This window comes from Corallococcus sp. NCSPR001, from assembly GCF_017309135.1.
Taxonomy (GTDB): Bacteria; Myxococcota; Myxococcia; order Myxococcales; family Myxococcaceae; genus Corallococcus.
Map to the genome: position 1 here is coordinate 6,622,098 of NZ_JAFIMS010000002.1, position 922,746 is coordinate 7,544,843.

The 922,746-nt window shown below is 69.9% G+C and carries 673 protein-coding genes, 8 tRNA genes, 3 rRNA genes and 2 pseudogenes (1 of these 686 cut by a window edge); 303 read left to right on the forward strand and 383 right to left on the reverse strand.

Annotated features, from left to right (window positions below; translation table 11 throughout):
* Positions 1–303: 303 nt before the first annotated feature.
* On the reverse strand, positions 304–738 hold the full coding sequence (locus tag JYJ93_RS28565) for a hypothetical protein (protein ID WP_206797439.1): 435 nt from the start codon (positions 736–738) through the stop codon (positions 304–306).
* Between the two features lie 183 nt (positions 739–921).
* On the opposite strand from JYJ93_RS28565, the gene hrpA reads away from it, so the two are divergent.
* A complete protein-coding gene (gene hrpA, locus JYJ93_RS28570; RefSeq protein WP_206797449.1) occupies positions 922–4,632 on the forward strand; it encodes an ATP-dependent RNA helicase HrpA in 3,711 nt (1,236 codons plus the stop codon).
* On the opposite strand, the gene JYJ93_RS28575 is transcribed toward hrpA, so the two are convergent.
* From JYJ93_RS28575 to JYJ93_RS28585, 3 genes are all read right to left on the reverse strand, one after another.
* Entirely contained in the window at positions 4,629–5,018 is a 390-nt protein-coding gene (locus JYJ93_RS28575) for a spore germination protein GerW family protein (RefSeq protein WP_242543960.1), read from the reverse strand. The two genes, hrpA and JYJ93_RS28575, sit on opposite strands and share 4 nt — an antisense overlap.
* Positions 5,019–5,110: 92 nt before the next feature.
* Positions 5,111–5,926: a hypothetical protein gene (locus JYJ93_RS28580; RefSeq protein ID WP_206797451.1), complete on the reverse strand. Its 816-nt coding sequence runs from the start codon at positions 5,924–5,926 to the stop codon at positions 5,111–5,113.
* Positions 5,927–6,410: 484 nt separating this feature from the next.
* Complete coding sequence (locus JYJ93_RS28585; protein ID WP_206797460.1) at positions 6,411–7,835, reverse strand: IPT/TIG domain-containing protein; 1,425 nt, start codon at positions 7,833–7,835, stop codon at positions 6,411–6,413.
* 203 nt (positions 7,836–8,038) lie between these two features.
* Here JYJ93_RS28585 and JYJ93_RS28590 point away from each other — a divergent pair, with 203 nt between their 5' ends.
* The 3 genes from JYJ93_RS28590 to JYJ93_RS28600 all read left to right on the forward strand — a co-directional run bounded on the left by JYJ93_RS28590 (position 8,039) and on the right by JYJ93_RS28600 (position 10,894).
* The gene (locus JYJ93_RS28590; RefSeq protein ID WP_206797462.1) at positions 8,039–8,881 is read left to right on the forward strand and encodes a methyltransferase domain-containing protein; all 843 of its coding nucleotides are present in this window, start codon (positions 8,039–8,041) and stop codon (positions 8,879–8,881) included.
* 70 nt (positions 8,882–8,951) lie between these two features.
* Positions 8,952–10,271 carry an amidohydrolase gene (locus tag JYJ93_RS28595; protein ID WP_206797464.1) on the forward strand — a complete coding sequence of 440 codons (1,320 nt, stop codon included), beginning with the start codon at positions 8,952–8,954 and terminating at the stop codon, positions 10,269–10,271.
* Positions 10,272–10,288: 17 nt separating this feature from the next.
* Positions 10,289–10,894: a Crp/Fnr family transcriptional regulator gene (locus JYJ93_RS28600; protein WP_206797466.1), complete on the forward strand. Its 606-nt coding sequence runs from the start codon at positions 10,289–10,291 to the stop codon at positions 10,892–10,894.
* On the opposite strand, the gene JYJ93_RS28605 is transcribed toward JYJ93_RS28600, so the two are convergent.
* The 3 genes from JYJ93_RS28605 to JYJ93_RS28615 form a co-directional block, all read right to left on the reverse strand.
* Complete coding sequence (locus JYJ93_RS28605; protein WP_206797467.1) at positions 10,872–11,516, reverse strand: DUF4386 domain-containing protein; 645 nt, start codon at positions 11,514–11,516, stop codon at positions 10,872–10,874. The two genes, JYJ93_RS28600 and JYJ93_RS28605, sit on opposite strands and share 23 nt — an antisense overlap.
* A 105-nt stretch (positions 11,517–11,621) precedes the next feature.
* On the reverse strand, positions 11,622–13,277 hold the full coding sequence (locus JYJ93_RS28610; protein WP_206797470.1) for an amidase: 1,656 nt from the start codon (positions 13,275–13,277) through the stop codon (positions 11,622–11,624).
* A 34-nt stretch (positions 13,278–13,311) separates the two neighbouring features.
* A complete protein-coding gene (locus JYJ93_RS28615; protein ID WP_206797472.1) occupies positions 13,312–13,635 on the reverse strand; it encodes an alpha/beta hydrolase in 324 nt (107 codons plus the stop codon).
* Between the two features lie 137 nt (positions 13,636–13,772).
* Here JYJ93_RS28615 and JYJ93_RS28620 point away from each other — a divergent pair, with 137 nt between their 5' ends.
* A complete protein-coding gene (locus JYJ93_RS28620; RefSeq protein ID WP_206797475.1) occupies positions 13,773–14,024 on the forward strand; it encodes a sigma factor-like helix-turn-helix DNA-binding protein in 252 nt (83 codons plus the stop codon).
* Positions 14,025–14,322: 298 nt separating this feature from the next.
* Here the strand turns inward: JYJ93_RS28620 and JYJ93_RS40300 are convergent, their stop codons facing one another.
* The 21 genes from JYJ93_RS40300 to JYJ93_RS28725 all read right to left on the reverse strand — a co-directional run bounded on the left by JYJ93_RS40300 (position 14,323) and on the right by JYJ93_RS28725 (position 45,324).
* Positions 14,323–14,880 carry a hypothetical protein gene (locus JYJ93_RS40300; RefSeq protein ID WP_242543961.1) on the reverse strand — a complete coding sequence of 186 codons (558 nt, stop codon included), beginning with the start codon at positions 14,878–14,880 and terminating at the stop codon, positions 14,323–14,325.
* A 7-nt stretch (positions 14,881–14,887) separates the two neighbouring features.
* On the reverse strand, positions 14,888–20,341 hold the full coding sequence (locus JYJ93_RS28630; RefSeq protein WP_347402705.1) for a DUF4157 domain-containing protein: 5,454 nt from the start codon (positions 20,339–20,341) through the stop codon (positions 14,888–14,890).
* Positions 20,342–20,347: 6 nt separating this feature from the next.
* Positions 20,348–20,836, reverse strand: coding sequence for a hypothetical protein (locus tag JYJ93_RS28635; RefSeq protein ID WP_206797488.1), 489 nt, complete (start codon positions 20,834–20,836; stop codon positions 20,348–20,350).
* 17 nt (positions 20,837–20,853) lie between these two features.
* Positions 20,854–25,101: a DUF6519 domain-containing protein gene (locus JYJ93_RS28640; RefSeq protein WP_206797490.1), complete on the reverse strand. Its 4,248-nt coding sequence runs from the start codon at positions 25,099–25,101 to the stop codon at positions 20,854–20,856.
* Positions 25,102–25,166: 65 nt separating this feature from the next.
* On the reverse strand, positions 25,167–28,541 hold the full coding sequence (locus JYJ93_RS28645) for a hypothetical protein (protein ID WP_206797492.1): 3,375 nt from the start codon (positions 28,539–28,541) through the stop codon (positions 25,167–25,169).
* Positions 28,538–31,066, reverse strand: coding sequence for a baseplate J/gp47 family protein (locus JYJ93_RS40865; protein ID WP_206797494.1), 2,529 nt, complete (start codon positions 31,064–31,066; stop codon positions 28,538–28,540). Before JYJ93_RS40865 ends, JYJ93_RS28645 begins: the two co-directional genes overlap by 4 nt.
* The gene (locus tag JYJ93_RS40870; protein ID WP_206797504.1) at positions 31,063–33,501 is read right to left on the reverse strand and encodes a baseplate J/gp47 family protein; all 2,439 of its coding nucleotides are present in this window, start codon (positions 33,499–33,501) and stop codon (positions 31,063–31,065) included. Before JYJ93_RS40870 ends, JYJ93_RS40865 begins: the two co-directional genes overlap by 4 nt.
* Positions 33,498–33,866, reverse strand: coding sequence for a GPW/gp25 family protein (locus tag JYJ93_RS28660; RefSeq protein ID WP_120564344.1), 369 nt, complete (start codon positions 33,864–33,866; stop codon positions 33,498–33,500). The genes JYJ93_RS40870 and JYJ93_RS28660 overlap by 4 nt, the downstream gene beginning before the upstream one ends.
* Before the next feature lie 12 nt (positions 33,867–33,878).
* Positions 33,879–34,358 (reverse strand): hypothetical protein, encoded by a 480-nt coding sequence (locus tag JYJ93_RS28665; RefSeq protein ID WP_206797505.1) that lies wholly within the window; start codon positions 34,356–34,358, stop codon positions 33,879–33,881.
* Positions 34,359–34,366: 8 nt separating this feature from the next.
* The gene (locus JYJ93_RS28670; RefSeq protein WP_206797507.1) at positions 34,367–35,050 is read right to left on the reverse strand and encodes a phage baseplate assembly protein V; all 684 of its coding nucleotides are present in this window, start codon (positions 35,048–35,050) and stop codon (positions 34,367–34,369) included.
* The gene (locus JYJ93_RS28675; protein WP_206797509.1) at positions 35,047–36,192 is read right to left on the reverse strand and encodes a contractile injection system protein, VgrG/Pvc8 family; all 1,146 of its coding nucleotides are present in this window, start codon (positions 36,190–36,192) and stop codon (positions 35,047–35,049) included. The genes JYJ93_RS28670 and JYJ93_RS28675 overlap by 4 nt, the downstream gene beginning before the upstream one ends.
* Before the next feature lie 6 nt (positions 36,193–36,198).
* On the reverse strand, positions 36,199–36,474 hold the full coding sequence (locus JYJ93_RS28680) for a hypothetical protein (RefSeq protein ID WP_120564342.1): 276 nt from the start codon (positions 36,472–36,474) through the stop codon (positions 36,199–36,201).
* 18 nt (positions 36,475–36,492) lie between these two features.
* A complete protein-coding gene (locus tag JYJ93_RS28685) occupies positions 36,493–37,164 on the reverse strand; it encodes a hypothetical protein (RefSeq protein WP_206797511.1) in 672 nt (223 codons plus the stop codon).
* Positions 37,161–37,433: a hypothetical protein gene (locus tag JYJ93_RS28690; protein WP_206797513.1), complete on the reverse strand. Its 273-nt coding sequence runs from the start codon at positions 37,431–37,433 to the stop codon at positions 37,161–37,163. Before JYJ93_RS28690 ends, JYJ93_RS28685 begins: the two co-directional genes overlap by 4 nt.
* Positions 37,430–39,460 carry an ATP-binding protein gene (locus JYJ93_RS28695; protein WP_206797515.1) on the reverse strand — a complete coding sequence of 677 codons (2,031 nt, stop codon included), beginning with the start codon at positions 39,458–39,460 and terminating at the stop codon, positions 37,430–37,432. The genes JYJ93_RS28690 and JYJ93_RS28695 overlap by 4 nt, the downstream gene beginning before the upstream one ends.
* Positions 39,457–40,599: a Pvc16 family protein gene (locus JYJ93_RS28700; protein ID WP_206797517.1), complete on the reverse strand. Its 1,143-nt coding sequence runs from the start codon at positions 40,597–40,599 to the stop codon at positions 39,457–39,459. Before JYJ93_RS28700 ends, JYJ93_RS28695 begins: the two co-directional genes overlap by 4 nt.
* A gap of 1,185 nt (positions 40,600–41,784) precedes the next feature.
* Positions 41,785–41,934, reverse strand: coding sequence for a hypothetical protein (locus JYJ93_RS28705; RefSeq protein WP_206797519.1), 150 nt, complete (start codon positions 41,932–41,934; stop codon positions 41,785–41,787).
* A gap of 17 nt (positions 41,935–41,951) precedes the next feature.
* The gene (locus tag JYJ93_RS28710; protein WP_206797521.1) at positions 41,952–42,605 is read right to left on the reverse strand and encodes a hypothetical protein; all 654 of its coding nucleotides are present in this window, start codon (positions 42,603–42,605) and stop codon (positions 41,952–41,954) included.
* A 226-nt stretch (positions 42,606–42,831) separates the two neighbouring features.
* Positions 42,832–43,332 (reverse strand): phage tail protein, encoded by a 501-nt coding sequence (locus tag JYJ93_RS28715; RefSeq protein ID WP_120564335.1) that lies wholly within the window; start codon positions 43,330–43,332, stop codon positions 42,832–42,834.
* 15 nt (positions 43,333–43,347) lie between these two features.
* Positions 43,348–44,925: a phage tail sheath C-terminal domain-containing protein gene (locus JYJ93_RS28720; RefSeq protein ID WP_206797524.1), complete on the reverse strand. Its 1,578-nt coding sequence runs from the start codon at positions 44,923–44,925 to the stop codon at positions 43,348–43,350.
* A 24-nt stretch (positions 44,926–44,949) separates the two neighbouring features.
* A complete protein-coding gene (locus JYJ93_RS28725; RefSeq protein ID WP_206797526.1) occupies positions 44,950–45,324 on the reverse strand; it encodes a hypothetical protein in 375 nt (124 codons plus the stop codon).
* Positions 45,325–45,820: 496 nt separating this feature from the next.
* Between JYJ93_RS28725 and JYJ93_RS28730 the strand changes: the two genes are divergently transcribed.
* The 5 genes from JYJ93_RS28730 to JYJ93_RS28750 all read left to right on the forward strand — a co-directional run bounded on the left by JYJ93_RS28730 (position 45,821) and on the right by JYJ93_RS28750 (position 50,588).
* A complete protein-coding gene (locus JYJ93_RS28730) occupies positions 45,821–47,455 on the forward strand; it encodes an invertase recombinase-like protein (RefSeq protein WP_206797528.1) in 1,635 nt (544 codons plus the stop codon).
* Between the two features lie 67 nt (positions 47,456–47,522).
* Positions 47,523–48,221 (forward strand): YafY family protein, encoded by a 699-nt coding sequence (locus JYJ93_RS28735; RefSeq protein ID WP_206797530.1) that lies wholly within the window; start codon positions 47,523–47,525, stop codon positions 48,219–48,221.
* 45 nt (positions 48,222–48,266) lie between these two features.
* Positions 48,267–48,641 (forward strand): VOC family protein, encoded by a 375-nt coding sequence (locus JYJ93_RS28740; protein ID WP_206797534.1) that lies wholly within the window; start codon positions 48,267–48,269, stop codon positions 48,639–48,641.
* Between the two features lie 101 nt (positions 48,642–48,742).
* Positions 48,743–49,264 (forward strand): MarR family transcriptional regulator, encoded by a 522-nt coding sequence (locus JYJ93_RS28745; RefSeq protein ID WP_206797535.1) that lies wholly within the window; start codon positions 48,743–48,745, stop codon positions 49,262–49,264.
* Complete coding sequence (locus JYJ93_RS28750) at positions 49,248–50,588, forward strand: S41 family peptidase (protein ID WP_206797536.1); 1,341 nt, start codon at positions 49,248–49,250, stop codon at positions 50,586–50,588. Before JYJ93_RS28745 ends, JYJ93_RS28750 begins: the two co-directional genes overlap by 17 nt.
* Before the next feature lie 15 nt (positions 50,589–50,603).
* Here JYJ93_RS28750 and JYJ93_RS28755 read toward each other — a convergent pair whose 3' ends face one another.
* A complete protein-coding gene (locus tag JYJ93_RS28755; protein ID WP_206797537.1) occupies positions 50,604–51,467 on the reverse strand; it encodes a caspase family protein in 864 nt (287 codons plus the stop codon).
* A gap of 191 nt (positions 51,468–51,658) precedes the next feature.
* Here JYJ93_RS28755 and JYJ93_RS28760 point away from each other — a divergent pair, with 191 nt between their 5' ends.
* A complete protein-coding gene (locus tag JYJ93_RS28760; protein ID WP_206797538.1) occupies positions 51,659–53,941 on the forward strand; it encodes a hypothetical protein in 2,283 nt (760 codons plus the stop codon).
* A gap of 68 nt (positions 53,942–54,009) precedes the next feature.
* Here the strand turns inward: JYJ93_RS28760 and JYJ93_RS28765 are convergent, their stop codons facing one another.
* Both JYJ93_RS28765 and JYJ93_RS28770 read right to left on the reverse strand, forming a co-directional pair.
* On the reverse strand, positions 54,010–54,639 hold the full coding sequence (locus JYJ93_RS28765) for an MXAN_6652 family MXYO-CTERM-anchored protein (protein ID WP_206797539.1): 630 nt from the start codon (positions 54,637–54,639) through the stop codon (positions 54,010–54,012).
* 18 nt (positions 54,640–54,657) lie between these two features.
* Positions 54,658–55,854 carry an MxcI protein gene (locus JYJ93_RS28770; protein ID WP_242543962.1) on the reverse strand — a complete coding sequence of 399 codons (1,197 nt, stop codon included), beginning with the start codon at positions 55,852–55,854 and terminating at the stop codon, positions 54,658–54,660.
* 221 nt (positions 55,855–56,075) lie between these two features.
* Here JYJ93_RS28770 and JYJ93_RS28775 point away from each other — a divergent pair, with 221 nt between their 5' ends.
* Positions 56,076–56,600 (forward strand): ureidoglycolate lyase, encoded by a 525-nt coding sequence (locus JYJ93_RS28775; RefSeq protein ID WP_206797542.1) that lies wholly within the window; start codon positions 56,076–56,078, stop codon positions 56,598–56,600.
* Between the two features lie 8 nt (positions 56,601–56,608).
* Here JYJ93_RS28775 and JYJ93_RS28780 read toward each other — a convergent pair whose 3' ends face one another.
* Entirely contained in the window at positions 56,609–57,991 is a 1,383-nt protein-coding gene (locus JYJ93_RS28780) for a hypothetical protein (protein WP_206797544.1), read from the reverse strand.
* 68 nt (positions 57,992–58,059) lie between these two features.
* Between JYJ93_RS28780 and JYJ93_RS28785 the strand changes: the two genes are divergently transcribed.
* Positions 58,060–58,869, forward strand: a complete 810-nt coding sequence (locus JYJ93_RS28785) for a class I SAM-dependent methyltransferase (protein WP_206797546.1) — start codon at positions 58,060–58,062, stop codon at positions 58,867–58,869.
* A gap of 4 nt (positions 58,870–58,873) precedes the next feature.
* On the opposite strand, the gene JYJ93_RS28790 is transcribed toward JYJ93_RS28785, so the two are convergent.
* Positions 58,874–59,788, reverse strand: a complete 915-nt coding sequence (locus tag JYJ93_RS28790) for an EamA family transporter (protein WP_206797548.1) — start codon at positions 59,786–59,788, stop codon at positions 58,874–58,876.
* A gap of 123 nt (positions 59,789–59,911) precedes the next feature.
* On the opposite strand from JYJ93_RS28790, the gene JYJ93_RS28795 reads away from it, so the two are divergent.
* The 4 genes from JYJ93_RS28795 (at position 59,912) to JYJ93_RS28810 (ending at position 63,580) form a co-directional block, all read left to right on the forward strand.
* Positions 59,912–60,844 carry a LysR substrate-binding domain-containing protein gene (locus JYJ93_RS28795; protein WP_206797550.1) on the forward strand — a complete coding sequence of 311 codons (933 nt, stop codon included), beginning with the start codon at positions 59,912–59,914 and terminating at the stop codon, positions 60,842–60,844.
* Between the two features lies 1 nt (position 60,845).
* Positions 60,846–60,983 carry a hypothetical protein gene (locus JYJ93_RS28800; protein WP_206797559.1) on the forward strand — a complete coding sequence of 46 codons (138 nt, stop codon included), beginning with the start codon at positions 60,846–60,848 and terminating at the stop codon, positions 60,981–60,983.
* 169 nt (positions 60,984–61,152) lie between these two features.
* Positions 61,153–61,704: a MarR family winged helix-turn-helix transcriptional regulator gene (locus JYJ93_RS28805; protein ID WP_206797561.1), complete on the forward strand. Its 552-nt coding sequence runs from the start codon at positions 61,153–61,155 to the stop codon at positions 61,702–61,704.
* Complete coding sequence (locus tag JYJ93_RS28810) at positions 61,691–63,580, forward strand: chloride channel protein (protein WP_206797564.1); 1,890 nt, start codon at positions 61,691–61,693, stop codon at positions 63,578–63,580. The genes JYJ93_RS28805 and JYJ93_RS28810 overlap by 14 nt, the downstream gene beginning before the upstream one ends.
* A gap of 10 nt (positions 63,581–63,590) precedes the next feature.
* On the opposite strand, the gene JYJ93_RS28815 is transcribed toward JYJ93_RS28810, so the two are convergent.
* Complete coding sequence (locus tag JYJ93_RS28815) at positions 63,591–64,577, reverse strand: NAD-dependent epimerase/dehydratase family protein (protein WP_206797566.1); 987 nt, start codon at positions 64,575–64,577, stop codon at positions 63,591–63,593.
* A gap of 108 nt (positions 64,578–64,685) precedes the next feature.
* Between JYJ93_RS28815 and JYJ93_RS28820 the strand changes: the two genes are divergently transcribed.
* The 6 genes from JYJ93_RS28820 to JYJ93_RS28845 all read left to right on the forward strand — a co-directional run bounded on the left by JYJ93_RS28820 (position 64,686) and on the right by JYJ93_RS28845 (position 70,079).
* Positions 64,686–65,309: a TetR/AcrR family transcriptional regulator gene (locus JYJ93_RS28820; RefSeq protein ID WP_206797568.1), complete on the forward strand. Its 624-nt coding sequence runs from the start codon at positions 64,686–64,688 to the stop codon at positions 65,307–65,309.
* A 150-nt stretch (positions 65,310–65,459) separates the two neighbouring features.
* Complete coding sequence (locus tag JYJ93_RS28825; protein ID WP_206797570.1) at positions 65,460–66,281, forward strand: TadE family protein; 822 nt, start codon at positions 65,460–65,462, stop codon at positions 66,279–66,281.
* Between the two features lie 48 nt (positions 66,282–66,329).
* Entirely contained in the window at positions 66,330–67,943 is a 1,614-nt protein-coding gene (locus JYJ93_RS28830; RefSeq protein WP_242543963.1) for a pilus assembly protein, read from the forward strand.
* Positions 67,943–69,028 carry a pilus assembly protein gene (locus tag JYJ93_RS28835; RefSeq protein WP_242543964.1) on the forward strand — a complete coding sequence of 362 codons (1,086 nt, stop codon included), beginning with the start codon at positions 67,943–67,945 and terminating at the stop codon, positions 69,026–69,028. Before JYJ93_RS28830 ends, JYJ93_RS28835 begins: the two co-directional genes overlap by 1 nt.
* Positions 69,025–69,882, forward strand: coding sequence for a hypothetical protein (locus tag JYJ93_RS28840; protein WP_206797574.1), 858 nt, complete (start codon positions 69,025–69,027; stop codon positions 69,880–69,882). Before JYJ93_RS28835 ends, JYJ93_RS28840 begins: the two co-directional genes overlap by 4 nt.
* Positions 69,879–70,079, forward strand: coding sequence for a hypothetical protein (locus JYJ93_RS28845; RefSeq protein ID WP_206797576.1), 201 nt, complete (start codon positions 69,879–69,881; stop codon positions 70,077–70,079). Before JYJ93_RS28840 ends, JYJ93_RS28845 begins: the two co-directional genes overlap by 4 nt.
* A 16-nt stretch (positions 70,080–70,095) precedes the next feature.
* On the opposite strand, the gene JYJ93_RS28850 is transcribed toward JYJ93_RS28845, so the two are convergent.
* Positions 70,096–70,839: a hypothetical protein gene (locus JYJ93_RS28850; protein ID WP_206797578.1), complete on the reverse strand. Its 744-nt coding sequence runs from the start codon at positions 70,837–70,839 to the stop codon at positions 70,096–70,098.
* On the opposite strand from JYJ93_RS28850, the gene JYJ93_RS28855 reads away from it, so the two are divergent.
* Entirely contained in the window at positions 70,838–71,488 is a 651-nt protein-coding gene (locus tag JYJ93_RS28855) for a hypothetical protein (protein WP_242543965.1), read from the forward strand. The genes JYJ93_RS28850 and JYJ93_RS28855 overlap by 2 nt on opposite strands.
* Here the strand turns inward: JYJ93_RS28855 and JYJ93_RS28860 are convergent.
* Positions 71,469–72,089, reverse strand: a complete 621-nt coding sequence (locus tag JYJ93_RS28860) for a hypothetical protein (RefSeq protein WP_269012368.1) — start codon at positions 72,087–72,089, stop codon at positions 71,469–71,471. The two genes, JYJ93_RS28855 and JYJ93_RS28860, sit on opposite strands and share 20 nt — an antisense overlap.
* Positions 72,090–72,126: 37 nt before the next feature.
* Positions 72,127–73,518: a hypothetical protein gene (locus JYJ93_RS28865; RefSeq protein WP_206797580.1), complete on the reverse strand. Its 1,392-nt coding sequence runs from the start codon at positions 73,516–73,518 to the stop codon at positions 72,127–72,129.
* A 203-nt stretch (positions 73,519–73,721) separates the two neighbouring features.
* Here JYJ93_RS28865 and JYJ93_RS28870 point away from each other — a divergent pair, with 203 nt between their 5' ends.
* Both JYJ93_RS28870 and JYJ93_RS28875 read left to right on the forward strand, forming a co-directional pair.
* Positions 73,722–75,404, forward strand: a complete 1,683-nt coding sequence (locus JYJ93_RS28870; protein WP_206797582.1) for a DUF1800 family protein — start codon at positions 73,722–73,724, stop codon at positions 75,402–75,404.
* A 5-nt stretch (positions 75,405–75,409) separates the two neighbouring features.
* A complete protein-coding gene (locus JYJ93_RS28875) occupies positions 75,410–76,945 on the forward strand; it encodes a DUF1501 domain-containing protein (protein WP_206797584.1) in 1,536 nt (511 codons plus the stop codon).
* Between the two features lie 58 nt (positions 76,946–77,003).
* Here JYJ93_RS28875 and JYJ93_RS28880 read toward each other — a convergent pair whose 3' ends face one another.
* Positions 77,004–77,888, reverse strand: coding sequence for an NAD-dependent epimerase/dehydratase family protein (locus JYJ93_RS28880; protein ID WP_206797587.1), 885 nt, complete (start codon positions 77,886–77,888; stop codon positions 77,004–77,006).
* A gap of 93 nt (positions 77,889–77,981) precedes the next feature.
* Between JYJ93_RS28880 and JYJ93_RS28885 the strand changes: the two genes are divergently transcribed.
* Complete coding sequence (locus JYJ93_RS28885; protein WP_206797589.1) at positions 77,982–78,914, forward strand: LysR family transcriptional regulator; 933 nt, start codon at positions 77,982–77,984, stop codon at positions 78,912–78,914.
* On the opposite strand, the gene JYJ93_RS28890 is transcribed toward JYJ93_RS28885, so the two are convergent.
* The gene (locus JYJ93_RS28890) at positions 78,908–79,993 is read right to left on the reverse strand and encodes an aldo/keto reductase (RefSeq protein ID WP_206797591.1); all 1,086 of its coding nucleotides are present in this window, start codon (positions 79,991–79,993) and stop codon (positions 78,908–78,910) included. The two genes, JYJ93_RS28885 and JYJ93_RS28890, sit on opposite strands and share 7 nt — an antisense overlap.
* 94 nt (positions 79,994–80,087) lie before the next feature.
* Between JYJ93_RS28890 and JYJ93_RS28895 the strand changes: the two genes are divergently transcribed.
* Positions 80,088–80,495, forward strand: a complete 408-nt coding sequence (locus tag JYJ93_RS28895; protein WP_206797608.1) for a MarR family transcriptional regulator — start codon at positions 80,088–80,090, stop codon at positions 80,493–80,495.
* Between the two features lie 88 nt (positions 80,496–80,583).
* A complete protein-coding gene (locus tag JYJ93_RS28900; RefSeq protein WP_206797610.1) occupies positions 80,584–81,966 on the forward strand; it encodes a hypothetical protein in 1,383 nt (460 codons plus the stop codon).
* On the opposite strand, the gene JYJ93_RS28905 is transcribed toward JYJ93_RS28900, so the two are convergent.
* Both JYJ93_RS28905 and JYJ93_RS28910 read right to left on the reverse strand, forming a co-directional pair.
* The gene (locus JYJ93_RS28905; RefSeq protein WP_206797612.1) at positions 81,935–82,273 is read right to left on the reverse strand and encodes a DUF3817 domain-containing protein; all 339 of its coding nucleotides are present in this window, start codon (positions 82,271–82,273) and stop codon (positions 81,935–81,937) included. The two genes, JYJ93_RS28900 and JYJ93_RS28905, sit on opposite strands and share 32 nt — an antisense overlap.
* Positions 82,270–82,638, reverse strand: a complete 369-nt coding sequence (locus JYJ93_RS28910) for a hypothetical protein (RefSeq protein ID WP_206797622.1) — start codon at positions 82,636–82,638, stop codon at positions 82,270–82,272. The genes JYJ93_RS28905 and JYJ93_RS28910 overlap by 4 nt, the downstream gene beginning before the upstream one ends.
* A 128-nt stretch (positions 82,639–82,766) precedes the next feature.
* Here JYJ93_RS28910 and JYJ93_RS28915 point away from each other — a divergent pair, with 128 nt between their 5' ends.
* Positions 82,767–83,780, forward strand: a complete 1,014-nt coding sequence (locus tag JYJ93_RS28915) for a helix-turn-helix domain-containing protein (protein ID WP_206797625.1) — start codon at positions 82,767–82,769, stop codon at positions 83,778–83,780.
* Here the strand turns inward: JYJ93_RS28915 and JYJ93_RS28920 are convergent.
* Complete coding sequence (locus JYJ93_RS28920) at positions 83,713–84,645, reverse strand: MBL fold metallo-hydrolase (protein ID WP_206797635.1); 933 nt, start codon at positions 84,643–84,645, stop codon at positions 83,713–83,715. The genes JYJ93_RS28915 and JYJ93_RS28920 overlap by 68 nt on opposite strands.
* Before the next feature lie 113 nt (positions 84,646–84,758).
* On the opposite strand from JYJ93_RS28920, the gene JYJ93_RS28925 reads away from it, so the two are divergent.
* From JYJ93_RS28925 to JYJ93_RS28970, 10 genes are all read left to right on the forward strand, one after another.
* Positions 84,759–85,646: a LysR family transcriptional regulator gene (locus tag JYJ93_RS28925; protein ID WP_206797637.1), complete on the forward strand. Its 888-nt coding sequence runs from the start codon at positions 84,759–84,761 to the stop codon at positions 85,644–85,646.
* A gap of 39 nt (positions 85,647–85,685) precedes the next feature.
* Positions 85,686–86,273 (forward strand): NYN domain-containing protein, encoded by a 588-nt coding sequence (locus tag JYJ93_RS28930; protein WP_120620931.1) that lies wholly within the window; start codon positions 85,686–85,688, stop codon positions 86,271–86,273.
* A gap of 27 nt (positions 86,274–86,300) precedes the next feature.
* On the forward strand, positions 86,301–88,049 hold the full coding sequence (locus JYJ93_RS28935; RefSeq protein ID WP_206797639.1) for a DUF885 domain-containing protein: 1,749 nt from the start codon (positions 86,301–86,303) through the stop codon (positions 88,047–88,049).
* Positions 88,046–88,924, forward strand: a complete 879-nt coding sequence (locus tag JYJ93_RS28940; RefSeq protein ID WP_206797641.1) for an alpha/beta fold hydrolase — start codon at positions 88,046–88,048, stop codon at positions 88,922–88,924. The genes JYJ93_RS28935 and JYJ93_RS28940 overlap by 4 nt, the downstream gene beginning before the upstream one ends.
* Before the next feature lie 174 nt (positions 88,925–89,098).
* Positions 89,099–95,863 carry a polyketide synthase gene (locus tag JYJ93_RS28945; protein WP_206797643.1) on the forward strand — a complete coding sequence of 2,255 codons (6,765 nt, stop codon included), beginning with the start codon at positions 89,099–89,101 and terminating at the stop codon, positions 95,861–95,863.
* The gene (locus tag JYJ93_RS28950; RefSeq protein WP_206797651.1) at positions 95,860–102,315 is read left to right on the forward strand and encodes a non-ribosomal peptide synthetase; all 6,456 of its coding nucleotides are present in this window, start codon (positions 95,860–95,862) and stop codon (positions 102,313–102,315) included. The genes JYJ93_RS28945 and JYJ93_RS28950 overlap by 4 nt, the downstream gene beginning before the upstream one ends.
* A 27-nt stretch (positions 102,316–102,342) precedes the next feature.
* Positions 102,343–103,119 (forward strand): alpha/beta fold hydrolase, encoded by a 777-nt coding sequence (locus JYJ93_RS28955; protein ID WP_206797652.1) that lies wholly within the window; start codon positions 102,343–102,345, stop codon positions 103,117–103,119.
* Positions 103,119–103,958, forward strand: a complete 840-nt coding sequence (locus JYJ93_RS28960) for an alpha/beta fold hydrolase (RefSeq protein WP_206797654.1) — start codon at positions 103,119–103,121, stop codon at positions 103,956–103,958. The genes JYJ93_RS28955 and JYJ93_RS28960 overlap by 1 nt, the downstream gene beginning before the upstream one ends.
* 122 nt (positions 103,959–104,080) lie before the next feature.
* Entirely contained in the window at positions 104,081–104,530 is a 450-nt protein-coding gene (locus JYJ93_RS28965) for a hypothetical protein (RefSeq protein WP_206797656.1), read from the forward strand.
* A gap of 149 nt (positions 104,531–104,679) precedes the next feature.
* The gene (locus JYJ93_RS28970) at positions 104,680–105,708 is read left to right on the forward strand and encodes a helix-turn-helix transcriptional regulator (protein ID WP_206797658.1); all 1,029 of its coding nucleotides are present in this window, start codon (positions 104,680–104,682) and stop codon (positions 105,706–105,708) included.
* Between the two features lie 18 nt (positions 105,709–105,726).
* Here JYJ93_RS28970 and JYJ93_RS28975 read toward each other — a convergent pair whose 3' ends face one another.
* Positions 105,727–106,416: an iron-containing redox enzyme family protein gene (locus tag JYJ93_RS28975; RefSeq protein WP_206797660.1), complete on the reverse strand. Its 690-nt coding sequence runs from the start codon at positions 106,414–106,416 to the stop codon at positions 105,727–105,729.
* 86 nt (positions 106,417–106,502) lie between these two features.
* Entirely contained in the window at positions 106,503–107,297 is a 795-nt protein-coding gene (locus tag JYJ93_RS28980) for a GNAT family N-acetyltransferase (RefSeq protein ID WP_206797662.1), read from the reverse strand.
* A gap of 207 nt (positions 107,298–107,504) precedes the next feature.
* Between JYJ93_RS28980 and JYJ93_RS28985 the strand changes: the two genes are divergently transcribed.
* The 7 genes from JYJ93_RS28985 to JYJ93_RS29015 all read left to right on the forward strand — a co-directional run bounded on the left by JYJ93_RS28985 (position 107,505) and on the right by JYJ93_RS29015 (position 115,839).
* Complete coding sequence (locus JYJ93_RS28985; RefSeq protein WP_206797664.1) at positions 107,505–109,172, forward strand: bifunctional aspartate transaminase/aspartate 4-decarboxylase; 1,668 nt, start codon at positions 107,505–107,507, stop codon at positions 109,170–109,172.
* A gap of 315 nt (positions 109,173–109,487) precedes the next feature.
* Entirely contained in the window at positions 109,488–110,015 is a 528-nt protein-coding gene (locus tag JYJ93_RS28990; protein ID WP_206797666.1) for a sigma-70 family RNA polymerase sigma factor, read from the forward strand.
* Positions 110,002–110,382, forward strand: a complete 381-nt coding sequence (locus tag JYJ93_RS28995; protein WP_206797668.1) for a hypothetical protein — start codon at positions 110,002–110,004, stop codon at positions 110,380–110,382. The genes JYJ93_RS28990 and JYJ93_RS28995 overlap by 14 nt, the downstream gene beginning before the upstream one ends.
* A complete protein-coding gene (locus JYJ93_RS29000; RefSeq protein WP_206797677.1) occupies positions 110,379–111,107 on the forward strand; it encodes an ImmA/IrrE family metallo-endopeptidase in 729 nt (242 codons plus the stop codon). Before JYJ93_RS28995 ends, JYJ93_RS29000 begins: the two co-directional genes overlap by 4 nt.
* A 2-nt stretch (positions 111,108–111,109) precedes the next feature.
* Entirely contained in the window at positions 111,110–112,297 is a 1,188-nt protein-coding gene (locus JYJ93_RS29005; RefSeq protein ID WP_206797679.1) for a hypothetical protein, read from the forward strand.
* A gap of 19 nt (positions 112,298–112,316) precedes the next feature.
* Positions 112,317–114,413 (forward strand): helicase HerA-like domain-containing protein, encoded by a 2,097-nt coding sequence (locus JYJ93_RS29010; protein WP_206797681.1) that lies wholly within the window; start codon positions 112,317–112,319, stop codon positions 114,411–114,413.
* Between the two features lie 55 nt (positions 114,414–114,468).
* Positions 114,469–115,839: a hypothetical protein gene (locus JYJ93_RS29015; protein ID WP_206797685.1), complete on the forward strand. Its 1,371-nt coding sequence runs from the start codon at positions 114,469–114,471 to the stop codon at positions 115,837–115,839.
* A 3-nt stretch (positions 115,840–115,842) separates the two neighbouring features.
* Here the strand turns inward: JYJ93_RS29015 and JYJ93_RS29020 are convergent, their stop codons facing one another.
* From JYJ93_RS29020 to JYJ93_RS29030, 3 genes are all read right to left on the reverse strand, one after another.
* The gene (locus JYJ93_RS29020; RefSeq protein ID WP_206797687.1) at positions 115,843–116,160 is read right to left on the reverse strand and encodes a hypothetical protein; all 318 of its coding nucleotides are present in this window, start codon (positions 116,158–116,160) and stop codon (positions 115,843–115,845) included.
* 131 nt (positions 116,161–116,291) lie between these two features.
* Positions 116,292–116,921: a hypothetical protein gene (locus tag JYJ93_RS29025; RefSeq protein WP_206797690.1), complete on the reverse strand. Its 630-nt coding sequence runs from the start codon at positions 116,919–116,921 to the stop codon at positions 116,292–116,294.
* Positions 116,922–116,968: 47 nt separating this feature from the next.
* A complete protein-coding gene (locus tag JYJ93_RS29030) occupies positions 116,969–118,156 on the reverse strand; it encodes a cyclic nucleotide-binding domain-containing protein (RefSeq protein ID WP_206797692.1) in 1,188 nt (395 codons plus the stop codon).
* Positions 118,157–118,301: 145 nt separating this feature from the next.
* Between JYJ93_RS29030 and JYJ93_RS29035 the strand changes: the two genes are divergently transcribed.
* From JYJ93_RS29035 to JYJ93_RS29050, 4 genes are all read left to right on the forward strand, one after another.
* Positions 118,302–119,288, forward strand: a complete 987-nt coding sequence (locus JYJ93_RS29035; protein WP_206797701.1) for a Rieske 2Fe-2S domain-containing protein — start codon at positions 118,302–118,304, stop codon at positions 119,286–119,288.
* Positions 119,275–120,186, forward strand: coding sequence for a fatty acid desaturase (locus JYJ93_RS29040; protein WP_206797703.1), 912 nt, complete (start codon positions 119,275–119,277; stop codon positions 120,184–120,186). The genes JYJ93_RS29035 and JYJ93_RS29040 overlap by 14 nt, the downstream gene beginning before the upstream one ends.
* Complete coding sequence (locus JYJ93_RS29045; RefSeq protein ID WP_206797705.1) at positions 120,183–121,709, forward strand: phosphatase PAP2 family protein; 1,527 nt, start codon at positions 120,183–120,185, stop codon at positions 121,707–121,709. The genes JYJ93_RS29040 and JYJ93_RS29045 overlap by 4 nt, the downstream gene beginning before the upstream one ends.
* Before the next feature lie 102 nt (positions 121,710–121,811).
* Positions 121,812–123,122: a DUF418 domain-containing protein gene (locus JYJ93_RS29050; protein ID WP_206797706.1), complete on the forward strand. Its 1,311-nt coding sequence runs from the start codon at positions 121,812–121,814 to the stop codon at positions 123,120–123,122.
* Here the strand turns inward: JYJ93_RS29050 and JYJ93_RS29055 are convergent.
* Positions 123,085–123,711 (reverse strand): SgcJ/EcaC family oxidoreductase, encoded by a 627-nt coding sequence (locus tag JYJ93_RS29055; protein ID WP_206797716.1) that lies wholly within the window; start codon positions 123,709–123,711, stop codon positions 123,085–123,087. The genes JYJ93_RS29050 and JYJ93_RS29055 overlap by 38 nt on opposite strands.
* 434 nt (positions 123,712–124,145) lie before the next feature.
* Here JYJ93_RS29055 and JYJ93_RS29060 point away from each other — a divergent pair.
* A pseudogene (locus JYJ93_RS29060) lies at positions 124,146–124,859 on the forward strand (GntR family transcriptional regulator); the annotation flags it as partial.
* Positions 124,860–125,183: 324 nt separating this feature from the next.
* On the forward strand, positions 125,184–126,455 hold the full coding sequence (locus tag JYJ93_RS29065; RefSeq protein ID WP_206797727.1) for a type I restriction enzyme HsdR N-terminal domain-containing protein: 1,272 nt from the start codon (positions 125,184–125,186) through the stop codon (positions 126,453–126,455).
* Here the strand turns inward: JYJ93_RS29065 and JYJ93_RS29070 are convergent.
* Both JYJ93_RS29070 and coaA read right to left on the reverse strand, forming a co-directional pair.
* Complete coding sequence (locus JYJ93_RS29070; protein ID WP_206797729.1) at positions 126,430–127,419, reverse strand: cysteine synthase A; 990 nt, start codon at positions 127,417–127,419, stop codon at positions 126,430–126,432. The genes JYJ93_RS29065 and JYJ93_RS29070 overlap by 26 nt on opposite strands.
* A gap of 17 nt (positions 127,420–127,436) precedes the next feature.
* Positions 127,437–128,390, reverse strand: coding sequence for a type I pantothenate kinase (gene coaA, locus JYJ93_RS29075; protein WP_206797731.1), 954 nt, complete (start codon positions 128,388–128,390; stop codon positions 127,437–127,439).
* A gap of 179 nt (positions 128,391–128,569) precedes the next feature.
* On the opposite strand from coaA, the gene JYJ93_RS29080 reads away from it, so the two are divergent.
* The 3 genes from JYJ93_RS29080 to JYJ93_RS29090 all read left to right on the forward strand — a co-directional run bounded on the left by JYJ93_RS29080 (position 128,570) and on the right by JYJ93_RS29090 (position 132,507).
* Positions 128,570–129,877, forward strand: a complete 1,308-nt coding sequence (locus tag JYJ93_RS29080; protein ID WP_206797733.1) for a porin — start codon at positions 128,570–128,572, stop codon at positions 129,875–129,877.
* A gap of 164 nt (positions 129,878–130,041) precedes the next feature.
* Entirely contained in the window at positions 130,042–131,049 is a 1,008-nt protein-coding gene (locus JYJ93_RS29085) for a hypothetical protein (protein WP_206797735.1), read from the forward strand.
* A 174-nt stretch (positions 131,050–131,223) separates the two neighbouring features.
* The gene (locus JYJ93_RS29090) at positions 131,224–132,507 is read left to right on the forward strand and encodes a hypothetical protein (RefSeq protein ID WP_206797737.1); all 1,284 of its coding nucleotides are present in this window, start codon (positions 131,224–131,226) and stop codon (positions 132,505–132,507) included.
* Between the two features lie 3 nt (positions 132,508–132,510).
* On the opposite strand, the gene JYJ93_RS29095 is transcribed toward JYJ93_RS29090, so the two are convergent.
* Together JYJ93_RS29095 and JYJ93_RS29100 are read right to left on the reverse strand one after the other, a co-directional pair.
* Entirely contained in the window at positions 132,511–133,797 is a 1,287-nt protein-coding gene (locus JYJ93_RS29095; protein ID WP_206797738.1) for an ATP-binding protein, read from the reverse strand.
* Positions 133,798–133,825: 28 nt separating this feature from the next.
* On the reverse strand, positions 133,826–134,521 hold the full coding sequence (locus JYJ93_RS29100; protein ID WP_206797740.1) for a glutamine amidotransferase: 696 nt from the start codon (positions 134,519–134,521) through the stop codon (positions 133,826–133,828).
* Between the two features lie 239 nt (positions 134,522–134,760).
* Between JYJ93_RS29100 and JYJ93_RS29105 the strand changes: the two genes are divergently transcribed.
* The 7 genes from JYJ93_RS29105 to JYJ93_RS29135 all read left to right on the forward strand — a co-directional run bounded on the left by JYJ93_RS29105 (position 134,761) and on the right by JYJ93_RS29135 (position 141,771).
* On the forward strand, positions 134,761–135,846 hold the full coding sequence (locus JYJ93_RS29105) for a M35 family metallo-endopeptidase (protein ID WP_206797742.1): 1,086 nt from the start codon (positions 134,761–134,763) through the stop codon (positions 135,844–135,846).
* Between the two features lie 94 nt (positions 135,847–135,940).
* Positions 135,941–136,546: a protease gene (locus JYJ93_RS29110; RefSeq protein WP_206797744.1), complete on the forward strand. Its 606-nt coding sequence runs from the start codon at positions 135,941–135,943 to the stop codon at positions 136,544–136,546.
* A 116-nt stretch (positions 136,547–136,662) separates the two neighbouring features.
* Positions 136,663–137,769 carry an isopenicillin N synthase family oxygenase gene (locus JYJ93_RS29115; protein ID WP_206797746.1) on the forward strand — a complete coding sequence of 369 codons (1,107 nt, stop codon included), beginning with the start codon at positions 136,663–136,665 and terminating at the stop codon, positions 137,767–137,769.
* Positions 137,770–137,841: 72 nt separating this feature from the next.
* Positions 137,842–139,125, forward strand: coding sequence for an MFS transporter (locus JYJ93_RS29120; RefSeq protein ID WP_206797747.1), 1,284 nt, complete (start codon positions 137,842–137,844; stop codon positions 139,123–139,125).
* 185 nt (positions 139,126–139,310) lie between these two features.
* Positions 139,311–139,484, forward strand: a complete 174-nt coding sequence (locus JYJ93_RS29125) for a hypothetical protein (protein ID WP_206797757.1) — start codon at positions 139,311–139,313, stop codon at positions 139,482–139,484.
* A 43-nt stretch (positions 139,485–139,527) separates the two neighbouring features.
* Complete coding sequence (locus JYJ93_RS29130) at positions 139,528–140,097, forward strand: class I SAM-dependent methyltransferase (RefSeq protein WP_206797759.1); 570 nt, start codon at positions 139,528–139,530, stop codon at positions 140,095–140,097.
* 42 nt (positions 140,098–140,139) lie between these two features.
* Positions 140,140–141,771, forward strand: coding sequence for a fumarate hydratase (locus tag JYJ93_RS29135; protein WP_206797761.1), 1,632 nt, complete (start codon positions 140,140–140,142; stop codon positions 141,769–141,771).
* A gap of 30 nt (positions 141,772–141,801) precedes the next feature.
* Here the strand turns inward: JYJ93_RS29135 and JYJ93_RS29140 are convergent, their stop codons facing one another.
* On the reverse strand, positions 141,802–142,875 hold the full coding sequence (locus JYJ93_RS29140; RefSeq protein ID WP_206800496.1) for a type IV pilus twitching motility protein PilT: 1,074 nt from the start codon (positions 142,873–142,875) through the stop codon (positions 141,802–141,804).
* Between the two features lie 236 nt (positions 142,876–143,111).
* Here JYJ93_RS29140 and JYJ93_RS29145 point away from each other — a divergent pair, with 236 nt between their 5' ends.
* On the forward strand, positions 143,112–143,405 hold the full coding sequence (locus tag JYJ93_RS29145; RefSeq protein ID WP_206797771.1) for a FruA-associating protein, FapA: 294 nt from the start codon (positions 143,112–143,114) through the stop codon (positions 143,403–143,405).
* A 99-nt stretch (positions 143,406–143,504) separates the two neighbouring features.
* On the opposite strand, the gene JYJ93_RS29150 is transcribed toward JYJ93_RS29145, so the two are convergent.
* Entirely contained in the window at positions 143,505–143,891 is a 387-nt protein-coding gene (locus JYJ93_RS29150; protein WP_242543966.1) for a MarR family transcriptional regulator, read from the reverse strand.
* 213 nt (positions 143,892–144,104) lie between these two features.
* Here JYJ93_RS29150 and JYJ93_RS29155 point away from each other — a divergent pair, with 213 nt between their 5' ends.
* The 3 genes from JYJ93_RS29155 to JYJ93_RS29165 are packed head-to-tail and all read left to right on the forward strand — an operon-like array spanning position 144,105 to position 149,893.
* Positions 144,105–145,538: a TolC family protein gene (locus JYJ93_RS29155; protein ID WP_206797791.1), complete on the forward strand. Its 1,434-nt coding sequence runs from the start codon at positions 144,105–144,107 to the stop codon at positions 145,536–145,538.
* A 26-nt stretch (positions 145,539–145,564) separates the two neighbouring features.
* Positions 145,565–146,707: an efflux RND transporter periplasmic adaptor subunit gene (locus JYJ93_RS29160; protein WP_206797793.1), complete on the forward strand. Its 1,143-nt coding sequence runs from the start codon at positions 145,565–145,567 to the stop codon at positions 146,705–146,707.
* Between the two features lie 27 nt (positions 146,708–146,734).
* The gene (locus JYJ93_RS29165) at positions 146,735–149,893 is read left to right on the forward strand and encodes a multidrug efflux RND transporter permease subunit (RefSeq protein ID WP_206797795.1); all 3,159 of its coding nucleotides are present in this window, start codon (positions 146,735–146,737) and stop codon (positions 149,891–149,893) included.
* A 92-nt stretch (positions 149,894–149,985) separates the two neighbouring features.
* Here the strand turns inward: JYJ93_RS29165 and JYJ93_RS29170 are convergent, their stop codons facing one another.
* The gene (locus tag JYJ93_RS29170) at positions 149,986–150,966 is read right to left on the reverse strand and encodes a hypothetical protein (RefSeq protein ID WP_206797797.1); all 981 of its coding nucleotides are present in this window, start codon (positions 150,964–150,966) and stop codon (positions 149,986–149,988) included.
* A gap of 150 nt (positions 150,967–151,116) precedes the next feature.
* On the reverse strand, positions 151,117–152,688 hold the full coding sequence (locus JYJ93_RS29175) for a glucan 1,4-alpha-maltotetraohydrolase domain-containing protein (protein WP_206797799.1): 1,572 nt from the start codon (positions 152,686–152,688) through the stop codon (positions 151,117–151,119).
* A 184-nt stretch (positions 152,689–152,872) separates the two neighbouring features.
* On the opposite strand from JYJ93_RS29175, the gene JYJ93_RS29180 reads away from it, so the two are divergent.
* Both JYJ93_RS29180 and JYJ93_RS29185 read left to right on the forward strand, forming a co-directional pair.
* Positions 152,873–154,168 (forward strand): MFS transporter, encoded by a 1,296-nt coding sequence (locus JYJ93_RS29180; protein WP_347402706.1) that lies wholly within the window; start codon positions 152,873–152,875, stop codon positions 154,166–154,168.
* Positions 154,169–154,173: 5 nt separating this feature from the next.
* Positions 154,174–154,656: a GNAT family N-acetyltransferase gene (locus JYJ93_RS29185; RefSeq protein ID WP_206797803.1), complete on the forward strand. Its 483-nt coding sequence runs from the start codon at positions 154,174–154,176 to the stop codon at positions 154,654–154,656.
* 67 nt (positions 154,657–154,723) lie between these two features.
* Here JYJ93_RS29185 and JYJ93_RS29190 read toward each other — a convergent pair whose 3' ends face one another.
* From JYJ93_RS29190 to JYJ93_RS29205, 4 genes are all read right to left on the reverse strand, one after another.
* A complete protein-coding gene (locus JYJ93_RS29190; protein WP_206797805.1) occupies positions 154,724–155,956 on the reverse strand; it encodes an HlyD family secretion protein in 1,233 nt (410 codons plus the stop codon).
* Between the two features lie 3 nt (positions 155,957–155,959).
* The gene (locus tag JYJ93_RS29195; RefSeq protein WP_206797815.1) at positions 155,960–157,591 is read right to left on the reverse strand and encodes a DHA2 family efflux MFS transporter permease subunit; all 1,632 of its coding nucleotides are present in this window, start codon (positions 157,589–157,591) and stop codon (positions 155,960–155,962) included.
* Between the two features lies 1 nt (position 157,592).
* Positions 157,593–158,213: a TetR/AcrR family transcriptional regulator gene (locus JYJ93_RS29200; protein WP_206797817.1), complete on the reverse strand. Its 621-nt coding sequence runs from the start codon at positions 158,211–158,213 to the stop codon at positions 157,593–157,595.
* Between the two features lie 148 nt (positions 158,214–158,361).
* Complete coding sequence (locus tag JYJ93_RS29205) at positions 158,362–161,634, reverse strand: C45 family autoproteolytic acyltransferase/hydolase (RefSeq protein ID WP_206797818.1); 3,273 nt, start codon at positions 161,632–161,634, stop codon at positions 158,362–158,364.
* Positions 161,635–161,853: 219 nt separating this feature from the next.
* Here JYJ93_RS29205 and ada point away from each other — a divergent pair, with 219 nt between their 5' ends.
* From ada to JYJ93_RS29225, 4 genes are all read left to right on the forward strand, one after another.
* Positions 161,854–162,963: a bifunctional DNA-binding transcriptional regulator/O6-methylguanine-DNA methyltransferase Ada gene (gene ada, locus JYJ93_RS29210; protein ID WP_206797821.1), complete on the forward strand. Its 1,110-nt coding sequence runs from the start codon at positions 161,854–161,856 to the stop codon at positions 162,961–162,963.
* A gap of 65 nt (positions 162,964–163,028) precedes the next feature.
* Positions 163,029–163,709 carry a 2OG-Fe(II) oxygenase gene (locus JYJ93_RS29215; RefSeq protein ID WP_347402707.1) on the forward strand — a complete coding sequence of 227 codons (681 nt, stop codon included), beginning with the start codon at positions 163,029–163,031 and terminating at the stop codon, positions 163,707–163,709.
* 95 nt (positions 163,710–163,804) lie between these two features.
* Positions 163,805–164,734 carry a hypothetical protein gene (locus JYJ93_RS29220; RefSeq protein WP_206797823.1) on the forward strand — a complete coding sequence of 310 codons (930 nt, stop codon included), beginning with the start codon at positions 163,805–163,807 and terminating at the stop codon, positions 164,732–164,734.
* A gap of 163 nt (positions 164,735–164,897) precedes the next feature.
* A complete protein-coding gene (locus JYJ93_RS29225; RefSeq protein ID WP_242543968.1) occupies positions 164,898–165,962 on the forward strand; it encodes a DUF3103 domain-containing protein in 1,065 nt (354 codons plus the stop codon).
* Positions 165,963–166,040: 78 nt separating this feature from the next.
* Here the strand turns inward: JYJ93_RS29225 and JYJ93_RS29230 are convergent, their stop codons facing one another.
* From JYJ93_RS29230 to JYJ93_RS29250, 5 genes are read right to left on the reverse strand one after another with little or no spacing between them, the layout of a single operon-like run.
* Positions 166,041–166,418: a hypothetical protein gene (locus JYJ93_RS29230; protein ID WP_242543969.1), complete on the reverse strand. Its 378-nt coding sequence runs from the start codon at positions 166,416–166,418 to the stop codon at positions 166,041–166,043.
* A 53-nt stretch (positions 166,419–166,471) separates the two neighbouring features.
* A complete protein-coding gene (locus JYJ93_RS29235; protein WP_206797827.1) occupies positions 166,472–166,963 on the reverse strand; it encodes a serine/threonine protein kinase in 492 nt (163 codons plus the stop codon).
* Between the two features lie 11 nt (positions 166,964–166,974).
* On the reverse strand, positions 166,975–167,907 hold the full coding sequence (locus JYJ93_RS29240; RefSeq protein WP_206797829.1) for a DUF2381 family protein: 933 nt from the start codon (positions 167,905–167,907) through the stop codon (positions 166,975–166,977).
* Positions 167,908–167,937: 30 nt separating this feature from the next.
* Positions 167,938–169,350 (reverse strand): cytochrome P450, encoded by a 1,413-nt coding sequence (locus JYJ93_RS29245; RefSeq protein WP_206797840.1) that lies wholly within the window; start codon positions 169,348–169,350, stop codon positions 167,938–167,940.
* 21 nt (positions 169,351–169,371) lie between these two features.
* Positions 169,372–171,402 carry a lipoxygenase family protein gene (locus JYJ93_RS29250; RefSeq protein ID WP_206797842.1) on the reverse strand — a complete coding sequence of 677 codons (2,031 nt, stop codon included), beginning with the start codon at positions 171,400–171,402 and terminating at the stop codon, positions 169,372–169,374.
* Positions 171,403–171,637: 235 nt separating this feature from the next.
* On the opposite strand from JYJ93_RS29250, the gene JYJ93_RS29255 reads away from it, so the two are divergent.
* Together JYJ93_RS29255 and JYJ93_RS29260 are read left to right on the forward strand one after the other, a co-directional pair.
* Positions 171,638–173,701, forward strand: a complete 2,064-nt coding sequence (locus JYJ93_RS29255) for a lipoxygenase family protein (RefSeq protein WP_206797844.1) — start codon at positions 171,638–171,640, stop codon at positions 173,699–173,701.
* A 104-nt stretch (positions 173,702–173,805) separates the two neighbouring features.
* The gene (locus tag JYJ93_RS29260) at positions 173,806–175,308 is read left to right on the forward strand and encodes an ABC transporter substrate-binding protein (protein WP_206797846.1); all 1,503 of its coding nucleotides are present in this window, start codon (positions 173,806–173,808) and stop codon (positions 175,306–175,308) included.
* Between the two features lie 55 nt (positions 175,309–175,363).
* On the opposite strand, the gene JYJ93_RS29265 is transcribed toward JYJ93_RS29260, so the two are convergent.
* Positions 175,364–176,257 carry a 1,4-dihydroxy-2-naphthoyl-CoA synthase gene (locus JYJ93_RS29265; RefSeq protein ID WP_014395551.1) on the reverse strand — a complete coding sequence of 298 codons (894 nt, stop codon included), beginning with the start codon at positions 176,255–176,257 and terminating at the stop codon, positions 175,364–175,366.
* Positions 176,258–176,344: 87 nt separating this feature from the next.
* Between JYJ93_RS29265 and JYJ93_RS29270 the strand changes: the two genes are divergently transcribed.
* Genes JYJ93_RS29270 through nth form a run of 3 tightly spaced genes read left to right on the forward strand, consistent with a single transcriptional unit; the run spans position 176,345 to position 178,476 of the window.
* Positions 176,345–176,662: an antibiotic biosynthesis monooxygenase gene (locus JYJ93_RS29270; protein ID WP_206800503.1), complete on the forward strand. Its 318-nt coding sequence runs from the start codon at positions 176,345–176,347 to the stop codon at positions 176,660–176,662.
* Position 176,663: 1 nt separating this feature from the next.
* Positions 176,664–177,830, forward strand: a complete 1,167-nt coding sequence (locus tag JYJ93_RS29275) for an iron-containing alcohol dehydrogenase (RefSeq protein WP_206797848.1) — start codon at positions 176,664–176,666, stop codon at positions 177,828–177,830.
* 10 nt (positions 177,831–177,840) lie between these two features.
* Entirely contained in the window at positions 177,841–178,476 is a 636-nt protein-coding gene (gene nth / locus JYJ93_RS29280) for an endonuclease III (RefSeq protein WP_206797850.1), read from the forward strand.
* A 4-nt stretch (positions 178,477–178,480) separates the two neighbouring features.
* On the opposite strand, the gene JYJ93_RS29285 is transcribed toward nth, so the two are convergent.
* The 5 genes from JYJ93_RS29285 to JYJ93_RS29305 all read right to left on the reverse strand — a co-directional run bounded on the left by JYJ93_RS29285 (position 178,481) and on the right by JYJ93_RS29305 (position 182,801).
* Complete coding sequence (locus JYJ93_RS29285) at positions 178,481–179,266, reverse strand: hypothetical protein (protein WP_206797852.1); 786 nt, start codon at positions 179,264–179,266, stop codon at positions 178,481–178,483.
* 116 nt (positions 179,267–179,382) lie between these two features.
* The gene (locus tag JYJ93_RS29290; RefSeq protein WP_206797853.1) at positions 179,383–179,733 is read right to left on the reverse strand and encodes a hypothetical protein; all 351 of its coding nucleotides are present in this window, start codon (positions 179,731–179,733) and stop codon (positions 179,383–179,385) included.
* A gap of 123 nt (positions 179,734–179,856) precedes the next feature.
* The gene (locus JYJ93_RS29295; RefSeq protein ID WP_242543970.1) at positions 179,857–180,813 is read right to left on the reverse strand and encodes a DUF1152 domain-containing protein; all 957 of its coding nucleotides are present in this window, start codon (positions 180,811–180,813) and stop codon (positions 179,857–179,859) included.
* Between the two features lies 1 nt (position 180,814).
* A complete protein-coding gene (locus JYJ93_RS29300) occupies positions 180,815–181,876 on the reverse strand; it encodes a hypothetical protein (RefSeq protein WP_206797855.1) in 1,062 nt (353 codons plus the stop codon).
* On the reverse strand, positions 181,863–182,801 hold the full coding sequence (locus JYJ93_RS29305) for a hypothetical protein (RefSeq protein WP_206797857.1): 939 nt from the start codon (positions 182,799–182,801) through the stop codon (positions 181,863–181,865). The genes JYJ93_RS29300 and JYJ93_RS29305 overlap by 14 nt, the downstream gene beginning before the upstream one ends.
* A gap of 124 nt (positions 182,802–182,925) precedes the next feature.
* Between JYJ93_RS29305 and JYJ93_RS29310 the strand changes: the two genes are divergently transcribed.
* Entirely contained in the window at positions 182,926–184,590 is a 1,665-nt protein-coding gene (locus tag JYJ93_RS29310; protein WP_206797859.1) for a M14 family metallopeptidase, read from the forward strand.
* A gap of 192 nt (positions 184,591–184,782) precedes the next feature.
* Entirely contained in the window at positions 184,783–187,488 is a 2,706-nt protein-coding gene (locus JYJ93_RS29315; RefSeq protein WP_206797861.1) for a CHAT domain-containing protein, read from the forward strand.
* A 12-nt stretch (positions 187,489–187,500) separates the two neighbouring features.
* Here the strand turns inward: JYJ93_RS29315 and JYJ93_RS29320 are convergent, their stop codons facing one another.
* From JYJ93_RS29320 to aspS, 5 genes are all read right to left on the reverse strand, one after another.
* Positions 187,501–188,382, reverse strand: a complete 882-nt coding sequence (locus tag JYJ93_RS29320; protein WP_206797862.1) for a hypothetical protein — start codon at positions 188,380–188,382, stop codon at positions 187,501–187,503.
* On the reverse strand, positions 188,379–189,191 hold the full coding sequence (locus JYJ93_RS29325) for a cupin-like domain-containing protein (RefSeq protein ID WP_206797864.1): 813 nt from the start codon (positions 189,189–189,191) through the stop codon (positions 188,379–188,381). Before JYJ93_RS29325 ends, JYJ93_RS29320 begins: the two co-directional genes overlap by 4 nt.
* A gap of 484 nt (positions 189,192–189,675) precedes the next feature.
* Complete coding sequence (locus tag JYJ93_RS29330; RefSeq protein ID WP_206797866.1) at positions 189,676–190,665, reverse strand: cupin-like domain-containing protein; 990 nt, start codon at positions 190,663–190,665, stop codon at positions 189,676–189,678.
* Positions 190,666–190,724: 59 nt separating this feature from the next.
* Positions 190,725–191,978 carry a carbohydrate porin gene (locus JYJ93_RS29335; RefSeq protein WP_206797879.1) on the reverse strand — a complete coding sequence of 418 codons (1,254 nt, stop codon included), beginning with the start codon at positions 191,976–191,978 and terminating at the stop codon, positions 190,725–190,727.
* A 181-nt stretch (positions 191,979–192,159) separates the two neighbouring features.
* On the reverse strand, positions 192,160–193,977 hold the full coding sequence (aspS, locus tag JYJ93_RS29340; protein ID WP_206797886.1) for an aspartate--tRNA ligase: 1,818 nt from the start codon (positions 193,975–193,977) through the stop codon (positions 192,160–192,162).
* Positions 193,978–194,167: 190 nt separating this feature from the next.
* Here aspS and JYJ93_RS29345 point away from each other — a divergent pair, with 190 nt between their 5' ends.
* The 4 genes from JYJ93_RS29345 (at position 194,168) to JYJ93_RS29360 (ending at position 197,818) form a co-directional block, all read left to right on the forward strand.
* Positions 194,168–195,268 carry a hypothetical protein gene (locus JYJ93_RS29345; protein WP_206797888.1) on the forward strand — a complete coding sequence of 367 codons (1,101 nt, stop codon included), beginning with the start codon at positions 194,168–194,170 and terminating at the stop codon, positions 195,266–195,268.
* A gap of 24 nt (positions 195,269–195,292) precedes the next feature.
* The gene (locus tag JYJ93_RS29350) at positions 195,293–196,588 is read left to right on the forward strand and encodes a hypothetical protein (protein ID WP_206797890.1); all 1,296 of its coding nucleotides are present in this window, start codon (positions 195,293–195,295) and stop codon (positions 196,586–196,588) included.
* An 11-nt stretch (positions 196,589–196,599) separates the two neighbouring features.
* Positions 196,600–197,376, forward strand: a complete 777-nt coding sequence (locus JYJ93_RS29355) for a hypothetical protein (RefSeq protein ID WP_206797891.1) — start codon at positions 196,600–196,602, stop codon at positions 197,374–197,376.
* A 202-nt stretch (positions 197,377–197,578) separates the two neighbouring features.
* Positions 197,579–197,818 carry a YHS domain-containing protein gene (locus JYJ93_RS29360; RefSeq protein WP_206800507.1) on the forward strand — a complete coding sequence of 80 codons (240 nt, stop codon included), beginning with the start codon at positions 197,579–197,581 and terminating at the stop codon, positions 197,816–197,818.
* A gap of 25 nt (positions 197,819–197,843) precedes the next feature.
* On the opposite strand, the gene recJ is transcribed toward JYJ93_RS29360, so the two are convergent.
* The gene (recJ, locus tag JYJ93_RS29365) at positions 197,844–199,559 is read right to left on the reverse strand and encodes a single-stranded-DNA-specific exonuclease RecJ (RefSeq protein WP_206797892.1); all 1,716 of its coding nucleotides are present in this window, start codon (positions 199,557–199,559) and stop codon (positions 197,844–197,846) included.
* 170 nt (positions 199,560–199,729) lie between these two features.
* Between recJ and JYJ93_RS29370 the strand changes: the two genes are divergently transcribed.
* Complete coding sequence (locus tag JYJ93_RS29370) at positions 199,730–200,314, forward strand: outer membrane beta-barrel protein (RefSeq protein WP_206797893.1); 585 nt, start codon at positions 199,730–199,732, stop codon at positions 200,312–200,314.
* A gap of 66 nt (positions 200,315–200,380) precedes the next feature.
* Here the strand turns inward: JYJ93_RS29370 and secF are convergent, their stop codons facing one another.
* The 6 genes from secF to JYJ93_RS29400 form a co-directional block, all read right to left on the reverse strand.
* Positions 200,381–201,547, reverse strand: coding sequence for a protein translocase subunit SecF (secF, locus tag JYJ93_RS29375; RefSeq protein WP_206797894.1), 1,167 nt, complete (start codon positions 201,545–201,547; stop codon positions 200,381–200,383).
* Between the two features lie 31 nt (positions 201,548–201,578).
* Positions 201,579–203,351 carry a protein translocase subunit SecD gene (secD, locus tag JYJ93_RS29380; protein WP_206797895.1) on the reverse strand — a complete coding sequence of 591 codons (1,773 nt, stop codon included), beginning with the start codon at positions 203,349–203,351 and terminating at the stop codon, positions 201,579–201,581.
* Complete coding sequence (yajC, locus tag JYJ93_RS29385) at positions 203,351–203,704, reverse strand: preprotein translocase subunit YajC (protein WP_206797896.1); 354 nt, start codon at positions 203,702–203,704, stop codon at positions 203,351–203,353. Before yajC ends, secD begins: the two co-directional genes overlap by 1 nt.
* Before the next feature lie 149 nt (positions 203,705–203,853).
* Complete coding sequence (tgt, locus tag JYJ93_RS29390) at positions 203,854–205,050, reverse strand: tRNA guanosine(34) transglycosylase Tgt (protein ID WP_206797897.1); 1,197 nt, start codon at positions 205,048–205,050, stop codon at positions 203,854–203,856.
* Between the two features lie 5 nt (positions 205,051–205,055).
* Positions 205,056–206,144, reverse strand: coding sequence for a tRNA preQ1(34) S-adenosylmethionine ribosyltransferase-isomerase QueA (gene queA, locus JYJ93_RS29395; RefSeq protein ID WP_206797898.1), 1,089 nt, complete (start codon positions 206,142–206,144; stop codon positions 205,056–205,058).
* Between the two features lie 52 nt (positions 206,145–206,196).
* Positions 206,197–207,303 carry a SpoIID/LytB domain-containing protein gene (locus JYJ93_RS29400; RefSeq protein ID WP_206797899.1) on the reverse strand — a complete coding sequence of 369 codons (1,107 nt, stop codon included), beginning with the start codon at positions 207,301–207,303 and terminating at the stop codon, positions 206,197–206,199.
* A 114-nt stretch (positions 207,304–207,417) separates the two neighbouring features.
* Here JYJ93_RS29400 and JYJ93_RS29405 point away from each other — a divergent pair, with 114 nt between their 5' ends.
* The 3 genes from JYJ93_RS29405 (at position 207,418) to JYJ93_RS29415 (ending at position 208,985) form a co-directional block, all read left to right on the forward strand.
* On the forward strand, positions 207,418–207,966 hold the full coding sequence (locus JYJ93_RS29405; RefSeq protein ID WP_206797900.1) for a hypothetical protein: 549 nt from the start codon (positions 207,418–207,420) through the stop codon (positions 207,964–207,966).
* Between the two features lie 38 nt (positions 207,967–208,004).
* The gene (locus tag JYJ93_RS29410) at positions 208,005–208,340 is read left to right on the forward strand and encodes a hypothetical protein (protein ID WP_242543972.1); all 336 of its coding nucleotides are present in this window, start codon (positions 208,005–208,007) and stop codon (positions 208,338–208,340) included.
* Positions 208,341–208,403: 63 nt separating this feature from the next.
* Positions 208,404–208,985, forward strand: a complete 582-nt coding sequence (locus JYJ93_RS29415) for a hypothetical protein (protein WP_206797902.1) — start codon at positions 208,404–208,406, stop codon at positions 208,983–208,985.
* Between the two features lie 30 nt (positions 208,986–209,015).
* Here the strand turns inward: JYJ93_RS29415 and JYJ93_RS29420 are convergent, their stop codons facing one another.
* The 10 genes from JYJ93_RS29420 to JYJ93_RS29465 form a co-directional block, all read right to left on the reverse strand.
* Positions 209,016–210,251, reverse strand: a complete 1,236-nt coding sequence (locus JYJ93_RS29420; RefSeq protein WP_206797903.1) for a KamA family radical SAM protein — start codon at positions 210,249–210,251, stop codon at positions 209,016–209,018.
* Positions 210,251–211,621 (reverse strand): lysine 2,3-aminomutase, encoded by a 1,371-nt coding sequence (locus JYJ93_RS29425; RefSeq protein ID WP_206797904.1) that lies wholly within the window; start codon positions 211,619–211,621, stop codon positions 210,251–210,253. Before JYJ93_RS29425 ends, JYJ93_RS29420 begins: the two co-directional genes overlap by 1 nt.
* A gap of 116 nt (positions 211,622–211,737) precedes the next feature.
* Positions 211,738–214,500 carry a serine/threonine-protein kinase gene (locus JYJ93_RS29430; RefSeq protein WP_206797905.1) on the reverse strand — a complete coding sequence of 921 codons (2,763 nt, stop codon included), beginning with the start codon at positions 214,498–214,500 and terminating at the stop codon, positions 211,738–211,740.
* Positions 214,501–214,870: 370 nt separating this feature from the next.
* A 5S ribosomal RNA gene (gene rrf, locus JYJ93_RS29435) occupies positions 214,871–214,987 on the reverse strand.
* 183 nt (positions 214,988–215,170) lie between these two features.
* A 23S ribosomal RNA gene (locus JYJ93_RS29440) occupies positions 215,171–218,137 on the reverse strand.
* A gap of 292 nt (positions 218,138–218,429) precedes the next feature.
* Positions 218,430–218,502 (reverse strand) — tRNA-Ala (locus JYJ93_RS29445).
* Between the two features lie 56 nt (positions 218,503–218,558).
* Positions 218,559–218,635 (reverse strand) — tRNA-Ile (locus tag JYJ93_RS29450).
* A gap of 210 nt (positions 218,636–218,845) precedes the next feature.
* A 16S ribosomal RNA gene (locus tag JYJ93_RS29455) occupies positions 218,846–220,383 on the reverse strand.
* Together the 16S, 23S and 5S rRNA genes with 2 tRNA genes alongside form the textbook arrangement of a ribosomal RNA operon.
* A 959-nt stretch (positions 220,384–221,342) precedes the next feature.
* Positions 221,343–221,966: a guanylate kinase gene (gene gmk / locus JYJ93_RS29460; protein WP_206797906.1), complete on the reverse strand. Its 624-nt coding sequence runs from the start codon at positions 221,964–221,966 to the stop codon at positions 221,343–221,345.
* Positions 221,963–222,841 (reverse strand): YicC/YloC family endoribonuclease, encoded by an 879-nt coding sequence (locus JYJ93_RS29465; protein WP_206797907.1) that lies wholly within the window; start codon positions 222,839–222,841, stop codon positions 221,963–221,965. The genes gmk and JYJ93_RS29465 overlap by 4 nt, the downstream gene beginning before the upstream one ends.
* 82 nt (positions 222,842–222,923) lie before the next feature.
* Between JYJ93_RS29465 and JYJ93_RS29470 the strand changes: the two genes are divergently transcribed.
* Positions 222,924–224,033 (forward strand): glycosyltransferase family 9 protein, encoded by a 1,110-nt coding sequence (locus tag JYJ93_RS29470; RefSeq protein ID WP_206797908.1) that lies wholly within the window; start codon positions 222,924–222,926, stop codon positions 224,031–224,033.
* Positions 224,034–224,202: 169 nt separating this feature from the next.
* Here the strand turns inward: JYJ93_RS29470 and JYJ93_RS29475 are convergent, their stop codons facing one another.
* The 9 genes from JYJ93_RS29475 to JYJ93_RS29515 are packed head-to-tail and all read right to left on the reverse strand — an operon-like array spanning position 224,203 to position 234,972.
* Positions 224,203–224,691, reverse strand: a complete 489-nt coding sequence (locus JYJ93_RS29475; RefSeq protein WP_206797909.1) for an adenylyltransferase/cytidyltransferase family protein — start codon at positions 224,689–224,691, stop codon at positions 224,203–224,205.
* Positions 224,688–225,701, reverse strand: coding sequence for a bifunctional ADP-heptose synthase (locus JYJ93_RS29480; protein WP_206797910.1), 1,014 nt, complete (start codon positions 225,699–225,701; stop codon positions 224,688–224,690). Before JYJ93_RS29480 ends, JYJ93_RS29475 begins: the two co-directional genes overlap by 4 nt.
* A gap of 31 nt (positions 225,702–225,732) precedes the next feature.
* Positions 225,733–226,812 carry a tetraacyldisaccharide 4'-kinase gene (gene lpxK, locus JYJ93_RS29485; RefSeq protein ID WP_206797911.1) on the reverse strand — a complete coding sequence of 360 codons (1,080 nt, stop codon included), beginning with the start codon at positions 226,810–226,812 and terminating at the stop codon, positions 225,733–225,735.
* Positions 226,809–227,840: a glycosyltransferase gene (locus tag JYJ93_RS29490; protein ID WP_206797912.1), complete on the reverse strand. Its 1,032-nt coding sequence runs from the start codon at positions 227,838–227,840 to the stop codon at positions 226,809–226,811. Before JYJ93_RS29490 ends, lpxK begins: the two co-directional genes overlap by 4 nt.
* Positions 227,840–228,841 carry a glycosyltransferase family 4 protein gene (locus JYJ93_RS29495; protein ID WP_206797913.1) on the reverse strand — a complete coding sequence of 334 codons (1,002 nt, stop codon included), beginning with the start codon at positions 228,839–228,841 and terminating at the stop codon, positions 227,840–227,842. Before JYJ93_RS29495 ends, JYJ93_RS29490 begins: the two co-directional genes overlap by 1 nt.
* Complete coding sequence (locus tag JYJ93_RS29500) at positions 228,838–230,106, reverse strand: 3-deoxy-D-manno-octulosonic acid transferase (RefSeq protein ID WP_206797914.1); 1,269 nt, start codon at positions 230,104–230,106, stop codon at positions 228,838–228,840. Before JYJ93_RS29500 ends, JYJ93_RS29495 begins: the two co-directional genes overlap by 4 nt.
* A 20-nt stretch (positions 230,107–230,126) precedes the next feature.
* The gene (locus JYJ93_RS29505) at positions 230,127–231,263 is read right to left on the reverse strand and encodes a CehA/McbA family metallohydrolase (protein WP_269012360.1); all 1,137 of its coding nucleotides are present in this window, start codon (positions 231,261–231,263) and stop codon (positions 230,127–230,129) included.
* A gap of 35 nt (positions 231,264–231,298) precedes the next feature.
* Positions 231,299–233,083 (reverse strand): ABC transporter ATP-binding protein, encoded by a 1,785-nt coding sequence (locus tag JYJ93_RS29510; RefSeq protein ID WP_206797916.1) that lies wholly within the window; start codon positions 233,081–233,083, stop codon positions 231,299–231,301.
* Between the two features lie 2 nt (positions 233,084–233,085).
* Positions 233,086–234,972, reverse strand: a complete 1,887-nt coding sequence (locus tag JYJ93_RS29515) for a DUF4388 domain-containing protein (protein ID WP_206797917.1) — start codon at positions 234,970–234,972, stop codon at positions 233,086–233,088.
* A 63-nt stretch (positions 234,973–235,035) separates the two neighbouring features.
* Between JYJ93_RS29515 and lpxB the strand changes: the two genes are divergently transcribed.
* The 3 genes from lpxB (at position 235,036) to JYJ93_RS29530 (ending at position 237,614) form a co-directional block, all read left to right on the forward strand.
* Positions 235,036–236,196, forward strand: a complete 1,161-nt coding sequence (lpxB, locus tag JYJ93_RS29520) for a lipid-A-disaccharide synthase (protein ID WP_206797918.1) — start codon at positions 235,036–235,038, stop codon at positions 236,194–236,196.
* A 71-nt stretch (positions 236,197–236,267) separates the two neighbouring features.
* Positions 236,268–236,972: a polyprenol monophosphomannose synthase gene (locus JYJ93_RS29525; RefSeq protein WP_206797919.1), complete on the forward strand. Its 705-nt coding sequence runs from the start codon at positions 236,268–236,270 to the stop codon at positions 236,970–236,972.
* Between the two features lie 12 nt (positions 236,973–236,984).
* Positions 236,985–237,614, forward strand: a complete 630-nt coding sequence (locus JYJ93_RS29530) for a MarC family protein (RefSeq protein WP_206800509.1) — start codon at positions 236,985–236,987, stop codon at positions 237,612–237,614.
* Here JYJ93_RS29530 and JYJ93_RS29535 read toward each other — a convergent pair.
* From JYJ93_RS29535 to JYJ93_RS40685, 20 genes are all read right to left on the reverse strand, one after another.
* Positions 237,607–238,077 (reverse strand): hypothetical protein, encoded by a 471-nt coding sequence (locus JYJ93_RS29535; RefSeq protein ID WP_206797920.1) that lies wholly within the window; start codon positions 238,075–238,077, stop codon positions 237,607–237,609. The two genes, JYJ93_RS29530 and JYJ93_RS29535, sit on opposite strands and share 8 nt — an antisense overlap.
* A gap of 8 nt (positions 238,078–238,085) precedes the next feature.
* Entirely contained in the window at positions 238,086–239,111 is a 1,026-nt protein-coding gene (locus JYJ93_RS29540) for an OmpA family protein (RefSeq protein ID WP_206797921.1), read from the reverse strand.
* Between the two features lie 75 nt (positions 239,112–239,186).
* Entirely contained in the window at positions 239,187–239,990 is an 804-nt protein-coding gene (lpxI, locus tag JYJ93_RS29545; RefSeq protein WP_206797922.1) for a UDP-2,3-diacylglucosamine diphosphatase LpxI, read from the reverse strand.
* A 31-nt stretch (positions 239,991–240,021) separates the two neighbouring features.
* Positions 240,022–240,798, reverse strand: a complete 777-nt coding sequence (gene lpxA, locus JYJ93_RS29550; protein WP_014395496.1) for an acyl-ACP--UDP-N-acetylglucosamine O-acyltransferase — start codon at positions 240,796–240,798, stop codon at positions 240,022–240,024.
* 34 nt (positions 240,799–240,832) lie between these two features.
* Positions 240,833–241,303, reverse strand: a complete 471-nt coding sequence (fabZ, locus tag JYJ93_RS29555; RefSeq protein ID WP_206797923.1) for a 3-hydroxyacyl-ACP dehydratase FabZ — start codon at positions 241,301–241,303, stop codon at positions 240,833–240,835.
* Positions 241,300–242,364: a UDP-3-O-(3-hydroxymyristoyl)glucosamine N-acyltransferase gene (gene lpxD / locus JYJ93_RS29560; RefSeq protein ID WP_206797924.1), complete on the reverse strand. Its 1,065-nt coding sequence runs from the start codon at positions 242,362–242,364 to the stop codon at positions 241,300–241,302. The genes fabZ and lpxD overlap by 4 nt, the downstream gene beginning before the upstream one ends.
* 15 nt (positions 242,365–242,379) lie before the next feature.
* A complete protein-coding gene (locus JYJ93_RS29565) occupies positions 242,380–242,946 on the reverse strand; it encodes an OmpH family outer membrane protein (protein WP_206797925.1) in 567 nt (188 codons plus the stop codon).
* 119 nt (positions 242,947–243,065) lie between these two features.
* Positions 243,066–245,537 carry an outer membrane protein assembly factor BamA gene (bamA, locus tag JYJ93_RS29570; RefSeq protein WP_242543973.1) on the reverse strand — a complete coding sequence of 824 codons (2,472 nt, stop codon included), beginning with the start codon at positions 245,535–245,537 and terminating at the stop codon, positions 243,066–243,068.
* A 76-nt stretch (positions 245,538–245,613) separates the two neighbouring features.
* Entirely contained in the window at positions 245,614–246,288 is a 675-nt protein-coding gene (locus JYJ93_RS29575) for an ABC transporter ATP-binding protein (RefSeq protein WP_206797927.1), read from the reverse strand.
* A gap of 2 nt (positions 246,289–246,290) precedes the next feature.
* Positions 246,291–248,660: an ABC transporter permease gene (locus JYJ93_RS29580; RefSeq protein WP_206797928.1), complete on the reverse strand. Its 2,370-nt coding sequence runs from the start codon at positions 248,658–248,660 to the stop codon at positions 246,291–246,293.
* A gap of 12 nt (positions 248,661–248,672) precedes the next feature.
* Positions 248,673–250,232 (reverse strand): lysine--tRNA ligase, encoded by a 1,560-nt coding sequence (gene lysS / locus JYJ93_RS29585; protein ID WP_242543974.1) that lies wholly within the window; start codon positions 250,230–250,232, stop codon positions 248,673–248,675.
* A gap of 89 nt (positions 250,233–250,321) precedes the next feature.
* Entirely contained in the window at positions 250,322–250,702 is a 381-nt protein-coding gene (locus JYJ93_RS29590) for a zf-HC2 domain-containing protein (protein WP_206797929.1), read from the reverse strand.
* Positions 250,699–251,331: a sigma-70 family RNA polymerase sigma factor gene (locus tag JYJ93_RS29595; RefSeq protein ID WP_206797930.1), complete on the reverse strand. Its 633-nt coding sequence runs from the start codon at positions 251,329–251,331 to the stop codon at positions 250,699–250,701. Before JYJ93_RS29595 ends, JYJ93_RS29590 begins: the two co-directional genes overlap by 4 nt.
* 156 nt (positions 251,332–251,487) lie before the next feature.
* Positions 251,488–252,610, reverse strand: a protein-coding gene (gene prfB / locus JYJ93_RS29600) for a peptide chain release factor 2 (RefSeq protein ID WP_242543975.1) whose coding sequence is annotated in 2 segments (ribosomal slippage) — positions 251,488–252,540 and positions 252,542–252,610 — 1,122 coding nt in all. Because the reading frame shifts where the segments join, the coding sequence is not laid out codon by codon here.
* A 49-nt stretch (positions 252,611–252,659) separates the two neighbouring features.
* Positions 252,660–253,982 carry a DUF4105 domain-containing protein gene (locus tag JYJ93_RS29605; protein ID WP_206797931.1) on the reverse strand — a complete coding sequence of 441 codons (1,323 nt, stop codon included), beginning with the start codon at positions 253,980–253,982 and terminating at the stop codon, positions 252,660–252,662.
* A gap of 52 nt (positions 253,983–254,034) precedes the next feature.
* Positions 254,035–254,916 (reverse strand): rRNA maturation RNase YbeY, encoded by an 882-nt coding sequence (gene ybeY, locus JYJ93_RS29610; RefSeq protein WP_206797932.1) that lies wholly within the window; start codon positions 254,914–254,916, stop codon positions 254,035–254,037.
* A complete protein-coding gene (locus tag JYJ93_RS29615; protein WP_206797933.1) occupies positions 254,913–257,426 on the reverse strand; it encodes an HDIG domain-containing metalloprotein in 2,514 nt (837 codons plus the stop codon). Before JYJ93_RS29615 ends, ybeY begins: the two co-directional genes overlap by 4 nt.
* A gap of 217 nt (positions 257,427–257,643) precedes the next feature.
* A complete protein-coding gene (locus tag JYJ93_RS29620; RefSeq protein WP_206797934.1) occupies positions 257,644–258,702 on the reverse strand; it encodes a PhoH family protein in 1,059 nt (352 codons plus the stop codon).
* 96 nt (positions 258,703–258,798) lie between these two features.
* Positions 258,799–259,917: a DUF4388 domain-containing protein gene (locus JYJ93_RS29625; RefSeq protein WP_206797935.1), complete on the reverse strand. Its 1,119-nt coding sequence runs from the start codon at positions 259,915–259,917 to the stop codon at positions 258,799–258,801.
* Positions 259,918–259,920: 3 nt separating this feature from the next.
* Positions 259,921–262,074 (reverse strand): tetratricopeptide repeat protein, encoded by a 2,154-nt coding sequence (locus tag JYJ93_RS40685; protein ID WP_206797936.1) that lies wholly within the window; start codon positions 262,072–262,074, stop codon positions 259,921–259,923.
* 106 nt (positions 262,075–262,180) lie between these two features.
* On the opposite strand from JYJ93_RS40685, the gene mazG reads away from it, so the two are divergent.
* Both mazG and rpsT read left to right on the forward strand, forming a co-directional pair.
* Positions 262,181–263,365, forward strand: a complete 1,185-nt coding sequence (gene mazG / locus JYJ93_RS29635; protein ID WP_206797937.1) for a nucleoside triphosphate pyrophosphohydrolase — start codon at positions 262,181–262,183, stop codon at positions 263,363–263,365.
* A gap of 173 nt (positions 263,366–263,538) precedes the next feature.
* Positions 263,539–263,805: a 30S ribosomal protein S20 gene (gene rpsT, locus JYJ93_RS29640; RefSeq protein ID WP_120550834.1), complete on the forward strand. Its 267-nt coding sequence runs from the start codon at positions 263,539–263,541 to the stop codon at positions 263,803–263,805.
* A gap of 46 nt (positions 263,806–263,851) precedes the next feature.
* Here the strand turns inward: rpsT and JYJ93_RS29645 are convergent, their stop codons facing one another.
* Genes JYJ93_RS29645 through leuS form a run of 3 tightly spaced genes read right to left on the reverse strand, consistent with a single transcriptional unit; the run spans position 263,852 to position 267,518 of the window.
* Positions 263,852–264,352, reverse strand: coding sequence for an LptE family protein (locus tag JYJ93_RS29645; protein WP_242543976.1), 501 nt, complete (start codon positions 264,350–264,352; stop codon positions 263,852–263,854).
* 53 nt (positions 264,353–264,405) lie between these two features.
* On the reverse strand, positions 264,406–264,996 hold the full coding sequence (locus JYJ93_RS29650) for a hypothetical protein (protein WP_206797939.1): 591 nt from the start codon (positions 264,994–264,996) through the stop codon (positions 264,406–264,408).
* Between the two features lie 20 nt (positions 264,997–265,016).
* Positions 265,017–267,518 carry a leucine--tRNA ligase gene (leuS, locus tag JYJ93_RS29655; protein ID WP_206797940.1) on the reverse strand — a complete coding sequence of 834 codons (2,502 nt, stop codon included), beginning with the start codon at positions 267,516–267,518 and terminating at the stop codon, positions 265,017–265,019.
* A 193-nt stretch (positions 267,519–267,711) separates the two neighbouring features.
* Here leuS and asnS point away from each other — a divergent pair, with 193 nt between their 5' ends.
* The gene (asnS, locus tag JYJ93_RS29660) at positions 267,712–269,112 is read left to right on the forward strand and encodes an asparagine--tRNA ligase (RefSeq protein WP_206797941.1); all 1,401 of its coding nucleotides are present in this window, start codon (positions 267,712–267,714) and stop codon (positions 269,110–269,112) included.
* A gap of 7 nt (positions 269,113–269,119) precedes the next feature.
* Here asnS and JYJ93_RS29665 read toward each other — a convergent pair whose 3' ends face one another.
* A complete protein-coding gene (locus JYJ93_RS29665; RefSeq protein WP_206797942.1) occupies positions 269,120–270,010 on the reverse strand; it encodes an NAD(P)-dependent oxidoreductase in 891 nt (296 codons plus the stop codon).
* A gap of 199 nt (positions 270,011–270,209) precedes the next feature.
* Between JYJ93_RS29665 and JYJ93_RS29670 the strand changes: the two genes are divergently transcribed.
* The gene (locus tag JYJ93_RS29670; protein WP_206797943.1) at positions 270,210–271,517 is read left to right on the forward strand and encodes an anti-phage deoxyguanosine triphosphatase; all 1,308 of its coding nucleotides are present in this window, start codon (positions 270,210–270,212) and stop codon (positions 271,515–271,517) included.
* 15 nt (positions 271,518–271,532) lie between these two features.
* Here the strand turns inward: JYJ93_RS29670 and JYJ93_RS29675 are convergent, their stop codons facing one another.
* From JYJ93_RS29675 to JYJ93_RS29800, 26 genes are all read right to left on the reverse strand, one after another.
* The gene (locus tag JYJ93_RS29675) at positions 271,533–273,242 is read right to left on the reverse strand and encodes a putative ABC exporter domain-containing protein (RefSeq protein WP_206797944.1); all 1,710 of its coding nucleotides are present in this window, start codon (positions 273,240–273,242) and stop codon (positions 271,533–271,535) included.
* The gene (locus tag JYJ93_RS29680; protein ID WP_206797945.1) at positions 273,239–274,012 is read right to left on the reverse strand and encodes an ABC transporter ATP-binding protein; all 774 of its coding nucleotides are present in this window, start codon (positions 274,010–274,012) and stop codon (positions 273,239–273,241) included. Before JYJ93_RS29680 ends, JYJ93_RS29675 begins: the two co-directional genes overlap by 4 nt.
* Positions 274,013–274,039: 27 nt before the next feature.
* Entirely contained in the window at positions 274,040–274,423 is a 384-nt protein-coding gene (locus tag JYJ93_RS29685) for a response regulator (protein ID WP_206797946.1), read from the reverse strand.
* A 69-nt stretch (positions 274,424–274,492) separates the two neighbouring features.
* A complete protein-coding gene (gene cheB, locus JYJ93_RS29690) occupies positions 274,493–275,536 on the reverse strand; it encodes a chemotaxis-specific protein-glutamate methyltransferase CheB (protein ID WP_206797947.1) in 1,044 nt (347 codons plus the stop codon).
* Positions 275,536–276,408 (reverse strand): protein-glutamate O-methyltransferase CheR, encoded by an 873-nt coding sequence (locus JYJ93_RS29695; protein ID WP_206797948.1) that lies wholly within the window; start codon positions 276,406–276,408, stop codon positions 275,536–275,538. Before JYJ93_RS29695 ends, cheB (JYJ93_RS29690) begins: the two co-directional genes overlap by 1 nt.
* Before the next feature lie 13 nt (positions 276,409–276,421).
* On the reverse strand, positions 276,422–278,413 hold the full coding sequence (locus JYJ93_RS29700; protein WP_206800513.1) for a HEAT repeat domain-containing protein: 1,992 nt from the start codon (positions 278,411–278,413) through the stop codon (positions 276,422–276,424).
* Between the two features lie 159 nt (positions 278,414–278,572).
* Positions 278,573–279,100 carry a chemotaxis protein CheW gene (locus JYJ93_RS29705; protein ID WP_206797949.1) on the reverse strand — a complete coding sequence of 176 codons (528 nt, stop codon included), beginning with the start codon at positions 279,098–279,100 and terminating at the stop codon, positions 278,573–278,575.
* The gene (locus tag JYJ93_RS29710; RefSeq protein ID WP_206797950.1) at positions 279,097–279,660 is read right to left on the reverse strand and encodes a chemotaxis protein CheW; all 564 of its coding nucleotides are present in this window, start codon (positions 279,658–279,660) and stop codon (positions 279,097–279,099) included. The genes JYJ93_RS29705 and JYJ93_RS29710 overlap by 4 nt, the downstream gene beginning before the upstream one ends.
* A gap of 34 nt (positions 279,661–279,694) precedes the next feature.
* Positions 279,695–281,944, reverse strand: coding sequence for a chemotaxis protein CheA (locus tag JYJ93_RS29715; protein WP_206797951.1), 2,250 nt, complete (start codon positions 281,942–281,944; stop codon positions 279,695–279,697).
* Entirely contained in the window at positions 281,941–282,315 is a 375-nt protein-coding gene (locus JYJ93_RS29720; protein ID WP_120525327.1) for a response regulator, read from the reverse strand. The genes JYJ93_RS29715 and JYJ93_RS29720 overlap by 4 nt, the downstream gene beginning before the upstream one ends.
* 54 nt (positions 282,316–282,369) lie before the next feature.
* Positions 282,370–282,861, reverse strand: a complete 492-nt coding sequence (locus tag JYJ93_RS29725; protein WP_171425185.1) for a M17 family peptidase N-terminal domain-containing protein — start codon at positions 282,859–282,861, stop codon at positions 282,370–282,372.
* Positions 282,858–283,283: a transcription antitermination factor NusB gene (gene nusB / locus JYJ93_RS29730; RefSeq protein ID WP_206797952.1), complete on the reverse strand. Its 426-nt coding sequence runs from the start codon at positions 283,281–283,283 to the stop codon at positions 282,858–282,860. Before nusB ends, JYJ93_RS29725 begins: the two co-directional genes overlap by 4 nt.
* Positions 283,284–283,288: 5 nt before the next feature.
* Positions 283,289–283,789 (reverse strand): 6,7-dimethyl-8-ribityllumazine synthase, encoded by a 501-nt coding sequence (gene ribE, locus JYJ93_RS29735; RefSeq protein ID WP_120618948.1) that lies wholly within the window; start codon positions 283,787–283,789, stop codon positions 283,289–283,291.
* A gap of 27 nt (positions 283,790–283,816) precedes the next feature.
* Entirely contained in the window at positions 283,817–284,482 is a 666-nt protein-coding gene (locus JYJ93_RS29740) for a riboflavin synthase (protein ID WP_206797953.1), read from the reverse strand.
* Between the two features lie 40 nt (positions 284,483–284,522).
* The gene (gene ribD / locus JYJ93_RS29745; protein ID WP_206797954.1) at positions 284,523–285,686 is read right to left on the reverse strand and encodes a bifunctional diaminohydroxyphosphoribosylaminopyrimidine deaminase/5-amino-6-(5-phosphoribosylamino)uracil reductase RibD; all 1,164 of its coding nucleotides are present in this window, start codon (positions 285,684–285,686) and stop codon (positions 284,523–284,525) included.
* A gap of 10 nt (positions 285,687–285,696) precedes the next feature.
* Complete coding sequence (nrdR, locus tag JYJ93_RS29750) at positions 285,697–286,200, reverse strand: transcriptional regulator NrdR (RefSeq protein WP_014395456.1); 504 nt, start codon at positions 286,198–286,200, stop codon at positions 285,697–285,699.
* Between the two features lie 9 nt (positions 286,201–286,209).
* Positions 286,210–287,466: a serine hydroxymethyltransferase gene (gene glyA / locus JYJ93_RS29755; protein ID WP_206797955.1), complete on the reverse strand. Its 1,257-nt coding sequence runs from the start codon at positions 287,464–287,466 to the stop codon at positions 286,210–286,212.
* Positions 287,467–287,527: 61 nt separating this feature from the next.
* Positions 287,528–287,974 (reverse strand): ribose 5-phosphate isomerase B, encoded by a 447-nt coding sequence (gene rpiB, locus JYJ93_RS29760; protein WP_206797956.1) that lies wholly within the window; start codon positions 287,972–287,974, stop codon positions 287,528–287,530.
* Between the two features lie 55 nt (positions 287,975–288,029).
* Positions 288,030–289,286 carry a beta-ketoacyl-ACP synthase II gene (gene fabF / locus JYJ93_RS29765; protein WP_206797957.1) on the reverse strand — a complete coding sequence of 419 codons (1,257 nt, stop codon included), beginning with the start codon at positions 289,284–289,286 and terminating at the stop codon, positions 288,030–288,032.
* A gap of 85 nt (positions 289,287–289,371) precedes the next feature.
* A complete protein-coding gene (gene acpP / locus JYJ93_RS29770) occupies positions 289,372–289,620 on the reverse strand; it encodes an acyl carrier protein (RefSeq protein WP_014395452.1) in 249 nt (82 codons plus the stop codon).
* A gap of 106 nt (positions 289,621–289,726) precedes the next feature.
* Positions 289,727–290,476 (reverse strand): 3-oxoacyl-[acyl-carrier-protein] reductase, encoded by a 750-nt coding sequence (gene fabG, locus JYJ93_RS29775; protein WP_120567731.1) that lies wholly within the window; start codon positions 290,474–290,476, stop codon positions 289,727–289,729.
* Complete coding sequence (fabD, locus tag JYJ93_RS29780) at positions 290,473–291,411, reverse strand: ACP S-malonyltransferase (RefSeq protein WP_206797958.1); 939 nt, start codon at positions 291,409–291,411, stop codon at positions 290,473–290,475. Before fabD ends, fabG begins: the two co-directional genes overlap by 4 nt.
* A 28-nt stretch (positions 291,412–291,439) precedes the next feature.
* Positions 291,440–292,441: a beta-ketoacyl-ACP synthase III gene (locus tag JYJ93_RS29785; protein WP_206797959.1), complete on the reverse strand. Its 1,002-nt coding sequence runs from the start codon at positions 292,439–292,441 to the stop codon at positions 291,440–291,442.
* A gap of 44 nt (positions 292,442–292,485) precedes the next feature.
* Positions 292,486–293,547, reverse strand: a complete 1,062-nt coding sequence (gene plsX, locus JYJ93_RS29790; RefSeq protein ID WP_206797960.1) for a phosphate acyltransferase PlsX — start codon at positions 293,545–293,547, stop codon at positions 292,486–292,488.
* A gap of 20 nt (positions 293,548–293,567) precedes the next feature.
* Positions 293,568–293,756, reverse strand: a complete 189-nt coding sequence (gene rpmF, locus JYJ93_RS29795) for a 50S ribosomal protein L32 (protein ID WP_014395447.1) — start codon at positions 293,754–293,756, stop codon at positions 293,568–293,570.
* Between the two features lie 58 nt (positions 293,757–293,814).
* The gene (locus JYJ93_RS29800; protein ID WP_206797961.1) at positions 293,815–294,414 is read right to left on the reverse strand and encodes a DUF177 domain-containing protein; all 600 of its coding nucleotides are present in this window, start codon (positions 294,412–294,414) and stop codon (positions 293,815–293,817) included.
* A gap of 185 nt (positions 294,415–294,599) precedes the next feature.
* Here JYJ93_RS29800 and JYJ93_RS29805 point away from each other — a divergent pair, with 185 nt between their 5' ends.
* The 24 genes from JYJ93_RS29805 to JYJ93_RS29920 all read left to right on the forward strand — a co-directional run bounded on the left by JYJ93_RS29805 (position 294,600) and on the right by JYJ93_RS29920 (position 317,003).
* A complete protein-coding gene (locus JYJ93_RS29805) occupies positions 294,600–295,472 on the forward strand; it encodes a hypothetical protein (RefSeq protein WP_206797962.1) in 873 nt (290 codons plus the stop codon).
* Positions 295,469–295,957 (forward strand): hypothetical protein, encoded by a 489-nt coding sequence (locus tag JYJ93_RS29810; protein ID WP_206797963.1) that lies wholly within the window; start codon positions 295,469–295,471, stop codon positions 295,955–295,957. The genes JYJ93_RS29805 and JYJ93_RS29810 overlap by 4 nt, the downstream gene beginning before the upstream one ends.
* Positions 295,958–296,090: 133 nt before the next feature.
* Complete coding sequence (locus JYJ93_RS29815; protein WP_206797964.1) at positions 296,091–296,771, forward strand: winged helix-turn-helix domain-containing protein; 681 nt, start codon at positions 296,091–296,093, stop codon at positions 296,769–296,771.
* A 7-nt stretch (positions 296,772–296,778) separates the two neighbouring features.
* Positions 296,779–298,140 carry an ATP-binding protein gene (locus JYJ93_RS29820; RefSeq protein WP_206797965.1) on the forward strand — a complete coding sequence of 454 codons (1,362 nt, stop codon included), beginning with the start codon at positions 296,779–296,781 and terminating at the stop codon, positions 298,138–298,140.
* 13 nt (positions 298,141–298,153) lie between these two features.
* Entirely contained in the window at positions 298,154–299,104 is a 951-nt protein-coding gene (locus JYJ93_RS29825) for a metallophosphoesterase family protein (protein WP_206797966.1), read from the forward strand.
* A gap of 186 nt (positions 299,105–299,290) precedes the next feature.
* Positions 299,291–300,889 carry a S1C family serine protease gene (locus tag JYJ93_RS29830; RefSeq protein ID WP_206797967.1) on the forward strand — a complete coding sequence of 533 codons (1,599 nt, stop codon included), beginning with the start codon at positions 299,291–299,293 and terminating at the stop codon, positions 300,887–300,889.
* Between the two features lie 101 nt (positions 300,890–300,990).
* A complete protein-coding gene (locus JYJ93_RS29835; protein ID WP_206797968.1) occupies positions 300,991–302,757 on the forward strand; it encodes a chloride channel protein in 1,767 nt (588 codons plus the stop codon).
* The gene (locus tag JYJ93_RS29840; RefSeq protein ID WP_206797969.1) at positions 302,758–303,018 is read left to right on the forward strand and encodes a hypothetical protein; all 261 of its coding nucleotides are present in this window, start codon (positions 302,758–302,760) and stop codon (positions 303,016–303,018) included.
* 96 nt (positions 303,019–303,114) lie between these two features.
* A complete protein-coding gene (locus tag JYJ93_RS29845) occupies positions 303,115–303,978 on the forward strand; it encodes a sulfite exporter TauE/SafE family protein (RefSeq protein WP_206797970.1) in 864 nt (287 codons plus the stop codon).
* Positions 303,975–304,415, forward strand: coding sequence for a DUF1634 domain-containing protein (locus JYJ93_RS29850; protein ID WP_206797971.1), 441 nt, complete (start codon positions 303,975–303,977; stop codon positions 304,413–304,415). Before JYJ93_RS29845 ends, JYJ93_RS29850 begins: the two co-directional genes overlap by 4 nt.
* A gap of 65 nt (positions 304,416–304,480) precedes the next feature.
* Positions 304,481–304,960, forward strand: a complete 480-nt coding sequence (locus JYJ93_RS29855) for a histidine phosphatase family protein (protein ID WP_206797972.1) — start codon at positions 304,481–304,483, stop codon at positions 304,958–304,960.
* A gap of 91 nt (positions 304,961–305,051) precedes the next feature.
* A complete protein-coding gene (locus tag JYJ93_RS29860) occupies positions 305,052–305,522 on the forward strand; it encodes a hypothetical protein (RefSeq protein WP_206797973.1) in 471 nt (156 codons plus the stop codon).
* 295 nt (positions 305,523–305,817) lie between these two features.
* Positions 305,818–306,507 carry a response regulator gene (locus tag JYJ93_RS29865; RefSeq protein ID WP_206797974.1) on the forward strand — a complete coding sequence of 230 codons (690 nt, stop codon included), beginning with the start codon at positions 305,818–305,820 and terminating at the stop codon, positions 306,505–306,507.
* Positions 306,508–306,615: 108 nt separating this feature from the next.
* Entirely contained in the window at positions 306,616–307,440 is an 825-nt protein-coding gene (locus tag JYJ93_RS29870; RefSeq protein WP_206797975.1) for a phosphate ABC transporter substrate-binding protein, read from the forward strand.
* A 58-nt stretch (positions 307,441–307,498) separates the two neighbouring features.
* Positions 307,499–308,494 (forward strand): phosphate ABC transporter permease subunit PstC, encoded by a 996-nt coding sequence (gene pstC, locus JYJ93_RS29875; protein ID WP_206797976.1) that lies wholly within the window; start codon positions 307,499–307,501, stop codon positions 308,492–308,494.
* A complete protein-coding gene (gene pstA / locus JYJ93_RS29880; protein ID WP_206797977.1) occupies positions 308,491–309,402 on the forward strand; it encodes a phosphate ABC transporter permease PstA in 912 nt (303 codons plus the stop codon). The genes pstC and pstA overlap by 4 nt, the downstream gene beginning before the upstream one ends.
* 46 nt (positions 309,403–309,448) lie before the next feature.
* Positions 309,449–310,192, forward strand: coding sequence for a phosphate ABC transporter ATP-binding protein PstB (gene pstB / locus JYJ93_RS29885; RefSeq protein WP_206800515.1), 744 nt, complete (start codon positions 309,449–309,451; stop codon positions 310,190–310,192).
* Between the two features lie 26 nt (positions 310,193–310,218).
* Entirely contained in the window at positions 310,219–310,902 is a 684-nt protein-coding gene (gene phoU, locus JYJ93_RS29890) for a phosphate signaling complex protein PhoU (RefSeq protein WP_206797978.1), read from the forward strand.
* Between the two features lie 87 nt (positions 310,903–310,989).
* A complete protein-coding gene (locus JYJ93_RS29895; protein ID WP_206797979.1) occupies positions 310,990–312,177 on the forward strand; it encodes a ceramide glucosyltransferase in 1,188 nt (395 codons plus the stop codon).
* 61 nt (positions 312,178–312,238) lie between these two features.
* Positions 312,239–313,090 (forward strand): metallophosphoesterase, encoded by an 852-nt coding sequence (locus JYJ93_RS29900; protein ID WP_206797980.1) that lies wholly within the window; start codon positions 312,239–312,241, stop codon positions 313,088–313,090.
* Positions 313,091–313,185: 95 nt separating this feature from the next.
* Positions 313,186–313,569, forward strand: a complete 384-nt coding sequence (locus JYJ93_RS29905) for a response regulator (protein ID WP_014395428.1) — start codon at positions 313,186–313,188, stop codon at positions 313,567–313,569.
* A gap of 84 nt (positions 313,570–313,653) precedes the next feature.
* Positions 313,654–314,937 (forward strand): hemolysin family protein, encoded by a 1,284-nt coding sequence (locus JYJ93_RS29910; protein WP_206800517.1) that lies wholly within the window; start codon positions 313,654–313,656, stop codon positions 314,935–314,937.
* A gap of 121 nt (positions 314,938–315,058) precedes the next feature.
* A complete protein-coding gene (locus tag JYJ93_RS29915; RefSeq protein WP_206797981.1) occupies positions 315,059–316,156 on the forward strand; it encodes a glycosyltransferase family 4 protein in 1,098 nt (365 codons plus the stop codon).
* Positions 316,157–316,220: 64 nt separating this feature from the next.
* Entirely contained in the window at positions 316,221–317,003 is a 783-nt protein-coding gene (locus JYJ93_RS29920) for a DUF3626 domain-containing protein (protein WP_206797982.1), read from the forward strand.
* A 50-nt stretch (positions 317,004–317,053) separates the two neighbouring features.
* On the opposite strand, the gene JYJ93_RS29925 is transcribed toward JYJ93_RS29920, so the two are convergent.
* A tRNA-Arg gene (locus JYJ93_RS29925) sits at positions 317,054–317,127 on the reverse strand.
* Between the two features lie 192 nt (positions 317,128–317,319).
* On the opposite strand from JYJ93_RS29925, the gene JYJ93_RS29930 reads away from it, so the two are divergent.
* Positions 317,320–317,856 carry a hypothetical protein gene (locus JYJ93_RS29930; RefSeq protein WP_206797983.1) on the forward strand — a complete coding sequence of 179 codons (537 nt, stop codon included), beginning with the start codon at positions 317,320–317,322 and terminating at the stop codon, positions 317,854–317,856.
* Positions 317,857–317,867: 11 nt separating this feature from the next.
* Here the strand turns inward: JYJ93_RS29930 and JYJ93_RS29935 are convergent, their stop codons facing one another.
* The gene (locus JYJ93_RS29935; protein WP_206797984.1) at positions 317,868–319,031 is read right to left on the reverse strand and encodes an alpha/beta fold hydrolase; all 1,164 of its coding nucleotides are present in this window, start codon (positions 319,029–319,031) and stop codon (positions 317,868–317,870) included.
* Positions 319,032–319,209: 178 nt separating this feature from the next.
* On the opposite strand from JYJ93_RS29935, the gene JYJ93_RS29940 reads away from it, so the two are divergent.
* The 4 genes from JYJ93_RS29940 to JYJ93_RS29955 all read left to right on the forward strand — a co-directional run bounded on the left by JYJ93_RS29940 (position 319,210) and on the right by JYJ93_RS29955 (position 399,716).
* A complete protein-coding gene (locus JYJ93_RS29940) occupies positions 319,210–320,040 on the forward strand; it encodes a mechanosensitive ion channel family protein (protein WP_206797985.1) in 831 nt (276 codons plus the stop codon).
* 363 nt (positions 320,041–320,403) lie between these two features.
* Entirely contained in the window at positions 320,404–346,572 is a 26,169-nt protein-coding gene (locus tag JYJ93_RS29945; RefSeq protein WP_206797986.1) for a non-ribosomal peptide synthetase, read from the forward strand.
* Between the two features lie 416 nt (positions 346,573–346,988).
* Positions 346,989–369,941, forward strand: coding sequence for a non-ribosomal peptide synthetase (locus tag JYJ93_RS29950; RefSeq protein ID WP_206797987.1), 22,953 nt, complete (start codon positions 346,989–346,991; stop codon positions 369,939–369,941).
* 426 nt (positions 369,942–370,367) lie between these two features.
* A complete protein-coding gene (locus JYJ93_RS29955; protein ID WP_206797988.1) occupies positions 370,368–399,716 on the forward strand; it encodes a non-ribosomal peptide synthase/polyketide synthase in 29,349 nt (9,782 codons plus the stop codon).
* 69 nt (positions 399,717–399,785) lie between these two features.
* Here the strand turns inward: JYJ93_RS29955 and JYJ93_RS29960 are convergent, their stop codons facing one another.
* The 5 genes from JYJ93_RS29960 to JYJ93_RS29980 form a co-directional block, all read right to left on the reverse strand.
* On the reverse strand, positions 399,786–400,523 hold the full coding sequence (locus JYJ93_RS29960; RefSeq protein ID WP_206797989.1) for an SDR family oxidoreductase: 738 nt from the start codon (positions 400,521–400,523) through the stop codon (positions 399,786–399,788).
* Entirely contained in the window at positions 400,520–401,884 is a 1,365-nt protein-coding gene (locus JYJ93_RS29965) for an FAD-binding oxidoreductase (RefSeq protein ID WP_206797990.1), read from the reverse strand. The genes JYJ93_RS29960 and JYJ93_RS29965 overlap by 4 nt, the downstream gene beginning before the upstream one ends.
* Positions 401,885–401,897: 13 nt before the next feature.
* A complete protein-coding gene (locus JYJ93_RS29970) occupies positions 401,898–403,346 on the reverse strand; it encodes a UbiA family prenyltransferase (protein WP_206797991.1) in 1,449 nt (482 codons plus the stop codon).
* A 130-nt stretch (positions 403,347–403,476) separates the two neighbouring features.
* Complete coding sequence (locus JYJ93_RS29975) at positions 403,477–404,859, reverse strand: di-heme oxidoredictase family protein (RefSeq protein ID WP_206797992.1); 1,383 nt, start codon at positions 404,857–404,859, stop codon at positions 403,477–403,479.
* An 86-nt stretch (positions 404,860–404,945) separates the two neighbouring features.
* Positions 404,946–405,746, reverse strand: coding sequence for a hypothetical protein (locus JYJ93_RS29980; protein ID WP_206797993.1), 801 nt, complete (start codon positions 405,744–405,746; stop codon positions 404,946–404,948).
* Between the two features lie 288 nt (positions 405,747–406,034).
* Here JYJ93_RS29980 and JYJ93_RS29985 point away from each other — a divergent pair, with 288 nt between their 5' ends.
* Entirely contained in the window at positions 406,035–409,028 is a 2,994-nt protein-coding gene (locus tag JYJ93_RS29985; RefSeq protein ID WP_206797994.1) for a DEAD/DEAH box helicase, read from the forward strand.
* A gap of 134 nt (positions 409,029–409,162) precedes the next feature.
* Positions 409,163–410,137: an NADP-dependent oxidoreductase gene (locus JYJ93_RS29990; RefSeq protein ID WP_206797995.1), complete on the forward strand. Its 975-nt coding sequence runs from the start codon at positions 409,163–409,165 to the stop codon at positions 410,135–410,137.
* 3 nt (positions 410,138–410,140) lie between these two features.
* On the opposite strand, the gene JYJ93_RS29995 is transcribed toward JYJ93_RS29990, so the two are convergent.
* A complete protein-coding gene (locus tag JYJ93_RS29995; RefSeq protein WP_206797996.1) occupies positions 410,141–410,446 on the reverse strand; it encodes a hypothetical protein in 306 nt (101 codons plus the stop codon).
* Positions 410,447–410,689: 243 nt separating this feature from the next.
* Between JYJ93_RS29995 and JYJ93_RS30000 the strand changes: the two genes are divergently transcribed.
* On the forward strand, positions 410,690–411,238 hold the full coding sequence (locus tag JYJ93_RS30000; protein ID WP_206797997.1) for a hypothetical protein: 549 nt from the start codon (positions 410,690–410,692) through the stop codon (positions 411,236–411,238).
* Between the two features lie 1,823 nt (positions 411,239–413,061).
* Here the strand turns inward: JYJ93_RS30000 and JYJ93_RS30010 are convergent.
* Positions 413,062–413,147 (reverse strand) — tRNA-Leu (locus JYJ93_RS30010).
* A 143-nt stretch (positions 413,148–413,290) separates the two neighbouring features.
* Here JYJ93_RS30010 and pabB point away from each other — a divergent pair.
* From pabB to JYJ93_RS30025, 3 genes are all read left to right on the forward strand, one after another.
* Positions 413,291–415,384, forward strand: coding sequence for an aminodeoxychorismate synthase component I (pabB, locus tag JYJ93_RS30015; protein WP_269012358.1), 2,094 nt, complete (start codon positions 413,291–413,293; stop codon positions 415,382–415,384).
* 169 nt (positions 415,385–415,553) lie between these two features.
* Entirely contained in the window at positions 415,554–417,200 is a 1,647-nt protein-coding gene (ffh, locus tag JYJ93_RS30020; RefSeq protein WP_014395398.1) for a signal recognition particle protein, read from the forward strand.
* Between the two features lie 162 nt (positions 417,201–417,362).
* A complete protein-coding gene (locus JYJ93_RS30025) occupies positions 417,363–419,492 on the forward strand; it encodes an Ig-like domain-containing protein (protein WP_206797998.1) in 2,130 nt (709 codons plus the stop codon).
* A gap of 77 nt (positions 419,493–419,569) precedes the next feature.
* On the opposite strand, the gene JYJ93_RS30030 is transcribed toward JYJ93_RS30025, so the two are convergent.
* The 12 genes from JYJ93_RS30030 to JYJ93_RS30085 form a co-directional block, all read right to left on the reverse strand.
* A complete protein-coding gene (locus tag JYJ93_RS30030) occupies positions 419,570–420,676 on the reverse strand; it encodes a TIGR04552 family protein (RefSeq protein WP_242543978.1) in 1,107 nt (368 codons plus the stop codon).
* A 132-nt stretch (positions 420,677–420,808) separates the two neighbouring features.
* Positions 420,809–421,291 carry a hypothetical protein gene (locus tag JYJ93_RS30035; RefSeq protein WP_206798001.1) on the reverse strand — a complete coding sequence of 161 codons (483 nt, stop codon included), beginning with the start codon at positions 421,289–421,291 and terminating at the stop codon, positions 420,809–420,811.
* A gap of 220 nt (positions 421,292–421,511) precedes the next feature.
* Entirely contained in the window at positions 421,512–422,444 is a 933-nt protein-coding gene (locus tag JYJ93_RS30040) for a hypothetical protein (protein ID WP_206798002.1), read from the reverse strand.
* 236 nt (positions 422,445–422,680) lie between these two features.
* Positions 422,681–424,813, reverse strand: coding sequence for an adventurous gliding motility protein GltJ (gltJ, locus tag JYJ93_RS30045; protein ID WP_206798003.1), 2,133 nt, complete (start codon positions 424,811–424,813; stop codon positions 422,681–422,683).
* Between the two features lie 136 nt (positions 424,814–424,949).
* On the reverse strand, positions 424,950–437,225 hold the full coding sequence (locus JYJ93_RS30050; protein ID WP_206798007.1) for a tetratricopeptide repeat protein: 12,276 nt from the start codon (positions 437,223–437,225) through the stop codon (positions 424,950–424,952).
* 106 nt (positions 437,226–437,331) lie between these two features.
* A complete protein-coding gene (locus JYJ93_RS30055) occupies positions 437,332–439,053 on the reverse strand; it encodes a DEAD/DEAH box helicase (RefSeq protein ID WP_206798008.1) in 1,722 nt (573 codons plus the stop codon).
* Positions 439,020–439,217, reverse strand: coding sequence for a hypothetical protein (locus JYJ93_RS30060; RefSeq protein ID WP_206798009.1), 198 nt, complete (start codon positions 439,215–439,217; stop codon positions 439,020–439,022). The genes JYJ93_RS30055 and JYJ93_RS30060 overlap by 34 nt, the downstream gene beginning before the upstream one ends.
* 34 nt (positions 439,218–439,251) lie before the next feature.
* On the reverse strand, positions 439,252–439,890 hold the full coding sequence (gene cglE / locus JYJ93_RS30065; protein WP_206798010.1) for an adventurous gliding motility protein CglE: 639 nt from the start codon (positions 439,888–439,890) through the stop codon (positions 439,252–439,254).
* A gap of 114 nt (positions 439,891–440,004) precedes the next feature.
* The gene (gene gltG / locus JYJ93_RS30070) at positions 440,005–441,966 is read right to left on the reverse strand and encodes an adventurous gliding motility protein GltG (protein WP_206798011.1); all 1,962 of its coding nucleotides are present in this window, start codon (positions 441,964–441,966) and stop codon (positions 440,005–440,007) included.
* Positions 441,967–442,051: 85 nt separating this feature from the next.
* On the reverse strand, positions 442,052–442,321 hold the full coding sequence (cglF, locus tag JYJ93_RS30075; RefSeq protein ID WP_206798012.1) for an adventurous gliding motility protein CglF: 270 nt from the start codon (positions 442,319–442,321) through the stop codon (positions 442,052–442,054).
* Between the two features lie 143 nt (positions 442,322–442,464).
* Positions 442,465–443,904: an adventurous gliding motility TPR repeat lipoprotein GltE gene (gene gltE / locus JYJ93_RS30080; RefSeq protein WP_206798013.1), complete on the reverse strand. Its 1,440-nt coding sequence runs from the start codon at positions 443,902–443,904 to the stop codon at positions 442,465–442,467.
* Entirely contained in the window at positions 443,904–447,497 is a 3,594-nt protein-coding gene (locus JYJ93_RS30085; RefSeq protein WP_206798014.1) for a tetratricopeptide repeat protein, read from the reverse strand. The genes gltE and JYJ93_RS30085 overlap by 1 nt, the downstream gene beginning before the upstream one ends.
* Positions 447,498–447,791: 294 nt before the next feature.
* Between JYJ93_RS30085 and JYJ93_RS30090 the strand changes: the two genes are divergently transcribed.
* Together JYJ93_RS30090 and JYJ93_RS30095 are read left to right on the forward strand one after the other, a co-directional pair.
* A complete protein-coding gene (locus tag JYJ93_RS30090; protein WP_206798015.1) occupies positions 447,792–448,445 on the forward strand; it encodes a hypothetical protein in 654 nt (217 codons plus the stop codon).
* 80 nt (positions 448,446–448,525) lie between these two features.
* On the forward strand, positions 448,526–449,467 hold the full coding sequence (locus tag JYJ93_RS30095) for an ATP-binding protein (RefSeq protein ID WP_206798016.1): 942 nt from the start codon (positions 448,526–448,528) through the stop codon (positions 449,465–449,467).
* On the opposite strand, the gene JYJ93_RS30100 is transcribed toward JYJ93_RS30095, so the two are convergent.
* A complete protein-coding gene (locus JYJ93_RS30100) occupies positions 449,468–452,053 on the reverse strand; it encodes a N,N-dimethylformamidase beta subunit family domain-containing protein (protein WP_206798017.1) in 2,586 nt (861 codons plus the stop codon).
* 165 nt (positions 452,054–452,218) lie between these two features.
* Complete coding sequence (locus tag JYJ93_RS30105; RefSeq protein ID WP_206798018.1) at positions 452,219–453,412, reverse strand: aspartate kinase; 1,194 nt, start codon at positions 453,410–453,412, stop codon at positions 452,219–452,221.
* Between the two features lie 42 nt (positions 453,413–453,454).
* Between JYJ93_RS30105 and JYJ93_RS30110 the strand changes: the two genes are divergently transcribed.
* From JYJ93_RS30110 to JYJ93_RS30125, 4 genes are read left to right on the forward strand one after another with little or no spacing between them, the layout of a single operon-like run.
* Entirely contained in the window at positions 453,455–454,198 is a 744-nt protein-coding gene (locus JYJ93_RS30110; protein WP_206798019.1) for an ABC transporter ATP-binding protein, read from the forward strand.
* A gap of 17 nt (positions 454,199–454,215) precedes the next feature.
* Positions 454,216–455,019, forward strand: coding sequence for an ABC transporter permease subunit (locus tag JYJ93_RS30115; protein ID WP_206798020.1), 804 nt, complete (start codon positions 454,216–454,218; stop codon positions 455,017–455,019).
* 2 nt (positions 455,020–455,021) lie between these two features.
* Positions 455,022–456,575 (forward strand): Gldg family protein, encoded by a 1,554-nt coding sequence (locus JYJ93_RS30120; protein WP_206800520.1) that lies wholly within the window; start codon positions 455,022–455,024, stop codon positions 456,573–456,575.
* A 14-nt stretch (positions 456,576–456,589) separates the two neighbouring features.
* On the forward strand, positions 456,590–458,020 hold the full coding sequence (locus JYJ93_RS30125) for a DUF4340 domain-containing protein (protein WP_242543979.1): 1,431 nt from the start codon (positions 456,590–456,592) through the stop codon (positions 458,018–458,020).
* 7 nt (positions 458,021–458,027) lie between these two features.
* Here the strand turns inward: JYJ93_RS30125 and JYJ93_RS30130 are convergent, their stop codons facing one another.
* Both JYJ93_RS30130 and JYJ93_RS30135 read right to left on the reverse strand, forming a co-directional pair.
* The gene (locus JYJ93_RS30130; protein ID WP_120594297.1) at positions 458,028–458,732 is read right to left on the reverse strand and encodes a metallophosphoesterase; all 705 of its coding nucleotides are present in this window, start codon (positions 458,730–458,732) and stop codon (positions 458,028–458,030) included.
* Positions 458,716–459,540 (reverse strand): nucleotidyltransferase, encoded by an 825-nt coding sequence (locus tag JYJ93_RS30135; protein ID WP_206798022.1) that lies wholly within the window; start codon positions 459,538–459,540, stop codon positions 458,716–458,718. The genes JYJ93_RS30130 and JYJ93_RS30135 overlap by 17 nt, the downstream gene beginning before the upstream one ends.
* 243 nt (positions 459,541–459,783) lie before the next feature.
* Here JYJ93_RS30135 and JYJ93_RS30140 point away from each other — a divergent pair, with 243 nt between their 5' ends.
* From JYJ93_RS30140 to JYJ93_RS30175, 8 genes are all read left to right on the forward strand, one after another.
* Complete coding sequence (locus JYJ93_RS30140; RefSeq protein ID WP_206798023.1) at positions 459,784–460,782, forward strand: hypothetical protein; 999 nt, start codon at positions 459,784–459,786, stop codon at positions 460,780–460,782.
* 28 nt (positions 460,783–460,810) lie between these two features.
* Positions 460,811–461,353, forward strand: a complete 543-nt coding sequence (locus JYJ93_RS30145; RefSeq protein ID WP_014395374.1) for a sigma-70 family RNA polymerase sigma factor — start codon at positions 460,811–460,813, stop codon at positions 461,351–461,353.
* Positions 461,350–462,138 carry a DUF4384 domain-containing protein gene (locus tag JYJ93_RS30150; protein ID WP_206798024.1) on the forward strand — a complete coding sequence of 263 codons (789 nt, stop codon included), beginning with the start codon at positions 461,350–461,352 and terminating at the stop codon, positions 462,136–462,138. The genes JYJ93_RS30145 and JYJ93_RS30150 overlap by 4 nt, the downstream gene beginning before the upstream one ends.
* Positions 462,139–462,203: 65 nt before the next feature.
* Complete coding sequence (locus JYJ93_RS30155) at positions 462,204–463,778, forward strand: caspase family protein (protein WP_206798025.1); 1,575 nt, start codon at positions 462,204–462,206, stop codon at positions 463,776–463,778.
* Positions 463,779–463,789: 11 nt separating this feature from the next.
* Positions 463,790–464,755 (forward strand): hypothetical protein, encoded by a 966-nt coding sequence (locus JYJ93_RS30160; RefSeq protein WP_206798026.1) that lies wholly within the window; start codon positions 463,790–463,792, stop codon positions 464,753–464,755.
* Between the two features lie 122 nt (positions 464,756–464,877).
* Positions 464,878–466,176: an AmpG family muropeptide MFS transporter gene (locus tag JYJ93_RS30165; RefSeq protein WP_206798027.1), complete on the forward strand. Its 1,299-nt coding sequence runs from the start codon at positions 464,878–464,880 to the stop codon at positions 466,174–466,176.
* 145 nt (positions 466,177–466,321) lie between these two features.
* Positions 466,322–467,959 (forward strand): phosphoglucomutase (alpha-D-glucose-1,6-bisphosphate-dependent), encoded by a 1,638-nt coding sequence (gene pgm, locus JYJ93_RS30170; RefSeq protein ID WP_206798028.1) that lies wholly within the window; start codon positions 466,322–466,324, stop codon positions 467,957–467,959.
* Positions 467,960–468,016: 57 nt separating this feature from the next.
* Positions 468,017–468,373 (forward strand): DoxX family protein, encoded by a 357-nt coding sequence (locus JYJ93_RS30175; RefSeq protein WP_206798029.1) that lies wholly within the window; start codon positions 468,017–468,019, stop codon positions 468,371–468,373.
* A gap of 6 nt (positions 468,374–468,379) precedes the next feature.
* On the opposite strand, the gene JYJ93_RS30180 is transcribed toward JYJ93_RS30175, so the two are convergent.
* A complete protein-coding gene (locus JYJ93_RS30180) occupies positions 468,380–469,255 on the reverse strand; it encodes an SDR family oxidoreductase (protein ID WP_206798030.1) in 876 nt (291 codons plus the stop codon).
* A gap of 348 nt (positions 469,256–469,603) precedes the next feature.
* Here JYJ93_RS30180 and rpoZ point away from each other — a divergent pair, with 348 nt between their 5' ends.
* Positions 469,604–469,843: a DNA-directed RNA polymerase subunit omega gene (rpoZ, locus tag JYJ93_RS30185; RefSeq protein ID WP_014395366.1), complete on the forward strand. Its 240-nt coding sequence runs from the start codon at positions 469,604–469,606 to the stop codon at positions 469,841–469,843.
* Positions 469,844–469,853: 10 nt separating this feature from the next.
* Here the strand turns inward: rpoZ and JYJ93_RS30190 are convergent, their stop codons facing one another.
* From JYJ93_RS30190 to JYJ93_RS30200, 3 genes are read right to left on the reverse strand one after another with little or no spacing between them, the layout of a single operon-like run.
* Positions 469,854–470,330 (reverse strand): NUDIX hydrolase, encoded by a 477-nt coding sequence (locus tag JYJ93_RS30190; RefSeq protein ID WP_206798031.1) that lies wholly within the window; start codon positions 470,328–470,330, stop codon positions 469,854–469,856.
* 39 nt (positions 470,331–470,369) lie between these two features.
* The gene (locus JYJ93_RS30195; RefSeq protein ID WP_206798032.1) at positions 470,370–471,041 is read right to left on the reverse strand and encodes a hypothetical protein; all 672 of its coding nucleotides are present in this window, start codon (positions 471,039–471,041) and stop codon (positions 470,370–470,372) included.
* Complete coding sequence (locus JYJ93_RS30200; RefSeq protein ID WP_120621900.1) at positions 471,031–471,630, reverse strand: hypothetical protein; 600 nt, start codon at positions 471,628–471,630, stop codon at positions 471,031–471,033. Before JYJ93_RS30200 ends, JYJ93_RS30195 begins: the two co-directional genes overlap by 11 nt.
* A gap of 440 nt (positions 471,631–472,070) precedes the next feature.
* Here JYJ93_RS30200 and groES point away from each other — a divergent pair, with 440 nt between their 5' ends.
* The 6 genes from groES to JYJ93_RS30230 all read left to right on the forward strand — a co-directional run bounded on the left by groES (position 472,071) and on the right by JYJ93_RS30230 (position 477,843).
* Positions 472,071–472,361 carry a co-chaperone GroES gene (gene groES / locus JYJ93_RS30205; protein WP_014395362.1) on the forward strand — a complete coding sequence of 97 codons (291 nt, stop codon included), beginning with the start codon at positions 472,071–472,073 and terminating at the stop codon, positions 472,359–472,361.
* Positions 472,362–472,408: 47 nt separating this feature from the next.
* On the forward strand, positions 472,409–474,061 hold the full coding sequence (gene groL / locus JYJ93_RS30210; protein WP_120591818.1) for a chaperonin GroEL: 1,653 nt from the start codon (positions 472,409–472,411) through the stop codon (positions 474,059–474,061).
* A gap of 167 nt (positions 474,062–474,228) precedes the next feature.
* Complete coding sequence (gene grxC, locus JYJ93_RS30215) at positions 474,229–474,486, forward strand: glutaredoxin 3 (protein WP_206798033.1); 258 nt, start codon at positions 474,229–474,231, stop codon at positions 474,484–474,486.
* A 98-nt stretch (positions 474,487–474,584) separates the two neighbouring features.
* The gene (locus JYJ93_RS30220) at positions 474,585–475,004 is read left to right on the forward strand and encodes a hypothetical protein (RefSeq protein WP_206798034.1); all 420 of its coding nucleotides are present in this window, start codon (positions 474,585–474,587) and stop codon (positions 475,002–475,004) included.
* 200 nt (positions 475,005–475,204) lie between these two features.
* Entirely contained in the window at positions 475,205–476,587 is a 1,383-nt protein-coding gene (locus tag JYJ93_RS30225) for a sigma 54-interacting transcriptional regulator (protein ID WP_206798035.1), read from the forward strand.
* A gap of 47 nt (positions 476,588–476,634) precedes the next feature.
* Entirely contained in the window at positions 476,635–477,843 is a 1,209-nt protein-coding gene (locus JYJ93_RS30230) for a hypothetical protein (RefSeq protein ID WP_206798036.1), read from the forward strand.
* Between the two features lie 95 nt (positions 477,844–477,938).
* On the opposite strand, the gene smc is transcribed toward JYJ93_RS30230, so the two are convergent.
* Positions 477,939–481,547 (reverse strand): chromosome segregation protein SMC, encoded by a 3,609-nt coding sequence (gene smc, locus JYJ93_RS30235; RefSeq protein ID WP_206798037.1) that lies wholly within the window; start codon positions 481,545–481,547, stop codon positions 477,939–477,941.
* 312 nt (positions 481,548–481,859) lie between these two features.
* On the opposite strand from smc, the gene JYJ93_RS30240 reads away from it, so the two are divergent.
* Positions 481,860–482,564 (forward strand): hypothetical protein, encoded by a 705-nt coding sequence (locus JYJ93_RS30240; protein ID WP_206798038.1) that lies wholly within the window; start codon positions 481,860–481,862, stop codon positions 482,562–482,564.
* A gap of 4 nt (positions 482,565–482,568) precedes the next feature.
* Here the strand turns inward: JYJ93_RS30240 and JYJ93_RS30245 are convergent, their stop codons facing one another.
* Both JYJ93_RS30245 and JYJ93_RS30250 read right to left on the reverse strand, forming a co-directional pair.
* Positions 482,569–483,945 (reverse strand): hemolysin family protein, encoded by a 1,377-nt coding sequence (locus JYJ93_RS30245; protein ID WP_206798039.1) that lies wholly within the window; start codon positions 483,943–483,945, stop codon positions 482,569–482,571.
* A 12-nt stretch (positions 483,946–483,957) separates the two neighbouring features.
* Positions 483,958–484,773, reverse strand: coding sequence for a tetratricopeptide repeat protein (locus tag JYJ93_RS30250; RefSeq protein WP_014395349.1), 816 nt, complete (start codon positions 484,771–484,773; stop codon positions 483,958–483,960).
* 61 nt (positions 484,774–484,834) lie between these two features.
* Here JYJ93_RS30250 and JYJ93_RS30255 point away from each other — a divergent pair, with 61 nt between their 5' ends.
* The 5 genes from JYJ93_RS30255 (at position 484,835) to JYJ93_RS30275 (ending at position 490,179) form a co-directional block, all read left to right on the forward strand.
* A complete protein-coding gene (locus JYJ93_RS30255; protein WP_206798040.1) occupies positions 484,835–486,082 on the forward strand; it encodes a CapA family protein in 1,248 nt (415 codons plus the stop codon).
* 284 nt (positions 486,083–486,366) lie between these two features.
* Positions 486,367–487,458 carry a peptide chain release factor 1 gene (prfA, locus tag JYJ93_RS30260; RefSeq protein ID WP_206798041.1) on the forward strand — a complete coding sequence of 364 codons (1,092 nt, stop codon included), beginning with the start codon at positions 486,367–486,369 and terminating at the stop codon, positions 487,456–487,458.
* On the forward strand, positions 487,455–488,318 hold the full coding sequence (prmC, locus tag JYJ93_RS30265) for a peptide chain release factor N(5)-glutamine methyltransferase (protein WP_206798042.1): 864 nt from the start codon (positions 487,455–487,457) through the stop codon (positions 488,316–488,318). Before prfA ends, prmC begins: the two co-directional genes overlap by 4 nt.
* A 51-nt stretch (positions 488,319–488,369) precedes the next feature.
* Positions 488,370–489,641, forward strand: a complete 1,272-nt coding sequence (murA, locus tag JYJ93_RS30270) for a UDP-N-acetylglucosamine 1-carboxyvinyltransferase (protein ID WP_206798043.1) — start codon at positions 488,370–488,372, stop codon at positions 489,639–489,641.
* Positions 489,642–489,777: 136 nt separating this feature from the next.
* The gene (locus JYJ93_RS30275) at positions 489,778–490,179 is read left to right on the forward strand and encodes a zf-TFIIB domain-containing protein (RefSeq protein ID WP_206798044.1); all 402 of its coding nucleotides are present in this window, start codon (positions 489,778–489,780) and stop codon (positions 490,177–490,179) included.
* A gap of 58 nt (positions 490,180–490,237) precedes the next feature.
* On the opposite strand, the gene JYJ93_RS30280 is transcribed toward JYJ93_RS30275, so the two are convergent.
* Positions 490,238–491,083, reverse strand: coding sequence for a discoidin domain-containing protein (locus JYJ93_RS30280; RefSeq protein ID WP_242543981.1), 846 nt, complete (start codon positions 491,081–491,083; stop codon positions 490,238–490,240).
* Positions 491,084–491,273: 190 nt separating this feature from the next.
* Between JYJ93_RS30280 and JYJ93_RS30285 the strand changes: the two genes are divergently transcribed.
* The 4 genes from JYJ93_RS30285 (at position 491,274) to JYJ93_RS30300 (ending at position 495,839) form a co-directional block, all read left to right on the forward strand.
* The gene (locus JYJ93_RS30285; RefSeq protein ID WP_206800522.1) at positions 491,274–493,214 is read left to right on the forward strand and encodes an ABC transporter substrate-binding protein; all 1,941 of its coding nucleotides are present in this window, start codon (positions 491,274–491,276) and stop codon (positions 493,212–493,214) included.
* A 65-nt stretch (positions 493,215–493,279) separates the two neighbouring features.
* A tRNA-Gly gene (locus tag JYJ93_RS30290) sits at positions 493,280–493,352 on the forward strand.
* A gap of 86 nt (positions 493,353–493,438) precedes the next feature.
* On the forward strand, positions 493,439–494,038 hold the full coding sequence (locus tag JYJ93_RS30295; RefSeq protein ID WP_206798046.1) for a hypothetical protein: 600 nt from the start codon (positions 493,439–493,441) through the stop codon (positions 494,036–494,038).
* A 142-nt stretch (positions 494,039–494,180) separates the two neighbouring features.
* Positions 494,181–495,839, forward strand: coding sequence for a DUF4135 domain-containing protein (locus tag JYJ93_RS30300; protein WP_206798047.1), 1,659 nt, complete (start codon positions 494,181–494,183; stop codon positions 495,837–495,839).
* A 6-nt stretch (positions 495,840–495,845) separates the two neighbouring features.
* On the opposite strand, the gene JYJ93_RS30305 is transcribed toward JYJ93_RS30300, so the two are convergent.
* Complete coding sequence (locus JYJ93_RS30305; RefSeq protein ID WP_206798048.1) at positions 495,846–497,051, reverse strand: hypothetical protein; 1,206 nt, start codon at positions 497,049–497,051, stop codon at positions 495,846–495,848.
* 117 nt (positions 497,052–497,168) lie between these two features.
* Between JYJ93_RS30305 and JYJ93_RS30310 the strand changes: the two genes are divergently transcribed.
* Positions 497,169–498,203: a PA0069 family radical SAM protein gene (locus JYJ93_RS30310; RefSeq protein WP_206798049.1), complete on the forward strand. Its 1,035-nt coding sequence runs from the start codon at positions 497,169–497,171 to the stop codon at positions 498,201–498,203.
* A gap of 28 nt (positions 498,204–498,231) precedes the next feature.
* Here JYJ93_RS30310 and JYJ93_RS30315 read toward each other — a convergent pair whose 3' ends face one another.
* The 10 genes from JYJ93_RS30315 to JYJ93_RS30360 all read right to left on the reverse strand — a co-directional run bounded on the left by JYJ93_RS30315 (position 498,232) and on the right by JYJ93_RS30360 (position 507,113).
* Positions 498,232–498,480, reverse strand: coding sequence for a GlsB/YeaQ/YmgE family stress response membrane protein (locus JYJ93_RS30315; RefSeq protein ID WP_206798050.1), 249 nt, complete (start codon positions 498,478–498,480; stop codon positions 498,232–498,234).
* 26 nt (positions 498,481–498,506) lie between these two features.
* Complete coding sequence (locus JYJ93_RS30320) at positions 498,507–500,642, reverse strand: M13 family metallopeptidase (protein WP_242543982.1); 2,136 nt, start codon at positions 500,640–500,642, stop codon at positions 498,507–498,509.
* Between the two features lie 229 nt (positions 500,643–500,871).
* Positions 500,872–501,435: a chalcone isomerase family protein gene (locus JYJ93_RS30325; protein WP_206798052.1), complete on the reverse strand. Its 564-nt coding sequence runs from the start codon at positions 501,433–501,435 to the stop codon at positions 500,872–500,874.
* A gap of 132 nt (positions 501,436–501,567) precedes the next feature.
* The gene (locus JYJ93_RS30330) at positions 501,568–502,305 is read right to left on the reverse strand and encodes a putative DNA-binding domain-containing protein (RefSeq protein WP_206798053.1); all 738 of its coding nucleotides are present in this window, start codon (positions 502,303–502,305) and stop codon (positions 501,568–501,570) included.
* Positions 502,302–503,150: a DUF692 domain-containing protein gene (locus JYJ93_RS30335; protein ID WP_206798054.1), complete on the reverse strand. Its 849-nt coding sequence runs from the start codon at positions 503,148–503,150 to the stop codon at positions 502,302–502,304. The genes JYJ93_RS30330 and JYJ93_RS30335 overlap by 4 nt, the downstream gene beginning before the upstream one ends.
* 112 nt (positions 503,151–503,262) lie before the next feature.
* Positions 503,263–503,529 (reverse strand): hypothetical protein, encoded by a 267-nt coding sequence (locus JYJ93_RS30340; RefSeq protein ID WP_120580712.1) that lies wholly within the window; start codon positions 503,527–503,529, stop codon positions 503,263–503,265.
* Positions 503,530–503,585: 56 nt separating this feature from the next.
* A complete protein-coding gene (locus JYJ93_RS30345; RefSeq protein WP_206798055.1) occupies positions 503,586–504,209 on the reverse strand; it encodes a YceI family protein in 624 nt (207 codons plus the stop codon).
* 93 nt (positions 504,210–504,302) lie between these two features.
* On the reverse strand, positions 504,303–505,742 hold the full coding sequence (locus JYJ93_RS30350; RefSeq protein ID WP_269012357.1) for a hypothetical protein: 1,440 nt from the start codon (positions 505,740–505,742) through the stop codon (positions 504,303–504,305).
* Between the two features lie 106 nt (positions 505,743–505,848).
* A complete protein-coding gene (locus tag JYJ93_RS30355) occupies positions 505,849–506,583 on the reverse strand; it encodes a TetR/AcrR family transcriptional regulator (protein WP_206798056.1) in 735 nt (244 codons plus the stop codon).
* Positions 506,584–506,588: 5 nt separating this feature from the next.
* On the reverse strand, positions 506,589–507,113 hold the full coding sequence (locus tag JYJ93_RS30360) for a PaaI family thioesterase (RefSeq protein ID WP_206798057.1): 525 nt from the start codon (positions 507,111–507,113) through the stop codon (positions 506,589–506,591).
* An 80-nt stretch (positions 507,114–507,193) separates the two neighbouring features.
* On the opposite strand from JYJ93_RS30360, the gene fabF (JYJ93_RS30365) reads away from it, so the two are divergent.
* The 3 genes from fabF (JYJ93_RS30365) (at position 507,194) to JYJ93_RS30375 (ending at position 511,239) form a co-directional block, all read left to right on the forward strand.
* A complete protein-coding gene (gene fabF / locus JYJ93_RS30365; protein WP_206798058.1) occupies positions 507,194–508,447 on the forward strand; it encodes a beta-ketoacyl-ACP synthase II in 1,254 nt (417 codons plus the stop codon).
* A gap of 313 nt (positions 508,448–508,760) precedes the next feature.
* Entirely contained in the window at positions 508,761–510,368 is a 1,608-nt protein-coding gene (locus JYJ93_RS30370; RefSeq protein WP_206798059.1) for a helix-turn-helix transcriptional regulator, read from the forward strand.
* A gap of 1 nt (position 510,369) precedes the next feature.
* Positions 510,370–511,239: a tetratricopeptide repeat protein gene (locus tag JYJ93_RS30375; RefSeq protein ID WP_206798060.1), complete on the forward strand. Its 870-nt coding sequence runs from the start codon at positions 510,370–510,372 to the stop codon at positions 511,237–511,239.
* Positions 511,240–511,276: 37 nt separating this feature from the next.
* On the opposite strand, the gene JYJ93_RS30380 is transcribed toward JYJ93_RS30375, so the two are convergent.
* The 3 genes from JYJ93_RS30380 to JYJ93_RS30390 all read right to left on the reverse strand — a co-directional run bounded on the left by JYJ93_RS30380 (position 511,277) and on the right by JYJ93_RS30390 (position 513,572).
* Entirely contained in the window at positions 511,277–511,768 is a 492-nt protein-coding gene (locus JYJ93_RS30380) for a hypothetical protein (RefSeq protein ID WP_242543983.1), read from the reverse strand.
* The gene (locus JYJ93_RS30385; RefSeq protein WP_206798061.1) at positions 511,765–512,547 is read right to left on the reverse strand and encodes a sulfite exporter TauE/SafE family protein; all 783 of its coding nucleotides are present in this window, start codon (positions 512,545–512,547) and stop codon (positions 511,765–511,767) included. The genes JYJ93_RS30380 and JYJ93_RS30385 overlap by 4 nt, the downstream gene beginning before the upstream one ends.
* Before the next feature lie 128 nt (positions 512,548–512,675).
* Positions 512,676–513,572, reverse strand: a complete 897-nt coding sequence (locus tag JYJ93_RS30390; RefSeq protein ID WP_206798062.1) for a hypothetical protein — start codon at positions 513,570–513,572, stop codon at positions 512,676–512,678.
* Between the two features lie 138 nt (positions 513,573–513,710).
* Here JYJ93_RS30390 and JYJ93_RS30395 point away from each other — a divergent pair, with 138 nt between their 5' ends.
* On the forward strand, positions 513,711–515,330 hold the full coding sequence (locus JYJ93_RS30395; protein ID WP_206798063.1) for a leucyl aminopeptidase: 1,620 nt from the start codon (positions 513,711–513,713) through the stop codon (positions 515,328–515,330).
* A gap of 97 nt (positions 515,331–515,427) precedes the next feature.
* Here the strand turns inward: JYJ93_RS30395 and JYJ93_RS30400 are convergent, their stop codons facing one another.
* The 6 genes from JYJ93_RS30400 to ruvB all read right to left on the reverse strand — a co-directional run bounded on the left by JYJ93_RS30400 (position 515,428) and on the right by ruvB (position 522,520).
* The gene (locus JYJ93_RS30400) at positions 515,428–516,045 is read right to left on the reverse strand and encodes a hypothetical protein (RefSeq protein ID WP_206800543.1); all 618 of its coding nucleotides are present in this window, start codon (positions 516,043–516,045) and stop codon (positions 515,428–515,430) included.
* Between the two features lie 125 nt (positions 516,046–516,170).
* Entirely contained in the window at positions 516,171–517,409 is a 1,239-nt protein-coding gene (locus JYJ93_RS30405; RefSeq protein ID WP_206798064.1) for a DUF4388 domain-containing protein, read from the reverse strand.
* A 29-nt stretch (positions 517,410–517,438) separates the two neighbouring features.
* Positions 517,439–518,533, reverse strand: a complete 1,095-nt coding sequence (locus tag JYJ93_RS30410) for a thioredoxin domain-containing protein (RefSeq protein ID WP_206798065.1) — start codon at positions 518,531–518,533, stop codon at positions 517,439–517,441.
* Between the two features lie 56 nt (positions 518,534–518,589).
* On the reverse strand, positions 518,590–519,534 hold the full coding sequence (lpxC, locus tag JYJ93_RS30415; RefSeq protein WP_206798066.1) for a UDP-3-O-acyl-N-acetylglucosamine deacetylase: 945 nt from the start codon (positions 519,532–519,534) through the stop codon (positions 518,590–518,592).
* A gap of 448 nt (positions 519,535–519,982) precedes the next feature.
* Positions 519,983–521,464: a hypothetical protein gene (locus JYJ93_RS30420; protein WP_206798067.1), complete on the reverse strand. Its 1,482-nt coding sequence runs from the start codon at positions 521,462–521,464 to the stop codon at positions 519,983–519,985.
* A gap of 18 nt (positions 521,465–521,482) precedes the next feature.
* Entirely contained in the window at positions 521,483–522,520 is a 1,038-nt protein-coding gene (gene ruvB, locus JYJ93_RS30425; protein WP_014395312.1) for a Holliday junction branch migration DNA helicase RuvB, read from the reverse strand.
* A gap of 119 nt (positions 522,521–522,639) precedes the next feature.
* On the opposite strand from ruvB, the gene JYJ93_RS30430 reads away from it, so the two are divergent.
* Positions 522,640–523,725, forward strand: coding sequence for a hypothetical protein (locus tag JYJ93_RS30430; RefSeq protein ID WP_206798068.1), 1,086 nt, complete (start codon positions 522,640–522,642; stop codon positions 523,723–523,725).
* 15 nt (positions 523,726–523,740) lie between these two features.
* On the opposite strand, the gene JYJ93_RS30435 is transcribed toward JYJ93_RS30430, so the two are convergent.
* From JYJ93_RS30435 to JYJ93_RS30455, 5 genes are all read right to left on the reverse strand, one after another.
* Positions 523,741–525,225: an ELWxxDGT repeat protein gene (locus JYJ93_RS30435; RefSeq protein ID WP_206798069.1), complete on the reverse strand. Its 1,485-nt coding sequence runs from the start codon at positions 525,223–525,225 to the stop codon at positions 523,741–523,743.
* A gap of 287 nt (positions 525,226–525,512) precedes the next feature.
* Positions 525,513–526,127, reverse strand: coding sequence for a Holliday junction branch migration protein RuvA (gene ruvA, locus JYJ93_RS30440; protein ID WP_206798070.1), 615 nt, complete (start codon positions 526,125–526,127; stop codon positions 525,513–525,515).
* The gene (ruvC, locus tag JYJ93_RS30445; protein WP_206798071.1) at positions 526,124–526,705 is read right to left on the reverse strand and encodes a crossover junction endodeoxyribonuclease RuvC; all 582 of its coding nucleotides are present in this window, start codon (positions 526,703–526,705) and stop codon (positions 526,124–526,126) included. The genes ruvA and ruvC overlap by 4 nt, the downstream gene beginning before the upstream one ends.
* Positions 526,706–526,742: 37 nt before the next feature.
* Positions 526,743–527,492, reverse strand: a complete 750-nt coding sequence (locus JYJ93_RS30450; protein WP_206798072.1) for a YebC/PmpR family DNA-binding transcriptional regulator — start codon at positions 527,490–527,492, stop codon at positions 526,743–526,745.
* Between the two features lie 87 nt (positions 527,493–527,579).
* A complete protein-coding gene (locus tag JYJ93_RS30455; protein WP_206798073.1) occupies positions 527,580–528,719 on the reverse strand; it encodes a DNA-binding response regulator in 1,140 nt (379 codons plus the stop codon).
* A gap of 106 nt (positions 528,720–528,825) precedes the next feature.
* Between JYJ93_RS30455 and JYJ93_RS30460 the strand changes: the two genes are divergently transcribed.
* Positions 528,826–529,485: a hypothetical protein gene (locus JYJ93_RS30460; protein WP_206798074.1), complete on the forward strand. Its 660-nt coding sequence runs from the start codon at positions 528,826–528,828 to the stop codon at positions 529,483–529,485.
* 7 nt (positions 529,486–529,492) lie between these two features.
* On the opposite strand, the gene JYJ93_RS30465 is transcribed toward JYJ93_RS30460, so the two are convergent.
* The 4 genes from JYJ93_RS30465 to JYJ93_RS30480 all read right to left on the reverse strand — a co-directional run bounded on the left by JYJ93_RS30465 (position 529,493) and on the right by JYJ93_RS30480 (position 533,180).
* Complete coding sequence (locus JYJ93_RS30465) at positions 529,493–529,750, reverse strand: hypothetical protein (RefSeq protein WP_199746896.1); 258 nt, start codon at positions 529,748–529,750, stop codon at positions 529,493–529,495.
* Positions 529,751–529,756: 6 nt separating this feature from the next.
* Entirely contained in the window at positions 529,757–530,614 is an 858-nt protein-coding gene (locus tag JYJ93_RS30470) for a DNA-formamidopyrimidine glycosylase family protein (RefSeq protein ID WP_206798075.1), read from the reverse strand.
* A 137-nt stretch (positions 530,615–530,751) separates the two neighbouring features.
* Positions 530,752–531,768: an RNA 3'-terminal phosphate cyclase gene (gene rtcA, locus JYJ93_RS30475; protein WP_206798076.1), complete on the reverse strand. Its 1,017-nt coding sequence runs from the start codon at positions 531,766–531,768 to the stop codon at positions 530,752–530,754.
* A 185-nt stretch (positions 531,769–531,953) separates the two neighbouring features.
* Positions 531,954–533,180: an RtcB family protein gene (locus tag JYJ93_RS30480; RefSeq protein ID WP_206798077.1), complete on the reverse strand. Its 1,227-nt coding sequence runs from the start codon at positions 533,178–533,180 to the stop codon at positions 531,954–531,956.
* Positions 533,181–533,327: 147 nt separating this feature from the next.
* Between JYJ93_RS30480 and rtcR the strand changes: the two genes are divergently transcribed.
* Positions 533,328–534,956 carry an RNA repair transcriptional activator RtcR gene (gene rtcR / locus JYJ93_RS30485; protein WP_206798078.1) on the forward strand — a complete coding sequence of 543 codons (1,629 nt, stop codon included), beginning with the start codon at positions 533,328–533,330 and terminating at the stop codon, positions 534,954–534,956.
* Between the two features lie 50 nt (positions 534,957–535,006).
* On the opposite strand, the gene JYJ93_RS30490 is transcribed toward rtcR, so the two are convergent.
* From JYJ93_RS30490 to JYJ93_RS30525, 8 genes are all read right to left on the reverse strand, one after another.
* Positions 535,007–535,633: a hypothetical protein gene (locus JYJ93_RS30490; RefSeq protein WP_206798079.1), complete on the reverse strand. Its 627-nt coding sequence runs from the start codon at positions 535,631–535,633 to the stop codon at positions 535,007–535,009.
* 2 nt (positions 535,634–535,635) lie between these two features.
* A complete protein-coding gene (locus tag JYJ93_RS30495; RefSeq protein WP_206798080.1) occupies positions 535,636–536,655 on the reverse strand; it encodes a CARDB domain-containing protein in 1,020 nt (339 codons plus the stop codon).
* Between the two features lie 11 nt (positions 536,656–536,666).
* Entirely contained in the window at positions 536,667–537,494 is an 828-nt protein-coding gene (locus JYJ93_RS30500; RefSeq protein ID WP_206798081.1) for a hypothetical protein, read from the reverse strand.
* A gap of 22 nt (positions 537,495–537,516) precedes the next feature.
* Positions 537,517–538,863 carry a M24 family metallopeptidase gene (locus tag JYJ93_RS30505; protein ID WP_206798082.1) on the reverse strand — a complete coding sequence of 449 codons (1,347 nt, stop codon included), beginning with the start codon at positions 538,861–538,863 and terminating at the stop codon, positions 537,517–537,519.
* 287 nt (positions 538,864–539,150) lie between these two features.
* Entirely contained in the window at positions 539,151–539,369 is a 219-nt protein-coding gene (locus JYJ93_RS30510; RefSeq protein WP_206798083.1) for a hypothetical protein, read from the reverse strand.
* A gap of 104 nt (positions 539,370–539,473) precedes the next feature.
* Entirely contained in the window at positions 539,474–540,322 is an 849-nt protein-coding gene (locus JYJ93_RS30515) for a zf-HC2 domain-containing protein (RefSeq protein WP_206798084.1), read from the reverse strand.
* A gap of 149 nt (positions 540,323–540,471) precedes the next feature.
* The gene (locus tag JYJ93_RS30520) at positions 540,472–540,945 is read right to left on the reverse strand and encodes a zf-HC2 domain-containing protein (RefSeq protein ID WP_206798085.1); all 474 of its coding nucleotides are present in this window, start codon (positions 540,943–540,945) and stop codon (positions 540,472–540,474) included.
* Positions 540,942–541,523 (reverse strand): sigma-70 family RNA polymerase sigma factor, encoded by a 582-nt coding sequence (locus JYJ93_RS30525; protein WP_120564062.1) that lies wholly within the window; start codon positions 541,521–541,523, stop codon positions 540,942–540,944. The genes JYJ93_RS30520 and JYJ93_RS30525 overlap by 4 nt, the downstream gene beginning before the upstream one ends.
* A 381-nt stretch (positions 541,524–541,904) precedes the next feature.
* On the opposite strand from JYJ93_RS30525, the gene JYJ93_RS30530 reads away from it, so the two are divergent.
* The gene (locus JYJ93_RS30530) at positions 541,905–542,456 is read left to right on the forward strand and encodes a hypothetical protein (RefSeq protein WP_206798086.1); all 552 of its coding nucleotides are present in this window, start codon (positions 541,905–541,907) and stop codon (positions 542,454–542,456) included.
* Positions 542,453–543,043, forward strand: coding sequence for a tRNA-uridine aminocarboxypropyltransferase (locus JYJ93_RS30535; protein ID WP_206798087.1), 591 nt, complete (start codon positions 542,453–542,455; stop codon positions 543,041–543,043). The genes JYJ93_RS30530 and JYJ93_RS30535 overlap by 4 nt, the downstream gene beginning before the upstream one ends.
* A 4-nt stretch (positions 543,044–543,047) precedes the next feature.
* On the opposite strand, the gene JYJ93_RS30540 is transcribed toward JYJ93_RS30535, so the two are convergent.
* The gene (locus tag JYJ93_RS30540; RefSeq protein WP_206798088.1) at positions 543,048–544,475 is read right to left on the reverse strand and encodes a cytochrome c biogenesis protein CcdA; all 1,428 of its coding nucleotides are present in this window, start codon (positions 544,473–544,475) and stop codon (positions 543,048–543,050) included.
* A 70-nt stretch (positions 544,476–544,545) separates the two neighbouring features.
* Positions 544,546–546,156 carry an SPFH domain-containing protein gene (locus tag JYJ93_RS30545; RefSeq protein ID WP_206798089.1) on the reverse strand — a complete coding sequence of 537 codons (1,611 nt, stop codon included), beginning with the start codon at positions 546,154–546,156 and terminating at the stop codon, positions 544,546–544,548.
* A gap of 376 nt (positions 546,157–546,532) precedes the next feature.
* On the opposite strand from JYJ93_RS30545, the gene JYJ93_RS30550 reads away from it, so the two are divergent.
* The 7 genes from JYJ93_RS30550 to JYJ93_RS30580 all read left to right on the forward strand — a co-directional run bounded on the left by JYJ93_RS30550 (position 546,533) and on the right by JYJ93_RS30580 (position 551,876).
* Entirely contained in the window at positions 546,533–547,894 is a 1,362-nt protein-coding gene (locus tag JYJ93_RS30550) for an IscS subfamily cysteine desulfurase (protein WP_242544778.1), read from the forward strand.
* A 117-nt stretch (positions 547,895–548,011) separates the two neighbouring features.
* The gene (gene iscU, locus JYJ93_RS30555; protein WP_120553652.1) at positions 548,012–548,404 is read left to right on the forward strand and encodes a Fe-S cluster assembly scaffold IscU; all 393 of its coding nucleotides are present in this window, start codon (positions 548,012–548,014) and stop codon (positions 548,402–548,404) included.
* Between the two features lie 44 nt (positions 548,405–548,448).
* Positions 548,449–548,832: an iron-sulfur cluster assembly accessory protein gene (locus tag JYJ93_RS30560; RefSeq protein WP_206798091.1), complete on the forward strand. Its 384-nt coding sequence runs from the start codon at positions 548,449–548,451 to the stop codon at positions 548,830–548,832.
* A gap of 105 nt (positions 548,833–548,937) precedes the next feature.
* A complete protein-coding gene (gene hscB, locus JYJ93_RS30565; protein ID WP_206798092.1) occupies positions 548,938–549,486 on the forward strand; it encodes a Fe-S protein assembly co-chaperone HscB in 549 nt (182 codons plus the stop codon).
* A complete protein-coding gene (gene hscA, locus JYJ93_RS30570) occupies positions 549,483–551,327 on the forward strand; it encodes a Fe-S protein assembly chaperone HscA (protein WP_206798093.1) in 1,845 nt (614 codons plus the stop codon). The genes hscB and hscA overlap by 4 nt, the downstream gene beginning before the upstream one ends.
* Before the next feature lie 3 nt (positions 551,328–551,330).
* Positions 551,331–551,708: a 2Fe-2S iron-sulfur cluster-binding protein gene (locus JYJ93_RS30575; RefSeq protein ID WP_014395282.1), complete on the forward strand. Its 378-nt coding sequence runs from the start codon at positions 551,331–551,333 to the stop codon at positions 551,706–551,708.
* A gap of 84 nt (positions 551,709–551,792) precedes the next feature.
* Positions 551,793–551,876 (forward strand) — tRNA-Leu (locus JYJ93_RS30580).
* A gap of 53 nt (positions 551,877–551,929) precedes the next feature.
* Here JYJ93_RS30580 and JYJ93_RS30585 read toward each other — a convergent pair.
* Together JYJ93_RS30585 and JYJ93_RS30590 are read right to left on the reverse strand one after the other, a co-directional pair.
* Positions 551,930–553,012: a lysylphosphatidylglycerol synthase transmembrane domain-containing protein gene (locus tag JYJ93_RS30585; RefSeq protein ID WP_206798094.1), complete on the reverse strand. Its 1,083-nt coding sequence runs from the start codon at positions 553,010–553,012 to the stop codon at positions 551,930–551,932.
* A 20-nt stretch (positions 553,013–553,032) separates the two neighbouring features.
* Positions 553,033–554,625, reverse strand: coding sequence for an alkaline phosphatase family protein (locus JYJ93_RS30590; RefSeq protein ID WP_206798095.1), 1,593 nt, complete (start codon positions 554,623–554,625; stop codon positions 553,033–553,035).
* A 153-nt stretch (positions 554,626–554,778) separates the two neighbouring features.
* Here JYJ93_RS30590 and JYJ93_RS30595 point away from each other — a divergent pair, with 153 nt between their 5' ends.
* On the forward strand, positions 554,779–555,957 hold the full coding sequence (locus JYJ93_RS30595; RefSeq protein ID WP_206798096.1) for a BamA/TamA family outer membrane protein: 1,179 nt from the start codon (positions 554,779–554,781) through the stop codon (positions 555,955–555,957).
* Positions 555,958–555,988: 31 nt separating this feature from the next.
* On the opposite strand, the gene JYJ93_RS30600 is transcribed toward JYJ93_RS30595, so the two are convergent.
* The 5 genes from JYJ93_RS30600 to fni all read right to left on the reverse strand — a co-directional run bounded on the left by JYJ93_RS30600 (position 555,989) and on the right by fni (position 561,520).
* Positions 555,989–557,068, reverse strand: coding sequence for a phosphomevalonate kinase (locus JYJ93_RS30600; protein ID WP_206798097.1), 1,080 nt, complete (start codon positions 557,066–557,068; stop codon positions 555,989–555,991).
* The gene (gene mvaD, locus JYJ93_RS30605) at positions 557,068–558,054 is read right to left on the reverse strand and encodes a diphosphomevalonate decarboxylase (protein WP_206798098.1); all 987 of its coding nucleotides are present in this window, start codon (positions 558,052–558,054) and stop codon (positions 557,068–557,070) included. Before mvaD ends, JYJ93_RS30600 begins: the two co-directional genes overlap by 1 nt.
* Positions 558,051–559,001: a mevalonate kinase gene (gene mvk / locus JYJ93_RS30610; protein WP_206798099.1), complete on the reverse strand. Its 951-nt coding sequence runs from the start codon at positions 558,999–559,001 to the stop codon at positions 558,051–558,053. The genes mvaD and mvk overlap by 4 nt, the downstream gene beginning before the upstream one ends.
* Before the next feature lie 98 nt (positions 559,002–559,099).
* Positions 559,100–560,428 carry a hydroxymethylglutaryl-CoA reductase, degradative gene (locus JYJ93_RS30615; RefSeq protein ID WP_206798100.1) on the reverse strand — a complete coding sequence of 443 codons (1,329 nt, stop codon included), beginning with the start codon at positions 560,426–560,428 and terminating at the stop codon, positions 559,100–559,102.
* A gap of 33 nt (positions 560,429–560,461) precedes the next feature.
* Positions 560,462–561,520 (reverse strand): type 2 isopentenyl-diphosphate Delta-isomerase, encoded by a 1,059-nt coding sequence (gene fni, locus JYJ93_RS30620; RefSeq protein ID WP_206798101.1) that lies wholly within the window; start codon positions 561,518–561,520, stop codon positions 560,462–560,464.
* 151 nt (positions 561,521–561,671) lie between these two features.
* On the opposite strand from fni, the gene JYJ93_RS30625 reads away from it, so the two are divergent.
* Entirely contained in the window at positions 561,672–562,091 is a 420-nt protein-coding gene (locus tag JYJ93_RS30625; RefSeq protein WP_206798102.1) for a hypothetical protein, read from the forward strand.
* Positions 562,092–562,254: 163 nt separating this feature from the next.
* Positions 562,255–563,211 (forward strand): zinc metalloprotease HtpX, encoded by a 957-nt coding sequence (locus JYJ93_RS30630; protein ID WP_206798103.1) that lies wholly within the window; start codon positions 562,255–562,257, stop codon positions 563,209–563,211.
* Between the two features lie 15 nt (positions 563,212–563,226).
* On the opposite strand, the gene JYJ93_RS30635 is transcribed toward JYJ93_RS30630, so the two are convergent.
* Positions 563,227–563,970: an SDR family oxidoreductase gene (locus JYJ93_RS30635; RefSeq protein ID WP_206798104.1), complete on the reverse strand. Its 744-nt coding sequence runs from the start codon at positions 563,968–563,970 to the stop codon at positions 563,227–563,229.
* A 108-nt stretch (positions 563,971–564,078) separates the two neighbouring features.
* On the opposite strand from JYJ93_RS30635, the gene JYJ93_RS30640 reads away from it, so the two are divergent.
* On the forward strand, positions 564,079–564,984 hold the full coding sequence (locus tag JYJ93_RS30640) for an AraC family transcriptional regulator (RefSeq protein ID WP_206798105.1): 906 nt from the start codon (positions 564,079–564,081) through the stop codon (positions 564,982–564,984).
* A 7-nt stretch (positions 564,985–564,991) separates the two neighbouring features.
* Here JYJ93_RS30640 and JYJ93_RS30645 read toward each other — a convergent pair whose 3' ends face one another.
* Positions 564,992–565,831 carry a 2-oxo acid dehydrogenase subunit E2 gene (locus JYJ93_RS30645; protein ID WP_206798106.1) on the reverse strand — a complete coding sequence of 280 codons (840 nt, stop codon included), beginning with the start codon at positions 565,829–565,831 and terminating at the stop codon, positions 564,992–564,994.
* A gap of 178 nt (positions 565,832–566,009) precedes the next feature.
* Between JYJ93_RS30645 and JYJ93_RS30650 the strand changes: the two genes are divergently transcribed.
* The gene (locus tag JYJ93_RS30650; RefSeq protein ID WP_206798107.1) at positions 566,010–567,092 is read left to right on the forward strand and encodes a cell envelope biogenesis protein TolA; all 1,083 of its coding nucleotides are present in this window, start codon (positions 566,010–566,012) and stop codon (positions 567,090–567,092) included.
* 65 nt (positions 567,093–567,157) lie between these two features.
* Here the strand turns inward: JYJ93_RS30650 and JYJ93_RS30655 are convergent, their stop codons facing one another.
* The 3 genes from JYJ93_RS30655 to JYJ93_RS30665 all read right to left on the reverse strand — a co-directional run bounded on the left by JYJ93_RS30655 (position 567,158) and on the right by JYJ93_RS30665 (position 570,135).
* A complete protein-coding gene (locus tag JYJ93_RS30655; protein ID WP_206798108.1) occupies positions 567,158–567,649 on the reverse strand; it encodes a serine/threonine protein kinase in 492 nt (163 codons plus the stop codon).
* A gap of 11 nt (positions 567,650–567,660) precedes the next feature.
* Positions 567,661–568,554, reverse strand: a complete 894-nt coding sequence (locus JYJ93_RS30660; protein WP_206798109.1) for a DUF2381 family protein — start codon at positions 568,552–568,554, stop codon at positions 567,661–567,663.
* Positions 568,555–568,617: 63 nt separating this feature from the next.
* The gene (locus JYJ93_RS30665) at positions 568,618–570,135 is read right to left on the reverse strand and encodes a kelch repeat-containing protein (protein WP_206798110.1); all 1,518 of its coding nucleotides are present in this window, start codon (positions 570,133–570,135) and stop codon (positions 568,618–568,620) included.
* 123 nt (positions 570,136–570,258) lie between these two features.
* Between JYJ93_RS30665 and JYJ93_RS30670 the strand changes: the two genes are divergently transcribed.
* Together JYJ93_RS30670 and JYJ93_RS30675 are read left to right on the forward strand one after the other, a co-directional pair.
* A complete protein-coding gene (locus tag JYJ93_RS30670; RefSeq protein WP_206798111.1) occupies positions 570,259–571,800 on the forward strand; it encodes a HAMP domain-containing sensor histidine kinase in 1,542 nt (513 codons plus the stop codon).
* Complete coding sequence (locus tag JYJ93_RS30675) at positions 571,797–573,116, forward strand: pitrilysin family protein (RefSeq protein WP_206798112.1); 1,320 nt, start codon at positions 571,797–571,799, stop codon at positions 573,114–573,116. Before JYJ93_RS30670 ends, JYJ93_RS30675 begins: the two co-directional genes overlap by 4 nt.
* On the opposite strand, the gene JYJ93_RS30680 is transcribed toward JYJ93_RS30675, so the two are convergent.
* The gene (locus JYJ93_RS30680; RefSeq protein WP_242543985.1) at positions 573,097–574,407 is read right to left on the reverse strand and encodes a tetratricopeptide repeat protein; all 1,311 of its coding nucleotides are present in this window, start codon (positions 574,405–574,407) and stop codon (positions 573,097–573,099) included. The genes JYJ93_RS30675 and JYJ93_RS30680 overlap by 20 nt on opposite strands.
* Positions 574,408–574,564: 157 nt before the next feature.
* Here JYJ93_RS30680 and JYJ93_RS30685 point away from each other — a divergent pair, with 157 nt between their 5' ends.
* Positions 574,565–574,807: a hypothetical protein gene (locus JYJ93_RS30685; protein WP_223741836.1), complete on the forward strand. Its 243-nt coding sequence runs from the start codon at positions 574,565–574,567 to the stop codon at positions 574,805–574,807.
* Between the two features lie 13 nt (positions 574,808–574,820).
* On the opposite strand, the gene JYJ93_RS30690 is transcribed toward JYJ93_RS30685, so the two are convergent.
* A complete protein-coding gene (locus JYJ93_RS30690; protein ID WP_206798114.1) occupies positions 574,821–575,420 on the reverse strand; it encodes an RNA methyltransferase in 600 nt (199 codons plus the stop codon).
* 140 nt (positions 575,421–575,560) lie between these two features.
* On the opposite strand from JYJ93_RS30690, the gene JYJ93_RS30695 reads away from it, so the two are divergent.
* Positions 575,561–576,931 (forward strand): cytochrome P450, encoded by a 1,371-nt coding sequence (locus tag JYJ93_RS30695; protein ID WP_242543986.1) that lies wholly within the window; start codon positions 575,561–575,563, stop codon positions 576,929–576,931.
* Between the two features lie 9 nt (positions 576,932–576,940).
* Here the strand turns inward: JYJ93_RS30695 and JYJ93_RS30700 are convergent, their stop codons facing one another.
* From JYJ93_RS30700 to JYJ93_RS30715, 4 genes are read right to left on the reverse strand one after another with little or no spacing between them, the layout of a single operon-like run.
* Positions 576,941–578,440: a DUF4388 domain-containing protein gene (locus JYJ93_RS30700; RefSeq protein WP_206798116.1), complete on the reverse strand. Its 1,500-nt coding sequence runs from the start codon at positions 578,438–578,440 to the stop codon at positions 576,941–576,943.
* A gap of 28 nt (positions 578,441–578,468) precedes the next feature.
* Positions 578,469–580,319 carry a response regulator gene (locus JYJ93_RS40875; protein WP_206798117.1) on the reverse strand — a complete coding sequence of 617 codons (1,851 nt, stop codon included), beginning with the start codon at positions 580,317–580,319 and terminating at the stop codon, positions 578,469–578,471.
* A 32-nt stretch (positions 580,320–580,351) separates the two neighbouring features.
* A complete protein-coding gene (dapF, locus tag JYJ93_RS30710; RefSeq protein ID WP_206798118.1) occupies positions 580,352–581,203 on the reverse strand; it encodes a diaminopimelate epimerase in 852 nt (283 codons plus the stop codon).
* Between the two features lie 24 nt (positions 581,204–581,227).
* Positions 581,228–588,157 carry a methyltransferase domain-containing protein gene (locus tag JYJ93_RS30715; protein WP_242543987.1) on the reverse strand — a complete coding sequence of 2,310 codons (6,930 nt, stop codon included), beginning with the start codon at positions 588,155–588,157 and terminating at the stop codon, positions 581,228–581,230.
* A gap of 128 nt (positions 588,158–588,285) precedes the next feature.
* On the opposite strand from JYJ93_RS30715, the gene JYJ93_RS30720 reads away from it, so the two are divergent.
* From JYJ93_RS30720 to JYJ93_RS30730, 3 genes are all read left to right on the forward strand, one after another.
* Entirely contained in the window at positions 588,286–589,071 is a 786-nt protein-coding gene (locus tag JYJ93_RS30720) for an IF-2 protein (protein WP_206798120.1), read from the forward strand.
* A gap of 538 nt (positions 589,072–589,609) precedes the next feature.
* On the forward strand, positions 589,610–591,967 hold the full coding sequence (locus tag JYJ93_RS30725; protein ID WP_206800544.1) for a ribonucleoside-diphosphate reductase subunit alpha: 2,358 nt from the start codon (positions 589,610–589,612) through the stop codon (positions 591,965–591,967).
* A 53-nt stretch (positions 591,968–592,020) separates the two neighbouring features.
* Positions 592,021–593,031, forward strand: coding sequence for a ribonucleotide-diphosphate reductase subunit beta (locus JYJ93_RS30730; RefSeq protein WP_206798121.1), 1,011 nt, complete (start codon positions 592,021–592,023; stop codon positions 593,029–593,031).
* A 69-nt stretch (positions 593,032–593,100) separates the two neighbouring features.
* Here the strand turns inward: JYJ93_RS30730 and aqpZ are convergent, their stop codons facing one another.
* The 4 genes from aqpZ to JYJ93_RS30750 all read right to left on the reverse strand — a co-directional run bounded on the left by aqpZ (position 593,101) and on the right by JYJ93_RS30750 (position 596,096).
* On the reverse strand, positions 593,101–593,871 hold the full coding sequence (aqpZ, locus tag JYJ93_RS30735; RefSeq protein WP_242543988.1) for an aquaporin Z: 771 nt from the start codon (positions 593,869–593,871) through the stop codon (positions 593,101–593,103).
* 220 nt (positions 593,872–594,091) lie between these two features.
* Positions 594,092–594,628, reverse strand: coding sequence for a hypoxanthine phosphoribosyltransferase (gene hpt, locus JYJ93_RS30740; protein WP_206798123.1), 537 nt, complete (start codon positions 594,626–594,628; stop codon positions 594,092–594,094).
* A 12-nt stretch (positions 594,629–594,640) separates the two neighbouring features.
* The gene (locus JYJ93_RS30745) at positions 594,641–595,456 is read right to left on the reverse strand and encodes a uracil phosphoribosyltransferase (protein WP_206798124.1); all 816 of its coding nucleotides are present in this window, start codon (positions 595,454–595,456) and stop codon (positions 594,641–594,643) included.
* 40 nt (positions 595,457–595,496) lie between these two features.
* Complete coding sequence (locus JYJ93_RS30750; protein WP_206798125.1) at positions 595,497–596,096, reverse strand: thymidine kinase; 600 nt, start codon at positions 596,094–596,096, stop codon at positions 595,497–595,499.
* A 196-nt stretch (positions 596,097–596,292) separates the two neighbouring features.
* Here JYJ93_RS30750 and JYJ93_RS30755 point away from each other — a divergent pair, with 196 nt between their 5' ends.
* The 12 genes from JYJ93_RS30755 (at position 596,293) to dnaB (ending at position 606,190) form a co-directional block, all read left to right on the forward strand.
* Positions 596,293–596,664: a DUF5658 family protein gene (locus JYJ93_RS30755; protein ID WP_206798126.1), complete on the forward strand. Its 372-nt coding sequence runs from the start codon at positions 596,293–596,295 to the stop codon at positions 596,662–596,664.
* A 116-nt stretch (positions 596,665–596,780) separates the two neighbouring features.
* Entirely contained in the window at positions 596,781–597,080 is a 300-nt protein-coding gene (gene spoVG / locus JYJ93_RS30760; protein ID WP_206798127.1) for a septation regulator SpoVG, read from the forward strand.
* Positions 597,081–597,122: 42 nt separating this feature from the next.
* Positions 597,123–598,076, forward strand: a complete 954-nt coding sequence (locus tag JYJ93_RS30765; protein ID WP_206798128.1) for a ribose-phosphate pyrophosphokinase — start codon at positions 597,123–597,125, stop codon at positions 598,074–598,076.
* Positions 598,077–598,269: 193 nt separating this feature from the next.
* Positions 598,270–598,959 (forward strand): 50S ribosomal protein L25/general stress protein Ctc, encoded by a 690-nt coding sequence (locus JYJ93_RS30770; RefSeq protein WP_206798129.1) that lies wholly within the window; start codon positions 598,270–598,272, stop codon positions 598,957–598,959.
* Between the two features lie 114 nt (positions 598,960–599,073).
* A complete protein-coding gene (gene pth, locus JYJ93_RS30775) occupies positions 599,074–599,649 on the forward strand; it encodes an aminoacyl-tRNA hydrolase (protein ID WP_206798130.1) in 576 nt (191 codons plus the stop codon).
* Positions 599,650–599,926: 277 nt separating this feature from the next.
* A complete protein-coding gene (gene rpsF / locus JYJ93_RS30780; RefSeq protein ID WP_206798131.1) occupies positions 599,927–600,403 on the forward strand; it encodes a 30S ribosomal protein S6 in 477 nt (158 codons plus the stop codon).
* A gap of 47 nt (positions 600,404–600,450) precedes the next feature.
* Positions 600,451–600,855 (forward strand): 30S ribosomal protein S18, encoded by a 405-nt coding sequence (gene rpsR / locus JYJ93_RS30785; protein ID WP_014395239.1) that lies wholly within the window; start codon positions 600,451–600,453, stop codon positions 600,853–600,855.
* Positions 600,856–600,885: 30 nt separating this feature from the next.
* A complete protein-coding gene (rplI, locus tag JYJ93_RS30790) occupies positions 600,886–601,329 on the forward strand; it encodes a 50S ribosomal protein L9 (RefSeq protein ID WP_206798132.1) in 444 nt (147 codons plus the stop codon).
* A gap of 197 nt (positions 601,330–601,526) precedes the next feature.
* Positions 601,527–602,684, forward strand: a complete 1,158-nt coding sequence (locus JYJ93_RS30795) for an acyltransferase (RefSeq protein WP_206798133.1) — start codon at positions 601,527–601,529, stop codon at positions 602,682–602,684.
* Between the two features lie 50 nt (positions 602,685–602,734).
* Entirely contained in the window at positions 602,735–603,808 is a 1,074-nt protein-coding gene (locus JYJ93_RS30800) for a histidine kinase (protein ID WP_242543990.1), read from the forward strand.
* A gap of 52 nt (positions 603,809–603,860) precedes the next feature.
* Positions 603,861–604,631 (forward strand): LytTR family DNA-binding domain-containing protein, encoded by a 771-nt coding sequence (locus JYJ93_RS30805; protein WP_206798135.1) that lies wholly within the window; start codon positions 603,861–603,863, stop codon positions 604,629–604,631.
* A gap of 158 nt (positions 604,632–604,789) precedes the next feature.
* Positions 604,790–606,190 (forward strand): replicative DNA helicase, encoded by a 1,401-nt coding sequence (gene dnaB / locus JYJ93_RS30810; protein ID WP_206798136.1) that lies wholly within the window; start codon positions 604,790–604,792, stop codon positions 606,188–606,190.
* Positions 606,191–606,198: 8 nt separating this feature from the next.
* Here dnaB and JYJ93_RS30815 read toward each other — a convergent pair whose 3' ends face one another.
* The 3 genes from JYJ93_RS30815 to thiE are packed head-to-tail and all read right to left on the reverse strand — an operon-like array spanning position 606,199 to position 608,380.
* Positions 606,199–606,939, reverse strand: a complete 741-nt coding sequence (locus JYJ93_RS30815) for a bifunctional hydroxymethylpyrimidine kinase/phosphomethylpyrimidine kinase (protein WP_206798137.1) — start codon at positions 606,937–606,939, stop codon at positions 606,199–606,201.
* Positions 606,936–607,703: a gamma-glutamyl-gamma-aminobutyrate hydrolase family protein gene (locus JYJ93_RS30820; protein ID WP_206798138.1), complete on the reverse strand. Its 768-nt coding sequence runs from the start codon at positions 607,701–607,703 to the stop codon at positions 606,936–606,938. The genes JYJ93_RS30815 and JYJ93_RS30820 overlap by 4 nt, the downstream gene beginning before the upstream one ends.
* Before the next feature lie 17 nt (positions 607,704–607,720).
* On the reverse strand, positions 607,721–608,380 hold the full coding sequence (gene thiE, locus JYJ93_RS30825) for a thiamine phosphate synthase (protein ID WP_206798139.1): 660 nt from the start codon (positions 608,378–608,380) through the stop codon (positions 607,721–607,723).
* 93 nt (positions 608,381–608,473) lie between these two features.
* Between thiE and JYJ93_RS30830 the strand changes: the two genes are divergently transcribed.
* Genes JYJ93_RS30830 through JYJ93_RS30840 form a run of 3 tightly spaced genes read left to right on the forward strand, consistent with a single transcriptional unit; the run spans position 608,474 to position 609,734 of the window.
* A complete protein-coding gene (locus JYJ93_RS30830) occupies positions 608,474–608,767 on the forward strand; it encodes a hypothetical protein (RefSeq protein WP_206798140.1) in 294 nt (97 codons plus the stop codon).
* Positions 608,764–609,075: a DUF1844 domain-containing protein gene (locus JYJ93_RS30835; protein WP_120581667.1), complete on the forward strand. Its 312-nt coding sequence runs from the start codon at positions 608,764–608,766 to the stop codon at positions 609,073–609,075. Before JYJ93_RS30830 ends, JYJ93_RS30835 begins: the two co-directional genes overlap by 4 nt.
* Positions 609,072–609,734, forward strand: a complete 663-nt coding sequence (locus JYJ93_RS30840) for a hypothetical protein (protein WP_206798141.1) — start codon at positions 609,072–609,074, stop codon at positions 609,732–609,734. The genes JYJ93_RS30835 and JYJ93_RS30840 overlap by 4 nt, the downstream gene beginning before the upstream one ends.
* Positions 609,735–609,798: 64 nt before the next feature.
* Here the strand turns inward: JYJ93_RS30840 and JYJ93_RS30845 are convergent, their stop codons facing one another.
* Positions 609,799–610,344, reverse strand: a complete 546-nt coding sequence (locus tag JYJ93_RS30845) for a hypothetical protein (RefSeq protein ID WP_240672978.1) — start codon at positions 610,342–610,344, stop codon at positions 609,799–609,801.
* Positions 610,345–610,572: 228 nt separating this feature from the next.
* Between JYJ93_RS30845 and clpB the strand changes: the two genes are divergently transcribed.
* On the forward strand, positions 610,573–613,197 hold the full coding sequence (gene clpB / locus JYJ93_RS30850) for an ATP-dependent chaperone ClpB (RefSeq protein ID WP_206798142.1): 2,625 nt from the start codon (positions 610,573–610,575) through the stop codon (positions 613,195–613,197).
* Between the two features lie 69 nt (positions 613,198–613,266).
* Here clpB and JYJ93_RS30855 read toward each other — a convergent pair whose 3' ends face one another.
* The 4 genes from JYJ93_RS30855 to JYJ93_RS30870 all read right to left on the reverse strand — a co-directional run bounded on the left by JYJ93_RS30855 (position 613,267) and on the right by JYJ93_RS30870 (position 621,424).
* Entirely contained in the window at positions 613,267–614,007 is a 741-nt protein-coding gene (locus JYJ93_RS30855; RefSeq protein WP_206798143.1) for a glutathione S-transferase C-terminal domain-containing protein, read from the reverse strand.
* A 38-nt stretch (positions 614,008–614,045) separates the two neighbouring features.
* Positions 614,046–617,222: a tetratricopeptide repeat protein gene (locus JYJ93_RS30860; protein WP_206798144.1), complete on the reverse strand. Its 3,177-nt coding sequence runs from the start codon at positions 617,220–617,222 to the stop codon at positions 614,046–614,048.
* A 101-nt stretch (positions 617,223–617,323) separates the two neighbouring features.
* Complete coding sequence (locus JYJ93_RS30865) at positions 617,324–620,614, reverse strand: serine/threonine-protein kinase (protein WP_206798145.1); 3,291 nt, start codon at positions 620,612–620,614, stop codon at positions 617,324–617,326.
* 9 nt (positions 620,615–620,623) lie between these two features.
* Positions 620,624–621,424 carry a sigma factor-like helix-turn-helix DNA-binding protein gene (locus JYJ93_RS30870; protein WP_206798146.1) on the reverse strand — a complete coding sequence of 267 codons (801 nt, stop codon included), beginning with the start codon at positions 621,422–621,424 and terminating at the stop codon, positions 620,624–620,626.
* A 282-nt stretch (positions 621,425–621,706) separates the two neighbouring features.
* Between JYJ93_RS30870 and JYJ93_RS30875 the strand changes: the two genes are divergently transcribed.
* Both JYJ93_RS30875 and JYJ93_RS30880 read left to right on the forward strand, forming a co-directional pair.
* Complete coding sequence (locus JYJ93_RS30875) at positions 621,707–622,405, forward strand: NAD(P)-binding domain-containing protein (protein WP_206798147.1); 699 nt, start codon at positions 621,707–621,709, stop codon at positions 622,403–622,405.
* 45 nt (positions 622,406–622,450) lie between these two features.
* On the forward strand, positions 622,451–622,975 hold the full coding sequence (locus JYJ93_RS30880) for a 2'-5' RNA ligase family protein (RefSeq protein ID WP_206798148.1): 525 nt from the start codon (positions 622,451–622,453) through the stop codon (positions 622,973–622,975).
* Here the strand turns inward: JYJ93_RS30880 and JYJ93_RS30885 are convergent.
* Positions 622,956–623,375 carry an arginine repressor gene (locus JYJ93_RS30885; protein ID WP_206798149.1) on the reverse strand — a complete coding sequence of 140 codons (420 nt, stop codon included), beginning with the start codon at positions 623,373–623,375 and terminating at the stop codon, positions 622,956–622,958. The genes JYJ93_RS30880 and JYJ93_RS30885 overlap by 20 nt on opposite strands.
* 179 nt (positions 623,376–623,554) lie before the next feature.
* Between JYJ93_RS30885 and JYJ93_RS30890 the strand changes: the two genes are divergently transcribed.
* From JYJ93_RS30890 to argC, 7 genes are read left to right on the forward strand one after another with little or no spacing between them, the layout of a single operon-like run.
* Positions 623,555–624,559 (forward strand): N-acetylornithine carbamoyltransferase, encoded by a 1,005-nt coding sequence (locus tag JYJ93_RS30890; RefSeq protein ID WP_206798150.1) that lies wholly within the window; start codon positions 623,555–623,557, stop codon positions 624,557–624,559.
* Between the two features lie 60 nt (positions 624,560–624,619).
* Positions 624,620–625,546 carry an acetylglutamate kinase gene (argB, locus tag JYJ93_RS30895; protein WP_120577889.1) on the forward strand — a complete coding sequence of 309 codons (927 nt, stop codon included), beginning with the start codon at positions 624,620–624,622 and terminating at the stop codon, positions 625,544–625,546.
* Entirely contained in the window at positions 625,543–626,604 is a 1,062-nt protein-coding gene (locus tag JYJ93_RS30900) for a M20/M25/M40 family metallo-hydrolase (protein WP_206798151.1), read from the forward strand. The genes argB and JYJ93_RS30900 overlap by 4 nt, the downstream gene beginning before the upstream one ends.
* On the forward strand, positions 626,597–627,946 hold the full coding sequence (gene argH, locus JYJ93_RS30905) for an argininosuccinate lyase (RefSeq protein ID WP_206798152.1): 1,350 nt from the start codon (positions 626,597–626,599) through the stop codon (positions 627,944–627,946). The genes JYJ93_RS30900 and argH overlap by 8 nt, the downstream gene beginning before the upstream one ends.
* A gap of 40 nt (positions 627,947–627,986) precedes the next feature.
* Positions 627,987–629,174: an argininosuccinate synthase gene (argG, locus tag JYJ93_RS30910; RefSeq protein ID WP_206798153.1), complete on the forward strand. Its 1,188-nt coding sequence runs from the start codon at positions 627,987–627,989 to the stop codon at positions 629,172–629,174.
* A 4-nt stretch (positions 629,175–629,178) separates the two neighbouring features.
* Positions 629,179–630,240, forward strand: a complete 1,062-nt coding sequence (locus JYJ93_RS30915) for a DUF1611 domain-containing protein (protein WP_206798154.1) — start codon at positions 629,179–629,181, stop codon at positions 630,238–630,240.
* A complete protein-coding gene (gene argC / locus JYJ93_RS30920) occupies positions 630,237–631,307 on the forward strand; it encodes an N-acetyl-gamma-glutamyl-phosphate reductase (RefSeq protein ID WP_206798155.1) in 1,071 nt (356 codons plus the stop codon). Before JYJ93_RS30915 ends, argC begins: the two co-directional genes overlap by 4 nt.
* Positions 631,308–631,311: 4 nt before the next feature.
* Here the strand turns inward: argC and JYJ93_RS30925 are convergent, their stop codons facing one another.
* The 10 genes and pseudogenes from JYJ93_RS30925 to JYJ93_RS30970 all read right to left on the reverse strand — a co-directional run bounded on the left by JYJ93_RS30925 (position 631,312) and on the right by JYJ93_RS30970 (position 645,299).
* Positions 631,312–631,965, reverse strand: a complete 654-nt coding sequence (locus JYJ93_RS30925; RefSeq protein ID WP_206798156.1) for a hypothetical protein — start codon at positions 631,963–631,965, stop codon at positions 631,312–631,314.
* A 22-nt stretch (positions 631,966–631,987) separates the two neighbouring features.
* Positions 631,988–632,788: a tRNA pseudouridine(38-40) synthase TruA gene (gene truA / locus JYJ93_RS30930; RefSeq protein ID WP_206800545.1), complete on the reverse strand. Its 801-nt coding sequence runs from the start codon at positions 632,786–632,788 to the stop codon at positions 631,988–631,990.
* Positions 632,789–632,811: 23 nt separating this feature from the next.
* Entirely contained in the window at positions 632,812–634,032 is a 1,221-nt protein-coding gene (locus tag JYJ93_RS30935) for a serine/threonine-protein kinase (RefSeq protein ID WP_206798157.1), read from the reverse strand.
* 33 nt (positions 634,033–634,065) lie between these two features.
* Positions 634,066–635,052, reverse strand: a complete 987-nt coding sequence (locus tag JYJ93_RS30940; protein WP_206798158.1) for a class I SAM-dependent rRNA methyltransferase — start codon at positions 635,050–635,052, stop codon at positions 634,066–634,068.
* A gap of 14 nt (positions 635,053–635,066) precedes the next feature.
* Positions 635,067–636,395: an amidohydrolase family protein gene (locus JYJ93_RS30945; RefSeq protein WP_206798159.1), complete on the reverse strand. Its 1,329-nt coding sequence runs from the start codon at positions 636,393–636,395 to the stop codon at positions 635,067–635,069.
* A gap of 99 nt (positions 636,396–636,494) precedes the next feature.
* Complete coding sequence (locus JYJ93_RS30950; RefSeq protein ID WP_206798160.1) at positions 636,495–636,908, reverse strand: Imm70 family immunity protein; 414 nt, start codon at positions 636,906–636,908, stop codon at positions 636,495–636,497.
* 84 nt (positions 636,909–636,992) lie between these two features.
* Entirely contained in the window at positions 636,993–637,319 is a 327-nt protein-coding gene (locus JYJ93_RS30955) for a hypothetical protein (protein ID WP_206798161.1), read from the reverse strand.
* 77 nt (positions 637,320–637,396) lie between these two features.
* A pseudogene (locus JYJ93_RS30960) lies at positions 637,397–638,236 on the reverse strand (IS5 family transposase).
* Positions 638,237–638,820: 584 nt separating this feature from the next.
* Positions 638,821–644,445: an RHS repeat-associated core domain-containing protein gene (locus JYJ93_RS30965; protein WP_206798162.1), complete on the reverse strand. Its 5,625-nt coding sequence runs from the start codon at positions 644,443–644,445 to the stop codon at positions 638,821–638,823.
* On the reverse strand, positions 644,442–645,299 hold the full coding sequence (locus tag JYJ93_RS30970; RefSeq protein WP_206798163.1) for a PD40 domain-containing protein: 858 nt from the start codon (positions 645,297–645,299) through the stop codon (positions 644,442–644,444). The genes JYJ93_RS30965 and JYJ93_RS30970 overlap by 4 nt, the downstream gene beginning before the upstream one ends.
* 877 nt (positions 645,300–646,176) lie before the next feature.
* Between JYJ93_RS30970 and JYJ93_RS30975 the strand changes: the two genes are divergently transcribed.
* Both JYJ93_RS30975 and JYJ93_RS30980 read left to right on the forward strand, forming a co-directional pair.
* Entirely contained in the window at positions 646,177–647,373 is a 1,197-nt protein-coding gene (locus tag JYJ93_RS30975; protein ID WP_206798164.1) for a hypothetical protein, read from the forward strand.
* A 16-nt stretch (positions 647,374–647,389) separates the two neighbouring features.
* Complete coding sequence (locus tag JYJ93_RS30980) at positions 647,390–648,898, forward strand: hypothetical protein (RefSeq protein WP_206798165.1); 1,509 nt, start codon at positions 647,390–647,392, stop codon at positions 648,896–648,898.
* On the opposite strand, the gene JYJ93_RS30985 is transcribed toward JYJ93_RS30980, so the two are convergent.
* The 3 genes from JYJ93_RS30985 to JYJ93_RS30995 all read right to left on the reverse strand — a co-directional run bounded on the left by JYJ93_RS30985 (position 648,865) and on the right by JYJ93_RS30995 (position 653,122).
* Positions 648,865–649,746 carry a hypothetical protein gene (locus tag JYJ93_RS30985; RefSeq protein ID WP_242544791.1) on the reverse strand — a complete coding sequence of 294 codons (882 nt, stop codon included), beginning with the start codon at positions 649,744–649,746 and terminating at the stop codon, positions 648,865–648,867. The two genes, JYJ93_RS30980 and JYJ93_RS30985, sit on opposite strands and share 34 nt — an antisense overlap.
* A 93-nt stretch (positions 649,747–649,839) precedes the next feature.
* Positions 649,840–650,106, reverse strand: a complete 267-nt coding sequence (locus JYJ93_RS30990; RefSeq protein WP_206798166.1) for a hypothetical protein — start codon at positions 650,104–650,106, stop codon at positions 649,840–649,842.
* 172 nt (positions 650,107–650,278) lie between these two features.
* Positions 650,279–653,122 carry a fused MFS/spermidine synthase gene (locus JYJ93_RS30995; protein WP_269013115.1) on the reverse strand — a complete coding sequence of 948 codons (2,844 nt, stop codon included), beginning with the start codon at positions 653,120–653,122 and terminating at the stop codon, positions 650,279–650,281.
* A gap of 130 nt (positions 653,123–653,252) precedes the next feature.
* On the opposite strand from JYJ93_RS30995, the gene JYJ93_RS31000 reads away from it, so the two are divergent.
* The 3 genes from JYJ93_RS31000 (at position 653,253) to mrpC (ending at position 656,671) form a co-directional block, all read left to right on the forward strand.
* Positions 653,253–654,185, forward strand: a complete 933-nt coding sequence (locus tag JYJ93_RS31000) for an ATP-binding protein (RefSeq protein ID WP_347402708.1) — start codon at positions 653,253–653,255, stop codon at positions 654,183–654,185.
* A 7-nt stretch (positions 654,186–654,192) separates the two neighbouring features.
* Positions 654,193–655,659 (forward strand): sigma-54 dependent transcriptional regulator, encoded by a 1,467-nt coding sequence (locus JYJ93_RS31005; RefSeq protein WP_206798169.1) that lies wholly within the window; start codon positions 654,193–654,195, stop codon positions 655,657–655,659.
* Between the two features lie 265 nt (positions 655,660–655,924).
* A complete protein-coding gene (gene mrpC, locus JYJ93_RS31010) occupies positions 655,925–656,671 on the forward strand; it encodes a Crp/Fnr family transcriptional regulator MrpC (RefSeq protein WP_014395195.1) in 747 nt (248 codons plus the stop codon).
* Between the two features lie 78 nt (positions 656,672–656,749).
* Here the strand turns inward: mrpC and JYJ93_RS31015 are convergent, their stop codons facing one another.
* Positions 656,750–657,661 (reverse strand): hypothetical protein, encoded by a 912-nt coding sequence (locus JYJ93_RS31015; protein WP_206798170.1) that lies wholly within the window; start codon positions 657,659–657,661, stop codon positions 656,750–656,752.
* Positions 657,662–657,794: 133 nt separating this feature from the next.
* Here JYJ93_RS31015 and JYJ93_RS31020 point away from each other — a divergent pair, with 133 nt between their 5' ends.
* Positions 657,795–659,663, forward strand: a complete 1,869-nt coding sequence (locus JYJ93_RS31020) for a DNA mismatch repair protein MutS (RefSeq protein ID WP_206798171.1) — start codon at positions 657,795–657,797, stop codon at positions 659,661–659,663.
* A 52-nt stretch (positions 659,664–659,715) separates the two neighbouring features.
* Here the strand turns inward: JYJ93_RS31020 and JYJ93_RS31025 are convergent, their stop codons facing one another.
* Positions 659,716–660,888, reverse strand: coding sequence for a thiolase family protein (locus JYJ93_RS31025; protein ID WP_206798172.1), 1,173 nt, complete (start codon positions 660,886–660,888; stop codon positions 659,716–659,718).
* Positions 660,889–660,969: 81 nt separating this feature from the next.
* Complete coding sequence (locus JYJ93_RS31030) at positions 660,970–663,360, reverse strand: 3-hydroxyacyl-CoA dehydrogenase/enoyl-CoA hydratase family protein (protein WP_206798173.1); 2,391 nt, start codon at positions 663,358–663,360, stop codon at positions 660,970–660,972.
* A gap of 128 nt (positions 663,361–663,488) precedes the next feature.
* Between JYJ93_RS31030 and JYJ93_RS31035 the strand changes: the two genes are divergently transcribed.
* Positions 663,489–665,243, forward strand: coding sequence for a M1 family metallopeptidase (locus JYJ93_RS31035; RefSeq protein ID WP_206798174.1), 1,755 nt, complete (start codon positions 663,489–663,491; stop codon positions 665,241–665,243).
* A 7-nt stretch (positions 665,244–665,250) separates the two neighbouring features.
* On the opposite strand, the gene JYJ93_RS31040 is transcribed toward JYJ93_RS31035, so the two are convergent.
* The 15 genes from JYJ93_RS31040 to JYJ93_RS31105 form a co-directional block, all read right to left on the reverse strand.
* Entirely contained in the window at positions 665,251–666,129 is an 879-nt protein-coding gene (locus JYJ93_RS31040; RefSeq protein ID WP_206798175.1) for a DNA methyltransferase, read from the reverse strand.
* Positions 666,130–666,359: 230 nt separating this feature from the next.
* Entirely contained in the window at positions 666,360–666,608 is a 249-nt protein-coding gene (gene rpmE, locus JYJ93_RS31045; protein WP_120549018.1) for a 50S ribosomal protein L31, read from the reverse strand.
* Positions 666,609–666,796: 188 nt separating this feature from the next.
* Positions 666,797–667,255 carry a hypothetical protein gene (locus JYJ93_RS31050; RefSeq protein ID WP_206798176.1) on the reverse strand — a complete coding sequence of 153 codons (459 nt, stop codon included), beginning with the start codon at positions 667,253–667,255 and terminating at the stop codon, positions 666,797–666,799.
* Positions 667,252–696,471 carry a non-ribosomal peptide synthetase gene (locus JYJ93_RS31055; RefSeq protein ID WP_206798177.1) on the reverse strand — a complete coding sequence of 9,740 codons (29,220 nt, stop codon included), beginning with the start codon at positions 696,469–696,471 and terminating at the stop codon, positions 667,252–667,254. Before JYJ93_RS31055 ends, JYJ93_RS31050 begins: the two co-directional genes overlap by 4 nt.
* 317 nt (positions 696,472–696,788) lie before the next feature.
* A complete protein-coding gene (locus JYJ93_RS31060; protein WP_206798178.1) occupies positions 696,789–697,706 on the reverse strand; it encodes a 5'-nucleotidase in 918 nt (305 codons plus the stop codon).
* Positions 697,707–697,772: 66 nt separating this feature from the next.
* Positions 697,773–697,907 (reverse strand): hypothetical protein, encoded by a 135-nt coding sequence (locus JYJ93_RS40700; RefSeq protein WP_269013112.1) that lies wholly within the window; start codon positions 697,905–697,907, stop codon positions 697,773–697,775.
* A complete protein-coding gene (locus JYJ93_RS31065; protein WP_206798179.1) occupies positions 697,907–698,776 on the reverse strand; it encodes a tetratricopeptide repeat protein in 870 nt (289 codons plus the stop codon). The genes JYJ93_RS40700 and JYJ93_RS31065 overlap by 1 nt, the downstream gene beginning before the upstream one ends.
* A 75-nt stretch (positions 698,777–698,851) precedes the next feature.
* Positions 698,852–700,114: a CheR family methyltransferase gene (locus tag JYJ93_RS31070; RefSeq protein WP_206798180.1), complete on the reverse strand. Its 1,263-nt coding sequence runs from the start codon at positions 700,112–700,114 to the stop codon at positions 698,852–698,854.
* A 6-nt stretch (positions 700,115–700,120) separates the two neighbouring features.
* Entirely contained in the window at positions 700,121–701,179 is a 1,059-nt protein-coding gene (cheB, locus tag JYJ93_RS31075) for a chemotaxis-specific protein-glutamate methyltransferase CheB (protein WP_206798181.1), read from the reverse strand.
* An 80-nt stretch (positions 701,180–701,259) separates the two neighbouring features.
* Complete coding sequence (locus JYJ93_RS31080; protein WP_206798182.1) at positions 701,260–704,205, reverse strand: response regulator; 2,946 nt, start codon at positions 704,203–704,205, stop codon at positions 701,260–701,262.
* Complete coding sequence (locus JYJ93_RS31085) at positions 704,202–706,016, reverse strand: HAMP domain-containing methyl-accepting chemotaxis protein (protein WP_206798183.1); 1,815 nt, start codon at positions 706,014–706,016, stop codon at positions 704,202–704,204. The genes JYJ93_RS31080 and JYJ93_RS31085 overlap by 4 nt, the downstream gene beginning before the upstream one ends.
* A 1-nt stretch (position 706,017) precedes the next feature.
* Complete coding sequence (locus tag JYJ93_RS31090) at positions 706,018–707,859, reverse strand: methyl-accepting chemotaxis protein (protein WP_206798184.1); 1,842 nt, start codon at positions 707,857–707,859, stop codon at positions 706,018–706,020.
* Positions 707,856–708,224: a protein CrdC gene (locus JYJ93_RS31095; protein WP_206798185.1), complete on the reverse strand. Its 369-nt coding sequence runs from the start codon at positions 708,222–708,224 to the stop codon at positions 707,856–707,858. The genes JYJ93_RS31090 and JYJ93_RS31095 overlap by 4 nt, the downstream gene beginning before the upstream one ends.
* Positions 708,225–708,228: 4 nt before the next feature.
* Complete coding sequence (locus tag JYJ93_RS31100; RefSeq protein ID WP_014395176.1) at positions 708,229–708,663, reverse strand: chemotaxis protein CheW; 435 nt, start codon at positions 708,661–708,663, stop codon at positions 708,229–708,231.
* A 23-nt stretch (positions 708,664–708,686) separates the two neighbouring features.
* Positions 708,687–709,436: an OmpA family protein gene (locus tag JYJ93_RS31105; RefSeq protein WP_206800547.1), complete on the reverse strand. Its 750-nt coding sequence runs from the start codon at positions 709,434–709,436 to the stop codon at positions 708,687–708,689.
* A gap of 176 nt (positions 709,437–709,612) precedes the next feature.
* Here JYJ93_RS31105 and JYJ93_RS31110 point away from each other — a divergent pair, with 176 nt between their 5' ends.
* The 4 genes from JYJ93_RS31110 (at position 709,613) to JYJ93_RS31125 (ending at position 713,820) form a co-directional block, all read left to right on the forward strand.
* Entirely contained in the window at positions 709,613–711,085 is a 1,473-nt protein-coding gene (locus JYJ93_RS31110; RefSeq protein WP_206798186.1) for a sigma-54 dependent transcriptional regulator, read from the forward strand.
* Positions 711,086–711,268: 183 nt separating this feature from the next.
* A complete protein-coding gene (locus JYJ93_RS31115) occupies positions 711,269–711,841 on the forward strand; it encodes a hypothetical protein (protein WP_206798187.1) in 573 nt (190 codons plus the stop codon).
* Positions 711,828–712,211 (forward strand): GIY-YIG nuclease family protein, encoded by a 384-nt coding sequence (locus JYJ93_RS31120; protein WP_206798188.1) that lies wholly within the window; start codon positions 711,828–711,830, stop codon positions 712,209–712,211. Before JYJ93_RS31115 ends, JYJ93_RS31120 begins: the two co-directional genes overlap by 14 nt.
* Before the next feature lie 91 nt (positions 712,212–712,302).
* A complete protein-coding gene (locus tag JYJ93_RS31125) occupies positions 712,303–713,820 on the forward strand; it encodes an Hsp70 family protein (protein WP_206798189.1) in 1,518 nt (505 codons plus the stop codon).
* Positions 713,821–713,841: 21 nt separating this feature from the next.
* Here JYJ93_RS31125 and JYJ93_RS31130 read toward each other — a convergent pair whose 3' ends face one another.
* Positions 713,842–716,583, reverse strand: a complete 2,742-nt coding sequence (locus tag JYJ93_RS31130) for a response regulator (protein WP_206798190.1) — start codon at positions 716,581–716,583, stop codon at positions 713,842–713,844.
* Between the two features lie 117 nt (positions 716,584–716,700).
* A complete protein-coding gene (locus tag JYJ93_RS31135) occupies positions 716,701–717,912 on the reverse strand; it encodes a hypothetical protein (protein ID WP_206798191.1) in 1,212 nt (403 codons plus the stop codon).
* A gap of 202 nt (positions 717,913–718,114) precedes the next feature.
* Between JYJ93_RS31135 and JYJ93_RS31140 the strand changes: the two genes are divergently transcribed.
* Positions 718,115–718,513: a response regulator gene (locus JYJ93_RS31140; RefSeq protein WP_206798192.1), complete on the forward strand. Its 399-nt coding sequence runs from the start codon at positions 718,115–718,117 to the stop codon at positions 718,511–718,513.
* A gap of 4 nt (positions 718,514–718,517) precedes the next feature.
* On the opposite strand, the gene JYJ93_RS31145 is transcribed toward JYJ93_RS31140, so the two are convergent.
* Together JYJ93_RS31145 and dgt are read right to left on the reverse strand one after the other, a co-directional pair.
* Positions 718,518–719,192, reverse strand: coding sequence for an SOS response-associated peptidase (locus JYJ93_RS31145; protein ID WP_206798193.1), 675 nt, complete (start codon positions 719,190–719,192; stop codon positions 718,518–718,520).
* A gap of 56 nt (positions 719,193–719,248) precedes the next feature.
* Complete coding sequence (dgt, locus tag JYJ93_RS31150; RefSeq protein WP_206798194.1) at positions 719,249–720,691, reverse strand: dGTP triphosphohydrolase; 1,443 nt, start codon at positions 720,689–720,691, stop codon at positions 719,249–719,251.
* Between the two features lie 209 nt (positions 720,692–720,900).
* Between dgt and JYJ93_RS31155 the strand changes: the two genes are divergently transcribed.
* Complete coding sequence (locus JYJ93_RS31155) at positions 720,901–721,428, forward strand: hypothetical protein (RefSeq protein ID WP_206798195.1); 528 nt, start codon at positions 720,901–720,903, stop codon at positions 721,426–721,428.
* Between the two features lie 55 nt (positions 721,429–721,483).
* Here JYJ93_RS31155 and JYJ93_RS31160 read toward each other — a convergent pair whose 3' ends face one another.
* The 3 genes from JYJ93_RS31160 to JYJ93_RS31170 all read right to left on the reverse strand — a co-directional run bounded on the left by JYJ93_RS31160 (position 721,484) and on the right by JYJ93_RS31170 (position 725,666).
* A complete protein-coding gene (locus JYJ93_RS31160) occupies positions 721,484–722,155 on the reverse strand; it encodes a DUF2378 family protein (protein ID WP_206798196.1) in 672 nt (223 codons plus the stop codon).
* Between the two features lie 65 nt (positions 722,156–722,220).
* Positions 722,221–723,672 carry an ATP-binding protein gene (locus JYJ93_RS31165; protein ID WP_206798197.1) on the reverse strand — a complete coding sequence of 484 codons (1,452 nt, stop codon included), beginning with the start codon at positions 723,670–723,672 and terminating at the stop codon, positions 722,221–722,223.
* Positions 723,673–724,022: 350 nt separating this feature from the next.
* Complete coding sequence (locus tag JYJ93_RS31170) at positions 724,023–725,666, reverse strand: GMC oxidoreductase (RefSeq protein WP_206798198.1); 1,644 nt, start codon at positions 725,664–725,666, stop codon at positions 724,023–724,025.
* Here JYJ93_RS31170 and JYJ93_RS31175 point away from each other — a divergent pair.
* Positions 725,665–725,802, forward strand: coding sequence for a hypothetical protein (locus JYJ93_RS31175; RefSeq protein WP_206798199.1), 138 nt, complete (start codon positions 725,665–725,667; stop codon positions 725,800–725,802). The genes JYJ93_RS31170 and JYJ93_RS31175 overlap by 2 nt on opposite strands.
* Here the strand turns inward: JYJ93_RS31175 and JYJ93_RS31180 are convergent.
* On the reverse strand, positions 725,799–726,302 hold the full coding sequence (locus JYJ93_RS31180; RefSeq protein WP_206798200.1) for a hypothetical protein: 504 nt from the start codon (positions 726,300–726,302) through the stop codon (positions 725,799–725,801). The two genes, JYJ93_RS31175 and JYJ93_RS31180, sit on opposite strands and share 4 nt — an antisense overlap.
* A 93-nt stretch (positions 726,303–726,395) precedes the next feature.
* Entirely contained in the window at positions 726,396–726,587 is a 192-nt protein-coding gene (locus JYJ93_RS31185) for a hypothetical protein (protein ID WP_242543992.1), read from the reverse strand.
* Between the two features lie 74 nt (positions 726,588–726,661).
* Here JYJ93_RS31185 and JYJ93_RS31190 point away from each other — a divergent pair, with 74 nt between their 5' ends.
* On the forward strand, positions 726,662–729,052 hold the full coding sequence (locus JYJ93_RS31190; protein ID WP_206798202.1) for a glycoside hydrolase family 31 protein: 2,391 nt from the start codon (positions 726,662–726,664) through the stop codon (positions 729,050–729,052).
* A 1-nt stretch (position 729,053) separates the two neighbouring features.
* On the opposite strand, the gene JYJ93_RS31195 is transcribed toward JYJ93_RS31190, so the two are convergent.
* From JYJ93_RS31195 to xth, 3 genes are all read right to left on the reverse strand, one after another.
* Complete coding sequence (locus JYJ93_RS31195) at positions 729,054–729,764, reverse strand: double-CXXCG motif protein (protein WP_206798203.1); 711 nt, start codon at positions 729,762–729,764, stop codon at positions 729,054–729,056.
* A 655-nt stretch (positions 729,765–730,419) separates the two neighbouring features.
* Positions 730,420–731,592 (reverse strand): threonine synthase, encoded by a 1,173-nt coding sequence (locus tag JYJ93_RS31205; protein ID WP_206798205.1) that lies wholly within the window; start codon positions 731,590–731,592, stop codon positions 730,420–730,422.
* A 14-nt stretch (positions 731,593–731,606) separates the two neighbouring features.
* A complete protein-coding gene (gene xth, locus JYJ93_RS31210; protein WP_014395156.1) occupies positions 731,607–732,377 on the reverse strand; it encodes an exodeoxyribonuclease III in 771 nt (256 codons plus the stop codon).
* Between the two features lie 131 nt (positions 732,378–732,508).
* On the opposite strand from xth, the gene JYJ93_RS31215 reads away from it, so the two are divergent.
* The 5 genes from JYJ93_RS31215 (at position 732,509) to JYJ93_RS31235 (ending at position 741,008) form a co-directional block, all read left to right on the forward strand.
* Positions 732,509–733,573, forward strand: coding sequence for a tetratricopeptide repeat protein (locus JYJ93_RS31215; protein ID WP_206798206.1), 1,065 nt, complete (start codon positions 732,509–732,511; stop codon positions 733,571–733,573).
* Positions 733,574–733,701: 128 nt separating this feature from the next.
* Complete coding sequence (locus JYJ93_RS31220) at positions 733,702–736,317, forward strand: PBP1A family penicillin-binding protein (protein WP_206798207.1); 2,616 nt, start codon at positions 733,702–733,704, stop codon at positions 736,315–736,317.
* Positions 736,314–737,666, forward strand: coding sequence for a VCBS repeat-containing protein (locus tag JYJ93_RS31225; RefSeq protein WP_206798208.1), 1,353 nt, complete (start codon positions 736,314–736,316; stop codon positions 737,664–737,666). The genes JYJ93_RS31220 and JYJ93_RS31225 overlap by 4 nt, the downstream gene beginning before the upstream one ends.
* Positions 737,667–737,875: 209 nt before the next feature.
* Positions 737,876–739,240, forward strand: coding sequence for an ABC transporter substrate-binding protein (locus tag JYJ93_RS31230; RefSeq protein WP_206800548.1), 1,365 nt, complete (start codon positions 737,876–737,878; stop codon positions 739,238–739,240).
* A gap of 118 nt (positions 739,241–739,358) precedes the next feature.
* Positions 739,359–741,008, forward strand: a complete 1,650-nt coding sequence (locus JYJ93_RS31235) for an ATP-binding protein (RefSeq protein ID WP_206798209.1) — start codon at positions 739,359–739,361, stop codon at positions 741,006–741,008.
* Positions 741,009–741,086: 78 nt separating this feature from the next.
* Here JYJ93_RS31235 and JYJ93_RS31240 read toward each other — a convergent pair whose 3' ends face one another.
* Together JYJ93_RS31240 and raiA are read right to left on the reverse strand one after the other, a co-directional pair.
* A complete protein-coding gene (locus JYJ93_RS31240; protein ID WP_206798210.1) occupies positions 741,087–743,189 on the reverse strand; it encodes an MXAN_5187 family protein in 2,103 nt (700 codons plus the stop codon).
* 156 nt (positions 743,190–743,345) lie between these two features.
* Entirely contained in the window at positions 743,346–743,708 is a 363-nt protein-coding gene (raiA, locus tag JYJ93_RS31245; RefSeq protein ID WP_206798211.1) for a ribosome-associated translation inhibitor RaiA, read from the reverse strand.
* Between the two features lie 159 nt (positions 743,709–743,867).
* Between raiA and JYJ93_RS31250 the strand changes: the two genes are divergently transcribed.
* Positions 743,868–744,230 carry a response regulator gene (locus tag JYJ93_RS31250; protein ID WP_014395148.1) on the forward strand — a complete coding sequence of 121 codons (363 nt, stop codon included), beginning with the start codon at positions 743,868–743,870 and terminating at the stop codon, positions 744,228–744,230.
* 77 nt (positions 744,231–744,307) lie between these two features.
* On the forward strand, positions 744,308–744,772 hold the full coding sequence (locus JYJ93_RS31255) for a hypothetical protein (protein WP_206798212.1): 465 nt from the start codon (positions 744,308–744,310) through the stop codon (positions 744,770–744,772).
* Between the two features lie 13 nt (positions 744,773–744,785).
* Here the strand turns inward: JYJ93_RS31255 and JYJ93_RS31260 are convergent, their stop codons facing one another.
* Together JYJ93_RS31260 and JYJ93_RS31265 are read right to left on the reverse strand one after the other, a co-directional pair.
* On the reverse strand, positions 744,786–745,760 hold the full coding sequence (locus tag JYJ93_RS31260) for an N-acetylmuramoyl-L-alanine amidase-like domain-containing protein (protein ID WP_206798213.1): 975 nt from the start codon (positions 745,758–745,760) through the stop codon (positions 744,786–744,788).
* Positions 745,757–746,740 (reverse strand): HEAT repeat domain-containing protein, encoded by a 984-nt coding sequence (locus tag JYJ93_RS31265; RefSeq protein WP_269013110.1) that lies wholly within the window; start codon positions 746,738–746,740, stop codon positions 745,757–745,759. Before JYJ93_RS31265 ends, JYJ93_RS31260 begins: the two co-directional genes overlap by 4 nt.
* Before the next feature lie 158 nt (positions 746,741–746,898).
* Between JYJ93_RS31265 and JYJ93_RS31270 the strand changes: the two genes are divergently transcribed.
* Both JYJ93_RS31270 and JYJ93_RS31275 read left to right on the forward strand, forming a co-directional pair.
* The gene (locus JYJ93_RS31270; protein ID WP_128795885.1) at positions 746,899–747,216 is read left to right on the forward strand and encodes a DUF4398 domain-containing protein; all 318 of its coding nucleotides are present in this window, start codon (positions 746,899–746,901) and stop codon (positions 747,214–747,216) included.
* 17 nt (positions 747,217–747,233) lie between these two features.
* Positions 747,234–748,658, forward strand: a complete 1,425-nt coding sequence (locus JYJ93_RS31275; RefSeq protein WP_206798214.1) for an OmpA family protein — start codon at positions 747,234–747,236, stop codon at positions 748,656–748,658.
* A 107-nt stretch (positions 748,659–748,765) separates the two neighbouring features.
* Here JYJ93_RS31275 and JYJ93_RS31280 read toward each other — a convergent pair whose 3' ends face one another.
* Genes JYJ93_RS31280 through JYJ93_RS31290 form a run of 3 tightly spaced genes read right to left on the reverse strand, consistent with a single transcriptional unit; the run spans position 748,766 to position 752,071 of the window.
* Entirely contained in the window at positions 748,766–749,788 is a 1,023-nt protein-coding gene (locus JYJ93_RS31280) for a tRNA pseudouridine(13) synthase TruD (protein ID WP_206798215.1), read from the reverse strand.
* Positions 749,785–751,104: a DUF4388 domain-containing protein gene (locus JYJ93_RS31285; protein WP_206798216.1), complete on the reverse strand. Its 1,320-nt coding sequence runs from the start codon at positions 751,102–751,104 to the stop codon at positions 749,785–749,787. Before JYJ93_RS31285 ends, JYJ93_RS31280 begins: the two co-directional genes overlap by 4 nt.
* Before the next feature lie 7 nt (positions 751,105–751,111).
* On the reverse strand, positions 751,112–752,071 hold the full coding sequence (locus JYJ93_RS31290; RefSeq protein ID WP_269013109.1) for a thioredoxin domain-containing protein: 960 nt from the start codon (positions 752,069–752,071) through the stop codon (positions 751,112–751,114).
* A 103-nt stretch (positions 752,072–752,174) separates the two neighbouring features.
* Between JYJ93_RS31290 and JYJ93_RS31295 the strand changes: the two genes are divergently transcribed.
* Both JYJ93_RS31295 and JYJ93_RS31300 read left to right on the forward strand, forming a co-directional pair.
* Complete coding sequence (locus JYJ93_RS31295) at positions 752,175–753,236, forward strand: asparaginase (RefSeq protein ID WP_206798218.1); 1,062 nt, start codon at positions 752,175–752,177, stop codon at positions 753,234–753,236.
* Between the two features lie 71 nt (positions 753,237–753,307).
* Positions 753,308–754,219: a GGDEF domain-containing protein gene (locus JYJ93_RS31300; RefSeq protein ID WP_014395138.1), complete on the forward strand. Its 912-nt coding sequence runs from the start codon at positions 753,308–753,310 to the stop codon at positions 754,217–754,219.
* 161 nt (positions 754,220–754,380) lie between these two features.
* On the opposite strand, the gene JYJ93_RS31305 is transcribed toward JYJ93_RS31300, so the two are convergent.
* Positions 754,381–755,973, reverse strand: a complete 1,593-nt coding sequence (locus tag JYJ93_RS31305) for a HEAT repeat domain-containing protein (protein ID WP_206798219.1) — start codon at positions 755,971–755,973, stop codon at positions 754,381–754,383.
* 135 nt (positions 755,974–756,108) lie between these two features.
* Here JYJ93_RS31305 and rpsU point away from each other — a divergent pair, with 135 nt between their 5' ends.
* From rpsU to JYJ93_RS31335, 6 genes are all read left to right on the forward strand, one after another.
* On the forward strand, positions 756,109–756,303 hold the full coding sequence (gene rpsU, locus JYJ93_RS31310) for a 30S ribosomal protein S21 (protein ID WP_014395136.1): 195 nt from the start codon (positions 756,109–756,111) through the stop codon (positions 756,301–756,303).
* Between the two features lie 107 nt (positions 756,304–756,410).
* Entirely contained in the window at positions 756,411–756,869 is a 459-nt protein-coding gene (locus JYJ93_RS31315; protein ID WP_014395135.1) for a GatB/YqeY domain-containing protein, read from the forward strand.
* Positions 756,870–757,139: 270 nt separating this feature from the next.
* Entirely contained in the window at positions 757,140–758,984 is a 1,845-nt protein-coding gene (gene dnaG, locus JYJ93_RS31320) for a DNA primase (RefSeq protein WP_206798220.1), read from the forward strand.
* 90 nt (positions 758,985–759,074) lie between these two features.
* Positions 759,075–761,195, forward strand: a complete 2,121-nt coding sequence (gene rpoD / locus JYJ93_RS31325) for an RNA polymerase sigma factor RpoD (protein WP_206798221.1) — start codon at positions 759,075–759,077, stop codon at positions 761,193–761,195.
* Positions 761,196–761,290: 95 nt separating this feature from the next.
* On the forward strand, positions 761,291–761,614 hold the full coding sequence (locus JYJ93_RS31330; RefSeq protein ID WP_206798222.1) for an MGMT family protein: 324 nt from the start codon (positions 761,291–761,293) through the stop codon (positions 761,612–761,614).
* Positions 761,615–761,623: 9 nt separating this feature from the next.
* Positions 761,624–761,696: transfer RNA gene (locus tag JYJ93_RS31335), tRNA-Ile, on the forward strand.
* 23 nt (positions 761,697–761,719) lie between these two features.
* Here JYJ93_RS31335 and JYJ93_RS31340 read toward each other — a convergent pair.
* From JYJ93_RS31340 to JYJ93_RS31350, 3 genes are all read right to left on the reverse strand, one after another.
* Positions 761,720–762,646, reverse strand: a complete 927-nt coding sequence (locus JYJ93_RS31340) for a hypothetical protein (RefSeq protein WP_206798223.1) — start codon at positions 762,644–762,646, stop codon at positions 761,720–761,722.
* Positions 762,647–762,935: 289 nt separating this feature from the next.
* Positions 762,936–764,012 carry a hypothetical protein gene (locus tag JYJ93_RS31345; RefSeq protein WP_206798224.1) on the reverse strand — a complete coding sequence of 359 codons (1,077 nt, stop codon included), beginning with the start codon at positions 764,010–764,012 and terminating at the stop codon, positions 762,936–762,938.
* A 153-nt stretch (positions 764,013–764,165) separates the two neighbouring features.
* Positions 764,166–765,251: a hypothetical protein gene (locus JYJ93_RS31350; RefSeq protein ID WP_206798225.1), complete on the reverse strand. Its 1,086-nt coding sequence runs from the start codon at positions 765,249–765,251 to the stop codon at positions 764,166–764,168.
* 594 nt (positions 765,252–765,845) lie between these two features.
* Here JYJ93_RS31350 and JYJ93_RS31355 point away from each other — a divergent pair.
* The 3 genes from JYJ93_RS31355 (at position 765,846) to JYJ93_RS31365 (ending at position 772,731) form a co-directional block, all read left to right on the forward strand.
* Entirely contained in the window at positions 765,846–769,925 is a 4,080-nt protein-coding gene (locus JYJ93_RS31355) for a DUF3857 domain-containing protein (protein ID WP_206798226.1), read from the forward strand.
* A 172-nt stretch (positions 769,926–770,097) separates the two neighbouring features.
* On the forward strand, positions 770,098–771,495 hold the full coding sequence (locus JYJ93_RS31360; RefSeq protein WP_206798227.1) for a chloride channel protein: 1,398 nt from the start codon (positions 770,098–770,100) through the stop codon (positions 771,493–771,495).
* A 21-nt stretch (positions 771,496–771,516) separates the two neighbouring features.
* The gene (locus JYJ93_RS31365; RefSeq protein WP_206798228.1) at positions 771,517–772,731 is read left to right on the forward strand and encodes a methyltransferase; all 1,215 of its coding nucleotides are present in this window, start codon (positions 771,517–771,519) and stop codon (positions 772,729–772,731) included.
* 198 nt (positions 772,732–772,929) lie between these two features.
* Here the strand turns inward: JYJ93_RS31365 and JYJ93_RS31370 are convergent, their stop codons facing one another.
* The 3 genes from JYJ93_RS31370 to JYJ93_RS31380 all read right to left on the reverse strand — a co-directional run bounded on the left by JYJ93_RS31370 (position 772,930) and on the right by JYJ93_RS31380 (position 774,818).
* Entirely contained in the window at positions 772,930–773,112 is a 183-nt protein-coding gene (locus tag JYJ93_RS31370) for a hypothetical protein (protein ID WP_206798229.1), read from the reverse strand.
* A gap of 442 nt (positions 773,113–773,554) precedes the next feature.
* Positions 773,555–774,142, reverse strand: coding sequence for a hypothetical protein (locus JYJ93_RS31375; protein ID WP_206798230.1), 588 nt, complete (start codon positions 774,140–774,142; stop codon positions 773,555–773,557).
* Between the two features lie 283 nt (positions 774,143–774,425).
* On the reverse strand, positions 774,426–774,818 hold the full coding sequence (locus JYJ93_RS31380; RefSeq protein WP_206798231.1) for a Rid family detoxifying hydrolase: 393 nt from the start codon (positions 774,816–774,818) through the stop codon (positions 774,426–774,428).
* Between the two features lie 124 nt (positions 774,819–774,942).
* Between JYJ93_RS31380 and JYJ93_RS31385 the strand changes: the two genes are divergently transcribed.
* Positions 774,943–775,320, forward strand: coding sequence for a cytochrome c oxidase assembly factor Coa1 family protein (locus tag JYJ93_RS31385; protein ID WP_206798232.1), 378 nt, complete (start codon positions 774,943–774,945; stop codon positions 775,318–775,320).
* A gap of 4 nt (positions 775,321–775,324) precedes the next feature.
* Here the strand turns inward: JYJ93_RS31385 and JYJ93_RS31390 are convergent, their stop codons facing one another.
* Positions 775,325–775,753 carry a tellurite resistance TerB family protein gene (locus JYJ93_RS31390; protein WP_206798233.1) on the reverse strand — a complete coding sequence of 143 codons (429 nt, stop codon included), beginning with the start codon at positions 775,751–775,753 and terminating at the stop codon, positions 775,325–775,327.
* A 404-nt stretch (positions 775,754–776,157) separates the two neighbouring features.
* On the opposite strand from JYJ93_RS31390, the gene JYJ93_RS40320 reads away from it, so the two are divergent.
* Both JYJ93_RS40320 and JYJ93_RS31400 read left to right on the forward strand, forming a co-directional pair.
* A complete protein-coding gene (locus tag JYJ93_RS40320) occupies positions 776,158–777,720 on the forward strand; it encodes a hypothetical protein (protein WP_347402709.1) in 1,563 nt (520 codons plus the stop codon).
* Positions 777,721–777,792: 72 nt separating this feature from the next.
* Positions 777,793–778,212, forward strand: coding sequence for a VOC family protein (locus JYJ93_RS31400; RefSeq protein ID WP_206798234.1), 420 nt, complete (start codon positions 777,793–777,795; stop codon positions 778,210–778,212).
* Between the two features lie 10 nt (positions 778,213–778,222).
* Here JYJ93_RS31400 and JYJ93_RS31405 read toward each other — a convergent pair whose 3' ends face one another.
* Positions 778,223–779,770, reverse strand: a complete 1,548-nt coding sequence (locus JYJ93_RS31405; protein WP_206798235.1) for a hypothetical protein — start codon at positions 779,768–779,770, stop codon at positions 778,223–778,225.
* 160 nt (positions 779,771–779,930) lie between these two features.
* Here JYJ93_RS31405 and JYJ93_RS31410 point away from each other — a divergent pair, with 160 nt between their 5' ends.
* On the forward strand, positions 779,931–781,514 hold the full coding sequence (locus JYJ93_RS31410; RefSeq protein ID WP_206798236.1) for an amidohydrolase family protein: 1,584 nt from the start codon (positions 779,931–779,933) through the stop codon (positions 781,512–781,514).
* A gap of 87 nt (positions 781,515–781,601) precedes the next feature.
* Entirely contained in the window at positions 781,602–782,999 is a 1,398-nt protein-coding gene (locus JYJ93_RS31415) for a hypothetical protein (protein WP_206798237.1), read from the forward strand.
* 72 nt (positions 783,000–783,071) lie between these two features.
* On the opposite strand, the gene JYJ93_RS31420 is transcribed toward JYJ93_RS31415, so the two are convergent.
* From JYJ93_RS31420 to JYJ93_RS31445, 6 genes are all read right to left on the reverse strand, one after another.
* Positions 783,072–783,407 carry a hypothetical protein gene (locus tag JYJ93_RS31420; RefSeq protein ID WP_206798238.1) on the reverse strand — a complete coding sequence of 112 codons (336 nt, stop codon included), beginning with the start codon at positions 783,405–783,407 and terminating at the stop codon, positions 783,072–783,074.
* 175 nt (positions 783,408–783,582) lie between these two features.
* Positions 783,583–783,879 (reverse strand): J domain-containing protein, encoded by a 297-nt coding sequence (locus tag JYJ93_RS31425; protein WP_206798239.1) that lies wholly within the window; start codon positions 783,877–783,879, stop codon positions 783,583–783,585.
* Between the two features lie 67 nt (positions 783,880–783,946).
* Positions 783,947–784,492, reverse strand: a complete 546-nt coding sequence (locus JYJ93_RS31430) for an ester cyclase (protein WP_206798240.1) — start codon at positions 784,490–784,492, stop codon at positions 783,947–783,949.
* Positions 784,493–784,544: 52 nt separating this feature from the next.
* Positions 784,545–785,471, reverse strand: a complete 927-nt coding sequence (locus tag JYJ93_RS31435) for a PD40 domain-containing protein (RefSeq protein ID WP_206798241.1) — start codon at positions 785,469–785,471, stop codon at positions 784,545–784,547.
* Between the two features lie 103 nt (positions 785,472–785,574).
* Positions 785,575–786,360 (reverse strand): LytTR family DNA-binding domain-containing protein, encoded by a 786-nt coding sequence (locus JYJ93_RS31440; protein ID WP_206798242.1) that lies wholly within the window; start codon positions 786,358–786,360, stop codon positions 785,575–785,577.
* Entirely contained in the window at positions 786,357–787,409 is a 1,053-nt protein-coding gene (locus JYJ93_RS31445) for a histidine kinase (RefSeq protein WP_206798243.1), read from the reverse strand. Before JYJ93_RS31445 ends, JYJ93_RS31440 begins: the two co-directional genes overlap by 4 nt.
* Positions 787,410–787,447: 38 nt before the next feature.
* Between JYJ93_RS31445 and JYJ93_RS31450 the strand changes: the two genes are divergently transcribed.
* Both JYJ93_RS31450 and JYJ93_RS31455 read left to right on the forward strand, forming a co-directional pair.
* Positions 787,448–788,512 (forward strand): hypothetical protein, encoded by a 1,065-nt coding sequence (locus JYJ93_RS31450; protein WP_206798244.1) that lies wholly within the window; start codon positions 787,448–787,450, stop codon positions 788,510–788,512.
* Between the two features lie 58 nt (positions 788,513–788,570).
* On the forward strand, positions 788,571–789,692 hold the full coding sequence (locus tag JYJ93_RS31455; protein WP_206798245.1) for an alpha/beta fold hydrolase: 1,122 nt from the start codon (positions 788,571–788,573) through the stop codon (positions 789,690–789,692).
* Positions 789,693–789,812: 120 nt separating this feature from the next.
* Here the strand turns inward: JYJ93_RS31455 and JYJ93_RS31460 are convergent, their stop codons facing one another.
* From JYJ93_RS31460 to JYJ93_RS31470, 3 genes are read right to left on the reverse strand one after another with little or no spacing between them, the layout of a single operon-like run.
* Complete coding sequence (locus JYJ93_RS31460) at positions 789,813–790,121, reverse strand: winged helix-turn-helix transcriptional regulator (protein WP_242543994.1); 309 nt, start codon at positions 790,119–790,121, stop codon at positions 789,813–789,815.
* A gap of 24 nt (positions 790,122–790,145) precedes the next feature.
* Positions 790,146–791,579 carry an aldehyde dehydrogenase family protein gene (locus JYJ93_RS31465; RefSeq protein WP_206798246.1) on the reverse strand — a complete coding sequence of 478 codons (1,434 nt, stop codon included), beginning with the start codon at positions 791,577–791,579 and terminating at the stop codon, positions 790,146–790,148.
* Between the two features lie 33 nt (positions 791,580–791,612).
* Positions 791,613–793,244, reverse strand: coding sequence for an acetolactate synthase large subunit (locus tag JYJ93_RS31470; protein WP_206798247.1), 1,632 nt, complete (start codon positions 793,242–793,244; stop codon positions 791,613–791,615).
* A 102-nt stretch (positions 793,245–793,346) separates the two neighbouring features.
* On the opposite strand from JYJ93_RS31470, the gene JYJ93_RS31475 reads away from it, so the two are divergent.
* Positions 793,347–794,231 (forward strand): LysR substrate-binding domain-containing protein, encoded by an 885-nt coding sequence (locus tag JYJ93_RS31475; RefSeq protein ID WP_206798248.1) that lies wholly within the window; start codon positions 793,347–793,349, stop codon positions 794,229–794,231.
* A gap of 9 nt (positions 794,232–794,240) precedes the next feature.
* Here the strand turns inward: JYJ93_RS31475 and JYJ93_RS31480 are convergent, their stop codons facing one another.
* Positions 794,241–794,651: an MAPEG family protein gene (locus tag JYJ93_RS31480; RefSeq protein ID WP_206798249.1), complete on the reverse strand. Its 411-nt coding sequence runs from the start codon at positions 794,649–794,651 to the stop codon at positions 794,241–794,243.
* A 205-nt stretch (positions 794,652–794,856) separates the two neighbouring features.
* Between JYJ93_RS31480 and JYJ93_RS31485 the strand changes: the two genes are divergently transcribed.
* Positions 794,857–795,609: an alpha/beta hydrolase gene (locus JYJ93_RS31485; protein ID WP_206798250.1), complete on the forward strand. Its 753-nt coding sequence runs from the start codon at positions 794,857–794,859 to the stop codon at positions 795,607–795,609.
* A gap of 46 nt (positions 795,610–795,655) precedes the next feature.
* Positions 795,656–796,252, forward strand: coding sequence for a biotin transporter BioY (locus JYJ93_RS31490; protein ID WP_206798251.1), 597 nt, complete (start codon positions 795,656–795,658; stop codon positions 796,250–796,252).
* On the opposite strand, the gene JYJ93_RS31495 is transcribed toward JYJ93_RS31490, so the two are convergent.
* Both JYJ93_RS31495 and JYJ93_RS31500 read right to left on the reverse strand, forming a co-directional pair.
* Positions 796,236–799,673 (reverse strand): hypothetical protein, encoded by a 3,438-nt coding sequence (locus JYJ93_RS31495; protein WP_206798252.1) that lies wholly within the window; start codon positions 799,671–799,673, stop codon positions 796,236–796,238. The genes JYJ93_RS31490 and JYJ93_RS31495 overlap by 17 nt on opposite strands.
* A gap of 82 nt (positions 799,674–799,755) precedes the next feature.
* A complete protein-coding gene (locus JYJ93_RS31500; RefSeq protein ID WP_206798253.1) occupies positions 799,756–801,024 on the reverse strand; it encodes a hypothetical protein in 1,269 nt (422 codons plus the stop codon).
* A 513-nt stretch (positions 801,025–801,537) separates the two neighbouring features.
* Here JYJ93_RS31500 and JYJ93_RS31505 point away from each other — a divergent pair.
* On the forward strand, positions 801,538–803,895 hold the full coding sequence (locus JYJ93_RS31505; RefSeq protein WP_206798254.1) for a DNRLRE domain-containing protein: 2,358 nt from the start codon (positions 801,538–801,540) through the stop codon (positions 803,893–803,895).
* Positions 803,896–803,938: 43 nt separating this feature from the next.
* Here JYJ93_RS31505 and JYJ93_RS31510 read toward each other — a convergent pair whose 3' ends face one another.
* The 5 genes from JYJ93_RS31510 to JYJ93_RS31530 all read right to left on the reverse strand — a co-directional run bounded on the left by JYJ93_RS31510 (position 803,939) and on the right by JYJ93_RS31530 (position 810,747).
* The gene (locus JYJ93_RS31510) at positions 803,939–805,999 is read right to left on the reverse strand and encodes a glycosyltransferase family 39 protein (RefSeq protein WP_206798255.1); all 2,061 of its coding nucleotides are present in this window, start codon (positions 805,997–805,999) and stop codon (positions 803,939–803,941) included.
* Between the two features lie 113 nt (positions 806,000–806,112).
* On the reverse strand, positions 806,113–807,300 hold the full coding sequence (gene cml, locus JYJ93_RS31515; protein WP_206798256.1) for a CmlA/FloR family chloramphenicol efflux MFS transporter: 1,188 nt from the start codon (positions 807,298–807,300) through the stop codon (positions 806,113–806,115).
* A gap of 231 nt (positions 807,301–807,531) precedes the next feature.
* Positions 807,532–808,518 carry a GNAT family N-acetyltransferase gene (locus JYJ93_RS31520; RefSeq protein WP_206798257.1) on the reverse strand — a complete coding sequence of 329 codons (987 nt, stop codon included), beginning with the start codon at positions 808,516–808,518 and terminating at the stop codon, positions 807,532–807,534.
* A 68-nt stretch (positions 808,519–808,586) separates the two neighbouring features.
* Positions 808,587–809,633 (reverse strand): acyltransferase, encoded by a 1,047-nt coding sequence (locus tag JYJ93_RS31525; protein WP_206798258.1) that lies wholly within the window; start codon positions 809,631–809,633, stop codon positions 808,587–808,589.
* Positions 809,634–809,796: 163 nt separating this feature from the next.
* Positions 809,797–810,747: a GNAT family N-acetyltransferase gene (locus JYJ93_RS31530; protein ID WP_206798259.1), complete on the reverse strand. Its 951-nt coding sequence runs from the start codon at positions 810,745–810,747 to the stop codon at positions 809,797–809,799.
* Between the two features lie 244 nt (positions 810,748–810,991).
* Between JYJ93_RS31530 and JYJ93_RS31535 the strand changes: the two genes are divergently transcribed.
* Positions 810,992–812,440 carry a M20 family peptidase gene (locus JYJ93_RS31535; RefSeq protein WP_206798260.1) on the forward strand — a complete coding sequence of 483 codons (1,449 nt, stop codon included), beginning with the start codon at positions 810,992–810,994 and terminating at the stop codon, positions 812,438–812,440.
* On the opposite strand, the gene JYJ93_RS31540 is transcribed toward JYJ93_RS31535, so the two are convergent.
* The 5 genes from JYJ93_RS31540 to JYJ93_RS31560 all read right to left on the reverse strand — a co-directional run bounded on the left by JYJ93_RS31540 (position 812,437) and on the right by JYJ93_RS31560 (position 815,163).
* Positions 812,437–813,066, reverse strand: a complete 630-nt coding sequence (locus JYJ93_RS31540) for an HAD hydrolase-like protein (protein WP_206798261.1) — start codon at positions 813,064–813,066, stop codon at positions 812,437–812,439. The two genes, JYJ93_RS31535 and JYJ93_RS31540, sit on opposite strands and share 4 nt — an antisense overlap.
* A 7-nt stretch (positions 813,067–813,073) precedes the next feature.
* On the reverse strand, positions 813,074–813,646 hold the full coding sequence (locus JYJ93_RS31545; protein ID WP_206798262.1) for a tRNA-uridine aminocarboxypropyltransferase: 573 nt from the start codon (positions 813,644–813,646) through the stop codon (positions 813,074–813,076).
* A 7-nt stretch (positions 813,647–813,653) separates the two neighbouring features.
* A complete protein-coding gene (locus JYJ93_RS31550; RefSeq protein ID WP_206798263.1) occupies positions 813,654–814,373 on the reverse strand; it encodes a hypothetical protein in 720 nt (239 codons plus the stop codon).
* Between the two features lie 20 nt (positions 814,374–814,393).
* Positions 814,394–814,636: a hypothetical protein gene (locus JYJ93_RS31555; RefSeq protein ID WP_242543995.1), complete on the reverse strand. Its 243-nt coding sequence runs from the start codon at positions 814,634–814,636 to the stop codon at positions 814,394–814,396.
* Positions 814,637–814,797: 161 nt separating this feature from the next.
* Positions 814,798–815,163, reverse strand: a complete 366-nt coding sequence (locus tag JYJ93_RS31560; RefSeq protein ID WP_242543996.1) for a helix-turn-helix domain-containing protein — start codon at positions 815,161–815,163, stop codon at positions 814,798–814,800.
* A 115-nt stretch (positions 815,164–815,278) separates the two neighbouring features.
* Between JYJ93_RS31560 and JYJ93_RS31565 the strand changes: the two genes are divergently transcribed.
* The gene (locus tag JYJ93_RS31565) at positions 815,279–815,716 is read left to right on the forward strand and encodes a DoxX family protein (protein WP_206798266.1); all 438 of its coding nucleotides are present in this window, start codon (positions 815,279–815,281) and stop codon (positions 815,714–815,716) included.
* On the opposite strand, the gene JYJ93_RS31570 is transcribed toward JYJ93_RS31565, so the two are convergent.
* From JYJ93_RS31570 to JYJ93_RS31580, 3 genes are all read right to left on the reverse strand, one after another.
* Positions 815,697–816,419, reverse strand: a complete 723-nt coding sequence (locus JYJ93_RS31570; protein ID WP_206798267.1) for a metallophosphoesterase — start codon at positions 816,417–816,419, stop codon at positions 815,697–815,699. The genes JYJ93_RS31565 and JYJ93_RS31570 overlap by 20 nt on opposite strands.
* 177 nt (positions 816,420–816,596) lie before the next feature.
* Positions 816,597–816,962 carry a cupin domain-containing protein gene (locus JYJ93_RS31575; protein WP_120549128.1) on the reverse strand — a complete coding sequence of 122 codons (366 nt, stop codon included), beginning with the start codon at positions 816,960–816,962 and terminating at the stop codon, positions 816,597–816,599.
* Between the two features lie 197 nt (positions 816,963–817,159).
* On the reverse strand, positions 817,160–817,360 hold the full coding sequence (locus JYJ93_RS31580; protein ID WP_014395088.1) for a cold-shock protein: 201 nt from the start codon (positions 817,358–817,360) through the stop codon (positions 817,160–817,162).
* Positions 817,361–817,716: 356 nt separating this feature from the next.
* On the opposite strand from JYJ93_RS31580, the gene JYJ93_RS31585 reads away from it, so the two are divergent.
* The 4 genes from JYJ93_RS31585 to JYJ93_RS31600 are packed head-to-tail and all read left to right on the forward strand — an operon-like array spanning position 817,717 to position 820,618.
* Complete coding sequence (locus JYJ93_RS31585) at positions 817,717–818,256, forward strand: periplasmic heavy metal sensor (RefSeq protein WP_206798268.1); 540 nt, start codon at positions 817,717–817,719, stop codon at positions 818,254–818,256.
* 30 nt (positions 818,257–818,286) lie between these two features.
* A complete protein-coding gene (locus tag JYJ93_RS31590) occupies positions 818,287–818,502 on the forward strand; it encodes a hypothetical protein (RefSeq protein WP_206800726.1) in 216 nt (71 codons plus the stop codon).
* Between the two features lie 14 nt (positions 818,503–818,516).
* Positions 818,517–819,197, forward strand: coding sequence for a response regulator transcription factor (locus tag JYJ93_RS31595; RefSeq protein WP_206798269.1), 681 nt, complete (start codon positions 818,517–818,519; stop codon positions 819,195–819,197).
* Positions 819,197–820,618, forward strand: a complete 1,422-nt coding sequence (locus tag JYJ93_RS31600; RefSeq protein WP_206798270.1) for an ATP-binding protein — start codon at positions 819,197–819,199, stop codon at positions 820,616–820,618. The genes JYJ93_RS31595 and JYJ93_RS31600 overlap by 1 nt, the downstream gene beginning before the upstream one ends.
* Before the next feature lie 33 nt (positions 820,619–820,651).
* Here the strand turns inward: JYJ93_RS31600 and JYJ93_RS31605 are convergent, their stop codons facing one another.
* The 5 genes from JYJ93_RS31605 to JYJ93_RS31625 form a co-directional block, all read right to left on the reverse strand.
* Positions 820,652–821,485 (reverse strand): carboxypeptidase regulatory-like domain-containing protein, encoded by an 834-nt coding sequence (locus JYJ93_RS31605; protein ID WP_206798271.1) that lies wholly within the window; start codon positions 821,483–821,485, stop codon positions 820,652–820,654.
* 69 nt (positions 821,486–821,554) lie between these two features.
* A complete protein-coding gene (locus tag JYJ93_RS31610) occupies positions 821,555–822,430 on the reverse strand; it encodes an ABC transporter permease (RefSeq protein WP_206798272.1) in 876 nt (291 codons plus the stop codon).
* Positions 822,427–823,416, reverse strand: coding sequence for an ABC transporter ATP-binding protein (locus JYJ93_RS31615; RefSeq protein WP_206798273.1), 990 nt, complete (start codon positions 823,414–823,416; stop codon positions 822,427–822,429). The genes JYJ93_RS31610 and JYJ93_RS31615 overlap by 4 nt, the downstream gene beginning before the upstream one ends.
* A 39-nt stretch (positions 823,417–823,455) precedes the next feature.
* Entirely contained in the window at positions 823,456–824,340 is an 885-nt protein-coding gene (gene cyoE / locus JYJ93_RS31620; protein WP_206798274.1) for a heme o synthase, read from the reverse strand.
* A gap of 213 nt (positions 824,341–824,553) precedes the next feature.
* Positions 824,554–826,905, reverse strand: coding sequence for a tetratricopeptide repeat protein (locus JYJ93_RS31625; RefSeq protein WP_206798275.1), 2,352 nt, complete (start codon positions 826,903–826,905; stop codon positions 824,554–824,556).
* A gap of 202 nt (positions 826,906–827,107) precedes the next feature.
* Between JYJ93_RS31625 and JYJ93_RS31630 the strand changes: the two genes are divergently transcribed.
* The 4 genes from JYJ93_RS31630 to JYJ93_RS31645 all read left to right on the forward strand — a co-directional run bounded on the left by JYJ93_RS31630 (position 827,108) and on the right by JYJ93_RS31645 (position 832,651).
* Positions 827,108–827,183, forward strand: a tRNA-Ala gene (locus JYJ93_RS31630).
* Between the two features lie 96 nt (positions 827,184–827,279).
* Positions 827,280–827,894, forward strand: a complete 615-nt coding sequence (locus JYJ93_RS31635; RefSeq protein ID WP_206798276.1) for a DUF2760 domain-containing protein — start codon at positions 827,280–827,282, stop codon at positions 827,892–827,894.
* An 88-nt stretch (positions 827,895–827,982) separates the two neighbouring features.
* Complete coding sequence (locus JYJ93_RS31640) at positions 827,983–829,845, forward strand: Hsp70 family protein (protein WP_206798277.1); 1,863 nt, start codon at positions 827,983–827,985, stop codon at positions 829,843–829,845.
* A gap of 25 nt (positions 829,846–829,870) precedes the next feature.
* Entirely contained in the window at positions 829,871–832,651 is a 2,781-nt protein-coding gene (locus JYJ93_RS31645; RefSeq protein WP_206798278.1) for an Hsp70 family protein, read from the forward strand.
* A gap of 83 nt (positions 832,652–832,734) precedes the next feature.
* Here the strand turns inward: JYJ93_RS31645 and JYJ93_RS31650 are convergent, their stop codons facing one another.
* The 3 genes from JYJ93_RS31650 to JYJ93_RS31660 form a co-directional block, all read right to left on the reverse strand.
* The gene (locus JYJ93_RS31650) at positions 832,735–833,157 is read right to left on the reverse strand and encodes a hypothetical protein (RefSeq protein ID WP_206798279.1); all 423 of its coding nucleotides are present in this window, start codon (positions 833,155–833,157) and stop codon (positions 832,735–832,737) included.
* Between the two features lie 232 nt (positions 833,158–833,389).
* Complete coding sequence (locus JYJ93_RS31655) at positions 833,390–835,186, reverse strand: 5'-nucleotidase C-terminal domain-containing protein (RefSeq protein ID WP_206798280.1); 1,797 nt, start codon at positions 835,184–835,186, stop codon at positions 833,390–833,392.
* Between the two features lie 51 nt (positions 835,187–835,237).
* Positions 835,238–836,503 carry a myxosortase-dependent phytase-like phosphatase gene (locus JYJ93_RS31660; protein ID WP_206798281.1) on the reverse strand — a complete coding sequence of 422 codons (1,266 nt, stop codon included), beginning with the start codon at positions 836,501–836,503 and terminating at the stop codon, positions 835,238–835,240.
* Positions 836,504–836,642: 139 nt separating this feature from the next.
* Between JYJ93_RS31660 and gmd the strand changes: the two genes are divergently transcribed.
* Positions 836,643–837,614: a GDP-mannose 4,6-dehydratase gene (gene gmd / locus JYJ93_RS31665; RefSeq protein WP_206798282.1), complete on the forward strand. Its 972-nt coding sequence runs from the start codon at positions 836,643–836,645 to the stop codon at positions 837,612–837,614.
* Position 837,615: 1 nt separating this feature from the next.
* Positions 837,616–838,539 (forward strand): GDP-mannose 4,6-dehydratase, encoded by a 924-nt coding sequence (locus tag JYJ93_RS31670; RefSeq protein WP_206798283.1) that lies wholly within the window; start codon positions 837,616–837,618, stop codon positions 838,537–838,539.
* 20 nt (positions 838,540–838,559) lie between these two features.
* On the opposite strand, the gene JYJ93_RS31675 is transcribed toward JYJ93_RS31670, so the two are convergent.
* Positions 838,560–839,294 (reverse strand): hypothetical protein, encoded by a 735-nt coding sequence (locus JYJ93_RS31675; RefSeq protein WP_206798284.1) that lies wholly within the window; start codon positions 839,292–839,294, stop codon positions 838,560–838,562.
* A gap of 94 nt (positions 839,295–839,388) precedes the next feature.
* Here JYJ93_RS31675 and JYJ93_RS31680 point away from each other — a divergent pair, with 94 nt between their 5' ends.
* Positions 839,389–839,901: an NADAR family protein gene (locus JYJ93_RS31680; protein WP_206798285.1), complete on the forward strand. Its 513-nt coding sequence runs from the start codon at positions 839,389–839,391 to the stop codon at positions 839,899–839,901.
* On the opposite strand, the gene JYJ93_RS31685 is transcribed toward JYJ93_RS31680, so the two are convergent.
* Positions 839,891–840,451 (reverse strand): NigD-like C-terminal domain-containing protein, encoded by a 561-nt coding sequence (locus JYJ93_RS31685; protein WP_206798286.1) that lies wholly within the window; start codon positions 840,449–840,451, stop codon positions 839,891–839,893. The genes JYJ93_RS31680 and JYJ93_RS31685 overlap by 11 nt on opposite strands.
* 50 nt (positions 840,452–840,501) lie before the next feature.
* Positions 840,502–841,611: a glycosyltransferase family 1 protein gene (locus tag JYJ93_RS31690; RefSeq protein WP_206798287.1), complete on the reverse strand. Its 1,110-nt coding sequence runs from the start codon at positions 841,609–841,611 to the stop codon at positions 840,502–840,504.
* 30 nt (positions 841,612–841,641) lie between these two features.
* Between JYJ93_RS31690 and JYJ93_RS31695 the strand changes: the two genes are divergently transcribed.
* Genes JYJ93_RS31695 through JYJ93_RS31705 form a run of 3 tightly spaced genes read left to right on the forward strand, consistent with a single transcriptional unit; the run spans position 841,642 to position 845,582 of the window.
* Positions 841,642–843,879, forward strand: coding sequence for a glycosyltransferase family 4 protein (locus JYJ93_RS31695; protein ID WP_206798288.1), 2,238 nt, complete (start codon positions 841,642–841,644; stop codon positions 843,877–843,879).
* Complete coding sequence (locus tag JYJ93_RS31700) at positions 843,876–844,730, forward strand: hypothetical protein (RefSeq protein WP_206798289.1); 855 nt, start codon at positions 843,876–843,878, stop codon at positions 844,728–844,730. Before JYJ93_RS31695 ends, JYJ93_RS31700 begins: the two co-directional genes overlap by 4 nt.
* 42 nt (positions 844,731–844,772) lie before the next feature.
* Positions 844,773–845,582: a hypothetical protein gene (locus JYJ93_RS31705; RefSeq protein ID WP_206798290.1), complete on the forward strand. Its 810-nt coding sequence runs from the start codon at positions 844,773–844,775 to the stop codon at positions 845,580–845,582.
* 12 nt (positions 845,583–845,594) lie between these two features.
* Here JYJ93_RS31705 and JYJ93_RS31710 read toward each other — a convergent pair whose 3' ends face one another.
* Together JYJ93_RS31710 and JYJ93_RS31715 are read right to left on the reverse strand one after the other, a co-directional pair.
* The gene (locus JYJ93_RS31710; protein WP_242543997.1) at positions 845,595–847,478 is read right to left on the reverse strand and encodes a hypothetical protein; all 1,884 of its coding nucleotides are present in this window, start codon (positions 847,476–847,478) and stop codon (positions 845,595–845,597) included.
* 26 nt (positions 847,479–847,504) lie between these two features.
* Complete coding sequence (locus tag JYJ93_RS31715) at positions 847,505–848,440, reverse strand: class I SAM-dependent methyltransferase (RefSeq protein WP_242543998.1); 936 nt, start codon at positions 848,438–848,440, stop codon at positions 847,505–847,507.
* Between the two features lie 136 nt (positions 848,441–848,576).
* Here JYJ93_RS31715 and JYJ93_RS31720 point away from each other — a divergent pair, with 136 nt between their 5' ends.
* Entirely contained in the window at positions 848,577–852,362 is a 3,786-nt protein-coding gene (locus tag JYJ93_RS31720) for an FAD-dependent oxidoreductase (protein WP_206798292.1), read from the forward strand.
* On the opposite strand, the gene JYJ93_RS31725 is transcribed toward JYJ93_RS31720, so the two are convergent.
* A complete protein-coding gene (locus tag JYJ93_RS31725) occupies positions 852,363–853,052 on the reverse strand; it encodes a hypothetical protein (protein WP_206798293.1) in 690 nt (229 codons plus the stop codon). It abuts the gene before it with no gap.
* Between the two features lie 184 nt (positions 853,053–853,236).
* Between JYJ93_RS31725 and JYJ93_RS31730 the strand changes: the two genes are divergently transcribed.
* Together JYJ93_RS31730 and cyaY are read left to right on the forward strand one after the other, a co-directional pair.
* Positions 853,237–853,779, forward strand: coding sequence for a histidine phosphatase family protein (locus JYJ93_RS31730; protein WP_206798294.1), 543 nt, complete (start codon positions 853,237–853,239; stop codon positions 853,777–853,779).
* A 17-nt stretch (positions 853,780–853,796) separates the two neighbouring features.
* Positions 853,797–854,129, forward strand: a complete 333-nt coding sequence (gene cyaY, locus JYJ93_RS31735; protein ID WP_206798295.1) for an iron donor protein CyaY — start codon at positions 853,797–853,799, stop codon at positions 854,127–854,129.
* 68 nt (positions 854,130–854,197) lie between these two features.
* On the opposite strand, the gene frr is transcribed toward cyaY, so the two are convergent.
* The 5 genes from frr to secA all read right to left on the reverse strand — a co-directional run bounded on the left by frr (position 854,198) and on the right by secA (position 860,721).
* Positions 854,198–854,749, reverse strand: coding sequence for a ribosome recycling factor (gene frr / locus JYJ93_RS31740; protein WP_206798296.1), 552 nt, complete (start codon positions 854,747–854,749; stop codon positions 854,198–854,200).
* Between the two features lie 54 nt (positions 854,750–854,803).
* Positions 854,804–855,547: a UMP kinase gene (gene pyrH / locus JYJ93_RS31745; protein ID WP_120551956.1), complete on the reverse strand. Its 744-nt coding sequence runs from the start codon at positions 855,545–855,547 to the stop codon at positions 854,804–854,806.
* 204 nt (positions 855,548–855,751) lie between these two features.
* A complete protein-coding gene (tsf, locus tag JYJ93_RS31750; protein ID WP_206798297.1) occupies positions 855,752–856,405 on the reverse strand; it encodes a translation elongation factor Ts in 654 nt (217 codons plus the stop codon).
* A 168-nt stretch (positions 856,406–856,573) separates the two neighbouring features.
* Positions 856,574–857,542: a 30S ribosomal protein S2 gene (gene rpsB / locus JYJ93_RS31755; RefSeq protein WP_206798298.1), complete on the reverse strand. Its 969-nt coding sequence runs from the start codon at positions 857,540–857,542 to the stop codon at positions 856,574–856,576.
* A gap of 356 nt (positions 857,543–857,898) precedes the next feature.
* Positions 857,899–860,721 (reverse strand): preprotein translocase subunit SecA, encoded by a 2,823-nt coding sequence (secA, locus tag JYJ93_RS31760; protein ID WP_206798299.1) that lies wholly within the window; start codon positions 860,719–860,721, stop codon positions 857,899–857,901.
* Positions 860,722–861,194: 473 nt separating this feature from the next.
* Between secA and rlmM the strand changes: the two genes are divergently transcribed.
* On the forward strand, positions 861,195–862,220 hold the full coding sequence (rlmM, locus tag JYJ93_RS31765; RefSeq protein WP_206798300.1) for a 23S rRNA (cytidine(2498)-2'-O)-methyltransferase RlmM: 1,026 nt from the start codon (positions 861,195–861,197) through the stop codon (positions 862,218–862,220).
* 72 nt (positions 862,221–862,292) lie between these two features.
* Positions 862,293–862,997, forward strand: a complete 705-nt coding sequence (locus JYJ93_RS31770) for a diguanylate cyclase (RefSeq protein WP_206798301.1) — start codon at positions 862,293–862,295, stop codon at positions 862,995–862,997.
* Positions 862,998–863,000: 3 nt separating this feature from the next.
* Here JYJ93_RS31770 and JYJ93_RS31775 read toward each other — a convergent pair whose 3' ends face one another.
* From JYJ93_RS31775 to JYJ93_RS31790, 4 genes are all read right to left on the reverse strand, one after another.
* Positions 863,001–863,918 carry a M23 family metallopeptidase gene (locus JYJ93_RS31775; RefSeq protein ID WP_206798302.1) on the reverse strand — a complete coding sequence of 306 codons (918 nt, stop codon included), beginning with the start codon at positions 863,916–863,918 and terminating at the stop codon, positions 863,001–863,003.
* 228 nt (positions 863,919–864,146) lie between these two features.
* A complete protein-coding gene (locus JYJ93_RS31780) occupies positions 864,147–864,947 on the reverse strand; it encodes a Stp1/IreP family PP2C-type Ser/Thr phosphatase (RefSeq protein ID WP_120590832.1) in 801 nt (266 codons plus the stop codon).
* Between the two features lie 107 nt (positions 864,948–865,054).
* Positions 865,055–866,791, reverse strand: coding sequence for a DNA repair protein RecN (recN, locus tag JYJ93_RS31785; RefSeq protein WP_206798303.1), 1,737 nt, complete (start codon positions 866,789–866,791; stop codon positions 865,055–865,057).
* A 159-nt stretch (positions 866,792–866,950) separates the two neighbouring features.
* On the reverse strand, positions 866,951–870,214 hold the full coding sequence (locus JYJ93_RS31790) for an SNF2-related protein (RefSeq protein WP_242544000.1): 3,264 nt from the start codon (positions 870,212–870,214) through the stop codon (positions 866,951–866,953).
* 311 nt (positions 870,215–870,525) lie between these two features.
* Here JYJ93_RS31790 and JYJ93_RS31795 point away from each other — a divergent pair, with 311 nt between their 5' ends.
* The 5 genes from JYJ93_RS31795 (at position 870,526) to JYJ93_RS31815 (ending at position 874,758) form a co-directional block, all read left to right on the forward strand.
* Positions 870,526–871,062 carry an adenine phosphoribosyltransferase gene (locus JYJ93_RS31795; protein ID WP_206798304.1) on the forward strand — a complete coding sequence of 179 codons (537 nt, stop codon included), beginning with the start codon at positions 870,526–870,528 and terminating at the stop codon, positions 871,060–871,062.
* Positions 871,063–871,157: 95 nt separating this feature from the next.
* A complete protein-coding gene (locus JYJ93_RS31800; protein ID WP_206798305.1) occupies positions 871,158–871,763 on the forward strand; it encodes a TetR family transcriptional regulator in 606 nt (201 codons plus the stop codon).
* Positions 871,763–872,260, forward strand: a complete 498-nt coding sequence (gene coaD / locus JYJ93_RS31805; protein WP_206798306.1) for a pantetheine-phosphate adenylyltransferase — start codon at positions 871,763–871,765, stop codon at positions 872,258–872,260. The genes JYJ93_RS31800 and coaD overlap by 1 nt, the downstream gene beginning before the upstream one ends.
* The gene (locus JYJ93_RS31810) at positions 872,257–873,003 is read left to right on the forward strand and encodes an MBL fold metallo-hydrolase (RefSeq protein WP_206798307.1); all 747 of its coding nucleotides are present in this window, start codon (positions 872,257–872,259) and stop codon (positions 873,001–873,003) included. Before coaD ends, JYJ93_RS31810 begins: the two co-directional genes overlap by 4 nt.
* 165 nt (positions 873,004–873,168) lie before the next feature.
* On the forward strand, positions 873,169–874,758 hold the full coding sequence (locus JYJ93_RS31815; RefSeq protein WP_206798308.1) for a bifunctional UDP-sugar hydrolase/5'-nucleotidase: 1,590 nt from the start codon (positions 873,169–873,171) through the stop codon (positions 874,756–874,758).
* A gap of 121 nt (positions 874,759–874,879) precedes the next feature.
* On the opposite strand, the gene JYJ93_RS31820 is transcribed toward JYJ93_RS31815, so the two are convergent.
* The 3 genes from JYJ93_RS31820 to JYJ93_RS31830 all read right to left on the reverse strand — a co-directional run bounded on the left by JYJ93_RS31820 (position 874,880) and on the right by JYJ93_RS31830 (position 878,418).
* Entirely contained in the window at positions 874,880–875,659 is a 780-nt protein-coding gene (locus JYJ93_RS31820) for a YdcF family protein (protein ID WP_206798309.1), read from the reverse strand.
* 12 nt (positions 875,660–875,671) lie between these two features.
* Complete coding sequence (locus tag JYJ93_RS31825) at positions 875,672–877,510, reverse strand: serine/threonine-protein kinase (RefSeq protein ID WP_206798310.1); 1,839 nt, start codon at positions 877,508–877,510, stop codon at positions 875,672–875,674.
* Positions 877,511–877,572: 62 nt separating this feature from the next.
* Entirely contained in the window at positions 877,573–878,418 is an 846-nt protein-coding gene (locus JYJ93_RS31830) for an NAD(+)/NADH kinase (RefSeq protein WP_206798311.1), read from the reverse strand.
* A gap of 121 nt (positions 878,419–878,539) precedes the next feature.
* Here JYJ93_RS31830 and JYJ93_RS31835 point away from each other — a divergent pair, with 121 nt between their 5' ends.
* A complete protein-coding gene (locus JYJ93_RS31835; RefSeq protein WP_206798312.1) occupies positions 878,540–879,877 on the forward strand; it encodes a replication-associated recombination protein A in 1,338 nt (445 codons plus the stop codon).
* A 43-nt stretch (positions 879,878–879,920) separates the two neighbouring features.
* Here JYJ93_RS31835 and JYJ93_RS31840 read toward each other — a convergent pair whose 3' ends face one another.
* The 3 genes from JYJ93_RS31840 to JYJ93_RS31850 all read right to left on the reverse strand — a co-directional run bounded on the left by JYJ93_RS31840 (position 879,921) and on the right by JYJ93_RS31850 (position 884,088).
* On the reverse strand, positions 879,921–881,393 hold the full coding sequence (locus tag JYJ93_RS31840; RefSeq protein WP_206798313.1) for a sigma-54 dependent transcriptional regulator: 1,473 nt from the start codon (positions 881,391–881,393) through the stop codon (positions 879,921–879,923).
* On the reverse strand, positions 881,390–882,970 hold the full coding sequence (locus JYJ93_RS31845; RefSeq protein ID WP_206798314.1) for an ATP-binding protein: 1,581 nt from the start codon (positions 882,968–882,970) through the stop codon (positions 881,390–881,392). Before JYJ93_RS31845 ends, JYJ93_RS31840 begins: the two co-directional genes overlap by 4 nt.
* 167 nt (positions 882,971–883,137) lie before the next feature.
* Positions 883,138–884,088, reverse strand: a complete 951-nt coding sequence (locus JYJ93_RS31850) for a diguanylate cyclase (RefSeq protein ID WP_206798315.1) — start codon at positions 884,086–884,088, stop codon at positions 883,138–883,140.
* Between the two features lie 137 nt (positions 884,089–884,225).
* Between JYJ93_RS31850 and JYJ93_RS31855 the strand changes: the two genes are divergently transcribed.
* The gene (locus JYJ93_RS31855) at positions 884,226–885,014 is read left to right on the forward strand and encodes a glycosyltransferase family 2 protein (RefSeq protein WP_206800556.1); all 789 of its coding nucleotides are present in this window, start codon (positions 884,226–884,228) and stop codon (positions 885,012–885,014) included.
* A 7-nt stretch (positions 885,015–885,021) separates the two neighbouring features.
* Positions 885,022–885,873 (forward strand): ChbG/HpnK family deacetylase, encoded by an 852-nt coding sequence (locus JYJ93_RS31860; RefSeq protein WP_206798316.1) that lies wholly within the window; start codon positions 885,022–885,024, stop codon positions 885,871–885,873.
* Here JYJ93_RS31860 and JYJ93_RS31865 read toward each other — a convergent pair.
* From JYJ93_RS31865 to hemE, 5 genes are all read right to left on the reverse strand, one after another.
* Positions 885,852–886,511: a class I SAM-dependent methyltransferase gene (locus JYJ93_RS31865; protein ID WP_206798317.1), complete on the reverse strand. Its 660-nt coding sequence runs from the start codon at positions 886,509–886,511 to the stop codon at positions 885,852–885,854. The genes JYJ93_RS31860 and JYJ93_RS31865 overlap by 22 nt on opposite strands.
* A complete protein-coding gene (locus tag JYJ93_RS31870) occupies positions 886,508–887,638 on the reverse strand; it encodes a mannosyltransferase family protein (RefSeq protein ID WP_206798318.1) in 1,131 nt (376 codons plus the stop codon). The genes JYJ93_RS31865 and JYJ93_RS31870 overlap by 4 nt, the downstream gene beginning before the upstream one ends.
* A 106-nt stretch (positions 887,639–887,744) precedes the next feature.
* Positions 887,745–889,982 carry a fatty acid oxidation complex subunit alpha FadJ gene (gene fadJ, locus JYJ93_RS31875; protein WP_206798319.1) on the reverse strand — a complete coding sequence of 746 codons (2,238 nt, stop codon included), beginning with the start codon at positions 889,980–889,982 and terminating at the stop codon, positions 887,745–887,747.
* Positions 889,982–891,283 (reverse strand): acetyl-CoA C-acyltransferase FadI, encoded by a 1,302-nt coding sequence (gene fadI / locus JYJ93_RS31880; RefSeq protein ID WP_206798320.1) that lies wholly within the window; start codon positions 891,281–891,283, stop codon positions 889,982–889,984. The genes fadJ and fadI overlap by 1 nt, the downstream gene beginning before the upstream one ends.
* Positions 891,284–891,400: 117 nt before the next feature.
* Complete coding sequence (hemE, locus tag JYJ93_RS31885) at positions 891,401–892,444, reverse strand: uroporphyrinogen decarboxylase (protein WP_206798321.1); 1,044 nt, start codon at positions 892,442–892,444, stop codon at positions 891,401–891,403.
* A 64-nt stretch (positions 892,445–892,508) separates the two neighbouring features.
* Between hemE and JYJ93_RS31890 the strand changes: the two genes are divergently transcribed.
* Entirely contained in the window at positions 892,509–893,102 is a 594-nt protein-coding gene (locus tag JYJ93_RS31890) for a hypothetical protein (RefSeq protein ID WP_206798322.1), read from the forward strand.
* Between the two features lie 4 nt (positions 893,103–893,106).
* Here the strand turns inward: JYJ93_RS31890 and JYJ93_RS31895 are convergent, their stop codons facing one another.
* From JYJ93_RS31895 to JYJ93_RS31910, 4 genes are read right to left on the reverse strand one after another with little or no spacing between them, the layout of a single operon-like run.
* Positions 893,107–893,733 carry a carboxypeptidase-like regulatory domain-containing protein gene (locus JYJ93_RS31895; protein WP_206798323.1) on the reverse strand — a complete coding sequence of 209 codons (627 nt, stop codon included), beginning with the start codon at positions 893,731–893,733 and terminating at the stop codon, positions 893,107–893,109.
* Positions 893,733–895,418, reverse strand: a complete 1,686-nt coding sequence (locus JYJ93_RS31900) for a caspase family protein (protein WP_206798324.1) — start codon at positions 895,416–895,418, stop codon at positions 893,733–893,735. The genes JYJ93_RS31895 and JYJ93_RS31900 overlap by 1 nt, the downstream gene beginning before the upstream one ends.
* A complete protein-coding gene (locus tag JYJ93_RS31905; RefSeq protein ID WP_206798325.1) occupies positions 895,405–896,202 on the reverse strand; it encodes a hypothetical protein in 798 nt (265 codons plus the stop codon). Before JYJ93_RS31905 ends, JYJ93_RS31900 begins: the two co-directional genes overlap by 14 nt.
* A gap of 3 nt (positions 896,203–896,205) precedes the next feature.
* Positions 896,206–896,778, reverse strand: a complete 573-nt coding sequence (locus tag JYJ93_RS31910; protein ID WP_206800558.1) for a sigma-70 family RNA polymerase sigma factor — start codon at positions 896,776–896,778, stop codon at positions 896,206–896,208.
* A 322-nt stretch (positions 896,779–897,100) separates the two neighbouring features.
* On the opposite strand from JYJ93_RS31910, the gene JYJ93_RS31915 reads away from it, so the two are divergent.
* Positions 897,101–897,865 carry a hypothetical protein gene (locus tag JYJ93_RS31915; RefSeq protein ID WP_206798326.1) on the forward strand — a complete coding sequence of 255 codons (765 nt, stop codon included), beginning with the start codon at positions 897,101–897,103 and terminating at the stop codon, positions 897,863–897,865.
* 20 nt (positions 897,866–897,885) lie between these two features.
* Here the strand turns inward: JYJ93_RS31915 and uvrA are convergent, their stop codons facing one another.
* From uvrA to JYJ93_RS31930, 3 genes are all read right to left on the reverse strand, one after another.
* Positions 897,886–900,429, reverse strand: coding sequence for an excinuclease ABC subunit UvrA (uvrA, locus tag JYJ93_RS31920; protein ID WP_206798327.1), 2,544 nt, complete (start codon positions 900,427–900,429; stop codon positions 897,886–897,888).
* An 85-nt stretch (positions 900,430–900,514) separates the two neighbouring features.
* Positions 900,515–901,651, reverse strand: coding sequence for a serine hydrolase (locus JYJ93_RS31925; protein WP_206798328.1), 1,137 nt, complete (start codon positions 901,649–901,651; stop codon positions 900,515–900,517).
* 68 nt (positions 901,652–901,719) lie between these two features.
* Positions 901,720–902,151, reverse strand: coding sequence for a YciI family protein (locus JYJ93_RS31930; protein ID WP_206798329.1), 432 nt, complete (start codon positions 902,149–902,151; stop codon positions 901,720–901,722).
* A gap of 180 nt (positions 902,152–902,331) precedes the next feature.
* Between JYJ93_RS31930 and JYJ93_RS31935 the strand changes: the two genes are divergently transcribed.
* From JYJ93_RS31935 to JYJ93_RS31955, 5 genes are all read left to right on the forward strand, one after another.
* On the forward strand, positions 902,332–902,883 hold the full coding sequence (locus tag JYJ93_RS31935) for a hypothetical protein (RefSeq protein WP_206798330.1): 552 nt from the start codon (positions 902,332–902,334) through the stop codon (positions 902,881–902,883).
* Between the two features lie 91 nt (positions 902,884–902,974).
* Positions 902,975–904,441, forward strand: a complete 1,467-nt coding sequence (locus JYJ93_RS31940; RefSeq protein ID WP_206798331.1) for an SDR family oxidoreductase — start codon at positions 902,975–902,977, stop codon at positions 904,439–904,441.
* Positions 904,442–904,467: 26 nt separating this feature from the next.
* Positions 904,468–911,274, forward strand: coding sequence for a type I polyketide synthase (locus JYJ93_RS31945; RefSeq protein ID WP_206798332.1), 6,807 nt, complete (start codon positions 904,468–904,470; stop codon positions 911,272–911,274).
* A gap of 26 nt (positions 911,275–911,300) precedes the next feature.
* Positions 911,301–912,374: a fatty acid desaturase gene (locus tag JYJ93_RS31950; protein WP_206798333.1), complete on the forward strand. Its 1,074-nt coding sequence runs from the start codon at positions 911,301–911,303 to the stop codon at positions 912,372–912,374.
* Between the two features lie 120 nt (positions 912,375–912,494).
* A complete protein-coding gene (locus JYJ93_RS31955) occupies positions 912,495–913,856 on the forward strand; it encodes an FAD-binding oxidoreductase (protein ID WP_206798334.1) in 1,362 nt (453 codons plus the stop codon).
* Between the two features lie 25 nt (positions 913,857–913,881).
* Here JYJ93_RS31955 and JYJ93_RS31960 read toward each other — a convergent pair whose 3' ends face one another.
* Together JYJ93_RS31960 and JYJ93_RS31965 are read right to left on the reverse strand one after the other, a co-directional pair.
* Positions 913,882–914,913 carry a hypothetical protein gene (locus JYJ93_RS31960; protein ID WP_206798335.1) on the reverse strand — a complete coding sequence of 344 codons (1,032 nt, stop codon included), beginning with the start codon at positions 914,911–914,913 and terminating at the stop codon, positions 913,882–913,884.
* Positions 914,914–915,039: 126 nt separating this feature from the next.
* Positions 915,040–916,662, reverse strand: a complete 1,623-nt coding sequence (locus tag JYJ93_RS31965) for a leucine-rich repeat domain-containing protein (protein WP_206798336.1) — start codon at positions 916,660–916,662, stop codon at positions 915,040–915,042.
* 163 nt (positions 916,663–916,825) lie between these two features.
* Here JYJ93_RS31965 and JYJ93_RS31970 point away from each other — a divergent pair, with 163 nt between their 5' ends.
* The 4 genes from JYJ93_RS31970 (at position 916,826) to JYJ93_RS31985 (ending at position 921,671) form a co-directional block, all read left to right on the forward strand.
* Positions 916,826–916,930, forward strand: a complete 105-nt coding sequence (locus tag JYJ93_RS31970; protein WP_242544003.1) for an acyl-CoA dehydrogenase family protein — start codon at positions 916,826–916,828, stop codon at positions 916,928–916,930.
* A 29-nt stretch (positions 916,931–916,959) separates the two neighbouring features.
* Positions 916,960–918,171 (forward strand): acetyl-CoA C-acetyltransferase, encoded by a 1,212-nt coding sequence (locus tag JYJ93_RS31975; RefSeq protein ID WP_206798337.1) that lies wholly within the window; start codon positions 916,960–916,962, stop codon positions 918,169–918,171.
* A 38-nt stretch (positions 918,172–918,209) separates the two neighbouring features.
* Positions 918,210–920,387 (forward strand): 3-hydroxyacyl-CoA dehydrogenase NAD-binding domain-containing protein, encoded by a 2,178-nt coding sequence (locus JYJ93_RS31980; RefSeq protein WP_206798338.1) that lies wholly within the window; start codon positions 918,210–918,212, stop codon positions 920,385–920,387.
* A gap of 363 nt (positions 920,388–920,750) precedes the next feature.
* Entirely contained in the window at positions 920,751–921,671 is a 921-nt protein-coding gene (locus JYJ93_RS31985; protein ID WP_206798339.1) for a hypothetical protein, read from the forward strand.
* Between the two features lie 64 nt (positions 921,672–921,735).
* Here the strand turns inward: JYJ93_RS31985 and JYJ93_RS31990 are convergent, their stop codons facing one another.
* Positions 921,736–921,909 (reverse strand): hypothetical protein, encoded by a 174-nt coding sequence (locus tag JYJ93_RS31990; RefSeq protein WP_206798340.1) that lies wholly within the window; start codon positions 921,907–921,909, stop codon positions 921,736–921,738.
* Between the two features lie 57 nt (positions 921,910–921,966).
* Here JYJ93_RS31990 and JYJ93_RS31995 point away from each other — a divergent pair, with 57 nt between their 5' ends.
* Positions 921,967–922,746: the 5' portion of a LytTR family DNA-binding domain-containing protein gene (locus tag JYJ93_RS31995; RefSeq protein ID WP_206798341.1), read on the forward strand. The gene runs 24 nt beyond the window's last position; 780 of the gene's 804 nt are visible here — the first part of the coding sequence; it begins with the start codon at positions 921,967–921,969; its stop codon lies off the right edge, out of view.

Here is a 922,746-nt window from a genome sequence, read left to right on the forward strand (position 1 = left end):
CGCAGCGAACACGCAAAGCGTCAGCGTCACAGTCAGGGGACCGGGCAATGGGGGCACGGAGCAATGCCATGCTGACAACGCCCTTGATGACTGATCCCCATCTGCTCCCGTCGATTATGAAGGAGATCAGGACGACGTGCGTATTGAAGTCGACACCAGCAATGAGCCGCAGCCCTGCGTCCTCGGTCGGAGGAACCCAGGAAGGGCCTGTCGGCCCAGCCACCACCACGCCTCAACGCGCTCCTGCAGGACGGATACCGCCGAGCCGAGAGGGCTTCGGCGATCGCTTGTTCATCCCCGGCCCTATGCGGCGGGTCCGCCGAACGTGAACGGATCGGGGACGACGACGCGGATCGCGGTGGCGAGCTTGTGCTCCAGCTGCGCTCGCTCGGTGTCCTCAATCCACTGCAAGGCGGCGCTCAGCCGCTGGTAGAGAGCCATGAAGTAGAACGGAGACCGACCATTGAAGTTCATGCCGGGGAGGCGGCGACTCATCGTGTGTGCCTCGTCCCGCATGGGTTCGAAGAACGACATCTCGGTCGCCAGTTTGATGCACATCTCCACTTCGCGTCGGGGATGAACCGCGGCGAGCAGGAACAGCATCGCTACCGGATCGTCGCTCGCCAGCCAGGCGGCCGCGACCGTCACGCGATCGCAGCCGAGGTCTTGGGGCGTTGACCACTCGTGGGCGCGGCCGGCTACCTCGGCCATCAGGTCGGTGAGCGTGCGCGGGTTCATCACGCGACGATGATACGGCCTGGCTCGCGTTCAGTGCATCCCTCCGCAGAGCGTCACTCCCACGGTTCGCATCCAGGTGCGTACGGGCCCGCAGGGGGAATCCCCCCGAGAACGCCCGCCGAGCAGGCTTCCACACGATTCGTCAGGGGCGAAGCGCGCGCTTCAGTGCTAGTCCATACCGCCATGTCCGGCGAATCACCCGTCCCCTCCCCCGGCGGCCTGCCCACCCTGCGCTTCCCCCCCGAGCTCCCCATCTCGAGCCGGGTGGAGGACATCACCGCGGCCATCTCCGCCCATCAGGTGGTCATCGTCGCGGGGGCCACCGGCTCGGGGAAGACGACGCAGCTGCCGAAGATTTTGCTCGCCATGGGGCGCGGCCGCCCGCGCCAGATTGGCGTCACCCAGCCCCGGCGTATCGCCGCGACGAGCGTGGCGGCGCGCGTGGCACGCGAGATTGGCACGGAGCTGGGCACGGACGTCGGCTACCAGATCCGCTTCGAGGACCGCTCGACCCGGCAGACGGCCGTGAAGTTCATGACCGACGGCGTCCTGCTCGCGCAGATCCACGGCGATCCGCTCCTGAAGCGCTACGACACCATCGTGCTCGACGAGGCCCACGAGCGCAGCCTCACCATCGACTTCCTGCTCGGGTGGCTCAAGCGCATCCTCCCCAGACGCCCCGACCTCAAGGTGGTGGTGAGCTCGGCCACCATCGAGACCGAGCGCTTCTCGCAGTTCTTCGGCGGGGCTCCGGTCATCCAGGTGGAGGGCCGGACCTTTCCCGTGGATGTGCTCTACGAGCCGCCCGCCGAGGACTCCGAGCTCGCCGACGCCGTGGCCGATTCGGTGGCGAACGTCATTTCGCTCGACCCGAACGGGGACGTCCTCGTGTTCCTCCCCGGCGAGCGGGAGATCCGCGAGGCCGAGAATGCCCTCAACGCGCGCGAGCTTCGCGGCACGGTGGTGCAGCCCCTGTATGCGCGCCTGTCGGCCTCCGAGCAGTCGCGTGTCTTCGCCACCATCCCCCAGCGCCGCGTCATCCTCGCCACCAACGTCGCGGAGACGTCGGTCACCATCCCGGGCATCGTGTACGTCGTGGACACGGGGGTGGCGCGCCTGTCGCGCTATGAACCCCGCTCGGGCACCACGCGCCTGCACATCGAGCCGGTCTCCCAGGCCAGCGCCGACCAGCGCAAGGGGCGCTGCGGACGCGTGCGCGAGGGCATCTGCGTGCGCCTCTACGACGAGGTGAGCTTCACCACGCGGCCCGCCTTCACCGACCCGGAGATCAAGCGCACCGGGCTCGCGGGGGTCATCCTGCGGATGAAGTCTCTTGGCCTCGGTGACCTCGAGGACTTCCCCTTCCTCGACCCGCCCCAATCGCGGGCCATCGCCGAGGGCTGGCGGGTGCTCGAGGAGCTCGGGGCCATCGAGGGCAAGGAGCGCACCTTGACGCCGCTCGGGCACCAGCTCTCGCGCTTCCCGGTGGACCCGCGCATCGCGCGGATGATCCTCGCGGGCGCCGAGTACGGGTGCCTGGAGGAGGTTCTCATCGTCGCCGCGGCGCTCAACCTGCAGGACCCGCGCGAGCGGCCCCGGGAGCTCGCGCAGAAGGCGGACGAGTCGCACCGGCGCTTCCGCGACGAGCACTCGGACTTCGCGGGGCTGCTCAAGCTGTGGGCGTTCGTGCGCGAGGCCGAGGAACGCGGAACGTCCCATCTGCGGCGCGTGTGCCGGGACAACTTCCTGTCCTTCCTTCGGGTGCGCGAGTGGCGGGACGTCCAGCGCCAGTTGGAGGAGACCGTCCGCGAGCTGCGCCTGCCGCGCAAGGGCCGGGGCGCCCCGGCGCGAGGGGACATGCTGCACCAGGCGCTCCTCACCGGGCTCCTGTCCCGCATCGGCCAGTGGAATCCGGAGCAGCGCCACTACACGGGCGCGAAGCAGACGCGCTTCATGGTCCACCCCTCGTCGGCGCTCTCGAAGAAGCCCCCTGCCTGGGTGATGGCGTTCGAGCTCGTGGAGACGACCCAGCTGTTCGCGCGCACCGTGGCGAAGCTCGACCCGGAGTGGCTCGCCCTGGCGGCCCCCCACCTGCTCAAGCGCAGCCACTCCGACCCACACTGGTCGGAGAAGTCCTCGCGCGCCATCGTGAAGGAGAGCGCGACCCTCTTCGGGCTTCAGGTCTTCAAGGAGCGCCCCGTGGCCCTGGCCAGCATGGATCCCGCCCGGGCGCGGCTGATGTTCCTCGAGCACGCCCTGGTGCGCGGCGAGTACCGCACCCGGGGGGCATTCCAGGAGAAGAACCAACAGGTGCTCGATCGCGTGGCGCGCCTGCGGGACAAGGCCCGGCGCAGCGAGCTGCTCGACAGCGAGGCGCTGCTGACGTTCTTCGACCAGCGCGTCCCGGCGGACGTGACGGACGGAGCAGGCTTCGAGGTCTGGCGCCGCAAGGCCGAGGCGGCCGACCCCGACGTGCTCGTCCTCTCGATGGAGGACGCCCTCTCGCACGACCCGGGCCTGTCCCCGGCGCACTATCCGGACAACATCACCCTGCATGGCGCGTCCGTGCCGGTGACGTACACCTTCGACCCTTCGGCAGAGGACGACGGCATCACCGTGAGCGTGCCGCTGCTGCTGCTCGCCCAGCTGGTCCCGGGTGAACTCGATTGGACCATCCCCGGGTGGCAGCGGGAGAAGCTCACCGCCCTGCTTGAGCAGATCCCCCGCGCCCAGCGAAAGCAGCTGGGGCCGGTGCCGGAGCTGGTCGACCGTCTCGAGAAGGAACTGGTGCCCTTCCGCGGGCCGATGATTCCAGCGCTCGCGCGTGCGGTGTCCCGGCTGTGCGGCGTGGAAGTGCCCGAGGAGTCCTTCCGGGCGGACGCCGTGGTGCCGTACCTGCGCATCACGCTCCGGGTGCTCGACGAGCGGGGGAAGGAGCTCGCGAAGAGCCGCGACGCCGACGCGCTGCTCGAACAGTACGGTGGCCATGCACGCGCGGCGCTGCGCAGCGTGGCGCCGACTTCGGACTGGGAGCGAAAGGGGCTGACAGCCTGGACCTTCGGAGAGCTGCCCCCCGTGGTCACCCGGCGGGTGGGCGGGCTGGAGGTCCGCACCTACCCCGCGCTCGTGGACCGGGGCGCGGCCGTGGACCTGACGCTGCTCGAGACCTCCGCCGCCGCCGAAGCGGCCTCGCGCACGGGGGTCCGCCGGCTCCTGATGCTCGCCGCGCGCGGACACGTGGCCGTCAGCGCCGCGCGCATGCCGCCGCCCTTCCCGACCCTGGACGGCGCGCCGCCCGCGAGGGGCAAGGCCGACGCCTTCCGGACGCTCGTCCTCGCACGCGGCGTCGATGATGCGTTCAAGCTCGCACCGGGTGCGCCGCTTCCCCGCACGAAGGCGGCCTTCGAGGCGCTGATCCGTGAGGGCTCACCGCGCATCGAGCAGGCGGCCCGGGACTGGGCGAACGCCGTCATTGTCACCTCCGCGGAGCTCGCTCAGACACTCGCGGCCCTCAAGGCAGCCTCCAAGGGGCAGAGCGGCGCGGCGGCCGTGCGGGACATCCGCTCGCAGCTCGGGCACCTGTTCCCCGCGAACCTCATCGAGTGGATTCCGCTCGGGCGACTGCTGCACTACCCACGCTACCTCCGCGCGGCCCAGGCACGGCTGTCGCGCGCGGTAGCGAACCCCAGCAAGGACGCGGGAAAGGCCGCGCCCTTCCTCCCCCTGTGGGAGTCCTTCCTCGCCAAGGGCGCCACCGCGCGTGACCAGGAGGCGGCGCAGGAGTTGCGGTGGGCGTTCGAGGAGCTGCGCGTGGCCATCTTCGCTCCGGAGGTCACGACGCCCGTGTCGGTGACGGTGGCGAAGGTCAGCGCGGCCCTCGCGGCGCTGCGCTAGAAGCGAATGGCTGTACGTCCGTGACGCGAGCCGCGGCGTCCCCGAGATGCCGCGGCCCGACTGAGCAGGGCGATGCCAGCCAGGAGCTGCAGGCCGAGAATGATGCGAGCGGGCTCCACGACAGGCAGCCATGACACCCTGTCTCCGCGGATGACGAAGGCGCCCGCCGGGCGCGCGCTCAGCCCGAAGCCCGTGCCCTCCCCACGGCCCGTGCCTTCCTTCGCGTTACCCTCGGGAACCGGGCCCTCGCCTCCACCGCCGCCCCCACCGCCCCTCACGCGCGCGACGGGAATCACGGTGACGTCCCCCTGCTGGATGGGTTGGCCGAAGACGCTGCGCGCGGAGATGCTGTCGCGGGTCCGGTCAATGAGGTCGATGATGTCCATGGCGGCTCCCCCTTCGAGTGCTCCCGCCAGAGGTAGGCATGGCGGGAGCGCGCGACATCACACCAAGGCACCAGCCCAGGGCCTGGCTCACCTCAATCCAGGCATTCGAACTCGTCGTCACCGTCCCATTCATCACTGACGGGACCACACCCGGCCGTTGCCCAGGCGGAGGTCAGCTTGGAGGAAACCGGGACCTGCCGGATGCCCGAAGCGGCGGGCCAGAACTTCTGGCAGTACGCCACGCCGCCGATGTTGCACCCGGATGAGCAGTCCGAGTCAGGAGTCCAGCTCCCATTCGGGGACGCGTGGCTGTTGACCTTGCCGCACCAGCGGGAGATGCGCCCGAGGACCGTCACGCAGTCGGCCGGGCAACTCGAACTCGTCTCCCCACCATTGCAAACACCGTCGCCGCAATAGACGGTATCGTCGACGCACTCGAACTCCGTATCGCCATCCCATTCATCACTGACGGGACCACACCCGGCGGTAGCCCAGGCGGAGGTCGGCTTGGAAGAAACCGGGACCTGCCGGATGACCGTCGAGCCAGGCCAGAACTTCTGGCAATACCCCACGCCGCCGATGTTGCAGCCGGAAGAGCAGTCCGAATCAGGAGTCCAGCTCCCGTTCGATGACGTGTGGCTGTTGACCTTGCCGCACCACTGGGAGAACCGGCCGAGCACCGTCCCCGGGGAGCTACCGCAGTCGTACGGACAGCTCGTGGTCGTCTCGCCGTAGTTACAGACACCATCGCCACAGGTCGTGAGCGCGCCACAGTCACCGACGCAGTTCCCAGGTTCGCGGAGCGTTTGTCCTTGAGAGGATGGCGTTCCATGGCCGCCTTCCTCGACATCAACAGCACAGGCAGCCAGCACGGTCACGAAGAGCAACGGGGAGAGGTTTCGCAACATGGTCGGTTTCCCTTGCAGTGGCGGCGGCACACGCCAGGCCATCCGTTCGTGCCTGTCCTGGCGCATCCCAGCAAATACCGACTACCCTGATAATATGGATAATGCAATCCTTCAGGGCGTGACCGTGTGGCGTATGAGATATGAATGGAAGATTCCAATCCAACAGGTGGCGGAGGTGGCTCGGCCCGTTGGATTTTCACGATGAGGTCAGAACCCGCTCTCATCCGTGTCGCGCCGCAGGTGCCCGGTCTGTGGATTCATCGCGAGCTGTCCCGCCCTTGCTCAGTCGGATCTCCCCCACTGACGGAAGAAGGTGCAGGGATGGGGCGGCCGGAGGGGCTCCTGCGCCGAGCGCATGGCGTTGCAGGGCATGAGCTCGACCTCGATTGGTAGGTTGCTCGTGGACATGGGGCCCCCTTCGGCCACGACCCGAAGGTAGGCCTCGCCCGAGCACGGTGGGGGCGCCCTGACCGTCAGGAGGCCCCTACCGGGGTGCGCCCTGGGCGACCCAGTCGATGACGGCCTGCTTCTGCGCGGCCGACAGCGGGCTTCCCTTGGGCATGGCGCCACCGGAGCACGCGGGGCTGCTGTTGGTCGCGAGGATCTTGTCGATGAGGAAGCTCTGTGCGCGCAGCGGGCCACAGGCCTGCACGCGCAGCCGCTGGCCACAGCCCTTGCTGCTGGTGGGGACGCCGACGAGTTCGTTGTAGGCGTTGCCCGCGGTGAGGTTCACCGGCGTGGACGCGGTCGCATGACAACCGCTGGTGGCGCAGGTCGCCGTGAAGATGGGTTGCACGTCCGACGCGAGCGTGGACACCTTGCTGGCCACGCCGAACGTCACGGGCGCGGACGTCTCCCTGCCCGGTGCCGGGTGGACGACGGTGACTGTGACGGCATTGCCACCGGGCGCGGAGGCCACCAGCGCGGCGGGAATGGAGGCGCGCAGCTCTTCGGGGCTGATGAAGGTCGCCGCCACCGTCGTGCCGTTGAAGGAGAGGCTCGCGCCCTCCTTGAAGTTCATGCCATGCACGGTGAGGGTGAACGCCCCCGAGCCCGCCACCGTGCCGCAGGGGGACAGCGAGAACACCGTGGGGAGCACCACGCCCGTCGCGGTGACGGTGAAGTCGAGGCTGGCGCTGGCGCCGCCCCCTGGCGCCGGAGTGACGACGCGCACCTGGTGCGTACCGGCCCGCGCCGTCACGGACGCCGCCACGCGGGCCTCCAGCCGCTGCGGACCGTCAGGGGTCGTGGGCATGGCGATGCCGTCCACCTCCACCTGGCTTTCGTCCACGAAGCCACCGCCTCCCACGGAGAGCACCACCTCGCCCACCCCCTCCTGCACGGCGGAGGGCGTGAGGGTGTCGAGCGTGGGAACCGGGCGGGCGGGCAGGCCGCCATCCGTGACGGAGGTGGACGGCTCCGGCGCACCGGCGCAGATCCACCCGGCGACGTCTTGCAGCGCGGCGGCGTCCAGGAAGGGCCCGCCCTGCGGCATGCGTCCCTGCGCGTCCGGCCGAAGCTTGAGGTACAGGAGGCTGCGCTCCGGGTGGCCGGGCTCCACGAGCAGGCGCGAGGAGTCGCCGTGCGAGGGCTGCCGCACGGTGGCCAGCCACAGCTCGTGGGCGTCACGGAACGTCAGGCCGCCCGCGCCGGTGTCATGACATCCCACCGTGCAGCCCGTGGGGCGCTCCGCGGCGAAGTGCGCCGCGTGGACCTCCTCCAGCGTGCGGGGGGCAACGCCCTCGCAGGTACTATCGGTGGAGGTGCCGGGATCGGGGAGCACCTCGGCGTCTCGCTGCTCGATGCAGCCTGTCAGCGCCCACAATGTGAGCCACAGCAACCACGCGACCTTCAGCGTGCCCGATGGCACACCAGCCGTGGGGGCGCTCCGGATGGATTCTCCCTGCATGACAGGAAGGACTCGGAGTCCCTCGCGCCGGCCACACCCGGGCCCGGGTATGCCTCAAGCCAGCTTCACCCACTGGAGCCGGGAGCAAGGCTGGCGATTTGATATCATCCTGTCCCATGCCGCCCTCCGCCCCCGTCCCCCCTGCCCCTCCCTGGTGGGTCGAGCGCGCCGAGACGCTCCTGATCCCAACGGATTTGCGAACGTTGAGCCTGGGCGTTCAGTGGGCACTGCTTGAGCAGTTCGCCTTCGTGCAGGAGAACGTGGAACCGGAGTTGCTCCTGCTCGATGTGCGGGCCCGTCCGGAGCTCCAGGCGCTCTGGGCCGCGCTGCAGGCGCGTGCACTCCTGGTCACCGAGGCGCTGGATGCGGCCGGAGATGACGTCGCCCAGCAGCTTCGAACGGGGGACCTCTCACCGGCGCGCTTCCGCGAGCAGTGGGAGGGGCTCGGCTTCATTGAAGCCACGGGCCGCGCGAGCACGGCGGCGGATGACTGGCTCGAGGGCCTGCTGCGCATCTCACGCATCACCACCGGCCAGGACCGCCCCCCGTTCGGTCAGGTGAACATGGCCTCGCGGGCCCAGCGCATCTCCGACTTCCTCTCCATCACGAGCCCGGGGCCGCGCGACGTGGTCTACGATCTCGGCTGCGGCAACGGGAAGTTCGCCATCACCGTCGCCGCGAGCTCCTCTGCTCGGGTCAAGGGCGTGGAGTATGGACAGACGTATGTCGAGTCCGCGCGCCGCAACAGCCAACGTTTCGCGCTGCCAAACCTGGAGTTCATCCACGCGGATGTCCGCGATGTGGACATGTCGGACGGCACCGCGTTCTATCTCTACTTCCCCTTCTGGGGAGAGGTGGCGCACGCGGTGGCCCGGATGCTCGGGGACGTGGCGAAGACGCGGGACATCACCGTGTACGCCTCGGGCCCCCGCCACGACTATGGCGAGCACTTCCTCGAGCAGGTGTCGCAGGGGGCGCTGTATCTCGCGCCGCCGCGTCACGACTTCGCCGATGTGATGGTCCTGCGCAGCGCCGCCTTCGCGTGAGGGCTTCCGGCGCGAAGCTCCGCGCGGGACGTGCTGTAGTGGGGGCTCCCTGACCGTCAGGAGGCCCCTGGTGAAAACGCTCCCCCTGCTTCCCCTGCTCTTCGCCTGTGTGGCGGCGCTTGGCGGCCCCGTGCTCGCGGCGGAGCCCCCTCCTCCGGTCCTCGCGGGCCTGGACGCGCTCTACCCCGAACTGGACGCGCTCTACCGCGACCTGCACCAGACGCCCGAGCTGTCACTCCAGGAGGAGAAGACGGCGGCGAAGCTGGCCGAGCGCCTGCGCGAGCTCGGCTTTGAGGTGACCCCGAAGGTGGGCGGGCACGGCGTGGTGGCCCTGTTGCGCAACGGCAAGGGGCCCACGGTGATGCTGCGCACGGACCTGGACGGGCTGCCGGTGGAGGAGAAGACGGGGCTGCCCTACGCCAGCAGGACGAAGGCGAAGGATGGCGCAGGGACGGAGGTCCCGGTGATGCACGCGTGCGGGCACGACGTGCACATGACGTCATGGATTGGCACGGCCACGCTGCTGGCGCGGACGAAGGACCGGTGGCGGGGCACGCTGATGCTGGTGGGACAGCCGGCCGAGGAGATTGGAGCGGGGGCCCGGCAGATGCTGGCGGATGGCCTCTTCAAGCGCTTCCCCAAGCCGGACGTCGCCGTGGCCATGCACACCGTGGCCAACGCCGCGGCGGGGACGGTGCGGTTCACCCCCGGTTATGCGCTGGCGAGCGTGGACTCGGTGGACGTCACCCTCTACGGCAAGGGCGGGCACGGCGCGTATCCACACACCACCGTGGATCCGGTGGTGATGGCTGCGCGGACCGTCCTCTCGCTGCAGACGCTCGTCAGCCGGGAGAAGAGCCCGCTGGAGCCGGCGGTCATCACGGTGGGCTCCATCCACGGTGGCACCAAGCACAACATCATCCCGGACGAGGTGCGCCTGCAGCTCACGGTGCGCACGTACAAGCCGGAGGTGCGCAAGGCGCTGCTGGCCGGCATCGAGCGCATCGCCAAGGCGGAGGCGATGGCCTCCGGAGCGCCCCGCCCGCCCGACGTCAAGGTCACCGAAGGCACGCCCGCCACCTTCAATGACCCCGCGCTCACGAAGCGGCTGGTGGACGCGGTGGCGAAGGTGATGGGCGACAAGAACCTCGGCGAGACGCCGTCCGTCATGGGCGGAGAGGACTTCTCCGAGTATGGCCGCGCGGGCGTGCCCTCGGTGATGTTGTGGCTGGGCATCACCGAGCCCAAACGCTTCGCCGAGGCCAAGGGCACGGAGGAGGCGCTGCCCTCCCCGCACTCGCCCCTCTACGCGCCGGACCGCGAGCGCGCGCTGCGCACCGGCGTCACCTTGCTGACCACCTCCGCGCTGGAGCTGCTGGGCAGGCCCTGAGGCCCCGCGGTGCCCTCATGAAGAACAAGCTCGTCGACTACTTCCGCCGCATCGCTCCGCTGTCGGACGAGGAGGCCCAGGCCATCCTGGACAGCATGGTGGTGAAGACCTGCCTGAAGGGCTCGCACCTGCTCATGGCGGGACAGGTCTCCACGGAGGCCTACTTCGTCCTCCAGGGCTGCGTCCGCCAGTACACCGTCGTCGACGGTGAAGAGCGCAGCAACGGGTTCTTCACCGAGGACGAATGGGTCCTCTCGATTCACAGCATGATGAACCAGACCCCGGCGGATCACTTCCTGGTCTGCGCGGAAGACACCACGGTGGTGGTGGGCACCGAGCAACGCGAGGGGGACCTGTACCAGCGCTTCCCTCGCTTCGAGAGCATCTCCCGGAGGGTGATGCAGAAGGTCCTGGCGGAGCAGCAGGAGCGGTTCAACTCCCATCTCACCGATACCCCGGAGGAGCGCTACCTCAAGCTCTCCAAGGCGCGGCCGGACCTCCTCCAGCGGATCCCGCAGTACCAGTTGGCCAGCTACATCGGCGTGAAGCCCGAGTCGCTGAGCCGGATCCGCAAGCGGCTTGCCACGCGCGGCAAGCCGGCTACGCCGCGACCGAAGGCGTGACCGTCCGGAACCCCCTGGCGATGAGCCAGCCGCCCAGGAACAGCTCGAACAGGCCTCCGGGCCCGGAGAAGAAGAGGCCCCACGGCAGCCCGAAGAGCTCGAGCACGCATCCCAGCGCCAGGGACCCGTAGCCCACCGCGCCCAGCAGCGGGAGCCACGCGGGAAGCAGCCGGGAGCGGTACAGCGTCAGGCAGAACGCCACGCTGCCAACGCCCAGGATGATCATCGCGAGCTGGTACGCCCAGAAGTTCCCCTTCGAGAGAAGGTTGACCAGCGTCACCCGCTCCAGCGGCGCGGAGTCCGCGAGCGGAAGGATGCACAGCAGGAACACCACTCCGACGATGAGGACCAGCGCCTCCATCACCCGCGTGCAGACGTACGCGACGGCGATGCCCTGGCTCCGCTCGCGGAGGATCGGGAAGAACAGCACGCCAATCCCGACGACGAGGAAGGCATCCAGCAGGAGCAGCAGCGCCCCTCCGACGAACAGCGTCCTCTGTCCGGCCAGCAGCTCCGGCTCCTCGAGGACGGAGGTGACGAGCGCGGTGCCGATGCCGTAGGCAAGAAACGGCAGGAGGAAGAGCGCGCCCAGGGAACGGGAGTGAAGGCGGGAGATGTTCATCGCGAGGGCTCCAGAACGTTCAGCGACGTTGTGGCCTCCAGAGTGGAGGGAGGAGCCCTCGCGCGCATTGACGCGGATCAAGAAGTGGGCACGGGCCGGTCCACCCTACCCGCCACGCGGATTCAGGCTCCGGGCGAACCCGGGCTTGCGGCGCGCGTGCGAGGCCTGCTCGTAGGCGTAGGCGAGCTTGAGCAACACAGGCTCGCTCCAGGCGCGGCCGATGAAGGACACCCCCACCGGCAGCCCATGAACATCGCCCGCGGGCACGGTGATGCTGGGGTAGCCGGAGACGGCGGCGGGCGTGGAGCTGCTGCCCAGCCAGTGGTCGCCCAGCACCAGGTCGATGGGACCCGCCGGTGCCTGGGTCGGGGCTACGAGCGCATCCAGCTTGTGCTTGTTCATCACCGCGTCCACGCCCTCGGCGCGCGAGTACCGGCGGCACGCCGCGAGCGCCTTCTTGTAGGCGGCGTCGGTGAGCGGACCCTTCTTCTGCGCCTGGAGCAGTAGCTCCTGGCCGAAGTAGGGCATCTCGCGCTCGCGGTTCTTCTCGTTGAAGGCGATGAGGTCCGCGAGCGTCCGCACGGGGGCGCCTTCGCCGAGCTGTGCGAGCCAGGCCTCCAGGCCCGCCTTGAACTCATACAGCAGCACCTCCATCTCCGGCGCGTCGAGCTTCGCGGCGTTGGGCAGCGCCACCAGGTCCACCAGCACGGCCCCTTGCGCCTTCATCACTTCGAGCGCGCGCTCCGCGATGGCGTCCGTGGCCGGGTGGTAGCCGAAGAAGCGCTCACGCGGCACACCGATACGCGCCCCCGCGAGCCCCTTGGGGTCGAGGAACTTCGTGTAGTCCGGATGAGCGTGGCCCCGGCTGGCGGTGGTGGCCGCGTCGCGCGGGTCCTCGCCCGCGAGCACGCCCAGCAGCACCGCGGCGTCCGCCACGGTGCGCGTCATGGGGCCCGCGGTGTCCTGGGTCGACGAGATGGGGATGATGCCCGCGCGGCTGACGAGCCCCACCGTGGGCTTCAGCCCCACCAGCGAACACGCGGACGCGGGCGAGACGATGGAGCCGTCCGTCTCCGTGCCCACCGACACGGCGCAGAAGTTGGCCGCGGTGGCCGCGCCCGAACCGGAGCTTGAACCGGAAGGGGTCCGGTCGAGAGCATAGGGGTTGCGACACAGGCCGCCGCGCCCGCTCCAGCCGCTCATCGAGTGCGTGGAGCGGAAGTTGGCCCATTCACTGAGGTTCGTCTTGCCCAGGAGGACGGCACCGGCGGCGCGCAGCCGCTCCACGATGAACGCATCGCGAGAAGGCACGGCGCCCACCAGCGCGAGTGAGCCCGCCGTGGTCTGCATCTTGTCCGCCGTGGCGATGTTGTCCTTGATGAGCACGGGGATGCCGTGCAGCGGCCCGCGTGAGCCCTTCGCCTTGCGCTCGGCGTCCAGCGCGTCGGCCTGCGTGAGCGCGTCGGGGTTGAGCTCGATGACGGAGCACAGTGGCAGGTCCCCGGTGCGGTCGAGTTCCCGGATGCGCGCGAGGTAGGCCTCCGTCAGCCCGCGCGCGGTGTGCTTGCCAGACTCCAGGCCTGCCCGCAGCTCCGCGACCGTCACCTCTTCGAGCGCGAAGGTCCCTGGCGCGGCGGCGGAAGGCGCCTGGGCACGCGCATCCCGCGCGGCCAGCGCCCCCGTCACGGCCGCCGCGGCCCCGAGGAGCGTGCGGCGGGAGAAGCCAGGGTTCACGTCGGAAGCAGCCGTCTTCTTCGTCATGGAGCAGGCACCCGGAATGTGGAGGGCGCCAAGGCTACTTCAGACTGTTCCGGAAGAACTTGGTCAGCGCTTCAAAGGGAATCAGGCCGACGCGGTCGTAGAGGTCCACGTGACCCGCGCCGGGCACGATGACCCGTTCCTTGGGTTCACCGGCAAGCCGGTAGGCCTCATCACTGAACTCCCGGGAGTGGGCGTTCTCCCCCGCGATGAAGAGCATCGGCCGGGGAGAGATCGTCTCGATGTCCGTGAACGGGTAGAAGTTCATGAACCGGGTATTGCTGCTGAGCGTCGGGTGCGTCGTGGTGTTCGGGTGGTGCCCCCGCGCGGTGCGATAGAAGTCGTAGAACTCGCGATCCATCGCAGTCGACCTGTCACTCAGCGTTTCAGGCGTGCCGCTCGTATATTTTGTTTCACCGCCCGCGAACTCCACATCGCGCTGCAGGGCAGCCTCCTCAAGGAACTTCTTCCTCTGCTCGACACCGGGCGACCCGGGCCTTGAAGAAGGAAGCCAACTCACCGCCAGCGCCGGGCCCCAGCCCCGAGCACGCGCTCGAGAACCAGCAGGTCCGGGATGCCCTGCGCGACGCCGTGGCCCGGCTCCCCCTGGAGCTTGGCGAGCTCTACGCCCTGCGCACGCAGGGCATGTCCTACGCGGAGATGGCGGACGTCCTGCGCCGCCCTCTGGGAACGGTGAAGTCCCGGATGCACGAACGGGTGAAACAGCTGCGCGAGGAGATGCACCCATGAGCTGCCACACGGTGGCGCCCGAGCTGGTGGCCTACCACTTCGGAACGCTGGACCCCGAAACCCGGCAGGCCGTCGAGGACCACCTCCCCGTGTGCGGAAGCTGTCTGCGGGAGTTCATCGCGCTCAAGCGCGCCCTGGAGACAAGCGAGGAAGGCCCCCTGCCTTCCGCGCAGGCCCGGGAGCGCCTGCGGCTCGCCGTGGCGCGCGAGCTGCGTCCCCGGGCCACCTCCCGCACCTGGAGCCGGTGGGAGCGGCCCCTGGCGTGGAGAAGGACCGCGCGGGAGGCCCCTGACATCCACTACTCGCCATGCTGCTCGATGATTCGCGCCAGCATCTCCTTGCCGACGGCGGCGATTTCAGGGTCTGCGTCCTCGGAGAGCTGCTTCGCCGTGCCGCGAAAGATGGACCAGGGACGGGAGCGCAGCGCGCGTGCCCCGGCGCGGCGGATGCTCGGCTCGTCCATCTTGAGGAAGGCCGTCAGGACACCCGCGGAGGCGGCATCGTACTCGTCCATCTCCGCCGCCACCTCGAAGGCGACCTTCTGCCGGTCCTCGTCCGAGCCGTGGGCGAGCAGCGCCAGCGCATGCTTGAGCAGGTCGTCACGGGCCCAGACAGGGAGGGCCGCCGACAACTGCTTCACGAGCGCGCCCTCCTTCTTTCCGCGAACGGAGAGGTAGCGGACCTTCGTCACGAAATCGTCGATGTCATGCACGGCGCTCTGGCGGTCAGCGGCCATCCAGACCCGCCAGACCATCTGCTCCACCGTGTCGTCCTTGGCGAGCGTGAGCCCCATCCCGCGCATCACCTCTTCCATCCGCTCCCGCCCGACAGCTTCCTTGAGGATCAAGGTGCGCATGGGTGCCTCATCCCTTCGAGAAATAGCTCGCGAGAGCACCGTCGATGATATCGGCGATCTCCTGCGCGGACATATCCTTGTTGAAGACCTTCTCCTCCAGCCCCGCCGCCTTGGCCCACCGTTTGATTTGCTCCACTTCGCGGCGATACGCCTCGGCGAATGTCTGCTCCGGATTCGTCTGCCTGTACTCGGGCAGCTTGGCCTGCTTCTGGGTCTCCTTGGCGGACCACTGATCCAGCGCCTCCTGGGTCGGATTGTTTCCGAGCCTGGACGTGCCTCCCTGCCCCTGCACCGCCCCCTTGTAGGCCGGTGGGAAGACGCCGCCGCCCTCCCCTTGTTTCGGGTTCAGCATCTCCACGGGTGACGTGCCACCCGCGGCCATCGTCTGGACCGCCATGAGCGCGTAGACGAGGTTCTTCGAGTGCCGCTTGCGCTCGGAGACGAACATCGTCCCGAAGACCTCCCCCAGCCCCGCCACGTTGGCGTCCGCGCGCTTGCGCTTGACGAGCTGCGCGAGCATCGTCCCGAACTTGTCGCGGTCCTCCGCGCTCAATTTCTCCAGCTCATTCGTGATCGCGAGATACGAGCGAGGCTTCTCCACGCCAGGAATGAGCGTCAGGGAGCCCTTCGTCTCGAACGAGACCGGATCCGCGCCCGCCATGCCGGGGCTGTGGACGCCCCCCTTTCCGAAGCCTCGGGTCTCGACTCCGAATTGCGGCATGGCCATCAAGTCCTGATCCGGCGCGCGCTCTTCCGCCTTGCGCCGCTTCGCCCACTTCTGTGCGACGAGTTGGACCGCCTTGAGGAACTTGTGTGAGTCGACCCCGAAGATCTTCTCGTCGGGCAACGGCGGGTTGATGAACCCCGAGATGGTGTAGTTCGGGCGGGTGCCGCTGACGGCCAGCTTCTTGAGGCGGTACTGCACCTTGAGCTTCAGGAGCTGCATCGTGAGCATGAGCTTCCTGGGCCGTTTGGCGACGAGCGCCCGGACCTTGGGAGGCACCTCGCGCAGCGCCCTTTCGATCTGCTCCTTCTTCTTCTTGTCCTTGTCCTTCTTCTTGTCCCGGCCCTTGCCCTTCTTCTTCTTGCCGAAGACCTTGTCCTTCAGCTTCTTGAGCTTCTGGCCCGCCTTCTTGAAGAACTTCTTGAGCTTCTTGCCGGCCTTCTTCAGCCCCTTCTTGATCTTGGCCAGGATCTTCTTGCCCAGCGCGGCCAGCTTGCCGGACACCTTCTTCGCCGGCTTCATGAGGCGCTTGAGCAGCCAGTTGGCGACGAAGTCGATCACCGCCACGGCGCCCGCCGCCACCGCGGTCGCGAACGGAGGGCCGGCGTTCCCGCCCTTCACCGCCTTCAGGAAGGTGATGAAGGAATCGATGGCCGCGATGATCCGGCTGACCGCGCCCCACGCCGCCTGGACGCCCTCGATGATGGCCATCACCGCGCCCGCGGCGGGGACGATCATCGCCACCAGCTTTTCGATCAGCAGCTGGACCAGGATGCCCGGGACCGCGGACTTGAGCGCCTCCCAGGCCATCTTCCCGATGGCCTCCAGGTTGAAGCCGCCCGTGAAGAGCGCCTTCATCAGGTCGACGGGGATGCCCAGCACCTCCTCGACCTTGCTCTTGAACCAGTCGCTGATGGCCGACGCCATGGCCTTCACGAGGTGGTTCTTGATGCCGTCCACGACAGCGGCGCCCAGGTTCGCGATCCACTGACCCGGGCCCGCCGCGATGTCCTTGATGAGCGCGAGGAAGGTCCCCAGCGCCTTGGCGACGGCCTCCGCCGCCTTGATCGCCGAGTCCACCACGGCGGCGACCGCGTCCACGGCCGCGAGCAGGCCCTTCTCCAGAAGCCCCAGGGCCTTGTCGAGGAACTCGCCGAGCGCGTCGAGCAGCTTCGTGACGCCCTTCTTCAGCTTGTCCGCGATGTTGTTGACCGCGTCCTCGGCGTCCTGGACGGTCTGGCGGACGGCGCCCTGGAACTTCGCCTTGAGTTCCGGGAACGCGGCGAGCGCCACGTCGCTGATGGCGATCAGCGCGTCACCCGCGAGACGGATGGCCGCGACCACCGCCTGCCGCGCCTTTTCAATCAGCGCGACCGCGGCCTTCTTCGCCGCTTCGATGGCCGCCTTCACCGCCGCGCGGAGCGCCTTCATGACGCTCTTCACGGCCTCCTTGATCTTGTTGAAGAACGCCTTCGCCTTCGACGCGAGCCAGCCGAAGAAGCCGCTCGACTCCTCCTTCGCCTTGGCCTTCTCGCGCTCGGCCTTGGCCTCTCCCTCCTCCTTGGCCTGCTGGGCCTTCTCCTCGCCCTCGTGGAGGGTCTTGCTGGCGCTCTCGTCGGCTTGCGTCTTCTCTGTTTCGACCTTCTCGTCGGCCTCCTGCTGCTTCGTGTCGGCCTCGGTGTGGCTCTTGTCGACGGCGGCCTGCTGCTCCTCGTTCCACTCGCCGCGCTTCTTCGCGACCTCGTTCTGGGCGGCGGCCTTCTCCGCTTCCTGCTCCGCCGCGGCGTCTGACTCGGCCTGGGCGGCCAGGTCCTGGGTGCGCTGGGTTTCGGCCTCGGAGGCTTCCTGTTCCTTCGCCTCCTCCTGGGCCATGTCGCCCTGGCCCTTCTCGACCGCGGCGTCGATCTCCGCCTGGCTCTTCTCCTGGGCGATGATCGACGCGGCCTCCGCGTCCGGGCCGCCCGCTCCTCCCGCCGCCCCTCCGCCCGCGCCGCCTCCGCTGGCGGGCACCTTCGCGGCGAGCGTCTCGTGGGTTTCCTGGGGAGCAATCTCGTTCTCCCCCATCGGCTTGCGCGCGTCGGCCTTGCCCGTGTCGTGCGCGGCCGCCACGGACTGGTCCATCTTCACGCGCTGGGCCGTGACCTGCGAGGGATCCGCGTTCCCTTCGAGCGCGAGCGTGGGCGGCGGGCCGGCGCTGGTGCTCACCTCGGGATCCGAGGTGGGCATGTTGTCGACCGCGGAACCCATCCGGTCCGCGTCCTGCTGCGACATCTCTCCTTCGCCAGTGCCGCTCGTCGAGGGGGCGGTCACCGCGTTGACGGCGGGGGCTGGAGCCTCGGGAACGGGCTCGGCCGCGGGCGTCTCGACCGCGGCGCCTTCGTTCACCTTCTCGGCCTTCGTGCCGCCCTTGCCGTCAGCGCCGGGGGCAAGCCGCGTCGCGCCCTTCTTGCCGGGCATGCCCGAGGAGGCCGCGCGCGTGGGTGGGTTCGCGGCGAGCGCCTGTTTCTTGTCGCCGACAGACTTCGAGACCGACTGGGAGACGCTCCCGAGCGCGCCCTGGATGGACATGGGCGCCAGGCCCTTGAGCGACCCGAGCCCGGCCTTGGGCTCGCTGCCCGAGACATCAGGGACGGCCGGCGCGGGCTTGTCGGGGATGGCTCCTCCGCCTCCACCGCCGCCGGCGGCAGCGCCGGCACCACCGCCCGCGTCCTCGCTCACGGAGGCTGTCGCCGCGCCCTGTTCCGCTGGAGAGAGCGCCCCCTCCTCGGGGCCCGCGCTCTCGGGAGCTGGCTCTTGCGCCTGCGCCTCTTCGGCGTCGGCCTGCTTCTGTTCGGCGATCTCCCGGTTCGTCTCCGCTGTGGACGCGGCCTCCTTGGCCTCGACCTGCTGTTCGGTGGGTCCCTTCTCCGCGGCGTCGGCGCTGGTGGGCTCGGTGTCTCCTTCGCCTCCGCCACCACCACTCAGCGCTTCCGTCGGCTCCGAACCACCTCCACCTTCGGCCTCGGCTTCAACACCGCCGCCTGCTTCACCCTCGGCGGTTTCCTCCTGATCTTGTTGTGCTTCGGCGGCAGCCTCTTCCTCGGGCTGCTTCTCGTAGATCTTCTCCTCGGTGGCCTGGGCCTCGGGAGATTCGGAGCCTCCCTCTCCGCCAGCACCGCCACCGCCACCTCCGCCGCCTCCGCCGCCTCCAGCTGCCGCGGGCTCGCGCTCCGCTGTCGCTGGCGATGCACCCGCCGGGCCCTTGTCGTTCGCGCCTTCGAGGGCCTTCTTCACATCTCCGGGGACGCCCTGTCGGGCCTTGGCCTGGCCCTCGGCCTTGGCGCTCGCGTCGCCGCCCTTGCCCTTCTTGGTGCCCTCTTCCTTCTCTCCCGCAAGGGCCTTTGCTTCGTCGGCCGCGCCCGGCTTCTTCTCGGCGCCCTTCTCACCTGTCGCCGCGCCTTCTGCTTCGGCGCCCTTTCGTCCCTCGGCCTTGCCTTCACCGGGCGCTCCAGGCTCCTTCCCAGCAGCACCGGCCTTGCCTTCGACGGGTGCTCCGGGCTCCTTCCCAGCGGCACCGGCCTTGCCCTCACCGGGCGCTCCAGGCTCCTTCCCAGCAGCACCGGCCTTGCCTTCGATGGGTGCTCCGGGCTCCTTCCCGGCGGCACCTGCCTTTGCTTCAGCCGGCGTTGTTCCCCTGAGGGCCCCACCCGCGGGCTTCGTTCCACGCGGCCCGGCCACTTCACCGGCGGCGGCCTTTGCTCCGGGAGTCTGGAGTCCGGCCGCTCGGGCTTCACCGGCCTTGCCCTGCTCCTTCTTCGCGCCGGTGACTCCGGACTCCGCTGCCTCGCGGAGCGTCTCGTTCGCTCCGGGCGACAGCGCGGGCTTCTCCTCTCCCCTCGTCACCTTCTCGCGCAGCGACTGCGCGAGCCTTCCCGCGAGGCCACCGCTCACGGCCGCTCTGCCGCCTTGCTTCCCGTCCTGCGTCTTCTGGGTGGACGCGGGCTCCTCGACGCCGGCCTGCCGCGCCTCCGCCGTCTTCGCTTCAGCCCCGGCGCCCTCTTCTCCGGGCGTCTTCGCCTGCTCCTTGCCGGCCTCGGCCGCTTCCGCCTCCTCGGACTTCTTCCGCTTCTTCCCTGGCGGCCCCCCTGTCACTTCGGGGCCATTGGCGGACTTCGCCTCCGTCGGTCCGGCTGTCTCCGCGGCATTGCCTGGCACCGGCACGCTCGCCGGGGACAGCGCCTTGCGCATCAGCCGGTTTCGCGTCGACCCCGAATAGCTGCCCTCGGTGACTCCAGCCGGATGTCCCGACAGCACCCGTGAAGCAGCCGCGTCGGCCTGCATCTCGGCTGGCTCGTTCGGCGTGGAGACCTCGCTCTTGGCCTGGGGGGCTCCGCGCGCGGAGTTGCCCTGCTGCACCACGTGGGTCAGCTCGTGCGCGAGCAGCCTGTCGCCGCCCTCGGTGCCGGGGCGGTACTTCGACGTCCCGAAGGCGATGTCCTGTCCGGTGGTGACGGCCTCCGCCTGGTGCTCGGCGGCGAAGCCCGCCGCGCGCGCATCCGTGTGCACCCGCACACCGTCGAACGAACGCCCGAAGGCGCCCTCCATCCGCGACCGGGTCGAAGGGCCCAGAGGACTGCCCCCCGAGAAGCCCGGGTCGGCCGCGTGGGACACACCGGTGGCTTCAGCGGCCCGCGACGCGGGTACCGCCGCGCTCGGCGCATTCACAGGCGCCGGAGTCTTCGCGGCCGGGCGTCCCACCTTGGGTCAGCCCTTCTCCGGCTTCCGCGGTTGGCTCTTCGGTCCTCCGAGCCCGCAAGTGCGCGCGGACTGATACGCGGTCAGCGCCCGCACCCTCGCCTCACCCCGGCGGATGCGGAGCGCGAGCCGCTCCTGCGCGTCCTTCTCGATGCCCTTCCAGGCCTCGAGTGCCTTGCGCTCTGCTTCTTCAATCTTCGCGAGCTCCGCCTTGGTGGGCGGCTTCGTCGGGGTGTTGGTCGGCGGAGTCTGCGGGATGTCTTTCTTTCCCTGCTGCGCCGCCTTCGACAGCTCCTGGATGAGCTCCCGTCCAGCGGTCATCGTCTGCGTCAGCACGGCGCTGCCCGAGAGCTCGCGAATCGACTTGAGCCTCAGCTCCAGCTGTTCACGCCGCGCGGCCACCCACGCGCCTGGATTCTTGGGCGCGGGCCGCTGGGGACGGGGGTCACTGACGTCCGGGAGCTTCAAGGCCTTCTTCATGTTCTGCGTCGGTCGCATGAAGTGCGTCCTTTCCGTCAGGGTGCGTTGAAGTTCGGGGCGGTGATGATCCCGGTCTGGCTCCACCCCGGGATGCTGAAGTCCGTCGCGAAGTTGTGCGCGAACACGAGCCGGCTGTACGTGTTCGTGACGAGCATGGCGCCGACCCGGTTGCCCACGATCTGGACCCCCGAGTACGTGTCCGCGACCGCCGCCGGATACGTGTCGTACGGCGACTTGGAGGTCACGTTCGGCCAGCCAACGACCAGATCCGCTGACACCCAGTTGCCCTGCACCTGCGCGTTGTACGAGTACTCCTTGTCGATGGCCGCCGCGGCGAGCGCCTTCGTATAGGTCTGGAGGATCGGCTGGACCTCCGCGACCCGGACGGTCCCCCGGTTGACCGTGTCCGCCGGAGCCACCCACGGTTGCAGCGACTCGATGAACCGAGGAGACGTGCTCGCCACTCCGGCGGTCGTGTACGCATAGGGGGTCAGCACGATGCTCCCATCCACGCGGTTGTCCTCGATCTGCCAGTCCCCCCACACCTGGGTGATGCGGAGCGCGATGTGGCTGCTCGGGAGCTGCGACAGGCGGTTGCCGGAGATGGTGTTTCCGCCCGAGATCGTGATCCGGATCCCACCCGTGAAGACGTTGTTCCGCAGGACGCTCTCGTAGAGCTGCTCGCACCTGCATCCCAACCCGGTGAAGCGGTTTCCCTCCAGCAGGAGCCCATGCGTCCCGGCGCCCGTCTCACCCTCGGCGACCCAGAAGGGAGTCGACGCGGTGACGGTGTTGTCCTGGACCGTGATGCCGTCGCGCTCGCCTTCGGTCCAGCGCTCGTAGAGAAGGATGCCCACGCTCCCGCCCTTCTCGGCCTGCGACACCGCGCTCAGAGTGATGACGTTGTCCTGGACGGCGCTGTATCCACCGTCCGCCAGGTAGAGGCCCACCTGCCTCGCGTTGTGCAGCGGAAGGCCGAGCACGTCATTGGAGAAGCTCAGCTGCTGGCCACGCACGGTGTTGCCCTGGACGACCACGTCGTTCCCCAGCGCGAGCACCCCGACCGCGGCGTCGAGCTGATTGCCCGCGATGCGCAGCCGCTGGGTCCGCTCCTCCGGCTCCTCACCCCAGGGGGGCGGAGGCATGAGCGTGCAGGCGACGCCCAGGGAGGTGTTGGAGAAGACGTTCGCCGTCACCGCGACCCCCTCCATGCTCACCACCGGCGGGCTCGTTCCCTCCTGCTGCTGGACGAGGCTCGGTCCAATCTGGACGCCCGCGAGGTAGGACAGGAACTGGTTGTCGTGGATGCCGACCTCGGCGAGCGAGGGATACGTGGACTCCAGGGCGGGCAGCGGGCTGCCATCCGCCGAGGCCGCCAGGAGGATGCCGCGCTGGCCCGTGAACGTGCACCCCTCGACCTTCAGTGAGCTGGTCAGCCACGGCAGCCAGACCCCGGCCGCGCCGGACGTGGAGAACCGGTCCCCGGACATCCGGCACTGGTACAGGTAGTCCACCCGGATGCCCGCATGCGCGCCCACATACTCGTTGCCGACCGAGAGCAGGTCGTACAGGTACCCGATGAGCACCGGGCTTCCGCAGGCGAACGTGCACTGCTCGAACTCGCTTCGCCAGTAGTCGACCCCGCTCACCCCGATGCCGACGCTGTCCGCGTTGTAGCCGCCGGCCTCCGTTTCGATGAGCCTCGTGACCGTCTTCTCCAGGTCTTCGTCCGCCGCGTCGATGAGCACCTTGCGGCGCTCCACGTCCAGCCATCCCTGGAACGAGGAGCGCCGGAGCCGCAGACCTCCCGCCCCCTTGGCGTAGATGCCGGCCCGCTCGCAGACCACCACCGACTCGATGAGCTCGGTCATGAACACGTACTCCGCGGCGACGCCCCACGCGCCCAGGAGGATCGACTCCTCGGCGCGGATGGACGTGGTCCCCCGCGTGTCGGGGTACACCACGAACGGCGCCGGCTCCTCGGGCTTGAAGTCCGGCAGCGCGGGCCTGGCGATCTGGATGGCGACGCCATTCTCACCGGCATGGACCAGCGCGGCCCCTTCCAGGCGGACCTGCGTCGGGACGAACTGCGCGAGCCCCTTCTCCCCCGGCGTTCCCCCGGACAGCGTGAGCTGCACGAGCGGCCCCGAGTCCTCGCGCCGGAAGACGAGGAGGTCGCGCAGGGTGAGGCACGCGTCCCCATCCACGAAGAACACCGGCGCGTCCCCCTCGAAGCCGAGCAGCGTCGCATGAGGACATCCGGAGAGCGTCACCCGCCTCCCGACGATGTTCAGCGTCCCGTGGATCCGGTAGATGCCTCGCTCCAGGCAGAGGGTCGCGCCGTCGATGGCCTCGTCGATGGCCTGCTGGATGCGAGCGGTGTCGTCCCCTTGTGTTTCGGAGGGTGACAGCGACGCGTCGCAGCAGCCGCCGTCCTCCTTGGCGTACAGTTCGTCCAGCGCCTCCTGCACGGTGTCCGCGTCGGTGCCGACCTTGCCGCCGTCGTAGGCGATGTCGTCCGCGTTCAGCTCGCAGAGCGCCGAGTACTGATGGTCGTACCAGCGCACCAGCTCCAGCGGCGCGTTCTCGCCCGTGTACCGGAACAGGGCCAGCGGCGCGAACAGCCGCTCCGGACCGTGCGGCGGCTCCTGCCAGGGACCGTTCTGGTTGTCCTTGATCTTGCGCGCTTCGTGTTGCCAGTAGTCGCCCGGGCGGAAGGCCGCGCCGGACAGCTCGATGACGATGCCATCGCCCAGGTCGAACAGGGTGACCGGCGGATCCCCCAGCACCTTGGGCTTCGTGACCAGGAGTCCGTGCCAGACCCGCACCTTCCGGGGCGCCTGGGTCTTGTTGGCGAAGTCCGCAGGCACGTTCACCGGAAGCCGCGTCACCGCGTCGCGAAGCTTGAGCTGCCCGGAGGTGGCCGTCGTCTCCGCGTAGAAGAGCTGCCCCACCGAGCGCTGCGAAGCCCTGAACACCTTCGCCGCGAGCGCGACCTCCGCGGGGGCGGCGTCACCCAGGTCGTCGGTCTCATCGAGTAGCTCGATGAGGTCGCCGTCCTTCACCTCGGCGCCGGGCGCGAGCGTCAGGTTCGTGAGCGTGTTCGCCACGGAGGCGACGGCGAACACGTCCGAGCCGTTGTTCCTCGACCACTTGATTTCGACATTCCCGAGCGCGCCGCCCTTGTGCACCTCGAAGCGGTAGAAGCGGTTGTCCGCGCCCGTGTAGCCGCCTGCCTCCGGAATCGCGCAGGGGTCCAGGTTGTCCGGCGCCACCTTGGTGGTGAGCTTCAGCCTGCCGGTGCCCGCGTCGACCTTGGCGAAGGCGGCCGGCACGTCGTCCTTGCCCGCGAGCGGATCGCCGCCGTCGTTCGCGAACACGGCGAGCTTGACCTGGCCCACCGCCCTCGAGCGCACCGTCGTGTCGAGCACGCCGCCCAGCGCCTGCTCCAGGATGCCGCCGTCCTCGATGCGGGTGATGAGCCGCTCCCACCCTTCCAGGTAGGCGACGACGTAGCTCCCCGCGACGGGCAGCGTGTCCCCGGCTGGGAAGCCCTTGCTGGTCGGGAAGGTGGACTCCCAGAACATCCCATCGTCCGCCGACTCGACCGCGAGGCCCTGCAGGTAGTACCGGCCGCGCGTGTACGAGAACAGCGGGGCCTTGGTGGCCGCCTCGAAGCCCTCGATGAAGCCAATCCACGCCTCGTTCGCGGCGCCTGCCGCGGAGAAGCCGATCTCGAGGGTGTCGTATTCGGCGGGTGCGCCCGCGGGCACCAGCACGTCGTAGAACTTGAAGTTCCCCGCGTCGTTGGCGTTGACGACGCCCGCGCTGACGCCCTGGATCCGGACCTCCACGCTCGCGTTGGCCCGCAGCCAGAGTCGGACCTTCGGATAGCGGGCCTTGGTGAGCTTGCGCCGGGCGAGGACCTTCACGAAGCCGCCCGCCGCGTGCGACCCCACGTACAGGGACGGGAAGCGCTCGTGGTACTTCGCGCCGTAGTCGCGGTACGCCACGAACGCGCCGCCCGGTGCCGGCAGCGTCACGCCGTCGAGCGTCTCGAACACCGCCAGGAGCGGGCCCGGCGTCGCGAGGTAGCCCAGGTTTGGACTGCCCTGCTTGCAACCCACGTCCGACGCGAGGTCGCGGATCAGCGTGTCGGCCGCGTCGACGCTGGCCGCGACATCGCTGTCCAGGACGAGCCGCCCCTCCTGCAGGAGCACGCGCCGGTACTTCTCCTTGCGCTTGGCATCAGGACGATGGCCTCTGGTGAAGTCGCCTTTCATGGTCGCTCTCTCAACCGTCCTCTTCCCGGTGTCTCAGGTCTCGCCGAACCCAGTGGCCCGGCGCGCTAGTCCATCCGCAGGAGCCCGGTCTGGAGCCCCGCGGGGGTGTATTCGATCAACCTCGTGAGCAACGCGTCGCCCCGCTGCGCGAACCGCGCGCCGTGGAACGCTCCCATCTCCGAACCGTCCTCCGCGCCGCGCGTGATGGACCTCGGGCACGCCTCGGACAGACGGAGGTGCGCGGCGTCGGTCCGGTCGCGCGTGACGAACAAAGGGAGGTCCTCCGTGACGCGATGCCTGCGTGGCAGCAGGCTCTCCGGCTCCACGCGGCTGTAGCGGACGCAGCCGTGGAACCGGTCACGCGCCCGCGCCACGTCGGTGAAGAGGCTCTCGCTCGCCTCGATGACGCGCACGTCCACCGAGGCTCCACCGCCCAGGTCCGCGCGAAGGGCCGCGACCGTCGAGCGCTCGAAGCGGACCTCGCTGTCGATGGCCTGGACGGCCAGGCCGCCCGCCGCGTCGATCACGCTCTCCTCCACCATGACGGAGGCGGCCCCGTTCACCCGGAGCCTCGGCGCGAGGCAGCGGAAGAGGTGGATCGCCGTGTCGGAGCCCTCCGCGGCCGTGAACCTCCAGAGGTCGTGGGGCGCCAACGCGGAGCAGAACCGCACCTCGACCTGTCTGGCGGGTGGCGGGTCCAGGGCCACCGTGGCCGGCACTGGCGGCGACCCCGGATAGGTGGTCTGCCGGATGGCGAGCCCGTGCAGCGTCAGCTTCTCGTACGTCGGGGGCGCGACGCTCGCCCACGCCGCGCCGAGCAGGAGCACGGGCCGGTGGAGCTCCGCCGCCTGGATGGTCAGCGACGTCACGTTGGCCGGCCAGACCAGCGCGCTCTCCGCGTACGTCGCGCTGTCCTCGAACTGGATGACCTCGTGCTTCGCCGCCTTCACGCCATCCGCGACGACGGCGGCGAGCGCCTCTCCGAGCGTCGAGTAGCGCGGGAGGGACTGGTACGAGAGGGGCGCGTCCCGGTGCAGGCTGCCCCCGCGAAGCACGAGCCGCGTCGGCGCGGGCAGCTCCTCCGCGAGCAGCGGCTCGCGCGCGTCGGGGCGGGCTCCGGTGTGGAATGAATAGCCTTCCAGGTAGTCGACCGTGACCGGGCTCGGCGGCCAGCCGGCGGCTCCCGGATGCACCGACGCCACGGTGAACGGCGCCGCGGGTTCGGTCTTCGCGAAGGAGAACAGGCCGTGCGCGGGATCGATGTCCAGGCAGCCCGCGGGCGTCGCGAGGCCGAGCTGGGGGCTCATCGGGTCCTCGTTCTTCCACCAGCACAGCGTGCGCTGACGGATCCGTCGGCGGCGCAGCGTCTTCGCCTCGCGAATGGGGGCGATGGTCCCGCATGCGAAGCGCGCCACCTGCAGGCTTCCGGCCCAGACCGTCGAGCCGTCGAGCCTCACCGACACGGCCTCGCTCGCGAAGGCGAGTGACGGAGACCAGCCCGCGAGCGGCGGCACCTTCGTCTCGAGCGCCGGAAGATGGATGAGCACCGCCTCGCCGTGGTCGCTCGTGAAGGACACCTCGCAGGACGGCAGGAGGATGTGCTGCGTGTCGGACTCCAACCGGAGCCAGAGCTCGGCGTCGTCCCGCGAGGCGGCGGACTCCTGTGCGAAGAAGCTCCAGGCCGCCCGCAGCTCCGCCGCCGTCGTCACGTCGGTGCCATCCGCCTTGAAGGCCTTCCACACAGTGACCGCCGTGGCGTCCGGCCCCGTCCACGCAAGCTGGAGGAAGGGGCTGATCTGGCTCCTGATCCGGAGCGCGAACACCAGCCGCAGCGCCACGGCGTTGCCCGCGACCACCGGCGCACCGGTGACGTTGAGCGCCCGTGGACCGTGGACCACCACCGGCCCTTGCGCGGTCGCGGAGGGGATGCTCCGCCACGGCTCGGGCTCGGAGGTGAGCGGCAGGGGCGGCCACGCCGGCCCCGGCCCGGCGGACAGCGCTTCACCGGGCAGCCGCGGCCCTTCGGACGTGACGGTCAGTGGGATCCCGGCGTCGTACACGCTGCCGTCCGCCGCGACGAACAGCCACCGGTCCCCCACCACCCACGTCGCGGGGAGCTCCACGGTGAGCGCGCCCGAGAGGAACCCCATCGCGGCGAGGCGCGGATCCGCGGGCGGCATCGCGGCCGAGGGCGCGCGGCAGGCGATTTCGATGACGGCGCCCGGGAAGTACCCCGCGCCCCCGTCCGCCACGAGCCGCAGCATCACGGCATACGGGCCCGCCACGGGCGCGGCCACGCCAACGGATGACGTCCCACCGCTCGCCTCGATGCGCACCTCTCCGCGAAGCACGGCCCCGGCGGTGTTCGGCACGTTGGCGTCCGCGCCGGTGAGCGGCACGGCCATCACCCCCACCCGGACCGGGGACGACAACCGCTCCGTCACGTGCGACAGGAGCAACACGTCACAGACGTCCGCGGCGAGCGCTCGCTCCGCGGGCAGGCGGATGGAGGCCCGCGCCTCCTTCAAGGGACTGGCGACGGCGGCGGGCAGGCCCGTGAAGCGGACCGTGAAGCGCGCGCCACCGCCACCCTCCTGGTCGAAGTAATCACCCGGACGCGCCGCGAAGTGGAGGGGCGGCACGCGGTCTCCCGCGAGCTTGTCGTCGGCGGAGGCACGCCGCACCCGCAGGGGCACGTCGTCGCCCAGGGGGTTGAAGGCGAACCGGTAGTCCACCTCGGGCACCCCGCCACCGGTGTAGCGCGTGCGGTCCCTCGCCGTTCCCTCCGTGACGGGGACCAGCTTCGTCGGGTACAGCCAGTGCGCGACGTGCTTGGGGTGGTAGCGCCCGGTGTTCCGGCCGATGCGGCGCGGATCCACGGCATGGAACGCGGTGTCGAGCGGGCCCGCCGCGCGTTCGGCGATCGTCGCCGCTCCCAGCCCGGCGATGGTCCGCTCGGGCCGGTAGAGGTTCAGGTCCTGGGCGAGCAGGATCCGCTTCCATCCCTCGCGGCTCACCGCCAGCTGGCCGGAGAGGTCTCCCGCCATCTCCTCCAGCATGGTGGGGGTGCCCTTGCGGCGCCGCCAGCCCACCGTGCCGCGCACGTCGCGCCGGTTGGACGGGGCATCCGGGAAGACGAGCCGCATCCCGATCATGTCCGCGAGATACGGGAGGACCCAATCCGCGCTCTTGTCGATGAAGAGGTCCGCGTGCAGCTCTTCGATGTTCTGCCGCGTCCGCGCGATGGGCGCCGCGAGGATGCGCAGGAACTTGTAGAGCTCCTCCACGCCCCTGGGCGCGAGCGACTTCTGGGGCTCGCGGGTGCCCTCGGCCATGTCGACGACGCGGTAGAGCGCCGGCAGGTGCGAATAGAGCAGCTCCGTGACCAGGCCACGGACGCCGGGGTCGAGCGTGGGGGTGTCGCCGCCTTCGCCGCTCATGGGGCCTCCGGAGAGAGGATTTCGATGTCCTGGGGCGCGAGCACCAGCATCTGGTTCGGCCACGCGATGACGGTGTCGGCCACCCGCGGGGGCTGGCCCTTGCCGACCTCTTCGAGCGTGTCGAACAGGTGCAGCTGGACGAAGGTCACGCCGGGTGCGCGCTCGATGCGCTCGTAGAGCTCGCTGAGGAACGCGGGCTGTCCCAGGTCGCGGGCCTCGAAGGCGAACAGGCCCGGCGCTTCCTTCGACGTGCCGCAGAGCGCGTCACGCACCGCGCGCTCGACACTCTCGCGCAGGTACGCCGGGTCGCTCTCCACGGTCAGCTTGAGCTTGAGCCCGACGAGCTCCGGGCCCATCACGTCCAGCAGCACCGTGGTGTCACGGCGGGCCTGGAGGAAGTCCTTCACCTGGGTCGCGGTCGCCGCCGTGCCCTTCGCGTCGGCGACCACCACGCGGATGCCCTCCGCGCCGCCCGCGAGCTTCGTCCACTCCGCGCTCGCCTTCACGACGCCCGGGAACTGCAACGCGAGCTGCTTGTGGTCCTCCACGGAGACGGCGCGGTCGAACGTCCGGATGTAGCCCGTCGCCTGCGTGCGCACCTCTTCAGGCTCGGCCGGGGCCACGCCGCCCTTCACCGCGAGGGGGTTCGCCAGCCGCTCCACCAGGGGATGCGCCTTCTTCAGCCGGCTCACGGCGAAGGCGTCCGCGTCGCCATCCGGGCCGATGCCGATGCGGTACGTCGCCACGATGTGGTTCCTCCCGGAGGAAGGAATGGCGCCCTGGATGCCGTCCCCGAACACCACGCTGACCGTGCCGGTCTCGTCGCGCTGGACGAGGTAGCACCGGTCCTCGGGCGACGACGCCACGAAGTCCACGACGCGGTGCCACAGGACATCCGCCACGCGGATCTCCAGCTCGGGCTCCGCGCCGTTCAGCGAGGGCAGGTAAGTGAGCGGCTTCTGCTTGAGCGCGAAGCGCAGGAAGGGCGTGCTCCCATCCGAGCCGCCCAGCATCTCCGACGCCGTCTTCCCGTGCGAGATGCGCGCGACGTTGCCCAGGATGCGAAGCGCCCCGGACGTCCAGGGAGCACCCGCCACGGGCGGCTCCACGGGCTCCCAGGTGAGCTGCGTCCGGACGGCGCTGTTTCCATCCGCCCACGTCCCCACTGACGTGAGGCGCACGATCTCGTAGCGCGCTCCGCCCGTGCGCTCTCCCAGCGCGACGAGCCGTCCCGGCTCCAGGTCCGCGACCAGACGGTCGAGCCGGACGGGCGTGGCGCCAGGCTGGGTGATGGCCGCCGGATTGGGCCCGGTCGCGACCAGGGCGGTCTTCACGCCGAAGCCGACGAGCCACCGGCTGGTCCGGATGTCCTGCCCACTTCTTGTCAGGGCCGTGCCACCCACCGTCGCCTGGAGGGTGGTCACGGTCCTCGCCACGCTCACGGTGGGCTTCTCATCGAGCACGGTGACCTGGTCCCCGCTCGGCTTCGTGGGGTCCTTCGGGATCTGGACGACCACGTGGCGGACCTTGGAGAACGTGACGTTCCTCGACACCTCCGACGTGATCCTGAGCGCCGAGGGCCCCGAGCTGGTGACGCGGACTCCGGGCGTGCCGAGGACCGACTTCTTGAGCTCCTCTGAGAGATAGAGGTCGTTCGCCTCGCTCGAGCCGTTCGCGGGCGTCACGGTGTAGCCATGGGCTGGATACGACGCGGGGCTGGTGGGCAGGGCCCCGCCCCGCAGCTCCGTCTCCGTGAACGACGAGGCCGGTGTGTCCCAGCCGAAGAGATGGAGGTCGTGCGCGGGCTTCGCCCAGACGATGGCGCCCGGGAAGCTGCTGTCGTTGCCGGTGAGGGGCTGCTTCACCGTGAGCCGCGTGCGTCCCCTCTCCTCCACGGGCGGCGCGCTCACCTCGTGGGCGGAGAGCGTGGTCCCCCGCTCGATGACCACGAAGTCACCCTGCTCAATGCCGAGCCCCGTCCCCTCCACCTCGAACGTCGACTTGCCGGAGAGCGGCAGGACCGCGAGCGCGTCGTAGGGAAGGAGCTCGCTCCACGCCGCGCTGACGGCCAGGTCCTCGGTCGTCTCGTAGTCCTGCGCCTTCTTCTCGCCCACGGCCGCCGAGCCCATCGCGAGGCCCCGGAGCACCGTGCCGGACACGCCGTCCTTGAGGGTCAGCAACACGTACCCGGTGGCCGCCAGGCCCGGTCCAGGTTCGTAGCCCAGGCGGCGCCCGTGGCGCACCAGCGCCTTCGCCGTGAGCGCCGTGCCCAGGAAGGCGTCGTTCGCGTACCGGTCCTGGTAGGCGCCCAGCGTGTGGCCGAGGAGCGCCGCGAGCTCCATCAGCGTGCCGGCGAAGTCACCCTGCGCGGTGGAGGGCGGGAAGCCCAGCTCGTGCGAGGCCAGCGTGCGCTGCTCGTCGAGGAGGTCCGCGAACTCGTCCGGCAGGTAGTCGAGCACGGTCCGGCCCGCGAGCGGCTCGCCCGTGGTGGAGTACGCGGTGCGGAAGCGCGGTGGGCGGCTCACGGGGCGACCTCCTCGATGACGAAGTCCTTCTCGGTGACGCCCGCGTCGAGCCCGACCACGAGGACCTTCAACTTGCCGTAGTCCGGCATGTCGTCGTCGCCGTCGTTGCGGACGACCTCGGTCGGCGCGAGCGTGATGCGTGACTCGACCTCATTCGCGGACACCACCTTGAGCTTGCGGAAGCGGAGCGCCTTGACCGACCGCACGCCCGGGATGCGCTGCACGAACGCGAGCAACTCACCGACCTCCAGCCCTTCGCTGAAGCTCAGCCGGTCCGGGTGGAAGTAGCCCGGCTTCTCGTTGGAGCCGGGCCGCAGCGCCGCGAGGACCGCGGAGCGCACGCGGTAGGGCAGCGTCCCTGGCTCGACGCAGATGCCGAGGCGCACGTCGATGGGCACGTACTCCGCGGCGCTCACGAAGTGCTCGCGCCCCGTCATCCGCAGCGCATCGATGCGGTCGAACACCGCCTGCCGGAGCGGCTCGGACAAGCCGGTCTGGCCCTCTGGATCCACCAGGACGAGCACCGCGTTGAAGGGCCCGCCCAGGAGCCTGGCGGTCGCGCGTCCCACGCCCTTCACGGTGGCGGCGGCCACGGCGTAGTCGGAGAGCGAGACGGCGCGCTCGACGGGGCCATGCCGGAGCGACGCCGGGATGCGGAGGCGCACGGCCTCTCGCGTCTCGGCCCGCAGGCCTCCCCTGCCCGGGAGCACGTTCGTCCCTCGCAGCCCCAGGAAGCCGGCCACGGCGGACTGGCCGGGCACGAAGCGCGTGAGGACACCGGCGCCCACGTTGCCCGCGACCGCGTCGCCCGTGCGGTAGTCCACCACGATGTCGCCGGGGAGCTGCTCGCTGTGCTGCTGCGCCTGGCTCAGCGCGTCCTCGGACCACACTTCGACGGCGCGCCCCTGCTTGCCGTCACCGAACTCGAGCCACAGCGAGCCGTCCTCGTCGGCGGTCGCGACGAAGTGCCTGTCGAAGGACTGGGAGGCATGCAGGTGCTCCACCCGCTGCCACTTCTCCGAGCCAATCGTTACCTCCACCCGGACCGAGGAGCCCGTGAGCCCCGCCGCGCTGACGGTGGACTCGAACACGACCTGCGTCTCCGAAAGCCGCAGTGCGCGCAGCAACAGGTGCGAGAACCCCGGCCGCCGCTCCAGCACGTAGCTCTGGCGGTCGCGCGAGAAGGCGGCCTCCGAGCGGACGTAGCGGTCCTGCCGGGACCGGCCGAACCGGGCACGCCCCAGGTTGCCGTGGATCCGCAGCGCGTCCGGCTCACCCCACGCCGGCCGCATCGCGGTGGTGAGCGGCGGCTCGAACGCGACGACCGTGACTTCGGACTCGTTCGTGTGCGGGGCGTCCGACGCGGAGGCCGTCCATCCCGGAAGCCGCTCGTGGCGGAAGGCGGTGATCGTCACGATCCGTGCGGGAGGAACGGGCGCGTCCGGAGGCGTCGTGGCGAAATGGTTGCCCTGCACGAACGCGAGCGTCTGGCCCACGGCGAGGTTCTCGACCGTGCCCCAGAGGAGCACCTCGCTCGCGCCCACGGGGATGATGGCGTCATCGGCCCCGGGCCACGCGGCGAGCGGCAGCACGTTGTGGGCGGCGAGGACCCGCGAACGCTCGGTGAGCCAGAACACCACCTCCGCGCCGCTCGCGCCTGCCGGGGTGGTGATCTCGATGCCTACGGGCAGGTAGCCGTCGCTCTGGGCCTGGAAGCAGAGGAGCGTCTCGGCCGCGGTGCCGTCGAACAGGCGCGTCCCGAGGAGCTCCGCGTGCTGACGCAGGGAGTAGCGCTGGCTGGCCGTGTCGACGAACGCCTCGTTGGCGACGCGGTCCTGGTAGTAGCTCAGCAGGTCGCCGTGGTGCGCGAGCAACTCCACGAGCACGCGCTCCAGGGCCGCGGGCGAGAGGTCCGCCCACGCCGGGTTCTTCACCCGCACCCAGTCGCCGAACATCTGCACGAAGCCGGAGAAGTCCTTGGTGAGCAGGTCCACCGCGGGACGCGGCTGCAACGCCCTGGGGGGCTGCTCCGTGAGGGGCCGGCAGTCGCCGCCCTCGCAGCTCAGCGTGAAGTCGAACGTCGCGCTTCCGAAGAAGGGATGGACCTGCGGGCCATTCGGCCCCTCTCCGGTGGACAGGAGCGTCAGCATGTACTCGGACGCATCACCGACCTGGGAGAGCGCGAGCGTGACGGTCTTCTGGGCGCTGTCCTCGCCCACGTAGGTGAAGCCCAGGTCGGTGATGCGCAGGCCGCCTGAGATGGCGAAGCTCTTCTCCGAGAACTTGGGGGCGACCCAGGTCCTCTGGAGATGGACGACCAGCGTCGCGGACGTGGGCGCCTGCTCGTTGGGGAGCAGCTTCAGCTCCAGGTAGTCGATGCCCTGGAACAGCGAGGTCCCGTGCCGGCCGGACCACTGCAGCCACGGAGACGTCACAGCCGCACCTCCAGGTTGCGAGGCAGGCGGTCGGTGCGGCGGCGGAAGGCGATCTTCACCCACAGCTCCCCGTCCTCGGGCGAAGCCTCCACGTCCACGCCGTCCACCAGGATTTCATCGCCGATGTCACGGCGGAGCGACTGCGAGATGCGGAACTCCAGCGCTCCAATCGTCAGGTCATTGAGCTCGTCGAAGACAGCGCGGTTGAGGCCCACGCCGAAGTCCGGCCGGTTCACGCGCTCGCCCGGCGCGGTGAACAGGACCGCGAGGATCTTGTCGCGCAGGTGCTTGTCCGCGTCATCGATGACGGCGACCCCGCCCTGGGCGCCGAACCGGAATGGATGCTGGAGGAAGCGATCGGCCATGGGAGGTCGTCCTCAGGTGATGGGCGCGGGCGGAGGGCCGGGGGGAACGGGGAAGATGACCAGGGTAGTGGACGCGAGCAGCGTGCACGCCGTGGCGACCTGCTGCGCCTTCTGCGACACCGACCCGTCCACGTCGGAGAACACGGAGATCATCTGCGTTACCGCCGCGCTCGCCGCGGTCGGGAAGGACGCGGTCCCGGGCGGGAAGCTCTGGCCCGCGATGTACGCCGCCACGCCCATGGCCAACAGGGTGCCCGCGGCCTGCGCCGACTGCGCGGCGAGCGCCCCCGCCGCCGCCGCCGCGAGCTGGGACTTGCGCGCGAGCGCCGTCGCGCAGGGGATCCCCGCCGCCTGCCCCGCCGCGAACCAACTGGAGACCGCGGTCGCGAAGTGGTCCGCGGACGCGTTCACGTCCTGCGGATAGGAGCCGCCCTCCGGGACGAGCCAGGTCTGTTCGAGCTGGGTCTTGAGCGTGTCGAACACGAGGGGCATGGGGAGGGCTATTCCGTGAAGGTCTTCTTCGACAGGTGGCTCGACTGCATCGGCTGCGCCGGAGGCCCGGACGGCCCGACGCCGGTGGGATGCGTGTGGCTGTTGAAGAACTGCATGAAGTCGTTGCCCAGGATGACGGCCTGCTCCGCCCCGTCGCCCAGCTTGATCTTGTCGGCCTTGATGATCAGCTCGCCGTTCTTGGTCAGGCGCAGCTCGACCTTGTCGCCGCCGTGGGCGAGCACGACGACCTCTCCGTCGTCATCCATGAAGATGCGGTGGCCCGCCTTGGTCCGCAGGATGTGCTTCATCGGACCGGCCTTGGTGTCCTCGGAGGTGGGCACCTCCGTGCCCTGCTCGGTGCCCAGGTCGTCGCTCTGGCCAGTGCTCTCCGGGGCGCCCCAGAAGCAGCCGGTCCAGATGGGCCGGCTCGGGTCGCCCGCCGCGAACTCGATCCACACCGTGTCCCCGACCTCGGGCGTGAACAGGAAGCCGCGGTCCTTGCCGCCGCCGTAGGGCGCGCACGGCAGGGCCCAACCCGTCGTGACGTCCTCGCCCAGGACGGCGGGCACCCTCGCGCGCAGGCGGCCAATCTCCAGCGGGTCCGCGTTGTCGGTGACGACGGCCTCGTATTTTCCGTAGAAGCGATGAAGAAACCGCTCCTCGAACGTGCGCAGCAGGTCTTCCACCTTCATTGGGGCGGAACCTCCTCGGCGCTCTGGCCGAAGTCTTCTCTTCCGGAAAGGCCCAGCGCGTTGCGCTCGGCGACGAAAGTCTGGCTGATCACCCCTTCGTCCACGGTCGTCCGGACCGCGCGCACGTAGTAGACGCCCGCGAACATCCGCCCCACGCCCTTGATGAGCACGGGGCGGCGCGCGCGGAGGAGTCCCCGGTACAGGGGCGTGTCCACCTCTCCCCTCGCCTCGACGGCGAAGAGCGCCCGGTCGGTGGCGGCCGAGCCCTCGTCGGCGATGGCCGTCTCCGCCGGGAACGGGTCGCGCAGCAGGGAGACGGAGCCGGTCGCCCCCGCCTGCTTCAAGCCCTTCTCCAGCGCGTCGCCCACCAGTCCGTCGCCCAGCGGATCCAGCTTGGGGCTGCCGTCGGAGCGCACGACCCGCTTGCCAATGGGGTCGATCGCCGCGCCCTTCACGCGAGCGGGTCCGTTCATCGTGGCCTGGAGGTCCAGCCACTTGAGGTTGGGATCATCGCGCAGGATGGTCAGGTCGGGCTGGGGCGTGTCCTTGAGGGCGCGCGGCCGAAAGTACGCCGTCATGGCGCCGCTCTGGGGGTCGGGCTCCAGGTAGCAGACGAAGCCGTTGCGCCGCGCGAGCCGCTGGACCAGCTCCCAGTCGGTGCCGCGCTGCATGAGGAGTTGCTTCTTCTCCTCGTGGCGCGTGCCGGTCGTCTCACCAGAGAAGGCGAGCTGGTAGCGGGAGAAGACCTTCTCCGCGGCCTCGGTGTCGGTGACGTCGGGATAGGCCTCCACCCGCTCCTCGGCCGCGAGCAGCACGGCCGCGTCCATGGCGAGCACCTCCACGTAGCTGTTGGACTCGACGGACTCGAAGTGCGGGCGCACGTGCGTGACGAAGCCCTCGAAGAGCCGCACGGAGTTGCCGCCCGGCGGTTCAATCTGCACCGACACCTTCGCGGACGGCTCGAAGAGGCCGTCATCCAGCGGAGAGAACTCACCCTCGGGCGACTGCGTGGCGTTGAAGCGCAGGGCGAGGAAGGTCGGGTCCGCGTCGCTCTCGCGCACCTCGATACGGGTGAGCAGACCGAGCACCGAGGCTTCGATCGGCTCCCCATCGATGGATACGAGCAGGCGCGGATCCGGCATGGCTCCTCAGCGGTTCGGCGGGATGAGGACGGGCCGTCCGGGGACGAGCACGTCGAACGGGTCGAGGACGCTGGAGGCGTCGCAGATGCGCCAGAACTTCTTCGGGTCTCGGAAGTACTGCTGCGCCAGGTTGTCCAGCCGCTCCCCCTCGCCGGGCGCATGGAAGAAGACACCGCCCGTCGCCGGAATCTCGCGGAGCGACAGCAGGGTGACGTCCTCTCCGGAGGCGTCGGTGGCGGTGTCCGTGGGGGTCTTCGCGTATCGGCTCGTCTTGTCGATCACGGGTGAGCGCCTTTCGCGTCAGAGCGGCAGGATGTTGGTCCCCTGCGCGGCCGTCGTATCCAGGAACTGCCGCGCCATCTCCGAGCGCTTCGACGCGGTGAAGGCGAGCGCGTCCGCCACGGCCTTGTTGTCCTTGGCGTCCGCGTCGGTCAGGACCTCCAGTTGCACGTCGACCTCCGCGCGGATGGGATTGAGGTCGCGGTTGTGGCGGGTCTCGTTGACGTTCATCCCGGTGATGCGGACGGGGAGCACGCGCTTCTTGCCCCACACGAACAGGACCGTCGGGCGCTGCTTGCGCGCCTTCACGGGCTCCTTGCCATCGGAGCTCCGGTCCTGCGGGCTCTCGGCAGGGAAGAGCAGTCCCTCCAGCGCGCTGACCTCCGGGAGGATGCCCAGCTCCGCGGGGAGGTTCTCCGCGCTCTGGAGCCGGTCGTCGAAGTCGAAGCGCACCTGCACGGTGAGGGTCTGCTTGACGTTGCCGCTGGCGGCGTCGGCTCCCTGCTCTCCCTTGCCGGAGCCCTTCGCCGCGCCCTCGGTGCCGGAGCCGCTCTTGCCCTGCTCGACCTGGAAGACCCGGGTCAGGATCTCGGGGTTGAAGCGGAACGGAATCACCCGCTTGTCGCCGTTCGGGTAGCCGCCCGGCTCGTACGCGATGAATGCGCCTCGCAGGTAGCTGACAGGGTCGCTCACGGGAACCTCCTCAGGACGGCGGAATACAGTTCGTCGGCCAGACGCTCCGCGCCGCGCTCGGAGAGCAGCTCGTCCGCGGGAATCGCGTCGAGCGACAGCCGCTCCAGGGCAAGCTCCTGCACTCCGGAGCGCGCGAGCGGGGACTTCGCGAGGCGCTCCGCGAGCCTGCGCAGGGCGTCCTGCACCGTCGCCTGGACGGCCTGCGTCCGGGCCTCGTCGGAGAGCCCCAGCACGGAGATGGTGTCGATGCGGACGGAGATGCCGCTCATGCGCGCCCCCTCGCCCACACGACGGGCTTGCCGTTCAGCTCCTGCGCGTGGCCCGGCAGGTGGACGGCGAGCGGTCCGAAGTCCTCGCGCGAGCGCCCGAGCCCGACCTTCTCCAGCTCCCGGTACGTGGCGCGGACCAGGTGGTCGATCCGCACGAGGCCGTCGGGCTCCGCCGCGGCGAGGTGCGCCGCCGCCACGCCGATGTTGTAGATGCTCCCGCCCGCCAGGCTGAAGCGCTCCACGAAGGGGCGCAGGTCCAGCCCGGGTGCCCAGCGCGCGGCGGGTGGAAGCGAGCGCTGCCACAGCGACGTCCGCATGGACGCATCCGGCATGGGGAACTCCAGCACGAACCGGAGGCGGCGCAGGAACGCGGTGTCCATGTTGCTGCGCAGGTTGGTCGTCAGGATGCTGATGCCCTCGAAGGACTCCATGCGCTGGAGCAGGTACGCGACCTCCACGTTGGCGTACCGGTCGTGCGCGTCCTTCACCTCGCTGCGCTTGCCGAAGAGCGCGTCGGCCTCGTCGAAGAGGAGGATGCCGTGGCCGGCCTCGGCCTCCTCGAACACGCGCGACAGCGCCTTCTCCGTCTCGCCGATGTACTTGGAGACGACCTGGCTCAGGTCGATGCGGTAGAGGTTGAGGCCGAGCGCACTCGCGAGGCACTGCGCGGCGAACGTCTTGCCCGTGCCGGGGCTGCCCGAGAACAGGCACGAGAGGCCTCGGCCCAGCGGCGACGCCCCCGAGAGACCCATCTCCGCGCGCACCCGGGGCGCCGCCCGGTAGAAGCCCACGATGTCGACGAGCGTGTCGCGCAGGTGCGGCGGCACGACGAGGTCGTCGAACACCGCGCGCGAAGGGATGTGCGTGACGAGCCGGCCCATCTTCCGCGCGCCCTGGGCCAACAGCTCCGCCGCGATGGCGTCGACTCCATTGGATGCACCGCCCGCGAGGCGCAGCTTCGTGGTGGCGGCGCGCGAGGCCGCACGCACCTCGTCGAGGCTCGAGCGGAAGCGGAGGGCCAGCGCCGCGGCCACGGGTCCTTCGCCGAACTCGGCCTCGAACACGCGGCGGCGCGCATCGAGGTCCAGCTCCGGCAGATCCACCGTGGGCCAGGCGCCGGTGTACGCGTTGTGTGGCACCAGGAGCACCACCGCAGGCAGGTGCCGTGAGACCATCCGGATCCACGGCTCGGGGAAGGGGCGCGACTGGCAGGCGGCGTGGAGGTCCACCACCGGGAGGCCGCCGCGCAGGCGCATGACCTCGGCCGCGTCGGGCGGCTCGTCCGCGCCCCCGACGAGGAAGGCCGTCTCACCGGCCACGGAGGCAAGGTCGAGCCCCAGCTGGCGCGACGTGCGCGCCGTCCCGGCGCGAAGGCAGAGGACGCCCTCCTCATCGAGGATGGCGCGGGCACCCTCGACCAGTGCCCTGCGCAGCCCCAACCGCTGGGAGGGAGGCTCGCGCGTGATGGCGAGCTGAGTGGGCTCCACGTCGGGCACGTCCGCGAGCAGATGACGCCGGGCCTCGGCGGGGGCAAGGCGCACGGGCACCTGCGCGAGCGGCTTCTGGACGGCCGCCTCGATGCGCTCCACCAGGCCCATGCGCTCCGCCGCGCCGCCTTCAATGGCCTCGGCCAGGGCGCGCTCGAAGGGGATGCCCTGCGAGGACACGAGGAGCCTGGCGAACGCGGCCGGCGTCACCAGTTGGACGCGCTCGTCCTCGGCGAGGATGCTCGCCGCCGCGGCGCATTCCGGGTGGGCCTCGACGGCGGCGGCGAGGACGACGAGCCAGGTGCCCTCCTCGGAGAGCCCCAGCCGGCCACGCAGGCGGGCCGTCATGGGGTCCTGCCGCAGCAGACACGCGCGCATCCGCTCGCCAAGCTCCCGGAACCGCTCGGGCGCATGCGCGAACCCCGCCGCCGCGTCGAACGTGGTGGTCTCCCGCTCGCGCACGGCGGCCTCCGCGCCGAGCAGCACCAGCTCACGCGCGAGCGCGAGCGCGGACCCGGGAGGAGACGCGGAGTCCCTCATCCCTTGATCTCCACGGTCACGAACGGCGTGAACTGCAACGGCACCGAGGCCCCGAGGGTGAGTTCGACCGAGAACCGGTAGTCGCCGGAAGGCAGGCTGGGGACGGTGAACTCCACCGAGGTGGGCGTGACGGTGAGGCCGCCAATCCGGTGCACGTCGGTGGGCGCGAAGATGCCGCTGTCCGGCCAGAGGTACACCTGCGTGGCGGGCGCGAGCCCCTGCCCCTCCAGCTTGAAGGTCGCGCCCTTCGCCACGGAGAGGACCTTGGGTCCATCGACCGACCAGGTGCCCGCCGGCACGACGCGAAGGTCCGCGGGCTCGGAAGCGACCTTGCCGCTCATCACCGAAATGCGGTGGACACCTTGCGGAACCGCGTTCGGTCCGGCCGTGGGCAGCTTGAGCCCGATGGCGCGGCCCGGCTCGATGACGTCGAAGCCGCCGGCGACGAACTTCCTCGCGCCAATCCAGACCGCGTCGATGGACGTCGGGAACGCCCCATCGATGCGCAGGGAGCCCCCTTCCGCGAGGCTGTTCGGCACAAGCCGTCCGATTCGCGGCGGCGTCGAGATGGAGGGCCCGGTGAGGACCACGCCTCCCGGGGCGACCACTGGCGACACCGGCGTCACGGCGAGCTTGCTCACGAGCTGCACCGGGCCGACCTCATAGAGGAGGAAGGGCCGGTGCTTGATCTGCAGCGGAGAGAAGAGCTTCTCCACCAGGTCCGGCGTGAGCGGCACCAGCGCGAGCGAGATGCGGCCCCTGCCGCTGTTGCTCGGGAGCGCCGGGATGGGCAGCTCGATGTGCGGCTCCGAGTGGAAGATCCGCAGCACCTCACCGATGAGGCGGTGGGCACCGGCGGAGTTGGTCTCGGGATCCTCACCGTAGCCGGTGATCAGCACGAAGAGGGAGAGCGACGCGGGCGGCGGTGACGACGTGCCGTCGGGGTTGCGGATGTAGCCGTCGTTCTTGTGTCCCGCTTGCTCGTTGACCCAGAGGAGCGACACCCGCAGCTCCTCGATGGTGATGGCTGTGTCGGGCGGAGGACCGGCGATCACGTTGCCCGGCGCCGGGGTGATGCGCGTCTCGAGGACGTGCTTGATGGCCTCGGTCGCGTGGTAGAGGTTGTTGAACGTCGCCACCTACCACCTCCCGCCGAAGGGACCGAGCGGGAGCCCCGGTTCGATCTGATGAGAGCGCGGCGCGTGCACCGTGGCCGGCCGTGGAGCCGGCGCACGGCTGCCGACGATTTCGATGCGGCCGACCGAGATGGAGATGCTCGGCGGCGCGGGACGCGCGGGTGAGGGCGCGCGCTGCGGCGCCGGCACGGGTGCGGGGCGCACGCTCGCGGCGTCAGCGCGAGGGCGCGGCGAGGGCGGAGCAGGCTGCGCGGACTTCGGCGCGAGGGCTGGCCCAGGGCTGCTGGAAGGCACCTTCGGCTGGGGTTGCGCCGGGGGTGGAGCAGCCTTCACCTGTGCCACGCCGGACGGCTGCGCGACGGGGACCGTCACGGCGGGAGCGGGCGCCGTCGCGCGAGCCGGTCTGTCCTCGGAAGGGGCCGATGGTCGCGGAGGGCGCTGCGCGGACGGGGCCTCGAGAGGCCGGGAAGCAGCCAGCGGTGGCCTCGCCGTCCGCTCGTCCGCGTTGCCCGAGGAGGGCCCGGGTGTGCTCCGAGGCTGTGGAGGCGCGGGTGGAGCAAGCGGCGGCGCCGCCCAGCGCGGGGACTCCACAACGGGACGCTCCGGCGCGGGGGCCAGCGGCTCGCGCGGAACAGCCGCTGTGACGACCACCCTTTGCTCGACGACGCGGTCCACCACGCGCTCGGTGCGGCGCTCGACCACGCGCTCTCGCAGCACGAGCGGCGCGGCCATGGCGGGAAGACGAGGACGCTCCGCGACCACCGGCCTCGCGGGCGGAACGGGAGCCGGAGCGGCCACGGCGGAGGCCACAGGAGCGGCGGAGACCGGGACCTTCGCCGCCGGGTTCGGCGTGGGGGCAGGAGTGGCGGCGGGAACGGGCGCCGCAGGCACGGGAGCGCTCGCACGCGGCGGCTCGCCCCCGTTGGGACGGCCGGGGGCCGGCGGTTCCGCCACGGACCCTGCGCCGACATGGGGACGCTCCGGCGCGGGTTCCGCCGACGGGACGGAGGCCGTCATCCGCGCGGGCATGAACGGCCCGGCCGGGACGTCCACGGCGGGCGTCGCGCGCTCGGACTCGGTGGCGCGCACGCTCATCGGCGCGGCACGCGGCGTGGCCTCGCCCGTGGCGCCCTCTCCGGCGCCACGCAAGGGTCCCTGGACGATCCGCGACAGGGCCGCCATCGCGCCTTACCCCTCCCCGAGCGCGTCGAACAGGTGCTGGTCGGCCTCGGCCTCGATGAGGGCGAGGTACGCGGCGCGCCGGGAGAGCTTCAGGCGGAGGATCTGGTCCTCGCTCCAGTGGTAGTGCGCGGCCAGCCTGTGGACGTCATGCAACATCCGTCGCCCCCTCCCACTCAGCTCGGCAAAAAAAAAGCCGCAACGTCGAACGGACTCTCGAAACCGGCACTACACGACGAGCACTGCACCGCCATCCCGAGATCGAGGTCCGGGAGCGCCGACTCGATGGCCCGCTCGATCGCGGCGCGCGCGGCGATGGGCAACGCTCGTACGAACGACTCGTCGAAGGGCCCCTCTTCTCCCGCGTACCGGACCAGCACACGCGCCAGGAGGAACGTGCGGCGCGCCGACTCCGACTCCAGGCCGGCGGACAGCAGGTCTTCCTGATCTCCCGCCGTCGGGGTCCTCGCGAGCGCCGTGCGTGCAGCGGACTCCGCCGGAAGGACGTGACCGGGCAACTCGATTTCGACCTCGGTGGGGACAGGCGCCTCAGGCAGGGGAAGCTGGCTCAGCTTGAAGTCGATCTCGTTCTTGTGGCCGCACGAGGGGCAGGCCACCTCCAGGTGGACCACGTCCCCCAGGGAGAGCTGGCGGATCCGGACGAGGGCGGCATCGCGCTCGACGGTCGTCAGCTCCCGGACGTGCGCGTACGCCGCCTCGAAGTCCGCGCCAGGCGCCACCGAGCACCGCGCCACGATCTCATTGCAGAGCGCCGCGGTGTTGGGGTCCCGCTGGTGGGCCTCGACGGCCTCCTCCTCGTAGCCGGTCATGGCCCGAAGAGGAGATTCAGAGCGCGGAGTGCGCGGCTTGTGCACGCCACGGGCAGGCGCCGTGGGACGCGCCAGCGCGGACTCGGGCGGAGACGGTGGCCGGACCTCGCGCGCGCCCTCCCCTTCCCTCGGGGCAGGAGCTGGCTGCGCCCGTCGCCGGGCGAACGGGTTTTCGATCCGCTCTGTGGCCATCTCGGAGCTCCGTGGGCCGATGGAGGAGGAGGAATCAGGTCTCGGCGGGCTCGGTCAGCGTGGTGTCCCGCTGGAAGCCTTCGTGCTCGATCTTGACCATGGTGATGGCGACCGCGTTGGCGTTCGCATCCATCTCCGGCGTGGCCTGGTACTCGCTCACCCACGCGCGGCGGATCTTGAACCGGAGGACCGGCGTGCTCTGGAGGTTGAGCACCTCGATGGCGATGTCCTTGCGGTACTTCGCGAGCGACATGGCCGCGGCGCCGTCCAGGTTGTTCACCAGGTTGGCCCACTCCTCGAACGTGGTGTCGTGGGTGAGCCCCGCTTCCAGGGTGATGGGCTCGAACTTCGTGCGTCCCGGCATCTTCCGGACGATCGACGGGTCTCCGGCCTCACGCCATTCGACGGCCTCCGTCGACTTCTTGAGCGCGCTCATCTTGGAGAGCCCGGCGACCGGGCGCCCGTCGATGAGGACGCGGAACTTGAAGTTCTTGTACGGGTCGCTCCGGTGGCTGTTGACAGAAAAGAGTGCCATGGCCGTTTGCCCTCGCTACGCCTTCTGATTGACGATCTGGCTGAGCCGGACGACGACGAACTCGGCTGGACGGAGCGGCGCGAAACCGACGGACACGTTGACGATGCCCGCGATCTGATCCGCCTCCGGAGTCGTCTCCGCGTCGCACTTCACGAAGAACGCCTCCCGGGTGGTGCGGCCCGCGAAGGCCCCCTGGCGGAAGAGCTGCTCCATGAACCCGCCGATGGTGAGCCGGAGCTGCGCCCAGAGCGGCTCATCGTTCGGTTCGAACACCGCCCACTGGATGCCGTTGTAGATGCTCGTGCGCAGGAAGATGGCCGTGCGCCGGACGGGCACGTAGCGCCACTCCGACCCGGGCTGCATCGTGCGAGCGCCCCAGACGACGTTCCCGCCACCGGGCTGGGCGCGCAGCCCGTTGATGCCCAGCGGGTTGAGGTCGTCCTGATGCGCGTCGAGCAGGTTGTAGTCGAGGCGCCGGGAGTTGAGGACCGTCGCCTCCAGGCCCGCGGGGGCCTTCCACACGCCACGGCGCTGGTCCGTGCGGGAGAAGATGCCGGCGACGAAGCTGCTGGGCCCGATGACGAGGGTCGGGTCCCGGCCGACGCCCGCCGGATCGCTGATCTCGATCCACGGGAAGTACACGCCGCCGAAGTTCGTCGGGGTGAGCACGGCGTTGCGGATGTACGCGACCGTGGCGGACGCCGCCTCCGTGGCCGTCTTGTTGGCCGACCGGGGCATGTCCGCGATGCAGAAGAGGTCCTGCCGGGGACGGCCCGTCACGTAGTCGAGCGCGGCCTGGGTCCGCGTCACCACGTCGTTGTCCGCCTCGCCCAATTGGGCGGGGACGACGAGCAGGCTCGCGTCCGTGACCTCGTCGAGCGCGGAGAGCAGGCCCGGGAGGTTCGCGTTCGGGAAGTCCGAGTTGCCCTGGGTACCGCCCGTCAGCAGGTGGCTGGCGGCGGACGCGACGATGGCGGTGTCGAGCGGACTCGCCCCCGCGACATCCGCGGGACCGGCCGGCTTCACGACCGGGCCGTCCTGCCAGCGGATGTAGGAACTGCGCAGGAGGACGTCCTTCGCGTAGTTCTCATCCGTGGGCGTGGCGGAGAGCCGGTCCCAGCGCTCGACGATCACGCCGTCGGAGGTGCCAGGGAAGGTGTAGACCACGAAGAGGCGGAACCGGGTGGCGTCACCGTCGCTGGAGTCGCCGAGCACCACCGCCAGGCTGGACGACCACGCGCCGGGCGAGGAGGCCACGACGCCCAGGCTGGCCCGGGCCCCCGTCTTCGCAGGGGAGACGGTGGTGTTCGTGATGGCGCGCAGGACGTACGCGGACGTGCCGCCATTGCGGAAGAAGGCGTCGATCGCGTAGCGCAGCACCACGGAGCTCGCCGCGGGCGCGACACCGGCGTGGCGCTTGAAGCCGCCAAACTGCCGCTCGTAATCCGCGACGCCCTTGATACGGGTGGGCGTGAGCGGGCCTCGCTCGGTGTCACCGACGAAGATGGCCGTCGAGGTTCCCGCCGCCTCGATTGCTCGTGCGCCGCTGGGAACCTCTTCAACGTATACACCTGGATGCAGACGTGCCGGCATGGTGGGCCTCGTTGATGAAGACGGTCAGTTCCCGAGGACGACGTATTCGATCGTCCCGGGGTTGGTGGGGGTGTCGGGGGTCGCGCTCACGCCGCTGAGGGACGCGCCCGACTTCACCGGGGACCAGTGCATCAGGACGCCCCCCGCCGCGAGCTTGTAGAGGGCGGTGGTGCCCACCTTGATGGCGATGTCCTTGTCGGTGTTGTTCTGGAGGACGAAGCCGAGGACCTCGCTCACGGATCCGAAGCCGATGTCCACCGCGGCCGTGGATCCAGCGGCGACATCCACCGTTCCGGCCGAGGAGGCCGTATACGGGAAAGCCACACGGAACCCCTGGGTGAGCGAACCGCCTCCGCTGGGTGTGTAGGTCACGCTCGACGAGAACACCGCGTTCGCCATGGCCGCTCTCCTCCAACAAAAGGGAAGTCACGGCGGAGCCGCCCCCCTGGCGCGCTCGCATGGTGCCCCCCAACCCAATGGCATAATCAAAAACAAAACATCGCCATGTTTGTCCAGCCATTTGAACAAATATCTTCCGAAACACCTGTGCGCACATTCACCGCCCGTGGAAAATACGTATGCGCTGACGCGACACACGAGCACACACCCGCAGTGCGTCAAAACTGATGACATCCTACGATGATCTTCCCTGGCGGGTTCTTGACTCGGGGTACGGCCCCAAGACATCCAAAACAATCACATACATTTTGATGAGCCGCGTCTTCGTGCTCGCGCGAGACGGGGGCACGGTCCGGCGGTCGCGGAGGCCCAGCGGATTCCTACCTCGGGGGTTTTCCGGCCATTCCCGGGAATGGAACGCGCTGAGAGCCCCTGCGGGTGATGGGTCTCCTGTACAGTGTGGTACGAAAGATCCAGTTCTTCACCGGAGGCTGCGTTGACGTTGTTTCGAGTGTGTCTGACTTCGCTGCTGTTGCTGGCCGTCGCGTGCGGCGATTCGAGTTCCCCGGAGGCGCCCGACGCCGGGCAGACCCGGCCGGACGCGGGCGTCGAGACGCCTGACTCAGGAGATCCGGTGCCGGACGCAGGCACCGAGACGCCCGACGCCGGCACGGAGACGCCGGACTCCGGCACGGAGACGCCGGACTCCGGCTCCGAGACTCCTGACTCGGGCACCGAGCCGACCGACGCGGGCTCCGAGCCGACCGACGCGGGCTCCGGGACCCCGGACGGGGGAGGCACCACCGATGCGAACGTCATCGACAACGGGGGCTTCGAGGAATGGTCCGGTGCGACTCCTGCGCTGTGGTTCGGGAGCACGACGAACATCGAAGAGGTGAAGAAGGTCACGACGCAGGCTTTCGAGGGTGTGAACGCGGCCCAGCTGATCAACACCTCGTCCACGCACCGCCGCTTCAGCACCGCGGCGAAGTCCATGCCCGCGGGCCGCTACGCGTGCACCTATCGGGCTCGGGGGACCGGTGACGTGCGCAATGGCTGGTTCGGCACCGACTACTCCAGCTACTCGGGCTACACCTCCGTCGACACCCGGACGTGGACCCAGGTGAACTACAACTTCAACCTGGCCAACTCCGTCTTCGACACCTTCGAGCTCATCTTCAGCGTCCGGAACACCAGCGGCGATCACCTGCTCATCGACGACGTCCGCTGCGTGCGGGCCCCCGAGCCGTGCGATTCGGTCACCTGCGAGGACTGGGCGCGTTGCGACAACGCCACCGTGACCTGCCAGCCGCTCTCCGGCCGCTGCGAGGACGCCATGGACTGCAGCGAGTGGCAGGCCTGCGACGCGACCCACACCTGCGTGACCGCGGCGGACCGCTGCGTCCGCCACGCGGATTGCGCGGGGACCCCGGAGACGCCGGTCTGCGACACCGCCTCGCACTTCTGCATCGAGGGCGACCCTTGCGCCGGCGTCACGTGCAACAACCCGGCGACGAGCTGCAACCCCACCACGGGCGTGTGCGAGCTGGCCGAAGGCGCCTGCTTCACGACGTATGACTGCCGTGGCGCCCTGCCCGCCTGCGATCCGGCCACCCGCCGCTGCGTCGCGGCCGACCACGCCGCGAACATCATCCGCAACGGCGGCTTCGAGAACTGGAGCACGCGCGCCATCCCCTACTACGGGAACAACTACGTCCCGGATTACTGGTACGGCCTGGACAACGGGATCACGGACCCGGGTTCGGAGATCAAGCCCTCGCGCCTCGCGCGCTACACGAGCGCGGTGCACGGCGGCTCGGCGGCGCTGCAGTTCGTGGTGCCCATCCAGGTCGCGGAGCGCTTCACGACCGAGAAGTTCAACGTGCCGGTGGGCAACTACTCCTGCTCGTACCGGGTGCGCGGCCACGGCAGCATCCGCCACCGCAGCTATTCCAGCGGCGGCTGGAGCCCGCAGACGGACTTCATCACCGTGGACAGCGACGAGTGGCAGCCGGTGTTCTTCCGCTTCACCGGCAACGTGCGCGACTGGCGCCTGTTCTTCTATCCCAGCCGCAGCGTCGCCGACCGCGACCACCTCCAGGTCGACGACGTCGTCTGCACGAAGGACTAGCGGCTGACGTCAAACGGAACGGAGGCGATGCCGCGTCATGCGGCATCGCTTCCCGGGTGGACCTGTCATGGCTCGCACGGCCCGGCTCCTTGAGCTCATGCAAGCGCTGCGCAGGCACCGCGCCCCGGTGTCCGGTACGGCGCTGGCGCGGGAGCTCGGCATCTCCATCCGCACGCTCTACCGCGACATCGCGACCCTGCAGGAACAGGGGGCGGACATCCGGGGCGAAGCCGGCGTGGGCTATGTCCTGCGGCCCGGCTTCACGCTGCCGCCGCTGAACTTCTCGGTGGATGAGCTCGAAGCCCTGGTGCTCGGTTCGCGCTGGGTGGCGGTGCGAGGCGATTCGCGCCTCGCGGCGGCCGCTGACAACGCGGTGGCGAAGATCCGGGCCGTGCTGCCGGCGGAGCTGCGTGAGAGCGTCGACGCGGCGGCGCTGACGGTTCCCACCCTCACCCCCGCCGAGCCTGTCCGGGTCGATGTGTCCGTCATCCGGGCGGCCATCCGGAAGGAGCACACGCTGTCCATCGCCTACCGCGACACCGGCGGTGCCCACACGCAGCGCACCCTCTGGCCGCTGCTCCTCGGGTTCTTCGAACGGGTGATGGTCGTCGCCGCCTGGTGCGAGCTGCGGCAGGACTACCGCGCCTTCCGGGTCGACCGCATCCTCGCCGTGGAGGCGACCGGGCTGCGCTATCCGCGCCGCCGCGCCGACCTGGTCAAGGAGTGGCGCGCGAGGCAGCCCCCGCTGACTCCTGCCAGGAACTGACAGTCCCCGGGCGCAGGGTTGCTCCATCCACGAAGGGAGCTCCTGATGCGAACGCTCAACTACCTGCTGCTGCCCGTCCGTTCCCCGCGCGAGAGCGCGAAGCTCTACACCCAGCTGCTCGGCCGTGAGCCGGTCGAGAACTCCGAGACATTCGTCCTCTACGTCCTGCCCACGGGGCTCAAGGTCGGCCTCTGGCTCGCGAGCGAGATGACGCCCACGCCCAGGACTCCAGGCGGGCTCGAGTTGGCGTTCACCGAAGAGAGCCGGGAGGCCGTGCTCCAGACCTACGCGGCCTGGACGAAGCTGGGCCTCAAGGTGCTCCAGGAGCCCACCGACATGGACTTCGGCTTCACCTTCGTCGTCGAGGACCCGGATGGCCACCGCCTCCGCCCGTTCGTCCTCGCCGCGAACCCGCGCTGACGGTGGACGTCTCACGCGTCGAAAGCCAGGGCACCAAGGTGGGACAGCGGCCCGGTCCCCTGGCTTGACGGCGACAATATCCGTAAGCAATAACGGAGTTCATGGATGATGTCGCGAAGCAGGGAACGGGGGCGTTCGGCTCGCGGCTGCGGCGGGTGGTGGAGCGGATGGACCGCGACGTCCACGCCATCTACCAGGCCGCTGGCGTGCGCTTCGAACCGCGCTGGTACGCGGTCTTCACGTCCCTCCGTGACCACGGTCCGCTGACGGTGGGAGAGCTGGCGGAGCGGCTGGGCGTCACGCATGCGGCCGTGAGCCAGGTGCGCACGGCCCTGGAGCGCGAGCGGCTCATCACCGGCGAGGCCGACCCCGTGGATGGCCGGCGCCAGCGCTTGAAGCTCACCGCGCACGGCCGCAAGACCGCCGCGAAGCTCGCGCCGCTGTGGGCCGCCATCCAGACCGCGGCCACCGCGCTCCTCGAGGAAGGCGCGCCCCAGTTGCTCGCCGAGCTGAATGGATTGGAGCGCGCGCTCGACCACCGCGGCCTGCGCGCGCGCGTGGGTGACCTGCTGCACCTCGAAGCGCCAGACGCACCTGGAGCGACCCATGATTCCAAGCGCTGACCGTCTGTTCGTCGCAGTGACCACCCTGTGGCTCGTGACAAGCCCCCTGCCCGCCTTCACGCAGCCTCCCGTAAGTGGCGCCGTCACGGCCCCAGCGCGGCTCACCGCCGCGGAGCGCGATGCGGCGCTGGCCTCCATCCAGGCGGAACTCCAGCGGACCTACGTCTTCCCGGAGAAGCGCGCGGCGCTGGTCGAGCGACTGGAGCGGGAGCGGAAGGCGGGACGCTACAACGTGGACTCGCCAGCGGAGTTCGCCGAGCGCGTCACCGCCGACCTGTCGGATGCCAGCAAGGACCGGCACCTGTACCTGGTGAACGATGCCGCGCGGTACGCCGCATCGAAGGCGCCCAGGGCGCGGGAGACGGACACCGACGCGTACTGGCGTCAGCGGGCCCTGCGCGAACACCACGGCCTCACGGTGCTGCGCGTGCTGCCAGGCAACGTGCGCTATCTGAAGGTCGCCGGGTTCCACTGGGTCCAGGACGAGACCGGCACGGCCTATGACGACGCCCTGCGGTTCCTCAAGGACGGGGACGCGATCATCATCGACCTGCGGGACAACGGAGGGGGCGCCCACGCGGCGGTGCGCTACCTGGTCAGCCACTTTCTCGATGGAGACGTGCCGCTGCTGACCTTTCTCGCGGGCTCCAAGCCTCCCGAGCAGTCCCGGACGCTGGAGCACCTTCCCGCCGGGAGGTTGATGGGCAAGCCCCTGTACGTGCTGATCAACCCGCGCGTGGGTTCAGCAGCGGAAGAGTTCGCCTATCACGTCCAGCAGCTCAAGCTGGGGGAGCTGATCGGCGCCAGGACCGCGGGGGCCGCCAACAACAACACGCTCGTGCCCGTCGCCCCCTGCTTCGTGCTCAGCGTCTCGCATGGACGCCCGGTCCACGCGGTCAGCCAGACGAACTGGGAGGGCGTGGGCATTGCTCCGGACGTGGAGACGCCGCCCGAGCAGGCCCTGGAGGTCGCGCAGTCCCGCGCCTTGAAGAAGCTGCTGGCGGCTCCCGGCCTCGCTCCGGCGCTTCGCTCCGAATACACCTGGGCCCAGACGACGGTCGAAGCCGGGCTGCATCCGGTCTCCGTCCCGCCACGGACCCTCAAGGCCCTGGCCGGGCGCTTCGGGCCGAATGAAGTGTCCTGGCGGGACGGCACACTGTGGCTCCGCCGTGGAAGCCGGCCTCCCGTCCGGCTCACGCCCCTGACAGCGGAGGGGCTGTTCTCCGTGGAAGGGTATGAGGTCCTGCGCGCGCGGCTGACCGGCAAGGCGCTGGAGCTGCTGTGGAGTGACACCCCGGAGCCGGCCGTGTTCGCGCGCGGCTGAACCACCCCGTGGCCTTCAGCTCACGTGGAATGGAATCTGCCGTTCGAACTCGCGGCTGGGGACTCCGATGACGGAGTACGCCGGAGACTGGATGGGCGGCATGGTCTTCAGGATGCGGCGGTGGAAGGTCGGGTAGCTGGCCTTGAACTTCCCCTCGTTCCAGACGCGCAACAGCTTGGCCGTGAAGAGGCCGTTGTATTCGCCGTCGCTGGAGAGCTGGTTGTCCTGGCAACCGGAGATGAGCAGCACCGTGGCCTTGAGCGTCAGCCTCGGGTCATCCTTGGGCAGCCCCTTCAGGATGGCGTCGTACATCTGCTTGTTCTCGCGGTACGTGCGCCGCTCGATGCCCAGGGGCATCTCCTTGAAGCGCTGCTCCGCGGGCTCCGTGGTCCGCAGCGAATCCGCCAGCAGTTGCAGGCTGCCGCTGGAGCGCAGGGCCGCGTAGGCCACGCTGCTCACCGTGCCGCTGTGGCAGCTGTCGGAGAGCATGAAGACGCGCACGCCCGCCTTGAGCTTCCCCATCGCCTGGTAGATTTCGTCGTCGACGAGCTCCCCGTCATACAGACACCACGTCTCATCCAGGCCGTCGTCCTCGTCCCCATTCATGTCGGGGAGTTGGCCGCCGTGGCCCGAATAGGTGAACAGCAAGAGGTCCCCCGCCTGGAGCACCGACGCCGCCTCGCCCAGCTCCGCGAGCACCTTCTCGCGCGTGGCATCCTTCGTGAGGAAGGGACGGACGCGGCTGAAGCCCTGCGCCTTCGCGATGCTGACCATGTCCTCGGCGTCCGCTTCGCATGCTTGCAGCTGGCCATCCCAGCCCGCGTAGTGCTTCGGATCCACCGCGTTCAAACCGATGTTGATGGAATATCCCTGCGCCATGACTGTCTTCTCCTCCCTCACTCACGGTGGAGACGGGTGGCTGCGATGGCAGGGAGGAAGCGGCGCGCGCCGTGTCCTTCCGGCCCTTCGCCGACCAGGAGCCCGGGGCTCGCTCCCTCCGCACCCGTGCGACACGACCGCTCGGCCACCGGATGTCTGTCGCACGGACAGTGCGTTAGGCTGGCGGCCGCATGGTCAAGATCTCCGGCTCCCCTGGCCCCAAGGCGACGCGCGTCGCGAGTGTGGACACGCCTGTCACGCAGGCGCCCTCCGCCGCGACCGTGGCGCCCTCGCGCCGCCCCAACGCCACTTCGTCCATGGCCGCCGCCGTCTCCGCGGGCGCGAAGTCTCCGGCGCAGCGGAAGACGGAGCAGCAGCTCTCCGCGCTCCCGGAGGGCCCCACGCGGCAGGCCCTGATGAAGGCCCTTTCGAGCGGCCTGTCCCCCACCGACGCGGGCGCGATCGCCACAGCGCTGGGCGGACTCAGCCCCGCGCAACAGAAGGACCTGTCGGCCCTGCTGTCGAAGGCGGGCGTCAGCGCCAAGGCCTCGCCCCGCACCGACGCGGACGCGGAGCGCACCTTCATTCTCAAGGCCGTGGCGGGCGGCGCTTCCGGCGCGACGCTCAAGCGGCTGGCGGATCAGATTCGCGGCCGGCCCCCCTCCCATCAGGGCTTCTCCTTCAACCCGCTGTCCGTGTCGGCGGGAGCCACGAAGCGCTCCGCCCCCACCAGCGCGGTGGACGCCGCCGCGGCGAAGCTCAAGACGGCAATGGATGACATCTGGGGCACCGACGAGGCCGCCGTCTTCGAGGCCCTGGAGGGCCTGGATGCATCCCAGCTCAAGCAGGTGGCGGAGAAGTACGAGAAGCTCACCGGCACCCCGTTGGAGGACGCGCTCCACCTGGAGCTGGAGGGCGCGGACCTGAAGCGCGCGCTCACCGCGCTCCAACGTCAGCCGCCAGCCACGGCTTCCGCGCCGGTGCAGGCCTCCACGAAAGCCGCCGCGACCACGAAGGTCGCCGCCGCGTCCGTCAGCGACATCCAGAAGAACCTCGACGCCATCCAGGTGACCTCCAAGGACGAAGGCACCATCCAGCGCGGCAACGCCGTCGAGCTCAACGACCTCATCCCCCGCAACGTCGCGACCCTGAAGCCGCCCAAGGCGAAGGCCTACGCCCCGTTGAAGAAGGCGGTGGAGGCGCGCAACAAGGCGGAGGCCGCCGTCAACGCGGCCACCACGGAGCCCGCGAAGCAGGCCGCGCAGAAGAAGCTCCAGGCCGCGGAGGAGACCGTCAAGGCCGAGGGGGAGAAGGTCAAGGAGTGGCTGAAGAAGTACATTGGCGACAACCCCGCCCTCCGCAGCGCCACCGCGGCGGTGAAGGTCTCCCAACGCGCGCTCGACGCGCTGGAGGCGAAGCAGAAGAAGGCGAAGGTTCCCAAGGACCCCGCCGAGGCGGAGAAGTTCCACCAGGCCCAGAAGACCGCGCTCGACGCGGCGAAGGCGAAGCTCGCCGACGCGCAGGCCCACCAGAAGACGGTGAAGGACGGCCTGCTCGCGCGGGTCGACGCGTATGCGCCGATGGTCGGCGTCAAGCAGACCCGTTCGGACGTCACCGTGAACGGGACCACCGTGCGCATGCGGGATGGCCGTGAGACGGCGTACACGAACTCGTGGAGCGCGGTGGATGGCGGCGCCGTGGCCGGGGACTCGGCCGCGCAGGTCACGTCCCAGTTGGAGAAGAGCGGCATCAGCGAGGACCGGCGGAAGATCCTCGAGTCCATCTCCGGACTGGAGGGCACCTTCAGCAAGGTGAACACCTGGGACATCGGGCGCGTGTCGTGGGGCTTCACCCAGTGGACGCTCGGCAAGAATGGCAACGGGACGCTCGCCGAGTTCATGCGGGACCTGAAGAAGACCGACCCGGCCCAGTACGAGAAGAGCTTCGGCAAATTCGGCATCGACATCGGCAAGGAGGGCGTGGTGCTCACCCGGCCGGACGGCACGGTGCTCAAGGGCGTCGCCGCGGCCGAGGCCATCCGCACCGACGTGAAGCTGGCCGCCGTCTTCATGGCTGCTGGCGCCGACCCGGCCATGCAGCAGGCTCAAATCAAGTTCGCCAACGAGGGGAAGATCTCCGGCACCCGCGACAGGACGGTCTCCGTGACGGGCAGGGACGCGGAGGGGCAGGCCAAGACCGCGAAGCTCAAGCTCAAGGACGTCGTCACCAGCGAGTACGCCACCGCCATCATGACCGACCTGGCGGTCAACGCCGGGTCGGGCGGAAAGGTCGCCGCCGCGGCGCTGGAGAAGTACGTGAAGGACAAGGGCGTGGACCCCGCCAAGGTGAAGGAATGGGGGCCGGACGCGGAGAAGGCCATCATCGCCGCGCTGGAGCACGCGTCGCGCTCGGAGCGGCTGGCGCACCATGCGAAGGCGGGCTTCAGCAAGGAGCCCGGTTCGTTCACGGACTGACAAGAGAAAGGCCCCTTCCCCACGCATGCGGGAAAGGGGCCTCCTGATTCAAGACAGCCGGAGGTGCTTCAGCTCCGGCGGCGGCGGATTGCCGCCAGCGGCAGCCCCGCCAGCGCGAGCGCCCAGAACGGAGCGCTGCTCGCGGCGGCGCAGCCCCCGCCTTCATCCTCGTCGCCGCCCGGCTGCTCCGCCACGGGCGAGCCATTGCCCACCTTGATGCTCAGCTTCGTGGACGCCGCGCGGTCGCCGTCGCTCTTCTGGTCCGCGTTCGTCGAGTTGCCCGCGCCGAAGAGGTTCAGCGTGACGTCCGTGGCGGGCGCGACGAGCGAGAAGTTGAAGCGCAGCTCCGTGCCCGTGAAGGCCTGGGGCGCGGCGTGGGACAGCTCCGTGCCCAGCTTCTTCAGCCCGGTGCCGGCCACGAGGCTCGCCCCCGCGTCGTCCACGGCGATGCCCGCGCCGCCCGTCTTCGCGGCCCCGCCCCGGATGATGAGGGTGTACTGGCCGGTGGCGCCCTTCTCCAGCGTCGAGGGGCCTTCGAACTCCACGGTGGGAGCCGCACCACCCTTGTGGCACGTGTTGCAGGTCGCCGTGTCCTTGCCGGAGTTGCCGGTGATGCCCGTGCTGGTGGCGAAGGCGGACGTCGCCCCCAACAGCGCAATGACAAACACGCCCGCGTGACGCATCGGATTGCCGTTCATGGTCCTGGGTCCTTACGGCTAGCGCAGCTGGAGGAAGGAGAAGGACAGCCCCTGCGTCGTCACCGTGGGCTTGCCGTTGTCGCCCAGCACCCGGAAGGTGGTGGACGAGGCGCCGGCGCCGAACTCGGTGTAGAGCGTCTGGTTCTCGGACTCGAAGAGGAAGACGCTGCCGGAGGTGGACGGGAAGTCGGCCTTCCGCGTGGCGGTCAGCGTGGACAGGTTCAGCTCCCACCACTGCCAGCCCGTGCCGCTCGCGAGCGTGCGCGGATGCGAACCCTCCGACACCGGCGTGAGGCTCTCATCCAGCACGCGCACGTACGCCGTCCCCGGCGTGTGGCTGGGGATGAGCGCGCCCGCGGTCCCACCGCCCACCAGCTCCGCCAGTGAGCGATAGAAGGTCTTGTCGAAGGCGCCCGTCGCAGGGTCGAACCGGAGCAGGCAGGGCTCCGGCGACTCCTCGCCCACCACCCGGCGCGACGCCGCGCCGTACGCCTCCGTCGCGATGTAGACCTTGCCGTCGGTGCCGAGCGCGGCGTCGTGCGTGTAGCCGCAGCGGTCGTCCGTCGCGAGCGAGACGGCGTCCGTCGCCGTGTCGATGGCGACCACGCCCGCCTTCTTCGTGACGCTGTTGCCCTCCACCGGCCGCCAGCCCACGGGCATGAGGATCCGCCCACCGGTCCGCACGACCGCGCCGGAGAACGCCATGATCGTGTCCGGGATGACCAGGGCCTCCAGCCCGAGGCTGCCCGTCACGCTCATCTCCTGGGGGTTCCAGATGACGACCTTCGCGGCGTTACCGTCGAAGAAGTACGCCTTCGTCTCCGAGACGAACTGGAAGTTCGCCTGGTACTCGCCCAGCGACGTCACGCCCTGGGAGCTGAAGCTGACGGTGCCCGAGGCCTCCAGCTTCCCGGCGCTGTTCAGCGTGTAGCGGGTCACCGTGGCGCTCTCGTCGCTCACCACGTAGACGGAGCCCGTCTTGGGGATGCCCACGCCCAGCGCGCGGCCCTTGATCTTGATGGCGCCATCCAGCGACAGGGACGCGGCCTTCTCCGCGTCCGGCGTCACCAGGACGTAGCTGTCGGAGGGGTCCTCCGCGAGCATCTGGGTGGTGATGGCGTACAGCGGACCGTCCGTTCCCGCTTCCTCCTCGTCGCCGCAGCCCGCGAACAGGGACAGGGCAATCGCCGCGGTGGAGAGTCGCAGGGAACGCAAGGCAAACAGATGCTTCATCGGCAGTGGCCTCTTCGAATGGGGGGATGAGCGCCTGCCCTTCTCAGCCGGGACGGGGACCCGAACATGAAAACGATAGGCATTCTCAATTTCAGTTTCTGTAGAGGTCTGGACGCGTGATGTCAAGAAAGAGGAGCGTTCTCCTCGAACCCTGACTACCTCGGGTGGGGCGGGACCCGGGCACTCGCCCCTATAGTCCCCTCATGAAGGACGCCTCCGCCCCGCTCCGCTCCATCGTCGCCCTGCCCCTGACTCCGGAGGGCTTCGCTCCCTTTGGCGACGTCGTGTCCGCCGGGCTCAAGAGCGGCGCTTCGGCGAACCAGGGCACCGCGGTGCGCTTTGACTGGTCCGCGCGGCTGGAGAATGGCCGGCCGGGTGCGAAGCCGAACCTCGCGGTGTTCCGCTCCGTGCCGCAGCCGCTTCCCTTCACGGTGAAGCTGCTCGAACACCATCCGCAATCCAGCCAGGCGTTCCTGCCCATGCGCTGCTCGCGCTTCCTCGTCTGCGTCGCGCCGGCCGCGCCTTCGGGAGGGCCCGACCTGGATGGGCTCGTGGCGTTCGTCTGCGGCCCTGGCCAGGGCGTGAACTACCACCAGGGCGTGTGGCACCACCCCATCATCGCGCTCGATGAACCGGCCGAGTTCGCGATGCTGGCGTGGGAGGACGGGGGCGCGGAGGACTGCGTCGTGCGGCAGTTCTCCACGCCTGTCTCCGTCGTCGTGGGCTGAGCGGTCCCCTACCCTTCGGTCTTCGGCTGACGCGCGAGCCACGCGCGCCACTCCTCCGCCGTTTCGTACTTCTCACCGGAGAGCTGCTTCAGCACCAGGACCGCGGGATCCCTGTTGATGGGCAGTTGGAGCGCGGACATCTCCACCAGCGCCTGTCCCAGCTTCTGGATGAGCCCGGCCCGCTGCGCCTTCAGCTCCTCCGGCGACAGGTCGTCCAGCAGGTAGGTGAGGAGGTAGGTCGCCTTGTTGCGGTCCATCGACGTGGGCAGGAGCACCGCGTCCGCCACCTCGGCCACGGGAAGCAAGGGCTGCTTCGCGGCCTGCTGCATGGCCGTCAGCACGCGCAGCACGCTGTTGCGCGCCCCATCAGCCGGATCGCGGATGAAGGGCCGCAGGGATTCGACGATCTCCTGGGCCGTGGATGCATAGGCCAGCAGGAAGGCGGCGGCGGCCCGCTTCTCCGCGTCCGCGTCCTCGCGCAGGACCGTGGTCAGCGCGGCCACGTGCCCTGGCACCTTCGCGATGAACTCGGGTTCGAAGGCCGCCAGGTCCGGATGGCCAAACCCGCCAATGCAATGCGCGATCTTGCAGGAGGAGTCCTCCGCGAGCTTGCCCTGCATCTGGAGCTGCTCCAGGCGCTCGTCATAAGCAAGCCACCGGGCAATCAATCCCTCCGGATCCACAGGATGGCCCTTGGGTGGGGCGAGGAACCGGGCCCGGACCGCGGCATCCTCCGCGTCCACCATGTCCACCACCAAGAAGGCGCTGCCCTTGAGCTCTTCGGCGAAGAACAGGGTCATGGCCGTCCGGGCGAAGACGAGGTTGTACTGCTCGCGCAGCAGCTGATCCTTCTGCCGGAAGATCGCACCGCTGTAGACGATGGGCTTGCCCACCTCCAGCCCCAGCACCTGGCGGACCGTCTCCCGGTCCACCCGCCGCGAGCCAAAGGCATCCACCCCCTGGAGCGTCGGCACCGGGAACGGCGGTTCGGGGGCCTTCGACAGGTTTGCGCGCGCCTCCGCCACGATGCCGCTCCAGGCGGGCAGCGCGTGCAGCGCCGCCAGCTCCGGGTTGTATTCGAGGTGATCCGCGTCGAAGTAGCCGCCCTGGACCGCGCGCTTCAGCACGTCCACGGCCGCGTCCACGTGCCCCGCGAGCGACGCACACCCCGCCGCCCGGTAGAGGGACTCCGCGCGGTCCGGCCCCTCCGCGTCCGCCTCACCGGCGGCCTGGAACCGCTCGGCGCACCGCTCGAACTCCAGTGCCTTGTAGGCCTGGTCCGCTTCCGCGGAGAGCTGCCGGGCCCGCGCGGCCGGGTCGTCCGCCGGCTTCGGACCATGCGCACAGCCCGCACCCAACGCGACCAGACCCAACGCCATCACGAATCGCATCTGGACCAACCTTTCGAGAAAGCGCGTATCTCATGCAAGCTGCGAGCAGGTTGCAAGGAGCGCCAACCATGGCCAATGCCATCTCGAAGACCGCGTACTACACCCTGGGCTGCCGGGCGGAGGACGCGCGCAAACCTCGGCCGCTGTGCAATGACACCTTCGCCGCCCGCTTCATGGATGACGAGGCGCGGCAGATCTGGTCCCGGTTCCAGTACTTCGACCGGCCCAACGCGAGCAACGCCGCGCGGCATCAGATCATCGACGCGCTGGTGCAGGAGGAGCTGGACCGCGCGCCCGACGCACGGGTGGTGGTGCTGGGCGCGGGCTTCGACACGCGGGCCTACCGTCTGCGTGGAGGCCGGTGGCTGGAGGTGGACGAGCCCGCCATCCTCACGCTCAAGGACGCGAAGCTGCCGGTGACGGAGGCGAAGAATCCGCTCGAGCGGCTGCCCATCGACTTCGCGACGGAGTCACTCGCCCGGAAGCTGGAGCCATTCAAAGACTCGCGGCGCACGCACGTCATCATCGAGGGCGTGCTCATGTACCTGTCCACCGCGCAGCGCCGGGACATGCTCACGGTGCTCCAGCAGGTGTTCCCCCACCACGCCGTGTACTGCGACCTGATGCGCGAAAGCTTCCAGCGCGAGTACAGCCGCGACCTGCACGCGGTGCTCGCCAGCATGGGCGCGTCCTTCCAGGACATGACGGACACGCCGGAGTCGCTCTTCCTGGAGGCGGGCTACCAGGCCGCGTCCTCCACCTCCGTCCCCCTGCGTGCCCTGGAGCTGGCCGGGAAGCGCGTCCCGGCGTTCATCGTCCGGCGGTTCATGCGGCCGGTCCGCGACGGCTACCGCATCTGGAAGTTCGAGCGGAGCTGACGCCTCACTTCGCCTTGGGCGCCGGGGAGGACTGCCCCAGCGCCACGCTCCCCAGGATGAGGGTGCCCGCCACCAGCATGGTGGGCGTCAGCGGCTCGCCCAGGAGCAGCCAGGCCCAGGTCAGCGCGAACAGCGGCACCAGGTAGGTGACGACGGAGGCGCGCGGCGCGCCGATGCGCTGGATGAGGCGGTAGAACACCGCGTACCCGAGCCCGGTGCAGAGGACGCCCAGGGCCGACGCCGCCAGCCAGGGCCGCAGGCCGATGGGCTCCGTGGGCCACATGAATACCGCGAAGGGCAGCATCAGCACCGCGCCGCAGGCGAGCGTGGCGGCGGCGACCGCGGCGGCCGGCAGCCCGGTGAAGTGGCGGCGCACCAGGTTCGAACCGATGCCGTAGAGGAACGCGCCCGTGGTCCCCGCCGCCACGGCCCCGGCGACGCTCGCGCCCGCCGCCTTGCCGCTGGCCAGCACGACCACGCCGGCGAAGCCCGCGAACAGCGCCATCGCGCGACGGGGCCCGATGCGCTCGCCGTAGAAGAGGAACGCCACCAGGGCGGTGAAGAGCACCGCCATGCTGTTGGTGATGGCCCCCACGCCCGCGGGGGCCTGCCGCGCGGCCCAGGCGAACAGCGAGAAGGGCACCGCCGCGTTGATGACGCCCACCAGCGCCAGCCGGGGCCACAGCTCAGGACGGAGGGTCGAGCGCGCGCGCCACAGGAAGGGCATCAGCACCGCCGCGCCCAGCACCAGGCGCAGCGCCACCAGCGGAACGGGGCCGAAGGCCGGCGCCGCGATGCGCAGGAACAGGAAGGACGCGCCCCAGATGGCGGCGAGCCCGCCCAATTCCAGAGGCGTGAGCCACGCCCGGTTGAAGGTAGGAGTCACGGCCTGGGGATGGGTGAGACCGGAAGCGCTCATGGCGGCCCCCTCGTGCGAGGAAGGAATCTGATTTCTGTCTGGCCCTCTCTTCACGCCTGCGCCCTTTCTTCACAAGCGCATCCTTTCCGTGGCAGACATGAGCCAGATTTGAGGCTCGTCCCCATGCCCCTTCACACCGACCTGCTCCCCGCCCTGGCGGCCTTCGAGTCCGCCGCCCGGCACCAGAACTTCGCTCGCGCGGCGGAGGAGCTGCACCTGACCGCCAGCGCCGTCAGCCACCACGTCCGCAAGCTGGAGGACCGCCTGGGCGTCACCCTCTTCCAACGGCATGCCCGGGGCGTGGCGCTGACGACGGAGGGCAGGCAGCTCGCGGACGCCGCCAGCAACGCGCTGTCGGACATGGACCACGTGCTCGGGGGCCTCAAGCATTCGCGGGACGAGGACGCCGTGGTGCGCGTCACCACGGTGCACTCGCTGACGTACGCGTGGCTGTTGCCGCGCCTGCCGGAGTTCGCCACGCGGCATCCACGCATCCGGATCCACGTGGACACGGAGATGGCGCTCACCCGCTTCGACGAAGGAGGGCCGGACCTGGGCATCCGCTACGGGCAGGGGCCCTGGCCGGGCCTGAGCGCGCAGCCGCTCATGGACGACGCCCTGTTCCCCGTGGCCTCCGGGCGGCTCGCGGGCATCGAGCACGTGCGCGACGCGGCGGACGTGGCGAAGCTCCCGCTCATCGCGGACCTGAGCCGCCAGGGCTGGCAGGACTGGTTCCGCTCGGCGGGCGTGCGCGGGGCCCGGTTCGAGGAGCGCTACAGCTTCAGCGACACCACCGGCGCGCTGATGGCCGCGGTGCAGGGCCTGGGCGCGGCGCTGGCGCGCGAGAAGATCGCCACGCCCTACTTCGCGGACGGCCGCCTCCTCCGGCTGCCCGGCCCCATCGTGCCCACCCGCGCCAGCTACTTCGTGGTGTACCCCACGCACCGGAGGCTGCGCCCCGCCGCGCGCCTCTTCGTGGACTGGCTGCTGGCGCAACGCGACAGCGCGTCCGTACCGCCACCGCCCGCGACGCAAGGTGTTGCACGGTCCCAATGACATGCAGCGATCCGGCGCGGCGGTCTCCGAGCCCACGGCCTCCGTGACCGAAGCCCAGGCCCGTCAGATGGAGGACACCTCGCAGGTGTGCAGCGAGGAGCACCCCGCCAACGAGCAGTCCCTCACCGCCGGCACCTGAGCCTCGGTCCGCTTCGTCGCGAGGCCCGGGCCTCGCGGCCGGTCCCTCCGTCACACGGACCGGCCGTGCGCTCCGGCGGTGAGTCCTCCGCTCGCCTCCAGGCAGCCAGGCATCCCCTGCACTTTCGCTTGTGTCCGCCTCCCCTGCTCCGTAGGTTGCGGGCAGTTATATGGGCTCCCATACAAATCAGCCGCCGCCCCAGGACGTCTCCATCGAGGTGCGCGCGGCCATGGACGGTGTGCGCCGGCTGGTGCGCCTGCTGCGGGTCTCCGCTCGCGCCTCCGAACGGCTGGTGGGCATCAGCGGCGCCCAGCTCTTCATCCTCCAGGAGCTGGCGGAGAGCGGGCCGTGCTCCATCAACGCGCTCGCGGAGCGCACGCTCACGCACCAGAGCAGCGTGTCCGTCGTCGTCACGAAGCTGATCGAGCAGGGGCTGGTGAGCCGCCGCCGCTCCGACGAGGACGGCCGCCGCGTGGAGGTGGCGCTGGAGCCCAAGGGCCGCGCGCTGGTGCGCAAGGCGCCGCCCATGGCCCAGGCGCGGCTCATCTCCGGGCTGCGCGGGTTGAAACCCGACGTGCGCGCGGGACTGGTCCAGGGGCTGGACGCCTGGGTGCGCGCCCTGGGGCTCGACGGGGATGTGGCCCCGCTCTTCTTCGAAGACGAAAGCTCGCGCCCTTCGCGGCGCCGCAAGACACAGGAGCACAGCGATGAAGAAACCTGATGTGGAACGCATCGAAGAGGGCCTGGGCGAGGGCTCCGAGGCGCGGTCCGGCCTCCCCGTGGCCCCGTCGATGGGCCCCGCGCTCGCCAGCCTGCGCACCCCTCCTGTCTCCGCGTCGGTGGACTCGCGCACCGTGCTCATCAGCGGCATGGCGGTGGCGCTCGCGCTCGTCGCGGGGCTGGTGGCCCAGGGGCTGGGCGCCCTCATCCACTTCGTCACGAACCTGGCCTTCTTCGGACGGCTGTCCGTGCAGCCGGTGTCGCCCGAAAACAACACGCTGGGCGGCTGGGTGGTGCTGGTGCCCGTGGCGGGCGCCCTCATCGTGGGGTTGATGGCGCGCTACGGCTCGCGGGCCATCCGGGGCCACGGCATCCCGGAGGCCATGGAGCAGGTGCTGTTCAACCAGAGCCGCATCCCGCCCCGCATGACGCTGCTCAAGCCGCTGTCGGCGGCGATCGCCATCGGCACGGGCGGCCCGTTCGGCGCGGAGGGGCCCATCATCGCCACGGGCGGCGCGCTGGGGTCTCTCTTGGGACAGGGGCTCCACGTCACGGCGGATGAGCGCAAGGCGCTGCTCGCCGCGGGCGCCGCCGCGGGCATGGCCGCCACGTTCGGCGCGCCGGTGTCCGCCGTGCTCCTGGCCGTGGAGCTGCTGCTCTTCGAGCTCAAGCCCCGCTCCGTCATCCCCGTGGCCCTGGCCACCGCCACCGCCACCGGCGTGAGAATCGCCTTCATGGGCGGCGCGCCCGCGTTCGCCATCCCGGACCTGACGACGCCGTCGGGCAGCGCGCTCGCGTTCTACGGCGTGCTGGGGCTCATCATCGGCGCCGCCTCCGTGGCGTGCACGCGCGCGGTGTACTGGCTGGAGGACCTGTTCGAGAAGCTGCCCCTGCACTGGATGTGGTGGCCCGCGCTGGGCGCCATCGTCGTGGGCGTGGTGGGCTACTTCTCCCCGCGCACGTTGGGCGTGGGCTACACCAACATCGAGGACATCCTGTCCGGCCGCTTCGTGGGGACGGCGATGATCCTCTTCTGCGCGCTCAAGTTCATCTCCTGGTCCGTCGCGCTGGGGAGCGGGACGTCCGGCGGCACGCTGGCGCCCCTCTTCACGCTGGGCGGCGGCCTGGGCTCCGGCCTGGGGCTGCTGGCCACGCAGCTGTTCCCCCACCTGGGCGTGGACGTGCGCGTCGCGGCGCTGGTGGGCATGGCCGCACTCTTCGCGGGGGCGTCCCGCGCGCTGCTCGCGTCGGTGGTGTTCGCCTTCGAGACCACGCGGCAGCCGATGGGCCTCTTGCCGCTGCTCGCCGGCTGCGCGGCGTCCTACCTGGTGTCCGCGCTGCTCATGCGGCACTCCATCATGACGGAGAAGCTGGCCCGCCGCGGCGCCCGCATCCCCACGGAGCTGGGCGCGGACGCGCTGGGGACGGCGCTCGTGCGCGACCATGGCCTCAAGGTCGTGGTGACGCTGCGGGCGGACATGCTCCTGGAGGAGGTGCGCGCGTGGCTTGCGTCCGACGCCTCGGGCGCCCACCACCAGGGCTTCCCCGTCGTGTCCCGGGAGGGCGAGCTCATGGGCGTCGTCACGCGCAGGGACCTGCTGGATGGCCACGCGAGCGAAGGCCGGCGGCTGCGCGACGTGGTGAAGCGCCCGCCCGCGGTCGTCTTCGAGGACAGCTCGCTGCGCGAGGCGGCGGACCTGATGATGGACGAGGGCGTGGGCCGTCTGCCCGTCGTCACCCGCGCGCGGCCCCAGCACGTCGTGGGCATCCTCACCCGCAGCGATCTCCTCGCGGGCCACCGGCAGCGGCTGGCGAACGCCCGCACGCGGGAGCGCGGCCTGGGCCCCGCGCGTCCCCCGGCGCCCCGGACCGCGTGAGGGTCCCGGCTCAGGTCGTCGCGGCGGCCCGGGCCGGAGCGGCCTTCGCCTCCTGCTCGCGGCGCAGCGCCGCGAGCGTCTGGCGGATGCCTTCCGCGTACGGTGTCTTGTGCACCGTGCCCAGAAGCCCGCGCAGCGCGGAGTCGTCCAGCAGCACGGGGTTCGTGAGCAGGTAGTACATCTCCACCAGCTCGCGCATGAAGGGATCGAAGAGGCCCGCGAGCCGCACCATCCCCTTCCCCATCGTCATCGTCTTCGGCGCGTGGCCTGCCTGCGCGTACATCTCCTTCACCATCTCGCGCTGGGTGGTGACGCCCGCGCCCGCCAGGTTCCAGAAGCGGCCGTACGCGCGCGGCTCGTCCATCAGCGCGGTGACGATGGGGCCCACGTCGTCCACGAAGACGAACTCATGCGGCGCGTCCAGCGGCCCGATGAGCGGCGCGCGCTTCCCCTGGTTCGCCGCGACGAAGGCCCGGTACAGGAAGCTGCGCTCCACGCCCGACCCGTAGAAGTCCGGCAGCCGGAGGATGGTGCCCTTGATCCTGCCCGCGGCGTCCGCCTCCAGCAGCAGGTCCTCCTGGGCCTTGCGCATGCGGCCCTTGTAGGAGTTCGGCTCGCGCGGATGGGATTCCGTCACCGTCGCGGCGCGCGGCAGGCCGTACGGATACACCGTGCCGATGAGCACCACCCGCTCCACGCCCTCCGCGATGGCCGCGTCCAACGTGCGGCGCATCAGCTCCGGGTGCAGGTGGAACTGCCAGTAGTTCACCCCCACCATGTAGATGAGGGTCCGCACGCCCCGCGCCGCGGCACGGATGGAGGCCGGGTCCTCCGGATTCCACGTCACCACCTCCGCCCGGGGGTCCGCGCCAAACTCCCTGCGCAGGCTGCCCTCCGAGCGCCCCACCACCCGATAACCCCGCCCCTGTGCCTGGAGCGCCCGCGCCACGGACTGACCGATGACGCCCGAGGCCCCGAACAACGCCATCGTTTCCATGTCGCTCTCCTGAAGGAATTGAACGCCCGAGCTTTTTATGAACAGCGTTCTGTGAACACCGTTCATCTATTGCTGGATGTTCATTCCGTCAAGCCCTACCCTCGTGACATGGGCATCACGGAGCGCAAGGAGCGACAGCGGGCGGAGCTGCGGGAGCACATCCTCCGGGTGGCTCGGGACATGGTGATGAAGGAGGGGTTCGGGGCCCTCTCCATGCGCAAGCTGGCGGACGCGGTGGAGTACGCGCCCGCGACGCTCTACCTGCACTTCGAGAACCGCGACGCCATCGCGCGCGAGCTGTGCGTGCGCGGGTTCCAGGAGCTGCTCGCGCTGCTGGAGCCGGCGGCCGCCGTGAAGGAGCCGGTGGAGCGGCTGTCACGCCTGGCCCAGGCCTACTTGAGCTTCGGCCTGGAGCACCCGGAGACCTACCGCCTCATCTTCATGGAGGACCCCAAGCTGTCCGCGGAGCTCTTCCAGGACAAGCAGCACGGAGAAGGCCCCCGGTCCTTCGCATTGCTGGTGAGGGCTTGCGAGGACCTCAAGGCGGCCGGCCGGGCCCCGGAGGCCACACCCGCGGAGCAGTTGGCGGAGGTCTTCTGGGCGGGGCTGCACGGCATCATCAGCCTCAAGCTCACCTGCACCGGATTCCAGGGATCACCGGCGGAGGTGCTGGCGCAAACGCTCGTCGCCACGCTGGTGCAGGGCTCGAAACCCGGAAAACGCACCCGGTAGGCTCTTTGGATCAGGGCGCGTCCACGTGCCCGATACCTTCTTTTTGCATTCCGGGTTGGATGCGGCCTGTTTCATGGGAGGGGCTGGCGGGCCACCGGGCGGCCGCCAACTGGCATCCCCGTGACACGCTGTGTGAATATTGGACGTCCCATGAAAAGGTCCCCTTCAACCCATCCCGGTGAGTCGGGTCAGGCGCTCGTGGAGTCGGCGCTGGTCATCCCGGTGATGGTGTTCCTCATCCTGGGCATCCTCCAGTTGGGGACGCTCCACCATGCGCGGCTGATGACGGAATACGCCGCGTACCGGGCGGCGCGCGCGGGCATCGTCAACAGCGGCGACTGCGAGATCATGAAGAAGGCGGCCTACGTGGCGCTGCTGCCCACCCTGGGGCCACCGAAGTCCGGCGGCAAGGGCCGCGTGGACACGCTCATCAACGTGGCGCTGGTCCATGACGCGTACACGGACGAGAAGCTCGAGGACCAGAACCAGCGCTACCAGGAGGTGAACCTGGAGCGCGTGCGGGTGGAGGTGCTCAACCCCCGCCGCAGCCAGCTGCCCACCCTCTTCTCCTCCTATGGCTCGCACCTGTCGGGCCTGGAGGTGGACTTCGACGACATCCGCAACGCGCAGGTCATCGAGGCCAACCTCCTCACGGTGCGCATCACGTACTTCTACGAGATGCGCATCCCGTTCGCGAACTGGCAGCTGCACGCCTTCTACATGGGCCGCGAGGCGCTCAACGGCCTGGCCATGCGGGGCGTCAACTTCACCACCCAGAAGGTGAACGGCGGCAGCCTCACGGACCACCTGGAGGACCAGGGCACGGGGAAGAGCAAGGACCACAAGAAGATCCGCACGCTCGCTGAAAGCAACGTCTTCGCCATCCCCGTCGTGTCCACCTATTCGATGCGCATGCAGTCCAACTTCCTCAACGGCGCGCATGGCCCCACCTCGTGCGCCGTGGACGGCTAGCGCCTCCCCCGGCGACAGCCAGAAGGACCCCCTCGGATGTTTCGGATCTTGCGAAGACTGCGGCGCGACGAGCGCGGGCAGGCCATGGTGCTTGGGGTGGTGGTCATGCTGGTGCTGGCCGTCACCATCATGACGTCGGTGGGCATTGGCCAGGGCGTCTACGAGAAGATCAAGCTGCAGGACGCCGCGGACGCGCAGGCGTACTCGCTGGCGGTGAAGGAGGCGCGGGCCTACAACTTCCTCGCGTACACCAACCGCGCGATGATCGTGCACTACTCCGCGATGCTCACGCTGATGTCCTACGTGAGCCACGCGGTGTACCTGGACCGCACCATCGGCGTCGCGGCCAAGTACCTGCAATACATCCCCGGCATTGGCGCCATCTTCACGGCCGTGAAGACGGCGATAGATGCCTGGAAGGTGACGGTGGAGACCGTCTCACGACTGCTCATCCCCGTCATCACAGCGCTCAACATCGCGCTCTGGCTGGCCCAGGAGGCCATGCTCACGGGCACCCTCTTCGACCTCTACACCACGAAGGGGCACGGGGACGTCATCGCGAAGACCGACCCTCGGGCGGAGGTCACCGAGGACATGGACTCCGGGCAGTCCTTCAACAACGCGTCCGTGTCCTCGCTGTTCGGCAACCCGAGCGACATCAACTACTCCAACGCCAAGAACTTCCTGCACGTGCTGGACGACGGCCCCTTCAGCAGCAGCCCCACCATGGGCGTGGACCCCACCGGCATGCTCACGCGGGGCAAGCTGGTGACGGGCAACAAGCTGTCGGATCCGAACATGGCCAAGTACCGCCTGCTGATGGGCAACCTGGCCAACGGCGTGCGCCGGCCGTGGACGGCCGAGGGCCAGGGGCCCATCCTCATTGGCCGCAGGTGGGAGTTCAACCTGTGCGTCGTCATTGGCCAGCTGCGCATCCGCAAGACGGCGGACAGCCAGATCAAGAGCTTCGACGAGAACTTCGAGAACAACCGCAAGGATCAGCTCTTCGCATCGGACGACATCCGCATCGAGGTGCGCCCCACCTGCTTCCTGTTCGGCTGGAGCGACGTCTTCCGGCTGCGCTTCCGGGCGGCGGCGGACAACCGGGGCGGCTTCCACCAGGAATACGGCAGCAACAAGACGGATGACCACCACCCGTGGCTGGGCATCACGCCGTTCATCACGTCCGACACCAGCTTCGTCAGCCCCCGGCAGAACCACTTCGGCTACCCGTGCAACCTCATCGTCCTGGGCAAGGACATGGGCGCGGAGAAGTCCGGCAAGAAGCCCGTCTACGAGCTGGAGAACCTGAAGAACAACGCGTTCATGGAGGGCAGCGGCGACGGCAAGTACAACACCGCGGAGAACAACGACGAGGGCATCCGCGAGTCGTACCTGGACATGACCTGGGAGTACGTGGGCGGCAAGCAGGACGGCTACGCGGCGGACTTCCGCCAGCGCACGGGCGGCATGATGGCCATGGCGGTGGGCCGCGCCATCTATCACCGCCCCAACGCGTGGAAGGAGGAGCCCAACTTCTTCAACCCGCTCTGGACCGCGCGCCTGGCGCCCGTGCAGACGCACTGGGACGCGGATCACCTCAAGTGGCTGGTGCCCGCATGGGAGGACAGCGAATGGCTCATTCAAGGCATCAACTACTGATGCGCCGGAGCCGCGCATCGCGGGGAGCGGCGACGGTGGAGCTGGCGCTGCTGGCGCCGCTGCTCGTCGTGCTCGTCCTCTGGGCGAACTACTTCTGGGAGGTGCAGCGCGCGCGCATCAAGATGGCGGAGCTGGCGCGCTTCGTGGCCTTCGAGCGCACCATGCGCCAGGACGTCTCCACCATCGCGGCGGAGGCGCGCCAGCGCTACCAGGACCTGGATGGCTCCACCAAGACGGGAACCCTGGGCACGGCCTACCGCAACGGCCTCACGATCCAGGTGCAGGCCCAGAACGCGGACGCGCCGCTCGAAGGCGTGGAGATGTCCAAGATGGGCGGGCAGGCCGGCGTGGGCGGCATCGCGGGCGCGGCCATTGGCGCGCTGGGCGGCTCGCCGGAGCAGCTGGTCCAGGACATGGGGTTCGACCCCAGCGTGGGAGCGGTCCAGGCGGACGTGCGGGTCCGGATGGTCAACCACATCATCCCCCGGGAAGTGGCCCTCTACACGACCGGCTTCGACGGCAACCAGCTGGACCTGAACTTCCAGGAGCACTTCTACCTCTTCCACGACACGTGGAAGGCGTGGGGGCCAGGGGACGCTCCGTCGCAGACGTATCCGCGCGTGGAGCAGCTCACGCATGACCGCTCCAGCAAGATTGTCTACGCGGGCGTCAGCGGCGGGGCCATGAACTCCATCTCGGCGGTGCTGTCCGTGCTGGGGCTCGACTTCCCCTTCTCCGACGAATACATCCGCCAGTCCGTGCTCATCCGCGCGGTGCCAGACGCGGGCCGTTTCAACGCGGTCCGGCCGACGCGCACGGTGCCCGGTGACGTGCTCCAGGCCGCCTACTGGCGCAACGACACCAGCTACTGCTACGGCAACTGCGAGCCCAACGACATCCGCACGAAGCGCGGCCTCTCCAACTCCGGAGGCCGGGGCGACAACTGGCCCATGCGCTCCTACCGGTGCCGGGGGAACTTCTTCCAGGGCGCGATCATCTCCAACCAGCCGGAGTCCGTCTACACGCAGTCCACGACGGCGGCGGCGGCGTACTTCCGCTACAACAGCGACGCCTGCACCCCATGAGCGGGCTGACGGACCGCACGGGCGCGCTCACGCGCTGGCTGGGACTGGGCGGGTTGCTCGCGCTCGTGGCCACCGCCGCGCTCTTGAAGGACCCTCCGGCCCCGGCGACGGAGGCCCCTGCGAGGCCGCCCGCCTCGCCGGAGATCGCCCTGCCCCCGGCGCCGCCGTTTCCGGATGCGGGCGTGGGCCGGGTGACGCGGGTCATCCCGCCCTTCCCCGGCGCGGTGATGGTGCCCATGGGCCGGCTGGTGACCAACGGCAGCCCCATGGAGATGCTCTACTTCGAGACGGACCACCCGCCGGGCGAGGTGCTGGAGTTCTACGCGCGGGAGTTCCGGCTGCGGGGCCGCCACATCGTCACGCAGGACGACGGCGCGGGCGGCGGCTCCGTGAACTACTACGACGAGCGGCTGGGCGCGCTGGTGGCCGTCACCACCATCCGCGTGGGCGGCGCCACGACGCGCACGCTCGTGTTCCCCTCGCTGGTGGAGGCGCGCGAGGGCATCCACCTGCAGGGCACGGCGCCCGCGTCGCTGCCGCAGCCTCCAGGCGCGGTGACGGTGCTGCGCGTGGACGAAGGCAACGAAGGCCTGAGCGCGGGCAGCACCACGCTCACGCAGGTGGCGCATGGCACGCCCCAGATGCTCGCGGAGTTCTACCGGGCGCAGCTGCCCTCCCGTGGCTACGCGCCCTCGGGCCGGCGGTTCTCGCGCGGCGTGGAGGTGCTCGACTTCGAGCGCGCGGGTGAGCGGCTGTCGCTGACGCTGGCGCCGCTCGACAAGGACGGCCCCCCCGAATCCCTCATCACGTTCGTGCTCGAGCGTGCTCCCCTTCCCCAGGAGTCGAATCGATGAATGGCTGGTTGTCGCGTGGCTACCGGTGGATGCGGCGTCCCCGCTCGCGGGGGCAGGCCATGGCGGAGTTCACGGTGATGCTGATGGCGTTCATGTTCGGCGTGGGCGCCATCACCACGTTCGCGCCAGAGATGTTCGCGGCGCTCACCATCTACATCCGCGGCTTCTACTGCGTGCTGGGCTACCCGTTCGGCTGAGGCGGGTGCGCAGGGGTCAGGGCACGGGCATCCGGGGCAGCATCAGCGGCACCGAGTCCAGCGTGGGCTTCGCCCCGGTGCCGCTCTTCCGCGCCGTCCAGGTGACGTCCGCGTCGCGCAGGGACTCCACGCCGAACACCGGCACCCGGGCCGCCGTCACCACGGTCATCCGCTGACCGGACTCCAGGCGGAAGGTCTGCTCGTGGCCCTTGCCGGCGAAGGGGCCTTCGCGCACGTCGGTGTCGCGCTGGCGGACGAGCGCTCCCCGGAGCCCGGCGTGGTCCGCGACGAGGTCCACCGGAATGGCGACGGGGGTGTTGGGCGGCACGGTGATGGCCAGCCGCTCCACCATGGCGCGGCCCGTCCCGGCGCGAGCCACCCAGGCGATGATGAGGGCGCGGGGGGATGTCTGGTAGTCCAGCTCCACCTGGTAGAGCGTGTCGCGTTCGCGCGGCGTCTCGCCCACGATGGCGGCGCGCACGGGGAAGGTGACCTGCTTCGAACGGACGGTGTATTCCACCCACGTGCCCACGACGGGCTGGAGCTGGCCGTAGAGCAGCAGGGGTGGCACCAGGGCGCGCGCCTCCGAGAGGCGCTCGGGGGCGATGGGCGGATCCGCGGGGGTGGGCGTTCCCGCGTCGGAAGGAGCCGCCGCCGCGGTGGGCGGGGCGGGGGCGAGGCCCGCGTCGGGCGCGGCGGAGGTGGCCGGCGTGGCGGAGAGCAGCACGGCGGTGCACACGGGACACAGGAGGCGGCGCATGGGAACAGCACTATCGGTCCGGGGCTCCACGCCGGACAAGTCCGGGGGACACATGGGACGGCTCCTGACGCTGTTCGCGTTGCTGCTCGTGGGCCTGGGGGCCCTGCCCGCGCGGGCGCAGGACAGCGCGCCGGATGCGTTGTTCGGCCTGCCGCTGGTCGTGCGTGAAGGCGGCTGGGCGCGCTACGTGAACACGTCGCCGGACGGGCCTCCGCAGTTCGTCATCAAGCTGGGCGGGGCGGGACGGCATGAAGGCAAGCGCGGCCGGTGGGTCCTCCTCGAGCTCGACGTGCCCGCCGCCGGACGCGTGGGCTTCGACTTCCTGGTGGAGGGCGAGCGCTTCAGCGCGAAGAGCGTGCTGCTCATGCGCTTGCGCGTGCCCGGCCGTCCGCCGAACGACACGCCCGCGCCGTTCAACAAACCCGGCGCCGACCGGCGGCCCCACCCGCTGCGCGAGACGACGGAGACCATCGCCGGCAAGAAGCTGGCGGTGTCCGAGTACTCGTACGCCGGAGGCACCATCGCCCAGTGGTCCCCCAGCGTCCCGGTGCTGGGCCTGGTGAGCGTCTCCGGCACGCAGTCCTTCCGGCTGGAGGCCTTCGGCGTGGGCGGAGACCCGTGGAACGACGCTACTTCCGCCGGGAAATAAGGCCCGCGCCGACGAGCGCGGTCCGCACCGCGTCCTCGTCCGAGCTCGCGAGCCGCGAGGACAGCAGCAGCCGCGTCCCGTGCCCCGCCTGGAGGCGCACGCGGGGCAGGTCTCCCTTCTCCCGCTGGAGCGTGAACCACTCCAGCCGGGAGAACGGCGTGCGCCGCCCCAGCGAATCAATGAAGCCCGTGGGCCCCAGGAACAGCGCGGGCACGCCATGCAGGCCCACGCCCGCGAGCCACCCGGCGACGCCCAGGCAGAACGTGGCCAGCGCGGGCCGCCCCTCCGAGGAGAAGAGCCGCAGGCCCACCAGCGCCAGCACGGCCATGGTCGCGAGCACCAGCGCATAGGAGCCCATCTCCGCGCGCGAGCGCAGCGCCAGGAGCCTCCCGCCGCGCAAGAGCCCCACGAGCGCCCCCAGCGCCACGAGCGCCAGGCCCGCCGAGGCCACCGCCACGCCCAGCGCCATCATCCCGGGACGGCCTCCCAGCTCCCGCGACTCGCGCACGAGCCACGCGGCGCAGCCCGCGAAGAAGAGCAGCGTCACGCCCTGGAAGGCGGCCGTGGCGATGGGGCGCGTGGGAAGGCTTCGAGACGTCACGAGACCTTCCTACACCATCGCGCCCCGCCGGGAGCACTCAGGGCGCGGTGTACTCCCGCGAGCGATAGTTGAGCCGGACCGCCTCCGTCTGCCCGTGCAGCAGCGGGTCCTGGTAGATGCAGGAGCCCCCGGGCAGGCCCGCGCAGCGCGGCGGCAGCATCCGCTCCATCACCTGATGGATCAGCGCGTCCGACAGCGCCTGCCCCGCGAAGTGCGAGGACCGCGCGTGGATGAACCGGGAGAGGGCCAGGGGCGCGACCCAGGACGTGGTGGCCCGGGTGATGGGCAGGATGTCCACGCCAAAGGCATCCACCTGGAGCAGCGGCGTCCGGTTGTGCTCGAAGGGCCGCTGGGGCAGCACGCCCGTATTCACATACAGGTCCACGTTGGCCCGTCCCGGCCAACCGCCGAGGGACGCATGCGAGCCCTGGCCCTCCGCGTCCAGTCCGGACTCGAGCACCGTGAAGAACCCCACCCGCAGCCGGTTGGGAAACGCCTCCGACGCGAAGTCGAAGGGATTGTCCTCGGGGCTGACGGCGTCGATGGCGGCCTGGGCCGTGAAGACGCCCGGCGTGTGGAAGAGCGCGGAATAGATGGGCGTATAGGCCTCCAGCTTCCCGCGCAGCACGCCGTCGTCGGGAAGAGGCCCCTGGCAGGACGCCAACCAGTCCTCGCGCACGGAGGCCAGCGTCACGCCCGAGCTCAGGTTGACGTAACGCACGCCGTGCTCCGCCATCAGGGCACGCAGCCCGTCCGCGACGAGCGAGGCCTTCGCCCGGAGGCGCTCGAAGGACGCGGGCGTCCCGGAGGCGTCGCAGAACTCCTCGGCCGCGAAGGTCTGGAAGCGCAACGTGTCCAGCAGGACCAGGGACTGGTGCGGGTTGTTCTCCACCAACAACGAGAACACGAAGCTGCCATGGCCCGCGCTGGCGTTGGCCTGGGCGGGGTACGTCTCCGAGAGCAGCGGCTCCAGCGAGCGGAGTTGCTCCGCGGGGAGGAAGTCCGGCGACGCGAATGACTGGAGCACCCGGTAGAGCGTGACGGGGAGCCGCCAGGAGAAGGAGACCGGCGCCAGGCGCCCCTGCCCGTCCGCCCGGAAATACCCCCGGAGGCGGTTCTGGTAGCGCACCGCCCGGAGCGGCAACGAGGGGAAGTCGTCGATGACGAGGAGGGCCTCGCCGCTGTCGTGGCGCATCGCGAACGCGCCAGGGTCGAAGGCGAAGTCGCCCCACTCACACCCATCCCCCTCCGGGTGCTCCCGGAAGCACGTGTCCGCCAGCACGGCCTCGCGCGCGGTCCGGAGCCTCGCGGCCAGGGCGGGATCCAGCTGCTCACCCAGGGGCGGCGTGCCCTCGGAAGGGACAGGCGCGCCGCAGGCGCAGAGCGCCCCCAGGAGCAGCGCGGAGAACCAGGGCAGGACGGGTGGCATCACGGGCTCGCTGGAAGACGGTGTCGCCAGACATACGGACCGAGCCCCGCGTCCGGGCGCGAAGAAACCTCTGGCATCCCATGGTTCCGGCACAACCAGAAAAAACCGCTTTAGATGAATTTACCTATCACCTAGAATCTTTCCGACGTCGCGGTCCCGGCGTTCCGGGGCCGATCACCCCCGCAGTCACCAGGAGGTACCGGATGCTCCGTCGCACCGCCCTGGCCCTCGCCTTGTGTGCCACGTCCTGCACACAGGCCGATGGGCCTTCCGCAACAGAGTCCCCTCCCCCCGAACAGCAGGAAGTCCTGGGCCGGGCCGAACAGGCCGCGGAGTCCCTGGAGACGCCTGGCGAGGCGAACAGCATCCGCTTCCTGGAGCAGTCCTCCTTCGGCCCCAAGCTGGCTCGCGCCGTGCTCCCCGCGCCGGTGGGCACCGTGGAGCACGTGATGGCCGTGGGCATCACCCAGTCGCTCACGGAGCAGTTCGCGCTCCAGCCCGCCGCGCCGTACGACGGAGAGAGCGCCCAGGACCTGGGCTCGCAGTTCTTCCAGCGCGCGGTGACGGGAGAGGATCAGCTGCGCCAGCGCGTGGCGTTCGCGCTCAGCCAGATCCTCGTCGTCTCCCAGAACGGCATCCCGGAGTCCACGAGGACGCCGTACCCGGACTCCAAGGTGGCGCTCGCGGGGTACATGAACCTGCTGTCGCAGCACGCCTTCGGCAACTTCCGCACGCTGCTGGAGGAGGTGACGAAGAACCCCGCCATGGGCCGCTACCTGGACATGGCGAACAACCGCGCGTTCGACAGGGACGGCAACCCCATTGATCCGAACGAGAACTACGCGCGGGAGATGCTCCAGCTCTTCACGCTGGGCACGGACAAGCTGAACATCGACGGCACCCCGCTGCTGGACGCCAACGGCAACCGGCAGCGCGCGTACAGCGAGGAGCAGGTGAAGGCCTTCGCGCACGCGCTGTCTGGCTGGACCTGGAACGCCACGGCGTGTCCGGCCAGGGGCGCGGCCAACAGCACGCCCGACTACAAGAACCCGCTGATGCCCTGCGACAACAACCACGACAAGAGCCAGCAGGTGCTCCTGCGGGGTGTCACCACCACCGCGGGTGGGACCATCACCACGCACCTGACGCAGGCGCTGAACAACGTCTTCAACGACGCCAACGTCCCGCCCTTCATCAGCAAGCAGCTCATCCAGCACCTGGTCACGAGCAACCCGACTCCCGGCTACGTCCGGCGCGTGGCCAACGTCTTCAAGAACGACGGCACCGGGACGCGCGGCAACCTGGAGGCGGTGGTGCGCGCCATCCTGGAGGACACGGAGGCGCGCGGCGCCCAGCCGCCCCTGGCGCTGCGGCCCGGCTACGGACATCTGCGCTCGCCCGCGCTGTTCGTCACCCAGGTGGTCCGCTGGTTGGACCCCACGCTGGACACGGCCACCAAGGACCCGGGGCTGAAGCTCAGCACCTGGAGCAGGTCGATGAACCAGTGGGTGCCACGCGCGCCCTCCGTGTTCAGCTACTACCCGCCCAACGCGCCGCTGCCGGGCGCGGACGGCCTCGTGGGGCCGGAGTTCGCCATCCTGGACACGGCCACCATCACGGCCCGCGCCAACTTCCTCCACGAGTTCCTCTACTCCGGCGCCGCCACCAACGCGGGCATCACCGTGGACTACGACCTCCTGCCGTCCACCAACACGGACCTGGTCGCGTACCTGGGCCGCTACTGGCTGCACGGCACGATGGCGCCGGAGCTGGAGCAGAAGCTGCTGACGGCCATGGGTGACAGCCGGGCGAACTCGCTCATCCGCAAGAAGAAGCTGGCGCTCTACCTGACGTTCCTCTCCCCCTCCTTCCAGATCCAGCGGTGAACCCCATGACCACGACCCGTCGCCAGTTCCTCCGGCGCGCCACGCAGGGCCTGGGCTTCCTGGCCGCCGCGGCCGCCCTTCCCCGCTGGGTGGGCAACGCCCAGGCGTCCACCCTCAACGGCTACGCCGGCAGCCGCGTGGCCGTCTGCGTCTTCCTGTTGGGAGGCAATGACAGCAACAACCTCATCGTCCCGGTGGAGGCCAACGCCTACGCGGCGTACCTGGATGCACGCCCCACCGTCGGCCTGAAGAGCACCGAGCTGGACCTCATCAGCCCCTCGAACCTGCCCGCCACCTTCGGCATGCCCCGGACGCTCTCGAGGCTGCGCGCGCACTTCCAGTCGGGCCGCGCCGCGTTCGTGTGCAACGTGGGCCCGATGGTGCTCCCGCTGACCAAGGCGGACTACCTGGCCGGCGGCACGTCCGTGCCGGAGAACCTCTTCTCCCACAGCGACCAGCAGGACGCGTGGGCGAGCGCCCTGGCCAACCCCGGCTCCAGCCCCGTCACCTCCGACATCAAGGTCACGGGCTGGGGCGGCCGCGCGGCGGACAAGCTGCACATGCTCAACACCAGCACGCCCCCGGACTACCCGGAGGTGACGTCGTTCGGTGGAAAGCCGCGCTTCTGCGTGGGCGCCGAGCGCAAGCCCATGGTGGTGGCCCCGGACGGCACGCTCGCGTTCCGCACCGTCAACACGCCGCCGTCGGACTTCGACCTGCTCCAGCAGTCGGCGCTGGCGGACGTGATGGCGGCGCAGGATGGCAACGCGCTGGAGACGGCCTATGCGGGCGTGTTCACCACGGCGCAGGGCTTCTCCTCCGCCCGCGCCGCCGCGCGCGAGGCGGCCTGGGCGCAGCTGCCCGAGGTCACCCGCCTGACCATCGATCACTACTTCGAGCCCACGCCCACGGAGGACACCCCGAGGTGGACGCTGCACACGCAGCTCTACCAGGTGGTGCGAGACCTGGTGGCGGGCGCAATGCCGGTGAGCGCGGGGGGCCTGGGCCTCAAGCGCCAGGTGCTCTCCGTGGGCTTCGGCTCCTTCGACACGCACCAGAACGAGAACGTGGACCAGCCGAAGCTCTTCGAGCAGCTGGACTTCGCGCTCGACGCCTTCCAGAAGGCGATGGCGCTGTTGGAGACGCAGCCCGCGTTCGGCGCCAACGCGCCGCAGGCCACGCTCTTCACCATGAGCGACTTCAACCGGACGCTGCAGGAGAACGGCGACAGCGGCACGGACCACGCCTGGGGCGGCCACGCCATCGTCCTGGGCAGCCGCGTGGCGGGCGGGGCGTTCTACGGCACCTTCCCCAACCTGGACCTGACGGGCTCGCTGGATGGCTCCACGGACGAGCGGGGCCGGTGGATCCCCACGCTCTCGGTGGAGCAGTACGGCTGGACGCTGGCGTCCTGGTTGGGGCTGACCAGCACCGAGCGCGACTACGTGTTCCCCAACCTCACCGGCTACCTGGCGGACGCGGTGGCGCGCAACTTCCCGGCGCAGGCGCGCAGGGCCAAGGTGGGCTTCATGCTGGACTGACGCAGGCGTGAATGGAGCAGGCCGCGAGCATTGCCAGGCTCGCGGCCTTCGCGTGCGCCTACTTCAGCTCCGCGAGCACGTCGAACACGGAGGGCCGGTGCGGCTTCCAGCCCAGCGCGCGGGCCCGCTTCGCGCGGATGCGGCTGTTGGACGCGAGCGCCAGCCGCCCCAGCTCCACGCCCCAGCGCCGCTCTCCGTCCTGGAGGGGCATGCTGCCCACGGGCAGGTGGAGGCTCTTGCCGATGGCCGTCACCACGTCGCGGAAGTTCGCCTCGCCGTTCTCCGCGAAATAGAACGTCCCGGCCGGCGCGCGCTCCAGCACCAGGAGGTACAGGTCCGCCAGGTCCTCGATGTGCACGTTGGACCAGACGTTCTCCCCTTTGCCGATGTAGCGCGCCGTGCCCGTCTCGCGCGCGTACCGGATGAGCGGCGGCAGCTGCACGCTGTCCGGGTTCAGCCCCAGCCCCTTGCCGTAGATGAGGCACGGGCAGATGACGTTCGTGTGGATGCCGTCCTTCGCGGCGTCCAGCACCGTCTTGTCCAACGAGATGCGCGCCACCTTCTCCGGCACGGGCTCGATGGGCGTGTCCTCGTCGTGCACGCCCGGGGTCAGCTCGCCGCCTGCGTCAGTGGCGACGATGCTGGAGCCGCTGGTGTGGATGAAGTGCTTGCCGGAGCCCTTGAGCGCGGCGATCAGCGCCTCCACCACCCTGCGCTCGTCCGCGGACGCCGCGTTGATGACCGCGTCGGCTTCCTTCGCCAGCCGCGCGAGCGCGTCCAGGTCATCGAACGAGGCGACCGTCGCCTGGATGCCGCGCGCCTCCAGCTCCCGCGCCTTGTCCTGCGTCCGCGCGGTGCCCACCACCTGGTGCCCCGCCGCCATCAACCGCGCCGCCACCGACCCGCCGATGTACCCCGTCGCGCCCAACACGAAGACTTTCATGATCCGCTCCCGTGAATGGGAGGAAAGCTGCACTGTTCCCCCATGGACGGGTAGTGGCTTGCCGGGCACATGTCCTGTTCCTAGAGTTCTTGAATGACCCTCATCCAGGAGCCGCTCGCCGGGCTGGGTGCCTTCGTGCGCACGCTCGAAACGGGCAGCTTCAGCGCGGCGGCGCGGGCGCTCGGTGTGTCCCCTTCCGCGGTCAGCAAGACGGTGGCCCGCCTGGAGGGCCGGCTGGGGGTGCTGCTCCTCCAGCGCGGCACCCGGCGGCTCCAGCCGACACCGGAGGGGCTGTCCCTCTTCGAGCGGGGCCAGCGCATCGTGGCGGAATTGGAGGCAGCCCAGGACGAGCTTCGTGAATCGAAGGGTCCCCGGGGCCCGCTGCACGTCACCGCGCCCATGGACCTGGGCCGTCACTGGCTGGTGCCTCGGCTGCCGGCGTTCCTCGCCGCGTATCCGCGGGTCCAATGCGCGCTGGGGCTCACGGACCGCTTCATCGACCTGGTGGAGGAGCGCGTGGACGTGGGGCTGCGCATGGGAGAGAGCGCGGACACGCGGCTCGTGCGGCGGCGGCTGGGAGAGTCTCGCGCCGTCATCTGCGCCTCGCCCGCGTACCTGCGCCGGCATGGCACGCCCCGGAAGGTGGCGGACCTCCAGCGCCATGCGTGTCTGGCCTACCTGCGCGGCGGCCAGCGCATCCCTTGGCGGCTGGATGGCAAGGAGGTGGAGGTGCCCGGCCCCTTCGCGTCCGACAACAACGAAGCACTGCTGACGTTGGCGCAGGAGGGCGTGGGCATCGCGCGCATCCCGGAGTTCGTCGCCACGCAGGCGCTGGCCTCCGGACGGCTCAAGGTCGTGCTCGGCGAGGTGCACTCGCCGGGGCCCGACGTGTTCGTCGTCTATCCGGAGCGCCGGCACCTGTCGCCCCGCGTCCGCGTGTTCGTGGACTTCGTGGCGGACGCGTTCGCGCGCGACGAGGCGAGGCCGGGCACGAAGCCCCGGCCCCGCGGTGACCGCGGTCAGTAGACCTTGTCGCCCTTCTGCACGCCGAACGAGGAAGCCGGCAGCTGGACGCCGTTCACCGACGTCCCGCCGTTGTGGATGGAGGGGAACACGGGCTCCATGCTCTGCGGGAACCCGAACGTGGGCTTCGTGAGCGCATCCAGCCGGCCCATCTCCTCGGCCGTGAGCTTCACGTCGGCGGCCTTCAGGTTGTCCTCGAGCTGCGCGATGCGCCGCGCGCCGATGATGGTCGAGCCCACGCCCGGCTTCGCCATGACCCACGCCAGCGCCACGCGCGCCGGGGTGCTCTCATGCGCCCGCGCGATGGCCTCCAACGCGTCGACGACGGCGTAGGTCTTCTCGTTCAGGAAGGGCTCGAGGAAGGCGCCGCGGTCTCCCTTCATCTGGCCCGCGTTCTTGCGGGTGTACTTGCCGCTGAGCGCGCCGCTCTTGAGCGGAGACCAGGGGGTGATGCCCAGCCCGTGCTCCAGGGCCATGGGGACCAGCTCCTGCTCCACGCTGCGCTCGAGCAGCGAGTATTCGATCTGCAACCCGATGAAGGCCGACCAGCCCCGGAAGCGCGCGGTGACGTTGGCCTCGACGACCTTCCACGCGGGCGTGTCGGAGACGCCGAGGTAGCGGACCTTGCCGGCCCGCACCAGGTCCTCGAGCGCGGCCATCGTCTCGTCGATGGGCGTGTGCTTGTCCCAGTTGTGCAACCAGTAGAGGTCGATGTAGTCAGTCTGCAGGCGGCGGAGCGAGTTCTCGCACGCCGAGATGATGGACTTGCGGCCGGAGCCGCCCCCGTTCGGGTCGCCGGGGTAGAGGTTGCCGCTGAACTTCGTGGCGATGACCAAGCGGTCGCGCCGGGCGGCGTGCCTGCCGACGTGGTCACCGATGATCTTCTCGGAATGGCTCTTCGTGTAGAAGTTCGCGGTGTCGATGAAGTTGCCGCCCAGTTCGATGAAGCGGTCGATGATGTGCTGGGACTCCTCCACGCTGGTGCCCCAGCCCAGATCTTCACCGAACGTCATCGCACCAAGGCACAGCGGGCTCACGCGCAGGCCGGAGCGGCCGAGCGTCACGTAGTGGTCGAGAGGCATGGGGTCTCCAGGGGATGTGTTACCGTTTCAGGGAGGCCGAACTGGTTCAGCCTTGAACTGATTTAATTTTGTACCAATTTCCGCGCAAGGGCTCATGTCGAAAATCGACCCGGCGAAGATCTGGTCGCTGAACTACAACCTGTTGATGTCGGTCATCGCGGGGGTCTCGCCCGACATCTCCGGGTTGGGGTTGGACACGAAGGAGCTGTTCGTGCTGTCGCAGGTGGAGGAGCACCCCTACCCGGCCGAGCTGGCGGCGACCCTGAGCATGCCGAAGCCGACCATCACGGTGTACGTGAAGCGGCTGGAGGCGGCGGGCTTCCTGCGCCGGGAGCTGGACGCCGAGGACCTGCGGCGGCACCGGCTGCAGGTGACTCCGGCCGGGCGGAAGGTGACGGCGAAGGGGCTCGCGCTGCTGTCGGAGGCGTTCGGCGCGCGGCTCGGCCGCTTGAGTGTGGCGGAGCAGGCCGAGCTGCGGAGCCTGCTCGAGAAGATGAGCTGACCGGCGGCTTGAATCCGGCCGATCCCCTGGTGCGTAATTCCGGCCATGACGCCGAGGCGGTTTCCGTCCGGCCGGGAGTTCCCCACACATGCAGACGCGTCGCGCGGGTGAAGTGGTTCTGGGTGCACTGGTGTGCTGGATGCTTGCTGCCTGTGGCGGCGGCGACAAGGTGAAGGTCCGGGGCCACGTCACCAATGGAGGGGGTCAGCAGTCGCAGGGGCTCACCGACGGCGCGCCCGCGCTGGCCGGGGACGGAACGGTCTCGGCGGCGGCCACGGTGCGGATCAGCCGCGTGGTGGCGTCCGGCGACCTGACGACGTTGGCGGAGGCCGACGTCGCGGCGGATGGCAGCTACACGGTGGAGCTGGAGGACCCGGGGCAGCGGCTGATCATCGAGGCGGTGAACGCGTCCCATGTCACGGTGGGCTCCGCGGTGCTGGACTCCACGACGCCGCAGTCCGGCCAGGAGGTGCGCACGGCGCCGCCCATCACGAGTGAGTCCTCGCTGGAGGCGGAGGTCTTCGTCCAGATGGTGCGGGACGGGGACTCGCCGGAGGGCGTGGACACGGTGGACCTGCGCGCGAGGCTGAACGCGGAGCAGGCGGCGGCGGTGCGCGGCCAGCTCAAGGCGACGGCGGCGGAGTCGGTGGAGGCGCTCGGCGCGGCGGTGAGGGCGGCGCAGGCGACGCGGATCAAGGCGTATGCCCGGGCTGGAGTGGTCGTCACGCAGGAGCAGCTCTTCAGCGCGTCATTGGACGCGTCCGCGCAGTTGGACGCGTCGCTGGATGCGGGAGGCCAGTCCGCGGCGGGCGCCTACGACACGTTCTTCGCGGCGGTGCGCGCGGCCACGCCCCAGGCGAACGACGCGCAGGACCAGCAGGCGGAGCGAGAGGCCAGCGTGGCCTACCGCATCGCGGTGGATGCGCGGCTGTCCTCGGGAGCGGGGATCGCGGTCGCGGACGCGTCGGTGCGGGCCGCCGCCGCGCTGGAGGCCCGGGCCACCGAGGCCGCCGTGAAGGCCCTGCTCCAGGGCGCGAGCGCCACCGACCTGACGGTGCAGCAGGCGAACACCGCCGCCACGTCGCTGCGCGCGAACCTCTCCTCCGCCACGTCCGCCAGCGCCGCCGCGACGGCCTGGACGAGCTACAACACCCAGCTCGCCACCGGCGGCAGCACGTCCGTGATGGGGGCCCAGTTGGGGGTGACGAGCAGCAACCAGCTCGCCTTCGACTCGGCGGTGCACGTGGGAGCGCAGGCGGGCGCGACGCTCGAAGCCGCGCTGGGCACGGCGCTGGAACAGTCCGGCAAGGCGTCCGCCACGGCGCTCGCGGACTCGGTGGTCAACGCCTTCGCCACTTATGATGCCGCGGTGCGCGGCGGCGCCACCGCCACCCTGACGGCCTTCGGCCCCAAGGCCACCACCGGCGTGGAGCTGCTGATCATCTCCGAGGGCTCGTTCCGCCTGCGGTAGGTGTGGCGCCTTCCTCCGCTCGCTGCTCCTCCCGCCGCAGCGAGCGGTCCAACACGAAGGTCCCGAATGGCACCAGCGACGCGCCGAACGCCGCGAGCGAACGGCGCGCTGTCCAGCCGTGTTCGGAGGCCGCGCGGAACAGGGACGACACGAAGAGCAGGAACAACAGCCCGTGGACGCTGCCGGTAATCCGCACCGCCAGGGGCTGGTTCCACAGGTACTTCACCGGCATCGCGATGAAGAGCAGCCCCAGGAAGGACATCCCCTCCAGGAAGGCCACCCATCGCAGTTGCCTCAGCGCATTCATGTGTCCACCCAGGGCCAGCGCGGCCGGAAGACCATCAACACCAGCACGCAGAAGAACGGCACGGCCGCCAGCAGCGACACCGCCAGCGTGCGCCGCCCGGTGGACGCCATGGCCACCAGCGCCAGCTGCGACACCAGGGACAGCGTCAACCCGCCCAATATCCACGCCTCCGTCAACGCGATGTTGAACTGGAGCGTGAGCAGGTAGCCCGCCGTCCACGTCACCACCAACCCCGGTGACGCGATGGCGTGCACCGCGCGCTCGCGGTCCCGGGACTCCGTCGCGGCCAGCGCCCCCACGAGCCCGCCGCCGTAGAGCACCACGCCCACGAACTTCAGCAGGAGCAGCAAGCGATAGAGCAACACCCGGAACCCTCACCGTGAATCCGTCAGTCCCCGTCCGTATGACACGGGCGCTTCCCCCACCGTGAGTGGCGGAAACGCCATCTTTCGACGACTTCCCGCCAGGCCATCCACCCTGGCATCCTCCCGACATGCACACCGTGGCCATCGTCGCGCTGGAGGGAGTGGTGCCCTTCGACCTCTCGATTCCCACCGAGGTCTTCGGCCGGGTGCGACTGCCGGACGGCCGCGCGGGCTACCAGGTCCGCGTCTGCGGCGTGACGCCAGAGGTCCATGCGGGCGCGTTCCAGCTGAAGACCCGCCATGGCCTGGGCGCGCTGGCTCGCGCGGACACCATCGTCCTGCCGGGCATCTCGGATGTCTCCGCACCCGTTCCACCCCAGCTCCTGAAGGCGCTCCGCTCGGCGGCGCGTCGGGGCGCGCGCATCGCGTCCATCTGCTCCGGGGCGTTCATCCTGGCCGCGACCGGGCTGCTCGACGGACTGCGCGCCACCACCCACTGGATGGGCACGGCGGAGCTCGCCCGGCGCTACCCTCGAATCCAGGTGGATCCGAACGTCCTCTACGTCGACAACGGCCAGTTCCTTACCTCCGCGGGCGCGGCGGCGGGCCTGGACCTGTGCCTGCACCTGGTGCGGCGCGACCATGGCTCCGCCGTGGCGGCGGACGCGGCGCGGCTGGCCGTGATGCCGCTGGAGCGCGATGGCGGCCAGTCCCAGTTCATCACCCACGCTCCGCCGTCACCGGAAGGCGCGTCGCTGGAGCCGCTCCTGCGCTGGATGGAGGACCACCTGCACCGCCCGCTCACGCTCCCAGCCCTCGCCCGGAAGGCGGCGATGAGCGAGCGCACCCTGAGCCGCCGCTTCCGGGAACAGACCGGCACCACACCGCTCCAGTGGCTCCTGCGCGCCCGCGTGCGCCGCGCCCAGCACCTGCTGGAGACCACCGGCCGGTCCGTGGAGGCCGTCGCGGAAGCGGTGGGCTTCCACTCGCCCACCACGTTCCGCGAACACTTCCAGCGCTTCGTCACCACCAGCCCCCTCGCCTACCGCCGCGCGTTCCGGGGAGCAGCCCGCCTCAGTGCTGGTGGCCGAAGCGCACCTCCACCTTCGGGTGCGCCGCGACGAAGGCGCGCAGCTTCTTGAAGCTCTCCACGCCGCGCGGCCCGTCCTCCGTGAAGGTGCCCGGCTCCACGTCGTGCTCCCAGCCCCAGCGCGTGTGGCTGGCGTCGCCCAGCAGCAGCACCGGCCCCTTCGTGGAGCGCACGAGGTACGCGGTGCTGCCCGGCGTGTGCCCCGGCACCCAGAGCGCCCACACGGAGCCGTCTCCGAAGATGTCCACCGCGCCGTCGAAGAGGCCCTTCGGGTCCGCCGTGTAGTTCCACTCCGACAGCGCCGGCTTGCCCTTCAGCGCTCGGTCCGTGGCGCCCTGCACCACCAGGTTCCGGAAGGCGCGCAGGCCCGCCTCGCCCGGGCCGGTGTACACAGGGGTCCCCGCCGGCGCGTCCGCCATGCCGCTGATGTGGTCCGGGTGCAGGTGCGTGAGGAAGACGCCGGAGAGCGGCTGGGGCTGCTTCGCCAGCCACTCGCCCAGCGGCGCCAGCACCTTCATCTTCTCCATGTGCATCGCGCTCGTGATGATGCTGCCCAGCGCCGAGCGCTCCGGCGCGTCCCGCAGCGCCGTCTCCACGCCCGTGTCCACGATGTACATCCCCTTCGTGGGGTGGCGCAGCGCGTGGAAGAAGACCTGCGCGGGCTCGTCCCCTTCCTCCAGGTGCGCCGCCTTCGCCGTCGGGTGGTCCAGGTTGATGAGGCCGCTCCGGTCCACGGCCCAGTCGCACGAGGTGACCGTCTCCAGCTCCACCGGGCCGGGCACGTCCAACTCCGCGAGCACCGCGTCCGCCGGCCGCGTCACGCCGAGCGCGGACTTCTGGACCCCGTGCGAGGACGTGGCGCAGCCGGTGGTGAGCCCAGCGATACCGAGACAGAGCGCGAGCAGGGACGACTTCATGGCGGACTCCTTCTTCCTTCCGGCGCGAGGCACCGGGCGTTCGGGACAGGCGGCACGATGCGCGATGCGCCCGTGGATGGAAATCCGCGAAAACGGCATGATGCCATCCATTCATGGATATCTCCTGGGACGACGCCCGGCTGTTCCTCGCCATCGCGGAGACGGGCAGCTTCAGCGGGGCCGCGCGGCGGCTGCGCATCGGACAGCCCACGGTGAGCCGGCGGCTGGCCGCGCTGGAGTACGCGGTGGGCTCCGCGCTGTTCCGCCGGAGCGTGGATGGCGCAGCGCTCACTTCAGCGGGAGAGCGGCTGCTCGTGCCCGCGAAGAAGATGGCGGAGTGGGCCGGGGAGCTGCACCGCGCGGCGGAGTCCGCGGACAGCGCCCCCCGGGGCATCGTGCGCGTGACGGCCACGCCCTTCATGAGCTTCGACTTCGTGGCCCCCTTCGCCGCCTTCGTCGCCCAGAAGCACCCGGGCCTGCGCCTGGAGGTGCAGTCCCAGATTCAATACCTGGACCTGGCGCGCGGAGAGGCGGACCTCGCGCTGCGCGGACGGCCGCCCACCAGCGCGGACCTGAAGCTCGTGGACACGCTGGAGCTCACCAACGGCGTCTTCGTGTCCAAGGCCCTCAAGGCCAGGCTGCCGAAGAAGGTGTCGCTCCAGCAGTTGCCCTGGGTGGCCTGGGCGCCCCCCTTCGAAGCCGTCCCGCCCAATCCCCAGCTGGAGTCGATGATCCCCGGCTTCAGTCCGTCCTTCACGGCGGACAACTACCTGGTGATGCTCTCGGCGGCGGAGGCGGGCCTGGGCGCGATGGTGATGGCGCGCATGGCGCACCGCTTCACCCGCTCCACGCAGCTGGTGCCGCTGGAGCTGGACCTGGGGCCCTTCTCCCGGAGCGTGACCCACCTGGTTTGCGCGAAGTCCGCGCTGGATATTCCCCGGGTGCGGCGCGTGTCAGAGCTGTTGCAGGAGGAGTTCCAACGAATTCGCCTGGGTCGATGAAAACCCCCAACGGCCAGAACCCCGCGTATTGTCCCCACCATGCAATCCGCCCGTCCCGCCGCAGCATCCTACGTCCTCATCGACGCCGAGAACGTCGACTGGGCCGTCTCCAACATCGTGGGGCGCAAGCCCGAGCCCCAGGACCGGGTGCAGTTCGACCGGCTGGTCGCCTTCTGCGACACGTACTTCCCCAAGCCCGTGCGCTGCGTGGTGGTGCTCAACTCGCGCGGCGAGCAGCTGCCGGACGCGATGATTGGCTTCGTGCGCGCGCTGAAGTCCGCGGGCTGTGAGGTGGCGCTGCTGCACGGCCGGCCGGATCAAAAGGTCGTGGACCTGGGCATCCTCAAGCTGCTGGAGAACATCCGCACCCAGCGCCCGGGAGCGGCGGTGGGCCTGGCCAGCCATGACGGCGCGGACTTCGCGGAGGCGCTCAAGCCCCTGCTGGAGGAGAAGCGCCAGGTCGCCGTGCTCGGCCTGCGCGAATACGTGAGCCAGAAGTTCCGCGAGCTCACCCCCATGGGCCTGAAGGTCGTGGACCTGGAGCTCAACGCCCGCGTGTTCCAGCGTCCCCTTCCCCGGCTGCTGCCGGTCAACGTGGACGAGTTCGATCCTTCGCTGTTCGTCTAGCCGCGGTGTCCCTTCCGGAGTCCGTCCATGTCATCCGAGTCCGTCCCCCAGCGCGGCGCCGCGTCCGCTTCGCTGCACACCCTGCTGGATGCGGAGTGGCAGTACTCGCTCCAGCAGTACCCCACGTACGCGTCACTCCTGGGGGACCGGCGCTGGAACGACCGCTGGGATGACCTGAGCCTCACGGCGCTGGCGGCGGACCACCAGCACAGCCACGCCGTGCTGCGGCTGCTGAAGGACGTGGACCGCGCCGCGCTGGACAGCGACGCGGACCGGCTGCACCTGGACCTCTTCCGCCGGATGCACGAGACCTGGATTGAAGAGTACGGGGTGAAGAGCCACCTGCTGCCCTTGAACCAGCTGGGAGGCCTGCCGGAGGGGCTCAAGCAACCGCCGGGGCTCCAGACGGCGTACCAGCTCGCGGACACCCTGCGCTTCGAGACGGTGCGGGACTACGAGGACTGGGTGAAGCGGCTGGAGGGCTTCGGCGCCTACGCGGATCAGGTGGTGGCGCTGATGCGCGAGGGCATGCGCCAGCACCGCATCCACCCGCGCATCGTGCTCCAGCGCATCCCGCCGCAGCTGGAGCGGCAGGTGGTGAAGGATCCGACCGAGAGCGGCTTCCATGGTCCCTTCACCCGCATGCCGAAGGACTTCTCTCCCGAAGACGCGCGGAGGCTCTCGCAGGCGGGCCGAGACGCCATCGCGAACACCGTGGTGCCCGCGCTCAAGCGCGCCCTGGACTTCGTCACCACGGAGTACCTGCCCGCCGCGCCGGAAGACGTGGGCGTGTGGCAGTTCCCGGACGGCGAGGCGTTGTACACGGTGCTCACGCGCCGGCACACGACGACGCGCCTGACGCCCGAGGAGATCCACGCGACGGGGCTCGCGGAGGTCCAGCGGCTGCGCGCGGAGATGGACGCGGTGATGGCGCGCACGGGCTACACCGGCACGCTCCAGGGATTCTTCGAGATGCTGCGCACGGAGCCGCGCTTCTACGAGCCCACGGGCGAGTCGCTGCTCGCGCGCTACCGGGCGCTGGCCCGGCGCATCGACCCGCTGCTCCCGCGGCTGTTCCGGACGATGCCGAAGAAGGCCTACGTCGTCGAACCCATCCCGGAGGCCATGGCCCCGGACGTGACGACGGCCATCTACTTCCCGGCCGCCGCGGACGGCTCTCGCCCGGGCACCTTCCAGGTGAACCTCTACCGGCCGGAGACGCGGCCCATCTGGGAGATGGTGCCCCTGACGATGCACGAGGCCATGCCCGGCCACCACCTCGCGCTGGCCCTGGCCTCCGAGCAGCCCGACGTGCCGGACTTCCGCCGCTTCACGTCCTACGTGGCCTTCGATGAAGGCTGGGCGCTCTACAGCGAGTCGCTGGGCGACGAGCTGGGCCTGTACGACGACCCGTACGACAAGTTCGGCCAGCTCGCCTACGAGATGTGGCGCGCGGTGCGGCTGGTGGTGGACACCGGCCTGCACGCGAAGCGGTGGACGCGGAAGCAAGCGCTGGACTTCTTCATGGAGAACGCGCCGCGCCAGGAGCTGGACGTCACCAACGAGGTGGACCGCTACATCGCGTGGCCCGGCCAGGCGCTGGCGTACAAGGTCGGCCAGCTGCGGATCCGCGCGCTGCGGGACAAGGCGGAGGCCACGCTGGGGACGCGCTTCGACGTGAAGGCCTTCCACGACGTGGTGCTCCTGACCGGCTCCCTGCCGCTGGACGTGCTGGAGGCGAAGGTCGACGCGTGGGTGGCCCGGGAGTCCGCGTGAAGCGTCCGCTCGTCGCCGGGCTCCTGCTGGGAGGCGTGGCCCTGTTGGCGATGGCGGCCTGGGTCGCGGTGCGCAGCGCACGCTACATCTCCCAGGAGGTGCACCCGCCCCGGCAACCCGTGGGCAGTCCTCCCAAGGACGCGGAGCTCGCGGGCCTGCGCGACGTGGCGTTCCAGGACCGTGACGGCCTGAAGCTCAAGGGCTGGTACCTGCCGCCACGCGACGGGGCGCTCGTCGTCCTGGTCCATGGGCTGTCGGGCAACCGCACGCAGCTTCTGCCCGAGGCGCGGTTCCTGGCGAAGGCCGGGTACGGGCTGGTGCTCTTCGACCTGGGCGCGCACGGCGAGAGCGGCGGCACGGTGTCCACCTACGGCGACCGCGAGGCGGCCCAGGTGCGGGCGGCGGTGGACTTCGCCGCGCTCCAGCCAGAGGTGGATGCGAAGCGCATCGGCGCGCTCGGGTTCTCCCTGGGGGGCTACTCCGTGCTGAAGGCCGCGGCGGAGGATCCGCGCCTCAAGGCCGTCGTGGTCGAAGCCGCGGCGGTCGCCCCCGCGCAGGCGCTCCAGGATGAGCTGGGGCATTGGGGGCCCCTGGGCCTGTGGCCGGCGCTGGGGGTGATGAAGCGCGCGGGCGTGGACGTGAACGCCGTGCAGCCCGCGCGGCACATGGCCGCGCTCGCGGGCCGCCCCGTGCTGCTGGTGGCGGGCGAGTCGGATCCATGGGTGCCGGACGCGGCCCTGGAAAACCTGCTTCGCCAGGGTCAAGGCCCCTGGGAGAAGTGGCGCGTCCCGGGCGTGGGGCACGAAAGCTACGTCCAGGCCTCCCCCGAAGAATATCCACGCAGGGTGCTGGCGTTCTTCTCGCGCTTTCTCTGAATGTGGAGGTTGGGAAGCAGCCGAGGGGCCGGCTGGATGTAAGGAATCTGCCCAGGCGCGATCATTCCATTCCAGGCATGGCATGCTGCGCAGCCGGGTTGGCCCGTCTTTCTCATCCTCATCAATATCAAACGCTCGGAACCTGACGGTCGGATGGCCCGGGGGGATAAGTCCGTGGACGCAGCGCTCATGCAGACAGTGGTGGCGCGTTTCACCGCGCAGGCGTCCCGGACGCCCGACGCCGAAGCGGTCCGGTTCGAGGGAGCGGGGCTGACGTACGCGGCGCTGGACCGCCGCTCCAACCAGCTCGCCCACCATCTGCGCGGCCTGGGCGTCACCACGGAGGTGCTCGTGGGCGTGTGCCTGGAGCGTTCGGTGGAGATGGTGGTGGCGGTGCTGGCCGTGCTCAAGGCTGGCGGCGCATATCTGCCATTGGACCCGGCCTATCCCGCGCCACGTCTGGCTTTCATGTTGGAGGACGCGAAGGCGCCGGTGCTGCTCACCCAGGCGAAGCTCCGCGCTGGCCTGCCTGCCTTCGCGGGCCCGGTGCTGTGCCTGGATGAGTCCCCTGCCCTCTTCGCTCCGGAGGCTCCCGCCTCGCCGGTGGACGCCTCCAGCCTGGAGGGGCTGGCCTACGCCATCTACACGTCCGGCTCCACGGGCACGCCCAAGGGCGTGGCCATGGGACACCGGCCGCTCGCCAACCTCATCGCGTGGCAGCTGGAGCAGTCCATCGCGGGGCCGGGCACGCGCACGCTGCAGTTCTCCCCGCTGTCCTTCGACGTGTCGTTCCAGGAGCTGTTCGGCACCTGGTGCTCCGGCGGAACGCTGGTGCTGGTGCGGGACGCGCTGCGGCTGGACGCCGTGCTGCTGTTGCAGTTGCTGGCGGACGAGCGCGTGGAGCGGCTGTTCCTGCCCTTCATCGCGCTGCAGAACCTGGCGGAGATCGCCACCTCGCACCAGAAGGTGCCGCCCGCCCTGCGCGAGGTCGTCACCGCGGGCGAGCAGCTCCAGGTGACGCACCACCTGCGCGCGTTCTTCTCCGCGCTGCCGGGCTGCGCGCTGCATAACCACTACGGCCCGTCGGAGACGCACGTCGTCTCCAGCTACGTGCTCCGGGGCTCGCCCGACACGTGGCCCGCGCTGCCGCCCATCGGCAAGGCGGTGGACGGCTGCGAGCTGCTGGTGCTGGACGAGCAGAAGAAGCCCGTGCCGCAGGGCGAGTCCGGCGAGCTGTTCCTCGCGGGCCTGTGCCTGGCGAAGGGCTACCTGCACCGCGAGGCGCTGACGGCGGAGCGCTTCGTGCCGCACCCGCTCAAGCCCGGCACCGGCGAGCGCGCGTACAAGACGGGCGACCTGGCGCGCGTGCTGCCCGACGGCGACGTGGAGTTCCTGGGCCGCATCGACGGCCAGGTGAAGGTGCGCGGCTACCGCATCGAGCTGGGCGAGATTGAGGTCGCGCTGGGCAGCCACCCGGCGGTGAAGCAGGTGGCGGTGGTGGCGCGCGAGGACGTGCCCGGCGACAAGCGGCTGGTCGCCTACGTCGTCCCGGACGGCACGCTGGAGCACGCGGCCGGAGCGCTGCGGCGCCACCTGTCCACGCGGGTGCCGGACTACATGGTGCCCTCCGCGTTCGTGGTGATGGACGCGCTGCCGCGCACGCCCAGCGGCAAGATTGATCGCCGCGGCCTGCCCGCTCCGCTGCCCACGCGGCCGGAGTTGCAGCAGGTGTTCGTCGCGCCTCGCTCGCCGCTGGAGCGCACGCTCGCGGACGCGTGGGCGCAGCTGCTGCGCATCGACCGGGTGGGCGTGCACGACAGCTTCTTCGAGCTGGGTGGCAACTCGCTGCTCGCGCTCCAGTGCGTGGCGCGGCTGCGGCAGGCGCACGGGCTGGAGATCCCCATCGTCCAGCTGTTCCAGTCCCCCACGGTGGCGCAGCTGGCGGCGGTGCTGACGGGGGACGCGTCGCGGCCGTCGCTGCGACAGCAGGTGGAGTCGCGGCAGGCGAAGCAGCGGCAGGCGGGGGGCGGCGCGGAGCCGGTGGCCATCATCGGCATGGCGGGCCGCTTCCCGGGCGCGCCCGACCTCGAGACGTTCTGGAAGAACCTGGTGGGCGGCGTGGAGTCCGTCGCCACCTTCACGCGCGAGGAGGTGGACCCGTCCGTGCCCGCCGCCGAGCGCGACGCCCCCGAGTACGTGCGGGCGCGCGGCGTCCTGGACGGCGTGGAGCTGTTCGACGCGGCCTTCTTCGGCATCATGCCGAAGGAAGCGCAGGTGATGGATCCGCAGCAGCGCCTGTTCCTGGAGACGGCGTGGGAGGCGCTGGAGTCCGCCGGCTGCGTGCCGGAAGCCTACCCCGGCCTCATCGGCGTCTTCGCGGGCACGCACAACAACAGCTACGGGCCACTGCACGTGCAGCCCCGGCAGGACATCGTGGGCCGGGTGGGCGCCTTCCAGGCGATGGTGGCCAACGAGAAGGACTACGTGGCGACCCGCGTCGCGCACAAGCTGGACCTGCGCGGCCCCGCGCTGTCGCTCAACACCGCGTGCTCCACGTCGCTGGTCGCGGTGGCGCAAGCTTTCTGGGCGCTCCAGACGCATCAGTGCGACGTGGCGCTCGCGGGCGGCGCGTCCGTGACGGTGCCGCAGAAGTCCGGCCACCTGTACCAGGAGGGCGGCATGCTCTCCCAGGACGGGCACTGCCGCCCCTTCGACGCGCGGGCCACCGGCACCCTGTTCAGCGACGGCCTGGGCGCGGTGGTGCTCAAGCGCCTGTCGGACGCGCAGGCGGACGGCGACGTCATCCACGCGGTGCTACGCGGCGTGGGCCTCAACAACGACGGCGCGGCCAAGGTGAGCTTCGCGGCGCCGGGCGTGGAGGGACAGGCCACCGCCATCGCGACGGCGCACGCGAACGCGGGCATCGACCCTCGCACCATCCGCTACGTGGAGGCGCACGGGACGGCGACGCCGCTGGGAGACCCCATCGAAGTCGAGGCGCTGTCGCAGGCCTTCCGCGCGCACACGTCCGACACGGGCTTCTGCGCCATCGGGTCGGTGAAGAGCAACTTCGGCCACCTCACCGCCGCGGCGGGCGTGGCGGGCCTGTTGAAGACGGTGCTCTCGCTGAAGCACCGCGAGCTGCCGCCGACGCTGCACTTCCAGACGCCCAACCCGAAGATCGACTTCCCGCGCAGCCCCTTCTTCGTGCAGGCGAAGCGCTCCGCGTGGCCGGAGGGCACGGGCCCCCTGCGCGCGGGGGTGAGCTCGTTCGGCGTGGGCGGCACCAACGCGCACGTCGTGGTGGAGGAGGCCCCGGAGCGTCCGGCCTCCGGCCCGTCGAAGCCGCGACAGCTCCTCATGCTGTCGGCGAAGACGCCCGCGGCCGTGACGCAGGCGGCGCTGCGGCTGGCCGCGCACCTCCAGGCGCACCCGGAGGATTCGCTCGCGGACGTGGCGCACACGCTGGCCACGGGCCGCAAGGCGTTCCCGTTCCGCCGCGCCGTGGTGGCGGGCACGCATGAAGAAGCGGTGCGGGCGCTGACGGCCGCCGAGCCGGAGGCCTCCGGGCTGGAGTCCACGCCGCCGGTCGCGTTCCTCTTCCCGGGACAGGGCTCGCAGCACCCGGACATGGCGCACGGGCTGTACCGCCACGCGCCGGCCTTCCGCGCCACGGTGGATGCGTGCGCGGAGGTGCTCAAGCCGCTGCTTGGGCGCGACCTGCGCGAGGTGCTCTTCCCCAAGGACCCGGAGTCTCCCGAGGCCGCGGAGGCGCTGCGCCAGACGTCGTTCGCGCAGGCGGCGCTGTTCACGGTGGAGTACGCGCTCGCGCAGCTCTGGTGGAGCTGGGGCGTGCGGCCGGGCGCGCTCGTGGGCCACAGCGTGGGCGAGTTCGTCGCCGCGTGCCTCGCGGGCGTCTTCACGCTGGAGGACGCGCTGCACCTGGTGGCGAAGCGCGGCCAGCTGATGCAGGCGCAGGCGCCGGGCAGCATGCTGTCGGTGCGCCTGTCCGCGGAGGCCGTCGCGCCCCGGCTGACGGACGGGCTGGCCATCGCTTCGGACAACGGACCGCGCCTGTGCGTGGTGTCCGGGCCCACGGAGGCCGTGCAGCGGCTGCAGGCCGCGCTGGAGGCGGAGGGCACCGCGTGCCGGATGCTCCAGACGTCGCACGCGTTCCACTCGCCGATGATGGACGCCGCGGTGGCGCCCTTCCTGGAGACGCTGAAGGGCGTGCGCCTGTCCGAGCCGCGCATCCCCATCGTCTCCACCGCGACGGGCACGTGGTTGAAGGCCTCCGAGGCGACGTCCCCCGAGTACTGGGCGCGGCACCTGCGCGACACGGTCCGCTTCTCCCCCGCGCTGCGCACGCTCTGGGACCAGGGCGATGCCCTGCTGTTGGAGGTGGGCCCGCGCGTGACGCTCGCCACGCTGGCGCGGCAGCAGGCCACGGCCGACCAGCGCTCGCGGGTGTTCGCGTCCCTGGGCGAGTCCACCGGGGATGCCGCGGACTGGACGGCCCTCTTGACCGCCGCGGGCCAGCTCTGGCGCCGGGGCGTGGCCCTGGACTGGCGGGCCTTCCACGCCGACGAGCAGCGCCAGCGCGTCACCCTCCCCACGTATCCCTTCCAGCGGCAGCGCCACTGGATCGACCTCGAGCGGGCGTCCGTGCCCGCCCCCACTTCCTCCACCGGAGTCACTGTGAGTCCCGCCCCCGTTCCCCGTGCCGAGCGTCTCGTCCCCACCCTGCGCAACCTCTTCGAGGAGCTGAGCGGCCTGGAGCTGGCCGACGCGGATCCGGGCGCGAGCTTCCTGGAGCTGGGGCTCGACTCGCTGGTGCTCACGCAGGCGGCGCTCGCGGTGCAGAAGCAGTTCGGCGTGAAGGTGACGTTCCGGCAGCTGTTGGAAGAGGTCCCGTCGCTGGGACAGCTCGCCGCGTTCCTCGACGGCCGCATGCCGGCGGAGGCCGCGCCCGCCCCGGTCGCCGCCGCGCAGCTCACCGCGAACGTCCTCGGGCAGCCGCAGGTCGCCCCGTCCGCGGGCGCCGCGTTCCCGGCTCAGGCTGTTGGCGTTGCGGGTGGCGTCCCCGCGCAGGTTGCCTCCGCCGGTGCCGCGTTCCAGGCCCAGGCGATGGCCGCGCCCGCCGGGAGCCTCCAGGCGGTCGTCGCGCAGCAACTGTGGCTGATGACGCAGCAGCTCGCGCTTCTGTCCGGTCAGCCCGCGCAGGCCGTGGCCCCGCAGGCGTTCGCTCCGGCTCCCGCCGCGCAGCCGCAGCCCGTGCAGGCCCAGGCCGAGCAGGTTCCCCCCGCGCAGCCGCAGGCCGCCGCGCCCGCTCCGGCCGCCGCGCCGGATGAGGCCGACCTCAAGGGCCCGGTGAAGTACGACGTGAAGAAGGCCTTCGGCGCCATCGCGCGCATCAGCCTGGCGCCGAAGGACGCGCTCACGCCCCGCCAGCAGACCTTCCTGGAGGACTTCACCCGCCGCTACAACACGAAGACGCAGGGCTCCAAGCGCTACGCCCAGGAGAACCGCGGCCAGCTGTCGGATCCGCGCGTCGTCACGGGCTTCCGCCCGCTGCTCAAGGAGCTCATCTACCCGCTGACCGTGAACCGCTCCAAGGGCTCCAAGCTCTGGGACGTGGACGGCAACGAGTACCTGGACGCGCTCAACGGCTTCGGCTCCGTGATGTTCGGCCACGCGCCGGACTTCATCACCCAGGCCGTGCACCAGCAGGTGAACGACGGCTACGAACTGGGGCCCATGCACCCGCTGGCCGGAGAGGTCGCGAAGCTCGTCTGTGAGTTCACCGGCGCGGACCGCGCGGCGCTCTGCAACACCGGCTCCGAGGCGGTGATGGGCGCGATGCGCATCGCCCGCACCGTCACCGGCCGCAGCACCATCGCCATCTTCAGCGGCAGCTACCACGGCATCTTCGACGAGGTGCTGGTGCGCGGCACCAAGAGCCTGCGCACCGTGCCGGCCGCCCCGGGCATCATGGCGGGCGCGGTGCAGGACGTGCTGGTGCTGGACTACGGCACGCCGGAGTCGCTCGAAATCCTGCGCGCCCGCGCGGACTCGCTGGCCGCCATCATGGTGGAGCCCGTGCAGAGCCGCCGCCCGGACTTCCAGCCGCGCGAGTTCCTGCACCAGCTGCGCGACCTCACCCAGAAGTCCGGCTCCGTCTACATCTTCGACGAGGTCATCACCGGCTTCCGCATGCACCCGGGCGGCGCCCAGGCCCTCTTCGGCGTGCAGGCGGACGTGGCCACCTACGGCAAGGTCGTGGGCGGCGGCATGCCCATTGGCGTCATCGCGGGCAAGCGCCCGTTCATGGACGCGCTGGACGGCGGCCACTGGCAGTTCGGCGACGACTCCGTGCCCACGGTGGGCGTGACGTACTTCGCGGGCACCTTCGTGCGCCACCCGCTGGCGCTCGTCGCCGCGAAGGCCGCGCTGGAGCACATGAAGGCCGCGGGCCCGGAGCTCCAGAAGAGCGTGAGCGCCAAGGCGGACACGCTCGCCAGCACGCTCAACGCGTTCTTCGACGAGGTGGGCGCCCCGCTGCGCATCAAGCACTTCGGGTCGCTGTGGAAGACGTTCGTCACGTCGGACGTGGCCAACGCGGACCTGTTGTTCTGCCTGCTGCGCGACAAGGGCATCCACATCTGGGATGGCTTCCCGTGCTTCTTCACCACGGCGCACTCGGACGCGGACGTGCAGCGCCTCATCACCGCGTTCCAGGACAGCGTCACGGAGCTGCAGGACGCGGGCTTCCTGCCCGGCACGGCCCGTCCCCAGCCGCAGGCCCCCTCCGCCTTTGATTCCAACCAGCCGCCCGTCCCCGGCGCCCGCCTGGGGCGTGATCCGCAGGGCAACCCCGCCTGGTTCGTCCCGCACCCCACGGTGCCCGGCAAGTTCGTCAAGCTGAGCGAGACCCGATGAAGACCCCCGCGACCCCGATTCAGGACCTGCCCGACGACTTCGACCCGTTCGCCGGGCCCGCGCTGCTGCTCACCGCGCCGTCCACCGAGCCCCAGCGCGAGGTGTGGACCGGCGTGCAGATGGGCCCGGACGCGTCGTGCGCCTTCAACGAGTCCATGTCCGTGCGGCTGCACGGCCCGCTCGACGTCGAGTGCCTGCGCGCCGCGCTCCAGGACCTGAGCGAGCGGCACGAAGCGCTGCGCACCACGTTCAGCGCGGATGGCCTCACGCTGTGCGTGGCCGCCTCCACGCCCTTCCCGCTGGAGGTCCTCGCGCTGGACGCGCTGCCGCCCTCCGAGCGCGACGCCCGCGTCCGGGAGCTCGTGGCCCAGGAGGTGGAGACGCCGCTGCCCCTGGAGGCCGGGCCGCTCCTGCGTCCGCGCCTGGCGCGGCTGTCCGCGCAAGAGCACCTGCTGACGCTGACCGCGCACCACATCGTGTGCGACGGCTGGTCCATGGCGGTGATGCTGCGCGACCTGGCGACGTTCTATTCGGCGCACGTGCGGCGCGCCCCGCACACGCTGCCGCCCGCGCCCACGTTCAGCGACTACGCCCGCGCGCAGGCCCAGTTGGCCACGACGCCGGAGTACGCCGAGCACGAGCGCTACTGGCTGAAGCAGTTCTCCGGCTCGCTGCCAGTGCTGGAGCTGCCGTTGGACCGGCGCCGCCCGCCGTCCAAGACGTACAGCTCCCGGCGTGAGGACTACGCCCTGGAGCCCGCGCTCGTGGAGCAGCTCAAGCGCGTGGGCGCGAAGCACGGCGGCAGCTTCTTCACCACGCTGCTGGCGGGCTTCAAGGCGCTGCTGCACCGGCTGACGGGGTTGGAGGACGTGGTGGTGGCCATCCCCGCCGCGGGTCAGTCCGTGGCCGGGCTGAAGGACCTGGTGGGCCACTGCGTGAACTCGCTGCCCCTGCGCAGCAACGTCTCCGCGGAGGCGCCCTTCACGCAGGTGCTCAAGCAGCTGCGCACCACGATGCTCGATGCCTACGAGCACCAGGAGTACACGTTCGGCACGCTGCTCAAGCAGTTGGCGCTGCCGCGCGACCCCAGCCGGCTGCCGCTGGTCAACGTGCTGTTCAACGTGGACCAGGCCGTCACGGGCGAGCAGTTGGAGTTCCAGGGCCTCACCTGCACCCTGGCGAGCAACCCGCGCCACTACGAGAACTTCGACCTCTTCATCAACGCGGCCGAGGCCCATGGCCGCGTGGTGCTGGAGTGCCAGTACAACACCGACCTCTTCGACGGCTCCACGGTTCGCCGCTGGATGGCGTGTTACGAAGAATTGCTGCGGGGCGTGGTCGCCGATGTGGAAGCGCCCGTGTCGCGCCTGCCGCTCTTGCCCGCCGCGGAGAAGCAGCGCGTCCTCGTGGACTGGAACGCCACGGAGAAGCCGTTCGACCGGAGCGCCTTCGTCCACACGCTCGTGGCCGCGCAAGCCCAGGCCACGCCTGACGCGGTGGCCCTGCGCGCGGGGGACGTGACGCTCACGTACCAGCAGCTGATCCAGCGCGCCCACCAGGTGGCGAACGCGCTGAAGCAGGAGGGCGTCGCGGCGGGGAGCCTCGTCGGCCTCTTCACGAATCGCGGCGCGGACATGGTGGTGGGCCTGCTGGGCATCCTGGAGGCCGGCGCGGGATACGTCCCGCTCGACCCCGGCTTCCCGCCGGAGCGTCTGGCCTTCATGGTCGAGGACGCGAAGCTCTCCACCATCCTCACGCAGCAGTCCCTGGTGGCGTCCCTGCCCTCCACGAGCGTGAAGCCCCTGCTCATCGAGGACACGGCCTCGCAGCCTGAGTCCGCGCTGCCTGCGCAGGACATCTCGCCCGAAGCCGTGGCGTACGTCATCTACACGTCGGGTTCGACGGGCAAGCCCAAGGGTGTGCGTGTCCCGCATCGCGCGGTGGTGAACTTCCTGGGCACCATGCAGGAAGCGCCCAGCCTCTCTGCTCAAGACGTCCTGCTGGCCGTCACCACGCTCTCCTTCGACATCGCCGTGCTGGAGCTGCTGCTGCCCCTCACCACCGGTGCCCAGGTGGTGCTCGCCTCGCGTGACACGGCTTCCGACGGGGCGCTGCTCAAGGCCGCGCTGGAGTCCAACGCCGTCACCGTCATGCAGGCCACGCCTTCCACCTGGCGCCTGTTGCTGGAGGCCGGCTGGCAGCCGCGCCCTGGCTTCAAGGCCCTTGTTGGTGGCGAGGCGCTTCCGCGTGAGCTGGCCGAGGCGCTGCTCGCCCGCGTCGGCAGCCTGTGGAACATGTACGGCCCCACGGAGACCACCGTCTGGTCCACCACCTGGCGCGTGCAGCCGCCCCTCTCCTCCATCCGCATCGGCCGCCCCATCGCCAACACCCAGCTCTACCTCCTGGATGCGCACCTGGCCCCCGTGCCGGTGGGCGTCGCGGGCGAGCTGTACATCGGCGGCGACGGCGTGACGCTGGGCTACCTCCACCGTCCGGAGCTGACGCAGGAGCGCTTCCTGCCCAACCCCTTCCGTGCCGGCGAGCGCATGTACCGCACGGGCGATTTGGCCCGCTGGCTGGCCGACGGCACCGTGGAGTACCTGGGCCGCAATGACTCGCAGGTGAAGCTGCGTGGCTTCCGCATCGAGCTGGGCGAAGTCGAGGCGGCGCTGGCCTCGCATCCGTCCCTCGCCCAGGCCGTGGCCCTCGTGCGCGAGGACCGGCCCGGTGACCGCCGTCTTGTGGCGTACCTCATCGCGCGGCCCGGCCAGACGATTCCGGCGGACGAAGCCCTGCGCGCGCACCTCAAGCAGGGGCTGCCGGAGTACATGGTGCCGCAGCACTTCGTGGCCCTGCCCGCGCTGCCGCTCACGCCGAACGGCAAGGTGGACCGCAAGGCCCTGCCCTCGCCGCAGGTGGAGTCGCAGGAGGACGCCTTCGTCGCGCCTCGCGACGAGACGGAGCAGAAGCTCGCGGCCATCTTCGCGGACGTGCTGGGGCTGCGTCGGGTGAGCGTCACGGCGGACTTCTTCCGTCTGGGCGGCCACTCGTTGCTGGCGTCGCAGGCCCTCACGCGCGCGAGCCGGGACCTGGACGTCAGCCTCACGCTGCGCCGCATGTTCGAAGCGCCCACCGTGGAGAAGCTGGCCCGGCTGGTGCGCGGCGACGACGGGGCCGCGAGCCCCGCGCAGCGCATCTCCGCCCGCGCCGGCACCGCGCCCGCGCCGCTGTCCCTCATGCAGCAGCGGCTGTGGTTCCTGGAGCAGCTCAACCCGGGCACGGCCGTCTACAACCTGCCCTCCGCGTTCCGCCTCCACGGCGCGCTGGACGTGGGCGCGCTGCGCTTCAGCTTCAACAAGCTGCTGGAGCGCCAGTCGTCCCTGCGCACCTTCGTGCGGTGGGACGAGGGCACGCCGGTGCAGCACGTGGCCCCGTCCCTGACGGTGGAGCTGGAGCCGGTGGACCTGGAGTCCGTCCCCGCGAACACGCGCGAGGAGGACCTGCTGCGCCGCCTCCAGGCGCTGGCGGACGAGTCCATCCCCATCACCGCCGCGCCGCTGTTCCGGCTGACGCTGTTCCGGCTGGGCGCCAACGAGCACGTCCTCTTCTTCATGCCCCATCACCTCATCTGGGATGGGTGGTCGTTCGACGTGTTCCTGCGCGAGCTGGACATCATCTACTCCGCGCTCACCAAGGGTCAGGAGCCCAAGCTCCCCACCCTGCCCATCCAGTACGCGGACTTCACCGAGTGGCACCGCGCCTGGCTCCAGGGAGAGGAACTAGAGCGTCAGGCGCGCTACTGGAAGGGCAAGCTCTCCGGGAACCTGCCCGCGCTGGAGCTGCCCACGGACAAGCCGCGCCCCGCGCAGATGAGCCTCAAGGGCGGCACGGAGCCCTTCGTGCTCACTGGCGCGGAGGTGGACGCCCTCACGAAGCTGGGCCGCGAGTCCAACGCGACGCTGTACATGGTGCTGCTCACGGCGTTCAAGACGCTGCTGCACCGCTACAGCGGCCAGGAGGACCTGGTCGTGGGCACGCCCATCCGGGGCCGCTCGCATCCGGAGGTCGAGGACCTGCTGGGCTTCTTCGTCAACACGCTCGTCCTGCGCACGCAGCTGGCGCCGGAGCAGACGTTCCGGCAGATGCTGGAGCGCGTGCGCACCACGTGCATGGAGGCCTTCGGCCACCAGGACATGCCCATCGAGTTGCTGATGCAGCAACTGGGGGTGCAGCGCGACCTGAGCCGCACGCCGCTGTTCCAGACGTTCTTCACCTTCCAGGACGTGCGCAACCGTGGCTCCAGCCTGGGTGACCTCACCTACGGTCAGGTGCACGTGCACGCGCACGCGACGCCGCTGGACCTGAGCTTCTGGGTGAAGGAGACGGCGAACGGCATCGTCGGCGGCATGGACTACAACACCGACCTGTTCGAGCGGGACACCGTCGTCCGCATGCTCGAGCAGATCCGCACGCTGCTGCGCGCCGCGGTGTCCGACGCGGAGGTGCCGGTGTCGCGCATGCCGCTGCTTCCCGAAACGGAGAAGCAGCGCGTGCTGGTGGACTGGAACGCCACGGAGAAGCCGTTCGACCGGAGCGCCTTCGTCCACACGCTCGTCGCCGCGCAGGCCCAGGCCACGCCCGACGCGGTGGCCCTGCGCTCCGGCGCCGTGACGCTCACGTACCAGCAGTTGATCCAGCGCGCCCACCAGGTGGCGAACGCGCTGAAGCAGGAGGGCGTCACCGCCGGGAGCCTCGTCGGTCTCTTCACCGAGCGAGGTCCGGACATGGTGGTGGGCCTCCTGGGCATCCTCGAAGCGGGCGCCGGTTACGTCCCGCTCGACCCCGGCTTCCCGCCCGAGCGGCTGGCCTTCATGGTCGAGGACGCGCAGCTCTCGCTCGTGCTCACCCAGCGCGCGCTCCAGAGCACCCTGCCCTCCACCACGGCGAAGTCGCTCTTCGTCGAGGACACCACGTCGCAGGCGGACACGGCCCCCGAGGCGCCCAGCGTCACACCCGAAGCCGTGGCGTACGTCATCTACACGTCGGGTTCGACGGGCAAGCCCAAGGGCGTGCGCGTGCCGCACCGCGCGGTGGTGAACTTCCTGGGCACCATGCAGGAGGCGCCCAGCCTCTCTGCTCAAGACGTGCTGCTGGCCGTCACCACGCTCTCCTTCGACATCGCCGTGCTGGAGCTGCTGCTGCCGCTCACCACCGGTGCCCAGGTGGTGCTCGCCTCGCGTGACACGGCTTCCGACGGGGCGCTGCTCAAGGCCGCGCTGGAGTCCAACGCCGTCACCGTCATGCAGGCCACGCCTTCCACCTGGCGCCTCCTGCTGGAGGCCGGCTGGCAGCCGCTCCCCGGCTTCAAGGCCCTCGTCGGTGGCGAGGCGCTTCCGCGTGAGCTGGCCGAGGCGCTGCTCGCCCGCGTCGGCAGCCTGTGGAACATGTACGGCCCCACGGAGACCACCGTCTGGTCCACCACCTGGCGCGTGCAGCCTCCCCTCTCCTCCATCCGCATCGGCCGGCCCATCGCCAACACCCAGCTCTACCTCCTGGATGCGCACCTGGCCCCCGTGCCGGTGGGCGTCGCGGGCGAGCTGTACATCGGCGGCGACGGCGTGACGCTGGGCTACCTCCACCGTCCGGAGCTGACGCAGGAGCGCTTCCTGCCCAACCCCTTCCGTGCCGGCGAGCGCATGTACCGCACGGGCGATTTGGCCCGCTGGCTGGCCGACGGCACCGTGGAGTACCTGGGCCGCAATGACTCGCAGGTGAAGCTGCGTGGCTTCCGCATCGAGCTGGGCGAAGTCGAGGCGGCGCTGGCCTCGCATCCGTCCCTCGCCCAGGCCGTGGCCCTCGTTCGCGAGGACCGGCCCGGTGACCGCCGTCTTGTGGCGTACCTGGTGACGAAGCCGGGACAGGCCTACACGGACACGGAGCTGCGCAAGCACCTGCGTTCTCAGCTGCCGCAGTACATGGTGCCGCAGCACTTCGTGGAGCTGGAGTCGCTGCCGCTCACGCCGAACGGCAAGGTGGACCGCAAGGCCCTGCCGCCTCCGGCGGGCACCACGCGCCCCGCCGAGGACGCCTTCGTCGCGCCGCGCACGCCGACGGAGCAGCACCTGGCGCGCATCTGGCGGGAGGTGCTCGGCATCGCGCAGGTGGGCGTGCACGACAACTTCTTCAACATCGGCGGGCACTCGCTCCTGTCGTTCCAGGTCGTGATGCGCGTCAAGAAGGAGCTGAACCAGGAGCTGCACCCGCGCACGCTCCTGCTCAACACGCTGGAGCAGGTGGCCTCGCAGCTGACGCCCGTGGCGGCGGCGCCCACGCCCACCGTCAGGACGCAGCCCGTCACGCAGACAAAGACTGCCGCCCCGGAGACTTCTGTTCCCCTGGCGCAACGCTTGTTCAATAAGCTGAAGGGGAAACTGCCGGGGCGCTCGGACTGAGCGGCCCTTGAGGAGAATGGTCAGACCGTGACGCCCTGCTTCTTCGGCACCTCCGAAAGACAGCTCTTTGGCATGCACCACCCCGCGCAGGGCGCCGAGCGCTCCACCGGGGTGGTGCTCTGCTATCCCGCCGCGCAGGAGTACATGTTGACGCACTGGGCCTTCCGGCAGCTGGCCGGGATGCTCGCGCGCGAGGGCTTCCACGTCTTCCGCTTCGACTACTACGGCACCGGCGACTCGGCCGGTGAGGTCCACGAGGGCCGCGTGGCCACGTGGGTCCAGGACATCCGCGGCGCCGTCAATGAATTGCAGGACCTGACGGGCGTGCAGCGCGTGGCGCTCGTGGGCCTGCGGCTGGGCGCGGCGCTCGCGGTGCGCGCCGCCGTGGAGGGGCTGTCCACCGCCGCGCTCGTGCTCTGGGAGCCCCTGGTGGAGGGCGAGGCCTGGCTCCAGGAGCTGGAGCTGCTCCAGGCGCGGCGGGACACCCGCACCCTCTATCCTCGTCCCGAGAGCCCGCTGGAGGTGCGCGAGGAGCTGCTCGGCTTCCCGTTCCCGCGCGCCCTTCGCGACGACATCCTCGCGCTGGACCTGGCCGCGCTGCCCGCGTGGCCCTCCACGCGCACGCACCTGGTGGCCAGCGCCCAGAAGCCCCAATACCAGCGGCTCCAGGAGCGCCTGGAGAAGACGGGCCTGCCCTTCCAGCACCACCTGGTGCCCGAGGAGGGCGCGGGCGGCCAGGAGTCCGCGCTCCTGTCCAACCGCATCCTGCAGACCATCACCACGCTCCTGAAGGAGGCCGCGTGATGCGCGAGCGCATCTGTACCTTCGGCCCCGAGCAGAGCCTCGTGGGCATCCTCACGGAACCGGATCCGGCGAAGGTCCTGCCGGAGGCGCCCACGGTGGTGCTGTCCAACGTGGGCCTCAACCACCACGTGGGGCCGTACCGGCTGTGGGTGGAGCTGGCGCGCCAGCTGGCGGGGCGCGGGTTCAGCACGCTGCGCTTCGACTTGTCCGGCCTGGGCGACAGCCGCCCGCGCCGGGAGGGCGGCGCCGACGAGTTCCAGCGCGCCCGCGAGGAGACGCGCGCGGCGCTCGACTACCTGGAGCAGAAGAAGGGCCAGAAGCGCTTCGTGCTGATGGGCCTGTGCTCCGGCGTGGACAGCGCGCACGCGGTGACGGTGGAGGATCCGCGCGTGGTGGGCGCGGCCTTCATCGACGGGTACACGTACCGCACGATGGGCTACCACCTGCGCTTCCAGCTGCGCTACCTGAGCCCCCGCCGGTGGACGCGCTTCCTGCGCAAGCGCAAGCTGCCCGCCCAGTTGCGCGAGGCCGGCGAGGCCGACGAGGTCTACACCCGCGAGTACCCGGAGCGCGCGCGGCTGGTGCGGGACTACAAGTGCCTGCTGGAGCGCGGCGTCAGCCTGTGCTTCGTGTTCTCCGGAGGCATGGGGCTGTCCTTCAACCACGAGGGCCAGTTCTACGAGATGCTCTCGCCGCTGAAGCTGGAGGGCCGCGTCACCTACGCCTTCTACCCGCGCGCGGACCACCTCTTCTCCGTGCCGGAGGACCGCGCGGAGCTCATGCGCAAGCTCACCGCCTGGGCCGTGGGTACGGTGCCTCCGCGCGCGCTGGCGGGCTGACGGCCGCCTGCCCGCACGGCAGGCGGGGACACGGCTCCAGGCCGGGTGTGCGTCAAGCGCTTGTTTCCCACCCGACGGTCGCCACCTTCGAAGCACACACGTTCTTCGAAGGAGAGCCACCCATGAAGCTCCCCCTGATGGCAGCACTGGCAACTCTCGCCCTCTCCGGTCAGGCGTTCGCGCAGAGCCACACCGACCATGAGACTCCGCCCATGCAGGAGCCGTCCACGGACGCGCCCCAGGACAGCGCCCAGCGCTGGGACAAGGCCACGGGCGGCTCGGGCGCCGCCTCGGAGGACCTCCAGTCCGCGGACGAGGTCGATGACAACGCCGTGGACGCGGACCGCGTCGATGAAGGCGTGGGCGGCTCCGGCTCCACCGAGCAGGGGAGCAACAGCACCAGCGACCACTCGGCCGCCGCCGAGCCGGGCGCCCCGAACTCGGGCACTCCGGGCAACAAGGGGGCGAAGATGGAAGTGACGCCGCCGGCCTGGGACCAGAACAAGAAGATGGGCAGCTCCGCCAGCCCCACCACGGGCACCCCGCCGGTGGAAGGCAGCGCGGGCAACTAGCGCACGCCCCGCTTCGACAGACATCGCAATGGCAGACGTGGACGGGCTTCGTGCAAGCGAAACCCGTCCATACCCATTGTGGGGGACAGACCCCCGGGCCTTCCGACCGCTAAGTCCCTGCACGGACCGGTTGGAAGGAGGCCCGTGGGATGAACCTTACCGCGCACGAACAGGGGCTCGTGCTCGAGCTGACCCAGGCACTCGCCAGCTCACTGGATTTGACGGAGGTCCTGGCGCGCGCGCAGGGAGTCCTCACGCGACTCCTGCCCTGTGACTACGCGGCGCTCTGTGTGTCCAGGCCGGAGCGGCCCGGGGACTACGAGTGGATGGGGTTGGGGGCCCCGGGCATCCTCTTCGCGCACTACCCGGAGCTGGCCTCGGACCTGGTGTCGCGCAAGGAATTGAAGCGCCATCTGCTCTACCTGCGCTGCCGGGAGATGGGACTGCCCCTGGAGCACGTGCTGGCGGTGCTCCTGGACTTGAGCGAGGGCTGGCACGGCGGCTTCACGCTGTACCGCGAGCACGCCCTGCCCTTCTCCGAACGGGAGCAGGCCCTGCTGGAGGACCTGACGCCCTACCTGGCGAACACGGTGCGCAACTGCCGGCTGTTCGGACACGAGTCGACGCGGGGAGACCTGCTGGACGCCCTCTTCCGTCAGCAGGGCGCCGAGTGCGTCGTGATGGATCCACCGGAGCACGAGAAGCTGAGGACCCCGGGAGCGACGGAGCTCTTGCGGCGATGGTATCCGGAGGAGCTGAAGGCGGATGATTCGCGCCTGCCCCAGGAGCTGCGCGACCACCTGGCGCGACTCCAGGCCGTGGGAACGAAGCGTCCCCCGGGCATGGACACGTGGACATGCTCCGGAGCGAAGCACGACCTGAAGGTGACGTTCGTGGAGCTGCCCGAGCAGCGCGGCCACCAGCCCTGGGGACTGGTGTTGCAGGAGTGCACACGGGCCCTCCCGATACCGGAGCCCTGGCGCCAGAAGCTCTCCCCGCGGGAGGTGGAGGTGGTCCAGGGGGTCCTCAGCAACTGGACCAACGAGCTCATCGCCGAGGACCTGGGCCTGACGCTCAACACGGTGAAGACCCACCTGCGCAACATCTTCCCCAAGCTGGGCATCGAGAGCCGCACGGACCTCCTCTACCAGGCCGCCCGGAGGCAGAAGCCGGGCTGAGGAGGTCCGGGCGCGCGCTCACGGCTCCCGGAAGAACTTCGGGAACAGGGTGCGCGTCGTGCGGGCGGAGAGGAGCAGCGCGGCCTGCTCCTCCGGGGACGTGAGCTTGCGCAGCTCCGCCTCCAGGTCCGCCACGTGGTCCCCGTCCGCGGCGCCGTGGCCGCGCAGGAAGAGGACGGCCTTGTGGATGTTGGGGATGCCGCTCTCCGCGATGAGCCGATCCACGGAGCCCGGAGCCCGGTTCACGGACAGGTACTCCAGCACGTACGCCGTGCCCAGGAACGCGGTGGGCACGCCCGACTGCGTGGTGAAGCGGTTCCACTCCACGTAGGCGCGCACGGCGGGGCAGATGGACGCGCGCTCCACGCGCTCCTCCGTCCAGCCCAGGGCCTTCAGGTCCTTGAGCAGCCACTGCTCATGGCCCTTCTCCTCGCGCGCCTTCTGGAACAGCAGCTCCGCGAGCGCGGGGTTCCCGCCCTCGCGCTGGGTGCGCTCGCCGGACTCGGTGAAGAAGCCCTCGCTCCAGCGCACGTACTGATACGTCTGGATGAGGTAGTGGACGTAGTCGTCCTGGCGGATGCGCCCCTCGAAGAGGCGCCGGACGCCCGGCGTCGTGTCCAGCTCATGCACGAGCATCCGCGCCTCGTGCCGCAGGGAGTCCAGCCAGTCCGTCTTCGCCGTCTGCTCATGCCTGGGCTGCTTGCACATACACGTCTCCTGACAGGGGCCCTTGGAAGGCCCGGTGGGTGTTGCGTTGAGGGTGAAGGGGGAAGAAAGGAGCGCGCCGGCCTGGGTCAGGCGGCGTCGGCGTCCAGCGAGTCGAAGAGGTTCAGCGTCCGCCGCGGGATGGCATCCAGCGCGGCGACGAGCGGCACGGTGAAGCGGTTGAAGGCGGGATCGAAGTGCGGCGGCGCGATGAAGCGCGCGCCCATCTTGTCCGCGAACAGCGACAGCACGGGCGGCATGCGCAGCTCGTCGAGCCCCCCCTCACGGGCCTGGGCGCGCTCCTCCGGGGTGAGCCGGGCGGCCAGCGGCTCCACGGGCGGCGGGGGAAACTCCCGGGTCCGCACGCGGAAGCCGTTGCTCAGCCAGCCCCGGCGCGCGGCGGCCAGGAAGTAGAGGTCCGCCTCCTCCTGGCTGTCCGTCTCCATGTTGGCCGCGGCGATCCAGTGGGTGACGCCGCGCCGGCGGCTCTCGCGGTACAGGCCGGCCTGGAGGCGCAGCACGGCGGAGTTCCGGTAGCTCCGGGTGACGCAGTAGCGCGTGGTCTCCGCGAACACGCGGCCCGGCGCGACGAGCTCCGACAGGTCGAGCTTCTTCTCGATGTCCAGGCCCACGACCGTGTCCGCGAAGGCCGCCACCTCCGCGTTGGGCGTCAAGAGCCGCGCGGTGGCCACCGGCTCTTCGCCCGCGTAGACGACGACGTGGGAGGTGGTGCGGAGCGTGTCGAAGCAGTCCGCTTCGCGCGGGGCCCGGGGCCGCTTGGGCCCCAGCATCCGCATCTCCTCGCCAAAAACCCGGTAACGGACGCGGAGCGCGTCATCCAGTTCGCGCTGCGCTGTGGCGACACGGCAACTCAATGAAGACATGGCGGGTCTCATTTCCACGGTGCTTGCCGGACTTGTGTGTCCGGCCCCGACCTTTCATTCGCCGCTGCTCGGCCGAGTGCGCTCGCGGGTTGTCTTTTTTCGCTGAGCCCGGCCAACCGCCCGCCACCTCCGCCCGCCCCACCCCGTGGCGCATGGCCCATGTCCCCGGAAATGGCTCACCTTGGACAGACGCTGGAGGAGGACACCATGACCGAGCAGACGCCCGAGGCCCCGGGAGCCCCTTCCGAACGCAAGCTCCACAAGCTCAGCCCCTTCGAGCTGAAGGACGAGCTCCTTCAGGTCGCGGACGAGGCCGTGAAGACCCGCGAGGCCGTGATGCTCAACGCGGGCCGGGGCAACCCCAACTGGATCGCCACCACGCCGCGCGAGGCCTTCTTCCTCCTGGGCCAGTTCGCGCTCGCGGAGAGCCGGCGGGCGTGGGACGTCCCCGAGGTGGGGCTCGCGGGCATGCCCCGCTCCCCGGGCATCGCCCGGCGCCTGCAAGACTTCCTGGAGGCGAGCGATGACGAGCCCGCCGTGGAGTTGTTGCGCGGCGCGCTGACGTACGGGGTGCACACGCTGGGCTTCAACCCGGACCGGTTCGTCTGGGAGCTCACGGACGCCGTCATTGGAGACAACTATCCGGTGCCGGACCGGATGCTCGCCCACGGTGAGCGCATCGTGCAGGAGTACCTGGCGCAGGAGCTGTTCACGGGGCGGCCGCCCTCCGGCCGCTTCGACCTGTTCGCGGTGGAGGGTGGCACCGCCGCGATGACCTACCTCTTCCACTCGCTGATGGCGAACGGCCTCTTGCGAAAGGGAGACACCATCGCGCTGGGCGCGCCCATCTTCACGCCCTACCTGGAGATTCCGCGCCTGGAGGAGTTCAGCCTGCGCACGGTGGACATCTTTCAGAGCGCCACCACGAAGGACGGCCTTCACACCTGGCAGTACCCGGACGCGGAGCTGCGCAAGCTGGAGGACCCGCGCGTCAAGGCGTTCTTCGTCGTCAACCCGTCCAACCCGGGCGCGGTGGCGATGCGCAAGGAGTCCGTCCACAAGCTGGTGGAGTTGGTGCGCAAGCGCCGGCCGGACCTGTTGATCATCACCGATGATGTCTACGGCACGTTCGTCAACGGCTTCCGCTCACTGGCCGCGGACCTGCCGCGCAACACGCTGCTGGTGTACTCGTACTCCAAGCACTTCGGCTGCACGGGCTGGCGGTTGGGCGTGGTGGCGCTCCACGAGGACAACATCCTGGATGAGGCGCTGGCGAAGCAGCCCGCGTCGGAGCGCGCACGGTTGGAGGCGCGGTATGGCGCCATCTCGATGCACCCGGGGCGGCTGAAGTTCATCGACCGGATGGTGGCGGACAGCCGGGCCGTGGCGTTGAACCACACCGCGGGCCTGTCACTGCCGCAGCAGCTCCAGATGACGTTGTTCTCGCTGTTCGCGTTGTTGGACAAGGACGGGGCCTACAAGAAGTACTGCCAGCGCATCTGCCAGGACCGGCTCCGGGACCTGTTCGAAGGCTTGGACATCCCGCTGCTCGAGGACCCGCTGCGCACGGCCTACTACCAGACGCTCGACCTGGAAGCCTGGTGCCGCGAGCACATTGGCGAGGACTTCGTCCGCTTCATCGAGGACCACCACGACCCGCTGGAGCTCGTCTTCACGCTGGCCCGGCGCTACGGCGTGGTGCTGCTCAATGGAAGCGGCTTCGACGGACCTCCCTGGTCGGCCCGTGTGTCATTGGCGAATCTGGAGGATGACGCGTATCCACGGATTGGCCGGGAACTCCGGGATGAAGTGCTTCGCGCCCTGGATGCGTGGAAGAAGGCCCGAGGCGAACCGCCTCCTGGCGCGACGCATTGAAACACGGCGCAACGAGATGAAACGGACCCTGGTCTCTCTGAAAGGAGACCAGGGTCTTTTTCGATCCTCGGGGGATCACGAGAGACCCTGTCCCCAAAGGCAGTACCACCTCCGAGGTACAGACACGGATCCTCGACCTCGCCAACCTGCCGGCTCGGATGGAGACGCTCTGTCGTCGAACTCTACAGGCCTGTAGCGAAAGTCCGTACGGACCGGAGCCAACCTGAAAGCGGGCGTGCGCATGTCAGTGAGGTGTGGGGGATGAATGGACGAGATCTTCACGAACGGATCTTGAGCGGGGACCGGACGGCGTCCGTGGACGTCTTCCTGACGTTCATGGATCCACTGATCCGGGCATTGAAAAGGAACCCGGGCTGTAACGATGACGACGCCAACGACTCGGCCATCGACGCGGTGTACGCGTACCTCCAGAAGCCCCTGAAGTACGACCCCCACAAGAGCAGCCTGAGCACCTACCTGGGACGCATTGCGCTGCGTAGAGCCCAGGATCGCTTCCGCTCCTCCAGCGCCAGGACACTCCGAAACAGGGATTTCGGGGGTGCTGTCGCAGTTTGGTCCAGGGAACCGAACAAGGACATGGAGACCCGCGCGGAGGTGGACCTGATTTTGAAGAAGTTCGACCAGGCAGGGTTTTCCGAGAGGGACCAGGCCTGTCTGCGACTGATGCTCACCGGAGAGCGGTCCACGGACCGCCTGGCGGAGGTGCTGGGACTGATGCACCTGCCCCAGCTCGAACGCCGGCGAGAGGTGAAGCGAAACCAGGACCGCCTCATGAAGGCGCTGAAGCGCCTCTTCGAGGAGGGACACGATGACGAATCCTGATTGGTTGAAGCGAGCAGCGGAGCGCAGCACGGGCGAGGCGGGAATGCTCGGCCACGTCTTCACTGCCTACCGTGAGATGGAAAAGCTTTCGGAGGCATCGCTGGTTCAGCGGCTGGGGTGCACGCCGGAAGTGTTCCAGTGGTTGTCGCTCTGCACGACGCCGGATGGGCCAGCCTTCGAGGAACAGACCCGCGCCATCGCCGACCGCTTCGGGGTCGACGTCCAGAAGCTCGTGCTGGTGCTCCGGCGCGTCCAGGTCTTGCGGACCCTGCGCAAGCCCGCCCAGGGCACGGTCCGAGGGACCATTCAACTGGCGGCCCGCGACCGCGACGAAGAAGTCCCGCTCGAGGACGAGTTCGATCCATGACCGAGCAATGGCTGGTGGAGGCCGTCACCCAGAGCCGGCTCTCCTTCCCTCCGGGATTTCCCCGCGATATCGCGACGGAGGCCCCGCGGCGGCATCCGCTTGACCTGGTGGGACTGCCGGGGCTGACGGTGGAGGGCGTGCGCCAATGGCTCGCCCAACACGGCCTGCCGGACGAGCTGAGCGGCGCCGACCGGCGGCTCTACGGCTGCATGGTGGCCAGGGCCGGAGCCGCCACGCTGTTCTTCGACAGCGACGACTCCGAGGCGGAGCAACGCTTCACCCTGGCTCACGAGGTGGCGCACTACGTGCTCGACCACCTCCTGCCCCGGACCCGGGCCCTGGACTTCTTCGGCGAGGACATCCTCCCCGTGCTCGACGGCGAACGGGCGCCCCGGGTGGATGAGTACATGGGTTCGCGCTTCAGCGACGTGCCCCTGGGCCTCCAGGTGCACCTGATGGACCGCGGAGAAGGCGGCGACGTGGACTCGGGGGCCGTGCTGCTGGCGGAACAGCGGGCGGACCACCTGGCCCTGGAGCTCCTCGCGCCCATGACCGCAGCGCGCGCGCAGCTGAACGAGGTGTCCGCGATGGAGGGCCCCCGGTGCCTGGAGGCCGTGTTCGGTCTGCCGACGGCCGCCGCGCGGACCTACGCCCGGATGCTGCGCAAGCGCCGTCGGCATCCGGAGTTCTCCGTGGTCGACTTCTTCGGTGATGACGAAAGGTGACAATGGCTGACGAGACTCCCCCTGACGACGACGAGTCCAACCTCCTGGGTGACCAGGAGTTCCGGTCCACCTTTGGGGAGGACCTGGCGCAGACGCTGGACCTGGACACGTGGAGCCCGGGCGTGGATCCGAAGGAGATCATGACCCGGTTCCAGCGGGAGGTCTCCACCTCGGTCCAGAAGGAAGACCGCATGCGGCAGGTCATCCGCGCGGAGCTGCTGCCACGGCTCGCGGGACGCAAGCGCGCCCCTCCGGAGTCGGGCGTGTTCCGGGCCTACGGCAAGGAGCTGGCCACCATCCACGAAGGCCTGCTGTTCCCCGGCAATGTCGTCGCCGTGCTCGGCACGTCGGTGTCCCATGAAAGTCTGCCTTTGGGCATCACCCAGATTGGTGTCGCGGCCGTGGGCTACCAGGGGAGCGCGGGGACCTTCTCCCAGCGCCTGTTCCGCAAGGACCTGGCGGCGAAGGACACCAATCCACTCAAGGAGGCCATCGACTACATCGCGAACCGCCACAACTCGAAGACCGTCAGCCACCGGGAGATCCTCTCCCGTCTGGCCCAGCGGGGCATCCGCACCTACGCCGAGCGGGCCATCCTGGTGGACAAGGTGACGGCGGAGTGGCGCCTCGGGCAGGGCAATCCCTTCGCGCATGAGCTGCTCACCGGCTCGGGCCACCTCAGCCTGTTGAAGGCCTCGCTGGACGTGCTGGAGCGCCTCGTCCGGGACCAGCAGAAGTTCGTGTTCGTCTCCAACGCGCAGATGGAGCGGGGGCTGCTGACGCTGGGCCTGGCGCTCGATGCGGGCGAATACATCGTCTTCGAGACCCTGGAGCGGCAGAGCGAACAACTGCTCCACGCGTGGAAGGCCACCGACCCCCGCCTGCCGCTGGCGCAGGCCTTCGTGCAGAAACACGGCAAGGACGTGCTCCTGGGCGTCTTCCGGGTCTCGGGCCGCACGGCCCCGCGTCTGTTCTACGCGCACCGTGAGCACGTCCACATGGCCGTCCGAGTGGCCATGGCGGACAGCGTCCTGCGTCTGGAGAAGAGCTATCCCCTCCTCCTGGACGTCGCGGAGCTCACGTGCCGCAGCGTCTTCGGCGAGGACGGTTTCGAAGGCCTGGTGCAGGACGCCTACGCGCAGGCGGGAGCCCACCTCCAGTATCTGCTCGAGCGCGAATCACGTCGGTAACGGGGGAAAGACACACACCATGGCGAACAACGGCAAGACACCGCATCCCGCAGTTCCCGCATCGCTCAACGGCGCTTCGAACCCCGCCCAGCAGCCTCTTCCGCCCCGGCAGGCCGGCAGTCCCGCGGCCCCCTCCGCGCAAGGCCCCGCGAAGCCCGCCGCCGCGCCTGTCTCCGCGGACGGCAGGCCCGCGCCGCAGCAGGGGCCGAAGAGGCCGCTCATCAGTCAGACGCCCCCCAGGACGCTCAACGAACTGGCCGACATCAGCAACCGGGCCGGGCTGTACCAACCCGACCCCGAGCTGGCGAACGCGGTGGGCTTCACGCACTTCGACACGTCGAGCAGCGACGACAACGTGCTCACGGTGTTGATGACCCGTGATGACCTGCCCCGGCTGGCCTCCCAGACGCTCGTGCGGGTGAAGTCGCGCGAGGACAAGCGTGACTACCTGGGGGTCGTGGTCCGGGGGCCGTTCGCGGAGCCCAACGCCGTCCCCGCGAACTCCACCATGGCCGTGGGCGTCATCACGCACGGAAAGAAGCTGACGTACACGTTCGAGTACCACGGCCGCGCCGAGGTGGAGTTGCTGGGACAGGAGGTCGGCGGCGTGCTGCAACCGCCCCGCTTCCGGCCCCGGCCCCAGAGCCCGGTCTTCGTGCTGAGCGAGGAAGAGAGCGCGAAGGTGCTGGGCGTGGGCGGGGCGATGAGCCTGGGCCGGGTCGTGGGGTATGACAACATGGAGGCGCGGCTGGATCCCCAGGACAAGGCCATCCTCCCCCGTCACACCGGAATCATCGGCACCACGGGTGGCGGCAAGTCCACGACGGTCGCGACGCTCATCCACCGGGCGCAGCTCTCCGGCATCGCGACCATCGTCTTTGACGTCGAGGGTGAATACACCCACGTGGACCAGCCCACCGACGACAAACCGATGCAGGAGCTGCTCAAGCAGCGGAAGCAAAGGCCGGAAGGGGTGAAGGACCTGCACATCCACCACCTCACGGGCCGGGACAGTCGCAATCCCAGCCATAAGCATCGGCACGGCTTCTCGCTGAAGTTCTCCAGCCTGTCGCCCTATGCCATCTCGGAGATCCTGAACATGTCGGATGCGCAGCATGAACGCTTCCTGCGCGCCTTCGACGTCACGAAGCAGCTCCTGGAGGACTTCAAGATCTTCCCTCGGAACGAGGCCGAGAAGCAGCAGATCCTGGAGCTGGATGAACAGGACACCGGCTACCCTCGGATGACCATCGATCACATCCTGGATGTCGTAAACACCTATACATACACCCTGGGCAGCGAGGGCCGCACGGAGGCTCGGGCCGGCGGCGGACGGCGCAGGCGGGCAGAGGAGAACGAGTCGGATGGAGAGGAGGACGGCTCCGAGGATGTGCCCACCGTGTCGCGAGGCCTCTCGCTCCTCAGCGAGTTCCGGACCAGGGTCAACCTGGTCAAGGGCCGGGTCATGGCGCAGAGGAGCACCTCCGAGCTGAGCTGGAAGACCCTGGGCAACAAGCTCCAGTTGCTGAAGCGGCTGAAGGTCTTCGACGTCGAGAACACTCCTGGCGTGAACTACGACTCCATGCTCCAGGCCGGGCGGGTGTCGGTCATCGACCTGTCGAACACGGACTCGCCGCAGCTGAACAACCTGGTCATCGCGGACATCCTCCGGGGGCTCCAGGAGCACCAGGAGCGGCGCTACCAGGAAGCCGCCGAGCGGAACAAACGCGTCACGCCCGTGCTCATCATCATCGAGGAGGCCCACGAGTTCCTGTCCACCAGCCGCATCAAGCAGATGCCCGTGCTGTTCGAACAGGTGGCGCGCATCGCCAAGCGGGGCCGCAAGCGGTGGCTGGGGCTCGTCTTCGTCACGCAGTTGCCCCAGCACCTGCCTGACGAGGTGCTGGCCCTGCTCAACAACTTCGTCATCCACAAGATCACCGACGGCGCGGTCATCAGCCGGATGCAGAAGTCCGTGGGCAGCATCGACGAGAGCTTGTGGAACCGTGTGTCGCGGCTCGCTCCAGGCCAGGCGCTGATGTCGTTCAGCCACTTCACCCGGCCCCTGATGGTGGCCGTGGACCCTGCCCCCGTGAAGCGGCTGCTCGTCGACTAGGATTGACCCAAAGTCCAGGAACCCCGGAGGCCAGGAGCGATATAGAGCGAGCCTCATGCTCGGCTCCGCGCTCCTCGCCTCCGTCATCGTCGCACAGGCGCCTGTGTCCCCGGCTTCACGTGCCGCGGAGGCACTGGGCCTGGGCCCTGTCCTCGACTCCGTCGTTCACCAGGGCGTGACCTACGTCGCGCTCGGCCGTGGCGGCATCGCCGTGCTCAAGCTCGAAGGCGCCTCGCCCCAACTCGTGCGACGCATCGAGGAGGGCCGGCGCTTCGTGCGGCTCGTCGTCGTGGGCCAGTCGCTCCTCGCCATCGAGCAGCGCGAGGAGGCCCATGCGTTCTCCCTCGCCACGCCGGAGCAGCCGCAGCCGGATTCGCTGGCCTCCGCGCTGGGCGCGGCGCGCGACCTCACCGTCGTCACCCAGGCGCCGCCTTCGCCCCAGGCCCCGCCACCCACTGCGGCCCCCTCCTCCGCCCGGCTCACCGTCACCGACGTGCATGATGGCGACGTGACGCTCTCCGGAGGTGCCCTGGCCGGCCTGGGCGAAGGCGTCCGCGTCCGTGTGCGCACGCAAGACTCCCGCGAGGTGGTTCTGAAGGTCATCGAATCCCGCGAGGACACCGCCATCGCCCGTCTGGGCCGCGGTGAGAACGTGCGCGTGGGTGACACCGCCGTCATCACTGACGCCCCCGCCACCGCGCGCCTCTTCTTCCCCGAGCCCGGAGTGCCGCACCTGCGCTACGGCTTCCATGCCCGGCCCTTCCTCGCGCTGGACGCGAAGACGCGGGAGGGCAACTCCGCTCGCGCGGGCGGCCTGCTCCTGGATGCGTTCATCGCGTGGCGGCCCGGGGACCTGCCCCTGGTGCTGAGCGCGCAGTTGGACCCCGTGGGCTTCGGCCTGGGCACCGGCCTGCGCCACTCGCCGGGCTCCGCGTATGTCGCCGCCGCCTACTCCACCGACTTCCTGGAGGTCGGCATCGGCGCGGGCGCGCTGTTCGGACAGAAGGAGTGCAGCACCCAGTTCGACTACGACCCGAACACCTACGAGCCCATCAACCCCAGGACCGTGTGCGACTCCAACGCGGGCGTGTCCTTCCAGCAGGTGCTGCGGCTGGGCGCGCTCGACGGATTCCACATCGCGTGGAACTCCGCCATCCTCTCGCGCGACAACCAGTTCCGCTTCGGCTCCGGACGCGGCGAGGTCCAGGTGCCCCTCACGCCCAGCCTCTCCCTCTTCGGCGCGGGCGGAGGCTCGGCCAGCGGATGGGGCTTCGGCGAGCTGGGCGTGCGCAGCTTCCTCAAGGGCACCGGCGGCTCCGGCACCACCGTGCTCTCCGCCAGCCTGGGCGTCGTGTCGCTGTCGGACGGCACCGGCGAGGCTCTCACCGGCCCTTCCATCGCCATCGGCATCGAGCGCCGTCCCTGAGCGTCAGTGGCCGGAAGCCATCGACGCGGCGAACTCCTCCGGCACCATCTCCCCGGAGATGGGGAAGTCCTTCGACGCCCGCTTCCACGCCTTCCCACCCGCCGGGCGGACAGGCCCCCGAGGGAGCCGCCCCAGGCTGATGAGCGTCAGCGACACCAGGCCGAGCCCCACGGCGCCCGCCGCCAGTTCGTCCACGAGGCCCACCCGGCGAAGGCCGCCCACCCCCAGGAGCGGCAGCGCGGCGATGGGCGTGGCCACCCACGCCAACCACGTGCGCCAGTTCGCGCGGGCCTGTTGCCTCAGTGCGTCGATTGAAGCCATCGGGGCATCCTTCCGGACAGGGAGGTTGTCCAGGAGGATGGGGATGGACCGGGGCCCGGTGAAAGGCCCCCTCGTCGCGCTCGCCTGCCCCCTCACGGGCGGGGCTGGAGTGCCCGCATGCCGCCTCCGCTTCAGCCCTTGCGCCGGGTGAAGCCCTCCGCGCGCAGCTTCTTCATCAGCCGGTCCGCGGCGGCCTTCGCCTGCCACTCATGCGCGAAGCGCTTGGAGGACGTGCGCCCCGGCGACCCCAGGTGGCCCTTGCGGACGTTGAGCACGTTGCGAGCGACCCGCACCCCACGGAATTCGCCATCGTCGTGCGCGTAGAGCACCTCGCCCTTGCCTCCCGCGGGCTTCTTCGGCGCCACCAGGGGCTTCGCATCCTTGAAGCTCACGTCCACCCAGGCCGCGCGGCGCACGCGCACCTGGGGCTTCGTGCCGAAGTGGAACGTGACGTGCCAGCGAGCCTGGGCCTCCGACTCCAAGAGGGCCTCCCCCCACGAGCGGTGCCCGGACTCAGGCGTGCGCGGCAGGAAGGGCTCCACCGTGCGCAGGAACGCGAGGTACTCCTTCTCCTGCCGCGCATAGCCGAGGACCCGCGTCGACTCCGGCAGCTCCAGTTGAAGCTCGCCCGCCTTCGTGGGGCCCTTCAGGAGGACCGCGTCGAGGAAGGCATTCCTGCCCTGGAGCGCCGCGCACTGTTTCCAGAACTCCGCGGACACGCGCACGTTGCGTGCGCTCTCAAGCCTGGTCGAATCACCCATGGTGCGGGACGGTAGCAAGTCCGGGCCCGCTGGGGACACCGCTTCGTTCAGCCGCTCAGCGCCCTCACGCGCGCCGCGAGGTTCTGCGTGAAGAGCCGGTAGATGTGCAGCGAGGCCGCGTCGTGCGTGGCCAGGAAGTGCTGGAAGCTCTCGCGGGTGATGCGCAGCGCGCGCACCGCCGTCTTCGCGCGCACGTTCGCGGACACGGGTCCGTCCTGCACGAGCGAAATCTCTCCCAGGTGCGAGCCCGGCCCCAGCGTGTTGAGGTGCCGCGCGTTGTGCTCGTTGCCGGAGTGGACGTCCACGGTGCCCTCCAGCAGCACGAGCAGCCCCGTGCCGGGAGCGCCCTTCTCCAGCAGCACCGTGCCCGGCGCCGCCGTCACGGGCCGCGCCAGGCGGTACAGGTCCTTCATGTCCTCCAGCGGCAGCTCGCCGAAGATGGGGATGGCCTTGAGGAAGCGGTAGCCACTGGCCTCCGGCACGGTCGCGCCCGCGGCCAGCCGCGCGAGGAGCGCCTCCGCCTCCACGTCCAGGCCCATGCGCCGCAGCAGCCTCGCCTTCTCCGTCACCAGGACCGGATCCGCGCGCAGGTGGTCGGCGCTGCTCAGCGCGTCCGCCAGGACCGCGAGCGCCCGGTGCGTGAAGCCGCCTGCGTCCAGCACCTTGCACGTGCGCAGCACGGCCTCGACGTAGCGGGGATCCTCCGCGAGCACGCCGCCCAGGGCCTCGGCCTCCGCGTGGGCCTGTCCCAGTTCGCTGTAGAGGTCCGCGGCCTCGAAGGGGCGGCCCAGGCGGACCAGGCAGTGCGCCATGGACTCCTTGGCGCCCAGTCCCCGGTAGACCTCCAACGCGCGCTCCAGCGCCCCGCCCCGCTCGAAGGCCGCCGCGGCGCGCTCCACCTCGCCCGCGCGCAGGTACGCCTCCGCGGCCGCCACGTGCTGACCGCCCTGGGCGTACAGGTCCGCCACGGAGACGTCGTCGCCGCTGCCGTCCAGGAGCCGGGCCGCGCCCGTGAAGTCCCGCGCCCGGCGCAGCACGTCCACCAGCCAATGGCGCTCCTTCACCGTCCCCTGCGCGGCCTCCTTGCGAAGCCGCTCGCGCTGCGCCGCGCCCAGCTCCTCGTAGAGCTGCGCCGCGCGCTCCGGCTCGCCTTGCGCCGCCAGGGTCTGCACCACCTGGAGCGTGCCGCCCCGCAACGAACCGCCCCGACTGCTGCCCGCCGTATCGCCTGCCATGTCACACGTCCCTTCCCAGACCCGCCCCGTCGGGGCGGCGCGCCCGGTTCCACCAGCGCCTGACAAACCAGGAACCCGGGCGTAAAGCCAGTCTCGACCGGCCCCCCCGTGGCCCTGGAGACACCGGGTCCGGTAGGGTCCGGGCATGGTTGTTCCCGTCCTGGCCGGGGTGGCTCCGGACCGTCTCCCCGGGCCCTCGCGTCCGCGCTCCTGGTACCTGGTGGCTCCGTCCGCGGCCCTGCGGCCCGGCCACGCGATGGGCGTTCAGGTGGGTGGCCAGGAGGTGGTGGTGTTCCGGAGCCAGCAGGGCCGGGTCCACGCCCTGTCCGCGCACTGCCCGCACCTGGGGGCGCACCTGAAGCACGGCACCGTCCAGGGCGAGCTGCTGCGCTGTCCGCTGCACCATTGGAGCTTCGACGGAGGGGGCCGCTGCCGGGCCGCGCCTGGCCGGAGCGACGTGTCCGCCCTGCCGGGGCCCCGGGCGTGGCCGGTGGAGGAGCGCTTCGGTGGGGTGCTCGTGTTCAACGGCCCCGAGGCGCTCTTTCCCCCACCCGACGTGGGAGGTGGGGAGCACCACTGGAACGTGGGACCTCCGGTGACGGTGGGCTGTCCGTGGTTGCCGCTGGCGGCGAACTCGTTCGACCTGGACCATCTGCGCACGGTGCACCATCGGGAGCTGTGGGACACGCCGACCTGGGAGACCCCGGACCGGTACACCCTGCGCCTGCGCTACACGTCGCGCGTCATCGGCACGGGCGCGAGCGACCGGCTGATGAAGGCGCTGTCGGGCAACCGCATCCGGGTGGAGCTCACGCTGCACGGCGGGACGTTGATCTCGGTGAAGAGCGACCTGGGCCGGGCGCGGGGGCTGCTGCTCGCGAGCCTGACGCCGGTGGCGGAGGGGACGTCGGTGCGGCTCGCCGTCGCGGCGAGGCGGGGGCGGATTCCAGGCGCGGCGGCGCTGGTGCTCGGGGTGTCGCGGTGGCTGTACACGTCGTTCCTGCGGCGCGACATGGCCGTGCTGGACGGCATGCGCTTCAACGTCGCGACAGCGACGGCGGATCCGGTGATGCGCCAGCTGCTCGACTTCGCGGTGGGCCTGCCCGAGGACGGCGAAGATGCGCGCCGATGACGCTCCGCCGATTCCCGCCGCGCTCAACGCGGCGCTGCTCGTCGCGGCGATGGGCGCGGGGGCGCTGTGCCTTTGGACGGCGTCGCACGCGGAAGGGCTCTGGGTGCGGCTGGTCGCGGCCGGGGTGTTCTCCTACGTGAACAACACGGTGTTCTCGCTGTTGCATGAAGCGACGCACGGGGTGCTGCACCCATCGCGGCGGATCAACGACGGGCTGGGCCGGCTGGCGGCGGCGTTCTTCCCCACGTCGTTCACGCTGCAGCGGGCCTTCCACCTCACGCATCACCGGTACAACCGCACGGCGCGAGAGCAGTTCGACTACCTGCACCCGGGCGACCACCGCTTCCTCAAGTATGCGCAGTGGTACGTCATCCTGACCGGCGTCTACTGGCTGTTCGTTCCGCTGGGGGCGCTGGTGTTCGCAATCGCGCCGGGCCTGCTGCGGAGGCTGCGAGGGCCGGGCACGCGCTACGGGGAACAGACGGGCGCGGACGCGTACCTGGGGCGGCTGGAGGACGCTCCGGGGGCGGCCATCCGGATGGAGGTGTTGGGGATGGCGGCGGTGCAGGCAGGGCTGGCCTACGCGCTGGACCTGACGCTCGTGGGGTGGGCGCTCTGCTACGCGGCCTTCGCGGTGAACTGGAGCTCGCTCCAGTACGCGGATCACGCGTGGTCGCCGCTGGACGTGCGCGAAGGGGCCTGGGACCTGAGGGTCGCCGCGCCGGTGCGCTGGGTGTTCCTCAACTACCACTATCACCGGGCGCACCACCGGTACCCGCAGGTGCCCTGGCTCTACCTGGGGCGCTACGTGGACGAGAGTGTTCCCCGGCCATCCTTCCTGGGCATCTGGCTGTCCATGTGGCGAGGACCCCGGCCATTCCCGGAGCAGCCAGAGTGAGCGCGTCCAATGGGAAGGAAGCGCACACGGAGGGCCCGCTCTTCGGCTGGCCAGAGCGCGGGGAACTGAAGCGGACGGGCGCGATGACGTGCGGCTTCGCGCTGTTCTTCCTCGCGGTGTACGGCGGCGCGAGCTGGGTGACAGGCTTCTATTCCGGCGGCCTGCGTGTGGACCTGCCCTTCGAGCAGCACATCCCATTCATGCCCGGCTGGGCCGCCGTCTACATCAGCATGGATGTGCTGCTGCTCCTGTCCCTGTTCATCTTCCGGACGTGGAGACAGATGCTCCCCTTCGCGCTGGCGCTGTGCGCGCAGACGGTGCTGGGCGCGCTCTGCTTCCTCGTCCTGCCGGTGGAGGTGGCGTGGCCACCGCGTGCCGTCACCGGGATCTGGGCGTCCATCTTCCAGGCCGCGGACACGATGAACCTGGAGCGCAACTACCTGCCGTCGCTCCACGTCGCCTTCGCCTGCACGGCGGCCCTGGCCTATCGCGAGCGCTCAGGGCCGGTGGCGAGCACCGTCTTCGCGCTCTGGGCCCTGGCCATCGCGGCGTCCACGCTGCTCATCCACGAGCACCACATGGTGGACGTGTTCGCGGGAGCGTTGCTCGCCTGGGGCATGTGGCGTGTCGTGGCGCCCCGGGTCCGGAAGGAAACCTTCCTCGAAGCCGTGCGGGTGGAGGCCCTCTGCGCGAGGGAGATGTACCGCTTCGCGCGCAGGCATCCGCGTTACGGGCTCATCGCGCTCGCGCTGTATCAGCAATCCCTGGGACGCTGGCGCAAGGCGCGACGGGCACGAGCAGGGTTCTGCTTCCTCCAGATGGTGGATGACGTGCTGGATGGAGACCGCCCCGTCGAAGGCGAACCCCTGGACGCCATTGACGCGCTCCTGCGCACGCTGGCGGCGGGAGCGCCGGGCCCCGCGACGGAGTTCCACGCCACCGCGGTGACGCTGGGCCGGGTGCTGCTCACGGAGCTGTCCGACCCGGAGGCCCGCGAGCAGGTCCTCGAACTGGTGCGCACGATGCGCCGGGACCGCGAGCGGGTGCGTGATGGGCACTGGTGGGACGAGGCAACACTCCAGACCCAGCTCGGAAACACCTTCCGGCTGTCCGTGAACCTGATGCTGCACGTCGCGGACGCGCAGGTGCGAGCAGAGGACGCTCCTTCCCTGCTCGCGGCGTTGGGTTGGTGTTCCGTGATGCGAGACCTGCGCGAGGACCTGGCCCAGGGTCTCTTCAACGTGCCCGCCGACGTCGCCGCGGAAGTGCGCGCCCAGGGACATGCGCCCGAGGACTTCGACTCACTGCTCACGGCGCAAGCCGGACGGGCCTGGGTGCTCGGCGAGTACCAGCGGGCCCGCGCGCTGCTGGACCGCTCCGCGAAGGAGCTGGCTCAACTGGAGGGCAGGCAAGGCGCCGCGTTGCTGCGACTCTTCCACGGGTCGGTGGAGGCCTTCTGGGCGCGGAAGCTGCCGCGCCGCATGCCCTTCCTGCGCGAAGCGCCGGTGCTCGAAAGCACCTGAGTCCTTCACGCGGGGTCACCCTCCCTGCTCGAGGAGTGAGTCCGCGGAGCATGACGTGGCGCATGCGTTGACGCGAAGCGGACGGAGGCATCTGCTGGACGCATGTCCGACTCCGCTCCTTCCATCTCCAGCGCGCGTCCGGTGGATGCCTCCGAACGGTTGCCGCTCCTGGATGTGCTGCGCGGCTTCGCGTTGTGGGGCGTCTTCGTGTCAAACAGCTTCGCCTGGTTCAGCGGCCGGGTCCTGATGCCACGAGAGCAGGCCCAGGCACTGGCGGCGCCGCCCTTCGAGGCGGCCGTCACGGCGCTCTACCACTTCTTCGTGAACCAGAAGTTCGTCACGCTGTTCGCCTTCCTCTTCGGGCTGGGGTTCTCCATCCAGCTCACACGGGCCGCGTCACGAGGCGCCTCCGTCGTCCCGGTGTATTCACGGCGTCTGCTCGTGCTGCTGGGCATAGGGGTGGTGCATCTCACGGTGCTCTGGACGGGAGACGTCCTCTCCACCTACGCCCTGCTGGGCTTCGCGTTGCTCCTCTTCCGCGATCGTTCGGACCGGACGCTCTGGGTGTGGGTGGGCCTGTCGGTGGTGGTGGTGCCGTTGCTGGTGCCAGCGCTCCTGCACTTCGGTCCCATCCTGCTGCACGGAGCGCAGGCGGCGGCGGACGCGGCGAAGGCCTCGGAAGCCATGGAGGCGCGGACGCGGGAGCAACTGCTGCTCGGGCTCAAGAGCGACTCACTCTGGGCGACGCAGGCCGCGAACGCGCACTTCCTCCAGTACATGCTGCCCACGCTGAAGCGGCTGCTGTGGATGATCTTCATCCTGGGCCGGTTCCTGCTGGGGCTGCTCGCGGGCCGGCACCTGTTGCTCCAGGACGTGGAGCGCCACCGCGCCTGGCACCGGAAGATGCTGGGTTGGGGTCTGGTGCTGGGCGTGCTGGGAAATGGCGCCGGGGTGGTGGTTCAGCATCTGCGGCTCGCGGGAGTGCTGGACCCGGCGAAAGCCCACTGGATGTTCACCCTGTCCGCAATCCAGGAGATGGGCTACCTGGGCCTCGCCGCGGCCTACGTGGCCGCCTTCGCTCTGCTCTTCCAGCAGGAGCGCTGGCGCAGGTGGCTGGGCATCCTGGCGCCGGTGGGTCGCATGGCGCTCACAAACTACCTGATGCAGACGGTGGTGAGCCTCTGCCTCTATGACGGCTGGGGGTTGGGGCTCATCGGCAAGCTGCCGCCCTCACGCTGCGTGGCCCTGAGCCTCTTGGTGTTCGCGCTCCAGATTCCCCTCAGCCACTGGTGGCTGGCGCGCTTCCGCTTCGGTCCAGCCGAGTGGCTGTGGCGCTCGCTCACCTACGGCCAGCGCCAGCCCATGCGGCTTGGGCTCAAGCCATCGCCGGCCGGCGTCCCCGGCGTCCGATGAAGAAACCCGCGCCGAGCGCGGCGACCGCGACCAGGGCCCCGAAGCCCATGGCGGCGTTCTTCACCTTGGTGAGCAGGGGGTTGTCGAACACGTTGGTGGAGTAGTGGAACGCGGCGATGAGCCACCGGTCGCCCTCCTTCACCAGGGTGCACGTCCACCGCCCATTGACGACCAGGTCCGTGCCGTCACTCAGGATGTAGTGGTCCAGCGACGAGCCATACGCGACGCCCGCGTTTCCATACAGGCGCGTGAGCGCATCCACGTCGAACTTCGCGGTGACCTTCTTCACGACGCTGTTCGGGCCACCGAGCATCTGCGCGTAGTACGCGCGGATGGCGTCCTTCCCCACGCGAACGTCATTGTTCATGGTGGAGAACACGACGTCCGGGTGCAGGTGCGACAGCAGCCGGTCCAGGTCCTGCTTGTTGAGCGCATCCTCCATGTCCTGCTTGATGGCGCGCAGCGCCTGATGCGTCGCTTCATCGCCAGAAGCCACCGCCGCCGGAGTCACGGCGTCCTGGGCCCCCGACACGACGGGGACCGCGACGAACAGCAACGCCAGGAGACCTACGAACCGGGTGCGCACCATCGAAGCTCCATGAAGGAAGAGGACGGCGAGCATCCTAGGCAGGTCCCCAGAGGTTCGTTAACAAACCCGTCGAATCAAGGGTCCGCGTGATGACGCGCGCCTCACGAAGCGCGGCGATGTGTCGCGACGGGAGGCCCCCACCCGGGCCCGGTCCCATCAAAACGTGTCCGACAGTCGAACAGGCTCCCGCGGCATGGGCCGGAGCCCGTGATTTGACCGGCCGGAGCGCGACGTCGCGCACGCGAACGCCAAGGTAGGGCACGGACAGAGGCGCCCGCTCGGGGCCGGTTGTCTCAAAACTTGTCCGACAGTCGGACAGGTTTTCGCCGTCCGGGTCCGGGGGGCGGCCTCCTGGCTGGCAATGAGCACGGGGGCCCCGCACGTCAATGTCAGACCCCTATGGTTGGATGGCGATGCTGGGTCGAGGAAGGGGAATGGGGATGGGACGGGGCGGACTCGTGGCTTATGTGGAGGCGCAAATCGAGCGCGACATCGCGCTGGGACGATTGCACCCGAGCGGGCAATTCGGCCCCGAGGCGAAGCTGGCGCAACGCTATGGAGTGTGCCGGGGCACCATCCGCGAGGCGCTGCGGCGGCTGGCGGCACGGGGATTGGTGGTGCAACACCCCGGGCGCAGGACTCGCGCGGTGGCGCTGGATGAGTCGCTGACACTGGAGAACCTGGGGCTGGCGCTGCATGACGTGCGCGCCCCGGAGACCCGGTGGCTTCTGGAGGGCTACTTCAGCCTCAAGCGGCAGGTGCTGGTGGAGCTGCTGGTCGACTGCTGCGCGAAGGCCTCGGACCTCGACTTGGACCGGCTGGGGAGCCTGTGCTTCCAGCTCTGGAACGCGGGGGGCTGGGAGCAAGGAGCCTGCGCCCAGTTGGAGTTCGAGTTGCTGCGGCTGGCGGCGCGGGTGGCGGAGCGTCCCGGGCACGTGCTCCTCGTTCAGTCCCTTCAGCGGGCATTCCTGGGAGGTGCCACCCAACTGCTGCCGCTTCTGGGGGGAGAGGCGCTGCGCAAATGGGCCACCTGCGCGATGAATGCCCTACAGGAGCGCGACGTGCAGGCGCTTCAGCACGAGCTGCCGGCGCTGATGAAGGCTTGCGATGAGCGGGTGCTGAATGCCTTCGCTCCCGTCCCCAAGAAGCATGAGTCTCCCGAGGATCCCATCGATCCCGCGTCAGCCAGCGGGCAGGTGGAGGCGCCTGAGACACACCCGGGCAACGCGGAAGATGGCGTCGATCGCCTGACTCCAGCCGCCGCACAGGACGAGACGCAGGAGCGTGGCCCTGGCCCCCTGGCTCCATCCATTGCACGGGACGATGTGCTGGAGGCACAGCGCCCTCCGTTCCCCCCGGATACCCCATAGGAGGTATGGCCAAACACAACCCAACAGTTTGTAGTTCTGGGCGTCGCCAGTCTGTTCTCACTGCTGGCGCGGCCCGGGCTCGACGGGGTGCAGGGGGATACCGTGGACGCGAATCAATTGCTGGAGCTGGTCAAGCGCTATCAGGATTCCAAATCCTTCATCTCCAACGAAGAGACCGCCAAGCTGGCGCTGGTGGTCCCCTTCATCCGGCTGCTGGGCTACGACCCCGGTCTTCCCCGGGAGGTCCGCCTCGAATACGCGGCGGACTTCGTCCAGGGCGACGGCAAGAAGCTGCCGGACCGCATGGACTTCGCCATCTTCGACCAGACGGGGCAGAAGCCTCTCATCGTCATCGAGACCAAGCCCCTGGGCACGGACCTCCAGTCGCGCGCCCAGCAACTGGCCCGCTACCTCTCCCAGCTCCCGGAACTCCACTTCGGCATCATCACGGATGGTTGCCACTACCTGTTCTTCGGAGACCTGGAGAACCCCAACGTCATGGACCCAGAGCCCTTCTTCACGTTCTCCCTGGAGGACACGAAGTCGGACTGGGCCAAGGTCGCGAAGTTCCTCTCCAAGTTCAGCCGCGAATCCTTCAACGCCACAACGCTCATCACCGACGCGGAGAACAGCCGCTACCGCCAGGGGATGATCGACAAGCTGTCCGCCGCCCTCAAATCGCCCGGCGAACACGAGGGCTTCCTCAAGTGGCTCACCGAGGACATCTACAAGGGAAAGCGGACGACCGCCGTGATGGAGCGCCTCGCGGAGGTCGCGAAGGAGGCCATCGAGCCCACCCTCCTCCGCGTCATGGGCGACGACTTCCTCGACAAGCTCAAGGAGCGCATCCAGCGCTTGAATGAAGGCACCGAGGCCCCCGCCGCCAAGGACGGGCCCAACGTGGTGAAGGCGGACAGCGCGAAGCCTTTCGACATGGAGCCCCGCGCCCCGGGGGACGACAAGACACGCGTCGCCATGGAGACCACCGAGGAGGAACTGGCCTTCTTCGGCGTCGTCCGGGACATCTGCACCAAGAACGGCCACGCGGCGGAGGACGTCCTCTACCGGGACACCTCGAACTACTTCAACGTGTCCTTCAAGAAGCCCACGAAATGGTTCGTGCGGTTCTTTGGCAATGGCAAGCGCAAGTGCATCGCCACCTGGGTCCCCGTCGAGGAGGCGAAGACGCTCGCCTCGGGATTCGAGGTCGAGGCGTCCCCTTCGGCGTTCGGGATCAGCCGGGTCTACATCCAGACGATCCCAGAGGTGTGGGCGCTCAAGGCCCTGGTCGCCCGGAGCCTGGAGCTGTCCCTCACCGCCAAGGAGGAGGCGCCCGCGGAGCCCACGCTCAAGCTGGCAGTGGCTTCACCGTGAGGCTCTTCGACGCGAGGAACTCCGGGTTGAACACCTTGGAGGCGTAGCGGCTGCCGTGGTCACACAGGAACGTGACGATGCGCAGGCCCTGGTCCTGGTGCTTGCGCGCCACCTCCCACGCGGCCCTCACGTTCAGGGCCGCGGAGGTGCCCACCACCAGCGCGTCCTCGCGCGCCAGGTGGTAGAGCATCTCCAGCATGTCCTGGTCCTCCAGGCGCATGGCTTCATCCACTCGCGCCTGCCGGAAGTTCTCCGTCAGCCGCATGATGCCAATGCCTTCCGTGATGGAGCTCCCCGCCGTCTCCATCTTCCCCGTGCGCACCTGGCAGTAGAGCCCCGACCCCGGCGGATCCACCAGCACCACCCGCAGGGCCGGGTTCTTCTCCTTCAGGTAGCGGCTCGTCCCGGACAGCGTGCCGCCGCTGCCCACCGACGCCACCAGCACGTCCACCCGGCCCTCCGCCTGCTCCCAGATCTCCGGCCCCGTCGTCTCGTAGTGGAAGTCGCCGTTCGCCGTGTTTTCGAACTGGTTCATCCACGCCCAGCCGTTCGCTTCCGCCAGCGCCCGCGCCTGGTGGAAGAAATGCGAGGGATTGGAGAACGGCACCGCCGGGACGCGCCGCACCTCCACGCCCATCGCCTCCAGGTACTCGTATTTCTCGCGCGCCTGGTTGTCCGGCATCGTCACGACCACGCGGTAGCCGCGCTCGCGGCCCAGCAGGCCCAGGCCGATGCCGGTGTTGCCCGCGGTGCCTTCGACAATCGTGCCGCCGGGCTTGAGCTGCCCCGTCGCTTCCGCGCGTTGAATCATCCCCTTCGCGGCCCGGTCCTTGATGCTCCCGCCCGGGTTCATGAACTCCGCCTTGGCGACGATGTCACAGCCCGTCCGGCGGCTGAGCGAGCCAATGCGCAACAGCGGCGTGTTCCCCACCGCGTCCCAGAGCGAACCGATTCGTGGCGCCATGTCCGTCCTCCCCCAAGCTACAGCTTGCGCATCCGCACGCGGCGGACCTTGTGGTCACTGCCCTTCACCAGGATGAGCCTCGCCCGTGAGCGCGTGGGCGCGATGTTCTCCGCCAGGTTGGGCCCGTTGATCTCCGCCCACACGGACGCGGCCCGGGCAATCGCCTGCTCGCGCGTCAACTCGGAGAAGCGCCGGAAGAAGGACCGCTCGTCCCGGAACGCCGTCTCCCACAGACGCAGGAAGCGCTCCACGTACCAGTGGCGGATGTCCGTCTCGCTCGCGTCCACGTAGATGGAGAAGTCGAAGAAGTCCGACAGGAACGTCTGCGGCAGGCGCCCGCCCTCCACCGGCCCCGTCTGCAGGACGTTGAGCCCCTCCAGGATGAGGATGTCCGGCTGCCGGATGGACTGCGCCTCCTCCGGAACGATGTCGTAGACGAGGTGCGAGTACACCGGCGCCGTCACCTCCTCGCGCCCCGCCTTCAGCTCCGCCAGGAAGCGCACCAGCGCGCGCCGGTCGTAGCTCTCCGGAAAGCCCTTGCGGTTCATGACGCCCCGCTCGGTCAGCACCCGGTTGGGATGCAGGAAGCCGTCCGTCGTCACCAGCGCCACGCGCGGATGATCCGGCCAGCGGGCCAGCAACGCCTGGAGGATGCGCGCCGTCGTGCTCTTGCCCACCGCCACGCTGCCCGCGATGGCGATGATGAACGGCACCTTGCGCACCGAATAGCCCAGGAACGCCTGCTGCGCCGCCCACAGCGACTGCGCAGACGCCACTTGCAAGTGCAGGAGTCGCGACAGCGGCAGGTAGACGTCCTCCACCTCCTGGAGGTCCAGCCGGTCCCCCAGGCCCCGCAGCTTCTCCACCTCTTCCGCCGTCAACGTCAGCGGCGTGGAGGCCCGGAGCTCGCGCCACGCGTCGCGGTCCAGGTCGACGTACATCGATGCGGCGCGGGGTCTGGTCACGGACATGCCCCCCAGCTTGAACCAGACCGCCCCGGATCCGGCAAGTGAAGGTAACAACAGGTCTTCCCCGCGATCCTTGACAGCAAGACTTTCCCGAACCCAACGTGCCCGTCCGCTTCCGGGTCGCGCCCGACGGACGCGGGGGCACTCCGCCCTCGCGGAGCCCGTCCCCCCGAGGTCCCCGCGTGTCCTCCTTCTCCGCTCCCGCCCTCCTCGCCGCCACGGGCCTGCTGCTCGCCGCGCCCCGCGTTCACGCCCAGACCGCCGAGCCCGCGTCCAAGCCCGCCTCCGAACCTCCCACGGCCGCGCAGCCGCCGGTCATCAACATCTCCGAGGAGGGCTTCACGCTGTCATCCGCGGACAAGGCCTTCGTGCTCAAGCTGCGCGGGCAGCTCCAGGGCGACGGGCGCTTCTTCCTGGACGACACGGACCGCACCGGCACCAACACGTTCCTCGTGCGGCGCATGCGCCCCATCCTGGACGGGACGCTCTTCGGCTTCATCGACTTCCGCTTCATGCCGGACTTCGGCGTCGGGCAATCCATCATCCAGGACGCGTACATCGACTTCCGTCCAGGGGAGTGGGTCCGCCTGCGCGCGGGCCGGTTCAAGACGCCCTTCGGACTGGAGCTGCTCCAGTCCGACATGGACAACCCCTTCATCGAGCGCTCGCTCACCGTGGACCTGGTCCCCAACCGCGACGAGGGCCTGGAGCTGCACGGCGAGGGCGAAGGCGGCCGGTGGCAGTACTCGCTGGCGGTCGTGAATGGAGACCCCGACGGCGCCAGCACCGACACCAACCCCGACGACAGCTTCGACCTCGCCGCCCGCGTCTTCGCCCTGCCCTTCAAGGGCCGCGAGCCGTCCTTCCTCCAGGGCCTGGGCCTGGGCTTCGCCGTGACGCGCGGCCTCCAGTTCGGCAACGCCACCAACACCGGCCTCGCGCCGTTTCGCAGCACGGGCCAGCAGATCATCTTCAGCTATCTCAGCAACGTGGACACCGGCGAGACAGTGACGGCGCACGGCCAGCACGTGCGCCTCGCGCCCCAGGGCCACTTCTACCGGGGGTCCTTCGGCCTCCTCGCGGAGTACGTGCGCTCGTCACTGGAGGTTCGAATCGCGGATGCGCGCGCGCGGCTGCACCACCACGCCTGGCAGACGGCGGTGTCGTGGGTGTTTGGCGGGAAGGCGTCTTTCGAAGGCGCCCGGCCCACGACTCCGTTCGACCCGAAGACGCTCACGGGCGGCGCGCTGGAGGTGGCGGCGCGCTACCACGCGCTGGACCTGGACGACGCCGCCTTCCCCCGCTTCGCCAACCCCGCGCGGTCCGTGAGCACGGCGAAGGGCTTCGGCGTCGCCACGACGTTCGCCTTCAACCGGCGCGTGCGCTTCGCCCTGAACTTCCACCGCACGAACTTCGAGGGCGGCGCCCCGGACGGCGGTGACCGCGCTCCGGAGAACGCCCTCCTGTCCCGCTTCCAGCTCACGTTCTGAAAGCCCCTGCCCGTGAGCCGTGAACCCGCCGGTGACGCCGGGTGTCATCCGGCTTCGTCCTGGTGCGTCTTGAAGCGCCCACGTCAGGTGCACGACGCTCCCGCCGCCCGCGACGGGTGGCCCTTGCCCGGGGGCCGCTCGCGCGGACGCCTCCGAGAGGACGCATGCCCGCGAACGTGTTCCCGCAGCGCCCGACGCCTGTCCGCTCCCCGTTTCTGTCGAAGGCGCTCACGCGCGCCGCGCTCCTCGCCCTCCTGGGCCTGGGCGCGCCCGTGGCCGCGCAGCAGCCCCAGCCGCCCATCACGGAGGACGTGCCGCCCCCGGTGCAGCCGCCCCTGCCCGACAGCCGCGTCTACTTCACCACCCTCAACGTGGTCCGCTACAACCCGCTGGGGCTCGAGTCGCAGAACCGGCTCGTCTACCAGAAGCGCCTCTTCGACAGCCCGTCCCTGCTCCTGCGCGACACGTACGCCAGCGCCGGCGCGAGCCTCAAGCTGAGCCCCGCGTTCTTCAAGGTGGGCCCCACGGTGGAGCTGCAGCCGCTGGCCCTCTTCAACCTCCGCGCCGGCTACGAGTACGTGCAGTTCTTTGGCACGTTCGGCAGCGTCCAGTCCTATCCGGACTCCTTCCAGCCCTACGACGACGACCTGCGCAGCGCGACCAACGACGCCGCCTACGGCACCTCGGGGCACCACTTCTTCGTGGAGCCCATGCTCCAGGCGAAGGTGAAGTCCGTGGCGCTGCGCACGAAGCTGGCCATCGAGTACTGGAACGTGGCGCTGCGCGACGGCGGGGCCCGCGGCACGTTCTACGACCCGACGCTGGACACGCTGGTGCCCGGCAAGGGCTGGGTGCTCGCCAACGACACGGACCTGCTCTGGCTGGCCGGGAAGTGGACGCTGGGCGCCCGGCTCTCCGCGGTGTGGCCCCGCTACGACGAGGACACCAGCGCGGTGGATCCGCTGCCCGGCCGCACGCTCCCCTCCAACGAGCACATCCGCGTGGGCCCGCTCGTCGCGTATGCCTTTGACACCAAACCGGGCGGATTCATGAGCAAGCCCACCGCGCTGCTCATCGCCGGCTGGTACCTCAAGCATGAGAACCGGGTGAACGCCATGCCCTACCTGCTGGGCGGCTTCTCCTTCACCACGGAGCTGCTCTCCGGCCGTTGAAGCGCGCCGTCACGGACTGACCCTTCGTCAAACCCGGATTGCCCCCGGGGGCAGTGTCCCGGCGCGGGGAGCATTCCTAACTCGCACCGTCTGTCGTTGGGACAGCCGGGGGTGCGCATGGGAATGACTCAAAGGGTGAGGGTCGGTTGGCTTCTGGGCAGCGTCATGATGGTGATGACGCTCGGAGGGTGCGGCCCCTCGAATGCGCCGGAGGCCTCCCCGCGGACACAGGAGGCGGCACTCACCGGGGGCGACTTCGCCTGGGTGAAGCACCTGGGCTCCCCCCGGTTCGACCAGGCCCACGCCGTGGCCTTCGACCGCGACGGCAACATCCTCGCGCTGTTCCTCTATCAAGGCAGCGTGGACCTGGGCGCGGGCCCCGTCGGTTCCGGGAACCCGGACAGCTTCGGCTTCGCGGTAGCGAAGTACACGACGGCCGGCGCGCTCCTGTGGACCCGCGCCTACGAGGGTGTGCTTCCTCCCGGCGGACAGAACTTCGTCAACGCGGTGGCGCTCACGGTGGACCGCGAGCGCAACGTGCTCGTCGCGGGGAGCTCGAACGAGCCCATCGACCTGGGCGGGGGACTCCAACCGGCGGGCGCCTTCCTGCTGAAGCTGCGCAAGACGGGGCAGTTCCAGTGGGCCCGGCACTTCACGGGCAGCGTCGATCCCCGGGACCTGGTCACCGACTCGCAGGACGGCATCGCCATGGCGGGCACCGCCTTCCGCACGGTGGACTTCGGCCTGGGACCCAACTCCTCGCAGGTGACGGACGTCGAGACCGCCTTCCTCACCAGGTTCAACGCCGCTGGCGTGGCGCAGTGGACCGTGCGCGAGCAGTTGATCCTGAGCGTCGGCGCCAGCGTCGCGGTGGATGAAGCGGACGCCTTCTACTTCGCGGGCATCCTGTACCCCGACCCGGAGGTCTGGAAGGTGGACCCCTCGGGCACGGTGGTGTGGACCCGGTCGCTGGTGGGCGCGTCGGGAGGAGCCGCGAGCATCGCCGTGCACGGCAACCGGGTGGTGGTGGGCGGCCAGTTCAGCAGCGCCTTCACGTTCCGGGGCCAGACGGTGACGCCCCCGGTCTCCGGCGCCGGCTTCCTCGTCGCGTGGACCCGGGCCGGCGAAGAGCGATGGGCACGCGGCTACCCGCAAGCCGTGGGCGCGGTCGCCATGGCCGAGGACGACGCCGTGGTCGTGGGCGGTGCCTCCATCGAGCCGGACACGGCCTCCGGCTACACGCTCTTCACCGCGAGGCTGGAGCGCATCGAGGGTCAGCAGCAGTGGCGGCGCACGTACACCTCGACCGGGCGCCCCTTCTTCAGGGACGTCGCGGTGAACAAGCAGCGCGCGTTCGTGGGGATCGGCTACTTCTCCGGCACCCTCCACCTGGGAAGGCCCCTGGTCTCGCGCGGCTTCGACGACGACTTCCTCTTCAAGGGCTCGACGGCGCCCTGACGGTCACCCGAAGCCCTGGGCGCGCAGCACCGCGCCCAGCGGCACGGTTCCCGCGAGGTACGCGTCGAACCACCGCGCGGCCTCCTCCGGCGTGGGCTGCATCCACCGCCATCGCCCAGGCCCGCCCCCCACCTCGCAGCGGATCAACGACGTGCGCAGCTGCTCCGCGTGGGTGAACTCCAGCTGCTCCAACAGGAGCGGGTTCTGGCTGGTGACGAAGGCCTGCCGCGCCCCCATGTCCCGCACGCACGCGCGCACCAGGTCCGGGTGCAGGCCGTCCGCCAGCTCGTCCGCGATGACGAAGGCTCCGTGCACGTCCAGGTAGTAGAGGAAGGACAAGAGCCGCTTCTGGCCATGGCCCAGCTGCTCCTGCGCCACCGGCGTGCCGTCCGGGCGCACGAACGCGAAGCGGAAGCCGCTGAAGCCCAGCCGCCCGCCCTGGGACAGGGGCGTCGTCTCGGTCACGTCCACCGTGAGCGTGCCGGAGGCGAACCCCGCCAGCGTCACGAAGCGCGCGAGGAAGCCCTGGGGCAGCGCATCGTGGCGCAGGAGCAGCGACGGCGGCACGGGCTCGCGCTCCACCTGTTCGCGCAGCCAGCCGGGCATCCACGTGGGCAGCGCCATGAGGCCCAGCGGGAACAGCTCCTCACCGCGCTGCTCCATCGCGTAGCGGATGGCGCCAATGCGCTCGAACATGCCCAGCGCTTCGTCGAAGCGCGGCGGCGCCAGCAGGAACGTCTCCCGGAGCAGGTCCTTCAGCCGGTCCTTCACGCCGCGCTCCAGGTACTGCGCGGCCATGAAGAGCAGCGTCCACACGGAGCGGTCCAACACCGACCAGTGCATGCGCTTGGAGAAGCCGGCCGCGCCCGCGACCTCGCACGCGAAGCCCGTGGCGCTGGCGCGCATGACGAGCCGCGCGTCCTCCGCCGCATCCCACCGCACCGTCGCCACGATGGAGGGCAGCAGCCCGTGCGCCAACGCCGCGGGCGGCAGCGCCAGGGCATCCCCCGGGCCGCCCTCCCCGGCATTCGCGGGCAGCGCCGCGGGCGGCTCGTTGCGCACGGCCACGTCCACGGTCAGCGCGTCGAAGCGCAGCGCGTAGTCCAGCGCGAACGGCTCCCGCAGGAGGCCGGAGAAGTCCGAGCACAGCACCGCGGACACCAGCTCCAGCAGCGTCGTGCGTCCGCTGCCCGTCGCGCCCACCACCACGTTCAGGGCAGGGCCGAACGTCAGCGCCGTGTCCGGCGCGAGCCCTCGGTAGTGGTGGACGTGCAGACGGGTCAGCTTCATGGCGTCCGGCCCCTTCCCTGGACCGCCGTCAGCGTAGGCCCTTCGCCAGCTGATGCGCGAGCCGGTGCAGCAGCTCCGTGTTCTCCACCTCCGCCGCCTGCAGCTTGGGCAGCTGCGCCTTCAGCGCCGCCAGGTCCTTGCCCCGCGTCACCAGGTCCTCCGCCCCCAGCTCCAGCCAGCGCCCCAGCTCGCGCGCCGTCAGCTCCAGGTGGAACTGGAAGCCATACGACTTCCCCAGCCGGAAGGCCTGCTGCGTGTACCGGTCCGTGGACGCGAGCAGCGTCGCGCCGGGCACCGGCGTGTACGTGTCCCCATGCCAGTGCGCCACCGCCGTGCGCGCCTTCACCCCCGCCACCACCGGGTCCTTCAGCGCGTCCTGCGTCCAGCGCACCGGCCCCACGCCCACCTCGAAGCCGTTCTTCCCCGGCGACACCGTCGCGCCCGCCGCCGCCGCCAACAGCTGCGCACCCAGACACACGCCCACGCACGCGCGGTCAGTCGCCAGCCGCTCTCCCAGCAACGCCAGCTCTTCATTCAGGAACGGATGGGCGTCCGCCTCGTACACGCCCATGGGTCCCCCCATCACCACCACCAGCGGCGCGTCCACGTCCTCGCGCTTCACCGTCCGGAAGCGCCGCACCAGCGTGAAGCCCGCCGCCTCCAGCGCCGGCCCCAGCAGGCCGGGCCCCTCGTGCTCCTCGTGCTCGAACACCACCGCGCGCATCGTCCGCCACCCCTTCGCTGTGTCCTGGTTGGTGCCACACGCAATGCGTGCCGCGTGAAGACTAACGCTCCAGGCCACGTCTGGCCGCGACGCGGCGTGAACCCGGATAGCCGGTAGGCGTTTATTTCACAGTATTTCGTGCCATCATCAGCGGGCCCGGTTTCCCCTATAAGCATGCGGACCCGGGCATTCCCCCTTGGGTGTTTTTTCGTCGCGTCGTTTCCGAAAGGAAGTTCCTCGTGAGCAAGAGCCTTCGCGGTTTCAAGTGGCTGATGGGCACGGTGGTCGGCGTTTCCCTGCTGAGCGGTTGCGGCGCTCCTCCGGCGGAGGGTGAGCAGACCCCGGCCGAGGCCACGGAGCAGGCCCAGGGCGCCCTGACGGCGCAGGTCACCGCGGGCAAGGCCTCCATGGCCGCCAGCGACCGCGTGACGGTGGAGGTGACGCTGACGAACACCTCCTCCGCGCCGGTGAGCCTCTACAAGTGGGACGCGCCGGGCGAGGGCCTCAACGAGGGCCGCCTGTCGGTGTCCCGCGACGGCCAGCCGGTGGAGTACACGGGCGCGCACTTCAAGCGCGTGATGGGCCGCGCCGAGGACCTGATCACGATTGCCCCCGGCCAGAGCATCTCCGGTCCGGTCGTCGTGTCGGACGCGTATGACCTGTCCGTCTCCGGGACGTACACCCTCCGCTACGAGCTGGAGGCGCGCGCGGGCGTGACGGCGCTGTCGTCCAACTCGGTCAGCCTCTTCATCGAGGGCCGCGACACCCGCCGCGATGGCGCGGAGGCGATGGGCACGGTGACGGCGCAGGGCCTGTCCTACTCCGGGGCCTGCACCAGCTCCGAGCAGACCACCATCACCAACGCGTACAACAGCGCCAAGACGTACTCCAACAACGCGTACTCGTACCTGAGCGGCACGCCGTCCGCGACCAGCCGCTACACCACCTGGTTCGGCACGTACTCCAGCAGCGGCTGGAGCACCATCAAGACGCACTTCAACAACATCAAGAACGCGTTCGCGTCCGCCAACGTCGTCGTGGACTGCAGCTGCAACGACAGCGGGACGTACGCGTACGTGTACCCGTCCTCGCCGTACAAGATCTACGTGTGCGGCGCCTTCTGGAGCGCCCCCAACACGGGCACGGACTCGCGCGCGGGCACGCTGGTCCACGAGATGAGCCACTTCACCGTCGTGGCCGGCACGGACGACTGGGCCTACGGCCAGACGGCAGCGAAGAACCTGGCCAAGTCCAACTCCACGCGCGCGCGTGACAACGCGGACAGCCACGAATACTTCGCGGAGAACAACCCCTCGCTGCCGTAAGGTGACGGCGGGCCGTTGATTCCAGGGGCGCGGGCCACATGGGCTCGCGCCCCTCTTCTTTTTTTCGCCGTACGCACTCAAGGAGCGTCACGTCATGGGCATGGGACGAAGCAACCTCGCATGGCTCGCGGTGCTCACCGCCGCCGGTGTCACCGCCTGTACCCCGAAGCCCGCGGAGGCCCCCGCGCAACAGCAGGCCCCCGTCGCCGCGACACCGCCCCCCGCCGCCGAGCCCGCGAAGGAGCCCACCGCCATGACGACCCCGAAGCTGGAGTGCGCCCTCAGCGTCCAACCGAAGGCGAAGGCGGGCGAGCCCATTGAAGTCCTCTTCAAGCTCACCAACCGCTCGGAGTCCCCGGTCTGGGTGCTCAAGTGGCAGACGCCGCTGGAGGGCATCCTGGGCACCGTCTTCCAGATCACCCGCGACGGCGAGGAGCTGCCGTACCAGGGCCCCATGGTGAAGCGCGCCGCCCCGAGCGCGGACAGCTACGCGGCCATCGCCCCGGGCGCCACGGTGGAGAACACCGTGGAGGTGACGCAGGCCTGGGACTTCAAGAAGCCGGGCACCTACCGCATCACCTTCCGCGACGCGCTGATGGACGTGGCCACGCGCAAGGAGGACGTCCCCCGGGCCGGCGGCGAATACCAGTCCACCCCGGTGACGTGCGCCCCCGTGGACGTGACGGTGGCCGCGCGCTGAGGGGAGCCGTGAGGCGGGAGGCGGGGCCCCCTTCCGGATTTCCCTGGAACGAGGAGGGCGGGCAGGCACGCTCCCCCTCCTCAGCCGGGCCCGGGCGCGATACACCTGGGCCCACCATGGCGGACACCCCCACGATGAACATCCCGACGGTCGACCTCTTGGACCTGGCGTCGGGTGAACCGGCGCGCCTGGAGCGCGCCGCGGCGGCCCTGCGCGAGGCCTTCGGCGTCTTCGGCCTCGTGTTCGTGAAGAACCACGGCGTGGACGCGCCGGCGCTGGAGCGCTTCTACGACGCGTTCTCCGCCTTCGTGGCCCGCCCGGACGCCCAGAAGCGCCCCCTGGGCCGCGCGGACCTCTGGTACCAGCGCGGCTGGACGCCCCCCAACACGGAGGTCGCCGTCGCCAGCAACGGGCAGCCGGACTTCAAGGAGTGCTACTTCGCTGCGCCCACGCCCACGGACGCGCAGTCCGCCATGGAGTTCCCGGAGCTGTACCCGGAGAACATCTGGCCGGACGACGCGCCGCCCTTCTTCCAGGAGGGCCTGCTCACCATGGGCACCGCGCTGCACGAGGCCGGCCTCAAGCTCCTGCGCGGCGCCGCCCTGGCGCTGAGCCTGCCCGAGGACACCTTCACCGCCGCGTGCGAGAAGGCGCCCCACGTCACGCGCGCGCTCCAGTACCTGCCGCTGGGCCCCGCCCAGGTGAACACCGGCATCCTCTGGGGCGAGGAGCACACCGACTTCAACCTGCTGACGCTTTTGCCCGGAGGCCGGTTCCTCAATCCGGAAGGCCGCCCCGCGCCCAAGCCGGACGACCAGAGCGGCCTGTACCTGCGCACGCGCGCGGCGCCGGACGCGCCCAACGGCCACATGGTGCGCGGCACCGCGCCCGCGGGCTGCATCGTGGCGCAGGTGGGCCAGCAGTTGGAGATCCTCACGGGCGGCACGTTCCTCGCCACGCCGCACGTCATCACCGCGCCGGGCGTGCCGGGGTGGCAGCGCCAGTCCGCCGCGCACTTCATGCACGTGCACACCAGCCAGGTGCTCTTCCCCCTGCCCGGCTTCCGCACGCCGGAGGCGGTGGCCAACTACGCGCCGCCGGTGCTCGCGGGCACGTACGACATCAAGACGCTGGTGGACATCGGCCTCGCGCCGCCCGCCGCGCTCGACAAGCTGGGCTACCGCCACTACGACCGGCTGAACCGGATGCGCGCGACCTCATAAGCCGCGCCCGGGGCCGGGTGCCCCTTGTCGCTGGCGCGAGGGGGAGGGGCTGCGTTACAGCGCAGCCACCCCATGGCCACCCCCTCCGTCCTCGCCAGCTCCGTCTTCCGTCACCGCGACTTCCGGCTGTACCAGGTCGCCCGCCTGTGCGCGGTGCTCGCGGCGCAGATTGAATCGGTGGCCATCGGGTGGCAGGTGTACGAGCTCACCGGGAGCGCGCTCGCGCTGGGCTACACGGGCCTGGCCCAGTTCGTCCCCTTCCTCGCCTTCAGCCTCCTGGGCGGGCAGGTGGCGGACCGCTATGACCGCCGCCGCATCCTGGCCATCTGTCAGGGCGTGATGCTGGTGTGCAGCCTGCTGCTCTTGTCCTTCACGCTGGGCCACTTCGAGGACGTGCGCTTCGTCTACGGCGTGCTGGTGCTGTTCGGCACCGCGAGGGCCTTCTACGCGCCCGCGGGCTCCGCGCTCACGCCCTACCTGGTGCCGAAGGAGGAGCTGACGCGCGCGGTGGCGGTGAACTCCACCACGTGGCAGGTGGCCACCATCGCCGGCCCCGCCGTGGGCGGCCTGCTCTACGGCTGGCTGGGCGGCAAGGGCGTCTACATCACGTCCGCGTCGCTGTGCGCGCTCACCATCGTGTGGATCCTCTCGCTCCAGGTGCGCACCGGCAGCGCGTCGCGCGACCCCATCTCCATGAAGACGCTGGTCGCGGGCCTGCGCTTCGTGCGCCAGAAGCGGATGCTCCTGGGCAGCCTCACCCTGGACCTCTTCGCGGTGCTGCTGGGCGGCGCGGTGGCGCTGTTGCCCATCTACGCGCGCGACGTGCTGCACACCGGCCCCTGGGGCCTGGGCCTCTTGCGCAGCGCTCCGGCCGCGGGCGCCGCGGTGGTGGCGGTGCTGCTCGCGTTCCGTCCCCTGGGCGGGCGCGCCGGGTGGAAGATGTTCGGCGCGGTGGCGGTGTTCGGCGCGGCCACGCTGGTGTTCGGCGTGAGCACGTCCCTGCCCCTGTCGCTCGCGGCGCTCGCCATTGGCGGGGCGGCGGACATGGTGAGCGTGGTCGTGCGCCACACGCTGGAGCTGGTCTCCACGCCGGACGACATGCGCGGCCGCGTGGGCGCGGTGAACATGATGTGCATCGGCGCCTCCAACGAGCTGGGCGAGTTCCGCGCGGGCTCGCTCGCGGAGGCGCTGGGCGCCGTGCACGCGGTGGTGATTGGCGCCGTGGGCACGCTCGTCGTCGTGGGCCTCTGGGCCTGGCTCTTCCCGGAGCTGCGCGACGTGGACCGCCTGGAGTCCGCCGCGCACCCGCCGCCCCAACCCGAACAGGACGTCACCGAGTCCGCGCCCTCCGTCTGAGCCCTCCTGGGCGCAGGGTGAAAACCACGGCCCGCGAAGGTTTTGACGCCCGGTGAGAGGGCTGTTGCCTGGGCGGCCACCTGTCGGCAGGGCCTGTAGCCTGGAAGGACACAAGTGGGGCGCGCCCGCCCCCACCTCCAGAGGAGGGACGCCGGTGGTATGGTCCGTGCTTGGACTCTCGTCCCATGGCGTACTACTTCCACGTGCTGGCACTCTGCGTAGGGACCGCGCTGTGCCTCGTGCTGGGCCGGGCCTTCTTCGATCCTGACGAGCCCACGCCCGTCCCCGTCACCCACCCGCCGGACCCGGGCGCGCCCCGCGTGGTCCGAGCGGACGCCGGCAAACACCCTCGCAAGTAGGGCCCCACGTGGGGCGATCCGCGCGCGATGATGCGCGCCGACCGTGAGCGTGACGGGCTCCTTCCTCCTCTTCCTGCTGCTCTGGGCGGTGCTCCTCGTGGGGGTGCTGTCCATCGTCGTCTCCACGCTGCGCACCGGCGCGCCGCCCATGCCCAGCTCGCCCCGGGTGCGGCGGGCGCTCCTGGCCATGCTCCCGGCGGACACCCGGGGCACCGTGATGGATCTGGGCTCGGGCTGGGGGGACGTGGCCTTCAACCTGGCGGACCACTGCCCCCAGGCGCGCATCGTCGCGTACGAGCTGTCCTGGCTGCCGTGGCTCTTCAGCCGGCTGCGCCAGCGGCTCTTCCCCCGCCCCAACCTCACGCTGGTACGCGGGGACTTCTTCGCCGCGTCCTTCCAGGACGCGACCTGCGTCCTCTGCTACCTGTCGCCGGGCATCATGACGCGCCTGGCGCCCCGCTTCGCGGCCGAGCTGCCGCCAGGCGCCCGCATCCTCAGCCACACCTTCGGCCTGCGCGGCTGGACACCCGTGCGCAGCGTGCGGCTCCAGGACCTGTACCGCACGCCTGTCTACCTCTACGAAGTGCCGCCCCGCGCGCCGCCCCGTGAGTAGAGTCCCCCGCCGTCCACCCCTTCTCGAAGAGACCCTCCCGCGATGAGTGACTTCCAGTTCCAGGACATGCTGCCGCTTGGCAAGGACGAGACGCCCTACCGCCTGCTCACGAAGGAGGGCGTCTCCACGTTCGAGGCCGGCGGACACAGCTTCCTCCAGGTGGAGCCCGAGGCGCTCACGCTGCTCACCCGCGAGGCCATGCGGGACATCTCGCACCTCCTGCGCCCGGGCCACCTTCAGCAGCTCAACAACATCCTCAAGGACCCGGAGGCGTCGTCCAACGACCGGTTCGTGGCGCTGGAGCTGCTCAAGAACGCGAACATCGCCGCAGGCGGCGTGCTGCCCTCCTGCCAGGACACCGGCACCGCCATCGTGATGGGCAAGAAGGGCCAGTACGTCCTCACCCGCGGCGGTGACGAGGCGGCCATCTCCAAGGGCGTGTTCGACACGTACCTCACGGCCAACCTGCGCTACTCGCAGATGGCGCCACTGGACATGTACAAGGAGGTCAACACGGGCAACAACCTGCCCGCGCAGATCGAGCTCTACGCGACCGACGGCGACGCCTACAAGTTCCTCTTCATGGCCAAGGGCGGCGGCTCCGCGAACAAGAGCTACCTCTTCCAGGAGACGAAGGCCGTCCTCAACCCGCAGAGCCTGCTGGCGTTCCTGGAGCAGAAGATCCGCTCGCTGGGCACCGCCGCGTGCCCGCCGTACCACCTGGCCATCGTGGTGGGCGGCACGTCCGCGGAGTTCGCGCTGAAGACGGCGAAGTACGCCTCCGCGCGCTACCTGGACACCCTGCCCACCAGCGGCAACGCGCTGGGCCGGGGCTTCCGCGACGTGGAGCTGGAGCAGGAGGTGCTCAAGCTCACGCAGCGCACCGGCATTGGCGCGCAGTTCGGCGGCAAGTACTTCTGCCATGACGTGCGCGTCATCCGCCTGCCCCGCCACGGCGCGTCCTGCCCGGTGGCCATCGCCGTGTCGTGCTCCGCGGACCGCCAGGCGCTGGGCAAGATTACGCGCGACGGCGTCTTCCTGGAGGCGCTGGAGCGGGATCCCGCGAAGTACCTGCCGGAGACGACCGACACGGACCTGTCCGGCGACGTGGTGAAGCTGGACCTGAACCGCCCCATGAGCGACCTGCGCGCGGAGCTGTCGCGCTACCCCATCAAGACGCGCTTGTCCCTGTCCGGCTCGCTGGTGGTGGCGCGCGACATCGCGCACGCGAAGATCAAGGAGCGCCTGGACCGGGGCGAGGGCATGCCCCAGTACCTCAAGGACCACATGGTCTACTACGCGGGCCCGGCGAAGACGCCGGAGGGCTACGCGTCCGGTTCGTTCGGGCCCACCACCGCGGGCCGCATGGACGCGTACGTGGATCAGTTCCAGGCGGAGGGCGGCAGCTTCGTGATGCTCGCCAAGGGCAACCGCTCCCCGGCCGTCACGGAGGCCTGCAAGAAGCACGGCGGCTTCTACCTGGGCTCCATCGGCGGCCCGGCCGCGCGCCTGGCGCAGGACTGCATCAAGAAGGTGGAGGTCCTGGAGTACGCCGAGCTGGGCATGGAGGCCGTGTGGAAGATCGACGTGGTCGACTTCCCGGCCTTCATCGTCGTGGATGACAAGGGCAACGACTTCTTCGCGAACATCCACAAGCCGTCCGCGAAGAAGTAGGCCGCTTCGAAGTCGCTTTCCGGCGCGCGCTCAATCGAACTCGAGCGCGCGCTGGAAGTCCGCCGGGTTGGAGGCCGCGCTCTGCGCCGTCTCCAGCGTGATGTCGCCCGCGCGGTACAGCTGCGTCAGGTGCTGATCGAAGGACTGCATGCCGAACATGTCGCGGCCCTTCTCGATGACGTCCTTGAGCTCCGCGGCGCGGTCGTCCCGGATGTACTGCTCCACCGTCTTCGTCTGCACCATGATCTCCAGCGCCACCGTGCGTCCCTTGCCGGTGGCCTTGGGCAACAGGCGCTGGGAGACGGTCGCCTTGAGCGAGTCCGCCAGGCGCATGCGCACCATGGTCTGCTCCTCCGCGGGGAACACCGACACCAGGCGGTTGATGGTGCGCGACGCGTCCGTGGTGTGCACCGTGGACAGCACCAGGTGGCCCGTCTCCGACGCCTTGAGCGCGATGTCGATGGTCTCCGTGTCGCGCATCTCGCCCACCAGGATGACGTCCGGGTCCTGACGCAGCGCCGCCCTGAGCGCGATGGCGAAGTTCGCCGTGTCCGGGCCAATCTCCCGCTGGGAGATGGAGGACTTCACGTTCTTGTAGATGAACTCGATGGGGTCCTCGATGGTGAGGATGTGCAGGCTCTCCGTGTGGTTGATGTGGTTGATCATCGACGCCAGCGTGGAGCTCTTCCCGGAGCCCGTGGCGCCCGTCACCAGCACCAGCCCGCGCTCGTTGCCCGCGATCGTCTTGAGCACCTGCGGCAGGCCCAGCCCGTCGATGCTGGGAATCTCATCCGGGATGATGCGCAGGATGCAGGCCAGCGAGCCGCGTTGCCGGTAGATGTTCACCCGGAAACGCGCCACGCCTGGGAGGCTGTAGGACGAGTCGCATTCCTGCACACTGTCGATCTGCGCCTTCATCAGCTGATCGTTCATCACGTGCAGCGCGACCTGCTTCGTGTGATCAGCCTGGAGCTTTTCCATCTTCAACGGCCGCAACACGCCGTTCACCCGGTAGATGGGCGGATCCCCAGGGCGGAAGTGGATGTCCGAAGCCCCGTTCTGGACGCCGACGGTGAGCAGCTTGTTCAGGGTGTTCTGGTCCAGGTAATCCCTCTCACTTCACGAATGGAGCGGAGGATTCTAGGAGAAGGGCACCCAATCCCTCCATGGTTGCAATCTGGGAAGCATTCCCCAGCCTCACTGTACTAAATTTTCCCGCAAATCAGGGAAGGCGAGTACCCCGGGGGATGAAGGAACTGTCCTCGACTGCTCACCAGTGGCCGTCTTCCTGCCCGGACGGCCCGGATGCCCTGCCCCAAATCCGTGGCGAACATCCGGGCATGAACGGACAAACCGAGCAGGCCCCCCACTACGAAGAGCTGTCCTCCGCTGACTACGCCGCCCTGGAGGTGTGGGATCCCACCCAGGTGGTGATTACGCCGCGCATGGCGGCCCGGCTGTGGCTCCAGACGAGCCTGCGGCTGACCCGGGCCCAGAAGGAGCTGCACGACGCCATCTTCGCCAACGACCAGAGTGAAGGGGCGAAGGACCGCTACGCCGAGGCCCGCGCGGAGCTGGACTCGGCGGAGGCGTGGGCCCTGCACGTGGCCCGCAACATCCCGCGGCACCGGTAGTGACGACAGACCACCTCCTCCCCCCCGGACGTGGCGCGCGGGTGGCGGCGGGGCGGCGGCGGGACGGGCATCGCGCCCGGGCCCTTCCGCCTCCCGTCGTCACCCGTTGTCGTTGGAGGGGGCCGGTTCGTCCTTGCGCGGCGGCGGAGCGGCTTCGTTGCCCAGGAGCTGGCACAGCCCCGTCTGGAGCTTGTCCAGCAGGCGCGACAGCTCCTCGGCCTCCGGCGGCGCCAGGAACGCGCGCGCCTGGGCATCCACGTACTGCGCGGCGAGCTCCAGGGCCTGGAACTCCCGGTGCCCGGCCTCGGTGATCTCCAGGCGCACGCAGCGGCGGTTCTCCCCCGCGCGGCGCTCCACCAGCCCATCCTCTTCCAACCGGTCTACCAGCCGGCTCACCGCGGGCGCGTCGATGAGCAGCCGCTCCGCGATCTGCGCCTGACTGTGGATGCCGTAGATGCCGATGTTCTTCAGCACGAGCAGTTGCATCAGCGGCCGATCCGTTTGCTCACCCACTTTCTGGGTGAGCAGCCGGACCACTGCGCGTCGCGTCGATGCCACTTGCTCGGCGATGGTCATGGGCGTAAGAGATGATTGCATTCAACAACGGTTGTCAATTACATCTTGACTTGACTGCGCGCAGGGACCCCGGGGTGGGTACCACCACTCGCTCCTGCCGGAAAGACCTGCCGCTCCTTGAGTATGGCCACCCCCAGCGCCCTCCTCGTCCTTCTCCTCGCCGGCGCGCAGCAGGCGCCGGACCCGGTCCCGGCCCCCAAGCAGCCCGCGCCTGAAGCCAGCGCCGCCGGGTCCGCGCCGGCCGTCGTCCCCTTCCAGCCGAAGGTGGACGACCCCATGCTCGCGCCCGTCCCGCCCGCGACGGAGCAGGTGAAGACGTGGGACGACGCCCTCACCCGGGTGCGCCAGAAGTCCACGGACCTGCGCAACGCGGAGGCCGGCGTGACGCGCGCGCAGGGCCGGTGGCGCCAGTCCCTGGGCCTGCTCTTGCCCAACGCCCGGGCCACCGCGGGCGTGGGCGTGGACGTGCTCCACCCGGACGTGCCCTCCGCCGCGGGCGGCGGCTTCGTGGGCGGCTCCAACACCGGCACCGGGGTGGCGGGTCCCAGCGCGCCCCTGGGCACCGTGTCCGCGTCCCTCACCCAGTCCATCATCGATGTGGGGGCGTGGCGGGGCCTGTCGTCCGCGAAGGCCTTCGAGTCCGCGTCCGTGGCCAGCCTCCAGGACGTGCAGCGCCGCCTCACCCAGGGGCTGGCGCAGGTGCTGGTGGCCACGGTGGCCGCCGAGCGCGCCGCCGAAATCAACCGCGTGGGCCTGCGTCAGGCGCTGGAGCGCTACGCCATCACCCAGCGCTCCTTCGAACTGGGCGCCGGCACGCAGTTGGACGTGGTGCGGGTGAGCCAGGACGTGGCGGTGGCGCGGCAGGCGCTGGTGGCCGGGGACGAGCAGCTGCGCCGCACGCGCGAGTCGCTGGGCCTGTCCCTGGGCGAGGACCACGGCGTGGGCGTCAACCCGGCGTTCAACCTGGGCGGGCTGGTGGAGGAGACGCGCCAGCAGTGCGCCCCCCTGCAGGACCTGGCCAACCGGCCGGACCTGGTGGCCCAGCGGGCCAACGTGGACGCGGCCCGGGAGAGCCGGCGCCAGGCTTCCGCCGGTTACCTGCCCACCCTGGGGCTGAGCAGCACGCTGGTGGGTTTCACCACCGACCCCGGCTTTGGCCGCTTCGCCACCTGGAACGTGTCCGCGGTGCTGTCCGTCCCCCTGTGGGAGGGCGGCCAGCGCGAAGGGCTCGTGCGCGAGCGCAAGGGCATTGAAGAACAGGCCGCGCAGTCCGCCGAGGCCACCCGCCGCAACGTGGGGGTGGAGGTTTCCCGCGCGCGGCGTGGAGTGGAAGTGGCCGAAGCCTTGTTGAAGACCGCCGCCGAGTCCCTGGAGCTGGCGGACCGGACGGACCGGCTCACGCGCCGGGCCTTCGAGGTGGGACGAGGTAGCAGTTTGGAGCTGGTGCAGAGCGGAGCCGCCCTCCGCCAGGCCCAGCTCGCATTGGTTTTGAGGGAATTCGAGCTCGTCCAGGCCCGCCTGGACGCGTTCCTGACGGAGGCCCGGTGCGACTGGTGACGAGGGTACGCCCCCTGAAGGCGCTGATGACGAAGACGGTGTGGGGCGCGGCGCTGGTGGCTGGCGTGGCCGGGTGCTCGGGCAAGCCGGAGGCGAAGGCCGCTCCGCCGCCGCGCGAGGTCCAGGTCGTGTCCCTGGCGCCGCACCAGGTGCGGGACACCGGGGAGTACCTGGGGTCGCTCCTGTCGCGGCAGAGCGTGTCGGTGCTGCCGCAGGTGAACGGCTACATCCGCAAGATCCTGGTGAAGCCCGGCCAGAAGGTGGAGGCCGGCACGCCGCTGATCGAGGTGGACGCGCGTCAGGAGACCGCGGCGCTGGACAGCGCGCAGGCCCAGCAGAGCTCCTCCGCGGTGGAGCTGGAGCTGGCGAAGCGCACCCTCGCGCGCACCGAGTCCCTCAACCGCGAGGGTCTGGCCAGCGTGCAGGAGTTGGAGCGCGCCCAGGCGGCGGTGAAGGCGGCGGAGGCGGCGTCGCGCGCGGCCGGCGCGAACGTGGCCCAGCGCCAGGTGCAGCTGCAGTTCCACGTGGTGCGCGCGCCGTTCGCGGGCACCATGGGCGACGTGGTGGTGCGCGTGGGTGACTACGTGAGCGCCACCACGGTGCTCACGTCCGTGGCCCAGGCGGACGCGCTGGAGGTCAGCGTGTCCGTGCCGGCGTTCCGCGCGCGGTCGATCAAGCCGGACACCCAGCTGGAGCTGTTGGATCAGCAGGGCAAGGTCATCCTCTCCAGCACCGTCTTCTACGTGGCGCCGCAGACGGACCCCCGCACGCAGCTGGTGGAGGTGAAGGCCGCCTTCCGCAACACGGTGGGCCTGCGCCCCAGCGAGCTGCTGCGGGCGCGGCTGGTGTACGCCACGCGGGACGCGCTCCAGATTCCGGCGCTCGCGGTGGTGCGCCAGAGCGGCCAGCCCTTCGCCATGGTGGTGGAGAAGAAGGACGGCAAGACGCTGGTGGAGCGCCGCCCGGTGGCCCTGGGGCAGCTGGGTGACATGTCCTACGTCGTCGAGGGCGGCCTGAAGCAGGGCGACCTGGTCGCGGTGTCGTCGCTGCACATGCTGCGCGACGGCATGCCCGTCATTCCCAAGCAGGTCACCGTGAACACCGACGAGTCCTCCCAGCCGCCCCGCACCGCGTCCGGTGGCGGCGGCACCACCGGCGGCAGCCGCTAGCAGACGAGTCCAGAGAGGCGCCACACCGTGTTCGTCGACTTCTTCATCCGCAGGCCTGTCTTCGCCATCGTCTGCTCCATCATCCTGACGCTGGTGGGCGTCATCGCCATCCCGACGCTGCCCATCGCGCAGTACCCGGACCTGGCGCCGCCGCAAGTCACCGTCACCAGCACCTACGTCGGCGCCAGCGCCGAGGTGGTGGAGTCCGCCGTCACCATCCCGTTGGAGCAGGAGCTCAACGGTGTGGAGGACATGCGCTACATCACCTCCACCAGCAGCAACGACGGCACCAGCACCATCACCGTCACCTTCGCCCCCACGCGCAACATCGAGGTGGCGGCGGTGGACGTGCAGAACCGCGTCAGCCGCGCCGCGGCCCGCCTGCCCGCGCAGGTGAACCAGACCGGCATCGTGGTGAACAAGGCCTCCAGCCAGATGCTGCTGACGGTGGGCCTGTCCTCCCCGGACAACCGCTACGACGCGAAGTTCCTCTCCAACTACGCGGACGTGAACCTCAAGGACGCCATCAAGCGCGTGCGCGGCGTGGGCGAGGTGCGCATCTTCGGTGAGCGCAAGTTCTCCATGCGCCTGTGGTTGGACCCCTCCGAGCTGGCGCGCCGGAACATGACGCCGCAGGACGTGGTGCGCGCGCTCCAGGAGCAGAACCTCCAGGTGGCCGCGGGCCAGGTGGGCCAGCCGCCGTCCAGCGACGAGCAGCCGTATCAGATCGCCGTGCGCGCCCGGGGCCGCCTGGCGGAGCCGGAGGAGTTCGGCGACATCGTGCTCATGCGCAACAACGACGGCAAGGCCGTCACGGTGAAGGACGTGGGCCGCGTGGAGCTGGGCGCGGAGAACTACGCCACCCTCTTGCGCTTCAACGGCCGCACCGGCGTGGGCCTGGCCATCTTCCAGTTGCCCACCGCCAACGCGCTGGACGTGCGCGACGGCGTCATCAAGGAACTGGACCGCCTGGCGCAGTCCTTCCCGCCGGGCCTGGAGTACCGCACCGGCACGGACACCACGCTCGCGGTGCGCGCCTCCGTCAATGAGGTGATCCACACCCTCATCGAAGCCATCGCGCTCGTCATCCTGGTCATCTTCCTGTTCCTGCACGGGTGGCGCAGCGTGTTGATTACGGCGCTCACCCTGCCGGTGTCGCTCGTGGGCACGTTCGCGTTCGTCTACCTGATGGGCTTCTCCATCAACACGCTGACGCTCTTCGGCCTGACACTGGCCACGGGCCTCGTGGTGGACGACGCCATCGTCGTGATCGAGAACATCGAGCGCCTGATGGCGGAGCGCGGGCTCAACGCGCTCCAGGCGGCGCGCGAAGGCATGAAGGAGGTGGCCGGCGCGGTGGTGGCCATCTCCGTGGTGCTGGTGGCGGTGTTCATCCCGGTGGCCCTCTTCCCGGGCACCACGGGCTCCATCTACCGCCAGTTCGCGCTCACCATCGCCGCGTCGGTGGCCCTGTCCACCTTCTGCGCGCTGACGCTCACGCCCGCCCTGTCCGCGCGGCTGCTCAAGCACCACCACGGCCCCAAGTGGGTGTTCTTCCGCAAGGTGGATCAGGTGCTGGACTGGACGCGCGACCTGTACGGCAAGGGGCTGCGCAAGCTGCTGGTGCACCCGGTCATCGTGCTGGTGGCGTTCCTCGCCTGCATCGGCGCCACGGTGATGCTGTTCCGCTCCGCGCCCACCGGCTTCATCCCGGATGAGGACCAGGGCTACGTCATCATCTCCGTGCAGGGCCCGGAGGGCATGTCCCTCAGCCAGACGGAGAAGGTGCTCCAGGAGGTGGAGGGCGTGCTCAAGGCCCAGCCGGAGGTGAACGTGATGTTCGCCATCGGTGGGTTCTCTCCCAACGGCAACGGCTCCAACTACGCCACCGTCTTCACGGCCCTCAAGCCGTGGGAGGAGCGCACCGGGAAGGACCAGTCCGTGGCCGCGCTGGTGGAGCGGCTGCGCGGGCCGCTGGGCAAGATTGGCAGCGCGCGCGTCATCCCCTTCCAGCCCCCCGCCATCCGAGGCGTGGGCAGCGTGGGCGGCTTCCAGTTCATCGTGGAGGACGTCGCCGGCAACCACTCGCTGGAGGACCTGGCCAACGCCACGCAGGAGATGGTGCAGAAGGGCAATGAGGAGGGCCGCCTGCGCGGCGTCTTCACCCCGTTCAACGCCAACACGCCCATCCTGGACGTGGAGGTGGACCGCCAGAAGGCCAAGGCGCTGGGCGTGCCCATCGAGCAGATCTTCGGCGTGATGCAGCTCTACATGGGCAGCCAGTACGTCAACGACTTCAACTACGCCAGCCGCACCTACCGCGTGTACGTGCAGGCCGAGCAGCAGTTCCGCGACAGCCCCCAGGACATCGGCTCCTTCTACGCGCGCACGGAAGGCGGCGACATGATCCCGCTGGAGTCGCTGGTGAAGGTGACGCCCATCGTCTCCGCGCAGGTCATCAAGCACTACAACCTGTTCCGCTCCGTGGAGATCAACGGCCAGGGCGCGCCCGGCGTGTCGTCCGGCCAGGCGCTGGAGGCCATGGAGCAGGTGGCGCAGGCGTCGCTGCCCCAGGGCATGTCGTCCGAGTGGACGGGCATCAGCCTGGAGCAGAAGGAGTCCGGCGGCCAGACGATGATCATCTTCGGCCTGGGCATCCTCTTCGTGTTCCTGGTGCTGGCGGCGCAGTACGAGTCCTTCAGCCTCCCGTTCGTCATCATCCTGTCCGTGCCGCTGGCCATCATGGGCGCGCTGGGGTTGCAGGTGGCGCGCGGCTACGCGAACGACGTGTTCTGCCAGGTGGGTCTGGTGATGCTCGTGGGCCTCGCGTCCAAGAACGCCATCCTCATCGTGGAGTTCGCGGAGCAGCTGCGCGAGCAGGGCAAGAGCGCGCTGGACGCGGTGGTGACGGCGGCGGAGGTCCGCCTGCGCCCCATCCTCATGACGTCCATCGCGTTCCTCCTGGGCGTGGTGCCACTGATGACGGCGTCCGGCGCGGGCGCGGCGGCGCGCAACTCGCTGGGCACCGCGGTGTTCGGCGGCATGCTGGTGTCCACCATCATCAACCTCATCTTCATCCCGGGCCTCTACATCCTCATGCAGAAGGTACGTGGGGACGCGAAGCGCTCCAGCGGTGAGGAGGACGCGCCCCCGTCGCACGAGCCGTCCCCGGCCCCCTCGCCGTGAGCTGATTCGTCAGCGCTTCGAAAACAGACCGCCCTCCCCTTCCGGTACGCGAAGAGGAGGGCGGTGGTGTTTCCGGCGGACTGCCGTGCGCGTCAGATTTCGTGGGCGGTCTGCTCGTACACGAGGACGTGGCGGGAGACGGGCAGCAGGATGATGTTGAGCGTGCGCCAGTTGTCCCCGTTGGGACCGGTGCTGAACTCGCGGAAGTAGCTCCTCACCTGCGCGTTCGCGGGGTCCTCGCCGTAGGTGGCGGGGATGGCCGGGTGCAGCCCCTGGAACTGCAGGTACATCTGGGACTGGAACGCCGCATAGGTGGACGTGGTCGGCACCTTGTTGCGGTAGCCTGAGTACTCGCTGCGCGCGAGCACCGCCGCCGCCGCGGCGTCCAGCGTCGCGGGCGTCGAGTACGGCCACGCGAAGTCATACCGGTCGAGGAAGGAGAACATGTCCTCGCGGTACGCGTTGCCGGTGTCGAGCAGCGCCTGGAGTCCCGGCTCCAGGGGGAACGCCGCCAGCTTCACCGGGGTGCCGGCAGGCGCCGGGGTCGGGTTCGCCACGCACGCGCCGCCCACGCACGAGGCCTGGAGGCGGTACTGCTTGCCCAGGCCGTTGCTCCAACCCACCACCACCAGGTACTCGCCCGCCGTGTCGAGGGTCGCGAGCGGAATCTTGCTCAGCTCGCCGTAGCCGGAGTCGTCGTCCTGGAAGAGGATGCGCGTGCCGTAGCTGCCGTTCGCGTCCTTGGGGCCATACACGAAGAGGCCCGTGTCCACGCCCACGCCGGTGCCCAGGTGCGTGACCTCCAACGCCACCTGCGTGTGCGCCGCGACGGTGAGCTTGAAGCCCTCGTAGGCCGCCGTCGTGCCGGTGTTCGACGACACCGCGCCGCCCACCGTGAGCGTGCCCAGGTAGTTCATGAAGCCACCGGACAGCGAGGCCGGAGGCGACACCAGCGCCTGCGACCGCGCCGTCACCATGCCGCCGTTCGCCAGGGGCTCTTCCGACGGACCGCCACAGGCGCCCAGCAGGCCCACCGCGGCCATGCACCACACCACTGCCGTTCCACGCTTCATCGCGTCCACCTTCGTTCCAGGAGGGCGGGACCGGCCCGCCTCAGGGGAGTGAAGCGGCCCCTGTGACAGCTTGAAGCATGGAACTCAAGCAACAGATGAAACACAGGCGCCCCCGGCAAGCCATGCGACAGGGGCGCCTGTCCCGGCCTCTTAGAAGCTGGCGGTGGCGGTGATGCTGCCGCCGGCCGCGGGGGTGGTGACGGTGTTGTTGCTACCGCCCTGCCAGACGACGTTGCCGCTGCCGTCGCGCTTGAGGCACTTCCACTGCACGGTGGTGTTCGCGGGCAGCGCGAAGGTGCCGCGCCAGGTGGGGTACGCGGTGGGGTTGAGGATCTTGGAGGTGGTGGGGCTCCAGTTGTCGAGCGCCGCGACGCTGCCGGCCACGTAGACGTTCTGGCCCATCACGGTCGTGCCGTTGTTGCACACGAACTCCACGTTGGCGGTGGTGCCGGTGGGGGGCGGCGTGGTGCTGGTGGTCCACACCGTGTAGTCCGTGCCGGAGGCCGCCTGCGTCCAGCCGGTGCCCGGGGTCCAGGAGCCGGTGCCCAGCCGCACCGCCACCTTGCCGCCGATGATGGCCGCGTACAGGCCGCTCTCCGCGCGCTGGATGCTGACGGTGGACTCGGACGTGAGGCCCGCGTTCTTGCGGATGTCCATCAGCGTCTTGATGGAGCTGCCCAGGCCCCAGTTGAAGTAGTGCGCCCAGTAGACGGTGGGGATGCCCGGGTGGGTGAGCACGTAGGCGTAGCCCGTCATCACCTTGGTGCACGGCACCGGCCAGTGGTTCTGCCCGTTGCCGCACGTCTCGCTGGGGCCCGTGTCGTGGTTGTCCACGAAGGTGACGTGGCGGCTGGCCCACCAGCCGATGCCGCCCGCGGGCTTGCCGTCGGACGCCTTCAGGCGCGAGTAGTTGTTGTTGGTGAGCGCGTCGTTGAGCAGGCCCTTGGTGGCGAAGTCGAACGCGGCGCAGGTGCCCGTGGTCGCGTCCACCCAGTTGACGATCTGCTGCTTCCAGTTGGCGGGGTTGTTCGCGTCGAAGTAGTTCGTGGGCCAGAACTCACCCACGCAGAACCACGGGTCGGTCGCGGTGACGTACTCCTTCACGTAGCTGCCCGCGAAGCCCTTCACGAAGTCGAAGCGCCAGCCCGCGAAGCCCACGCCCTTCAGCCGGGTGCCCATCCACGTCTTCAGGTCCGCGCGCACGTTCGCCTGCGAGTGGTCCAGGTCTCGCGCCGCGGCGTAGCCCTCGCCGCTGTCCGCGTTGCCGCAGGCGCTCGGCCATTCATCCCCCGCGGCCACCGCGCTGCAGCCGCTCCAGGTGGGGTTGGTGAAGTCCGCCCAGTTGGCGGTGCCCACGCGGTGGTTCACCACGATGTCCGCGATGGGCTTCACGCCCTGCGCGTTGAGCGCGGCCAGCGCCTGGGTGAGCTCCGCCTCCGTGCCGTAGCTGGAGTTGAGCACGTTGAGCTGCCGGGGCAGATAGCCCTGCGTGGACGCCGCGTCCGAGGGCGGCGGCAGCCAGATCATCGTGAAGCCCGCGGCCTTCACCGCGGCCGCGTTGTTCTTCACCGTGTTCCACCACCCGCCCGCGCTGGCGGAGTTCCAGTGGAAGCCCTGGATCATCACGTCGGTGCTGGCGCCATCCAGCGGCTTGGCCACGGCGGGCGCGGCGGCGAACAGGCCAGCCGTGGAGACGACCAGCAGTCGGGTCTTCAACGTCATCGGGGGACCTCGGGGTTGTGGGGGAAAGCGCGGGCAAGCTAGTCCCGGCTTCCGACACGGACCAGGACTCCCCGTTGAAGGGGCCCCTCCCACCCGGTGCATCCGAGCGGACGGCGCGGTGCGTTGCGCTGTGCAGGACGCCCAAGGTGTCTAGAATCCCACCCTCCCCTGTTCTCCCCTGTAGGTGTCGCCCTTGATTGAACAAGAGACCGCCCTTCCGGCCACCGCCTCCGCCGAGGAACCGCGCTGGGCCTGGCCCCCGCTGTTCGGCCTGCTGGAGGTGCAGTTCGGCGCCGCGGTGGGCTACCTGCAGACGGCGGTGCCGTACTGGCTGGCGAAGGACGGGATGCCGCTGGCGGAGATTGGCGTGCTGTCCGGCACGGCCTTCTCGCCGCACGCGTGGAAGCTGCTGTGGGTGCCGCTCATCGACCTGGGGCCCTGGCGCCGCGTCTGGTACGGCGTGAGCACGCTGCTCACCGCGCTGCTGCTGCTGGCGTGCGCGATGTTCCCGGAGCCCGCGCAACACCTGGGCGTCTTCACGCTGCTGCTCACCGCGTTGCAGGCGGCGGCGACCACGGCGCACGCGGCGCTCAACGGCCTGATGGCCACGACGTCCAAGCCGTCCGACAAGGGGCGCACGGGCGGCTGGCAGATGGCGGGCAACGTGGGCTCCACCGCGATGATGGGCGCGCTGGCCATCTTCCTGGCGACGCAGTTCTCCCGGCAGGTCGCGGGCATCGTGCTGGCCACGCTGGTGCTGGCGAGCGGCGCGGGCATCTTCTGGATCACCGAGCGGCATGACCCCTCCACCGTGCCCACCGGGCCGCTGTTCAAGGCGGCGGTGGACCGGGTGAAGAGCATCGTGATGGACCTGGTGAAGACGGCCTTCAGCCGCGACGGGCTCATCATGCTGGTGCTCTGCCTGGCGCCGGTGAGCTGCGGCGCGCTCACCAACCTCTTCAGCGCGATGGCGGGCGCGTACCAGGTGCCGGAGCACACGGTGGAGATGGTGAACGGTCCGGGCATGGCCGTCACCGGCGCGGTGGGTTCGTTGATGGGCGGCTGGCTGTCCGACCGGATGAACCGCAAGCTCGCGTACGCGCTGATGGGCGGGGCCACGGCGATGTGCGCGTTCGCCATGGCGGCGGGGCCCATGACGACGGACACGTACATCTGGGGTTCGCTCGCGTACAGCTTCGCGAACGGCGCGGGCTTCGCGGCGTTCGCCGGCATGGTGCTGGAGATGGTGAGCGACGGCGCGGCGGTGACGACGAAGTACTCGCTCTTCGTCGCGGCCTCCAACTTCGCCATCAGCTACACCACGGCGCTGGACGGGCACGCGTCGGAGTTCCGGGGCATCGGCACGCGCGCCACCATCGCGGCGGACGGGCTGATCACGCTGGTGGGCATCAGCATCGTGGCGCTCATCTTCGTGATGTTCCTGCGCAAGAAGCCCACCGCGGCCGCCGCCACCGCGTGAGCGCCATGGCCCCCGCGTCCGTCGAGGTCGTCCCCTACCGGCCGGAGCTGCGCGAGCACTTCGCGCGGCTCAACCGGCAGTGGATTGAAAAGGACTTCCGCATCGAGGGCTCGGACGAGGCCTCGTTCGCGGACCCGCACGGGATGTTCTTGGCGCCGGGGGGCGAGGTGTTCTTCGCGCTCGTGGATGGACAGGTGCAGGGCACGTGCGCGCTGAGGCGCGAGGACGCGGACACGTTCGAGCTGTGCAAGATGGCGGTGGCCCCGGAGGCACGGGGCCGCGACCTGGGCGACGCGCTGATGCGGGCCGCGCTGGCCATGGCCCGTGAGCGCGGCGCGAAGCGGATGTACCTCGTCACCAACAGCGCGTTGGGGCCCGCGCTGGGGCTGTACCGCAAGCACGGCTTCGTCACCACGCGCGAGGGCCCGGAGGTGTCACGAGAGACGGGCTACTCGCGCGCGGACGTGGAGATGTCCGTCACGCTCTGACGGCACGAAAAAGCGCCGCGTCCCGTGAGGGGCGCGGCGCTGGGGTGTGGGGCTTCGGGCCTGAGGCCTACTTCGTGTGCACCGTCACGTCGGCGGAGAGGCCGGCGCGCAGGGCCATCCCCTGCGGCGGGTGCACCCAGGAGATGCGCACGGGCACGCGCTGCACCACCTTCACGAAGTTGCCGGACGCGTTGTCGGGCGGCAGCAGCGAGAAGCGGGAGCCGGTGCCTCCGGACAGGCTCTCCACCCTGCCCTCCAGCTTCTCACCGGAGAAGGCGTCCAGCTCCACCTCCACGCGCTGGCCGGGCTGCATGTGGCCCACCTGCGTCTCCTTGAAGTTGGCCACCACGTAGGTCGTCGTGGGCACCAGCTCCGCCACGGCCTGGCCGGGGGTGAGCAGTTGGCCCGCGTGCACGGACAGCTTGGACACCTGGCCGTCCGCCGGAGCGATGATGCGCGTGTCCTCCAACTGGAGCTTCGCCTGGTCGAGCGCGGCCTCCGCGCCCTTCACCCGAGCGTGCGCCAGCGACGCGTTGGCCTGGGCGGCGGCGATCTTCTCGTCGATGGGGGCGCTCACGTCGAGCTGGCCCCGGGCCTCCGCCACCTTGCTCTCCGCGGTGCGCCGGCCCTCCTCCGCCAGGGCGAGCTGCGCGCGGGCGCCTTCGAGCGCGGCCTGCGCCGTCTCGTTGGCCGTCTGCGCGTCATCCAGAGCGCTCTGCGCCACGACGTTCTGTTGACGCAGGCTCTGGGTCCGCTCCAGGTCCAGCGTGGCCTTGCGGGCCTGGGCCTCCGCGCGGGTCAGCGCCGCGCGGGCCGCCGCCACCTGCGCCTGGGCGCCGCTCACCGCGGACGTGCTCGTGGACACGAGCGCCTTCGCGCTGGAGAGGCCGCCCTTCGCGCCGGCCGCCGCCACCGTGGCCTGCGCGTCCGCCGCGGCGGCCTGGGCGCGCGCGGACTCCAGCTCGGCCTCCGCCTGCTTCACGCGCGCTTCATAGGGACGCGGGTCGATTTGAAGGAGCACGTCGCCCTGGCGCACGGTGGCGTTGTCCAGCACGGCCACCTTCACCACGGGGCCGGACACGCGCGCGGCCAGGGGCACCACGTCCGCCTCCACCTGCGCGTCGTCGGTGGACTCCTGCCCGGCCGTGACGAGCTTGAAGCCGCCAATGGCCAGCAGGATGGCAGCCACGACGCCACCGAGGATGAGGAAGCCCCGCTTGCCGCGCTTCGCCTGCGCCGAGGCGGCGGGCGCGGGCGCCGCTTCGGGGACGAGTTGGGGAGCAGTCGTTGTCGTTGCCATGTCTTAAATCTCCACGTCGATGTGCGGTTTCTCGTGGGAGCCCCCGACGCTCGGGGGGTCCTTGAGGAAGTAGATGAGCGGCAGCACCACCACGAACATCAGCGCCGCCAGGACGAAGAGCTTGTCGAACGCGAGCACCATGGCCTGCCGTGACACGTTGCCCACCATCATCTGGAGGCTGGCCATGCTGGCGCTCGCGGCGTCCAGGCCGTGCTGCATGAGCCCCTTCTGGGTGGCGGCCATGCGGCTGGCGACCTCCCACCGCTCCGGGTTCACGTGCGCGGCGATGGAGGCCTTGGACAGCACGGTGTAGCGCGACAGGAGCGTGGTGAAGATGGCCAGGCCCACGGACCCGCCAATCTGACGCAACAGCGAGTTGAGGCCCGTCGCGTCCGCCATCCGCTCGCGAGGGATGCTGCCGAGCGCCGTGGCGCTGAGCGGCACGAACATCATGCTGAAGCCCACGCCCTGCAGCGCGATGGCCGCGATGATGTTGTTGGAGCCCGTCGCGAGCGAGAAGTGGCTCATCTCGTAGGCGCCGAAGCCCGCGAACACGATGCCCAAGCCCACCAGGATGCGCGCCGGCACCTTGCCGTACAGCCGCCCGACGATGGGCATCATCAACATCATTACCAGCGTGCGCGGCATCAGCGAGAAGCCCGACTGCGTCGCGGTGAAGCCCAGCAGCTCCTGCATGAACACCGGCAAGAGGAACATGCTGGCCATGAGCACCGCGAACACCAGCGCGCCCAACAGCGTGCCGGACGCGAACACCGGGTCCTTGAACAGCCGCAGGTTCACCGCGGGGGCCTCCGCGGTCAGCTCGCGGATGACGAAGGCGACGAGGCACGTGGCGGAGATCAGCGCGCAGATGACGATGACGGGGGACTCGAACCAGTCATCCGCCTGTCCCTCTTCCAGGAAGTACTGGAGCGTGGCCAGGCCCATGCAGAGCAGCGTGATGCCGGACCAGTCCATGTGCTTGCGCTGCTTCTCGGCCTCCTGGCGCGCGGTGGCGCGCAGCTGTTCGTCCTCCTGGACGAAGCGGGCCACCATGAAGAAGCCCAGGATGCCCACCGGCACGTTGATGAAGAAGATCCAGGACCAGTGCCAGTTGTCCACGATGTAGCCGCCCAGCGTGGGGCCAATGGCCGGGCCCACCATCACGGCCATGCCGAAGATGGCCATCGCGGTGCCCTGCTCCTTGGGCGGGAACGTCTGCCGGAGGATGGCCTGCTCGGTGGGTTGCAATGCGCCCGCGCCCAGTCCCTGGAGGAATCTGAAGAGCACCAGCGTGGGCAGGTTCCACGCGAACCCGCACAGGAACGAGCCCGCGACGAAGAGCACCAGACACGCCAGGTACACGCGCTTCTGGCCGAACATGCGGCCCAGGAAGCCCGTGAGCGGCATCACCATCACCGTGGCGATGACGAAGCCGGTGGTGGCCCAGGTGATCTCCTGCACCGTGGCACCCACGGCGCCGCGGATCTGCGGCAGCGCCACGTTCACGATGGACGAGTCGATGGCGCCCATCAGCGTGCCGAACGTCACCGACAGGGTGACGAGCCACTTGTTGACGGGGGCCCTGGGCGCGACTTGCGCCAGGACCTCCGGTGTCACGACGGCTGTCGCCATGTCAGTCGACCTCGATGCCCTTCAAGAAGACGCGGAGGATCTCCTCCGCCCAGGCGGCTGCCGGAGGGTTCGCGGCGTCGTCCTCGCGCAGGCGGTCCAACGCGCCGCGCACCATGCCCATCAGGAGATTCGGGTAGTACGCGCGGCCCTCCGCGCGGAACTCACCGGCCTGGATGCCCCGGTCCACGATGACCACCACGCGCTTGCTGAGCTCCGCCAGGATGCGGCTCTTGCGCGCCGGATCCTCCGGCAGCTGAACCAGCACCCGCACGAACGCGTCGCGCTCCGCCACGTGAGCGAACAGCGCCATCACGAAGGCGCGCAGTTGTTCGCGCGCGGGGCGCTCCGTCACGGGGGCCAGGGCCGCGTCCAGCCGGTCCAGCATCAGCTGCCGGCGCTTCGCGCGCAGCGCGTCCAGCAGGGCCGCGCGGTCGGTGAAGTGGTTGTAGAGCGTCCCCACCGACACGCCTGCCTGCTCGGCGATGGACTCCATCTTCGCCGCGTGCAGGCCGTCGCGAGCGAACACCGCCGCGGCCGCCGCCAGGATGGCGTCAGCGGTGGCTTCCTTCAGACGCGAGCGCAGCCTTTTGACGGGCGCCTCAGATTTTGAATCTCGATTCATTTCCTGAAGAGAGATTTAACCCTCTCCGCGCCGGAGTCAAATCGACCGGGACCTTCAGAGGGGGGAAGCGGGCAGACGCAAGAAGGGCCGGCGGGAGTGCGCTCCGCCGGCCCTTCCTTGGACGACCTGGATCTTCAGCGACGGCGGCTCAGGGCGTGAGCATGCCCAGCTTGGGGGCCGGCAGGTCCACGGACAGCTCCTGGGTGAAGCCGTCGGTGGCGTGGAAGCCCTTGCCGCTGACCTCGCCCGCGCGGAACAGCGCCCAGCTCTGGAGGCCGCGCTGGAACGAGCGAGTCATGTGCCACAGCTCCAGGCCGCTGTTGGCGACGAAGAGGTACAGCGTCCGCTTCGGGTTCCAGGGGTTGGGCAGCGCCAGGGCCAGGCCGTCATCCGCGCGGCCGTACGTCTTGCCCTGCCAGCGGAAGAAGCGCCGGCCCAGCTCCACCGGCAGCTTCTTCTCCGCCGCCAGGCGCGCCATGAGCCCGTTGTCCTCCAGGCCCCCGAAGACGACGAGGTCGCGGTCCGCGAGCTCCGCGTCCGTCACCTCCGCGTCCGGCTTGAGCGGGGCCAGGCGCTCCGGGGACGCGTCCGCCAACTGCTCGCGGTAGTTCGTCGCCAGCGTGCGCATGGACTCCACCTGGCGCGCGGAGCCGTACACGAAGAGGAGCTTGTCCCAGTCATCCAGCGTGTTGGCCAGGGTCTGGTAGCGCTCGCGGGCCACGGGGATGTCGTTGCCCACGTTGAACACCACGCGCACCGGCCGGTCCGGGACCTTCACGGTGAAGGTGTCGCTGCCGCTCTTCACCTCCATGCGCTCCAGCACGGCCCCCTTCTCCGTCTGCACCTCCACCAGCGTGGCGAAGCGCCAGGGCGTACCGGACTGGTCCACCTTCAGCGTCACCTCGTAGCCCTCCTTGGCCTTCTGGGCGCGGGAGGTGAGGCGCGGCGCGGGCAGGCCCCCGCGCTCCACCCACTGCTTCACCCAGGGGCTCACGTCCTGGCCCGCGGCCTCCGAAGCGGTGCGGATGAAGTCCTGGGTGGTGAGCTTCTTGTTCGCGAACTTCGAGTGCACCGCGCCCATCACCTTGGCGAACTTCGCGTTGCCCAGGGTCAGCCGCAGCTGGTGCAGCAGGTACGTGCCCTTGATGCGCGGCACCGCGTACTGGCCATAACGGCCGTAGTCCGTGCGCGCGGCGGTGGGCACCACGTCGCCCTCGCGGGCCGTGACGTACAGGTAGCGGGCGTTGAGCTCCGCGAGCGCGTCGCGCTGGGCGTCGAAGGCCTTGGACAGGTCGTCCCCTTCCGGCAGGTCCCGGAGCTGGGTCCAGTACGCGGCGGAGCCGCTGCCGAACCAGTTGTCCGCGTCCGTCGCGGGGAACACCGTGTTGGCCCAGAGCTTCTTCTCGTCGAAGGACAGCGCGTCCTTCACGCGGGCGAAGTCGCGCTTGGGCTTGTCCGCCTTGGGCTCCGGCTTCTGCTTCGCCTTCGCGGCCTTCAGCTGGTCCGCCACGTAGATGGGGCTGAAGGCGGTGTAGCCCAGGGACAGGTGCGGCGTGGCGCCGGGCAGGTCCGGAATCCAGCGGCTGCCCACCATCTTCTCGCGCAGCGTCGTCTTGCCGTAGTGGGCCAGGAACATCAGCTTCTCGGTCATCTCCGAGGTGGTGATCTTCCCGTCACACGCGTGCGGACGGTTGATGGGGCTGGACGCCATCATGCGCGTGGCGCTGTCCACGTCGAAGCCGCCCTTGCCGTACTTCGCGTAGTACTCCTGGAAGGCGACGTCGCGGTTCCAGGTGTTGAAGGCCAGGTCCACCGGAGCGTTGCTCGCGTTGGGTACGGACTCCTTGCGGACCTCCGGGTCGCGGTTGTTGTTGTTGGCCCAGATGAAGTCCTTGAGGTTTCCAGGCGTATCCCCGGCCTTGCCCTTGCTGCCGGTGCGCCACAGCCGCGTCTTCGCGGTGCCCAGGAGCAGGCACGCGCCCTCGTCCGTCTTGGTGTCCGCGAGCGTCCAGTCGTTGGTATAGAGACCGTTGTTGCGGTCCTTGAGGATGCGCTCCACGTCGTCGATGGAGTTCGCGTACTGCACGGCCTTGCGGATGCGGTTGCTCTGCGGGGTGCCGTCGATGTTGAAGGGCGTCTGGCCCACGGTCGTCTCGCCGATGACGATGCCCGCGTCGTTGAGCATCCAGTCGGAGCCGCTGTGGATGCCGCCCGGGAAGGTCTGCATCACGAAGCGGTGGCCCTTGGTGGGCTGCACGTCCAGCACCACGTCCCAGTGGACGCCGGTGTAGCCGTTCCACATGAAGATCTGGCCCATGACGACGCGGCCATCCTTCGTCGCGGACTTCGTGGCCACGAAGGACGAGCAGTGGTCGCCCTCCCCCGCCCGGCCGTTCTCGTCCTCGCCCTTGAGGAAGGTGCGCCCGGAGATCGGGGACGCGGTGACGCGGTTGGCGTCCTCCAGCTGGCCCAGGTCCACGGCGGAGTTGATGGCGACGACGTCGAGCACGTCCAGGTCGCGCTCCTTGCCATCCGGGCCCTTGAACTTCGCGCCGCCCACGTTGGCGCCGTCGGCGATGCCCTTCATCTCCTCCAGGTACTCGGGGTCGAAGCGGCGCAGGAACAGCGAGTCCGCGAGCAGGCGCACCTGCGCCCAGCCCTTCGCGGCGTCCGCCTTATCCTTCTGGATGCCCAGCTTCTCGATGTAGCGGACGATCTCCTGCGACACGAGCTCGCCGTACTGACGGCCGCGCTCGTAGGGCTCGCCCTCGATGTGCACGTACACCCAGCCGCCGTCGTCGTAGCGGAAGCCCTTGCCGGCCCACCGCACGCTCTCCATCGGGATGTACTGGGTGACGTCGGTCACCTCCTCCAGCTTCACGTCGTCGAACCACGCGGTGCCGGTGGCCTTGCCGTTGTGGCCCAGGTGCGCGCGCACGCGGTCATTGGACGTGGTGGCGAAGAACAGCACCTGCACCCGGCCGCTCTGGTCGGCGCCCTGCGGCGGAGAGCAGTTGGTGAAGGGGAAGCTCTGCATGGACAGACACGCGCCCAGCGCCGTGGGATAGCGGGCCTGCGCGTCCGCCTGCACGCCCTGGGTGCGCACCCAGGCGGAGAGCCGGTAGAGGCGGCCCACCTGGAGCTTCACGGGCTCGGAGACGACGGTGGTCTCCGCGCCGCCCTGGGGGCTTTCGATGACGAGGCTGCGGCTGCCCTCCGACTTCGCGTCGGTGCGGGCGGACACCTTGCCCTGGCCTGACGCGGTCCAGCCCTGGGGCAGGCCGCTGGCGGCGCCGGATTCAAAGCCGGCGTTGGGGATGGCGATGGACGCGGGGGCAGCCCATGCAGAGGCCGAGGCGCATGCGGCCAGCGTGGGCCAGAGCAGACGGGAGCGTTTCCACATCAGACGCAGGTGGGACATGGCTTGCTCATGGGAAGGAGGAATGGGTGCGGCATCCTGTCACGTCGTACGCGGACGTGCTGCCACGCATTGCGCGGGGTTCACTGCCGGCGCGGCTGGACAGCTTCCTGCCATGACGCCCTGTTCCATGACGGCCCGAATTCGACCGCAAGGCGCGGAGTGCTGGCCTGTGCACCGGGGGTTAGGTTTCGCCTCGTGGACATTGAAGGGAGGCGGAACATGGCGACGAAGACGGAAGCCCTCGCGGCGGCGACGGTGGGCGACCCGCGCTGGGCGGCGGTCGTCGCCCGGGACGCGGCGGCGGATGGGCGCTTCTTCTATTCCGTGCGGACGACGGGGGTGTACTGCCGTCCGTCCTGTGGCGCGAGGACACCGAGGCCGGAGAACGTGGGCTTCCACCTGACGGTGGCGGCGGCGGAGCAGGCGGGGTTCCGGGCGTGCAAGCGGTGCAGGCCGGGGGAGCCCTCGCTCGCCGTGAAGCACGCGGACCGGGTGGCCGACCTGTGCCGCTTCATCCAGGCCTCCGAGGAGATGCCGAGCCTGGAGGAGCTTGCGGAGCGCGCGGGGCTGTCGCCGTACCACCTGCACCGGGTGTTCAAGGCCGTCACGGGGCTGACGCCGAAGGGCTATGCGGCGGCGCAGCGTGCGGAGCGGATCCGCGCCGGGCTGACGAAGCGCGGCTCCGTCACCGAGGCCATCTACGACGCCGGCTTCAATTCGAGCGGCCGTTTCTACGAAACCTCCAGCCAGGTCCTGGGCATGACACCGACGAACTTCCGCGCCGGGGGCGCGAACACGGAGATCCACTTCGCCATCGCGGAGTGCTCGCTGGGTCCCATCCTGGTGGCCACGAGCGACCGGGGCGTATGCGCCATCCTGATGGGGGATGATCCGGACGCGCTGGCGAAGGACCTCCAGGACCGCTTCCCGCAGGCGACGTTGGTGGGAGGCGACGCGAAGTTCGAGCAGTTGGTGGCGAAGGTCGTGGGCTTCGTGGAGGCGCCGCGCGTGGGGCTGGACCTGCCCCTGGACGTGCGGGGCACGGCGTTCCAGCAGCGCGTGTGGCAGGCGCTGCGGGAGATCCCGGCGGGGAAGACGGCGAGCTACACGGACATCGCGGAGCGGATTGGCTCACCGAAGTCCGTGCGGGCCGTGGCGCAGGCCTGTGGGGCGAATGCGCTGGCGGTGGTGATTCCGTGTCACCGGGTGGTGCGCAATGACGGCGCGCTGTCTGGCTACCGCTGGGGCGTGGAGCGCAAGCGCGCGCTGCTGGAGCGCGAATCCGCGCACGCGGCAGATGGCGGGCTGGCGCAAGGGGCGCGGAGATGAGCGCACGCCGTGGAGGTGCGCTCGCGGTCCGCGCCCCGCCGGGGATCCAGGCACGAGTGGGTGCGGTGGATTGGGAGGTGACGAGCCGGGAGCTGGATGCTCGGGGGTGTGCGGTGCTCGGGGCCCTGCTCACCGCTGACGAGTGCGAAGCATTGGCGCTGCTCTACGACGTGGAGGATGCCTTTCGCAGTCGGGTCGTCATGGCGCGGCACGGGTTTGGCCGAGGTGAATACAAATACTTCGACCATCCGCTTCCAGAGGTCGTGACGGACCTGCGCACGGCGCTGTACCCATGCCTGGCGCCCATCGCGAACCGATGGAACACGGCGATGGGCCTCGACGTGCGGTTTCCGGACGCGCACGCGGACTTCCTCGCACGCTGCCACGAAGCCGGGCAGATGCGGCCCACGCCCCTGCTCTTGCGCTACGGCACGGACGACTACAACTGCCTGCACCAGGACCTGTACGGCGAGCACGTCTTCCCGCTCCAGGTAGCCATTCTCCTCTCCGATCCAGGAAAGGACTTCACGGGTGGCGAGTTCGTGCTGACGGAGCAGCGTCCCCGGGTGCAGTCCCGCGCGGAGGTCGTCCCCTTGCGTCAAGGAGACGCGGTCGTCTTCGCGGTGCATCATCGACCGGTCCAGGGCACGCGGGGCACGTACCGCGTCAATCTGCGTCACGGCGTCAGCCGCGTGCGCTCGGGTATGAGGCACACGGTGGGCATCATTTTCCATGATGCGGCGTAGCTCCTGGCATTGGGCACACATTCAACTATTGGGGCTATTCCCACCCATCCGGAGAACTCTTGATTTGAACACCTGAGATTGTCCACTCTGAGTGAATGACAAAACTCAGGCAACTCCTGTTGGCGGCCTTCGCGGTGGTTTGCATTGCCTCGGCTCCGGCCCAGGCGGCGGTGGGGGTCACGACGGTGACCGCGCCCGCGACGGTTCCCAACCCCTATTCCACCTTCACGATCAGCTACGGCCTGAATGGAAGCAGCCTGATCGCCACGTCACAGATCCGCTTCTACCTGGCGACCACGCCGCAGGGGACCTCCAACCGGGTCCTGATGAGCTCGCGTCAGATCACGCTGGGGTGGGCCGGAAACGGGCTCTACCTGCCGCCCACGGGGACCCAGTCGGCGTCCTTCTCCTACGCCACGGTCCAGGCCAGCGCGCAGACCGTGCTGGCGGCGGCAGCGAGTGCCTGCGCTCCGCAGAGCTTCTACATCCAGGTCGAGGCGGACTTCGGGCTCCCGTGGGGCGACGACACGCTGATTGGCACCACCAAGCTCCCGGACTTCTACTTCACGGCCGGGACGCTGAGCCCCACGACCATCACGCCCGGGGGCACCGTCAACTTCACGGCGGACCTCTACACGGCGTGCCCCGTGACGACCTCGTCCACGCTGGGCGTCTTCCTGACGGACACCAGCTACAACGTGCTCAGCTACATCGGCGGGATCTCCGTGGGCACGGGCGCGGGCACGTTCTCGGTTCCGTCCACGGGCATCACGTTCTCGAGCGCCATCGCGCCAGGGACCTACTACCTGGTCCTCGTGGCGGACCTGGACGATGACATCGCGGAGAGCAACGAAAGCAACAACCAGGGTGCCTTCACCGTGCAGGTCGTCGCGAGCCAGCCGTTGACGGTGCAGGGCTCGGGCAGCGCGCTGAACTCCGACCTGCCCGGTCCGGTCCGCGAGCACCTGGAGCAGTACACCCCGACGATCGGGTACGTGGACGGCTACGCCTCGATGTCGCGCTGATGAAGTGAGCCAACCGTGGGGACCGGGCGCATCCGGCCCGGGCCCCTGCGGCGGCGGCCCCAGCACCCTCTCTCACCCACAGGAGGATCCAATGAAGCGGATAGGGATGGTCATCGCGTTGTTCTTTTGCATGAACGCAGTCCCCCAAGCTCGAGCCGCCGCCATGAAGCCAGCGGCGCTGCGCGAGCGCATCAGCGTGTCGCTGGCCGCCGATAAGCGCGAGGTGGCGCTGACCCTGGCGAAGCAGGACACGGTGCTGCGAAAAGCGCTCGCTTCCCGCTTGAGCGCCGAGCACCTCTCCGTGGATCTGAAGCAGTGGCTGAGCACCGTGCCGGCCCCGTCCTCTGTCACGGGCGTGGCGGAGCGAGCGGACCTGAGCATCCGCCGGCTCAAGGGCATCGATCGGGAGCTCGACAGCCTGCTTCAGCTGCGTCTGGCCAGCGCGTCCATGCTGGCGGCATTGCAGCAAGGCGTTGAGCCCCTCTACGCGTATGAGCCGGACGGCGATGACTCCCAGTGGCGATTCATCGAGGCCTTCGATGGCCTTGGCCGCGTGCACCATCTCGACGTGCACCGCATGCCTGAACAGCCGGTGCTGGTGGTGGACCTCGACGCGCGCAGGGACCTGGCCGCCGGCATCAAGCTGATGCGCGAGCAACTCGTGGCCCTCGGGCAGCGTCCCCTGCCCGTCCAGAGCACGGCCGCCGCGGCGACCAGCACGCCGGTGACGATCCTCGATCGCATCTACCTGAACGACGACGAGGAGCCCTGGATCTCCGGCAACGCGGAGGTCTACGCCATCGTCAACGGTGTCGACCCCAGCCGTGACGCGCCGCAGTTGGACATCGTCGACATGCCCTATCTGGACACGGACGGGAGGGTCTATACCCCGAACCAGGTCCTGATCTTCTGGGAGCGTTATCGCTGGGCGGCGGCGAACGTCATCCTCATGGAGCATGACGACAACACCAGTTACCAGGAGCTGGTGAGCTACCTGTTCAATGTCGCGAGCCAGATCCTGACGGCCATCGGCCAGCCGGAGATCGGCGCCCTGGTGGCCCTGGGCAGCGGGCTGGTGGATCGCATGCCCGGTGAATGGTTCACCAACGACGACGACTACGTCGATTCGTTCTACACGTTGGAAAAGAACCACGCCTACACCAACTACAGCGGAGCACGCGGCAACGCGGTGGTGTCGCTCAGGCCTTACGAACTCCTGAGCCAGTAGCAGTCGGCAGGCACCGTGAGTCGTATCGGCTCACCAAGCCAGCGGGGACCGGGCGCATCCAACCCAGGTCCCTGCAACTCAGGGCTCCATTTCCTCGGGAAGTGGCGTGCGGAGAAACATCAGCCCGCCGCCCTTCCTGCGGGGGATGACCCGGAAGCCCTTTCCCGCGACACGAACCAGGTCACCCTCCCGCCCCAGCCCCTGAGCGAGCCAGGCTTCAGCCTCCTCCGTCGTGGAGAACGATTGGGCCACGACAATGGACTCCGTGGCGGGGATGAAGAACTTCCGGAAGTACTCCCGGTAGTCCTCCAGTTTCCCGTTCTCGCGGACGTAAAGCAGCGCCACTGCGGCGATTCTCAGCGCTTCGTCTTCGGGAGTTCCATCCTGGAACCGCTCTCCGATGGTCCCAAGGACGCCCATCACGGCATCGACGTCAAAATTGGAATCGTAGGCCATGGGTCCTTCCACAGAGCCAGGCGCAAAGCTTCAGCAGCACCCAAGGCCAGATGTCAGCGAAATGAATCGACGATGTAGGCAGCCGCGACGGAGCCGTCGAGAATCGCCATTCCGGGCTTTGACTCAGGCAGCTTCCGCATTTGATCCCGGCTGAGGCGAGCCACGGCGCAGATGGGAACCTTGTCGCCATCTGGCGGGTGCGCCTCGTACCAGCGAATGACGACCTGGGGCCCGCTCGTCCAGACCCGCCCATACAAGCGTGTCGTCGCCTCAAGGGTGCCCATGTCGTCCTTGAGGATGCTCTCAATGGGTCCGTCGTAAAGCGAGATGCGGCGGGCGTCGATCTGGTTGGCATCGAGATCCGCAAGCGCGGCGTCCCCCACGCGCAGTCTCAGATACCGCATGACTTCGAGCGCTTTCTCCGAGCACTCCTGCGGCCCCGGGGTTCCGTCGGGGCGTAGCGCCACACCGCCCGCCGCAGTACAGCCGGCAGAGGCGCCAAGCAGGAGGACAGTGCCGAACAACAGGGCCTTGGGCATGCGCATGAGCGCCACTTCTACTGCCGAAGCAGGGTGTGATCCATCGCGACGAACACCTGGAGGAGTCCATCGTCCCGGAAGATCTGGAGGCCCAGATCGGCCAGTTGTCCCTCCTTGTCCTCGAAGGCGCTCTTGTCGACAACGACGGCGATCCTGCCCGACTGCCCCGAAACGAGGACCGAGCGGTTCATGCGAAGCGCGAACGGGCGAGCGGTGTCACTGGAGAAGTCGCGAGTGAGATAGGCCCCGTCGAACATCCAGGTCTGGCCATGGTAGGTGTTCGTCAGGTGAATCACGGCCGCTGCCTTTTCTGGCCCCGAGAAGACCTCCACAACCATGTCCATGTCTTCGTTCTTCGAGCGCCAGAACTTCGCACGCCGAAACGGCGTCTTCTTGACCTGTCCATTCGCGAGAAGCGTCGCGTAGGCGTGGTCGACCGAGTTCTCTTCCTTCTTGAATCGCTCATTCTCCTCACTCAGCCTGCGCTCGCGGCCGAGCGAGTCATAGAGCGACGAGAGGACCGCATTGTAGCTGTCGGGGTCCTTGAACACGTTGACCTGATAGTCGATCCAGCCCCAGTTGTCCTGGCTCCTGGCCCTCACGAGGAACGTGAATTCCGTTCCATCAACGAGTGTCACCAGCAGGGGTAACGCGTCACCACCATCAAGCTCACGCAGTGGCTCGAGGATGACCTTCTTGCCGCCGATCAGTGGCGCTTCGAAACGTCCTTCCCATCCCAGGAACCTCGTCCGGGCGGGATCTACTTCCGCCTCGAATCGAAGCGCTGTCACCACCTGCCAGGAGACATAGATGGACGGCGCCTCCTGGGCTGGATGGGCTGGGACCTTGAGCGTCCGGATGGTGAGCTTGTCCGCCACCTCCCTCGCCAGGGACGGCGAAGCCATCAGGACAAGCAGGAGGCCATACCTGAGAAGAGGGAGGGCGCGCATGACCTCCCAACCTATCAGGTAAGGTGCCTTTCATCCAACCCTGGCAGTCAGTGATGCCTGGGTCTCCCGTGCGACGAGCTTCCCGGTGACGCCCTTCGGCAGCACCACGCCGAAGAAGAAGCCCTCCTCGAAGGGTTCCGTCGAATCGAGCTGGACCTTCACGCGGGACGCAATCGTCGTCAGCGCCGTCTTCAGGAACACCATCGCGAAGTCCGCGCCCACGCACGCGCGTGGCCCCCGGCCGAAGGGGAAGAAGTGGCCGCTTCCCAGCGGATCTCGCGTCGTGCCCCCGTCCAGCCAGCGCTCCGGCTTGAACGTGTCCGGGTCCGGCCAGTGCGCCGGGTCCCGGTGCAGGTGCTGGTTCGAGATCATGATCATCGACCCCGCTGGCAACGTAACCCCAGCCAGCTGCGCGTCCTTCGACGGCGTGCGCGTCATCACCCGGACCGCCGGCAGGATGCGCAGCGCTTCATAGGCCACCGCCTCCGCCCACTTCGCGGTCTCCAACTTCTGGAACGTCAGCGGCCCGTCCGCCACCAGGGAAGCGGCCTCGGCGGCCAGACGCGCGTCGGCGTCCGGGTACTTGTTGAGCTGGTGGAACGCCCCCACCAGCGTGACGCTGGAGGAGAACGCGCCTCCGAAGTACGTGCCCCCGAGCATGTGGGCCAGCACCTGATCATCGATGCCCGGCGTCTCCCGCAGGTAGCGGGACATGACGTCCATGGCGCCCGGGTCCTGGCGCTTGCGTGACTCGCGGATGCGGTCCACGAAGTGACCGTAGAAGCGCGCCTTCACCGCCTCGAAGTCCTTCGGCGGCTTCACGAACTTCAGCGGCAGCTTCGACTGGATGCGCGCGTCCGCCGCCCTCGCGAGCAGCATGAAGTCCTCGAACACCTGATCCGGCAGCTTCTCCCCCACCTGCGCCACCGAGAACGCGTCGAACGTCAGCCGTCGCAGCGCGGGCGTGAAGTCGATGCGGTCCTGCTTCAGCAGCGCGTCCACGGACTCGGAGATGGCCGCCTGCATGGGACCCACCTGGTCCGCCAGCGACTCCGCGGCCCAAGGCCGGGCCGTGGGCTCCAGCGCGCGCTTCTGGACCCAGTCTCCACGCAGCTCCGCCGTGAAGGCCGTGTCGTCCGTCGTGGAGGGGCGGATCTGCTCGCTGATGTTGCCCTTCTCGAACTCCATCCGGCGCGGGGACTCGTAGACCTCCGCGATGAGCGCCGGGTCGTTGAGCACCAGCCCGGGATTGGGCCCCATCCAGATGAGCGTGACGCCGCCGTACTCGCGGCCATAGCGGGCGCAGACGTCCCAGGGCGAAGCCCCGAGGAAGTCCCCGGCGGTGCCGAGGATCCCCGGCGCAGGACCGGGCAACGAAGCGAACGGCTTGCGCTTCGCGCCGAAGAACAGGTTGAAGAGGCCGCGAGAGAGGGCGTTGGGCACGGGCGATAGCTCCTGACGGCTTTAGACGGTGATGCCGCAGGGGATGCGGTCGGCCTGCAGGACGGTGTAGGGCACCGCGCTCTTCGCGTTGCGCGCCCTCACGGCCTCGCTCTGCGCGCGCAGGCGGGAGTGGAAGCGGTCGCGGATGGCGATGAGCTCCGGCTCCTGGAAGTAGTCCTCGCGCCAGCCGCCCTCGTGGAGCAGGTACTCCTCGTCGTCCCCGAAGCTGGACAGCGCGCGGCCCACGGCCACCTGCCAGAGCATCTGCGTCTTGGAGGGAATCATCGCGTCGATGTCCTTCTCCCCCAGGACGCCCTTCTTTCGCGGCGGAGGCTGGCGCATGCACAGCGGCGCGTTGGGCACGAAGGCGTAGTGCTCGTACTGGAGGTAGTTCACCGCCGCGTGCTGGACGCTCACCGTGAAGAGCACCGTGGTGAGGATGTCCGTGAGGTCGGAGACGCGCTTCAGCTCCGCGCACGGGAGCTTCTCCACGGGGAGGCCGTGCTCGGTGAGGTCCTTCCACCAGCGCTGCATGTCGGTGTCGCGCACCAAGTCCTCGTCGGACCGGTAGAAGTGCCCCAGCACGCCGCCCACGTACTCCTCCAGCGCGTCCCACAGGAGCAGCGCGTCGTCGCGGTACGGGTAGTGCGGAAGCACCGCCGGGTCGAGCACCCCGCGCCGCTCGATGTCCGGGCGCGGCTTGTTGTCCGCGAGCTTCCAGGCCCGGTACCCCTTCTTGCCCAGGAACAGGTGCCCCTGGTCGGGGCCGCCGGTGGCGATGAGGTCGTCGAACACGCCGCCCTCCGCGAGCAGGCCCTTCCGCGCGCCATCGTTGATGGCGAGCGTGTAGCGGAAGTGGCGGCGCAGCAGCTTGTAGACCGGGTGCGGATCCGGGAGGTTGCGCATCGTCGCCATGACGAACGGCTCCGCCACGAAGTGGGTGCGCAGCGCGTGGCCCACCATCTGGTGCGCGTTGCCCTCGCTGCACCGCACGTAGATCTTCGCGGCCAGCCAGTCGTGCGGGCTGTCATTGGGCGTGAACACGGGATCCAGCTCCGGATCCCTCCCGAGCTGGATGGCGATGGGCCGCAGCTGCTGGGTGTCATCCAGATACAGCAGGCACCGGGACGCGGGCGCCCACCGGCGCTCCTCGACGCCGGCCTTGTCCGTCTTCTTGAACATGGGCACGTCGCCCAGGATCTCGAAGTCGAGCAGGAACACGCGCTTGCCCGACAGCGCCTGCGCGAGCGTCATGCCCGGCGACAGCTGCCCCTTCACCGCGTCCTCCGTCACGGGCATGCCGTCCGGCAGCGCGGTGATGGACTCGATGTGCACGGGGCTGATGCCCTGCACGGCCTGGCGGGCGAACTCGTGGTCGTCCTGCCAGCGCTGGGCGAGCTTGGGCAGCTCCAGGCCCTTGAAGAAGTCGAAGATGTCCACCAGGCCGTTCCACGCCTTGGTGAGCACGGGCATGTGCAGCTTGATGGCCGCCAGCGTCTTCGCGATGACGACCTCATAGCTGCCGTCCACGAGCCCCCGGTAGAGCTCGTCCTTGGGGAGCGGGCGCGCCTCGGTGATGTCGAGCGCGCCGGGCAGGCCCGCGGTCGCCTCCGCGGGGCGCCACGGGTACATGCGCTGACGGAACTGGAGCAGTTCCTGCCGGGCGGCCTTCTCCCGCTCGTGCTGGATGTACTGGGGCAGCCGCGCGGTGCCCTCCAGGACGTCCGCGGTCGTCCTGGCCAGCACCCAGCGGTAGTACGGGAAGAACCAGTGCCTCCCCGTCGTGGTGACGGTCACCGAGTCCAACAGCCAGTCGCCGCCCACCCCGCCGCCCGCGTTGGAGAAGCGCAGGAGCAGCAGGTCCCCCAGGTCCTCCGCCTTGACGACATAGGCGTCCACCGCGCCGGACTCGAAGTCGTTGTGGAAGCGCTTGTCCAGGGGCCACGGAGGGCTCTCGCCCTTCGTGCCCACCAGGACGACGGAGATGGCCGCGTTCGTTCCCGCGCCCAGCTTCGAGCTCGTGCGAATCGTTAGCGTGTACTCGACAGTCATGGATTTCCCCACTAGCACGTCAAACCCAAGGTACGCCGCTGAAGTCGCGTCGGGCAGGTGATCGCAGACGCGTGCCTTGGATCCAATAGTGGATCGCCCCGAAGGATGATGGCGCGGGGAGGTCCTCCAGGGGGGCCGTGGTACCTTCCGGCGCGATGAAGCTCGCACACGGTCGTTCCCTATGCGTTGGTGGTGCTTGCAAGGCTTTTCCCACTGGGATTGAGGCGAGGCGCTGATGCGCACCGCGTGGCGCCGGCTGCTGACCTCGCTGGGGTTCGCGTCGAAGGCCGTGGAACCGCCGCTCCTGGAGGCGGAGGAGCTGACGCGGTGGTACGCGGGGCTGGGGCTGAAGGAGCGGCTGGCGGTCAGCCGCAACCTGGTCAAGCAGGTGCGTGCGCCGCGAGCGCTGCGGGATGCGTCCGCCCTCCCCGCCGTCGTCACCGGCAGGCTGATGTTCGAGCATGACGGGCCCCAGGGGCCCATTCCCTTGCATCACCTCAAGGTCGAGCTGTGGGACCGGGACTTCGGCACGCCGGACGACTTCCTGGGCGAGGGCTTCACGGCCTCGGATGGTTCCTTCGCCATCCGCTACGACCCGGCGGACGCGGGTGAAGGAGACCTGCCGGATCTGGAGCTGCGCTTCTTCGAGCCGCGGCACACGTTCCGCCAGGACGGACGCGTGGTGGAGACATGGAAGCGCATCGGTTCGGAGCGGGGACCGGATGACCACGCCGGGCTGGAGTACGACTTCGGGACGCTGCGGCTGCCCTATTGGGAATATGACCCGTCGACGCCGCTGGCGCGGCTGCTGGTGGTGGAGGAAGGCACGCCGCCGACGGCGTATGCGCCCGGCCGCGCGCTGGCGATGCTCAAGGCCGTCGCACCCATCGAGCTGGTGAAGCGGCGGCACCAGATGCAGATAAGCCTGGGGCAGGCGCCGAGCCTCACGAAGATCCAGGCGGACTACCCGGAGACGATGACGGTCCGGATGGAGCGCGAGTCCCCCGGCTCCTCGCGGAGCGATGCGTGGTTCGGGGAGCGGCTGCTCAACGGGATGTTCTCCAGCATCCTGGACCGCGACCCGGAGGTGCCCGGGGACGACCATTCCTTCCGCCTGTACCTGCCGTGGAATGCCTATGAGCAGGACGGCGTGCATTGCCTGCCGGACGTGGACCTCCGCCTGCGGCTGGTGGACGGGAAGCTGATGCCCCAGCGGATCATCCTGGGGATGCGGGAGCCCGGTGCGACGGCGCCGGGCTCTCCGGTGACCCGCCGGACGTACACGCCCGCGGATGGCGCGGCCTGGGAGGCTGCGAAGCGGATGGCGCGGGTGAGCGCGACGCTCGACGTGGAGCTGGGCAATCACCTGGCGCAGTGCCACTTCAACGTGGAGCAGTACGCCATCGCCGCGCACCGCAACCTGCGGCGCAATCCCTTGCGCTGGCTGCTCATGCCGCACCTGCGGGAGGTGGTGTTGATCAACCACGCCGCCAACGGGTTCCTGGTGGGGCCCACGGGATACATCTCGCGGGCCAGCGCGTTGACGGAGCGGAGCATCAACCAGCGGCTGGAGCACCTGCTGGGCAGCTACGACTGGAAGGGCTTCGCGCCCGCGACGCCGGTCTGCGAGGGGCACCGCTACGCGCACGCGGGACAGCTCTTCTGGAAGCTGCTCGGGGAGCACATCGACGCGTTCTTCGCGGAGCACGGCGCGGCGGTGGAGGCGCAATGGCAGGAGGTGCGCAGGTTCTCGGACGACCTGGTCGCGCATTCAGCGCCAGCCTTCGTGTGCCGCTATCTGCGGGCGAAGGTGCCGGGGAAGGACGCGCCGTGGTTCGTGCGCTCGGAGCGCATGGACCTGGACGTGAAGGCCACGGAGCCACGTCCCAAGGCGGTGAGCGCGGTGACCCTGACGGATTCGCCCCAGCCCGGTGAGGTGGAGGCGCTGAAGAGTCTTTGTCGCTACGTCATCTTCTTCGCGACGTTCCGGCACGCCTGGGCGAACAACCTCCAGTGGGAGGACGCGGGCGAGGTCCTGTATTCGTGTCTGGGATTGCGCTGGGGCAAGGGCGGCGCGCTGTCCACCGAGGAGGATCTGGACGTCGCGCCGACGCCGGATGAGGCGACGGAGATGCTGTGGATCTCCTGGATGCTGTCCAGGACGAACTACGGCTTCATCCTGTCCAACGAAGAGGAGGACGTGCATCCCCGGCTGCTGGAGCTGCTCCGGGCCCATGCCGCGGACTTCGCGGCCCTGGGTCTGGATGTCCGGACGGTCAGCTCGCGCATCAACATCTAGCGAGGAAATGGGAGTCGAAGCGGCCCCGGAAATGTCAGACCGACCCGATATGAATCTCCCTGCGCGGCGCCATTCCGGGCGTCGCCGAAAGGGTTCCCATCACAATGCATAAGTCATTGATCGCCATCGGGCTCTGGGTTGGCATGACCGGCGTTGGCTGCGCGGGTCTCGACGAGGCCGAGGCGGTGGACTCCTCCGTGTCGACGGACACGGTCACTCAAGGCCTGATCACCCAGGTCACCGGCACCAGCCCGATCACCTTCGTCGCCACGTCGGGCAACGAGACGAAGCCATACGACCAGTCCACCACGCCGGTGGTGGCCTACACGCGGGATTCAACGACCGGGACGTTCACGGCCTATCCGGGCACGGGCGCCGCGGACGGCACCATCTCCGTGCCGAACGTCCCCTCCGGCCGCATCTACCTGAAGCTGGGCTCGCGCTACCTGGTGAGCACCAGCCGCACGTTCAACCTGGGCTCCACGGAGTGGGGCCGCGATGGCACCTTCGTCTCGCTGCCCACCCCCGTGACGGTGTCCGCCACCGGCCTGTCTCCCTGGCAGTCGGGGGACTACCTGGAGGTGTATTCGTTGAACCCGGGCGCGTTCGGCTACGTCAACACCGGCGTCACGGGGTTCCCCCTGGCGGGCGCCACGTCGCTCTCCGGGATGAGCTTCAATTACGCCGACATGCGCAACCCGGTGCTGCTCGACAGCAGCCTCGGGGATGTGTTCTCGCTGGCGCAGATGCGGTGGAAGACGACCGCGAATGGCGTGCCCTACCGCGCGATGCACAAGGTGCTCGACGCGAGCGTGACGCAGGTGGAGGGACAGCCCGTCACCGTGAGCGGGACCTTCACCCAGCCCACCGCGACCGGCACCTTCTCGGTGGACTGGAGGCGCTCGGCCTTCGAAGCGATGCGCACCCAGGTGAACCCGGGCGCGGACAGCACGTACAACGAGATCTGGATGTCCGCCCGGCCGGCCGCGCTGAGCTCGGCGGGCGCGTCCATCAGCGGGCAGCCCCTGCTCGTGAAGCTCAATCCTGACGCGCAGAAGACCGACCTCGTCACGGGGAGCATGACGTACAACAACCCGCTCCCGGCGAACTGGCAGAAGGTGGCGCTCGCCACCGCGGGCTTCACGAAGAGCTACGCGCTGGGGAGCGCGGCGCCCTACACCATGAGCGTGGACATCCGCGTGGACCAGGAGGCGAGCGCCTTCGCCGCCGCGCCCGTGCAGCCCCTCGTCGGGCCGGTGCAGGCGCCCTTGGTGAACACGCGCGGCGCGTTCCAGAACCTCACGGGCGTGGGGACTGACGCCTCGCTGCGCTGGTCGAAGCCGCTGGTCGGCACGGCCACGAACTACGTGGTGAACATCTACCGGCTGGGCACGAGCAACGGCGCCACCACCGTGACGCGCGTGACGTCCCTGCACACGGACCTCCAGAGCGTGTACCTGCCCCCGGGCGTGCTCCAGGCGGGTCAGACATACTTCGCGGAAATCCAGAGCTGGTACCAGCCCGGCTCGGACCTGGCGACGAGCCCGTTCATGCGCTCGCTGCCCCGTGCCCGCGCCAGCGTGCTCACGGGCATGTTCAGCCCGTAGCCGCGGAAAGTCCCGGGGAAGGAAGGGAGCCCGCTCCCTTTCTTCCCTGCGCGCCTCAGTAGGTCCAGGGGAAGCGCTTGAAGTCGCGCTTGCGCTTCTGCACGAACGCGTCGCGGCCTTCCTGCGCTTCCTCCGTGCCGTAGCCCAGACGCGTGGCCTCACCGGCGAAGAGCTGCTGGCCCACGAGCCCGTCGTCCGGGAGGTTGAAGGCATACTTCAGCATCTTGATGGCGGTGGGGCTCTTGGTGTTGATCTCCGCCGCCCACTCCAGCGCCACCTTCTCCAGGTCCTTGTGCGGCACGGCCTTGTTGATGGCGTTCATCTGGAACGCCTCGTCCGCCGTGTAGGCCTGGCCCAGGAAGAAGATTTCGCGCGCCCGCTTCTGCCCCACCTGCCGCGCCAGGAGCGCGCTGCCGTAGCCCGCGTCGTAGCTGGCCACGTCCGCGTCCGTCTGCTTGAACATCCCGTGTTCCTTGCTCGCGATGGTCATGTCGCACACGACGTGCAGGCTGTGCCCGCCGCCCGCCGTCCAGCCCGGCACCACCGCGATGACGACCTTCGGCAGGAAGCGGATCTGCCGCTGCACCTCCAGGATGTGCAGGCGTCCCAGGCGCGCGGGGTCCGCCGCGTCCTCGCCGGGCTCGTACTTGTAGCCGTCCTTGCCGCGGATGCGCTGGTCGCCTCCGGAGCAGAACGCCCACCCGCCGTCCTTCGGCGACGGCCCGTTGCCCGTGAGCAGCACCACGCCCACGTCCGTCATGAAGCGCGTGGCCTCCAGCGCGCGGGCCAACTCGTCCACCGTCTTCGGGCGGAACGCGTTGCGCACCTCCGGCCGGTTGAACGCGATGCGCACCGTGCCCTGATCCACCGCGCGGTGGAACGTGATGTCCTTGAACTTGTGGCCTTCCACCGGCTGCCAGCGGGAAGCGTCAAAGAGGTCCGAGACCATGCGCTGTCTTGCTCCGAATTGGGGAGAGTGAACGGCCCGGAACCCTAGCGGTTTCCGCTCGGGGACGCCCGCGCTACCGTGCGCGCCATGCCCACGAGCCTGCTCGTCGTCCATGTCCACGTGCACGTGCTGCCCCAGCACGTCGACGCCTTCCTCCAGGCCACCCTCGCCAACGCCCGCGAGAGCGTGAAGGAGCCCGGCATCGCGCGCTTCGATGTCTGCCAGGACAACGAAGACCCCACCCGCTTCGTCCTCGTGGAGGCCTACCGCACGCCGGACGCGCCCGCCGCGCACAAGGAGACCGCCCACTACCTCACGTGGCGTGACACCGTCACCCCCATGATGGCCGAGCCGCGCACCGCCCGCCGCTACGCCAACCGCTTCCCCGACGACGCGGCCTGGTGACATGCCCACCGCCCCCTTCGAGTTCGCCACCGCCACCCGCGTCCTCTTCGGCCCGGGCCGCCTCCAGGAAGTCCCCGACCTCGTGAGAGGCCTCGGCGGGCGGAAGGTCCTGCTCGTCACCGGCACGAACCCCGCCCGCGCAGAACCCGTCCGCGCGGGGCTCGAACGGCTGGGCATCCCTTCCGCATCCTTCCGCGTGCCGGGCGAGCCCACCGTCGAGCTCGCGCGCGAAGGCACCGCCGCCGCCGTGGACTCCGGCTGTGACGCGGTGGTCGCCATCGGCGGTGGCAGCGCGCTCGACGCGGGCAAGGCCATCGCCGCGCTCGCCGCCAACGGGGGCGACCCGCTGGACTACCTTGAGGTCATCGGCCGTGGGCAGGCGCTGACGAAGCCGTCCCTGCCGTTCGTGGCCGTGCCGACCACGGCGGGCACCGGCTCGGAGGTGACGCGCAACGCGGTGCTGGGCTCGAAGGAGGCCGGTGTGAAGGCCAGCCTGCGCAGCCCGATGATGCTCCCCCGCGTCGCCCTGGTGGACCCGGACCTGCTGGAGCATGCGCCCGCGGAGGTGCTCGCGGCGGGTGGGCTGGACGCGCTGTCGCAGCTCATCGAACCGTTCCTGTCCATCCGCGCCCAGCCGCTCACGGACGCGCTCGCGCGCGAAGGCATGCAGCGCTCGGCGCGCTCGCTGCGCAAGGCCGTGCTGCACGGCCCCGGCCCGGCGGAGCGCGAGGACCTGGCCATCGCCAGCCTCTTCGGCGGCCTGTGCCTCGCCAACGCGGGCCTGGGCGCGGTGCATGGCTTCGCGGCGCCGCTGGGCGGGATGCTCGGCGCGGCCCATGGCGCGCTGTGCGCCGCGCTGCTCGGCGCCACGCTGGAGCTGAACCTGGAGGCGCTGCGCTCACGCGCTCCGGATCACCCCTCCCTGCCCCGCTTCCGCGAGCTGGCGGTGCTGCTCACCGGCCAGTCCAACGCCCGCGCCGAGGACGGCCTCACCTGGGTGAAGGACCTGGTCCACGCCGTGCGCATCCGGGGCCTGCGCGACATGGGCCTCACCGACGCGGCCATCCCCGGGCTCGTCACCAAGGCCCGCGCCGCCAGCAGCATGAAGGGCAATCCGCTCCCGCTCACGGACGCGGAGTTGACGGCGCTCGTCGAACGGTCGATGTGAGGACCCACCCATGAAACCCGCCGCCCTCGTCCCCGTGGTGCTCGAACGCCTCCGCGAGAAGTATCCCGACGCGAAGTACGAGCTGAACTGGAACACGCCCTTCGAACTGCTGGTGGCCACCATCCTCGCCGCGCAGTGCACCGACGAGCGCGTCAACCGCGTCACCGCCGAGCTCTGGAAGAAGTACGACGGTCCCCAGGCGCTCGCGGACGCGGACACCGCGGAGCTGGAGGAGGACCTCAAGCCCACCGGCTTCTTCAAGCAGAAGACCAAGACGGTGCAGGCCATGAGCCGCGCGCTGCTGGACGCCCACAAGGGCGAGGTGCCCGACCGCATGGAGGCCCTGGTGGAGCTGCCCGGCGTGGCGCGCAAGACGGCCAACGTCGTGCTCAACACCGCCTTCAACCAGGCCTCCGGCGTCATCGTGGACACGCACGTGGCCCGCGTCAGCCAGCGCCTGGGCCTGACGAAGCAGGAGAAGCCAGAGGCCATCGAGACGGACCTGATGAAGCTGGTGCCCAAGGACGACTGGACCTTCTTCGGCCCCGCCGTGGTGCTGCACGGCCGCTACACCTGCGTGGCCAAGAAGCCCAAATGCGCGGAGTGCCTGCTCAACGACGTGTGCCCGAAGCTCGGCGTCGCCTGAGCCCTCACAGGTGCGCGAGCACCGCCAGCGTCAGCACCCAGTCCAGGCCGGCCTGGAGGAAGTAGTAGGTGGAGCCGTCCAGCGAGGTGCCAAAGCCGGTGCCCAGGTGGCCCAGGGGCCCGGCGAAGAACTTCATGCCCACCTCCGCGCCCAGATTGATGGGGAGGCGCCGCGAGCGCTCCACATCCAGGTAGGGCCCCACCAGCGACCGGACATAAGGGGCGAACCAGGTCGTCACGAAGTGCTGGTAGCCCACGGTGGCGTTCAGCGACGCCCGCCTCGGGTCCGCGCTCACGTTGAGGCCCAGGGTCAACCGCCGGGCCTTGAGCCCCATGGGCTGCACGTTCACGTCCAGCGCCAGTCCGATCCCGCCGTCGAAAGGGACGCGCCAGCCCAGCGCGAACTCCGTCGTCGACTTGTCGATGGACAGCGCCTCGTAGCGCAGGTGCGCCGCACCGGCCACGTCGCCGCGCGCGTCCTGGAGGTCCGCGAGCGCCAGCGTGGCCTCCTCCGACTCTTCCTCGTAGGCCTTGTGCAGGGGCTGCTCCGCCCCGTCCAGGTCGCCCCGCGCCAGCCGGTCCTTGCCCTGCGACAGGCAGGCGGAGGTGGACCCCATCGCGCACGCGATCCCGAAGGCCCGGTCCGCCTCCTCCATCCGGTGGTCCACCTGGAGCTGCTTCGCCCAGGTCTCGCAGGCCCAGGCGCTCCCGCCGTTGCACTTCTCCTCCAACGTAGGGGCGCGCGTCGCCTCGCTCGTCGTCACGCACGCCACCGTCAGCAGGCACGGCAACAGGCACGCCATACGGAGCAGGGACTGAAGAGGACCACGGAGGGCTGGGGCCGCAACCATGGTCCACATTCAAACACACCGCCGGGCCGCGCGGCGTGTCTGTCACGTTGCGTCTTTCAGCGTTCTTCCAGCGGCCCTTCCCCGTCATGGATGACGCCCGGGTTGCGGCCGATGTCCGGCCCGTCCCCGCTGCGCTCGTCGGCCTTCTGTTCCTCGGAAGTCGTGTCGCCCGAGCCGCCCACGCCTTCCCGGAAGCCGTCGGCGGCCTCGCGGCTGGACTCGCTGAGGCTCTCCGCGGCCCGGCTGGCGCCGTGCTGGACGTCCCTGGCGGCCTCGCCTACCTCCTGGCCGGCCTGACGGGCGTTCTCGTTGACGGCCTGCTGCTGGCGCTCATTGCAGCCGGCCGCGAAGCTCACGGTTCCAATCACACCCAGCACGACGAGCCCATTGAAGGTGCGTGTCCACATGGTGGTGTCTCCCCGAGGGTCCCGGCCCTCTGGGGTGAAACGTAGGCACGCCTGCCCCCCAGCGAAGGCCCGGCTTCCCTCCCAGGAGGGCTCGGGGCGCCGCTTGCCTGTCAGCCCCCGGCCCTAGACGGGGATGTCCGTCCAGGGCTTCGAGGGATGCCGCGCGCGGAAGGTCTCGATGCGCGCGCTCACCTCCCAGCTCGTGGTCGTGTCCCGCAGCTGTTCCAGGTACAGGCAGCGTCTGGCGACCGCGTCCAGGTCGAACGCCCAGTACATGCTCATCAGCGGGTTGATGAACAGCTTGCTGCCCTGTGTCCGCGACGTGCGGTGCTGGTCGCCGTAGTCACCGTCGATGGCACCGACCACGGACAGCGACACGATGCTCGGGCGCCGGGCCATCTCCTCGGAGGAGAACATGACCGCTTCGCGGTAGCGGTCCACCTCCGGCATCCCCGGCAGCAGCGCGGTGACGCCCAGGTAGGCCCCGCGCCGGCTCAGGTCCGCGACGGCTTCCAGGTAGTGCGCGTGACAGATGCCGTGGAACGCATCCACGCCGAAGCCCAAGCAGACGATGAGCTTGTCCCGCAGCGTCAGCGAGTCCACCGCCGCCAGGCTGGAGATGTCCTCCTCGGGTGTGCCCAGCCCGGCCTCGTCCCCGCGCATGAGGATGTCCGTGCCGCCGTCCACCAGCACCACCGTGTCGAAGCCCAGCTCCGTCTGCAACGCCGCCCAGGCCGCGCTCAATGGCGCGACCCCGACCTTGTCGAAGCAGTAGATGGAGACGGACTCGCCTCGCGCCTGGAACCATCGGGCGAGCACGCCTTCCGGGAAGTAGTGCGCCGGCCCCTGCGTCTCCGCGCGGACCTCCACCAGCCCCGGAGCCACGACGCGTCCGTCCACGCGGTCCAGGACCGTGAAGCTCAGGTTCGCCAGCGACACGCGCTTGCCCATCTCGCGCAGCCGGAAATACAGCGGCAGGCCGCAGTAGATGTCGAAGCCGCCGCCCGCGCCCGCGAGGAGCACGTGGTCCGCGCGCTGGAGCCGTTCGAACAGAGGAGATGTGGCCAGGTCCATGGACATGTCAGTCCGCCGTCTCTTCATCCGAAGGCGCCGGCTCCGGAGGGAACTCCTCTCCGGGGTCGTAGGCGTCGCTCGAGTCCATCCCCGTCTCATCCTCCTCCGTCGTCTCCGCATCGGGGTCGGAGACGTCGAACTCATCCGGCTGTGACTCTTCCTCATCGGAAGCATCGAGGCCCGCGGCCTTCTCGAACCGCAGGCGGACTGGCGCCGTCTCCGGCTTCGACTCACACCCCCGCGCATCGAGGAAGAGGTCCAGCGCCACCACCTCGTCCCAGCGCAGGCTGTCCACGAGCTCAATCCTGTCGGTGAAGGTCTTCGTCGCCCCGGCCGCCAGGCTGCGCATGCTCAGGTCGTCCGCCAACACGGAGGCCCGGTCCTCGCTCACGTCCTCGTCCGCGCCATATCCCTGGATGCACGCCTGGGCATTGATGCGCCGCCTGCTCACGTTCTTCAGCGTGTATTCGAGGACGTACTCGTCGGCTTCGGCGCCCTGTCGAAGAGAGACGCCGGACAGCTCGATTTCTCCCGGCTCCAGCTTTCCTGGCCGTTTGGGTGCCGGCGCGTCCGCGGCGGCGGGCTCACCCGAGGCACGCAGCCGCAACGGCTCGCTGGCCGCCTGGAAGTCGGCCCCCTCGCAGCGCATCCCATTGACCGTGAACAACAGCACCGTCAGGACCGAATCCCAGTGCTCCTCCGGCAGGTAGACGCGGTCTTCGAAGACGTCGTCCGTGCCGCCCTTCACGGTGATGCTTCCCAGGTTCCGCTCATGGGTGACGAAGCCCATCTCGTCGAGCAGCGCCAGGCAGGCCTCCCCACGTGCCTGCGCCGTCCCGGGGTTGGTGAGCGTGTACGTGACGTTCACGAAGGACGGGTCCCGCTTGAGCGTCACGCCGGAGAACCTCAGCGGCTTCGCCACCTTCGCCACCGGCTTCGTTTCCAAGCCCCCCGCGTCGGGCAGTGCACCCGCCTGGGGCTGTTCCTTCTTGCAGCCCGCCCCCCACAGCGCCGCGCTCCCCACGAGCCACGCGCACAGGGTCCGCACCCGCCAGTCACTCCGCATCATGAGGCACCTCTTCACCACCAGCCTTCGCCGGGAGGTTGACGGGATGGCCCGGGCCGCCCGCGCCTTCCGACAACACGCAGCCATAGGGGCCCACGAAGTAGCGCAGCACCGTCGCCTCCTCCCAATGTCTGGCGCGATGAAATTCGACGGCGACCGTCTGGGTCGACGCAGCCTTCGGGGCCAGGTCGAACACCCCGACATCGACCTCCTCCAAAGCGCGTGAGCCCTCTTTCGCATAGGCCCGCAGGCACCCCGACCCCGAGGCCCGGTGGCCACTCACGTTCTTCACCGTGAAGGTGAGGGAGGGGCCCTCCGGAGTTCCGGCCTGGCGCAACTGGAGGCCGGACACCTCGAAGTCCTCCGGAGTCGAAACCGGCGGCGGAGCTGGCAGCGGAAGGTTCGCGGGCGCGGATGCTCCCGTCGGGAGCATCCGGAAGGGCTCACTGGCCGGCTTGAGAGGAGTGTCGGAGCAATAGTCGTCGGACGCCGTCGTGAAGAGCCTCAAGGAGCGGACCTGGTTCCACCGCAGGTCGTCCACGTTCGTCTTGTCCTCGAACGTGTCCTCCGACCCGCCCTTCACGGTGATGCTCCCCAGCCGCCGGACCTCGATGGCCAGTTCCTGCGCGTCGAGCAGCATCAGGCACACCTTCCCCCGCGCCTGCGCCGTGCCCGGGTTGGTGAGCGTGTAGGTCACGTTCACGTCGCCGTCCGCCACGCGCCGGAGCCCCACGTTCGAGAAGCGCAGGGGCTTCGAAACCTTCGCCGCATCCGGCATGCCCGCGTCCACGGCGGCCACGGCCACCACGCCCGCGTCCACGGACACGGCCGCATCCACGGGCGGATCCTTCTTGCACCCCGTGGCCCACACTGTCGCGCACGCCACCAGGAGCACGCCCCACACGTGCCGCGGATCACTCCGACTCATGCTGAACCCCTCGAGCTGCCTTCGCGGCCGGTTTCATATGGGACACCGCCACGGCGCGGCAAGGCGGCCCCCCATCGCGCGTGCTTGACGCGGCAGGGCCGGAGCGCTCGGATGCGCGGCACCTATGCCCACTCCCAAGCTGCTCACCCGCGCGGAAGCCACCGACTACCAGGAAACGTCCCGCAGCGCCGACGTGGTCGCCTTCGTCGACGCCCTGTGTGCCCAGACCAAGCTCGCGAAGCGCGTGGACTTCGGCCAGAGCGGTGAAGGCCAGCCGCTCATGTCGCTCATCCTGAGCGACCGCAACTGCTTCACGCCGGAGCTGGCGAAGAAGCAGAAGAAGCTCATCGTGATGGTGGAGGCCAACATCCACGCCGGTGAGGTGGAGGGCAAGGAGACCCTCCAGGCGCTCGCGCGAGACCTCACGCTGACGTCCCTGGGCAAGAAGCTGCTGGACCGGCTGTGCATCGTCTTCGTCCCCAACTTCAACCCGGACGGCAACGACCGCATCAGCAAGGGCAACCGCGCGCTGGACCTGAAGAACCTGGAGGGCCAGGTGAACCCGCCCGGCGGCGTGGGGATGCGCTACACGGGCGAGGGCTGGAACCTCAACCGCGACAACATGAAGCAGGAGGCGCCGGAGACGCGCGCCCTGGCGAAGCTGTACCAGACGTGGTGGCCGCACCTCTTCGTGGACTGCCACACCACGGACGGCAGCATCCACGGGTTCGACCTCACCTTCGACATCCCGCACGGCAACGCGGAGCTCTTGCACACCTCGCGCGACTACAACCGCGAGTTGGCCGAGCGCGTATCCGCCGCGGTGAAGACGAAGCACGGCTTCGACAGCTTCTGGTACGGCAACTTCCGCAAGGAGGGCGACCCGCGCTCCGGCTGGCACACCTACCCCGCCCTGCCCCGCTTCGGCAGCCACTACCGCGGCCTGCTGGGCCGGCTGGACGTGCTGCTGGAGACGTACAGCTACATCGACTTCCCGCGCCGCTGCGCCGTCATCCGCGCGTGGGTGCTGGAGCTCATCCGCGACGCGGCCCGCTACGCGAAGGAGTACCGCCGCGTCACGGACTTCGAGGAGGCCGCCATCATCGCGCGCGGCCAGAGCCCGGACGTGCGGCAGTGGGTGGGCATCAACTACGGCGTCGCGCAGCGCGCCACGGACGGCGCGCTGGTGTTCGACTACCCGGCCTACGTGAAGGACGGTGACACCGCCGTCATCAACTCGTTCGACGAGGCGAGCATCCAGGACCGCCGCTACCCGGGCAAGCGCAAGAAGGTCTACAAGACGCCGCACCACCGCACCTTCGTGCCCACGCAGGCCGTGAGCACGCCGGCCGGCTACCTGGTGCCCGCGTCGCTCGCCGCGCGCCTGGACGGCCACGGCATCCGCTACGAGAAGCTGGCCAAGGCGCAGCGCTTCCAGGTGGACAGCTACCGCATCGCCCGCAAGGAGGAGACCTTCAGCCCGGACGTGGCCGCCAACGTGCCGCCCCCGGGCCAGGACGAGGTCCCCTTGAGCCAGAAGCCCAAGCCGGTGCGCTTCGAGACCATCCTCACCGTGGCCTCCGAGCGCTCCGAGCAGGACTTCCCCGCCGGCACCCTCCTGGTCGGCACCGACCAGCGCACGGGCACGCTCATCACCTACCTGCTGGAGCCGCACTCGGACGACGGCTTCTGCCGCTGGCAGTTCCTGGATGACAGCCTGAAGGTGGGCGAGCTGTACCCCATCCACCGGCTGGTGGAGTCCACGCGCGCCCCCCAGAAGGTGGAGTAGGCGTTACACCTCCGGACACCTCCTTGCCCCCGGGTCTGTCCTGCCCGGGGGCATTGGTTTTAGACTGGAGCCCGCAGGACCCGCGGAGATGGTGCGGGGGCACGCGGGAGGCCCCGGATGGCTGGCATGTGGCAAACGCCCCGAGGCACGCGCCTTCCGGGGCGCACAGGCGTGGCGCGAGTCTGGGGACTCGTGGCCCTGGCACTCTTCATGGCCCTGGGCTTCGTCGCCGCGCGCGTCTGGAAGCAGCGGGGCGACGGGCCGGAGACGCCCGCGCTGTGGCGCGCGGACGCGACCCACCGCCCCCTGGAGGTGCGGCTGAGCCTCCCCGCCGCGGACGTGTACCGCCCCCATGCGCCTCCCAAGCGGGACGCGCTGGCCCCGCCCGTGCCGCTGGGCGCGCTGTCCCGCCTGGAGGAGCGCGGTGACGCGCACGGCGTGGGCGTCAGCTACCTGCTGCACGGCGACACGGAGCAGGCGCTCGCGTACCTGCGGCGCGCGTCGCCCTCGCTGGACCGCGACAGCGACCTGGCCGCCGTCGCCATCCTGCGCGGCCACGCCGACGAGGCCCTGACCCTGCTGGACGCCACGCTGGAGGCCATGCCCGAGCACCCGCAGGCGCGATGGAACCGCGCCGTGGTGGCGCGCGAGCTGGGGCTGACGCTCCTCGCCGCCACGACGTTCGAAGCGGTGGCCGCGAAGAACGAGCCCGGCTGGAGCGACGAGGCGCGCGAGCAGGCGCGGACGCTGCGCGCCCGGTTCCAGGCCCGGGCGGACGCGTGGAAGGCCACGCGTGAGGCCTTCCAGGCCCGGCTGCGCTCGCCCCAGGCGCCCCTGCCGGTGGAGGCCGCGGCCCGCTTCCCGGGCCTGGCGCGCGAGGGGTTTTACGACCTGCTGGCGACCGCGGAGAGCACCGGGCAGGTGGAGGCCCTGCTGCCGCTCGCGGAGGTGCTGGACCACGCGGCCGGCGGAGACAGCGTGCTGCGGGACACCGTGCGGCGGCTGGCGGTGCAGGACTTCGCGCGCCGGGCGCCGCTCGCGCGCGAGTACGCGAAGCTGGTCCAGGACGCGCACCCCAACCCCGCGAGCCTCATCGAACGGCTGCGCCAGGAGCCCACGGCGAAGGACCTGCTCCTGGGCGCGCTCTTGCGCGCGCAGGGCGTGGCGCGCACGCACGAGGAGCTTCGCGCCCTGACGGTGGGCGAGACGGATCCCTGGATCCTCTCACGCGTGGCGCAGGAAGACGCGCGGCTGGACGACCTGTCGGGCCAGGGGACGCAGGCCGGGGACAGGCTGCGGGAGGCGCTGGGCGAGTGCCGCGCGAAGAGGCTGCCCCTGCGCTGCGTGGATCTGCTCATCCGGTTGAGCAGCCGCGCGACCGCGTCGAACCGGCTGGTGGAGGGCGAGGAGTCCGCGCGGGCCGCGTGGCAGGAGGCCGCCGCGCTGGGCGAATGGGACCGCGAGGGACAGGCGCTGGTGATGCTGGCCAACGCGACGCGCTTCCAGGTGCGGGTGGCACTCTCGCGCGCCTACCTCACCGAGTCCCTGGCCCGTCAGCCCGACGACTGTCTGGCGCGCACGCAGGCGCACCGCAACCTGGCCTCGCTGGCGCTGATGCGCTTCCGTCCGCAGGAGGCGCGGCAGGAACTGGAGGAGTCGCTGGCGTGCGGCCAGACACCCGGGCTCCAGGGCGCGTGGATCCTCGCGGACCTGGCGCGGCTGGCGCCCCGTCCGTCCGACGAGGCACGCCTGATGGCGGAGCTCGCCCGGGTGAATCCGCTCCGGGAGAACGCGGGGCGGCGCGTGCTGGCCACGCTCATCCGGGGACGCTTCGCGGTGGACCGCGACTGGCGCGAGGGCCAGCGCGTGCTGAGGCAGACCATCGCGGAGGCGGAGCCTCTCTTGAAGGTGAACGCGGATGCGCGCGACGCCCGGGCGGTGGCCTACCAGACGCTCGCGGTGAGCGCGGGCCACGCCGGGGCCTTCCGCGAGGCCATGGAGGTGGTGGCCGAGAGCCTCCAGGTGCCGGTGCCGGAGGGCTGCGTGCTGGCGGCGGCGGTGGAGGCGGAGCGCACGGTGACGGTGGTGCGCGGTCCGCAGGGCCAGGTGCAGGGCCACTATGAAGCCTCGCGCACGGTGCCCCTGCGCGATGACCTGACGGGGCTGGTGCCCGGCGAACAGGTGGAGCTGCTGCGCGACTGTCCCCGCGTGGCGGTGCTGGCCGCGCCGCCCCTGGACAGCCGCGCGGGCCTCCTGCCGGCGGACCTGGCCTGGAGCTACCGGGTCGGAACGGGCGTCCCCGCGACGTCGCCCGCGAAGCCGCCGCTGCACGTCGTGGTGTCGGACGTGGAGCCGCCCCTGACGCTGAAGCTGGCGCGGCTGCCCTCGGCGGCGGACGTGGACCTGGCGGGCGCGCAGCGGCTCCTGCGGCTCAAGGGCGCGCAGGCCACGCCCGAGCGCGTGCTGGAGGCGATGGAGCAGGCCACGGACATCGACATCCACGCGCACGGCGTGGTGGACCGCGCGCTGTCGGACGCGACGGTCATCGCGCTGTCGCCGCAGCAGGACGGCCACTATGCGCTCACCGCGGAGGCGCTGCGCCGCCGGCATCTGCACGGCGCCCCGCTGGTGGTGCTGGGCGCATGCAGCGCGGCCCGCCTGCCGCCCATCCTGCATGAGACGTCATCGCTGCCGCAGGCGTTCGTCGCCTCCGGAGCGAGGGCCGTCTTCGCCGCCACGGCGGAGATCCCCAACGACGCGGGCGCCTTCTTCCGCGCCGTGCGCGAACGCATCCAGTCCGGCGAGGAGCCCTCCCAGGCCCTGCGAGCCGAGCGCCTCGACTGGCACAAGAAGCAGCCCCACATGCGCTGGGTGGACAAGGTGCTGCTGTACCAGTAGCGCCCGAGTCCCTCAGTCGCGAGGAGGCAAAGGCGAAGGCTGGGGCTCCGATTCGGCGTCCCAGGTCACGTTCGGCTCCGGCAGCGCGAAGGCCTCGAACGAGACGGCGACGCCGCCTTCGGGAGCGCTGAAGCCGTACCACCAGCCCACTGGAACCAAGACGCACTCTCCCGGCGACAGCGTCACATCGAGGCGCAGGGGTGCATCGCCAGCCCCCGTCACGCGCCGCAGCTCGAACGCCGGAATGAGCTGGAGCCGCCGCTCCCCATGCACCTGTGCCAGCAGCACGTTGCGCCGCGCCGCGCGCAGGGGGACTTCCGCGCCCGGCGGCTCCCACCACAGGCGGGGCTCGCACGCACGGGCGTCCTCCGCCGTGAAGCCCCGAAGCGGTGTCAACTCCCGGGCCAGCGGCTCCAGCCGCGAGTCCTCGAACAGGGGTACGCAGCACGCGTGTCGCGCCTCGCGCTCGCCCAACAACGCGGCCACGTTCCCGGGGCTCCAGGCCGCCGGTTCCAGAGACCTGCTCCACTCCGCCCGCAGCACCACGGGCAGGTTGTCGAAGTAGTAACGCTCGAAGAACGCTTCAGGCGTCAGCGCGTCATGCCGGTCCACGCGCGGCGGCCCTTCCGTCTGCTGGAACAGCTCCGCGTACACGTCCAGCAGCCCCTCCAGCTTCCGCTGCATGCCCACCGCCCGCAGCGCGCCCGCGACGAAGGGCTCCTGCTGCTCCACCTCCACCGCCCGCCGAGCCTGCTCCGTCGGCACCCCGGCCTTCTCCAGCGACGCCACCAACTCCTTCGGTGACGCCCCGCGCACCAGGTTCTCCACCAGCCACCGCCGCCACTCGGGTGTCAGCGGCGAGGTCCCCGCCTCCACTTCGCGCGAAGCTCTCATCGGTGCTCCTCCGGAGGCGTGGCGCCCAGCCAGCCCTCCCGCCAGCAGGTGTTCATCCCAGGTGTCTCCTCGAAGCTCACGAACGTCACCGACAAGCTCGGCTCCAGGGCCCGCAGCGCGTGCCACCACCCCACCGGGATGAAGAGCGTGTCCCCCGGCCCCACCTCCACCGTGTGCAACGCCACCCGGGCGAAGTCCGGGAAGCGCTCCAGGTCCGGCGCCAGCACGTCCACCGCGCTGTAGAAGCCGCGCACGTTGGACATCCACGGCGTCTCCCACGACGGCGCCAGCCACACCTGCTTGCGTCCCCACACCTGGCAGAACAGGACGTTGAGGTGATCATGATGCAGGTTGGACAGCGTCCCCGCCGGCCCCAGCCATAGATGCACGCGGTCGGGCTCGCGCAGGTCCGGCTGGATGTATCCCTCCGGCGCGCGCAGGTCGTCCAACAGCGGCCGGAACGCGTCACGCAAGAGCAGGCTGTTTCGAGCCACCAGATACATGTCGTTCGCGGGCGCGCCGTCAAACCGCGCCAGCAACTCCCGCAGCGGCACGTCCCGGCGCAGGCGGTCCGCATGCAGGTCCGGCATCTCCTGGGCGTCGCGCCCCGCCATCACCTCCACCGTCTCGTCACCGAAACGCTCGGCCATCCACGCGGGCGTCCACCGCGTCCGCGCCGGCCAGTCCTCCATCAAGCCTTCAATGACAACCGGCCGGTTGCGCCGATAATACTCACTGAAGAATTCTTCTGGAGCCAGCCGCGACCGCCGCTCCACGCGGGGCGAGGGCAATGCCTGCCGTCGCGACACCGACCGTGTCTCCAGCAGTGATTCAAGCAATCCAAGACGTGTCGTGAATTCACGCGCCCGTATCACCGCCGGATGTGTCTCCGCGGCCCGAATCGTTTCCCAGACAACCTCTGGCGTGAGTCCAGCCGTCTCCAGACGGGCCGCGAGCCGCTCGGAAGACACCCCACGCGCAAGGTTCTCCGCGAGCCACGTTCTCCATACAGGGGGAAAGGAAGACGTCATCGCCAGACCCCTTGAATCGGGCTGAACCTTTTGGGCCGTCTACATCCACCCCGAGCGGACTCCATGACTCCTCCCGAGAATTCATACAAGATCGTCCCGAACCCCAATCCCCCGTGTGACCCCGCGCAGGAGGACCCAAGCCGGAAGCGGACGCCTGAAACCCCGCCACCCACGCCGCCGCCGTCCACACCGCCCCTTCCTGAAACGCAGAAGGGCGAAAACCTCAACGGCTGACGTAAGCCATTGAAGCGGTGGGCACACCTCAACCGAAGGTGTGCCACCGCGCGTTTCCGCCCGGCACCTCCAGCGACTGGAACGTCAGCGACACGCTCACGTCCAGCGCGAGCACCTGGTGCCACCAGCCCACGGGGATGAACAGCATCTCCCCGGGCCCCACCACCACCTCGTGCACGTGCGCGCGGGCGAAGTCCGGGAAGCGCTCCAGGTCCGGCGCCGCCGCGTCCACCGGGCTCCACACGTGCTCGCGGTTGTACAGGTGGGGCGTCTCGAAGGACGGCACCAACCAGAAGCGCTTGCGCCCATGGACCTGGCAGAACAGCACCGAGTCCACGTCATGGTGCAGCGCCGTGTGCGTCCCCGCCGGCCCCACCCACAGCTTGAGGCTCCCGTGCTGCCGCTTCGGGTACACGAATCCCGGGGCCGGCCGCAGGTCGTCCAAGAGCCCCCGCAGCTCCGGCCGCTCCAGCGCGAAGTTGCGCGCGGTGAGGTACAGGTCGTTGGAGGGCCCGCCGTGCTCCAGCCGGTGGAGGAAATCCGAAAGCTTCATCACCGTGCGGCACGCGTCCGGCGACATGTCATGGTCCGCGCGGGCTTCGCGGCCCGCCATGACCTCCACCTCCACGTCGCCGTAGTCCCGCGCCAGCGCCTCCGGCCGCCAGCGCTCCAGCAGCGGCCAGCCCTCCAGGAAGTCCGCCAGGACCACGGGCCGGTGCGCGCGGTAGTAGCGGGCCTGGAACTCCTCCGCGGACACGCCCCGCCGCCGCTCCACCGTCCGGCGCGACTGCGCATGCAGCGACGCGCGCACGTCCAGGAGCGACACCACCTCCGCCCCCAGCGCCCCACGCGAGCCTCCGGCCTCCACCGCCGGGTGCCGCCGCGCAGAAGCCACCTCCGAGCGCGCCTCCTCCGGCTCCACCCCTCCGGCGACCAGTGCCCGGGCCAGCGCCTCCTCAGGCACGCCCCGCAGCAGGTTCTCCGACAGCCACGCATCCCACGAGGGTGACAGGGCCATGGCCCCACTCTAGGCCACCCGCGAAGCGGCACGGAAAGGAGGCCCTCTCCCCACATGCCCTACAGGGTGAGTGCCCCCTTGAGGCCCAGGATGAGGATGTTGCGCGCGTCCTCGTCGCCGCCGGGGCGGATGTACTGGAGGTTGGGCCGCAGCACGAGCCACGGCGTCGCATGGAGGCTGTAGTACAGCTCGCCCAGGTACTCCGTGCGAGGGATGAGCGTGTCGGGGTCCTGCGCCTGCTTCCGCCGCTGCGCGGTGACGTAGCGCGCGTTGGAGTGCGTGGCGCCCAGCGCGAAGCCCACGTCGTCATCCGCCCGGCCGAACACGCCCGTGTAGCCCAGGCCCAGCGTGTACTGGCCATCCAGCGTGGAGGTGTCCACGTCCGTGCGCGTCAGGCGGACGAAGACGTTGAGCCCCTGCGCCGCGTTCTCCGAGCCCGCCACGTGCGTGAGCTGCTGACGCGCGACGAAGTAGATGCCGTATCTGCCTTCGCGCTCCACGCCGTCCAGCAACACGTCCGGCGCGTTGGACGTGTCGTACCAGACGCCTGCTTTGTAGAGCCCCTCCAGCCGGTCGCCCTGGAACTTCGGGTTCCAGGCCAGCTCCAGGGGCAGCATCACGCCCGTCGCCCCGCTGAAGCGCCCCAGGTAGAAGGCCTCCTCCAGGTTGCGGGGGTTCACCTCGTACGCGGCCAGCTGCACGTAGGCCACCTTCGCCAGGTCCACGCGCAGCCGCGTGGCCCACTGGCTCACCGGCCAGTTGAACCAGTAGTTGCCCACGAGGTTGCCGGGCTGCGCGCCGCAGAAGGACAGGTTCTGGAAGTCGCAGGGGAAGTCCGCGGTGTCCTCGCCCACCGTCATGCGCCCCAGCTTCAGGTGCACCTGCTCACCGAAGAAGAGCTGATCCCACCAGAGCTGCGTCAGGCGCCCCACGTTGCCGCGCCCGTACACCTCCTGCACCAGCTGGAGGTTCCCCAGCGCCATGTCCGCGTTCAGGTTGTTGCCGTTGCGGTGCGTGAACGTGAACTGGAAGGTGCCGCCCTTCACGCCCGCCAGCTTCTCCATGTCCAGGCCCAGCCCCGCGTTGAACTGGCCCGCCTGCCGCAGCGCATGTCCCTTGCCACCGCGCGCGTTGAAGGCGAGCTCCGTCACGTAGCGCAGCTGGATCCCCACGCCCAGCTCGTAGAGGAACCCGCGCATCCCGCCCCAGCCACCGGTGAGGCCCGGGGGCATCTTCGTCTCGGCCGCGAAGGCCGGCCCCGCGCACAGCAGGGCGCACGCCAGCACCCACGCCCCGAAAGCCCGTCCCCGCATCGCGCCCGCCCCCTCGCACGTCACCGGTCCTCAATGGCCACGGCCACCGGGATGTCCAGCCGTTCCGAGGGGCTGTCCGTCGGCTTCCAGCCACTTCCCCGGGCCTTTCGAACGGCCCGGGGTGCGGCGAGCAACGAAGCAGCGCGCCGGGAGTGTCCACCTCCCGGCGGGACGCACCGGACTACTTCTGCGGCAGCGGCACCGAGCGCACGTGCAGCTCGCGCAGCTGCTTCTCGTCCACGTCGCCGGGGGCGCCCGTCATCGTGTCCGTACCCGTCTTCGTCTTGGGGAACGGAATCACGTCGCGCAGGGACTCCGCGCCGGTCAACAGCATCACCAGGCGGTCCATGCCCAGCGCGATGCCGCCGTGCGGGGGCGCGCCGAACTTGAGCGCGTCCAGCAGGAAGCCGAACTTCACGCGCGCCTCCTCCTCCTGGATGCCCAGCGCCTTGAACACCTCGCCCTGCACCTTCGGGTCATGCAGGCGGATGGAGCCGCCGCCAATCTCGAAGCCGTTGAGCACCACGTCGTAGCGGTGGCACTTCACGCGGCCCGGGTCGGTCCCCAGGTACTGCACGTCCTCGTCGTGCGGACGGGTGAAGGCGTGGTGCGCCGCCGCCCAGGTGTTCGTCTCCTCGTCGAACTCGAAGAGGGGCGGGTTCACCACCCAGAGGAACTTCCACTGGCCGCCGCTGCCGTACTCGGGGATGAGCCCCAGCTTCTTCGCCACGTGCACGCGCAGGTTCGCCATCACCGTGTGCACCAGCGACTCGCGGCCGAACTGGAACAGGATGAGGTCGCCCGTCTTCGCGTTCACGGCCTGGTTGATGGCCTGCCGCAGGGCCGGCGTAATCGTCTTGGACAGCGGGGACTGGGTCCACTCGCCGCCCTCGCCCACCTTCGCGCGCGCCAGGCCCTTGGCGCCCGCCTGCTTCGCGAAGTCCTCCAGCTTGTCGCTCTCCGCGCGGGACAGCGCCTTCTCCGCCGGGACGACCATCGCCTTGACGATGCCCTTCTCCTGCACCGCGTCCCACATCATGGGCACGCCGCCCGCGGCCCCGTGCTCGCGGATGACGTCCGTGAGCACCACGTGCTCCAGCCCGAAGCGCAGGTCCGGCTTGTCGTTGCCGTACTTCGCCATGGACTCGTAGAAGTCCATGCGCATGAAGGGCGTCGGGATGTCGATGCCCAGCACCTCGCCCCACAGCTTCTTCAGCAGGCCTTCGATGATGGTGAAGATGTCGTCCTGGGTGACGAAGCTCATCTCCACGTCGATCTGCGTGAACTCCGGCTGCCGGTCCAGGCGCAGGTCTTCGTCGCGGAAGCACTTCACGATCTGGAAGTACCGGTCGAAGCCCGCGACCATGAAGAGCTGCTTGTACAGCTGCGGGCTCTCCGCCAGCGCGTAGAACTTGCCCGGGTTCAGGCGGCTGGGGACCAGGAAGTTGCGCGCGCCGCCCGGCGTGTACTTGCCCATGAAGGGCGTCTCCAGTTCCAGGAAGCCGTTGCCCGCCAGGTACGAGCGCGCGAGCGTGTTCATCTTGGAGCGCGTCATCAGCGTCTTCTGGAGCGGCCCGCGGCGCAGGTCCAGGTAGCGGTGCGCCAGGCGCTTCTCCTCGGACGTCTCCACGTTGTCCTCGATGAGGAACGGCGTGGGCTCCGAGCGGTTGAAGATGGTCAGGTCCGAGGCCTTCACCTCGATTTCACCCGTCTTCATCTTCGGGTTCACGTTCTTGCCGCGCGACAGCACCTTGCCCTTGATGCCGATGCAGTACTCCAGGCGCAGGTGGCCGGCCAGCTCATGGGCCTCCTTGCTGTCCGGCTCGAACACCACCTGGGTGAGCCCGTCGCGGTCCCGCAGGTCGATGAACACCGCGCCGCCGTGGTCGCGGCGGTTGTGCACCCAGCCGAAGAGGACCACTTCTTCGCCAACGTTCGCGGCCGTGAGCTGACCGCAGGTGTGGGTACGCTTGACCTCGGAAATGAACGGGACCGCCATGGAGACCGCCTGCGTTTGGTTCGGGAAGGAAGGCCGGGCACCATAGCGGATCGTGGAAACGACGCGTCAAGGAATCCATGGCCCGGACACCCCCGTGTTTTCACCGCCATCTCCCTCGGAAGATGGGCGCATGAGCAGGCAGGCGCGCACGTCACCGCAACCTGGAAACGGATCCGGGGTTGATGCCTCCATGCAGGGGGACCTGGAAACCCGCCGCCGGCCCGGGGGCGTGCTCGCGTGTGTCAGCACGGGGTGCGTGCTGCTGGCGCTGTGGGGGGCGGCCTCCGCCCGGGCGCAAGGCGCGGACAGCGCTGTCACGCTCGAGGCGAGCGGCGGCCACGGCTACGTCCTCTGGAGCCTCCTGGGCGACGTGGGCGTGGGCGAGGCGACCTTCGTCACGCTGGGCTACACCGGCGTGCGTCCGGAGTCCGGCACCGCGGCCACCCACCAGCTCTCCGTGGGCCTGGACCACCTCGCGGGCGAGCACTGGCTCTTGTCCGGCGCCGTCAGCCTGGGGCTGTCCAAGGCCTCGGACACGGAGCTGACCCCGGAGCGCCCCCGCCTCAACATCCCCGGCCTCACCGCCCGGACCGGCCAGGGCAGCCAGGCGGTGCAGCTGGGCGCGGCCTGGGACTCGGCGGGCTTCGGCACCTGGGAGTACGGCCTGGACGCAGGCGTGGGCGTCAGCCGCAACCCGCTGCGCCGCCAGCTGCTCACCGTCTCCGACGGCGCCTCCACGCAGCGCTACGCCCGGGAGGACCTCCTCTGGTCGGCCCGCCCCACGCTGGGCGCGCGGCTGCTCTGGAAGGGCCGGTGGGAGCTGGGGCTGCGCGGGGGCTACGCCCTCTACAGCGAGGACCCGCTCACCGCGGGCCAGTTCACCGACGCGGAGACGGAGCAACTGGAGGCCCAGCTCGAAAGCCGGGTGGCCGCCCGCAGGGCCCTGGCGCTCCTGCGCCGCCGCCAACTGCGCGACCTGGGCGCGGCCGTGGCCCGGCGCCTGGGCGAGGTCAACGCCACCACGGGCTTCCCCTCCGCCCCGGTCCGCTGGGACCTGAAGCCGTCCCTCTCCTGGCGCATCACCCCGGCCCTGCGGGGCCAGCTGTCCTACGCCTTCACCCGGTACGTGGCGGGCGAGGGCGTGGCCCACGTGGTGGCCACCCGGTGGACGGTGCGCCCGGGCGACGCGGTGCGGCTGTGGGCCTCCGTGGCCCTCCAGCGGGACGTGCCGGAAGGCCTGCCTCCGGAGACCTCCGGCCTGCTCACACTCGGAGGGGAATACACGTTCTGAGCGGTCCGGAGTAAAACGGGCGTCATGCTCCGAACAGTCACCACCGCCGCCGTCGGGCTGGCCCTGGCCACGGGCTGCGCGCCGGACAGCGAGGCCCCCGTGAAGGTCTCCGTCCTGTCCCGCTCCAGCAATGGCCAGTACGTCCCCACGCAGGTCGAACTCACCACCATCGAGGACGTCGTCGGCCTGAAGGGCACCGTCGGCGACCTCCAGGGTGGCGCGCGCATCGTCATCGACGTGAACGACCCCGCGCTCCAGAACGCCACGGAGGACACCGTCGCGGACGTGCTGCTCAAGAAGTCCGGCCACGACGTGAAGGCCAGCTACATCAGCCAGAAGGACGCGAAGACGGGCGAGGACGTCCTCTGGCCCGCGGACTTCCACTCCTGGAACATGGTGACCTCGTATTACAACCTCGAGCGCGCCAACGAGTACTTCCGCACCGTCGCCAACGTGAAGGTCCAGTCCTTCGAGCCCGCGCCGACGCTCTACTACTTCCCGGAGTTCATCCAGGCGCAGGTGAGCAAGGAGCCGGCGCGCGACAACGCCATCTTCTACCCGGTGCTCCAGTCGTTCATGGTGCTGCCGTTCGACCGCATCCAGCGCGCCCCGCTGCCCCTCAACGCGGCGGTGATGGCGCACGAGTACGGCCACCTGGTGTTCAACCGGCTGGCGTACGCCGGCCAGAACCTGCCCCTGGCGCTGTCCATCTGGTCCTCGGAGGTCCCCAGCCAGGGCGCCAACGTGCTCAAGTCCTTCGACGAGGGCCTGGCGGACTACCACGCCTACGGCGCCACCTGCCGCAGCGTCAGCGGGTGTGACCCCCGCTTCATGGCGACCTCCTTCGACGGCGGCCCCTTCGCCGGAGTGACGGACGCGCGAGACCTGTCCCGCGGCGACCGCTGCATGAGCGCGCTCCTGTACGCCCGCGTGCAGCAGCAGGACGTGAACACCTTCTCCGCCGACGGCTCCGAGTACACGGTGGGCACGCTGCTGGCGACCGCGCTCTACCAGGCGGGCCGCTCCACCGGCCAGGAGGCCCAGCTGCAGCGCGACATCGTCTCCGCGTACTACGACACGGACCCCGCCAAGCCGGGCATCTACCAGTACACCCAGTTGGTGCTGGGCGATCAGTCCCAGTTCTCGCTGGCCGTCCCCGCCGCCGCCATCATCTCGCACATCTCCGACCTGGAGCTGCGCAAGGCCGTCTGCAACGAGTTCATGGACCACCTGCAGATCCCGCGCGAAGACCTCATCGGCGACAACCTCTGCCCGCCCAGCGCCGCGGGCGGCACCACCTGCCCCAGCATCTTCCAGTGAGGCCCGCTCCCTTGAACACCTGGCTCAAGGCCTGCCTCGCCGGCAGCCTGCTCTTCACCCCTGTCGCGTTCGCCCAGAGCGCGGATGACGACGACCCCTACGCCTACCCGGAGGAGGAGGCCGACCGCGCCCAGGAGAAGGCGCGCAAGGAGGACGACGACGCCTACGAGCGCCGCCGCCGGCTGGTGGACGAAACGGACGAGTTCCGCGAGGCCTCCGAGGCCACCAACGACGAGGGCTTCCGCGGCATGTCCCGCCTGGACGACCCCAACCTGGGCGTCGCGGTGGAGCTGACGGGCGGCCTGCTGATGATCGACAGCGCCCGCGGCGACTTCTCCGACAACAAGCCCGGCCTGGGCGTGCGCGCCACCTGGGAGTTCGGCCGCACGTTCTTCACGGAGAACGCCACCCTGCGCGAGGCCCTCTTCGGGGACCTGCGCTGGCTCTACGGCAGCCTCAGTGACGGCACGGAATTCATCAAGGGGGACACGCGGCTTCACTACTTCACGCTCGCGCCGGCCTGGCTGTTCCGCTTCGGTGACTCGCCCTTCGGTCTGTTCCTTCAGGCCGGTGGCGGACTCGCGTACCAGAACACCGGCATCACCGTGGGCGAGGACGAAACGAAGGTGAACGGCCTCAAGCCCGTCGTGCAGTACGGCCTGGGCATCCGCGGCCGGCCCGCCCTGTCGCGCACGCTGCACCTCACCTTCCGCGTCGAGGCCATGGGCCTGCGGCGCGGCTACGCCAACGACTTCTTCCTGGGTGGCAGCGCCGGCGTCGGCTTCTGACGCCGCACCCCGGTTGTCGTCCCCTCGGCCCCCGCGCCCTTCCCCACCCGGGAAGCGGCGGCGGGGGCTGAACTTTTTCCCCTCCTTCGCGTCCCGGAAACGGCCCCATGCTTGGCATTCCAAGGAGATGGACCCCTGGCATGCCCCCTGCTTACATTCGCGCCAGTCAGGGGAGTCGGGGGCGTCGGGCTGGAGGTGGATGATGAACGGCGGACAGGAACACGGGCAGGGCAACACCCGGCACTGGGATCCGGTGTGCGGCAGGCACCTGGAGGCTCCGGAGGGCCATCCCTCGTCGGAGTACAAGAAGCGCCGGTACTTCTTCTGCTCGGAGGGCTGCCGCACCGCCTTCGAGCGTCAGGCGGAGCGCTTCCGCCTCAACGAGCTGGCGCGGGCCGGCGCGCTGATGTCGCCGGGCCGGGTGCGCTGGGGGCTCGCGTAGCGCGGGTGACAGCCTCGGACGTGCGTCAGGCGGCCTGACGCACGTCCTTGAGGCGCAGGGACAGCTTGCGCTGGCCGCGGAAGGTGTCGAAGCCGGCCTGGAAGGCCAGGTCCACCGGCCCCTCCACCAGCGACACGCGGTCCGCCATGCCGAAGCCAATGGCATCCAGCTCCGGGGCGTCCACGAGCGCCAGCTTCAGGTGCCCCGCGCCAGGCGCCCCGGACTTCGCGGGCAGCACGCGGGGCCGGGCCTGCTGGCCGCGCAGCACCAGCACCGGCTCCGGGTTGCCCTGACCGAAGGGCCCCAGCCGCTGCAGCGACTCCACCGCCGTCGCGTCCAGGTCGCCCGGGTTCACCACCGCGTCCACGCGGCAGCGCGGAATCATGTCCTCCGGCGTCAGGCGCTGGAGGGCAATCTTCGCGAAGGCCTCGCGGAAGGCGGGCAGCTGCTTCGCGTCGATGGTGAGGCCCGCGGCGTGCTTGTGCCCGCCGTAGCGCATGAGCAGGTCCGAGCACCCGGTGAGCGCGTCGTACAGGTGGAACGCCTCGATGCTGCGCGCCGAGCCCTTCCCCACCCCGTCCTTCACGCCCACCATCACCGTGGGCCGGTGGAAGCGCTCCACCACGCGCGACGCCACGATGCCGATGACGCCCGGGTGCCAGCCCTCGTCGAAGAGCACGAAGCCCCGCGAGTCCTTGTGCTCCTCCGCCTGCGCCAGCGCCTGCGTGAGGATGCCGCTCTCGATGCCCTGCCGCTCCGCGTTCGCGCGGTCCAACACCTGCGCCAGCGAGCGCGCCGTCTCCACGGAGTCCGCGCACAAGAGCTGCAGGCCCAGCGACGCGTCATGCAGGCGGCCCGCGGCGTTGATGCGAGGCCCCAGACGGAAGCCCACCTGCCCCGCGGTGACGCTGGCGTCCGGCTCCAGGCCGGCCACCTCCTTCAGCGCGCGGATGCCGGGGCGGCGGCCCTGGGACAGCTCCTGGAGGCCGTGCGCCACGAGGATGCGGTTGGCGCCGGTGAGCGGCACCACGTCCGCCACGGTGGCCAGCGCCACCAGGTCCATCAGCGCCTTGAGGTTGGGCTCCTTGCGCGTGGCGAAGAAGCCGTCGTCGCGCAGCCGCTTGCGCAGGCCCATGCAGAGGTTGAAGGCCACGCCCGCGGCGCACAGCACCTTCGTGGGGTACTCGCAGCCGGGCTGGTGCGGGTTGAGCACCGCGGTGGCGGGCGGCAGCGTGGGCGGCACCGTGTGGTGGTCCACCACCACGACGTCCAGGCCCAGCTCCTTCGCGCGGGCGATCTCCGCCACGGAGGTGATGCCGCAGTCCAGCGTCACCAGCAGCCGCGTGCCGTCCTGCGCGATGCGCTCCACCGCGCCCAGGTTGAGTCCGTAGCCCTCGTCCAGGCGGTGCGGGATGTACGTGGCGGGGGCCGCGCCCAGCTCCTTGAGGAACAGGTACATGAGCGACGTGGAGGACACGCCGTCCACGTCGTAGTCCCCGTAGAGCGTCACCTTCTCCTTGAGCCGCACCGCGCGCAGCACGCGCTCCACCGCCGGGCCCATGCCCTTCATCCGGAACGGGTCCGGCAGGTCCGCCAACCGGTCCGACAGGAAGGCCGACGCCGCCTCCGGCGTCCGGTAGCCACGGTGGAGCAACACCCTCGCCGCCAACGGGTGCAGAGACAGCTCACCCGCGAGCGAACCCACCTCCTGCTCGACGACATCTGGAAGCAACCACCGCATGGTGAAGGACAGTACCTCAGACGTCCGACCAAGGCAGTCCAACCCGCCCACTCACACCACCCTCCTGCACGCATGTTCAGACGTGCGCTCGGCTGCCTCCCTGCCCCCAACCTGCACGGCGGGTGCGCGGTGCCCAGCTTGAGTGCACACCCGTGGACAGGGAGGTCCGCATGCTTCGCAGGTTTCTCCAGGGCGGTGCCCTGACGGCCGTCGTGTTGTGCGCCGGGCCCGCGCTCGCGCAGAAGAAGCAGGGAGACGTGAACGTCTTCCTGCGCGGCGGCATCGGCGACTACACGGGCGACCTGGGCGACCTGGCCAGCACCGGTCCGCTGTGGGGCCTGACGCTCAACCTCCAGCCCACCACCTTCCTCGGCTTCGAGGTCGGCTACGAGGGCTCGCAGAACAAGGTGAGCGACAGCCGCCTCTTCGACGGGCCCTCGCTGGTACGCAACGGAGGCAGCGCGCTGGTGAAGGTGTCGCCGCCCTTCCTCACGGCGGTGCGCCCCTTCGCGGGCGTGGGCCTGGGCCTGTCCTACGTGGACGTGCGCGGCGCGGGCGCGGGGCTCTACGACTCCGACCTGATGGAGGAAGTGCCCCTCGCGGTGGGCCTGGAGTTCAACACCGGAGGCCTCACCGCCGGCGTGCGAGGCACCTACCGCATCCTCATCGACCAGGACTTCGCGAACGTCACCCGCACGGACGACAACGGCGGCGGACTGATGGACGCGTCGCTGACCCTGGGCGCGCGCTTCTGAAAAAGCGAAGGCCCTCGCTCCCACGTTGGGGAGGAGGGCCCTCGTGGCTTCAAACCGTCAGACAGCTCAGGCCGTCTTCGGCTCCTGCTTGGCGCCGCCGCCGTGACCCTCGCGGGCGTGCGCGCGCTCGTCCAGCCAGATGACCAGTGGGCTGGCGATGTACACGGACGAGTACGTGCCCACGAGGATGCCCACCAGCATCGCCATGGCGAAGTCGAAGATTTCGCCCACGCCGAAGATGAGCAGACCGATGAGCGACAGCGCCGTCACGCCAGAGGTGAGGATGGTGCGGCCCAGCGTGTCGTTGACGGCGATGTTGATGATCTCCGGCAGCGGCTTGCCCTTGTACTTCACCATGTCCTCGCGGATGCGGTCGTAGATGACGATGGTGTCGTTCACGGAGTAGCCCACGATGGTGAGCAGCGCGGCGATGGACGTCAGGTTGAACTCGCGCCGGCTCACCAGGTAGTAGCCCGCCACCATGATGACGTCATGGACCATGGCGAGCAGCGCGCCCGGGCCGAACTTGAAGTCGAAGCGGAACGCCACGTAGATGAGGATGGCGACCATCGAGTACACCAGCGCCATGATGCCGCGGTTGCGCAACTGCTTGCCCACCTGCGGGCCCACGTAGTCCACGCGGCGCTGCTCGAAGCCGGGCTTGTCGGAGCCCGCGCTCAGCGCGGCGAACACCTTGTCCGCCATGCCGCTCGCCACGACCTGGTAGTCGTAGCCGGTGCCGCCCTGGTTCGCGCCCAGGTCACGCACCTCCTGCACGCCGATGCCCGCGCCCTCGACGGCCTTCTTCACCGCCTCCGCGGACATGGGCTGCGCGGAGCGGAAGTTCACGATGCCGTTGGCCATGTCGGCGTAGACGTTGCGCGTCTCGCCCAGGCCCTGGATGGCCGCCTTCGCGTGCTCGGCGTTCTCCTCCGTGAGCTGCGTGACGCCGCCCATGCGCAGGAGGAAGGAGTTCTCCTCGGCCGCGCCCACGCCCTGGACGCTGACGTCGTGCAGCCCGCCGGCCTGGGCCTTCTCACGGACCTGCTCCGCGGTGGTGGGCGTGTTGTACTTCAGCTCCACCACCGTGCCGCCGGCGAAGTCCACGCCGAAGTTGAACCCCACCGCGGCGATGCCGACGATGATGGCCAGGTTGATGAGCGTGGAGATGAAGAGCGCCGGCTTGCGCTTGCTGATGAAGTCGATGTTCGTCTTGTGCTTGAGAATCTGCATGGCGGATTTCCCGAAGGCGCTCTGAGGCCCGTTAGACGGACACCGACTGGGCGTTGCGGCCGTGGACGAAGTAGGTCGTGATGACGCGCGTCACGACGATGGACGTGAACAGCGACGCCAGCAGGCCCACGATGAGCGTGGTGGCGAAGCCGCGGACCGGACCCGTTCCCGTGAAGAACAGGATGAAGCCCGCGATGAGCGTCGTCACGTGCGCGTCGAAGATGGTCCAGAAGGCGCGGTCATAGCCCTGGTCCACCGCGGCGCGCGCGGACTTGCCGTGGGACAGCTCCTCACGGATGCGCTCGTTGATGAGCACGTTCGCGTCCACCGCGATGCCCAGCGTGAGCACGAAGCCCGCGATGCCCGGCAGCGTCAGCGTGGCGTTGAAGAACGCCAGGCCCGCCAGGATGAGCAGGCCGTTGAGCAGGAGCGCCACGTCCGCGATGAGGCCGGACTTGCGGTAGTACACCGCCATGAAGACGACGACGAGCGCCAGGCCCACCAGCGCGGCCAGGCTGCCCTTCTTGATGAGCTCGTCGCCCAGCGTCGCGCCCACCTGACGGATTTCGCCCACCGTCACCGGCGCGGGCAGCGCGCCCGCCTTGAGCACCAGCGCCAGCGTCTGCGCCTCGCCCAGCCACTCCTCGAAGCTGCGCCCGCTGGCGCGGCCCATGGTGATGCGCGCGCGGCCGCCGCCAATCTTCTCGTTGATGCGCGGGGCGGTGTGCACGTTGTCGTCCAGCACGATGGCCATCCGGCGGCCCACCGCGGCCTCGGTCAGCTTCTCGAACTCACGCGAACCGGCCGGGTCGAAGGCGATGTTCACCTCCGGCTCGTTCATCTGGCTGACGGACGCGTCCGCGCCCGCCAGGCTCTCACCCGTGAGCGGAACGTTCTTGTCCAGCAGGTAGCTGCGGTACGCGATGCAATCGTTCTTCTTCACCGGGTTCGCCACGCACTCGGTGACGACGTCGCGGCCCTCCGGCGTCTTGTCCTTCGCGTACGCCAGCAGCGCCTCGCGGTTGGGCGAGGACAGCTGCGGGAAGCCCTCGTCCTCCACCAGGGTGATCTTGCTCTCCGGCGGGGGCGGGTTCTGCTGGTACATCTGCGCGAACACCTGCGGGTTGGTGTCGTCCACCATCCGGAACTCCAGCTGCGCGGTGGTGCCCACCAGCTCCTTGGCCTGCTCCGGGTTGCTGCGGCCGGGCAGCGAAATCTGGATGGAGTCCGTGCCCAGCTTGCGCACGTCCACTTCCGCCACGCCCCACTTGTCGATGCGGCGGCGGATGACGAGCATCGCCTGGTCCACGGCCTCGTCGCGGAAGCGGTTCACCTGGCCCTCGTCCGGCTTGAGCACCAGCGTGCCGCCGTTGCGGGACTCCACGGTGAAGTCGGTGAAGGTGGCCAGGACCTCCTTCTGGATGGCGTCCATGGTCGCCGGGTCCTTCGCGGTCAGCACCAGCTGCAGCCGCTCCGGGTCCGTGTCCGCCGTCACCTCACCCAGCTTCTTGTCGTTGACGTAGGTGGCGATCTGCGTCCCGCGGCGCTCGGTGCGCTTCTGCAGGGCCGTCTTGGTGTCCACCCGCATCACCATGTGGATGCCGCCCTGCAGGTCCAGCCCCAGGTTGAGGCGGTACTTCGCGGGGGGCGCCCACTTGGGCAGCCGCTGCTCCAGCACGGCGATGTTGTTGCGCTCGTTGCGGTCCAGGACCACCAGCGAGTAGTACGTCGGGACGAGGAACCAGATCGTCCCCAGCGTCACCGCGACGATCATTCCGAACTTCCACCACCAGCCGCGGTCCATTACTTCTCCTCCTTCTTCTCAGCGGGGACAGCCGCCGGGGCGCCCGCCACCGGAACGGTTCCCTTCGCACTGACCGCCGTCTTGAGCACGCGCACGCGCACCCCGCTGGCGATCTCCAGCGTCACGGTGGACTCGTCCACCTGGTGGATGCGCCCGAGGATGCCGCCGGACGTCACGACGTCATCGCCCTTCTTCAGCCCCGCGAGCAGGTTGCGGTGCTCCTTGAGCTGCTTCTGCTGGGGGCGGATCATCACGAAGTACATGATGGCCACCAGCACGGCGAGGAAGCCGAAGGTCCCCAGGGGGGAACCGCCAGCCCCGGCCTGCGCGAGAATCAGGAAACTGTCAGCCACGTACTGCCTCGTCGTTTGGGAGGAAGGACTCGGAAACGGCCCCGACCCGGCGTACGGGTGGGGTCAAAACATCCGAAAGGGTGGCCTCTTAGCAAGGGCGCCCCATGTGAGCAAGTGAACGCCGGAAGCGCGGCAAACCCGTTGCCCGCTCACCGGCCGCTTTTGCGTTCGGCCTCCTGCGCCACGGCCTTGGCCCGGAAGTCGCGAGCGAACGCGGCGAAGCGGTCCTCGGCGATGGCGCGGCGCACCTGGGCCATCAGGTCCAGGAAGTAGTGGAGGTTGTGCAGGGTGTTGAGCCGCATCGCCAGGATTTCTCCCGCCGCGAACAGGTGCCGCAGGTAGGAGCGGCTGAACGTGCGGCAGGTGTAGCAGGAGCACGCCGGGTCCACCGGGCGGGGGTCCTTGGCGTAGGCCGCGTTGCGGATGACCAGCTTGCCCTCCGAGGTGAAGAGCAGGCCGTTGCGCGCGCACCGCGTAGGAAGCACGCAGTCGAACATGTCCACGCCGTGCTCCACGCACGTCACCAGGTCCAGCGGCGTGCCCACGCCCATCAGGTAGCGCGGCTTGTCCCGGGGCAGCAGCGGCGCCGAGTAGGCCACGCCCGCGTGCATGGCCTCGGGCGCCTCGCCCACGGAGTAGCCCCCCAGCGCGTAGCCGGGCAGGTCCACCGCGCACACCTCCTCCGCGTGGCGCTTGCGCAGGTCGTCATGCAGGCCGCCCTGCACGATGCCGAAGAGCGACGAGCGCTCGCGGCCCCACGCCTTCACGCACCGGTGCAGCCAGCGCGTGGTGCGCGCCAGGGACTTCTCCAGGTAGGCGCGGTCCTCGGTGGACGGAGGGCACTCGTCGAACGCCATGATGACGTCCGCGCCCAGCGTCTCCTGGATTTCAATGGAGCGCTCCGGCGACAGGAAGTGCCGCGAGCCGTCCAGGTGCGACTGGAACGCGGCGCCCTCCTCCGTGATCTTGCGCTTCTCCGACAGGCTGAACACCTGGAAGCCGCCGCTGTCGGTGAGCATGGGCCGGTCCCAGGAGATGAAGCGGTGCAGGCCGCCCATCTCCCCGACGAGCGCGTCCGTGGGGCGCAGCATCAGGTGGTAGGTGTTGCCCAGGATGATCTGCGCGTCCAGGGTCTTCAGGTCGTCCGGGCCCACGCCCTTGACGCTGCCCACGGTGCCCACGGGCATGAAGATGGGCGTCTCGATGGGACCATGCGGCGTGTTCAGCCGGCCGCGGCGCGCCTTGGTGCCGCTCTGGTCCTCGTGCAACAGCTCGAAGCGCACCAGCCCCGGGGGCACGCGGGTATCGCCCTTCTCGCCCTTTTCCCTGCCCTGCTCGTCGACCACGGCACTCACTCCTTCACCAACATGGCATCGCCGTAACTGAAGAACCGGTAGCCCGCGCGCACGGCCTCCTGGTACGCGGCGAGCGTGCGCTCACGGCCCAGGAGCGCGCTCACCAGCATCACCAGCGTGGAGCGCGGCAGGTGGAAGTTCGTGAGGAGCACGTCCACCTGGCGGAAGACATAGCCGGGCCGGATGAACATCGCCGTCTCGCCCGGGCCACTGCGCAGCCGGCCCGTGTCCGGGTCGGTGGCGGACTCCAGCGTGCGCACCACGGTGGTGCCCACGGCGACCACGCGGCGCCCTTCCGCCTTCGCGGCGTTCACGGCGTCAGCGGTGGCCTGGGGCACGGTGAAGCGCTCCGGGTGCATGTGGTGCTTGTCCAGCACCTCCTCGCGCACGGGGAGGAAGGTGCCGGGCCCCACGTCGAGCGTCACTTCCACGCGCCGGACACCCTTCGCCGCGAGCCTCGCGAAGACGTCCTCGGTGAAGTGCAGGCCGGCGGTGGGCGCGGCCACGGCGCCGGACGCGCGAGCGTACACGGTCTGGTAGCGCTCGGCGTCCGCGGCCTCGGGCTCGCGGGTGATGTACGGAGGCAGGGGCAGCCGGCCCGCCGCGTCCAGGAGGCTGGCGAGCGACGTGCCCGGCGCGGCATGGAAGCGCACCCGGTACTCCCCTCCCCCCAGGGCCTCCAGGATTTCGGCGGACAGGCCCCCGTCGAAGGTGACGGACTGGCCGGGCTTGAGCCCCTTGGACGCCTGGCCCAGGCAGACCCACTCCAGCGACTCTGGCGCTCCGCCAAGCGCCGCGGAGGTCAGCGTGGCCGCGGCGGCGGGGCGGACGACCAGCAGCTCCACCCGGCCGCCGGTGCCGCTCTTCTGGCCCAGCAGGCGCGCGGGAATGACGCGGGCGTCGTTGAGGACGAGCAGGTCACCTTCGCGCAGCAGGTCCGGCAGGTCGGTGAAGTGCTGGTGGCTCCAGGCGCCGGTGGCGCGGCTGACGACCATCAGGCGCGACGCGTCCCGGTGGGGCAGTGGGGCCTGGGCGATCTGCGCCTCGGGGAGCTCGAAATCGTAGTCGGAGAGGAGGGACGACACGGGGTTGGCGCTTGTAGCAGCCCCCGCGCCCTCACGGAAACCGCCGAGGGCGTCAGTAGAGCTGCTGGAACTCGGCGCCCGGGTAGTAGTGGGAAAGGATTTCCCGGTACGTCTTGCCCTGGTCGGCGAGGGCCTTGGCGCCCCACTGGCACAGCCCCGCCCCGTGGCCGAAGCCACGTCCGGTGAACACGTAGTTCTTGCCGGACGCTTCCACGTCGAAGTCCAGGCTCTTGAGGCGCGTGTAGCCCAGCTTGCGGCGGAACGTCACGCCGTCCACCGCGGTGCCATCCGACAGCACCACGCGGGTCACCCGGTGCGTGGGCGTGCGGCCCGTGACGCGCATGCCGCCCGGCGAGGACTTCAGCGCGCCGCGCAGCTCCGCCTCGGAGAGGGTCGCGGACCAGCGGCTGGCGGGCAGCTTGCCGCAGGGGCAGTCGACGGGCTGCAGGTACGGCAGGTTGCGCTGGAGGGCGTCCTGGCCGGACTCGGTGCGCCCGCCGCAGGAGGCATGGAAGTAAGCCTCGATGGGGGCCAGGTCGTACGTGAGCACCTCGCCCCGGGTGGCCTCCACGGCGGCGCGCGTCTTGGCGTCCTCGCGGTTCACGCCGCCGTACACCTGGTGGAGCACGCTGCTGCCCATGTGGAAGGCGGCCCCATACGCGTCCAGCTTCTTCTGCAGCGCGTACGTCCGGGCGGCCACGGCCTGGGCCTTGAGGGCCTCCAGCGGGAAGGACACGGGCATCTCGCTGCCGAGCACCGCCGCGAGGTAGTCCTCCAGGGGGATGACGTTGATGAGCTGGAGGCTGTTCTTGAACAGGCGCACGACGACGTCGCCGCGCACCTGCGCGCTGCCCGCCTTCAGCGGTTCGTTGCCGGGGCCGCCCGCGTCGGTGGCCTCCAGTCCGCCACGGAAGCGGATGGAGTCCTCGAGGACGGGAGCCCCGTTGACCTCCAGCTTGCCGTTGCGGCGGCGCACCGTGGCCTGCCCGGAGGTGACGGCGACATAGGCGCCGTCCTCGGCATCCGGGCCGAAGCCCAGGCCCCGGCCGCTCACGCGGACCTCGTCGCCCGGGTCGTCCATGGCAATGCGCATCGTCTCCACGGCGAACGCCCGCGACGACGCGAGCAGGAGCAGCAGCAGTGCCACACGTTGCAACATGGTCCAACAGTCTAGGGGCGGGGCGATCCGCCTCAAGAAATCGGCCGGAAGCCAGGCCATGTCCCTGGTAGGAGCCCGCGAAAACCCCGGCCGGATGCCGCAGAATGGAGTCCAGTGACCGCCTCCGTCCCCGACGTCGCCCGCCTGTCCCCCGAGGCCCTCTGCGAGGCCCTCCGCGCGCTGGAGCCCCGCACAGCCGCCGTGCTGGTCCGCCGGCTCGTGGAGCGCCGCACCCAGGCGGAGTGCGCGGCCTGGTATGGGACTTCAAACGACGCCTTCTCGGCGCTGCTGCTCCGCTCGGCGGTGGCCCTGGCCCTTCAACTGGGCCAGCCCGCGAGGCCCCCGGAGAGCCCGGAGGAGGCCACCGCCTGGGAGCGGATGCTGGCCATGGCCGTGGAGAAGGACACCGCGCCCGTACCGGTGCCGCTCGCGCCCGTGGCCTGGCTGTGCCGGCGGATGCACGCGCTGGGGCCGGAAGTGGAGGCCGCGTTGCAGAAGGCCGCCCAGGCCGACGCGGACTCCCCCGGACGGGCGCGCGAGGAATGGCTGCGGAGGCTGGCCGTGGCCGCGCTCCTGGCGCTGACAGCCTGGCTCTACTGGAGCCGCCCCCCTGAGCCGGAGCCCCGCCCCGAGCGCCGCATGCGCTCGCCCGAACGCCGCTGACTGGACGCGGCCACGAACGGGCGCATATGGGTAGGCCCATGCGAGCGACCCGGTCATGGCTGGCCCTCCTCATCGCGGCAATCGCGCTGGCAGGCTGCGCGAAGCACGTGGACACCCGGGTGGCCGGGGACGACGACGCGGCCATCGACGGCATCGAGGCCCGCCTCGACGAGCTCCGCGCCCGCGAGCAGGGGGACGACCTGACCTGCGCGGAGCAGTGCGACATCTCCACGCGGACGTGCGCCACGGCGGAGCAGCTCTGCGGCCTCGTGGAGCAGCATGCGGACCGGGACGACCTCCCGCCGCGCTGCGCCAGGGCGCGCGAGCAGTGCGCGGGCGCGAACGACGGCTGCACGCGGTGTCAGGCGCCCTGAAGAACCCGCCATGCGTGGGCGCTGACTCCGTGCCTATGATGGGTCGGATTGAGGAGCCTCCCCATGACCACCCGTCTCTCGTTGATGCTCGCTGCCTCGTCGCTCGTTCTGGCGACCCCTGCCCTCGCGGAGGAGGAAGGCCTGTCGCCGGAGAAGGTGGCGGCCATCCAGCGCGATGAGGCCGCGGCCCAGGCGAAGGTGAACGAGGAGTTCGGCAACCGGAAGCCTTCGGAGATGAGCAACGCCGAGCGCGGCGAGTCCATCCGCGCCCAGCAGAAGGAATCCGCCAAGGTCCTGGAGAAGCACGGCGTCTCCGCGAAGGAGTTCGCCACCTTCACGGCCCGGATGACGCCCGAGGACAACCAGCGCGCCGCCAACGAAGCCAAGCGGCTCGAGGACAAGGCCAAGGCCGAGAAGGAAGCCGAGGCGAAGAAGCGCAAGGGCGACGGCGAGGTCCACATCCAGCAGGGCTTCAGCGACGCGGACCCCGTGGAGCTGGAGTCCGCGGACGGCGCGGAGCCCTCCGTCGACGTCGACGGCAGCCTGGACAGCTCAAGCACAGCGGGCGCGCCGACCGTGGAGATTGGCAACACCGCCGGCACGGCGAAGGGCATGAGCAAGAAGGCCTCCAGGCGCCGCAGGTAGCCCCGCGGCGCCCGGCATCCTCCGGGGCCGTCAGCGGCCTCGGACGCCCGATTCGCGCGAACGCGCCTGCCACACCTCGTCGTACGGGCAGGAGCAGTCGGTCTCCTCCGGCTCCGGGTACGCGTAGGTCTGGCCCTTGTAGTTTCGGAACAGGGTCTCCCGCTCGCCCCGCTCGATGACGTAGTCGGGCTGGAGGGTGACCTTCCCACCCCCACCCGGCAGGTCCACCGCGAGGTGCGGCACCGCGAGCCCGCTGGTGTGCCCGCGAAGCTGCTCGAGGATTTCGAGCCCCTTGGCGATGGGCGTGCGCAGGTGCTCGCAGCCTTCCGCGACGTCCATCTGGTGCAGGTAGTACGGCCGCACGCGGCTGCGCAGGAGCGCGTGCGACAGCTCCTTGATGATGCGCGCATCCGAGTTGAGCTGCCGCATCAGCACCGCCTGGTTCTCCACCGGCACGCCATGGTCCACCAGCCGCTCGCACGCCTCGCGCGCTTCCGGCGTCACTTCCTTCGGATGGTTGAAGTGGGTGATGACGTAGACGGGCGCGTAGCGGCGCAGCAGGCGCGCCAGCGAGTCGGTGACGCGCATGGGCAGCACCACCGGCACCCGCGTCCCGATGCGGATCATCTCCACGTGCGGAATCTCGCTCAGCGGCGCGAGCAGCGACTCCAGCCGCTCCTCGCCGAGGAGGAACGGGTCGCCCCCGGAGATGAGCACGTCGCGCACCTCGGGGTGGTTGCGCACGTAGTCGATGCCCCGGCGCATCTGGTCCTTGGTGAGCTCCGCCTCACCGCCCTTGGTGATGCGCCGCCGCGTGCAGTGGCGGCAGTAGACCGAGCACGTATCCAGGGCCAGGAACAGCACCCGATCCGGATACTTGTGGACGATGCACTCCTCGGGGCGCGTCTTGTCCTCGCCGAGCGGATCCGCCAGCTCGCCAGGCCGCACCCGGGCCTCCGCGCGCACCGGAATGGACTGCATGCGCACCGGGCACGACGCGTGCTCCGGGTCGATGAGCGACAGGTAGTACGGGCTGATGCCGATGCGGAACAGCGAGGACGTCTCCTGCACCCCGGCGCGCTCCTCCGGGGTCAGGCGCACGTAGCGCTCCAGCTGCTCCAGGTTGCGCACGGAATGACGCTGCTGCCAGCGCCAGTCCGTCCACTCCGCGTCGGTCGCGGAGGGAAACAACCGGGCCCGCCCCTCGGCACTGAGCGAGGGACGGGGAGACGACAGGGGCGCTGTCGCGCCCACGGAGGAGTCCATCACGCCGCCTTGGGCTGATCCCGCCACCACGCCTGGCCGGACTCCGGCAGCGTGTCGATGGGATCGAAGTACTCGTACTTGCGATCCAGTGCGTCGGCGTCGTTCGCTTCCACGCTCGTGCGGTAGTTCTTGGTCCAGTAGGAGATGCCGCGCTCGCGGTCATACTCCGCCACCTGGTGGATCCACCGCTTCCCCACGAACGGCACGTCACAGACGATGCGCGGCGTGGCGAAGCCCGGCATGTAGCCCATGATGTCGTGCTGGAGCTTCTGTGCCTGCGCCACCGACAGCCGCCAGTGCTCGCTGTTGGGGATCATGTCGCACATGTAGAAGTAGTACGGCAGGATCTTCGCGTGGTCGAGCAGCGTGAAGCACAGGTCCAGCAGCGCCTTCGGGCTGTCGTTCACGCCGCGCAGGAGCACGCCCTGGTTGCGCACGTCGCGGAAGCCCATGTCCAGCAGCTTGCGCACCGCCTTGCCCACCAGCGGCGTGAGCTGCTGCGCGTGGTTCACGTGCGTGTGCAGCGCCAGGTCCACGCCGCGCTCCACGGCCTTCTTCGCCAGCCGGTCCAGGCCCGCCAGGACGCTGTCCTGGAGGAAGTGCTGCGGCAGCGCCATGAGCCCCTTGGACGCCAGGCGGATGTCGCGGATGTTCGGGATGTCCATCAGCGCGCTGACGAACGGCTCCAGCGCCTGGATGGGCAGGTTCGCGATGTCGCCGCCGGACACCACCACGTCGCGCACGGTCGGCGTGCGGCGCAGGTAGTCCAGCATCTGCTCGTAGCGCTCCTTCTGCCCCGTCGCGAACTTGTGCTTCGACACCTGCGGGACGTCGTTGCCCACCAGGTCCATGCGCGTGCAGTGGCCGCAGTACTGCGGGCACGTGGGCAGCATCTCCGCCAGCACCTTCGTCGGATAGCGGTGCGTCAGGCCTTCGACGACCCACATGTCCGCCTCGTGGAGGCTGTCACGGCTGGCGCGCGGGTGGTTGGGCCAGTCCGTGCGGCGGTCGGCGAGCGCCGGCAGCATGTACTTGCGGACCGGGTCGTTCCACAGGTCGTCCAGGTCCATGGTGTTGAGCATCTGGGGCGGGACGAGGATGGACATCGTCGCCCGCTCCTTCTGGTCCAACTCCATGCTCGCGGCCAGGTCGTCCGGCAGCAGCGCCCCGAGCGTCGCCCGCAGCTCGCGCAGGTTCTTCACGGTGTGCTTGCGCTGCCACACCGAGCTCTCCCACTCCGCCGCGGTGACGTCCTTGTAGCCCGGGATGCGCCGCCAGTCGGGCTCCACGAACTCCTTGCGAAGGGGATAGGTGAAAGGCTGCTGCGCGGGGCCAGCGTCGGGCTTGCCTCGAGTGGACGTCGTGCTCATGAACACATCACCTCAACGTAAGGAGCGTCGTGGGCGAGGCGTCATAGCCTGCCCCCTGACATCCCTGCTCAACAATCGCCAGGGGGACAAGATGCCCGATGGCGCAGTGCGTCCGTTCACTCCACCTTGACGCCAATGAGCTTGGCCACGCCCTCTGCCTCGACGACGACCACCTGGGGCTTGGTCGACTTGCCGTTGAGCTTGAAGACGACCTTCCGCTTGCCCACCGGCAGTGACAACGGATTGCCCAGCGTCACGGGCGTCACGCGTCCCGTGTTCTTCCCATCCACCCAGATTTGAGCGCCCGTCGGAGCGGTGCTGCAGGCGAACTTGCCCATCACCACGGCGGCGGGCTTCTTGGGCTCCGGAGGAGGCCTCGGGGTCGCGACCACGGGCGGCTTGGGCTTGGGCTCCGGAGGCGGGGGCTTCGGCTTCGGCTCGGGCGGCGGCGCTTCCTCCACCATGTCCACGGCGACGCGAACCTCGGTGCCCCCGTTGGACGTGAAGTCGCCGGTGAACGGCTTGAAGCCCGCGCGCTTCGCCGTGAACGTGTACTTCTTGCCCATCTCCAGGTCGCCGAGCTTCGCGCCAGGCAGCTTGCCCAGGGACTTGCCGTCGACGGAGATCTCCGCGCCCTCCTGTCCTTCGAACAGGGCGGTGAACGTCTTCGGGGCGGGAGGCTCCACGGGCTTCTCCGGAGGCGTCTCCGGCTGCGTGGGCGGCGGCGTGTTGTCCACCACCGGCGGCGCCGTAGGCGGCGGATCCTTGGGCTCCAGGGGCTTGGGTTCCGAGGGCTTCGTCTCCGCCTTCAGGCTGAGGAGGATGGGGGCCGCCGCCTGACCCGCGGTGACTTCAATCTGCTGCGTCACGGGCTGATAGCCCGGAGCCGACGCGGTCACGTTGTGGATGCCCGCGGACAGCTCGATGACCTGGTTGGCGTTCACGGCCTCACCGTCCACGAGGACGGTGGCGCCCACGGGCGCGACGAAGTTCACGGAGCCCGTGGACGAACCCCGGACCACGAAGATCACCGCGACAAGGAGGAGCAGCGCCGCGCCCGCGGCCATGCCGATGATGGCGGGCTTGGGCAGGGGCTTCTTCGGTCCAGCGGGCGCCTTGGGCTTCTCGACCTTGGCGGCCGGGGCCGGCTTCGCCATCTTGGAGGCCTTCTGAGGGATGGTCGCCGGACCATCGGCCTCGTCGTCGTAGGGCGGCTCCTCGGCGTCCTGCCCTTCGTCGCCGTAGTCGTCCTGGCCATCGCCCTCGTACCCATCACCCTGGTCGTCGTAGGCGCCGTCCGGGTCCTCCTCGGCCGCCTGGGCGCGCAGGCCGTTATGGCGGGAGCCCACCGGGACGGTGATGTTGCCCGTGGTCTCCTCTTCCTCGGGATCCTCCAGCACGGGGGCCGCCGAGCCACCGCGAGAGCGCGAAGGCGGCGCCGTCGGAGCCGGACCAATCATGGTCGCGCCCGCGTAGGCCTCGCCGCCCTCGTCCCCGATGATGACCTGGGACTTGGGTCCGCTCTTGCCCTTGCCGCCCCGTCCTTCGTCCTGGGCGTAGGGAGAGGCGCTGGTGTGGTGCCCGGCCCGGTCGATGGGATTCTCCGAGCGGCCGGTGATGCTGTCGTCCACGACGACGCTGCTGTCCGAGATCCTCGTCTCCGGGGTGCGGAACGTGTGCGTGGAGTCGACGATCTGCGTCTTGTCCGCGGCGCCATCCATCTCCGCCAGCTCTTCAGCGCTGGGCGGCGGGATGTAGCCGGGCGCGGGCTGTGCGGGCGCCGTGGAGGCGCGGCCCACGGGAGAACCCGTGGCCGATGAAGCCGGCGACTTCTTCTGCGCGGTGGCACGCGGAGGCGCGGCCACCGGAGGAGGCAGCGTCACACCCGAGTGCTCGATCTGATCCGGGCGCTCGACGGAGGCATAGCGCTCCATCTTCTCCGCCTCGCGGAGCATGTCCTCGGCGAAGGCCTCCTTCATGAAGCCGGACAGGTGCTTCGACGAGTAGATGGCGTCCCCCGCGAGGAGGAAGCGCATCAAGTCCTCCTGGAGGTCCGAAGCCCACTGGTAGCGGTCCTCGGGCTCGCGCGCGAGCGCCTTGAGGACGACCTTCTCCAGACCCGCGGAGATGTTCGGGTTGAACTCGCGCGGCAGCGGGATGTCCGCGTTGCGCACCTTCTCCAGCGTGGAGAAGTCGGACTCGCCCACGAAGAGCTTCTCACCCGTGAGCATTTCGTAGAGCAGCACGCCGACGGCGAAGATGTCGCTGCGCCGGTCAATGGGCATGCCCCGGACCTGCTCCGGGCTCATGTAGCCGAACTTCCCCTTGAGGATGCCGGCCTGCGTCTTCTGAGAACGGTTGGCGGCCTTGGCGATGCCAAAGTCGATGATCTTCACCTCGCCTTCGTACGAGACGAGGATGTTCTGCGGAGAGACGTCGCGGTGGATGATGTGCAGGTCCTGGCCGCGCGCGTCCTTCTTGCGGTGCGCGTAATCCAGGCCCTCACACATCTTGGAGACGATGAACACCGCCTGTGCGGTGGGCATGATCTCCTTGCGGCGACGGTAGCGCTCCAGGAGCGTGCGGACGTCACGGCCCGCCACGTACTCCATGGCGATGAAGTACGTGTCCTCGTGCTTCCCGAGCTCGTGGATGTGCACGATGTTGGCGTGGTTCAGCTGAACGCTGATCCGCGCCTCGTCGATGAACATCGTGATGAACTCGTCATCCTCCGCCATCGTCGGAAGGATCTTCTTGATGGCCAGGATGCGCTCGAAGCCTTCGACGCCAAAAGCCTTCGCGATGAAGACCTCGGCCATACCGCCGACGTTGACGCGCTCGAGGAGCAGGTACTTCCCAAAGAAGGTCGGCTTCTTCATCTCGCGGGGCTGCCCGGCGCCGGCGAGTACGGACCGCGGCAGGCGGTGCGCAAACCGGGGGGAGCAGTGACTCTAGATCCAGTGGGAACGGCGGTCAAACATCCACGACGACGTGATTCCCCAACGAATCCGAGAGCTTGGCGTCGCCTCGCCCCAAAACTGACCCACCCGTCATCCCGCGTCGCCCCAGCGTCGCCTACGGCGAGCGCAGGCCCGCCACACGCCGGGCGAAATCGCGCCCGGTCCCGGGCAACATGTCTTCCCCCGGCGAACGTGTCTCAACGCTCAAGCCAGGCGCGGCGGCCCGTGACACCAGCCCGCAAAGACAAAGCCCCTGGCGCCTTGCGGCACCAGGGGCTTTCAAAAAAGAATCCGGCAGCGACCTACTCTCCCACGCGGTTTCCCGCGGAGTACCATCGGCTCTGGAGGGCTTAACTTCCGTGTTCGGGATGGGAACGGGTGTGACCCCTCCGACATTGCCACCGGAAAAACGAATGACGGTGCATACGAAGGGTAAGTTGCAAGCTTCCGCTTGAGTGAAGCCTCTTGCGACAGAAGTCGAAGAAGCAATTGAAACAGCTGCCTTCCGGGCGGACGCGCATGGGCGTCCTGGCCTCGGCCTTGGCCCCGAGTCCCTTACTCCCCTTGAGGGGGCATGCAAGAGAATGGGGGAAGTAAGCCGCTCGACTTATTAGTACTGGTTAGCTTAACGCGTTACCGCGCTTACACACCCAGCCTATCAACGTGGTAGTCTTCCACGAGTCTTCAGGGGCTTGCGCCCGGGATACCTGGTCTTGAGGTCGGTTTCCCGCTTAGATGCTTTCAGCGGTTATCCAATCGGCACATGGCTACCCAGCGATGCCTCTGGCGAGACAACTGGTACACCAGCGGTGCCTCCAACCCGGTCCTCTCGTACTAAGGTCAGAGCCTCTCAAGTATCCTACGCCCACAGCAGATAGGGACCAAACTGTCTCACGACGTTTTGAACCCAGCTCGCGTACCGCTTTAATTGGCGAACAGCCAAACCCTTGGGACCTGCTCCAGCCCCAGGATGCGATGAGCCGACATCGAGGTGCCAAACCTCCCCGTCGATGTGAACTCTTGGGGGAGATAAGCCTGTTATCCCCGGAGTACCTTTTATCCGTTGAGCGATGGCCCTTCCATTCAGGACCACCGGATCACTATGACCTGCTTTCGCACCTGCTCGACCTGTCGGTCTCGCAGTCAAGCTCCCTTATGCCATTGCACTCGACGCCCGGTTTCCAATCGGGCTGAGGGAACCATCGCGCGCCTCCGTTACTTTTTGGGAGGCGACCGCCCCAGTCAAACTACCCACCAGACAGTGTCCCAGTCCCGGCTGACGAGACGTGGTTAGACACCAGAAATCAACAGGGTGGTATTTCACCGTTGCCTCCACCGAACCTAGCGGCCCGGCTTCAAAGGCTCCCACCTATCCTACACAGTCAATCCCTAGTGTCACTGTCAAGTTGTAGTAAAGGTTCACGGGGTCTTTCCGTCTTGCTGCGGGTAAACTGCATCGGCACAGCTATTTCAATTTCGCTGAGTCCCTCTCCGAGACAGTGCGGAAGTCGTTACTCCATTCGTGCAGGTCGGAACTTACCCGACAAGGAATTTCGCTACCTTAGGACCGTTATAGTTACGGCCGCCGTTTACTGGGGCTTCGGATCATCGCTTCGCCTTGCGGCTGACGAATCCCCTTAACCTTCCAGCACCGGGCAGGAGTCAGACCCTATACGTCGGCTTGTCGCCTTCGCAGAGTCCTGTGTTTTTGGTAAACAGTCGCTACCGCCATTTCTCTGCAACCTCTCTCGGCTTCGGCTGTACGCCTACACCTACCAGAGGCCCACCTTCTTCCGAAGTTACGGTGGAAATTTGCCTAGTTCCTTGGAGGAGAGTTCTCTCAAGCGCCTTAGGATTTTCTCCTCACCCACCTGTGTCGGTTTGCGGTACGGACACCCTGCAGACTCCCTGCGGGACTTTTCTTGGAAGCCGAGCATCAGCGACTTACCCCTTGCGGGGCGCCATGGGGTCTCGGGGATGACTGCCGCGCCTTTATTCGTACGCGACACCCCTACGCCTTTAGACTGACACAACCACCGGTCAGCTCGCCTAGCTTTCTCCGTCCTCCCTCAGTTCAACGTCTGCAAGATGGCGCAGGAATATTAACCTGCTTGCCATCACCTACGCCTTTCGGCCTCGGCTTAGGACCCGGCTAACCCTGGGAAGATTAACTTGACCCAGGAAACCTTGGGTTTACGGCGAGGGGGTTTCTCACCCCCTTTATCGCTACTCATTTCGGCATCAGCACTCCCAGTCGCTCCAGCGGCCTTTTCAGTCCACCTTCGCTGCAACTGGGACGCTCCCCTACCGCCATGCATGCCAAACATGCATGACCCGAAGCTTCGGCACTAGTCTTGAGCCCCGTTACATTTTCGGCGCGGCCTGTCTTGACCAGTGAGCTATTACGCTTTCTTTAAAGGATGGCTGCTTCTAAGCCAACCTCCTGGTTGTCAATGACCTGCCACATCCTTTCTAGTGTTCACTTAGACTAGATTTGGGGGCCTTAGCTGTCGGTCTGGGTTATTCCCCTCTTGCCAATGGACGTTATCACCCACTGACTGCGTCCCGGGATAACAATTGCCGGCATTCGGAGTTTGATACGGTTTGGTAATCTGGTGAGACCCCTAGCCGTTTCAGTGCTCTACCTCCGGCATTGAATTACCCGAGCCGATACCTAAATATCTTTCGGGGAGAACCAGCTATCACGGAGTTTGATTGGCCTTTCACCCCTACACACAGCTCATCCCAGAAATTTTCAACTTTCATGAGTTCGGTCCTCCATGCGGTGTTACCCGCACTTCAACCTGGCCATGTGTAGATCACCCCGCTTCGGGTTATAATACACGCAACTTAGCGCCCTATTCGGACTCGCTTTCGCTCCGGCTCCACCTAACGGCTTAGCCTCGCTACGTATATTAAGTCGCCGAATCATGATGCAAAAGGTACGCTCTCGCACTGGCTTGCGCCGTAGTGCTCGAACTGCTTGTAGACATGCGGTTTCAGGTTCTTTTGACTCCCCTCACCGGGGTTCTTTTCACCTTTCCCTCGCGGTACTTGTTCACTATCGGTCGCCAAGGAGTATTTAGGCTTACCGGATGGTCCCGGCAGATTCAGACAGGATTGCACGTGTCCCGTCTTACTTGGGTAACCCGCTCAGCTCCAGTTGGCTTTCGTGTACGCGACTATCACGCTCTTTGGTGCGTCTTTCCAGGACGCTTCCACTAGCCCTCCAGAGTCCTACCGCGGACCCGCTACCCCATCGCCATTTGCATGGCGCTGGTTTGGCCTCTTCCCATTTCGCTCGCCACTACTTTGGGAATCACTCATTGTTTTCTCTTCCTCAGGGTACTGAGATGTTTCACTTCCCCTGGTTTGCTCTGCAAACCTATGAATTCAGTTTGCAGTAACGCAGCTATTCGCCGCGCTGGGTTTCCCCATTCGGACATCTCCGGATCAACGTTTGGTTGGCAACTCCCCGAAGCTTTTCGCAGCCACCCACGTCCTTCATCGCCTCTTGGCACCTAGGCATCCACCGCACGCCCTTAGTAGCTTACTTGCCCTAATCTCTTGTCTAACGCCCGCCTCCCGGCGGATTGTCGAAACTCGGAGACCAAGGCCCAGACCTCTGCTCTTCGCTAGCAGGCCCGGAAGACATTCTTTATTGCTGTTTCTCACTGCTTCTTCTTGTGTGGGAGACTTCGCTTTTGCCCCACTCGGCTGCCTCGCGGCGCCAGGTGAGACTCATTTCGAAGTCGGCACTTCTGTTGAGAACTTCACTCAGCAGAAATTGCAACTTACCCTTCGTATGCACTTGTCAAAGAACGTCCCTGCGACTTCCAGGAAACTTGTGGAGCTGATCGGGTTCGAACCGACGACATCCAGCTTGCAAAGCTGGCGCTCTCCCAGCTGAGCTACAGCCCCGACTCTCGCGTCAGCACCAGTCACTCTTTGTCTTCCCTCCAGTGAGGAAAGAAGAGTGGTGGGCCTAGGTGGACTTGAACCACCGACCTCGCGCTTATCAGGCGCGCGCTCTAGCCAGCTGAGCTATAGGCCCAGGGGGGCTAAAGCATCGGCGAACCTTACAGCGTCCTTCATTCTCAAAGAGCCGAGCCACCTTCGCTCGGTCCTTCAAAACCAAACAGCAAGCCCGAAGTTCATAATGGATTGTTTACCGGAAACATTGACCTAGTTAGACCTGATAGCCTTTCGGCTACTGGCATCGCCTGCTGCTCCGAAGAGTCAGCCCGATGCCCGGTCTCCTTAGAAAGGAGGTGATCCAGCCGCAGGTTCCCCTACGGCTACCTTGTTACGACTTCACCCCAGTTACCGAGCACTCCTTGGGCATCTCTTGGTGAGATGACTTCTGGAGCAATCGACTCCCATGGTGTGACGGGCGGTGTGTACAAGGCCCGGGAACGTATTCACCGCAGCGTGCTGATCTGCGATTACTAGCGATTCCGCCTTCATGGAGTCGAGTTGCAGACTCCAATCTGAACTGAGACCGGTTTTCTGCGATTAGCTCCCCCTCGCGGGTTTGCAGCGCTCTGTACCGGCCATTGTAGCACGTGTGTAGCCCTGGTCATAAAGGCCATGAGGACTTGACGTCATCCCCACCTTCCTCCGGTTTAACACCGGCAGTCCCTCTAGAGATCCACTTGCGTGGCAACTAAAGGCGAGGGTTGCGCTCGTTGCGGGACTTAACCCAACATCTCACGACACGAGCTGACGACAGCCATGCAGCACCTGTCTCTCGGTTCCCTTGCGGGCACTCCCTCATCTCTGAAGGATTCCGAGGATGTCAAGACCAGGTAAGGTTCTGCGCGTTGCGTCGAATTAAACCACATGCTCCACCGCTTGTGCGGGCCCCCGTCAATTCCTTTGAGTTTTAGTCTTGCGACCGTACTTCCCAGGCGGAGAACTTAATGCGTTAGCTACGGCACCGCAGGGGTCAACTCCCACGACACCTAGTTCTCATCGTTTACGGCGTGGACTACCAGGGTATCTAATCCTGTTTGCTACCCACGCTTTCGCGTCTCAGCGTCAGTTACCGTCCAGGTGGCCGCCTTCGCCACCGGTGTTCCTCCCCATATCTACGAATTTCACCTCTACTTGGGGAATTCCGCCACCCTCTCCGGCACTCAAGCTCTGCAGTTTCGGGCGCACTTCCTCAGTTGAGCTGAGGGCTTTCACACCCGACTTGCAAAGCCGCCTACACGCGCTTTACGCCCAATAATTCCGAACAACGCTTGCACCCTCTGTATTACCGCGGCTGCTGGCACAGAGTTAGCCGGTGCTTCTTCTCCCGGTACCGTCAAGGCAAAGCGTATTAGGCTTTACGGTTTCGTCCCGGTCGAAAGTGCTTTACAATCCAAAGACCTTCATCACACACGCGGCGTTGCTGCGTCAGGCTTTCGCCCATTGCGCAAAATTCCCCACTGCTGCCTCCCGTAGGAGTCTGGACCGTGTCTCAGTTCCAGTGTGGCTGATCGTCCTCTCAGACCAGCTACCCGTCGTTGCCTTGGTGGGCCATTACCCCGCCAACTAGCTGATGGGCCGCGGACTCATCTGGTTGTGATAGCTTGTATACAGAGGCCACCTTTTCCCTCAGCCTCCGAAGAGACCGTGGGCTTATCCGGTATTAGCCAATCTTTCGACTGGTTATCCCAGGCATCCAGGCAGATTATCCACGTGTTACGCACCCGTGCGCCGCTCTACTAAGGGTTGCCCCTATTCGCGCTCGACTTGCATGTGTTAGGCACGCCGCCAGCGTTCGTTCTGAGCCAGGATCAAACTCTCCAATTGTATTCTTGGTTTGCTTGAACCGGCGTTCCCCGAGACCCGGCTAAGGAGTCTCGGCTCGCTGATTCGTCGGCACTCCCCTCCTCGCTGCGCTTTTCAGCGCTGCTCTTGGAGGTGAAGCGCCCTCAAAAATTGACTGCGGGTTTCCGCAATCCATTACTGCTTGGGCTTGCTATTTGGTTTTCAAAGACCGAGCCGCTTGTTTTGCTTCGCGACTTTTGCTACCGTCTACTTCGTTGCCGGTTTCGTTTCAATCGGCGGGGTTGCAGCTTCTATTTCAGTTCGCAGTCAGCGTCAACTTCGCTTTTGCGTCCTGCGGGCTGCTTCGAATCTCGTCGGCGCCGTCCAGTGACTTTCGCCGCTTCTTTTCGAAGGGGAGCGGCTTCTACTTCAGCGCCGCGTTCCCTGTCAACCGCTTGCTGTCAGCTTTTCCCACCGCTTTGCGTCCGTTGTGCTGCCTTCCGGACTGCTGCTTCTTCGGCGGGGCGCGGCTTCTATCTCTTCGCCGCGTTCGCTGTCAACCCGCTCGTTGACTGCCCTATTTCCTTGTCGGTGCTGCGCTCTCCACGAAGTGCCTTCCGCACCAGTGCGCGGGCTTCGTAGCGAGGGGCGCGGCTTGTACCACCACCGCGTTTTGTGTCAACCGCTCGACCGCTGCTTCTGCTTCCCGATCTGCTCCGCCTCCCGTGAGGCAGCAACCCGCTCCAACACCTTCAACGCCCGCGACCGGCTGCCCTACTGCGGCGAACATCTAAGAATCGGTTCGGAGAATGTCAACTTCCCGTCACCCGCCCCGCGTCCTTCAGGTGCCACCGGAGTGACGCCTGCGTGTCGCCGCGAGGTGGGCGGCTTATCCATCAGGCGATCGGGCAGCGCAAGATATTTGATGCAGGCTGCCAGCGCGGTGCGACGTGGTGGAGGGGGAACCCGTGGGACGGCTCCACCCATTCCCCCGGCGGATTTCAGCTCCCGAACTTGAGCTTGGAGAGGTCCACCCTTCCCCGCCGGCACTTCTCCGCGACCACTACCGAGCGCAGTTCCTGGTAGGCGCGCTCAATGTCGTCGTTCACCACGATGTAGTCGTAAGACGCGATCCCTCGCTCGATCTCCGAGCGGGCAGCCAGCATCCGGCGGCGGATGGTCTCGTCCGAGTCCGTCTGACGGTCGCGGAGCCGCCGCTCCAGTTCCTCCATGGAGGGGGGCAGCACGAAGATCAGGACCGCGTCGGGGTGCTTGCGCTTGATGGCCTGCCCACCCTGGACGTCGATGTCAAAGATGGCGGTGCCACGGCGCGTGCGGGCTTCATCCACCACCGACTGGGGGCTGCCGTAGAAGTGGCCGTGGACCTCGGCCCACTCCACGAACTCGCCCCTCTCGATCTTCTCCTGGAAGGCCGCGACTCCCACGAAGTGGTAGTCCACGCCCTCCTGCTCCTTGCCCCGGGGGCGCCGGGTCGTGACGCTGGTGGAGAAGATGCCGTCCGGCATCTCCTTCAGCAGCCGGTGCGCGAGGGTGGTCTTTCCCGCTCCGGACGGCGCAGAGAGGACGAGGAGCAGGCCAGGCTGGAGTCCAGTGGGTTCGTTCATTCGACGTTCTGCACCTGTTCGCGGATGCGCTCGACCTCGGCCTTCATCGAGACCACGCGCGCGGAGATCTCCGCGTGCTGGCTCTTGGAGCCTGTCGTATTCACCTCGCGGTGCATCTCCTGCACGAGGAAGTCCATGCGCCGGCCCACCGGCTCGGGGCTCGCCATCAGGAGCCGGAACTGCTCGAGGTGGGTCGCGAGCCGGGTCACCTCTTCCGCGATGTCCGTGCGCTCGGCGAACAGGGCCACTTCCTGCGCCAGGCGCTGCGGATCCACCGCGACGCCGCGCGCCAGCTCCGCGACGCGGTCGGTGAGCCGCTGCTGGTAGTCACTGACCGCGCGAGGCGCGAGCCGGGCGACCTCCTGGCTCCAGCCCTCGATGAGCTTCATCCGGGTGTCCAGGTCCGTATGGATGGACTCGCCTTCGGTGTTCCGCATCGTCTCCAGGGCCGCGAGCGCCTGCTGGAGCGCGGTCTGCGTCGCCTGGGTGGCGGACTCCACGTCCACGCCCTTCTCCTCCAGGCGGATGACGCCCGGCTGGTTGGCCACCTGCGACCAGGCGATCTCCACCGACTGGCCCATCGCCTCGGCGACTTCGCGGAAGGCGCGCGCGTATTCGCGGGCCAGGGCGGCATCCACCGTGGGGACATTGCCCGAAACCGTGGCGGCCTGGCGGCGCACCAGGATCTCCACGGAGCCTCGCGCGAGGCGGTCCTTCACCTGCTTCACGAGGGCCGGCTCGAGCGCGGACAGCTCGCGCGGCAGCCGGACCTTCACTTCGCAGAACTTGTGGTTGAGCGAGCGTGCTTCCACGGAGACCTCTTCGTCCCCCACGCGGGCGCGGCCCGAACCAAATCCGGTCATGCTCTTGAGCATCGGGCCGGGTGCTAGGGGCTTTCGGTCCCAAGGTCAAGCCAGCGTCTTGTGTCCGTTCCAATTCTGGTAGGGTCCGCCGCCGATGGCGTGGCACAAGCGGCTTGAAACGTGGGCGAAGCTGGCACTGACGCTCCTGGCGTCCCTCCTGTTCTGGCGCCCCGGACGTCGCCGTTCTCCCGGGACGCCCCTCCCCCACCCGCGAAAGGTCCTGCTCGTCCGGCCCGACAACCGCGTGGGCGAGGCCCTTCTCACGACGCCCCTGATGCGGACCCTCAAGGCGCATCTCCACCCGGCTCCGGAGGTGCACGTGCTGGTGCACGCCAAGGTGGCTCGCGTCCTCCAGGGACACCCTGACGCGGACGCGGTCCTGGCGTTCGACCGGCGCATGCTGTGGCTGGGGCCGCTGGCGCCGGGCATCCGTGCCCTCCGTCGCGCGCGCTATGACACCGTGGTCGACTGCGCCAACTGGAGTGCTCCTTCGGTGACGAGCGCGCTCGTCTCTCGGATGGTGGGCCCCAGGGCGGTCGTCATTGGCCCCGGTATCTGGCCGGTGTCGCTGCTGCAGTCGGTGTCCGTGCCTGCCCGCTCCGATACGCGGCACGAGGCCATTCAGCGCACCCACCTGCTGACGCCCCTGACGAGGGGGGCTGTCGCCCATGGGATTTCGTTCCGAGAGCCGGTGCTGGGCGAGGTGTTCCGCGGCTATCTGGCGACGTTCTCCGGGACGGGTTCGCGGCGCGCGGTCATCAACCCGGGGGGACGGTTGGGCGAGCGCCGCATCCCGGCCGAGGCGTTCGCGGCGGCGGCCCGGGAGCTGATTTCGCTCGGCTACTCGCCGGTCGTGACGTGGGGGCCGGGAGAGGAGGCCCTGGCTCGGAGCGTGCTCTCCGGCGCTCCGGGGGCGGAGCTGGCTCCGGCGACCAGCATCGATGAGCTGGGTGCGCTCATGCGGACCGCGGGCCTCACCATCTGCAACAACACCGGGCCCATGCACCTGTCGGTCGCCGTGGGCGCGCCCACGCTCGCGTTCTTCCTGCGCATCGATATGGAGCGCTGGGGCCATGCGGTGGCGCCCCACCGGATGGTGGACCTGACGCCCATCGTGGATGGGGCTTCCGGCGTGGGGCTGGAGCAGCGCGTGGCCGCGGAGGTCCGGTCGTTCGTCGCGGAGCGGGCCTCGCTCACGGGGTGAGCGGTCGCTCCTGCTCGGGCACCAGTTGGGGGACGCCTTCCTCCACGGGCCAGGCTCGCAGGCACCTGCCGCAGCGGACTTCGGGCGGGGGCCCCTGGGGCTCTTCGACCGGGCCCTTGCAGTGGGGACACCCCAGGATGGACCGCAGCACCGGGTCCAGGACCATGGGCTACTTCGCGCCTTCGCGGCCGAGCCTGCGGGCCAGCTCCGTGGTGCTGTGGTCCTTCGGGTCTCCCGCCACCGCCGTCCTGCCTCCGTAGGCCCGGACCTCGTCACCTTCCGGGATGGAGTCCGGCGTGTAGTCCGTCCCCTTCACGTGCACGTCGGGCTTGAGGGCGCGGATGAGGGTCCGCACGTTCGGCTCATCGAAGACGACGACGCGGTCCGTGCAGGTCAGCGCGGCGACCAGCTCCGCGCGCTCCGCTTCCGGGATGTGCGGACGGCCCGGCCCCTTGTAGGCCCGGGTGGAGGCGTCCGAGTTCACCGCCACCACCAGCACGTCCGCCAGGGCCTTCGCCCCTTCCAGGTAGCGGACGTGACCGACGTGCAGCAGGTCGAAGACGCCGTTGGCCAGGGCCACCGTGCGGCCCTGCTCGCGCCAGCGTTCCCGCTCCTCCGCGATGGCGGCCAGGGGACGCAGCTTGTCCAGGGTGTTCATCTTGAGCTCCGCAGCGCTTCAAGGAGTTCTTCGCGGGAGACCGTCGCCGTGCCGGGCTTCTGCACCACCAGCGAGCCCGCGACGTTCGCGAGCCTCGCGGCTTCTGCGAACGAGGCTCCGGCCGCGAGTGCCAACGCGAAGCTCGCGATGACGGTGTCGCCCGCTCCCGTCACGTCCACCGCCGACTTCGCCCCGTGCACGGGGATGAGGTCCACGCCGCCCTTCGCGTCGAAGACGGCCATGCCGTGGCGGCCTCGCGTCACCAGCAGGGCCTGGCAGCCCAGCTTGCGGACCGCTTCGTGACCGGCCTCCAGGAGGTCTTCCTTCGTGCGCACCGGACGGCCCGTGAGCGCTTCCAGCTCCGGCTCGTTGGGCTTGCACACCGTGAGGCCCGCGAAGGCCGCGAGCGCGTAGCGGCTGTCCACGCAGACCGGGAGGCCGTCCGCGGCGAGCTTCCGCAACACGGTCCGGACCTCGTCGCTGACGACGCCCGCTCCGTAGTCCGAGACCACCACCGCGTCCGCATCCTTCGCCGCGGCTTCGACCTGCCTGGCGATGGCCTTGCGCATCCGGGGCGGGAGGGGGCCTCGCTGGCCCCGGTCGACGCGGAGCATCTGCTGCCTCGTGGTGCTGATGCCTCCGGCGAGGATGCGCGTCTTCGTCTCCGTCTGGATGCTCCGGCTGCTGACCGCGTGCAGCCGGATGTCCGCGGCTTCGAAGAGCTTGCGCAGCTCAGTGCCCATGGAGTCCACGCCCAGGGCGCCTACCGCCGTCACCTGCCCCGACAGCGCGCGGATGTTGGCCGCCACGTTGGCTCCGCCTCCGAGCTTTACCTCCGAGGACTCGTACCGGACGATGAGCACGGGGGCTTCGCGGCTCACCCGGTCGGTCTGTCCGTAGAGGTAGTGGTCGGCGACCAGGTCTCCCACCAGCAACACCCGACGACGCGCGAAGGCGAGTGGCAGGCGCGAGGACGATGCTGCCGGACGTGAAGACGGGGCCGCGGGCATGGCCGCGCGTTGTCCCACAGCGGTCCAGCCCTCACAAGTCGCGCGTCTCTCCCGTCAGCCCGAGCGCCCGCTTCAGATGCGCCTCGCCCTCCAGGACCTCCACGCCCAGGCGCACCACCCACGCCTCGAAGCCGGCGGGCAGGCGCACCGCGTCCTTCTCCGTCGTCACCACGAGCGCCCCGTGCTGGCGGGCCCGGGCTTCGACCTGGCGCAGCTCGTCCGCCGTGAAGCGATGGTGATCCGGGAAGAGGGCCGCGTCCCGGACCTCCGCTCCGAGGGTGGTCACGGTTTTCAGGAAGCCTCCGGGCCGGGCCAGCCCCGCCAGGGCGAGGACCGGTTTTCCTTCGAGCGCTTTCGTCGCGTGCTCGGTGCCTGATGGGTCCCACCAGCCCGTGGGCCCATAGCGCGTGCGGACCCTGGGGACGGTCACTGCTTCGAGCCATGGGTTGGGGGCGGCGTCCCCCGAGGCGGCTCGCAGCCAGAGGAGCGTGGCGCGGCGCAGGGCAGATGGGGGCTCTCGCAGCGGGCCTCTTGGGAGCAGTTGTCCGTTGCCCAGGCCCACGGCTTCGTCCACGACCACCAGGTCTTCGTCGCGGTGCAGGCGGCGATGCTGGAAGCCATCGTCCAGGAGGACCGTGTCCAGGCCGAAGTCGTCCCGGGCCCGGAATGCCGCCGCGACGCGGTCCGCTCCCACGAAGAGCCGGGCTCCTGGGCACCGGCGTGCGAGCAGCAGGGGTTCGTCTCCGGCTTCCGTCACAGCGGGCAGGGGCTCCGCTCCGGTGAAGGTGAGGGGTGCCTGGGACTCGCGTCCGTAGCCTCGGGTCAGGATTCCGACCTTGCGCCCTTCGCGGATCAGCAGCTCCGCGAGATGGAGGGCCGCGGGGGTCTTGCCCGTGCCTCCGACGTTGAGGTTGCCGATGGAGATGACCCGCAGGCCTTCAACCTGTTCGGCTCGCTTCAGTCCTGAGTCGTAGAGGGCGCTTCGGAGGCGGACCGCTCCGCTGTAGGTCCAGGACAACAGCGTGAGTGGCGACAGGAGGGCACGACGGGTCCAGGGCTCCGGTGCCGGCGGATAGAAGATCCGCTCCAGGGCCGTGGGTCCGCCCGTCATCGCCGCGGCTCCGCTGCCTTCTGGTAGAGGGCCAGGATGTCCCGGGCGATGTGCTCATTCGTCGGGTGCCGGGCGCCTGCCTTGGCTCCGGACAACGCTGCGGTGAGGACGGCTTCCACCGTGGGTGATTCCACCCTCGCGTCAGACAGCTCCGGGAGCGCTCCTTCGTTCACGGCGACCACCCGGACTCCGCAGGCCCTGGCTTGCGCCGCGGCTCGCGCGCTCCAGTCGTTCCCCAGGCCGAGGATCCAGACTTCATCCAGGGCCTGCAGCCACTTCGCGAAGTCCGCTCCCTGCTGGTAGCCCGCGAACGTCACCTGTTCGGTGAGGCCTCGCTCCGAGACCTGTGTCCGGGTCGCTTCGAGCAGCGCGCCGTCGCCTACGAGCACCAAGCGGGATTCGGGACGCTGCTTCCGGTACTCGGCGAAGGCTTCGACTCCCAGCGCGTGACGGCGGCTCTGCTGGAAGGTGGAGATCATCCCCACCAGGTGCGTGCCTTCGAGGCCCAGGGTTTGACGGAGGGCCTTGCGGTCCCGGGGGGGCTCGAACATCGGGTCCACCAGCGCGGGCAGTACCTGGACGGGGCGATGACGGCCTTCGAGCTTCTGCATCAGGTGGCTCGCGGGCACCGTGTACGCGGCGGCTTCGGGCAGCGAGGAGCGCAGCGAACGGGGCGCGTGGATGGAGCGGATCCGCACCGCTCCCTTCGGCGTTCCCCAGCGTGCCACGAGATGATCATGGGTGAAGTGGGCGTGGACCACGTCCACCGTTCTGCGGCGGAGGGCTCGCAGGTCGCTCCAGAGCTCCCACGGCGGGGACTTCACGGACAACGTCAGGCCTCCGTCGTCCAGGAGGCCCAGCTGCTGGAAGCGGGGAACGGCGGGTTCCTCGGCGGCGATGTCCCTGCGCTTGCGGTCCACCGCGACCGTGACCTCGTGGCCCAGCGCCCGCTGCGCCTGGGCCAGCAGCGCGATGTTCTCCGCCGGGCCGCTCCAGAAGGGGCTCGCGAACAGGTGCAGGATGCGCATCAGCGCTTCACCAGCGAATGGTAGAGATCACGGAGCGCCCGGGCCTCGTGCTCGACGCCGCAGCGGCTGCGCGCTTCCTCCGCCGCGTTGCGGCCGACCTGACGGGCCCGCTCCGGTTCGCGGGTCAGTTCGTCCAACAGGTCGCGCAAGGCCTTCACGTCTCCGGGTTCGAAGAAGAAGCCTGTTCGTCCGTGCTCGATGAGCGTGTCCAGGTACGGCAGCTTCGACGCCACCACGCAGCACCCGGACGCCATCGCCTCCACGTGCACCAGCGAGTAGCCCTCCGCGTAGGAGGGATGCACCAGGATGCTCAGGCCCTGGTACCAGGGCTCGATGGTGGACTGCTCTCCCGCGAGGACCACCCGGTCCTCGATGCCCTGGCGCAGCCCGTTCACCCAGGCCAGGTCCGGCCCCTTCGCGAGCCCCACCAGCACCGCCTGCCAGTCCGGCCTCCGCGGCAAGAGCGGCCTCAGCGCTTCGATGAAGTCGCCCTGCCCCTTCTCCTTGCGGATGCGTCCGATGACTCCGATGCCGTAGCGGCCTTTCTGCTGGAGCCGGGCCCAGGCCGCGTCGCGGTCTTCCGGTGGGTGGAAGCGCTGGAGGTCGATGCCGTGCGAAATCACCGTGGAGGGGAGCGCGATCACGTCGGAGATCTGCTTCGTGAGCGATACCAGCGCGTCCGCGCCCCTGGCGAGCCAGCGGGTGAAGCCCGTGGGGGCCACCGACGTGTGCCGGGTGAAGACGAGCTGGACCCTTCCTCCCAACGCCTTCAGGAGCATCCCCGCCAGCAGCTCGTTGTTCCGGTGCGCGTGCCAGACGATGGGCTCCCGATGCGAGCGGCGGATCAACTCTCCCCAGGTGATGCGCGGCAGGGCTTCTGTCAGGCCGGAGCCGATGACGCGTGTCTCGTCGCCCCGGGCCAGCGCTGGCACCACGGACTCCACGTGCCGGGTCACTCCCGTGTAGCGCTTGTGGAAGTGTGGATGGACGATGAGGGTCATCGAGGAGCCCTCCTTAGCGAGGCCATGGCCTCCGCGTTGCGCGCACTGGCTCCGGAGATGGTGCGCACCGTGGCTTCGGCCTGCGCTCCCAGTTGCCGCCGCCGTTCGGGATGGGCGAGGAGGTCCTCCAGCGCGGCGTGCAGGGCTTCTCCGTCCGCCACTTGAATGCCTCCGTTGCCTTGCAGCACCGCGACGCTGTCGCGGAAGTTGTCCATGTGCGGGCCGAACAACACCGGCCTGCCCTGCCCCGCTGGCTCCAGGATGTTCTGGCCGCCTCGCTTCGTGAACGAGCCTCCTACGAACACCACCGTCGCCAGGCGATAGGCTCGCGACAGCTCACCCATCGAGTCCATCACCACCACCGGCGCTCGCTCCGGGTTGCCCTGTGAGCGCAGGCCGACGGTCAGGTTCCGCTCCCTCGCGAGGAACTGGATCCGCTCCGCCCGGTTCAGGTAGCGCGGCGCGATGACCAGGCTCAGCGTGGGCCAGCGCTCCCGTAGACGCTGATACACGTGCAACAGGATTTCCTCCTCGCCCTCGTGCGTGCTTCCCGCGAGCCATACTGGCTCCGCTGGGGACAGGCCCAGGGCGGTGCGCAGGGCTTCGTCCTCGGGGGCTGGCCCCGCGGCGAGGGCGTCGAATTTGGTGTTCCCGGTGGTGAGAACTCGCTCGGCCGGTGCCCCGAGGGCTTTCGCCCTTTCGGCTTCCTCGTCCTGCCGCATCAGCAGCAGGTCCATGTCCTTCAGCGGGTTTTCAATGAGGCCGAAGAGCGTCCGGTACTTCCCCACGTTCGAGGGAGAGAAGCGCCCGTTGGTCATCACCACGCTGGCTCCGGACTGCTTCGCGGCGCGGATCAGGTTGGGCCAGACCTCCGTGTACTCGAGGACGAGGAGGTCCGGTTGGAGGGCTCGCACCGCCCTTCGGGTCGCGCCCCAGAGGTCATAGGGCGCGTACACGACTCCGTCGATCTGCTTCGCCAAGCGGTCCCTTGCCATCGCGTGGCCGCTGTCCGTCATCGTCGAGAGCACGATGCGGCAGCCGGGGAAGCGCTGGCGCAGCGGGCCGAACATGGGCGCGAGGGCGAGCAGGTCTCCCGCGCTGGCTCCGTGCAGCCACAACAGCGGGCCTTCTCCCTTTGGGAGGTCGTCTGGCCCGTAGAAGCCCAGCCGCTGGTTCAGCCCGTGACGCGTCTTCCGGTACACGCAGAGCACCGGGAACAGCAGCGCGAAGAGGACGTAGGTGGCGACGACGTAGAGCAGGCGCATGGGCGACGTCCCGCGCTCTATCAGATGCCCGGCGGTCCCGGCACCACTCGCACCGGGCTGGGGACCAGCCAGGGCCGCCACTCATGGCCGAAGAAACGTCCGGGTGCCCGGGCCCAGACCTCCACCTGGACGGCTCCGGGACCGGTCAGCTCGATGTGCTGCCCGTCGGGTTGCAGGCGGCCGTCTCCCCACACCCGGACGTCGATTGTTCCCGGGGTGTGTTCCGGTAGGCGGACCGTCAGCACCGTGTCCACTGGGGCTTCCCTCGTGTTCGTGTCGAAGCCTTCCAGGGCGAAGCCATGGGGCTCTCCGAGCGCGCGGAAGACGCAGAGTGCCTGGCCGCTCGCCAGCGCCTTCGTGACCTGGGTTGCGGCTTCTCGCGCGTCCTGGGACAGGGGGCCCGTCAGCACGTCCGGCGGGAGCTCCATGCCGAGCGCGTTGAAAATGTCCTCGTACGCGGGCACGCCATGCGCGTCGTGGCCACACAGGGCGATGCGCTTGCGCTCTCGCGCGAGCTCCAGGAAGCGCTCCGTCGGACGTGGCTCCGGGACCGCGAGCAGCATCACGCCGTGCACCGGGTTCACCAGGGAGGCGCCCACCGCGGGCAGGAGCCGGCTTACGGGGCTTCGCAGTGCCTGCCGGAAGAAGGTGTCCGCCGAGTACAACTCGAAGCCCGGGACCTGGTGCGCTGTCGCTTCGTCCTTCCAGGGGTTCTTCGTCTGGACTGGATGCGCGAGGACCGCCGTGCCTCCGGCGGCTTCCACCTCGGCCACAGCCTGGTCCGGGGGCCCCCAGGGCTTCACGCCTTCGATGGGCCGCTGCATTCCGAACGCGGCCAGGTGGCCCGCGCTGGTCGAAACCTCCACCCCGGGGATGAGCAACACTCCGTCCACCCAGGTCGCGGCGGGGGGCTTGAAGTCGTTGTGGTCCGTGAGCACCACGAAGTCGAGGCCCGCCGCCTTCGCTGCCTGGGCGATCTTCGCGGGCGTCCCGTTCCCGTCCGAGCGTGTGGAGTGCACGTGGTACGCGCCTCGGATCCATGGCTTCGCGTCCGGTGCGGGCTCGACGACGGGGTAGTCCGCGAAGCCCGCCGCGAAGGCGAAGAAGCCCGCGACTCCCAGGAGCAGGAACAGCACTCCGAACACGGCGCGGATCACCAGGGAGAGAGGCTTCCTGGTCGCCCCCGCCTTGCTCACGCCGCTCCCCGCTCGACGGGGCCTGATGTCTGCAGGCGCCACATGGCGGCGTAGCGGCCTTCCTTCTGGAGCAGGTCCGCGTGGCTCCCGCTCTCCACGATGCGGCCTGCCTCCACCACGTGGATGACGTCCGCGTTCGTCACCGTGGACAGCCGGTGCGCGATGACCAGCGCCGTCCGGCCGGGGAGCACCTTCGCCAAGGCGGCCTGGACCTCACGCTCGTTCTCCGGGTCCAGGCTGCTGGTCGCTTCGTCCAGCACCAGCACCGGGGCCTTGGACAGCACCGCTCTCGCGATGCACAGGCGCTGGCGCTGGCCTCCGCTCAGGATGACGCCTCGCTCGCCGATGCGCGTGTCGTAGCCCTGCGGCAGGCCCTGGATGAAGGCGTCCGCGTTCGCAACCTTCGCCGCGGCCTCCACTTCCTCCTTCGTCGCTTCGGGCCTCGCGTGCCTCAGGTTCTCCAGCACGGTGCCGTGGAAGAGCAGCGGCTCCTGCGTCACCAGCGCGAACTGACTCCGGACGCTCGCCGCCGTGTACGTGTCCGCGTCCACTCCATCCAGGAGGATGCGTCCCTGCTGGGGACGCTCGAAGCGTAGCAACAGCGACGTCACCGTGCTCTTGCCGCCTCCACTGCCTCCCACCAGCGCCGCCACCTGCCCCACCTTGAGGTCCAGGGTCAGCCCGTCCAACGCGCGGCGCTCCCCGTAGAAGAAGCGCACGTCCTCCATGCGCAGCGACTCATGCAGCGCGGGCGCGGGCACCGCGTTGGCGGCGTCCTCCACGGGGTGCTTGAGGTCGAGCAGCGCGAAGAGGCGCTCTCCCGCCGCCCCTGCCTGCACCGCGAACTGCGTCACCCGGCCCAGGTCCTTCACCGGCTGGTACACGAGGATGACCGCCGTGAGCAGCGACAGGAGCGCCTCCGGCTCCATCGCCCTCGTTGCCGCCGCGTACCCCAGCGCTCCAGCTAGAGCCGCCGCCGCGAGCACCTCCATCAAGCCCGGCACGCCTCCTCGCGCCCAGGCCGCTCCCACCACCGCTTCCTCGTGGGCCTTCGCGTAGGACTCGAAGCGCGCCAGCTCCGCCTGCTGACCGTTGAAGGCCTGGATGGTGCGCAGCCCTCCCAGCCCTTCGTGCAGTTGGCCCGCGAGTTGGCCCAGGTGGGCTTGGCCCTCTCGTGTTCCCTTCAGCACCTTGCGCGTCAGCTTCGACGCGGGCAGCGCCGCCAGCGGGATCACCGCCAACATCAGGCCTCCGAGCATCGGGCTCATCGCCAGCGCCACGCCCGCGAGCACCAGCACCTGGATCGTGTCTCGCAGGTACGAGCCCACCGTGTACATGGCGGCCAGCTCCACCGCCATCACGTCCGAGGAGAAGCGGCTGAGCAGGTCTCCCGTCCGCTCCTTCGACAGCTGCGACGGCGACAGCGCGGTGAGCCTCAGGAACAGGTCTCGCCGCAAGTCCTTCACCACCCGCTGCGCGAACAGGCCCATGAAGTAGAACTGGCCCAGGTACCCCACGCCCTTCACCGCTCCCACGCACAGCACGACCACCGGGAAGCCCCAGAGCGCGGCCTCTCGCGGCAGGTCCGCCAGCCATGGCACGCGGTGCGCGCTCGAGAAGCCCTCCTCGCCTCCCGACAACAGGAAGCGCAGCGCCGGGCCCAACAGGTACGCGTACGCGCCCGTGGCGAGCCCCAACACCGCCATGCACGCGAAGGCCAGGACGAGGATTCCCGCGTGCGGCTTCGCGTACCGCAGCAGCCGCCAGAGCGCGTGATGCATGGCTACTTCACCACCTTCTGCAACGCCGCCCTCGCGAGCACCGAATACGGGTTCAGCTCCAGCACCTTCATCAGCTTCTTGCGCGCGAGCGGCGCGTCGTCCAGGTCGATCTCGATGATGGCCGCGATGATCTGCGCCCGCTCCAGGTACGGATCCAACGTCAGCGCCTGCTTGAGCACCTTGCGCGCCGCGAGCGCCCGCTGCATCAGCGGCCCGGGGGAGCCCCGGTACTTCGCCCAGGCGAGGTACGAGTAGTACTCGGGCTCGCTGCCGTTGAGGGACACCGCTTCCTCGAAGCCCTGGATGGCCGCCTTGTAGTCGCCCCGCTTCATCGCGGACTCGCCCCGGCGCAGCGCCAGCTCCGCGTCCACGTTGATGGCGGTCGCGCGGCCCACGACCTCCTGGCGGCTGAAGAAGTACTGGAGATAGGCGCGGCGCTTCTCGTCCACGCTCAGCACGCGGTACGCCGCGGACAGCTTCTCCTGCACCTGCTCCAAGAGGTCGCGCAGGTCGGAGAGGTCGAACTCCGCGTAGGTGTCCGGGTGAAAGCGCATCGCCGTCTCGTGGTACGCGCGCTCCACCGCTTCTTTATCCGCCGCGAGGTCCAGGCCCAGCCCGCCGAAGTAGCTGCGCGTGATGATGCGCACCGCTTCCTCGCGCAGCGCCGCCGCCGTCTCCACGGGCAGGCTTTTGCGCTTGCGCGGCGCGATGACGTCCGGCACCGCCGCGGCGCTCAGCACGTCCGTCCCCGTGGCCACCGGCGTCGCGGAGAACGTCACCCCGCCCGTCAGCTTGAGGAACCACAGCAGCGTGTACGCCGCGCGCAGCTCCGCGCGCCCGTGCGCCAGCAGGTCCTTGAGCACGATGCGGCCATTCACCTGCATGGCCAGCTTGATGTCCTCCGTGTCCAGCGCCATCGACTGGAGGTCCCGGCCGAAGTCCGCCGAGCGCACCGGGTACTCGTTCAGGTGCGCCTTGAGCGCGTTCGCCACCCCCCGCAGCGGCATCCGCTTGCGCGCGGCCTCCAGGAGCGGGGCCAGGGCGGGCTGATCCACGGCGGCCACTTCGGAGGAGAACTCGTCGCCCGCGTAGAACGCGTAGCGGCCCTCGCGCATGGACAGCACGCGTCCGAGCCTGTCCCTCGTGAAGTCTCGCAGGAGCGCCAGCAGGTCCTCGCCCACCGCCTCCACGCCCACGTCCGCCAACGCCGCGCCGATGCGCAGGCCCGAGGCGAGCGACTCCACCACCGGCTGCTCCTGCGCCTCCGTCAGCACCTTGCGCTCGCGCAGGAAGCGGGGCAGCGCGTCCTCCTTCGCGGAGGAGTCGAAGTTCACCGGCCCGCCGCGCAGGAAGAACACCCGCCGCGACAGCCCCTTGAGGGCCACCACCAGCACGCCGTCACGGCGCAGCCGGTAGAGCGAGTGCAGGAGCGCCGGCAGCGGGAACGCCTTCAGGTCCCCCGCCGCCACCGCGGGCCGCGACATCGTGGCGGCCAGGCCCGTGAGCGGGATGGCCTGGGCGGCCTTCACCAGCGCCTCCAGGCGGGGCACCAGCTCCCCGGGCTTGAGCGGATCCGGGATGTACGCGTTGACCTTCAGGTCCAGCACCGAGCCCACACCCTTCGCGCGGCCCAGGTGCCCCTTGTCGATGGCCACGATGGGGACACGCCCGCCCTGGCTGTGCCCCCGGATGAGGTGCACGACGTGCTGCCCCTCCACGCGCGGCAGGTCCACGCCCAGCACCACCACGTCCGGGTTGTCCGCCGAGAAGTGCTCCAACGCCATCACGGCGTCATTCACCGCCCGAACGGTGTACCCGGCCTGCGAGAGCAGGCCCGTCAGGTGCTCCAGGGTCGGGGGGTGGCTCTCAGCGAGCAGAAGCGTCTTCAAGGGGGCCGCAGTCTACAACCTCCCTCCCTCCGCGCATCAGCTACGATGAGGGTCTTGCCCCCCATGACGCAGCCATCCTCCCCCCGCATCCTCGTCGTGGCCGGCGAGGCCTCCGGTGATACCCATGCCTCGGAGCTCGTCGCCGCCCTCCAGGCCCTGCGCCCCGACCTCACCTTCTTCGGCATGGGAGGCGCCCGGCTGGCCGCCCGGGGGGTGGAGCTCATCCACGACGCCCGCGAGGTGTCCGTCATGGGCATCACCGAGGTGCTCCCCCGCATCCCCCGCATCCTGCGGATCATGAAGGACCTGGCCCAGGCCGCCGAGGAGCGCCGCCCCGACTGCGCCATCCTGGTGGACATCCCGGACTTCAACCTGCGCCTGGCCAAGAAGCTCAAGGGCCTGGGCATCCCGGTGGCCTACTACGTGTCCCCGATGATCTGGGCGTGGCGCCGGGGCCGCGTGCGCACCATCCAGCGGCTGGTGGACCGGATGCTCTGCATCCTGCCCTTCGAGGAGGACTTCTACCGGGAGGCCGGGGTGCCCGCACGCTACGTGGGCAGTCCCGTGCTGGAGCAGATGCCCCCGTCCGCCAGCGCCCGCGAGTTCCGCCAGCGCCTGGGCCTGCCCGAGGACGCTCCCACGCTCGCGCTCCTGCCCGGCAGCCGGATGAGTGAGATCCGCCGCATCCTGCCCACCCTCGTCGGGGCCGCGAAGCAGCTCGTCTCCGAGCGGCCGGGGCTCCAGGTGGTGGTGCCGGTGGCGCCCACCATCGCCAAGGAGGAGATCCTCTCCCGCTTCGAGGGCAGCGGCGTCACGCCAGTGCTGGTGGACGGGCGCGCGCCGGAGGTCGTGGGCGCGAGCGACGCCGCGGTGGTGGCGTCCGGCACGGCGGTGCTGGAGGCGGGGCTGATGGAGCGGCCGCTCGTCGTCGTGTACCGCGTGTCGATGGTAACGTACTGGGTGGGCCGGCTGATGCTGAAGGTGGCCTTCGTGTCGCTCATCAACCTGCTGGCGGGCCGGCGCGTGGTGCCGGAGCTGCTCCAGGGGGAGATGACGCCGGAGAACATCGCCTCCGAGGTGCGGCGCGTGTGGCTGCCGGGCGAGCCCCGCGACGCCATGGTCCAGGGGCTGGCCGAGGTGCGCGGACGCCTGGGCGAGGTGGGAGCCGCCCACCGCGCGGCCCAGACGGTGCTGGAGCTGCTGCCCCCACGTCCTGTCGCCTGAGCCGGAGAACCGACCGGGTTGGCGTCGGGAGTGCTGCTCCAACGCCGGGTTTGGGGTATGTCCGCCGGGTCATGAACCGTGCGCTGGTCTGCATCCCCACCTACAACGAGCGGGAAAACATCGGCCCCATCACCCAGGCGGTGCTGGCGGCGGACCCCCGTGTGGACATCCTCGTCGTCGACGACAACTCGCCCGACGGGACGGGGCAGTTGGCGGACGAACTGGCCGCGAAGAACCCGCGCGTGCGGGTGCTCCACCGCGAGAAGAAGGAGGGCCTGGGCCGCGCGTACCTGGCCGCCTTCCGGTGGGCCCTGGCCGAGGGCTACACGTACATCCTGGAGATGGACGCGGACTTCAGCCACGACCCGCGCTACCTGCCCACCTTCCTGGACGCCGCGGAGGGCGGCGCGGACCTGGTGCTGGGCTCGCGCTACGTGGATGGCGGCGGCACGGTGAACTGGGGCGTGGGCCGGAAGATCATCAGCCGTGGCGGTTCGCTGTACGCGCGCAGCATCCTGGGCGTCACCGTGCGCGACCTCACCGGCGGCTTCAAGTGCTTCAACCGCCGCGTGCTGGAGGGCATCCACCTGGATGAGGTGCGCAGCACCGGGTACGCGTTCCAGATTGAATTGACCTACCGCACCCTGCGCAAGGGCTTCACCGTGCGCGAGGTCCCCATCGTGTTCGAGGACCGGCGCGTGGGGCACTCGAAGATGAACAAGAAGATCTTCGTCGAGGCGCTGGGCATGGTCTGGAAGCTGCGCTTCACGGTCTAGAGCACCATGTCGATGTCCGGAATGGTGTCCACCTTCCTCGTGTCGCTGTCCGCCATCTTCTTCGTGGTGGACCCGATTGGCGTCGTGCCGCTGTTCCTGGCGATGACGGCGGGGGACACCAAGCAGCAGATCCGAAGCACCGCCCTGCGCGCCTGTCTGGTCGCGTGCGGGATGATGCTGTTCTTCGCCGTCTTCGGCCGTGTCATCTTCCAGGTGTTCGCCGTGTCGCTGGGCGCCTTCCGCGTGGCGGGCGGCATCCTGCTGCTCATCACCTCCCTGGACATGTTGCGCGCCCGTCCGTCCTCCACGCGCACCAGCCCCACCGAAGAGGAAGAGGGCGTGGTGAAGGACGACGTGGCCATCGTCCCGCTGGCGATTCCGCTGCTCGCGGGGCCGGGCGCCATCGCCACCGCCATGGTGCTGATGGCGCGCTCCGGGACGTCCTTCGTGTCCGCGCTGCCGGTGGTCGCGGCGGTGGTGCTGACCTTCACCGCGACCTACTTCATCCTCAACGCGTCCAGCCTGGTGCAGCGGGTGCTGCGTCAGTCCGGCGTCGCCATCCTGGAGCGCGTGTCAGGCCTCATCCTGGCCGCCATCGCGGTGCAGTTCATCGCGGACGGGGCGAAGGACCTGCTCAAATAGCGTCCGCGCCCGCGACCCACACGGCGCCATCCTTGCGCACGGTGCCCTGGGGGCGGCCGTCCATGGAGAGGTGCTCCGGGCTGGAGCGCTGCGCGTCGTACGCGTAGCCGCCCTGGACCTCCTGGAGGTACACCACCACGGCGTCCACCACGTTCTCCTGCACGACCTTGAACGAGTCGTTCGCGCACTGGGTGTCGCCAGTGAAGAAGCGCTCCAGCGTGGCCTCCTCCGGGCGGCGCACGTAGACGACCACGGGGGCTCTCTGCTCCTTGCCCTCGGAGACGAACTTCTGGATGGCCTTCGCGGGCTCGGGCTGGCGCATCAGCGCCTGGAGGAGCGTGCACTTCTCGTCCTCCGCCTCCACGCGCTGCGCATACGGCACGGTGCGCACGCACCCCACCGACCCCAGCAAGCCCAGGCCCGCCACGGCGAGCGCCCAACGGATGCGAGGAAGTTCCACCATGTGACACCTCAAGGCTTGCGCCAGCGAGGGGTGAAGGGCGCGTTCGTCAGGGACGGGTCCTCCACCGCGATGATGTATTCGGCGCGGCGGTTGCCCGCCTCCGCCGTCTCGTCCGGCGTGGGCACCGCCGGGGACTGCTCACCAAAGCCCTCGTAGAACACTGGTACCTTCAGGCCGCGTTGGCGGAAGTAGGACGCGATGCTCTTCGCCCGCTTGAGTGAAAGCTCGCGGTTGTCGTTCGCGCTGCCCACCGTGTCGGTGTGCCCGAGCACGTACAGGCGCAGCGACGCCCAGCGGCCATACTTATTCAGCGCCTCCGTGATGCTCTTGTAGCTGGCGTCCAGCTTGCCCTTCTCCGCCGGCGGGATGTCCGAGCGGCCGGAGGCGAAGGTCACCTCCTCGTGCGGGATGTCCACCTGCCACGGGTAGAGGTCCACGCCCGTGTAGAAGTCGGAGGTGTCGTAGGCCCTCAGGCGGATGTGCATCACCTTGCCCTCCGCCGGCAGCCACTTCACCTCCAGCGGCGTGCCCGCGGGCGCGCCCTTGAAGTCCACGTCGCCCGCGAAGGCCGTCTTGCCGGTGTCCATCTTCACCGTGACTTCCGTCTTCGCGGCCGGGCGCGACAGCGTGAAGCGCAGCTTGCGGCCGGCCAGGTCCACGTCCTCCGGGCGCACCTCCATCTTCAGCGGGCCGTTGAGCTCCGTGTCGAAGGCGAGCGGCATGCTTCCCGGCTCCGCGCCGCCCGGGAACCGCACGGTGAGCTCGCCCTCGTAGTGGAACTTCCCTTCCGGCTGCTCCAGGGCGACGCGGCGGGTGATGCCCGGCTTGCCGCCCCCCTTGAGCTCCACCGTCTTGCCGTCGCTGCGCTTGAGCTTCACCTCGAAGCCGTCGATGGGCTCCTCGATGTGGATGAGCAGCGCGGGCACGCCTTCACCCAGCGCCGCCTTGCCCTCCAGCGACACCCGGATGGCCTCCGCGGAGGCGGTGAGCGGCAGGCCCAGCAGGGCCACGAGAGGTAGGAGTCGGACGGACATGCGGCGTCAACCTCGGCGTCGCGGGGGGAGGTGGGGAAGCAACTCCAGCCCGGGGGAACGGATTCCCGCCGGAGCCTACCGCACGCCCACCAGGGTGATGCCCCGCGCGGTGGCCCCCGCGAAGAGGGCGGGTGCGTCCAACAGCACCGTGCGCCCTACCTCCAGCGCCAGCACCCGTGCGCCCACCTCCGCCATGACCTCCAGCGTGCGGGGGCCCACGGCGGGCAGGTCGAAGCGCAGGTCCTGCTCCGGCTTGCAGCGCTTCACCACCACCGCGCCCGGGCCGCCCAGCTTCGCTCCCCGGCGGATGGTCTCGTCGGTGCCCTCCACGGCCTCCAGCGCGAGCACGTGGCCGTCCCGCACCACCACCGTCTGGCCCACGTCCGCCTGCCCCAGGAGCACCGCCACCTCCCTGCCCAGGGCCACGTCCTTCTCCTGCGCGGGCTTGAGCGAGGGGCCTGCCAGGTGCCCTTCGGGGCACAGCACCTCACCCAGGAAGTCCGTGGGGGCGATGATGGTGATGCCCTGCGCCTCGAAGTCCGCGGCCACCGCGCGCAGGAGCGCGTCGTCCCGAAAGCTGCGCAGGCGGGAGATGATGCGCACCGCGCCCAGGTCCGGCCGGGCCTCCGTGAGCGCGCGCACGTGGCCGATGCCGCCCGCCATGGCCGCCCGGGTGACACCCGCCTGGCGGAACACCTTCTGGATGCGGCCCACCTGCCCCACGCGCACCCAGGCGAAGTGGCCGACCTCTTGCTCCAGCGCCGGGTCCGTCTCTCCCCGGTGCGCGGCCACCACCACCTCCAGGCCGCGCGCACGGGCGGCCCGCGCGAAGAGGAAGGGAAGCTGGCCGTTGCCGGCGATGAGCCCGATGCGCTCCACCCACTCCCCTTCCGTGCCCTCGTGAGAGGGCCTAGCGCGTGACGCCGCGCTTGCTGGTCTCCACGAAGCGAACCAGGTGCTCCACTTCCGGGTGGCCGGAGAGCTCCCCGCGAAGCTGCGCGAGCGCGTCCTGGAGCCCCAGCTTGGAGCGGAAGAGGATGCGGTAGGCCTCCTTCACGCGGCCGATCTGCTCCTCGGTGAAGCCGCCGCGCTCCAGGCCCACGGTGTTGAGGCCGACCAGCGTGGCCCGGTCACCCTGCACGGTGCAGTACGGGGGCACGTCCATGGTGACCATGGAGCCGCCGGAGATGAACGCGTACCTGCCCAGCCGGGTGAACTGGTGCACCGCGACCAGGCCCGAAATCTTCACCGAGTCCTCCACGGTGACGTGGCCCGCGAGCGCGGCCCCGTTGGCGAGGAGGACCTCATTGCCCACGATGCAGTCGTGCGCGATGTGGCTGTTGGCCAGCAGCAGGTTGCGGTGGCCCAGGCGCGTGGCGCCGCCGCCGGCCACCGTGCCCAGGTTCACCGTGACGAACTCACGGATTTGATTCTCGTCGCCAATGACGAGCTCCGTGTCCTCGCCCGCGTACTTCAGGTCCTGGGGTGCCGCGCCCACGGAACAGAACTGGAAGAGGTGGTTGCGCTCCCCCAACGTGGTGCGGCCCTCGATGACGACGTGCGGCCCGATGCGGGTGCCCGCGCCAATGACGACCTGGGGCCCGATGACCGAGAACGGCCCCACCTCCACGGTGTCGTGGAGGCGGGCCCCCGGATGGACGACCGCGGTGGGATGAACCTGCGCCATGTCCTTCTCTCCTCAGCAGCGCGTGTGACGCGCCCTACGGCGCCGCGCTCTCGTCGCCCTTGGCGGCCTTGTTCTTGTCCACCACGGTGGCGAGGAACTCCCCTTCCGCCACCCTGGCGCCATCCACCGACGCCACACCCTTGGTCTTCCAGATGGCGCCCTTGTGGCGGATGACTTCAATGTCCAGCTGGAGCCGGTCTCCGGGCACCACCGGCTTGCGAAAGCGCGCGTTGTCCACGCCCATCAAGTACGTGACGAGCCGCGTCGGGTCCATTGCTTCCGTCTTATACGCAAGGATGGCCGTGGCCTGGGCGAGCGCCTCCAGGATGAGCACGCCCGGCATCACCGGGTGCCCCGGGAAGTGGCCGTTGAAGAAGGGCTCGTTGATGGTGACGTTCTTGTACGCCGTGAGCTTCTGGCCCGGCACGATCTCCACCACCCGGTCCACCAGGAGGAACGGGTAGCGGTGCGGGAGCAGCGCCTGGATTTCTCCGATGTCCATCATCCGCCCTTCTCCTTCTCCAACAGCTCCACCCTCTTGCGAAGGGCACGCACTTCCTTGAGCAGGTCCGCCAGCTGCCCCGACGCGGCGCTGGCGCGCAGCCATTCCTTGTGGGGGATGGCGGGGCTGCCACTGACGACCTGCCCGTCCGGAACGTCATGGGCGACGCCCGACTGCGCGCCCACCTTGGCCAGGTCTCCCACGCGGATGTGGCCCACCACGCCCACCTGCCCCGCGAGCACCACGCCGGTGCCCACCTCCGCCGAACCCGACACGCCCGCCTGCGCACAGATGAGCGACAGCGGGCCCACGCGCACGTTGTGGGCGATCTGCACCAGGTTGTCGAGCTTCGTCCCCTGGCCCACCACCGTCTCACCCACCGTCGCGCGGTCGATGCAGGTGCAGGCGCCGACTTCCACGTCGTCCTCGATGCGGACGATGCCCACCTGGGGAATCTTGAAGTGGCGGGGGCCGTCCTCGCCCTCCGCGTCGAAGGCGAAGCCGAAGCCGTCCGCGCCCACCACCGACGAGGCGTGGAGGATGACGCGCGAGCCCACCACGCACCCCTCCCGCACCGTGGCGTGCGGGTAGAGCACGCAGTCGTCGCCGACGCGCGCACCTTCCCCCACGTAGGCGCCGGGGTGCAGCACCGTGCGGGCGCCGACGTGGGCGCCCTTCTCCACCACCGCCCCGGCCTTCACGGTGGCCTCCGGGTGCACGGTGGCCTCCGGGTGCACATGGGCGGCCGGGTGGATGCCCGCGGCGGGCCGCGCGGCCGGGTGGAACAGGGTGAGGAGCTTCGCGTAGGCCAGGTGCGGGTTGGGCACCCGCACCAGGGCCACGCCGTCGCGAGCGGGGGCGTCCGTCCCCACCAGCACCGCCGAGGCGCGGGTGGCCTCGAACTGCTTGCGGTAGCGGGGGTTGCCGTAGAACGACACCTCCCCCGGGACTGCCTCCTCCAGGCCGTTCAGGCCATGGACGAGCAGCCCGGGGTCGCCGAGGAGCTCACCCCGGATGTGGGTGGCGATGTCCCCCAGCCGGTGCGCGTTGGGTGCGGAAGGCACGGGGGTGTCCAACGCCTACTTCTTGACCGGGGCGTCCTTGGCCGCCGGCGCGGGCTTCTTGGAGGCGCTGTTGTTGTAGCTGCGCACGACCTCGTTGGAGATGTCGTACTGGGACAGCGCGAAGACGATGCCGGAGTCGCGCTTGTCCAGCACCATGCCCAGGCCGTCACGCTCCGCGATGGACGCGATGACCTGGTCGATGCGGTTGACGATGGGCTCCATCTCCTGGCGCTCCTTGTTGGCGGCCTCGGAGCGGCTGCGCTCGTACTTCTGCGCCAGCTCCATCACCTTCTTCTGGAGCTCGGTGGCCTTCTGGGTGCGCGTGGCCTCGCTCATGGCGCTGGCCTGCTTGTCCAGGGTGTCCTTCTCCTTGCGCAGCGCGTCCTGCTCCTTGTCGATCTCCTTCTGGCGGTCCTCCAGCCACTTCTGGAGACGGGCCTTGGCGGCCTTGCCATCATCCACCTCCAGCAGCACGCGCTGCAGGTCGACGTAGGCCACCTTGAGCTCGGCGGCCGAAGCGGCAACCGGGAGGGCGAGCGACAGGACAGCGGCGGCGGCCGCCAGGGTGCTTCGAAGCGACATGGGTTACGGCTCCTCGAAAAGGGTGCTGCAGGCTCCGACGTCCGCCCTCCCGGCCTGTTCACTTCCGCCGGGAAGGGGCGGAAGCGCGGCGGCCGGGGTGGCCTTGGGGTCAATGCCTATCAGAAGAAGTTACCGATCGTGAACTCGAACAGGATGGGGTCGTCCGACGGCCGCTTGGTGAGCGGAATTCCCCACTCGAAGCGCAGGGGTCCGATGGGCGAGAACCAGCGGAAGCCGAAGCCCGCCGAGTGGAAGAGGCCCAGCGGCAGCTTGTCCTGCCGGTCCTCGAAGAACTTCTCGTTGGAGCCGAAGGCATTGCCCGCGTCGTAGAAGAGCACGCCGCGCAGGCCGGCCTTCTCGAAGATGGGGAACTCCAGCTCGAAGTTGAAGATGAGCTGCTTGTTGCCGCCCACCCGGAACTCGGTGACGTTGGCGTCCGGGTTGTCCGCGCGCGGCACCAGCAGCGTGGGGCTGATGCTGCGCAGGTAGTAGCCGCGGATCGTGTTGATGCCGCCCACGTAGTAGAGCTCGCTGATGGGCAGCGGCTTGCTGGCGTCCAGCTGCTGCACGTAGCCCAGCGTGGCGTTCGTCTTGAAGACGAAGCCCAGCGGCATGGGGAAGTACAGGCGCGAGTAGGCGGTGTAGCGGTTGAAGAGGAACGTGCCGCCCAGGAACGAGGGCGCCGTCTCCACCGAGCCGTAGTGGATGAAGCCGCGCGACGGGAAGAGGCGGTTGTCGCGGCGGTCGAAGGACACCGACAGGCGCAGCGCGCTGGTGACACCGGACTGGAATTGGTTGGCGAGCAGCACCGCGCCAATGCCCTGCCCCGCCTGCACGTCCACGTACTCCCGCGAGTAGCCGACCGTGGCGAGCACGTCGTCCACTAGCTGGCGGCCCAGGGAGATGGTGCCGCCCGTGGAGTTGCGGATGAAGCCTTCGTAGTCCGCCTGCACGCGGAAGAACTCCGCGGACAAGAGGTAGTTCGTGTCCAGGAAGTACGGGTCGTAGAACGACAGCTGCACGAGCGAGCGCAGGCCCGAAATCTGGGCGGACGCGGAGACGCTCTGGCCCCAGCCGAGGAAGTTGTTCTGCGACACCTGGGCCGTGAAGATGAAGTTCTCCACGTTGGAGAAGCCCAGGCCCACCTGGAAGGTGCCCGTGGCCTTCTCCTTCACCTCCACCTGCAACACGATGGCGTTGTCGGTGCTGCCCGGGTGCTGGGTGATTTCGACGGTCTCGAAGAAGCCCAGCGCGGTGACGCGCTCGCGGCTGCGCTTCACGCCGGTGCCGTTGTAGAGCTCGCCTTCGTAGACGCGCAGCTCGCGGCGGATGACCTTGTCGCGCGTCTTCGTGTTGCCGACGACGTCGATGCGCTCGATGGTGACGAGCGGGCCCTTCTGGATGTCGAAGGTGAGGTCCACCGTCCGGTCTTCCGCGTTCACGGAGGTGATGGGGTTGATGTTGGCGTACGCGTACCCCTTGTCGAAGTACACGTCGGAGATGGCGGAGATGTCCGTGGAGAGCTGGCCGCGGTTGAAGCGCTCCTTGGAGCGCGACTTCATCAGCTTGAGCAGCTCTTCGGGCGGGCGCTCCAAGTCTCCCGCGAAGTCGATCTTCCCGATGTCGTACGACTCACCCTCGGTGATGTGCAGGGTGATGTAGATGTCGCGCTTGTCCGCGGACAGCTGCACGGTGGGCTTGTCCACGCGCACGTTGATGAAGCCACGGTCGTAGTAGGCGATCTGGATGACGGCGAGGTCGCGCTGGAAGGCCTCCTCGCGGTAGGTGCCCTCACCGGTGAAGAAGGACAGGAAGCCGCCCTCCTTCGTGATCATGGTCGCCTTGAGCTCCTCCGGGGACACCTTCTCCGCGCCCTGGAGGGTGATCTGCTTCACCATCACCTTCGAGTGCTCGTTGATGACGTAGACGACGGTGACCGCGGAGCCGTCTTCGGTCGGCTCCAGCTTGTAGGTCACCTCCGCCAGGAAGTAGCCCTTCTCGACGTACTTCTCCTGGATCTTCTTCTGCGTGGCGCGCACGGCCTCGATGTCGAGGATGGTGCCGATCTTGACGTCCAGCTGCTCCTTCAGGTCCTCCGCGTTGAGCTCCTCGTTGCCCTGGAGCGCCACGGCGCGGATGGTGGGCCGCTCCGACACGCGCACCACGTACGCGATGCCGTTGGCCATGCGCTGCGCGAGCAGCTGCACGTCCGTGAAGTAGCCCAGGGCCCAGATGGCGCGGAGGTCCTCCGCGGAGCGGGTCAGCGGGTCACCGACCTTGGTGCGCATGGCCCGGCGGACCGCCTCCGACTCCACGCGGCGGTTGCCCTCGATGCGGATCTCCACCACCCGGTCCGAGGGGGAGACGTTGGTGTCCTCTTCATCCGGCGAGGAGGCCAGAGGCACGTCCGCGCCCGAGGGGGTGCCCCCATCCGGAGGCGACACGGGCGTGGCGGCGGGAGACGACGGGGGGACGACGGCGGGCGAGCCCGCGTCCACGTCCACCTGGGCGGAGGCGGAAACGGGCCCGAGCGCCCACAGGGCGACCGCCAGCAGCGGGAGCAATGACTTGCGCAGAACGGTGAGCCTCAAGTGCAGTCCGGCCAGGAAAAGGCGGGGCAATGTACGGGATGGGGGGAGGGCCCCTCAATCCAAAAGCGAGTGGCCATCAGGCCTCCGACACCTGCCCGCCGGCGAGTCTCAGACGGCGGGGCATGGAGCGAGCAAGCGTCTCGTTGTGCGTGACGACGACGGCGGTGATGCCCAGGTCCCGGTTGACGTCCCGGAGCAGCTGGTGGATGCCCTCGCCTGTCGTGGGATCCAGGTTGCCCGTGGGTTCGTCCGCGAGCAGCACCGCGGGCTTGAGCACCAGGGCGCGCGCCAGGGCCACGCGCTGGGCCTCGCCGCCGGACAGCTCGCCGGGGCGGTGGTCCACGCGGCTGCCCAGGCCCACGCGCTCCAGGAGCTCACGGGCGTAGGCGTAGGCGGGGCCGCGGTCCCGGCGCTGGATGAGCGCGGGCATGGCCACGTTCTCCAGCGCGGTGAACTCCGGCAGGAGGTAGTGGCTCTGGAAGACGAAGCCGATGGTGCGGTTGCGGAACTCGGCGATCTCCGCGTCGTTCATGGAGAAGACGGACCTGCCGTCGAAGAGGACTTCACCGGCGGCGGGGGCGTCCAGCGTGCCCAGCACGTGCAGGAAGGTGCTCTTGCCCGCGCCGGACGCGCCAATCATGGAGACGAGCTCGCCGGCGTTGATGTCCAGCGACACGTCGCGCAGCACGTCAATGCGCTTGCCGTGCAGGAAGTAGCTCTTGAAGACGTTGCGGATGGACAACAGCGCCATGGCTACTCCGCCTTCAGACCTTCCACCGGTTCCACGCTGCTCGCCTTGAGGGCCGGGTAGATGGACGCCAGGTAGGTGACGAGCACCGCGATGATCACCGCCAGCGCCGTCTGCACCGGTTCGATGCGCACCGGCAGCGCGGGGATGTAATAGACCTCCGGATCCAACTTGATGCCGACCTTCTCGATGAAGAGGCACCACGCCAGGCCGGAGAACAGGCCCAGCACGCCGCCGGCCACGCCAATCTGGAGCCCTTCGGCGAGGAAGATCTTCACGATGCCGCCGTCCGGGACGCCCAGCGCCTTGAGGACGGAGATCTCCTTCCGTTTCTCCAGCACCAGCATGATGACCGTGGCGACGATGAGGCCCGCGGCGACGATGATGATGATGGACAGGATGATGCCCATCACCAGCTTCTCCAGGCGCAGCGCGGAGAAGAGGTTCTTGTTCATCTCGCCCCAGTCGCGCGCGCGGTAGGGGTAGCCGCCCAGCACGCGCACCACCTGGTTCGCGATGCGGCGCGCGTCGTCGATGTCCGCCACCTTCAGTTCGATGCCGGTGGCGCCCTTCACCGCGAAGAAGTCCTGCGCTTCCTTGAGCAGGATGTAGACGAACTTGGAGTCGTACTCGTACATGCCCGAGTAGAAGACGCCCGCCACCCGGAACGCGCGGCTCTTGGGGATGGGCCCGGACGGCCCCAGCTCCGTGCCCAGCGGGGACACGACGTTCACCCGGTCCCCCACCACCACGCGCAGGGACGCCGCCAGCTCCCGGCCGATGATGATGCCCGGCAGCACCGTGGGCTTCGCGGGCTTGGAGGGCTTGCCGATGATGGGGTCCTCTTCTTCCGGGTCCTTCCGCGTCTCCGCGTCCTCCACCGCGCTGCTGGGGAGGATCTTCGCGGGCGCTTCCAGGTGGCCCAGGTCGCCGCCGGGCAGGATGTTCTGCGGCAGGTCCGTCACCGAGCCGACCGTGTTCGGGTCGATGCCCTTGATGATGACGCCGTCGACGTTGCCCTCCGAGGCGATCATCACCTGGTTGATGATGAAGGGCGTCTGGCCCACGACGCCGGGCACGCGCTTCACCTGCTCCATGACCTTCGCGTAGTCCGGCAGGTCCCCCGCGTAGCGCGACACCACCGCGTGCGCGTTGGTGCCCAGGATCTTCTGCTGGAGGTCGGCCTCGAAGCCGCTCATCACGCTGAGCACGATGATGAGCGCCATCACGCCCACGCCCACGCCGCCCACCGACAGGGCGGTCATCATCATGGTGGGAGACTGCTCGTGCAGCTTCATCCGGTGCTGCGCGGACGCGGCGGCGAGCGGATCCGCCAGGCCCAGGTTCTTCACGCGCGTGCGCTCCACGGCGGCTTCCGCCCCGCGGATGATGAAGTAGACGATGAGCGGCGGGATGATGCCGAACATCAGCACCGCGAGCGCGCCCAGGAGCAGCGACGGGCGGAACACCGCCACGTGCCGGCGCGCGACGAAGAGCTCGAAGCCCAGTCGCAGGTCCACCCGGCCGCTGCCCGCCGCGATGAAGCCCGTGTTGATGCCCAGCACCAACGCCAGCACCAGCGCGGCGAAGACGAGCCAGTACGCCAGCTCCGGCCGGCCGATGAGCCCCGCGACGTACGTCACCTCGCGCAGCCGGTAGCCCAGCGCCAGCTGCAGGGACGGCACCCGCTCCATCAGCGACAGGAGGATGGGCACCGGCAGGCCCAGGTAGAACACTCCGATGGTGGCTTCCGGGAACGACAGCCGCTGCGCCCGGGACGCGCCCACGAAGCCGGACGCGAACGCCACGCCCATGCTCACGATGAACGCGATGGCGAAGGCAATGGTGGGCGGCAGGGAGAGCCCCCCACCCGCCTCGCGCGCCGCGCCGCCCAGGTCCGACGGCACGCCGCTGGAGAGGACCGTCTGGAGCAGCAGCAGCGCCAATTCCGCCAGGAGGATGCCGCCGCCGTAGGCCCCCAGCGTGCTCCAGTAGAAGTCCCGGTAGCGCGCCAGGCGCGGGTACAGGGGCGTGCCCGCGGCGGGGCTGGGCCCCTCATTGGAGGCCGGCGCGCGCCGGATGCCGGCGGCGATGAGGCCCCAGCCGGCCAGCCAGACGAGCGTCCCGGCCACCAGCGCCTTGGGGCCGGCCACGGCCGAGGCCTTCTGGGCGCCCAGGGCGAGCGCCCCGGCGTCGAAGGACTGGACGAGCCCGCCCCACCCCACGAAGGAGAGGCCCAGGGCGCCGGCCACCTCGGCCCACGCCTCGGACTCGGAGATGGCCACCCCCAGGAGGATGGCTCCCACAAGGGCCACGAGGGCGCCGGCCCACAGGAGGGGCCAGCGATAGTCGGTCTGCCGTTCGGCGGGGTGCACGAGGCCTCGTGGCTACTTCGCCAGCGGCTTGAGGAGGGGGAAGAGAATCACGTCACGAATGCTGGCGGCGTCCGTGAACAACATGGCGACGCGATCAATCCCGATGCCCTCACCGGCCGTGGGCGGCATGCCGTGTTCGAGGGCGCGGATGTAGTCCTCGTCGTAGTCCATGGTCTCCTGCTGGCCCCGCTGCTTCGCGTCCAGCTGGGCCTGGAAGCGGCCCTTCTGGTCCAGGGGGTCGTTCAGCTCGGAGAAGGCGTTGGCGATTTCCCGGCCCGCGACGAAGAGCTCGAACCGGTCCGTGACTTCCGGGTTCTGGTCGTTGCGGCGGGCGAGCGGGGAGACGGCGGTGGGATACTGGGTGATGAAGGTGGGATGGATGAGCGTGTGCTCGACGTGGGCCTCGAAGAGGGCGCCGACCAGCTCACCGTGGTTCATGGCGTCCACGGCGCGGCGCTCCGCCTCCGAGTGCACCGTCTTGAGCAATTCGTGACGCAGCCGGTCCACGTCCACCATGTCCTTGTCGGACAGGCTGGGGACGGCCTCCCGGATGGCCTCCGGCATGGGGATGCGCTTCCAGCCCTTGCCGAAGTCCACCGTGTGCTCGCCGTACTTCACCTTGGAGTCGCCGGTGACGTGGCGGGAGGCCTCCGAGAGCATCTCCTCCGTGAGGTCCATCAGGTCCTCGTACGTGGCGTACGCCTGATAGAACTCCAGCATCGTGAACTCCGGGTTGTGCCGGGTGCTGATGCCCTCGTTGCGGAAGTTGCGGTTGATTTCGTAGACGCGATCCATGCCGCCCACCACGAGCCGCTTCAGATAGAGCTCGGGCGCGATGCGCATGTAGAGGTCGATGTCGTACGTGTTGTGGTGCGTGATGAACGGCCGCGCCGCCGCGCCCGTCACCAGCGGGTGCATCATCGGGGTCTCCACCTCGACGAAGTCCCGCCCGTCGAGGAAGTTCCGGATGAACTTCACCAGCTTGCTGCGCTTCAGGAAGACCTGCTTCACGTCCGGGTTGGAGACGAGATCCAGGTAGCGCTGGCGGTAGCGGACCTCCACGTCCGTGAGGCCGTGCCACTTCTCCGGCAGGGGGCGCAGGGACTTGGTGAGGGGCACGAACTTCGTGGCGGACAGGGACAATTCGCCCGTCTTGCTGCGGAAGACGGGGCCCTCTACCGCGACGAAGTCGCCCAGGTCGCACTGCTTGAAGACCTCGTAGAGGTCCCCGAGCGCGTCCTTCTTCACGTGCGCCTGGAGCTCCCCGCTGCGGTCGCGCAGCTTGATGAAGGCGGCCTTGCCGAACGAGCGCATGGCCACGATGCGGCCGGCGACGTCGTAGACGGGCGCGTCCTTCTCCAGGTCCTCCATGGAGTGGTGGGCGTGCGTGGCCAGGATGTCCGCGGCCCGGTGCTTGGGGGCGTAGCCGTTGCCGTAGGGGTTGAAGCCGGCCTCGCGCCACTTGTCGGCCTTGTCCAACCGCTGCTGGTAGATCTCCTGCTCCTTGGAGCTGGAGTCCGCCGCTTCGCCGCTCTTCTCACCTGGGGGGGTCTTGTTCTCGGGGTCGGCCATGACGCGCTCGTATGAAAGGCGCGGCACCGTAGCCAAGCCTCCCCCGGTACGCAACGCATCCCAGGGGGTAGCGGCCCAGGAAATGACCGTCAGGAAGACATCAACAGAAATGCGCCCACCGCCGCGGCCAGGAGCAGCGGGATGAGGATCTCCACCGGGAAGCGGTGCTGGGCATGCGCCAGGTGCAGGCCCTTGAGGCCAAAGCGGCGCTGGCGGCGCACGCGGGCGGCCACGAGCGACGCGAGCGCGGGCGGGGCCTTCTCCCGCTCCACCGAGCGCACGCGCTCCACCGTGCGGGCGTACCGGTCCCACCCCTGGCGGCACTCCTCACAGCCGTCCAGGTGGCTGCGCACCGCCTGCTCCTGGGGGGCTGCCAGCTGTTCGTCGGCGAGCGCCAGGAACAGCGCCCTCGCCTCGCGGTGATCCAATCGCGGTTCCACGTCCGTTGACCTCCACCCGCCGCCGCTCATGGTTCGAAGCGCCCCAGCAGGTCCGCCAGCTTCTCGCGTGCCCGGTGGAGCCGGCTCTTCACGGTCCCCTCGGGCAGCTCGGTGATGTCGACAATCTCGTCGTAGCTCAGGCCCTCGATGTCTCGCAGCGCCACCAGCATGCGCGCATCGGGGTCCAGTTGGGAAATGGCCCGCTGCACCCGGGCCCGCTCACGCGCCGCGTCCAGGGCGGCGTCTGGCTGCGGCGGCGCGCCCCCGCCCTCCGCGATGGCGGCGGCGCTCACCTCGTCGAAGACGTCCGAGCGGCCCCGCCCCCGGCGCTGCAGGTACTTCAGCCGGTTGAGGCAGTGGTTCTTGGAGATGCGGAACAGCCACGTGGACAGGCGCGAGTCCTCGCGGAAGCGGCGGACGTTCTGGTGCACGCTGACGAAGATCTCCTGCACCAGGTCGTGGGCCTCCTCGCGGTCGCCCACCATGCGGAAGCAGAAGTCGTAGAGGCGGTCCTGGTGCTGGTGCACCAGCGACTCGAAGGCCTCCGGGTCGCCGCTCCGCAGCCGGACGAGCAGCGCCTGTTCCTGGCGGCGCGGGTCCGCCAGGGCCTCGGAGGCCAGGGCCTGCTGTCCGACGTCGAGCACTCCGCCCGGTGACACCCGCGCCTCCCGTGTAGGGCCTGCTCCATCCTACCGCACCACCCTGCCCCGCCCCCTGACACCGGCCCCGCGAAAAAGGTTCCCGGGCACGAAAAACCCCTCCCGGCCCTGAAGGCCCGGGAGGGGTGGGATGCGTCCGGACAGGACCGGCGTCGGTCAGTCCGCGGAAGCGTTGCGGTTGGGGTTCTTCACGCCCAACAACTGCGCGGTGACGAACTCCTCCAGGTCACCGTCCAGCACCTTGTCCACGTTGCCCGTCTCCACGCCGGTGCGCAGGTCCTTGACCATGCGGTACGGCGCCAGCACGTAGCTGCGGATCTGTGAGCCGAAGGAGATGTCCTTCTTCGCCGCCTCCGCCGCGTCGCGCTCGGCCTCGCGCTTCTTCATCTCCAGCTCGTACAGGCGGCCGCGCAGGATCTTGAAGGCCATGTCCTTGTTGGCCGACTGCGAGCGCTCCGTCTGGCAGGTGATGATGATGCCGGTGGGCAGGTGGCGCAGCTGCGCCGTGGACGACGTTTTGTTGACCTTCTGTCCACCCGCGCCGCCGCCGCGGATGAACTTCAGCTCGATGTCCTTCTCCGGCAGGTCGATCTGGATGCTGTCGTCGACCTCCGGGTACACGTCCACGGAGGCGAACGCCGTCTGGCGGCGCGCGTTGGCGTCGAAGGGGCTGATGCGCACGAGCCGGTGCACGCCCACTTCCGCCTTGAGGTAGCCGTAGGCGTTCTCGCCCTCGATGCGCAGGGAGACGTTCTTGAATCCCGCCTCTTCGCCCGGCACCTCGTCGCTGAGCTCGACCTTCCAGCCCTTGGTCTCGCCGTAGCGGGTGTACATGCGCAGGAGCATGGCGGCCCAATCCATGGAGTCCGTGCCGCCCGCGCCCGCGTTGATGTCCATGAAGCAGTTGCTGCGGTCCTGCGGCCCGGAGAGCATCCGCGCCAGCTCCAGCTTCGCGACCTCGCCCTCCAGCGACGCGAGTGTGCCTTCGGCCTCCTGGGCGCTCGCCTCGTCGTTCATCTCCGCCGCCAGCTCCAGCAGCGTCTGCGCGTCGTCCAGCCCGCGCATCGTCTTGTCGAAGGCGCCCACGCTGGCCTCCAGCGTGGACTTCTCCTTCAGCAGGCCCTGGGCCTTGGTGTTGTCGTTCCAGAAGTCGGGCTGCGTGGAGTCACGTTCAATCAGCGCGATGCGGGACCGCTTGCGGTCGAGGTCAAAGATGCCCCCGGAGCGCGTTGAGGCGCTCCTTCAGGGCCTGGATCTTCTCCATCGAATCGTTCGCCATGGTGTTCGTCGTCTCCTTCGGTACAAACAGTTGGGAAAGCCGGGGTGTTTCAGGAAGCCTTGAGCGAAGTCACCTGAGCATCCTGACGGGGCGGCGTGCGCGCCGTTCCTGGCACGAGCGCCCGGAGGCGGTCCAGCCAGAACGCGCCGGCCATGCCCAGGGAGATGGGCAGGATGAGCGCGATGGCGCGCCAGTTGTCCTGGTCGAACCAGTGCAGAATCTTGACGGCCAGCCCCAGCGCGCCCGTCACCGCGAGCAGGCCCCAGACCCACTTGAGCCGCGAGCGCGCCTTCGGGCTGTTCCAGGTGAGGCGCAGGCCGTACGGCACGGCCAGGAGTGTCAGCGGGTTGGCGAGGAAGAGGTTCTCGTTGTGGTGCGTGACGACGTGGTTCGTGCCCACCCACATGACGACGAGCGCCAACCCGGGGATGCCCAGCACCAGCCCCACCACCACGTTCTCCAGGCCCAGGAGGATGCGCGCCGCCCGGCTGCCCTTCTTCTCCCACGCGGCCAGGCCCAGCGCGGCGCCGCCCAGGAGCACGCCCAGCGCGAGGATGTACGAGCCGAAGGCGGGGGGCTGCGCGGGGGGCCGTGCGCGCGTGGGCGACGCGTAGAAGTCCCACTGCTTCTCCACCAGCGACACCGGCCGGCCGTCCGGGCCCGGTACCTTCAGCTCCGCCACCTGCTGCTCCAGTTCGTCCGGGAGGAAGGCCTCCTCGCGGCGGGTGATGGGCTTGTCGATGGAGTCATTCATCATGAAGTCGAGCAGGAAGCTCACCGGCGGGCTCACCGCCGTGTAGCGCCGCGTATGCTCGCGCAGCGTCATGCGGGCCGGGGCCTTCTCCGCCTCCGACAGCCGGCCGCCCACCGCCACGTCGATCATGTCGCGCAGGCGCGTGACGCAGTTGTCGCTGTAGTGCTCGTAGAGATAGTCGCGGTTCTCCGGAAGCACGTTGTCCGCCAGCTTCTTCGCCACCGTCACCCGCTGCTCGGGCGTGAGGTTGAGTTCCTGCACGCGCACGTCGCGATTGAGTGACTTGTAGAAGCGGAAGGTGCCGTTGACGCTCGACTCACCGACCCAGAACTCCAGGCGGCCCTTGGCGAAGTGGACGACCGTCTGGTCGTCGAACGAGTACATGCCGTAGTTGTAGAGCCGCTGCATGTGGCGGGAGCGGTCCTCCACCACCAGCGAGCCGTGGCCCCACCACGAGAAGACGTCGTCGCCGGGGCTGAAGGTCACCAGCCAGATGGACAGGTCCTCGCCCCGGCTCTCGCCCGTGCCCCATGGCGGCACCGACGCGGCGCGCGCGGGGGACGCGGACAGCAGGAGACCCAACAGGCTTGCGACGATGAGAGACGACAGGCGGGGCATCGTTCCATCCAACACGAGGCACGGGGGGCCGCAAGCCCCCCGGCGCAGGATTTCAGATGAGCTTCGCGCGGCGCGCGCGCGAGTCGATGGTCAGCGAGTCCGCCACCATGCCGCGCTCACCCAGGAGCTGCTCCTCCAGGGCCGCCATGCGCTTCGCGTCGCGAGGCTTCTCATGGTCATGCCCCAACAGGTGCAACAGCCCATGCGCGAGGTAGCGGCCCATCTCCGACTCCAGCGTGCGGCCGTACTCCTTCGCCTGCCGCTTCGCCGTGTCCAGGGAGATGACCACGTCCCCCAGCGGGCGGGGGCCCGGGGTGCCCTTGGGCAGGTCGCCCGCGGGGAAGGACAGCACGTCCGTGGCCTTGTCCTTCTGGCGCCACGTGCGGTTGAGCCGGCGGATGGCCCGGTCCCCCACGAGCGACAGCGACAGCTCGCAGTCGGTGAGGCCCAGGCGCTTCAGGTAGTCGCGGGCCCAGGTGGTGAGCAGGCGCTCGTAGTCCGCGCCCTGCCCGTGCGCCACCTGCACCGTCACGTGGTTGTCCGCGGCCTTGGCCTTGGGCGCCGGCTTCTCGATGTGCGCCAGCTCCACGCGGAACGCCGGGGCGCAGATGGACCAGTAGTCACACGCGCCCTGCGAGTCGTTGCGGTACACCACGCGCTTGCCGCGCGGCACCAGGCCGACCTCGCCCGCGCCAATCCGTTCGCGCTTGCCGTCCACCACCAGGGTGAGCTCGCCCGTGAGCACGAGCACCACCTCGTCGAACTCCGGCGTCTGCGCCGGTTCGCTCCAGCCCGGCGGCGCCCGCATGCGCGCCACGGACGCGGACTCCGTCTGCGTGCTGGCCACGCCGACGAACTCCTCGATGCGCTTGCCGTCGTCGCGCGGAATGACCTTGCCCTTGCGCAGCTTCACGCCCTCCACCTTGCGGCTCATGACATGCCCGCCGTTCGCACCTTCGTGTCCTTCGCGTCCGTCTTCGCGGGCGCGGGCGCCATCATCAGCGGCGCGCCTCCGCCCTTGCCCCCACCCACCGCGCCCGCCGGGTAGACGGGACGCGTGTGGTAGATGCCCTCCAGCGTGTGCAGGAAGGACTGGGAGATGAGGTTCAGGTCCTTGAGCGTCAGGTCGCACTCGTCGAGCTGGCCCTCGGAGAAGATGACGTTGATGATCTTCTGCACCTGCGCGTGGAGCTTCGCGCTGGTGGGGTCCGGCATGGAGCGCGTGGAGGCCTCCACCGCGTCGGCGATCATCACCAGCGCTGCCTCGCGGAACTGCGGCTTGGGGCCCGGGTAGCGGTAGATGCTCTCGTCGATGGGGGGCGCGCCTTCCTTGCCCTCCTGCTCCTTCAGGGCCTTGTGGAAGAAGAAGCCCACCGTGCGCGTGCCGTGGTGCTGGGGGATGGCGTCCGCCACCAGCTTGGGCAGGCGGTACTGCCGGGCCATCTCCAGGCCTTCTGTGACGTGGCGCTTGATGATGACCGCGCTCATCGCGGGCGCGAGCCCGTCATGCCGGTTCTCCCCCTTCTGGTTCTCCCCGAAGTAGAGCGGGTTCCGGCCCTTTCCGATGTCGTGGTAGTACGCGCACGAGCGCGCCAGCAGCGGGTTCGCGCCAATCGTCTCCGCCGCGTTCTCCACCAGCGTGCCGATGATGATGGAGTGGTGGTACGTGCCGGGCGCCTGGACGATGAGCTCCTTGAGCGCCGGGTGGTTCAGGTTCGCCAGCTCCAGGAGCTTGATGTCCGACGCGTAGCCGAACGTGGCCTCGATGAGCGGCGTCAGCGCCATCACCATCACCGGGACGGCGAGCGCGGTGCCGAAGAACGCGCACACCGCGGTGAGGACCGTGTCCCCGGCCAGGCCCTTGCCCTCCACGAGGAACAGGAAGAGCACCGCGATGAGGTTGGCCACGCCGGTGACGAGGCCCGCGCGGAAGATGCCCACGCGGTCCTTCGCCTTGACGATGCGGTCCGCCGCCACCAGCGAGCCCACCAGCGTGTAGATGCCGAACGCCAGCGAGTTGCCCAGCATCACGCCCACGAGGCACGCGAACACCATGGCGAAGAACAGCGCCAGCTCCTGGGCCAGGATGAAGCGCACCAGCATGGCGCCCGCCGCCACCGGGAAGGCGTAATAGAACGCTTCGATGGGTAGCGCCGTGTAGCGGTCCTGCACCGCGTCCGCGATGGACACCCAGACCTGGAGCAGGCCCAAGAGGCCCACCAGCAACAGGCCCAGCAGGACGCCGTCCTTGCGCGTGGGGCGGAAGCGGCGGAAGGCCGCGCGGCAGAAGGCGTAGAAGGCCACCACCAGCAGGGCCACCAGGCCCGTGCCACCCACCTGCAACTGGAGCAGGTCCAGGCGGTCCGTCTGCGCGCGCATCCCGCGCAGCATGACGAGGTGCGTCTCGTTGACGAGCTCGCCGTCGCCGATGACGCGCTGGCCCTTCTTGATGGCGATGACGGCGTCCTTCACCGCGTCGCCCGCGAGCCGGCGGCGCAGGTCCGTCTCCGCGATGTTGATGGTCAGGCTGGGGCGCACGAGCCGCTTGGCGATTCTGAGCACCGCGCGGCGCTGCACCGCCGGGGCCTCCGGCATCACGTTGCCGGGCACGGAGGCGAAGCGGTCCTGCTCCTGGTGCGCCTCCCGCATGTCCACCACCTGGGCGGCGCCCGCGGGCAGCGTCTCCTCGTTCTTGTGCTGCACGTCGCGCACGGTGAGGCCCTGGGGCGCCTCGCGCACCAGCTCCTCCCGCGAGCCGGCCACGTACACCTGGGTGCCGTCCGCGCGGTAGGCCCGGTCCAGCAGCACCAGGGTGGCGGTCTCCGACTCCTCGGAGAAGCCGTTGGCGACGAGCGCCTGGAAGTCCTCGGACTCCAGCCCCGCGTCGCGCTGGCCGAAGAGCTGCTCCTGGAACCGGGCCTGCATCTCCTCGCGGTCGCGGCGCTGACGCTCCAGGGCCTCCGGGGTGAGCGGCGCGGGGCGGCGGCGCCTGGCCTGGCCCTCCTCCGGCGGGGTCTCCTCGGCGCGGGCGTCCTTCTCCTCCTCCAGGTGCTCGCGCGCGGAGGCGAAGGCGGCGCGCACGGACGCGCGCAGGTTGCCCACCACCGCCGGGTTGAGGTCGTACACCGGGCGCACGGCGCTCCGGGCCTCGCGGCGGCGCTGCTCCGTCATCGACTGGTGGACGATGTCGTAGTCGCGCGCGGCCTTGAAGCCGGCGGGCGAGTTGGCCCGGAAGGGCTTGCCCACGTTCTCCTCGGTGAGCGCCGGGATCTGCTGGCTGTAGAGGCCCGGGGAGATGACGAAGCCCGCGCCCACCGAGACGACGAGCAGCAGGAGGGTCTGCACGACGCGCCGGCCCCACTCCCCACGCCGCCCGAGCCCCAGGCGCACCGCGAGCGCGTCCAGCGGACTGGGCCCGGGGGTTGGTGATTCAGGATCGGCCATGGGGGAACTCCTCACCCTGCGAAGACGTCAGGCTCCCTAGAAGGAAGCAGCGACGGGGAAAATTCGTGAGGGTGGGACAGCCGCCGCCCGGACGCCAGTTCGCTCTGCGATATTTGCAGGTAAGCCAACAGGCAGCGGTGTAAGCCCTTCAGCGACTCCACCCCCGTCCCTGCGCGAGGCAGGGAGCGGGGGTGGCGGGTGCGACGACGTCAGGATGTCAGGACTCCGCGCCTTCGGGGGCCGCGGTGGCCTCGCGGGCGGACTGGGCCTCCTTCTGGGCGGCCTCGGAGCGCTCGTAGGCGCGGATGACCTCCTGCACCAGCGGGTGGCGCACGACGTCCACGTCGGAGAACTCCGAGAAGTGGATGCCTTCGATGTTCCGCAGCACGGAGCGCGCGTGGTTCAGGCCGGACAGCTTGCCCGTGGGCAGGTCCACCTGGGTCACGTCGCCGGTGATGACCGCCTTGCTGTTGTAGCCCAGGCGGGTGAGGAACATCTTCATCTGCTCCACGGTGGTGTTCTGCGCCTCGTCGAGGATGACGAAGGCGTCGTTGAGGGTGCGGCCGCGCATGAACGCGAGCGGCGCGACCTCCACGACGCCCTGCTCCACCAGGTGCTGGGCGCGCTCCACGGCCATCATGTCGTGCAGCGCGTCGTAGAGCGGGCGCAGGTACGGGTTCACCTTCTCCGCCAGGTCGCCGGGCAGGAAGCCGAGCTTCTCACCGGCCTCCACGGCGGGGCGCGCCAGGATGATGCGCTTGACCTTGCGCTCCTGGAGGGAGGCGACCGCCATGGCCATGGCGAGGTACGTCTTGCCGGTGCCGGCGGGGCCCACGCCGAAGACGATGTCGTGGGCGCGGATGGCGTCCACGTAGCGCTTCTGCGCGATGCTCTTGGGGGCGATCTGCCGGTTGCCGGAGCTCTTGAGGACGGTGCCGAGCATGACCTCCTGCAGCGACTCCGTGCCGCGGCCCAGGACCTTGATGGCCTGCTCCACGTCCTCCCGGTAGACGGGGCGTCCGGCGCGGATCATCTCCTCCAGGTTCTCCACCAGGCGGACCGCGAAGGCGACCGCGTCCGCGGGCCCCGAGAGAAGCAGCTCCGTACCGCGCTGCCCCACCCGGACCCCCAGGCGCCGTTCCATCAGCTTGAGGTTTTCGTTCTGGTTTCCGCAAAGGGCCTGGGTCGTCTCGTTGTCACGGACGTCTACCTTGGCGGAGGTGGGGGTGGTTTCAGCGCGGGCTGCGGGCACTTCCAGCGTGGCGGGATTTCGCAATGCGCGTCATTCCTCGTTCAGTGATCGCTCGCCCTCAATTTAACGCCACCCCTCCCCCCATGCCCGCCATCTCTCGACGGCGAGCCTGCCCGCGGGCTAGCGCACGGGCGGTAGGAGGATGAACTGCCGGGCGGCCGTGCGGCGGTAATAGTACTCCTCCCGCCACGGGTAGCGCAGTTCCTCCGGACTCAACAATCCGGCATCCACCAGAGCATCCAACCGCTCCGGGAGGGTCCCCTTCTCCAGTTGGAACACCTCCAGCGCGGCCTCGATGCGGACGCGCTGCGCTTGGGCAATCTGACGCTGGGCGGCGGGATCCCCCAACCGGGAGGCGCCGCGTTCGTGCCCGGCTCCCCCGACCCAGCTGGACGCGATGAAGGCCAGCCCCGCGATGACCGCCATGGTCACCGCGATGCGGCCCAGGGGACCGGCCACGCGGGCGACCAGGCGGGTGTCCTCCGGGACGGGAGCGCGGCCCTCCGGGTCGATGGCGCGCACGTAGTCGCCCTTGACCAGGTTGTAGAGCGCCTTGCAGGTCTCGAACTCGCCCAGGCCGCAGAGGTCCACCATGCGGCGCAAATCGCGCCCCACGGCGATCTCCTCGTAGACGTGGCGCTCGGACGGGCCGATGACGCCCAGCTCCCCGCCCTCGTCGGCGTGGGCGCGGGGCGGAGGGAGCGCCTTGACGCGCTCGAAGGTCATGTCGTCGCGGTGGATGCGCTTCCGGATGACGGGCCACTCGTCCACCATCCGGAAGCCCTCCATCAGCACCGTCTCCGCGCGCAGCGGGGTGATGCCGTCGGGGCCGGGCTCCACGGGCTCCTGGATGAACTCGTAGGTGCCCGCCTTCCAGGTGAAGAGGCGGTAGAGCGTCTCCGTCACCTGGAGCTGCGCCATGTGCTGGAAGCGCTCCGCTGTGAGGGCGTGGCTCTGGACCAGCACGTCCCCCAGCCGCTTGAGGGTGCGCTTCTGGACCTCCAGCGCCGCCTCCAGCTGCGTCTCCGTGATGATTTCCGCGCGCACCAGCATGGCGCCGATGAGTTCCTTGCGCTTCCGGGTGAGGCTTTCGGCCTTGATGATGTGGCCGTCCTGGAAGCCGACGCGCACCTCCTGGTCCTTGTTGCGCAGGTGGAGCGTGCCCGTCTTCTGCTGCTGGCCGATCAGCTGCAGGATGTCGCCGATGCCGAAATCCTTGAGGGTACCCTTGAGGGCCATGGCTCAGGCCTCCCCCCGCTGGTGGCGGCGCAGGCCGCGCAGGGTCAGCAGGTAGACGAAGAAGAGGACCGTGCCCGCGGGCACGAGCTTGAGGTACAGCGGCACGTCCCCATACGGGGTGCGCACGAGGCCCCGGTGGAGCACCAGCGCGGCCACGGCGAAGCTGAACAGGAAGGCATAGAGGGCGCCCCGCACCGGCAGGCCCGTGCCCACGTGGCCCGCGCCGGACACCAGGCCGCCCAGCGCGTACGTCACCCGCTTCGTCCAGGCCTGATGGCGGTCCACCTCGCCCTGCTTGCGCGAGCGGAACTCCTTGGGCACCTGGCTCTTGCGCGCGTAGACGTTGACGCACTGCCCGCACATCGCGCTGCCCACGGACAGGTCCTTGTCGCAGCGGAGGCAGACGGCGCTTCCGCACCGCTCGCAGCCGCGCGACGCCTTCATGCGCCAGGAGGCCTCCCCGAAGGCGGCGACGAGGGCCGCGAGCGCCGCCGTCAGCCCCCAGCCCACCGGGCCCGCCGGCAGGACGGGCGCCAGCCACCGGCCCACCTGGCCCTCCACGCGGGCGCCCTCCTGGGTGCCGTCCGCCAGGTCCATCCAGTCGCGCTCCGGCACCGTCGGGGCCAGGAGCAGGAGGTTGAGCAGGGGGCGGTCCTCCGGCGGCGGATCCCGGCGCAGGAGGGAGTCGTCCAGGGCCTGCGCCTGCGCGATGGCGGAGGTCGAGCGGTCCAGCTCCTTGCCCAGCTGATCATCCGGCAGGAGCCGGGCGCGGCGCCGGTACACCTGCCCCAGGTTGTAGTGCGGCGCCGCCATGGACGGATCCGCCTTGGAGGCCTGCGTGTAGAGGAGCACCGCGCCGTCCTCGTCACCCAGGCCCAGCAGCGCGTTGCCGAAGCGCGTGAGCATCCGCGCGTCGCCTGACTTGAGGGCGGAGGCGGCCTTGAAGTCCGCCCGCGCCTCCTCCAGCAAGCCCCGCCGTGTTTCGTACCAGGCGAGCGCCCCCAGTTCCTGGAAGCGGGCGGTGCGGGCCTCCGCGCGGGAGCGCACCCGGGCCGCCGCGCTCTCCGCGGACAGGCCGCCGCGCTCCAGGAGGTAGACGTCCTCCGCGGGCGTGCCGGCGAAGGCGGTGAAGCGCGCCAGCGTCCCCGCGGCGAGCGGCATCACGCCCAGGCCCATGAGCAGCACCGCGGCCACCCAGCGCTCGGCGCGGCCCACGTACAGCGCGACGGAGGCGAAGAGCAGCAGCAGCACCGGCACCAGCCCCGCCCCCAGCACCACGGGCAGCGCCAGGAGCATCAGCCCCAGGAGCCCGGACTGCCAGCGCGTCACCGCGCGGGGGAACAGGTGGTGGAAGTCGTGCAGCGCGTAGCGGATCCGCCGCAGGAAGAGCACCGCGACCACCGCCACCGCCGTGGCCGCCCACGCCGCGAGCACCAGCGCGCCCAGGTCCGTGAGCGCGGGCCGGCGGTAGCGGGCGTCCGAGAGCAGCGTCGCGAGGGCGGACTTCCACTCGCCCAGCCCGCGCGGCACGTTCAGCGGATCCTCCACCACGTACGTCTCCGCCCGGGCGAAGCGCGCGGCGGGCAGCCCGGGCGACAGCTCCACGGCCACGTCCAGGAGCGCGAGCGCGCCCTTCAGGTCTCCGGCGCGGCGGCGGACCCCGGCCTCGCGCACGAAGCCCATGCTCAGGGGCTCCAGGTCGGAGGCGAGCACCTCCTCGCGCAGCTTGAGCAGTTCCTTCTGGGCGGCTTCCGCCTCGGCCAGGGCGTTGCGGGAGCGGGCCGTCTTCCACTTCTCCCAGACGGCCAGCAACTCCGCGTCCGTCACCTTCGGCGCCATCACCGGGGTGACGGCGGGTCTGGCCGGGACGACGACGGGCGGGGGCGCGGGTTCGGCGGGAGCGGCGGGCTTCACCGGCGGCGGAGCGATGACGCGGCGCCGGGGGTCGGGGCGGGGCTCAGGCTCAGGTTCTTCAGCCTCCTCGGAGCCGGTGTCCTCCACCGGATCATCCTCCGTGGCCTGGAAGGTGCTGGGATCCGGCTCCGGCTCGATGACCTTCTCCTCGATGCGCAGGAGCGGCTCCTGCAACAACGCAGGGGCGCGCGCGGGGACAAGCAGCACGAGGCTGCAACACAGGCCGAGGAACGAGCGGAGCATCCGGACGTCCGATGATAGGCGACAGGCCGGACGATCCGAAATCATGTGGTGCCCGCCGCCCGTGCTACAGGAGCCCGCGGCGGGGGGATTGCTCGGGAGTGAATGAATGGCGGCGCCTGGAAACGAGCTGGAACGACTGGTGGAGATCATGCGGCGCCTTCGGGCCGAGGGGGGCTGCCCGTGGGACCGCGAGCAGGACCTGCGCTCGCTGCGCCCCTATCTGACCGAGGAGGCGTTCGAGGTCCTGGATGAGATGGACCGCGTCGCCGACGGCGGCCCGTGGCGCCCGCTGTGTGAAGAGCTGGGGGATCTGCTCTTCCAGATTGTCTTCCACGCGCAGCTGGCGGCGGAGCTGGGCGAGTTCACGATGGCCGACGTCTGCGCGGCGATCAGCGACAAAATCACCAGCCGGCACCCGCACGTGTTCGGGGATCAGCAGGTGGAGGGCGCCGAGCAGGTGCTGGCCAACTGGGCGCAGCTGAAGGCGGAGGAGCGCAAGAAGAAGACCGGGCGCGCGGGCTCCGTCCTGGACGGCGTGCCCACCGCGGCCCCGTCCCTCTTGCGCGCGGAGCGCCTGACGGAGAAGGCCAGCCGCATCGGCTTCGACTGGCCGGACCTGGCCGGGGTGCGCGGCAAGCTGGACGAGGAGCTGCGCGAGCTGGACGAGGCCATCGCGTCAGGCGACCGGGACGCCATCGAACACGAGCTGGGGGACGTCCTGTTCTCGCTCGCGAACCTCGCGCGCTTCGTGAAGACGCCCGCGGAGGACGCGCTGCGCATGGCCACGCGCCGCTTCGTCACCCGCTTCCAGTACATCGAGGCGAAGCTGAACGAGGAGAACGTCCCCTTCGGCGGCGCCACGCTCGCGCACATGGAGCGCCACTGGCAGGCCGCGAAGGCCGTGGAGAAGGCGCTGCCCCCTCCCAGCCACCCACCGCGCGCGTCCATGGCCACCCTGCGCCTGGCCGTGCCGGACGTGGCGGCCCAGCGGGCCTTCTGGGATGAGCTGGCCTCCTGGCTGGGCTGGACTCCCACCCGGACGACGGACGGCACGGCGGCCTATACGGGCGCGGGGCTGGGGCTCGTCTTCATGCCGGGCGCCCAAGGGCAGACGGCAGCCGCCCTGGCCCTCACCCTGGAGGCCCCCTCGGCTTCGGGGGTCGCCCGGCTCCTGGAGCTGTTCCGGGCCCACCATCCGGGGCGCCTGGTGCCGTGCGCCAACGCAGAGGCGGGCTTCCAGTTCGTGGACCCGGCCGGGCTGCGGTGGGAATACGCCGCCCCGCCGGCATGATTCTTCCGGCGTGAAGCGTCGGTGGGGCCCCGGGAGGCATTCCGGGGGCCTCCCAGGGGTTCCGGAACTGGAAATCCTGATCGCGATCGCACGCGTGCCTTGACGCAACCGGGGCGTCGCAGTAAGGACGGCCACTCTTTTTTCCTTGCCTTGCCTTCCGCTGGAGCATTGCCTTGGCGAACACCAAGTCCGCAGAGAAGCGTTACCGCCAGTCCCTGAAGCGCCGCGCCCGGAACGTGAACGTCCGGACGACCGTGAAGGACGCCGTCAAGTCCGCCCGCGAGGCCATTGCCTCCAAGGACGGTTCGAAGACGACGGACGCGCTGAAGGCGGCTTCCAAGACCCTCAACAAGGCGGCCAGCAAGGGCGTCCTGCACAAGCGCACCGCCGCGCGCCGCATCTCCCGGCTGGCCAAGGCCGCCGCGAAGGCGAAGGCCTAGTCGTCCCGTAGCACCACCGCGCGTCGAGGACCGGGCTCCCCGGTCCTCACCAGGTGCTGGCCAGCCGATCGTAGCCGTCGCGCATGAGCAGCTCCGCCAGGCGCGCCAGCGCGGCCTGACGGTTGGCCTCGGCTTCCAGGACGTTCCCGCGTCCCTGGAGGTAGTCCTCGGTTCCCGACACCACCGTCTCCCCGAGCAGTTGCCCCTCCTTCACGAGGCGCAGCCGCACGGTCGTGGAGATGCGGTAGTTGTTGGGGATGATGGTCGGGGACGTCCAGATGTTGAGCACCGCCCCTTCAATCGTGGACGCGCAGCCCGGAGCACTGGTCAGACGGCCGGCCTGGATGAGCTGGTTGCGCAGGTAGCCCGTGAAGAGGTTCTCCAGCGCGGGCTCCGGTGTCTCGTTGGCGAAGATGGGCGCGCACACCTGGCCCGCTCCCTCCGGCAGCGCGGAGCCCCACGGACTGAAGCGGTAGCCGCACCCGGCCCCCAGCATCGCCGCCGCCACCACGCCCCACCGGAACGCCTTCACCGCACCCGTTCGCATCGCGTTCCTTGAGGGCCGCATGGGCGCGCACCCTACCCGGCCGCGATCCACCGTCAAGCGCCGGAGCCGGCCAGCGGCACGCCTCGCATGCGTCCGGTGTCCGCGAGCGTGGCGCGTGCTGACTGGAGCCGCGCCTCGCGAGCGGAGCCCTTCAACGCCATGCCCAGGGGCCACTGCATCCGCGTGCCGTCATCCAGCTCCAGCGTGAGCCCGTGGTGGCGGTACAGCGCGGCGAGCAGCAAGCCGATGACGCCCGCCACGAGGGCCAGGAGCCGCACCGCCTGCGTCGGCGCCCAGAGGAGGCCCAGCGCGGTGAAGGCGAGCAGCCCCAGCGCTTCGAAGTAGGGCCGCGTGTGCCACGCCAGCCGCCGCACCCGCGTCCAGGGCACGTCGAGCGTCGGCCCCCCTCCCGGGCGCCCCTGGAACGACAGCCGCGTGTCGTTGACCGCCAGGGCGCGCCGGTTGCCCAGATCCAACGCCAGCGGGGTGACGCCCGGAAACGGCGCGGGCGACTCCGAAGGCGCGTGAGACCGGGGCGGCAGGGGCGCCTCCGGCAGCTCCGCGTTGCAGAAGGCGCAGCGGCGCCGGGCCGCCGTCTGGGGGCGCCCGCAGGCGGAGCACATGACGAGCACTTCCGCGGGCACCGCCCCTCCCTCTCCCGCCGTCAGCCGACGACGAAGTTCACCAGCCGCTTGGGGACGAAGACGAACTTGCGCAGCGTCTTGCCTTCCAGGGCGGCCTTCACCTTGTCGTCCGCCTCCGCCGCCGCGCGCACCGCCGCCTCGTCCGCGTCCGCCGCCACGCGCACCTCCGCGCGCAGCTTGCCGTTCACCTGCACGGCGTACGGAATCACGTCGTCCACCACCAGCGCCGGGTCGAACTCCGGCCAGGCCTCCGTGACGGTGGACGCCTTCGCGCCGTAGGCCTCCGCCAGCTCGTCCGCGATGTGCGGCGCCATGGGCGTGAGGATGCGCGCGAGCAGCCGCACCGCCTCGCCCATCGCCGCCTTCTCCGCGGGCGTCTCCGGCGTGCCCACCGCGTAGAGCGCGTTCACGCACTCCATGACGCCCGCGACGGCGGTGTTGAAGGACAGGCGTTCAATCGCCTCCGTCACGCGCTTGACGCACTTGTGCGCCGCGCGGCGCGTCTCCAGCGCCTTGCCCTCATACGGGCCCGAGTACGTGGCCTCCGCGCAAGAAGCGTGGTGCGTGGCCGCCAGCGTCCACACGCGCTTGAGGAAGCGGAACACGCCCTCCACCTGCTCGTGGGACCAGTCGAAGTCGCGCTCCGGCGGGCCCGCGAAGAGCACGTAGGTGCGCGCGGTGTCCGCGCCGTACTTCGCCACGATGGTGTTGGGCGCCACGCCGTTGCCGTAGCGCTTGCCCATCTTCCGGCCGTCCGCGCCGTTGACGATGCCCTGGGTGATGAGCCGCGTGACGGGCTCGTCCACCGGGGACAGCCCGAGGAGCTTCATCACCCGGGTCCAGAAGCGGAAGTAGAGCAGGTGCATCACGCCGTGCTCGGGGCCGCCCACGTAGATGTCCACGGGGAGCCAGCGCTTGCCCTCCTTCGGGTCGAAGGGCGCCACGTCGTACTTGGGCGAGAGGTAGCGCGCGAAGTACCAGCAGGAGTCGACGAAGGTGTCCATCGTCTCCGTCTCCCGGCGCGCGGCGCCGCCGCACTTCGGGCAGGTCGCGTTGACGAACTCCGGCACCTTCGCGAGCGGCGGCTCTCCCTTGCCGGTGAGCACCGCTTGCGTGTCGATGTCCGGCAGCCGCACCGGGAGCTGCTCCACCGGGACGGGGATGCCCTTGCGCTCGGGGTCGCACTTCTCGCAGTAGACGATGGGGATGGGCGTGCCCCAGTAGCGCTGGCGGCTGAACCCCCAGTCCTTCTGGCGGTACGTCACCGTGGCCTTGCCCTGGCCCTGCGACTCCAGCTTCGCCGCGAGCTTCACGCGCGCTTCAGCGGAAGGCATGCCGGTGAAGTCACCGGAGTCCACGAGGACGCCGTCCTCCGTGTACGCCGCGTCGAGCGTCTCCCCGGCGCCGAGCTTGTCGCCGGACGCGGGCTGGATGACCACGCGCACGGGCAGCGAGTACTTGCGCGCGAAGGCGAAGTCGCGCGCGTCATGCGCCGGGACGCTCATCACCGCGCCGGTGCCGTAGTCGCTCACCACGAAGTTGGCGATCCAGATGGGCACCGGCTGGCCCGTCACCGGGTTGAGCGCGTAGCCGCCGGTGAAGACGCCCTCCTTCTCCGCGTCCTCGCCCAGCCGCTCCGTCTTGTTCTGCGCGGCCATCTTCTTCGCGAACGCGTCCACGTCCGCGCGGCGGTCCGCCGTCGTCACCTGGGCCACGAGCTTGTGGTCCGGCGCGAGCACCACGTAGGTGCAGCCAAAGAGCGTGTCCACGCGGGTGGTGAAGACGCGAAGGGCGGCGTCATGCCCCTGCACGCGGAAGTCCACCTCCGCGCCGTCCGAGCGGCCAATCCAGTTGCGCTGGGCGGAGGTGATGCGGTCCGGCCACTCCTTGAGCGTGTCGAGCGCGTCGAGCAGGTCCTGCGAGTACTTCGTGATGCGGAACGCCCACTCGGGCATCTCCTTGTCCTGCACCTCGGAGTCGCAGCGCTCGCAGCGGCCGTCCTTCACCTGCTCGTTGGCGATGACGGTGAGGCAGCCGGTGCACCAGTTCACCTTGCTGAAGCGGCGATAGACGAGCCCGCGCTCGAGCATCTGGAGGAAGAACCACTGGTTCCAGCGGTAGTACTCCGGCTGGCTGGTGTTGACCTCGCGCGTCCAGTCGTAGCTGTAGCCGAGCGTCTTGATCTCCGCCTTGAACGACTCGATGTTCTCGCGGGTGCGGATGGCCGGGTGGACGCCGTCCTTGATGGCCGCGTTCTCCGCCGGCAGGCCGAAGGCGTCCCAGCCCATGGGGTGCAGCACGTCGAAGCCGCGCATCTGGTAGTAGCGCGCGTAGACGTCCCCGATGAGGTAGTTGCGCACATGCCCCATGTGCATCTGGCCGCTGGGGTACGGCAGCATCTCCAGGACGTACTTCTTCGGGGCATCCGGACGCCTGCCTGCCCGGAAGAGGCCCTCCTCTTCCCAGCGGGTCTGCCACTTTCCTTCAATCGACTGCGGCTCGTAACGCTCGTTCATCGCCATGGCTTTTCGGACTCTTAGCGGGAGGTAGGACACGCGGGCAACAAGTCTTGGCGCGTCGGAAGCCTGGACGGCTGGCGCCCCGGAGTCCCTGACCTGGAGGCCCCGGAGGGAGTCGGGGGGCGCTGACGGTGCTTGCCCTCGGGCCCGGGCGCGACTAACTCGCCTTCCCGGTCTGGAGCAGAGGGAGAGCACCATGCAGGTCGTGAGTGTGAAGAAGGCCCTGTCGGGGGCCGTCGAAGCGGGCTCGAAGGTGGAGGTGCGCGGCTGGGTGCGGACGCGCCGCGACTCCAAGGCGGGCATCAGCTTCGTGAACGTGAGCGACGGGTCGGTCTTCGACCCCATCCAGGTCGTCGCGCCCAATTCGCTGCCCAATTACGAGAAGGAAGTCCTGCACCTCACCGCGGGCGCCTCCGTCATCTGCCGGGGCACGCTGGTGCAGTCGCAGGGCAAGGGGCAGGCCTTCGAGATCCAGGCGGATGAGGTCCAGGTGCTGGGCCTGGTGGACGACCCGGACACCTACCCCATCCAGCCGAAGCAGCACTCGCTGGAGTTCCTGCGGGAGGTGGCGCACCTGCGCGTGCGCACCAACACCTTCGGGGCCATCACCCGCGTGCGCAACGCGGCGGCGCAGGCGGTGCACCGCTTCTTCCACGGTGAGGGCTTCTGCTGGGTGAACACGCCCATCATCACCGCGAGCGACGCGGAGGGCGCGGGTCAGATGTTCCGCGTGTCCACGCTGGATGCGCACAACCCGCCGCGGGGCGAGAACGGCAAGATTGACTGGGGCAAGGACTTCTTCGGCAAGGAGGCCTACCTCACCGTGTCCGGGCAGCTGAACGTGGAGGCGTACTGCCTGGCCATGTCCAAGGTCTACACGTTCGGCCCCACGTTCCGCGCGGAGAACAGCAACACCACGCGGCACCTGGCCGAGTTCTGGATGATCGAGCCGGAGATCGCCTTCGCGGACCTCAACGAGGACGCGCTGCTGGCGGAGCGGTTCCTCAAGTACGTGTTCAAGGCCGTGCTGGAGGAGTGCGCACCGGACATGAAGTTCTTCGAGGAGCGCCAGCAGAAGGGCGTCACGGAGCGGATGGAGAAGTTCATCGGCTCCAGCTTCGAGCGCATCGACTACACGGAGGCCGTCTCCATCCTCCAGAAGGCGAAGAAGAAGTTCGAGTACGCGCCGGAGTGGGGCAAGGACCTCCAGACGGAGCACGAGCGCTACCTCACCGAGGAGCACGTGGGCCGGCCCGTGGTGGTGATGAACTACCCGGAGGCCATCAAGGCCTTCTACATGCGCATCAACGACGACGGGAAGACCGTGGCCGCGATGGACGTGCTCGCGCCGGGCATCGGCGAGATCATCGGCGGCAGCCAGCGCGAGGAGCGCCTGGACGTGCTGGACGCGCGCATGAAGAAGTTCGGCCTCGATCCCGCGCATTACCAGTGGTACCGCGACCTGCGCCGCTACGGCACGGTGCCGCACGCGGGCTTCGGTCTGGGGTTCGAGCGGCTCATCGTCTACATGTGCGGCCTGCAGAACATCCGGGACGCCATCCCCTACCCGCGCGTCCCGGGCTCCGCGACGTTCTAGTCCGGGCTCAGGACTTCTTCGTGATGCCGGCGCGCTCCTGGGCGAGCGCGCCGAGCGCGGACCAGTCCTCATCGCCGCGCCCCTGGGCGACGCCGGTGAGGAAGTGGTCTCGCAGCAGGCTGGCCAGCGGGAGGGGCACCTCGGCGGCCCTTCCCGCATCCAGCGCCAGCGACACGTCCTTGAGGCCCAGGCGCAGCGCGAAGCCCGCGGGCGAGTACTGCCCCTTCGCGATGGCGCCCGCGTAGTTCTCGAAGATGGGCGCCTTGGCGAAGACGGACTTGAAGACGTCCAGGAACGCGGCGCGCTCCACGCCGCACTTCTCCGCGAGCGCGAAGGCCTCCGACAGCGCCTCCATCATCGACGCGATGAGGAAGTTGCCGGACAGCTTCACCGTGTTCGCGGCGGACGGCCGTTCGCCCAATTCCGTGAGGCCGCGACCCAGGGCCGTGAGCAGCGGACGCACGCGCTCCACCTGCGCCTTCGGGCCCGCGGCGACGACCCACAGTTGCTTGCCTGCGGCGGCTTCGGGCCGGCCGAAGACGGGGGCGGAGACGTAGCCCTGGCCCGCGTCCGTGTGCGCCTTCGTCAAGCGCTCCGACAACGCGACGGAGATGGTGCTGGAGGAGACGTGGACGGCGTTCCTCGGCAGGGCGCTGACGATGCCGTCCTTGCCCAGCACGGCCTCTTCCGCGGCGTGGTCATCCGCGAGCATGGACACGACGACCTCCGCGTCGCGGGCGGCCTCCGCGGGCGTCTTCGCCACGCGCGCGCCCTGCTCCTTCAGCGGATCCGCCTTGGAGGCGGTGCGGTTCCAGACGACGAGCTCATGGCCCGCGCCGGCCAGGTTCTTCGCCATCGGCGTGCCCATGTTCCCCAACCCGATGAAGCCGACCTTCATACTGAAATCCCCTTACGTTATCGACGAAACAAGGGCAGGCATCGCCCATCAAGCACATCAAGCACATGATCTTCCGAAGACTCACAAGGTCAATCCAGACCTCATTCAGTCTCGACGTTCAGATCTTGGCAGGGCACTGCTTTCCTGCGTTCAACAAGCCAACTAATCTACTGAGGTCTACTCTATGCAAGGTGGGTTTATGGATTCACCATGGGAGCAACGACGTCTTCCGGAAAGCCCTCGAAGTGAAGATAGGCGCGATGGGTACGAGCGAGATCGGTCACGAATCATTCATTCGGCCGCCTTTCGAAGACTCCAGGCAAAGACCCAAGTCCTGGGCATTGGTGAAGGGGATTTTCATCGAACCCGGCTAACTCACTCAATGGAAGCAGCGCAGATCAGCAGAGGGCTCCTATATGTACTCGGTCGCCAAGAGCCTGATCTTAAGCGCCACCTACCCCCAACGCACTTGTTAGAAGCAATTTGCCTTGCGCACGATCTTGGACACCCACCATTCGGACATACTGGTGAGACTGCGCTCAACCTCGCCATGCTGCAACACGGCGGCTTTGAGGGGAATGGGCAAACTTTGCGTCTCCTGGCAAAGCTCGAAGCCCATACGGAAAGCTATGGCTTAAACCCAACACGCCGGACGCTTCTCGGCGTCCTTAAATACCCAACCTCCTATTCACAAATTCAAAACACTGAAACAACAAAAATACCCAACGACAGATTCGAGATCCGCTGGAATGACTGGAAGCCACCCAAGTGCTACCTTGACGATGACAAAGACGTCGTCGACTTCATCCTAGAACCTCTTCCATCTACCGAGAAATCTCGTTTTACAGAACCCAAAGCCCTTGCCACCAAGAACAAGCATGGCAAGCCTAAGTGGCAGTCGCTCGACACCTCAATCATGACTCTGGCCGATGACATTGCGTTCGGCGTTCACGATCTTGAGGACGCGGCAGCGCTCGGACTCATAGAGCAGGCAGATATCGAGAACATTGCTTGGGACCCAGACAGCGCATGGGCAACAAAGTTCGAAGTCAACAAGTCCCTTCACAAGATATTCTCGAAGAGCCATCACATCAGAAAGCAAGCAACTGGCGCCCTCGTCAATGCTTTCATCCAGGCGTCGAGATGGGCTCAGCAGGATGAGTTCGAAACCCCTTTACTCAAATACAATGCTCGACTCACAAACGAAGCCGACGCCCTCTTGAGCAAGCTCAAGGACGTAGAGTTCGAGAGAGTAATCAACACACACACGGTACAAACCCTGGAATACCGAGGGGGCCATTTGGTCCTTGAACTCTTCAAGGCGATCGCTGCCGCCCCCGAAAAGCTACTGCCTGAGACATTTCGCATAGAGCACAAGACTCGGACGGGCAAAGAGGCGATGAGGGTCATCTGCGACTACGTTTCAGGCATGACAGATGAGTTCGCCACCAAGCAGTACGAGCGCCTGTTTGTTCCTCGGCGAGGAAGTGCACTTTCTCCAGCCTAATTTTGCGCGTAACGACTACGTCTCTTCCGACACGTCCAGCCGCTCGAAGGCGCGGCCCAGGACGGCGACGCCCAGCGCCACCTCCGCGAAGAGTGCTCCCGCCGCCGCCAGTCCCGCGAGCGGAACCGCCCAGCGCCCCATGACAGTGAACAACGGATAGCCCACGAGGAGGGCCACCACGGCGGCCGGCAACAGTCCCAGGAACGTCACCACCAGCGTGCCCACCAGCGTGAGCAGCCGCTGGCCCAGCGCCTCCACGCCACGCGCCCGCTCGGAGTCCGCGGGAATCCACGCGGGCAGGAGCACCACCGCCGCGTTCTGCACGAACAGCCCCGCCAGGCCCAGCGCCGGCAGCACCGGCAGGAGCCCCAGCACCACCGGCGTGGACCACGGCGCGAGCGTCACGTCGTCCGCGCCCACGCCCAGCACCAGCGCCACGAGCAGCATCACCCACTGCGCCACACCCAACGTCAGCGCGGACGCAGCCAGCTCCGCGCCCACCACCTGCCGCCCCGTGAGCGGCAGCGCGCGCAGGAGCTCCAGCTTCGGCAGGTCCATGCGCAGGTCGGTGCGGAACGCGCTCGGGCCAATCACGGCCATGGCCAGCGCGACCATCAGGGCCATGGGCCCCAGGAACTCACGGCTGTTGGAGAACAGCCGCGTGTCCCCCATCACCAGCGCGAACACGGCGCCCAGCACCCCGAAGGCCAAGAGCATCACCAGCCCGCTGCCCATGCGCCTGCGCGCGATGAGGTTCTTCCACAGCAGCGCGACCTCCGGACGCCCCCGGGCCTTCAGCACGAAGGGCACCTTGCCGACACGGATGGAGCCCGAGCGCGCGGCCCGCTGCTCCCGCCGCCGCGTCCGCGCCTCCGCCCCGGCCACCGCCGTGTCCTCGAAGGGCACCTCCACCGCGAGCACCCAGGCGTAGTGCGCCACCAGCAGCGCCAGCGACGCCGGCAGGTAGCGCAGGAAGCCCTCCCAGCTTCGCGCCATGGCGGGGGCCACCAGCGCCCGGCCCGGCCACAGCACCGCTCGGGGTCCGGGGGCGTCGAGCACATCGCGCAACCACTCGCGCACGGCGAAGGGGCGGGAGAGGTTCTCCGGCAGCGGGTGGTCACGCAGCGTGGACAGCAGCGTGCCCATCCCCGCCACGAGGACCACCGCCACGATGGCCCACCGCACCGCGCTGCCCCAGCGGCCTTGCGACACGAGCCACGCGCGCACGAAGGACGCCGCCGTGCCGTGCAGGTAGAGCGTCCCCATGGCCAGCGCCGCGCCCAGGAAGAAGAGCACCGGGCGGGGACTGGTGAAGCGCCCCACGAAGATTGTCGCCGCCAGCGCCGCGAGCATCGCGCTCAAGAGGCCTCGCAGCAGCTTGTAGTGCAGGAGCGCCTTGCGCGTGACGGGCGCGGCGAAGAAGGTCTGCACCTCCGTCTGCGTGAAGGTCAGCGCGGGCCGGTCCGCGCCCAGCACCCACGCCGTCACCAGCGTGCCCAGCACGGAGACCTCCAGCGAGAACTCCGCGAACAGCCTCGCGTTGGGTGACACCGCGCGGCCCGTGCCCTGCACGAAGACGCTGCGCCCCACCAGCGAGTACAGGTACGCGAGCCCCACCAGCGCGCCCAGGAGGTAGCGCGGACGCTTCAGCCGCTGCACCTGGCGCACCACCCGGTTGCGCCACGTCCTCACCCAGAGGAACGCCACCGCGCTCGGGAAGCTCACGCCGGTTCGGTCCCCCGCGCCCGCGCCTCCTCCGACGCCGCGCTGGTGATGCGCACGAACAGCTCCTCCAGCGACGCGCCGTCCCCGGCTCCGCCCGCCATCTGCTCGCGGATCTCCGGCAGCGAGCCCAGCGCCACCGCGCGCCCTCCGGCGATGACGAGCAGCCGGTGGCACAGCTCCTCCACCAGCGGGAGCAGGTGCGACGACAGCACCAGCGCCGTGCCCTCCTCCGCGCGGCGGCGCAGCGAGGCCTTCATGCGGCGGATGCCCAGCGGGTCCAACCCCGTCAGCGGTTCATCCAGGAGGATGAGCCGGGGCTGGTGCAGGAAGCCACACGCGATGGACAGCTTCTGCTTCATGCCCCGCGACAGCTCGCCCGGCAGCGACTTCTCCCGGCCCGTCAGCTCCATCTCCTCCAGGAGCGCGCGGCCCCGCTCCTCCCAGTCCTCCACGCCGTAGAGGCGCGCGGTGAAGTTCAGGTGCTCCCAGACGGTGAGGTACTCGAAGAAGCGCGGCTCGTCCGGGAGGAAGGCCAGCTGGCGCTTCGCCTCCACCGGCGCCCGGGCCACGTCGAAGCCCGCCACCCGTACGCGCCCCTCGGAGGCCGGGAGGATGCCGGCCAGACACCGCAGCGTGGACGTCTTGCCCGCGCCGTTGGGCCCCACCAGGCCCAGCACCTCGCCCGGGGCCACCTGGAAGGACAGGCCTCGCACCGCCCGCACCGCGCCGTACGTCTTCTCCAGCCCCTCGACGTCCAGCGCCGGTTCCATGCGTGCCCTTGGAATTCCTGTCGAAGCTCAGCCGAGCTTCAGCAGTTCCTTCACGGTGTCCAGCACCACGCGGGCCTGCACGGGCTTCACCAGGTAGGCCGTGGCTCCCAGAGCCATGGCCCGCTCCCGGTCCGCCGCCGCGCCCTCCGTCGTCACCACGACGATGGGCACCGCCCGGTGCTCTTCCGTCTGGCGGATGTGGTGGATGAGCTTCAGCCCGTCCATCAACGGCATGTTGATGTCCGTCATCACCAGGTCGAAGCGGCCCTGCGTGGAGAGCTTCTTGAGCCCCTCCACGCCGTCCTGTGCCTCGATGCAGACCACGTCGGCCAGGCGCTGGAGCGCGTACATGATGCTGCGGCGCATGGCCTGCGAGTCATCCACCACCAGTGCGCGGATCTGCTGCGACATGGACACCAGCCTAGCACCCGCGCGCCGGCCGGCCCGGGATTGTGCGGCGGCTGTCATGCAGCCACCGATTCAATGCCCGCCGGACTGCCTGCGGCGGCGCACCAGCGCGGCCAGCTCCGTCCCGATGGCGTCCAGGGCCAGCACCCGGCTCACCGCGCCCGTGGCGATGGCCTCCTTGGGCATGCCGTACACCACCGCCGTGTCCTCGGACTCGGCCCACGTCTCGCCGCCCTCGCGGCGGACCGCGCGCACGCCCTGCGCCCCGTCCGCGCCCATCCCCGTCAGCACCACCGCCACCGCGCGCGCGCCCAGCACCTCCGCCGCGCTCTCGAAGAGCCGGTCCACCGACGGTGCGTACTTGTCCGTGGGCACCGGCGACGGCGTGCGCAGCTCCAGGCGCCCGGTGCGGTCCGACAGCACCAGGTGGCGGCCTCCCGGCGCGATGTAGACGTGGCCCGGCTTCACCACTTCGCCCTCGCACGCCTCCGTCACCGTGAAGGGGCCGATGCGATCCAACCGCTCCGCGAAGGCCTTGGTGAACTGCGAGGGCATGTGCTGGCCCACCAGCACGCTGACGGTCGGCTCGACGGCCAGCCCCTCCAGCAGCCGCTGCACCGCGGGAGGCCCGCCCGTGGACGCGCCCACGGCGATGACCTGCGGCACCTCCCCCGTCAGCAGGGCGGGGCGCGGCGAGGCCCCCTGGCGGCCCCCGGACTTCGCGTGGCGCGCCGCGAGCACCTTGTCGAGCAGCTCGCGCCGCAGGTGCTCCAGCGCCGCGGGCGTGCCCTGGGGCGGCTTGGCGATGAAGTCGAACGCGCCCAGCTCCAGCGCCTTGCCCACGTCCGAGCTGTGCGCGTAGCTGGAGATGACGATGACGGGCGTGGGCGCCGCGCGCATGAGCAGCCGCAGGAAGGTGTGGCCACCCAGCCGGGGCATCTCCAGGTCCAGCGTCACCACGTCGGGCTTCAGGTCCAGGACCTTCTTGAGCCCCTCCTCGCCGTCCTGGGCCCAGTCCAGCACCATCACCTCCTGGGAGGACTCCAGCAGCGTGGTGAGCGTGCGGCGGTTGGTGGCCGAATCGTCAATGACGAGCACCGTGAGCGGGCGTGCCATCAGCGGCCCTCCCCGCCCGGAAACTCGGGCCGGCGGTAGACGAGGTCGCCCTTCAGGTGCACCAGCTCGAAGTCCGCGCCCAGGCTGAGCAGGTTCTCCGCGTGGCCCAGCAGCAGGTAGCCCCCGGGACAGAGCCGGTCGCGGATGACGCCCAGCACGCGGCGGCGCGCGGCCAGGTCGAAGTAGATCATCACGTTGCGGCAGAAGACGACGTCCGAGCGCGGCACCAGTTGGCTGCCCGCCACGTCCGACAGGTTGTGGTGCCCGAAGCTCACCCACGCCTTCACGTCGTCGCGCACGCGGACGCGGTTCACGCCCACGGGGATGAAGTAGCGCTCCAGCAGGTCCGGCGGCGTCGCGCGCAGGGCGCTGGGGCCGTACTCGGCGCGGCGGGCCACGGTCAGCACGCGGCGCGACAGGTCCGTGCCCAATACCTCCACGTCCCAGTCCTCGAAGCGGCCGCTCTCCTTGAGCAGCATGGCCAGCGTGTACGCCTCCTCACCGGAGGAGCACCCCGCCGACCACAGCCGCAGCCGCCGCGTGTGCGCGTTGCGCTTCTCCAGGATGGGGAGCAGCTCCTCGCGGAAGGCCTTGAGCTGCGCGGGTTCGCGGAAGAAGTACGTCTCGTGCGTGGTGAGGGACTCCACCGCCGCTTCCAGCTCCGCGCTGCGCTGGGCGTCGTAGCGCAGGTAGCGGTGGTAGGAGCCGAAGTCCTGGATGCCCAGCGCCTCCAGCCGGGGCCACAGCCGGCGCTCCATCACGAACTTCATGTTCTCGTGGATGAGGATTCCGCAGTGCGCGTAGACGTGGTCGCGCAGCAGCCGGAACTCCTCCAGCGTCATCTCCGGGCGGCCCTCGTCGAAGCGTGGCATCCGAGTCCTCCCCTCACCGCCCCGACAACCGGACGACCGCTTCCGCCAGCGCCGCCCGGGCCAGCGCGTCCTGCTCCACCGCCATCGCCTGCTGGAGGGCGGGCAGGCACTCTGGCCGCCCCAGTCCGCCCAGCACGCGCGCCGCGGCCACCCGCACGTCCCAGCGGGGATGGCCCAGGAGCGACACCGCCAGCGCCGCCCCATCCGCCGAGGCCTCCGCCGACCCCAGCGCCGCCAACGCCGCCTTCACCACCTCCGCGTCGTGATGGCTGAGCGCGTCCCACAGCACGCCCGCGCCCACCGTCCCCAGCTTCGTCAGCGCGCGCACCGCCAGCATCGCGAGCGCGCCGTCGCCGTGGCGCACCAGCGCCTCCAGGTCCGGCGAGCGCTCCTTCGCACCCGCCGCGCCCACGGCCTCTATCGCGGCCACGCGCACGCCGCGGTCCTCGTCCTTCAGCGCGAGCCCCAGGAACGCCGCGGTCTCCTTGCCACCCTGCTGCCCCAGGGAGCGCACCGCCGCGATGCGCACCTTGGGGGACTCGTCCGCCAGCGCGCCGCGCGCCAGCTCCAGGCCCGCCTCGCCGTCCGCACGGGCCGCGGCCTCCACCGCCGCCGCGCGCCAGGAAGGGTCTTCATCCCGAGCGATGCGCCGCAGCACGGGCAGCACCCGCGCCCCACCCAGCCGGCCCAGCACCGCCACCGCCGCGGGCGTCGTGCGCTGCTCCACCGCCGCCTCCAGCGCGGCCAGCGCCTCCAGCGGGTGGGCCACGGTCAGCTGCTCCAGCGCTCGCGCCGCCATGCCCGAGAGCACGGGGTCCGAGAGCAGCTCCACCAGCGGCGCCACGGCCTCCGGCGAGCGCGTGCGCCCCAGCGCGCGCACCACTATCGAGCGCAGGTCGTCCTCCGCCCACTCCAGCAGCGCGCACAGCTCCGGCACCGACGTCGAGTCCACCAGCAGCACCAGCGCCTCCGCCGCCACCGTGCGCGCGGGCAACGACAGCGTGCCCATGCTCCCGAGCAGCAGACGCCGGCCCTCCGGCCCCAACTGGCCCAGCGTGAAGAGCACCTCGCGCAGCAGCCGGTCCTCGCGCGCCACCTCCGCCACCGCCACCGCGAGCGACGCTTCGCCCAGGGCGCCGGCCGCCACCAGCGCGCCGGCCCGCACCCGGACGTCGTCGCCGTCCAGCGCCTGCGCCACGTGCGCCGCCACGCCCGGGATGCCGCTCAGCACCGAGCGCGCCACGACATCCAGCTCCCCCCGCTCGTACGGGCCCAGCCCCACGGCCTGCTTTCCCAGCGCGACGAGCGCCGCCTCGCGCACCGACCGCACCGGCGACGCCAGCGCCCGGCAGATGCGCTCCGTGGCCACGCCCGGCGCGTACAGGCCCAGCAGCCGCAGGGCGCTGCGCTGCACTCCCGGGTCCTCCACCAACGCCATCACCCGCTCCAGCGGCGGTGCGCGCTTGAGCGACGCGAGCCCCTCCAGGGCGGCCAGGCGCAAGAGGGGCGTGGGCGCGTCCAGCAGACCTTCCAGCGCCCGCGCCGCGGCCTCCCCGCCCATCCGGCCCAGCGCCTCCGCGGCGGACACGCGCACGTTGAGGTCGTCGTCGGAGAGCGCGCGCAGCAGCACGTCCTCCACCTCCGGGCGGCCCAGCTGGCCCAGGATGTCCGCCGCCAGCTTTCGCTGCTCCGGATCCTCGTGCTCCAGCAGGCGCACCAGTGGCCCTATCGCCATCGGCCCCATTCCGGCCAGCGCCTCGGCCGCCGCGTTGCGTGCGCCGGTCTCGCCGCGCTCGCCCAGGACGGAGATGAGCCGCGCGGTGACGCCCGGCGCATCCGGCACGTGGCGCAGCCCCTCCGCCGCCGCGTGGCGCACGCGCCAGCTCTCGTCATGCAGGCCGGTGGTGAAGGTCTCCAGGGCGCCGGGCGCGCGCGGATCCACCGCCTGCAATGCCCGATACCGCGCCTCTTCCTGCCCCGCGGGGGACCGCACCGTGTCGCTCATCCGCCGTCCTCCGTTGGGGCTCGTGTTGCTCGGGATGTCCGCATCCTGCTCGAACCCGATGGAGGAGTCGCGTTCCACGAGGCTGCTCCCACCGCCGGAGGGCAGCCCCGCGCCGGATGGAAACGTTCACCCTCGCACCCTTCGCCACATGCGGCGCGCTCAGCCAGCGGACGGCGGGCGGGAGTCGCGCTCCAGCGCCGCGCGCAGCAGCGCCTTCAGGTCCAACAGCAGCCGCAGCCGCTCCGGCGGTCCGCACACGCCCACCACGAACGGCGTGCGTCCCCCGGCCATGAGCGCGGGCGCGGGCTTGATGTCGGAGCGGCGCACGCGCAGCACCTCCGCCACCCGGTCCACCCGGGCCACCACGCGCCGTGTTCCCAGCCGGCACACGAGCAGCCGCGTGCGACGCATCTCCTGCGCGGGCTGCCCCAACAGGCGCCGGTGCAGGTCCACCACGGGCAGCATCGCGCCGCGCAGGTGCAGCACGCCCTCCACGAAGGCGGGCGCGTGCGGGATGGGAATCACGCGCTGGGGCGGGAGGATCTCCTCCACGCGCATGATGTCCAGGACGTACTCCTCGTTGCCCACGAAGAAGGCGCACAGCTGCACCTCCGCTTCGGCCGCGGGCGTCTCGGAGGCCCTGTCACCGCGCGGGCGGCGGGCCAGCAGGTTCACGGGGTCCGTCATGGGGCGAGCGCCTGCTCCGGATCCAACAGGATGTAGAGCTGCGAGCCCTTGCGCCCCAGCCCCGCCACGCAGTCTCGGTCCCCGCGCAGCCCCGCGGGCGACAGCTCCACCATGGACGGCTTGAGCCGCACCACGCCCGCCACCGAATCCACCCACACGCCCGCGGGCCCGTCCGCCGTCTTGAGCACCAGGATGCGCGCGGCCCGGGGCGGCAGGCCCGCGTCCGGCCCCGCCACCAACGGCGGCACGTCCGCCAGCCGCAGCCGCAGCTTCACGTCGTAGACGGGCAACAGCTCCCCGCGCAGGTTCATCACGCCCAGCAACTGCGGCTCCGCGCGCGGAATCTCCGTGAGCAGCGGCACCTTGCAGATCTCCCTCACCGCGAGGATGGGCACCGCGTAGCACTCCGCCTCCAGGCGGAAGGCCAGGTACTCGACGGGCTCCTCCTCCAGCAGCGGCTGCGCCAGGCCGTCACTGCCCGCGGCGAAGTCCAGCAGGCCGCCGACGTCCTCGTCCGGACGGTAGAAGAACGCGTCGAGCAGGGCTTCGAAACGGGACACGGCCGGGAGGATAGCAGCCCCCGGCGGGGACGCCTCAAGCGCGGCGCCGCTCCTGCGCGATGCCTTCTTCCAGGAGCTCCGCGACATCCAGGACCAGGACTGTGCGGCGGTTGCCCAGGTCGGTGGCGCCGGAGATGCCCTTCACGCGGCTCAGCCGGCCGCCCAGGGGCTTGGTGACGATGTCCTGCTGGCCGAACAGCTCGTCCACCGCGATGCCCAGCCGCTGCTGCGCCAGGCCCACCACGACGACGAAGTGCCGGCTCACCTCGCGCTCCGGCAGGTGGAACAGGCGCCCCAGCCGCAGGAAGGGCAGCGTCTGGCCGCGCAGGTCCAGCACCTCGCGCCGCTCCACGGTGCGGATGTCGCGCGGCTGCACGGACAGGATTTCGAGCACGCTGTTGAGCGGCACCGCGTAGGTGCGGCCGCTGACGCCCACCACCAGCGCGCGCACGATGGCCAGCGTCACCGGCAGCGTCAGGTGGAAGGCCGTGCCCTTCCCGCGCTCGCTCCACACGTCGATGATGCCGGAGAGGTTGCCCAGGTTGTTCTTCACCACATCCAGGCCCACGCCTCTTCCGGAGAGCGCGCTGACGCTGGCGCGGGTGGAGAAGCCCGGCAGGAAGATGAGGTTGAGCAGCTCCCGCCGCGTCATCTCACTGACCTGCGACGGGGTGACGAGCCCGCGCGACAGCGCCACCTCGCGCACGCGCACCTCGTCGATGCCCGAGCCGTCATCCGACACGCTGATGACGACGTGGTTGCCCTTCTGCTCCGCGCGCAGCCGCACCGTCGCGCGCCGGGGCTTGCCCGCGGACTGCCGCGACTCCGGGCCCTCCGCGCCATGGTCGATGGCGTTGCGGATGAGGTGCATCAGCGGATCGCTGAGCTCCTCGACGATGAGCTTGTCCAGCTCCACCTCGCCGCCGGAGCTGACGAAGTCGATCTCCTTGCCGGCCTCGCGGGCAATCTTGCGCACCAGCCGCGCCAGCTTGTCGAAGACCTGGCCCACCGGGACCATGCGCGCTTCGAGCAGCCCCTCTTGCAGCGCCTCCAGCTTGCGCTCCAGCTGGCGCGTCTCCCGCGACAGCTCCTGGCCGAAGAGCTTGGACAGCGCGACGGTGCCGTCCTGCCGGGACGTCTCCGCCAGCCGCTGGAGGTTGGCCTTGATGAGCAGCAGCTCACCCACCATGTTGATGAGCCCGTCCAACCGCCCGATGTCCACGCGCACCGTCTGCGTGAGCGAGCGCAGGGACGTCTCCTCCGCCTTGGGACGGCCCGCGGGAAGCGGTGCGGACGCGGCGGCCTGGAGCCCCACCACCGTGGACGGAGGCGTCACCGCCCGCATGCGCGGAGCCCCCGACACCGGGGGCGCGGGCACGGTCGCGAGGCTCGTGGTCCCCACCAGCGCCTCGCCGTCCTCGTCAGCCCCGTCCTCGTCCGCGTCCGGAGGCAGGACCTCGACGTCCTCGCGCACGGCCACGACCTGGCGCGGCGAGGGCACGTGGAACGCGGGCCCCTCGGAGCCCGCTTCCGGCGGCCGGACGGCCAGCGGCGCCAACTCCGCGGGTGAGCCCCGGAGGCCGTCCTCCAAGGCTCGCGCGTCCACCTTCGCGCCGAAGATGAGGTCGAACGCGATGCCGTTGGCGCCGCCCGGCCGCGACGAGGGCAGCGTGCTGATGACCTCGCCCAGCGGCTTGAGGCGCGCGTTCAGGTCCGCCAGGCCCTGGTCGAAGTCCGTGAGGTCGAACGCCGCGCGCACGCGCCACAGCGCCACGCCGCGCCGCACGTTCTCGCGCAGCCGGTGCTCTTCGTATTCGGTGAAGACGGCGCGCACCGTCGCGTCCAGCTCCAGCCGCTCCAGCGGATCCTCTTCCACGGCGGGCGGGGGTGAACCCAGCCGCGCCATGCGGTCCTCCATGTCGCGGGTGCGCTGGGTGAGGTCCTGTCCCTCCTCGCTCCGGGACGCCTCCCCGAGCAGGGCCTGGAACGTGTCCAGCGCGTCCACCAGCGTGTCCAGGACCCCGTCATCCAGCGTCAGCCGGCCCAACCGCAGGCGGTCCAGCAGGTCCTCCGCCGCGTGCGCCAGTTGGCTGATGCGCTCCTGGCCGAAGAGGCCCGACAGGCCCTTGAGCGAGTGCGCCGCGCGGAAGATGCCGTTGATGTGCTCGGGGTCCGCCTCCTGGCCCCGCGCTTCATCCAGCGCCAGGAGGTCGCGGCCCAGCGCATCCAGGATCTCGGTGGCCTCGGCGACGAACTCCGCCAGCGCCTTGCCTCCGGGCGTCACAGGGGCTTCAGGAAGCGCCGCAGGAGCGCCTCCAGGTCCTCCGGCTGGAACGGCTTCACCAGGTAGCCGGCCGCGCCCAGCGCCATGCCCCGCGAGCGGTCCTGCTCACGCCCCTCGGTGGTGACGATGATGAGCGGCACGTCCCGGTAGTTGGGGTTCTTCTTGACGAAGTTGATGAGCTCCAGCCCGTTGATGTCGGGCATGTTGATGTCGGTGATGATGAGGTCGAAGCGCTGGCGAGGCAGCAGCTTCAGCGCCTCGAAGCCGCTGGCGGTGGTGACGGCCTCGACACCGTCCACGGCCTCCACGGTCGCGGCGATGTGCTCGCGCGACACCTTGGAGTCCTCGACGATCAACACCTTGAACTTCATCGCGCGCGCCTCAAGGGCTGGATGCTAGCAGAACCCCCGTCCGGACGCTGCGCGTCAACCCTTCCGGGATGACAGCGACCCGACAAGGCCCTTGTCCGCGAGCAGGGACACCCGTCCCCCTTTGAACGCGGGCAGGAACTGCCGCTGGTACGCCTCCGCGCGGGCGGAGTCGCTCAGGGAAGACCCCTGGGGGACCTCCAAGGCCACGGCCTCCACCTTCGCGCGGCTCAGGACCTTCGCCGCGCCCGCCAGCGCCTCCCCCAGCGAGGCCGCGTCCAGGCGCTTCCGGGAGCCCAGCCCCACCACGAAGATGCGCGGCACGGACAGCTTCCCGTCCGAAGGCAGCAGGAGCCAGTCGTCCTTCACACCGGTGAAGAACCCACCCTGGAGCACGCGCGACAGGGCGCCGCACAGCCGCCAGTCCACGTAGCCGGCGGAGGACGGCAGGGGGCGGTCGTCCTCGGCCACGAAGAGGCAGAGGGCGTCCACCCCGTTCAGCGCGTCCAGGCCCTCCAGGCCCACGTCCAGGGTCTGCGTCTGGCTCACGGCTTCCCGAGCGCCACCGCGACGCGGTCCAAGAGGCCGTTGACGAAGGCGCTCGACTCCTCGGTGCCGAAGTTCTTCCCCAGCTCCACCGCCTCGTTGATGGTCACCTTGCGGGGGATGTCCGGGCGGTACTTCAGCTCGAAGATGCCCAGCCGCAGGACGTTGCGGTCGATGCGGGACATGCGGTCCAGGCGCCAGTTGTGGCTGTGGCGCTCGATGAGCCCGTCAATCTCCTCGCGGTGGGCCTCCACGCCCTCCACGATCTCCTTGGCGAACTTCACCGCGTCCGGCTCCGGCTTGCCGTCCTCCGCGGAGGCGGCCCACGCCGAATCCAGGGCCTCCCGCGTGGTGGCGCCCTGGGTCATCTCCAGTTGATAGAGCGCCTGCAGCGCCCGCTCCCGTGCTGTTCTGCGCGCGCCCATCGCGGTTATCCCTTTCGCTCCGCGCCCGTCATGCGCGCGAAGAGGTTGACCATCTCGATGCAGGCCAGCGTGGCCTCCGCGCCCTTGTTGCCCGCCTTCACGCCCGCCCGGTCGATGGCCTGCTCCACGGTATCGCACGTGAGGACGCCGAACGTCACCGCCGCCGGCTTCACGCCGGAAGCCGCGCTGAACGCCACCGAACCAATGCCCTTGGCGCACTCGCCGGCCACGTAGTCGAAGTGGGGGGTGCCGCCGCGAATCACCGCGCCCAGCACGATGATGCCCGCGTACTGGCCCCCCTCCGACACGCGGCGGGTGAGGCCGGGCAGCTCATAGGTGCCGGGGCAGCGGTACACGTCGATGGCGTCGTCCTTCACGCCATGGCGTACCAGGGTGTCCACGGCGCCCTTCAAGAGCTCCTCCGTGATGAAGCTGTTGAACCGGGACACGCAGATGGCGAACCGGCCCTGGGGGGGGAGGAAATCCCCTTCGAAATAGCGAGGCATGGCGCGCTCCTTACACCACCCGAGCCCCTACCCGCGAGGGCTGAAACCCGCCGCCCGTACCACCGCCTCCGTCAGCCCCGCTCCCTGGCCAGCCGCCTCCGGGGCGCCCCGGAGGGCGTACAGCCGGGCCACGTACTTGCCAATGAGGTCGCCCTCCAGGTTCACCTTCGCCCCGGGGCCCTTGCCGTGCAGGGTGGTGCGCTGTTGGGTTTCCGGAATCAACTGCACCCGGAAGGTGCTGGCATCCACCGCGTTCACCGTGAGGCTGATGCCGTCGATGGTGACGGAGCCCTTCTCGATGAAGCAGGGGGCCAGCTCCGGGGGTAGCCGGAACACCATCACCCACGAGCCCCCTTCCGCGAACGTCTCCAGCACTTCACTGACGGCGTCCACGTGGCCCGACACCAGGTGTCCGCCCAGCCGGTCCCCCAGGGCGAGCGCCCGCTCCAGGTTCACCCGGTCGCCCGTCTTGCGGTCCCCCAGGGTGGTGCGCCGCAGCGTCTCCGGGGCGGCCTGCACGCGGAAGGTGTCCCCGCCCTTCTCCACGACGGTGAGGCAGGCGCCGTCCACGGCGATGGATTCCCCCAGGGCGAAGGCTTCCGCGCCCAGGGAGGTGCGAATCCAGTAGTCGGTCATCGCGCCAGAGGTGACGCGGGTGATGGTGCCAGTGTCCTGGATGAGGCCGGTGAACATGGCCGCAACCTTAACGGATGCCCTGTCCGGGCGCTGGCCTTCAGAGCAGGGCGCGCAGGAGCACGTCGTCCCCCACCTTCTCCATCGTCAGGTCCTTCACGGCCAGGGCGTGGGCCATGTCCTTCACGCCCAGCTCCCCCGCCCATGACAGGCCCCCGGCCCCCACCAGCTTGGGAGCGAGGAACAAGGCGAGCGCATCCGCCAGGTGCTCGCGAAGCAGCGTGCCGTACAGGCCCGCGCCGCCCTCCACGAGCACGTGGTTGAGCCCCTCCTTCTTCACGCGCTTCAAGACGGCCTTCAGGTCCACGCGGTCCTGCTTCGCGCGCACGTTCCACACCTCCACGCCCTGGGCCAGGAAGCGCCGGGCGCGCCGGCCCTCCGGATCCTCCAGCGTGGCGATGACGGTGCGCGCGGGGCTGCGCTGGGTGAAGACGGTGTGGCCCGGAGACAGCTTGAGGTGCGAGTCCACCACCACGCGCACCGGGTCCTTGCCCCCGCCGCCCGGCAGCCGCGTGGTGAGCCGCGGGTCATCCATGCGCACGGTGTTGGCGCCCACGAGGATGGCGTCCACCTGGTCGCGCAGCCGGTGCACCCACGCGCGCGACGCCTCGCCCGTCACCCACTTCGAGTCGCCGGAAGGCGCGGCGATCTTCCCGTCCAGCGTCACCGCGGCCTTGAGCGTCACCCACGGCAGGCCCGTGCGCATCATCTTGAAGAAGGGCCGGTTGAGCGCGTCCGCCTCGTCCTTGAGGACGTGCGTCACCACCGCCACGCCGCCGCGCTTGAGCCGGTTGAGCCCCTTGCCGCTGACCAGCGGGTTCGGGTCGGACGAGGCGCTGAACACGCGCCGCACGCCGGCCTCCAGCACCGCCAGGCTGCACGGCGGGGTGCGCCCGTAGTGGTCGCACGGCTCCAGCGTCGTGTAGAGGTCCGCGCCGCGCGCCTTGGAGCCCGCGGCCTCCAGCGCCACGACTTCCGCGTGCGCCGTGCCGGCCTTCTTGTGGTGGCCGCGCGCGATGATGCGCCCGCCCTTCACCAGCACCGCGCCCACGACGGGGTTGGGGCTGGTGCGGCCCAGGCCCTTGGAGGCCTCTTCCAGGGCGATGCGCATGAAGAACTCGGCCACCGCGTGGTCGAAGTCCGCCGCGCGCTTGGAGCGGGGCGTCTTCACCGCCTGCAACCGTGACCGCGTGAGCAAGCGCATACCGCCCTTCCTAACCGTCCTTGGGCGGAGTCACAGGCGGCTTCGCCTTGCGCTCACGCTCCTGGTCCTCGAGCAGGTCCTTCAGCTCGTGCATGAACTCGGAGATGTCCCGGAAGCTTCGGTACACGGACGCGAAGCGCACGTAGGCCACCTCGTCCAGTTGCTGTAACCGCCGCATCACGTGCTCGCCAATGGATGAGGAGGGGACCTCCTTCTCCCCCATCCCCTGGAGCAGCCGCTCGATGTCCTCCACCGTCGCCTCCAGCTGCGCGGCGGACACCGGGCGCTTCTCACACGCCTTCTTCAGACCGTTGAGCATTTTCTCGCGGTCGAAGGCCTCGCGGCGCCCGTCCTTCTTCACGATGAGCGGGTAGAGCTCCTCCACCCGCTCGTACGTGGTGAAGCGGCGCTTGCAGGCCAGGCACTCGCGGCGCCGCCGGATGACGGAGCCCTCGTGCGACTCTCGCGAGTCGATGACCTTGTTCTCCGGGTCCTGACAGAAGGGGCAGCGCACGGGCCTGGGTTACTTCAGCCGCGAGGCGTACAGCGGGAAGCCCTGCGCCAACTCCTTCACCTGCCCCTTGACCCGCGCCAGCGCCGCGTCGTCCTGCGCTGCGTCCAGCGCCTGGCCGATGAGCCGGCCCACCACCGCCATCTCCGCCTCGCGCATGCCGCGCGTGGTGATGGCCGGGGTGCCCACCCGGACGCCGGAGGTCGTCGTGGGCTTCTCCGGGTCGAAGGGGATCATGTTCTTGTTGACCGTGATACCCGCCTTGCCCAGGACGTCCTCGGCCACCTTGCCGGTGAGCTTCTTGGCGCGCAGGTCCACCAGCATCAGGTGGTTGTCCGTGCCGCCCGAGCACAGCCGCAGGCCCGCGGACTTCAGCGCCTCCGCCAGCGCCTGCGCGTTGGCGACAATCTGCTTCTGGTACGTCTTGAACTCCGGCGACAGCGCCTCCTTGAAGGCCACCGCCTTGCCCGCGATGGCGTGCATCAGCGGGCCGCCCTGGATGCCTGGGAAGATCTGGCTGTTGATGGTCTTCGCGTAGGCCTCACGCGACAGCACCATGCCGCCACGCGGGCCGCGCAGCGTCTTGTGCGTGGTGGTGGTGACGATCTCCGCGAAGGGAACGGGCGACGGGTGCACGCCCGCGGCCACCAGGCCCGCGATGTGGGCCATGTCCACCAGCATGGCGGCGCCCGCCTTGTCGGCGATCTCGCGGAACTTCGCGAAGTCGAGCGTGCGCGGGTACGCGCTCGCGCCCACCACCAGCACCTTGGGCTTGTGCTCCAGGGCCAGCGACTCCACCTGCGCGAAGTCGATGGTCTCCGTGTCGCGGGACAGGCCGTAGTGGACGACCTTGTAGAGCTTACCGGAGAAGTTGAACGCCGCGCCGTGGGTGAGGTGGCCGCCGGAGTTCAGGTCCAGCGACAGCATGGTGTCGCCCGGCTTCATCAGCGCCATGAAGGCGCCCATGTTGGCCTGGCTGCCGGAGTGCGCCTGCACGTTCACCGCGTCCGCGCCGAAGAGCTCCTTCGCGCGCGCGATGGCCAGGTTCTCCGCCACGTCCACCACCTCGCAGCCGCCGTAGTAGCGCTTGCCGGGGTAGCCTTCCGCGTACTTGTTGGTGAGCACAGAGCCCACCGCCTCCAGCACCGCCGGGGAGACGAAGTTCTCCGAGGCGATGAGCTCCAGCCCCTCCTCCTGACGCTCCGTCTCGTGCCGGAGCACCTGGGCGATTTCAGGATCCACCTGGGACAGCGTGCGGGTGTTCTCCATGGGGGTTGCCTCCTGGCGTACGAAACGAAGGGGACTGCTTCACAGGGACGCCTGCCAGGCCTCAGCGCTGCTGGGCCTCGACGTCGCGAATCTTCTGGACGCGCTTCTCGTGGCGGCCGCCCTCGAAGGCGGTGGAGAGGAAGGCCTCCAGGATGCCGCGCGCCACGCCCGCGCCCACCACGCGCTGGCCCAGGCACAACACGTTGGCGTCGTTGTGCGCGCGGGTCATCCGCGCCTCGAACTCGGTGGTGCAGAGGGCCGCCCGGATGCCCCGGTGCTTGTTGGCCACGATGCTCATCCCGATGCCGGTGCCGCACACCAGCACGCCCAGCGTGCCCTGCTCCGCCACCACCGCCTGCGCCACCTGGGAGGCGAAGTCCGGGTAGTCCACGGACTCGCGCGTCTGGGGGCCCAGGTCCTGGAAGTCGGTGCCGCGCTCCTTCAGGAGCGCCACCAGTTCCTGGCGCAGCTCGATGCCCGCATGGTCGGAGGCGAGGATGACTTTCACGGCCGGACTCCGTAGAAGCGGGGCCCGCGCCCCTGGGGCGGGGCCCCAAGGGCGGTCAGCTGAAGCGCTTGAACACCAGCACCGCGTTGGTACCGCCGAAGCCGAACGAGTTGCTCATCACCGCGTCGACGCGGGCGTCGCGCGCCGTGTTGGGCACGTAGTCCAGGTCGCAGTCCGGGTCCGGCGACGTCATGTTGATGGTGGGCGGCAGCACGTTCTTGGTGAGCACCTGCACGCTCACCACCGCCTCCGCGCCACCCGCCGCGCCGAGCATGTGGCCCGTCATGGACTTGGTGGACGACACCGCCAGCTTGCGCGCGTGCTCGCCGAAGACGGCCTTGAGGGCCTTGGTCTCGTTCGCGTCGTTGAACGGCGTGGACGTGCCGTGGGCGTTGACGTAGCCCACCTCGTCCGGCCGCATGCCCGCGGACGCCAGCGCCAGACGCATGCAGCGCGCCGCGCCCTCGCCCTCCGGGGCCGGCTGGGTGACGTGGTACGCGTCCGAGTTGGCGCCGTACCCCACCACCTCCGCCAGGATGTTGGCGCCGCGCTTCTTCGCGGCCTCCATCTCCTCCAGGACGACGATGCCCGCGCCCTCGCCCATCACGAAGCCGTCGCGCTCCTTGTCGAAGGGACGGCTGGCGCGCGCCGGGTCGTCGTTGCGCGTGGACAGGGCCTTCATCACGGAGAAGCCGCCCATGCCCAGGGGGGTGATGGCCGCCTCCGCGCCGCCGGCGATGGCCGCGTCCGTCTCACCCAGGCGGATGGACTTCCAGGCCTCGCCGATGGCGTGCGCGCTGGTGGCGCAGGCGGACACCGGGGCCCAGTTGGGGCCCTTGCAGTTGTAGCGCATGGAGATGAGCCCAGGCGCCATGTTGACGATCATCTGGATGATGAAGAAGGGCGACAGCCGGTCGAACCCCTTCTCCAGCCCCTTGCGGTGCTGCTCCTCCAGGGAGGAGATGCCGCCGATGCCGGAGCCCACGATGACACCCACGCGCTCCGGGAGGTAGCCATGGGGCGCGTCCGGGCCGATGGGCAGGCCCGACTCCTTCACCGCCATGTCGGCCGCGGCCATCGCGTACTGGGCGAACAGGTCCATCCGGCGCACCTCGCGCCTGTCGATGAACTGCTCGGGCTGGAAGTCCTTCACCTCGCCCGCGATGCGCGCGTCGAGCTTCCCCAGGTCGAAACGGGTGATCGTGCTGATACCGGATTGCCCGGCCAGCATCGCCTGCCAGTTCTTCTCGGTGCCGGTGCCCAGCGCAGAAATGATGCCGGTTCCGGTGATGACGACTCGACGGTTGGACACTGTTCTTCTCCGCTGACCGCGATGGGGCGCGGAAGCGCCGGTGAGGACGCTCCCCAGGCCCCGGACTTCCGGGTGTCGCGACTGCCTACTTCTTGTGGGTCTTCACGTAGTTCACGGCGTCGCCGACGGTCTTGATGTTCTCCGCCTCGTCATCCGGAATCTCGACCTCGAACTCCTCTTCCATCGCCATGACCAGCTCGACGATGTCGAGGCTGTCCGCGCCCAGGTCTTCGATGAAGGACGACTCGGGCTTGATCTCATCCTCACCCACACCGAGCTGGTCGGCGATGATGGACTTGATCTTGGTTTCCACGTCGGTTGCGGTGGTGGACATACGTGCAGAACCCTCCAGCTCCAGATGGGGCCCGCCGTTTTGAGTCGCGGGCCGTCTTCAAGGCGGGCGCGGTATATCCCACGCCCGGCGGCAATCCAACCTTGGCTTACATGTACATGCCGCCGTTGACCTTCAGGACCTCGCCGGTGATGTAGGACGCCGCATCACTCGCGAGGAACACCACGGCCCCGGCGACCTCCTCCGGGTTGCCCAGGCGGCCGAGCGCGATGCCGCCCACCATCTTCTGGCGCAGCTCGTCGTCCAGGTGGGAGGTCATGTCCGTCCCGATGAACCCGGGGGACACGGCATTGACGCGGATGCTCCGGGTGGCCAGCTCCTTGGCCACCGACTTGGTCAGGCCGATGAGCCCCGCCTTGGCCGCCGAGTAGGCCGCCTGCCCCGGGTTGCCCATCTCCCCCACGACCGAGGTGATGTTGATGATGGCGCCGGAGCGCTGCTTCATCATGGGCCGGCTGGCGGCGCGGATGAGCGCGAAGGCGCCCCGGAGGTTGGTGTCCAGTTGCCGGTCCCAGTCCTCGTCCTTGACGCGCATCACCAGGCCGTCAATGGCCATGCCCGCGTTGTTCACCAGCACGTCCAGCCGGCCGTGTGCCTTGACGACGCCGTCGATGGCGCCCGCGCACGCGGCGGTGTCCGCCAGGTCGAACTTCACGGCCTCCGCCTTCGCGCCGGCCTGCTGGAGCAGCCCCACCGTCTCCTGCGCGGCGGCCTCGTTACCCACGTAGCTGATGACCACGGTGGACGCGCCCGCCTTCGCGAAGGCCTGCGCGCACGCCCGGCCGATGCCGCGCGAGCCACCCGTCACCAGCACCACCTTGTCCTTGAAACCGCTCATGCTGCCCCCAGCGCGGCGAGCACCTTCTCCAGGGTCGCGGCGTTCTCGACGTTGAACGATTCGATGTCCTTGGTGATGCGCTTGATGAGCCCGCCCAGCACCTTGCCCGGCCCCAGCTCCACCACGTGCGTGACGCCGTTGGCCTTCAGCGACTCCACGCACTCAATCCAGCGCACCGGCGCGCTCACCTGCTCCAGCAAGAGCGGCACCACGCGGGACGCGTCCGCGTTGGGCCGGGCCTCCACGTTGCTCACCACCGGCACGGACGGCGCGCTGATGCGCACGCCCGCCAGCACCTCCGCCAGGCGCGGCTTCACGGGGTCCATCAGCGCGCAGTGGAAGGGCGCGGAGACGGGCAGCGGCATCACGCGCTTGGCCCCGGCCTCCTTGCACTTCGCGCCCGCGCGCTCCACCGCGGCCGCGTGGCCCGCGATGACCGTCTGCTCGGGGGAGTTGTAGTTGGCCGGGGAGACGACCTGCCCTTCCGCCGCGGCGTCGCAGGCGGCCTTCACCGCGTCCGGGGTGAGGCCCAGGATGACGGCCATGCCGCCCGTGCCCACGGGCACCGCCTCCTGCATGAAGGTGCCGCGCGCGCGCACCGCCCGCGCCGCGTCCTGGAGGTCCATGGCGCCCGCGGCCACCAGCGCGGAGTACTCGCCCAGCGAGTGGCCCGCGACGAACGCCGGGGCCGGGCCGCGCTTCTGGAACACCGCGTGAACCGCGGCCGACACCGTGAGGATGGCCGGCTGGGTGTTGGCGGTGAGCTTCAGCGCCTCTTCCGGGCCCTCGAAGCAGGAGGTGGAGAGCTTCTCGTGCAGCGCGTCGTCCACGGCGTCGAAGACGGCCCGCGCTTCGGGAAACTGCTCGTAGAGGTCCTTGCCCATCCCCACGGCCTGACTGCCCTGCCCGGGAAACACGAACGCGACCTTCGCCATGTTGCGGTCCTTCCTTGTGTCGTCCTGCCTACCAGCGCACCACCGCGCTGCCCCACGCCATCCCCGCGCCAATGGCCATCATCGCGATGACGTCGCCGCGCTTGAGGCGGCCGGCGCGCTGCGCCTCATCCAGTGACATGGGCAGCGAGGCGGACGACGTGTTGCCGTACTTGTGCAGGTTGAGCCAGCATTTTTCCTTGGGAATCTCCAGCCGCTCCATCACGGCTTCCAGGATTCGCAGGTTCGCCTGATGGGCGATGACGTGGTCCACCTGCGTCGTATCCATTCCATGGGCCCCCAAGGAGGCCTGGGTGGATTCCACCAACGCGCGCACCGCGAAGCGGAACACTTCCTTCCCGTTCATCTTGAGCTTGTGAAGATTTGCATCCACGTTGTCCGCGGTGACGGGGGTGCGCGAGCCACCGGCGGGGATGCAGAGCAGGTTCGCGAGGTCGCCGTCGGTGCGCAGGTGGGTGGAGAGGATGCCGCGGGGCGCCATGGCGTCCGCCTCCGCGTCCTGCTCGGCCCCCAGCACCAGCGCGCCCGCGCCATCACCAAAGAGGACGCAGGTGTTGCGGTCCGTCCAGTCCACCGCGCGGGTGAGCAGGTCCGCGCCCACGACGAGCGCGCGCTTCACCTGCCCCGAGCGCACGAACTGGTCCGCCACGCTCAGCGCGTACAGGCCGCCGGCGCACGCGGCGGACACGTCGAAGGCGAAGGCGCGCTTCGCCCCCAGCTTCGACTGCACCAGCGCGGCGCATGACGGCATGGGCATGTCCGCGGTGACGGTGCCCACGATGATGAGGTCCAGGTCGCCGGGCGCCACGCCCGCCATCTCCAGCGCGTGGCGGGAGGCGTTCACCGCCAGGTCGCTCGTCGCCTCGTCGGGGGCGGCCTGCCTGCGCTCCTGGATGCCGGTGCGCTCGCGGATCCACGCGTCGCTCGTCTCCACCAGGCGCTCCAGGTCCTGGTTGGTCAGGACCTGAGCGGGGGCGTAGGAACCGGTTCCGATGATGTGCGTGCGTGCCACGAGGCCTCCGGAGTCGTCGGAGTCCAACGCGTGGCCGGCGCGCTCTAATCGGCCCCTTCGTCCCCGTCCGCCTTCCTTCCCCGCTGGTGGGGAGGAAGCCAGGCGGCGGCGTTGGCGATGCAACGCGTCAGCTCTTCCTGCACGCCCACCCGCACATGCTGCAGCGCGGTGACGAGCGCGTTGTGGATGGCGCGGGGAGAGGAGCGGCCGTGCGCGACGATGCCCACTCCCTGGAGGCCCAGGAGCGGCGCGCCGCCGTATTCGGCGTAGTCCATGACGCGGCGCAGCCCCGCCAGGGTGGGCTTGAGCAGGAGCGCGCCCAGCTTCTCCGGCAGGCCGCCGCGCTTCTCGATGGCGGAGCGCAACAGGCCGGTGATGCCCATGCCCACGCCCTCGGACGTTTTGAGGACGATGTTGCCGGTGAAGCCGTCCGTCACGACGACCTCCACGTCGCCGGAGAACAGGTCCTTGCCCTCCACGTAGCCCACGAACTCCAGGTCCGAGCGGCGCAACAACGCGCTCGCGTCCCGCGTGAGCTGCGTGCCCTTGGACTCCTCTTCGCCGTTGGAGAGCACGGCCACCCGGGGGCGCTTCACGCCCAGGCGCGTGCGCGAGTAGGCCTCGCCGAGCACGGCGAACTGGGCCAGGTGCGAGGGGCGGCAGTCCACGTTGGCGCCCGCGTCCAGCAGCAGGCAGCGGCCTTCGCCCTTCAGGGCCGGGAACAGGGCCGCGATGGCCGGACGCTCCACGCCGGGGATCCGGCCGAGCGTCAACATGCCACCGGCCATCACCGCGCCGGAGTTGCCCGCCGACACGAGGGCGGACGCCTCCCCTTGCCGGACGAGCTCGAAGCCCACCCGGAGCGAGGAGTCCCGCTTGCGCCGGAACGCGGCGGTCGCGGGGTCGTCCATCTCCACCACTTCGGACGCGTGGTGGAGGGACACGTTGGGAGGCGCGCCGGCACGCTCCAGCACAGGGCGCACACGCGTGGCGTCCCCGACCAGCACGAGTTCGTGCCCGGGATACGCTCGCGCGAACAGCACGCCCCCGTCCACGACGGCGTCGGGGGCGTGGTCGCCACCCATCGCGTCGAGGACGAGCCGCACCGGCAGCCTTCCGCTTTCAACTACTCCGCGGCGGTCGCGATGACCTCACGGCCACCGTAGTTGCCACAGGCCGCGCAGGCGCGGTGCGGCATCACGGGCTCCTTGCACTTGGAGCACTTGATGACCTGCACGGGGGTCCGCAGGTTGTTGTTGCCGGCCCGACGACGGTCCCGGCGCATCTTCGACGTCCGCTTCTTGGGAACTCCCACGGCTCACCTCGGCATCGGACCCGTCCCCCCTCGCGACCTGCGAGGGGCATAGGGACCGTCAGTTCAGCTTGATGTTCTTCAGCGGCGACAGTCGAGGGTCCACGACCTTCGGCTCGCAGCCGCACTTCTTTTCATTGAGGTTCTGGCCGCACTGCGAGCAGAGCCCCTGGCAGTCTTCCCGACAGACCGCGCTCATCGGGAGCGCGAGCAATACCTGTTCCCGGATGATCGGATCCAGATCGATCGTCTTGCCATCGAAAACCTGCTCGTCCGTGTCGTCCAGTCCGAAGGTGCCCGCGGATTCACCCTGGGTGCGTTCCTTCTTCTCCATGGACTTTTCGTCGTCGTCCTTGAAGTCGTCGCCCCGGGCCAGGGACTCCGGCACCAGGTTGATGGTGAAGGCCACGGGCAGGTCCAGCTTCACGTCCGTGAGGCAGCGCTTGCAGGGCGCGCCCGCGTGGACGGTGAAGTTGCCCTTCAGCAGCACGCCCCCGCTGATCTTGCGCAGGGTGGCGTGGAGCGTGGACGGAGCGGTCGCCTGAAAGCCGGTGTCCTCGCCGGACCCGGGGCCTTCCAGGGCCTCCTTGAGGAGCCCGGGAGCGATGGGCTCGTCGAGCGTCAGCCCCGCTTCTTTGATTTGTTCAATCTTTACGACCATCTACAAGGCTTCCCGGCAAAAGGGCGCGCAACATAGAGGGACTCCCCCCGTCAGTCAACACGCCGGGTTGGACTCGCGAGCCGAGCCGCGTGGATCCACTCAACACCGCTCTGCTAGCTTTCCTTCTGATGCGCACCCCCGCCCGAGGTTGGCGGGGCGCACTCCGCGTCTGGGGGCTCGGGCTGATGCTCGCCCTGCCAGCGCAGGCCCGTGTGCCCCCTCCCCCGTCTCCCCTCCTCTTCCAGTTGGGCCCCACGAGCCCCGCCATCGACTCCGCGAAGGCGCTGCTGGAGGCCGGCCGCTTCCAGGAGGCCCTGGGCGTGGTGCAGGGCGGGCTGGATGCGCCCGACGTCACGGATGACGAGCTGGTGGAGCTCTACCGCCTGCAGGGGCTCACCGCCCTCTACCTGGGCGACGAGGCCCTGGCGCGCGGGGCGTACGAGAAGCTGCTCCAGGCCCGGCCGGACTTCGAGCTGCCCCGCTCCGCGCCGCCGAAGGTCCGCGGCCTCTTCGAGAGGCTGAAGGAGGACCTGCGCCACCGCCGCGTCCACCCCGTCACCCTGGAGGTGGACCCCATCCCGGACCCGGCGCCGGGCGAGCGGGTGGAGGTGGACGCCGTCCTGAGGGACATGGCCCTGGGCGCGCGGGCCCGGCTCTTCTACCGGCGCGCCGGGGCGCAGGGCTTCTCCTCGGTGGACTTCGTGCGCGACCGTTCCCGGCCCGAGCACCACCTCGCCGTGCTGCCCGCGTATGAGCTGCCGGTGGAGTCCCGCCCGTATGAGGTGGAGTACTACTTCGAGGTCGTGGACGCGGCGCAGCGGCGCCTGGCCGGACGCGGGGACCCGTTCCACCCGCTCCTCTTCCAGGTGGCGTCGAAGACCGCGCCCGCCGCGGCCCTCACGGAAGGCACGGGCCGCCCCTGGTACAAGAGCCCCTGGCTCTGGGTGGCCGTGGGCGCGGTGGCCATTGGCGGCACGGCCGGCGTGGTGGCCCTGTCCTCGTCGGAGGAGCGAGGCCGAGTGCCCATCACCATCCGCGTGGAGGACGCCGCGCCATGAGACGCCCCACCCTGCTGATGCTGGCGCTGCTGTCCGGCTGCGGCCCGGACGCCGCTCCGGAGGCCCTGCCCCTGGGCCTGGACATCACCTTGAGCCGCGCCGTCGCCAGTCAGGTGGGCGCCTACCAGGTGGCGGTGTTGAAGGACGGCACGAAGCGAAACTGCACGGAGCTGCAGCGCACCTGCCTGTCCTCCCAGGTGACCCCGGACGACCTGCTGGAGTTGAAGGACGCGGACGGCCACACGGGGCGCACGCTGCGCTTTCCGTCCGCTCCCGGCGGCGCGGCCATGGGGCTCTCCGTGGACGTGCCGGTGGGCCGCGACTACGCGCTCGTCATCGAGGCGCTGACGGCCGACACGCCCACGCGCTTCCTGGGCAGCTCCTGCAACTACCTGCGCGTGGTGAACTCCGGCACCAACGCGACCCTGGTGGCGGCCCCCATCGAGCTGACCGCGCAGGCCTGCGACCCGGTGTTTCCGCGCTGACGCCCCGGGCGCCGGTCCCCTGGCGGGGAGGCGAGCGGACATGGTGCATGGATGTCACATGGATGTCCCGGGCGGGGCGGAACGAATCTGTTACGGGACGCCACGCATTCCATCCCTTCGCGGGAGCACCTTCATGGCGCGCATCCTCATCATCGAGGACGAGCAGGACCTGGCCGGACTCGTCGACTACAATCTCCGCGCGGCGGGCTTCGAAACGGACACGGCGAACACCGGCGCGGGGGGCCTCGCCCGGGCGCGGGCCCATCCTCCGGACCTGGTGCTGCTGGACCTGATGCTGCCGGACGTGGCGGGCGGTGAGGTCTTGCGCATGCTCAAGAGCGACGCGGAGCTGAAGAAGGCCGCGGTCGTCATCGTCAGCGCCAAGGGCCAGGAGGCGGACCGCATCCAGGGTCTGGAATTGGGCGCGGACGACTACGTGGTGAAGCCCTTCTCCGTGCGCGAATTGCTCCTGCGCGTGAAGGCCGTGCTGCGCCGCGCGGACGCGGAGGAGGGCCCCGCCGCGTTGCTGGCCGCGGGCGACATCAGCCTGGACACGTCGCGCCACCAGGTGCGGGTGAAGGGCGAGGAGATCATCCTCACCGCGCTGGAGTTCCGCCTGCTGCGCACGCTCCTGGAGCGGAGCGACCGCGTGCAGACGCGCGAGGTGCTCCTGTCCGACGTCTGGGGCATCCAGGCCGAGATCCACACGCGCACCGTGGACACGCACATCAAGCGCCTGCGTGAGAAGCTGGGCCCCGCGGGCGACATCATCGAGACCGTGCGCGGCGTGGGCTACAAGCTCAGCCCTCCGTGAGGCCGCCATGCCCCTGCGCTTCACGCTCCTGGCCCTGCTCGTCCCTCCCCTGCTCGTCTCGACGCTGCTCGTGCTCTTCGGGCACCCGGCGGGCGCGCTCGCGGCGGGGCTCGTCACGCTGGCGGGCTCCGCGCTGGCCCTGGGCACCAGCCGCGTGGCCATGGAGCGCCAGCTTCGCGCACTGACCCAGAAGACGCAGTCGCTGGCGGCGGGCGTGGACGTGGCGCCGCCCGCGGGCCTGGAGCGCACGGACGACCTGGCGCAGCTGGAAGACGCCATCGACACGCTGGACGACAAGCTGTCCATGCGCGCCGCCGCGCTCAATCAGGAGGCGCGCATCCTCACCGCCGTGCTGGACGGCATGGCGGAGGGGCTCTGGGTGACGGACGCGGAGGGCACCGTGGTGCGGCACAACGACGCGCTCGCGGAGATGCTCCGGCCCGCCCACGGCGCCATCGTGGGCCAGCGTCCGCTCGCGCTCATCCGCAACGAGGCCCTCAACGACGCGGTGGCCCGCGCCTGCCATGAAGGCGCCTCCACGCGGCTGGAGCTGACGCTCGAGGGCCTGTACTCCCGCACCCTGGCCGTGCGGGTGACGCCCGTGGGGCGCGATCTGCCCGGCAGCGCCGCCGTCTTCCACGACGTCACGGAACTGCGCCGGCTGGAGAAGGTGCGCAAGGACTTCGTGGCCAACGTCTCCCACGAGCTGCGCACGCCCATCACCGCCATCCGGGGCTACGCGGAGACGCTCCAGGGCGGCGCGCTCCAGGACACCCAGGTGGCGCCGAAGATGGTGGAGATCATCCACCGTCAGTCCGAGCGCCTCTCCGAGCTGGTGGAGGACCTGCTGGAGCTCTCCCGCCTGGAGGCCCGCGAGATGACCTTCCAGCGCACGGAGGTGCCCCTGGCCCTGGCTGTCTCCCGCGCCGCGGAGGGCGTGCGCCCCAAGGCCGAGGGCAAGAACCAGCAAATCGGGTTGCACGTGCCGCCGGAGCTGGTGGCGCTGGGCGATGGGCGGGCCATCGAGCAGGTGCTCCTCAACCTGCTCGACAACGCGGTGAAGTACACGCCCGAGGGCGGCCGGGTGGACGTGGACGGAGCGTACGAGGGCGGCCGGTGCGTCGTGCGCGTGCGCGACACAGGCGTGGGAATCGAGCCCAAGCATCTTTCCCGGATTTTCGAGCGATTCTACCGGGTGGACAAGGGCCGAAGCCGGGACATGGGGGGGACGGGGCTGGGCCTTTCCATCGTGAAGCACCTGATGGGCGCGATGGACGGCGAGGTGAAGGTGGAGAGCCAGCCGAACGTGGGCAGCACCTTCGTCATTTTTCTACCCTCAGCGGCTGGCCCGACGGCGGCGACGGGCTAGGATGGGGGCGGCCATGCGGGTCGCCATCCTCGCGGACATTCACGGGAACCTTCCGGCCTGCGAGGCCGTGCTGGACGACATCACCAAATCGGTGGCGCCGGATTACATCGTCGCGGCCGGAGACCTGGCCCTGCGCGGCGCGCACCCGCGCGAGACGGTGGAGCTGCTCTTCAGCAAGTGCCACGCCCTCATCATGGGCAACACGGACGCGTACCTCGCCGGCAACTACCTGGGCGGTGCGTACCGCGAGCGCGACCACTGGAAGACGGAGCTCTTGCGCTGGACGCGCGACCAGCTGGGCGACACGCTGCTCCACCAGTTGGGACAGATGCCCTTCTCCCTGCGCTACACGCCGCGCAAGGGACAGGACCTGTTCATCTGCCACGCGAACCCCCGCAACCTGGAGGAGTCGCTGGACCCCACGCTGGACGACCACGCGGTGCGCCGCTTCTTCACGCACCTGGACGCGGCCGCGTGCGCCTTCGGGCACCTGCACTTCCCCTACCGCCGGCGCGTGGGCCGGATGCTCATCGCGGACGTGGCCAGCGCCGGCATTCCCCGCGACGGCGACCTGCGCCCCGCCTACGGCGTCTTCACCTTCACCCCCAAGGGCTGGCGCGTGCAGATCCGCCGCGTGCGCTACCCGGTGCGCAAGGCCACCCAGGCCCTCACCGCGCGCCGCGTGCCCGGGGGGCCGCTGCTCATCCACAAGCTCGTGGAGGCGCGGTACCGCCACCACAACGCCCTGATGGAGGCCGCGCGGCGGCACTCGGGGCTGCCGCCTCCGGGGCCCGTGCTGCGTCCGCCTCCGGGGGCGGGGGGCGCTCGCCCGGCGCTCGCGGCGCCCTTCGAGAACAGCCCTCCGCCAGAGGTCGATCCGTCCACGCTGCCCCTGGACCTGGACGGCACGGTGACGGGCGCCTCGCCGCTGCCGCCCGACGCGCTCAACGACCTGGACGGGTGAGGCCCACGCCCACCGGGTGCGTGCGCGTGGGGCCTGCCCGTCCGGGAATGGACACGCGTCCCGTCACTTCTGACGGACAGCGGGCTTTTCGCACCGAGAAACCCGCCTGGCCTCCCGCGCGCACAGATGCACGAGGGCTCGCCGGTCCTTAGCAACAACCTCAGCGACGACAACGCGGGAGGGGCCATGGTCGGGTGGATGGTCGGACTGTCGGTGGTGGCGGTGTCCCTCACCGCCGCCGGAGCAGAGGCTCCCTCGCCGCCCCCGGAAGCGCCTGCGGAGGAAGCGCCGCCGCCCGCGCCGTACTGCGAAGGCGAATACGCGGACAGCTACGCCGCGCTGTCGCCCAAGGCGCGGGCGTTCGAGCAGGCGATGAAGAAGAAGTACACGTACTGCGTGCGCAGCACCGCCGTGTACGAGTGCCTGTCCTACGGCGCCGAGGGCAACGTGCGCCGCACGCGCACGCCGGTGTCCGCGCACGGCACCGCGTTCGCGTACAAGCAGCAGGCGGGGGAGACGCTGCTGCTCACCAACGAGCACGTGGTGGAGTGGCCGGACGTCACCAGCGACGCGCACCCGGTGGACGGCGTGCCTTCCGGCTGCAAGCGCGTGAAGGACGGCTTGAGCATCGTGGAGAACGAGGCGGACAAGTACGACCGCGACGACATCCCGCTGTCCAAGGCGGTGGTGGATCCGCAACTGGACCTGGCCGTCATCAAGTCCAAGGCGTCCCTGACGGTGATGCCGTGGAAGGTGGGCAGGAGCGCCGCCGTGCGCGAGCGCGACGTGGTGGACGTGCGCGGCTTCCCGCTGGGCGTCTTCAACGCCACCAACATGGGCAAGGTCATCTCCGCCTACGACCGCGACGAGTACAAGGAGTGGTACCACGACGACTTCGTCATCGACGCGCTCGTGTCGCAGGGCAACTCGGGGTCGCCCGTGCTCGCCATCTCCTGCAAGACGGGCGAGTTCGAGCTGGTGGGCGTCTACCACGCGGGCTACTCGCGAGGCAGCGCGCTCAACGTGGTGGTGGGCATCGATCAGGCGCGCGACCTGATGAACAACCTGCGCCGCACACCCAAGCGCGCTTTGGATGACACGACGCCGCTGGACGCGCTGGCCCGCGCCCGCGTGGCGAAGCGCGCGGAGGTGTCCGCCACGCCCTTCTTCCCCTTCGGCTCGCGCACCGCGGCGGTGTTCCCTCGCGCGGACGGCACCCTGCTCTTCGTGCTGTATGAACAGGACTTCCCCCGCCGCGTGCACCCGCTGCTCGTGCTGGAGGACCTGCCCGCTGCTTCCGCGGACGGGGGCTTCGGGAAGGTGGGGCGCGTCTGGTTCGGCGGCGAGCGGGGGTTGCTGGAGCGCCCTCGCGCGGAGCAGGACGCGGAGTTGCAACAGCAACTGGCCCGGCTGCTGGATGCGCTGCGCCGGGACGCGACGCTGACGTTCTCGTACCAGGACTCGCTGCCGGGCTCGGACGAATCCCGGCAGACCTTCGACACGTCGGCCCGGCTGGGCAAGACGCTGGAGCGCACCATCGTCGCGCACCGGGAGATGAGCGACGCCGTCGCGGAGCTGGCGGACCGCTTCGCGCCGGACGCCACGGAGGCCGCGACGCGCACGGAGTCCGTGCTGAAGAACCCTCCGCCGCCCGGCATCCACCTGGGCCTCACGGGTGAGCCCGCGGGTCAGGCCCCCGCGAACACGCCGCCTCGTGACACCGGGGCGCGCCAGCCCGCGAAGAGCACGCAGGGCAAGGCGGCCAGGGTACCATCAGGTCGGTAGTCCGTCCGGAAGACAACCAGCCGGGCGGCGGTCGATGGAAATCACCGCGCGGATCCGGGAAGGGCCTTCCGGCCTCCGTACATTGGACAGGTGTGGAGGCCATGCCCGAACCCGCATCCGGAGCCGTACATCCCGACCTGAGGACGGGGCAGCCCTCGCCCTGGATGCGGCGGATCCTCCAGGGCATGTTGGGCCAGGAGCGGCGCTTCTGGGTGCTGGTGGTGGGCGTGGGCCTCATCTCCGGCCTGGGCGCGGTGGCGCTGCTCGCGGTGCTGCGCTTCACCCAGCACCTGTTCTGGCAGACCAACACGGAGCACTTCCTGGAGGGAGCGCTCGCGTCGCCAGGCTGGCGCCGGTTCCTGGTGCCGGTGCTGGGTGGCGCGCTGGTGACGCTGGTGTCCCTGGTGGTGGGCCAGCCCCTGCGAGGCCACGGCACCGCGGGCATCATCGAATCCATCTGGGTGAAGTCCGGCCGGCTGCCCTTCCCCCGCGCGCTGTTGCGCGGCTTCGTGTCCATCATCGCGGTGGCGCTGGGGGCTCCGCTGGGCCGCGAGGGCGCGCTCCTCCAGACAGGCGCGGCCAGTGGCTCCGCGCTGTCCGGGTGGCTGCGGCTGGGGCCGGGCCAGGCCCGCGTGCTGGTGGCGTGCGGCGCTTCGGCGGGCATCGCGTCCGCGTACAACGTCCCCATCGGCGCGGCGCTCTTCGGCCTGGAGGTGCTGCTGGGCAGCTTCGCGCTGGAGCTCTTCGGCCCCATCGTCGTGTCGTGCGTGGTGGCGACGCTCGTGTCGCGCACCCTCATCGCGGATCATCCCAGCTACGTCATCCCCCACTACGCCCTCACCCACCCGCGGGAGCTGGTGCTGGCAATCCTCCTGGGCGTGCTCGTGGGCGGGGCCTCCGCGCTCTACGTACGCGGCATCAACTTCACGTCGGACCTGCTGGACAAGCTGCCGTCGTGGCTCACCCCGTTCATGCCGCTGGTCGCGATGACCGTGGTGGGACTCACCGCCATCGCGGGGCCGTACCTCATGGGCAACGGCTACGATTCGGTGAACATGGCGCTGCACGGGACGCTGCCCCTCACGCTGCTGCTCATCCTACCCCTGGCGAAGCTGGCGGTGACGTCGCTGTGCGCGGGCGCGGGGGTGCCGGGCGGGCTCTTCACCCCGTCCCTCTTCTTCGGCGCGCTGCTGGGCGGCGCGTTCGGGATGCTGGTGGAGCGGGCGCTCCCGGGCGGCGCGGCGCCCAGCGGGGCCTATGCGCTGCTCGGCATGGGCGCGGTGCTCGCGGGCACCACGCATGCGTCCGTGTCCGCGGTGCTGATGATCTTCGAGATGACCGGCGACTACGACCTCATCCTCCCGCTGATGCTCGCCGCGGTGGTGGCCGCCGTCGTCAGCCGCCGGCTGGAGCCGGAGTCGCTCTACACGTCCGTGCTCGCCAAGCGCGACGTGCGCGTGCCCGCCACCGTGCCGCACTGGCTGCGGGAGGAAGGCGTGCGCTCGCTGCTGTCACCGGCCACGCAGCGGGTGCCCCCTTCCGCGCCCTTCGACGAGGTGGTCGTGCTGCTGCTGGAGCAGCCCGCGGGCGCGGACCTCTACGTCACCGACGCGGAGGGGCGCCTGCTGGGCGTCATCACCCTGGACGCGCTCAAGGGCCACCTGCCGGACCACTCGCTGCTCCAGGCCACCGTGGCCGCGGACGTGATGGACACCGGCGTGCAACCCATTACCCCGGACCTGTCCCTGTCGGAGGTGGCCGCGCGGTTCGGCCACACGGAACTGGACCGGCTGCCCGTGGTGGACGGACGCCGGCACCTGCTGGGTTCGCTGTCCAAGGGCGACCTGCTCAAGCGGGGGCGCTTCTAGATGGAGCTGGAGCCCCGCACGCGCGCGTGGAGCATCGTCGTGATGAGCCTGCTGTGCGTCGTGCTGACGTGGGTGCTGCTGCGCACGCCCCCCCGCCCCGGTGCGCATCGCCCTGAAGCACCTGGCCCCCCGGAAGAAGAGCCCACCCGGGGCAACCCCTACCGGGGTTGGCCGCTCTTCCAGGGCTGGCCCATGCCACAGCCCCCGGATACACCCCCATCACACGACACGAAGCCGTCCGACGCGTCCCGCCAACGTTGAGGGTCGACGCGTACCTCGCCCCCGGGGGATGGCCTGGAGCGGGCAACCAGCCGGGCTCCGCGTGAAGCGCTTGCATGCGGGAGGGCCAGGAGGAAGATGGCCATCGCCTTGGACGCCACTCCGTTCAACTTCGTCGCCATCGTGCTGTGCGTCTCCATTGGAGCGGGCCTGCTGGGTTCGCTGCTGGGCCTGGGCGGTGGCCTCATCCTCATCCCCGTCCTCACGCTCGTGCTCAAGGTGGACATCCGCTACGCGGTGGGAGCCTCCATCGTGTCCGTCATCGCCACGTCCAGCGGCGCGGCGGCGGCATACGTACGCGACGGCCTGGCCAACATGCGCGTGGCCATGTTCCTGGAGCTGGCCACCGTGGCGGGCGCCGTCACGGGCGCGATGCTCGCGGGCATGGTGGGCGGCCGCGCGCTGTACTTCCTCTTCGGCGCGGTGATGGCCTATTCGGCGCTCGCGATGTTGCGCAAGCTGCGCGAGGACGGCGGCCCCCGTGAAGAGCCGCCTCCGGATGCCCTCGCGGACCGGCTCGCGCTGCACGGCAGCTACTACGACGTGTCCACCGGCGGCGAGGTGACGTACCGCGTGCACCGGCCGCTCGTGGGCCTGGGGCTCATGTACATCGCGGGCACGGTGAGCGGGCTGCTCGGCATCGGCTCCGGCGCGCTGAAGGTCCCGGCCATGGACCTGGCGATGGGGCTGCCCATCAAGGTCTCCACCGCCACCAGCAACTTCATGATTGGCGTCACGGCGGCGGCCAGCGCGGGCATCTACTTCGCGCGCGGGGACATCGACCCGTTCATCGCCGGCCCCGTCTGCGTGGGCGTCACGCTGGGCGCGTTCGCGGGCTCGCGCTACCTGACGAAGCTCAAGAGCGGCTCCCTGCGCATGCTCTTCGTGGCCGTGCTGCTGTGGGTGTCCTACGAGATGCTGTCCAAGGGGATACGCGGATGAGCGCCGAACCTTCGTCTTCTCCAGAGACGACCACCACCGCCGTCGCGCAGGACGAGGTGGTGCCGCTCACACCGGAGCTGCTCATCAGCCAACTGCTGCGCGGCGGCGTGCTGCTCAGCCTGTCGCTCGTGATGTGCGGCATGGTGATGACCTTCTTGCGGCACCCGGACTACTTCTCGTCCTCGGACGCGCTCCTGCGCCTCACCTCGCCGGACGAGGCGCCGCACCAGCTGACGGATGTCTTCGAGGGCGTCATGGCCGTGCGCGGCCAGTCCTTCGTGATGGCGGGGCTGCTGGTGATGATCACCGTGCCCGTGCTGCGCGTGGCCCTGTCCCTGGGCATCTTCCGCGCGCAGAAGGACCGCACCTTCGCCGCCATCACCACCGGCGTGCTCGCGCTGCTGCTGCTCGCGTTCCTGCTGGGCGGTGTGGAGTAGTCCACTCAGCAGTCCACCCGTTCGTCACATCCGCGCGGGCGCGAAACGCACTACAACGCGCGCCCATGGCCGAACGCGACCTGCCCCTCCTCCTCGTGCGCCACGCCGTGGCCGAGGACTCCCACGCCCTGGGCGACGAGGCCCGCGCCCTCACGTCCCAGGGCCGCGCCGCCTTCCGTCAGCACGCGAAGAAGCTCGCGCGCCTCACGCCGCTCATGGGCATCATCACCAGCCCCCTGGTGCGCGCGGTGCAGACCGCGGAGCTGCTCGCGGACGCGCTCGGCCTGTCCCACGTGGAGGTCCACCCCGCGCTCGTCCCCATGAAGGGCGCGGCCCGCAACGTGCTCAAGCTGGCGCGCGACGTGGGCCCGGGCTGGGCGCTGGTGGGACACAACCCCTCGCTGGAGCGCGCCGCCGCGCTCGCGCTGGGCCAGGCCCTGCCGGACAAGCTCCGCAAGGGCTGCGCGGTTGCCCTGCGCCCCGAAGGGCGCGCCTTCACCCTGCAATGGATGGCGGCCCCGGGGCGGCCCCTGCGGCGCCCATGAGCCACCCTCCCGGGGGACGGGCGCGTTTTTCCGGCGGTTGGTCGCCTGCCGGAAGAGCCGTTGCACTAGGATGTTCGCGCTCCGGCGAATCATGCATGCCCCCCAGGCCACAGCCCTCGCGGTCCCCGGTGCCGGACACGGCCTGGCGCACGCGCGCGCGTCGTTCGTGGCACGCGTGGGCCACCTGCTGAAGCTGAAGCTGATGGCACTGCTCGTCATCGGCCTCGGGTTGCTGCCCGGGGTGATGGCGCCCGCGAAGCCCTTCACGCCCACCGTCCCGATGAACCAGGGACAGGGCAATCAGGGCCCCTTCGAGGAAGACCATCCCCGCGCCGATGCCGGCATCAAGGTCTTCGCGGAGAAGCACCGCCGTTCGGGCGGCCTGTTCATCGAACCGGCCCCCATCGAATGCGGCCTCGCCGCGTTCCTCGCCTCGCTCCGCCCCGCGTTGCGCGCCGTGGCCCCCATGGCCCCGCCTGACGCTCCGGACGAGGCAGGCATCGCGCTGCGCCGCGGACAATTGCCGCGCCGCGGAGCCATGGACGAAGCAGCCGCCGTCTGACGTCCGCCGTCCACCCGCGCCCTGAGCCGCGCGGCGTGGACGGCCGTGATGCGGGCTGTGCCCAACGAATGAACTGGCGGCGGCCACGGCGCGGATGCGTCAGGCCTTACGCCGAAGGTGGCCTCGCGCAACCCGGGCGAGGACAAGCGGCGCGGACGGCCCCCGTCCCCCTTCTTCCCGGGGGCCCGTCCGCGCCCGTCGTTTTTCGCGAACACCGTCCCGTGACGGACGTGACGCACTTGTTGCCGGCGCGTCACGTGGGCGCGAAGCGATGCGCGCACAGTACGTGCCCGACATGTCCCACGTACTCATCGTCGACGACGAGCGCGACCTGGCGGAGCTCATCGACTTCAACCTGCGAGGCGCGGGCTTCACCACCCGCGTGGCCTTCACCGGGGAGGCGGCGCTCACCGCCGCGCGCGAGCAGGCCCCGGACGTGGTGCTGCTGGACCTGATGCTGCCGGACCTGTCCGGCATCGAGGTCTGCCGTCACCTGCGCGCCAACCCCCGCCTGCGTGACGTGCTCATCGTCATGCTCACCGCGAAGAGCGAGGAGGCGGACCGCATCCGCGGCTTCGAGGTCGGCGCGGACGACTATGTCGTCAAACCCTTCTCCGTGCGCGAGCTGGTGCTGCGGCTCAAGGCCATCCTCCGGCGCACGTCGTCACCCCAAGAGGGCACCCCGCCCCTGGCGCTGGGCCCCCTGCGCCTGGACGTCACCCAGCACCGCTTCTTCGTGGAGGAGAAGGAGACGCCCCTCACCGCGCTGGAGTTCCGGCTGCTGGAGTACCTCATGGCCCGGCTGGGCCGGGTGCAGACCCGCGAGCAGCTGCTGGAGCAGGTCTGGGGCCTGTCCAGCGCGCTGGAGACGCGCACCATCGACACGCACGTGATGCGCCTGCGCGACAAGCTGGGCCCTGCCCGCGCCCTCCTGGAGACGGTGCGCGGCGTGGGCTACCGCATCGTGGACCCGGCGGCCGGGTAGCCAGGCGCCCCCTTTCCGTTACTCATTTGTCACGCAAGGGCCGTCAAACGGCCACATCTGCTCCATAGATCGTCACGCGACCTCGACCCTTCGAGGAGGAGACACCTCATGAAGAAGACTCTGCTCTCAAGCTTCGTCGCCTTCGGGCTCGCCGTCCTCCCGTTGACCGCCCAGGCAGGCACGGTGACGGTGAAGGGCTCGGACACCATGGTCATCCTCGCCCAGCGCTGGGCGGAGGCGTTCATGAAGAAGAACCCCGCCACGAAGATTCAGGTGACGGGCGGCGGCTCCGGCACGGGCCTGGCGGCCCTGCAGAACGGCACCACCGACATCGCCATGTCCAGCCGCGAAATCAAGAAGGCGGAGTCGGACGCGGTGAGCGCCAAGTACAAGGCCCCGCCCACCACGCTGTCAGTGGCCAAGGACGGCGTCACCTTCTACGTCAACGAGACCAACAAGGTGGACGCGCTCTCCACGGAGCAACTCAAGGCCATCTACCTGGGCGACACGACGAACTGGAAGGACGTGGGCGGGCAGGACGCGCCCATCGTCCCGTACTCGCGTGAGAACTCCTCCGGCACCTACGTCTTCGTGAAGGACCACGTGCTGGGCGGCGAGGACTTCGCCCCGGAGGCGCAGACGCTCCCCGGCACGGCCGCGGTGGTCAACGCGGTGGCCAAGGAGAAGAACGGCATCGGCTACGGCGGCGCCGCGTACGGCAAGGGCATCAAGGAGCTGAAGGTGAAGAAGGGCAACGAGTCCTTCGCCCCCAGCGCGGAGAACGTGAAGAGCGGCAAGTACCCGCTGTCGCGCGACCTGTTCTTCTACCTGGGCAAGGCGCCCGCGGGCGAGGTGAAGGCCTTCATCGACTTCGCGCTGTCCCCCGAGGGACAGGCCATCGTCACCCAGGTCGGCTACTTCCCTGTGAAGTAGTTGGCGTCACGCGATTGTCACCCGGCGCGGGGTTCCCATGTTGGATAGACAGGCCGTCATGCAGGAGCAGGACCTCGCGCCCCCCGTGGCGCTGCCCATGCTGTCGCCCGCGGCACGCCGGCGCCAGCTGAAGGAGAAGGCCATCGCCGCGCTGATTACCGCGGTGGCCTTCACGGGCATCGCCGCGCTGGTGCTCATCCTCGTCTTCGTGGCGAAGGAGGCCCTGACGCTCGTGACCGACGCGGCGGCCCGCGAGGAGGCCAGCTTCTCCAAGATGTTCCTCCCGCAGATGGTGCGGAAGGGAAAGCCCCTGGCCTACGTTTGGCAGCCGGTGTCCGGCGTGCCCAAGGTCAGCATGATTCCGCTCTTCATCGGCACGCTGAAGACGACGGCCGTGTCCATGCTGGTGGCCGTGCCCCTGGGCATCTTCGGCGCGCTGTTCGCCGCGGAGTTCGCCCCCCGCCGCCTGCGTGAAATCCTCAAGCCCACCATCGAGCTGCTCGCCGGCATCCCGTCCGTGGTGCTGGGCTTCTTCGCCCTGATGGTCATGGCCTCCTTCCTCCAGGAGACGTTCGGCTTCACCTCCCGGCTCAACGCCGTGGTGGCGGGGCTGGGCCTGGCGCTGGCCATCGTGCCGGTCATCTTCACGGTGACGGAGGACGCGCTCACCGCCGTGCCGCGCAGCTACCGGGAGGCCTCCCTGGCGCTGGGGGCCACGCCCTGGGAGACGGCGTGGAAGGTGGTGCTCCCGGCGGCGGCCCCCGGCATCCTCGCCGCGTGCGTGCTGGGCTTCGGGCGCGCCATCGGTGAGACGATGATCGTCCTCATGGCCTCCGGCAACGCGGCCATCGTGTCCTGGAACCTGGGCGACTCCGTGCGCTCGCTGTCCGCCACCATCGCCGCGGAGATGGGCGAGGTGGTGGTGGGCAGCCCGCACTACGCGCTGCTCTTCTTCATTGGCGTGGAGCTGTTCCTCTTCACCTTCGTGCTCAACCTGCTCGCCGGGCTGTGGACGAAGAAGGTCATCCAGCGGCTCAAGGGAGGTGCGGGGTGAAGCACACCACGCGCAAGGTCGTGGGCCTGTCGCTCGTGTCGCTCACGGGGCTGGCCGCGTTCATCATGGTGGCCATGCTGGCCATCATCCTCCTGGACGTCGTCCGGGGCGGCTGGAGCCACCTGTCCTGGCAGTTCCTCTCCCAGGCGCCCACGGACGGGATGATGGGCGGCGGCATCTTCCCCGCCCTCTTCGGCACCGCGGCGCTCACGCTCTTGATGACCCTGGCGGTGATGCCGGTGGGCGTGCTGACGGCGGTGTACCTGCACGAGTACGCGCCACCCTCCAGCCTCCTGGCCCGCGCGGTGCGTGTGGCGGTGGCGAACCTGGCGGGCGTGCCGTCCATCGTGTTCGGCCTCTTCGGCCTGGGCTTCTTCATCCTCTTCGTGGGCAAGGGCCTGGACCGCGCGCTGGGCTACGAGGAGCTGCACTGGGCCCAGCCGGGCATCCTCTGGGCGTCGCTCACGCTGGCGGTGCTCACCCTGCCCGTCGTCATCGTGTCCACGGAAGAGGCCCTGCGTGCCGTGCCCCAGGAGCAGCGCACCGCGAGCCTCGCGCTGGGGGCCACCCAGTCGCAGACGCTGGCGCGGGTGGTGCTGCCGGGCGCGCTGCCGGGCATCCTCACCGGCGCGGTGCTGGCCGTCTCCCGAGGCGCGGGGGAGGTGGCCCCCATCCTCTTCACCGGCGCGGCGTACTTCCTGCCGGACCTGCCCACGAGCCTGAACTCGCAGTTCATGCACCTGGGCTACCACACCTATGTGCTGGCCACGCAGTCGCCGGACGTGGAGGCCACCCGCCCGCTGCTGTACGCGACGGTGCTGGTGCTGCTGCTGCTCACCTTCGCCCTGAACCTGGTCGCGGTCCTCATCCGCGCGCGCACGCGCCGCAAGGCCGCGGCCGGACACTGACGCTCCTCATCCCATGCCCCTCTCCTCCGCCACGCCGCGCAACAAGATGGAAGCCCGCGAGCTCACCCTGCGCTACGGCAGCAAGGTGGCCATCAAGCAGGTGAGCCTGGCCATCCCCGAGCACAAGGTGACGGCGCTCATCGGCCCGTCCGGCTGCGGCAAGTCCACCTTCCTGCGCTCGCTCAACCGGATGAACGACCTCATCCCGGGGGCCAGCCACGACGGCAGCGTGTTCCTGGACGGCCGCAGCATCCACGACCGCGCCCTGGACGTGGTGGACCTCCGCCGCCGCGTGGGCATGGTGTTCCAGAAGTCCAACCCCTTCCCCAAGTCCATCTTCGAGAACGTCGCCTACGGCCTGCGCGTGGGCGGTCTCAAGGACAAGGCGAAGCTCGCCGCGCGCGTGGAGAAGTCCCTGCGCGGCGCCGCGCTGTGGGACGAGGTGAAGGACCGGCTGGAGGAGAGCGCCCTGGGCCTGTCCGGCGGCCAGCAGCAGCGCCTGTGCATCGCGCGCGCCCTGGCGGTGGAGCCGGAGGTGCTGCTGATGGACGAGCCCGCGTCCGCGTTGGACCCCATCGCCACGGCGAAGATCGAAGAGCTCATCCACGAGCTCAAGGCCACGTACACCATCGCCATCGTGACCCACAACATGCAGCAGGCCGCGCGCGTGAGCGACCGGACGGCTTTCTTCTACATGGGCGAATTGGTGGAGTGCGGCCCCACGGAGCAGATCTTCACCAACCCCCACGAGAAGCGCACGGAGGACTACGTCACCGGGAAGTTCGGCTGAGCCCCCGGAAGGCGGAACAGGACGACATGGCGGCCACGCACACCGACAAGGCATTCGAGCAGGACCTGCGCAACCTGCGCGAGAAGCTGCTCGCGATGGGGGCCAAGGTGGAGGCCCTCATCGCGCAGAGCACCCGCGCCCTCACCGACCGCGACTCGGCGCTGGCGGAGCAGGTGGTGGGCGCCGACCGCGAGGTGAACCGGCTGGAGGTCGACATCGACGACCTGTGCCGCCGCATCCTCGCGCTGCGCCAGCCGGCCGCGTCCGACCTGCGCCTCATCACCACCGCGCTGAAGATCGTCACCGACCTGGAGCGCATTGGCGACCTGGCGGTGAACATCGCCGAGCGCGCCATGGACCTGAACCAGGTGCCGCCGCTGGCGCCGTACGTGGACACGCCGAAGCTGGCGGAATTGGCGCAGCAGCAGGTGAAGAAGGCCCTGGACGCGTTCGTGTCCGGGGACGCGGCCAAGGCGGAGGACGTCCTCAAGGGGGACGACCTGCTGGATGCCCTCTTCCTGAAAATCTTCAACGAGCTGCTGGCCTACATGATGGAGGACTCGCGCAACATCCGCCGGGCCACGGCGTTGATGTTCATCGCGAAGCACCTGGAGCGCATTGGCGACCACGCGCTCAACGTGGCGGAGATGGTCATCTACATGGTGCGCGGCAAGGACGTGCGCCACCCGCGCAGCCGCGACCTGGAGTAGGCGGCTTCACCGGGGTGTCACGGCGAGTTGGCCGTCCCGCCGCCCCGCCGCCCCGGTCCCGCCTTGTGAGGCTTCTAGGGTGGCGACATGCTCATCGCCTCCAGCCTCCTCCTGGCCGCGTCCGCAGTGGGCCTGTTCGCCCTCCTCCTCCAGGCGCTGTTCGTGCGCCGCCACCGCCGCACCGTCCCCCAGGCCCCCACGCACCAGCCCGGCCTGTCCATCCTCAAGCCGCTGTGCGGCGTGGATGACGACCTGGAGGCGAACCTCGCCCGGTTCGCCCAGCTCCCCTACCCCCACTACGAGGTGCTGCTGGGCGTGAAGGACGCGCGCGACCCGGCCTACGCCGTGGCGCGGGCGGCGCAGGCGAGGTGGCCCCACGTCATGCGCGTGGTGCTTCAGGAGGGCGAGCCCGGCCTCAACCCCAAGGTGAACCAGTTGGTGACGCTGTCGTCCGAGGCCCGGTTCGACCTGTGGGTGGTGAGCGACAGCAACACCCGCGTGGGCGACCACTACCTGGAGGAGATCGCCGCGGCCTTCGAGGACCCCACGGTGGGCTGCGTCACGCACCCGGTGGCGGGACTGGGTGAGCGGAGCTTCGGTTCGCTGCTGGACAACCTGCACCTGTCCTCCAGCGCGGCGGCGGGGATGATCGCCGCGAAGCACGTGGCGGACCGGGACATCGTGGTGGGCAAGTCCATGGCGCTGCGCCGCGAGGACGTGGAGGCGCTGGGCGGCTTCTTCTCCGTGAAGGACGTGCTGGCGGAGGACTACGTCATCGGCCAGTGGGTGACGCGCAAGCTGGGCAAGCGCGTGGTGCTGGCGCACGCCCCTGTCTTCAACGTGTCCCTGCGCAAGAGCGTGGACGCGTTCTTCCAGCGCTACCTGCGCTGGAGCGTCATTCACCGCACAGCGGTATCGCCCTCGACGTACGCGGCGCAGGCGCTCCTCAACCCGGTTCCGCTCGCGGTGCTGGGCGCGTTGATCCACCCGTCCGCGCTCACGGGCCTGGCGGCGCTGGCGGTGGCGCTGGGCAAGGTCTGGGTGGACGTGGCGGTGTTCCGCTCGCTGCGGCCCCAGCCGGTGTCCTGGCGCGCCGCGCCCGCGGTGCTGGTGAAGGACGCGCTGCTCTTCGCCGCATGGTGGCACGGAGCGTTCCGGCGCACGGTGGACTGGCGCGGTACGCGGTTGCGCGTGGTGTCAGGCACGCGCCTGGTGCCGATGCGCGCCTGTGGCACTCCCGCGACGGAGTGGATCCCCAGCAACGGGGTGGGGTGAACGACGTTGGCCCAACTTTTGACGAACCTTCGTACAGCAACCCTCGCCGCTCGAAGAACCGATGCCTATCTCCTTCAGCATGCCCTCCCTGAAGCTGGCGCATCTTTCGGATCTTCACCTGGACATGAGCCGCGAGAGCGACGCGTCGGCGTCGTCCTTGGTGAAGGCCCTGGCGGCGCAGGAGGTGGATCACGTGGTGGTGACGGGAGACCTCACGCACCGCGGATCCCACGCCGAGTTCCAGCGCTTCCGTGAACACTTCGCGCCCTGGATGGAGACCGGACGCCTCACCTTCATCCCCGGCAACCATGACCGGCCCGGCGAGGATGTGGGCAGCGGCTTCATGGAGGGTCGCAAGGTCCACACCGTGGAGAAGGCGGGCCTCTTCCTGGTCTGCGTGGACTCCACCGGTGAGCACAACCGCAACTATTTCCACAGCCACGGCGAACTGACGGAAGGCGTCGTGGACGAAGTGGACCGCGCGCTGGCGCAGGCGCCGAAGGACGCGCTGGTCGCGGTGCTGCTGCACCACCACGTGATGCCGCTGCCGCTGGAGAGCTTCCCGGAGTGGATCGCCACGAAGTTCGGACTGCCCCACGCGTCGGAGCTCGCGTTGGGAAGCCGACTGCTGGAGCGCGTGGGTGGCCGGGCCGACCTGGTGCTGCATGGCCACCGGCACATCCCCAGCGAGGCGGACCTGGGCACCCCGGGCGAGCGCGGCTTGCGCGTCTACAACTCGGGCAGCAGCACGGACCTGGGCCGCTTCCGCGTCTTCAGCCACATGGCCGGGCGGCTGGTGGGCGATCCTGCGTGGTGCCAGGCGTCGGAGCCGGCGAAGCCGCGCACGGCGGTCCACAACGTCAGGCCCGCCCTCCAGTACCTGGTGGGCCAGCTGGGCATGGCGCTGTTCTAGGGCCTGCCCGGCTGCCTGCTGGAGACTGCCCCTGAGTCCATGTCCCGCGAATGCCAGCGGGGCCCCGGAAGGTTCTCCCCAGGTCAGGAGGATGCTTGGGGAGACTCGCGCTGGATGATGGGGCTCGGAAGGTCCTGGTCGTGGACGACGACGCGGACTGGAGGGAGTTCCTCCGGGTGAGCCTGGAGGACCTCGGCTACGAAACGACCGAGGCGGCGGACGGACAGGAGGCGCTCGACTCGCTCAAGCGGGGCGAGCGCTTCGGGGTCATGCTGCTGGACCTGAACATGCCGGGGATGAGCGGCCTGGAGGTGGTGGAGAAGCTGCCTCGCGCGGCCACCACCCCGCGCATCGTCTTCCTCACCTCCGCGGCGGCGCAGGATGTGGGTAGCGCACTCATGTCCGGTCCCCACTACTACCTGCCCAAGGGCGCCAGTCGCGACCAATTGTCGCTCCTCCTGCAATCGCTGGGGGTGTAGGACGGGAGGCGTCACCCGCCTCCACGAGGCGGGGTGGGTCCAGCCGGGAGGTCCGCCATCGTCACGGAGCTCGTCATCATCCTCTTGCTGGTCCTGGCCAATGGCGTCTTCGCGGGCGCCGAGCTGGGCCTCTTGTCCGTGCGCAAGACGCGGCTGAAGGAGCTGCTGGAGCAGGGCAGCAAGTCCGCGAAGGCGGTGGCGACGCTGCGGGATGATCCGGAGCGGCTGCTCGCCACGGTGCAGATTGGCATCACGGTGATTGGCTCCACGGCGGCGGCCTTCGGCGGTGCGAGCATCGCGCAGCGGCTTTCCGGGGTGCTGGCGGGGCTGGGCGTGCCGGAGGCCACGGCGAGCCAAGTGGCGTTCGCGCTGGTGGTCGCGCTGGTGTCGTACCTATCGCTGGTGCTGGGGGAGCTGGTGCCCAAGTCCCTGGCGCTGCGCTTCTCCGAGCAATACGCGCTGACCCTGGGCCGGCCGCTCAAGGCGTTGTCGTGGGTGATGCGGCCCCTGGTGTGGTTCCTCACCGCGAGCTCCAACGTGGTGCTGAAGCTCTTCGGGGACAAGACGAACTTCTCCGAGTCGCGCCTGTCACCGGACGAGTTGATGCAGCTGGTGGAGGAGGCGTCGAAGCAGGGCACGTTGGATCCGCGCGCGGGGGAGATTGCTTCGCGGGCCTTCGAGCTGGGGGACTTGACGCTGGGCGAGGTGATGGTGACGCGCGAGCACATCATCGCGTTGCGCCGGCACGCCAGCAACGAGGAGATGCGCCAGGTGCTGCTGGAGCACGGGCACTCGCGGATGCCGGTGTACGAGGGCACCATCGACAACGTGGTGGGCTACATCGTGGCCAAGGACCTCTTGGGCGTGGCCTGGGAGGGGCACCTCATCGTGCTGGAGGACGTGCTGCGCCCGCCGCTGTTCCTGGTGGAGTCCATGCGCGCCATCGCGGCGATGAAGGAGCTTCAGCGCCGGCGGATGCAGCTGGCCGTGGTGGTGGACGAGCACGGCGGCGTGGTGGGGCTGGTGACGGTGGAGGACCTGGTGGAGGAGCTCGTGGGAGACATCCTCAGCGAGTCCGAGACGCCGGAGGAGCTGGTGCGGCGCGAGGGCCCCACCGTCGCGGTGGTGCGGGGCGAGGCGAGCCTGCGCGAGGTGAACCGCGCGCTGGGGCTGGAGCTGGAGGAGAGCGAGGACTACTCCACCGTCGCGGGCCTTTGCATCGCGCTCGCGGGAGGCGCCATCCCGGAGCGGGGCGCGAAGCTGTCCATGCCGGACGGCACGGTGCTGGAGGTGCTGGAGGCGACACCGCGCCGCGTGCACGAGGTGCGCTTCCACCTGCCGGAGCAGCCCGTTCAGCCGGAGGCGTGAGGGCGGCCCCTCTCCTTCGTGCGAATCCGGACGGGTGCCCCGGGGGGCCGTTGGTGATCCCGCACCGGGCACCTATATGCCCGGGAGGGACATCCCGGCCCTGGGGAGGCGCGCGCAGCGGATGCAGTCCTCGGCCCCACGCATCGCATTCATCATCGAGACGACGCTTGGCAACGCGGTGTTCCTGGACAACCTCAAGCGGGCGATGGGGCGTCGCACCGACGTCACGCCGGTGTGGTTGCCCATCGACGAGCACGTGGATGACGTCTGGGAGCAGCTGCCGCTGGTGCGCTCGCGGCTGTCGGTGCGCGGAGGGCTGCGAGCGCGCAGCGCGCTGAACCAGGCCTTCGCCACGGAGCCGGTGCGGGCCGCGGTGGTGCACACGCAGCGGATCGCGCACCTGTCGCACGACCTCATGCGCCGCGTGCCGAGCGTCATCTCCACGGACGCGACGCCCAGCGGGCTGGAGGAATACCTGCGCTACTACGGCCTGCGCACGCAGCACGCGGGCTGGATGGGCCACGCGAAGAACGTGCTGCACCGGCGCACGTACGCCATCGCGAAGGGGATGTTGTCCTTCTCGGAGTACACCAAACGTTCGCTGGTCGAGGAGTACGGCGTGCCCGGCACGAACGTGCACGTCGTGTGGCCCAGCGTGGACACGGCGCTGTGGCGGCCGGCGCCGGAGAAGAAGCCCCGGGACGGCGTGGTGCGGTTGCTCTTCGTGGGGGGCGACCTGGGGCGCAAGGGCGGCCAGCTGCTCCTGCGCTGGGCGCGGGAGACGCGGCGCAAGGGCTGGCACCTGGACCTGGTGACGTCCACGCCCTTCGAGGCGCCCCCCGGGGTGCGCGTCCACGTGGGCGTACAGCCGAACTCACCGGAGCTGGTTGGCCTGGCGCAGGCGGCGGACCTCTTCGTGCTGCCGACGATGGCGGACATGTCGTCGTGGGCCATCGCGGAGGCGAAGGCCGCGGGCCTGGCGGTGGTGTCCACGCCCGCGGGCGGCGTGGGCGAGCTGGTGCGCGACGGCGTGGACGGGCGCATCGTGCCGGTGGGGGACTACACGGCGCTGGCCCACATGCTGGACGCGCTGGTGCAGCGCCCGGCTACACTGGAGGCCATGGGGTTGGAGGCCCGCCGCATGGCCGAGGCGCACATGGACCTGGACACGACGTGCTCGCGGATGCTCGCGTTCATCCGCCAGGTGACGGGCGTCTGAGCGGGACATGCGCTCGCGCCATCCCGCCCTGGAGCATGTCCACCCGCGGGCCCGGGGCGGCCCCATGGATCGCCGGCTCCGGATCACCCTGCACTTCCACCCGGATGTCCTCTTCGAGGGGGCCGGCATCCTGACCGCGATGCGGCGTGACGGCCGGTACCGCTCCCAGTTCGAGACGCGCACGAGCAACGGCGGGCTCACGGCGTTCCCCGACGGCGCCCGCTGGCGCTGGGAGAGCCGACTCTTCAATGGCTACTACGATGCGCGCCATGTCGGCGAGCGCCCCAAGTACGGCTCGCTGAACTTCCGCGAAGAGGCGCATGGGGGCTCCCCCCGCTTCGGCTCCAGCTACTTCCGGCTGACGGAAGCAGCGCTGGACCGCTCCAGCTTCTGCTTCCCGGACAGCGTCTTCGAGCCCACGTCCTTCGGGACCTCCGAGCGGATGGCGCTGATGGGCCTGGCGGAGGCCACGCCGTTCGAGGATCCGCTGGACGGGTACATCGAGGCCCACGTCCATGGCGACCTCCGGATACCAGAGGACATCGAGGCCCTGGTGCTGGACCCCAGCTACGAGGCGACCCCCATCGAGGACGAAGCGCGCGCGCTGGGCGTCCGCGTGGAATGGCATCCGGGCTACGCCGTCACGCTGGACGAACTGCGGCCTCACGCGAGCTACCGGGGGGACGACATCCTCCGGCTCGCGGAGCAGCTCGCGGACGACGAACGCCTCACGCCGTTCATTCTTGGACGGGCACGCGCGGACGCGTCGGTCGATCCCCAGGCCCTCAAGAAGGTCTGGCATTGCCTGGCCCGCTTCGGACGGAGCTGGAAGGGACCTGAAAGGTAAAGGCCCGGAACCTCTGGGATTTCCCCAGTGATTCCGGGCCCTTACGTCTGCGCGCGATGCAGGATTCGAACCTGCGGCCTTTGGCTCCGGAGGCCAACGCTCTATCCAGCTGAGCTAATCGCGCAGAACCGCTTTCCGGTGTGGGAGGAGTAACCGAAGTCCCCAGACGACGCAAGCACGCAATCCTGACCTGCCATGGACTAGACCCGGGGACATGAACCGCGCTCCCCTGCTATCCGCCTGTCTCCTCGCCGCCTGCCTGGCCTGCACGGAGTCACCCCGGACGCCCGCGGCGTCCCCCGCCCCGAGCCCGACCATGCCCACCCCGCCCAAGCCCGCCCCTCCCCCTGCCCCGCCTGCCTCCAAGCCGAGCGCCCCGGCCGCGGCGTCGTGCTCGGCGAGCCGGCTGAGCCCCATCCCCAAGCCCACCGCCACGCCCCTGCCGCCGGCCGTGGCGTCCATGCGCGAGCGCATCATCAAGGCCGCCGTGGCGTGCGACTACGCGGGGCTCCAGAAGCTGGGGGACGAGAAGGGCAAGAGCGTGCGCTTCTCCTACGACCCCGATCAGGACATGGCCACCACCTGGCGCATCCAGGAGGAGTGGAAGGACAGCCCGCAGCCGGTGCTGGCGCGGCTGGTCCACGTCCTCAACCTCCCCTTCTACCAGGAGGGCAACCTCTACTGGTGGCCCACCGCCTTCCGCGAGGGCGCCACCGACGCGGACTTCGCGCTGCTCAAGGGCATCTACCCGGACGAGATGATCACCGACATGCGCAAGGAGAAGAGCTACATCGGCATGCGCGTGGGCATCTCCGTGGACGGCGACTGGCAGGCCGCCATCCAGGGCGACTGAGCCGCCCCGCTTCAGTCGCCGGTGATGAAGCGCGCGACGGCCTCCTGGACCTCCTCGTCGCCCATCATCCCCACGTGGTCCGCCCGCGTCTCCAGCCGGTCCACATGGAGCGGCTGCGGCGGCAGGGCCCGCGCCGTCAAGACGGAACCATCTCCGTCCGCGAGCACCGGATCCTCGAACGTGGGCTTCCCGTCGATGATCCGGAACGACTTGATCAACGGATGCCCCACGCCCACCACCGCCAGCGTGTGGAAGGGCGGCGGCGGCCCATCGTTCTCGGAGAGCGCCCGCGCCAGCTCCGAGCGCGCCGCCAGCATGCGCTCCAGCCACTGGCGATACGCGGGCAGCTTCCGCACCGCCGGGTCCTGGAACACGCCCCACCCGCCGTCGACCCACGCGTCCGGCCGGTAGGCATCGAACGTCACCGGCTGGCCGCTCGCGTCGACGAAGAAGTCGCTCTCCGCGGGCAGCAGCTGGAACGCGGACGCGAAGGTGAAGAGCGCCTCCGGTGACAGCAGCGCCCGGTTGCGCCCCACCGGCGTGCCCAGGGTGAAGTCGTCGAACATGCCCGGCGCGCCCCGGAACGGCGTGCCCAGGAACACCACGCGCTTCACGTGCCGGGCGCCCGCCCACGTGGGCTCGCCCGTGTCGTCACCCGTGCCGTAGCGCAGACAGTGCAGCGTGACGAGCCCGCCCATGCTGTGCGCCACCAGGTTCACCTTCACCCGGCCGCCGCGCGCCTCCGCGAGCGAATCCAGCAGCGCGCACAGCCGCTTCGCCGTCACGCGGTTGTCCTGCCGCCAGTCGTAGTCGAAGACGACGAAGCCCGGCAACCGCTCGCGCGCGAACTCCAGGAAGCCCTTGTAGATGTCGTAGCGCGCCACCCACGGCAGCACCGTGAAGCGCGTCATCGGTCCGTCCACCTCCAGGGGCCCGAAGCCCGGCGCCGCTCGCTGACCGGGAAACGGCAGCGCCAGCGAACGCTCCCCGCGCGTCAGCACGTCGCCCACGGACACCCAGGCCCGCTCGCGCTCGCCGTCCGCCGTCGCGAGGAACGACCCGCGGTACCCATGGATGAAGACCGTCACCTCCTCGCCCGTGGCTGGAGGCACCACGACGCGCGAGGCCGTGCAGGCGCTCAACAACAACGAGACCGTGACCGGGAAGAGACGCATGGGCCGCAACGTCCGCCGGCAGGCCTCGCCACGCAAGGCCCGGGCACCAAGACCCATGGCGGGTCAGGACTGCCCTCCCGGACAGGTGTGGATTCACAGCAACCCGGCTTGCATGTCCCGGCCGGTCCCGTGCAAAAGGCACCGCGCACACGCGGTCCCGGTCAAGGGAGTTCGAGTCATGGATGAAGTCATCGTTCAATTGAAGTCACTGGCCCTGACCGAGGCGCTCCCGCTGCTGCTCAAGGTCATCGGGGCGCTGTTCATCTGGTTCATCGGGCGGACGGTCATCGCTGGCTTCCGCAAGGTGCTGGACATGGGCCTGCAGCGGCGGCAGCTGGACGCCACGCTGATCCGCTACGTCGGTTCGCTGTTCACCGGCACGCTCACGTTGATGCTCATCGTCGGCATCCTGGGGGTGATGGGCGTGGAGACCACGTCCTTCGCCGCGTTGATCGCCGCCGCGGGTATCGCCATTGGCGCGGCCTGGTCCGGGCTGCTGGCCAACTTCGCCGCGGGCATCTTCCTGCTGGTGCTGCGCCCCTTCCGCGTAGGCGAGGAGATTGAAGCCGGCGGCGTCGTGGGCATCGTCCAGGAGATCGGCCTGTTCGTCACCACGCTCGACACGTCCGACAACGTGCGGATCGCCGTGGGCAACAACCAGATGTTCAGCGACAACATCATCAACTACAGCCACCACCCGTACCGCAAGATGACGGTGAAGGTGCCGCTGATGCACGGCGTGGACGTGCGGGTGCTTCAGCAGGCCCTGGTGGAGCGCATGGCCTCGGTGAAGGGCGTCCAGGACAAGCCCGTGCCGCAGGTGGAGATCGCGGAGTTCACGCTCCAGGGCCCCGTCCTGGCCGTGTGCATCTTCTGCAAGCCCACCGATTACAACGACACGCAGGCCAACGTGGGCGACGCCATCGCGGAGATCCTCCAGGCCGCGAGCTACACCGTGCCCGCGCAGGTGCTGCTGACCGCCCCACCGCCGCTAGCCAAGGCGGGCTGAAACACCGTCGATGACGGGTGGCGGGCAGGCCAGCCTCTGGCCTGCTCCCCCTCCATGCGGGGGGACGACCCCGCGAGCCGGTTCCCCTCTGAGCGACACCGTGAGTCCTTCCGGTGGCCTGTTCGGGGATCCCGACTCTTCCCATAAATACGCGAATTCACTCGGACTTCCGGGTGAGCGCCCCCATGACAGCTCGGCTGCCCACGGAATACTGTGGCCAGTGTGGATTTGACCCACCCTCTGCTTCTCGCGAGAGAGCAGCGCAGGGGGGCAATCCAGAATCATCAGCAGGCCTGACTTTTCGCGAACGCCACTGCCCCGAGTGGCGCTCGCGATGGCGTCCCCGAGCGCGGAGTACATGAGATGAGCCAGGAGCTGTCGAAGCGGATCGCGAACCTCTCACCGGAGAAGCGCGCGGAGCTGCTCAAGAAGATGGCCGCGCAGAAGGCCGTCGCCGGCAACTCCATCCAGGGCGTCATCCCGGTGCAGGACCGTTCGCGTCCCCTGCCCCTGTCCTTCGCCCAGCAGCGGCTCTGGTTCATGGATCAACTGCAGCCCGGCACCAGCCTCTACAACGTGCCCATGGCGGTGCGCCTGGAGGGAGCGCTCGACGTGGCCGCGCTGGAGCGCGCGCTGCGCGAAGTGGTGCGCCGGCATGAAGTGCTGCGCACCACCTTCCGCGAGGACGCATCCGGCCCCGTGCAGGTGGTGTCGCCGGAGCCGGTGCTGACGCTTGCGCACCACGACCTCCAGGGCTCGCCTCCGGAGGCGGCCTGGGAGCTGGCGCGTGAGGCCGCGGCCCGGCCCTTCGACCTCGCGAAGGGTCCGCTGCTGCGCGCGCTGCTGCTGACGTCCGCGCCGAAGGAGCACCTGCTCGTGGTGGTGGTCCACCACATCGTCTCCGACGGCTGGTCCATGACGCTGCTGGTGCGCGAGGTGGCGCTGCTCTACGGCGCCTTCGCGCGGGGGCAGGCCGTGCCCCTGCCGCCTCCAGGCATCCAGTACGCGGACTTCGGCGTCTGGCAGCGCGAGTGGATGCAGGGCCCCCGGCTGGAGAAGCAACTCGGTTACTGGAAGCAGCAGCTGGCCGGCGTGCCCTCCGCGCTGGAGCTGCCCACCGACCTCTCCCGTCCCGCGGTCCGCAGCGGCCGGGGCGCCCGGCATGAGCTCCTGCTGTCGCGCGGGCTGACGGACGCGCTGAAGGCCCTGGCGCAGCAGGAGGGCGCCTCGCTCTTCATGGTGCTGCTGACGGGCTGGCAGGTGCTGCTGTCGCGCTACGCGGGGCAGGAGGACGTGACGGTGGGCTCGCCGGTGGCGGGCCGCACGCGCGGCGAGGTGGAAGGCCTCATCGGCCTGTTCGTCAACACGGTGGTGCTGCGCACGCAGGTGGAGCCCTCCGCATCCTTCCGCGCGCTGCTGCACCAGGTGCGAGAGACGGTGCTCGCGGCCCATGAGCACCAGGAGTTCCCCTTCGAGCGGCTGGTGGAGGAGCTGCGTCCAGAGCGCTCCCAGGGGCGCACGCCGTTCTTCCAGGTGATGCTCACGCTCCAGGCCTCCTTCCGCGGCGCGGCGTCCGTGGAGGGCGTGAAGCTGGAGGCGATGGAGCTGGACACGCTCACGTCGAAGTTCGACCTGCTGCTCCAGGTGCTGGAGACGGAAAACGGCCTCAAGGGCTTCCTCGAATACGACACCGACCTCTTCACCACGCCCACGATGGCGCGCATGGCGGAGCACCTGCGCGTGCTGCTGGAGGGCGCCGTCCGCCGTCCGCACGAGACCATCTCCCGCCTGCCGCTGCTCACCGACGCCGAGCGCCATGAGGTGCTCCTCGCCTGGCAGCCGCCCCGCCCCACCCCGCTGCCGTGGAGCACGCAGCACGGCGCCTTCGAAGCCCAGGTGGACCTCACGCCGGACGCGGTCGCCGCCACCTTCGGAGACCAGTCGCTCACGTACGCGGAGCTGGAGTCCCGCGCGTCGCGCCTGGCGCGGCACCTGCGCCGGCTGGGCGTGGGCACGGAAGCGCGGGTGGGCCTGTGCGTGGAGCGCTCGCTCGACATGCTGGTGGCGGTGCTCGCCGTGCTGAAGGCCGGGGGTACCTACGTGCCGCTGGACCCGGCGTTCCCCACGGACCGCCTGGCGTACATGGTGGAAGCGAGCGGGATGCCGGTGCTGGTGTCGCAGCGCTCGCTGGAGTCCATCCTGCCGCCGCACTCGGCGCGCGTGGTGCTGCTGGACGGGGACGCGGAGGCCATCGCGGCGGAGGACGGCTCGCCGCTGCGCGACGCGGTGCCCCCGGAGGCCGTGGCGTACGTGCTCTTCACCTCCGGCAGCACCGGCCGCCCCAAGGGCGTGCAGGTGCCGCACGGCGCGGTGGCGCGCTTCCTGGCGGCGCTGCGGGAGACGACGGGCCTGTCCTCGGAGGACGTGTTGGTGGCCGTCACCACGCTGTCGTTCGACATCGCGGTGCTGGAGCTGTTCCTGCCGCTGTCGGTGGGCGGGCAGGTCGTCATCGCGTCGCGGGACATCGCGGTGGACGGCTCGCGGCTGGCGGGCCTGCTGCGGCAGTGCGGGGCAACGGTGCTCCAGGCCACGCCCAGCACCTGGCGGCTGCTGCTGGAGACGGACTGGCAGGGGCCGGGGCTGACGGCCCTCACCGGCGGCGAGGCCCTGCCGCGCGAGCTGGCCGAGTCGCTGCTCCAGCGCTGCCGCGTGCTGTGGAACGTGTATGGCCCCACGGAGACGACGGTGTGGTCCACCGCGCACGCGGTGGCCTCGGGCTCGGGCAGCGTGCCGATTGGCCGGCCCATCTCCGGCACGCGGGTGTACGTGCTGGACAGCGGGCTGAACCCGGTGCCGCGCGGCGTGCCGGGTGAGCTGTTCATCGGCGGCGAGGGCGTCACCCGGGGCTACCTCCACCGGCCGGACCAGACGGCGGAGCGCTTCATCCCGGACGCGTACGGAGGCGTGCCGGGCCTGCGCGTGTACCGCACGGGCGACCGCGTGCGGTGGGCCGCGGACGGCGTGCTGGAGTACCTCAACCGCGTCGACAACCAGGTGAAGCTGCGCGGCTACCGCATCGAGCTGGGTGAGATTGAAGCGGTGCTGAGCCAGGCCCCGGGCGTGCGCGACGCGGCCGTGGTGGTGCGAGGCAGCGGGGCCGACGCGCGGCTCGTGGGCTACGTGGTGGCGCGGCCCGGCCAGACACTGGAGTCCCAGTTCCTGCGCGCGCTCATGAAGGAGCGGCTGCCCGAGTACATGGTGCCGTCCGCGCTGGTCGTGCTGGACGCGATGCCCCTGACGCCCAACGGCAAGGTGGACCGCAAGGCGCTGCCCGCGCCGGACGTGTCCACGGAAGCCGCGCGCGAGTTCGTCGCGCCGCGCACGCCGATGGAGGTTCAGGTCGCGGAGCTCTACGCGTCGCTCCTCCAGGTGCAGCGGGTGGGCGCCACCGACAGCTTCTTCGAGCTGGGCGGGCACTCGCTGCTGGCCACGCGGCTGACCTCGCGGTTGCGCACGGCGTTCCAGGTGGACCTGCCCCTGCAGGCACTGTTCGAGGCCCCCACGGTGGCGGAGCTGGCGGCGCGCATCGCGGCCTCGGCGAAGGATGCGAGCTTCACGGCTCCGCCCCCGGTGGTGCCCGTGCCGCGAACCCAGTCGCTGCCCGCGTCCTTCGCGCAGCAGCGCCTCTGGGTGCTGGAGCAGCTGGATCCGGGCTCGGCCGCGTACAACATGCCGTTCTCGCTGCGGCTGACCGGGGCGCTGAACCTGGAGGCCTTGCGCCTCGCCCTGGAGCTGGTGGTGCACCGGCATGAGGCGCTGCGCACCACCTTGCGGCCGGACACCGGCGCGCCCGTGCAGGTCATCGCACCGCCCGAACCGCTGGTGCTGCCGGTGGTGGACCTGCGCGCCCTGTCGCCGGAGCAGCGCGACGCGGAGGTGAAGCGCCGCTCGGAGATGGAGGTGCGGCTCCCCTTCAACCTGGAGGTGGGCCCGCTGCTGCGCGTGTCGGCGCTGGTGCTGGATGCGCAGGAGCACCTGCTGCTGCTGACCATCCACCACGCCGTCTTCGACGGCTGGTCCATGAGCGTCCTGATGCGGGAGCTGTCGGAGGCCTACCGGGCCCTGGTGGCGGGGACGCAGCCCTTATTGCCCGCGCTACCCTTCCAGTACGCGGACTTCGCGGTGTGGCAGCGCCAGTGGCTGTCGGGCGCGGAGAAGGAGCGGCAGCTCGACTGGTGGCGACAGCAGCTCCAGGGCATGCCGTCCGTGCTGGAGCTCCCCACCGACCGTCCGCGAGGCCTCCGAGAGGCACATCCCGGCGCCCTGATGCAGGTCGCGTTCCCGCTGGAGCTGACGCGCGCCGTGGAGGCGCTCTGTGTGCGCGAGGGCATCACGCCCTTCATGTTCCTGCTCGGCGCGCTCCAGGTGTTGATTGGCCGCTACTCCGGCCAGGACGACGTGAGCATCGGCTCCTCCGTGGCGGGCCGGAACGACGCGCAGTTGGAGGGACTGCTTGGGTTCTTCATCAACACGCTCGTACTGCGCACCCGGATGGGCGGCGGCCCCACCGTGAGGGAGCTGCTGGGCCGCGTGCGCACCACCACGCTGGGGGTGCTCGCGAACCAGCACGTGCCGTTCGAAGAACTCCAGCCGATGCGCGACCTGCGCGAGGCGCCGTTGTTCAACGTGCTGTTCCTCATGCAGAACATCCCGGAGGTGGACCTCTCGCTCGCGGGCGTGAAGGTGCGGGTCGAGGAGCGCATGGGCGCCTCCGCGAAGTTCGAGCTCACGCTGTCGCTCACGCGGAGCCAGGACGGCTTCACGGGAGAGCTTGAGTACGACACTGACCTCTTCGACAGGTCGACCGTCGTGCGGATGATGCGGCACCTGCGGCTGCTCGTGGAGGGCTTCGTCGCGCATCCGGATCAGCGCGTGTCGTCGTTGCAGTTGCTCACGGGGGATGAGCGCCAGCAGGTGCTGGTGGATTGGAACGCCACGCGGGCGCCGTTCCCTGAAGCGTGCATGCACTCGCTCTTCGAGGCGCAGGTGCGCCGCGCTCCGGACGCGGTGGCCGCGGTCTTCGAGGGGGCCCAGCTGACGTACGCGCAACTGGACGCGCGCGCCAATCAGCTTGCCCATGCCCTGCGCCGCCGTGGCGTGGGCCCGGAGGTCCGCGTCGCGCTCAGCGTCGAGCGCTCCCTCGACGTCGTCATCGGGCTGCTCGGCATCCTGAAAGCCGGTGGCGCCTGGGTGCCCGTGGATCCGCTGCTGCCCCGCGAACGCTTGGCCTTCATGCTGGAGGACAGCGCGGCCCAGGTGCTCGTCACCCAGCAGCCGCTGGTAGACCGCTTCCCGGAAGCACTGCATGCCCGCGCCCTGTGCCTGGATACGGAGCGCGAATCGCTGGCGAAAGAGCCGATGGATGCGCCAGTGACAGGCGTGACGCCCGCGAACATGGCGTACCTGCTCTACACCTCGGGCAGCACCGGGACGCCCAAGGGCACGGCGGTGGAGCACCGCAGCGTCGCCAACCTCGTCACCCATGAAGCGGTGGCGTACGGCATCGGCCCCGGCAGCCGCGTGTTGCAGTTCGCCAGCCTCAGCTTCGACCTCTCCGTGGAGGAGATTTTCACCACCCTCTGCAACGGCGCCACGCTGGTGCTGGCCCCGTTGGAGAAGCTGATGCCGGGCGCGCCGCTGCCCGTGCTGCTGCGTGAGCAGGAGCTGAGCGTCGTCAGCCTCACCCCCGCGGCCCTGGCAGCGACATCCTCCGAAGGCCTGCCCAAGGTGCGCACCGTCATCTCCGGCGGTGAGGCCCTGCCCGCGGACGTCGTCGCACGTTGGGCTCCGGGACGGCGCCTGCTCAACACCTACGGCCCCACCGAAGCCACCGTCATCGCCACCTTCGGTGAGGTGGTGGCTGACGGCAACGTGCCTTCCATCGGCAAGCCGCTGGCGAACGTGCGCGTCTACGTGCTGGACCCGCATGGGCAGCCGGTGCCCGTGGGTGTGCGCGGTGAGTTGCACATCGGTGGCGTGGGCGTCGCGCGCGGGTACGCGGGCCGGCCGGGCCTCACCGCCGAGCGCTTCGTGCCGGACGCCTTCTCCGGTGAGGAAGGGGCCCGCCTCTACCGCACGGGCGACGTGGTGCGCTGGCGCGCGGATGGCCAGTTGGACTTCATCGGTCGCATCGACGCGCAGGTGAAGGTCCGCGGCTTCCGCATCGAACTGGGCGAAGTCGAGAACACCCTGCGCGCCGCCCCTGCCGTGAAGGACGCCGTCGTGCTCGCCCGCGAGGATGCTCCGGGCGAAAAGCGACTCGTCGCCTACGTCGTCGGTGACGCTCTCGACGTCACCACGCTCCGCGCCCACCTCAAGCAGCACCTGCCCGAGTACATGGTGCCCGCCGCCTTTGTCTCCCTGGAGACGCTGCCGCTGACGTCCAACGGCAAGGTGGACCGCAAGGCCCTTCCCGCTCCGGATGCGGGCGCGCTCCGGGCGTCACACGTCTACGAGTCCCCGGCGACGCCGCTGGAGGAGAAGCTCGCGGCCCTCTGGAGCGAAGTGCTGCGCGTCCCCACGGTGGGCCGCACGGACAACTTCTTCGAGCTGGGGGGCCACTCACTGCTCGCCACGCAGTTGGTGGCCCGCGTGCGTGCCGCGTTCGACGTGGAGATGCCGCTCCGCGCCCTTTTCGAGGCCCCCACCATTGCTGCGCTCGCGGAGAAGTTGCAGCGGACCTCTACCCATACGCGCCTGCCGCCCCTGACACGCACGCGCACCGAAGGCCCGCAGCCGCTCTCCTTCGCGCAGCAGCGTCTCTGGTTCCTGGACCAACTGGCGCCGGACGACGCCTCCTACAACCTCCCCGTCACCCTGCGCCTCCTGGGCCGCCTGGACGTGGAGGCCCTGCGCCGCGCGTTCGAAGCGCTCGTGGCGCGCCATGAAGCGCTGCGCACCACCTTCTTCGAAGAAGAGGGCCAGCCCTTCCAGCGCATCCATCCTCCGACTTCCTGGGCGCTCCCCGTTCAGGACCTCTCGGCCCTCGACGAGTCCGTGCGCGAGGCGAAGACGCTGCGGCTTGCCGCTCGGGAAGCCCGGCAACCGTTCCACCTCGTCCGTGGGCCACTGCTGCGCACCTCTCTCCTGCGGCTGGCCGAGGAGACGCACGTCCTCCTCGTGACGATGCACCACATCGTCTCCGACGGTTGGTCCATGGGCGTCCTCGTGAAGGAGTTGGCCACGAGCTACGCCGCCTTCTCCGCGCACCGTGAGCCATCGTTCGCACCGCTGCCGGTGCAGTACGCGGACTTCGCCCTCTGGCAGCGCCAGTGGTTGCAGGGCGAGACGCTGGAGTCCCAGCTTGGATACTGGAAGCGCCAGTTGGCCGGTGCCCCCGCCGCGCTGGAGCTGCCCACCGACCGTCCGCGTCCGGCCGTGCAGTCCCGCCGCGGCGCCACGGTGCCCGTGCACCTCCCCTCGCAGCTGACGGACTCCCTGCGAAGCCTCGCCCAGCGTGAAGGCGCCACGCCCTTCATGCTGCTGCTCTCCGCCTTCCAACTGCTGCTTTCGCGCTACTCCGGCCAGGACGACATCTCCGTCGGCTCTCCCATCGCCGGCCGCACCCACGCCGAAGCCGAAAGCCTCATCGGCTTCTTCGTCAACACGCTCGTCCTGCGCGCCCACGTGCGCCCGGAGGACTCCTTCCGCCAGCTGCTCTCCCAGGTGAAGGCCACCACCCTCGCCGCCTACGAGCACCAGCATGTCCCCTTCGAGAAGCTGGTGGAGGTCCTCCAGCCCTCGCGCGACTTGAGCCGCAGCCCCCTCTTTCAAGTCATGCTCGTCCTGCAGAACGCACCCGCCGAAGCGCTGCGCGTGCCGGGCCTGGCCTTCCAGCCCATCCCCCTGGAGGGCAACTCCTCCCGCTTCGATTTGGCCCTCACCCTCTTCGAGGTGCCCCAAGGCCTCACCGGCTTCCTCGAGTACAGCTCCGACCTCTTCGACGCCTCCACCGCCCAGCGCCTCATGGGCCACTTCGGCGTCCTCCTCTCCTCTCTCGCTGCCCAGCCGGATGCGCGTGTGTCCTCGCTGGAGGTGATGACGGCGGAGGAGCGCAAGCAGCTCCTCGTCGAGTGGAATGAGACGGACGTCGCCTTCCCCCGCGACACCTGCATCCACCATGTCGTCGCGGAGCATGCCCGTCGCTCGCCCGACGCGGTCGCCGTGCGCATGGGGGAGCGAAGCGTCAGCTACGCAGGCCTCGATGCCTGGGCGCATGGCCTTGCCGTCCAGTTGCACGCGGCCGGTGTCACGCGTGGCAGCCGCGTCGCCGTCCTCGCGGAGCGTTCTCCGGAGCTGGTGGCCGGCCTCCTCGCCGCCCTCAAGGTGGGCGCCGCCTACGTCCCCATTGCGCCCGGTGTTCCGCCGGAGCGACTGGCCTTCATGCTGGAGGACTGCGGCGCTTCGGTCCTCCTTACCCAGCAACACCTGCGTGACTCGCTGCCGTCCCTCTCTTCGCGCGTCCTCTCGCTGGAGGTGGAGGCCTCGACGGTTCCACAGGCGCTGCCGGTGACGCCCGTGGGCCCGGAGGACCTGGCCTACGTCATCTACACCTCCGGCAGCACCGGCCGTCCCAAGGGCGTCGCCGTCCACCACCGCGCGTTGATGAACCTCGTCTCCTGGCACCAGCGCACCTACTCGCTGACGCCCCAGGACTCCACCGCCCTCACCGCGGGCGTCGCCTTCGACGCTTCCACCTGGGAGGTGTGGCCCTCGCTGGCCTCCGGCGCCAGCCTCGTCGTCCCTCCCGACGCCGTGCGTGCCGAGCCCTCCCTTCTGCTCCAGTGGCTCGCCCGCGAAGCCATCACCACCTGCTTCATGCCCACGCCTCTGGCCGAGGCCGTGCTGCGTGAAGAGTGGCCCCGCCCCATGGCCCTGCGTGCCCTGCTGACGGGCGGAGACGCCCTCCACCACGGTCCGCCTCCTTCAGTCCCCGCCACCCTCTTCAACCACTACGGCCCCACCGAGAGCACCGTCGTCGCCACCTTCACCCCCGTCGTGCACGACGACGGTACGCGGCCTCCCATCGGCCGCCCCATCGCCAACACCCGCACCTACGTCCTCGACGCTCGACTCCAGCCGGTGCCCGTGGGCGTCCCCGGTGAGCTCTTCCTCGCCAGTGAAGGCCTCGCCTGGGGCTACCTGGGCCAGCCAGCACTGAGCGCCGAGCGCTTCATCCCGCACCCCTTCTCCTCCACGCCCGGTGCCCGCCTCTACCGCACCGGTGACGTCGTGCGCTGGCGGGCGGATGGCCAACTGGACTACCTCCAGCGGCTCGACTTCCAGGTGAAGGTGCGCGGCTTCCGCATCGAGTTGGGCGAAATCGAAGCCTCCCTTCTCGCTCACGCCTCCGTGCACGAGGCCGTCGTCCTCGCCCGTGAGGACGTCCCCGGTGACAAACGCCTCGTCGCCTACGTCGTGGGCGAAGCCCTTGATGTCTCCGTCCTCCGCGCCCACCTCAAGCAGCACCTGCCCGAGTACATGGTGCCCTCCGCCTTCGTCCCCCTGGAGGCACTGCCCCTGACTTCCAACGGGAAGGTGGACCGCAAGGCCCTTCCCATCCCGGATGCCTCGCCGCTCGCGGACTTCGTCGGCCCGCGCAATCCCACCGAGGAGAAGCTCACGGACGTCTTCGCCCAGGTCCTGCGCGTGGAGCGCGTGGGCATCCACGATGACTTCTTCGCCCTCGGTGGCCACTCCCTGCTGGCCACCCAGCTCGTCTCCCGGATCCGCGCGACCTTCGATGCGGAGCTGCCCCTGCGCTCCCTCTTCGAAGCGCCCACCGTCGCCGCGCTCGCGGATCGCCTGCGCACCGCGACGTCCGGCTTGCGCCTGCCACCGCTCACCCGCGTCGCGCACGCAGGTCCGCCGCCTTTGTCCTTCGCGCAGCAGCGCCTGTGGCTGCTGGACCAACTCCAGCCCGGCAGCGCCGCGTACAACATCCCCGCGGCTCTTCGGCTGAAGGGGCAGGTGGACATCGAATCCCTGCGCCGCGCCTTCGAGGCCCTCGTCGCCCGCCACGAAACGCTGCGCACCACGCTCATCCAGCACCAGGGTCAGCCCGCGCAGCGCATCCACTCGCCCGGGACGTGGACGCTGCCTCTGCTCGACGTGTCCTCGCTACCCGAGTCCCAGCGGGACGAAGAAGCGCGGCGCCTCGCGAACGTGGAGGCCCGTCGTCCCTTCGACCTGGAGGCCGGTCCGCTCCTGCGCACGTCCCTGGTGCGCCTGGGTGCGGAGGAGCACCTGCTCCTCGTGACGCTGCACCACATCGTCTCCGACGGTTGGTCCATGGGTGTCCTCGTCCGGGAGCTCACGGCGCTGTACGCGGCGTTTCACGCGGATCAGGTGCCGGCCCTCGCGCCGCTGCCCGTGCAGTACGCGGACTTCTCCGTCTGGCAGCAGGAGTGGCTCCAGGGCGAAACACTGGAGACCCAGCTCGCCTACTGGAAGGAGAAGCTCGCGGGTGCGCCCGCCGCGCTGGACCTGCCGACGGACCGCCCGCGTCCGCCTGTGCAGTCCCACCGGGGCGCCTCGGTGGACGTGCGCCTCCCTCCGGAGGTCTCGCAAGCCCTCAAGACCCTGGCCCAGCGCGAGGGTGCCACGCCCTTCATGCTGCTGCTCGCCGCATGGCAGTTGCTGCTGTCCCGCTACTCCGGCCAGGACGACATCAGCGTGGGTTCGCCCATCGCGGGCCGCACCCAGGCGGAGACCGAAGGCCTCATCGGCTTCTTCATCAACACCCTGGTCCTGCGCGCGCGAGTGGAGCCCCGGGCGACGTTCCGCGAGCTGCTGGCCCAGGTGCGCGGGACGACGATCGCGGCCTACGAGCACCAGCACGTGCCCTTCGAGAAGCTGGTGGAAGTCCTCCAGCCCGCGCGAGACCTGAGCCGCAGCGCGCTCTTCCAGGCGATGTTCTCCCTGCAGAACGCGCCCATGGAAGCGCTGCGCGTGCCGGGCTTGTCCTTCGAGCAACTCCCGCTCGAAGCGAACTCCGCGAAGTTCGACCTGACGCTGACGATGCAGGAGTCGCCTCAGGGCTTCGTGGGTATCCTGGAGTACAGCAGCGACCTCTTCGACGCCTCGACCATGCAGCGCCTGGTGGGTCACCTGGGCGTGCTGCTGGAGGCCATCGCCGTCCAGCCGGACGCGACGCTCGCGAGCCTGCCGCTGCTCACCGCTCCGGAGCGGCAGCAGCTGCTCGTCGATTGGAACGGGCCCAGCGCGGAGTTCCCCCGCGACCTGTGCATCCATGAGGCCTTCAGCGCCCAGGCCCTTCGCACGCCTGAAGCCCTGGCCGTCATCTGCCGCGAGGAGCAGCTCACCTTCCGTGAGTTGGACACGCGCGCCAATCAACTCGCGCACCGGCTGGTGAAGCTGGGCGTTGGCCCCGACGTGCGCGTCGTGCTGTGCGTGGAGCGCTCCGTGGAGGCCCTCGTCGGCATCCTCGGCACCCTCAAGGCCGGTGGCGCCTACGTCCCCATCGACCCCAGCTACCCGCGCGAGTGGCTTGCCCACGTCCTCCAGGACACGGGGGCTCCGGTGGTGCTTACCCAGCAGCGCCTGCGCGACTCGCTGCCCCCGCACTCCGCACACACCCTCTGCCTGGACTCCGACGCCGCGGACCTGGCTCTTGAGTCGCAGGGCGCTCCGGTGACGTCCGTCTCGGCGGAGCACCTCGCCTACATCATCTACACCTCGGGCAGCACCGGCCGTCCCAAGGGCGTGATGATTCAGCACCGCTCCGTGCTCAATCTTCGCGTCGCGCTCGCCGCTACGGTGCACGCCGACGCACAGCCTGGAGAGCGTGTCAGCGTCAACGCGCCGCTCTCCTTCGACGCCTCCGTCAAGCAGCTCATCCAGGTGCTCGACGGCCACACCCTCTGCATCGTCCCCGACGAAGCCCGCGCTGACGTCGGTGAGCTCGTCAACCGCATCGAGCAGGATGCCCTCGACGTCCTCGATTGCTCTCCGGCCCACCTGCGACTGCTGGTGGATGAAGGCCTCCTGGAGCGCAAGGCCATCCCTCACCGTGTTCTCGTCGGTGGTGAAGCCGTGGACCCCGCCACCTGGCGTCACCTGGCCCAGGCTCCGCGTCCGCGCGTCTTCAACGTCTACGGCCCCACCGAGTGCACCGTCGACGCCACCGCCTGCGCTTTCGACGCCTCTCCCACTCCCACCATCGGCAGGCCGCTGCCCAACGTCCGCGTCTACGTGCTCGACCGCACCTTGCGCCCCGTGCCCGTGGGCGTTGCCGGTGAGCTCTTCATCGGCGGTGCGGGCGTCGCTCGTGGCTACCTCAACCGCCCTGAGTTGACGGCGGACCGCTTCATCCCGGATGCCTTCTCCTCCACGCCCGGTGCCCGCCTCTACCGCACTGGCGACGTCGTGCGCTGGCGTGCCGACGGCATGCTCGACTACCTGGGCCGTGCGGACTTCCAGGTGAAGGTCCGTGGCTTCCGCATCGAGCTGGGTGAAATCGAAGCCGCGCTCCTCAAGCATCCCCAGGTGCACGCCGCCGTGGTGCTGGCCCGCGAGGACGTGCCCGGTGACAAGCGGCTCGTCGCCTACGTGGTGCCTCCGGAAGGCACGGAGACAGCCCCCACGCCCGAAGGCCTCAAGGACTGGCTCAAGCAACTCCTGCCCGAGCACATGCGCCCCTCCGCGCTCCTCGTGCTGGAGGCCCTGCCGCTCAACACCAACGGCAAGGTGGACCGCAAGGCTCTTCCCGCACCCCACAGCGATGCGCTCGCCTCCACCTACGTCGCGCCGCGCACTCCCGCCGAGGAGCAGCTCGCGGCCCTCTTCGCCCAGGTGCTGCACGTCGAGCGCGTGGGCATCCACGACGACTTCTTCGCGCTCGGAGGCCATTCGCTGCTGGCCACCCAGCTCGTCTCGCGCGTGCGCACCACCTTCCGCAGGGAATTGCCCCTGCGAGCGCTGTTCGAGGCCCCCACCGTCGCCGCCCTCGCCCGACGCATCGACTCCGAGAGGGCCCCCGCGCCGTCGGTTCCCCTTCGGAGGGCGTCGACCCGCGGCGCCTCGGAGCCGCTGTCCTTCGCGCAGCAGCGGCTGTGGCTGCTGGATCAGCTCCAGCCGGGGGATGCGTCCTACAACCTCCCCACCGCGCTCCAGCTCTCCGGACACCTGGACGTGGAGGCCTTGCGTCGCGCGTTCGAATCGCTCGTCCAGCGCCATGAGGCCCTGCGCACCACCTTCCACGAACACCAGGGCCAGCCCACCCAGCGCATCCATGCGCCCGAGGATTGGACGCTGTCCCAGGTGGACCTCTCCTCCCTGCCGGAGGCCCAGCGCAAGGAGGAGTCCCGGCGGCTGGCCGACGAAGAAGCGCGACGGCCGTTCGATCTCTCCAGGGGTCCGCTGCTGCGCAGCACGCTGGTGCGCCTGGAGGAGAATGAACACCTGCTGCTCGTGACGATGCACCACATCGTCTCCGACGGCTGGTCCATGGGCGTCCTCGTGCGCGAGATGGTGGCCTTCTACGAGGCCTTCATCACGGGCAATACGCCGGCCCTCCCGCCGCTGCCCGTGCAGTACGCGGACTTCGCCACGTGGCAGCGCGACTGGCTCCAGGGGGCGGTGCTCGACGCGCAGCTGGGTTACTGGAAGCAGCAGCTGGCTGGAGCCCCCGCCGCGCTGGAGCTGCCCACGGACCACCCGCGTCCGCCCGTGCAGTCCCACCGTGGCGCCACCGTGGAGGTGCGGATCCCCGCGCGGGTCTCTGACGCGCTCAAGGCCCTGGCGCAGCGTGAAGGCGCGACGTCCTTCATGACGCTGCTGGCGGCCTTCCAGGTGCTGCTGTCCCGCTACTCCGCTCAGGACGATGTCAGCGTGGGTTCGCCCATCGCGGGCCGCACCCTGGCGGAGACCGAAGGCCTCATCGGCTTCTTCATCAACACCCTGGTCCTGCGCGCCCGGCTGAATCCGCGCGCGACGTTCCGCGAGTTGCTCGCCCAGGTGCGCGGCACGACGCTCGCGGCGTACCACCATCAGCATCTGCCGTTCGAGAAGCTCGTCGAAGCCGTGCAGCCCACGCGCGACTTGAGCCGCAGTCCGCTCTTCCAGGCGATGTTCGTCCTGCAGAACACGCCCGCCCGGGCGCTGCACCTGCCGGGCCTGTCGTTCCAGGCCGTGCAGCAAGAAGCGCACTCCGCGATGTTCGATCTCTCCCTCTCACTGCAAGAAGTCCAGGGAGGGCTGGTCGGTTCACTGGAGTACGCGACGGACCTGTTCGACGCGGCGACCGTGCGGCGCATGGCAGGCCATCTCGGCGTGCTGCTGGAGGCCATTGCCAAGAAGCCGGACACGAAGCTTGGCGACCTGCCGCTGCTCACCGACACGGAGCGGCAGCAACTCCTCGTCGATTGGAATCCCCCGGCATCGCAGGCGCCGCGTGAGCCCAGCATCCCCGCGATGGTGGAGGCCCAGGTGCGTCGCACGCCGGATGCATTGGCTGTCATCACACCGGAGCGGCAACTGACGTACCGGGAGCTGGACGCGAAGGCCAACCAACTCGCCCATCGCCTGCGAGGCCTGGGTGTCGGGCCCGAAGTCCGTGTCGGTCTCTGCGTTGAACGCACTGAAGACCTCGTCATCGGAGCCCTCGGCATTCTCAAGGCTGGTGGCGCCTACGTGCCGTTGGACCCCAGCTACCCGCGTGAGCGCCTGGGCTGGCTGCTGGAGGACGCCCAGGGCCCTGCCCTCGTGGCGCATTCGCATCTCTTGCAGGCCCTACCGGAAACCAGCGCCACACCGGTGTGCCTCGACTCGGACGTGGAGCTGGCGAAGCAGCCGACGACGGCGCCCTCGGTGGACATCCACCCGGGCCATCTCGCCTACCTCATCTACACCTCGGGCTCCACGGGCCGTCCCAAGGGCGTCGCCATCTCCCACGGCAACGCGGTCTCCTTCCTCCACTGGGCCTTGGAAACCTTCTCACCGGAGGAGCTGAAGGGAACGCTCGCCGCGACGAGCCTCAACTTCGACCTCTCCGTCTTCGAACTCTTCGCCCCGTTGAGCAGCGGCGGTGCGGTGGTGGTGGCGAAGAACGCCCTCCACCTGGCGGAGCTGCCCACCGCTTCTCACGTCACCCTGGTCAACACGGTGCCCTCCGCCATGGCGCAACTGCTGCGCCTGGGCGCGGTGCCGCCCTCCGTGCGCGTCATCAACCTCGCGGGCGAAGCCCTGCCGGAGACGCTCGCGAAGCAGGTCTACGCGGTGCCTACGGTTGAGAAGCTCTTCAACCTCTACGGCCCGTCCGAAGACACCACCTATTCCACGGCCTCCCTCGTCGGCCGTGACGAGGTGCCTCTCATTGGCAAGCCTCTGCCCGCGACGCGCGCCTACGTGCTGGACGCTTCGCTGCAACCAGTGCCCGTGGGTGTCGCCGGTGAGCTGTACCTCGCCGGTGATGGCCAGGCGCGTGGATACCTGCTGCGTCCGGAACTCACGGCAGAGCGCTTCCTGCCGGAGCCCTACGGTCCTGCCGGTGGCCGCATGTACCGCACGGGCGACCGCGTCCGGTATCGCATCGACGGGCGGCTGGAGTACCTTGGCCGCATCGACTTCCAGGTGAAGGTGCGCGGCTTCCGCATCGAGCTGGGCGAAATCGAAGCGGCCCTTCGTCGCGCTCCGGGCATCAAGGACGTCGTCGTCATCGCCAAGGGCGAAGCCGCCGACAAGCGCCTCGTCGCCTATGTCTCTCCCAAGGCAAATGCCTCGCTGGAGGTGGAAGCTCTCAAGACGCACCTGCGTCAGGGCCTGCCCGAGTACATGGTGCCTGCCACCTTCGTGGTGCTTGAGGCGCTGCCCCTCAACTCCAACGGCAAGGTGGACCGCAAGGCCCTGCCGGAGCCGGAGGCGCCGCAGTCTGGCAACATCTACGAAGCGCCTCGCACGGAAGCCGAAGCGAAGCTGGCCTCCATCTGGGCCGAAGTCCTGCGACTGCCGCAGGTGGGCGTGAAGGACTCCTTCTTCGAACTGGGTGGACATTCCCTTCTGGCCACGCAGGTGGTGTCCCGCGTGCGCGCGGAGTTCAACGTCGAACTCCCGCTGCGCGCACTCTTCGAATCCCCCACGGTGGAGGCACTCGCCGGGCGGCTGCACGGGGACGCGAGTTCCCTGGCCCCGAAGCTCACCCGCGTCTCGCATGACGGCCCGCTGCCGCTGTCCTTCGCGCAGCAGCGGCTGTGGCTCTTGGATCAGCTCCAGCCTGGGGACGCGTCGTACAACCTTCCCACCGCTCTCCAGCTCTCCGGGCACCTGGACGTGGAGGCACTGCGCCGTGCCTTCGAATCACTCGTCCATCGCCACGAGGCCCTGCGCACCACCTTCCATGCGCATCAGGAGCAGCCCATCCAGACCATCCACGCCGCCAGCGGCTGGACACTGCCGCTCGTGGACCTCTCCACCCATCCCGAGGCGTTGCGGGAGGAAGAGGCGCGGCGACTGGCCAATGAGGAAGCGCGTCGTCCGTTCGACCTCGCCAGTGGCCCGCTGCTGCGCAGCACGCTGGTGCGCCTGAGCGAGGACTCCCACCTGCTGCTCGTGACGATGCACCACATCGTCTCCGACGGATGGTCCATGGGTGTGCTCGTCCGGGAGATGGTCGCCTTCTACGAGGCCTTCGCCACGGGCGACACGCCTGCTTTCGCGCCCCTTCCAGTGCAGTACGCGGACTTCGCGGCGTGGCAGCGGAACTGGCTCCAGGGGGAGGCGCTGGACGCGCAGATCCACTTCTGGAAGCAGCAGCTCTCCGGAGCGCCCGCGGCGCTGGAGCTGCCCACTGACCGGCCTCGGCCACCCGTGCAGTCGCACCGGGGCGCCACGGTGAACGTGCGAGTTCCTTCGGAGGTCTCTCACGCGCTCAAGGCCCTGGCGCAGCGGGAAGGCGCCACGCCCTTCATGACACTGCTGGCGGCGTTCCAAGTGCTGCTGTCGCGCTACTCCGCGCAGGACGACATCAGCGTGGGATCGCCCATCGCGGGCCGTACGCAGGCGGAGACGGAGGGCCTCATCGGCTTCTTCGTCAACACGCTCGTCCTGCGTGCTCGCGTGGAACCCCGGGCCACGTTCCGGGACCTGCTCGCCCAGGTGCGCGGGACGACGTTCGCGGCGTACGAGCACCAGCACGTGCCCTTCGAGAAGCTCGTCGAAGCCGTACAGCCCACTCGCGACTTGAGCCGCAGTCCGCTGTTCCAGGCCATGTTCGTCCTGCAGAACACGCCGACTGAGGCGCTGCGTCTGCCGGGCCTGTCCTTCCAGGCTCTGCCGCTGGAAGCCCACTTCGCCAAGTTCGATCTCTCCCTGGGGCTCGGTGAAGACCGGGATGGATTCGTCGGCACATTCGAGTACGCGACGGACCTGTTCGACGCGGAGACCATCCAGCGCATGGCCGGGCACTTCGGCGTGCTGCTGGAGGCCATCGCGAGGAAGCCGGACACAAGGCTTGGCGACATGCCGCTGCTCACTGAGTCCGAGCGTCGACAGATTCTCATCGACTGGAATCCGGAAGTGGCACCGGCGATTCGTGAGCCCAGCATCCCCGCGATGGTGGAAGCCCAGGTGCGTCGCACGCCGGATGCATTGGCCGTCATCACGCCCGAGCGGCAGTTGACGTACCGGGAGCTGGACGCGAAGGCCAATCAACTCGCCCATCGCCTGCGCGGACTGGGCGTAGGACCTGAAGTCCGCGTCGGCCTGTGCGTCGAACGCACCGAAGACCTCGTCATCGGAGCCCTCGGCATTCTCAAGGCCGGTGGTGCCTACGTACCGCTGGATCCCAGCTACCCACGTGAGCGCCTGGGCTGGCTGCTGGAGGACGCCCAGGGCCCTGCCCTCGTGACGCATTCACACCTCTTGCAGGCGCTGCCCGAAACCACTGCCACGCCCGTGTGCCTCGACTTGGACGTGGAGCTGGCGAAGCAGCCGACGACGGCGCCCTCGGTGGACATCCACGAAGGGCACCTCGCCTACCTCATCTACACCTCGGGCAGCACCGGCCGTCCCAAGGGCGTCGCCATCTCCCACGGCAACGCGGTCTCCTTCCTCCACTGGGCCTTGGAGACCTTCTCACCGGAGGAGCTGAAGGGAACACTCGCCGCGACGAGCCTTAACTTCGACCTCTCCGTCTTCGAGCTCTTCGCCCCGTTGAGCAGCGGTGGCGCGGTGGTGATGGCACGGAACGCCTTGCACCTGGCCGAGCTGCCCACCGCTTCTCACGTCACCCTGGTCAACACGGTGCCCTCCGCCATGGCGCAACTGCTGCGCCTGGGTGCGGTGCCGCCTTCCGTGCGTGTCATCAACCTCGCCGGTGAAGCTCTGCCGGAGACGCTAGCGAAGCAGGTCTACGCGGTGCCTACGGTTGAGAAGCTCTACAACCTCTACGGCCCGTCCGAAGACACCACCTACTCCACGGCCTCCCTCGTCGGCCGTGACGAGGTGCCTCTCATCGGCAGGCCCCTGCCCGCGACGCGCGCCTACGTGCTGGACGCTTCACTCCAGCCGGTGCCTGTCGGTGTCGCCGGCGAGCTGTACCTCGCGGGTGAAGGCCAGGCGCGTGGCTACCTGCTGCGTCCGGAACTCACGGCAGAGCGCTTCGTTCCAGAGCCCTACGGTCCTCCCGGTGGCCGCATGTACCGCACGGGCGACCGCGTCCGGTTCCGCCCCGACGGGCGCCTGGAGTACCTCGGCCGCATCGACTTCCAGGTGAAGGTGCGCGGCTTCCGCATCGAACTGGGCGAAATCGAAGCGGCCCTCCGCCGCGTCCCAGGCCTCAAGGACGCCGTTGTCGTCGCGAAGGGTGAGGCCGCCGATAAGCGCCTCGTCGCTTATGTCACTGCTCGCGAGGGCCACTCACTCGACTCCGAGTCACTCAAGGCCCACCTCCGGCAGCAACTGCCCGAGTACATGGTCCCCTCAGCGGTCCTCGTCCTCGACGCCCTGCCCCTCAACTCCAACGGCAAGGTCGACCGCAAAGCCCTGCCCGAGCCGGGGAACCTCGCGCGCTCGTCCGACTTCATCGCGCCACGGACCGACACCGAGGAGCAGCTCGCGACCCTCTTCGCCGAAGTCCTCCGTGTGGAGCGCGTGGGCATCCGGGACGACTTCTTCGTCCTCGGCGGCCACTCCCTGCTGGCCACCCAGCTCGTCTCGCGCGTGCGCGCGACGTTCGCGGTCGAGCTGCCACTGCGAGCCCTCTTTGAAGCGCCCACGGTTGAAGGGCTCGCACCGAAGCTCGCGAGCGCCCGGTCCGCCGCGCTCGGCGCACCGCCGCTGCGGTCCTTGCCCCGCGAGGGCATCATTCCGCTGTCCTTCGCGCAGCAGCGCCTCTGGCTTTTGGATCAACTCCAGCCGGGTGACATCGCGTACAACATCCCCACCGCGCTGCGGCTGACGGGCCAGGTGGACGTGGAGCCCTTGCGCCACGCCTTCGAGGCGTTGGTGGCCCGCCACGAATCGCTGCGCACCACGCTCTCCGCCGAGCACGAAGAACCCTCGCAGTGCATCCAGACTCCCTCCGGGTGGGAGCTGCCCGTCATCGACCTGACGCCCCTCTCCGAATCGCAGCGTGAGGAGGAGGCCCAGCGCATCATGGCCGAGGAGGCCCGGCGTCCCTTCCACCTCACCACGGGCCCGCTGCTGCGAAGCACGCTGGTGCGGCTGGGACAGGACTCGCACCTGTTGCTGGTGACGATGCACCACATCGTCTCCGACGGCTGGTCCATGGGCGTCCTCGTCCGGGAGGTGGCGGCCTTCTACGAAGCCTTCAGCACCGGCCGCGCTCCCGTCCTCCCGCCCCTGCCCGTGCAGTACGCGGACTTCGCCCTATGGCAGCGAGGCTGGCTCCAGGGCGAGGCCCTGGACGCACAGCTGGGCTATTGGAAGCAGCAGCTCGAGGGCGCTCCGTCCGCGCTGGACCTGCCCACGGACCGTCCGCGTCCGCCGGTGCAGTCCCGCCGGGGTGCCACGGTGGACGTGCGCGTCCCATCGCAGGTCTCCCAGGCACTCAAGGCCCTGGCCCAGCGCGAAGGCTCGACGCCCTTCATGGTGCTGCTGGCTGCCTGGCAGTTGCTGCTGTCGCGCTACTCCGGCCAGGACGACATCAGCGTGGGCACGCCCATCGCCGGCCGCACGCAAGCGGAGACCGAGGGCCTCATCGGCTTCTTCGTCAACACACTGGTGCTGCGCGCCCGGCTGCAACCTCAGGACTCGTTCCGTCAGTTGCTCTCCCAGATGAAGGCCACGACGCTCGCGGCCTACGAGCACCAGCACGTGCCTTTCGAGAAGCTGGTGGAGGTGCTCCAGCCCTCGCGAGACCTGAGCCGCAGCGCGCTCTTCCAGGCGATGTTCTCTCTGCAGAACACGCCCATGGAGACGCTCCGGTTGCCGGGACTGTCCTTCCAGGCAGTTCCGGTAGACACGCGGTCCTCCAAGTTCGATCTCACGCTGACGTTGCAGGAGTCGCCCCAGGGTTTCGGCGGGACACTGGCGTACGCCACGGACCTCTTCGACGCATCGACCATGCAGCGCCTGGTGGGTCACCTGGGCGTGCTGCTGGAGGCCATCGCCGTCCAGCCGGACGCGACGCTCGCGAGCCTGCCGCTGCTCACCGCTCCGGAGCGGCAGCAGTTGCTCGTCGATTGGAACGGGCCCAGCGCGGAGTTCCCCCGCGACCTGTGCATCCATGAGGCCTTCAGCGCCCAGGCCCTTCGCACGCCTGAAGCCCTGGCAGTCATCTGCCGCGAGGAGCAGCTCACCTTCCGTGAGTTGGAAGTCCGCGCCAATCAACTCGCTCACCGGCTGGTGAAGCTGGGCGTTGGCCCCGACGTGCGCGTCGTGCTGTGCGTGGAGCGCTCCGTGGAGGCCCTCGTCGGCATCCTCGGCACTCTCAAGGCCGGTGGCGCCTACGTCCCCATCGACCCCAGCTACCCGCGTGAGTGGCTTGCCCACGTCCTCACCGACACGGGCGCGCCTGTCGTCCTCACCCAGCAGCGCCTGCGCGACTCGCTGCCTCCACACTCCGCGCACACCCTCTGCCTGGACTCCGACGCCGCGGACCTGGCTCTTGAGTCGCAGGGCGCTCCGGTGACGTCCGTCTCGGCGGAGCACCTCGCCTACATCATCTACACCTCGGGCAGCACCGGCCGTCCCAAGGGCGTGATGATTCAGCACCGCTCCGTGCTCAATCTTCGCGTCGCGCTCGCCGCTACGGTGCACGCCGACGCACAGCCTGGAGAGCGTGTCAGCGTCAACGCGCCGCTCTCCTTCGACGCCTCCGTCAAGCAGCTCATCCAGGTGCTCGACGGCCACACCCTCTGCATCGTCCCCGACGAAGCTCGCGCTGACGTCAGCGAGTTGGTGAATCGCATTGGCCAGGACGCGCTGGACGTCCTCGACTGCTCTCCGGCCCACCTGCGCCTGCTGGTGGATGAAGGCCTCCTGGAGCGCAAGGCCATCCCCCACCGCGTCCTCGTGGGTGGCGAAGCCGTGGACCCCGCCACCTGGCGTCACCTGGCCCAGGCCCCTCGTCCGCGCGTCTTCAACGTCTACGGCCCCACCGAGTGCACCGTCGACGCCACCGCCTGCGCTTTCGACGACTCTCCCACTCCCACCATCGGCAGGCCGCTGCCCAACGTGCGCGTCTACGTGCTCGACCGCACGTTGCGCCCTGTTCCCGTGGGCGTTGCCGGTGAGCTCTTCATCGGCGGTGCGGGCGTCGCTCGCGGCTACCTCAACCGCCCCGAGTTGACGGCGGACCGTTTCATCCCGGATGCCTTCTCCTCCACGCCCGGTGCCCGCCTCTACCGCACCGGCGACGTCGTGCGCTGGCGCGCGGACGGCATGCTCGACTACCTGGGCCGCGCGGACTTCCAGGTGAAGGTCCGCGGCTTCCGCATCGAGCTGGGCGAAATCGAAGCCGCGCTCCTCAAGCATCCCCAGGTGCACGCCGCCGTGGTGCTGGCCCGCGAAGACGTGCCCGGTGACAAGCGACTCGTCGCCTACGTGGTGCCTCCGGAAGGCACGGAGACGGCACCCACGCCCGAAGCCCTCAAGGACTGGCTCAAGCAACTCCTGCCCGAGCACATGCGCCCCTCCGCGCTCCTCGTGCTGGAGGCCCTGCCGCTCAACACCAACGGCAAGGTGGACCGCAAGGCCCTTCCCGCACTCCACAGCGATGCGCTCGCCTCCACCTACGTCCCGCCGCGCACCTCGACCGAGGAGCGGCTCGCGTCCATCTGGACGGCGGTCCTGCGTCTGCCCCAGGTGGGTGTGAAGGACTCGTTCTTCGACCTGGGTGGACACTCCCTGTTGGCCACGCAGGTGGTGTCACGCATTCGCTCGGCGTTCAGCGTGGAACTCCCCCTGCGCGCGCTCTTCGAGTCCCCCACCGTGGAAGCGCTCGCCGTTCGTCTCTCGGGACTCTCCCGCACGAGCACTTCGCAGATCACCCGCGTCTCGCACGACGGTCCGCTGCCGCTGTCCTTCGCGCAGCTGCGACTGTGGCTCATTGATCAACTCGAACCGGGCAGCCCTCTCTACAACGTGCCTGTCGCCGTCCGGCTGGACGGCCAGCTGCGCACGGACCTGTTGGAGCGTGCCCTCCAGGAAATCGTGCGCCGACACGATGCCCTGCGCACCACCTTCACCCAGGTGGACGGAGAGCCGGTCCAGCACATCCATCCCGACAGTCCGCTGCCACTGGGACTCGTGGACCTCTCGGACGTGCCTGAATCCCAGCGCGAGCCCGAGACGCGGGCCCGCGTGGAAGAGGAGATGCGCCGGCCCTTCGACCTGCGCACCGGCCCGCTCCTCCGCACGCTGCTCTTCAGGCTTTCCGAACGCGAGCACGTCCTCGCCGTCACGATGCATCACATCGTCTCCGACGGCTGGTCGCTGGGCGTGCTGGTGCGAGAAGTCACCGCCCTCTACGCGGCCTTCTCCGCGGGACAGTCGTCGCCCTTGCCTGCCCTTCCCGTGCAGTACGCGGATTACGCCGACTGGCAGCGCCGCACGCTCGCGGGTGAGACGCTGCGGCAGGAAATGGCCTATTGGGAGGGGAAGCTCTCCGGCATTCCGTCAGTGCTGGAGTTGCCCACCGACTTCCCCCGCCCGGCCGTCCGGAGCAACGCGGGCGCGACCTTCGGCTTCACCCTGTCACGTGAGTTGACGGAAGCGCTGCGGAGCCTGGGCCACCGTGAAGGCGGTTCCCTCTTCATGGTGCTGCTCGCGGCCTGGCAGGGCCTGCTGTTGCGCTACACGGGCCAGCAGGACATCAGCGTGGGCTCGCCCATCGCGGGCCGCACCCGCGCGGAGACGGAGGGCCTCATCGGATTCTTCGTCAACACGCTCGTCCTGCGCGCGAAGGTGGATGAGGGCCAGTCATTCCGGGAGATGCTCCAGCAGGTGCGCACCACGGTGCTGGAGGCCTACGAGCACCAGGAAGTGCCGTTCGAGAAGCTGGTGGAAGTCCTCCAGCCCGCGCGCAGCCTCAGCCACACGCCCCTTTTCCAGACGCTGCTCGCGCTCCAGAACGTGCCTTCGGAGGACGTGCGGCTGCCGGAACTCCGGCTGCGAAGGCTGGCGGCCACTCACTCGACGTCGAAGTTCGACGTGAGCGTCTTCTTCACGGAGACGGCCGAAGGACTGCGAGGCACGCTGGAGTACAGCACCGCCCTCTTCCAGAAGAGCACCGTGGAGCGGATGGCCGCCCACCTGCGCGCGTTGCTGGAGGCCGTGGCCGCGAAGCCCGACCAGTCCATGGCCCACCTGCCGCTCCTCTCCAACGATGAACGGCAGCGCGTCCTCGTCGAGTGGAACGACACTCGCGTTGCCAGCCCGACGGAGGTCCCCGTCCACGTCCACTTCGTGCGGCAGGCGCAGCGCATGCCCGACGCGGTGGCCCTGGTGCTGGGCGACGCGACGCTGACGTACACCCAGTTGGATTCACGCGCGAACCAGTTGGCCCATCACCTGCGGGCCCTGGGCATCGTCCCAGGGGCACGCGTCGGCCTCGCCGTCGAACGTTCCTTCGAATTGGTGACGGCGCTCCTCGCCATCCTCAAGGTGGGTGCGGCCTTCGTCCCCGTGGACCGCAATGCGCCCGTGGACCGCATCGCGATGTTGCTGGAGGACGCGGACGTGGGCGTGGTGGTCACGCACCAGCCCTTCGCCTCATTGCTGCCCGCCTCCGGAACCCGCGTCTGGATGGATGCCCAGTCCGCGGAGATTGCCGCGCGGCCCACGCACGCGCCCGATGTCCGCGTGAACAGTGAAGCCCTGGCCTACGTCATGTTCACCTCGGGCTCCACGGGCCGGCCCAAGGGCGTCAGCGTGCCGCACCGGGGCATCACGCGCCTCGTGCTCGGCAGCACCTTCATGCGCTTCGGGGCGGATGAAATCTGGCTCCAGTTCGCGCCCGTGGCCTTCGACGCCTCCACGCTCGAAATCTGGGGCGCGCTGCTGCATGGCGCGAAGCTCGTCCTCGCTCCGCCGCACTCCCTCTCGCTGGAGGAATTGGCCGCCCAGCTGCGTCACCACCGCGTGACATCTCTCTGGCTCACCGCCGCCCTCTTCGAGCAGATGGCCCTGCACCAGGGTGAAGCCCTCGCGGGCGTGCGTCAGGTCCTCGCCGGTGGCGATGTGCTGCCTGCCGCTCGTGTGCGCGAGCACCTCTCGCGCATTCCCGAAGGCGCGACGTTCCTCAACGGCTACGGCCCCACGGAGAACACCACCTTCTCCACCACCTTCTCCATGCGGCACGGCTCGCGCGTGGAAGGCACCATCCCCATCGGCCGGCCGCTCTCCAACTCCACCGTCTACGTCCTCGACGCGCACCTGCACCCGGTGCCCGTGGGTGTCGCCGGTGAGGTGTACGTGGGCGGCCAGGGCCTCGCGTGGGGCTACCTGAACCGCCCCGAGCTGACCGCGGAACGCTTCGTCCCGCACCCCTTCGCCTCCACGCCGGGTGAGCGCCTCTACCGTACGGGCGACCAGGCCCGCTGGAAGGAGGACGGCACGCTCGACTTCCTCGGCCGCGTGGACTTCCAGGTGAAGGTGCGCGGCTTCCGCATCGAGCTGGGCGAAATCGAAGCCGCCCTGCGCTCCGCCACCGGCGTCAACGAGGCCATCGTCGTGGCTCGGGGCACGGACGCAGACAAGCGTCTCATCGGCTACGTCACCGCGAGCGAAGGCCACTCGCTGGATGCGGACGCCCTGAAGGCAGGCCTCAAGCAGCACCTGCCCGAGTACATGGTGCCGTCGGCCGTCGTCGTGCTGGACGCCCTCCCCCTCAACGCCAACGGCAAGGTGGACCGCAAAGCCCTACCCGAACCCGATGCCCACGCCATCGAGGCCCGGGACTTCGTCGCACCCCGCGACGCGCTCGAAATGCAGCTCGCCCGCATCTGGGAGGACCTCCTCGACGTCCGCTCCGTCGGCGTCCGCTCCAGCTTCTTCGAGTTGGGCGGCCACTCCCTGCTCGCCGTGCGCATGGTCGCCGCCGTGCGCGAGCGCCTCGGCCAGTCGATTCCCCTCTCCGTCCTCTTCCAGCAGCCCACCATCGAGCAGCTCGCCCAGGTGCTCCGTGAGGACTCACAGGCCTGGACGCCCCTCGTCCCGCTGGAGCGCGGAGAGCCCGGCCAGCGGCCTCTCTTCCTCGTCCACCCTGGCGGCGGCAACGTCCTGGCCTACTCGGAGCTCGCGCGCCGGCTGGGCCCCTCGCTGCCCGTCTTCGGCCTCCAGTCGCGCGGCCTCGACGGACGCCCCGTCGCCGAGTCCATCGAGGAGATGGCCAACCTCTACCTCGAAGCCATCCGCACCGTGCAGCCCCACGGCCCCTACCAACTGGGAGGCTGGTCCCTCGGCGGTGTCATCGCCTACGAGATGGCCCGCCGCCTGCGCGAGGCGGGCGAAGCCGTAGACGTGCTCGCCCTCATCGATGCCCACCTCTACGGACTGACGAAGCCCGCCCAGTCAGAGACACGGCTCGACTCCGAAGCCCGCGCCCGGCTCGCCTTCGCCCATGCCACCGCCACCGCCTTCGGCCAGGCGCTCTCCGTCCCGGACGAAGCGCTGGCACAGAGCGACGACGCGATGCTGGGCCACCTGCTGCACGAAGGACTCCGGGCGCGCATCCTCGACGCTCAATCCGGCCCTGCCCAGCTGCGTGCCCTCTTCAACGTCTTCCGGGCCAACCTCTTCGCCCACGAGAAGTACGTGCCCCTGCCGTACGACGGCACCGCCCTGCTCCTGAGTGCCAGCGAAGCCGCCGCCGGGACTCCGCGTCACCGCGGATGGGAGTCGCTGGTGCGAGGTGGCCTGGAGGTGCACGACGTCCCCGGCAGCCATCACGAGCTGATGCAGGACCCGCACCTGGGTCCTGTCGTCGAGCACCTGCGGGAGGCGCTCGCGCGGGTGTCCAGCACCGCGTCCCGGCACGCCGTGGGGAGCTGACGCCGGGGCTGGAGTGAAGTGAGGCGACCCACCGTCGTGGATCATCGCGACGGTGGCTCGCCCTCCCCCAGAGGCGCGAAGCCTGGCCCCTCCTCCATCCCTGAGCAGGGAGGAGATGCTGGGAGCAGGTCTCACCCTGGAGGACATCTCACGTCCTTCCCTCCCGGACTCCAAGGAACCAACACAATCCAGTAAATACCTGTATTCATTCGAGTGGGTATTTGTCCGCCCTCATGACAGGGTCGGCGTAGGCGGAATAATCTCACCCATATGAATTTGACCCACCCTCGCGCTTCTTCGGGAAGAGCGGCGCAGGGAGTCATTCCGGCACCAGCAACACGCCCGAGTTTCGGTGAGCGCCACTGTCCCTGGTGGTGCTCGTACGCAGTGGCGGCCCCCAGTGCGGAGTACACGAGATGAGCCACGAGCTGTCGAAGCGGATCGCCAACCTGTCACCGGAGAAGCGCGCCGAGTTGCTCAAGAAGGTGGCCGCGCAGAAGGCCAGCGCGGGCAACTCCGCCCAAAGCCTCATCCCGGTGCAGGACCGCTCGCGGCCCTTGCCCCTGTCCTTCGCCCAGCAGCGCCTCTGGTTCATTGATCAGCTCCAGCCCGGCACGTCCCTCTTCAACGTGCCCATGGCGGTGCGCCTGGAGGGTGCACTCGACGTGGCCGTGCTGGAGCGCGCGCTGCGCGAAGTGGTGCGCCGTCATGAAGTGCTGCGCACCACCTTCCGCGAGGACGCGTCCGGCCCCGTGCAGGTGGTGTCGCCTGAGCCCGTGCTCACCCTGGAGCGCAAGGCGCTCACGGGCTCGCCGCCGGAGGACGTGTGGCGTCTGGCGCGTGAGGAGGCCGCGCGGCCCTTCGACCTCGCGAAGGGCCCGCTGCTGCGCGCGCTGCTACTGACGTCGGCACCGGCAGAGCATCTGCTCGTCGTGGTGGTGCACCACATCATCTCCGACGGCTGGTCCATGACGCTGCTGGTGCGCGAGGTGGCGCTCCTCTACGGGGCCTTCGCGCGAGGCCAGGCAGCGCCCCTGCCGCCGCTGGGCATCCAGTACGCGGACTTCGGCGTCTGGCAGCGCGAGTGGATGCAGGGCCCCCGGCTGGAGAAGCAGCTCGACTACTGGAAGCGTCAGTTGGCTGAAGTGCCTTCCGCGCTGGAGCTGCCCACCGACTTCCCCCGCCCCACGACGCGAGATGGCCGAGGCGCCCGGCATGACGTGCTGCTGCCGCGCGAGTTGACGGACGCACTCAAGGCCCTGGCGCAGCAGGAAGGCGCCTCCCTCTACATGGCGCTGCTGACGGGCTGGCAGATGCTGATGGCCCGCTACTCCGGCCAGGAGGACGTCACCGTCGGCTCTCCCATGGCGGGCCGCACACGCGGCGAGGTGGAGGGCCTCATCGGCCTCTTCGTCAACGCCCAGGTGCTTCGCACCCGCGTGACTGGCACGGCTTCATTCCGCACCCTGCTGCGTCAGGTGCGGGAGACGGTGCTCGGTGCCCAGGAGCACCAGGAGCTTCCCATCGAGCGACTCGTGGAGGAGTTGAAGCCCGAGCGCATCCCGGGGCGCACTCCCTTCTTCCAGGTGATGCTCACCTACCAGGCCTCCTTCCGCGGCGCCGCCACCGTCGAGGGCGTCAAGCTGGAAGCCCTGGAGCTCGATACCTTCTCCGCCAAGTTCGACCTCACCCTCCAGGTGCTGGAGACGGATGCCGGCCTCAAGGGCTATCTCGAATACACCACCGACATCTTCACCGCCTCCACCGCCGCTCGCATGGCCGAGCACCTGCGCGTGCTCCTGCAGGAAGCCGTCGCGAAGCCGGATCAGCGCGTGTCGTCGCTGCAGTTGCTCGCGGGGGATGAGCGCCAGCAGATGCTGGTGGAGTGGAACGCCACGCGGGCGCCGTTCCCCGAGGCGTGCATGCACTCGCTCTTCGAGGCGCAGGTGCGCCGCGCTCCGGACGCGGTGGCCGCGGTCTTCGAGGGGGCCCAGCTGACGTACGCGCAACTGGACGCGCGCGCCAATCAGCTTGCCCATGCCCTGCGCCGCCGTGGCGTGGGCCCGGAGGTCCGCGTCGCCCTCAGTGTTGAGCGCTCCCTCGACGTCGTCATCGGCCTGCTCGGCATCCTGAAAGCCGGTGGCGCCTGGGTGCCCGTGGATCCGCTGCTGCCGCGCGAGCGCCTGGCCTTCATGCTGGAGGACAGCGAGGCCCAGGTGCTCGTCACCCAGCAGCCCCTGGTGGACCGCTTCCCGGAAGCACTGCATGCCCGCGTCCTCTGCCTGGATACGGAGCGCCAGTCCCTGGCGCAGGAGCCAACGGATGCGCCAGTGACAGGCGTGACGCCCGCGAACATGGCGTACCTGCTCTACACCTCGGGCAGCACCGGGACGCCCAAGGGCACGGCGGTGGAGCACCGCAGCGTCGCCAACCTCGTCACCCACGAAGCGGTGGCGTACGGCATCGGCCCCGGCAGCCGGGTGCTTCAGTTCGCGAGCCTCAGCTTCGACCTCTCCGTGGAGGAGATTTTCACCACCCTCTGCAACGGCGCCACGCTGGTGCTGGCCCCGTTGGAGAAGCTGATGCCGGGCGCGCCTCTGCCCGTGCTGCTGCGTGAGCAGGAGCTGAGCGTCGTCAGCCTCACCCCCGCGGCCCTGGCGGCCACGTCCTCCGAGGGCCTGCCCAAGGTACGCACCGTCATCTCCGGCGGCGAAGCCCTGCCCGCGGACGTCGTCGCGCGCTGGGCTCCGGGACGGCGCCTGCTCAATACCTACGGCCCCACCGAAGCCACCGTCATCGCCACCTTTGGTGAGGTGGTGGCGGATGGAGAAGTGCCTTCCATCGGCAAGCCGCTGGCGAACGCATGCGTCTACGTGCTGGACCCGCACGGGCAGCCGGTGCCCGTGGGTGTGCGCGGTGAGTTGCACATCGGTGGCGTGGGCGTCGCGCGCGGGTACGCGGGACGGCCGGGCCTCACCGCAGAGCGATTCATCCCTGACGCGTTCTCCACCACTCCGGGCGCCCGTCTCTACCGCACGGGCGACGTGGTGCGCTGGCGCGCGGATGGCCAGTTGGACTTCGTTGGCCGCATCGATGCCCAGGTAAAGGTCCGCGGCTTCCGCATCGAGCTGGGCGAAGTTGAGAACACCCTGCGCGCCGCCCCTGCCGTGAAGGACGCCGTCGTGCTCGCCCGCGAGGATGCTCCGGGCGACAAGCGCCTCGTCGCCTACGTCGTCGGCGAAGCCCTCGACGTCACGGCCCTGCGCGCCCACCTGAAGCAGCACCTGCCCGAGTACATGGTGCCCGCCGCCTTCGTCTCCTTGGAGGCGCTGCCGCTCACCTCCAACGGCAAGGTGGACCGCAAGGCCCTTCCCGCTCCGGATGCGGGCTCACTCCGCGCGTCACACGCCTACGAGGCCCCAGCCACTCCGCTGGAGGAGAAGCTCGCGGCGCTCTGGAGCGAAGTGCTTCGCGTCCCCACCGTGGGCCGCACCGACAACTTCTTTGAGCTGGGTGGACACTCCCTGCTCGCCACGCAACTGGTGGCCCGCGTGCGCGTGGCGCTCGACATGGAGCTGCCGCTCCGCGCCCTCTTCGAAGCCCCCACCATCGCCGCACTGGCTGAACGCCTCCAGCGCGCCGCGACCGGCACGCGCCTGCCCTCCCTGACGCGCACGCGCACCGAAGGCCCGCAGCCGCTCTCCTTCGCCCAGCAGCGTCTCTGGTTCCTGGACCAACTGGCGCCGGACGACGCCTCCTACAACCTCCCCGTCACACTACGCCTCCTGGGCCGACTGGACGTGGAAGCCCTACGCCGCGCGTTCGAGGCGCTCGTGGCGCGCCATGAAGCCCTGCGCACCACCTTCTTCGAAGAGGAGGGCCAGCCCTTCCAGCGCATCCATCCTCCGGCCGAGTGGGTCCTTCCCATGGAGGATCTGTCGGGAGTGGACGAGTCCGCGCGTGACGCCGAGACGCTGCGGCGAGCCACCCGAGAGGCCCGGCAGCCCTTCAACCTCGTCCGTGGGCCACTGCTGCGCACCTCGCTCCTGCGGCTGGCCGAGGAGACGCACGTCCTCCTCGTGACGATGCACCACATCGTCTCCGACGGTTGGTCCATGGGCGTCCTCATCCGCGAACTGGCGAGCCTCTATGAGTCCTTCAGTGGCGGCCGGGCTCCTTCGCTGCCGCCGCTGCCGGTGCAGTACGCGGACTTCGCCGTGTGGCAGCGGCAGTGGCTCCAGGGCGAAGCGCTGGAGTCCCAGCTCGGCTACTGGAAGCGCCAGTTGGCCGGTGCCCCCGCCGCGCTGGAGCTGCCCACCGACCGTCCGCGTCCGGCCGTGCAGTCCCGCCGCGGCGCCACGGTGCCCGTGCACTTCCCCTCGCAGCTGACGGACTCCCTGCGAAGCCTCGCCCAGCGTGAAGGCGCCACGCCCTTCATGCTGCTGCTCTCCGCCTTCCAGTTGCTGCTTTCGCGCTACTCCGGCCAGGACGACATCTCCGTCGGCTCTCCCATCGCCGGCCGCACCCACGCCGAAGCCGAAAGCCTCATCGGCTTCTTCGTCAATACGCTCGTCCTGCGCGCCCACGTGCGCCCGGAGGACTCCTTCCGCCAGTTGCTCTCCCAGGTGAAGGCCACCACCCTCGCCGCCTACGAGCACCAGCACGTCCCCTTCGAGAAGCTGGTGGAGGTCCTCCAGCCCTCGCGCGACTTGAGCCGCAGCCCTCTCTTTCAAGTCATGCTCGTCCTGCAGAACGCACCCGCCGAAGCGCTGCGCGTGCCGGGCCTGGCCTTCCAGCCCATTCCTCTGGAGGGCAACTCCTCCCGCTTTGATTTGGCCCTCACCCTCTTCGAGGTGCCCCAGGGCCTCACCGGCTTCCTCGAGTACAGCTCCGACCTCTTCGACGCCTCCACCGCCCAGCGCCTCATGGGCCACTTCGGCGTCCTCCTCTCCTCTCTCGCTGCCCAGCCGGATGCGCGTGTGTCCTCGCTGGAGGTGATGACGGCGGAGGAGCGCAAGCAGCTCCTCGTCGAGTGGAATGAGACGGACGTCGCCTTCCCCCGCGACACCTGCATCCACCATGTCGTCGCGGAGCACGCCCGTCGCGCTCCGGACGCTGTCGCCGTGCGCATGGGGGAGCGAAGCGTCACCTACGCAGGACTCGATGCCTGGGCGCATGGCCTAGCCGTCCAGTTGCACGCGGCCGGTGTCGCCCGGGGCAGCCGCGTCGCCGTCCTCGCGGAGCGTTCTCCGGAGCTGGTGGCGGGCCTCCTGGCCACCCTCAAGGTGGGCGCCGCCTACGTCCCCATTGCGCCCGGTGTTCCGCCGGAGCGACTGGCCTTCATGCTGGAGGACTGCGGCGCTTCGGTCCTCCTTACCCAGCAGCACCTGCGCGACTCGCTGCCCTCCCTCTCTTCGCGCGTCCTCTCGCTTGAGGTGGAGACGGGTGCAACGCGGCAGCCGCTGCCGGTGACGTCCGTGGGCCCGGAGGACCTGGCCTACGTCATCTACACCTCCGGCAGCACCGGCCGTCCCAAGGGCGTCGCCGTCCACCACCGCGCGTTGATGAACCTCGTCTCCTGGCACCAGCGCACCTACTCGCTGACGCCCCAGGACTCCACCGCCCTCACCGCGGGCGTCGCCTTCGACGCTTCCACCTGGGAGGTGTGGCCCTCGCTGGCCTCCGGCGCCAGCCTCGTCGTCCCTCCCGACGCCGTGCGTGCCGAGCCCTCCCTTCTGCTTCAGTGGCTGGCCCGCGAAGCCATCACCACCTGCTTCATGCCCACGCCTCTGGCCGAGGCCGTGCTGCGTGAAGAGTGGCCCCGCCCCATGGCCCTGCGTGCCCTGCTGACGGGCGGAGACGCCCTCCACCACGGTCCGCCGCCCTCAGTCCCCGCCACCCTCTTCAACCACTACGGCCCCACCGAGAGCACCGTCGTCGCCACCTTCACCCCTGTCGTGCACGACGACGGTACGCGGCCTCCCATCGGCCGCCCCATCGCCAACACCCGCACCTACGTCCTCGACGCTCGACTCCAGCCGGTGCCCGTGGGCGTCCCCGGTGAGCTCTTCCTCGCCAGTGAAGGCCTCGCCTGGGGATACCTGGGCCAGCCGGCGCTGAGCGCCGAGCGCTTCATCCCGCACCCCTTCTCCTCCACGCCGGGTGCCCGCCTCTACCGCACCGGTGACGTCGTGCGCTGGCGAGCGGATGGCCAGTTGGACTACCTCCAGCGGCTCGACTTCCAGGTGAAGGTGCGCGGCTTCCGCATCGAGTTGGGCGAAATCGAAGCCTCCCTCCTCGCTCACGCCTCCGTGCACGAGGCCGTCGTCCTCGCCCGTGAGGACGTCCCCGGTGACAAGCGGCTCGTCGCCTACGTCGTGCCCGCCCAGGGCCAGCAGTGGGACACCTCGGCGGTGCGCACGTTCATCAAGGAGCGGCTGCCCGAGTACATGGTGCCCTCCGCCTTCGTCCCCCTGGCGGCACTGCCCCTGACTTCCAACGGGAAGGTGGACCGCAAGGCCCTTCCCGTCCCGGACGCCTCGCCGCTCGCGGACTTCGTCGGCCCGCGCAATCCCACCGAGGAGAAGCTCGCGGACGTCTTCGCCCAGGTCCTGCGCGTGGAGCGCGTGGGCATCCACGACGACTTCTTCTCTCTCGGTGGCCACTCGCTGTTGGCCACCCAGCTCATGTCCCGGGTCCGCGCCACCTTCCGGCGCGAGCTGCCCGTGCGCGCGCTGTTCGAGGCCCCCACCGTGGCGGGCCTTGCCCTGCGCATCGACGCCGCCCACGCCTCCGCGGTGCAGCCGCCTCCGAGCATTCCCAGGGTGCGCGCCACCACCGCACCCCTCTCCTTCGCGCAGCAGCGACTCTGGTTCCTGGATCAGCTCACCCCGGGAGATGCGTCCTACAACATCTTCAGCGCGCTGAGCTTGAAGGGCCACGTGGATGTGGAGTCCCTGCGCCGGGCCTTCGAGGCACTCGTCGCCCGTCACGAAGCCCTGCGCACCACCTTCCGCGAGCACGAGGGTCAGGCCCTCCAATCCATCCACCCTCCAGTCGCGTGGACCCTGCCGCTGCATGACGTGTCCGCCCTGCCGGCGGCGCAGCGCGAAGCCGAAGCGCGACGCCTCGTCACCGAGGACGCCCGCCATCCATTCCAACTGGAGGACGGGCCGCTCCTTCGCACCGCCCTCGTGCGCCTGGGCGCGGACGAGCACCTGCTGCTGGTGACGATGCATCACATCGTCTCCGACGGCTGGTCCATGGGCGTCCTCGTCCGTGAGCTGGTGGCCTTCTACGAAGCCTTCCATGCGGGCCGCGGCCCCTCGCTCGCGCCACTGCCGATGCAGTACGCGGACTTCTCGACCTGGCAGCGCCAGTGGCTCCAGGGCGAGACGTTGGAGACGCACCTCGGGTACTGGAAGCAGCAGCTCGTGGGTGCACCGGTCGCGCTGGAGCTGCCCACGGACCGCCCGCGCCCGCCCGTGCAGTCCCACCGGGGCGCCACGGTGGACGTGCGCATCCCTTCGGAGATCGCCCAACGGCTCAAGGCACTGGCGGGACGCGAGGGCGCCACGCCGTTCATGGTGCTGCTGGCCGCCTTCCAGGTGCTCCTCTCGCGCTACGCCGCGCAGGACGACGTCAGCGTGGGAACGCCCATCGCGGGCCGCACGCAGGCGGAGACCGAGGGCCTCATCGGCTTCTTCGTCAACACGCTCGTCCTGCGGGCCCACGTCGAACCGAAGGCGACCTTCCGCGAGCTGCTCGCCCAGCTACGAGGCACGACGCTCACGGCCTACGAGCACCAGCACGTGCCGTTCGAGAAGCTGGTGGAGGTCCTCCAGCCCGTCAGGGACACGAGCCGCAGTCCGCTCTTCCAGGTGATGTTCGTCCTGCAGAACACGCCCACCGAGGCGCTCCAGCTCCCGGGCCTCTCCCTGCGGCCCCTGCCCCTGGAGACACACTTCGCGAAGTTCGATCTCACGCTCTCCTTGCAGGAGGTCCAGGAGGGACTGGTCGGCACGCTGGAGTACGCGACGGACCTGTTCGACGCGGCGACCATTCAGCGCATGGCCGGGCACTTCGGAGTCCTGCTGAAAACCATCGCGACGAAGCCCGAGTCACGGCTCGGAGGCCTGCCGCTGCTCACGGATGCCGAGCGTCAGCAACTCCTCGTCGAGTGGCATCCGCCTGCCTCGCAGGTGCAACACGAGCCCAGCATCCCCGCGATGGTGGAAGCCCAGGTGCGTCGCACGCCGGACGCGCTGGCCATCATCACGCCCGAGCGGCAGTTGACGTACCGGGAGCTGGACGCGAAGGCCAACCAGCTCGCCCACCGGCTGCGAGGCCTGGGCGTCGGCCCCGAAGTCCGTGTCGGTCTCTGCGTTGAACGTACTGAAGACCTCATCATCGGAGCGCTCGGCATCCTCAAGGCCGGTGGCGCCTACGTGCCGCTGGATCCCAGCTACCCGCGTGAGCGCCTGGGTTGGCTGCTGGAGGACGCGCAGGGCCCGGCCCTTGTCGCCCACTCGCATCTGCTTTCGGCGCTGCCCGAAACCACCGCCACGCCGGTGTGCCTCGACTCGGACGTGGAGCTGGCCAAGCAGCCGACGACGGCGCCCGTGGTGGACATCCACCCCGGTCATCTCGCCTACCTCATCTACACCTCGGGCTCCACGGGCCGTCCCAAGGGCGTCGCCATCGCCCACGGCAACGCTGTCTCCTTCCTCCACTGGGCTCTCTCCACCTTCGCCCCAGAGGAGTTGAAGGGAACGCTCGCCGCGACGAGCCTCAACTTCGACCTCTCCGTCTTCGAGCTCTTCGCCCCGTTGAGCAGCGGTGGCGCGGTGGTGATGGCACGGAACGCCTTGCACCTGGCGGAGCTGCCTACGGCGTCTCACGTCACCCTGGTCAACACGGTGCCCTCCGCCATGGCGCAGCTTCTGCGCCTGGGCGCGGTGCCGCCCTCCGTGCGTGTCATCAACCTCGCGGGCGAAGCCCTGCCGGAGACACTCGCGAAGCAGGTCTATGCGGTGCCGACGGTTGAGAAGCTCTTCAACCTCTACGGCCCGTCCGAGGACACCACCTACTCCACGGCCTCCCTCGTCGGCCGTGACGAGGTGCCTCTCATCGGCAGGCCCCTGCCCGCAACGCGCGCCTACGTGCTGGACGCTTCGCTGCAACCGGTGCCTGTGGGCGTGGCAGGCGAACTGTACCTCGCGGGTGAAGGCCAGGCGCGTGGATACCTGCTGCGTCCGGAGCTCACGGCGGAGCGCTTCCTGCCGGAGCCCTACGGTCCTCCCGGTGGCCGCATGTACCGCACGGGCGACCGCGTCCGGTACCGCCTCGACGGGCGCCTGGAGTACCTCGGCCGCATCGACTTCCAGGTGAAGGTGCGCGGCTTCCGCATCGAGCTGGGCGAAATCGAAGCCGCTCTCCGCCGCGCTCCGGGCCTCAAGGACGCGGTCGTCGTCGCCAGGGGTGAAGCCGCCGACAAGCGCCTCGTCACTTACGTCACTGCTCGCGAGGGCCACTCACTCGACTCCGAGGCACTCAAGGCCCACCTCCGGCAGCAGCTGCCCGAGTACATGGTCCCCTCAGCGGTCCTCGTCCTCGACGCCCTGCCCCTCAACTCCAACGGCAAGGTCGACCGCAAGGCCCTGCCCGAGCTGGGAAACCTCGCGCGCTCGTCCGACTTCATCGCGCCACGGACCGACACCGAGGAGCAGCTCGCAGCCCTCTTCGCCGAAGTCCTCCGCGTGGAGCGCGTGGGCATCCGGGACGACTTCTTCGCCCTCGGCGGCCACTCCCTGCTGGCCACGCAACTCGTCTCGCGCGTGCGCGCGACCTTCAGCCTGGAAATGCCGCTGCGGGTGTTCTTCGAAGCGCCCACCGTGGAGGCGCTCGCGACGAAGCTCGTCGGCGCTCAGCGCTCCGAGCACCGCCTGCCGCCACTGCGGCCTTCCTCGAATGAGGGCGACCTGCCGCTCTCGTTCGCGCAGCAGCGGCTCTGGTTCCTGGCTCAGCTCACCCCGGGTGACGCGTCGTACAACATCCCCACGGCGCTGCGGCTGACGGGCCACGTGGACGTGGAGTCCCTGCGCCGCGCCTTCGAAGCGCTGGTCGCCCGCCACGAAGTCCTGCGCACCACCTTCCGGGAAAATCAGGGCCAGGCCACCCAGCGGATCCACGCGCCCGGAGCCTGGGCCCTGCCGCTCATCGACGTGTCCAGCCTGCCGGAAGCACAGCGCGAGTCCGAGGCCCAGCGCCGGGTCGCGGAGGATGCCCGGCAGCCGTTCCACCTGGAGCGCGGACCGCTCCTGCGCACGGCCCTCGTGCGACTGGGTGAGGAGGAGCACCTGCTGCTGGTGACGATGCATCACATCGTCTCCGACGGCTGGTCCATGGGCGTCCTCGTGCGCGAGCTCGTGACGTTCTACGCGGCCTTCACCCAGGGCACCGCGCCGGCCCTCAGCCCCCTGCCGCTGCAGTACGCGGACTTCGCGGCGTGGCAGCGCCAGTGGCTCCAGGGCGAAACACTCGACGCGCAGCTGGGGTACTGGAAGCAGAAGCTCTCTGGAGCGCCCGCCGCGCTGGAGGTGCTGACGGATCATCCGCGTCCGTCCGTTCAATCCCACGCGGGCGCGGCCCTCTCCGTCCAGCTTCCGCCCGAGACCTCCCAGGCGCTCAAGGCGCTGGCCAGGCGTGAAGGGGCCACGCCCTTCATGGCGCTGCTCGCGGGCTTCCAGCTCCTCCTGTCGCGCTACGCGGGCCAGGACGACATCAGCGTGGGCACGCCCATCGCGGGCCGCACGCAGGCAGAGACCGAAGGCCTCATCGGCTTCTTCGTCAACACGCTCGTCCTGCGCGCCCAGGTCGAACCGAAGGCCACCTTCCGAGAGCTGCTCGCGCAGGTGCGGGGCACGACGCTCGCGGCCTACGAGCATCAGCACGTGCCCTTCGAGAAGCTGGTGGAGGTCCTCCAGCCCGTCCGGGACACGAGCCGCAGCCCGCTCTTCCAGGTGATGTTCGCCCTGCAGAACGCGCCCACCGAGGACCTGCGAGTCCCCGGCCTCACCTTCCAGCAGGTGGCGTCCAACGCGCGCTCCGCCAAGTTCGACCTCACCCTGACGCTTCAGGATTCGGGCCAGGGTTTCGTGGGCTGGCTGGAGTACAGCACCGCGCTCTTCGAGCGGAGCACCGTTGAGCGGATGATCCACCATCTGCGCACGCTGCTGGAGGCCGTGGCCGCTCAGCCCGAACGGGCCCTGTCCGAGCTGCCGCTGCTCTCCCGCGAGGAGCGCCAGCGCATCCTCGTGGACTGGAACGACACCACCGTCGCCAGCCCCATGGACGTCCCGGTCCACGTTCACTTCTCCCAGCAGGCACAGCGCACGCCCGACGCGGTGGCCCTGGTGCTGGGGGAGGCGACGCTGACGTACGCCCGGCTCGAAGCCCGCGCCAACCAGCTCGCCCATCACCTGCGCGCCCTGGGCATTGTTCCCGGCGCGCGCGTCGGCCTGGCCCTCGAGCGCTCCTTCGAGATGGTGACGGCGCTCCTCGCCATCCTCAAGGCGGGCGCGGCCTTCGTCCCCGTGGACCGCAATGCGCCCGTGGAGCGCATCGCGATGTTGCTGGAGGACGCGGACGTGGACGTGGTGGTCACGCACCAGCCCTTCGCATCCAGGCTGCCGGCCTCCGGCACCCGCGTCTGGCTGGACACGCAGCAGGACGCCCTGGCCGGGCTGCCCACGCACGCGCCCGACGTCTCCGTGGAGGGCGAGTCCCTGGCCTACGTGATGTTCACCTCGGGCTCCACGGGCCGCCCCAAGGGCGTCAGCGTTCCCCACCGCGGCATCACCCGCCTGGTGCTCGGCAGCACCTTCATGCATTTCGGGCCCGACGAGGTGTGGCTGCAGATCGCGCCCATCGCCTTCGATGCCTCCACCCTGGAGCTCTGGGGCGCGCTGCTGCACGGCGGGAAGCTCGTCCTCGCGCCGCCCCATGCCCTGTCGCTGGAAGAACTGGCGGATCAACTGCGTCGCCACCGCGTGACGGCGCTGTTCATCACGACCGCGCTGTTCGAGCAGATGGTCCTCCACCAGGGCGAAGCCCTTGCGAACGTGCGCCAGGTCCTCACGGGTGGAGACCTGATGCCCTGGTCGCGACTGCGCGACCACCTCCCCCGCCTCGCCGAGGGCGCGACGCTGTTCCACGCCTACGGACCGACGGAGAACACGACGTTCTCCACCACGCTGCCGTTGCACCGCGACACGCGCGTGGACGGGCCGGTCCCCATCGGCCGGCCCATCCCGAACGCCACGGCCTATGTGTTCGACGCGCACCTGCACCCGGTCCCCGTGGGCGTCGCGGGCGAGGTGTACGTCGGTGGCCCGGGCCTCGCGTGGGGCTACCTGCACCGCCCGGACCTGACCGCGGAGCGCTTCGTCCCCCACCCCTTCGCCACCACTCCGGGCGAGCGTCTCTACCGCACGGGTGACAAGGCCCGCTGGCTGGAGGACGGCACGCTCGACTTCCTGGGCCGCGTCGACTTCCAGGTGAAGGTGCGCGGCTTCCGCATCGAGCTGGGCGAAATCGAATCCGCCCTGCGCGCCTTCCCGGGCGTCAACGAGGCCGTCGTCGTGGCCCGGGGCGCGGACGCGGACAAGCGCCTCATCGGCTACCTCACCGCGCACGAAGGGCACGCGTTGGACATGGAGGCGCTGCGGGTCCACCTGCGGCAGCGGCTGCCAGAGTACATGGTGCCCGCATCGATCCTGGTGCTGGACGCGCTGCCCCTCAACGCCAACGGCAAGGTGGACCGCAAGGCCCTGCCCGAACCGGGAGACGCACCGCGCGCGGCCTCCTACGTCGCGCCGCGCACCGCCACCGAGACCCAGCTCGCGACCCTCTTCGCTGAAGTCCTCCGCGTGGAGCGCGTGGGACTCCAGGACGACTTCTTCGCGCTGGGTGGGCACTCCCTGCTGGCCACCCAGCTCGTCTCGCGCGTGCGCGCCGCGTTCGGCGTGGAGTTGCCGCTACGGGCCCTATTCGGAGCGCCCACGGTCGAAGCCCTCGCGCCGCTGCTCGAGAAGGCCCCGTCCTCCGCGCTTCGTGCTCCGCCGCTGCGGCCCGCGGCCCGCGAAGGGGACATTCCGCTCTCCTTCGCGCAGCAGCGCCTCTGGCTGCTGGATCAACTCCAGCCCGGTGATGCGTCGTACAACATCCCCACGGCGCTGCGGCTGACGGGCCGGGTGGACGCGGACGCGCTGCGAGGCGCCTTCGAAGCGCTGATCGCCCGCCACGAATCCCTGCGCACCACGCTCGCCGCGTCCCAGGAGGCGCCGTCGCAGCGAGTCCACGCGGCAGCGGCATGGGAACTGCCCGTCGTCGACCTGAGCGCGCTGCCCCGGGAGCAGCGCGAGGAAGAAGCCCATCGCATCGTGGCCGAGGAGGCCCGCCGTCCGTTCCGGCTCGCGACGGGACCGCTGCTGCGCGGGCTGCTGGTGCGCCTGGAAGAGGAGGAGCACCTGCTGCTGGTGACCATGCATCACGTCGTCTCCGACGGCTGGTCCATGGGCGTCCTCGTTCGCGAGATGGCGGCCTTCTACGAAGCCTTGAGCACGGGCAGCACGCCGGCCCTCCCGCCGCTGCCGGTGCAGTACGCGGACTTCGCGACGTGGCAGCGCGACTGGCTCCAGGGCGAGGTCCTGGAGGCGCAGCTGGACTACTGGAAGCAGCGGTTGGCTGGAGCACCGGCGGCGCTGGAGCTGCCCACGGACCGGCCGCGTCCGCCCGTGCAGTCGCACCGGGGGGCCACGGTGGACGTGCGGATTCCGGCCCACCTGGTGGAGGCACTCAAGGCCCTTGCCCAGAGGGAAGGCGCCACGCCCTTCATGGTGTTCCTCGCGGCGTTCCAGGTGCTCCTGTCGCGCTACTCGGCGCAGGATGACATCAGCGTGGGTTCGCCCATCGCGGGCCGCACGCAGGCGGAGACCGAGGGCCTCATCGGCTTCTTCGTCAACACCCTGGTCCTGCGCGCCCAGGTGGATCCGCGAGCGACGTTCCGTGAGTTGCTGGTCCAGGTGAGGGGCACGACGCTCACGGCGTACGAGCACCAGCACCTGCCCTTCGAGAAGCTCGTGGAGGCTGTGCAGCCCACGCGCGACCTGAGCCGCAATCCGTTGTTCCAGGCGATGTTCGTCCTGCAGAACATGCCGGGTGAAGAGCTGCGCCTGCCGGGCTTGTCCATGCGGACGCTGCCGTTGGAAACGCGCTTCGCGAAGTTCGATCTCTCCCTGGGACTGAGAGAGGCCCCCACGGGAATGACGGGCACGTTGGAGTACGCGACGGACCTGTTCGACGCGGCGACCATTCAGCGCATGGCTGGGCACTTCGGCGTCTTGCTGGAGGCCATTGCCAAGAAGCCGGACATGAAGCTTGGCGACCTGCCGCTGCTCACCGACACGGAGCGGCAGCAACTCCTCGTCGAGTGGAATCCCCCGGCATCGCAGGCGCCGCGTGAGCCCAGCATCCCCGCGATGGTGGAAGCCCAGGTGCGTCGCACGCCGGACGCGCTGGCCGTCATTACACCGGAGCGGCAGATGACGTACCGGGAGCTGGATACGAAGGCCAACCAGCTCGCCCACCGGCTGCGAAGCCTGGGCGTCGGCCCCGAAGTCCGTGTCGGTCTCTGCGTTGAACGTACTGAAGACCTCATCATCGGAGCGCTCGGCATCCTCAAGGCCGGTGGCGCCTACGTGCCCCTGGACCCCAGCTACCCGCGTGAGCGCCTGGGCTGGCTGCTGGAGGATGCTCAGGGCCCGGCCCTCGTGGCGCATTCGCATCTGCTCTCGGCCCTACCGGAGACCACCGCCACGCCGGTGTGTCTCGACTCGGACGTGGAGCTGGCGAAGCAGCCGACGACGGCGCCCGTGGTGGACATCCACCCCGGCCACCTCGCCTACCTCATCTACACCTCCGGCAGCACCGGCCGCCCCAAGGGCGTCGCCATCTCCCATGGCAACGCTGTCTCCTTCCTCCACTGGGCTCTGGAGACGTTCTCCCCGGAGGAACTGAAGGGAACGCTCGCCGCGACGAGCCTCAACTTCGACCTCTCCGTCTTCGAACTCTTCGCCCCGTTGAGCAGCGGTGGCGCGGTGGTGGTGGCACGGAACGCCCTGCACCTGGCCGAGCTGCCTACGGCGTCCCACGTCACGCTCGTCAACACGGTGCCCTCCGCCATGGCGCAACTGCTGCGCCTGGGTGCGGTGCCGCCCTCCGTGCGTGTCATCAACCTCGCCGGTGAGGCCCTGCCGGAGACGTTGGCGAAGCAGGTCTACGCCGTCCCGACGGTGCAGAAGCTCTACAACCTCTACGGCCCGTCCGAAGACACCACCTACTCCACGGCCTCTCTCGTCGGCCGTGACGAAGTGCCCCTCATTGGCCGTCCCCTGCCCGCGACGCGTGCCTACGTGCTGGACGCTTCACTCCAGCCGGTGCCTGTCGGTGTCGCCGGTGAGCTGTACCTCGCGGGCGAAGGCCAGGCGCGTGGATACCTGCTGCGTCCGGAGCTCACGGCAGAGCGCTTCCTGCCGGAGCCCTACGGTCCTCCCGGTGGCCGCATGTACCGCACGGGCGACCGCGTCCGGTACCGACTCGACGGGCGCCTGGAGTACCTCGGCCGCGTCGACTTCCAGGTGAAGGTGCGCGGCTTCCGCATCGAGCTGGGCGAAATCGAAGCCGCTCTCCGCCGCGCTCCGGGCCTCAAGGACGCGGTCGTCGTCGCGAAGGGTGAGGCCGCCGAGAAACGCCTCGTCGCCTACGTCTCTCCCAAGGCAAGTGCCTCGCTGGAGGTGGAAGCCCTCAAGGCGCATCTGCGTCAGGGACTCCCCGAGTACATGGTGCCTGCCACCTTCGTGGTGCTTGAGGCGCTGCCGCTCAACTCCAACGGCAAGGTGGACCGCAAGGCCCTGCCAGAGCCGGAGGCGCCGCAGTCTGGCAACACCTACGAAGCGCCTCGCACGGAAGCCGAAGCGAAGCTGGCCTCCATCTGGGCCGAGGTCCTCCGTCTGCCGCAGGTGGGCGTGAAGGACTCCTTCTTCGAACTGGGCGGGCACTCGCTGCTGGCCACGCAGGTGGTGTCGCGCGTGCGCGCGGAGTTCGGCGTGGAGCTGCCCCTGCGCGCGCTCTTCGAGTCCTCCACGGTGGAGGCGCTCGCCGGGCGGCTGCAAGGGAGCGCGACCTCCCAGGCGATGAAGCTCACCCGTCTCTCGCCTGACGGCCTGCGGCCTGTGTCCTTCGCGCAGCAGCGCCTGTGGCTGTTGGATCAACTCCACCCCGGGGACGCGTCCTACAACCTCCCGGCCGCGCTCCAGCTCTCCGGGCACCTGGACGCGGAGTCCCTGCGCCGTGCCTTCGAATCACTCGTCCATCGCCACGAGGCCCTGCGCACCACCTTCCACGAACATCAGGGTCAGCCCACGCAGCGAGTCCAGGCTCCGGCTGCATGGACGCTGCCGCTCGTGGACCTCTCTTCGTTGCCCGAAGATGAGCGGCGGAATGAGGCTCGAAGGCTGGCCAATGAAGAAGCGCGACGGCCGTTCGACCTTGCCACGGGGCCGCTGCTGCGCAGCACCCTGGTGCGAATGGGCGGCGACTCGCACCTGCTGCTATTGACGATGCACCACATCGTCTCCGACGGCTGGTCCATGGGCGTCCTCGTCCGGGAGATGGTGGCCTTCTACGAGGCCTTCTCCACGGGCAGCACGCCGACGCTCGCGCCGCTGCCCGTGCAGTACGCGGACTTCGCGACGTTGCAGCGGAATTGGCTCCAGGGAGAGGCCCTGGAGGCGCAGATCCGCTACTGGAAGCAGCAGCTCTCCGGAGCGCCCGCGGCGTTGGAGCTGCCCACCGACCGGCCGCGCCCACCCGTGCCGTCCCACCGTGGCGCCATGGTGGAGGTGCGCATCCCCGAGCCCGTCGCCAGCGCGCTCAAGGCCCTGGCGCAACGAGAAGGCGCCACTGCGTTCATGACGCTGCTGGCGGCATTCCAGGTGCTGCTGTCCCGCTACTCCGCACAAGACGACGTGAGCGTGGGTTCGCCCATCGCGGGCCGCACCCAGGCGGAGACCGAAGGCCTCATCGGCTTCTTCGTCAACACCCTGGTCCTGCGCGCCCAGGTGAATCCGCGCGCGACGTTCCGGGAGCTGTTGGCCCAGGTGCGAGGCACGACCTTCGCGGCGTACGAGCACCAGCATCTGCCGTTCGAGAAGCTCGTCGAAGCCGTGCAGCCCGCACGTGACATGAGCCGCAGCCCGCTCTTCCAGGCCATGTTCGTCCTGCAGAACACGCCCACCGAGCCACTGCGCCTGCCGGGCCTGTCCTTCCAGGCCCTGCCGCTGGAAGCCCACTTCGCCAAGTTCGACCTTTCGCTTGCCCTGCAGGAGGTTCAAGCAGGGCTGGTCGGCACGCTGGAGTACGCAACGGACCTGTTCGACGCGGCGACCATCCAGCGCATGGCGGGCCACTTCGGCGTGCTGCTGGAGGCCATCGCGAAGAAGCCGGACACGAGGCTTGGCGACCTGCCGCTGATTACGGATGAGGAGCGCCGACAGCTCCTCGTTGAGTGGAATCCGGAAGCGGCACTGGCGATTCGTGAGCCCAGCATCCCCGCGATGGTGGAGGCGCAGGTGCGTCTCACGCCGGACGCGATGGCCATCATCACCCCCGAGCGGCAACTGACGTACCGGGAGCTGGACGTGAAGGCGAACCAGCTCGCCCACCGGCTGCGCGGTCTGGGTGTCGGACCCGAAGTCCGCGTCGGCCTCTGCGTTGAACGCACTGAAGACCTCGTCATCGGAGCCCTCGGCATCCTCAAGGCCGGTGGCGCCTACGTGCCCCTGGATCCCAGCTACCCGCGTGAGCGCCTGAGTTGGCTGCTGGAAGATGCCCAGGGCCCGGCCCTCGTGGCGCATTTGCACCTGCTCTCTGCACTGCCCGAGACGTCTGCGATGCCGGTGTGCCTCGACTCGGACGTGGAGTTGGCGAAGCAGCCCACGACGGCTCCGAAGGTGGATATCCACCCGGGACACCTCGCCTACCTCATCTACACCTCCGGCAGCACCGGCCGCCCCAAGGGCGTCGCCATCTCCCACGGCAACGCGGTCTCCTTCCTCCACTGGGCTCTCTCCACCTTCGCCCCAGAGGAGCTGAAGGGAACGCTTGCGGCGACGAGCCTCAACTTCGACCTCTCCGTCTTCGAACTCTTCGCGCCTCTCTCCAGTGGTGGTGCGGTGGTGGTGGCGAAGAACGCCCTGCATCTGGCGGAGCTGCCTACGGCGGCCCACGTCACGCTCGTCAACACCGTGCCCTCCGCCATGGCGCAACTCCTGCGCCTGGGCGCGGTGCCGCCCTCCGTGCGAGTCATCAACCTCGCGGGCGAAGCCCTGCCCGAGACGTTGGCCAAGCAGGTCTACGCCGTCCCGACGGTGCAGAAGCTCTACAACCTCTACGGCCCGTCCGAGGACACCACCTACTCCACGGCCTCTCTCGTCGGCCGTAACGAAGTGCCTCTCATCGGCAGGCCCCTACCCGCGACGCGGGCCTATGTGCTGGATGCCGCGTTGCAGCCTGTGCCCTTGGGCGTGGCGGGCGAGCTGTACCTCGCCGGCGAAGGCCAGGCGCGCGGCTACCTGATGCGTCCGGAACTCACCGCGGAGCGCTTCGTGCCGGAGCCCTACGGTCCTCCGGGCGGCCGCATGTACCGCACGGGCGACCGCGTCCGGTATCGCCCCGACGGGCGCCTGGAGTACCTGGGCCGCGTCGACTTCCAGGTGAAGGTGCGTGGTTTCCGCATCGAGCTGGGTGAAATCGAAGCGGCCCTCCGCCGCGCTCCGGGCCTCAAGGACGCCGTTGTCGTTGCCAGGGGTGAAGCCGCTGACAAGCGCCTCGTCGCCTACGTCACGCCCAGGGCCTCCCTGGAAGTGGAAGCCCTCAAGGCCCATCTGCGTCAGGGGCTGCCCGAGTACATGGTGCCCACCGCGTTCGTGGTGCTGGACGCACTGCCCCTCAATGCCAACGGCAAGGTGGACCGCAAGGCCCTGCCGGAGCCGGAGGCACCCCAGTCCGGTAACACCTACGAAGCGCCTCGGACAGAAGCCGAAGCGAAGCTGGCCTCCATCTGGGCCGAGGTCCTCCGTCTGCCCCAGGTGGGCGTGAAGGACTCCTTCTTCGAACTGGGTGGGCACTCACTGCTGGCCACCCAGGTGGTGTCGCGCGTGCGCGCGGAGCTGGGTGTCGAACTGCCCCTACGAGCGCTCTTCGAGTCCCCCACGGTGGAAGCCCTGGCCGCGCGGCTGCACGGGAGCGCGTCGTCGCACGCCCAAAAGCTCACCCGCGTCTCGCATGACGGCCCGCTGCCGTTGTCCTTCGCTCAGCAGCGGCTGTGGCTCCTGGATCAACTCCAGCCGGAGGACGCGTCCTACAACCTCCCGGTTGCACTTCAGCTCTCGGGGCAAGTGGACGTCGAAGCCCTGCGCCGTGCCTTCGAGGCACTCGTCGCCCGTCACGAGGCCCTGCGCACCACCTTCCACGAGCATCAGGGTCAGCCCACGCAGCGGATCCAGGCTCCGGCGGCATGGACGCTGCCGCTCATGGACCTCTCTTCGCTGCCCGAGGATGAGCGGAAGAAGGCGGCTCGGAAGCTGGCCGACGAGGAGGCCCGGCGTCCCTTCCGCCTCGCCACGGGTCCCCTGCTGCGCAGTGCCCTGGTGCGCCTGGAGGAGAATGAGCACCTGCTGCTGGTGACGATGCACCACATCGTCTCCGACGGCTGGTCCATGGGCGTGCTCGTCCGGGAGCTCATCTCGCTGTACGCCGCGTTCCATGACGGCAAGGAGCCCGACCTCACGCCGCTGCCCGTGCAGTACGCGGACTTCGCGGCGTGGCAGCGGAACTGGCTCCAGGGGGAGGCCCTGGAGGCGCAGATCCGCTACTGGAAGCAGCAGCTCTCCGGGGCGCCCGCGGCGTTGGAGCTGCCCACGGACCGGCCGCGTCCGCCCGTGCAGTCCCACCGGGGTGCCACGGTGGACGTTCGCATCCCTGGGAACGTCTCCCGTGCGCTCAAGGCGCTCGCGGGACGCGAGGGGGCTACGCCCTTCATGGTGCTGCTGGCCGCCTTCCAGGTGCTCCTGTCGCGTTACTCGGCGCAGGAAGACATCAGCGTGGGCTCACCCATCGCGGGCCGCACGCAGGCGGAGACCGAAGGCCTCATCGGCTTCTTCGTCAACACCCTGGTCCTGCGTGCCCAGGTGGATCCGCGCGCGACGTTCCGTGAGTTGCTGGTCCAGGTGAGAGGCACGACCTTCGCGGCCTTCGAGCACCAGCATCTGCCCTTCGAAAAGCTCGTCGAAGCCGTGCAGCCCACGCGCGACATGAGCCGCAGCCCGCTCTTCCAGGCCATGTTCGTCCTGCAGAACACGCCTGCGGAGGCACTGCGTCTGCCGGGCCTGTCCTTCCAGGCCCTGCCGCTGGAGGCCCACTTCGCCAAGTTCGATCTCTCCCTGGGCCTGAGTGAAGGGCGGGACGGGTTCACCGGCACGCTGGAGTACGCGACGGACCTGTTCGATGCGGCGTCCATTCAGCGCATGGCCGGGCACTTCGGTGTCTTGCTGGAGGCCATCGCGACGAAGCCCGAGTCACGGCTCGGGGACCTGCCGCTGCTCACCGACACGGAGCGGCAGCAACTCCTCGTCGAGTGGAATCCGCCTGCCTCGCAGGTGCCACACGAGCCCAGCATCCCCGCGATGGTGGAGGCGCAGGTGCGCCGCACGCCGGACGCGCTGGCCGTCATCACACCCGAGCGACAGCTGACGTACCGGGAGCTGGACGCGAAGGCGAATCAGCTCGCCCACCGCCTGCGCGGACTGGGCGTCGGCCCCGAAGTCCGCGTCGGCCTGTGCGTCGAACGCACCGAGGACCTCGTCATCGGAGCGCTCGGCATCCTCAAGGCCGGTGGCGCCTACGTGCCGTTGGATCCCAGCTATCCGCGTGAGCGCCTGGGCTGGCTGCTGGAGGATGCGCAGGGCCCGGCCCTCGTGGCGCATTCGCATCTCTTGCAGGCTCTGCCCGAGACGTCTGCGACGCCTGTGTGCCTCGACTCGGACGTGGAGCTGGCGAAGCAGCCCACGACGGCTCCGAAGGTGGACATCCACCCCGGACACCTCGCCTACCTCATCTACACCTCGGGCAGTACCGGCCGCCCCAAGGGCGTCGCCATCTCCCACGGCAACGCGGTCTCCTTCCTCCACTGGGCATTGGAGACCTTCTCACCGGAGGAGCTGAAGGGAACGCTCGCCGCGACGAGCCTCAACTTCGACCTCTCCGTCTTCGAACTCTTCGCGCCTCTCTCCAGTGGCGGTGCGGTGGTGGTGGCGAAGAACGCCCTGCACCTGGCGGAGCTGCCTACGGCGTCCCACGTCACCCTCGTCAACACGGTGCCCTCCGCCATGGCGCAACTGCTGCGCCTGGGTGCGGTGCCGTCCTCCGTGCGCGTCATCAACCTCGCGGGCGAAGCCCTGCCGGAGACGCTCGCGAAGCAGGTCTACGCGGTGCCCACGGTCGAGAAGCTCTACAACCTCTACGGCCCTTCGGAGGACACCACCTACTCCACGTCCTCGCTCGTCGGCCGTGACGAAGTGCCTCTCATCGGCCGTCCCCTGCCCGCGACTCGCGCCTACGTACTGGACGCTTCACTCCAGCCGGTGCCTGTCGGTGTCGCCGGTGAGCTGTACCTCGCGGGTGAAGGCCAGGCGCGTGGATACCTGCTGCGTCCGGAACTGACGGCCGAGCGCTTCCTGCCGGAGCCCTACGGTCCTCCCGGTGGCCGCATGTACCGCACGGGCGACCGCGTCCGGTACCGCCTCGACGGGCGGCTGGAATACCTGGGCCGCGTCGACTTCCAGGTGAAGGTGCGCGGCTTCCGCATCGAACTGGGCGAAATCGAAGCGGCCCTCCGCCGCGCTCCGGGCATCAAGGACGTCGTCGTTGTCGCGAAGGGTGAAGCCGCCGACAAGCGCCTCGTCGCCTACGTCACCGCTCGCGAAGGGCACTCGCTCGACTCCGAGGCACTCAAGGCTCATCTCCGGCAGCAATTGCCCGAATACATGGTGCCCTCCGCGGTCCTCGTCCTCGACGCCCTGCCCCTCAACTCCAACGGCAAGGTCGACCGCAAGGCCCTGCCCGAACCCGATGCCCACGCCATCGAGGCCCGGGATTTCATCGCGCCCCGCGACGCGCTCGAAATGCAGCTCGCCCGCATCTGGGAGGACGTCCTCGGCGTCCGCTCCGTCGGCGTCCGCTCCAGCTTCTTCGAGTTGGGCGGCCACTCCCTGCTCGCCGTGCGCATGCTCGCGTCCATCCGTGAGCGGCTCGGGCTCAGCCTTCCTCTCTCCGTCCTCTTCCAGCAGCCCACCGTCGAGCAGCTCGCGCAGGTGCTCCGCGACGACTCGCAGGCCTGGACGCCCCTCGTTCCCCTGGAGCGCGGAGAGCCTGGACAGCGGCCCCTCTTCCTCGTCCATCCCGGCGGCGGCAACGTCCTGGCCTACTCGGAGCTGGCGCGCAGGCTGGGGCCCTCACTGCCCGTCTTCGGCCTCCAGTCACGCGGCCTCGACGGACGGCCCGTCGCTGAATCCATCGAGGAGATGGCCAGCCTCTACATCGAAGCCATCCGCACCGTGCAGCCGCGCGGTCCCTATCAGTTGGGAGGCTGGTCGCTCGGCGGCGTCATCGCCTACGAGATGGCCCGCCGCCTGCGCGAGGCGGGCGAAGCCGTGGATGTGCTCGCACTCATCGACGCCCACGTGCCCGGCATCACGCCGCCTTCCGAAACAGAACCCCACTTCTCTTCCGAAGCCCGAGTCCGGATCGCCTTCGCGCAGACGACGGCCACCGCCTTCGGTCAGGAACTCTCCGTCTCGGACGAGGCACTGGCACAAGGCAACGACGACGCGATGCTGGACCACCTGCTCCAGCAAGGAGTCCGCGCACGCATCCTCGACGCGCACTCCGGGGCCGCTCAACTGCGCGCCCTCTTCCGCGTCTTCCAGGCCAACCTCTTCGCGCAGGAGAAGTACGTGCCCCGGCCGTACGACGGCGCCGCCCTGCTGCTGAGCGCCAGCGAGGCCGCGACCGAGCTCCCACGTCACCGCGGCTGGGAGCCCCTCGTCCGTGGTGGCCTGGAGGTGCACGACGTCCCCGGCAGCCATCATGAGCTGCTGCAGGACCCGCACCTCGAATCCATCGTGGAGAGACTGCGTCTGATCCTCGCCCGTGCGTCGAGCAGCGAGTCGGGCGCGCCCACGGGAAGCTGAACTCCGTCCGCCCCGCGCCAGCCTGTCCAGGCGCGGGGCTTCAGCTCCAGGAAGCCAGGCACTCCGCACGGATCACGCCGCCGGGTTCATGGGTGGCCCCGGTCTCGCGGAGCCGCCGAACCTGAGATCCGGCTTTTGCGGTCGAGTGGGCACACCGACGTCAGAGCGCCCTCCTATGGTGGGGGCTGTAAGCACAGGGATTTATTCGTCCCCCGGTTGTGCCGCAGGAGCGCCGTGTCGGCTTCATGACACGTCATGTCGTTACGGAATAATGTAACCACCGCGAATTTGCCCATCGCCGCGCTTCCCCCGTGAGCGCGGTCCAGAACGGCAATCCAGCGTCAGCAGCAGTCTGAGGTCTCACGGGTGCCACCCTTGCGGGTAGCGCTCGTGCGCAATGGCATCCCCCAGTGCGGAGTACACGAGATGAGCCACGAGCTGTCGAAGCGGATCGCCAACCTCTCACCGGAGAAGCGCGCCGAGTTGCTCAAGAAGATGGCCGCTCAAAAGGCCACCGCGGGCAACTCCGTGCAAGGCCTCATCCCGGTGCAGGACCGCTCGCGGCCCTTGCCCCTGTCCTTCGCCCAGCAGCGCCTCTGGTTCATTGATCAGCTCCAGCCCGGCACGTCCCTCTTCAACGTGCCCATGGCGGTGCGCCTGGAGGGCGCACTCGACGTGGCCGTCCTGGAGCGCGCGCTGCGCGAAGTGGTGCGCCGTCATGAAGTGCTGCGCACCACCTTCCGCGAGGACGCGTCCGGCCCCGTGCTGGTGGTGTCGCCGGAGCCCGTGCTCACCCTGGAGCGCAAGGCGCTCACGGGCTCGCAGCCAGAGGACGTGTGGCGTCTGGCACGTGAAGAGGCCGCGCGGCCCTTCGACCTCGCGAAGGGCCCGCTGCTGCGCGCGCTGCTACTGACGTCGGCACCGGCAGAGCATCTGCTCGTCGTGGTGGTGCACCACATCATCTCCGACGGCTGGTCCATGACGCTGCTGGTGCGCGAGGTGGCGCTCCTCTACGGGGCCTTCGCGCGAGGCCAGGCAGCGCCCCTGCCGCCGCTGGGCATCCAGTACGCGGACTTCGGCGTCTGGCAGCGCGAGTGGATGCAGGGCCCCCGGCTGGAGAAGCAGCTCGATTACTGGAAGCGTCAGTTGGCCGAGGTGCCTTCCGCGCTGGAGCTGCCCACCGACTTCCCCCGCCCCGCGACGCGAGATGGCCGAGGCGCCCGGCATGACGTGCTGCTGCCGCGCGAGTTGACGGACGCACTCAAGGCCCTGGCGCAGCAGGAAGGCGCTTCCCTCTACATGGCGCTGCTGACGGGCTGGCAGATGCTGATGGCCCGCTACTCCGGCCAGGAGGACGTCACCGTCGGCTCTCCCATGGCGGGCCGTACTCGCGGCGAGGTGGAGGGCCTCATCGGCCTCTTCGTCAACGCCCAGGTGCTTCGCACCCGCGTGACTGGCACGGCTTCATTCCGCACCCTGCTGCGTCAGGTGCGGGAGACGGTGCTCGGTGCCCAGGAGCACCAGGAACTGCCCATCGAGCGGCTCGTGGAGGAGTTGAAGCCCGAGCGCATCCCGGGGCGCACTCCCTTCTTCCAGGTGATGCTCACCTACCAAGCCTCCTTCCGCGGCGCCGCCACCGTCGAGGGCGTCAAGCTGGAGGCCCTGGAGCTCGATACCTTCTCCGCCAAGTTCGACCTCACCCTCCAGGTGCTGGAAACGGACGCCGGCCTCAAGGGCTATCTCGAATACACCACCGACATCTTCACCGCCTCCACCGCCTCACGCATGGCCGAGCACCTGCGCGTGCTCCTGCAGGAGGCCATCGCGAAGCCGGATCAGCGCGTGTCGTCGCTGCAGTTGCTCGCGGCGGATGAGCGCCAGCAGATGTTGGTGGATTGGAACGCCACGCGGGCGCCGTTCCCTGAAGCGTGCATGCACTCGCTCTTCGAGGCGCAGGTGCGCCGCGCTCCTGACGCGGTGGCCGCTGTCTTCGAGGGAGTGCAGCTGACGTACGCGCAACTGGACGCGCGCGCCAATCAGCTTGCCCATGCCCTGCGCCGCCGTGGCGTGGGCCCGGAGGTCCGCGTCGCACTCAGCGTCGAGCGGTCCCTCGACGTCGTCATCGGCCTGCTCGGCATCCTGAAGGCCGGTGGCGCCTGGGTGCCCGTGGATCCGCTTCTTCCCCGCGAGCGTCTGGCCTTCATGCTGGAGGACAGCGCGGCCCAGGTGCTCGTCACCCAGCAGCCGCTGGTGGACCGCTTCCCCGAAGCACTGCATGCCCGCGCCCTCTGCCTGGATACGGAGCGCGAGTCCCTGGCGCAGGAGCCAACGGATGCGCCCGTGACGGGTGTAACGCCCGCCAATATGGCGTACCTGCTCTACACCTCGGGCAGCACGGGGACGCCCAAGGGCACGGCGGTGGAGCACCGCAGTGTCGCCAACCTCGTCACCCATGAAGCGGTGGCGTACGGCATCGGCCCCGGCAGCCGCGTGTTGCAGTTCGCCAGCCTCAGCTTCGACCTCTCCGTGGAGGAGATTTTCACCACGCTCTGCAACGGCGCCACGCTGGTGCTGGCCCCGTTGGAGAAGTTGATGCCGGGCGCGCCTCTGCCCGTGCTGCTGCGTGAGCAGGAGCTGAGCGTCGTCAGCCTCACCCCCGCGGCCCTGGCAGCGACATCCTCCGAGGGCCTGCCCAAGGTACGCACCGTCATCTCCGGCGGCGAAGCCCTGCCTGCGGACGTCGTCGCGCGCTGGGCTCCGGGACGGCGCCTGCTCAATACCTACGGCCCCACCGAAGCCACCGTCATCGCCACCTTCGGTGAGGTGGTGGCGGATGGAGAAGTGCCGTCCATCGGCAAGCCGCTGGCGAACGTGTGCGTCTACGTGCTGGACCCTCACGGGCAGCCGGTGCCCGTGGGAGTGCGCGGTGAGTTGCACATCGGTGGCGTGGGCGTCGCGCGCGGGTACGCGGGCCGGCCGGGCCTCACCGCCGAGCGCTTTGTGCCGGACGCCTTCTCCGGTGAGGAAGGGGCTCGCCTCTACCGCACGGGCGACGTGGTGCGCTGGCGCGCGGATGGCCAGTTGGACTTCATCGGTCGCATCGACGCGCAGGTGAAGGTCCGCGGCTTCCGCATCGAGCTGGGCGAAGTCGAGAACGCCCTGCGTGCAGCCCCAGCCGTGAAGGACGCCGTCGTGCTCGCCCGCGAGGATGCTCCGGGCGAAAAGCGACTCGTCGCCTACGTCGTCGGTGACGCTCTCGACGTCACCACGCTCCGCGCCCACCTGAAGCAGCACCTGCCCGAGTACATGGTGCCCGCCGCCTTCGTCTCCATGGAGGCGCTGCCGCTGACGTCCAACGGCAAGGTGGACCGCAAGGCCCTTCCTGCTCCGGATGCGGGCGCGCTCCGGGCGTCACACGCCTACGAGGCCCCGGCGACGCCGCTGGAGGAGAAGCTCGCGACCCTCTGGAGCGAAGTGCTGCGCGTCCCCACCGTGGGCCGCACCGACAACTTCTTCGAGCTGGGGGGCCACTCCCTGCTCGCCACGCAACTGGTGGCCCGCGTGCGCGCGGCGCTCGACATGGAGCTGCCGCTTCGTGCCCTCTTCGAAGCCCCCACCATCGCCGCACTGGCCGAACGCCTCCAGCGCGCCGCGACCGGCACGCGCCTGCCCTCCCTGACGCGCACGCGCACCGAAGGCCCGCAGCCGCTCTCCTTCGCGCAGCAGCGCCTCTGGTTCCTCGACCAGCTGACCCCGGACGACGCGTCCTACAACCTGCCCGTCGCCCTGCGCCTCCTGGGCCGCCTGGATGTCGAGGCCCTGCGCCGGGCCTTCGAAGCCCTCGTGGCGCGCCATGAAGCGCTGCGCACCACCTTCTTCGAGGAAGAGGGTCAGCCCTTCCAGCGCATCCATCCTCCGGCCCCATGGGCGCTCCCCGTGCAGGACCTCTCTTCCCTCGATGAGTCCGCGCGAGAGGAAGAGACGTTGCGGCTCGCTACCCGTGAAGCCCGGCAGCCCTTCAACCTCGTCCGAGGGCCGCTGCTGCGCACGGCCCTTCTCAAGCTCTCAGCCGAATCCCACGTCCTCCTCGCGACGATGCACCACATCGTCTCCGACGGCTGGTCCATGGGCGTCCTCATCCGCGAACTGGCGAGCCTCTATGAGTCCTTCAGTGGCGGCCGGGCTCCCTCCCTGCCACCGCTGCCCGTGCGATACGCGGACTTCGCCGTCTGGCAGCGTCAGTGGCTCCAGGGCGAAGCGCTGGAGTTCCAACTCCGCTACTGGAAGCATCAGTTGGCGGGTGCGCCCGCGGCATTGGAGCTGCCCACCGACCGCCCGCGTCCGGCCGTCCAGTCCCTGCGCGGCGCCACGATGCCCGTGCACTTCCCTTCGCAGCTGACGGACTCGCTGCGCGGCCTCGCCCAGCGTGAAGGCGCCACGCCCTTCATGCTGCTGCTCTCCGCCTTCCAGCTGCTGCTCTCCCGCTACTCCGGCCAGGACGACATCTCCGTCGGCTCCCCTATCGCCGGCCGCACCCACGCCGAGGCCGAAAGCCTCATCGGCTTCTTCGTCAACACGCTCGTCCTGCGGTCCCAGGTGGATCCGCAGGCGACATTCCGCGAACTGCTGGCCCAGGTGAAGGCCACCACGCTCGCCGCCTACGAACACCAGCACGTCCCCTTCGAGAAGCTGGTCGAGGTCCTCCAGCCCGTGCGCGACCTGAGTCGCAGCGCGCTCTTCCAGGTGATGCTCGTCCTGCAGAACGCACCCGCTGAAGCGCTGCGCGTGCCAGGCCTGGCCTTCCAGCCCATCCCCCTGGAGGGCAACTCCTCCCGCTTCGACCTGTCCCTCACGCTCTTCGAGGTGCCCCAGGGCCTCACCGGTTTCATCGAGTACAGCACCGACCTCTTCGATGCCTCCACCGTCCAGCGTCTCGTGGGCCACCTGGGCGTCCTGCTGGAGGCCATCGCCGCGCAGCCGGAGGCGACGCTCGCGAGCCTGCCCCTGCTCACGGCGCAGGAGCGCCAGCAACTCCTTGTCGACTGGAACCGGACGGACGTGGAGTTCCCCCGCGACACCTGCTTCCACGAGGCCTTCACCGCCCAGGCCCTTCGCACGCCGGAGGCCCTGGCCGTCATCTGCCGCGACCAGCAGCTCACGTTCCAGGAGCTGGATGCGCGCTCCAACCAACTGGCCCACCGGCTGGTGAAGCTGGGCGTCGGGCCCGACGTGCGCGTGGTGCTGTGCGTGGATCGCTCCGTGGAGGCGCTCGTCGGCATCCTGGGCATCCTCAAGGCCGGCGGCGCCTATGTGCCCCTGGACTTCCGCTACCCGCGCGAGTGGCTCGCCCACGTCCTCTCCGACACCGGCGCGCCCGTCGTCCTCACGCAGCAGCGCGTGCGTGACGTGCTGCCCCAGCACACGGCCCACGTCGTCCTCCTCGACCCGGACGCGGCGGAGCTCGCGGCCGAGTCCCGCGAAGCGCCCGGCGTGGCCGTCTCCCCCGAGCACCTGGCCTACATCATCTACACCTCCGGCAGCACCGGCCGTCCCAAGGGCGTGATGATCCAGCACCGCTCCGTGATGAACCTGCGGCAGGGGCTGGCCAACACCGTGCACCAGGGCCGGAGCGCGGGGGAGCGCGTCAGCGTCAACGCACCGCTGTCCTTCGACGCCTCCGTCCAGCAGCTCGTCCAGGTGCTCGATGGCCACACCCTCTGCATCGTCCCGGAGGAGGCCCGCGCGGATGCCGGTGAGCTGGTGAAGCGCATCGGGCAGGACGCGCTGGAGGTCCTCGACTGCTCGCCCGCGCACCTGCGCATGCTGGTGGATGAAGGGCTGCTGGAGAAGGACGTCCTCCCCCAGCGCGCGTTGGTGGGCGGCGAGGCGGTGGACCCCGGCACGTGGAGCAGCCTGGCCCAGCACCCACGCCTGCGCGCCTTCAACGTCTACGGCCCCACCGAGTGCACCGTCGACGCCACCGCCTGCGCCTTCGACGCTTCCGCCACGCCCACCATCGGCCGGCCCCTGTCCAACGTCCGCGCGTACGTGTTGGACAAGTCCCTGCGCCCGGTGCCCATGGGCGTCGCGGGCGAGCTCTTCCTGGGAGGCGAAGGCGTCGCGCGCGGCTACCTCAACCGCCCCGAGCTGACGGCGGAGCGCTTCATCCCCGACGCCTTCTCCTCCACCCCGGGCGCTCGCCTCTACCGCACCGGCGACGTCGTGCGCTGGCGTGCGGACGGGATGCTCGACTACCTGGGCCGCGCGGACTTCCAGGTGAAGGTCCGCGGCTTCCGCATCGAACTGGGCGAAATCGAGTCCACGCTCCTCAAGCATCCCCAGGTGCATGCCGCCGTGGTGCTCGCGCGCGAGGACAGCCCCGGCGACAAGCGGCTCGTGGCCTACGTGGTGCCCACGGAAGGCACCGGCTCCGCCCTGACGGCGGACATCCTCAAGGACTGGCTCAAGCAACACCTGCCCGAGCACATGCGCCCCTCCGCGTTCCTGGTGCTGGAGGCGCTGCCGCTCAACGCCAACGGCAAGGTGGACCGCAAGGCGCTGCCCGCGCCCCAGGCAGTCGCGCCCAAGTCCACCTACGTCGCGCCGCGTACGCCCGCCGAAGAGCAGCTCGCGGCCCTCTTCACGCAGGTGCTGCGCGTGGAGCGCGTGGGCATCCACGACGACTTCTTCGCCCTGGGTGGACACTCGCTGCTGGCCACCCAGCTCGTCTCGCGCGTGCGCGCCGCGTTCCGCGTAGAACTGCCGCTGCGGGCCCTCTTCGAAGCGCCCACCGTGGCCACGCTCGTCGAGCGCCTCAATGCCCAGACGCCGAGCCTGCGCCCCCCTCCGCTCACCCGGATCCAGGCGGACGGCCCGCAGCCCCTGTCCTTCGCCCAGCATCGTCTCTGGTTCCTGGATCAGCTCACGCCGGGCGACGCGTCCTACAACATCCCCACGGCGCTCCGGCTGACAGGCCCGGTGGACGTGGAGTCGCTGCGCCGCGCCTTTGAAGCGCTGGTCGCTCGCCACGACGCCCTGCGCACCACCTTCCGCGAAAGCCAGGGGCAGGCCACCCAGCACATCCACACGCCCGGCACCTGGGCGTTGCCGCTCATCGACCTCTCCACGCAGCCCGAATCGCGGCGCGAAGACGAGGCACAGCGGATGGTCGAGGCGGCGGCGCGTCAGCCGTTCGACCTGCGAAACGGCCCGCTGCTGCGCACCGCGCTCGTGCGGCTGGCGGCGGAAGAGCACCTGCTGCTCGTGACGATGCACCACATCGTCTCCGACGGCTGGTCCATGGGCGTGCTCGTCCGCGAGCTGGTGACCTTCTACGAGTCCTTCAGCAGCGGCCAGATGCCCGCGCTGCCCCCGCTGCCGGTGCAGTACTCGGACTTCGCGGCGTGGCAGCGCGACTGGCTCCAGGGCGAAACGCTCGACGCGCAGCTGGGCTACTGGAAGCAGCAGCTCGCAGGGGCTCCGGCCACGCTGGAGCTGCCCACGGATCATCCCCGCCCGGCCATCCAGTCCCACACGGGCGCGACGCACGCCGTGAGGATTTCCCAGGCGACGTCGGAAGCACTCAAGGCGCTGGCGCAGCGTGAAGGCGCCACGCCCTTCATGGTGCTGCTCGCGGCCTGGCAGGTGCTCCTGTCGCGGTACTCGGCGCAGGACGACATCACCGTGGGCTCGCCCATCGCGGGCCGCACGCAGGCGGAGACCGAAGGGCTCATCGGCTTCTTCGTCAACACGCTCGTGCTCCGCGCACGCGTGACCCCGGAGGACACCTTCCGGGAGCTGCTGGCCCAGGTGCGAGGCACGACGCTCGCGGCCTACGAACATCAGCACGTGCCCTTCGAGAAGCTGGTGGAGGCCCTCCAGCCCGTGCGGGACGCGAGCCGCAGCCCGCTGTTCCAGGTGATGTTCGTCCTCCAGAACGCCCCGGGAGAAGCGCTGCGCGTGCCAGGCCTCACCTTCCGGCCGGTCGCCGCCGAAAGCCACTCCGCCAAGTTCGACCTCACCCTGACGTTGCAGGACTCACCGCAGGGGTTCACCGGCTGGATGGAATACAGCACCGCCCTCTTCGAGCGGAGCACCATCGAGCGGATGGACAGCCACCTGCGCACGCTGCTGGAGGCCGTGGCCGCGAAGCCCGAGCAGCCCATGGCCGAGCTGTCCCTCCTCTCCCGAGAGGAGCGCCAACGCGTCCTTGTGGAGTGGAATGACACGGCCGCCGTCAGCCCGACGGACGTCCCGGTCCACGTCCACTTCGCGCGGCAGGCGCAGCGCACGCCCGACGCGGTGGCCCTGGTGCTGGGAGATGCGACGCTGACGTATGCGCAACTGGACGCGCGCGCGAACCAGTTGGCCCATCACCTGCGGGCCCTCGGCATCGTCCCGGGTGCGCGCGTCGGCCTCGCCGTCGAGCGCTCCTTCGAGCTGGTGACCGCGCTCCTCGCCATCCTCAAGACGGGGGCGGCCTTCGTGCCGGTGGACCGCAATGCGCCCGTCGACCGCATCGCCATGTTGCTGGAGGACGCGGACGTAGGCGTGGTGGTCACGCACCAGCCCTTCGCCTCACTGCTGCCCGCCTCCGGCACTCGCGTCTGGATGGATGCCCAGTCCGCGGAGATCGCCGCGCTGCCCACGCATGCACCGGATGTCCGCGTGGACGGTGAAGCCCTGGCCTACGTGATGTTCACCTCGGGCTCCACGGGCCGCCCCAAGGGCGTCAGCGTGCCGCACCGGGGCATCACCCGCCTCGTGCTCGGCAGCACCTTCATGCGCTTCGGGCCTGACGAAGTCTGGCTCCAGTTCGCACCCGTCGCGTTCGACGCGTCCACGCTCGAAATCTGGGGTGCGCTACTGCACGGCGCGAAGCTCGTCCTCGCTCCGCCGCATTCCCTCTCGCTGGAGGAACTGGCCGCGCAGGTTCGCCACCACCGAGTGACGTCGCTCTGGCTCACCACCGCCCTCTTCGAGCAGATGGCCCTGCACCAGGGTGAAGCGATCGCGGGCGTGCGTCAGGTCCTCGCCGGTGGCGACGTGCTGCCCGCGGACCGCGTGCGCGAGCACCTGGGCCGCCTCTCCGAAGGCGCGACCTTCCACAACGCCTACGGCCCCACGGAGAACACCACCTTCTCCACCACCCTCACCATGCGGCACGGCATGCGCGTGGAAGGCGCCATCCCCATTGGCCGTCCGATCTCCAACTCCACCATCTACGTGCTCGACGCGCACCTGCACCCGGTGCCCGTGGGTGTCGCCGGTGAGGTGTACGTGGGCGGCCAGGGCCTCGCGTGGGGCTACCTGAACCGCGCGGACCTCACCGCGGAGCGCTTCGTCCCCCATCCCGTCGCCACCACGCCGGGCGAGCGCCTCTACCGTACGGGCGACAAGGCCCGCTGGAAGGCGGACGGCACGCTCGACTTCCTGGGCCGCCTGGACTTCCAGGTGAAGGTGCGTGGCTTCCGCATCGAGCTGGGCGAAATCGAAGCCGCCCTGCGCGCACTCCCGGGCGTCAACGAGGCCGTTGTCGTGGCCCGGGGCGCGGACGCGGGCAAGCGCCTCGTCGGCTACGTCACCGCTCGCGCGGGCGCCTCGCTGGACGTGGACCTCCTCCGGGCAGACCTCAAGCAGCACCTGCCCGAGTACATGGTGCCGTCGGCCTTCATGGTGCTGGACACGCTGCCCCTCAACGCCAACGGCAAGGTGGACCGCAAGGCCCTGCCGGAGCCCGAGGAGACTTCTCGCGCCGCCTTCGTCGCGCCGCGCAACCCGACCGAAGAGCAGCTGGCCACGCTCTTCGCCGAAGTCCTCCGCGTGGAGCGGATCGGCATTCACGATGACTTCTTCGCCATGGGAGGCCACTCGCTGCTGGCCACCCAGCTCGTCTCTCGCGTGCGGGCCACGCTGGGGCTGGAGCTGCCCCTGCGCGCGCTCTTCGATGCGCCGACCGTGGCCGCCCTCGCCCTGAAGCTTGAGGACACACGGCCCGCGGCTACCCGGGGCGCGCCCGCGATCCTGCCGGTGCCACGCACCACGGGAGCCATCCCGCTCTCGTTCGCCCAGCAGCGGCTCTGGTTCCTGGATCAGCTCACGCCGGGCGATGCGTCGTACAACATTCCCTCCGCGCTCCGGCTCAAGGGGCCGGTGGACGTGGAGTCGCTGCGCCGCGCCTTCGAGTCCCTGGTCGCGCGTCACGAGTCCCTGCGCACCACCTTCCACGAGCACGAAGGCCAGGCCACGCAGCACATCCACCTGCCGGACGCGTGGACGCTGCCGCTCGTGGACCTCTCCGCGTTGCCCGACATGCAGCGCGAAGACGAGGCCCAGCGACGGATCGCGAAGGAGGCCAATCAGCCCTTCCATCTGGAGCGCGGGCCGCTGCTGCGCACGACGCTGGTGCGGCTGGCGGAGGAGGACCACTTCCTGCTCGTGACGATGCACCACATCGTCTCAGACGGCTGGTCCATGGGCGTGCTCGTCCGCGAGCTGGTGGCCTTCTACGAGGCCTTCACCTCCGGCCAGACGCCCACGCTGGCCCCGCTGCCGGTGCAGTACGCGGACTTCGCGGAACGTCAGCGCCAGTGGCTCCAGGGTGAAGCGCTGGACGCGCAGCTGGGCTACTGGAAGCAGCAGCTCGCGGGCGCGGCCTTCGCTCTGGAGCTGCCCACCGACCATCCGCGTCCGGCCATCCAGTCCCACCAGGGCGCGGCCGTCTCCGTCCGGATTCCCCAGGCGACGTCTGAAGCGCTCAAGGCGCTGGCGCAGCGTGAGGGCGCCACGCCCTTCATGGTGCTGCTCGCGGCGTTCCAGGTGCTCCTGTCGCGCTACTCCGCGCAGGACGACATCACCGTGGGCTCGCCCATCGCCGGCCGCACCCAGGCGGAGACCGAGGGCCTCATCGGCTTCTTCGTCAACACGCTCGTGTTGCGTGCTCACGTCCAGCCGCGGTCAACCTTCCGTGAGCTCCTCTCCCAGGTGCGCGGCACGACGCTCGCGGCCTACGAGCACCAGCACCTTCCGTTCGAGAAGTTGGTGGAGGTCCTCCAGCCCGCGCGAGACGCGAGCCGCAGCCCGCTGTTCCAGGTGATGTTCGCCCTCCAGAACGCCCCGGTTGGAGACCTGCGCATTCGCGGCCTCACCTTCCAGCAGGTCACCACCGAAGGGCGCTCCGCGAAGTTCGACCTCAATCTGGCGATGCAGGACTCACCCCAGGGCTTCGTGGGCTCGCTGGAGTACAGCACCGCCCTCTTCGAGCGGAGCACCATCGAGCGGATGTGCAGCCATCTGCTCACGCTGCTGGAAGCCGTGGCCACCAGGCCTGAGCAATCCGTGGCCACCCTGCCCCTCCTCTCCAGCGACGAGCGCCGGCAGATCCTCGTGGAGTGGAATCCCCCGGCAACGCAGGCGCCGCGTGAGCCCAGCATCCCCGCGATGGTGGAAGCCCAGGTACGTCGCACGCCGGACGCGCTGGCCGTCATCACGCCGGAGCGGCAGCTGACGTACCGCGAGCTGGATGCGAAGGCGAACCAACTCGCGCACCGGCTACGAGGCCTCGGCGTAGGGCCCGAGGTTCGCGTCGGCCTGTGTGTCGAGCGCACTGAAGACCTCGTCATTGGAGCACTCGGCATCCTCAAGGCCGGTGGCGCCTACGTGCCGCTGGATCCCAGCTACCCGCGTGAGCGTTTGGGCTGGCTGCTGGAAGATGCCCAGGGCCCCGCTCTCGTCGCCCACTCGCATCTCTTGCAGGCGCTGCCTGAAACCTCCGCCACGCCGGTGTGTCTCGACTCGGATGCGGAACTGACGAAGCAGCCGACGACGGCGCCCTCAGTGGACATCCACCCCGGACACCTCGCCTATCTCATCTACACCTCCGGCAGCACCGGCCGCCCCAAGGGCGTCGCCATCTCGCATGGCAATGCCGTGGCGTTCCTCCACTGGGCCTTGGAGACCTTCTCACCGGAGGAACTGAAGGGAACGCTCGCCGCGACGAGCCTCAACTTCGACCTCTCCGTCTTCGAACTCTTCGCGCCTCTCTCCAGTGGCGGTGCGGTGGTGGTGGCGAAGAACGCCCTGCACCTGGCGGAGCTGCCTACGGCGTCCCACGTCACCCTGGTCAACACCGTGCCCTCCGCCATGGCGCAACTGCTGCGCCTGGGCGCGGTGCCTCCCAGCGTGCGCGTCATCAACCTCGCCGGTGAGGCCCTGCCCGAGACATTGGCGAAGCAGGTCTACGCGGTGCCTACGGTTGAGAAGCTCTACAACCTCTACGGCCCGTCCGAGGACACGACCTACTCCACGGCCTCTCTCGTCGGCCGTGACGAAGTGCCTCTCATCGGCCGTCCCCTGCCCGCGACGCGGGCCTACGTGCTGGACGCTTCACTCCAGCCGGTGCCTGTCGGTGTCGCTGGTGAGCTGTACCTCGCCGGCGAAGGCCAGGCGCGTGGCTATCTGCTGCGCCCGGAGCTCACGGCAGAGCGCTTCCTGCCGGAGCCCTACGGTCCTCCCGGTGGCCGCATGTACCGCACGGGCGACCGCGTCCGTTACCGCCTCGACGGGCGCCTGGAGTACTTGGGCCGCTTGGACTTCCAGGTGAAGGTGCGTGGCTTCCGCATCGAGCTGGGCGAAATCGAAGCCGCCCTGCGCGCCTTCCAGGGCGTCAACGAGGCCGTCGTCGTGGCCCGGGGCGCGGACGCGGACAAACGCCTCATCGGCTATGTCACCGCTCGCGCGGGCGTCTCGTTGGACGCGGACGCGCTCAAGGCCCAGCTCCGGCGGAGCCTGCCTGAGTACATGGTGCCGTCGGCCTTCATGGTGCTGGACGCGCTGCCCCTCAACGCCAACGGCAAGGTGGACCGCAAGGCCCTGCCGGAGCCCGAAGAGACCGCGCGCACCGTCGCCTACGTCGCACCGCGCACCGCCAACGAGAAACAGTTGGCGGCCCTCTTCACCGAGGTCCTCCGGGTGGAGCGCGTAGGCCTCCACGATGACTTCTTCGCGTTGGGAGGCCACTCGCTGTTGGCCACCCAGCTCGTCTCGCGCGTGCGGGCCACGCTGGGGCTGGAGCTGCCCCTGCGCGCGCTCTTCGATGCGCCGACCGTGGCCGCCCTCGCCCTGAAGCTCGCGGATGCACGGCCCGCGGTGGCCCGGGGTGCGCCCGCGCTCCGGCCCTCCTCACGCACGGGGGCCATTCCGCTCTCGTTCGCCCAGCAGCGCCTCTGGTTCCTGGATCAGCTCACGCCGGGCGATGCGTCGTACAACATTCCCTCCGCGCTCCGGCTCAAGGGCCCGGTGAACGTGGAGTCGCTGCGCCGCGCCTTCGAGTCCCTGGTCGCGCGTCACGAGTCCCTGCGCACCACCTTCCACGAGCACGAAGGCCAGGCCACGCAGCACATCCACCTGCCGGACGCGTGGACGCTGCCGCTCGTGGACCTCTCCGCGTTGCCCGACATGCAGCGCGAAGACGAGGCCCGGCGACGGATCGCGAAGGAGGCCAACCAGCCCTTCCACCTGGAGCGAGGGCCGCTCCTGCGCACGACGCTGGTGCGGCTGGCGGAGGAGGACCACTTCCTGCTCGTGACGATGCACCACATCGTCTCAGACGGCTGGTCCATGGGCGTGCTCGTCCGCGAGCTGGTGGCCTTCTACGAGGCCTTCACCTCCGGCCAGACGCCCACGCTGGCCCCGCTGCCGGTGCAGTACGCGGACTTCGCGGAACGTCAGCGCCAGTGGCTCCAGGGCGAAGCGCTGGACGCACAACTGGGCTACTGGAAGCAGCAACTCTCGGGCGCGGCTTTCGCGCTGGAGCTGCCCACCGACCATCCGCGTCCTGCCATCCAGTCCCACCAGGGCGCGGCCGTCTCCGTCCGGATTCCCCAGACGACATCCGAAGCGCTCAAGACACTGGCGCAGCGTGAGGGCGCCACGCCCTTCATGGTGCTGCTCGCAGCGTTCCAGGTGCTCCTGTCGCGCTACTCCGCTCAGGACGACATCACCGTGGGCTCGCCCATCGCCGGCCGCACCCAGGCGGAGACCGAGGGCCTCATCGGCTTCTTCGTCAACACGTTGGTCCTGCGCACGCGCGTGGCGCCGGAGGAGTCGTTCCGCACGCTGCTCGCCCAGGTGCGCGGGACGACGCTGGCGGCCTACGAACACCAGCACCTGCCGTTCGAGAAGCTGGTGGAGGTCCTCCAGCCCGTCCGGGACACGAGCCGCAGCCCCCTGTTCCAGGTGATGTTCGCCCTCCAGAACGCCCCGGTTGGAGAGCTGCGTGTCCGCGGCCTCACCTTCCAGCAGGTCACGACCGAGGGGCGCTCCGCGAAGTTCGACCTCAACCTGGCGATGCAGGACTCGCCCCAGGGCTTCGTGGGTTCGCTGGAGTACAGCACCGCCCTCTTCAAGCGCGGCACCGTGGAGCGGATGGCCCGCCAGCTGCTCACCCTGCTGGAGGCCGTGGCCACCAGGCCCGAGCAGTCCGTGTCCGGGCTGTCCCTCCTCTCCAGCGAGGAGCGGCAGCGCATCCTCGTGGAGTGGAACGACACCACCGTCGCCAGCCCCACGGACATCCCCGTCCACGTCCACTTCGCCCGGCAGGCGCAGCGCGCGCCCGAGGCCGTCGCCCTCGTCCTGGGAGAGGCCTCGCTGACCTATGGCCAGTTGGACGCGCGCGCGAACCAACTGGCCCACCATCTGCGCGAGCTCGGCATCGCGCCGGGTGCGCGGGTCGGGCTCGCCGTCGAGCGGTCCTTCGAGCTGGTGACGGCGACCCTCGCCATCCTCAAGGTGGGGGCCACCTACGTCCCCGTGGACCGCAATGCGCCCGTGGAGCGCATCGCGTCCCTGTTGGAGGACGCGGACGTCCACTTCATCGTCACCCACCAGCCCTTCGCGGCCCTGCTGCCCGCCACCGGCACCCGCGTCTGGCTGGATGCGCAGCGCGACGTCATCGCCACGCGGCCCACCCATGCCCCCGACGTCCGCGTGGACGGCGAGGCCATGGCCTACGTGATGTTCACCTCCGGGAGCACCGGCCGCCCCAAGGGCGTCTGCATTCCGCACCGGGGCATCACGCGAATGGTGGTCGGCAGCACCTTCATGCGCTTCGGCGCGGACGAGGTCTGGCTCCATGTCGCCCCCATCGCCTTCGACGCCTCCACGCTCGAAATCTGGGGCGCGCTGCTGAATGGCTCGAAGCTCGTCCTCGCGCCGCCCCACTCGCTGTCGCTGGAGGAGCTGGCCGAGCTGCTGCGCCGCCACGGCGTGACGACGCTGTTCCTGACGACCGCGCTCTTCGAGCAGATGGCCCTGCACCAGGGTGAAGCGCTCGCGGGCGTGCGCCAGATCCTCTCCGGTGGCGACGTGCTGCCCGCGGACCGAGTGCGAGAACACCTGGCCCGCATCCCCGAAGGCGCGACCTTCCACAACGCCTACGGCCCCACGGAGAGCACCACCCTCGCCACCACCTTCGCCATGGGGCATGGCTCGCGCGTGGAAGGCGCCATCCCCGTCGGCCGGCCGCCCTCCAACTCCACGGTCTACGTGCTCGACGGGCACCTGCACCCGGTGCCCGTGGGCATCGCCGGTGAGGTGTACGTCGGTGGCCAGGGCCTGGCCTGGGGCTACCTGCACCGCCCGGACCTGACCGCGGAGCGCTTCATCCCCCACCCCTTCGCCACGAAGCCCGGCGAGCGCCTCTACCGCACGGGCGACCAGGCCCGCTGGCGGGATGACGGCACGCTCGACTTCCTGGGCCGCGTGGACCTCCAGGTGAAGGTGCGTGGCTTCCGCATCGAGCTGGGAGAAATCGAAACCGCGCTGCGCTCCGCCGCTGGCGTCAACGAAGCGGTCGTGGTGGCCCGGGGCACCGGCGCGGACAAGCGCCTCATCGGCTACGTCACCGCGCGCGCGGGCCATTCGCCGACACCGGAGACGCTCCGGGCAGGCCTCAAGCAGCGGCTGCCGGAGTACATGGTGCCGTCGGCCTTCATGGTGCTGGACGCGCTGCCCATCAACGCCAACGGCAAGGTGGACCGGAAGGCCCTGCCGGAGCCGGGGAACACGGCCCGGAGCACCGCCTTCGTCGCGCCGCGCACCACGACCGAGGAGCAGCTGGCCACCCTCTTCGCCGAGGTCCTCCGGGTGGAGCGCATCGGCGTGCGGGACGACTTCTTCGCCATGGGAGGCCACTCGTTGCTGGCCACCCAGCTCGTCTCGCGCGTGCGCTCCACCTTCCGTGTGGAGCTGCCGCTGCGGGCCCTCTTCGAGGCGCCCACGGTCGAAGGCCTCGCGCCGAAGCTCGAGGAGGCCCGGTCCGCCGGGCTCCGCGCACCGCCCCTACGGCCACTGCCGCGCGAGGGCGCCATTCCGCTGTCCTTCGCCCAGCAGCGCCTCTGGCTGCTGGATCAGCTCCAGCCGGGAGACATCTCGTACAACATCCCCACCGCCCTGCGGCTGACGGGACAGGTGGACATCGAAGCCCTGCGCCGCGCCTTCGAAGCGCTGGTGGAGCGCCACGAATCGCTGCGCACCACGCTCACCCCGTCGCAGGAGGAGCCGTCGCAATGCATCCACGCTCCCTCCGGTTGGGAGCTGCCCGTCATCGACCTGACAGCCCTACCTGAGTCGCGGCGGGAGGAAGAGGCCCAGCTCGCGGCGGCCACGGAGGCACGGCGTGCCTTCGGCCTCTCCACGGGCCCGTTGCTGCGCAGCACGCTGGTGCGGCTGGCGGCCGAAGAACACCTGTTGCTGGTGACGATGCACCACATCGTCTCCGACGGCTGGTCCATGGGCGTCCTCGTCCGCGAGGTGGCGGCCTTCTATGAGGGCTTCGTCACGGGCCAGAGGCCCTCGCTTCCGCCGCTGCCGGTGCAGTACGCGGACTTCTCGATGTGGCAGCGAGGCTGGCTCCAGGGTGAGGCCCTGGACGCGCAGCTGGGCTACTGGAAGAAGCAGCTCGGGGGAGCACCTTCCGCGCTGGATCTGCCCACGGACCACCCGCGTCCGCCGGTGCAGTCGCGTCGGGGCGCCACGGTGGACGTGCGCATTCCGTTGGAGGTCTCGCAGGCCCTGAAGACCCTGGCCCAGGATGAAGGCGCCACGCCCTTCATGCTGTTGCTCGCGGCCTGGCAGCTGCTCCTGTCACGCTACTCCACGCAGGACGACATTAGCGTGGGGACGCCCATCGCCGGCCGCACGCAGGCGGAGACCGAGGGCCTCATCGGCTTCTTCGTCAACACGCTGGTGCTGCGCGCCCATGTGCAGCCGCAGGCGACCTTCCGTGAGCTCCTCGCGCAGGTGCGCCGCACGACGCTCGCGGCCTACGAGCATCAGCACGTCCCCTTCGAGAAGCTGGTGGAGGTCCTCCAGCCTTCACGTGACTTGAGCCGCAGCGCGCTCTTCCAGGCGATGTTCTCCCTGCAGAACGCGCCCACCGAAGCGCTCCGCGTGTCCGGGCTGTCCTTCCAGAGCGTCCCGGTGGACACCCGGTCCTCCAAGTTCGACCTCACGCTCACCCTCGGCGAGTCGCCCCAGGGCTTCGGCGGGACACTGACGTACGCGACGGACCTCTTCGATGTGTCGACGGTCCAGCGCATGTCCGGTCATCTGGGCGTGCTGCTGGAGGCCATCGCCGCCCAGCCGGACGCGACGCTCGCGAGCCTGCCGCTGCTCACCGCTCCGGAGCGGCAGCAGTTGCTCGTCGATTGGAATGGGCCCAGCGCGGAGTTCCCCCGAGACCTCTGCCTCCATGAGGCTTTCAGCGCCCAGGCCCTTCGCACGCCTGATGCCCTGGCCGTCATCTGCCGTGAGGAGCAGCTCACCTTCCGTGAGTTGGAAGTCCGCGCCAATCAGCTCGCTCACCGGCTGGTGAAGCTGGGCGTTGGCCCCGACGTGCGCGTCGTGCTGTGCGTGGAGCGCTCCGTGGAGGCCCTCGTCGGCATCCTCGGCACTCTCAAGGCCGGTGGCGCCTACGTCCCCATCGACCCCAGCTACCCGCGTGAGTGGCTTGCTCACGTCCTCACCGACACCAGCGCTCCTGTCGTCCTCACCCAGCAGCGCCTGCGCGACTCGCTGCCTCCGCACTCCGCGCACACCCTCTGCCTGGACTCCGACGCCGCGGACCTGGCTCTTGAGTCGCAGGGCGCTCCGGTGACGTCCGTCTCGGCGGAGCACCTCGCCTACATCATCTACACCTCGGGCAGCACCGGCCGTCCCAAGGGCGTGATGATTCAGCACCGCTCCGTGCTCAACCTGCGCGTCGCGCTCGCCGCCACCGTGCACGCCGACGCGCAGCCTGGGGAGCGCGTCAGCGTCAACGCGCCGCTCTCCTTTGACGCCTCCGTCAAGCAGCTCATCCAGGTGCTCGACGGCCACACCCTCTGCATCGTCCCCGACGAAGCTCGCGCCGACGTCAGCGAGTTGGTGAATCGCATTGGCCAGGACGCGCTGGACGTCCTCGACTGCTCTCCGGCCCACCTGCGCCTGCTGGTGGATGAAGGCCTCCTGGAGCGCAAGGCCATCCCCCACCGCGTCCTCGTGGGTGGCGAAGCCGTGGACCCCGCCACCTGGCGTCACCTGGCCCAGGCTCCGCGCCCTCGCGTCTTCAACGTCTACGGCCCCACGGAATGCACCGTCGACGCCACCGCCTGCGCCTTCGACGCTTCTCCCACCCCCACCATCGGCAGGCCCCTGCCCAACGTCCGCGTCTACGTGCTCGACCGCACGCTGCGCCCCGTTCCCGTGGGCGTCGCCGGTGAGCTCTTCATCGGCGGTGCGGGCGTCGCTCGTGGCTACCTCAACCGCCCTGAGTTGACGGCGGACCGCTTCATCCCGGACGCCTTCTCCTCCACGCCCGGTGACCGCCTCTACCGCACCGGCGACGTCGTGCGCTGGCGCGCGGACGGCATGCTCGACTACCTCGGCCGTGCGGACTTCCAGGTGAAGGTCCGCGGCTTCCGCATCGAACTGGGTGAGATCGAGTCCCGCCTGCTGGGACACCCCGCCGTGCATCAAGCCGTCGTCCTCGCCCGCGAGGACGTGCCCGGAGACAAGCGACTCGTCGCCTATCTCGTCCCCGAGGCGGGAGAGTCCCTGGACTCCACCGAGCTGCGCACCTTCCTCAAGCAGCACCTGCCTGAGTACATGGTGCCCTCCGCGTTCCTCGTACTGGAGGCCTTGCCGCTCAACACCAACGGCAAGGTGGATCGCAAGGCCCTGCCCGCGCCCCACAGCGATGCGCTCGCCTCCACCTACGTCGCGCCGCGCACGCCCGCCGAGGAACAGCTCGCGGCCCTCTTCACGCAGGTGCTGCGCGTGGAGCGCGTGGGCGTCCACGACGACTTCTTCGCCCTGGGAGGCCACTCCCTGCTGGCCACCCAGCTCGTCTCGCGCGTGCGAGCCACGTTCCGCGTGAATCTGCCGCTTCGGGCCCTCTTCGAAGCCCCGACGGTCGCGACGCTGGCGGAGCGGCTCCAGGCGGCCACGCCGAACCTCGACCTGCCCGCGCTCACCCGAGCCTCACATGACGGTCCGCTGCCGCTGTCCTTCGCGCAGCAGCGGCTGTGGCTGCTGGATCAGCTCCAGCCTGGGGACGCCTCGTACAACATCCCCACCGCGCTCCAGCTCTCGGGACAGTTGGATGTGGAGTCACTGCGCCGTGCCTTCGAAGCGCTCGTCCATCGCCACGAGGCCCTGCGCACCACCTTCCACGAGCACCAGGACCAGCCCATCCAGAACATCCACGCGCCCAGTGGATGGGCACTGCCGCTCGTGGACCTCTCCGCCCGGCCAGAAGCACTGCGGGAGGAAGAGGCGCGGCGACTGGCCAATGAGGAAGCGCGTCGTCCGTTCGACCTTTCGAAGGGCCCGCTGCTGCGCAGCACGCTGGTGCGCCTGGCCGAGGACTTCCACCTGCTGCTCGTGACGATGCACCACATCGTCTCCGACGGCTGGTCCACGGGAGTGCTCGTCCGGGAAGTGGCGGCCTTCTACGCGGCCTTCTCCACGGGTCAGTCGCCCTCGCTCCCGCCGCTGCCCGTGCAGTACGCGGACTTCGCGACGTGGCAGAGGAACTGGCTTCAGGGCAAGGCACTCGATGCGCAGATCCACTTCTGGAAGCAGCAGCTCTCCGGAGCCCCCGCCGCGCTGGAGATGCCCACGGACCACCTGCGGCCGCCCGTGCAGTCGCACCGGGGCGACTCGGTGGACGTGCGCATTCCCAAGCACATCGCGGATGCCCTCAAGGCCCTCTCCCAGAAGGAAGGCGCCACGCCGTTCATGACGTTGCTGGCGGCGTTCCAGGTGCTGCTGTCGCGCTACTCCGCGCAGGATGACGTCAGCGTAGGTACGCCCATCGCGGGCCGCACGCAGGCGGAGACCGAAGGCCTCATTGGCTTCTTCATCAACACGCTCGTGCTGCGCGCCCGACTGAACCCGCGTGCGACGTTCCGGGACCTGTTGACCCAGGTGCGAGGCACGACGCTCGCGGCCTACGACCATCAGCACCTGCCGTTCGAGAAGCTCGTCGAAGCCGTGCAGCCCGCGCGCGACCTGAGCCGCAGCCCGCTCTTCCAGGCCATGTTCGTCCTGCAGAACACGCCCACCGAGGCGCTGCGCCTGCCGGGCCTGGCCTTCCAAGCGCTGCCCCAGGAAGCCCACTTCGCGAAGTTCGATCTCTCCCTGGGCCTGCGCGAAGGCGGGGACGGATTCGTCGGCACGCTGGAGTACGCGACGGACCTGTTCGACACGGCGACCATCCAGCGGATGGCCAGGCACTTCGGCGTGCTGCTGGAGGCCATTGCCAAGAAGCCGGACACGAAGCTTGGTGACCTGCCGCTGCTCACGGATGCAGAGCGTCAGCAACTCCTCGTCGAGTGGAATCCGGCTGCCCCGTTGATGCCGCGTGAGAGCAGCATCGCCGCGATGGTGGAAGCCCAGGTGCGTCGCACGCCGGACGCGCTGGCCGTCATCACACCGGAGCGGCAGCTGACGTACTGGGAGCTGGACGCGAAGGCCAATCAGCTCGCTCACCGTCTGCGCGGCCTGGGCGTCGGGCCTGAAGTGCGCGTCGGCCTGTGCGTCGAGCGCACCGAGGACCTCGTCATCGGAGCGCTCGGCATCCTCAAGGCTGGTGGTGCCTACGTGCCGCTGGACCCCAGCTATCCGCGTGAGCGTTTGGGCTGGCTGCTGGAGGATGCCCAGGGCCCCGCCCTCGTGGCGCATTCGCACCTCTTGCAGGCGCTGCCCGAAACCACCGCCACGCCGGTGTGCCTCGACTCGGACGTGGATCTGGCGAAGCAGCCGACAACGGCGCCCTCGCTGGACATCCACCCGGGCCACCTTGCCTACCTCATCTACACCTCGGGCTCCACGGGCCGTCCCAAGGGCGTCGCCATCTCGCATGGCAATGCCGTGGCGTTCCTCCACTGGGCCCTGGAGACCTTCTCACCGGAGGAACTGAAGGGAACGCTCGCCGCGACGAGCCTCAACTTCGACCTCTCCGTCTTCGAGCTCTTCGCCCCGTTGAGCAGCGGTGGCGCGGTGGTGGTGGCGAAGAACGCCCTGCACCTGGCCGAGCTGCCCACCGCTGCGCACGTCACCCTGGTCAACACGGTGCCCTCCGCCATGGCGCAACTGCTGCGCCTGGGCGCGGTGCCTCCCAGCGTGCGAGTCATCAACCTCGCCGGTGAAGCCCTGCCCGAGACGTTGGCCAAGCAGGTCTACGCCGTCCCGACGGTTGAGAAGCTCTTCAATCTCTATGGCCCGTCCGAAGACACCACTTACTCCACGGCATCCATTGTCGGCCGTGACGAGGTGCCCCTCATTGGCCGTCCCCTCCCTGCGACGCGTGCCTACGTGCTGGACGCTTCGCTGCAACCAGTGCCCGTGGGTGTCGCCGGTGAGCTGTACCTCGCCGGTGATGGCCAGGCGCGTGGATACCTGCTGCGTCCGGAGCTCACGGCAGAGCGCTTCCTGCCGGAGCCCTACGGTCCTGCCGGTGGCCGCATGTACCGCACGGGCGACCGCGTCCGGTATCGCATCGACGGGCGGCTGGAGTACCTTGGCCGCATCGACTTCCAGGTGAAGGTGCGCGGCTTCCGCATCGAGCTGGGCGAAATCGAAGCGGCCCTTCGTCGCGCTCCGGGCATCAAGGACGTCGTCGTCATCGCCAAGGGCGAAGCCGCCGACAAGCGCCTCGTCGCCTATGTCTCTCCCAAGGCAAATGCCTCGCTGGAGGTGGAAGCTCTCAAGACGCACCTGCGTCAGGGCCTGCCCGAGTACATGGTGCCTGCCACCTTCGTGGTGCTTGAGGCGCTGCCCCTCAACTCCAACGGCAAGGTGGACCGCAAGGCCCTGCCTGAGCCGGAGGCGCCGCAGTCTGGCAACATCTACGAAGCGCCTCGCACGGAAGCCGAAGCGAAGCTGGCCTCCATCTGGGCCGAAGTCCTGCGACTGCCGCAGGTGGGCGTGAAGGACTCCTTCTTCGAACTGGGTGGACATTCCCTTCTGGCCACGCAGGTGGTGTCCCGCGTGCGCGCGGAGTTCAACGTCGAACTCCCGCTGCGCGCGCTCTTCGAATCCCCCACGGTGGAAGCGCTCGCCGGGCGGCTGCAAGGGAGCGCGACCTCCCAGGCCCCGAAGCTCACCCGCGTCTCGCATGACGGCCCACTGCCGCTGTCCTTCGCGCAGCAGCGGCTGTGGCTCTTGGATCAGCTCCAGCCTGGGGACGCGTCGTACAACCTTCCCACCGCTCTCCAGCTCTCCGGGCACCTGGACGTGGAGGCACTGCGCCGTGCCTTCGAATCACTCGTCCATCGCCACGAGGCCCTGCGCACCACCTTCCATGCGCATCAGGAGCAGCCCATCCAGACCATCCACGCCGCCAGCGGCTGGACGCTGCCGCTCGTGGACCTCTCCACCCATCCCGAGGCGTTCCAGGAGGAGGAATCGCGGCGACTGGCCAATGAGGAAGCGCGTCGTCCGTTCGACCTTTCGAAGGGCCCGCTGCTGCGCAGCACGCTGGTGCGTCTGACCGAGGACTCCCACCTGCTGCTGGTGACGATGCACCACATCGTCTCCGACGGCTGGTCCATGGGTGTGCTCGTTCGGGAGATGGTGGCCTTCTACGAGGCCTTCGCCACGGGCGGCACGCCTGCTTTCGCGCCCCTGCCCGTGCAGTACGCGGACTTCGCGGCATGGCAGCGGAACTGGCTCCAGGGGGCGGCGCTGGACGCGCAGATCCACTTCTGGAAGCAGCAGCTCTCCGGAGCGCCCGCGGCGCTGGAGCTGCCCACTGACCGGCCTCGGCCACCCGTGCAGTCGCACCGGGGCGCCAAGGTGGACGTGCACATCTCCTCTGAGGTCTCTCACGCACTCAAGGCTCTGGCGCAGCGAGAAGGCGCCACGCCCTTCATGACGCTGCTGGCGGCATTCCAGGTGCTGCTGTCGCGCTACTCCGCGCAGGACGACATCAGCGTGGGCTCGCCCATCGCGGGCCGCACCCAGGCGGAGACCGAGGGACTCATTGGCTTCTTCGTCAACACGCTCGTGCTGCGTGCCCGGCTGGATTCACGTGCGACGTTCCGCGACCTGTTGACCCAGGTGCGAGGCACGACCTTCGCGGCCTTCGAACACCAGCACCTGCCGTTCGAGAAGCTCGTCGAAGCCGTGCAGCCCACGCGAGACCTGAGCCGCAGCCCGCTCTTCCAGGCCATGTTCGTCCTGCAGAACACGCCGAATGAGGCACTGCGTCTGCCGGGCTTGTCCTTCCAGGCCCTGCCTCTGGAAGCCCACTTCGCGAAGTTCGATCTCTCCCTGGGCCTGCGTGAAGGCCGGGATGGATTCGTCGGCACGTTCGAGTACGCGACGGACCTGTTCGACGCGGCGACCCTCCAGCGCATGGCCGGTCACTTCGGAGTGCTGCTGGAGGCCATCGCAGAGAAGCCGGACACGAAGCTTGGCGACCTGCCGCTTCTCACCAACACGGAGCGCCAGCAACTCCTCGTCGAATGGAATCCCCTTACCTCACAGGTGCCGAACGAACCCAGCATCCCCGCGATGGTGGAGGCTCAGGTACGCCGCACACCTGATGCCCTGGCCGTCATCACGCCTGAGCGGCAGCTGACGTACCGCGAGCTGGATGCGAAGGCGAACCAGCTCGCCCACCGCCTGCGCAGCCTGGGCGTCGGGCCCGAAGTGCGCGTCGGCCTCTGCGTTGAGCGCACCGAGGACCTCGTCATCGGAGCCCTCGGCATTCTCAAGGCCGGTGGCGCCTACGTGCCGTTGGACCCCAGCTACCCGCGTGAGCGCCTGGGTTGGCTGCTGGAGGACGCCCAGGGCCCCGCCCTCGTGGCGCATTCGCACCTGCTCTCGGCACTGCCCGAGACGTCCGCAACGCTCGTGAGTCTCGACTCGGACGTGGAGCTGGCGAAGCAGCCGACGACAGCACCCGCGGTGGACATCCACCCCGGCCACCTCGCTTACCTTATCTACACCTCGGGCTCCACGGGCCGCCCCAAGGGTGTCGCCATTTCCCATGGCAACGCCGTGACGTTCCTCCACTGGGCCTTGGAGACGTTCTCGCCGGAGGAGCTGAAGGGAACGCTTGCCGCGACGAGCCTCAACTTCGACCTCTCCGTCTTCGAGCTTTTCGCCCCGTTGAGCAGCGGTGGCGCGGTGGTGGTGGCGAAGAACGCCCTGCACCTGGCCGAGCTGCCCACCGCCTCTCACGTCACGCTCGTCAACACGGTGCCCTCCGCTATGGCGCAGCTGCTGCGCCTGGGCGCGATACCGCCCAGCGTGCGCGTCATCAACCTCGCCGGTGAAGCCCTGCCGGAGATGTTGGCCAAGCAGGTCTACGCGGTGCCTACGGTTGAGAAGCTCTACAACCTCTACGGCCCGTCCGAAGACACCACCTATTCCACGGCCTCCCTCGTCGGCCGTGACGAAGTGCCTCTCATTGGCAGGCCTCTGCCCGCGACACGCGCCTATGTGCTGGACGCTTCGCTGCAACCGGTGCCCGTGGGCGTCGCAGGCGAGTTGTACCTCGCGGGCGAAGGCCAGGCGCGTGGATACCTGCTGCGTCCGGAGCTCACGGCAGAGCGCTTCGTTCCAGAGCCCTACGGTCCTCCGGGCGGCCGCATGTACCGCACGGGCGACCGCGTCCGGTACCGCATCGACGGGCGCCTGGAGTACCTCGGCCGCATCGACTTCCAGGTGAAGGTGCGTGGCTTCCGCATCGAGCTGGGTGAAATCGAAGCGGCTCTCCGCCGCGTCCCAGGCCTCAAGGACGTCGTCGTCGTCGCCAAGGGTGAAGCCGCCGACAAGCGCCTCGTCGCCTACGTCTCTCCCAAGGCCAATGCCTCGCTGGAGGTGGAAGCCCTCAAGGCACACCTGCGTCAGGGACTCCCCGAGTACATGGTGCCCGCCACCTTCGTGGTGCTTGAGGCGCTGCCGCTCAATTCCAACGGCAAGGTCGACCGCAAGGCCCTTCCAGAGCCGGAGGCCCCCCAGTCCGGCAACACCTACGAAGCGCCTCGGACAGAAGCCGAAGCGAAGCTGGCATCCATCTGGGCCGAAGTCCTGCGTCTGCCCCAGGTGGGCGTGAAGGACTCCTTCTTCGACCTGGGTGGCCACTCCCTGCTGGCCACGCAGGTGGTGTCGCGCGTGCGCACGGAGTTCAACGTCGAACTCCCGCTGCGCGCGCTCTTCGAGTCCCCCACGGTGGAGGCGCTCGCTGTTCGTCTCTCGGGACTCTCCAGCACGAGCACTTCGCCGCTCACGCGCGTCTCGCATGACGGTCCGTTGCCGCTGTCCTTCGCGCAGCAGCGGCTGTGGCTCATTGATCAGCTCGAACCGGGCAGCCCTCTCTACAACGTGCCTGTCGCCGTCCGGCTTGAGGGCCACCTGCGCACGGACGTATTGGAGCGTGCCCTCCAGGAAGTCGTGCGCCGGCACGATGCCCTGCGCACCACCTTCGCCCAGGTGGACGGAGAGCCGGTCCAGCACATCCATCCCGACAGTCCGCTGCCGCTGGGGCTCGTGGACCTCGCGGACGTGCCTGAATCCCAGCGCGAGCCCGAGGCACGAGCCCGCGTGGAAGAGGAGATGCGCCGGCCCTTCGACCTGCGCACCGGCCCGCTCCTCCGCACGCTGCTCTTCAGGATTTCCGAACGCGAGCACGTCCTCGCCGTCACGATGCATCACATCGTCTCCGACGGCTGGTCGCTGAGTGTGCTCGTGCGCGAAGTCACCGCCCTCTACGCGGCCTTCTCCGCGGGACAGTCGTCGCCCTTGCCTGCCCTTCCCGTGCAGTACGCGGACTACGCCGACTGGCAGCGCCGGACGCTCTCGGGTGAGACGCTGCGGCAGGAAATGGCCTACTGGGAGGGGAAGCTCTCCGGCGCTCCGGCCGTGCTGGAGTTGCCCACCGACTTCCCCCGCCCGGTCATCCGGAGCAACGCGGGTGCGACCCTCGGCTTCACGCTCTCGCGTGAGTTGACTGAAGCGCTGCGGAGCCTGGGCCACCGTGAAGGCGGTTCGCTCTTCATGGTGCTGCTCGCGGCCTGGCAGGGACTGCTGTCGCGCTACACGGGCCAGCAGGACATCAGCGTGGGCTCGCCCATCGCGGGTCGCACGCGCGCGGAGACGGAGGGCCTCATCGGATTCTTCGTCAACACGCTCGTCCTGCGCGCGCGAATGGATGAGGGCCAATCCTTCCGGGCGCTGCTCCAGCAGGTGCGCGCCACGGTGCTGGAGGCCTATGAGCACCAGGAGGTGCCGTTCGAGAAGCTGGTGGAAGTCCTCCAGCCCACGCGCAGCCTGAGCCATACGCCCCTCTTCCAGACGCTGCTCGCGCTCCAGAACGTGCCCTCGGAGGACGTGCGGCTGCCGGAGCTCCGTCTCCGCGGCTTGGAATCCACCCACTCGACGTCGAAGTTCGACGTGAGTGTCTTCTTCACGGAGACGGCCGAAGGGCTGCGAGGCACGCTGGAGTACAGCACCGCCCTCTTCCAGAAGAGCACCGTGGAGCGGATGGCCGCCCACCTACGCACGCTGCTGGAGGCCGTGGCCGCGAAGCCCGACCAGTCCATGTCCCACCTGCCGCTTCTCTCCAACGACGAGCGGCAGCGCGTCCTCGTCGATTGGAACGACACGGCCGCCGTCAGCCCGACAGACGTGCCGGTCCACGTCCACTTCGCCCAGCAGGCCCAGCGCACGCCTCACGCTGTCGCGCTCGTGCGGGGCAATGATTCGCTGACGTACACCCAGTTGGATTCACGCGCGAACCAGTTGGCCCATCACCTGCGGGCCCTGGGCATCGTCCCAGGGGCACGCGTCGGCCTCGCCGTCGAACGTTCCTTCGAATTGGTGACGGCGCTCCTCGCCATCCTCAAGGTGGGTGCGGCCTTCGTCCCCGTGGACCGCAATGCGCCCGTGGACCGCATCGCGATGTTGCTGGAGGACGCGGACGTGGGCGTGGTGGTAACGCATCAGCCCTTCGCCTCACTGCTGCCCGCCTCCGGGACCCGCGTCTGGCTGGACTCGCAGAAGGATGTCCTGACTGCACAGCCCACGCACGCGCCCGATGTCCGCGTGGACGGTGAAGCCCTGGCCTACGTCATGTTCACCTCGGGCTCCACGGGCCGCCCCAAGGGCGTCAGCGTTCCCCACCGGGGCATCACGCGTCTCGTGCTAGGCAGCACCTTCATGCGCTTCGGGCCCGACGAAGTCTGGCTCCAGTTCGCGCCCGTGGCCTTCGACGCCTCCACGCTCGAAATCTGGGGCGCGCTGCTGCATGGCGCGAAGCTCGTCCTCGCGCCGCCGCACTCCCTCTCCCTGGAGGAACTGGCCGCGCAGCTGTGTCACCACCGCGTGACGTCACTCTGGCTCACCGCCGCCCTCTTCGAGCAGATGGCCCTGCACCAGGGTGAAGCGCTCGCGGGCGTGCGTCAGGTCCTCGCCGGTGGCGATGTGCTGCCTGCCGCCCGTGTGCGCGAACACCTCTCGCGCATTCCCGAAGGCGCGACGTTCCTCAACGGCTACGGCCCCACGGAGAACACCACCTTCTCCACCACCTTCGCCATGCGGCATGGTGCGCGTGTGGACGGCACCATCCCCATCGGTCGGCCGCTCTCCAACTCCACCGTCTACGTCCTCGACGCGCACCTGCACCCGGTGCCCGTGGGTGTCGCCGGTGAGGTGTACGTGGGCGGCCAGGGCCTCGCGTGGGGCTACCTGAACCGCCCCGAGCTGACCGCGGAGCGTTTCGTCCCGCACCCCTTCGCCTCCACGCCGGGTGAGCGCCTCTACCGTACGGGCGACCAGGCCCGCTGGAAGGCGGACGGCACGCTCGACTTCCTGGGCCGCGTGGACTTCCAGGTGAAGGTGCGGGGCTTCCGCATCGAGCTGGGCGAAATCGAAGCCGCCCTGCGCTCCGCAACCGGCGTCAACGAAGCCATCGTCGTGGCCCGGGGCTCGGACGCGGACAAGCGCCTCATCGGCTACGTCACCGCGAGCGAAGGCCATGCGCTGGATGCGGACACTCTCCGGGCTGGCCTCAAGCAGCACCTGCCCGAGTACATGGTGCCGTCGGCCGTCGTCGTGCTGGACGCCCTGCCCCTCAACGCCAACGGCAAGGTGGACCGCAAGGCCCTACCCGAACCCGATGTCCAAGCCATCGAGGCCCGGGACTTCGTCGCGCCCCGCGACGCGCTCGAAATGCAGCTCGCCCGCATCTGGGAGGACCTCCTCGACGTCCGCTCCGTCGGCGTCCGCTCCAGCTTCTTCGAGTTGGGCGGCCACTCCCTGCTCGCCGTGCGCATGGTCGCCGCCGTGCGCGAGCGCCTCGGCCAGTCGATTCCCCTCTCCGTCCTCTTCCAGCAGCCCACCATCGAGCAGCTCGCCCAGGTGCTCCGTGACGACTCACAGGCCTGGACGCCGCTCGTCCCGCTGGAGCGCGGAGAGCCCGGCCAGCGGCCTCTCTTCCTCGTCCACCCGGGCGGCGGCAATGTCCTGGCCTACTCAGAGCTGGCGCGCCGTCTGGGCCCCTCACTGCCCATCTACGGCCTCCAGTCGCGCGGCCTCGACGGACTTCCCGTCGCCGAGTCCATCGAGGAGATGGCCAACCTCTACCTCGAAGCCATCCGCACCGTGCAGCCCCACGGCCCCTACCAACTGGGAGGCTGGTCCCTCGGCGGTGTCATCGCCTACGAGATGGCCCGCCGCCTGCGCGAGGCGGGCGAAACCGTGGACCTGCTCGCCCTCATCGATGCCCACCTCTACGGACTGACGAAGCCCGCCCAGTCCGAGACACAGCTCGACTCCGAAGCCCGCGCCCGGCTCGCCTTCGCCCATGCCACCGCCACCGCCTTCGGCCAGGCGCTCTCCGTCACGGACGAAGCGCTGGCACAGAGCGACGACGCGATGCTGGGCCACCTGCTTCAGGAAGGGCTCCGGGCGCGCATCCTCGACGCTCAGTCCGGCCCTGCCCAGCTGCGTGCCCTCTTCAACGTCTTCCGGGCCAACCTCTTCGCCCACGAGAAGTACGTGCCCCTCCCGTACGACGGCACCGCGCTCCTCCTGAGTGCCAGCGAAGCCGCCGCCGGGATTCCGCGTCATCGCGGATGGGAGCCCCTGGTGCGAGGTGGCCTGGAGGTGCACGACGTCCCCGGCAGCCATCACGAGCTGATGCAGGACCCGCACCTGGGTCCTGTCGTCGAGCGCCTGCGACGGGCCCTGTCGGCCCTCACGCAGGCCGAAGCCACCGGCAGTTGAACCCGGCTCTCCCTTCCGTGTCCGCGTCCCGGGCACGGAAGGGGTGCCGCGCGGAGCGACGACCGATGCCTAGAGCTTCAGCCGCTTGAATACAGGCTCCGGGATGCTGCGGATGATGAGCATGATGAGCGCCCAGAAGCCGGGCACGTAGACCTCGTTCTTGCGCCCGTCCGCGGCCTTCAACAGGCCTCGAGCCACCTGCTCCGGCGACGCGAAGAGCTTGTTCTTCGGCACGTGGGCCGTCATCGGCGTGTCCACGAAGCCGGGCTTCACCGTCACCACCGCCACGCCGGACTTCGCCAGCCGGTTGCGCAGTCCCTGGAGGAACACGGTCAGCGCGCCCTTGGACGCGCCGTACACGTAGTTGCTCTGCCGGCCTCGGTCTCCCGCCACCGACGAAATCACCACCAGCGTACCGGCCTTCTGCGCCTCGAAGCGGTTGGCCAGCTCCGTCAGCAGCGACGCGGCGGAGAGGAAGTTCGTGCGCAGCACCACCTCCGCCGCCGCCCACGAGCGCTGGCTCTCCGCCTGGTCGCCCAGCACGCCATGCGCCAGCACGGCCCCGTCCAGTCCGCCCAGGGCCAGCCACGCGCGCTCCACGAGGCTCGCGTGCGCTTCGCAGTCGTTCAAGTCCAGCGCGCGGAACTCCACCTTCTGCGCGCCGCGCGTGGACGCGTCCCGGGCCACCGCCTCCAGGTTCGCGGCGTTGCGGCCCACCAGGTACAGCGATGCCCCGCGCGCGGCGAGCAGCCGCACCGTGGCCTGGGCAATGGCGCTCGTGGCGCCGAGGACGATGACTTTCTTCATGGGAGGGCGGCCTGACGGTCTTCCTGCGCGGGCAGGGGCAGCGGCACCGGGTTCACCCGGCGCCAGAAGGAGGAAGAGAACGCGGGATCGATGTACGCGGAGAACTGCTCGCGCCTGGGGAAGTACGCCGCGAAGCTCTCCGGGCTCATGCGCGCGTCCTTGGCCGGGTACACCGCCCCGCCCGCCTCGCGCGTCACGCGGTCCAGCGACTCCACCAGCTTCCACGTCTTCTCGCCCTGGTTGGCGAAGTCCAGGGCCAGCGTATAGCCGGGGCGCGGGAAGGACAGCCACCCGGGCGACGGCAGGTTGCCGAACGTCTTGAGCACGGACAGGAAGCTGGGAAGCCCGCCCCGGGCGCTGCGCTCCAGCAGCTCCTTCAGCGCGTCGCGCGCGGTGGCGTGGGGCACCACGCACTGGAACTGGAGGAAACCCCTGCGGCCGTAGATGCGGTTCCAGCCGTACACGCTGTCCAGCGGGTAGAAGAACGGATCGTAGTGCACGAGCCGGGGCGACGGCTTCATCCGCTCCCGGTGGTAGTACAGGAAGTTGAAGGCGGACACCGACAGCCGGTTGAGGCAGAAGCCCGGCAGGTCGATGGGCACCGCGAGCCCGCTGCGATGGGACAGGTGGCTCTTCGCCAGGGGCAGCCGGTCGAACTGCGTGGGCGCGAAGTTGCCCCGGTAGAACAGGCCACGCCCCAGCTTGCGCCCCCGCGCCAGGCAGTCCACCCACGACACGGTGAACTCGTGGTCCGGCTCGGACTCCGCGGACACGCGCATGAAGCCGTCCAGGTTGTCGAACGGGACGGTCTCCTGGATGACGAAGGGGTTGCGGATGGGCTGGAGCTGCACCTCCGCCCAGGTGACGAGCCCGGTGAGCCCCAGCCCGCCAATCGTCGCGCCGTACCAGTCCGGGTTCTCGTCGGGCGCGCACAGCCGGCGGCTGCCGTCCGAGCGAACCAGCTCGAACCTCCGCACGTGCCGGCCGAACGTCCCGACCCGGTGGTGGTTCTTGCCGTGCACGTCGTTGGCGATGGCGCCGCCCACCGTGACGAACTTCGTGCCCGGCGTCACCGGCAGGAACCAGCCGCGCGGCACGGCCAGGCGCAAGAGCGTGTCCAATGACACGCCCGCTTCGCAGCGCACCACGCCTGTCGCCGGGTCGAAGTCGATGAGCCGGTCCAGGCCCGAGGTGAGCAGCACCGTGCCGCCGTCGTTGAGGCACGAATCGCCGTAGCTGCGGCCCAGGCCATGCGGCAGGACGGAGCCGTCCTCGCGGGGCAGCGCCTCCGAGCGCCACGTCAGCGCGCGCGTCCGCTGCTCCACGCGAGGGAAGCGGCCCCAGGAATCCGACGTGCTCATCGCCCTGCTCCCGTCACGTCGCCACCCACAACACCAGCGCGGCGACCCCGCCCACGACGTAGCTGACGCGGTCCCTCAGCGCGAAGACGAGCGGGTCCTCGTTCACGAGCCCCCGATGCGCCAGCAGCCAGATGCGCCCCACCCAGTACAGCATCACCGGGCACAGCAGCCACAGCCGCTCCGGGTGGGCATACAGCGCAGTCACTTCCTTGCTGGTGATGTAGAGGGCCAGCACCAGCACCGACACCTGGCCCGACGCCGCGCCCAGGCTCGCGAGCTGCTCTTGGTCCTGCGCCAGGTAGCCGCGCCCGTGGGCGGAGGTTTCATTGGACTGACGCAGCCGCCGCACCTCGCTCAGCCGCTTGAGCAGCGCCAGCGACAGGAAGAGGAAGGTGCTGAACATGAGCAGCCAGCTCGACGTGGGCACGCCCACCGCCAGCGCGCCGCCGAAGATCCGCACCGTGTACAGGCCCGCCAGCACCAGCACGTCCAGCATCACCACCTGCTTGAGCCGCAGCGAATACGCGAGCGTGAGCACGAAGTACGCGGCCAGCAGCCCGGCGAAAGACAGGGGCAGCGTCGCCAGCGCCAGCGCCGCGGCGCCCACCAGCAGCAGCGGCGCCAGCACGACGCCCGCGCGCACCGGAAGGGCCCCGGACGCGAAGGGCCGCAGCGACTTGGACGGATGCCGCCGGTCCGACGCCAGGTCCAGCAGGTCGTTGATGACGTAGACGCTGGAGGCGCAGAGGCTGAAGGCGATGAACGCCAGCACCGCGCGCGGGGCCATGCCGCCCTGGGTGGCCTTGTGCGCCGCCAGCAACGGCACGAAGACGAGCGCGTTCTTCGCCCACTGGTGCACCCGCAGCGCCTTCACCCAGGAGCGCAGCCCGCCAGGCGGGGCCTCGAAGACGCGGTGCACGGGGCGGCCCAGCCCCTGGGCCTGGCGCAGCACGCCCGCCGGTGCGTGCACCACGATGATCCGCCGGCACTCGCGCCACAGGTGCAGGTCCACCGCGTCGTTGCCCGCGTAGTCGAAGCGGCCCAGCAAGTCGCGCAGCCGCTCCAGCTTCCGCGCGCCGGACAGGTTCACCCCGTTCTCGCTGGCGACCACTGTGTGGAAGAGGCCCAGGTGGGCGGCCACCGCGTCGGCGATGGTCCGGTCCGCGGCCGTGGCCAGCACCAGCCGCCGCCCCCGCGCATGCTCCTCGCGCAGGAAGGCGACCACGTCCGCGTTGTACGGCAGCGAGGTGACGTCCAGCCGCGCGCGGCGGGCCACCTCCGCCTTGAAGAAGGCCTTGCCCCGGAGCACCCACAGCGGCACCAGCAAGAGCAGCCACGGCGCGTGCTTGAGCAGCACGAGCAGGTTCTCGTGCAGCGTGTCCGTGCGCACCAACGTCCCGTCCAGGTCGACCGCGAGCGGGACGTCGGGGGCATCATCGGGGATGGGGGTCTGGGGCTGCATGAAGGGGGCCCGCAGGGTAGCCCAAGGGCCCGGGGCGTCCCACCGTTCCGTGCCCTCATGAAGGCCGAAGCCCCTCCAGGCGACGGTCCTCCTGCTCGCCGTCCGGACGGGAGGGGGGCCCGTCCAGGCTTCAGAGTGACTTCAGGAAGGCGAGCAGCGCGGCCCGGTCCTCCCGGGGCAGCCGCACGTAGCGCGCCTGAGCGGGGGCCGCTTCCCCTCCGTGCCAGAGGACGGCCTCCTCCAGGGAGCGGGCCCGGCCGTCATGCAGGAAGCGGGTGTGCCGGTTGACGGCCTCCACCAGTCCAATGCCCCACAGGGGCGGCGTGCGCCACTCGCGGCCCGAGGCCAGCCCGTCCGGACGCCCGTCCGCCAGGCCCTCGCCCAGGTCGTGCAGCAGCAGGTCCGTGTACGGGTAGATGACCTGACGGGACACCTCGTCGAAGCCCTCCACCGTCCCCGTCTCCTGGGGCGTGTCCACGTGGCACGCCGCGCAGCCGATGGCGCGGAAGACGGCATGGCCCCGCTGGACCTCCGGCGCCTCCCAGTCGCGCCGCTTGGGCACGGCGATCAGGCGCATGTAGATCATCAGCAGGTCCATGTCGTCCTGGGACACCTCCGGTTCCCCCGGCGCGTCCCGGCCCTGCTCCTGGCGATACAGCGTCGTGGTGACGCCCATGTCCGCGACGAGCGCATGCGCCACCTGCTGGCGCAGCGTGGGCTGATTGGCCTTCCACCCGAAGCGGCCCAGGCGCGTCTCGCCCGTCTCCACGTCGAGCACCCGGTTGACCCGGCCGGAGATGCCGTCCTGGTCGCGGTCCTCGGGGTCGGCGCGGGCCACGATGTCGGCCTCTGGCAGCGCCTCCAGCAGGCCCAGGCCGAAGTTCACGGGCGACACGCGGGCGGAGAACAGCGCGCCTTCACCCAGGGGGCCATGCACCAGCCCCTGGAACTGGTAGCGCGGGCGCACGAGCGAGTACGGCTCACCGGTGGCGAAGGTGCCGCGCGTCTCCTCGAAGTCGACGCGGACCTGGCCCTCGGGGACCTGGCCCTCCACTGCGTGCATGTCCAGCTGCATGCCATACAGCGGGTGGGGACCGGCGCCATCGGGCGCGCTCAGCTGGAACGCCAGCGAGACAGGCGCCTCCGAAGGGTTCGCGGGCGGCTGGCCCCGGCCGTCCTTCACGTGGCAGGTCATGCAGCCGGTGGCGCTGAAGAAGGGCCCGGCCACGGCGGCACGCAGGCGCGAGTCGCTCCAGTCGCGGTCGAAGACGCCCTTGCCCGCGTAGAAGTCCGGCCAGCGTGAGCGCGGCATGTTCATGGGCGCGCGCCCGAAGGCATTGCGCCCGGTGTCCGCCACCGTGGTGGCACCGCCGGACTGCTCGACGTGCGGAAGGACGACGGGAGGCAGCGCGCCCAGCACCAGGGGCTCGGGGCGGCGGACAACGGTGGCCCACGCGGCGCCGATGAGCAGCGCTCCGGCGGAGATGCCAGCGAGAGACCAGGGCACGCGCATCGTCACGACTCCTCGACGAAATAGACAAAGACATACAGACACCACCGGGCGGGAACACGCGGCTCCCGCCCGGCGGCAGGAACAGCCTACTTCTCCTGGCCGAAGGACTCGCCCGTGATGAGGAGGTCCGTGGCGCTGGTGTTCACGTCGATGCCGGAGAAGTGGCGGTACGGGTAGGCACCGTCGCCAATCTCCTCGATGAACTCCGCCGTGTCGCCGACGATGGTCTGGCCGTTCGCGCCCTTGAGGGAGAACGTCGTGCCCGGCGAGCCCATGCGCCAGCCGCAGGCACCGTCGAGGCCGCGGTCACCACCGTAGAGGTAGGAACGGTAGGAGAAGAAGTGCCAGTGCATGTTCCACCAGTTCACGAAGGACCACCAGTCGTAGAACGTGATGGAGAAGGACGCAGGCTGGAGGGTGGTGCTCACGAGCCGTCCGTCGCGGTACACGTTCATCCGGTAGTTGCCCTCGGAGGAACCGGTGAAGCCCGGCGTCACGTTCACCACGCGATCGGCGGTGGAGGTGATGCGCAGCGAGCTGACGACCTGATCGCCGTCACGCGCGGACAGGGTGACGCTGCCCTTCTCGCTGCCCACGCGGATCTGGGCTTGCTGGGACCAGGTGATGCCGGCGTTGAACGTGCTGGAGACGCCGTCCGTCTTCGCGTCCTTCAGCCCGAGGACCTGCACGCCCTTCTCGGAAGCGGCCAGGGTCGCGTTGCCCTTGGCGCAGGTGGTGATGCCGTCGAACCGCTGCACGCAATCCGCCTTGGCGGACAGCGTCGCGGACTGCGAACCTTCGGGGGACTGCGTTGGCTCACCCTGGCAACCAGCCACCAGGCTCAGGAACGCGGCCGCCAGGAGGCGACTCGTCATCTGCAGGTGCATGTGTGGGACCTCGACTGTGTGGGGGGACACGGAGACGCGGGGGGCCGGCAGGAGGAAGCAAGGGGAAGCACCGGACGCGCGCTCCAGTCCGTCCCTCTGCACCCGCCACGCCACATCCCAAGATTTGGGGGCTTTCCTCGGAAGGCCCCGTCGCGGCTGACACGGGTGTCGTGGCCGCTGTAGCGCCACCGGCTACATGAGCGCCGGGGCGTGTGTCCCTCCGTGTCACAGCCACGCGCCCGGTGGCTTGCGCCAGGGCCGGCACGGGGCTAGGGAATCGCCCCTCGTATGTCGGCGCTCGCGGAACTGCTCGAAGCCATCCGGGAGGAGTCAGGCCCGGCCACGTGGTCCGCCGGACAGGCCCTCTCTCGCGCGGGGGTCGTCTCGGTGCAGTCCGTGGACGAGGAGGAGGTCGTCCTGCGGGTGCGCATCCCCGGCCGCCCCACCCCGCTCACCACGACGCTCTACCCCGAGGATGAAATCTGGGAGTGCGACTGCCGGGGGAAGGTGGACCCCTGCGAGCACGTCATCGCCGCGGCCATCGTCCTGAGGCAGGCGGAGGGAAGGAAGGCCACGGCGGCGGCCTCCCCTGCCCGTCCGGGCCCCGCCGCCGCGCCGAGGCCCGGCGCCGCGCCGAAGACGGAGCGGCTGGTGTACCGCTTCAAGCGCGCGGACGGAGGCCTCCAGTTGGAGCGGCTGGTGGTCCGGCCGGACAACACCGCGCGGCTGCTGGCCCGGAGCCTCGCGTCCGTGCTCCAGAACCCCGTGGAGGCCGCGCGAATCCACGTGGATCCGTGTGATCTGCTCGCGGACAAGCTGCTCGCGCAGCCCACCCGCGGCGCGCTTCCGCAGAGCAAGCTGGATGCGCTGCTGCACGTGCTGGAGAAGGCGCGCACCGTCCTGTTCGACGGTCAGCTCGTCTCCGTCTCCAACGAGCCGCTCCTCCCGCGAGTCACCGTCGAGGACCGGGGCGAGCAGACCGTGCTCAAGGTGGAGAAGGATCCACGCATCAACGAGCTGGTGAGCCCCGGCGTCGCGCTGTGCGCGGGAGCGCTCTGCCGGCTGGGAGAATTGTCGCTCACCGGCGCGCGGCTGGAGAACCTGCCCCAGGAGCGCGTCTTCGCCCCGGAGCAACTGGCGGACCTGACGAGCAAGGTGCTGCCGGACTTCGCGAGGCGCCTGCCGGTGGACGTGAAGAGCCGGCGGCTGCCGCCCATCGACCGGACGCTCAAGCCGCGCATCTCGCTGGAGCTGGACAAGCTCGACGCGGGGCTCTCCGTGCTGCCCACGCTGGTGTACGGCTCGCCGCCCACCGCGCGCATCGACAACGGGAAGCTGGTGTACCTCCAGGGCGCCGCGCCGGTGCGCGACGAGCCCACGGAGACGAAGCTCATCCACCAGTTGAGGGACGAGCTGAACATGGCGCCGGGCCGGCGCGTGACGGTCCACGGCAAGGAGGCCGTGCAGCTAGCGGACAAGCTGCGCAAGTGGCGCGGAGGCCTCACGGGGAACGCCGCGGGAGTGGTCAGCCCGGACGTGAAGCTCCGGCCCATGCTCACGCTGGACACGGCCGCCACCGACGCGGGCGTGCCACGAGTGGGCTTCTCGCTCGACTTCCAGGTGGAGGGCCTGGGCCCCGGAGAGAGGCGCACCGTGGACGCGGGCGCGGTGATGCGGGCCTGGGAAGAGGGCCTGGGCCTGGTGCCGCTGGAGGGCGGAGGCTGGGCGCCGCTGCCCACGGGCTGGCTGAAAGCCCACGGCCAACGGGTGACGGACCTGCTGGCCGCGAAGGAGCGGGACGGACGGCTCGCGAACCACGCCATCCCCCAGCTCACGGGCCTGTGCGAGGCATTGGAGCACCCCGCCCCGCCCGTCATGGAGCGGCTCGCACCCCTGGTGCAGGGCTTCGAGAAGCTCCCCGAGCCCCAGCTGCCCAAGGACCTCACCGCGACGCTGCGCCCGTACCAGTTGCAGGGCGTGAGTTGGCTCACCTTCCTGAGGCAGGCGGGACTGGGAGGCGTGCTGGCGGACGACATGGGTCTGGGCAAGACGCTGCAGACCATCTGCACGCTGGGCAAGGGAACGCTGGTGGTGGCGCCCACGAGCGTGCTGCCCAACTGGGAAGCGGAGGTGAAGCGCTTCCGCCCGTCGTTGAAGGTGTCTGTCTATCACGGCGTCGGCCGCACGCTGGACGAGTCCGCGGACGTGACACTCACCACGTATGCACTGTTGCGTCTGGACGCGGCCATCCTCGCGGCGAAGACCTGGGACACGGTGGTGCTGGACGAAGCGCAGGCCATCAAGAACCCGGACAGCCAGGTCGCACGAGCTGCGTACGAGTTGGACGCGGGCTTCCGCATCGCGCTTAGCGGCACGCCCATCGAGAACCGGCTCGAGGAGCTGTGGAGCCTGATGCACTTCACCAACCGGGGCCTCTTGGGCGGGCGCAAGGCCTTCGAGGAGCGCTGGTCCCGGCCGGTGTCGGAGAACCAGAAGGGCGCCGCGGAGGCCCTGCGCGCGCGCATCCGCCCCTTCGTGATGCGAAGGCTCAAGCGAGATGTCGCGCCCGAATTGCCACCGCGCACCGAGGCCGTGCGGCACGTCACCCTCACCGAGCAGGAGCGCGCCGTCTACGACGCGGTCCACGCCGCGACGCGCGAGGAGGTGGTGTCACAGCTGGAAGAAGGCGGCAGCGTGCTGAAGGCGCTGGAGGCATTGCTGCGATTGAGGCAGGCGGCCTGCCACCCCGCGCTGGTGCCGGGGCAGCAGGCGAGGACATCCTCGAAGGTGCAGGCGCTGGTGGAGGCGCTCGGCACGGCGGTGGCGGACGGGCACAAGGCGCTGGTCTTCTCGCAATGGACGTCGATGTTGGACCTCATCGAGCCGGCGTTGAAGGAAGCGGACATCGGGTTCATCCGTCTGGACGGCAGCACGGCGAACCGTGGCGCGGTGGCGGCGTCCTTCCAGGACGAGAAGGGAGCGCCGGTGATGCTCATCTCGTTGAAGGCGGGAGCGACGGGGCTCAACCTGACGGCGGCGGACCACGTCTTCCTGGTGGATCCGTGGTGGAACCCGTCGGTGGAAGCGCAGGCGGCGGACCGGGCGCACCGCATCGGTCAGCAGCGTCCGGTGATGGTGTACCGGATGGTGTCCCAGGGCACGGTGGAGGAGAAGATCCTCCTCTTGCAGGAGAAGAAGCGAGCCCTCTTCGAAGCCGCGCTCGGAGGCGCCTCGGGAGGCGCCGCGCTCACGCGAGCGGACCTCATGCAGCTCCTGGATTGAGGCCATTCCCGGCGGGGTGGAGGGCGGCAGTCCCCTCCCCCGCCGTGCCTGCGTGGAGCCGGTGACGCTGAACGTCACGCGGAGCATGCGCATCGTCTCGGAGGACCAGCATCAATCCGAGAGGGAGTCACAGCATGCCAGCATCCATTCCCGAAAAGATGAGGGCTGCGGCGCTTGACCGCTTCGGCGGCCCGGAGGTCCTGGGCATCAAGACCATCTCCGTTCCCACCTGTGGCGACGACGAAGTGCTCGTGCGCGTCGCGGCGGCGGGAATCGGTGCCTGGGATTGGATGGAGCGCGAGGGGCAGATGGCCGAGATGATCCCAGGCGGCCCGAAGTTCCCCTACGTGCCCGGAGCCGACGGAGCGGGAGAAGTCGCGGCCGTGGGCAAGAACGTGAAGGACTTCAAAGTCGGCGACCAGGTCTACGGCTCCGCGTTCATGAGCGCCAAGGGAGGCTTCTACGCGGAGTACGTCGCGGTGAAGGCAGACCAGGCGGCGAAGGTGCCCAAGGGCTTGAAGGTGGAGCAGGCGGCGGTGCTCGCCGCTGACGGACTCACCGGGCTCCTGGGCCTGGAGGAGCACCTCCAGCTCAAGTCAGGGCAGAAGCTGCTCATCTTCGGTGCCAGCGGAGGCATCGGGCATATCGTCGTGCAGCTCGCGAAGAGGCTGGGAGCGAAGGTGCTGGCGGTCGCGTCCGGACAGGACGGAGTCGAGCTGGCCCGGAGGCTGGGAGCGGACGCGGTCGCGGAGGGCCACCAGGAGGACCTGGAGAAGGTCTGCCGGGACTTCGCGCCAGACGGCTTCGACGCGGCGCTGGTGCTGGCCCGGGGAGACGCCGCCGAGCCCCTGCTCCGCAACGTCCGCAAGGGAGGGCGCATCGCCTACCCGAACGGAGTGGAGCCGGCGCCCAAGGGCCCGGAGGGCGTTGAGACCAAGGCCTACGACGGAATCCCCAGCCCCCAGGTGATGAAGAGGCTCAACGAGCTGATTGAGTCGGGGCCGTTCCATCTGGAGGTGGCCCGTCTCTACGCATTGGAGGAAGCCGCGAAGGCCCAGCAGGAGGTGCTCAAGCACCACCTGGGCAAGTACGCGATGAAGATCCAATGACGCTCAATGCGGTCCAGCGTCCTTCGTGGTGGTGCTGAGCATCCGCACCGCCACGGAGCGGCACTCCGAGCAGACAACCCCGGTGCGCTCCCAGTGCACCTGAGCCTCCAGCTCACCGGGGTCCGCGGAGCCCTCATCCAGGCGGCGGACCATCTCCGCGAGCGCCTCCGCGGGATTGCCCTCCAGGTCATCCGAAGGGTCGAGCAGGTCCTGCTCCCCTTCCAACACCAGACTGAACCGGTAGTACACGGCATGCGCGGCGATGACGCGCCCGCACGTTGCACAGGTCTTCGCTTGAGGTCCTGTCATGCCGCCAAGGATAGCGGCGAAGAACCCCGGTCGCTCCAGCTGCGTCAAAGGGGTCCGCCACCACCCCGATGCGGGCAATAAACAAATTCCTGCAAAATTAATCGCCTCACTCCTTCCTTTGATTCGAGGCAAAAGCGGCTCGCTCCATGAGCGAGCGTTGCGCCTCGACACGACAAGCCCCCACAGGAGTGACGAATGTTTGAACGCTCGAAGCGCCCTGCTCTCTCATTGATGGCAAGCCTCATGCTGGTCCTCATGCCCGCCGCGGTCATGACGGGATGTGGCGACGATGCCGCGGACAGCAGCCCCACCGTGGAGACGGTGCGTGAGCAGCGCATCACCGCGGAGACGATCGCCAACCTGCAGCCCGGCGAGCAGTTCATCGTGGATCAGCGGATCCCGGGGAACGCCTACACCTTCGACTTCTCCCAGGCGCCCATCGACTTCAGCCGCATCACCATGATCAACGCCAAGGGCGAGGCCCAGCCCATGGACAAGTGGCTGAGCACGGCCCGGGAGAATGGAAACGACCTGCTGGCCTCGCAGGATCACTCCTTCCGGATGTCCTCTTCCGCCCAGGGCCTGGGAGCCCTGTCCAAGAAGGAGCTCTCCAAGCTCCAGTCCACCGGCAAGGTCGTGCGGAAGGCCCCCAGCTCGCGCGAGCCGGGGCTCAAGAGCGCGCAGGACATCATCTGTGAGTACACGGAGGTGTACATCCTCATCTGTGACTCCAGCGGCTGGTGCTACGAGTACCTGAGCGTGACCGTGGTCTGCTACGAAGTGGAGTACTGAGAAGGCGTTGAGCCGGGGTGAGCGGCCCTGTGACTCGCGGCCGCTCGCCCGCCAGTGCGCCTGCACCGCGCCGGAGCGTTGAAGGAACGGCCTCATGACAATGCAATCATTCAACCTGGCCGTTCCGCTCGCCCGGAGAGTTTCCTCCTCCGTGGTGGCCTCCTCTACGCTCTGGGCCCTGCTTGCGGCCGTCACGGCAACGGCGCTCGCGGTCTCCCCGGAAGCGGCGAGCTCTCCAATTGGAGGAGGCGGTCTCCAGCTTCCAAAGCCCCTGGTCTTCGCCACCGGTGCCGTCGCGTGCGCCCTGGCTTGTGCCGTCGCCTGGCGCCCTCCGCGTGCGGGGGTCACGACTTTCGATCTCGCGGCGCTCGGCTATCTGGCGACGGGATGTCTCGCCATGGCGGTGAACGGCTTCAGCGCGCCCTTCAGCCTCCCCTGGATTGCAATCCACCTGGGCGCGTTCGTCATGGTGGCAACGGCAAGCGAGGCCGCGGGCCAGCGCCGCGAAGCGCTCGCGGATGGGCTCATCGGCGCGGGAGTCCTCATCGCGCTGATAGCGCTATACGAGTCCATCGGAGGCCAATTGCCATGGGACCTCGTGCGACGTCCGGGCGCGACCCTGGCCAACCGCAATGCCGTGGGAGGCTACTGCGCGATCCTGGTGCCCCTGGCCCTGGCACGCGTGACGATGAAGCCGCATCCGCTGCGAGCATTCGCCCTTTCGGCGCTCCTGCTGGCGGTCGCGCTCTGCCGGGCACGGAGCAGCTGGCTGGGACTGCTCGTCGCGGGCCTGCTCACGGGGGCCGTGTGCCTGGAGATGATGCGCCGGGGAATGCTGCCAGCCCTTCCCAAGCGAGGCCTCCTGGCAGCGGGCGGCGCGGGGCTCGCCGTGGTGATGGCATTGAGCGCGGGGTCCTGGGCCGGGCTCGAATGGAAGGAGCCCACGCCGCTCCAATCGTCGCTCTCCCGCCTGTTTGATTATGAAAGCGGGACGGGGCTCAGCCGCGTCGAGCAGCATCAGGTCGGGCTGGCCATGCTCTCGGTCCAGCCGCTCACCGGCTTCGGACCGGGAAGCTGGCGTCGCGAGGCGCCCCGGTTCGCGCATGCGGCCACGGGTCAACACGCGAGCTTCATTGCTCCGCTCAGGAGCCCTGCCTCGGACCTGCTGCGCCACACGGTCGAGACCGGTCTGCTCGGCCTTGCCGCGGCTGGGGCCATGGCGCTTTCCCTTTTGGCGGGGGCAGGCCGCCGCGTCATCCAAGGGCGGAACATGCTGACCCTGGCGGCCATGGGCAGCCTGGTCGTCGCCCTCGTCATCAGTGGCTTCGATGCGATGTTGACGCGGCCGCCCGCCATCGCGTTGGTGGCGGCGATCGCAGGCATGCTGCGAAGTGATTGCGCGCGTCGCGTGGAGCTCACCACGACCCGGGCCTGGAGTGCCGCGGGCGTGCTGGTGGCGGTCCTGTCCCTGGGCATCGCCATCCCGCAGTACCTGGGTTTGAAGTCGCTCACGGGGGACTTCTCGGCCACGACCGTGCTGGGTCTGGGCCGGTTCCAGAACCCGCCTTTCGAGTCATTGCTCGCGGTGGTCATGAGCGAGCGCGCGGAACGCTGTTCGACCCTCGCTCCGGCCGCGGCCCTCGTCGACACGTACCTGCCGAATGAACCCGAACTCCTGCGGTTGCTCGCCCGGTGCGCGGAGCAGCGGGGAGACTGGAGCGCCGCAGCGGACCATCTGCGCAGGGCGCGGGCTGTCGAACCCCACGATGCGCGCACGGAGTCGGCGCTTCAGGCCGTGCTGTCACGACAATCCGAGAGCGGAATGCACGAGCCGGGGATCGAACCCGGACGACCCTTGCGAGTCAGCGGATTTTAAGTCCGCTGCGTCTGCCAGTTCCGCCACTCGTGCGATGGAAGGAAAGATAGCAGACCCGGCAGCCCAAGCGAGGCGCCTGCGCACTCTCCCTTCATCGTTGGGTCGCCAAGTACGGCCGCCCGGCGGCCATGCGCGAACCACCGCCGCGTCGCGCCGCCCACGGTAAGGTGCGCGCCGTGCGGCAGCGGACGCTCCTCATCGACAACCACGACTCGTTCACGTTCAACCTCTTCCATCTGCTGGCGGAGGTCGGAGGGACCGAGCCCCTCGTCGTGCGCAACGACGAGCGCTCATGGAGGGAGCTGCGCGAGCTCGCGTTCGACAACATCGTCATCTCCCCGGGCCCCGGGCGTCCCGACCACCCGGCGGACTTCGGCGTCTGCCGCGATGCGCTCCTCGAAGCGGACGTCCCCATCCTCGGCGTGTGCCTGGGGCATCAGGGTCTGGGCCACATCCACGGAGCGAGCATTCAGCACGCACCGGAGGTCATGCACGGACGGCTGAGCCCCGTGCGCCACATGGGGACGGACCTCTTCCAGGGCCTGCCTCAGGACTTCCAGGTGGTGCGCTACCACTCGCTCTGCCTCACCCGGCCCCTGCCCGAGGACCTGGTGGAGACCGCCTGGGCCCCCGACGGCGTCCTCATGGCCCTGCGCCACGCCTCGATCCCCCGCTGGGGTGTCCAGTTCCATCCGGAGTCCATCGCCACCACCCACGGCCGTCAGCTCCTCGCCAACTTCGTCCGCCTGAGCCGCGAGCACCACGCTCCCAGTCGCCGCCCTGAAGCGCCCCAGGAGACAACGCCCCTCTCTCCGCCTGGAGTCTTCCGGGTCCATCACCGGAAGCTGCGGCTCGACGCCGACCCGGAGCAGGCCTTCGTCGCGCTCTTCGGATCCAGTGACCCCGCCTTCTGGTTGGACAGCAGCCGCGTCGAGGCCGGCCTGTCCCGCTTCTCTTTCATGGGGGACGCCACCGGCCCGCACAGCGCCGTCATCCACTACCAGGTGAACCCACGCAGGCTCACCGTGCGCCGGAGTCAGGGAACCGAGGAGCACGCCACCGGGCTGTTCGAGTTCCTCCAGCAAGAGCTGACGCGGCTGCGTGTGCCCCCCTCCGGGCTGCCCTTCGACTTCCAGGGCGGGTTCGTGGGCTCCCTCGGCTACGAGCTGAAGCACGACTGCGGCGCGAGCGCCCCGCATGCCTCACCGGATCCAGACGCCAGCCTCATCTTGGCGGACCGGATGCTGGCCTGGGACCACCTCGAAGGCACGGTGTACCTCGTCGCGCTCGCCCCAGAACACGAGGCAACCCAGGTCCAGGCGTGGTTCGACGCCACGGAATCCAGCCTGCGCGCCCTGCCCCCTCTGGCGCTCCTCGAGCCACGTCTTGGAGCCCCCTTCCCGGTCCGCCTCGCCCGCGACCGCGAGACCTACCTGACCGACATCCAGCGCTGCCTGGAACAGCTCCACGAAGGCGAGACCTACGAGGTCTGCCTCACGAACAAGCTCCTCGCCCGGACGCACGTCGAGTCCCTGGACCTGTACCGGAGCCTGCGCCGGTTGAACCCCGCCCCCTACGCCGCCTACCTCCGCATGGGACCGCTGGGCATCGCCTGCTCCTCCCCCGAGCGCTTCCTGCGCGTGGACGCCGAGCGCTGGGTCGAGTCGAAGCCCATCAAGGGAACCCTGCGCCGCGGAGCCACTCCGGACGAGGACAACCGGCTGCGCCAACAGCTGGGCGCCCAGGAGAAGGACCGGGCGGAGAACCTGATGATCGTGGACCTCGTGCGCAACGACCTCGGGCGCGTGTGCGAGGTGGGCTCGGTCCACGTCCCCCGGCTCATGCACGTGGAGTCGTATGCCACGGTGCACCAACTGGTGAGCACCATCCGGGGCCACCTGCGCCCGGGGCTCACCGCCGTGGACGCGGTGCGCGCCGCCTTCCCCGGAGGCTCCATGACGGGGGCCCCCAAGGAGCGCACGATGGAGCTCATCGACCGGCTGGAGGGGCAGGCCCGGGGGGTGTACTCGGGCGCCATCGGGTACTTCTCCGCCACCGGCGCGGCGGACCTGAACATCGTCATCCGTACGGCGGTGGTCCGGCCCGGCGAGGTGAGCATCGGGACGGGCGGAGCCATCGTGGCGCTCTCGGACCCGGCGGCCGAATTGGAGGAGATGCTCCTCAAGTCGCGCGTGGTGCTGACGGCGCTGTCCACGGCGCTCGGGCGCCCGGACGGACGGCCCGACCCCGGGGCCGATTCCAGGCCCTGAACGGCGGCGGACCGGGCCCCGGGAGGGGGTGGAAGGGCCTTCCGGGGAGGGGCTCCCGGGGCGGCGGCATCCCGGGTGGTGGGGAAAGTCCCTCGATTCCTCCACTGCTGGACGGCCGGGGCTTCCGTGACCGTCGCATCCGGCGGGACGCTGTTATAAAGCGCCCCCCATGCTTGAGACCGTCACCAAGGGCTTCCGGGCCGCCAAGAACCGCCTCGCCGGCAAGAGCGAACTCACCCCCGAGCTGGTGGACGAGTCGCTGCGAGACATCCGCGTCTCCCTGCTGGAGGCCGACGTCGCCTTCGACGTGGTGAAGAAGTTCGTCGCCCGCGTCCGCGAGAAGGCCGTGGGCGAGGTGGTGCAGACGTCCGTCACGGACGCGGGGGGCCAGAAGCGCAAGGTCAGCGCGATGGACCACTTCATCAAGATCTGCCACGACGAGCTGGAGGCCCTGATGGGCCCGGTGGACACGAGCCTCCACCTGAAGCCCAAGGGCCAGCTGTCCGGCATCATGATGGTGGGCCTCCAGGGCTCCGGTAAGACGACGACCACGGGCAAGCTCGCCAGCCGGCTCCTCGCGGAGGGGCGCAAGCCCCTGCTGGTCGCGGCGGACATCTACCGCCCCGCCGCCGTGGATCAGCTCAAGGTCCTGGGCGAGCGCCTGAAGGTCCCCGTCTACCACGAGCCCGGCGTGCAGCCGCCCGAGCTGGCGAAGCGGGGCTACGCGGCCGCGCGCGAACAGAAGTGCGACGTGGTGCTCATCGACACGGCGGGCCGGCTCGCCATCGACGAGACGCTGATGACGGAGCTGGAGTCCATCAAGTCCAACGTGCAGCCGGACACCATCCTGCTCGTGTGCGACGCGATGATCGGCCAGGACTCGGTGCGCACCGCGGCCGAGTTCGACCGGCGCCTGACGCTGGACGGCTTCATCCTGACGAAGCTGGACGGTGACGCGCGCGGCGGCGCGGCGCTGTCCATCAAGGAGGTGACGGGCAAGCCCATCAAGTTCCTCGGCATGGGCGAGTCGATGGACAAGCTGGAGGAGTTCCGTCCGGAGGGCCTCGCGGGCCGCATCCTGGGCTTCGGCGACATCGTCGGCCTGATGAAGGACTTCGAGAAGGTCGTCGACGAGAAGAAGGCCGAGGACGACGCGCGCAAGCTGCTCTCCGGCCAGTTCTCGATGAAGGACTTCGTCGAGCAGATCCGCATGGTCCGCAAGATGGGCCCGCTGAAGGACCTGCTGGAGAAGTTCCCCCTCTTCGGCGACCTCACCGAGCACCTGAACCCGGACGAGAAGGAGCTCACCAAGATCGAGGCGATGTACGACTCGATGACGCAGAAGGAGCGCCTGCGTCCGGACATCATCAACGCCAGCCGCATCAACCGCATCTCCAAGGGCAGTGGCCGCAAGCCGGAGGAGGTGCGCGAGCTGCTGCAGAAGTTCGGGATGATGCAGCAGGTGATGGGCACCATCGGCCAGAACCCGGGCCTGCTGGGCCGCATCCCTGGCTTCAAGCAGCTGGGGCAGCTGGGCCAGATGAAGAACATGGACCTGGGCAGCATGTTCGGGAAGGACCCGAAGGCGCTGGAGAAGGCCATGTCCGCGATGGGTGGAGGCATGGGCGGCATGCCGATGCAGCTGCCGCAGATCGCCCCGGGCTACACGCCGCCCATGGGCCAGGCCGCCATGGCCAAGGCCCGTCTGATGGGCTACGCGCCCCCGTCCGTGAGCAAGCCGGACGACCGCGACGCCATCAAGGAGCGGCGCAAGAAGGAGAAGGAGAACAAGAAGAAGAACCGCAAGAAGAAGTAGTCAGCGGCCTTCTGAAGTCCCCCTGCCCGCGCGTCCCCACCGAAAATTGGGGGCGGCGGGCAGGCGTGTCTCCGGGCTCGGACGCCTGTCCTGTTCCCCGGACGGGCATGGCAGTGTTCCGCCTCGGGACCGATTGGTCCCGACCTTGCTGAACACGCCCCCATGCCCAACCTGAAACACCTGTTGCTGTTGAGCTGCATCGGCCTGAGCCCCGCATGCATCGACGTTCCCCCGCTGGAGGACCCGCCCAAGGAGGATCCGCGGACGGACCCCGACGCGGACTTCACCATCACGGCGACGCCCGCCCAGGAGCAGGTCCTCCCAGGGGGAACCCTGGACTGCGATGTCCGGCTCGCGTGGACGGACACCGTGGGAGGCGCCGTCACCTGGAGCCTCCTCTCCCCGCCCGCGGGCATCGAGCTCCCGTCGTTCACCCTGGCCCAGGGAGAAACGCGAGCGACCCTGAGCATCCGCGTGGGAGCGGGCACGGCGCCCGGCGCCTACACGCTGACGCTCCAGGGCAAGAGCGGCTCGGTCACGAAGCAGGCCACGCTGACGGTCACGGTCGGAAAGCCCGGGGACCTGGTGGTGAACTGGGTCGTGCCCACGCCCGGCAAGGCGTACACGCGAGGCCCCCTGCTCCTGCAGTTCACGGTGGAAGGAGGCGCGGCGGACAACGTGGAGATCCTGAAGGGCACCACCGTGCTCGTGAAGCCCACGGGGAGCCCGTACTCGTTCACCTGGGACACCACCCAGGAAGCCGAGGGCACCTACCAGCTGTCCATCCGCGCGACCCGCGGTGGAGCGGCCTTCATCAGCGCGGCACGGACGGTCATCGTGGACCGGACCGCGCCCACGGTGGCGTCCTACCTGCCGGCCAAGGACGCGGCCACTGTGGGGGTCCACGACTCCATCCAGGTCACGTTCAGTGAGCCCATGAACCCGCTCTCGGTGACGGAGGCGGCGGTGGGGCTCAAGACGGGTACTGGGGATGCCATCGCGAAGTCCGTGGCGCTCTCCGCGGACGGGAAGACGCTGACAGTGACGCCGCTGAGTGCCCTGTCGGCGCCAAGCACCGTCCAGGTCGACCTCACTGCCGCCACGAGCACACTCACGGACCTCGCGGGGAATGGGGTGGTGAGTGCTCCAGCGTGGTCGTTCTCCGTACCAACGTGGCTGCCGTTGGGCGGCGCCATGAGTGCAGTCGGAGGTGCGACGTCCACCCATGAAGTCGACCTGAAACTCGACCTTGAAAATCGGCCCGTGATTGCCTGGACGGAAACCGATGGAGTCGCCCGGAATGTCTACGTGGCCCGATGGACCGGAGCCGAATGGATTCACCTTGGAGGCGCGCTGAATGGATTAGGCGCGGCAGGAACAGATGCCGGACATCCCACTCTCCTCATCAACAAATCAAACCATCCCATTGTCTCATGGCACGAAGCCTCCGGCGACGGCGAGATCAACAGTATTTTTACCCGAACATGGAATGGCACCACATGGGAGGCACTGCCCTCCATCGTCCTCCCATTCTATGCCGGCTCTGATTATCTTGGAGAGCCGACTCTCGGCCTTGAGGAATCAGGGACGCTAAGCCTTTATGCCACTTACAGCAATGAGGGCGAGTCCCGTGTCAGGCACTATCGGCTTACAGGAGGGGCCTCATCCTGGTCTCTTTTTACACTGCCGGCGCCCAACAGGTACGTCAACGCTGGAGATTCTACGGCTTTGATTTCAGGCACCCAGGCTTTCGCCGCCTACAGCATCTTCAACCTTGACGGCGCAGGTGATGGCACTCGAGAAATAGCCGTCGTCGAGAATGATGGGTTGCCTTTGGGCGGACAACTCTTGGGGACGGCGGCAAAGACACCGGCTTTGTCCATTGATGGCAACGGGCGCCCATGGGTTGCATGGACCGAGTCGCCCTTTAATCAACCCTCATCCGATGGACAGATCTACTGGGCCCGATGGGAAGGCACCGCGTGGAGTCTCCCAACACGCATCAGCATCTCCTCGACAGGCAACGTCACGCCAGTCATGAGCATGGCAAAGGGAGTTCCGCATACGCTCGCTTGGAGCGGGATTGTCGCATCGGAAAGAGTCATCTTCACCAGTCGATGGATTTCCAACCAATGGCAGTTCGTCAGCACGCCGCTTACCGCCTCGACCGGAACAAGCACTCCCGCCACATCACCATCACTGGCATTGAGCCCAGCCGGCACCCCGTTCATTTCCTTTGTCGAAGAGGACTCGTCGTCGGCAAACGTATACACGTTCCGGCTCAACGACTGACGCCCACCATGAGCACTCGCGCTTCGCAAAGCGCGAGTGACGCAGGACGCCCACACCATTCATCCCCGTGAAGTCATTCACCCTTGACGCTTGGGAACAACGAGTCCCCGGCTCAAGCGGTTGAGGACACGGCGCTTCTGCCTTCGCTTGTAGCTCTCATGGGCGTTGTCACCGAGTTCGTTACGCCGAGCGGTTTCTTCGTCCGCGATCTGGAACTCAACGAGTGAGAAGGTGACCCGCCCTTTTCGGGGGCGGGTATCACTCTCAGGCGGCGGGAGGTAGGGATCCATCCGCAGGGGGAGGTCCACGACGAAGTTGAGGACCCGGTAGGAATCGCCGGAGAAGGCGTTCCCCGTCCGGTCCTCGCGGTCCTCGAAGTCCCGGTCCAGGTGAAGCTGAGGGATGAACTGCTCGAAGTGAGGGTTCTCCTCCAGGAGCCCCTTGAACGGCAGCAACGTGTTCTCCGTCTGCCCCGGGACAACAAAGTTAAAGGGGAACAGCCGCTGCGTCAGGAAGTAGAGGACCGGTAACAAGTCCTCCCGTTTGCGGGTAATGACGCGAAACCGCGTGCGGTCATACACCTGCGCCGCCACGGTCTCCTTCTTCGCGATCAGCTTCGTCACCAGGGAGTCCCGCGTCTTGATGGAGTGGGCGAACTCCACGATGGGCAAGCCCATCTCCTTCATCTCACGGGCCACCCCCAGCACCTTCTCCGTGACCATCTCCGCGAGTTCGGCTTCGGAGGCGGCCAAGCGGAAGAGCAGGTCCCGACCCTCGATGTGCTGGATGACGTGCATGACCTTCAGCACGATGCAGGCGATGCGCCGGTAGCGGGCCAGCCCCTTCGCTCCTGACGCGAAGAGGAACAGATCGTGGAGCTCTTCTGGCTCCGCGACGGCCTCCGCGACCCTGTAGTCGAATGTCTTCCGAAGATACTCCACGGCATCCGCCAGGACCGTCCGCCCCCATGCATCGTCGTAGGGGCGGGACACGTCGAGTTGGCACAGGCGCAGGAAGCGATCCACTTCTTCCCGCGTCTGGAAGTGCATCCGTCGCCAGTCGATGACGGACCCACCCCGCAAGATAAGCCGGATGCGTTCAAGCTCTCGCAGCCCCATCTGGTCGACGGTGCGAACGGGAATGGAGGGTAGGACTGGGGCGAGGGATGGGGCCTTCACAGGCATCGTTCCTAGTCGGCCACGGCGCCAAGGAAAAGAGCCTCATTCTACTTCAAGGCTCTTCCATCCCTCTATACAACCCAGCCGCCCTTTAAAGCGGGCCTGCCGGGCGAGAAGCCACTTCAGCGCTTGGATGCTCTACCGCGAAGCGACTTCGTGTCCGTCGTGGAACTGGCTCTGGCGAACCAATTGCCCATTCTCGTTCAGTTCCTGCACCGAGCCGCTCCGGAGCCCTTTACGATACTCCTCGATCATCTTCGGCTTGCCGTTGGCGAAGTACTGCACACGGGTCCCGTGATAGTCGCCTGCGACGAACTCGGTCTCCCCGGTCTTCACACCGTTGGCATCCCAGAAGGTCCAGCGTCCGGTCCGGAAACCGTCCTGGTACTGTCCTTCTGACTGCTTCTGACCGTTCGCCCAATAGTCCACGTAGGCACCGTGAAGCACCGGCTCGCGAACCTTCTGGTTAGTCTTGACACAGTAGGCCGCACCGTTCGGCGATGACCTAGTGCGCTCGACGGTACCAGCAGGGCAGGAAAGCTTCACGTCTGCGGCGAAGCTCGTGGCGGACCACGCCAGCACGGACGCAACGAGGAGATGGGGAACCTGCTTGAGAATCATGGGTGCTTCCTTTCCTTGCGAGATTGCCAGCGCCCTTGGAGCGCCGCTGTACAGAAGAACGCACAGGTGTCCGGCATATTCATCACGCACTCTTGAGTGCCAAACAGCAGTCGTGTGGGCGATTTGCGTCGATAGCCGTTCAACAGAAAGCCTCGCCCCAGTCTCAAACCAGGGCGAGGCTCGATGACTTCCTACGTGCCTACAGAAACTCCCGTAGCGACTACTTCGAGATCTGGCTGCAGATCTCGTTGCCGCCAGTGAAGTACAGGCCGATCGACAGGGTCGTCGCCGCTGACCCCGGGCAGAAGTTCATGACGAAATCAGCGGACTTGCCGCCATTCGACGTCGAGTACCCCGACTGGAGAATCGTCGACGGCCCTTCAACGGTGCTCCCGTTGACGCGGACATAGAAGAGGCCGGGCAGGCCCGACTTCTGCGAGGGGAAGGTCGCAGAAGAGCTCGACGGGATATATGCCTTCACACGGGCCTTCGCCGTATTGCCAGTGCTCCCCGGCACCGCAGGATCACCGCAGAAGGTGTCAGCGCCAAACGACACCTTGGTCACGCTGTAGATGATCGGACCGGTGGAGGACGACGCGTTCCACACGGGCTGCTTGCCGCCCTGAGCAGGATCGAAGTTGGCGCAGGTGGGCGCCGGCACCGGGGTGCAGGTGTTACCGCCGCAGTAGCTGCCGTACGCGCAGGTCGCCTGGCCTTCACCGGTGCAGGTCGTCGCGGCAGGGCTGCACACGCCGGTGGTGGTGTTGCAGGTGTTGCCGGAGCCGCAGTCAGCGTCCTTGGTGCAGCCCGAGGGGGTGGAGCCCGGCTCCTCGCAGCGCTTGGACACGGTGCCGCAGACCAGGTCCGTGGAGTCGCCCGTGTTGCACAGCTGGTTGGTCTGGCACTGGCAGACCTTCTGCGTCGTGTTGGACGAACCGGCCAGCACGGCGCAGTTCTTCTCGGAGTCAGGGCAGTCCGAGCCGCTCTCGCAGGTGTCCATGCACACGCCGGCGGCCGTGTTGCAGAAACCGGAGGAGCAGTCGGTGTCGGACGTACAGGAATCGACCGTCGTCGCGTCATCGCCACAGGCCGTCAGGGCCAGGGTCATCGAGCTCACCGCGGCGAGCATCACCATCATCTTACGCAGCTGCATTCGGAACATCCTCCTGGATGGGTTACGTCACCCGGTGTCTCCGGCCACCTGACTCCAGACACCGGGTTTGAAGTCGAGCGGGCTTTAGTCCTCTCGCTCCAGACGTGTCAACGAGTGTCGACCGACCTTTCCACGGCTCCCACCCGGGGAAATTCACTGTTCACGAAAGCGCACAATCCTGACGCACGTCACAGCGACATCGCCGTCATATGTGACGGCGATGTCGCTGCTGGACTTCAGAACGTGAACGGGAAGTCGATGGGCTCGCCCTGCTTCTGGTGCTTCGGGAACGACCAGCTCTTGATGAGCCCCGTGATGCACGTGGCCATGTAGCTCGAGCGGAACTCATCCGTGCGGCACGACACGTTGCTCGTCTTGCCGCTCGTCTGGACCGTCCAGCGCATCACCAGCTTGCCGCTGAGCGAAGGGTCCTTCTGCTTCTGCTCGTTCACGCACTTCACGATGGCCGGCTTGTTGTTCAGCACCACCTGCATGATGTCCGACTGCTGCAGGCGATCCAGCGTGCCGCCGCCCGGCTCGGGCGGGATGTACGCCGTCGCCGTCGGCTTGCTCGCGGGCTTCGCGGCCGCCGGCTTCTTCGTGCCGAACAGCTCGTCGAAGTCGTCATCCCCGCCACCGGAGTTCGACGACGAAGACGATGAAGAAGAGGAAGGCTTCGACACGGTGATGGCATCGCCCTCGTCGTCATCCCGCGAGGAGCCTCGGCTCCCGCTGGACCCCGACTTGCGATGGTTGCGCGGATCCACGCGCGCCACCGCCGTCCCCATGTTGGGCTGGGTCGCGGAGGCAGGCTTCACCTCCGCCGCGGGAGGCGGCGTCGGCGTGGCGGCCGGAGCCGTGGCCACGGTGGGCGTGGCGGCAGGAGGCGTTGCCCCCGCCGCGGCAGGCGTCCCCGCGGCAGCGGTCGCCGCGGTGCCTTCCGCGGGCGTTCCGGCAGGCGCGGTCGGCGCCGCCGCGGGCTGCACCGCCGCCGGAGGAGGCGTCTGCACCGCCGCGGGAGGCGGCGGCATGGGCGGCATCTCCGCCTTGGGGGTAGGCGCGGCGGCAACCTGGGTCGGCTGCTCCGCGGGACGCTCGGACGAATTGCCGCGCGCGACGAAGACGACCGCGGCGCCCGCCATCACCAGCACGCCCGCCGTCACCGCGACCATCATCCCCGTGCGGCCCTTGCCGCCCGTGGGTGCCGCCGCGGGCGGAGGATAGGCCGCCGGATAGCCCGGAGGCGGATAGCCCTGCGGCTGCTGCCCGTACGGCATCTGGGGCTGCTGCGGCGCATAGCCCTGCGGCTGAGGCGCGTACTGCTGCTGCACCGGCGGCTGCGGCGCGTATCCCTGCGGCTGCGGCGGCGCGTAGGGCTGGGGCGCGGCCATGCCCGGCGCGGCGGCCATCATGGCTCCGGGCATCGCCGGAGAGGACACCGGCTCCGGCGGCGGCACCGGCACGTCCAGGAGGCGCGACTGCGACAAAGGCTCGCGCTCCAACGACGGCGCCGGACGCGGCGGCGGCTTGCTGAGGGCGTCGTTCTCCTCCTTCACCAGCGAGGCCAGCACGCTCGCGGCCGAAGGCTTCCAGCCCACCGGCTCCTCGGCGACGGCCGAGTTGCCACCCGCGCCCGGACGGGACGCGCCCGCGCTGAAGGCGGACTCCACCGGACCGGCGGGAATCGTGGGCGACGACGTGGACACCGGCGCGGGCGCGACGATGACCGGCTTGGCCGGGCGCGGCGCCAGCACCGACGCCAGCTCCGCCGTCTCCGACAGGGGAATCCAGTCGCTGAAGCCCGAACGCCAACAGAGGTTGTCCGGGCCCACCTCGCCCCGGTCCCAGGCGTCCTTCACCTTCTCCACCGTCCAGGGGCCCACCTGCTTCTCGTCGATGGCGACGTACCACTCGTGCGACGCGGTGGCGGCCTTCTCCTCCGCGGTCGGCTCGGCGGATTCGGCCTCGGCGAGCTTGCGCACGGCCTCCGCCTTCGCGGCCTTGGCCTCCGCCTCCGCCTCCGCGGCCTTGAGCTTCTGCGACCCCGTGCTCAGGACCTGGTCGAAGACCGCGCCGATTTCATCCTCTTCCACGTCCGTGAAGAGGCCCCCTTCCGGCGGCGTGCCCAGCGTGGCGGGCAGCCCCGTGCCGGACGACTCCACGATGCGTGGCGCGTTCGCATCCGCGCTGCTCTTGGTCTCGGTGGACGCGGAGGCCTCCGCCCCGCCCTCCTTCGCCGCCGATGCACCGGCGGGCCTCACCAGGATGGTGTGACCGCACTTCTTGCAACGAAGCTTGACCCCCTTGGGGCCAACCTTGTCGTCGCTGATCATGTACTGCGCGCGGCAGCTGTCGCAGACGAAACGCATCGTTCCCGTAAGCCTCAGAAATGACGGGCGAAATCCCGTCCGAATCGTAGAAGTGGCCACCGGCGGAGATCAAGGACACCTGCCTTGAACGCCCGCCTGCTTTCAACGCGTGAACCCTCGTCGCGGTCTGAGGGCCTTACTTTCGCACCTGGACCTCGACGTGTGTGCCAACGGCCACACGCAGCTCGTGCAGGTCCTCGGAGGTCGCGAACACCAGCAACTCCCGCAGCTTGGTGCGCGGGGCGACCCGGAAGGCGGACCCTGTCTCGCCCTGCACCATGCGGCGCACGGGCTCCAGTTCGCCCGCGGCGAAGAGGCCCGCGCGCGACGCGGTGAGCTCCGCGCCCTCCAGCCACGTGCGCACATCCTGCGGCGTCGCCGTGGGCAGGTAGGCCCTCGCCACCTTCGCCAGGGCCGCCCGGTCCGGCTCGCTCAGGCTCTTCTGGAGCAGTTGCCGCTCCACGTCCACCAGCCGCGGATCCACCGTGTAGCGCACGTTGCCCACCACCAGGCTGAGCGCCGCCTGCACCACGGCCTCCAGCCGCTCGGGCGCCACGCGCTGGCTGAACGCCAGTTCCGGACGCGCCAGGGCCAGGGTGCGCCCCAGGAGGTAGTACACCTCCTTTTGCCCCTGCTCCGCGAAGTACTTGCCGCCCACACGCACACACGCGGGATGCGTCTGGAGCAGATCCACGTTCACGAGCGGCTCGGGGGCCGGTTCGTTGGAGCGCTTCGCCAAGCGCTCGCGCGTGGCCACGAGGAAGGGCGAGTACAGCTCCACCGCCTCCATGCCGAAGAGCCGCGCGACGTAGCGGTAGTGGTTGACGTGGTACTCCTGTGCCGTGGCCACGTCGATGCGGTGGCGCTTGGGCACCAGCTGGTACTGCGGGAAGGGCACCGCGTACAGGTGTCCCGCCTTCTCGAAGAGCAGGCCCAAGAGCTCCGACAGCGGGCCGCGCACCTTCGGGTGGAAGAGCGCGGTCTGCCACAGCCGGTCCGTCAGCGGACGCTGCGCCAGTTCCTTCTTCTTCGCGTAGGGCCCCAGCTTGGTGAGGATCTCCTGCTCGTCCTCGCCCGCTTCCCCCAGCAGGCCCGACACCGCCTGCGCGGCGAGCCACGCGGTGTCGTAGTCCTTGCGCACCGCGGACAGCCGCACCAGGTGGCCCACCACCTTGCGCGGATTCTGCGTGTTCGGCAGCGCGCGGCGCAGCGCCACGATGGCCTCTTCCTCGCGGCCTGGCATCTGGCCCGCGACCTCCGCGAACGTCTCCTGCATGGAGGCATCGTCCGGCAGGCCCTTCGCCGCGACGCCGTAGGCGGCCACCGCGCCTTCCGGGTGCTTGAGCACCTGGAGGTACAGGTCGCCCAGCGCGCGCCACAGCGTCATGCGCGCGGGGTGCGTGTCCGGCGTCTTGGGCAGACGCGCGAGCATGCGCGTGTAGTTCTCCTCCAGCACCTTCCACTGGCGCGCGCCGCCGAGCATCGCCTCCAGCGCGCTGAAGGCCTCCACGAAGCGGTGGTCCAGGTCGAGCGCGGCGTTGAAGGCCTGCGTCGCGCCCTCCACGTCCTTCAGCTCGTCGCGGCGGATCTCGCCGAGCGCGAACCACACGCGCTTGGCCTTGTGCGGCTCCAGCGCGAGCGCGGGCAGCGCCAGCATGCGTCCCAGCACATCCGCGGCCTTCTGGCCCTGACGCGTCTCGCGCAGCAGGCGGTAGAGAGCGTCCATCACCTCCGGCGCGTCCGGCTGCGTCTTGAGGGCGCCGGTGAACGCGTCGATGGCCATGTACGGGTCGTGCAGCTCGTCGCGCGCGATGCGGCCCAGCTCCAGGTAGACCTTGACCTTGGCCTCGCCCTCCAGGCTGTTGACGAGCTCCTGGCGCAGTTCCGCGGACTTGTCGTAGTTGCCCGCCTTGTCCATCAGCGCCACCAGCGCGCGCAGCGTCTGCTCGTGCTGCGGGTCGATAGCGAGCGCCTTCTCGAAGTGGTTCTGCGCGCGGTCCGTCTGGCCGAGCGCGGCGTGCACGTCACCCAGCTGCCAGTAGACCTCCACGACCTCCAGGTCCGTCAGCTCCTCGCGGTGGTGGATGAGGATGGTCTGGAAGACCTTGAGCGCGTCCTCGTACCGCTTCGCCTGCACCAGCAGGTTGCCGTAGCCCTCGAGCGCGGGCAGGTACGTGGCGTCCAGGCCGTAGGCCTTCTCGTACGAGGACAGGGCCTTGTCGCGGCGGCCCAGCTTCTCCGTCACGTAGCCCAGCCGGTAGAGCTGGCGGCAGAGGTCCTGCGCGATGGCGGGGTCCTTCTCCGCCATGGCCTTCTCCGCCATCTTGCGCGTGACGATGTCCAGCATCCGCTCCGCGGACGACCAGTCCTCGCGCGCGATGTAGACGTCCGCCAGCGGGCGCGCCGCCTCCAGGCTGTCCGGGATGTGCTTGAGCGTCTCCTCCCAGTAGGGCGTGGCCGTGTCGCGGTCCTCGCGCGTCTCCGCGTGGTAGCGCGCGACGTCCAGCAGGGCCTTGCCCTTGGCGGACGGATCATCCGTCTGCTGCGCCTCCTGCAGCAGCGTCTGCTCGTAGCCGCTCCAGTCCTGCTCCTGCTCCTGGATGCCCTTGAGGGCGCGGATGGTGGGCAGGTGGCCCGGGTCGATGGCGAGCGCCTGCTGGTACGCGTTCCGCGCGCTCGCCATGTCCGCGAGCATGTCCTCGTTGATCTTCCCCAGGCGGTGCCACAACTCCACCGCCTTGGGGTCGCTGCCCACGACCTGCGCTTCCTTCTGGAGCATCTCCAGCGCGAAGGGCCAGTTGCCGCTGCGCTCGTAGAGGTTGCCCAGGGCGTGCAGCGCGGGACGGGACTCGGGGTCCGTGGCGAGCGCCGCGTGGTAGCTGTTCACCGCGCGGTCCACCGCCTTGAGGTTCTGGTACAGGACGTTGCCCATGTCCACGTACAGCTCCGCCTGCTCCTGCGGGCTGGTGGCGAGCGCGAGCTGCCGCTCGTACGCGAGGAGGAGGTCCTCCCAGCGGGACTGCGCGCGGCGCAGCCGGATGAGGGACTTGATGGCCGGCACGTTCTGCGGGTCGATGGAGAGCACGCCCTCCACGCACGCGTCGGCGTTGGCCGGGTTCTGGTACGTGTCCTCCCAGATGGTCGCGCTGCGGAAGAGGACGCGGACCTTCTCGCGGTAGTCCTGGGACAGCTCCAGCATCCGCTCGTAGATGGCGAGCAGGTCCGCCGGTTGGTCCAACCGCGTGTGCAGCCGCTCCAGCGACTCCAGCGCCTCGCGGTTGTAGGGGTCGAACTCCAGCGCCATGCGGAACGCGGAGACCGCGGACTCGTCGTCCTTGAGGTCGCGCTCGTAGACGGTCGCCACCTCCACCTGGATGCGCGCGCGCTCCTCGTTGGACGCCGCGAGGTCGCGGGCCCGCAGCAGCGTGGTGGCCACGTCGCGGAAGGCGTTGCCGCGACGGTAGAGGTTCGTGAGGACGCCGAGCGTCTCCAGGTCCGGCTCCAGCTCCAGCGCGCGCAACAGGGCGCTGGCGGCCTCCGTGGGGTCGTCCAGCGTCTCGTCCCAGACGCGGGCGATCTCCTTGAGGATGCCCTTGCGCGCCTCGATGGAGCCCGCCGCCTCCAGCTTCTGCTCCAGCGCGACGACGTACTCGCGGTCGCGGCCGCGCCGCTGGAACACCGCCGCCAGCCCGTCCAGCGCGGTGGCGTTGGTGGGGTCGAACTCGAGGATCTTGCGGAACGCGGCCTCCGCCGCCTGCGGATCATCCAGCCGCGAGTCGTGGATGCGCGCGAGCGTGGCGTAGATGCGCTCCGCGAGCGGGCCGCGGGGCAGCTCGTCCGCGACCTCCTCGTAGACCGCCGCCAGCTCCTCGTGGCTGCCCGTCTCGTCCGCGAGGCGCTCCACCTCTTCGCGCAGCGCGTCCTCGGCCGCGTCCAGCTGCAGCGCGCGGCAGAGCGCCAGGAAGGCCACGTCCTTCTGGCCCAGCCGCTCCTCCTGCACCCGGGCGATCTCCCGCAGCGCCGCCATCTTCTCCTCGTCGGTGACGAGGTGGGGCATGTAGCGGTCCATCACCGTGGCGTAGGCGCGCCAGTCGTTGTTCGCGCGGTACAGCGCGCACACGCGCTCGTAGGCGGTGCGGTTGGCGGGGTCGAGCTCCAGCACCTTCTCCAGCGCGCCGGCGGACAGCTCCGGCTTGCCGCCCTGCCCTTCCCACAGGTCCGCGACCGTGAAGTACGCGGCGATGGCCGGGTCGCGCTCCTCGGACGCCAGGTGCACCTGGACCTTGAGCTCCAGGGCGCGCACGGCGTCGTTCCACGCGCGCAGGGACACGGACAGCGCGTACACGCGCTCCAGGTCGGAGACGGAGTGCGGCTCGACCTCCAGCGCGCGGCGGGCCGCGTCCAGCGACTCCTCGCGCCGGCCCATGCCCGCGAGCACCTCCGCCATCCGCAGGCGGAGCGCCTTCACGCCGTCGCTGCTGTCCTGCAGCGGGATGAGGCGGCGCAGCACGCCGACCAGCTCCTCGCGCTGGCCCGTCTCGTCGTACAGCTCGCGCAGCGTGTCCAGCGCGCCGCGGTGGCGCGCGTCGCGGTCCAGCGCCGCCTTGAAGTACGGCACCGCCGCTTCCGGCTGCTTGAGCAGGCGGTACACCACGCGGCCCAGGCGCTCGTTGAGGCGCACCACCTCACGCGGATCCAGCGTGATGGCCAGCCGGCCCTCGAGCATCTCGCGCAGGTCCTGCGGACGGCCCGCGCGCTCGTACAGCGACTCCAGCGCGTTGAAGACCTGCTCGTTGCGCGGGTTCTTCGCCAGGAGCTCACGGTACAGGTCGATGGAGCGGCCCAGGTCCGACAGCCCCTCGGCCGACACCTGCGCCATCTTGCCCAGGACGCGGTCCCGCTCGCTGCCGGTGACCTTGTCCGCCTGGAGCTTCAGGATGGCGTAGAGCTTCTCGGACGCGCCCGCGCCCTCGTAGATGCCCTCCAGGAGCCGCGCCGAGGCGAGGTGCGACGGATCCAGCGCGAGGATGGCCTCGTAGGCCCCCGCGGCGCGGTCCGGGCTGTCCATCCGCTCCTGGTAGAGCTGCCCCAGGCGGAAGAGGAAGCCGATCTTGTCCGCGGCTTGCGTCGCTCCGGTGGCCAGCGCCTCCAGCACGCCGGCCAGCTCCGGCCACGCCTCCAGATGCAGGTAGAGCCGGTCCAACGCGACGAGCGAGCTCTGCTGCACCGACGCGTGCAGCGTGCGCGCACGCTCGAAGTAGGACACCGCGCGGTCCGGGTCGCGCAGGCGCGTCTCCAGCACCTGGCCCAGCTTGAGGCACACCTGGGCCGCGTCGGCGGCCTCGGCGATGCGCGGCAGGGCCTCCTCGTAGAGGACCACCAGCTCGTCGTAGCTGCCCGCGACGTCGGTGGCGTTCTCCAGGCGGCGGCGGACCTCGCTGTCGTTCGGGTCTTCCTTGAAGCCGCGGTAGAGCGCGAGGAAGGCCAGCTCGCCCTCGCCCTGCGTCTCGCGCAGCGTGGCCAGCTCGCCGAGCAGCTGCTTGCGCTCGATGGCGTCCGGCGACACGCCCACGCGCGTCTCAATCAACTGCGCCAGCCGCTGGACGTCGCCGCTCGCGCGGAAGGCGCGCAGCAGCGTCTCCACCGCGAGCAGGTTCTGCGGCTCGCGCGCCACGATGGCTTCCATGCGGCCCACCGCGCCCGGGTGGTTGGGCTGCATGGACAGCACCTCGCCGAACAGCGACAGCGCGCCCGCCTTGTCGAGCAGCTTGGACTCGCGCACCGTCGCCAGGCGGAACTTCAGCTCCAGGCCCTCCTCCGGCGGCATCAGCGCGATGCGCCGCGCGAGGACGTCCGCGAGCTCCGGCCAGCGCTCCTGCTTCTGGCAGAGGCTGTCCATGCGCGCGAGCGCGACCGCGTCGTCCGGCTGGAGCTCCAGGAGCCGCCGGAACGTGGCCAGCGCGCCCAGCGGATCCTTGAGCTGCTCCTCCTGCAACGCGCCAATCTGGTGGAGCACCGCCGCGCGCCGCGCCGGCTCCTCCGACAGCGCGAGCTGGCGGCGCAGCACCTCCAGCAGCTCCGAGGGACGGCCCGTCGAGGCCACCAGCCGCGCGGTGCCATCCAGCGCCTCGTTGTCCGTGGGCTTGAGCTCCAGCACGCGCTTCCACGACTGGAGCGCCTCCGCCGGCTCACCCAGGTCCACCTGCATCCGGGCGAGCGCGCGGTACAGCTCCGCGCGGGCCGCGTCGCTGGCCTTCGGGGCCACCTCGGTCAGCACCGCGCACAGCTCCTCGGGCGCCTCCGCCTTGTCCACCAGCTGGATGCACAGCTCCAGCGAGCGCGGATCCTCCGGCAGCTCGCGCAGCGCGCGCGTGGCGGAGAGGAACCCCATCTCCGCGTTCTCCAGCGCGGTGGCGTAGATCTCCGCGATGCGGCGCAAGAGCGCGGCCCGCTCCTGCGGCACGGGCTCCGCGGAGGCGCGCGACTCCAGCATCTCCACCTGCTTCAGGTGGTTGCCCACCGACGCGAAGACGGGCTCCAGGGCGCTCGCCGCCGCGCCTCGCAGCGGGCTCTCCGAACGCGCCAGCTCCTCCAGCGCGCCCACCGCGCCCGGGTGGCCCGCGCGCCGCGCGAGCACCGCCTGGTACAGCTCCAGCGCGCCGCGCGGATCATCCAGGCGCGACACCTTCAGCCGGCCCAGGCGCACGCGCAGGTCGGACGCCTCTTCCTGCGCGTCGCGCGCGTCCGCCATCTGGATTTCACGCTCGACGTGCTGCGCGAGCTCCGCCCAGCGCTCCATGTCCGCGAGCACGCGGCCCAGCAGCTTCAGCGCGTTGGCGTTCTCCGGCCGGCGCTCCAGCACCTCGCGGTACGCCTGCGCCGCCAGCGACTTGTCCGCCAGCGTCTCCTCGGCCAGGTGCGCCAGCTCGAAGAGCAGGTTGATCTGCGAGGACGCGTTCGTCTCCGCGGCCACCTGCCGGCGCATGACGAGCGCCAGCTCCCGGTGCGCGCCCGTGCGGCGGTGCACGCGGGCGATGGCCTCCAACACCGGCTTGTTCATCGGGTCGCGCCGGCTCACCTGCTCCAGGGCGCGCACCGCCAGGTCGTAGCGCTTCAGGCGGTTGTCGTAGATGGACGCCAGGCGCCGCCACAGGTCGCCCGCAAGGGGCTCCGCGGGGTCGCGCTCCAGCTGGTCCTCGTAGGCCGCCGCCACCTCCTCGAAGGAGCCCGAGTCCGCCGCGAGCCGCTCCAGCTCGTCGCGCACGCCGGCTTCCGCGGGCAGCTCGTTGAACGCGCGCAGGCGCGCGACGAAGGCCAGCGACGTCTGGCCCAGGCCCTCGCGCAGGACGGCGATCTCCTGCAGCCGCTCCAGGCGCTTCTCCGGGGGAACGCCCGGCAGCAGCACCTCCAGCACGTCCACCAGCTTCCGCGTGTCGTTGAGGCCGCGGTAGACGGGCTCCAGCAACCGCGCCGCCTCCAGGCGGGGACCGTCGTGCGCGAGCAGGCGCTCCAGGCCCGCCACCACCTGGCCGTCGCCCGGCGACAGCTCCAGCAGCCGGCGGTACACCGGCAGCGCTTCGGTGGGACCGACCTCCTTCTCCAGCAACTGCGCGCGGCGCAGCAGGTACGCGCGGCGCCCGGGCTCGTCCGGCGCGAGCTCGGAGAGCTGCTCCAACACGTCCGCCTGCTCCACGAAGTGGCGCGTCTTCGCGTACAGCTTGTCGAGCGCCAGCAGCCCCTCGGGCACCTTGCGGATGGCCAGCGCGGAGCGGAGCACTTCGATGGCCTTCGCGTCCTCGCCCGCGCTCGCGTAGGCCTCGCCGGCCTTGAGCAGCAGGCCCAGCCGCGCCTCCGGGTCGGTGGAGAGCTGCGCCTGACGGGCGTAGACCTCCGACAGGCTCTTGGCGTTCTGGCCCTTCTCGTAGAGCCGGGACAGCGCCTCCAGCGCCTGACGGTCCTGCGGCGCGTCCGCCAGCAGGTTCTTCCAGAGGCGCGTGGCCTCCTCGGGTTGGTCCAGGCTCTCACGCAGCTCCGCCGCGCGGCGCAGCAGGTCCAGCGTGGCCGGGTCTCCCGCGGTGAGATCCACCGCGGCGCTCTCGTAGATCTCCGCCAGCACCTCGTGGCTGCCGGTCTCGCGGGCCAGCCGCTCCAGATCCGGGCGCACGCCCTCGCGGTCCAGGTCGTTGGCGAACGCCTTCACCGCCGACATGAACGCGAGCGACGGCTGCTGCATGTCGCGCTCGTAGATGCGGCGGACCTCTCCGGCGAGGATGATCTTCTCCACCGTGAGCGCGGACTCCATCCGCGTCTCGCGCAGCGCCACGCGGCGGGCATGGTCGCCCACCTGCGCGAGCACCTTGTCCAGCACCTCCAGCGCCGCGCCGCTCATGGGCACGGCCGCCTTCACCCAGGCCTCCAGCGCGGCCCTCGCGCCCGGGTGGCCGGGGTCCTCGGTGAGGATGCGCTTGTAGAGGCCCAGCGCCGCGTTGGCGTCGTCCAGCACCGTGCGCAGCAGCTCCGCCAGGCGGAAGGACACCTCGCGCCCCTGCGGGCTCTGGCCCTCCTGGTTGCGCCGCAGCGTGAGCGTCCACGCCAGGTCCTTGGGACGGTTGAGGTCCGTGTAGAGGCGATCCAACGCCGTGGCGGCCTCGCGCTGCGCCGGGTCGCGCTCCGCGATGGCGCGCCACGCGGACGCCGCGCTCTCCTTGTCGGTGAGCTTCGCCTCATGCAGCAGCGCGGCCTCGCGCAGGCACACGAGCTGATCCGCGGGCTCCTGGATGGCCGCCGCCAGCTTCTCCAGCACCTCCGCCAGCGCCGCCCACTCCTCGCCCGCGCGGTGCAGCCGCTGCAACGCCCGAAGACTGTCGAGATTGCCCGGCTCCAGCTCCAGCAGCGCGCGCAGCGCCTTCACCGCGCCCGGCCGGTCGTCGAGCTTCTTCTCCTGCACCTCCGCCAGCTCGCGCAGCAGCGCCGCGCGCGCGGGGCCCACGTCGCCCTCCTCCGTCAGCTCGGAGAGGATCTCCGCGAAGCTGTCGAGCGCGTCCGCGTCCTCCGCGGCCTGACGCGCGGCGGCCCTGAGGCCCGCGTCCGATGGGGCCAGGCGCATCGCCCTCGCGAGCGACGCGAACGCCAGCTCCGGCTGCCGCAGGTGCGCCAGGTGCACCTGGGCCGCGTGACGCAGCGCCTGCACCCGGCCGGCGTCGTCGCGCGCGACCTCCGCGAGGACGTCCAGCGTGGCCACCAGCTTGCGGTGCTCCTTCGTGCGCTCGTACGCCGGAATCAGCGCGCGCGCCGCCGCCTCGCGCGAGGGCCCCGAGGCCAGCATCGCCTCCAGCGCGGAGAGCGCGTCCGGATCCGACGGGCGCTGCCGCAGGAGGTCCGCGTAGCTCTGCACCGCCTCCGCGCTGCCGTCCTGCGAGCCCTGCAGCAACTGCGCGCGGCGCAGCTTCAGCCGGGACACGTGGTCCGCGTCACCGGCCGTCTCCGCCAGGCCGATCATCCGCGCCAGGGTGTCCCCCAGCTCGCGCTGCATGCCGGCCTTCTCGTAGAGCTCCGCGAGGCGCGACAGGTGCCGGCCCTCCTCGCCACCATGCGTGATGGCGGACTGGAGCGCTTCGGCGGCCTGCTGCGGACGGCCCAGCTCCACGTTCAGGTCCACGAGCCGCAGGAGCAGGTCCAACCGCTCCGGCCCGCGCGTGGCGTGGATGCGCTTGCGCAGCAGCGTCTCCGCGTCCGCGGAGCGGCCCGCGCGCCCGTACAGCCGCACGAGGCGCTGGAGCACCTGCGGCGACTCGGGCGAGCGCGACAGCGCGGCCTCCAGCGCCGTGATGGCCTCCGCCGCCATCCCGCCCTCCTCCGCCAGCATCGACGCCTCGGAGAGCAGCTGCACGGCGAGGACGGGATCCTCGGACTCGGTGGCGAGCGTGCGCAGCACCCGGCCCAGCTCCGCGTGCGCGGACAGGTCGCGGGCCAGGCGCGCCGTCTCCGAGCGTCCCGACTCGTCCTTCGGCTCCTCGCGCACCATGCGCAGCCGCGTGTCGAACGCCGCGCGGCTGTCCGCGAGCTGCTTCTCGTGGATGCCGGCCAGCACCGTCAGCAGCCGCTTGCGCGCGGGCGCGTCCGTCGTGGAGTCCAGCTGCTGCTGGAGCGCCGCCACCTGCCGCTGGTGATCACCCGTGCGGCCGTAGTGGTTCGCCAGGGCCTCGGTCAGCGCGGCCGTGCGCACGCCCCCGGCCGCCAGCCGCTCCAGGCCGCCCACCACCACGCCCGTGGACACGTTCTCCGCCAGCAGCGCGAGGAACAGGTCCGCCGCGTCCTCCTGCCGGTTCAGCCGCTCCGCGTACAGCTTCGCCTGCCGCGCGGTCCACTCGTTGCGCTCCAGCTGCGACTCGGAGAGCGTCGCCAGCTTCCCCGCCAGCGCCGCCGCCTCCTCGAACTTCGACAGCGCCACGCACAGCGCCTGGAGCCGCTGCACCGCCTGCGTGTCCTCGGGCGCCAGCTGCACCCACTGACGCACGAGCGGCTCCAGCTCCACGGGCGAGGCACCCGCCGCCTCGCGCCGGGCGATGTCCGTCTCCAGCCGCGTCTTCGGATCATCCGCCAGCGCCGCGGCCGCCTGCAGCGACTTCACCGCCTCGCTCGCCGCGGAGTCACCCGGCGCGCGCGCGAGCACCTCGCGCCACGCGGCCTCCGCCCGCACGGGGTCCGCCAGCGGGCCCTGGAGCAGCTGCGCCAGATGCCGCCACAGCGCCACCGCCACGGCCGGAGGCGTCGCCCCCTGCGCCGCGCGCAAGAGCGCGTGCGCCAGCGCCGGCTGCGCGTTGGCCTTCTCCGCGTGCTCCACCACCGTGTTGAGCAGCAGCGGCCGCCCCGGCTCCAGCTCCAGCGCGCGCGCCAGCACCTCGAAGGCGCCTCGCTCGTTCTCCTGCTCCTCGAACATCAGCGCCAGCGCTTCGCAGAACGCCACGCGCTCGGCGCGCGGACGCGGGGCGAGCATGGCCAGCTCCAGGAGCGGCAGCACCTCGTCCAGCTTCTCGTCCTCGGCCAGCAGGCGCGACAGCTGGAAGGCCGCGAGCGCGTTGGTGGGCTCCAGCTTGAGCGCAGACTCCAGGTGCGCGCGCGCCGCGTCCGCGTCCTGCAACTGCTGCATGCACAGGTCCGCCAGGCGCAGACGCAGGCTGGCCTGCTGCGCGCGGTCCTTCACCGTGCCCAGGTAGCGCTCCAGCGTGGCCACCGCGTCCGCGTAGCGCTCCTGGCCCAGCATCAGCTCCGCCGCCAGGCTGGCCGCGTCCGCGCGCGACGCATCCGCCGCCACGGCCTTCTCGAAGGCGGCCAGCGCTCCGGCCGCGTCGTTCATCCGGCCCAGCTTCAGCGTGCCCACGCGCAGCCACAGGTCCACCTGCGCCGTGCGGTCGCGCGCCTCGCCCGCCATCGCCTCCAGCTGCGCGAGCGCCGGTCCGTAATCGCCCGCGCGCCCCGCCATCCGCTCGATGAGCGTGAGCGCCTCCGGCATGCCCGGCCACAGGAGGAAGCAGCGGTCCAGCGCCTCCTTCACCTTGCCGGCGGAGCCCGGGTCGTACCAGGCGAACAGCTTCGCCACGAGCAGAGACAGGCGCGCGGCGCTCTTGCGGTCGCGCTCCTCCAGCGACATGCCGCGCAGCATGCGGACCTTGTCGCGCCACACCTGCTCGAAGCGCTGCATCGCGCGGATGGCCTTGTCCGCGCGCGCGTTCTGCGGATCCAGCTCCCGCGCCACGTCCAGCACCTGCTGCGCCAGCGCGTGCTCGGTGGGGTCGTCCACCAGCCGCTCCGCGAGCGCGGCGTACTCCTCCGCCATGCCCGCGTCACCCAGCGCGGCGCGCTCGCGCTGCAGCGCCTCGAACGCCGGCTGGAAGCGCTCCTCGGACAGGAGCAGCTGGCGCACGCGCCGGAACGTCGCGCGGTCCGGCTTCACCCGCGCCGCGCGCTGCAGGCACAACACCGCGCGGTCGCGCCGGAAGAGCTTCTGCTCGTAGAGGTCCGCGGCCTTCAGGTAGTGGCCCGCGCTCTCCTCGCCCTGCGTCGCGGCGCCGAGCCGCTCCAGCACGTCCACCAACGACGACGAGTCCTGGCGGATCTCATGCAGTCGCTTGAGACCGCGCAGCGCGGGCATCGGGTCCCTGGCGACCAGCAGCGCGCGCTTGAGCAGATCCTCCGCGCGCTGCGCGTTGCGCTGACGCTCGTGGGCCAGCTCCGCCGCGCGGCACAGCAGGCGCGCGGCCTCCTCGGTGGGAACGTCCCGCGAGCGCCCCTCGTAGAGGCGGATCAGCTCCTCGACACGGCCCGTCTTCTCCAGGGCCGCTTCGGTTTCAACGAAGGAGCGGTCGTCGGTCACACGCAGCGTGGGACGCGCAGGGGCGGAAGGCTGTTCCATGATGCTCGTTGGCCAAAGGGGGAATGAAACGAGGGCGCCAGCCGCCGGAGTGTACCGGCCGCGGGCGCCCCCGGGCAATCATGCAAAACCTGTCAACCGGCGGGAATTATTGGCTTTCTTGCTCACCAGCCGAGGAAGCATTTTCCGTCGGTGCCGCCGCGGATTCGACGTCGTCGGCGTCCGCCTTGCTGTCCGCGGGGGGCGTCGCGGGGGCCTCGGGGAGGGCCTTCGCGCGCTCCAGGCCGGCGCTGTCGTTGAGCTGCGTGTACAGGGCGATGGCCTTGTCACGCTGCTGCAGCTCCTCCGCGAGCTGCGCGGCGCGGGGCAGGTGCTCCCCACCGAGCTTCTCGTAGAGAGGCAGCGCCTTGTCCTTGCGGCCCGCCTGCGTCCACGTCTCCGCGGCGGCGGTGATGTCGCCCAGGAGCTCCAGCCACCGGGCGCGGCCGGCGGGCTTCTGCTCCTGTTCGGCGCGGGCCAGCTCGCGCTTCGCGAGTTCCTTGGCCTCGTCCTCCAGGGTGAGCCGCTGCATGAAGTGGAACGCCTTCGGCGGAGGCAGGGGGCTCAGCACCTCCACCGCCTCGCGCCGCTGGCCCACGGCCACCAGCAGGGTCGCCGCGCCCAGACGGTCGCCGCGCTCCACCAGGGCCTTCACCTCCAGGCCGCGGATGCGGTTGGCGCTCGCCAGGTCCCGGGCGCGCTCGTACGCCTTGCGCGCCAGGGTCAGCTTGTTCGCGCGCTCGTAGGCGAGGGCCGCCTGGTCGAACTGCCGCGCGCGCTCGTAGAGCCGGGCGACGTTCTCGAAGTCGGCCTTGGCGACGTAGTGCTCCATGAGCAGCTCGTACGCGCCGGCCTTCTCCAGCGTGGGACCGATCTGCTCCGCGGGCAGCGTGCCCACGAGGCGACGGGCCGCGTCGTTGTCCTGGCCGGACAGCGCCGTGCGCAGCGCGCTCTTCAGGTCACCGCCCGCCTCGAACAGCCGGGTGGCATCCGCGAAGCTGTTGTTGCGCTCGTGCAGGCGCGCGGCGTCGCGCGTGCGGCCCATGGCTTCCAGCTGGGTCGCCTGCTCCTTCCAGTCGCCCGTCAGCTCCGGCATCGGCGCGCGCTCGGGGCGCTCACCGCGCGCAGGACGCTCGCCACGCTCGGGGCGCTCGCCCCGGGCAGGACGCTCGCGCCGCTCACCGGCCGCGCCGCGCTCCGGACGCTCGCCGCGAGGAGGACGGTCGCCACGCTCGGGGCGCTCACCCCGGTCCCGGCGCTCGCCGCGCTCCGGACGGTCACCGCGAGCAGGACGCTCCGCGCGCTCCTCACGGGCCGGGGCCGCGGGCTCCGGCGTCGGCTCACGGCCGCTCAGCGCGAAGGCCGCCTGGGAACGGTCCGCGTCGCCCGCGGCGCGCCAGACGCGGCCCACCAGCGACATCACGTCCACCCAGCCGTCGTACTTCTCCTTCGCGGGGTCCACCGCCGGCTTCGCGGGGGCGGCCTCGGCGGGCGCGCTCCCTTCGGCCGGCGCGGCCTCCTCGGCCGGAGCAGCACCCTCGGCGGCCGGAGCCTCCGTGGGCGCGGCTTCCGTGGAGGCCGCTGCCTCTGGCGCCGCGGCTTCCGCGCCCGCTTCCGGCTGGGGCGGCTTGGACTGACGCTGCACGCGCAGGAGCGTGGTGATGAGGCGGCCGCGCGTGTTGAGATCCAGGTCCTCGAGCGACTTGAGGTTCATGGTCCGCAGCGAGCGGACGATGGCCTCCAGCGGACCCTTCTCCGCCGGGAAGTCGTTCTTCGAGAGGGCCTTCTCCAGGACGCTCAGCTCGGCGATGACCCGCTGGCCAGGCCCCACCGGGCCGGCGTCGCGATCACGGCCACGGCCTTCACCCCGGCCGCGCCCTTCACCCCGGCCACCGCCAGGACCGCCACGACCGCCGAAGCCTCCCGGTCCGTCACGACGGGGCCCCTGGCCCGGCGCGCCCCCGTTCGGACCGCGTCCACCCGGACGCGATCCACCGCTTCCATTCTCCTGAGCCACGTGAATCTCCCGCTAGAACGCGTAGCGAATGTTGGGCGCCACCGCGAACCCGAAGGCGCCCTTGGAGGCGAGGTAGTTCCCCACGACCTCCAGCCCCACCGAGAAGTGGCGCAGCCGCGTGTAGTACTCCACTCCGGGCCCGGCAAACACAAGAATGTCGGAATCGGGGAGGAGCTTCTTGGGAGAAAACATCGCGTAGCCCACGCCGGCGCGGGCGTAGATCCAGGTGCGCTTGACCTCCTGGCTGTCGGCGAAGCCCACCAGGCGGGCGCGCAGCACGGCGCCGGGCACCAGCATGGTGAAGTCACCGGACGCGGCGCCCTGCGAGTAGCCGACGTATTCCGAGCCCGCGCGGTTGGCGGAGCCCATGAAGAAGACGCCCAGGGACAGGCGCTCGCCCAGGTCCACACCCAGCTCCACCTGGGCCATCTGGCCGGAGGAGAAGGGGCGCGGGCCGGAGTCCGCGGGCGGGTTGGTGATCCACGAGGGACCGCCGTACACGCCGAAGTACACCCCGCGCTCGACCTCGTTGAAGGTCACCGCGGGACGGTCCTGCATCGCGGAACCGGCGCTGGGGGTGTCCTGGGCGCCCGCCATCGCGGGAAGGAGGAGCGCGGCGCTCAGGGCAAGAGGAGCAAGGACTTTCTGCATGGAGGCGGCCTGGTGGGGGGCATGCCTCCCGCGGGGGCGGGAGGTTGAAGTGAAGAAGCGGGCAGCCCTGTGTCCAGAACCGCCCGCGCGAGTCACGGATGTGTTGATTCTACGTCAGTCACCGGCCTGCTTGAAGATGAACGGGTAGGTGACGATCACGGAGCCTCCACCCTTGGGCTCCGGGAACTTCCAGGTGCGCACGCGGCCGGCCACGCAGGTCTCCAGGTCCGAGTTGCCCGCCGTGGACTGCGCGACGTTGGACGTGGCCACCGAGCCGTTGGCGCTGATGATGAACTTCACGGAGACCTTGCCGCCCAGCTTGGGGAAGCGGTTGAGCAGGCTCTCGTAGCAGTAGCGGATCTGCCCGCGGTTGCGCTGGATGACCTGGCGGATGAGCTCCTTGTCCAGCGAGCCCATGACCTCCGGATCCGACGAGGTGATGCCCACGTCCACGCTCTGCTTGCCGCCGAGCGTGCCCACGCCGGTGCCGTAGCTGCCGCTGCCGCCGCCACGGCCCTTGGTGCCGATGCCGCCGATGCCGATGCTGTCACCGGTGCCGCCACCACCGCCGCCGCTGCCGCGAAGCCCCATGCCGCCGAAGCCGCCCGCGTCGCCCGCCTTGGCGCCGAACATGTTGCCCATGGCGCTCTTGAGCTCGCCGCCCAGGCCCGCCTTGCCGAAGATGGTGGAGATGCCGCCCTTGCCGCCGCCGAAGATCTTCGCGGTGAGGGCGCGCGCCTCGTCCTTCTTGTTCGGGTCGCCCTTGGGCGCGGTGCGGTTGTTGGCCTTGGGCGCGTCCTTCTTGCCCATCTGACCTTCGTCGCCGCGCTGCTTCTGGGCCATCTCGCCCGACTTCTTCTCCTTCTGCTGGTTCAGCTTCTCCAGGAACTTGTTCTTCTGGGTCTCCGGAGGCTTGATGATCAGCTTCGCGATGCGCGCGTCGTTGCCCGCGAGCTCATCCGCGTACTCGTCCCCTTCCCCACTCTGGTTCATGGAGTGGATGACGAACCCGGTGGCGATGAAGAACATCACCAGGAAGATATTGAGCGCCGTGTAGTCGATGTTCTCACCGAAGGGCACGACGACGCGCTTGGGCACCGGCTGGAACTGCGCCTCCAGCGTGAGGCCGCCCAGGTCCACCCAGACGAAGTCGTCCGCTTCCAGCGTGAGGCCGTAGGCGTCGCCGTCCTGGGAGGCCTTGCCGGACTCCATCACCGCTTCCAGGTCCAGCGTCTCGCCCTTGCGGGTGAGCTCGCCCTTCATCTTGCGCGCGAAGCGCACGGTGAAGGACTGGCCGTCGGTGCGCAGCACTTCGAACGAGGGGGCGCCCAGCTTGGAGTCGCCCATCACGAAGTCCACGCCCTTGGCGCTGCCCACCGTGAAGCCCTTCTTCGCGCCGGGGGGCACGAAGAACTCGCCCACGCGCTGGTCACCCCAGAGCAGGCGCAGCGACACGCCCTGCGGGCCGTTGGACTTGGTCTTGCGCACGGTGCGCACGCGCGGCGCGGCTTCCTGCTCCTCGTGCTCTTCTTCCCGCACGGGGGCCTTGGGAGCCCGCGCGGGCGCCACGGCGTTCTTCTGCGTGGGCGCGACGGACGCATCCAGCGCGGCGGGAGCCGGCGTCGCGGCGGGCGCGGTCGCGGCGGCCACGGGAGCGGGCGCGGCGACGGCCTGCGCGATGGCGGCGGCGGGGGCCACCGGCGCGACCGTGGGGTTCTTGTCCGTGGGCGCGTCCGCCTGCGCGACGGCGGCGGCCAGGTTCACCGCGGCGACGGCGGCCGGGTTCTCCAGGCGGATGGTGGTGCCACCCACGCGGACCTCGTCACCGAAGGAGACCTGCCCCTTGTTGACGCGCTTGCCGTTGACGTAGGTGCCCTCGACGCTGCCCATGTCGATGATGGACATGGAGCCGTCGGCGGCGACCTCGATGACGGAGTGGATGCGGCTGACCTTGTCGTCCTCCAGGCACAGGTGCGCGGAGGAAAGACGACCAATCTTGATGATGTCGCGCTCGTAGTCCTTGGAGGCGACCAGCGTGTCGCCCTTGAAGACCTTGAGTGTCAGGGGTACGGCCATGGAGGGCTCCCGGTAGGCTTTGGCGCTCTTGGACAACGGTGCCGGCGGAAGGTTCCCGCCGTTGATTCAATCCGTGGTGGGGGGATTACAGCTCGCCCACGGACTGCATCACCTTGTCCTCGAAGTCTTCGCGGATGCGGATGAGGTTGGAGTGCTTCACGGTCTTGCGCGCCTCGACGTACTCGCCATCCGGCTTCGTGAGGTCACCCTCGATGGTGTCGTCCTCGAAGTCGACGCTGGTCGTCTTCTGCATCTTCGCGCCGCCGCCCTCACCACCCCGCGCGCCGCCGCCCTCGTCCTGGGCGAAGGCCGGGGCCACCGACAACGTCATGCACAGCATCAGCCACTTCCGCATCCTGCCTCCACGTGGGGCCTTCCCAAGGCCCACTGGTGTTTCCGCATGGTGGGCCCCCGCCTCAGAAAAGCGAGGGGCTCACAAGGTTCGCATCTTCCCGAGCCGCGCCGCCAGCGTGAAGCCACTGGCGGGCGTCTCCCACATCACAGCAGGTCGTCCGTGGGCTCGTCGGAGTCCGCCGGTGCTGCATTCTTCTGGGCAGGGGCCGTCTGCGTGCCACCCGCCGGAGTGGCGGCCGGCTGCTGCGCGCCCGTGCCCGAGGCCGGCGTGGCCTGCGGGGCGGTGCCGGTGCCGGACGCGGGCGTCGCGCCACCCGGGGGCGTCTGGCCCTTCTGCTTCGCCTCTTCAGCCTTCATCGCGGCCTGCTGCTGGGCCTGGAGCGCCTCCATCTGCTTGGCCTGGGCCTCCGCGGCCTGCGCCTCGCGCTTGGCCTGCACGATGCTCTCCGCCTCGCGCATGAGCCCGAAGACGGGCGACTCAGCGTTGAGCGCGACCTCGCCGCCGGCGAGCGCGACGTACTTCTTGTAGAGCTCCACCGCGCGCTCGGGGGCGTCCTTCACCTTGTGCAGGATGATGCCGCGGTTGAGGTACGTGGCGCCCAGGTCGGGGTTGAGCTTCTCCGCCTCGTCGTACTCCTGCATGGCCTTGTCGTACTGGCCCTGGCCCTTGAGCGCGATGCCCAGGTCCACGTGCGCGGCGGCGTTCTTGCCGTCCGACTGCAGGATGCGGCGCAGGTGCTCCTCCGCTCCGGGGAAGTCCTCCGCGTTGAGCGCCAGCTGGGCCAGCTCCACGTGCGCGGGCACGTAGTCCGCCTTCGCTTCAAGGGCGCTCTTGAACTGCAGGCGCGCGCCCTCGTTGTCGCCCTCCTTGAGGAGGATGAGGCCCACGGCCTGGTGCAGCTCCGGATCCGTGCCGTCCAGCTTCACCGCGCGCAGCGCGACGAGCTTCGCCATGGCCAGCTGCTTGCGGTCCAGGTAGCTGCGGATCATCACCTTGAGGGCGTTGGTGTTCATCGGGTCGCGCATGAGCGCGGCGCGAGACAGCTCCATCGCCTTGTCGTGGTCGTTGTTCTGCCGGTAGATCTCCGCGAGCCGCGCGCGCGAGCCCGCGTCATCCGGGTAGCGCGTGAGCACGTCCTGGTAGAGCGCCACGGCGCCGGCCACGTCGCCGCCGTTCTGCTTCATGATGGCCAGGTTGTCGGACGCCTGGCGCAGGGACGGCTTCTTGGTGAGCGCGGCCGCGTAGCGGGCCTTGGCCTCGTCGGCCTTGCCCATGCGCTCGGCGATGACGCCCAGGTTGTACTCGGCCTCGGCCAGGTTCTGGTCCGCCTCCAGGGCGGCCTTGAACTTGCGCTCCAGCGACGGGTAGTCGAACGCCTTGGCCTTCTTCTGCGCGTCGAAGGACTTCACCGCGTCATCGAACAGCAGCATGGCGCGGTTGGAGATGGAAACCGGGCCCGTGGGGGCGGCCACGGGCTTGGCGACGGCGGCCGGGGTGTTGGTCTGCGTGGTGGAGCAGCCGACAGCGGTCAGCGCCAGCGTGGCCAGCAGGAGGGGGCGGAACGGGTGCATGCGGCGATTCATTAGAGGAAGTCCTCCGGCTCCTGATCATCAACGGTCTTCTTGGGGGCGCCGTCCTTGGACGCGGCGGCGGGCTTGGCGACCTCGGACTCGGTCTGCTGGCGGAGCGCGTTCGTCAGCGCGGACAGGTCCTCGTTGAGCGCCTCGCTCTTGGCCTGCTTCTCCGGTTCCACCTTGGTGACCGGAGGCGGGATGTCCTGCACGGCGGCCAACAGGTCGCCGCCCAGCACCAGCTCCTTGTTCTTCAGCGCGAGCTTCTCCTCCAGCACCTCCGGGTAGCGGTCCGGGGCGTAGGTGGTGCGGAGGATCTTCAGGCTCGCCGCGGCGCAGTCGTTGAACACGCCCAGCTCACGGCTCTTGGCCACCGCGCCGGAGAAGGCCTCCGTGGCCTTGTCCTTGAGCGGCTGGGCCTGGTTGGCGAACTCGTCGCGCAGGGCCTGCTGCGACTCCTCGTCCAGGCCGCGCGGCATGGGCGCGTTCACGACGAGCTCCGCCATGTGGTCATACGCGAGGCCAATGCGCTGCAGCGCGCAGATGGCGGGCTCCGGGGCGCCCAGGGCCACGGTCTGCACGTACTTCTTCTGCACCACCTCCAGCGCGCGGCCCTTGTCGGCCAGCGAGCCCTTGAAGCGCTCCGGCGACGGCGGCACGCCCCAGTACAGCTTCAGGCGCTTGAACTCGTTCCAGTCCGGCTCGATGGCCAGCAGGTTCGCCTGCGCGGCGGCGGCGAGCGCCGGCTTCTCCAGCGCGGTCTGCTGACGGCGGGGCAACTGGTCGAAGTACTCGAAGATGCGCTTGTTCATGCGGCGCACGTCGTTCGCCTTCCGCATCTTCGTGTAGATGTCGACGATGCGGCCCTCGGCCATGAGGAACTTGCTCTGGGAGCGCATGTTGTCGCGCTCGTACTCCTCCAGCAGCTTGATGGCCTTCATGTACGCGCCCTGCTTCACGTACAGGTCCACGACGGACAGGAACGCGGCCTCCGCGTCCTTCGACTTGGGCCACAGCTCGATGTAGTGCTCGCGGTTCTTGAGCGCGGCCTTCAGCTGGCCCAGGCCCTCGCGGTAGGTGGCCGCGTTGAACAGGGCGATCTGCGCCTTGGACTCGTCCCACTTCTGCACCACCGCGGGCTTCGCGGGCGCGTCGTCGTTGGAGGCCTGCCTCGACTTGCCCCGGGCCTTGCTCTTCGCCCTGGCCTTCGCCGCCGGAGCGCCGCCCTTCTCGTTCAGGTTGCGCTCGTAGCCGCGCACGTAGAGTTCGTAGGTGCCCGCGGCCTCCTCGAAGTCGCCGATGGCCTCCAGCGCCTCCGCGTTCGCGTAGATGGAGTCCGGCACGTACTTGGACCGGGGGTACTCCGCGAACAGGCGCTTGCGGACCTCGATGGCCTTATCCAGGCTCTTCGCCTTGTAGTAGTCGACGGACGCGTTGTAGAGCGCCAGGTCCGCGATCTCCGTCTGCGGGAAGTCGTGGACGAAGTTCAGGTACGCCTCGGCCGCCTTGGAGAACTCCTTCTTCTCCTCCAGCTGGCTGACCAGCTTGAACGACGACTGTTCAATCAGCTTCGCCAGGTCGTCGCGGAACTTGCCGGTGGCCAGCTTGTCGTTGGCGTAGAAGCGGCGGGCCCACTCGTTGACCTTCGCGAAGTCGCCCAGCAGGTTGTACGAGTCGAGGATGAGGTTGGCGGCGATCTCGGCCGCGCGCTGCCCGTCCTCGAACTTGTACTCGGGGTAGCCGAGCGCGATCTCAGAGAAGCGCAGCACGGCTTCGTCGAAGTGGTTGTGGCGGTAGTAGATGTTCGCCGCCTTGAAGGCGATCTCCACGCGCTTGTCGCCCTTGGGGACGTACTTGAGGTAGCGCTCGCACGCGTCCAGCAGCGACTTCTTCAGCGTGGGGATGGCGATCTTCTTCTGGATGTCCGTGCCGGCGGACTCGGACTTGGCCTCGCCGCGCGCCTCGGCCGCCTTGACGACTTCGTCATAGGCGAGCACGGCGTTGTAGGAGGCGTTGGTCAGCCACTTGCCCGGCTTGCCCGGCTTGGGCTTGCCCTTGTCGTCCTTGGCCTCCAGCACCTTCGCGTCCTGGAGGACGACGAGCGTGTAGTTGGCGGCGGCCTTCTCGAAGTTCTGGAGGTTGTCGTTGAGGAGCTCCGCCCAGAAGAAGCGCAGGTCGTACGCCTTGGGGTTCTCCGGGAAGAGCGTGAGGTAGTCGCTGTACACGGCGTCCGCGTACTTGAAGGTCTCCTCGCTGCGCGTCTTCTTGCCCTCGTTGTGCCAGGTGACGGCGAGGTTGGAGAGCGTGCGCTCGGACAGCTCCTTCGCCTCCGCGAGCGCCTTCTTGTCCTTGTCGTCCTTGATGACGCCGGAGGACTCCACGTCCTTCATGATCTTCACGAGCCGGCGCACCTGGGCCACGGTGCGCTCCTTGTTGCCCATGCGCAGGATGCAGTCGACGATCTTGCCCTGGAAGCCAGGGGCCTCCGGAGACAGCGGCTTCTCCTTGATCAGCGCGTTGAAGGTGATGGCCGCTTCGCGGTCCTTGCCGTCGCCGTAGTACAGGTTCGCGAGCTGCTTCATCATCGCGAAGCGGTCTTCCGGATTGGTGGCGACCTTGCCGAAGTCCGCGCGGGCCTGCGTGACGTCACCCTCGCGGGCGTAGGCGCGCACGTAGTCGTTGCGCGCTTCACGCACCAGCGAGCCCTTCGCCTTGGCCTTGCCGTCCTTCTCCACGGCGCCGGCGCCGGCCAGCTCACCGTAGAGGACCACGGTCTTGTACTTGTCCTTCGCGGACTCGTACTCGCCCATGTTGAAGTAGCACCAGCCCTGCTTGTAGAGGGCGAAGGCGTAGACCTGGTTCTCCGGGTACTCGGCGGCCTTCTTGTACGCGGCGAGCGCCTTCTCCAGCTCCGGGCGCTTGCCCTTGGAGTTGTTGAAGTAGTACTCGCCGAAGGCGAAGTACGCGTCCGGGATGTACTTGGACTGCGGGTACTTCTCAATCAGGCGCTTGAACGCGACGAGCGCCTTCTTGTCCTGCCCGTCCTCCATCAGGTACTGGCCGAGGAAGAAGAGCACCTCGTCCGTGCGCTCGAACTTCGGGTACTCCTGGACGATCTTCGTGTACTGCTCGACGGCGTACTTGCCGTTCTCCTTCACCTTCGCCATCAACTCCGCCTTCTCCGCCTTGGCCTTCTGCTGGCCCGCGGCGTCGTTGCGGTTCATGGCGACGATGAGCTCGTCGTCCTTCCGGTTGGCTTCGAAGAAGAAGAACTTCGACTCCTCCCAGTAGAGCTCACCCAGGCGGAACAGCAGGCTGGGGGCCTCCTTCTGATCAGGAGACAGCGAGATGATCTTCCTCAGCGATTCGATCTGTTCGCGGCGCTTGGAAGCGACCTGCACTTCCACGCCCAGGCGGAACTGATCATATTGAAGCGCGGGAGCGGCCTGCTGGGCTTCCTTCGGGCGCGTGATGTCGCCGGCGAGGGACTTGTCCACGGTGGTGGTGGACTTCTTGCCCAGGTCAGCGTCGCGCAGTGCTTTCTTCTCCTGGGCCGAAGCCATGGAAGTCAGGAGAACGAGGCAAACGAGTAGCGAGCGGCGCATGGTCTTCCTAGGAGCGGGGAACCGGCGTCCCTGGATGCCTGCTTGCTTGGCAAGTGTCCGGGAATCTTCGGGAATTTCCATGAGGGGACCCGTACTATGCGCGGTTTGCGCAAGGCGGGTCAACTCAGACGACGGGACGTCCGGTCCGTCGGATAGCAGGCGGGAAAACTTCAATTTCGTTGTGCGCCAACACCCTTCCAGACAGCGACAGGAAGGTTGCACGGCAGGCCCCAACAGGTATGGGAGGCTGGCGGCTGTTCGTCTGGCCGCCCTGCCTGGAGTGGTTGTCGGATCATGAGTCTTCTGCCGGAGAGCGCCAGCTTCGAGGAGTTGGTGCAGGACTACTTCCTCGCGGTGCGCGGCGCGGGCCTGATGTTGTCCGCGCTGGACACGGAGCTCGTCACCGCGTGGGCGCGGGAGGGCGTGCCCTTCGAGGTCGTGGCGCGTGGCATCTCGCGTTCGGCGGAGAAGGCGCTGTGGGACGCGCGGCCCGGAGAGCCGGTGCTGCGTTCGCTCAGGGCGTGCCGGCGCCAGGTGGAGACGGAGATCCGCAAGTACCGGGACCTGACCGCGGGCCAGGGAGAAGAGGCGCCCGTGGCCTCCTCGAAGAAGCGCCCTGCCCGTTCGTGGGAGGAGGTGCGGCACGCGCGGCTGTGCGCGGCGCTGCGGGCGCTGACGGAGCGTGAGGCCACGCTGGCGCCGCGGGTGCACCGGCTGCTGGACACGGTGCTCGCGTGCGTGCCGCGCGAGCCCGCGGCCATGGATCAGCAGGAGGCCTGGGCGCTGCTGGCGCTCCTGCGCGCCCTGCCCTTCGCGGAGCGACGCACGGTGTGGCGGGATGCGCGCACCGGTGAACAACAGCTGATGACGGTCCGCGCGCGGCGGGTGGCCCGGCGCTTCCGGCTCCAGGCGGCCGTCAGACGGCGGCTGGCCATGAAGGAAACCTGAGGGGTTGTCCCCTTTTAGCGCGCCTGAACGAAAGTTCAGCAGGCTGACGCCCGGGGGGGACGGTGTTATGGCTGGGCGCGATGGCTGCCAAGGCGAACGGCGAGGCGTGTGGGCTGTGCGGCGGGCGGACGTACCTCATCGAGCGGCGCGGCGAGCTCGCGACCGCGCGGGTGTGTACGTGCTCCGTGGACTGCCCGATGTGCGGTGGACGCGGGCACAGGCTGGTGGAGAAGGAAGGCACCTTCAGCGCGAAGGTGGGCCCCCGGACGTATGAGGTCCTGGAGCCGTGCGTGTGCACGCTCCGGCGCACGCGGGTGGCGCTCTACAACGACGTGCAGATGCCGGGCGTCATGGCGCACGCGTCTTTCGACAACTACCGGCCCTTCAACGAGGCGCAGGACCGCGGCCGCGGCGTGGCCATGCACTTCGCCAATCAGTACGTGAAGGGCGCGACGAACAAGGGCTTCGTGCTGAGCGGGCCTGTCGGCACGGGCAAGACGCACCTCATGGCCGCGACGCTCGGGCACCTGGTGCTGGAGATGGGCGTGAAGTCCCGCTACGTCGAAATCTCCCTCCTCTACGCGACCATCCGGCGCGGCTTCCAGGACGGCAAGAGCGGCGGGGAGATCATCGGGCCGCTGTCGGAGGTGGAGGTCCTCGCCATCGACGAGCTGGGCAAGGGGCGCGGAAGTCCCTTCGAGATGGAGACGCTCGATGAGCTCATCGCCCGGCGCTACAACGCGGGGCGCACGACGCTCTTCGCCACGAACTACTCGCTGGAGCCGGAGCGCAAGGGCGCGCGGAGCAGCGCGCCTTCGGGCTACCGCACCACCGACGACGCCCGCTCCGCCATGAAGGACGCGGAGCTGCTGCGCGAGCGCGTGGGCGAGCGCATCTACAGCCGCCTCTGCGAAATGTGCACCTTCGTGGAGCTGCCGCGCGACACCCCGGACCGGCGGCGCACGCGGCAGGAGATGGACGCGCCGCCGCCCATGGGTGGCATGCGCAACCCGGGCCGGTAGTCAGCGCTTGATGGCGCGCACCAGCGAGTTGCCCGCGTCCGCCACGTAGAGGGTGCCATCCAGCCCCACCGCGAGCCCGGCGGGCAGCACCAGTTGGGCCTCCCTGCCCGTGCCGTCATCCGCGCCATAGCGGCCACTGCCCGCCAGCGTGGTCAGCTTCTCCGGCTCGCCGGACGCGTTGAAGGTCAGCCGGCGCACGCGGTAGTTGCCGGGGTCGGAGATGGCGAGCGAGCCGTCCTGCAGCAGCGCCAGGCCCAGGTACGGCAGCATCTGGCCCTCCTTCGGATCACCGTCGCGGAAGCCGGGCGTGGAGCCCGCCACCACGGTGGTGACGCCGTCGCGCACCCGCACCACGCGCGCCATGCCGCTCTCCACGACGTAGGTGGTGCCGTCCGCCGTCTGGACCACCGCGGAGGGACGATAGAGCCAGTCGCCCTGGAGCGTCGTCACCGGGTTGCCGGGCGTCACCATGTCGATGCGGCGGATGACGCTGTTGTTCAGGTCCGCCACCAGCAGCGCCGTGCCGTCCGGCGTGAAGGACAGGCCCGCCGGCTGGTTGAAGGCCGCCGACAGCGCCGGGCCATCCTGATAGCCCCACGTGGTGCCCGCGAAGACCTCCGCCTTGCCCTCCGGGGAGATGCGGCGGATGAGCGCGTTCTCGGTGTCGGACACGTAGATGTTGCCCAGCGCGTCCGCGGCGATGCCCATGGGGCCGTAGAGGCCGGTGAGCACCGTGTGGATCTTCCCGTCCGGCGACACGCGCTTCACCGTGTTGCCCAGCGCGTCCGCCACCGCCCAGCCGCCATCCGGCAGCACGGCGACCGCGAGCGGCGCGCCCAGCTCATCCGGCGCCACCTTCGCGCCCGACTGGCAGCGCTTGCCGGGCTGCCCCGCCACCGTCGTCACGGACGCGGCGAACGGCCCCGTGGGCGTGGCCGCGGCCGGAGGCTGGAACTTCACCAGGTCGCCCGGCAGCTTCCGGCCCAGCGCCTTGTAGAGCACGTTGGCCACGATGCGGCCCGCGCGCGGATCCGCCACGCGGTCCGCCACCCCGGCCAGCTTCTGCACGAAGTCGATGCCGCCCGCGGAGAAGACGTACGCGTCCCCCTGCTTGCGCACCACCATGTGCGCGAAGCCGAAGCCACCCTGGAGCGACAGGGAGGGCGACTCCGCGAGCACCTCCACGTTGGAGGGCTGGCGGCCGTTGGACACCAGTTGATCTACCTCGTAGCCGTTCGCCATCCACAGCGTGTCACCGGCCTTCAGGCCCGTGCCGGTGAAGGCCCAGTGGTCCGGGTTGGTGATGACGGTCGGGAAGGGCCACTGGTGCCAGCGCGCGGCGAACTGCACGCCCAGCAGCGCGTTCTCCGGACGGGGCGCGGGCAGGTCGCGGAACTTCACCGTCCTGCGCTGGTCCTTGTACGGATCCTCGGGCGCGCCCTTGTAGCAGGTGACGACGCGGCGCGGCCGGCCGTCCGCGGAGGGCTCCATCCGCACCTGCCAGTACGCGTTGTTCGCGCCCAGGTTGATGATGGAGCGCCCTTCCGACAGCGCGCGGTCCGCGTGGTCGCGCTGCCTGGAGGACCAGTACTCGTCGTGGCCGGACATGAAGAGCACCTTCGCGCCACGCAGGAAGTCGTAGCTTTCGTCCATGTCCTCGTCGGTGAAGTAGCCCACGTCCAGGTCCTGCGACTCCAGCCACGTCACCAGGCTCAGGTCGTCCAGCATCAGGTGCCCGGAGCCCTGGCCCCGGTAGTAGGGCCGGTCGTACGAGGACTGGAAGGCGCGCGAGACGCCGTGCGCCTTCATCACGCCCTTCTGATCATCGTAGAGGCTGGTGCCGCCCCAGGTGTTGTACGCCGCCCAGTTGGCGGTGGGCATGAGCACCGCGACCTCCGCGCGCGGATTGGCGTCCCGCACGAAGAAGGGCACGTAGCGTGAGGGCCGGTCGTCGCGCACGAGCTTCACCACGTACACGCCGCGCACCCAGTTCTCGCCGATGGGGATCTCCAGCGTGGGCGACCAGGAACAGGCGATGACGCCCGTCGCCGGATCCGCCGGACAGTCCGCCTGCCGCGTGCCCTGCACCGGGCCGCCGCGCGCGACCTCGCGGGCGCCCACGCCGCCGTAGTAGCCCAGGCGGTAGACGAACCAGCTGAACTTGCGCTCCTCGGAGAGGGACACCGCCACGCGCAGCGACTCGCCCTGCGTCAGGGTGGCCTTGAGGGGGTAGCCTTCGATTTCACGGCTGTTGGCGTTCTTGTCGATGCGCCACCCCGTGGTGCCCTTCCTCTGGTTCTCCTTGTGGACGGCGTCCGGGTCGCGCTCGGGCAGCGCGCTGCCACCGTCGGGCAGCGTGCCCGCGTCCGGCTCGTCGTCCGGAATGCCCGCGTCATATTCGGGAACGACGATGCCGCCGTCCGGACCGATGACGCCTGCGTCGTCGTTGCTCAGCGGCGGATCATCATGGCGGTCACCCGGAGGAGGCGTGCCCGGTGCCGGACCGGAGTCCTTGCACCCCGACGCCCCCGTCACCAGGAGCGCCAGCACCACCCCCAGTCCCATCCAGCGCCGCCCGTGTGCCATGCCCGACCCTCCAAGGTATCCAGGGGGAGAGGGTAGGCATCGGCGTCTCAGAGGGAAGCACCCTGCCCCCATTGGGAAAGGAAGTTCGACATCGGATGTCGAGTCGTCCCCAGGGACAGCACGTAAATCCTCGGATCAACGCAGGTTGCGAGGGCGCGGAGCGTGTCAGCTACCGAGCAGTTCGCGGTGCAACCGGGCCGTGAGGGTCTTCAGATGCGCCTTGTCCACCAGCAGGGTCACCTGGAGTGGCGAGGTGCTCACCGCATGGACCCGGGCGTTCAGGGCTTCCGCGGCGGAGAGGGCCTTGCGCAGCGGCACCCAGTCCGCGTTGAGGCCCACGCCCACACAGGTGACCGTGCCCCAGCCGTCCTGCCAGTCCACGCCCGCGCCAAAGCGCGTGGCCAGCTCGCGCTGGAGCGCCTCCGGGCCGTGGATGTCCGCGAGCGGCACCGCCAGGTACGTGCGCCCCGGCGCGCCCGGCAGTCCGTCATGGGCCAGCGTGCGGCCCCTTACGGCGCGCGCGTCCAGGAACTCGAGCAGCTCCTGGAGGGGCACGCTGGCGTGGGCGACGAGCACGGCCATCTCCGCGTCCGCCGTCACGCCCTTGACGCGGCTGTCGGTGGGCACGGCGAGCTCCTGCACGCTGGTGCCGGTGCCCTGGCCGTGCGCGGTGCGCGCGAGGATGGTGATGCCGCGCGCCTTGGCCCACTCCACGGCCTGCGCGTTGAGCACCTTGGCGCCCGCGCTCGCCAGCTCCTGCATCTCGTCGTAGCTCAGCGACTCCAGCTTGCGCGCGTCCGGCACCACGCGCGGATCCGCGCTGAAGACGCCGTCCACGTCCGAATAGATTTCACACGCTTCCGCATCCAGCGCCGCCGCCAGCGCGACCGCGGTGGTGTCGGAACCGCCGCGCCCCAGCGTCGTGACCTCCTTCTTGTAGGAGACGCCCTGGTAACCCGCGACGATGACGACCTTGCCGTGCGCCAGCTCGTCCTGGATGCGGTAGGGCCGCACCTCCACGATGCGCGCCTGGGCGTGCGCGTCGTTGGTGATGATGCCGCTCTGGCTGCCGGTGAAGCTGATGGCCGGAACGCCCTGCTCCTGGAGCGCCATGGACAACAGCGCCATGGAGATGCGCTCGCCGCAGGTGAGGAGCATGTCCAGCTCACGCCGGGGCGGGTCCTGGGACACGCTCTTGGCCAGCGACAGCAGGTCATCCGTGGTGTCGCCCATGGCGCTCACGACGACGACCACCTGATAGCCCGCGTCCCGCTTCTGCTTCACGCGCCGCGCGACCTTGCCGAGCTTCTCCGCGTCAGCGACCGATGAGCCGCCGTACTTCTGCACCACGATTGGCATCCACGCCTCGCTTCCGGGGCAGTGTAGAGTTCGCCCCCGCGCATGCCAATCACCGAGAAGCCCATCATCGAGGTGCGCAACCTCACCCGGCGCTACCGCGATCGCGTGGCCATCGACGACCTGTCCTTCACGGTCGGTGAGGGCGAGCTGCTGGGCTTCCTGGGCCCGAATGGAGCCGGCAAGTCCACCACGATGAAGATCCTCACCGGCTTCCTGCCCCCCTCCGGGGGCAGCGCGAAGGTGGCGGGCTTCGACGTGTCCACGCACCCGATGGAGGTCAAACGGCGCATCGGCTACCTGCCGGAGACGCCGCCGCTCTATCCGGAGCTGACGGTGCACGGCTACCTGGCGTTCGTCGCGGCGCTCAAGCAGGTGCCCGGCCGCGCGGTGAAGGCGGAGGTGGCGCGGGTGGCGGGGCTCACCGGCGTGGACGACGTGATGGGCCGCGTGCTCCAGAACCTGTCCAAGGGCTACCAGCAGCGCGTGGGCATCGCGCAGGCGCTCATCGGTTCGCCGCCGGTGCTCATCCTGGACGAGCCCACCGAAGGCCTGGACCCCACGCAGCGCGCGGACCTGCGCGCGTTGATCCGCGGCCTCGCGGGGAAGCACACGGTGCTGCTGTCCACGCACATCCTCCCGGAGGTCACGGTGACGTGCGAGAAGGTGCTCATCCTCCACCAGGGCCGCGTGGTGGCCCATGACGCCATCGACCAGTTGGCGAAGGCCCATGGCCAGGCCGAGCACGCGTCGTTGGAAGAAGTCTTCATCAAGCTGACCGCCGCCTGAACAGGAACCTCCAGCGCATGCGCACTGCCCTGGCCATTGCCCGCAAGGAGCTGGCCGTCGCCTTCACCACCCCGTGGGCCTACGCCGTGTTCACGGCGATGGCGGCGCTCTCGTCGTTCTTCTTCGTCAGCCTGCTGGAGCAGTTCCAGCAGGTGCAGGCCCTGGCGCGCGAGCACGGCTGGAGCAAGCTGCCGCCGGACTCCATCGTCTACCGCAACCTCACGGACGGCGTGGTGGTGCAGCTGTGGGGCGTGGTGTTGATCCTCACGCTCTTCGTCGCGCCCTTCCTGTCCATGCGGCTGTTCGCGGAGGAGAAGCGCCAGAAGACGTTCGCGCTGCTGCTCACGACGCCGGTGCGGCCGGTGGACATCGTGCTGGGCAAGTACCTGGGCGGCCTGGGCCTCATCTTCGTCACGCTGGGGCTGACGCTGGTGTTCCCGGTGATGCTGTCCGTGGTGGGCACGGGCCCGTCCGGCTCCGCGCTGGAGTGGCCCACGGTGCTGCTGGGCTACGGCGCCGTGCTGCTGTGGGGCGCGACGTGCATGGCGGTGGGGCTGTTCATCTCCGCGCTGACGGAGAGCCAGATGCTGGCGGCGTTCCTCACCTTCACCGTTCTGCTGCCGTGGATGCTCCTGCGCGGCGTGGCCCAGTCCACCGCGGAGCCGCTGCGCTCGGTCCTGTCCTATCTGTCCTTCGACACGCAGTTGCAGGGGATGATCCAGGGCGTCCTGGAGGTGCAGGCGCTGGTGTTCTTCGCGTCCGTCATCCTGTTCTCGCTGCTGCTCACCCACCGCGCGGTGGAGGCGCAGCGCTACGCATGACCATGAGAGCGACCCACGTCACCCGGGTGCTGGGGGCCTTCGGCCTGCTGCTGCTCGCGTCCAGCCCCTTCACGCTGTTCCTCACCTCCGGCAGCGTGACGCTCGCCGCGGGCAAGGCGGTGCTGGGCGCGGCGATGCTCGCGGCCTACGTCGTCACGCACCGGCAGGAGTTGGGGCGCGCGGGCACCCGCCGCACGGGGCGGTTCTTCGCGTCCTCCGTGCTCACCCTGCTGGCGGTGCTGGGCGTACTGGTGGCGCTCAACGTGCTCGCGTTCCGGAAGAACAAGCGTTGGGACCTGACGCAGGAGCGCATCTTCTCGCTCGCGCCGCAGACGGTGCGGACGCTGGCGGGCTTGAAGGAGAAGGCGCACGCGCTGGCGCTCATCCCGCCCACGCATTCGTCCTATGGAGAGCTGGAGGAGCTGTTCCGCCGCTACCACGAGGCGGCGCCGGAGGCCTTCGACTACGCCTTCGTGGATCCGCGCCGCGAGCCGGCCCTGGCCGCGAAGTACCAGCTCAAGGACGGGCAGACGCTGGTCGTCGTCTCCCGTGGCGAAGGAGCTGCCGCGCCCCACACCACCCTGCCCGTCCCCGCCGAGCAGGAGCTGACCAACGCCCTGCTGCAACTGAGCGCGACGGGCGCGCAGAAGGTGTACGTCCTCGAAGGACACGGCGAGTGGTCGCTGGAGACGGCCGGCGAGGGGCTGACGGAGCTGCGGCGCCAGCTGCTGCGCGAGGGCTACCGCCCCGAACCGCTCAACCTCCTGGGCCGCAAGGAGGTGCCTCGCGACGCGGGCCTGGTGATCATCGCGGGCGCGAAGCAGGCGTATACGGCGCCGGAGGTGGCGGCGCTGCGCACCTACCTGGGCGAAGGCGGGCGGCTGCTCTACTTCACCGACGCGAACACGGACGACGGGCTGGGCCTGTTCCTCGCGGACTACGGCGTGCAGGTGGACGAGGGCGTCGCGGCGGATCCGCAGTTCAACTCGGGCAACCCGTTCGTCCTCGTGTCGAACTTCTACGGCAAGCACCCCATCACGCGTCCGTTGCAGGAGCGCGGCTTCAACATCCAGCTGCCCACGCCGCGCAGCTTCACGCTCGTCCGCGAGGGCTTCCTGCTGCCCGGCGTGAAGGTGGAGCCCGTGCTGCTGAGTTCCCCCTATGCGTGGGTGGAGTCGCGGCCCCTGGAGGACACCACTCCGTCCAGTGGCGAGAAGATGGGGCAGCTCACGCTGGTGGCCGCCGCGTCCCGGGACACGCGCGCGGCGGAGCACAAGCGCTACGACGAGGCGCGGTTGGTGGCCGTGGGGGATTCGGAGCTGCTGTTGGATCCGAACTGGGGCTACGAGGCCAACCGCAACCTGGTGATGAACGCCCTGGGCTGGGCGTCCCATCAGGCGGAGAAGATCACCCTGCGCCCTCCCGACCGTGAGACCTCCACCCTGGAGCTCGGGGAGGACCAGTTGCGGACGCTGCGCTTCGTGTCCACTGACCTCCTGCCACTGTCACTGCTGGGCGTGGGACTCGCGGTCTGGTTGTCGCGGAGGAACCGGTGAGGATTTCCACCATCATGATGTTGGGGCTCCTGGCCGTGGGCTGTTCGCGCGATGCGGAGAAGCCCCCTCCCCCGCCGAAGCTCTTCGCGACGGAGCCCACCGAGCGGCCACGTGGCGCGACTCCGGATCCGACGCCCGTCTTCACGCACCTGACGGTGAAGGCCCACGGCGCCACCACGGAGCTGGAGCGGACGCAGGAGGGCTGGCGGATTGTCTCTCCCGTGGAGGCGAAGGCGGATCCGTACGCGGTGGAGGCCCTGGTGCAGCAGCTCACCTCGGCGAAGTTCAAGTCCACCGTGAATGCCTCGCCAACGGACGCGGACCTGAAGAAGTACGGGCTCACGTCCCCGGCGTTCACCGTCACGGCGAAGGCCTACCTTCCGGACGCGAACGGCGAAGGCGCGGAGGATCCGTCCCGTCAGCGCACCGTGACGCTGGCCGGTGGAGATGAGAATCCCTTCGATGGCTCCGTCTACGTGCGCCGTGAAGGCGACGCGACCGTATACGCGGCCGACGGCGCCGTGAGGTACTCGCTGGACAAGGGCCCGTTCGAGCTGCGCGCCAAGGAGTTCCTGGGGCCGCTGGACCTCGCGTCGCTCCAGTCCATCGAAGTCAAGGCGAAGGACCACGCGTACACGCTGATGCGCGAAGCGGACGGCAAGTCGTGGCGGATGGAGAAGCCGGAGCCCACCCGCGCGAACACCAGCCGGCTGACGGACCTGCTCAAGGCTTTCGAAGGTCATCAGGCCCTGTCCTTCCCCCAAGACACCGCCGCCCACCGGAAGGCCCTGGGCTTCGACACACCCGTCGTGGACGCGCGCTTCATGCCTGCCTCCGGTGAGCCCATCCGCGTCAGGCTGGCGCAGGTGACTCGCGATGGCGCGACCGTCGTCCATGCCCTTCGCGAACAGGGCTCTCGCTCCACGCTGGCGGAGGTGGAGGCCCGCGCGCTGACGACGCTGGACGTGGGCGTGCAGGAGTTGAAGGACCGCCGGGTGCTGTCGTTCCCGCGCGACGCCGTGCGGCGCCTGGAGTTCCGCCCCGGCGGCGAGGCCGCTCCCGTGGTGGTGACGCGCGGCGAGGGCAACGGCGACGCATGGCAGGTGGAGGGGCCCAGCGGTGGCCGCGCTCAGCACTTCCGCGTGCTGAAGCTCCTGGGCCGGCTGGAGGCGCTCAAGGCCACCGCGTTCGGCGAGGCGAAGGTGAAGCATTGGGAGCGCTACGGCATCAGCGACGCGTCCCGGGGCGTCGTGCTGCGCGACGCGGACGGACGCGAGCTGGCGCGACTGTCGCTGGGCGACGCCGTACCGGACACGGAGGACCGGCTCTACGCACGGGGCTCCGGGCCGGACCTGGTGGAGGTGTCCATGGGCGCGGTGGCGGACCTGCCCACTCGCGCCGCGGACCTCCAGGAGGCGACGGACGCCGGAGCTCCCCCGCCCTGAGGCGGCGCTACACCTCCATCAAGGCGAAGCGCTGCTCGGGCGTGAACTTGGTGAGCAGCGGCATGGCCACGTTGAACACCGGGATTCCGCTCTTCGTCTTGCCCTCGAGCGCGCCGTGGTGCGCGTGGCCGTGGAAGACGTAGGCCGCGCCGTAGTGGTCGATGGGCATCGACAGACGGCTCGTCCCCAGGAAGGGACGGATCTCGATGTTCTCCCCCTCCAGCGTCTCCGGGATGGGGGCGTAGTGCATGATCACGACCTTCTTCGGCGTGTCCAGGTGGCTGAGCGCGGCCTCCAGCTTGAGCGACTCGGTGACGGCCTCCTGCACGAAGGACTTCGTCTGCCCCTCGCCGAACGCCTGCAACGTGGCGTTGCCGAAGCCGCCCCCGAAGCCCTTCACCCCCGCGACGCCCAGCACCTTCTCGAAGATGAAGTGGTCCCCGTCGAGGATGTGCACGCCGACCTTGGAGAGCTCCGAGCAGATGTCCTTCACCTGCCCGTGCTCGTAGTCGTGATTGCCCAGCACCGCGGCGCACGGGACGCGCAAGGCCGAGAGCTCCTCGGCCAGCACCTTGCCCTCTTCAATCATCCCGCGGTCCGTCAGATCCCCGCACAGGAGCAGCAGGTCCGCCGAGGCGTTCACCTGTTTGACGAGCTGACGGAAGCGCCCGTGCTGGTCCTCCCGGCAGTGCAGGTCACCGACCGCTGCCAGTCGAATCTTCGAGCTCGGATCTCGCGCCACGGGTTCCCCCCTCGGGTCTGTCCTGTTCGTCCCACGCCCTGCCGTCCCCAAAGCCCCAGTGGTGGATGTCCACGTGATAGTTCACCTTGGACACCAGGTTGCCCCGGCACAGCTTCTCGTCCCAGCTGCCGTCGCGCACCGTCTGGAGCGTGCGGCTCATCAACTCCGTCATCACGTAGTTGGGCACGATGTCGCGCTCGCTGGGATACGCGAAGCGGAACATCATCAGGTGGCTGAGCAGCACCTCCCAATAGCGGTCGAAGCGCCGGAGGATGCGGTCCCAGTCCATCTCCCGCCCCGCCTTGAGGATGAGGTGGTTGATGTCCGCGCCGTCATAACGCTCGCGCTCGGTGACGAAGGCCTTGGACCAGATCATCTCCTCGGCGGGCGCGATGAGGCACTCGTAGCCGAAGATGGTGGCCTTCCTGGCGTTGGTGAACCACTCGTCGTCCACCGTCGCCACGCCGTTGCCGGAGGAGAAGATGAAGTCGACGAAGTAATCGCCCTTGTACGCCTTGTAGAGCCAGACCTCGTCGGGCCGCTCCGTGCGCCAGCCATCCTTCTCCAGCACGTCCAGGGCGCGGATGGCGTCCTGCTTGCGCGGGAACAGGTCCAGGTCCTTGGTGTCGCGGTAGATGCCGGTATAGGTGGCGTAGGCATACGCCCCCCCCACCACGAACGGCACCCCGGCCTCATGGAGCAGACCGACGGCTCTGGCGCGGGCGTTGATCTCGTCCGGCGCACGATCCCGCTCGGCCAGCGTGGCGTCCGTACTCATCTCCCCGGGATGGTTCGGGTGTCGTTTTTCCATGGGCGAAAGGTAGGGATGGCCCATTTCAACCGTCGGGCAGGCGGGCGCGGGTGGCCGGAGAGCAGGCAGCCAGACGCCAAACGCTTGGTTTCACTGTGCTTTTCCACCTCTAGCGAGCGCTTTTTCTGTTTTTTGGTCGGCCTGTGTCCATAGGGGCGAATTCATTGCCGCACGGCCCGCGCAAGACGGGCCCTGAAAGGACGCCCGACCATGCTGCGCAAGAGCTTGCTGTGTGCCTCCCTGCTGTTCGTCGGCTGCAACGACACCGTGGCCAATGACGCGGACACGTTCCGTGAGGGCCTGCCCTCCAAGGAGATGACGCAGGTGAAGGCGCCGAAGGCGAACGGCCAGGGCCTGACGGCGGCCGGCCCTTCCGCGCAGTACGGCCAGGGGCAGAAGGCGGAGTATTACCAGGCGACGGTGAACGCCACGGTGGCGGTGAACGGCGGCACGCTGTGGGTGCTCAATCTCATCGAGCAGATCTCCAAGTATCCGCCGACGACGTTGGAGGAGAACAAGGCGGTGTGGGGCCCGAGCACGGAGGCGCTGAGTCCCACCACGTGGCGGCTGACGGTGACGAAGTCGGGGGAGGCGTCGTTCTCCTGGGTGCTGGAGGGCAAGGCGAAGGCCGAGGAGGACAGCGCCTTCCGCGCGGTGCTGTCCGGCACGCAACAGGTGACGGTGGACGCGGACGGGGAGCGCGTGAAGGGCTACGGCTCCGGCGAGCTGTTCATCGACTGGGACGCGGCGCACACCCTGCCGGATGCGGACGACAACGTGGGCACGGTGGAGATCCGCTACGCGCGCCCGAGCGCCTCCGTGGAGGCCACGGTGGACGCGGACTTCCACCAGGTGCGTGACGAGAAGGACCCCAACAAGCGCGTGGACGGGACGTACCACTACAAGGCGTCCGCGACGGCGGGCGGCGAGTTCGAGTTCGCGACGAACGAGGACATCGACAACGGCGACCCGCTGCGCGCGAAGCTGGAGCGGCTGTCCATCAAGAGCCGCTGGACGGCGACGGGGGCGGGCCGCTCGGACATCAAGGTGACGGGGGGCGACCTGGTGGGCGAGGCCACGCTGAACGAGTGCTGGGACACGAACTTCCTCAGCACCTACTTCCGCGTCAGCCTGGACCCGCGCCTGGGCTACGGCGAGGCGGAGGCGGCCTGCGGCGGGTTCACGGCGGCGGTGTACTCGTCGCTCTGAGCCGGGTCGCGGTAGGCTTGCGCCGCGCGTGACCGGACCGACCCCGCTGGCCCTGAAGGTAGTGCCTCCCCGTCCCAACGAGGACCGGCGGGCCGTCCTGCGCGAGCTGTATGTGAAGTACGGCGGCAGCGTGCGTGAGCGCTGCCGCTACCTGCTGAAGGACGCGAGCCGGGCGGAGGACGCGATGCATGACGTCTTCGCCCGCGCGCTCGTGCACGGGGAGTCGTTCCGGGCGGAGGCGTCTCCGCTGACGTGGCTGATGAAGATCGCCACGCACCACTGCCTCAACCAGTTGCGCTCGGAAGGGGCGGCGTGGAGGAAGTGGTTCGCGAGGGACGAGGCGGCCCGTTCCGAGGGCCATGGCGGCGCGGAGGCGATGGAGACGCGCGACCTGGTGCGCAAGCTGCTGGCCCGGGTGGACGCGGAGACGCAGGCGGCGGCGATCCACTACCACGTGGACGGGATGACGCTGGAAGAGGTGGCCGCGGTGCTGGGGCGTTCGGTGCCCACGGTGCGCAAGCGGCTGGAGCATTTCGCGGAGCTGGGTGGAGAGGAGCTGAGCGTCCGATGAGCGCGCACGAGTCGAGCTGGACATTGCGCCGCCTGCACGCTGGTGAGCTGCCCACCCAGGAGGCGAACCGCGTCCGGGAGCATGCGGAGGCGTGCGACGCATGTGGCGCGACGCTGAGGTCCTTCGCGGACGCGCAGGCCGCGTTCGAGGCGGAGGTCCCGTTCGAAGGTTTCGAGGCCGGCGTGGAGCGGGCGCGCGCGAGGCAAGCCGCGAGAGAGCCGGCGACGCGCGCGCAATGGGTCCGGCCGCTGATGGCGGTGGCGGCGTCCGTGGTGGTGCTGGTGCTGGCGCGTCCGCTGCTGGAGACCGGCGGGAGGACGGATCCGGTCCAGCCGCCCGTCGCGGGCAACCGCATCAAGGGCGGCGCGGTCGCGGAGCTGCGAATCGGTGGAGGCGTGGATCCGCAGCGGGTGGCGAGCACGGAGGCGCCGGAGTCGCTACAGCCCGGTGAGCGCGTGCGGTTGGGCTACACGGCGGACGCGTACCGCTACGTGGCGGCGCTGTCGGTGGACGCGCAGGGAGAAGTGACGCCGCTGTATCCGGAGTCCGGGGACAGCCTCGCGGTGGAGCCGGGCGCGGGGCAGCACTGGCTGCCGGAGAGCGTGGAGTTCACCGGCGCGGGTGCGGAGCGCGTGGTGCTGGTGCTGACGGACGCGCCCGTGTCCATGGACGCGCTGAGCGACGCGGCCCGGAAGGCCTTCAACGCGGCGGGCCGGGACGTCACGCGCATGGCCCCGCTGGACGTGGCGGGCGCGCAGACGCAGTGGATGCTGTTGAAGCCATGAGCGACGGCCCCGTGAGACAGGTGCTCGCTCCTGTGGCGGTCTGGGCACGGAGCCTGGTTTCGGCGATGCGGGCCTCGATTTCCGCGCTGGTGCTGGCCTCCACCGCCGCGCACGCGGACACGCTGCACCGCTTCGCGCTCATCGCGGGCAACGACACGGGCGGCGCGGATACGCGGCCCCTGAGCTACGCGCGTGACGATGCGCGCAAGATGCACGACCTGCTCACGCGGCTGGGCGGCGTGTCCCCGGCCGACGCGAAGCTCCTCCTGGACGACGACGCGAAGAGCTTCCTCGTCGCGTTGTCGGAGCTGGAGCAACAGGCCCGCGCGGCCCAGGCCCGCGGCGAGCGCACCGCTCTGTTCGTCTACTACTCCGGCCACGCGAAGGACGGCGCGCTGCGGCTGGGGGATTCACGGCTCGCCTTCGACGCGCTCAAGCGCCGGCTGGCCGACGCGCCCGTGGACATCCGCATCGCCATCCTCGACTCCTGCCGCTCGGGTGCGCTCACCCGCACCAAGGGCGCTCGCAAGGCCCCGGCCTTCGACGTGGAGTCCGGCGCCGCACGCGATGCCCGGGGCGTCGTCATCCTCACCTCCAGCGCCGCGGACGAGGACTCGCAGGAGTCGGACGCGCTGGGCGGCAGCTACTTCTCCCATCACCTGGCCAGCGGCCTGCTGGGGGACGCGGACCGCAGCGGCGACGGCCGCGTGACGCTCTTCGAGGCGTATTCGCACGCCTACGCCCGCACCGTCGCGGACACGGCGGACAGCAGCGCGGGCCCGCAGCATCCGACGTTCAGCTACGACCTGGCGGGCAACGGCGACCTGGTCCTCACCGACCTGCGCGCGAGCGCCGAGGGCCTGGTCGTCCCCGGCAACGCCCCCGCGGGCTCCTACTACTTCGTGGACCCGGGCGGACTCGTGGTCGCGGAGCTGGACAAGGCCGCGGACACCGAGCGCCGCGTCGCCCTGGCCCCCGGCACCTACCGCGTGAAGCGCCGGCTCAGCGACCGGCTGCGCATCGGCGAAGTGGAGGTCGCTCGCGGGCGCACGACCATCCTGCAGGAGCCGCGCTTCAAGGACGCGCCCTTCTCCGACGACCCCGTGAAGGGCGCCATGCTGGACAAGGGCACGTGGTGGACCTTCGGACTCACCGGCGGCTTCCAGTCCTTCTTCGACGCCCAGACGCGCCAGTCCCTCTTCCTCTCCGTGCCCCTCTTCGGCGCGGAGGCCGAGCTGCACGACTACTTCCGCCGCGACTGGGTCTGGGGCTTCGACGCGGCGGTGGGCGGCACGAACGGCGTGCTGGCCCTGCCCACGCTGGCGGGCCCCACGTACCGCTACTCCGTGGTGAACGTGGGCACCAGCCTCACCGCGGAATGGCCCGTGGGCCGCTTCGCTCCGTTCGTGGGCGTGCGCGTCGCGTACCTCATCATGGGCCGCAAGTTCGACGACGCGGCATTCCCGGATCAACGCTTCGCCATGGTGTCACCGGGCCTGGCGACGGGCGCGCGCGTCCAGCTCACGCGCAGGTTGAACCTCACCGCGCGCAGCCGCCTGCAGTACCTCCAGTACACCGTCGACGCGCAGCGCTCCCTGGGATTCTGGGAGCTGGCCGCGCTCCTCACGTACGAGCCATGAGGGAGCACGTGATGCGAACCTTTGCCCTTGCCCTCTGCTGTCTCCTCGCGGTCGCGTGCGGCGGCGACTTCTCCAACGACGACCTGGAGTTCCAGAACGCCCTGCCCCAGCGCGAGGACCTGGCCGCGAAGCTGCCGGACACCGCCCGCTCCGGCCAGGGCCTGGGCCCGCGCACCCAGCGGCTGGGCGCGTCGCTGGTGCTGGGCGGCACGTCGGAGCTCGCCCTCCAGGCCTACCGAGCGGGCACGCAGTTCAACACCAGCGTGGATGGCCTGCTCGCCCTGCTGGAGCTGTTCCGCGACGCCCCGCCCACCACGCGAGAAACCGACCGGCGCATCTGGGGCCCCTTCCCCTCGGACGACCACCCGGGCCACGAGCTGCGCTTCGTGATGGAGCGCCAGGAGGACTCCTTCACCTACCTCCTCCAGTTCCGTCCCCGGGGCGGCGGCGAGGCCGCGTGGTGGACCTATTTGCCCGGCGCCTTCCAGGCGGACGGCGGCATCCGCAAGGGCACCGGCACGCTCGCGCTGGACCTCGAGGCGGCCCGCGCGCACGGCTTCGACACGGGGGACGCGCGCAACCTGGACCGGCTGGACATCGACTACCAGACGAAGGCGCTGCCCACGCGCGTGGAGCTGCTCTTCACCGGTGCGGGCGCCACGACGCCCAACACCCGCTATGCGTCGCGTCAGACGCCCGAGGGCCTGGGGGAGATGGCGTTCCGGCTGCCGGGCACGGACCTGATTCCCGGCGGGCTTTTGGAGACGCTGGACATCGTGGCGCGCTGGACGCCGGATGGCCGGGGCGTGCTGGTGCTCAACATCCTGGACGGAGACGCGAAGGGCGCGCAGTACACGGAGTGCTGGGACGCCCGGACGCGCATCACCTTCATGCAGCGCAACTGGGACTTCATCACCCCCACCGAGGGCAACCGCGCCACCTGTCCGGACGTGTCCGCGCTGGACCCGAAGCCCTGAAGAGGCCGCCCGGGCTCCGCCTGAGCTTGGGGCCGGACAGCAGCCGGGCGGACAGTCCCTGGCCATTGGAAGGTGACGCGCGGGGTGGATTCTCTATGCTGGCGGCTGTTTCCCGCGCCCCCATGCCCAACTCCTCGCTTCTCACCGTCTTGAAGAGCCGGCGCGTCTGGCTCCTGATGGCCGTCGGCTTCGCGTCCGGCCTCCCCCTGTGGCTGACCGGCGTCACGCTGTCCGCGTGGATGAAGAACGAGGGGGTCAATCTCAAGACGATTGGCATCTTCAGCCTGGTGGCGCTGCCCTACACCTTCAAGGTGCTGTGGGCGCCGCTGATGGACCGCTACACTCTGCCCTTCCTGGGCCGGCGGCGCGGCTGGATGCTGCTCACGCAGGTGCTGCTCATGGGCGCCATCGCCGCCATGGGCCTGGTGAACCCGAAGGACACCCCGCTGGCCATGGCGTGCATGGCGGTGGTGGTGACGTTCCTGTCCGCCAGCCAGGACATCGTCGCGGACGCGTGGCGAACGGACATCCTCACCCTGGAGGAGCGCGGGCTGGGCAACTCGCTGTACGTCACCGGCTACCGGCTGGGCATGCTCGTGGCGGGCGGGCTCGCGTTCATCCTGTCGGACCACCTGGGCTGGTCGCGGACGTACTACGTCATGGGCGTGCTCATGGGCGTGGGCGTGGTGGCGACCCTGCTGGCCCCGGAGCCCCAGAGCGTAAGGCCTCCGCGCAACCTGGCGGATGCGGTGGTGCGGCCCTTCGTGGACTACTTCCGCCGCGAGTACGCGCTGGGAGTGCTCGCGTTCCTGGTGCTCTACAAGCTGGGGGACGCCATCGCCGCCAGCATGGTGACGCCCTTCTACATCGAGCTGGGCTTCTCCAACACGGAGATTGGCGCGCTCAGCAAGACGCTGGGCATGGTGGCCACCATCGGCGGCGGCCTGCTGGGCGGCGTGCTGATGGTGAAGCTCAGCATGCGCCGCGCGCTCTTCATCTTCGGCGCCGCGCAGGGCCTCACCAACCTGGCCTTCATGGCCCTGGCGCTGGTGGGCAAGAACGACCTGATGCTCGCGGGCACCATCGCCGTGGACAACGTGTGCACGGGCCTGGGCGTCACGGCGTTCGCGGCCTTCATCATGTCGCTGTGCCACAAGAGCTTCAGCGCCACGCAGTACGCGCTGCTGTCCGCGCTGGGCACCATCGCCAACCGGCTCATCGGCTCCGTGTCCGGATACCTGGCCACGTGGATGGGCTGGCCCACCTTCTTCGCCTTCACCGCCGCGGCGGCCATCCCCGCGCTGGTGCTGCTGACGTTCCTGCCGGAGAACGCCGCCCAGCCGAAGCAGGACGAGCCCCCCGCGCCCGAATCCGTCCCGCCCGCGTCGTCCTCCTCGGCCTCCGTCGCCGTGGCGCGCTGACGGCTTCCGGACACGCGCTCCCGTCCCGGCAGCCCGCGCCCCGCCCGCTACTGGACGGAGCGCGTCAGGACGGGTGAGGCGCGCGACAGGGACTGTGACTTCGGCTCCCCTCTTGAGAGCGCGCGCGGCTAGGGTTGGCCCCGACATGGCACACCCTTCCGCTGGCAAGCCCCTCTCGCGCGACCTGCTGATCAACCCCGACAAGCTGCGCGCGCAGTACTACGACGACACGCCCGACGCGTCCGTGGCCGAGCAGCGCGTGGCCTTCGGCACCTCCGGTCACCGGGGGAGCGCCGCGCGCCGCGGCTTCAACGAGGCGCACATCCTCGCGGTGGCGCAGGCCCTGTGCGAGTACCGCAAGCAGCAGGGCTATGACGGCCCGCTCTTCCTGGGCATGGACACGCACGCCCTCTCCGAGCCCGCCCAGCGCACCACGCTGGAGGTGCTGGCCGCGCACGGCGTGGAGGTCCGCTACACGGACGGCGCCACGCCCACGCCGGTCATCTCCCACGCCATCCTCACGTACAACCGGGGCCGCACGCGCGGGCTCGCGGACGGCATCGTCATCACCCCGTCCCACAACCCGCCGGAGGACGGCGGCATCAAGTACAACCCGCCCAACGGCGGCCCCGCCGACACGAACGTCACGTCGCTGGTGGAGAAGCGCGCCAACGAGCTGATGGCCGCGGGCAACACGGGCGTGCAGCGCGTCCCCTACGAGAAGGCGCGCGCGAGCGCCACGGTGAAGGTCTATGACTTCATCACCCCGTACGTGGCGGACCTGGCGAACGTGGTGGACCTGGACGTCATCCGGGGCGCGAAGCTGAAGCTGGGCGCGGATCCGCTGGGCGGCTCCAACCTGGACTACTGGGCGCCGATTGCCCGGAAGTACGGGCTGGACCTCACGGTGGTGAACCCCACCGTGGACCCCACCTTCGGCTTCATGCCCGCGGACCATGACGGGAAGATCCGCATGGACTGCTCGTCGCCGTACGCGATGGCGAACCTGGTGAAGCTCAAGGACCAGTACGCGCTCGCGTTCGGCAACGACACGGACTCCGACCGCCACGGCATCGTCACCCGCAGCATGGGGCTGATGAACCCGAACCACTACCTCGCGGTCGCCATCCACTACCTCTTCCGCAACCGCCCGGGCTGGAAGGCGGACGCGGCGGTGGGCAAGACGCTGGTGAGCAGCAGCCTCATCGACCGCGTGGGCAAGGACCTGGGCCGCCGCGTGGTGGAGGTGCCGGTGGGCTTCAAGTGGTTCGTGGACGGGCTGCTGGACGGCTCCCTGGGCTTCGGCGGCGAGGAGAGCGCGGGCGCGTCCTTCCTGCGCAAGGACGGCACCGTGTGGACCACGGACAAGGACGGCATCATCCTGGACCTGCTCGCGGCGGAAGTCCTGGCGCGCACCGGCAAGGACCCCGGCGAGCACTATCAAGAACTGACGAAGAAGTTCGGCGCGCCGCTGTACACGCGCATCGACCAGCCGGCCACGTCCGCCCAGAAGGCCGCGCTGAAGAAGCTGTCGCCGGAGGCGGTGAAGGCCACGTCGCTGGCCGGCGAGCCCATCCTCCAGCGCCTCACGCGCGCGCCGGGCAACAACGCGGACCTGGGCGGCCTCAAGGTGACGACGGAGAACGGCTGGTTCGCCGCGCGTCCGTCCGGCACGGAGGACGTGTACAAAATCTACGCGGAGAGCTTCCGCGACCAGGCGCACCTGGACGCCATCGTCCAGGAGGCCCGCGCCATCGTCGGAGAGGCGTTCGCCGGAAAGTAGGCGTGGACTCGGGAGCCTCGCGCGGGCTTCGATGCCGCGCGAGGAGCCCCACCGTCCATGGACGTCAAAACCATCCTGCAGTACGTGCTCGCGCTGTTCATGGTCGCCGCGGGAGTGAACCACTTCCTCAAGCCCCGCATGTACATGCGCATCATGCCGCCGTACCTGCCGTGGCCCCGGGAGCTGGTGCTCTTGAGCGGCGTGGCGGAGGTGCTGCTGGGCATCTTCCTGCTGGTGCCCGCCACCACGCGGCTCGCGGCCTGGGGCCTGGTCGCGCTCTTCGTCGCGGTGTTCCCCGCGAACCTCCACATGGCCCGCCACCCGGAGCAGTTCCGGAAGATTCCCCGGGCCCTGCTCTGGGCGCGGCTGCCGCTCCAGGTCGTGCTCATCGCCTGGGCGCTCTGGTACGCCTGAGGCGCTTCAGCGCCAGAGCGGCGCGTGGTCCTCGATGTACTGGCGCACCGTGCGCGTGGGACGGCCCAAGAGATTGGTGAGCGTAGGGTCCACCTGCTCCGCCTTCCCGAAGCGAAGCCCCACGTGCATCAGCGTCTGCATGCCCAACTGGCCCCAGGACAGCCGGCGCTGGTGCAGGTGGCGCACGTAGCCGGGCACCGACGCGGGCACGTAGCGGATGGGCCGGCCCAGCACCTCCGACAGCACGGACGCGACCTCCTCGAACGTCACCGCCTCCAGGCCGGTGAGCGTGAAGGCGCGGTTGCGCAGCGACGTGTCCAAGAGCGCCCGCGCCGCCACCTCCCCCACGTCGCGCACGTCCACGAAGGCCACCTTGCCGTGGCCCGCGGGCATGTAGAGCCGGCCGTCCTGGCGGATGTCCTCGCGGTACGCGTCCCCCAGGTTCTGCGCGAAGAACGCCGGGCGCAGCAGCGTCCACCCGACGTTGGAGCGCATCAGGTGCGCCTCCACCGCGTGGTGCGGCGCCCACGCGCGCGTCTGTGCCCCCGCCATGGACAGGAACACCACCTGCTTCACGCCCTGCGTGGCGGCGGCGTCGATGAACGCGTTGAGCGTCCCTTCCGCGTGGGCGATGGCCGGCGGATGCATCAGGAACACGCCCCGCACGCCCTCCAGCGCGGGGAGGAACGTCTCCGGCCGCAGGAAGTCCAGCGGCATGGGCATCACGTCCCCGTCCATCTCCTTGAGCAGCGACACCGTGTGCTCCGGCGACTTCACCGCCGCGCGCACCGCCACCCCTTCGGATAAGAGCGCGCGCACCACCGCGCGCCCCACGTTGCCCGTGGGCCCCGTGACGAGCACCGGCCCACTCACCACGGCCACCCCTCCGCCACCCGCCGGACACGGCCGGCGCCAGACGACGCTCCTGCGCTCATGAGCAACCTCCTCCCGCGAACCCGCCACCCCGGAAACCGGCCGGCGACGGGGCGATTTGGACCCACCCTGGCGTTCCATTCCCTACTCGAAAAACGCACCCCTTCTGATCCGTTGAGGCCTTTGGTCTCGAATTCCGGAAGTTGAGAATGGAGCGTACGTCAGCCAACACCTCGCGTGTGGGCGGGTCGGCTGCCGAGCACTCTTCCGGCCCGCCATCCTTCCTTGACTGATCCAGACCCGCTCTTTAGGTTGAGAGGCTTCCACCGGCTCGGTCAGAGCCAAGAAGGATGTTCCATGGCCCGCGTTACCGTTGAAGACTGCCTTCCCTACGTGGACAACCGGTTCGCGCTGGTGCTCCTGGGCGCCAAGCGCGCGCGCCAGCTGATGGCCGGCGCCCGGCCCATCATCGAGACCTCGAAGAACAAGCCGCCCGTGCTCGCCCTGCGCGAGGTCGCCACCCAGCGCGTGAAGTTCGACCGCGATGTGCGCGAGGCGCTGTCCGGCAAGTACGTGGGCGAGGAAGCCAAGAAGTAGCCTTCCCGCGCTACCCCGGCTCCTTCCCCTCCGCGGGGGGAGGAGCTCCGGGCGCCAGGCCCTGGGCGCGCATCCACCGCAGCGCCCGGCCGGCGACGGCCTTCTCACCCTTGTAGCCCAGCGCCGGAATCAGCCCCTCGAGCGGCATCCAGCGCACCTCGTCCACCTCCACGCGCGGCCCCGGCAGCGGCCCCAGCTCCCCCGCCTCGTAGCGGAAGAGGAAGAAGTGGACGCGCTTGAAGATGCGCTGCCCCCGGAACTGGTAGACGTAGCGGATCTCCCCCAGGGGCGCGAGCAGCGCCACGCCGGAGAGCCCCGTCTCCTCCTTCACCTCGCGCCGCGCGGTCTGCTCCGGCGTCTCGCCAGGGTCCACGTGGCCCTTGGGCAGCGCCCACAGGTGGCGCCCGTGCGGACGGATGACGGCGACCTCCCAGGCCCCGTCCTGGAAGCGGATGACGATGCCTCCTGAGGACGCCTCGCGCGGCATGCCCCCACCCTACCCGATGCAGGCGGCGGCCGGGACCCCTCAACCGCCGTGCGCGAAGTGGCGCAGCTTGGCCTCCGCCCCCAACCGGTAGGCATAACGCAGGTCGCCGAGGAGCCGGTCCAACCGCCGGCTCAGGACGTGCCCCATGAGCCGCGCGCAGAAGCGCCGGGACAGCCGGTTCGCCTCCTCGTAGCGCCAGCGCTCCTCCACGGACAGCAGCGGCTGGTACGCCACGCGGTCGAAGAGGCGCCCCAAAAGCTCCCGCGCCCACCCGGCCACGCCCTCGCCCCAGCGGTGCATGAGGCACACGACGAACTTGTCCACCTCCGCCTGGGCCTCCAGCTCCAAGAGCGACACCGTGCGCTCGTAGTGCGCCGTGTGCGCGACGTAGAGGAAGTGGCTGACGCCTTCGGTCACCTGGCAGTAGCCGTCCAGGTCGCCCTCCAGCACGGAAGCCAGCGGGCTGCCCGCGTAGCGCTCCATCCGCTCACGCAAGCCGGGGTCCAGGTAGAGCGCCACCTCCAGGCCGCCCCGGGCCTCCAGGACGAGCAGCTCCTCCTGCGCGCGCCCGGTGCCGCCCAGCAGCGCGGCGACCTGTGCGTCCACCACCACGAAGGCCTCCGCGCGGGCCTCGCACTGGAAGCCGTAGATGGCCTCCAGGTGGGCCTGGAGGCGCCCCACGAGCGGGAAGTCCCCGGCGTCAGTTGGCAAGCGGCCCCTTGCGCGGAATCCAACCCGCGTCCACCAGCACCCGCTCCAGCTTGTCGTTGCCCGTGCGCACCCAGGACTCGTAGACGCGCAGCGCGCCCGCGGGCCCCGCGCTCACCAGGCCGCGCGCGCTGATCTCCTCCAGCACCTCCACGAGCGAACGGAACTTGTCGCACAGCTCGCGGTACACGCCGGTGAAGCCGCCCGCGGGCACCAGCTCCGCCACCTGGCCGTACGCGGCTCCGCCCATCTGGATGTAGTAGTCCGGGCCCACCATCCCCTGCTGCAGCGCGCCGGAGAAGAAGCCGACCTTGTAGAGCGACACGTCGCCCAGCCGCCGCAGCGTGCGGATGCGCTCCTCACGCTCCTGCTGCAGCGAGCGGTGGTACAGCTCCGCCAGCGGCTCGTGGTCCCGCCGGCCCTCCGCGTCACGGCTGAACAGCTTGTCCGTGGCCGCGAACTCCGCCAGCAGGTTCACCAGGTAGAACTCGGTGGACTCGCCCAGCGCCACCCGCTGCCGGGCCGAGACCTCCAAGAGGAGCTCCCGGAAGAACTCCTTCAGCGAGGAAGAGGACGTCACCAGTCCGCTCATCGAGCACACCTCCCGGATGAAGCCTGGAAGGCCCCCGGGCCAGCGCCCGAAGCTTCCAGGACACGCTTCCCGGAAGAGTAGCCATGTCGCACGGCGTCGGCAAAACCGACCCAAGTCTTATCAAGCACTTACGCTGGCACTCGCCCGGGGCGAGTGCCAACGTCCGGACACCCCGCACGGCCTGGCGGGCAGGTGCGACAGGTGGGAATGTTTTTCGGAAAAGCCCAATCAGGACGGGGCTTTAGCGGCATCCAGACAGATGTCCCGACGTCGCTTGACGAGGTGAAGTCCCTGGTTATTATCCGCCGCGCCTGGGCGTTAGCACTCAGTGGGTGCGAGTGCCAACGCCGGGGCCCACAGGACCTTTTCAATCACCCCTGCGGCATCCCGGTCCGGACCTTCCGTCCGCCTCCGGCCGCCGCGATTCACAGGAGCAAGCCATGAAGATTCGTCCCCTGCAGGATCGGCTCATCATCAAGCGCGTCGCCGAGGAGAACAAGACCAAGGGCGGCCTCTTCATCCCCGACACGGCGAAGGAGAAGCCGCTCGAGGGCAAGGTGATCGCCGTCGGTAACGGCAAGGTGCTGGAGGACGGCAAGGTGCGCGCCATGGACATCAAGGCCGGCGACACCATCCTCTTCAGCAAGTACGCGGGCACGGAGATCAAGCTGGACGGCGAGGATCACCTGATCCTCCGCGAAGAGGACGTGCTGGGCATCATCGAGAAGTGAAGCCCGCCGTTCGTCTTTCCACTCCCAACTTCTAGAGGATTCAGACCATGGCGAAGGACATCATTTTCGAAGTGCGCGCGCGTGACGCCATCCTGCGCGGCGTGAACATCCTGGCCGACGCGGTCAAGGTGACCCTGGGGCCCAAGGGCCGCAACGTCGTCATCGAGAAGAGCTTCGGCTCCCCCACCATCACGAAGGACGGCGTGACGGTGGCGAAGGAAATCGAACTGGAGAACAAGTTCGAGAACATGGGCGCCCAGATGGTCAAGGAGGTCGCCTCCAAGACCTCCGACGTCGCGGGTGACGGCACCACGACGGCCACCGTGCTGGCGCAGGCCATCTTCCGCGAGGGCGCGAAGCTGGTCGCCGCGGGCCACAACCCGATGGACATCAAGCGCGGCATCGACAAGGCCGTCGCCGCCATCACCGCCGAGCTGAAGACGCTGGCGAAGCCGACCAAGGGCAACAAGGAGATCGCCCAGGTCGGCACCATCTCCGCGAACGGTGACACCACCATCGGCCAGATCATCGCGGACGCGATGGAGAAGGTCGGCAAGGAGGGCGTCATCACGGTGGAAGAGGCCAAGGGCCTGGACACCACCCTGGACGTCGTCGAGGGCATGCAGTTCGACCGCGGCTACCTGTCCCCGTACTTCGTGACGGATCCGGAGCGCATGGAGGTCGTGCTGAACGACGCCCTCATCCTCATCCACGAGAAGAAGATCTCGTCGATGAAGGACCTGCTCCCCATCCTGGAGCAGGTGGCGCGCGCCGGTAAGCCCCTGCTGATCATCGCCGAGGAGGTCGAGGGCGAGGCCCTGGCCACCCTGGTGGTGAACAAGATCCGCGGCGTGCTGAACGTGGCGGCGGTGAAGGCGCCGGGCTTCGGCGACCGCCGCAAGGCCATGCTGGAGGACATCGCGGTCCTCACCGGCGGCCGGATGATCGCCGAGGACCTGGGCATCAAGCTGGACACGCTGACGCTCCAGGACCTGGGCCGCGCGAAGCGCGTCACCATCGACAAGGACAACACCACGGTCGTCGACGGCGCGGGCAGCCAGTCGGAGATCGAGGCGCGCGTGAAGCAGATCCGCGCCCAGGTGGAGGAGACCTCCAGCGACTACGACCGTGAGAAGCTCCAGGAGCGCCTCGCGAAGCTCGTGGGCGGCGTGGCCGTCATCAACGTGGGCGCCGCGACCGAGACGGAGATGAAGGAGAAGAAGGCCCGCGTGGAGGACGCGCTCAACGCGACCCGCGCGGCCGTGGAAGAGGGCGTCGTCCCCGGCGGCGGCGTGGCCTACATCCGCTGCCTCAAGGCCCTGGAGACCCTGAAGGTCGCCGACGGTGAGAAGTCCGGCGTCGACATCATCCGCCGCTCCGTCGAGGAGCCGCTGCGTCAGATCGTCGGCAACGGCGGCCTGGAGGGCAGCGTGGTGGTGAACAAGGTCAAGGAGGGCACGGGCGCCTTCGGCTTCAACGCCGCCACGGGCACCTACGAGGACCTGCTGGCCGCGGGCGTCATCGACCCGGCCAAGGTGAGCCGCACCGCGCTGCAGAACGCGGCGTCGGTCGCCTCGCTGATGCTCACCACGGAGGCCATGGTCGCCGAGCGCCCGAAGGCGGACGACGACAAGGGCGCCGCCGGCGGTGGCATGGGCGGCATGGGTGGCATGGGCGGTATGGGCGGCATGGGCATGTAGTCGCCCCACCCGTCCCCCAGCAGTCCCGGGGATGGACCTGACGGCCTCCGGCGCCCACCTGGGTTCCGGGGGCCGTCGTGTTTCAAGGGGCCAGGCACGCGCGAAGGCCGTGGCCACCCGCGCAACGGCCCCTTAGGTTTGGCATCAAGAGAGCCAGGAGGAATTCCATGAAGCCCGTGAAGATCTACACGACGACCTACTGTGGCTTTTGCGTGCGCGCGAAGGACCTGCTCAAGCGCAAGGGCGTGGCCTACGAAGAGGTGGACGTCACCGGGGACGACGACGCCCGCGCGAAGCTGGTGGAGATGAGCAACGGTCAGCGCACCGTGCCGCAGATCTTCATCGGCGATACGCACGTGGGCGGCTACTCCGACATGGCGGCGCTGGACCGCGAGGGCAAGCTGGACCCCATGCTCCAGGCTTGAGCAGCCAGGCGGCCGGGCCCCGTGCCCGGACGCCACCCGCGTTGCCCGTGCCTACCTTCTTCCTCAAGGCATTCACCCCCTTTCACGGGAGGAACACCATGGCGGGCGGACAGGAAGTCACGGGGACCCGGGATGAACACCACGACCTCATCAGCACGCTGTACCACCTGCTCAAGGGCGCGTCGGTGAGCGCGCAGTACCTGCGCGACGCGGAGGCCGCGGGCGACCAGGAGCTGGCGCAGCTCTTCCGCGACTGGCAGGACGAGCAGCGCAACCTGGCCGAGCGCGCCAAGAACCTGCTGGGCGCGCGCATGATGAACGCGCAGGCCGGCACGGGCCGTGCGGCCCCGGAGTCCAGGGGCACGAAGCGCGGCAAGGCGAACGCGGAGGTCCCCACGCGCGAGGTGAAGGGCCCCACCAACGCGAGCGTGCGCTCCGGCGGCAGCCCCGGCGACGACGAGGTGGACGAGCAGTCCAAGGAGTCGTTCCCCGCGAGCGACGCACCCGCGAAGTACTGAGGCGGGGGAAGTCCGGAAGGCAGGCCCGACGTCCCCGGTTGGGGCGGCCGGGCCCCTTCTGTCTTCATCTTCAACGGACGTTTCCGCGTCTACTTGTTCCGCTTGCCCCGTGTGTGCAGTCCCCCCTAAAGAGGCGGGATTGAGGGCGACGAGGGGTGTTTTTGCCCCCCACGCCCCGTTGCGACCAGGGGTCCGTGACCATGATTGACAGACCGGATGTCACCGAAACCGTCCACGCGGAGCGCGAGGCCCAGGCCACCCGCGTCCCCCTTCACGAGTGGACGGTGGAGGTGGTGGGCGGTCCGGACAAGGGCAAGAAGGTCACCACCCAGGACTCGCTGGTGCGCGTGGGCTCCGACGCCGCGGGCGACCTGGTGCTGAGCGACCCGACGGTGAGCCGCCGTCACCTGGAGGTGGAGCGGCTGCCGCAGGGCCTGCTGCTGCGCGACACCGGCAGCCGCAACGGCACGTTCCTCGACGGGCGGCGCATCCTGCAGGCCTTCGTCTCCAGCGGCGACAAGGTGGAGCTGGGCAAGACGAAGCTGGCCGTGAAGGTGGCCGCGCGCGCGACGGAGGTGGAGGTCGCCGGCGCGGAGTCCTTCGGGCAGCTCGTGGGCAGCTCGGAGAAGATGCGCTGGGTCTTCACGGAGCTGCGCCGCATCGCGCGGGAGGACATGAACCTGCTCGTCGAGGGTGAGACGGGCACGGGCAAGGAACTGGCCGCGCGAGCGGTGCACCAGCACTCGCTGCGCCGCCACGGCGCCTTCAAGGTCGTGGACTGCAACCTCATCTCCGAGGAGAAGGCGGAGCGCGAGCTGTTCGGCGGCCTGCGCGCCGGGGAGAACGAGGACAAGGGCGCGCGCGGCATCTTCGAGGCGGCGCGCGGCGGCACGCTCTTCCTGGACGAGGTGGGCGAATTGCCCCTGTCCGTGCAGGGCAAGCTCTTGCGCGTGCTGGAGACGCGCGAGGTGCCGTCGCTGGACGGGCAGCCGGTGGCGGTGGACGTGCGCGTCATCGCCTCCACGCACCGCAACCTGGAGGAGGACGTGCGCCAGGGCCGCTTCCGCGCGGACCTCTACTTCCGGCTCGCGGTGGCGCGCGTGAAGCTGCCGCCCCTGCGCACCCGCCGCGACGACATCCCCACGCTGTCGCAGGCCCTGTCGCGCGGCATGAAGGCCGCGCTGGAATTGACGCCGCAGACGCTGGCCCTCTTCGAGGGCTACGACTGGCCGGGCAACGTGCGCGAGTTGCGCAACGTGCTGGAGCGCGGCGCGCTGATGCAGGAGACGGGCAACACCAGCTGGCTGGACTTCCTGGCGCACGCGCCCAAGCGCACGGAAGGCACGGAGCCCGCCACCAACGTGGCCGCCATCGTCACCGGCATGCCGTACCACGAAGCGAAGGACCGCGTGCTCGCGGACTTCGAGCGGCTGTACTTCGCCGAGGTGATGCGCGAGGTGGCCTTCGACATGAAGGCCGCGGAGCAGCGCACCGGCCTGTCCATGCAGAGCCTCTACCGCCTGTTGAAGAAGAACGGGCTCCGCCTCAAGGACCTCAAGAACGCCGAGGGCCTGGAGAAGTGAGCGCCCGAGCGCAGTCCCCCTCACCCCAACCGGGAGAAAGCCTCACCATGCTGAAGCGTCTCGCCGTCGCCTCCGTCATCCTCACCGCCGCCTGTGCGGGCCAGCAGAAGACCGAAGCCACCGAAGGTCAGAAGCAGATGACCAAGGAAGAGCGGCTGCGCATCACCAACCAGCCCCCGTTCGACCTGGCGACCTGCTTCCCGCGCGAGCAGACCCTGCCCTCCCCCGCCAACGAGGGCGTCCTCGTGGGCGCGCTCCTGAGCGTCCGCCCGGACGTGCTGGAGTGCCTGGTGGATCCGGCCCACCGCGGCCCGGCCGCCAGCACCAAGGTGATGGTGAAGTCCACCGTCAACGCGCAGGGCGCCACGCACGCCGTCTCCGGTGAGAACCTCACCCCGGCCGGCACCGCCTGCATCCAGCAGGTGCTGGACACGCACGTGAAGCCCGCGGCGCTGGCGGCGGACGCGAAGCCGGTGGAGGCCTCGTACGAGTACGACCACGCCAGCGCGAACAACCCCTCCGTCACCATGGGCATCAACGAGGGCTCGGACTTCTCCGGCACGGTGCGCCTGGCGGAGAAGAGCTGGTGCGACTGCTTCGCCGGCTTCAAGGAGTCCACGCCGCCGGTGCTGACGTCCGACATCCACATCGTGAAGGGCCAGCCCAACCCGACGGAGGTCGTCTTCAAGCCCTCCGGCAGCACGGAAGGCGATCAGCTGGCGTCCTGCCTCCAGGCGAAGGTCGCCGCCATGCCGGCGACGACGTCCGGCGAGCTGAAGTTCCCGTTCCGCTTCGTGTTCTTCAACTCGCAGGCCCCGGTGGAGGCCTCCGCGAGCATGCCGCCGGAGCTGCGCTTCTTCCAGCTGGAGCTGGCGCGCACCCAGACGGCCGCCGCGTCCGCCATCGCCTTCGGCGCGCGCACCAACGCGGCGGACACGTATGACGCCGTCGTGCAGAAGTACACCAAGACGAAGGACTACAAGCTCTTCGACGAGCTGTCCTCCAAGTGCCAGGCGCTGGTGGACTCGGCCACCAAGTGGGTGGACGCGCTCAAGGCGCAGGAGACGGTGGACCAGACGACCCTGACGCTGGTGCAGCAGCTCAAGACCCAGAAGGAAGACTGGGCCCCGGTGGAGACCGCCAGCCAGGAGGCCCTGGCCAACACCCAGAAGGACCTCACCGCCGCCCAGCAGCGTCTGGCCGCGGACCAGGGCGCCTGCCCGAAGAAGAGCTACTCGCCGACGAAGAAGAAGTAGTCCTTCGCTCAAGCCGCTGAAATGACAACGGGCGCTCCGGAGGAACCTCTCCGGGGCGCCCGTCTTCTTTTCCAGCGACCGGCCCTGTCCCGCGCCTACGACGCGGCGGGGACCTTGTCGTCGTTGTGCGCGGAGGCCTCGCGCATCTTCACGCTGACGAGCTTGGAGATGCCGGGCTCCTCCATGGTGACGCCGTAGAGCGTGTCGGCGATCTCCATGGTGCGCTTGTTGTGGGTGATGAGGATGAACTGCGACTGGCGGCTCATCTCCTTCACCATGTCGTTGTAGCGGCCCACGTTGCCCTCATCCAGCGGCGCGTCGACCTCGTCCAGGAGGCAGAAGGGGGTGGGTTTGATCAGGAAGATGCCGAAGATGAGCGCCACGGCGGTGAGGGCCTTCTCGCCACCGGAGAGCAGGTTGACGCTCTGGAGCTTCTTGCCTGGCGGCTGGGCCACGATTTCGACGCCCGGCTCACCGTTGGGGCCCTCCTGCGTGAGGATGAGGCTGGCGCGGCCACCGCCGAACAGGCGCGGGAAGATGGCCTGGAACTTGTCGTTCACCACGTCGAAGGTCTGCTTGAAGCGCTCGCGGCTCGTCGCGTCGATGCGGACGATGGCTTCCTTCAGCTGGCTGATGGACGCCTGGAGGTCCTGACGCTGGCTGGAGAGGAACTCGAAGCGCTTGGACAGCTCCGCGTGCTCGTCGATGGCGGTGAGGTTGATCTCCCCCATCTTCTCCACCTGCGCGCGCAGGTCCTTGAGCTCGCTCTCCACTTCCGGCGAGAGCGGCGCCAGCAGGTGGTAGTTGTGCAGCTCCGCGGACAGCTCCAGCTGGTAGCGCTCGCGGATGCCGGCGGCCAGGTGCTCCAGCTCCAGGCCAATCTCCTTCTCGCGCAGGGTGATCTGCGACAGGCCCTGCATGAGTTCGTCCAGCCGGCCGCGCAGCTCGCGGAAGGCGGTGTCCTGCTCGCGCACCTCGGTGGTGGCGGTGGTGTGCGCGGTGCGGCGGGCCTCCAGGGCCTCCGCGGCCACGCGGTGCTCCTCCGCCCGCTGGTCCTTGGTGGACTCCAGCTCCGCGAGCCGGCCCTGCAGCGCTTCCACCTTGGCGCGGCCCTCCGTCACCGTGGCCTGCAGGCGGCTGACGCGCGCCTCCATGTCGCGGCGCTGCGCCACCAGGCTCTCCAGCTCCTTGCGCGCGGACTCGCCGCGCTCGCTGCCGGCGGCCACCTTCACGCGCAGGCCCATCAGGTCCGAGGACGCCGTGTCCGCGCGCTGGCGCAGCCCCTCCAGCTCGCCCGCGTACTGGCGCACGCGCTCCTCGCGCGCCTCGCGGTCCGCCTGGCCGTGGGCCACCTCGCCGCGGCTGGACTCCTCCTCGTTGGCGAGCGCGGTGTGGCTCTGCGCGAGCTGCCCCTCCTCGCCCTCCAGCGAGCGCAGCCGCTCGCGCACCCGGGCCAGGTCCTCGCTCGCCTTGTGGAGGTCCTTCTCCTGGCTGGCCAGGTTGACCTCCTCCGCGTGCTGCTCCTTGCCCAGGCCCTTGAGGACGGCCTCCGCCTGTCCCATCTGCTTCTGGAGCGTGTAGTGGCGGGTCAGGATTTCGTTGTAGCGCTCCTCCACGCGGGCCACCTCGGCCGCCAGCTCCGCGATCTCGCGCTTCTTCTGGAGCGCGCCCACGGCCGCGCCCTCTCGCTCGCCGCCGGTGATGGAGCCGTCCGCGCGGAACACCTCGCCGTCCAGCGTGACGAGCGTGACGGGCACGGGGGTGCTCTCCGCGTACTCGCGCGCGGCGGCCAGGTCCTGGACGATGACCACGTCGCCCAGGAGCAGCTTGAGCACCGGCTCCAGCGCGGGCTCGCAGGACACTTCCTTGAGCGCGTGCGCCAGCACACCCGGAAGAGAGAGGTCCGGCTCCACGTAGGCGCGGGCCTGCTCGCCGGAGGGCACCGGCAGGAAGGTGCCGCGCCCTTCGGCGTGGCCCTTCAGGTACTCCACCAGCTCCACGCCCTTCTCGCGGCTGTCCACGATGACGTGCTGGAGCCGCTCGCCCAGGGCGGCCTCCACCGCGCGCTCGTAGCGGGCGTTGGTGACCGTGAGGACGTCCGCCACCAGGCCGAAGATGCCCTGCTCGCGGGCCGCCTCCGCCGCGCGCACCATGACGGCGCGCACGCCCCGGTCGAAGCCGTCGTAGTTCTTCTGGATGTCCTCCAGGGAGGACAGGCGGCTGCGCTTGTCGCTCAGCTCCTCGCGCAGCGCGATGACCTGGACCTCGTTCTCCGTGAAGGCCTCGCGCGTGCGGGTGAGGGCCTCCTCCTCCTGGCCGCGGCGCTCGGCCAGCTCGGAGGCCAGGTGGCGCGTGTCCTCCACGTGCCGGGCCGCCTGGGTGCGCACGGCGTCCAGCTCCTGCTCCTGGGCGCGCAGGGCCTCCAGCTCACCGCCCAGCTTCGCGCGGCGGGCCTCCAGGTCCGCGCGCTGGCGCGCGAGGTTGACCAGGTTGCTCTCGTGGTTCGCCAGGCGCGTGGCCACGGCGACCAGCCCCGCCCGCTCCTGCTCCAGGCGCAGGGAGATTTCCGTCTGCAGCACGGAGACGCGGCGCTGCTCCTCCAGGGCCACCGCCATGGCCACTTCGTCTTCCTTGTACGAGCCGGCGATGCCCGACAGCTCCGCCTCGCGGGCCGTCATGGTCCGCACGACCTCCGCCTGCCGCGCGAGCAGCGCGTCCAGCTCCGCCTGCGCGGACTCCACGCGCGTGCCGGTCTCCTCGAAGTCGCGGCGGCCGTAGGACAGCTCCTGCGCCTCGCGCTGCAGGGCGCTCTCCAGCGCGTGCACCTCGCCGGCGTACTGCTGGAGGGCCGCCCCTTCCGCGTCCAACTCCGCGCGGCGCCGGGTGATGGCCTCCTCCAGCTCCTTCACCTTGTCCAGGCCCTCGCGCTCCTCGCCGCCCAGGTTCTCCAGGCGCGACTGGAGCACGCGCTTCTCCGCCATCAGCTCCAGCGAGCGGTGGCTGGTGGAGTGCAGATCAATCTCCCGCATGCGCGCCTTGAGCTTGCGGTACTTCTCCGCCTTCTTCGCCTGGCGCGACAGCGTGTCGAGCCGCTTCTCCAGCTCGTTGGTGATGTCGTTGACACGCAGGAGGTTGGCCTCGGTGGCCTCCATCTTGCGCTCGGCGGCCTTGCGGCGGGCCTTGTACTTGGTGACGCCCGCGGCCTCCTCCAGGAGGTGCCGGCGGTCCTCCGGCTTGCTGGAGACGATGAGGCCCACGCGGCCCTGCTCGATGATGGAGTAGGCCTTGGTGCCCACGCCCGTGCCGAGGAACAGCTCGGTGATGTCCAGCAGGCGGCAGACGGTCTTGTTGATGAGGTACTCGGAGTCGCCGTTGCGGAACAGGCGGCGCGTCACGGTGATCTCACTGAAGCCCTGGTACTGGGGCGCCAGCGTGTCCGTGTCGTCCACGAGGAAGGTGAGCGACACCTCCGCCATGGACAGGGGCGGCTTGTTCTCCGAGCCGTTGAAGATGACGTCTTCCATGCCGCGGCCGCGCAGGTTCTTCGCGCTCTGCTCGCCCATCACCCAGCGGATGGCGTCCACGACGTTGGATTTGCCACACCCGTTGGGGCCGACGACGCCCGTGACGCCTTCGTCGAAGGAGAAGACGCTCCGCTCCATGAACGACTTGAAGCCGGTGATGTCCAGGCGCTTGATTCGCATGCCAGCGGTTCTCCCTACAGGCCGTCGCAAGACGGGGTGAAAACGCGCGCGAGGCCGGAAAATCGGCTCCGCAGCGTTCGGCAGGAGTACCAACGCACCCCACCGCGGATCAAGCGTGACCATGCCACGCATGACCCTATGTCCAGTGCTACAGGCCGGTAGGTGAGCGAGCTTGCGGCACCCTTGCAAAGCAGCCGGCCCACCCTACCTTCCTGTTGATCTTTCTGGAGGCGTCCTACGTTTCAGCCCTTGGTTGCCATGTCGCTCCTCGTCGGTGCGGCCCCGACGTCCCAGGTAGCACCCCGGTCTGACATGGTGGTGGCGGCGGCGCCGGCCCCCTGTCCGAACCCCTGGTTCCCCATGGAGGAAGGCCTGTCGCTGACCTACCGGGCGGGCCGCTCGTCGGAGCTGGTGCTGGCGACGAAGGACGTCGCGCCCAACGCGGACGGGACGGTGAAGGCCACGCTGGCGGTGAGCCTCAAGGGGCGCAGCGGCCAGACGGACCTCACCTGTGACGCCAACGGCGTGCGCACGGGCCTGGGCGGCCTGGAGGGCACGCTCTTGTCCGCGTCCGGCATGGACGTGCAGGTGGTCAACGCGGAGGGCGCGGCCGTGCCGGCGCCGTCCGTGATGGTCCTCGGGGGCACCTGGAAGAACAGCCTGTCCGTGAAGCTCCAGCCGCCGGCCAGGAAGGGCGGCCTGCGCCCCACCATCGCCACGACCTTCGACAAGGAGGCCACGGTGGTGGGCGAGGAGGAGATCACCGTCGCGGCGGGCACCTTCAAGGCGCTGAAGATCAAGAACATCACCACGGCCCGCGCCAGCCGCCCCGGCGCGGAGGGCCGCTCCATGGAGAGCTTCATGTGGTTCGCCCCGGACGTGGGCATCCTGAAGCTGACCACGGACGGGGAGACGAACCTGGAGCTGCTCAAGGTGGACCGGCCCAACGGCAAGGTGAAGCCGGCGGCCATCCAGGGCGGCGCGAAGAAGAAGGCTGTGAAGCCCACCAAGAGCTAGGGCTTCACCCCGTCTCGCCAGAGGACGCGGGCGGCTCCGTGGCGCGGCTGCCGTCCTTGGGCAGCGCCGTGGGGCGCGACTGCGGCTCCACCGTGACGCGCACCACGCGGGGGCCGTCCACCTCCTCCACGAGGATGCGCCACATGTCGAGCTTGAGGCTGTCGCCCTTCTCCGGCACCCGGCCCAGCTTCGTCATCAGGTAGCCGGCGATGGTGGTCACCTCGCCCTTCTCGTCGTCGCTCAAATCGAAGGTGACGTCCAGCTGGGCCTCCAGGTCGTCCAGCTGCGCGGTGCCGGGCAGCTCGAAGCGGCCTCCGGGCAGCGCCCGCACCTCCTCCACGCGCCGGCCCAGCTCCGCCACATCGCCCACCACCTCCGCCACCACGTCCGCGATGGTGACCAGCCCGGACGTGCCGCCGTGCTCGTCCACCACCATGGCGATCTGCCGGCGCCGGCGGCGGAACTCCGTCAGGAGCTGCTCCAGCGTCGCGTTCTCCGGGATGAAGAGCACCGGGCGCTGCACCTGCGACAGGCTGCGCAATTCGCCGCGCGACAGGAGGAAGAACAGGTCCTTCACGTTCACCACGCCCTCGACCTCGTCGAGGTTGCCCCGGCACACCGGCAGCCACGTGTGCCCGGACGCGCGCGCGTCGATGACGTTCCTGTCCAGCGCCTCCTCCACGTCCAGGTAGCGCATCTGGTTGCGCGGGACCATCACCTGGCGCGCCGTCTTCTGCGCCATCTCCAGCGCGCGCTCCAACAGCTCCGCCCGCGCCGTGGTGATGGCGCCGGCCTGCGCGGAGCTGTGCAGGATGACGCGCAGCTCGTCCTCGTTGGTGGCCTCGTGCGACTCGCTGGCGGAGTGCAGGCCGAAGGCCTTGAGCACCAGCCCCGCCAGCCAGTTGAGCAGCCGGATGGCCGGGTAGAAGAGGAAGTAGAACGCGCGCATGGGCAGCGCCACCGCGAGCGTCGTCTGCTCCGCGCGCTGGATGGCGACGCTCTTGGGCGCCAGCTCCCCCATCACGATGTGCAGGAACGTGATGATGCTGAAGCCGATGATGCCCGCCGCCGTGGAGCCGTACTTCGCCGCCAGCGCCTCCGGCAGCACCTTGTCCACCACCGGGTGCAGGAGGTGTTCGAACGCGGGCTCACCCAGCCAGCCCAGGCCCAGCGACGCGAGCGTGATGCCGAACTGCGTGGCGGACAGGTACGCGTCCAGCTCGCTCACCATCTTCAGGGCCGTGGCCGCGCCGGGCGTGCCCTCGTCCACCAGGGACTGAAGGCGCGTGGCGCGGATCTTCACGATGGCGAACTCCGTCGCCACGAAGAAGCCGTTCGCGACGACCAGCAGCAGCGCCAGCCCCAGGAAAACCCATTCCATTGTGTGATTCCCTCAGAAGAGGGCTTCGAAGTCCGGATCGCCCTTGAGCACGTCGAACATGGGGTCCGCGGACAGCCACCCCAGGACCTTCTGCCGGTCCGCCGCCAGCGCCTTCTGCAGGTACTGGACGGCGTCCTTCGGACGGCCCCACAGCGCGTACAGCGCCGCCAGGTTGTAGTTGAGCAGGAGGTCTTCCGCGTTGAGCGCCCGGGCGCGCTCGTAGGCGCGCTCCGCTTCCGCGTAGAAGCCCTTCTGGGCGTAGCAGATGCCCAGGTCCAGCTGCGCCTCGAAGTTGTCCGGCTCCAGCCGCACCACTTCCTTCAGCTGGGTGATGGAGGAGCGGTAGTCCCCTTCATCCATCATCAGCGCCGCCAGCTCGTGCCGGGGGAAGGCGTCCTGCGGGTCCAGTTCGATGGCGGACTGGAGCTCCCGCATCGCCTCTTCCACCCGGCCCTGGTCCGCGTAGGTGAGCCCCAGGTTCAGGTGGGCGTCCGGGTACTCCGGGTCCAGCTCGATGGCTTCCTTGTACTCCTCCACGGCCATCTCGCTGGCGTGGGTGGAGAGGAAGCAGGCCAGGTTGTAGTGCGCGGTGGCGCTCTCCGGCTCCAGCTTGAGCGCGGTGAGGTACTCGCCCAGCGCCTCGCGGAACTGCTTCTTCTCCGCGTAGACCGTGGCCAGGTTGTCGTGCGCGTGCGCCGACGTGGGGTCCAGGTCGATGGCCTTCTTGAACTCCTTGATGGCCTCGTCCAGCCAGCCCCGGTCCGCCAGCTCGATGCCGCGGGTGTTGTGCTCATCGGACAGAGCGATGTTGTCCTTTTCCCGGGCCATGGGCGCGCGGCAATCTACGCGTCGCGCGTTTCCCCGTGCAAGGTAGAGTTTCCCCTTGCCCATGCGCCACGCCGCCCTGCTGCTCCTGCTGTCGCTTTCCGCCTGCCATCCCCGCCCCGTGACGCCCGCCTCCCCTCCCCCGGGGCTGGAGCCTGTCGCCGCCACGGAAGCCCCGCCTCCAGAGGCCGCGCCGGCCGGGTCCGAAACCGGACATCCCGCTCGGCAGCCGGCCCCTCCAGCCCCCGCCCGCCCGGTGACGCTGGTGGTGGGCGGCGACGTGACGGTGGGCTACCACTACGAGGAGTACTTCGATGATCAGGTGGCCAAGGGGAGGACGCGCGAGGAGATGTTCGCGTACGGCTTCCGCGAGGTGATGCCCATCGTGGACTCCGGCGACTTGTTCGTCGTGAACCTGGAGTGCCCGTACACGGACAGCACGGTGAAGCTGCCCAAGAACTTCAACTTCCGCGCGCGGCCGGAGCTGGTGAACGTGCTCACCGCGGGCCGCGTGGGCGTGGTGAGCCTGGCCAACAACCACATGATGGACTACGGCGCGCAGGGGCTGCTGGACACCCTCACCGCCCTGGAGGCCGCGCGCATCCCTTACTTCGGCGCCGGCCGCACCCTGGCGGAGGCGCGCCGTCCCGCCATCCTCACCGTGGGAGGCCTGAAGGTCGCGTTCCTGGGCTACTTCTTCCTGGGCACGCGCAACATCGAGCCCCGGGAGGTCTACGCCACGGACACCACGCCGGGCGTGGCCGGGCACTTCTCCGACGTGGAGGAGATGGAGCGGATGCTGCGCGAGGACATCGCCCAGGCGAAGGCCCAGGCGGACCTGGTGCTCCCCTTCTTCCACTGGGGCATCGAGGGCAACACCACGCCGGAGCCGTACCAGGTGCGCCTGGCGCACGCGGCCATCGACGCGGGGGCGGCGGGGGTGCTGGGCAGCCACCCGCACGTGCTCCAGTCCATGGAGCTGTACCAGGGCAGGCCGGTGCTCTACTCGCTGGGCAACTTCGTGTTCGGCGGGAACTGGAACCCCCGGGACAAGCGCAGCGTCCTGTGGCGGGCGCGCTTCGACTCCACGGGTTATGTGTCCAGTGACGTGCTGCCCCTCAGGACCGACCGCTACCCCGAGTTCCCCGTCCAGCCGGTGCCCGTCACGGGTGCCGAGGCCGATGGGGTGATGACGCTGCTGCGCACCGCGTCGCAGGGGTCGCTGGGGCTGGAGCGGATGCTCCCGGCGTTGGAGGCAGAGGGAGCAGGGAGCCAGCCGCCCCCCTCCTCCAGTGTGAGAGGGGGGCAGTAGCTGCCAGGACTACTTGTTGTTGCGCTGGCCGCGCTTGAAGCGCGTGCGGCGGCGCTTCAGCTGCGCCTTCCGGGTCTTGGCGCGGTTCTTCAGCTTCTTCTTGGAACGATTCCCCTTCTGTGCGGCCATGTGGAAGGACTCCGTGTTGAGCGTGATTCAAGCCGCACCGGGCGGCGACGGGGGCCGTTCTTACATGCCGCTGCCCATACGGCCAAGGTTTTCCTTGACGCCCTCGGCCCTTGCCACGGGGCGCCCAACGGGGCAAGACGCCCCGGGAACCACGCATGATTGACAAACTGGAAGAGGTCGAGCGCCGTTTCGAGCGGCTCACGGCCGACCTGTCGAACCCCGATATCCTCGCCGATACGGCGAAGCTCCAGAAGGTGTCCAAGGAGCGCGCCGGGCTGGAGAAGCTCGTCGAGACCTTCCGCGCCTACCGCAAGGTGCTGGCGGACCTGGACGAGGTGGAGGCCTGGCTTTCCAGCGCCGATCCCGACGAGAAGGCCTACGCCAAGGAGGCCCTGCCCGGCCTGAAGGCGCAGCGCGACGAGCTGGAGGCCTCGCTGAAGATCCTCCTGCTGCCCAAGGACCCCAATGACGAGAAGAACGTCATCCTGGAGATCCGCGCGGGCGCGGGCGGCGACGAGGCGGCTCTCTTCGCCGAAGAGGTCATGCAGATGTACCTGCGCTACGCGGACCGCCGGGGCTGGAAGGCGGACATCCTGGACATGAGCGCGGGCAACGCCGGCGGCGTGAAGGACGCCACGGTGACGCTGTCCGGCGACGCGGTGTTCAGCAACCTGAAGTACGAGTCCGGCGTCCACCGGGTCCAGCGCGTGCCGGCCACGGAGACCCAAGGGCGCATCCACACCTCCACCATCACCGTGTCGGTGATGCCGGAGGCGGAGGACGTGGACGTGCAGGTGAACCCGGCGGACATCGAGATGCAGGTGATGCGCTCCACGGGCTCCGGCGGCCAGAGCGTCAACACCACGGACTCCGCGGTGCGCCTCATCCACAAGCCGTCCGGCATCGTGGTGAAGTGCCAGCAGGAGAAGAGCCAGGGGAAGAACCGCGCCATGGCCATGCGCATGCTGCGCGCGAAGCTCTACGAGATCGAGCAGGAGCGCATCCGCAACGAGCGCGACTCCATGCGCCGCGGCCAGGTGGGCACCGGCGACCGCAGCGAGAAGATCCGCACGTACAACTTCCCGCAGGACCGGCTCACCGACCACCGCATCGGCCTCACCGTGCACAACCTGCCGGCCATCATGGTGGGCAACGTGGACGAAGTGATCACCGCCTGCCGCACGCACTACCAGGCGGAGGCCCTCAAGGCGCAGACGGGCGGCGGGCGGCCCCCCAGCGAGTCATGAGCGACGTCTGGACCATCCGCCGGATCCTCACCTGGACGACGGGCCACTTCGAGAAGCGCGGAGTGGACGCGCCCCGGCTCACGGCGGAAATCCTCCTGGCGTACGTGCTCAAGACGGGCCGGGTGCGCCTGTACGTGGACCTGGACCGGCCCCTGTCGAAGGACGAGCTCGCGGCCTTCAAGGCGCTCATCGAGCGCAGGCTCGCGGGCGAGCCCACGAACTACCTGACGGGCACGAAGGAGTTCTACAACCGCCCGTTCAAGGTGGACGCGCGCGTGCTCATCCCCCGGCCGGAGACGGAGCTGCTGGTGGAGGCGGTGCTGCACGCGGTGCCCAGGGACGCGCCCAGCCGCGTGCTGGACGTGTGCACGGGCTCCGGCTGCATCGCCATCAGCGTGGCGGCGGAGCGGCCCCAGGCGACGGTGCTGGCCACGGACCTGTCGAAGGACGCGTGCGCGCTGGCGCGGGAGAACGCGCAGGCCCTGAACGTCGCCGAGCGCGTGAGCGTGCTGGAGGGAGACCTGTTCGCTCCCCTGCCCCCGGACGCGACGTTCCGGGTGGTGGTGTCCAACCCGCCGTACATCGACTCCGGCGACATCGCCGGGCTGTCCCCCGAGGTGCGGCGCGAGCCCCGGCTGGCGCTGGACGGCGGACCGGATGGGCTGGTGGCGCTGCGGCGGGTGATTCAGGGCGCCCGCCGGGTGCTGGAGCCTGGCGGATTGCTTGCATTGGAGATGGGTGAGACCCAGGGCAGCGCCGTCCTGGAGCTCCTGCGGGCCGCGGGGTACTCGGACGCGCGCGTGGAGAAGGACCTGGAGCGGCGTGAACGCATGGCGTTCGGGACACAGCCCGCGGCCTGACGGCCACGGAACGCGCGGCCCGGCAGCCGCACGCAAAGGCACGTAAAAGACATGGACAAGATCGTCTTGAAGGGTGGCACCGCGCTGCACGGCGAGGTGGAGGTCTCCGGCGCGAAGAACGCGGCGCTGCCCATCCTGGCCTCCGCGCTGCTGGCGGATGGCACCACCACCTTCCGCAACGTGCCGGACCTGGCGGACGTGGCCACGATGCTGGAGGTGCTCCGCACCATGGGCTGCGAGGCCGAGCGGCTCACCGGCAAGAAGGCGGACACGTGTGAAATCAGCATCGAGGGGGACATCACCCCGGAGGCACCCTACGACCTGGTGAAGACCATGCGCGCCAGCGTCCTGGTGCTGGGGCCGCTGGTGGCGAGATTCGGCCGGGCGCGCGTGTCCATGCCGGGCGGGTGCGCCATTGGCGCGCGGCCCATCGATCAGCACTTGAAGGGCCTCAAGGCGCTGGGCGCGGACATCCACCTGACCGAAGGCTACGTGGAGGCCCGGGCAAAGCAGCTCAAGGGCGGCATGGTGAACTTCGACGTCATCACCGTCACCGGCACGGAGAACGTGATGATGGCGGCGGTGCTCGCGAAGGGCCGCACCGTGATGGAGAACTGCGCGCGCGAGCCGGAGGTGGAGGAGCTGGCGCGCGTCCTCAACAAGATGGGCGCGAAGGTGGAGGGGGCGGGCACGTCCGTCATCACCATCGAGGGCGTGGAGTCCCTCAACCCGGTGGACCACGCCATCCTGCCGGACCGCATCGAGGCGGGCACGCTGCTGGTCGCGGCGGCCATCAGCGGGGGCAACGTGCTGGTGAAGCACGCACGCCCGGAGCACCTGGACGCGGTCATCGACAAGCTGCGTGAAGCCGGCTGCACCATCACCGCGGAGGGCGGGGGCCTGCGCTGCAAGGCGCCCAGGTCGCTCAAGTCGGTGAACATCACCACCACGGAGCACCCGGGCTTCCCCACGGACATGCAGGCGCAGTTGATGGCGCTGATGACGGTGAGCCACGGCACGTCCGTCATCTCCGAGAACATCTTCGAGAACCGCTTCATGCACGTGCCGGAGCTGCACCGGCTGGGCGCGGACATCACCATCCAGGGGCACACGGCGGTGGTGAAGGGCGTGAAGGCGCTCAGCGGGGCGCCGGTGATGGCCACCGACCTGCGCGCCAGCGCGTCGCTCATCCTGGCCGGCCTGCGGGCTGACGGACAGACGGAGGTCAGCCGCGTCTACCACCTGGACCGCGGGTACGAGCGGCTGGAGCGCAAACTGCGGGGCCTGGGAGCGGACATCCGCAGGGTGAAGGAGCGGGCCTGAGCCCCAGGGGCCGGTCGACGGCACCTTGCCAACAGAAGCGGCGGCACGGGTTGCATCCCAATTTTTGCCCGACCTATCATTCTCCATTCACCGGGGAGCCCCGCGGGTTCCCCCTTTCAGGAGAACGAGCCGCCCCATGAATTGCCCCGGTTGCAACGCCGACGTCGAAATGACTGATCTCGAAGGAGATCACGACGAGACGTTGCGGAAGTGTGGAGAGTGCGGAGGTCTGTGGATCGACGTCTCGGACCTGCGCCGCATCCTCCTCCACAACAACCTTCCCGGTCTGGAGCAGTTGGGGGGAAAGGTCGACGGGGAGGCCCTGACAGGGCAGTGCCCCGACTGCCAGGTGGACTTCGTGCGCATCGACGGCGGGGACCGGAATCACCCCCTGCACTACGACACCTGTGAGTCGTGCGGCGGCATCTTCCTGGAGTCTGAGTTCGCGGACGCCACGGACGCGAAGGCCGCCGAGCAGGAGATCATCTCCTTCTTCCGCAACTTCGACGCGAAGCGGAAGGCCAAGGCCGCCATCTAGGCGGGCCCCAGCCCTCAAGCTCCCCAGGCGCCCGGGTCTCCCAGGCGCCCGGAGGTCCTCACGGCTGGCCGCGGAAGGTGCTCCCCCACTCCTCGGGGAGCGACCCGTCCAGCGACAGCGCCGCGGCCGACTTCGGCCCCTCGCCGGCGGGGGTCCGCTCGAAGCGGGCCGTCACCTTGCCCTTCTTCGGGATGTCCAACGTCACCTTGTTGCCGGACACCGTGTAGGTGCCGCTGACGACGGTGGTGGGCTCGGGCGTCTCCAGGGGCTCCAGCGAGAAGCGCCAGGTGCCGTCCACGAAGAAGGACAGGAAGCGCTCCGGCGCGCCCTCATGGCCGCCGAACCAGGTGCCCACGAGCGGGGCCACGCGCGCGTCGTACTTGTACCGGGTGGCGAGCGCGGGGCCGTTGAGGGGCTTTCCGCCCGAGTAGAGGACCAGGTCGGTGAGGCACACCGGGCTGTCCTCCTTCGCGCCAGGGAAGCGGTCCGCGACCTCCAGGATGAAGCGCGCGCCGAACAGCGGCTGGGACAGGGGCACGGCCTGCATGCCGCGCTTGTCCTGCACGGTGACGCTGCGGGACGCGTCCACGCTGGTGAGGGTGAACTTGCGCACGCGGCCGTTGGCCTTGAAGGCGTCGCGGGACGTGCCGTCGCCCGTGTAGACGCGCACCTCGTCCAGGGTGACGGGCTCCTTGAAGCCGATGAAGACGTGAGAGGGCTTCTCCCCTTCCGCGCACCAGGCGGTGGTGTCCCGGCCATCCAGGAGGTTGAGGGGCACGTAGTGGTCCGGGCGCGCCTCCTTCTCCAGCCAGGCCTCCGCCTGGGCATAGCCGGGCGCGGCGGGCGCGGCGGCGAGGACGGACGGAGACACGAACAGCAGGCAGGCCAGGGACAGGCGTCGCATGGGGCGCATCTTGGATCGTCCCCGCCCCGCGGCTCCAGTCCGGGTGTGCGCCTTCCGCCAGCACCGGACGTCGCGTTTTCCATCTGACGCCTCGGAGGCGCGGATGAAAGCGGCCCGCCGGGGGTTGGGGGTGCTTGACACCCGGACACGCCCAGGCCGACAAGGCGGACCGACCGAGGAGGAAGACGTGATGCGACGTTGGGGCTGGGTCTGTGTCCTGGGGCTGCTGGGGGTGGCCTCGTGCAAGAAGGACGTGCCGGCGGAAGCGCCGGACGCGGGCGTGGAGGAGACGGGCCCCGCCGCCCTCACGGAGAAGGAGCCCAACGAGCGGCCCGACCAGGCGCTGGCCGTCACGCGTGACAGCGTGGTGACGGGCGGCCTGGCGGCGGAGCCCAACAAGCTGGACGAGGACTGGTACCGGCTGGCGCCGGGCACCCCGCGCATCGCGGACGTGACGGTGACGGGCCTGCCCGGCGGGGACGTGAAGCTGGACGTCTACGACCAGGACCGCAACCGGCTGGTGGGCGTGAACAGCGAGGGCGAGGGCAAGGGGGAGCGCCTCCCGAACCTCTACGTGGAGAAGGAGCGCTGGCTGGTGGTGTCGCCTGCGCGCAAGGGCACGGGCGGGGCGTACACGCTGGAGGTGAAGTACCGCCAGCCCAACGACGGCGAGGAGCGCGAGCCCAACGACCGCGCCGTGGACGCCGCCGCGCTGCCGCTGGGGCAGACGGTGACGGCGTTCCTGGGGCACTCCGGGGACGAGGACTGGTACCGGGTGGAGCTGCCCACCCCCGCCACGCCCGAAGGAGAAGTCCCGGCGGTCCAGGACAGCGGAGCACCGGCCCCGGGTGCGCCGGCGCCGGGTTCGACGCCCGCGGCCGTGCCGCCGCCGTCCGTCCCGGACGAGACGCCGGTCATCGACGACACCGCGGCGCCCTCCCCCGAGGGTACATTCGGAGGCGGAGAGCCGCCCGCGCCGCCGCCCGAGGGGGCGATGCCCACGGCGCCCGGGGAGCTGGCCGCGGTGGCCGCGGCCCAGGCGGTGGACGCCGGCCTGCCGCCGCCCGAGCCCGAGGTTCCGTCGGTGGCGCTGAAGATCGAGCTGTCCGCCGTGGAGGGCGTGCGGCCGGAGATTTCGGTGCTGTCCGCCGCGGAGGCGCCGCTCTTCACCCTGCAGGGCAAGGAGGGCGAGCCGCTCGCGCTGCGCAACATCGGCGTGCGGGCCACGGACCGGGTGGTCTACGTGGTGGTGAAGGGCGGCTGGACGGGCACGGGCAAGGCGCAGCGGCGCACGTACAACGCGCAGGTGCCCTACACGCTGACGGTGTCCCAGGAGGAGGCGGGGGCGCACGCGGAGCTGGAGCCCAACGACGAGCTGCTCAAGGCCACGCCGCTGACGGGCGCGGGCTACCGCGAGGGCTTCCTGTCGCCCAAGTCGGACGTGGACCACTACGTGCTGAACGCGCGCGAGCCGGTGCTGGCGAAGGTGGAGCTGTCGGGCGTGGACCGCCTGGACCTGACGCTGTCAATGGTGGAGCCGCCGCAGGGTGACGGCCAGAAGGAGACGGTGCTGCTCAAGGCCAACGACGGCGCCATCAAGGAGCCGGAGCGGCTGAACAACGTGGCGTGCAGCGGCACCTGCTACTTCCGGGTGGAGGGCTCGTTCCGGAAGGTGAACGGCAAGTTCGTGAAGGACTTCGAGAACGCGGACCAGCCCTACCGCATCAGCGTGACGACGGTGCCGGACAATGGCAGCGAGGAGCGCGAGCCCAACAACACCGCCGACCGCGCGCAGGACCTGACCCTGGGCAAGGCGGTGCGCGGCACGGTGTACCCGGCGAAGGACGTGGACTACTTCCGCGTGGACCTGTCTGACCGGCCAGTGCGCACGGCCATCACCGCGACGCTGCTGGGCATCCTCAAGGTGGACGTGGGGCTGTACCTGCACCGCGTGCAGCCGGACGGGAAGCTGACGCTCGTGCAGACGTCCGACCGGGCCAAGGGCGACCAGCCGGAGACCATCCGCTACAGCGCGGAGCCAGGCGTCTACGTCTTCGAGGTGCGTGACGCGAGGAACCGCGAGGCGAACTTCCAGGACTCGTACCAGCTCACTGTCGAGGAGGGGGAGTAGCCCCGACTTCTGATTGACAAGGCAGGGCCCCGCCCCTACTTTGGGCCCTGCATCACGCAGCGCCCGCGGTGGTAGCTCAGTTGGTAGAGCACGAGCTTCCCAAGCTCGGGGTCGAGGGTTCGAATCCCTTCCGCCGCTCTGAAGAGACACAGGCCGGTGGCTCCCTCGCGGAACCACCGGCCTTCGTGTTTCCGGGCCGCCCCCCCGCCGGTAGATTCCGGCGCATGTCCAGCCACTTCCAGCCGACCGACAGCGCCCGCGCCAACGAACTGCTCGCCGACCTGTTGGAGACGCCCTTCGAGGACGACGCAGAGGACCTCCACTTCGCGTTGCGCGAAGGGGACCTGGAGCTCGACGGCGACTTCGCGCTGGAGGCCAACGAGGTCCTCATCGTCGTGGGCAACCTGACGGTGAAAGGCTGCCTGTCGGATGCGTTCCAGAACGAGGACGACTGCTCCAAGCTCTACGTGCTGGGCGACCTGCACGCACGAGACCTGGTCTGCGGCTCGGAGGTCCGGGTGACGGGCAACCTGACCGTGGCGAACGTCCTGTATGCGAACTCGTTCGACATGGACACGCTGGGCGTGGGCCAGAAGCTGAGCGCCCGGGTCTTCATCGAGGAAGGCCACCAGGTGGAGTTCAAGTCGCTCGCGGTCGACACGCTCATCACGGACGACGAGACCTGGCGCGAGGTGGTGCCGGAGGCCGTCGTCGGCGACTTCGCAGCGGTGCTCCCGGAGCACCTGCTCGGACAAGAGGGCCGGTTCATCTTGAGCGAAGCGCTGCACCGGGACCTGCTCACGGGCAAGCCCGTCCTGCGCTGAGAACAGGGGCTGTCCCGGCTGACCCCGGGATGGGTCACGCGCGTCCGTGCACGTGTCGGGGCGGGCGATGGAGGGACCGTACTGAAGGGCAGCTAGACTGCACGGCAGTGGACGTTCCCGTCCCTCCCCTGGGCCCGCCGCCATGTACGACACCGAGATCAACGACGCGCTGAACGAAGTGACGACGTTCATGGGGACGGCGGTCATCCAAGGCGCGCCCCCGCACGTGAACGCCGTCAAACCGTTCATCAAGGACGCCCTCAAGCAGGTCGTGAGCCAGTTGGCGGGCGTGCTCAAGCTGGCGGGCTTCCAGAACCTCACGGGCACCCTGCTGGCGAACAACTTCCTCCACCGCACGGCCATGGACCTCTATGGCCCCTGCTCCGCCGCCGCCGGGCTGTCCGCGCGCAGGGAGTGGGGCGCGATGGACAACGCCTGGAACCTGCGCCCGCTCAGCTTCGCCTGGAGCGTGGGCCGCAACGCGCTGGGGTCGGTGAAGACGCTCGCGGAGACTCCCGCGGACCGCGTCTGGCGGATGATCCAGGACCTGGTGCGGGCCCACGTGGACTTTGGCGCCTCGCTGGTGGGCCGCATCATGGGGGACCGCGCCCTCTTGCGGAACGCCTTCGGCATCACCGGGGGCCTCGCCGACGTGAACGTCACCGGCAGCGATCCCCACCACGCGGGCCACCGCGTCGCGCTGCTGCGGTTCTCCTGCGGAGGGCGGGTCGTCTACAAGCCGTCCGACCTCACCTTCCAGTTGCTGCTCATGGGCGACCCGCAGTCGTACCAGGTCTGCCGCATGCACTACCCCGCCCTGCTGCCGTACACCGACAGCCTCTTCACCACGCTCGACGCGGACCTTCCAGCCATCCGCATCGTCGCGTTTCCGCACGCGCGGGGCGAGTACGGCTACATGCAGATGGTGGCGAAGACGCGGCAGATTCCCCTGGTGGATCAGCCCACGTACTTCCGGAAGCTGGGCCGGCTCATCACGGTGTCGGCGGTGTTCGGCATCACCGACCTGCATCACGAGAACGTGATGGCCACCGCGCAGGGGCCCCACCTCATCGACGCGGAGATGGGCTTCAACTACCCGGGGCCGCACGACAACCCCATCTCCCACGCCGCGCTGTCCCAGGTGCTCCGCATCGCCCCGCCGCCGCACAGCATGGTGGGCGGCGTCTTCACCACCGACCTCTACCGGGGACAGTGGCAGGCCAGCAACGTGTCCGCGCCGTATGATCAGACGGAGGTCAACGCGGGGTTCAGCACCGCGCCCAATGGTCCCTGGGTCCAGGCCGCCACGCACCCGAATGAAATCCTGGCCGGCATCCGCGAGGAGGTGGACCGCATCGTCACCGCCCTCAACACGGGCCGGGTGGACGCCTGGCTCAACCAGTTCCAGAACGTGGCCCCCATGGCGCGCGTGCTCCTGATGACGACGGACATGTGCCGTGCGCACGCGGAGGGCATGACCCAGAACATGAACGGCACCCTGAGCACGGAGGCGCATGCCATCGGCCAGGGGCTGTTCGACTGGCTGACGTGGTACGGCGGCCAGCACAACGCGGTCCCCGGGGCCCTGTTCGAGCCCCACCTCCGCCAGCACTTCTTCACGCCCCTGCGCACCCAGGGCGTCACCTACGTCGCCGCGACCGCGCAGGGCGTGACGGTGGCGAACCTCACGGAGGTGCGCAACAAGCTCAACCCGCTCCGGGGCGCCATGGGCCGTCCGGCGCTCAAGACGAAGCTGCGCACGGCCCTGGAGACGACGCTCGGGTGTGGCCCGCTGATCTGACGGGCCTCAGCGGCCGTCCGGTTCGCAGACGTAGTCGTATTCGTACGTCGTCGTGATCCGGCCGCTGGAGACGTCACGGTCCTCCCGCCGGAGGATGCGGCCGTCCTCGGCGTACCGGTACTCCGAGACGGTCCGCGTCTCCCCGAAGGCGCCGTCCTTGCTCCCCTGCGTCGTCCGCAGGATGCGCAGCAAGCGTCCGTCCTCCCCATACCGGTACTCCATCACCCGCGGCCTGTACGCCCCCTCGTCGCCGTCCACGTGCGGTCCGACTTCGTAGCGCTCCAGCCTCCCATCAGGGCCGTAGCTCCAGCGCTTCTCGGTGCCCTGCGCATCGACGGACCGGACCCTCCGTCCTTCCGAGAACCCCTTGAGCCCGAGCAGCGCCCCCGTGGGGCCACGGCGGACGACCTCCGTCAGCGCTCCCGCCGCGTCGTAGCGGCGCTCCTCGCGGAACTGCAGTCCCTTCTCCGGGTCCGGGGACATGCCCTCGGCGGCCAGGATGCGGCCCTGCGCGTCCAGGGTGTACCGCTGCGTCAGGGTCGTGTGGCTGGAGCCCGAATAGCTCCACGTCGTCGTGGCGCCGAGCAGCCACCCCCGCGCATCGCGCTCCATGACCATCTCGGCGATCGAATTGAAGTGCCCGTGCTCCCACCGCAGGAGCTGTCCGTCCGCCGCGCGCGTCCAGATGTCGTCGTAGTTGGCCATGGACCCGGCTGGCATCTTGTAGTGGGCCACGAACCGGTGACACGCGTCGTACTTGAAGCCCTCGTACCAGTCGGGGAAGGTCAGGAACGAGTCCAGACGCCCGAGCGCATCGTGCTCCAGCTGATAGTCCGCAGAGCTGTATGGAGTCGTGTCCCAGACGCGGCAGGGACGCGGAATCGAACGCCGCGCATGGCCGGGACGCAAGGCGTCACAGGCGTCGGGAGACAGCTCGCAGAACAGCTCCGGGGGCCGGTCCTCGACGAGCCCCTCGTCCGGAGTGCGACCCAGGTCCAGCGGAGGACAGGACGCCTCCTGGGGTGGCGGTGGCGGCTCCACCTCCGGGTCCCGCGAGGGCCCCGGTCCCGGTGATGGCTCCACGTCGACGGGGGTCTCCTCCTCGGGGGGGACGTCCACCGGCGGCCCTTCGTTCGCTTCCGTCTGGGAGCCACAGCCCACCGCCCCCAGCCACACCGCCACGCCTAACGACGCCCACTTCCACCGGACCATCCCCCTGCCCTCCTGTCGCGGATAGGCGCGAAGCTGAGGACGCTCCTCCGTGGGTTCAAGTGCCGTGCGACGGCGAGTCACCTTGACTGAACGGGCATTCAGACACACCCTGGACAGGTGAAGGCCCGCCCTGTCGACAATCCGCCCAACCCCTGGGCGAGCACCGCGGTGGAGTACCTGGACGAGATTCCCCCCGCGCGCCTGGAAGTCTGGGAGGACCACAGCCGCTCCATCATCGCGAGCAACGACAGCCCCGACGTGTGCTTCTCCTGGAGCGTCAACCCGTACCGGGGCTGCCTCCACGCGTGCGCGTACTGCTACGCGCGCCCCACGCACCAGTACCTGGACTTCGGCGCGGGCACCGACTTCGAGACGCGCCTCGTCGTCAAACCCAACGCCCCGGAGCTCTTACGAGAGGCCTTCGACCGTCCGTCGTGGAAGGGAGAGACGGTCGTCTTCAGCGGCGTCACGGACTGCTACCAGCCCCTGGAGGCGTCGCTCCGGCTCACCCGCCAGTGCCTGGAGGTCTGCGCCGAGTACCGCAACCCCGTGGGCATCGTGACCAAGGGCGTGCTGATTGAGCGCGACCTGGACGTGCTCCAACGGCTGGCGGCGGAGACCCGGCTGTTCGTGAGCATCAGCCTCCCCTTCCACAACGAGGAGCTGGCGCGCGCCATGGAGCCGCTCGTCGCCACACCGAAGCGGCGCCTGGCCACCATCCGCAAGCTCACGGAGGCCGGCATCGACGTGGCCGTGTCCGTGGCCCCCATCATCCCGGGCCTCAACGACGAGGACATCGCGCGGGTGCTCACTTCAGCCCGTGAGGCCGGCGCCACGCGAGCGCACTACACGCTGTTGCGGCTTCCCGGCCCCGTGCAGGCCGTGTTCGAGGAGCGCCTTCGCACGAAGCTGCCCCTGAGAGCGGACCGGGTGCTGCACCGCATCCGCGAGACGCGCGGCGGGGAGCTCACCGACAGCCGCTTCAAGCACCGCATGCGCGGCGAAGGGCTCTACGCCCAGACCATCCACCAGCTCTTCGCGACGTCGGCGCGCAAGGTGGGCATGCGCGCGTCGTCCGTCACGGAGGCCGCGCCGGACACCTTCCGGCGCCCCGCGCGGCCCTCCACCTCACCCCAGCTGTCGCTCTTCTAGGCGGCGAAGGGCGCGACAGCCGGGAGCGCTATTTCCGGATGGCTTGCAGGATGGACAGCAGGATGACCGCGCCCACCGTGGCCACCAGCAACGAGTACAGGTTGAAGCCCGTCACGCCGCTGCCGCCGAAGAAGCTGAACACCCAGCCGCCCAGCATGGCACCCACGATGCCGGCGAAGATGTTGGCGAACATCCCCATCCGGGCGTTGGTGCCCTTGATGATGCTGGCCAGCCAGCCCGCGATACCGCCCAACATCAGCCACGAGCAGATAGTCATGCCGTCCTCCAGGTAGGGCCGAAGCCTTACCAGACCTCACAGCGGTTCGCAGCGGGCGCCACCATCGGCGAGCCCGCGGGGCAGGAGAAGGCCTGCTGGAACTGCGGCAGGTTCACGTCCGGCCCCTTCACGCGCAGGAACGCTGGCGAGTGCGAATCCGTCAGCGCCCGCTGCCGCGCAGCCTCATTACGAATCTTCGAGCACCACGATTGCGCGTGCGCCAGGAAGAACTGCTGCCCCGGGGTGAAGCGGTACGAGTTCGCCTTCGTCGCCTGGTCCGGGTGCTTGGCCAGGTAGGCCTCCATGGCCGCGTACGCCAGCTTGAGGCCGCCCAGGTCCGCGACGTTCTCGCCCAGGGTGAGCTTGCCGTTCACCTTCACGTCATCCACGGCGGTGTACTGGTCGTACTGGTTCCTCACGCACGACACGCGCTCGCGGAAGGCCTTGTCCGACGCCGGGGTCCACCACGTGCGCAGGTTGCCGTCCGCGTCGAACTGGCGGCCCTCGTCATCGAAGCCGTGGGTGATTTCGTGGCCCACCACCATGCCCATGGCGCCGAAGTTCACCGCCGCGGACGCGTCCCGCCCGAAGAACGGCGGCTGGAGGATGCCCGCCGGGAACACAATCTCGTTGGTGGCCGCGTTGTAGTAGGCGTTCACTGTGGGCGGCGACATGAACCACTCCTGCCGGTCCACCGGCTGGCCCACCTTGCGCAGCTGGCGCGCCTGCTCGAAGGCGTCCGCCGCCAGCATGTTGTCCAGGTACGAGTCGCGCGACACCGTCAGCCCGTCGTAGGTGCGCCACTGGTCCGGGTAGCCGATCTTGTTGGTGATCTTCTTCACCTTCACCAGCGCCTGGGCCTTCGTCTCCGCGTCCATCCAGGACAGCGTGTCCAGGTTGCGCTCGAAGGACTGCTCAATCTGCTGGACCATGTCCAGGGTGGTGGCCTTGCCGTCCGCGCCGAAGGTGCGCGCGATGAAGGGCTTGGCCAGCGCGTGCGGCAGCGCCTCGTCCGTGGCGTCCACGCACTTCTTCCAGCGCGCCAGGTCCGCCTTGGCGCCGGTGAGCACCGAGGACTCGAAGCGGAAGAACTCGTCGCGCAGCGCCTTGGGCAGCGCCGTCTGCACGTCCTTCACCAGGTGGTAGGAGAGGTACGGCCCCATGTCCGTCGGGCGCTGCTGACGCACCAGCGCGGACACCTCCGAGAAGAACTTCGGCTCCGTCACGTTGAGCGCTTCACCCGCCGGCAGCCCCACCTGCGCGAAGTAGGTGTCCCACTGGAACGCGGGCGCCAGCTTCTTCAGGCCCTGGCGCTCCAGGCGGTGGTAGACCTTCTCCGGCTCGCGCCGCTCCTCCTTGGGCAGCCGCGCGTTGGCCAGGCGCGTCTCGATGGCGAGGATGCCAATGGCCTTGCGGCTGGCCACGAAGGGCGCGTCGCCCAACAGCTCGAACACCTTCTGCACGTGCGCCTGGTAGGCGTTGCGCGCCTCGCGCATCTTCACGTCGGGCTTGAGGTAGTAGTCGCGGTCCGGCAGGCCCAGGCCCCCGGCGTCCACGATGGCGATGACCTGCGTCGCGTCCTTCTGGTCCTGATCCGACCCCACGCGGAACAGCGCGTTCACGTCTCGCGCGTGCAGCCACGCCACCGCGCTGGCCACCGCCTGCGGGCTCTTCAGGCCGTTGAGCTTCGCCAGGTACGTGCGCAGCGTGGGCAGCGACTGCTCCAGCTTCGCCTCGTCCATGCAGGAGCCGTAGAAGTCCCCCAGCTTCTTCTCTTCCGGGGTGCCCTCGCCCTGCCCTTCCGCGGCCTTCGTGAGGATGTCGCGCAGCACGGTCTGGTTGCGCTCGGCCACGGTCTCGAAGCCGCGGCTCCAGCGCGCGCGCTCGGCGGGGATCTCCGTGGCCTTCAGCCAGCCGCCACACGCGTACTGGTAGAAGTCGTCACAGGGGTTCACGGACGGGTCCATCACCGCGGCGTCCAGGCCCGGGGGCATGGGGCGCTCGGACATGGGCACGGCGGGGGCCTCGGGCGCGGGCGTGGCCGGCGCGGCGGCGGCCACGGGGGCCGGGGTGGAGGCCTGGGGCGGCTCGGGGGTGGGCTCCGCCGTCTTGCAGGCGGCGCCAAGGACACAGGAGGCGGCGAAGAGGGCCAGTCGCTTCAAAGCGTTCTCCAGCACGGACAAGGGTGAGAATCCAGCGCGCATCAACCCCTGATGCGCGGGGGCATTCCAGCTTCAACACATGCGCGTGTGACAGGGGCGCCGTCCGCTGTCCACCATTGAAGCAATGGCGTGCCCGCCAGAAACGTCAGCGCCCCGCGAAACGCCCCTTCCGTGAAGAAGGGACGCTCCGGGGGCGCGCGCGTGATTTCGGATCGGACGAGGAAGCGCGTCAGTCGTCCTTGCCGAGGATGGCCTCCTTGAGGCCGCTGTCCACGGGGTCCTTGCCCAGCCACACGGAGAAGAGCGCGTCCGCGAAGTCCTTGCCCTCCACGTCGATGGACTGGCCGCCCGTCACCTGCACGGTGGTGCCCTTGCCCGGCACGTAGGTGAGGTTGAGCTCCTGGCCCTCCTTCACCTCCGCGGGGATGGCGGCCTTGAAGGCGTCCAGGCGCGCCTGGAGCTTGGGCATGTTCGCGCCCGCGCTCTTCTTGAAGCCGTTCTCGATGGCCTCGGTGATCTGATCCTTCTTGAGGTCGCGCTTCATGAACATGCGCACGCGCTTCACTTCATCCGCGTTGAGCAGCGCGGTGGCGTCCTGCGTGGGGTTCTCCACGTAGAGGCCCAGCGTGTAGACCTTGAAGATGGCCTTCTTGCGCAGGCCCACGCCGTTGAGCTTCAGCTCCTTGCCGGCCACGGTGGCGGTGTCCGGGTACTTCACACCCGCGATGTCCTTGGCCATGACGGGCGCGGCGAGGGTCAGCGACAGCAGCACGGCGGTGAGCGTCTTCTTCATGGTGAAAACCTCCGGGTCGGTTCCTGCGCGATGTTGGACGCAAACCTACCCATGCGTCTTCACGAAAGGATCCATGAAGGACGTCCACGCTTTGACGTACCGCGGCGAAGCGCCCGGAAGACAACAGGTTCTTCAGTGAATGCGGGCTGCCGGCGCCAGCACCAGGCCGTCACTGGCGAAGCGCACCACCTCCGCGTGGAGGTCCGCGGCGGACATGCCGGTGGCCTGGACGACGGCCTCTTCCGACAGGCCCTCCACGGCCATCTTCAGCACCAGCAGCGCGGGCGGCGTGGCCTCCATGTAGAAGGTCATCAGCCGCTCCGGATGGCGCCAGAGCAGCGCGAGTTCCTCCCCTTCCGCCGGCACGCTTTGCGCGCCCCGGGCCCGCGCGAACGCACAGAGTTGGAAGGGCTGCTCCAGCACCGTGAGCGTGGGGTTGGGCGTCAGGCGGTCGACGGCGTCGGGGACGTCCTCCTCGGAGGCGAACACCGCGAAGTCCGTCCACTCGAAGCGCGCGAGCGCGGGAAGGAACGGCGGCAGGCCCTTCGCGGCGGCGGCGTCGGAGACGAAGGGCGCGAAGCCTTCGCCCAGGCGGTTGAGCTCGTAGTGCCGCGCGGGGCGCGTGCGGGTGTAGCCGTCCACCAGCGCGTCCCAGGCCTCCGGCGGCACCGCCTTGCGCGTCAGCGGGAAGAGCTTCTCCAGCGTGGAGCGCACGTGGCCGCGCACGAACTGGCCATAGAGCGCCATGCGCTCCGGATCCACGTCCCAGCCCGGGTGCGACGCGGACAGCTTCAACAGCCCCTCCGCGCCGGGAGGCCCGGCGAGGTACGCATCCATGCTGTCGAAGAAGTGCTTCAGCGACGGCTTCATCGCGCGCCCTCCGCGAGCACGGCGCGCGCCTGGTCCGCCTCGTCCAGCACGGCGTCCAGGGACGGGATGGCCTGGTCCCACTCCATCAGCGTGGACACCGGGCCGGTGCGCTCCAGCGTGTAGCGGTACAGCGCCCAGACGTCATCGCAGACGCGGTCGCCGTGCGTGTCGATGAGGACCGTCTCACGCGCGTCATGGCCGGCCAGGTGCACCTGCACCACGCGCTCCAGGGGCAGCGCGTCCACGAAGGCGCGCGGGTCGTAGCCATGATTCTTCGCGTTGACCCAGACGTTGTTCACGTCCAGGAGCAGCCCGCAGTCCGCGGCCTCCACCACCTGGCGCAGGAAGTCCGCCTCCTTCAGCGTGCCGCCGGGCATGGCCGCGTAGTAGCTGGGGTTCTCCAGCAGGAAGGGGCGCTCCACGCGCGCCATGACCTCGCGCACGCGCGGCACCACGTGCTCCACCGCGGCCTCCGTGAAGGGCAGCGGCAACAGGTCATGCAGGTGCACGCCGCCCAGCCGCGAGTAGCACAGGTGGTCCGAGAAGAACGGCGCGTCCAGCCGCTTCACCAGCGCGGCCAGGCGGGTGACGTAGTCGTCATCCAGCGCGTCCGGCCCGCCGATGTTGAGGCCCACGCCGTGCGGCAGGAGCGTCCAGCGCTCGCGGCACGCGTCCAGGGCGCGCTGGGAGCGGCCGCCCAGCGTGAGGAAGTTCTCCGGGATGATCTCCACCCAGTCCAGCGCGCGCGCCGTGCGAGGCAGCGCTTCGTAGAAGTCGCGGCGCAACCCGATGCCCGCCCCCAGCGGCTTCAATCCATGGCGGTCTGCGTAGCGGGGGGACGGCATGCGGCGCTCCTTGGGTGCGACAGGTGAAAACAACACGGGCGGCAGGAAGGACTCTTCCCGCCGCCCGCGAGCCTGGGAGGGGACCTGTCACGCAGGCCCTCCCGGCGAGTGACTACTTCTTGCCGCTGCAGGAACCCGCGCCGCAGGAGCCGGCGCCACAGGAGCCCTCGGCGCCCTTCTCAGGGGCCGCGGCGGGGGCGGCGGCGGGAGCGGCCGCGTCGGCGGGCTTGTTGCTGCAGCTGGCCTCGGCGCCTTCCGCCGCGCCCGGCGAAGCGGCGTGCACCTTGCTGCCCTCCGCCGCCTTGTTGGACGCACAGCCGGTGGCCAGCGCGCCGAGGGACAGGGTGCCGACAACCGCCGCAAGAGCCTTGACGTTCATGTGTTGCTTCCTTTCGTACCGCAGGGGGTGTGACTACGGGGGACTGACAACAATCGCTACGGCTTGAACTGCGTGGAGCCCCAGGCGTCGACCGTGACGTCGGCCCGCTCGCCCACCTTCAGCACCAGCGCCTCGGTGCGCTTGATGCCGTAGGCCTCCAGGGGAATCTGGAACTTCGCGCGCACGCGCAGCAGCTCGCCCGCGGCGCGGTTCTTCGTCTCGGCCGTCTCCTGGAGGTACGTGGCCGTCACCTCCACGGGCTCCTCGCGCGTGACGCCGTGGATGGTGAAGGTGCCCTTCGTCTTCAGCACCACCGGCTTCGCGTTGGCGAGCGGCGCGGGCAGGGCCACGTCCTTGAACTCGAAGACGATGTCCGGGTGCTTCGCCGCGTCCAGCCAGCGGTCGTTCTGCAGGTGGCCGTCGCGCGTCTCGTTGCCCGTCTTGATGGACTTCACCGGCACCTGGAAGCGGCCGCTGGCCTTCTGGCCGTTCACGTCCACGCGGCCCGTCACCTGGTTGGACAGGCCGTTGATGACCTCCAGCGGCGCGTCCAGCACGAACATCACCGTGTCGCGGCTGTTCGGATCATGGAAGACGAAGTGCTTGTCGGAAGCCGCGGGCTCCGCGGCGGACGCGGACAGCGACAGGGTGGCGGCGAGCATCAGGACGCTGCGGAACATGGCGGACCTCATCTACGGATGCCGCGAACCTCGCGGATGCATGCGATACGCGACAGCCGGGAATTGGTTACGACCCTTTCTCATTCCAGGTGTTCACCCAGCGTCGTCCGGGGCCCGCTCGCCGTCCAGTGCCTCACGCAACCCACTGCCCGGCGCAGCATGGAGCTTGACGCCACCTGGGTCAATTCGGACGCCGAGGTTCTCCAACAAAGGGGCCAGTTCGGAGAAGGCGGGCTTCGGCAGGTGGCGGGCGAGCAGCGCGTCGAACAGCGGCTGGCCCGCGACCGTGTCCACGGCGTCGCCAAAACTTTTCAGTGTCGCGGTGGGGCCGCGCGTGGCGAGCAGCTCCAGCACATCCTCCAGCCGTGCACGGCCGTTCGTCACGCGGCGCAGCTCCACGTCCAGGTGGAGCGCGAAGAGCGCGCCGGTCCAGTAGATGCCCATGAAGTTGCGCCCCTCGGCGACGACCTCCTGCATGGGTCGTGAGCGCGCGGCGGCCTGGCCGCGCGCGAAGCCGTTCACCAGCTCCTGCCAGGCCCGCGGGGCCGACTGGCGTCCGGAGCGCGCGCGGGCGAGCTCCGTGTAGTAGGTGGCCAGTCCCTCGGTGAGCCAGGCCACCCGGGGCACCAACGCCGGGTGCGTCAGGTGCAGCATTTCGTGGACCGCGACCCAGTCCTTCGCGAGGGACGCGGCGGTGGCGTCCTGCCCCACGAGGATGGAGATGCTGGGCGGCGAGCTCCACAAGGTCATCCCGAAGACGCCGGGCGTGTCGTCGCCGGGCACGGGCACGATGCGCACGGTGACGCGCGGGAACGGGAAGGCCTTGCGCACGGTGACGACCTCGCGCCCGGCCTGTTCGAGCCACGCACAGAGGTCCGCGTCCGTCAGGTGCGTGAACGGGCCCAGCAGCGCGACCTCCAACACGGAGGCGCCGACGTGCGCCTGGCACCGCCTGCCGCCGAACGAATGGAAGCCCGCGTCGATGAGGTCCTCGCCGCGCAGGTGGTAGACGCCGCGCTCGTCGGGGGTCCACGGCAGCAGCGCGTCCGCGCCGGACACGGTGAGGTCCACGCGCAGGCCGGGCGTCACTCGGCTGGGGGTCAGCAGGTAGGCCTTGCCGCCCACGTGCCACGTGTCGCCCTCCCCCATGCCCCCGGACAGGGACCTGCCGCCGCCTCCGGAAGAGGAGGCCAGCAGGTAGTGATAGCGGAGGATGCGCGCCCCTTCGGGCACCCTCACCACGCCGTCCCGGGGGAAGATTTCGGTTCTGCTGCCGTCTCCGAACGTCGCGACCACGGAGCTCTCGCGCCCCGGTTGCCGGAAGAGGAACGCGTCTGGGAAGACGCCAGGAGGCGACGGAGGCAGGACGACCTCCACGTTCAGGCGTGGCGAGGGGTCGTGCGTGTACGCGATGTCATAGCGGAGGGGCACGTCCTCCCAGGGCGGCGCGAGCGGCACGGAGGCGCACGCCCCCAGCATGAGCGCGAGCGCCACCCACCCCACGCGGGCCACCGTCGTCGTCCTTGCGTCCACCCTGCCCCCACGGTCCACGGTCCGCCCGGAAGGACTCCACGGCAGCCCGCCTGACGTCCAGTCCGGAATGCTGACGCACGAGGACGCGTGCCCATGAGTCATCCGCTCAGAGGGGCTTCTTCCGCGCGCGGCGCGCGGGGGTGCGCTCCGCCTCCGAGGAGGTGCCGGCACGGCGTTTCCTGGACGGCGCCTTCTTGCGCGGGACGGGAGCCCTTCGCGGCGCCGCGTGCGCATGAGGCACCTCATGCCTTGCGCCCTCCTCCACCGGCGCTCCCGCGACGAGCAGCGCGCGCGCCGCGTCCAATATCTCCCCCGACAGGGGCTGCGACGCGGTGGCCCGCGCGAGCGTCATCGCGCCGAAGCACAGCGTCACCGTCGCCAGCATCTGCTGCCGGGGCGTGGCGCCCTCGCGCGCGGGCAGGTGCGTCTGGGCCTGGCCGACCAGGTCCTCCAACCCCTGTGCGAACGCGGCCTGCACCTCCGGCGCCGCGCGCGTCAGGTCCGACAGGAGCGACGGCATCATGCAGGTCGTGTCGCCCGTGTCCCGGTCGAACTGTTTCAAGTAGCGCATCGCGAAGCGCTCCAGGAACGCCGGGCCCCGCATCCCCTCCAGCCCCGCGAGCCAGGGCGTCCGGCGCGCCGACATGAAGGCGCGCAGCGACTCCGCGAGCAGCGACTCCTTGGAGGTGAAGTGGGCGTAGAAGCCGCCCACCGTCAGGCCCGCGGCCCGCATCACCCGCTCCACGCTCGCACCGCTGAAGCCCTCCGCGCGGAACAGCTTCTCCGCCGCCGCGAGGATGCGCGCGTGCGTGGCCTGCTTGTGTTCAGCGGTGTAGCGCATCGCCCCTACTCCTTACCGCCCGCGCCCGGCGGCCGGAACAGCATGCACGTCGTGGTGCCGTGCGCGTAGAGCGTGCCCTTCTCGTCCACCAGCCGCCCCTGCGCCGTCGCCACGCGGCCGCCCAGGTGGATGACCTCGCCCCGGCACAACAGCGGTCCCGTGTCGTGCGCGATGCCCTTCACGTAGTTCACGTGGAGCTCCAGCGTCGTGTAGCCCGCGCCCACGGGCAGCATCGTGTGGATGGCGCACCCCATCGCGGAGTCCATCAGCGTCGCCGCCAGCCCGCCGTGCACCATGCCAATGGGGTTGTAGTGGTGCTCGCCCGGCATCACCGCGAACACCACCCGGCCCTCCTCCACCTCCACCGGAGAGAAGCCCATCAACTCCGCGATGGGCGGCCCCGGCAACTCCCCGCGCTGGATGGCCCGCAGGTACTCCAGCCCCGACAGCCTCTTCGCCGCGGAGGCCCCCTCCCGGGGGTCCCGCCACGTCACCGTCCGCGTGCGCGGATTCGCTGCCTGCTCGCTCATCGGGGCTCCCTATCGCTTGAAGTCATGGAAGGATGGTCATAATACCATCCCGTTCAACATGCGGGGTCAAGGAGTGCGCGATGGAACAGCGGCGCGTCGTGGTGACGGGAATGGGGCTCATCAGCCCGTGTGGCATCGGCGTGGAGAAGAGCTGGGACGCGCTGGTGAACGGCAAGAGCGGCGTGGGGCCCATCACTCTGTTCGACGCGAGCGCGCTGGACTGCCGCTTCGCCGGTGAGGTGAAGGGCTTCAACCCGGAGGACTACATCGAACGGCGCGAGGTGCGCCGCATGGACCGCTTCGCGCAGTTCGCGGTGGCCGCGTCCGACATGGCCCTCGAGGACTCCGGGCTGGTCATCACCGACGAGAACGCCGAGCGCGTGGCGGCCGTCATCGGCTCCGGCATCGGCGGCATCAGCAGCCTGGAGGAGACCCACAGGAAGGCGCTGGAGAAGGGGCCGGACCGCATCAGCTCCTTCTTCATCCTCCAGATGATCATCAACATGGCGCCCGGCTACATCTCCATGCGCCACGGCATCAAGGGCCCGTCCTGGTCCACCAACTCCGCGTGCTCCACCAGCGCGCATGCGATTGGTGAAGCGATGCGCGGCATCCAACGCGGCGAGTTCGACGTGGCGCTGGCCGGCGGCGCGGAGGCCCCCATCTCCATGCTGGGCGTGGGCGGCTTCGCCGCGATGAAGGCCCTGTCCAACCGCAACGACGCGCCCCAGGCGGCGAGCCGCCCTTTCGACAAGGACCGCGACGGCTTCGTGCTCGCGGAGGGCGCGGGCATCCTCGTCCTGGAGGAGTACGAGCACGCCCGGGCCCGGGGCGCCCGCATCCTCGCGGAGCTGACGGGCTATGGCGCCAGCTCCGACGCCTACCACGTCACCTCGCCCGCGCCCGGCCACGAGGGCGCCCAGCGCGCGATGAAGGCCTGCCTCAAGGACGCGCGCCTCAACCCCGCGGACATCGGCTACCTCAACGCCCACGGCACCTCGACGGACATCGGAGACCTGCTGGAGATGGAGGGCATCGCGAAGGTGTACGGCGACGCGGCGAGGTCGCTCGCCATCTCCTCCACCAAGTCGATGACGGGCCACATGAACGGCGCGGCCGGCGCCGCCGAGGCCGTCATCGGCATCCTCGCCCTCACCCGCGGCGTGCTGCCCCCCACCATCAACCTGGAGAACCAGGACCCGCGCATCCCGCTGGACTGCGTGCCCAACACCGCCCGCGAGACGCGCGTGAACGCCGTGATGAGCAACTCCTTCGGCTTCGGCGGCACCAACGTCGCGCTCGTGTTCCAGCGGCTCCCGGAGACGCGTTCATGAGTCTGTAAAAAATCTGGCGCCCGTTTACTGACTTTTCCCCAGCCCTGTCGCACCGCGTCAGTCAAGCGTTCACAGCGCGGGGGACCGGCGCCGCCGCCGCACACCCGGGGCTCCTGAAAGCCCCGTGATTACATGGGATTACGTCCCTGCAAGGCCAGGGTGGAGGCAGTCAACCCTTCGCGCGTCGCCTGCGGGACAGCGCTGCGGCGATCCGAAAACGTTCATTGCAAATCGGTAAATCGGTTTGCAGAGTGGATCCAGAGACCCGGTGTCGGAGCGCGGCTCCTGACGCGGCCCACCGGGGGTTGGAGCCATGAACAACGACAACGCTCTGAATGCGAACGTGGGGCTGAAGCTTCGAGGCCTCCGCTTGCAGCGCAACATCAAGCAGGCGGACGCCGCGAAGGACCTGGGCGTCTCCCCCGCGTATCTGAACCTCATCGAGAAGGGCAAGCGCGTGATGCCCTTCCCGCTCCTGTGGAAGGCGCTGCGCTACTTCGAACAGGACCCCGAGCAGTTCATGTCCACGCTGGGCGAGGGCCGCGTGGACGAGGCCCTGGCGAAGCTGCTGGATGAACCGCTGCTCAAGAGCCTGGACATCGACTCGGAGTCGCTCCAGTCGCTGTCCGCGGAGCCGAAGCTGGCCGGCACGGTCGCCGCGCTGTTCAACCTCTACAAGAACACGCGCACGCAGTTGGAGAACGTGCTCGCGCAGCTCAACGTGGAGGAGCGCACGCGCACACAGGGCTCCACCTCCGGACTGGGCAGCGCGACGCCGGGCGTCCGCTTCGACTACTCGCCCTTCGACGAGGTCAGCGACTTCCTGGAGAAGCACCGCAACTACTTCCCGGAGCTGGAGGAGCAGGCGGAAGGGCTGCGCCGCGACTTCCGCCTGGAGCAGCAGCTCACCAGCAGCAACCTCATCCGCATGCTGGAGGAGCGGTTCGACTTCAAGGTGCAGATTGAGCGCGCCGCCAGCGGCTCGTCCGTGGTGCGCCGGTTGGATCTGGACGCGCGCACGCTCACGCTGTCACCGGACCTCACGGAGCAGCCGCTGAAGTTCCAGGTGGCCGCGTCCATTGGCCTGATGGTGATGGACCGCGAGAAGCTGGTGGAGCGCATCCTGGGCGCGGGCCGCATGCGCCACGGGGAGACGGAGCGCCTCATCAAAGTAAACCTGGCGAACTACTTCGCCGGCGCGCTGATGCTGCCCTACGGCGAGTTCTTCAAGGAGGTGCAGCGCACGCGCTACGACGTGGAGCTGCTCTCCAACATCTTCGGCACCACCTACGAGACGGTGGCCCACCGCATCTGCAACCTGTCCGACCCCAAGCGCCAGGGCCTGCCCTTCCACTTCCTGCGCGCGGACATCGCGGGGAACATCTCCAAGCGCTACAGCGGCACCGGCATCCGCTTCGCGTCCGGCGGCGGCTCCTGCGCGAAGTGGGCGGTGCACCTGGCGTTCCTCAACCCGTCTCAGATCACGCGCCAGTACTCCATCATGCCGGACGGCACGACGTACTTCTGCTTCGCGAAGGTGCAGCTGCAGCCGATTGAAGGCTCCATCGTGAAGGGCACGGCGTACTCCATCGGCCTGGGCACGCATGCGGAGAACGCGAAGTACCTGGCGTACGGCCTGCCCACCAACGACCTGCGCAAGGACGCCATCCCCAGCGGCATCTCCTGCCGCTTCTGCGAGCGCACGGACTGCAACCAGCGCGCGGCGGCCAGCTACCGCTTCGCCTTCGCCTTCGACGAGTACACGAAGAAGGACTGCTTCTTCTCCCCGCTCTTGGTCCACGAGAAGGAGAAGGCCGAGCGCAACGGAAACGCGGAAGCCGATGGCAACGGCGCTGAAGGGGCCGAGAAGCACGATTCGCTGGACAGGGGCGCCCGCCGCCGCAAGGTTCACGAGAACTGACATGCACCCGTCCGACAACGAACGCGCCCACATCCACGACGCCATCCAGAAGCAGAAGAACGCGCTCGCCCCGCTGCGCATCACCGGCTCGCCCTCCGAGGTCGGCCAGGGGCTGGTGGCGCTGGCGGAGCTGTACGGGATGCTGGAGGACCACGCGGCCAGCCGCGAGCACTACGAAGAGGCCTTCGGCTTCTTCAAGACCGCGGGCAACAAGCCCGGGCAGGCGCAGGCGCTCTTCGGCCTGGGCGTGGTGAAGGCCCACTTCGAGGACCACAAGGGCGCCATCGAGCACATGGCCACCGCCGCCCTGCTCTTCAACGAGGCGCGCGACCGCGAGGGCGAGGCGCTCACCCGCGCCTGCATCGGCGAGTCCCTGCGCGCCATGGGCGAGGCCGACGGCGCCGAGGAGAAGTACCAGGAGGCGCTCATCCTCTACCGCCAGACGCGCAACAACGAGCGCATCGCGCGGCTGCTGCTGGACATTGGCGACCTGCGCATGGCCAAGGGCGAGTACGAGCCCGCCCGCAAGCGCTTCCTGGAGGCCGTGCCGCTGCTGGAGCAGGGCGAGGACGCGGAGGCGCTCGCGCTGGGACACCTGCTGCTGGGTGAAGCCGAGGGCCTGCTGGGCCACCACGACAACGCGCGGCCGCACCTGCTGCGCGCGGTGGACGTGTACGGCGAGTTGCACGACCACGTCTACGAGGCCCGCGCGCGCTGGGACCTGGGGCTGTCCTGCTACTACCTGCAGGACTACGCCGCGGCCCGCGAGCAGTTCGAGGCCGTGCTGCCCATGTACGAGGACCTGAAGCAGCACGATGAAGTGGCGAAGGTGAAGAACGTCCTCGCGCACTTCGCCGCGCGCGGCGTGTAGCCCCGCGCGCGGTCTTCCTTCGCGTCCGGCTTCCGGTTCAGGCCTGGAAGCCCGCGCCCACCGCCAGCGCGAGCAACCCGATGACGCCCGCGGCGATGGCGGCGTAACGCCACTCGCCGCGCAGGCCCAGCAGCGTGCCCGCCATCGCCAGCCGCGCCACCGGCGTCACCAGCAGCATGGACGCCGCGCCCTTGCGCAACAGGTCGATGGCCACGTGCACGGACTCGTCGCGTGGCAGCAGCTCCAGCGCGAGCGACGTGACGAACATGCAGCCACTGGTGATGGCCCCGGTGCGCAGCACGCGGGCAATCCATCGTTCCCCGGCGGCGAGCCGCCTCCCCCACCGGCGCTCACGTGGGAGCACCTCCGGTTGGGTGATGGGTTCCCGCGGGAGCTCGTCGTGGAGTTCGTCGTGGAACTCCGGGTCCAACGCCACCGACGTCGCTTGCGCGTTGCGGCGTGGCGGTCCTCCCTCCGGCACCATCATCGACGGATGGCCACCGGATAGTTCAGGCTCCGCTTCACTCATTTCCATACGCTCGGCCACAGCCCCTCCCCTCCCTTCCACAACATCTGTCCGGCCACAATCAGCAGGACCGCCGCGAAGAGCTTCTTCAGCACCGCGGTCGGCGTCCTCATCATCAGCTTGCTGCCCACGGATGCTCCGGCCAGCACCCCTACGACCAACGGCGCCACGAGCCCGAGATTCAATTGGCCGCGCCACGCGTACGCGGCGACGCTGGCGGCGCCCGTGACGCCCACCATCAGGTTGCTGGTGGCGCTGGCGACCTTGAAGGGCACGCGCATGCCGTAGGTCATCAGCGGCACCTTCAGTGGACCGCCGCCCACGCCCAGCAGCGCGGACAGCCCGCCCGCCACGAAGGAGCCGGAGATGCCCAGCGGGTAGTTGCCGGGCTCGTAGTTGGCCGCCGTCGAAGGCTCCTGGACGGGGCGGCGCAAGAGCAGCATCTGCAGCGCGACGAAGAGCGTGAAGAGGCCGAACACCACGGCCACCATCGCCTCCGCGACGAAGGCCGCCACCAGGCCCCCGACGATGGCGCCCATCACCGTGGCCAGCTCCAGGGTGAGCCCCAGCCGCAGGTCACTCAGTTTGTTCTCCACGTAGCTGGCGGCGGCGGCGCAGGAGTTGGCCACCACGCACATCAGGCTCGCGGGGACGGCCTGCTCCAGCGGGATTCCGAATCCCAACACCAGGACGGGCACCAGGACGATGCCGCCCCCGATGCCCAGGAGCGCCCCCAGCCCACCCGCCAACACACCCGCCGCCATGAGGAGCAAGACCGTCATTCCCTATCGAGGATAGGAGGCACTCCCCGCTTCGGATAGCGCCACGCCCCAGGGGGCAACCTGCTCGATCGGTTGGATGCCCTGCACGCGGACACGGCACCGGGACGCGGGCCGTGTGGATCCGTTCACTACGCGGCGGTGGCGCCCAGCGTTCCCTCTGGAAACTCCTCCAGGAAGCGCGCCCGCGTGCGCGGCGTGTAGGTGCCGCGCGCCATGTAGCCGTGCAGTCTGCGAATCAGCCCGCGCGTCACCTCCAGCGCGGCGTCCAGCTCCACGGCGAAGTCAAAGTGATCATTGCGGTACAGCTCCTGGAAGGAGAGCTGCGAGTACGCCGGGAGGGCCCGCATGCGGCCGAGCGGACTGGAGAGGAAGAGCCCGGAGACGTAGAGCCCGCGCACCCAGCCATCCAGCTCCGCCTTGGTGGGGGCCTGTCCCACGCGGTCCTGCGACGCCAGGCGCACCAACTCATAGATGCCCCGGCCGATGCCGCGCAGGGGGATGCCGGAGGTCTTCACCACCTGGAACTTCTCGCGGATGCGGGCGGTGCCCACGCCATCCGTGCCGTCCTGCTGGCGCAGGAAGAAGAGCGTCTGGGCCCACTCCACCTGACGCCGTGCGTCCCAGGCCCGCTCGCCCTTGCGGCGGTGGCGCAGCACCAATTGGTCCACCAGCGGGTGGAGGCGCCGGTCCAGGCTCAGGTGCGTGAAGTACCCCGCGAGGATGGCCAGGCCCGCCTCGGTGCCCACGAGGGCGCCGGAGGCGACGAGCTCCGCCATCTTCAGGCCCAGGCCCACCGGGGCGCGCTCGTGGTACAGCCGCGCGAAGGGGGGCCAGCCGGTCTCCGGCTGCATCATCACGCCCAGGCCCCCGCGCACGCCGGCGCACAGCGGCAGGTCCGGCAGCGCCGCGCCGAAGCGCGCGTACGGCAGGTCCTCGGACAAGGCGCGCACCCAGTCGGCGGGGAGGCCGTCCGGATGGGCGGCCAACCGTTCGATGGCCGTCAGATGCAGCAACAGGGTGGGCATTGGGAGTGCACAGCTATCCAGCGCGCCGGGGCATTGCAATGCCTCAGTGGCAACCAGCGCTTTGCGAGCAACACGCGGCGCGTCTACAGTCGCGCCCCTCGGATCACCCCCTCCCTCAGCACAGGAGTCCAAGTCGCCATGCAATTCAGTCTCGTCTCCGGTGAAGCCGCGCCGGTGAGCGGTGAGCTGCTCGTCATCCCCCTCTTCGAGGGCGAGCTGGGTGATTCCGCCCCCGCGCCGCTGACGGCCGCGGACGCGGCGCTGGACGGCAAGCTGCGCGCCGCCGCCACCCAGGAGGGCTTCAAGGGCAAGGTGGACCAGTCCTTCCTCGTGCACACGCTGGGGAAGCTGGGCGCGGACCGCGTCCTGCTCCTGGGCCTGGGCAACCGCGCGCGCTTCCAGCCGGAGGTGCTGCGGCTGGCCGCGGGCCGCGCGGCGAAGACGGCGCAGCGGCTGAAGGCGACCGCCATCGGCTTCCGCGTCCCCGCCACGGAGGACGCGGCGATGGCCGTGCGCGCGGTGGTGGAGGGCCTGGAGCTGGGCGTCTACCGCTTCGACAAGTACAAGTCCTCCGCGCGCGAGGACAAGGCCAGCCCCAAGCTCAAGAGCGCCACGCTGTCCCTGCCGGAGGGCACGGAGAAGTCGCGCGCGCTGGAGGACGCGCTCCACCTGGGCCTGAAGCTGGCGGAGGCCGTCAACTGGGCGCGCGACCTGGTCAACGAGCCCCCCAACGTGGTGACGCCCACGAAGCTCGCCCAGGCCGCGCAGCAGGCCGCCAAGGAGGGCGGGCTCACCGCGGAGATTGGCGGGCGCAAGGAGATTGAGCGCCTGAACATGGGCATGTTCCTGGGCGTCACCGCCGGCAGCGTGCAGGAGCCGCGGCTCATCCACCTGGTCTACACGCCGAAGAACGCGAAGGACGCCCGGCGCGCCCCGCTGGCGCTGGTGGGCAAGGCCATCACGTTCGACTCGGGCGGCCTGTCGCTCAAGCCCACCGAGGGCATGGTGGAGATGAAGACGGACATGGCGGGCTCCGCCGCGGTGCTGGCCGCGATGAAGGTCATCGGCTCCGTGGTGAAGCCGCCCTTCCCCGTGCACGCCTTCATCGGCGCGTGCGAGAACATGCCCTCCGGCACCGCGTACAAGCCCGGCGACATCCTCACCGCGCGCTCCGGCAAGACGGTGGAGATCACCAACACGGACGCCGAAGGGCGCTTGGTGCTGGGCGACATGCTCACCTGGGCCTGCGAGCACGAGCCGTCCGCCATCATCGACCTGGCGACGCTCACGGGCGCGTGCATGGTGGCGCTGGGCAACTACATCGTGGGCGCCTTCGGCGACGACGACGACACGGTGAACAGCGTGCTCACCGCCGCGCGCGCCGCGGGTGAGGAGATGTGGCGCCTGCCCGTCAGCGACCTGCAGAAGGACGCGCTGCGCTCCGAGGTGGCGGACATGAAGAACTCCGGCGAGCGCTGGGGCGGCGCCATCAACGCGGCCCTCTTCCTCAAGGAGTTCGTGGGCGGCACGCCCTGGGTGCACCTGGATATCGCCGGTCCGTCCAACAGCCCCAAGGAGCGCGGCTACCTCAACAAGGGCGGCACGGGCGTGGGCGCGCGCACCCTGGTGGAGCTGGTGCGCCGCAAGGCCGCGGAAGTGGCCTCGCAGCCGGAGCCCGTGAAGGCCGAGGCGCCCGCGAAGGCCCCGAAGGCCGGCAAGGCTCCGAAGGCCGCAAAGGGCAAGCCGGCGCGCGCGTAGTCCCCGCGGGGCCTCCGTGCTCCGCGCGTCGTCGATGCATCGCCTTGAAGGCCTCGGGCCCACGCATCCATCGCGTGGGGTCCGGGGCCTTCGCGCATCAGGGCGTCCGGGGCGTGGACCGCACGGCCACGCTCGGCTCCGGGAGCGGACGGACGCCCGCCATCAGCGCGTCCACGCTCTCCGTGATGCCCGCGGTGGCCTCCGTGGGCCAGGTGGCCAGCATCATCAGCACGCGGCCGGAGTTGCCCTCGCGCACGGCCACCTTGCCGCGCACGCCCTCGCCCACCTGGAAGTCGAACCCCACCGCGTTGTCCGACAGCGCGATGGGCTGGGGGTCGGTGGTGGTGAAGCCCGGCTGCTGGCGCAGCCCCTGCGTCAGCCGCTCCGCGAACTGCACGGGCGTGGCCACGCCGGGCGCCACCTGGAGCACCACCTGCGCGCCCGTCACGCGGTGGCGCAGGATGACGGGAATCGCCAGCCCCTCCGGGGTGCGCTCGTTCGTCTCGTCCAGCTGCCACTCCGCCGTGGGCCGGATGATTTCGAAGCCCAGGTCCTCGTCCACATAGCGCCGCGTGGTGGACGCGACGGCGGACTCGTCCGAAGCCGTGCCGGAACCGCCCGTGCCGGGCTCCGCCTTCGTCACCGCCGTCCGGGACGCGCCGCACGCCGTGCTCAGCAGAAGCACACCCCACCCCAACATCCGCATCGCGCCCATGTCGCTCGTCCCCCGCCAGCCACCAGCCGTGGGGAGAAACGTGGCCACCCACCTCCGGGCCCGCCAGGGGCACACGGGGGCGGTGTGCGCTGTCAGACGGTGGAAACTTCCCGCCAGGCCCTGCCCTACGTCAGGCCGCCCTGGAGGGTGCGGTAGGTGTTGGCCAGCCGCTCCGCCACGTCCGCCGGCAGCACGTTGCGCGCGGAGAACAGCGCGTAGGACACGAACGCGTCCAGCGCCTCCAGCGCCATGGCCCGGCCCACGGCCTCGCCGCCACTGGTGGACACGTTGGCGCGCAGCCGGGCCACGTCCACCCGCCCGTCCGGCCCCAACGTGACGCCGTGGTAGGCCTCCTCCAGGCCCGGCGGCGGTGACTCCACGAAGCCGCGCAGGAGGTCCACGTCGCGGCCCGCCTCGCGCAGCGCGCGGTGCACCAGCGACAACAGGAGGTTGTAGCGCTCCTCCGCGGACAGGAGCTCCCAGGCCATGCCCTCCACCGCGGGGCCCGGGGCGGGAGGTGCTTCCGCGGCCCGGACGGCCAGGTGGCCGCCGCGCACCGCCTCCTCCACGCCGCTGTAGAAGGCGTACTGGCTGCCCGCGTAGGCGGCCCGGAGCGCGCCCAGCGTCGTGCCCTTGCCCAGCTTCGCGAACAGGGCCTCCTCGCCGGGCAGCGCGCCCTGGGGGCCGGGCGTGACGTGCATGTCGTCCGGGAAGCGGCGGCGCAGGCGGCCCGTCTCCTCCGCGCGCTTGATGCCGGTGAGCACCAGGTCGCGCGTGCGCTCCGGCAGCTTCACCGCGTCCACCGCCGGGGCCTTCGCCTCCAGGAAGAGGAAGCTGCCCTCCACCATCTCGAAGAGGTTGAGCACCACCTCGCGCACGACGAAGGTCATCGCGCTGTAGAGGCTGGCCTCGGAGACGATGCCCTGCGACGTGAGCACCTGTCCGATGCGGCGCGCGGGCGTCACCTGCGCCAGGGCCTGGGTGAGCCGCGCTTCCGTCAGGAGCCCCAGCCGCACCATCACCGCGCCCAGGCGCTCCCAGCGCTCGCTGGAGGTGGCGAAGACGACCTGCCCGTCGCGGAAGGCCACCGTGCGGCGCACGCTGCCGTGCTGCACGACGAGCTGTCCGGTGCGGATGCCCGAGAGGATCTGGGCGAACACTTCCTCGACCGAGAGCGTCCCCAGGCTACCGGCGAAGAAGCCGGCGGCGCCGTGGGACTCCGGGAGGAGCACCAGCCCCTCCGGCGCCAGGAAGTGCGCCGAAAGGGGCCGGGTGGGAGAGACGACGGCGGCGAGCGGCCGCTCCAGTTCGAGCGAAGCCGCCTCACCGCTCACGCGGGGCGTGGCCCTGGGTTTGGACGCCACCGCATCCCTCCCTGCAGGCGCTGCGAGGACTACTTCGCGCCCTTCAGCTCCGCGTCGATGATGCTCTTGAACTCGTCCAGGGGCTGCGCGCCCGACAGCATGATGCCGTTGATGAAGAACGCCGGCGTGCCGCTGACGCCCACCTTGGAGCCGTCCGCCATGTCCGCCTTCACCTGCGCGGCCTTCTCGCCGGAGTCGAGGCAGGTGTTGAACTTGGCCGTGTCCAGCTTCAGCTCGCCCGCGTACTTCTTCAGGTCATCCACGCCCAGCGCCTTCTGGTTGGCGAAGAGCTTGTCGTGCATCTCCCAGAACTTGCCCTGCTCGTTCGCGCACAGCGAGGCCTCGGCGGCCTTCTGCGCCTGCTGGTGGAAGTCCAGCGGGAACTGGCGGAACACCAGGCGCACCTTGTCGCCGTACTGCTTCGTCACCTCGTCCACCGTGCCGATGGCGCGGCTGCAGAACGGGCACTGGAAGTCGCTGAACTCCACGATGGTGACCGGCGCGCTCTCCGGACCCTTGGACGGGCCGGTGGCGGCCACCTGCTTGCGCTCCGCGGGCGGGCGCGGGGGCTCGGGCAGCTCGTACTTCACGTTGGCGCCCGCGCGCAGCGAGTCGAAGAACTTCTGGGCCTGCTCCTGCTTCTGCTGGTCGGACAGGAAGTCCACGATCTGCGGCTTCATCTGCTCGTAGGTCGCGCCCGGGGGCAGCTGGCCCTTGGCGCCCTCGAACACCTCCTTGATCTTCTCTTCCGGGGGCGCGGGGATCTTGTCGTCGATCTCCGCCTTGAGCAGCTGGTCCTCGGTGATGCCGCGCTTGGTCGCCTCGGCCTTCACCAGGCGCTCCGTGACGAGCCCTTCCAGGCCGCGCTTGCGCAGCTGGAACTTCTGCTTGTCCAGGTTCGCCAGCGGCTCCTTGATGCGCTCGTTGAGCTCACCGAAGGTGACCTTCTCGTTGTTGCCGAAGGTGGCCACCACGGTGTCCGGCGCCGGCTCGGAGGCGTTTGCGGCCTGGGCCTGCGCGGCGGGCGCCTGGGCATTGGCCGGCGCCTTCTCCTTGTTGCAGCCGGCGGTGAGGGATGCCGCGAGGAGGGCGGCCAGGGCGATGCGAGTAGAGCGCATGGACATAGCCAGCCGACTTAATAGAGGTCCCCGGGACTGGCAAGGAATTGCCAGTCCAGTGTTCAGGCGACCAGGGGCTCCAACTCCAACGCGCCCGCGAGGCTTGCGCGGCCCGGCTCACGCCCCTCCACGTCCCGGCGGCGCGCGGTGACGATGTCGAAGCTGGAGGGGTCCGCCAGCACCTTGCGCACCAGTTTGTGATTGAGCGCGTGGCCCGTCTTGAACGCCGTCATGTGGCCAATGACAGGCCGGCCGAACAGCGACACGTCGCCGATGGCGTCCAGGATCTTGTGGCGCACGAACTCGTCCGGGAAGCGCAGGCCGTCCGGGTTGAGGATGGCGGCCTCGTCCACCACGACGGCGTTCTCCAGCGAGCCGCCGCGCGCCAGGCCCAGCGTCTTGAGCTTCTCCACGTCACGCAGGAAGCCGAACGTGCGGGCGCGCGAGATTTCACGCGAGAAGCCCCGGTCGTTCACGTCCACGTCGAAGGACTGGCCCTGGATGACGGGGTGCTCGAAGTCGATGGTGCAGCTGATGCGGAAGCGCCGGGCGGGGGTGAGCGACGCCTGCTTGTCGCCGTCCTGCACCACCACGCTCTTCTTGATGACCAGGTACTCACGCGGAGCATCCAGCTCGTGGGAACCGGCCTCCATGATGGCGTGCGTGAAGGGCGCCGCGCTGCCGTCCATGATGGGCACTTCCGGCCCGTCCAGCTCCGCGCGCACGTTGTCGATGCCCAGCGCCGCCAGCGCGGACATCAGGTGCTCCACCGTGCCCACCTTCACGCCGTCCCGGCCCAGGGTGGTGGCCAGCGACGTGTCCACCACGTACTCCGCCAGCGCGGGGATGCTCACCGGGCGCGCCAGGTCCGTGCGCACGAAGACGATGCCATGCCCCGCGGGCGCGGGCTTCAGGGTCAGCGTCACGGGCAACCCGGAGTGGAGCCCCACGCCGCGGCAGATGGCCGGCTGGGAGAGGGTGCGCTGGAAGTCGTTGAGCTGGAGCATGTCGGTGTCGCCTCTAGGGACTGCTTCGTACTGACATACGCGGGGTATGGCCCCGTCAGGCCGTTCCACGGCGGTCTGACGCGCTGCACACAGGAGCAATCAACATGCCACGTGGCCGTGACACAAGAATTGCCTGAAGGGGAGGCCCTGCCCTTCCCAACCCCCTGGAACTGCTGGCACATGGTCCGCCGGTACGGGGGATGGACCTGACCGAAGCCCGGACACCCCTCTTGGGAAACCCACCACTGCTCCTCCCACCGTGACAGCGATGTCCGGAATTCATCCTTCGAACTCCGGGGCACCCGAATGGTTTCAAACCAACCGGGAGTGCGTGTCACCCACGTGACAGGGGCGCGTCTCTATCGCAGGCGAGTGCCCGGAAGCAAACGCACATCCCGGACATACCGGGAGTCCGGGGCTTGACGGGAATCGTGACTGGGAGGGTGGGTCAGCGGGCAGGCGGCAGGAAGCGGTCGCGCAGGGCTTCCGCGTCCGGCCGGTCGAAGCCGCGGCCCTGGAGGAGCGAGCGGCGGCTGACGGCGTGGAAGGTGGTCTCCAGTGTCTGTGAGAACCGCCGGAGGTCCTCCGCCAGGCGGCTGCGGATGCCGGGGCCTTCCGGGGGCCAGGGCAGCTCCACCAGCAGCGAGGTGAAGCGGTCGAAGGCGTCGTAGTCCGCGTAGCGCAGGAGCTGGTAGCCGCCGTCGTGGAAGTAGTCGAGGAACGACTTGAGGGCCTCCAGCACGCGCTCTGCGGCGGTCACGTCCTCCGCGCGCAGGTGGCTTTCGGCGGCGCGGCACAGCTGGGCGTAGACCCACAGGTCCTTGCGCAGGCGCAGCGCGGCGTCCTGGGCGCTGGTGAGGTGGGCGAAGGCCTCCTCTCCCAGCGCGCCGTTGGGGGCCAGCGCGTCCACCAGCGCGACGATCTGCTGGCGCAACAGCGTGGTGAAGGCCTCCGCGGCGCGCAGGGGCGCGGCGGGGTCGCGGTCCAGGTCCACCAGCACCTCGCGGGAGATGCGGTCCGTCTCCCGGGCCAGGTCGCGCGCGGCGCGCAGCGTGGCGGCCTGCAGGTGCTTGGGGCCGGCCTTGGGGGACAGCTCCGTGTGCAGGTAACTGGCCACGGCGGAGACCTCGCCGCGCACCAGGGCCAGGAGCACGCGCACGCGGCGCGGCACGGGCGGCTGCGACTCCGGATCCACGTGCGTCAGGTAGTGCAGCACGCGAAACAGGCCCAGGAACGCGGTGGTGAAGAGGGGCCGCGTGTCCTGGGGCAGCGAGCCCAGCACATCCAGCAGGCGCACGGAGCGCAGCCGGTCGTACTCGACGCGGAACTCCAGCGGGCGGAAGGGGCGGAAGTAGCGGTTGAGGACGATCTCCCGCAGCGTCAGCTTGCCCACGTCCTGGAACAGCGACAGGCCGATGAGCGGCAGCTGGAGCAGGTTGTCGAGCAGGTTCTTCAGCGCGTCGAACGCCTCGCGTACGACGAAGAGGCTCTCCGGCGGGGTCTCCTGGTCCAGTTCCTCTTCGATGAGCAGCCGGCGCACGCGGTCGTCCGCGAGCTGGGTCTCCACGTACTTGCGGAAGACCATCTTCGGGTCGCTGTCCGGGTCCTGCAGGTGCCGGGCGACGCGCACGGCGCGCTCCATAGCGTCGCGCACGTCCACCAGCTCCTCGTGGAAGTCGCGCGTGACGAGCGGCCGGGCGCGGGCGTCCACCACGGCGTTGTGGAGGTTCAGGTAGCGCTCCACCGCGCGCAGCCACATCTCGAACTCGAAGAGCAGCTCCTCGCGGCCCTCCACCGGCACGCCGCGCAGCCAGCGCTCGCGCTCCGCGAGGAAGCCCGCGCGCGTGGCCTGCGAGGCGCGCATCAGGTCGCCGTAGTAGTCGCGGGGACTGGGGAGGACCGTGGGCACGGCGGCGGGGGCTTGGCTCATGGCGGGAAGGGGTGCGGGTTAGAAGAGCGCCCCTTGTGGGGAGCTGGGGGGCGGCGTCTTCTTGAAGTACTGGTAGGTGCGCAGCGTGGCGGTGCGGCCCCGGGGCGTGCGCATGAGGAAGCCCTCCTGCATGAGGAAGGGCTCGTAGACGTCCTCGATGGTGTCGCGCTGTTCGCCCACGCTCGCGGCGATGGTCTCCACGCCCACCGGGCCGCCGCCGAACTTCTCCAGGATGGTGAGGAGGATCTTGCGGTCCATCGCGTCCAGGCCACTCGCGTCCACGCCCAGGCGGCTCAGCGAGTCATGCGCCAGGTCGTAGGTGATGCGGCCGTTGCCCTCCACCTGGGCGAAGTCGCGCAGGCGGCGCAAGAGGCGGTTCGCGATGCGGGGCGTGCCGCGCGAGCGGGTGGAGACCTCGCGGCTGGCGGCGCGGTCCATGGGCACGCCGAGGATGCGCGCGGAGCGGTCGAGGATCTGCTCCAGGAACTTCGGCTCGTAGTACTCCAGGCGATCCTGGATCTGGAAGCGGTCGCGCAGCGGGGACGTGAGCAGGCCCGTGCGCGTGGTGGCGCCCACCAGCGTGAAGGGCGGCAGGTCGATCTTCATCGCGCGGGCGGCGGGCCCGGTGTCGATGGTGATGTCCAGCCGGAAGTCCTCCATCGCCGGGTAGAGGTACTCCTCCACGGCGGCGTTGAGGCGGTGGATTTCGTCGATGAAGAGGATGTCCCGCTCGTTGAGGTTGGTGAGCAGGCCCGCCAGGTCGCCCTTCTTCTCCAGCGCGGGGCCGCTGGTGACGTGGATGCCCACGCCCAGCTCGTTCGCGATGATGTGCGCGAGCGACGTCTTGCCCAGGCCCGGGGGGCCGGAGAACAGGCAGTGGTCCAGCGCGTCACCCCGGCTCCGGGCCGCGGCCACGTACACCTTCAGCTTCTCGACGACCGTCCCCTGCCCCACGTACTCGTCGAAGGTGCGCGGGCGCAGGGAGGCCTCCAACCGGATGTCTTCCGGCTGAACATCTCCCGAGAGGGTGTCGTCGGACTTCCTCGCCATCGCCATTCCGACCCTATACAGCGAAGGGGGCGCGTGTCGCTGCCCTTCTGGCGGCGCTAGACTCGGAGTGGCACGCCGACCGGCCAGCCAGGGGGCACGTCCCCCTGCCCGAAGGGAGTCGCGTCATGATTTCCGCTTCCGCCCCGTTCCGTCCCCTGCCCCTCCTGCCCGAGGCCCGCGCCGAGCGTTCGCCCGGCCTCCGCATCCAGAAGCTGCGCCGCGCCGCGCAGGAGGCCCGCGAGGCCTTCGTCCGGGAAGGCCCGGTGGCGGCGGTGGCCACCTGTGACCTCATCACGTTCCCCTACCCCACGCTGTTCGCCTTCAGCGGGGCGGCGCTGTCCCCGGCGCCCTACGTGATGATGACCAACCGCATGCAGGTGGTGCAGTTCGCGGAAGCCGGCACCGGCCAGCGGCGCACGCTGCTCTTCAACCCCACCGACTACGAGCGGGGCCACGCGGCGCCCTTCTACCGCGCGCTGCGCGAGCGCTACGGCGCGTTCCTCTCCGACAAGGTGATGTCCACCCGCCACGGCACGGTGCAGGGCTACCTGGAGCAGCTGGGGCTGACGCCGTCGGACGTGGACTACCTGGCCTTCGACCACCTGCACATCCAGGACCTGCGCGGCTGGCTGGGCGGTGACGGAAGCCCGCCCGTCTTCCCCCGGGCGAAGCTGCTGGTGCAGCGCGCGGAGTGGACCATGGTGAAGCACCTGCACCCCATGCAGCACGTGTGGTTCGTGCCCGGCGGCGCGGACATCCCCGACGAGCGCGTGATGCTCCTGGACGGCGACACGTGGCTGGGCCAGGGCGCGGCGCTGCTCAGCACGCCCGGCCACACGCAGGGGAACATGTCCCTGGCGGTGGCCACCGCGAACGAAGTCTTCGTGGTGAGCGAGAACGGCGTGAGCACGGAGAGCTACACGCCGCTGCTGTCGCGCATCCCCGGCGTGCGCCGCTTCGCGGAGCAGATGGGCTGGGAGGTGGTGCTCAACGGCAACACGCGCGAAGACTCGCTGGAGCAGTACGCGTCCATGGTGGTGGAGAAGCTCTTCGCGGGCCCGTCCGCGCATGACGCGTCGTTCGTGAACTTCCACCCGTCCTCACTGCTCACCGCGCACCTCCTGGCCCCGGGCCTGGGGCCCACCGTGGTGCTGCCCGCGCCCAACACGGGCGGTCTGCACCCCACGCCCGCGATGCGTCGCGCGGCGTAGTCACAGCCGGAGCCGTCAGGGCTCCAGGCGGGCGCAGCGGGCCGCGGGGAGGAAGGGCAGCGCCCAGGGCTCCTCCCCCTGGGCCGGGTCCGTGGCGAGGAAGAAGACGGAGCTCCCCGCGCGCACGAAGCCGCGGGGGTTCGCGTCCAGCCCCGCGGGCGCGATGTCGCGCATCGGGTCCACGCGGCCCGGGTCGCCGTTGGAGTACCAGCCCTCGCGGCCCCGGCCCGCCGTCGTCGCGGAGAAGAAGAGCCACCCGTCCACCACCGCGAAGGACATGGGGGTGCTGCCTTCGGGACCTGGCTCCACGTCCTTCACCAGCACCGTGCCCTGCGCCGTGCCGTTGGAGCGCCACAGCTCGCGGCCGTGCACGCCGTCATCCGCTGAGAAGTACAGCCGCCCGTCCAGCACCGTCAGCCCGGAGGGCAGCGAGCCCTGGGGCCCCGGCCGCACGTCCTTCACCAGGCGGGTGCCCAGGAGCGTGCCGTCGCTCTTCCACAGCTCGCCGCCGTGGACCTGGTCCCCGGGCTCGCCGAAGAAGCCCTCCGCGCCGGCCATGAAGTACACGGCGCTGCCCAGCGGCGTGAGCTCCGACGGGTAGTCCCCCTCGAAGTGCCTCAGCGGGAAGGTGAGGAGGGGCTGGCCCCGCGTCACCCAGAGGTCCGCCTCGCCGAAGCCCACGTCCACGAGGAAGAAGAGGCGATCCTTCCCCGCGGGCGTCAGCGCGAAGACGACGGACTGCTCCGGGGCGTGGAAGAGCGCCCGCGAGGTGCCGGTCCGCCCGTCCACCACCCACAGCGTCACCGCGTCGCCGTACGCCACCAGCGCGAGCTTCCCGTTCCACTCCGTCAGGTCGTCCAGGAACAGCGAGCCCGGCCCGCGCGCGAACTCCTGCGTGAGCTGCGTGCCCTTCGCCGTGCCGTCCGTGCTCCACAGCTCGCGGCCGCGCGTGCCGTCATCCGCGGTGAAGTACAGCCGGTTGCCCACCACCGTCAGCCCGTCCGGCGCGCTGCCCTGCGCCCCGAGCCGGAGGTCCGCCACCAGCACCGTGCCCTTCTCGGTGCCGTCCGACAGCCACAGCTCCGGCCCGTGCGCGCCGTCGTCCGCGACGAAGAACAGCCGCCCGCCCATCCGCGTGAGGAAGCGCGGCGTGCTGCCATTGGCCCCGGGCCGCACGTCCTTCACCTGGTGCGCGCCCGTGGCGCTCCCCTCCATCACCCACAGCTCGCGGCCGGACACGCCGTCATCCGCGGCGTAGAAGACCTGCCCGCCCACCTCCACCAGCGTCTCCGGCGCCGAGCCCTCCGCGCCGCGCCGGACGTCCCGGACGAGCCGCGCCGACAGGCCACACGGCTGCGGGCCCCCGTAGACCGCCTGCTCCATCGCCGCTGGCGCCTCTTGCACCGCCGATACGTCCTCGCCTTCCCCCCCGCCACACCCCACCCCGAGGACACCCGAGAGCAGCATCACGACGACCGGAACCTCACGCCACGCCGCCATGACACACGCCTCCTTGGCGCGCTGCGGCTCCTTCCGGAACCGCCGCACCTGCGCTGGAAATTGATATTTTCAGCGGAATTCGCCAGCGCATGGCCGGCCTGGATTGCTCAGGGGTGTCAGACCGTGAGCGGCGTGGATCGCGCGATGACCATGGGCGAACAGCGCATTCGTTCGCCGCGAAACGACCGCGCTTTTCTACAGGAAAAAGCCTTGCGCGTATTTTCCGAGGATTCCCCGCTCCCTGAAGCACCGCGTCTCGCCCCGGGGGGCGAAGCGGTGTCCGGAAGTCACGGGCTGGAGCGCAGGGACTTGAGGGCTTCGCGGAAGAGGGCCTGGAAGGAGGCGTCTGGGCCCAGCTGCGTGATGACGACGTCCGCGGCCTTCTCCGCCTGGGGCTGCTTGTAGCCCAGGTTGAGCAGCGCGGAGACGAGGTCCGCCTTGTTGCCGGAGGTGATGGGCGCGCGCGGGGTGGTGCCCTTCGCGATGCCCTCCGAGTGGAGGTTGCGCACCTTCTCCTTGAGCTCCAGGACGAGCCGCTCGGCGGTCTTCTTGCCCACGCCGTGAATCTTGGCGAGCCGGCTCGTCTCACCGCGCGACAGCGCCGCGATGAGCTCGCCCACCTCCATGCCGGACATCACGCCCAGGGCCATGCGCGGACCGACGCGGGACACGGTGTTGAGCAGTTGGAAGAGCTCCTCCTCCGCGGGGGAGAGGAAGCCGAAGAGCTCGAAGGCGTCCTCGCGCACCACGGTGCGGATGCGCAGGTCCACCGGCTGGCCGTCCGCGGGCAGCTTGCCCAGCGACACGGTGGACAGGTTCACGCGGTAGCCCACGCCGTTCACGTCGACGACGGCGTCTTCCGCACCCTTCTCCAACACGTTGCCACGCAGCCGGGCGATCATCGGCGGGTCTCCGGGCGCTGGTAGGCGGACGACAGGCGGTCCGCGAGCACCGACGCGGCCCCCTTGCGCTTGCCGTTGCCGGGAGCGCTGGCGCGGGGAATGCCCACGCGGAACTGGTTCAAGTGGCACAGCGCCACGGCGAGCGCGTCGCTGGCATCCGCGCGCTCCAGCGTCGCTTCATCCACGCCGAGCAGCGTGCGCACCATGCGCGCCACGGCGTCCTTGCCGCCCGCGCCGCTGGCGCCCACGGACTTCTTCACGCTGGCGGGGGCGTACTCGTGCACGGGCAGGCCCGCCTGCGCCGCGGCGAGCAGCGCCACGCCGCGCGCGTGGCCCAGCACCAGGGCGCTGCGGGCGTTGCGGAAGGTGAAGAGGCCCTCCACGGCCACGGCCTCCGGCTGGTAGCGCCCGAGCGCGGCGCTCAAGGCGGCGTGCAGGTCCTTCAGGCGTTCAGCGAGGGGCGCGGACTCCACCACCTTGATGACGCCATGGCCCAGGTGCACGAGCTTGCCCTTCTTCTCCTCCACCACCCCGAAGCCCATGAAGCGGCTGCCAGGGTCCACGCCGAGTACCCGCACCGGCCCGTTCCTTTCCCACGCGCCCCTTGCCGGGGCGCTACGTGGACAGCGACTCCATCAGGGACTCGTCGATTTCGAAGTTGGCGTGCACGTGCTGCACGTCGTCGTTGTCGTCGAGCGCATCCATCAGCTTCAACAGGCGCTTCGCGTTGTCGCCTTCCACCTTCACGGTGTTCTGCGGCACGAAGGTCCACTTCTGCTCGCCCAGGGCCAGGCCCGCGGCCTCCAGCTTCGCGCCCACCGCGTGCAGGTCCGCCGGGGCGGTGCGCACCTCGAAGCCGTCCGGCCCCTGGTCCACGACGTCCTCGGCGCCCGCGTCCAGGGCCTGCTCCATCACCTGGTCCTCGGTGGGGCCGGGCTTCACGGTGATGACGCCCTTCCGGTGGAACATCCAGCCCACGGCGCCCTCCGCGCCCATGTTCCCTCCGTAGTTGCTCAAGAGGTTGCGCACGTCGCTGGCGGAGCGGTTCCGGTTGTCGGTGAGGCACTCGATGATGAGCGCGACGCCGCCGGGGCCGTAGCCCTCGTACGTCACCTCTTCGTACGACTCGCCGGCCAGCTCGCCCGTGCCCTTCTTGATGGCGCGCTCGATGGTGTCGCGCGGGATGTTCGACTCGCGCGCCTGGGCCACGGCCACGCGCAGGCGGGCGTTGCTGGACGGGTCACCACCGCCCAGGCGCGCGGCGACGGTCATCTCCTTGATGGCCTTGGAGTAGAGCTTGCCCTTGGCCACGCCCAGGACGGCATTGCGGCGTTTGAGTTTCGACCATCGGTTGTGACCGGACATGGCGGCGGCTCAGGCGTGGGGTGGACGGGCGTTCAGCCCGTGGCGCTCCCGGCCTTGTGCCCCGAGCAGGCCGCCCGAGTCAAACCCTCACGATGCGTCCGGCCCGGGCTCCGGCTCGGAATCGGGGGCCAGGACGGGCTCGAAGAGGCGGGGCGGCCCCGCGGACTCCCGGGCGCGCTCGCGCTCCTCCACCAGGATGGCGGGCACCAGCACGCCCAGCATGAACAGGCGGGTCGCCGCCTCGTAGGCCAGGGCCTCCGGGAAGCGGCACTCCAGCAGCATCGCGCGCACGGTGCGCCGCCCGTCGAAGAGGCGCACCACCTGCTCCACGTCCTCCGGCAGCGAGGGCAGCTCCTGCGCCAGCCGGTTGAAGTCCACCGTGAGCCGCGCCGCCAGGGGCAGGCCCTTGACGCGCAGCTGTTCGAAGCGCTCCAGGCCGGGCACCACCTGCTCGCAGATGAACGGGCGGTCCATGGAGAAGCTGCCGCGTTGCAGCTCCGGGCCGAACGTCACCGTGTACGCGCCCGCGCCGAAGCACAAGAGGCGCCGGAACGCGAGGCTGCCGCGCTCGCCGTGGAAGGCCGCGTCCACCACCAGGCCATGGCGGAAGAAGAGCGTGCCCGAGTCCTCCGACAGCACCACCCGCCCCGAGCGCACGCCGGATAGCAGGGCGCGCACCAGCGCCACGAGCGGCAGCGTCGAGGTGTGCGCGTCGTAGACGTCCTCATCGCCGCGCCGTCCCGCCTTGAGCCGCGCGAGCACCGCCACGTCGCGCGCGTCCACCGGCTCCACCAGGTACTCGTCCGCGCCCACGCCCGCGGCGAGGTCGCGGTGGAACTCCTCCGCGAGCTTCGCCACCAGCAGCACCGGCAGGTGCGCGCACTTCGGGTCCGCGCGGAGCACGCCGCAGAGGCTGAAGCCGTCGCCGTCCGGCAGGTCCGCGTCGATGATGACCAGCCGGGGCAGCCCGTCCTTCGAATCCGTGGGCGCCACGCCCGGCAGCGTCCCGCCCGCCTCCACGCCCAGCCGCGCCAACGCCGCGCGGGCCCCGTCCACGAGCACGGGCTCGAAGCCCTCGCGGGCGAGCGCCTCCGCCACCGCGGGCCGCGCCGTCTCCCCCACGAGCAGCACCCAGTCCCCAGTCCCACCCGGAAGGTCGAGTGCATCACGACCTCCCGCGGGCGCGGAGGTTTCAGGAGGCGGTGCGGCGTGCAGGTAGGCAACCATGGATTCCCCATTCTTCCAGGGAACCCGGCCGAATGTACAACCTGCCTCCAAGTCCCTGGATTCGTTGGGTTTTGGCCAGGCTGCAAGCCAAGCTAGGGTGCGCGCCATGACGCGCCTCGGACCGTTGCTCGCCCTCCTCGTCCTGCCCACGCTCGCCTCCGCCCAGGACGCCGAAGTCTCCTTCTCGCAGGAGGACCCGCTGGGCTCCGTGGTGGCGCCGGTGATGCTGCCCGCGGGGGCGACGGCGCTCTATGGCTACACGGGCGCGCCGGAGGTGGGGCTGGGGTTCCGGCAGGGGCTGGGTGCGCTGGAGGTGGAGGCGCGGGCGCGCTTCGACTGGTTCAAGCTGGGCGCGTCGCTGGAGCTCGTAGGCCGCAAGGAGGTGGTGCGCAGCGGCAGGTTCGGGCTGGCGCCGACGCTGGGCGTGGGCCTGGTGCTCAACTCCGGCGCCACGTACATGGACGACGACAACTTCTCCGGCGTGCTGGTGCGCATCCTGCCGGGGATGGTTGCGGGCTACCGCGTGGCGGACACCGTGATGGTGCTGGGCCTGGTGGACCTGCCCATCGACCTGGGGCTCACGGGCGACAAGCAGCGGCGCTTCCAGGCGCTGGGCGGCCTTGGCGTGGAGGTCTACCTGGGCGGCAACCTGTCGCTGCTCGCGGCGGGACAGGTGGGCGTGGAGACGTTCCAGGAGCGCGCGGGCGCGGGCCAGACGCGGCTGGGGCTCACCGGGCGCGTGGGCCTGGGGACGCGGCTCTTCTAGAAGTTTCCTAGAAGTCTGGCGGCGGGCTCTGGCGCGGCGTGCCCATCAGCTCCAACGCGCGCATCGCGACGCGGATGAGCGTCTGGGCGCACGGCTCGCAGCCTCCGCCGCAGCAGTGGGGCCAGCGCCCTTCCGGGTCGCGCAGCAGCGGGCGCACGCTGGACTGGTAGTAGCTGGGGAACTGAAGCTCTTCGCTCGCTCGCGCGAGCGCGTCATCGAGGGACAGGGGCGAGGGGGCGGGAACGTCGGACACGCTCCCGTTCATACCAGCTCAGAGCAGTGACGTCTGCGCCGGGGCCTCTGTCACGGCGCCGTCCGCGGGCTGGCAGTGCGCGCACCAGTGCGTGTTGCGGCCGCCGATGCGCAGATGCGACACGGGCGTGGCGCAGCGGGGACAGGGCGCCCCTGTCTTGCCGAAGATGTTGCGCCGGTGCTTCGCCTGCCCCTGCACGCCGAACAGGTCGCGCTGCGTGCCGCGCAGCCGCAGTCCCTCTTCCAGCACGTCGCGGATGCCCTGGTGCAGCCGGACGATTTCGGACGGGGACAGGGACGACGCCAGCCGCCGGGGGTCGATGCCCGCGACCCACATGCTCTCGTCCGCGTCGCGGTTGCCCAGCCCCGCGAGCACGCGCTGGTTGAGGAGCACCGTCTTGAGCGCACTGCGCCTGCGCCTGAGCAACTTCGCCAGCACCTCCGGCGTGAAGGCCTCGTCCAGCGCCTCCGGTCCCAGTTCCTCCAGCTTGAGCTGCGAGGCCAGCAGCGCCGTGGGCCCCAGCGCCACGCGCGCGTAGCCCAGCGTGTCCGTGAGCTGGAGCTCCTCGTTGCCCTCCAGCGTGAGCACGACGAGCGTCGCGGGAGGCCGTTCGCTTCCCACGGGCCGCAGTTGCAGCTCACCCCAGAGCATGAAGTGCAGCGCGAGCGTCTGCCCGTCATCGAGCGTGAGCAGCATGAACTTCGCGCGCCGCTCGGCCGCGAGCACCTTGCGGCCCGTGAGGTTCTGGATGAAGTCCGGCGGCGAGGCGAAGCGCACCGCCGCGGGCATCAGCACCTCCGCGCCCACGAAGCGCCGGCCCACGACGGCCTGCTTCAGGTCTCGGACGATGATTTCGACTTCAGGGACTTCCGCCACGAGCAGCCTCCCCCACGGGTCACAACGTAGGAAGGCTGCGAGGTAACGCCATGGGTTGAGCCCTGCTGAGCGGGTGCCTCGTCCGACCGCCGGGCGTCCGGCCGGGCAAGGGGGCACCGCCCTGCCCTGCCCCTGCATCAGCCGCGCACCGTCACCTCGTGCACGTCACGCTCCAGCTCCCGCACGTCCATCTTCACGTCGAGGAAGTGCGCCATCGTCTCGCGCTGCGTGAGCGAATGGCTGTCCAGCGCCACCGTGCGGAAGTGGCCGCCCTTCGCCAGGGCGCACAGCAGCAGGAGCTGATCACACAGGTGCTCGCCCACGGGCACGCCCGCGTCCAGGTAGCGCTTCACCTTCGCGGCGACCTCCTCGGCCACGACCTCCGCGCGCTTGCCGCGCTCGCCGAAGCCGGTGAAGACCTCCGTCACGTGCTCGCTCTCCACCTCGACGCGCAGCACGTTGCCTGGGCCGTAGGAGCGCTTGAGCTCTTCCGGGCGCTGCTGATCCGGCCGCAGCTTCAGCGCGGCGGCCACGGTGTCCAGCTCGCGCTTCGCCACGTCGAAGGGGATGGCCGCCACCTGGGCCACGACCTCCGTGCGCAGCACCCGTCCGCGCTCCAGCAACTGGAGCGGCTGGAGCTTCGCGGGATGGATGTCCACGCGGAAGCGGCCTCCTCCGGCCGGATAGAAGCCGGGCCGCTCCAGCGTCACGTCCACGCGCGGGCCCATGCGGCGGAGCAGCGGCAGGTACACCTTCTCCAGGAAGTCGAACGGCGGCGCCGCCGGGTTGTGCGTCCCGCCCTCCAGCATCAGCGTGGAGGCCCCTTCCGCGTGCAGGAGCGCGGGCAGCACCGTCTGCAGCACCAGCGTCGCGCTGCCCGCCGAGCCCACCGCGAAGTGGTAGTTGCCCGCGGACAACGCGCGCGGATGGAAGGACAGCTGCCTGGAGCCCAGCTCCGCGCCCGTCACCTCCGCGGCGCCCACCGTCTCCGCGGCCTTGAGCGCGGTGAGGTGCTGACGCAAGAGGCCCGGCTTGGCGCGGCCCGCGCGCACGTTGACCATCTCGAACGGCGTGCCCGTCACCAGCGACAGCGCCAGCGCGGTGCGCAGCACCTGGCCGCCCCCCTCCCCCTGTGAACCATCGATGCGAACCATGTGCGTGGTGCTCCTTTGCGCGCTCGCGGACGGACGCAGCATCCCATCCCTGATTACAAAAAATAGCGGCGCCCGCTCCCCCACCTTAACGGCCGCTTGCGCGGACCTCTTCGGGGGAACGGGCGCCTCGGTGTCTTCATCCCGGCATGAGCACCTCCGCGGGGCAGCGGGTGGGACTGCTTCGGCTATCCCTTCACGCACACCACCTGCTTCAGCGTGTGGACGACCTCCACCAGGTCCGCCTGCGCGGCCATCACGGCGTCAATGGGCTTGTACGCGGCCGGCGTCTCGTCAATCACGTCCACGTCCTTGCGGCACTCCACGCCCGCGGTCGCCTTCGCGTGGTCCTCCAGCGTGAAGCGCTTCTTCGCCGCTTCGCGCGACATCACCCGGCCCGCGCCGTGGCTGCACGAGTGGAAGGCATCCGCGTTTCCCTTCCCGCGGACGATGTAGGAACGGGCCCCCATGCTGCCGGGGATGATTCCCATGTCGCCCTCGCGCGCCCGCACCGCGCCCTTGCGGGTCACGAAGCAGTTCTTTCCGAAGTGGTGCTCGCGCGAGATGTAGTTGTGGTGGCAGTTCACCGCGGACTCGGACAGCTCGAACGCAGGCAGCTCACCGCTCGCCTTCAGGGCCTCCACCGCCGAGTGCAGCATGAGCTCGCGGTTCATCGCCGCGAAGTCCTGCGCCCAGCTCACCGCGAAGACGTAGTCTTCAAAGTGCTCCGTTCCCTCCGGCAGGTACGCCAGGTCCGCGTCCGGCAGGTGGATGAAGAAGCGCTCCATGTCCTGCTTCGCCAGCTCGATGAAGTGGCTTCCGATGCGGTTCCCCACGCCGCGCGACCCCGAGTGCAGCATCAGCCACACGCCATCCGACTCATCGACGCACAGCTCGATGAAGTGGTTTCCCGTCCCGAGCGTTCCCAGGTGCGCCAGCTCCGGCCCACGGCCGATGCGAGGGTGCTTCGCGACGATGCGGGCGTACCCTTCCGCCAGGCGGGCCCACGCGGAGGTATGCGTGGCGGGCGAGTCCTTCCACGCGCCACGGTCATTCCGGCCGCCGTTGTCCGTACGGCCGTGCGGCACGGCCGCCTCGATGGCCGAGCGGACCCCGCGCAGCGAGTCCGGCAGCTGATCCGCGCGCAGCGTCGTGCGCACGGCGATCATCCCGCATCCGATGTCCACGCCCACCGCCGCCGGCACCACCGCGCCCACCGTGGGCACCACGCTCCCGACCGTCGCGCCGTAACCGCGGTGCACGTCCGGCATCACGGCGACCCACTTGTGGATGAAGGGCAGGCCGCGGAGGTTGCGAAGCTGCTTCTTCGCCTCGTCCTCGAACGGCACCCCCACCGTCCACGTCTTGATGGGGCGGCCCGCTTCGTCCGACATCACCTCGTAGTTCGCGTTCATGGCTCTGCGCCTTTCGGTCGTTCGACGCGGGCTCTGTGTCCCGGTCACGTGGGGGAGCTAGAGCAGCCGGCGTGCCAACGCCCTCTCCGAGGGGATTCCCAGGGATGGGCTGGCAATCCGTATCCCATGGGATAAATACCTATCCTGATGGCTCAAAAGGCGAAGGCGCGGCGGACGGTCGTCATCGGGATGCTGGGGACGACGCTGGACACGGGGATGGGGGCACAGCGCTGGGCGCGGTGGCGGCCCACGGTGTCGCTGTGCCAGCAGGAGGACCTGGTGGTGCACCGGCTGGAGCTCTTGCACCCGCCCCACGGGACGTCGCTGGCGGCGGTCATCCGGGACGACATCGCGCAGGTGTCTCCGGAGACGGAGGTGCGGCTCACGTCACTGCCCATCCGGGATCCATGGAACCTGGAGGAGGTGTACGGCGCGCTGCTGGACCACGTGCGCGCGCAGCCCTTCCATCCGGAGGAAGAGGACTACCTGGTGCACATCACCACGGGCACGCACATCGCGCAGATCTGCATGTTCCTCCTGGTGGAGAGCCGGCTGATTCCAGGCCGGCTGGTGCAGACGTCTCCGGGCAAGGGAAAGGAACACGGGGCGGTGGGCACGCACGCCATCATCGACCTGGACCTGTCGAACTACGACACGCTGGCGGCGCGCTTCCGGCAACAGCAGCGCGAAGGCCTGTCGTTCCTCAAGTCCGGCATCGACACGCGCAACGCCGCGTTCAACCGGATCATCGAGCGCATCGAGCAGGTGGCGGTGCAGTCCCGAGCACCGCTGCTGCTGACGGGCCCCACGGGCGCGGGCAAGTCACAGCTCGCGAAGCGCATCTACGCGCTGAAGAAGGCGCGCAACCAGGTGACGGGGCCGTTCGTGGACCTGAACTGCGCCACGCTGCGCGGTGACGGCGCCATGTCCACGCTCTTCGGCCACGTGAAGGGCGCGTTCACGGGCGCGGTGGGAGACCGGCCCGGACTGATGCGGCAGGCGAACGGCGGCGTGCTGTTCCTGGACGAGATTGGAGAGCTGGGCGCGGACGAGCAGGCCATGTTGCTGCGCGCGCTGGAGGACAAGCGGTTCCTGCCGGTGGGCGCGGACAAGGAGGCGGAGAGCGACTTCCAGCTCATCGCGGGGACGAACCGCGACCTCCAACTGGACGTGGAGCGGGGGCGGTTTCGTGAGGACCTGCTCGCGCGCATCAACCTGTGGACCTTCCGGCTGCCCGCGCTGCGCGAGCGTCCAGAGGACATCGCGCCCAACCTGCAATACGAATTGGATCAGGCCTCACAGACGCTGGGGACGCGGGTGACGATGAGCAAGGAGGCGCAGGAGCACTTCCTGCGCTTCGCCACATCTCCTGAGGGCCGGTGGAGCGGCAACTTCCGCGACCTCAACGCGGCGGTGCTGCGCATGTCCACGCTGGCGGCCGGTGGGCGGATGACGCGCGACGTGGTGGACGAGGAGATGGACCGCCTGCGCGCGCAGTGGCGGCCCGCGAGCGCGGCGATGTCAGCGGGAGAAGACGTGCTGGTGGAGGTGATGGGTGCCACGCGCGCGGCGGAGCTGGACCGGTTCGACCGCGTGCAGCTCGCGGATGTGGTGACGGTGTGCCGCTCCGCGCGCTCGTTGTCGGACGCAGGCCGGACGCTGTTCGCGCAGTCACGGGCGCAGAAGAAGAGCATCAACGACGCGGACCGGCTCCGGAAGTACCTGGCGCGCTTCGGGCTGGCCTGGGCGGATGTGAGCGGTCGCGACGCGGAGTGACGTCGCCCCGTGAGCCCAGGTGGATGATGGGCTCACAGGGAGGTCTGTGCTCAGCGGAAGGCATCCGCTACCGACCGGCATTGCTTCGTGACCAGGGCCTCATCGGGCACGCGGACCGTCCCTTCATCGGGAGACGACGGGACGGGCGCGTTCGCTCCACCCAGCCATGCGGGCGGCACAGTGCACTCGACGGTCAGTGGCCCCTCGAAGGTCGCGCGCACGCTCCCGTCCTTCATCCGGACCTCACCCTTCGCCTGCTTCCCGGTGACGGTCAGCTCCAGGGTGCCCTCGTCCATCATCATCGCGGGCCCCCCGGCCACCTGCTGGTCCACCACCGCGAGGCCCGGGCCCAGTGCTGACTCAGGGCTGATCCGAGCGGTGGCGCGCTTCGACGTCACGAACTTCTCATCCACCGCCATGCGGAAGCGCCAGGTGCCACCGTCGTCCGATTGCGCGCTCAGCGCGACCTGCATCAGGGGCACGGGCGGCTCCCCCAGGAAGTCGGCGCTGAACCGCACGGACGGAGCCGAGTAGGTGCCCTGATCCGTGCGCACGGTGGCCGCGCCCCGTGGCTGGGGCCGCTCCGCCGTGAGCGCGTCACGCGACGCCGCCCGCTCCTCCTTCGGCTTCGCGCAAGCGCTCACGAGCAGCGCCGCCATCAGGGCCCCGTGCCGCATGCTCAGCACCCCACCCGCAGGACCATGGCGCTGACGGTGGTGTTGTCGTTCTCCTTCAGCTCGTCCACCGTGCCCGCCGGATCCATGTCCAGGTAGACGTAGTACGTGGTGAACGGCAGCGTCGTCGGCACCGTGAAGCCCAGCGAGTAGATGCCCTCCGAGAACGCCCCCAGCGAGTGGTTGAACGTGGCCACCACGTTGGTGGACTCGTAGTAGCCATTCGGCGGCGCGGTCGGGCTCAGGCGCACGCGCATCGCGTAGGACGTCGCGGCCGCGTTGCCCATGTTGCCCACGTAGAACTTCACGCTCTGCGCCGTGCCCCGGCACACCGTCTTCGTGCCGGCCGGATCCAACGTCTGCGCCACGTCCCCCACCACGCCCATGGCGGACGGCAGCAGGTTCGGCTTCGTCACCGAGTAACCGTACAGCGTGTTCATGCCCTGCGCGTTCGTGGGCCACAGCGTGGAGGACTCGTAGCCGCCCGTCACCAGGTGCGGCGGCGAGGTGCGCAGGATGCTGTGCCCGCCCTCGTGCTTGAAGCCGAAGAAGTGCCCCGCCTCGTGCACGAACGTGCTCCGGCCCGACGTGCCGAACGCCTCACCGGTGCGCGGCGTGAAGTCCAGGTCGCTGGCGATGCAGATGTCCGCCTCGTCGATGCCGTTGCTTCCGATGAAGCACAGGCCCACGACGGAGTACGTCACGCCGTTGTTCCCGTCGATGGCCGTCCGGTCACACAGGCCAATCTCGTTCTGCCCGTCGCTGTGATCCAGCGAGCAGTCCGTCGCCGGGTTCACGTTGAAGCCACTGACGATGTGAGACAGGTCGTCCCACTGCCTCAAGCCGTTCCAGTACGCCGAGTTGACGTTGCCGGAGTCCGGGATGCTGCACCGGTTCCGGTACACGACCGGTCCGCTGTACCACTTCACCGGCGTCCCGTTGCACGTGTCCCAGGCGGCGGCGCCCGCCTCCATGCCCCCCAGCACCAGCGCGGCGACGACGCCCACGAATGTCGTTGTCTTCATGGCGGACCTCATCACGGCTGGCCGGGCGGGATGTCCCGCTCGGGCTGGAGGGGAACGGCATCCGGCACGGCCGACGGCGCCACGGCGGGCGTCACCGGCACGGACAGCGACGACGCGGTGGTGACGGGCTCCTCGCGGAACGCCCCCGTCACGGTGAGTCCACGCGCGCGCAGGTGGTTCTGGAGCAGCGAGAGGAACGCCTCGCGCTCCATCCCCTCCGGAGCGCTCCGGGCCTCCGCGCGCGGCGCCGGACGGGCGCCCCGCAGGTCCACCGTCTCGAACACCGGCGCCGTCTGCCGCACCCCCGCCGAGCCCAGGCCCGCCACGAGCCCGCCCTCGACGCCCACGAGCACCTCGCGGCCCGCCACCGACTCCACACGGAAGGCGTGCTCGTCCAGCACCGGCGACAGGCTCCACCCGGTGTTGCGCAGGAACACCACGTAGCGCGCGCCCCGGACGAAGCGGGGCACATGGCTCACGACAAGTTGGCGTCCATCCGGCAGCTCGCCTCCAGCCTGCTTGAGGCGCAGCTCCCGCGGCGCCGCGCCCAGGTGTGCCCGGACATTGCCCAGCGTCACCACCGTCCACGGGCCCGTGCGCGGCGAATACTCACCGCGCACGTCCGTGACTTCACCCTCCACCACGGAGGCCGTCTGGTCGAACAGGCTGAGCAGGCTGTCCACCGCGCGCGGCGGCCGGAGCGACGCTTCCGAAGCCAGGGGGCGCTCCTGCCGCGCGGGGGCCTCGTCCCCACTGGCGGCAGTGCATCCCGTCACTCCCAGGAGGAGCAGTGCGCACGCTCCTCTTCCGAACGTCGTCCAGGGTCTGCCCACGCGCATCACGTCCGCTCCCTTCGTGTCGTCAGTGGATGAGATAGAAGGCGTCCTGGCGCGGCACGAAGAACCGCCAGCCTTCGTCCGTCAGGTACGCCGGATCTTCCTGCATCACCGCCACCTTCTGCCCGTCCCACTCTGGCACGGGCGTGACGGTGTTGAGCTCGACGGCGAGGTACGAGCCCTTGCGCAACAGCCGGGGCGCCTCCGAGCGCGACGCCGCGCGGAAGTCGATGGATGCGCCCAGCGCATGGCCCTGCGCGCCCAGGGGATGGCTGTACACCTTGGCCTCGATGCCGCGCTCCTTCATCTCCGCCATCGTCGCGTCGTAGACGTCCGCGGACGAGCGCCCCGGCCGCGACGCCCGCAGCATCAGCGCGTCCTGCAGCGTCCGCGTGTTCTCCAGCGCGCGCTTCAGCCCCTCCGGCGCGTCCGTCTCCCCCTCCTTCAGCACGTACGCCATCTTCTGCCAGTCCGTGCTCAACCCCAGCGCCGACACGCCGAAGTCCACGTGCACGAGGTCGCCGCGCTGGATGACCACCGCCTCGTCCGCCACCGCCAGGAAGCCTCGGGAGAAGCCGTCCTTCATGCCCTGCCGCTGCACGCGCAGGTCCGGCTGGAACCACGTGCCCACGCGCGCCTCGAACAGCGCGTCGTAGAGCCAGCGGCGCACGTCCCCCACCGTCGTCTTGCCGGGCACCACCACCTCGTTGGAGAGCGCCCGCTTCACCAGCGACTCCGTCAGCACCACCAGGTCGCGGTAGGGCGTGAACTCGCCGGGCAGCCGCGTGTCCAGGTACTCCTCGATGAGCGGCGCCGCGCTCACGAAGCGCGCTTCCGCGGACGGGCCCAGCGCCTCCACCAGCCACTTGTAGGTGTCGTGGGTCAGGCTGCGCGTCACGCCCCGCCGCCCGTCCATGGCCAGCGCGATGGTGCGCGGGTGGTAGCGCGCGTCCAGGTCCGCGAGCGCCTCCGCCTGCTTGCGCTCCACCGAGGGGGACTCGAAGAAGCGCGACACCGCCTCCGTGGCGTAGCCCGTCAACGCGACCTTCTGGAGCCCCGCGTCGCCCGCGTCCACGAAGACGAACACGTCACGGTTGCCCGCGTACGGCATGGGCGGCGCGACCCAGGCCGTCAGCGGATCATCGTGGAACTCCTCGTTGACCACGACCCACATGGCCACGCCGTGCCGGCGCATCATGTCCAGGAGCAGCCCGTGCCGCTCCTTCAGCCAGGTCTCACGCAGGGCCCGCTCCTGGGACGGCGGCGGCACCGGTGGAGTCTTGAGGGCGGTGGGGGCGCTCGCGGGAACGGTGGCACATGCCACCAGACAGCCCAGGCTCAGGGCGGGCAGGACTGCGGGCCAACGCTTCATGTCGGGAACTCCAGGTCGGGAAGAAGGTGGAGCAGCCTAGCTCGCCCGAAAAACCGAAGCCCCCCGCTCCCGGAACCCATGGGTTCCGGGAACGGAGGGCCTGGGGCGCATTCCCACCTGCTCACCCGCTCGGAAGTCCTCGCTCCCTCACGCTTCCGGATCCCGTCCCCCCCGGTCCGGGACACCTGGGATTCGCGGAGCCTCACGGCCCGCGAATCCACTGGAAGCGGCGGCCCTCCCCCGAAGGCCGCGTGGAGCGCGGACATCCAACCGCGCGCGCCGTTACTTCAGTAGCTGGCGACCCAATCCAGGTCGCTGTCTTCGAAATCGAGGAGCGATTCCCCGCCTTCGTGCCGGGAGTCCTCTTCCCCGTCCCCCTCCTGCTCGTCGGCCCGGTACCCCTTCGTCTCCCGGGCCTCGTCCTCCGGCCGCATGCCCGCGCCCCCGTTGGAACCGGGCGCCCACAGCGCGCCGTCCCCCTGGCTCCACGCATCGATGCGGTACATCACGTCCCCCCGGGTGCGGTGCCTTTCCGTCCCCCTCGTCGCCGCCGCCACGCCGCGCCTCGATAAATAGACGCCGACCGCCAGAATCCTTGGGTCGCGCCTAATCATTTCAAGAAGGAGCCCCCCTGCCGGAGGGCCTGGGCCCGGATTCCGGCCTCCTCGCTCCACCCCGGCTCCCCCCGGCGGGCCACGGCCTCGAAGGCCTCCGCCGCCTGGAGCGGGAGCCCCATGGCCCGGAGCACCAGCGCCCGGTTCCACAGGGCCTGGGGATGGTCCGGCGCCTGACGCAGCACGCCCTCGAGCAGGTCCAGGGCGCGCCGCCACTCCCCGGCGGCCATCGCCACCACGGCCCGGTCGCTGTCCCGGTCCAGCGAGGGGGCGCTGCGCGCCAGGAAGTCCGATGCCTGACGCAGTTCGCCACGCACGAGGTAGGCCGCCGCGATGCCGTGCAGGTCCCCCCGCTCCTCCAGCGCCGCCAGGGTCCGCAGGGGCACCGGCGGTTCGCTCGCGAGCGCCGCGCCCCCCGCCCCCGTCCGGACGGGGACGTAGGGCAGGTAGCGGTCCGCGGCCGGGTACGCGATGCGCGCCTCCAGCTCCCGCGCGGACGCATCCGCCCGCCACGCGTCCCCCGGCCGGAAGCCGTCCCCGGTCATGAACGCAGTGAGCGCGCCCAGCCCCATGGCCAGCACCGCCCCCAGCGCGTGCCGCCACCACCGGCCTCGCGGCAGGGCGAAACGGAACGGCGCGCGGACGGGGGCGGGGGGAGGTGGCGCGTCGTTGTGCGCCACCGCGCCACACAGCGCCTGGACGCTGAGCATCTCCAGTTGCATGGCATCATGCAGCCCGCTGGCGCACGCACGGCAGAGGGCCAGATGGAGCCGGAAGTGCTCCTCGTCCTCCGATTCCAGCTCCCCATCCAGGAACCGGTAGAGCTTCTTGCACCAGAGATCCATCACGCGTCAGGGCCCGGAGTCGAGCGGCAGCCTCCCGTCTCTTGCGAAACGCGAGCGGGACCAATCCTTGGTGGATTCCGCTGCCAGCGTTCGCCGCTGGCGCCCCCGCCTGCCCTCCAGGGAGGAGCAGGCGGCCGGAGCCCGTGCGCTCAGCGGCGCGTGCGGGGGCGCAGCAGCGTCGCACCGGCGCGGCTGGTGCGCGGGCACGGGAGGCGCGGCGCGCTGACGGCCTCCACCGCCTCCGGCTTCGCGAACCAGGGGCAGCAGTTGGCGCACCCCGGGCAGCGGCGGCGGAAGCGGCGGGCGCCCTGGTGCCACGCCCGGCCCTCGCGCTCCGGAGCCGGGGGCGCGGCGAGCACGTCCCCGGGCCAGTTCTCCGGCACGTCGTTCCAGTCGGACCCGGGCACCGTGTCGCGGGCCTGGCGTGCGGACACCCAGCGCTCGCTCTCCGCGGCGTCCTCCAGCGCGAGCCTCGCGAGCATCTCCAGTTGCAGCAGGTCGTGGAAGCGGCGGGCGCAGACGTCGCAGGTGGACAGGTGGCCCCGGACGCGGCGCTGGTCCTCGGCGGACAGGCTGCCGTCCAGGAAGGGCTGGAGGTCCTCACACTCACACGCGGTGCTCATCGTTCCCTCTCCTGGCGGCGGCGTTCCGCGGTGTCGTGGAGCATGGCCTTGAGGCGGCGGCGGGCGTGGAAGAGCCACGTGCCCACCGTTCCCGCGCTGGGGGTGTTCATCCGCCGGGCGATCTCCGCGTGGCGCAGGCCCCGCGCGTGAAGTTCGAATGCCTGGCGCAGCTTCTCGTTGAGCCGCGCCACGGCCTGGCGCAGCTCGTCCTCCGTGACGCACTCCCACTGCTCGGGCTCCGGCGCGTCCTCCGGGTCCTCGAAGAGCATGTGGACGTTGTGCAGGTCCACCCGGCGGTCCGTCTCCGCGCCCTGGCGGCGGCACTGGTCCAGGAACCGGTTGTGCAGCACGCGCACCAGCCACGCGCGGCGTGCGGGCTCCGGCCAGCGCTTGAGCCGCTCCCATTGCAGGAGCGCGCGCAAGAGCACGTCCTGCACCAGGTCGTCGCAATCACTGGCACTCTTGCCGCAGACATTGCGCGCGATGGCGACCAGCACCGGCTGATGGCGGATCGCGAACGCGGCGAACTCCCCTCCAGAGCCTTCCCGGACTGGCGGCTCCTCCCTCCCTGGCACCATGCGACCGCCTCCCTTCCCTCCAGAGAACGCCGAGGGCCGGATTCTTTTTTTCTCATGGATGCGACAAACGCTGTCGCGCTTCTTTACGCATCACGCAAACCAGTACGGCTGCAACACTTCAAGCAGACGCCAATTCCTTGCATGGAATAGACAGACATCCAGGGACTCCCCGGCCCAATGTCTCTCCATGGGTGAGAGCTGCTCCGGGGTGGCGCGAACCGGACCCAGCGTGAAAAAGGGGGCGGAAAATGCGCGTCTCGCCGCGTCGTGTTCCGGCCCGGGAGGAGGCCCCCTGGGGCCCTGGGAAGCGCCCCGCGGCGTAACTCCCCCCTTGCGTGCCTGGGGAGTCCTTTGGTCCTCTTGGGCCACCGCCGTATGCCCATGGAAACCGCCGCCGACAGCCGAGAGTACCGCGTGGTCTTCTTCTGCCCCGCGTCGAACGCCCGGCTCGAGCGGCTGGAGGTCCCGGTGCGCCGGCTCCTGTCGCGCATCCAGGCGCCGCCGGCGGAGCTGGCCCCGCTGAGCGAGGCCGGGGCGCTCACGGAGGCCGGGTGGCAGGTCTACCTGGTGCGTTCGCTGACGGAGCGCAGCGCGGCGCAGGCCATGGCGGCCTACGTCAGCGAGGCCACCTGCGCGCTGGCCGCGGAGGTGGACGCGGAGGTGCTGGGGCTCTACGTGGACGTGTCCGGGGACTCCGCGCGCATCTGCCGCTGCGGTCCGGAGGACGGGCCGGAGACCTTCGCCGGGCGGAGGCAGGCCGCGCTCACCCGCACGTCCGAGTGGCTGGAGGTCGCCCCCGCGAGCCTGTCCGCCCTCTTCCAGTTGGATCCGCCGGACGCCGAATACGAGCCGGACGCGGACGACCGCTTCGTCGAGGAGAAGCTGCGTGAAGCGCGAGCCCTGATGGAGCGCTACCGCACCGCGGTGAAATGAGGTCGAGCACCCCGGAGGACCTGTCCGGCCGCTGCGAGCGGTGCTACCTGCCCACGGCCCTGTGCCTGTGCGAGGACGTGCCCGTCATCCCCACGCGCACGGAGCTGCTGATCATCCGGCACAACAAGGAGTCGCAGAAGAGCACCAACACGGCGCGCATCGCGGCGCTGGCCCTGCCCCGCTGCCACATCGTGTCGTATGGCGCGCCGGGAGCGCCTTTCGATGCATCGGTGCTGGACACGCCGGACACGTGGCTGCTCTTCCCGGACGCACCGGAGGCGGAGGGGCCGCCGCCGAAGCGGCTGGTCATCATCGACGGGAGCTGGGCGCAGGCGCGGCGCATGGTGCAGCGCGTCCCCGCCTTGCGCCGGCTGCCGGGCATGAGGCTGCCGCCACCCGCGCCGGACACGCGCCGCCTGCGCAAGCCGCCGCACCCGGACGGGATGTCCACGCTGGAGGCCATGGCCGGCGCGCTCGCGCGGCTGGAGGGCGAGGAGCTCGCGAAGCCGCTGCTCATGCTGCACGAGCTGATGATTGAGCGCGTGCTCGCGAGCCGTGGCCGGCTGGGCTGGGAGAACTACCTCTAGCGACCTACTGGAGGACGACCTTCTGCATCTCCGCCGCGAAGGGCACGGGCTCCAGGAAGCCCGTCACGCGCGGCTTCGTCAGCACGGTGCCGTCCGGGTTCACGAAGGCCACCGTGGGCAGGCCCTCCACGCCCAGCTTCTCCATCAGCGCGTCCAGGTGGTCCTCGCTGTTCGTCGCGTCGATCTTGATGGTCAGGAAACGGCTGTCGCTCGCCTGGGAGATGACCTCCGTGGACGGATACGTCAGCCGGTCCAGCTCCTTGCAGGCCGCGCACCAGTCCGCGAAGAAGTCGATGAGCACCGGGCGGCCCTCCTGCTTCGCCGCCGCGAGCACCTGCTCGAACTGGCTCGCGTCGAACGTCGCCTTCTTCGCCGGCATCACGTGGTGCCACTGCCAGGACGGCGCGACCGGGCGCTCCTGGAGCCCCATGCGCACCCAGAGTTCCCCCACGGGCCGAGCGTCCAGCGCGCCGCCGCGCACCACCAGCGCGCCCACCACCAGCGCCACGCCCAGCGCCTTGAAGCCGAAGTCGCGCGCGCCCTCCTTGAACGAGCGGTGCACCGCTCCCACGAGCACGCCCACCACCACCAGCACCGCGGCAATCACCGCGCCGGGCACCTGGCCCACCTCGGCGCCCAGCGCCTTAACGTGGTCGCGCGCCCAGGGGAAGGCGTCCTTCAGGTACGAGAACGCGAGCGCCACCAGCATGATGCCCAGCACGCTCTTCACCCACTCCATCCACACGCCGCCGCGCGGCAGGCGCACGGTGAACACGCCGATGAGGAAGAACGGCACGCCGATGCCCAGCGCGTAGATGAACAGCAGCGTCGCGCCCAGCGTCGTGTTGGCGGACTTCGCCACGAAGGCCAGCAGGCCCGTGAGCACCGGCCCCGTGCACGGCGCCGCCAGGAACCCGGACACGCTGCCCATCACGAACGCACCCGCGATGCCCGTGCCGCCCACGTTGCTCAGCTTCGTCTGCATGGACGACGGCAGCGCCAGCTCGAACGCGCCGAACATCGACGAGGCCAGCAGCAGCAGGAACACCGCCAGGCCCACCACCACCACGGGGCTGCCCAGCATGGAGCCGAAGGCCTGGCCCGTCTTCGCCGCCAGGATGCCCAGCGCGCTGAACACCACGCCCATGCCCACGATGTACGACGTCGTCAGCGCCAGCGAGCGGCCCCGCGCCTCCGCCTTCCTCGCGCCGAACACCGACACGGTGATGGGGATGAGCGGGTACACACACGGCGTCATCGCCGTGAGCAGGCCGCCGGCGAACACCACCAGCGCGCCCCACGCGAGGTTCCCGGACTCCAGGAACCGGGCCGCGTCCAGCCCGGCGCTCGGGCCCGTGGGCAACAGCCACGGGACCACCGCCACCACGACTCCCGCCACCACCGCCGCCAGCGTCAGCTTCTTCGTGTCCATGCGAGCCTTACGCCTCCGCGCGTCCGGACCTTCGGAGGCTCCCTTCTATATGCGGAGGCTGGCGACGCGGCTACCCCGCCGGCATCTGCGCGGGGGAGGCAGGCACCTTCAGCCCCGCGGAGCGCGCCAGCCCCATCACGCCCTCCACGGCGGCGGCGATGTAGCCAAAGGGGTTCGCTCCATCCACCGCCGTCACGTGCACCTCGCCCATCCGCTGCTGGAAGGCCGCCGCCACCTGCGGCAACTGCTGCGCCAACGTCAACTGGATGACCTCCGGGCTCACCGAGTTCTCGATGTCGCGCAGCGTCTTCGCGCGCTCCATCTCCAGCCCCTGCTGCGCGCGGGAACGCCGCAGCTCCAGCTCCGCGATGCCGGCTTCCGCCTCCGCGATGGACTGCTTCGTCAGCAGCACCTGGAGCCGGGCGGACAGTTGCTCGGCCTCCTGCCGGGCCTCGGCGAGCCGCACCTCGTGACGCGCGGCCTCCGCCTCCTGCTGGCGGCGCATCCGGTCCAACTCCACCTGCGCCTTGGCGGCCTCCGCCTCCTGCTCCCAGCGCAGCTGCTCCAGCTCCCCCTGCGCGCGGTTGTAGGTGAGCTGCCGTTCGCTCGTGAGCCGCGCCTCCTCCAGCCGCGCGTCCGTGGCCAGCGCCTCCAGGCGGGCCTGCTCCTTCAGGGCCTGCGTGCGCGTGCGGACCTCCTCCTGCGCGGTCAGCTTCGCGAGCGCGACCTCCCGCTCCACGGACGTGCGCTCCTGCTGCTGCTGGCGCACCTGCTCCATCTTCGCCTGGGCCAGCCGCGCCTCCACCGCGAGTTGCTCCAGCCGCGCCTGCTCCTCCGTGGCCTGCGTGCGCTGGCGGACCTCCTCCTTCGCGGCGAGCTTCTGGAGGTTGAGCACGCGCTCGGCCTCCGTCTCCTCGCGCCGCACGAAGCGCTCCTTGGCCAGCTCCGCCTCGCGTGCCTGGCGTTCCTGTTCGCGGCGGAAGCGGGCCTGCATGTGCTCGAAGACGGCGCTGGAGAGCACGCGCACGTCCTGGATTTCAATCGTATCCAGCAGCACGCCCCAGCCGGAGTCGGTGCGGTCCTCCAGCCGGCCCCGGCCGGAGAGCACCGGCGCGATCTCACGCATCAGCTCCTCGGCGATGCCCTCCTTGCGCCGGGTGAGGCACTGCTCCACGGTGAGGTTCGCCACCAGCCGGCGCGCCGCGCCCACGAACATCTCCCCGAGCAGCTCCGCCAGCTTCTCCTGCGCGCGCTCCGGGTAGCTGAAGTTGAGCATCCGGAAGGCCACCAGCGGATCCGCGATGCGGTACACCGCCAGGCCCGTCACCGCCACGCCCACCTTCTCGCTCGTCACCTGATCCGCGGTGAACTGGAACCGCTGGATGCTGGTGGGCACGATGGCCACCGAGTCGCCCGGCAGCTTGAAGCAGCTCGCGCCCTGGCCGCTCACCTCGCGCACGCGCCCCCGGCGCATGTGGATGAGGAACTCGCTGGGCCGCGCGGTGATGAGCCCCCACTTCTTCACCTTGTCGGGGTCCTCCGCGGGCTTGCCGGCCCGCCAGCCGTCCGTGTAGCGGGAGCGATCCAGCCCGCCCTCCAGGCGGATCAGCGACGGCCGCCCCGCTCCGTCCTGCGTGTCCTGGGCGTTGTTCCGGGCCTGCGACTTCGCGTTGGCGCTCATGTCTGGCACCCTCCGCGCCAGCTCCAGTGCAGGCGCCCGGCCATGCCCGGCGGGGCCGCGAAACGGGCACTTATGGGCGCGCGAAGCGCTGTTTCGGATCACCCCGCGCCAACCTGGCGCGGCCGGAGTGCTCCACTCTGGAGGAGCGTTGAATCAGGCCGGCGCACTCCGCACGCCACGACCCGATGCGTCGGAGACAGGGGCCTCGGACCCCATGTTCCCTTGACCCGAGGGGGGTCGATTTTATAATTGACCAGTCCGGTCCACATTCGTGTGGGCCCATGTAGACCCTGCCGCTGCGCGCGGACCCACCGCGTCGCCGGGGAGCGGAGGGGTGTTCCACCCTCCTGCGTCACTTCTTCCTGAGGACTTCATGCTGAGCCTGCCCATCTACATGGACAACCACGCGACCACCCCGCTCGACCCGCGGGTGCTGGAAGCCATGTTGCCCTACCTCCGCGAGGACTTCGGCAACGCGGCCAGCCGCAACCACGCGTTCGGCTGGAAGGCCGAGGCCGCGGTGGAGAAGGCGCGCCGGCAGGTGGCGGACCTCATCGGCGCGTCGGAGAAGGAGATCGTCTTCACCTCCGGCGCCACCGAGTCCGACAACCTGGCCATCAAGGGCGTCATCGAGTTCTACAAGTCCAAGGGCGACCACATCATCACCCTGAAGACGGAGCACAAGGCCGTCCTGGACACCTGCAAGCGCCTGGAGCGCGTGCGCCAGGAGCGGCTGGACGAGCTCAAGCTGCTGCGCCTGGGCCAGCTGGCCGAGCGCGACGTGACGCCGGAAGAGGTCCCGGAGCTGGCGGCGAAGTTCAACCTGGACGCGGACGAGACGTACAAGAAGTGGGCGGAGATGCCCACGGGTGGCGCGCGCGTCACCTACCTGGACGTGGAGCGCGACGGCCGCGTGAGCCTGGAGAAGCTGGCCGCGGCGATGACGCCCAAGACGGTGCTCGTCTCCATCATGTTCGCCAACAACGAGATCGGCGTGGTCCAGCCGGTAGCGGAGATTGGCAAGCTGTGCCGTGAGAAGGGCGTCCTCTTCCACTGCGACGCGGTGCAGGGCGTGGGCAAGGTGCCCTTCGACGTGGAGAAGATGAACGTCGACCTGGCCTCCATCAGCGCGCACAAGATGTACGGCCCCAAGGGCGTGGGCGCGCTGTACGTGCGCCGCAAGCCGCGCGTGCGCATCGCGCCCATGGTGGACGGCGGCGGTCACGAGCGCGGCATGCGCAGCGGCACGCTGAACGTGGCGTCCATCGTCGGCTTCGGCACGGCGGCGGAGGTCGCGAAGCTGGACCTGCCGGAGGAGTCCGCGCGCCTGTTCCGCCTGCGTGAGCGGCTGCGCACCGGCATCATGGAGCAGCTGGACATGGTGACGGTGAACGGCAGCCTGGAGCACCGCATGCCGGGCAGCCTCAACATCTCCTTCTCCTACGTGGAGGGCGAGGCCCTGATGATGTCCATCAAGGACGTCGCGGTGTCCTCCGGGTCCGCGTGCACGTCCGCGTCGCTGGAGCCCTCCTACGTGCTGCGCGCGCTGGGCGTGGAGGAGGACATGGCGCACAGCTCCATCCGCTTCGGCCTGGGCCGCTTCAACACGGAGGAGGAGGTCGACTTCGTCATCCGCCTCGTGGTGGACAAAGTCCGCAAGTTGCGAGACATGAGCCCCCTGTACGAGATGGCCAAGGAAGGCATCGACCTCAAGAGCATCGAGTGGACCGCCCACTAGGCGCTCCCCTCCTCTCAAGATTTCCCGCCGGGCACGGGAGCCCCCGCCCGCCTGGCCGCGCATCGGTTGCCCGGATGGCGCATCAGTTCAAGCGTTGTGTGAAGGAGCGTTAGACGCATGGCTTACAGCGAGAAGGTCATCGAGCACTACGAGAACCCCCGCAACGTGGGGACGCTCGACAAGAACGACCCGAACGTCGGCACCGGTCTCGTGGGCGCCCCCGCTTGCGGCGACGTGATGCGCCTCCAGCTGAAGATCAGCGACTCGGGCGTGATTGAAGACGCGCGCTTCAAGACCTTCGGCTGCGGTTCCGCCATCGCGTCCAGCTCGCTCGTCACCGAGTGGGTGAAGGGCAAGACGGTGGATCAGGCCATGACCATCTCCAACAAGGACGTGGCCCGGGAGCTGGCGCTGCCCCCGGTGAAGATCCACTGCTCCGTGCTGGCCGAGGACGCCATCAAGGCGGCCATCGAGGACTTCAAGAAGAAGCGCGCGTCGCGGCAGGCCTGAAGCTTCCGCGCGGTACTTCTTCTCACTGGATTGAGGACGACCCCATGAACGAGCAGGCCCAGACGACCCAGGCCCCTCAGACGCCCCCCAAGCCGGCCCCCAGGGGCATTGGCCTGGCGGACAGCGCGGTGGCGCGCCTCAAGCAGCTCCTGGAGGAGCGCCAGACGCCGGAGGCCGGCCTGCGCATCGCCGTGAAGGGCGGCGGGTGCTCCGGGCTCCAGTACTCCATGGAGTGGTCGGAGAAGTCCCGCGAGCGCGACAAGGTGTTCGAGCGCGACGGCGTCCGCGTCTTCGTGGATCCGAAGAGCTACCTGTACCTCATCGGCACGGAGCTGGTGTTCGAGCAGACGCTGATGGCGTCCGGCTTCAAGCTGAACAACCCCAACGTCAAGGCCGCCTGCGGCTGCGGAGAGAGCTTCTCCGTCTGAGTCAGCACGGCCTTCCCGCCCGCCCCGTTGGTCAGGGAGCTGGCAGCAGGGGTCCGGCCCGGTGCCGGGCCCCTTTTTCGTTTCCCCCATGAGGATGTGCGCACCGTGAGGACCCACTTCGACGTGTTCGGGCTGCCCCGCTCCCACGCCGTGAACGTGCCGGCGCTGGAGAAGCAGTACCGGGAGCTGTCGCTGCAGTTGCACCCGGACCGCGTCGGCCCCGGTGACGCGAAGGCGCGCCTGGCCGCCGTGGAGGGCACCACCGCCCTCAACGAAGCCTTCAAGACGCTGAAGGACCCGGTGCGCCGCGCCTTCTACCTGCTCAAGCTCCACGGCGTGGACCTGGACCGCGAGGACGCGGGCGCCCAGAAGGACATGCCCCTGGAGTTCCTGGAGGAGGTCATGGAGCTGCGCGAGGCGCTGGATGAAGCCATCGCGGCGAAGGACCTGCCCGGGGCCCAGGCCATGGCGAAGGACGTGGCCGGCCGCAAGGCGGCGGCGTTGCAGGAGGCCGTCGCGGCGCTCGGTTCGCTGGAGGCCGCGGAGGATTCTCCGGACGGGGTGAGAAAGGCATCGCACGCGCTGGGGCGGGTGCGCTACTTCACGCGCTTCCTCGAGCAGGTGGACGCGTTCGAGGAGGAGGTGCTCGCGTGAGCAACAACGGCTATCTGCAGATCCACGACCCGCTCAAGCCGAAGGGCCACGTGGTGGGCATCGACCTGGGCACCACCCACTCGCTGGTGGCGTCCGTGTCCCAGGGCAAGCCCCGGTGCGTTCCGGTGGATGAAGGCGACTCGCTGCTGCTGCCCTCCGTGGTGCATTACGGGAAGGACGGCGGCGTGTTGGTGGGCGTTCGCGCCCGGAAGCTCGCGGCCGAGGCCCCCACGGACACCATCGTGTCGGTGAAGCGCTTCATGGGCCGCAGCCCGGACGACCCGGAGACGCGCAAGCTGGGCCACTACGACTTCGCCCCCGGCGCCAACGTGGTGCGCTTCAACGTGGCCGGTGGGCAGCCGGTGACGCCCATTGAAGTGTCGGGCGAAATCCTGCGCGCCCTGAAGCGCCGCGCGGAGGCGCACTTCTCCGGCAAGGTGGAGCAGGCCGTCATCACCGTGCCCGCCTACTTCGATGACGCCCAGCGCCAGGCCACCCGCGACGCGGGGAAGCTCGCGGGCCTGGAGGTGCTGCGCCTGCTCAACGAGCCCACCGCCGCCGCGCTGGCGTACGGCCTGGACAAGGGCAGCCAGGGGATGTTCGCCGTCTATGACCTGGGCGGCGGCACGTTCGACATCTCCATCCTCAAGCTGGAGGACGGCGTCTTCGAGGTGAAGTCCACCGGCGGCGATTCCGCGCTGGGCGGCGACGACTTCGACCGCGCCATCGCGCAGCAGGTGCTCCAGAAGCGGGGCGTCCAGGCCCCCACCCCCGCGCAGGTGGCGGAGCTGATGGTGGCCGCCCGCCGCGCGAAGGAGGCGCTCACGGAGGCCCCTGAGGTCACGCTGAGCGTGGACGGGCATTCGCAGCCGGTGTCCCGCGCGGACTTCGAGGCGTGGATCCAGCCGCTGGTGGCGAAGACGGGCGCGGTGTGCCGGCGGGCGCTGAAGGACGCGGGCGTGGCGGCGGGTGAGCTGGACGGCGTCATCCTGGTGGGCGGCTCCACGCGCGTGCCCGCGGTGCGCCGCTTCGTGGCGGAGCTGTTCGGCCGCGAGCCCCTGGGCGACATCGATCCGGATCAGGTCGTGGCGCTGGGCGCGGCGGTCCAGGCGAGCCTCCTCACCGACACCGGCCGCCAGGACGAGGTGCTGCTGCTGGACGTCATCCCCCTGTCGCTGGGCCTGGAGACGATGGGCGGCATCACGGAGAAGCTCATTCCGCGCAACTCCACCATCCCCACGGCGGCGGCGCAGGTGTTCACCACGTTCAAGGACGGCCAGACAGGCCTGGACGTGCACGTGGTGCAGGGCGAGCGCGAGCTGGTGCAGGACAACCGCAGCCTCGCGCGCTTCACGCTCTCCGGCATCCCCTCCATGGCGGCCGGCATGGCCCGCGTGGAGGTGCGCTTCCAGGTGGACGCGGACGGCATCCTGTCCGTCACCGCCAAGGAGCAGAGCACCGGCGTGGCGCAGGCCATCACCGTGAAGCCCAGCCACGGCCTGACGGAGGAGGAGATCGAGAAGATGCTCCTCGACTCCATCGACTTCGCGGAGGACGACATCCAGGCCCGCCAGCTGCGCGAGCAGCAGGTGGACGCCGAGCGCGTCCTCGCCGAGGCCGACCGGCAGCTGCGTGAGAACGCGGCGCTGCTCCAGGCCGGCGAGCCGGAGGCCATCCAGGCCGCCATGACCCGCGTGCGCGAGGCCGCCGCGGGCAAGGACTACCTGGCCGTGAAGGAGGCCCTGCACGCGCTGGACGAGGCGTCCCGGGCCTTCATCGAACGGGTCATGAACCGCGCCATCACCCAGGTGGTGTCCGGCCATTCCGTGGAGGAGTACTGAGCCGTGCCCAAGGTCACCTTCAAGAGCCCCCTGGCCGAGGTCGCCGTGGACGTGCCCCCGGGCACCACCCTGCTGGACGCCGCCGAGAAGGGCGAGGCCCAGGTGGGCCACAGCTGCGGCGGCGTGTGCGGGTGCTCCACGTGCCATGTCTGGGTCCGCAAGGGCCTGGACTCGCTGAGCGAGCAGCGGGACGACGAGATGGACCGCCTGGACATGGGCTTCGACGTCCGGCCGTACTCCCGCCTGTCCTGCCAGACGGAGGTCGGCGGTGAGGACGTCACGGTGGAGATCACCGAGGAGTCCCTCGTCGCCTTCATGGACGAGAACCCGGCCATCCGCCGGAAGCTCGAGTCCGAAGGCCGCTGGCCGCTGAAGAAGTAGGCGAAAAAAAGGGTGTTGACCGGGCGGGGGAGGTTCTCTATACGTCTCGCCCATCACGGCGCCGCGAGGCACCGCGAGCCACCTGCCCAGGTGGTGGAATTGGTAGACACACTAGATTCAGGGTCTAGCGCCTGCAAGGGCATGGAGGTTCGAGTCCTCTCCTGGGCATGAAGTAAACGAAGGGCCCCGACCACAAGTCGGGGCCCTTTTTGTTTTCCGGCTCAGGGCGGCGCGGGCTCCACGGCTTCATGCGCCACGTGGTGCGCGGCGGCGTTGGCCAGCCGCCCGCCCTTGCGCAGGTCGCGGATCCGCAGCTTGGAGCGGTGCACGCACCAGGCGCCCACGGCCACCTGGCTGATGACGGTGCCCAGGTGGGTGAGCGTGGCGAAGGCCGCCGCGTCCTCCGGGTTCGAGCCCAGCGCGCGGGCCGCCCAGCTGGTGACGAAGTAGTAGATGCCCATGCCCGCCGGGACGCCCGGCAGCGACTGCCCCAGGGAGATGGCGCCCAGCACCACGGCGCCCGCGAAGAGGCCCCCGGGGATGTGCACGCCGTGCAGCGCCAGGCCGTACGCCAGCGCGGAGGCGAACACCGGGAAGATGGAGAAGAAGAACACCTTCGCCATGCCCTTGAAGGAGCGCGCGGTGCCCAGGCCCTCGCCCACGTGGCTCAGGAAGCTGTCCACGCGGGGCATGGTGTGACGCTGGTGCAGCCAGCGGCCCAGCGGCGCCGCCCAGTGGGCCAGCAGCACCACCAGCGCCACCAGGCCGATGCACAGCGACAGCGCCACGTGCAGCTCCGTGCGGAAGTGAGCCATCGTCTCGCCGAAGGGGCCCAGGAAGGACAGGGCCACCAGCAACATCAGGCAGGCGAACTCCATCAGCTTGCACACGCCCACGGAGCCCAGGCTCCGGATGAAGGGGAGCTTGTGGGTGCGCGACAGGAGGAACGAGCGCGTCACCTCGCCCAGCTTCCCCGGCAGCGCGTTGTGCACGAAGACGCCAATGCCCACGAGTTGGAAGCGGTCCTTGAACGGGATGGGCCTGCGCAGCGTGGCCTGCCACTGCACCGCGCGCAGCGGCACCAGCGAAGCCTGCAGGAGCATGAACGGCACCAGCCACACCAGGTGCCCCGGCAGGTCGCGGACGAACTTGTCCAGCGGGAAGCGCGGCGTCAGCAGGTCCCCGGACCCGCTCAGGTTCCACTTGAAGAACGCCGTGGAGAGCAGGAGCACGGACAGGACGAGCCCCACCACCGCGCCCAGCACCTTGAGCCACGTGCGTCCACCGGCGTTGGGAAGCCGCATGGTCCTCCCCTCCCTCGGTTTCAATGGAGAATCCGCGGGGCGCCGGTGTCCAGGTAGGCCTCCGCCAGGCGCTCGTGCAGCGCCGCGCAGTGGCCCAGGCCGGACAGGTCCACCGGGCCATTCGCGGGCCACATCACCAGGCTGTCGGACTCCACGCGCGTCAGGCCGCCGTGCGAGCCGAACTCCCACGCGAAGCCCACCGTGCCGCCCTTCTGGACGGCTTCACCGAAGAGGACCAGGTCCCCCGCGGTGTCCATGCGCGGCAGTCCGTGGAGGAAGTCCGCCACGGCGCGCCTGCTGTACTCGGTGGTGAGCGGCGCGCGGTCCAGGTCCTCCGGGCCGTAGACGCCTCCGCCCATCACCACCACCGCCTCCGCGCCCCGGCGCATCGCCACCATGCCGATGTCCGGGTTGTTCGTGGCCCGGGCCAGCACCTCCGGATGCCGCGCCAGCAGCTCGCGCGCCTCCAGCGGCACGGGACGGCCGCTCAGATAGATGTGCGCGAAGTTGCCGGCCTCCACCACCACCGGGATGAAGGGCTCACGCGCGGCGGTGTCCGGGGCGGGAGCCTGGCGCCCATCCAGCAGGCCGCGGCGCACGTCGTCCTTCAGCGGTGGCACCTCGCCCTCGAAGAGGACGGCCTCCAGGCGCCGGCCCTGGCGCTGCTCCAAGGGCAGGCTGTCCACGTGGCCGTGGTCCGACAGGAGGATGACGTCGTAGGGCTCCGGCGCGGCGCGGGCCACGGCGAAGAGCTCCGCCAGGGACGCGTCCACCCGGTGCAGCTCCTGCATCGCCAGCTCCGAGCGCGGGCCGCGCCGGTGGGCCACCTCATCGTAGTTGCCGTAGACCAGGTAGATGAGCGGCACGCCGCGCACCATGTCCACCAGGGACTTGGTGTACGCGAAGCTCCAGCCCAACCGCTGGAGGAGGATGCGGCTCACGAGGAACCCCTGCTCGTGGCGCCAGTCGTTGACGGAGCGCGCCCACTGGCGCACCTCGCGCACGGCCTGCCAGGACTCCATGCCGAAGGAACGCAGGAAGTCCCACGCGCCCTTCGTGCGCGCCGACCCCAGGCCTTCCATCTCGTACGCGAACGAGCGCGCCATCAGCTTGAAGCTCGACAGCGTGCTCATGCACATGCGGTTCATGGCGCCCGCGTGGAAGAGCGAGAAGTACGTGTGGCCGCCATGGTCCAGGAGGCTCGTGCGGCCGTGGCCGCGCAGGCGCGCGTCGATGGCCATCGCGTCGCCCGGGGTGTTCATCTGCACCTTGCGGCCGAGCGCCCGGTCGTACCAGCTGTAGCCCGGCAGGTTCGGGTGCTTGAGTCCGTAGAGCAGCCCCGCCTGGAAGAACGGCGTGGACGTGGGCGCGCCCCAGAATGCGTTCTCCAGGTGATACGCGCCAGAGCGGACCAACTGTGAAACAAAGGGCATGCGCCCTGTGACAATGGCCTCGTCGAGCAGGGCCTTGGGCACCCCGTCCAGGTGGACGAGCAGAGCGTTCCGGGGCCGACGCGCCGCCACGGGCGGAACTTTCGAACCGATCCTCCGGACGAGGGTATTCGCCCAATTTCGTGAATTCTCGCTGACGAGCTCGTTGAGACTTTCGCGCACGTTGACGGCTCCCCCATCCCCCAAGGCAAAATGGGCATTCAGGGGGACAGGAGCTTCCGGGGCCGCGCTGCTCTCTTGGAGAGCAGGCGGGCGGATGGGCTCGCTGTCCCGGGCTGGAATCGATGTGCCCCCTCGGGGCTTCACGGGGTTTCGATGCTGGCTCCAGTCGTCTTCCTCTTCTTCTTGCTGATGTCGTTGAGCGCCGTGGCCGCCGGCCGCACGGCGCCCGGCCTCGTGCCGGTGAAGCGGACGCCGACGATGGACGGCATCGCGCTGCCGCTGTTGTCCTTCAGCTCGGATCAGGGCTTCGGCTACGGCGCGGTCGGCGGCATGTACCTCTATGGCGACGGCAGCAAGCTGCCCTACGCGCATGCCCTGTCCGCGCAGGTGTTCTTCACCGCGCGCGGCGCCATGAATCATTACCTCCGTTACGACGGGCCGCAGTTGCTGGGGCCCCTGCGTCTGGAGGGACGGCTGGAGTACCGCCAGGAGAAGAGCAGCCCCTTCTTTGGCGCGGGCAACCTGTCCGCCCCGGACTTCCGGGGGGACGTGGACAACGAGCGCTACAACTACGACAAGGGCTCGCCGGGCCTCTGGGTGCGCCTGCGCGGGCGGCCCTTCGGTGAGAAGCACCCGTTCCAGTCGTACGTGGGTTACGGCTGGCGCTACACGCGCGTGTCACCCTACGAGACGTCCATCCTGGCGCAGGAGCGGCCCATCGGCATCGAGGGTGGGCCCAGCGGGCAGCTGCTCGCGGGCGCGCTCTGGGACACGCGCGACGACGAGTCCGACCCCACGTCCGGCGGCGTGGAGGAGGTGGCGCTGCGCGTGTCGGGCCTGGCCACCTTCAGCCGCTACCAGTACGCGGGCGTGACGCTGAGCGAGCGCCGCTACATCCGCATCACCCCGCGGCTCATCTTCGCGCAGCGGCTCACGCTGGACATGCTCTTCGGAGAGGTGCCGTTCTTCGAGTGGATGACCACGGGCGGCGTCAACGTGTCCGAGGGCATTGGCGGCATGAGCAGCGTGCGCGGCATCGAGCGCAACCGCTTCGCCGGCAACGTGAAGGCGTTCAGCAACTCCGAGCTGCGCTTCCAGGCGGCGCGGATGTCCTTCTTCGGGCAGCCGCTGGCGCTGGGCGCGGTGGTGTTCCTGGACCTGGGCCGCGTGTGGCATCCGGGTGTGACGGACGGCAAGTGGCATGAGTGGCACCCGGGCATCGGCGGCGGCCTGCGCTTCTCGCGCCGCGCGGCCGTGGTGCGCATGGACTACGCGCGCTCCACCGAGACGGGCCGTCAGCGCTTCTACATCACGTTCGGTCACATGTTCTAACGGCGGGCCCAGGCGCGCGCCGCGCGGAATTTCACGTGAGCGCGTCCACCCAGCCGCGAAGCCGCGCATCCACCTGCGCTTCGCCGCGCACGCCCTGCTCCACATCCAGCGTCAGCGTGAGGAAGCCGCGCGACTCCAGGCCCTCGCGCAGCGCTTCGCGCGCCTGGGCGTCCGGGGCGAAGAGGATGCAGCCGTCACCGCCGCCCGCGCCGGAGAGCTTGCCCGCGCAATGGTAGGACGCGGCGATGGCCAGCACGCGGCGCATGCCTTCGGTCTCCAGCGGACCCAGCTCCAGGAGCAGCGCGTGCTGGGCCTTCACGGCTTCGGAGAAGGCGCGGAAGTCACCGCCGCCCAGGCCGTCTTCAATGGCGTGGCCCAGCGCGTCCGAGCGCTCCACATAGGCCTTGCGGCCTGCCTCCGCGAGGCGGGCCTCCACCTGGCCGATGAGCAGCCTGGTGGACGCGCTCTCGCCGGTGAAGGCGTAGAGCATGGACACGCGAGGCACGGGCATGCGCCAGAGGTCCACCGGTGGGGACTCGGCGAGCGCGGCGTTGAAGCGGCCGGTGTTGGCGGCGTCCGCGAGCGCGGTGACGTCGTAGCGCCGGTAGCGCACGGCGCCGCCGGCGAAGCTCGTAGCCACGTCGCCGCCGCTGCCCTTGCCGCCCTGCCCCAACGTGTGCGCGGTGAGGGCGAGCTTGAGGACGTCGAACTTCTCCTCCAGCACGAAGCGCGCGGCCTCCGCGGCGAGCACCGTCGCGGACGCGCTGCCGCCGATGCCCAGCTTGTGGCCCCCGGGCCCCAGCGCGCCCGGAGCCACCGCCACGTCGAAGCCCACGCTCGCGCGGCCGTGCGCCCGCAGGGCCTCATCCAGCGTGCGGGCGACGAAGGAGAAGCCGGCGGGCACCTCGCGGTCCCACTTCACGCCTCGGGGCGTGGTGAGCCCCTGGAGCGTCCCCTCCTCCAGGCAGATGTGCACGCGTGAGTCCTGACGCCTGCGCACGTACGCGGCCGTGCGAGGCGCCACGGCCGCGAGGCGCGACACGCCGCCCCACAGCACGGCGTACTCGCCGGAGATGAACAGCTTGCCTGGGGCGGAGAGCGCTCGGTCCATCAGAACAGGTGCTCGGTGAGCAGCGTCGCGTCACCGCCGGGCACGCAGCGCACCACGTCCACGGCTCCGCAGGCGCGGGCCAGGGCCTCCGCCGCGACCTCGTGGGCCGCGTCCGTCAGCAGCACCGGGTTCGGCCCCGCGTCAAGCGTGAACCACACCGGCACGCCCTTCTTGCGCTGCTCGCGCAGGTGCTGGATGAGCCCCAGCGTCGACGCGTTCAGGTAGCAGAGCGGCGGATCCGCCGCGAGCGAGGTGGAGTGCATGCGCCACGCGTTGCGCTCACACAGCTCGCCCAGCGCCTCCAGGTCCCTCTTCGCGATGAGCTCCCGGGCGCGGGGGACTTCGGCCTCCGCGTCCTTCACCCACGCCGGATAGTAGGGGCTCGTCTCGACGGTGTTCTTCATCCCGTCCCGCGACTTCACCTCCTTCTCGCCGCGGTCGAGGATGGCCACCACCATGCGCAGGTCCGCCCAGTGGCCCGCGTCGAAGCGCTGCACGGCGTAGCTGTCCTCGCCGTCCTCGCGCTCGCCGCGCATCCACTCGCAGAAGCCGCCCTGCACGCTGCGGCACGCGGAGCCGCTGCCCCGCCGCGCCAGGATGCTGGAGGCCCGCGTGTCCTGGGGCAGCCCCGCCGCCGCGCGCCCCGCCACCGCCAGCGCCGCGAAGCCCGCCGCGCTGCTGGCCAGGCCCGCCGCCATGGGGAAGTCCCCGCGCGACACCACCTTCGCGGGCCCCAGGTCGCGCCCCGCCTGCACGCGCACCGCGTCCAACAGGCGCAGCACGCGGTCGCGCTCGCTGCCTTTGGCCACGTGGCCGTGCAGCTCCACCGTGTCCGACGGCGCGCCGAACTCCACCGTCGTCGTCACGTGGATGGGGGCCAGCGTCAGCGACAGGCTGGACTGGTGCGGGAGGATGAGCGCGTCGTCGCGCTTTCCCCAGTACTTCACGAGCGCGATGTTGGGATGCGCCCGGACCGTTGCCTTCATGGAATGTCTCCCTGGACCCGAGGCCCCGCGAGCTGGCTCGCGAAGCAGCGCACGCCGTCGCGCGTCAGTCGCGCGACCACGGGCTCCGGTTCGGGGAAGAGGCCGATGACCGCGCCACCGTCACCTCCCGCCCCCGTGAATTTGGCCCCCAGCGCGCCCAGCGAGCGCAGCCGGAACACCATGTCCTCCAGCGCTGGTGACGACAGCCCCAGCGCGTTCAGGAGGCCCTGGTTGACGTTCATCGCGTCCCCCAGCCCCTCCAGGTCGCCCGACTCCACCGCCTTCGCCGCGTCGGTGACGAGCCTCCCCACCTGGCCGAAGAGCCGCTGGTAGCGCTCCGGCCACCGCGCCTGCCGCTCGCGCAGCGCCCCCACCGTCAGCTTCGTGGGACTTCGCGCGCCCGCCAGCGCCACCACCACCGACACCGGCTTGGGGCTCTTCAATTCGCGCGCGCGGCCCGTGACGCCCGCCGGGGCCTGCACCCGCCGGTAGAGGATGAGCTTCTCCTCGGCGCTGGTGGTGTGGTCCACGCCGGACGGCGTGCCGTGGAACTCCTGCTCCATCTCCCACGCCAGCCGCGCCGTCGCCTTCGCCGTGGGCGCCTGCCCCGCCGCCTGCAACAGCACGCGCGACGTGGCCACCGCCAGCGCCGCGGAGCTGCCCAGCCCCGCGGACAGGGGCAGCTGCGGCTCCAGCGTCACCTTCACCTTGGGCTCGCCCACGAGCTTCGCCGCCCGCGCGAAGGCCTTGCGCATCATCCGCTTCTGCGCTGGGTCCGCCGTCACCGGCACGTCCAGCACGCACGAGCGCGAAGGCCCACCGCGCGCCACCACGCCGATGCTCAGAGGCCCGGCGATGGCCGGGTAGCCGTACACCACGCTGTGCTCGCCCAGCAGGATGACCTTGCCGGCACCGAAGGCGACCAGGGGATTCGTTGCGGAAGTCATGGCACCGGGCACACGCGAAGGGGGCGGGCGCCTTCATTCCGCGCCCCGCCCTGCCCCGTCAAGCGCTCCCTGAGTCGGGAAGCGCCTGGGGGCGGACGTCAGCCGTTGGTGAGGGTGGCGACGGCGGGCGTCTCCGGCGGCAGGTTCGCGAGGATCTCCCGCGCCTTCTCCACCTTCACGTGCCCGGCCTTCACCAGCAGGTTGGCCACCTTCTCCACGTCCCCGCCGCGCGCGCCCGCGGTGACGGCGACGCTGCGCGCGTGCATGGCCATGTGGCCCTTCTGGATGCCCACGGAGCCCAGCGCGCGGAGCGCCGCGAAGTTCTGCGCCAGGCCCACCGCCGCGAACACCATGGACAGCTCGCGCACGCTGGTGGCGCGCATCAGCTTGAGCGCCACCTGCGCGCCCGGGTGGATCTTGATGGGGCCGCCCACCAGGCCCAGCGCCAGCGGCAACTCGATGCGGCCCACCAGGTGCCCCTCCTCCAGGTACCAGGTGGACAGCGGGCGGTACTGCCCCTTGCGGCAGGCGAACGCGTGCGCACCGGCCTCGATGGAGCGCCAGTCCTGCCCCGTGGCGATGGCGACCGCGTCGATGCCGTTCATCACGCCCTTGTTGTGCGTGGCGGCACGGTACGGGTCGGCCTCCGCGAAGCGGCTCGCCTGCGCGATGCCCTCGGCGATGACCTCGCCCGGCAGGCCGAAGTCCGCCAGCAGCGGCAGCGGGATGCGGCACGTGGCGCGCGCGAGCCGCTTGTCCGCCAGGTTCGACAGGATGCGCAGGTACACGCGGCCGCCGGTCAGCTGTTCAATCAGCGGCGCCACGCCCTCCGCCATGGTGTTGATGAGGTTCGCCCCCATCGCCTCCTGCGCGTCGATGAGCAGGTGGACGATGAGCAGCGGCTCGCCGCGCGGCCCCTCCGGCGCGGGCAGCAGGCGCACCTCCACGTCCTTCGCGCCACCGCCGCGGGCCACCATGGCCGGGTGGAAGCTGTTCGCCAGGGCGAGGATTTCGTCCTTCGCGTCCAAAATCTTCTCGGACGCGCGGCCGGGGTCTCCGTAGTTGGAGACCTGCACCTGGCCGATCATCATCGACTCGTCGGCCTCCGCGTAGAAGCCGCCCGCCTCGCGGACGATCTTCGACGCGAACGACACCGCCGCCACGACGGAGGGCTCCTCCACCGCCATGGGCACCAGGTAGTCGCGCCCGTTGACGTTGAGGTTCAGGCCCAGGCCCAGCGGCAGGGAGAACGTGCCCACCGCGTTTTCAATCATCTGGTTGGCGATGGACAGGTCCAGGCCGTTCTCACCGCGCAGCTGCTCCAGCTCCGCCTCCGTCAGCCGGAACATCTGGCCAATGCGCGCCAGGCGCTCCTCCAGGGGCAGCTTGTGGAATCCGGCGAGCCGGGACGTCACGGTGTCAGACATGTTCTTCCTTCCCAACCTGGGATCCACCCTGCATCACAACGCCGCCAACCAATCCTTCAACGCGCCGGTCACCACGCGAGGCCGCTGCCGCAGCTGGGCGACGGAGCGGCTGCCCGTCAGCACCAGCGCCTGGCGCAGGCCCGTGAGGATGACCTTCAGCGCCTCCTCCGCGGCCGGGAGCCCGCCCTGCTGCTGGGCCCGGAACAGCGGCAGCGCCATGCCCGCCAGGTCCGCGCCCAGCGCGAGCACCTTCGCGGACTCCAGCCCGCCGCGCACGCCGCCGCTGGCCACGAGCCGGACCTCCGGGCCCACCGCCTTGCGCACGCTGGCGATGGCCGCCGCGGTGGGGATGCCCCAGCCGCTGAACTCCTCACCCACCTGGACCTGCGAGCCCACCGCGCGGAGCTGCTCCACGCGCACCCACGACGTGCCGCCCAGCCCGGAGACGTCCACGTTGCGCACGCCCAGCTCCACCAGGCGCCGCGCCACGTCCGGCCCGATGCCGCACCCGGTCTCCTTCACCAGCAGCCGGTCGCCAAACGCGCGCGCCAGCTCCTCCACCACGCGGTAGCCGCCGCGGAAGTCGCGGTCGCCTTCCGGCTGCGTCAGCTCCTGGCCCGCGTTGAGGTGCAGCGCCATGCCGTCCGCGCCAATGGCGTCCATCAGCCGCCGCACGCCGTCCACGCCCAGGCCAATGGCCTGGTACAGCCCGATGTTGCCCAGCAGCGCCACCGTGGGCGCCACGTCGCGCACCGCGTACGACGCCGCGCGCGAGGGGTGCTCCGCCATGGCGCGCTGGCTGCCCACGCCAAAGGCCAGGCCGTGCCGCTCCGCGAGCAGCGCCAGGTCCCGGTTCACCACGCCCGCGCGGTCCGTGCCCCCCGTCATGCCGGTGATGAGCAGCGGCGCCTGCAGGCGCTTGCCCAGGAACGGCGTGGACAGGTCCACGTCCTCCACCGCCATCTCCGGCATGGCGCAGTGGATGAGGTGCACGTCCTCCAACAGCGTGGAGTTGCGTGCGGGTTCCACATCGCCGGTCGCGCACAGGTCGAGGTGGGCATCCTTCCGTCTGGCTGTCGTCTCGTCGCCCATGTCGCTGAATGCCACCCGCGCTGTCGCTGCAAAAAACCTGTAAGCCTGGAAGGTCGTTAGGTTCCTACCAAGCGCCAGGGTCGAGGTGCAAGCCAAAGGGCCCCACCGGCCGCCCCCCGGGTGTGAATGGACGCGGTGGCTTCTGGACGGTATGAGCCACCGCGTGAGCGCGCCGGACAACAGGGTCGTCGTCTTCCTGCACAGTGGCGAATACGACCGCGTGCACCAGGGGCTCTCCATCGCGGCGGCGGCGACCGCTGCCGGACGGCGGGCGGAGGTGTACCTGTTCTGGTGGGCCCTGGAACGCTTCCTGATGGACAGGCTGGATGAACCGGACTTCGCCGGACGCGAGGACGTGGCGGACCGCTTCGAGGCGCGCGGCATGCCCACCGTGCGTGCGCTCCTCGAGCATGTGCGCGAGTCCGGGCTGGGCCTGGTGGCGGGCTGCACGGGCTCGCTCGGTGCCCTGGGGAGCGAGTCGAAGGCGGGCGACAGTGGCATTGACGTCTGGCTCGGGTGGAGCGCCATCCTTCAGCGTACGGCGGGCGTGGCGGATCGTTTCTATCTTTAAGACCGGCACTACCTTTGGGACGGGCGGCAGCCGGGGCCATGGGCCTCCGGGGTAGCTTGTCTCCGTCGCGTTGACGCCCCCTTGCGCCTGCTTACGTTTCGTGTGGCCCCCATGGCGGGGCGAAAGGCACGGAACGAGGAACATGGCGCGGCGTGACCCCCACATGACAACCCGAGGACCGGCCGTACCGGCGCTCAAGGGCGGCGGGTGGCACCGGCTGGGCAATGCATTGAAGACGACCGTGCTGCTGGCGGGGTTGACGGGACTCGTGCTCGTCATCGGCCAGCGGCTGGGCGGCGCGCAGGGCCTGATGATGGCGGGCCTGTTCGCGGTGGTGATGAACTTCGGCTCGTACTGGTTCAGCGACCGCATCGCGCTGGCCATCCATGGCGCGCAGCCGCTGTCCTACGAGCAGGCGCCGTGGCTGCATGAGATGGTGGAGCGGCTGGCCGCGAGGGCGGGCATGCCGAAGCCGAAGGTCTACCTCCTCCCCACCGCGCAGCCGAACGCGTTCGCCACGGGCAGAAACCCGAGCCACGCGGCCGTCGCGGTGACGGCGGGCATCATGGACATCCTGGACCGGCGCGAGCTGGAGGGCGTGCTGGCGCACGAGATTGGCCACGTGCGCAACCGGGACACGCTCATCGGCACGGTGGCGGCGACGCTCGCGGGCATCATCAGCTACGCGGCGCAGATGCTCTTCTGGTTCGGCGGCAGCATGCTCAGCCGCGGCGACGACGACCGGGACGGGGGCGTGGCCGGAGCGCTGTCCAACCTGGGCCTGCTGCTGGTGGCGCCCATCGCGGCCACGCTGCTGCAACTGGCGGTGAGCCGCTCGCGCGAGTACGGCGCGGACGCCACGGGCGCGGAGCTGTGCGGCGACCCGGATGCGCTGGCGAGCGCGCTGTTGAAGATGGAGCGGAGCGCGGAGGTCATGCCGTATGACCGGGCCCCCGCGACGTCGCACCTGTTCATCGTCAACCCGCTGCACCACGGCGGGGTGATGTCGCTGTTCTCCACGCACCCGCCCATCCCGGAGCGCGTGCGCCGGCTGCGCGAGATGAGCGCGCGGATGGGCCAGGGCACGCGCGGCCGTGGCGGCTGGGAGTACGCGTACTAGCGGGCTCCCGGCGCTTCACGCCGACCGGGCCAGCGCCACCGCGTCTGGCCCGGCCGGGAAGCGGAGCGTCTCCGACGTGTCGTTCGCGGCGTGCCAGATGGCCTCGGCCACGTCGGATTCGCGCGTCACCGCGGAGGGCTGTCCGAGCGAGGCGAAGATGCGCTGGGCGAAGGGTGCGTACGCTTCGGGGAACAACCCCTCCATCCGGGGGGTGCCGTTGCTCGTGAAGCGGGTGCTCGGGCAATAGCCAGGCTCGACGAGCTTCACGCGCAGGTTGAACTCCTGGAGCTCGAAGGCGAGCGACTCCGTGAACCCTTCGATGGCCACCTTGCTCGCGGTGTAGACGGCCACCAGCGGCATGGGGGTCAGCGTCGCGCTGGAGGTCACGTTCACGATGACGCCCGACCTGCGTGCGCGAAGCCGTGGCAACACCGCCTGCGTCATCGCCATGACGCCGAAGACGTTGGTCTCGAACACCTCGCGCACCGTGGACATTGGCGTGGCCTCGAAGGCGCCCATGAGCCCCAGGCCCGCGTTGTTGACGAGCACGTCGATGGGCCCGCTCGCCTCCAGCGCGGCGGCGATGCTCTCCGGCTTCGTCACGTCGAGCGGCACCACGCGCAGCCGGTCCGAGGAAGGAAGGACGCCCTCCCGCGGCGTTCGCATGGTGGCGACCACGTTCCAGCCCTGGGCGTGGAAGTGGCGTGCCGTCTCGAGTCCATAACCAGAAGAACACCCCGTGATGAGCACCGTCTTCATGCCGTCTCCTTGGCCGCGATTCACGCGGCGTTGATGTTCTGAAGGTACCGGCGGCATCCAGGACGCTCCACTACGGGGAGTCCGTATTTCTTTTGCTATCGTCCGGCCATGACCGACCCGCTCTCGGAAGTCATCGCGCTGCTTCAGCCCAGGGCCATCTTCTCGAAGGGCATCAGCGGAGCGGGCGCATGGGGAGTGCGTTACTCGGACTTCGGTCAGCCCAGCTTCTGTGCCGTGCTCGAAGGGCGCTGCCGGTTGGCCGTCGACGGGCAGCCGGCCCTGACGTTGGAGGGGGGCGACTTCGTCCTGCTGCCGGCAACGCCAGGCTTCACCATCTCCGGCTTCGAGCCGGTGACGCCCGAACGTGTCGACCCCAAGGTGGCCCCTTCCCCCACCGGGGAGGTGCGTCACGGCCGGCGTGGCGGCCGCCCGGACGTGCGACTGCTCGGAGGTTACTTCGTCTTCGACTCGCCCGACGCGGCCCTGATGGTGTCGCTGCTCCCGGTCCTGGTGCACGTGCGCGGCGTGGAGCGGCTCTCCACGCTGGTTCAGCTCGTCCGCGACGAAACGAGCGAACTGCGCTCGGGGCGTGAGCTCGTGCTGACGCGGCTCGTGGAGTTGCTGCTCATCGAGGCGCTGCGCTCAACGCCGAGCGGCGACACACCTCCGGGGCTCCTGCGCGGACTGGCGGACGCGCGGCTCGCGCCCGCGATCCGGCAGATGCACCGCCACCTCACGCGTCCGTGGACCGTGGCTCAGCTCGCGAAGAGCGCGGCGCTCTCGCGCTCGGTGTTCTTCGAGCGCTTCACGCGCACCGTGGGCCTGCCTCCCATGGAGTACCTGCTGGACTGGCGGATGGCCGTCGCGAGGGGACTGCTTCGCGGCCAGGAGCTCTCCGTCACGGAGGTGGCCGAGCGCGTGGGCTACAGCTCGGCGAGCACTTTCACCGCGGCATTCAGCAAGCGCGTAGGCCAGCCTCCCGGACGCTTCGCGCGCGGGAGCGGACACCGTTGACGGCGGGCTATTCCGCTGACGGATCCGGGAGCGGACCGAAGGCCTCCACCGGGTGCTCCAGCATCTCGCGCAGCGTGCTGGCGATGACGCCCGCGTGGTACCCGTCGAGGAAGCGGTGGTCGAAGGACGCGTTGATGTTCATCACGTGTCCGGGCACCACCCTGCCCTCTTCCACCACCGCCACCTCGCGCACCGCGCCGGGCGCGAGGAAGATGGGCACGCGGGTGAAGGGCGCCAGCGGCAGGTATGCGGTCTCCAGCCCCAGCTCGCCCACGTCCACCACCACCGCGGCACCGAACGGATCCCTGGGCAGGCCCAGCCATGACGGATCCACGTTCAACGTGTACGTGAGGAACGACACGAGCCCGGTGAAGCGGTGCAGGAGCAGGTGCGGCACGCGCTTGAGCAGGCTCCGGCCCTGTTCCACCCGGGCGTCCCGGCCCTCGCGCACGCGCGCCGCGGTGGACTCCACCTCCAGCGCCAGCTCGTGCACGGACTTCGTGTCCACGTCCTCGATGCGCACGGGCGTGAGGCCGCGCTGATCCGCGCCGGGCAGCACCGCGCACACGGTGATCCGCTGACGCAGGTAGATGCGCTGGTAGCGCAGGAGCGCGTTGGCGTCCGGACAGCGGCGCAGCGCTTCGCCCATGGCCTTGATGACCAGGTGGGTCGCGGTGAGCCGCACACCGGTGCGCTGGTGGAAGGCCTCCAGCCAGGCGAGCGCGGCGTCCATGCGCACCGACAGCGTGCCGTAGACCGTGGGGTCATACGCGGTCGCCCAACTGCCGATGGCGAGCTTGCGGAAGCTCGACACGTCCCGCTTCGCCTTCAGCTCCAGATGCGCCATGGGACGCGAGCGTGCCCCAGGACGGCGCCCACGGGGGAGCCGGAATGCAGGCGGACGCCACGACCCGGCCAGCGCGGCGGGTGGGGCCCGCCGGGTTGCCTGCCAGTGAAGCCTTGACGCGCCATGTCCCAGCGGTAGGCTGCCCCGCTTTTTGCATCTTTCTGTGGAGGTCGTTCCCTTGCTGGTTGCACTCATCCTTGTATCGATCGGGTTCGCCGTGACGCTCGGTCTGCTGCTCTTCGGAGACAAGAGCGGCGCTGGTGCCAACGCGGGCCGTCCCTCGCTCTCTTCGTCCACCTCCGCGCCGTCGTTCCGGGGCGAGCTGGAGTCCGAGAGCAAGGCGCGCGCGAAGGCGGAATCGGAAGTCCAGCGCAAGCAGAAGGAGCTGGACGAGCAGCGCGCGCAGCTCCAGGAGGTCAAGGAGCAGCTCAAGCAGACCAAGCGGAAGCTCTTCGAGCAGAAGGAAGGCGACAAGGGCTCGAACGACCTGGTGAAGGCCCGCGCCGAGGTGGAGCGCAACGCCAGCATCCAGCTGGAGCAGACCCGCTCGGAACTGGCTCAGGCCCTGACGGAGAACGCCCGGCTGCGCGCGGAGACTGAGTCGCGCAATGGCCCCCGCCGCCGTGAGGCCTCCGCCGCCGCCGTCCCCGCGCCTGTCGCGGCTCCCGCCGCCGCCGCGGTTCCGGCCTCGGCGGATCAGATCGCCGCCCCCGCGAGCGAGCCCGTGGTGAACGCGGCGGTGGCCGTGACGCCCGTGCCCGTGGCCCCGGCGGAGCCCGTGCGCCGCTACCGCGAGCTGAACGACGCGGACCGCGAGAAGATGAACCGCCTGGAGCAGGCGGCGAACAAGGACCGCGCGCGCGCCGCGGAGCTGGAGAAGGAAGTGCGCCGGCTCAAGGGCCGCGCCGACACGCACGCGCGCATCCTGGCGGTGACGAAGTCCGAGGCCGACCTGGGCAAGGACAAGTACAAGGCGCTGGAGAAGCGCCTCAACCGCACGCTGCTGGAGCGCGACCTGCTTCGCCGGGCCATCAAGGACCTGGAGAAGAAGACGGGCATGCTCGCGGACCGCACGGAGCTGACGCCGGACGAGGTCGCCGCGAGCGACCAGCGCAGCGACGAGCAGGCCCGCGCCCGTGCCGAAGCGGAGGCACGCGCCACCGCCGCGGCCACGCCCACGGAGGCCCCGGCCGCCGCCGAGCCGGCGTCCACCCCCGAGGGCGAGGCGAAGCCTTCCGAGGCCCCGCCGTCCAACGCCTGAGCCGTCCCCTGGCGTGAAGCACAGAGGCCCCGCGGTCCCTTTCCGGGACGCGGGGCCTTCGTGTTTCAGCGGTAGGACTCGACAATGTCGACGCCCGCCGAGGAGAACTCCAGGATGGCCGTCCCTGGCTTGGAATCGGGCCGCTTTCGCAATTGCCCCTTGGAGAGCCTCGCCACGGCGCAGATGGGGATCTTGTCGCCGTCGGGTGGATGCGCCTCGTAGTACCGGACCACCACCTGGGGGCCTCCGGTCCACACCCGTCCATAGAGGCGGGTGGTCGTTTCAAGGGGGCCGAGGCTGGAGATCAGCATGCTCTCCACGGGGCCGTCGTAGAGCGTGATGGGGCTCACGTCGTCCTGGTTGATGTCGAGCGTGACATTCGCTCCGTCGCCCACACGCAGGCGGAGGATCCGCATCGTATTCAGAGCGTCCCCGGGGCAGTCCTCGGGCTTGGGCGTCCCGTCCGAATGAAGCCCCACGCCCCCTCGGGTCGTGGTGCAGCCCAGCGACAGGGTCAGCACGAGGGCAACCGGGGACCACTTGCGCGGTGCGTTCATGTCGCGTCGATCTACTCCCGGATGAAACGCTGTTCCAGGACGAGGTAGGCCTGGGACAGGCCATCGGAACGGAACAACTCCAGCGCCAATTGCTCCAGGCCCTGCGGTGACTGGAAGGCGCTGTCGTCCGCGACCACGGCGATACGGCCCATGGCGCCCGGTGCAATCTCCTCATGTTGCGTGCGCAGCGCGAACGCCCGGGCGGCCCCACCGGAGACCGTGGACAGCCGGGCCTCCATCATCCGCCAGGGCTTCTTCGCATCGCGGTTGGTCAGGGTGAACAACACCGCCATCTTCGGAAGCGTCTTGCTGGAGAGCACCTCCACCAGGATGTCCGCGCCCTCTTCCTTGAGGCGCCAACCCTGGCGACGGGTGAAGGGCGTGTGCTTGAGGTCCCCCTGGGCCAGGAGCGTCGCCAGCGCGTGATCCGCGGAGTGCTCTTCGTCCCTGAGGCGACGGTTCTCCTCCTCCAGGACGCGCCGCTGTTTGAGTGAGTCCATCAGCGTCGAATACATGGCGTCATAGCCGCGCGGGTCCTCGAACACGTTCACCTGCTGATCCACCGCGTTCCGCCGTCCCTTCTCCGCGGGCTTGAGCAGGAACGGCATCTGCTTGCCGTTCGCGAGCGTTACCAACAAGGGAACGCCATCGTCCTCCCCCAGGTCCTGGAGAGGCTCCACGACCACCTTGCGACCGCCCGCGAGCAGCGGTTCGAACCGGCCCTCCCACGCCAGCATGCGGGTCCGCGCCGGATCCACGGGCGTCCCGAAACGGAGGACCGTGGCCACCTTCCCCTTCACGTAGAGGGTGGGCGCGGAGTCCGACGGGTGCTCCGACAACAGCACCGTGCGGACCGCAGGTTCCTCTTGCTCACGCGCGACGGCCTCCGCAGTCGTCAGGAGCAACGCCAGGGCTAAAGCAAACCGGACAGGTAGACAGTCCCTCATGGGACCTGGAGCGTAGCAGCTTCAGTCCCGTGGCGGCGGCATCACCACCAGGGCTTCGGTGTTGGCGCGGATCTCCCCGGTGCTGTCGTCCACGCCGCCCACCACGAGCACGGAGCCGTCCGGCAACGCGGAGCACGTGTGCCACACGCGCGGCTGCGGCATCAGCGACAGGCCCAGCACCGTGGGCTGCGCTCCCGCATGCGGGGTGATCAGATCCACCCACGGGACCGCGTACGTCGTGCCGAGGCCGGTGCCCCGCCCGCCCAGCGCCACGATGCGGCCGTCCTTCAGCGTCACCGCGCACAGGTTGCTCCGGGGCATCAGCGCGGGGCCTTCACGCACGGCGACCACACCGGCCAGGAACTCGGAGGAACCCACGGGCCGCGCGCCCTCCGCCGGGTCCGCGCCGTCGAAGCCGCCCATGACCAGGAGCTCGGGAGACTCGTCCGCCCGGCCCAACATCGCCACGGCGGCCCCCTGCCTGCCGACGCGGAGATCCGTGCCTGCCGCCAGAAACCCGAGGGAACCGTTCTGGAACCTGAAGGCCGACACGTCGGTCTCGGCCTTCTTCAGCGAATCAACGCCCCCCACGACCTGGATGTTCATCCCATCCGGCCTCACCGCCAGCGCGACGTCCGTGCGGTGGACCTGCATGCCGGGAGGCACGAAGAGCCCCGTGGCCGCGTCGAAGCCTTCCATCTCGCTCACCGTGGCGCCGTCCGCCGCGCGTCCGCTCACCAGCGCCACGTGGCCTTCCGCATCCACCGCCGCCGCATGCTGGTAGCGCGCCAGATTGAGCGTGAACTCATCCACCGCGCCTGTCGCCACGTCCACCAGACGCGCCGTGGACTGCAACGACACCGGGGCGAAGGACTCCGCGCCACCCGCCACGAACACGCGCCCATCCGGCAACAGGGACGCCGTGTGGAAGGCCCTCGCGCCCACGGCCGGACCGGGGCTGAACGTGCCGTCCGCCGGGTTGAACACCTCCGAGGTTCCGGACACGGGCCGCGTGCCGTTCGGCTGGGGCCGATAGCCACCGGTGATCCACACCCGCCCATCCGGCAGCGTCGTGGCCGTGTGCGCCGCGCGCGCTTCGGCTGGCAGCGAGCAGGTTCCCGGGTCCGACGCCAGGTTCACCGGCACGAACTCCCCCAACCGCCGCAGGAACATCCGCACCTTGGGCGCCTGCCCCTCCGCCACGTCGAACGGCGTGCTGCGCCCCAGCGACACCAGCTGCCCGCCCTGGTCCGGAGCCCCCACGTAGGCCCGCACCTCCAGCACCCGCGCGCTGCCGGGCGGCAGGGCCGGCACGTCCTCGGGGGCCCACTCCACCGTCGATACCCGCTCGCGGGGCGTGTCGAGCCCCGGGCCCGTCACGCGGAAGCGCAGGTGCGTCACCCCGGCCAGGGGCTGGGTGCCGGCGCAGGAGGCCGTGAGCAGGTCCAGGGAGGGGCGGACCTCCTTCTCCCCGCAGGCGGGGGTGAGCGACACCAGGGCGGCGGCGAGGAGCGTGGAGCGGACGAAGCGCGGTGCCATGCGGTGGACGCTACCAGCCCCCCTCCCCGGAGGGGTGGAGTCCAGACGGCCGGAAGCAGGCGGCGCGGTGGGGATTGCGCTGTAATGCGCCCGCGTCAGGACGTATGTCCTGTCCCCTCCTCCATGAAGCTCTCGCTCGCCACCCGCATCTTCCTGGGCTACGCGCTGGTGCTGCTGACGTTCGGGGCGGTGTCCCTCTTCAGCGTGGCGGAGCTGCACCGCAACCGGCTGGAGATCCGCCTGGTCAGCCAGGGCTACCTCCAACTGTCCCAGGACGCCGCCGCGCTGGAGACCTTCCAGACCAGCCAGGAGAAGGACACCGAGCGCGTGCTGGAGCAGAACAGCGTGGAGACGCGCCGCGCGCTCATCCGGCTGGCGAGCCTGTACTACGCGCCCCAGATGGCCCAGCGCCTGGAGGCCGCGCGCGCCAAGGCCCGCGAGGTGCTCACCTTCGCCCCGGAAGGCGAGGTGCCCTTCGTGATGGAGCTGGACTCGCGCTTCGCGGAGCTGTCACGCAACTCCAAGGCGTACGGCCACGCGGTGGAGGCCGTGTTCGCCGCGCTCGCGTCCGAGTCCCCCGAGAGCCGGGAGGTGGCGCGCGCCACCGCCGAGCTGCGCCAGTTGGAGAGCGCCATCGGCCGGGAGCTGCGCGTGCTGCGCGCGACGCTGACCAACCGCATCCGCGAGCGCGTGGACGGCGCGGAGGAGCGCGAGCGCAGGACGGGCCTCACCATCATCGCGCTGTCCATCATGGCCATTGGCGTGGGCGTGGGCGTCACCGCGTGGTCCGCCCGCACGCTGCGCCCGGTGCGCACGCTGATTGAAGGCGTGTCCCGCATCGGCCGGGGCGACTACTCCGCCCAACTGGGCGTGCGCGGCGCGGACGAGGTCGCCCTGCTCGCGCGCGAGTTCGACCAGATGGCCCGCTCACTCCAGGCGCGCGAGGCGCAGCTCAAGTCGCAGGCCGAAGCGCTGATGCGCGCGGAGCAGCTGGCCGCCGTGGGCCGCATCTCCGCCCAGATCGTGCACGAGGTGAGAAACCCCCTGTCCTCCATCGGCCTCAACGTGGAGCTGCTCCAGGACGCGGTGGACAGCGCTCGGTTCGACTCGCAGGACACCGCCACGGAGGCGCGCGAGCTGCTCTCCGCCGTCACCCATGAGGTGGACCGCCTCACCGACGTCACCGAGCAGTACCTGCGCATGGCCCGCCCCGCCCGGCCGGACCTGGAGCCGGAGGACATCATCGCGGTGCTGGACGGCGTGCTCGACTTCACCCGCGAGGAGCTGGTGCGCGCGGGCGTGGAGGTGGTGCGCGACTTCGCGCCCGACACGCCCCGCGTGCTCGCGGACCAGGGCCAGCTGCGGCAGGTGTTCCTCAACCTGCTGCGCAACAGCCGCGAGGCCATGCCCGCCGGAGGCCGGCTCACCGTGGCCACCGCCCCGCACGAGGGCGACGTGGAGGTCACCGTGCGCGACACCGGCAACGGCATGACCGAGGAGGTCCGCCGCCACCTCTTCGAGCCCTTCTTCACCACCAAGGAGGGCGGCACGGGCCTGGGGCTCGCGGTGAGCCAACAGATCCTCCAGGCCCACGGGGGCTCGCTCTCCTGCCAGAGTATTCCCGGCCAGGGGACGACCTTCGTGTTAAGGCTTCCTCGCGCATGAGCTTTACACCGTACCGGGACGTGCTGCCCTCGGGGCTGCGCGTCGTCACCGTCGAAACGCCCCACCTGCACACCGCCCTGCTGGCCGTCTATGTGAGGACCGGCAGCCGTCATGAGACGGTGGAGAACAACGGCGTCAGCCACTTCCTGGAGCACCTCTTCTTCCGGGGAAGCGAGGCCTGGCCGGACACGGTGAAGATGAACGCGGCCGTGGAGGAGGTGGGCGGAAACCTCAACGGCGCCACCACCCGCGACCACGGCTACTACTACACCCCGCTGCACCCGTCGCACCTGAGCGTGGGCCTGGACGTCATCGGCGACATGCTCACCCGCCCCCGCCTCACCGACATGGAGGTGGAGCGGCAGATCATCCTGGAGGAGATGCTCGACGAGGTGGACGACAAGGGGCGCGACATCGACCTGGACAACCTGTCCAAGCGCCTGCTTTTCCCCGGCCACCCGCTGTCCCTGAAGATCGCCGGCACCCGCGAGTCCGTGAAGGCGCTCACCCACGCCCAGGTGCTGGAGCACTTCGCCCGGCACTACGTGGCCGGCAACCTGGTGGTGTCCGCCGCGGGCAGCGTGAAGCACTCGGAGGTGCTGGCCCTGGCCGAGCGCGCCTTCGCCCACCTGCCCACGGGCAGCGCCACCACGGAGAGCGCGCCGCCGCCGCTGGGCCCCGGACCGCACTTCCACTTCGTCTCCCACGACGAGTCGCAGACCGAGTTCAAGCTCACCTTCCGCGCCGTGCCGGAGCAGCACGAGGACTTCCCCGCGCTCCAGATCCTGCGGCGCCTGCTGGACGACGGGCTGTCGTCGCGGCTGCCGTTCGAAATCGTGGAGAAGCGCGGCCTCGCGTACTCGGTGCAGGCGGGGCTGGACACGTACCACGACCTCAGCCTCTTCGAGATTGAAGCGGCCAGCGCGCCGGAGAAGGCGTCGCTCGTGGTGGCGGAGGCGCTGCGCGTGCTCTCCGAGTTGTGCGAGCAGGAGGCGGGCGAGGAGGAGCTGAACCGCGCCAAGCGCCGCCACCGGATGCTGCTGGAGTTCTCCCAGGACTCGCCGGGCGAGCTGGCCGGGTGGTTCGGCGGCGTGGAGCTCTTCCGCCGTCCGGAGACGTTCGGCCACCGCGCGGATCAGGTGGACCGGCAGTCAGCCGCGCGGGTGCGCGAGGTGGCCCGGCGCTACTTCACCCGCGAGAACCTGCTCGTGGTGGCGGTGGGCCAGCGCAAGGGGCTCAAGGCGCTGGAGAAGGTCGTCATGGACGCGGAGGGGCTGCCCTCCTCCGCGCCCGCCGTCAGCGCCGCCCGCGGATGATGATGGGCCCCGTCGGTGCCTTCTTCTTCTTGGGCGTCGCCTTGTCGATGGCCTTCTGGATGCGCAGGTACTCGGGGTTCTGCGGCTCGCGCTTCAGGGCCTCGTCGATGAGCTTCTTGCCGCGCGGCAGCTGCGTCTCGAACTGGGCGTAGAGGTTCGCGAGCGCGGCCTTCTCCTCCACGGTCGCCTCGTTCAGGCTCGTCAGCCGCTCCAGCACCTCCTGCGCCTCCGGCTTGCGGCCGGCCTTCAGGTGCAGCCGCCACATGCGCGACAGCGCGGGCGGGAAGGAGGGCTCCGCCTTGAGGGCGAAGCGGTAGCTGTCCTCCGCCCCCCGCGCGTCGCTCTGCTCCTCCAGCACGCGGCCGCGCACGTACAGCGCGCGGGCATAGCGCGGGCGCAGGTGCAGCGCGCGCTCCACCAACTGCTGGGCCTCCGACGCGCGGCCTTGGGCGCAGACGATCTCCGCCAGCCACGCGGTGGCCTCCGCGTTCTCCGCGTCGTCCTCCAGGAGCTTGCGCAGCGCGCCCTCCGCTTCCGCCGGACGCCCGAGCGCCATGAGCACGCGGGCCTTCATCGCCACCACGTCCGTGGTGTCCGCGTCCTCGGGCGGCACGGACTGGAGGTCCGCTTCCGCCATGTCGCTGACGCCGCTCATCAGGAAGAAGCGCGCGCGCAAGAGCCGCGCGGGCGTGAAGCTGGGCGAATTCTGGAGCACGCGGTCCATCAGGTTGGCCGCGAGCAGCTCCTCGCCCTTCATGAGCAGGATCTCGGCCTCCACGGTCTTCGTCGCGGCGTCGTCCGGGTTCTCCCGGAGGATGCGCTCCAGCGTGGTGAAGGCATCATCCGGGTGCCCCTGCCGCGCCTGGAGGCGGGCCAGCGACAGGATGTCCTCCTTGGGCAGCTTGCCCTCGTCCCGCAGCGACACCAGCGTGGAGATGGCCTGGGGAATCTGCCCCTCCCGCAGGAACAGGTCGGCGAGCTGCTTCTGGATGACGGGGTCCGTGCCCGGGATGAGGCCCTCCGCTTGCTTGAGCGTGAGGATGGCCGCGCCCGGGTTGCCGGCGCCCTGGTGGGCACTGGCCAGCAGGAGGAGCGGCTCCACGCTCTCCGGCGCGGCGTTGGCGGCCTTGCGCAGTTCGGAGATGGCGCGGACGTACTGGCCCTGCGAGAGCGCCTCACGCCCCTGGGACAGGGAGTTCTGGACCTGGACGGCCTGTTTCTGCGCGGCCGCCGTCTCCGGGTCCTTGCAAGCAAGCGGCAGGAGCAGGACGAGCGTCCAGGGACGGGGCAAAAATCGATGGGGCATCGCTGAGGGACAGGGTAGCGGATGTTATCCTTCTCCGTCGATGGACCCTTTCGTGCGCCGCCTCGTGGAGAGGCTTCATGATCCCAGCCGGCCGCTGTCGCGGAACCGGCATTTCCACACGTTCGACACCCCCGAGGGTCGAATGGCGCTGAAGGTGTTCCGCCGTCTGCGCAGCCTCCAGCAGGACATCCTGGCCTGTCACAAGGAGGGCCGCCGGGCCCGCATCTCCCGCCAGGTCAACCCGGACGGAGACCACCGCATCGAGCTGTGGATGGAGCGCGTCGCGGGCCGCCGCGTGTCCATGCTCCAGCCCGCGGAGTACGAGCTGCTCGCCCGGCTGCCGGGCGTCCGTGACGCGCTGGAGATCCTGGACGAAGCGGCCTGACGTCCGCGCGCGGCTAGAACACCCAGGGCCCCAGGCCCGTGGGCGCCCCGTCGCACGCGGCCCGGAGCCGCGCCTGGGCGTCCTCGTAGGAGAGCCGGGCCGCGTCCGCCTTGAGCGAGTCAGAGGCCCAGTCCCGCCACGAGCGCAGCACCGCGACATGGCGGCCGTCGTCCTCCTGCGCTTCGGAGAAGTGGACCAGCAGCCGCTCCTCCAGCGCCTCGCGCGCCTTGGTCCACGGGCCTTCCTTGTCCAGGGGGACGCGCTTGTCGCGCTCCACGGTGGAGAGCAGCGCCCGGGCGTCCGGGGACAGGCCCTGGAGTGACGGACGGCGGCGCGAGGGCTCCATGGCCACGCGGTAGACGGCGGGCCAGAGCGTGGGGTCCACGAAGGCGACCTTGCCCTCCACCAGCCGCACCGCGAGCACGTCCTTCGACGCGCGCAGCATGCGCCCCAGCCGGTACGCGAGGCGCCCCTTCGCGTGGTCGCGCCAGCTGCCGGTGGGCCTGCCGCCCATGACCTGTTCGACGAGGGACGTGGGCCCGTGGGTGGGCACCTCGGTGATGACGTGGCGCGTGCGCACCAGCTCTTCCGCGTCCCTCAGCGTCTTGATCATCCGTGTTCCCCTCCTGTGGGGAAAACATTCCCCGTGAAGAGCGGATTCCGGCGCCCGCCTCCTTCAGGGCTTCGCGGCTCCCGGGTTGGCGCCCGCGGCCCATGCACGCGGGGCAGGTCGGCGTGATAACTTCGCGCCCGATGACCACCGCCACCGCCGACGTCACCCGTCGGGCTCCGAGTCACCGGGGCCACCTGCTCATGGGCATCCTGCCCGACGTGCGCCGCGACCTCCTGGGCTGCATGAGCACGCTTCATCGCCAGTACGGGGACGTGGTGAGCTACCGGCTGGGCCCCCAGCGCGCGCACCTCATCGCGCACCCGGAGGGCGTGAAGCAGGTGCTGCAGGACCACGCGAAGAACTACACGAAGGAACACCTCACGTACCGCATGGTCCGGTGGCTCACCGGCAACGGGCTGCTCGTGAGCACGGGGGACTTCTGGCTCCGGCAGCGGCGGCTGGCGCAGCCCGCCTTCCACCGGCAGCGCATCGCGGGCATGGCCGCGGGCATGGTCCGTCACACGGAGGCGATGCTCCAACGCTGGGAGCCGGCCTCCGCGAACGGGACGCCGCTGGGCATCAGCGAGGAGATGAAGCGGCTGACGCTGACCATCGTCGGGGAGGCCCTCTTCGGCACGTCCGTGGAGGCCCAGACAGAGCAGGTGGGCGTGGCCTTCACCGAACTGGGCAAGCAGATCGCGGAGCGCTTCCGCACCTTCCGGATGCTGCCGCCCGTGCTGCCCACCCGCTACGACCGGGCCTTCCGGGAGGCTCGCGCATCGCTACAGGAAACCGTGCGGGGCATCATCGCCACGCGGCGTGAGCGCGGCGACGACTCGGGTGACCTGCTCTCCATGTTGATGCTCGCGCGCGACGAGGACACCGGCGAGGGCATGACGGATGAGCAGTTGGGGGCCGAGGTGATGACGATGCTCCTCGCCGGCCATGAGACGACGGCCACGGCGCTGAGCTGGACGTGGGGCCTGCTGGCGAAGCACCCGGAGGCCGAGGCCCGGCTGCACTCGGAACTGGACACGGTGCTGGGAGGCCGCGCCCCAACGCTGGAGGACATGCCGAGGCTCACGTACACGAAGCAGGTGGTGGAGGAGGCGATGCGGCTGTACCCGTCGGTGCCCATCTTCAGCCGCACCGTGGAGGAGGACGACGTCATCGGCGGCTTCCGCATCCCGAAGGGGACCTCGGTGAACCTGTGCGCCTACGTCACGCAGCGCCATCCGGACTTCTGGGAGGAGCCGGACGCCTTCCGCCCGGAGCGCTTCGCCCCCGAGGCCGCCGCGAAGCGCCACCGCTTCGCGTACTTCCCCTTCAGCGGCGGCCCCAGGATGTGCATTGGCAGCGGCTTCACGATGATGGAGGCGCAGCTCATCGTGGCCACCGTGGCCCAGCACTACCGGCTGCGCGAAGCGCCCGGCTTCACGCTGGAAATGAACGCGAACCTGACGCTGTGGCCGAAGGGCGAGCTCCCCATGTACCTGGAGCGCAGGAGCTGAACCCCCGCTTCACGGGGGCGTCACGGACGCGCGCTGCACCTGCGTGACACCGGGCAGCGTGGGCGCGGGGTTGAGCGCCTGGACCAGCATGGCGCGCAGGGCCTCCGTGAGGTCCTCACCGGGAGCGATCACTCCCGCCGGGGCGCCCTGCAACGGCGCCGGCACCTCCGTGCCCACCACCACGATGGGGATGCGGACCTCCCACGCCAGGTAGTGCGCCAGCCGCACCGCCGGCTCCGAGTTGTCCATCAACAGCGCGCCAATGGCCCCCGCGCTGAACGGACGCCACAGCGGACGCGCGGCCTCCGCGGGCGGCAGCACGCAGAAGTCCACGTTCAGCACGTCGCTCAGCTCCAGGCGCCCCAGCGTCCCGAAGCCGCTCTTCACCGCGGTGGGATCCGCCGACATCGCCTCCAGTCCCGGCACCCTCGCCAGGATGCGGCGCGCCGCGGATGAACCGCTGCCGCAGACGAAGACCTTCGCCGTCGCCACCTTCGCCAGCGTCCGCGTGCGGAGCAGGCGCCCGCGCAGCGCGTGCACCTCCGCCGCGCCGATGAGGTCGCCCGCGCCCAGGTTCTGGCCTTCGCTCTCCGTGGGGCGCGCCACGCCCTTCTGGAGCAGCGTGGACAGCACGCCCAGCACCTCCATGTCCGTGGCGGGCGCCAGGTCCAGCACCTCGCCCAGCGCGCGCGGCTGGCGCAAGAGCTCCATCACCTGCGCCGTCACCGGGTGCTGCTCCTCGGACAGGTCCACCTCCGGCGCCAGCATCAGCCGCGTGTGGCGCGGCGGCAGGCCCGGCAACAGGCGGTTCACCTCGTCCGACTGGCGCATGCCCTCCAGGAGCGCGTCGTCCATGGCGCGGTTGATGCGCGGACGCGCGGCGCTGGTGCCGGGCGTGAAGGTGAAGTTGCCCTCCGTCCACGCCAACAGCCGGAACAGCGCCTTCTCCCCTTCCACCCTCCCCAGCCGCGCGTTCACCGTGCGCCCATCCGAGACGGTGATCTCCCCGCGCTCCGAACCGCGCTCCAGCGCCAGGCGCCCGTTGCGCTTGTTCATGCCCAATATCTGCATGAGGTCCGGGATGCTGAGCTGGCTGAGCGAACCTTCGATTTCCTGCTGCTCGCTCTTGAGGTCCTTGGCCGCTTCGTTGCGCCGGAAGATGTGCTCGATGCGGCTGAGCACCTCGTCCAGGTTGAAGGGCTTGCGCAGCGTGCCGTCCCGCATGCCCCGCGCCCGGTCCGAGTCCAGGCTGGACGTGGTGAGCACCACCGGGATGTCTTCCGTGCGCGGGTTGGTGCGGAGGATCTGCACGAACGTGCGCGCGTCCAGGAGCCGGCACGCCTCGTCGAAGAGCGTCAGGTCCGGGTGCCGGAGCACCGCGACCTCCAGCGCCCGCGAGCCATCCGGCGCGTAATGCACCTGATAGCCCTTCGTGCGCAGCGCCCGCGACAGCGCGCGCACCGAGTCGAGGTCGGGGTCGGCGATGAGGATCTTCCGCACCTGGGCCAAGGTCGCTTGCTCCGCTTCGTGACGTCAGTCAGTAGGGCTGCAGGTCGTATTCGGCCTGCAGCTTGGAGATGAGCCCGTCCACCACCGCGGTGTCCGAGGTGTGGAACCCCCACGTCGCGCCCCGCCCGCGCCGTTGGATCAGCGCATACGACGCGCTCTCCGACAGCCAGAGGATGAACTCGTGGCGCGCCACCCGCTCATCCCCTTCCAGGAACACCGGCGTGAGCGCCGCATGCGACTCCAGGTCCACGCGGCGGCCCAACAGGTAGATGCGCGACGACAGGTCCGGCGGCGCCTGCTCCAGGCCCACCGCCAGCGGCAGGTCCGCGCGGATCTCCGGGCCGCCCACGTAGAGCAGCCCGCGCGAGCCCGGGTCGCGCACCAGCTCCCGGGCGATCTCCACCTGGAGCTCGTCGAAGAGCACGTCCGCCACCTTGCCCCGGCGGCTGGGCTCCGCGCGATCGTCCGTGGGCAGGCGCGGGCTGTTGGGCGTGCCCAGGAGCAGGTCCACCTCGTCCCAGAACGGCAGCCCGTCCAGCATCAGCCGGCGCTGGAGCGACGCGCGGCGCTCGTCCATGCGGCGGCGGCAGCGGTGCACCAGCTCGTCGAAGTCCTCGCCGTCCTTGGGGAACGTGCTCGCCCCGCCCACGAGCGCGAGCGGCAGACGGGCCTCCACGTCCTGCACCTCCGGCTCGTCGCGCACGGCGGCGACGGCGCGGCGCACGAACATCATGGCGCCGAAGAAGTCCGTCTCCGGCAAGAGGAGGTAGAACTCCTGGTCGCTCGCCTTCGCGATGACGTCCGAGTCGCGGATGATTTTACTGAGCGCCTTGATGATGCCGCGCACCGCCTTCTTCGCGTCCTGCGCGCCCAGCCGCACGCGCACCAGCGGAAGGTTGTCGATGCTGAAGGTCAGGAGCGAGAACGTGCGCCCGTACCTGCGCGCCTTGTAGATCTCCTTGGACGCGTAGTCGGTGAAGTAGCTGAGGTTGTACGCGGCGGTGTCGCGGTCGCGCAGGCCCAGGCGCTGGAGCGCCATCAGCTTGCGGCCGTTCTTCACGCCCACCGCGGCGAAGTCCGCCAGCACCTTCGCGTCGCGTGTGTGCTCCAGCCGGAAGTCACCGGTGAGCGGGTCGGACAGCTGCGCCAGGCCCATCACCTCCCCGGCGGCCACCAGCGGCACGTACAGCACCGGCGAGCGCTCATCCCGCGCGAGCCACGGCGCGGCTTCGCGCAGGCGCAGGGACAGCGGCCCCTCCGGGCTCATCTTCTCCGGCAGGAACTGCTTGTCGAGCAGGCCCCGGTAGGAGCGCAGCGCCAGGTCTCCCCGGTCGTCCACCACCCACAGCGCGGCGCTCTGCGCGTCGCACACCGCGCCCAGGTCCGCGATGACGCGCTCCTGGAGCCATTCCAGGTCGGGATGGGAGAGCAGCTCCAGGCAGCGCTGCTGGAGGTTGTGGAAGCGGGCGAACTCCAGGTTCTCGTCCTGGAGCCGGGCGCGCTCGTGGCGCAGCTGGGCGCGCTCCATGGCGCGGTCCACCGCGAGCAGCAGGTCCGACTCCTCCACCGGCTTGACGAGGCAGTCCGCCACGCCCAGGCGCAGCGCGACCTCCGAGCCCTGTACGTCGTCGCGCGTGCTGACGAGGATGACCTCCTGCTCGGGGTCGCGTTCGCGCAGGCGCGCGGTGAGCGCGAAGCCGTCCACGCCGGGCATCACCACGTCGGTGAGCACCAGGTCGAACGTCGCCCGGGCCACCTCTTCGAGCGCCAGGGTGGCGTTCTCCACCGCCACCACGCGGTGCCCCCGGCGCGACAGCAGGTCCGTGGCGAGTTGTCGGAAGAACAGGTCGTCGTCGACGACGAGGATGGGACCGGCCACGGCGCTCGGGGGAGAAGGAGGAAAACCGAAGGCTATCGGGCCCTTGGAAGCGCGACAACGCCTTCGAAGACGAAGGACACCGGGCCGCGGAGCCGGATGTCGGACAGGTCGTCCGGAACGCGGATTCTCAGGTCGCCGCCCGGCAGCGTGACGCGCAGCCAGGCATTCGAGGGCAGGCGCTTCGCCAGCACGGCCGCCACCGCCGACGCACACGCCCCCGTCCCACAGGCCTGGGTGAGGCCGCAGCCGCGCTCCCAGACGACGACGGTGAGGCCGTCCTCGTCCACGCGGACGAACTCCACGTTGGTGCGGTCCGGGAAGGCGGGGTGGCGCTCCAGGCCGGGGCCCAGGCGCTCGGCGGCCTCCAGGGGCTGGTCCAGGAGCACCAGGTGCGGGTTGCCCATGTTCACCGCGGTGCCGAGCAGGCCTTCATGGCCGGGCACGGGGGCGCTCACGAAGGGCTGGCCGGTCGTCCCGGAGGGCAGGTTCGCCGCCACCAGCCGGGCCGGGCCCATGGAGATGTCCACGCCGACGACGCCGCCATCGCCGTAGCCGGGCTCGCAGGTGAGCACGCCGGCCCCGGTCTCCACGTCGATGAGCGCGGGGTGCTGGCCGGAGTGGTCCACCAGATACTTCACCGCACAGCGCAGGCCGTTACCGCACATCTCCGCGACGCTGCCGTCGGCGTTGTGGACGACCATGCGGGCAAGGCCGCGGGACGACGGGAGGATGGCGAGCACCCCGTCCGCGCCGATGCCCCGGCGCCGGTCGCACAGCCAGCGGGACTGCTCCGCGTCGATGTCCACGCCCGAGCGGCGCCGGTCCAGGACAACGAAGTCGTTGCCCAGGCCGTGGTACTTGAAGATGCGTTCGCTTGCGTCCACGGGGGCAAGTGTAGACGCCCGCGTTTATTCGCGCTCGCCGACCTTCTTGGGCGCGGCTGGAACGTCCAGTGCGGGCAGGGCCCGGCGCGAGGTGGCGGGGGCGCTGGCGCGGCGCAGCTCCGCCAGTTCGGCCTCCCGGGCGGCGAGCTGGTCCTGCATCTTCTCCACGTGGGCCTGGAGGACCTCCATCTCCGCGGCCATCTCCAGCACGTCCTCCGGGGGCGGAGGGGTGGCGGACTTCGCCTCCTCCAGGGCCTGGAGCAGGGTCGCGCGTTCGGTCTCCAGCGCTTCCAGGCGGGCCTGCTGCTCACGGATCCGGGTGGAGAGCTGGTCGCGTTCCGCGCGCTCGGTGTCCAACAGGCGCGCGGCGTCCGCGGCGGCGGTCTCCAGGGAGTTGGTGCGGCCCTCCAGGCGGACACGGGCGGCGCGGGCGACGGTCAGGTCCGACTGGAGGCGCTCGCGTTCGGAGTCCGCGCGGCGGGCGTGGGCCTCGGCGTCCGCGGCGGCCTGGGTCAGGGCGGCGACGCGGGACTCCAGCGCGGCCTGTTCGGTCCGCGCGTTCTCGAGCGCCGTGGCGAGCCGGGCCTCCATGGCGGCGAGGGATTCGCGGGTCTGTTCGGCGGATTGAGCGAGGCGCGCTTCGAGCTCGGCCTGCTCCGTGGCGGCGCGCGTCTGGGCTTCCGAGAGAGAGGCGTCACGCTCGGCGTTCGCGGAGTCCGCTTGAGCGGCGAGGTCCACGATGCGGGCTTCGAGTTCGGCGCGCTCCGCGGCGGCGCGGGCGGTGAGGTCCGCGAGCCGGGCTTCGATGGCGGACTTCTCCTCGCGGGCCTGTTCGGTGAGCTCCGCGAGCCGGGCTTCGAGGTCCGACCGGTCCGTGCCCGCCTGCGCGGTGGCCTCCGCGAGCCGTACTTCCAGTTCGGCCTTCTCCGTGGCGGCCTGGGCGAGCGTTTCGGCGAGGCGTGCTTCGAGCTCCGCCTTCTCCGTCCCGGAGGCCGCGAGGAACTCGTTGAGGCGCGTCTCCAGCTCGGCCTTCTCTGCTTCGGCGCTTGCGAGGCGCTCGTTGAAGCGCGTCTCCAGTTCGGTCTTCTCCAGGCCGGCGCGCGCGAGCGCTTCGTTGAGGCGCAGCTCCAGCGTGGCCTTGTCCGAGCCGGCGCTGGTGAGCGCTTCGGTCAGGCGCAGCTCCAGGTCGGCCTGCTCCGTGCCGGCCTGGGCGGTGGCCTCCGCGAGCCGGGCTTCCAGGTCGGTCCGCTCCCGCTCCGCGCGCGCGGTGAGCTCCGCGAGCTGGGCTTCCAGGGTGGCGGTGCGCTCGTTCCCGGTCTGGACGGTCTCCGTGAGCCGGGCCGCTTCCGAGCGCGCGGTTTCCAGTTCCGCGCGCAGGCCTTCCAGCGAAGCCTCCAGGGTCGTGGCCTTGCCCGCGAAACGGCGCGCGGTTTCAAGCTGCACCACGAGCACTTCCGCGTGCTCGCGCGTCGCGGCCAACCGGTCGCTGGCGTCCACCAACTCCGCTTCCAGCCGGCCGACCTGCTGACTCCGCTCATGCAGCGCGGCGTGAGCCCGTTGCAGCTCGGAGCCCAGACGCATCAGCTCCTGATGCGCGGCGCCCAACCGGGCTGTCTCCGCGCGCAGGGCCGTCAGCTCTTGCTCCTTCAGTCCCAGCTGCGCGCGCAGGTCGTCCAGGTCCTGCTGCTGCCGCTCGGTCCGCGAGAGCGCGCCTTCCAGCTGCGCTTCCATGGAGACCCGCAGGGCACTGGCCTCGCGCAGCTCCTGTTCGCGCGCGGTCAGGGACTCTGAGAGACGCGCCGCCCGGGCTTCGGACTCGCGCGCCGCGTCCTGCGACTGCGAGCCCTCCGCGAGCCGGGCCTCCGCCTGCGCGAGCGAATCCTCCAGCGCGCTGAGGTTCGAGGTCTCCGCTGCGAGCCGGAACTCCACCTCCGTCAGGGAGGCTTCCAGTCCGACACGGCGAGACGTCTCGGAGGACGCAAGCTTCTCCGCGTCCGCCAGGGCCTGTTCCAGGGTGGCGAGGCGGGACCGAGCCTCCGTCAAGGAAGCTTCCAGTTCGGAGCGGCGAGCGGCCTCGGCGGCAATCGTGGACTCCGCCGTGGCGATGGACGCTTCCAGTTCGGAACGGCGGGTGGACTCCGCGGCCTGTCGGACGTCGCCCTCCGAGAGCGATGCTTCAAGCTCGGCACGCCGCGCGGATTCCGCAGCCTGCCGCGACTCCGCTTCCGCGAGCGCCGCTTCCAGTTCAGCCCGCCGCGTGGACTCCGAGGCCTGCTTGGCCTCCACCTCCGCGAGCGCAGCTTCCAGCTCGGCACGTCGCGTGCACTCAGAGGTCTGCCTGGCCTCGGCTTCCGCGAGCGCTGCCTCCAGCTCGGCACGTCTCGTGGACTCAGAGGTCTGCTTGGCCTCGGCTTCCGCGAGCGCTGCCTCCAGCTCGGCACGTCGCGTCGTTTCGGCAGCTTGCCGAGCCTCGGTCTCCGCGAGCGCCGCTTCCAGCTCAGCACGTCGCGTCGTTTCGGCAGCCTGCCGAGCCTCGGTCTCCGCGAGCGCCGCTTCCAGCTCGGCACGCCGCGTGGACTCCGAGACAAGCCGGGCCTCGGCTTCCGCGAGCGTCCGCGCCAACGACGCATGGCGCTCGGTCTCCGTGGTCTGCCGGGAATCCGCCTCCGCCAGGGTCTGCTCCAGCGAAGTCAGGCGCGCGGCATCCTCGGCGTGGCGGGCCTCCGCCTGCGCGAGCGAATCCTCCAGCGCGGCCCGCTGCGAAGTCGCTGCGGCATGCCTTGCCTCGGCCTCCGACAGAGCCTGCTCAAGCGAGGTCCCTCGCGCGGCCTCGGTCGCGAGGCGGGCCTCCGCGTCCGCGAGGGCCTGCTGCATCTCGGGGAGACGGGCGGCCTCCTCGGCGAAGCGGGACTCGGTGTCCGACAGCGACGCTTCCAGTTCGGCGTGGCGGGCTTCGGCTTCCGTGAGCCGTGCCTGGACAGCGGCCCGTGCCTGCTCCGCTTCGGACAGGCGCTCACGCAAGGTCTCCAGCTCCGAGCGGAGCGCAGTCTCCTGCGTGCGCGCCTCATCCAGCGAGGACAGCGCTTCGACCTCGGACCGCCGAGCCTCGGTGAGCTCCGCGCGCAGCTCTCGCACGGTCGCATCCAGGGCCGCCTGCGATTGCTTCGCCGCCTCCAGCTCCCGGGCGTAACCACGCGCCTCGTCTTCCGACGCCGCGAGGGACTGCCTCAGCTCCTGCAACGCGGCTTCGTTCGTGCGCTGCGCTTCGGAGAAGGTGGCCTGGACCTCCGTCAGGGTCTGCCGCGTCTGCTCGAAGGCGGCCTCGGTGGACATCCGCGCGGCACGCGCCGCCGACAGCTCTGTCTCGAGCTGGGTCCGGGACTCCTGCGCCGAAGCGGAGTCCTGCTGGAGCTGGGCGAACGACGTCTCCAACCGGGCCCGCTGCGCGCGCTCCTCCTCCAGGACCGTGCGCGCCACGCCCAGCGCGGCATCCAGCCTCAGCCGGTCCGCTTCCAGTGCGCTCTGCGTCTCGTTCCACGAGGACTCGGAACCCTCCAGCCGGGCACGAAGGGCCCGCTCCGCGTCGAGCGACTCCTGAAGGTTCGCAAGCGCCACCTGCGCGCGGGCCTGCTGCTCGCGCTCCGACAGCAACTGCGCCTGGGTATCGGCGAGCAACGCCTCCCAGCGAGCCCCCCGCTCCTGCTCATTGATCAGGGACTCCCGGGCCGCGTCGAACTCCGCCTGCACCGAGGCCCGGGCCTTCTGCTCCCGAGCCAGGTCCTCCTGGATGAGTGCCGCCAGGGCTTCCGAGTCGGTCAGCTCCTGCCGCAGCGAGCGGAGCGTTGCCTCCAGCTCCGTGTTCCGCGCCTCGGCGGCCTCGCGAGCCTGGTTCGACTCCGCGAGCCGGGCCCCGTGTTCCCACACCTCACGGGCCAGGGTGTCCCGGGCCTCGGAACGGACCTGTTCAACCGCAACCTCGAGGGCTTCGGTGGCACGAGCTTCCGCCGCCGCGAGCCGGGCTTCCGCCTCCGCGCGCACGTTGGCGAGCACCTGCTCCGTCTGGCCGCTCGATTCAGCACGGGCTTCAGCGAGCACCGTGGCCGAGCGGGCTTCGACTTCGGCACGCACCTCCGCGAGCATCCGCGCGGCACGGAGTTCGGCTTCCTCCAACTGCCGGACCCGCTCGGCCTCGGACTCGGCGCGGGCTTCGGCCAGCGCCTGGGCCCGTTCGGCCTCCGCCTCGGCACGCACTTCCGCCAGGGCCTGCGCGGTCCGAGCCTCGACATCCGCCAGTTGCCGGCTCCGCTGAGCCGAGGCCGTGGCACGGACCTCGGTGAGCGCCTGCTCGCGCCGGCTCTCCGCCTCCGCCAGGGCCGCGGCCCGTTCAGCAGCGGCGTCCGCGACCGCCTTCGCCACCCGAGCATCCGCTTCAGCCCGCGCTTCAGCCACAGCCCGCTCGACACGGGCATCCGCTTCAGCCCGAGCCGCCTCCAGAGCCTGGGCAGCGTCCGCGACGGCGCGCTCGACACGGGCATCCGCTTCAGCCCGAGCCGCCGCCAGAGCCTGGGCAGCGTCCGCGACGGCGCGCTCAACACGAGCATCCGTTTCGGCCCGAGCCGCCGCCAGAGCCTGGGCAGCGTCCGCGACGGCACGCTCGACACGGGCATCCGCGTCGGACCGGACCGCATCCAGCGCCTGAGCCGACTCCACGGCTGCGCGCTCGACACGGGCATCCGCATCCGCCCGAGCCGCCTCCAGCGCCTGAGCCGCTTCGCGAGCCTCCGCCAGCGCACGCTCGACACGGGTGTCCGCGTCGGACCGGTTCGCCTCCAGCGCCTGGGCCGCCTCGCGAGCCTCCGCCACCGCACGTTCGACACGGGCATCCGCGTCGGACCGGGCGGACTCCAGCGCCTCGGCGAGCCGGGCCTCCGCGTCAGCTCGGGCCTCCTCCAATGCTTGCGCGAGGCGGGCCTCCGCCTGCTCACGGGCCTCCTCCAGCTCGAGCTCCGCGAGCGCCCGCTCCTCCTCCACCGCCTTCGCGAGCCGCGCCTCTTCCAGCTCGCGAGCCTCCGCCAGCGCGCGCTCCTGCCGCGAATCCGCGTCGGAGTGCGCGGCGGCCAGCGCGTTCGTCACCCGGTCATCGGCCTCGGCGCGAGCCTGGGCCAGCGCCTCCTCCAGCCGTGCCTGCGCCTGCCCCCGCTCCGCGTCGATGGCCTGGACAAGCGCGGCCTCGACACGGACGCGCTCCGTCTCCGCCGCCGCCAGCCGCTGCCCCGCCACGTGCTGCGCGGACTCGACGCGCTTCTGCTCCGCCTCCAGCGACTCCAGCCGCAGCCCGGCCGCGTGAAGCTCCTCCTCCAACCGCGCCGCCAGCGCCCGGGCCGCCGACTCCGACTGCGCGCGGCCCTCCAGCTCCTGCCGCAGCCGCTCTTCCGCCGCGCGCGCGCTGGCGAGCTCCGTCTCCAGACCGCGCTGCAACGCCTCGCGCTCCGCGAGCCGTCCTTCCGCGTCCTTGCGAGCCCCTTCGGCGGAGTGCATCCGCTGCTGGGCCTCGGCGAGCTCCCGGCGAGCCCGGGCCAGCTCCGCGTCCTTCACCGGAACCGCGTCGCCCGCCGTCCGCGCCGACTCCTGCGCGCGCGCCAGCTCCGCCTTCAGGTGCTCCACCGCCGCGAGCGCCGTCGAGTACTGCTCCGCGATGCGCAGCTCCCGCTCGCGAGCCGCCTCCGCCTGACGGCGCTTGTCCTCCGCCCCGTCCTGCGCGCGCTCCGCCGCCAGCCGGTCCCGCTCCCGGTCGATGCGCAGCGAGCCCAGCTCATCCTGCAGCGCGCGCAGCTCCGTGTACGCCTGCGTCAGCCGCTCGCGAGCCTCGTCCAGCGTCGCCGCCGTCTCCTCGCGCCGCGCCCGCTCCAGCCGCAGCGTCTCCTGCGCGGCCAGCACCTGCACGCCCGCGTCCGCCTGCGCGCGCTGCGCCGCCTCCACCTCCAGGCGCTGCGCCGCCAGCCGCCGGTCCGCGTCCGCGATCCGCTCCGTCGCGACCTGCAACTCCAGCTCACGGCGCCGCAGCCGGCTGCTCAGGTCATCCCGCTCGCGCGCGGACTCCACCGTGCCCCGGGCCTGCTCCAGCTGCGCGGTCAGCCGCGCCATGTCCTGCCGGGCGCCCTCCAGCGCCGGCTTGAGCGCCACGACCTCCGCCTCGCGGTCGCCAATCTCCGCGCGGAGCTTCGACACCGCTTCCTTCAGCCGCCCCGCCCGCTCCTCCCACGTCTTCGCCCGGGCCGCGACCTCGTCCAGCTTGCCGCGCGTGAAGGCCAGCGGCTCCGGCGGCAGCTGCACCCACGTGGGGTCCACCACCCGCGCCGGCTCCAGGCCCGCCATCACCACGAAGTACGCCGCCTCGCTGTGCCGCACGAGCGAGCCGTCCACCTGCAGCCCCTCGCCCCGCTCGAACGCGAGCTGGTAGCCCAGCACCGGCGACTGCGTGGCCACCTCCACATGGGGGAAATGCGCGGTCAGCGCGTCCAGCAACTGCCCATACGTGGGCGGCACCGTCTCTTCCGGCTCCAGCAACTGGGGCAGCGCCAGCCCCGCGATGTTGCGCAGGCCGCCCACCAGGAAGCCCTGCCGGGCCACCAGCCGCGCCAGCTCCGCCAACAGCTCCGGCGCGCGCACGTAGGGCGCCAGGTCCGTCACCAGCACCAGGTCGAAGCTGCCAGCCTCCAGGTCGTCATAGACGTTGGCGCGAAAGCGGACCTGCGGGTGCGCGTGGGCCTTCTGCGCCGCCTCCACCGCGGCCACGTCCGCGTCGCACGCCACCACGGTGCGAGCGCCCCGCTCCACCAGGAAGCGCGCGCTCTCGCCGCCCGTGGACGCCACGGCGTCGACCTCGAGCACACGTCGGCGCGCGAACAGGCTCTCCGCGAAGATGTAGCGGGGCAGCAGTTCGCTGGGCCCCATGCGACGAAAGGTGGATTGCAAATGATGTTCCCGGCGGGGTGCAAACTGTAGCGTTGGAGTCCCAGAAGACCCAATTTCAGGTTTCGACCCTCACGGGCCCACGCCCGTCCGACCGGAGAGCAGGCGACATGACCACCCATTCACCGCAGGGATTCGGCTACCGGGCCCGCCGCACCTTCACCCGGCTCGTCGTCTTCCTCGTCATCCTGGGCCTGGGTGGCGGCGTCGTCTTCCTCCTGGGCCAGCTCAACGCCCGCACCTTCACCGTCGTGCAGGAGAACGGCGAGCTGGTGGTGATGAAGGGCCGCGCCATGCCCACCGGCGCCGCCGCCTACCGCCCCGGAGACCCGCGCCTCGCGGACGCCTACGCCCCCCTCCCCCTGGAGGGCCAGGACGTCACCCTGCTGACGCAGCAGAAGTTCACCGACCGGGACGACCTGGACCGCGCCCTCTTCCCCCTCCTGGAGACCCTGGCCCGCCCGCGCATCGCGTCCGGCGAGCCCGCCAAGGTGGAGCGCGGCCTCTATTACCTGCGCCGCGCGGAGAAGCTCGCCGGCATCACGGAGGAGCAGCGCAGAAGCCTCCAGTCCATGCTGACCGACGTCGCCTTCTACCAGGCGCGCCAGAAGCTGGAGGACGCCCGCCGCCTCGTGTCCGAAGGCCTGGCCCAGCTCAAGCTCGCCGCGGAGTCGGAGAACCGCCACGCCCGCGCCGCCAACCAGATGCTCACCACCGTGGGCCCCACCGCCCGCGACCTGGAGGAGGCCCTGCGCCGCGCCGTCCACAGCGAGAGCGCCCCGGACAACAGCCCTGTAGCACCGGCGCCCCGCCAGCCCGCCCCGTCACCCGCCGGTGACGCGTCTGGAACGCCTCCGTCCGCCGCCCCAACCCCCGACGCGGGCGCCACGCCCTGATCTCCAGGGGTTGGGTGACCCCATGAAAAAGACGGTCCCGGACGGGCTTTTCCGGCCATGTAAATGTCGGCCGGAAGACGCCCCAAAGTGCGTCGACAAGTGATCATAGATTGCAATGATCGATCCGACCCTCCGGGCAGGTTTACACAGGATCTAGCGTTGACACACCGGGGTACCCCCCATAGCTTGGGTGCCGTCGAGCGCTTCCCCCCATGCCCAGGGGGAAGCCCCTGGAACCCGGAGGCGGCGTGGATTTCTTGCTGAAGACCCACTTCCGCCGTACACACAACTACATGTCGGGCCGCTGTCGCCAGGCCCGCGGGTTCTGATCGGAAGTTCTTCCCTTTCATCACCGGAGCCGTCACCCACGGGGTCAGTCCGCCCCGGTGGCTCCGCTTTGCCTTGTCCTGGAAGTGAGACGCCCGTGACCGTCCAGACGCCCTTCAAGCCGAACGCCGTCGCCTCGCCGCCCCCCGACTCCGCCGCCGTGGCGCCCGCCACGCAGGCCCCGTCGGCTCCCGGCGACTTCACCACCACCATGCGGGTGAAGAAGCGCAACGGCACGGCGGAGCCGGTGGACCTCAACAAGATCGTCCGCGCGGTGGGCAAGTCCTGCGTGGGCCTGTCGCGCGTGGACGTGATGCGCGTGGCCACCAAGACCATCAGCGGCCTGTATGACGGCGCCACCACGCGCGAGCTGGACAGCCTGTCCATCCAGACCGCCGCCGCCCTCATCGTGGAGGAGCCCGAGTACGCCCGGCTCTCCGCGCGCCTGCTCTCCACCTTCATCCAGAAGGAGGTCAGCAATCAGGACATCCAGTCCTTCAGCCAGTCCGTCGCCGCCGGCCACAAGCACGGCCTCATCGCGGACCGCCTGCTCACCTTCGTCCAGGCCAACGCGCGCAAGCTCAACGCCGCCATCGACCCGGTCCGCAACGACCTGTTCGAGTACTTCGGCCTGCGCACCGTCTATGACCGCTACCTGCTCAAGAACCCGCAGACGCGCGAGGTGATTGAGACGCCGCAGGACTTCTTCCTGCGCGTGGCGTGCGCCCTGTCCGGCGACAACGCGCGCGAGGCCATCGAGCTCTACCGCCTGTTCAGCTCGCTGGAGTACCTCCCGTCCTCCCCCACCCTGTTCAACTCCGGCACGCGCCACGAGCAGCTCTCCAGCTGCTTCCTGCTGGACTCGCCGGCGGACGAGCTGGACGCCATCTACAAGAAGTACTCGGACATCGCGATGCTGTCGAAGTTCAGCGGCGGCATCGGCGTGGCGTACCACCGCGTGCGCGCGCGGGGGTCGCTGATCAAGTCCACCAACGGCCACTCCAACGGCATCGTCCCGTGGCTCAAGACGCTGGACGCGTCCGTGGCGGCGGTGAACCAGGGCGGCAAGCGCAAGGGCGCGTGCTGCGTGTACCTGGAGACGTGGCACGCGGACATCGAGGACTTCCTCGAGCTGCGCGACAACACCGGCGACGAGGCCCGCCGCGCCCACAACCTGAACCTGGCCAACTGGGTGCCGGACCTCTTCATGCGCCGCGTGGAGGCCGACCAGGAGTGGAGCCTCTTCGACCCGAAGACGACGCCCCACCTCACCGACCTCTTCGGCGACGCCTTCGAGAAGGCCTACGTCGAAGCCGAAGCGCAGGGCCAGTCCGTGCGCAAGGTGAAGGCGCGCGACCTGTACGCGCGGATGATGAAGGTGCTGGCCCAGACGGGCAACGGCTGGATGACCTTCAAGGACATCTGCAACCGCAAGAGCAACCAGACCGGCCAGCCGGGCAACGTCATCCACCTGTCCAACCTGTGCACCGAGATCCTGGAGGTCACGAGCCAGGGTGAGACGGCGGTGTGCAACCTGGGCTCGCTCAACCTGGGCCGCATGGTGAAGGACGGGAAGTTCGACTTCGACCTGCTGCGCTCCAACGCGATGCTCGCGCTCAAGCAGTTGGACCGCGTCATCGACCTCAACTACTACCCCATCCCCACCGCCGCGGACTCCAACCGCCGCTGGCGCCCGGTGGGCCTGGGCCTGATGGGCCTCCAGGACGTCTTCTTCCAGCTGCGCCTGCCCTTCGACTCCGTGGAGGCGCGCAACCTGTCCAAGAAGATTTCGGAGGAGATCTACTACGCGGCGCTCGTCACCTCCTCCGACCTGGCGGAGCAGTTCGGCGCGCACCCGTCCTTCCCGGAGACGCGCGCGGCCAAGGGCGAGCTCCAGTTCGACAGCTGGGGCATCGTCCCGGAGGACACGCTGCGCTGGGACGCGCTGCGCTCGCGCATCATGAAGGTGGGCCTGCGCAACTCGCTGATGATCGCCATCGCGCCCACGGCCACCATCGCGTCCATCGCCGGCTGCTACGAGTGCATCGAGCCGCAGGTGTCCAACCTCTTCAAGCGCGAGACGCTGTCCGGTGACTTCCTCCAGGTGAACCGCTACCTGGTGCGCGACCTGCAGCAGCTGGGCCTCTGGAACGAGAACACCCGCAACCGCATCAAGCTGGCCGAAGGCAGCGTGCAGGACCTCACGGAGCTGCCCGAGGAGCTGCGCGCCATCTACCGCACCGCGTGGGAGATCCCCATGCGCTCGCTGCTGGACATGGGCGCGGACCGCGGCGCCTTCATCGACCAGAGCCAGTCGCTCAACCTCTTCGTGGAGACGCCCAACATCGGGAAGCTGTCCTCCATGTACTTCTACGCGTGGCAGAAGGGGCTGAAGACCACGTATTACATGCGCTCGCGCCCGGCGACCCGCATCGCCAAGGCCACCGTGGGCCAGGGCGGCCCGACGATGACGGCCGCCCCCACGCCCGCGCCGCAGACGGTGACCGCGGAGGCGGAAGCGGTGGCGTGCTCGCTGGAAAACCCCGAGGCGTGCGAGGCGTGCCAGTAGCCCCTGGCCGTCCCCACCCCATTCGTTTTCGTCTGTAAGGGAGTGCCGAAGAAATGCTGCTCGATCCGGGAATGAACCTGACGCTGCGCCCCATGGCGTATCCCGTCTTCTTCGAGATGTACCGCAACGCCATCAAGAACACCTGGACGGTGGAGGAGATCGACTTCTCCACGGACCTGGTGGACCTGCGCTCGAAGATGACGGACGCGGAGCGTCACCTCATCCACCGGCTGGTGGCGTTCTTCGCCACGGGCGACTCCATCGTCGGCAACAACCTGGTGCTCAACCTCTACAAGCACCTGAACGCGCCCGAAGCGCGCATGTACCTGTCGCGCCAGCTGTACGAAGAGGCCCTGCACGTCCAGTTCTACCTGACGCTGCTGGACACCTACGTGCCCGACCCGGCCGAGCGCGCCAAGGCCTTCGCGGCGGTGGACAACATCCCGTCCATCCAGCGCAAGGCGCGCTTCTGCATGAAGTGGATGGACAGCATCCAGGCGCTGGATCAGGTCCGCTCCAAGTCGGACCGCCGCCAGTTCCTCCTGAACCTCATCTGCTTCGCGGGCTGCATTGAAGGCCTCTTCTTCTTCGCGGCCTTCGCATACGTGTACTTCCTGCGCAGCAAGGGGCTGCTCAACGGCCTGGCCGCGGGCACCAACTGGGTGTTCCGCGACGAGTCCGCCCACATGGCCTTCGCCTTCGAGGCCATCAAGACCGCGCGCAAGGAGGAGCCGGACCTCTTCGACGCGGGCCTGGAGAAGGACGTCGTGCAGATGATGCGCGACGCGGTGGAGTGCGAGACGCAGTTCGCCCAGGACCTCTTGAGCGGCGGCGTGATGGGCCTGTCCGTGCAGGAGATGCGCGGCTACCTGGAGTACGTGGCCGACCAGCGCCTCCAGATGCTGGGCATGGCCCCCATCTTCCACACCAAGAACCCGCTGCACTTCATGGACCTGCAGGACGTGCAGGAGCTCACCAACTTCTTCGAGCGCCGCGTGTCGTCCTACCAGGTCGCCGTGGGCGTGGGCGCCGCCAACGACGTCGTCTTCGACGCCGCCTTCTAAAGCCCCCTCCCCTGCTTCACCCACTCGAGGCCGTGCCCCGCGACAGCAGCGAGGCACGGCCTTCGTGCTTCAGACGGGGCGCTCCACGTCGCGCCGGCCCACCACGCGCTCGCGGCGCTCCTCCTCCGTCGCCTGCTCCGCGCGCGCGGCGGAGATCTGCACCGCCGGGCGGTTCACCAGCCGGTACACCGCGGACGCGAAGGCCGCCCCCAAGAGCGGCGCGATGATGAACAGCCACAGCTGGCGCAGGGCGTCCCCTCCGGCGAAGAGCGCCGGGCCCAGGCTGCGCGCCGGGTTCACCGACGTGTTGGTGACGGGGATGCCCACCAGGTGGATGAGCGTCAGCACCAGGCCAATGGCCAGGCCCGCGAAGCCCACCGGCGCGCGCGAGTCCGTGGCCCCCAGCACCGTCAGCACCAGCAGGAAGGTGAGCGCGACCTCCGTGAGGAAGGCCGCCCCGCCGCCATAGCCCTCCGGCGACGCCGCCCCGTAGCCGTTGCTGCCCAGGCCCTCCGCGCCCGCGGAGTAGCCGCCCGGCGCGCCCTTCGCGATGAGCAGCACCACGCCCGCCGCGACGATGGCGCCCACGCACTGCGCGATGACGTAGCCAGCCACGTGCCGCTTGTCGAACTTGCCCGCCATCAAGAGGCCCACCGTCACGGCCGGGTTCACGTGGCAGCCGGAGATGGGGCCCACCGTGTAGACCATGGCCAGGAGTGACAGCCCGAAGGCGAAGGCCACGCCCAGGAAGCCGATGCGGTCGCCCGCCAGCACCGCCGCCCCGACGCCGCCGAGCACCAGCACGAACGTGCCGACGGCCTCCGCCAGGTACTTCTGCATTGCGTCCCCTCCCGCTGCCGCCGACCGCGGGGGGGCCCTCACGTTCCCGTCTCGCATGCTCAAGCCTCCTTGAGGTGTCCAGAGGAGAGGCTGTGCATGCGTGCGCCCCGGAACGCGCGAAGGCCCTGCCCACGGCCGCCGTGCGGCGCGTGAGCGGGGCCCTCGAAGACTCAAGGCCCCCACCCCGGAGGGAGGGGTGCCCGAGCCCATCAGGCGCTTCTCAGACGTGCTTCCAGATGCCGATGAACGGCAGGTTCCGGTACTTCTCGCCGTAGTCCAGGCCGTACCCGACCACGAACTTGTCGTCGATGACGAAGCCCTTGTAGTCGATGTCCACCTTCGTCTTGGCCCGCGCGGGCTTCTCCAGGAGCGAGCAGATCTTCACCGACGCCGGGTGGCGCGCCCGGAGGTTCTCCAGGAGGAAGCTCATGGTGAGCCCCGTGTCGATGATGTCCTCGATGATGAGCAGGTGCTTGCCCGCCATCGGCTTGGACACGTCCGTGGTGATGCGCACCTCGCCCGTGGACTCCGTGCCGCCGTGGTAGCTGGCCACGCCCAGGAACTCGAGCGTCAGCGGCAAATCAATGGCCCGCGCCAGGTCGATGGCGAAGAACGCGGAGCCCTTGAGCACGCAGATGAGCGTCAGCTCCTTGCCCTGGTAGTCGCGGGTAATCTGCGCGCCCAGCTCCTTCACGCGCGCCTGCACGGCCTCCTCGGAGATGAGGACGCCGACATCCTTCTCGTGGAACGTCGTCACCGGGTGCTCCCTCTACACGTAGGCGTTGTTCATGATCTCCCCGAAGCCGCCGCCGCCGGGGACGATGTATTGCCGGTCATCCAACCCCCGCTCCTTCTCCCAGAGCAGGCCCGGCGCGGTGCCGAACACCTCCGGCGGGGACAGGCCGCGGTCCAGACGGAGCGCGTAGATGATGACGTCCGGGTGCTCCGTCGTCATCCGGCGCAGGTACTCCGGCGTGACGATGAGGTTGAGCGTGATGATGCGCCGGGCCTTCCCGGGCACCCGCGTCTTGTACAGCTGGATGGCCGTGGCCAAGCTGCCGCCCGTGGCCCCCATGGGGTCCGGGAACAGCACGAACGCGTCGTCCACGTCCCCGCCAATCTTCGCGCCGCCAATCTCCGAACCCACCACCGCCTGGGCCGCGTCGATCATCCGGCTCATGATGATGTGGTCCTGGCGCACCAGGGACGGGTCCACCGTGAAGTTGAGCAGGTCGTACGTCACCTGCGACGGCAGCGTGCCCGCGCGCGCGATGTTCACCGTCACCACGCGCAGCTGCGGGTCCACCACCTCGCCCTGGTAGATGCCCAGGGGCGTGGAGTCGATCATGCGCGTGGGAATCGTGACCATCTTGCGCGGGAACTCCGCGTTGATGACCGTCTTCACCAGGTCCGTGTAGAGCTGCTCCACCAGCCGGTTGATCTGCGGCTGCAGCGTGCCCTTGGCGCACAGCGTGGCCAGCTGGGAGAGGAGAAACGGATTTCCCACCAGGTGGACGTTGGGCCCATAGTGGTGGGCCATCTCGTTCAACTTGAAGGGCACGTTCGCGTAGAGGGTGTCGCGCATCGGATGGAGCTCCCGCGCCGGTGATGGCGGCGTGCGGCGTTCAGTCGAACAGCTTCAGCGTCTGCGGAGGGCTCGCCTCCGCGGGTTCCGCCACGTGACACTTGCGGCAGCGCGGCTCGTAGGCCCCCGCCGCGCCCACCACCACCCGCTCCTCGCTGCCAATGATGCGCTGCGAACGGTTGGCCGGGTTCCCGCACACCGCGCAGATGGCCAGCTCCTTCGTCACGTACTCCGCCACCGCCATCAGCTGCGGCATCGGTTCGAAGGGGCGCCCCTGGTAGTCCTGGTCCAGGCCCGCGCAGATGACGCGCATGCCCCGCTGGGCGAGCGCCTCGCACACCTGCACCACCTCACCGCCCAGGAACTGCACCTCGTCGATGCCCACCACCTGCGTGTCGGCGGACAGGTGCCGGAAAATTTCTTCAGCCCTTTCGATGGGCAGGGACGTCAATTTCAACTGGCTGTGGCTGACCACCTGCGTGTCGTCGTAGCGCGTGTCGATGCGCGGCTTGAACACGCGCACCTTCTGCCGGCCGTACAGCGCGCGCTTGACGCGGCGGATCAACTCCTCCGTCTTGCCGGAGAACATCGATCCGCAGATGACCTCTATCCACCCGATATCTTTGGGGAATTGATGCAATGGGCACTCGTCGGGGTGTCGCTGGGCGGGGCCAATCTCCGCGACCCACCCCTTCCCGTCAATTTCGTTTCCAGCCCGGCAAGCCCCCCGTCCGTGCCGCCTGCCCGGCTGCTTCCCGGAAGTCCCGCAAAGCCCTGGCAAGGGATTTGAATAGCCCTGACCCCAGGTACCAGGACGGGAACCTTGGGGGTGGGGCGTGGCGGCGACGGCGAACGAGGTGCAGACGGGCGGTTGGGCGCAGCAGGCTTCTTTCTACATGTCACCGGCGTCGGTGGCGCTGCTGATGCTGAACCTGCTGGACGGGCTCTTCACCCTGCTCTTCCTGCAACTGGGGGTGGCGGAGGAGCTCAACCCGGTGATGCGCGTGGCGTACGAGCAGTCACCGCTGCTCTTCATGTTCTCCAAGCTGCTCATCGTGAACGCGGGGCTGTGCCTGCTGTGCCTGCACCGCCGGCTCAAGGCCAGCCGCTTCGCCATCCGCGCGGGCGCCATCGTCTACGCCATCATCGTGGTCTACCACCTGGCCTTCCTGGCCCACCTGGTGAGTCATTGGCCCTTCGGGGCATGACGGCTGGAGGACCAGTGAACGGTCCCCGGCGCGACAGGTAGGGGGCGCTTGCTTTTCACCTTCAGTCTGTCCCAGGCTTCCCCGTAGCTCCGGCCTTCCAGGTTCGGGGGGGGACCATGAACATCACCGACGTCCGGGTGTTTCCGGTCGAAGAGGACAAGCTCAAGGCGTACGTCACCATCACCCTGGATCACTGCTTCGTCGTGCGCGACCTGAAGGTGATCCACGGCTCCACCGGGCTCTTCATCGCGATGCCCGCGAAAAAACGGAAGGACGGGACCTACAAGGACATCGCCCATCCGTTGAACGCGGACACGCGAAGCCAGATGGAGCGGGTCATCCTCATCGAGTACGAGAAACACCTTCACCAGGCGCAGAACGGGACGCTCGGTTCCGTGGCGGCTGAACTCGACTAACGAACTTCCATTCGGGGCGCTCACGGGTTAGTCAGCGCCCCCATGCAGCCGTCGCGTGACTTCAAGGTGTTCGCCGGGAACTCCAACCCGGCGTTGGCGCATCGCATCTGCGAATACCTCCAGCGGCCCCTGGGCAAGGCGGTAGTGGACACGTTCTCCGACGGGGAGATCCACGTCGAGATCGGCGAGAACGTCCGCGGACAGGATGTCTTCATCGTCCAGTCCACGTGCCCGCCGACGAACCACCACCTGATGGAGCTGCTCATCATGTGCGACGCCCTCAAGCGGGCGAGCGCCGGCTCCATCACCGCGGTGATGCCCTACTACGGCTACGCGCGGCAGGACCGGAAGGTGGCGGCCCGCACGCCCATCACCGCGAAGCTGGTGGCGGACATGCTGGAGGTCGCGGGCGTCAACCGGGTGGTGTCCATGGACATGCACGCCGGGCAGATCCAGGGCTTCTTCAACATGCCCTCGGATCACCTCTACGGCTCGCCGGTGTTCCTGGAGGACATCCGCAAGCGCTTCCCGGAGTCGAGCGAGCTGGTCATCGTCAGCCCGGACGCCGGCGGCGTGGAGCGCGCGCGCGCCTACTCCAAGCGGCTGAACACGGGGCTGGCCATCATCGACAAGCGCCGCCCGCGCCCCAACGCCTCGGAGGTGATGAACCTCATTGGCGACGTGAAGGGCAAGGACGCCATCCTGGTGGACGACATGGTGGACACCGCGGGCACGCTCGCCCAGGCGGCGCTCGCGCTGAAGGACAAGGGCGCGCGCCGGGTGCTCGCGTACGCGGTGCACCCCATCCTGTCCGGCCCCGCCATCCAGCGCATCACCGACTCCGTCCTGGAGGAGGTCGTCTTCACGGACACGGTGCCGCTGGCGGCCAACGCAAAGGCCTGCCCGAAGATCCGCGCCCTGCAGACGGACGCCCTCTTCGGCGAGGCCATCGCGCGCATCCACCGCGCGGACTCGCTGAGCTCGCTGTTCGTCTGAGCAGAACAGCCGCCGGGTAGCAGGGCGGCTTGACGAAGGACCCCGGGGGCTGGCATGTCCGGCCCCCTCCACCGGTTCCATGGGCCATCACAACGGCCCGGGCGCCGTCTTCGGGGCCCACCATGGGGGTGGGATGCCGAGGGCGCCCAGACGCCGGTGAACACCGCGGTACCCACCGAAAAGAGAGCCTTCCATGGCCACCGACAAGAGCACCCTCGAAGCGCAGGCCCGTGACAACTCCGGCAAGGGCGTTGCCCGCCGCCTGCGCGCCGCTGGCCAGGTCCCCGCCGTCGTCTACGGAAAGCACCTGAAGGCGCCGCTGCACATCTCCGTGGACCCCAAGGCCATCCGCGTCGCCATCAACACCCCGCACAAGCTGAACACGCTCATCCAGCTGAAGCTGGCGGGCAACGAGCAGCAGGTCCTCCTGAAGGACTACCAGATGGATCCGCTCACCCGCGACATCCTGCACGCGGACTTCATCGCCGTGAGCGAGAAGGAGCAGGTCAAGGTGAACATCCCCGTGGTGCTCACCGGCAAGGCCGTGGGCGTGGCGGACGGCGGTCTGCTCACCCAGGTGCGCCGCAACCTGGAGGTCTGGGCGCTCCCCGGCGCCATCCCGCTCCAGATTGAAGTGGACGTCACCAACCTGAAGATCGCGGAAGCCCTCCACGTGAACGACGTGAAGCTCCCCGAGGGCGTGTCCGTGAAGACGCACGTCAACTACACCATCGCGACCATCGCCGCGCCGGAAGCGGCGGAGGCGGCTCCGGCGGCGGCCGCTGCTGCCGCGGCCCCCGCGGCGGGCAAGGCGGGCGACGCGAAGGCGGGCGACGCGAAGGCCCCCGCGGCGGCCGCGGCCAAGGCCCCGGCGAAGAAGTAGTCCTCTTCCGCCGTTCAGTGTCTCTTCGCGGGGCGGGCCTCTTCCAGGGCCTGCCCCGCTGTCTTTTTCCGGGGTGTGGGCCCTTCAAGCCCCCACCCTCCTTGGGAGCCGTCCATGAAGCTCATCTGCGGGCTGGGCAACCCCGGGCGCGAGTACGAGCGCCACCGCCACAACGTCGGCTTCATGGTGGTGGACGCGCTGTTGTCACGCGCCCGCGCGGAGCTCACCCAGGACAAGTTCCAGGCGCGGGTGGGCCAGGGGAGCCTGGGCGGCGAGCGCATCCTCTTCGTGGAGCCGCAGACGTACATGAACCTGTCCGGCCGCTCCGTGGCGGAGGCCGCGCGCTTCTACAAGATCGCGGTGCAGGACGTGCTCGTGGTGCACGACGAGTTGGACCTGCCCTTCGGGCGGCTGCAGCTCAAGGCGGGCGGCGGCGCGGGCGGGCACAACGGGCTCAAGAGCATGGTGCAGTGCCTGGGCGAGGACGCCTTCATCCGCGTGCGGGTGGGCATTGGCAAGCCAGAAGGGCCCAACGCCAAGGAGCGCGTGGCGGGCTACGTCCTGTCCAACTTCGACGACGGCGAGCGCCGGCAGTTGGAGGAGCTCATCGGCAAGGCGGCGGACATGGCGGAGAGCTGGGTGCGCGACGGGCTGTCCACGGCGATGAACCGCCACAACCGCCGGGCCTGAAGCGCCCGGACCTCCGGCGCTCGGCCGCCTGCCCCCCTGCCTTCGCTTGACTTTCCGCAAGGGGTCCTCTTAGAAGCCCCTTCCCCCGGAGTGCGTCCCACGCTTCTTCCGGTGGATGTTCTTTCAAAGCTTCCCGTGTTCACGCACGGGCCAAGGCGCGACGGTGACGGGCGCGCGAGAGGATTTCCCGTCCCCGGTGGTGGCCTTCGAGGGCCTCCGGCCGTTTCCCCGCTCCCCGGATGGTCCGGGGGGCACTCGACCCCAAGGGGAGAGAAACATGGCAGAGACGCAGGCCGCCAAGCGGCTTCGTGAGTACGAGACCATCTTCCTGGTCAAGCCGGACGTGACCGACGACAACGTGGACAAGCTCAAGGAGCGCGTCCGCGGCATCGTTTCGCGTGAGGGCGGCAAGGTCCTCCGCTTCACGGTGTGGGGGAAGAAGAAGACCCTGTTCCCCGTGGCCAAGCAGCCCCGCGCCATCTACGTCCACACGAGCTTCCTGGGTGACGGCAAGCTGGTGGCGGAGATCGAGCGCAACCTGCGCAACATCGACGACGTGACGCGCTACATCTCCGTGAAGATCGCGGACGAGGTGGATCCCGAGTCGCGTCCGGTGCTCGAGGACCTCAAGCTGGCCGGCGACGTCGAGGAGACCCGTCCGGGCGCTCCCGCCGAGCGCGAGGGTGGCTTCCGCGGCGAGACGCCTGAGTTCGCGGGTGGCGATTCGGAAGAGGAGTCCGCGGAGGAGGCTTGAGCCTCTGACGGGACCTTCACCCAACCTTCCAGGAAACGAGAACGTTCATGAGCAACGGCATGGATAGCAAGCAGGGCGCGGGCGCTTCCCGCGGCCCCGGTGGTGGCGGCGGCTACGGCGGCGGTTCGCGCGGTGGCGACCGTGGTGGTGATCGCGGCGGTGACCGCGACCGTGGTGGCGATCGCGGCGACCGCGGCGGTATGGGCGGCGACGACGACAAGCGCGGTGGTCGTGGCTTCGGCCGCAAGAAGGTCTGCCGGTTCTGCGCGGAGAAGAACGCGTCGGTGGACTTCAAGGACCAGGCGACGCTGAAGTACTTCGTCACCGAGCGCGGCAAGATCATCCCCCGCCGCATCTCCGGCAACTGCGCGAAGCACCAGCGTGAGGTGGCGGTGGCCATCAAGCGCGCCCGCGGCATCGCGCTCCTCCCCTACAACGCGGTGGTCGGCTAGTCGCCGGTCCGCAACACAGGAGACAGGAACATGAAGGTCATTCTGCGTGAGGACATCGACAACCTCGGCAAGTCCGGCGAGCTCGTCACGGTGAAGGACGGCTTCGGCCGTAACTTCCTGCTGCCGCGCAAGAAGGCGGTCCTGGCGAGCGAGCAGAACCTGCGTCAGCTGGAGCACGAGAAGTCCGTGCAGACGGCGCGCAACGCCAAGCTGAAGGGTGCTGCCGACGAGCAGGCCAAGAAGCTGGGCGCCGTCAAGGTCACCATCAAGCGCAAGGTGGGCGAGCAGGACAAGCTGTTCGGCTCCGTCACGGTGCTGGACATCGCCGAGGCGCTCGCGGCCCAGGGCCAGCAGGTGGATCGCCGCCAGCTGCACCTGGCCGACCCCATCAAGTCGCTGGGCAGCTACGACGTGGAGCTGCGCCTGCACCGCGAGGTGACGGCGAAGATCAAGGTCGACGTGGTGGCCGAGTAGTCCACCGCTTCACCTGAAGCGCTCCATCGCTTCAAGCAAGAGGGCCGTCCGGGCGACCGGGCGGCCCTTTTCGCGTCTCCAGCCTCCCGGCCCGTCCGGTTCGCGCCGCGGGCGGTCCGTTTCACGGCATCCGCGTGGAGCCAGGAGCGCGGACATGGGTACTTCAGCGGCGGACACCGTCAGGAGGTCCCCACCGCATGAGCGCCCCACTCCGCCCCGCCGCCGCGCACCACCCCGACCTGGACTGGCTCCGGGTGCTGGCCATCGTCATCCTGCACCTGTTCCACACCGGGATGATGTTCAACACCTGGGAGTGGCACATCAAGAGCCCCCAGGCGCTGCCGGTGCTGGAGCCCGTCATGGGCCTGCTGCACCTGGTGCGCATGCCGCTGTTGATGGTCATCTCCGGCGCGGGCACCGCGTTCGCGCTCCGGCGGCGCAGCCTGGGCGCGTTCACGAAGGACCGGACGAAGCGGCTGTTGTTGCCGCTGGTGTTCGGCATGTTCGTGGTGGTGCCGCCTCAAATCTACGTGGAGCGGCTGTTCCGGGGGCAGTTCCAGGGCAGCTACGCCGCGTTCTACCCGACGGTGTTCGAGTTCGTGCCCTACCCCGCGGGCAGCTTCAGCTGGCACCATCTGTGGTTCGTGGCCTACCTGTTCCACTACTGCCTGCTGGCCCTGCCCCTCTTCGCGCTGCTGCGCACGCAAGCGGGGGCGCGGTTCCTCGCGGGGGCGGACGCGTGGCTGTCGCGCGGGGTGAACGTGCTGTGGCTCGGGGTGCCGCTGGCGCTCAACCGGGTGCTCTTGCGCGACTTTCCGGAGACGCACGCGCTGTTCGATGATCCGCGCACGTTCATCCACTACGGCCTGCTGTTCCTCTACGGGCACCTGCTGGGCCGCTGCCCGGGCGTGTGGCAGCGGCTGGTGGCGCTGCGCCACGGGCTCCTGGCCCTGACGGTGGCGGCGATCATCGTGGAGGTGGTGTGGCCGTGGCCGGTGATGCCGGTGGTGCCCGCCATCGTGGGGGGCACGGTGCTCATCTGGAGCGGGGTGCTGACGGCGATGGCCTGGGCGCGGCACCACGTGCGCACGTCTCCCGCGTGGCTTCCGCGCGCGCAGGCGCTGTCCTATCCGTTCTACATCTTCCACCAGACGGTCATCGTCTGCGTGGGCTACCTGTGCCTGCGCCTGCCGGTGGGGCCCTGGGCCATGCTCCTCGCGGTGCTCACGCTGTCCTTCGCCGTCACGCTGGCGCTGTGTGAAGGCGTGTCCCGCGTGTCCTGGCTGCGTCCGCTCTTCGGCATGAAGCCCCGGGCCGCGCGTCCGGCCGTCCTCGCCTCGGAGGCCGTGGGGTGAGGGCCTGGGACGAGGCTGCATCCACGCGGTGGCGCTGGCCCCGGCCGCGGTTGCGTCCGGCACTGAAGCTCCTGGCGTTCGGGCTGGTGCTGGGCGTGTGGCAGGGCAGCGCGGTGCGGCTGATGCAGCTCATGCGGCCCCATCCGGGCCACTGGGCGCCGGCGTTCATCTGGGAGATGACCAGCGCGCTCGCCGTCACCATGCTGCTCCCCGTGCTGATGACGGCGGTGCTCAACGCGCCGTCGCCGCGTGTGGGCTGGGCGCGCTTCCTGGGCATCCACGCGGCGGCGTTCCTCGTCTTCACGTCGCTGCACATCGCGCTGATGGCGGGGCTGCGGCACGGCGTCTACGCGCTGCTGGAGCTGGGGGACTACGACCTGGGGCCTCCCGTGTACGCGCTCCCCATGGAGGCGCAGAAGGACCTCATCACCTACGGCCTCGGCTGCGCGGTCATCGCGCTCCTGTACGAGTGGCGGGAGCGGCAGGCCCGCGCGCTGCGCTCGGCGGAGCTGGAGGGGGAGCTGCGGGCCGCGCAGCTCCAGTCGCTCACGGGCCAGCTGCACCCGCACTTCCTCTTCAACGCGCTGCACACCATCGGGTCGGTGATGTACGAGGACCTGCCGCGCACGGACCGGCTCCTGAGCGACCTGGGCCAGCTGCTGCGCGCGAGCCTGGAGCGCACCGAGCCCACCTGGACGCTGGCCGAGGAGCGCGGGCACACCGAGCGCTTCGTCGCACTGCTCGCGGCGCGCTTCGGAGACCGCCTGGACGTGCGGTGGGACGTGGCGCCGGGCCTGGAGTCCCAGCGCGTGCCCTGCTTCGCGCTCCAGACGCTGGTGGAGAACGCGGTGAAGCACAACCAGGACCTGCGCGGCGCGCTGGAGGTGCGCATCCGCGCGCGTGCGGAAGCGGACCACTGGGCGCTGGAGGTGGAGGACACCGGGCGCGGCTTCGGGGCGCCCTCCCCTGCCTCCGGGCCCGGCGTGGGCCTGACGCAGTTGGAGCGCGTGCTCACGCTGCTGCATGGTGACCGCGCGCGCCTGGAGCGAGGTGCTGGCCCCGAGGGCGGCGCGCGCGTGACGGCGTGGCTGCCCCGCGAGAAGGCCCGGGTGGAGGCGTCATGAGGGCAACGCGCGTGAGGACGCGGACGCAACGGGAGCGCTGGGAGGTCACCTCATGACGGTGTTCCGCGTGCTGGTGGTGGACGATGAGGCGCCCGCTCGCGCGAAGGTGAAGCGCCTGCTGGCGGACGACGCGCGCTTCACCTGCGTGGGCGAGGCACAGGACGGGACGGAGGCGCTCGCGCGCATCGAGTCACTGCGGCCGGACCTGGTGGTGCTGGACGTGCAGATGCCCGGGCTCACCGGCTTCGAGGTCCTGGAGGCGCTCGGGCCGGACGCGTGTCCCGCGGTCATCTTCTCCACCGCCTACGAACGCTTCGCGCTCCAGGCCTTCGAGGCCCACGCGGCGGACTACCTCCTCAAGCCCTACGACGCCGGCCGCTTCACCCGGGCGCTCGACAAGGCCCATGCGCTCTTGAGCGCGGGCACGCACGGCTCCGCCGCGCTGGACGCCCTGCTCGCCACGGTGGCCAGGGCCCGCCCGGAGCGCCCCCTGGAGCGGCTGGTGGTGAAGGTGGGCGAGGGCTGGGTCCCCCTGCGCCTGGATACCGTCTGGCGCCTGTCGTCGGAGGACAAGTACGTGCGGCTCTTCACCGCCCAGGGCGAACACCTGGTGCGCCAGACGCTGCGGGCCCTGGAGGAGCGCCTGGACCCCACCCGCTTCGTGCGCGTGCACCGGAGCGACCTGGTGAACCTGGAGGCCGTGGCCCGGCTGGAGCCGTGGACCCATGGGGACGGCATCCTGGTGCTCAAGGACGGCTCCACGGTGATCCTCAGCCGCACCTACCGGGAGGCCTTCCTCCAGCAGTGGGGCGCCGCCGAATAGCCCGACGCGGCGGGTCGGTTCACCCGGAGGCCGGGCCCGGGTGCCACGGCGGGTCGCGGCATCCCTCCCGGACCTACCGGGTGCTACAGGTCTGTTGCCTGGAAACTGGACGTCCGCTGGAACGTGTCAGACGCTGCCTGTAGAGGTTCCAAGCAGCCATGCAGAACGTCCTGGACGGTAGGGAAGGACGGCGGGTCCACGAGGATCTCGCCGCGGAGCGTGCGGTGCTGGGCGCCGTGCTGGCGGACAACGGGCTCATCACGCCCGTGGCGGAGGTCGTCCACGCGGACGACTTCGCCAGCCCTTCGCACGCGCAGATCTTCGCCGCGATGATGCGGCTGGATCAGCAGAGCAAGCAGGTGGACCACCTGACGCTCGCGGAGGAGCTCAAGGTCCTGGGCCAGCTCGTCGCGGTGGGCGGCCCCGCGTACCTGATGGGCCTGGACCAGGTCGTCCCGCTGGCGGCCAACGCCGTCCAGTACGCCCACATCGTCAAGGACCAAGCGCTGCGCAGGCGCCTGGCCAACGTGGGCCGGGAAATTCAAGACCTCGCCAGCCAGGAGACGGGCGAGCTGGAGGTCCTGCTCGACGAGGCCGAGCGCAAGGTCTTCCTCCTCGCGGAGAAGAAGCGCGAAGGCGACCTGCGTCCGGTCAGCGAGCTGATGGAGCAGACGCTCGACCTGCTGGACAAGATGAAGACCGCGGCGACGGGCGTGACGGGCCTGTCCACGGGCTACATCGACCTGGACAACCAGCTGACCGGCCTGCACGCCGGTGAGCTCATCATCCTCGCGGCGCGTCCCGGCATCGGCAAGACGTCCTTCGCCATGAACATCGCGGTGCACGCGGCGCTGAAGGAGAACAAGGCCGTCGGCATCTTCAGCCTGGAAATGCCCGCGGATCAGCTCCTCATGCGTCTGCTCGCGTCCACCGCGCGCGTGGACATGAAGAAGCTGCGCGGCGGCCGGCTGTCCCCGCACGACGAGGAGAAGTTCCAGGAGATGGCGGGCGCCCTCTACAACGCGCCCATCTACATCGACGACTCCGGCGGCCTGTCCCCGTTCGACCTGCGCGCGAAGGCGCGGCGCGTGAAGCAGAAGGACCCGCGCCTGTCGCTCATCGTCATCGACTACCTCCAGCTGATGCACCAGAAGGGCAAGGTGGAGAGCCGCCAGTTGGAGGTCGCGGAAATCTCCCGCGCGCTCAAGCAGCTGGCCAAGGAGCTGGAGGTGCCCATCATCGCGCTCAGCCAGCTCAGCCGTAAGGTGGAGGAGCGCAAGGGCGGCAAGCCCATGCTGTCCGACCTGCGTGAGTCCGGCTCCATCGAGCAGGACGCCGACGTGGTGATGTTCATCCACCGTGAGACGGAGGAGGACGGCGAGGGAGGCGGTGGCGGAGGCGGCGGGGGTGGAGGCGGCGGGGGCGGAGGTGGCGGCGGCAACACGGTCATCCCCGTGGAGCTCATCGTCGCCAAGCAGCGTAACGGCCCCATCGGGTCCGTCGAGCTGGTGTTCCTCGCGGAGTACACGCGCTTCGAAAGCCGCGCCCGGAGCGAGTAGTCGCCGCGTCAGTCCCGGCCGGTGCGCAGGTAGCCCGTGACGTGCTCACGGGCCGCTCGCACCGCGGCCTCCGGGCCCGTGCCCCGGCCCAGCTCCGCCGCCAGCGCGGACGCCAGCCGGCAGCCCGTGCCCCGGCGCTCGGGGGGCCGCTTCAACCGGCGCCCCCGCATCACCACCGTGCGCCCGGCGTACGCCAGCACGTCCGCCAGCCCCTGCCCTTCCGGCAGGTGCCCGCCCTTCACCAGCACCGCGCCGAAGCCGCGCTGGCACAGGGCCTCCGCGGCCTCCTGGGCGTCCTCCACCGTGCCCAGCGCGGGCCGGCCCAGGAGCCACGCGGCCTCCTCCAGGTTCGGCGTCACCAGCACGCGCGGGCCCGCGAGCGCCAGGTAGTGCCGGGGCGTCAGCCGGGACAGCGCCTGCCCCCGGGACGAGCGCACCACCGGGTCCACCACCCACCACGCGTCCGCGTCCTTGAGCGCCGCCCTCGCCGTGGACAGCTGCGAAGGGCCGGGCACCACGCCCCACTTCACCGCGTGCAGGGGGCCCCACTCGCGCGCGGCCGTCACCTGCGCGGCCAGCATGCGCGGGGAGGCCGGCACCACCGCGAAGGTGTGCGAGCCCTGCGCCGTCTGGGCCGTGGGCACCGCCACCGCGTCGCCGCCGCGCGCCCGCACCGCGGCCACGTCCGCCAGCAGCCCGGCCCTGCCCGTGGGCTCCAGTCCCGCGAGCAGCAGGACCCGGGGCCTCACCGGCGGTGCTCTCGCGCCTTCTGCACCAGCGCCTTGTAGACGCCCAGGTGCACCGGGATGGTCGTCAGCATCAGCTCCGGGTGCCACTGCACGCCCAGCGCGAAGGTGTGCGCGGTGGACTCAATGGCCTCCACCACGCCGTCCGGCGACACCGCGCTCACCGTCACGTCCGTGCCCGGCTTGTTCACCGCCTGGTGGTGCGTGGAGTTCACCATCAGCTGCCCGTGCCCCACGGCCTCCGCCAGCAGCGTGCCGTTCTTCACCTCCACCGGGTGCTGCGGCTGGGTGCGGTCATGTTTCTGCTCGTGGTCCCGCGCGCCCGGAATCTCTTTCAGGATGTCCTGGAACAGCGTGCCGCCCAGCACCACGGCGAGCAGCTGCATGCCGCCGCACACGCCCAGCACCGGCAGGTTGCGCTTGAGCGCGCCGCGGATGAGCTGCGCCTCGAAGGCCGTGCGGCCTTCCTTCAGTGGCCCCATGCCTTCGCGGACCTCCTCGCCGTACGCGGACGGAGGGATGTCGAACGCACCGCCCGTCACCACCAGCCCGGACACCCGCTCCAGGTAGGCGTCCACGCAGGACGGGTCGTCGGTGTACGGCAGCACGAAGGGCAGGCCCCCCGCGCGCAGCACCGCCTCCGCGTAGGGCACCTTCAGCTCGTAGCGGGGGAAGGCGGAGTCGGCCGGCTGGGCCCAGTCCGGGCTGAGGCCGATGTTGGGACGGCGCGGCGTCGTCCCGTGATGACGCGGAGGCGGATGGTTCATGGTGGGGGTACCGCCTCTTAGAGGCCAGTCCCCCGCGCGCTGTCAAACGCCGCCGCCAGCTGACGCACGCGCTCGGCGATGTCCTGGGCGAGCAGGGCGTCGGACACCACCGCCGCGCCGTGTGCCCCCGTCGCCGCCACGCTCGCGATGTTGGACAGGCCCACGCCGCCAATGCCCACCACCGGCAGCGGGCTCTGGGCCACCACCCGCCGGAAGGCCTCCAGGCCCAGCACCGGCGCCGCCACCACCTTCGTCGTCGTGCCGAACAGCGGCCCCACGCCCACGTAGTCCGCCCCCGCCGCCCGGGCCGCCTGCGCCCCTTCCGTCCCCCGCGCCGTCACGCCCACGTACCGGCCCGGGCCCAGCAGCTCCCGCGCCGCCTCCGGGGGCAGGTCCTCGCTCCCCACGTGCACCCCGTGCGCGTCCGACAGGAGCGCCAGGTCCACCCGGTCGTTGATGAGGCACACCGCGCCCGCCCGCCGGCACAGCGCCACCACCGCCCGGGCCGCCGCCAGGGCTTCCCGCAGAGGGGTGTGCTTCATGCGCAGTTGCAGCACCCGGGCGCCCCCTTCGAGCAGGCGCCCGGCCTTGTCCACCAGGGGCAGCTCCGGGCGGATGCTGTCGTCACACAGCAGGTAGGGGCCTTGGGGAAGCGGGGGGCGGGGCGAGACGTTCATCGGTTTCCGGGCCTGGGGACACCAGCGTTGACAGGCGCCCCTCCTGCTATAAGGTGCCGCGCTGTTTTCCAAGCAATTCCGAGGATTTGAATCATGGCCGAAGGCATCAACCCGAAGCACCTCGACAAGCGCACCGCCGAGCGCTACCAGCGCAGCGGCCAGGTGGACGAGGACGCCTACAAGAAGCACCTCGAGGAGCTGCCGGACGTGGCCGACAAGGCCGTCCCCATCGACACGCAGATGGACGGCGACATCGACGACGACTTCGATGACGAGGACGACGACGACACGGACGACATGGACGACGACGCCTCCGACGAGGACGAAGCGGACGAGTCCGACGACGCCGACGAGCCGGCCGACGAAGAGGACAAGGCGTCCGAATGAGCCCTTCGGAGAAGCGGGGTGAGACCTTCGTGATGACGGGGGATGCGAGCCCCGCCTCCGAGGAGTCCCTGTCGTTCAGCACCTTCATCGTCGGGCTGGGTTCCGCCGTCCTCATCCACCTGGGTGGGGCGCCGAACCCGGAGACGGGCCGCCTGGAGAAGGACTTGCCCTCGGCCCGGCAGAACCTGGACCTCCTGGCGATGCTCCGCGAGAAGACGCGCGGCAACCTCACCGCGGAGGAGGAGAAGCTGGTGGACAACCTCCTGTCCGACCTTCGCATGCGCTACGTGGAGGCAAGCCGGAAGTGAAGCCTCCTGAAGTCACCCGCCCGGGGGGGTTGCCCCGGGGTGTGCGCATCGCCGCCGGGCTGTGCCTGATGCTCTCTACCCTGACGGGGTTCCTCGCCTGCAGCGAGGCCTCCGTCATGATGAACTTCGAGGCCCACCGCGAAGCGCAGCGCGAGCACACCCCCACCCTTTCCCTCCTGGGCAAGGACCCCGCCGTCACCCAGGCCATCATGGAGGCGCAGCTGTCCGCGCTCTCCCCCATGCGCGAGTCCCGCGCCCTGGTGCTGACCGGGCTGACGGTGGCCTGCACCCTGCTCTTCTTCGCCTCCAGCCGCATGCTGCGCTCCCCGGACGGCATCCCCCGGGACGGCTTCCGGCAGCTGCTGGGCGGCGCGGGCATCTTCGCCGCGCTGATGCGCACCATCGACGGGGCCCAGTGGACCGTCGTGGCCCGCCACACCAGCCAGGCCATGGTGGAGGGACTCAAGGGCCTGCCGGAGTTCCAGGACCCGGCCACGGCGCAGCAGCTCTACGCGCTCGTGCCGTCCCTGATGACCCTCACCGCGGTGGTGCCCACGGTGCTCGTCGCCGGTGGCTTCGCGGTGCTCGCCCAGTACTTCCGCAGCGAGGGCGTGCGCGACGCCATCGTCACGCTCGACGGGCCGACCGAGGACCCTTGAAGCAGCCCCGGAAGTCCGAACGGGGCTGACGCGGCGCGGCGCGAGCAGGCAGTCCGTGCTGCCTTCAGCCCGCGTCCGTCTCCGCGCGGGGCAGCGCGGGCCCCAGCAGCAGCGCCTCCAGGGCGGCCATCGCGTCCGCCTCCGAGACGGCGGCCGTGCCCTCCAGCGGCAGCACGCGGGCCAGCGGGGCCTGGGGGATGCGCAGCAGTTCGTCCCGCGTCAGGCCGAACACGTACGCCAGGTGCCCCATGGGCCAGCGGGACTGGAGCCGGGCGAAGGCCTCGTCATCCAGCTCCTCCAGGGGACACGGCAGCTCCGCGTCCTCGTACACCACCTTCTCTCCACCCACCCGGCGGCCATTGCCGTAGGCGATGACTTCCTCGCCCTCGTCCGCGTCGTACACGTAGGCGTGCACGGTGGCGTTGGCGGCGGCGGATAGGAGGCGGGCCAGGGCATGGTGCGCCGCGTACCAGTGGGCGCCCTGCCTTCCTTGCGAGAAGGGCCCCAGGAAGGCCAGGCGCACCACCTTGCGGCGGCGGTTGATGGTGACGCGCAGCGCCGTGGCGGCCAGCACGCTGTCCATCGACAGGGCCTCCCGGGCCAGACGCACGAGCGCCAACCCGGAGAAGGTGTCGAGTCGAACGAGATAGCCGCCGTGCGCGTCCAGAGTGAAGCCCCCGAGGATGGGCGCCGCCTATAACCGACCCCCCCACCCCCTGGCAACTTCGCCACCACGATTACCCGGCTGCTTCCAGCGGCTCAAAGTATTCCGGGGAAAACGCAGGGCATACGGGCAGTGTCGCCTTGCCAAGGGGTCCCCGGCCCTTACGTTGAGTTCATGCGACTCGACAAATATACGGTGAAGGCGCAGGAGGCGATCCAGGAGGGTCAGTCCCTGGCCCGCCGGGCCGACAATCCCCACTACGAGCCGGAGCACCTCGCCGCGGCGCTGCTGGGGCAGAAGGACGGCATCGTCGACCCCCTGCTGCGCAAGATTGGCGTGGACGTGAAGCTGTTCGCGGGCCGTCTGGGCGAAGCGCTCCAGAAGCTCCCGCGCATCCAGGGCGGCGAGAGCGCCATGCTCAGCCAGCGCCTGATGAAGACCTTCGACAAGGCCGAGGACGAGGCCAAGGCGCTGAAGGACGAGTTCACCTCCTCCGAACACCTGCTGCTCGCGCTGACCCAGGACAAGGGCGCCGTCGGCGAGGCCATGAAGTCCTCCGGCGTGACGCGCGAGCGCGTGCAGGCGGGCCTCAAGGAGGTCCGGGGCTCCTCGCGCGTGACGAGCGCGGACGCGGAGTCCACCTACCAGGCGCTGGAGAAGTACGGCCGCGACCTCACGGAGGCCGCGCGCAGCGGCAAGCTGGACCCCGTCATCGGCCGCGACGAGGAGATCCGCCGCTGCATCCAAGTGCTCAGCCGCCGCACCAAGAACAACCCGGTCCTCATCGGTGAGCCGGGCGTGGGCAAGACGGCCATCGCCGAGGGCCTGGCCCGCCGCATCGTGGACGGCGACGTGCCGGAGGGCTTGAAGAACAAGCGCCTCATCACCCTGGACCTGGGCGCCATGGTGGCCGGCGCCAAGTACCGCGGCGAGTTCGAGGAGCGCCTCAAGGCGGTCCTCAAGGAGGTCGCGGACGCGTCGGGTGAGATCATCCTCTTCATCGACGAGATGCACACGCTCGTGGGCGCCGGGAAGGCCGAGGGCGCCATGGACGCGGGCAACATGCTCAAGCCGGCGCTCGCGCGCGGCGAGCTGCACTGCATTGGCGCGACGACGCTGGACGAGTACCGCAAGCACATCGAAAAGGACGCCGCGCTGGAGCGCCGCTTCCAGCCGGTGTTCGTGGGCGAGCCCTCGGTGCACGACACCATCAGCATCCTGCGCGGCCTGAAGGAGCGCTACGAGGTGCACCACGGCGTGCGCATCCAGGACTCCGCGCTGGTCGCGGCGGCCACGCTCAGCCACCGGTACATCGCGGACCGCTTCCTGCCGGACAAGGCCATCGACCTGGTCGATGAAGCCTCCAGCCGCCTGCGCATCGAGATCGACTCCATGCCCACGGAGATCGACGACATCCGCCGCAAGGTGACGCAGCTCGAAATCGAGCGCGAGGGCCTGCGCAAGGAGACGGACCCGCACTCGCGTGAGCGCCTGGCCACCATCGAGAAGGAGCTCGCGAACCTGAACGAGAAGTTCAACTCGCTCAAGGCCCACTGGGACGAGGAGAAGAAGGCCATCGCGGCCCTGCGCTCGCTCAAGGAGAAGCAGGAGAAGGCGCGCAACGACCAGGCCGCGGCCGAGCGCCAGGGCGACCTGAACCGCGCGGCGGAGCTGAAGTTCGGCGTCATCCCCTCGCTGGAGAAGGAGGTCGCGGCGCAGAACGCGAAGCTGGCGGAGCTGCAGAAGAACCAGAAGTTCCTCAAGGAGGAGGTGGACTCCGAGGACATCGCCTCCGTGGTGGCCAAGTGGACGGGCATCCCGGTCTCCAAGCTGATGGAGGGCGAGATGCAGAAGCTGGTCAAGATGGAGGACCGGCTCGCGGACCGCGTGATTGGCCAGCGCAGCGCCATTGAAGCCGTGTCCAACGCCGTGCGCCGCGCGCGCAGCGGGCTGCAGGACCCGAACCGCCCCATCGGCTCGTTCATCTTCCTGGGCCCCACGGGCGTGGGCAAGACGGAGACGGCGAAGGCGCTGGCGGAGTTCCTCTTCGATGACGACACGGCCATGGTCCGCATCGACATGTCCGAGTACATGGAGAAGCACGCGGTGTCGCGCCTGGTGGGCGCGCCCCCGGGCTACGTGGGCTACGAGGAGGGCGGCCAGCTGACGGAGGCCGTGCGCCGCAGGCCGTACACGGTGGTGCTCTTCGACGAAATCGAGAAGGCCCACCACGACGTGTTCAACATCCTGCTCCAGATCCTCGACGAGGGCCGGGTGACGGACAGCCAGGGCCGCACGGTGGACTTCCGCAACACGGTGCTCATCCTCACGTCGAACATCGGCTCGCAGGCCATCCAGGAGGGCATGGCGGGCACGGACACGCTCAACGAGAAGACGCGCGGCGAGGTGATGGAAGCGCTGCGCGGCCACTTCCGGCCGGAGTTCCTCAACCGCGTGGACGAAATCGTCGTCTTCGAGCCGCTGCGCAAGAAGGACATCTACCGCATCGTGGACATCCAGCTGGGCCGGCTCCAGAAGCTGCTCCAGGCCAAGCGCCTCACGCTGGATTTGACGGACAGCGCGCGGGAGCTGTTGGCGGAGCGGGGCTACGACCCCACGTACGGCGCCCGGCCGCTGAAGCGCGCGGTGCAGAAGTACCTGCTGGATCCGCTCGCGCTCAAGGTGCTGAACGGCGAGTTCGCGCCGGGCGAGCACATCCAGGCGGACGCGGGCCCCGACGGGCTCACCTTCGCCAAGGTGCTGGTGGACAACGCGAAGGGCGTGAAGCAGGCCGGGTAGCCGGCTCCACGCACCGGTGATTCACACGGCGGGCCGCCTTCCCTCACCGGGAGGCGGCCCGAGGTGTTTTCAGGTGCGGCGGTGCTTGTCGTAGAGCGCGTCGCGCCACGCGAGCAGGTCCGGGAAGCGGGCGGCGAGCCCCGGATGGGTCCACACCTCGCGCGTGCCCGCCCCCATGGGCAGGTGCCGGTCCGCGGGCGGCACCAGGAGCACGAGCATCACCGCGGCGGTGATGTCCGCGTAGGTGAGGCCCTCGCCCAGCAAGTAGGGCCGGCCGCCCAGCGCGGCGCGCAGCTTCTCGTAGGAGGGGGCCACGGCGGCCTCAATGGCCTCCGGCGAGGTGTCCGCCACCTGGTGCTTCTTCACCACGAAGCGCATGCCCAGGCGCGCGGAGGGCGCGAACACCGGGCGCAGCCAGCCGGGGATGAACTTCGGCAGCATCTCCGCCTGGGCGCGGGCGTTCGTCAGCATGCGCGGCATGGCGTAGGCGCGCGCCAGGTCCAGCACGTGTTCGCTGGTGTCGTTCCACGCGGTGATGGCGTCCGCCTGCGCGGCCGGGAAGAGCGGGCGGCCCTGCCCCACGGCTTCCGCGTGCTTCGCGATGGAGAACGAGCCGTGCGTGGCCGGGTTGGGCGGATCCACGAGCAGCGGCACGGAGGGCTTCACGCCGGGCGCCACCTGCTTGCGCAGCCAGCGCTCCTGGATGAGGGGGACGTAGTCCTGGTAGCGGTAGGCGACGCGGTGGTGGTCCAACGCCCACCGGGCCTTCTCCGTCCAGCCCGACGAGGTCAGTCCGACGAGGATTCGCATAGGGAGCGGGACCCTAGCAGCCCCGGTGGAGCGGGCCTTCAGTGTTCGCGCAGGAACGCGTCCAGCGCCTTGAGGCTCAGGGGGCGGGGCTCGGGGATGGGGAGCATTGCGTCGCGGGCGGCCGTGGCGAGCGCTCTCGCGCGCTCGGGGTCCCGGTGGGCCCGGCGCAGCGCGCGGGCCAGGACGAAGCGGGTGTTGGCCATGTCCACGGGCGGTGCCGCCGCCAGGGTCCAGGCCTCCAGGGCGCGCTCCGTCCACCGGAGGGCCTCTTCGTTCTCTCCCCGCTCCAGGGCCAATTCGCCCAGCATCTCCTCCAACTCCACGGGGGGCCGGGCCTCTTCACCCGCGAGCTTGTGGAACAAGGCCAGGGCCTCGCGCGCCACCTCCCGGGCTTCGTTGAGGCGCTTCGCCCGGATGAGCGTGAGGGCCAGCATCCGCAGCGCCTCGCCCAGCTTGGTCTCCGCGTTCATCCGCCGCACGAGTTCCACGCCGCGCCTCGCCGCCTCGACGGCGCGCTCCGGCTGCCCCAGGCGCAGGTAGCACATGGCCTGGTTGGCGGGGACCATCGCGAACATCGGATCACTGCGGCCGTCGGCCTGCGCCGTCTCGACCTCCTCCTGCACCGCGTCCAGCAGCGCCATGGCCTCGGTGACCCGGCCGCGGTCCAGGAGCACGACGGACAGGTTGGAGCCCGCGCGGATGCGGAAGAGGGAGCCCTTGGGATACAGCTTCATGTAGGCGGAACGGGCCTCCGTCATGCGCCGCTCGGCCTCATCATGCTGCCCCAGTCGAAAGGCCAGCACGCCCAGGTTCATCTTCAAGCCGCCGACGTGGCGCAGCGGTGGGTCGGAGCCGTAGATGCGCTCATTGCGGTGGAGGCTCTCCAGAAAGACCTCCCGCGCCTCCTCGAAGCGCTGCATCTCCAACAAGGTTCCCCCCAGGTTGGTGAGCAGGACGGCGACCTTCGGGTGGTCCGGGCCGTAGGCTTTCTCCAGCACGCGCTGGACGCGATGGAGCGTTGCGAGCGACTCCTCCATGCGCCCCATGCCCCGCTGGGCGGACGCCATCGCGAGCAGCACGCGGTCGAGCCGGGGCGAGTCGCGCCCATACAGTCGCTCCTGCAGCGCCAGCGCCTGCTGGAGCAGCGCCTGTGCCTCCGTCGAGCGCTGCCGCGCAAGGGAATTGCCCTCGTGGACGAGCAACTGCGCCTCCAGGTCCACGTTGCCGCCAGAGCGCTCCAGGATGGCCCGGGCCTCCTCGGCGTGGGCCTTCGCCTGTTCAGGACGGTTCGCCACCTCGCCATCGACGAAGACCTGGAACACCGCCGCCTCGGCGGCACGCAGGTCGTCCCGCCCCGACAGCGACGTCAGCATCGCGCGGCGCAGCACCGGGGTCGCGACATCGTCGCGCAGGAAGGCGCGGGCCTGGCCCTCGATGAGCAGCGCCTCGCCCAGCAGCGGCTTGTAGTCCAGCGCCTCCGCCTCCTTCACGATGGGGGCGACGCGGTCCACGGCGTCCTGCCAGCGGTCCGCGTTGAGCCGGGCGCGAGCGTCGTCCAGCTTCGCGTACGCGGCCTTCACGCGGACGGCGACCTCCGGCCGCTCCGGCGGGGGCACGGGCTGGGAAAGGGCCTCCACGTCCGCGCAGCGCGACAGCGGGCTGAGCGCCTGGGCGGCCTCCGGGGCACTGGCGACGCCCACCCGGTCCGCGGCGAGGAGCACCTCCGTGAGCGAGGTCAGCTCGCGGCGGCGGCGCTCCAGGCAGTTCATCCGGAGGTCCAGCATGGCCTCGGACTGGGTTCCGTGCTCGTGCGTGGCCACGCATGCCTCGCGGCGGCTGGCGTGCCAGGCGGAGGCGAAGGCGTCCAGCGCGCGGGAGGTCGTCTCGAAGACGGCGACGGCATCCGGCGCGCCCGAGGCCTCGAAGGCCTGACGCAGCGCCGCCCCGCGGTCCGCGTCCCAGACGCCCTGGAGGCGCGTGGGGTCGTCCGCGCAGGGCGACGGCCCCTGGGCCACCACCACCACGGCCGCGATGGCGAGCAGGCCCGCGCCCACGCCCGCGGCCACCACCTTCGCGCCGGTGCGAGGGAAGGCCGCCCGCTCCAGCGCGTCGAGCAGGGCCGTCATGGAGGGATGGCGGGCGCCCGGCTCCGGCGACAGTCCCCGCACGATGAGCGCGTGCACGGCGCGCGGGGCGTTGCCGCGGTTCGCCAGGCCTCCCACCTCGGAGGAGGAGGGCTTGTGGCCATGCAGCCCTTCGTACAGCGACACGCAGAAGGCGTACTGATCCGACCGCGCGTCCGCGGGAGCGCCCGTGAAGACCTCCGGCGCGATGTACCCGGGCGTGCCCGCGACGTGGGTGACCCGCGGGGCCGCCTTCGGCGACGGGGCCATGCCCGGGACCGGAGAGGCGCCTTCCCCCGAAGCCAGCGCGGGCGCTCCTTCCGGTGACCCGCCCTCACCGAGGCGCCGCGCGGTGCTGTCCCCTTCCCCGGTGGACTCCAGGCGGGCCAGGCCGAAGTCCGTCACGCGGGCGCGGCCTTCCTTGTCCACGAGGACGTTGTCCGGCTTGAAGTCCCGGTGCACCACGCCCGCCGCGTGCGCCGCCGCGAGCCCCCTGCCCGCTTGAAGATACAGCCGCACCACGTCGCGCCAGTGCCGCGTGGCCTCACGCAGGTGCTGGCGCAGCGTGCCGCCGTCCACCAACTCCATCGCGATGAAGACCACGTCCCCGAACGTCCCCACGTCGTGCACCGTGACGACATGCGGGTGGCGCGTGCGCGCGGCGGCCTGGGCCTCGCGCAAGAGCTGCTCCGTCATTCCCCGCGAACCGCCCGTGGCGGGCGGCGCGCGCAGCAGCTTCAGGCCAATGCGCCGGTCGAGGCTCGGGTCATACGCCGCATGGACGACGCCCATGCCCCCCGCGCCCAGCCGCTCCAGCACCACGTAGCGCCCCAGCAGCGTCCCCTGCGCCACCTGGGGGATGCGGGGCCGGACGGAGCCCGTGTGCGGTTCCGAAAGCATCACCGCGGTGCGCGCGGCGTGCACATCCGGCGCGGGGGCGGCGCGCACGCGCAGGAAGTCCGCCAGGGCCTCGCGGCAGGACGCGCAGGCGTCCAGGTGGGCTTCGGCGCGCTCGCGCAGGGACTGTGACGGGATGCCGTCCGCGAGGTCGAGCAGCTCGACCTCGTCGAGGTGGGGAGTGGACTCGGGCATGGGATGGACTCACCCTTCCTTCAGCAGGGACGCGGAGCGGTGGAGGTCCGACGTGGGTCCTCATCGGGAGCGGGACCCTGGCGGCCGTGGCGTCACGCACATCAAGGCGCGCGCAGGAACGCGTCCAGTTCGGAGAGCTTGAGCAGCCGAGGCTCGGAGGTGGGCAGGACGGCGTCGCGGGCGGCGGTGACGAGCGCGCGGGTCCGCTCCGGCTCGCGGTGGGCCATGCGCAGGGCCCGCGCCAGGGTGAAGCGGATGACGGCCAGCTCCAACGGCGTGGCCTCTGTCTTCTCCCACTGCGCCAGCGCGTCGTTCAACCACTGGCAGGCGCCCGCGGCGTCGCCGCGCTCCATCGACAACTCGCCCAACACCTGGCCCAGGTCCGGCGGGGGCGCCGCGTCCGCGCCGGCGAGCTTGTGGTGCAGCGCGAGCGCCTCCTGTCCCGTGCGCCAGGCCTCGGTGAAGTGCTCCGCGCGGGTGAGCGCGCCGGTCAGGTTGCGCAGGGCATCCACCAACTGGCCCTCCGCGCCCATCTCGCGCAGCAGCGCCACCGCGCGCTTCGCGGAGGCAACGGCGCGGTCGGGCTGGCCCATGCGCAGGTGCACCTCCGTGGAGAGCATCTGCGTCGTGGCGAACACCGGATCCTTGCGGCCGTCCACGGTGGCAGCCTCGCGCTCCGCCTCCATTTCCTGGAGGAGCTTGAGCGCCTCCTGCATGCGGCCCTGGTTCGTGAGGACCAGCGACAGGTTGTTGCCCGTGCGGACGCGGTAGGGGGAGCCCGGCGGGAACTGCTCCTGGTAGAGCTTCAGGGCCTCGCGTTGCAGGCGCTCGGCCTCGTCGTAGCGGCCCATGGTGAAGGCCACCGCGCCCAGGTTGGCGCGCAGGCCGGTGACGTAGCGCAACGGCTGGCCGGGCCCGTACATGCGCTCGTAGCGGATGAGGCTCTCCTGGAAGGCAGCCTGCGCCTCCTGGTAGCGGCCCATGCCGACGAGCGTGGAGCCGCGGTTGTTGAGCACCATCGCGACCTTCGGGTGGTCCGGACCGTAGGCCTTCTCCAGCAACGCCTGGGCCCGCGCACCGGCCGCGAGGGACTCTTCGGACCGCCCCATCTGGCGAAGCGCCGTGGCCTTGAGCAACAGCTCGCGCGCGACGCGGGGCGAGTCGCCGCCGGACAGCCGCTCCTGGAGGGTCAGGGACTGCTCAAGGAGCGGAAGCGCGTCCGCGGGCCGGGACTGCTGCACGAGCGACGAGGCCTGGAACGTCAGCAGCCGGGCCTGCATTTCCAGATTGCCGCCAGAGCGCTCCAGGAGCGCCTGGGCCTCCTCCGCGTGGACCTTCGCCAGCTCCGGACGCTGGGCGACTTCCCCGTCGATGAACACCTGATGCACCACGGCCTCGGTGGCATGCAGGTCGTCACGGCCCGCGAGCGACGCCAGCATCGCGCGGCGCAACGTCGAGGCGGCGGCCTCGTCGCGCAGGAAGGCGCGGGCTTCTCCCTGGATGAGCAGCGCCTCGCCCAGCAGCGGCTTGTAGCCCAGCGCCTCCGCCTCGGTGACCAGGGGCGCCACGCGGTCCACGGCCTCCTGCCAGCGGTCCGCGTTGAGCCGGGCGCGAGCGTCGTCCAGCTTCGCGAACACGGCCTTCACCCGCGCGGCGACCTCCGGCCGCTCTGGCGGGGGCACTGGCTGCGAAAGCGCCTCCACATCCGCGCAGCGCGACAGCGGGCTCAGGGCCTGCACCGTTTCCGGAGCGGCGGGGACACGGTCCTTGTCCGTGGCGAGCAGCACGTCCGTGAGCGCGCCCAGTTCGCGGCGGCGGCGCTCCAGGCAGTTCATGCGCAGGTCCATCACGGCTTCTGACTGGCCGCCGCGTCCCCGCGTGGCTTCGCACGCCTCGCGGCGGCCATGATGCCAGGCGGAGGCGTACGCATCCAACGCGCGGGCCGTGGCCTCGTGCGCGGCCACCGCGCCCGGCGCGCCCGTGGCCTGGAAGGCCTTGAGCAGCGCCGCGCCGCGGTCCGCGTCCCAGACGCTGGCGAGCCGCGACGGCTCATCCGCGCAGGGAGAAGGGCCCCTCAGCGCGAACACCGTGGCCGCGACCACGGCCAGACCCACGCCCACTCCAGCGGTCGCGACCTTCGCACTGATGCGCGGGAAGGCCGCCCGCTCCAGCGCGTCGAGCAGGACCCTCATGGAGGGATGGCGGGCGCCCGGCTCCGGCGACAGCCCGCGCACGAGGAGCGCGTGCACGGCGCGAGGGAGAGCTCCCAGGTTCACCGGGCCGCCCGCGTCCGGAGCGGCGGGGCGCCGGCCGTGCAGCCCTTCGTACAACGAGACGCAGAAGGCGTACTGATCCGACCGCGCGTCCGCGGGGGCGCCCGTGAGCACCTCCGGCGCGATGTATCCCGGCGTGCCCGCGACACTGGTGACCCGCGGGGCCCCCCTCGGAGAGCCGACCTCCGCCGGGACGGCCTTCGGCGACAAGGCCTCGCCCGGGACGCCCTTCGGCGACAAGGCCTCATCCGGGGTGCCCTTCGCGGACACGGCATCTTCCGCGGTGCCCTTTGGCGACAAGGCCTCGCCCGGAACGCCCTTCGCGGACACGGCATCTTCCGCGGCGCCCTTCGGCGACGCGGTCCTGCCGGGCCCCAGCGCGGCGGCGGCTTCCTCGGCGGATTCCAGGCGGGCCAGGCCGAAGTCCGTCACGCGGGCGCGGCCCTCCTTGTCCACGAGCACGTTGTCCGGCTTGAAGTCCCGGTGCACCACGCCCGCCGCGTGCGCCGCCGCGAGCCCCCTGCCCGCTTGGAGATACAGCCGCACGACCTCACGCCACGGCCGGGGGGCCTCGCGCAGGTGCTGGCGCAGCGTGCCGCCGTCCACCAGCTCCATCGCGATGAAGACCACGTCCCCGAACGTCCCCACGTCGTGCACCGCGACGACATGCGGGTGGCGGGTGCGCGCGGCGGCCTGGGCCTCGCGCAAGAGCTGCTCCGTCTGGCCCTGCGAGTTCCCCGTGGCGGGCGGCGCGCGCAGCAGCTTCAGGCCAATGCGCCGGTCGAGGCTGGGGTCATACGCCGCATGGACGACGCCCATGCCTCCCGCGCCCAGCCGATCCAGCACCACGTAGCGCCCCAGAAGCGTCCCCTGCGCCACCTGGGGGATGCGAGGCTTGACGGAGCGGGTCAGCGGCTCCGACAGCATCACCGCGGTGCGCGCGGCGTGCACGTCCGGCGCGGGCACGGCGCGCACGCGCAAAAAGTCCGCCAGAGCTTCGCGACAGGACGCGCAGGCGTCCAGGTGGGTTTCCGCGCGCTCGCGCAGGGACTGTGACGGGATGCCGTCCGCGAGGTCGAGCAGCTCGACCTCGTCGAGGTGGGGAGTGGACTCGGGCATGGGATGGACTCACCCTTCCTTCAGCAGGGACGCGAGGCTGAGCTCCAGGCTGCCGTCGAGCACGCGCAGCAGACTGTCCAACTGGGAGGTGTTGAGCGCGAGCCGCCGGGCCAGGCCCTGACGCGTGTGCACCAGGAGCGCCTCGCGTGCCTTCGCCATCCACCGCGACACCGTGGAGGCATGCACCTGGTGCAGCGCCCCCAGCGACTCCACGCCCAGGCCCTGCACCAGGCCCATGCGCAGCAGGTTGCGGTCGCGCGGCGAGAGCGAGGCCAGCGCCTCCACGAAGGCGGCGCGGAAGGCGGGACGGTAGCGGTGGCGGATGTGCTCCAGCTCCGGATCCGCCGCGCCCAGGTCCGCGGCGATGAGCGCGTCATCCAGCGGCGTGCTCCGCTCCGGCTTGCGCTTGAGCGCCAGCGCGATGCCCAGCGCCACGGCCTCCGTCCACCGCCGCAGGGGTCCCCGGCCCGCGTACTCCGTGAGGCGCGGCGCACGGCCGCCCTCCTCCACCAGGAGCCGCAAGCGCGTGAGCTGGAGCACCTCGTCCACGAACGCGTCCGAGTTCTCCACGCGGCGCACCGCTCGCCCCGCCGGCACCAGCACGGCCGACTCCAGCGCATCCAGCGCGGCCCGCTGTCCATCCAGCGCCGCGAGCGCCAGGTACAGGTCTTCACAGTGCAGCGCGGACAGGGCCTGCGCGAGCGGCTCACCCGAGGCCGTATGCCGGCCCAGGTGCGCGACGAAGGGTCCAGGCTCCAACTGGAGGCCGGGCCACGCCGCCGCACAGCGCTCCAGGATGGAGGCCAGCATGGCCGGGAGCCCCGCCTCCTCCTCGGAGGTCAGGGGTCGCGCGGCCCCCCGGAATGCCGCGACCAGCTCGGATGGATTGTTCGCCATGGCAACAGCCGGGCCCCCAAGGACCGGCTAAGCAGGAATGCTAGCGAAAGGGTCTGCCCCTGCGGAAGGCCCTCCCCGAGCCTCCCCGCTCGGGGGCCTCGGGGAAAACCCACCAGGTCCCGCGCACCGCGGAAAAAGGTCAGGCATCCGACCGGCGCGTGCAGTCGTGGGACTCACTTCCCGGTGGAGGACGACATGAAGATCGGAATCATTGGCGCGGGGTTCATTGGCGGAGCACTGGTGCGGCACTGGACAAAGCTGGGCCATGAAGTGTCCATCGCGAACTCACGCGGGCCGGACACCCTGCGTGACCTGGCGAAGGAGACGGGCGCGAAGGCCGTCACGGTCGAAGAGGCGGCGAAGGCGGGCGAGGTCGTCGTCGTGACCATCCCCCAGAAGGCCGTGCCGGACCTGCCCAAGGGCCTCTTCGCGAACGTGCCCAAGGACGTCGTGGTCATCGACACGGGCAACTACTACCCCGTGCGCGACGGCAGCATCCCGGAGCTGGAGAAGGGCACCGTGGAGAGTGAGTGGGTCTCGAAGCTCCTCGGCCGTCCGGTCATCAAGGCCTTCAACAACATCTACGCCCAGAGCCTCGCGGAGAAGGGCAAGCCCAAGGGCACGCCCGGACGCGTGGCGCTGCCGGTCGCGGGGGATCCGCCCGAGCACCGCGCGAAGGTGCTCAAGCTGGTGGAGGAACTGGGCTTCGACGCCATCGACGCGGGCGGCCTCGCCGACTCCTGGCGCCAGCAGCCCGGCACCCCCGTCTACACCCACGACTTCGACGCGCCGGGCGTGAAGAAGGCCCTCGCCGAGGCGGAGCGCAGCCGCCTGCCGGAGTACCGCAAGCAGGCCGACGACTCGCTGCGGGCGTACTTCGCGTCGCAGAAGTAGGCCCCTCTTGTGCCCCTGGGGCTTCGGACGGAAGGTGGGCTCCGCATGGCCGCCCTCTCCGAAGCCCCGCTGCTCGTCACCGTCGAACTGGAGCCGGAAGCGTTCGCGCGCCTGGACGGCCTGCGCCGCCGCTACTTCCCGCCCGAGCGAAACCTCATCCCGGCGCACGTCTCCCTCTTCCACCACCTGCCCGCGCAGGAGCAGGACGCCGTGGAGGCCGCGCTCGAGGTCGTCACCGAGCGACCCGCGCCGGGCTTGCGCTTCACGAAGTTGCGGAGCCTGGGACGCGGCATGGCGGTGGACGTAGATGCGCCCGGCCTCGTGCCCGTGCACCGCGAGCTGTCCCGCGCCTACGTGGAGTGGCTCACGCCGCAGGACCGTCAGCCCTTCCGGCCCCACGTCACGCTGATGAACAAGGCCACCGTGGAGGAGGCGAAGGCCGCGCTCGTGGAACTGGGCGCGGAATGGGCCGCCTTCGACTCGCACGGCCCCGCGCTGCTGCTCTGGCGCTACCTCGGCGGCCCGTGGGAGTCCGTGCGCCGCTTCCCGTTCACGGGCCGCGCTGGATGAGCTCCTCCACCGCCTCGCGCACGTCGCGCAGGTACGACGGATCCCTCACCGCGATGAAGATGGTGTCGTCCCCCGCCACCGTGCCCGCCAGACCCTCCAGCTCCTCGCGGTCCAGCGCCAGCCCGAAGATCTGCGCGTAGCCGGGCGCCGTCTTCAGCACCAGCATGTTGGGCGGCGCTTCGATGATGGTCACCGACGGCGCGAGCGGCACGGGCGCCGCTGGCGGCTCCGCGCGCTGATAGCGCCCGTTCACCTTCGCCACGCTCAGCTTCTTCAGCCGCCGCGACAGCGTGGACTGGCTGGGCGTGTGCCCCGCCTCTTCGAGCAGCGACTGCAGGACGAACTGATCCGGAACGTCCTGCCGGGAGATGAGCTCAAGGATGGCGTCGTCCAGGTTCATTCACGTTCACCATGCATGCGGCTGAATACGCGCGCAAGGCGCATGAAAAATCCCAGTGAATGTTCTTGCGCGCTGCGCCGTTCTGCATAATATCCGCGCCTCCTCAACGAATATGCACGAATTCGGATGCATATTCAGCAGTCTCCACCATCCGGCGCGGCCGGGGGAGCACGAAGCCCATGAAGCATGTCACCCGCATCCAGGACCTGGGCCCGGAAGGCGTCGAGGCGGTCCTCTCGCAGGCGGCCGCGTGGAAGCAGAAGGATCCGGGCCACATCTTCCCGGGGCAGCTCCTGGGCATGGTGTTCTTCAACCCGTCCCTGCGCACGCGCACGTCCTTCGAGGCGGTGATGCTGCGCGCGGGCGGGCACGCCATCGTGCTCGACGTGGGCTCTGGCGTGTGGAAGCTGGAGGACCGGCCCGGCGCGGTGATGAACGCGGACCGCGCGGAGCACATCAAGGAGGCGTCGCCCGTCCTGTCGCGCTTCGTGGACATGCTCGGCATCCGCACCTTCTCCCAGGGTGGCGGTGACGAGGAGGACGAGGCCGACCCCGTCATCAACGCCTTCCGCAAGTGGGCCACCGTGCCGGTGGTGAGCATGGAGTCCGCGCGCGAGCACCCCTGCCAGGGCCTGGCGGACGCCCTCACCCTGCGAGAGACGTTCGGCACCACGAAGAAGCTGCCGGTGACGCTCACCTGGGCGCCGCACATCAAGCCGCTGCCCAAGGCCGTGCCCAACTCCTTCCTCCTGTCCGCGGCGGCCGCGGGCTGCGAGGTGCGCGTGGCGCATCCGCCGGGCTTCGACCTGCACCCGGCCGTGCGCGCGGAGGCGGAGGCGTACGCCAAGGCCACCGGCGGCAGCATCACGTACACGCACGACCAGGACGAGGCGCTGGTGGGCAGCCGCGCCGTGTACGCGAAGTCCTGGGGCCCCACCGCCCAGACGGCGAGCACGCCCACGGACGTGGCGGCGCTGCTCGCGTCGTACTCGGGCTGGATGCCCACGCGCCGGCACATGGCGAAGGCCTCGAAGGACGCGGCCTTCCTGCACTGCCTGCCCGTGCGCCGCAACGTGGAGGTCGCCGACGAGGTGCTGGACCACTCGAGCAGCCGCGTCGTGGACGAGGCGGGCAACCGCTACCACGTGCAGCGCGCCCTCCTGGCCTGGATGCGCGGCGGCTGAGCCGTAGCAGCCCGCCGCCCCACCCTTCTTCGTCCCCTTTCGACTTTCCAGAGGTCCACCGTGCCCTTGTCTCCCGACCCGTACGCCGCCCTTCGCAACGCGGCGAAGTACGTGAAGCAGTTCCGCAGCAAGACCTTCGTGGTGAAGCTGGGCGGAGCCGTGCTGACGGACCCTCGCACCCGCAAGACGGCGTGCGAGCAGATCGCCCTGCTGTGGGCCTTCTCCATCCGCCCCGTCGTGGTGCACGGCGGCGGTCCGGAGTTGGACGCGCTCTGTGACGCCCTGCACCTGCCCATCGAGAAGGTGGCCGGCCGCCGCATCACCTCCGCGCCCGTGCTGGACGCGGCGAAGATGGTGCTGGCGGGCAAGCTGCACACGGACCTGCTCGCGGACCTCCAGGCCGCGGGCGTGCCCGCGGTGGGCCTGTCCGGCGTGGACGCGGGCCTCATCAAGGCGCGCAAGCGCCCGCCCGTGCTGGTGACGGAGCCCGGCGAGACGCAGGGCCGCATGGTGGACTACGGCCTCGTGGGCGACATCGAGTCCGTGGACACGCGCGTCGTGGAGCACCTGCGAAGCGCGGACTACGTGCCCGTCATCGCCCCGCTGTCGGGCGGCCAGGACGGCGCCGTGTACAACACCAACGCGGACACGGTGGCGGCGGCCCTGGCGGCGGCGCTGCACGCGGAGAAGCTCTTCTTCATGGTGGAGGTGCCGGGGCTCCTCAAGGACGTCTCCGATCCGTCGTCGCTCATCTCGCTGGCCACGCTGTCGGACCTGGCCTCGCTGGAGGCCGAAGGCCGGCTCACGGGCGGCATGCGTCCCAAGGCGCACGCCATGCGCCATGCGCTGGTGGGCGGCGTGGGCAGCGTGCACCTGGTGAGCGGCAAGCAGTCCGATGCCCTGTTGGAGGAGGTCTTCACCAACGAGGGCAGCGGCACCATGGTCGTGCGCGAGCACCCGGTGAAGCACGGCGAGGCCAAGGGTTGAACCCCGCCGAGCTGCTCACCGCGCTGGTCGCCACGCCCAGCGTCTCCGGCGACGAGGCCCGCATCGCGGACCTCGTCGCGGGCCATGCGGAGTCCTGGGGTGCCCGCGTGCACCGCCAGGGCCACAACGTGTGGTTCAGCGTGGGCAGCGGACCGAAGCGCCTCCTCGTCAACTCGCACCTGGACACGGTGAAGCCGTGCGCCGGGTGGACCACGGAGCCGCACGAGGCCGTGTGGAAGGACGACACGCTCTACGGCCTGGGCGCCAACGACGCCAAGGGCTGCGTCACCGCCATGCTCCTCACCGCGAAGGCGCTCCTCGAAGAAGGCGCGCCGAAGGGTGTGGAGTGCGTCTTCGCGCTCACCGCCGAGGAGGAGACGGGCGGCAAGGGGCTGGGGCCGCTGCTGCCCACGCTGGGGCCGCTGGACGCCGCCATCGTGGGAGAGCCCACGTCGCTCAAGCCCTGCACGGCGCAGCGGGGCATGCTGCTGCTCCGTTGCGTGGCGCACGGCAAGAGCGGCCACGTGGCGCACGCGCACACGGGCAATCTGGACAACGCCATCCTCAAGGCGGCCCGGGACATCCAGGCCGTGTCCGCGCTGCGCTTCCCCGCGCACCCGCTGCTGGGTGAGGCGCGGGCGCAGGTGACGCAGGTGTCCGGAGGCCTGGCGCGCAACCAGGTGCCCGACCGGTGCGAGTTCTTCGTGGACCTGCGCACCACGCCGGGCATGGACCACGCGAAGGTGGCGGAGGACGTGGGCCAGGCGCTGGAGAGCGAGGTGGTGGTGCACTCCGCGCGCTACCTGCCCAAGGGCACGGACGCGTCGCACCCGCTGGTGCGCGCGGCGGTGGTGGCGTCGGGCCAGGACACGGTGGGCTCCAGCACCACGTCCGACTGGGCGTTCCTGGGGGACATCCCGGCGGTGAAGGTGGGCCCGGGCGACACGCTCCGGAGCCACCAGGCGAACGAGTACCTCACGCGCGCTGAGCTGGAGGCGGGGCTCGCGTTCTATCGACGACTGCTGCACGGCTATGCCGGGGAGGTGTCGCGTGGCTGAGACATTGTGGGGCAAGGGCCAGCCGCTGGACGCGGCCATCCACGCCTTCACCGTGGGCGACGACCCCGTGGTGGACCTGTCGCTCGTGCCGCACGACGCGCTGGGCAGCGCCGCGCACGCGCGCATGCTCGCGCACGTCGGGCTGCTCGCGCCGGAGGCCGCCACGTCGCTCGTAGGCGCCCTGCACGCGCTCCACGACGAGGCGCGCGCGGGCCGCTTCACCATCCGCCCGGAGCAGGAGGACGGCCACACCGCGCTGGAGGCCGCGCTCGTGGAGCGCACCGGCGAGGCGGGCAAGCGCATCCACTTGGCGCGCTCGCGAAACGACCAGGTGCTGCTGGCCCTGCGCCTGTTCATGCGCGAGGAACTGCTCGCGCTGGGTGCGCGCACGGCGGAGCTGGCGGGCACGTTCCTGGACTTCGCGGACGCGCACGCGGACCTGCCCCTGCCCGGCTACACGCACCTGCGCCGCGCGATGCCGTCCACGTTCGGCCTGTGGGGCATGGCGTTCGCGGAGGGACTGCTGGAGGAACTGGAGGCGCTGAAGGGCGTGTGGGGGCGGCTCGACCGCTGCCCGCTGGGCGCCGCCGCGGGCTTCGGTGTTCCGCTGCCCATCGACCGTGAATATGTCGCGCGGTTGCTCGGTTTTACTCGGGTTCAACGCAGCCCCATCGACGCGCAGGACAGTCGGGGGCGGCATGAAGCGGCGCTGCTCACCTGGGCGTGCTCGGTGGCGGGCACTCTGGAGAAGTGGCTATGGGACGTGCAGCTCTACAGCATGGACGAGTTCGGCTTCCTGGCCCTGCCGGATGCCTTCACGACCGGCTCGTCCATCATGCCGCAGAAGAAGAACCCGGACGTGGTGGAGCTGGCCCGGGGCCGCTGCCGCGAGCTGCGGGGCCTTGCGCATCAGGTGGAGGCGGTGGCCGGCGGTCTTCCCTCCAGCTACCACCGTGACTTCCAGCTGCTGAAGCGCCCCACCCTCCAGGCCCTCACCAGCGCGAAGGCGCTCTTGGAGGTGCTGTCGCGGCTGGTGCCCGCGCTGAAGGTGAACGCGGAGAAGGCGCGCGCGGCGTGCGACGACACGCTCTATGCCGCGCACCACGCCTACGCGCTCGTGGCGAAGGGCCAGCCCTTCCGCGACGCGTACCGGGAAGTGGGCCGTCAGCTCAACGACGGCAGCTTCCAGCCGGACCGTGGCGCGCTGACGGCCACCCACCTGGGTGGCGCCGGCAACCTGGGCCTCGCCGCCGCGCGCGAGGAACTGGCGGATGCGCGCGACTGGCTCACGCGCACCCACGCACAGCAGGCACAGGCCGCTTCGCGCGTCTGGGCCCCCTGAAGACTTCCTCACCCCCTTTCGCAGCAACAGGAGTCCGAAGATGAGCAAGAAGTCCGTGGTGCTGGCGTTCTCCGGCGGCCTCGATACCGCCTTCTGCACGGTGTACCTGCGCGAGCAGGGCTGGGACGTCACCACCGTCACCGTGGACACGGGCGGCTTCCCGCCCGAGCAGTTGGAGCGCATCCAGGCCCTGTCCCAGAAGCTGGGCGCGGTGGCGCACCACACGGTGGACGCGCGCGACACCCTGTTCCAGGGCTACCTGCGCTTCCTCATCGCCGGCAACGTGCTGCGCGGCCAGCTCTACCCCCTGAGCGTCTCCGCCGAGCGCGCCTGCCAGGCCGTGGAGGCCGTGCGCATGGCGGAGAAGCTGGGCGTGCAGGCCGTGGCCCACGGCAGCACCGGCGCGGGGAATGATCAGGTCCGCTTCGACGTGGCCTTCCGCACGCTCGCGCCGCAACTGCAGCTCATCACCCCCATCCGCGACCTGGCGCTCTCCCGTCAGCAGGAGATCTCCTTCCTCGCGGAGCGCGGCTTCCACATGCCGGCGAAGACGGGCACGTACTCCGTCAACGAGGGCATGTGGGGCACGTCCGTGGGTGGCCGCGAGACGCTGGACTCGTGGAGCACCCTGCCCGAAGCGGCCTTCCCGGGTGGCGAAATCCCCACCGACCTGAAGCCCCGGCCGCTGATCATCTCCTTCGACAAGGGCGTGCCGGTGGCGCTCGATGGCCAGGCGATGTCCGCGGTGGACGTGGTGGAGAAGCTCAACGCGCTCGGCCGGCCGTACGGCATCGGCCGGGGCGTGCACCTGGGCGACACCATCCTGGGCATCAAGGGCCGCGTGGGCTTCGAGGCCCCGGCGGCGCACCTGCTCATCGCCTCGCACCGCGAGCTGGAGAAGCTGGTGCTGTCGGGCAAGCAGCTCTTCTGGAAGGAGACGGTGGGCAACCTGTACGGGTCGCTCTTGCACGAAGGGCACTTCTTCGACCCGGTGGTGAAGGACCTGGAGGCGTTCCTCGCCTCCTCGCAGGACCGCGTGACGGGCGAGGTGAAGCTGGTGCTCACCCCGCGCGCCCACGTCGTGGAAGGCGTGCGTTCGCCGCACTCGCTGATGGACGCGAAAGTGGCCACGTACGGAGAGGCCAACGTGTTGTGGACGGGGACGGAGGCGGCGGGGTTCGCCAAGCTCTACGGCGTCGCGCAGATGCTCTCGCAGAAAGCGAAGTGACGACATGAAGATCCACGTCGACAAGGTGGGAAGTGTCACCCGCAACCTCCAGGTGGGGCGCACGGTGCACCTCACGGATGAGGTCAAGTGCGAGGAGGGCGCCGTCATCGCGGTGCGCATCCACGGGGAGAAGAGTGTCTACAACCAGTTGGAGGACGTGAACGGCCGGCTCGTCACGCTCCACGCGGGCGACATCGTCGTGGGCGCGCTGGGCCACCGCAACGCCCTGCACGGCTACGAGGGCATCGTCCCCGCGTCCGTCACGGTGGGCGACAGACTCCACATCCTCAACATGGGCGGCGTCATCGGGAAGTGCACCTCGCACAACCCGGGCGTGGGCGCGCCCTTCGAGGCGGAGGTGCTGGGCCAGGTCCTCACCTTCCCGGAGTTCCAGTCGCGCGCGGGCCAGCACGCGCACATCTCCACCGGCGCGCTCAAGGGCACGTCGCGGGCGGTGACGTGCCCGGTGGTGTACGTGGTGGGCACCTGCATGAACGCGGGCAAGACGTACGCGGCCAGCGTGGTGGTGCGCAAGCTCTCCCAAGCGGGCTACCGCGTGGGCGGAGCCAAGCTCACGGGCGTGTCGCTGATGCGTGACACCCTGTCCATGCAGGACAGCGGCGCGGACGTGGTGATGGACTTCACCGACGCGGGCGTCGTGTGCACCGGCGCGCGCACCGCGTCCAAGGTGGCGCGCATCGTCTTCTCGGAGATGGCGGCCCAGGACGTGGACGTCATCGTCGCGGAGACGGGCGACGGCATCATGGGCGAGTACGGCGTGCAGGCCATCCTGGCGGACCCGGAGCTCAAGGCGCTGGGTGGCGCGTTCATCCTGTGCGCGAACGACCCGGTGGGCGCGGCCGGCGGCGTGCGGCACCTGCGCGAGGTGTACGGCATCGAGATGGACATGGTGGCCGGGCCCGCCACGGACAACGCGGTGGGCGTGCGCTTCGTGGAGCAGGTGGTGGGGCTGCCCGCTCGCAACGCGCGCGCGGATCCGAACGCCCTGGGGAATCTCATCGTGGAGAAGCTCGCGCCCAAGCTGGGAGCGGGGAGGAAGTCATGACGTCGCCTGCGCACATCTACATCCTGGGGGCCTCCGGTTTCGGCGGAGGCGAGCTGTTGCGGCTGCTCGCGGGTCACCCCGGCAACGCCGGCATCCGCGTGGTGTCCCGGCACCACGCGGGTTCGCCCATCCACAAGGTGCACCCGCACCTGCGTGGCCTGGTGGACGGCCGCTTCGAGGCGGAGCCGGACTGGCGCTGGCTGGCGGACTCGCCGCGCCCGGTGGTGTTCAGCGCGCTGGGGCACGGCGACCTGGCGTCGCAGTTCGCCGGGATGGAGAAGCAGTGGGCGGACGCGGGGCTCGCGGACCGGCTGCTGCTGGTCGACCTGTCGTCCGACTTCCGCCTGGACCACCCGGGCCGGTACGCGGGCGCCTACGGCCGGCCGCACCCGTCCCCGGAGCTCTTGGGCACGTTCACCTACGGCCTCACGGAGTGGAAGCGTGAGCAGGTGAAGACGGCGAAGCGCATCGCCAACCCGGGCTGCTTCGCCACGGCGGTGCAGTTGGCGCTGCTGCCCATCGCGGCCACGCCGGGGCTGGGGCTGTTGGCGGTGTCGGGCGTGACGGGCTCGTCCGGCTCCGGTTCGCTGCCGGGCGAGGGCACGCACCACCCGACGCGCGCGCATGACTTCCGCGCGTACAAGCCGCTGGAGCACCAGCACGAGGCGGAGGTGGAGGTGATGCTGGTGGCCCATGGTGCCCAGCGGCACCGGCTGGCCTTCGTGCCGCACTCGGCGCCCATGGTGCGCGGCATCTTCGCCACGGTGCAGTTCGAGTGGCCGGAGCACGGCGGCGCGGTGGTGACGCAGTCGCTGACGGAGAAGTACCGCCGCTACTACGAGGGCTCGAAGTTCGTGCGCATCGTGGAGGGCACGCCGCGCGTGGCGGCGGTGGCGGGCAGCAACTTCTGCGACATCTCCGTGGCGACGAAGGGCCGCTCCGTGGCGGTGATGGCGGCGCTGGACAACCTGGTGAAGGGCATGGCCGGCCAGGCCGTGCAGAACTTCAACGTGGCCCTCGGCTTCCCCGAGGACACCGGCCTGCGCCAGGCGGCCTGCTACCCGTAGGCCCTCAGGCCGCGGGATTCTTCGACGCGTCGCCCGAGGGGGGAGCAGCCCCCTCGGGTGCGGCGGAGTCCCCAGCGGCGGGAGCTTCGGAGGCGGCGGCGCCACCCTCGCGCTGCTCCAGCTTCGCGCCCCCGGCCTCCGCAGCCTTGAGGAACTCGTCGTACTCCGACTTACGGGCGGCGGCCTTCGCCTCGGCTTCCGCGGAGCCCTTCTCGGCGGCGGCGCGGCCCGCGCGGATGGCCCGGGCGCTCAGCAGGATGCCGCACACGAAGGCCACGATGCGCAACGCCGACGCGAGGCTCCAGCCCGAGGTGAGGCCGTCCATGCCGTCGCGCACGAAGTTGAGCGCGATGACGAACACGCCGCCGGACAGCGCGGCCCCCACGGCGGTGGTCCACGTGCGCAGCGCGACGATGCGCGCGGCGCCGTAGCAGAGCGCCGGCAACACCGCGAGCACCCACAGGTTCTCCAGCACCACCGCCACCGGGATGCGCAGGAAGTCGGACGGCAGCGCGTTCACCCGCGCGTGCAGGCGCAGCACCAGCGACACGCTGAGCATCGCGCCCACCACCAGCGACAGGAATCCCAGTCCGACGATGAACTGGAAGCGCCGGACGCGGACGCGCAGGGGTTCGAGGACACCAGGCTTGGAGCTCACGGCCCGAAAGCCTATCGCACTCTCACCCTTCGTCCTCTTCCCCGACAGCCGAGTCCCCCGCCGACCGAGGAGGCGGGCCGTCGCCGTAGAAGACCTCCTCCATCACCAGCCCCTGGGGCGGCGCGGTGGCCCCGGCCAGCTTGCGCTCCCGCGAGGCCAGTACCTGGGCCACCCAGGCCTCGGGGCGGCGGCCCTTGCCCACCTCCACCAGCGTGCCCACCAGGTTGCGCACCATGTGCTTGAGGAACGCCGTGCCCTCCACCACGAAGGCCACCGTGTCGCCGGAAGCGCCCTCCACGCGCATCTGCCTGATTTCGCGCACCGCGTGCTTCGCCTGGCAGTCCGCGGCACGGAACGCGGAGAAGTCGTGCCGCCCCACGAGCGCCTGCGCCGCGCGGCGCATGGCCTCCACGTTCAGCGGGGCGAACAGCTCCCAGTGCGTCGTGCGCAACAGCGGTGAGCGCGTGCGCCGGTTGCTCACCCGGTAGCGGTAGCGCTTGCCCCGAGACCAGCGGCGCGGGTCGAACTCCGCCGCCACCTCCTCCGCCGCCACCACCGCGATGTCCGGCGGGAGGATGCTGTTGAGGCCCATGGTGTAGGCCTTCATCGGCAGCACTCGCGACGTGTCGAAGCAGGCCACCTGCCCCGTCGCGTGCACGCCCGCGTCGGTGCGGCCCGCGGAGGCCACGAACACGCGTTCTTCGCCCAGCAGCTTCTGGAGCGCGCCCTGGAGCGTGGACTGGATGGACGGGCCATTGGGCTGCACCTGCCAGCCCACGTACCGGGTGCCTTCGTATTCGAGCGTCAGCTTCAGCCGGGGCATGGGGGTGAGAGAAGGCGCGCGGTTCAACGCGACTTCAGCCATCCCTCCAGCACGTCCGCCGCGAGCTTCGCCAGGGAGACGTTCGCCTTGCGCGCCTGGGACTCCAGCTTCTCGTACAGCGCGGGGTCCAGGGTCAGCGCGAGCAGGCGCGGCTCCGTGCCGGGGAGGTCGTCCAGGCGCATGGCCTCCGTGGGCGGGCCGTCCACGTTCGCCACCACCTCCGCCACCTCCAGCGCCATCTCCGACGTGGGCGCGGAGGACTGGCGCGTGGACAGGCGCTTCAGCTCCTGCGGGCGCTCGTCCTCGAAGAGCTGCTTGACGAAGTTGGCCAGGTGCAGCGGCGAGGGCGTGAAGTCGTAGGACTCCAGGAAGGCGTCCAGGTCGCGCTGCATGTCCAGCGCCGTCTGGTAGCGGCGCTCGCGGTCGCGGGCGAGCGCGCGCATCAGGATGGCCTCCACGCGCTCCGGCAGGTCCTCGCGGAAGTACGACGGCGCGTAGATCTTCGCCTCGGTGATGCTGCGCATGACGGCGACGTCGGACTCGCCGGTGAAGAGCTTGAAGCCGGTGAGCCACTCGTAGAGGACGGTGCCCAGCGAGAAGATGTCGCTGCGGCAGTCCAGCGGCCGGCCCAGGCACTGCTCCGGGGACAGGTAGCTGAGCTTGCCCTTGATTTCGCCCGACCGCGTCTCCTCCACCTGGTTGGCGGCCTTGGCGATGCCGAAGTCCAGCACCTTCACCGAGCCGTCGAACGCGACGACGATGTTCTCCGGCGTCACGTCGCGGTGGACGATGTTGAGCGGGTTGCCGTAGCGGTCCTTCTTCTGGTGCGCGTAGTGCAGGCCCGCGCAGACGCAGGAGGCGATCTTCAGCGCGTACACCATGGGGAAGGGAATCCCCAGGGACTCGGCCTTGGGCACGACGCGGCGCATGTCGCGGCCGGACACGTACTCCATGGCGATGAAGTAGCTGTCGACGATCTTCCCCAGGTCGTGGATCTGCACGATGTTGGGGTGATTGAGCTGGGCGGCCAGCCGCGCCTCGTTGAGGAACATCTTCACGAAGGCCGCGTGCTTGGACAGATGCGGACGGATGCGCTTGATGACGATGGGCGTCTCGTCACCGCTGGCATCCAACTGGTGCGCGAGGAAGATCTCCGCCATGCCCCCCACGGCGATCCGATCGATGAGCCGGTAGTTGCCGAAGCGGAACGCATCGCGCGGGGGCGAGGAGGCGGCGGGAGCCATGGAAGCAATCTAGCCGCGCCCTACCCGGCGGCGCTAACGAAGTTGGACGACGTGCACCTTGAGTGCCGGTTCCTCCCCCGGAGGTGTTGGAAAGTCGAGCCCCGAGGGACCGAGCGACCCCACTGTCTTCCCCGCCCTGCCCGCCCGCGTCACGCCCTCCAGCACCATGGCTTCGAACCGGCGTGACGGCAGTCCCGCCAGGTTGCAACAGGCGACCAGCCGGCCCCTGGGCGCCACCACCTTCGCGGCGGCCTCGGCCAGCCGGGCGTAGTCGCGAGCGGCGGAGAAGCGCGTCGTCTTGGTGGTGGAGAACGACGGAGGGTCCGCGATCACGACATCGAAGGACTCCCCCTTCTTCGCGAGCCTCCCGAGCCAATCGAAGACATCGCCAGCCACGTAGTCATAGCGATCCACGGATTGGCCGTTGAGGCGCGCGTTCTCCTCGCCCCACTCCAGGACGCGGCGGCTGGCGTCCATGTTGAGCACGCGCTTCGCGCCCCCGGCGGTCGCCGCGACGCCGAAGGCGCAGGTGTACGCGAAGAGGTTGAGGACGGTGAGGCCGGAGGCCTGGGCCTGGAGCCACGCGCGGGTGTCGCGCATGTCCAGGTAGAGGCCCACGGAGAGGCCCTGTCCGGGGCGGATGTGGAAGGACAGGCCGTTCTCCTTCGCGACGAAGTCCTCCACGGGTTCGCCCCGCGCGGCGGACTCCGGAGCGAGCGCGTCCTTCGCCACGTTGGCGAGCACGCGCGCCTCACGGGGACGGCGCTTCAGGTAGACGCTGCGGGGCGTCCAGGCGGCGACGGCGGCGTCGAGCAGCGTCGTCTCCTCCGCATCGGTCAGGTCGCGGTAGAGGCTGACCACGACGACGTCGCCGAAGAGGTCCGCGGTCACGTCGGGCACGCCGTCCGCGGCGCCGTTCAGCAGGCGGAAGGCGGAGGTGGCGGGGTCCGAGAGCAGCGGACCCCGGCGGGCGCGGGAGGCGCGCAGCAGGTCCACGAGGCGGGGAGGCAGGGCACTCACGCGCCCCTTCTACCCTACGAACCCAGCCGTGCGCGGGACCAGACGCGGGAGAGCGCGGCGGCGGCGTCGCGGGACAGGTCCACGAAGTCGCTGCCCAAGAGCTGTCCTTCACGGACGCAGACGCGGCCATCCACGATGGTCCACGCCACGCGGGCGGCGGTGAGCTGCCCCAGGAGGAAGGGCGAGTAGCCCGTCTCCGGGTCCGCGGCGGGGATGGCGTCGTAGACGACGAGGTCCGCGATGCTGCCCTCGTCCACCCCGCCCGACGGCTTGCCGTACAGACGGGTGCACAGCTCCGCGGGGCCGCTGACGAACAGGTGCGCCAGCGAGTCATCCAGGTCCGGCATGCGCCCGGAGCGCGCCAGGGACAGCATGCTGACGAGCGCCCCGGCCAGCTCCTCCTGGAGGCTGCCATGGCCGCCAGTGCCCAGGCCCACGAGGTGGAGGCTGGACAGCGCGCCGTCGGCGGACTCGGCCGCGCGGTCCATGGAGCGGGTGGCGCGGGGCGTGAGGGCGATGAAGGTGCCGGAGGCGGCGAGCCGCTCGGACTCGGAGCGCTCCACGGCGCGCGGGTAGCCGGCGATGGCGTGGGGGCCCAGCAGGCCCAGCGCATCCAGGCGGGGGACGACGCGGCTGCCGTGCGTGGCGTAGGTGGTGGAGAGGTCGTCCTCGTTCTCCGCCAGGTGGAACACGACGGGCGCGCTCAGCTCCGCGCGCAGCCCCGCGATGCGGGCCAGAAGCGGATCCTCGCAGGTGTAGGACGCGTGGAAGCCGAGCGCGCCACGGACGCGAGGGTGTTCGCGGTAACGGCGGACGAAGTCGGCGTTGGCGTCCGCCTGGGCGTTGGCCACGTCCGCGCCGTCCAGGCTGTGCGTGGAGTGGGACGTGACGAGGCGGATGCCCAGCGCGTTCGCGGCGCGGGCCTGGGCCTCCAGGGCGCCGGCGACGTCCGCGGGGCACGACAGGTGGTCCACGACGAGGGAGACGCCGTCGAGCAGCGCGCGGGCGGCGGCGAAGCGGGTCAGGACCTCCACGTCCTCGGCGGTGAGGAGGTTGGCCACCGAGCGCATGCGCTCCAGGCGCGAGCGGGGCTGGCGCAGGAGGAAGTCGCCATTGGGCGGCAGGAGCTGCCCGTTGACCATGTGCGAGTGACAGTCCACGAGCCCGGGGGCGACGAGGCGGCCTCGACAGGCCACCTCCCAGTCACCGGGGAGCACGGGCACCTCGGCGTCCGGGGCGACGCGGCGGATGATGCCCTCTTCGACCACGACGGCCATGCCGTGGCGGACGCGACCGTCCGCACGGAACACGGCGCAGTTCTTCAGAAGCAGTCGGCCTTCCATGGACCTTCCCGTTTTAGCACGGGGTGGGTGGAGGATGAACCCCGTCTCCTATCTGGAGTCTCCGAGAGGCGGATCCATGCAGGGATTCCTCCCAGTGACTCACTGAAACGAGATGGGGGCCCGGCGCTCGAGCGCGAATTCCACCAGGTCCTGGAGGCTCTCCACCAGGAACCCGCCACTCAGGGCGAGGAACGACTCGAACGCGTTTCGAGGCACGAGTCCCATGGAGCCCGCTTCGCTTCGTTGCCACTCCGACGCGAAAGCGACCGGTGGGCGCGCCTGCATCTCCCTGGCGATGACCGCCAGTTCCTCGCGCAACCGCTCGCATTCGGGGACGGACCACTCGCCATCACAATCCGAGTGCACGATGAACACAGGAAATCGCGAACCCAGCTTCCCCGCCTCCAGCTCGCGAGTGACGTAATCGCGTAACGCGTTGAAGTCCGAATACCCCCCGACCGCGACCTCCTCCAAATCCTCATCATCTTCATGGACAACAAGACACAGACCCACGCTGACTCCCTCCTCTCGTCAATCCGAATAGAGACCGTGCACGTCACCGGAACGACACCAGGGTCAACGGAGCCATGGCGGAAATCAATCCCACCGCAGGCTGACTCCACCGTCCGCGTTCACGGTGGCGACTCCTCGCAATCCGAGCAGCGGATTCACGAACGCACGGGTTTCCAACTGGACCTTGCTGCCATCCGTGAACTCAAGGTCAACAGACAACTCCCCGTCCGCGTCCGCGCGTCCCTGACAGACGACACGGCCATGAACCGGAACCTTCTCAAAGGCACATTGCTCACCGGGAATCCGAGCCGTCAGGACACGCAGTTCCCTTCCAGTTTCATTCACGAGCACAATTCGTGTTCTTCCCATCACATAGATGGCAAGCGCGGGAATCGCCAAGAGGATCAGCAAGCCTGCCGCCAGAGTCCACACCCAGGTCCTGTTGATGGCCCACCTCTTCCGGATCATAAGAGGGTGTTGTCGAACCCTCAAGCAGGAGCCAGTCGGCGTAGTAGGAGCGCTGTCAGGGCCAGCCAGATGAAGGCCTCGATGGAAGCGGTCTTCTGCTCATAGTCTTTGCTGAGGCGGCGAAAGAGGTTGAGCCAGCCAAAGGTACGTTCCACGCCCCAGCGGCGCCTCACCACCATGAAGCCACGAGGAAGCGGGGGCGGATCAATCTCAGGAGGCAGGCCGTACCAACGCTGCCTCCCCTCGTTGGGGCGCCAGCCGACATCCACATCCCAGCCGAACTTCTCCTCCAGCCAGCACTTGGCCTGGCCCGCATAGCCCGAGTCCACCCAAAGCTTCCGCATACGTGGGAAGTCTTCCTTGGATTTGCTGCCCAGCAGTAACTGCGGGCCGTCCCTATCCTGGACATTCGCTGGATGGACGAGCAGCGCGTGAACGAGGCCCTCGGTATCTACCAACAGGTGACGCTTACGGCCCTTCACCTTCTTGCCACCGTCATACCCGGCGGGCCCCCTTTTCCGTCGTCTTCACGGTCTGACTGTCCAGTACGCCAGCACTGGGATAGGGGTCGCGCCCTAACCGGCGGCGTGTTTCCGCGCGCAAGGCCGCGTGGATGCGCTCCATGAGCCCGGCGTCACGCCAATGTCGGAAGCAGCTGTACACCGTGTCCCACGGCGGAAAGTCGTGCGGCAATATCCTCCAGGAGATGGCTCCACACGTGACGTACAGGAGGGCATCGAGAATGCGCCGACGTGGGTGTAGGGGCGTGTCCGGCCGCCCCGTCGGTAGAAGTCCTCCAGCAACGGCTCAACCAGCCGCCACTGCGCGTCCGTGAGGTCCGATGGGTAGCTCTTCGCCATCTCCTCACGGTGCTCACCGCGCCGAGGTTCGACAACACCCTCTTACTCCTACAGCTGTAGTTCGGAAGACTCCGCAGGCTTCCTCCTGTGAGAACCTCGTTAATCCTGCTGATCGTTCCACGTCCAGCGCGCATCCCTCCTCAGGAAAAACGGCCCATCATGAGCAATCACCATAGTCCAATTCAGTTCCCCATCAGACACAGCACGCCAGTCAAATCTCGGCTCTCGAACAGCGGCTCTTACGACCGCAGCGACCTCAGCCGTAGGCGGCGGTCGCACAGCCCTGAATTCGAACACAGGCAAACACAAGCCCAACAATAAAATATACGAACCAGCATCCTGCCTTGAATATATCACCTCAGCCTTCAGAGCACGAGGCACATGTACCGGAAGAGACAACACCGCTTCGCGAACCCTGGTTTCCAATGGGACACCCGGCAGAAATGCCTGCCGCCAGGACTCATGCAACGCAGCAGATCGTTCTGAGGAAAGTCGCATCACATCAGGAACAATCCCCTTCAAACCTGCCTCAACATCTTGAGCAGCAGCCAACCAATCCATTCAAGCCCACCAAGCAATGGCGATCAATATGCATCCGTCGGCTCAAAACCCACAGGAAGCAACCAGTCTTCGGGCGCGAGGAAATCCTTCCACTCATCAACCGTCAACGGCGTTCCGACCAGGAAGGGAATCCAAAGCCGAAGACCGTAATCAATCCAGACATGACCAGCCGGACCATCCTCTGCAGGGTGATAATGATCGCCACGAGAGTCCTTATCAAATCGAGCTCGTTCCCCTCGACACCCAGCGATTTCGCGGCTCAGCCTCTTCGCGGAGTTCGCACTTGCGGCCATATCCGGCAAATCCCCAGCATGCCTTGAATACTCCAGAACTTCATCTACCGTTTCCTTCCAAAGTATTTTACGCCGCTTATTTGGAATCAGCTCGAAGATCTTCACAAGCTCTTTCCGCATCCGCTTGCTCAGGTAACGACTTGGCCCCAACCCCGTTTCATCTTTGAAGGCAAGAGGGTTATCAAGCGCGTATACGTAAGACGGAAGGCCGACTGCCAGTATCGAAACCACTGGTTCGGGTTGCAAGTACAAGCCGCTCGCTGGGTCGTAGTACCGATTCCAGTTCTCGAACAGGTCTGTTTCCGCGTCGTGGTACTGACCGGGGAAGCTAAGCGGAATCCAGAAGGCCTGGGCTCCCGTCTGATACCGCTGGTACTCGTACCCCTCGACCGCGACGCCCTGGTAGCTCGTCAGACCACTGGCGTTCGAAGCAAAGCTCACCGACAGGTTGCCGTTGGACGGAGTCACCCAGACCGTGGTGACGCGTCCCCGGCGCTCCCCCGACTGGCTGTCAAGGACGCTACTCGTGTCCGGGTCCACCAACCGTACGAAGTCCACTCCCGGCTCCGTGTCCACCACGTGGTAGCGCGCGCGCATCCGTACTTGTACGGACGTCGTCTCCTTCGGCTGGGAGAAGGATGCCAACGTCGTGGATGTAGTGTGCGCGTAAGGATGGGCCGTCTCCGCGTGGTAGCTCACCCGGTTCACGTGCCCGAAGGGGCCCGTGTCCGCGGCCCCTGTCACCCGTCGCGACGCATCCAACATCACCACCGGCTTGCCGATGTGGTCCGTCACCGGGAAGTACACGCCGCACGCCACCGACTCCCCGTCACGGGAGCAATCGCCCGCGCCGTCGGGCTGACGCGCCCAGGCCGCGCTGAACTTCCCACGCACCAGCGCCACAGGACGTCCCGCCAGCCACACGTAGTCGTCCAGGGTAAAGTGGCCAATCGGCGTGCTCAGCCCATTGTTCCCCCGGTCCGTCAGCAACCGGTTCGACACCGAGTGGAAGTACTCGTCCGTCGTCCCGTAGGGGTTCGACTTCAGTCGCCTCCGACCCAGCGCGTCGTAGAAGTAGTTGTAGTACGCGCCGTTGACGTTGACGGCTCGGAACACCGTCTCCGTGGCCACGCCCACCGTCTGTCCATACTCGAAGCCCAGCGTGTACACGGGGCCACCCGACATGCTCGCCGCCCACCGCTTCTGCGTCACCCGGCCGTCCGCGTCATGCGCCAAGCTGTACTTCAGCAGACTCCCCGCCGAGGAAGATCCCCATCCGGTCAGCTGATCTACCGCCGGCGCCGTCCCGGAAGTCAGGTCGTAGATGAACCCGTCCTCCTCGAGTTGGGTCCGGTTGCCACGGCCGTCGTACTGATAGGTCCGTGACTCGAAGGCCCCGCCCGTCGCCGCGAAATTACCCGTCGGCCGCTGAGCCCCCACCAGCCGCAGCGTGCGGTCATACGCATACGTCTCTGTTCGAGGCGTCGTCGCACCCAGCAGGCACGTGTCCAACCGCGCCACTTGGTCTCCGTTCCACGTATACCCACGCTGATAGATGTCGCCGTTTCCCGAACCCGGTGAGAACGAGCCGGACGACACCCGTAGCGAGCGCGGGCGCCCCGTCATGTCTCCGGAGGAGAGGTTCGGAGCAGCCGTCGAGCACGCAGCGGGCGCCACTGACGTGTTGTCACCCAGCATGAACTCCATGGCGCTGCTGTTCGACGTCGCCGGGTGGTTCATCTGGTAGCCACGCAGGCCGCCGTATGGCTCCCAGGTGATGCCTTCGATAACCCGCGTATCCGTGTAGCCCGTCGTCCCGAAGAGCCGAACGTCGATGGCCTGGGTCCGGTCCAGCTTCGCTCCCGTCCCGTAGACGTAGGTAACCACGCGTCCATGCGGGTACGTCACGGTCTCGATGTTGCCATTCGCCGTATACGTATAGAACGTGTGTGGATGGGAATTCACCGTGCCCGACGAGCAACTTGTCTCGCCCTCACGCAGCCGGATTTCGCCCGTCACCCGACCCAAAGCATCGTACTGGTACCAGGTGCGCCCGAAGGAGTCGTGGCGGTAGCGCAACCGCCCGGCTGTCTTCGTCGGCTGCGGGCAACTCGAGGGAGGCACGCTGGTCGCGTCGCCAGAATCATTCACGTCATACGACAGGGCGAAGAGGTTCTCCGCTCCCGTGGCGGGCGTATTGTAATGCCGCACGGAGCGCAGGAGCCGCCCCAACAGGTCATAGTCATACGAAAGCCACTCCCACGACTCCCGCATCTCCGGCGTCTCCTTCGCCGTCACCTGGCCCCGAGCGTCATAGGCATAGCGGGTGACTCCCGCGCCCCCAGCGCCGTCGCTCGTATGGGGCAGCGACACCGTCACCAGGCTTCCGAAGTCGTCGTAGCCGTAGGTGGACGCCGGCACCGACACACTGCACGTCGAGCAGTCATTCGACCCTGACGCCACCGCGCAACCTGCCCGCACGGAGGTGACGTTGTTCTGCACGTCGTGCGTGAAACACGTGCGCTGGTTGCTGCTGGACGTGGGGAACTCATCCACCTTGGTGAGCCGGTCCAGCCGGTCATAGCCCATCGCGGTGCACAGGGTCGAAACTGGCGAGCCGTCCGGATTCACGCCACCGCAGACCGCGGGCGGCGCATTGGAGGGGAAGCCCAGCCCCGTCAGATTGCCGTTGCCGTCAAACACCCGTGCAGTCTGGACGGGCGACGGCGAGGTACCCATTCCCTCATAGGTCGGATGCTTCCGGACGTCCGCCGCGTACGTCTTCACCCGGCGCGTCTGCGCGGTGCTCCCCGTCCACGTCTGGAACGTTTCGGACTTGAGCGTCTCGTCCGGCCAGTAGGTGTAGTTCACCCGCTCCGACCAGGAAGAGCCCGCCGCGTCCGCGGCCGTCGCCTTCCACTGCAGCAGCTTCGTGAGCGTGCCACCCGAGCAGCCCGATGTCGTTCCGCTTCGATAGCAGAAGACGTCGTGGTTGCCCTGGGGATGCTTGATGGCCTTGAGCCGTCCCTGGTCGTAAATCAGCTCCGTCGTGGTGGTCGTCGTGCCATCCACCACGCTCTGCTTCGCGAGCAGGTCCTGGTTGAACTCCCGCGTGAGGATCACGCCGTTGGAGTCCTGGATGCGCGTGGCATTTCCGAAGTAGTCATACTCCAGATATTGCGTATCCAGGGACGTGCTCCCACCACAACCACCCGGGAACACCGACTCCTTCTTGAGCTTGTTCCGGCGGTTCTCCACATCCGTGCGCGGCCAGTACTCATACTTCGTCACCGGGAACGGCGTCGTGGACGGACAGTCCGTGAGGGTGGAGACATCCGCGACGGTCGCGTCGACCAGGCAAGGCCCATGTACCTCCAGCACCCGGCCCTGCGAGTCCTCAGGCCCCACGCCGCCGCACTGGTTCGCCCGGAAGTTGAAGACCGCCACACGGCGCTTCTCCACCTGCCAGTTACCCGAGCTGTCCCGAACCTGTGTCCATCCCGTGCGGAAGGTCGCATTCAACCGGTTTGTCACCGAGTCGTAGACGTACTGCGTGCGCGCCTTCGGGTCCGTCGTTCCCGTGGGCGCCAGCACACTCTCTTCTTCCTTGCGCTCGAGCAACTGCTCGAAGGCCCGCAGCGTGCGTCCAGCCCCGCCGTAGGTATACGCATACTTGAGTGTCGCCAGGCCTCCCGTTCCACTCAGCGACGACGCGCCTTCGGTGATTTGCGTCAGCGCCTTGATGTGGCTCAGTGGCACCCCTTGACCTTCCGGGACACCCGCGCCCGCGTCAGGTCTCTCATGGTTGTAGAGCGTCCAGCTGTCGCGCAGATCCTTATGCCCCTTGGGCATCGCGGGCTTGAGTTGGCTATTGGAGGGAGGGCACTCATATTCCCAGATTTCCGTGCCAGGAACGACTCCCGGGCACGAGGGACCATCACACCGCTCCGCACGGCTGTAGAGCCGCCATGTCGCGGCGGAGTCATGCGCCGCCTCCGAAATGAAACGGGATGTAAAGGTCGTCGTTCCTGTAGCGCCCGTACCCAGCCCTGCCAGCGAGTCCGCGAAATCACGAGCAGGCTTTTCGCTTCCTCCCCGGAACACGGCGCATGCTGACGGCGTGACAAAATCCGTGACGTCCGTAATAACATAATCATGCCCGTCAGCCTCATCGCGCAGCGCGTTGAGGTTGCTCCTGCCAAACGTATGCTTCGCGATCAGAGCACCATTTTCATAGACGTCATAATTGGAAATAGGAACGGTGTTACTTCCTGGCGAGTAGACGTACTGCCGACTCTGGCCTGATTGGGGATAAACGACCCCAGAAAGCTCGTTGCGGTTGGGCACATAGGAATACTCAACCAACCGCCGCTCCGAGACCCCACCATCGGAGGAGTCTTCGATGGTGATGTAACTCAGGACGCAGACGAGCTTCCCGTCGAAAGACCCCTTGACCTTGGTGTAGTAGAAGTGAATCTTCGCACCATCCCGCGTGGTGATGGTGCGAAGATACGGAACACCCGGTTCGGTGCCTGCGGCGCCTGTGGGACAGCCCATGTCCACGGGGACTCCCCCGTCCAGCTCCATGGGCTGGGCATACTCAAGCAATGCGCGCGGAATGTCCGATCCCCCGTCCGGCGCATAAAGGCTGTCTTCAATCCGGCTCAAAAAATAGTGACGGAAGCCCGCATCCGCTTGCGGATGCACCCAGACCGAATCGTAGACATAGCGCCCGCTTCCCTCCCGGAAGAAAACGAACTCCTGGGGCCAGCCCCCATCGGATGTATCTTGCCAGAGCTGATCGCGATTGCCTGCATTATTCTCGTTCTCGAACCACTTGCCAGAAGGCGCTGGCTTCGAACTCAGAACCATCTTGTTGAGGTGCCCGTCGACGTCACGGATGTTGACCTCTGTCGAGACAGGCGAGAGCTTGTAGATGGAACTATAGAAGTTGTGCCACCAATTAAGGGACGCCCCCTGTCGGTGGGGTCCGAACGGGCGACCCATCTTATCCTCAGCTAGGAATCCAGCATAATTACCGGGCGTACTAGAAAGACTCGAATACCCGTATGAGCCGACCTTCGGGACATACATCCGGATGAACGGGAGGCTGCCCTGACTGAGCGGCAGCTCGAAGTCCACTTCTCGGAAGTAGTTGTAGCCATCTCCGACGCTGACAGGATCGCCGAAGAAGCCAGGGCCCCCAGGTGCGCGGGGGGCCTGTGGCCCGGATTCGCTGGGATCGCCTTGCGTGCCGTCACAACGGGGAATGATGTTCGCAGGGCAGTATTGAGCATGGGCCGCGGATGCACCCGAAACAGCGATGAGCAGCGTGAGTCGAATCAGCATTCTCATGGGACGCCTTCCATGGAAAAGAGGCGGGTGACCTTGCGGCCCACGATCCGCCAAACGTTCTCATCGTCTTGAAAGTAGAGTTCCCGGGCCGTGGTACCGAACTGGGCCCGGGCACTGAGTCCTTCTCTCAGACGAAACCTGTGAAGAACTCGAGGAGGCCGCTCCGCGGACGTTCGCTCCTTGAGCAGGACATCCGCCCCATCGCGCTCCACGAAGACCAGGCTCTTGCCGTCTGGAGAAAAGACAGGCTCGTTCAGGTCTCCGGAGGCCAGCGGCCCCGAGGCAGGCTGTCCTTCGCGCATCAAGTGAAGGGACTTGATGTTCGGATTACACGGCGTGTGGACGTAGACCAGGTCTCCATCGGGACGGAAGGAAGGTCGCAGATGGCACCCGGGCTCGTCCGTGAGCGCCTTGAGCTCGGTGCCGTCCATTCGCACGCGATACAACTGCGCGTTCGCCCGCTGCTCGTGCTGTCCGGGAGGCCCGCCCTTCTTGGGATGGTGCGCGAAGTAGACCCATTGGCCATCGGGACTAACAGCCGGGTCCGCATGGAAACCCCGCTCGTTCCCGATCCGGACAGGAGGAGACTTCGTCCTCCAATCCCACCGGTACATCAGGTCATTGTGCGCCGCCTCTTCATACGCCGTGTAGACGACGTACTGCCCATCCGGGGACACCGTCAGGCTGTTGGCACCAAAAGACGCAGGAATCTGGATGCGTTCAGGTTTGCCAGTGGAGGCGTCCAAGGCGATCCAGCCCCCTGCATAACCAAAGACAAGGTAGCGCGGAGAGGACGCACGGGGGGCTGCTGGTGGCGCAGCCACCAGGAGGACCATCAAGAGATGTGCAAGCATTGGACGGGCCTATCGCTCCTGTGCGGGGCGCACCGACCACCCCTTCGGCGGTATGCAGAAGGAGGCACCCGCATTCGGATGGACCGAAACGCATTGCCAGTCCACGGGGCAATCCGCCGCCGCCTGGCATTGCCTGGAGCAGATCAACCCCAGGTCTGGGGCGGGCTGGGTATGCAGACACAGGCCCGAGCGACAGGCGGACGCACCTTGCGCGGCACAGTCCTCTCCCACTTCCTTTGTCGCCGCGGCAGCCAGGGTTTGCCGGTGCTCGCCGAAGACCGTCCCGGAAGGTGCCGCGACCTCCTCCACAGCACCAACTGGAGGTCTCGACTCATTGCATGCCAACAGCAGGCCCCCTCCCGCCAGCGCGCCCCATACCCATGACCGGAAAGACAATCGCCCCTCACTCTTGGAAGAGTCCACGTCCGGGTAATGACGCCCGGGAATATCCATACCCTATCTTTTGTCGAGAACCCGCCACAAGTCACAACATTGCATTTCAGTGGCCGCCGAAATTGACGTCCCCATCAATACGCGCCGTACTGTTGCGTGTGTCTATTCTGCCCTGGGTTGTCCTGGACTGATTCCTCTCAAAGCGCGCAGTCATTCAGAGCACAAGCCGAGCGAACTCGAAGAGGATTCAGCCCACCGCGAAAACAAGCACAGCCATAACCGACCGGCGCGACATGGTCTGACACGACCTCGAACACGGCGCAGGCCTCCGGATCATTCGCCAGGTACCGAGCGGGAGCATTCCGCTCGACCCGTCCATCTTCCGGGACATGCAAGTGTGACCGCCCCTACGACGAATCGCCCAACCTGGCAGGCAGGCAGCCCGGGTCCTGGGCTCCTGGAGACCCGGTATACTCCCGGTCCCATGACACCGTTGAGCCCCGGAGTCGCCACCGCCACGGAGCAGGACACACCGGTCGCGCCCGGATCCCTGCGCTTTCACCGCCTGTGGCTGTTCTCCCCCCGGGCCGACCTCGCCATCCTGGGCATCCCCCTGGCCCTGTCCCTGGTGGCCGCCGTCGCCAGCGGGTTCCTGGCCCCGGCCGCCGAGGACAACGCCCACCGGATGCTGGCCTGGACCGCCCAGAACCTCCTGGGCAACGCCACGCACGTCATCCTCACGTTCCTGCTCTTCGGCGTGCACCGCGACGTGCTCACCGCCGCGCCCCACCAGCCGCGCACCATCCTCGCCGGCACGCTGGGCACGCTCGGCGTGGGCGCGGCGCTGTTCGTCATCTTCTACGCGGACCGCTCCCTCCACACCTTCGCCGTGGCCGTCATCTTCAACGTCTTCGGCATGCACCACACCCTGTCCCAACAGCGGGGCCTGTGGTCCCTGCATGGCTTTCGCGCAGGCCAGGAGGGCCTCCCCGCGCCCTCCCCGCTCGAGCGCAAGCTCCAGCAGTTCTACGTCCCGCTGCTGCTCTCCATCCTCCTCGTCCGCATCTTCTTCGTCCCCGAGTCCGCTGCCCCGGACGCTCCCCCCTACCTCGACGTGGGCCAGCGCGTGGTCCTGCCGTGGCAGACGCTGCCCGTGCTCATCGCCGTCTGGCTGGGCTACTTCCTCGTGCTCTTCCGCTCCGTGCTGCGCTCCGGCACCGCCAGCGGCCCCAAGGTGCTCTACCTCCTGGGCATGGCCACCGCGACGGGCCTCGCGCTCGTGGCGCCGTCCTGGGGCTACGTGATGCTCCCGGGCATGCACGGCCTGGAGTACTACTTCCTCAGCGCCCGCATGCTGGAGCCCCGCGAGGGCGACCCACCCCGCCTGAGCAAGAAGCTCATCTGGCCCGTCATGATCGTCTCCATGCTCCCGCTGTTCGCGCTGGGCGTGTTGCATGGCTTCGTGCTGAATGGCCCCATGCGCGGCTCGCTGGGCATTGGCGGCGGCGCGCAGGCCAATCCCCTGCTGCGCGCGTTCACCTCGCTGGGCTTCGCGTGCGTGCTCGCGCACTACTTCGCGGACGCCTTCATCTTCCGCTTCCGCATCCCCTCCATCCGCAAGGTGATGCTGCGCCGCCTGGGTTTCTCCGCTGGCCCCCGGCCCGCTCCCGGCGCCCGGTAGCCCCCACCCGAACGTCATGCGCCTCCGCGCCCTCCTGCCCGCCCCCGTGGCCCTGTTCGCGCTGGGGCTCATCTTCTGGCTGGGGTCTCTTCCCCTCCGCAACTACGACCTGTTCTTCCACCTGGCGGGGGGGCGCTACGTGCTGGAGCACGGCTTCAACCGCGTGGACCCGTTCAGCGTCACGGGCACCGCGGGCTGGGTCCCCCACGAGTGGGGCTTCGGCGTGCTCTGCGCCCTGCTCATCCAGGTCCTGGGCGCCGCCGGCCCCGCGCTCCTCGTCGCCGCGCTCGTCTCCGCCAACGTGCTGCTGCTCTGGGCCGCCCTGCGGCGCGCGGATGCCCAACCCGCCCATGTGCTCGTCCTCGCCTGCCTGGGATTGATTTCGGGCGTCCAGGCCTCCACGTGGATCCAGGAGCGTCCCTTCCATCTGGGGCACCTGCTGTTCGCCCTCGCAGCCCTGGGCGTCCAGGCCTGGCGCCAGGGAAGGACGCGGGTCCTCTGGGCCTTCCCGCTGCTGGGACTCGCCTGGGCCAACCTGCACGGCAGCTGGCTCCTGGGCCCGGCGCTGCTCGCGTCCACCGCGATGGGCACGGCCCTGGATGACCGCACGCCCGCGTCGCTCCGGCGCTGCGGGGCCGCGCTCGCGGCGGCGCTCGCCATGTTCCTCGTCGCGGGCCTGTCGCCGGACGGCCCCCGCATCTACCTGTATCCGCTCCAGCACTCGCTGCTCGCGTCCACCCAGGGCATCAATGAATGGCGCCCGCTGGACCTGGACCTCGGCTGGAGCTGGGTCTACCTCCTGCTCTTCGGCGCGTGCCTCTTCGTCATCGGCCGGGCCCGCGTGCGGCGCGCCGCGGCCCTCCTGCCCACGCTCGTGCTGGGCATCGCCGCGCTGAAGGTCCAGCGCCACGCGCCGTTCGCGTCCGTGCTGCTCGCCCTCACCCTGGTGGAGCACGCGCGCACCAGCGACGCGCCCGCCCTCCCCCGCTCCCTGTCCTGGCTGGAGCGGCCCCTGGCCACCTGGAGCACCGGCACGTCCCTGGCGCTGTGGCCCGCCGTCCTGCTGGCCGGCCTCTTCGCGCTGAACGCGAGCGCGCCCCGCCCCGTGGAGCAGGGCACGCACCCCAGCATCCCCCTGCCCGTGCTCCAGACGCTGAGGCAGCAGCCCCCGGGGCGCGTGCTCAACCGCTTCATCATGGGCGGTCCCATCTCCTACTTCGCGGGAGCCCCGTACAAGGTCTACATCGACAGCCGGAATGATCCGTTCCCCGCCGCCATCCACCAGGCCTATGAGCACCTCGTGTGGTCCGAGCCCGGCTGGGAGCAGGCGCTGGAGGCCTATGATCCGGACTACGTCGTCTGGGACACGCAGAACCCGGGCAACCTCCTGCTGGATCATCTCCGAGCGCGCGGCGGCTGGCGCGAGCTGACCCAGGCGAACGGCTGGGTCCTCTGGGCCCGGGAGCGCACGCCCACGGCCCCCGGAGCGCCTCAGCGCCCCGCGACCGCTTCCGGTGGCGGGTGAAACACATACAGCGCCACGGGTGAGCCCTCCTCCGAGCGCACCCGCGCATCGCGGCGCAGCACCCAGAGCTGTCCTTCACGCAACGGCCGGGCCTCCGCCACCTCCGCGAGTCCCCGTCCCACCGCCACGTAGGCCACCACCGGCGCGCCGGGTGTCGCCTTCACCGCCCACTCCCCCCCGTCCAGCAGCACGCGCGACATGCGCCCCTGGAGGACCGGCAGCGGCGTCTCCTCCTGCTTCACGCCCCGCTTCCTCAGCGCCGTGAGGGCCTCGCGGGGCTCCTCGGCGAAAGGCGCCGTGCCACGCAGGAGCCGCGCGTCCTCCGGAGGCACGTAGAGGTTCCCGTCGAAGCCCGGCACGGTGAACACCAGGTTGCCCAGGGTCCGCTCCTCCGCGGGATTGCGCCACTCGTGCCCCGTGAAGGGCGCCGAGGCCACCAGCGCCCCCGGCCCGTGCACCCCGCGCCGCTCCCTCCGCTGCCCGGACTCCCCCCAGACCTGCCACACGTGCGCCTCGCCCGAGATGATGACGGTGGCTTCGTAGGGCGCCCGGTGGATGTGCAGGGGGCACGTCTGGCCCCGCCCCATCAGGTGCTGGTGCACGCTGGAGGTGTCCGACGAGAAGTATGTCTCCGACACATCCGAGGCGTCCGGATGCGCCTTCTCCAGGGCCGCCATCCGCTCGCGGACGTCGACGACCTCCACGTCGGGCGGCGGCAGCGGGGTCAACGCGCGCCTCAGCCCCAGCAGCAGCCCGAACAGCGCGACACACAGCCCCGCCACCAGCGCCCGGTAGACCCAGAGCCTGCGGCGCAGCCCGGCGACAACCTCCGGTGACGACACGGTCATGGCATGCACGATGACAGCTTCAGCCCCTGAAACACGAATGGCAGGCCCTTCCAGTTGGAGGGACCTGCCATTGCGAGCACCGCCGAGCGTGGCTCAGTAGGTGTTGTTCTGACCGAAGGACTTCATGGTCTTCTTGTTCAGCTTGTCGTTGGACAGCTGGCCGGTGTTTTCCACGTTGTCCTCGCCCGCCAGGGCCGCCGCGGAGGAGCCGAACAGCTTGCGGATGTTGTCGCCGAACAGGGTGATGACGCCGATGGCGGCGATCGCGATGAGGGCAACGATGATGATGTACTCAGTCATGCCCTGACCACGGTTCTTGCGGAACTGCTTCTTGGGGGCGGCCTTCGCGATCGCGTTCATGGGAAACTCCGGGGGTCGTTGCAGCGGTGGAGAAACTCACCCTGCGGGAAGTCAGGGTCGATACAGACAGTACAACGGGCGGGCAAGCGCCTCCATCCGTCATCGGGAGGATGGGGGGCGGCTCAAGGAATATCGCGGATCTGGAGCCTCTCAAGTCCTCCGCCCCGCGCTTTCAGGGCCCGCCCGGGGCCGCCGTGGGCATCCCGGCCGCCCCCGCGCACGCCTCCGGCGGCAGGGCCTCGCAGTACGCCTTGAACGCCGCCTGCAGCTTCGCGTCCTGGGGGTGGCGCGCCGCCACCTCCCGGCCCACCGCCAGCGCCCCGTCCACGGTCAGGGGCGTCCATACCGTCCGCGACTGCCAGATCCGGGCCGTCACCAGGTTGAGATACTCCGTCACCAGTTCGGGGGAACGGCCGCCCCGGGCCACCTCCGGCTCCAGGAGCGACGCCGCCAGGGTCAGGTCGCCCTGCACCAGCACCGCCCGGGCCAGCGCGAGCGCCGCCTCGGGGTCCTCCGGCGCCAGGGAGCGCCACAGCGCCGCCACGCCTCGGACCAGCGGATCATTGTTCGAATGGGCGCGCTCCACGTTGCGGTACAGCCCCTCGGCCTGCTCCGCGCTGGGCGGATGGTCGCGCAGGTACTGATGCAGGAGCAGCCCCGGACCGCCGTCCGGCGACCGCCGCTCGTCCTGCACGCGCACGTCCAGGTCCGCCAGGAAGAAGGCCACCGGCGAGGCGTACTCCAGCAGGTTGTGATCATCCGTGTTGAGAGGGCCCTCTCCCGCGAAGGCCCGCCGCCCGGCCTCGGTGTGCACCTGCTTGGACAACAGGGCGAACATGTCCTGGATCCCCACCCGCGCCAGGTCCGCCTTCACCTCCGGCTGGGCCATGCGCGCGGAGACCGCCGCCGCGTCGAACGACAGCGGCTTGCGGCTGGCCACCAGGATCAGGTCCTCCGGCCCCAGCCAGGTCGTGGCGTGGGGGAAGGTGTCCTGCAGCGTGCGCATCACCAGCCGCACCAGCTCGCGGTTGCTCTCGTAGGTGTGGATCCACTGCACGAGCACGCCGTCCTCCGTCAGGTGCTTGTCCACCAACTGGAAGAAGTCGCGCGTGAAGAGACCGGCCACGCCCGTGACCCAGGGGTTGGACGGCTCGCTGATGATGAGGTCGTACTGGAGGGGCGCCAGCGCCATGAACGTCTTCGCGTCGTCGATGTGCACGCGCGTGCGCGGGTCCTCCATCGCGTTGCGGTTGTCCGCCTTGAACAGGCGCGCCGCGTCCACGACCGCTGGGGAGATCTCCACCAGGTCCAGGCGCTCCACCGGGTGGGCCAGCACGCTGCCCGCCGTGACGGCGGACCCCGCGCCCACCACGAGCACGTTCTTCGGCACGCGCGGGTGCAGCAGCACGCCCAGCTGGCCCGCCATCACCTGCGTCTCGATGTCGCGCCCGTTCGAGGCGTCCGTCTTGCCGTTGATCCGCAGGAAGCGCAGGTTGTCCCTCGGCACCTCTCCCACCATCACCGTGGCGAAGGTGTCATCGGCGTAGAAGCGGGTGAAGGCGGCCTTCTCCGTCTCCTCCACCAGCTTCGCGTAGCTCTCCGGCGGCTTCTGGTACGCGCGCATGGACGCGATGGCGGACAGCCGCTGCGGCCAGCCCATCATGCCGCCCAGCACCACCGCCGCCAGCACCGCCGCCGAGCCCACCGGGGCGAACGTCCGCCACGCGGGCACCGCCACCGTCCCGTCCTTCGGCGCGGACAGCGCGTGGAACGCCAGGGCCGCGGCCACCAGGTTCGCCACCGCCCCCGCGATGAAGTTGCCCTGCATGCCCCAGAAGGGCATCAGCACCAGCCCGCCCAGCACGGAGCCGGAGAGGGTGCCCGCCGTGTTCCACAGGTAGACGCCGCCCAATTCGCGCCCCACCTCGGACACCTTCGCCGTGGCCACGCGGGCCGCCGCCGGAAATGCCACGCCCATGATGAACGTGGGCACCAGCAGCACCGCGCAGCAGAACATGAAGGTGACCCCCTGGAAGACGGGCCACGTCTCCACCGCGCGCGTGAGCATCCACTCCGACCAGCGGAACAGGTGCGGCAGCCGCACGTACAGGGGCAGCGCCAGGCAGAGGCTCAACACCAGCCCCACCTGCGTCCACCCATACAGCTTCAGAGAGTCCCCGCCCTCCTTGCGCGTCATCAGCCAGAAGCTGCCCAGGCCGATGCCCAGGATGAACGCCGTCAGGATGAGCGTGAAGGCATACGTGGACGCCCCCAGCACGATGGCCAGCAGGCGGATCCATGTCACCTGATACAGCATGGATGTGAAGCCGGACAGCATCACGCCAATGAGCGCCGCCCGCACTGCCCGCCGGGGATAGGCCACGTCCTCCGCGGCCGGCGCGGCACCCACCACCACCGCCGGTGGGTGCTGCCGGGCCAGCGCCAGCGCCGCCAGTGCGAGGAACACGTTCACCCCGGCGGCGATCTGCGCGGAAGCGGACAGGCCCACCAGCGGCACCAGCCGCGTGCCCGCCACGTACACGCCCACCGCCGCGCCCAGGCTGTTGATGGCGTACAGCCTCGCCAGTTCCTTGCGCACGCTGGCGAGGCTCGCCGCGAAGTGGCGCACCAGCGCCGGCAGGGTGCCGCCCATGAGCAGCGTGGGCACCACCAGGGACAGCGAGGACACGAGCAGGCGCGGCGCCACCCGCAGGCCCTCCGGCACGTGGGGGGCCAGGGCCAGCCACAGGTGTTCCAGCGCCCCCAGGACGTACGGGAACGCCAGCGCGTACAGGCCCACGCCCAGTTCCAGCACGCCATAGAGCGCCAGGGGGTTCTTCACCCGGTCCGCTGTCCGCCCGAAGACAAACGCCCCCAGCGCCAGCCCCCCCATGAACGTGGCCAGCACGACGGCGTGCGCCTGGCCGCTGTTGCCCAGCACGTTCCCCAGGTATTTGGACCAGACCAGCTCGTAGACGAGCGCGGTGGCCCCGGACAGGAACAGAAGGGCCGCCACAAGGTTCTTCGGAGGACGTGGAGTGCGGGTCATAAGGACAGCGCTCGACGTTACCCGGTATGTTTCAGGTCCACCAATGAACGCCCATCTCCTGCAAGCCGCTCAACTCGCCTGGTCCCCTCACCTGCGGGTGACACGCGCCGAAGGTGACTGCGCCCAGGTGTTGCGCCGCGACGCCAAGGCGCTCGTGGGCATGCCCCTGCACACCGCGCTCGGGGTCCCGCAGGAGCGCGCCCGCGAACTGGATGCGCGAGCGCGCGAGGACCGCCGCGCCGTGGAGTTCGTCACCCTCTCCGCGGGAGGCCCCGGCGGCACCCCGCCCGCCACCCACCTGCGGCTCGTGCTGGGCCTGGACGGCGAGGAGGCCGCTGCGGGCGTGCTCGACCTGGGCGCCGTGCTGGAGGGCGCCCCGCCGGTGCAGATCTCCAAGCTGTCCTCGTCGCTCAGCCATGAGATCCGCAACCCCCTGTCCTCCGTGAAGATGGCGGTGCAGACGCTGGCCCGGAACACCGGCCTGTCGGACCGGGACAAGCGGCGGCTCACCATCGCCAACCGGGAGATCCGCACCATGGAGCGCATGCTGTGGCTGCTCTCCGAGTACGGCCGCGAGAGCGCCGCGAACCTGGATGCCCACGCGCTGCGCTCGGTCGTCCAGGAAGCGACCGCCATGGTGGCCCCGGAACTGGCCGAGCGCCGCATCGAGGTGGATGTGAAGGAAGACGCGGACCTGCCCCGGGTGAGGGTGGATCCCAACCGGTTGAGGCCCGTGCTCGCTCAAGTCCTGCTCAACGTGGCCATGGGCCTTCCCGAAGAGGGCCGCGTCCAGGTGACGCTGCGCCAGGACGACCCCGGCCGCGTCAGCCTCATCCTGGATGATCCGGCCGCGGCCCTGCCTCCCGAGGAGCGGGGCACGCTGTTCGACCCGTTCGGCTCGCGGCTGGCGCGAGGCGCGGGGCTGTCCCTGGCCGCCTTGCGGCGGGTGATGACGGGCGTGGGGGGCGACGTGGCGGCCCAGGGGAGCGCGGAACCGGGGATGGTGTTCACGCTGACGTTCGCCGCCTGAGGACCCCATGGAGACCCTCCTCATCGTCGACGATGACGTGTCGCTGCTCGAAACCCTCACGATGCACTTCGAGGAGATCGAGCAGGACGACGGGCAGCCGCGCTACCAGGTGGTGACGGCCACCAGCGCCGCCGCGGGCCTCAAGGCCGCCCAGGAGAACATGCCCAGCGTGGTCATCCTGGACATGATGCTCCCGGACCGCACGGGCCTGGAAATCATCGAGGAGATGAAGACCCTGTGCGGCGACGCGCGCATCATCCTCGTCACCGCCTACCACGACATGGAGACGACCATCCGGGCCATGAAGGCCGGTGCGTTCGACTACATCCACAAGCCCTTCCCGGATCCGGCCGCGCTGGACCTGGTCGTGGAGCGCGCGCTGGAGTACCGCCAGCTGTCGCGCCGCGCGGACGAGGTCCACCGCGAGAACGCCGTCGTCCGCCTGGGCGACATCGTGGGCACCAGCCCCTCCATGCAGCAGCTGGTGAAGGAGATTGGCAAGGTGGCCGGCAGCACCGCGACGGTGCTCATCAACGGCGAGAGCGGCACGGGCAAGGAGCTCATCGCCCGCGTCATCCACAACTACTCCTACGACGAGCCCCGCCCCTTCATCGGCATCAACTGCTCCGCCATCGTGGACACGCTCCTGGAGAGCGAGCTGTTCGGCCACGAGAAGGGCGCCTTCACCGGCGCCGTGTCCGGCAAGCCCGGCAAGTTCGAGCTCGCGGAGGACGGCACCGTCTTCCTGGATGAGATTGGCGACATGTCGCTGATGCTCCAGGCGAAGCTGTTGCGCGTGCTCCAGGAGCGCGAGTTCGAGCGCGTGGGCGGCGTCAAGCGCGTGAAGCTGCGCGCCCGCGTCATCGCCGCCACCCACCGCACCCTGGCGGACGAGGTAGACCAGGGCCGCTTCCGCGAGGATCTCTACCAGCGCCTCAAGGTCATCACCCTCGTCATCCCGCCTTTGCGTGAACGGCGCGAGGACATCCCCCCGCTGGTCAAGCATCTCCTGGAGCGCATCAACGAAAAGGTGCACAAGCGCGTCACCCGCGTGCCCCATGAGGTCATGGAGCGCCTCACCCGCCTGCCCTGGCGCGGCAACGTGCGCGAACTGGAGAACGTCCTCACCCGCGCCGTGGTGCTCGCGCCCGGTGACGTGCTCCGGGGGGACGACCTGCCCGCCCTGGAGGCGAACCCCTCGGGCTCCCTGGACGCCGGCCAGCGCGCTCCTGGAGGCGCGGGCGGCATGTTCGCAGCCCCCGCCGTGGATGACGTAAGCCTCATCCCCACCCTGGAAGAGGCCGAACGCCAGCTCATTGCCCGCGCCATGGCCGTCACCAAGGGCCACAAGGGCCGCACGTGTCAGATCCTGGGCATCAGCCGTCCGACCCTTGAACGAAAGCTTCAAAAGTTCGGTCTCGCACAGGGGCATGGTCCACAGGTGCACCCTTATCCGGTGAAGGATGCTTCCTGACACTGTCCCAGCCCGGACAAACCGGTGTGGCGCTTTAACGTTTCGTTCAAACTGATCAGACTGTTTGAACGTTCTGTTTCAGGTTTTGGACACAGTGGGGGGGACCGAACCGGGGTGTAGCGCTAAGTACCCGGCATTCCTCGAACTGTTCCCCTGGGAATACTTCAAGTGCTCATGGCACGCCTCTTGGAAAGGGCAAGGTCCGTCCGCAGCAGCAGCAGCGACCAACCTTCCCCATCCCTTTCCGTCTTTCCAGGAGACTCCCATGCACGGCTTCAACCGCCCCCTCGGCCCTATCGGTTCCAACGTCGTGGCGCCGCTGCAGGCGACGTCGTCCGGCATGATGGTGACCGCGAACAAGCTGGTCCCCGGCCAGGAAGCCATCGACTTCAAGGGGTACTTCAAGGTCGAGTCCTTCCCGCACAACTCGACCATCTACCGCCCCGGCGACACGTCCGACCGCGTGTACCTGCTGAAGTCCGGCCGCGTGCGCCTGATGCGCATTGGCAAGAACAGCACCCGCTCGGTGGTGTCCATCCTCCGCCCGGGCGACCTGTTCGGCGAGCTGTTCCGCCCGGAAGGCACGCCCATCGAGGAGATGGCCGTGGCGGCGGGCGAGGCCGAGGTGTGGAGCATCGAGGGCCGTGACTTCCGCGCCCAGCTGGAGGCCCGTCCGGCCCTGGCGGTGGACGTGGTGCGCGCCTACGCGGACCGCGTGCGCTCGCTGCGCAAGCGCGTCCTGGGCCTGACCTTCAAGGAGGTCCCGGCCCGGCTGGCGGACACCCTGCTCACGCTGGTGGAGGCGCACGGCGAGCGCTGCCCGCACGGCGGTGAGACGGACCTGCGCGGCATCACCCAGCAGGACCTGGCGGACCTGGTGGGCGCCTCGCGCTCCTTCGTGTCCACGCTCATCAACGAGATGAAGCGCGAGGGCGTGCTCGGCAACGTCGGCCGCATCCTCTGCGTGCGCGACCAGAAGGCCCTGCGCAAGCTGGCCTCCAAGGAGAAGTAATCCCCACCGTCCCTTCGGGACGTCCAACGGGCCTGTCCGCGGAAACAACCCGCGGCCGGGCCCGTGGTGTTTCCAGCGTCAGAACACGAAGCCCGCGCCGAACTCGGGGCCGAAGCCGAGGGCCAGCCCCAGTGGGGCCACCTCGGAGTCGAGGGCCAGGTAGCGAGCCCCGCCCCGCAGCATGAGGCTGCCCAGGTGCAACGCCAGCCCCGCGCGCGCGTCCAGTTGCCGGTAGGGCCCGGGCGACACCTGCACGCGAGCCTCCGCGTCCAGGGGCCCCAGGACGCACGCCTCCACGGACATGCCCAGGCTGGGCGCCACGTAGACGCGCCCGGGCAGGTCCAGGGTGGAGACGCCCGCCTCCGCGCGCAGGCGCAGGTCCTCCCGGACGTAGGGGGAGTACGTCACGTGCATCTCCGCCAGCGTCCGCGTGTCGTAGGCCATCGCGCCCTCGCCCGTGCCCACCAGGCGGGAGAGTCGCAGGTCCACGCCGAAGCGTTGCATGTCCCAGCCGATGTCGAAGTCCACGCCCGTGCCGCCCGGCACGGGTGACACCAACACGCCCGCGCGGAAGGAGAGTGGCACGGCGTGCCGCAGCGAGTTGCGCTGGGGTGGCTCGCCCGGAGCGCCGTCGTCATGGCCGTGGTGGGTCCCCGTGTGGGCGATGGCCTGGCCCAGGCCGCTGAACATCAGCTCGAAGAGCGCGCCGAGGATGACGGCGGCGGCATCATCGGAGGCGCTCGAGTTGAACGCGTAGCTGTCATCCGTGGAGGACACGGTCGTCCTCTTGCCCTGGGACGAACGGTTCTTGTTCTCGTCGTCCTTCTTCTTCGAATCGTCGCCCCGGTCCGAACCGATGGCGGTCGCCTCGTGGACGGGCTTCGACGTTTCGTGGGAGTCCGAGCGCTTGCCGAAGCGCGCCTCGGCGGAAGGCGCGGCGAGCAGGCTCGCGACGAGCCCCCCGCCCAACACGACCTTGGGTAACGACATGGGGTGAAGCCCCCTCGGTGAGGCACGGCCGGCCCGACCGTCCCTCACGGACCGCATTCAAATCCCGGGGGCCCACTCGGAGTCAACCGTGAGCCCCTGGACGACATCCCGCGCGTTGCGCGCTTGCCCTGGAATGGGGGGCCGCACAGCATGCGCGGCCATCGTGCCCGTCCCGACCGAGTCCCAGAGCCCGCATCGCACGTACACCGATCGCCGCGCCGCCGCCCAGGCGGACCTGACGCAGTTGGACCGCGTCAGCGCCAGGTACGCCAACCTGCGCACCGTGGCCTTCGTGGCGGCGCTCGTCGTGGCCGCGCTGACGCTGATGGGCCGGCTGCCCAAGCCCTGGTGGTGGGCCGCGGCCGGGGCGCTCGTCGTCTACGGCGTGCTGGCGGTGCTGCACCATCAGGTGTTCCTCAAGGAGCAGCGCGCGCGTCACTTCGTGCTGCTCAACGAGCGCGGCCTGGCGCGGCTGGACGGCGGCTGGCATTCCTTCACGGACACGGGGGAGCGGTTCCTCTCCCCCAACCACCTCTACGCCACGGACCTGGATGTCTTTGGCCAGGGCAGCCTCTTCCAGCTCATCAACGAGACGGCGACGCGCGCGGGCGAGGAGCGGCTGGCCGCGTGGCTGTCCGCCCCGGCCTCCGCGGAGACGGTGGTGACCCGCCAGGGCGCCGCGCGCGAGCTGGCCCCGCGCGTGGACTTCCGCCAGGACCTCTGCGTGGACGCCCGCGTGGTGGCGAAGGACAAGGCGGACCCGGCCCTCTTCATCCAGTGGGCGGAGGCCGGCCCGTCCCTGGACGCCATCCGCTGGTCACGGCCCCTGGCCATCCTGCTGCCCCCGGTGACGCTCACCCTGTTCATCCTGGGCACGGTCGGCGTGATTCCGGACAGCACCGTCTGGCTGGGACTGCTCGCACAGTTGGGCATCGCCGTGGCCACGCGCCGCACGCTGCGGCAGATGGACGAAGCCGTGGAGCGCGGCGAGCGCGGCTTCGTGCGCTACGCGTCCCTCTTCGAGCGCGTGGAGAAGCAGACCTTCGAGCACCCGCGCCTCGAGCAACTCCAGGCCGGCCTGACGGCGCAGGGCGGGCCTCCGGTGTCCACGCTGTTCCAGCGCTTCAGCCGGCTGTACTCGCTCATCGAGTTCAAGCGGCACCAGTTCCACCCCCTGGTCCACTGGCTCACGCTCTGGGACATCCACGCCCTCTTCGCGCTGGAGAACTGGCGCGCCGCCCACGGCCGGGACGTGCGCCAGTGGTTCGAGGGCCTGGCGGAGCTGGAGGCCCTCTGCTGCCTGGGAGGCCTGGCCCACGACCGCCCTGCCTTCACCTGGCCCCAGATGCAGACCCAGGGCCCGAGCGTGGAGGCCACCGCGCTGGGACACCCGCTCCTGGACGCGCCCGTGCCCAACGACGTGTCCCTGCCCGGCCCGCGTCACGCGTTGCTCATCACCGGCTCCAACATGAGCGGCAAGACGACGCTGATGCGGGCGCTGGGCGCGAACGTGGTGCTGGCGCTGGCGGGCGCGCCGGTGTGCGCGGCGTCCTTCCGGCTGTCGCCAGTGCAGGTGCTCACCAGCATGCGCGTGAAGGACTCGCTGGAGCGCGGCGTGTCGTACTTCCACGCGGAGGTGCTGCGGCTGAAGATGGTGCTGGACGCGGCGGCGGCGGCGAAAGGCCAGGCGCTCTTCCTGCTGGACGAAATCCTGCTGGGCACCAACACCCGCGAGCGCCAGATTGCCTCACGCGAGGTGCTGCGGCTCCTGCTCGCCTCCGGCGCGTGTGGCGCGGTGACGACGCACGACTTGTCGCTGGCGGTGCTCGCGGACGAGCCGGGCTCGCACGTGGTGAACGTCCACTTCCGCGACCACCTGGAGGACGGGAAGATGGTGTTCGACTACCGGCTCCGGCAGGGGGTGGTGGACACCACCAACGCGCTGCGGGTGCTGCGCCTGGCGGGCGTCCCGGTGAACGACCCGGACGCCCCGGCCTCCTGACAGTCCCCTCCGCGCCCCCTTCACATGACAGGGGGCGCGAAGCGGAAGCGGATTACTTCGCCAGCTCCACCAGCGCCGCGGCACCCATGCCGCCGCCGATGCACATGCTCACCACGCCGTAGCGGCCGTCCCGGCGCTTCAGCTCGCGCAGGATGGTGGCCACCATGCGCGCACCGGACACGCCCAGCGGGTGGCCCAGGGCGATGGCGCCGCCGTTCGGGTTCACCTTGTCCTGGGGAATGCCCAGCTCGCGGATGCAGTGCAGCGCCTGCGCCGCGAAGGCCTCGTTGAGCTCGAACACGCTGATGTCCTCAATCTTCAGCTTGTTGCGCTCCAGCAGCTTGCGGATGGCGGGCACCGGGCCCACGCCCATGATTTCGGGCGGCACGCCGGCGACCACGTAGTCCACGAAGTAGCCCAGCGGCTTGACGTTGAGCTCCTTCGCCTTCTCCTCGCTCATCACCACCGCGGCCGCCGCGCCGTCCGTCAGCGGCGACGCGTTGCCCGCCGTCACCACGCCCTTGACGTTGAAGGCCGGGCGCAGCTTGGCCAGACCCTCCACCGTCGTCTCCGGGCGCAGGATGGTGTCCACCGTGACGGTCACCTGCTTCTGGTTGCCGTCCTCGTCGAACATCGTGGTGGTGACGGGGAAGATCTCCTCCTTGAACTTCCCCTGCTCGCGGGCCGTGGCCGCGCGGCGCTGGGACTCGGCGGCGAACTTGTCCGCGTCCTCACGGGTGACGCTGTAGCGGGAGGCGATGTTCTCCGCCGTCGCGCCCATGGAGGTGTAGACCTCCGGCAGCTTCTGCATGATCTCCGGGTTGGCGGAGACCTTGTTGCCGCCCATGGGCACCATGGTCATGGACTCGGTGCCACCGGCCACGGCCACCTGGAGCATGCCGGACTTGATGCCCTGCGCCGCCTGCGCCACGGACTGCACGCCGGAGGAACAGAAGCGGTTGATGGTCAGGCCCGGAACCGTGTCCGGCAGGCCGGCGAGCAGGCTCGCGTTGCGGGCAACGTTCATGCCCTGCTCCGCCTCCGGCATGGCACAGCCCATGATGACGTCCTCCACGTCCGCCGGCTTCAAGCCGGGGACCTGGGCGACGGCCTCCTTGATGGCAAGGGCCGCGAGCGTATCCGGCCGCGTGTCCTTGAACTCTCCCTTGTGGGCGCGGGTGAAGGGGGTGCGCACCGCGCTGGCAATCACGACTCGACCGGACATTTTAGATGTCTCCCTGCCCGGACAGCGTCCGGGCGTGCTTCGGAATTCGCGTCTGGAAAACCATTGGGTAAACGCCTCGCGCTAGTTGCGCAGCGGCTTGCCCTTCTCAAGCATGAACATCATGCGGTCCTGGGTCTTCTCCTCGCCGATGAGGCTCAGGAACGCTTCCATCTCCAGCTCCAGCAGCTTCTCCTCGGTCACCAGTACGGACGGGCTGGTGTCACCACCGGACAGCACGCGCGCCAGCTTCTGCGCGATCTTCCGGTCGTGGGCGCTGATCTGATTATTGAGCTGCATGTCGTACAGCATCATGTCGATGGTGGCCGCGCCGTTGGGGCCCGGCAGCCGGAAGCGCGTGGGACGCGGCGGGCGGAAGCCGCCATTCGCCAGGCCCAGCACGCGCGACTTCGCGTCCGACAGCAGGAAGTCGCGGTTGCCCGTGATGCCGTCCTGCTGCGACAGGAAGCCCATCTCGCGGGCCTCCTCCGCGCTCGTCGCGACCTTCGCCATGCCGATGGCGAGGAACACCTTCTTGAGGAAGGGCAGCGCGTCGAAGTCCTTGTCCGCCGCGTAGGTGCCGAACACGTTGCGCAGCAGCATCATGGTGCCGCCGCCGCCCGGGATGAGGCCCACGCCCACTTCCACGAGGCCCATGTACAGCTCCGCGCTGGCCTGCACCGCGTTGCCACCCATGGTGACCTCCGCGCCGCCGCCCAGCGTGAGGTTGAAGGGCGCCGTCACGACAGGCACGGGGCTGTAGCGCATGCGCTGGTTGGCCGCCTGGAACGCGGACGCCATCTTGCGGATGGAGTCGAAGTCCTCGCTCTTGGCCGCCATCAGCATGGCCATGATGTTCGCGCCGGCGGAGAAGTTGGAGCCGTCATTGCCGATGACGAGGCCCTTGAAGTTCTTCTCCGTCTCGTCCAGCGCGGTGTTCATCATCGCGATGATCTCATCGTCGATGGAGTTCATCTTGGAGTGGAACTCCAGGAGCGTGACGCCGTCTCCCATGTCCCACAGCGACGCGCTGTCGTTGCCGGTGATCTTCTTGTTGCCGCGCTTGAGGTACTCCACGCGGAAGGTGCGGGCGTTCTCCACCACCGGCTTCACGGACTTGGACGGGATGTCCCAGTAGGTGTCGCGGCCGTCCTGCACGCCGTAGAAGGACGTGCGGCCCTTGGCCAGCATCTCCTCCACCCAGGCGGCGGGCTTGAGGCCCAGCGCCTTCATGCGCTCCACGCCCTTCTGGACACCGTAGGCGTCCCAGACCTCGAAGGGGCCCAGGTCCCAGCCGAAGCCCCAGCGCACGCCGCGGTCCACGTTGACCAGGTCGTCCGCGATCTCCGGGATGCGGCGGCTGGAGTACGCCAGCACGTCCAGGGTGACGCGCTCGGCGAACTTGCCGGCCTTGTCGTCCGCGTTCATCACGGACGCCACGCGCTCCTTGACGTTCTCGATGTCCTTCGCGGCGCCCAGCGAGTCGAAGCGCACCTTCGCCTGCGGCCGGTACTCCAGCGTCTTCAGGTCCAGCGCGAGGATGTCCTTGCCGCCGGAGGAGCGGTCCTTCTTGTAGAAGCCGCCGCCGCTCTTGTCGCCCAGCATCTTCTTCTCCACCATCTTCTGGAGGAAGTCCGGGGCGGCGAAGACGTCGCGCTCTTCGTCGTGCGTCAGCGTGTCGTAGCAGTTCTTCGCCACGTGGGTGAACGTGTCCAGGCCCACGATGTCCGCGGTGCGGAACACGGCGGACTTGGGACGGCCCATGGCCGGGCCAAAGATCTTGTCCACCTCTTCGATGGTCATCTCCGTCTTCTGCATCTCGGAGATGGTCCGCATCATCCCGTACACGCCGATGCGGTTCGCGATGAAGTTGGTGGTGTCCTTGCCGTAGACGATGCCCTTGCCGAGCACTTCCTCACCGAACTTGTGGATGGTCTTCACGACCTCCGGGTTCGTCTCCTGGCCCGCCACGAGCTCCAGCAGCTTCATGTAGCGGACGGGGTTGAAGAAGTGCGTGACGAGGAAGTTCTTCTTGAACTCCGCGCCGCGGCCCTCGGTCATGCCCACGATGGAGAGACCGGAGGTGTTGGAGGAGATGATGGCGTCCTTGCGGGCGTGCTTCTCCACCTTGGCGAAAAGGGCCTGCTTGACGGCCAGGTCCTCCTTCACCACCTCGATGATCCAATCGCACTCACCCAGGCGCGCGAGGTCGTCCTCCAGGTTGCCCACTTCGATGGCCGCGAGCACCTGCTCGGACACGATGGGGCTGGGCTTCGCCTTGCGCAGGTTCGCGATGGCGCCCTGCGAGAACTTGTTGCGGAACGCCTTGGAAGCGGTGTCCTCGCCCGGAGCGGCCTGGGGCGGAACGATGTCCAGCAACAGGGCGCGCACGCCGGAGTTGGCCAGATGCGCGGCGATGCCGCTGCCCATCACGCCAGCGCCAAGCACCGCCACTTTTCGGATCCGGGTCGTCATCGGAAATCGGCTCCCATGGAAGGAAGTAGGGGACTGCACAAATGTAGGCGATTGACCCGGAAGTCAACCGGCATTGCCGTCGGGTGTGCTCGCCAGGAGGTCGGCTCCCCGACTACAAGTCGGGCCCCATGGCTCGCCTCGACCCGCACTCGTACAACGACAGCACGCAGCCTGAGACCGAAACGCTGGAGTGGAAGGCCCGCGTCGATTTCCGGACGCGGCGCCTGCACGCGGAGGCCACGCTGACCCTCAAGGAAGCGTCAGCAGGCCCCCTCGACCTGGACACCCGCGACCTGGACATCCGGGGCGTGGTGGATGCCCAGGGTCGCCCCTTGCCCTACATCCTCTCCCCTCCTGAACCGATTCTTGGAAGCCGACTTCGCATCGAGCTGCCCCCGGGGGTGAAGCAGGTGACGGTGCGCTACCGGACGTCACCGGAGGCGAGCGCGCTGCAGTGGCTGACGCCATCGCAGACGGCGGGTGGGCAGCAGCCGTTCCTGTTCAGCCAGTGCCAGGCCATCCACGCGCGCAGCGTGGTGCCGCTGCAGGACACGCCGCGCATCCGCATCCGCTACCGCGCGTCGCTGCGCGTGCCCAAGCAGCTCAAGTCCGTGATGGCGGCGTCCTTCGTGGCGCGTGAAGAGCACGGCGTGGAGGCGGAGGAGCACTACGAGATGCCGCAGCCGGTGCCCCCGTACCTGCTGGCGTTCGCGGTGGGCAGCCTCACGTCCAAGGAGCTGGGGCCGCGCTCGCGGGTGTGGGCGGAGCCGGAGGCGCTGGAGGACGCGGCGGACGAGTTCGCGGGCGTGGACGACATGCTCAAGGCCGCGGAGTCGCTCTTCGGGCCGTACGACTGGGAGCGCTTCGACCTGCTCCTGATGCCGCCGTCGTTCCCCTACGGCGGCATGGAGAACCCGCGCCTGACGTTCCTCACGCCCACGCTCATCGCGGGGGACAAGAGCCTGGTGAACGTGGTGGCGCATGAGCTGGCGCACTCGTGGACGGGCAACCTGGTGACGAACGCGTCCGCGGAGCACTTCTGGCTGAACGAGGGCTTCACCGTCTTCGCGGAGCGCCGCATCCTGGAGGCGCTGGCGGGGCCGGAGGTCGCGGCGCTGCACGCGGCCCTGGGGCGCCGCTCGCTGGATGAAGCGCTGCACCACTTCCGCGCGCACCCGCAGCTCACCGCGCTGCGCACGCACCTGTCCGGCGTGGACCCGGACGAGGCCTTCTCCCAGATTCCCTACGAGAAGGGCTACCTGCTGCTGCGCGCGTTGGAGGACGCGGTTGGCCGCCCCACCTTCGACGGCTTCCTGCGCCGCTACCTGGCGAAGTACCGCTTCCAGGCGCTCACCACGGAGGATTTCGTCCGCTTCACGGAGGAGGAGCTGCCGGGGGCCCTGGCGAAGGTGGACGCGGACGCGTACCTCAACCGGCCCGGCGTGCCGCAGAGCGCGCCCCGCCCCACCTCCGCGCGGCTGGAGGCGCTGGAGAAGCTGCGCGGCAAGGTGCCTTCGCAGGCGGATACGAAGGACTGGACGCCCACCGAGTGGCAGCTCTTCCTGGAGTCCATGCCGGCGGACACGTCCCAAGACGTCTTCCGCGAGCTGGACGCGAGGTTCGCGCTCACGGGCAGCCGCAACTCGGAGGTGCTGGTCGCGTGGCTGGTGGCGGCGCTGCGCGCGGGCTTCGATGCTCCGCTCGGCCGGGCCGAGGAGTTCCTCGGCGAGGTGGGCCGGATGAAGTACCTGAAGCCGCTCTACAGCGTGCTCGCCTCGTCGCGCGACCACCGCAAGGTGGCGCGCGCGGCGTTCGAGAAGAACGGGGCGAGGTACCACCCCATCGCCCGGCAGGGCGTGGAGCTCATCCTCACCCGCGCCTGAGACGGGACTACTTGAGGGCCGCGTCCAGGCGCTTCTTGGACAGGGCCAGGTACTCCGGGTTCATGTCGATGCCCACGTAGCGGTGGCCGTGCTTCAGGGCGGCCACGCCGGTGGTGCCGCTGCCGTTGAAGGGGTCCAGGATGAGCGAGTTCTCCGGGCAGCTCGCCTCCAGGATGCGCTCCAGCAGGGCCACCGGCTTCTGGGTGGGGTGGCTGCCGAAGGCCTTCTCCTCGCCGCGCGGGGCCGTCTGCGTCCACATACGGCCGGAGCCGTCGGCGGTGAGTTCCTCTTCGCCGTTGCGCGGCAGGTTCCACACGTCGCGCATCTGCTTGCCGCCGTTCTCCGCCTTCATGCGCTGGTAGTTGAAGACGTGCTTCAGCTTGCCGCCGGAGGACGGCGAGGCCCAGATGAGCAGCTCCGTGGAGTGCGTGAAGTAGCGGCACGCCAGGTTGGGGCTCGCGTTCGGCTTGTACCAAGTGACGGTGTTGAGCAGCTTGTAGCCCAGCTTCTGCATGGCGAAGCCGGCGTTGAAGATGACGTGCTGCGTGCCGCTCACCCACAGCGTGCCGGTGGGGCGCAGCAGGCGCTGGCAGGCGGCGAGCCACTTGGTGGTGAAGGCGTGGTCCTCTTCCACTCCGCGGGACACGTCCCACTGGCCCTTCGCCACGGAGACGCGCTTGCCATTCTTGCAGGTGGTGCCGCCGTTGGAGAGGAAGTACGGCGGGTCCGCGAAGATGAGGTCGAAGGACTGCTCGGGCAGCTGGGCCATCAGCTCCAGGCTGTCGCCCTGCATCAGCGTGTAGGCCTCCCCGCGCTTCGCGAAGACGCTGTCGTTCTGGGAGCGTCGGACAATCTTCAGGGCAGGGGCAGCAGCTTCCGCGAACATCACGCCTCCGTCTTTGGGACAGACGTTTCTGGGACGCGGCGGACTGTGCGGTCAGTTGGCTGCTACGTCGAATTTCTGGCCTGTAATTGGCTGTAGCACCGAAAACGCGCGCGAAAATTTGACGCGCGCGTGGCGCTGAAACACCGCGAGCAGGGCGGGAGCGCCTCTGTCTTTCGAGGCCCTCCACGACCCTGCTCGTGGGGTACGACGGATGCTGTCGAGCCGAAGGACTACGCCTTCTCGGGCTCGGCGGCCTTGGCGCCCTTCTTGGCGGCCGGCGCGTTGTTCGCGTACTTCTTCTTGAAGCGGTCGATGCGGCCGGCCGTGTCCAGCAGCTTGTACTTGCCGGTGAAGAACGGGTGGCAGTTCGAGCAGACTTCCACGCTGAACGAGCCGCGGGTGGACTTGGTCTCGACGACGTTGCCGCACGCGCAGGTGATGCGGGAGGGCGGATAGACCGGGTGCATGTCGGGCTTCATGGCTTCTCTCCAGTGCGCCTTGCCCCCGCCCAGGATGGGAGGGAGGTCCAGCGTTGTAGTGGGTCGGGGCTTATAGCGACCGCCCCGTCCTTTCTCAAGGATGCGCGTCCGGACCGGGGGTTTCTCCTCGGGGACGCCTCCCCCGGGGCCGGCTGGCGGGCAGTCGGGGGACCAGGGGCCCGGTGGGGCTAGGTCGGGCTCGGGGTGGTCGCGGGTGGGAGAGCCTTCGCCTCCGGGGCGGCCCGCCACAGGCGCTTCGCGGTCAGGGCCATGAACACGCCCATGGAGCCGTTGAGGTACAGCCACGCGACGTGGAGGTGCTGCTTCGCGGTCCAGAACCACACCATCAGGGCCAGGTTGAGGGCATAGACGAGCGCCACCACGCCCAGCGCGGAGAGGATGCCCGCCCGCCGCTTGAAGATGAGCAGCACGATGGTGAGGGGGTTGAGCACCGTGAAGAGCTCGTTCACGACGACGAACGGCGTGGGCAGCGGGTCCGCCGGATCATTCGCGAAGAGGCCGTACTTCGACACGACGAAGATGTGGATCAGTGAGCCCACGGAGAAGCACACGAACCAGATGGCCAGGATGATGCGGTTGGGCCACGGTGAGCCCCCGCCAGGTGTCGCGGATGTTTCAGTGGTCATGACTTGTCCTCCAGGGCCTCGCGCAACAGCGTGGCCACGTGCCGCACGTACGGCTCCTGCATGAGTTGATGGTGTCCCCCAGGGACGTCCCTCACGTCCAGTCCCCCCCGGACGAAGGGCTCCCAGCCGCGGTGGCGGGGCACCCCGGGGGTGGGGGTGGCTTCGGTGGCGGCGAGCAGCAGGGCCGGCCCGTCGTAGGGGCTGGGGGCGTAGCGGTCCATGGCGCGCAGGTTGGCCTGATACACGCGGAACAGGGCGCGCAATTGCTCGCGGCCCGTCGCTTCCTCCAGGAGTCCGGCCTGGACGCCCACGGCGAGGAGCGTCCCCAGCATGGCTTCGTCCTCCATGCGCTCCAGGGCCTCGTCGGACACGGGCAGGGTCAGGGAGAAGGCCTGGGCGACCGTCCGGGCGAAGGCGACGCGCGTGCTGGCGTCAGGGTCCTTGCTGGGGGCGTCACCCGGAGGCGCGCCCACGCCGGGGACGAAGGCGTCCACCAGCGCCAGCAGCCCCATGGCCTGGCCCTGAGCGCGCAGTTGGCGGGCCATCTCGAAGGCGATGACGCCGCCGAGCGACCAGCCCGCGAGGAGGTACGGCCCTTCCGGCTGCGCCGCGCGGATGGCGTCCACGTACAGGGTGGCCATCTCCTCCACGGTCTCCACCACGACATGGCCGGCCTGGAGGCCGCGGGCCTGGATGCCGAAGACAGGCTGGTGGGGTCCCAGGAGGCGCGCCAGTTCCGGGTAGGCGAGCACGTTGCCGCCACCCGGGTGGACGAGGAACAGGGGCCGGCGGCCCGCGTCGCCCTTCTCCAGCGGGACGAGCGGCGACCACGTCTCCGTCTCGGCACGCAGCAGCCTCGCCAGCTCCTCCACGGTGGGGTGCTGGAAGAGCGCGGCCAGGGGCACATCGCGGCCCAGTTGTTCGCGCAGCGCGGCCATCAAGCGGACCGCGAGGAGCGAGTGGCCTCCCAGCGCGAAGAAGCTGGTGCGCACCCCGATGGGCTTCACGCCCAGGACCTCTTCCCACACCGCCACGAGCTGGGATTCCAGCGCATCGCGGGGCGCGACGAAGCTCTCGGCATGGGACGTGGTGATGTCCAGGTCTGGCAGGGCCTTGCGGTCCACCTTGCCGTTGGGGTTGAGCGGCAGCGCGTCCAGCACCACCACCGCTCCGGGCACCATGTACTCCGGCAGCCGCTGGCGCAGGCTCGCCTTCAAGGCCTCCGCTTCCAGCGTCGCGCCAGCCTTCGGCGCTACGTACGCGACGAGCCGCTTCTCCGCGCCCTCCCCCTTCGCCACCACGACGGCTTCCTTCACCGCCTCCTGCTGGCGCAGCGCGGACTCCACTTCGCCCAGCTCGATGCGGAAGCCTCGCACCTTCACCTGGAAGTCCACCCGGCCCAGGTACTCCAGCACGCCGTCCGCCCGGTACCTCACCCGGTCTCCCGTGCGGTACATGCGGCTGCCTTCGGGGCCGTGGACTTCTGGCAGGAACTTCTCCGCCGTCAGCTCCGGCCTCAGCAGGTAGCCGCGCGCCTGGCCTTCGCCCGCCAGGAACAACTCACCCGCGACGCCCACCGGGACGGGCTGGAGGTACCTGTCCAGCACGTATGCCCGCGTGTTGGTGAGCGGCCGGCCGATGTTCGGCACCTCGTTCCGCCCCACCAGCGACCACGTCGAGTACGTCGTGTCCTCCGACGGGCCGTACAGGTTGTAGAGCTTCTTCACCGTCGGTACTGCGTACACAGCCTTCGCCAGCGTCTCCGGCAGTGCTTCGCCCGCGAGATTGATGACTTGCACCGACGGCGGCACCGCGTTCAGCCGCACCAACTGCGCCATCGCCGAGGGCACCGTGTTGATGAGCGTGACGTCTGCCGCGGGCTTCTCCTCCACCAGATGCAGGGCGTTGCGCACCACCACCACGCTGCCGCCTCGCACCAGCGGCGCGAAGAGTTCGAAGATGGAGAGGTCGAAGTTCAGACTCGTCGCCGCGAGCACTGCCTTCGTCTCCTCCTCCGTGAACGTCTCCGTTGCCCATGCCAGGAAGGCCGCCGCGTTCCGGTGCGTCACCGCCACGCCCTTCGGGCGGCCCGTACTTCCCGACGTGTAGATGAGGTACGCCACGTTCTCCGGACGCAGCCCTGACTCCGGTGCCTCTGTCGGCTCCAGCGCCAGCGTCGCGTCCGTATCCAGGCACACGGCCTGGGCACTGAAGGCGGGCAACGACTCCAGCAGGTGTGAATGCGCAACCAATGCCGGGCCCTGCGCATCCTCCAGCAGCCAGCCCAGTCGCTCCTTCGGGTAGCTCGGGTCCAACGGCACGTACGCGCCGCCAGCCTTCAGGATGCCCAGCGTACCCACCACCACGTCCGCCGTGCGCTCCACGCACAGGCCCACTCGGGACTCGGGGCCCACTCCCAGCTTGCGCAGCCGGTGCGCCAGTTGGTTCGCCTTGGCCTCTACCTCCCGGTACGTCAGCCTCTGCTGCCCGCTCACCACTGCCGCTGCATCCGGCGTGCGCTTCGCCTGCGCCTCGAAGAGCCGCGGAATCGTCGCGTCGAGCGCGTACTCCGCCTGCTGCTGGTTCCACGTCACCAGCACCTGCTGGCGCTCCGCCTCCGTCAGCATGGGCAGCCGGCCCACTGCCGTCTCCGGCCTGGCGACAATGCCTTCCAACACCACGCGCAGGTGCTCCACCATCCGGTGCACCGTCGCCGCTTCGAACAGGTCGGTGCTGTACTCCAGCGTTCCGTTCAGCCCCTCCGCGGTCTCCACGAAGAAGACGCTCAGGTCGAACTTCGACGTTCCTCCCGCGAACTCCACGGGCTTGAGCGTCATGCCGGGCAGCCGGGCTTCACCGACGGGCACGTTCTGGAGCGCCAGCAGCGTCTGGAACAGCGGAGTGTGGCTGCGGCTGCGCTCGGGCTGGAGCGCCTCCACCAGCTTCTCGAACGGAACCTCCTGGTGCTCCTGCGCCTCCAGGACCGTCTCGCGCACCTGCTGGAGCAGGTCCCGGAAGCTGGGGTCTCCGGACAGGTTCGTGCGCAGGACCAGCGTGTTGACGAAGAAGCCGATGAGCCCCTCCACCTCCGAGCGCGTGCGGCCCGCGATGGGTGAACCCACGCTGATGTCCTGCTGGCCGCTGTAGCGCGACAACAGCACCTGCCAGCCCGCCAGGAGCACCATGTACAGCGAGGCCCCTTCGCGCTGCGCGAGGCTCCTCAAGCCCTGGGTCAGCGATTGCGGCAAGAGGAAGCCCTGGGTCGCTCCCGCGTTTCCTCGCACCGCGGGACGCGGACGGTCCGTCGGCAGCTCCAGCACCGGCGGCGCACCGGCGAGCTTCTGCTTCCAGTAGTCCACCTCCCGTTGGAGCATCGCGCCCTGCAACCAGCCGCGCTGCCACGCCGCGTAGTCCGCGTACTGGACCGGCAGCTCCGCCAGCGGCGAGGGCTGGCCCTGCACGAACGCCGCGTAGAGCGCGCCGACCTCGCGGACCAACACCCCGAGCGACCAGCCGTCCGACACGATGTGATGCATCGTGATGACGAGCACGTGATCGCGCGCATCGAGCTTCAGCAGGAGCGCGCGGAGGAGCGGCCCGTGTGCCAGCTCGAAGGGCCGCAGCACCTCCTGCTCCACGCGTTTCTGAAGCGCGGCGGTGTTCGACGTCAGGTCATCCACCGCCAGCGTGAAGGCGCTCTCGGACGTGGTCCGCTGCACTGGCTCGGGGTTGCCCGCGACGAACGTCGTGCGCAGGGACTCGTGACGGCGCACGACCTCACGGAGGGCCCGATCCAGGACCGCCACGTCCAGGTCACCCTCCAGCCGCACCGCGATGGGTACGTTGTAGAGCGCCGTGCCTGGCTCCAGTTGATCGATGAACCACAGGCGCTGCTGCGCGAAGGACAGCGGCAGCGGTGCATTCCGTGACACGGGCACGAGGGCCGGTGCCTTCGCGCGCCCGGCCTTCTCCAGCCGGCGGGCGAGGGCTTCCACCGTGGGCGCTTCGAACAACGCACGCAGCGGCAGCTCCGCGCCCGTCTCCGCGCGCACCCGCGACACCACCTGCGTGGCCAGCAGTGAGTGGCCGCCCAGCGCGAAGAAGTCGTCCTTCACACCCACCTGCGGCACTCGCAGCACCTCCGCCCAGATGGCCGCCAGCTTCGCTTCCGTCCCCGTGCGCGGAGCTTCGTAGGTACTTCCGGCCTTTTGAGCCTCCGGCTCCGGCAGGGCCTTGCGGTCCACCTTGCCGTTGGAGTTGAGCGGCAGCGCCTCCAGCACCACCACCGCTCCGGGCACCATGTATTCCGGCAGCCGCTGACGCAGGCTCGCCTTCAGGGCCTCCGCTTCCAGCGTCGTGCCGGCCTTCGGCGCCACGTACGCCACGAGGCGCTTCTCCGCGCCCTCCCCCTTCGCCACCACGACGGCGTCCTTCACCGTCTCCTGCTCACGCAGCGCGGACTCGACTTCGCCCAGTTCGATGCGGAAGCCTCGCACCTTCACCTGGAAGTCCACTCGACCCAGGTACTCCAGCACGCCGTCCGCCCGGTACCTCACCCGGTCTCCCGTGCGGTACATGCGGCCGCCTTCAGGGCCGTGGACTTCTGGCAGGAACTTCTCCGCCGTCAGCTCCGGCCTCAGCAGGTAGCCCCGTGCCTGGCCTTCGCCCGCCAGGAACAACTCACCCGCAACGCCCACTGGTACGGGCTGGAGGTACCTGTCCAGCACGTACGCCCGCGTGTTGGTCAGCGGCCGGCCAATGTTCGGCACTTCATCGCGCACCACCAGCGACCACGTCGAGTACGTCGTGTCTTCCGACGGGCCGTACAGGTTGTAGAGCTTCTTCACCGTCGGCACCGCGTACACAGCCTTCGCCAGCGTCTCCGGCAGTGCTTCGCCCGCGAGGTTGATGACCTGCACCGACGGAGGCACCGCGTTCAGCCGCACAAGTTGCGCCATCGCGGACGGCACCGTGTTGATGAGCGTCACCTCCGCCTCCGGCTTCTCCTCCGCCAGGTGCAGGGCGTTGCGCACCACCACCACGCTGCCGCCTCGCACCAACGGAGCGAAGACCTCGAAGACGGAGAGGTCGAAGTTGAGGCTCGTCGCCGCGAGCACCGCCTTCGTCTCTTCTTCCGTGAACGTCTCCGTCGCCCAGGCCAGGAACGCCACTGCGTTCCGGTGCGTCACCGCCACGCCCTTCGGGCGGCCCGTGCTTCCCGACGTGTAGATGAGGTACGCCACGTTCTCCGGGCGTACCTCCGACGTCAGCTCGCAGCAGGACTCCTCCGCCCACTCCTCTTCGCGGTCCAGGTACACGGCCTGGGCACTGAAGGCGGGCAGCGATTCCAGCAGGTGCGAGTGCGCCACCAGCGCCGGGCCCTGCGCGTCCTCCAGCAGCCAGCCCAGGCGCTCCTTCGGGTAGCTCGGGTCCAACGGCACGTAGGCGCCGCCCGCCTTCAGGATGCCCAGCGTTCCCACCACGACGTCGGCCGTGCGCTCCACGCACAGGCCCACCCGCGACTCCGGGCCCACTCCCAGCCTTCGCAGCCGGTGCGCCAACTGGTTCGCCCTTGCCTCCACCTCCCGGTACGTCAGCCGCTGCTTGCCGCTCACCACAGCCACGGCATTCGGCGTGCGCTTCGCCTGCGCCTCGAAGAGCCGCGGAATCGTCGCGTCCCGCTCGAACTCCGCCTGCTGCTGGTTCCATGTCACCAGCACCTGATGGCGCTCTGCCTCCGTCAGCATGGGCAGCCGGCCCACCGCGGAGTCCGGCTTCGCCACCATGCCTTCCAGCAGGACTCGCAGGTGTTCCATCATCCTGCGTACCGTCGCCGCTTCGAACAGGTCGGTGCTGTACTCCACGCCTCCGCTCAACCCCTGCGGCGTCTCCGTGAAGAAGACGCTCAGGTCGAACTTCGACGTCCGGCCCTCGAGGCTCATGGGCTTGAGCACCAGCCCGGGGAGCTTGGATTCCTCGATGGGCACGTTCTGGAGCGCCAGCAGCGTCTGGAACAGCGGCGTGTGACTGAGGCTGCGCTCCGGATGCAGCGCTTCCACCAGCTTCTCGAACGGCACGTCCTGGTGCTCGTACGCACCCAGCACCATCTCCCGCACCTGCGCAAGCAGCGCGCGGAAGGACGCCTCTCCGTCGACCTGGGTGCGAAGCACCAACGTGTTGACGAAGAAGCCGATGAGACCTTCCACCTCCGCGCGCGTGCGGCCCGCGATGGGGGAGCCCACGCTGATGTCCGTCTGCCCCGAGTAGCGCGACAGCAGGACCTGCCAACCCGCCAGCAGCACCATGAACAGCGACGTGCCTTCACTCCGGGCCAGCGCGCCCAGCTTCTGGGACAACTCCAGCGGCAGCGTGAAGCCCAACGTCGTACCGGCGTTGGTGCGCACCGCCGGACGCGGACGGTCCGTCGGCAGCTCCAGCACCGGCGGCGCTCCCGTCAGCGACTGCTTCCAGTAGTCCACCTCGCGCGCCAGGGTCTCATCCCGCAGCCAGTCGCGCTGCCAGGCCGCGTAATCCGCGTACTGCAACGGCAGCGGCGGCAGCGTCAACGCATGGCCCATGGCCCGCGCGGTGTACAGCGTCCCCAGTTCACGGAGCAGGACGCCCACGGACCAGCCGTCCGACACGGCGTGGTGCATCGTGACCACGAGCAGGTGGTCGCGCGCATCCAGGCGCACCAGCAGCGCCCGCAGGAGCGGTCCCCGCATCAGGTCGAAGGGCTTCGCAATCTCCTCCAGCACCCGCTGACGGGCCACGTCCTCCCGCTCGGCCTCGGAGGTGGACAGGTCGACGGTGTTCAACGGCACGTCCACGGACGCGCGGATGCGCTGGACGGGCTGGCCCGCCTCCTCCTCGAACGTCGTGCGCAGGGCTTCGTGCCGCTGCACGACCTCCCGCAGGGCCTGCTCCAGCGCCGAGGCGTCCAGGTCGCCCTCCAGCCGCACCACGGTGGGCACGTTGTAGAGCGAGCTTCCCGGCTCCAACTGGTCGATGAACCACAAGCGCTGCTGCGCGAAGGACAGCGGCAGCGACGCCGGACGCGCTCCGGCGCTCAGCGTGGGCACACCGGAGCGTCCCAGTTGCTCGATCCGCTGCGCCAGCGCCTCCACTGTGAACGCTTCGAACAGCAGGCGCAGCGGCATCTCCACGCCCAACGACGTGCGGATGCGCGACACCACCTGCGTCGCCAGCAGCGAGTGGCCGCCCAGCGCGAAGAAGTTGTCCTTCACGCCCACGCGCTCCAAACGCAGGACCTCCGCCCAGATGGACGCGAGCTTCGCCTCCGTCACGGTGCGAGGCGCCACATGGGCGTCGCTCCCGCGCGCGGCCTCCGGCTCCGGCAGGGCCTTGCGGTCCACCTTGCCATTCGCGTTGAGCGGCAGTGCGTCCAGCACCATCAGCGCTCCCGGAACCATGTACTCCGGCATCCCCTGGCCCAGGCCCGCGCGCAGCGTGTCCACGTCCAGCGAGTGGCCCTCCTTCGCCACGACGTAGCCCACGAGCCGCTTGTCAGCGCCGTCGCCCCGCACCAGCGCCACGGCCTCGCTCACGCCCGGCTGCCGCGCGAGCGCGGTTTCGACCTCGCCCAGCTCGATGCGGAAGCCGCGCACCTTCACCTGGGAGTCCAGGCGGCCGACGAAGTCCAACCGGCCGTCCGCACGCCAGCGCACCACGTCGCCCGTACGGTAGAGACGGGCGCCCTCTTCACCCGAGAAGGCGTCCGGCACGAAGCGTTCAGCGGTGAGCCCCGGGCGTCCCGCGTAGCCACGCGCCACGCCCACGCCACCGATGTGCAGCTCACCGCGCACGCCCACGGGCACCGGCTGCCCATGCGGGTCCAGCACGTAGACGCGCACGTTCGCCAGCGGCCTGCCGATGGACGGTACGGCCCCATCCGCCACCACTTCGCCCAGTGTGGCGATGACCGTGGCTTCCGTCGGGCCGTAGGTGTTGAGCAGGCGCCGCCCCGGAGCCCAACGCGCGACGACCTCCGCGGGCAGGGCATCACCGCCGGAGATGACGGTGCGCACCTCGGGCAGGGCCTCGGGGGACGTGACCGCCAGCGCAGCAGGGGTGAGGCTGACGACACTCAACTCCTGCTCACGCAGCAGCACGGGCAGCGGCGCTCCCGGCATCAGCTTCTCCAGCGGCGCGAGCACCAGCGTGGCGCCGTTGCAGAGCGTGGTGAAGATCTCCTCCACGGACAGGTCGAAGCTGAGACTGGCGAACTGCAACACACGGCTGCCGGGGCCGATGCCGTAGGCCACAGCTTCGTGGGTGACGAGATTGGCCACGCCGCGGTGCTCCACCGCCGTGCCCTTGGGCGTCCCGGTGCTGCCCGAGGTGTAGAGCAGGTACGCCATGTTCGCGGGCGTCACGCCCGTCATGGGTGCGTCCGTCGGCTCCTGGGCAAGCGCCTCGCGCTCCGCATCCAGGCAGAGCACGCGGACATGCAGCGCTTCCGGGAACCGGGCCACCAGCGGCTGCTGGGTGACGAGCACCTGGGCCGCGCTGTCCTCCAGCATGAAGGCCAGGCGCTCGCGGGGCAGGAGCGGATCCACGGGCACCCAGGCGCCGCCGGCCTTCAGGATGCCGAGCAGTCCGATGACGATGTCGAGCGAACGCTCGACGCTGAGCGCGACGCGGGACTCCGGGCCCACACCCCGGCGACGCAGGGCATGGGCGAGCTGATTGGCGCGCGCGTCCAACTGCGCGTACGTCAGTTGCGTTCCCTCGAAGACCGCGGCCACGGCCTCGGGCGCGCGACGGACCTGTGACTCGAAGAGCGCATGCAGGCAGGCGTCAGGGAACGGCGCGCGCGTGGCGTTCCACTCCACCAGCATCTCGCGGCGCTCGGCGCCGGTCAGCAGGGGCAGGCGGGACACGTGCGTGTCCGGGCGCGCGACCGCGCCTTCGAACAGCGTGATGAGGTGCGAGACCATCCGCTGGACGGTGCCCGCGTCGAACAGCTCCGTGCTGTATTCCAGCGTGCCGGAGAGGCCCTGAGGCAGCTCCATGAACGATGCGCTCAGGTCGAACTGCGCGATGGGACTCTCCACCGTCACCGGCTGGAGCACCAGGTCCGGCAGCCGCAGCTCGCCCAGCGGCATGTTCTGGAGCGCGAGCATCGTCTGGAAGAGCGGCGTGTGGCTGCGGCTGCGCTCGGGCTGGAGCGCCTCCACCAGCTTCTCGAACGGGACCTCCTGGTGCTCGTACGCATCCAGCACCGTTTCCCGCACCTGGGCGAGCAACCGCCGGAAGGACAGGGCGCCGTCCACGTTCGCTCGCAGCACGAGCGTGTTGACGAAGAAGCCGATGAGCCCCTCCAGCTCCGCGCGCATGCGGCCCGCGATGGGGGAGCCCACGCTGATGTCCTGCTGGCCGCTGTAGCGCGCCATCAGCACCTGCCACCCGGCCAGCAGCACCATGTACAGCGAGGCCCCTTCGCGCTGGGCCAGGGCCTTGAGCGCCCCGGTCAGCGACCGGGACAGGGTGAAGGCGTACTTCGCGCCCGCGATGCCGCGCTCGGGCGGACGCGGGCGATCCGTGGGCAGCTCCAGCACGGGCGGCGCGCCGTCGAGCTTCCGCTTCCAGTAGTCCACCTGCCGCGCCAGGACCTCGCCCTGAAGCCGGCCGCGCTGCCAGGACGCGTAGCGCGCGTACTGCACGGGCAGCTCGGGCAGGGGGGACGGCTGTCCCGAGGCGAAGGCCCCGTAGAGCGCGCCCAGCTCACGGATCAACACGCCCAGCGACCAGCCGTCCGACACGATGTGGTGCATCGTCACCACGAGGACGTGCTCGCGCTCCTTGAGCGTGAACAGCCGGGTGCGGATCAACGGCCCTCGGCCCAGGTCGAAGGGACGGAGCATCTCCTGCTTCACCTGCCGGTGGGCCTCCGCCTCGCGGCGGGCTTCGTCGACGGACCGCAGGTCCTCCCGGCCCAGTTCCAGCGACAGGGCGGGACGGATGACCTGGAGGGCCTGACCGCCGCGCTCCTCGAAGGTGGTCCGCAGGGAATCGTGCCGGCGCACGACCTCGTTCAGGGACCGCTCCAGGGCCGCCGCATCCAGCGAGCCCACCAGCCGCACCGCCACGGGCAGGTTGTAGAGCGCCGTCCCGGGCTCCATCTGGTCGATGAACCACAGGCGCTGCTGCGCGAACGACAGCGGCGGCGTCGTGCCCATCAACGAGTCGCCCGGCATCGGGCTCTGGGCGCGGCTCGCCGTCCCCATGCGCTGGGCCAGGGCCTCGAGCGTGGGAGCCTCGAACAGCGCACGCAGTGGCATCTCCACGCCGGTCTCCGCGCGGATCCGCGACACCACCTGCGTGACCAGCAACGAGTGGCCGCCCAGCGCGAAGAAGTCGTCCTTCACGCCGACCTGGGGGACTCGCAGCACCTCCGCCCAGATGGCCGCCAGCTTCGCTTCCACTTCCGTGCGCGGGGCCACGTACGTGCGGGTGGAGGCCGGTGCCTCCGGCTCCGGCAGGGCCTTGCGGTCCACCTTGCCGTTGGCGTTGAGCGGCAACGCCTCCAGCACCACCACCGTTCCGGGCACCATGTACTCCGGCAGCCGCTGGCGCAGGCTCGCCTTCAAAGCCTCCGCTTCCAGCGTCGTGCCGGCCTTCGGCGCCACGTACGCCACGAGCCGCTTCTCCGCGCCCTCCCCCTTCGCAACTACGACGGCGTCCTTCACCGCCTCCTGCTGACGCAGCGCGGACTCCACTTCGCCGAGTTCGATGCGGAAGCCTCGCACCTTCACCTGGAAGTCCACCCGGCCCAGGTACTCCAGCACGCCGTCCGCCCGGTACCGCACCCGGTCGCCCGTGCGGTACATGCGGCTGCCTTCGGGGCCATACACCTCCGGCAGGAACTTCTCCGCCGTCAGCTCCGGCCTCAGCAGGTAGCCCCGTGCCTGGCCTTCGCCTGCCAGGAACAACTCACCCGCGACGCCCACCGGGACAGGCTGGAGGTACTTGTCCAATACGTACGCCCGCGTGTTGGTGAGCGGCCGGCCGATGTTCGGCACCTCTGCGCGCCCCACCAGCGACCACGTCGAGTACGTCGTGTCCTCCGACGGGCCGTACAGGTTGTAGAGCTTCTTCACCGTCGGCACCGCGTACACGGCCTTCGCCAGCGTCTCCGGCAGTGCTTCGCCTGCGAGGTTCACCACGAGCACCGACGGCGGCACCGCATTCAGCCGCACCAGTTGCGCCATCGCCGACGGCACCGTGTTGATGAGCGTCACCTCCGCCTCGGGCTTCTCCTCCACCAGATGCAGGGCGTTGCGCACCACCACCACGCTGCCGCCTCTCACCAGCGGCGCGAAGAGTTCGAAGACGGAGAGGTCGAAGTTGAGGCTCGTCGCCGCGAGCACTGCCTTCGTTTCCTCCTCTGTAAACGTCTCCGTTGCCCATGCCAGGAAGGCCGCCGCATTCCGGTGCGTCACCGCCACGCCCTTCGGACGCCCCGTGCTTCCCGACGTGTAGATGAGGTACGCCACGTTCTCAGGACGCAGCCCTGACTCCGGCGCATCTGTCGGCTCCGTCGCCAACGTCGCGTCCGTGTCCAGGCACACCGCTTGCGCACTGAAAGCAGGCAGAGACTCCAGCAGGTGTGAATGCGCCACCAGCGCCGGGCCCTGCGCATCCTCCAGCAGCCAGCCCAGTCGCTCCTTCGGGTAGCTCGGGTCCAACGGCACGTACGCGCCGCCAGCCTTCAGGATGCCCAGCGTTCCCACCACGACGTCCGCCGTGCGCTCCACGCACAGGCCCACTCGGGACTCGGGGCCCACTCCCAGCTTGCGCAGCCGGTGCGCCAGTTGGTTCGCCTTGGCCTCTACCTCCCGGTACGTCAGCCGCTGCTTGCCGCTCACCACTGCCACTGCATCCGGCGTGCGCTTCGCCTGCGCCTCGAAGAGCCGCGGAATCGTCGCGTCGCGGTCGTACTCCGCCTGCTGCTGATTCCACGTCACCAGCACCTGCTGGCGCTCCGCCTCCGTCAGCATGGTCAGCCGGCCCACCGTGGCGTCCGGCTTCGCCACCATGTCTTCCAGCAGTATGCGCAGGTGCTCCACCATCCTCCGCACTGTCGCCGCTTCGAACAGGTCGGTGCTGTACTCCACCGCTCCGCTCAGCCCCTGCGGCGTCTCCGTGAAGAAGACGCTCACGTCGAACTTCGACGTGCGGCCTTCGTAGGCCACGGGCTTGAGCACCAGCCCGGGGAGCCTGGACTCCTCGATGGGCACGTTCTGGAGCGACATCGACGTCTGGAACAGCGGCGTGTGACTCAGGCTGCGTTCCGGATGCAGCGCTTCCACCAGCTTCTCGAAGGGCACGTCCTGGTGCTCGTATGCGCCCAGCACCGTACCCCTCACCTGCTTCAGCAGCTCACGGAAGGACGCCTCTCCGTCGACCTGGGTGCGCAGCACCAGCGTGTTGACGAAGAAGCCGATGAGGCCTTCCACCTCCGCGCGCGTACGGCCCGCGATGGGCGAACCCACGCTGATGTCCGTCTGACCGGTGTAGCGCGACAGCAAGACCTGCCACCCGGCCAGCAGCACCATGAACAGCGATGCGCCCTCCTGCTGGGCCAGCGCGCTCAGCCTGCGGGACAGGTCCAGCGGCAGCGTGAAGTCCAGCGTCGTGCCGGCATTGGTGCGCACCGCCGGACGCGGGCGGTCCGTCGGCAACTCCAGCACCGGCGGTGCTCCCATCAGCGACTGCTTCCAGTAGTCCACCTCGCGCGCCAGCGTCTCGTCCCGCAGCCAGTTACGCTGCCAGGCCGCGTAGTCCGCGTACTGCACGAGCAGTTCGGGCAAAGGTGACGGCTGCCCTGAGGAGAAGGCCGCGTACAGCGTGCCCACCTCGCGGATCAACACGCCCAACGACCAGCCGTCCGACACGATGTGGTGCATCGTGACGACCAACACGTGCTCCGAGTTCCCCAGCTTCAGCAGAAGCGCCCGGAACAACGGACCGCGCGACAGATCGAACGGCTTCAACATCTCCTGCTCGATCCGCTGCCGTGCGTCCGCCGCGGACAGCTCTACCCGCTCCAAGCGCAGCGCCATGTCCGAGTGGATGACCTGGACGGGCTGACCGCCCTGCACCTCGAACGTCGTGCGCAGGGCTTCGTGACGGCGCATAACCTCACGGAGGGCTCGCTCCAGGGTGGCCTCGTCCAGGTCACCTTCCAGCCGCAACGCCACGGGCATGTTGTAGAGCGTCGTGCCCGGCTCCAGCTGTTCGATGAACCACAGGCGCTGCTGCGCGAACGACAGAGGCCCGGCAGCGGCCCCCAGCCTGCGCTCCATCGCCGCATTGCTCGTGAACGCGGCTTTCGCCAACTGACGCGCGAGCGACTCCACCGTGCGCGATTCGAACAGCGTGCGCAGCGGCAACTCCGCGCCCATCTCCGCGCGCACTCGCGACACCACCTGCGTCGCGAGCAGCGAGTGGCCGCCCAGCGCGAAGAAGTCGTCCTTCACGCCCACCTGGGGGACTCGCAGCACTTCCGCCCAGATGGCCGCCAGCTTCGCTTCCACTTCCGTGCGCGGGGCTTCGTAGGTGTTCTGCGCGATCGGCGCATCCGGCTCCGGCAGGGCCTTGCGGTCCACCTTGCCGTTGGAGTTGAGCGGCAGCGCCTCCAGCACCACCACCGCTCCGGGCACCATGTACTCCGGCAGCCGCTGGCGCAGGCTTGCCTTCAGCGACTCCGCCTCCAGCGTCGCGCCCGCCTTCGGCGCCACGTACGCGACGAGCCGCTTCTCCGCGCCCTCCCCCTTCGCCACCACGACGGCTTCCTTCACCGCCTCCTGCTGGCGCAGCGCGGATTCCACCTCGCCCAACTCGATGCGGAAGCCTCGCACCTTCACCTGGAAGTCCACCCGGCCCAGGTACTCCAGCACGCCGTCCGCCCGGTACCTCACCCGGTCTCCCGTGCGGTACATGCGACTGCCTTCTGGGCCATACACCTCCGGCAGGAACTTCTCCGCCGTCAGCTCCGGCCTCAGCAGGTAGCCCCGTGCCTGGCCTTCGCCTGCCAGGAACAACTCTCCTGCCACTCCCACCGGGACGGGCTGGAGGTACCTGTCCAGCACGTAGGCTCGCGTGTTGGTCAGCGGCCGGCCGATGTTCGGCACCTCTGCGCGCCCCACCAGCGACCACGTCGAGTACGTCGTGTCTTCCGACGGGCCGTACAGGTTGTAGAGCTTCTTCACCGTCGGCACCGCGTACACGGCCTTCGCCAGCGTTTCCGGCAGTGCTTCACCCGCGAGGTTGATGACTTGCACCGACGGCGGCACCGCGTTCAGCCGCACCAACTGCGCCATCGCCGACGGCACCGTGTTGATGAGCGTCACCTCTGCCTCGGGCTTCTCCTCCACCAGATGCAGGGCGTTGCGGACCACCACCACGCTGCCGCCTCGCACCAGCGGCGCGAAGAGTTCGAAAACGGAGAGGTCGAAGTTGAGGCTCGTCGCCGCGAGCACGGCCTTCGTCTCCTCCTCCGTGAACGTCTCCGTTGCCCACGCAAGGAACGCCACTGCGTTCCGGTGCGTCACCGCCACACCCTTCGGACGCCCAGTGCTTCCCGACGTGTAGATGAGGTACGCCACGTTCTCCGGGCGGACTTCCGACGTCAGCTCGCAGCAGGACTCCTCCGCCCACTCCTCTTCACGGTCGAGGCACACGGCCTGGGCACTGAAGGCAGGCAGCGATTCCAGCAGGTGCGAGTGCGCCACCAGCGCAGGGCCCTGCGCATCCTCCAGCAGCCAGCCCAGGCGCTCCTTCGGGTAGCTCGGGTCCAACGGCACGTAGGCGCCGCCGGCCTTCAGGATGCCCAACGTTCCCACCACCACGTCCGCCGTGCGATCCACGCACAGGCCCACGCGGGACTCGGGACCCACGCCCAGCTTGCGCAGCCGGTGCGCCAGTTGGTTCGCCCTGGCCTCCACTTCCCGGTACGTCAGCCGCTGCTTCCCGCTCACCACGGCCACGGCATTCGGGGTGCGCTTTGCCTGCGCCTCGAAGAGCCGCGGAATCGTCGCGTCCCGGTCGTACTCCGCCTGCTGCTGGTTCCATGTCACCAGCACCTGCTGGCGCTCCGCCTCCGTCAGCATGGTCAGCCCGCCCATCGCTGCGTCCGGCTTCGCCACCATGTCTTCCAACAGGACCCGCAGGTGCTCCGCCATCCTGCGCACCGTCGCGGCTTCGAACAGGTCGGTGCTGTACTCCACCGCACCCGTCAGCCCGTCTGGCGTCTCCATGAAGAAGAGGCTCAGGTCGAACTTCGACGTACGGCCTTCGTAGGCCACGGGCTTGAGCGTCAGGCCCGGCAGGCGCGTTTCGCTCTCGGGGAGGTTCTGGAGCGCCAGGAACACCTGGAACAGAGGCGTGTGACGCCGGTCACGCTCGGGCTGAAGCGCCTCCACCAACTTCTCGAAGGGCACGTCCTGGTGCTCGTACGCGCCCAGCACCGTCTCGCGCACCTGCGTGAGCAGCGTTCGGAAGGACTGGCCTCCATCCACCTGGGCGCGCAGCACCAGCGTGTTGACGAAGAAGCCGATGAGGCCCTCCACCTCCGCACGCGTGCGGCCCGCGATGGGCGACCCCACGCTGATGTCGTCCTGGCCACTGTAGCGCGACAGCAGGACCTGCCAACCCGCCAGCAGCGCCATGTACAGCGACGCCCCTTCCCTCTGGGCCAGCGCCTTGAGGTCCGCCGTCAGCGACCGGGACAGGGGGAAGGAGTACGTCGCGCCCGCGCTGCCACGCACAGGCGGACGAGGACGGTCCGTGGGCAGCTCCAGCACCGGCGGCGCGCCAGCAAGCTTCCGCTTCCAGTAGTCCACCTCCCGCTGGAGCGTCGCCCCCTGCAACCCGTCTCGCTGCCAGGCCGCGAAGTCCGCGTACTGCACGGGGAGCTCTGGCAACGGCGACGGGCGGTCTTCCGCGAAGGCCGCGTACAGCGCGCCCACCTCCCGGATCAGCACCCCCAGCGACCAGCCGTCCGACACGATGTGATGCATCGTGACGACCAACACGTGCTCCGAGCCGCCCAGCTTCAGCAGGAGTGCCCGGATCAGCGGACCGCGTGACAGGTCGAACGGCGTCGACATCTCCTGCTCGATCCGCTGTCGTGCATCCTCCCCAGACGCCTCCACCCGCTCCAGGTGCAGGGTCATGTCCGAGTGGATGACCTGGAGGGACTGACCGTCCTTCTCCGCGAACGTCGTCCGCAGCGACTCATGGCGCCGCACCACTTCGCACAGCGCCCGCTCCAGGACGTCCTGACGCAGCGTGCCCTCCAGCCGCACCGCGACGGGCACGTTGTAGAGCGCCGTGCCCGGCTCCAGTTGGTCGATGAACCACAGGCGCTGCTGCGCGAACGACAGCGGCCGGGCAGCGTCGCCCAGCCTGCGCGCCATCGCCATCTTGCCCTTGAACGCGGTCTGCCCCAGTTGATGCGCGAGGGCCTCGACCGTGCGCGATTCGAACAGCGCGCGCAGCGGCAGCTCCGCGCCTATCTCCGCGCGCACCCGCGACACCACCTGCGTCGCGAGCAGCGAGTGGCCTCCCAGCGCGAAGAAGTCGTCCTTCACGCCCACCCGCGGGACTCGAAGCACTTCCGCCCAGATTGCCGCCAGCTTCGCTTCCGTCTCCGTGCGCGGGGCCGTGTAGGCGAGGATGGCTGTCGGCGCCTCCGGATCCGGCAGGGCCTTGCGGTCTACCTTGCCGTTGGAGTTGAGCGGCAACGCCTCCAGCACCACCACCGCTCCGGGCACCATGTACTCCGGCAGCCGCTGGCGCAGGCTCGCCTTCAAAGCCTCCGATTCCAGCGTCGCGCCCGCCTTCGGCGCTACGTACGCCACGAGGCGCTTCTCCGCGCCCTCCCCCTTCGCCACCACGACGGCTTCCTTCACCGCCTCCTGCTGGCGCAGCGCGGACTCCACTTCGCCCAACTCGATGCGGAAGCCTCGCACCTTGACCTGGAAGTCCACTCGACCCAGGTACTCCAGCACGCCGTCCGCCCGGTACCTCACCCGGTCTCCCGTGCGGTACATGCGGCTGCCTTCAGGGCCGTGGACTTCTGGCAGGAACTTCTCCGCCGTCAGCTCCGGCCTCAGCAGATAGCCCCGTGCCTGGCCTTCGCCCGCCAGGAACAACTCTCCTGCCACGCCCACCGGGACGGGCTGGAGGTACTTGTCCAGTACGTACGCCCGCGTGTTGGTGAGCGGCCGGCCGATGTTCGGCACCTCTACGCGCCCCACCAGCGACCACGTCGAGTACGTCGTGTCCTCCGACGGGCCGTACAGGTTGTAGAGCTTCTTCACCGTCGGCACCGCGTACACGGCCTTCGCCAACGTCTCCGGCAGCGCTTCGCCCGCGAGATTGATGACCTGCACCGACGGCGGCACTGCATTCAGCCGCACCAACTGTGCCATCGCCGACGGCACCGTGTTGATGAGCGTCACCTCCGCCTCGGGCTTCTCCTCCAACAGATGCAGGGCGTTGCGCACCACCACCACGCTTCCGCCTCGCACCAGCGGCGCGAAGAGCTCGAAGACGGAGAGGTCGAAGTTGAGGCTCGTCGCCGCGAGCACTGCCTTCGTTTCCTCCTCTGTAAACGTCTCCGTTGCCCATGCCAGGAAGGCCGCCGCATTCCGGTGCGTCACCGCCACGCCCTTCGGACGCCCCGTGCTTCCCGACGTGTAGATGAGGTACGCCACGTTCTCGGGACGCAGCCCGGACTCCGGTGCCTCTGTCGGCTCCAGAGCCAACATCGCGTCCGTGTCCAGGCACACGGCCTGCGCACTGAAGGCGGGCAACGACTCCAGCAACTGTGAATGCGCCACCAGCGCCGGGCCCTGCGCATCCTCCAGCAGCCAGCCCAGTCGCTCCTTCGGGTAGCTCGGGTCCAACGGCACGTAGGCGCCGCCCGCCTTCAAGATGCCCAGCGTTCCCACCACGACGTCGGCCGTGCGCTCCACGCACAGGCCCACACGGGACTCGGGACCCACGCCCAGCTTGCGCAGCCGGTGCGCCAGTTGGTTCGCCTTTGCCTCTACCTCCCGGTACGTCAGCCGCTGCTTCCCGCTCACCACGGCCACTGCATCCGGCGTGCGCTTCGCCTGCGCCTCGAAGAGCCGCGGAACCGTCGAGTCGCGCGCGTACTCCGCCTGCTGCTGATTCCACGTCACCAGCACCTGCTGGCGCTCCGCCTCCGTCAGCATGGGCAGCCGGCCCACCGTGGCTTCCGGCTTCGCCACCATGCCTTCCAGCAGGACGCGCAGGTGCTCCACCATCCGGCGCACCGTCGCCGCTTCGAACAGGTCGGTGCTGTACTCCACCGCTCCGCTCAGTCCCTGTGGCGTCTCCGTGAAGAAGACGCTCACGTCGAACTTCGACGTGCGAAGCTCCAGTTCCAGGGGCTTCATCGTCAGCCCCGGCAGCCTCGCCTCTCCCTCTGGCATGTTCTGCAACGCCAGCAGTGACTGGAACAGCGGCGTGTGACTCAGGCTGCGCTCCGGCTGGAGCGCCTCCACCAGCTTTTCAAACGGAACCTCCTGGTGCTCGTACGCCTCCAGCACCGTGCCCTTCACCTGCGTCAGCAACTCACGGAAGGATTTCTCTGCGTCCACCTGGGCACGAAGCACCAGCGTGTTGACGAAGAAGCCGATGAGGCCTTCCACCTCCGCGCGCGTGCGGCCCGCGATGGGCGAGCCCACGCTGATGTCTGTCTGTCCCGAGTAGCGCGACAGCAGCACCTGCCAGCCCGCCAGCAGCACCATGTACAACGACGCGCCTTCACGCTGCGCCAGCGCTTTCAGCCCCTGCTCCAACGACGACGGCAGCACGAAGCCGTGAACGGCTCCCGCGTTGCCTCGCACCGCGGGACGCGGACGGTCCGTCGGCAGCTCCAGCACCGGCGGCGCCCCGGCGAGCTTCCTCCTCCAGAAGTCCACTTCCTTCTGGAGCGTCTCCCCCTGCAACCAGCCGCGCTGCCACGCCGCGTAGCCCGCGTACTGCAACGTCAGCTCCGGCAGCGGCGACGGACGGCCTTCCGTGAAGGCCGCGTACAACGCTCCCACTTCACGAATCAGCACGCCCAGCGACCAGCCATCCGACACGATGTGGTGCATCGTGATGAGCAGCACGTGCTCCGTGGCTCCCAGCTTCAGCAGGCTCGCCCGGATGAGCGGCCCCTTGCTCAGGTCGAAGGGCTCCGCCAGCTCCACCCCAAGCCGGCGCCGGATCTCCGCCTCCCGCTGCTCGCTGTCGATTCCCTCCAGGTCGATCCGCACCATGGGGAGGCGCGCTTCGGCCTGGATGCGCTGGACGGGCTGCCCCTCGTGCAGCTCGAACGTCGTGCGGAGGGATTCGTGCCGCCGGACGATTTCACGCAGGGCCCAGTCCAGGGCTCCCACGTCCAGCTCGCCTTCCAGGCGCACCGCGACGGGCACGTTGTAGAGCGCCGTGCCCGGCTCCAGCTGATCAATGAACCACAGGCGCTGCTGCGCGAACGACAGGGGCGCCGGCCCGCCGCTCGCGGTCGGCTCCAGCGCCACGGGCGGCGGATGCGCGGCCGTCTCCAGCCGCCGGGCAAGGGCTTCGAGCGTCGGAGCCTCGAACAACGTCCGCAGTGGCAGCTCGGCGCCCAACTCCTTCCGGATCCTCGACACCACCTGGGTCGCCAGCAGCGAGTGCCCGCCCAACGCGAAGAAGTTGTCCCCCACCCCCACCCTGGGGACTCGCAGAACCTCCGCCCAGATGGCCGCCAGCTTCTGCTCCGACTCCGTGCGAGGCGCTTCGTACTCGCGCTCCGAACGGATCGCTTCAATTTCAGGCAGCGCCTTGCGGTCCACCTTGCCGTTGGCCGTGAGCGGCAGCACGTCCAGCACGCCCATGGCCGATGGCACCATGTACTCCGGCAACCGCTGCCGCAGTTCCGCTTCCACTGCCTTCGGGTCGATGTTCTGCCCCGGCTTCGCCACGAGCCACGCGACGAGCCGCTTGTCCCCGCCGACGTCGCGCACCACCGCCACGGCTTCCCCCACGTCCGGATGCTGGAGGAGGGCCGCTTCCACTTCGCCCAATTCGATTCGGAAACCGCGCACCTTCACCTGGAAGTCGGTGCGCCCCAGGAACTCCAGCGTCCCGTCTTCCTTCCAGCGCGCCTTGTCTCCCGTGCGATAGAGCCGCGCGCCGGGCTCCGTGCTGAAGGCGTTGGGCACGAAGCGCTCTGCCGTCAGGTCCGCACGGTTGAGGTAGCCCCAGGCGAGGCCCTCTCCGCCCACGAACAGCTCTCCGGGCACACCCACACCCGCCAGGTCGCCGTGCGCGTCCAGCACGTACGCCGTCGAATTTCCAATCGGCTTGCCGATGGGGACCGACGAGGTGAGCGAGGTGTCACGCGTCAGCGCATGCGTCGTGGAGAACGTGGTGTTCTCTGTCGGGCCGTAGCCGTTCACCAGCACCGCGCCTTGCGGCAGGCGCTTCAGGTGTTCGCGTACGCGCTGCGCTGGCAGCACATCGCCACCCGCCAACACCTGCGACACCTCAGCCAGCGCGTCGACCTGGTGCAGGGCCATCTGCTCGTACAGCGCCGCCGTCAGCCACAACGTGCTGATGCGCTCCTGCTTCACCAACGCGCCCAGCTCCTCCAGCGTCAACGCGTGTGGTGGCGCCAGCACCAGCTTCGCCCCGTGAAGCAGCGCGCCCCAGAGTTCCAGCGTCGAAGCGTCGAAGGCCACCGGCGCCAGTTGCAGCCAGACCTCCTCAGTCCCGAAGTGCAGGAACTCGTTGCCCAGCACCAGCCGCGTGATGCCCCGGTGCGGGACGCTCACGCCCTTCGGGCGGCCCGTGCTTCCCGACGTGAACATCACGTACGCCAGGTCTTCGGCGCCCACGTCCCCCTGCGGCGCCGACGTCGGCTGGTGTGCGATCTCGCTCCATGCAGTGTCCAGCAGCAGCGGCGTGCCCGCGCTCGCCGGCAGCTTCTCCACCAGCGACCGCTGCGTCAGCGTCACGCCCACGCCCGCATCTCCCAGCAACAGCGCGATGCGCTCCGCCGGGTAGTTGCGGTCCACCGGCACGTACGCGCCTCCCGCCTTCAGGATGGCCAGCAGCCCCGCCACCATCTCCAGCGAGCGCTCCACGTACACGCCCACTCGCGTGCCGCGCTTCACTCCCTGGCTCCGCAGGTGATGCGACAACTGGTTCGCCTTCGCGTCCAGCTCGCCGTACGTCCACGTCCGCCCATCATGCGCCTTCAGCGCTACCGCGTCCGGCGTCCGCTTCGCCTGCGTCTCGAAGCGGGCATGCACCGACATGTCACGAGGCGACAGCGTGGCCGTTGGGTTCCACGACACCCGCACCTGGTGGCGCTCCGCCTCTGTCAGCATGGGCAGCCGGCCCACCGCGGCGTCCGGCTTCGCCACCATGCCTTCCAACAACACCCGCAGGTGCTCCACCATCCGGCGCACCGTCGCCGCTTCGAACAGGTCGGTGCTGTACTCCACCGCTCCGCTCAGCCCCTGCGGCGTCTCCGTGAAGAAGACGCTCACGTCGAACTTCGACGTGCGGATCTCCAGCTCCAGGGGCTTCATCGTCAGCCCGGGCAGCCTCGCCTCGCCCTCTGGCATGTTCTGCAACGCCAGCAGTGACTGGAACAGCGGCGTGTGACTCAGGCTGCGCTCCGGCTGGAGCGCCTCCACCAGCTTTTCGAACGGCACGTCCTGGTGCTCGTACGCCTCCAGCACCGTGCCCTTCACCTGCGTCAGCAACTCACGGAAGGACTTCTCTGCGTCCACCTGGGCGCGCAGCACCAGCGTGTTGACGAAGAAGCCGATGAGGCCTTCCACCTCCGCGCGCGTGCGGCCCGCGATGGGCGAGCCCACGCTGATGTCCGTCTGCCCCGAGTAGCGCGACAGCAGCACCTGCCAGCCCGCCAGCAGCACCATGTACAACGACGCGCCTTCACGCTGCGCCAGCGCCTTCAGCCCCTGCTCCAACGACGACGGCAGCATGAAGCCGTGAACGGCTCCCGCGTTGCCTCGCATCGCGGGACGCGGACGGTCCGTTGGCAGCTCCAGCACCGGTGGCGCCCCGGCGAGCTTCCCCCTCCAGAAGTCCACTTCCTTCTGGAGCGTCTCCCCCTGCAACCAGCCGCGCTGCCACGCCGCATAGCCCGCGTACTGCAACATCAGCTCCGGCAGCGGCGACGGACGGCCTTCCGTGAAGGCCGCGTACAACGCTCCCACTTCACGAATCAGCACACCCAGCGACCAGCCATCCGACACGATGTGGTGCATCGTGATGAGCAGCACGTGCTCCGTGGCTCCCAGCTTCAGCAGGCTCGCCCGGATGAGCGGCCCCTTGCTCAGGTCGAAAGCCTCCGCCAGCTCCACCCCGAGCCGGCGCCGGACCTCCGCCTCCCGCTGCTCGCTGTCGATTTCCTCCAGGTCGACGTCGACCACCGGCAGACGCGCGTGGGGGTGGATGCGCTGGACGGGCTGTCCCTCGTGCAGCTCGAACGTCGTGCGGAGGGATTCGTGCCGCCGGACGATTTCGTCCAGGGCTCGCACGAGCGCTCCCCGCTTCAAGGTGCCCCGCAGCCGGACCGCGACGGGCACGTTGTAGATCGCGCTCCCCGGCTCCATCTGGTCGATGAACCACAGGCGCTGTTGCGCGAACGACAGGGGCGGCGCTTCATCACTCGCGGCGGACTTCAGCGCCTCGGACTGGTGACTCGCGGCTGTTCCCAGCCGCTCGGCCAGGACTTCGAGCACGGGTGCCTCGAAGAGGACTCGCAACGAGATCTCCACTCCGAACTCCGAGCGGATCCGTGACACCACCTGCGTCGCCAGCAGCGAGTGGCCACCGAGCGAGAAGAAGTTGTCCCTCACCCCCACCCAGGGCACCCGCAGGACCTCCGCCCAGATGGCCGCCAGCTTCTTCTCCACCTCCGTGCGCGGCGCCTCGAAGGGGGTGCCCGCCTCGCGCGCCTCCAGCGCCATGAGCGCCTTGCGGTCCACCTTGCCGTTGGCCGTGAGCGGCAGCGCTTCCAGCACGCCCATGGCCGATGGCACCATGTACTCCGGCAACCGCTGCCGCAGTTCCGCTTCCACTGCCTTCGGGTCGATGTTCTGCCCCGGCTTCGCCACGAGCCACGCGACGAGCCGCTTGTCCCCGCCGACGTCGCGCACCACCGCCGTGGCCTCCGCCACGTGCGGATGCTGGAGGAGGGCCGCTTCCACTTCGCCCAATTCGATGCGGAAACCGCGCACCTTCACCTGGAAGTCGGTGCGCCCCAGGAACTCCAGCGTCCCGTCTTCCTTCCAGCGCGCCTTGTCTCCCGTGCGGTACAGCCGCGCGCCGGGCTCCGTGCTGAAGACGTTCGGCACGAAGCGCTCCGCCGTCAGGTCCGCACGGTTGAGGTAACCCCACGCCAGGCCTTCGCCACCCACGAACAACTCTCCGGGCACGCCCACGCCGGCCACATCTCCGTGCGCGTCCAACACGTACGCCGTCGAGTTCCCAATCGGCTTGCCGATGGGGACCGACGAGGTGAGCGAGGTGTCACGCGTCAGCGCATGCGTCGTGGAGAACGTGGTGTTCTCCGTGGGGCCGTAGCCGTTCACCAGCACCGCGCCTTGCGGCAAGCGCTTCAGGTGTTCGCGTACGCGCTGCACCGGCAGCACATCGCCACCTGCCAGTACCCGCGTCACCTCCGCCAGCGCGTCCACTTGATGAAGGGCCATCTGCTCGTACAGCGCCGCCGTCAGCCACAGCGTGCTGATGCGCTCCTTTCGCAGCAGCGCGCCTAGCTCCTCCAGCGCCAAGGCGTGCGGCGGTGCGAGCACCAGCTTCGCCCCGTGCAGCAGCGCGCCCCACAGCTCCAGCGTCGAGGCGTCGAAGGCCACCGGCGCCAGTTGCAGCCAGACCTCCTCCGGCCCGAAGCGCAGGAAGTCGTTGCCCAGCACCAACCGCGAGATGCCCCGGTGCGGCACGCTCACGCCCTTCGGGCGGCCCGTGCTCCCCGACGTGAACATCACGTACGCCAGGTCTTCGCCCGTCACCTCCACTCGCGGCGCCGTCTCCGGATGCCGGGCCGCATCAGCCCACACCGTGTCCAGCAGCAGCGGCGTGCCCGCGCTCGCCGGCAGCTTCTCCACCAGCGACCGCTGCGTCAGCGTCACGCCCACGCCCGCATCCCCCAGCAACAGCGCGATGCGCTCCGCCGGGTAGTTGCGGTCCACCGGCACGTACGCGCCTCCCGCCTTCAGGATGGCCAGCAGCCCCGCCACCATCTCCAACGAGCGCTCCACGTACACGCCCACTCGCGTGCCGCGCTTCACTCCCTGGCTCCGCAGGTGATGCGACAACTGGTTCGCCTTCGCGTCCAGCTCGCCGTACGTCCACGTTCGCCCGTCATGCGCCTTCAGCGCCACCACGTCCGGCGTCTTCCGGGCCTGTTCGGAGAACAGCGCGTGCACCGGCGTGGTGCCCACGGCCTCCGCCACCATGCGGTTGCCACCGTCGAGGATCCACCGCCGCTCCTCCGCGTCCACCATCGGCAACCGGGACACGGCGGCCTCCGGACGCGACAGCGCCGCATCCAGCAGGACCCGCAGGTGCTCCACCATCCGGCGCACCGTCGCGGCGTCGTACAGCTCGGTGCTGTATTCGACCGAGCCCCGCAGCCCTTCGCCCTCCTCCACGAAGAAGACGCTCAGGTCGAACTTCGACGTGCGGCTCTCCATCATCACCGGCTTGAGCGCCATGCCCGGCAGCCCCAGGTCACCCTGCGGCACGTTCTGGAGCGCCAGCAGCGTCTGGAACAACGGCGTGTGGCTCAGGCTGCGCTCGGGATGGAGCGCCTCCACCAGCTTCTCGAACGGCACGTCCTGGTGTTCGTAGGCCTCCAGCACCGTGCCCCGCACCTGCTTGAGCAGCTCACGGAAGGACGTCTCCCCGTCCACCCGCGCACGCAGCACCAGCGTGTTGACGAAGAAGCCGATGAGCCCTTCCAGCTCCGCCCGCGTCCGGCCCGCGATGGGCGAACCCACGCTGATGTCCCTCTGTCCCGAGTAGCGCGACAGCAGCACCTGCCAGCCCGCCAGCAGCACCATGTACAGCGATGCGCCCTCGCGCTGCGCCAGCGCCCGCAGGCGCTGCGTCATGTCGGGGGACCACTGGAAGAAGTGCATCGTGCCCGCGTTGCCCCGCACCGCCGGACGCGGACGGTCCGTGGGCAACTCCAGGGCGGCGGGCGCTCCCGCGAGCCGGCCCTTCCAGAAGGCCACCTCGCGCTCCAGCGCGTCCCCCTGCAACCAGCCGCGCTGCCAGGCCGCGTAGTCCGCGTATTGGAGCGGCAGCTCCGGCAGCGAGGAGGTCTGGCCCTGCACGAACGCCGCGTACAGCGCGCCGATCTCCCGCACGAGCACGCCCAACGACCAGCCATCCGAGATGGCGTGGTGCATCGTGAGCGCGAGCAGGTGGTCATGCTCCTCCAGCCGCACCAGTTGGGCTCGGACCAGCGGCCCTCGCGACAGGTCGAAGGACCGCAGCCCCTGCGCCATCACCCGGCGGCGGGCCTCTTCTTCCCGCCCGCCCGCTTCGACGCCGCGCAGGTCCTCCACCTCCAGCGGCATCGCCGAGGGCGGATGCACCACCTGCACCGGCGTGCCCTCATGCGACGTGAAGGTCGTCCGGAGCGCTTCGTGACGCCCCACCAGCGCATCCAGCGCGCGCTGGAGCACCGCGACGTCCAGCGCGCCCTCCAGACGGACCGCCAGCGGGACGTTGTAGACCGGGCTGCCCGGCTCCAGTTGGTCGATGAACCACAGGCGCTGCTGCGCGAACGACAGCGGCAGGGGCTGCTCTCGCGACACCCGCGCCAGCGGCGGGGCGACGGAGCGGGTGGCTCGCTCCAGCCGGAGCGCCAGGGCCTCCAGGGTGGCGGACTCGAACAGCTCGCGCAGCGGCAGCTCCACGCCGAACCCGGCGCGGATCCGCGAGGCCACCTGCGTCGCCAGCAGCGAGTGGCCTCCCAGCTCGAAGAAGTTGTCCGTCACGCCCACCTGGGGCACGCGCAGCACCTGCGCCCAGATGGCCGCGAGCTTCGCCTCGGTCTCCGTGCGGGGCGGCTCGAAGACCTTCTCCGAGCGCGGGGCCTCCGGCTCCGGCAGCGCCTTGCGGTCCACCTTGCCGTTGGCGCTGAGGGGCAGCGCGTCCAGCGACATCAGGGCCGTGGGCACCATGTACTCCGGCAGCCGCTGCCGCAGGTGCGCCTTGAGTTCCGCCGCGTCGAGCGTCCGCTCCGGCTTCGCGACCGCGTACCCCACCAGCTGCTTGTCCGCGCCCTGCCCCCGCGCCACCACCGTGGCCTCCGCCACGTCCGGGTGCTGGAGGAGCGCTGCTTCGATTTCGCCCAGCTCGATGCGGAAGCCACGCACCTTCACCTGGAAGTCGGTGCGCCCCAGGAACTCCAGCGTCCCGTCCTCCCGCCACCGGGCCTTGTCACCCGTACGGTACAGCCGCGCTCCGGGCTCCGGGCTGAACGGATGGGGCACGAAGCGTTCGGCCGTCAGGTCCGCACGGTTGAGGTAGCCCCACGCCAGGCCTTCGCCGCCCACGAACAGCTCTCCAGGCACGCCCACGCCGGCCACATCGCCATGCGTATCCAGCACGTACGCCGTCGAGTTTCCAATCGGCTTGCCGATGGACACCGCCCCATCGAGCACCGCCCGTGACGTCATCGTGTACGTGGTGGAGAACGTGGTGTTCTCCGTGGGGCCATACGCATTCACCAGCACCGCGCCCTCGGTCAGCCGAGCCAGGTGCTCCCGAGCGCGAGGGAGCGGCATCACGTCGCCGCCCGTCAGCACCTGGGACACACCCGCCAGGGCCTCCGCCTGGTGGAGCGCCATCTGCTCGTACAGCGCCGTCGTCAGCCACAGGACGGTGACGCGCTCCTGCCTCACCAGCGCGCCCAGCTCCTCCAGCGTCAGCGCGTGCGGCGGCGCCAGCACCAGCTTCGCGCCATGCAGCAGCGCGCCCCACAGCTCCAACGTCGAGGCGTCGAAGGCGACCGGCCCCGTCTGCGACCAGACCGCGTCCGCGTCGAAGCGCATGAAGTCGTTGCCCACCACCAGGCGCGTGATGCCCCGGTGGGGAACGCACACGCCCTTCGGGCGCCCGGTGCTGCCCGACGTGAAGATGATGTACGCGAGGTCCTCGCCGCCCACCTCCACATCCGGTGCCGTCTCCGGTTCGCGGCGGATGGCTTCCCACGCCGTGTCCACGCAGAGCGGCGTGCCCGCTCCGGCGGGCAGCTTCTCCACCAGCGACCGCTGCGTCAGCGTCACCTCGACGCCTGCGTCCTCCAGCAGCAGCGCGATGCGCTCCGCCGGATAGTTGCGGTCCACCGGCACGTACGCGCCGCCGGCCTTCAGGATGCCGAGCAGCCCGACCACCATCTCCCACGAGCGATCCACGTACACGCCCACCCGCGTGCCACGCTTCACACCCAGCCCGCGCAGGTGGTGCGCCAGCTGGTTCGCCTTCGCGTCCAGCTCGCCGTACGTCAGCGTCCGGCCATCCACGCCCTGCACCACCGCCACCCGGTCCGGCGCCTTGCGCGCCTGCTCCGCGAAGAGCGCGTGCACCGGCCGCTCCCGCGGGTATGCCGCCTGGGTCCGATTCCAATCCTCGGCCAGCACGCGGCGCTCGGCGGCCTTCACCATGGGCAGCCGCGCCACGGGCAGCGCCGGGTGGGCCACCGCGGACTCCAGCAGCCCGCGCAGGTGCTCTACCATCCGCGCGACGGTGGCGGCGTGGAAGAGGTCGGTGTCGTACTCCACGTAGCCGCTCAGGCTTCCATCCGCCTCCGTGAGCTGGAGGAGCAGGTCGAACTTGGCCGTCCGCGTGTCCACCTCCATCGCGTTCAGCTTCAGGCCCTGCACGGCCACGGGTCCGCGCGGCGCGTTCTGCAGCGCGAACATCGCCTGGAAGAACGGCGTGCGCCCCGAGTCGCGCTCCGGCTGCAGCGCCTCCACCAGCTTCTCGAACGGCACGTCCTGGTGGTCCGTCGCGCCCACCATTGTCTCGCGCAGCTGGCGCACCAGCCCCTGGAACGACAGCTCCGGCGTGAAGCGCGCGCGCAGCACCAGCGTGTTGACGAACATGCCGATGAGGCCTTCGAGCTCCGAGCGGGTCCGGCCCGCCATGGGGGAGCCCACGCTCACGTCGTCCTGCCCGGAGTAGCGCGACAGGAGCGACTGCCACCCGGCCATCAGCACCATGAACAGCGTCGCGCCCTCGCGCTGCGCCAGCGACCGCAACGCGTCCGTCAGCTCGCGCGGCCACTGGATGGGCGTGCGCGCGCCCCGGAAGCCGCGCGCCGCGGGCCGGGGCTTGTCCGTCGTCAGCTCCAGCGCGGGCGGCGCGCCCGACAACTGCTCGCGCCAGTACGACAGCTGCCGCTCCAGCGCCGCGCCCTGCAACGTCTCCCGCTGCCAGGCCGCGTAGTCCGCGTACTGCACCGCCAGCTCCGACAGCGGCGACGGCTGTCCCTGCAGGAACGTGGCGTAGAGCACCGCCACCTCGCGCACGAGCACGCCCAGCGACCACCCGTCCGACACGATGTGGTGCATCACCACCAGCAGCAGGTGGTCCGCGTCCCCCAGCTTCACCAGCAGCGCGCGCATCAGCGGGCCCGTGGCGAGGTCGAAGGGACGCAGCGCCCCTTCCCGCACCCGGCGCCAGGCCTCGGCCTCCCGCGCGTCCGGCGCGAGCGCGCTCACGTCCGTGCGCTCCAGCTCCAGCGCGGCCGCGTCCGCGAAGTGCTGCACCGGACCGCTCTCCGTACCCTGGAAGGTCGTGCGCAGCGATTCGTGGCGCCGCACCACCTCGCGCAGCGAGCGCTCCAGCACGGGCACGTCCAGCGCGCCCTCCAGCCGCACCGCCACGGGCACGTTGTAGAGCGGGCTGCCCGGCGCCAGCTGGTCCATGAACCACAGCCGCTGCTGCGCGAAGGACAGCTCCGCGGGCTTCGTCCGGTCCCTCGGCGGGAAGGCCGCCCGCGCCGGAGACCCCGCCGCGTTCTTCTGCGCGGCCATCTTCTTCAGCAGCTCCGCGCGCTTCTCCGGAGACAGGTTCGCGATCCGCTTCGACAAATCACCGCTGCTGCTCATCGAATTGACTCCGAACTCCGGACACGGCGCGGCCCTGAGGGACGCCCGGAAAGCCGGACGCAGTGCCCAAGGGTCAGTGCCGGTCGATGTCGATCACGCGCGGCCCGCCACTCGTCGTGCGAGTGGCGTGGGGGAGGCCAGGAAACCTGTTGATCACATTATTCGGTCGAAGAGCGACCTGCCATGCGTTCCATGCCCCCGCGCCCGCCTGCTCTCCAGCAGGGCTGGAACGGGCGTGACACATCCCGCGACAGGGAATGAAACAGGTGTTTCAGCCCCGTCCCAGGATGGACGGGGTTGGCCACGCTCGCGAAAGCTCAGTGACCCGCGGAGCCGGGCGGCTCCACGCGCTCCACCTGCTTTTGCACGGCGGCATCCGACGCCACGTCCGCGCCCAGTTGCAGATACGTCAGCTGGTAGGTGCGCCCCGTCGCCGGGCCCTGCGCCGCCGCCGTACGGGCCAGGGCGTCGCGCCGCGCCTCGAAGGAGGTCAGCGTCTCCTGAAGCGAGCGGCGCGTGTCCTCGTTCTTCTCCGTCTTCAGGCGCTCTTGCACGCGCACGATGTTCGCCTCCACCATGCGCTGGCTCTCCCGGGCGCGGTTCGCCTCGGACAGGTCCGTGAAGGGCCCCGAGCCCTCCACGGACAGCTCCAGCCTGGCGACCTGGCGGCCCCGCTCACCCGGCGGCACCAACGTGGACACCCCCTGGCGCTGCGCCATGCCCACGCCCCGTCCGTCGTGCGACTGCACCACGAAGTCCACGCCCTCGGCGCCCTGGGCCAGCTTCACGGCCTCCACGTAGGGCACCGCCGCCAGCAGCACCACCAGCGACACCTGCTCCTTCTGGCGCAGGCGCTTCACCTCGGAGGCCACCGCCGGCCCCACCGGCAGGCCTCGCACGCCCGCGGGCAGCAAGGCCGCGCCGTCCGACGACTCCGGGGACACGCCGAGGATGCCCACCTTCAGCCCGCCCACCGTCGTCACCACCGACGCGGGGAAGAGCGGCTGCCCCTTCGCGTCCACGAGGTTCGCGGACACGAGCTTCAGCTTCGCGCCCTTCGTCTTCTTCTTGAGGAGGTCCACGCCCAGCACGAGGTCGCGCTGGCCCACGGCCATGGCCGCGTAGCCCTGCGCGTCCAGCTGCTCCAGCACGAGCTCCGCGCGAGGCTTCGCCTCCGGGCCCTCCGCCAGGGTCTTGAAGAGCGCGTTGCCCGCGTCCAGCGCGAGCACTGGCACGCCCTTCGCGCGCTCCTCGTTCAGGACCGTCTTTCGTCTGGCCAGACCGCCAGACGGGTTGTGGCGTCAACCACAGGGGGCGACTTCGCCCCCGTTGTCTCCGGTGAAGAGCAGCACCAGCTTCTTCGGCGCGGCCCCGGCCACCAGCGGCAGGAGCAACAGGAGCGCCAGGGCGGCGAGCCGGGAGGCGCGGGGGCGCATCACTTCTTCGCCTTCTTCGGCGCGGGGGCCGGCGCGGCCTTCTTGTCCAGCTCCGCCAGCTTCGTCTTCGCCGTCTTGGCCGCGTCCGACTTGGGGTAGCCCTTCACCAGCTCCTCCAGCGCCAGCTTCGACTCCTCCTTCATCTTCAGCTTCTGGAAGCAGTCGGAGGAGCGCAGGTACGCGTCCGGCGCGGACGGCGTCTTCGCGAAGTCCTGCACCACCTTGCCGTACTCGAAGAGGGCCTCGCGGCACTTGGACTCGGTGAAGTACGTCTCGCCCAGGCCGAAGTGGGCCTCGCCCACGAGCGCGTCCTTGGGCCACTTCTTCACGAACTCGTTGTAGAGCTGGCGCGCGAGCAGCGCGTCGCCGGCCTTGGCCTTCTCCTGCGCGAGCCCGAGGAACTCCTTCTTGTCCGTGGGGCGCTGGAGCTCCTCGGCCTTCTTCTTCGCCTCGGCCTCCTTCACCGCCTCCGTGCCCTGGAGCGCCAGGAGCCGCTGGTTGGTCTCCTCCGTGCTCTTGCCGAGCGCGGCCTCCAGCTCACCAATCTTGTAGAGGTAGGTCTCCACCTGGCCGCGCAGCTGCGCCAGGTCCTCCACCGTCTTCTGGAACTGCACGCCGATGTCCGCGTCCTTGCGGCGCGCGGCGGTGTCCAGGCTCTGCAGGGCCTGCGTCACCTGGGCGATCTTCTCATCGAGCTTCGGCTGGGTGACGGCGAGCTGGTCGCGCGCCTCCTTCAGCTCCGCGGCCATCTTCGCGTTGTCCGCGCCCAGCCGGTCCACCTTGGCTTCCAGGGCACGGCCACGGTCGGCGGGGTAGAAACAGCCGGGAACGACGGCGGTCAACAGGGCGAAGAGCACGAGCCTGCGCATGGGCCGGACATCCTAGGTCCAAAGTGCCCCGCGCGCCGCTTCTGTTTGCATCACGCCCGGCCGCCCCCCTGCCCTTCAGCGCGCCCCTTCCGCCTCCAGCCGCTCCACGGCCCGGGCGCAGGCCACCCGGAGCCGGGGCAGGTTGAGGAAGAAGGGCACTGGCCGCGCCCGCCCGGACTCCACCGCCCGCAGGGCCCGGCGGTAGGCCTCCAGGGCCGCGCCGGGCTGGCCACACTGCTCCAAGAGGAGCCCCAGCAGGTAGCGGGCGGCGACGTGGTCCGGATCCAGGTCCAGGCACCGGCGCAGGTCGCGCTCGGACTTCTCGTCCGGGACGCCCGTGGAGGCCCCGTCCAGCACGCACGAGAAGAGCCAGTCCGCCTGGGCCATCGCGGCTTCGTCTGGAGCCGGGGGCGGAACCGGAGCCGGGGCCGCGGGTGTTTCCGGCTTGGGCGCGGCGGGTCCGGAGGCTCCGGTGGCGATGCCCGGGAACCGGCCGGAGTCCCGCTTCGGGCGGGCGGGCTCCACGGGCGCGGCGTCCTCGCGCACGTAGAAGAACGCGTGCTCGCTGGGCAACAGCCGCAGCTCCGGGGGCACCTGGAGCAGGGGCTCCGCGGCGGACAGCACCAGCACCCCGCCGGGCGCGAGCCGCTCCCCCAGGTTGCGCACCGTGCGCTGGAAGGCCTCCGGGGTGAAGTAGATGAGGACGTTGCGGCAGAAGATGATGTCGAAGCCGCTGCCCCCGGGGGCCTCCGGATAGGGGGCCTCCATCAGGTTGTGGCGCCGGAACTCGGCCTGCGCGCGCAGCGACTCCACCAGCGCGTGGCGCCGGCCCTTCGGCTCGAAGTAGCGCGAGCGCGCGGCGTCCGGCACGCGCCGGAGCGCATCCGTCAGGAAGCTCAGCTCGCGCGCCCGGGTGAGCACCTGCTCGGAGATGTCCGTGCCCAGCACGCGGCTCGAGGGATCCGCGCCCTCCTGCGCCATCAGGAGGAGCAGCGTGGCGACCTCCTCGCCCGCCGCGCAGCCCGCGCTCCACACGCGCAGCGGCGACCTGGAGCGCTGCACCCGGGGCGACAGCACGTGCTCGCGGAAGGCGGACAGCTGCACCTCGTCCCGGAACACCTCCGACGTGTGCACCGCCACCGCGTCCACCAGCCGCGCCAGGTCCGCCGCGCCCGCCGGGGTGCGCAGGTGCGCCACCAACCTCGTCGCGCTCTGGCCGTGTCCCAGCGCGTCCAGCCGCGCGTCCAACCGCCGCTGCTGGGCCCCGCTCAGCGCCATGCCCGTGTGCGCCTGAAGCCAGGCGTGGACGGGAGCCCAGCGCTCGGAGGAGGACGTCATGCGAGGTCAGCGGCTCGCGGCCAGCGACTCTCCGCGCGCCAGGCGCGCCAGGGTGGCCGCGACGTCATCGCCGTGGATGAGGTGGTCCACCGCCTTGCGCTCCACCGCCGCGCCCGGCATGCCGAACACCACGCAGGACTCCTCGTTCTGCGCCAGCGCCAGCCCACCGCCCTGCTTGATGGCCAGGAGCCCGTCCGCCCCGTCCGCGCCCATGCCGGTGAGCACCACGCCCACCGCTCTCCGGGCGTAGACCTTGGCCACGCTCTCCAGCAGCACGGTGCCGCTGGGCATGTGCCCGTCGCGCTCCACGCCGGGCTTGAGCGCCACGCGGCCTCGCACGGGCACCACCATGTGCTGATCCGGCGGCGCCACCAGCACCAGCCCGGGCTGAAGTGTGTCCCCGTCCACCGCCAGGCGGACCTTCAGCTTGCTCGCGTTGGCGAGCCAGCTGGCCAGCGACTCCGAGAAGGCGGCGTTGATGTGCTGGACGATGACGATGGGCGCCGGGAAGTCCGCCGGCAGCTCCGACAGCATCCGGTAGAGCACCTGCGGGCCGCCCGTGCTGGCGGCCACCGCGACGATGCCCATGGAGGCCGCGGGCAGCACCGGGGTGGGCGTGTGCGGCGTCCCCGGCGGGCCGCGCTTCTGACCGCGCACGTGGCGGATGACGCGCACGGAGGAGATGAGCTTCACCTCCTTGGTGAGGTTCCACGCCTCCGGCCCCGCGTCGATGGCGGGCTTGATTTGAAGCGCCAGCGCGCCCAGCTCCAGTGCGCGGTACGTCAGCGCGGGGGCCTGCGAGCGCGGGTCGCCCGTCAGCACCAGGATGGGCGTGGGGCACTCGGCCATGATGTGCTCCACGGCCGTGAGCCCGTCCATCACGGGCATGTCCACGTCCATGGTGATGACGTGGGGGCGCAGCTCCTTGGTGAGGGCAACGGCCTCCTGGCCGTTCGCGGCGGTGCCGACGACCTGGATGTCCGGGTCGTCGCTCAACGCCGCGCTGATGAGCTGACGGCAGATGACCGAGTCATCCACCACCAGCACCGTCACTTTCTTGCCCATGTCCGTTCAATACCCCGTACGCGCCGCGGGAGTATAGCAATGCGATGGGCCCCGGGAGTCCTCTCGAGTCCTGGGAGACTTCAGGCCAGGAGCCGCCCCACGACGTCCACCAGGTCCTGGCGGACGAGGTCGCCCTTGGTGATGTAGCCGTCCGCCCCGGCCGCCAACCCACGCGCCCGGTCCGACTCCCCTCCCCGGGTGGTGAGGATGACGACGGGCAGCCCGCGCCGGGCCGGGTCCGACTTCAGGCACCGGGTGAGCTCCACGCCGTCCATCTCCGGCATCTCCAGGTCGGTGACGACCAGCTCCACCGGGGGGCCCTCCTGCTCCAGCTGCTCCAGCGCCGAGGGGCCATCCGCCGCCCGGAGGGTGTCGTACCCCACCGCCTCCAGCAGGTTGGCCACCAGCTCCCGGGTGAGGGGCGAGTCGTCCACCACCAGGATGCGGCGGCGCCGGGGCGCGGGGGCGCGCACCGGGGGGCGGGCGAGCTTCAGGGGCGCGACGCCATGCACGCCCGCCGCGAGCGCCGCCGCGGACAGCACCATGGCCAGCCGCCCGTCCGCGAGCGACGTGGCCCCGGTGAGGTGCGTGTAGCGCGCGAGGATGCCCTTCAAGGGGAGGATGGCCTGGACGCGCTCCTCCAGGACCCTGTCCACCGCCAGTGCGGCCTCCATGCCCTGGCCCTTCACCACCAGCACCAGCTCGCCCTCCCGGGCGGGGCGCTCGGTGGCGAGCCCCAAGAGCGACGCCAGCGAGGCGAAGGGCAGCACGCGGCCCTCCATCCGGAGGGTGGGACGACCGGCGACCTCTCCCACCTCGGAGGCGTCCACCTTGAGGGCGCGGGAGACGTGGACGGCGCTCAGGGCGAGCGTCTCGTCGAAGACCTGGACGAAGAGCAGGGGCGCCACGGTGAGGGACACCGGGACGCGCAGGGTGAAGATGGTGCCCCAGCCGGGCGCGGACTCCACGCCCACGTCGCCGCCCAGGGCCTGGAGGGAGGTACGTACGGCATCCAGCCCCACGCCCCGACCCGACAGGTCGGTGACCACGTCGCGCGAGGTGAAGCCGGGCAGGAAGACGAGCTCGCGCGCGGCGGCGTCGGACAGGGCGTTGGCGGCGGGCTCGTCCAGCACGCCCCGGCGCACGGCCACGCGGCGCAGGAGCGCCGGGTCCATGCCCGCGCCGTCGTCCTCCACGCGCAGGATGATGCGGCTGCCCTCGCGGGCGGCGCGCAGGGTGAGGCAGCCCCGGGGGTGCTTGCCGGAGGCGACGCGGTCCACGCGGGTCTCCAGGCCGTGGTCCAGCGCGTTGCGGACCAGGTGCATGAGCGGTTCGCGCAAGGCCTCCACGACGGAGCGGTCCGCGCGGGTGTCCTCGCCGTCCACGACGAGCTCCACCTCCTTGCCCAGCTCCCGCGCCAGGTCGCGGACCATGCGGGGATAGGGTTCGAAGAGGACGGAGAGGGGCAGCATGCGCAGGCCCTGGATCTCCTCCGACACCTGGTCCAGGTCGCGCAGCTCCGCGTTGGCGAGCAGCTTGGCCTCGCGGTGCAGCGTGGCGGCGAGTTCCTTGGCGCGGCCCAGGCGCTCCGCGAGCGCGACGCCCGCGGGGCCCAGGTCCTCCGCGACGCGGGCCAGCTCGCTCAATTCGCGCACGAGCTCCAGGCGGCGCGAGGTGGCCAGCTCGCGGCGGCGGGCCACCTGGCCCAGGTTGGTGACCGCGCTGGTGAGCATGTCCAGGCTGGCCACGCCGATGCGCACGGCCGTGTCCATGCGGACGTCGCCGGTGCGCACGTTGCCCGTCGCATGCTTCGTCGTGGCAGGCGGGCGCGAGCGGGCGGTGTCGACCATCCGCGTGCCGGGAGACGCGGCGGAGGCCGAGGGGTACGCGTTCGAGGGCGTGCCTGGCGTGGGACCCACGAAGTGAGAGTTCCCAGGGCTGCCGGCGGCGCTGCCCAGGTGAGCCCCCGCGCTTCCGGGAGCCGGCGCCACGAGGTGCGCGCCGCCCAGGCTTCCCGTCACCGGGGCCACGAGGTGTGCACCGCCCAGGCTTCCCGTTACCGGAGCCACGAGGTGCGCGCCCCCCAGGCTTCCCGTCACCGGCGCCATGAGCTGCGAGCCTCCCGGGCTTCCCGTCACCGGGGCCACGAGGTGCGCGCCCCCCAGGCTTCCCGTCACCGGCGCCATGAGCTGCGAGCCTCCCGGGCTTCCCGTCACCGGGGCCACGAGGTGCGCGCCGCCCAGGCTTCCCGTCACCGGGGCTGCAAGGTGTGCGCCGCCCGGGCTTCCCGTTACCGGAGCCACGAGGTGCGCGCCGCCCGGGCTTCCCGTCACCGGGGCCATGAGGTGCGAATGGCCCGAGCCTCCCGGATGGAGACCGTGCGAGTTCGGTGCTCCTCCCGAGGCAGGCGACTCCCCCTGCGCTCCCGCCGGACTCCCGGACGGCTCTGCCCGGAGGGCTGTCGTGAGGAACTGTGACGCGGCGGTCCCCGGCGATGCGCCTCCCGCCGGCGCGTCCGGGCGTGACGCGGGCGCTCCCCAGTGCGCGGGGACCACCACGGCCGCGGAGGGCTCCCGGCGGTCCGACACGATGAGGTGCGACGCGCCCTCTGACTTCGCGGCCCGGCCGCCCTCCACCGGACGCGCGGACTCCGCGATGACCCGCTGCTGCAGCGTCGCCACCAGCGTCTCCACCGCCAGGAGCGGCTCTCCCGCCTGGAGCGCGCCCGACAGCGCGAGCACCGTGTCCGCCGTGGCGAGCAGCGCGTCGGTGGACTCCGACGACAGCCGGTAGCGCTGCGGCTCCGCGCACCGGACCAGCTCCTCCATCTCGTGCGCGAGCGTGTTGATTTCGCTGAAGCCCATCATCCGGGCCTCGCCCTTGAGCCCGTGCAGCTCGCGCAGCACCCGCTGCCCGGCCTCCAGGTTGCCCCCGGACTCCAGCTCCATCAGGGAGCGGTTGATGCGCTCCAGACGGACCGTGACAAGGTCTCGGAACTGCTTGAGCAGCCGTTCGCTGGGGTTCACCCGCCGCCCCCCTTGCGCAGGGTCGCCTGGTGGATCTGGAAGCGCTCCACCACGCCGCGCAGGTCCTGCGCCAGCCCCAACAGGTCCCCGTTCGCCGCGCCCACCTGCTTCGTCGCGTTGAGGCTCTGCTGGGTGATGCGCAGGATGTCCGCCATCGTCTCCGCGAGCTGATCCGTGCCCGCCTGCTGCTGCTGCGTGGACCGGGAGATGATCCGCACCGCGTCCGACGTCCGCCCCGCCAGGTCGACAATCTGGCGAAGCGACTCGGACACCTGCTCCGCCAGCCCCGTCCCCGTCTCCACCGCGCGCACGCCGCCGCCCGTCACCGTCACCGCGGCGGCGGAGGCCTCGCGCACCTCTTCAATCAGCCCCTCAATCTCCTTCGTGGACTCCAGCACGTTCTCCGCGAGCCTTCGCATCTCCGCCGCCACCAGCGAGAAGCCCCGCCCCACCTCGCCCGCCTTCGTGCCCTCCAGCTCCGCGTTGAGCGCCAGCAGGTCCGACTTGTCCGCGACGCCGTTGATGAACTCGACGATCTTCCCGATCTGCTGCACGCGCTTGTCCAGCCGCCCCACCGCCGAGCCGATGGCCTGGTTGTCCTGGCGCATGCGCGACATGGCCCCCAGGAAGGACTCCGCGCTGCGCTGCCCCCCTTGCGCCGCCGCCAGCGTGCGCTGGGCGATCTCCGCCACCGAACTCGCGTTCTCGGCGATCTGCTTCGCCGAGCGCGCCAGCTCCTCCGTGGTGGCGCTCGTCTCGTCCAGGCTGCTGGCCTGCTCCGCGGCGCCCGCCTCGTAGCGCCCGGAGGTGCTCAAGATCTCCTCCGTGGTGGCCGAAATCTGCGAGCCCGCGCGCTGCAGCTCCGCGAGCACGTCCGCCAGGTGCGTGCGCATCGTGGTGAAGGCCGCGGACACCGCCCACACCTCGTCCTCCGCGGGCACCAGCCGGGGGCTGGCCAGGTCCCCCGCCGCGATGCGGCGCGCCTCCCCGGACAACTCCCGCATGGGCCGCCCCAGCAGCGTGCCGCCCAGGTACGCCGTGGCCAGCGCCAGGCCGAACACCACCGCGCACAAGAGCGCGCTGGACGTGAACGCGTCCACCAGCAAGCCCTGCGCGACCGGGCTGTCCGCCTCCACCAGCCGGTGGAAGAGCCGCTCCGTCAGCGCCGTGACGACCTGCGCGCACATCACCGCGGGCGTCACCACGCAGATGGCGGTGAAGGCCACCAGCCGCGCGCCGATGCGCGAGCGCCGGGGCAGCGCGGCGATGACCTGCGCGTGCGTCAGCCCCTGCTCCGCCACCCACAGCACGCCGCGCCGCGCCCTCAACGTGACGAGCCCGTACACGAGCAGCGACGTGAGCGGGCCGAACAGCGCCCCCAGCCCCGCGACGCGCAGGGTGACCTTCCACGGCAGGTGCATGGCCGACCCGAGCGCCATCGCCACCACACCCGTGGTCAGCGCCCACAACCCCAGCGAGCGGAAGAACGCCTCGCCCGGCGCGCGCGAAACCTCCCCCACCGCCTTCGACAGGTGCTCCAGCGTGGGCGGCAGCGCTCCGCGCTCCAGGGCCCGCAGCCGGGGGAAGCGGCGCAGGGACACACCCACCCCCAGCAGCATGTGCAGCGCGCTCACGCCCACCACCAGGGCGACGAGCGTTCCCAGCTCCTTCCGGGGCAGCTCATCGCCCACCACGAGCGACGCGAAGTGCAGCCCCAGCGTGGAGCCCACCAGGTTCGCCAGCGGCACGGGGAACATCAGCTGCTGGCTGAAGGCGGCCCGCCGGGAGTCCGAGCGTGAGGAGTGGTCCATGTCACACGCCTCCCGTCGCGCCAGGCGTGCCAGAAGCTCCAGCCGACTCGCCGCCAGCCGGCTCGACATGGAAGCGCTGCACCACGTGCTGCAGGTCCGCCGCCAGCGCGGACAGGTCCGCGTTGGCCGCCACCATCTGCTTGGTGGCCGCGGCGTTCTGCTCGGTGACGCGCAGGATGTCCCCCATGGCCGCCGCGAGCTGATCCGTGCCCGTCTGCTGCTGCAGCGTCGCCAGCGAGATGCTGCGCACCGCGTGCGACGTCTGCCGCGCCAGCTCCAGGATGAGGCTCAGGCTGTCGTCCACCTGCGCCGCCAGCAGCGTGCCCAGCTCCGTCGTCTTCAGGCCCGCCTCCGTGGCCATCACCGCGCCGTTGGTCGCGTCGCGGATCTCCCCGATGAGGCCTTCAATCTCCTTCGTGGAGCGGATGACGTTCTCCGCCAGCCTTCGCATCTCCGCCGCCACCAGCGAGAAGCCCCGCCCCACCTCGCCCGCCTTCGTGCCCTCCAGCTCCGCGTTGAGCGCCAGCAGGTCCGACTTGTCGGCGATCTCGTTGATGAACTCCACCACCTTGCCAATCTGCTGCACGCGCTTGTTGAGGCGCACCACCGCCTCCGCGATGGCCTCGTTGTCCTCCTTCATGCGCTGCATGGCGCCCAGGAAGGCGGTGGCGCCGCGCTGGCCGGACTGCGCCGCGCCGAAGGTCGTCTCCGCGATGGCGGACACGGACTCCGCGTTGTCGGCGATCTGCTGCGCGGACCGGGCCAGCTCCTCCGTGGTGGCGCTGGTGGCGTTGAGCGCTCCGGCCTGCTCGTCCGCGCCCACCTCCTGCTCCGTGCTGGTGGCCACCAGCTGCTCGGTGGTGGAGGAGATCTGGATGCCCGCCCGCTTGAGCTGCGACAGGGCCTGCACCAGCTGCACCTGCATCTGGGTGAAGGCCGCGGAGGTGGCCCACACCTCGTCCTCCGCGTGGATGACGCGCGGGGGCCGCACCTCCCCGCGCGCGATGCGCGTCGCGTCCTCGGTGATGGCGCGCAGGGGCTCCGACAGCGCCGTGCCCGCGAGCGCCGCGGTGCCCAGAATCAGCAGCGTGACGAGCCCCGCGATGAGCCCCAGGGGCGGCCCGTCTCCGTCGCGCACCCGCGCCATCACCTCCTTGCGCGCCTCCGGCGTGGTGGCCTGCGTCAACGCATCCACCACCGTCACCGTGCGCGTGAAGGCCACGTCCAGGATGAAGAGCGACGGGCTCAGCACCGCGATGGCGGTGAAGACCACCAGCCGGCGGCGGATGTGCATGCGCCGGGGCGGCAGCGCGGCCAGCACCTCCAGCGGCGCCGGCCCCAGCGACACCAGCCGGTCCAGCGTGGCCCGCGCGCGGCGCACCACCATCAGGTAGGTGAGCATGGCGCTCAGGGGGCCAATGGACATCCCCAGCACCATCACCCGCACCCCTTCCGTCCACGGCACGTCCGCCAGGGTCGGGAAGGCCAGGGCCACCGTCAGCGTGCCGCCCAGCCAGCCCTGCATCACGAACCAGAAGCTGCGGCCGGGGATGGCCGCCACCTCCTGGACCGCCACCAGCAGGTGCTCCGACGTGGCGGGCAGCCGCCCCTCGCCCAGCGCGAAGAGCGTGCGCAGGGCCCGGGTGTCGCGCGCGTAGCCCACGCTGATGAACAGCACGAGCGCGCAGAACATCAGCCACGTCAGCGGCGTGCGCCCGGCCTCCGGCAGCGTGTGCGACAGGTGGATGTGGAGGAACGCGATGCCCACGCCCAGGCAGCTGCCCGGGATGCGGGGCCGCGTCGTCCAGCGCCCCAGGGCGCGGAGCTCCCGCGGGGCGATCATCCGCCCTCCCCGTCCAGCCCGCGCAGGTAGCGCTGGAAGGCATCCAGGCTGAGCAGCGGCCAGAGCACGCCGCGCGTGAGCACGAAGCCGCGCAGGCTGCCTCCGGAGGCCCCCGCCACCACCGGCGAGGGCGGCAGCACGGACAGCACCTCCGAGTCGATCTCCAGCCCGTCCACCCCCACCGTGTCCCCGGTGGCCGTCACCAGCACGCGCTGGGCGCCCCCGGCCCCCAGGAAGGCCCGGTGGGCGGACACGGTGCCCGCGTCCGGCGCGGCGATGGAGGCCACCTCGCCCGCCTCGAAGGCGATGCGGTGCGGCCCCACGTGGCACAGGAGCGTCCCCTCGACCCGGCCCGCGGGAAGCATGGGGCTAGCCGCCCTGGCTGAGGTGGTCGAAGAGGCCTTCCGGGTCGATGACGGCCACGTCGCGCGAGCCGCTCTTCACGGGGCCGCGCAGGTGGACGTGCACACCCGAGGGGCCCAGGGGCTCCAGCGGTCCCATCAGCGCGGACACACCGGCGACGCTGCTGGCCGTGAGGGCCAGCGTTCCCCGGGCCAGGCGCACCAGGACGGCGCGACGGGACCCGGCGGAAACCCCGCCCACCAGCAGGCTCATGTCCACGACGGGGATGACTTCCCCCCGGTGCGCGAACACGCCCAGCAGGTGGGGCGGGGAACCCGGTACCCGCGTCAGCTCGGGGAAGGTGACGACCTCCGCCGCGGCTTCCGCGGGCACCGCGTACCAACTGCTTCCACACGCGAAGACCAGGTAGGACTGGCGTGTTTCCGACTCTAGGGCGGCCATGCGCCCCAGAGCCTACCCCAGAACTAGCGCTGGAACTCCACGCGGCGGTTCTCCGCCCAGCCTTCCTCGGTGGCCGCGTTGGACACCGGGCGGGTCTCACCATAGCCCACCGTGGACAGCCGGTTGGACGGCACGCCCAGGTCGACCAGGTAGCGCTTCACGGCCGCGGCGCGGCGGTTGGACAGCTGGAGGTTGTACTCCTCCGTGCCGCGCTCGTCCGCGTGGCCGCCCAGGGTGATCTTGCCCTGGCTGGCCTTGATGCAGGCCGCCAGCTCGCCCAGGCGCGACTGCGCGCCGGAGTCCAGGGTGGACTCGTTGAAGCCGAAGGGCACCGGCGAGTAGTCGCACTTGGAGCTGGCGTCCGCCGTCACGCACTTGCCGGACTGGCACTCCTGGCCCTCACCGCAGTCGGTGCTGGCGGAGCAGGTGTCCTTGGGGGCCTGGCAGCGGCCGGCCTGGCACTTGCCACCGTTGCACGCGGAGTCGTCCTTGCACTGGGCCTCGGCGCACTTGCCGGCCTCGCAGATGCGGCCGGTGCCACAGGCCGTGTCCGTGGTGCACTCCGGAGGCTTGGGCGCGCACTTGTTCGCCTGGCACGTGAAGCCCTCACGGCAGTTCGCGTCCGTCGCGCACTCCTGGCACTGGCCCTGGACGCAGACCTCGCCCTTCTCCTGGCACTGCTCGTCGTTGTTGCACTTGGGGTAGGTGGGCGGGCACCCGGTCAGCACGGCCACGGCGAGGGCCAACCCGGCCCAAAGCGAAATCCGACGCATCATTCCTCCGACAGCAACCACGGGAAAAGAGAGGCCCACAGAGGGTGGGCCGGGCTTGTCGCGTGTAGTCGGACCCACCGGGGAGAGTCAAAAGATTTGTCTTTTCCCCGTCCCTCCGGGCCGCACGAGACCCTTGATGCCCCGATTATTTCCGTGAGAGTGTGAACGGTTTGCCCATGCCCGCTGCGGTCCTGATTGTTGATGACGAAAAGAACATCCTCCTCACCCTGAGCCAGTCGTTGCAGCTGGCCGGCTACCGCACCGAGCTGGCCAGCAGCGGTCAGGTGGCGCTGGACGTGGTGAGCGCGCGGCCGGTGGATGCCGTGTTGATGGACGTGAAGATGCCGGACATGGACGGCCTCACGGTGCTGGCGCGGCTCACGGAGCTCAAGCCGGACCTGCCCGTCATCATGATGTCCGGCCACGGCACCATCGACACGGCGGTGAAGGCGACGCAGCTGGGGGCGCGCGACTTCCTGGAGAAGCCGCTGGCGCGCGACCGGCTGCTGGTGGCGCTGCGCAACGCGCTCAAGCACCAGGCGGCGATGGAGGAGTTGCAGGAGCTGCGCGCGGAGCTGGGCCGCTTCGACATGGTGGGCGGCGGGCCCGCCATGCAGCGCATCTTCTCCCTCATCCAGCGAACAGCGCCCAGCGAGGGGCGCGTGCTGATCACCGGTGAGAACGGCACCGGCAAGGAGCTCATCGCGCGGGCGCTGCACCAGAACTCCCGGCGCAAGGGCGGGCCGTTCGTGAAGCTCAACTGCGCCGCGGTGCCGCACGACCTCATCGAGAGCGAGCTGTTCGGCCACGAGAAGGGCGCCTTCACCGGCGCGGTGAGCGTGCGGCGCGGCAAGTTCGAGCTGGCGCACGAGGGCACCCTCTTCCTGGACGAGATTGGCGACATGCCGGCCGCCATGCAGTCGAAGCTCCTGCGCGTGCTCCAGGAGGGCGAGCTGGAGCGCGTGGGCGGCGCGGAGACGCTCAAGGTGGACGTGCGCGTCATCGCCGCGACGAACAAAAATCTGGAGAAGGAGATCGCCGCGGGGAGATTCCGCGAGGACCTCTACTACCGGATCAACGTCGTGCAGATTCACTCGCCGCCGCTGCGCGAGCGCCGTGAGGACCTGCCGGACCTCATCGACACGTTCCTGCGCGAGGCGTGCGCGAAGAACGGGCGGCGGCCCCTGGCCCTGTCGCCGGACGCGCTCGCGGTGATGAGCGCGTACGACTATCCGGGCAACGTGCGCGAGCTGCGCAACCTGGTGGAGCGGCTGGCCATCCTCTGCGAGGGGCCGGTCGTCTCGCGCACGGACGCGCTGGAGCTGCTGCCCCGGGGCCGTCCCCTGCCCCCCATGCCCGAGCCCACCGTGGGCGGGGATGCGCCCCCTGTCGCGGCGCCCGCCCAGGCCGCGCCCGCCGCCGGGCCCGCCTCCGAGCCTGTCACCGCGAACCCGGGCGGCTGGAGGCCTCGCGTGGACCAGACCTTCCGCGAGCAGGTGGAGGACGCGGAGCGGGAGATCATCCAGCGGGTGCTCGCCCACACGCACGACAACGTGACGGAGGCGGCGCGGATCCTCGACCTGGAGCGCGGGCACTTTTATAAAAAAATGAAGGCCCTGGGCCTGCGGCGCGGACAGTCCGAGTCCTAGCGAGCATCCAGGCCGCGTTTGACGACCGTGGGACGCGTCTGGTCTATTCGTCCCACGGGTGCCGAGGGGTGCCCGCCGCCCGGAAAGACGACGTCACCCTCGCTTCACCCGCTGTCGCCAGACCCCTGATGCAGTCCTTCCACGGTCCCCCAACGGGTGAGGGCCAGCACCGGAGGATTCGTCATGGGAACCGGCAGCCCCCTCCCCGTCACGCTTCATGAATACAAGGTCCGCGCGTCCCTGCTCCTCAAGGACCTGGACTCGTCCGACACCGCCCGCGCCACGCGCGCCGCGGAACGGATGCGCGCCCTGCCCTTCTTCGCGTCCCTGTCCCTGGGTGAAGTCCTCGCGCGGCGGGACACCGTGCAGCACAAGCACGGGCTCGCTGTCGTCGCGCGGGAGGCCGGGCACACCACCTGGACGGAGCTGAAGCAGGCCCTGGAGGGCGGCGCGCACACGCTGGACACGCGCGCCTTCTTCCGGAAGGGCCACAGCCCGTTCCTCAACCGGTGGTTCTCCACCTACGCGGAGGCCGCGCGTTCGCTGGACGCGCAGGGCGGCTTCCTCTTCCCCTTCGGCACCCAGTGCTTCATCTGCGAGGCCGACTTCCTCCAGGCGCTGGGCATCGACGCGCGCGACGCGGACTGGGAACGGATGGGCCGCGACTGGGTGCGGCCACGAGACCCCGCCGCGAAGGAGCGGCTGGAGGCGAAGCTCGTCTCGCGGGGCTTCGGAGGCGACCATGGCGTCCGGTGACGACTCGCGCGCGGCCCGCTCGGAGCGCAAGCGCGCCTACAAGGAAGCGGAGGTGCCCATGGGCATCTACGCCATCCGCTGCCACGCCAACGGCAAGCTGTTCGTGGGCCACGCCCTCAACCTGACCGCGATGTTCAACCGCATCCGGTTCGAGTTCGCCCAGCGCATGCACCGCGTCCCCGAGCTGCAGGCGGACTGGGAGCGCCACGGCGAAGCGGCCTTCTCCTTCGAGGTGCTGGACCGGCTCAAGCCCCGCGAGGAGCCCGGCGGGCCTCCGCCCGTGGAGGAGCTGAAGGTGCTGGAGGAGATGTGGCTGGAGCGCCTGAAGCCCTACGGCGACGCCGGCTACAACACGCCGCCCAGGACCTGACACACGGTGGGTTCAACCGACCTCCGCGCACAGGCGAACCGTCGTGCCGGGTGCCCCGGCGCGGCGGGACGTGCGAGGATGGCGGCCCCACATGAGCACGAGCGCCGCCCCCATCCTCGGCATTGACTTCGGGACCACCAACACCGCGGCGGCCTTCTTCGACAAGGCGAACAAGCTGCGCGTGGTGCCCATCGCGGACAAGAGCCTCACCCTGCCCTCCATCGCGTGGTTCCACGCGGGCGACAAGGCCATCGTCGGCCCGGCGGCGCGGCGGCAGATCATCGACGACCCGCGCCACACCATCTTCGGCGCCAAGCGCTTCCTGGGCCGCCGCTTCCAGTCCGAATACGTGGCCCGCCACCGCAACCGCTTCGCCTTCGAGCTGGTGGAGGGCCCGGACGGCTACACCGCCGTGGAGGTGTACGGGAAGGTGACGCCGCTCATCGACGTGGCGCACTTCATCCTCAAGCACCTCAACACGCTGGCCACGCACGCGGCCGGAACGCCATTCAAGGAGTGCGTGCTCACCGTGCCCGCGCACGCCACCATCCGCCAGCGCGAGGCCATCCGCCACGCCGCGGAGAAGGCGGGCCTGCGCGTGCGCGCCATCGTCAACGAGCCCACCGCCGCGGCGCTCTACTACGCCAACCTGCGCAACCCCGAGCAGACGGTGATGGTGTTCGACCTGGGCGGCGGCACCTTCGACGTCACCCTCATGTCCGTGCAGAACCGCGTGGTGAAGGTGCTGGCCACCGGCGGCGACGCGTTCCTGGGCGGCGCCAACTTCGATGAAGCCATCGTGGAAGCGCTGGTGGACGACTTCCAGAAGCAGCACGGCGTCGACCTGCGCGGCAACAAGGTGGTGATGCAGCGCCTGGTCTTCGCCGCCGAGTCCGCGAAGATGGCGCTCTCCAGCGGCGCGTCCGTGCCCATCCGCATCCCCTGCATCACGCAGAAGGACGGCGCCTTCGTGGACTTCAACGTCACGCTCACCCGCGAGCGGATGGAGGCCATGGTGTTCCAGCTCATCGAGCGCACCGCCGCCGCGTGCGACGACGTGCTGGAGAAGGCGGGCCTGAAGCCGGACGCCATCGACGAGCTGGTGATGGTGGGCGGCCAGACGCGCATGCCCGCCATCCGCACGCGCCTGGCCCACTTCAAGAAGCTGTCATCCGACAAGGAAGTGCACCCGGAGCTGGGCGTGGCCGTGGGCGCGGCCATCCTGGGGCGCAACCTGGCGCGCGGCATCAGCGGCCTGTCGGACGTGGTGCCCATGCCCATTGGCGCCATGGTGCCCGGCGGCGGCCAGCACGAGGTGCTCCCCGCCAACACGCCCGTGCCCGGCACGCGCACCGTGGACCTGGAGCTGCCGCCCTGGCCGGGCCCCGTGCCGGTGGCGCTCTTCGAGGCGCTGGACCGCACCACCGTGGAGCGCGAGCTGTTGGGCACCGTGCGCATCGAGCCGGACTGGCGCGTGGCCCACCCGGGCCCCACCACGCTGGAGTTGCGCATGGGGCCGGACTTCTCCCTCACCGCGAGCCTGGTCGCGAAGGATGGCCAGCGGCAGCCGCTCACCATCAGCGACCCGAACGCGCCCCAGCGGGCTTGAGAGGGCCGGCCCCGGTGGGGCCTAGCAGGCGTCAGGCCTGGGCCCGGGCACCACGGTGCCCTTGAGCTGCTCCAGGAGCCGGCGGCTCTCCTCCAGCGCCTCCTGGCAGTGGGCGACGAGCGGCTCCATCCCGTCCATCACCCGGGCGTCCGCGCGCTGCTCGATGTCCCAGCACAGCGACTCCAGCATGGCAGCGCCGAAGTAGGCCGCGTTGGACTTGAGCGTGTGCGCGGCGCGCGCCAGGTTCTCCAGCTCGCCGCGCGCGAGCGCCCCCCGCGCGTCCTCCATCAGCCGGGGCATGCTCTCCAGCGCGGTGTCCACGAGCTCCGGGAGCATCCGCTCCACCTGGCCGTCCAGCGACTGCCACAGCCGGTCCAACGCGCCCGACTCCAGGCCCCGGATGCGCGGGGCGCCCATGCGCGGGGACTCCGAAGCACGGACGATGGGGGCGGCCCCGGGCTCGCGCGCCAGGCGCTCCCAGGCGCGGCGCAGCGCGGAGATGAGCTCCTCCACGCGGATGGGCTTGCTGAGGAAGTCGTCCATGCCCGCGTCCAGGCACTCGCGGCGGTCCGCCGTCATCGCGTTGGCCGTCATGGCGATGACCCACGGCTGGTCGCTCAGGGGCATGTCCTTGCGCAGCTGGCGCGTCGTCTCCAGGCCGTCCAGCTCCGGCATCTGCACGTCCATCAGCACGACGTCGTAGCGTTTGCGCGTCAGGAGGTTCAGCCCCTCGCGGCCGTTGTTCGCGGTGTCCGCCGGGTAGCCCAGCCGCTCCAGCACCAGCAGCGCCAGCTTCTGGTTGGTGGGGTTGTCCTCCACCAGCAGGATGCGCAGCGGCATCTGCTCGCCGGGGCGTGAGTTGAACACGGAGCGCTCGCGGGTGGCGGGCGCGGGCGCGGGCGGCATGGGCCGCGCGGAGATGAGGTCCTGGGCCAGGCACGTCATCAGCGCGTCATGCAGCTGCGACGCCTTCACCGGCCGGGGCAGCACCGCCGTGAAGAGGCCGGGCGGCTGCGCGTCGCGCTGGTCGAACGAGGTGAGCAGCAACAGGGGCAGCTCGCGCGCGTCGCGCTGCTGGCGGATGTGCGCCGCCAGCGTGGGGCCGTCCATCAGCGGCATCCGGTGGTCCAGGATGGCCAGGTCGAAGCGGGCCCCGGACTCCAGCTTGGTCAGCGCCTCCGCGCCGGAGCCCACCTCCACGATGGCCATGCCCCACGCGGCCAGCTGGCGGCCCAGCAGCTTGCGGTTGATGGCGTTGTCGTCCACCACCAGCACGCGCCGGCCGTGCAGCTTCAGCGCGTCCGGGCGCAGGGCCTCCGCGCCTCGCGGGGCCTCGCGGGCCTGGAAGGTGAAGTGGAAGGTAGCGCCCTTGCCCGGCACGCCCTCGCTCTCCATCCACAGCCGCCCGCCCATCGCCTCCACCAGCCGCTTGCTGATGGCCAGGCCCAGGCCGGTGCCGCCGTAGCGGCGCGACACGGACTCATCCAGCTGGTTGAAGGGCTGGAAGAGGCCCGCGCGCGCGGCCTCGCTGATGCCCAGGCCGGTGTCCTGCACGGAGAAGTGCAGCTCGAAGAGCCCGCCCGGCGCGAGCGGCTGGCGCGGCGTGTCCACGGAGATGGACACCCCGCCACGCTCGGTGAACTTCACCGCGTTGCCTACCAGGTTGAGCAGCACCTGCCGCAGGCGCGCGCCGTCGCCCACCACGGTGACGGGCGTCTCGTCCGTGACGTGGTAGCCCAGGTCCAGGGACTTCTCGCTCGCGCGCATGGCGAGCAGATCCAACACGGACTCCACGCACTGGCGCAGGTTGAAGGGCTGCTGCTCCAGTTCGACCCGGCCGGCTTCGATCTTGGAGAAGTCCAGCATGTCGTTGAGCAGCCCCAACAGCGCGTCCCCGCTCTGGCGGATGGTGGACGCGAAGTCGCGCTGCTCGGGCGTGAGCGCCGTGTCCATCAAGAGCCCCGCCATGCCGATGATGGCGTTCATCGGCGTGCGGATTTCGTGGCTCACGGTGGCCAGGAACAGGCTCTTGGCCTGGTTGGCGTCCTCGGCGGCCTGGCGCGCCCGCTGGAGGTCGGTGACGTCGTGGTAGATGGCGATGAAGCCCATGGACTGGCCGGCCACCGTCACCGGCAGCGCGCGCAATTCCACGTCCACCACCGTGCCGTCCTTGCGCACGCGGCGGGTGACGACGTGCACGCGGTCCTTGCGCAGCACCTCGCGCGACGTCTCCTCGGCCTCCGGACGGATTTCGTCCGCGTTGGCCACCAGCCTGAGGATGTTGCGGCCCAGCGCCTCCTGCGGCGTGTACCCGAAGAGCCGCTCCGCGGCGGGGTTCCAGGACAGCACCTCGAAGGCGCGGCTGATGGTGATGATGGCCACCGGGCTGTGGCGCACCACCGCCTCGAAGAACTCCTTCTGCTGCCGGAGGCTGGACTCGGCCACCTGGACCGCGTCCAGGCCCCGGAGCAGCAGCAGCCAGCCGCCGTCCTGCTGCGGCACCGCCTGCACCCGCACGGAGCGCACCGGGCCCACCGGGACGTCCGTCTCCAGGGGGCCTTCGTCCGGGGAAGAGACCCGAGGGGGCGTCCAACCGGGCAGCACGCCCTCCACGGACTGCCCCACCCACAGGTCGCGAGGGCCCAGCAGCGCCTCCGCGGCGCGGTTCACGGCCACGACCCGCAGGGTCGGGTCCAGGACGAGCACGCCGTCTCGCGTGTGCTCGAACAAGGCCGGATACGCGCTGGGTGGCAGTTCGGGCAAACTTCCCCCTCCGTTCAAGAACTGTAGGTCAGTCGAGGCGCCAGTTCCATGTCATCCATGGAAAACCGTGGAGGTGGGCAGGCGCAGTCCGATTCCCGGCGGTCCCGGGACGGCGATTCAGGGGGTTGGAAGGCCTGCCTGGCCTTGGAGGGGGGCGGGATGCTTCGTCCTGTTTTCATGTAACGGGGTGAGGTCTCCCAGGGTGCTGGCGAGGACGCCCCGGGCAAGGTGTGAGCGGACCTGGCGGCCGGGGGCCAAGGGGATCCATGCCACGGACGAGGCCAGGGAGGACATGCCGGAGGCAGGGTCCTCCACCGTCACCCCGCGTGTGCGCACCTCGTGCGCGGCGGACGTGGGGCAGCCGGCGTCCTCCAGGGCCCGGTCGAGCGCGGCGGTGGCGTGCTCCAGGGACGGGGCCCCGCCGGGCTCCACGACGGGCTCCAGGAGCCGCGCCAGGAAGGCGGTCTCCGTCAGCGCGATGCACCGGTTCGCCTCCGTCGCGCAGCCGCGGGCCCTCTGGGCCACGTCCGGGGGCGCGGCGAGCCCCGCGAACTGGGGCGCCGTCTGGAGCAGGGCGTTCATCCGGGCCGTCTGCTCGGCGGACATGGGCGTCCAGTCCGCCGGGGGCAAGGGCATGGCGTCGTGCGCGAGCCGCTCGATGTCGAGCAGGTTGACGGCGACCAGGCCGCCCACGAGCGAGTCCGTGCGCAGGCTCAGCCACGCCAGGTGGCGCACCTGCTGCGCGGCCTCCACGGGGTGGCCGGTCCTCAGGCCGTGGAGCATGCGGAACTTGGCCCAGCGCTGGAGGAGGAAGAGGTCGGGGACGTCCCCGGAGGCCCAGTTGAAACGGCCCTCGGCGCTCAGGGGGCTGCCGTTGAACAGGTCCCACCGGTCATAGGCCAGCAGCCGGACCATCCAGCCGAAGTCCAGGCGGGACACGTCGATGTTCGCGGTGAGCCACCGGCCCTGTTTCAGGTCCAGGGCCTCCTCGCGCAGCGACTCGGGGAGGACGAGCGGCGAGCCTTCCGGAGGAGGGCGCTTCAGGTCGCGCGACCAGGGCAGCCACGCATTGAGCAGCAGGCCCGCGTCCCCTTCCGTCCGGCCCTCGTGGAACCAGGGGTCGGCGCCCAGCGCGGCCTCCTCGGCGCAGTAGGCGTCCACGTTCGCCGCCAGCGCCTCGCCGTGGAGGCGCAGCGGGGTCTCGAACTTCCGCTGGTACCAGGCCTCCGCGCCCAGGAGGCCGCAGCCGGCCAGCAAGGCGAGCCCCGTCAGGGATGCCACGGCGATGCGCCGGCGCTTGTCCGGCGCGGCCCTGTCGGAGGACGTCATGGCGCGAATCCTAGGGGGCTTTTCCCAGGGTACCCAGGAAGTGTCACAAGGCCGCCGCGCCACTGTTTCAGGGCAGACGGCCAGCCAACCCCCTGCTTTACTGGCCGTGGCTGGAACCACCGACCCGGAATCAAAGGATGACCCTGGGCGGTGCGGCGCTCGGGCGACCTAGCTTTCCTTTGACCACACGGAAGAGAGAGCCGTGCCCCACGAGACGACCCCGCCCTTGATCCTCCTCATTGATGACGAGCCGGAGCTGGAAGTGACGGCCCGGTATCTCGAACTCGAAGGCTACTCCGTGCTGACGGCGACCAATGGTGAAGAGGGGTTGCTGGCACTGGCGTCCTGCCGCAAGCCCTGCATCGTCCTGCTGGATTTGATGATGCCGGTGATGGACGGTTACGGCTTCCTGCGGCGGCTGCATGACGACGCGACGCTGTGCGGACTGCCCGTTTTCGTGCTCACCGCCAGCTTCCAGACGGAGCGGATGGCCGGCGTCGTCGGGACCCTGAGAAAGCCCCTTCACATGGAGCTGCTGAAGGAGGCCGTCGCCCCGTACTGGCCGAGTTCGGGGGAAGGGGGCAGCTCCACGGCGGGATAGCGCGTCAGGCCGCGACGCGGGCCACGCACTCCGGGCTGTCGTTGGCGGGAGAGTTCACCCCGCGCGCCACCTCGTGGACGTCCAGCGGCGCCTCCAGCGCGGGGACGAGCAGCGGCAGCAGCACGGACGCCTCCTGAGGCTCCGGGCGAAGCCACACGGCCTGGCCTTCCCGCGACAGGATGACGGGCATCCGGTCGTGGATGGGCGCCATCAGCGCGTTGGGCCCCGTGGTGATGATGGTGCAGGTGCGCAGCACCTCGCCCGTGTCCGGCGCGGTCCACTCCTCCCAGAGCCCCGCCAGGGCCAGCGGCTTCCCGTCGCGGTGGTGGAAGAAGTACGGCGTCTTGGGCTTCGTGGATTGCTTCCACTCGTACCAGCCGTCCACCACCACCAGGCACCGCCTGCGCTTCAACGCCGAGCGGAAGCTGGGCTTCTCCGCCACCGTCTCACCGCGCGCGTTGATGAGCTTGTTGCCGATGGACGCGTCCTTCGCCCAGGACGGGATGAGCCCCCAGCGGAACACGTCCAACAGCCTGGCGCCGTCATTGGGCACCACGGGCAGGAGCTGCGTGGGACAGAGGTTGAAACGCTCGCGCTCCAGCGTCGCGCGCGCGCCCGCGAGCTCCAGCTCGGCGACGAGCTGCGCGGGAGAGGTCCGGACGGTGACTCGGCCACACATGGGGGTGAAGCGTAGCGCCCGGCGGCCGGCGCCGCACGTTCCCCGCGCCCGGTGGCCTACGTGGGCAGCTGGATGCCAGACAGGCGCTGGTACAGCTCCACCGCGCGGCTGTCCGACAGGCCGGTGATGTAGTCCGTCACGCACAGCAGCCGCTGGTACGGCGTGAGCCGCTGGATGGCCTCGTCCCGCCGCAACGGCCGCGGCGCCGCTTCATCCGCCGCCGCGAACTCCGGACGCTGGAAGCACTCCATGGGCAGGAGCTGCCGCAGCTTCTTCTCCTCCGCGTTGGGCACCTCCGCCACCACCGACAGGGCGAACATGTCCAAGAGGCCGCCCAGCGTCTTGAAGCCCGCGCTTTCAATCTGGAGCACGCGCTCGCTCCAGTAGCCGTGCTCGCGGGTGAAGTCGGTGATCTCCTCCAGATGCGCGCGCACGTCGGGCTTGAGCTCGGTGAGCGACGTCTCCGCCCGCCCCGTCTCCAGCGCGTGCGCGTGCTCCACGAAGGCCTCCACGCACTTCGGGATGAGCTTCCCGATGACCCGCGCCCGAGCCTGCGCCATCCGCGTCTCCAGGTGCCTGGGCGGCTTGCGGACCGTGGGCTCCGGCAGCACCGACTCCAGGAGCTGGCACGCGCGCTCCATGGGCACGAGCCCCAGCTTCGCGGAGTCCTCCAGGTCGATGACCGCGTAGCAGATGTCGTCCGCCGCCTCGACGAGGAAGGCCAGCGGGTGTCGGCTGAACACGCCGGGCTCGCGCTCGCGCAGGCCCGTGGCGCGGAAGGCCTCCAGCGCCAGGTCGACGTCGTCCTGGAAGTAGCCGAACTTCCGCTCCGACACGACGCCCTCCGACTTCCGCCGCGAGCCGGGCAGCACCGACGGACGCGGGTACTTGCTCATGGCCCCCAGCGTCGCGGCGGTGTAGCGCAGCCCGCCCCGGCGCTCGCGCGACTGGAGCCGGTTGAGGATGCGGAAGCCCTGCGCGTTGCCCTCGAAGTCGCGCAGGTCGCGCCACTCCGCCTCCGTCGCGAAGGGGCTCTTCGTCCCCTCCCCCGGCGGTGAGAGCCGCTGCCCCACCCAGTGCTGGATGGCCGCCTCTCCGGAGTGGCCAAACGGCGGGTTGCCGATGTCGTGCGCCAGGCACGCCGCAGCCACGATGGTGCCCAGGTGGGAGGGGTCCAACTCCACGCCCTGCGCCTTCAACCCCAACCCGGCCTGATGGCCCAGCGAGCGGCCCACGCAGGAGGCCTCGATGCTGTGCGTGAGGCGCGTGCGCGTGTAGTCGCTCGTCGACAGCGGGAACACCTGCGTCTTGTCGTGCAGGCAGCGGAACTCGCTGGAGAAGACGATGCGATCATAGTCGCGCGAGTAGTCATTGCGCTCATCGAGCTGCCGGTGCGCGGCCTCCTCCTCCTGCGCGGAGCGCGGCTCCGACCCGACGCGGATGTCCGACAAGAGCCGCCGCCAGCGCTCCGTCCGTTCCTCACTGTCACTGCGGCTCACGCGGTGAAGACCTCCCGGTGCGAAGAGAGCGCCGCCGCACCGGGGGCGCAAGCCCCGCGTCATCCGGAAACACACGCGCACCCGCCCCCGGGTCCCACCAGGGTTGGCGCGGACCGCCCTGCTTCCCACTCTCTTCTCTCACGACGGAGAGGGGAGATAGCGCCATGGGGTGCCGCGAGGGTTGGAGGGGGACGGTCGGGCTGGCGGGGATGGCTGTATTGCTGACGGGCGCCATGCCCCAGTGGGCGGACGCGGAGGAAGGCAAGGCCGGCGCGTGGCCCCGGGTGGGCGGGCACTGGGGCGTCGCGGTGCCGCTGGTGAGCTTCACCGACGAGGGCACCACGGGCATCTTCGCGGACTTCCTCACGGTGGGCATCGCGCCGGGAGTGACGGTGAAGCTCAACGAGAAGTGGGCCATCGACTTCGAGTTCATCGCCTTCTCACGCTGGGACTTCGAGAACGACGGCACGCCGGCGAAGGCCAGCACCAGCATCGTCGTGGACCCCGGCGTCGTGTATGACTTTGGCCCCTTCGCCGGGGGCCTGCGCACCGCCGTGCAGGTCGGGCCCGGAGTCCCGTTCAACCTGGGCCTCGTCCCCATCATCAACAAGGGCTTCGCCATCCACGAAGGCCTGAAGTGGTTCGTGGAGTTGGATCTGCCCTTCTTCGTCACCGGCGTGCCGGGAGACGGCGGCGTCAGCTTCACGCCGCTCATCCAGACGGGTGTCGCCTTCTGACGGGAAGCGCGCGGCGCATGGGGACCGGGCCCCAACTCCCGGTCCCCCAAGTGCCCTACTGGAACATCCGCCAGCGCGACGGCCTGGGGGGGTCCGCGGGCAGCACGACGGGCACGTCCCAGGTGATGTGGTACTCGGTGTCCAGCAGGCCCAGCTTGCGCCCCTGGACCCGGGCGTTGCGGGCCCCCACCATGGTGAGCACCTCGCGCAAGACGCCCTCGTGATAGGCCGGCGGCATGAAGTCGCGCCGCATGGTGAACAGCGCGTCCCCCTCTCCCCTCCAGTCGACGGTGCGCTCCCCGTAGCTCACCGCCATCTGGTAGCCGGACGGCAGGTTCGTCACGAGCTTGCGCGGGTCCCCCGCGGCGAGGAGCAGGAACGTGCGCCCCACCGCGGACTCCAGGAAGCTGCGCGTGGCCTGCATCCCCATCTGCCGCAGCGCTTCGTCGAACCCGCCCCACCGGGGTGACAACTGCCTCGCCGCCACCTGCGCCAGCTTGAGGAAGCTGGCCACCGGGTAGTTGAAGAAGCCCACGAAGCGGCGCTCGTCGGTGACGGCGCGGCAGGCGGCCACCGCGTCCTCGCCCGCGCCGGTGCGCACCGTCTCCAGCACCCCCAGGAAGAACATCCCCCGGGCGGTGTCCAGCTCCGTCGCCGCCATGCGCCGCACCGCCCAGTCCGCCTCCACCGCACCCGCCTCCGGGTACGGCTTCGCCTGTGCCTGCATGCCTGCCTCCGTTATCGCGTGAGCCCACGCCCCACGTACGAGTCGCCAACGTGCCGCTGCTCTCTTCAGGGATGCGCCGCGGCGGCCGGCGCGCATGCCTCAGCGAAGAGACGCTCGGGAAAGAGGACGGTGAAGCGCGAGCCGTGGCCGAAGTCGCTCTCCGCCTGGATGCGCGCGCCATGTCCCTGCACCAGCCGCTTCACGATGGCGAGCCCCAGCCCCGTGCCGCGCAGCTTGGTGGTGAACATGGGCTCGAAGATGCGCTCCAGGAGCGGCGCGGGGATGCCCGGCCCGTCGTCCGTCACGCGCAGGCTCCAGCCGCCATCCCCCAACGCGTCGGCGTGCACGCAGACCGTCCCGGAGCGCTCCGACGGAATGGACTCCACCGCGTTCTGGATGAGGTTGACCAGCACCTGGCGGAACTGCTCGCGGTCCAGGTGCGGCACCGGCAGCCCGTCCGGCACCTGGTTGTCCACGCGCACGCCGTCGCGGCACGGCACCACGCTGATGGCTTCCTCCACCAGCGGCTTGAGCGGACAGGGCGTGCGGCGCGGGGGCCGGCCCTTCGCGTAGTCCAGCAGGTCGGAGATGATGACCGAGCACGCCTGCAGCTCCCGGTCGATGATGTCCAGGAAGCGCGCGATGCGTGGATCCGAGGGGAGGGTCTCCACCTTGCGCAGCCGGCGCAGGACGAACGCATGCGCGGTGCGCGCGGCCGCCAGCGGGTTGCGCAGCTCGTGGCTGACGCTGGCGGTGAGCTGCCCCAGCGACGCCAGCCGCTCCATCTGCTCCACGTGGCCGCGCACGGCGTGCACCTCGCGCACGGCGGCGTCCAGCTGCCCCGCTCGCAGCGCCAGCTCCTCCTCGATGGAGGCCTCCGCCAGGGCCTGGCGCCCGGCCCGCTCCCGCAGCTCGCGCAGCGCGTCCCGGCAGGCGACGACCAGCACCACGTCGATGGCGGCCACCCAGAAGGCATGCTCCAGGAAGCGCCACCACTCCGGGTGCAGCTGGCCATAGACGGACTCCGGCCACAGCGCGCCCCGCATGCAGTGGTCCGCGACGATGGCCAGGCTGGCGGTGAAGAGCACCTTCGGGTCGCGGTAGAACGACAGCACCGCCAGCGAGCCGAAGATGTGGAAGTGCGTCTCGATGCGCCCCCCCGTCAGGTGGATGAGCAGCGCGGACCAGAGCATCTGGCTCACCGCCACCACGTGCCGCGTCGCCGCCTCCCCCGCGTGCAGCCGCGTGAGCATCACCGGGAACACGCTCAGCGCCGCGCCCAGCAGCACCGCCGTCTGCACGTGCAGGTGCAGCGCGCGCACCTTGCCCTCCCACCCATAGGGAGACACGAACACCGCCACCAGCACCGCCGCCGCCCACTGCCCCAACACCAGCCAGGTGAACAGGCCATCCACCCGCTTGCGCGACTCACGCAACTGCAACGCCAACAGCGCCGCCGCCCGGCCCTCCAGGCCAGACAGGACATTCACCGGAGCATGAATGGAAAAGGCTGACATGAACGGAGTCATCTCTTCACCCGGCCGGACCGGCGGCGAAAGCAGATAATCCTGCAAAATCAGAACTACACGGAAATCTTCGGGTCAACCATGCTGCCTGGGGGCACCCGGAGTGCCCTTGCCTGAACACTGTCGACTCCCACCCACGTCGACGGTGTGGGACGGCGCCAGGGTGGCGGCATCCCGTGCATTCGCAGCCAACAATGACAAGCAGGCCATCCCCGCGTCCACCGGACTCGCGCAAGTCAGGACCGGAGTACGAGCCCGGCGCTCACGTCTGATCAATGGCGCCCGTCCCCAGGTCCCAAGGGGGCACCAGGGGCATCCACGTACACGCCCGCGGGGGCGTGTCAGGAAACAGCGGCCTGGGGGCGCGAGGGCGCTTCGAGCGTGGCGTCCGTGTCGCCCCGGGGCAGCTCCCGGGCAGCGGGGATGAAGGTCATGGCGCGCTCGGCGAGCGCGGTGATGGTGAGCGAGGGATTGACGCCCGGGTTGGCGGAGATGGCCGCGCCATCCACCACATACAAGCCTTCATAGCCATACAAGCGGTGGCGCGCGTCGATGGCGCCGGTCGCTGGCGAGTCCCCCATGCACGCGCCGCCCAGGATGTGCGCGGTGGTCGGGATGCCCATGAGCGTTTCGCTGACCATGGTCATGGGGTAGCCATCCAGCTTGTCGGACACGCGCTTCGCCAGGTCGAAGGCCTCCGGCATGTTCGCGGTGGGCGCGGGGCCTTCCTGCAGGCCGGTGGTGAGGCCCTTCTGGAAGCCGGTGGTGAGCGCGCGGCCGCGGCGCATGCGCAGGTGGCCCTCCATGGTGCGCATGTACAGGAGGATCATCGTGCGGCGCGCGAAGTCCGGGACGAAGAAGGCCTGGAGGAAGCGCACGGGGCGGCGCGCGAGCAGCCCCACCAGCCGGGCCACTCGCGACCACGCGGTGGCTCCGGGGACGTGGGGGGCCATGAGCAGGCGGAAGAAGCCGGAGCCCTCCGGGTAGCGCACGGGCTCCAGGTGCGAGTGCTCGTCGGTGTGGAGGATGGACCCGATGGCGATGCCCCGGGACAGGTCGCGGTCCTTCTGCTTCTTGCCGCTGATGATGCCGATGAGCGCCTCGGAGTTGGTGCGCACGCCGTCGCCCACGCGCTCGGAGAGGTGGGGCAGCCCGTCCGGTGAGGCCTTGAGCTTGAGCAGCAGGTCCAGGGTGCCCAGCACGCCGCCCGCGAAGATGACGTGCTTCGCGGTGAAGCGGCGCGTCCTCCTGAAGAAGCCGGTGCCCTCCTTCGCCGTCACCTCGTAGCCGTCACCGCCGGGCAGGGGGCGCACCCACGTCACCTCCGTGTCCGCGTGGAGGGTGAGGCCCTTCTTCTCCGCGAAGTAGAGGTAGTTCTTGTCGAGCGTGTTCTTGGCGTTGTTGCGGCAGCCCAGCATGCAGCCGCCGCACGCGTTGCAGCCGGTGCGGTCCGGGCCCTCGCCGCCGAAGTAGGGGTCCTTCACGGTGACGCCGGGCTCACCGAAGTAGACGGCCACGGTGGTGGGCTGGAAGTCGGTGCGGCCCAGGTCCTGGCCCACTTCCTTGAGCACCTGGTCCGGGAAGGTGTTGAGCGGGTTGACGGTGGCGCCCAGCATGCGGCGCGCGGTCGCGTAGTGCGGAGCGAGCTCCTGCTTCCACGGCGCCAGGTGGCCCCAGGAGGCAGCGTCGAAGAAGTCGTCCCGTGGGATGGGCAGCGTGTTGGCGTAGACGAGCGAGCCGCCGCCCACGCCGACGCCGGACAGCACGGTGACGTGGCGGAAGAAGGTCATCTTGAAGAGGCCGCGCCACCCGAGCTGGGGCATCCACAGCCAGCGCTTCAGGTTCCAGTTGGACTTGGGGAAGTCCTGGCCCCGGAGGCGCCGGCCCTTCTCCAGCATCACCACGCGATAGCCCTTCTCGACGAGCCGCAACGCGCTGACGCTGCCGCCAAACCCCGAGCCGATGATGAGCCAGTCGCAGTCCATGACGTCCTCCCAGTCTCCTTCGGGCGTGAGCGGTCCCCACCTCCAGGAGGTCCGCACTCTATGCCACGAGCGCGAGCCGTCCTGGCGGGAGCTGTCGCACGCCTTCGAAATGGAAGGACGGGTGGGCGCGGGCTAGCGCTTCGAGGCCTGCTTCCTCGCCCGGCGTGCGGCGGGCGTGTTGGCGACGTACTGGCGGCCCGCCCGGGAGCCGGCGCGCTTGCGCCGCTCGGTGGCCTTTTTCTGCGCGGGGCTCAGGTGGGCCCACGCCTCCTTGGGCAGGTAGCGCGCGGTGGTGCGGCCATGGCGGGCGCGGGTGCCGCCGTCCTGGGTGCCCCACTTCTCCTTCGTCCAGGAGGACAGGTGGCGCTGCGCGGTGCCACGGGAGCCCCGGTAGCCGCCGCCGGCCTTCTTGTATTCAGCGGCGAGGAGCTGGGCCTTACGCGCGCTCCATTGGCCCGCGCGGCCGCCCTTGTCGCTCTTCATGATGCGCTTCTTGAGGCGCTCGCGCAGCGCGGGGTTCGTATAGCGGCCGCTGGCGCTGGCGGACGCGGGGTTCTTGCGCGCGGCGCGCTTCGCGGGCGTGGCGGCCGAGTGCTTGCGACGCGGAGCGGCGTGGGTCTTCCGACGGCTGGCCATGAAGGCTCCTTTGCTTGTGACAAAGGTACGGATGCCTTCCGGGGACTGGCCTGTGCCGCCCCGCTGCCTGCTCGGCTTCGGAGCCCGAGGGGGCTACCCAGGTGTGGCGCCGGGCTCGCGGGGACGGAACAGTGAGCACGCGCGCACGGGCTGGGGCGCGTACTTCTGGGGCAGGAGCGGACACATGATGAAGGTGGAGGTCCGCGTCTGGACGTAGCGGGGCGGCGCGGCGCAGCGGTGGCAGAGGCTGTCCGGGAATGGCAGCGGATCAGGGGGCGGCGTCATGACAGTGGACAGCATCGCACGGGCCCGGAAGGAAAGGCGGGTGCGGGCCGCGCGGCCTCCCTAGATTGCGAAGAATGCACGTCGCTGACGCCCACGTCGAATCCCACCGGCTGCGCCTGTCCGGCCGGCATGCCGTCCTGGAGGTGTCGTGTCCGCTGCCCGGAGTGCTGCGGCTGAGACACGCGCCGGTGTCGTCGGAGATCGGCTTCCTCCATCCCGAGCTGCCCGGCAAGCGGTCCTGGTCCGTCATCGCCGAAGGGGTCCACCCCTTGAAGGTCGAGCGCGACGGCGAGCGCGCGCGGGTGACGGCGGAGGGTGTGTCCCTGGACGTGGACACGGAGTCGGGGACGTGGCGCTTCCGGGACGCGCATGGGCGCGAGCTGGCGCGCTGCGTGGACGTGTCCGGCGAGGTGCAGGCCGCGTATCCGATGAGCCGGCACCGCGCGCGGCTGAAGCTGCGGGCGCCAGAGGGCGAGCGCTACCTGGGGTTCGGAGAGAAGGTGGGGCCGCTGGACAAGCGCGGCATGCACTTCACGTTCTGGAACACGGACGTGGTGCCGCACCACCCGGACACGGATCCGCTCTACCAGTCCATCCCGTTCTTCATGGGCCTGCGCGACGGCGTGGCGTGGGGGTTCTTCCTGGACGAGTCCTGGCGCTCGGAGGTGGACGTGGCGCTCGCGGACGCGTCGCGGATGGCGTGGGAGTCGTGGGGGCCGGAGCTGGACTGCTACCTCTTCGCGGGGCCCCTGCCCGCGGACGTGGTGCGCAGGTACGCGGCGCTGACGGGGCGGCCTCCCCTGCCCCCGCTGTGGAGCCTGGGCGCGCAGCAGAGCCGCTGGGGCTACGAGAACGCGCAGGACATCCGGGGCGTCATCCAGGGCTACCGTCAGCGCGGCCTGCCGCTGGACTGCGTGTATCTCGATATCGATTACATGGATGGGTACAAGGTCTGGACCTGGGACAGCGCACGCTACCCGGACCCGGCGGGCCTGGTGCGCGAGGCGGCGGCGCAGGGCGTGAGGCTGGTGCCCATCATCGACCCGGCGTTGAAGCTGGAGCCGGGCTGGAACGTGTACGAGGACGCGAAAGCGCGCGACTACCTGGTCCGCTACGACCGGGGCGGCGTGCTGGTGGGCGAGGTGTGGCCCAAGCCCGCGGTGTTCCCGGACCTGACGCGGCCGGAGGTGCAGCGCTGGTGGGGAGGCCTGCACCGCGACTTCGTGGCGCTGGGCATGGCGGGGTTCTGGAATGACATGAACGAGCCGTCGTGCTTCGGGGTGCAGCCGGATGTGGGCATCCTCACGCTGACGAGCGAGCGCGCGGAAGGCACCGGCACGGTGGAGGGCAAGACGCTGCCGTACGACGCGCGGCACGGGGAGAAGCGGCACCTGGAGGTGCACAACGTCTACGCGCTGGGCATGGCGAAGGGCGCGTTCGAAGGTCTGCGCGAGCTGCGTCCGGAGGCCCGGCCGTTCCTGCTGACGCGGGCGGGGTTCGCGGGCATCCAGCGGTACTCGGCGGTGTGGACGGGGGACAACTCCAGCCACTGGACGCAGCTGGAGACGTCGCTGCCCATGTTGATGGGGTTGGGCCTGGCGGCGGTGGCGCTCACGGGGGTGGACATCCCGGGCTTCATCGGCCGGGCGAACGGCGAGCTGCTGGTGCGCTGGATGCAGACGGGCACGTTCTACCCGTTGATGCGCAACCACGCGGGCAAGGGAACGTCGCCGCAGGAGCCGTGGCGCTTCGGAGAGCCCTACTTGACGCTGGCGCGAGCGGCGCTGGAGCGGCGGTACCGGCTGCTGCCCACGCTGTACACGCTGATGCACGAGGCGTCGGAGACGGGGCTCGCGCCGATGAGGCCGCTGTTGATGGAGGCGCCCGGAGACGCAGACGCGGCGGGCGCGTTTGATCAGTTCCTGTTCGGGAGGGATTTGCTGGTGGCGCCGGTGGTGCGGCCGGGGCAGACGAAGCGGCTGGCGTACCTGCCGGCGGGTGCGTGGTTGGAGTGGCCGGGGCTGGAGCGGCCGGGAGAAGTCCGCGAGGGAGGCCGGCACGTCATCGCGGACGGGCCTTTGGACACGGTGCCGGTGTGGCTGCGCGCGGGAGGCGCTGTGGCGCTGACACGGCCGGCGCTGCACACCACGGACGCGAACTGGAAGCACCTGGAGTGGCACGTGCACGCGGCGCCGGAGATCCACGGCCGGCTCTACGAGGACGCGGGAGACGGCTACGGCGAGTCACGGCTCACGGAGCTGCGCGGCGGAGTGACAGACGGAGTGCTGCGATTGGAGCGGAGTGAGACGGGCACGCTCGCACGGGCGCGCACGGAGGAGACGGTGCGGGTGTATGGGCTGACGTCGGCACGGCGGGTGACGGGAGCGCGAGCACACCGTTTCGAGGACGGGGTGCTGGAGCTCCAGGTCGCCGCGGATTGGACGCGGCTGGACGTGGCGCCGTAGGTCAGAGGACGGGGATCTCCTTGAACACGACGCCTTCGAATCCGAAGCGGTTCACGGCGTCCACGAAGCGCTCCGTGGCGATGATGATGGTCGTGTAGTCGGTCAGCCGGAACAGGTCCAGGTCGCCGGTCAGGGTGCTCCCATCAAGGATGGGCGCGTCTGGATAGCTGCCTCCTTGCCGCCCGCACCGTTCGCAGGGGCGTTCCCGTCCGCCCGGGAAGCAGCTGTCGTGCAGTCGGCCTCGGCAATGGATCTCGACCTCCCGCAGCTCCACCTCGACCTTGCTCCGAAAGCGCAGGTCCATCTTGCTCGCACGAAGGGCGATACCTGCTTCACGCAGCAGGTCCACGATCTCGCTCCGCATCACCAGGGTCCAAGGGTCATACAGATCGAGTGCACTCCACTTGCCGGAGGCCTTGCCGATGAGCGGCCCGAACTCGGCCCCTGGCAGCAGTGGCGCCTCAAAGGGCACCTGAAGCCTGACGAGATCACGCAGTCGCTCGTACTCTTCGAGCGGAACCTGCCTTGCTTCCGCAAGCTCCTCACGGTGGGCCCAGCCAGAGAGATCCACGGAGGGATACGCCTCTCCCAGTCCACCAGGGCTGGACCCACACACAGGACACAACCCTCCCGGCAATCCCCATCGGTGCGTGCCATCGATGAATCCGGTGAAGCGCGCCCCTTTCGCAGCATTCACTTCAAAGAACCTCACGGCTCCTCCGGCGACTAGCGAAGCTGATAGTAGGAAACAATGGGACCCATGATGTTGAAGTCAACGATCATCCGAGCCAGTGGGTCCTGGATCTCCTTCGGAGTCGCATTCGAGTTCTTGCGAGAGAAGTCACGCCACGCCTGATTCCAGGGCCCACCACGTCCTCCCGGCCCATGGATTCGCACGTGCTCCGCACGAGGAATGACCATCGTGAAGTCATGCACATTGATTCTTCCCCGCCACCAGAAGAACTCGGCGAGCCGTTCCTCTTGGGAGTAGAGGTGATGCTTCACCCATCCCGAGCCGGAGGGCTTCCTGCCATCGGGAGGCGGAGCAGGCGCGGGATGGTTGTACCAACGGATGACGAAGATGGCGTCGCGGTCACCCGGGAGAGACTGAGCGCTGCCCCAGTTGCGCCGGGGACCAGAACCGGGTGCCGCTGATGACACGGGAGGCCGGATGCCTCCCCGTGCCAGCAACCCCCCGGTGTCCTCGCAGCGATAGAGGCCACAGAGGTCGTCGGCACAGACCAGTGCCACGCACCGGTCATGCCCTCCGCAGGCGTCGTCCTCCGCTGTGCCCCAGTCCTCCAACGCGGGCAGGGGCGCGGACGCGCAACCTGCCAGCCATACGCACAAAACAATCGCGAAGAGCCTCACCACAGAGGCGCCATGTTCTCCACGTACTTGAAGCCCGTGCCCGTGTTGAACACGACCACCGTCTCCTCCGGCTTCACGTCCCCGGCGGCCTGAAGCTTCTTGAGCGCCGCCACGCACGCGCCACCTTCCGGCGCCATGAACAGCCCTTCCGCAGCGGCTGCGTCCTTCGTGCCCTGGACGATCTCCTCCTCCGTCACAGACACCGCCGTGCCGTGGCTGGCCTTCACCGCGCGCAGGATGAGGAAGTCGCCCAAGGCCTTCGGCACCCGCAGGCCGTGCGCATGCGTCGTCGCGCCCTGCCACATGGGCGCGTCCGGCTTGCCTTCCGCGTGCGCCTTCACGATGGGCGCGCAGCCTTCCGCCTGCACCGCCACCATCCGAGGCCGCTTCGAATCAATCAGCCCCATCGCCTCCATCTCGTCGAAGGCCTTCCACATCCCGATGAGCCCCGTGCCCCCGCCCGTCGGGTACAGGATGACGTCCGGCAGCGTCCACCCGAGCTGCTCCGCCAGCTCGTAGCCCATCGTCTTCTTGCCCTCGACCCGGTAGGGCTCTTTCAGCGTGGCGCACTCGTACCAGCCATGCTCCTTCGCCAACCCCGCGCACACCCGGCCCGCGTCGGAGATGAGCCCGTCCACCGTCTCCACGTGCGCGCCGTACGCCCGCGTCTCCATCAGGAACAGCGACGCGATGTCCTTCGGCACGAAGACGTGCGCCTCCAGCCCGCCTCGCGCCGCGTACGCCGCCAGCGCGCTGCCCGCGTTGCCCGCGGAGGGCAGACACACCGCCTTCGCGCCCAGCACCTTCGCCATGGACACCGCGGCGGACAGGCCGCGTGCCTTGAAGGAGCCCGTCGGGTTGCCGCTCTCGTCCTTCACCCAGACCCGCTGCAATCCCAGCCATGAACCCAGCCGGGGCGCGGGGAGCAGCGGCGTGAAACCTTCGCCCAACGACAGGCGCTGCGCCGGGTCGTCCACCGGCAGCACCTCGTGGTAGCGCCACATGGAGCGCTCACGTCCAGGCAGCGCTTCCTTGCGCAGCGTCTTCGCCGCGCGCTCCAGGTCGTAGCGGGCGAACAGCGGCGCCTGACACGCCGTGCACAGGTTCCACACCTTGCCCGGCGCATACGTCTGGTCGCACTTCGTGCATTCAAGTCGGAGGACGGACATGCCTCCGACTCTACTCAGTCCTTCAACTCCAGCCACACCGGCGCGTGGTCCGACGGCTGCTGTCCCTTGCGCTCCTCGCGGTCCACGTCACAGGCCGTGAGCCGGGGCACCAGCGGCGCCGTGAGGAACAGGTGGTCGATTCGCACGCCCTTGTTCTTGGGGAACATCAGCATCCGGTAGTCCCACCAGGAGAACTTCTGCACGTCCGGGTGCAGCTTGCGGAACGCGTCCGTCAGGCCAAACGCACACACCTGCTGGAGCGCATCCCGCTCGCGCAACGTGAAGAGCGTCTGCCCTTCCCACTGCGCCACGTCGTACACGTCGATGGGGTCCGGCGCGATGTTCCAGTCCCCGCCCATCACCACCAGATCGTCCGGCTTGTGGCGCGTGTCCAGGTAGTTGCGCAGCCGCCGGTACCACTCCAGCTTGTACACATACGCGGGCGAGTCCACCTGCTGCCCGTTGGGCGCGTACGCGCTCACCACGCGGATGCCGTTCACCGTCGCGCTGATGAAGCGCGCGTGCGTGTCATCCACCCCGTCCGACAGACCCCGGATGACGTCCGTGGGCTCCGTCTTCGCCAGGATGGCCACGCCGTTGTACGTCTTCTGCCCGTGCACCGCGGCGAAGTAGCCCGCCTCCTTCACCGCGTCGAAGGGGAAGTCCGCGTCGGTGCACTTGAGCTCCTGCAGGCACAGCACGTCTGGCTGGGCGCTCTTCAGCCAGTTGACCAACCGCTGCTGCCGAGCCCTCACCGAGTTCACGTTCCAGGTCGCGATTCGCATGCGCCGCGGACCGTCGCACGCGGCCCACGCCCCTGCCACGCTTTTCCCCTCGCGCCTGTGGCCCCAGGGACACACCCGCCGCCTCCCAGAGGGAAAATCCGTTGGCACACCGGTCGCAACAGAGGGTGGCCATGAACCCGAAGACGCGCACCCGGTCCCGTCGCCCCGCCTCCTCCCGGCGCTTCACCGTGCCGCCCGCGCTTCGCAAGGCCCTCATCCCCGCCGCGCTCGCCGCCCTGGGGCTCGCCGCGTGGGAGGACGTGCCCCTGCCCCGCCTGCTCAAGCCCTGGCTCTCGCACGCCCTGGAGGCCCGCGCGGGCCAGGGCCCTGTCGCCGCCGCTCCCACCCTGCCCCTGGCCGTCACGGTCCTGGAGCCCTCGCTGATGGCCGCCCCACTCCTCGTGGACGAGGCCGCCCCGATGGAGGCTCCCACCGACGCCCCCGTCCCCGGTGACGCCCTGGCGCTGCCGCACACGCACGCCCGCCGGGTGGACCACGTGGCCCGCGCCCAGGGCCTACGCGAGCTGGGGGACCTGTCCGGCGCCGTGACGGAGCTGCGCCGCGCGCTGCACGACGACCCGGGCGCCACGGACGCCCTGGCGCAGCTGGCACGCACGGCCCGGCTGGCCGGGGACACGCGGCTCGCCATCGGCGCGTACGCCCGGCTGGGGCAGGCGGAGCCCCATGACGCGGGGGCGCTGGTGCAGCAGGCGCGGCTGCTGGTGTCGGAAGGGCGCTTCCCGGACGCCGTCCGCGTGGGCGAGGAGGCGCTCTTGCGCGACCCGGAGGACCCGGAGGTGTACCAGGTGCTCGGCCGCGCGCACCTGGGCGCCCAGGAGCTCACCTCCGCCATCCTGCGCTTCCAGCAGGCGGTACACCTGGACCCCGAGCACGGCCACGCGCTCAACAACCTGGGCTTCGCCTACCTGCGCGCCAACGACAACGCGCGCGCCGTGGAGATCCTCACCCAGGCCGCCAGCCTCCTGCCGCACGTGGCCTACGTGCAGAACAACCTGGGCGTCGCTTGCGAGCGCCTGGGCCGGCTGGAGGAGGCCCGCGCCGCCTACGCCGCCGCCACCCGGCTGTCGCCCCGCTACGTCCAGGCCCGCGTCAACGCGGAGCGGGTGGGCCGCGTGGCCCGGGCCGACCCGGCGGGTCCTGTCACGCCGGAGCCGCTCCCGCCCGCCGCGCCGTAGGGCGGGCAGCCAGGAAACAGCCCCCGTTTCCGGGGGGATGGCCCGGACGGGTTCACCCCGCCCGCCCCCCGGTCTAACCTCCAATCCTTCATCCTGCCTTCACGAGCGTCATGACTCCGGCCCGACCGATGCCTCCCTCTCCCGAGCCCCTCCCCCCGGCCCCGACCGGAGCCCCGCCGCCCAGGAAGGGCGGCTTCGGCGCCGCGCTGTGGCGCTGGACGAAGCGGCTGCTGGTGCTGGGCGCCGTCGGGCTGGTGCTCCTCATCGGCGTGTGCGTGGGCACGTACGTCTACTTCAGCCGCGACCTCCCCTCCGTGGAGTCGCTGCGCAACTACCAGCCGCCGCAGGTGACGAAGGTGACGTGCGCGGACGGCTCGCTCTGCGCGGAGTACGCGCTGGAGCGCCGCACGCTCGTGCGCATGGAGGACCTGCCCCCGCACGTGCGCAACGCGTTCCTCGCCGCCGAGGACGCGGACTTCTACAAGCACGAGGGCCTGGACCCCTTCGGCATCCTGCGCGCGGGCGTGAAGAACCTCATCCCCGGCAGCCGCAAGTCCGGCGCGTCCACGCTCACGCAGCAGGTCGTGAAGAACATGCTGCTCACGCCCGAGCGCAGCCTGGGCCGGAAGATCCGCGAGTGGATCCTCACCCCGCGCCTGGAGCAGGCGCTCACGAAGGACCAGATCCTCAGCCTCTACATCAACGGCGTGTACTTCGGGCAGCGCCGCTACGGGCTGGAGGAGGCGGCGCTCTACTACTTTGGCAAGCACGCCAAGGACCTGACCGTGGGCGAGGCCGCCGTGCTCGCGGGCACCGTGCAGTCCCCCCACCGCATCAACCCGGTGGCGAACATCACCCGCGCCAAGGCGCGCCAGCGCTACGTGCTGGAGCAGATGGCGGGCCAGGGCTTCGTGCCGCGCGCGGTGGTGGACGCGGAGAAGGACAAGCCCATCGTGCTCGCGCCGCGCAAGACGGTCAGCGCGGGCGCCTTCTACGCGGAGGAGATCCGCCGCACGCTGATTGAACGCTACGGAGAGAAGACGGTGATGGAGGGCGGCCTGCGCGTGGACATCGCGCTCGTGCCCAAGCTCCAGGCCACCGCCGAGCAGGCCGTGCGTGACGGCCTGGAGGCCGTGGACCGGCGCCAGGGCTACCGGGGCGCACAGGGCAAGCTGGAGGAGGCGCAGTGGAAGCGCTACCGCGAGCTCATCGTCCAGCGCATCGACGAGGCCGGCCGCCGCCAGAAGGACCAGGGCTATGTCGCGGACCTGGCGCCGCTGGCCCAGCCGCTCGCCGCCGCGGCCCCGGCGAAGGCGCCCACCGCGCAGGAGGTCGAGGGCGCCGAGGAGCAGCAGCCCGCCGCGCTGGCTGCGGACACGGACTCGGAGGAAGAGGAGGCCCGGTCGCCGGAGCGCGAGCGCGTGGGCCAGGTCCTCCTCAAGCCGATGGAGGAGGGGCTGCGCCTCACCGGCTATGTCACGGAGGTGGACGCGAAGCGCAACGTGGCGCGCGTGGACCTGGTGGGCCGCACCGCGGAGGTGTCCTTCGACTCCGTCACCTGGGCGCGGCAGAAGAAGAAGAGCGCTCCCAAGAACATCTCGGACGTGTTCACGCCCGGGGAATTGGTGTTCGTGCGCGTGCTCAAGGCCCCTCCGGCGCCGGCCTTCGTGGAGGCCACGTTGGATCAGGTGCCCGTGGTGCAGGGCGGACTCGTGGTCATCAACCCGGCCAACCGCAACGTGGTGGCCATGGTGGGCGGCTATGACGCGGAGCGCTCGTCGTTCAACCGTGCCACGCAGGCGAAGCGGCAGCCGGGCTCGTCGTTCAAGCCCTTCATCTACGGCGCGGCGCTGGCCAGCGGCCGCTTCACCCCGCTCTCCATGGTGAACGACGCGCCGGAGTCCATCCGCGACCCGTACACGGGCAAGACGTGGCGGCCCAAGAACTTCGACGGGCGCTTCGAGGGGCCCATGACGCTGCGCACGGCGCTGAGCAAATCGAAGAACACCGTGTCCGTGCGGCTCATCGAGTCGATTACGCCCGCGACCGCCATCGACTTCGCGCGCCGGGCAGGCATCCGCTCCGCGCTGCCGGAGAACCTCACGCTGGCCCTGGGCACCGGCGAGGTGACGATGCTGGAGGCCGTCAACGCGTACGCCACGCTCCAGGCCAACGGCCGCTACGCGGAGCCGCTGACGCTCTTGCGCGTGCGCGACGCGAAGGGCACGGTGCTGGAGGAGCACCAGCCGGCCTTCGAGGAGACGCTGCCCCCGGCGGTGGCGTACCTCACGACGTCGCTGATGCGCAGCGTGGTGGAGGACGGCAGCGCGCGCGCGGTGCGGGAGCTGAACCGGCCCGCCGCGGGCAAGACGGGCACCACCAACGAGTCCAAGGACACGTGGTTCAACGGCTACACCATGGACTGGGTGGCCAGCGCGTGGGTGGGCTTCGATGACAACACGCCCCTGGGCAGCAGCGAGACGGGTGGCCGGGCCGCGCTGCCCATCTGGCTCAACTTCATGCGGGTGGCGGAGGAGGGCCTGCCCGCGCGCGACTTCGAGGTGCCGCCGGGCGTCACCCAGGTGCGCATCGACCCCGTCACCGGGCTGCTCGCCGGCAACGCCGTTCCGGGCCGGATGGAGCCCTACCTGGAGGGCACCCAGCCCACCGCCGAGGCCCCGCCGCCCGGACAGGTGACGCCGGACAACTACTTCCTGGAGGAAGGTGGCAAAAGGGGGCTGTGAGTCGCTCGCTCCTTTCGCTGGTCCTCGCGCTCGCGCTCGCCCTGCCCGCCCATGCGGATCAGGACGACAGCGCGCCCCCTGCCTCCGCCCGGCTGGCCCTGGCCGTGGCCGACGCCATCCGCGGCGCGCCCGCGGAGGCGCCCGTGGCCCTCTGCCTGTCCGGAAGCTCCCCGGAGTTGCGCCGGGCCTTCGGGACGCTGCTCGCCGCGCGGCTGTCCGCGATGAACCTGGGGCCGGTGGCGCTGGACGTGCCGCCCGAGCGCGCCGAGGCCGCCGCGCGCGAACAGGGGGCCCGCTCGCTGGCGCGGCTCACGCTGGACGTGGAGGGCGGCGAGCTGGTGGCGCGCGGTGACGTGCTGGGCACGTGGGTGAACTTCTGGTCCGGCCGCACGCCCACGCGTCCACCGAAGCCCGCCGCCGCCGTGGCCGAGGGCGTGGAGGCCGACGCCGCGGTGCTCGCGCTGGCGGCGGTGGGGACGCCGTCCTCGGGAGTGACGGGCCCGGGTCCGCGGGAGCGGCGGCCGGTGCGCCTCCTGGGCGCGGTGTTCGCGAGGCTGGAGACGCCGCTGGCCGCGCTGGCGGCGGGGGACCTGGATGGCGATGGCCGCGATGAAGTGGCCGCGCTCACCGAGCACGAGGTGGTGGTGTTCGGCGCGGACGGGCGGGTGCTCGCGCGGCGGGAGCTGGAGGGCGCGGCGGCCACGGCGACGACGCGCGAGCCCTTCGGAGCGCTGGCGGTGCTGACGGGGCCGCCGCGATTGGCGGCCTGGAGCACGCGGTATGCGCGCGGCGAGGTGCTGGTGCTGGACAAGGCGAAGGGGACGCTGCGTTCGACGGGGACGCTGGACGCCGCGCCGCTGGGGACGGCGGAGCGCGGGGCGTTCGTGCCGGGGCAGACGGTGTTCGCGCCCGAGGTCCGGTTGGCGGACGGACGGAGCCTCACGGTGCCCGCGCCCTTCGGCACGGCGAGCATCGCGGCCCCGCGCATGCTGTTCGTGCACGCGGACAGCACGGCGTCGCTCTACACGCGCCCCACGTCCGCGCCGATGAAGGTGTCCGGGCTGGGCGCGGGCAGCGCGCTGGGAGACCTGGATGGGGACGGGGTGCCGGAGCTGCTCACCACGTCACCGCAGCTCCAGCCTTCGCCGGACACGCTGCGGGTGCTGTCGTTGAGCTCCGACGCGCCGATGGCGCACGAGCCCCTGTGGCAGGGAGCGCTCCCGCCGGGCCGGGCGCTGTACGTGGTGACGGCGGACCTGGATGGCGACAAGCGCCGCGAAGTCCTCGTGGGTTCGTGGAAGCCGGACGGCACGAGCGAGCTGTTCCTCCTGCGCCAGGGTGCACCGTGATGAAGGCTCAAGCGCCACGAGACGTCGCGGGCGACCTCACGCGGCAGCGACACGAGCGAGCTGTTCCTCCCGCGCAAGAATGCACCGTGATGAAGGTTCACAAGCGCAGCGAAGTCCTGGTGATGGCGTCGCGTTCCAGCCGGACGCCGCTCCAACCAGTGCGCCGCGACGCAGCGGCGGCACCGCGATATGGACGGGAGGGCACCACGATGCTGCGCGGTGCCCTCGCGGGATTCGTGCTGCTGTCCTCCACTCCGGCACTGGCGGCCAGCCGTCCGCGCTACGGCGGCGAGCTGCGGGTGGCGCACGCGGGGCCCCCTGAAATCGGTGAGCCCGCGCTCGCGGACACGCCGATGGAGGCCGCGCTGCTGGGCCTGCTGACGCGCCCCGTGTGCCGCGTGGACCCCGGCGGACAGGTGCACCCAACGCTGTCGCGCGAAATGACGCGTCCCGTACCGCAGGCCCTGCGCGTGACGATGCCCTCCGCGGCCAGCGCGACCGCCGTGGCCCGCGCGTGGACGCGGCTGTCCTCCGCGGAGTCGCAGTCTCTGTACCGCGCGCTCCTGTATCCGCTGCGCGGCGATGGCCGGCAGGTGACGTCCTCGGGCGCCACGCTGGACCTGGCGCTGGCGTTTCCGTGGCCCGACCTGGAGCGCGCCCTGTGCCACCCTGCCCTCGCGGCACCGCCGTCGCCCGCGTCGGGACCGTTCAGCGCCGCGGGCCGGGGCGTGCTGGAGGCCCAGGCCACGTGGCCCGAAGGCCGTCCGTACCTGGACCGGCTGGCGCTCACCGCCACGGATGAGCGGGGCCTCGCGCGGCTGTGGTCCGCGAGGCAGGTGCAGGTGGCGTTGGGCACGCCCCCCGACGACAACACCCTCACGGGCGCAGCGCTGTACGCGACCTATCTGGCGTACTCGCCCCGGAAGGTGCCCGCGGACTTCCGCCAGGCGGTGGAGAGCGCCATCGACCGCGAGGACCTCACGCGCCTCTTCGTGAGGGGCCCCGCGGTGCCCATGGCGAACCTGCTGCCACCCGCGCTGATGCCCCAGGGACCCAAGCCCCGGCCCACCGCACCGCCGGCGGGAGCAACCCGCAAGGTGACGCTCGTCTATGACGCGGCGCTGGCGGATCAACGCGCCGTGGCCGAACGCATCCAGGTGAAGCTGCACGACCAGGGCTACACCGTCGCGCTGGAGCCCCAGTCGCGAGCCGCGCTGCGAAGCCGTCAGGCGAAGGGCGACTTCGAGCTGATGCTCAGCGCGTTCCTGCTCCCGCCCGTTCCCGGTCCCGCGCTGGCGGTGGTGCTGGAAGCAGGAGGACGCCGGGATCTGCTCGGTGTGGAGCTGCCGCCCATCGGGGCTTTGACGGACGCTGGAGCCCGGGACGCGAGAAGCCGCGAACGGGCCGTGGCGCTCGCGCCCTCCGTGCCCCTCATCCCGCTGTACGCCCAGGGACTCGCCCTGCGCGCGGTGCCGGAAGTGACGGGGCTGATGCTGGACGCCCAGGGACTGCCGGTGCTCGAAGGCGCCTGGTTCGCCCCCGTCGAGGCCACTGGTGGCGGAGGCCGGCCATGAGCCCTGCCGGTGAGGCTACGCATGCAGCGTCCAGGTCCTGCCGTCGCGCGTCCTTCGGGCGGCGCAAGCCCGCGATGAGCCCCACCCATGCGGCGGCCCCTGGGAAGGACCGGCCCGCATGCGCCTGAGGACCCGGCTCGCGCTCGCGTTCGCCCTGCTCGCGCTGGTGCCGCTGGCGGTCGTCGTCCCCCTGACGCTGACGCGCCTGCGCGACACGCTGTCGCGCGAGCTCGACGCGCGCATGACGGCCGCCACCGCCTCCGCGCAGGAGTCCCTGGAGCGCTCCGCCGCCAACGCGCGCCGCGCCGTCGAGGAGTTGGTGGAGAGCCCCGCCATGGAGGACCTCGTGCGCGACGCGCGCACCGCCCCCTTGCGCGTCATCCAGGCCAACACCGCCGAGGGCCTGATGAAGAGCCGCGGCCTCACCGTGCTCACGCTCTTCGACCGCAACGGCACCGTGCTGTCCTCCGGCCACCTGCCCGCCCGGCGCGGCGACCCGGACCCCGCCCTGTTCGCCGTGACGAAGGAGAAGTCCCCCAGGCCCGTCCCCGTCCGCGTGGATGTCCGGGGCGACGCGGGCCTGCGCCAGGTCCCCGCGCTCGTCACCGCGCGCCCCGTGGACTACGGCGACGTGCGCCTGTGGGCCGTGGGCGGCGTGGTGCTGGACGACGGCCTGGCCCAGCACCTGGCCCGCCTCACGCAATCCGACGTGACGCTCCTGTCCGGCGGCACCCAGGTCGCGCACGCCGGCAGCGCGGCCCCGCCCACCGTGGAGCAGGTGCTGCCGCTGGGTGACGCTGCCTCCGTGCGCCTCACCTTCAGCCGCGCCGCCGCGCGCGAAGCCGAAGAGGGCGTCATGCGCGCGTTCCTCCTGCTCGCCGGCCTGGGCCTGGGCTTCGCGGCGCTCCTGGGCCTGCTGGTGTCGCGCTGGATGACGCGGCCCGTGGAGGCCCTCACCTCCGGCGCCCGCCGTGTGGCGGAAGGCGCGCTGGACGTCCAGGTGACATCCCGCGCCACCGGCGAGGTGGGCGAACTGGTCCGGACGTTCAACCACATGACGTCCGAGCTGAAGAACACCACCGAGCGGCTGATGGCCACCGAGCGCATCGCCGCGTGGCAGGAGGTCGCCCGGCGGCTGGCGCACGAAATCAAGAACCCCCTCACCCCCATCCGCATGTCGCTGGAGACGCTGATGGCCGCGCACGAGGCGCGCCACCCCAGCTTCCCCACCCTCTTCAAGGAGAGCGCGGGCGTGGTGCTGGAGGAGGTGGAGCGGCTGCGGCGCATCGTGGACGAGTTCAGCCGCTTCGCCCGCCTGCCCAAGCCCCAGCTCGCCCCGGTGGACCTGAGCGAGCTGACCCAGAGTGTCCTGTCGCTCTACGCCGCGCCCCCCGAAGGCATCCAGCTGGTCCCCGCGCTCCAGACGGGCGTGGTGGCCCGCGCGGACCGCGACCAGCTCACCCAGGTGCTCGTCAACCTGGTGAAGAACGCGGAGGAAGCCATGACGGGCAAGGGCGGAAGCCTGCGCGTGCGCGTGAAGGGCACGGACGCGGACGCCATCGTGGAGGTGGAGGACGAAGGCCCCGGCATCCCCCTGGAGCACCGCGCCCGCATCTTCGAGCCCTACTTCACCACCAAGGACGGCGGCACCGGCCTGGGGCTCGCCATCGCCGCGCGCATCCTCCAGGAGCACGGCGGCCGCCTGGAGGTCGGCGGAGAGCCGGGCCAGGGCGCCCGCTTCAGCGTCGTGCTCCCCCGCGCGAGCTGACAGCCCCCACGCAAGAAGGCCCGGCACCTCGTGGAAGAGGTCCCGGGCCTTCGGGGACAACACGTGGCTTCGCGGCCGTCAGTCCTTGACGGGCGTCGCCTTGAGGGCGGCCTTGCCCTCCTTCACGTAGACCTGGAAGCGCACCGTCTTGCACGCGTACTTCGTGACGAGCTGCTCCTTGTTCTTGCGCAGCTTCTGCACGAACTTGTCGTACGTCAGGCCGTCCGCCTGCTCACCGCAGCGCTCGCGCGTGGTGACGAACTCGCGGAAGACGTCCTGGAAGTGCTGCTCCTCCGACAGCGCCGCCGCCGCCGCGCCGTTGACGCCCGGCATGGGCAGCGGAATGGCCTGCGCCCCGGTGGAGCGCGGAGCCGGCATCGGGATGGCCTCCGACGTGGGCCGGGTGCTGGCCTGGAGCAGCTCGCGCGGAATCGCCGCCACGCGCGTCGTCTCCGGGGACTCCGGATCCGAGGACTGCGCCGCCGCCAGAGCGAACGGATTGGCCGCCTGCTGGAGCGAGTACGCCGCCGTGGGCTGATCCTCGAAGGCGAACGCGCCGGCCCGCGGCGCCGCCGGGGCAATGGGCTCGGACGAAGGGGCCGGGTGCTCGAAGGGCACCGCGCCCCCGTGCCCGTACGCCGGAGGCGGCGCGAACGGCTCCGCGGCCGGAGGCGGATAGGCCGCGGGCGGAGACGGGAACGGGAACGACTCCACCCCGGCGAACGGATCAGCCAGCGGCGCGGCGGCCGGAGGCGGCGCAGCGAACGGCGCGGCGGACTGGGGCGGCGGCATCGCGAACGGATCCGCCAGCGGCGCGGCGGCCGGGGGCGGCATCGCGAACGGATCCGCGGCCGGAGCCGGCGTGCCCGGGAAGGGGAACGCGTCCGCGCCCCCGAACGGATCCGCGGCCGGCGGAGCGGCCGAGCCGAACGGGTTGGACAGGGGCTCCGAGTGCGCGGCCGACCCGAACGGGTTGGACAGGGGCTCCGAGGCAGCGCTCGACCCGAACGGATCCGCGGCCACCGGCGCCACGGCGGCCGGAGCCGGCGGCGACGTCTGGGCCACGGGCTGCGCGGCGGGCGCGGACTGCTGCGCGGCCATCGCCGCGCCCCAGCCCAGCGTGTCCGAGCCGCCCGACACGGTCTCCTCGTCGGAGGACTTCTTGCCCCCGCCCATCAGCGCCGTCCACACCAGGCTCAGCACGAACAGGCCCGCGAGCGCGAGCAGCGCGGTGTGCTGGTACGCGGCCAGCGGAGCCAGCATCGCCGCCGTGCTCGCGAGGACCACGACTTCATACGGCGTCCCCGTCAGCGCCTGGCGCGAGCCCACGAGCAGCGGCGCCTGGCCGCCCATCGCGTCACCTTGTGTGAAGGCGGGCAGCTGCACCGGGCCCAGCGCCTGGAGCGAGCCCGAGTCCAGCACCGTGTCCTTCGCCCCCGCCGGCAGCCGGGGCAGCGCGCCTTCCAGCCGGTCCTTCGCCGCGCCCACGCCGCCCACCATCTTGTCGCCCTGCGCCAGCCCCACCGCGGCCGCGCCGGAGGCATCCAGCGCGCCCTGCAACGCGGCATCCGCGGCCAGGGGCGCGCCCACCACCAGCGTCAGCGCCGGAGCAGGAGTCCCCTCACCGCTCCACGCGAGCGGCACGGACGCGAACACGTGCGGCGCCCCGAAGGCGTCCACCACGGACGTGCCCGCCTTGGCGAGCGCCGCGACATCCAGCGCCGCGGTGTCCGAGGAAGGCTCGGCGCCCGCGCGCGCGTGGAAGACCGCGTCGCCGGCCACCACCGCCACCACCGCGCCCTGGAGCTCCTGGGGCAGACCGGCTTCGGCGGCGGTGCGCAGCGCGCCGAAGCGCTCCGCGGTGAGCGGCTGCATTCCGCCCGTCTCCTCCGCGTCCTTCGACGCACCGTAGCGGTCGCGCGGAGACTTCGGCGCGGGCGCGGGCGTCAGCGCGCGTACGGCGGCGGCCACCTGGGGGCTGCCGGCGAGCTTCAGCGCCAGGGATTGCACTTCCGCGCGGCGTGCATCCACGCGACGCGCGACCTCGCCGGTGCCCGACGCGGCCTGGAGTGACGCACCTTCCACCGCGCGCGCACCCAGAGGCGCCGACAGCATCGGGAGGTGAGCCAGGCCCAGTCCGAGGACCAGGAGTGCGAACAGCAGGAACTTGAGGCGGACCATCGCCGTCCTTTAGCCCAGGGGTGAGGGGTCCGCTTATAGCGTCCACCGTTCGACCCCAGCAAGGAACTGGCCCGAAGGAACCCGGGGGCCGGATGCCTGGCTGGCATCCGGAATTCCCGGGCCCTTCGTTCTGTCACAGCCGCTACAACCGGTTGCCTAGTAGTTCGTCGCGTCGGCGTTGAGGTCGAACGGCATGCCGCTGTTCCCCATGCCCTGGCGACGGCGCTCCACCGCGCGTTTGACGGCCTTCTCCAGGCGGTCACGCGTTGCGTCGATGGCCTGGAACAGCGTCTCAGACGTCTCCGTCACGTGAATGGACTCCAGTCCGGGCATGCGCACCGTCACCCGGCACTCCTTGTCCACGCCTCCCTTGGGCCCGTTGATGTCCACGAGCGCGATCTCGATCTCCGACGCCTCGTCCTCGGCGAACCGTTCGATATGCGCCACCAGATGCGTGTCCACGTACGCCTTCAGGTTGTCGTTCAGCCCCAGATGCACTCCCCGCAGCTGCACCTTCATGGATTCACCTCCGGGCACAAACATGGGCAGTCCCCCGCCCGCCCGTGAGGGGCTGTCGCAAGCCCTCCCGCCTGCCCTCCCCCGAAGCAGCCGGCCGGACGTCACCGCGCCCGGGACGCGTTGGACGAATCCCGCGCAGCACCGGGTTGCTCTAGTCGCATGGACGGCGAGCGAATCAAGGTGCTGCTGGTGGAGGACGACGGGGACAGCCGCGAGCTCCTGGCGGAGCTCCTGGAGGACGACTTCGAGGTCACCACCGCGTCGGACGGCGTGGCGGGACTGAAGGCGTTCGAGGCCACGCACCCCGACGTCGTCGTGACGGATGAATCCCTGCCCGGAATGAACGGCACGGAGCTGGCGCAGCAGGTGAAGGAGCGCGAGCCCAGGGCCCGCGTCGTCCTCGTCTCCGGCTACGCACAGGTGGAGGGCGCGGACTACTGCGATGCCGTGTTGCGCAAACCCATTGACGTGGAGCGCCTGAGCCGCATGGTGGGCGAGCTGGGAGACGCGGCGCGGCACTGACGGAAATTCGCGCGGCGCACCGCCTGCCATCCGCGCGAGCCATCCCTAACATTCCAGCCATCGCCCAGGAGGGCCCCATGAGGTACTGCGCACGGTGTGGCTCGGAGTATCAAGACAGTGTCGTGGACTGCACGGATTGCCCCAACCACCCGCCGCTCGTCTCCGCGGAGGAGATGCACGAGCGGGGGCTGCCCCTGCCCCATGAGCTGGATCAACGCCGCTTCGTGAGGGCGGGCATCGCGGACGACCCCGTGACGGCGCAGGTCTTCGTGGACGTGCTGGATGAGCACCGCATCCCGCTCATCGTGCGCCCCGGCCGCTCGGGCGTGGTGGACGAGCTGACCACGGGCAACCTGCTGCCCTGGTGGGAGTTCCTCGTCCCGGACACCGAGCAGGCCCGCGCCGCCCTCCTCCTGGAGGAGGAGAAAGTCCAGGCGCGCGTCTACGCGGACGAGGCCGGCCGCGCGGCGGAGGAAGAGGAGCTTGAGGACGAGCGGGCGCGCCAGGCGCCGGCCGGCAACAGCGCGCCGCCAGCGTACTAGCGGCCCGCTGGCGTCAGGGCGAGCCCACGTCCGCGCTGCCTTGAGCGGGCGCGGGCTGGGACGCGAGCGTGGCGGGCGGACGCCGGGCCTCGAAGAGGCTCACGCCCGTCACCTTCCACTTGTCGTAGCGCGCGTTGCGGGCGAGGAACGTCTCCAGGTCCTCGTCCACCACGCGGTTATAGCCGCCCCTGGACGCGTGGCGCAGGTACGTGCGCTTCTTCTTCTGCACCACGAAGCCCAGGTGGGTGATGCGCGTGGCCTTCAGCGGCAGGTCCTCGCGCATCACGACCAGGATGGTGCCAGAGGCCACGCCACGCGCGTGCCCGAGCACCTTGTCCAACGGAATCATGTCCAGGGTGAAGGTGCCCACGGGCTGACGCTCGCGGGGCAGCTGCAGCGCCATGGACGACTTTGATTGCCAGGTGTGCGCGGTGAGCGTCTTGGTGACGGAGACGGTGTCCTCCTTCGCGTACCTGCGCGTCACGTCCACCAAGAGGCCCTTCTTGATGTTGTTGGGCAGCCACTGCGCTTCCATCAGGTGGTTGCGGTCCTCGTAGGTGGGCGTGCTCGCGTAGCGGATCCGCTCCAGCAGCGCCGGCACCTCCGGCTCGCCGTGCGCCAGGCCCAGGGCCAGCGTCTCCTCCACGAAGGTGAGGCAGTCCACCGCGTCCAGGCGGAAGGTGGGGTCGGGATCCACGCCCTGCCCTTCGCCCAGCGGCGACAGGACATAGGGCGTGTTGAGGAACTTCTCGCTCATGCCCAGCAGGCGCTCCGCCAGCGGGGACTCGGCCTTGTCGGCGATGAGGGCCGCGCGCTGCTCGGGGGTGAGCGCGCTCCAGCCGTTCTCCCGCACGGGCGGAGCCGCCGGGGCCGCCGACTGCGCGGGCGCGGTGAGCGACGCGGGCACCGCGCGCGCCGGGGGCACGGGCGGGTTCTTCGCGGGAGCCTGGGACAACAGCGCGAGCGCGCAGACACCCCAGAGGCTCACGGCGCCACCCCGGCCTTGCGCAGGATGGCCTTGCGGCGGTCGTCCGCGAGCTGGAGCGTCTCCAGTTCCTTCTCGTAGACGAGCTTCTCTTCGCCCTTCGCGTTCCACGACGCGAGCACCAGCCAGTCCAGCGACGCGGCATCGCCGCCCTGGAACAGCACGCGCGCGGCGGTGGCGGCCACGGTGCGGTCCGCGTCCTTCAACAGCGGCGTCAGCACGGGGCTGGCCTTCTTGGCAGGCACGCCCTCGAAGAGCACCAGCCCCTGGCGGCGCACGAACTTGTCCGTGTTTCCCAAAAGCTTCTCCGCGAAGGCGAAGCCCTCCGGCGCGCCCAGCCGGCACAGGCCCCGGGCCGCGGCGAAGCGCGTGCTCTCCGAGTCGCTGTCCAGGTACGTCTTGAGCGCGGCCTTCTGCTTCGCGTCACCGGTGGCGCCCGCGGCCTCCAGCAGCGCCGCGCGGACCTCCAGCTCCGGTTCGTCCTTCGCGGCGGCCATCAGCGGCTTGCCCATCTTCGGGTTCCTCGACGCCCCCAGGGCCCGCGCGGCCTCGCGGCGCACGCCGCTGCTCTTGTCCTGGAGCAGCGGCAGCACGGCGGCGGTGTTGCGGCTGCCCAGCCGGGCCAGGCCCTGCGCCGCGTACATGCGCACGGTGCTGTCGCCGTCCGACGTCAGCTTCACCAGCGTGGCCTCGCCCGTGCGCGCGCCCAGCGACGCCAGCAGCGCCGCCAGGTTGCGGCGGGTGCGCTCCTCGTAGGTGGTGCGCAGAATCGGGCCAATCTCCTCGGCCGCGTAGGCCTCCTGGCGCAGGAAGCGCAGGCGCGACGTGGCGGGGGGCACGGGGGCGCCGTTGGCCACCTGGGTGAGCACCGCGTCCGCCTCCGCGCGGCCCTGGGCCTTCTTGGACGCGGCCCCCGGGCCCGCGAGGCCGGTCAGGGGCAGGAGCAGCACGACGAGCAGGGCACGGACGGACGGTGGACGCACAGGGGCGGAACGATGGCAAGCACGGCACCCGCCGTCAAAGTCCACCCTCCCGCCCGGCCCCCTGCTTCACGCCAACCGCCCGATTCTTGACCCCCCCGGAGGCGATTGATACGACCGGCGACCAGTCTGTCTCCGCTCTGTCGACCGAGGCCCCCGTGATGACGAAGCAGTCGCTCCTGTTGGCGTTCGCGGGCGTGCTGACCGCATGTGGCCCCGTGAAGTCCACGTCCAACATCCTCGACGCCGAGGTGCAGATCCAGGCCGCGCGCACCGCCGGGGCGGAGAAGGAAGCCCCCTACGAGTGGACGGCCGCCAACCTCTACCTGCGGAAGGCGCGGGAGGAGGTCGGCTATTCGGACTACCAGGCCGGTGTGGACTTCGCCGTGAAGGCCTCGCGCTTCGCCAACGAGGCGCGTGAGAAGGCCATGTCCGCGGCCAACAGCGGCGACTCCCAGGGCCGCCCCCAGAACCCGTGACGCCCGAGCGTTCTCCGATGAAGCGTCTGACCCAGTCCGCGCTTTTCACCCTGCTCCTCGCCTCCCTCTCCTGCGTCAGCGGCAACAAGATCCGCGCTGACACGGAGGTGCTCACCGCCGACGTGGAGCGCGCCCGCCGTGGCGGCGCCCTGCGCTGCGCGCCCGCGGAGCTGGCCGCCGCGGAGGCCAACCTCGACTTCGCCCGCGGAGAGCTCAGCCAGGGCAACAGCTCGCGCGCCGCCCAGCACGTGCGCGACGCCGACACCGCGGTGAAGCGCGCCCTGGAGCTGTCCAAGAACTGCGGCCCGCGCCAGGTGCTGGTGCGCGACCGTCCGGAGGCGCCGCAGCAGCCGGAACAGCCCCAGCAGCCCACCCAGCCCCAGCAGCAGGTGGTGGTGAGCATCGAGGAGACGGACAGCGACGGCGACGGCATCCTGGACAAGGACGACCCCTGCCCCGAGCAGGCCGAGGACATGGACGGCTTCCAGGACCAGGACGGCTGCCCGGACCCGGACAACGACGGCGACGGCGTGCTGGACGTGCAGGACAAGTGCCCGCTCATCCCCGGCGTGGCGGAGAACAACGGCTGCCCGCCGGAGGCCCCCAAGGACCGCGACGGCGACGGCGTGCTGGACAACGTGGACCGCTGCCCCGACCAGCCCGAGGACAAGGACGGCTTCGAGGACGAGGACGGCTGCCCGGACCTGGACAACGACATGGACGGCATCGTGGACGGCACGGACAAGTGCCCCAACGAGGCGGGTCCGCTGCAGAACCTGGGCTGCCCCATCGTGGACAAGGACGGGGACGGCATCAACGACGACAAGGACAAGTGCCCGGACGAGCCGGAGGACAAGGACGGCTACCAGGACGAGGACGGCTGCCCGGACCTGGACAACGACAGCGACGGCGTGCCGGACGCGCAGGACAAGTGCCCGAACGAGTCCGGTCCGCAGGAGAACGGCGGCTGCCCGGATCCGGACCGCGACGGCGACGGCGTGGTGGACCGCCTGGACGCGTGCCCTGACGACCCGGGCGTGAAGGAGGAGCGCGGGTGCGCCAAGCAGTACAAGATGGTCATCGTCAAGAAGGACCGCATTGAGATCAAGAAGCAGATCCTCTTCGGCACCGGCTCCGCGAAGATCATCGGCAAGCAGAGCACCAGCATCCTGGATGAGGTGGCGCAGGCGCTGAAGGACGCGCCGTGGATCCGCAAGATGCGCATCGAGGGCCACACCGACTCGCTGGGCAACGACACGGCGAACCTGAAGCTGTCCCAGAAGCGCGCGGACGCGGTGATGGCGCAGCTGCTCAAGCGCGGCATCGACCCGGGCCGCATGGAGGCCGTGGGCTTCGGTGAGACGAAGCCCGTGGCGCCCAACAACACGAAGGCGGGCCGCGCGCTCAACCGCCGCACGGAGTTCAACGTCATCCGGCAGTGACGTGACGCCCCAACCCGCTCCGTGCAAGACGGAGCGGGACCCGTGGTTCCCAACGCGCCTCCCGGACCTCGAGCCCAGGGAGGCGCGGTCGTTTCCGGGGGGGCTGCTCAGCCGTCCTTGAGCAGTTCGTGCAGCACTTCGGTGGCGTAGGCGCCGCGCGGCAGCTCGAACGCGAGCAGCGCGTCCTCGCCCTCAGCCGTGAGCTCCGCCGCGCCCAGGCGCACGCGGTACGGGCGGCGCGTGCCCTCCGTCTCGTCGCCACCGCGCTGGAAGTCGCTCAGCGTGACGCCCGCTTCGGTGAGCAGCCGCGCCTCGAACTCCGCCACCTCGCCCTTGGAGGCGGTCATCTTCGGGCCGAACATCGGGCCCGCCGGGCTCACCTCGAACGCGGCGACGCGTGGGTTGTCCACGTCCGGCGCCTCGCACACGAAGAGGCCGCCCGTCTCCTCCTTGCGCAGCACGTCGCCCAGGAGCGCCGTGGCGAAGGTGCCCGCGGTGAGCCGCGCGGCCAGCGCCTGGTTGAAGAGGCGCGACTGGAAGGCGGACAGGTACAGCTTGCGCTGGAAGCGGTCCGGCCGCTTCGGCAGCCGCTGCCCCAGCAGCAGCATCCGGCCCAGGTCCGCGTTGTCCCCGGCCCGCCCGAAGCGCTGCTCCCCGAAGTAGTTGGGCACGCCCTGCGCGGCCAGCCGGGAGAAGGACTCCCGCGCCGCGCCCAGGTCCTTCACGCCGCGAAGCCGCAGCGTGAAGCGGTTTCCCTTCAGGTGCCCGGTGCGCAGCTTGTTGCCGTGCCGCTTCGCCTCCAGCACGCGCACGCCGTCCAGCGCGAACTCCGGCACGCGCGCTTCGGCGTTCGCGGGCACGGACAGCCACTGCCGCGTCACCGCCTGCCGGTCCTTCATCCCGGCGGAGCCGATGTCATCCTCGCGCACGCCCAGCGCGGTCGCCAGCGCGCGCACCACCTCGCGCGTGTCCCGGCCGCGCTTCTCCACCCAGAGGTACAGGTGCGTGCCCTCGCCGGACGGCAGGTACGCGGGCAGCTCCTCCACCTCGAAGTCCTCGGGGGTGAGCTTGAACGCGCCGCCACACCCGGGCACGCCCGCGGTCAGCCTCGGAAAGCCGGTGTCCGTCACGGTGCCTCGAGCGTGGCCAGGAGTTCCTTCACCCGGCGGGCCAGGTCCTCGTCCGCGCGCGACTCCAAGAGCTCCCCCGCCTGGAACAGCAGGAAGAACATCACGTCGCTCAGCGCCTGACGGAACGAGGCCAGCGGCTCGCTGCCCAGGTGGGCTCGGTGCTTGTCGAAGGCCTCCATCAACCGGCCCTCCGGCAGGCTCCCATCCGCCGCGAACGCCAGCCCCTCCAGCACCGGCGACGACGACAGCGCCTGGTTCACCAGCGCCGCGTTGGCCGCCGCGATGAACTCGCGGTCCATGCCGGAGCGGGCCACCTCGTCGCGGATCTCCCGGAAGATGAAGTTGAAGACGCGCGCCACCGGCCGCGCATCCACCGGAGCGGGCGCGCGCACCGGGGGACGCACGCGCGGCGCGGCCGCCTTCTCCGGCGCCACGGCCGAGGCGGGAGCCCCCGCCGGCTTGTCCGTCAGCCCCGCGAAGCCGCCCTCTAGCAGGCGAAAGACGACCTTGGTGACGTCGAACTCGGACAGCCGGGCGGCGTGCCCCAGCTCCAGCACCGTGCGCCGCCCGTCCAGCATCGCGAGCACGCGGTCCTCGTCCTCCTCCAGCTTGCCGTCGGACGGGCGCTTGCGCGCCACGTACATGCGGCCGTGGGGGATGCGCTTCCGGAAGTGCGCCATCTCGTCGATCTTCCGGATGCTGTCCATCAGCAGGCTCTGCGTGGACAGCTGGAGCGAGTGGCCCGTCTTCTCGTCCAGCGGCTGGTCGATGAGGAAGAACGACCCCTCGCGGCACAGCACGATGGCGTGGAAGATCTCACTCACCTGGTGCGTGACGCACTTGAAGAGGTCGTGCGCCTGGAGCACGCCCTTCTCCACCAGCGCCCGGCCCAGCTTGGACGCCGACTGCTCGCGCAGCACCGCCTCCACCTGCGCGCGGTCCGCGTAGCCCAGGCGCACCAGCACCTCGCCGAGCCGGTCCGCGGGCTCCTCGGAGGTGGCGCCGCGCACCTCGCCCTCGCGCAGCGTGAGCGACCGCTCGCCGCCCGGCGTGTGCACGCGGATGACGCCGCTCCAGCGCGACTGGCTGAGGAACGCGATGAGGTCCGACAGCGGGAAGCCGCCCGCGTCCCCCGAAAGCACCACGCGCGGCGTGGGGATGGAGCCCCCTTCCGGCGGCGTGCGGGAGAACACCAGCAGGTCGGGCGCGGTGGGCATCAGCGCGTACGTCCCCGAGCGTCCCGCGAGCGCGGGGATGCCGGTGCGGTCCTCGGGGACCAGCTGCGCGGCGCCATCGATGCGGAAGCGTTGGCTCATCGAAGGGTCAGTCAGCGGCCCACGCGTTGTTGTTCGCGCGCCACTCCACCTCGTCCTCCATGCTGTGCTCCAGCTGGCCCTCCTGGAAGCCCAGCTCGTAGGCGCGTCCATTGAAGAACACGGACGGGGTGCTGTTGATGGCCGCCCTGCGCCCCTGCGCCTGGAAGCCTTCAATCTCGTCCTTGTACTGCTCCGTCTTCAGCACGGCGGCCAGCTTGTCCCCGTCCAACCCCACCGACTTCGCCAGCGCGGGCAGCGCCTCCGGCTTGAGGTTGCTCTGCTGGCCGAAGAGCGCGTCGTGCATCTGCCAGAACTTGCCCTGGTCGCGCGCCCACAGCACCGCCTGCGCGGCGGGGATGGCGTTGGGGTGCATGGAGAGCGGGAACGGCAGGTAGCAGAAGCGCACCTCGCTGGGGTGCTTCTTCGCGAAGCCCTCCAGGATGGGCCGGGCCTTGCCGCAGAAGGGGCACTCGAAGTCGGAGAACTCCGCCACCGTCACGGGCGCGTTGGCGTCGCCCTGGCACATGCGCGGATCCACCTGGAGCTGCACGCGCGGCTCGCGGAAGGACGCGTAGTACTTGGACAGCGTGACGATGACCTCGCTCGCGGGCCCGCCCTCCGCCACCATCCGGGCGGACAGCCGCGCCATCCGCTTCGCGTGCTTGCAGGGCGTGTGCTGCTTGAGGCACGCGCCCAGCGAGTGGGGGCAGCCGCAGTAGCAGAACTCGTCGCTGAACACCGTGGCCAGCTCGCGCTTCGCCGCGGGCGGCAGCGCGGAGAAGTCCATGCTGGGGATGCCCGTCAGCACCTGGGCCGGATCCGCGGACGGCGCCTCCGCGGCGGGGCTCGCGGCCGGAGCGGCGGCGGGGGCCGGGGCCGGGCTGGCGACCGCCGGGGCCTTGGGGGTGGCCGGAACTTCCGCGCTCTTGGCGCAGCCAACGCCCATCAGGGTCGCCGCGGCCAGCACGGGAACAACACGCTTCCATCGAGGGAGGAGCACGGCTCCGGGGTTTAGCCACGCGCGCCGGGCTTGTAAAGCAAGGCGGCCTTTGGCAGACGGCCCTTCGCCCATGCCCAGAGTCCTGATGTTGCACACGGGAGGCACGCTCGGAATGGCCGGTGGCCGGCCTTCCGCCCTGCGTCCCGCGGCCTTCTTCCAGACGCTCCGCAAGCGCGCCCCGGAGCTGTTCCAACTGGCCGACATCGAACTGGAGCTGTTCTCCAACCTGGACAGTTCGGAGATGCAGCCGGAGCTCTGGAGCCGGATGGCCGCCCACCTCCACCGTCGGCTAGCGGACTTCGACGGGGCGGTGGTGACCCACGGAACGGACACGCTCGCCTTCACGGCCAGTGCGCTGTCGTTCATGTTGCGAAACCCGCCCTGCCCGGTGGTGCTGACGGGCTCGCAGCGCCCGCTGGGGGAGATCCGCTCGGACGCGCGGCTGAACCTCATCGACGCGGTGCTCTCCGCGCTCCAGGGGCCGCGCGAGGTGACCATCTGCTTCGACTCCCACCTCTACCGGGGCAACCGCACGCGCAAGGTGAAGGTGGCGGAGTACGACGCCTTCGAAAGCCCCAACTTCCCGGTGCTGGGCACGCTGGGCGTGGACGCCACCTTCGAGAAGGGCCTCCCCTCCCGGGGCCCCTTCCGGCTCCACGACAAGCTGGATCCGCGCGTCTTCCTCCTGAAGGTGTACCCGGGGCTGGACCCGGCCCTGCCCCTTCAGCTCCTGCCGCACGTGAAGGGGCTGGTGGTGGAGGCGTACGGGGCGGGCAACGTGCCCATCGCGCCGGAGCTGGGCCGCTCGCTCCTGCCGCTCTTCGTCCAGGCGCGGGAGCGGGGCATCCCGGTGCTGGTGGTGAGCCAGTCCTACCGCAACGGGGTGGACCTCACGCTCTATGAGTCCGGGGCCAAGGCACTGGCGGAAGGGGCGGTGGGGGGCGCGGACATGACCCCGTCCGCGGCGCTGGTGAAGCTGATGCAGGGGCTGGCGGAGCACCCCCGGGGGGGCGAGGCCCTCTCCCGCTTCCTCCGGACGCCCGTGGCCGGCGAGCTGTCCGTCGGGCGGCCGACAGTTCCTCCACCGGAGAAAAAGAGGCGCCGGCCGGCGCGGGTGGGGCGGGTCGGCTGACACCGGGTGCGTGAAAGGAGCGTGGGTGTGCTTGCCGCCGTGAAAAGGCGGCCCGTAAGATGGGAGGCGCGATGTCCGAGGAGAAAACTTCCGTCCATTCGATTTCGGACCTGCTGGGCAGCGCCCAGCAGCAGAGCGCCTATCTGATCGTGATCAGCGCCAAGTCCGCCGCCGGCATCGGGCGGATGTTCAAGCTGGACCGTTCAGAGGTGGTGCTGGGCCGCAGCTCGGAGGCCCAGTTCCAGGTCGAGGACGACGGCATCTCCCGAAAGCACGCGAAGGTGGTGGCCATTGGAGACGGCCGCTTCCAGCTCGTGGACCTGGGCAGCACCAACGGCACGTACTTGAACGGCCTGAAGGTGAGCGCGGCGCCGCTGTATGACGGCGACAAGATTCAAATCGGCTCCAACACGGTGCTGAAGTTCAGCATCCAGGACGCGCTGGAGGAGCAGTACCAGCGCAGCATCTACGAGTCCGCCACGCGCGACGGCCTCACCCGCGTCTACAACAAGAAGTACTTCATGGAGACGGTGCGCAAGGAGTTCGCGTACTGCCTGCGCCACCGCGTGCCGCTGTCGCTGGTGCTCTTCGACGTGGACCACTTCAAGCGCATCAACGACGTGTACGGCCACCCGGCCGGAGACTTCGTGCTGACGCGCATCGCGCAGCGGGTGGCGGACACGGTGCGCACCGAGGACCTGCTCGCGCGCTACGGCGGCGAGGAGTTCGCGCTGATGCTGCGCGAGTCCGCGGAGGACGCGGCCCTGGCGTGCGCGGAGCGCTGCCGTGTGGCGGTGGACCGCGCGGACTTCATCTTCAGCGGCACGCCCATCAAGGTGACCATCAGCCTGGGCGTGGCGACGCTCCTGGATTCGGACTTCTCCCAGCCGGAGGACCTCATCTCCGCCGCGGACAAGTACCTCTACCGGGCCAAGCACGCGGGCCGGAACCGCGTGGACGCCAAGGCCATCAGCGGCCCGTGAGCGTCAGGAGGAAGGCCGTGATCCACGGGCCTTCCGCCTTCCGGATTCCCAGGCAGTCCGCGCGAGCAGCCTGAGCGGCGGAGGGCCGCTCGCAACGCCAGCGCTCGAATCCGCCGACACGTGCTTCACATGCGTGTCCGCGTCGCGCGCCGCCACCTCGCTCAGCGTCCGAAGCCCAGCCGCCGCAGCCCTTCCGCCGACACGTGCTTCACGTGCGTGTCCCCGTCGTGGGCCGCCGCTTCACTCAAGGCCGCCACCGCCTGGGGCCCACCCAGCGTGCTCAGCGTCCTCGCAGCCGCGACGCGCACGTCCGCCACCGGATCCACACGCAGGCGGTCCGCCAGGACGCGTACGTGCGTGGTGCGGCCCACGAACTCCAGCGCCCGCGCCGCCGCCGCGCGCACCACCGGGTGCTCCGACGCCAACAGGCCCGCCGCCTCGTCCCCGCGCGACGGCTGCCGGTAGGCGGACAGCACGTCCAGCGCGGCCACGACCACCTCCGGCGCGCCGTCCTCCAGCGCCTTCGCCGCCAGCGCCATCGCGTCGCCATTCCGGGGCAGCGACCCCAGCGCGCGCACCGCCCCCGCACGCACTGGCGTCACATTCGACGAAAGGAAGGGCGCCAGCCGCTTCGTGGGGGCCGGGCCCTCCGTGCAGTCCCCCATGAGCGCCACCGCCTCCCCCTGCACCTCCGGAGTCCGGGCGTTGCGCCCCTCCGCCACGTCCCGCAGGAAGGCGAAGCACCCCTTCTCATGCGCCATCGCGCCCAGCCACGGCCGCGCGGCCTCCGCGGACTCCGAGTCCTTCACCCCCTGCAGCGCCACGTCCCGCAGGGGCTTCCCGGCGGACTCCGCCAGGCCCCGCGCCGCCAGCTCCCGCACCCGGCCATCGTCGTCCCCCAGCGCGCCCTCCAGCTCCCGCTTCGCCAGCGGGCCGTAGCGGCGCAGGGTGGCCACCGTCGTGCGCCGGCGCTGCACGTCGCCGGAGGTGAGCCCCGGCCGCAGCGCATCCAGCTCGCGCGAGTACACGGCGAAGAGCCGGTTGATGACCGCCTCGTCCGGAGGCTTCGCCTCGGTGAGGAGCAGCCGGCCCACGGACGCATGCTGCCGCTCGGCGACCGCGGTGAGCAGCTCCGCCATCACCGCGTCACCCGCGACGGGCCGCGAAGCCACCGCGTCCAGCACCACGCGCGTCGCCGACCGCCCCTGGAAGGTGGCCAGGTGCAGGAGCGCCGGCAGCCGCACGGACGGCTCCTGCGAGAACATCTCCAGCGACAGCGACTGCCGGACGGCGTCCCGCTTCGCCCACACCCGGGCGGCGGCGGCAGGCCCCCGGGCGCCCGCCTCCCGCAGGAAGTCCGCCGTGGACCGGCCAGAATCAGCGGCGGCCCGGACGGCGGTGAGACAGGCCCCCAGGTCCGCGTCCGGCGGGGTGTCCATGATCCAATCCGCCAGGGCCCTCCGCTCCGTCAGCCCCCGGCTCCGGGCCTCCGCCCGCACCGCGGCCCAACGAACCCGCCAGCTGGAGTCCTTGAGCGCGGAGGCCAGCGCCTGCTGCGCCTCCACCCCACCCGTCCCCAGGGACGCCACCCAGCTGTCCACCCGCCCCCCGGTGACGCAGGCGCCACAGGTCCGGGCGCGCAGGGAGGGGTCCGCGATATGACGGCGGCAGGAGGCCCAGCACTCGGAAGCGACCGTGCCAGCCCGGGAGGGGCTGGCGGCCAGCAAGAGGACCAGGAGGAGGAGGCGGGGCACGCGCCGGCCAGTCTAGCGCACCCGGCCCATCCTTTCCGTGCGGGTCTCCTTGCCTTTTCCGGCCCGCTGCGCCATACCCCCCGACCCTCTGAAGATTTCCAGATTGCATCCAGCTAGGCGGAAGGAGGTGACTGCATGCCCGGTATTCGAGTGAAGGAAGGTGAGTCCATCGAAAGCGCTCTCAAGCGCTTCAAGAAGGCCACCGAGAAGGCCGGAATCCTTTCCGAGATCCGCAAGCGCGAGCACTACGAGAAGCCTTCCGTGAAGCGGAAGAAGAAGGCCCTCGCCGCCAAGAAGCGCGCTGTGAAGAAGGCCCGCAAGTCGTACTAGGCAGGCCCGCAGTGAGGAGCCGGGGCTCCAGCAGTCAGGTGCCCTGGCTCCCGCCGTCCCATCCGCTGGCGCGGCGACCCTTTTCCCCGCCCGTGAGGAATCCCGACATGACCACCCTGAAAGAGCGCCTGACCGCGGACCTGAAGGACGCGATGAAGGCCAAGGACGAGCTGACCCTGAGCGTGGTGCGCATGCTCAAGAGCGCCGTGAAGTACAAGGAGGTCGAGCCGGGAGCCAGCGAGCTGGACGACGCGGGCATCCAGCAGGTCATCGCCACCCTCATCAAGCAGCGCCGCGACTCCGTCGAGCAGTTCAAGGCCGGTGGCCGTCCGGAGCTGGCGGAGAAGGAAGAGCAGGAGATCTCCGTCCTGCAGCGCTACCTGCCCCAGCAGCTCACCCCCGCGGAGCTCACCGCCGCCGTCCAGGCCGCCATCGCCGAGGTCGGCGCCAAGGGCCCCAAGGACATGGGCGCGGTCATGAAGAACGTGAACCCCAAGGTCCAGGGCAAGGCCGAGGGCAAGGCCATCTCCGAGGAAGTGAAGGCCCAGCTGGCCAAGCTGTCCTGAAGCACCCGTGATTCTTCGGGGAAGGGGCGCCGGGAACGTCTCCCAGGTGCCCTCCCCACCCCGGGCTCGAAGCGGATTTTTTGATCCCTCGCCCGCTGCCCATTAAGCGCTGATCCTCAAGGCCTCTTCCGCCCGTCCCCCAACCCGGGAGGCGAGCGGGCAGCCATCAGGAGTGCGCGCCGTGTCCCAGCTTCCGTCCGTTTTCGTCAGAGGGGGCCGTCAGGATGGCGGGCGGAAGGCCGCGCTGATGCGGATGGATGGAGGGGCGTCGTGATTCCGGAGCACAAGATCCAGGAGGTCCTCGACCGCGTGGACATCGTGTCGCTGGTGTCCCGTCACGTGGAGCTCAAGAAGGCCGGGCGCGAGTTCAAGGGCCGCTGCCCCTTCCACCAGGAGAAGACGCCTTCGTTCTACGTCGTCCCGGAGAAGCGCTTCTATTTCTGCCACGGCTGCCGGGCGAGCGGCGACGCGGTGTCCTTCATCCAGCGCTACCTGGGCAAGACGTTCCAGGACGCCGTGCGCGACCTGGCCCAGGAGGTGGGCATCGACCTGGAGGCCGCGCAGGACCCCGGCCTCAAGGAGCGCCAGCAGGTCAAGGAGGCCACGGACTTCGCCGCGGAGCACTTCCGCGGCCTGCTCTGGCACGAGGACGAAGGCCGCGCCGCGCGCGCCTACCTGGCCAGCCGTGGCGTGTCGGAGGAGGTCGCCCAGGGCTTCGGCCTGGGGTGGGCGCCCGCGCAGTGGAGCCTCCTGGCGGACCGCTTCCAGAAGAACGGCATGCTGGAGTGGGGCCTGAAGGCGGGGCTCATCACCAAGCGGAACAGCGGGGATGGCTGCATCGACTTCTTCCGCAGCCGCCTGATGGTGCCCATCCGCGCGCCGGAGGGGCGGCCCATCGCCTTCGGCGGCCGGTTGGTCGCCTCGGAGGACGGCCCCAAGTACCTCAACTCGCGCGAGTCCCGGCTCTACAACAAGAGCGAGACGCTCTTCGGCATGGACCAGGCGCGCGATGACATCCACAAGCGCAAGACGGCCGTGCTCGTGGAGGGGTACTTCGACTGCATCGGCCTGCACCAGGTGGGCGTGCGCAACGCGGTGGCCCTGTGCTCCACCAACCTCACCGCCGGGCACCTCCAGGTCCTCAAGCGCGCGGAGGCCCGCGACCTGGTGCTGCTCCTGGACGGAGACTCCGCGGGGCTCGCGGCCGTGGAACGCCTGGCCGGCCCCCTGCTCGCCGCGGGCGCTCCCACCCGCGTGGCCCTCCTGCCGCAGGGGGATGACCCGGACGTCTTCGCCCGCCGCGAGGGCACCGAAGGCGTGGAGCGCCTCCTGGAGGGCGCCCAGCCCCTCACCGCCTACCTCTTCGCCACCCTGCTCCCCGCGGGCAAGCAGGCGAGCTTCGAGGAGAAGATGTCCGCCCTGGAGCGGCTCAAGCCCGTCACCTCCCAGGTGCCTCCGGGCCTGGCGCGCTCGGCGCTCATCAGCGCGCTGGCGGGGCACTTCGGCTGGATGCCGGCGCAGATTGAGTCGTCGCTCCAGTACAAGCCGCCCCCCACCCCCAAGCCCGCCGTGGCGCCCACCGCGTACCCCAACGCCGTCCCCGCCCAGGCCGTGCCGCGCCCGGTGCCCAAGCCCCAGGCGGAGCGCCCTCCGCCGGAGTCGGAAGCGCTCTATGTGGCCGCAATCCTTCGGGATTCCCGGCTGCTCGCCCGGGACACCTTCCGCGTGTGTGATGAGCTGTCCCACATGGGACTGCGGATGGTGCTGGCCCAGACGACGTCCGGGCAGGGGCTGGAGGAGGCACTCTTCGAGGCGTCCGAGGTCGTCAAGCGGACGCTCCTGGAGGCCGGCCGCCGGCTCTCTCCCGCGGGAATGGAGCTCGAGACGGAGTTCATCCTCGCGTGCCGCGACATCATGAAGAAGCGCATTGACGAGCGGCTCGTTTATATAAAGCGAGCGACGGAACAGACGCAGGGGGCTTTTGATTTGACAGAGGAGACGCGGTTGCTCCTGTCAGAGCGCAAGGAACTGCTGGCCCTCCGCAAGCGCGTCCTGGATGAGCTCTCCCCCGCTTCCTCGGCAACGGGAACAAAGGGACCAATGCAACCGGTTTGAGTTCGCGTTTGTAAGAAAGCTCGACTTTGCGGTAGATCGGCCGGCTCGCCCAGGCCAAAGCACCTGATTTTCTTAAGGAGAAGTACCCGAATGCCGACGCAGAAGCCCCCCAAGGCATCCGTGAAGCCCACCAAGAAGAAGGTGGACCCGGTGATCCGCAAGAAGAAGGCCCCGGACAGCCCTGCGGCGAAGGTCACCAAGGCAGCGGAGCCTGAGGAGAAGGAGCTGCTGGCGAAGGACGCCCCCGCCGAGGCGCCCGAGAAGATCAAGAAGAAGAAGGGCGTCGCCGCCATGGCCGACGACGTGGACCCCGAGGAGGCCGCGGAGGAAGCCGCCGCCGCCGTCCAGGTGGACCCGGACGCCGTGGAAGACGACGTGGAGGAGGATCCCGTCGCCGAGCGCAAGGAGGTCAAGGACCTGCTGGCCGCGGGCCGCGAGAAGGGCTTCCTCACCTATGACGAGGTGAACGACGCCCTCCCCGCCGACATCGTGTCGTCCGATCAGATCGACGACGTGATGAGCATGTTCGGCGACAACGACATCGAGATCGTGGACGCGCAGAAGGCCGCGCAGTCCAACGAGATCAAGCCCACCGTCGCCGTCGAGGAAGAGAAGGAAGACCAGGACGAGGACGAGAAGGACGAGGACGACGAGCCGGGCGGCAAGTCCAACGATCCGGTCCGTCTGTACCTGCGCAAGATGGGCAGCGTCAGCCTCCTCACCCGCGAGGGCGAGGTGGAGATCGCCAAGCGCATCGAAGAGGGCGAGAAGGAAGTCCTGCGCGCGCTCCTGGCCTGCCGCGTCGCGGTGGCGGACATCCTGGACATCAGCAACCGCCTGAAGACGGGCAAGCTGCGCGTGCGCGACGTCATCAAGGACGCGCCCGAAGAGGCCCAGTCGGAGAACGCGGAAGAGCCCGCCGAGGAAGCAGCCGAGGGCGAGGCCCCCGCGCAGCTGGCGCAGAGCGAGCTCAACAAGATCGAGCAGATCTCCAAGCAGATCGAGCGCTTCCGCAAGTTCGCCAAGGACTGCGAGGTCCTGGAGGAAGAACTCTCCGGGAAGAAGAAGCTCACGGAGGTGCGCAAGAAGGAGCTGAAGCAGGAGGTGAAGGACCTTCGGACCAAGATGATGGAGGTCCTGGAGGAGATGCGGCTGAACAAGAAGCAGGTGGACCGCATCGTCCTGAACCTCAAGGGCCTCATCGAGCGCGTGGAGAAGGCGGAGGAGGAGCTCGGGGACCTGGAGCGCCGCTACCAGGTCAACATGAAGGACCTGCGCCCGCAGCTCAAGGAGTCGCGCGAGAACCCGAACATCGCCAAGAAGCTCCAGAAGCAGCTCAACTTCACGCCCGAGCAGCTGGAGGTCCTGGACCGCGACGTGCGCACGGCGGTGCGGAAGATCAAGCGCGTGGAGGAGGAAGCGAACCTCCCGGTGGATCAGCTCCGCCGCAACTACGACGCCATCCGCCTGGGTGAGAAGCGCGCCGAGCGCGCCAAGAGCGAGCTGGTGGAGGCGAACCTGCGCCTCGTGGTCTCCATCGCGAAGAAGTACACGAACCGCGGCCTGCAGTTCCTGGACCTCATCCAGGAGGGCAACATCGGCCTGATGAAGGCGGTGGACAAGTTCGAGTACAAGCGCGGCTACAAGTTCTCGACGTACGCCACCTGGTGGATCCGTCAGGCCATCACCCGCGCCATCGCGGACCAGGCCCGCACCATCCGCATCCCGGTGCACATGATCGAGACCATCAACAAGCTCATCCGCACGAGCCGCTACCTCGTGCAGGAGATTGGCCGCGAGCCGACGCCGGAAGAGATCGCGGAGAAGATGGAGCTGCCGCTCGACAAGGTGCGCAAGGTCCTGAAGATCGCCAAGGAGCCCATCTCCCTGGAGACGCCCATTGGCGAGGAAGAGGACAGCCACCTGGGCGACTTCATCGAGGACAAGAGCCTGGTGTCGCCCGCGGACGCGGTCATCAACATGAACCTGGCCGAGCAGACCCGGAAGGTGCTGGCCACGCTCACGCCGCGCGAGGAGAAGGTCCTGCGCATGCGCTTCGGCATTGGCGAGAAGAGCGACCACACGCTGGAAGAGGTGGGCCAGGACTTCGAGGTGACGCGCGAGCGCATCCGCCAGATTGAAGCCAAGGCGCTGCGCAAGCTGCGCCACCCCAGCCGCTCCAAGCGCCTGCGCTCCTTCGTGGAGAGCTAAAGCCGCCGGAGTAGACTGACCGCTGAACTTGAAGGCCTCCGTTCCCTGAGTGGACGGGGGCCTTCGTCGTTTGTCGTCCCTGAGTGAGGTGCGCCATGGCCGCGAAGAAGCCCCTGCCCTTCTCCGACAGCGTGATGAAGCAGGTGCGCTCCATTCCCCGGGGGGAGGTGCGCTCCTACGCGCAGGTGGCCATCTACGCGGGCAGGCCGGGCGCGGCGCGGGGCGTGGGGCGGGAGTTGAAGCACCTGCCGGGGCAGGCCACGCAGGTGCCCTGGTGGCGGGTCATCCGTTCGGACGGGACGCTGGCGCCCCCGGTGGCGCACGAGCAGGCGAAGCGGCTGCGCGCGGAGGGCGTCACCGTGGACGAACGGGGGCAGGTGTTCCGCGTGGTGGTGAAGAAGGACGGCAAGGCCTTATAGTCAGCGCGAGGGCCCTTAGCTCAGCGGTTAGAGCTGTCGGCTCATAACCGATTGGTCCCTGGTTCGAATCCAGGAGGGCCCACTCCCCTCACCTTCCGCCTTGCCTCACCGCGTCTTCTTCAAGGAACGCTTGCGGACGCCCGTTCGCGTCCTGGCTGCCCGGGGACGCTTGTTCTCGAACCGATTGATCAAGATGCCGTGGAGTTCCTCCTGGGGGAGCGGGCTTGAAATGGAATCAGGTCTGGGGCCGAACTGCCGAGGTCTGGATTTGAGCCAGTCTCGAACCGAGCGCATCTCCAGGGTCTCGACGGGAAGCCCGCGTCTTCGCAAGACCTGCTGAAAGAACCAGTCCTCCGTCTCCGCGAAGACAGGATGAGAGATCAAGACCTGAGCGGGGAATCTCCAGGTGTAGCCATAGCGCGGAAAGTAGATCCCCAGGTTTGAGATGACAGGAAACCGTGGCTCGTCCTGTCGCATCGCCCGCGCAAGCAGGAAGTAGCCACAGAGCTGGCGCAGGTGCTCGAGTGTGACTTTTGCCTCTTGGGTCGTCTTGATCTCGAACAAGGTGCCATCCACGATCAGGTCCGCGTCGGCTCCGCCCACGGCGCGGGAGTTGCGGCCGAATGTGGGGTTCAGAAGCATTGTCCCCGATGTGGTGAATTCATCGAGCGGTGCGTGCTCGATCATCCTGCGGACCTCGTCGACCTCACCTCGTTCCACGCGCGCGAAGTCCTCATTCCAGGTGTAGGGATTGAACGGAGCGCGGCAGAGCAAATCGAGCGCGGAGAGCGAAAGCGCGGCTTTGGCCATCGCCTGGAGGTCTTTTGCTCCGACCTTCGTGAGGCGTCGATAGGCGCGAACGACCCGCTCCGCGTCCTGGAGGATCCGTGCGCCCAGTTCCCAAGGACTGGATGTGCCGGTCTCGGTGATGAACTCGCCCGGCAGGACTCCCAGCGCGCCGTGGGCCACCCAGCTCTCTTCAAGGGCATGGGGACAGCGCCGCCCCAGTTCAAAGCGCAAGGCATAGTCCATGGCGGTCCCCAGGAGCCCTGCCCGGCCTCGGTGCACGGAGCGCATGACCCGAACGTCGGCAGGAGGTCGCGGACGCACGACCGACTGAAGAAGGGGATTGAGCCGACTTCGTACCTTCGGCTGCTCAACGAGGCGCTTGAGCGACATGAGGCCCTCCGACGCAGGATGGGCAATCCAATGACGTCCAGCGCACCATGCCCTGTCTTCCCGAACACGAACCATCACCCATTCGGGGAATGGATTGTCATCCGAGGCAGAGATGCCCGCGCGGATGACAATCCCAGTTCATTTAGAAGCGGATCGCCGCGCCAAAGCGCACGCCGAAGCCGTTCTTCGAATCGGCGGAGGCCGCCGCGAAGAAGCTCGTGTCGGCTCCGGGCTTGTAGCTGACCTGCCCTTCGAACTTCTTCGTCCCCTTCATGAAGTCATGGAGCGCGTTGCCCTGAAGGGTGAGGCGGCCCTTGTCGAGCGACCACTTGAACTTCCCATCCACGCTCGAGAGGACCCCGTTCTTCAGGCTGGCCCCGGACGTCACCTCGAACGGGTTCGTGGCCCCAGTCTTCACGCTGCCTTCGATGCGCGTGGAGCCGTTCTGGAAGTCCTGCAGGGCCTTGAGGCCGAAGACGCCCTGCGGGTTCTTGAAGGTCACGCCTCCTTCCGCCTTGAAGCCTCCCTGGGCGTTGAGCGTCCCGGTCGCCGTGGTGGTGAAGCGCCCCTGCGTCCTTTCGACACCTCCAGACACCCGGTCGAAGCCATCCTTGTTGAAGGCTCCAGTAGCGGTGAGCTTGGTTCCGTCCTTCGTCCAGGTGACGCCGGCCGCCCCCTTGTCGAACCCGTCCCGGTTGAAGTTGGCGGAGCCCGTCAGTTCGGTGTTCTTCGTGAGCTGGAGTTTGACGGACGCGCTGCCTTTGGGGTCGGCCTTCTGCAACCAGTTGCCAAGCTCCGCCTTGAGGGTGAAGTCGCCCTTGTCCCCGAGCTTGACCTTCAGCCCTTCCGGCCCGACGAGCTTCTTGAGCGTTCCGAGGACGGCCGCCGCATGGGGCGAGTTGGCCTTGGGACCCAGGAGGTACTTCTCTCCCTGGTCCAGGCCCACCTTGAGGAGGAAGTCGGAGACGGCCCGCTCGGCCAGGGCCTTGTCGGCCGCGGGCATTTCACGTCCCGGCCGGGGCGGCAGCTTCCCTCCCGCCAGGGCCTCGGCGTCGGGCTTGAAGATCTTGCCCAGCTTCTGCTCGAGCTCCTTCAGCGCCGCCTCGACGTCCGACGGCGGCTTCTGCACCGTGTCACCGACCTGGTTCGGCCCCCCGGTGTTGTTCGCCTGACCTACCGCTGTCCGGGGACGCGTCCCCGCTCCGCTGACTGGCGCCATTCGAGTCTCCTCCAAGGGCTGGTGAGCGCCCCCCACGCCTGGAGGAATCCAGGCCGGGATTTCTTTTGCATTTCGCTCCGCGACCAAGCGCCTTCTCGTCCACCTGTGCCCCGCGCGTCCGGCCCTGGCACGGATCGAGGAGATGGATTCTGACTAGAAGAGCGAAACTTTTTGGGTCTTCAGGGAGCGAGGCACGAACTTCCGGACTGTCGTTGGGCCTTTGAAGTCCTTGGGACGCTTGCACAGCATGGGAGGAATGGACATACGGCAGAGATTGCACGAGTCCACTATGGCGCCGTGGGGATAATTCCCTTCCGACTTGACGCCCTTGGGATTGTACCAGATCTCGGACATGGCAACGGGAATGTCTCCTTCCCGGTGAGCCGCTTGAATGAGCTTCGGCGCGGCGCATACCAACTGCGACATTTCGAACTTGGCACCGGCGAATCCCCTGATGTTCTCAAGGGTGTCATCACCTGTGCAAAGCAGATGCTTGTCACTGCTCTTGAGGTGCCGCGCATACTGCCAGGGCGCCTGCTGCCGCTCCGCCAGAGTCCCCACCGCGCGCATGAAGTCCGCCTCATGAGGGTGGGTTCCCGAGCTTGAGTACTTGCCGGAGTAGGCCGCCCAATACACCCGCCAGTCGTCCGCGAGCGCATGGATGATGCCAATCATCGCGGGTGAGCCCTGAGCCCAGTTCTGGTCCGTGAGAATCCCCAGCAGCTCGGCGGCATCAAGGTTGCTCTGCCGAGTCTCATAGAGCTTGTGGCTATTTGCATTCTGCTGGCAATGGCTACACTTACCTGCCTTGAAGTTCACCACGCGGTGGGTTGCCATCTCCGACCATTTATACCCACCGTAGGTGACACCCGTCAGTTCATCATAGGCGTGGGGGAGTGCCAGGTCGTGGAAGACGGATTTCGGGATGACGCCCTCCACCCCTTCCCCTTCCACCCGAACGAATACCCAGGGCAGGTTCTTTTCGATGAGCTGCCGGGTGGCTATGGCGACGACGCTCAGCCTGGCATTGGGCGGGACCTCGTACAGCATCTTCTCCTGTGTGTGTCGCGCGATCTCCTGCCCGCGAAGCTTGTCGTTCTTCCCCTCAAGCTCTTTGACGAAGATGTTGAAGCTCCCCAGCTCCATGATGCGCAGAAGCAGCGAATGTCCCCCGGTGACCGTGACGGTCTTCGTTCCATCGAGAATGCCTTGCATCTGCAGATCTGTGAATCGGGACATCTTGTCTTCCTCGTCGGCCTCTGGGTTTCGCCCGACTCCAATGAGAAGACCACGCCGCTTTGGACTTCTTCAAGCCCTCCCGGCTGGTCGGCTCGAGTGGACACGGGCAAAACACAACCGCTCTGGTTGGATTTCACAGTCAGCGGGCCCTGCCAGCCACGGCCCACCAGTCCGACGAAGAAGGGGCCCGGAGGACCAAGGCCTGAAGAAGCCCATGATGGCCAGGCCTACCCATTGGCTCTCCCTGGGCTGTGTCCGGAGGGAAAGCTCGTTTCCGCGGACGCGGATGAGCATCGACAGGGTGAAGGCATGGCCCCGTCCCCAGGGACTTCGCGACCTGGCTGACAGCAGCTCCACCTGCAAGGCGTTGCACCATGTCTTCGCGCATCTCAAGCGTACCAGGCCCTTGCCTGTTCATGAGACTGCTGGGTGTCTTCGCATCCAGGCTGGATGGGTAATCCCAGACCTCACCCATGCATAGGTTATTCCGAAAGACAATGAATTACGCGCTTTGGAAGCCGTGCGTCGCCCTTCGTGAATCCCGGGGGATGGGCTGTCCAGCGCCGTGGCTGCTAGGCTGCGGTCCATCCTCACATGACCACCTTGCTCTTCGCCGCGGCGACGGACCCGGGCCTGTCCACCGGCTCGCTCATCTGGATCGTTCTTCTTTTCTTCGGCCTCTTCAAAGGCTGGCAGGCACTCCAGGAGGCCTCCACCAACCGCAAGGCGGTCTATTCGCTGATGCTGGTGGATGTCGCCGCGCTGGGGATCCTCCTCGTCCAGTTCTTCAAGGTGCTCGACTCGCCTCCGGCGGCGATCCTGGTGGGGCTGTTCACGTTCGTCCTCATGCTGCTGGGGCTGTTTCTCGCCGTCACCGGCCTCATCGAGCTCCGCGCCGACAAGGAACGGAGCATCAAGGGACGCTCGCACGCGTGGTGGGCCATCGCGATCTCGGCGCTCATGCTGACCGGCATGGGCATTGGCTTCGCCCGGGTCATGGCCCGCCGGAATGAAATCCCGGAGAACCTCCGGGTGGAGAAGCCCCAGGAAGGCATCCGTGACGAGGCGATGAACTTCGCCTTCCAGCATCCGGGCAAGCCGTGGACGACGCTGAACGCCCCACGCCTCAACAAGCTCGCGAAGTTCGCCATGGCGCGCGGGGGCGACGCCCAGATGTACTTCATGATCGTCCCGGAGAAGTTCGCGGATGGAGAGCTCGCGGACGAAGCGGAGGGCACCGAGCTGCTCGCGGACATCGTGAGCGCCAACCTCGAGAGCGCCACGGGCACGGTCGAGAAGCTGTCGCGTGAACCCTTTGCCGTCGGTGACCTGAAGGGAATCCGACTGCGCTCCCGTGCCCAGCACGCGAACATGCCGCTGACCTACGTGCACTGGGTCTACGCTCGCGGCGAGCACGCCTATCAGCTCGTGGCGTGGGGAAGCCCGAAGGCGGAGGAGGCGCTCTTCGCCGAGGCGGACCGCCTGTTCTCGCGCTTCTCCCTGGTGGATCCCCAGCGCAAGGCCGCCCCCACCGCCGCGGCCGCGAGCCCCCTGAAGGCACACTCCACGGAGTACGGATACTCCGTCGAATTGGACGGGCGACTGTGGACACGGCCCGACAACCTCGCGACAGAGTTCCCCGAAGCGGACTTCGGCGCAACCGGGGACAACGCCAGCATGGTGGTCGTCCCCCTCTGGCTCTTCGGTGAGGAGCCCTCTCCGGATGCCCTCGCCCACGGCCTGCTGAGCGTCCTCAATGTCGACTCGCGCGAAGCCGCGGTCCGCAATGCCCGCGAGGTCACCACGGGCAAGCTCTCCGGGCAGGCCTTCTCCTACGAGTCGAAGAGTGAAGAGGGAGGCGTCGACGAATACGAGCTGCGCGTATTCCGCGACGGGGACATGGCGTACCTGCTCGCCGGATGGTGGACCAAGAACCAGCCCACGCTCGGCAACCGGGTCCGCTCGGCGCTGGATGCCGTCAAGCTCCGCGCCCCCTCGACGGCGCCCCGCTCCGCGGCGGTGGGCAAGACCGCCGCGACCACCCACGCGAGGGTCTTCGACCAGATGGCGCGCTACTACAGCGACCGGGAGGACTTCGCCGCGGCCGCGCCCTGGTTCAAGCGCGCCTTCGAGCTGGAACCCGGCGTGCCCATGCTGCTCATCAACGCCGCGGCCGGGTACGCCAGCTCCGAGCAGTACGCGGAGGGGCTCGCGCTCATCAATGCCCACGCGAAGCGGTTCCGGGGGGAGCTCCGCCTGGAGTCCTGGCGGGCCTACCTGCTCGTGCGCAGCGGCCGCGAGGCCGAGGGGTTCCAGGCCTACGCTTCCCTCTTCCCCTCCCGCCTCACCAATGAGAGCCACCTGAGCCGGTACCTCACGCTGCTCGAGGAGAAGGGCCGCGTCGCGCAGGCGCTCCAGGTCATCCAGCGGTACCGGAAGCGGGCCGATTCGACGGAGGCCACGCTCATGCATGCGGGCCTCCTGCGCCGCAAGGGAACCCCTGAACAGGCCGCCGCCCTCCTGAAGCAGCGGCAGAAGCGCGAGGGCTACGCCCTGGAGTTGTCCGAAGCGCTGGCGAACACGTGGCTGGAGGCCAAGAAGCCGAAGCTCGCGCTCGAGGTCGCCGAGGAGATGGTGAGCCAGTCAGCGCAGTCCCCCACGGGCTACCGGGCCCGGGCCCGCGTGGAGTACTCGCTCAAGCGCTATGCGGAGGCCAAATCCTCCCTGGAGAAGGCGCTCGAACTGGAGCCCGCATCCACGGACACGCGCCAGTTCCTCGATCATGTGTCCGGCATGCTGGGCCAGGGGACCAACTCGGTGCTCAAGACGCCCATCGAGGAGGTCGCGCTGCCGCCGGAACTGCTCGCGCAGAAGGGCAAGCCCGCCGAGGCCAAGGGCCACAATGGCCAGTACCACCTGCTGGCCACCGCCATCTCCTTCGTGAAGGGCAAGGAGTTGCGCACCACCGACCTGCGCCGGGTCCAGGTGCACAACGCGGCGGGCGTGGAGCGCTACAACACCTTCGAGTTCGAGCTCAACCCGCTGTCCGAGGAGATCTTCGTCAACCGGGTGGAGGTCCGGGATGAGCAGGGCCGCGTGGTGGCCAGGGGCAAGGTGGAGGACTGCTACGTCTCCGACCGGGCCTCCGCGCAGCAGGGCACCCAGCGCCGCATCCTGGTGGTGCCCGTGCCAGGGCTGAAGCCCGGGCACACCGTGGAGGTGGTGGTCACCCGCCGCGACATCACGCCGCCGAAGGCCATGCGCTTCCTCGAACATGACTTCTTCGCGAGCATCCCCGCGTCACGCTCCGTGCTCTACGTCCGTGGCGACGTGGACGCGATGCAGTGGCGGGCCTCGCCCGGCATCAAGCCCCTCCAGGCGCCCGATGCCTTGACCTTCATCGTCGAGCAGCCGGCTCCCTACCGCGAGGAGGGCCTGCAGCCCGACTATCAGGAGTACTTGCCCATGGCGTGGCTGGCCCCCGTCGGCACGACGTGGGAGGCCGAGGGGAGCGACTACCTGAAGTCCATCGCCACGCAGCTCGTGCCCGCGTCCGCCGTGAAGTCCCTGGCCGCCAAGGAGGCGGGGGCGGCGAAGGATGAGGCGACGCGTGCCGCCGCGCTGGCCCGGTGGGTCCAGAAGAGCCTGACCTACCGAGGCATCCTCTTCGGCGCCCGGGTCCGCATTCCGCACACCGTGGATGAAATCCTCGGCAACCGCACCGGCGACTGCAAGGACCACTCCCTCCTGCTGCACCAGCTGCTGGGCGCCGCGGGGATTCCCTCGCAGCTGGCGCTCGTGCGGACGGGCGGCCCCATCGTCGCGGACACGCCTTCGTTGGATCAGTTCGACCACATGGTCGTCTACCTGCCGACGGTGGGCGGGGGCACCTTCGTGGATGTGACGAACAAGTCCGTCGCGCCCCTGAGCAGCGGGGAGCAGGCCCTGGGCGGCCGGGAGACGTTGGTGTTGGATGCCGCGAAGGCCCGGCTCGTGCGCATCCCCGAGTCCTCCCCGAGCCACGTGCGCGCCGAACGGCACGTCCGCCTCCAGGGAACGGTGCTGCACGTGAAGGAGCAGGTGACGCTGAAGGGAAGCCACGCCTCCGCCCTGCGCTACTACCTCTCCAGCGAAGAGCCCTCCGAGCGCGCGGAGATGATGGCCTCCGTGATGGGAGGCTCCCGGGCCGGCGTGAGCGTCACCACCCTGGAGGTCCCCGACCTGGAGGAGCCCGAGCGCCCGCTGACCTTGAAGATCGAATACGTCGTGCGCGGCCGCTTCGCCTCCGCGGGCGGCGGCATCGTGGGGCAACTGCCTTCGCACTGGGAGCACAACTTCCTCGGCCTCCGGGAGACGGAGCGACGTGACTCTCCCCTGGAGACGAGGGCGCCCCTCGTCATCGAGAGCGTGACCCACTTCGAGGTGCCCTCGGGTCAGGACATCCCGGCGCAGGACCTGGCGGAGCGCTCCGGCACCACGGACTACGCGGAGTGGAAGCTGGCGTCCCGGCTGGCCGATGGCGTGCTCACGCGGGACTTCCGCATCCAGCGGGCGAAGGGGCGCTACGAAGCCTCCAGGTACCCCGCGTACAAGGACGCCATGCAGGCCGCGCTGGGCGCCCTGGAGCAACGCGTCTCGCTGCGAGGGGCGGCGTCCGCGGCCGTCCAGGAGTAGCGCCTGGCATCCGGGGGGAGGCCTTCCTCCGGCCTCCACGGAGTCACGTCAGGTGCACTTCGCCTGGCGCCCGAAGCGCGGGGCGTGGAGCGGCGGCGCATGGCGAGCAAGGGGGCTCACGGATTCGCCCCGGGCATTTATTTTGCCCTCAAACAATATAGCCTCCCGCTCCATGGCTGGTCGTCGAGAACCCCTGGATGAGGAACAGCGCGCCCTTCACGACTCCTGGGACACCGTGCTGCGCACGGTGGGCCGGGTGGTGCTGAGCACGGTGCTCATCTGGGGGGTGTGCTCGGCGCTGCGGTATGGCGTCCATGCCACCAGCGACGCGCTGCTGGCGTTCGCCTCCGGGCGGAGCGTCTGGTGGGCGCCGCTGGTGCTCGCGGGCGTGCTGCTGCTGGGCGGGCTGCTGCGGGGGTTCCTCAACCGCCGGCCCGGCTGGAGCGACGTGGCGTCGGACGGGGTGAATGTCGCGCTCCACCACTACCACATCACCTACGAGGACTCGGCGGACGACCCGCGACCGCGCTACTCGCTGCCCACCCTCCAGCTCGCGTTTCGCAAGGCCGTGGCGACGCTGCTGACGCTGGGCACCGGCGCGTCGGGGGGACTGGAGGGCCCCGTGGTGCTGGTGGGCGAGTCGCTGGGCGCGGGCGTGGCCCGCATGACGCGCGCCCACTCCGAGCACACGCTGCGCACCTGCCAGTTGGCGGGCATCGCCGCGGCGGTGGGGACGCTGCTCAACGCGCCGTTCGCCGCCGCGCTCTTCGCGCTGGAGGTCGTCTACGGCAACCGCATCGTCTACCGGAAGCTGGCGTATTGCCTGCTGGCCGGAATCATCACCTACGCGCTCAACAACCGCTTCCTCGGCTTCAAGCCCATCTTCGTGGCGCCGCCCCACGCGCACACGTACACGCTGGGCGAGTACGGGCTCACCGCGCTGGTGGCCGTGGCGGTGTCCGCGCCCATCGCGCTGCTGTTCGGCCTGTCGATGAAGCACACCCGCAACGTGGTGGAGCGCGCCAGCCCGGTGCTGCGCGGTGCCATGGGGGCGCTGTGCACCGTCCTGGTGGCCGGGGGCCTCCACTACGGCGTGGGCATGGACTTCCGGCACGTGCTGGGCATGGGAGAGCACACCGTCGCGCAGCTGCTCACGGGCGCGTCGGGGACGCTGTCGCTGTGGTGGTACCTGCTGCTCATCGTGGGCGGGAAGCTGCTCACGACCAGCTTCACGGTGCAGTCGGGTGGGTCGGCGGGCATGCTCATCCCGTCCATGGTGCTGGGGGGTGTGTCGGGCGCGGCCACGGCGCAGTTGCTCGCGTCGGTGACGGGCACGGGGCCCGCGGACGTGACGGTGTTCGTGGTGGTCGGCATCGCCTCCGCCCTGGTCGCGGTGGTCGGCGTGCCCCTGGCGGCCATCGCGCTGGTGCTGGAGGTGTTCGGCTCCGCCTATGGGCCGCCCGCCGTCCTCGCCTGCTGCGTCACCTATGTGCTGACCCTGCGCCTGTCCGTCTACAACGAACAGCGCAGGGTGCGGGCGGTGGCGACGGAGTCCGTCGTGGGAGCGTGAACGCGAATAGGATGCGCCGGCATGGACTTCCAGGCGCGGCTCGAGGCGCTCACGCACCAGCTCCGGCCCTGGTCTCCGCTCTGGTCCCGCTCCATCCTCCAGGGCTGGCCTGACTCCGGTGCCGCCTGGCCCGGGGACTGGCTGGCCTATGCCCGGTCGCTCGATGAAGCAGGCGAGCGGCGGCTGGACCAGGGCGAGCTCGTGGGCGCCCCGCCCGCGTCCCTGTCCGCGCTCCTGGGTTCGCTCCAGGAGCTGACGGCGCTGCCCTGGCACGAGGGCATCCACCCGCTGACGGTCGCGCAGACGCAGGGACTCAGCGCCAAGAAGGCCCATGAACTCGAGCGGGTGCTCGCCCTGCTCGCGCCCAGGACGCGCTTCATCCAGCAGGCGGTCGATATCGGCGGCGGCATGGGACATCTCGCTCGCCTCTGTGCGCGGACGTTCGGGTGGACCTTCCACAGCATCGATCGGGACGCCGCGCTGCAGGACAAGGGACGGCGGTGGCAGGCGAGAACCCCCTCCCCAGCCGGGGACACCCTGAGTTTCATCCAGGCCTCCGTCGAGGACGGGCTCCAACCCCGAATCGATCCGCTCTTCTCCGGCCGGGACCGGGCCTCCATCGGGCTGCATACGTGCGGGCCGCTCGCGCTCACGCAGATCCGCAAGAGCCAGGGGGCGGGCCTCGTCCTGAATATCGGCTGTTGTTACGACAAGCTGGAGGCCCCGCGAGACTTCCCCGCCTCCCGCTTCGGGAGCGCGCATCCACTGCCCTTCACCCCGCATGCCCTGGCGCTGACGACGCGGGGACGGCATCACAAGAGCGATGAAGAGTTCGCGCGGATGAAGCAGGTGTACGCGTGGCGCTTCGCGTTCAATCTCCTGTCACGGCAACGCTTTCCCGAACTCGGCTTCGTCCGGGCGGGAGACGCGCCCCGAGCGCTGTATGCCGGACGCTTCGCCGTCTATGCGCGCGACCGCCTGGAGCGTCTGGGCCTCGATGCGAACATGACGGATGCGGAACTGGATGCCTTCGAGGTCTCCGTTCGCGCCGAGACGCGCGACCTCCTGCTCTGCCATCTGCTGAGGGACCGCTTCGCGCGGGCGCTGGAGGTCGTGCTCCTGCTCGATCGCGCGATCCTCCTGGAGGAGCTGGGTTTCCAGGTCGAGCTCCTCCAGCTCTTCGATCCACGCCTGTCTCCGCGAAACCTCGCGCTCATCGCTTCACGGAGCGCTTGAGGCTGAGCGCCAGCCCGCGGACGCCTTGGGCCGCTTCGCCACACGCCTGGAACCACTGACGGCACGGGTGGGCCTGGGCCTTTTCGGCGCTCAGGCCTTCGCGGGATACGCGCCCGTGCCGGCCGGGTACCTTCCGTAAGCAATCCAGACCATCAGCAGGGTGAGGAGAGACATGCCCCAAAGGCATCGTGGGCAAGGTCAGGGCTCCGGGAAAGGAGCAACGGGCTTCTGCTCACCGGGCTTGATCGCCCCCACGTGATTCTTGATGAGTTCGTACTGGGCATGCGTGGGCGGATAGACAAGGCGCGCGTCACCCGTCATCCCGGGCCCCGAGGCCCGCAGCGTCAAGGTGAGCGTGCCATCCGCGGAGATCTCCGCCATTCCAATGCTCTCAGGTTCCGTTTTCACAGGAGCCCCTATCGGGATGTCCTTTGAATGAGGAGGGGGTAGCGTCGTCTCCGTCCGCGGCGGGGTTTGGACAGGCTGCGGGCTCACGTGCTCGCGACTTCCACAGCCCATGATGACCACCACTCCCAACACAAGACAGGTTCGCGTGGACATGGATGAGCGGCCTTACACGGCGAGTTCAGGCTCAGGCCACGCGCGATACGGCACTTGCATGCCCGGACGGATGTTGCCCAGATGCACGAGCAACTCCCAGTAGAGCGGGTCCCGAGCCGTGTAGGAGAGCTTCCCTTGTCCTCGCGTCCCGGCGCCATCCGTTGCCAGGAGATAGAGGTGAACTGTCTCATCTTCATCCATCGTCGCGTATCCGATGACGGGTCCTGGAAGGCTCATGGGGTCTGTCTGCCACTGAATGGGTTTACTTCACGGGGTTGCTGGCCCAGAAACCGTGGAGGTTTGGATGGGCTTTGGCGTCCTTCGGATCCTTGCCGAAATAGCGCGCGGCGCTCTCTGCCCAGGTCTCTTCGGGACCGGCCGAGCCTGACTGTTTCTCGTAGGCGCTGAGGGTCGCGAGATCCTTTTTCCGAGCCTGCGTGAAGGCAGGGCTGGCGGAGCGCTTGGTGGCGCCTCCTGATTTGTCTACCGCATGTGCGGACTCGTGAACCACAAGGTCGTAGGAACCGTGTCCCTCGCCCAATCGTGGAACATGCGGCTTCTTGGCGGCGTGACCGATGATCGCGATCACCACCTCATTCGTTTCCGACTTGTGTAAGCCTGGCACTGAGTCCCACGTGCTCCCCGGAGGCCATCCTCGGGGACGGACACCTTTCAGGCTGACCACATAGTCCGTGACGGAGCCGCGGCACACGACGACCTGGGTGCCCTGCTTCTCCAACGCGAAAAGACTGGCGGTCGTCCATTTTTCCAGCCTGGGTACGACGAGCTCGACATCCGAAGAGGTTCCACTGCCACCGGTCTTCGTGATGGAACGCGCTATCGACGACATGCCATTCCTCCTCGCGTGTCATGGACTGATAACACGATGGGTGAGCTGGCCCCAGATCCGAGGACATCCCCAGCAGCCGGCTACCCGGGAGGTCGTGTCCATCTGGAGCAGGTCAGTCCAAGCGCTGGCCGAGGTGGACATTGACAGCACGGGTCGCATCAAAAGACCCGTCGGTTCTTGCTGGACCCACTCCGCCGCGGATGGATGCAGCTCGATGGAACTGGCCTGCTTCTCGCAGCGGACCGAGGGAGATTGAAGCATGCGCGCTGGCGTGTCTGGCGAATCAAGGCACGTAGGCGATGCAATCAATCTCCACGCGCAGGCCGGCGTCTGGCAGCGCGGACACCTGCACGGTGGTCCGCGCGGGCCGGTGCCCGGCGAAGACGCGCTCGTAGACGGCGTTCATCCGTGCGAACTCCTGCATGTCCACCAGGAAGACGCCGCAGCGCAGGACGTGCTGGAGGCTGGAGCCACCGGCCACGAGGATGCGCTCCAGGTTGCGCAGCACCTGCTCTGTCTGCGCTTCGATTCCCTCGGCTTGTACGCCGGTCGCGGGATCCCGGGCAGCCTGTCCGGAGATGAAGAGCAGCCGGTCCAGCTGCATGCCGGGAGAGTACGGGCCCGCGGGCTTGGGCAGACCCGGCGCGACGATGGGCTGATGTTGGATTGACGTCATGGGTTTCTCCTTGAATGGGCTTGCACGATTTTCGGCGTGCCAGGGAAAGGCTTAGGAGGCGTTCCACGAACATCGCACATCGGAAAGGACGCACCGCATGCCCCGGCGCCGCCAGGAACAGGGAATGTCGTCCACGACGAAGTGGGTGCTTGCGGGATTGCTGGGCCTGCCGCTGCTGTGCTGCGGCAGCGGAGGCCTGATGTGCCTGGGCATCCGGTCCGAGTCCCCCTACTCCGAGGCCATCTCCCGGGTGGAGAACCATCCCGGGGTCGTCAGGCTTTTGGGAGCGCCCATCAGCGCGAGCAGCTTCTTCAGCGGCTCGTTCAACGTGAGGAACAAGGATGGTCAGGCGAACATGACCATCAACCTCTCCGGAAGCAGACAGGACGGCCGGCTGGAGGTGAAGGCCGTCCGTACCGACGACGTCTGGGGTTTCAGCCGGCTGCGCGTGGTGGCGGACAACGGCGAGTCGGTGGACGTCGGCGGCTACAGCCGGCACTGAGCTGTCAGAGCAGCTTCGCCATGATGTCGCGCTCACGCTGATCGAGCTGGATGGAGTCCAGCGTCCAGGTGATGAGCTCGTCGGCGACCGAGGCGTCGTAGCCGAAGGTGCTGGCGGCCTCCTTCACCGACGCGCGCTCCTCGTCCGCGAGCGCTCCGTCGGCACAGGCCACCTCGACGAGCATGCGCAGCAGGGAGGCGCGCAGCTCGCGGATTTCAATCTTGGTGACGATGTCGGAGAGCCGGCCGGGCTTCTGGAACTCCGCTTCGATGAGCGCGGCGACCTGCGGGTCGCGGGGTGACAGGCCGATGTTCAGCACCACCTCGTCGAGCTGCTGGCGCTCTTCCTCGGTGACACGGCCGTCGCTCGCCGCCACGTTGGCCATGGCCTGGACGAACGCCAGCAACTGCTCCTGGGGGTACTCGCTCGACATTTCATCTCCTGGGTAGGCAGCATGCGACTGACGGGGAACTCACGGGGATCCCCGATGCCGGGCTTCTGGTCCACACAGGATAGTGGGCGCACCTGAGGAGCGAAAACGGTTTCGGCCGGACGCGCACCTGAACGAGGCGCACGGGTCGGGACAATCCGGGCTTGTCGCCAGGACGTGATGACGCGCAGGGACAAGCCCCCTCGCTTCTCGTCACGGAACTCGTGACAATCCGCGGCATGACCCTGCGACACCCGATTCTCTCCCTGTTGATTTTCTCCCTCGCGGTCGTGCCCACCCTTTCCGCCTGTGGATCCGACGACGGCGATACCCCGGCGGATGCGGGCACCAGGCCCGACTCAGGCCTCCCGCCCGACTCAGGGACCGGGTTCGACGCCGGAACCGAAGTGGACGCGGGCACCGAACCCGACGCAGGCGCCGAGCCCGATGCGGGCACCGAGATGGATGCAGGCACCGAGGCCGATGCGGGCACCGAGATGGATGCAGGCACCGAAGTGGACGCGGGTACCACTCCCGACGCGGGCACCACTCCGGACGCGGGCACCACTCCCGACGCGGGCACGGAGCCTGACGCGGGCACGGAGCCTGACGCAGGCACGGAGCCTGATGCGGGTACGGAGCCCGACGCCGGCACCACTCCCGATGCAGGCACCGAAGTGGACGCGGGTACCACTCCCGACGCGGGCACCACCCCTGACGCAGGCACCACTCCGGACGCGGGCACCACTCCGGACGCAGGCACTGAACCGGACGCGGGCACCACTCCGGACGCGGGCACTGAACCGGACGCGGGCACCACTCCGGACGCGGGCACCGACCCCTTCACCACCTGCGAGGGCACGTGCAAGGACACCGCCGTCACGGTTCAGATTGACGGGAACCAGCGCGTCCTGCCCCGCGCCTTCTTCGGTTACGACGAGCCGACGAACGCCGGGGACCCGTGGACGCTGTGGATCGAGATCAACAACGGGCCGACGGCTGAGTGCCCGTCCGAGACTGCGCCGACTCCTCCGCAGCTCGTCAACGTCTACTCGGTGAAGGTGCCGGTGGACACGACTCCGGAGACGGGTTCCTCCGTGGAGGGAGGACCGGCCGCGACGCTGGTCGACTTCGATGGCGCGCTCCTCCCCTGGGCTCCTTTCGCTCACAGCACGAACCTCACCTTCACGCCCCTGGCGGCCTCGCTCTGCCCCAGCTGCGTCAAGGCCGGGACGCCTCCCGCGTCGCACTTCGTGGCCTTCAATGTCGACGGCACCTACGAGAATGGCGCCATCTCCGGCCACGGGTACGCGACCTACTGCCCCTCGCTCGACCGCCTCCAGAACAACGAACCGGACGCGGGCACCCAGCCGGACGCGGGCACCGAGCCGGACGCGGGCACCGAGCCGGATGCGGGCACCACGCCCGACGCGGGCACCGAGCCGGACGCGGGCACCGATCCCTTCACCCTCTGCGAGGGCACGTGCCAGGACACCACCGTCACGGCCCAGATGGACGAAACCCAGCTGCCCCTGAACCACGCCTACTTCGGCTACGCGGAGCCGACGAACGCCGAGGAGCCGTGGAGGCTGTGGATCGAGCTCAGCAACGGCGAGACGGATGAGTGCCCGTCTCCGACAGCGCCAACCCCGCCGCAGATCGCCACTCTCGAATTGGTGAAGGCGCCGGTGGACACGACCCCGGAGACGGGCTCCACGGCGGGGGGACCGACGTCCGCGCTGTTCGACTTCGATGGCGCGCTCATGCCGGAGTATGCCGTTCGCGACACGGGCCTCACCTTCACGCCCGTGGCGGCCTCGCTCTGCCCCAGCTGCATCAAGGCCGGGACGCCTCCCGCGAAGCACTTCGTGGCCTTCGACGTGAACGTCACCTACAGAAACGGCGCCGCCGTCTACGGCCACGGGTACGCGACCTACTGCCCCTCGATGAACACCCTCCAGGACGACTGAGAGCGGTCCCGACACCCGTTCCCCCGGCCCTTCAATCTGGAAAGGCCGGGGGAGCCCCGGCAACATACGGCCATGAGCGACGAGAACCCGAGCATCCTGTCCCACGTCTCCATTGGCACGAATGACTTCGCGCGCGCCGTGGCCTTCTACGACGCGATCCTCACGCCGCTGGGCTGCCGGCGGGTGTTGGAGTTCCCGAACGCGGTGGCCTATGGCCGCCAGTTCCCGGAGTTCTGGGTCCAGGCGCCCATCGACGGAAAGCCCGCCACCGTGGGCAATGGCACGCACTTCTGCTTCATCGCCACGTCGAAGCAGGCGGTGGATGCCTTTCATCAGGCGGCCCTCAAGGCGGGAGCCACCGATGACGGCGCCCCCGGCCCGCGCCCCCTGTATGGCCCGCCCTACTACGGGTGCTTCGTGAGGGATCCGGACGGCCACAAGGTCGAAGCGAACTTCTGGGACACGTCGCTCGGCGGCCACGAAGGCGCCTGAGACGCCGGGCTCAGTGGGCCCGGAGGTATTCCTCCGTGCTCGGCGGATACTCCGTCCAGAAGCGCAGGGAGCCCTGGTGCCCCATCAGCGTCTCCTGTTTGCCAGCCTGGTCCGCGTCTGAGACGAAGACCGCCAGCTCCGTCCTGAGCGGTGACTGGGGGTCGCGCACGGCGGTCAGGGGCAGACGCAGGTCCACCTCGTAGCCGTACCGGGTCCGGCGCCAGCCGCCTTCCGCGCCCAAGAAGGCTTCGTCCTCCTCCTTCATCCCCGTCTCCACCTGCTTCTGCCAGCGGCGCACCTGGAGCCCTCCACCGGGCTCCAGGAGCACGCCCAGCTTGAAGCCTCCAGCACGGTGCGACACGGTGAGCTCCAGGTGGTCCGAGCCCCGCCCGGCGGCGCCCGGGGTGAAGGGAACGACGACGTCGTCATCCACCTCGGCGTGCAGCCACAGCGCCTCTCCGACGCGCATCACCTGCCAGGCGAGCGCCAGGTCCTGCTTGTCGCGCCAGGCGTCCTTGCCCCACGCGATGTGGATCCGCGTGTACGCATGCGCCGTGGGGGCGAGCGCCCGTGCGGCCTTGATGCTGGCCGCCTGCCGCACGGGATATGGCTGGCCCCCATTGACATGCAGCCCCTGCGTCGGAACGAACGCCATCGCGTCAGGCCGCAGGCGGGAGAAGCTCGAACGGCTTCCCCGCGAGCCATAGGGGCCATCGCATTGAGTGAAGACATACTCGGTCCGGGTCACCTGCTCGAAGACCGCCATGCCCGTGTCGAAGGGAAGGGGCCATACCTGGCCGTTCTTCAGCACGACAGGGCACACGAAGCCGTCGCAGCGCCCTTCGTCCTCTCCCGGCGGGGTGACCAGCAGCGTGCACGTGTCTCCATGACACTCATGATGCAGGGGGACGGTGTGCTCGGCGCCGCAGACCTCGAGGGCCTTGGCGAGCGAGGCCTCGGGCACCGGGGACAGCAACTGGGGCGACTCGGATGGAGCCGGGGCGGGAGCAGGAGTCGGGGTCGACCGCGCGCCCCTCCACGCGAGAAGCCGCGCCGCCTTGAGGTCTTGCGTCACCTTGCGGCCATCGGGGGACAGGCGGAAGACGGTGTGGCTGACGGATGATTCGTCCACCCCCGAGTCCTGAGCCGGCGCGCTCGAGTCGTAGTACTCGCCATGGAAGGGAGGGTTGAAGTCGAGCACCTGGAGCGTGCGCTCCGCGATGAACCGCACGTCCCGCGTGGTCCGGTGGATGAGGGTGTCCTGCCTGGTGCCAGGCTCCCAGAGCACCCGGCCCTCGCGGTCGGTGATGACCAGCGCATCGTTGGCGCAATAGTCCGTCGAGCAGGGCCCCAGCGCATTGTGGACATGCCACACGCAGAACGCGCCCCGGCAGTCCTTCCGGCGGACGGATTCCCCCAGCAGCGGGTCCGGGCTCTCGAATTCGACGAGGCGGCGTGGCGCGGACTCCTCCTGCGCCAGCACAGGAGAACCGGCGCAGAGCGCAAACACCAGGGCGAGCGCCCCACCCATCCATCCATGTCGCGAGGCTTCACCCATGGGCCGCTCCTCTTGCAGCACGCATGCCTGGACCTTCGCGGCGAAAAAGCCACACCGGAGCGGGCGCGGGGCGACGCCCTCGGCGACTCCCCCTCCCACCCTGCCCCGCCTCATCCCTAACTTCAAATCCCAGAGGTCCCTGCGCCACGGGAGGCGAGCCATGAACACCGGAGCATCCGAGCCCACCGACGCCATCCCCCGCTACATCCTGGAAGGCCGGGTGGTGACGCTCAACTCCCAGGACGAAGTGATTGAACGGGGGCGCGTCCTCATCCGTGGCAGCCGCATCGTCGCGGTCGAGCCGTCGGGCGGCCCCCTCCCCGAGGCCTTCCGGAACGCGCCCAGGGTCGACACCGGCGGCACGCTGTACCCGGGGCTCATCGACCTGCACAACCACTTCGTCTACGACGTGCTCACGCTGTGGCGGGTGCCGAAGCGCTACCTCAACCGCACCCAGTGGCCGCGCCACGCGGACTACGCCACGCGCATCTCCCTGCCCATCCGCGTGCTCGCCGGCCACGCGCCTTCGGCCCGCGCCGTCGTCCGCTACATCGAAGCCAAGGCGCTGCTCGCGGGCACGACCACCGGCCAGGGCATCCGGACCCGCGTGTCCGGCGGAGAGGCCCTCTTCCGGGGCGCCATGCGCAACGTCGAGGAACCGCGCGACGACCACCTGCCCGCGGGCAGCACCCGCGTGATGGACCTGCATGACGACGCGGAGGACATCGAATCCTTCCGCGAGGCCCTGAAGTCCCGCGCCGCGTACTTCTACCACCTGGGCGAAGGCGTGGATGACTATGCCCACCGCCGCTATGTCGACCTGGCGGACCATGACCTCGTCCAGCCTTCACTGATTGGCATCCACAGCCTGGGATTGCAGCGCCCGGACCTGGACCGGATGGCCACCATGGGCGCCAAGGTCGTGTGGTCCCCCTTCAGCAACCTGCTGCTGTATGGACAGACATTGCACCTCGCGGACCTGCTCGGCGCGGGCGTGACGTTCTCCCTGGGCTGTGATTGGTCCCCCACCGGCAGCAAGAACCTCCTCCAGGAGCTGAAGGTCGCCCGCCACGAAGCGGCGCGGCAGGGCGTGTCCCTGTCCGCCAAGGCCCTGGTGCGCTCGGTGACAGCGGACGCCGCCCGGGTCACGGGCTGGCAGACCCAGTTGGGCACGCTCCGCGCCAACGCGCTCGCGGACCTGCTGGTCATCGCGGGCACGGACGGCGACCCCTATGACGCGTTGATCTCCGCCACGGAGAAGGAGGTGCGCCTGGTCATCGTGGACGGCGTGGCCCGCTTCGGGGACCGCGCGCTGATGGAATCCCTCGCCTTCGACCCGGGCCATCCCACCGAGCCCTGGACCGTCGACGGCGTCGAGAAGGCCTTCTCCCTGTGGACGGACGACTCCCCGCTCAACGACGTGGGCTTCGACGCGGCGCGCGCCCTCCTCGAAGAGGCCATGGCGGACCTGCCGGGCTTCCGGCACCGGATGGACCGCGACGAGCGCGAACTGCTACGCCCCGGCGAGCCCAGGCCCTTCGAGCTCGTGCTCGACAATGAGCCGCAGGACGTCTTCGCCACCGGCCCCGAGGCCTCCGGGTTCCTCAGCGACCTGGACCGGGTGGCCGGACGCATCATGCTCGACACGCCCACCGTGGGCGGACCGGCCTACTGGGAGCTTTTGTCCGCGCAGGTCAACCTGGATGACACGCTGAAACAGCAACTGAGGTCGGACTACGCGTGAAAGGCGTCCGCGCCAGGAAATAAATGCCCCTGACGGCGTAACCCCTGTGCAACGGCTGCACTGGACAGACCGGAAGGGACATCTCGAATGAATCACAGCGTGCGGAAGGCGGCGTGGGCGGCACTGGCCGCGAGCGCCCTGCTCCTGGGCGGAGCCTGCGGAGGCGACGACGGCCCTGATGACACCCCGACCCCGGACGGAGGCACGCAGCCGGACGCGGGGACGTCCCCCGATGCCGGCACGAAGCTCCCCGCGGAGGAGGGCCGCGCGCTGGCGGTGTCCAATGGCGGCCTCATCGTGGTGGGCTCCACCGAGGCGAACCTGGCCACCACGGGCGTGGACCTGCTCGTGCGGCGCTACGAGGCGTCGGGCGAGGTGGACACGTCGTTCGGCACGCAGGGCTCCGTGGTGCTCGACTTCGACGGTCCCGCCACGGGCCCCATCTCCGGCCAGCGGGAGCAGGACGACCGCGCGGACACGGTGGCGGTGCTCGCGGATGGCAGCATCCTGGTCGCGGGCTTCGCCCGGGGCGGCACCAAGACGGACTCGCGCGACTTCGCGGTGGTGAAGCTCCAGCCCAACGGGCAGCTGGACACCGGCTTCAACAAGACGGGCAAGTCCCGGCTGCACTTCGGCGAGGAGGGCTCGGTCAACTTCGTGGGCACCGTCCGGAGCATCCTGCCCCTGGCGGACGGCCGCTTCTACGTCGGCGGCTTCCTGACCAAGTCGGACGGACTGGACGAGGACTTCGCGCTGCTGCGCTACAACGCGGACGGGTCGCTCGACACGACGTTCAAGTCCGCGGGCAGCCCGTCCGGCAGCTGGATTGGCGGCGCGTACACGGATGCCGAATCCGTGCAGGGAATGGTGCTCCAGGGCTCCAACGTCGTCCTGGCCGGGGGTGACCACTTCGCGGCCGTGCGCATCACAGCCAGCGGCAGCCAGGACATGACCTTCGGGACGGGCGGCATCGCGAAGAGCGAGGACGGCCAGGCCCACGCCCTGGTGGCGCGGCCCAACGGCGGCTTGCTGCTCGCGGGCGAACGGCAGGACGTGAAAATCGGTGGTGAAGCGCACGGCGTGCTGAAGCTCGTGGCGTACACGGCGGACGGCAAGCCGGACGTCACCTTTGGCCCCGCGGGCGTGCGGGAGCTCACCGCGCCCGCGGGCGTGCTCGACGTGGTGGACGTCAGCGGCCTGCGCATCCAGGCGGATGGGAAGATCCTCGTCTTCGCGGACGTGTACGCGAAGCCCGTGCTCTTCCGGCTGCTGGCCAACGGAGACCTGGACACGTCCTTCGGCACGGACGGCATGGTGCGCTGGCCGGAGACGCAGCTGGCGGTGCCGCTGTTCGTCCGCTCCACCACCGGACCGAAGCTGGCCATCCTGGGCGACCGGGCCTTCGTCACGGACGCGAACGTCTTCTCGCCTGGGTACTTCCCTGCGGAGAACGCGTACGTGCTGCTCAAGAGCACGGGGCTGTAGTCCCACGGGCAAGAAGCCCGGCCTCCCTCGCGGGCGCCGGGCTTCCTGGACAGACGCAAGGCTTTGGAAGGCCTAGCAGGTCTTGTTGTAGAGGGCGATGCAGTTATTGAGCAGCTGCTGGCGGGTACACTTGCCGTTGTCCTTGCAGACGCCGATGTCCGTGCCAGGCCACTTGCAGTACAGGAGCGTGACCCAGCAGTTGGGGCCCATGGCCGAGACCTCGGACGGCGACTCCATCGACGCCAGCGGCTCGTCCGACGACGTCAGCGGGTCGTGGTCCAGGATGATGTTCTGACCGGACTCGGTGGAGATCATCTCGGCGTTGTCGGACGGGTATTCCTCCACGCCCGTACCACAGCCCACCAGCGGAACCGCGGCCAGCATGAGTCCCAGGAGAAGCTTCTTCATGGTTGGTCTTTCTCTCGGTCAGTCGGGGACGCCCGAAGGGTCGCACCGCATGGATGGACGTCATCCATAGACACGAACACTATATCCAGGAACAAACCGCACAAACCGGATTTCTTACAGACGGCTGGGATTGCCGTGGATTCTGAACAGAAGGCCCCCACCCGGACCTTCATGCTCAATGCATTCGCACCTTCACGCTCATGCGCCCCCTGGGGATGTTCAGCTCGCACCTGGGAGCGGGGGTGGAGGGAGTGACGCGAACCGCCTCACGGTTCCTGGCGTCGTAGCGCTGGCGCTTCGCCGCGTCGCCCAGCTCGTCGTAGGCCGCCTGGATGAGAAGGAAGTGTTCCGCGGACTCCGGCCGGGGGTCCCGGTCCGGGTGGTAACGGCGCACCTGACGCAGGTAGGCGCGCCGGATGTCGTGTGCGTCCGCGGTCATCGCCACGCCAAGCACCGCGTACAGGTCCGCCATGCACCGGAACCTGGAAACGGTGCGCGCTCAGGCAAACGGGCCAGAAGGCGCAAGCTTCCGTCCTGCGTCAATCAGTGAAGACGGGCGGGGTCGTCTGGGTGAGGATGGGCACGGGCTTGTCGCCAGACATCGCCAGGAGGCCCTTGAGGCACCGCGCGGCGAGCAGCCAGTTCTTCGGGTTCTTCATGTCCAGCCCGCCGACGAGCTGCTTGAGGATGCTGAGCGTGTCGAAGTAGACGCGCTCGCACACCAGCGTCTCCGTTTCATCGAAGATGAAGTAGGCCGACATGCGCACCCGGAAGGTGTTGCCCGTGGCGGGAATCTGGCCCAGCGGCCCCAGGTGGGTGCCCATGAGCCAGAACTCCACGATGACGGCGTCATCGCTGTGCCGCAGCGAGATGATCTCGTGGTGCTGGTCCGGGAAGGCCACGCGGGTGTCGCGGTAGTAGTCGCGCACCGCGCTGTTCCCGTCATGCACCGTCAGGGTGGGGATGAGCTCGTAATGCGGATGCGGGAAGGTGGACAGGACGGCGTCCCAGTCCTGTCTCACCTCGTCGTGGAAATGGGCCAACACCAGCTTCTGTCGTGCCTTGCGGACCGGCTCTGTGAGCATGCCCTACCCCAACACGCCAGGAGCCGCGCGGCAATTCCTGTCGTGCGCCCTGTCAGCGCCAGAGGCAGCGCGTGTCCAGGTGGTAGAAGTCCGAGGGCACGAACGGATCCCACGTCTGCCGCACGAAGTAGAGCTGCCCCAGGTCACGGCTCAGCGTGGGGTGGAACTCGTCCTTCTCCGTGTTCACGGCGGGCCCCAGGTTGGCGGCGGGCGTCCAGGTGCCCGCGACGTTGAAGCTCACGTACAGGTCCCCCAGCCCGTAGCCTCCGGGGCGGTTGAGCGAGGCGAACACTAGCACCCGCCCATCCGGGGACACCCAGGGGTTGTACTCCCACGAGTCCGGGGTGTTCACCCCAGGGCCCAGGTTCTCCGGCGCGGTGTAGTGATTGCCCTGTCGCCGGACGCGGTACATGTCGAAGTCCGTGTCGAACGTACCGCTCGCGAAGTAGACCGTCCCGTCGCGCGTCACGCTGGCGTACAGCTCCTCCCTGGGTGAGTTCACGAGCGGCCCCAGGTGCTCGGGCGTTCCCCAGCCATCACGGACGCGGTGCACGACCCAGAGGTCGGTGTCCAGGCGCTCGGCGCCTCCGTTCACGGGGCGGGTGGAGGAGAAGAAGAGGCTCTGCCCATCCGGAGCGAGGAACGGATCCGAGTCCCTGTACGTGCCCGAGAACGACACCACCTCGCCGGGCCCCCAGTGGCCGTCCTTGCGCTGGGTCACGTAGATGGCCTGGTACGGCGGCGTGTCCGAGTCAACGTGGTAGTACGCCGTCTTCCCATCCGCGGACAGCGCGAGCCGGTACTCCGAGCGCTCCTCCAGCGAGATCTCCCCGGGCGCGAAGAGGCTGCCGCCCGGCTCGCACCGGGGCCGCGACCCGAACGCGGGCTCCGGCTCCAGCTCCCGGGCACCCGCGGAACCCGACACCGCGCAGACGGCGAGGAGGACGTTCATCGACCACTGCCTGGCGAAACGACGCATGTGCATCTCCTTTGTTGAAACCACCGTCGCCCGACGGCGGCGAACGGGTCCAAGGAGATGTGACGAACCGTGGAGGGTCAGGGACGAACGGTGGAAGGAGGCCTCACGGCGACAGCTCCAGCGCGCGTTGCACCTGCGCGCGGTAGCTGCGGCCCGACGTCAGCCGGGTGCCATCCCGCAGGACGAACACGAACTCACCGGGGGGAAGCGGCTCCACCTCCTCGATGCGGTCCAACCGCACGATGAACGAGCGGTGCGCGCGCAGGAACAGCCTGGGGTCGAGCTTCTCCTCCAGCGCCGCCATCGTCTCGCGCGTGAAGTGCGACTGCTTCCCCACGTGCACGGCGACGTAGTTCCCCTCCGCCGTCAGGTAGTCGATGTCCTCCACCGGCAGGAAGCGCATGCGCCACCCCACCCGGGCCACGAGCCGCGTCACGTAGCGCGCGGGCGAGGCGGAGGGCTGGGCGGCGAGCGACTGGAGCCGTTCGAGCAGCGCCGCGTCCAGGGAGGACGGCACGGTCCGCCGCCGGTCGCGCGCACGCTCCAGGCTGGCGCGGAAGCGCTCACGGTCGAAGGGCTTGAGCAGATAGTCGAGCGCGTTGGCCTCGAAGGCCTGCACCGCGAAGTCCCGGTGGGCCGTCACGAAGATGACGGCGGGCGCATGTCCGGGGGCGAGCGCCCGGAGGACGCCGAAGCCGTCCGGCCCGGGCATCTCCACGTCCAGCAGCACGAGGTCCGGCCGCTCGGAGCCGATGGCCGCGATGGCCTCGTGGCCGTTGCGGCACTCTCCCACCAGTCGCATGTCGGGGGCCTCCGCCAGCAGGTCCTTCAGTCGCTGACGGGCGAGCGGCTCGTCATCGACGATGAGCACGCGCATGGCGGCGCTCATGGGGAGGGCTCCGTGCGGAAGGGAATGGCGAGCGCCACCGTGGTGCCACCGCCCACCGCGTCGCGGAGCTCCAACCGGTGGGCACCGCCATAAAGCTGCGCCAGGCGCTCGCGGGTGATGCGCAGGCCCCGGCCGCCGCGCACGCCCTGGGAGATGTCCGCCGGGCGCTCCTTGAGGCCGACGCCGTCATCGCGGACCTCCAGGTGGAGCTCTGGCCCTTCACGCCGCGCGACCAGCGTCACCGTCCCCGGCTCCGAGCCCGGCGCGATTCCATGCTGGATGGCGTTCTCCACGAGCGGCTGGAGCACAAGGTGCGGGACGTGGGCCCCGAGCGCGTCCCGCGCGATGTCGTGCTTCACCGTGAGCCGGTCCGCGAAGCGCACCCCCTGGATGTCCAGGTACGGCTGGAGCGCGCGCAGCTCCTCCTGAAGAGACACCTCCTCCGTGCCCGCGGCTTCGAGCGTGCCGCGGAGCAGGTCGCTCAGCCGCGCGATCATCCGCTCGCTCCCGTCCGGGTCGCGATGCACGAGCGCGGAGATGGAGTTCAGCGTGTTGAAGAGGAAGTGGGGGTGCAGCTGCGCCTTGAGCGCGTGCAGCTGCGCGCGGGCCAGCTGGGTGTCCCTCAGGTGGAGCAGGTCCGCGTAATGGACCGCATGCGCCACGCCGAGCACGGTCAGATAGACGAACGGGTTGGAGAGCAGCGCGTGCTCGAGCACGTCCACGAAGGGGGGACGCCGCGCGTACCAGCCGACCCAGGGGTCCAGGGAGAAGATCAGCGCCGCCCGGATGAACGAGACAGCGAGCGCTCCGGCCACGTGGAGCGCGACCCGTGACGTCACCCGCCGCCGCTCCAGTGGGAAGCGCAGCCCGAACTCGAGGATGGCGATGGTGAGGGGCACCCAGAGGAGGTGGGCCGCCATCGACGTGAGCAGCGCATGTCCCCATTCCACCCCACCCACGGAGTGGGATTCGCTCGCGGCCGCCAGGCCGGCCAGCGACCAGTAGGCGGATGCGACTGCCCATGCCTGCCAGGTTCCACGACGTGCCATGACGCCGCACTCTACGCCCGGCTTATGCTTGGAACGCCATGTCGATCCTCTACGCGGTGCCCCCCATCGGCAACTCGACCAACGCCCAGAAGGGCCCGACGTGCTGGTACTACGCGGCCAAGATGGTGGCCCGCTGCCATGAGCCCTGGCCTCCCGCGGGACAGAAGTGGGTCTCCCTCATCCGGAAGATCAGCACCTTCATCGCCTCCAACAACCAGAACCTGAACAACCTGGGTGATCAGGACCTGCTGGTCGCGCACAAGAACTTCATGGGCTCGGCCATGAACAAGGACAAGGTGCAGCTCAACTCCGCCTTGAGCCAGACGGGCTTCAAGGCGCTGGAGCCCACCTACAAGTGGGATCTCCTGCCGGACTCCATGTTCAACCCCATGAACGCGAAGCTGGTGCCAACGCCCAGCTTCATCCGGCCGCAGGACATGCCCTTGCCCTCCGGCATCAAGGGCTCCCTCAGCCAGCTCGAAGGCAGACAGTTCGATGGGCTGGACGAAATCCTCCAGGTCCTGACCGGGCAGCACAGCGAGCAGGACATCCGCTTCTACCGCAGCCAGATTGAAAGCAGCTTCGTCGCCACCAAGAAGCACAGCGCCCAGGAGGTGGAGACATCCCTGCAACAATTCATGGACTGGAGGAAGCAGGGCTTCGCCCGGGGCTACCTGCTGACGATGCTGGGCTTCAAGGGCCTGGACAAGCTGACGACGCTGAAGGCCCTGAGCAGCACCAGCGAGCTTGATGCCTTCATGAAGGTCCATGGCCCGCTCTGGTGTGGTTCCCCGCTCAGCATGGGGGCCATCGACAGCTCCACGAAGCAGAACCTCACGAGTGTGATCGGCATGGTTGCCTACAAATGCCCCCTGGTCCAGACGCTGGGGGCGTCGACCCATGCCATCACCCTCTGCGGTGTCAGCATCAAGAAGGACTGCATCTATTACCGCGACCCCAATTTCAGCGGGCACCTCTTCTACACAGACTTCAACGCGTTCTCGTCGGCATTCGGCGCGGTCCTCAAGGAGCCGAATGTCGGCCTGATGTATTACGTCAAGAACGCCAACGGCGGGACCACCTGTCAGAAGTATGAGAACTGACACGCATCCCCGGAGCCACTCCATCGCCCCCTCTCGCACGAGAAGGACGGTTCTCCTCATGCCATTCGCTTCGCTGTCGCGGCGTCACCTGGCCGTGCTCGCCCGGTGCGCCGGGGTCTGCGGCCTTGCGCTCGGGTCGGCTTGCGCGACCCCTTCGGCTCCGCAGGTGGATGCCCGGGCCATCATCGCGGACGCGAGGAAGATCGCGACGAAGAATGGCGTGGAGGAGCTGCTGGAGATTCCAGTGGGAGGAACGAAGCAGTGGATCTCCGTCCGGGGGCGGGACCGGAACAACCCCCTCCTGCTGATGATCCACGGCGGGCCCGCCTCACCGGAGCTGCCCACGAGCTGGGCCTTCCAAGGGGGCTGGGAGGACTTCTTCACCGTGGTGCAGTGGGACCAGCGTGGCAGCGGCAAGACATACACCGCGAACGACCCCGCGTTGATCGGTCCCACGCTTTCGCTCGAGCGAATCACCGAGGACGCCGCGGAGGTCGTCCAGTACCTGCGCGCCCGTTATGGCCAGGAGAAGGTCTTCGTCCTGGGACACTCATGGGGAAGCCTCGTGGGGCTGGGGCTTGCCCAGAGGCATCCGGAGTGGCTGTTCGCCTACGTGGGGATGGGACAGGTCATCAGCGGCCGGGAGAACGAGCGCGTCGGTTACGCGCTGACGCTCGCCCAGGCGGAGGCCGCGCACCACACGACGGCTGTCCAGGAGCTGAAGGCAATCGCGCCCTATCCGGAGCAGGACGGCTCGCTCCCGCTCGCGAAGCTGGGCGTCGAGCGCAAGTGGTCCAACGCCTTCGGTGGCCTGGTGCATGGCCGCGACGGCATCCTGCACTACCTCAACCTGGCCGAGCTCTCTCCCGACTACGGGCCCCGGGATGTGGAGGCGATCGACCTGGGTTCACAGCTCTCGTTGCCCCACCTGCTGCCGGACCTGGGGCGGTTCGACTACACGCAGGTGACCCGCTTCGAGTGCCCGGTCGTCATCTTCGCGGGGCGGCACGACACCACGACGCCCTCGCAGGTCGCGGCCGAGTGGCTCCAGCGGGTCAGCGCGCCGGGCAAGCAGCTCGTCTGGTTCGAGCACTCCGCGCACATGATGATGGTGGAGGAGCCCGGGCGTGTGCTCCTGCACCTGGTCCAGGACGTGCTGCCGCTGGCGAAGCGCGAGTAACCCAGCCCCCTGGACCGGAGGACGACGGACTTCAAATGCATCACGGCGGATTCTTTTGCTCGCCAGACACGTAGGCAGTGCATCGGGTTCGACACCGTGGCTGCGCAAGGAGGTCATGCCTCATTCGCGCAGCGTGAGCAGGACCGGCGCCAGTGAGTGACCGAAGGGCGTGAACTCGTATTCCACCTTCGGCGGCACCTGTGGGTAGACGCGGCGCACGATGACGCCGCCTTCCTCCAGCTCGTCCGGCTGGAGCGTGAGCATGCGTTGGGTGGCTTCAGGGATACGCCGCGTGACTTCCATGACCAGAAGCAGACCGCCGAGCACGGAGAGCTTCCGATCTACACGCCTGGTGACCATGACGCCGCCCTGAAGGAAGAGCAAGTCGTCTAGCGAGCCGTCCGTGTTCAACACCGCCAGTCGAGCCATACTCGACTGGCGAAGCCCGGCGGCTCACGACTGACGGAGCACCAGCAGCCGCACCTCCGTCATGTCCTCCATGGCGTACTTCACGCCCTCGCGGCCCAGCCCGGAGCCCTTCACGCCACCGTAAGGCATGGTGTCCACCCGGAAGCTGGGCACGTCACCGACGACGACTCCGCCCACCTCCAGCTCATCCCAGGCCCGCATCGCCTGGGACAGGTCCTGGGTGAAGAGCCCCGCCTGGAGGCCGTAACGGCTGTCATTCACCCGGTGCAGGGCCTCGTCGAAGTCTCGGAACGGCTGAAGCAGCACCACCGGACCGAAGGCCTCCTCCGCGCACAGCGCCGCGTCCTCCGGCACGCCCTCCAGCACCGTGGCTTCGAGCAGCGCGCCGCGCCGCCCTCCTCCCGTCAACACCCGGGCCCCCCGCTCCACGGCCTGCTGAATCCAGCCCTCCAGCCGCCGCGCCGCGGGCTCGTCAATCAGCGGCCCCAGCGTGGTGGAGTCATCCCGGGGATTGCCCGCGCGCAGAGCCTTCGCCCTCGTGACGAGCCGCTCCTTCAGCGCGTCGTAGACCGACTCGTGCGCGAGCACGCGCTGCACGGAGATGCAGCTCTGCCCCGCCTGGAAGAAGGCGCCCTGCGCGATGCGGTCCGCGACGAAGTCCAGGCGCCCGGCCTGGTCCGCGTCCACCACGCAGGCCGCGTTGCCGCCCAGCTCCAGCACCACCTTCTTGCGGCCGGCGCGGGCCTTCAAATCCCAGCCCACCTTCTCCGAGCCGGTGAACGACAACAGCTTCAGCCGGTCGTCCTCGATGAAGGGCCCCACGTCCTCCAGGCGCGTGGGCAGCACGGAGAAGGCGCCTTCGGGCAGCGCCGTCTCCGCGAGCACCTCCGCCATGAGCAGCGCGCTCACCGGCGTGCGGTCCGACGGCTTGAGGACGAAGGGGCATCCCGCGGCGATGGCGGGCGCCACCTTGTGCGCCACCAGGTTGAGCGGGAAGTTGAACGGGGTGATGAACGAGCACGGCCCCACCGGCACACGTTGGGTGAAACCCCGGTAGCCCGCCGCGCGCTGAGACACCTCCAGGTTGAGGACCTCGCCGCCGCCGCGCACCGCCTCCTCCGCCGCCGCCTTGAAGGTCTCGATGAGCCGGACGACTTCCGCTCGCGCGTCGCGCAGCGGCTTGCCCGCCTCGATGCAGAGGGCGAGCGCGAACTCCTCCGCCCGCTCCTGGAAGCGGCGCACGCAGTGCTCCAGCACCTGCTGCCGGGCATAGGGCGCCAGCTTGCGCATGGGCCCCGCCGCTCGCACCGCCGCGGCGATGGCCTCCTCCACGGCGGCGGCGTCCGCCACGGCCACTCGCGTGACGACCTCCCCGGTGTACTTGTCGGTGACGGGCAGCTCCGCGTTGGGCTGCATGGGCCGGTTGGCCAGATAGTACGGATAGCGCTCAGCCAGCATGGGGGTTCTCTCTTTCATGTGTCTGTCCATGGCTCACGCCTCCACCAGGGGACCGGCACCGAGCGCCCGCGCGGTGTCCGTGTAATCAATGGGCAGGTCGATGACGTGCACGCCGCCCGACTCCAGGCAGCGCGTGAGCGTGGCACCGAACTCGGTGGCGCTCGCCGGACGGTGGCCCCGTGCGCCGTAGGCCTCCGCGTAGCGGACGAAGTCTGGATTGCCCAACGTCATCCCGTAGTCGGGAAGGCCCATCTCCTCCTGCTTCCAGCGGATCATCCCGTAGGCGTCGTCGCGCACGACGATCACGGTCAGGTCCAGCTTCAGGCGCACCGCCGTCTCCAGCTCCTGCGAGTTCATCATGAACCCACCGTCACCGCAGACGGCCACCACCTTGCGGCGCGGGTGCACGAGCTTCGCGGCGATGGCGGACGGCAGGCCCGCGCCCATCGTCGCGAGCGCGTTGTCGAGCAGCAGCGTGTTGGGCCGGCGGCAGCGGTAGTAGCGGGCGAACCACAGCTTGTACATGCCGTTGTCCAGACACACGACGCCGTCATCCGGCATGGCGCGGCGCACCTCCGCGACCAGCCGCGCGGGGTAGATGGGGAAGCGGTCATCCGCGGCGCCACTGATGAACTGCGCGTCGAGCCCCGCTCTCGACTTCTCGAAGGGCGTGAAGTCCCAGTGCGAGCGCGGGCCCACGCCCTCCGCGATGCGCCACACGGCGTTCGCCAGGTCTCCCGTCACCTGCACCTGCGGGAAGTACACGGGGTCGACCTCCGCCGAGGAGAAGTTCAGGTGGATGACCGTGCGGCGGCCGTCGCGCATCACGAACGGAGGCTTCTCGATGACGTCATGGCCCACGTTGAGGATGCAGTCCGAGGCCTCGATGGCGCGGTGGACGAAGTCGCCGTCGGACAGCGCGGCGGTGCCCATCCACAAGGGATGCGTCTCATCCACCACGCCCTTGCCCATCTGCGTGCTGAAGAAGGGCAGCCCCACCCGGTCCACGAAGGCGCGGAGCATCTCCGACGTCAGCTTGCGGTTGGCCCCCGCGCCAATCATCAGCAGCGGACGGCGGGCCGAAGCGAGCGCGTCCACCGCCTGGGCGATGGAGGCCTCATCCGCCACCGGCCTTCGCGCCACCCCCGGCGACAGGGGCTGCGCTTCGGTGGACTCGCGCGCCACGTCCTCGGGCAACTCCAGGTGGGTGGCGCCGGGGCGCTCCTCCTCCGCGCGGCGGAAGGCCTCACGCACCGCCGAGGGCACGTGCTCCGCGGACACGAGCGTGCGGGTCGACTTGGTGAGCGGCCGCATCATCCCGACGACGTCGACAATCTGGAAGTGGCCCTGCTTGCTCAACTTGATGGGCTTCTGGCCGGTGAGCATCACCATGGGCATGGCGCCGAGCTGCGCGTACGCGGCCGCGGTGACGAGGTTGGTGGCCCCCGGCCCCAGCGTCGCCAGACACACGCCCGCGCGTCCGGTGAGCCGTCCCTGCGTAGCGGCCATGAACCCGGCCGCCTGCTCGTGCCGGGTGACGACCAGGCGCATGCCTGCGGTGCGCATGGACTCCAGCAGGTCCAGGTTCTCCTCGCCGGGGAGTCCGTAGACACAGCGCACGCCCTCCGCTTCGAGCGCCTTCACGAACAGATCCGATGCCTTCATGGGGTGCCTCTCCTTCGGTGACGAGGAAGATGTACCCGGGGGCCTCGATTCGTACATTCGTCTGTTTTCATCAGGCCGATAGATGCTGTCTATGATGGCCCCATGGAGCTCCGACACCTCCGCTACTTCTCCGCCGTCGCGGACGCGCTGCACTTCGGGCGCGCCGCGCGGCGGTTGCACGTCTCCCAGCCCACGCTGTCGCACCAGATCCACCAGCTGGAGGAGGAGGTCGGCACCCCGCTCTTCGAGAGGGCTCGCACCGGGGTGCGGCTCACGCAGGCCGGGGAGCTGTTCCGCACCTATGCCTCCCGCGCGCTGGAGGACGTGAACGCGGGCCTGTCCGCGGTGGGCGCGCTGCGAGGGCTCGCGACGGGGGCGCTGCGCGTGGGCTATCCCCCGAGCATGCGCGGCCTCGTGGTGCCGGCGCTGGCGGCGGTGCTGCGCAGACATCCCGGGCTGGCGCTGAGCGCGCAGGAGGCCGTGGTCCGGAAGCTGGAGCGGCAGCTGGCGGATGGAAGGCTGGACGTGGGCCTGGGCTATGCCCCCGCGCGGCTGGCGGACCTGGACGCGGAGCCCGTCTTCGACAGCCGGCTCGCGCTCGTCGTCGCACGGGGACATGCCCTGGCGGGCGCGGAGTCCGTGGGGATGAAGCTGCTCGCGGAGGAGCCCTTCGCGCTCCTGTCACGCGGCCTGCGTGTGCGCGCCCGCGTGGACGCGCACTTCGCGGCGATGCGGTTCGCGCCTCGCATCGCGCTCGAATCGAACGCGGTGGCCACCGTGCTGGCCATCGTCCGCGCGGGCCTGGCCGTTACGGTGCTCCCGGAGCCACGGCTCGCGGACGCGGAGCGGCTGGTGGTGAAGCGGCTGTCCCCCGCGCCCCGCTCGGAGCTGGCGGCGCTCCTCTGGCGCAAGGGGGCGCCTCGCACACCCGCGGCGGAGCTGTTCGCGGCGGAGGTCCGCGCGCGGGCAAAGGAAGACGTGGGTTAGGCGAAGGCTTCAGCCCCAGGGCCGCAGCCAGAGCAGCCATCCCGCGAGGCCCAGTTGCACGACGAGGGTCAGCGTCGCGCCGACCGCCTGGATGGGATTCGTGCGGAGCATTCCAAAGGCATGCGCCAGGCGCGCGACGAGCAGCGCACCGCCGAAGACATGGAGCGCCGTCGAGTTCCCACCGCTCAGCTCCGCCAGCAGCAGCAGGATGAGCGCCAGGGGGACCTGCTCGACGTTGTTGCCGTGCGCGCGAATGGCGGAGCCGAGGCCGGCATGGCCGCCGTCGCCCCGGAACACCTTGAGCTTCGTGCGGACCATGCTGACGTTGATGGAGAGCGCGAGCGTGAGGAACGCGTTGAGCGCGGCGTAGAGCGAGGTGACCGGAACAAGGGAGAGCGTGCCGAGCAGGGGGTTCGTCAAAGCGAGAGCCTCCAACCACGAGAAGGCTGGGACGCTAGCCGTTTCATGACGCCCGTGGGATGTGACGACATCCGCGTTGACGCCGCGAGGGTTGCCTGTGACCCTGCGTGCCGTGTCCTTGAACCCTCCGGCGGAAGCGTTCTTCACGGCATCAGGCGTCCGGCTCCGGCGGCGGGGTTCGCGGCCAGGCGCCTTCAACTGGCTGATGCTCCCGGGAGGGCCGGGGATTGGCTCCGAGAGTCTGTTCGGTCTGGCGGACGTGGTGGACGTCCCCGGGACGTGCTGGATGGTGGACCTGCCGGGAGACGGCTCCAATGTCTCTCCTCCGGGTGCACCCGGGAATCCCTATGACATCTGGCCAGGGGTGCTCATCGAAGCCGCCCGGGCACTTCCGAACTGCGTCTATCTGGGTCACTCCACGGGAGGCATGTATCTGCTGTCCGTGCCGGAGCTGGAATCACTCCTCGTGGGCCTGGTGCTCGTGAGCACGGCACCGGACTCGAGCTGGCGTGCGCCGTTCTTCGAGATGACCCAGCGTCATCCCCTGCCCGAGGTCGACGCCGCGACCCGGCGTTATGAAGCCGAGCGCACGGATGAACGGCTCCGCGACATCGCGGTGGCGTCCGCGGAGTGGAACTTCACGACAGGGAGCGTGACGGCAGGGCGCGAGCTGTTGCGGCGGATGCCCTACAACCGCGCGGCGGTGGACTGGTCCGACCGGAACTTCGACGAGACGTATGTCCACGCCTGGTGGCCGCGCGCCCTGCCCACGCTCATCCTCAGCGGCGCCGAGGACCGCATCGTCCAGCAGACGCCCTGGTCGCAGCCCGCCTTCCAGGGGCCGCACATCCTGCACCGGCGGGTGGAGGGCGCCGCGCACTTCCCCTGGATTGAACGCCCGGACGCCGTGGCCGCTGCCCTGCGCGAGCTGGCCGCCCGGATGACGCCGCGGCCCTGAGTCCGCGAGCCTTGCACCGGCGTACGTCCTCACCGAGCATCGGCCCGTGTCTCCCCTCCCCTCTTCGTCGGCCGGCGTCCTGGCGGACCGCATCGTGCGCACGCGCGCACAGGAAGCCGCGCTCGTCCTGGGCGCGGCGCTGTTCACCGCGCTGCTCGCCCAGGTCGCCATCTCCGTGCCGGCGTCACCGGTGCCCATCACGGGCCAGACGCTCGCGGTCGTCCTCACGGCGGCGGCGCTCGGGGCTGGACGGGGCCTGACGGCACAGGCCACCTATCTCCTGCTGGGCGCGGTGGGACTGCCCTTCTTCGCGAAGGGCGCCAGCGGCTGGGTCGCGCTCACCGGGCCCACCGGTGGCTTCCTGGTCGGCTTCCTCCCCGCCGCGGTCCTCGTGGGACTCGCCGCGCGCCACGGATACGACCGGCGGTGGTGGACGGCGGTTCCGCTCTTCCTCGCGGGCCAGCTCCTGGTCCTGCTCATCGGCGTGTGCTGGCTCCAGATGAAGGCCGGGCTCGACTTCGCCACGGCCTTCCAGAAGGGCTTTGCTCCCTTCATTCCCGGGGGACTGCTCAAGGCCGTCATCGCCGGCATGCTGATGCCCCTCCTCTGGAGACGAGGCCTGGGGCTCACATCAAGAGCGTGACCACACAGCGGCGACGAACCTCCCCGTGCTTCGAGAACCCGGCCAGATGGCGTAGCAGCTGCTGACGACGCTCCGGCTCCCAGTGCTGGCTTTGGGTGAGCAGCGCCTCCAGCCACGGACCTGGCGGCAGCTCAGGGAGCTCCGGAATCTCCGCAGGGCTGCGCGCGGCCTTCCAGGCCTCCTCCCAGAAGCGCGCGGCGGGTACATAACCTCCCTGGCTCGCGCGAATCAGCAGCGGCCGCAACAACTCTGGGCGAAGTTCGCGCTGGCGGAGCGATTCGATATCGAGCCGCCTCAGCGCATCCACGAGGCCAAGGCCGCAGTCCACGGGCTCCAACGAGTCGATCCTGGCCAGCACCCGAGCGCTCCCATGCGCTCGAATGAGCGCACTCCAGAAGGCACGCGTCGTGTCCTTCCACATCGAACGAAGGATTTCAGGCGCAAGCGCCTCCTCCAGAACCCCGCTCGCATGTCCAGGGTGGGATTGGCTGAGGTCTGCCAGTGCCTGGCCTAGCACCAACGCGAGATCGCCACTCTGAGCAACGGGGATGGCCTTGAACTGACGAAACAGAATGGACAGCGGGGCTGCTACATCCACGCCATGCGCCGCCGCGCAGGCATGCACGATGGCCTGCACCTCCAACCTCGGCCACGAGCGATCCCAGGGTTCTCCCTGAAGCAGCACCTTCGAGGGGAAGAGGGAGGGAGGTGGCCAACCCTGGCTCTCGAAGAGAGCCGTCATCCGTGGCCACTGACCTTCTGTAATCCACAAGGTGTTGATCCGTTGCTCGAAGCAGCTCAAAAGCCTCCGGGCTTCAGCGCGTTCATGCTCGGGCACGAAGGATGAGTCGCCCTTGCTCATCGACTGCAGGCGGGGATTCAACAGTTGCGATGCGACCCCCAGCCAGATCTCGGACTCGTCCACAGGGAGGGGACTGCCCTCCAGGAAGAACATGTCCCCTGGGAAGCCATCCCGCTCGATGTGGGTATAGAAGGCCTCGCGGCCCTCAGGGCGGTGAATCACCCGTGGCCAGAGCACCATGCTGAGCGGCATGGAGATGTTCGTTTCGAGCTTGCCCATCACGGGATCAAAGTGACCTGGGCTGGAAGCGGGGGACAGACATGCCGCAGCCATGACGGAGAGAGCACTGGCGTCGCCCTCATCCAGGATCCAGTCGAGTGCCTCCTGCGCCTGTTGAAACGCGAGTTGCCAGGGCCCGGTGCTGAGTGCCTGGATGTTGTGGGTCCACACCCCCACGGGCCCGTCACGGTAGGCCGCCGGCGCCTGACTCCGCAGCAGCGCCTTCTGGATGCACCACCCGGCGATGTCCTCCTGGGGAGCTCCTGCATCCAGCAGGGTGCGCCACGCCAATGCGGGCTCCGCCGTCCATCTGGCGATGACCTGCCCCCATCCGGAGGCACCCAAATCGAGCAACCGCAGGACTGCCACCTGTGTCGTGTACCGCTCCCCCACCCTGTCGACCGCGTAGCCCTGGGAAACACACTCCTCACGTAGCGCGGCGAGAGCCTTGGATTTCAAATCGCGGTCGCTCAGGAACTTCAGGCACTCATCCAGCAGAAGTTGCCGAAGCGCATCCGAGGCGTCATCCATGCCAGAGAAGTAGCTGACCGCTTTCACCCACCCCTGGACAGCGTCCTCGGGGTGGGAGTCCGCCAACCGCAACCATGCCAGGTGCCAATCGTTGATCAGCCCGGCGTGGTTGAGCAGATAGCCAGCGGGATGGGCGTCTCCAGGAATCGCCAGCGCGCGCCAGGTCTCGGGCTGGTTCGCAATCTTCAAAGCGCGAATGCCGTGACTCCGCATCCAGGCCTCCAAGAAGGGCTCCTGGACCAGGGCTTCCATCCGACTCCGCACCGAGAACACCTGCTTGAAGAAGACAGGATTCAGCAGCCCTCCGCCCCATGCGAGAGAGGGTGCGCACAGTGCTGACAGAGCGCGTGACTCCTCGGTGGAGAGCCTTGCTGAAAGCCCCAGCGAGGACAGCATCTCCGCCAGGGGACTCGGGGCGGAAGCCCCAGGCTCGCCGCCGTGGCTGCCAAGGCTCGCCCCCAACACCCAGGAAGCATCCGCGAGGTCCAGCACGCACTCGCGCCAGAGTTCGACGGGCAGGAACCAGGGCGAGTCCGGATCGTGCTCGATGCGACGCGTCCCCCCCTGCATCCATGCAGGGAATGACTCAGACGGATTGCGCTCCACCCAGCGGGGAGCGAAGGCCACCAACGCGGAGACACAAAGCGAGAAGGCCGTTGCCACCTCCTGTGAGGCCACTGTTCCAGGGCGCACCGCGGCGAAAGCGGCGCAAGTCACCACCACCCGCTCGAGCAGCCAGAGGGGGTCCCGCTCGGCCAGAAGGAGTGCTGTCCATGAGGCCAGCTCGTCGCCAGAGGAGACCGCCATCCAGGCCGCCTCTCTCCAGGAGCGATCCCTTCCCACGTCTCCTCGAAAAGGACTGGCCTGGACACCGGAACGCGCAAGATGGCGCCCCACCAGGAGCGCGGGGAAGCAGGTGTCCTTGAATCGAAGTCCTTGCCCTTCCGCCTGACAGAGCCAACCTGCCTCCAGACACAGGGAAGGATACCGGTTGATGAGCGGAAGCAGGTGGCGGAGCCGTTCCACATCCTCGGGCGACAGGCCCTTGCCACCACCGCGCAAGAGGAGGTCCTTGGCCTCTGCCTCCATGTAGTCCGAAAGGAGAGGGAGCGTTCCCGAAGCGCGCCGGTCCGCCGTCAGCAAGTCCAGCGCCTGCCGGGTCAAGAACGTCTTGGCTTCCAGCTTGAGGGAGTCAATCGTTGCATCGTAATGCTGTGCACGTCCCTGCCGGAGCCGCTGGAGTCCCACCTCAAGGGCGCGGGTCACCCAGGCGTCGCCCCCCTGATGACGATGGGCGGGCCGGAGCCCAGCGGCCATTTCGTGGGCAACTGGCGCCGTATACCCGCTTTCGACTTCTAGAGGAGGAACGGCGAGTTGCTCCTCCAAGGCGGGCAGATAACCGCTCAGGATGCGGCGGACGACCCGGATGGCCTTTCGCAGATCAGCATGATGCGCGGCCGCGGCTTCGTGCTGAACGAGGTTGCGCAGTTGGCGGGCTGTCTGGAGTTCGCGTCTGCTCTCCCGATCGAGGCTCGGATGGGCCTTCTGAGCGAGCTTCTTGAGCATCCTCTCGAATGTCTGTGTGGTCGCCTTCCGCAGTTCCTCCTCGCTCACCTTCTCCGAGTAGTACTGTTCCAGGCAGTGCTTGACTGCCCATTCCAGGGCGCCCACCACGTCCACGAACGCCGTACGGCTCTCCACTTCGCACTTCAAGCGATCCACGGCCTGGACGGCCCACGCGCGCTCGAAAGCAGCACACCCCTGATTGAACCGCTGGATGGCTTCCTGGAGATTTGGAGTTTTTTCCATGGGGACTCGTGGAGCCGGAGCATAGCCCCACGCGTCTCCTTCCGTGATGTGGCGGCCCGGCCCCCGCTCCAGCCCCTCCAGTTCAAGGACAGTTCAACGTCGCCGGGGACGGGAGGTTGTTCGGGTTCTGGGGGAGCGGCTGGGGATCCGCCGGGATGGCCCAGGAGAAGTCCGTGGTCGTGAAGCCCGTGAACCAGGGGTACGTGGCGAAGTCGATGGGCGCCTTGTAGTCACAGGGATACGAGGGCGTCTGGAGCACCCACGTCGCGGGCGGGCTGCTGGCGGTGTTCGCGAAGGCGCTGGCCACGGCCGCGGTGCCATGGCACGTCATGCAGTTGCTCTGGACGCCCTTGGGGATGTTCGGCGAGGTCTCCAGGTAGGGATTGAAGCAGACGGTCATCTTGCCGCTGCCCTGGCCCTGGGTCTGGTTGTAGGCCGTGCACATCGCATAGTTGCGCCCCGCCCCCGTGACCTTGTCCGTCATCCCCTTCTTGCTTCCGGGAAAGTCATCCGGCGTGTCACCGCCGGGCTGCCACCAGAAGGTCTGCCACGTCCAGTTGACGAGCTCCTTGGTGTTGACGTGCATCGCCGAGAGGACGGCGTAGTCGCCCGCTTCCGCCTGGAGCCCTTCGATGTTGGTGCTGTTGAAGGCCTGGGCCTCGTCCGCGGTCATCTGGAAGGAGTAGATGGCGGAGAGCGGCGTGTGCAGGTAGTGCTCGCAGCTGAGGATCGCGGCACCGGGATGGGCGTTTTTCACCTGCTCGGGGGTGGCCTCCGTGATGGGGGCATCCGCCGGCGCCGTGGGGTCCACGATGGCGCACGTCCGCCACAGCGACGGCGTGGGATGGCACTGGTCCGCCTCTTGTCCCTCCGGCGTGCACGTGGTCCCGGAGTTGACGCTGCCCGCGAAGCCCCTCCACACGGGCACCGGCGTGGGCTTGTGCTTCTTCACCAGGTACAGCACGGGCTTGAGCTCCATGGCCGCCGAGCCGCGGTTCCCCGCGGAGGGCGCGGTGTACGGCGCCTGCCGCACGGTCCGCTGCGCGGTGGGGGTGTTCGCCGGCCATTGGCTGTTGAGGTCCGCCAGGCTGGTGAAGCGGTTGTAGAAGTACGACGGTCCTCCCGGCGCGGCCGGATGGCCCTGCGTCAGGTACGCGGCCATCTCCGGATTGAACTTGTTGAAGGAGACGAGCTGGTCGGTCGGCGTGACGACCGGCCCCGAGCCCGCGGGGTGGTGGAACTGGCGGGGCCCGTGGAAGCCATGGGTGGCCTTGCGCCGTGACACGTCTGGCGTTGGCTCCCCCGGGGCCGGGAAGAGCTCCTCGCCGTTCCAGGTGTCCCACACGGGCATGGGGAGCCCGGTTCCCGGATAGGTCTGTCCGGAATCGGCGTGCAGCCCCGCCCAGAGGTTCCAGGCCTTGGGGGTGATGCGGGCGGTGTTCCATGTGTCCGCCCAGTGCTGGATTTCCTCCCGGTCGCCTGGAAAGTCATACCCCGGGGGAATGGGTGTGGGCGTAACCCACGATTCGCGAGGCTTGCACGCGAGCAGGGTGCAAAGGCTGGTCAGCAGGAGCAATGGAATGAGGTGGCGCATTGACCTGCGAACGCACGCACCTGGAATGTCTTTGCGCTCGAGCCGCCAACACGGCGAGGCCCATGACATCCGCGTCCGCGGGGCGCCTCCACGCGCGTGCCGGTTCTGGCACGTTCCATCCCGTCACGGGCGGCGTCATGCGGCTCCTCGCCGCGCAAGCACTGGAAGTGACAGGGGTTTCGGCGTCCTCCGCGCCCTGGCGCAAGGGTTGCTCAAGGTGCGCACGTCGCGCCGGAAAGGACCGGCGCGCGTGACCCCGAGTGCCCTCGCATGTATCGCGCACCCCCGTGGAAGCAGTCGCTCCGTTCCCTTCTCATCGCGCCGCTCGTGGCGGGGCTCGTCCCTGGCTGTGATGCCGGCGAAGCCCCTCCGGCGCCAGCCCCTCCTGCCCGGGCCCGGGCCACTCCGCTCATGGCGGTCCCCACGCCCAAGCAGATCATCCTGGAGCCGGAGGCGGACACGTACGTCCGGGCCGCCAGCCCGGGGGTGAACTACGGCACCGCGCAGAACCTCATCGTCGACTCCGCCAAGGCCGAGACCTACCTGCGCTTCAACCTGAGCGGCATCCCGGCGGGTTCGCACATCGCCTCGGTCGTGATGCAGACCCTGTCCTATGACGGCTCCTCCGCGGGCGGTGACGGCAGCGTCTATGCGCACCTGGTGCCGGACGACACCTGGAGCGAGACGGGCATGACCTGGAACAACCGGCCCGCCGTGAGCGGCGACAGGCTGGGCTCCTGGTGGCTCTGGAACCCCAACACCACGCCCAAACCCTTGCAGGTCGGCGCCAACTTCAGCCCGAAGCTGAAGGCGCCCGTGCAGCAGGCGCTGGACTCGGATGGGCTCATCTCCTTCCGGCTGATGTCCCCGGGCTACCACACGGTGTACCGCTCGCGTGAACACGGCGTCGCGAGCGAGCGGCCCCGGCTCATCATCAACTACTTCGAGCCCGGGGATCCGCAGGTGACCATGGATCTCCAGGTCGTGGCGCTCTACCCGCAGGCGGACGCGCAGGTCCTGTCGGGCAGCCCCACCACCAACTACGGCAGGAGCGGGGGGATGACCGTCGACCGGACGGCGGCGGAGTCCTTCCTGCGCTTCGGTCTGGGCAGCGTCCCGGAGAACGCGCAGGTGGTCGCCGTCTCCCTGGTGGCCACGTCCAATGACGGCTACGCGTATGACAACGCGGACGGCAACGTCTACACGCGGCTGGTCTCCGACGACGCCTGGAGCGAGACCGGCATCACCTGGAACAACAAGCCCGCCGCCTCCACGGACGACCTGGGCTCCTGGCTGCTGTGGAACCGCGATGGCCAGTACACGACCCAGGTGGGCATCAACTCGAGCCCGAAGCTCGTGGCGCCCGTGCAGGAGGCGCTGGAGTCGGACGGGATGATCTCCCTGCGGCTGGATTCGCCCGGGTACCGGACGAACTATCACTCGCGCGAGTACTCGAACACCTCGGCCCGCTGGCCCCAGTTGATCGTCTCCTACTTCGTGCCGCCCCCCTGCCCCACGCCCGTCGCCTCCGCGCCCACGCAGGTGGTCCTGGAGCCGGAGGCGGACACGTACGTCTGGTCTTTGAGCCCGACCACGAACTACGGCGCCAACCAGAACCTGTGGGTCGACTCCGGCAAGGGTGAGACCTACCTGCGCTTCAACCTGGGCGGCATCCCGGCGGGCTCGCACATCGCCTCGGTCCGCCTGGAGGCCCTGGCCTATGACGGCTCCTCCGCGGGCGGCGACGGCAGCGTCTACGCGCACCTGGTGCCGGATGACACGTGGAGCGAGACGGGCATGACCTGGAACAACCGGCCCCCCGTGACGGGGAGCGACCTGGGCTCCTGGTGGCTGTGGAACAGCAACAGCTCTCCGAAGCCCCTGCAGCTGGGCGTCAACGCCGATGCGAAGCTGAAGGCGCCCGTGCAGCAGGCGCTGGACTCGGATGGGCTCATCTCCTTCCGGCTGAGGTCCCCGGGCTACCACACGGTGTACCGCTCGCGGGAGTACGGCGTCGCCAGCGAGCGGCCGCGGCTGGTCGTCAGCTACTTCGAACCGGGCGACCCGCAGGTGACCACCCACCTGGAGGCGGCCTCCTTCTTCCCGGTGGCGGACGCGTCTGTCTGGATGAGCAACCCGAACGCGAACGCGGGCGCGTCCATGGCCCTGACCGTGGACCGGGACGACGCGGAGACCTTCCTGCGCTTCAACCTCGCGGCCCTCCCGCCCACCGCCCAGGTGGCCTCCGTCGTCCTGGTGACCACGGCCACGGGCAGCAGCGACGTCACGGCGGGCGCGGACGGCAACGTCTACATGCGCTGGGTTCGCAACAACACGTGGAGCGAGGCGGGCCTCACCTGGAACACCAAGCCCTCCGTCTTCAGCTGCGAGCTGGGCTCCTGGCAGCTCCCGGCCCGGCCCGCGCCGTACACCACGCAGGCGGGCATCAACGCGAGCCCGCTGCTGGTGCCGGTGGTGCAGGAGGTCCTGTCCATGGACGGGCTGCTCTCCTTGCGGCTCGACTCCCCGGGGAGCCGCTCGGTGTACGACTCGCGCGAGTACTCGAACACCTCGGCCCGCTGGCCGCGGCTGATTGTCTATTACACCCTCCCCACGGCCACGCCGTGAGGTGAGGACCGCCGGCTGCCACGGTCCATCCCTGGCAGCCGGCTCACGGAGGTGACACGGCCACGCGCTGCCCCACGGCGCCGAACTCCAGGTGGGTCACCTTCGCGCGGGGCGGCCCCAGCGCGGGCAGGATGAACCACGCCGCGCCCACCAGGGCCTGGGGCCTGCGCAGCGTCGCTCCGGGCTCCAACACGCGCTCCACGATGCCGTCCGGGCCGTGGAAGGTGACCCGCAGCGGCTGGGGCAGGCCGAGCGCCCGGACATAGAAGGCGTAGCGCTCCAGGCCGTGGCCCAGCTTCCGGGACGCGAAGCCGAGCACCTCCAGGTTCCCCTGCCGCACGGACAAGGGCGTGATGCCATCAGGCAGGGGCGCGGGCTGGGGCAGCGGCGCATCCAGGTCGTAGGCGCGCAGCGCGGCCTGGGGCGGCACTCCCGGCACGGGCGCGTAGCGCTCCGCGAGCGGGGAGACGAGATAGGGGTGATACCCGCGCTCGTGCGCGAGGGCCACGTCCGGAGCCCGCCGGTACGTCATGCGCCCGCTCCAGAACATGAGGTTCAGGTTCTCGAAGTTGAGCGGCGCATCCGAGTCCAGCGCGGCGAAGACGACGCTGCGCTCCGGCGTGTTCCGGGACAGCGCCAGCCCCACCTCGCGCGAATGGCTGACGTACAGCTCTTCAAGGTGCTCCTTCTCGTAGCGCGCCTTCTCCACCGGCAGCGTGACGGCCAGGTGCCACGCGAGCACGCCCGACGCCACGAGCCCCAGCGCGCCCGTCATCCACGCGGGCCGGCGCGCCAGCCGCCACACCACGGCGGTGAACGCCCCCGCGAAGAAGGCCATCACCAGCCCTTCGGCGAGCCCCGGGAGCGTCCGCGTCTGGCCCCAGGACGCGGGGAGCGACTCGCGCATCCGCGTCAGCGCGGGCAGGTGCTCCATGGCCAGCGGCGTGCCGAGCGCCGCCAGGAGCAGCGCCGCGAGCGTCGGATGGCGCCACGCGTCCGAGCCCGCGATGGCCAGCGCGGCCAGCACCGCGGGCACCGCGCCCCAGGCGATGGCCGGGACCTTCACCGTGCCCAGCGACAGGACGAGCCACGTCGCCCCCACCCACAGGGCGAGCCCCACCGTCTCCAGGTCCCGCTTGCGCACGGCGCGCACCAGCAGCCAGCAGAAGGCGGCCAGGGGCAGCACGTTCGGGAGCGGCTGGAGGCTCGTGCGGTTGACCTCGTTGAGGACGGCGTCCAGCGGGCGGCGCCAGGGCCCCACGTCCACGGAGGGGTCAGGGAAGAGGTGCGCGCGCGTGACGCGCGACTCCAGGTCGTGCAGCTCCGGCCAGCGCCACGCGGAGTAGAGGCTCCACGGCGCCGCCACCACGAAGGCCGCGGCCCCCATGGCCACCACCGTGGCGAGCCTGGGGCCCGGACAGAAGCGCAGCCGGCCCAGCAGCCACAGCGTCGCGGCCACGCCCAGCGGCGTCAGCGCGAGCCCCGTCTTGCAGAGGAAGCCCAGCCCCACCACGGCTCCCGCCGCGAGCCCCCACTTCCAGGAGCGCTCCCGCGTGGCGTGGAAGAGCAGCGCCACCGCCACGGCGTTGCAGCCCGCCAGCGTGCAGTCCGTCACGTCCCCGAAGAAGCGCCCCTGCACCAGCTGCCAACCGAAGGGCAGCGCCAGGAACCCCACCGCCGCCAGCGTGGCCCACGCCCGCCCCGCGGGCCGCCGGGCGATGAGGTAGATGGCGGCCCCCGCGGCCAGGTGGCCCAGCAGCGAGGCCAGCCGCAGCGCGAGCGGCGTCACCCCCACCACGTGCATCATCAGCGCCCCGAACCAGAAGGGGCCCGTGGGCTTGTGCATCCAGACGTTCGCGGCCCACCAGTGCCGGATGTCGCTCGGGTAGAGCGGGTCCTTGTAGAGGTGCGGCGTGAAGAAGGTGTCGTGCGTGCCGCGCGTGGCGGCCTGATGCATCGCCTCGTCCCAGTTGTAGATGGCGGGATGGGCCAGATGCGGCGCCAGCTGCGCGAGCCCCCAGACGACGAGCGCCACGAGGAGCAGGCCGTCGAGCCGCGTCCGGTGCGGGTCAGGGGCGAGGTGGGGCTGGAGGGGGGCGCTCATCGGAAATGGAGGGCAATTCACCACCCACGCCCTGGGACCGCAACTCGAGCGCGCGCAGGTGACCGCCAGGCCCACGGCGCCACCCACGCGAGGTGGCGCCGGGACCGGAAGGGCTAGGAGCGCCTGGAGGATGCCAGGCAGCCCAACGTCACGCCCGCCATGAGCGACGCGTACCCCACCAGGGGCCACGCCGTATCACCGTCGAGCAGGACGACCATCAGGGTCCCCACGACGCCGACGATGAGGCTCTGGATGCAGAAGTAGAGCGCGACCGCTGTCCCCGCCACGGCGCCAAAGGCCTGGAGCGCGCCATTGGCGGTGACGGAGGCGGCGAAGACAATCCCCGCGGCGATGACCCACATGGGCGCGACGAACGTCCAGAAGGACGGCGTCGTGAGGAGCTGCCCGGCGGTGAGCAGCACCGCGCCCAGCAGCAACAGGAGCATGCCCCGGGCAAGGCTTCCCGCCAGCCCCCAGCGGGCCACGAAGTGCTTCGCGAAGCGCGTCGTCACCATCATGGCCAGCGCGGCGGTGGCGAAGGCCAGGCTGAAGGACAGCTCCGAGAAGCCCGCCTGGCCCATGAGCACCCGGGGCGCCGTGGAGAAGAACACGAAGAAGGAGCCCATCGCCGCGCTGAAGCCCAGCGTGTACGTCCAGAACGCGCCGCTGCGCAGGATGCGCGAGACGGACACCTGCTGACGGGCCACGCCAGAGGCGCGCGTCTCAGGCCACCGTGACAGGGCCTGGAGCAACGCCGCCGTCGCCAGGACGCCGAGCGTGACGAAGAGGGCCCGCCACCCGAAGTGCCTCGCGAGCAGGGCCCCGGCGATGGGGCCCAAGGCCGGGACGAAGGCCAGCATGGCGCTGAACAGGCTGTAGATGACCGCGCCCTCGGGCCGCTCCGCATAGACGTCCCGGACGGTGGCGAACGTGGCGACGAGCGCCGCGGAGGCCCCCACGGCCTGCAGGAGCCGGAGCCCGACGAACACCGCGGAATCGGAGGTGCTGGCGAGCAGGAAGGAGGTGGTCGCGAAGGCCCACGCGCCCCCCAGCAACACGCGGCGCCGGCCGATGCGGTCCGAGAGCGGACCGAACACCAGCTGCCCGGCCCCGAGCATGGCCATGTAGAGGCTCAGCGTGAGCTGGATGATGGAGGCAGAGGTCCCGAGGACTCCGGTCATGGCCGGAACCACGGGGAGGTAGATGTCCATGGCCAGCGAGGCCAGGAGGTCGAAGGGGGCCATCAGCAACAGCGCTGCTGGCACGGAGAGATTCCACGACAGGGCTTTGGGGTCAGACATGAAGGCATCCGCGCAAATGAGGAACATCTGGCGGCGATCTGCCTCTCCACGGGGACCGGGATGAGCTGGGGCAGAGGGCCGCGGCAACGGTGGACGTGTCGCCGCGGCTCACTCATCTGCGGAACTGGGGTCTCCCATCCGGTGGGCTCCTGGGGGGGGCAGGTCCGGGCGGGACGAAAACACCAGCCCCTTCCTGACAAGGCCCGCGAAGATGAGAGGGCCCTCCCCTGTTCAGCCCTGCGACGCGCGATATGCCGGGAAGAAGCCGGTGTCTTCGCGGCCCGCGGAGAGGCGTGCGTACACCGAGGGCTCGCAGATGACCTCGTGCGTGTGGAGGCGGGAGCTTGCATTGGAGAAGCTGCGCTTGAACTGCTCCAGGCCGTCCCCTGGCCGCACGCCGCCGCCCAGGTGCAAAGGCAATCCCAGGCGGATGCTGAGCTCCACCATGGCCTCGAAGATGGTGTTCTTGGCGGGAGAGCGCGACAGGTGCGCGTTCGCCGTCCCGCCCAGGTAGTAGTGCAGCACGCCGTCGCTGGCGACCGCGATCCCCGAGGAGGCGATGCCGCCGTCCGGCGCACGCGTCGTCACGAGCCAGGCCATGGAAGAGGAGAACAGGTCCTCGAAGTACGCGTCGGTGAAGAAGTACCGGGCGTGCGCTTCGTCACGGACCATGGTCTGCCGGTAGACGTCCTTGAACCCCTCGCGCGCCTCGTGCGAGGCCTCGCGCACCGGGACACAGGTGCTCACGTAGCCCAGCCGCGTGTTGCGCCGCATCTGCCGGCGGGCCTCCGCCTGGAACTCGATGGGGCTTCGGGAGTCGATGAGGAACACCTCGTTGCGGTCCGTCCCGCCCGCGAAGCACCGGGGCCCCACGACGCGGTCGCGCACGAAGAGGCTGACCAGCCCGATGCCGGTCCAATCCACGTCATCCTTCGAGACCTCGCTCAAGCCATCCAGCCGCCCGCCGGGATAGCCATAGGGGGAGATGGCGTCGAAGTAGGGCGTTCCCTCGATGGGCCGCACGAGGAGCGGCATCCGCTGCGCGCTCCCGTCGCCGGCCTCGATGACCAGCGTATGCGTCACCCCTTCGGCCCGCAGGTGGTGCGCGGAGCGGAAGTAGTCCTCCGACAGGGCGGACCTCCCCGCGTCAGGCACCAGGACGGCGCGGCAGGGCTTCCGGCTCGGAGAGGTCAATCTCAAGGCCTCGGTGTGGTTCATTCGAGCGCATCCTTTCCATGAGCGATGCAAGGCCGCCGTCCCTGCTCCAGCGTGGGGCTCGGAGGCCCTCAGGCGGGGTGTGACGGGATCGCCGCCCGGGTAACGGCCTTCCGCCGCCACTGACGGAAGACACGCAACGCGGGCTGCTCAACCCCATAGGTGATGACAATGGCCAGCACGAACCCGGCCGTCATCGCGACCGCGATGGCGGCCTCCGGGCGCCAGGCCGCGGCCTCGAGCCGCCGGATGATGACGTAACCGATGTTCTGGTGGACCAGGTAGAACGCGTAGGAGATGGCCCCCATGAAGAGCAGCGGGCGCCAGGTGAGCCACCGCAGCCAGCCCCGAGCCAACGCCTGGGAGATGCCCAGCACCACCGGGAACACGTACGCGGGGGCCTCGCTCCCCACGAGTACCTCGTGCGCGAAGCTGACCGCCACGAGCACCAGCGCGGACGGCCAGGAGACCTCGCCGCGGCTCTGCTTGAAGGCCAGCACGCCCAGCGCGAAGTACTGAAGATGGGGCCGGCTGGCCAGCCGTGCCAGGAAGGTCATGCCCGCGGCCTGGGCGGCCAGCTCCGCCAGGGTCTGCAGCACGACGAGCACGATGAAGAGGGGGATGATCCTGGGCAGCGTCCGCGTGTACGCGAGCACGAACATCAACAGGTAGAACGACAGCTCGATGGTCAGCGTCCAGTACACGGTGTCCACGTGGGGGACGCGAAGGAGCTCATGAAACATGGTCAGGTTGACCAGGGCCGTCTGGAGGCTGAACTCGCGCTCCGGCAGCCCGAACAGCGTCACCACCGTGAAGGTGAGCGCGACCGCCGTCCAATAGGACGGGTAGAGCCGGGCCGCGCGGCTCCACACGAAGTCCCGGGCCCGCTCGACACGCTCCAGCGACATCAAAATGACGAAGCCGCTGATGGCGAAGAAGAGCTGGACCCCGTACTTCCCGAAGCGCATCTCCCAGAGGGGAACCGAGTGCCCGTAGAGGTCGCTGTATTCCGCCGTGAAGTGATACAGCGCGACCGCCAGCGCCGCGAAGCCCCGGAGCGCGTCCAGTTCCACCAGGCGCGGCGGGTTCGCCTCTGCGGTGGCGGCAATGCGTGTCATCCGGATTCACCCCTCCTGAACCTCTCCGATTCAGACCTCGGAGCGAGTCGAACGGTAGGTGGCTTCCAGCGTTCTCACCATGCGCCCCTGGGTCACTGCCATGTGTCACGTCTTCCGCATGCGCCGGCCCTCCCGGCGGAGGGTGGGCATGCGACATGCCCGCTCAGTTCGGGGGCGCGCGGTAGGCCGGAAAGAAGTCGCTGCCGGTGCGGCCTTCCGCCAGGCGCGCATACACCGCCGGGTCGCAGATCAGCTCATGGGTGTGGAGGCGGGAGCTCGCATTGGACAGGCTTCGTTTGAATTGCTCGAGGCTGTCCCCCGGCCGGATGCCTCCGCCCAGATGGAGCGTCACGCCGAGTTGCGAGCAGAGCTCCACCAGCGTGCCAAAGACATTCTTGGCGGGCGAGCGCGACAGGTGCGCGTCCGCCGTTCCGCCCAGGTAGTAGTGCAGCATGCCGTCGCTGCTGACGCACAGCGCGGCGGAGGCCACGCCCCCCCCCGGTGCATGCGTCGTCACCAGCCAGGCCCACGGCGACAAGAACAGCTGCTCGAAATAGGCATCGGAGAAGAAGTAGCGGGGGCTCGCGCCTTCGCGGACCATGGTCTGCCGGTAGGCCGCCTGAAACCCCTCCCGCTCCTCGCGCGGCGCCGCGCGCGCCTCACGCGCGATGCTCGCGAAGCCCAGCCGGAGGTTGCGCCGGATGTGCCGGTAATGCATCTCCCGGAACTCGACCGGCAGGCGCGGGTTGATGAAGAACACCTCATTGCGGTCCGTCCCGCCCGCGAAGCACCGGGGCCCCGCGACGCGGTCGCGCACGAAGATGCTGACGAGCCCCGTCCCCGTCCAATCCACCGACTCCTTCGGCACCTCCTGGAGCCCGTGCAGCGCGCCGCCGGGAAAGCCATAGGGGGAGATGGCATCGTGGTAGGGCGTTCCCTCGATGGGCCGCACGATGAGGGGCACCTGCTGCGCGTTCCCCCGGTCGTCCCTGATGAGCAGGGTGTGCGTCACCCCTTCGGCTCGCAGATGATGCGCGGAGCGGAAGTAGTCCTCCGACAGAGCCAAGGCCCCCTGATCAGGCACGAGCACCGCGCTCGTTCGCATCATCCGCATGGCTGCGCCCCCGCCACCAGTGTCATCACGAATGTATTTCATTTTGTTACTGGCTTTCGCGTTGCACGGTACCCTGTCAGTCCTTGCGCTGGAGCCGCCCGCCGGGGCATCCCCGATGTTGGAATCCGGGCGGTGAGGCGCCGTGGCCTCGCCCTGGCATCGCGGTGTCCGGGCGCACCGGTGGGCGTGCCGCGCCGGGCCGGCTGCTAGGCTCGACGGCGACCTCTCCGGGAACTCCCAACCGATGAAGCGCGTCCTCCTCGTCCTGCTGGTCCTCGTCCTGCTGCTGGTGGGCGTCCTCGTCGTCCGCACGCTGCGCTTCGCGTCACGGCAGGTGGCCGCCGAGCCCGCCGAGCCCTTCGCGGTGGATGCCGCCGCGGCCGCGGGCCGCCTCGCGGAGGCGCTGCGCCACCGCACCATCGCCGCCTCCGACGGCATGGGCGCGGAGGACGCCGCCTTCCAGGCGCTGCACGCCGGGTTCGTCGCCCGGTTTCCCCGCGTGCACGCGGAGCTCGCGCACGAGGCCGTGGGCGCGCATGCGCACCTCTACACGTGGAAGGGTTCGGAGCCCGGCCTGCGGCCCGTCCTGCTGATGGGCCACCTGGATGTGGTGCCCGCGGAGGTGGAGGCCACCTGGAGCCACCCGCCCTTCGAGGGCGTCGTGGCGGATGGCTACGTGTACGGGCGCGGGGCGCTGGACGACAAGGGCAGCGTGATGGCCATCCTCGAGGCCGTGGAGGGCCTGCTCGCCGAGGGCTACCGCCCCCGCCGCACGGTGATGCTCGCGTTCGGCGAGGACGAGGAGGTGGGCGGGCATGACGGGGCGGCCCGAGTGGCCGCGCTGCTGCGCGAGCGGGGCGTGGGCCTGGAGTCGGTGCTGGACGAGGGTGGCCCCATTGGCGTCGGGCTCGTGCCCGGCGTGGCCGCGCCGGTGGCGCTGGTGGGCGTGGCGGAGAAGGGCTCGGCGCGCGTGGAGCTGGTGGTGCGCAGCGCGGGCGGACACGCGTCCATGCCGCCCCCGCGGACGGCCGCGAACACCCTGGCCCGGGCGCTGGTGCGGCTGGAGGAGCACCCGTTCAAGCCCGAGCTGCGCGGCGGGACGCGGGCGCTCTTCGAGTACGTGGGGCCGGAGATGGGCTTTGGCATGCGCCTGCTCTTCGCCAACACCTGGCTCTTCGCGCCGCTCATCGAGCGGCAGATGGCCGGGGCCCCTTCCACGAACGCCAGCATCCGCACCACCTTCGCGGCCACCATGCTCGAAGGCAGCCCCAAGCCCAACGTGCTGCCCTCGCAGGCGCGCGCGGTGCTCAACGTCCGCCTGCTGCCGGGCGACAGCCTGGAGGACGTGCGCACCCACGTGCGCGACGCGGTGGATGACGCGCGCGTGGAGCTGACCGCCGAGGGCGACGAGGCCTCGCCGGTGTCCCGCCTGGACACGGAGGGCTGGGCGCGGTTGCAGCGCAGCATCCGGCAGGTGTTCCCGGACGTGCTGGTGGCGCCCTTCCTCACCGTGGCGGCCACGGACGCGCGCTACTTCCATTCCCTGAGCGACAGCGTCTACCGCTTCGTCCCGGTGCGGATGACGCGCGAGGACCTCCCCCGGATGCACGGCCGCGACGAGCGGCTCTCCGTGGAGGAGCACGCCGCCGCCATCCGCTTCTACGCGCAGTACCTGCGCAACAGCACGCGCTAGCCCGCGACGGTGCGCAGCAGCTCATCGAGGCGGGTGAGGACGACGGTGGGCCCGCGCGAGCGCAGCAACTCCTCCGTCGCGTAGCCCCAGGTCACCGCGGCGGTGGCGATGCCCTCGGCCGCGGCGGCATCGATGTCGCGCACCTCGTCGCCCACGGAGAGGGCCTCGCCGGGGCGCACGCCCGCGGCCTTCAGCACCTTCCGGAACTTCGCCCGCTTGCCGAAGAGGCCCGCGCCGCAGGCGTAGTGGCGGATGCGCGCGGCCGCCACCGGCCCCAGCACGCGCCGCACGTTCTGCTCCGCGTTGGAGCTCACCACGGCCAGGATGAGGCCCCGCGCCTCCAGCTGCTCCAGCATCGCCTCCACGCCCGGGAAGGTCGGGATGCGGTGCGCGTCACGCGCGACGAGCTTGCGCATGTGGGAAGCGATGAAGGGCATCTTCCACAGGGGCACGCCGAGCCGCGCGATGATGGCCCGCGTGTCCTGTCCGCGCAGCGACTCCAGCTCCTCCGCGCTGACGGCGCGAAAGCCATAGCGCAGGGCCACGTCGTTGAAGACGCCGCGAAACCAGCCCGCGCTGTCCGCGAGCGTCCCGTCGAAGTCGAAGATGATCAGCCGGTATCCCATGGAGGCCTCAGCTCAGTGTCCCGCAGTCGGCGATGCGCTGGACCCGGAGCGCGGCCAGCCGTGCCAGCGGCGCCGCCACCTCCGGTCCCTCCAGCAGGGCCACCGCGCGGGCCACGGCGTCCAGGGTGGACATGCCGGCGGGGTGCGAGGGCTCGCGAAGCATGAGCAGGCCCGGCTCCGGCGGAGGCAGCACCAGCCGGGGCAGCGTCCGCAGCTCGGGGAGCCGCTGGGTCATCCTCCGCGCCTGCGACCAGTTCGCGTCCAGCACCACCACCTGCCTGGGAGGAGGCGCGTCCGGCGGCGCGGTGGGGCCGTCCGGGAAGAGCAGCCAGGTCCCCGGCTCGGAGAGGACCTCCATGTCGAAGGTCCCCGCCATCGAGCCGTGGATGAGCAGCTTCGCGTTCGCGAGCGCGAGCGCGGCCACGCCTCCGGTGTTGCTCCGCTTCGACACCTCCATCACATGCTGGAGGAAGACGAAGCGGGTCCGGGTCTCCACCCGGGGAACCTCCGTGCACAGGCACAGGTGTTTCGCCAGGTTGCAACGCGAACAGCGGGGTGGACGGGCAGCACGGGGAGGCATCCTCCCGTCATCCTGTGCCGGTCCCCGCGCCAAGAGAAGGACTCGTTGCCGGGCTGGCGGCCACCGGGCCCACGGCAGGCGGCACGGTGGCCGGGCCCTGCTTCCCGCGCCGCGCCAGCTCCCTCGCACCCAGGAAGCCCTTGGTGAGCACCGAAAAGATGAAGATGCGGACGACGAGCCGCGACATATCGGACAGCCCCAGCCCCTCCGGCGTCGTCATCTTCGCGAAGGTCGTGGTGAGGGTGTCGACGGCGAAGAGCAGGATGGCCACCAGCGGTGCCACGCGCGAGCGCCTGAACATGAAGAAGCCCAGGACGGCCAGGAAGGCTCCGAACAGGACGTTGGCCAGGGTCTCCGGAAGCTGCTTCGCCGGCTTGTTCGTCACGACGAACAAGACCATCGCGGACGCCGTGGTGAAGGCCGCCATCCCGTAGAGCATGTACGTCGCGGAGCGCGCCTGCGGGATGGGATCCGACGCGCTGTCAGGCAGCGGTACGCCGTTGAGCATCACCCGCAGCTCCGTCGCGAGGACATGGACGAGCTGCACATGCAGCACGTTCCCGTCCGGGAGCTTGAACTCCACCCCCTGCTCCAGTCGCAGCGGGTCCTCCACCGAACCCACCGGCTGATCATTCAGCTCAATCTGAAGGTTCCGCCAGCCTTCGCCCCAGAACAACTCCAGGTTCCGGGGGCCACCCTCTTCCAATGCCAGCTTCAACACGCCCATCGAAGAACTCCCGCACCGGCTCAGAGGTGGTTGTACAGCCCCAGGAGGAGAAGGAAGAGCATCACCACGTGGAACCACCCCATGTTGCGTGCAATCACCGCGGGCTCGTGCCCGGACACGGGGGCCTGGCCTGCTTCAATGGCGTTGAGTTCCTTCTGCCCCAACACCAGTCCGATGATGCCTGGGGCGAAGCCGCAGAAGCCCACGGTGGCGAACACCAGGGCCAGAACCGCGCGTGCGGAGGGCTTCTCACGCCTGCTCAATTCCAGGCAAGCAGGACACAACCCGCGCTTGCGGCAGCCGGCACAGATGAAGGTCCCGCACCGGGTGCACGTTCCTTCCGCGAGTGTTTCGGGATGTCTGGGACAGAGCGCCGCGGAGACTTCGTCCATCCCAGACATCTATCACTTTCACGTGAGGTTCGTCACTTCGCCCGGGCGGAGCGAGCGAAGGCCTCGCGGGCGCGCTCGATCTCCGGCCGGTGCTGCCGCGCCCACATCGCGAGCACGGACACCGGTTCGAGCAGCGTGCGCCCCAGCTTCGTGAGCGCGTAGTCCACGCTCGGCGGCGTCGTGGGGTGCACGGTGCGTATCAGCAGTCCGTCCCGCTCCAGGTTGCGCAGCGTGAGGGTCAGCATGCGCTGGGAGATGCCTTCGATGGCGCGCTTGAGCCCGCTGAAGCGCACGGGGCCTTCACCCAGGTTGACGATGACCATCACGCTCCACTTGTCTCCGACGAGGCTCAGGATTTCGCGCGTCGCGACGCAGTCGTCGTCGTAGCGCCCGGTCATCTTTCCGTACCCTGGTGACTTCAATGTGCCTCCTTGTCCGGCCCGTGCACGGTATGCCAGAGAGAGGTGGTCATCATCCGTAACCAGGCACTCGGAAGTAACCCCGGAGCCACGAATGGATACGCTCTCCCCTCCTGTTGGCGATTCAGCGAAGCCGTCCAGGGCTCTTCATGTGGGCCTGTGGGTCGCCCAGGCGCTGCTGGGCCTCACCTTCGTCGGCTCGGGCATCTGGAAGGCGCTCACGCCCCTGCCGGAGCTCGCCGCGATGATTCCGTGGGCGGGCCAGGTGCCTCCCGCGTTCCTGTATTTCATTGTCCTGGTGGACCTGGCGGGCGGGCTGGGCGTCGTGCTGCCCTCGCTCACGCGGGTGAAACCGGGCCTGACGGTCCTCGCGGCCCTGGGCTGCGCGCTGCTCCAGGTCAGCGCCATCGGCTTCCACTTCTCTCGCGGCGAGGCGGCGAACACGCCCTTCAACTTCTTCCTGGTCGCGCTGTCGCTCTTCGTCTGCTGGGGGCGCTGGAATCGCGCGCCCATCAGGCCCCGGCACGCCTGAGCAGCACCACGCGCGCATCCACGTTGAGGACCTGGGTCCCGCTCGCGAGCGTGATGAGCGGCACGTCCCAATGACAGTGGCCGCAGATGACGAGCAGCCTGCTCCAGGGCTCCACCGCCTCGCGGATGATGGCGTTGCCGCGCAGTCCGGTTCCCGGGGCGTCCGGGCCCTCGTGGAGGACCAGCACCTGGGGCTCCTGGAGCAGCACTTCCTCAATCCGTTCCAGCTGCGCGGACTGCTCGCGACGGTTGAGCTTGCCCGGGCGCCCGATGATGTAGCTCACCCCGCCCACCGGGAGTCCGTCCGGTGCGACGACTCCGCCATCCAGCAATTCCTTCCCGGGTTGGCGGAAGAAGCGCTCGCGCTCCTGGGCACCGCCGAAGGTGTCGTGATTTCCCGCCACGCCGACGACCCAACGGAAGTACCTGGCGAAGGCGGTCCAGACGCTCCGCACGTCTCCAGTGGCGCCCCGTTCATCCGCGGTGTCGTTGGAGAAGAGGTCTCCGGCCAGGATGATGCCGGTGCGGTTCGCGGGAGGGAGGCCGCCCGCCTTGCACATCATCGCCAGCTCGTCGGCCACGACTTCGCCCAGGAGCGCCGCCGCACCGTCCTTCAAGGCATGCGGCGCCATCCCCTGGAGGTCCGAGAGCGCGATGACCGCCTCCAGGTCCCCGGGAAGGGCATCCACCTGGCCACGCAGCAAGGGGAGCCGCTCCGCACGGGTGCCTCCACGGGGCGACGCGTTCAGGTACCACCACTCATGAAGGGGCTTCTCTTCAACCGAAAGAATTCGCATGCGCCCCCGACGCGTCCTCGCCATGGGGCTGACAGGAGCGGGGCCTTCCTGATGGAAAGCCCCGCGCCGTCGCATCACCTCACGTCAGGCCTTGGCGCCCTTCGGGGCCTCGTGCTCGTCGCGGCCGTGCGCGGAGGAGACAGGGCTGGTGGCCTCCACGGCGGAGAAGGTCTCCAGGACCTTGTACGTGTGGCTGGCCCCGCGCGGCACGAGCCAGGAGTCTCCCGGGTTCAAGAGGATGATCTGCCCCTCCAGGTGCAGCTCCGCGCGGCCCTTGAGTACGAAGCCCACGGTCTCGTAGTCGCGCGTGCTGGCGGGCTTGGCCTCGGCGGGCGGCTCGTCCTCCCACAGCCGCATGGCCACACGGACGCCGGATGCGAGGTACTTCTGGCCCATCTCCCCCTTGGGGGAATGGCGGCTCTCGACCTTCTTCACGCTGGTGTCGCCCATGTTCGCCTCTCCTTGGGGGGCGGCGTCCGGCGCCGCGCTCCTCCTGGGAGAAGGTAGGGAAGACCCTGGACCGTGGCGGAACGCGTCGCGATGGCCGCCCGCCTGCCCTGCGTCCAGAAAGACGAAAGCCCAGCCTCCGTTGGGGAGACTGGGCTTCGAGGACTCACCTCAGGGGGTGAGTCGAAGGTTCGGCTCGCTTACGCCGCGCGAACGTTCTGCGCCTGCAGGCCCTTGGGGCCCTTGGTGACTTCGAACTCCACCTTCTGGCCTTCAGCCAGGGTGCGGAAGCCATCCATGTTGATCGCAGTGTGGTGGCAGAAAACGTCTTCGCCATTGTCCTGCGCGATGAAGCCGAAACCCTTCGCGTCGTTGAACCACTTCACGGTACCAGTTGCCATTGTGAGTCTCTTCTCTTTCTCTGCTCTGTACAGGTGAGAGGCTCGCGCCTTCCACCGGTGCTGGAACGAACACCGCCCCGGCACGCCGGGCACTCTACCTACTTCCGGCGCGAACACCACTCCAGAGGGTGGAATCCCGCCGGGAGTCGTCCTACATCCGACACAGCGGCTGTAGTCGAGGCCCGGCGGAAGAACATCCCATGCCCCGCCGGGCATTCCGGACACCCCTCCGCGGGCCTTCACATTTCTTCACCGCCGCCGGGCGTGGGCTTCACACCCGTTTTCTACCTTGAGCTCCGTCAGCAACGACACGGGCCCGCCGGTTCGGCGCTCGCCTGCTTCCTGGAGCCAAGACCATGTTCGGATTCCTCTTCGGTACCGCCTGCCTCGCCGGTCTCTTCGCCACCCTGCGCCGGGGGCGCTACGGCCACCACGCCTACGCCTACGGCCGCGGAGGCCGCCTGGGCATGCGCCCCCGGCTGCGCTGGCTCTTCGAGCGGCTGGAGACGTCTCCCGGCCAGGAGAAGGTCATCGTCAAGGCAGTGGAGAACGTGCGCGAGGCCTTCGCCAAGGTGAAGGACCAGTGGGGCCCCAGCCGCACGTCGCTCGCGGGCTCGCTGCGCGGGGAACACTTCGACGGCGCCATGCTGCGCGAGCTGTTCAGCCGCCACGACGTGGCGCTGGAGACGCTGCGCAACGCCGTGCAGGACGCCCTGTCCCAGGTGCACGAGGCGCTGGAGCCCAACCAGCGCCGCGAGCTCGCGGACATCATCGAGCACGGCTGGGGCCACGGCTGGCGGGGCGAGGGCCACGGCTGGCACGGCCGGCGCTGCGGCGGGTACGGCCGCTGGGGTGGCCGCCCCCACAACGATGACGGCCCCGCGTCCTTCGTCTGAGTCCCCCTGCCCTCTTCCTGGAGATTGCCCATGCGCCACCGTCTGCTCGTCGTCCTCCTCGCCGCGGGTGCCATCGGAGGCTATGCCTCCGGCTTCGCGAGCCTCGCCCGCCACCACCGCTCCCACTGCCACCGGGGAGACTGGGGCGGCCCCGCCTACCGCAACGGGATGCCTCCGTACTGGGACTGGCACGCGCCCAGGCCGCAGGACACCGCCGGCCACGCCGACGCACCGGGAGCGCGTTAGGATTCCCCCCGCCCATGCCCACCCGCGTCCTGCTCATCGATGACGACACCCGGATGTTCGAGTTGCTCGCGGAGTACCTCGGGCAGAACGGCATCACCGTCAGCCACGCGCCCGACGGGGGCCGCGGGCTGGCGGCGCTGGAGGCCAACGCCTACGACGCCGTGCTCCTGGACGTGATGATGCCGGGCATGGACGGCCTGGAGGTGTGCAAGCGCATCCGGGCCAGGAGCCGCATCCCGGTGCTGATGCTCACCGCCAAGGGAGACGAGACGGACCGCGTGGTGGGGCTGGAGCTGGGCGCGGACGACTACCTGCCCAAGCCCTTTGGCCCGCGCGAGCTGCTCGCCCGCCTGCGCGCGGTGCTGCGGCGGGCACAGCCGGCGGCGGTGGCGGACCGGCTTGAATCGAGCGGGGTCTCCATCGACGTGTCCGGGCGCGAGGTGAAGGTGGAGGGGCGCGCGGTGGAGCTGACGGGCCTGGAGTTCGACCTGCTGCTCGCGCTGGTGCGCAGGGCGGGCCGGGTGATTCCCCGCGACGCGCTGCTGGGCGAGGCGGGGCGCAACGACACGGTGGTGAGCGAGCGCACGGTGGACGTGCACATCTCCCACCTGCGCCAGAAGCTGGGGGACGTGGGCACGCGCCTCATCAAGACGGTGCGCGGCGTGGGCTACGTCTTCGCCAAGGAGGGCGCCTGATGGGCTGGCGCCACCACCGCCACCCCTGGCCGCCTTCCGCCGACGAGGAGGCCTGCGGGCCGGAGCTGCGCCGGAGGTTCGGCCGCCACGCCCAGGCCCATGCCCACCGCCGGCGCATGTTCCACCTGGGACGGCTGGGCTCCTACGTGCAGGCGCGGCTGCGGCGGCGGCTGTTCGTCATGTTCGGGCTCACCATCCTGGTGACGGTGTTGGTGGTGTCGTGGGTGATGAACCTGACGGGCGGCAACAGCTGGCGGCAGGAGACGGAGCGCATCCGCTCGTTCGTGGGCCACCAGTTCGCGGCGGTGTGGGACGCGCCCGCCGAGCGCGACGCCCTGATGCGGAGCATCTCCGACGACCTGGACGTGGACGTCACGCTGACGGACCTGTCCGGCGCGGTGGTGGCCCGGGCGGGTTCGCCCTGCTCGAAGCCGGACGCCGTCGTCCCGGTGATGCGGCAGGACACGCAGCTGGGGTCGCTGCAGGCCTGCTATCTGCAAACCCGCTCGCGGGGCCCCTGGCGCGCGGTGCTGCCGCTGGGCATCGCGGTGCTGGTGCTGTGGACGGCGGCGGGCGGCATCTCGTTCAGGCTGGCCCGGCCGGTGGACACGCTGGTGAAGGCCACGCAGGAGCTGGGCGAGGGCCGGCTGGGCGCGCGGGCGAGCCTGGACCACCACGCCACCGGCGAGTTCGCGGTGCTCGCCGAGTCCTTCAACGACATGGCGGCGCGCATCGAGAAGCAGCTGGCGGATCAACGCGAGCTGCTGGCGGCGGTGTCGCACGAGCTGCGCACGCCGCTGGCGCGGCTGCGAGTGCTGACGGAGCTCTTGCGTGACGGCGGGGGCAACCCGCGCACGTTGGACCAGGTGGACCGCGAGGTGGTGGAGCTGGACGCGCTGGTGGGCGAGCTGCTGGCCAGCTCCCGCCTGGACTTCGGGCAGCTCACGCCCAAGGCGCTGGAGGCGGGCGTGCTCGCGGCGCAGGCGCTGGAGCGCGTGGGGCTGTCCGCGACGCTGCTCCAGCCGGAGACGGACGACGTGGCGCTGATGGCGGACGCGACGCTGCTGGGCCGGGCGCTGGTGAACCTGCTGGACAACGCGCGCAAGCACGGCGTGGGCGTGGAGGCGCTGCGCATCCAGGAGCACGGGAAGGAGCACCTGGCCTTCAGCGTGGAGGACCGGGGCCCGGGCCTGCTGCCCGGCGAGGAGCAGCGCATCTTCCAGCCGTTCTACCGGAAGGACCGGGGCGGCGAGGCGCGCGAGGCCGGCTCGCTGGGGTTGGGGCTCGCGCTGGTGCAGCGCATCGCCAAGGCCCACGGCGGTGAGACCTTCGCGGAGAACCGGCCCGCCGGAGGCGCGCGCGTGGGCTTCACGGTGCGCAAGGCAGGGCCTCCAGGGCCGGTCTCGAACGCACACGGGTGAAGGGGCCGCGCGAGCAGCCCCTCCCCCTGGGAACTACTGCTTCGCCTGCGCGTCCGTCGCGGCGAAGGAGAACGTCGCCTCCGCGGGCGCGCCGTCCTTCACGGTGACTTCCGCCGTCTTCGTGCCCAGCGTCTCGTGCCACGCCTCCAGCGTGTACGTGCCCGCGGGCAGGCCCGTCAGCGTGAAGGTGCCGTCCGCGCCCGTGGTGGTGAAGTACGGGTTGGGGTTGCTCACCACGTAGGCCGTCATCCACGGGTGCACGTCGCACTTGAGGCGCAGCACCTCCGCGTCCGTGGGCATCGGCTTCTGCACCGGCGCCCCCGAGGGCGGCTGCGCCACGTTGAACAGGGGCTTCGTGCCCACCACGCCGCGCACGTTGTGCAGCGTGCCGTCGCTGTTCTTGAACATCACCTGCTGACCCGTCACTGCGCCCTGCACGCGCGGCACGTAGGTGCACTTGGACTGGTCCACCACCACCGGCGTGGACGGCGCCGCGGGCGCACCCGCGACCGGCCCCTTCACGCGCACCAGCACGTTCTGGAGCTTGCCGTCCTTCACCAGCACGGCCTCCTCCTTCTCCGGCCGGCCGTCACACGCGGGGTCCGCGCTGGGCGCCAGGTCCGCCATCACCGGCGGCGTGCCGGTGAACGACACCGTGCCCTTCACCACGCCGTTGCCCGCGGGCGCCGCCGGAGCCGCCGCCTCGCCCGTCCCCGCTCCCGCCGTGGGGGCCGGAGGCACGGCCTGCTGCGTGGGGGCCGCAGGAGCAGCGGCGGGGGGCGCGGGCGCCTCCTCCTTCTTGCACGCGGGCAGGGCCAGCAGCCCCGCGACACCGACCATCGACAAGCCAAACAGGCGCAGCTTCATGAGGCGGTCTCCTCTGGAGGATTCTTCGTGAAAGGCACCAGGTAAATCCAACAACACACAGCGAGCGGGCTACTCGCGGCGGCTCACGCTGAACGCGGCCAGCCCCACGAACACCGCCGCGAACGCCAGCAGCGCGGGCACCTCCCACCCCACCGTCGCCCCACCCTGAGAGCCCACCGCCAGCGACGCCTGCGCCCCGTACAGCGCGCGGCGCACGCCCTCCACGGAGAAGCGCATCGGGTTGAGCGTCATCACCCACGACAGCACCGGCCCGGCGCCCTTGACCGGGAACATGGCCCCGGAGAGCACCCACATGGGCAGCATCACCAGGCTCATCACCGCGTGGTAGCCCGCGCTCGACTTCACCCACCAGGCGAGCGCCATCCCCATCCCGGTGAGCGCCAGCGCGGACAGCACCATCACCGCCGCGAGGAGCGCGTAGTCCACCGACTTCACGTCCACGCCCGCCAGCGGCGCGAAGAGCAGGAACAGCGACGCCTGCATCAGCGCGATGCTGGACGACCCCAGCGCCTTGCCCAGCACCACCGCCAGCCGCGAGCCCGGCCCCGCCAGCACCGCCTGGAGGAAGCCCTCCTTGCGGTCCTCGATGACGGTGATGGTGGCGAAGATGGCGCTGAAGAGCACCACCATGGTGACGACGCCCGGGAAGAAGAACTGCTGGTAGCCCAGCCCCTGCGCGCCCTCCACGCGGAACGAACCCGCGAAGCCGGAGCCGATGACGAACCAGAACAGGATGGGCTGCGCCAGCGCGCCCACCACCCGGCTGGGCTGCCGGAAGAAGCGCACCACGTCGCGCGACAGCAGCACCCAGACGGTGGCCCACTGCAACGCCAGCGTCCCCGGCTCCCGGCGGTGGACCCCAGCGGCGGGCGCGGCCTCCGCCGAGGAGGAGGACGGAACAGGCACGGGGATGTCGGCGCTCATCGGCGTTTCCTCGGCGCGGGCGTGGGCGAGGGAGCATCCGCCCCCAGGGCCTTCCCGGTGAGCTGGAGGAACACGTCCGCCAGCGTGGGCCGGCGCAGCGACACGGAGGCGAACCGTCCCGGAGGGAAGGCCTCCACCAGCCGCGGCACCAGCGCGTGTCCCTGCGAAGCCTCCACCTGCACCCGCCCCTCCACCACCGTCGCCCCGAGCCCCAGCCGCTCCGTCACCTGCGCGGCCAGCGCCTCCGGCTCCGGGCCCTCCAGCGTGAGGATGTCGCCGCCCATGCGGGAAGCGAGCGCCCGGGGCGTGTCGCACGCCACCAGCTTCCCGGCGTCCAGCACCGCCAGCCGGTCGCACCCTTCCGCCTCATCCGCGCGGTGGGTGGTGCAGAGCACGGTGACGCCCTCCGCGTCACGTAAACGCTTGAGGTGCGTCCAGAAGGTGCGGAAGGCCGCCTCGTCCAGGCCCTGCGTGGGCTCGTCCATCAGCACCACGCGCGGCTGGTGCACCAGCGCCCGCGCCAGCTCCAGCCGCCGGCGCATGCCGCCCGACCAGGTGCCCACCTTCTCATCGCCCCGGTCCTGCAGGCCGATGAGCGCCAGCATCGTCTCCACGCGCGCCTTCGCGTCCGCGCCCGTGAGGCCGTACAGCCGCGCGCCCAGCAGCAGGTTCTCCCGGGCGGTGAGCAGGTCATCCAGGCTGCTCTTCTGGAAGATGATGCCCATCTGGCGCCGCAGCGCCGGGTCGCTCAGGGACAGCACCTTGCCCGCGAAGTGCACCTGCCCCGCGTCCGGCGCGAGCAGGCCCGCGAGCAGTTGGAAGGTGGTGGACTTGCCGGCGCCGTTGGGCCCCAGCAGCCCCAGGATTTCGCCCGGCTGCACGGACAGCGACAGCCCGTCCACGGCGGTGCGCCCGCCGAAGCGGCGCGTGAGCCCCTCGATGCGCAGGAGCGGCGGGGGCGGGGTCGGAACGGAGGTGTCAGGCATGCGAAGGGCGGCCTCGCACCCGGACGCCGCGAGGGGGTGCTAGCCGCGGGGGATGCGGTCCAGCGCCATCACGGCGAACAGGCCGGTGAGATACACGAGCGAATACAGGAACGTCTGGCGCGCCCAGGGCTTTCCCAGGTGCTTGAAGAAGCCCCACGCCCCCAGGCCCAGGAAGACCAGCCCCAGCACCACCGCCGCGGCCAGGTACCACGTGCCGGCGATGTGCAGTTGGAACGGCAACAGCGTCATGGGCACCAGCGCCACCAGGTAGAGCACCACCTGCGCGCGGCTGGACTCGTCCCCGCGCTCCAGCGGCACGGACTTGAGGCCCGCGGCGGCGTACTCGTCCTTGCGGAACAGCGCGATGGCGATGAAGTGCGGCATCTGCCAGAGGAACATGATGGCGAACAGCGCGAAGCCGCCCGCGTCCACCTGGTTCGTCACCGCCGTCCACCCCATCAAGGGCGGCAGCGCGCCGGGGATGGCGCCCACCAGCATGGCCGCGGACGTGCGGGCCTTGAGCGGCGTGTAGGCCAGCACGTAGCTGAGCAGCGCGATGAGCCCCAGCACGCCGGTGAGCAGGTTGGCCCCCATCACCAGGGCGGGCAGCGACACCGCCGCCAGGGACAGGCCGAACCACAGCGCCGTGTTGGGGTCCATGCGCCCGGCGGGCAGCGGCCGGTTGCGCGTGCGCGCCATGAACTGGTCGCTGTGGCGCTCCCAGTAGCAGTTGAACGCGTTCGCCGCGCCCACCGTCCCGGCCGTCGCCAGCAGCGTCACCAGCGTCCGCACCGGCGAGAAGTGCCCCGGAGCCATGAACATGCCGCCCGCCGCGGTGATGAGCACCAGCGACGACAGCCTCGGCTTCGTGAGGGAGATCAGGTCGGACGCGGTGGACGACTGGGACAGGGCACGCGCGCTCACGCGGACTCCAGCAGGTGGCCCCTGGACCGCGGTTGCTTCTGGCTACCGGTCAAGGGGGTGTGGGGTAGACCCTCCCATACCGTCACCCGGGAGGGGTGGCAAGGCTGGGGCTCCCCGCCACATCAGCCTGCCTTGTCGCCCCCCGTCAAAAACGAAACGCCGCGAAGCCCTCCAAGGGGGCCTCGCGGCGTGGGGGACAGCGGAAGGCGGCGGTCAGTTCCCCGCGAGCCGCTGCGCGTCGGCGAGGTACTCGCCCTTGGGCTCGCGCCGCACGTACTCGGAGGCCAGCGTCTTGACCTTGCCCGACTGCTTGGCGTCCCTGGAGAGCAGCTGCGCGTAGAAGTAGTACACCGGCGAGTAGTTCTCGTCGGCCTGCAGCGCGCGCTGGTAGGTCTCGTCCGCCTTCGCCGCGTCGCCCTTGCCCTGGTAGACGCGGCCCAGCTCCGTGAGCGCGTTGGCGACGCGGTCCGGCTGGCCGAAGAACTCCTGGCTGGCCTTCTCCAGCTGCTCCTTCGCCTTGTCCCACTCCGAGCGCTCCCGGTAGATGGCGCCCATGGCGAGCCGGGCCTCCGGGTTCTTCGCCTTGGGGTCCTTCACCGCGCGCTGGTACTGCGCGAGCGCGTCCTCCAGCTTGTTCTGGCGGCGGTAGGCGTTGCCCAGCATCACCACCAGCTTGGGGCTGTCGCCCATCGTCTTGAGCGCGGTGACGAGCGCCTCGGAGGCCTCCTTCTCACCGCCCGGCTTGCCCATGAGGGCCTTGGCCAGCTCGACGTGGAACTGCGCGCGGCTGCCGTCCGCGCGGACGGCCTTGCGGATCTCCTCCGCGGCCGCGTCGAAGTTGCCCTCCGCCAGCAGGCGGCGACCCTTGATGAGGTTGAGCTCCGGGTTCTGCTTGTCGAGCGCGAAGCCGGTCTCCTCCGCCTTCGTGACCTCCTGCTTCGCCTTGGCCGGATCCGCGGGCACGCCCGTGGCCTCCGTCATCTTCTGCTGCTGGTCCGGCTTGAGCGACGGCATGGCCAGCGCCACGCGGGCGATGAGCAGCGAGCGCGCGAGCTGCGCGGTGGCGAGCTGACGGGGGCTCGGCGGGGGCTCCGCCTCCAGCAGCTTCTTGATGTCCCGGCTGGCCACCGCGTAGTTCGGCTCGTCCTGCTCCAGCATCAAGAGCGAGCGGCCCAGCAGCGACTCCGGGTGGTCCTTCTCGTAGCGCAGGGCGAAGTCGTAGTTCTTCCAGGCGGTGTTGTCCTGGCCCAGCCGGCGGTACACCGCGCCCAGGCCCGCGTAGACGCGCGGATCATCCGGCGCCAGCGCCTGCGCGCGCTCCAGGCTGTCACGCGCGCGCTCCAGGTCGCCCGCGTTCATCTGGATGAGGCCCAGCGTGAGGTACAGGAGCGAGGACGCCTTGTTCTGGTCGTTGAGCTCCTTGACCTGCGTCTCCAGCGAGCCCAGCGCGCCCTTGCCGTCACCGCTGTACGTCTTGATCAGCGCCTGCGCGGCGATGAGGTGGCTGGACAGCTCCTTGCCCTTCTGGGCCGCGGCCAGGTGCTCCTCGGCCTGCCGGCGGGCGTCGTCGCCGCCGCCGTGCTCACCCCAGCGGATGGCGTACGCGTACGCGAGGTAGCCGTGGGCCGCGGTGGAGTCGGGGTCCACCTCCAGCGCCAGGTCCGCCGCCTCGCACGCCTTCTTGTAGCTGGCGAACGAGTCGTGCTTGAGCTGCTCGGTGGCGACGTCCAGGTTCTTCTTGAGCTCGCGGCCTCGCTTCTTGGCCTGCGCCGAGTACCAGCCGTATCCACCCGCGAACAGCGGGATGAGGATGAGCAGGACCAGCGACAGCATCTTGTTGCCGTTGCTCTTGGCCGGACCCTTGCGGCGCGACGCGGGCTCGTCGTCGTCGTCCTCGACCTCTTCCACCACCACCTGCGGGCGGCGCTGGGCGGGGCGCTGAGCGGAGTCCGACGCGGGGCGCGCCGTGCGGGCCGCCTGCTGGGAAGGGGCGTTGATGCGGCCCACGGACGGGGCGGCGGGCGCTTCCGCGGCGGGCGGGGCGGTCACGGGGACGGTCGCCGCGGCGGGCGCCTCCGCGGCGGCCGGGGGCGGCGCGGCCACGGGGGCGAGCACCGGCGTGGGCGCCGCGGGGCGGGGGATCTCCACCTTGTACTGCTGGAGGAGCGTGACGGTCTCCGGGTCGCCGGGGTCCGCCTGGTAGGCCTTGAGCAGGCTGGCGCGGCCGACGTCCTGCTCGCCGCCCTTGATCTGCAGCACGCCCGCCATGCGCAGGGCGGCCTTGTCCTCCGGCTGCACCTGCAGGGCGCCCATCACCTCTTCGAGCGCCTTCTTGTCCTTGTTCTGCGCCGCGTAGACGCGGGCCAGCAGGAGGCGGGGATCGGCCGCGGTCGGGTGCGCCTTGACGCCCTTCTTGCAGACGACCATCGCTTCCATGAAGCGACCCAGGTCGAGGTACGCCTCCGCCAGGGGCTTGTACGCATCCGAGGAGGGGTCGGAAGCGAACGAATGCTCAAGCTTCGCGAGCTCGGTGGGGCTCAACGTCTTCGATGGGGAGGTGGACATGAACCAGAAGGTGTCCGGATGGGCCGGGAAGGATGCGCTACCGGAAGGCGGTTTTTATGGCATCCACAGTGCGGCACGTCAATCGCAGGGTTGGTGCTGGAAACGAGCTGCTTGACAGCAAGGTGAGGCTCCGGTACTAGCCCACTCACTTCGCGGGACCCAACCCCCGCGAGGCGCAGCAGGCAGCAAGCAGTCCCCATATGGGGGTGTAGCTCAGTTGGGAGAGCGTCGCGTTCGCAATGCGAAGGTCGTCGGTTCGATCCCGTCCACCTCCACCATGAAGAACCGAAGGGCCTCACGGGAAACCGTGAGGCCCTTTGCATTTCAGGCCATTGGCGAATTGCAAAGGCTTCCGGCTTTGTTATCCGGGGCCGATGACCGACCCGTCCGCCTCCCTGTCGTTCTTCGCCCGCTTCTGGCTCGCCTGGCTGTGCTTCTGGCGCTGCCTCGTGTCCCGCGAATTCGCGCAGGCCGTGCTGCCGACCAGCCGCGCCTATGACGCCGGCCAGCTCAAGGAGCTTCCGTCCGGGGAAACGCAGGCCCCACCGCCGGTGAAGACGCCCGCCGTGCAGGCGCCCGTCGCCCCCGCGCCCCTCCCCCCGGAGCGCGAACACGCCAGCGCCCTCTCGCTCCTGGCCATGCTCCAGCGCGAGGGCCGCTTCCTGGACTTCGTGCAGGAGAACGTCGCGGCCTTCCCGGACGCGGACGTGGGCGCGGCGGCCCGTATCGTCCATGAGGGCTGCCGCAAGGTGGTGCACCAGTACCTGACACTCCAGCCGGTGCTGCCGCAGGGCGAAGGCGACAAGGTGACGGTGCCGCCGGGCTTCGACGCGCAGCGCATCCGGCTCACCGGCAACGTGGCCGGCGAACCTCCTTATGGTGGCACGCTCCGGCACCACGGCTGGGTGACCACGGAGGTGAAGTTCCCCACCGTCAGCCCCGCCATGGAGCCGCGCGTGCTGGCGCCGGCGGAAGTCGAGCTCGCCTGACGCCCGCCCGGGCAGCAGGCGGCGCATCTTTCGAAGTCCCCTTCCCTTCGAGGAACCACAAGGCCCCTTCCCGGGGTTTCCGACCGATATGGCCCGATACGCAATCGGCATCGACCTGGGCACCACGCACTCCGCGGTGTCCTACTTCAACCTCGAGGACGGCAAGCCGCGCGGCCCCTCGCAGTCCATGCTGCCCGTGCCCCAGGTGACGGCGCCCGGCACCGTGGAAGCGCGCCCGCTGCTCCCCTCCTTCCTCTACCTCCCCAGCGCGCAGGAGTTCCCGGAGGGCAGCCTCGGGCTGCCGTGGAACAGCGAGCCGGGCGTCATCGTGGGTGACTTCGCCCGCTCGCACGGGGCGAAGGTGCCCACGCGGCTGGTGTCCTCCGCGAAGAGCTGGCTGTCACACCCGGGCGTTGACCGGCGCTCGGCGCTGCTCCCCTGGCAGGCGCCGCCGGAGGTGCAGCGCGTGTCGCCGCTGGATGCATCCGCGCGCTACCTGCGCCACCTGAAGGAGGCGTGGGACCACACCTTCGCCCGCGCGCAGGAGGAGTCCGGCAACGCGCTGTCGAAGCAGGAGGTCATCGTCACCGTCCCGGCGTCCTTCGACGCGGCGGCGCGCGACCTGACGCTGGAGGCCGCGAAGGCGGCGGGCATCGAGCACATCACCCTGCTGGAGGAGCCGCAGGCCGCGCTGTACGCGTGGCTGGAGGCGATGGGGGAGAACTTCCGCAAGCAGGTGCATCCGGGGGAAGTCATCCTCGTGGTGGACGTGGGCGGCGGCACGTCCGACTTCTCCGTCATCACCGTGAAGGACCGCGAGGGCGACCTGGAGCTGCTCCGCGTGGCGGTGGGCGACCACATCCTGCTGGGCGGCGACAACATGGACCTCGCCCTGGCGCACACGCTCAACCAGCGGATGGCCGCGGACGGGCGCAAGCTGGACGCGTGGCAGTTCAACGGCCTCACCTATGGGTGCCGGCAGGCGAAGGAGACGCTGTACGCGGATCCGTCCGTGGACCGGGTGCCCATCGCGATTCCGGGCCGGGGCTCGTCGCTCATCGGCGGCACGCTGCGCACGGAGTTGACGCGCGAGGAGCTGGACCGCGTCCTCACGGATGGCTTCTTCCCGGTGACGCAGGTGGCGGACCTGCCTCGCACCGCCCGGCGCACGGGCCTGGCGCAGATGGCGCTGCCGTACGCGCAGGATCCGGCCGTCACGAAGCACCTGGCGGCCTTCCTCACCCGGCAGGCGCAGGCGCTGGCGGCCAGCACGGACTCGCCGGTGGACGTGGCGGGCAAGGGCTTCCTGCACCCCACCGCGGTGCTCTTCAACGGCGGCGTCTTCAAGGCCGGGCCGCTGAAGGGCCGCGTGATGGAGGTCCTCAACCAGTGGCTCGCCGCGGAAGGGGCGCCCCCGGCGAAGGAGCTGGAGGGCGCGGACCTGGACCTCGCGGTGGCCCGCGGCGCGGCGTACTACGGCTGGGTGCGTCAGGGCCACGGCCTGCGCATCCGCGGCGGCACGGCGCGCGCCTACTACGTGGGCGTGGAGACGGCGATGCCGGCGGTGCCGGGCATGGAGCCGCCGGTGAAGGCGCTGTGCGTGGCGCCCTTCGGGATGGAGGAAGGGACGCAGGCGGACGTGCCGCCCCAGGAGTTCGGGCTCGTCACCGGCGAACCCACCAGCTTCCGCTTCTTCGCGTCGTCCGTGCGGCGCGATGACCGCGTGGGCGAGATGGTGGAGGACGTGGAGTCGGAGCTGGCGTCCGGGGGGCTGGAGGAGGTGGCGCCCATCGAGACGACGCTGCCCGGACAGCCCACGCCCTTTGGCGACCTGACGCCGGTGAACCTCCAGGCGGCGGTGACGGAGGTGGGCACGCTGGAGCTGCGGTGCCTGGAGAAGAACGGCTCCGGGCGCTGGAAGCTGGAGCTCAACGTGCGCATGAAGGAGTAGAAGGGGCCCCGCACACCGGAGGCGTATGCGAATCGTCGGCATCGACCTGGGCACCACCCATTGCGCGGTGGCATCCGTGGATCCAGGCAAGGGCTCGGGGGCACCCGTCGAGGACTTCCCCCTGCCCCAGCTCGTCCGCCAGGGCGAGGTGGCCCCCCGCGCCCTGCTGCCGTCCACCGTCTACGTCCCCGCCGGCCACGAGCTGGCTCCGGAGGTGCTGCGCCTGCCCTGGGGCGATGACGGCGGCCCCTACGTGGTGGGCGAACTGGCCCGCTGGCAGGGCGTGCGCGTGCCGGGCCGGCTGGTGGCCTCCGCCAAGAGCTGGCTGTGCCACCCGGGCGTGGACCGCTCCGCGCCCATCCTCCCGTGGGGCGCGCCCGCGGACGTGCGGAAGCTGTCCCCGGTGGACGCGTCCGCCCTGCTGCTCACGCACATGGCCCGGGCGTGGGACTTCGCGCACCCGGACGAGCCGCTCTCCAAGCAGGAGGTGGTCATCACCGTCCCCGCCTCGTTCGACGAGGCGGCGCGCGCCCTCACGGTGAGCGCGGCGCGCAAGGCGGGGCTGGAGAAGTTCACGCTGCTGGAGGAGCCGCAGGCGGCCTTCTACGACTACACCGCGCGCCACCGCTCGGACCTGGAGCAGACGCTGTCCCAGGTGCGGCTGGTGCTGGTGGTGGACGTGGGCGGCGGCACCACGGACTTCACGCTGGTGCACGCCGGCGTGTCGCCGGAAGGCCCCATGCTGCGGCGCCTGGCCGTGGGCGACCACCTGATGCTGGGCGGCGACAACATGGACGCGGCGCTCGCCCGGCGCATGGAGGAGAAGCTCACCCAGAACGGCCGGCGCCTGTCCGCGACGCAGTGGACGCAGGCCATCCAGGCCGCGCGCACCGCCAAGGAAGAGCTGCTGGGACGCGCGCCTCCGGAGAAGTACGGCGTGTCGCTCATCGGCGAGGGCAGCCGGCTGTTGGGCGGCACGCTGTCCACGGAGCTGGGCCGCGACGAGGCGCACGCGCTGGTGCTGGATGGCTTCTTCCCCATGTCCCCTCCCGGGGACCGGCCCCGGCGTTCGGCGCGCATGGCGCTCCAGGAACTGGGCCTGCCGTACGTGCAGGACCCGGCCGTCACGCGGCACCTGGCGGCCTTCCTCGCGCAGCACGCGGCGGCGGGGTTCGCGGCGCTGGGCGAGACGCCGTCGCACGAAGGCGCCCTGCCCCGTCCGGACGCCATCCTGCTCAACGGCGGCGTCTTCAATTCGCCCCAGATTTCGGCGCGGCTCATCGACGCGCTGTCCGCGTGGTGGCCGCAGGCGCCGCGCATCCCGCTGCTCAAGCACGAGTCGCTGGAGCTCGCGGTGGCGCGCGGCGCCGCGTACTACGGGCTGGTGCGGCGCGGGCACGGCCTGCGCATCGGCGGTGGCGCGGCGCGCGCGTACTACGTGGGGTTGCAGCGCGGCCCGGACAGCGCGGAGCAGCCCACGCTGTGCCTGATTCCCCGCGGCTTCGAGGAGGGCCAGAAGGTGGACCTGGGCGAGCGCCCCTTCACGCTCACCCTGGGCCGGCCGGTGCAGTTCGCGCTCTACTCCACGACGAGCGACCGCATCGACAAGCCGGGAGACCTGGTGCCGCTGGCGGAGGACCTGAAGCCGCTGCCGCCCATCCACACGCTGCTCAAGGGCGCGTCCGGAAAGGTCAGCGAGGTGCCGGTGCACCTGCAGGCCGCGCTCACGGAGATTGGCACGCTGGAGCTGTTCTGCGTGTCGGACGTCGCGGACGAGCGCTGGCGCCTGGAGTTCGAGCTGCGCGGCACCGGCGGCTCGCACGAGCTGACCGTCACCGAGTCCATGCCCGCGCGCTTCGCCGAGGCGAAGGACAACGTGGAGCGCGTCTACGGAAACAAGCCGCTGCCCCTGGGCCCCAAGGACGTGAAGCAGCTGTCGCGCACGCTGGAGAAGGTGCTGGGCTCGCGCGAGACGTGGCGCGTGCCCGTGCTGCGCGAGCTGTGGAGCACCCTCTACGCGGGCGCGAGCAAGCGCCGCCGCTCGGATGACCACGAGCGCGTCTTCTACAGCCTCACCGGCTTCTGCCTGCGCCCCGGCTTCGGCTACCCGCTGGACGGCTGGCGCGCGGAGCAGACCTTCAGCCTGTTCGACGCGCTGGTGCAGCACCACCAGGACAAGGCGGTGTGGACGGAGTTCTGGGTGATGTGGCGCCGCATCGCCGGCGGCCTCACGGAAGGACAGCAGCAGAAGCTGTACGGCTACCTCCAGCCGCACCTGGCCCGGCGCGTGCCGCCGGACGCGCCCACGCAGGGCGGCAAGCTGAAGGGCATCCAACCGGAGGGGTTGGACGAGATGATCCGCACCGCCGCCTCGCTGGAGCACCTGGCGCCGGGCGACAAGGCGGAGGTGGGCCGGTGGATCGCCGCGCGGCTGAAGGCCGAGTCCCGCTCCGGCGGCCCGTGGGCGTGGGCCCTGGGACGGCTGGGCGCGCGCGTGCCGCTGTACGGCAGCAGCCACAAGGTCGTGGACGTGGAGACGGCGGAGGCGTGGCTGGAGCTGCTCTTGTCCCTGGATCTGCGCAAGGTGGACGGCGCGCCCTTCGCCGCCGCCCAGTTGGCGCGCCTCACCGGCGACCGCACGCGCGATCTGGATCCGGCCCTGCGCGAGCGCACGGCCCAGGCGCTGGTGGCCGCGAAGGCCGCGGACACCTGGGTGCGGATGGTGCGTGAAGTCGTGGCCCTGGAGGCCGCGGACGAGGCCCGGGCGCTCGGCGACACGCTGCCGGCGGGCCTGCGGCTGTCCTGACGAACGGAGCTTTCGGGCAGATCCGTCACATGCGGGGCGCGAACGTGCGCGCCCCAGCAGGGCGGATCATCCCGGGTGGTGCATCAGACCAGCGGGGTGGCCGTCGCGTCGGCCGCCGGGGCGTCGACGAGCGTCGGAGCCACGGGCGCGGCGTCGAGCGGCACGGCGGCGACGACCTGGAGCACGGGCTCCGTGGCGGCGACGGCGGGCACCTCGACGGTGGCGGCCTGGGACTCGTCCTTCTTCGGCTTCTTCGTGCCCGCGCCCGAGCGGCAACCCCGGCACCACGGCTGGTTGCGGATGGCGCCGTCCGCCATCTTCCGCAGCCCGAACTGCGCCAGCGGCTTGAGCGTCTTGCACTTCAAGCACATCAGCGAGATCAACACCTCGTGGCCGTCGGCGTCGTAGACGGAGGACTTGCGCCGCTTGCGCGGCTGGCCCGGCTCGCGTGCCTCTTTCTTCTCGGGCACGGCGGGGACCATCATCGGGGTCACTTTGTAGAGCATCTCTTCTGTCCCTCCCACGCACGGGCTCCAACTTGCTCGCGCTGGCTTTCGCACCGCGCCTGCAAGGGATCTCGCGTGCCCTAGAGTAGGGAGGTTTCCCTCCGTTGGAAACTGATCCCAGGCCGAAAATTCGGCCCGGGCGCCTTTCGCTGATCTTCCGCTGGGTTGCACCGCGATCCAGCCCCAGCGGATCAGCGCGGAGGGAAAATTTCCAACGGCGGGCGCACTTTTTTCAGGGCTTTGCGTCCGCGCAGGGCCCCGCCGCCTTGACCCGATGCACGCGCCCGAGCGCCGGGGGCTTCAGCGTGTTGCCATGGGCGCGGCCGTACGCGGTGAGCACCTCGCGCAGGTCCTGCGCCTGCAACAGGTTGATACGTTCCCGTGGCAGCGTGGACGTCAGCGGCCCCACCCCGTCACCGCCGCGCAGGAGGAAGTCCGGCACCGCGACCCGGTAGGTCCCCTTCGCCTTCAGCGGCTTGCCGCCGGGCAGCGTCACGCCCTGGAAGCGCTCCGGGCCCGGGCACGCGCCCAGCGTCACCTCCAGCCCGGACACCGCGAAGACGCCCTTGCGGCCGCCGTAGGCCAGCGACAGGAAGCGGCGCAATTCGTCCGCGCTCAGGTCCAGCACCGCGAGCGTGTTGTCGAAGGGGAGGATTTCGTAGAGCTTGCCGAAGGTGAGCGGCCCCTGCGGCAGGTCCGCCCGGATGCCGCCCGCGTTCATCACCGCCGCGTCGGAGCGGGCCGCCTCCCGCATCGCGTCCGCGATGAGGTTGCCCAGCGCGCTCTCGCCCTCGTAGACCTGGGGCATGCGGGCCTGGGTCTCCACGCCCACCGGGCGGCGCTGCTCCTCCTCCACGCGCGCCTCCGCGGGGGCCACCAGCGCCTCCACGCGGGCGTCCGGCGTCACCGGCTGGCCCAGGAACGTGGCCGGCACCATCCGCACGTCCTTCGCGTCCTTGAGCTTCAACGGATCACAGCTCTTCAGCGTCGCGTCCACGGCGCCGCACACCGGGATGGCGGCCTGGATGCGCGTGCGCTCGGGCAGTACGCGGTGGGTCACCGGATCCACGAAGAGGTCCACCACGCCGAATGAGCGCGCCAGCCCCGTCGTCTCGATGACCGGCACGTCGCCGAAGAAGTGCCCCATGGTCTGGTGCGTGTGGCCCGCCACCACCGCGTCCACCGCGCCCTTGGGCAGCGCCTCCAGCACCGCGTAGATTTCGCCGTCGTCGCGTTCGCACCCGGACGTGTCGCGCGGGTTCGCCAGGTCCGTGCACTTGCCGCCCGCGTGCGCGACGGCGACCACCACCTCCGCGCCCTTTTCGCGCAGCGACTTCGCGGCCTGCTTCGCGGCGTCGGCCAGGGACTCGAACCGCAGGCTCGCGACGTTGACGGGGTTGGTCGTCTGAGGCGTGGACAGCGTGGTCAGCCCCAGCAGGCCCACCTTCACGCCCTTCACGGTGACGACGGTGGTGCCGTCATTGCCCAGCCACGCCGGGGGCTGTCCGTCCTTCTCGCGCACGTTGGCGGACAGGAAGGGGAACTTCGCCTGCGCCACGCGGGCCTTGAGCGCGCCCAGGGGGTCTTCGTCCGGACGCGTGGCCACGGGGCCCGGGCCCACCGGTCCGTAGTCGAACTCGTGGTTGCCGATGGCGACCGCCGTGTAGCCCAGCAGGTTGTACACGTCGACGACGATGGCGCCCTCGCCCAGGTTGGACGCCAGCGTCCCCTGGAACAGGTCCCCGCCGTCCACCAGCAGCACGCCGCCCGGGTTGTCCTCGCGCAGCCGCGCCACGTAGGACGCGAAGAGCGCCGCGCCCCCCTGCTCCACCTTCTGCCCGTCCGGCAGCGTGGCGCGGTGGGGCATCACCCAGCCGTGGAAGTCGTTGGTGCCCACCAGCGTGAGCCGCACGGGCCCGGCCGGGGCGGGCGCGGGGGGCGGAGGGGTGACGGGAGCGGGCGTCGGGCCGCCCTTGCAGGCGGAGGCAAGCACCGCGAGCGCCAGGACGGAGGAACGGAAGGTGCGCATGGGGCGCGCACTTCATCCCGCCCCCCTGTCGCTTTCAACCCGCTTCGAGTGTCAGCTCCGGCGCCGGCGGCCCAGGAGCGACAGGGCCAGCAGCCCCAGCGTCGCGATGGCCGACACCGGCGTGCTGGTGCACCCGCAGCCACTGTCGTCGTCCGTCCCTCCGCCACCGCCATTCGGGTTGCCGCCCGGATCGATGATGACGCCGCCACCGCCGTCCTTGCCGGTGCCGCCGTCCACGACGCCCGCGTCCGCCTGCGGCTGCTGCGCGATGATGAGCGGCGGAGAGAAGGCCCGCGCCACGTTGCCCCACGAGGTGAGCTTCAGGTTGTCACCGAGCGTGCTGCTGCTGACGCCGTCATGCGCGACGAAGAGCCCCTCCGGGAACGCCGTGCCCAGCGCGCCCGACCAGGCCACCAGCCCGCGCGACTGCTCCACCGGGTCCGTGCCGGCGTCCTGCCCCAGTTGGAACGCGCCCACCCGGCCCAGCGTGCGCCGGTCGAAGACGACGAAGGTGTTCGCGTTCGGATCCGACACCACGAGGTAGCCGTCCACCCCGGACGCCTCGTACAGCGCGATGCGCCCCACGGACGTCAGGCCGGCGTCCCCCAGGCCCACCACCTGCGTGCCCGTGATGCCCGCGTCCGCGTCCGCGCCGTAGCGGTAGAGCCCCTGCCCCTGCTGCGCCACGTAGAGCGCGCGATACGCCGGGTCCACCGCCAGCCCCAGCACCGCGCCGGCCGGGATGTCGCGCACCGGGGTCGCCGTGACGCCCCCGTCCGTGGGCGTCAGCGCGAACTGCCGCAGACCTCCGGACGCCAGACCGCCAAAAGCCTGGATGGTCCCATCCGCCCCGCGGGCCAGCCGCACCGTCCCGTAGCTGACGCCCACATCCAGCGGGGCCGCGTTGGGGGACAGGCGGGTGAGTCCGCCGCCATCCACCGTGGAATCCAGCACGTAGGGCACGAGCCCCGACAGTGTCGGGTTGGCGCTGAGCACCAGCGCCGCGGACGTTCCGCCCGCCAGCGGGAAGCCGCCCAGCACGTCCACGCTCAGGGACGTGCCCTCGGTGTTGCCTCCCACCTCCCCGCCGTCCAGGGCGTAGGTGAACAGGCCGTTGTTCTGGTCCGCCGTGATGAGCCGGCTCGCGGCCGGGTTGGCCGGGTTCACCCACAGCGCCACGTCGTTCACGGTGCCGCCGCCGGAGCGCGCCCCGGGCTGGGTCTGCACGGTGTAGGGCACCGCCACGGGAGCCGTCTGGGCCCCCGCCGCCGTGCTCACGAGCACGGCCGTCAACGCTGGGAGGGAGAGGTTGCGCATGGGCGGCTCCTGGGCAGGTCGCTCCCTACCTAGGCACGGGCGCGTTCCCATTCAAGTTCCCTGAAACCCTGGGACTGTTGGCAGATGGCGAAAGCCTCGGGTACAACGACCAGCGTCTTCCAGCGAACAGACAAGGGCCATGGCCAAGCGCGCACTCATTACGGGCATCACGGGGCAGGACGGCAGCTATCTGGCGGAGCTGCTCCTCAAGAAGGGCTACGAGGTGCACGGCATGGTGCGCCGCTCTTCCGAGGAGAAGTTCGAGCGCATCGCGCACCTGCAGGGCAAGGTGACGCTGCACCAGGGCGACCTGTTGGATCAGTTCTCGCTGGCGGCCCTCTTGAACCTCACCCAGCCGGACGAGGTCTACAACCTGGCGGCGCAGTCCTTCGTGCCCACCAGTTGGAACCAGCCGGTGCTCACCGGTGAGTTCACCGCGCTGGGCGTGACGAAGATGCTGGAGGCCATCCGCCACACCCGCCCGCAGGTGCGCTTCTACCAGGCGTCCTCCAGCGAGATGTTCGGCAAGGTGCTGGAGGTGCCGCAGTCGGAGGACACGCCCTTCTACCCGCGCAGCCCGTACGGCGTGGCGAAGGCGTACGGCCACCACATCACCGTGAACTACCGCGAGTCCTTCAAGCTCTTCGCGGTGAGCGGCATCCTCTTCAACCACGAGTCGCCCCGCCGCGGCCTGGAGTTCGTCACGCGCAAGGTCACGTACAACGTGGCGCGCATCAAGATGGGCCTCCAGGAGAAGCTGCCCATGGGCAACCTGGACGCCAAGCGCGACTGGGGCTTCGCGGGCGACTACGTGGACGCCATGTGGCGCATGCTCCAGCAGGAGACGCCGGAGGACTTCGTCGTCGCCACCAACGAGACGCACACCGTGCGGGAGCTGGTGGAGATCGCCTTCGCGCGCGTGGGCCTGGACTACCAGAAGCACGTGGTCATCGACCCCGCGTTCGTGCGCCCGGCGGAAGTGGACCTGCTCATCGGCAAGTACGACAAGGCCAAGGAGAAGCTGGGCTGGGAGCCCACGGTCCGCTTCAAGCAGCTGGTGGAGATGATGGTCGACGCGGACCTGGAGCGCGTGAAGGCAGGACAGCGGTAAGATGCGCGTCCTCGTCACGGGAGCGGATGGATTCGTCGGCCGGCATGCGTGCGCCGCGCTTCGCGCGGCCGGCGACGAGGTGGTGGAGGTGCACGGGCCCCGCGGCGAGGGCATCAGCAGCACCGCGTTGCACTTCGACATCGCCGACGAGGCGAAGGTCAAGGCGGCGGTCTCCGAGGTGAAGCCGGACTCGGTGCTGCACCTGGCCGGCTTCAGCTCGGTGGCCAAGAGCCACCAGAACCCCGCGCGCGTCTTCGCGGTGAACACCATGGGCGTGGTGCACCTGCTCACCGCCCTGCGGGAGAGCGCCCCCAAGGCGCGCGTGCTGCTGGTGGGCTCCGGTGAGGTGTACGGCCCCGTCGCGGAAGGCACACGCGCGGCGGAGTCCCACCCGCACGTGCCCCTCAGCCCCTACGCGGCGTCGAAGTCCGCGGGGGAGCTGGCCGGCGAGCAGTTCTTCCGCAGCTACGGCATGGAGGTCATCCTTGCCCGGCCCTTCAACCACCTGGGCGCGGGGCAGGACCCCACCTTCGTGGTGCCGTCGTTCGCGGCGCAGATCCGCGCCATCGCGCTGGGCACGGTGGACCCCGTCCTGCGCACGGGCAACCTGGACGCCATCCGGGACTTCTCCCACGTGAAGGACGTGGTGGACGCGTACCGGCTGCTGCTGCTCAAGGGCGAGGCGGGCCAAGCCTACAACGTGGGCAGCGGCGAGGGCCGCACCATCCGTAGCTTGCTGGAGGAGATGCTCCAGCTGTCCGGCGTGCAGGCGCGCATCGAGCTGGACCCCGCGCGGCTGCGCCCGTCCGACATCCCCAGCCTCGTGGCCGACACCGGCAAGCTGCGCGCGCTGGGCTGGGCCCCCAGGCTCACCGTCGCGGACGCGCTGCGCGACGTGCTGGGCCCCCGGCCAGGCTCGAACTGACGCACCGCTGGCGCGCGCCGTTAAGCAGGGCGCGCCAGCGATTGCCACGCCTCCAGGCGCCGGTCCAACGCGGTGAGGGCCCACAGGTCCGCCGCGTTGCCCGGCTTCACGGCGGCCAGGTCCCGCTGGCAGTACTCGCGGGCCTTCACCTCGCCCCACTCCGACAGGATGCGCAGGGCCATCAGCGACGGCTTGCGCGCCACCAGCCGCAGGAGCACGTCCTGCACGCGCGGGCTTCGCTCCGCGTCCGCCAGCCGCTGCACGGCCTCGTGACGGGACTCCGGCGTGGAGTCTTCTGCTTCCAGCGGCGCGGCCAGCTCCGCGAAGCGCGCCTCGTCCAAGAGCGCCGCGGGACGCCGGCTCTCCCAGTGCTCCACCGTCACGGTGGTGCGCCCCTTCGCCACGCACTCGCGGCGGATGCCGTCGTTCTTGAGCACGGCCAGCACCCGCTCCGGCGCGGGCGTGCCGCCCTCCACCGTGCGCAGCGCGCGCTGGGACAGCATGGGGGACTGGCCCAGCAGGTGCGTGCGCAGCACCGTGGCCTCCACCGTCTTTTCGTTGCCGGGCGGCACCCGGTCCCACTTGAGGAACACCTCCGCCATGCCGTGCTCGCGCACGTACCAGCGGTACTCCAGCCACACCGCCCCGCCCCGCTCCGCGAAGCGAGGGTCCGAGGGCTCGTGGAGGCGAGGGGCGCCCTCCCGCGTGCCGGTGAAACAGCGGTCCAACAGCTTCTGGGCTTCTTGAAGTCGCATGGGGGGCGGGCGGCCATTGTAGGCCCCCGCGTCAGGTTCCTCCATCGCCGCACGTTCGTGTCATTATTACACGAAGATTTCGAGGAGGCCTGGGATGGGCACGACGGCGTCAGGGCGGTTCACGTTCTTCTGGAAGGAGGATTCCTTCTTCTCGCAGTGGCACCCGTCCGTCTTCACGGTGGACGGCGTGCGCTACACCTGCGCGGAGCAGTACATGATGGCGGGCAAGGCGCGCCTGTTCGGCGACACGCGCGTGCTGGAGCAGGTGCTGCGCGCCGCCACGCCCAAGCAGCACAAGGCGCTGGGCCGCAAGGTGAGCCCGTTCGACGCGGCCCTCTGGGAGCGCGAGCGGGAGCGCATCGTCTACGAGGGCAACCACGCGAAGTTCACCCAGCACCGGCACCTGCTGGAGGCGCTGCTCGCCACGGCGGGCACGGAGCTGGTGGAGGCCAGCCCCCTGGACCGCATCTGGGGCGTGGGGCTGTCCGCGGAGGACCCCCGCATCCAGGACCCGTCCACGTGGCGGGGGCTGAACCTGCTGGGCAAGGTGCTGACGCGCCTGCGCGAGGAGCTCCTCGCACAGGCGCATGCACCGGTCAGAACTTGAAGCGGGCGGACTGGTCCTCCACGCCGTTGAAGTCCAGGTGGAGCGTGGCGTGGTCGCCGTGGCCCTTCTCGCTCCACTCCTGCTTCAGCGTGGACAGGTCGAACGCCAGCTCCTTGTAGACCATGGCCTTGCAGCGGTCGTTGTTCGCGTCATGGATGAGCGTGAGCTCCGCGCGCGGCTCACCCGCCGCCGTCTTCGTGAAGCGCCCGTCCCACGCGAGGCCGTAGCGGTGCTCCTTGCAGCCGCCGCCGTGGCGGACGTGGAGCGTGAGCACGTCGCCCTTCACGCTCTGCGACTCGATGCCAATGGGGTCGCGGGGCGCGGGCGTCTCGGTGACTTCCAGGGGCATGACGATGGCCGCCTCCGGGTTCTCCGCCTGCGCCGCGGGCGACCCGGCCTTCTTCTCCGGGGGCGTCACTGGGGTGGGCGGCGCCTCCTCCTGCTGGGCGGTGGGGGCCGGCTCCTGGGCCTCGTCCTTGCGCGCCGCGTTCGACCCCGCGCACCCGAGCAGCATTCCGCAGACGATTCCACTCCACACGAGCAGTCGCATGTTCCTCCAGGAGGCCCGTCACGGGCCGGTTGAGCACGGGCGCCTTTCGCCTACCGGTGGCGCAGCGCCGCATCGTAAGCGGCCCGCGTGCCTTCCGCGGCACGGGCCCAGGTGAACTTCGCGGCCTGACGCTGGCCCGCCTCCGACAGCGCCCGGCGCTCCTGCGGCGAACGCATCAGCCGGTCGATGACCGCCGCCAGGCCCTCCGCGTCGTCCGGATCCACCGCGGGCGCGGCGCCGCCGCACACCTCCGGCAGCGAGCCCGCCGTGGACACCACCGTGGGCGTGCCCAGGCGCATGGCCTCCAGGGGCGGCAGGCCGAAGCCCTCGTAGCGCGAGGGGAAGACGAACAGCGCCGCGCGGCGCATCAGTGCGTAGAAGATGGCCGGGGTCTGGTAGCCCAGGGGCCGCACGTCCAGGCCCTCCGAGCGCATCCGCTCGATGCGCGACTCCACCTTGCCGGAGCCGTACCAGGCCTGCCCCGCGAGCACGAGCGTGAAGGGCCGGCCGCGCGCGTGCAGACGCTCCTGCGCCTCCAGCACCAGCTCCACGTTCTTGCGCACGTCGAGCGAGCCCGCGTACAGCACGTAGTCCTTCGGCAGGTTGAGCGCGTGGAGGAACTCCTCGTCCGCCTCGCTCAGGGGAATCGCGTTCACGTGGTCCACGCCGTTGTGCACCACCACGGTGCGCGGCTCCACCTGGGGGAAGCGGCGCACCAGGTCCTGGCGCGTGCTCTCGCTGATGCACACCAGCCGGTCCGCGAGCATCAGGCTGCGCGCGAGCCACAGCCGGAACTGCCAGCGGTACGGCGCGGAGACGGTCTGCGGCAAATCCAGCGGCACCAGGTCGTGCACGGTGAGCACGTAGGCCGTGCCCGGCGTGCGCCGGAGCGGCAGGTTGAAGTTGCTGAGCGCGTGGTAGACGGGCGGCGGCGAGGCCTTGAGCAGCCGGGGCAGCGTGGCCAGCGTCCACGGCGTTCGCTTCTGGACGCCTCGTGGGTGCTCGCCGGACTTGCGCGCTCCCATCCGGTCCAGGCGGACGCCCTGGGCTTCGAGCGCCTCCGCGAGGCAACGGGTGTACAGGCCGATGCCAGTGGTGGGCTCGTCCCACAGGGTGGCGTCGAAGGCGATGGGTCCGGGGGTCGACACGGGCCGCCTCATACCATGCCCGTGTGCTACACACGGCCCTCCATGGCGGTCCATCAGTTGATCCCAAGCTTCGGTCCCGGCGACGCTTCCGGTCAGGCCGCGCTCCACCTGCAACTCCTGCTGCGCCGCATGGGGCACGTGGGAGACATCTACGCGGAAGAGGTCGCCGGAGGGCTGCAGGGCCTGGCCCGTCACGTCTTCACGCTGAAGCCGAAGCCGGACGACCTGGTGCTGTATCACCACGGCATCGCGTCCCCGCTGAGCGGGCGGCTGATGCACATGGACTGCAAGCGCGGCGTGGTGTTCCACAACATCAGCCCCGCGCGCTTCTACCGGGACACGCCGCTGGAGCACGCGCTGGTGGCCGGCCGCGCGCAGGTGGCCGCGATGGCGCCCTTCCTGGACGTGTCCATCGGGGACTCGGACTACAACAGCGCGGAGCTGCGCGTCGCGGGCCACCGCAACGTGCACACCGTGCAGCTCTTCATCGAGAAGGAGCGCTTCGCCGCGCCCGTGGCGGATGCGGCGAAGCTCGCGGAGCTCTCCGGCCCCGGCCCCACCCTGGTGTCGGTGAGCCGGGTGATGCCGCACAAGCGCTTCGAGGACCTGCTCGCGCTGCACCGGGAGCTCTTGCGCATCCGTCCCCAGGCGCGCCTGCTCATCGTCGGCGGCTACGAGGCGGGCAGCCGCTACTTCAAGTCGCTCCAGCGCGAGATGAAGGACCTCACCGGGGTGCACTTCCTGGGGCGCCTATCGCATCCGGAGCTGGTGGCCGTGTACCGCTCCGCGTCCGTGTTCGTCTCCATGAGCGAGCACGAGGGCTTCAGCGTCCCCATCATCGAGGCCATGGCCGCCGAAGTGCCCGTACTCGCATACGCGGCGGCGGCGGTGCCGGAGACGCTGGGCGGCGCGGGCATCGCGTTCGACCAGAAGCGCTTCGCGTTCCTCGCGGAGCTGGCGGTGGACCTGACCGAGGACAAAGGCCTGCGCAAGGCGGTGCTCGAGGGCCAGGCGCGCAGGCTCCAGCACTTCTCCCCCACCGCCGCGCAGGTGTCGCTGACGCGCGCGCTGGAGGGCGTGGTGGCGCCGCCGCCCCGTCCGCGCAAGGCCCCGGCGAAGCGGCCGCGCGTGGCGCTGGTGGTGCAGCGCTATGGCGAGGTGACGGGCGGCGCGGAGAGCCACGCCGCGCAGGTGGCGGAGCACCTGGCGCCCCACTGGGACGTCACGGTGGTGACGACCTGCGCGAAGAACCACCTGACGTGGGAGAACACCTTCCCGCCCGGCGAGGACCGCATTGGCCGCGCGAAGGTGCTGCGCTTCCCGGTGACGCGCACGCGCAACATCCACGCGTTCAACAACCTGTCGCGCCACGTGTTCGGCCACGGCAACGAGCGCTTACGTGAAGAGCAGTGGGTGGCCGAGCAGGGCCCGCTGAGCCCCGGGCTGCTGGAGCACCTGGGCACCACGCAGGACGCCTACGACGGCTATCTCTTCTTCACGTACCTCTACGCGCCCACCGCTTGGGGGCTGCCGCTGGTGTCGGACCGCGCGATGCTGGTGCCCACCGCGCATGACGAGCCGCCCATCCGCTTCGGCGTCTACGGAGACGTGTTCAACCGTCCCCGGGTGCTGATGTGCAACACGCCGGAGGAGGTGGAGATGCTCGGGCGCTTCCACCCGAACCATGCGCGGGCGCGCGTGGTGGGCGTGGGCGTGGACGCGCTGCCGGCGGTGCCCGACCGCTTCCGGGCGAAGTACGGCGTGCATGGCCGCTACCTGCTGTACGTGGGCCGGCTGGAGCCGGGCAAGGGCGTGCCGGACCTGCTGAAGTTCCATGCCCAACTGAGGCAGAGCTACCAGGACGCGCCGGAGCTGGTGCTCGCGGGCGAGGCGCACATGGACGTGAGCGGCGAGGGCGTGCGGCACGTGGGGCGCATTTCCGAACAGGACAAGCACGACGCGCTGGCGGGAGCGCTGGCGGTGGTGGTGCCCTCGAAGTTCGAGAGCCTGTCGCTCCTGACGCTGGAGGCGTTCGCTCAAGGCACGCCGGTGCTGGTGAACGGGCACTCGGAGGTGCTCGTGGGACAGGTGGAGCGCAGTGGCGCGGGCCGGGTGTACCGGGGGCTCGCGTCGTTCGTCGAAGGGCTGCGCGAGGTGGGCGAGGCCCGGGACGCGATGGGCCAGCGGGCCCGCATCTACGCGCAACGGCACACGTGGCCCCAGGTGGTCGCGGCGTACCGGGAAGAGATGGCGCGCATCGTGGAGGAGACACACCGATGAAGCTGCTCGGACGGGACATTCCCACGGGGGCCCTGGTGGCCCGCATTGAAGAGCGGCTGCGCGTGCGCGGACTGCCCACGTCGGAGCCGGCGGAGGTGCCGGAGGACGGCGTGGAGCCGCGCGTGGATCCGCTGACGTTCAACATGCACGCGCTGGAGGAGAACGCGGACACGACGCGGGCCCTGCCGCTGCATACGCACCGCGCCGGCATGGGCCAGGCGGTGCTGCTGGCCAAGTGGGCCTTCCGCAAGACGTGCCAGGTGTTGATCAACGAGACCCTGGGCCGGCAGCGCGTGTTCAACGGGCTGGTGCGCGACTCCTACGCCCAGCTCTCCGCGGAGGTCCTCCGGCTGCGCAAGGAGGTGGACACGCTGAGGGCCCAGGCCGCGAAGGCACAACCGCCGGAAGCCCCCAGGCCGCCGAAGCCGCCGCCCCCGGCCATCAGCCACGGCCGGCCCGCGCCCCGGCCTCCTGCCGTGGAGGCTGAAGGCCGCGCGTCCAGGGAGAGGCCCCTGCCGGCCATCGACTATGGCCGTCCGGCGAAGCCGCCGCATGACGAGCAGGCCCGTCCGCCGAGGCCAGCGCACGATGGACACGCCCGCCCGCCGAAGCCGGCGCGTGCCGAACAGGCACGTGGGCCCAAGTCCCCGCCGGATATCGAATACGGGCGTCCGTCCAAGCCGGCGACGCAGGACGAGCGCCGCCGTCCGGCGAAGCCCTCCCGGTCCAAGAAGGCACGGGCCGCGAAGGCCCCCCGCGAGCAGGCGCCCCGGACGGAAGGCACGACTCCCGCCGCCTCCCCTGCCCCGCGCGGCTCGCGCCCGAAGCGCGGCGGACCGAAGAAGCAGTAGCATCGCGGGCGGTGCGGTCACGCACCGCGAGGGGGAACCGCCATGCGTTCATGCATTCTCGTCCTGGGCCTGATGGCCTTCACCGGAGCATTCCAAGCCGAAGCCGCGGGCAAGCCCGTCGCGCTCATCTGGAAGGGCTCCAAGGACAAGGCCGAGGCCGAAGCCCTGGGAGACACCTGGGACGGCCTCGCCGGACTGCTCGAGAAGACGGGCCTCTCCCTTCCGGAGGGCCACCCCAAGCTCGTCGAGAGCAAGACCGTCCCGGGCCTCAAGCCCGGCTTCTGGGTCTGGCTCCTGGGCACCTGCCCGTCCGACGACGCCGGCCCCGTCCTCGAACACCTCAAGCTGCTCGCCCCGGGGACCTACTCCCGCCCCGTGAAGCTCGCCGCGAAGAAGCTCGCCTGTCCCAAGCCGCCGGCCGAACCGCCGCAGGCCCGGGACGAGGTCCTCAAGCGCTCCTCGGGAGAAACCGTGCGCGTGTTCACCCAGGAGGAGTCCGAGTCCCCCGACGAGGAGGGACGCGGAGAATCCATCTCCCGGACCCGGTTCCACTTCGTCCTCTTCGGCAAGGACGGCGAGGTCCTCGCCACGGCGGACGCCGAGGGCGACCTGGACGTCAGCGGAAACGACCCGGGCTCGGGCCCCATCTCCTATCGCTGCACGGGCGCGAGCATCGAAACGCAGGAGGACGACGACAAGATGGTCCTCACCCGCCACTGCGCCGCCAACGCCTCCGCCGAGTGCGGCTCCATGCTGTCCGCCGACGAGAGCGTCACCGTCACCGTGAGCGACGGCGCCGTGTCCGCGGGCCCCGTGGAGCGCACGGACGTCGAGTACGCCGAATGCGAGTGACCGCCGCCCTGCTCAGGGGAAGCGGTACACGGTGACGTAGCCGTCCTGGTGCACCATCTCGCCACCCAGTTCGTCCGTGATGAACTGGTGGCGGACGGGGTGGAAGAAGTGCGTCACGTACCACTTGAAGTGGTGCTCCTTCAGGTAGCGCCGCATCTCCTCGCGCTCCTCCGGCGTGACGGTGCCGAACGCGTTGCGCATCCCTTCCGCCGCGCGGATGAGCCTCGAGTTCACCAGCGCGGACTCGCGCACCGGCAGCCGGGACACCCGGGCGTAGGACACCGGCTTGCCGTGGAACATCTGCTCCCACTGCCCCTGCACGTTGTCCGTCAGCACCGCCGCCGGCATGGGCGCGTCGCGAATCTCGTCGAACACCGTCGGCAACCGGGGAATGGCGGGCATCACCATCTGGAGGCCCCGGTACTCCACGTTCGGCACCAGCGCCACCGCGAGCGCCACCGCCACGCCCAGCCGCGCATCCCGCCGGGACGCCCACGCGCCCGCGTGCGCCGCGGCGAACGCCACCAGCACCGACAGCGACAGGAGCGTGAGCAGGATGAAGCGCACCGGCATGCCCCCGCGTGAGAACAGGGGCACCACGTGCTTGAACACGACGTACGGCATCGGAATCTGGACCTTGAGCGGCACGTTGAACGCCGTCAGCGGCTCCGACAGCGACAGGTAGACGGCCAGCCCCAGGAGCAGCAGCACGTCCCGCCGCCACAGCCGCTCCCGCCACGCGGGCACCCACGCCACCACGAGCAGGGTGACGATGAGCAGCACCACCGGCGACACCCGGTCCTCCAGGCCGATGTTGAGCACCGTGCCCATGGACAGCACCGCGAAGCCCAACCCCAGCCCCAGCCAGCGGCGCCCCTCCGGCACGCCCCGCCACAGCGCGAAGAGGGCCAACAGCGGCGTCAGCCAGCCCAGGAACGTGCCGGTCTCCTCCAGGTTGGTCGACATCTTCATGCGCATGACGTTCAGGGAGAACTCCCGCGCCTGCGCGGGCAGCTCCGTCATCCAGGCCGAGCGCGTGTCCGGGATGAAGAACGCGTACAGGTCCGTGAAGTAGTCGGAGTCGCCGTGGTGGATCTGCAAAGGCGCGGGGAACGCATGCAGGAGCAGCGGCACCATGGGCGGGACGCACGCGAGCCCCGCCGCGATTCCCGCCACCGCCGCCCGGCGCACGAGCGGATCCCTCCATGTGTCCAGGGACACGAGCGGCCCCCGCTTCCACCGCTCCGCCATCACCCACACCAGCGAGAAGAGCGCGATGTAGATGAGGTAGTAGTAGTCACACAGCAAGACGTACAACGCGCACAGCGCCAGGCCCACCAGCCACTTGCGCTTGCCCTCGTCCAGCCAGCGGAAGAAGCAGAGCAGGTAGAGCGGCAGCCCCTCCAGCGCGGTGAGGTTCAGGTGCGCCGTCGCGTGGGTGAGGTGGTAGCGCGAGAAGTTGAACACGCACGCGCCCGCCAGCGCGGCGGCGGCCGCGAGCCAGGGCCCATGGCCCGCGCGCTCCAGCAGGTAGCGCAGCAGCAGCCACGACGTGTAGCCCGTCAGCACGAACGAGCCGAACAGCACCACGTTGTACGCCGTCTCCACGGACATGAACGGCAGCAGCACCACGCCCCACAGCGTCTTCGCGGGCGCGAGCGTGTGCCAGTAGAGCTCGGCACCCAGGGGCCAGTGGAGGAAGGGCACGAAGTAGGGGTTCTGCGGCTGCACCCAGAGGGCCTGCCGCATCCACCACAGGTGCCACATGTTCATGTAGACGTCTTCGCGTCCGCCCATCACGTATCCCTTCATCTGGGACACGAGCGGCCAGGTGTGGAACGCCGACAGCGCGAAGAACGTGAGCAGCACCAGCGGGTGCAGCACCCGCCGCATCATGGGGGACATAGACGGGAGGGACGGTCTCAGAGGGGCCGCTCGGCGGCCATCAGCATGTTGTCGCCCAGGTTGAACGGGATGGACCAGCTGGACGGCACGCCCCGCCGCACCAGCTCCAGCGCCGGTGCCGCGGGCGTGAAGCTCGCGCCCACCTTCCGCAGCAGGTAGTCCGCGGAGATGATGTGCGTGTACGTCCGGACGTCCGTGACGCGGAAGCCCACCTCCTCCAGCAGCATCGCCAGGGTGCGGCGGCCGAAATAGAAGAGGTGCATGTCCATCAGCCACGGCCACTGCCCGCCCATGAGGCGCGCCAGCAGGCTGCCCGCGTCGATGGTGGACAGGTAGATGCGGCCGCCGGGGCGCACCAGCTTGAGCGCCGCCTTGAGCTCCTCGCGCGGATCCGCGAAGTGCTCCACCACGTCCCACAGCGTCACCACGTCGTACTGATGCCCCTTCGCCGCCAGCTCCCGCAGGGGCACGCCGTGCACCGTGAAGCCCAGGCTCCGCGCGTTACCGGCCGCCCAGCGCGACAGCTCCAGACCCTCCGGGCGGAAGCCCGCCTCGCGCGCCACGTCCAGGAAGTAGCCGCAGTAGGCGCCCACATCCAGCAGCATGCGGTTCTGGGCCGGGCCCAGCTCGCGCAGCACGCGGCGGAAGGTGTGGTAGCGGTTGTCCTTCTCCGCGACGTAGAGCGGATCCTCCACGTCCTGGTACGCCTGGAGCAGCGTGTCCGGCGACAGGAGGGGCCACTGGAACATCATCCCGCAGTCCTCACAGCCCCAGATGGGCGGGTGGCTCCGGTGGCCAAAGGACGTGCAGTTGTAGGCCGCCGCGCCCTGGGCCTGGGTTCCGCCGCGCGCCCGGTGACGCAGCCGCAGGCGCCCTCCCTTGCACAGGTAACAGGCATCCGGCACGGGGGCCAGGTGCGGTTCGGAGGCGCGACGGGCGGCGTTGTCCATCATGGCGGCGCACCGTAGCCGCAGAGGCCCACCGCCTCAACACGTCGGGCAGGGCGAATCCGGCCCATGACGTTCATCACACCAGGCAGCCTCCAGGCCCTAAGCTCCCTGCCTCCCAGCCTTTCCAAAGTCCCGAGACATGCGCGCCTTGAACGACCCCGCCTCCCCTGCCCCGGCGCTCCAGCTGGGCCTCCCGGGCTTCTCCTTCGAAGACCTGTACCGCCCCAGTGGCCTGCGCCGGCTGGCGGAGCGCTTCGACGCGCGACTCCAGGGCGAAGCGCCCGACCTGTTCCGGGCATTCGACGCCTACCGCGGGTCCGGCGGCACCAGCCTCTCCGGCCCGGCGGAATCCGAGCTGCTCATCCAGGTGGCCCGCCACGTCTCGCGCTTCATCGCCACGCTCTTCGGCATCACGCCGGAGTCCGAGCGGCTGGCGAGCGACCTGCGCGGCGAGCTGCCCCTCTTCGACTTCAAGCGCGAGTTCATCACGCGCCGCGTCTTCAAGAAGGGCGCGCAGGACCGCCCGACGCTCGCGGAGTTCCCGTCGCTGGACGAGCGCATGCGCCTGCTCATGCGGCTGGGCTTCCCGGACGCGCTCGCGCACGACGACCTGGAGCGGGGCCTCGCGGAGTCCATCCTCACGCTGCTCGATTTGGAGCGGCTCTACTCCGGCAACCTGCCGCCCGCGAGCCAGGAGCGCGCCCCCGCCCTGCGCGAGCGCTGGGCCGCCCTGCGCGCCGCGCTCACCGCCACCCCCGAGGGCCTGGAAGCGTTCGGCTCCAGCCTGGTGACGAAGGGCGACGACGCCGCGGAGCTCCAGGCCGTGCGCGCGCTCTTGTCACTGGCGGACCGGTGGACGTACGCCCGCGCGCTGCACCCGGAGACCAAGCCCCTCTTCCACACCTGGCCCACGCTGCGGCTGCCCAAGCCCTTGGTGTTCGACCAGTTGGTGCAGTTGCAGCGCCCGGACGCCCAGATGGAGGAGAAGACGGAGGGGCTGGAGCACCACCTGCGTCACCGCGACGGCTTCAAGCTCACCGACCGCCGGGGCACCCCGCGCGATGTGATGAACGAGGTGGACTACTGCGTCATCTGCCACGAGCGCCAGAAGGACTCGTGCAGCAAGGGCTTCCCCGCGAAGGATCCGGTGGCGGAGGGGCACTCGTTCAAGAAGAACCCGCTGGGCATCCCGCTCACCGGCTGTCCGCTGGACGAGCGCATCTCCGAAGCCCACGCGCTCAAGCGCGAGGGTGACTCCGTGGCCGCGCTGGCCATGGTGACGCTGGACAACCCCATGTGCGCGGGCACCGGCCACCGCATCTGCAACGACTGCATGAAGGCCTGCATCTTCCAGAAGCAGGAGCCGGTGAACATCCCGCTGGCGGAGACGGCCACGCTCACGGACGTGCTGGACCTGCCCTGGGGCTTTGAAATCCACGGCCTGCTCACGCGCTGGAACCCGCTCAACATCCGCCGCCCGTACGCCCTGCCCTACGTGGGCCGCAACGTGATGGTGGTGGGCCTGGGCCCCGCCGGCTACACGCTGTCGCACTACCTGCTCAACGAGGGCTTCGCCGTCACCGGCGTGGACGGCCTCAAGATTGAACCGTTCCCCGACGAGTTGGTGGGCCGCAACGGCCACGCGCTCCAGCCCATCCGCGACTGGCGCGAGCTGACGCGCGAGCTGGACGAGCGCGTGCTGGAGGGCTTCGGCGGCGTGTCCGAGTACGGAATCACCGTGCGCTGGGACAAGAACTTCCTCACGCTCATCCACCTGACGCTCGCGCGCCGCGAGGGCATGCGCATCCACGGCGGCATCCGCTTCGGCGGCACGCTGACGGTGGAGGACGCATGGGGGTTGGGCTTCGACCACGTGGCCATCGCCGCGGGCGCGGGCCGCCCCACCATCATCGGGATGAAGAACAACCTCATCCGGGGCATCCGCAAGGCGTCCGACTTCCTGATGGCGCTGCAGCTCACGGGCGCCTTCAAGCGCGACTCGCTGGCGAACCTCCAGGTGCAGCTGCCCGCCATCGTCATCGGCGGCGGCCTCACCGGCATCGACACCGCCACGGAGCTGATGGCGTACTACCCGGTGCAGGTGGAGAAGACGCTGGAGCGCCACGAGAAGCTGGTGGCGGACCTGGGTGAGGCCACCGTCCTCGCGCGCCTGGACACGGAAGAGCGCGCCACCTACCAGACCTTCCTGGAGCACGGCCGCGCCATCCGCGCGGAGCGCCAGAAGGCCCACGCGGAGGGCCGCGCTCCGGACTTCATCCACCTGGTGCGCGCATGGGGCGGCGTGAGCCTGGTGTACCGCCGGGGCCTCACGGAGTCCCCCGCCTATCGCCTCAACCACGAAGAGGTGTCCAAGGCGCTGGAGGAGGGCATCCGCTTCATCGAACGGATGAGCCCCACGGAGGCGCTGCCGGACGACACGGGCGCGGTGCGCGCCATCCGCTTCGAGCGCATGGTGACGGTGGACGGCAAGCTCAAGGGGAGCGGCCAGTTCTTCGAGCTGCCCGCGAAGACGGTCTGCGTGGCCGCGGGCACCTCCCCCAACGTCACCTACGAGAAGGAGTACCCGGGCACCTTCCAGCTCGACGAGGCGAAGGAGTACTTCCAGGGCCACGAACTGGTGGCGGACCCGGGCTCGGAAGCCGGCTTCAGGCTCCAGCCCGTGGAGGCCCGGGAGGACCCGGAGGCGAAGGTGGGCTTCTTCACGTCCTACCAGCGCGACGGCCGCTTCGTGTCCTTCTACGGCGACAACCACCCGGCCTACGCGGGCAACGTGGTGAAGGCGATGGCCAGCGCGAAGGACGGCCACCCGCAGGTGGCGCGCCTGTTCGCCAGGGAGGTCGCGGGCCTGGACTTCAACGACACGGCCGCGCAGGCCGCGCGCGAGTCGCAGCGCGCCGCCCACTTCGCGAAGCTGGACGAGGCCTTCCTCGCCACCGTCGTCGGGGTGAACCGGCTCACGCCGACCATCGTGGAGGTGGTGGTGAAGGCGCCCTTCGCCGCCAGCCACTTCTCCCCCGGCCAGTTCTACCGGCTCCAGAACTTCGAGCGGAACGCGCCGCTCGTGGACGGCGTGCGCCTCACCATGGAGGGCCTGGCCCTCACGGGCGCGTGGGTGGACAAGGAGCAGGGGCTGATGGGCACCATCGTGCTGGAGATGGGCTCCTCGTCCCGCCTGTGCGCGGCGCTCAAGCCCGGCGAGCCCGTCGTGCTGATGGGCCCCACGGGCGCGCCCACGGAGCTGGGCCACAACGAGACGGTGGTGCTGGTGGGCGGCGGCCTGGGCAACGCGGTGCTCTTCTCCATCGCGCGCTCGCTCAAGGCCGCGGGCTGCCGCGTGGTGTACTTCGCGGGCTACCGGCTGAAGTCGGACGCGTTCAAGCAGGACGAGATTGAAGCCGGCACCGACCAGGTCATCTGGTCCGTGGACTCAGGAGACCTGCTGGACGTGCACCGCTCCCAGGACGCGGCCTTCCGGGGCAACGTGGTGCAGGCCATGGTGGCGTACGCGGAAGGGAAGCTGGGCGTGAAGCCCGTCATCTCCCTGAGCGAGGTGGACCGCATCATCGCCATCGGCTCGGACCGGATGATGCGCGCGGTGGCGGAGGCGCGGCACGGCGTGCTCCAGCCGTTCCTCAAGCCGGGGCACGAGGCCATCGGGTCCATCAACTCCCCCATGCAGTGCATGATGAAGGAGATCTGCGCCCAGTGCCTCCAGCGGCACGTGGACCCCGTCACCGGCAAGGAGACGTGGGTCTTCTCCTGCTACAACCAGGACCAGCGGTTGGATCACGTGGACTTCGTCAACCTGAACCAGCGCCTGCGCGGCAACACCGTGCTGGAGAAGCAGGGCGACGCCTTCCTCGCGCAGCTCTTGAAGAAGGCGCCCGGGCTCAAGCGCGTGTAGCTACCGCCGCACGCCCGCGAAGGCCTTGAGCATGTCCTGGTAGTTCTTCGTCAGGTCGGCCTCGCGGGACAGCACCACGTCCACGTTGGCGTCGCCAAACTCCCGGCGCGCCTCGGGGAGCTTCTGGAAGGTCTCCACCTGGAGCCGCATGGACTCCACCTGCGGCGCCAGCTCCTTCTGCTGCTCCTCCGGCATGCGGGCCTGGAGCGCCTCCAGCTTCCTGAGCTCCTCCTCGTACTGGAGCGTGCGCCCCATCTGCCGCTGGCTGATGACGGCGGTGACGACCTCGGCGATGCGGTTGACCTCGTCCGTGGACAGCCCCGCCGCCTGGCGCGCGTCGGCCTCCGCCTGCGCCTTGCGCTCGATGAGCTTCAGGCCGCTCCGGGCCTTCTCCATCGCCTGGGGCGTGCCCGCGTCCAGGAGCGGCCCCATGTCCTGCAGGCCGCGCATCAGCGACCCGTAGACCTCCAGCATCTTGCGCTGGTAGCCGACGTACGCCTCCAGCTTCTCCTTCGTCACGGTGTAGGGGCCGGGCGGAGCGTCCTCGGCGCCCTCACCGGCCTCCCCGCCTTCCAGGCGGGCGACCGTCTCCCTGGTGTCACCGTCCCCTCCCGGCCCCCCTTCCGCCGCGTCCTTGCGGCAGCCGGACAGGGCCAGGACGACGGCCAGACACCCCAACAACTTGCGCATGCCACCTCCCGTGAACGCCAGTGGGTGCCCAGTGTATGCTCCGGCTGGCCCCCGCGAACGGAGGTTCCCGAACGCCCGCCATGGGCAGGCTGTTCCGGGCACTGAACATTCGACTCATTACCTTTGACCAACCGGGCCACGGTCATGTACGAACCGCGGTCTTGTCGCGACCGGTGGAGGGACTTTGAGGATTTTCCTGGTAAGGCACGGCGATGCGGACGCAGAGATCCCCGAGGGTCTCGGCGACGAGGCGCGCGCGCTGACCGCGAAGGCCCGTACGAACGTCGCAGCGCATTTTGCGTCGCTGTCGGAGCGCATGGGGCCCATCAGCCTCATCCTCACCAGCCCGCTGGTGCGCACGGTGCAGACGGCGCAGATCCTCTCCTACTCCGTGAAGCATGAAGGCCTCCTGCGCGTGCACCGCTGCCTGCTGCCGGACATGCCGGTGGGCGCGGTGGAGCCCGTGCTCAAGGAGTACTCCGACGAGAACCTCGTCCTGGTGGGCCACCAGCCCTCCATGGGCGCGCTCGCGGCGCACCTGTTGGGGATGCAGTCCTTCCCCAAGCCGGTGAACCCGGGCACGGTCATCGCCATGGAGTGGCCGGACACGCTCACCAGCACGGAAGACCAGGTGCCCGGCGAGAAGGGGGAGAACCCCCCGGCGCAGCACCTCAAGTTCCTGTTCTACGCCGCCCCCGGCCAGCAGGTCCTCGACGTCATCCAGTGACGTCCGGGAGCGCGGCCATGATGGACGAAGCCCGCTACAACTCCCTCGTGGCCGCCGCGTTCAAGCGCATCCTGGCGGCCGCGGACACCTTCGACCCGGACGTGCTGGAAGCCGAAGCCACCGGTGACAAGGTGACGCTCACGGCCGCGTCCGGCGAGAAGTGCATCATCAACACCCAGCGCGCCGTCTGGCAGGTGTGGGTGGCCGGCCAGGGCCAGGGCATCCACTTCAGCCACGACGACGCCACCCGCGCCTGGAAGGACGACAAGGGCAAGGGGCTGGAGCTGTTCGCCTTCGTCTCGGACGTGGTGCGGCACCTCACCGGCGAGCCGCTCGTCTATCCGTCCTGAAGCCAGCCTGAAGAGGCCGTCCTGAAGCCCGTGGCTTGAAGGCCACGGGCTCCCAGGGGTGAGACGGCTCAAACCGTCATCACTTCCTTCTCCTTCTTGGCGACCAGGTCGTCCACCGCCTTGATGCCGGCGTCGGTCGCCTTCTGGACCTCGTCCGTGCGGCGCTTGAGGTCGTCCTCGGTGATCTTCTTGTCCTTCAGCTGAGCCTTGAGGGCCTCGTTCGCGTCGCGGCGGATATTGCGGATGGCGACCTTGTGCTCCTCGCCCTTCTCCTTCACCTGCTTCGCGATCTTCTTGCGCGTCTCCTCGGTGAGGGGCGGGAAGGGCAGGCGGATCATCTCGCCGTCGTTCATCGGGTTGACGTCGAGGTTGGCCTCACGCAGGGCCTTCTCGATGTCCTTCAGCACGCCCTTGTCCCAGGGCTTGATGACGATGAGGCGGGGCTCCGGGGCGCTGATGCTGGCCACGCCATTGAGCGGCGTGGGCGTCCCGTACTGGTTCACCTTGATGCCGTCCAGGATGTTGGTGTTCGCGCGGCCGGTGCGCGCCTTGGCCAGTTCCCGCTTGAGGTCTTCCACCGACTTGTCGATACGGCTCTTCAGATCCGCGGCGTCAGCCATTGTGAGTCTCCTTTCAGAGAAGTGGGGGTGTTGTCAGTCCCGTGCGTGGCGTCCCTAGGCCCAGACCGTCTCGGCCGCGCCGACGACGGTGCCGAACTCGCCGTGGCCCGTGACGGCGCGCTGGATGTTCCCGCGCGTGCCCAGGTCGAACACGATGATGGGCAGCTTGTTGTCCATGCACAGCGAGATGGCCGTGGAGTCCATCACGTTGAGGTTCTGCTTGAGGACGTCCATGTACGTGAGCGTCCGGTAGCGCTTCGCGGTCGGGTCCTTCTTCGGGTCCGCGTTGTAGACGCCGTCCACCTTGGTGGCCTTGAGGATGACCTGCGCGTTGATTTCCATCGCGCGCAGCGACGCGGCCGTGTCGGTGGTGAAGTAGGGGTTGCCCGTGCCCGCGGCGAAGATGACGACGCGGCCCTTCTCCAGGTGCCGCACGGCGCGCCGGCGGATGTAGGGCTCGGCGATCTGCTCCATCTTGATGGCGGACTGCACGCGCGTCTTCAGCCCCTGCTTCTCCAGCGCGTCCTGCAGCGCCATGGAGTTGATGCAGGTGGCGAGCATGCCCATGTAGTCCGCGCTCGCGCGGTCCATGCCCTCCGTGGCGCCCGCGACGCCGCGGAAGATGTTGCCGCCGCCAATCACGAGGGCGATCTCCAGGCCCGTCCGCGACAGCTCGGCCACTTCCTCCGCGATGCGCGTGAGGGTGGGCGGGTGGATGCCGTACTTCCCCTCGCCCATCAGGGCTTCGCCCGACAGTTTGAGGAGGATGCGCTTGTAGGGAGAGGTGGATTCGGACATACGCGACCGCTTCTATCCCCCGCCCCGCGCCCAGGCAACGACGGAAGTCGTGACGCGCGCCGCACCGTCCGATGCCGGGCGGACGGACGCATGGCGGACGGGGCCTGGAATGCCAAGGGCCGCGTTCCCGGCGCCCTTCCTCATGGGAGGAAGAGCCCCAGGCACGCGGCCCGAAGGGGCGCTGCGGTGCGGCGGGAAGGCGCTTTAGGCCTGGCCCAGCGTCTTGGCGACCTCGGCGGCCAGGTCGTCCTTCTTCTTCTCGATGCCCTCACCCACCTCGTAGCGGACGAAGCGGCGCACGGAGACCTTCTCGCCAATCTTGGCGGCGCGCTCGTTGATCATCTCGCCGACCTTCTTCTTGTCGTCCTTCACCCAGAGCTGGTCCACCAGGCAGACGCCCTCGTAGTACTTCTCCATCTTGCCCACGAGGATCTTCTCCAGCATCGCCTCAGGCTTGCCCTGCTGCTTGAGCAGCTCGCGCTGGATCTCCTTCTCCTTGTCCATCGCCTCGGAGGGGACCTCCTCGCGGCGGACGAACTTGGGGTTGGCCGCGGCGATCTGCATCGCCACTTCCTTCGCCAGGTCCTGGAAGTCCGGGTTGCGGGCGACGAAGTCCGTCTCGCAGTTGACCTCCACGATGACGCCGATGCGGCCGCCGTGGATGTAGGAGGTCACGATGCCTTCGGCGGCGACGCGGCCGGCCTTGCCCTCGGCCTTGGAGATGCCCTTCTTGCGCAGCCACTCGGCGGCCTTCTCGAAGTCGCCACCGGACTCGGCCAGCGCCTTCTTGCAGTCCATCATGCCCGCGTTGGTGCGCTCGCGGAGGTCCTTCACCATCTGGGCGGTGATCTCAGCCATGTCGTGTCTCTTTCTTCATCGGCTCCGAGCCCGGCGGCGTGCGCTGGGGGCGGAGGACTGGGTTTCTGGATACTGAAGCCTGGGACGTAGAAAATGGAGACGGCCGGACAGCGGGCCTTGAGAGGTGCCGCCCGGCCGAACTCCGGATACCGCGATGAGGCCGGGCGGTTACTCCGCCGCCGGCGTGGCCTCGCCGCCGCCCTCGGGCGCCTGCTCCGTGGGGGCCGCGGTGGCCTTCATCTCCACGACGGGGCCGCGGCGGTCACCGCCACGGTCACCACCACCCCGGCGGTCGTCACGGCGGTCGCCACGGCGCGGACCCCGGCGGTCGTCACGGCGGTCGCCGCGGTCGTCACGGCCCTCGCGCTCCTCCTGCTCGTCGCGCTCGGCGGCGCCGGACGCACGGTAGCGCGCCGCACCCTCGAGGCACGCGTCCGCGATCTTCGACGTGAAGAGCTTGATGGAGCGGATGGCGTCGTCGTTGCCCGGGATGACGAAGTCGATGCCGTCCGGATCGCAGTTGGTGTCCACCAGGCCGATCACCGGGATGCCCAGGCGGGTGGCCTCGTGGATGGCGATGTGCTCCTTCTTCGGGTCGATGACGAACACGCAGCGGGGCAGCTTGCCCATGTTCTTCACGCCGCCCAGGTTCTTCTCCAGCTTCTCGCGCTCGCGCTCCAGCTGGGCGACTTCCTTCTTGGGCAGCACCTCGAAGGTGCCGTCCTCGGCCATCTTCTCAAGCGTCTTCAGGCGGTCGATGCCCTGCTTGATGGTCTTGAAGTTCGTCAGCGTGCCACCCAGCCAGCGGCTGGTGACGTGGAACTGACCGGCGCGGGCGGCCTCCTCCTGGATGACGTCCTGGGCCTGCTTCTTGGTGCCGACGAAGAGCACGGACCCGCCGCGCGCCGTGATGTCCGCCACGAAGCGGAAGGCCGCGCGGGCCATGGTCACGGTCTTCTGCAGGTCGATGATGTAGATGCCGTTGCGGGCACCGAAGATGTAGGGCTTCATCTTCGGGTTCCAGCGCTTGGTCTGGTGGCCGAAGTGAACGCCGGCCTCGAGGAGCTGGCGCATCGTGATGCCGCTCGCGGCGGCCATCGCCTGGGCCTGCGTCTGCGTATCCTGCTGGGTATCCATGGTGCGTGTACCTTCCGGTTGTTCCGCCACGCGCGTTTGAGAAGCTGCCAGTCCTGGCCCTTCCACCGTGGAGGGGCACCGGGGACCGGTGACACGCGTGTGAGTAGTGGGTGTTGCGGTGTTGCCGACTGCCTCGGGCGGTGAAGCCCGGCCCCTCTACATAACGGGGCGCGGCGTCCTTAGCAGAACGCTCGAGAGGGGCGCAAGCTTCGGCACACCGTCCGTCCGGGTCCCACCGTCCGGAGGCCGCTCCCCTCCCCTCCGGCCAGCCAGGATGACGACCGGCGCGGCCCCCGCTCCCCTTTTCCAGGGAGGGCGACCGCGCCGGAGGGCGCTTCCATCAGGTGTTCAGCGGCCTACGGGTTCGCTTCGTTGGCGCCGTGGCACTTCTTGTACTTGCGGCCGCTGCCGCAGGGGCAGGGCTCGTTGCGGCCCACGGGCTTGGGGCCCGCCGCGGCCTCGCGCTGGGCGACCGGGGTGGCGGTGGCCTCCTCGAGCTTCCCCTCGGCGTCCGCGCGGCCCTCCACGGCCTTCTTCTGCTGCTGGGCCAGCTGGCGCTGGATGCGGGCGGTCTCCTCCGCCGCGTTGGAGGCGGAGCGGGCCTGGACGCGCATCATCTGGCTGACGAACTGCGTCTTGATGGCGTCCAGCATCTGCATGAAGCCCGTGTAGCCTTCCTTCTTGTACTCCTGCTTCGGGTCCTTCTGGCCGTAGCCGCGCAGGCCGATGCCCTGGCGCAGGTGGTCCATGGCCAGCAGGTGGTCCTTCCACAGCTGGTCGATGGTGGCCAGGTACCGGTACTGCAGGAAGCGCATGAAGTCTTCGCCGAACTCCTGCTCGCGGGCGGTGAAGACCTTCTCCGCCGCCGCGTAGATCTGCTCCTGGAGCTCGTCCCGGTTGCCCACGCCCTCGAAGGCCATCTCCAGGTTGAGCGACTCCTTCACGGAGTTGGACAGCGAGGCGATGTCCCAGGTGTCGGAGCTGCGCGTGGGGGCGTAGGTGTCCGTCATGGACACGACGACGTCCTCCACCGCGTCCAGCACCATCTCCCGGAAGTCCGCCCAGGAGATGACGCGCTCGGAGCGCGTCTTCACGCGCGTCTTCACGTCCTCCTCGTACTCCACGAGGGGGATGCCCGCGCCCGACGCGAGCACCTGGCGGCGCAGCTTGTAGATGGTGCGCCGCTGCTGGTTCATCACGTCGTCGTACTCGAGCAGGTTCTTGCGGATGTCGAAGTTGTGGCCTTCGACCCGCTTCTGCGCGCTCTCGATGGCGCGCGAGAGCCAGATGTGCTCGATGACCTCGCCCTCCTCCATGCCCAGGCGCTCCATCAGCATCTGGATGCGCTCGGACCCGAAGATGCGCATCAGGTCGTCTTCGAGGGACAGGAAGAAGCGGCTGGCGCCCGGGTCACCCTGGCGGCCGGCGCGGCCACGCAGCTGGTTGTCCACGCGGCGGGACTCGTGGCGCTCCGTGCCGATGATGAAGAGGCCGCCGGCGGCCATGACCTCTTCACGCTCGCGCTTGGTGAGCTCCTCGTTGTTGGCCTTCACCGCCGCGAAGCGCTTCTCGTAGTCCGCCAGGGCCGCCTGGTAGGCGGTGAGGTCCAGCGGCTGACCGTCCACGGCTTCCGGCGGCTCCGGCGGCGGGCCCATCTCGCCCTTGGTCATGACCTCCGCGTTGCCGCCCAGGAGGATGTCCGTGCCGCGGCCGGCCATGTTGGTGGAGATGGTGACCGCGCCCTTGCGGCCCGCCTGCGCGACGATGTCCGCCTCGCGCTGGTGCGCCTTGGCGTTGAGGACGCTGTGGGGCACGCCGCGCTTCTTGAGGAAGTTGGACACCACCTCGCTCTTGGCGATGGACACCGTGCCCACGAGCACCGGCTGACCGGCCTTGTGCAGCTCCTCAATCTGGGCGGCGACGGCCTCGAACTTCTCGCGCTCCGTCTTGTAGACCACGTCCTGGTCGTCGCGGCGCTGCGGCGGCCGGTTGGTCGGGATGACGCGCACGTCCAGGTTGTAGATCTTCGCGAACTCTTCGGCTTCCGTGTCCGCGGTGCCCGTCATGCCGGACAGCTTGGAGTACATGCGGAAGTAGTTCTGGAACGAGACCGTGGCGAGCGTCTGGTTCTCGTTCTCGATCTTCACGCCCTCCTTGGCCTCGATGGCCTGGTGGAGGCCGTCGGACCAGCGGCGGCCCTGCATGAGGCGGCCGGTGAACTCGTCGACGATCTGCACCTCGCCGTCCTTCACCACGTAGTCCTTGTCGCGCTTGTAGAGCGTGTGCGCGCGCAGGGCCTGCTCGACGTGGTGGAGCGTTTCAATCTCGCCCGGGTCGTAGAGGTTGCCGACGTTGAGGCGCTTCTGGAGCTTGTCGATGCCGTCGTCGGTGAGGGCCACCGAGCGGTGCTTCTCATCCAGGGTGTAGTCCTGGTCCGGCACGAGGCCCGGGATGACCTGATCCACCCGGTAGTACTTGTCGGTGCTGTCCTCGGTGGGGCCGGAGATGATGAGCGGCGTGCGGGCCTCGTCGATGAGGATGGAGTCCACCTCGTCGACGATGGCGTAGTTGAGCTCGCGCTGGACGTAATCCTGCAGACGGAACTTCATGTTGTCGCGCAGGTAGTCGAAGCCGAACTCGTTGTTCTGGCCGTACGTGATGTCCGAGCGGTACGCCTCCTGGCGCTGCTTGTCGGACAGCTCGTGGAGCACGCAGCCCGTCGTCATGCCCAGGAACTTGTAGACGCGGCCCATCCACTCCGCGTCGCGGCGGGCGAGGTAGTCGTTCACGGTGACGACGTGAACGCCGCGGCCGGACAGGGCGTTGAGGTAGGAGGGCAGCGTCGCGGTGAGCGTCTTGCCTTCACCGGTGCGCATCTCCGCGATGCAGCCCTCGTGCAGGAACATGCCGCCGATGAGCTGCACGTCGTAGTGGCGCTGGCCGATGACGCGGCTCGCCGCTTCACGGGTGAGGGCGAAGGCCTCGAACAAAAGGTCGTCGAGCGGCTTGCCGTTCGCGATCTCCTGCTTCATCCGGGCGGTTTCGCGCGCGAAATCCTCGTCCTGGAGGGCTTTCATCCTGCCCTCCAGTTCGTTGATGCGGGCGACCTTCAGGCGGGCTTTCTTGAGCTCGCGCTCATTCTTGGTCCCGATGAGCTTCTTTAGCGTCCATTCAATCATGTTGGCTCTCTCGCCGGAGGATCCTCGAAGGAGCGCGGCGAGTGAAGGGAATTCCCAGGAGATGTAAGGGAGAACCAGACCAAAACCACGCGCGCCCCCCGAAACTTCCTCTCGGCTGGCCGCCCGGCGCGCGGTGGCCCACAGTAAAGCGGAACCGAGTCCACGCAATGTCCCCTAAGCAGATTCACCGTCCCCGCGCCGCGAAGACTTCTTCCGGCCGCTCCTCCCCGGGCCCCGGCCGGCCAGGCGCCCCCTCCCGGCCCGGCAAGCCCGCTCGCGCGGGTTCTCCCTCTCACGGCAAGGGGGGCCCGAAGCCCGGCCTCCGCACAGGCGGCAAGCCTGGCCCCAAGTCCGGCGGCAAGCCCAGCGGCAAGCCCGCCCCCACGCCCCGTGCCGGTGGCCCCGGACGCTCCGCCCCGGCCCCCATCGCCTCACCCGCGCCGCGCATCCCACCTCGGGCGCGCGTGCCTTCCATGCCCGCACACACGCTGGCGGCCCAACCTGGCCGGTGGCTGTGGACGTGCCGGGAGGGCTTCGAGGCGCACCTCTTCGAGGAGCTGACCTGGGCGGGAGCGGGTCCCCGCCTCCTGGGTCCGGCCCTGGTGGAGTCCGAGCAACGCCCTGATGTCCCTCCCGCCTTCGGCCGGGCGGTGGAGAGGGTCGTCGCCACCTGGGCGCCTCCGGGTGGAGCCCAGGTGCCGGTGGAGGACATCCGGGCGGCGATGTCCGGGCTGCCCTCTCGCGTGCCCTGGCTCGTGCGGGCCTACACGCCGGACAGCGCGAAGGGCAACACGCAGGCGGGCCGCGCGGAGGCGCTGGAGGCGGCGGTGCGCGCCGCCCTCCCCGAGGGACGCGTCCTGGAGGACGACGGACGGGCTCGCGAGGCGGGGGCCCTGCTGGTGGGCCTGTGCGTCGCTCCGGACGGCGTGCTGAGCCTGGGCGCGGTGAGCGCCCGTGAGGCCCTGTCGCTCGCGCCGGGCGGGCGGCGGCGGATGAAGCGCGCGGGCGAGTCCCCTTCCCGCGCGGCGATGAAGCTGGAGGAGGCGCTGGACGGGCTGGCGCACGAGCCCGGGCGCGGCGACGTCTGCGTGGACCTGGGCGCGGCGCCGGGCGGCTGGACGCAGCGGCTGGTGGCCCGAGGGGCGCGGGTGGTGGCGGTGGACCCGGCGAAGCTGATGCCGGAGCTGGCGAAGAACCCGCGCGTCCAGCACGTGCAGGAGAGCGCCTTCGCCTACGCCCCGGAGGAGTCCGCGGACTGGCTCTTCTGCGACATGGCGTGGCGGCCCCTGGAGGTGGCGCAGCTCTTGGCCAAGTGGGGCCGGCGCCGCTGGGCGCGCAACCTGGTGGCCAACATCAAGCTGCCCATGAAGGACAAGAACCCGCTGCTCCTGCGGGTGCGTCAGACCCTCGTGGAGGACGGGGGCTGGGAGGGCCTCACCGTCCGCCAGCTCTACCATGACCGGGACGAGGTCACCGTGACGGCGCACCGCATGCGCTGAGGGCAGCGGAGCGGGCGCGGGCAAGAAGCTTTCCTGCGCCCCGGGCCGGTCCGCGCTACACACGCGGACACGATGCCCTACGCACTCGACGACGCCACCGCCACCGCCCTCGTCGCCCTCCACCCCCGGGCCGCGCGCCCGGGGCACGCCCAGGAGGCGCCCCAGGCCGCCGCCCAGGAGCTCATCGCCGCCGAGCAGCGCCGGCGAGGCCAGCCGGACGCCACCGGCGCCATGCACGTGCTGGCGCTCACGCAGGGCACGCTCCTCAAGGAGGAGTTCGACCTGTCCACGCACGCGCACCACGACGGCTGGCGCGTGGGCGCGCTGATGGTGGACGTGAAGGAGATGATCCACTTCAACGCGCGCTTCGGGTTCCCCGCCGGGGACGCGCTGCTCAAGGGCGTCGTGGCGTCGCTTTCCGCGCAGTACCCGGGCGCGCGCATCGTGCGCTTCCAGCCGGACGGCTTCGCGGTGCTGCTGCTGCCCACCTCCCAGCTCACCGTGCGCGAGGACAGCGCGGAGGCGACGCGCGCGAAGCTGGCGGAGGGCCTGCGCCCCGCGCTGCCTCCGGGAGCCTCCGACACCGACGTGCCGGGCTTCACCGTGGCGCTGCTGGAGCTGACGGTGCACCAGCCGTCACACTGGCAGGTGCTGGGGCCGCTCCTGTGGGCGGAGGTGGAGCGGGCCTACATCATGGAGCGCACCGGGCGGACGCACGGCCTGCAGCGGCGGCGCCTGCGCCTGGACGCGTTCCTTCCGGAGCCGGAAGGAACCTGAGGACTACTCCTCCAGGATGAACTTGCGCGGGTTCTGCGGCACGCCGTTCACGCGCACTTCGTAGTGCAGGTGCGGGCCGGTGGAGCGGCCGGTGTTGCCCACCGCCGCGATGGGCGAGCCGCGCTTCACCCGGTCCCCGGCCTTCACGAGGATCTTGGACAGGTGGCCGTAGCGCGTCTTGATGCCGTAGCCGTGGTCGATGACGAGCACGTTGCCGTAGCCGCCCTCCAGCCCCGCGAACACCACCGTGCCGTCAGACGGCGCGGTGACCTCCTTGCCGTGCGGCGCCGCGATGTCCAGACCCGCATGCGTCACGCGGTCCGCCGTGTACGGGTCCAGGCGCTGACCGAAATCGCTGGTCACCCAGCCGCGCGCCGGCCACACCGACGGCGTGGAGGCCAACAGTGACTTCTGGTCCTGGAAGTAGGCCTGCAGGTCCTGGAGGCTCAGCTCCTGGCGGGTCGCCTCCGCGGAGAGCCGGTCCAGCCGGCCCAGCATCATCTTGGGCGTGTCCGTGGTGGTCAGCTGGGTGAACTGCGTGTCCGTCGTGGGCGCCGTGGTGCCGGTCTCCGGCTCCGTGGGGCCCATGGCCAGGTTGCGCTGCGGGTCGGACAGCAACGTCACCGCGCGCAGCTTCTGGTCGAAACGCTCCACGCGGTCCAGCGTCGAACCGATGTGCTCGATGCGCTCGCGCACCGACTTGAGCTGCGAGCGCAGCGTGAGGTTCTCCTCACGCAGGATGCGGTTCTCCGACGCGTCCGCCGCCACCTGCAGGTAGTGGATGCTCGCACCGGCGCCCAGGCCCGCCACCAGCATCAGGCCCATGCCCACCTGAACCAACCAGGAGCGCTGGATGGTGTAGCGCTTCACCGGAGCGTCGTGGTCCGGGATGACCATCAGCGTGAAGGACTTTTTGGCCACGGACCACTCCTGGGGAAACTCTTTCGCAACGTGGGACTTCCGGCGCCAGAAGCTAAGTCGCTCCCCGCGCTCGCAACACCTCCCCCACCCGCCGCCCCTCCCGCACCGTCACCCACTGGCGATTCTCAGTGGATGGAAAGGTTGGGGCAGCTATCATCCGCATTTGAAGAGTGTCAAGGTCAACAGACTCCGGGGCGCGCCCCAATCGCGCCCCGAGTCCGGCCCTCTTCAGCCACCCTGCATGCGCACGACGATGACGCTGATGTTGTCGTCGCCGCCGCGCTCATTGGCCAGGTCGATGAGGTGCTTGGGCACCTCCTCCAGGCTCGCGTGGCGCGCGACGGCGTCGTGGATCTCCCGGTCCTCCAGCATGTTGGCGAGACCGTCCGAGCAGAGCAGGAACACGTCACCGGGCTCGGACACGAGCCCCATGACATCCACCTGGACCTCCTCCTCGAAGCCGACGGAGCGGGTGATGATGTTCTTGTACCGGGAGTGCTTGGCCTCTTCCGGTGTGATCATCCCCGCTTTTATCTGCTCGTTGACCAGCGAGTGGTCCTCGGAGATCTGCTGGATGAGGTCCCCGCGGATGAGGTACGCGCGACTGTCGCCCACGTGGGCGAAGAAGGCGTGCTCGTCGCGGACCACCAGGGAGATGACGGTCGTGCCCATGCCGGACAGGCGCGCGTCATCCTGGGCGGTGAGGTAGATGGCCTGACAGGCCTTCTCCACCGCGCCCCGGAGCGCTTCCGGAATGGGCGAATCCTGGAGGTTGGGAACGCTGACGAAGGGGTTGTCCCGCCCTTCACGCGCGCGCCGCAGTTCCTTGTCGATGGTCTCGACGGCGATGCGCGACGCGGTACCACCACCCGCGTGCCCACCCATGCCGTCCGCCACGACGTAGAGCTGGAGCTCATCGTCAATGAGGAAGCTGTCCTCGTTGTGATTGCGCTTGCGCCCGACGTCCGTCAGGCCAGCGGAGATGACTTTATGGCGGGGGGCCGCGGTCTGCCCTGCGGTGCTGGACACGCGCCGGATGCTATGTGAGCCCATAAGTGGGGGCAAGGACGCGCACGAAAACTCCCGGTGCGTCATGCCCCTCCCCCTGGGTCACCCCTACCTTGTAGGCCCCCATTTCAGGCCGTCCGGCGCAGCCGGCCCCGGGGGGTGTTGCCTTCCGGACCGGATTCCCGGCGCGCGCGGGGCGCGGCCCGGTGGGCCGAGCGCACCAGCGCCTCCGCCGCGCCCAGCGCCTCGCGAGTCACCTCCACGCCCGACATCATGCGCGCCAGCTCCTGGGTGCGCTCGGCGCCCGCCGAGAGGGGCAGCACCTGGGACACGGTGCGCTCGCCCTTCACGCTCTTCTTGATGAGCAGGTGCGCGTCCGCGTAGGCGGCCACCTGGGGCAGGTGCGTGATGCACAGCACCTGGCGGTGGGAGCTGACCTCACGAATCATCCGGCCCACCACGTCCGCGATGGCGCCGCTGACGCCCGCGTCCGCCTCATCCAGGATGTAGCAGCCGCACGCGTCACTGTCCGCCAGTGCACGTTTGAGCGCGAGCAACAGCCGGCTCGCCTCACCCCCCGAGGCCACCTTGGCCAGGGGCCGCGCCGGCTCACCCGGGTTGGCGCTGAAGAAGAACTCCACCTCATCCAGGCCGTCTGGACGCAGCGCCTCCCCGGCGGTGACGCGCACCTCGAAGGCGGCCTTGCCCATGGCCAGCCCGCCCAGGCCGTCACGCACCTGCTGGGAGAAGGCCCCGGCGGACGTCTTGCGCGCGCGGGACAGCGTCAGCGCCGCCTTGCGCGCCCGCTCCTCCACCCGCTTCCGCTCCTGGTTCAGCTCCTCCAGGATTTCGCGCCGGTTCTCCAGCGTGCCCAGCTCCGTCTCCAGCTCGTCGCGCTTCTTGAGGACGCCGTCCAGCGTCGCGCCGTGCTTGCGGCACAGCCGCTTGAGCGCGTCCAGCCGCTCCTCCACCTCGCCCAGCCGCCCGGGGTCGGACTCCAGCCCCTCCACGTAGCGGTTGAGCAGGCGCGCGGCCTCCTCCAGCTCCGACAGCGCCGTGGAGAGCGACTGCGCCACCGGCTGAAGCGTCGCGTCGCACTTGACGCCCTCGTGCACGAGCCCCAGCGCGCGCCCGACAATCTCCACCGCGGACGGCGCTTCGCCCGACACCAGCAGCTCGGCCTCCGCGCCCTGACGCTTGAGCTTCTGCGCGCTGCCCAGCCGCCGGCGCTCCGCGTCCAGCTTCACGTCCTCGCCGGACTCCGGATCCAGGCGCGTGATTTCGTCCAGCTGGAAGCGCAGGAACTCCGCGCGTTCGCGCACCTTGGCGTCGTCGCCGCCCAGCGCGTCCATGCGCGAATCCACTTCGCGCAGGTTCGCCCACTCGCGGCCGTACGCGGCCAGCGTCTCCTCCAGGCCGCCGTACTTGTCCAGGAGCACCCGGTGCAGCCCGGAGTCGAAGAGGCTCACGTGCTCATGCTGGCCGGCGATGTCCACCGCGCCCCGCGTGAGCTTGCCCAGCACGCCCAGCGTCACCAGCGCGCCGTTGACGTAGACCTTGCCGCGCCCGGTGCGCCCGAGCACGCGGCGCACGAGCACCTCCTCGCCCAGGTCCGGGAGGCCCAGTTCCTCCAGGCGCGCGGCCAGCACCGGGGTCCGGGCGAACACGCCCTCCACCGCCGCGTCCTCGCAGCCCGCACGGATGACGTCCGCATCCGCCCTGCCCCCGAGCAGCAGGCCCAGCGCGTCCACCAGGATGGACTTGCCGGCGCCCGTCTCACCCGTGAGGACGGTGAGGCCCGCGCCGAACGCGACCTCCACCTCCTCAATCACCGCTACGTTCGAAATCCGAAGACCCAGCAGCAAGCGCGCCCTCCGCGGTCCGTACGACGACCCCAACACCTGAACACCCTAGCAGGTCTTGCTGACACTGCACAGGTGTTCGGGTCGTGCGGACGGTGGGAGGGCGAGTGGGAGGGCGTGGCCTGTTGGCGCCACAACCATCTCCCTCGCTTCAGGCCGGCATCAGATTTCGGTGAACAGCTCCTGGATGTCCTGTTCGGTAAGGGTGCGGCCCATGTCGTCCCCCTCCGCGCCCAGCACGCCGGCGGCGAGTTCTCGCTTGCGGCGCTGGAGGCTGAGGATCTTCTCCTCCACCGTGCCGCGGGTGATCAGCTTGTAGCTGATGACCGCGCGCGTCTGGCCGATGCGGTGCGTACGGTCCGTGGCCTGGTCCTCCACTGCGGGGTTCCACCACGGGTCGAAGTGGATGACGTAGTCCGCGGCGGTGAGGTTCAAGCCGGTGCCGCCCGCCTTGAGGCTGATGAAGAAGAGCGGCGGGCCGTCAGGGCGGTTGTACTCGTCCACCTTGCCCATGCGGTCCTTGGTGCGGCCGTCCAGGTAGAGGTAGCGCAGGCCCTTCTTGTCCGCCTCCTGCTTCAGGAGCTCCAGCATCTCCGTGAACTGGCTGAAGACGAGGGCGCGGTGGCCCTCGGAGACCAGGTCGTCCACCAGCTGCATGAAGCGCTCGAGCTTCGCGCTGGACGGCAGGAGCGTGCCGGGCGGCATCTTGAGCAGACGCGGATCGCAGCAGACCTGACGCAGGCGCATCAGCGCGGCGAGGATGGAGACGCGGCTGCGCTTGAAGCCCACCTTCTCGATGGACTCGTTCACCTTGCGGCGGCTCTCCTCCAGCACCTCGCGGTAGAGCGCGGCCTGGCCGGGCTCCATCTCGCACCACGCGACGCTCTCCGTCTTCGGCGGCAGGTCCTTGGCCACCTCCGTCTTGAGGCGGCGCATGATGAAGGGCTGGATGCGGCGGCGCAGCCGGTCCTTCGCGGTGGCGTCGTTGGCCACCTGGATGGGCTGCTCGTAGCGGTCGCTGAAGCCTTCCGCGCTGCCCAGGAAGCCGGGCATCAGGAAGTCGAAGATGCTCCAGAGCTCCGACAGGCGGTTCTCCAGCGGCGTACCGGTGAGCGCCAGGCGCGTCTCGCTGGGCAGCGACTTGCACGCCTGCGCGGTGGCGCTGTCCGCGTTCTTGATGTTCTGCGCCTCGTCCAGGATGACGTAGCGGAAGCCCACCTGGGACAGCTGCTCCAGGTCGCGGCGCACCAGCGCGTACGACGTGAGCACCAGGTCCATGCCCTTCAGGTCCTCCGCGCGCTCGCGGCGGTCCTGCCCGTGCCACACCATGGCCTTGAGGCCCGGCGTGAAGCGCTCCGCCTCGCGCTCCCAGTTGGCGAGCACGCTCGTGGGCGCGACCACCAGGGAAGGCTTGCGGCCCTCGTCGTTGGCCACCTTCTGCATCAGGCTCAGGGACTGGATGGTCTTTCCCAGACCCATGTCGTCCGCGAGGATGCCGGACAGGCCGTGGCGGCGCAGGAACCAGAGCCAGGACAGGCCCGCCTCCTGGTAGTGGCGCAGCGTGGCCTGCAGGCCCTCCGGCACGGCCACCTTCGGCACGCCCGCGGATTCACGCAGCGCGAGCATGGCCTGACGGGCCTTGGCCTCCACCTCGGTGAACTCGCCCAGGTCCGCGAGCAGGTCCAGGGCGACGGCCTGGTGCAGCGGCAGCCGCGTGCGCGTGCGGCCCGGCATGGCGCCGGCCTCCTCCAGGAGGTCCGCCACGCGCTTGATCTCCGCGACGTCCGCCTCCGCGAAGGAGCCGTCCTTCAGCGGCACGAACTTGCGGCCGGAGTCCAGCCACATGCGCACGGCGCCCAGGTCCACGGCCTGGTCGTCGGTGACGAACTCCGCGTCCAGGTCGAACCACTGCACGCCGCTCATGCCCACGCGGATGCGCGGCTTGAGCTTCGGGCGCAGCCGCACCTTGGGCGCCTGCACGCCGTAGCGCTCCCACTCCGCGGGCAGGCTCGCCAGGCCCCGCGCCCAGAACTCCAGGGCCACGTCGCCCGTCGCGTCGAACGCCTGCGCGGCCTGATCGAAGCGCAGCCCCATGTCGAGCAGCAGCTTGCCCGCGGCGCGCTCCACCTCGTCGCGGCGGCGGTACAGCTTGCGCGCGTCCTCGCCCACGCCGCTGGCGTAGCCCAGGTGCGTGGCCGTGGGGGACACCGCCACCGTCGTCTGGCCGTAACGCGCGGCCAGCTGCACCTTCACGCGCTCGGCGGCGCCTTCCAGCGTGAGGACGAAGCGCGGCTCCACCGACTCGTCGACTTCGATGTCGTCCGCCTTCAGCGACATGCGGAAGCGCGGCAGGTGCGCGGCGAAGAACGTCAGCACCCGGTCCAGCTGCCCGGACGGGAAGGCCATGGTCGGCTCCAGCAGCCACTTGCGCAGCAAGCGCGGCGGGAAGTCCGGCTCCACGGCGTGGAGGTTCTGCGCCTGGATGACGTACGTGCGCCGGCCCGCGAGCACGATGACGTCCTTGAGCGGGTAGCCCACGCCGTCCGGGAACAGCAATTCAATCTGCGCGGTGGCGCCATCCGGACGCGACTCCAGATGGATCTGCGGCCGCACGGGCTGCTCCATGTAGACGAGCGGCGTGCCCCGGTAGATGACCCGGCGCTGGCGCAACAGCTCCAGCACCTCGCACAGGTCCTCGTCGGAGAGGACGATGCGCGAGTCGTAGCGGTGCTCATGGCGCGACAGCACCATGAAGATGCGCTCGTCCGCGGGCGCGATGCGGCTGCCCGCCTGGAGCAGGCGCTTCACGTGCACGGGGCCCTTGGTCTGCGCGTCCTGACGGCGCACGTCCACGACCCAGTGGCGGTTGTTGGAGCCGCCCGCCCCCGTGCTCGCGGGGGTGAGCCGGTAGAGGAACTCGTAGTCGGGCAGTGAGGACAGGCCCAGCCAGCTCTCCACCTTGGCGAGCGCGGGCAGGCTGACGCCTTCCATCCCCGGCGCTCCGCCACCGGGAATCTCCTCTTCGTCCGGCCCCATGTCCTCGGGCTCGGGCGGCGGAGGCGGCGGCGCGGCGGCTTTCTGCGGTGGCGGCGGTGGCCGGAAGCGGGCCGCGTAGATGAGTGCCACGGCGACCACGTGCTCGCAATGCGGGCCAGTGGTGTTCCACACCGGGCAGGTGCAGGAGGAAACGACTTTTCCCTCTCCCGGAATCAGGGCGACGTCGTAGCGCTCGCCGGACGGACCCGCGACCTGCGCGCGGATGCGTTCGGGTTCACGCGTGAGGCCGAAGACGCGGCGGCCTTCGGCCACCTCGCGGCCTTTCTTGAACGTGGCGGGCTCGACCTCGGCCTTGAGGGCGCGGAGCCAGAGTCCGTCCTGGGGGGAGAGAGGGTCTCGGGTGTCAGCGGTGGTTTGCACGGCTTGCAAGGGCCCCAGACTCCTTGGTCGGGGGGAACCGCCTCGCTTAACACAGTGAGGGGATCCCCGCGCGTGGGAAAAAATACGGCGTCCGCCAGCCGATGCGGCCGGGCGGCGCGAAGCTGTGAGATCATCAACGTCCGCCATGTCCCGGTCCCGTCCCAGTCCGCCCATCCTCCGGCCGTTGGCCCTGGGACTCCGCGTCCGGGCGCCCGCCAGGCCGGCTGTCACCCGGGCCGGGTACCCTGGGTCCCAGGTCCACCCCGGGTGCCATCCCCCGGGTTGAAAACGCCGCCGTCCCCCTTCCGGAGCTCCACCCCATGTCCCTCGACCCCACGCTCGTCTCCGACCTCCAGGCCGTCCTGCGGGATGTGCCGGACTTCCCCAAGCCCGGCATCGTCTTCAAGGACATCACCCCCATGCTGGCGGACCCGCGCCTGTTCGGCCGGGTGGTCAACGCCATGTCCGCTCCCTTCCGGGGCCAGCACATCACCAAGGTGGTGGGCGTGGAGTCGCGCGGCTTCCTGCTCGGCGCCCCCATCGCGCTGGCGCTGGAGGCGGGCTTCGTGCCGGCGCGCAAGCCCGGCAAGCTGCCGCACAAGCGCATCGTGGAGCGCTATTCGCTGGAGTACGGCGCGGACGGCGTGGAGATGCACGAGGACGCCATCCTCAAGGACGAGCGCGTCCTCGTGGTGGATGACGTGCTCGCCACCGGCGGCACCGCCGACGCCACGGGCCGGCTCGTGAGCCGGCTGGGCGGACAGATTGTAGGCTACTGCTTCCTCATCACGCTCGACTTCCTCGAGGGCGCGAAGCGGCTGGGGCCGGACAAGGTGACGTCCCTCCTGCGCTTCTAGCCTCGAGCCCGGCGCCACTGGATTTCACGTCCGGTTGACGCCCGCGCCGGCCCTGTTTATAAGTTGGTCATACAACCTAGAAACAAGACCGCGCCATGCCACGTCCCTCCAACACCGAAGCGCGCCGGGAACAGATTGTCGCCGGGCTGCTCAAGGCCATGGCCGCGCGCGGCTACGAGGGCGCGTCCGTGGCGGAGATCGCCCGGGCGGCGGGCCTGAGCGCGGGGCTGGTGCACTACCACTTCGAGGACAAGCAGGAGATCCTGCTGACCCTGGTGCGCTCGTTGGCCGCTCGCGCGCGGCAGCGCTTCGCCACCCGCGCGACGAAGCTCGCCTCGGACGATGCGCGTGGGCGGGTGGAGGCGTTCGTGGACGCGTTCCTCGCCACCGGGCCGGACGCGGACGTGGCGGCGGTGGCGGGCTGGGTCACCATCAGCGCGGAGGCCATCCGGCAGCCGGAGGTCCGCGCCGCCTACGAAGAGGTGGTGCGCGCGGACCTGGAGCAACTGGAGGCGCTGGTCGCGGCGGTGGTGGGCAAGCGCCGCGCGCGTCCGCTGGCCGCGGGCCTGTTCGCCGCCATCCAGGGCTACTTCGTGCTGTCCGCGGGCGCGCCCGGGCTCGTGCCCCCGGGCTCCGCGGCGGGCACCGTGAAGCGCATGGCGGTGGGGCTGTTGGATTCGGCGGACCGTGAGGTGTCGTGATGACCATCGCTCTCTATGCAGGCAGCTTCGACCCCGTGACGGCGGGCCACCTGTCGGTGGTGCGGCAGGCGGCGCGCCTCTTCAGCCACGTCGTCGTGGTGGTCGCGGTCAACCCGAACAAGCGCACGCTGCTCACCGCCGAGGAGCGCATGGCGCTCATTCGCGAGGCCGTGGCGAAGCACCCCAATGTCTCCGTCACCTCCACCGAAGGGCTCATCGTGGAGCTGGCGCGGGAGATTGGCGCGAGCGTCCTGTTGCGCGGCGTGCGCGGCGCCACCGATGCGCAGTTCGAGACGGAGCTGGCGCAGATGAACCGCGCGCTCGCCCCGGAGCTGTCCACCCTCTTCCTTCCCGCGGAGGCGCACCTGGCGGAGGTGTCCAGCAGCGCCCTGAAGGAGCGCCTCACGCGCGGCGAGGATGTGTCCGCGTATTGCCCCCCCGCCGTCGCCGCGAAGCTGCGCGAGCGGCTGTCCCCTCCACTCCGGAGCCATCCATGAGCCTGTCCTTCATTCCCCTGGGCGTCGGTGATGCCTTCTCCGCGCTCCACTACTCGTCGTGCCTGGCCCTGGAGGCGGAAGGACAGGTGCTGCTCATCGACTGTCCGCACCCCATCCGCAAGATGATGCGCGAGGCGTCCGAGTCCTCCGGCGTGCCCCTGGACGTGGAGCGCGTCAGCGCCGTGGCCCTCACGCACCTGCACGCGGACCACGCCTCCGGGCTGGAGAGCCTGGCGTACTTCTCCTTCTTCGTGTTGCAGCGGAAGATGGAGCTGCTCGCGCACCCGAGCGTCACGCGCCGCCTCTGGGAGGGCCACCTGGCCGCGGGCATGGAGTGCCTCATCGAAGAGCAGGGCGCGGGCCCCAACCACAAGCACTTCGAGGACTACTTCACGCACACGCCGCTGCACCTGGAGCGCGCGGTGAGGCACGGTCCGTTCGAAATCGAGTGCCGCTTCACCTACCACCACGTGCCCACCACCGCGTTCCGCATCCGCGCCGGGGGCCGGTGCCTGGGCTACAGCGCGGACACGGCCTTCGACGAGGGGCTCATCTCCTGGTTGTCCGAGGCGGACCTGGTCATCCACGAGACGAACTACGGCGTGCACACCCCCTACGAGAAGCTGGCGGCGCTGCCGGAGGCCACGCGCGCGAAGATGCGCCTCATCCACTATCCGGACCTGTTCGACTCGAGCGGCAGCGTGATTGAACCGCTGGTGCAGGGCCGGCGCTATACCGTCTGAGGGCGGAGCGCGTGGCCGGCTGGATGCCCTTCATCCTCCAGGAAGAAGGGCTTGGGGCTTGCGCGTTGCGCCATGCCCGGTCCGCTCGCCTTCACGCGCCGAGTGCGCTACGCCGAGACGGATTGGCACGCCCCCTTTGTGCCTCCGCAAGAGAACGACTGTCCGATGATGAAGAAGACCGTGAGCACCTGGGCGGTGCTGCTGCCGCTCGCAATGGTGCTGGCCACTCGTTCAGCCGGGGCCGCCGAGCCGGCGCCTGCCGCCGACACCGTCCGCCTCACGATCCTCCACCTCAACGACGTCTACCAATTCCAGCCCACCGCCCGGAACCGGGGCGGCCTGTCGCGCGTGGCCACGCTCAAGCAGCAGGCGCTGAAGGAGTCGCCGCACGTCCTCACGCTGCTGGCGGGTGACACGATTTCGCCCTCGGTGGAGTCGTCCGCGGAGGTGGCGGGGGAGGCGCTCAAGGGCAAGCAGATGATCGACGCGTGGAACGCGCTCGGTCTGGACTACGCCACGGTGGGCAACCACGAGTTCGACTTCGGGGACGACGTGCTGCGCGCGCGCCTCCAGCAGTCGCGCTTCCCGTGGCTGGGCGCCAACGTGATGAGCGTGAAGTCGGGGCAGGTGTTCGACGGGCTCAAGTCGTGGGACCTCCGCGACGTGGGCGGCGTGAAGGTGGGCATCTTCGGCGTGGTGCTGCCGCAGACGCAGACCTCGTCCAAGCCGGGCAAGGACACGCGCATCACGCCGTTCTGCGAGGCGGCGAAGCGCTCCGTGGACGAGCTGAGGGCCGCGGGTGCGCAGTTCGTGCTGGGGCTCACGCACCTGGCGGTGGACCAGGACCGGGAGCTGGCGAAGTGCGTGCGCGTGGACCTCATCATCGGCGGGCACGACCACGACCGCGTGGAGGAGACCGTCGCGGGCACGCCCATCTTCAAGCTGGACGAGGACGCCATCGACCTGGGCCGCGTCACGCTGGACCTGGATGCGAAGACGGGCGCGGTGAAGAAGCTCGCGTGGAAGGTCATCCCCATCACCTCGAAGACGCCGGACGACGCGGCGTTCAATGAGCAGATGAAGCCCTACGCGCCGCTGCTTGCCACGCTGGCGGAGCGGGTGGGCCGCTCGCCGGTGGCGCTGGAGGCGCGCAGCGCGCAGAACCGGCTGGAGGAGACGAACCTGGGCTCGTTCCTGGCGGATGCGTTCCGCGATGCGATGGGCGCGGACGTGGCGCTCGTGAACGGGGGCGCCATCCGCGCGGACCGGGTGCTGCCCGCGGGGCCGATGACCCGGCGAGAGCTGTACTCGCTCATGCCCTACCGCAATGAACTGGTGGTGCTGATGGTGAAGGGGGCGGTGCTGCGCGCGGCGCTGGAGAACGGCGTCAGCCTGAGCGGGCCGGACGCCAAGCCGCCCGGCCGCTTCCCGCAGGTGTCTGGCCTGCGCTTCACCTACGACCTGCGCAAGGCGCCGGGAGCGCGGGTGACGAAGGTGGAGGTGAAGGGCAGGCCGCTGGACGACGCGGCGGTGTACCGGCTGGCCACGCTGAGCTTCGTGGCGCAGGGCAACGACGGCTACTCCATGTTCAAGGACCTGCCCGTGGTGCCCAGGGGCCTGGATGTGTCGCCGTGGGAGGCACTCGGCACCGCGTTCCGCACCGGCAAGCCCGCGCCTCGCGCGAAGCCCCAGGGCCGCATCACAGTCCTCGGCGCGCCCAGGGGCGGACTGCACGCGCAGCCGTCGATGAAGTAGGGCGGACTGGAGCAGGCTCCCCTCCCGGGCGCGACTTCCGCGAAAGCTGTCCGACTGTCGGACAGCTTTTCGCCGCAGGGCACCGGCAGCAGCGCGGCGGGCCCGCTTGTCCCCTGCCGCGCTACCGCCAGGGCGCGGTCCAGCCGCGGGCCCGGTAGACGATGCGCCCCGCCAGCTCGCGCAGCATGTCCGTGCTCTGGTTGAGCGCCCCCGAGCGCGGCAGCCAGCTCAGCTTCGCGGGGGGAATCGTCGAGGAGCGCAGGTCCACAGCGAGCGTGTCCGCCTTCAGCCCCACCGCCGCGAAGCAGCCGGCCGCCCGGGGCAGGTGCGCGGCGCTCGTCACCAGGAGCAGCGACTTCCAGCTGTGCTTGCGCACCAGCGGCTCCGACTCCAGCGCGTTCTCACGGGTGTTGCGGCTGCGCCCCTCCTTCACGATGCGCTCGGGCGCGATGCCCCAGTGCTCCAACTGCGCAGCCAGCACGTCCGCCTCCACCACCGCCTCCGGCCTCGCGTCCAGGTTGCCGGCGGTGATCAACACCTGCCGTGCCCGGCCGTCGCGCAGCAGCTCGAAGGTGCGCATCATCCGCTCCGGCGCGGCGTTGTACTCCGGCTGTCCCGAGCGCTCCGTGGCCGCCGCGTCCAGTCCTCCGCCCAGCAGGATGACCGCGTCGTAGACCGTGTCCGGCCGGTACGTGCTCACCGCGTCCGCCTCCGTCGCGCGCGTGAGCAGCGCCACCGTCGGCTCGATGGAGAACACGTACAACACGGCCAGCGCCAGGAGCTGGGACACCAGCGACAGGCGCTTCCACCGGCGCAGCACCACGCCCCCCACGCCGAACAACAGCGCCCAGGTGAGCGGGGACAAGAGCAGGTCCAACACCTTCGACAGGACGAGGAACATCGCAGCGCGCCGCTACCGGCCCGGCCGGGACTTGAGGTACTGCCGGGCCTCCGCCGCGCCGGCCCCTCGCGGCCGCAGCTGCAGGTAGCGCCGGTAGTGCTCCACGGCCACTGCCGCCCGGGCCGTCCGCGCTCCCACCCGCCCCATCCCCAGATGGCACTCCGCGGCCGTCTCCAGCAGCCGCAGGCACGTCCCGAACTTCCCGCTGGCCTGCCCCGGCTTGCCCGCCACGAGCAGCTCCACGCCCAGCGTGTACTCCGCCCCCGCGCCGGGGGACTCCGCGATCCAATCCAGGGCCTCGTGCGACTCGCTCTGGGCGTTGACGCTCGGCACGCCCTTCCGGCTGCCCGCCTTCTGAGGCTCCGGCACCCGTGCGTCCACCACCGGCTCCGGCGGAGGCGGAGGGGGCGGCAGCCGCTCCAGCGTCACCTGCACGCGCTCCGGCACCGCCGCCTGCGACACGGTGGTCGACCACGGATGGTGGCCCACGTAGCGCAGCTCCAGTTGGTGCGATTCCTCTCCTGGAGCGACCTTCAGCACCGTCGGCGTCATCCCGACGTACCTGCCATCCCAGCGCACCTCCGCGCCCGGAGGCACCGACACCACCTGGAGGTTGCGCCCCGGCGCTTCCGACATGTCGGGCAGCACCGCGCGCCCCACGAAGAAGACCGCCGCCGCCGCGATGATGGCCGCCCAGACCCAGCCGGGCACTCCCGCGCCCATGTCCGCCGCGGGGCTTCCGCCCACCAGCGCCCCAGGCACGTGGTCCTCCGGGAACGCCTCGGCGTGCGCGCGGTGCACCGCGGACGCCCGCTCCGGCTCGTCCATCCCCTCCGGGCCGCCCTCCCCCGTCCACACCGCCACCTGGCGCAGGAAGGACTCCGGGATCCGCGGCGGCTGGCCCGCGAGCTTCAGCTCCTCCTCGAACAGCCAGCCCATCAGGTGGCGCAGCGTGGACGCGGGGAACAGCGGCGCCCGGTACGCGAGCCACTCCGCCAACGCGCGCTGGAAGTCCTCCGCGCTCGTGAAGCGGTCATCCCGCCGCAGCGCCAGCGCCCGCGACACCAGCGCCCCCAGCGACGGATCCAGGTCCGGCACGTGCGCCTGCGGGGGCGTCAGGTCGCCCGTGGCGATGCGCTCCATCACCGAGGCCTGGTCCCCTTCCGCGGGCCTGCGGCCGGTGAGCAGCTCGAAGAGGACGACGCCCGCCGTGTACACGTCCGAGCGCGCGTCCAGCGCCTCCGCCCGCGTCTGCTCCGGTGACAGGTAGAGGAACTTGCCGCGCACCACGCCCGCGTCCGTGTCCTGCCGCCCGGCCCACTGCGCCTTCGCGATGCCGAAGTCGGTGAGCTTCACCTCGCCCTCGTAGCTCACCAGGACGTTGTCCGGGGACACGTCGCGGTGCACCAGCCCCAGCGGACGGCCCTGCTCGTCGCGGCGCGTGTGCGCATGGTGCAGGCCCTTGCAGACCTCCACCATCAACTGCACGGCCAGCGGCGCCGGCAGGTGCGCCACGCCCTTCAGCTTCAGGCGCTTGAGCACCCTGGACAGGGGCTGCCCGTCCACCCACTCCATGGCGAGGAAGTACTCCCCCTCCTCCTGCCCGAAGTCGAAGACCTGGACGATGTTGCCGTGCGACAGCCCCATGGAGATGCGCGCTTCGTTGAGGAACATCCGCACGAAGGCGGGGTCCTGCGCGTACGGGTCCCTCACGCGCTTGATGACGACGGACCGCGACACGCCCTCCGCCACGGTGTAGCGCGCGCGGTGCACCACGGCCATGCCGCCCGCGCCCAGGCGCTCCTGCAGCTCGTACTTGCCGAAACGCGTCGTGTGCGCACCCGATGTCACGGGCCGGACGCTACCCCACCGCTCACCCCCGAGGGGAGCCCCACCCCGAGGGCCCGGAAGCCTCAGCGCTCGCCCCAGTGGAGCTTCTGCCGGAGGATGGTGAAGAAGGCCACGCGCGGGTTGCGCACCAGGCCCACGCGGTTGGGCGAGCGCACCACTTCGATGCAGTCCCCGCCCTGGAGCGAGTGGCCCGTCTGCCCGTCCAGCGTGAGGTACGTGTCCGCCGTCTCGCTCTTCAGCGTGACGCGGATGGTGCGGTCCGCCGGCACCACGATGGCCCGCTGGGTCAGCGCGTGCGAGCAGATGGGCGACAGGATGGTGCAGTCCACCGACGGGTGCACGATGGGCCCGCCCGCGGACAGCGAGTACGCCGTGGAGCCGGTGGGCGTGGCCAGGATGACGCCGTCCGACTTGTACGTGGTGATGGGCACCCCGTCGATGGACGTCTCGTGGTCCGCGATGCGCGCGAGCGCGCCCTTGTTGATGACCACGTCGTTGAGGATTTCATCCTCGATGAGGACCTTGCCCCCGCGCAGCAGCCGGCAGGCCAGCTTCATCCGCGAGTCCACGTGGAAGTTCCCCGCCAGCACGTCATCCAGCCGGCTGAAGAGCTCCTCCACGGACACCTCCGTCATGAAGCCCAGGCTGCCCAGGTTCACGCCGATGATGGGCACGTTGCGTCCGCCCAACAGGCGCGCCGCGTAGATGAGCGTGCCGTCACCGCCCAGCACCACCACCAGGTCCGCGCGGGCCGCCAGCTCCCGGTCCTCGATGCGCGGCCAGTTCAGCGCGTGCGCCAGGGCACGGTCCGCCAGCACCGTCAGGTTCGGGTGGCGCTGCTGGATTTCCGCCGCCAGGGCCACGGCCTGCGGGGTGTCTCGCTTCGCGACGATGACGAGGGTCTGCACGCCCCCCGGGTTCTAGTCCAGCCTGCCAACCGTCCTCCGCAGGAAAATGACGCACCTGCTCGGCCCCGGACATCACAAGGGGGCGCGACAGGGCGGACGGGGCGCTAGGTTTGGAGGCCCCATGGACCTCTTCGACCACGCCAGCCAGAAGGAACAGGCCGTCCTGGCGCCGCTCGCCGAGCGCATGCGCCCCACCTCGCTCAGCGAGTACCTGGGCCAGGAGCACCTCACCGGAGAGGGCCGCTTCCTGCGCCGCGCGCTGGAGAGCGACCAGGTGCCCAGCCTCATCCTCTGGGGGCCGCCGGGCACCGGCAAGACGACGCTCGCCCAGCTCATCGCGCGCTCCACCGGCGCCGCCTTCGAGACGATGTCCGCCGTGCTCGCGGGCGTGAAGGACATCCGCGAGACGGTGGCCCGCGCGCAGGACCGCTGGAAGCTCCAGCGCCAGCGCACGCTGCTCTTCATCGACGAAATCCACCGCTTCAACAAGTCGCAGCAGGACGCGCTGCTGCCCCACGTGGAGAAGGGCACCGTCACGCTGATTGGCGCCACCACGGAGAACCCGTCTTTTGAAGTGAACGCCGCGCTCCTGTCGCGCTGCCGCGTCATCACCCTGCGCGGGCTGGAGCAGGAGGAGCTCATCGCCGTCATGCGCCACGCGGTCTCGGACCCCCGGGGCCTCAACGGCAAGGTGGCGGTGGACGACGCGGCGCTGGAGTTCATCGCGGACGCGGCGGGCGGGGACGCGCGCAAGGCCCTCACCGCGCTGGAGGCCGCGGCGGCGTACGGCCGCACGGCGGTGGACCGCAAGGTGGCGGAGGAGGCGCTCCAGCAGAAGATGCTGCTCTACGACAAGGGCGGCGAGGAGCACTACAACGTCGTCAGCGCGTTCATCAAATCCATGCGCGGCAGCGACGTGGACGCCGCGCTGTACTGGATGACGCGCATGCTGGAGGCGGGCGAGGACCCTGTCTTCATCTTCCGCCGCATGGTCATCTTCGCGTCGGAGGACGTGGGCAACGCGGACCCGCGCGCGCTGGGCGTGGCGGTGGACGCGCTGAGGGCCTTCCAGCTCATGGGCCTGCCGGAGGGCACCCTGCCCCTCACCCAGGCCGTGACGTACCTGGCGCTCGCGCCCAAGTCGAACGCCGTCATCGCCGCGTACGCGGCCGTGCGCGAGGCCGTGACGAAGGAGGGCGCGCTGCCGGTGCCCATGCACCTGCGCAACGCGCCCACGAAGCTGATGAAGTCGCTGGGTTACGGCGGCGGGTACAAGTACCCGCACAACTTCGAGGGCAACTACGTCCCGGAGGACTACCTGCCCGAAGCGCTGCGCTCGCGCTGCTTCTACACCCCGACGCGCAACGGCTTCGAGGCGGAGCTGTCCGAGCGCTACGAGGCCATCCAACAGCAGCTCGCCGCGCGGCGCAGCGAGCGCGAGCCCGGAGAGGACGGCTGAAGCGCCGTCACTCCCCGAGGGGCCCCGTCAGGACACCGCGTCTTCAGGACACCGCTTCCAGGACGGGGCCCGGGCCGCTGTCCGAGTCCGGGCCCTTGGGCGAGCGCGGCTTCATGCTGCGGCCCGCCACCTCGTACTGCTTGAGCAGGCGGCGGAAGTTGGAGCGGTCCACGCCGGCCGCGCGCGCCGCGCTGGACACGTTGTGGTTGTTCTTCTCCAAGAGCGCGGACAGGTAGCGGCGCTCGAAGGCGCGCATGGCCAGGCGCTTGGCCTGGGCGTACGGCAGGTGCGCCAGGCTGAACACCTCCACCGCCGAGTCGGCCTGGGGCGCGGCCTGGAAGCCGGGCGGCAGGTCCTCCACGTCGATGGCGTCGTTGGCCGTCAGCACCACCGCGCGCTCGATGACGTTCTCCAGCTCGCGCACGTTGCCCGTCCACCGGTTGCAGGTGAGCGCCTCCATGGCGCGCGGGCTGATGCCGGTGACCTTCTTGTCCGCCTTGGCGGCGTAGACCTTGAGGAAGTGGTGCGCGAGCAGCGGCACGTCCTCCGGGCGGTCGCGCAGGGGCGGCAGGTCGATGGTGATGACGTTGAGGCGATAGAAGAGGTCCTCGCGGAACTTGCCCTGCTCCTTCGCGCGGGACAGGTCCACGTGCGTGGCGGCGATGACGCGCACGTCCACCTTCACGGGCTCGTTGGCGCCCACGCGCTTGACTTCACCCTCCTGCAGGACGCGCAGGAGGCGCACCTGGGTGGCCGGGGGCACGTCGCCAATCTCGTCCAGGAAGATGGTGCCGCCGTCGGCCGCCTCGAAGAGGCCCTTCTTGTTGCCGGTGGCGCCGGTGAAGCTGCCCTTCACGTGGCCGAAGAGCTCGCTCTCCAGCAGCGTCTCCGTCAGGGCCGAACAGTTGACGGCGACGAAGGGCTTGTCGCGGCGCGCGCTGCGGTAGTGGATGGCGCGGGCGACCAGCTCCTTGCCCGTGCCGCTCTCACCCTGGATGAGCACCGTGGCGGTGGAGTGGCTGACCGTCTCCACCAGCTTGAACACGGCGCGCATCTGCGAGGACTGACCGATGAGGTCCTCGAACTGGCTGCGCGCGGTGAGCGCCTCCTCCAGCGCGCGGGTGCGGTCCTTCAGCGCCTTGCGCTCGGCGGCCTTGGCCACCGTGAGGCTGACCTCGTCGATGTTCTCGAAGGGCTTGGTGAGGTAGTCGTACGCGCCCGCCTTCACCGCCTCCACCGCCGTCTCCACGGTGGCGAAGGCCGTCATCATGATGACCTCCACGTCCGGGCGGTCCGCCTTGATGGCGCGCAGGAGGTCCATGCCGGACAGGTGCGGCATCTTGATGTCGAGCACGACCACGTCGATGGACGGGTCCTTGGCCGCCGCGAGCCCCTCCACCGCGTCGTCGATGGCAACGACCGGGTGGCCTTCCCGCTGGAGGATCTGGGTGACGGCCTTGAGGACGACGGAGTCGTCATCCACAACGAGGACCTTGGCGCGCTTGACTTGGTTCACGGCAACCTCTCGAGCTGCAGGGGAATAGGCAGGTAGACGATGAAACGGGAGCCCTGGCCCACGTGGGTATCCACCTGGAAGGTGCCCCCGTGGTCCTGAACGATGCGATAGGCGATGGACAAACCCAGGCCGGTGCCCTCGCCGGGCGGCTTGGTGGTGAAGGACGGCTCGAAGATGCGCGGCAGGTGCTTCTCTTCGATGCCCGAGCCGGTGTCCGTCACCGCGAAGAAGGTCCGGTCGCCCTCGCGCCCCGTCTCCAGGGACAGGCGCCCTTCCGCGTTGGGGAGCGCCTGCAGGCCGTTCTGCAGCAGGTTGAGCACCACCTGCGCGAGCGTGCCGGGGTCGCCGTACACCTTGGGCAGCCCGTCCTTGAGGCCCAGCTTCAGCTCCACCTTGGGCATGGACTTGAGCTGCGCGCGGAAGAGGACCGCGGCGTCCTCCACGCACTTGGACAAATCAAAGAGGCGGCGGTCCTCCACGCGGCTGTGCCGGCTGAACTTCAGCAGGCTCTCCACGATGCGCTTGCAGCGCAGCGCGCTCTCTTCAATCAGCTTCAGCGACTCCAGGTCGCTCTCGCTGCGGCCCGCGTCGCGGGACATCAGCTGCGCGAAGGCGAGGATGCCACCCAGCGGGTTGTTGATTTCGTGCGCCACGCCGCCCGCGAGCTGGCCCACCGCGGCCATCTTCTCCGTCTCGATGAGCCGGCGCGTCATGGCCTGCTCCTCGGTGACGTCGCGGTAGGTGCACACCGCGCGGTCGTCGCCCGCGAACGGGTACGCGGCCACCACGTAGCTGCGCCCGCCCTGCTGCACTTCCCCGCGCGCGCCCTTGCCCGTCTCCATGGCGGAGGGCAGCGGGCAGCCCTGGCACGGCGTGTCCCGGCCGAAGAGGTACTGGTGGCAGGGGACGTCCGAAGGCACCTCTTCGATGGAGCGGCGGGCCACCTGCGCGTAGGCGACGTTGGCCCGGCGCACCGCGAAGTCCCGCGCGCGCACCACCGCGAGCGGCGTCTCCATGCAGTCGAAGGACAGCTCCCACTCGCGCTTGGCCGTGGAGAGCAGGCGCGTGCGCAGCGCGACGCGCTCCTCCAGGTCCGCGTTGAGGTGCTTGAGCTCCGCGTTCTGCTCCTGGGTGACGCGGTAGAGCCGGTCGTTCTCCGCGTGGAGCGCGTACTGCTCGAAGGCGCTCTTCACCGTGAGGACCAGGTGGCTGTCGTTCCACGGCTTGGAGATGAAGCGGAAGATTTCCGAGCGGTTGATGGCCTCTTCGATGGCCTGCTGATCCGCCTGCCCCGTCAGCATGATGCGCTGGGCGCGCGGCGCCTGGAGCTTCACCTGGGTGAGGAACTCCACCCCGTTCATCCCCGGCATGCGGAAGTCGGAGATGACGACCTCCGGCTGGAAGCGCTCCAGCGTGCGCAGGCCGGCTTCGGCGTCCGTCGCCGTCTCGATGTCCCACTCACCGCGCCGCAACACCCGCCGGATGGACTTGAGGATGTTCTCCTCGTCGTCCACGAGCAGCAGCCGGCCGCGGGCGACCGGGTCCTGCGCCTGCGCTTGAGCTCCGAGGGTTCCCATGGACTTTCCGGGAATAGACATTTGCAATGGCCTTGCCAAACCGGAGATTTGGATAAACCCCGGCAATCACGCCATTTTTCAATGGCATGACAAAAAGGGGCAAGGTCATTGTAGACCCATGGGACCCAATGGGGTCAAATGCGACCCCGGGTGATTGACCCTCTGGGTCAGCCGGCCCGCGAGGGCGGCGTGGAAAACAGGGGGGCGGGAGGGTGCAGGCAGATGCGGTCGCGACCCTCCCGCTTGGCGCGGTAGAGGGCCTCGTCGGCGGTGAGCAGCAGCTGCTCCGGGGTGAGGATGGCGCGGTGGGGGAAGCTGGAGACGCCCAGGGACGCGGTGACGCGCAGGGCGCCCTCCGGGCCCGCGTGCAACTCGTTGATTCCCTTGCGGATTCGCTCCGCCACGGTGAGGGCGCCGGGCAGGTGGGTGCAGGGCAGGAGGATGGCGAACTCCTCTCCTCCGTAGCGGGCCACCAGGTCCGTCTCACGCACGCTGTGCTGGAGGGAGGCCGCCACCTCCCGCAGGACGCGGTCTCCCGCCCCGTGGCCGTGGGCGTCGTTGATGTTCTTGAAGTGGTCCAGGTCCACCAGGATGAGCGACAGGCTCTCGTCGTAGCGCTGCGAGCGGCGGAACTCCTCGCGCAGCCGCTCCTGGAAGTAACGGTGGTTGTGCACCTGGGTCAGCCCGTCCGTCACCGCCAGGCGCCGCAGCTCCTCCACCTGGGAGTGAAGTGACCTCAACCGGGAGTGCGTTTCCAGGCGCTGATAGAGCCTCAAACGCAGCTCTTCGTCGTCCCAGGGGGTCAAAATCACCTCAGCCCCCCTGCGCAGCGCGGCCAGGCGCAGGGTGCGATCCTCTTGAGGTGCAAGGACCACCACGGCGGGTCGGGGCGCGGGTTGAGGTGGGGTGAGGGCCTCCAGGAGGCGCTGGGCCTGCGCCTCGTCGGGGCCGCCGGAGCAGAGCAGGACGCCGTCTACCTCCTGGGTCAGCCCCAGCGCCTCCGGCCCGGACCGGGCTACACGGAGCGCGAAGTCCTCCGGGCCGAGGGTGCGCACCAGCTGCGGCAGCAGCGCCTGCGAATCGTCCACGACCAGAAGCGTGTAGGGCTGGGTTTTCACCGTGTCCCCATAAAATAATGGCTACGCGGTACTATAAGGGTTTCCCGTAAGAAGGGCCAAGAGGTTTGCCAGCGGGGGGGCCCTCTGCTAGCGAGCCCGCGTTTCCTTCCTGACGGAACGCGCGCGACATGACGACCGTGGCCAAGTACCCGAGCATCAGCCTCTTCTTCCCCGCCTGGAACGAAGAGGACTACGTGGAGCGCGCGGTGAGCCGCGCACTGGAGGTGCTGCCGAAGCTCACCGACGACTTCGAAATCATCGTCGTCAATGACGCCTCCACGGACCGGACCCAGGAGGTCTGCGACGCGCTGGCGGCGAAGGTGCCTCAGCTGCGGGTCATTACCCACCCCGTGAACCTGAAGCTGGGCGGAGCGATGCGCACGGGGCTGGCGGCGAGCACGAAGGACCTGGTGCTGTACTCGGACATCGACCTGCCGTGGGACATGCGCGAGCTGGAGCGGGCGCTGCACCTGATGGACTACCTGGAGGCGGACATGATCTGCGCCTTCCGGTTCGACCGCACGAGCGAGGGCGCCAAGCGCATCGTGTACTCGTTCGTCTACAACCTGCTCATCCGGGCGCTGTTCGACATCCAGATCAAGGACGTGAACTTCAGCTTCAAGCTGATGCGCCGCCAGGTGCTGGAGTCGATGGAGCTCCGGAGCCAGGGCTCGTTCATCGACGCGGAGCTGGTGGTGAAGGCCATCCGCAAGGGCTTCCGCGTGTTCCAGATGGGCGTGGACTACTTCCCGCGCACGCGCGGCATCTCCACGCTGGCGTCGCCGTCCGTCATCCTGAAGATGGTGAAGGAGCTGGTGAGCCTGTACCCGGAGACGCGCTCGCCGTCCCCGACGGCCAGGCCAGTGCGCCTGCCGCCGTCGGTGCAGCCGTTGCGCTCGGTGCCGGGCCAGGCGGGGCGCGGGTAGGACGGACATGGCTTCGCGCACCCGCCTCATCGTCAACGCGGACGACCTGGGCCTGCACCCGTCGCTGGACGCGGGCATCCTCAAGGCGCACCGCGAGGGCATCGTGACCAGCGCGACGCTGCTGGCCATGGGCCCTTGCGCCGCCGAGGCCGTGGGCCTGGCGAAGGCGCAGGGGTTGGCGGTGGGCGTGCACCTGGCGCTGTCCACGCGGCTTGCCTGCGCGGCCCCCGCGGAGGCCGTGCGGACGGTGGCGCCGGGCGGGCGGCTCATGGGCAACTGGGCGGAGTTCGCGAAGGCGTGGGTGACGGGGCGGGTGCGGAGAGAGGAGCTGGAGCGGGAGCTGTCCGCGCAGCTCGCCCGCGCTCGAGAGCTGGGCGCGAAGGTGGACCACCTGGATGGGCACCAGCACCTGCACCTGTTGCCGGGAGTTCGGTCGGTGGTGGAGGGCATCGCCGCTCGCGAGGGGCTGCCCCTGCGGTGGCCGGATGCGCTGCCTCGCGCGTCTTGGCTGCGGGCTCCCGGGCCGGCGTTGAAGACGACGGTGCTGGCGGTGCTCGCGCGCACGGCGCCCCGGGCCCGGCCGGGTGTGCGGCGGGTCAGTGCTGGAGGCGTGTTCGAAGCGGGCCGGCTGGATGAGTCCGCGCTGCTCGCGGTGCTGGACTCGCTGCCCGCGGGGGACTTCGAGCTGGGGTGCCACCCCGGTGAGGGGGCTCCGCAGGTGCCGGAGGATCCGGCGTGGACCTACGGCTGGGAGGCGGAGCTGGCCGCGCTCACCAGTCCCCGCGTGAAGGCGAAGCTCGTGGAGCGGGACATCACGCTCGCGAACTACGGTGAGCTTCAGCGGGCCTCGGCGTCGTAGAGCAGGTGCGGCGTGGTGTAGCCCGCGCCCAGGCCCACGACTTCGCGCACCTCGAAGCCCGCGTCGCGCAGGAGCCGCACGCCGTCGACCCGTGGCTTGAGGACCATGCCCCCGCTGGCCTTGGTGCGCCCCAGGAGCGACACCATCACCCACTCCTGCGCGAGCGCCTTGGCGTGCTTCCAGGAACGGTCGCCCTCCACCTCCTTCAGGAGGAAGCGGCCTCCGGGCTTGAGCAGGCCGCGCACGGACTGGAGGAAACTAGGCCACTTCTCGTCGGGCAGCAGGTACAGCACGTCGCAGACGACCGCCGCGTCCAGGGTGTGCGGCTGCGTCTTCGCGAGTTCCTCCACGGAGCCCACGTCGAGCGTCACGTTGGGCAGCCCCGACAGGGCCTGCTTCGCCCAGTGCACCTTGCGCTCGTCCAGGTCCACGCCGAGCACCCGGCGCTCTGGCACCGCGATCGCCATCACCGCGGACAGCAGGCCGTGCCCGCAGCCGATGTCCGCCACCGTCCCCGAGGGCAGGCGCGACGCCACCGCGAGCAGCGGGGCCGAGGACGCCCGCGCGTGCACGTGGAAGCGCTCGCTCGCGGGCAGGTGCGTGTAGAGCTTCAGTGCCTGGTCCATGAGCCTGCTCATGACACGTACTCCGCCGCTCCGTAGGCCGCCGCCAGCGCGAGCATCACGCAGGCGCTGGTGGCGAGCATGCCCCACCTCACGCGCGGCCGTTCCTGGAGCAGCAGCGCCAGCGTGAGGAACAGCGGGAAGGCGGCCAAGAGGTAGCGCCCCATGCCCATGAAGTCCTTGCTGGACAGGGCGGGCAATCCCACGATGGCCAGCGTGTACACGCCATAGCCCCAGCCCAGCCGCTTCGCCGTGGGCCACACCAGCGCCAGCGCCCCCAGCGTGACGGCCGCGTGCCCCACCAGCCGCAAGCCGTCCGACAGCGACATCTCCCGGCTGAAGCCCTGGAACCAGCGCAGCTTCGCCCACGTGCGCCAGCCCGGCTTCTGGTCCCACCCCGGCGCGGACTGCACCTTCACGAACGCGAACGGTTCGCCGAACGCCTTCCACTGGTAGAGCACGTACAGCACGAAGCCCGCCGCCGCGAACACCGGCAACAGGTCCATCAGGCTCCACTTCAAGCCGCGCTCGTGCTTCCACTCCAGCCGCCGCGCCAGCAGCCCCACCACCAGCGCGGGCGCCACCGGACGCGCCGCCGTGGCCACCGCCGCGAGCAGCACCGCCCACCCCAGCAACCCCCGCTCCAAGAGCAGGAACGCTCCGATGATGAGCAACAGGAACAGCGCGTCCGAATACATGGCCCCGTAGAGGAAGAACGCGAACGGATAGAACGCCAGGAGCAGCCCCGCGTTCCTCGCCGCTTCCTCATCCGCCCGCGTGCGCGCCCACAGCGTGAAGACGTACAGAGCGCCCAGGCCGCACAGCATGGTGACGAGCACGCCCGCGAGGAACGTGTCCACGTGCAACAGGCCCAGGCCGCGCAGCACCAGCGGGTACAGCGGGAAGAACGCCACCGAGCTCTGCTGGCCGGGCGTGTAGCTGTAGCCCGCCTGCGCGATCTGCGCGTACCAGCCGGCGTCGAAGTGCGTCCAGCCCAGGAGCAGGGGCGCCCCCGGCCACGTCAGCCGCGCGGGGCTGTAGCCGTGCGGGAACGTCATCGCGGACAGCGTCACCAGCGCGGTGCACACCGCCAGGGCGGCGAGCCCGGCGGTCAGGACAACACGAGGAGCGGAACGGACCATGTGGGGCATGCCCCTTGGTCCAGAACCGCCCCTCGCGTCAAGTCAGGCCCGGAAACGGGGAGAGGACCGTGAGCCCTCCCCTCCCCTGCCCCGGTGCGTCAGGCGCTCAGGACTCGTAGAAGCCCTTGCCGGCGCGCACCTTCTCCACGAGCAGCGGCGCGGGCGTGAAGCGCTCGCCGTACTTGTCCTGGTAGTGCTCCAGCTTGCGCAGCAGGTTGGCCGGGCCCAGGGCGTCCGCGTACCGGAACGGGCCGCCCAGGAACGGAGGGAAGCCCAGGCCGAAGATGGCGCCCACGTCGCCGTCGCGCGCGCTGCGCAGGATGCCTTCACCCAGGCAGCGGATGGCCTCGTTCACCATCTGCAGCGCCACGCGCTCGGCCATCTCCGAGGCGTCCAGGGACTTGCGGTCCTTGCCGTGCGGCAGGAGCAGGTAGACCTGAGGGTCCACCTCCTTCTTCTTCCCGTTCTCGTACAGGTAGAAGCCCTTGTTCGTCTTGCGGCCGAGGCGGCCGTCGGACACCACGCCCTCCAGCGCCTTGGGCGCCGCCATGCGCTTGCCGAACGCGGCCTCCATGATGGGGCCCACCTTCTGGGCCACGTCGATGCCCACCTCGTCCAAGAGCGTGATGGGCCCCACCGGGAAGCCGAAGTCCACCAGCGCCTTGTCCAGTTGGACGATGTCCGCGCCCTCCGCCAGCAGGTACGCGGCCTCGTTCATGTACGGCGCGAGGATGCGCGACGTGTAGAAGCCCGGCCCGTCGTTGACGACGATGACCGTCTTGCCCTGCTTCTTGCCCACGTCCACGCAGGTGGCCGTCACCCACTCCGCGGTGCCCGGGTGCGTGATGATCTCCAGCAGCGGCATTTTGTGCACCGGGCTGAAGTAGTGCATGCCAATCACCTGCGAGGGGCGCTTGCTGCCCTTCGCCAGCTCGCCAATGGGCAGGCTGGAGGTGTTGGACGCGAAGATGGTGTTCTCGCCGGTGACGGCCTCCACCTCCGCGATGACCTGGTGCTTGAGCTTCAGTTCCTCGAAGACCGCTTCAATCACCAGGTCCACCGACTTGAAGCCGCTGTAGTCCGTGCCCGCGGTGATGTGGGACAGCTTCGCGTTGGACTCCAGCCGCGTGAGCGAGCGGCGCTTCACGCGCTCATCCAGCACCGTCTGCACCTGCTTGAGCGCGCGGCCCGCGCCCGCGTCGTCCCGGTCCTTCACGCGCACGGGCACGCCCTGGAGCACGCCGGCCACGTAGGCGATGCCGCCGCCCATGAGGCCGCCGCCCAGCACGCCCACCTTCTTCACCTCGCGCGGCTTCAGGTTGGGGTTGGCGGTGCCGTTCTCCTTCTTCAGCGCCGTGGTGGCGAAGAAGATCTCCACCAGGCGCCGCGACACGTCCGTGAACACCAGCTCGCCAAAGGCCTTCGCTTCGGCCTCCAGGCCCGCCTTGCGGCCGGACTCCAGGCCCACGCGGATGACCTGCAGCGCCTTCTCCTGCGCGGGGTACTTGCCGCGCGTCTTCTTGAGGAGCTGCTTCTTCGCCTGGTCGAACATCACCTTGCGGCCGAGCGGGTTGTCCTCCAGCGCCGCTTCCTTCCACAGGTCCTTGTTGATGAGCCCCTGGAAGATGCCGGCGATGCCCTTCTTCTTGCCGCTCTGGGCCACGGCCTTGAAGCCCTGGTGCGAGCGCTCCACCTTCAGCGTGCCCGCCGCCAGCTCCGCCGCGCGCTTGAGCGCGAGGTCCTTGAGCATGGGCACCGGCACGACCTCATCCACGATGCCCAGCTTCTTCGCCTTGGACGGCTTGACGTTCTTGCCGGTGAGGATGAGGTCCAGCGCGGCCTCCGCGCCAATCAGCGCGGGCAGCCGCTGCGTGCCGCCGGCGCCGGGGATGAGGCCCAGCTGCGTCTCCGGCAGGCCCACCACCGACTTGGGGCTGTCCGTGACGATGCGGTAGTGGCACGCGAGCACCCACTCCAGGCCGCCGCCCAGGCACGCGCCGTGGATGGCCGCGACCACCGGCTTGGAGAAGGCCTCCAGCCGGTCGAACTGCTCGTGCGCGCCGCGGCTGATGGCCTCCACGTCCGCGGGCGTCTTGAGCGTCTGCAGGAAGTCGATGTTCGCGCCGGCGACGAAGTTGTCCTTCTTGCCTGAGATGAAGACGACGGCGCGCACCTCCGGGTCCCGCTCCGCCTGGAGGAGCAGGTCCGAGAACGCGGTGCCCACTTCCGGGGACAGCGTGTTCACCGGCGCGCCCGGCTGATCCACGGTGATGACCGCGACGCCGTTCGTGACGTCGTAGCTCAAGCCCTGCTTCGCTTCGACTGCCTCTTGCTTGGTCGCCATCACGCACGCTCCAGGATGACCGCGGCGCCCAGGCCACCCGCGGCGCAGACGGTGCACAGCACCGTGTTCTTGTTCCGACGCTTCAGCTCGTTGAGGGCCTGCGTGATGATGCGCGCGCCCGTGGCACCGAACGGGTGCCCGATGGAGATGGAGCCGCCCGTCACGTTCAGCCGCGAGCGGTCCACCTCACCGACCGGAGAATTGAAGCCCGCCTTCTTCGCGAACTCCTTGGACGCCAGCGCCTGGAGGTTGCTCGCCACCTGCGCGGCGAAGGCCTCGTGCATCTCCACCAGGTCGATGTCCGACAGCTTCATCCCCGCGCGCTTGAGCGCCACGGGCGCCGCGTACGCCGGGCCCTGGAGCAGTTGGTCGCCCGGGTCCGTGGCGGCGAAGGCGTGCGAGCGCAGGAAGCCCAGCGGCTCGTAGCCCAGCGCCTTCGCCTTCTCCTCGCTCATGAGCAGCAGCGCCGCGGCGCCGTCCGTCAGCGGGGACGCGTTGCCGGCGGTGACGCTGCCATAGCGGCGGTCGAACACCGGCTTGAGCTTGGCGAGCGCCTCCAGGCTGGTGTCCTCGCGCACGATGTTGTCCTTCGTGGCGGTCTGCTCGTACTTGGGCGGCACGGTGACGTGCATCACCTCGCCGTCGAACAGGCCCTCCTTCCAGGCGCGGGCCGCGTTCTGGTGCGAGTTGAACGCGATGAGGTCCTGCTCCTCGCGGGTGATGCCGTTCTCCTTGGCCATCTTCTCCGCGCTCTCGCCCATGGTCTCGCCGGTGGAGTACTCGGCGATGGCGGGGGGCACGGGGATGAGGTCCTTGGCCTTGAGCTTCTGGAAGGGCTTGAGCTTGTCCGGGAGGCTCTTGCCCTTGGACGACGCGGCCAGCGCGTGCGCCAGCGGGCGGCTGGTGAAGATGGGCGCGTCCGACAGGGACTCCGTGCCACCGGCGATGACGACGTCCGCGTCGCCCAGCGCGATGGCGTTGGCGCCCGCCACCATGGACTGGATGGACGTGGCGCAGGCGCGCGCCACCGTGAAGGCGTCAATGCGCTTGGGCAGGCCCGCCGCCAGCACCACTTCGCGCGCGATGGAGGGCGCGGTCAGCGTGGGGATGACCTGTCCGAAGACGACCTGGTTGATTTCGTTGGGGTCCAGGTCGCTGCGCTGCACCAGCTCCTGGACCACCATCCGGCCCAGGTCCAGCGCCGTCAGGTTCGCGAAGACGGTGCCCGCCTTCGCGAACGGCGTCCGCAGCCCGCGGACGATGGCCACCCGCCGGTGGCCGTTGCGCTTCTCGCTTGCCATGTGTGCCTCACCCTCTGTGAACCGAGTGAGGCGCTTCTAATGGCGGGCAATGCACCGCGTCAACGCCGGATTGATTCTTGAGTCAACTGCTCGCCAGATGGCCGGGCAGGGACTTGTTCAGTCGAGCGTGCCCTGGCGGAGGGCGGCGCCGTGCTTGTGGACGGCGTCCACGAGGAACTTCGCGGCGTCCGGGTCGGTGGGCGGGAGGATGCCGTGGCCCAGGTTGAAGATGTGCCCGGTGGGGCCGGCGCGGCGGAGGATGTCCTTCACGCGGCCGTCCAGCTCTTCACGGGGGAGGAAGAGGTGGAGCGGATCCAGGTTGCCCTGGGTGGCCACGTCCGGCCCGAGGATGCGGCGGCCCTCGTCCACGGGGCAGCGCCAGTCCAGGCCGATGACGTCCGCGCCGGTGCGCTTCAGGAGCGGCAGGTGCGGGGTCATGTTCACGCCGAAGAGGATGACGGGGACGCCGGTGGCCTTGAGCTCCGTCACCATCTCGGTGAGGTACGGGAGGCTGAAGCGCTCGAAGTCCCAGGGGGACAGCTCCCCGCCCCAGGAGTCGAAGATTTGAACAATCTTCGCGCCGGCCTCCACCTGCATCTTGAGGTACGGGATGAGGGTGTCGGTGAGCTTCTGGAAGAGGCGGTGGGCGACTTCAGGCTGCTCGAAGAGCAGGCGCTTGATCTGGATGTAGCTCTTGGAGCCGCCGCCCTCGACCATGTACGCGGCCAGGGTGAAGGGCGCGCCCGCGAAGCCGATGACGGGCACGGAGTCATTGAGCGCCTTGCGCGTGCGGCGGATGGCCTCCGCGACGAAGCCGGTGCCTTCGACGGGGTCGGGGACGCCGAGCTTGTCGATGTCCGCGGGCGTGCGCAGCGGGTTGGGGAAGTGGGGGCCCTTGTCGCCCAGTTCCAGGTGGATGCCCATCGCCTCCACGGGGATGAGGATGTCGGAGAAGATGATGGCCGCGTCCACGCCCAGGCGGGTGATGGGCTGGACGGTGACTTCGGCGGCCAGGTCCGGGTCCTTGCAAAGGTCCAGGAACGCGATGTTGCCGCGGATGGCGCGGTACTCGGGCAGGTAGCGGCCCGCCTGACGCATCAGCCACACGGGGGTGGTGTCGGTGGGCTGGCGGCGCGCCGTGCGCAGGAGTCGGTCGTTCACGTCGTCACCTTGGGGAGGCGGGTGGGAGTCACGGGCTTTACGGACCGGGGTGTACCCTATCTCCATGACCCGGTTGAACCGCTACGTTCCAGGGCTGCTCGCGCTCGCATGCATGGCCTGTGCGGCGGGGCGGGCGGCTGCTCCCGCCCGGCCACAGTGGCCGCCCGCGGAGGAGCAGGTCCGATGGGAGCCCGTGCCTGGCATCAGCATCGTGGCGCCGCGCCTCCCTCCGGGCAGCGCCGAGGCAACGACTGAGTCCACCCGTGTCCGCTGTGGTCCGGTGCCGGCCCCTGGCTGGATCACGCTACCCTACAGTCTCCCCAGCCTTAACTGCTCGTGGGAGCACCTGAACTTCTCCAGGCAGTTCCAGTTGGATTGGTATCCAAACACCTTCGAGGCTGGGAAGTCCCCGGAAGAAAACCTCGCGCGGCTTGAACGGGAACGCGTGCAGCCCTTCGCACGCGACGAATACACGCGGTTGCCCGCTCCCTGGATGGGCTGGGAGTGGCGGGGCCCGGGTGAGGGAGAGCTCATCCGGGACCGATGGATTGTCGTTGGAACCGGGCTCCTCTTCCTTCAGGCGATCGCCGTCGAAGAAGACCCATTCCCCGAGGGCGAGGCCTTCCTCGATTCGCTGCGGGTCACTGACGTGAAGTGACGATTCAGCCGCCGTCCCGCCCGCCGTGGTCGTCGCTGCCGCCGTCGTCGTCTCCACCGTCATCGTCATCCGCGGGCAGCGTGATGGGCTGCACGCGCTCCTCGCCTTCCCGGACGCAGACCTCGGTCTCCACGTCCTCCAGGTCGTCGGCCTTGACCTCCAGCGCGTAGCAGCCCGCGGGCAGCGGCCCCAGGCGCACCTCGCCGCTGCTCGTGTCCACCTTGGCTCGGTCTTCTCCCGTGCCTCGCAGCTCCACCTCGACGTCGGGTGGGATGGCGCCCTGCTCGTCCCGCACCCTCACCGTCAGGAAGGCACCGGGCCTCCCCTGGATGTCACCCACGTCGGTGACCCGGGCTCCCTGCGCCATCACGGGCGTCCTCGCCGCCTGCGTGCGCGAGGCGACCACGAACAGCTCCAGCGACACCGCCGGCACGCCGTCCAGCTCGAAGCGGCCGTCCGCGGCCACCGTCGCGCGCAGCTCCGAATGGCCCAGCACGCTGACGCGCGCCACTCCGGACTCCGCGCCCAGCACGCGGCCTCGCACGGTGCCCGTGCGCAGGTCTCCGTTGTCGAATCCGCCACAGCCCACGAGCGCCAGCACCAGCGCTCCGCCGCATGTCCTGGCTCGCATCAGAAGCGGTACCCTCCGGCCAGCATCAGGCCTCCAAAGCCCACCGTGCGCGTCTGCCCGTCCACCGGGACGTAGGCCCACAACGCCTGCGCGCGCGCCTCCACCATCCACACCGGGCTGAAGCGGAACGACAGCGCGGCCATCCATCCCGGCCAGGCCGTAACGTACTGCTCGTTCCGGTCCAACAACTCCAACTGGAAGGAGCGCTGCAACCACAATCCGGCCACGCGCGGTCCGGTGGACAGCCCCAGCCGGCCCCACGTCCACGTGGGCCCCACCGCCACGCCCACGAGCAGCGAGCGGTGTCGCACCGGCACGTCTCCGCCCGGGTCCAACCGCAGCGACTGACGCCCCTGCCCCGCCGCCACGTCTACCCAGAGGTCCAGCTTCCCGTCCAGGAGCACGCCCTCCCAGCCCAGCCCCACGCCCGCCTGCGCCGACGCCGGCAGCACCTGCTCGCGGCTCTGTCCATCCAGGAAGCCGAGCACGCCTCCGCCCAGCGTCACCGTGCGCTTGGGCCCGTCCGCCTTGGGGCGCAGGAATGCTTCCAGCTCCCGCCGCTCGCCGGAGCGCAGCGCCACGGTGTCCTCCCACAACACCTGGCCGCCCTTGCGCAGCTCCAGCTTGCGCCGGCCTTCGGGCACCACCACGCCTCCGGGCAGCTCGCCTGCGTCGTGGCCGTCCACCTTGAGCGTGAAGCCCTCCAGCCTCGCGCTGTAGGAGAAGACCTCCGGCTGCCCCGGCCGCTGCAACGTGCCGGAGAGCAGCACCGGATCCGCGCCCACCTCCAATATCTGCGCGCTGGGACGCTGGCGCCCCTCCGTATAGGCCCAGGTGTTGCGGCGGGCCCAGTCGTGGGCCTCGGTGGCGCTCACCGCGCCGTCGCGGTTGCGGTCGCCGCTTCCGTCCAGCGCCTGGATGAGGAAGTGCGTGTAGATGTCATTGGCCAGCGCGTCGTCCTCGCGCGCGGCCTCGCCCCAATCGCTCGCGGACAGCACCAGCGAGGCGCGGCTCGCGGCCTCCAGCGGCTGCGGCAGGAAGGACGCCTTGGTGCGCGCGAGCTCGTCGCGGACCTCCGGCGGCAAGAGCGACTTGCCCGTGCCGCTGTGACACGTGGCCAGCACCAGCACGCGCCGCCGCGACCCCAGCCGCTCCAGCGACTGCTCCAACGTGGCCATGTCCAGCCCCGTACCGGCCACGTCCCGGTAGCGGGTGTCGGACGTCACCAGGTAGCGCTGCAGCTCGCCCCTCACGTCGCGCGCCAGTGAACCGTGTCCGGACACGTAGACGACCACCGTGTCCTGGGGCCGCCAGGGACGCGCCTCCAGCGCCTGGAGGGCGGCGAGCACCGACGTGCGCGTCGTCTGCTCCGGCCGCGTGAGCACCGTCACGGAGCGGAAGCCTCCGCGCGCCGGATCCGCCAGCACCCGGCCCAGGTCGTCCGCGTCCTTCGCCGCGTAGCGCAGCCCGTTCCAGGCGGGGTCCGTGTACGCGGAGATGCCGATGAGCAGCGCGTGCCGTTCGCCCTCCTGCGCGGACGCCAGCGCGCCGTCATCCAGGCGCACCCGCACCGCGCGGCCCTTCTCCCGCGGCTCCACGGAGCGGCACGCGCCGAGCGCCACCAGCGCCAGCACCACGGGGATGAACAGCAGGCGGGACACGCGCGGCTCCTCAGGGAGCAGCATGCCCCGACTCCACCCTCAAGCGAAGGCGGGCCTGGGCCGCGTCCGGAGGCACCTGTCCGCTGACGCGCACCACCTCCAGGGCCGCGCTCCCCTGTTCACCGTGCGGCCAGGCGACCAGCACCAGCGTCACGGGTCCGCGCTCGTCCTCCAGGGACACGCCCGCAAGGTCCTCGCCGTCGCGCAGGTCGTGCGTGCCCGGCGTCAGCACATGGCGGCCCAGGACCTGCGGCGGCACGCCAGGGGCTTCGCGCACCAGCAGGGCATCCGCGGATTCGCTGGCGTGGTAGCGCAGGACCACCACGGCTTCGGGCGGGAGCACCGCATCCTCGGCGACCGCGCGCACCTCACCATTCGGCAATCTCGCCGCCGCCGTGAGTTCCAATGCCAGGGGCGCGGTGCCCTTGATGCGCTGGGACGAAGGCTCCACGCTGCCCGGCCCTCCGGTCCCCGGGCGCACCAGGAGCGCCAGGAGGACCGCCGCCGCCACCGCGCCCAGTCCTCCGGTCAGCCACACCCGCTGGGGCGCCCCCAGCTTCCGGCGCACCCGCGCCCAACCGACCGCGTCCTCCCGGACGGGACGCCCCGAGGCCGCGACGAGCGCTTCGTCCGCCAGCGCGTCCAGACCCGGGAACTCGTCATGCGCTGCTTCGTCGCGGGCGAGGAACGCCTCGCACGTCTCACAGGGATGCGCGAGGTGCTCGGCGAAGTAGCGCACCACTTCGGGCTCGCGCCGTTCGAGCTGCTTCGCGGACTCTACGTCCAGGTGTCTGTCGCTCGCGCCCATGGTTCAGCCCACCTCCGCGGCCAGGAGCCGCGCCAGCAGCTCGCGCTTCACGCGGGCCCGGAAGCGCTCCAGCCGCATCGTCACCGCGCTCTTGCCCAGCCCCAGCCGGTCGGCGATCTCCCGCGCGCTCAGCTCGCCCTCCAGATAGAAGAGCCGGACGGTCTCCTTCTCCGGGCCCTCGGGCAGTCCTTCGATGAGCTCGCGCACCACGGCCACGCGGCGCTCCAGCGTCAATGACGGCGGCAGCGCGGGGGCGGCGGTGTCCAACTCGCGCGCCAGGTCCTCCTCCACGCGGGCCCGAGCCTTCGCGCCCCGGCTGAGCGCGTAGGCGTGATGCCTCGCGATGGTCAGCAGCCAGCCGCTGAACGCGCGCGGGTGCTGGAGCCGGGGCAGCTCGCGGAAGGCGCGCACGAACGTCTCCTGCACCGCGTCCTCCACCTCCGCCGCGCCCAGGACGCCCGAGCCCTGGGCCACGCGGCGCACGGCCCCGTGGAAGCGCTGGTAGAGCTGACCGCACGCGGCCTGCTCACCCCGCGCCGCCCGGCGGATGCAGTCCGCCAGCTCCAGCTCCGTCATGGCGCCCTCCCCGCCCGCTCCGCGCACGCGCGCGACGACCGCGTGCCGGGGCAGGGCCTCCAACGCGATGCCGGTCCAGGTGAGCGGATGCAAGCCATGACCCCTGTTCAGTACTCCGTGCATGGGGAAGGAGTCACGTGGGGCTTTTGCGGCCACGTCCGCCCGGCCGGGCCCCGGAAAATCGCCCGGGGAAATCCGCCCCGTGGCCGTTTTTCGCGGCCGGACTCCTTTCCTTCAGCGGGAGGGATGACGGGCGGGCATCGCACGGCCGGTGCGAGCCCATGGGCCCGGCGTCCCCCACCGGAACCAGGAGACACACGTCATGCGTCGTTTCATCGGTCTGTTCGCGTCCCTCATGTGGCTGTCCGCGTGCGGCAACAGCACGTCCTCGGTCGGGTTGAGCACGCGGATGGGGAGCGCGGTCACGGGCTCGGCCCTGACGCGCACGTCCAGCCAGCGGCTGACGCTCTCCAATGGCATCACCGTGGAGCGGGTGCGCCTGTCCGTGCGCGAGCTGGAGCTCAAGCGCGAGGGCCACCATGAGGACCGCTCCGACGACGACTCCGACGCCGGGAGCGACGACGACAAGAGCGAGTTCAAGCAGCGCACGGGGTCCTTCCTCATCGACCTGTCCGGCACCGCGCTGGAAGGCCAGGTGGTGCGCCTGCAGGACATCGCGGTGGACGTCGGCACCTACGACGAGATCGAATTCGACATCGGCAAGGTCGACCCGGCGACCGCCCCGGCCGGGTTGAAGGAGCTGGCGGACCAGGGCGCGTCGCTCATCATCGATGGCCACATCGACGGCGAGCCCTTCCAGTTCGTCTCCAGCCTCCGCGTGGAGCAGGAGCGCGAGGTGCGCTTCGAGATCGCCGAGGGTGACGACCAGAACGTCACCTTCAACATCGACCCGAGCGGCTGGTTCACCGACAAGGACGGCAAGCGGCTGGACCCGCGCGAGTCCAGCGCCCGGTCGGAGCTGGAGAACAACCTCCAGAAGTCCATCGACGCCTTCGACGACCATGACCGCGACGGCGGCGAGGATGACGACGACGACGGCAGCCACCATGACGGCAAGGACGACTGAGCCCGCCGTCGCCTCCTACGTCATCTGAGCACCCGCGCCAGATAAGGCGCGGTGCGGCTCTCCTTCACCTTCGCCACCTGCTCCGGCGTGCCCTGCGCCACCACGCGGCCTCCGGCGTTGCCCGCGCCGGGTCCCACGTCGATGACGTGGTCGCTGGCGGCGATGACGCGCAGGTCGTGCTCCACGACGATGACCGTGTTGCCCGCGTCCACCAGCCCCTCCAGCTGCGTCATCAGCTTGTCCACGTCCGCCGGGTGCAGGCCCGTGGTGGGCTCATCCAGCACGTAGAGCGTGTCGCCGTGCTGCGTGCGCTGGAGCTCCGTGGCCAGCTTGATGCGCTGGGCCTCGCCACCGGACAACTCCGTCGCGGGCTGGCCCAGGCGCAGGTAGCCCAGGCCCACGTCCCGCAGCACCTTGAGCGCTCGCTGGAGCGGCGGCTCCTCGGTGAAGAAGTCGAAGGCGCCGTCCACCGTCAGCCCCAGCACGTCCGCGATGTTCTTCTCGCGGTAGCGCACCTCCAGCGTCTTCGCGTTGTAGCGGGTGCCGTGGCACGTGGGGCACGGCGCGTACACGCTGGGCAGGAAGAGCAGCTCCACGCTCACGAAGCCCTCGCCCTCGCACGTGTCGCAGCGGCCTCCCGCCGTGTTGAAGGAGAAGCGCCCCGCGCCGTACTTGCGCGACTTCGAAAGCGGCGTCGCCGCGAACAGCTTGCGCACGTGGTCGAAGAGGCCCGTGTACGTCGCCAGGTTGGAACGCGGCGTGCGGCCGATGGGCTTCTGGTCCACCGTCACCATCCGGCGGATGGCCTCCATCCCTTCCTTGATATGGCCCTCGCTCGCCATCACCGGCTCGCGGTCCAGCGGCTCGCCCTCCTCCTCTTCCGGCGCCAGCGTCTGGCCCAGGCGCGCCGCCACCAACTCCACCAGCGCCTGGCTCACGAGGCTGGACTTGCCGGAGCCAGACACGCCCGTCACCGTAGTGAAGACGCCCAGCGGGAAGTCCACGGCCAGGCCGCGCAGGTTGTTGCGCTTCACGCCCTCCAGGCGCAGCCGCCCCGTGGGCTCGCGGGGCTCGCGGCGGCGCAGGGCCTCCTCCTCGAAGAGGTAGCGCCGCGTCCGGGACGCCTCCACCTTCGCGAGCCCCTCCGGCGTGCCGCTGTAGAGCACGCGTCCGCCGTGCTCCCCGGCGGCGGGCCCCACGTCGACGATCCAATCCGCGTGGCGGATGACATCCACCTCGTGCTCCACCACGAACAGCGAGTTGCCCGCCTCCTTCAGCCGGTCCAGCGCCGTGAGCAACGCCTCCGTGTCCGCGGGGTGCAGGCCGGCGGACGGCTCGTCCATCACGTACACCACGCCGAAGAGGTTGGAGCGCACCTGCGTGGCCAGCCGCAGCCGCTGCAACTCCCCCGGTGACAGCGTGGGCGTGCTGCGCTCCAGCGACAGGTAGCCCAGGCCCAGGTCCGTGAGCACCTGGATGCGCGCGAGCAGGTCCTTGGTGATGCGCTGGGCGACGATGAGCTTCTCCGGGTGCTCGCGGGCCATGACGTCCGCGTCCTTCCCCTTCCCCTCCGCGGTGGGCCGGATGAGGTCCGCGACCTGCTCCAGCGGCAGGCGGGACAGCTCTCCGATGTCGCGGCCCGCGAACGTCACGGACAGCGACTCGCGCTTCAGGCGCTTGCCCTCGCACAGCGCGCAGTCGCTGGCGACCATGTACCGGGCGACGCGCTTCTTCATCATCGCGCTCTGCGTCGTCGCGAAGGTGGTCATCACGTAGCGCTTCGCGCCCGTGAAGGTGCCCATGTAGCTGGGCGGCTCCTTGCGGGCCATGGCCCGCTTCACCTCCGCGGACGTGAAGCCCGCGTAGACGGGGACCGTGGGCTGCTCGTCCGTGAAGAGGATCCACTGGCGGTCCTTCTTCGGCAGGTCGCGCCAGGGCTTGTCGATGTCGTACCCGAGCGTCACCAGGATGTCGCGCAGGTTCTGGCCGTGCCACGCGGGCGGCCACGCGGCGACGGCGCGCTCGCGGATGCTCAAGGAGTCATCCGGCACCATGGAGCGCTCGGTGACCTCGAACACGCGGCCGATGCCGTGGCACCTGGGGCACGCGCCCGCGGGCGTGTTCGGGGAGAACGCGTCCGAGTCCAGCCGCTCCAGCTTCGGCGGGTAATTGCCGGCGCGCGAGTACAGCATGCGCACGGAGTTCGACAGCGTCGTCACGCTGCCCACCGAGGAACGCGACGTCGGAGCGCCCCGGTGCTGCTGGAGCGCCACCGCCGGGGGCAGCCCGTCGATGGCGTCCACCTCCGGCACGCCCACCTGATCAATCAGGCGCCGGGCATACGGGGCCACGGATTCGAAGTAGCGCCGCTGCGCCTCCGCGTAGAGCGTCCCGAACGCCAGCGACGACTTGCCGGAGCCGGACACGCCGGTGAAGACCACCAGCGCGTCGCGAGGGATGTCCACGTCCACGTGCTTCAGGTTGTGTTCGCGGGCGCCCCGGACGCGGACGAAGCCGGAGGGGTCGGAGGCCTTGCGGGTACGAGGTGCTTTGGGAGGTGCCATGCCGTGGCGGACGTTGCCCACCCGTCAGCGCGCGGTCATCCAAGAAGCGCACCGTCCCGTCTGAATCCGGATGCGCCCCAGGCGGTCACCGTCGGACGGACGACACGAGGCCGCCCCGGGGCCCCGGGCGCTCCAGCCCGAGCGCCGCCGGCAGCACGTACTGTCCGAACAGGACCAGGGGGAGCGCGGAGCCCGCATCATTATAATGGCTGCCGGTGAAGGCCGCGGTGACGCCCAGCGAAGGCGCGACGAAGACGTACTGCCCGCCGTTGCCCCGCGCGAAGGACACCTCCACCGGCGTGCCCTGGATGACGAAGCGGGCGCTCCACCACAGGAGCCCGTAGTTCGCGTCGCCCAGCGGCCCCAGCGCATTGCCGGACTCCGCCACCCACGCCTCGGAGACCCGGCGCTCGCCCCGCCACGCACCACCGTCAAGCATCAACTGCCCCACCTTGAGGAAGTCGCGCGGACGCAGGCGCAGGTGGCCGCCGGTGTCCGTGCCCCTCTTGCCCGCGGGCTGCCAGGTGACGTCCTGGACCTGCATCGGCGTGAACAGCCACTCGCGCGACAGGTCCGTGATGGAGCGGCCGCTGACGTGCTCCAGCACCGCGCCCAGCAGCACCACGCCGCCCGTGCAGTAGCGCGTCACCGTGCCGGGCTCGTCCCGCATGGGCACGTCCACGATGAAGCGAGCCCAGTCGTCCGTGTCGTACATCCGCTCTTCGTTGCCGGGGGACTCGGGGTCCCAGTCGTCGCACGACAGCCCGGAGCGCATCTGGAGCAGGTGGCGCAGCGTGATGCGCTCCTTGCGCGGATCCGCGTTCTTCACCGGCGACAGGCGCGGCAAGAGCGGGAGCACCGGTGCGTCCAGGTCCGGCAGCAGGCCCCGCTCGTGCGCCATGCCCACCAGCAGCGACGTGACGCTCTTGGTGGCGGACCTCAGGTCGTGCGCCTTCTCCCGCGTGAAGTCGTTCCAGTAGCGCTCGTAGACGAGCTGGCCCCCCTTCGCGACGAGCACCGCGTCTGGCGTTTCGACCGTGCCCTCGGACACGTCGTGCTCCAGCGCGTCGAACCACGGGCGCCGCACGCCAGTGTCCTCGAAGGAGGCCACGGCCCAGCCGTCCTCAATCCGGTCCGGAGGCGACCCCGGCCCCGAGGGCCCCCGCTTGCCTCCACACGCCATGAGCCACACCGCGCACAGCAGCACCATCCGCTGGGACATCGCTGCACCTGCCTTCGCTCCGGCCCTGGGAGCGCGGCAGCCTATGTCACGCGGAGGCGACATCGCGACTACCGGCGGTTCTTCGCGCCCTGCTCGCGGATGCGCGCTTCCTGTTCCCGCAGCTCGGGGGTGAACTCGGCGCCGAAGTCGTCGTCCTCGAAGACCTGGCGCAGCTCCAGCTCCACGTTGCCGCCCGCGTCGATGGACGGCCAGCGCTTGAGCCACTCCAGGGCCTCCTCCCGCGACTTCACCTGGATGAGGGTGAAGCCGGCGATGAGCTCCTTCGTCTCCGTGAAGGGACCGTCGATGATGGCCGGCTTGCCGTTCGTGAACTTCACGCGCGCGCCATTGCGGCTGGGGTGCAGGCCCTCGCCCTGAAGCATCACGCCCGCCTTCACCATCTCCTCGTTGTAGGCGCCCATGGCGGCCAGCAGCTTCTCGTCCGGCATCACGCCGGCCTCCGTGTCCTTGTCCGCCCTGCGGATGATCATGAATCGCACGGTCGTGTCTCCTGCCGCGCGCCGTGGGGCCGCGGGGGGTGTGCTGCTGCTGCCTTCATGGACGCAACGAATGGGCCTGGGGAAAATCGACACGGCCTTTTTATTTTCCCGCCGGGCCTTCCAACCCCTCGCAATCACGGGGCTTCCCATGTCCTGGCCGCGAATGTGACAGTGCCTCGCATGCACGCGGGCGTGACCTCCACCGGGACGAAGCCTTCTCCGGCCAGCGGACTTCTGCACCCGGCGGTGCTCGTGGCCGTGGTGCTGCTCGTGCTGAACGACCACGTGTTCAAGGCGCGCTGGCCGTCGTGGTGGACGGGGAAGCTCTCCGACGTCGCCGGGCTCGCGATGTTCCCGGTGCTCCTCCAGGCGCTGTGGGAGCAGGCGTTCCAGCGCCGCACGAGGGAATTCCGTCCGTCGTTCCCCGTGCTCGTAGGGGCGGTAGTGCTGACGGGGGCGTGCTTCGCCGCGACGAAGCTCTCCTCCGACGCCGGAGACGCGTGGCGCTGGGCGCTGGGCGCGCTGCAGTGGCCCTTCTACGCGCTGCGCGCGGGGCTCGCGGGCGCGCGCATTCCCCCGGTGCGGCCCACGATGCACACGGTGGACATCACGGATCTGCTCACGCTGCCGTCGATGATCATTCCCCTGTGGCTGGGATGGAGGCGTGCTCGCGTGGCTCGCGAAATGGACGCGCGTATTCCCGCGCGCGAGGAGTCTTCACTGCCTCCTTGATTGCTGTGAGCTGTGCGCGTCGCTTCGCGGCACGTGTCAGACCCCCATTTACAGTCGGCCCCCGTCACGCATTGAACCGACAGGGGCCATCATGTCCGCGCGTTCTTCCCAATCCCATACATCCACGCCTTCCAACATCCTGGAGCAAGTGAGGCAGTGCGCCGCGTCCGTCACGCGGTATCCGCTCGACATCCTGACGGAGGACGCGCAGCTCGAGGATGAACTGGGCATCGACTCCGTGAAGCTCGCGGAGATCGCCGCGGTCATCGCTCGCGAGTTCCAGTTGCCGCCGGACCGGCTGCCGCGAAGCGGGAAGGCGCGCACGCTCGGCGCCATCGCCGGGGCGGTGGCGGAGGCGCTGGGCACGGCTCCGTCGCTCCACGTCGCGCCTGTTCCCGCTGTCGTCGAAGTGAAGCTGAGCACCGGTGATGCGAAGGTGGGCACCGGTGCTCCGGCCACTCAGGACCTGCTGCCACGCGTGCGCGCCGTGTTCGCGCGGGTGACGCGCTACCCGGAGGAACTGCTCACGCCGCACGCGGACCTGGAGGACGAGCTGGGCATCGACTCCGTGAAGCAGGCGGAGGTGATGGCCGTGCTCATGAAGGAACTGGGGCTGGGTGACGCGCCGAAGCCGTCGCAGCGCCTGCGCACGATGGCCGCCATCGCCGACGCGGCCCGTGCGCTGCTTCCGGCCGCGCCGCCCGTCGTGGAAGCCAGGCCTCGCGCTCCCGTCGTCCACGCGGCGCCCGCGCCGGTCGTGTCGCGCCCGGAGCTTCCGTTCGCGGGGAAGGTCGCGCTCGTCACGGGTTCGGGGAAGGGCATCGGCCGGGTCATCGCGACGCGGCTGGCTCGCGCGGGCGCGACGGTGGTCGTCAACTCGTTCCACTCCCGTGAGGATGGGGAGAAGACGGCGAGGGACATCGTCGACGCGGGCGGCAAGGCGGTCCACCTGTGGGGCTCCGTCGCGCAGGAGGAGCACCTGGAGCGGCTGTTCTCGGCGATCCGCGAGCAACTGGGCGGGCTCGACCTGCTGGTGTGCAACGCGTCCAACGGGCTCATCGGTCCGTTCGACCGCATCGCGCCCCGGGATTGGGACAAGGCGTTCCGCACCTGCATCACCGGCACCTACGAGTGCGCGATGCGCGCCCGTCCGCTGATGGCCGCGCGCGGGGGCGGGAGCATCGTCACCATGTCCACGTCCATGTCGCAGCGGTACATGCACGACCTGGGCTGCCAGGGCGTGGTGAAGGCGGGCGTGGAGTCGCTCACGCGCTACCTGGCCGCGGAGCTGGCGCCGGAGGGCATCCGCACCAACTGCGTGTCCGCGGGTCCCGTGCACGGGGACCTGCTGGGGATGTTCCCGGACGCGCCGGAGCGCGTGGCGCGCTGGGAGTCCGCGACGCCCGGTGGGCGGCTGTGCACCGCGGACGACGTCGCGGACGTGACCGAGCTGCTGCTGGGGCCGAAGACCCAGCGCGTGAATGGCGCCATCTGGGTGGTGGACGCCGGCCTCTCCGGGACCGTGGACGGCCTGCTGCCGGCCGCGCGCGCGTCCTGACCCCTCACCTTCCAGGAGCCATCACCATGGACTTCTTCGCCGTCCCGTACGACATCCACTTCGACGACACGATGGCCTACGGGAGCCATCACTTCCTCACCAACTTCAAGTTCCAGTGCGCCGGCCGCGAGCACCTGCTCTTCAGCCCGCACGCGTTCGAGGAGCCCGAATTCCGGCGCGACTTCGACCAGGTGCTCCTGCTCACCTACGAGGGCTATTCACGAAACCTCGCCCCGGCGGCGCTGGGAGACCGGCTGATCATCCTGACGTCGCTGGAGGAGCGCGGCGAGGTGTCCCTGCGCTTCTGCTTCCGCACGTTGAAGAGCGACGGAACGCCGGTGGCCTGCGGCTACCAGACCGTGCTCTGCGCGGACCGGCAGGGAGTGCTGCGCGCGTTCCCGGCGTCCTTCCAGCGCAGCTTCGAATCGCTGGCGGCACTGCATGAGCCCTCGGGTCCGAAGAGCTTCCGGGACCTCGCGCTGCAGGGAGGCGCAGGCGTCCAGGCCCTGTTCCCGGAGGCCGTGCGCGAGTTGGCGCGGACGCTGCTGGCGGACACCGCTCCACGCGGCGTTTCACGGACGGTTCGCCTTCCGGATCCGGTGAGAGTGCCGGTGCTTCAACTGCCGGCCAACGCCACGGCGTTCCTGTTCGCGGGACAGGGCACGTTCGAGCCCGCGCTCTTCCTCCAGCTGAAGGCGCTCCAGCCGGAGCTGCGTGAAGAACTGCTGGCGGTGTCGGAGGCCTGCCGTTCGCAGGGCATCGACGTGGGTCCCCTGCTCGCGGCGGAGGACGTGGCTCAGGTGGGCCGGGCGTTGGACGCGGCGCCGCTGTTGGATCAGCTCGGCATCTTCCTGTCCGGGGTGCTGGGGGCGCGGTGGATGGAGCGTCAGGGCACGCGGCCGGATGTGTTCGTGGGGCACAGCTTCGGGGAGATCGCGGCGATGACCGCGGCTGGAGCCATGGACCTGCGCACGGGCGCGGAGGTGGTGTGCCGCCGCATCCGGGCGCTCCAGACGGTGCCGGACGACCTGGGCACGCTCGCGGCGGTCGCGCTGGCGGAGCCGGAAACCGTCCGGGCCGTGGCGGAGAGTGGGGCCAGGACGCTGGAGATCGCGGGCCGCAATCATTCGCGGCAGACGGTGGTCGCGGGGCCTCGTGAGGAACTGGAGCGGTTGCGCGCGTTCCTGGAGCGGCAGGGCAAGGGCTTCACGTTCATCTCCAGCCGCTACCCGTTCCACCACCCGAGCCTGGCGCCCGCGGTCACCGCGTTCCGCGCGAGCCTCGCGGACCTGGCCGTGCATCCAGCGCGGGGGCCCATTTATTCGCCCATCGAGCGGCGGGTGTACGGACGTGGCGGGTCGGAGCTGGCGGGGGCGCTCGCGTCCCACCTGGTGCGTCCCTTCGACTTCCCGGGCGCGGTGGAGACGCTGGTGGGCGCGGGCTGCGCGCGGTTCGTGGACTGCGGCACGGGGGGACGGCTGACGCGCATCGTTCAGCGGATCCTCCCCAAGGACACGCCCGTGGCGCTGACGTCCGTGGACCATTCGCTGCCCGAGCACTCAGCGGCTGTGACGCCGGTGACTCCGGCCATCGCGGTGGTGTCGCTGGGCTGCATGCTTCCGGGCGGCGCGAAGGATCCGGAGACCTACTGGCGGAACATCCAGCGGGGCATCAGCGGCATCGTCGACACGGGTGTGAGTCATCCGGATCAGGTCGTGGACTTCGTGGGTCCGGCGGTGACTCCGGACCGCACGTACACGCTGCTCACCGGGCGGGTGCTGGACAGCGACCTCGTCGCGCCTCCGGGAGTCACGCCGGAGCGCTTCCAGCGCTATGGCCGTGAGCAGCGGTTGCTGGCCATCGCGCTCAGCCAGGCGATGGAGTCCTTGCGGTCCATCGCGCCGCGCGCGTCCGGGCGCATCCAGTGTCTGCTCGGGTCCACCGCGGACGGTTCGCCCGAGTACGACGACGCCTTGTGCGTGGAGGCGGGAGAGGCCCTGCTGCGCGCGCGAGGAGAAACAACGCGGGAACTCTCCGCGCTGATGCGAGAGGCCCTGGGCATCACCGCAAAGTCCGCTGAACTGGCGCCGCACCCCACCCTCCAGACGGTGGTGACGGACGTGGTGGGCCCGAGCGTGTCCACGGTGCTGCTGGACGCGGCCTGTGCCTCTTCGCTCTACGCCATCGCGCTGGGGATGAAGGCGCTGGAACGCCGCGAGGCCGATCTGGTGCTCGCGGGCGGAGTGTTCTCTCCGGGCCCGGGCAACAGCTGCCTGTTCTCCCAGTTCAAGGGGCTCTCCGCGACGGGGAGCCGGCCGTTCGACGAGCGCGCGGATGGCGTCATCTTCGGCGAGGGCGCGGGAGTGGTCGGCCTGATGCACCTGGAGGATGCCGTCTCCGCGGGGCTGAAGGTCCACGCGGTCATCCGTGGCGCGGGGCTCTCCAGCGACGGACGCAGCAGCTCCGCCAACGTCCCGCGAGCGGACGGACAGGTGGCCGCGATGGAGGCGTGCTACGCGGCGGCGGGCGTCGAACCGGCGTCCATCCAGTACATCGAGGCGCACGGAACGGCCACGCCCGCCGGGGACACCACGGAGTTGCAGTCGATTGGCCGCGTCTTCAGTGGCAAGCGCAAGGGTCTCCAGCTCGCCAGCGTGAAGGCGTTGATTGGCCACGTCGGGTGGGCCGCGGGTGCGGCATCGGTCATCAAGCTGTGCAAGGCGCTGGAGCACCGGAGCTTCCCGCCACAGTCCCACTTCGACCGTCCAGGCGCGGGGCTGCGAGCGCTCGGGCCGGACTTCGAGGTGAGCACGCGGGAGCAGCCATGGCCGGAGAACGGGGAGCATCCGCGCCGGGCGGCCACGAACGGCTTCGGCTTTGGCGGCACGAACGCGCACCTGGTGTTGGAGGAATACCGGGGAGGTCCGTTGGCGACACACGCCCGGGCCGTGACTGCTGCGAACGAAGCGCTGGTGGTGGTGGCCGCGGAGGGGCTGTTCCCGGAGATGCGATTCGACGCGAAGGGGATGCGTCTGCCCGCGTCCGTGCGGCTGCTGCCGGACATCACCGAGGACATGGACCTCACGCAGCACCTGGGGCTCATCGTCGCGAGCGATGTGGTGAAGAAGCTCGGGGCGTTTGATTCGCTGCGGACGGGGACGGCCATCGTCCTGGGATTGGAGGGCAAGACGCGCCGGGGCGTGGAGGCCACGCAGCGAGTGATGGCGGACTCCACGAGGCGAAGGCTGCGCGAGTACATCCAGCGGGCACCGGACGCCACGCGGCGCCTGCCGCTGGTGGACCGGCTCCACGCGGCGGTGAACGCGCTGCGGCCCTCCGGCCCCTACACGCTCCAGGGGATGATGCCCAACGTCACGCCGGGACGGATGGCGGGGGTGCTCGACACCAAGGGGCCGAACTTCGTGGTGGACGCGGGGGCCGGCACGCTGGCCGCGTCGCTGCGGGCATCGAGGGCCCTGTTGGACAGCGGCTTCGAGTTGGTGCTCGTAGGCAGCGCGCATGTGAAGAGGCCCGGGGAAGCCCCTGCTGCGTCCACGCCCGAAGAGGGCATGGCGATGCTGGCGGTGACCACGGCCGCGAAGGCTGAAGCGCGAGGCCTGAAGCCCCTGTGCCATCTGCGGATGTCCGAAGAAGCGGGCTCCGGCTTGGGGCCGGGCATCACGTTGCCGCCCCACTCCGCCCGGGAAGCACAAGAGCTGTTGAGCGCGATGCGGGCCGCCGCTGAAGGGCAGGCCATCACGCTGCGCTTTCATCCGGATGCCGCGACCGGCCTCCGGCTGGTGCTCCAGCTTCATCCAGGCCTCAGCTCGCGGCCCAGCGCCCCGGAGACGTTCGCCACATCCTCGGACAAGGCATGGGTCTCCAGTGCTGAGAATCGAGACCACGAAGGGGCCGCCCCGGCGGCGGCGAACCGCACGAACCTGTCGGACAGTCGGACAGGTTTGGCGAGCTCCAGCCAGGAGGGGCACCTCCTTGGGTCGGGCCGCGAAAACCTGTCGGACAGTCGGACAGGTTTGGCGAACTCAATCGGCAGGGACGGGCTCCCCCATCAGCCGAGCCACGGAAACCTGTCGGACAGTCGGACAGGTTTGGCGAGCCACGGCCGGGAGGGACTCCCCCTTCAGCCGAGCGGCGGGAACTTGTCCGACAGTCGGACAGGTTTGGGCCGCTCCGGTCCGGCGGCGGGCAGCTTGGATGTCCGTGGGCCTGGTGCTCCGTTTGCATCAGGCGCAATGGCTGCGCTCCCCTCGCGTTCCGACCCCGAGTCTTCCGCCAGGGCTACCCGGGCCGTGCAAACAGGGGCGAGTGCGGATCGCTTGGATGAGGGACGTTCGCCGTCGACCTCCGCTCCCATCCCGGAGGCCACTGACGGCTTCGACCACTCGGCGCCCATCCGCTACCACGCGCCAGTGCTCGTCGAGCGCCCGGCCCTGATGACCGGAGCGTCACAACTTCGCGGCCGGCGGGTGCTGTTCATCGCGCAAGACGAGGCCGTGGCCCGTGAGCTTTCGGTCCTGGCACACGACGTCTGCGGCCCTGAGTTCCGCATCCTTCATTCCGGGGCATCCGATGCGGGCGCGCGGATCCACGGCGTCGACCTGACACGGGAGGAAACCGCGGAGGCGGGCCTGGATGCGCCAGGCTTCGCGCCTCAGGTCATCGTCGCGGTGTGCCGGATGCCCTCGACCGAGAGCGAGGCCGCAGTCGTCGCGGACACGGCCCTTCGCCACGAGGCGCTGGAGTTGCTCTTCCTGTCCGCCCGCCGCGCCTATGAGGGTCTGTCCTCCGGCACCGTGACGCTGGCGAGCCTGTGCATCGGCGGCGTTGGGGCTCGCCGGACGCTGCACCCGGTCACCGGCCTCTTCGCGGGCCTGCTCAAGTCCCTGGGCCGCGAGGTCCCGGCGCGTGGCATCCGTGCTATCGCCACGGGCCCACTTCCGCTCCGCGCGGCGCTCGACCATGTCGCGTCCGAGCTGGGCACTGGTGACGACACCTCGCCCGTGGAGGTCTGCTTCGACGGAGCCGTCCGCTGCGTCCGGCTGCTCCAGCCCACGGACATTCCGGCACGGCCCGCCGTCACGCTCGACTCCCGCTCGGTGGTCCTGCTCACGGGCGGTGGACGCGGCGTGACGGCCGTCCTCGCCGGAGCGCTGCTCAAGCGCTACGGCTGCAAGGTCATCCTCCTGGGCCGCAGCGACCCTGCCGAGGCTCCCGAGCGCGTGCTCCAGGCGCGCGACGAGGAACTGGGCACCGTGGAGCGCGAGTTCTACGCATCCGAGCTCGCCCGTGACAGCTCGGTGCGGATGCCCGCGCTGCGTGCACGCTTCGAGCGCCATCTGGCCGTGCGTGAGCTGCGGGCCACGCTCGATGGACTCATGCGGCTTCCCGGCCAGATGACCTACCGCGCCGCGGACGTCACGCGTCCCGAGGACGTGGACCGCGTGGTGGAGGAGCTGCTCCGCGAACACGGACGGCTCGACCTGGTGGTCCATGGCGCGGGCACGCAGGTCTCCAAGAAGCTCCACCGTCGCCGGCTCACGGAGCTCCGCGGCACGCTGGACACCAAGCTGCTGGGACTGCGCAACCTGCGCGAGGCCTGCGCTCGCCGCCTCCCGGCGCCCGTGCCCTTCCATGTCCTGACCTCCGCGTTCAGCTACATCGGCAACGACGGACAGGCGGACTACGGCGCGGCGAACGAGGCGCTGGACCGGCTCTGCGCCTGGGTCAGCGACGCGCGCCAGGACGTGCAGTGGTGCAGCGTGGGCTGGCTCGCCTGGGACGGCATCGGCATGACGCGCGGTTCGGAGTACCGCGTGCTCGGAGCCAGCCGCAGGCTGCGCGGCATTCGAGCGGATGAGGGCGAGGCGCTCTTCCTCCAGTTGGTGGACGGACAGCCCGTCCAGCCCATCAACGTCCAGCTCACCGAGAGCGAGCGAGGCTTCTACGGCCTGGAGATGCTCGCCCCAACCCCTCCGCGCCCCACTCGAAGGGACCTCACGGTCGACGCGGCGAGCGTCCCGTGCCTGGAGGACCACCTCGTCCGGGGCACGCCCACCCTGCCCGGCGCCTGGGCCCTGGACCTGATGTTCCAGGCGGCCCTGGACGACACGCGCCCCGAGCTGCGCACCGTCACCATCGAGGACGTGCGCTTCTCCCGCTTCATCCGCGTGAAGCCCGGAGGCCAGCAGTCCCTGCGCGCCGAGTGCACGCCCCTCACCGATGCCCCGGGACAGCACAGCGTGCAGGTGAAGCTCACGGGGGACATCGTCCATGCCTCCGGCGTGGTGCTGGAGAAAGACCTCGTCTACGCCGAGGCCCGCTTCACGCTGACGGCGGAGCCGCCCCGGCCCCCACCCCGGCTGGAGGCGGCCCACGCCTCGGGCCACGGCATGTCCGTGCACGACCCGCACTGCGCCTCGGGCTCACCCATCGAGCTGCGCAGGATGTTCGACTGCCTGGAGGAGATCCGCCTGGAGCAGGACGCCCGCTTCGCGAAGCTCGGGCTGCCAGAGGTGCCACGGCAAGCGGGCCACGGCGTGCCGGCGCTCGTGCTGGACGCGGCCCTGCGCCTGAGCGCGATGCACGTGGAGGGCGTGTCCAATGACGTGTTCGCGCCCGTGGGCGTCCAGCGGGCCACGTTCGACCGGGACCTGGTGGCGCATGACGCCAGGGCTCCTCGCCGCCTCACGCTGAAGTCGCTCGCGCCTCGCGTGGAGGGCGACCTGCTCCAGTGCGGCACCGTGGCGGCCCATGACGAAGCAGGCCGCCTGCGGATGCTCATCGAAGGCGGCATCGCCCGCCCCATGGCTTGAACCCCCTTCCCGCACAGGCAACCGCCATGACTGACTTCTCTTCATCCCTTCCCCTGCCCCCGGATGACGCCAAACGGCTCCGCTCGGAGCTGCGCCGCGTGCTGCCTCCGGAGGCCTTCGAACGACAACCCCTGCGCGGCATCGTCGCGCTGTGCCTGGTGCCCGTGGAGGCGGCGCTCATCTGGGTGCTCGGGACGTGGACGCTGCCCCATTGGGCGTGTCTGCTCATCGCCTTCGTGCTGGGCCAGCTCGTCACCGCGGTGGGGCTCGCCGCGCACGAGGCCCTGCACCACTCGGTGTTCCACGGCCGCAAGTGGGAGAGCCTGCTGGGCTGGGTGGGCTTCGCGCCCTTCCTGGTGACGCCGGGCAACTGGAGGGCCTGGCATGTCCAGGCCCATCACAGCGCCGCCAATGTCCTCGTGCGCGACCCCGACATCCTCCCGCGCAGGACGGACTGGCACACCCAGGCGTTCGCGAAGCTGTTCCACGCCATGTCCCCCGGGTCCGGACACTGGCTGAGCTTCATCAGCTTCAGCGTCTTCTTCACCGCGCAGGGCCAGGCCTTCCTCTGGCATCACTGCCGGCTGCCCGCGTTCCAGCACGTGCACCTGCACCGGACGCGGGAGCGCGTGCTCACGGTGCTCGTCACCGCGGGCTGGGTGGGGCTCGGGTGGGTCCTGGGGCCCCGCGCGGCGTTCTACGCGCTGGTGCTCCCGCTGCTCATCGGGAACGTCACGCTGATGATCTACATCGCCACCAACCACTGGATGCAGCCCGCGGCGGAGGAGACGGACAACCCCTTCGTGAACACCGCCAGCGTGGAGACCCACCCGCTGATGAACTGGATGCACTTCAACTTCAGCTACCACCAGGAGCACCACATCTTCCCGGCGCAGAGCCCGAAGTACGCCCCCCTGCTGCGCAAGCACCTGCGCGAGCTGAGCCCCCGGGCGTCCATCGTCTACCCGCACCTGCACGCGCTGCGCACGTTGTACCTGCGTCCAGCGCTCTACTCCGAGGATGGCCAATCCCTGATGGGCCGGGACGGCACACCGGAGGTGAGCACCACCGAGCTGCGCCGCCGGCTCGAAGCCACCTGAGTTGTCCCGTTCGCCCGGACGCCCGCCCGGTGGGGGGGCGTCCGGGTTGGCCCCGCTCCGACAGGTGAGGGCTCACCACGCGCCGCGGCATCCCCACCCTTCCTCCAACGGAGGAGCTGGATGCTCACGGAGTCAGTCACTGGCGGTCCCCGGGTGGAGGTCCCTTCACGGGCCAAGGCGATTCACGAAGCCAAGGTCGAAGCCATCAGCCAGCAGTTGCGGCAGCGCAAGGGCAAGGGCCCTGCGTCCTTCAAGAAGAAGTCCCCACCCCACAGCGTCCCCAAGCGGTTCGATGCGCGCCGCCGCGACGAGAAGGTGGACCTGGGCGACCTGGACGCCATCCTCGACATCGACCCCGTGGGGATGACCTGCACCGCCGAGCCCGCGGTCACCTTCGACGAGGTCGTCCGAGCGACGCTGCCGCACGGGCTCATCCCGTTCATCGTCCCCGAGCACAAGACCATCACGCTCGGGGGCGCCATCGCGGGGTGCTCCATCGAGTCCATGTCCTTCCGCCAGGGCGGCTTCCACGACACGTGCCTGGAGTACGAGGTCATCACCGCCAAGGGGGACGTGCTGCGCTGCTCACCGGCGCTGGAGCCGCTCCTCTTCCAGATGATGCACGGCTCGTTCGGGACGCTGGGCATCCTGTCCCAGGTGCGCTTCAAGCTCACGCGCTGCGAGCCCTACGTGCGGGTGACGAACGAGACGCACTCCACCCTGGAGTCCTTCCAGCAGGGCATCTGGCACCACTTCCAGGACCCGGGCGCGGACTACCTGGACGGGCAGATCTTCTCTCCCACGAAGCACGTGCTCTGCGTGGGACACTTCGTGGACCGGGCGCCGTACGTGAACCGCTACGAATGGCTCACCGCGTACTGCGAGACCATCCCGCGCCGGAGCGAGGACTACCTCACGACGTATGACTATCTCTTCCGCTACAACCGGGGCGTCACGCATGCCCGGCCACAGAACCTCCTCGCGAGGGCGCTGTTCGGCAGGCTCATCCATTCCGACAGCGTGCTGAGGACCGCCAACCGCTTCACCCAGCTGCTGCCGAAGAAGGACCCGCCGGTCATCGTGGACGTGTTCATCCCCTTCTCACGCACGGCCGCGTTCATGGACTGGTACCACCGCGAGATGCGGCACTACCCCGTCTGGTGCGTGCCCTTCCGGCGGACGCGTGACTACGAATGGCTGACGCCCCGGTGGTGGTCTGGAATGAAGGACCCGCTGTTCCTGGACCTGGCCGTGTACGGCATGCCGCAGCCACCGGGCCGCAACGTCTACAAGGAGCTGGAGGACGAGCTCCAGCGCGACAACGGAACCAAGACGCTCATCTCCTACAACTACTACGACGAGGAGACCTTCTGGAGCATCTGGAACCGCGAGACGTACCAGGCCGTGAAGCAGCGCACGGACCCGGACAACCTCTTCCGGGACCTGTATGTGAAGACGTGCAAGGCGGCGCTCGGCCTTTGACTCATCGCGGGCCGGTCAGGCTCTTTCAGCCGATCTCCGTGCGCAGGTTCAGCGGGCCGGCGGGGACGCCCACGTCGTGGAGCGCGGGGTCGTCCTTCTCCGTCTGCCAGGCGTTGGCCTCCGTCACGGTCTTGCCGGTCGCCTCGTTGGTGATGGACATCTTGCCGTTGTGGCCCGCGGGGGAGATCTGGCTCGTGTCGAAGCCGCTCCAGCCCGTGCCGGAGTTGGCGAAGGTGGCCTCGCCCCAGGTCTGACCGGAGTTCGCGCCGGGCTTCGCCGTGCCGTCCTTCGACGCGGCCCACGCCACGCTGGTGTTGCTGTCGAACGCCACCACCTGCGACTGGCCGGGCTGGAGCGTGAACGTCTTGGGCGTGCTCTTGTCGAAGTTCTGCCCGTCGTTCGGGTTCCCGTTCTCGCCCGTCTTGTTCCACAGCGTGATGGTTTGCGGCTCGCTCGTCTTGTTGGTGAAGGTGTTCGTGTACTTGAACTGGCCCTTCTGGCTCTCATCGATGAGCTGCATGTTGCTGTTGTAGGGCGACCCGACGTTGTTCTTCGCGAGCCACGGCGCGTTCGCGGGCGCGGGCTCCGTGGAGCCAGCGGACGGAGGGCCGAAGCCGGGGCCCGCGTCACTGTTGTACGTGGGGTGCGCCGGAGCAGCCGCGCCGGAAGCCGCCGGAGCCTCGAAGGTGGAGGCCGAAGGCGCCGGGGCCGCCTGCTGCGCCGGAGCCGCACCGCCCACGCCGCCCACCGCGGACGCGGCACCCTCGGCGCCCTGGCCCACACTGGCGGGCGACTGCGTCTGGAGCATCTTCACCAGCTGCGTGAGCTGGGCCACGACCTCCGACAGCTGCTTCTGGAAGTCCCCGCCAGCCGCACCGCCCAGCTTGCTCGGGCCCGCCTCGAAGGAGTCAGCCATGAACATCCGGCGCAGGTCGTTGCGGGGCTGCTGCGCCTGGGAGCCCACCAACTCCTGAGTCGGCGCGGTCGCCGGCTTGAGCTGGGAGATGCTCGAGGAAGGCTGGAAGGAGGACGCGCGGTTCAGGGAGGAGATGGACATGCCGGGACCCAAGAGCACGGCACATGCCAACCCTGGGACTCCGTGAAATCAGTCACTTGGGCCGAGCGCGCCCCGCCCAGCGCGATGACGCCGATCATCACCTGATGTCTGGCGTCACCAGGCGGCTCAACCAGCGAGGGCCGCGAAGACGTCCCGCAGGCCCGCGATGAGCGCGTCGCCGGGATACGGCTCGCCCAGCGGCACCAGCGCGTCGCGCAGCGCTCCGAAGAGCGCGTGGACATGCCGGGGCTTGTCGCCGTCCCAGTCCAGGTACCGGGCGATCTCCCGGCTCTGCACGCGGAACTTCGCCAGCGCCTCTTCGTAGGGAGCCGCCGTGGGGATGTTGATGCGCAGCAGCAGCGCGAGCAGCGCGAGGACCTCCGCGAAGTCGTAGCGGTCCGCCTTCGCGTCGTGGAAGGACTCCAGCCGCACGGTCTCCGGCTTGAACCAGTAGCCGATATAGGCCGCCGCCTTCTCGCGGCTGCGCTCCACGTCCAGTTGGAGCTGGGCGTGCAGCTCCGGATCCACCTGCGTCACCAGCGACCTGAGGACCGTGGCCTTGCTCAAGGTCGTGCTGTCGAAACGCCGCGTCGGCAGCGTGCGCAGCGGCGTTCCCTCGAAGGTGAGCACCTCCAGCTTCGGCAGCCGCGTGAGGACCTCCGGGAAGTCGAACATGAGCTTCACCTGCCGCCAGCTCCCAAAGGCCCGCCGGACGTAGGCGTAGGGGTTGTTGACCAGATTCACCCGCCGCAGCTCGACGCATCCGGCCAGTGACTCCGGCAGCCGCCAGAGGCAGTTGGCCTCCAGGTCCAGGACCCGCAGCTTCTTGAGCTCGCCGATGGACTCCGGCAGTTCCAACAGGCCATTGCCTCGCAGGTCCAGCTCGCGCAGCTCCGTGAGCTGTCCCAGCTCCTCCGGAAGCACGCGGAGCTCATTGCGGCGCAGGTTGAGCTTCTCCAGCTTGCGGAACAGGAAGAGCTCCTCCGGCAGGGACGTGAGCCCCTTGTCCTCCAGCGTGAGGCTCTTGACCTTGTCGGGCTCCGCGAGCTTCTTCGCGACGAGCTGACGGAACGCCTCCCGGATGCTGGTGAACGCGTCGCGGGCAATGGGCTTGCCCTCCGCCAACCGGGCCCGTGCCTTTTCCAGATCGACGCGGCCATCCCGCACCACCGCCGGGACGAAGACACCCTTCGCTTCATGGGGATTGCCCGCGTCCTCCACCCCGCCAGCCACCGCGAACACCTTCGAGTCCTGGCCCAGGTAGCGGTGCGCATCGACACGGCCCGCCACCTTGAACGCGTAATGCGAGGCGAGCGTGCGGGCCTTGAGGTTGCCGCCCACGCAGACGCTGCCGTGGTTGTAGACCGCCACCAGGTCTTCGGTCGTCAGGTCGCCGGTGACGTGGAGCCGGGCACCGCCAATGGCGATGCGCTTCGCGACGAGGTTGCCGTGCACCTGGAGGAACGGACCGAAGTCGTTCTCCCAGTTGAGCACGCAGCCTTCGACGGTGAGGTCGCCTCGCACGATGAGGCCGGTGAACGGGGGCGCGTCCTCGTCATCCTGCGCGAAGATTCCCTGGTGGAAGTCCAGCCCCAGGTCGTGGGGCATGACGACATTCCCGGTGAGCACGAGCACGCGGTCCAGGTCCTCCTCGCGATTGCCAGGGGCCTTCACCTCGTCGCGAACCTGCGACCAGGTGAGGATTTCGAACGGCAGGCCGGCGGCGGGAGACACGGGCTTCTTCTTCATGGCACGACCTCTATCCCAACCGTTCGGAGGCTGGCAGCGCCTTGGGTGCGCGCTCCCTCCCCCTGGAAGGCGGACTCGATGTGACAACGGCGGCCATGGCGAAGCACTGGGTGTCCGACCCGGCATGCCTCGCGGTCCTCCAGCTGTTGGGGGGGACGGTTATTTGAAGAAATACCCCCTCGCCCATCTGTTCGCGGACACCCGCGTCCTGCGAATCTTCGCCGGCGCGAACGAGGTCGTGAAGGAGCTCGTCGCCCGGTCCCTGTAGCCCCCTCCCTTCTCACAAGGAGGCTCCCCGTGAGCCAGGAAGCATTCATCTTCGACGCCGTCCGTACCCCTCGCGGCAAGGGCAAGAAGGGCGCCCTGCACGGCACCAAGCCGGTGTCGCTGCTCGTCGGCCTGGTGGACGCGCTCAAGCAGCGCCACCCGAACCTGGACCCGAAGCACATCGACGACGTGGTGCTGGGCGTCGTGTCCCCCGTGGGCGACCAGGGCGCGGACATCGCGCGCACGCTGGTGCTGGCCGCGGGCCTGCCGGAGACGACCGGCGGCGTGCAGCTCAACCGCTTCTGTGCCTCCGGCCTGACGGCGGTGAACATGGCCGCGCAGCAGGTGCGCTCCGGCTGGGAGCACCTGGTCATCGCGGGCGGCGTGGAGAGCATGTCCCGCGTCCCCATGGGCTCCGACGGCGGCGCGTGGGCCATGGACCCCGCCACCAACTACGACACCTACTTCGTGCCGCAGGGCATCTCCGCGGACCTCATCGCGACCATGGAGGGCTTCACCCGAGAGGACGTGGACCGCTACGCCGTGCGCTCGCAGGAGCGCGCCGCCCACGCGTGGAAGAACGGCTACTTCCAGAAGTCCATCGTCCCCGTGGTGGACCAGAACGGCCTCATCATCCTGGACCGCGACGAGCACATGCGCCCGGACTCCACCGTGGCCTCGCTGGGCCAGTTGAGCGCGTCCTTCACGACCATGGGTGAGATGGGCGGCTTCGACGCGGTGGCGCTCCAGAAGTACCACGCGGTGGAGCGCATCCATCACGTGCACACGCCGGGCAACTCCTCCGGCATCGTGGACGGCGCGGCGCTGGTGCTGGTGGGTTCGGAGAAGGTGGGCAAGACGCTGGGCCTCACGCCTCGCGCGCGCATCGCCGCCGTGGCCACGTCCGGCGCGGAGCCCACCATCATGCTCACCGGCCCGCTGCCGGCCACCCGCAAGCTGCTGGACATCGCCGGCCTGTCGGCGAAGGACATCGACCTCTTCGAACTCAACGAGGCCTTCGCCTCCGTGGTCCTCAAGTACCAGAAGGACCTGGACATCCCGGACGACAAGCTCAACGTCAACGGCGGCGCCATCGCCATGGGGCACCCGCTGGGCGCCACCGGCGCCATGATCCTTGGAACCGTGGTGGATGAGCTGGAGCGGCGCAACGCGCGCCGCGCGGTCGTCACCCTGTGCGTGGGCGGCGGGATGGGCGTGGCCACCCTCGTCGAGCGCGTCTGACCCTTCCCTCCCCTTTCAAAGACTTTCGAGCGAACACCATGAGCGAACAGAACACCCTGCGCTGGGAACAGGACGCGGACGGCATCGTCGTCTTGACGATGGACGACCCCTCCCAGTCCGCCAACACCATGAACGCCGCCTACGTGAAGTCCATGCGCGCGGCGGTGGACCGGCTGGTGAAGGAGAAGGACTCCATCACCGGCGTGGTCATCACCTCCGCGAAGAAGACCTTCTTCGCGGGCGGCGATTTGAACGACCTGCGCAACGTGAAGAAGAGCGAGGCGAAGCAGGTCTTCGACCTGGGCCAGGAGATCAAGTCGCAGCTGCGCGCGCTGGAGACCCTGGGCAAGCCCGTGGTCGCGGCCATCAACGGCGCGGCGCTGGGCGGCGGGCTGGAGATCGCCCTCGCGTGCCATCACCGCATCCTCGCGGACGTGAAGGGCGCGCAGGTGGGCCTGCCGGAAGTGACGCTGGGCCTGTTGCCCGGCGGCGGCGGCGTGGTGCGCACCGTGCGCATGCTGGGCATCACGGACGCGCTGATGAAGGTGCTGCTCCAGGGCCAGAAATACCGCCCCCAGGAGGCCAAGGAGCTGGGGCTGGTGCATGAGGTGGTGCCCTCCGTGGAGGCGCTCCTGCCCGCGGCGAAGGCGTGGGTGAAGGCGAACCCGAAGGCGCAGCAGCCGTGGGACCAGAAGGGCTACAAGATCCCCGGCGGCACGCCGTCCCACCCGGCGTTCGCGGCGAACCTGCCCGCGTTCCCCGCCAACCTGCGCAAGCAGCTCAAGGGCACGAACATGCCCGCGCCGCGCGCCATCATGGCGGTGGCGGTGGAGAGCACGCAGGTGGACGTGGACACCGCGTTCACCATCGAATCGCGCTACTTCACGGAGCTCGTCGTCGGCCAGGTCGCGAAGAACATGATCCAGGCGTTCTTCTTCGACATGCAGCACATCAACTCCGGCGGTGGCCGTCCCAAGGGCATCCCGAAGCACACCGCGAAGAAGGTGGGCGTGCTGGGCGCCGGCATGATGGGCGCGGGCATCGCCTACGTGTGCGCCAAGGCCGGCATCGACGTGGTGCTCAAGGACGTGAGCCTCGCCGCCGCGGAGAAGGGCAAGGGCTACTCCGTCAAGCTGGTGGAGAAGGCCGTCTCCAAGGGCTCCGTCACGAAGGAGAAGGGCGACGCGCTCCTGGCGCGCATCACGCCCGCGGAGGACCCCGCCGCGCTCGCGGGCTGCGACCTGGTCATCGAAGCGGTGTTCGAGGACGTGAAGCTCAAGCACAAGGTCTTCCAGGAGATCCAGGGCGTGGTGGCGCCGGACGCGGTGCTGGGGTCCAACACCTCCACGCTGCCCATCACCCTGCTCGCGGAGGGCGTGAACCGGCCGCCGGACTTCGTCGGCATGCACTTCTTCTCCCCCGTGGACAAGATGCCGCTCCTGGAGCTCATCGCCGGCAAGCAGACGAGTGACGCGACGCTGGCGAAGGCCATCGACATCGCGGTGCAGATTGGCAAGACGCCCATCGTCGTCAACGACAGCCGGGGCTTCTTCACCAGCCGCGTCATCGGCACGTTCCTCAACGAGGCCGTCGCCATGGTGGGCGAGGGCATCGCGCCCGCGTCCATCGAGCAGGCGGGACTCCAGGCGGGCTACCCCGCCGCCCCGCTCCAGCTGGTGGACGAATTGACGCTGACGCTGCCCCGGAAGATCCGCCAGGAGACGAAGGCGGCCGTGGAGGCGGCGGGCCAGCCGTGGGTGGACCACGGCAGCTACGCGGTGATGGACGCGATGATCGACCAGCACGGGCGCAAGGGCCGCTCCACGGGCGGCGGGTTCTACGACTACGCGGACGGCAAGCGGACGAACCTGTGGCCGGGGCTGACGCAGCACTACACGAAGCCCGGCCACACCATCCCCTTCGAGGACATGAAGGAGCGGATGCTCTTCGCGGAGGCCATCGACACGGTGCGCTGCCTCGACGAGGGCGTGCTGCGCTCCACCGCGGACGCGAACGTGGGCTCCATCCTGGGCATCGGCTTCCCGCCCTGGACGGGCGGCGTGGTGCAGTACATCAACGGCTACGAAGGCCCGTCCGGCACGGGGCCGCGCGGCTTCGTCACCCGCGCGCGCCAGTTGGCGGAGCGCTACGGGAAGCACTTCCTGCCGCCCGCGTCCCTGGTCGCCAGGGCTGAGCGTGGAGAGCGGCTCGAATAACCCCATCCGGAATCAGCGGCGGGCGCCTTCGCCAGGCCGTAGCGCGTGACGCACGTCGTGGGATGGGGCGGCCGCCGCGGCGCTGAAGCAGGAAAGAGGGCCCGGAACGGTTGGGTTCCGGGCCCTCGGGTGTTCGTTGACGAAGACCTCCCGCGGGCGCGTGGCGACCTTCGCGAAAAGCCTGTCCAGGTCGCTTCAACCCCTCACGGGAGGACAGAGGCCCGCGCGCGCGGCGCCCGTTAGGCTCAGTGATGCGCGACAGGCCGTGAACTCCGGGGACGTCCGACATTCGCTACGCGCCTGACGTCGCACTCGCCGGGGGGCGCTCAAATGAAGGCACGGACGTTGAGCAGGGTTTGGATCGTGGCTGCCGCATGGCTGGGGCTGCTGGGCGTGGGAGGCTGCGTCGGAAGTGACGGGGATGCGCTGGCTCCGCAAGAGATTGGCGAGCTCTCGCAAGAGGTCCTTTCAGCCAATGGCCTGTCCACGAATGGGCTGTCCACCAACGGCCTGTCCACCAACGGCCTGTCCACCAATGGCTTGTCCACCAATGGCCTGTCCACCAACGGGCTGGCGGCGACTTCGTTCTCGACCTGGTTCAACGGCAACGCGTCCGTCGCCTACTCCGACATGGTGATGCGGTATGTCGTTGCCTGCGCCCTGCCCGCCGGACAGACGCGCGTCTGGACCAACCCCGTCACGGGCGTCACCTACTCCTGGCCGGGCCGCCTGGGGCTGGCCACCGCCTGGGCCCAGGGCGCCGCCGCCACCGTGGCGGAGCAGCAACGGATGTCCGCGTGCCTCGCCGCGCACGTCAACAAGTACGGCGTCTCGGTTCCCCTCTCGCTTCAGGGCCAGAACTCCGCGGGGGTCATTCCCATGGCGGCCAACGAGGCCACGGACTACCCGGAGAAGGAGGCGTGCTTCTTCGGCAACCTGTTCACCGGAGAGGGCGTCTTCGTGGGCAACGACCGCAACCTCACGAGGTCGGAGAGCACGCCCCGCGGCTGCGCGCTCTCCGCCAAGGGGGCCGGTGAGAATACCGGGTGCGCCCCGCTCCAGCACGTGGGCATGTGCGCCAGCGTCTGCACCCGCAGTGCGACGCACGGCTTCTGGGAGCGCTGCGTCGTCAATGGCGTGTCGTACCAGGCCCTCACCACCCGGCTGCGCGCCCAGGACATCTTCAACTGCGGGGATGGCGTCTGCCAATTCACCGAGTCGTGTGGCATGGGCAAGACCTATGACAGCTGCGGCGCCGACTGCTCGACCTGCGGCGCGCCCTGAAGCCTGACACGCGGCGTCCGGACCCCACTCCCGGACGCCAGTCACGCCGCCGTCACGCCTGCCATCAGAAGCTGCGGGGCAGGTCATGCAAAACCGCCTCGCACCCCGTCCTGCTCCCCGCGTCGTCGCCCGCCGTGTCGCCCACGCGGATGAGGCTCCGCACGATGCGCGTGTTCCCGGGCACCTCGCTGCCCCCGATGCGCATGGCGATCCACGGCTCGTTCTGGAATCGACGCATCCGGGTGAAGCGCTCCAGGACGGGGGTGAGCTGGCATCGAGGAACGGGGGGAAGACGATGGGGCTTCAAGACGCGGTGTTCGAGTCCGTCCCCATCCGGGTGGGGGTGGTGGAAGGCGCATCCGAAACGCGGCGGTTCGTGCTGCCGCTGCTGGAGGCGGATGCCGACGTGCACGTCGCGGCGGTCCACTCCGAGGGAAGCGCCGCCGTGGAGGCCCTGCGGCGCGAGCCCGTGGACATCCTCTTCCTGGACGTGGACCTGGAGGACCTGGACGGCTTCCAGGTGCTGCGCGAGGCGGGGAGCGCGTGCGCGGGCGCCGTCGTCCTGATGACCGCGAAGGAGGAACACGCGCTGCGCGCCTTCGAGGCCGGCGCGCTGGACTGCCTCCTCAAGCCCCGGGTGCCACAGCGTTTCGCCCAGGTGCTGGGCCGGGCGAAGGAGCACGTGCGAAGGGGGCGCATCCAGCAGCTCGTGCGGCAATTGGCGGGCCTCGTGAGGACCCTGCCCGAACCCTCCCCTGTCCCGCGCTACCTGGAGCGTCTGGTCATCCGCGAGGTGGGACGGGTGACGCTGCTCGCCGTGGACGACGTGGACTGGATGGCGGCGGAGGACAACTACGTCCAGGTGCACGTGGGCGAGCACGCCCACCTCTTGCGTCAACCCATGCGGGAGCTGGAGGCCCGGTTGGATCCAGAGCGCTTCGTGCGCATCCACCGCTCCACGCTCGTCAACCTCCAGCGGGTCCAGGAGCTGCGCCCGCTGCTCCATGGCGAATACCAGGTCATCCTGCGCGACCGCACCACGCTGAAGCTCAGCCGCGGCTACCGCGAGCGGCTG

What these genes read in the sequence shown, in the direction of transcription:
- JYJ93_RS28565 (WP_206797439.1), bottom strand. Translation starts at nt 738, where the DNA reads ATGAACCCGCGCACGCTCACCGACCTGATGGCCGAGGTAGCCGGCCGC.
- hrpA (WP_206797449.1), top strand. Translation starts at nt 922, where the DNA reads ATGTCCGGCGAATCACCCGTCCCCTCCCCCGGCGGCCTGCCCACCCTG.
- JYJ93_RS28575 (WP_242543960.1), bottom strand. Translation starts at nt 5,018, where the DNA reads ATGGACATCATCGACCTCATTGACCGGACCCGCGACAGCATCTCCGCG.
- JYJ93_RS28580 (WP_206797451.1), bottom strand. Translation starts at nt 5,926, where the DNA reads ATGTTGCGAAACCTCTCCCCGTTGCTCTTCGTGACCGTGCTGGCTGCC.
- JYJ93_RS28585 (WP_206797460.1), bottom strand. Translation starts at nt 7,835, where the DNA reads ATGCAGGGAGAATCCATCCGGAGCGCCCCCACGGCTGGTGTGCCATCG.
- JYJ93_RS28600 (WP_206797466.1), top strand. Translation starts at nt 10,289, where the DNA reads ATGAAGAACAAGCTCGTCGACTACTTCCGCCGCATCGCTCCGCTGTCG.
- JYJ93_RS28605 (WP_206797467.1), bottom strand. Translation starts at nt 11,516, where the DNA reads ATGAACATCTCCCGCCTTCACTCCCGTTCCCTGGGCGCGCTCTTCCTC.
- JYJ93_RS28610 (WP_206797470.1), bottom strand. Translation starts at nt 13,277, where the DNA reads ATGACGAAGAAGACGGCTGCTTCCGACGTGAACCCTGGCTTCTCCCGC.
- JYJ93_RS28615 (WP_206797472.1), bottom strand. Translation starts at nt 13,635, where the DNA reads ATGGATCGCGAGTTCTACGACTTCTATCGCACCGCGCGGGGGCACCAC.
- JYJ93_RS40300 (WP_242543961.1), bottom strand. Translation starts at nt 14,880, where the DNA reads ATGCGCACCTTGATCCTCAAGGAAGCTGTCGGGCGGGAGCGGATGGAA.
- JYJ93_RS28635 (WP_206797488.1), bottom strand. Translation starts at nt 20,836, where the DNA reads ATGCGACCGACGCAGAACATGAAGAAGGCCTTGAAGCTCCCGGACGTC.
- JYJ93_RS28640 (WP_206797490.1), bottom strand. Translation starts at nt 25,101, where the DNA reads ATGAAAGGCGACTTCACCAGAGGCCATCGTCCTGATGCCAAGCGCAAG.
- JYJ93_RS28645 (WP_206797492.1), bottom strand. Translation starts at nt 28,541, where the DNA reads ATGAGCGGCGAAGGCGGCGACACCCCCACGCTCGACCCCGGCGTCCGT.
- JYJ93_RS28660 (WP_120564344.1), bottom strand. Translation starts at nt 33,866, where the DNA reads ATGGCCGATCGCTTCCTCCAGCATCCATTCCGGTTCGGCGCCCAGGGC.
- JYJ93_RS28665 (WP_206797505.1), bottom strand. Translation starts at nt 34,358, where the DNA reads ATGCCCCTCGTGTTCGACACGCTCAAGACCCAGCTCGAACAGACCTGG.
- JYJ93_RS28670 (WP_206797507.1), bottom strand. Translation starts at nt 35,050, where the DNA reads ATGAAGGTGGAAGACCTGCTGCGCACGTTCGAGGAGCGGTTTCTTCAT.
- JYJ93_RS28675 (WP_206797509.1), bottom strand. Translation starts at nt 36,192, where the DNA reads ATGCCGGATCCGCGCCTGCTCGTATCCATCGATGGGGAGCCGATCGAA.
- JYJ93_RS28690 (WP_206797513.1), bottom strand. Translation starts at nt 37,433, where the DNA reads ATGAGCGGCATCTCCGTCCGCATCGACACCATCTCCGTGCTGGGGCTC.
- JYJ93_RS28695 (WP_206797515.1), bottom strand. Translation starts at nt 39,460, where the DNA reads ATGAGGGACTCCGCGTCTCCTCCCGGGTCCGCGCTCGCGCTCGCGCGT.
- JYJ93_RS28705 (WP_206797519.1), bottom strand. Translation starts at nt 41,934, where the DNA reads ATGTTGCATGACGTCCACAGGCTGGCCGCGCACTACCACTGGAGCGAG.
- JYJ93_RS28710 (WP_206797521.1), bottom strand. Translation starts at nt 42,605, where the DNA reads ATGACCGGCTACGAGGAGGAGGCCGTCGAGGCCCACCAGCGGGACCCC.
- JYJ93_RS28715 (WP_120564335.1), bottom strand. Translation starts at nt 43,332, where the DNA reads ATGGCACTCTTTTCTGTCAACAGCCACCGGAGCGACCCGTACAAGAAC.
- JYJ93_RS28720 (WP_206797524.1), bottom strand. Translation starts at nt 44,925, where the DNA reads ATGCCGGCACGTCTGCATCCAGGTGTATACGTTGAAGAGGTTCCCAGC.
- JYJ93_RS28725 (WP_206797526.1), bottom strand. Translation starts at nt 45,324, where the DNA reads ATGGCGAACGCGGTGTTCTCGTCGAGCGTGACCTACACACCCAGCGGA.
- JYJ93_RS28735 (WP_206797530.1), top strand. Translation starts at nt 47,523, where the DNA reads ATGGCTCGCACGGCCCGGCTCCTTGAGCTCATGCAAGCGCTGCGCAGG.
- JYJ93_RS28740 (WP_206797534.1), top strand. Translation starts at nt 48,267, where the DNA reads ATGCGAACGCTCAACTACCTGCTGCTGCCCGTCCGTTCCCCGCGCGAG.
- JYJ93_RS28745 (WP_206797535.1), top strand. Translation starts at nt 48,743, where the DNA reads ATGGATGATGTCGCGAAGCAGGGAACGGGGGCGTTCGGCTCGCGGCTG.
- JYJ93_RS28750 (WP_206797536.1), top strand. Translation starts at nt 49,248, where the DNA reads ATGATTCCAAGCGCTGACCGTCTGTTCGTCGCAGTGACCACCCTGTGG.
- JYJ93_RS28755 (WP_206797537.1), bottom strand. Translation starts at nt 51,467, where the DNA reads ATGGCGCAGGGATATTCCATCAACATCGGTTTGAACGCGGTGGATCCG.
- JYJ93_RS28760 (WP_206797538.1), top strand. Translation starts at nt 51,659, where the DNA reads ATGGTCAAGATCTCCGGCTCCCCTGGCCCCAAGGCGACGCGCGTCGCG.
- JYJ93_RS28765 (WP_206797539.1), bottom strand. Translation starts at nt 54,639, where the DNA reads ATGAACGGCAATCCGATGCGTCACGCGGGCGTGTTTGTCATTGCGCTG.
- JYJ93_RS28775 (WP_206797542.1), top strand. Translation starts at nt 56,076, where the DNA reads ATGAAGGACGCCTCCGCCCCGCTCCGCTCCATCGTCGCCCTGCCCCTG.
- JYJ93_RS28780 (WP_206797544.1), bottom strand. Translation starts at nt 57,991, where the DNA reads ATGCGATTCGTGATGGCGTTGGGTCTGGTCGCGTTGGGTGCGGGCTGT.
- JYJ93_RS28785 (WP_206797546.1), top strand. Translation starts at nt 58,060, where the DNA reads ATGGCCAATGCCATCTCGAAGACCGCGTACTACACCCTGGGCTGCCGG.
- JYJ93_RS28790 (WP_206797548.1), bottom strand. Translation starts at nt 59,788, where the DNA reads ATGAGCGCTTCCGGTCTCACCCATCCCCAGGCCGTGACTCCTACCTTC.
- JYJ93_RS28795 (WP_206797550.1), top strand. Translation starts at nt 59,912, where the DNA reads ATGCCCCTTCACACCGACCTGCTCCCCGCCCTGGCGGCCTTCGAGTCC.
- JYJ93_RS28800 (WP_206797559.1), top strand. Translation starts at nt 60,846, where the DNA reads ATGCAGCGATCCGGCGCGGCGGTCTCCGAGCCCACGGCCTCCGTGACC.
- JYJ93_RS28805 (WP_206797561.1), top strand. Translation starts at nt 61,153, where the DNA reads ATGGGCTCCCATACAAATCAGCCGCCGCCCCAGGACGTCTCCATCGAG.
- JYJ93_RS28810 (WP_206797564.1), top strand. Translation starts at nt 61,691, where the DNA reads ATGAAGAAACCTGATGTGGAACGCATCGAAGAGGGCCTGGGCGAGGGC.
- JYJ93_RS28815 (WP_206797566.1), bottom strand. Translation starts at nt 64,577, where the DNA reads ATGGAAACGATGGCGTTGTTCGGGGCCTCGGGCGTCATCGGTCAGTCC.
- JYJ93_RS28820 (WP_206797568.1), top strand. Translation starts at nt 64,686, where the DNA reads ATGGGCATCACGGAGCGCAAGGAGCGACAGCGGGCGGAGCTGCGGGAG.
- JYJ93_RS28825 (WP_206797570.1), top strand. Translation starts at nt 65,460, where the DNA reads ATGAAAAGGTCCCCTTCAACCCATCCCGGTGAGTCGGGTCAGGCGCTC.
- JYJ93_RS28835 (WP_242543964.1), top strand. Translation starts at nt 67,943, where the DNA reads ATGCGCCGGAGCCGCGCATCGCGGGGAGCGGCGACGGTGGAGCTGGCG.
- JYJ93_RS28840 (WP_206797574.1), top strand. Translation starts at nt 69,025, where the DNA reads ATGAGCGGGCTGACGGACCGCACGGGCGCGCTCACGCGCTGGCTGGGA.
- JYJ93_RS28845 (WP_206797576.1), top strand. Translation starts at nt 69,879, where the DNA reads ATGAATGGCTGGTTGTCGCGTGGCTACCGGTGGATGCGGCGTCCCCGC.
- JYJ93_RS28855 (WP_242543965.1), top strand. Translation starts at nt 70,838, where the DNA reads ATGGGAACAGCACTATCGGTCCGGGGCTCCACGCCGGACAAGTCCGGG.
- JYJ93_RS28850 (WP_206797578.1), bottom strand. Translation starts at nt 70,839, where the DNA reads ATGCGCCGCCTCCTGTGTCCCGTGTGCACCGCCGTGCTGCTCTCCGCC.
- JYJ93_RS28865 (WP_206797580.1), bottom strand. Translation starts at nt 73,518, where the DNA reads ATGCCACCCGTCCTGCCCTGGTTCTCCGCGCTGCTCCTGGGGGCGCTC.
- JYJ93_RS28870 (WP_206797582.1), top strand. Translation starts at nt 73,722, where the DNA reads ATGCTCCGTCGCACCGCCCTGGCCCTCGCCTTGTGTGCCACGTCCTGC.
- JYJ93_RS28875 (WP_206797584.1), top strand. Translation starts at nt 75,410, where the DNA reads ATGACCACGACCCGTCGCCAGTTCCTCCGGCGCGCCACGCAGGGCCTG.
- JYJ93_RS28880 (WP_206797587.1), bottom strand. Translation starts at nt 77,888, where the DNA reads ATGAAAGTCTTCGTGTTGGGCGCGACGGGGTACATCGGCGGGTCGGTG.
- JYJ93_RS28885 (WP_206797589.1), top strand. Translation starts at nt 77,982, where the DNA reads ATGACCCTCATCCAGGAGCCGCTCGCCGGGCTGGGTGCCTTCGTGCGC.
- JYJ93_RS28890 (WP_206797591.1), bottom strand. Translation starts at nt 79,993, where the DNA reads ATGCCTCTCGACCACTACGTGACGCTCGGCCGCTCCGGCCTGCGCGTG.
- JYJ93_RS28895 (WP_206797608.1), top strand. Translation starts at nt 80,088, where the DNA reads ATGTCGAAAATCGACCCGGCGAAGATCTGGTCGCTGAACTACAACCTG.
- JYJ93_RS28900 (WP_206797610.1), top strand. Translation starts at nt 80,584, where the DNA reads ATGCAGACGCGTCGCGCGGGTGAAGTGGTTCTGGGTGCACTGGTGTGC.
- JYJ93_RS28905 (WP_206797612.1), bottom strand. Translation starts at nt 82,273, where the DNA reads ATGAATGCGCTGAGGCAACTGCGATGGGTGGCCTTCCTGGAGGGGATG.
- JYJ93_RS28915 (WP_206797625.1), top strand. Translation starts at nt 82,767, where the DNA reads ATGCACACCGTGGCCATCGTCGCGCTGGAGGGAGTGGTGCCCTTCGAC.
- JYJ93_RS28920 (WP_206797635.1), bottom strand. Translation starts at nt 84,645, where the DNA reads ATGAAGTCGTCCCTGCTCGCGCTCTGTCTCGGTATCGCTGGGCTCACC.
- JYJ93_RS28925 (WP_206797637.1), top strand. Translation starts at nt 84,759, where the DNA reads ATGGATATCTCCTGGGACGACGCCCGGCTGTTCCTCGCCATCGCGGAG.
- JYJ93_RS28930 (WP_120620931.1), top strand. Translation starts at nt 85,686, where the DNA reads ATGCAATCCGCCCGTCCCGCCGCAGCATCCTACGTCCTCATCGACGCC.
- JYJ93_RS28935 (WP_206797639.1), top strand. Translation starts at nt 86,301, where the DNA reads ATGTCATCCGAGTCCGTCCCCCAGCGCGGCGCCGCGTCCGCTTCGCTG.
- JYJ93_RS28950 (WP_206797651.1), top strand. Translation starts at nt 95,860, where the DNA reads ATGAAGACCCCCGCGACCCCGATTCAGGACCTGCCCGACGACTTCGAC.
- JYJ93_RS28960 (WP_206797654.1), top strand. Translation starts at nt 103,119, where the DNA reads ATGCGCGAGCGCATCTGTACCTTCGGCCCCGAGCAGAGCCTCGTGGGC.
- JYJ93_RS28965 (WP_206797656.1), top strand. Translation starts at nt 104,081, where the DNA reads ATGAAGCTCCCCCTGATGGCAGCACTGGCAACTCTCGCCCTCTCCGGT.
- JYJ93_RS28970 (WP_206797658.1), top strand. Translation starts at nt 104,680, where the DNA reads ATGAACCTTACCGCGCACGAACAGGGGCTCGTGCTCGAGCTGACCCAG.
- JYJ93_RS28975 (WP_206797660.1), bottom strand. Translation starts at nt 106,416, where the DNA reads ATGTGCAAGCAGCCCAGGCATGAGCAGACGGCGAAGACGGACTGGCTG.
- JYJ93_RS28980 (WP_206797662.1), bottom strand. Translation starts at nt 107,297, where the DNA reads ATGTCTTCATTGAGTTGCCGTGTCGCCACAGCGCAGCGCGAACTGGAT.
- JYJ93_RS28985 (WP_206797664.1), top strand. Translation starts at nt 107,505, where the DNA reads ATGACCGAGCAGACGCCCGAGGCCCCGGGAGCCCCTTCCGAACGCAAG.
- JYJ93_RS28995 (WP_206797668.1), top strand. Translation starts at nt 110,002, where the DNA reads ATGACGAATCCTGATTGGTTGAAGCGAGCAGCGGAGCGCAGCACGGGC.
- JYJ93_RS29000 (WP_206797677.1), top strand. Translation starts at nt 110,379, where the DNA reads ATGACCGAGCAATGGCTGGTGGAGGCCGTCACCCAGAGCCGGCTCTCC.
- JYJ93_RS29005 (WP_206797679.1), top strand. Translation starts at nt 111,110, where the DNA reads ATGGCTGACGAGACTCCCCCTGACGACGACGAGTCCAACCTCCTGGGT.
- JYJ93_RS29010 (WP_206797681.1), top strand. Translation starts at nt 112,317, where the DNA reads ATGGCGAACAACGGCAAGACACCGCATCCCGCAGTTCCCGCATCGCTC.
- JYJ93_RS29015 (WP_206797685.1), top strand. Translation starts at nt 114,469, where the DNA reads ATGCTCGGCTCCGCGCTCCTCGCCTCCGTCATCGTCGCACAGGCGCCT.
- JYJ93_RS29020 (WP_206797687.1), bottom strand. Translation starts at nt 116,160, where the DNA reads ATGGCTTCAATCGACGCACTGAGGCAACAGGCCCGCGCGAACTGGCGC.
- JYJ93_RS29025 (WP_206797690.1), bottom strand. Translation starts at nt 116,921, where the DNA reads ATGGGTGATTCGACCAGGCTTGAGAGCGCACGCAACGTGCGCGTGTCC.
- JYJ93_RS29030 (WP_206797692.1), bottom strand. Translation starts at nt 118,156, where the DNA reads ATGGCAGGCGATACGGCGGGCAGCAGTCGGGGCGGTTCGTTGCGGGGC.
- JYJ93_RS29035 (WP_206797701.1), top strand. Translation starts at nt 118,302, where the DNA reads ATGGTTGTTCCCGTCCTGGCCGGGGTGGCTCCGGACCGTCTCCCCGGG.
- JYJ93_RS29040 (WP_206797703.1), top strand. Translation starts at nt 119,275, where the DNA reads ATGCGCGCCGATGACGCTCCGCCGATTCCCGCCGCGCTCAACGCGGCG.
- JYJ93_RS29050 (WP_206797706.1), top strand. Translation starts at nt 121,812, where the DNA reads ATGTCCGACTCCGCTCCTTCCATCTCCAGCGCGCGTCCGGTGGATGCC.
- JYJ93_RS29055 (WP_206797716.1), bottom strand. Translation starts at nt 123,711, where the DNA reads ATGGTGCGCACCCGGTTCGTAGGTCTCCTGGCGTTGCTGTTCGTCGCG.
- JYJ93_RS29070 (WP_206797729.1), bottom strand. Translation starts at nt 127,419, where the DNA reads ATGGCGCCACGAATCGGTTCGCTCTGGGACGCGGTGGGGAACACGCCG.
- coaA (WP_206797731.1), bottom strand. Translation starts at nt 128,390, where the DNA reads ATGTCCGTGACCAGACCCCGCGCCGCATCGATGTACGTCGACCTGGAC.
- JYJ93_RS29085 (WP_206797735.1), top strand. Translation starts at nt 130,042, where the DNA reads ATGCCCGCGAACGTGTTCCCGCAGCGCCCGACGCCTGTCCGCTCCCCG.
- JYJ93_RS29090 (WP_206797737.1), top strand. Translation starts at nt 131,224, where the DNA reads ATGACGCTCGGAGGGTGCGGCCCCTCGAATGCGCCGGAGGCCTCCCCG.
- JYJ93_RS29095 (WP_206797738.1), bottom strand. Translation starts at nt 133,797, where the DNA reads ATGAAGCTGACCCGTCTGCACGTCCACCACTACCGAGGGCTCGCGCCG.
- JYJ93_RS29100 (WP_206797740.1), bottom strand. Translation starts at nt 134,521, where the DNA reads ATGCGCGCGGTGGTGTTCGAGCACGAGGAGCACGAGGGGCCCGGCCTG.
- JYJ93_RS29110 (WP_206797744.1), top strand. Translation starts at nt 135,941, where the DNA reads ATGGGCATGGGACGAAGCAACCTCGCATGGCTCGCGGTGCTCACCGCC.
- JYJ93_RS29115 (WP_206797746.1), top strand. Translation starts at nt 136,663, where the DNA reads ATGGCGGACACCCCCACGATGAACATCCCGACGGTCGACCTCTTGGAC.
- JYJ93_RS29120 (WP_206797747.1), top strand. Translation starts at nt 137,842, where the DNA reads ATGGCCACCCCCTCCGTCCTCGCCAGCTCCGTCTTCCGTCACCGCGAC.
- JYJ93_RS29125 (WP_206797757.1), top strand. Translation starts at nt 139,311, where the DNA reads ATGGCGTACTACTTCCACGTGCTGGCACTCTGCGTAGGGACCGCGCTG.
- JYJ93_RS29135 (WP_206797761.1), top strand. Translation starts at nt 140,140, where the DNA reads ATGAGTGACTTCCAGTTCCAGGACATGCTGCCGCTTGGCAAGGACGAG.
- JYJ93_RS29145 (WP_206797771.1), top strand. Translation starts at nt 143,112, where the DNA reads ATGAACGGACAAACCGAGCAGGCCCCCCACTACGAAGAGCTGTCCTCC.
- JYJ93_RS29150 (WP_242543966.1), bottom strand. Translation starts at nt 143,891, where the DNA reads ATGCAACTGCTCGTGCTGAAGAACATCGGCATCTACGGCATCCACAGT.
- JYJ93_RS29155 (WP_206797791.1), top strand. Translation starts at nt 144,105, where the DNA reads ATGGCCACCCCCAGCGCCCTCCTCGTCCTTCTCCTCGCCGGCGCGCAG.
- JYJ93_RS29160 (WP_206797793.1), top strand. Translation starts at nt 145,565, where the DNA reads ATGACGAAGACGGTGTGGGGCGCGGCGCTGGTGGCTGGCGTGGCCGGG.
- JYJ93_RS29170 (WP_206797797.1), bottom strand. Translation starts at nt 150,966, where the DNA reads ATGAAGCGTGGAACGGCAGTGGTGTGGTGCATGGCCGCGGTGGGCCTG.
- JYJ93_RS29175 (WP_206797799.1), bottom strand. Translation starts at nt 152,688, where the DNA reads ATGACGTTGAAGACCCGACTGCTGGTCGTCTCCACGGCTGGCCTGTTC.
- JYJ93_RS29185 (WP_206797803.1), top strand. Translation starts at nt 154,174, where the DNA reads ATGGCCCCCGCGTCCGTCGAGGTCGTCCCCTACCGGCCGGAGCTGCGC.
- JYJ93_RS29190 (WP_206797805.1), bottom strand. Translation starts at nt 155,956, where the DNA reads ATGGCAACGACAACGACTGCTCCCCAACTCGTCCCCGAAGCGGCGCCC.
- JYJ93_RS29195 (WP_206797815.1), bottom strand. Translation starts at nt 157,591, where the DNA reads ATGGCGACAGCCGTCGTGACACCGGAGGTCCTGGCGCAAGTCGCGCCC.
- JYJ93_RS29200 (WP_206797817.1), bottom strand. Translation starts at nt 158,213, where the DNA reads ATGAATCGAGATTCAAAATCTGAGGCGCCCGTCAAAAGGCTGCGCTCG.
- JYJ93_RS29205 (WP_206797818.1), bottom strand. Translation starts at nt 161,634, where the DNA reads ATGTCCCACCTGCGTCTGATGTGGAAACGCTCCCGTCTGCTCTGGCCC.
- ada (WP_206797821.1), top strand. Translation starts at nt 161,854, where the DNA reads ATGGCGACGAAGACGGAAGCCCTCGCGGCGGCGACGGTGGGCGACCCG.
- JYJ93_RS29220 (WP_206797823.1), top strand. Translation starts at nt 163,805, where the DNA reads ATGACAAAACTCAGGCAACTCCTGTTGGCGGCCTTCGCGGTGGTTTGC.
- JYJ93_RS29225 (WP_242543968.1), top strand. Translation starts at nt 164,898, where the DNA reads ATGAAGCCAGCGGCGCTGCGCGAGCGCATCAGCGTGTCGCTGGCCGCC.
- JYJ93_RS29230 (WP_242543969.1), bottom strand. Translation starts at nt 166,418, where the DNA reads ATGGCCTACGATTCCAATTTTGACGTCGATGCCGTGATGGGCGTCCTT.
- JYJ93_RS29235 (WP_206797827.1), bottom strand. Translation starts at nt 166,963, where the DNA reads ATGCGCATGCCCAAGGCCCTGTTGTTCGGCACTGTCCTCCTGCTTGGC.
- JYJ93_RS29240 (WP_206797829.1), bottom strand. Translation starts at nt 167,907, where the DNA reads ATGCGCGCCCTCCCTCTTCTCAGGTATGGCCTCCTGCTTGTCCTGATG.
- JYJ93_RS29250 (WP_206797842.1), bottom strand. Translation starts at nt 171,402, where the DNA reads ATGACTGTCGAGTACACGCTAACGATTCGCACGAGCTCGAAGCTGGGC.
- JYJ93_RS29255 (WP_206797844.1), top strand. Translation starts at nt 171,638, where the DNA reads ATGCGCACCGCGTGGCGCCGGCTGCTGACCTCGCTGGGGTTCGCGTCG.
- JYJ93_RS29260 (WP_206797846.1), top strand. Translation starts at nt 173,806, where the DNA reads ATGCATAAGTCATTGATCGCCATCGGGCTCTGGGTTGGCATGACCGGC.
- JYJ93_RS29265 (WP_014395551.1), bottom strand. Translation starts at nt 176,257, where the DNA reads ATGGTCTCGGACCTCTTTGACGCTTCCCGCTGGCAGCCGGTGGAAGGC.
- JYJ93_RS29270 (WP_206800503.1), top strand. Translation starts at nt 176,345, where the DNA reads ATGCCCACGAGCCTGCTCGTCGTCCATGTCCACGTGCACGTGCTGCCC.
- JYJ93_RS29275 (WP_206797848.1), top strand. Translation starts at nt 176,664, where the DNA reads ATGCCCACCGCCCCCTTCGAGTTCGCCACCGCCACCCGCGTCCTCTTC.
- nth (WP_206797850.1), top strand. Translation starts at nt 177,841, where the DNA reads ATGAAACCCGCCGCCCTCGTCCCCGTGGTGCTCGAACGCCTCCGCGAG.
- JYJ93_RS29290 (WP_206797853.1), bottom strand. Translation starts at nt 179,733, where the DNA reads ATGTGGACACGCACCTTCAATGGGCTCGTCGTGCTGGGTGTGATTGGA.
- JYJ93_RS29295 (WP_242543970.1), bottom strand. Translation starts at nt 180,813, where the DNA reads ATGTCCATGGACCTGGCCACATCTCCTCTGTTCGAACGGCTCCAGCGC.
- JYJ93_RS29300 (WP_206797855.1), bottom strand. Translation starts at nt 181,876, where the DNA reads ATGATGCGGAGTGACTGGCGGGTGCGGACCCTGTGCGCGTGGCTCGTG.
- JYJ93_RS29305 (WP_206797857.1), bottom strand. Translation starts at nt 182,801, where the DNA reads ATGAGTCGGAGTGATCCGCGGCACGTGTGGGGCGTGCTCCTGGTGGCG.
- JYJ93_RS29310 (WP_206797859.1), top strand. Translation starts at nt 182,926, where the DNA reads ATGCCCACTCCCAAGCTGCTCACCCGCGCGGAAGCCACCGACTACCAG.
- JYJ93_RS29320 (WP_206797862.1), bottom strand. Translation starts at nt 188,382, where the DNA reads ATGAGAGCTTCGCGCGAAGTGGAGGCGGGGACCTCGCCGCTGACACCC.
- JYJ93_RS29330 (WP_206797866.1), bottom strand. Translation starts at nt 190,665, where the DNA reads ATGGCCCTGTCACCCTCGTGGGATGCGTGGCTGTCGGAGAACCTGCTG.
- JYJ93_RS29335 (WP_206797879.1), bottom strand. Translation starts at nt 191,978, where the DNA reads ATGCGGGGACGGGCTTTCGGGGCGTGGGTGCTGGCGTGCGCCCTGCTG.
- aspS (WP_206797886.1), bottom strand. Translation starts at nt 193,977, where the DNA reads ATGGCGGTCCCGTTCATTTCCGAGGTCAAGCGTACCCACACCTGCGGT.
- JYJ93_RS29345 (WP_206797888.1), top strand. Translation starts at nt 194,168, where the DNA reads ATGCAGGGGGACCTGGAAACCCGCCGCCGGCCCGGGGGCGTGCTCGCG.
- JYJ93_RS29350 (WP_206797890.1), top strand. Translation starts at nt 195,293, where the DNA reads ATGCTCCGAACAGTCACCACCGCCGCCGTCGGGCTGGCCCTGGCCACG.
- JYJ93_RS29360 (WP_206800507.1), top strand. Translation starts at nt 197,579, where the DNA reads ATGAACGGCGGACAGGAACACGGGCAGGGCAACACCCGGCACTGGGAT.
- recJ (WP_206797892.1), bottom strand. Translation starts at nt 199,559, where the DNA reads ATGCGGTGGTTGCTTCCAGATGTCGTCGAGCAGGAGGTGGGTTCGCTC.
- JYJ93_RS29370 (WP_206797893.1), top strand. Translation starts at nt 199,730, where the DNA reads ATGCTTCGCAGGTTTCTCCAGGGCGGTGCCCTGACGGCCGTCGTGTTG.
- secF (WP_206797894.1), bottom strand. Translation starts at nt 201,547, where the DNA reads ATGCAGATTCTCAAGCACAAGACGAACATCGACTTCATCAGCAAGCGC.
- secD (WP_206797895.1), bottom strand. Translation starts at nt 203,351, where the DNA reads ATGGACCGCGGCTGGTGGTGGAAGTTCGGAATGATCGTCGCGGTGACG.
- JYJ93_RS29400 (WP_206797899.1), bottom strand. Translation starts at nt 207,303, where the DNA reads ATGTTGCAACGTGTGGCACTGCTGCTGCTCCTGCTCGCGTCGTCGCGG.
- JYJ93_RS29410 (WP_242543972.1), top strand. Translation starts at nt 208,005, where the DNA reads ATGCGAGCGACCCGGTCATGGCTGGCCCTCCTCATCGCGGCAATCGCG.
- JYJ93_RS29415 (WP_206797902.1), top strand. Translation starts at nt 208,404, where the DNA reads ATGACCACCCGTCTCTCGTTGATGCTCGCTGCCTCGTCGCTCGTTCTG.
- JYJ93_RS29420 (WP_206797903.1), bottom strand. Translation starts at nt 210,251, where the DNA reads ATGGACTCCTCCGTGGGCGCGACAGCGCCCCTGTCGTCTCCCCGTCCC.
- JYJ93_RS29425 (WP_206797904.1), bottom strand. Translation starts at nt 211,621, where the DNA reads ATGAGCACGACGTCCACTCGAGGCAAGCCCGACGCTGGCCCCGCGCAG.
- JYJ93_RS29430 (WP_206797905.1), bottom strand. Translation starts at nt 214,500, where the DNA reads ATGAAGAAGCCGACCTTCTTTGGGAAGTACCTGCTCCTCGAGCGCGTC.
- gmk (WP_206797906.1), bottom strand. Translation starts at nt 221,966, where the DNA reads ATGAACGAACCCACTGGACTCCAGCCTGGCCTGCTCCTCGTCCTCTCT.
- JYJ93_RS29465 (WP_206797907.1), bottom strand. Translation starts at nt 222,841, where the DNA reads ATGCTCAAGAGCATGACCGGATTTGGTTCGGGCCGCGCCCGCGTGGGG.
- JYJ93_RS29470 (WP_206797908.1), top strand. Translation starts at nt 222,924, where the DNA reads ATGGCGTGGCACAAGCGGCTTGAAACGTGGGCGAAGCTGGCACTGACG.
- JYJ93_RS29475 (WP_206797909.1), bottom strand. Translation starts at nt 224,691, where the DNA reads ATGAACACCCTGGACAAGCTGCGTCCCCTGGCCGCCATCGCGGAGGAG.
- JYJ93_RS29480 (WP_206797910.1), bottom strand. Translation starts at nt 225,701, where the DNA reads ATGCCCGCGGCCCCGTCTTCACGTCCGGCAGCATCGTCCTCGCGCCTG.
- lpxK (WP_206797911.1), bottom strand. Translation starts at nt 226,812, where the DNA reads ATGACGGGCGGACCCACGGCCCTGGAGCGGATCTTCTATCCGCCGGCA.
- JYJ93_RS29490 (WP_206797912.1), bottom strand. Translation starts at nt 227,840, where the DNA reads ATGCGCATCCTGCACCTGTTCGCGAGCCCCTTCTGGAGCGGCCCGGCG.
- JYJ93_RS29495 (WP_206797913.1), bottom strand. Translation starts at nt 228,841, where the DNA reads ATGACCCTCATCGTCCATCCACACTTCCACAAGCGCTACACGGGAGTG.
- JYJ93_RS29500 (WP_206797914.1), bottom strand. Translation starts at nt 230,106, where the DNA reads ATGCGCCTGCTCTACGTCGTCGCCACCTACGTCCTCTTCGCGCTGCTG.
- JYJ93_RS29510 (WP_206797916.1), bottom strand. Translation starts at nt 233,083, where the DNA reads ATGCATCACGCGCTCTGGCGGCTGCTGCGGTACGCGAAGCCGCACGCG.
- lpxB (WP_206797918.1), top strand. Translation starts at nt 235,036, where the DNA reads ATGACGCAGCCATCCTCCCCCCGCATCCTCGTCGTGGCCGGCGAGGCC.
- JYJ93_RS29525 (WP_206797919.1), top strand. Translation starts at nt 236,268, where the DNA reads ATGAACCGTGCGCTGGTCTGCATCCCCACCTACAACGAGCGGGAAAAC.
- JYJ93_RS29530 (WP_206800509.1), top strand. Translation starts at nt 236,985, where the DNA reads ATGTCCGGAATGGTGTCCACCTTCCTCGTGTCGCTGTCCGCCATCTTC.
- JYJ93_RS29535 (WP_206797920.1), bottom strand. Translation starts at nt 238,077, where the DNA reads ATGGTGGAACTTCCTCGCATCCGTTGGGCGCTCGCCGTGGCGGGCCTG.
- JYJ93_RS29540 (WP_206797921.1), bottom strand. Translation starts at nt 239,111, where the DNA reads ATGTCCGTCCGACTCCTACCTCTCGTGGCCCTGCTGGGCCTGCCGCTC.
- lpxA (WP_014395496.1), bottom strand. Translation starts at nt 240,798, where the DNA reads ATGGCGCAGGTTCATCCCACCGCGGTCGTCCATCCGGGGGCCCGCCTC.
- fabZ (WP_206797923.1), bottom strand. Translation starts at nt 241,303, where the DNA reads ATGATGGACATCGGAGAAATCCAGGCGCTGCTCCCGCACCGCTACCCG.
- JYJ93_RS29565 (WP_206797925.1), bottom strand. Translation starts at nt 242,946, where the DNA reads ATGTCGCTTCGAAGCACCCTGGCGGCCGCCGCCGCTGTCCTGTCGCTC.
- JYJ93_RS29575 (WP_206797927.1), bottom strand. Translation starts at nt 246,288, where the DNA reads ATGGCGCTGTTGTCCATCCGCAACGTCTTCAAGAGCTACTTCCTGCAC.
- lysS (WP_242543974.1), bottom strand. Translation starts at nt 250,232, where the DNA reads ATGGCCGACCCCGAGAACAAGACCCCCCCAGGTGAGAAGAGCGGCGAA.
- JYJ93_RS29590 (WP_206797929.1), bottom strand. Translation starts at nt 250,702, where the DNA reads ATGAGCGGCGGCGGGTGGAGGTCAACGGACGTGGAACCGCGATTGGAT.
- JYJ93_RS29605 (WP_206797931.1), bottom strand. Translation starts at nt 253,982, where the DNA reads ATGCCCCGCCTGTCGTCTCTCATCGTCGCAAGCCTGTTGGGTCTCCTG.
- ybeY (WP_206797932.1), bottom strand. Translation starts at nt 254,916, where the DNA reads ATGAGCCGCAAGGTGGAGGGCGTGAAGCTGCGCAAGGGCAAGGTCATT.
- JYJ93_RS29615 (WP_206797933.1), bottom strand. Translation starts at nt 257,426, where the DNA reads ATGGCCGATCCTGAATCACCAACCCCCGGGCCCAGTCCGCTGGACGCG.
- JYJ93_RS29625 (WP_206797935.1), bottom strand. Translation starts at nt 259,917, where the DNA reads ATGGCCCTCAAGGGTACCCTCAAGGATTTCGGCATCGGCGACATCCTG.
- JYJ93_RS40685 (WP_206797936.1), bottom strand. Translation starts at nt 262,074, where the DNA reads ATGCTCCGCTCGTTCCTCGGCCTGTGTTGCAGCCTCGTGCTGCTTGTC.
- mazG (WP_206797937.1), top strand. Translation starts at nt 262,181, where the DNA reads ATGGCGGCGCCTGGAAACGAGCTGGAACGACTGGTGGAGATCATGCGG.
- JYJ93_RS29645 (WP_242543976.1), bottom strand. Translation starts at nt 264,352, where the DNA reads ATGCGAACGGGTGCGGTGAAGGCGTTCCGGTGGGGCGTGGTGGCGGCG.
- leuS (WP_206797940.1), bottom strand. Translation starts at nt 267,518, where the DNA reads ATGGCGATGAACGAGCGTTACGAGCCGCAGTCGATTGAAGGAAAGTGG.
- asnS (WP_206797941.1), top strand. Translation starts at nt 267,712, where the DNA reads ATGCAGGTCGTGAGTGTGAAGAAGGCCCTGTCGGGGGCCGTCGAAGCG.
- JYJ93_RS29665 (WP_206797942.1), bottom strand. Translation starts at nt 270,010, where the DNA reads ATGAAGGTCGGCTTCATCGGGTTGGGGAACATGGGCACGCCGATGGCG.
- JYJ93_RS29670 (WP_206797943.1), top strand. Translation starts at nt 270,210, where the DNA reads ATGGATTCACCATGGGAGCAACGACGTCTTCCGGAAAGCCCTCGAAGT.
- JYJ93_RS29680 (WP_206797945.1), bottom strand. Translation starts at nt 274,012, where the DNA reads ATGGAACCGGCGCTGGACGTCGAGGGGCTGGAGAAGACGTACGGCGCG.
- JYJ93_RS29685 (WP_206797946.1), bottom strand. Translation starts at nt 274,423, where the DNA reads ATGTCGCAGCAGATCCGCGCACTGGTGGTGGATGACTCGCAGGCCATG.
- cheB (WP_206797947.1), bottom strand. Translation starts at nt 275,536, where the DNA reads ATGGCACGCCCGCTCACGGTGCTCGTCATTGACGATTCGGCCACCAAC.
- JYJ93_RS29695 (WP_206797948.1), bottom strand. Translation starts at nt 276,408, where the DNA reads ATGCCACGCTTCGACGAGGGCCGCCCGGAGATGACGCTGGAGGAGTTC.
- JYJ93_RS29700 (WP_206800513.1), bottom strand. Translation starts at nt 278,413, where the DNA reads ATGAGCGACACGGTGCGGTCCCCCGCGGGGCAGGAAGAGGCGCGGTAT.
- JYJ93_RS29705 (WP_206797949.1), bottom strand. Translation starts at nt 279,100, where the DNA reads ATGACGGACCCCGTGAACCTGCTGGCCCGCCGCCCGCGCGGTGACAGG.
- JYJ93_RS29720 (WP_120525327.1), bottom strand. Translation starts at nt 282,315, where the DNA reads ATGAAGTTCAAGGTGTTGATCGTCGAGGACTCCAAGGTGTCGCGCGAG.
- nusB (WP_206797952.1), bottom strand. Translation starts at nt 283,283, where the DNA reads ATGGGCGCGCGCAGAACAGCACGGGAGCGGGCGCTGCAGGCGCTCTAT.
- ribE (WP_120618948.1), bottom strand. Translation starts at nt 283,789, where the DNA reads ATGCCTCGCTATTTCGAAGGGGATTTCCTCCCCCCCCAGGGCCGGTTC.
- JYJ93_RS29740 (WP_206797953.1), bottom strand. Translation starts at nt 284,482, where the DNA reads ATGTTCACCGGCCTCATCCAGGACACTGGCACCATCACCCGCGTCACC.
- ribD (WP_206797954.1), bottom strand. Translation starts at nt 285,686, where the DNA reads ATGCGCTTGCTCACGCGGTCACGGTTGCAGGCGGTGAAGACGCCCCGC.
- glyA (WP_206797955.1), bottom strand. Translation starts at nt 287,466, where the DNA reads ATGGAGAACACCCGCACGCTGTCCCAGGTGGATCCTGAAATCGCCCAG.
- acpP (WP_014395452.1), bottom strand. Translation starts at nt 289,620, where the DNA reads ATGTCCACCACCGCAACCGACGTGGAAACCAAGATCAAGTCCATCATC.
- fabG (WP_120567731.1), bottom strand. Translation starts at nt 290,476, where the DNA reads ATGAGCGGTTTCAAGGACAAGGTGGTGCTGGTGACGGGTGGCTCGCGC.
- fabD (WP_206797958.1), bottom strand. Translation starts at nt 291,411, where the DNA reads ATGGCGAAGGTCGCGTTCGTGTTTCCCGGGCAGGGCAGTCAGGCCGTG.
- JYJ93_RS29800 (WP_206797961.1), bottom strand. Translation starts at nt 294,414, where the DNA reads ATGGTCGTAAAGATTGAACAAATCAAAGAAGCGGGGCTGACGCTCGAC.
- JYJ93_RS29805 (WP_206797962.1), top strand. Translation starts at nt 294,600, where the DNA reads ATGCTCGCCCTGCCAGCGCAGGCCCGTGTGCCCCCTCCCCCGTCTCCC.
- JYJ93_RS29810 (WP_206797963.1), top strand. Translation starts at nt 295,469, where the DNA reads ATGAGACGCCCCACCCTGCTGATGCTGGCGCTGCTGTCCGGCTGCGGC.
- JYJ93_RS29815 (WP_206797964.1), top strand. Translation starts at nt 296,091, where the DNA reads ATGGCGCGCATCCTCATCATCGAGGACGAGCAGGACCTGGCCGGACTC.
- JYJ93_RS29820 (WP_206797965.1), top strand. Translation starts at nt 296,779, where the DNA reads ATGCCCCTGCGCTTCACGCTCCTGGCCCTGCTCGTCCCTCCCCTGCTC.
- JYJ93_RS29825 (WP_206797966.1), top strand. Translation starts at nt 298,154, where the DNA reads ATGCGGGTCGCCATCCTCGCGGACATTCACGGGAACCTTCCGGCCTGC.
- JYJ93_RS29830 (WP_206797967.1), top strand. Translation starts at nt 299,291, where the DNA reads ATGGTCGGGTGGATGGTCGGACTGTCGGTGGTGGCGGTGTCCCTCACC.
- JYJ93_RS29835 (WP_206797968.1), top strand. Translation starts at nt 300,991, where the DNA reads ATGCCCGAACCCGCATCCGGAGCCGTACATCCCGACCTGAGGACGGGG.
- JYJ93_RS29840 (WP_206797969.1), top strand. Translation starts at nt 302,758, where the DNA reads ATGGAGCTGGAGCCCCGCACGCGCGCGTGGAGCATCGTCGTGATGAGC.
- JYJ93_RS29845 (WP_206797970.1), top strand. Translation starts at nt 303,115, where the DNA reads ATGGCCATCGCCTTGGACGCCACTCCGTTCAACTTCGTCGCCATCGTG.
- JYJ93_RS29850 (WP_206797971.1), top strand. Translation starts at nt 303,975, where the DNA reads ATGAGCGCCGAACCTTCGTCTTCTCCAGAGACGACCACCACCGCCGTC.
- JYJ93_RS29855 (WP_206797972.1), top strand. Translation starts at nt 304,481, where the DNA reads ATGGCCGAACGCGACCTGCCCCTCCTCCTCGTGCGCCACGCCGTGGCC.
- JYJ93_RS29860 (WP_206797973.1), top strand. Translation starts at nt 305,052, where the DNA reads ATGCATGCCCCCCAGGCCACAGCCCTCGCGGTCCCCGGTGCCGGACAC.
- JYJ93_RS29865 (WP_206797974.1), top strand. Translation starts at nt 305,818, where the DNA reads ATGTCCCACGTACTCATCGTCGACGACGAGCGCGACCTGGCGGAGCTC.
- JYJ93_RS29870 (WP_206797975.1), top strand. Translation starts at nt 306,616, where the DNA reads ATGAAGAAGACTCTGCTCTCAAGCTTCGTCGCCTTCGGGCTCGCCGTC.
- pstC (WP_206797976.1), top strand. Translation starts at nt 307,499, where the DNA reads ATGCAGGAGCAGGACCTCGCGCCCCCCGTGGCGCTGCCCATGCTGTCG.
- pstB (WP_206800515.1), top strand. Translation starts at nt 309,449, where the DNA reads ATGGAAGCCCGCGAGCTCACCCTGCGCTACGGCAGCAAGGTGGCCATC.
- phoU (WP_206797978.1), top strand. Translation starts at nt 310,219, where the DNA reads ATGGCGGCCACGCACACCGACAAGGCATTCGAGCAGGACCTGCGCAAC.
- JYJ93_RS29895 (WP_206797979.1), top strand. Translation starts at nt 310,990, where the DNA reads ATGCTCATCGCCTCCAGCCTCCTCCTGGCCGCGTCCGCAGTGGGCCTG.
- JYJ93_RS29900 (WP_206797980.1), top strand. Translation starts at nt 312,239, where the DNA reads ATGCCTATCTCCTTCAGCATGCCCTCCCTGAAGCTGGCGCATCTTTCG.
- JYJ93_RS29915 (WP_206797981.1), top strand. Translation starts at nt 315,059, where the DNA reads ATGCAGTCCTCGGCCCCACGCATCGCATTCATCATCGAGACGACGCTT.
- JYJ93_RS29920 (WP_206797982.1), top strand. Translation starts at nt 316,221, where the DNA reads ATGGATCGCCGGCTCCGGATCACCCTGCACTTCCACCCGGATGTCCTC.
- JYJ93_RS29930 (WP_206797983.1), top strand. Translation starts at nt 317,320, where the DNA reads ATGCCCACCCCGCCCAAGCCCGCCCCTCCCCCTGCCCCGCCTGCCTCC.
- JYJ93_RS29935 (WP_206797984.1), bottom strand. Translation starts at nt 319,031, where the DNA reads ATGCGTCTCTTCCCGGTCACGGTCTCGTTGTTGTTGAGCGCCTGCACG.
- JYJ93_RS29940 (WP_206797985.1), top strand. Translation starts at nt 319,210, where the DNA reads ATGGATGAAGTCATCGTTCAATTGAAGTCACTGGCCCTGACCGAGGCG.
- JYJ93_RS29945 (WP_206797986.1), top strand. Translation starts at nt 320,404, where the DNA reads ATGAGCCAGGAGCTGTCGAAGCGGATCGCGAACCTCTCACCGGAGAAG.
- JYJ93_RS29950 (WP_206797987.1), top strand. Translation starts at nt 346,989, where the DNA reads ATGAGCCACGAGCTGTCGAAGCGGATCGCCAACCTGTCACCGGAGAAG.
- JYJ93_RS29955 (WP_206797988.1), top strand. Translation starts at nt 370,368, where the DNA reads ATGAGCCACGAGCTGTCGAAGCGGATCGCCAACCTCTCACCGGAGAAG.
- JYJ93_RS29960 (WP_206797989.1), bottom strand. Translation starts at nt 400,523, where the DNA reads ATGAAGAAAGTCATCGTCCTCGGCGCCACGAGCGCCATTGCCCAGGCC.
- JYJ93_RS29965 (WP_206797990.1), bottom strand. Translation starts at nt 401,884, where the DNA reads ATGAGCACGTCGGATTCCTGGGGCCGCTTCCCTCGCGTGGAGCAGCGG.
- JYJ93_RS29970 (WP_206797991.1), bottom strand. Translation starts at nt 403,346, where the DNA reads ATGCAGCCCCAGACCCCCATCCCCGATGATGCCCCCGACGTCCCGCTC.
- JYJ93_RS29975 (WP_206797992.1), bottom strand. Translation starts at nt 404,859, where the DNA reads ATGCGCGTGCCCTGGTCTCTCGCTGGCATCTCCGCCGGAGCGCTGCTC.
- JYJ93_RS29980 (WP_206797993.1), bottom strand. Translation starts at nt 405,746, where the DNA reads ATGCACCTGCAGATGACGAGTCGCCTCCTGGCGGCCGCGTTCCTGAGC.
- JYJ93_RS29985 (WP_206797994.1), top strand. Translation starts at nt 406,035, where the DNA reads ATGTCGGCGCTCGCGGAACTGCTCGAAGCCATCCGGGAGGAGTCAGGC.
- JYJ93_RS29990 (WP_206797995.1), top strand. Translation starts at nt 409,163, where the DNA reads ATGCCAGCATCCATTCCCGAAAAGATGAGGGCTGCGGCGCTTGACCGC.
- JYJ93_RS29995 (WP_206797996.1), bottom strand. Translation starts at nt 410,446, where the DNA reads ATGACAGGACCTCAAGCGAAGACCTGTGCAACGTGCGGGCGCGTCATC.
- JYJ93_RS30000 (WP_206797997.1), top strand. Translation starts at nt 410,690, where the DNA reads ATGCTGGTCCTCATGCCCGCCGCGGTCATGACGGGATGTGGCGACGAT.
- ffh (WP_014395398.1), top strand. Translation starts at nt 415,554, where the DNA reads ATGCTTGAGACCGTCACCAAGGGCTTCCGGGCCGCCAAGAACCGCCTC.
- JYJ93_RS30025 (WP_206797998.1), top strand. Translation starts at nt 417,363, where the DNA reads ATGCCCAACCTGAAACACCTGTTGCTGTTGAGCTGCATCGGCCTGAGC.
- JYJ93_RS30030 (WP_242543978.1), bottom strand. Translation starts at nt 420,676, where the DNA reads ATGCCTGTGAAGGCCCCATCCCTCGCCCCAGTCCTACCCTCCATTCCC.
- JYJ93_RS30035 (WP_206798001.1), bottom strand. Translation starts at nt 421,291, where the DNA reads ATGATTCTCAAGCAGGTTCCCCATCTCCTCGTTGCGTCCGTGCTGGCG.
- JYJ93_RS30040 (WP_206798002.1), bottom strand. Translation starts at nt 422,444, where the DNA reads ATGCAGCTGCGTAAGATGATGGTGATGCTCGCCGCGGTGAGCTCGATG.
- gltJ (WP_206798003.1), bottom strand. Translation starts at nt 424,813, where the DNA reads ATGCGTTTCGTCTGCGACAGCTGCCGCGCGCAGTACATGATCAGCGAC.
- JYJ93_RS30050 (WP_206798007.1), bottom strand. Translation starts at nt 437,225, where the DNA reads ATGGAACAGCCTTCCGCCCCTGCGCGTCCCACGCTGCGTGTGACCGAC.
- cglE (WP_206798010.1), bottom strand. Translation starts at nt 439,890, where the DNA reads ATGCAGAAAGTCCTTGCTCCTCTTGCCCTGAGCGCCGCGCTCCTCCTT.
- gltG (WP_206798011.1), bottom strand. Translation starts at nt 441,966, where the DNA reads ATGGCCGTACCCCTGACACTCAAGGTCTTCAAGGGCGACACGCTGGTC.
- cglF (WP_206798012.1), bottom strand. Translation starts at nt 442,321, where the DNA reads ATGCGGAAGTGGCTGATGCTGTGCATGACGTTGTCGGTGGCCCCGGCC.
- gltE (WP_206798013.1), bottom strand. Translation starts at nt 443,904, where the DNA reads ATGAATCGCCGCATGCACCCGTTCCGCCCCCTCCTGCTGGCCACGCTG.
- JYJ93_RS30085 (WP_206798014.1), bottom strand. Translation starts at nt 447,497, where the DNA reads ATGCGCCGCTCGCTACTCGTTTGCCTCGTTCTCCTGACTTCCATGGCT.
- JYJ93_RS30090 (WP_206798015.1), top strand. Translation starts at nt 447,792, where the DNA reads ATGAGTCTTCTGCCGGAGAGCGCCAGCTTCGAGGAGTTGGTGCAGGAC.
- JYJ93_RS30095 (WP_206798016.1), top strand. Translation starts at nt 448,526, where the DNA reads ATGGCTGCCAAGGCGAACGGCGAGGCGTGTGGGCTGTGCGGCGGGCGG.
- JYJ93_RS30100 (WP_206798017.1), bottom strand. Translation starts at nt 452,053, where the DNA reads ATGGCACACGGGCGGCGCTGGATGGGACTGGGGGTGGTGCTGGCGCTC.
- JYJ93_RS30105 (WP_206798018.1), bottom strand. Translation starts at nt 453,412, where the DNA reads ATGCCAATCGTGGTGCAGAAGTACGGCGGCTCATCGGTCGCTGACGCG.
- JYJ93_RS30110 (WP_206798019.1), top strand. Translation starts at nt 453,455, where the DNA reads ATGCCAATCACCGAGAAGCCCATCATCGAGGTGCGCAACCTCACCCGG.
- JYJ93_RS30115 (WP_206798020.1), top strand. Translation starts at nt 454,216, where the DNA reads ATGCGCACTGCCCTGGCCATTGCCCGCAAGGAGCTGGCCGTCGCCTTC.
- JYJ93_RS30120 (WP_206800520.1), top strand. Translation starts at nt 455,022, where the DNA reads ATGAGAGCGACCCACGTCACCCGGGTGCTGGGGGCCTTCGGCCTGCTG.
- JYJ93_RS30125 (WP_242543979.1), top strand. Translation starts at nt 456,590, where the DNA reads ATGATGTTGGGGCTCCTGGCCGTGGGCTGTTCGCGCGATGCGGAGAAG.
- JYJ93_RS30135 (WP_206798022.1), bottom strand. Translation starts at nt 459,540, where the DNA reads ATGAGTACGGACGCCACGCTGGCCGAGCGGGATCGTGCGCCGGACGAG.
- JYJ93_RS30140 (WP_206798023.1), top strand. Translation starts at nt 459,784, where the DNA reads ATGCTGCGCAAGAGCTTGCTGTGTGCCTCCCTGCTGTTCGTCGGCTGC.
- JYJ93_RS30150 (WP_206798024.1), top strand. Translation starts at nt 461,350, where the DNA reads ATGAGCGCGCACGAGTCGAGCTGGACATTGCGCCGCCTGCACGCTGGT.
- JYJ93_RS30155 (WP_206798025.1), top strand. Translation starts at nt 462,204, where the DNA reads ATGCGGGCCTCGATTTCCGCGCTGGTGCTGGCCTCCACCGCCGCGCAC.
- JYJ93_RS30160 (WP_206798026.1), top strand. Translation starts at nt 463,790, where the DNA reads ATGCGAACCTTTGCCCTTGCCCTCTGCTGTCTCCTCGCGGTCGCGTGC.
- JYJ93_RS30165 (WP_206798027.1), top strand. Translation starts at nt 464,878, where the DNA reads ATGCCCAACTCCTCGCTTCTCACCGTCTTGAAGAGCCGGCGCGTCTGG.
- pgm (WP_206798028.1), top strand. Translation starts at nt 466,322, where the DNA reads ATGGCACACCCTTCCGCTGGCAAGCCCCTCTCGCGCGACCTGCTGATC.
- JYJ93_RS30175 (WP_206798029.1), top strand. Translation starts at nt 468,017, where the DNA reads ATGGACGTCAAAACCATCCTGCAGTACGTGCTCGCGCTGTTCATGGTC.
- rpoZ (WP_014395366.1), top strand. Translation starts at nt 469,604, where the DNA reads ATGGCCCGCGTTACCGTTGAAGACTGCCTTCCCTACGTGGACAACCGG.
- JYJ93_RS30190 (WP_206798031.1), bottom strand. Translation starts at nt 470,330, where the DNA reads ATGCCGCGCGAGGCGTCCTCAGGAGGCATCGTCATCCGCTTCCAGGAC.
- JYJ93_RS30200 (WP_120621900.1), bottom strand. Translation starts at nt 471,630, where the DNA reads ATGAGCGGACTGGTGACGTCCTCTTCCTCGCTGAAGGAGTTCTTCCGG.
- groES (WP_014395362.1), top strand. Translation starts at nt 472,071, where the DNA reads ATGAAGATTCGTCCCCTGCAGGATCGGCTCATCATCAAGCGCGTCGCC.
- groL (WP_120591818.1), top strand. Translation starts at nt 472,409, where the DNA reads ATGGCGAAGGACATCATTTTCGAAGTGCGCGCGCGTGACGCCATCCTG.
- grxC (WP_206798033.1), top strand. Translation starts at nt 474,229, where the DNA reads ATGAAGCCCGTGAAGATCTACACGACGACCTACTGTGGCTTTTGCGTG.
- JYJ93_RS30220 (WP_206798034.1), top strand. Translation starts at nt 474,585, where the DNA reads ATGGCGGGCGGACAGGAAGTCACGGGGACCCGGGATGAACACCACGAC.
- JYJ93_RS30225 (WP_206798035.1), top strand. Translation starts at nt 475,205, where the DNA reads ATGATTGACAGACCGGATGTCACCGAAACCGTCCACGCGGAGCGCGAG.
- JYJ93_RS30230 (WP_206798036.1), top strand. Translation starts at nt 476,635, where the DNA reads ATGCTGAAGCGTCTCGCCGTCGCCTCCGTCATCCTCACCGCCGCCTGT.
- smc (WP_206798037.1), bottom strand. Translation starts at nt 481,547, where the DNA reads ATGCGAATCAAGCGCCTGGACATCACCGGCTTCAAGTCGTTCATGGAG.
- JYJ93_RS30240 (WP_206798038.1), top strand. Translation starts at nt 481,860, where the DNA reads ATGGTGGTGGCGGCGGCGCCGGCCCCCTGTCCGAACCCCTGGTTCCCC.
- JYJ93_RS30245 (WP_206798039.1), bottom strand. Translation starts at nt 483,945, where the DNA reads ATGGAATGGGTTTTCCTGGGGCTGGCGCTGCTGCTGGTCGTCGCGAAC.
- JYJ93_RS30250 (WP_014395349.1), bottom strand. Translation starts at nt 484,773, where the DNA reads ATGGCCCGGGAAAAGGACAACATCGCTCTGTCCGATGAGCACAACACC.
- JYJ93_RS30255 (WP_206798040.1), top strand. Translation starts at nt 484,835, where the DNA reads ATGCGCCACGCCGCCCTGCTGCTCCTGCTGTCGCTTTCCGCCTGCCAT.
- prfA (WP_206798041.1), top strand. Translation starts at nt 486,367, where the DNA reads ATGATTGACAAACTGGAAGAGGTCGAGCGCCGTTTCGAGCGGCTCACG.
- prmC (WP_206798042.1), top strand. Translation starts at nt 487,455, where the DNA reads ATGAGCGACGTCTGGACCATCCGCCGGATCCTCACCTGGACGACGGGC.
- murA (WP_206798043.1), top strand. Translation starts at nt 488,370, where the DNA reads ATGGACAAGATCGTCTTGAAGGGTGGCACCGCGCTGCACGGCGAGGTG.
- JYJ93_RS30275 (WP_206798044.1), top strand. Translation starts at nt 489,778, where the DNA reads ATGAATTGCCCCGGTTGCAACGCCGACGTCGAAATGACTGATCTCGAA.
- JYJ93_RS30280 (WP_242543981.1), bottom strand. Translation starts at nt 491,083, where the DNA reads ATGCGACGCCTGTCCCTGGCCTGCCTGCTGTTCGTGTCTCCGTCCGTC.
- JYJ93_RS30285 (WP_206800522.1), top strand. Translation starts at nt 491,274, where the DNA reads ATGCGACGTTGGGGCTGGGTCTGTGTCCTGGGGCTGCTGGGGGTGGCC.
- JYJ93_RS30295 (WP_206798046.1), top strand. Translation starts at nt 493,439, where the DNA reads ATGTCCAGCCACTTCCAGCCGACCGACAGCGCCCGCGCCAACGAACTG.
- JYJ93_RS30300 (WP_206798047.1), top strand. Translation starts at nt 494,181, where the DNA reads ATGTACGACACCGAGATCAACGACGCGCTGAACGAAGTGACGACGTTC.
- JYJ93_RS30305 (WP_206798048.1), bottom strand. Translation starts at nt 497,051, where the DNA reads ATGGTCCGGTGGAAGTGGGCGTCGTTAGGCGTGGCGGTGTGGCTGGGG.
- JYJ93_RS30315 (WP_206798050.1), bottom strand. Translation starts at nt 498,480, where the DNA reads ATGACTATCTGCTCGTGGCTGATGTTGGGCGGTATCGCGGGCTGGCTG.
- JYJ93_RS30325 (WP_206798052.1), bottom strand. Translation starts at nt 501,435, where the DNA reads ATGAAGAAGACGCTCACCGCCGTGCTGCTGTCGCTGACCCTCGCCGCG.
- JYJ93_RS30330 (WP_206798053.1), bottom strand. Translation starts at nt 502,305, where the DNA reads ATGAAGCCGTCGCTGAAGCACTTCTTCGACAGCATGGATGCGTACCTC.
- JYJ93_RS30335 (WP_206798054.1), bottom strand. Translation starts at nt 503,150, where the DNA reads ATGCCGTCCCCCCGCTACGCAGACCGCCATGGATTGAAGCCGCTGGGG.
- JYJ93_RS30340 (WP_120580712.1), bottom strand. Translation starts at nt 503,529, where the DNA reads ATGAACGTCAAGGCTCTTGCGGCGGTTGTCGGCACCCTGTCCCTCGGC.
- JYJ93_RS30345 (WP_206798055.1), bottom strand. Translation starts at nt 504,209, where the DNA reads ATGTTCCGCAGCGTCCTGATGCTCGCCGCCACCCTGTCGCTGTCCGCG.
- JYJ93_RS30355 (WP_206798056.1), bottom strand. Translation starts at nt 506,583, where the DNA reads ATGCGCTACACCGCTGAACACAAGCAGGCCACGCACGCGCGCATCCTC.
- JYJ93_RS30360 (WP_206798057.1), bottom strand. Translation starts at nt 507,113, where the DNA reads ATGAGCGAGCAGGCAGCGAATCCGCGCACGCGGACGGTGACGTGGCGG.
- fabF (WP_206798058.1), top strand. Translation starts at nt 507,194, where the DNA reads ATGGAACAGCGGCGCGTCGTGGTGACGGGAATGGGGCTCATCAGCCCG.
- JYJ93_RS30370 (WP_206798059.1), top strand. Translation starts at nt 508,761, where the DNA reads ATGAACAACGACAACGCTCTGAATGCGAACGTGGGGCTGAAGCTTCGA.
- JYJ93_RS30375 (WP_206798060.1), top strand. Translation starts at nt 510,370, where the DNA reads ATGCACCCGTCCGACAACGAACGCGCCCACATCCACGACGCCATCCAG.
- JYJ93_RS30380 (WP_242543983.1), bottom strand. Translation starts at nt 511,768, where the DNA reads ATGAGTGAAGCGGAGCCTGAACTATCCGGTGGCCATCCGTCGATGATG.
- JYJ93_RS30385 (WP_206798061.1), bottom strand. Translation starts at nt 512,547, where the DNA reads ATGACGGTCTTGCTCCTCATGGCGGCGGGTGTGTTGGCGGGTGGGCTG.
- JYJ93_RS30390 (WP_206798062.1), bottom strand. Translation starts at nt 513,572, where the DNA reads ATGCCCACCCTGTTGCTGCATCTGACGGCCATCGAACGGTTGGCCGCC.
- JYJ93_RS30395 (WP_206798063.1), top strand. Translation starts at nt 513,711, where the DNA reads ATGCAATTCAGTCTCGTCTCCGGTGAAGCCGCGCCGGTGAGCGGTGAG.
- JYJ93_RS30400 (WP_206800543.1), bottom strand. Translation starts at nt 516,045, where the DNA reads ATGGGCGCGATGCGGATGTTGGGGTGGGGTGTGCTTCTGCTGAGCACG.
- JYJ93_RS30410 (WP_206798065.1), bottom strand. Translation starts at nt 518,533, where the DNA reads ATGTCCATGCGCTCTACTCGCATCGCCCTGGCCGCCCTCCTCGCGGCA.
- lpxC (WP_206798066.1), bottom strand. Translation starts at nt 519,534, where the DNA reads ATGCTCCAGCTCAACGACTTCCAGCGCACCCTCTCCCAGCCGGCCATC.
- JYJ93_RS30420 (WP_206798067.1), bottom strand. Translation starts at nt 521,464, where the DNA reads ATGAGCCAAGCCCCCGCCGCCGTGCCCACGGTCCTCCCCAGTCCCCGC.
- ruvB (WP_014395312.1), bottom strand. Translation starts at nt 522,520, where the DNA reads ATGGCGATGGCGAGGAAGTCCGACGACACCCTCTCGGGAGATGTTCAG.
- JYJ93_RS30430 (WP_206798068.1), top strand. Translation starts at nt 522,640, where the DNA reads ATGATTTCCGCTTCCGCCCCGTTCCGTCCCCTGCCCCTCCTGCCCGAG.
- JYJ93_RS30435 (WP_206798069.1), bottom strand. Translation starts at nt 525,225, where the DNA reads ATGGCGGCGTGGCGTGAGGTTCCGGTCGTCGTGATGCTGCTCTCGGGT.
- ruvA (WP_206798070.1), bottom strand. Translation starts at nt 526,127, where the DNA reads ATGATCGCCCGGCTGCGTGGCAACGTGTTGGAGAAGGGTGCGGAAGAC.
- JYJ93_RS30450 (WP_206798072.1), bottom strand. Translation starts at nt 527,492, where the DNA reads ATGTCCGGTCACAACCGATGGTCGAAACTCAAACGCCGCAATGCCGTC.
- JYJ93_RS30455 (WP_206798073.1), bottom strand. Translation starts at nt 528,719, where the DNA reads ATGGTTGCCTACCTGCACGCCGCACCGCCTCCTGAAACCTCCGCGCCC.
- JYJ93_RS30460 (WP_206798074.1), top strand. Translation starts at nt 528,826, where the DNA reads ATGACGCGCCTCGGACCGTTGCTCGCCCTCCTCGTCCTGCCCACGCTC.
- JYJ93_RS30465 (WP_199746896.1), bottom strand. Translation starts at nt 529,750, where the DNA reads ATGAACGGGAGCGTGTCCGACGTTCCCGCCCCCTCGCCCCTGTCCCTC.
- rtcA (WP_206798076.1), bottom strand. Translation starts at nt 531,768, where the DNA reads ATGGTTCGCATCGATGGTTCACAGGGGGAGGGGGGCGGCCAGGTGCTG.
- JYJ93_RS30480 (WP_206798077.1), bottom strand. Translation starts at nt 533,180, where the DNA reads ATGAACGCGAACTACGAGGTGATGTCGGACGAAGCGGGCCGCCCCATC.
- rtcR (WP_206798078.1), top strand. Translation starts at nt 533,328, where the DNA reads ATGGCTCAAAAGGCGAAGGCGCGGCGGACGGTCGTCATCGGGATGCTG.
- JYJ93_RS30490 (WP_206798079.1), bottom strand. Translation starts at nt 535,633, where the DNA reads ATGCGGCACGGGGCCCTGATGGCGGCGCTGCTCGTGAGCGCTTGCGCG.
- JYJ93_RS30495 (WP_206798080.1), bottom strand. Translation starts at nt 536,655, where the DNA reads ATGAAGACAACGACATTCGTGGGCGTCGTCGCCGCGCTGGTGCTGGGG.
- JYJ93_RS30500 (WP_206798081.1), bottom strand. Translation starts at nt 537,494, where the DNA reads ATGCGCGTGGGCAGACCCTGGACGACGTTCGGAAGAGGAGCGTGCGCA.
- JYJ93_RS30505 (WP_206798082.1), bottom strand. Translation starts at nt 538,863, where the DNA reads ATGAAGCGTTGGCCCGCAGTCCTGCCCGCCCTGAGCCTGGGCTGTCTG.
- JYJ93_RS30510 (WP_206798083.1), bottom strand. Translation starts at nt 539,369, where the DNA reads ATGTACCGCATCGATGCGTGGAGCCAGGGGGACGGCGCGCTGTGGGCG.
- JYJ93_RS30515 (WP_206798084.1), bottom strand. Translation starts at nt 540,322, where the DNA reads ATGGATCTCTGGTGCAAGAAGCTCTACCGGTTCCTGGATGGGGAGCTG.
- JYJ93_RS30520 (WP_206798085.1), bottom strand. Translation starts at nt 540,945, where the DNA reads ATGAGCACCGCGTGTGAGTGTGAGGACCTCCAGCCCTTCCTGGACGGC.
- JYJ93_RS30525 (WP_120564062.1), bottom strand. Translation starts at nt 541,523, where the DNA reads ATGGTGCCAGGGAGGGAGGAGCCGCCAGTCCGGGAAGGCTCTGGAGGG.
- JYJ93_RS30530 (WP_206798086.1), top strand. Translation starts at nt 541,905, where the DNA reads ATGGAAACCGCCGCCGACAGCCGAGAGTACCGCGTGGTCTTCTTCTGC.
- JYJ93_RS30535 (WP_206798087.1), top strand. Translation starts at nt 542,453, where the DNA reads ATGAGGTCGAGCACCCCGGAGGACCTGTCCGGCCGCTGCGAGCGGTGC.
- JYJ93_RS30540 (WP_206798088.1), bottom strand. Translation starts at nt 544,475, where the DNA reads ATGGACACGAAGAAGCTGACGCTGGCGGCGGTGGTGGCGGGAGTCGTG.
- JYJ93_RS30545 (WP_206798089.1), bottom strand. Translation starts at nt 546,156, where the DNA reads ATGAGCGCCAACGCGAAGTCGCAGGCCCGGAACAACGCCCAGGACACG.
- iscU (WP_120553652.1), top strand. Translation starts at nt 548,012, where the DNA reads ATGGCTTACAGCGAGAAGGTCATCGAGCACTACGAGAACCCCCGCAAC.
- JYJ93_RS30560 (WP_206798091.1), top strand. Translation starts at nt 548,449, where the DNA reads ATGAACGAGCAGGCCCAGACGACCCAGGCCCCTCAGACGCCCCCCAAG.
- JYJ93_RS30585 (WP_206798094.1), bottom strand. Translation starts at nt 553,012, where the DNA reads ATGCGGCTTCCCAACGCCGGTGGACGCACGTGGCTCAAGGTGCTGGGC.
- JYJ93_RS30595 (WP_206798096.1), top strand. Translation starts at nt 554,779, where the DNA reads ATGCTGGCTCCAGTCGTCTTCCTCTTCTTCTTGCTGATGTCGTTGAGC.
- JYJ93_RS30600 (WP_206798097.1), bottom strand. Translation starts at nt 557,068, where the DNA reads ATGGACCGAGCGCTCTCCGCCCCAGGCAAGCTGTTCATCTCCGGCGAG.
- mvaD (WP_206798098.1), bottom strand. Translation starts at nt 558,054, where the DNA reads ATGAAGGCAACGGTCCGGGCGCATCCCAACATCGCGCTCGTGAAGTAC.
- mvk (WP_206798099.1), bottom strand. Translation starts at nt 559,001, where the DNA reads ATGACTTCCGCAACGAATCCCCTGGTCGCCTTCGGTGCCGGCAAGGTC.
- JYJ93_RS30615 (WP_206798100.1), bottom strand. Translation starts at nt 560,428, where the DNA reads ATGTCTGACACCGTGACGTCCCGGCTCGCCGGATTCCACAAGCTGCCC.
- fni (WP_206798101.1), bottom strand. Translation starts at nt 561,520, where the DNA reads ATGGGCGACGAGACGACAGCCAGACGGAAGGATGCCCACCTCGACCTG.
- JYJ93_RS30625 (WP_206798102.1), top strand. Translation starts at nt 561,672, where the DNA reads ATGAGCCACCGCGTGAGCGCGCCGGACAACAGGGTCGTCGTCTTCCTG.
- JYJ93_RS30630 (WP_206798103.1), top strand. Translation starts at nt 562,255, where the DNA reads ATGACAACCCGAGGACCGGCCGTACCGGCGCTCAAGGGCGGCGGGTGG.
- JYJ93_RS30635 (WP_206798104.1), bottom strand. Translation starts at nt 563,970, where the DNA reads ATGAAGACGGTGCTCATCACGGGGTGTTCTTCTGGTTATGGACTCGAG.
- JYJ93_RS30640 (WP_206798105.1), top strand. Translation starts at nt 564,079, where the DNA reads ATGACCGACCCGCTCTCGGAAGTCATCGCGCTGCTTCAGCCCAGGGCC.
- JYJ93_RS30645 (WP_206798106.1), bottom strand. Translation starts at nt 565,831, where the DNA reads ATGGCGCATCTGGAGCTGAAGGCGAAGCGGGACGTGTCGAGCTTCCGC.
- JYJ93_RS30655 (WP_206798108.1), bottom strand. Translation starts at nt 567,649, where the DNA reads ATGAACGCACCGCGCAAGTGGTCCCCGGTTGCCCTCGTGCTGACCCTG.
- JYJ93_RS30665 (WP_206798110.1), bottom strand. Translation starts at nt 570,135, where the DNA reads ATGGCACCGCGCTTCGTCCGCTCCACGCTCCTCGCCGCCGCCCTGGTG.
- JYJ93_RS30670 (WP_206798111.1), top strand. Translation starts at nt 570,259, where the DNA reads ATGAAGCTCTCGCTCGCCACCCGCATCTTCCTGGGCTACGCGCTGGTG.
- JYJ93_RS30675 (WP_206798112.1), top strand. Translation starts at nt 571,797, where the DNA reads ATGAGCTTTACACCGTACCGGGACGTGCTGCCCTCGGGGCTGCGCGTC.
- JYJ93_RS30685 (WP_223741836.1), top strand. Translation starts at nt 574,565, where the DNA reads ATGGCGCTGAAGGTGTTCCGCCGTCTGCGCAGCCTCCAGCAGGACATC.
- JYJ93_RS30690 (WP_206798114.1), bottom strand. Translation starts at nt 575,420, where the DNA reads ATGATCAAGACGCTGAGGGACGCGGAAGAGCTGGTGCGCACGCGCCAC.
- JYJ93_RS30695 (WP_242543986.1), top strand. Translation starts at nt 575,561, where the DNA reads ATGACCACCGCCACCGCCGACGTCACCCGTCGGGCTCCGAGTCACCGG.
- JYJ93_RS30715 (WP_242543987.1), bottom strand. Translation starts at nt 588,157, where the DNA reads ATGGGGCCCAGCGAACTGCTGCCCCGCTACATCTTCGCGGAGAGCCTG.
- JYJ93_RS30720 (WP_206798120.1), top strand. Translation starts at nt 588,286, where the DNA reads ATGACCACCCATTCACCGCAGGGATTCGGCTACCGGGCCCGCCGCACC.
- JYJ93_RS30725 (WP_206800544.1), top strand. Translation starts at nt 589,610, where the DNA reads ATGCGGGTGAAGAAGCGCAACGGCACGGCGGAGCCGGTGGACCTCAAC.
- JYJ93_RS30730 (WP_206798121.1), top strand. Translation starts at nt 592,021, where the DNA reads ATGCTGCTCGATCCGGGAATGAACCTGACGCTGCGCCCCATGGCGTAT.
- aqpZ (WP_242543988.1), bottom strand. Translation starts at nt 593,871, where the DNA reads ATGCAGAAGTACCTGGCGGAGGCCGTCGGCACGTTCGTGCTGGTGCTC.
- JYJ93_RS30745 (WP_206798124.1), bottom strand. Translation starts at nt 595,456, where the DNA reads ATGCGCGACACCCTCTACGCGAACGTGCCCTTCAAGTTGAACGAGATG.
- spoVG (WP_206798127.1), top strand. Translation starts at nt 596,781, where the DNA reads ATGAACATCACCGACGTCCGGGTGTTTCCGGTCGAAGAGGACAAGCTC.
- JYJ93_RS30765 (WP_206798128.1), top strand. Translation starts at nt 597,123, where the DNA reads ATGCAGCCGTCGCGTGACTTCAAGGTGTTCGCCGGGAACTCCAACCCG.
- JYJ93_RS30770 (WP_206798129.1), top strand. Translation starts at nt 598,270, where the DNA reads ATGGCCACCGACAAGAGCACCCTCGAAGCGCAGGCCCGTGACAACTCC.
- pth (WP_206798130.1), top strand. Translation starts at nt 599,074, where the DNA reads ATGAAGCTCATCTGCGGGCTGGGCAACCCCGGGCGCGAGTACGAGCGC.
- rpsF (WP_206798131.1), top strand. Translation starts at nt 599,927, where the DNA reads ATGGCAGAGACGCAGGCCGCCAAGCGGCTTCGTGAGTACGAGACCATC.
- rpsR (WP_014395239.1), top strand. Translation starts at nt 600,451, where the DNA reads ATGAGCAACGGCATGGATAGCAAGCAGGGCGCGGGCGCTTCCCGCGGC.
- rplI (WP_206798132.1), top strand. Translation starts at nt 600,886, where the DNA reads ATGAAGGTCATTCTGCGTGAGGACATCGACAACCTCGGCAAGTCCGGC.
- JYJ93_RS30795 (WP_206798133.1), top strand. Translation starts at nt 601,527, where the DNA reads ATGAGCGCCCCACTCCGCCCCGCCGCCGCGCACCACCCCGACCTGGAC.
- JYJ93_RS30805 (WP_206798135.1), top strand. Translation starts at nt 603,861, where the DNA reads ATGACGGTGTTCCGCGTGCTGGTGGTGGACGATGAGGCGCCCGCTCGC.
- dnaB (WP_206798136.1), top strand. Translation starts at nt 604,790, where the DNA reads ATGCAGAACGTCCTGGACGGTAGGGAAGGACGGCGGGTCCACGAGGAT.
- JYJ93_RS30820 (WP_206798138.1), bottom strand. Translation starts at nt 607,703, where the DNA reads ATGAACCATCCGCCTCCGCGTCATCACGGGACGACGCCGCGCCGTCCC.
- thiE (WP_206798139.1), bottom strand. Translation starts at nt 608,380, where the DNA reads ATGAACGTCTCGCCCCGCCCCCCGCTTCCCCAAGGCCCCTACCTGCTG.
- JYJ93_RS30830 (WP_206798140.1), top strand. Translation starts at nt 608,474, where the DNA reads ATGGCCGAAGGCATCAACCCGAAGCACCTCGACAAGCGCACCGCCGAG.
- JYJ93_RS30835 (WP_120581667.1), top strand. Translation starts at nt 608,764, where the DNA reads ATGAGCCCTTCGGAGAAGCGGGGTGAGACCTTCGTGATGACGGGGGAT.
- clpB (WP_206798142.1), top strand. Translation starts at nt 610,573, where the DNA reads ATGCGACTCGACAAATATACGGTGAAGGCGCAGGAGGCGATCCAGGAG.
- JYJ93_RS30855 (WP_206798143.1), bottom strand. Translation starts at nt 614,007, where the DNA reads ATGCGAATCCTCGTCGGACTGACCTCGTCGGGCTGGACGGAGAAGGCC.
- JYJ93_RS30860 (WP_206798144.1), bottom strand. Translation starts at nt 617,222, where the DNA reads ATGCCCGAGTCCACTCCCCACCTCGACGAGGTCGAGCTGCTCGACCTC.
- JYJ93_RS30865 (WP_206798145.1), bottom strand. Translation starts at nt 620,614, where the DNA reads ATGCCCGAGTCCACTCCCCACCTCGACGAGGTCGAGCTGCTCGACCTC.
- JYJ93_RS30870 (WP_206798146.1), bottom strand. Translation starts at nt 621,424, where the DNA reads ATGCTGGCCTCCATCCTGGAGCGCTGTGCGGCGGCGTGGCCCGGCCTC.
- JYJ93_RS30875 (WP_206798147.1), top strand. Translation starts at nt 621,707, where the DNA reads ATGAAGATCGGAATCATTGGCGCGGGGTTCATTGGCGGAGCACTGGTG.
- JYJ93_RS30880 (WP_206798148.1), top strand. Translation starts at nt 622,451, where the DNA reads ATGGCCGCCCTCTCCGAAGCCCCGCTGCTCGTCACCGTCGAACTGGAG.
- JYJ93_RS30885 (WP_206798149.1), bottom strand. Translation starts at nt 623,375, where the DNA reads ATGAACCTGGACGACGCCATCCTTGAGCTCATCTCCCGGCAGGACGTT.
- JYJ93_RS30890 (WP_206798150.1), top strand. Translation starts at nt 623,555, where the DNA reads ATGAAGCATGTCACCCGCATCCAGGACCTGGGCCCGGAAGGCGTCGAG.
- argG (WP_206798153.1), top strand. Translation starts at nt 627,987, where the DNA reads ATGAGCAAGAAGTCCGTGGTGCTGGCGTTCTCCGGCGGCCTCGATACC.
- JYJ93_RS30915 (WP_206798154.1), top strand. Translation starts at nt 629,179, where the DNA reads ATGAAGATCCACGTCGACAAGGTGGGAAGTGTCACCCGCAACCTCCAG.
- argC (WP_206798155.1), top strand. Translation starts at nt 630,237, where the DNA reads ATGACGTCGCCTGCGCACATCTACATCCTGGGGGCCTCCGGTTTCGGC.
- truA (WP_206800545.1), bottom strand. Translation starts at nt 632,788, where the DNA reads ATGCCCCGGCTGAAGCTGACGCTCGAATACGAAGGCACCCGGTACGTG.
- JYJ93_RS30935 (WP_206798157.1), bottom strand. Translation starts at nt 634,032, where the DNA reads ATGGCTCCCGCCGCCTCCTCGCCCCCGCGCGATGCGTTCCGCTTCGGC.
- JYJ93_RS30945 (WP_206798159.1), bottom strand. Translation starts at nt 636,395, where the DNA reads ATGGAAGGCCGACTGCTTCTGAAGAACTGCGCCGTGTTCCGTGCGGAC.
- JYJ93_RS30965 (WP_206798162.1), bottom strand. Translation starts at nt 644,445, where the DNA reads ATGAGAATGCTGATTCGACTCACGCTGCTCATCGCTGTTTCGGGTGCA.
- JYJ93_RS30970 (WP_206798163.1), bottom strand. Translation starts at nt 645,299, where the DNA reads ATGCTTGCACATCTCTTGATGGTCCTCCTGGTGGCTGCGCCACCAGCA.
- JYJ93_RS30975 (WP_206798164.1), top strand. Translation starts at nt 646,177, where the DNA reads ATGACACCGTTGAGCCCCGGAGTCGCCACCGCCACGGAGCAGGACACA.
- JYJ93_RS30980 (WP_206798165.1), top strand. Translation starts at nt 647,390, where the DNA reads ATGCGCCTCCGCGCCCTCCTGCCCGCCCCCGTGGCCCTGTTCGCGCTG.
- JYJ93_RS30985 (WP_242544791.1), bottom strand. Translation starts at nt 649,746, where the DNA reads ATGACCGTGTCGTCACCGGAGGTTGTCGCCGGGCTGCGCCGCAGGCTC.
- JYJ93_RS30990 (WP_206798166.1), bottom strand. Translation starts at nt 650,106, where the DNA reads ATGAACGCGATCGCGAAGGCCGCCCCCAAGAAGCAGTTCCGCAAGAAC.
- JYJ93_RS31005 (WP_206798169.1), top strand. Translation starts at nt 654,193, where the DNA reads ATGGAGACCCTCCTCATCGTCGACGATGACGTGTCGCTGCTCGAAACC.
- mrpC (WP_014395195.1), top strand. Translation starts at nt 655,925, where the DNA reads ATGCACGGCTTCAACCGCCCCCTCGGCCCTATCGGTTCCAACGTCGTG.
- JYJ93_RS31015 (WP_206798170.1), bottom strand. Translation starts at nt 657,661, where the DNA reads ATGTCGTTACCCAAGGTCGTGTTGGGCGGGGGGCTCGTCGCGAGCCTG.
- JYJ93_RS31020 (WP_206798171.1), top strand. Translation starts at nt 657,795, where the DNA reads ATGGGGGGCCGCACAGCATGCGCGGCCATCGTGCCCGTCCCGACCGAG.
- JYJ93_RS31025 (WP_206798172.1), bottom strand. Translation starts at nt 660,888, where the DNA reads ATGTCCGGTCGAGTCGTGATTGCCAGCGCGGTGCGCACCCCCTTCACC.
- JYJ93_RS31030 (WP_206798173.1), bottom strand. Translation starts at nt 663,360, where the DNA reads ATGACGACCCGGATCCGAAAAGTGGCGGTGCTTGGCGCTGGCGTGATG.
- JYJ93_RS31035 (WP_206798174.1), top strand. Translation starts at nt 663,489, where the DNA reads ATGGCTCGCCTCGACCCGCACTCGTACAACGACAGCACGCAGCCTGAG.
- JYJ93_RS31040 (WP_206798175.1), bottom strand. Translation starts at nt 666,129, where the DNA reads ATGTTCGCGGAAGCTGCTGCCCCTGCCCTGAAGATTGTCCGACGCTCC.
- rpmE (WP_120549018.1), bottom strand. Translation starts at nt 666,608, where the DNA reads ATGAAGCCCGACATGCACCCGGTCTATCCGCCCTCCCGCATCACCTGC.
- JYJ93_RS31050 (WP_206798176.1), bottom strand. Translation starts at nt 667,255, where the DNA reads ATGACCACTGAAACATCCGCGACACCTGGCGGGGGCTCACCGTGGCCC.
- JYJ93_RS31055 (WP_206798177.1), bottom strand. Translation starts at nt 696,471, where the DNA reads ATGAGCAGCAGCGGTGATTTGTCGAAGCGGATCGCGAACCTGTCTCCG.
- JYJ93_RS40700 (WP_269013112.1), bottom strand. Translation starts at nt 697,907, where the DNA reads ATGCGCCCCCGCGCCTCCCGGCTCGCCGCCCTGGCGCTCCTGTTGCTC.
- JYJ93_RS31065 (WP_206798179.1), bottom strand. Translation starts at nt 698,776, where the DNA reads ATGCGCAGGCTCGTGCTCTTCGCCCTGTTGACCGCCGTCGTTCCCGGC.
- JYJ93_RS31070 (WP_206798180.1), bottom strand. Translation starts at nt 700,114, where the DNA reads ATGACGTCCTCCTCCGAGCGCTGGGCTCCCGTCCACGCCTGGCTTCAG.
- cheB (WP_206798181.1), bottom strand. Translation starts at nt 701,179, where the DNA reads ATGGGCAAGAAAGTGACGGTGCTGGTGGTGGATGACTCGGTCATCTGC.
- JYJ93_RS31085 (WP_206798183.1), bottom strand. Translation starts at nt 706,016, where the DNA reads ATGGACCACTCCTCACGCTCGGACTCCCGGCGGGCCGCCTTCAGCCAG.
- JYJ93_RS31090 (WP_206798184.1), bottom strand. Translation starts at nt 707,859, where the DNA reads ATGATCGCCCCGCGGGAGCTCCGCGCCCTGGGGCGCTGGACGACGCGG.
- JYJ93_RS31095 (WP_206798185.1), bottom strand. Translation starts at nt 708,224, where the DNA reads ATGCTTCCCGCGGGCCGGGTCGAGGGGACGCTCCTGTGCCACGTGGGG.
- JYJ93_RS31100 (WP_014395176.1), bottom strand. Translation starts at nt 708,663, where the DNA reads ATGGCCGCCCTAGAGTCGGAAACACGCCAGTCCTACCTGGTCTTCGCG.
- JYJ93_RS31105 (WP_206800547.1), bottom strand. Translation starts at nt 709,436, where the DNA reads ATGCGTCGGATTTCGCTTTGGGCCGGGTTGGCCCTCGCCGTGGCCGTG.
- JYJ93_RS31110 (WP_206798186.1), top strand. Translation starts at nt 709,613, where the DNA reads ATGCCCGCTGCGGTCCTGATTGTTGATGACGAAAAGAACATCCTCCTC.
- JYJ93_RS31115 (WP_206798187.1), top strand. Translation starts at nt 711,269, where the DNA reads ATGGGAACCGGCAGCCCCCTCCCCGTCACGCTTCATGAATACAAGGTC.
- JYJ93_RS31120 (WP_206798188.1), top strand. Translation starts at nt 711,828, where the DNA reads ATGGCGTCCGGTGACGACTCGCGCGCGGCCCGCTCGGAGCGCAAGCGC.
- JYJ93_RS31125 (WP_206798189.1), top strand. Translation starts at nt 712,303, where the DNA reads ATGAGCACGAGCGCCGCCCCCATCCTCGGCATTGACTTCGGGACCACC.
- JYJ93_RS31135 (WP_206798191.1), bottom strand. Translation starts at nt 717,912, where the DNA reads ATGACGTCCTCCGACAGGGCCGCGCCGGACAAGCGCCGGCGCATCGCC.
- JYJ93_RS31145 (WP_206798193.1), bottom strand. Translation starts at nt 719,192, where the DNA reads ATGTGTGGCCGAGTCACCGTCCGGACCTCTCCCGCGCAGCTCGTCGCC.
- JYJ93_RS31155 (WP_206798195.1), top strand. Translation starts at nt 720,901, where the DNA reads ATGGCTGTATTGCTGACGGGCGCCATGCCCCAGTGGGCGGACGCGGAG.
- JYJ93_RS31160 (WP_206798196.1), bottom strand. Translation starts at nt 722,155, where the DNA reads ATGCAGGCACAGGCGAAGCCGTACCCGGAGGCGGGTGCGGTGGAGGCG.
- JYJ93_RS31165 (WP_206798197.1), bottom strand. Translation starts at nt 723,672, where the DNA reads ATGTCAGCCTTTTCCATTCATGCTCCGGTGAATGTCCTGTCTGGCCTG.
- JYJ93_RS31175 (WP_206798199.1), top strand. Translation starts at nt 725,665, where the DNA reads ATGACGTCCTCCCAGTCTCCTTCGGGCGTGAGCGGTCCCCACCTCCAG.
- JYJ93_RS31170 (WP_206798198.1), bottom strand. Translation starts at nt 725,666, where the DNA reads ATGGACTGCGACTGGCTCATCATCGGCTCGGGGTTTGGCGGCAGCGTC.
- JYJ93_RS31180 (WP_206798200.1), bottom strand. Translation starts at nt 726,302, where the DNA reads ATGGCCAGCCGTCGGAAGACCCACGCCGCTCCGCGTCGCAAGCACTCG.
- JYJ93_RS31185 (WP_242543992.1), bottom strand. Translation starts at nt 726,587, where the DNA reads ATGACGCCGCCCCCTGATCCGCTGCCATTCCCGGACAGCCTCTGCCAC.
- JYJ93_RS31190 (WP_206798202.1), top strand. Translation starts at nt 726,662, where the DNA reads ATGCACGTCGCTGACGCCCACGTCGAATCCCACCGGCTGCGCCTGTCC.
- JYJ93_RS31205 (WP_206798205.1), bottom strand. Translation starts at nt 731,592, where the DNA reads ATGTCCGTCCTCCGACTTGAATGCACGAAGTGCGACCAGACGTATGCG.
- xth (WP_014395156.1), bottom strand. Translation starts at nt 732,377, where the DNA reads ATGCGAATCGCGACCTGGAACGTGAACTCGGTGAGGGCTCGGCAGCAG.
- JYJ93_RS31215 (WP_206798206.1), top strand. Translation starts at nt 732,509, where the DNA reads ATGAACCCGAAGACGCGCACCCGGTCCCGTCGCCCCGCCTCCTCCCGG.
- JYJ93_RS31220 (WP_206798207.1), top strand. Translation starts at nt 733,702, where the DNA reads ATGCCTCCCTCTCCCGAGCCCCTCCCCCCGGCCCCGACCGGAGCCCCG.
- JYJ93_RS31230 (WP_206800548.1), top strand. Translation starts at nt 737,876, where the DNA reads ATGCTGCGCGGTGCCCTCGCGGGATTCGTGCTGCTGTCCTCCACTCCG.
- JYJ93_RS31235 (WP_206798209.1), top strand. Translation starts at nt 739,359, where the DNA reads ATGCGCCTGAGGACCCGGCTCGCGCTCGCGTTCGCCCTGCTCGCGCTG.
- JYJ93_RS31240 (WP_206798210.1), bottom strand. Translation starts at nt 743,189, where the DNA reads ATGGTCCGCCTCAAGTTCCTGCTGTTCGCACTCCTGGTCCTCGGACTG.
- raiA (WP_206798211.1), bottom strand. Translation starts at nt 743,708, where the DNA reads ATGAAGGTGCAGCTGCGGGGAGTGCATCTGGGGCTGAACGACAACCTG.
- JYJ93_RS31250 (WP_014395148.1), top strand. Translation starts at nt 743,868, where the DNA reads ATGGACGGCGAGCGAATCAAGGTGCTGCTGGTGGAGGACGACGGGGAC.
- JYJ93_RS31255 (WP_206798212.1), top strand. Translation starts at nt 744,308, where the DNA reads ATGAGGTACTGCGCACGGTGTGGCTCGGAGTATCAAGACAGTGTCGTG.
- JYJ93_RS31270 (WP_128795885.1), top strand. Translation starts at nt 746,899, where the DNA reads ATGACGAAGCAGTCGCTCCTGTTGGCGTTCGCGGGCGTGCTGACCGCA.
- JYJ93_RS31275 (WP_206798214.1), top strand. Translation starts at nt 747,234, where the DNA reads ATGAAGCGTCTGACCCAGTCCGCGCTTTTCACCCTGCTCCTCGCCTCC.
- JYJ93_RS31285 (WP_206798216.1), bottom strand. Translation starts at nt 751,104, where the DNA reads ATGAGCCAACGCTTCCGCATCGATGGCGCCGCGCAGCTGGTCCCCGAG.
- JYJ93_RS31295 (WP_206798218.1), top strand. Translation starts at nt 752,175, where the DNA reads ATGCCCAGAGTCCTGATGTTGCACACGGGAGGCACGCTCGGAATGGCC.
- JYJ93_RS31300 (WP_014395138.1), top strand. Translation starts at nt 753,308, where the DNA reads ATGTCCGAGGAGAAAACTTCCGTCCATTCGATTTCGGACCTGCTGGGC.
- rpsU (WP_014395136.1), top strand. Translation starts at nt 756,109, where the DNA reads ATGCCCGGTATTCGAGTGAAGGAAGGTGAGTCCATCGAAAGCGCTCTC.
- JYJ93_RS31315 (WP_014395135.1), top strand. Translation starts at nt 756,411, where the DNA reads ATGACCACCCTGAAAGAGCGCCTGACCGCGGACCTGAAGGACGCGATG.
- rpoD (WP_206798221.1), top strand. Translation starts at nt 759,075, where the DNA reads ATGCCGACGCAGAAGCCCCCCAAGGCATCCGTGAAGCCCACCAAGAAG.
- JYJ93_RS31330 (WP_206798222.1), top strand. Translation starts at nt 761,291, where the DNA reads ATGGCCGCGAAGAAGCCCCTGCCCTTCTCCGACAGCGTGATGAAGCAG.
- JYJ93_RS31340 (WP_206798223.1), bottom strand. Translation starts at nt 762,646, where the DNA reads ATGGACTATGCCTTGCGCTTTGAACTGGGGCGGCGCTGTCCCCATGCC.
- JYJ93_RS31345 (WP_206798224.1), bottom strand. Translation starts at nt 764,012, where the DNA reads ATGGCGCCAGTCAGCGGAGCGGGGACGCGTCCCCGGACAGCGGTAGGT.
- JYJ93_RS31350 (WP_206798225.1), bottom strand. Translation starts at nt 765,251, where the DNA reads ATGTCCCGATTCACAGATCTGCAGATGCAAGGCATTCTCGATGGAACG.
- JYJ93_RS31355 (WP_206798226.1), top strand. Translation starts at nt 765,846, where the DNA reads ATGACCACCTTGCTCTTCGCCGCGGCGACGGACCCGGGCCTGTCCACC.
- JYJ93_RS31360 (WP_206798227.1), top strand. Translation starts at nt 770,098, where the DNA reads ATGGCTGGTCGTCGAGAACCCCTGGATGAGGAACAGCGCGCCCTTCAC.
- JYJ93_RS31365 (WP_206798228.1), top strand. Translation starts at nt 771,517, where the DNA reads ATGGACTTCCAGGCGCGGCTCGAGGCGCTCACGCACCAGCTCCGGCCC.
- JYJ93_RS31370 (WP_206798229.1), bottom strand. Translation starts at nt 773,112, where the DNA reads ATGGCGGAGATCTCCGCGGATGGCACGCTCACCTTGACGCTGCGGGCC.
- JYJ93_RS31375 (WP_206798230.1), bottom strand. Translation starts at nt 774,142, where the DNA reads ATGTCGTCGATAGCGCGTTCCATCACGAAGACCGGTGGCAGTGGAACC.
- JYJ93_RS31380 (WP_206798231.1), bottom strand. Translation starts at nt 774,818, where the DNA reads ATGACGTCAATCCAACATCAGCCCATCGTCGCGCCGGGTCTGCCCAAG.
- JYJ93_RS31385 (WP_206798232.1), top strand. Translation starts at nt 774,943, where the DNA reads ATGTCGTCCACGACGAAGTGGGTGCTTGCGGGATTGCTGGGCCTGCCG.
- JYJ93_RS31390 (WP_206798233.1), bottom strand. Translation starts at nt 775,753, where the DNA reads ATGTCGAGCGAGTACCCCCAGGAGCAGTTGCTGGCGTTCGTCCAGGCC.
- JYJ93_RS31400 (WP_206798234.1), top strand. Translation starts at nt 777,793, where the DNA reads ATGAGCGACGAGAACCCGAGCATCCTGTCCCACGTCTCCATTGGCACG.
- JYJ93_RS31405 (WP_206798235.1), bottom strand. Translation starts at nt 779,770, where the DNA reads ATGGGTGAAGCCTCGCGACATGGATGGATGGGTGGGGCGCTCGCCCTG.
- JYJ93_RS31410 (WP_206798236.1), top strand. Translation starts at nt 779,931, where the DNA reads ATGAACACCGGAGCATCCGAGCCCACCGACGCCATCCCCCGCTACATC.
- JYJ93_RS31415 (WP_206798237.1), top strand. Translation starts at nt 781,602, where the DNA reads ATGAATCACAGCGTGCGGAAGGCGGCGTGGGCGGCACTGGCCGCGAGC.
- JYJ93_RS31420 (WP_206798238.1), bottom strand. Translation starts at nt 783,407, where the DNA reads ATGAAGAAGCTTCTCCTGGGACTCATGCTGGCCGCGGTTCCGCTGGTG.
- JYJ93_RS31425 (WP_206798239.1), bottom strand. Translation starts at nt 783,879, where the DNA reads ATGGCGGACCTGTACGCGGTGCTTGGCGTGGCGATGACCGCGGACGCA.
- JYJ93_RS31430 (WP_206798240.1), bottom strand. Translation starts at nt 784,492, where the DNA reads ATGCTCACAGAGCCGGTCCGCAAGGCACGACAGAAGCTGGTGTTGGCC.
- JYJ93_RS31435 (WP_206798241.1), bottom strand. Translation starts at nt 785,471, where the DNA reads ATGCGTCGTTTCGCCAGGCAGTGGTCGATGAACGTCCTCCTCGCCGTC.
- JYJ93_RS31440 (WP_206798242.1), bottom strand. Translation starts at nt 786,360, where the DNA reads ATGAGCGCCGCCATGCGCGTGCTCATCGTCGATGACGAGCCGCTCGCC.
- JYJ93_RS31445 (WP_206798243.1), bottom strand. Translation starts at nt 787,409, where the DNA reads ATGGCACGTCGTGGAACCTGGCAGGCATGGGCAGTCGCATCCGCCTAC.
- JYJ93_RS31450 (WP_206798244.1), top strand. Translation starts at nt 787,448, where the DNA reads ATGTCGATCCTCTACGCGGTGCCCCCCATCGGCAACTCGACCAACGCC.
- JYJ93_RS31455 (WP_206798245.1), top strand. Translation starts at nt 788,571, where the DNA reads ATGCCATTCGCTTCGCTGTCGCGGCGTCACCTGGCCGTGCTCGCCCGG.
- JYJ93_RS31460 (WP_242543994.1), bottom strand. Translation starts at nt 790,121, where the DNA reads ATGGCTCGACTGGCGGTGTTGAACACGGACGGCTCGCTAGACGACTTG.
- JYJ93_RS31465 (WP_206798246.1), bottom strand. Translation starts at nt 791,579, where the DNA reads ATGCTGGCTGAGCGCTATCCGTACTATCTGGCCAACCGGCCCATGCAG.
- JYJ93_RS31470 (WP_206798247.1), bottom strand. Translation starts at nt 793,244, where the DNA reads ATGAAGGCATCGGATCTGTTCGTGAAGGCGCTCGAAGCGGAGGGCGTG.
- JYJ93_RS31475 (WP_206798248.1), top strand. Translation starts at nt 793,347, where the DNA reads ATGGAGCTCCGACACCTCCGCTACTTCTCCGCCGTCGCGGACGCGCTG.
- JYJ93_RS31485 (WP_206798250.1), top strand. Translation starts at nt 794,857, where the DNA reads ATGCTCCCGGGAGGGCCGGGGATTGGCTCCGAGAGTCTGTTCGGTCTG.
- JYJ93_RS31495 (WP_206798252.1), bottom strand. Translation starts at nt 799,673, where the DNA reads ATGGAAAAAACTCCAAATCTCCAGGAAGCCATCCAGCGGTTCAATCAG.
- JYJ93_RS31500 (WP_206798253.1), bottom strand. Translation starts at nt 801,024, where the DNA reads ATGCCCGTGTGGGACACCTGGAACGGCGAGGAGCTCTTCCCGGCCCCG.
- JYJ93_RS31505 (WP_206798254.1), top strand. Translation starts at nt 801,538, where the DNA reads ATGTATCGCGCACCCCCGTGGAAGCAGTCGCTCCGTTCCCTTCTCATC.
- JYJ93_RS31510 (WP_206798255.1), bottom strand. Translation starts at nt 805,999, where the DNA reads ATGAGCGCCCCCCTCCAGCCCCACCTCGCCCCTGACCCGCACCGGACG.
- cml (WP_206798256.1), bottom strand. Translation starts at nt 807,300, where the DNA reads ATGTCTGACCCCAAAGCCCTGTCGTGGAATCTCTCCGTGCCAGCAGCG.
- JYJ93_RS31520 (WP_206798257.1), bottom strand. Translation starts at nt 808,518, where the DNA reads ATGAACCACACCGAGGCCTTGAGATTGACCTCTCCGAGCCGGAAGCCC.
- JYJ93_RS31525 (WP_206798258.1), bottom strand. Translation starts at nt 809,633, where the DNA reads ATGACACGCATTGCCGCCACCGCAGAGGCGAACCCGCCGCGCCTGGTG.
- JYJ93_RS31530 (WP_206798259.1), bottom strand. Translation starts at nt 810,747, where the DNA reads ATGCGGATGATGCGAACGAGCGCGGTGCTCGTGCCTGATCAGGGGGCC.
- JYJ93_RS31535 (WP_206798260.1), top strand. Translation starts at nt 810,992, where the DNA reads ATGAAGCGCGTCCTCCTCGTCCTGCTGGTCCTCGTCCTGCTGCTGGTG.
- JYJ93_RS31540 (WP_206798261.1), bottom strand. Translation starts at nt 813,066, where the DNA reads ATGGGATACCGGCTGATCATCTTCGACTTCGACGGGACGCTCGCGGAC.
- JYJ93_RS31545 (WP_206798262.1), bottom strand. Translation starts at nt 813,646, where the DNA reads ATGCCTCCCCGTGCTGCCCGTCCACCCCGCTGTTCGCGTTGCAACCTG.
- JYJ93_RS31550 (WP_206798263.1), bottom strand. Translation starts at nt 814,373, where the DNA reads ATGGGCGTGTTGAAGCTGGCATTGGAAGAGGGTGGCCCCCGGAACCTG.
- JYJ93_RS31560 (WP_242543996.1), bottom strand. Translation starts at nt 815,163, where the DNA reads ATGACCGGGCGCTACGACGACGACTGCGTCGCGACGCGCGAAATCCTG.
- JYJ93_RS31565 (WP_206798266.1), top strand. Translation starts at nt 815,279, where the DNA reads ATGGATACGCTCTCCCCTCCTGTTGGCGATTCAGCGAAGCCGTCCAGG.
- JYJ93_RS31575 (WP_120549128.1), bottom strand. Translation starts at nt 816,962, where the DNA reads ATGGGCGACACCAGCGTGAAGAAGGTCGAGAGCCGCCATTCCCCCAAG.
- JYJ93_RS31580 (WP_014395088.1), bottom strand. Translation starts at nt 817,360, where the DNA reads ATGGCAACTGGTACCGTGAAGTGGTTCAACGACGCGAAGGGTTTCGGC.
- JYJ93_RS31585 (WP_206798268.1), top strand. Translation starts at nt 817,717, where the DNA reads ATGTTCGGATTCCTCTTCGGTACCGCCTGCCTCGCCGGTCTCTTCGCC.
- JYJ93_RS31590 (WP_206800726.1), top strand. Translation starts at nt 818,287, where the DNA reads ATGCGCCACCGTCTGCTCGTCGTCCTCCTCGCCGCGGGTGCCATCGGA.
- JYJ93_RS31595 (WP_206798269.1), top strand. Translation starts at nt 818,517, where the DNA reads ATGCCCACCCGCGTCCTGCTCATCGATGACGACACCCGGATGTTCGAG.
- JYJ93_RS31600 (WP_206798270.1), top strand. Translation starts at nt 819,197, where the DNA reads ATGGGCTGGCGCCACCACCGCCACCCCTGGCCGCCTTCCGCCGACGAG.
- JYJ93_RS31605 (WP_206798271.1), bottom strand. Translation starts at nt 821,485, where the DNA reads ATGAAGCTGCGCCTGTTTGGCTTGTCGATGGTCGGTGTCGCGGGGCTG.
- JYJ93_RS31610 (WP_206798272.1), bottom strand. Translation starts at nt 822,430, where the DNA reads ATGAGCGCCGACATCCCCGTGCCTGTTCCGTCCTCCTCCTCGGCGGAG.
- JYJ93_RS31615 (WP_206798273.1), bottom strand. Translation starts at nt 823,416, where the DNA reads ATGCCTGACACCTCCGTTCCGACCCCGCCCCCGCCGCTCCTGCGCATC.
- JYJ93_RS31625 (WP_206798275.1), bottom strand. Translation starts at nt 826,905, where the DNA reads ATGTCCACCTCCCCATCGAAGACGTTGAGCCCCACCGAGCTCGCGAAG.
- JYJ93_RS31635 (WP_206798276.1), top strand. Translation starts at nt 827,280, where the DNA reads ATGACCGACCCGTCCGCCTCCCTGTCGTTCTTCGCCCGCTTCTGGCTC.
- JYJ93_RS31640 (WP_206798277.1), top strand. Translation starts at nt 827,983, where the DNA reads ATGGCCCGATACGCAATCGGCATCGACCTGGGCACCACGCACTCCGCG.
- JYJ93_RS31645 (WP_206798278.1), top strand. Translation starts at nt 829,871, where the DNA reads ATGCGAATCGTCGGCATCGACCTGGGCACCACCCATTGCGCGGTGGCA.
- JYJ93_RS31650 (WP_206798279.1), bottom strand. Translation starts at nt 833,157, where the DNA reads ATGCTCTACAAAGTGACCCCGATGATGGTCCCCGCCGTGCCCGAGAAG.
- JYJ93_RS31655 (WP_206798280.1), bottom strand. Translation starts at nt 835,186, where the DNA reads ATGCGCACCTTCCGTTCCTCCGTCCTGGCGCTCGCGGTGCTTGCCTCC.
- JYJ93_RS31660 (WP_206798281.1), bottom strand. Translation starts at nt 836,503, where the DNA reads ATGCGCAACCTCTCCCTCCCAGCGTTGACGGCCGTGCTCGTGAGCACG.
- gmd (WP_206798282.1), top strand. Translation starts at nt 836,643, where the DNA reads ATGGCCAAGCGCGCACTCATTACGGGCATCACGGGGCAGGACGGCAGC.
- JYJ93_RS31670 (WP_206798283.1), top strand. Translation starts at nt 837,616, where the DNA reads ATGCGCGTCCTCGTCACGGGAGCGGATGGATTCGTCGGCCGGCATGCG.
- JYJ93_RS31675 (WP_206798284.1), bottom strand. Translation starts at nt 839,294, where the DNA reads ATGCGACTTCAAGAAGCCCAGAAGCTGTTGGACCGCTGTTTCACCGGC.
- JYJ93_RS31680 (WP_206798285.1), top strand. Translation starts at nt 839,389, where the DNA reads ATGGGCACGACGGCGTCAGGGCGGTTCACGTTCTTCTGGAAGGAGGAT.
- JYJ93_RS31685 (WP_206798286.1), bottom strand. Translation starts at nt 840,451, where the DNA reads ATGCGACTGCTCGTGTGGAGTGGAATCGTCTGCGGAATGCTGCTCGGG.
- JYJ93_RS31690 (WP_206798287.1), bottom strand. Translation starts at nt 841,611, where the DNA reads ATGAGGCGGCCCGTGTCGACCCCCGGACCCATCGCCTTCGACGCCACC.
- JYJ93_RS31695 (WP_206798288.1), top strand. Translation starts at nt 841,642, where the DNA reads ATGGCGGTCCATCAGTTGATCCCAAGCTTCGGTCCCGGCGACGCTTCC.
- JYJ93_RS31700 (WP_206798289.1), top strand. Translation starts at nt 843,876, where the DNA reads ATGAAGCTGCTCGGACGGGACATTCCCACGGGGGCCCTGGTGGCCCGC.
- JYJ93_RS31705 (WP_206798290.1), top strand. Translation starts at nt 844,773, where the DNA reads ATGCGTTCATGCATTCTCGTCCTGGGCCTGATGGCCTTCACCGGAGCA.
- JYJ93_RS31710 (WP_242543997.1), bottom strand. Translation starts at nt 847,478, where the DNA reads ATGATGCGGCGGGTGCTGCACCCGCTGGTGCTGCTCACGTTCTTCGCG.
- JYJ93_RS31715 (WP_242543998.1), bottom strand. Translation starts at nt 848,440, where the DNA reads ATGATGGACAACGCCGCCCGTCGCGCCTCCGAACCGCACCTGGCCCCC.
- JYJ93_RS31720 (WP_206798292.1), top strand. Translation starts at nt 848,577, where the DNA reads ATGCGCGCCTTGAACGACCCCGCCTCCCCTGCCCCGGCGCTCCAGCTG.
- JYJ93_RS31725 (WP_206798293.1), bottom strand. Translation starts at nt 853,052, where the DNA reads ATGCGCAAGTTGTTGGGGTGTCTGGCCGTCGTCCTGGCCCTGTCCGGC.
- cyaY (WP_206798295.1), top strand. Translation starts at nt 853,797, where the DNA reads ATGATGGACGAAGCCCGCTACAACTCCCTCGTGGCCGCCGCGTTCAAG.
- frr (WP_206798296.1), bottom strand. Translation starts at nt 854,749, where the DNA reads ATGGCTGACGCCGCGGATCTGAAGAGCCGTATCGACAAGTCGGTGGAA.
- pyrH (WP_120551956.1), bottom strand. Translation starts at nt 855,547, where the DNA reads ATGTCCGAATCCACCTCTCCCTACAAGCGCATCCTCCTCAAACTGTCG.
- tsf (WP_206798297.1), bottom strand. Translation starts at nt 856,405, where the DNA reads ATGGCTGAGATCACCGCCCAGATGGTGAAGGACCTCCGCGAGCGCACC.
- rpsB (WP_206798298.1), bottom strand. Translation starts at nt 857,542, where the DNA reads ATGGATACCCAGCAGGATACGCAGACGCAGGCCCAGGCGATGGCCGCC.
- secA (WP_206798299.1), bottom strand. Translation starts at nt 860,721, where the DNA reads ATGATTGAATGGACGCTAAAGAAGCTCATCGGGACCAAGAATGAGCGC.
- rlmM (WP_206798300.1), top strand. Translation starts at nt 861,195, where the DNA reads ATGCCCGCACACACGCTGGCGGCCCAACCTGGCCGGTGGCTGTGGACG.
- JYJ93_RS31770 (WP_206798301.1), top strand. Translation starts at nt 862,293, where the DNA reads ATGCCCTACGCACTCGACGACGCCACCGCCACCGCCCTCGTCGCCCTC.
- JYJ93_RS31795 (WP_206798304.1), top strand. Translation starts at nt 870,526, where the DNA reads ATGTCCCTCGACCCCACGCTCGTCTCCGACCTCCAGGCCGTCCTGCGG.
- JYJ93_RS31800 (WP_206798305.1), top strand. Translation starts at nt 871,158, where the DNA reads ATGCCACGTCCCTCCAACACCGAAGCGCGCCGGGAACAGATTGTCGCC.
- coaD (WP_206798306.1), top strand. Translation starts at nt 871,763, where the DNA reads ATGACCATCGCTCTCTATGCAGGCAGCTTCGACCCCGTGACGGCGGGC.
- JYJ93_RS31810 (WP_206798307.1), top strand. Translation starts at nt 872,257, where the DNA reads ATGAGCCTGTCCTTCATTCCCCTGGGCGTCGGTGATGCCTTCTCCGCG.
- JYJ93_RS31815 (WP_206798308.1), top strand. Translation starts at nt 873,169, where the DNA reads ATGATGAAGAAGACCGTGAGCACCTGGGCGGTGCTGCTGCCGCTCGCA.
- JYJ93_RS31820 (WP_206798309.1), bottom strand. Translation starts at nt 875,659, where the DNA reads ATGTTCCTCGTCCTGTCGAAGGTGTTGGACCTGCTCTTGTCCCCGCTC.
- JYJ93_RS31835 (WP_206798312.1), top strand. Translation starts at nt 878,540, where the DNA reads ATGGACCTCTTCGACCACGCCAGCCAGAAGGAACAGGCCGTCCTGGCG.
- JYJ93_RS31845 (WP_206798314.1), bottom strand. Translation starts at nt 882,970, where the DNA reads ATGGGAACCCTCGGAGCTCAAGCGCAGGCGCAGGACCCGGTCGCCCGC.
- JYJ93_RS31860 (WP_206798316.1), top strand. Translation starts at nt 885,022, where the DNA reads ATGGCTTCGCGCACCCGCCTCATCGTCAACGCGGACGACCTGGGCCTG.
- JYJ93_RS31865 (WP_206798317.1), bottom strand. Translation starts at nt 886,511, where the DNA reads ATGAGCAGGCTCATGGACCAGGCACTGAAGCTCTACACGCACCTGCCC.
- JYJ93_RS31870 (WP_206798318.1), bottom strand. Translation starts at nt 887,638, where the DNA reads ATGGTCCGTTCCGCTCCTCGTGTTGTCCTGACCGCCGGGCTCGCCGCC.
- fadJ (WP_206798319.1), bottom strand. Translation starts at nt 889,982, where the DNA reads ATGGCGACCAAGCAAGAGGCAGTCGAAGCGAAGCAGGGCTTGAGCTAC.
- fadI (WP_206798320.1), bottom strand. Translation starts at nt 891,283, where the DNA reads ATGGCAAGCGAGAAGCGCAACGGCCACCGGCGGGTGGCCATCGTCCGC.
- JYJ93_RS31890 (WP_206798322.1), top strand. Translation starts at nt 892,509, where the DNA reads ATGACCCGGTTGAACCGCTACGTTCCAGGGCTGCTCGCGCTCGCATGC.
- JYJ93_RS31895 (WP_206798323.1), bottom strand. Translation starts at nt 893,733, where the DNA reads ATGCGAGCCAGGACATGCGGCGGAGCGCTGGTGCTGGCGCTCGTGGGC.
- JYJ93_RS31900 (WP_206798324.1), bottom strand. Translation starts at nt 895,418, where the DNA reads ATGCTGCTCCCTGAGGAGCCGCGCGTGTCCCGCCTGCTGTTCATCCCC.
- JYJ93_RS31905 (WP_206798325.1), bottom strand. Translation starts at nt 896,202, where the DNA reads ATGGGCGCGAGCGACAGACACCTGGACGTAGAGTCCGCGAAGCAGCTC.
- JYJ93_RS31910 (WP_206800558.1), bottom strand. Translation starts at nt 896,778, where the DNA reads ATGACGGAGCTGGAGCTGGCGGACTGCATCCGCCGGGCGGCGCGGGGT.
- JYJ93_RS31915 (WP_206798326.1), top strand. Translation starts at nt 897,101, where the DNA reads ATGCGTCGTTTCATCGGTCTGTTCGCGTCCCTCATGTGGCTGTCCGCG.
- uvrA (WP_206798327.1), bottom strand. Translation starts at nt 900,429, where the DNA reads ATGGCACCTCCCAAAGCACCTCGTACCCGCAAGGCCTCCGACCCCTCC.
- JYJ93_RS31925 (WP_206798328.1), bottom strand. Translation starts at nt 901,651, where the DNA reads ATGTCCCAGCGGATGGTGCTGCTGTGCGCGGTGTGGCTCATGGCGTGT.
- JYJ93_RS31935 (WP_206798330.1), top strand. Translation starts at nt 902,332, where the DNA reads ATGCACGCGGGCGTGACCTCCACCGGGACGAAGCCTTCTCCGGCCAGC.
- JYJ93_RS31940 (WP_206798331.1), top strand. Translation starts at nt 902,975, where the DNA reads ATGTCCGCGCGTTCTTCCCAATCCCATACATCCACGCCTTCCAACATC.
- JYJ93_RS31945 (WP_206798332.1), top strand. Translation starts at nt 904,468, where the DNA reads ATGGACTTCTTCGCCGTCCCGTACGACATCCACTTCGACGACACGATG.
- JYJ93_RS31950 (WP_206798333.1), top strand. Translation starts at nt 911,301, where the DNA reads ATGACTGACTTCTCTTCATCCCTTCCCCTGCCCCCGGATGACGCCAAA.
- JYJ93_RS31955 (WP_206798334.1), top strand. Translation starts at nt 912,495, where the DNA reads ATGCTCACGGAGTCAGTCACTGGCGGTCCCCGGGTGGAGGTCCCTTCA.
- JYJ93_RS31960 (WP_206798335.1), bottom strand. Translation starts at nt 914,913, where the DNA reads ATGTCCATCTCCTCCCTGAACCGCGCGTCCTCCTTCCAGCCTTCCTCG.
- JYJ93_RS31965 (WP_206798336.1), bottom strand. Translation starts at nt 916,662, where the DNA reads ATGAAGAAGAAGCCCGTGTCTCCCGCCGCCGGCCTGCCGTTCGAAATC.
- JYJ93_RS31980 (WP_206798338.1), top strand. Translation starts at nt 918,210, where the DNA reads ATGAGCGAACAGAACACCCTGCGCTGGGAACAGGACGCGGACGGCATC.
- JYJ93_RS31990 (WP_206798340.1), bottom strand. Translation starts at nt 921,909, where the DNA reads ATGCGTCGATTCCAGAACGAGCCGTGGATCGCCATGCGCATCGGGGGC.